Raw genomic sequence first — 922,746 nt, forward strand, 5'->3', positions numbered from 1 at the left:
TCGGCATCGGCGACATGTCCGGCGACGTGTTCGGCAACGGCATGCTGCTGTCGCGGCACATCCGCCTGCTGGCCGCGTTCGACCACCGCCACATCTTCCTGGATCCGACGCCGGATCCGGCGGCCTCGTTCGCCGAGCGCGAACGCCTGTTCAAGCTGCCGCGTTCCAGCTGGGCCGACTACGACGCCAGGCTGATCAGCGCCGGCGGCGGCCTCTATCCGCGCACGCTGAAGTCGATCGAGATCAGCGCGCCGGTGCGCGAGGCGCTGGGCCTGGAAGCGGGCGTCAAGCAGCTCTCGCCGAACGAGCTGATGAACGCCATCCTCAAGGCGCCGGTGGACCTGTTCTGGAACGGCGGCATCGGCACCTACGTCAAGGCCGCCAGCGAGACCCATGGCGATGTCGGCGACCGCGCCAACAACGGCCTGCGCGTCAACGGCGGCGAGCTGCGCTGCAGGATCGTCGGCGAAGGCGGCAACCTGGGCCTGACCCAGCTCGGCCGCATCGAGGCCGCGCAGGCCGGGGTGCTGCTCAACACCGACTTCATCGACAACTCGGCCGGCGTGGACACCTCCGACCACGAGGTCAACATCAAGATCCTGCTCAACGACGTGGTGCAGGCCAAGAAGCTGACCGTGGCGGCGCGCAACACGCTGCTGGCGTCGATGACCGACGAGGTCGCCGAGCTGGTGCTGTGGGACAACATCCGCCAGAACCAGGCGCTGAGCCTGATGGAGCGGATGAGCGTCAAGCGCCTGGGTTCCAAGCAGCACTTCATCCGCACCCTGGAAGCGCAGGGCCTGCTCGACCGGCAGATCGAATACCTGCCCTCGGACGCGGAGATCTCCGCGCGCAAGGCGCGCGGCCAGGGCCTGACCCGGCCGGAGCTGGCGGTGCTGCTGTCCTACTCCAAGCTGGTCGCGTTCCAGCAGCTGCTGGAATCGGACATCCCCGAGGACCCGTACCTGTCCAAGGAGCTGCAGCGCTACTTCCCGCAGCCGCTGCAGAAGAAGTACGCCGATGCGATGGAGCGGCACCGGCTCAAGCGCGAGATCATCGCCACCGCGGTCACCAACACCACCATCAACCGCATGGGCGCGACCTTCCTGATGCGCATGCAGGAAGACACCGGGCGCAGCATCGGCGAGGTGGCCAAGGCGTACACGATCAGCCGCGAGACGCTGGACGCGCGCGCGCTGTGGACGCAGATCGACGCGCTGGACGGGCAGGTGCCCGAGTCGGTGCAGATCGATGCGCTGGAAGTGATCTGGAAGCTGCAGCGCGCGTTCGTGCGCTGGCTGCTGTTCCGCCCCGGCCCGATGCCCGGCATCACCGCGGCGGTGGAGCGCTACCACGAGCCGTTCAACGACATCCGCGTCGCCTCCGGCGTGCTGCCGGACGCGCAGCGCCCGCTGTACGAGGCGCTGGTGCAGGAATGGCAGGACAAGGGCCTGCCGCCGGCGCTGGCGCAGCAGCTGTCGGAACTGCGCTTCCTGGAGCCGGCGTTCGACATCATCGAGATGGCGCGCACCCGCAAGCTCAAGCCGGTGGAGGTGTCGAAGGTGCACTTCCGCCTCGGCGAGGCCTTGCAGCTGCCGTGGATCTTCGAGCAGATCGATGCGCTGGAGGTCAACGGCCGCTGGCATGCGGTGGCCCGCGGCGTGCTGCGCGACGAACTGGCCAAGCACCACAGCGCGCTGGCCGGGCAGGCCCTGGCGTTGCCGGGCGGCAATGCCGAGGCCAAGGTGCAGCAATGGCTGCAGCGCGACGACAGCAGCCTGCGCTTCACCTTGAACATGCTGCAGGAACTGTCGGCGCAGAAGGCGCTGGACTACCCGACGGTGTCGGTGGCGGTGCAGCGGCTGGGCCAGCTGGCGGCGCACGGGTTGTGACCCGTGATCAGGCCCGCTTTGCGGGCCTGATCCAAAAGTTTGCACAGCAAACTTTTGGCGCCGCACGGCCACTTCGCCTATCCCCCGCGGCTGTCGCCGCGCCCCCCTTAACAGAAGGGGGGCTTTGCTCCAGAAGCATTGCGTGAGCCGGGTGTTCTCGGCTCGCGCTTGTCCGTGTGGACGCGAAGCGCGCGGGTAACGGTGCGCCGGGTATGATCGGGGCCATGAATGCTTCCGTCCTGCCGTCTTCTCCCCGTATCTGTTTTCTTGCCAGCACCGCGCCGCCTGCGCTGCAGGCGCGCGATCAGTTGATCGCGCGCTATGGCGACTGCGCGCCTGCCGAGGCCGATGTGCTGTGCGCGCTCGGCGGCGACGGTTTCATGCTGCAGACCCTGCATCGTCATGGCAGCCTCGGCAAGCCGGTGTTCGGCATGAAGCTGGGCACGGTCGGTTTCCTGATGAACCAGTTCCGCGACGACGATCTCCCCGAGCGCCTGGCGCAGGCCGAGCCGGCCAAGCTGCGGCCGCTGGAGATGCTGGCGCAGACCGAGTCCGGCACCACCACCGGCTCGCTGGCCTACAACGAAGTGTCGCTGCTGCGGCAGACCCGCCAGGCCGCGCACGTCAGCATCGACCTCAACGGCCAGACCCGGGTCGACGAACTGATCTGCGACGGGGTGATGGTGGCCACGCCGGCCGGCAGCACCGCCTACAACTCCTCGGCGCACGGCCCGATCCTGCCGCTGGGTTCGCACACCCTGGCGCTGACCCCGATCGCCCCGTACCGGCCGCGGCGCTGGCGTGGCGCGATCCTCAAGGCCGACACCGAAGTGCGCCTGCGCGTGCTCGATCCGTACAAGCGCCCGGTCAGCGTCACCGCCGACTCGCACGAGACCCGCGACGTGGTCGAAGTCACCATCCGCGAATCGCGCGACCGCCTGGTCACCCTGCTGTTCGATCCGGAGCACAATCTGGAGGAGCGGATCTTGAGTGAGCAATTCATGGTTTAGGGGCTGGGAATGGGGAATCGGGAATGGGGAATCGCAACAGCGGTTTCCGTGTTGTTCGTTTTCCCCGTATCACGTCCGCGCCTGTAAACCGCTTTTACCGATTCCCCATTCCCGACTCCCCATTCCCAGCCCCCAAATGTCCGACAACGCCCCCCGCCTGCTCACCGTCGCGATCACCTCGCGTGCCCTGTTCGATCTGGAAGAGGGCCATGCCCTGTTCGAGCAGCAGGGCGTGGAGGCGTACAGCGCGTACCAGCGCGAGCGCGAGGACGATGTGCTGGCGCCGGGCGTGGCGTTCCCGGTGGTGCGCAAGCTGCTGGCGCTGAACCAGGGCACGCCGCCGGAGACGCCGCCGGTGGAGGTGATCCTGCTGTCGCGCAATTCCGCCGATACCGGGCTGCGCATCTTCAATTCGATCCAGCACTACGGGCTGGGCATCGTCCGCGCCACCTTCACCTCCGGCGAGGCCACCTGGCCCTACGTCAAGCCGTTCGGCACCGACCTGTTCCTGTCGGCGAATCCGGAATCGGTGCGGCGTGCGCTCAGCCATGGCATCGCCGCGGCGACGATCCTGCCCAAGCCGCCGGGCGAACATGCGCAGGAGGCGGCCGCGGCGGCGGGGGCGATCGATTCGGAGCGCCTGTCCACGCAGCTGCGCATCGCCTTCGACGGCGATGCGGTGATCTTCGGCGACGAGGGCGAGCGCTTCTCGCGCGAGCAGGGCGTGGAGGCGTTCGGCCGCTACGAGCGCGAGAACGCGCGCGAGCCGCTGACCGGCGGGCCGTTCCGCAATTTCCTGTCCGCGCTGCATGCCTTGCAGTCCGCGTTCCCGGCCGGCGAGGCCTCGCCGATCCGCACCGCGCTGGTCACCGCGCGCTCGGCGCCGGCGCACGAGCGGGTGATCCGCACGCTGCGCGAGTGGGGCGTGCGCCTGGACGAGGCGCTGTTCCTCGGCGGCCGCCACAAGGGACCGTTCCTGCAGGCGTTCGGCGCCGACATCTTCTTCGACGACTCGCAGCACAACATCGACAGCGCCGCGCGCGAACGCGTGGCCGCCGGGCACGTGCCGCACGGCGTGGCCAACCTCATCGCCAAGCCGTGAGCGCGGCGTCCGGCGGCAACCGCGGCGGTCGCTGGGCCACGCTGCGCCAGCTGCTGCGGCGCGCGCAGGCGCCTGTGCCGCGTCCGGGGCGGCCGTACGTGGAGCGCGGCTGGCGCTACACCAGCCTGCAGTTCAAGGGCGAGGTGACCCAGAGCCGGATGCTTACCTGGTGGCCGCAGGTGCTGGAGGTGGGCTATACCCGCAGCATGCTCGGCGCGCTGTTGCTGCGGCCGGAGCCGCGCTGCATCGGCATCGTCGGCCTGGGCGGCGGCTCGCAGGCCAAGTTCTGCCATCGGCACCTGCCGCAGGCGCGGATCGAGGCGATCGAGGCCGACGCCGACGTGCTGGCGCTGCGCGACGCCTTCCACATCCCTGCCGACGATGCGCGTTTCCAGGCGCTGCACGGCGATGGTGCGCAGCTGCTACCGCAGCGCCGCGGTCGCTACGACCTGCTTCTGCTCGATGCCTACGATGCCGACGGCATCCCCGCGGCGATGCGTACGCGCGGGTTCTACGACGATTGCCATGCCGCGCTGACGCCCGGCGGCGTGCTGGCGGTGAATCTGTACGACACCGACACCCGCCAGCACGTGGCGCACCTGCGCAAGATCTTCGGTGGCCGCGTGCTGCGCATGGACGAGCCGGAGATGGACAACCATGTGCTGTTCGCCTGGACCGGCGCTGTGCAGGCGCTGGATGTGCGCGCCGCGCTGGCGCGCCTGCCGTGGTCGGCGCGCTGGCAGTTGCGGCCGACGTTCCGTCGCCTGCAGCGGGTGTTCGAGACGACCGCCTGGCGCCGCTGAGCGGATGCGTCGCTGCGACATGCCGCCCGTCATTGTGGCAGCGGCTTCAGTCGCGACGAGCGGAGGCGGAGACCATCCTGGTCCCGGTATTTTGTTGGAGCGGATGCAGCGAGCAGTCGGGACTGAAGTCCCTTCCAAAGTGCAGCCAGCCGGCCTGCCGCAGGTCCTTGTGGGAGCGACTTCAGTCGCGGCTGACGATTTCTTCCGGCACCGATGTCGCGGCCGATGGCCCGAGGCCACGTAGAGCCTCCTACAGGGGCAGCAGGATGTTGCTGAGCTTCCAGCGCAGCCCGTCGCGGGTGAAGACGCAGGGCACCGCGGTGCCGTCGGCGGTGTGGAGGGTGGCGACGAAGCGCGAGGTCGACTCGAAGCGGTGTTCGGCCTGCCGCAACGGTTGCACCGGGCGCGGTGCGGCGTAGGTGTCGCCGCCCACGGTGTCGCCGCTGGCGCGCTTCCACAGCGCATCGCCCTGCAGCAAGGCGCCGATCCCGGCCGGGGTGACCATCGCATCCACGCCCATGCCGCTGACGCTGCCGGCCAGCGACAGCAGGGCAGCGCCGAACAGGCCGGACTGCAGCTCCGGCCCGGCGCGACGCAGCAGCGCATCGTCGACCTGCGCCTTCAGGTTCACGCGCAGGGTGGGGAAGTCGACGTAGCGCTCCAGCGCCGCCGCATCGCGCTGTTCCAGCGCCTGGCTGATGCCGCGGATCGCCAGGTACGGCCCGGCGACGACGTAGCCGCCGAGCGCGAGCAGGGCGAGGAACAGCAAGGCCAGCCATTTTTTCATCGTGTGCCTCGATGCGGGTGCACGCTTTTCGGAGGAGCGGTTTTAGCCGCGACAGGTGTTACCGATAAAACCTGGCGTGGCTGAAGCCGCTCCTGCAGGTACACAACGCGTTGCCACGTCTAGAATTCCAGATCCAGCGCCGCGCACAAATAATCCACGAACGGTCCCAGCGTCTGCAGGTCGGCCGCCACCAGCGCGCGCAGTTTCGGCCCGGTCATGGTGGCGTCGTCGAGCTGGCGCCAGAACACCCAGTTCTTGTGCTTGAGGTCGTCGATGAACTCGAACTCGGCCGGGAAACCGCGTGGCGGCCGCACCAGCACTTCGCTGGCCTCGAAATCGAAGCGGCGGCGCAGCTTCGGCGCATGCGCGGCGGCTTTCCAGCTGCCCGGGTTGTCGAAGATGAACTGGCGCACCTTGCGCTGCGTGTCCGCTTCCGGGTGCCACAGCCCTGCGCCGACGAAGCTCTCGCCCGGCTGCAGGTGGAGGTAGAACGACGGCGCCGGCACCTGCTTGCGCCGCTCGTGGAACAGGCGCGCGCCCTGCCAGGTCTTGTACGGCGATTTGTCGTGGGAGAAGCGCGCGTCGCGGTGGATGCGGAACAGCGAACCGCCGACCCCGCGCGGGTCGGAGCGGAAATGCTCGCTGACCTGGGCCAGGTCCGGCTGCAGGTCGGTGATCAGGCGCAGGAACGGCTGGCGCACATGCTCTTCGTACTTGTGCCGGTTGTCGTTGAACCAGGCCTTGTCGTTGTGCCGCGCCAGGGCACGCAGGAACTTGAAGCTGGCGTCGCTGAAATAACTGGTCATAAGGTGCGTTGCAGGTCTTGGCCCCAGGCGGCCAGCTGGTCGAGCAGAGCCTGCTTGGTAGCATCGTTGGGGTGAGCCAGGCGTAAATCGGCCAGCTGTGCGTAGTAGCCGTCGAAGTTCAGTTCCGACAGGCCGCTGTCGTCGACCAGGCGCCGGCGCCGGTAGTCGTCCCAGCGGCCCTGCTCGGCGATGGACAGGGTCTGCGGCCAGTTGCGCGCACGGTAGCGGAACAGCAGTTCGGGCAGGCGCGGATCGCGGAAGCCGGTTTCCAGCGGCGCCAGCTGCGCCGGCGGGGTCGCCCGCACCTGCGCCATCGCGCGCTTGTCGGCATCGGCCAGGAAGCCGTCGTACAGCGACGCATCGACGTCGGCCGGGGCCGCGGCGCGTTCGTCGCCGAACACGCGGCGGACCTTCTCGGCCAGCGCCGGCCGGGCCTCGCGCAGGCGCGCGGCCTTGGCCAGGAGCTGCGCCGGATCGAGCTGCAGGCGGGCGAAGTCGGGCTCGCGCAGGTGCGCCCAGGCGACCAGTGCCGGCGCCTTGTTCAGGTGCACTTCCTTCAGCGGGATGCGCTGCTCGCCCTCGGGCAGGTCGGCCTGCGGCGTGTACAGGCGATCGGCGATCTGCTCCGGCGTGTAGCGCAGCAGCGGCTCGATGTCGCCTTCCAGGTCGAACACCAGCACCCGGCTGTCGATGCGCGGATGCCGCGCCAGCGGCAGCACCGGCGCCGCGCACAGGCGCGCGGCCGGATAGCGCATCGACACGTGCAGCACCGGCTGCATCGCCACCACGTCGAGCAGGCCGCCGCAGAAGCGCTTGTCGCGCAGTTTCAGCGCGTAGTCCCACAGCCGCGGCTGGCGCTCGCGAAACAGCCGCGCCATGCCGATGGTGGCATACACGTCGGACAGCGCCTCGTGCGCGTCGCCGTCGCGCACGCCGTTGGCCAGCGCCAGCTGCTCCAGCTTGAACGAGGTGGCGCCGTCCTCGCGCTGCGGCCAGACGATGCCTTCGGGGCGCAGCGCGTGCATCAGCCGCAGCATGTCCAGCAGGTCCCAGCGCGAATTGCCGCCGCGCCACTCGCGCTCGTACGGATCGTGGAAATTGCGGAACAGGCCGTGGCGCACGAATTCGTCGTCGAAGCGCAGCGAGTTGTAGCCCAGCGTGCAGGTCTGCGGCCGCGCCATCTGCTCGGCGATGCGCGCGAACGCATCGGCCTCGTTGACCCCGTCGCGCAGGGCCTGCTGCGGGGCGATGCCGGTGATCAGGGTGGCGATCGGCGAGGGCAGCAGGTCGTCGGCCGGCTGCACGAAGAAACTGACCGGCTCCTCGACCACGTTCAGCGCCGCATCGGTGCGCACCGCCGCGAACTGGGCGATGCGCGTGCGCCGCGGATCGGCACCGAAGGTTTCCAGGTCGTAGAAGAGAAAGCTGTCGGGCATCGGGGAGTCGGCGGTATGTGGTGGTGGAGCGTCGGCCGCGGCTGCGTTGTTGCTTGCGTGACGCATAGGCCGGCTTGTGCAGGAGCGGCTTCAGCCGCGACCGGCGCTACCGGTAATGCCGGTCGCGGCTGAAGCCGCTCCTGCACAGGGTAAGGCAAGATCGGCTCAATGCGCGCCCTCCAGCGGCGCCAGGCGTTCGTGCACGGTGCGTTGCAGCCAGGCCCAGTCGATCCGCGACAGGTCGCTGTGGCCCTGCGTGGCCTGCACCAGGATCTGGCGCTGGATCTCGCTGCGCTCCAGTGCCAGCGCGTACGCCGTGCGCAGGAAGGTGACCATGGTGTAGTGCGGCACGAAGCGGGTCGGGTGACGCGCCTGCAGCGCCTGCTCCAGCTCGCGCTGCAGCAGGAAGCCGGCATCGCCGACGCGGTCGCGCATCTCGATGTAGTTCTCCAGCGCCATCTGCTGGATCGCGCTGGCGTTGGGTTTGCGCTCGGCCTCGAATGCGGCGTAGGCGCGGCCCAGGTCCGGCCCGCGCTGCAGGTGCGCGGCCAGGGCGACGCAATCCTCGAACGCGCAGTTCATGCCTTGGCCGTGGAACGGCACCATCGCATGCGCGGCATCGCCGAGCAGCACCGCGCGCCCGTCCAGGTGCCAGCGTTCCAGGCGCAGCGTGCCGAGCAGGCCCGGCGGGTGCTGTTCCCAGTGTTCGGCCAGTTGCGGCATCAGCGGCAGCGCATCGGCGAAGTCGCGTTCGAACAGCGCCAGGGCTTCCGCGCCGCTGCGGGTGGTGGCGAAACTGGGCTCGCCTTCGTTCGGCAGGAACAGGGTGACGGTGAAGGTGCCTTCGTCGTTGGGCAGGGCGATGCACATGTAGTGCCCGCGCGGCCAGATGTGCAGCGCGTTGGCCTCGATGCGGAAGCTGCCGTCCGGGTTGGGCGGGATCTCCAGTTCCTTGTACGAATGGTCCAGGAACTCGGTGTGTTCGGCCATCGGCGACTTGCGCTGCATCGCCGCGCGCAGCGCCGAGCCGGCGCCGTCGGCGCCGATCATGCTGCGGAAGCGGATGTCGTGCGGCTGGTCGTCGCGGTCGTCGATGAAGCGCGCGTAGCCGGCGTCGAAGTCCACCGTGTGCAGGCGCCGGTAGAAGTGGATCTGCGCGCCGGCCTGTTCGGCCAGCTGCAGCAGGGTGATGTTGAGGTCGTTGCGGTGCACCGACCAGATCACTTCGCTGTCGTCGCGGCCATAGCGTTGCAACTGCTGGCGGCCGTCGGCGAAATGCACCATGCGCCCGCGCATCATCACCGCCTTGGCCATCACCGCGGCGTCGGCGCCGGCCTGGCGCAGCGCGTGCAGGCCGCGCTCGGCCAGCGCCAGGTTGATCGAGCGGCCGCGCTCGTAGTCCTGGATGCGCGGATCGCCGCGGCGCTCGTAGACGGTGACGCGCCAGCCCTGGCGCGAGAGCAGGATGGCGAGCAGGGAACCGGCCAGGCCGGCGCCGATCAGGGTGATGCTGCGGGGGGAGACGCTCAAGGAGAAATCCGGCATGACGCGCGGCGGTGGCCGCGCAGGAGGGGGCGGCTCAGACGCCGGCCCAGGTTTCCGCTTCCTCGACGAAGCGGTAGACGTCGCGATAGCGGGTGTACAGCGGCACCGGGCTGATCCGGATCACGTCCGGCTCGCGCCAGTCGCCGAGCACGCCGACCGATTGCAGGTACTCGAACAGCGCACGGCCGCGCTCGCGGCCGCCGATCACACGCAGCGACAGCTGGCAGCCGCGCTGCGCCGGGTCGGCCGGGGTGAGGATCTGCAGGGTCTCGGCCAGGCGCGCGCGGATCAGCGTCTCCAGGTAGCCGGTGAGCTGCAGCGACTTGCGCCGCAGCGCCGGCAGCCCGGCGCGTTCGAACAGCTCCAGCGAGGCGCGCAGCGGTGCCATGCTCAGCACCGGCGGATTGCTCAGCTGCCAGCCGTCGGCGCCGGGCGCGGCGACGAACTCCGGCCGCATCTGGAAGCGGGTGCGCTTGTCGTGGCCCCACCAGCCGGCGAAGCGCGGCGTGTCGCCGTGGCCGTGGCGCTCGTGCACGAAGGCGCCGGCGACCGCGCCGGGACCGGCATTGAGGTACTTGTAGTGGCACCACACCGCGAAATCGGGCGCGGTGTCGTGCAGGGTCAAGGGGATGTTGCCGACGGCATGCGCCAGATCGAAACCGACCGCCGCGCCGGCCGCGCGCGCCAGCCGCGCCACCGCGTCCAGGTCGAAGGCCTGCCCGGTGCGGTACTGCACGCCCGGCCACAGCACCAGCGCCAGGCGCGGGCCGTGTTCGCCGATGGCGCGTTCGATCGCCGCCAGCGACACGGTGCCGTCGGCGCCGTCGGGCTGCACTTCGATCAGCTCGGTGGCCGGGTCGAAGCCGTGGAAGCGGATCTGCGAGGCCAGCGCATGCTGGTCGGACGGGAACGCGCCGGCCTCGATCAGGATCGCCGGGCGCTCGCGGGTCGGGCGGTAGAAACTGACCATCAGCAGGTGCAGATTCACCGTCAGCGTGTTCATCGCCACCACTTCGTGCGGCAGCGCCCCGACCAGCTGCGCCAGCGGCGCGGCCAGCAGTTCGTGATAGGTCATCCACTGGGTGTCGCCGGTGAAGTGGCCTTCCACCGCCAGCGTCGACCACTTGTCCAGCACCTCCTGCACCGCGGCGCGCGCGCCGCGCGGCTGCAGGCCGAGCGAATTGCCGACGAAGTAGGCCTGGTCGGCGCCCTGGTGCTGCGGGAACAGGAATTCGCGGCGCAGCTCGCGCAGCGGGTCGGCGGCGTCGAGCGCGGTGGCGTGGTGGCGGGTCAGGATCTCGTTCATCGGCAGCGGGTGACAGGACCAGGGCACAGTCTACCGGTCGCGGCGTAGCGCTTCGTCGGCGACCGTGGCGGCGGCCGGCAGCATGGCGCTGCGCAGCAGGTGGGTGAGGGTGCCGACGCTGTCGGCGACGCGGTCGCCGGTGTCGGCCAGCGCGGCCAGCGCCGAGCCGTCGCTGGCCTCCTGTAGATGCGCGGCCAGCGCCTCGGCCAGGCGCCGTTCGTCGTTGCGCAAGGTCGCCTGTGCCGGCGGGGTGCCGCTGCGCAGGCTGTCGGCCAGTTGCGTCAGTGCGGCATGCGCCTGGCGCCGGAACTGCTCCAGTTCCGGCAACGGCGGCAGCGGCGGGCTGTCGCGCAGCACCGCTTCCAGCGCCAGCGAGGCGCGGATCAGGCGGTTGCCGTTGGCCAGCACCGACTCGGCCAGTTTCAGTTCGCGCAGGTTGCGCTTGCGCCGCGGCTCGCCGCGCAGCCGCTCGATCGAGGCCTGCACGTTGCTGCGCGCGGTACGCGACGCGGCGCGGGTCTCCGGCAGCGCCTGCAGGCGGCCTTCGAGCAGCGCGGCGAGGTGGTCGCGATACGCGAGCAACAGCTGCGCCAGGGTGGCGCGGATATGCCGCCGCTCCCAGGTCGGCCACAGCGCATAGGCGACCAGCGCCAGCGCGCTGCCGAGCACGGTGGCCTGGATGCGCTCGCCGATCGCCTCGCCCGGGGCCATGCCCTCGAACGACAGCAGCAGCACCAGCATGCCGGTCAGGCAGGCCACGCCAAGGCCGTAGTTGACCTGGGTCAGCAGGCGGAAGCCCAGGCAGAACACGGTCAGCAACAGCAGCCGCACCACCGCGCCGTCCATCGTGAAGTGGGCCAGCACGGTGGCCAGCACCAGCCCGGCGAAGGTGCCGGCCACGCGCAAGGCGCCGAAGCTGAGGGTGCCGCCGAAATCCGGCTTGAGCACGATCGCGGTGGTCATCGGGATCCAGTAGCCGTGCGGGATCGCCTGCCAGCGTTCGAACAGCACCGCCAGGCTCAGGCACACCCCGCAGCGCAAGGCATGCCGGAACGCGACCGAGGAGAAGCCGAGGTTGGCGCGCAGGGTCTGCAGCGGCGCCAGCGGACGCAGCGCTGCCGGCAATCTTGCTTCGGCCAGCTCGGCCTGGATCTCGCCGCGGCTGCTGGCCCAGTGGCCGTTGCGCACCAGCGCGCGCAGCTGCCCGCCCAGGCCCTGCGCGCGGGCCACGGCGATGCGCAGCAGGCGCCGCTCGCGGGTGTCCTGCGCTTGCGCCTGGGCCTGCGCCAGCGCCTCGGCCAGATCGTCGAAGCCGGTCATCGAGGCCTCCGCCGCGGCCGGGTCTTCGGCGTTGTCCAGGGCGTAGGCGAGCTGGTCCAGCACCACCGCGCTGCGCTCCAGCACGCGCTCGATCGGCAGCCGCGCGCTCGAGGCCTCGTCCAGGCGCGCGTGCAGGTCGGCCAGGGTCAGCAGTTCCAGCCGCGCGCGTTCGCACAGCTCGGCGATGATCCGGAACGACTGCACCGCCAGCCCGCGCGAGCGATGCTCGCCGTGCAGCATCACCATCGCCTCGAGTACCGCTTCGGTGGCCGGCGGCGCCAGCGTCGCGCTCGGCCGCTGGCGGGCGATGCCGGCCAGTTGCCGCATCAGCTCGGCCAGCGCGAAGCGCTCCGGGCGGTAGCGCTGCAGCGGCCAGGCGGCCAGCGCCATCAGCATCTGCAGCACGCCGCCGGCGAAGATCAGCGCGGCCACGCCGACGCTCTGCGCCGCCGGCAGGCGCACGTCGGCGCTGACCACCAGTAGGATCATGCTGGTCAGCCCGACCCGCGCCGCGACCGGGCCCAGCGCCACCAGCAGGCCGCCGCCCAGGCCCAGCAGCAGCGCCGCCAGCGCCAGCGCCGCGGTATGCGCGCCGATCAGCATGCCCAGCAGCGCCGCGCCGCCGGCCGCCAGCGCGGCCATCAGCATGCGCTGCATGCGCGCCCGGTATGGCCCGGGCTGGTCGGAGAACATGGTGTTCAGCGCGCCGGTGGCCATCGCCAGGCCGAGCGCGGCGTGGCCGCTGGCCACGCCCGCGGCGAGCGGGGCGACCACCGCGAAGGTGTTGCGCAGGGCGACGCGGAGCGGAACGTCGCGCGGCTTCAGCGCGATCAGGCTATGCAGCATCGCAGCCCGGCGCGATGGTCGGCGAGGGCGCGCTCACGGCGCGGCGACGGGCGCCGGCACCGGGTGCAGCTGTCCGCAACGGCCGCAGGTGCGCAGCGCCTCGGAGGCGTAGAAGCGCGCGAATACCGGCGGGAAATCGGTCTCGATGTTGCGCAGCGGGAAATACTCTGCGTACAGCAGGTGGTTGCAGCGTTCGCAGTACCACTGCAGGCCGTCGTTCTCGTGCGGCAGGCGCCGGCGTTCGATCACCAGGCCCACCGAATCGGGCCCCCGCTGCGGCGAATGCGGCACCTTCGGCGGCAGCAGGAAGGTCTCGCCGGCACGGATCGGGATCTCGCGCACCGCACCGTCTTCCTGGACCTTCAGCACCATCTCGCCTTCGAGCTGATAGAACCACTCCGGGCCTTCGTCGTAGTGGAAGTCCGAGCGCGCGTTCGGTCCGCCGACCACCATCACGATGAAGTCGCCGGCGTAGATGCACTTGTTGCCCACCGGCGGTTTCAGCAGGTGCCGGTGTTCTTCGATCCAGGCGTGCAGGTTGAGCGGGGCGGGGAGCATGCGGTGTCCTCGGGCAGTCGTGTCGGCGCCGGCACGGGATCAGCGATCCTCGCGATCCTGATAGATCCGCGCCAGTGCGGCATCGTAGCGCGGCGCCAGGTCCTCGATCCGCTCCAATTCCATGCCCAGGTCGTGGACGCGGCCGTCGCGCAGGCTGTAGACCCAGCCGTGCACGGTCAGTTCCTGGCCGGCGGCCCAGGCATCGCGCACGATCGAGGTGCGGCTGACGTTGACCACCTGCTCGAGCACGTTGAGTTCGCACAGGCGCGCGTGCTGCAGGGTCAGGTCGCCGGCCTGCTGCAGGCAGCCCTCGTGTTTTTCGGCGACGTCGGTGACGTGGCGGATCCAGTTGTCGACCAGGCCCAGGCGCGCGCGGGTCAGTCCGGCATGCACGCCGCCGCAGCCGTAGTGGCCGACCACCAGGATGTGCCGTACCTTCAGCACCTCGACCGCGAACTGGATCACCGACAGGCAGTTGAGGTCGGTATGCACGACCACGTTGGCGATGTTGCGGTGGACGAACACCTCGCCCGGCGCCATGTCGATGATCTGGTTGGCCGGCACCCGCGAATCGGAGCAGCCGATCCACAGGTATTCCGGGGTCTGCTGCTTGGACAGGCGACCGAAGAATTCCGGATCCTCGCGATTGATGCGCTCGGACCAGGCACGGTTGTTGTGCAGTAGCTGATCGATTTTGCTCATAGCCACGCATTATTCCAGAATCCGGCGCGCACATGGGCGCGTCGCGGCGGCTGCGGGAGTGGCGCGGTTCATCGGCGCGGCGGCGGCGCGGACACACGCCGGCGTATGTTGGTCGGGACGCGCGGCGCGCCCGCGATCGTGCGCGGACGCAGGCGTCGTCAGCGCCGCTGCAGGCGCTCGCGCATCAGCGCGGCCACCGCCTGCGCGCCAGGATCGGCCTGCGCCTGCAAGGCCTCGCGCACCGCCGTCACGTTCGCGGGCGGGTGGTTCTGGCTCAGTTTGAACTTCAGTTCGACCCGCTCCGGTTCGAAACGGAAGCCGACGATGCCGCGCAGCTGGCGCCGGTGCGCATCGTTGTGCGGCTCGTAGCGCCAGTCGCTGCCGAGCGCGTGCTCGTGGCGTTCACTGAGCCGGGCCACGATGTCGGCCAGCAGCGCTTCGTCGTCGCTGGCCTGCAACCGGCCATGCAGGTGCGCGGTGGCATAGTTCCAGGTCGGTACCCGTGCCATCGCTTCCTTGTCCGGATACCAGCCCGGCGACACGTAGGCCTGCGGGCCGTGCACGATCAGCAGCGCCGGGCCGCGGTGCCGCGATTGCGGATTGGCGCGCGCCCAATGGCCCTCGATCACGATGCGCGTGCCGTCGCGCCGGTACAGCACCGGCAGCGGCGTGGCGCAGGGCAGGCCGTCGGCGACGGTGACCAGGGTGACGAACGGATCGCGCGCGATCAGCGCGTCGAGCGCGCCCAGGTCGGTTTCGGCGAACGCCGGCGGGACGTGCATCGGCGGCTCAGGCGCGCGTGCCCAGGGTCTGGGTCATGCGTCCGCGCAGCGCGGCATCGTTGTCGGCCTGCGGCGGCGCCACTTCGTGCAGCGAGAACCCGCGCGCCAGCGCGTCGTCCTCGTCCAGGCCGTCGAAGGCGACGAACTCGGCGTCGAACAATGCCGCCTGCGCGGTGTCCTCGCTGTCGTAGCTGAGCGTGTTGCCGTCGCTGTCCAGCACCTCGGCGGTGCCGGCGTCGCGCACGCGCAGGCGCGCCCACACCAGGATGCGGCCGAGGCTGGCCAGGTACCACCGATCGGCGGCGGAAGCGTCTGAAGTCATGGAATCACCAGGGAAAGCAGCCAGAGCAGGGCGGCCATGCCCAGGCCGAAGAAGATGGTCAGCAGCGACAGCCAGGCCGGCGTCGCCAGCCCGGACAGCGAGCGGTCGCCGAGCGCACGGTAGCGCCGCGCCAGCAACCAGCCCAACGCCACCGGCTTGAGAAACGCGCCGGGGCCGAATGCGTTCACCAACGGCGGATGCCGATCGCGGATATGCACCAGGGTCAGCGGCCAGAAGATCAGGAACGCACTGACCCCGGCCACGGCCACGCCGACGAAGCACAGCGCGAAGAACAGGATCATGGGGCGGCCTGGTCGCGATGCATCAGAACTCGGCGCTGCCCGGCGCGCGCGGGTAGGGGATCGCGTCGCGGATGTTGCTCAGCCCGCAGATGTAGACCACCAGGCGCTCGAAGCCCAGGCCGAAGCCGGCGTGCGGCACCGTGCCGTAGCGGCGGAAGTCGCGGTACCAGCCGTAGTGCTGCGGATCCAGGCCGAACTGCACCATGCGCGTGTCCAGCACGTCCAGGCGCTCCTCGCGCTGGCTGCCGCCGATGATCTCGCCGATGCCCGGCGCCAGCACGTCCATCGCCGCCACGGTCTTGCCGTCGTCGTTCAGGCGCATGTAGAAGGCCTTGATGTGTTCGGGGTAGTTGGTCACCACCACCGGGCGGCCGACGTGCTGCTCGGTCAGCCAGCGCTCGTGCTCGGTCTGCAGGTCCAGGCCCCATTCCACCGGGAACTCGAAGGTGTGCCCGGATTTCTGCAGCAGCGCGATCGCCTCGCCGTACTCGATGCGCTCGAACGGCGAGTTGACGAACGCCTCCAGCTTGCTGATCGCGGTCTTGTCCACGCGCTCGGCGATGAACGCCAGGTCGTCGCCGCGCTCCTCGAGCACCGCGCGGAACAGGTACTTGAGGAAGTCCTCGGCCACCCGCGCGTCCTCGGCCAGGTCGGCGAAGGCGATTTCCGGCTCGATCATCCAGAACTCGGCCAGGTGCCGGGTGGTGTGGCTGTTCTCGGCGCGGAAGGTCGGGCCGAAGGTGTAGACCTTGCTCAGCGCCAGGCAGTAGGCCTCGACGTTGAGCTGGCCGGACACGGTCAGGAAGGTTTCCTTGCCGAAGAAGTCGCGGCCGAAGTCGACCTGGCCCTTGCCGTCGCGCGGCAGGTTGGCCAGGTCCAGGGTCGACACGCGGAACATCTGTCCGGCGCCTTCGGCGTCGGAGGTGGTGATGATCGGGGTGCTGATCCAGTTGTAGCCGTTCTGGTGGAAATAGCGGTGCACCGCCTGCGCCAGGCAGTTGCGGATGCGGGTCACCGCGCCGAACAGGTTGGTGCGCGGGCGCAGGTGCGCGACCTCGCGCAGGAATTCCAGCGAATGCGCCTTGGGCTGGATCGGATAGGTTTCCGGGTCCTCGACCCAGCCCACCACCTCGATCGCCTCGGCCTGGATCTCGAAGCTCTGGCCCTGGCCCTGCGAGGCGACCAGGCGCCCGCGCGCGATCACCGCGCAGCCGGCGGTCAGCCGCTTCACTTCCGCCTCGTAGTTGGGCAGTTCGGCCGGCGCCACCACCTGGATCGGCGCGAAGCAGGAGCCGTCGCTGACGTTGACGAAGGACAGCCCCGCCTTGGAATCGCGCCGGGTGCGGACCCAGCCGCGTACCGTCACCTCGCCGCCCGCCGGGATCTTCCCGGCCAGCGCATGCTCAACGCTTACCACCGTCATGACTTGAATCCTCGCCGCAGCGACTCGATATGGAACGGGCAAGTGTACTGGCTGAACCGCGGCGCTTGCGAGGCGCGGCGCGCATCCGCCGCCGCGCTTCCTCCCTATAATGACCGTTCGCTGTTCCCGGAGTCGTTCGCCATGGCCATCCATCTCACTCCCGTCGCCTTCGAGCGCGTGCAGCGCTTCGTCGCCCAGACCCCCGGGGCGCTGGGCCTGCGCTTCGGCGTCGAACGCACCGGCTGCTCGGGCTGGGGCCACGTCACCGAGCTGGCGCGCGAAGCGCACCCGGACGATGCGGTGTTCGAGCAGGACGGGGTGCGCATCTACGTCGATGCCGCCAGCCTGCCGCTGGTCGACGGCACCGAGATCGATTTCGCCAGGCAGGGCCTGGGCGAGACCTTCATCTTCCGCAATCCCAACGCCACCGCCGAATGCGGCTGCGGCGAGAGCTTCACCACCGACGCCGAGCATGCGGCGGCCGCCGCGCGCTGAGCGCCGGCGCCGCGCTCACCACGCGTAGTGGGTCAGTACCAGCCGCGGATCCAGGTCCAGCCGCGCGAAGCCGATCTCGCAGACCTGCGCGCCGACGAATTGCGCGCATAGCGTCTCGGTGAGGCGCAGGCGCAGGCGCCGTTCTTCCAGGTCGACCGCGCACAGACGGGCCGCGGCGAAATCGAAATAGCGGCCGACCGCGCCGAACGCGGCCTTGAACAGGCTTTCCTTGGCCGAGAACAGCGCGGTCAGCAGCGCATCGTGTGACCACTGCGCATCGGCCGCGGCGGCCAGCAGCTCGGCTTCTTGCGCATCGATGGCCATGCTCAGCACGGCCTCGCGCGCGGCCGGCGCGAGCAGCCGTTCCAGGTCGATGCCGATGCCATGGGCCCGGCCGGCCGGCAGCGCCACCGCCGCCGCGCAGCCGTCGCTGTGGGAAATGCTGCCCAGGCCGCCGGCCGGCCAGCGTGGCTCGCGCGACGCACCGATCGCGATCTCGGCCTGCGCCTGGGCCGGGCCGAGCGCCTCGCGCAGCGCCAGCCGGGCGGCCAGGCGCCCGAACAGGAACTCCGCCTGGCGCTTGCGCACGCTGCGCGCGACGCTGTCCGGGCAGGCGATCGCCGCCGCGGCGAAGGCCTGCGCGTGGAAGCGCGCGGCATCGAACCCCAGCGCGTACAGCGGCGTGCCGTCGTCCAGCAGGTAGCGGCGGGCGCTGCGCAGGGCGACGGCGACTGCCGGCGGCAGCTCCAGCTGCAGCGGCTGGCCGACGCGCAGGGCGGGGTCGGCGTACGGGGGGGCGATCACGGCGGGTACCTGGACGACGTGCCGCAGGGCCAGGCGCGCGCGGCGCAGCGTTCGGCGCGGCGCAGCCGCCGGGGCAGGGCCGCAGCGGGCAGGGCAGGCGGTCGCGCAGGCAGGCGTGCGGGAACAGGCGTGGCGTCGATGGCTGAGGGCGCGGTCGGTCGGTGGTTCACCCGGCCAGTGTCGCAAAACCGGCGCCGGCGCGGCAGCGGCGGCCCGGACCGCCATATCGTCCGCAACAGGCGGCGCCGGCCCGGCATGGATGTACGGCCGCCACCTTGCGGCGCGGCCCCCGCACTGCCATACTTTCCTGCTTCCTGCGCCCGTCGTGGCGGGAGCCCTTGCCCCACCGCACCCGTTTCGGGCCTCGCGGGGGGCTGTCCGGCCCTTGGGCCACATCCGAAAGGTATAACCACATGAGTCGTCATTACGAAATCGTGTTCCTGGTCCATCCGGACCAGAGCGAGCAGGTCCCGGCCATGATCGAGCGCTACAAGTCGCTGGTCGAGAACGGCAGCGGCACCATCCACCGTCTGGAAGACTGGGGCCGCCGCCAGCTGGCGTACCCGATCCAGAACCTGGTGAAGGCGCACTACGTCATGCTCAACATCGAAGTGGACCAGGCCATCCTCGCCGAACTGGTCGAGAGCTTCCGCTTCAACGACGCCGTGCTGCGCCACCTGGTGATCAAGCGCGACGGCCCGGACACCGAGCAGTCGCTGATCATGAAGAGCAAGGACGAGAAGGGCGACAAGCCCGAGCGCAGCGAGCGCCGTCGCCGCGACGACGAGGAAGGCGATGCGCCTGCCGCCGCCACCGAAACCGACGGCGACGCCGCCGAAGCTGCCTAAGGAGCACTGCCATGTCCAAGTTCTTCCGTCGCCGCAAGTTCTGCAAGTTCACCGCCGAGGGCGTCAAAGAGATCGACTACAAGGATCTCAACACCCTGCGCCAGTACCTCACCGAGAACGGCAAGATCGTGCCGAGCCGCGTGACCGGCACCAAGTCCAAGTACCAGCGCCAGCTGGCCACGGCGGTCAAGCGCTCGCGTTTCCTGGCGCTGATCCCGTACACGGACAACCACGATATTTGACGTGCGTCGGGCGAACAGGGTCTGTCCCATTCCCTGTTCTCCATTCCCGACTCCCGGCAATTCCATTCCCGTCCTATTCGGACAGCACGCGTTGCGTCGGCTGCAAGCCGGCGCTAACGAATAACGGAGCAACACCATGCAACTGATTCTTCTGCAGAAAGTCACCAACCTGGGCGGCCTCGGCGACAAGGTCGACGTCAAGCCGGGCTACGGCCGCAACTTCCTGGTGCCGCAGGGCAAGGCCGTGCCGGCCACCGCCGCCAACATCGCCGAGTTCGAAGCCAAGCGCGCCGAGTACGAAGCCAAGGCGCAGTCGATCCACGCCGACGCCGAGGCCCGTGCGGCCAAGCTGGAAGGCGCCAGCGTGACGGTCAAGGCCAACGCGTCCACCGAAGGCAAGCTGTACGGCTCGGTCGGCCCGCGCGACATCGCCGAGGCGTTCACCTCCGCCGGCCTGCCGCTGGAAAAGGGCGAAGTGGTGCTGGGCGAAGGCGCGTTCCGCAACATCGGCGAGTACGAGGTGCTGGTGCGCCTGCACGCCGACGTCGAGACCACGGTCAAGGTCGTGGTCGAAGCCGAAGCCTGATCCACGGCTTCCATCGCTGTACCGAAACGGGCACCGCAAGGTGCCCGTTTCGTTTGCGGCCTCCGGCCCCGGCACCCGCTGAGGCCGTTATACTCACCGGTTCGTGCCTGTTTCCTGTCCGGCGATCGTAGTCGTATCAAGGGTTTGGAAGCGGGACTTCACCTGGATATTCACTAGCGGCAGCGCGTGCCGGCCTGCCGGCCGCGCCTGCCATGGATTGCCTGCCCCATGCGCCTGTCGACCATCAAGCTGTCCGGCTTCAAGTCCTTCGTCGATCCGACCACGCTGCACCTGCCGACCAACATGACCGGCATCGTCGGTCCGAACGGCTGCGGCAAGTCGAACATCATCGACGCGGTGCGCTGGGTGATGGGCGAAAGCTCGGCCAGCCGCCTGCGTGGCGACTCGCTGACCGACGTGATCTTCTCCGGCTCCTCGGCGCGCAAGCCGGTGTCGCAGGCCACGGTGGAGCTGATCTTCGACAACTCCGACCACACCATTTCCGGCGAGTACGCCGCGTTCAACGAGATCTCGGTCAAGCGCCAGGTCAGCCGCGACGGCAGCAGCAGCTACTCCCTCAACGGCACCAAGTGCCGGCGCCGCGACATCACCGACCTGTTCCTGGGCACCGGCCTGGGCCCGCGCAGCTACTCGATCATCGAGCAGGGCATGATCAGCCAGATCATCGAGGCGCGCCCGGAAGACCTGCGCGTGTACCTGGAAGAGGCCGCCGGCATCTCCAAGTACAAGGAGCGGCGCAAGGAGACCGAGACCCGCATCCGCCATACCCGCGAGAACCTGGAACGCCTGGGCGACCTGCGCGAGGAGATCGGCAAGCAGCTCGAGCACCTCAAGCGTCAGGCGCGCCAGGCCGAGCAGTACCAGGCGCTGCAGGAAGAACGCCGGGTCAAGGATGCGCAGTGGAAGGCGCTGGAATACCGCGGCCTGGACGGTCGCCTGCAGGGCCTGCGCGAGGCGCTGGGCCAGGAAGAGACGCGCCTGCAGCAGTTCATCGCCGAGCAGCGCGACGCCGAGGCGCGGATCGAAACCGGCCGCGTGCGCCGCGAGGAAGCCGCCGACGCCCTGAGCAAGGCCCAGGCCGAGGTCTACCAGGTCGGCAGCACCCTGGCGCGCATCGAGCAGCAGATCCAGCACCAGCGCGACCTGTCGCAGCGCCTGCACAAGGCGCGCGACGAAGCGCAGCTGGCGCTGGCCGAACTCGGCCAGCACATCAGCGGCGACGAGGCCAAGCTGGCGCTGCTGCGCGAGTCGGTGGACATCGCCGGACCGCAGCTGGAGCAGCTGCAGGAAGACAACGAATACAAGCAGGAAGCGCTGCGCGAGGCCGAGGCCAGGCTGGCCGACTGGCAGCAGCGCTGGGAAGCGCACCAGCGCTACACCGCCGAAGCCTCGCGCGCCGGCGAAGTGGAGCGCACCCGCGTCGATTATCTGGACCGGCAATCGCTGGAAGCCGAGCGCCGCCGCGCAGCGCTGGCCGCCGAACGCGCCGGGCTGGACCTGGACGCGCTGGCCGCCGCGTTCGAACAGGTGGAGTTGCAGCACGAGACCCAGCGCGCCGCGCTGGACGGGCTCAACGAACAGGTCGAGACGCGCAAGCAGGCGCTGACCGCGCTGCAGGAACAGCAGCGCGGCGCGCAGGCGGAACTGGCCGAGGTGCGCAAGCAGGCGCAGGCCGCGCGCGGCCGGCTGTCGTCGCTGGAAACCCTGCAGCAGGCCGCGCTCGGCCAGGAGCAGGGCGCCGCGGTGGCGTGGCTGAAGGCGCGCGGGCTGGATTCGGCGGCGCGCGTGGGCGAGCGCATCAGCGTCGAGAGCGGCTGGGAAAACGCGGTCGAAGGCGCGCTCGGGCAATTGATCGAAGGCGTGCTGGTCGATGCGCCGGAGACCCTGGTCGATGCGCTGGGCGAACTCGGCGAAGGCCGCATCGCCCTGGTCGGCAGCGACGAGGAGGCCGGCCACTTCGCGCCGACCTCGCTGGCCGCCAAGGTGCAGGGCCCGATCGCGATCCGCCGGCTGCTGTCGCGGCTGCACGCGGCCGAGGACCTGGCCGCCGCACGCGCCTTGCTGCCGCAGCTGGGCGAGGGCGACTCGGTCATCACCCGCGATGGCGCGCGCCTGGGCGAAGGCTGGCTGCGCGTGTCGCGCTCCGGCGCGGCCAAGCAGGGCGCGTTGCTGCGCGAGCGCGAGATCCAGGCGCTGCGCGGCCAGATCGATGCGCTGCAGGACCGCGAAGCCGAACTGGACCAGCGCCTGGCGAGCCTGCGCGAGCAGTCGCTGGCCGCCGAGCAGCAGCGCGAGGAAGCGCAGCGCCAGCTGTACCAGGCGCACCGCAGCGTGTCCGAACTGGCCGGGCAACTGCAGAGCCAGCAGGGCAAGGTGGACGCCGCGCGCACCCGCATCGAGCGCATCGAGACGGAGATCGCGCAGCTGCTGGAAACGCTGGACAGCAGCCGCGAGCAGGCGCGCGAGGCGCGTTCCAAGCTGGAAGACGCGGTCACCAGCATGGGCGACCTGGAAAGCACCCGGCACACCCTGGAGAGCGAGCGCCGCCAGCTCACCGAAGCGCGCGACCTGGCCCGCGATGCCGCGCGCCGGGTGCGCGAGGCCGCGCATGCGCTGGCCCTGACCCTGGAATCGCAACGCACCCAGATCGCCTCGCTGAGCCAGGCGCTGGAGCGCATGGGCAACCAGCGCGGGCAGCTGGATTCGCGCCTGGGCGAACTCAGCGCGCAGCTGAGCGAAGGCGATTCGCCGGTGCATGCGCTGGAAGCCGAGCACCAGGCGGCCCTCAGCGAACGCGTGCGCACCGACCGCGCGCTCGGCGAGGCGCGCGCGCTGCTGGACGGTATCGACAACGAATTGCGCGGCCTGGAACAGACCCGCCAGCAGCGCGACGAACAGGCCCTGGCGCAGCGCGAGCGGATCGCCCAGCGCCGCCTCGACCAGCAGGCGCTGGTGCTCAGCGCCGAGCAACTGTCGGCGGCCGTGGTCAAGGCCGGCTTCGTGCTCGAGGACGTGATCAACGGCCTGCCCGAACAGGCCGATCCGGCCGAGTGGGAGCAGGCGGTGCAGCAGATCGACGGACGCATGCGCCGCCTGGAGCCGGTCAACCTGGCCGCGATCAGCGAGTACGGCGAGGCCGCGCAGCGCGCCGAATACCTGGAAGCGCAGGACGTCGACCTGAACACCGCGCTGGAAACCCTGGAGGATGCGATCCGCAAGATCGACCGCGAGACCCGCGGCCGCTTCAAGGACACCTTCGACCGCGTCAATTCCGGCGTGCAGGCGCTGTATCCGCGCCTGTTCGGCGGCGGCCACGCCTATCTGGAACTGACCGGCGAAGACCTGCTCGACACCGGCGTGGCGATCATGGCGCGCCCGCCCGGCAAGCGCGTGTCCAGCATCTCGCTGCTGTCCGGCGGCGAGAAGGCGATGACCGCGGTGGCGCTGGTGTTCGCGATCTTCCAGCTCAACCCGGCGCCGTTCTGCCTGCTCGACGAGGTCGATGCGCCGCTGGACGAAGCCAACGTCGGCCGCTTGGCGGCGATGGTCAAGGAAATGAGCGAGAAGGTGCAGTTCCTGTTCGTCAGCCACAACAAGGCCACGATGGAAGCGGCGCACCAGCTCAGCGGCGTGACCATGCGCGAGCCGGGCGTCAGCCGCCTGGTCAGCGTGGACCTCGAGGAAGCCGCGCGTTTGGCGGGCGCGGCCTGACGTGACATGCTAAATACCTTGTCTTCCCCCTACGCACCCCTGCCGGAGTAACCCCCGAATGTCCGACATGGCAATGCTGCGCATCGGCATCCTCGCCGCCGGTCTGTTGCTGATCGCGGCGATCTTCCTGTTCGGCCGCCCGAAGAAACCGACCCAGGGCCGGCGCGTGGAGCCGGCCGACCCGGCCGCGCCGCGCCGCGAGCCCTCGCTCGGCGATGCCGCAGCGCCCGCCGACGGCGACGCGATCGCCGCGCCCGACCAGGACGGCGCCCTCGGCCAACCCGAACTGGGCCTGTCCGCCGCCGAGGCGGCCAACGCCGAACTCGGCAAGCGGCCGAGCCAGGACTTCGACAAGATCGTCTCGCTGTACGTCGCCGCGCGCGCCGGCCAGGTGCTGCGCGGCGAGGACATCGTCGTCGCCGCCGAGAAGACCGGGCTGGTGTTCGGCCATATGAACGTGTTCCACCGCCTGGTCGAAGGCCATCCCGAACGCGGCCCGATCTTCAGCATGGCCAGCATCATGAAACCGGGCAGTTTCGACATGGCCCACATCCGCGAGATGGAGACCCCGGCGATCGCGTTCTTCCTGACCCTGCCGGCGCCGCTGACCGCGCTCGACGCGTGGGAAAAGATGCTGCCGACCGTGCAGCGCATGGGCGAACTGCTCGACGGCGTGGTCCTGGACGACAGCCGCAACGCCCTCGGCCGCCAGCGCATCGCGCACATCCGCGACGAACTGCGCGCCTACGACCGCCAGCATCAGGCGCCGCCGTTGACCAAGGCGCCGCGCTGGTAGGTGTGGGGCCGGGATTGGGGAGTCGGGATTGGGGATTCGTAACAGCGAATCCGCTGCCCCCTCCCTTCTCCCAGTGGGAGAAGGTGCCCCGAAGGGGCGGATGAGGGTACGGGAGCCGATGAGGTAAGCGGCGAAGCCAGCTTTTACGAATCCCCAATCCCGACTCCCCAATCCCGAAGCGCGCGCTATTTGCGCGCTTTCAAGAAGGCATCACGAAACCGCAGCATCTCCGCCTCGGTGCCGACGGTGACGCGCACCAGCTTCGGCCAGATCGGCCAGCTGCGGCCGATCATCACCCCCTGCCTGGCCATCGCCGCAGCGAACGCCTTGCCGTCGCGCTTGACGTCGACCATGAAGCAGTTGGCCTGCGACGGCAGGCACTTGTAGCCCTTGCTCTGCAGCCAGGCGATGGTGTCGTTGCGGATGCGCGCGTTCTCGGCGCGCCGCGCCGGCACCAGTTGCACGTCGCGCAGGCTGGCGATGCCGGCGGCGACCGCGGTGATGGCCACCGGGTTCTCGCCGAAGGCCGCCAGCTTGGTCAGCAGCCCCGGCGAGGCCACCGCCAGGCCCAGGCGCAGCCCGGCCATGCCGTACAGCTTGGAGAAGGTGCGCAGCACCAGCAGGTCCTGGCGCCGGCCGATCAGGTCGACCACCGAACTCTGCTCGCTGTAGTGGATGTAGGCCTCGTCGACCAGCAGCACGCTGGAGGCGGGCTTGTTGGCCAGCAGCCATTCGATGTCGGCGCGCGCGGTGATCGAGCCGGTCGGATTGTTCGGGTTGCACAGGTAGATCAGGCCGGCGTTCGGGTCGGCGCTGGCCATCGCCTTGACGTCGTGCGCGCCGTCGGCGCGCAGCGGCACCCGCCGCACCGGCGCACCGTGCGCGGCGGCGACATCGGCCACCGCTTCGAAGGTCGGATCGGCCACCACCACGCCGGCGCGGGCCGAGGTGAACGCGAGCGCGGCACGGTTCAGCGGCTCGCTGGAGCCGGGATAGACCGCGACGTGGTCGCGCGGCAGCTGCTGCTCGCCGGCGAACAGCGCGATCAGGTCGTTCTGCAGTTCGAACAGGTAGCGGCCGGCGCGCGGCAGGATCGCCTGCGCCGCGTCCAGCGCGGCCGGCGCCGGGCCCAGCGGGCATTCGTTGTAGTTCAGATAGACCGGGCCGGCGGCCGGCGCCACGCCGGGGACCGCGGCGGCCGCCGCCTTGCGCTTTGCCGCCTCCGCCGCGGGCGCCAGGCCCAGCGCGCCGACCGCCAGGCCCGAAGTGGCGAGGGAAAGAAAGGAACGGCGCGAAACCGGTAGCGACACGGGCACTCTCCAGCGAAGGTCAATACGGGGAACGCAAACCTAATGTTTCCTTAACGTCTCGGCAAGTTTTCTGAATCGTGTGCGAACAGGGAATCGGGAAAGGGGAATGGGGAATCGGAAAAGCGCAGCGCCGCGCTCAGAGCCTCCGCTCGAGCCCCTCTTCCCCGGGAGAGGGGTTGGGGTGAGGGTACGTCCGCCGCGCTACCGGTCCCCCATCTTCAGAGCCCCACTCCGAATCCCCAATCCCCAATCCCGGCCTCACCCGCATTTCCCCTTGCCAGGCACGCAGTTACTATCGCCTCCCTCTCCGTCACCAGGTCCCCGGCCGCGCATGACCGCCACGCCCGATCTCCAGCAGCGCGCCGCCGACTTGCGCCAGCGCATCGAAGACGCCAACGATCGCTACTACGTGCACGACGATCCGACGATCACCGATGCCGAGTACGACGCGTTGATGCGCGAGCTGGAGGCGCTGGAAGCCGGGCACCCGCAGCTGGCGCGCGACGACTCGCCGACCCGCACCGTCGGCGCGCGGCCGGACGGCGGCTTCCCGGAAGTGCGCCACGCGATCCCGATGCTGTCGCTGGCCAACGCGTTCGAGACGCCGGGCGTGGCCGACGCTGCCGACGACCGCAGCCGCTTCGCCGAGGTCGCCGATTTCGAGCGGCGCATCGAGCGCGCACTGGACCTGGCCGCGCCGGTGTTCTCGGTCGAGCCGAAGCTGGACGGGCTGGCGATCAGCCTGCGCTACGAGGACGGCGTGTTCGTGCAGGGCGCCACCCGCGGCGACGGCAGCACCGGCGAGGACGTCACCGCCAACCTGCGCCAGGTGCGCTCGGTGCCGTTGAAGCTGCGCGACCTGGGCACGCCGTTTCCGGCGGTGCTCGAGGTGCGCGGCGAGATCTACATGCCGCGCGCGGCGTTCGCCGCCTGGAACGCCAAGGCGCTGGAGCGCAACGAGAAACTGCTCGCCAACCCGCGCAACGGCGCCGCCGGTTCGCTGCGCCAGCTCGACCCTGCGGTCACCCGGCGGCGGCCGCTGGCGTTCTTCGCCTATTCGGTCGGCGAGGTGCGCGGCCTGGAACTGCCCGAGACCCATTCGCAGACCCTGGCCCTGCTGCGCCGCTATGGCTTCCCGGTGGCGCCGGAAGTGGCGACGGCGACCGGCTTCGACGGCCTGATCGCGTATTTCCGCCACATCGGCGCCAGGCGCGACGCGCTGCCGTACGACATCGACGGCGTGGTCTACAAGCTCGACGACTACGACCAGCAGGCGGCGATGGGCTTCGTCTCGCGCGCGCCGCGCTGGGCGCTGGCGCACAAGTTCCCGGCGCAGGAACAGTCCACCTTGCTGCGCGCGATCGAAGTGCAGATCGGCCGCACCGGCGCGGTCACGCCGGTGGCGCGGCTGGAACCGGTGCAGGTCGCCGGCGTCACCGTCACCAACGCGACCTTGCACAACGCCGACCAGATCGCGCGGCTGGACGCGCGCGAAGGCGACACGGTGATCGTGCGCCGCGCCGGCGACGTGATTCCCGAAGTGGTGCGGGTCATCGAAGAGCGCCGCCCGGCCGGCACGCTGCCGTGGACGATGCCGGCCACGTGCCCGGTGTGCGGCTCGGAGCTGGTCAAGGAAGAGGACGCGGTGGCCTGGCGCTGCAGCGGCGGCCTGGCCTGCGCGGCGCAGCGCAAGGAGGCCGTGCGCCATTTCGCCTCGCGCCGGGCCATGGACATCGAGGGCCTGGGCGATCGCCAGGCCGATGCCCTGGTCGAGTTCGGTTTCGTGCATTCGCTGGCCGACCTGTACGCGCTGAGCGTGGAAGACCTGGTGCGGATGAAGGCGGCGCTGGACGCGGCGACGGCGGCCGACCTGGCACTGGCCGTGGCCGACAGCAAGGGCGCGCTGACGCTCGATGCGCAAGCGCAGGCGTTGCTGGCGCAGGAATCGCCGGACTGGACGCGCGCTGAATTCCTGCGTGCGCACCTGAGCGTGGACCTCACTGGCAAGCTGGCGACGAAATGGGCGGAGAACCTGGTCGCCGGCATCGCCGCCAGCCGTGACACCACGTTGCCGCGTTTCCTGTTCGCGCTGGGCATCCCGCACCTGGGCGAGACCACCGCCAGGGCGCTCGCGCACTGGCTGGGATCGCTGGACTTCGTGCGCACCACGCCGGCGGTGCTGCTGCAGGCCTTGCCCGACATCGGTGGCGAGGTCGCGCGTTCGATCGCGACGTTCTTCGAGCAGCCCGGCAACGCGGCAGTGGTCGATGCGCTGATCGAGGCGGGCATCCGTTTCGCCGACGAGGGCAGGCCGCCGGCGGAACTGCGCGAGCGGCTCGACCTGGCGCACCTGCTGACCACGCTGCCGGTGGACAAGCTCGGCGGCAAGAGCGCGCAGCGGCTGGCCGCGACCTACGGCACGCTCGATGCGCTGCTGCGCGCCAACGAAAGCGGTTGGACCGGCGCCGGGCTGTCGGCGGCGGGCGCGGCCAATCTCGCCGCCTATCTGGCCGATGACGCGCGACTGCAGGCGTTGCGCGCCGCCGACGCGGCGATGCGGCGCCTGCTCGACGCCGCGCCGGCGCAGGCCGCGCGCCGCGCCGCGCCGCTGGACGGGCAGACCGTGGTGCTGACTGGCACCCTGCAGCAACTCAGCCGCGATGCGGCCAAGGCGCGGTTGGAAGCGCTGGGCGCGAAGGTCGCCGGCAGCGTGTCGAAGAAGACCAGCTTCGTCGTGGCCGGTGCCGAGGCCGGTTCCAAGCTGGACAAGGCGCAGGAACTGGGTGTGGCGGTGTGGGACGAGGCGCAGTTGCTGGCCTTGCTCGGCGAGCACGAGGGGCAGGGGTGAGCCGGCTTCCGGGCGCGACGCACCCGATCGGATCGCTGCGATGAGCGAGGCCGTGGACATCGCCGCGCTGCGCCTGCGCGCCGCGCTCAACGCGCGCATCCGCGCCTTCTTCGCCGCGCGCGACGTGCTCGAGGTGGAGACGCCGATGCTGTCGGCGGCCGGCAACACCGAGCCGAATATCGACAGTTTCCAGACCCTTTTCAGCGGTCATGTCGATGCCGGCCCGACGCTGCGCTGGCTGCGCACCTCGCCCGAGTACCCGCTCAAACGCCTGCTGGCCACCGGCGTCGGCGACTGCTACGAACTCGGGCGGGTGTTCCGCAACGGCGAGGCCGGCGGCCGCCACAATCCCGAGTTCACCATGCTCGAGTGGTACCGGGTCGGCTGGCATCATCTGCAGCTGGTGGACGAGACCGTGGCGCTGGTGCGCGAGGCGCTGGCGCTGGTCGCGCGCACGGCGACGCTGCAGGTCGTCACCTATCGGCAACTGTTCCTGGATACGCTGGGCATCGATCCATTGCTGGCGCCGCTCGATGCGCTGCAGCAGCCGTTGCGCGACATCCGCATCGACGCTGCAGGGCTGACCCGCGACGACTGGCTCGACCTGCTGATGACCCATCGCCTGCAGGCGGCGTTTCCGGGCGACCGCCTCACCGTGGTCCACGACTGGCCGGCCACGCAGTGCGCGCTGGCGCGCGTCCGCGACGAACAACCGCCGGTGGCCGAACGCTTCGAACTGTACCTGGGCAGCTACGAGCTGGCCAACGGCTACCACGAACTCAACGACGCGGCCGAACAGCGCCGCCGCTTCCTGCGCGATCACGCGCTGCGCCGCGAGCGCGGCGCGCAGTTGCCGCCGCTGGACGAGCGTTTGCTGCAGGCCTTGCCGGCGCTGCCCGATTGCGCCGGCGTCGCCGTCGGCGTGGATCGCCTGCTGATGGCGATGCGCGGCACCGCGTCGATCGGCGATGTGCTCGCCTACGATTTCGCGCGAGCCTGAACTGCGCGGCGTTCATGTAGCATTTTCTTGCTTTGTCGACATCGATGATGGTTTGATCCAGCCCAGCATGCGGTCGATGCGCGTTATCGGTGGAGTGGTCTTCGTTGTTCAGGTTCTACGCATAGGGGCAGAGCCAAGCATGAAGTGGTCGTACGGGCTCGGTGGCTGGTGTTGGCTGGGGTTGGCGGTATCGGCGTGTCCGGCGAAGGCGCTTGCGCAGGCGCCGGACGGCTATGACGCCGCGGTGGTGCGTTGCGAATCGCGCGACATGAGTTGGGTGCATTGCCCGATGCCGACCGAGCAGGGTGTGGAACTGGTCCGGCAATTGTCCGACAACGACTGTATCCGCGGCAGCGAATGGGGCTCGGACGGCACCGGGGTGTGGGTGACGCTCGGCTGCCGCGCCGAATTCCGTTCCAATCCGCCCGAACCCACGCGCAGCGCGATGCGCCGCGTGCTGCGCTGCGAATCCGACGGCCGGGTCGAGAGCTGCCCGGTGATGCTGCGCGGCGCGCCGGTGCGGCTGATGCGCCAGCTGTCCTCGGTGCCGTGCCGCGAGGAGCGCAGCTGGGGCGTGCGCCGCAACGAGATCTGGGTGTCGCGCGGCTGCCGCGGCGAGTTCGAGATCGGCGCCAGCGACGGGTCCGGCTTCCCGGCCGGCCCGCGTCCGGTGCTGTGCGAATCCAAGGGCCGATCGCGGCGCCGCTGCGGGGTCAGCATCCACAACAGCGTGCAGCTGCGCCGGCAGCTGTCCGGCACCGCCTGCGTGCAGGACGACAGCTGGGGCTGGGACCGCGACGGCATCTGGGTGGACAAGGGCTGCCGCGCGGAATTCAGCGTCAACTGAGCGCGCTTCCTTGCCGACGTTGTGCCGGACGATTGGCGTTCATGGCCACCGCCGCGCCGCTTCTGCGAATCCCCAATCCCCAATCCCCAATCCCCGCCGTTAAAATAGCCGGATGAACGCCGACCTCGATATCGATTACGCCCGCTACGACCATATCCGCCCGATCCTGTGGACCGGCGAGGCGCTGCAGCTGCTGGACCAGCGCAAGCTGCCGTTCGTGGTCGAGCACCTGCAGTGCAGCGACAGCGACCAGGTCGCCGCGGCGATCCACACGCTGGCGGTACGCGGCGCGCCGGCGATCGGCATCGCCGCCGGCTGGGGCGTGGTGCTGGCCGCGCGCGACGTGCAGGCCGACGACGGCGCGCAGGCGCTGGCCAAGCTGGAACCGGCGCTGCAGCGGCTCAATGCGGCGCGGCCGACCGCGGTGAACCTGGCCTGGGCGCTGACGCGCATGCGCAAGGCGCTGGTCGCGGCAGGTTCCGACTGGCGCGAGGCGATCGCGCGCCAGGCACAGGCCATTGCCGAGGAAGACCTGGCCGCCAACCGCCACATGGGCGCGCTCGGCGCGGGCCTGATCGCGCCCGGCAGCGGCGTGCTGACCCATTGCAACACCGGATCGCTGGCCACCGCCGGCTTCGGCACCGCGCTGGGCGTGATCCGCGCCGGCATGGCCCAGGGCCGCATCGCCAAGGTGTTCGCCGGCGAGACCCGGCCGTGGTTGCAGGGCGCGCGGCTGACCGTGTGGGAACTGCAGCAGGACGGCATCGACGCGACCCTGATCGCCGATTCGGCCGCGGCGCACCTGATGAAGACCGGTGCGGTGCAGTGGGTGATCGTCGGCGCCGACCGCATCTGCGCCAATGGCGACACCGCCAACAAGATCGGCACCTACCAGCTGGCGATCGCCGCACGCCACCACGGCATCGGGTTCATGGTGGTGGCGCCGTCGTCCACCGTGGACATGGACACCGCCGACGGCGCGCAGATCGAGATCGAGCAGCGTGACCCGGGCGAGCTGTTCGGGGTGGGCGGGGTGCGTACCGTGGCCGAGGGCATCGCCGCCTGGAACCCGGTGTTCGACGTGACCCCGGCCGCGCTGATCGATGCCATCGTCACCGAACGCGGGGTGATCGAACGGCCGGATCCCGAGCGCATGCGCGCCGCGTTCGGCGGCTGAGCCGCGGCAACCGCGGCAGACCCCCTGCACGGCCCCGCAAACGCACGCAAGTGCTTGTTCGGGCCGGTAAAACCGGGCATTCGCGCGCCTGTCATGATAGAATCCGGCGGTTCGATCGACCGCTGCGCGCCGTAGAGTTTCGGTGCCGGCAGGCCCGCTTGCCGCGGGCCGGCGTCCTGGTCGATTAGCCACCAGACTTACGGAACCCGAATGGCAGAATCCGCCAAGGAAATCATCCAGGTCAACCTGGAAGACGAGATGCGCAAGAGCTACCTCGATTACGCGATGAGCGTGATCGTGGGGCGTGCCCTCCCGGATGCGCGCGACGGCCTCAAGCCGGTGCATCGCCGCGTGTTGTTCGCGATGAACGAGCTGGGCGCGCACAGCAACAAGCCCTACTACAAGTCGGCGCGTATCGTCGGCGACGTCATCGGCAAGTACCACCCGCACGGCGACCAGTCGGTGTACGACACGCTGGTGCGCATGGCGCAGCCGTTCTCGCTGCGCTACCTGATGGTGGATGGGCAGGGCAACTTCGGCTCGGTCGACGGCGACTCCGCGGCGGCGATGCGCTACACCGAGGCGCGCATGTCGCGCCTGGCCCACGAGATGATGGCCGACATCGACAAGGAAACCGTCGATTTCCAGCCCAACTACGACGAGAAGGAACTGGAGCCGACGGTCATGCCGACCCGGTTCCCGAGCCTGCTGGTCAACGGCTCGGCCGGCATCGCGGTGGGCATGGCGACCAACATCCCGCCGCACAACCTGACCGAATCGATCAACGCCTGCCTGGCGCTGATCGACAATCCGCAGATCGACGTCGACGGGCTGATGGAATACCTCCCCGGCCCGGATTTCCCCACCGCCGGCATCGTCAACGGCACCAGCGGCATCGTCGCCGGCTACCGCACCGGCCGCGGCCGCGTGCGCATGCGCGCCAAGGCCGAGATCGAGATCCAGGACAACGGCCGCGAGGCGATCGTGGTCAACGAGATCCCGTACCAGGTCAACAAGGCGCGGCTGATCGAGAAGATCGCCGAGCTGGTCAAGGAAAAGAAGCTCGAAGGCATCAGCGAGCTGCGCGACGAGTCCGACAAGGACGGCATGCGCATCTACATCGAGATCAAGCGCGGCGAAGCCGCCGATGTGGTGCTGAACAACCTGTACCAGCAGACCCAGATGGAGTCGGTGTTCGGCATCAACATGGTGGCGCTGGTCGATGGTCGCCCGCAGCTGCTGAACCTCAAGCAGATGCTGGAGGCGTTCGTCCGCCACCGCCGCGAAGTGGTCACCCGCCGCACCATCTTCGAACTGCGCAAGGCGCGCGCCCGCGCGCACATCCTCGAAGGCCTGACCGTCGCGCTCGCCAACATCGACGAGATGATCGAGCTGATCAAGACCTCGGCCAACCCGACCGAGGCGCGCGAGCGCATGCTGGCCAGGCGCTGGGACGCGGGCCTGGTCGGCGCGCTGCTCGGCGCCGCCGGCGCCGATGCCTCGCAGCCGGAAGACCTGCCGGCCGGCGTCGGCCTGCTCGCCGACGGCTACCAGCTGACCGACGTGCAGGCCTCGCAGATCCTGGAAATGCGCCTGCACCGCCTGACCGGGCTGGAGCAGGAGCGCCTGACCGAGGAATACAAGCAGTTGCTGGAAGCGATCGCCGGGCTGATCCGGATCCTGGAAAACCCCGACGTGCTGCTGCAGGTGATCCGCGAGGAGCTCATCAGCATCCGCGAGGAATACGGCGATGCGCGCCGCACCGAGATCCGCCACAGCGAGGAAGACCTCGACATCCTCGACCTGATCGCGCCGGAAGACGTGGTGGTGACGCTGTCGCATGCCGGTTACGCCAAGCGCCAGCCGGTCAGCGCCTACCGTGCGCAGCGCCGCGGCGGCCGTGGCCGCAGCGCCGCGGCGACCAAGGAAGAGGATTTCATCGACCAGCTGTGGCTGGTCAACACCCACGACACGCTGCTGACCTTCACCAGCAGCGGCAAGGTGTTCTGGCTGCCGGTGTACCAGCTGCCCGAGGCCGGCCCGAACGCGCGCGGCCGCCCGATCATCAACTGGATCCCGCTGGAGAACGGCGAGCGCGTGCAGGCGGTGCTGCCGGTGCGCGAGTACGCCGACGGCCGCTACGTGTTCTTCGCCACCCGCAACGGCATGGTCAAGAAGACCCCGCTCAGCGAGTTCGCGTTCCAGCTGCGCCGCGGCAAGGTCGCGATCAACCTGGACGAGGGCGATGCCCTGGTCGGCGTGGCGCTCACCGACGGCGAGCGCGACGTGCTGCTGTTCGCCTCCAACGGCAAGACCGTGCGCTTCTCCGAACGGCCCAAGGACGACGAAGCCGAGGACGGCGCCATCGAAGAGGGCGCAGGCGACGACAGCGTGGACGATGACGCCGCGCTGGCCGAGGTGGCCGAGGACGGCGACGACGCGCGCAGCCCGCGCCGCAAGAGCCGCGGCGGGGTCAAGCCGACCGGCCGCAGCAGCCGCGGCGTACGCGGCATCAAGCTGGCCAGGAGCGAATACGTGGTCAGCCTGATCGTGGCCGAGCCGGCCGAGGGCCAGGACGAGGATGCCGAGGACGTCGAGACCGCGCTGGAGACGGAGGCCGACCTCGAGGCCGAGGCCGTGGCGCGCAACGGCGACGAGCCCGATGCCTACATCCTCACCGCCACCGAGAACGGCTACGGCAAGCGCACCCCGCTGGCCGAGTACCCGCGCAAGGGCCGCGGCACGCAGGGCGTGATCGGCATCCAGACCAGCGAGCGCAACGGCAAGCTGGTCGGCGCGGTGCTGCTGAGCACCAGGGACGAGGTGTTGCTGATCTCCGATGGCGGCACCCTGGTGCGCACCCGCGCCTCGGAAATCTCCCGCGTCGGCCGCAACACCCAGGGCGTGACCCTGATCCGCCTGTCCAAGGGCGAGAAGCTGCAGGCGGTGGAGCGCCTGGACGGATCGCTGGCCGAGGAAGAGCCGGTCGAGCCGATCGTGGGCGAAGACGGCAGCGTCGAGGTCACCAGCGAGTTGCCGCCGGAAAGCTGATCGCGCAAGCGACATGCACCCGACGACGCCGGCGCACTGCCGGCGTCGTCGTTTCTGGCGCGGCGGGCGCGTGGCAGTGATGACGCCTCCATGCACGCATGCCCGTCGCAGGTTGCGCCGATGGCGCCCGCAATGGAGAACACGCTCGCGAGCAGGCGCGGAGCAAGCCCCTCTCCCCCCGGGAGAGGGGGTGGGGTGAGGGTACGGCGCGAAAAGCGCCTCGCGGATTTGGGTGCATGAGGCTGCGCCCGCACCCTCATCCGGCCCTGCGGGCCACCTTCTCCCCAAAAGGGGGGCCATGGTCCCGACGGATGACGGGCGAGGGCTGCGGCCCATGGCCATGCAAGCCGTATCGAGCAAAACACATGCCGCCGTGTGCCGTGATAGAACGCACGCCGTTCACTGCCGGCTTGGGATAACGGTGCGCGGCGCGATCGCGCCCATGCCGCGGCGGATGTTCCGCGCGGCGGTTTCCTCTGAGGAATGGCAATGAACGATCTTGATCGAACGGGGCATCGCAGCGCCTGGCCGCTGCTGCTGCTGGGCGGCGCCTGCGCGCTGATCGGCCTGGTGCTTGCGGCCGGCGGCGTGTGGCTGCTGGCGCTGGGCGGCTCCTGGTACTACCTGGTCGGCGGGCTGGGCCTGCTGCTGTCGGGCGTGCTGCTGATGCGCGGCCGGCGTGGCGGCGCGGTGTGGTTCGCGGCGACCTTCGCGTTGACGCTGCTGTGGGCGGCCTGGGAATCCGGTGCCGACTATTGGCGCTGGGTGCCGCGCATGGGCCTGATGGTGTTCCTGGGCCTGCTGTTGGCGCTGCTGCTGCCGCGGCTGGACCGCCCGGTGCCGCACGGCGTCTCGCGTGGCTTGGCCGGCGCACTGGCGCTGGTGTTCGTGGTCGCCTTCGCGCTGGCCTTCGTGCCGTACGGCGTGACCGAGGCCGACGGCATGCTCGCGCACGCCGCGGGCATGGCGGCGGCGATCACCGCGCCGCGTGCCGGCGTGCAGCCTGCCGAGGCGCCGGTCGATGCCGACTGGGCCGCCTACGGGCGCGACAATGCCGGCAGCCGCTATACGCCGCTGCGGCAGATCACTCCCGGCAACGTGGCGCAATTGCAGACCGCGTGGACCTTCCGCACCGGCGACCTGCCGGCCAAGCGCTGGGGCGCGGAGACCACGCCGCTGAAGATCGGCGACAGCCTGTACCTGTGCACCGCGCGCAACCAGCTGATCGCGCTGGATGCGCGCAGCGGGCAACAGCGCTGGCGCTACGATCCCAAGGTCGCGGACAAGGCGATTCCGTACACCGCCGCCTGCCGCGGGGTCAGCTACTACCAGGTGCCGGACGCGGCGAATGCGCCGCCGGCACCGGCGCGGGACGGCAGCGTGGCCCCGGTCGCGCTGGAAGGCGAGCCGCGCGCCTGCCGCAGCCGCATCATCGAGGGCACCCTGGACGGCCGCCTGATCGCGGTCGATGCCACCAGCGGCAAGCCCTGCGAAGACTTCGGCGCGCACGGCCAGGTCGACATCACCGCCGGCATGGGCGAGACGCCGCCGGGCTACGTCTCGATTAACTCGCCGCCGACCATCGTCCGCGGCGTGGTCGTCACCGGCCATCAGGTGCTGGACGGGCAGCAGCGCTACGAGCCGTCGGGCGTGATCCAGGGGTTCGATGCGGTGACCGGACAGCTGCGCTGGGCCTGGGACATGACCCATCCGGAATGGAACGGGGCACCGCCGCCGGGACAGAGCTGGACCCGCGGCACGCCGAACATGTGGACCTCGGCGGCCGGCGACGAGCAACTCGGCTATGTCTACCTGCCGATGGGCAACTCCACCGCCGACTACTGGAGCAGCTCGCGTACCGCGCCCGAGGACCGCTACGCGACCTCGCTGGTGGCGCTGGACGTCGCCACCGGCAAGCCGGTGTGGAACTTCCAGACCACGCATATCGACGTGTGGGACTACGACCTGGGCTCGCAGCCGACGCTGGTGGATTTCCCGCACGACGGCGCCAAGGTGCCGGCGGTGGTCTTGTCCAGCAAGCAGGGCGAAATCTACGTGCTGGATCGGCGCAGCGGCAAGCCCTTGGTCGGGGTCGAGGAACGCGCGGTACCCGGCGGCGGCGTCGAGCCGCAGCGCCGTGCCAGGACCCAGCCGTTCTCGCTGTACCACTCGCTGCGCAAGCCGGACCTGACCGAGCGCGACATGTGGGGCATCACCCCGATCGATCAGTTGGTCTGCCGCATCCAGTTCCGCAGCGCCAGCTACAAGGGCATCTACACCCCGCCGCAGGCCGATCGCCATTCGATCGAGTATCCCGGCTACAACGGCGGCTCGGACTGGGGCAGCGTCGCGGTGGACCCGCGGCGCGGCGTGATCGTGGCCAACTACAACGACATGCCGAACTACAACCTGCTGGTGCCGCGGGCCAAGGCCGACCAACTGGGCTGGGCGCCGCGCGGCCAGGTGCGCGGCGACGCCGGCGGTGCCGAAGGCGCGGGCGATCCGCAGGCGGGCACGCCGTACGCGATCGACGTCAATGCCGGCTGGCGCCTGTCGTTCACCGGTTTGCTGTGCAAGCAACCGCCGTACGGCGGCATCCGCGCGATCGACCTGGCCAGCGGCAAGACCCTGTGGGACCGCCCGCTGGGCAGCGCCCGCGGCAATGGTCCGTTCGGCATCCATTCCGGCTTGCCGATCGAGATCGGCACGCCGAACAACGGCGGCGCGGTGGTCACCGCCAGCGGTCTGATCTTCATCGCCGCCACCACCGACGACATGATCCGCGCGATCGATCTGGCCACCGGCAAGACCGTCTGGCAAGCCAAGCTGCCGGCCGGCGGCCAGGCCACGCCGATGCTCTATGCGGTCGACGGCCGCGAGTACCTGGTGATCATGGCGGGCGGCCATCACTTCATGGAGACCAAGAAGGGCGACTACGTGATCGCCTATGCGTTGCCGGCGTCATAGCCCACGCCAAGGCTGCGTTGTGCGGCGTGCGGGATCCGCCCCGCCGTCGCGAAGCTGGTGCGGCGATGTGCGGTGCGCCATGTGTGGCAGAGACATTGCCGCACATGGTGCGCGTCGCGTGCGGGTGCGGCAAAACGGAGGGAGGGCAAAATCGTGTCGAGTCCCGGGAAAACGCGAATCGGCGTGCGCCGTTGCGGCGTTTCGATCGCAGATTCACGGTAAGCGATGGCGTTGTGGGAGCGACTTCAGTCGCGACGGGCTCTACCGGTAGTGCCTGTCGCGACTGAAGTCGCTCCCACAGGTGTGCCTGCACGCGAACTGCGGCGGCCAGCTACTCCAACTGCTCGCGCGCGAACGCCGCATCCAGCGCTTCCATCGCATCGCGCGGCTTGAGCTTGGCCGCTGTCTCGAACTCGCCTGCTGCCGCGTCCTCGCGCTTGTCGCCGTGCAGCAGCAACAGCACGTTGGCGTATTCGACGTGCGCGATCGGCGCATCCGGAGTGAGCTTCAGCGCCTGCTGGATGTGCTGCTCGGCGGTCGCGGCCTTGGCGCCGTAGGTGAGTCCGCCGATCATCGCGCCGACCTTGCCGATGATCTCGGCGTGGTACAGCGCCAGCGCCATGTGCGCCTCGGCGTGCTTGGGTTCCAGTTCCAGCGCGGCCTCCAGCGATTGCCGCACCTTGCCGGCGATGCCTTGCTTGAGCGCCTTGACGATGCTCAGCCCCTGGCTGTAACGGCCCAGCGCGAACGCGTGGCGATAGTGGCTGTTGGCCTCGTCCGGCAATGCGCCGATCGCCGCCTCGGCCAGCGTCGCGGCCTGCTGCAGGCGCTGCAGTTTTTCCTTGTCGTCCTCGACCAGGTAGCTGGCGTGGATGCCGAGCGCCTTGACCGCGACCGACGCGCCGAACACGCCCAGCGCCTGTCCGGCGGTATAGGCCTGCTGGAACCGGCCCTGGTGGAAGGCGCGCCAGGCTTCGAGCAGGGCCGCCGACAGCGTGTCGGCGTCGTGGCCCTTGCCGGCCTTGCCGGCGGCGGCGAGCAGCGCCTGCGCGCGCGCCGGGTCCGGGTAGGGTTCGCGGTCGCCGGCGTGCAGCTTCGGCCAGGCTTTCTTCAACGCCTCGCCCGGATAGGCGTAGGCCTTGGCGTCGTGCGGAAACGGCGCCCATGCGGTCGGTTTTGCTGCCATGCCTGGCCTCCCTGGAGTTCGCGCCGAGCATGGCGCCGCGATGGCGGCCTGGCAAGCTGCGCTGCGGATAGTGTGTTTGCTCAAGCCGCTGCCGCCAGCATGCGTCGCACCGATGCCGCTGTCGGCATCCTAAGGAGACCTGCGATGGCGACGAAGAAGCGTTCCACCTCTGCCCCCCGATCCGATACCCTGGCGCCGCGGCACCTGTGGCTGGCCGGCCTGGGCCTGGTATCGCTGACCCGCAAGCGCGCGCTGGCCGCGGCCGCCGATGCCGCCAGCGGCGCGACCAGGTTGAAGGCGCTGGTGGCGCAGCTGGCCGATGGCGCCGAAAGCAGCGTGCGCGAAGGCGCCGCGGCGCTGCGCGGCCAGGTGCAGCCGTTGAGCGCCGAGGTCGAGGCGCGGCTGCAGCCGGTGCTGGTCAAGCTCGGCCTGCAACCCAAGCCGCGTGCCACGCCGCGCAAACGTCCGGCGGCGACCAGGACCGTCAAGCGCGCGACCAGGAAGACCGCTGCGCCGCGCCGCCCGGCCAAGCGCAGCGCACGCTCGCAGTAACCGCGAACGACGCTGTCGCTGGACGTGGGAGCGCTTCGGGTGCGGGCACCGCGATCCAAGTGCCGCGTCCTGCATTCTGTCGCGGCTGAAGCCGCTCCCGCAGGAACCTGCGGCGAGCCTGCCGGGTGCCCTGCGGGAGGGACGTCAGTCCCGACTGCGACCGGAGCCGGCAAGGTCCGCCGCTGCGCTCGTCGCGACTGACGTCGTGATTGAAAAGACGTTGGCGAGCTAGCGCGGCGTCCTGACCATGCGCGCGAGCAGATGCTCGACCACGCGCTCGGGCTGGGTGGTGCGGCCGACGTGCGCCGAGGACATCTGGATGATGGAGCTGCGCCGCGCGGTCAGCCAGTGGAAGCGCGCGCGTGGCGGCAGCAGCGCGATCGGGCCGGCATCGGCGTCGCCGCGGCAGATCGCCGGGATCGCGTCGAGGTAGGGGCGCAGGCGTTCGATGTCCAGGGTCGGGTCCAGCGCGTGCAGCCGTGCCGGCGCCAGTTCGATCGTCGCATGCAGCAGTTTGGAGGTCGGGCACGACACGATCACCCCGACGTTGACGAATTCCTCGCGCTCCACCCGCGGCACCACGCGGATGACCGCATAGTCATACGTGTGCAGCGTGGGCACGGAGCGCCTCCTCGACGAACGCCGCGCGCAGTACCAGCCGCTGCTTGAGATAATCGGCATAGGCCTGGCGATGCGCGTCCACGCTCGCGAAGCTGGCTTCGGCCTGCAGCCATGCGTCCGGGATCTGCGCCACGATCGCGTCGATGACCGCATCGGTCAGCCGCGGCGCCAGGTCCGCGTCGGCCTGGGCGATGGCGCTGGCGTAGGGCAGCAGCACGTGGTCGCGGATGCGCGCGAACGGCGAGGCGCAGGCGCTGCCGGCATGCTCCCAGTCGTGGTGGAAATACAGCGCTGCGCCGTGGTCGATCAGCATCAGCTTGCCGTGCCAGACCATCAGGTTGGTATTGCGCGCGGTGCGGTCGACATTGGTGACGAAGGCGTCGAACCAGACGATCGCCGAGGCCAGCGCCGGGTCCGGGCGCAAGGCGGCCGGATCGTAGTTGATCGCGCCGGGCAGGTAGTTCAGGGCCAGGTTCAGGCCCTCGCTGGCGCGGATCAGGTCCTGGATCTCCGGATCCGGTTCGGTGCGCGCGAACTCGCGGTCGAGCAGCGCGAACACCAGTTCCGGCATCGGCAGGCCCAGCGCGCGCGCCAGTTCGCCGCCCAGCAGTTCGGCGATCAACGCCTTCGGACCTTGGCCGGCGCCGCGGAACTTCAGCACGTACAGGCCGTCGTCGTCGGCCTCGACCACCGCCGGCAGCGAGCCGCCTTCGCGCAGCGGGGTCACGTAGCGGGTGGCGACGACGGTTCTCACGCGGATTCCGGGCGGCGAGGGCAAGGCGGCAAGCCTAGCCGATGCCGGCGGCGCTTGGCGAATCGATGCGCGCGGCGCATCTGGCAGCTGGCATCGCCGTCGCCCACTGGCGGGACGCGTTCCCCGCTCAGTCCAGATAGGCCTGCATCAGCGTGGCCAGGTGCGCGCGCTCGGCCTCGCGCAGGAACGGACTGATCAGCAGCATCACCTGCACGATGCCATGGCGGATCGCCAGTTGCTCGTCCTTCTCGCCGCGCGCGGCGGCGTAGTTGAGCCAGAACGTGGCCACCACCAGCACGTTGGTGGCGATGCCGCCCAGTTCCTGCGCGGTGGCGCGCATCGTCCCGGCCTGCGCCAGGCCCTGGAACACCGCCTGGGTGCTGTCGTCGGCGCGGCGCAGGATGCGCGCGAAGCGCAGGCGCAGGCGCCGGCTGCGGCTGAGGATCTCGATCAGGTCGCGGTACAGGAAGCGGTAGTCCCAGATGCACTCGAACACCAGGTGCAACTGCAGCCAGATGTCCTCCAGCCCGGGCAGGCGCGCGCTCGGCAAGGCCAGCGCCGCGTCCATGCGCTCTTCGTAGCGCGCGAACAGGTGCTCGATGATGTCGTCCTTGTTGCGGAAGTGGTAGTACAGATTGCCCGGGCTGATCTCCAGCTCGTCGGCGATATGGTTGGTGGTGACGTGCGGCTCGCCCTGCGCGTTGAACATCGCCAGGGCCGTGTCGAGGATGCGCCGGCGGGTGTCGCGCGCCATCAGGCCAGCAGCTTCTTCACCAGGTCCACGTACTTCTTCTGCGCCTCGGCCTGCGGCATGCCCTTGAGCTTGGCCCAGGCCTCGTACTTGGCGGTGCCGACGAAGTCGAAGAAACCGGGCTTGGCGCCGGCGACGTCGCCTTCGGCGCCCTGTTTGTACAGCGCGTACAGGCGCAGCAAGGTGTCGTTGTCGGGACGCTCTTCGCGCTGCTTGATGTCCTTGGCCGCTTTCTCGAAGGCCGCCTTGATGTCTGCCATGTCGCTGCTCCCACCCGGATCGGGACGCATCACAGCACGCGCGACCGGTCCGGTCAACGCGGGCGCCACGGCGCGCGTTCGCCCGGTGGTGGTGCCTCAGGCGACCGGTGCCGCGTGCAGTTCCGCGCTGGCCTGGGTCTGCGCCTGCCGCGCCAGCGAGGCCTTGGCGGCGATCGAGCGGATGGCGTCGGTGACGTCGGCGAGCGGGACGTGGCTGCTCAGGCGCTGGAAGGTGTCGCGGCTGTTGTAGCCGGAGCCGTCCTTCAGATATTGCTCGTACATCGCCAGCAATTCGGTGCAGGCCGCGGTCAGCGTGTCCACGTTGCCCCTGGCCAGGGCGTGGCCGATCTGGTCCAGGCTGTGCAGGCAGTCGGAGAGCCAATGCAGGTCGTAGCGCGCGCTGCTCAGCTCCGGCGCGTTGTGGCCGCGGCTGTAGGCGCTGTAACGGCGGATGCTCCGGGCGACCCGCGCCACGTGCGCGAGCAGCGTGCCGATCTCCGCGGAGATGTCCAGGCGTTCCATCACCAGGATCGGCACCGGTGGCCGCTCCACGGCCTGCTCGGCCGGTAGCGCTTCCTGCGCCTGCAGTTCCAGCGTCTGCCGCAGGCTGGCGTAGGCCTGTTGCAGCGCCTCCAGCTCGCGCGCGCTGACGGCCGCACGCGCCTTCATCTGCGACAGCGCGGCCTGGTGGCGGGCCAGGCTGTCCTGCACGCTCGCCTGTTGCTGTTGCTCGCGGCGCCAGCGGCCGAAGAAGATCCAGGCAAGAACGGTGGCGGTGATCGCCCAGAGCACGACGGCGGGAGCCAGATAGATCAGGATGCCCATGAAGGCTCCTCGAAACGTTGCATCTCATGTCGGCGCTGGGCCGACGATCTTGAGCCCGAGTGTCGCAAGGCGTGACCGCGTTCCATTTGCGCACCGTTCGCACGATCCGGGTGGCCGCGGTGCGTCGCCCGGCAGCGTGGCGGCGTGGCCTGGGCTATTTGCCCAGCCTGGTCAGGACCGCGTTGATCGCGTATTCCTCGGGCACCTGCCCGGTGCAGCCGCCGGCACGCCGATAGACGCAGTAGGCCTTGCTGGAGCACCCCAGCAGCGCGTATTCCGGGGCCAGCGGCGGGGCCTGTGCGACCGACAGCACGGTGTCGTAGGCGCTGCGGTAACGCAATGCGGCGGCGTGGTCGTCGCGCGTGTCGAACAGGTAGATCGGGGTCTGGCGACCGTACAGGGCGTAGGCGGCGCTCAGCGGATTCGGCGGCCGGTACAGCGCCATTCCACAGGTTTTGGGGTCGGCGCCGGCCAGTTGCATCGCCGCGATCAAGGGGCGCCCGGATTTCCAGTAGCGTTTCACCGGCCCGGTGCTGGCCACCAGCAGCGAGGCCAGCAGCCACAGCAGCAGCGCCTGCCCGCACAGGCGCCGCAGGCGCAGTGCGTCGCCAGCGGCGCGGCGCTGCAGCGCGTCGACGGTGCCGAACGCGGCCAGCACCACCAGCAGCGTGGTGGACAGCAGGACGAAGCGGTATTCCTTGTGCGGGATCAACGAATGCATCGACAGGTTGACCAGCGCCACCGCCAGCAGGACCGGGTAGCGCCGCGCGCCGAGGATGGCCAGCGGCACGATGCCCAGCGCCGCCAGCCGCCACTGGTTGCAGATCCGGGTCAGATACCAGTACGCCGGTCTGGTGCCGAAGCTGGCGCTTTTCTGCTCCACCAGGTTGATGTGGAAGTTGGCGTAGATCCAGCGCAACGGCGGCTGTCCTGCGACCAGCATGTCCACCGCCGCATCCACGCCCAGGCCGAGCAGGCCACCGGCCGCCAGCCATAGCCAGGCGCGCCAGCGCAGGCCGCAGGCCCAGGCCGCGAGCACGAACAGCGCCGGCGCCAGCTGGAAGCGCGCCGAGAAGCACAGACCGAGCAGCAGCCCGGCGCCTGCGTAGGTGGCCCGGGTGCGCTGCGCCAACGGCCGCGTGAGCAACAGCGCGGCCGGAAAGAACAGCGCCATCGCCACCGGTTCGGACATCGCCCGCGGCCCGAAATAGACCAGTTCGGCCCAGATCGCGGCGACCACGCCGGCCATCGCGCCATGCAGCCGCGACAGGCGCAGCCCCATGGCGGTGGCGCAGGCGACGGTGGACAGCGACAGCAGCACCAGCATCAGGCGCGGCAATGCCAAGGTCAGGCTGCCGTCGGGCGCCAGCCAGGCGCCCAGCTGCATCGGCATGGCCAGCAAGGCGGGGATCAGCCAGGTGCGGATGCCGTCGCGGTATTCCCACGCCACCACCCAGTGCCCGAACACCAGGCGATGCGCCGGTTCCAAGTATTGCCAGATCTCGTCGGGGTGGTGGTAGTTGCTCGGCACCATCGCCAGCAGCCGCAGCAGCAGGGCCAGCCCCAGCACGCCTGCGAACATGCGCCGGTCGGTGGACCACCACCCCGCCAGGCGCGAGACGCGCGGCGTGCTGGCGACGGGCGGCCGCAGTCGGGCCGCAGGCGAACCGGACACGGGCGCGTGCATCAGCGCGGCGACACGCGCAGCTCGACGACCGCCACCGCCGCGGCTTGCGGCGGATTCAATGTCGAGGACCACGCCGTGCGCTTGGCCGCGTGATAGTTCCACAACGCGGCGGCCACGCTGCCGGCGCCCGCGGCCAGTGCCCAGTTGACGCCGGCCGCGTGCAACGCCCAGCCGATGCTTTCGTTGACCAACGCACCGACCATGCAGGCCAGATAGAACATCAGCAGGCCGCTGAGCATGCGTGCGCCGCGCAGGCGGCAGTGGCGGAATGTGAGGATGTTGTTCATCAGGAAATTGCAGGTCATCGCCGCCATGATCGCCACCAGTTGCCCGGCCCAGAACGGGCAACCGGCGTGCAGCAGCGCCCACAGCGACGTCAGATGCACCGCCAGGCCGCCCAGTCCGACCGCGAAGAACAAGGCCATCTGCGCCGGCAGCAGGCCGCGCGTGCGCTTTTCCAGCAGCAGGGTCAGCAGGTCGGCCACCACGCGCGGATCCATCTTGGACACGCCGCCGCGGCGCTCGCCCAGTTGCGTGGGCACTTCAGCGGTGTTCGGGCGGCGGCGGCCGGAAGCCACCACGTCCACCAGGATCTTGAAGCCGAGCCCGGACAGGCGCGGACGCACGCCGGTGTACCAGTCGCGGGTCATCGCAAAGCAGCCGCTCATCGGATCAGCCAGCCGCGCGCCGAGCAGCAATTGGGTCAGGCGTACCGCACCGCGGCTCATCGCATGCCGCACCCGGCCCAGCCCGGAGCTGCGGCTGTGCAGATAGCGGCTGGCCACCACGACGTCCTGTCGGCCCTGCTCGAGGAGCCGGAACATCTGCGCGATCAGGCGCGGATCGTGCTGGCCATCGCCGTCCATGATCGCCAGGTACTGTCCATGCGCCGCATCCCATCCGGCGATCGCCGCGGAGGCCAGCCCTCGGCCTTCGCGCCGGCGCAGCAGACGGATCTGGGGCGTGTGCGTGGCACAGGCGAGCACCGCCTGCGCGGTGAGCTCGTCGTGCGAATCGTCCACCACCACGATCTCGTGATCGATGCCGGCCAGCGTTGTGGAGAGTTCGCCCAGCACGCCAGCGATGGCGTCGGATTCGTCCAGCGTGCAGATCACCACGGACAGACTTGGACCAGAAGAACAGGGGGAAGCGGTGCCGATGGACGACATGGAGGGCCTTGGCGGACTGGAGTTCGCCGAAGGTTCAAAACCGCCTGTTGCGCTCGATTGGCGAATTGCGCCGCCCGCTGCGATGCGCCAGCACGTGACGGCGCGTGGCATCCGCAAAGTCGCCGCCGATCCGCCCGCGACCCTTGTGCCTGCAATCGATCGGCGTCCTTACGGCGCGTGCGCGGGCATGGCCGAAAAGCTTGAATCGCCCCTGACTGCTGCGACCGGCATCCTCTCCAGGCCGACAGCCACACAGCGCTATTGCCCGTATTTGCGCAATGTGAACAGGTACGGGATTGGCGCGACGATGTCCGCCCCGTGGCGAATACGGGCGCAGCAGCGGCGACCTGCGACGCAATGCCAGGGTCGTGGGCCGGTGTCGGTCGGCCGCCGGGTTCGCTTGCCGTGTACGGCGTGCCGTTTTGTGTCAGACCTGTTGCAACTGGCCGACGCGGTCCTCCAGCGGCTCGCGCAGCCCAGCGTCGGGATCGGCCGCGCGTTCCTGTGCGGGGAGCCCACGGATGCTTGCGATGAGAGCCGCCGCGCCATGAAACCCCCTTGCGGGGGCGATGCGCACTCCGCTGCCTCGTGGCGCTTGCCGGGCTCTCGCCTCAGCCCGGAATGCCCGGCAGATCCAGTCCCTTGTCCTTGGCGCAGTCGATCGCGATGGCGTATCCGGCATCGGCATGCCGCATCACCCCGCTGGCCGGGTCGTTCCACAGCACGCGCGCGATGCGCTTGGCCGCCGCCTCGCTGCCGTCGCAGACGATGACCATGCCGGCGTGCTGGGAGAAGCCCATGCCGACGCCGCCGCCGTGGTGCAGCGAGACCCAGGTGGCGCCGCTGGCGGTGTTGAGCAGGGCGTTGAGCAGCGGCCAGTCGGAGACGGCGTCGGAGCCGTCGGCCATGGCTTCGGTCTCGCGGTTGGGCGAGGCGACGCTGCCCGAATCCAGATGGTCGCGGCCGATCACCACCGGCGCCTTCAGTTCGCCGTTGGCGACCATTTCGTTGAACGCCAGGCCCAGGCGGTCGCGATCGCCCAGGCCGACCCAGCAGATGCGCGCCGGCAGACCCTGGAACTTGATCTTCTCGGCGGCCATGTCCAGCCAGCGGTGCAGGTGCGGGTTGTCCGGGATCAGCTCCTTGACCTTGGCATCGGTCCTGGCGATGTCCTCCGGATCGCCGGACAGCGCCGCCCAGCGGAACGGGCCGATGCCGCGGCAGAACAGCGGGCGGATGTAGGCGGGGACGAAGCCGGGGAAGTCGAAGGCATTCTCGACGCCTTCTTCCAGTGCCATCTGCCGCAGGTTGTTGCCGTAGTCCACGGTCGGCACGCCGAGCGCGTGGAAGGCGAGCATGGCGCGGATGTGGTTGGCCATCGAGTCGCGCGCGGCGGCTTCCACCTCCTTCGGTGCGGACACGCGCTTTGCGTCCCATTCCTCCACCGTCCAGCCCTGCGGCAGGTAGCCGTTGACCGGGTCGTGCGCGGAGGTCTGGTCGGTCAACAGGTCCGGCTTGACCCCGCGGACCAGCAGTTCGTCCAGCACGTCGGCGACATTGCCGAGCAGGCCGACCGACAGCGGTTTCTTCGCCGTGCACGATTCCTCGATCAGGCGCAGCGCTTCGTCCAGGTCGTCGGTCCAGGTGTCCAGGTAGCCGGTGCGCAGGCGCATCTCGATGCTGCTCTTGCGACATTCCACCGCCAGGCACGAGGCGCCGGCCATCACCGCGGCCAGCGGCTGCGCGCCGCCCATGCCGCCCAGGCCGCCGGTGAACAGCCACTTGCCGGCCAGGCTGCCGGCGTAGTGCTGGCGGCCCATCTCGACGAAGGTCTCGTAGGTGCCCTGGACGATGCCTTGCGCGCCGATGTAGATCCAACTGCCGGCGGTCATCTGCCCGTACATGGCCAGGCCCTTTTTATCGAGCTCGTTGAAGTGGTCCCAGGTGGCCCAGCGCGGCACCAGGTTGGAATTGGCGATCAGCACGCGCGGCGCATCGGCGTGGGTGCGGAACACGCCGACCGGCTTGCCGGATTGCACCAGCAGGGTCTGGTCGTCGTCCAGGCGCCTGAGCGCGGCCACGATCGCGTCGAAGGATTCCCAGTCGCGCGCGGCGCGGCCGATGCCGCCGTACACCACCAGTTCCTGCGGGCGTTCGGCCACGTCCGGATGCAGGTTGTTCATCAGCATGCGCAGCGGCGCTTCGGTCAGCCAGCTCTTGCAGGTGAGGGTGCTGCCGGTGGGCGCGTGGATCGTGCGGGTGGTGTCGAGACGGGTCATGCGGCGCTCCGGGAGTGGGCGAATTCGAGGCAGGACGCGAGCACCTGCTGCAGCGTGCGGCGCAGCGGTGCGGCGTGGTCGGGGTCCAGCGGCGTGGGCCAGTGGCGCTCGTCCACGCACGCGGGTTCGTGCATGTAGCCGCGGCAGGCCAGCTCCATCTGCAGCGTGTGCACGCCGCCGGGAATATCGCTGTAATGGCGGGTGATGTAGCCACCCTTGAAGCGGCCATTGCGCACATGGCGCATGCCGCTCGTCGCGCACAGCTGCTCGACCGCGTCGGTCAGCGCGTTGTCGCAACTGCTATCGGGCGCGCCGGTCGGGCCGGCCGTGCCGATGTTGAACTGCGGCAGCTCGCCCTCGAACAGGTGCGGGATATGCGAGCGGATCGAATGCGCGTCGTACACCACCACGGTGCCGTGGATCGCGCGCAGGCGGGCGATCTCCGCGGCCAGCGCGGCGTGGTAGGGCGCGAACCAGGTGTCGCGGCGGCGGGCGATTTCCGCCTCGTCCGGGCCGGCGCCGTCGCGGTACAGCGGCTGGTTGTCGAAGGTGGTCAGCGGGCACAGGCCGGTGGTGTTCTGGCCCGGGTACAGCGAGACGCCGCTGGGATCGCGATTGAGATCGATCACCGAGCGCGACACCGCCGAGCGCAGCGTGGTGGCACCCAGGTCGCGCGCGAATGCGTACAGCTCGTGCACCCACCAGTCCGCATCGCGGCGTGCCAGCCACGGCGAGACGAAGCGCTCGGTCAGTGCGTCCGGCAGCTCGGTGCCGGTGTGCGGGAAGCTGACGATCAGTGGCGCATCGCCGCGGTGCAGGGTGAGCCAGTCGGGGAGGGACGTCATGCAGAGCCTCGCTTTTTTGCAGGAGCGGCTTCAGCCGCGACCGCAGATATCCGGGAAAGCCCGGTCGCGGTTGAGGTGATGGCCCGAGGCCACCCAGCACCGCTGCTACAGGGTCATGATCCGGACATTGCATCGGGCAGGGACACATCGACCGCCTCCGCCAGCGTGCCATCGCGCACCAGCGCCGTGGCGGCCAGCATGTCCGGATGGAAATAGCGGTCGTCCTGCAGCGTCGGCACCTGCGCGCGCAGCAGCGTGCGCGCCGCTTCCAGCGCGGCGCTGGAGGTCAGCGGCGCATGGAAGTCGCAGCCCTGCGCGGCGGCCAGCAGTTCGATGCCGACCACGTTGGCCGCGTTCTCGGCCATCGCCAGCAGGCGCCGCGCGCCATGCGCGGCCATCGACACGTGGTCTTCCTGGTTGGCCGAGGTCGGGATCGAATCGACGCTGGCCGGGTAGGCGCGCTGCTTGTTCTCCGACACCAGCGCGGCGGCGGTGACCTGCGGGATCATGAAGCCTGAGTTGAGCCCGGGCTTCGGAGTCAGGAACGCCGGCAGCCCGGACAGTGCCGGATCCACCAGCATCGCCACGCGGCGTTCGCTGATCGAGCCGATCTCGCACACCGCCAGCGCCAGCATGTCGGCGGCGAAGGCCACCGGCTCGGCATGGAAATTGCCGCCGGACAGCGCCTCGCCGGATTCGCTGAACACCAGCGGATTGTCGGACACGCCGTTGGCCTCGATCGCCAGCGTGGTCGCGGCCTGGCGCATCACGTCCAGCGCCGCGCCCATCACCTGCGGCTGGCAGCGCAGGCAGTACGGATCCTGCACGCGCACATCGTTGTCGCGGTGCGAATCGCGGATCGCCGAGCCGTGCATCAGTGCGCGCAGCGCGGCGGCGGTGGCGATCTGCCCGCGCTGGCCGCGCAAGGCGTGGATGCGTGGATCGAACGGGGTGTCCGAGCCCTTGGCCGCTTCGGTGGACAGCGCGCCGGCGACCAGCGCGGCATGGAACACGCGCTCGATCTCGAACAGCCCGGCCAACGCGTAGGCGGTGGAGTACTGGGTGCCGTTGAGCAGCGCCAGGCCTTCCTTCGCGCCCAGCGCCAGCGGCTGCAGCCCGGCCAGCGCCAGCGCCTGCGCGGCGGGCAGGCGCTGGCCGCCGACGAAGGCCTCGCCGACCCCGATCATCACCGTGGCCAGGTGCGCCAGCGGCGCCAGGTCGCCGGAGGCGCCGACCGAGCCTTGGCACGGCACCACCGGTATCACGTCGTGGCGCAGCAGCGCTTCCAGCAGCGCCAGCGTGGCCGGGCGCACGCCGGAGGCGCCCTGCGCCAGGCTGGCCAGCTTCAGCGCCAGCATCAGCCGCACCACCGGCACCGGCATCGGCTCGCCGACCCCGGCCGCATGCGAGAGCACGATATTGCGCTGCAAGGTGTCCAGGTCCTCGCGCTCGATGCGCACGCTGGCCAGCTTGCCGAAGCCGGTGTTGATGCCGTACACCGGCGCGCCCTTGGCGACGATCGCCTCCACCGTCTGCGCGCTGCGCAGCACAGTCTCGGCGCAGGCCGGATCCAGGCGCACGCCGGCGCCGCGGTACACGGCGCGCCACTGCGCCAGGCTCACTGCGCCCGGGCGCAGCACGATCGCGTTGCTCATTGTCCCCTCCAGATGCGCGCATGCAGCGGGTTGAAGCCCATGCGGTAGACCAGTTCGGCCGGTTGTTCGATGTCCCAGATCGCCAGGTCGCAGCGCAGCCCGGCGCGCAGCCGGCCGACCTGCTCCTGGCGTCCCAGCGCGCGCGCCGCTTCGCGGGTGAAGCCGGCGATGCATTCGGCCACGCTCATGCGGAACAGCGTCGCCGCCAGGTTCATCGCCAGCAGCGGGCTGGTCAGCGGCGAGGTGCCGGGATTGCAGTCGGTGGCCAGCGCACGCGGCACGCCGGCGGCGCGCAGCGCGGCGATCGGCGGCAGCTGCGTGTCGCGGGTGAAGTAGAACGCGCCCGGCAGCAGCACCGCCACGGTGCCAGCCGCGGCCATCGCGGCCACGCCGGCGTCGTCGAGGTATTCCACGTGGTCGGCCGAGCGTGCGCCGTAGCGCGCCGCCAGCGCCGCGCCGCCCTGGTTGGACAGCTGCTCGGCATGGATCTTCAGCGCCAGGCCATGCCGCTGCGCGGCCTGGAACACCTGCTCGGTCTGCGCCGGGCTGAAGGCCAGGTGCTCGCAGAACACGTCCACCGCCTCGGCCAGGCCCTGCGCGGCGACTTCGGGGATCATCCGTTCGCAGACGTCGTCGATGTAGGCCTGCGCCTCGGCGCCGGGGGGCACCGCGTGCGCGCCGAGGAAGGTCGGCGCCACCGCCACCGGGCGCAGTTCGCCCAGGCGCCGCGCCACCCGCAGCAGGCGCAGTTCGTCGTCCAGGGTCAGCCCGTAGCCCGACTTGATCTCCACCGTGGTCACGCCTTCGGCGAGCAGCGCGTCCAGCCGCGGCAGGCTGGCGGCGAGCAATGCGGCCTCGTCGGCGGCGCGGGTGGCGCGCACGGTGGCGACGATGCCGCCGCCGGCGCGGGCGATGTCGGCGTAGCTGGCGCCGAGCAGGCGTTGCTCGAACTCGCCGGCGCGGTTGCCGGCGTAGACCAGGTGGGTGTGGCAGTCGATCAGGCCCGGGCCGATCCAGCGCCCGCCGCAGTCGACGCTGCGCAGCGCGGCCAGCGGCTCCGGCAGCGCCGCGGCGGCGCCGGCATAGACGATGCGTCCGTCGCGGCAGGCGACCACGCCGTCGCGGACCAGGCCCAGCCCGCCGTCGTCGGCGTCCAGGGTCATCAGGTGAGCGTTGTGCCAGAGCGTGTCGCAGGGCATGGTCACGGGCGAGCTTGTCGGTTATTTTGTATATACAATATTGTGGTCGACGGAGGGTGTCCAGTGCAGACCCTGGCGCAGCAACAGGCAGGCGGGAACGAGGCGGCGAGCGGTTTCTGGTGCGCGCAGGCGCTGCTGCCGGAGGGCTGGGCGCGCGACGTGCGGATCGAGGTGCGTGGCGGGCGCATCGCCGCGGTGCAGTCCGGCGTGGCCGCGGCGTCCGCCGACCACACGCTGGCGATCGCCGTGCCCGGGCTGGGCAACCTGCACAGCCACGCGTTCCAGCGCGGCATGGCCGGGCTGACCGAAGTCGGCGGCCGCAGCGGCGACAGTTTCTGGAGCTGGCGCGAGCTGATGTACCGCTTCCTGCAGCGGCTGGACCCGGACAGCATGCAGGCCATCGCCGAGCAGGCCTACGTGGAGATGCTCGAGGCTGGCTTCACCCGCGTCGGCGAATTCCACTACCTGCACCACGCCGCCGATGGCCGGCCGTACGCCGACCGCGCCGAGATGGCGCAGCGCCTGGCCGCCGCCGCGCAGAGCATCGGCATCGGCCTGACCCTGCTGCCGGTGTTCTACGCGCATGCCGATTTCGGCGGCGCCGCGCCGAATCCGGCGCAGCGGCGGCTGATCCACGACGTGGACGGTTACGCCGAACTGCTCGACGGCAGCCGCCGCGCGCTGCGCGGCCTCGACGACGCGGTGCTGGGCATCGCGCCGCACAGCCTGCGCGCGGTGACCCCGGACGAACTGGCCGCGCTGCTGCCGCTGTGCGACGGGCCGGTGCACATCCACATCGCCGAGCAGACCCGCGAGGTCGAGGCCTGCCTGGCCTGGAGCGGGCAGCGGCCGGTGCAGTGGTTGCTGGCGCATGCGCCGGTGGACCCGCGCTGGTGCCTGGTCCATGCCACCCACGTCGACGCCGCCGAACTGCAGGCCATCGCCAGCAGCGGCGCGGTGGTCGGCCTGTGCCCGATCACCGAAGCCAACCTCGGCGACGGGCTGTTCCCGATGCGCGCGTTCGGCGACGCCGGCGGGCACTTCGGTGTGGGCTCGGATTCCAACGTGCTGATCGATGCGGCCGAGGAACTGCGCCTGCTCGAATACGGCCAGCGCCTGCAGCTGCGCGGCCGCAATGTGCTTGCCGGCGACGCCGCGCCATCCAGCGGGCGTTTTCTGTTCCAGTCCGCGGCGCAAGGCGCAGCGCAGGCGCTGGGTGTGGCGCAGGGCCTGCAAGTGGGCGCGCCGGCCGATCTGGTCGAGCTGGATCCTGCGCATCCGGCGCTGTGCGCACGCAACGGCGACGCCTTGCTGGATAGCTGGATCTTCGCCGCGCGGCGCGGCGCGGTGCGTTCGGTCTGGCGCAACGGTCGCGCACTGGTGCGCGACGGCCGCCATCATCGCCGCGATGCGGTCGCTGCGGCTTATGCGCGCGCGCTGACCGCGCTGTTGGACGCATGATCCGGCGCCGTCTGCCGCACGCCGCTGCGCAGGGCCGCCGATGAGCCAGCCCCGGCCCGCGGCGACGCTCAACCACCGCATCCGCAGCGATATCGAAGGCCGCATCCGCAGCGGCGAATGGCCGCCGGGCCACCGCATCCCGTTCGAGCACGAACTGATGGCGCAGTACGCCTGCTCGCGGATGACGGTCAACAAGGTGCTGGCGCTGCTCGCCGACGCCGGCATGATCGAGCGCCGGCGCCGCGCCGGTTCGTTCGTGGCGCGGCCGCATCCGCACATGGAACAGGTGGCGCTGGAGATTCCCGACATTCCGGTCGAGGTCGCCGCGCGCGGCCATGCCTACCGCTTCGAACTGCTGGATCGGCGCCAGCGCGCGCCGCGTGACGCACTGCCGCAGGAGGCCGAGGTCGCCGCCGCCGGCACGCTGCTGTCGCTGCATTGCCTGCACTACGCCGACGGGCGCCCGTTCGCGCTGGAGGAGCGGGTGATCAATCCGGTGGCGGTGCCGGAAGCGCTGCAGATGGATTTCGCGGTGGTCGTGCCCGGCAGCTGGCTGCTGCAGCACGTGCCGTGGACCCGCGCCGAGCACCGCATCAGCGCGGTCGGCGCCAACCCCGCGCAGGCGGCGCGGCTGCAGGTGGCGGCCGGCACCGCCTGCCTGCTGATCGACCGGCAGACCTGGCGCGGCGAGCAGGCGGTGACCTTCGTGCGCCAGGTGTTCCTCGGCGACACCTACGACCTGGTGGCGCGGTTCTCGCCGGGCGCGCGCTGAGTCCGGCGCGACAGGCGAAACCTCGCGCGTCGGCGGCGATCGATGCTGCGCCGCGGCGCGCCGCGCGCATGCGCCATACCCCGGCGTGCGTTTGTCCTGCCTGCCGCACTCTGGCAAGTTAGCGCCCAGGACGGGGCGAGGGGCCGCGGCCGCAGCACGAGGGATGGTTCGGCATGACGTATTTCGTTACGGGCGCCACCGGTTTCATCGGCCGTTATCTGATGGCCAACCTGATGCGGCGCAAAGGCCTCATCCACGTCCTGGTCCGCAAGGAGTCGCAACGCAAGTTCGACGCGCTGGTGCGCGAGCAGGGCTGGGACGCCAAGCGCCTGGTGGTGCTGCACGGCGATGTCGGCAGCGACTGCTGCGGGCTGGACGAGGCGCAACGGCAGGCGCTGCACGGCAAGGTCAGGCACTTCTTCCACCTGGCCGCGCTGTACGACCTCACCGCCAAGGCCGAGGCGCAGCGCGTGGCCAATCTCGACGGTACCCGCAACGCGCTGGAACTGGCCGCGCAGATCGGCGCCGGCATCTTCCACCACACCAGCTCGATCGCGGTGGCCGGGCTGTATCCGGGCATCTTCCGCGAGGACATGTTCGAAGAGGCCGAAGGCCTGGACGATCCCTACCTGCGCACCAAGCACGACGCCGAGGCGCTGGTGCGCGCGGAAACCCGGATCAAGTGGCGCATCTACCGCCCCGGCATGGTGGTCGGCGATTCGCGCACGGGCGCGATCGACAAGATCGACGGACCGTACTACTTCTTCCCGCTGATCAAGAAGCTGCGCCAGCTGCTGCCGCCGTGGGCGCCGATGCTGGGCATCGAGGGCGGGCGCATCAACCTGGTGCCGGTGGATTTCGTCGCCGATGCGATGGACCACATCGCGCACAAGCCCAAGCTCGATGGCCATACCTTCCACCTCACCGACCCGGAGCCGCTGCGCGTGGGCGAGGTGCTCAACGTGTTCTGCCGCGCCGGCCACGCGCCGGAGATGACCTTGCGGGTGGATGCGCGGATGTTCGCGTTCGTGCCGGCGGGGATCCGTGCCGCGGTCGGCGGGCTGCCGCCGATCCGCCGCTTCACCGGCATGCTGCTGCGCGATTTCCGCATCCCGCGCGAGGTGCTGAAGTTCATCACCTATCCCACGCGCTTCGACAGCCGCGAGACCGAGCGCGCGCTGAAGGGCAGCGGCATCGCCGTGCCGCGGCTGGAGGACTACGCCTGGCGCCTGTGGGACCACTGGGAACGGCACCTGGATCCGGACCTGTTCGTGGACCGCACGCTGAAAGGCAAGGTGCGCGGCAAGGTGGTGCTGATCACCGGCGGTTCCTCGGGCATCGGCCTGGCCACCGCGCAGCGCGTCGCCGAAGCCGGCGCCACCACGATCATCGTCGCCCGCGGCGAGCAGGAACTGTTCGCCGCACGCGATGCGATGAACGCCAAGGGCGGCAAGGTGTTCGCCTACACCGCCGACCTGTCCGACCTGGCCGGCTGCGATGCGCTGCTCAAGACCGTGCTCGAGGCGCACGGCCACGTCGACGTGCTGATCAACAACGCCGGCCGCTCGATCCGCCGCTCGATCGAACTGAGCTACGACCGCTTCCACGATTTCGAACGCACCATGCAGCTGAACTACTTCGGCAGCCTGCGCCTGATCATGGGCGTGCTGCCGGGCATGACCGCGCGGCGCAAGGGCCACATCATCAACGTCAGCTCGATCGGCGTGCTGGCCAATTCGCCGCGGTTTTCCGCCTACGTGGCCTCCAAGGCGGCGCTGGACGCGTGGAGCCGCTGCGCGCAGGGCGAGCTGTCCGGCAAGGGCATCAGCTTCACCACGGTCAACATGCCGCTGGTGAAGACGCCGATGATCGCGCCGACCAAGATGTACGACAGCGTGCCGACGCTGAGCGTGGAGGAAGCCGCCGACCTGATGGTCAAGGCGATCATCGAGCGCCCGAGCCGGGTGGCGACGCGGCTGGGCATCTTCGCCGCGCTGGTCAACGCGGTGGCGCCGAAGGCCTACGAGGTGGTGATGAACACCGCCTTCGAACTGTTCCCGGATTCGGCCGCGGCCAAGGGCGACCGCAAGGCGCTGCGCGAGGCCAAGCCCAGCCAGGAGCAGATCGCGTTCGCGGCGCTGATGCGCGGCGTGCATTGGTGAAGCCGGGACTCGGGACTCGGGACTCGAAAAGCGGATTGTCCGCCGAGTGCCGATAGCGGGCCGGTAAGCCGAGCCGCTGTCGCTTTTACGGGTCCCGAGTCCCGAGTCCCGAGTCCCGAGTCCCGAATCAAAACGTCCTGCATTGCCGCCAGCGCACCGGCTCGTCGCGGTCCGGGCGCGGATTGAGCTGGATGCGCACGGTGCGCAGCGAGGGGTAGCGCTCCACTTCCTTGCAGATCCGCGGCCATACCTGCGCGTCGTCGCCGCTGCGGTCGATCACCAGCGTCATCTGCGTCTGCCAGATGCCGCGGATCACGCCGGGCGTCCTGGCCAGGGCCTTGGACACCGCATGGCGATAGTCGGCTTCGGTGGCGGGGTCCGGTGCTGCGCTTGCCGGCTGCGCTTCTTCGGTGACCGGCGCGGCGGTGGCCGGTACCGTGGCGACGGGCGCGGTGCCTGGTGCCGGCGCCGCTGCCGGCATGGACGCGGCAGGCGCGGGGAGCGCGGCGACCGACGCGGCATCGGCGCTGCGCTGCTGCAGCGCCAGCCCGCCCAGTCCCACCAGCAGGCCCAGGGTCAGCGCGGCCAGCGCGGCGATCGCGGTGTGCCGCTGCGCGCGCCGGCGGCTGGCGCCGATCACCCCGTCCTCCAGTTCGCTGGGCAGGTAGCGCTTGAGCATCGGCCAGATGCGGCGGCCGTCGAGGATCTCCACCGACTGCTTGTCGGCCGCGGCGATGCCGTCGCGCTGCACCTTGCCCTCGGTGACCAGGATGCCGCCCTGCGCACCCATCAGCCGCGCCGCCGCGCCCAGTTCGTTGACCGCGGCCGAGCCGATCCGGTAGGCGCGGCCGTGCTTGCACGACAGCAGCCAGCGCGTATCGCCGCGGGTCATCACGAAGTCGCTCTGCGGTTCCTGGGAGACGTCCTCGTCGGCCACCGCGTCGTGCAGGTCGCGCTGCTCGCGCATCGCGCGCCGCACCATGCGCGAGAAATCGCGCCAATGCAGTCCGGCCAGCGCATGCAGCCCGGCGGTGGTCTCGTTCTCGCGGCGCCGGACCACCCACAGGTAGAGCGTGGCAGCGAGCCATGCTCCAACTGCCAAGACCGTTGCCGCTATCCAGGAAAACATGCTCGTACCCGCCGTAACGCTATTCGATGACGTCAGTCTATCGCCAGCGTGTCACAGCGCCGGCAAGGCGACAGCGGGGAACGGCGGACAGCAGAAGACCCGCCAGTCCGAAGCCGAGAGGGGAGGGGAGCAAACGGTCTTCAGATGGACTGGCGGGTCCAGTCCCGATTGTCGGAAAAAATCTGCTGCTTTGCAACAAAGCCTTATTCAGCGGACGCCGGCGCGGTCGCACGCTTGCGGCTGGCGCGTTTCGGCGCCGGCGTGGCGCTGGCGACCACCGGACCGGCACGGCGCCGGGCCGGCGCTGCCTGCTTGGCCGGACGCGATTTGGGCGCGGCGGTCTTTGCCGCCTTCCTGGCCGCCGGCGCCTTCTTGGCCGGCGCCGGGCGCGCACGGCGGCCGCTGCCGAGGTTGCGCAGTTCGGCATTCAAAGCGTCTACGCGGTCGACCAGGGTGCCGAGGTCTTCGCGGCTGGGCACTTCCAGTCTGCGCAACGCGCGCTGCACCCGGTCCTCGAACACCTTCTCCAACCGGTCCCAGGTGTCGGCGGCGCGTTCGCGCGCCTGGCCGACCCGGTTCTCCACCACATCGCGCACCGCATCGACGCCGCCGCCGGCCAGCTTGCGCGTGCTCTGCTCCAGGGTCAGGCCTTCCTTGACCAGGGTTTCGAACAGCTTGCCGCCTTCGGCCTGGGCACGGCCGAACGCGCCGACCCCGGCCAGCCACACCTGCTGCGCGGATTCGCCCAGACGCTTGGACAGCTTTTCCGCCTGCGCCTGCAGGCCCTCGTCGGCAGCGGCGGCAGACTTCTTCTTGCGTGCGGATTTCTTCAGGGTGGCCATGACGGTGCGGTTCCTTCGGCGGTTGGGTGGCTGGATTCGAGACTCACGGCGTTGGTTAGAGTAATCACACCAGCGCCGGCGCCTCAGTCGGCGGAAAGCGGCGGCGTGCGCCGGGTGCGGCGGGTGGCGCGGCGCCGGGCGATGACCTGGTCGACGTCGTCGAGCGCGCGGCGCAGGCGCGCGGTGGCTTCGGTGGTGCGCCCCGGTTGCACGTCCACGCCGTCGAGGAAGGTGCGATGGCGATCGTTGAGGATCTGGTGGCGCAGGGCGATGCCATGCGCGGCCAGCATCGGCTCCAACACCTCGGCGTTGCGGCGCAGGTCGGCCAGCGTATTGCGATAGGCCAGCTGGCAGACGCGGTGGCGCGCGGCATAGCTGAACAGATTGGTGAAGAACAGTTCGCTGTTGTCGGCATTGGGCTCGAACACCAGCTGGTCCACGCGCGGGTATTGCCGTGCGTACTTCTCCAGCCCGACCTGCATGCGCGATTGCAGCAGGGTGCGGAAGGTCTGCGACAGCACCGCCGGCAGGCCACCGCTGAGCAGCCGCGCGCGGTCGATCCGGCCGTTGCGGCGCGGTGCGTGGGTGGCGTCGTAGGGCACCAGCGGGTTGATCCCGATCATCAGGTCGATGCCGCGCTCCAGCAGGGTGGAGGCATGCATCGTGCGCCGCAGCGCGCCGTCGACGTAGTGGTGGCCGTCGATCTCCACCGGCGGGTACAGCCCCGGCAGCGCGGCGCTGGCCTGCACCGCCAGCGAGATCGGCACCTGGTCCAGGCCCGGTTCGCCGAAGCGCACGGTGCGGCCGCTGTCCAGGTCCACCGCGACCACGAACAGGTCGGTGTCCAGCGCGCGGAAATCGTTGCTGCGGCCGCGGCGGCTGAACACGTCCTGCATGAAGCGCTCGACCCCGGCGTTGTCGAACAGCCCGCTGGGCACCAGTCCGCCGAAGCGGGTGATCAGGTCCGACCAGCGGGTCTTGCGCGGCTCGGTCAGCAGGTCGTGCCACCAGCCGTAGGCGAGCTTGGGCAGGGTCGCGGCGCGGCGCAGGTATTCGTAGACGTTGGGGCGCAGGAAATCCTCGGGCCGGAAGTGCGCATCGTCGCTGTTGCCGGTGACGAAGATCCGGCAGATCTCGGCGCTGCTGATGCGATTGGCCAGGCCGGCGGTCAGGAACGCGCCGGAACTGACGCCGACGTAGCAGTCCAGCCGGGTCAGGTCGAGTCCGTCCAGCGCCTCGTCCAGCGCGCGCAGCGCACCGAGTCCGTACATGCCGCCGATCGGGCCGCCGCCGGCGATGGCCAGGCCGATGCGGCCGTGGGAACGGGGGCGTGGCGAGGCGCTGTGGAGGGAAAGCATGCGCGGTCCGCGAAGGGCGTTGGCCGGAGTGTAGCCGAGCGGCATGATGCTTGCGGTCACGCGCGGCGACCAGCATCATCGGCGCCCATGGCGCGCAGCAATCCCGTCCTGGAACGACTCGGCCGCCGTCTGGCGTGGCATCAGGCCGTGCACGATCCGGCGCACGAGCCGCGCAATGCGCTGCGCTGGCTGCAGGAACTGCGGCGCTGGCAGACGCAGCGGCTGGAGCGCAGCTTCGAACACTTCCTGGAGGACCCGCAGCGGCGCCCGGCGGCGATGTTCTTCCTGACCGATGTCTATGGCGACCGCGATTTCAGCCGCCGCGATGCGGACATCGTCAAGGTGCTGCCGATGATGCAGCGGCTGATGCCGGCCACGCTGCTGGACACGGTGGCCGACGGCATCGAACTGGGCGTGCTGACCCACGCGCTGGACCTGCGCATGGCTGCAGCGTTGCAAGCGCTGGCGCCACGCCGCAAGCGCCTGGACGACGAGCTGTACGCGCAGGCCTACCGGCACACCGGCCTGCGCCGCCTGCGCCTGCACCAGATCGACCTGATCGCCAGCGTCGGCCTGGGCCTGGCCAGCGCGGTGCACACCCCGGGCGTGCGCATGCTGCTGCGTTTCGCGCGCGGCCCGGCCAAGGCGGCGGGGTTGTCGGAGTTGCAGGGGTTCCTGGAACGCGGCTTCGACGCGTTCTCCAAGCTGAGCGACGCGGAAGGCTTCATCGGCGATATCGAGACCACCGAGCGCGAGGTGTCGCGGCGTCTGTTCGCCGGGCACCCGCGGCCGTTCGCGTTCGACTGAGCGGGTCGGACCCTCACCCCAACCCCTCTCCCGGCGGGAGAGGGGCTAAAGCGCCACGGCTGTTCCCTTCTCCCACCGGGATAAGGTGGCCCGCAGGGCCGGATGAGGGTACGGGCGCAGCCTCGTGCACCCAAACTCCGCGAGACGCTGCGGGTCGGACCCTCACCCCAACCCCTCTCCCGGCGGGAGAGGGGCTAAAGCGCTACGGCTGTTCCCTTCTCCCACCGGGAGAAGGTGCCCCGCAGGGGCGGATGAGGGTACGGGCGCAGCCTCGTGCACCCAAACTCCGCGGGACGCTGCGCGCCGGACCCTCACCCCAACCCCTCTCCCGGCGGGAGAGGGGCTTTGCCGCTCAGCCCAGCTTTTCCGCCAACACGCGGCGGATCTCGCTTTCCACCGTGCCCTTCAGCGCCGACAGCAGGAAGCCCAGTTCGGCGGTGACGTGCACCTGCTTGGGCAGCAGTTCGATGCGCCCGTCCACGCCGGAGCGCGAGAACAGCAGCGCATCGCCGTCCCAGCGCGATTCCAGGTCGAAACGTTCGGACAGCTTCTTGGCCGCGTCCTCGATCGCCTTGCGTGCCTGTGCGGGGGTCTTGCCGTGGTCGTGGCGGATGTCGATGCTGGACATGCTGGCTCCTGTGCGGGCATGCGGCCCGCGGAAAAGATCAGGCATTGTGCGTATGCGCGGAGTGTTGTCCAGGTGCGGCGCGCTTCTTCAAGCGCGGGCAACCTGCTAGGCTCCCCGCCGTGCCCGACCTGCAAGTCCATTTCAGCAACCGCCAGCAACCCGACCGGCCCTTGCGCGCGGGCGTGCACCGCATCGTGCGGCAGGCGTCCGGGCATGTGCGCGTGGTCGACGACACCCAGGGCGCGCTGCTGCTGGCGCAGTTCTGCCTGGACCGGCGCGGGCTGTGGCTGCAGGTGGCCAACGGCGCCCGCGGCATCCACGTGAACGGGCGTCCGGTGCGGCGCATGGCGCTGCTGCGCGCCGGCGACGCGGTCTATGCCGATGGCGTGGAACTGGTGGTGCAGGGCGTGTGCGAGCCGCTGCAGCGTCTGCCCGACGCGGCGGAAGACGAGGGCGACGATCCGCGGCTGGTGCTGCGCGGCGTCGGCGGCCAGCACCACGGCCGCAGCTACACCCTGGACCGGGTGCGCGGCATCGGCCGCCTGCGCGACTGCGACATCTGCATCGACGATCCCGCCTTCGCCGAGCGCCACGCGCGCCTGGAGCGGCATGGCGAGCGCGTGTTGCTGCGCGGGCTCGGCGATGCGCAGACCCAGGTCAACGGCAACGCGGTGCGCGATTGCTGGCTGCAACCGGGCGACCAGTTGGTGTTCGACGCGCAACACCGCTTCGTGCTGGAAGTGCCGCAGGCGGCGGCCGGCGAACCGCTGCAGCACGATCCGGCCAGCGTGCCGCTGGCTGCCGCAGCGGAGCCCGCACCGCGCCCGGCCACCGCGCTGCGCTGGCCGTGGCTGCTGCTCAGCGCCTTGCTGCTGGCGGCCGCGCTCAGCGGGCTACTGTGGTTCGGCGCGCGCTGAGCGCCCGCCAGCCGCGCCAGCCCAGCAGCAACGCCAGGATCGCCGCGTACAGCAGCGGTTCGCGGATGTCCGATTTCACCAGCCACCAGAAATGCAGCACCGCCAGCACGCCGATCGCGTAGATCGCCTTGTGCAGCTTGCCCCAGGTGCGCTTGAGCCGGCGCATCCAGCCCTGGGTGGAGGTGATCGCCAGCGGGATCAGCAGCAGCCAGGCCAGGAAACCCACGGTGATGTAGGGGCGCTTGACGATCTCCTCGAAGATCTGCGCCCAGTAGCCGCGCAGGTCCAGGCCCAGGTACACGCCCAGGTGCACGCAGGCGTAGAAGAACGCGTACAGCCCGAGCATGCGCCGGAAACGCAGCAGCACCGATTGCCCGCTCAGCTGCCGCAGCGGCGTGATCGCCAGGGTCAGCAACAGCAGGCGCAACGCCCACAGCCCGGTGCGATGCTCGATCGCGGCGACCGGATCGGCGCCGAGCGCGTCGCTGCCGGCCTGCCATACCTGCCAGAACTGCCAACCCAGGTAAGCCAACGGCGCCAGCGCCAGCACATGGACCATGCCCTTGGCTGCGATCAAGCCAGAGGAACCGGACTTCACGGCCATGTCGCGACTGCCCTGGCCAAGCAGCGCACCCGCCCAACGCCGAAACCGCCTGCTTTTTCCGGGTCCCGAGTCCCGAGTCCCGAGTCCCGATCATTCAATACCATTTCTTTAAATCCATCCCGGCATACATCCCCGCGACCTGCTCGGCATAGCCGTTGAACGGGCGGGTCGGGATGCGTTCGGCGAACAGTTTGCTGGCCTTGCCGGCGATGCGGCGTTCGGTCTTCTGGCTCCAGCGCGGATGGTCCACCGCCGGATTGACGTTGGAGAAGAACCCGTACTCGGAGGCCTGCAGCTCGTGCCAGGCGGTCTCCGGCATGCGCTCGACGAAGCGGATCTCGACGATCGACTTGATGCTCTTGAAGCCGTATTTCCACGGTACCACCAGCCGCAGCGGCGCGCCGTTCTGCTGCGGCAGCGGCTTGCCGTACAGGCCGGTGGCGAGCAGGGTCAGCGGGTTCATCGCCTCGTCGATACGCAGGCCTTCCTTGTACGGCCAGTCGATCGAGCGGTAGCGGATGCCGGGCATCTGCTGCGGATCGGCCAGCGTGGTGAAGGCGACGTACTTGGCCTTGGAGGTCGGGGCGAAGCGCTTGAGCACCGCGGCCAGCGGCACGCCCAGCCACGGGATCACCATCGACCAGCCCTCCACGCAGCGCAGCCGGTAGATGCGCTCTTCGGGGCTGCTGCCCTTGAGCAGGTCGTCCAGCGCCAGCGTGCCGGGCTTGTCGCATTCGCCGGACACCTTCACCGACCAAGGCGTGGTGCGCAGGGTCTTGGCCGCCTTCGACGGGTCGGTCTTGTCGGTGCCGAATTCGTAGAAGTTGTTGTAGCTGGTCACGTCCTCGTAGCAGGTCAGCTCTTCGCTGGTGCGAAAGCCGCTGCGCGCCTGTTCCGGCGTCACCACGGTCTTCGGCGGGGCCGGCGGCTCGGCCTCGGCGCAGCCGACCAGGCCCAGCGCCGGTGCCAGCGCCAGGGCCTGCAGCAGGCGCCGCCGATCGCGGTAGACCGCCTCGTCGGTGATCTCGCGGCTGGGGATGTTGAGTGCATCGCGCAATGACATGGCTGACTCCTGGGGGGCGGGCGACCGCTGGCGGCTTCTTCGCAAAGACTACGCTTGCGCAGGGCCGATGGATGCAAATGCAACCTAAATTGTCCGGGCCGCAAGCTGGTGCGCTGCGGCATACTAGGCGTCTTGTCCGATAGGTGCCCCATGACGCGCGCGTTCAATTTCAGTGCCGGCCCCGCTGCATTGCCGGAATCGGTCCTGCGCCAGGCGCAGGCGGAGATGTTGGAGTGGAACGGCGTGGGCGCCTCGATCGTGGAGTTGAGCCACCGCGGCGCCGAGTTCATGGCGGTGGCGGCCGAGGCCGAAGCCGACCTGCGGCGCCTGATCGGCATCTCCGACGACTATGCAGTGCTGTTCCTGTCCGGCGGCGCCACCACCCAGCAGGCGCTGCTGGCGCTGAATTTCGCCGCGCCCGGGCAGACCGTGGACTACGTGGTCACCGGGCACTGGGGCAAGACCGCGATCAAGCAGGTCACTCCGTACGCCAACGTGCACGTCGCCGCCAGCAGCGAGGCCGGCGGCTTCCACGTCATCCCGCCGCGCGCGCAATGGCAGCTCAGCGCCGATGCCGCCTACGTGCACATCACCGCCAACGAGACCATCCACGGCGTCGAATTCCGCGACGCGCCGGACGTGGGCGCGGTGCCGCTGTTCGCCGATTTCAGTTCCAGCATCGCCGCCGAGCCGATCGACGTGTCCAGGTACGCGGTGATCTACGCCGGTGCACAGAAGAACCTGGGGCCGGTCGGGGTGGCGGTGGTCATCATCCGCAAGGACCTGTTGCAGCGCAGCGGCCAGCCGCGCGCGGACATCTTCGACTACCGCTCGCACGCCGCACGCGATTCCATGCTCAACACGCCGCCGACCTGGAACTGGTACCTGGCCGGGCTGGTGTTCAAGTGGATGCTGGCCGAGGGCGGGGTGGAGGAGTTCGCGCGCCGCAACCAGGCCAAGTCGGCGCTGGTGTACGCGGCGATCGACGGCTCCGGCGGCTTCTACCGCAACGAGGTGGTGGCCGAGGCGCGCTCGCGGATGAACATCCCGTTCTTCCTGCCGGACGAGACCCTCACCGCGCGCTTCGTCGCCGAGTCCAAGGCGGCCGGATTGCTGGCGCTGAAGGGCCACAAGGCGGTCGGCGGCATCCGCGCCTCGCTGTACAACGCGATGCCGGTGGCCGGCGCGCAGGCGCTGGTCGCGTTCATGCGCGACTTCCAGCAGCGCAACGGCTGAGCCATCCCCCTGCAGGAGCGGCTTCAGCCGCGACCGGATCGCGCCCGCAGCGCTCCGCAACATCGAGGAACCACGATCCATGGCCGCAAAGCCGAAGAAATCCCCAGCCACAGACGCGAAGCCGGCCAAGCCGACCTCGACCGGCGTCGCCAAGCCCGCGGTCGCCGCGCCGGCGTTGGCCGACGTGCGCGCCAAGATCGACCAGATCGACCGCACCATCCAGGCGCTGATCGCCGAGCGCGCGCAGTTCGCGCACCAGGTCGGCAAGGCCAAGGGCAAGCTCGCCGCGGCGGTGGACTACTACCGACCCGAGCGCGAGGCGCAGGTGCTGCGCATGGTGGTGGACCGCAACCAGGGCCCGCTCAGCGACGAAGTGCTGGTGCACGTGTTCCGCGAGATCATGTCCGCCTGCCTGGCGCAGCAGGAGCCGCTGAAGATCGGCTACCTCGGCCCGGAAGGCACCTTCAGCCAGCAGGCGGTGCTCAAGCATTTCGGCCGTTCGGCGGTGGGCCTGCCGATGGCGACGATCGAGGAGGTGTTCCAGGAAGTGGAGAGCGGCAACGCCGATTTCGGCGTGGTGCCGGTCGAGAATTCCGGGCAGGGCACGATCCAGGTCACGCTGGACATGTTCCTGACCTCGAACCTGAAGATCTGCGGCGAGACCGAGCTGCGCGTGCACCAGTACCTGCTGTCGCGCGCCGGCCGGCTCGATGCGATCGAGCGCATCTATGCGCATCCGCAATCGTTCGCGCAGACCGCCGGCTGGCTGCGCGCGCATCTGCCGAAGGTGGAGAAGATCCCGGTGTCGAGCAACGCCGAGGGCGCGCGGCGCGCGCGCAATGCGGAGGATGCGGCGGCGATCGGCGGGGAGAGCGCGGCGCATGTGTATGCGCTGAAGAAGGTGATCATGAAGTCGATCGAGGACGACGACGACAACACCACGCGCTTTCTGGTGATCGGCCGGCAGATCTTTCCGCCGTCGGGGCACGATCGCACGTCGGTGCTGGTGTTCATCCACGACAAGCCGGGTGCGCTGTTCGATGTGCTCAGTCCGTTCGCGCGGCATGGGATCAGCATGAACCGGATCGAGTCGCGGCCGTCGCATCAGGCGAAGTGGGAGTACGGGTTCTTCATCGATCTGGCCGGGCATGTGGAGGACGAGGCGATGAAGCAGGCGCTGGCGGAGTTGAAGGCGCATTCGGCGCAGATCAAGGTGTTGGGGTCGTATCCGGTGGCGGTGCCCTGATCTGATGGTTTGCTTGCAGGCGGCTTTAGCTGGAAACCAAAGCCAGAGTTGGAAGCCAAGGCTTTCGCGCGTTGCGCGACTTACTTTGATCGGCCTGCGGCCGCTGAGGAGCGCTTCTTTGAATGGCCAAAGAAAAGTAAGGCCGCCGCAGTCGGGTCGCCCCGCGCTGCGCGCGGGGGCCGCGAGCAACCTGGGATTTTTCGCTGGCACATGGATGTGCCAGCGAAAAACGACGCGCATCCTGCGCGCCGCCCCTGCGGGGTTCTGCCCAGGCCGCTCGCCGACCCTCAATGGGGACCCCTGAAAAGCGAAGGGCAGCAACAGCAGCAGTAACAGCAGCAATGGCAGTGGCAACGGTGGAATCGGCTGCAACAACAAGATCAACAGCGTGCGGCCCGCTTGCGGGTGACGACGGCAATCTCAGGAACGGTGATGAGCAACGAGCAGTACTGGATCGCGACGAAGGGCTCTGCCTTGCAGGGGATGTTGAATGTGCCGGGCGACAAGTCGGTCTCGCATCGGGCGGTGATGTTCGCGGCGCTGGCCGATGGGGTGTCGCATATCGATGGGTTCCTGGAGGGTGAGGACACGCGGTCGACCGCGGCGATCTTCGCCAGGCTCGGGGTCAGGATCGACACGCCGTCGCCGTCGCAGCGGATCGTGCACGGGGTCGGGGTCGATGGGCTGCAGGCGCCGCAAGGCGAGCTGGATTGCGGCAACGCCGGGACCGGCATGCGCCTGCTCGCCGGTTTGCTGGCGGCGCAGCCGTTCGGCAGCGTGCTGGTCGGCGACGCGTCGCTGTCCAAGCGGCCGATGCGCCGCGTGACCGAGCCGCTGGCGCTGATGGGCGCGCGCATCGACACCGATGCCAACGGCGTGCCGCCGCTGCGCATCCACGGCGCGCAGCCGCTGCACGGCATCGACTTCGCTTCGCCGGTGGCCAGTGCCCAGGTCAAGTCCGCGGTGTTGCTGGCCGGGTTGTATGCCGATGGCGTCACCTCGGTGCAGGAGCCGCATCCGACCCGCGACTACACCGAGCGCATGCTGTCCGCGTTCGGCGTGGAGATCGCGTTCGCGCCTGGCCACGCGCGCCTGCGCGGCGGCCAGCGCCTGCGCGCGACCGACATCGCGGTGCCGGCCGATTTCTCCTCGGCGGCGTTCTTCATCGTCGCCGCCAGCATCATCCCCGGCTCGGACATCACCCTGCGCGCGGTCGGCCTCAATCCGCGCCGCACCGGCCTGCTCGCCGCGTTGCGGCTGATGGGGGCGGACATCGTCGAGCACAATCACAGCGAGCACGGCGGCGAGCCGGTGGCCGACCTGCGGGTACGCTACGCGCCGCTGCGTGGGGCACAGATCCCGGAAGACGTGGTGCCGGACATGATCGACGAGTTCCCGGCGCTGTTCGTCGCCGCGGCCGCCGCACAGGGCCGGACCGTGGTCACCGGCGCCGCCGAGCTGCGGGTCAAGGAATCCGATCGCCTGGCCGCCATGGCTACCGGCCTGCGCAGCCTGGGCATCGTCGTCGACGAAACGCCCGACGGCGCCACCATCCATGGCGGCGCGCTGGGCAGCGGCGTGATCGAAAGCCATGGCGATCATCGCATCGCGATGGCGTTCGCGATCGCCGGGCAACTGGCCCAGGGCGAGGTGCGGATCAACGATGTCGCCAACGTGGCCACGTCGTTCCCGGGCTTCGACAGCCTGGCGCAAGGCGCCGGGTTCGGCTTGGTCGCTGCTGCCTGAGCAGCGCCGCGCTCTGCCGGGCGCGGCTGGGTTAGTTGCGTCGATCGCCGCCGGGGTGCGGCGACTGCAAGCAGCGCGCCGCTAGGGCGCGCGTGGCGGATCGCTGGCCGGCGTCGCCGGTGCCGGGGCATTGGCCGGGCCGTCGAGTCCGCGATCGCGGCTCATCCACCAACCGCTGGCCGCCAGCACCAGCGCGATCAGGATGACCCAGGCCCAAGGCGAACCACGATGGGCGTGGGCACGGTCGGGATCGCGTTCCCGCCGATACAGCTCCTGCGTCTCATGTTGTCTGGACATGGTCGTGCTCCTGCGTCTCAGGGACGCGACCAGTCTTGCGCCGATGCCGTTCGCGAGGTGTCAGCCGCCCGTGAACGCAGCATGCGTCCTGCAAGCGCTGTTCAGCTTACTGAGCCGGCTTGAAATCGAACGGGATCTCGAGGCTGCCGGCGACCGCCTGGCCCTTCTGCTGCGCCGGACGGAAGCGCCAGCGGCGGACGGTTTCCATCGCCGCGCGATCCAGTTCGCGCGAGCCGCTGCGCTTGACCAGGGCCACGCCGCCGGGGTTGCCGCTGGCATCCACTTCGACCCGCACCACCACCGTGCCGCTGTCGCCGCGACGCAAGGCGGCCGGCGGATAGCGCGGCGGCGGCTGTCCTTCCAGCGGTACCGGGCGGTCGCCCGGCGCCAGCGCGGCGGCGGTGCTCCCCGCAGCAGCGCCTTCGCTGCCGCCGGGCGCCGGCGCCATCGCATCAACAGCGGGCGGCGGGGCAGGTGGCGCGGTCTCGACCAGTTTCGGCGCATCCTCCGCTGCCGGCGGCTTGGCCTGCGGCATGTCGCTGGCGCCGCTGCCGGCGGGCAGCGGTTCGGGCAATGGTTTGATCTCCGCCGCATCCTGCTGCACCTGCGCAGGCTGCGGCTTGTAGAAGTCGTTGTCCTTGCGCCCGACCAGCCACACCGCCAGGAACAGCAGCAGCCCGGCGCAGAACGCGATGCCGACGATCACGAGGAGGCGCCGCGGCAGGCGCAGCACGATGCCGGTGTTGGAGGACGGAGGCGACGTGGACATGGGACTCACCGTAGGGAACCGCTGGATTCTGGCATAGCCGCGGTTAATCGGGTGCGCAGCGCGGCGCAGCCTCGCTGTTTCGGCAAAAGCGCGGCCGACAGGCGATAATGCGCGGCTCCGATCCATCCACGTGCCGCGCCCATGCTCGATCCCGTCCTGCTCCGCCAACAGCCCGCCGACCTCGCCGAGCGCCTGCGCACCAGCCGCGGCTATGCGCTGGACGTGGCCGCCGTGGAAGCCCTGGAGGCCGACCGCAAGCGCATCCAGGTACGCACCCAGGAATTGCAGAGCCTGCGCAACAGCCGTTCCAAGGCGATCGGCCAGGCCAAGGCCAAGGGCGAGGACGTGGCTGCGCTGATGGCCGAGGTCGCCGGATTCGGCGACGAACTGAAGGCCTCCGAGCAGCGCCTGGACGAGATCCGTGCGCAGCTGGAGACGCTGGCGCTGGAGATCCCCAACCTGCCGCAGGCCGACGTGCCGGCCGGCAAGGACGAGGCCGACAACGTCGAGGTGCAGCGCTGGGGCACGCCGCGCGCGTTCGATTTCGAGGTCAAGGATCATGTGGAACTGGGCGCGCGCCATGCCTGGCTGGACGGCGAGACCGCGGCCAAGCTGTCGGGCGCGCGTTTCACCGTGCTGCGCGGACCGATCGCGCGCCTGCACCGTGCGCTGGCGCAATTCATGCTCGACCTGCATACCGGTCCGCACGCATACCAGGAAACCAACGTGCCGGTGATCGTCAACGCCGACAGCCTGTACGGCACCGGCCAGCTGCCCAAGTTCGAAGAGGACATGTTCGCCACCCAGCTCGGCGAGCAGAAGCGCTACCTGATCTCGACCTCGGAGATCTCGCTGACCAACCTGGTCCGCGACGAGATCGTCGAGGCCGAACGCCTGCCGCTGCGCATGACCGCGCATTCGCTGTGCTTCCGTTCCGAGGCCGGCAGCGGCGGCCGCGACACCCGCGGCATGATCCGCCAGCACCAGTTCGAGAAGGTCGAACTGGTCAGCATCTGCCGGCCCGAGGACAGTGCCGCCGAACACGAGCGCATGACCCGCTGCGCCGAGGTGGTGCTGGAGACGCTGGGGCTGCCGTACCGCAAGGTGCTGCTGTGCACCGGCGACATGGGCTTCTCGGCGACCAAGACCTACGACCTGGAAGTGTGGTTGCCGTCGCAGCAGACCTACCGCGAGATCTCCTCGTGCTCCAACTGCGGCGACTTCCAGGCGCGGCGCATGCAGGCGCGCTGGCGCAATCCCGCCACCGGCAAGCCGGAACTGCTGCACACGCTCAACGGCTCCGGTACCGCGGTCGGCCGCGCGATGATCGCGGTGATGGAGAACTACCAGAACGCCGACGGCTCGATCGACGTGCCAGACGCGCTGCGTCCGTACATGGGCGGCATCGACCGCATCGGTTGAGCGATAGGTCGCGCGCCTCACGGCGCGGTAAGTGGCCTGACGCAAACTGTTCGATGGCATCTGTGGGAGCGACTTCAGGGCACCTCTGATAACCTCGATTCTAAAAATTTCGCACTATGCGCATCAATGACTTGCGAGCGTTTTAGCCGAGTTTTTGGGGTTGTTAGAGGTGCCCTGAAGTCGCTCCCACAGTCGTTGCCAGCCGCCCAAAACCGCGACGGCTCTGTGTCCCATGCCATGGCGGCCATGCGGATGCCGTGGTTTGTACAGTCCACGCCCGGGCAGGCGTTCCGGCCGATCCGACATCCCTGCGCTTCGCTGACCTGCATTCGGGCCAGATGTATTCGATGGCATCCGCACCGGCAACCAAGACGCTGCAGCCACCCCATGTTGGAATCGCTGCGAACGACCTGGCGACCCTCTGCCGGTGCGAAGCAGAGGGCCAGGGCAGGGCATTGACGCAATCGTCCTGTCGGGACGTGGGAGCGACCGTGTCGCTGCGCCAGGGGGCGGCAGCGGGGGGCTTGTGACGCGCCACGGCGGGTGGATCTGATTGCACAGCCCGGATCGTTGTAGGAGTAGAATGAACCCAACGCGATTTCATTCATCGTTCTAAATACCGAAAGAACATGCACGATCTCAACGACCTGTACTACTTCGCAATGGTGGTCGATCACGGCGGTTTTGCCGCGGCCGAGCGCGCCCTGGGCATCCCCAAGTCGCGGCTGAGCCGCCGCATCAGCCAACTGGAAACCGATCTGGGCGTACGCCTGCTGCAGCGCTCCACGCGCCGCTTCGCTGTCACCGATCTGGGCATGAGCGTGCATCGCCACGCGCAGACGATGCTGGCCGAAGCGCAGGCGGCGCGCGAGGTGGTGGACCGGCTCAGCGCCGAGCCGCGCGGCCTGGTGCGGGTCAGCGTGCCGGTGTCGCTGGCGCAGATCCAGCTGCCCAAGCTGTTGCCGATGTTCCTCGACCAGTACCCGAAAGTGCGCCTGCAGTTGAACATCAGCAACCGCCGCGTGGACATCATCAACGAGGGCTACGACGTCGCGCTGCGGGTGCGCTCGCGCCTGGACGACGACGGCAGCCTGGTGATGCGCAGCTTCGGCCAGGTGCAGGAACTGCTGGTCGCCAGTCCCCGGTATCTCGATCGCGCCGGGCGCCCCAAGAGTCCGGAAGAACTGGCCTCGCACGTGACCTTGAGCATCAGCGAGGACGAGGCGCGGCAGCGCTGGGAACTGCACGGACCGGCCGGCGAAGTGCGCCGCGTCGACCTGCAGCCGCGCGTGGCCGGCTTCGATTTCCCGCTGTTGCAGTCGATGGTCAAGGACGGCTTCGGCATCACCTTGCTGCCGGAAACCGTCTGCGCCGACGCCGTGCGCAACGGCGAACTGGAAGTGGTGCTGCCGGAATGGTCGCTGCCGCAGGGCATCTGCCACGCCGTGTTCGCCTCGCGCCGCGGCCTGTTGCCGGCGGTACGCGTGTTCATCGACTTCCTCGCCGAGCACCTGCCGCGCCAGATCGAGGCCTCGCGCCTGGACTGCAGCGGCTGCCCGGAGCGGATCAAGGTCAAGCATTCGACCCTGGGCGCGATGGCGGTCGAGGCCGGCTGAGCAAAACCGGCGCGGCCGTGCGAAAATGCGCGGCCGCCGCGCATCGCGATGCCCTGGCAGCGCCGCCGCCGCCAACGTCCGGCGCGGCCTGGGCGAAAGCGCAGGAACAGTCCGTGTTCTGTGCGCCGTGACGTGGCCTGGTTGCAATCGGAGAGATGGCCGAGCGGTTTAAGGCACCGGTCTTGAAAACCGGCGAAGGGTCAAACCTTCCGTGGGTTCGAATCCCACTCTCTCCGCCATTCCAGCCTAGGCGATTGATTTTAAATCGCTTTTCAGAATTGTGAACGTTGCAGTCGCCATTGGGTGCATCGGCTGATGCGCACCGAGGGGCTGCGCGCCCAGGTGGGCTATGGTCGCAAACCGCGCTTCAATGACGGGGCCCAGAGCGCTGCAGCGACCAACCTGCTTGATCGGCAGTTCGACGTGACGGCGCCGGACCCAGCTTGGGCGAGCGATGTCACCTTCATCCGCACGCATGAAGGCTGGATGTACCTGGCGGTCGTGATCGACCTGTTTTCCAGGCAGGTCGTCGGCTGGTCGATGCGCGATCGGGCCGATACCGAGTTGGTCGTACAGGCGCTGTTGTCCGCGGTCTGGCGGCGCAAACCCGACTCCGGTTGCCTGGTTCACTCGGACCAGGGTTCGGTCTACACCAGCGACGACTGGCGCAGTTTCCTGACATCCCATGGCTTGGTCTGCAGCATGAGTCGTCGCGGAAACTGCCACGACAACGCCCCGGTGGAGAGCTTGTTCGGCCTGCTCAAGCGTGAGCGGATCAGGAGGCGCGTCTATCCCACCAAGGACGCCGCACGCGCCGAGGTGTTCGACTACATCGAGATGTTCTACAACCCCAGACGTCGCCATGGTTCAACTGACGATCTGTCCCCTGTAGAGTTCGAACGGCGCTACGCGCAACGAGGGTCATGACCGTCTATGGAACCCTGGGCGTATCAATTGCGATGTGGGGGAGGTCACTGCGTTGCTTCCATCTGAAAGCTGGAAGTAGGGATACGACAGGGACCGAAATCGTCAACGGGATTTCGAGACTTTTCACAACGCCTGTAGGGCACCTCTAATAACCCCAAAAAACTCGACTAAAACGCTCGCAAGTCATTGATGCGCATAGTGCGAAATTTTTAGAATCGAGGTTATTAGGGGTGCCCTGTAGGCGCTAGTAGGGAGGCCCTTTTTGCCACCTGCCCCTGGTGTGTCGTACCGCCCGCTTTTGAGGGTAAAGGTATATATTAATCAATGGTTTGATATTTTGCGGGCGCACATTTTTCCAGAGTGATTAGTGTGCTGTTTGATCGAAATAAGCTAACTACATGGTCAAAACAGGGTGACTGAAGCTTGATGAAATATAAGTGTTGGATAATATTAAGTTGGTTTATTTCGATTTGTTTTGATTTTGGGGCGGTGAAATCTGATCGTTCGAATAACGGCAGAGGGAGTTGCCAAGGAGATTATCGAGGATGGGCTGATCCAAGATGACAGAAGTTGATGAGGGAGCTTTTACGGTGCCCGATGACTTCAGGCTAATCGACCTATGCCTTACACCGGCTGGCGCGATGGAAACTCCATTATACTGCACTATGGCGATGCACCACCCTTTGGCCATGCTCTGGTGTATCGCATGGAATTCCGAGTTGTGACATGAAGAAGAAAGAACGCCGACAGCACAGCAAGGAAAGCAAAGATACTTCCCTCAGGCCCCACGGGCCCGCCGGTCACAAACTCAGAACCTATGGGCAGGTACTCGAAAGTATGGCCTTTAACGAAGTATCCGCTTCCAGCAGCCCCAAATAGAGGTGCGCTAGCCCAATTCCAACCGGCGTGGTAACCAGCCGACCACCAGATTGATCCAGTCCTATAGACCGCATAGGCCAACAGAACCCCTTGGATGAAGAGGCGTAGCAACCAGATTTCGCTGGCGCCTGGATTGTCAAGGTGCATCACAGAGAAAATTATTCCTGACGCAATTGCAGCTCCCCGCCAGCCAACAAATCGCTCGGCGACCAGAAGGATAGCTACTCGGCCGAAGAACTCTTCCGAGGACGCCCCGATAAACTCCGCGATCCACCACCCCATGCCATGCATGAGCGCGGCCTGAGCTGACTGCTCTGCGTATGTGATGCTTGCCGCCCCGCTTGCACTAATTAGAAGTATGGCCACGGCCATCACCGTCGTACCTGTCACTGCTCCGATCAAAATCATCCTTGGTGCACCGGCCCAAGCGAGCGGCGACTGTCTCAAGCGCTGTCCGAGAATCACGCAGACGCAGACGGCAACTAGTAGATTGAGGAAAAACCTGATGAGCATTAGAAGGACATAGGGTGCTAGGACGAGCTCGTTGTCCTGTATCAATCGAAGATCGAAGCCTGCCTCAATCGGCGCATAAACAGCACCGCCGAGCGGGCCGAGGAAGAAGTACGCGGCGACAATGAAAGCTAGGGCCAAGATCAATCTGAGCCGAGTCGTAATACTGTTCTTTGTGAGCTCAAGCATCTGGTTGTAAAGCCTTTCTCGCAGGATTTTTTTTAAGACTACTAGCGACTATACGGATGGTTTAGTCTGGGCCCAAGCCAAGCTCGTTCTCCAGTACTTCAGGCGCTTGGCGCTCAGTGACTCAGAGCTACCTTCAGTACTGTTCGCCCGCGATGCTTTAGCTGAGTGTCCAGAGTGCCTTAGCCCGCGACGGGTCAACGGCATAGAATCTTACGCTGCTTTTGAGTCGAGACGTAGGTGATGACATTGACAATCTTACAATCCCTAACGTGGAACACTTCGAAGGCGTAGTGCTCGACTATCTCAGTGAACCGCCCCGGGAATCCCGGAGGCTCCATTACTTGAGAAGATGGAGCGATGAGCAGAGCAAGCAAGTTCTCCCCGGAGATCCGGGAACGGTCGGTGAAGATGGTCCTGGAACACCAGGGCGAGTACGACTCGCAATGGGCGGCAATGGTGTCGGTGTCGGCCAAGGTGGGTTGCACGGCCGAGACGCTACGGGGCTGGGTGAGGCAGCACGAGCGCGACGTTGGCAAGCGCGAGGGGATGACGAGCACCGAGAAAGAGCGCATCAAGGCGCTTGAGCGCGAGGTTCGCGAGCTGCGTCAGGTCAACGAGATCCTGCGCAAGGCGTCGGCCTATTTTGCGCAGGCGGAGCTCGACCGCCCCTTCAAGCGATGAAGCAGTTTATCGATGAGCAGCGTGATGTCCATGGGGTCGAGCCGATCTGCAGAGTGCTGCCGATCTCCCCATCGACCTACCACGCGCACGCGGCCAGCAGGGCCGATCCGCAGTTGCGCTGTGCACGCGCGAAGACCGACGAGGCGTTGGCGGCGCAAGTCCAGCGTGTGTGGGACGACAACTTCAAGGTCTACGGTGTGCGCAAGGTCTGGCGGCAACTGCGACGCGAACAGTTCGACGTGGCGCGCTGCACCGTGCAGCGGTTGATGAAGCGGCAGGGCTTGCGGGGCATCATGCGAGGCAAGCCCGTGCGCACGACGGTGAGCGACCCAAAGGCGCCGTGCCCACGGGATCATGTGAAACGGCAATTCAAGACCGATCGGCCGAACGCGCTGTGGGTCAGCGATTTCACGTACGTGTCGACGTGGCAAGGATGGATCTATGTCGCCTTCGTCATCGACGTCTTCGCCCGTCGCATCGTGGGCTGGAAGGCGTCGTCCTCGATGCAGACGGACTTCGTGCTCGACGCGCTCGAACAGGCGCTCTACGCGCGCAAGCCGCTCGGCCCGGATCGCCTGATCCATCACAGCGACCGAGGCGTCCAGTACGTGTCGATCCGCTCCACAGAGCGGCTCGTGGAAGCCGGCCTGGAGCCCTCGGTAGGCAGCGTGGGGGACTCCTACGACAACGCGCTGGCCGAGACCATCAACGGCCTCTACAAGGCCGAGGTGATCCATCGCATGTCGTCTTGGCGCACGCGCGAGGAGGTCGAGTGGGCCACGCTCAACTGGGTCGACTGGTTCAACCACCGTCGATTGCTGGAGCCGATCGGGAATATCCCACCGGCCGAGGCTGAGGCCAACTACTATTCCCACTCCCATGAGTCCGCCATGTCGGCGTGACTCAAACCAAGGGGTCTCCGGAAAACCCGGGGCGGTTCAGTATCTCGACTGCTACATGGCGCTTGTCTTCAAGTATCGGAAGCGTCGCGACGCGAAACGCGATCGAATCGCCGCGCAGGTGCTCTCTGCCGCTGTTGAGGGGGTTGTGCACTACGCAGCTTTGAATCGGCTGCTCGAGTCACCGGCATTGAAGCAGCAGCTGACAATGTTGATTTGCGAATATGTGCATGGGGAGATGTAGCGGGAACCTCGCTGTTGGCCTTGACATGGATCGCTGGCCACTTGATTCATCAAGTGGCCGGAACAAAACCAGCCTGCCGGTGGTGTCGCTCGCTATCCAATAGATGGACTGTGCCCTCGGCTTATTTCCCAAGAAACGCCGCTCCGATGCAGCGCGGCGGCGATCTGCTGCCCTAACCGCTTCTCAATCCCTTGCCGCCACCGATCAATTGCTGGTCCAGCCAGGTCGCGCCAATCACTCGGGTCTGTCGCTCGATGGGCAGGTGGGATTTCATTTCCACCGCGACACCGCCAAGTCGGTGAGCGTCGTACTGACGGCCGCGTTCGGCCAGATCGTCCGGCACCTTCGACAGTCCCTCGGCAACGCGCTCCACGATGCCAGCGCGGCGCAAGGCCTCCAGCCTGCGAACATGGGCCGCCACGACCTCCTTCGGGTCACGGTCTGCCTTGTTCGATCGCCAGGTGATGGTCGGTGCGGTACAGGCCATCGCTCGCCAGCGCGGCTATGTTCTTGTCTGCCGCCCGCACCTCGGTTGAACTGCGCACTTCCACCACAGCGCCGACGGGGTAGTTCACCAGCTCGTCATGGGCGTTGAGCGCAACGTAGTGGGCCTTGCCGTCCACGCCGTCCACGCCGTCGATGACCAGATAGCCCCGATCCTGTAGTTCGTCGGCCAGTGCACCCAGGGCATCGATCCCAGGCTGCATTTCCCGTCGATCCGCAAGGTGGTGGAGACGGTGGAATATTGCAACGGATTGCCGGTGCATCCGCGTCACCCCTACGCCGGCGATCTGGTGCACACCGCATTCTCCGGCTCGCACCAGGACGCGATCAGGAAGGGCTTCGCCGCACACGAAGACCGCGCCGATGGCGTATGGGAAATGCCGTACCTGCCGATCGATCCTGCCGACATCGGCGAGAGCTACGAGGCGGTGATCCGCGTCAACAGCCAGTCCGGCAAGGGCGGCGTCGCCTGGGTCATCGAGCAGGACAAGGGCCTGCGGCTTCCGCGCGCAATGCAGGTCGATCTGAGCAAGCGCGTGCAGTCGCTCGCCGAGCGCATGAATCGGGAGCTGTCGGTCGAAGACATCTGGGCCGAGTTCGTGCGCGCCTACCGTCTGGGCGATGCCGACACGTATCAGCTCGTCGACGAACAAAGCGGGCAGGACCCGGATTCCGGTCCGGAGCGGATGTTCTCCGGCCGCATCCGCCATCGCGGTCGCGACATCCGCGTCACCGGGTGCGGCAACGGTCTCTTCGCGGCGACGCTGTCCTCGCTCGCAGAAGCGTTCGGCATCGCGCTCGACGTGGTGGATCACCAGGAGCATGCGCTGCGGCGTGGTGCGGATGCGCAGACGGTGGCGTATCTGCGGTGCGTGCGCCCCGACGGTGGCCATGTGTTCGGTGTCGGGATCGACGCCGATGCCGCGAGCGCGAGGGTGAGGGCAGTGCTCAGTGCCGCGAGCGCGGTGGCATGAACGACTGCGCGCCGGGACTCCCCTGCTCGTAGCCGGAAAATTCGTCCGATTCAGGCTCGGCACCGTGTCTTGGCATGGCGTGCCGTAGCGCCCGGCCTGAGCAGTCGCGACTGGGCCAAGCTTGAACGGCCCTGCCTCGCATGTCGAAGGCCGCCACCACGCTGCCAGGCGATCATGCGCTTGGGAATGGACGCAACACGCGGCGCGGCATCGGAAAATCCCGGTCCGGCGTGCCGCGCGACTGGGGTGTCTGCACCGGGGTTTGCCGTCGAGCGAGGTCAGGAAAATCCGACCCGATATCAGGCTTTGCCCTGATAACGTTGTCGCCGGCCGGCCGCGATACTGCGCCTGCCTGACGCAGGTACCGCCGCGCTCTCCTAGAGGAGCGAACAGGCTGGTCACTCGCCCTGCGTGCCGAGCCTTGAGTAAGCTCGGCGTGGTGTTTTTTTCATCATGATGGCAACGCAGCACGGCTAACTGAGCAGGCTGTGAAGGCTGGATGATTTTGTCTACAAATTGCAGTTGCCCTGAACAATTCACGCCGCTAGTCTGATTCTGCGGCGTTCGCTGCGTTGGGGTTATACGAGATGGCCATTAGAGTTTTTTTGGTCGACGATCACGCTCTTGTCCGTACCGGCATGAAGCTGATCCTTTCGAATCAGACCGATATCGAGATCGTCGGTGAGGCCGAGAGCGGCGAGGCCGCGATGCCGCAGATCCGCCAGCTCAAGCCGGACATCGTGCTCTGCGATCTGCACATGCCCGGCGTCAGCGGGCTCGAGGTCACCGAACGCATCGTCAAGGGCGACCACGGCACCAAGGTGATCATCGTGTCGGTGCTGGAAGACGGCCCGCTGCCCAAGCGCCTGCTCGAGGCCGGCGCGTCCGGCTACGTGGGCAAGGCGGGCGATGCGCAGGAACTGCTGCGTGCGGTGCGCGACGTGGCGATGGGCAAGCGCTATCTCGGCGCCAACATCGCGCAGAACCTGGCCCTGGCCAACCTGGAAGGCGGCGGTTCGCCGTTCGATGCGCTGTCCCCGCGCGAACTGGAAGTCGCGCTGCTGTTGACCCGCGGGCTGCGCCAGGAAGACATCGCCAAACGTTTGAGCCTCAGCGCCAAGACCGTCAACACGCACAAGGCGCGGCTGTTCGAGAAGGTCGGCATCCACGACAACATCGCGCTGGCGCGCCTGGCGACGCAGTACGGTCTGCTGGATCCGGCGCATCCGCTGTAAGCCAGCCTGTCGTATCCGCGTGATGCGCAAGAAAGCGACCTGACCGGTCGCTTTTTTTATGCCTGCTGCATCGTGCCCGGCGCTGATCGCTGGGGCAGCCATGCGGAGAGTTCAGTCCTGGCGGGCCTTCCTGGTAGAGCCTGTCGCGACTGAAGTCGCTCCCGCAGAAGTGTCGTGGCGACCAGGCGACCAAAAGACCGCATGACCAGACAACCAGGCAGCTTCCCGGCAGATGCTGCGACATCCCGACCTGCGAGGCGCTACGACGGCGTAGGACGGTGGAGTAGGTCGCTCGCGAACATGTCCGTTTCGATCCGCGAGGGTGCAGCGGATCGGTGTTTCGCGCCTGTCTAGCTAGACGCGCGTTCCTTCCACGATAGGCCGCTGTACGAGACCTGGCAGGACACGCGCCTGTTCCACGAAGCGCTGCGGCGAAGATTCCCGCAACGGCGCGGGTGCCGGACCGCGCCAGAATCGCGTGGCAGAAGAGATGCGCGGTCCACGCACAGACAAAAAAGCGGCCCGAAGGCCGCTTTTCTGTGGTGCAGGAAGCGCGCGCCAAATCAGCCGGCGCGTTCCTTGTGCTCCTTGTCGTCGTCGCTTTCGCTGTCGCCGGCCTTGTTGCTGCGCGGCGGGTGCTGGGCGACCGCCACCGGCGCGTCTGCCGACGGGGCAGGCGTCGTGTCGAACAGGCCGTTGCCGGCCGCAGCGGCAGGCGCCGCCGGTTCGGCATCGCCGACGTGGCTGCCTTGCATGCTGTTCGACGCCGGGGCGGCTGCGACCGGTGCGTGTACCGGCGTCGGTTCGACCGCGGCAGTCGGCTCCTCGTGGAAGGCATCCAGCAGCGTGGCCTGCACCGGCACATAGGCCGGCTTGCTGGTGGGGGCTTCTTCCTCGGCGAGCGGTTGCGGCGTCGGCGCCGCCTCCTGCTGCTGCGGCTCGGCGGCCACCGTGGACACCGGCGGCGCCTCGACGGCTGCGACCGGTGCCGCGGCGGCTTCCGCTTCCGCTACCGGCTTCGTCACACCGACCGGAGCCGGCTGTTCGACGATGGGCGTCGGCGTCGGTTGCAGTGCGGCTTCGATCGTCGCCGGCGGCGTGTCGGACGCTACCGGCGTGGCGACGAACGACGGCGCGGGTTCCGCGGCATGCACCGGCTCGGCATGCGCGAAAGGCGCTTCGCTTGCGGGCGGCAATGGCGCTGCCGTTACCGGCGCCGCTGCTTCAACCGGCGCCACTTCGGCCGGTGCGGTCTCGGCCTGTGCCGGCTCGGCAACGGCAGGAGCCGTGGCGATCGCTGCGGCTGCGGCAACCGGCGCGGCCTGCGCCGGGGCGTCGTCGGCCGCGGCTTGCGGCACTGCGGTTGCAGCTTCGGCGACCGGCGCCTGCGCGGCAGCAGGATGCTCTTGCCGCGGCGGCCGCGGCTCGCGCTTTTCCCGCGGCGGCCGCGGTGCCTGCTGCGGCTTGGCCGCGGCGGCCTCGGCGGGCGCTGCATCGTCGTCGAAGTCGAACTCGGGCTGGCTGCGGCTCGGCGCCGGCGCGGTTTCGCCGTCGCTGTCGCTGTCGCCGGCCTCCAGGTCGTTGTCGTCGAACGCTGTGCCCTCGCTGCCGCTGCCGGCTTCGCCATTGCCGCGACGACGGCGACGGCCGCCACGACGGCCGCGACGGCGGCGGCCACCGGCCTCGCCATTGGCGTCGTCGGCATCGCCGTTCTCGCCGACCGGTACGGCCTGCGCGGTTTCCGCGGCGCTCTCGCGTTCATCGACGCCTGCCGGTGCCGGGTTCGGCTGCGCCGCCACCGGTGCCGAGGCCGCGGTGTCGACCGCGCTGGCCGGCGCATCGCCGCTCAGCGCGACGGCACCACCGGCCACGGCGGCCGCCGCGATCGTGGCGGCGTCCTGCGCCGCAGCGGCAGGTGCGGTGACGGGCTTGGCCGCGACCTCGTCCTGACGCGGCTGACGCTGCGGCTTGTCGCTCTGCAGCGCGGCCTGCGCCGGCTCCTGCTGCGGCCTGGGCTGACGCGGCGGGTTCTGCGGCGGCTGCTGCTTCGGCGCCTTCGGCTGCTGCTGCGGGTTCTGCTGCGGCTTGGCCTGCTGCGGTGCCTGCTCGTTGCGCGGCGGCTTGGACGCCAGGTTCTGCTGGCCGCCCTGTGCGTTGCCGCCGCCGTTGCCCGGACGGCGCTCGTCGCGGCGCACGTTGCCGCCGTTGCCGCGCGCGGCATTGCCGCCCTGGCCGCCGTTGCGGTTGCCGCCGTCGCGACGCGCGTTGCGGTCGCCGCGGTCGTTGCGGTTGCGGTTGCCGTCATGGGCACGCTGACGCTGCGCCGGCTCGCTCGCGGCCGGGGCCGGCACCGGGCTTTCGCCGGCACCGAAGATCCGCTTCAGCCAGCCGACCACGCCGGTGGCCGGCGCCGCGACCGGGGCGGGCGCCGGCGCCTGGACCTGCACGGGCGCAGCGACCGGTTCCGGTGCATCGATCACTTCGCGCACCGGGGCCGGCTGCGAGTGCTTCACGTTGGTCACCGCCGGCGCCGGAATGTTCAGCTGCGCCTTGGTCAGCGCATGCACCGGCAGCTTGCGCGGAGTGTTGCGCTGGTAGCTGGGCTTGGCGCTTTCCTCGCCGAGCTCGTTCTCGCGCAGGCGGGTCACTTCGTAGTGCGGGGTGTGCAGCTGCTCGTCGGCGACGATGACGATCGGCGCGTCGTGGCGCTTCTCGATCTCGCTGAGCGCGCGGCGCTTCTCGTTGAGCAGGTAGTTGGCGATCTCCACCGGGGCCTGCACCAGCACCTGTCCGGTGTTCTCCTTCATCGCATGCTCTTCGGCGACGCGGATGATCGACAGCGACATCGACTCGACGCTGCGCATGCGGCCATGGCCGTCGCAGCGCGGGCACACGATCTGGCTGGACTCGCCCAGCGACGGACGCAGGCGCTGGCGGCTCATCTCGAGCAGGCCGAAGCGCGAAATGCGGCCGATCTGCACCCGCGCGCGGTCGTACTTGAGCGCGTTCTGCAGGCGGTTCTCGACTTCGCGCTGGTGCTTGTTGGAGGCCATGTCGATGAAGTCGATGACCACCAGGCCGCCGAGGTCGCGCAGGCGCAGCTGGCGCGCCACCTCTTCGGCGGCCTCCAGGTTGGTCTGGAACGCGGTGTCCTCGATGTCGCTGCCCTTGGTCGCGCGCGAGGAGTTGACGTCCACCGCGGTCAGCGCCTCGGTCTGGTCGACCACGATCGAGCCGCCGGAGGGCAGGCGCACGCTGCGCTCGTAGGCGGCCTCGATCTGCGATTCGATCTGGAAGCGGTTGAACAGCGGGATGTCGTCGGTGTAGTGCTTGAGCTTGCGCAGGCTCTGCGGCATCACCTGCTGCATGAACTCCTGGGCATCGCCGTACATCTCGACGGTATCGACCAGGATCTCGCCGATGTCGGCGCGCAGATAGTCGCGCAGGGCGCGGATGATCAGCCGCGATTCCTGGTAGATCAGGAACGGCGCCGGCTTGGCCAGCGCGGCCTCGGCGATCGACTTCCACACCTGCAGCAGGTAGTCCAGGTCCCACTGCAGCTCTTCGGCATCGCGGCCGACGCCGGCGGTGCGGATGATCACGCCCATGTCGTCGGGGATGTTCAGCTTGTCCAGCGCTTCCTTCAGCGCGGCGCGGTCCTCGCCCTCGATCCGGCGCGAGACGCCGCCGGCGCTGGGCGAGTTCGGCATCAGCACCATGTAGCGCCCGGCCAGCGAGATGAACGTGGTCAGCGCGGCGCCCTTGTTGCCGCGTTCTTCCTTGTCCACCTGGACCACCACCTCCTGGCCCTCGCGCAGCAGTTCGCGGATCGTCGCCTTGTTGTGGTCGACGCCGGCCTGGAAATAATCGCGGGAGATTTCCTTCAGCGGCAGGAAGCCGTGGCGCTCGCCGCCGTATTCGACGAAGGCCGCTTCGAGCGAGGGTTCGAGCCGGGTGATGCGGCCCTTGTAGATGTTGGACTTCTTCTGTTCCTTGGACGGCTGCTCGATGTCGATGTCGTACAGGGTCTGGCCGTCCACGATGGCCACACGCAGCTCTTCCGCCTGCGTGGCGTTGATCAGCATTCGCTTCATTGTTGCGTTCCTCGCGCTGCTACCGCGCGGAACGCCATGGGGTTTCGCTTCTGGTCACGCTTCGCCGCCCATCGCGCAGGCGCGGGGAGGGCGGCTTGGGTTTCCAGCGCTACGACACCACGGCGAGCCGCGGGAGCGCTTCTTTCTTTTAGGTGGTTCAGGACCGGCGGCGACTCCAGCCAGGCTGGGCGCCGCACGGGGCATGTTCAGCGCGGACGCTTGTGGCGTCCGGCGATGGCCGGGTAGGCCGGTGAGCCGCTAACATGGCCGCCCCGGGGGCGGTGGTCGCGCACTGTGCCGGAATCGTCGCAAGCCGGGCTTCTGGCCCTGAGCTAACTTCCAACGAAATCAAACCCTTATCTCGCCCCCCGAGTGTAACAGAATAAACTGCCTGATGACTTCCCCCCCGATCCCTCCCAAGCCGCGCGACGTCGCGACCAGCGCGGTGCGCATTCTCAAGGTCCCGGAAGACAGGGCCGGACAGCGCGTAGACAATTTCCTGCTCGGCCAGCTCAAGGGCGCCCCGCGCAGCCTGATCTACAAGCTGATGCGCAGCGGCCAGGTCCGGGTCAACGGCGGCCGCACCAAGGCCGAGCGCAAGCTGGAGGCGGGCGACGAGGTGCGCATCCCGCCGGTGAAGCTGCACGAGGAGGGCGAGAAGACCGCGCCGCCGGACGCGTTCATGGCCCGGCTGGAGGCGGCGATCGTCTATGAGGACGCGCGCTTGCTGGCGCTGAACAAGCCGTCCGGGGTGGCCAGCCATGGCGGCAGCGGGATCAGCTTCGGCGCGATCGAGACCTTGCGCGCCCTGCGCCCGAACCAGACCCTGGAACTGGTGCACCGGCTCGACCGCGACACCTCCGGGCTGCTGATCGTGGCCAAGAAGCGCTCGGCGCTGACCGAGATGCAGGCGCTGATGCGCGAGGACGACCGGGTCGAGGGCCGCGGCATCAGCAAGCGCTACCTGACCCTGCTGGTCGGGCGCATGCCCGACGGGGTGATGAGCGTGGACGCGCCGCTGCACATCGGCCTGCGCCAGGGCGGCGAGCGCCATGTGCAGGTGAACGCGGCCGGCAAGGCGTCGCTGAGCCACTTCCGGGTGCTGGAGCGGCGCGGCGGGCATTCCTATTGCGAGGTGCGGATCGAGACCGGCCGCACCCACCAGATCCGCGTGCATGCCCAGCACCTGGGGCATGCGGTCGCCGGCGACGACAAGTACGGCGATCCGGCGGTCAACAAGCGCCTGCGCGAGCAGAGCGGGCTCAAGCGCCTGTTCCTGCATGCCGCGTCGCTGGAATTCACTCTCGACGGCGGCAAGACGCCCTATCTATTGAATGCGCCGCTGGCCGACGAACTGGCCGAGGCGCTGAACCGCCTGGGCGGCTGAACCAGGCGCGGACGGGCGGCGCTGGCGGCCGCCGCCCAGCCGGTGCCGTCTATCCGTTGTGCTTGTCGTGGTCGTGCTCGTGGTGCGGCTCGGAATGCGCTTGCGGCGGACGTGCAGGAGCAGGGCGCGGCTCGGCCGCGTGCATCGGCTGCGGCCGTGGCGGTGCGACCCGCGCCATGCGCTGCTCCTGCATCGGCGGCCGCTGCTGTTCCTGTCGCGGCATGGCCTGAACGCGCTCAGGGAACTCCCGCATCGGTGCCTCCCGGTGCGCGGGTGCCGGCTGTTGCGCATTGAGCGCGGCGAACTGGTGCGGCGCCTGCCGTGCCGGCTCGGGCTGGGCGAATCGGGCCTGCTGCGCACGCGGATCCTCGCGGTGCGGTGCCGGCATGGACATCGCCCGCGGCTGTGCTGCATGCGCCATCTGCACGTTCCCCATCGGCATCGGCGTGTTGGCGCGCGGCGCCTGCGGCATGTCGCGGTGCGGCGCGGCGGCAGTGTTGGTCGCCGGCATGGCATGGCGGGGATCGGCCGAGGACATCGGCATCGGTGCGTGCGGCGATTGCGCCAATGGCGGCTGCGTACGCGCATCGCGTGCGGCACCCATAGCGGTCGGGCCGTTCAGCCCGGGTAGCGGCGGCCGCTGCGCCGCATTCGCCACGACCGGACGACCCGGCTGCAGCATCCGTTCGTTGAAATGCGGCGTGGACAGCTGTGCATAGTCGATTGGGTGGCGCGCCGCCGCCGCCGCCGCCGGTGCGAACTGCGGCGCGGGGCCGCGCGGGTTCTGCGCCAGATGCGGCGCCAACGCGGCAGCCGCCGCTGCCGCAGGCATCGCCGCCAGCGCCGCCCGCTGCGGAAAGCCGCGGTTGTCGTTGTGCACGAAACTGCGCGCGTCGATCCGGTTGTTGCTGATGTTATTGGTGATGTTGTTGTTGATGATGGTGGTACGCGGCGCGTACACGCGGTTCTGGTAGACCACGTAGTGCGCAGCGGAGGGCGGGGCGTTCCAGTTCATGCCCCAGCTGTTCCAGCCCCAGCGGTGCCAGGCCGGTTCCGGCTCCAGCCAGCCCAGCGGGCCGTGGTGGTGGTGGTGTTCCAGCGCGTCGCCGACCAGCACGCCGACGCCGAAGGAGATGATGCAGGCGGTCACCAGATCGCCTTCGCTGTAGTAGCGCGGACGGTAGCGGTACTCGCGGTACACGTCGATCGGTGCGCCGTAGACCACGTCCGGATCGTAACGCGGCACATAGACGACATCCGGCTGCGCCGGTTCGATGACGATGGTCTGGCGCGGCGGCGGGATCCGCTCGTCTTGGTAGGCCGGTTCCACCACCGTGCGTTGCACCACCTGCACCCGTTGCTGCGGCGTGTTGCGCAGATGGCCCTGCGCCTGCGCCCGCCCGCGCATGACCTGGATCGCGTCGAGCACCTCGTTGGGGTCGTGCGCATAGGCATCGCCGAGCGCGCGGGTCCAGTCGCCGTTGCTGGCCAACTGCTCGATCACGTCGGGAAAGGCGATCAGCGCCTTGACGCTGGGATCCCATGGCTGCGCGGCCGCCGCCTGCAGGCGGTCCGTCGCGGCCAGGCCGCTGTTGCTGCGCAGCCACCCCTGGGCATCGCCGACCTGGTCCGGATACACCGAGGCGGCCAGGGTCTGCGCGAGCAGCTTGTCGGGAAACAGCGCGATCGGCGCGACCAGCTTGTACAACTGATCGGCGCTGGGCGGCACGTAGGGCGCGGGCGCGGCGGCGGTCGCTGCGGCCGGTGCCGGTGCAGACGTCGGTTGCTGCTGGCACGCACTCAGCGCCAGCACGCTCACCGCGGTGACCAGCGCCAGCGTCAACTTCGTGGATGGCAGGGAGCGGATATCCATGCTGCACCTTTTCGACGTGGCGTTCGGAAGTTGCGCGCAGGATGCTCTGTGTTGCATGTCTGCAAGCTTTCTGCGAAACGCTGCAACACGGTCGCGCCAGCGTTCGTTCAGCCGGGCCGCCGATGCCGGCTCAGGGCGTGGTGGACAGGCGGAACAGCACCAGGCTCAGCGCCAGCGTGGCCATGCCGGCGACCAGTCCGTACACGGTTTCGTGGCCCTTGGCGTAGCGCTTGGCCGCCGGCAGCAATTCGTCCAGGGCCAGGAACACCATCACCCCGGCGATGACCCCGAACACCGAGCCGAAGATCGCCTCGGACAGGAAGCGCGACAGCGCCACGTAGCCGACGATCGCGCCGATCGGCTCGGCCAGGCCCGACAGCAGGCTGGCGGCGAAGGCGTAGGACTTGCGCCCGGTGGCGTAATGCACCGGCACCGCGATGGCGATGCCTTCGGGGATGTTGTGCACGGCGATCGCGAACGCCAGCGGCATGCCCACGGTCGGGCTTTCCAGGGTGGCGAAGAAGGTCGCCAGGCCTTCCGGGAAATTGTGCGCGGTGATCGCCACCGCGGTCAGCAGGCCGACGCGCTTGACGTAGGCGCGGTTGTCGGCGCGGAACAGCGGGTCCTGGGCATTGAGGCTTTCGTGCGGATTGGGTACCAGCCGGTCGATCACCACGATCAGCGCCATGCCGGCCAGCAACGCCAGCGTGGCATAGGCGTAGCCCAGGCGCGGATCGAACGCGTGGCTGAAGGCGGCGAGCGACTTGCCGAGGATCTCGGTCAACGACACGTACACCATGGCGCCGCCGGCGAAGGCCAGGCCGAAGGCGAGCAGGCGCGGGTTCGGGCCCTTGGTGAACAGCACCAGCACACTGCCCAGGCCGGTGGCCAGGCCGGCGGCCAGGGTCACCGCCAAGGCGATCCAGACGTTGTGCGACGGAATATCCAGCATGCGCCAGGCGGCTCCTGTGTCGAGACGGCGATGAAAGCGGGCGCGAGGCTGGCGGAGTGTGAAGGCGGCGCCGCGCCGCGGTCGGCGCTGCGCGCGCAAGCGGCCTACGGGCCGCGTTCAGCTGGCGCGGTGGGTCTGCGCGTCGAGCGCGAAGCAGCGGTCCGGCCGCGGTTGCGGCGGATTGAAGGTCACCGGCACCTGGATCGTCCGTGCCACCGGCTTGCCGTCGCGTGTGGCCGGCTTGAAGATCCACTCGCGCACGCGCTGCTGCGCCGAAGCGTCGAGCTTTGGCTGGCCGCTGCTGCCGACCACCTGCACGTCGCTGGGCTTGCCCTGCACGCCGACCACCACGCTCAGCACCGCCTTGCCGCCGAGCCCGGCGCAGGCCAGTTCGATCGGATAGTCCGGCGGCGGGGTCTGCACCGCGGCGACCTCGGTCGGCGCGACCGCCACGCGCTGGGTCTGCGATTGCCCGGACTTGCCGCAGCCGCCGAGCAGCAGGACGGCGGCGAGCGGCAGGCAGGCGGCGGCGAGGATGGAACGGCGGGATGCGGCAGGCATGGGAGTCATTCCGGTAGGGCCGAGGCTTTGGCGGCGCAGATGAAGTCGTTTTCGCTGAGGCCGCCGACGTCGTGGGTGGAATAGCGCACCACCACGCGGTCGTAGTGCACGCCCAGGTCGGGGTGATGGTCTTCGCGGTGCGCGATCCAGGCCAGCGCATTCACGAATGCCAGGGTGCGGTAGTAGTCGGGGAAGCGGAACGTGCGGCTGATCGCCATGCCGTGTTCGACCAGCTCCCAGCCGGGCACCTGCGGCAGCAATTCGGCCAGGCGCGCCTGGGTGAGCCTGTATTCGCTGCCCTTGCAGGGCGCGCAACGGGCCTGTGCGAGCGGGATCAGGTCGTTCATTGTTCGGGTCTCCGCGGCGGGATGGCTGAACGCGCCACCCAAGGGTCGGATCCGCGGTGAGCGGATGACGTGGAAGCGCTAGAATAACCGCATGATCCAGATCTCCGACAACGCGCAGACCCATTTCCGCAAACTGCTCGAACGCGAGGCCGTGCCCGGCATGGGCGTGCGCCTGAGCGCGGTCGACCCCGGCACCGCCCGCGCCGACGCGCGGCTGGAGTTCGCCGAGCCGGCGGACCTGGCCGGCGACGAATGGGCGATCGACTGCGCCGGCTTCACTTTGTATGTGGCCGCCGACAGCGTCGGCTGGCTGGACGGCGCCGAGATCGACTACGTCACCCAGGGCACCGGCCAGCAATTGACGATCAAGGCGCCGAAGATCAAGGGCGAGGCGCCGGGCGAGGCCGCGTCGCTGGTCGAGCGGGTACGCTGGGTGGTCGAGAACGAGGTCAATCCGCAGCTGGCCCAGCACGGCGGCCGCGTGGCGGTGCAGGAAGTGTCGGCCGAGGGCGTGGTGCTGCTGCGCTTCGGCGGCGGCTGCCACGGCTGCGGCATGGCCGACGTGACCCTGAAGCAGGGCATCGAAAAGACGCTGATGGGACGCGTGCCGGGCATCACCGCCGTGCGCGACGCCACCGACCACGACAGTGGCAGCGCCCCGTACATCCCGCGCGACTCCGCGGCCTGATTCCCCGGCTACGCCGACGCCGGTGACGCGCGCCGCCGACATCCTCGCCGCGCTGTTGGCGCGCTCGCCGCGCAAGCTGCTGCGCGATCGCCGCACCGGCCTGCCGTACGGCTGGGCGCACTGGATCGCCTCGCAGCCGCTCAAGCCGCGTGCGTTCGTCTCCTCCGAGTTGATCGCGGCGCTGCCGCAACCGGTGCCGGCGCCGACCGTGCGGCTGCCGGCACTGAGCCCATGGCAGGCGTTCCGCCGCCTGTGGTGGCAGGACTGGGATCCGGCCCCGTACGACCAGCGCTGGTGGCGGCGGATCGCCGCGTTGGTCAGCCTGGCCTTGCATCTGCTGTTCGCGCTGTTCCTGCTGTGGGTCGCCTTCGTGCGCCTGTTGCCGCCGCGCCCGGATGCGAGCGAGGCCGGGCGCGTGCAGGTGGAATTCGTCGGCCGCGGCACGCCTGCCGAGACCGGTGGCGGTGCCGCCGCGCAAGACGCTGCCGCTGCCGCCGCGCAGCAAGCCGTAACGGCCAGTGCGCGGCGGGCCGCCGCGACGACTGCCGCCACGCAGCCCAAGACCGCAGCGGCGGCGCCTGCCGCCTCCGCCACGCCGGCGGCAAGCACCGCGCAGGCCGTGACCAGCCCGCCGCCTCCGCCGCCGGATCAGCCGCTGCAGGTCACCGAGACCGCGCAGCCGAGCAGCGATTTCGTGCTGCCGCCGCCCAGCGTGCGCGAACCGACGCTGACCCTGCGCCAGATCGCGCCGCCGAGCGTGCAGGTGCCGGAGCGTGAGGTCGCAGTGGTCACCGAGATTCCCACCGTGGCGCAGATCCGTCCGCGCGACGTGCCGGTGCCGAGCGCGCCGGAGCCGCAGCTGCAAGTGCGCGAGCGCGAAGTGCCCGAGCCGTTGCCGCAGGTGCAGGTGCCGATGCCGCAGATCCGCTCGCGCGACCCCTCACCGACGCTGCGTACGCCGGAGGCGCCGCAGGTGCGACAGATCGAACTGCCGACACCCGCCATTGCCACCGCGCCGGCGCCGACGCAGGCAGCAACTGCTGTGCAGCCCGAGGCGAGCACGCCGGCGGCCAGCGCGGCTTCGGCGCAGACGGCGGCCCAGGCCAGCACCGCGGCGCAGGGCAAGGCCGAAACCCAGGCTCCGACCGGCAGCGGCGCCGCGCCGCCCGGCAGCCAGGCGTCCGCGCCGGGCAGCGGTCCGGCGGCGGTCGCGCACGACGGCGGCTGGGCGACACCGCGACGTGGCGACGACTGGGGCGCATCGGCGCGCAACCGCACCGGCGACGCCGGTGCCGGCGCCAGCCAGCGCGATGGCTTGTTCAATGGCGATGGCAGCGTGCGCGTCCCCGGCGGCGCAGGGCAGGGCAAGGCGCCGCCGCGCGGCGCGCCCGGCACCGAGACCGACAGCTGGTCGCGCGACCAGATCGCCAATGCCGGGCAGTGGCTCAAGCGTCCGCCGTACGACTACACGCCGACCTCGTTCGACAAGTACTGGTTGCCGAACGCGACGCTGCTGGAGGAGTGGGTGCGGCGCGGCATCAAGGCCGTCAACATCCCGATTCCCGGCACCACCAGCAGCATTTCCTGCGTGATCTCGATCCTGCAGGTGGGCGGCGGCTGCGGCATCACCGATGCGAACCTCAACGACCAGCCCGCCGGCGCGCGACCGCCGCCGAAGGTGCCGTTCAAGCCGGGCCTGCAGGAAGACAACGGCAGCGTGAAGTAGGCGCCGGCAGCGCATCTGTGCAGCGGCATCGGCGCGGTGGCTCAGTCGAGAGCCGATGCGCGATCGCGATCGCATGCGACAGCGTTCCGCTGCAGCACTCGCCCTCCGCCATGCGCGTTTCGCCAGCGTGCAATCATCATCGCAACGCCGCTGGCGCTTGTCGTGGCTGACGCTTGTCGACGCGGGAATGCATGCGTCAGCAGGAATCCCGCAAGGCCGCGGCAGCGCCGTGGCAACGACGGCGCCAGCCACAAAGCCATGCGCCGCCTTCCGCCGTGGGCTATCGATGCATGCCGATCGGCGGCCGGCCAGACGCCGGCAACCGCGGTCACTTCAGGCCGTGCAGGTCGCGCAGTTGGGTGGCGCGCGATCCGAAATACGCCGCCAGGTCGGCGATGTCCTGGTCGCTGAGCGGCGTCGCCTGCGGGGTCATCAGCGGATGCTGGCGATCGCCGGCGCGGTACGCCTGCAACGCGTGCGCCACATAGTCGCCGTACTGGCCGCCGAGCTTGGGATAGCTCGGGTCGATCGGCGCGTTGCCGTCGGCGCCGTGGCAGTCGATGCAGCTCTGCCCGGTGGCCTTGCCCTTGGCGTGGGCCAGCTTCTCGCCAGCGGCGGCGCGCCCGCCCGGCAGGCCGGCGGACGAGCCGGACCCATGTTCGCCGCTGGCGTGGCCGGGGTCGCCGGCGGACTGGCTGGTGGATTCCACCTGCGATTGCGAACATGCCCCCAACCACAGGGCAGCAAGCAGGACGATGGCGGGACGCAAGGCGTGCGCGGCTTTCGGCATGGGATGGCTACTTGAGGGTGGTCAGGTAAGCGGCGATGTCGGCGATGTCCTGGTCGGAGAAGCTCTCCGCCTGGGCCTGCATGGTCGGGTGCTTGCGCTTGCCGAGCCGGTATTCGGTCAGCGCCTGGGTCAGGTATTGCGCCGACTGCCCGCCGATCTTGGGGACGCGATAGCTCGGGTAGGCATTCTTGTAGCCGGTGACGCCGTGGCAGCCCTGGCAGGTATAGGTCAACAGCCTGCCGTTGTCGGCATTGCCGGCGACAGGAGCGGACGCTGCCGGGGCGGCGGCGGGGGCGGCGGGGGCCGGCGCGGTCTGCGCAGCCGCCGGGGTGACCCCGAGAGAAACGAGTACGGCCAGAGCAAAACAAGCGGCTAGCGGCTGCGTGCGCATGGTTTCGTGGTCCGGAGGACGGGACTGGGAGTTCCGGCGTGGGGGAACACGGAACGCCCCGAGTATAGCCTGGCCTTTCGTGGCTCCGAAACAGGCCTCCGCAACCTCCGTGCCGCGCCGGAACGGGCACCATGACCTTTGGCTCATTCACCTGGGCGTCATCAGGTGATCTACTTACCTACAACACCATTCACGCCATCCACCAAGGACACGACGATGACGCGATATTCCACGCGCCGACGCACCGCCAGCTGCGCCGCCGCGCTGTTGATCACTTCCACCTTGCTGCTCGGCGGCTGCAAGCCGGCGGCCGGCGATGCGCAGGCCAAGGCCAAGGAGGCCGAGAAGGCGCCCGAGGCGGTCCCGGTCGAGGTGGCCAAGGCCAGCCGGCGCGCGGTGGCGGCCAGCTACAGCGGCACCGCGGCGCTGGAGGCGCGCGCCGAATCGCAGGTGGTGGCCAAGACCTCCGGGGTGGCGCTGGCGGTGCTGGCCGAGGAAGGCCAGCAGGTCCGCGCAGGGCAACCGCTGGTACGGCTGGACCCGGACCGCGCGCGGCTGGCGGTGGCACAGAGCGAGGCGCAGCTGCGCAAGCTGGAGAACAACTACCGGCGCTCGGAGCAATTGGTCGGCCAGCAACTGGTCAGCGCCGCCGATGTCGACCAGATCAAGTACGACCTGGCCAACGTGCGCGCGCAGCACCAGCTGGCGTCGCTGGAACTGTCCTACGCGACGGTGGTCGCGCCGATCTCCGGCGTCATCGCCTCGCGCTCGATCAAGACCGGCAACTTCGTGCAGATCAACACGCCGATCTTCCGCATCGTCGACGACTCGCGCCTGGAAGCCACGCTCAACGTGCCCGAGCGCGAGCTGGCCACGCTCAAGGCAGGGCAGCCGGTGACGCTGCTGGCCGATGCGCTGCCGGGCAAGCAGTACCTCGGCAAGGTCGATCGCATCGCGCCGGTGGTGGATTCGGGCAGCGGCACGTTCCGCGTGGTGTGCGCCTTCGAGGAAGGTGCCGAAGCCCTGCAGCCGGGCATGTTCGGGCGCATCCGCATCGACTACGACCAGCGCGCCGACGCGCTGGTGGTGCCGCGCCTGGCGCTGCTCGACGACGGCGAGCCGGCGGTGTTCCGGGTCGATGCCGGCAAGGTGACGCGGGTGCCGGTCAAGCTGGGTTACGCCGAAGGCCCGTGGGTGGAGATCCGCGACGGCCTGCAGCCCGGCGACCAGGTGGTCACTGCCGGCAAGGTCGCCTTGCGCGACGGCAGCCGGGTGCAGGTGATCGCGCCGCAGCGCGAGGTCGCCGCGGTCGGCGGCGGCGCCGCGGTCGGAGCGCGCTGATGAGCAGCGCCGGTTCCGATCACGGCAGCGATCCGCACGAACACTCGCCACCGGGCGTGCATGGTGGCGGGCTGGTCGAATTCGCCACGCGCCGCCGCGTCACCATCGCGATGGCCACGGTGACGCTGCTGCTGTTCGGCGTGATCGCGCTGAACAGCCTCAAGGTCAACCTGCTGCCCGACCTGAGCTATCCGACCCTGACCGTGCGCACCGAGTACACCGGCGCGGCGCCGTCGGAGATCGAGACGCTGGTGACCGAGCCGGTCGAGGAAGCGGTCGGCGTGGTCAAGAACCTGCGCAAGCTCAAGTCGGTGTCGCGCACCGGGCAGAGCGACGTGGTACTGGAGTTCGCCTGGGGCACCAACATGGACCAGGCCAGCCTGGAGGTGCGCGACAAGATGGAGGCGCTGGAGCTGCCGCTGGAAGCCAAGGCGCCGGTGCTGCTGCGCTTCAATCCGTCCACCGAGCCGATCATGCGCCTGGTGCTGGCGAGCAAGGCGACGCCGGCCAGCGACGCCGATGCGGTGCGCGCGCTGACCCAGTTGCGCCGCTATGCCGACGAAGACCTGAAGAAGAAGCTGGAGCCGGTGGCCGGCGTGGCCGCGGTCAAGGTCGGCGGCGGGCTGGAGGACGAGATCCAGGTCGATATCGACCAGCAGCGGCTGGCGCAGCTGAGCCTGCCGATCGACAACGTCATCACCCGGCTCAAGGAAGAGAACATCAACATCTCCGGCGGGCGCCTGGAACAGGGCTCGCAGCGCTACCTGGTGCGCACGGTCAACCAGTTCGCCGACCTGGACGAGATCCGCAACCTGCTGCTGACCACCCAGGGCGCGGGCAGCAGCGCCGCCGATGCGGCGATGCAGCAGATGTACGCGATCGCCGCCTCGACCGGCTCGGAAGCGGCGCTGGCCGCGGCCTCGGCGGCGCAGAGCGCCTCGTCCAGCACCACCACCACCATCGCCAACGGCATGCCGGTGCGGCTGAAGGACGTGGCGCAGGTGCGCCAGGGCTACAAGGAGCGCGAGGCGATCATCCGCCTGGGCGGCAAGGAAGCGGTGGAACTGGCGATCTACAAGGAAGGCGACGCCAACACCGTGTCCACCGCGGCGGCGCTGCGCAAGCGCCTGGAGCAGCTCAAGACGCAGATCCCGCCGGACGTGGAACTGACCACGCTGGAAGACCAGTCGCGCTTCATCGAGCACGCCATCGGCGACGTCAAGAAGGACGCGGTGATCGGCGGCCTGCTGGCGATCCTGATCATCTTCCTGTTCCTGCGCGACGGCTGGAGCACGTTCGTGATCAGTCTGTCGCTGCCGGTGTCGATCGTGGCCACGTTCTTCTTCATGGGCCAGCTCGGGCTGAGCTTGAACGTGATGTCTCTGGGCGGACTGGCGCTGGCCACCGGGCTGGTGGTGGACGATTCGATCGTGGTGCTGGAGAGCATCGCCAAGGCGCGCGAGCGCGGCCTGAGCATCCTCGATGCGGCGATCGCCGGTACCCGCGAGGTGAGCATGGCGGTGGTGGCCTCGACCCTGACCACGATCGCGGTGTTCCTGCCGCTGGTGTTCGTCGAGGGCGTGGCCGGGCAGTTGTTCCGCGACCAGGCCCTGACCGTGGCGATCGCCATTGCGATCTCGCTGGCGGTGTCGATGACCCTGATCCCGATGCTCAGTTCGCTGAAGGGACGCCCGCCGCTGGCGTTCCCGCCCGAACCCGAGCAGGCGCACTGGCAGCCGCAGCGCGGCTGGCTGAAGCCGGTGGCGTGGGGCCGGCGCGGTGCCGCCGCAGCGGTGCGCGGCGGTTTCTTCGGCGCAGCATGGTTGGTGGTGCGGCTGTGGCGCGGCGGCGTGGCGGTGATCGCGCCGGTGATGCGCAAGGCCAGCGACTTGGCGATGGCGCCGTATGCGCGCGCCGAACGCGGCTATCTACGGTTGCTGCCGGGCGCGTTGGCGCGGCCGTGGCAGGTGCTGGGCCTGGCCGCGCTGGCGTTCGCGACGACGCTGGCGGTGGTGCCGATGCTCGGCGCCGACCTGATCCCGCAATTGGCGCAGGACCGCTTCGAGATGACGGTGAAGCTGCCGGCCGGCACGCCGCTGCGGCAGACCGATGCACTGGTGCGCGAGCTGCAGGAAACCCACGGCAGGGACGCCGGCGTGCAGGCGCTGTACGGGGTCAGCGGCAGCGGCACCCGGCTCGACGCCAGCCCCACCGAAAGCGGCGAGAACATCGGCAAGCTGACCATCGCCATGGCCGGCGGCGGCAGCGCGCAGTTCGAGGCGCAGCAGAGCGACCGCATGCGCGCGACGATGCGCAGGCATCCGGGCGTGCAGGTCGGTTTCAGCCGCCCGGAGTTGTTCAGTTTCTCCACGCCGCTGGAAATCGAGCTGCGCGGGCAGGACCTGGAGACGATCCAGCACGCCGGGCAGAAGCTGACCGCGATGTTGCGCGGCAATGGCCACTACGCCGACGTGAAATCGACGGTGGAAGAGGGCTTCCCGGAAATCCAGATCCGCTTCGACCAGGAACGTGCCGGTGCGCTGGGCCTGACCACGCGGCAGATCGCCGACGTGGTGGTGAAGAAGGTGCGCGGCGACGTCGCCACCCGCTACAGCTTCCGCGACCGCAAGATCGACGTGCTGGTGCGCGCGCAGCAGAGCGACCGCGCCAGCGTCGACAGCATCCGCCGGCTGATCGTCAATCCCGGCAGCAGCAAGCCGGTGACGCTGGACGCGGTCGCCGACGTGGTCGCCACCACCGGTCCCAGCGAGATCCACCGCGCCGACCAGATCCGCGTGGCGATCGTGTCGGCCAACCTGCGCGACATCGACCTGGGCGGCGCGGTGCGCGAGGTGCAGGACATGGTCGCGCGCGCGCCGCTCGGCGCCGGCGTCGGCATGCACATCGGCGGGCAGGGCGAGGAACTGGCGCAGTCGGCCAAGTCGCTGCTGTTCGCGTTCGGCCTGGCGATCTTCCTGGTCTACCTGGTGATGGCCTCGCAGTTCGAATCGCTGCTGCACCCGTTCGTGATCCTGTTCACCATCCCGCTGGCGATGGTCGGCGCGGTGCTGGCGCTGCTGCTGACCGGCAAGCCGGTATCGGTGGTGGTGTTCATCGGCCTGATCCTGCTGGTCGGGCTGGTGACCAAGAACGCGATCATCCTGATCGACAAGGTCAACCAGCTGCGCGAAGAGGGCGTGGCCAAGCGCGAGGCGCTGATCGAGGGCGCACGCTCGCGTTTGCGGCCGATCATCATGACCACGCTGTGCACGCTGTTCGGCTTCCTGCCGCTGGCGGTGGCGTCGGGCGAGGGCGCCGAAGTGCGCGCGCCGATGGCGATCACCGTGATCGGCGGCCTGCTGGTATCCACGCTGCTGACGCTGGTGGTGATCCCGGTGGTCTACGACCGCCTGGATCGTCGCGCCGACGGCTATTACGCCGAGCGCGGGCAGCGCGCGCGGCGCCGCCTGGAAGGGCTTGGCCACGGCGCAGGCGACGGCGCGGGTGAACCGGCATGAGCGTCGCCGAGTTCAGCATCCGCCGTCCGATCACCACCATCATGTGCTTCGTGTCGCTGGTGGTGGTCGGGCTGATCGCCGCGTTCCGGCTGCCGCTGGAGGCGCTGCCGGACATCTCCGCGCCGTTCCTGTTCGTGCAATTGCCGTACACCGGCTCGACCCCCGACGAGGTCGAGCGCAACCTGGTGCGGCCGACCGAGGAAGCGCTGGCGACGATGACCGGGATCAAGCGCATGCGCTCGACCGCCACCGCCGACGGCGCCAACATCTTCATCGAGTTCTCCGATTGGGACCGCGACATCGCCATCGCCGCGTCCGACGCACGCGAACGCATCGATGCGATCCGCGCCGACCTGCCCAGCGACCTGCAGCGCTACCACGTGTTCAAGTGGTCCAGCAGCGACGAGCCGGTGCTGAAGGTGCGCCTGGCCGGCGCGGCCGACCTGACCGGCGCCTACGACATGCTCGACCGCGAGTTCAAGCGGCGCCTGGAACGCATTCCCGGCGTGGCCAAGGTGGAGGTGTCCGGCGCGCCGCCGAACGAAGTGGAGATCGCGATCGCGCCGGACCGGCTCAGCGCGCACAACCTCAGCCTCAACGATCTCAGCGAGCGCCTGGGCAAGCTCAATTTCTCGCTGTCGGCCGGGCAGATCGACGACCATGGGCAGCGCCTGCGGGTGCAGCCGGTCGGCGAGCTGCGCGACCTGCAGGAACTGCGCGACCTGGTCATCGACAACAAGGGCCTGCGCCTGGGCGACATCGCCGAGATCCGGCTGAAGCCGACCCGGATGAACTACGGCCGGCGCCTGGACGGGCGCCCAGCGGTGGGCCTGGACGTGTACAAGGAACGCAGCGCCAACCTGGTCGAGGTGTCGCGCGCGGTGCTGGCCGATGTGGAGCAGATCCGCACCCAGCCGGCGCTCAGCGACGTGCAGGTCAAGGTCATCGACAACCAGGGCAAGGCGGTGACCTCGTCGCTGAGCGAACTGGCCGAGGCCGGCGGGGTCGGCCTGCTGCTGTCGGTGACGGTGCTGTTCTTCTTCCTGCGCCACTGGCCCTCGACGCTGATGGTGACCCTGGCGATCCCGATCTGCTTCACCATCACCCTGGGCTTCATGTATTTCGCCGGGGTCACCCTCAACATCCTGACCATGATGGGCCTGCTGCTGGCGGTGGGCATGCTGGTGGACAACGCGGTGGTGGTGGTGGAGAGCATCTACCAGGAACGCGAGCGCATGCCGGACCAGCCGCAGCTGGCCTCGATCGTCGGCACCCGCAACGTGGCCATCGCGCTGTCGGCCGGCACCCTGTGCCACTGCATCGTGTTCGTGCCGAACCTGTTCGGCGAGACCAACAACATCAGCATCTTCATGGCGCAGATCGCGATCACCATCTCGGTGTCGCTGCTGGCCTCGTGGCTGGTGGCGGTGAGCCTGATCCCGATGCTGTCCGCGCGCATGCGCACCCCGGCGCTGGTGCGCTCCGAGCGCGGCCTGATCCCGCGCCTGCAGCGCCGCTACGCGCGCGTGCTGCGCTGGTCGCTGGCCCATCGCGGCTGGAGCGTGGCTGCGATCGCGCTGATCACCGCGCTCAGCGTGCTGCCGATGCTGCAGACCAAGAAGGACATGTTCGGCGGCGACGGCGGCGAGCAGATCTTCATCGGCTACCAGTGGAAGGGCTCCTACACGCGCGAGCAGCTGTCCACCGAGGTCGCCAAGCTCGAACGCTTCATCGACGCGCGCCGCCAGCGCTACCACGTCACCCAGGTGTATTCGTGGTTCAGCGAAGTGGAAGGCAGCAGCACCACGCTGACCGTGGACCTTAAAAAGGTTCACGATCTACAGGCGCTGATCGAGCAGATCCGCAAGGAGCTGCCGCGCTCGGCGCTGGCCGACTACAGCGTCGGCAGCAATGGCAACGGCAATGGGCAGGGCAGCGGCGCGCAGAGCGTGCAGGTGCAACTGGTCGGCGATTCCACCCAGGCGCTGCGCGCGATCGCCGACGACGTGCTGCCGCTGCTGGCGCGGCGCAAGGAATTGCGCGACGTGCGCGTGGACACCGGCGACCGCACCACCGAGCTGGCGGTGCGGGTGGATCGCGACCGCGCCTCGGCGTTCGGCTTCAATGCCGAGCAGGTCGCCAGCTTCGTCGGCCTGGCGCTGCGCGGCGCCTCGCTGCGCGAGTTCCGCCGCGGCGACACCGAGGTGCCGGTGTGGGTCCGCTTCGCCGGCGCCGAGGAGACCACGCCCGAGGACCTGGACAGCTTCAATGTGCGCACCAAGGACGGGCGCAGCGTGCCGCTGCTGAGCCTGGTCGACGTGCAGACGCGGCCGGCGGCGACCCAGATCGGGCGCACCAACCGCCAGACCACGCTGACCATCACCGCCAACCTCGGGGTCAAGGTCACCCCGGCCGAGGCCAAGCAGGCGATGGAGGACACGCTCAAGGGCGTCGGCTTCCCGGCCGGCTACCACTACAGCTTCGACGGGGCCGATGGCCAGGACGAGGACAAGGCCGGCCAGCAGATGCTGTTCAACCTGCTGATCGCGCTGCTGATGATCTACGTGGTGATGGCCGCGGTGTTCGAATCGCTGCTGTTCCCGGCGGCGATCATGAGCGGCGTGCTGTTCTCGATCTTCGGCGTGTTCTGGCTGTTCTGGATCACCGGCACCAACTTCGGGATCATGGCCTTCATCGGCATCCTGGTGCTGATGGGGGTGGTGGTGAACAACGGCATCGTGATGATCGAGCACATCAACAACCTGCGCCGGCGCGGAATGGGCCGCACCGAGGCGCTGGTGGAAGGGTCGCGCGAGCGCTTGCGGCCGATCATGATGACCATGGGCACCGCGATCCTGGCGATGGTGCCGATCTCGCTGACCACCACGCAGATGTTCGGCGACGGCCCGGCCTACTACCCGATGGCGCGCGCGATCGCCGGCGGCCTGGCGTTCTCCACCGTGGTCAGCCTGCTGTTCCTGCCGACCATCTACGCCATCCTCGACGACCTCAGCGGCGGCGTGGCGCACCTGGTGCGCCGTGCCCGCGGCGGCCGCGGCGTGCCGGCGCCGCAGCTGTCCTGACGAAGGCGACGGAATGGCAGGCGCACTCGTCGCCTGCCGCATCGCGCGGAAAAACCTGTGGGAGGGGCTTCAGCCCCGACGCCTTACCGATAAGGCGTCGGGGCTGAAGCCCTTCCCACAGTGTTTAACGACATGGTGGTCACGCGATGGGGCAGGGCGCATGGCCCTGCCGCCGCGGCGCGCTAGCTCAACCGGCCAGCTTGCCGAAGATGCGGAATCCCGCCAGCCACACCCCGAGCATGCTGCCGAGGTTGGTCAGCAGGAAGGTCAGCACCACCCGCGAGACGCGGTTGCGGTACCAGCCGCGCAGGTTCTGCGCGTCGTCGCGCAGCGCCAGGAAGTCGCCGTACGCCGGCTTGCGCATGTGCACCTCGACCAGCGCGCTGAACGCACCGGCCGGCACGCCGGGCCGGAACGGCTTCAGCGGCGCGGCGATGGCGCCGGCGACGATGCTCAGCGGATGCCCGCCGGCCAGCAGGCAGCCCAGCCCGGCCAGGCCGCCGGTGAACAGCACCCACTGCAGCAGCAGGTCGGTGCCCAGCGCGAAGCCGCCACGCCAGTAGCCCCAGGCCACGCCGCCCAGCACCAGCGCGGTCAGGGTCAGGGTGATCCACGGAACCTTTTTCTTGGTCGGCACGTCTTCCAGCGCCTTGCGCAGCGTGGCCGGATCGTCCTGGTCGTCCTGCAGGTGCCTGGCCAGGCCGGCCAGATGGCCGGCACCGACCACGGCCAGCACGTCGCGGACGTCCTCGGCGCGTGCGCTGTGGAGAGGGTCCGGGGGCGCGACCGGGGTCTGGCTGGGCGCGGCCCGCTGCGCGTGTTCCTCGCGCAGGCGCGTGGCCATGTAGCGGTCGCGCTCGGCGATGATGGTGTCGTACAGCGCCGGGCTTTCGCTGGCGAAGTCGCCGAAGCTGGCTTCGAGCATGTCGCCCTGCTTGAGCTTCTCGATCTCCGCCTCGCCGACCTCGTCGGAGGCGAACAGGCCGCCGAGCAGGCCGCTGCCGAGCTTGAGCTTGCCGAAGAAGCCGAGCCGGCCGGAAGCGCGCTTGAAGGTCAGCCCGACCTCGCGGTCGATCAGGTACACCGGCAACTGCCGCTCGCGCGCCAGCAGCACCGCGCGCTTGAGTTCGGCGCCCGGTTCGATGCCCAACTGCTCGGCCAGGCGCCGCTGGTAGGCGGCCAGTGCCAGGTTCGCCGCGAACAGCGCCACCCGGCCCTTGCGGATCACCTGCACCAGGTCCAGCTTGGTCAGCGCGTCCGGGTCGGTCAGCGCCTGCAGCCGTTGCGGGTCCAGTTCCACCGCGACCGCATCGAAACGGCCGCTGTCGATCGCCCGTTCCACGGCGGCGACGCTGGCCAGCGACACATGCGCGGTGCCGAGCAGGGTGTAGCGCACGCCATCGCGCTCGACGATGCGGTACGGCTGGCCGGCGAACAGGGCGTCGTCGCCGGCCTGGGAAAGTTCGTTCATTCCATCACTCATCGGAGGGCGCCTGATCGGCGCCGGGGTGCAGCGGTCCTTGCCTCTGCCGCAGGTGCAGCGCGTCAGTCGATATAGCGCTTCAGCAGATCGCCATAGGCGTCGATGCGGCGGTCGCGCAGGAACGGCCAGATCCGCCGCACGTGCTCGCTGCGCTGCAGGTCCACGTCGCAGACCAGCACGGTCGGTTCGGCGCCGGCTTCGGCGATGAACTCGCCCTGCGGGCCGAGCACGTGGCTGTTGCCCCAGAACTGGATGCCGGCCGCGCCCACCACGCCATCGGCGGCCAGCGGCGAGGCTTCGTGGCCGACCCGGTTGCAGCTGAGCACCGGCACGCCGTTGGCCACGGCATGGCCGCGATGGCTGAGGATCCAGGCGTCGCGCTGGCGTTCCTGCTCGGCCTGCGTGTCGCTGGGGTCCCAGCCGATCGCGGTCGGATACAGCAGCAGTTCGGCGCCGGCCAGCGCCATCAGCCGCGCCGCTTCCGGATACCACTGGTCCCAGCACACCAGCACGCCGAGACGGCCGACCGAGGTCTGGATCGGGGTGAAGCCGAGATCGCCCGGGGTGAAGTAGAACTTCTCGTAGAAGCCAGGATCGTCCGGAATATGCATCTTGCGGTACTTGCCGAGCAGGCTGCCGTCCTTCTCGAACACCACCGCGGTGTTGTGGTACAGGCCGGCGGCGCGGCGCTCGAACAGCGAGGCGACCAGCACCACGCCGTGGCGCCTGGCCAGCGCGCCGAGGCGCTCGGTGCTGGGGCCGGGAATCGGCTCGGCCAGATCGAATTCGTCCACCGACTCGTGCTGGCAGAAGTAGGCGCCGTTGTGCAGTTCCTGCAGCAGCACCAGCTGTGCGCCCTGCGCCGCGGCCTCGGCCACGCGCGATTCGATGACCGCCAGATTCGCCGCGGCATCGCCATGGTTGCGCTCCTGGATCAGCGCGACGGAAAGAGTGTTTCGGCTCATTGCGGAAGGATGGTCGGCGAAAGCGCGCATGGTAACGCGGATGGCGGCGCGGCAGGTTCCCGGCAGATGAATGCGGCCTGGGTCGAGTGGCCGCGTTCGCGGGGCTCAACGCTGGAGCCGCCAGCGTCGTGCGGCGCCGAATTCGGTCCGTTACCCGAGTGCTGCAGAAGGGGCGGAAGCCTGGCGTTCTGCCGCCATCGCCCGCCACCGGAGCGGAATCATCCGGTGGCGTGGCATGGCGGTCCTGCAGGGCGATGCGACTCTGTAAAGCCGCACGCCTTCGGCCAGCGAACGCGGCTCAGGCCGCCAGCACGCCCTCGGGCAGCTGCATGGTGATGCAGTGCAGGCTGCCGTTCTGCCAGATCAGCGCGCGGCACGGAATCGGCACGATCTCATGCTGCGGGAACGCCTGCGCCATCACCGCCTGCGCCTGTACATCGGCGGCATCGCCATAGGCCGGCATCAGCACCGCACCGTTGACGATCAGGAAGTTGGCGTAGGACGCGGCCAGGCGCCGGCCGTGGTCGAGCACCGGCTGCGCCCACGGCAGCGGGAACAGGCGGTACGGGCGGCCGTCGGCGGTGCGCAGCGCCGCCAGTTCGGCGCCCATCGCCTGCAGCTCGGCGTAGTGCGAATCGCCGGCGTCGTCGCAGGCCTGGTAGACGATCGCGTCGGTGCTGGCGAAGCGGGCGAGGGTATCGATATGCGCGTCGGTGTCGTCGCCTTCCAGGTAGCCGTGGTCCAGCCACAGCACCCGCTGCTGTGCCAGCCAGTCGGCCAGGTCCTGGCTCAGCGATTCGCGCGAGCGCTGCGGATGGCGTTCGTGCAGGCACTGCCAGGTGGTCAGCAGGGTGCCGGCGCCGTCGCTGTCGATCGCGCCGCCTTCCAGCGCGAAATCGATGCTGCGCACATCGCTGTGCGCAAACAGCCGCTGCGCCGCCAGTGCGCTCACCAGCTGGTCGTCGCGGCTGGCCTGGAACTTGCCGCCCCAGCCGGTGAAGCGAAAGTCCAGCAGCTGGAAGCCGCCGTCGGCGCGGGCCAGGGTGATCGGGCCGGAATCGCGCAGCCAGGTGTCGTCGTAGTCGGCCTCGACGAACCGCACGCGCTGCATGTCCACCCGCGCCGAGCGCAGCCGCGCCTCGGCGTAGATCTGCAGGTCGGCATCGGCGACGCAGATCAGCACGCGCTGGTAGCGCACGATCGCCGCGACCAGGGCGATGTAGGTCTCCTCGACCTCGGCCAGGCGCTCGGCCCAGTCGGTGCCGGCGTGCGGCCAGGCGATCAGGATGGCGGACTGGGGCTCCCATTCCGCGGGAAGGCGAAGGCGATCAGTCATTCCGGCGAATACTCACGTCATGCCCGAGCCGAAGCCAGGCTTTTCATTTAAATCCCCGCACATGGATGTGCGGGCTCTTGCGAGGGACTCGCATAAAAACTCTTGCGAGGGACTCGCATACAACTCGCATCACCGAAGCGCAGGCTTGGGCCCGACCTCGTCGGCATCGGCCTTGTTGGCGACCACGTCGACCACCTTGTGCTTCTCGAAGTACACGGTGAAGGCCGGATACACCCAACGGTTGATGGTCGGCCACTGCCGCTTCTGTCCGCCGCGCGGTTCCAGCTTCTGCTGCGGGGCGCCATAGCGCGACTCGACCTCGCCCATGCTCAGTCCGCGCGCCGGCATCGCCGCGACGGGTTCCTGTTTGACCCGGTCCACCAGCAGGGTCTCGGCGTGGGCGCCCCCGGCCAGGCCCAGGACGACCAGCAGCGGCAGTGCGGACAGACGGTGCTTCATCACGGTGTGCTCCCCAGAGAACGAACGGCGATTACAGCAAATTTCGGCAACAAAAAACCGCCCGAAGGCGGCTTTCGTCGATGACCCGCAACCGCGCGCGCGCGGTGCCGCAGGGCGGGCCGTCGTCGGATCAGCGCTGGCGAGCCTTGAAACGCGGGTTCGACTTGCAGATCACGAAAACCTTGCCGCGGCGGCGGACCACCTTGCAGTCGCGGTGACGGGTCTTCGCCGACTTCAGGGAGGACAGGACTTTCATGGCACACCTCGGCGTAAACTTGTGGATTAGAGAAGGATGCGGCGCGGCGAAACCACGTCGCTGGATCAGTAAGCCGGCGATTATAGCCTGGTTTTCTTCATGGTATCAACTGCTTGCGCCAGCCAGGCCGGCGCCGGGGCTACAATGCGCCGCCCCCCGTCCGAGGAACCGCATGAACGACCCCGCTCCCGTCCTGACCATCGATGGCCCTTCCGGGGCCGGCAAAGGCACCGTCAGCCGCATCGTCGCCGGCAAGCTGGGCTGGCATTACCTGGATTCGGGGGCGCTGTACCGGGCGGTCGGCGTGGCCGCCAGCTGGGCGAACCTGGACATTTCCGACGCCGCGGCGCTGGTGCGCTGCACCTTCGACACCCACGTCACCTTCGAGGACGTGGCCGGCGGCGGCCTGCGGGTCAGGATCAACCGGGTCGACGCCACCGACGAGTTGCGGCTGGAGACCACCGGCGCGGTGGCCTCGGCGATCGCCGCGATCCCGGAGGTGCGCTCGGCGCTGAAGCAGCGCCAGCGCGCGTTCCGGCGCCCGCCGGGGCTGGTCGCCGACGGCCGCGACATGGGCACGGTGATTTTCCCGGACGCCCCGTACAAGGTGTTCCTGACCGCCAGTGCCGAGGAGCGCGCCATGCGCCGGCATAACCAGTTGAAGGAAAAAGGAGTTTCCGTTATATTCGACGACCTGCTGCGCGAGATCATGGCCCGCGACGCACGCGATGCCCAACGTTCGGTGGCGCCGCTGAGGCCGGCAGACGATGCCGTCCTCCTCGACACCACCGGCATGGCCATCGACCAAGTGGTTGGCCGGGTCCTGGAATTGCTGCCCGCCTGAGGCGGCGCGCCGGGAGCAGGGCAGCAGCAGGGCGCCGCTTCGGTGCCATCCAGGCGATGCACCCGCAGTGCGCTTCACCCGTAATGTCGCAATACCGTTGTTCCACGCGCCGCCGCGCAATGTCGCGCTGCGGTTTTTCCCATTTCACACCCGGCTGCGGTTTGGGCCGACTAACCAGGTGGGCAGTTCGCCGTTTCCAGAAGAAACGCACTGTCCGTGTGTCCACGAGAGTAATTTCAAATGACCGAATCTTTTGCCGAACTGTTCGAAGCCAGTCAAACCAATCTGGCCAAGCTGAAGCCGGGCTCCATCGTCACCGGTGTCGTCGTGGAAGTCCGCGGCGACGTGGTGGTGATCAACGCCGGCCTGAAGTCCGAAGGCATCGTGCCGATCGAACAGTTCCGTAACGACGCTGGCGAGATCGACGTCGCCGAAGGCGACCTGGTCAAGGTCGCCCTCGACTCGCTCGAGAACGGCTTCGGCGAAACCGTGTTGTCGCGCGAGAAGGCCAAGCGCGCGATGGTGTGGGACGAGCTGGAAGAAGCGTTGGAAAAGAACGAGACCATCACCGGCCGCATCAGCGGCAAGGTCAAGGGTGGTTTCACCGTGGACATCAAGGATGTCCGCGCGTTCCTGCCCGGTTCGCTGGTCGATGTGCGCCCCGTGCGCGACCCGGCCTACCTGGAAGGCAAGGAGCTGGAGTTCAAGCTCATCAAGCTGGACCGCAAGCGCAACAACGTGGTGGTCTCGCGTCGTGCGGTGGTCGAGAGCGAGCACTCGGAAGAGCGCGAGCAGCTGATGGACAAGCTGCAGGAAGGCGCGATCCTGAAGGGCGTGGTCAAGAACCTGACCGACTACGGCGCGTTCGTGGACCTGGGCGGCATCGACGGCCTGCTGCACATCACCGACATGGCCTGGAAGCGCGTGCGCCATCCGTCCGAAGTCGTCAACGTCGGCGACGAGCTGGACGTGCGCGTGCTGAAGTTCGACCGCGAGCGCAACCGCGTTTCGCTGGGTCTGAAGCAGCTGGGCGAGGATCCGTGGGACAACATCGCGCGTCGTTACCCGGCCAACAGCCGCGTGTACGGCAAGGTCTCCAACGTCACCGATTACGGCGCGTTCGTCGAGATCGAGCCGGGCGTGGAAGGCCTGGTGCACGTGTCGGAAATGGATTGGACCAACAAGAACGTCAACCCGTCCAAGGTCGTGCAGGTCGGCGACGAGGTCGAGGTCATGGTCCTGGACGTGGACGAGGAGCGTCGCCGCATCTCGCTGGGCATGAAGCAGGTCGCCGCCAATCCGTGGGAAACCTTCGCTGCCACCCACAAGAAGAACGACAAGGTGTCCGGCCAGATCAAGTCGATCACCGATTTCGGCATCTTCATCGGCCTGGACGGCGGCATCGACGGCCTGGTGCACCTGTCGGACATCAGCTGGAACACCACCGGCGAAGACATCGTGCGCAACTTCAAGAAGGGCGACACGCTGGAAGCGGTGGTGCTGGCGGTGGACCCGGAGCGCGAGCGCATCAGCCTGGGCGTCAAGCAGCTGGAGCAGGATCCGTTCGGCCAGTACATGGCGGCCAATCCGAAGGGTTCGAAGGTCGAGGGCGTGGTGCGTGAAGTGGACGCCAAGGGCGCCACCATCGACCTGGCCGACGGCATCGAGGGCTACGTCGCCGCGCGCGACATCGCCAACGAGCGCGTCGACGATGCGACCCAGCACCTGAAGGTCGGCGACAAGATCGAAGCCAAGTTCGTGGGCATGGACCGCAAGGGCCGCACCCTGCAGCTGTCGATCAAGGCCAAGGACGATGCCGAAATGCGCGAAGTGCTGGAGGAATACCAGTCCGCGTCGGGCGGCACCACCCAGCTGGGCGCGCTGCTGCGTGCGCAGTTGAACGGCAACAAGTCCGAGTAATCCGCCACACGCAGCGTTTCTGGCACGGCCCGGTCGATCCGGGCCGTGCCGGGTTGCGACCCCACCGCACGAATCCGAATGACCAAGTCCGAACTGATCGAAATCCTGGCGCGCAAGCAGGCGCATCTGAAGGCGGACGACGTCGATCTGGCGGTGAAATCGCTGTTGGAGATGATGGGCGGCGCGCTGTCCGGCGGCGACCGCATCGAGATCCGCGGTTTCGGCAGTTTTTCCCTGCATTACCGGCCGCCGCGCCTGGGACGCAATCCCAAGACCGGCGAATCCGTCGCACTTCCCGGCAAGCACGTGCCGCATTTCAAGCCAGGCAAGGAATTGCGCGAACGCGTCAGCGGCGTCGTTCCGGTCGAGTCCGACACGCCCTGACAGGCCCCGAACCCGCGCCGTCGAGTCCGGAGACCTTTCCGGAACCCAGGCCTGTTCGGCTAATCTAGTGTCTCCCGACGCTGGAGAGCTTCATGAGAATTGCCCGTCTGCTGATATTGCTGGTGTTCCTGCTGGCCGGTCTGGTCATCGGATCGCTGAATTCGCAGCAGATCGTCATCAATTTCGGTTTCGCCGGCATCACCACCACCTCCGGCATCGCCATCATCGTCTCGCTGTTCGCCGGCGTGGTGATCGGCGCGGCACTGGTGTTGGCCACGCTGGTGATCCCGCTGTATGCAAAGCTGCGCCGCGCCAACAAGGCCGCGACCGCCGCTGCCGCGCCGGTCGTCGCACCGGTACCGACCTATACCCCGCCTGTGGACGGACGCTGATCTTCGATGGACTTCCTGACCGAGTGGTTCTGGTTCTTCCTGTTCCTGCCGCTGGCGGCGCTGAGCGGATGGGTGATCGGCCGCCGCGGTGGCCAGCGCCATGGCGACACGCAGGTCAGCCGGCTTTCCAGCACGTATTTCCGCGGCCTGAACTACCTGCTCAACGAAGAGCCGGACAAGGCGATCGAGCTGTTCCTGCATATCGCCGAGCTGGACAAGGAGACCTTCGAGACCCAGGTCGCGCTCGGCCACCTGTTCCGCCGGCGCGGTGAAGTCGACCGCGCCATCCGCTTGCACCAGGGCCTGGTGCAGCGTGCCGATCTCAGCGATCCGCAGCGCGTCCAGGCCTTGCTGGCGCTGGGCGAGGACTACATGAAATCCGGCCTGCTGGACCGGGCCGAGACCGTGTTCACCGAGTTGGCGCAGATCGACCAGCGCGCGCCGCAGGCGCTCAAGCACCTGATCGGCATCTACCAGGCCGAGCGCGACTGGGAAAAGGCGATCGACAACGCCACCCGTTACGAAGACGTGACCGGCGAGCCGATGGGCAAGCTGATCGCGCAGTTCGAATGCGAGCTGGCCGACCGTTACCGCGCATCCGGCAAGTCCGAGCTGGCGCGGGCGGCGATCGCGCGCGCCTACCAGGCCGACGCCACCTCGGTGCGCGCCGGCATTCTGGAAGGGCGCATCGACGTGGACGACGGCAACGACGAGGCCGCGATCCGCGCCTTCGAACGTGCCGCGCGGCACGATCCGGACTACCTGCCGGAGATCATGCCGGCGCTGATGGACTGCTATCGCCGCCGCGGCAACGATCTCAGCGGCGCGCGCGCCTTCCTGTCGGAAATGACCGAGCACTACCGCGGCATCGCGCCGGTGCTGGCGCTGACCCGGCTGATGGAATCGCAGGAAGGCGTGTCCGCGGCGCGCGCCTACCTCGGGCGGCAGCTGAAGGATCGGCCGTCGGTGCGCGGCGAGTCGGCATTGATCGACCTGACCCTGGCCGAGGGCGCCGATTCCACCGCTACCCTGCAGGACCTGAAGCACATCACCGACCAGTTGCTGGTGCGCAATCCCAGCTACCGCTGCACGCGCTGCGGCTTCGGCGCGCGCACCCATCACTGGCAGTGCCCGAGCTGCAAGGAGTGGGGCACGGTCAAGCCCTTGCTCAACTACGCGGTGGTGTAGATGCAGTTGGCAGGGTGGGTGCTGCTCGCCGCGCTGGCAGCATTCAGCGCGCTCGGGACCTGGCTGTCGCGCCGCTATGCCCTCAAGCACAAGCTGATGGACGCGCCCGGCGAGCGTCGCAGCCATACGGTGGCGACGCCGCGCGGCGGCGGTGTGGCGATCGTGGCCGCGGTGCTGGCGGCGTGCGCGTATGCGGTGGCGCTGTGGCCGCAACAGGGGATGGCGATCGCGGCGTTCGCTGGCGGACTGGTGCTGGTCGCCGGCGTCGGCTGGTGGGACGACCACCGGCCGCTGTCGGCCGCGCTGCGGCTGCTGGTGCATGCGCTGGCCGCCACCTTGCTGGCCGCGCTTGTCTACCGATTGCACCAGAATCCCTGGCTGACCGCGCTGACCTGGCTGGCGACGATCTCGCTGATCAACATCTGGAACTTCATGGACGGCATCAATGGCCTGGCCACCAGCCAGGCGATGCTGGTGGCATTGGGTTTCGCCGTCTTGCTGCCCGCGCCGCTGCGCTGGCCTTGCTGGGTGCTGATCGTGGCCTGTGCGGGTTTCCTGCCCTTCAACTATCCGCGGGCACGCATCTTCCTCGGCGACGTCGGCAGTGGGGCGCTGGGGTATCTGGTCGCCGCGCTGTTCGCGTTGTGCAATGTCGCGACCGAGCTCACACCATGGTTGCTGTTGATACCACTGTCGGCATTCGCCATCGACGCAGGCTTCACGCTGCTGTCGCGCATGCTCGCGGGCGAACGCTGGTGGCAACCGCATGCGCAACATTTTTACCAGCGTTGGGTACATACGGGCAGGAGCCACGCGCTTGTGACCTTCGCCTATGCCCTGTTCAGCATTGTCGCGATTACAATCGCCTGGTTCGGTGAAACGCTGCGCACCGAGGGGCAGGTTGGGTTGGCGCTTGCCTGGTCCCTATCGGCGAGCGCGCTTTGGCTGACTTTGCGCAAGGGATTGCGCTGAACTCTCATGGATAACTGATGCTTTCGATCCGCGACCGATTTACCGAGCTGTTCCCCAAGGCCTCCGTGGTCGTCCACGATCTGGCGATCGTGTGGATCTGCTGGCAGCTGCTGCATGCGGCGCGCTACACGATGCTGCCCGGCGAGCACCCCTTGCCGTTGTGGAACCTCAACACCGCCATCGTGCTGGCGGCGCAGGGCCTGGTGTTCTGGAAAGTCGGCCTGTATCGCGGGCTGTGGCGCTTCGCCAGCGTTCCGGATCTGCTGAACATCTTCAAGGCCAGTTTCTACGGGCTGGTCGCGATCGTGCTGGGGCTGGCCTACAGCCGCTTCGATTCCATTCCGCTGTCGGTGCTGATGGTGTATCCGTTCGCGCTGTCGGCGCTGCTCGGTGCGCCGCGGCTGCTGTACCGGGCGTGGAAGGACTACCAGATCGCGCATTCGGACGAGACCGCGCGGCGCGTGCTGATCGTCGGCGCCGGCCGTGCGGCCGAGGCGCTGGTGCGCGATCTGCGCCGCTCCGGCGCCTATCATCCGGTCGGCTTCGTCGACGATGCCGGCCATCTGCATGGCGCCAAGCTGCAGGGCCTGCCGATCCTGGGCCGGATCGACGAAGCCGGCGCGATCGCCAAGGAAACCGCGGCCAAGCTGCTGGTCATCGCCATCCCGTCGCTGGACGCGGCGGGCATGCAGCGGGTGGTGGCGATCTGCGAGAGCACCGGGTTGCCGTTCCGCACCGTGCCGCGCCTGCTCGACGTGCTCGAAGGCCACTTTCTGCCGGGCGAACTGAAGGAGGTCGCGATCGAGGACCTGCTCGGGCGCAAGCCGGTGACGCCGGACTGGAAGCTGATCAAGGGCTGGTTGTCCGGGCGCACGGTGATGGTCACCGGTGCCGGCGGCTCGATCGGTTCGGAACTATGCCGGCAGTGTGCCCGCCACGGCGCGCGCAAGGTGGTACTGCTGGAAATCGACGAGCTGGCGCTGATCACCATCCATGCCGATCTGCACCGCACCTTCCCCGACCTGGAGATCGAGTGCGTGCTCGGCGACTGCGGCGATCCGGCCGTGACCCGCCACGCGATGCGCCTCGCCGAGCCCGATGCGGTGTTCCATGCCGCGGCCTACAAGCAGGTGCCGCTGCTGGAGCGGCAGTTCCGCGAGGCGGTCCGCAACAACGTGCTGGCCACCGAGAACGTGGCCCGCGCCTGCATCGCCGCCAAGGTCTCGACCTTCGTGTTCATCTCCACCGACAAGGCGGTGAATCCGGTCAACGTGCTCGGCGCCTCCAAGCGTTATGCGGAGATGGTATGCCAGTCGCTGGACGACCAGACCGTGGGCACGCGCTTCGTCACCGTGCGCTTTGGCAATGTGCTCGATTCGGCCGGCAGCGTGGTGCCGCTGTTCCGCGAGCAGATCCGCCAGGGCGGCCCGGTCACCGTGACCGATCCGCAGGTGACCCGTTATTTCATGACCATTCCCGAGGCCTGCCAGCTGATCGTGCAGGCCGCCGCGTCGGCCTCGCACGGCGCCATCTACACGCTGGACATGGGCGAGCCGGTGCCGATCCGCCTGCTCGCCGAGCAGATGATCCGCCTGGCCGGCAAGCAGCCCGGTCGCGACATCGCGATCGTCTACACCGGGCTGCGCCCCGGCGAGAAGCTGCACGAGACCTTGTTCTATTCCGACGAGAACTATCGGCCCACCTCGCATCCGAAGATCCTGGAGGCCGGCGCGCGCAGTTTCTCGCGCGAGAACGTGTTGCAGGGTCTGCAGCAGCTGCGCGCGGCGGTGGCCGAATACGACAGCGACGGCATCGAGAAAGTGATGCGCAGCACCATGCCCGAATTCGCGCCGCTGCGACAACAAGCCGGTCAGGATAGCTCCGCTACAATCGTCCCATTCCCCGCACGCGAGGCCAGAAGGCTCTGATGAGCAAGAGAATCCGCAAGGCAGTTTTTCCGGTGGCAGGTCTGGGTACCCGCTTCCTTCCCGCCACCAAGACGGTGCCCAAGGAAATGCTGCCGATCATCGATCGGCCGTTGATCCAGTACGCGGTGGACGAGGCGATCGAGGCCGGTTGCGACACGCTGATCTTCGTCACCAACCGCTACAAGCACGCGGTTGCGGATTACTTCGACAAGGCCTACGAGCTGGAGCAGAAGCTCGAGCGCGCCGGCAAGCTCGAACAGCTGGAGTTGGTGCGCCACGTACTGCCGAACGGCGTGCGCGCGATCTTCGTGACCCAGGCCGAAGCGCTCGGACTCGGCCATGCGGTGCTGTGCGCCAAGCCGATCATCGGCGATGAGCCGTTCGCGGTGCTGCTGCCCGACGACCTGATCTGGAACCGCGGTCCGGGCGCGCTGACGCAGATGGCCGACGTGGCCGAGCGCTCCGGCGCCAGCGTGATCGCCGTGCAGGACGTACCCCACGAGAGCACCGGCAGCTACGGCATCGTCGCCACCGAGGCGTTCGATGGCAGCGAAGGCAAGATCACCGCGATCGTCGAGAAGCCCAAGCCGGCCGATGCGCCGAGCGACCTGGCCGTGGTCGGCCGCTACGTGCTCAGCTCCAAGATCTTCGATCTGCTGGAAAAGACCGTGCCGGGCGCCGGTGGCGAGATCCAGCTGACCGACGCGATTGCCGCGCTGATCGGCAGCGATCCAGTGCATGCGTACCGCTTCGAGGGCACCCGCTTCGACTGCGGTACCCATATCGGCCTGATCGAGGCGACCATCCGCTACGCGCTGGACCACGAGAAGCTGAGCAAGCCGGCGCAGGACATGATGCGTCGCGCCCTGGCCGACGTCGAAGCCGGCGGCAAGTAACGCCGCAACGTTGCCCCCAGCGCCGGGCCCGCCGCGCGGCGGACCAGGTTCCGCAGCGAAAAGCCGATGCAAGAAAAAGGGCAGCCTGGGCTGCCCTTTTTCGTTGCCGAAGCGCGCCGTTCAGAGCGCTTCGATGATCCCGGCCGCGCCCATGCCGGTGCCGATGCACATGGTGACCATGCCGTACTTCTGCTGGCGGCGGCGCAGGCCGTGCACCAGCGTGGCGGTGCGGATCGCACCGGTGGCGCCGAGCGGATGGCCGAGCGCGATCGCGCCGCCGAGCGGGTTGACCTTGGACGGATCCAGGCCGCTGTCGCGGATCACCGCCAGCGACTGCGCGGCGAAGGCTTCGTTGAGCTCGATCCAGTCGATCTGGTCCTTGCTCAGCCCGGCCTGCTTGAGCGCCTTGGGAATGGCCGCGATCGGGCCGATGCCCATCACTTCCGGACGCACGCCGGCGACCGAGAAGCTGACGAAGCGGGCGAGGGGAGTCAGGCCGTAGTCCTTGATCGCCTGCTCGGAGGCCAGCAGCACCGCGCCGGCGCCGTCGCTCATCTGCGAGGAGTTGCCGGCGGTGACGCTGCCACCGAACTGGCCGTTGCGGAACACCGGGCGCAGCTTGGCCAGGCCTTCGATCGAGCTGTCCGGGCGCGGGCCTTCGTCGGTATCGACCAGGCGCTTGCGCAGCGCGATGACGTTGCCGGCCAGGTCGGGCTGGTGCGACAGGATCTCGTACGGGGTGATCTCGTCGCGGAATTCGCCGGCGGCGATCGCGGCGATGGCCTTCTGGTGCGAGGCCAGCGCGAACGCATCCTGGTCCTCGCGCGACACCTTCCACTCCTCGGCCACCTTCTCGGCGGTGATGCCCATGCCGTAGGCGATGGCGACGTGGTCGTCGGCGAACACGCTCGGCGACAGCGCGACCTTGTTGCCCATCATCGGCACCATCGACATCGACTCGGTGCCGCCGGCCAGCATCAGGTCGGCGTTGCCCAGGCGGATCTGGTCCGCGGCCAGCGCCACCGCCTGGATGCCGGAGGAGCAGAAGCGGTTGATGGTCTGCCCGGCCACCGAATTGGGCAGCCCGGCCAGCAGCACGCCGATGCGCGCCACGTTCATGCCTTGCTCGCCCTCGGGCATCGCGCAGCCGATGATCGCATCGTCGATGCGCGAGGGGTCGATGCCCGGCGCCTGCGAGACCACCGCGCGCAGCACGTGCGCCAGCATGTCGTCCGGACGGGTATTGCGGAACACGCCCTTGGGCGCCTTGCCGACCGGGGTACGGGTGGCGGCGACGATGTAGGCTTCCTGGATCTGTTTGCTCATTTGGCTTTCTCCGAAAGCCGGGAATGGGGAATGGGGAGTCGGGAATCGTGAAAGCGGATTCGCGCGATCTGCGGCATTCCTATTTCCGGCGGAAAATTAGGGGGAGAAGGAGGAGCCGGGAATGCCTTTCCATTCCCGATTCCCCAATCCCGAATCTCAGTTCCTAAGCGGCTTACCCGTCTTGAGCATGTGACCGATCCGTGCCTGGGTCTTTTCCTGCTGGGCCAGTTCGACGAAGTGCTTGCGCTCGAGCTTGAGCAGCCATTCCTCGTCCACCAGCGCGCCGCGGTCGATTTCGCCGCCACACAGCACGGTGGCGATGCGGGTGGCGATCTCGTAGTCGTATTCGCTGATTAAGCGGCCTTCCAGCATGTTCACCAGCAGCATCTTGAAGGTGGCGATGCCGACGTCGCCGGCGACCTGGATGCGGCGTGCCGGCAGCGGCGGGCGGTAGCCGCCCTCGGCCAGCGCGCGCGCCTCGGCCTTGGCGATGTACAGCGCCTCGTAGCTGTTGAACACGACCTTGTCGGTGCCGCGCAGCAGGCCCAGTTCCTTGGCGTTGACCGCCGAGGTGGAGACCTTGGCCATCGCCACGGTCTCGAAGGTCTTCTTCAGCTCGGCGAACACGTCGCCGCCCGGACCGGCCGCCTGCGAAGCGCGCACCGCGATCTCCTTCAGGCCGCCGCCGGCCGGCAGCAGGCCGACGCCGGCCTCGACCAGGCCGATGTAGCTCTCCAGCGCGGCCACGGTCTTGGCGCTGTGCATCTGGAATTCGCAGCCGCCGCCCAGGGCCAGGCCGCGCACCGCCGCGACCACCGGCACCAGCGAATACTTGATGCGCTGGCTGGTGGCCTGGAAGTTGGCGACCATCGCCTCGAACGCAGCGACCTTGCCGGCCTGCAGCAGGCCCAGCGCGCCGGCCAGGTCGGCACCGGCGGAGAAGGGTTCCTTGTGCTGCCAGATCACCAGGCCCTTGAAGTCCTTCTCGGCGCGGCCGACCGCTTCCTGCAGGCCGTCGAGCACCTGGTCGGAGACGGTGTTCATCTTGGTCTTGAAGCTGACCACGGCGATGTCGTCGCCGTCGTGCCACAGGCGCAGGCCGTCGTTCTCGAACACCGTCTCGCCCGGCGCGAACGTCTCGCCCAGCAGCGGATCGGGGAAGCGCTGGCGCTGGTACACCGGCAGCGCCGAGCGCGGCAGCTTGGCGTTGCGCGCGGGGCTGTAGCTGCCCTCGGCGGCATGCACGCCGTCGCGGCCGTCGAACACCCAGTCCGGCAGCGGCGCGCTGGACATGGCCTTGCCGGCCACGATGTCGTCGGCGATCCACTGCGCCACCTGCTTCCAGCCGGCGGCCTGCCAGGTCTCGAACGGGCCCAGCGACCAGCCGTAGCCCCAGCGGATCGCCAGGTCCACGTCGCGTGCGGTCTCGGCGATGTCGGCCAGGTGGTAGGCGCTGTAGTGGAACAGGTCGCGGAACGTCGCCCACAGGAACTGCGCCTGCGGATGCTGGCTCTCGCGCAGCTTGGCGAACTTCTCCGCCGGGTTCCTGATCTTCAGGATCTCGACCACGTCCGGCGCCGCGCTGCGGTCGGCCGGGCGGTAGTCCTGCTTCTCCAGGTCCAGCACCACGATGTCCTTGCCGACCTTGCGGAAGATGCCGGCGCCGACCTTCTGGCCCAGCGCGCCCTTGGCGATCAGCGCGTCCAGCCACTTCGGCGAGGCGAAGTACTGGTGCCACGGATCGTCGGGCAGGGTGTCGGCCATGGTCTTGATGACGTGGGCCATGGTGTCCAGGCCGACCACGTCGGAGGTGCGGTAGGTCGCCGACTTCGGGCGGCCCACCAGCGGGCCGGTCAGCGCGTCCACCTCGTCGAAACCCAGGCCGGACTGCGCGGTGTGGTGGATGGTGGACAGGATCGAGAACACGCCGATGCGGTTGCCGATGAAGTTCGGGGTGTCCTTGGCATAGACCACGCCCTTGCCCAGGGTGGTCACCAGGAACGCTTCCAGGCCTTCCAGCACCGCCGCATCGGTGCCCTTGGCCGGGATCAGCTCGGCCAGGTGCATATAGCGCGGCGGGTTGAAGAAGTGCACGCCGCAGTAGCGGTGGCGCAGCTGCTCGGGCAGCACGTCGGACAGCGCATTGATGCCCAGGCCGGAGGTGTTGGAGGCCAGCACCGCGTGATCGGCCACGAACGGGGCGATCTTCTTGTACAGGTCCTGTTTCCAGTCCATGCGCTCGGCGATGGCTTCGATGATCAGGTCGCAGCCGCGCAGCTGCTCCAGGCCCGAGTCGTAGTTGGCCGGGGTGATGGCTTCGGCCAGGCTCGCGCTGGCCAGCGGCGCCGGGCTCAGCTTGGTCAGGTTGGCGATGGCCTTGAGCACGACGCCGTCGGGATGGCCGTCCTTGGCGGGAAGATCGAACAGCACGGTGTCGACGCCGGCGTTGGTCAGGTGCGCAGCGATTTGCGCGCCCATCACGCCCGCGCCCAGGACGGCGGCACGGCGGACTAGCAGGGGGTTGGACATAGCGATCAGCCTCTGTGGGTCAACGATTGCGGGATGCGGGTCTTGCGGGATGGGTTCGTGCGCAACGGTTCTTGCGGAATCAGGGCACGGCGCGGGCCAGGAAGCCGGCTTCGGCGAAACGGATCAGTTCGCGCGCGGCGTGGGCGCGGTGCGCGCCTTCGCTGACCCCGGCGGGGCGCTTGATCAGGCCGAAATCGGCCATGGCGTAGGTCAGCGCGCCGGCCAGGAAGTCCAGGCGCCAGTACAGTTCTTCCTTGCTCAGCCCGGGCACGCAGGCGGCGATGGCCTTGCCGAACTCGCGCAGCACGTGGCCGTAGTGGTCGGACAGGAACTGGCGCAGGCTGTCGTTCTTCTCGGCGTAGGCGCGGGCGATCACGCGCACGAAGGCGCCGCCGCTCTGGCGGTCCTGGGCCATCGCCAGCGCCGGCTCCACGAATGCCGCCAGCACCGGCCCGAGCTGGCCCGGATGCTGGCGCTGTGCGGCCTCCAGCTGCGCCAGGCGTGCGGCGGTCATCTCGTCCATGCGCCGCCGGAACACCTCGTTGACCAGGTTCTCCTTGGAGCCGAAGTGGTAGTTGACCGCGGCGATGTTGACGTCGGCCTGGCTGGTGACCTGGCGCAGCGAAGTGCCGGAGAAGCCATGCTGGGCGAACAGTTCCTCGGCCGCGCTGAGGATGCGGTCCTTGGTGGAGAAGTGCGCTTGCTTTGCCATGCGGCCGCCGGAATCAATCAAACGATTGTTTGAGTCTAGGCCTCGCGTCCGGCGGCGTCATGTTGCGATGCAGCACGATTCAGCCTGCGGCCGTGCAAAGCCCGCTGCGATTGGATAGAATTGCCCATCGCAATTCTGGCTAAGCCCGCGTTTTGACGCGGGTTTTTTTCATGTTAACCTCGGGCCGTCTAGTGGCCCGCCCAACGGAGAACTTCCCATGGCGCTGGAGCGCACCCTGTCCATCATCAAGCCCGATGCCGTCGCCAAGAACGTCATCGGCGAGATCTATTCGCGTTTCGAGAAGGCCGGCCTGAAGGTCGTGGCCGCCAAGTACAAGCAACTGTCGCGCCGCGAGGCCGAGGGCTTCTACGCCGTGCACCGCGAGCGTCCGTTCTTCAACGCGCTGGTCGAGTTCATGATCTCCGGCCCGGTGATGATCCAGGCGCTGGAAGGCGAGAACGCCGTGGCCGCGCACCGCGACCTGCTCGGCGCCACCAATCCGAAGGACGCCGCACCGGGCACCATCCGCGCCGATTTCGCCGACTCGATCGACGCCAACGCCGCGCACGGTTCCGATTCGGTGGAGAACGCCGCCAACGAAGTGGCATATTTCTTCGCCGCCACCGAAGTGGTTTCGCGCTAAGAGGTCATCGTGAACGAGGTCGTCCACACTCCGTTGGCGCTCGCCGATCCGCTCCGGACCGGCGCCGCAGCCAAGCAGAATCTGCTCGACCTCGATCGCGAGGGCCTGGAGCGTTTCTTCGCCGACACGCTCGGCGAAGCGCGCTACCGCGCCCACCAGGTGATGAAGTGGATCCACCACCGCTACGTCACCGACTTCGACCAGATGACCGACCTCGGCAAGGCGCTGCGCGCCAAGCTGCAGCAGCATGCCGAGGTCGTCGTCCCCAACATCGTGTTCGACAAGCCGTCCGCCGACGGCACCCACAAGTGGCTGCTGGCCATGGGCACCGACGGCAAGAACGCGATCGAGGCCGTGTACATCCCGGACAAGGGCCGCGGCACGCTGTGCGTGTCCTCCCAGGTCGGCTGCGGGTTGAACTGCACGTTCTGCTCGACCGCCACCCAGGGCTTCAACCGCAACCTGTCCACCGCCGAGATCGTTGGCCAGGTGTGGGTTGCGGCGCGGCACCTGGGCAACGTGCCGCACCAGCAGCGCCGTCTCACCAACGTGGTGATGATGGGCATGGGCGAGCCGCTGATGAATTTCGACAACGTCGTGCGCGCGATGAGCGTGATGCGCGACGACCTGGGCTATGGCCTGGCCAACAAGCGGGTCACGCTGTCGACCTCCGGCCTGGTGCCGATGATCGATCGCCTGTCCGCCGAGAGCGACGTGTCGCTGGCGGTCTCGCTGCATGCGGCCGACGACGCGCTGCGCGAGACGCTGGTGCCGCTCAACAAGAAGTACCCGGTCGCCGAACTGATGGCCGCGTGCGCGCGCTATCTGCGCGCCAACAAGCGCCGCGAGTCGGTGACCTTCGAATACACGCTGATGAAGGGCATCAACGACCAGCCCGAACATGCGCGGCAGCTGGCGCGGCTGATGCGCCAGTTCGACAACGCGGTGCAGGCCTCGAACGCCGGCAAGGTCAACCTGATCCCGTTCAATCCGTTCCCGGGCACGCGCTACGAGCGCTCCGGCGAGACGGAAATCCGCGCGTTCCAGAAGATCCTGCTCGATGCGCAGGTGCTGACCATGGTGCGGCGCACCCGCGGCGACGACATCGACGCGGCCTGCGGCCAGCTCAAGGGGCAGGTGCTGGACCGCACCCGGCGCCAGGCCGACTTCCAGCGCCAGTTGCAGACCCAGGCGGACCGGGATGCGGCGGCCTAGGCATCCTCTGGCCATCGTTGCGTTGGCCGCGGGGCTGCTGGCGTTGTCGGCATGCGCCGGGCACGGCACCAAGTCCGGCAGGCTGCGCAACGTCGAGCAGGTGGCGCCGGACTACGATTTCCGCGACAGCGGCGAAGTCAAGGCGCGCTACGCGTTGCAGGAGCAACTCGGCCTGGCCGGCAACCGGCTCAGCGGCGGCGATCTGGCCGGCGCCGAGGAGCATGCGCGCAAGGCGCTGGCGCTGGCCCCGGACTCGGTGCAGGCGCACACGCTGCTGGCGGTGGCGGCCGGCCGCCGCGGTGATGCCGCCACTGCCGGCGAGCATTACCGCAAGGCCGCCGAACTGGCGCCGAACCGCGGCGAGGCCTTGAACAACTACGGTGCCTGGCTGTGCGCGAACGGTGCCGCCGCCGAGGCGCTGCAGTGGTTCGATCGCGCGCTGCAAGTGCCCGGCTACGCCACGCCGGCCTCGGCATTGGCCAATGCCGGCGGTTGCGCAGTGCAGATCGGCCAGCGCGAGCGCGGCGAACGCGACCTGCGCAAGGCGCTGGCGCTGGAGCCGGGCAATGCCTATGCGCTGGAAGCGATGGCGCGCGAGGAAGCGGCGCAGGCGCGTTTTTTCGAGGCGCGGGCCTTCTCGGAACGGCGGCTGGCGGCTGCGCCGGCCACGCCATCCGTGTTACAACTTGCTATTCAGATTGAACAAGGGCTAGGCGACATGGCTGCTGCCGGCCGTTACCAACAGCGGTTGCGCAAGGAGTTTCCCGATGCCGCGACCACGACTCCCGGGGCTAGTGCATTGTGATCAGTGATTCCAATCCGAACGCTTTCGACGGCGCCAAAGGTTGCGGGCAACAACTCCGCGAAGCGCGCGAAGCGGCGGGCTTGAGCATCGACGAGGTCGGTGGCCGCTTGCGCATGCCGGTGCACGTGATCGGTGCGCTGGAAGCGGAACAGTGGCAGCGCCTCGGCGCGCCGGTGTTCGTGCGCGGTCAGCTGCGCAGCTACGCGCGCCTGCTCGGGGTGGACCTGGAGCCGCTGCTGGCCAGCGCGCAGATCGCGCCGGTGCAGCCGGTGGAACTGATCAGCCATACGCATACCCCGCCGCTGCGGCGCATGCTCGAGAGCGCGACCCGGCGCATGGTCTACGTGGTGATCACCGCCGGACTGGCGGTGCCGGTCTGGTACGCGACCCGCACCCATTTCGCCGACGATGGTCCGAGCACCGCTTCGCTGGACGTGGTGCCGGCTGCTCCGGGCGACGCCGCGCCGCCGGCGACGGTCGGCACCGGCGGCACCCCGGCGCCGACCGCCGCGTCGGTCAATCGTCCCGCGCCGCCTGCGGCGCCGTACATCGCTTCGCTGACGCCGCTGCCGCGCGCCTCCAGCGAGGCGGAAAAGCCTGGCCTGAGCCTGTCGTTCCAGGGCGACAGCTGGGTGCAGATCATCGCCCCGGACGGCACGCCGCTGGAAAAAGCGCTGCTGAAGGCAGGCGAGAAGCGCGACTACGCGCCGGGTCAGGTGGGCCGCATCGTGCTCGGCAATGCGTCGGCGGTCCAGGTTCAGCAATCCGGTAGTACCGTGGATCTGACTCCGTACAAGCGCGCGAACGTGGCCCGCTTTGCGGTATCCTCTGACGGTTCCGTGGTGCCAGCGTCCGAGTGACGGCGGCGCGGTTCCTCAATCTCAACATTCCATGTCCCGTCGTTGCGGCGGGGCGAGAGTACGCATGGCGATCGACGACCTGCTCGACGAGCACGAACAAAGCGAACGCGTCCGCACTTGGCTCAGGAAAAACGGCGCCGGCCTGATCGGCGGCATTGCCCTGGGCATCGGCGCGATCATTGGCTGGCAGTGGTGGACCAAGCAGCATTCCAACGACCTGGCGCTGGCCAATTCCCGCTACGACGCCGTGCTCAAGAGCATCCAGGCCAAGCAACTGGACAAGGCCGGCAAGGACATGGCGGCGCTGCAGCAGGGCCCGGCCAACATCTACGCCGAGCTGGCCGCGCTGCGCCTGGCCAAGGCGCAGGCCGACGACGGCAAGTACGACCAGGCCCTGGCGACGCTGCGCGGGCTCAAGGCCGAGGGCGAGCTGAAGCTGCTGATCGACCAGCGCGTGGCGCGCTTGCTGATCCAGACCGGCAAAAGCGAGGAAGCGCTGAAGTTGCTGGCCGCGGCCGACGACAACCAGAGCCTGGAGATCCGCGGCGATGCGCTGATCGCGCAGGGCAAGCGCGAGGCGGCACGCGAGGCGTACGCCAAGTCGTTGACCACCCTGGACGTGGCGGCGCCGCAACGGCGACTGCTGGAAACGAAGTTGATGGATGCAGGCGGCACCGTGCCGAATCCTGCGGAGCCGATCTGATGAAGGTAGTCATGTTCAAGCGCATCGCGACCATCGCGCTGCTGGGTCTGGCGCTGTCCGGTTGCAGCACGGTCAAGGGCTGGTTCGCGGGCAAGGATGCGGCCGCCAAGAAGGCCGCCGAGCCGGCCGAGCTGGTCGATTTCAAGCCGTCGGTGAAGATCGTCAAGCTGTGGTCCACCGATGCCGGCAAGGGCGAGAAGCGGATTGGCGTGCGCCAGCATCCGGCCGTGGCCGACGGCAAGGTGTACGTGGCCGCGGCCTCCGGTTCGGTCTACGCGCTGGACCTGCAGAGCGGCAAGACGCTGTGGGAATACGACGCCAAGAAGGCGCGCAAGGAGCGCCTGTCGCAGGTCCAGGCGCAGCCGGAGAGCCAGGTCGAGAGCGAGTCGAGCAAGGGCCTGACCAAGGACGAGCGCGTCGCCTACAAGCAGCGCCTGCGCAACGAGAAGCAGCAGGCCAAGGAGCGCAAGCGGCTGGAGAAGCACCGTCCGCTGCCGCGCTTCGCCGGTGGTCCTGGCGTGGGCGAGGGCCTGGTCGTGGTCGGCGGCCTGAATGGCGAAGTGATCGCGCTCGACGCCGCCAGCGGCACCGAGAAGTGGCACGCCAGGGTGCCCAACGAAGTGATCGCCGCGCCGGTGGTCTCGCAGAACTTGGTGTTCGTGCGCAGCAACGACGGCCACGTGACCGCGTTCGACGCGGGCACCGGGCAGCAGCGCTGGTTCCACGTGCAGGAACTGCCGACCCTGACCGTGCGCGGCAACGCGCCGGTGGTGGCCGGCCCGGGCGTGCTGTTCATCGGCAACGACGACGGCACGCTGGCGGCGCTGGCGATGCAGGACGGCCGCGTGCTGTGGGAGCAGACCATCGGCGTGCCGGAAGGGCGTACCGAACTGGAGCGCATGGCCGACGTGGACGGCGCACCGGTGCTGGACGGCACCACCCTGTACGCGACCAGTTTCAAGAACCAGACCGTGGCGCTGGAAGGCCCGAGCGGGCGTCCGCTGTGGACCCGCGATCATGGCGGCGCCGGCGGTGTCGCGGTCAATTCCAGCAGCGTGGTGGTGGCCGACAACGCCGGTTCGGTGTGGGCGCTGGACAAGGCCTCCGGTTCGGCGACCTGGTCGCAGCCGGCGCTGGCGCGGCGTTCGCTGACCGGCGTGGCGATCCAGGGCGACTACGCCGTGGTCGGCGACTACAAGGGCTATCTGCATTGGTTGAAGCTCGACAACGGCGAGATCGCCGCACGCGAGCGGGTGGGACGCAAGGCGCTGGTAGCGCAGCCGGTGGTGGCCGATGGCATCCTGCTGGTCCAGAACACGAAAGGCGACCTGACCGCGTTCCGGTTGGGTCAATAAAGGAAAGGAATTCGCGATGCTGCCGCTGGTCGCCCTGGTTGGACGGCCGAATGTCGGCAAGTCCACGCTGTTCAACGCGCTCACGCGCAGCCGCGACGCGCTGGTCCATGACCAGCCCGGCGTCACCCGCGATCGCAACTACGGGGTCTGCCGGCTGGAGCCGGACACCCCGTTCGTGATCGTCGACACCGGCGGCATTTCCGGCGAGGAAGAAGGCCTGGCCGGCGCCACCGCCGACCAGGCGCGCTCGGCGGCCGGCGAGGCGGATCTGGTGCTGTTCGTGGTCGACGGGCGCGAGGGTTCGTCCTCGCTCGACGACGAGATCCTGGCCTGGCTGCGCAAGCTGGCGCGGCCGACCCTGCTGCTGATCAACAAGATCGACGGCACCGACGAGGACCAGGTGCGCGCCGAATTCGCGCGCTATGGCCTGGGCGAGGCGATCGCGGTCTCCGCCGCGCACCGCCACGGCATCGACGACCTGCTCGAGGAAGTGCTGTCGCGCCTGCCGGAGGAGGGGGCCGGCGAGACGCTGGACACCGATCCCAAGCGCATGCGCATCGCCTTCGTCGGCCGCCCCAACGTCGGCAAGTCGACGCTGGTCAACCGGCTGCTCGGCGAGGAGCGGATGATCGCCTCGGAAGTGCCGGGCACCACCCGCGACTCGATCGCGGTCGACCTGCAGCGCGACGACCGCCTGTACCGGCTGATCGACACCGCCGGCCTGCGCCGCCGCGGCCGGGTCGAGGAGGCGGTGGAGAAGTTCAGCGTGTTCAAGACGCTGCAGGCGATCGAGCAATGCGAGGTCGCGGTGCTGCTGCTCGACGCCACCGAAGGCGTCACCGACCAGGACGCCAGCGTGCTCGGCGCGATCCTGGACGCCGGCCGCGCCCTGGTGGTGGCGGTCAACAAGTGGGACGGGCTGACCGACTACCAGCGCGAGCAGGCCGAGGCGCTGCTGTCGCGCAAGCTCGGCTTCGTGCCCTGGGCCGAGGCGGTGCGGATCTCGGCCAAGCATGGTTCCGGCCTGCGCGAGCTGTTCCGCGCGATCCACAGCGCGCATGCCTCGGCGATCCGCGAATTCAGCACCAGCGAAGTCAACCAGGCGCTGGAAGTGGCCTACGAGACCAATCCGCCGCCGAGCATCCGCGGCCATGTCTCCAAGCTGCGCTACGTGCATCCGGGCGGCAGCAATCCGCCGACCTTCATCGTCCACGGCACCCGCCTGAAGGTGCTGCCGGAGTCGTACAAGCGCTATCTGGAGAACTTCTTCCGCAAGCGCTTCAAGCTGGTCGGCACGCCGGTGCGCTTCATGTTCCGCGAGGGCGCCAATCCGTACGAAGGCAAGAAGAACGTGCTGACCGAGCGCCAGGTCGCCAAGAAGCGGCGCTTGATGAAGCACGTCCGCGGCAAGTAGTCCGATGGACGCGCGGCGCGAGGTCACGCTGGGCATCCTCGCCGGCGGCCGCGCGCAACGCCTGGGCGGTTGCGACAAGGCCTGGCTGCAACGCGACGGGCAAGCGCTGGTGCAGTTCCTGGCGCAGGCCTTGGCGCCGTCGGTCGCGGCGGTGCTGGTCAGCGCCAACCGCGACCTGCCGCGCTACGCCGCCGCCGGACTGCACGCGCTGCCCGACCGGATCGCCGCGCCGCCTGGCGCCGAGCGCTCGCTGGGGCCGATCGCCGGCCTGGACGCGCTGGCCGCGGCCTGCGCCACGCCGTGGCTGCTGACCTTGCCGGTGGACCTGTGCCGGCTTCCGCCTGCGCTGCTGGACAGGTTGATCGACGCCAGTGGCGATGCGGATGGCGCCTATGCCGAGGACGACGACGGCGTACAGCCGCTGGTGGCGCTGTACCGCGTCGCCGCGCTGCGGCCTGCGTTGGCTTCGGCGCTGGATGCCGGTCGCTACGCGCCGCGCGCCTTGCAGCAGCAGTTGGCGATGGTCCGCGCACGCGTGCCCGGGGAGACCTTCGGCAACCTCAACACGCCGCAGGACCTGCGCGCAGCGGGTATCCTGCCGGCGCCATGAACGACTATCCCTCCCGTATTGCCTATTCCGAGGCGCTGGCCATCGTCGCCGCCGTCGCCCAGTCGCGCCCGTTGCCGGCCGAACGCCTGGCGCTGCCGCGCGCCGACGGCCGCATCCTGCTCGAACCGTTGCACGCGCCGATCGACCTGCCGCCGTTCGCCAACAGCGCGATGGACGGCTTCGCGCTGCGCCATGCCGATCTGCAGCCGGATGCGCCGACCGTGTTGCGCCTGGCTGGCGAGCAGTTCGCCGGCCAGGACCTGCGCCAGGCGATCGGCGCCGGCGAATGCCTGCGCATCACCACCGGCGCGCCGCTGCCGGCGGGCGCCGATACGGTGGTGATCAAGGAAAACGTGGTCGAGCGCGACGGCCAGGTGCAGGTGCCGGCCGCGCCGGTCGCCGGCGCGCACGTGCGTGCGCGCGGCGAGGACGTGCGCGCCGGCGAGCGCGTGCTCGAAGCGGGCGTGGCGTTGACGCCGTCGCGGATCGGCCTGGCCGCCGCGCTCGGCGTGGCGCAGGTGGCGGTGGCGGCGCGACCGACCGTGGCGGTGTTCGCCACCGGCGACGAGCTGGTCGAGCCGGGCCTGCCGCTCATGCCCGGGCAGATCTACAACAGCAACCGCGACATGCTGATGGCGCAGCTGCGCCTGCTAGGCCTGGAGCCGACCGCGTGGCCGACGCTGCCGGACGATCCACGGCGGATCGACAGCATGCTGCGCGATGCGGCCTCCGCGTTCGACGTGGTGTTGACCTGCGGCGGCGTCTCCGCCGGCGAGAAGGACTACCTGCCGCGGCTGCTGGCCGAGCGCGGCCGCATCCATTTCTGGAGGGTGCGCATGCGCCCCGGCATGCCGCTGCTGTTCGGCGAGCTGGACCGCGCCCTGTTCCTGGGTCTGCCGGGCAATCCGGTGTCGGTGCTGGCCACCTTCATGGCGATCGGGCGGCCGCTGCTGGACGCGCTGCAGCAGCGCGCCGAGCCGCGCCCGCACTGGCGTGCGCGGCTGGCCTCGGGCTGGGACAAGCGCCACGAGCGCCTGGAGTTCCTGCGCGGGCGCATGCGCTGCGATGCGCACGGACAGCTGTGGGTGGAGCCGAACCCGGCCGACGGTTCGCACCGCCTGCGCGGCGCCGCCGACAGCGACGTGCTGCTGCGCCTGGACGAGGGCGCGCGCCGCTTCGATGCAGGCGATGTGGTCGAGGTGTTTCCGTACTGAGCCGCGCGCGTGCGTTTCTTGGCGAAGGACGCACCACAGGTTTGCGCCGATAATGCACGCATGAGCATTCGAGAACTGACCCCGCAGCAGGCTCGCGCGCGCATCGCCCAGGGCGCGCGGTTGATCGATGTACGCGAGGAGCACGAGCGCGCCGCCGGCATGGCCGAGGGCGCGCTCGGCGTGGCCCGCGCGCAGCTGCAGGAGGATCCGGCCGCGCACCTTGGCGCGGCCGACGCCGAGACGATCCTGATCTGCCAGAGCGGCAAGCGCTCGCACGAGGCGGCGCTGTTCCTGCAGCAGGCAGGGTATTGCGCGGTCGCCTCGGTGCTGGGCGGCACCACGCGCTGGCAGCGCGACGGATTGCCGCTGCAGCGGCCGGCGCTGGCGCCGGAGCAGCAGGATTTCTTCGAGCGCTATTCGCGCCACCTGCGCCTGCCCGAAGTCGGCATCGACGGCCAGCGGCGGCTGCAGGCCGCGCGCGTGCTGCTGGTCGGCGCCGGCGGGCTGGGTTCGCCGGCCGGCTTCTACCTGGCCGCGGCCGGGGTCGGCCAGCTGCGCATCGCCGACGACGACATGGTCGATCGCAGCAACCTGCAGCGGCAGATCCTGCATACCGAGGCGCGGGTGGGGCAGCCCAAGGTGGCGTCGGCGGCCGCGGCGCTGGCCGCGCTGAATCCCGGCGTGCAGGTCGAGGCGGTGCGCGAACGGGTGAGCTCGGCCAATGTCGAACGCCTGCTGCAGGACGTGGACGTGGTGCTCGACGGCTCGGACAATTTCCCGGCGCGCTACCTGCTCAACGACGCCTGCGTGAAGCTGGGCAAGCCGCTGGTGTACGGCGCGGTGCAGCGTTTCGAGGGCCAGGTCAGCGTGTTCGATGCCGGCCGCCAGCGTGGACAGGCGCCGTGCTACCGCTGCCTGTTCCCGGAACCGCCGCCGCCGGAGTTCGCGCCCAGTTGCGCCGAAGCCGGCGTGCTCGGCGTGCTGCCCGGCATCGTCGGCCTGCTGCAGGCCAACGAGGTGCTGAAGCTGCTGCTGGACATCGGCGAACCGCTGCGCGGCCGCCTGCTGTATTTCGACGCGCTGGCGATGCGCTTCCGCGAGACCCGCCTGGCCGCCGACCCGCAGTGCCCGGTGTGCGCTCCTGGGCTGGCGTTTCCCGGCTATATCGACTACGCGCACTTCTGCGGCGTGGAGGACTGATCCGCCACTGCGCGTCCCGCGACTGCGATCGGTCGCTGCGCAGGCAGTGCCGAGCGACAAGCCCCTCTCCCCTCGGGAGAGGGGTTGGGGTGAGGGTCCGGCGCGAAGCGACTCGCGGGGGCTGGATGCGCGAGGCCTGCGCCCCATGCACTCATCCCTCCCTGCAGGGCACGTTTCCTCGACAAGGAAGGCAATGGTCCCGCTGGGAAAAGGTGGACTGATGCACTTCGTGGAAATGCACACGCGCCAAGCCACACTGCACTACAGCGGCGGGACGCCATGTCCATCCGCACACCGGTGCATGGGGCCGCTCCGGCCTTGTGGGTAGAATCCACGCATGACCAGTGCAGCCGACAGCAGTGAATTGATCAAGGTGGTGGCGTTGCTCGGCGCCGCGGTGGTGGCGGTGCCGGTGTTCCGCCGCCTGGGGCTGGGCTCGGTGCTCGGCTATCTGGCCGCAGGCCTGGCGATCGGGCCGTTCGGATTCGGCTGGTTCGCCGATCCGCAGGCGATCCTGCACGTGGCCGAGCTGGGCGTGGTGATGTTTCTGTTCGTGATCGGGCTGGAGATGCGGCCCTCGCACCTGTGGAGCCTGCGCAAACAGATCTTCGGCCTGGGCACGGCGCAGATCGTGGTGTGCGCGACGGTGCTGACCGGGGTCGGGCTGGCGCTTGGGCTGTCCTTGCCAGTGGCGTTCATCGCCGCATCCGGCTTCGTGCTCACCTCCACCGCGGTGGTGATGCAACTGCTCGGCGAGCGCGGCGACATCGCCTTGCCGGCGGGACAGAAGATCGTCGCGATCCTGTTGTTCGAAGACCTGCTGATCGTGCCGCTGCTGGCCGTGGTGGCATGGATGGCACCGGTGCCGGTCGCCGCCGATGCGCCGTCGCGCTGGATCGGCATCGGCATCGGCGCGGCGGCGATCGTCGGCCTGCTGGTGGCCGGGCGCTGGCTGCTGAACCCGCTGTTCCGGTTGCTGGCCGCGGCCAAGGCGCGCGAGGTGATGACCGCCGCTGCGCTGCTGGTCGTGCTGGGCGCGGCATTGCTGATGCAGCTCGGCGGGCTGTCGATGGCGATGGGCGCGTTCCTGGCCGGGGTGCTGCTGTCCGAATCCACCTTCCGCCACCAGATCGAAGCCGACATCGAGCCGTTTCGCGGCATCCTGCTCGGGCTGTTCTTCCTCGGCGTGGGCATGGCCCTGAACCTGGCGGTGGTGGCGGCGAACTGGACGCTGATCCTCAGCGGCGTGCTCGCGTTCATGGCGGCCAAGGCCGCGTGCATCTACCTGGTCGCGCGGCTCACCGGCAGCGGCCACGCGCAGGCGCTGGACCGCGGCGTGCTGATGGCGCAGGGCGGCGAGTTCGCGTTCGTGCTGTTCGCCGCCGCCGGCGCGGCCGGGGTCATCGATGCGCAGGTCAACGCCAACCTGACCGCGATCGTGGTGCTGTCGATGGCGCTGACCCCGCTGTTCGTGCTGCTGTACCGGCGCTGGGCGCCGGTGGAGGCGCCGTCGCTGGATGGCGTGGAGGCGGCCGACGGGCTCACCGGCAGCGTGCTGATCATCGGCTTCGGCCGTTTCGGCCAGGTCGCCAGCCAGTCGCTGCTGGCGCGCGACGTGGACGTGACCATCATCGACAACGACATCGAGATGATCCAGAGCGCGGCCGAGTTCGGCTTCAAGATCTACTACGGCGACGGCACCCGCCTGGACGTGCTGCATGCCTCCGGCGCGCACAGCGTGCGCGCGATCGCGGTGTGCATCGACAACCGCGAGGCGGCCAACCGCATCGTAGAGCTGGCCACCCAGGAATTCCCGCACGCCAAGCTGCTGGTGCGCTCCTACGACCGCGAGCATTCGCTGAAGCTGATCGCCGCCGGCGTGGACTACCAGATCCGCGAGACCTTCGAATCCGCGGTGGAATTCGGCCAGGCCGCGCTGATCGAACTGGGTATGGCCGAGGACGAGGCCGCGAGCATCGCCCGCGAGATCCGCCGCCGCGACGCCGAGCGCCTGGAACTGGAGATCGCCGCCGGCGACGTGCGCGCCGGCAGCGGCCTGATGTACGGCAACATCGCCCCGGCGGTGCCCAGGCCGACGCCGTTCACTCCGCCGCGGCGCGAGAGCCGCACGCTCAATCCCGAAGCGGTGCCGGCGGCGGAGGCCGATGACCAGCGCCGCGGCGACTAGCCGCGGTCGGGGATCTCGGAAACGGCTGTCGTGGAAGCGACTCCGGGTGGCCGCGGATCGTCAATCCCGGTAGGCGGTATCGGTGAAGCCCGTCGCGACTGAAGTCGCTCGCACAAACGCTGCGCGAACCGCAAGTCCCCGAGCTGCAACGCCTCAGCGCAAAAACGCCCGCAACGCCTGCGCATAACGCGGATCGGCGCTGATGTCGTCGTGCCCGGCGCGCGGCATCGTGACCACGGTGGGTGTCTGCGCCAGGGAGTCGAGCAGCCGCTGCGTGCTCGACGCCGGCACCACCTGATCGCGTCCTGCCCGCAGTACCAGCAACGGGCCGCGGTAGGCACGCAGCGCGCTGACCGAGTCGTAGCGGTCGCGCAGCAGCCAGCGCACCGGCGCCCACGGATAGTGCGCCTGCGCGGCCGTGGCCAGGCTGTCGAACGGGGTGACCAGCACCAGCCGCGCCAGCGGCCGCCGCGCCGCCAGCTGGCTGGCGACACCGCTGCCCAGGCTGCGCCCGAGCACCGCGATCTCGGCCTGCGGTTGCGCGGCGCGCACATGGTCGTACAGGGCCAGCGCATCGCCGATCAGCGCCGCCTCGCTGGGCGCGCCGTCGCTGGCGCCGTAGCCGCGGTAGGCCAGCAGGTACACGCTGTAGTCGGGCAGCAGCGGCGCCAGCTGCGCGCGTGTCTGGCGCAGGTCCTCGGCGTTGCCGCCGAAGTACAGCAACGCCTTGCCGCGGCCAGGATTGACCTGCCAGCCGCGCAGGCGCAACGTCGGGCTGCGCTGCAGGGTGAAATCGGTTTGCGCCGCGTCCACGCGGGTCGCCTGCGGGAAATACAGCAGCTCGCGCTGGCCCAGGTAGAGCAGGGCGCAGACCACCAGATAGGCGGCGATCGCGATCGCCGCGACGATGCCAAGGTGGCGCAGCATCTATCCGTGCCGGCGCTGGGCGTCGGCGAAGGCCGCCAGCTGTTCCGGCGTGGCCTCGGCCTGGAACTGCGCCTTCCAGTCGGCGAACGGCATGCCGTAGACGCGCTCGCGGGCCTGTTCCTTGCTCAGCGTCTGGCCTTCGGCGGCCGCGGCCTCGCGGTACCAGTCGGCCAGGCAGTTGCGGCAGAAGCTGGCCAGGATCATCAGATCGATGTTCTGCACGTCGTTGCGGTCCTGGTTGAGGTGCTGCAGCAGCCGCCGGAACGCGGCGGCCTCGATGCGGGTGGTGTCGGTCATGGCGGAATCGGGGACAATGGGGTCCCCCAGACTCTACACCCGCTCGCTCTGATGACCGATTCCGCGCCCGTCTCCTCCGTTCCGGCCCGCATCCTCGACGGGCGGCGCATCGCCGACGAACTGCTCGACCAGCTCAAGGCGCGGGTCGATGCGCGGTTGGCGGCGGGGCAGCCGCGGCCGGGCCTGGCGGTGGTGCTGGTCGGCGGCGATCCGGCGTCCACGGTGTACGTGCGCAACAAGCGCCGCGCGGCGGAAAAGGTCGGCATCGAGGCGTTCGATCACGACCTGCCGGCCGGTACCGGCGAAGCAGACCTGCTGGCGCTGATCGACCGCCTCAATGCCGATCCCAAGGTCCAAGGCATCCTGGTGCAGCTGCCGCTGCCGGGCATTCCCGACGCCAGCCGGCTGATCCACCGCATCGACCCGCGCAAGGACGTGGACGGTTTCCATCCGGAGAACGTCGGCCACCTGGCGCTGCGCGAATTCGGCCTGCGCCCGTGCACCCCGCGCGGCATCGTCACCCTGCTCGGACATACCGACCAGCCGGTGCGCGGGCGCAACGCCACCATCGTCGGGGTCAGCAACCACGTCGGCCGGCCGATGGCGCTGGAATTGCTGATCGCCGGCTGCACGGTCAGCTGCTGCCACAAGTTCACCCCGCCGGAGGTGCTGCAGGCGCGGGTGCGCGATGCCGACATCCTGGTGGTGGCGGTGGGCCGTCCCGGCCTGATCCCGGGCGAGTGGGTCAAGCCCGGCGCGGTGGTGATCGACGTGGGCATCAACCGTCTCGACGACGGCCGCCTGGTCGGCGACGTCGGCTTCGACGCGGCCGCGCAGCGCGCCAGCTGGATCACCCCGGTGCCGGGCGGGGTCGGGCCGATGACCGTGGCCACGCTGATGCAGAACACGATCGAGGCCGCTGATGCGGCCGGCATGACCAGCCATTCGGCTGTGTAAAGCCGGGATTCGGGATTCGGGATTCGTTAAAGGCAACGGCAAAGGGTCTGCACCGCCGATCCAGGTTGCATCCAGAACGGCCGGCCATTGGAGCCCTGGTGATCATGTAACCGCCGCTGCGGAGGGTTTCGCCGTTGCGAATCCCCAATCCCGAATCCCCAATCCCGGCCCCAAATGCGTTAAAATGCCGCGCTTCCCCACATTCGGGTCCGCCGATGCTGCGCATCCAGGCTGAAGCTCTTACCTACGACGACGTTTCGCTCGTCCCCGCCCATTCGATCGTCCTGCCGAAGGACGTCAGCCTGGAAACCCGGCTGACCCGCGACCTGCGCCTGAAATTGCCGATCCTGTCGGCGGCGATGGACACGGTGACCGAACACCGCCTCGCGGTGGCCATGGCCCAGCTCGGCGGCATCGGCATCATCCACAAGAACCTGACCCCGGAACAACAGGCCGCCGAAGTGGCCAAGGTCAAGAAGTTCGAAGCCGGGGTGATCACCGAGCCGTTCACCGTCGGCCCGGAAACCACCATCGGCGAAGTGCTGAAACTGACCCGCGCGCGCAACATCTCCGGCGTGCCGGTGGTCGACGGCAGCGAGCTGGTCGGCATCGTCACCAGCCGCGACATGCGCTTCGAGAAGAAGCTCGACGATCCGGTCCGCCACATCATGACCAAGAAGGATCGCCTGATCACCGTGCGCGAAGGCGCCAGCGACGAGGAAGTGCTGCAGCTGCTTCACCGCAACCGCATCGAGAAGATCCTGGTGGTCAACGACAGCTTCGAGTTGCGCGGCCTGATCACGGTCAAGGACATCCAGAAGAAGACCGACAACCCCAACGCCGCCAAGGACGCGGCCACGCGCCTGCTGGTCGGCGCGGCGGTCGGCGTCGGTGGCGACACCGAGCAGCGCATCGAACTGCTGGCGGCGGCCGGCGTGGACGTGGTCATCGTCGATACCGCGCACGGCCACTCGCAGGGCGTGATCGACCGCGTGGCCTGGGTCAAGAAGACCTATCCGCAGCTGCAGGTGATCGGCGGCAACATCGTGACCGGCGATGCCGCGCTGGCGCTGATGGACGCCGGCGCCGATGCGGTCAAGGTCGGCGTGGGCCCGGGCTCGATCTGCACCACCCGCGTGGTCGCCGGTGTCGGCGTGCCGCAGATCACCGCGGTGGACATGGTCGCCGAGGCGCTGCAGGACCGCATCCCGCTGATCGCCGACGGCGGCATCCGCTATTCCGGCGACATCGGCAAGGCGCTGGTCGCCGGCGCCTCCACGGTGATGGTCGGCGGCCTGTTCGCCGGCACCGAGGAAGCCCCAGGCGAGGTCGAACTGTTCCAGGGCCGCAGCTACAAGAGCTACCGCGGCATGGGCAGCCTGGGCGCGATGGAGAAGGGCAGCAAGGACCGTTACTTCCAGGACGCCTCCGACGCCGACAAGCTGGTGCCGGAAGGCATCGAAGGCCGCGTGCCGTACCGCGGCCCGCTCAGCGGCATCATCCACCAGCTGGTCGGCGGCCTGCGCGCCACGATGGGCTACGTGGGCTGCGCGACGATAGAGGACATGCGCACCAAGCCGAAGTTCGTCACCATCACCGGTGCCGGCCAGCGCGAGAGCCACGTGCACGACGTGCAGATCACCAAGGAACCGCCGAACTACCGTATGGGGTAAGAGCGCCGGGACTCGGGACTCGGGACTCGGGACTCGGCACAGCAGTTGGACGGCGACGGAGGAAGCGATTCCTCCTCGCCGTTTCTTCATCGTCAATCGCTACCGGATCGCGGGATCCCGAGTCCCGAGTCCCGAGTCCCGAGTCCCGAGTCCCGATGTCAACCATCCACAGCGACAAGATCCTCATCCTCGATTTCGGTGCGCAGTACACGCAGCTGATCGCGCGCCGTATCCGCGAACTGGGGGTCTACTGCGAGATCTGGGCCTGGGACCACGATCCGGCGCAGATCGCCGGCTTCGGCGCCAAGGGCATCATCCTGTCCGGCGGCCCCGAATCGACCACGCTGCCGGGCGCGCCGGTCGCGCCGCAGGAAGTGTTCGACAGCGGCCTGCCGGTGTTCGGCATCTGCTACGGCATGCAGACCCTGGCCGCGCAGCTGGGTGGCGCCACCGAGGCCGCCGACCAGCGCGAGTTCGGCCATGCGGAAGTGGAGGTGGTCGCGCCCGACGCGCTGTTCTCCGGCCTCAGCGACCATCCCGGCGCCGCGCGCCTGAACGTGTGGATGAGCCACGGCGACCACGTCTCCAAGGTGCCGCCGGGCTTCACCGTCACCGCCGTCACCGAGCGCATCCCGGTCGCGGCGATGGCCAACGCCGCCAAGCGCTGGTACGGCGTGCAGTTCCATCCGGAAGTCACCCACACGCTGCAGGGCCAGACCCTGTTGCGCCGCTTCGTGGTCGACGTCTGCGGCTGCAACACCTTGTGGACCGCGGCCAACATCATCGACGACCAGATCGCGCGGGTGCGCGCCCAGGTCGGCGACGACGAGGTGATCCTGGGCCTGTCCGGCGGCGTGGATTCGTCGGTGGTCGCCGCGCTGCTGCACAAGGCGATCGGCGCCAAGCTGACCTGCGTGTTCGTCGATACCGGCCTGCTGCGCTGGCAGGAAGGCGACCAGGTGATGGCGATGTTCGCCGAGCACATGGGCGTCAAGGTGATCCGGGTCAACGCCGCCGACCGCTATTTCGCCGCATTGGCCGGCGTGAGCGATCCGGAAGCCAAGCGCAAGATCATCGGCAACCTGTTCGTGGAGATCTTCGACGAGGAGTCGAACAAGCTGGCCAACGCCAAGTGGCTGGCGCAGGGCACGATCTATCCGGACGTGATCGAGTCGGCCGGCAGCAAGACCGGCAAGGCGCACGTGATCAAGAGCCACCACAACGTCGGCGGCCTGCCCGAGCACATGAAGCTGGGCCTGGTCGAGCCGCTGCGCGAGCTGTTCAAGGACGAGGTGCGGCGCCTGGGCGTGGAGCTCGGCCTGCCGCGCAGCATGGTCTACCGCCATCCGTTCCCCGGTCCCGGCCTGGGCGTGCGGATCCTCGGCGAGGTGAAGCGCGAGTACGCCGAGCTGCTGGCCAAGGCCGATGCGATCTTCATCGAAGAGCTGCGCAAGGCCGACCTGTACGACACCACCAGCCAGGCGTTCGCGGTGTTCCTGCCGGTCAAGTCGGTGGGCGTGGTCGGCGACGCGCGCGCCTACGAATGGGTGATCGCGCTGCGCGCGGTGGAGACCATCGATTTCATGACCGCGCACTGGGCGCACCTGCCGTACGACTTCCTGGGTACGGTGAGCAACCGCATCATCAACGAACTGCGCGGCGTCTCGCGCGTGGTCTACGACATCTCCGGCAAGCCGCCGGCGACGATCGAGTGGGAGTGAGGCGGTCGGTCGTATCGCCGCAATGAAAAGGCGCTTCGGCGCCTTTTTCGTTGGTGCGGTCCTGTAATCTTGGCTGCGACGCGGCCCGCCAGTCGGATGGCCGGCCTTCTTAGTCGTCCTACAGCTGCCCAACCCGGCCCGACGCGCCCTGCAGGGCGGTCGCGCAGGGTGGGAGCCGGTCGCTGGTCCCCCGGCACCTACACAAAAAAATCACTTTGCCGAACGTAGTGTGGTTGGCGTCTATGGTTCGTGAACCTGACGCGCGCCCTGGCATGCGTCGTTCGTGGGATCCGGGCAAGGCGTGCTGGCGAAGGGGGCTCGTGCGAGCCGCTGCGCAGGGCCCGCAAGGGCGGCGGGCAACCGGCGCCTTCCATCCAAACGCAATCATGAGGACGACCATGACGCCCCATCGGCAGCTCGATCACGTGAATGGCGACGACCTGCCGCGCATCTCGACCGGCAGTGCGGGGTTGGACAACATCCTCGGCGGCGGCGTCGACCCCAATCGCCTCTATCTGTACGAAGGCCGTCCAGGCACCGGCAAGACCACGATCGCCCTGCAGTTCCTGCTGGAAGGCGCGCGGCATGGCGAACGGGTGCTGTACATCACCTTGTCCGAGACCCAGCGCGAACTGCATCTGGTGGCCGCCCGCCACGGCTGGAGCATGAATCAGGTCGATGTGTTCGAACTGGTGCCGCCGGAGATCGTGCTGGATCCGGAACGCGAACTCACCGTGTTCCATCCCGCGGAAATGGAGCTGACCGAGACCACCAAGCTGATCTTCGACAAGGTCGAGCAGCTCAACCCCACGCGCGTGGTCCTGGACAGTCTTTCCGAACTGCGCCTGCTCGCGCAGAGCCCGCTGCGCTATCGCCGCCAGGTGTTGGCGCTGAAACATTTCTTCGCCAGCCGGCAGTGCACGGTGATCATGCTCGACGACCTGTCCTCGCAGGAAAACGACCTGCAGCTGCACTCCATCACCCACGGCGTGGTCTTGCTGGAGCAACTGGCCATCGACTACGGCGCCGAACGCCGGCGCCTGCGCGTGGTCAAGATGCGCGGCATCCAGTTCCGCGGCGGTTTCCACGACTTCACCATCGAGAAGGGCGGGCTGGAAATCTATCCGCGCCTGGTCGCGGCCGACCACAAGCACCACCACATCGACGAAGTCGCTCCCAGCGGCAACGACGAACTGGACAGGCTGCTCGGCGGTGGGCTGGAGCGCGGCACCAACGCGCTGCTGCTGGGCGCGGCCGGCGTGGGCAAGTCCTCGCTGGCGCTGACCTATGCCATCGCCGCGGCCGAGCGTGGCGAACACAGCGTGTTCTTCGCCTTCGACGAGGGGCGCGGCACCGTGGAGGCGCGCGCACGCACCCTGGGTCTGCCGCTCGAGGAGAAACTCCACACCGGACTGATCCGTTTCCAGCAGATCGATCCGGCCGAGATGTCGCCGGGCCAGTTCGCGGCCAACGTGCGCCGCAGCGTGGAAGTGGACGGCGCGCGGGTGATCGTCATCGACAGCCTCAATGGCTATCTCAATGCGATGCCGGACGAACGCTTCCTGATCCTGCAGATGCACGAACTGCTCAGCTATCTGGGCCAGAAGGGCGTGCTGACCATCCTGGTCCTGGCGCAGCACGGACTGATCGGGCCGATGGAAACGCCGCTGGACCTCAGCTACCTGAGCGATTCGGTGCTGATGCTGCGTTATTTCGAGGTGGACGGCATGGTGCGCCGGGCGCTGTCGGTGGTGAAGAAGCGCAGTGGCAGCCACGAGAGCACCATCCGCGAGTTCCGGCTCAGCAGCAAGGGCCTGGACATCGGCTCGCCGATCAAGCAGTTCAGCGCGATCTTCAGCGGCACGCCGCGCTACAGCGGAAGCGATCTGCCCTTCATGGATTCCGCGGCGCATGAGCAGCAGTGAGGCAACCGAAAACCGGGTGCTGGTCTACGCGCCGATCGGGCGCGACGGCGGGGCTTCGGTGGAACTGCTGCGGCGTGGCGGTGTGGTGGCATGCAACTGCGCCGACCTGGATGGCGTAGTGCGCGAGCTGAACATCGGCGCCGCTGCGGTGTTCATCGCCGAAGAAGGCCTGTTCGGCAAGGATGCGAGCGCGTTGTTCGCCTGGGCCGATGCGCAGCCGACCTGGTCGGATCTGCCGTTCGTGGTGCTGACCAGCCATCAGGAACAGCCGTCCGTGGTGACCTGGCGGCGCAGGCTGGTGGCCTCGCTGCGCAATGTCGCCCTGCTCGAGCGGCCGGTGCAGGCCATCACCTTGACCAGCACCATCAAGGCCGCGCTGCGCGCACGCGCCCGCCAGTACGAAGTGCGCTCGCTGCTGCGCGAGCAGGTTTCGGCGGCGCAGAAGCTGGAGGCGCAGGTGGTGGCGCGCACGCGCGAACTGGAGCAGGCCAATCGGTTGCTGCACACGCAGATGGACGAGCGCGCGCGGGTCGAGGAAACCCTGCGCCACGCGCAGAAGATCGAGGCGATCGGACAGTTGACCGGTGGCGTCGCGCACGATTTCAACAACCTGCTGATGGTGATCTCCGGCGGGCTGGCGATGCTCGACATCCAGGCCGATCCGGCCGTGCGCAAGCGGTTGATGGATGGCATGCAGAAGGCCGCGCAGCGCGGCGCCGGGCTGACCCGGCAGTTGCTGGCGTTCTCGCGGCGGCAGCAGCTCAAGCCGGAGCCGGTCGATCTGACCCGGCAGATCGGCGGCATGCGCGAACTGCTGGACCGCAGCCTGCGCGGCGACGTGCACGTGGATTTCGATTTCGCCGATGGCCTGTGGCCGATCGAAGTGGATCCGGGCGAACTGGAACTGGTGGTGCTCAACCTGGCGGTCAACGCGCGCGATGCGATGCCCAATGGCGGCACCATCGTGGTACGGGCGCAGAACGTGCCGGGCCCGAGCAAGACCAACCCGGATTTCATCCGCCTGTCGATCGTCGACACCGGCACCGGCATGGCGCCGGAGGTGAAAGCGCGGGTATTCGAGCCGTTCTACACCACCAAGGACATCGGCAAGGGCTCGGGCCTGGGCCTGGCGCAGGTGCACGGGTTCGTGCAGCAATCCGGCGGCTCCATCCACATCGACAGCGAGCTGGGGCAGGGCACCGCGATCCATCTGCTGCTGCCGCGCTCGTTCCGTTCGCCGGCACCGGACGAGCGGCATCTGGTGGACGTGCAGCAAGTGGCGCGCCGTGCCCAGGGCGAGGCCGGCTACGTGCTGCTGGTCGAGGACGACGACGAAGTGGCCGCGCTGGTCGGCGAAATGCTGCGCCAGCTGGGCTACCAGGTCACCCGCGTGGCCAGCGCGGCGGCGGCGCTGGGTGCGTTGGCCAACGAGCGCGTGGTGGACATCGTGTTCTCCGACATCATGATGCCCGGCGGCATGAACGGCCTGGAGCTGGTCCACGAGATCCGCATGCGGCGCCAGGAGTTGCCGATCCTGCTCACCAGCGGCTACGCGGAAGCAGCAAAGTCCGCGGCCGAGGCGCAGGGCGTGCAGATCCTGTCCAAGCCCTACCGGCTGGACGAACTGGCCACCGCGTTGCAGCAGGTGCGCGCCAATCCCGGCGCCCAGGACAAACCGGAAGCGGCGCCCCTGTATTCGTGAATGCAGCCATAGTGGGCCCGGCCAGCGCGCCTGCGCCGAGTCGCCCAGGCCGCCGCGTCAGCGCGGTGCCTGGGTTCTTGCGCCGCCTCAGTGCAGCAGGGTATCGCCGAGCAGCTTCACGTTGAGCACCACGATCAGCGCGGCGATGATCCACGACAGCCAGACCAGCCAGCGCGGTGCGACCAGCGTGCCCATCTTGCGTTTGTCGGCGACGAAGCGCACCAGCGGGATCACCGCGAACGGCAGCTGCATCGACAGCAGCACCTGGCTCAGCACCAGCAGCTTGGCGGTGCCTTGCTCGCCGTACAGCCAGGTCACCACCACCACCGGCACGATCGCCAGGCCGCGGGTCAGCAGGCGCCGCGCCCAGGCCGGGATGCGCAGGTGCAGGAAGCCTTCCATCACGATCTGCCCGGCCAGCGTCGCGGTCACCGTGGAGTTGATGCCCGAGGCCAGCAGCGCCACCGCGAACAGGGTCGAGGCCACGCCGACGCCGAGCATCGGCGCCAGCAGTTCGTAGGCCTGCTCGATCTCCTCCACGTCGGTGCGGCCGTGCGCATGGAACACCGCGGCGGCCAGCACCAGGATCGCGGCGTTGACGAACAGCGCCAGGCTCAGCGCGATGGTGCTGTCGGCCAGTGCCCAGCGCAGCGCCGAGCGGCGGCCGCTGTCGCTGCGCTCGTAGGCGCGGGTCTGCACGATCGACGAATGCAGGTACAGGTTGTGCGGCATCACCGTCGCGCCGATGATGCCGATCGCCAGGTACAGCGCGGCCGGATTGGTCACCACTTCGGCGCGCGGGAGGAAGCCGGCCAGCACCTCGCGCAGCGGCGGCGCGGCCATCGCGATCTGCACCACGAAGCAGGCGAAGATCACCAGCAGCAGCGCGATCACGAATGCCTCCAACGTGCGGAAGCCGCGCCGCATCAGGTACAGCACCAGCAGCGCGTCGATCGCGGTGATGATCGCGCCCAGGGTCAGCGGGATGCCGAACAGCAGCTTCAGCGCGATCGCGGTGCCGATCACCTCGGCCAGGTCGCAGGCCACGATCGCCGCCTCGCAGGCCAGCCACAGCAGGAAATTGACCGGCCTGGAATAGTGCTCGCGGCAGGCCTGCGCCAGATCGCGGCCGGTGGCGATGCCCAGCCGCGCCGCCAGCCCCTGCAGCACGATCGCCATCAGGTTCGACAGCAGGATCACCGACAGCAGCAGGTAGCCGAAGTGCGAGCCGCCGGCGATGTCGGTGGCCCAGTTGCCCGGGTCCATGTAGCCCACCGAGACCATGTAGCCCGGCCCCAGGAAGGCCAGGAAGCGGCGCCAGCCGAGCCCGCCGCTGGGCACGGCGACGCTGCTGTTCATGCGTCCGAGGCTGCGCCGCGGCGGGCCGTCGGCCTGCGACCAGGCAGCGTTGGAATCGGGCAGGGGCATGGGATCGGCCATGGCGGAAACGTGCGTGGGAATGGCGCGATCGAGTATATAGCACTTGCTATTCTCTTTAGCATTGGCAAATCAAATCGCTGCGATAGGCGCGATTTCGGCCAGAATAGGCAGCGGCCGGCGTTCGCCGGCACCGGACAAGGGCGTTGCGATGCAGAAAAGCGGGAAGTTGACGGCACCGGGGGCGGTGCTGCTCGACGCCGAAGTGCAGGTCGAGAGCTTCCGCCAGGTGCGCGAGGCGCACCGCCTGGAGCTGATCGAGGACTATGTGGAGCTGATCTCCGACCTGCTGGCCGACGGCGGCGAGGCGCGGCAGGTGGACATCGCCGCGCGCCTGGGCGTGGCCCAGCCGACCGTGGCGAAGATGCTCAAGCGGCTGGTCAAGGGCGGCTGGGTGATCCAGCGGCCGTATCGCGGCGTGTTCCTGACGCCCGACGGCGAGGCGCTGGCGGCCGCCAGCCGGCAGCGGCACCAGACCGTGGAGCAGTTCCTGCTGGCGCTGGGCATCGACGAGGACATCGCGCGGCGCGATGCCGAGGGCATCGAGCACCATGTCAGCGAAGCCACGTTGGCGGTGTTCGCCGAGTTCGTGCGCAAGCACGCCGCGGCGCGATGAACGGCGACAGCGACAGCGACAGCGCCGCGCGCGACGAGCGCTGGATGCTGCATGCGCTGGCCCTGGCCGACCGCGCCGAGCGCGAATTCGACGAGATCCCGGTCGGCGCGGTGCTGGTCTCGGCGCAGGACGAGGTGCTGGGCGAGGGCTGGAACCTCAACATCGCCGAGCACGATCCCAGCGCGCACGCCGAGATCGTGGCGCTGCGCCAGGCCGGGCGCCGGCTCGGCAACCATCGCCTGCTCGGCAGCACCCTGTACGTGACCCTGGAGCCGTGCGCGATGTGCGCGATGGCGGTGGTGCATGCGCGCGTGGCGCAGTTGGTGTTCGCGGCTGCCGATCCGAAGACCGGCGCCTGCGGTAGCGTGTTCGACCTGCTCGCCGATCCGCGCCACAACCACCGCGTGCAGGTGCGCGGCGGCGTGCTGGCGGCCCCGGCCGGGCTGCGCCTGAGCAACTATTTCCGCGCCAAGCGCGGCCGGCCGCCGCTGGGCGGTTGAGCGCCGCGGTGCGGCGCTGGCAGGACGTGAAGCCGCCGGGTCACGCGCGGTATCATGCACGACCGATACGAAACCCCCGCGCCGGCGATGCCGCCGCGAACGACTGGATGGTGATATGGCGGAACCGCACGTGGACAACGATCGTCTGATCTGGATCGACCTGGAAATGACCGGCCTGGACACGGACAAGGATTCGATCATCGAGATCGCCACGGTGGTCACCGACAGCCAGCTCAACGTGCTGGCCGAGGGCCCGGAATTCGCCATCGCCCATCCGCTGCAGACGCTGCAGGCGATGGACGAATGGAACCGCAACCAGCACCGCCATTCCGGACTGTGGCAGCGCGTGCTCGACAGCCAGGTCACCCTGGGCCAGGCCGAGGCGCAGACCGTTTCCTTCCTGGCGCAGTGGTGCAAGCCGGGCGCGTCGCCGATGTGCGGCAACTCGATCTGCCAGGACCGGCGCTTCCTGCACCGGCAGATGCCGCGGCTGGAGCGCTTCTTCCACTACCGCAACCTGGACGTGTCCACACTGAAGGAACTGGCGCGGCGCTGGGCGCCGGCGGTGGCGTCGGGACTCAACAAGACCTCCTCGCATACCGCGCTCAGCGACGTGCACGATTCGATCGACGAACTGCGCTACTACCGCCCATTCATGGGCACGCTGGGCGGGCAGGGCGGCGGCGCGCGCTGAGTCGCGCTGCGCGACACGCAGGCCGCGCCTGCACGGCGCGGCCTTGCGGCAAGGCCAGCGTCAACGCGCCAGCGGCGGCCCTTGCTTGGTCTCGCCGTCGTCGGTGACGCCCTTCAGCAGCAGCTCGGCGATCGGACGCCCGTCGGCATCGTGGTGGTACACGTGCAGATCGCGCTGCGGGTAGGGAATGCTGAGTCCGTTCTCCAGCAACTGGTTGCGGATGTTCTCCAGCGTGCTGCTCTTGGCCGCGCCGAAGTCGCCGTTCCTGGCGTAGGCGAACAGCATCAGGTCCACCGTGCTCTCGCCCAGGTTGGTGACCTGCACGAACGGCGCCGGCGTCTCCAGGATGTTCGGATTGTCCTGGGCGATCTGCAGCAGCAACTGCTGCGCCTTCTTCAGGTCGTCGCCATAGCCCACGCCCACCGTGATCTCCAGGCGCCGGTTGGGCAGGGTGCTGTAGTTGACGATCGGCGCGGTGGTGATGGTGCTGTTGGGCAGGGTGATCATGCGCTCGTCGAAGGAGCGGATGCGGGTCTGGAAGATCCGGATCTCGTCGACGATGCCTTCCTGTCCGGCCACCACCACGTGGTCGCCATCGCGCATCGGCCGCAGCACGATCAGCATCACCCCGGAGGCGATGTTGGACAGCGAATCCTTCAGCGCCAGGCCGACTGCCAGGCCGGCCGCGCCGAGCACGGCGAACAGCGAGGTCGGCGGCACGCCGATCTTCTGCAGCGCGGTGACGAACACCAGCACCAGCAGCAACGCATAGGCGACGTTGCGCAGGAAATTGCTGAGCGTGGTCTCCACCCGGGCGCGGACCAGCGCGCGGTGCAGCCACAGGCTCAGGCGCTTGGCGATCCACATCCCCAGCACCAGGATGATCAGCGCCACGCCCCAGTTGAGCGCGTACTGCGCCCAATCCAGGTCTCTCCAGTTGAACGGCTGCTGGGTCCGCGCCGCCGGTGCGGCGGAGGCCGCCGTCGCGACCGCCGCCAGCCACGTCGTTGCCGTGCCCATCAGCCGGCGGCTTTCAGCTTGGCCAGGCGCAGCCAGGTGTCGACCACGGTGTCGGGATTCAGCGACACCGATTCGATGCCTTCCTGCATCAGCCACTCAGCCAGGTCAGGATGGTCCGACGGGCCCTGTCCGCAGATGCCGACGTACTTGCCCTTGGCGCGCGCGGCCTTGATCGCCATCGACAGCAGCTTCTTGACCGCCGCGTTGCGCTCGTCGAACAGGTGCGCCACGATCGAGGAATCGCGGTCCAGGCCCAGGGTCAGCTGGGTCAGGTCGTTGGAGCCGATCGAGAAGCCGTCGAAGATCTCCAGGAACTCGTCGGCCAGCAGCGCGTTGGACGGCAGCTCGCACATCATGATGATCTTCAGGCCGTTCTCGCCCTGCTTGAGCCCGTTCTTCTCCAGCACCTCGATGACCTTGCGGCCTTCTTCCAGGGTGCGCACGAACGGGATCATCACCCACATGTTGTCCAGGCCCATCTCGTTGCGGACCTTGAGCACGGCCTTGCATTCCAGCGCGAACGCGGCCGAGAAGCTCGGGTCGACATAGCGGCTGGCGCCGCGGAAGCCGATCATCGGGTTCTCTTCGTGCGGCTCGTAGTTGGCGCCGCCGATCAGGTTGGCGTATTCGTTGGACTTGAAGTCCGACAGGCGCACGATCACCGGATTCGGCGCCACCGAGGCGGTCAGCGTGGCGATGCCTTCGGCCAGGCGGTTGATGTAGAAGCTGACCGGGTCGGCATAGCCGGCGATCTTCTCGTCGATCTTCTTTTTGGTCGCCGCGTCCTGCCTGGCGTATTCCAGCAGCGCGTTGGGGTGGACGCCGATGTGCGCGGCGATGATCATCTCCAGCCGCGCCAGGCCGATGCCGGCGTTGGGCAATTGGCCGAAGTCGAACGCGCGCTCCGGGTTGGCCACGTTCATCATGATCTTCAGCGGCGCCGGCGGCATGTTGCCCAGGTCGGTGGTGGTGCGCTCGAACGGCAGCAGGTCGGCGTAGATGAAGCCGGTGTCGCCTTCGGCGCAGCTGACCGTCACCTCGCGGCCGTCCTCGATCAGCTCCATCGCGTTGCCGGTGCCGACCACCGCCGGCACGCCCAGCTCGCGGGCGATGATCGCTGCGTGGCAGGTGCGGCCGCCGCGGTTGGTGACGATCGCCGAGGCGCGCTTCATCACCGGCTCCCAATCCGGATCGGTCATGTCCGCGACCAGCACGTCGCCGGGCTGCACCCGGCTCATGTCGTCCAGGCTGCGCACCACGCGGGCGACGCCGGCGCCGATCTTCTGGCCGATGGCGCGGCCTTCGGCGATGACCGTGCCGCGCTTTTCCAGCGCGAAACGCTCGATCTGGGTGGCATGGCCGCGCGACTTCACCGTCTCCGGGCGCGCCTGCACGATGAACAGCTTGCCGCTGACGCCGTCCTTCGCCCATTCGATGTCCATCGGCCGCTGGTAGTGCTTCTCGATCACCAGCGCCTGCTTGGACAGTTCCTGCACGTCCTCGTCGCTGATCGAGAAGGTGTTGCGCAGCTCGGCGGGGGTGTCCTCGATGCGCACGCGCTCGCCGGGCACGTCCGAATACACCATGCGGATCAGCTTGCTGCCCAGCGAACGGCGCAGGATCGCCGGCTTGCCGGCATTGAGCGTGGGCTTGTAGACGTAGAACTCGTCGGGATTGACCGCGCCCTGCACGACCATTTCGCCGAGGCCGAAGCTCGAGGTAACGAACACCACGTCGCGGAAACCGGATTCGGTGTCGAGCGTGAACAGCACGCCGGCGGCGCCGACGCCCGAGCGCACCATCAACTGCACGCCGGCCGACAGGAACACGTCCTCGTGCTTGAAGCCGTGGTGCACGCGATAGGCGATGGCGCGGTCGTTGTACAGGCTGGCGAAGACTTCCTTGACCTTGTGCAGCACGTCGTCGGCGCCGGTCACGTTGAGGAAGGTCTCCTGCTGGCCGGCGAAGCTGGCGTCGGGCAGGTCTTCGGCGGTGGCCGAGGAGCGCACCGCCACCGCGACGTCGCCGCCGCCGTTCTCGGCGCACAGTTGCGCGTAAGCCTCGCGGATCGCCTGGTCCAGCTCAGGCTGCAGCGGCGCCTCGGTGACCCAGCCGCGGATTTCCTTGCCGGCCCCGGTCAGCGCGCCGACGTCTTCCACGTCCAGCGTCGCCAGCTTGTCGAAGATGCGCTGGTAGAGATTGTTGTGGGCGACGAACGCCTTGAACGCTTCGGCGGTGGTGGCGAAGCCGCCGGGTACCGAGACTCCCAAGCCTGCCAGGTTGCCGATCATTTCGCCGAGGGAGGAGTTCTTGCCGCCGACGCGGGCCAGGTCGGTCAGGCGCAACTCGTGCAACCAAAGGATGTTCTCGTTCAAGCGCGATGCTCCGTGGGGCCATCGCCCGAGGCGGGCAGAGTGGCCGCGTTCGTGGGGGAAGAAGCCGATATCATGCAGTGCGCACCCGAGTCGGCACAAGCGCGGCCGGGGGCATCCGTTGGGTTTCAGCAAGGAGAATCCAGGCAATGTCGACGATCCGACCGGTGTTCTACATCTCCGATGGAACCGGTATCACCGCTGAAACCATTGGGCATAGCCTGCTCACCCAGTTCAGCGGTTTCAGCTTCGTCACCGACCGCATGTCGTTCGTAGACGATCCGGAAAAAGCGCGCGAGGCGGCGCAGCGCATCCACGCCGCGGGCGAGCGCTATCAGGTGCGGCCGATCGTGGTCAATTCCTGCGTCGATCCGCAGCTGAGCATGCTGCTGTCGGAAAGCGGGGCCTTGATGCTCGACGTGTTCGCGCCGTTCATCGAGCCGCTGGAGCGCGAATTGAACGCGCCGCGGCATTCGCGGGTGGGGCAGGCGCATGGCCTGGTCGATTTCGAGACCTACCACCGCCGCATCAACGCGATGAACTTCGCGCTGACCCACGACGACGGCATCGCGATCAACTACGACGAGGCCGACCTGATCCTGGTCGCCGTCTCGCGCGCCGGCAAGACGCCGACCTGCATCTACCTGGCGTTGCACTACGGCGTGCGCGCGGCCAATTACCCGCTGACCGAGGAGGATCTGGAACAGGACCGGCTGCCGCCGCGGTTGCGTCCCTATCGCAGCAAGCTGTTCGGGCTGACCATCGATCCGGACCGCCTGCAGCAGATTCGCCAGGAACGGCGGCCGAATTCGCGCTATTCCAACCTGGAGACCTGCCGGCGCGAGGTGTCCGCGGCCGAGACCATGTTCAGGATGGAACGGATCCCGACCCTGAGCACCACGCATACCTCGATCGAGGAGATTTCCAGCAAGGTGCTGGCGACGCTGGGGCTGCAGCGCGAGATGTTCTGAAACGCCGCGGGGCGGATCGGGCAGCCTGCGCGAAATCGGCCTATCGGCGCGGCGGTCGCGCCTTGCTGCCGAGACTTCCAAGGTAGGCCGGCACGGGCGATCCGTCAATGCTGCCGCGCCGGCGTTGCAACGTGTAGCATCGGCTCCATGCAGCACGCCCTGACCCGCAGCGAACGCATCCCCCGGCTGAGCCGATTCGGCTGGCTGATGGGCCTGTACGCCGAGAACTTCGTGCACCTGAACCGGCTGTTCGTGCCGTCCGACCTGGCCGTGGGCAGCTACCTGTCCTCGATCGGCGACGGCCTGGACCTGCGCCTGGACGTGATCGAGCACCACCGCTACACGGTGGAACTGCGCCTCACCTACGATCTGTGCGACCCGCTCACCGGCGAGCCGGACCCGTCGGCCTACGTGCGCCTGTACCGCGACGCGCGCCAGGCCGAGACCACCCATTGCTACGTCGGCCGCCGCTGGCAGGACGTGATGGGGCTGTATCCGCCGCCGGCGGAACTGATCAGCCACCGCATGCGCATGAACACCTTCCTCAGCAAGTGGCTGGAATACCTGGCCGAGCGCGGCCACGGCGTGGCCACGCTGAAGCCGGCCGGGCCGCTGAAGCGCCCGGTCGAAGACGCGGCGGCGCCGGCGCGCTGATCGTCGGCCCTGGCGGATGCGGCATACTGCGCGCCCGCCGACTCGCCCGCCTGCCGCATGCCCTACACCCCGATCGTCGCCACGCTGGGCTACGTGCTGTCGCCCGACCGCTCCAAGGTCCTGCTGATCCATCGCAACGCCCGGCCCGGCGACCACCACCTGGGCAAGTACAACGGCCTGGGCGGCAAGGTCGAGGCGGACGAGGACGTGCTGGACGGCATGCGCCGCGAGATCCGCGAAGAAGCCGGCATCGACTGCGACGCGCTGCAACTGCGCGGCACGATCAGCTGGCCCGGCTTCGGCAAGCACGGCGAGGACTGGCTGGGCTTCCTGTTCCTGATCAGCGCCTACAGCGGCGAACCGTTCACCGAGAACGCCGAGGGCACATTGGCCTGGGTGCCGGTGGCGGACATGGAAACGCTGCCGCTGTGGGAGGGCGACCGCCACTTCCTGCCGCTGGTGTTCGACGGCGATCCGCGCCCGTTCCACGGGGTGATGCCGTACCGCGACGGGCGCATGCTGTCGTGGCGCTATTCGCGGGTCTGAGCGCGCTCGAGCCTGCGCCTGGCTTGTCCACAGCGGCTGTGGATCGATCCTGCACAAGCCTGTGGGCAAGCAGGGCAAGTCGCTGAAACTGCTGCCGCATTTTGCCGGGTGATGAAAATTTCACCAGGCCCGAGGGCGCTTCTCCACAGCGGGTGTGGATGGAACAGGCCAAACGCTGTGGATAAGCCCGCGATCGCGTTGCAGCGCAATGCCTGTCGCCATGCTGGCGAAAAATTCGCCAGCATCGATTGCCGTCCCAATCAATCCGCGTGTCGCCGCAACGCGCTGCGCCGCTACTGCGCGGTCCAGCCGCCGTCGATGGCGATGGTCTGCGCGGTGATGTTGCGCGCCGCCGGTGAAGCCAGGAACGCGACGCAGCCGGCCAATTCGTCGTAGTCGATGAACACACCCTTGGGCATCGGCTTGAGCATCACCTGCGCGATCACGTCGGCTTCGGAAATGCCGCGGGTGCGCGCCTGGTCGGCGATCTGCTTGTCCACCAGCGGGGTTTTCACGTAGCTGGGGCACAGCGTGTTGATGGTGATGTCGGTCTCGGCGGTCTCCAGCGCGATCGCCTTGGAGAAACCGACCAGGCCGTGCTTGGCGGCGACGTAGGCGCTCTTGTACGGGCTGGCGACCAGCGAGTGGATGCTGCCGATGTTGACGATGCGGCCGAAACCGCGCTCGCGCATGCCCGGCAGCACGGCCTGGGTCAGGCGCGCCACGCCGGTCAGCATCACCTCGACCAGCAGGCTCCATCTGGCCATCGGGAAGTCCTGCAGTGGCGCCACGTGCTGCAGCCCGGCGTTGTTGACCAGCACGTCCACCGGCCGCGAGAGCGCCGCCAGCGCCGCGCCGATGCTGGCCTCGCTGGCCACGTCCAGCGCCACCGCCTCGGCCGAGCCGCCGGCCTGGCGCAGCTGCGCGGCCACCGCCGCGGCCGCGTCCGCATCCAGGTCGCTGACGACGAGGTGGCGGCCGCCGGCGGCCAGTTCGCGGGCGATGCCGGCGCCGATGCCGCTGGCGGCGCCGGTGATCAGGACGGTCTGCATGGGAAGCACCTGTCGGGAGGGAAGGTGCGCAGCGTAGCAGCGCGGGGCGACGGCGCCATGGCGGCGGTCCTCGCCAGTGCGGTGGCGCCACGCTACCCTGTGCCGGTCGCACCCTTCTCACCCCGGATCCGCCACGCCATGCCGATGAAACGCCACTTTTCGATGCTGCGCGAATTCCAGTTGGCCGACTGGTTCACCCTCGCCAACGCCTTCTGCGGCACAGGTGCTGTGTTCGCGTCGATGCGCTTCCTGCAGGAGGGCCGGCGCAGCGACCTGCTGATCGGCATGGCGCTGATCCCGCTGGCGTTCGTGTTCGATGCGCTGGACGGGCGCGTGGCGCGCTGGCGCAAGTCCTCGTCCACGCTCGGCCGCGAACTGGATTCGCTGGCCGACGTGATCTCCTTCGGCGTCGCCCCGGCGGCGCTGGCCTACGCCTGCGGCATGCAGGGCGGCTGGGACTGGCTGGTGCTGAGCTTCTTCGTGTGTTGCGGGGTCAGCCGTCTGGCGCGCTACAACGTCACCGCCGAGCAACTGGCCGGCGACGGCGACAAGGTGCCGTATTTCGAGGGCACGCCGATCCCGAGCAGCCTGGCGCTGGTGATCGTGCTCGCGGTCGCCGCACACCTGGGCCATCTCGGCGATGCGCTGTGGTGGGGTCAATGGCGGCTGGGACCATGGCTGCTGCACCCGCTGGTGCTGCTGTTCGCGCTGTCCGGTTCGCTGATGATCAGCAAGACCCTGCGCATTCCCAAGCCTTGAGCGGCGGCAGGTTGCTATCATCCCCGCCTGACCTGGGAGGGTGGCGATGAAGGCTAGCGGCGGCAGCGGTGCCGGCGATTTCGAAGCGTTGGCGCGGCAGTACTGGGGCGCGTGGAGCGATGCGTTGCGCCACAGTGGCGCTGCGGCCGCGCAACAGCCCGCCGATGGTGCCGGCCACGGGTCGTGGCGCGAGGCGATCGACACCTGGGCGCAGTGGTTGCCGCGCGGCACCGGGGCGCAGGCCGAGGACGCGGTGTCGCAGTTGCAGCAGCAGGCCGGCGAGTGGTTCGGCGCGATGCAGCAGGTGGCCGCGCAGTTCGCCGGGCGCGATGCCAGCAGTGCCGACGTGGCCGACGCCTGGAAGCAGCAGGTGCAGGGCCAGCGCGAGCAGATGCTGCAATGGCTGCTCGGCACCGCGCGCGGCGCCGGCCAGGCCGGCGTGGATCCCTGGCTGCAGCAGGCGGCGCAATGGCTGCAGGGCTGGCAGCGCGACAGCGGGCCGTGGCTGCAGATGCCGGGCTTCGGTCCGGGCCGCAACCACCATGCGCGCTGGCGCGCCCTGGCCAAGGCGCAGCAGGACTACCAGGCGCAGTTGCAGGCCTATATGAGCCAGCTGCAGGGCGCGATCGATCGCGCCTTCGGCGTGTTCGAGACCAAATTGCGCGAGCACGAGGATCCCGGCCGCCAGCTGACCAATGCGCGGGCGATGTTCGACCTGTGGATCGACGCCGCCGAAGAGGCCTATGCCGCGTCGGCGTTGTCGGAAGAATTCCGCGAGGTCTACGCCGGCTTCGCCAATGCGCAGATGCGCCTGCGTGCGCTGCTGCAACGCGAGACCGAGCAGCTGTGCGAGCAGCTGGGCCTGCCCACCCGCACCGAACTGGATGCCGCGCATCGGCATATCGCCGATCTGGAGCGGCGGCTGCGCCGGCTGGAGCGTGGCGCGGCGCCGGCCGCCGCGGCGGCGCCATCGGAACGGGCCGCGAGCGGCGAGACCGTCGCGCGTCCGCCGTCGCGTTCCAGGCCCGCGGCCGCTGCGGCGTCCAAGGCGGCGCCAGCTGGCGCGAGGGCCAGGGTCTCTGCTGCCAATCAGTCCGGCGCGCGCGGCGCTTCCACGCCCAAGCCGCCGGCCAAGTCCAAGCCTGTCGCGAAGTCAAAGACCAGAGCTGGCGTGAAGCCCAAGCCCGCCACGAAACCCAAGCCCGCTGCGCCCAAGCCGGCACGCGGCAAGTCGGGCGCCACGCCGCGCCGGAGCCGCGCATGAAAGGGCCGTTGAGCTTCAGCAGCGACGACCTGCTGCAGGAAACGCTGGAGCTGCAGCGCAAGCTCATGGAAGGGCTGCGCGTGCTGCCGGGGCTGGACGACGTGCAGTACGGCGTCACCGAGCGGCAGGAAGTGTGGCGCGACGGCAAGGTGGTGCTGTACCGCTTCGTCGGCGAGCGGCCGCCCACCGCGAAGGTGCCGCTGCTGATCGTCTATGCGCTGGTCAACCGTCCGTACATGGTCGACCTGCAGGCCGACCGCTCGCTGGTCAAGGGCCTGCTGGCGCTGGGCGAGGACGTCTACGTGCTGGACTGGGGCTATCCCGACCGTTCCGAGCGCTACCTGACCCTGGAAGACTATCTGCTGCGCTACATCGACGGCGCGGTCGATCACCTGCGCGAGGCCGCTGCCGGTGCGCCGGTCAACGTGCTCGGCATCTGCCAGGGTGGCACCTTCTCGCTGTGCTATGCGGCGCTGCAGCCGCACAAGGTCCGCAACCTGGTGACGATGGTGACGCCGGTGGATTTCCACACCCCGGACAACATGCTGTCCAACTGGGCACGGCAGGTGGACGTGGACCTGTTCGTGGACACGCTGGGCAACGTGCCGGCGGACCTGATGAACGCCAGCTACCTGATGCTCAAGCCGTTCCGGCTGAACCTGCAGAAATACGTGGGGCTGCTGGACATCCTCGACGATCCGCGCGCGCTGGAAGATTTCCTGCGCATGGAGAAATGGATCTTCGATTCGCCCGACCTGGCCGGCGAGACCTTCCGCGAGTTCGTCAAGCAGTTCTACCAGGACAACGCGCTGGTGCATGGCCGCGCGCGCATCGGCGAGCACGCCGTGGATCTGGCCAAGGTCGCCATGCCGGTGCTGAACATCTACGCCGAACAGGACCATCTGGTGCCGCCGGACGCCTCGCGCGCATTGCGCGGCCTGGTCGGCAGCGACGACTATGCCGAACTCAGTTTCCGCGGCGGCCACATCGGCATCTACGTGTCCGGCCGCGCGCAGCGCGAAGTGCCGGCGGCGCTGCAGCGCTGGCTGGCCGAGCGCGATGGCGGGCAATGAGCGCCTGATGCAGCATGCGCTGCCATCCTCGCGCCGGCTCGGCGTGCGGCTGATCGCGTTGGGCCTGGCCTGTGCCTGCGCGATGGCCGCCGTCGCCGCGCCGCCGCCGGCCGCCGAGCGCGAGATCCAGGCGCTGCTGGCGGCGCTGCAGGCCTCGCCGTGCAGGTTCCAGCGCAACGGCAGTTGGTATCCGGCGGCGGAGGCCAGGGCGCATCTGCAGCGCAAGTACGACTACCTGCGCGAACGCGACCTGGCCGCCAGCGCGGAGCAATTCATCGAGCGCGGCGCCAGCCGCAGCAGTAGCAGCGGCAAGGCCTACCGGGTGGCCTGTCCGGGCCAGGCGGAGCAGGACGCGGCGAACTGGTTCGCACAGCAGCTGGCCGCGCTGCGCCGTCACGCCGCATCCGCGCCACCGCGCCCAGACTGAGCGCGCCTTCGCCGCAGGAGCCGCCGCCATGTCCCAGCCCACCGCAACGCTGTCGCGTTCGCTCAACGACCGCATGCTCGCCGGTGTGATCGGCGGCATCGCGCACCGCTTCGGCTGGAGCGCGACGCTGCTGCGCGTGGTCTACGTGGTCGGCTCGATCGTCTCGGCCGCGTTCCCCGGCATCCTGGTCTACCTGATCCTGTGGCTGCTGATTCCCAACGAAGCCGATTGACGCGGCCGGCGCTGGCTGCGCTGCGCCTGGTCGGTTTCGCGCTGGGGGCGCTGTGGACCTCGCCCAACACACTGCTCGGGCTGATCGCCGGAGTAGCCGGCATGCCGTTCGGCGCGCGTTTGCGGATCAGCCGGCGCGAGCTGGCGCTGGTGTTCGACCGCTTCCCCTGGGGACCGCGCGGCGCGTTGACGCTCGGCACCGTGATCCTGGTCAGCGCCGACGACCTGGACGTGGCCTGCGCCACCTACGAACATGCCGCCGGCCGCTGCCAGCATCCGAACGTGCGCCTGGGCGACCACGAGCGCGCCCACGTGCTGCAATATCTGCTGCTCGGTCCCTTGTTCCTGCCGGTGTACTTCGCCTGCGGCGGGGTCGGCGTACGCAACCCGTTCGAACGCGCCGCCGACCGCTACGCCTTGCGCGGCCGCGGCTGGTGGCCGGGACGGCGCTGAGGCTCAGTCGAGCCGGCCGAAGCCGAACAATCGCTTGAGCGGATGCGCGCGGCGCTCGATCTGCGCGCGCAGCAGGCCGGCGCCGAGCATGCTGTAGGTGATGCCGTTGCCGCCATAGGCCATCGCGAACTGCATGCGCGGCCCGTGTTGCGGGTGCGGGCCGAAGAACGGCAGGCCATCGGCGGTCTCGGCGAAGGTGCCGGCCCAGGCGAAGGTCGGCTGCAGTTCCAGCCCCGGCATCGCCTTGGCGATCTTGCGGCACAGCGTGCGCGCCTTGCTGTCCACGCGTGCATCGCGGCGCGCGGGAATGTCCACGCTGTCGTCCTCGCCACCGGCGACGATGCGGCCGTTGCCGGTGCTGCGCAGGTACAGATAGGGGCGTGCGCTTTCCCACACCATCGTGTCCTGCAGCGCGCCGAGCTGCGCGGCGTCCAGCGGATCGCTGACGAAGGCGTAGCTGCTGCGGTTCTTGGCCACGCGCTGGTCCAGCCAGCCCTGGCTGGCATAGCCGGCGGCCATCACCACGTGGCCGGCACGCACCTGCACGCCCTGGTCGGTGCGCAGCGTGGCGCCGCGGCTGTTCACCGCGATATGCGCGATGCGGGTGCGGTCGTAGACGCCGGCGCCGCGCTTGAGCGCGCGGCCGAGCAGGCGGTAGGTCAGGCGGTAGGGGTCGACGCGCGCGGCCTGGTGGCTGAGGATCGCACCGTGCGCTTCGACGCCGTACGCGGCACGCAATGCCTGCGCATCCAGCCATTCCACGTCCAGGCCGTGGCGCGCACGTAACTGCAGTTCCTGCTGCAGCACGCGCACGTGGCGACGGCGGCTGGCGTAGTACAGGCTGTCGTTCCAGCCGAAGTCGACGTCGCGCAGCGGCCGCACCAGCGATCGCAGTTGCTCCAGCGCCTGCGCGCAGGCGCCGTAGGCGAGGGCGGCGGCGTCTTCGCCATAGCGCCTGGCCAGGTCGAGCATGTGCGTGTCGATCTCGTATTGCAGCAGCGCGGTGCTGGCCGCGGTGCTGCCCCAGCCGATGTCGCGTTGCTCCAGCACCGCGATGTCATGGCCATGCGCGATCAGTTCGTCGGCGATCAGGGCCGCGGTGATGCCGCCGCCGACGATCGCCACGTCGCAGCGCAGGTCGCTGCGCAACTGCGGAAAGCTCTGCATCAGGCCGTTGCGTATCGACCAGAAGGGGTAGCCGCTCTTGAGATCCATACATGTCGATTGCGGTGGGAGGTGCGCGACTAACGCTCAGATTCGGTTAAACCGGCGTGAGGCCGGCGTAAGTCATGTGCGGGCAAACAGCCGCGATTAACCTGCGTGGAGAAAGTCCTCACGATGCGCTGTGTAGGCTGCGCGCCAGTTCCACGAATTCCCAGCAGAGGAAGTGTCATGTCGGTCGTTCTGTATATCGGTGGCAGCAAGGATGGCCAGAAGGGCGTGATGCCTTACGGCTTCAGCAAATCGATGAAAGAAACCGACGAGGGGCCGGAGATCTATGTCGAGCGCGTTCTCGCGCTGAGCGATCGCCGGGTCCGGATCATGGCGCTGGAATCGCTGCAGGAGGAGATCGTGGTGGAACGCTTGCACCAGTACTACTCGCGTTGACGCCGGCATGCGAACCCCGGTGTGGTCGCCCGCCTAGCAGGGCCAGCAGCGGTTCGCATCGATCTTTTCTCGACCATGCCCGCACCTGACTCCAGCAATTTGCCGCGCGTCACTGTCCACGAAAGCACCACGGCCGATCTGTCCGAGCACCGTAGCGACATCTTCTTCGCCGCCGTGGAAACCACGCGCATGCCGATGATCGTCACCGATCCGCGGCAGGCGGACAATCCGATCGTGTTCGTCAATCGCGCGTTCGTGGACATGACCGGCTACAGCAGCGAAGAGCTGCTCGGCAACAACTGCCGTTTCCTGCAGGGACCCGATACCGATCGCGACACCGTGGACAGCGTGCGCGACGCCATCGCCGCGCGCAACGAAGTGGCCGTGGAGATTCTCAACTACCGCAAGGACGGTTCCAGTTTCTGGAACGCGCTGTTCATCTCGCCGGTCTACAACGAGCATGGCGAGCTGGTCTATTTCTTCGGCTCGCAGCTGGACGTCAGCCGTCGCCGCGATACCGAAGACGCATTGCGCCAGGCGCAGAAGATGGAAGCGCTGGGCCAGCTGACCGGCGGCATCGCGCACGACTTCAACAACCTGTTGCAGGTCATGTCCGGCTATCTGGAATTGATCGAGCATGCGGTGGAGCGCGAGCCGCTGGATCCGTCGCGCTTGCGCAAGAGCGTGCAGCGCGCGCGCGATGCCGCCGGCCAGGCCGCGCGGCTGACCCAGCAGTTGCTGGCGTTCGCGCGCAAGCAGAAACTGGAAGGGCGCGTGCTCAACCTCAACGCGCTGGTCGCCGGCATGAGCGACGTGGCCGAGCGGACGCTGGGCCACGGCATCGGCTTCTCGCTGGACCTGGCGCTGGAGCTGCGCAACTGTCGGATCGATCCGACCCAGGCCGAAGTGGCGCTGCTGAACATCCTGATCAACGCGCGCGATGCGATGGCCGAGCAGCCCGCGCCGCGCCTGGTGATCCAGACCCGCAACGTCTCCATCCGCGCCGACGAGCCCACCACCTACGACAATCTGCTGCCCGGCCACTATGTCTGCGTGTCGGTCACCGACAACGGCAGCGGCATGCCGCCGGAAGTGCTGGCGCGGGTGCTGGATCCGTTCTTCACCACCAAGGAAGAGGGCAAGGGCACCGGCCTGGGCCTGTCGATGGTGTACGGCTTCGCCAAGCAGTCCGGCGGTGCGGTGCGGCTGTATTCGGAAGAGGGTCACGGCACCACGGTGCGGCTGTACTTCCCGATCGACGACAACGTCGAGAACCCGGCGCCGCGCGACGCGCGCGCCCGCCGCGCCTCCGACCGGCAGGGCAACGAGACGATCCTGATCGTGGAGGACCGGCCGGACATCGCCGAGCTGGCGCGGCTGTTCCTGGAGGACCAGGGCTACGCCACCCACGTCGTGCACAACGCGCGCGAAGCGCTGGAACTGGTCGACAACGGCTTGCAGGTGGACCTGCTGTATTCGGACCTGATCATGCCCGGCGGGCTCAACGGGGTGATGCTGGCGCGCGAAGTGCGGCGGCGCCGGCCCAAGATCAAGGTGCTGCTGACCACCGGCTACGCCGAGACCTCGCTGGAACGTACCGACGCCGGCGGCACCGAATTCGAGGTGTTGTCCAAGCCCTACAACCGCCAGGAGCTGATCCGCAAGGTGCGCATCGTGCTGGACGGCCCCACCGGCGTGAGCTGATCGGGGCAGGACCGATGCCGACAGGTCGGCGCGTCGCTGTCAACGGGTTCCCCGGCGGCGCGGGCGCTGCGAAAATAGCGGTTTTCCGCAAGGCGGCTCCGGCCGGACGCAATGCACGACACTCAGCTCGCCCAGCAGATCGCCAACACCATCGCCGCCGAGATCGGCGCGCAGCCGGCGCAGGCCCGCGCGGCCATCGCCTTGCTCGACGAAGGCGCCAGCGTCCCGTTCATCGCGCGCTACCGCAAGGAAGTCACCGGCGGCCTCGACGACACCCAGCTGCGCAACCTGGAAACCCGCCTGACCTATCTGCGCGAGCTGGAAGACCGCCGCGCCGCGGTACTGGCCAGCATCGACGAACAGGGCAAACTCAGCGCCGAACTGCGCGCGGAGATCGTCGCCGCCGATACCAAGTCGCGGCTGGAAGACCTGTACCTGCCGTACAAGCCCAAGCGCCGCACGCGTGCGCAGATCGCGCGCGAAGCCGGCCTGGAGCCGCTGGCCGATGGCCTGCTGGGCGATCCGTCGCTGACACCGGACAGTTTCGCCGCCGGCTTCGTCGATGCCGACAAGGGCGTGGCCGACGTCAAGGCGGCATTGGAAGGCGCGCGCGCGATCCTGATGGAGCGCTGGGGCGAGGACGCGGCGCTGGTCGGCGAACTGCGTGGCTGGCTCGCCGATGTCGGCGTGATCCGCGCGCGCGTGGCCGAAGGCAAGGAGCAGGAAGGCGCCAAGTACCGCGACTACTTCGACCACGCCGAGGCGCTGGCCAAGATTCCCTCGCACCGCTTGCTGGCGCTGTTCCGCGCGCGCCGCGAAGAGATCGTGTACCTGGAGCTGGACCCGGGCAGCGATGCCGAGGCCGGCCACCAGTACGCCGAGGGCCGCGTCGCGCTGCGCGCCGGCATCGCCAACCAGGGCCGCCCGGGCGACCGCTGGCTGCTCGACGCATGCCGCCTGACCTGGCGCGCCAAGCTGCACATGCACCTGCTGCTGGACCTGTTCAACCAGGCGCGCGAGAAGGCCGAGGCCGAGGCGATCGCGGTGTTCGGCGACAACCTGCAGGACCTGATGCTGGCCGCGCCGGCCGGCGCGCGGGTGACCCTGGGCCTGGATCCGGGTATCCGCACCGGTTGCAAGATCGCGGTGGTCGACGCCACCGGCAAGCTGCTGGCCACCGATACCATCTATCCGCACGAGCCGCGCAGGCAGTGGGACCAGTCGCTGCACACGCTGCGGCAGCTGTGCACGCAGCATGGCGTGGAACTGATCGCGATCGGCAACGGCACCGCCAGCCGCGAGACCGACAAGCTCGCCGCCGACCTGATCAAGCAGAACCCGCAGCTGACGCTGGAGAAGATCGTGGTCAGCGAGGCCGGCGCGTCGGTGTATTCGGCGTCCGAGTTCGCGGCCAGGGAGTTCCCGCAGCTGGACGTGTCGCTGCGCGGCGCGGTGTCGATCGCGCGGCGCCTGCAGGACCCGCTGGCCGAGCTGGTCAAGATCGAGCCGAAGGCGATCGGCGTGGGCCAGTACCAGCACGACGTGGACCAGTACCGGCTAGCGCGGGCGCTGGACGCGCGCGTGGAGGACTGTGTCAACGCGGTCGGCGTCCACGTCAACACCGCCTCGGCGGCGCTGCTGTCGCGCGTGTCCGGGCTGTCGGCCAGCGTGGCCGAGAACATCGTGCGCCACCGCGACGACAATGGCCCGTTCAAGCGCCGCAAGGATCTGCTGAAGGTGCCGCGGCTCGGGGACAAGACCTTCGAGCAATGCGCCGGCTTCCTGCGCATCGCCGATGGCGACGAGCCGCTGGACGCCTCGGCGGTGCACCCGGAAGCGTATCCGGTGGTGGAGCGCATCGTCGGCGCCACCGGCAAGCCGATCAAGGCGCTGATCGGCGACGGCGGTTTCCTGCGCGCGCTCAAGCCGGACCAGTTCACCGACGAGAAGTTCGGCGTGCCGACCGTGCGCGACATCCTCAAGGAACTGGAGAAGCCGGGCCGCGATCCGCGCCCGGAATTCAAGGCCGCGCGCTTCGCCGACGGGGTGGAGGACATCAAGGACCTCAAGCCGGGCATGGTGCTGGAAGGCGTGGTCAGCAACGTGGCCGCGTTCGGCGCCTTCGTCGACATCGGCGTGCACCAGGATGGCCTGGTGCACATCTCGGCCTTGTCCGACAGCTACGTCAAGGATCCGCGCGACGTGGTCAAGGCCGGCGACATCGTCAAGGTCAAGGTGCTGGAAGTGGACGTGGCGCGCAAGCGCATCGCGCTGACCCGGCGCCTGGACGATGCGCCGGCAGCGGCATCGGTGCGTGGCGGCGAGCGCGATGCCGGCGCGCGTCCTGCGCCAGGCGCGCCGCGCCGCGAGCGCGATGCGCGCGGCGGCACTGGCGGCAACGGTGGCGGCAACGGCAAGCCGCGCACGCCGGCGCCGCCGCCGCTGAACAGCGCCCTGGCCGACGCGTTCGCCCGCGCCAAGCGCAACTGAGTCCTGGGCGTGCCGCCGGCCTGGCCGCGGCACGCATCCCACCCCGCGGCGCGATGTCGGCTCAGGCCGGCTCGGCGGCGGCGTTCGGGTCCGGTTCGGCGGCGACCTGCGGCTGGGTCAGCGAAGCGGCCAATGCGATCAGCTTGGTCGGGTCCACCGGCTTGCCCAGGTGCGCGTTGAAGCCGGCCTCCAGGGCCAGCGAGCGGTCCTCGCCGCGCACATACGCGGTCAGCGCGATCGCCGGAATGCGGCTGACCGCGCCGGCGCCGCGCGCGCGCACGCTGCGGATCAGGCTGTGCCCGTCGCGGCGCGGCATGCCCACGTCGCTGACCAGCAGGTCGTAGGGGCGCTCGCGCAGCAGCGACTCGGCATCGTCGGCGGAGACCGCGGCCTCGACCACCGCGCCGGCTTCCTGCAGGAAGCGCTGGGTCACGCCGCGCGAGTCCATGTCGTCGTCGACGACCAGCACGCGCACGCCGTTCAGGCGGACCCCGCCGCGTTGCAGCGCGGCCGCGGCGATCGCCGCGCCGTCGTTGCGCCGCGCCGGCCCCATGCCCTGCAGATCGTTGCGCGGCAGCAACAGGGTGAAGGTGGCGCCCATGCCGATGCCTTCGCTGCTGACCGACAGCTGGCCGTGGTGCATTTCGGTCAATTGCTTGGCGATCGCCAGGCCCAGGCCCAGTCCGCCGGCGCTGCGCGTGCTGCTGGCGTCGGCCTGGCGAAACCGGTCGAACACATGCGGCAGGAACAGCGGATCGATACCGACGCCGCTGTCGCTGACGCTGACGCGCAGATGGGTGGTGCTGTTGTCGAGCGTCACCGTGATCTTGCCCGCGCTGGGGGTGAACTTGATCGCATTGCCGATCAGGTTGGTCAGCACCTGCTGCAGGCGCACCGCGTCGCCGAGGTAGGGCAGCACGGGGGCGTCGCTGCACGGGGTCAGGGCGATGTCGATACCTTTGCTCTCGGCACCGGGCCGCGCCGCATCGATCGCCTCGCCGACCAGCGCGCACAGATCCAGTTCGCTGGCCTCCAGCCGCACCTTGCCGGACAGGATCGCGCTCATGTCCAGCAGGTCGTCGATGATCTGCGCCTGCGCATGGGCGCTGCGTTCGATCACTTCCAGGCCCCGGCTCAGGTCTTTCTCGCGTACCGCCTCGCCCTGCATCAGCCGCGACCAGCCGAGGATCGCGTTGAGCGGGGTACGCAGTTCGTGGCTCAGCGTGGCCAGGAATTCGTCCTTCATGCGGCTGGCGCGCTCGGCCTCGCCGCGCGCGCTCTGCTCGGCGGCGAGCAGCTGTTGCAGGCGCTGATCGGTTTCGCGGCGTTCGATGATGATGCCGGCCAGGTGCGAGGCCGAGCGCGCCAGGTCCTGCTCGTGCACGGTGGGGTAGTGCACGAACGGGTGGTACAGCGCGACCACGCCCAGTACCTGGCCGTCGCTGGCCAGGATCGGGGTGGAGCAGCAGGCCACGATGTCCGCTTCGGTGGCCGCGACCAGATACTCCCGCCAGTTCGGGTCCACCCGCACGTCGCTGCACAGGACTTGCCTGCGCAGGAACGCGGCGCGGCCGCAGCAACCGCTGTGCTCGCCGATCGGCAGGCGGTGCGCCATCTTGCGGAACGCGGCGGGCATGCTCGGCGCGGCGCCTTCCAGCAGGCACTGGCGGTGTTCGTCGACCAGCATGATGGTGCAGCGCAGGCCCACATCGCTCTGCGCCTCGATGCCGCGCGCGATCGCTTCCAGCACCGCCGTCAGCGGCTTGCCGGTGGTGATCATCTCCAACGCCGCACGCTCGGCGGCGGTGGCGTTCTCGATGCGCTTGCGCTCGGCGATATCCAGCAGCGAGCCGATGAAGCCCAGGAACTGGCCCGACGAGCTGAAGCGCGGCGAGGCGGTGTCCACGCACCAACGGTACTCGCCGTCGTGGCGGCGCAGCCGGTATTCGATGGTGAAGTCGCGGCGATCGGCGGCGGCGCGGGCCAGCGTACGCCCGACCGCGGCGGCATCGTCGGGGTGGATCTTCTCCATCCAGCCCGAGCCCATCGCTTCCTGTTCGGTCTGTCCGGTGAACAGATACCACTGGCGGCTGACGTATTCGCAATCGCCATCGGCGTTGGCCATCCAGATCAGCACCGGCGCGTTGTCGCACAGGTTGCGGAAGCGCAGTTCGCTTTCCTGCAGGCGCTGCTCGACCACGCGGCGGTCGTGGATGTCGGTATTGGTGCCGATCCAGCGCACGATCCGGCCGTCGCCATCGCGGATCGGAAGCGCGCGGCCCAGATGCCAGCGATAGCTGCCGTCATGGCGGCGCAGCGGGTATTCGATCTCGTACGGCTGGCCGCTGCGCACCGCAGCCGGCCAGGCCTGCATCGCCCGCGCCAGGCCGTCCTCGGTATGCACCCTGCGCCAGCTGTCGTAGCCGGATTCGCCGGCCGGCAGGCCGGTGTACTCGTACCAGCGCCGGTTGAAGTAGTCGACGTCGCCGTCGGGCGTGGCGGTGAACACGATCTGCGGCATCGCATCGGCCAACTCGCGCAGGCGCGCCTCGCTGCGCGCCAGGTCCGACTGCGCACTGGCGCGCTCCATCGATTCCCAACAGCGCGCCGCGACCAGCCGCACCAGCTCGATCTCCGCCGAGGTCCACACCCGCGGCCGCAATTGGTGCACGCCGACCACGGCCACCAGGCGGCCGGCCTTGTGCAGGGGCGCGCTCAGCAACGCGCGCATGCCCAGGCGCCGGTAGCCGGGATTGTCGAAGTGCGGCGGCGGCGAATAGGTCTGGCTGTCCTGCACCACCCATGGCCGGTTCTCGCGCATGCATTCCAGCAGGTCGCTGCCGAAATCGCTGAAGCGCGAGCGCCCGGTCAGATGCGCGGTGCCGTCGACATAGTCGGCACGCACCTGGAAGGCGTCCTCGTCGGCATCGACGATCGCGTACGCGCAGCGGTTGGCCTGCAGATGCCGGCCGAGCAGCGCGGCCCCGGTCTCGCAGATGGCCTCGGCGCTGTCCAGGTTCTGCAGCGCGTCCTCGAGCATCAACAGAAAGCTGTCGTGGGCCTGCGCGCGCGCCTGCTCGGTGCGGTCGATGCCGTGCACCAGCACCCCGGTGACCTTGCCTTCGGCGTCGCGCATCGGCTGGTACACGCACTCCAGCGTGGTCTCGGAGACCGTCTCGTGCGGCGTGCGGCGCAGGTTGAAGGTCATCGACTCGCCGGTGAAGGGCAGGCCGCTGGCACGCACGTTGTCGAGCAGGCGGATGAAACCCTGCTGCTGGATCTCCGGGATCGCCTCGGCCAGCGATTTGCCGACGACCTCGCGCGGCCCGACCAACTGCTGGTAGCGCCGATTGACGTTTTCGACCACATAGTCCGGGCCGCGCAGGATCGCCAGCGCCGCCGGCGATTGCTCGAACGCGTCGGCCATCTGCGTGCGCTGCGCGTCCAGCGCCTTCAGCAACGCATCGCGCTCGCGTTCCAGCTTGATCTGCGCCGTGTCCTCGGTGCATACGCACAGCACGCCGCCGATGCCGCCGTGGTCGTCGAACAGGGGGCTGTAGGAAAAGGTGAAATACACCTCTTCGCTGTAGCCGTTGCGCAGCATCACGAAGGGCACGTGCTCGTTCCAGGTCGACTCGCCGGTCGCCATCACCTGTTCGGCCTGCGCGGAAACCGCCGGCCACACGTCGGGCCACACCTCGGCTGCCGCGCGCCCGAAGGCGAAGGGGTGGCGCATCCCCAGGATCGGGATGTAGGCGTCGTTGTAAAGATTGATCATCCGCGCGCCCCAGCGGATCGCCATGGGAAAGCGCGAACTCAGGCAGATCGACAGTGCCGAACGCAGACTCTGCGGCCATGCCTGGAGCGGGCCCAGTTCGTGGCCGGACCAGTCGATGGCGCGCAGCAACGCTCCCGCGACGCTGTTGGCAGGCAGCCAGACAGGAGGGGGTTTGCGGTCATGAGCGTTGATGGCGATGTCCCTCGAATCGATCCCTGCACGGCAGGCTCCCGATCGGGGATTGTCAAGGTCGAGCGGTCATTTTCGCGTGAGCATCGCCCAGCGCCTTGATCAGCTGTTCCGACAGGTAGGGCTTGGTCAGCACCACGCCGGCAGCGAAGCCGGGCGGGAGCGATTCGGCGGCCACGCCGGTGGCCAGTACATACGGGATCGCATGCTCGGTCAGCATCCGCGCGACCGCTTCGCTGGTCTCGCCGGCGGCCAGACGGAAATCGAGCACCGCCCGATCCGGCCGCTCCTGCTCGATCAGCGCCAGCGCCTGCCGCACCGACTCGGCAGGGCCGATCACCGCGGCGCCGGCTTGGGCAAGCTGCAGCTCCAGCAGCGTGGCGTTCATTTCGTCGTTCTCGACCACCAGGATACGCAGGCCCCGCAATGCCGACATCGCTTGCTCGTTAAGGTTTGGGAACGGAAATTATAGCGGCAGCCACGATGGCCCCGGTTGGATCGGGATCCCAACGAAGATGAAGGGTTTACCCCTGTCGCACTCCGTTGCGGTCGGCTATACTTCGCGGCCGCGCCGAAGTGGCGGAATCGGTAGACGCAGCGGACTCAAAATCCGCCGCCCTTAAAAGCGTGTGGGTTCGAGTCCCACCTTCGGCACCAGGACCTACGGCAGCTTCGGCTGCCGTTTGTTTTTTGCGCGAGTGGTCGTGGGTGCTCTGCACAGACCTGCGCTTGCGCCCCTGGCACTGGCCACGACGACCGCATCGACACGACAGCTTCTGGAAGGATTGGTGCCGGTCGTCTGCGCTTGGGGAGGCGAGCAGGGCATCCGTCCGCTCTCACCGAGGCCGGGTTGCCCGCAGTGCCTCGGCCCACGGCGCCGCGTACGCGAACGCTCGCGGGACGCCGATACGCCGTTCGCGTGACACATCTACTTGGCGCGCGATGTGCGATGCGGTACTCCGCTGCCGGACCGGCTGTCTGGTCATGCGCGCCGGTATTGCCTGGCTGCTGGCGATCGAAGGGAAGGGCTGCGATGCGATGGACGCATGCGCTCGGCGCTTGCGCCAGCCGATCGTCGAATCGCACGCTCCGCGGCGTTGAAAAAACTTCAAAAAACGCTTGCGCACGCAGCACGCCATCGCTAATATTCCGCTCCTCGCAGCACACGTGGGGCCATAGCTCAGCTGGGAGAGCGCTTGCATGGCATGCAAGAGGTCGCCGGTTCGATCCCGGCTGGCTCCACCAACTTTTCCGGGCACTAGGCCTGTCCGCAAAAGCGTTATCGTTTATCAGCGTCCCCATCGTCTAGAGGCCTAGGACATCACCCTTTCACGGTGGCGACCGGGGTTCGAATCCCCGTGGGGACGCCATTTTTATTCGCAAGCAATCTGAAGTCCGGCGCTGCCGGACTTTTTTTGTCCGGGATTTGTACATTCCACAGGAATCGGGTAAGATTCCGCTTCTGCCAGTACACGTGGGGCCATAGCTCAGCTGGGAGAGCGCTTGCATGGCATGCAAGAGGTCGCCGGTTCGATCCCGGCTGGCTCCACCAACTTTTTCGGACACCAGGCCTGTCCGCAAAAGCGACATCGTCAATCAGCGTCCCCATCGTCTAGAGGCCTAGGACATCACCCTTTCACGGTGGCGACCGGGGTTCGAATCCCCGTGGGGACGCCATCTATAAGTAAGAAGACACCCGGCACTGCCGGGTGTTTTTTTGTCTGCGTCCTGCGTATCGCCGGCAGGCGAGCGTTGTCGGCGGCGTTGTCGCGCGCCACTGCGGGTTCACTGCAGCAGCTTGCGGATCTCCAGGATGGCTTGCGGGGTTTCCTGCACGCTGTGTCCGGACGTGATCACGGTCTCCGACGCCGCACCGTCCAGGTGCGCGCTCCAGTACGGCACGAAGCCGTCGTCGGATTGCGCCAGCGGCACGCGCGGATCGCGGCGGGCGATGATCGAGTGATAGCGCACCTTCGGCGAGATCTGCAGCTCCGCCGCAGCCTGCACGAAGTCGTCGTGGTCGTTGAGGTTGTCCATGCTGGTCGGCAGCTTGCCGACTACGCCGGTGCTGGTGATGTCCTTGAACTGGTCGAGAACACGCGCGGGCAGGCCGATCAGGCGTCCCACCAGGCTGCCTAGCATGCCGGTCGCATGCGGGGTCCCGCGGTGCGGCGAGGCCAGGAAGATCGCCTCGGAGACTTCCGGCATCGGCTCGAAATGCAGCATCGGCGACAGCTTGCCTTGCAGCGTCTGCAATGCCTGCGCGGAGAGCGTGCTGTTGCCGAACAGGCGTTGCCAGAGCCGGTCGCCGTCGCTGGAGGACACCATCAACCGCGCCAGCACGCCGCCCATGCTGTGCCCGACCAGCACCATGTCGTGCGCCGAGGCGCTGCGCCGTTGCGGATCGAAATGGTCCAGCGCCTGCTCCAGGCCTTTGCGGATCTCCATCCGGTTGTAGGCGATCGGCAGGTTGGTCGGGTAGTAGACCAACCAGATCTGATAGCGGGCGCGCAGGTGTTCGTCGCCCAGCAGTTCGTTGGCTAGGTTCACCCAGGCTTCGGGACTGCTGGCCAGACCGTGCAGCAGCACCAGCACCCGGCGGTTGGGATCGTAGGGCTGGGTCAGGAAGATGTGCGGCCGGTCGATGCCATGGGCCATGCCGAACAGCGTGCGCAGCGATTGCTCGGCGAAACCCGAACGCGCCATCCACACCCCATAGCCGGCGCTGAAGTTGCCGGCCAGCGGCACTTCGTAGCCGCCCAGCATGGCACGGGCGCTCAGGTACGGATCGTAGGCTTCCACCCGCACCGCGCGGCTGGCCAGCATCTCGGCCAGCGTATCGCCATCGAAACGCAGCAGCACGGTCAGGCTCGGGGTCGGCATCGCGCTGTAGGCCGGGCTCGTCTCGTCCGACTCGCTCGCCTCGTTCCGCAGCGACGTCGCGTTCGGCAGCACGGCGACCATCTCCGAGCCGAACCCGTCGCGCCGATAGACGCTGCGCAGCCCGGTGAAGCGCAGGCCGCTGGCCGGCAGCATCGTGTCCGGCATCGGCATGTCCTGCAATGCGCCCAACCGGCTCACGTCCAGCACGATCCTCCAGCCGGGCAGGGCCGACAGTTCGGCCGCGCTGTCGGCCTGCTGGTCCTGCTGCTGGAAGCGCAGGAACAATGCCGATACCGCCTGTTGCACCGCATAGTTGTAGTAGTCGCGCACCTGGGTCTGGCGGTCCTCGAAGGTGCGCTCGCTGGGCGCGCGATCGCTGAAGAACAGGTAGGCATAGGCATAACGCGCGGTCTCCAGCCAGGCGCTCAGCGCCGCGTCGCTGCGCGGCTGGCGCTTGGCCAACTGCAGCGAGGCCTGCAGCCACAGCTCGGCGACGGTGGCCAGCTTGCGCTCCTGGACCACACCGTCGTTATGGAGCAACTGCTCGGCGCATTGCCGGGTCCGGGTGCTGCATGCGCTTTCGCTCAGGCCGATCACCGCGAGCGTCTCGATCGCCGGGGTGCTGAGGTGGCCGCTGCTGAGCGGATCGCCGCGCTTGGCCTGGATGTACTCGGCCGCGCTGACCGGTTTCAGCGTGACCATGGCGCAGCCGCTGGCGCCCAACGCCAGGCACAGCAAGACGAGCATGCGCCAGGCCAGGCGCTGGCTGCGCCGGCCGCTCACGCCGTGGCCGTCTGCATCGCGCTGCGGCCGTTGCGCAGCGAGAACAGCAGGTCGTACAGCACCGGAATCACGCCCAGCGTGACCAGCGTGCCCAGCGCCAGGCCGCCGATCATGGTGATCGCCATGCCCGTCCACAACGGCCCGGCGAACAGCATCAGCGGGACCAGGCCGACGATGCAGGTCAGCTTGGTCATCACGATCGGGCGCAGGCGCTTGACCGCCGCGGCGACCACCGCCTCGTGCCGGCCAAGGCCGTCGGCCAGTTCGGCATCGATGCGCTCCAGCAGCAGCACCGCGTTGTTGACGATGATGCCGGCCAGCGCGAGCAGGCCGAAGGTGGCCATGAAGCCGAACGGATAGCCGGTGACCAGCAGCGCCAGGGCCGCGCCGATCAGCACGAACGGAATGCTGGCGACGACGATGAACAGCTTGCGGAACGAGTTGAATTGCCAGATGAACAGCAACAGGATCGCGCCCAGCGCATGTGGCATGTATTGCAGCAGCGCCTGGTTGGCCTCGGCGGAATCCTCCAGTTCGCCGCCCATCTCGATGCGGTAGCCGGGCGGCAGGCGCAACGCGGCGACCTTGTCGGCCAGGGCGGCGACGACTTCGTCGGTGGTCATGCCCGGATTGTGCCCGGTCACGGTGATGGCGCGGCTCAGGTTGCGGCGCTGGATCGAGGACGGCTCGGAGGACAGGGTGATGGCGGCGATCGCCGACAGCGGCACGGGCGCGCCGCCTGCCTGCGGATAGAGCAGGGTCGTGCCCAGATTGGCGGCGCGGACGCGCTCCTCGTCGGCGCCGCGCAGCACGATGGGCACGTTGACGCTGTCGTCGCGGATCACCGAGGCATCGATGCCGCTGTAGCGCAGTTGCAGCGCCTGGGCGATGTCCTCGCTGTTGAGTCCGGCAGCGCGCGCCTTGGCCTGGTCGACCCGTACCTCGTAGCGGGGGATGCGGATCTCCCAGTCGTCGCTGACGTCCACGGTGCCGGGCAATTGCCGCAGCGCCTGGGCGATGCCGGCGGCGATGCGGCGCAACTGCGCTTCGTCCGGGCCGACCACCCGGTAGATCGCCACGCCGGATTCGGTCGACCCCAGCGAGAAACGCTTCGGCTCCGCGCGAACGGCCGGATAGCTTTGGCGGATGTGCTGGCGAACGCGGGCGATGACAGCGTCGATATCGGTCCCTTGACGAACGCCGACAGTGAAGTAGGCGATGTTGGCAGCCGCCTGTGGCGGATTCAAGCCCAGCACGATCCGTGGCCCGCCGTCGGCCACGTAGCCGATGCTGTCCACGATCTCGGGATTGCGTTTGCGATCGGCGAGCCAGGCGCTGATCGATTGCACGGTGCGCAGGGTTTCGCGCGAGTCGCTGCCCGGCTGCAGGGTCACCGGCATCTGGAACTGCAGCCGATCGGATTTGGGCAGAAAGGTATAGGGCAGCGAGCCGAGGATGGTGGCCGCCGCCGCCAGCAACAGCAGCATGCCACCGAGGAACAGCGCCTTGTGCTTGAGCAACTGCTCGATGATGCGCCGGTAGCCACGGTACAACCTGGAATCGTAGTGGTCGGCGCCATGTTCGCCTTGCCCGGCGCCGTGCGCGCGCGCGAAGTACACGCACAGCAGCGGAGTCACGGTGATGCTGAGCAGCCAAGAGCCGAGCAGGGTCACCGCCAGCACGATCGCCAGCGAGCGCATGAACTCGTTGGTGCTGGTATGGCCGAAGAAGAACGGCGAGAACGCGAGCACGATGACCAGCGAGGAGGTCAGCAGCGGCAGCGCGAGGGTCCGCCCGGCGGCTTCGCAGGCCTGGCGGCGTTCCTCGCCGGAGGCCAGGCGGCGTTCGATGTCCTCGGCGATGACGATGCCGTTGTCCACCAGCAAGCCCAGCGCGAGGATGATCGCGGCGATGGAGACGGTCTGCAGCTCCACGTCCAGCGCACGCATCACGATCAACGTGCCGAGGATGGTCAGCGGCACGATCGCGCCGACGATCAGGCCGGTGCGCCAGCCGAGGAACAGCATCACCACCGCCATCACGATGAGCACGGTCTCGCCCATGACGTGGTGCATCTTGCCCATCTCGCGCTCGACCACGTCGGCCTGGAAGGTGACCACGTGCTGGGAAAAGCCCACCGGCAGCATCCGCGCGGTCTCGCCGAGCTTCTGCCGCAGGGCCTGGCCGACTTGCGCGATGTTGTAGCCGGGCGCCATCGACACCGCCACCACCACCGCCGGTTGGCCTTGGTAGATGGCGGCGCTCTCCGGCGGATCGGCCGGCATCAGCGCGATGCGCGCCAGCTGCGACAGCGGGATCTGGCGCGTGCCATCGGCGCCGGAAACGGAGATCAGGGTGTTGCCCAATTCGCCCAGCGTGCGGATTTCGCCGGAGGTGGTGACGGTCATCGCCAGGCCGGAGGCGGCGATCTGGCCGCCGGCAGCGACCATGTTCTGCGTGCGCAGCTGTTGCGCCACCGCGCCGGGGGTCAGGCCGGCCTCGCCCAGCCGGGTGCGGTCGAAGGCGACGTAGATGCGGTCCTCGCGCAGCCCGTGGAAGCTGACGCGCTCCACGCCTGGCACGGTATACAGCAGTTCGCGCATCTGCCGCAGCGGCGCGCGCATCTCGGTGGTGCTGAAGCCGGGCGCGGTCACCGCGATGGAGGCGATCGCGACGCGGCCGAAGTCGTCGTCGACGAACGGTCCCTGCGTCCCCGGCGGCAGTTCCGCGCCGGCCTCTGCGGCCTTGTTGCGCACGCGCTGCCACAGCGTCGGCAGATCGGCGACGTTGTCGTAGGCGGTCAGCTGCACGATCACGCTGCCCGGGCGCACGCTGGTGACGATCTTCTTGAGGCCGGTGATCTCGCGCAGGTGTTCTTCCAGCGGCCGCGCGATCATGTTCTCCATGCGCTCGGTGGACATGCCCGGGAACGCGGCTTCCACCACCGCGTCGCGTACGCTGACGCTGGGTTCCTCCTGCGAGGGGAAACCGAGGAAGGTGATGATTCCGCCGATCAGGATCATCGCTGCGCAGAACAGCGCGAAGCGGCTCGAGTTGAGGGTGGCGCGGGTCAGGTTCATGGCGAGGCAGTGCCGCTCAGGCGCGTATCGGGACGGAAGGGAACGACAGCCTGGCCATCGCTGAGGAAGGCCGCACCTGCCGCTACGATGCGTTCGCCAGCGGCCAGTCCTTGCTGGACCTGCACGCGGCCGCCCTCGGCGTCGCCGGTGACGATCTGGCGTCGGCGCACGGTGGCATTGGCGCCCTGGTAGACGAACACCATCATCTTGCCGTTGCCCATGCTGGGCACCAGCGCGCTCAACGGCACGCTCACCGGATGGGCGTCGTCGCGGGGCAGTTCGAGCAGCAGGTTCTCGCCGCTGCGCAACTGGGCAACGCCGCTGGCAGCGCTTTCGAACAGCGCCTGCATGGTGGCGCCGCCATCCAGCCGTGCGGACACGCTGAGCAGCCGCAGCGGCAGCGCTTGCTCGGGAGCGTCGGCGCGATACCCGTTCGCGGCCTGGCCAGGACGCAATGCCGTGGCCAGCGAGGCTGGCAGTGCGACCGTCACCTGGGCGTGGCCCTGGCCTTCGACCCGCAGCACCGTCTGGCCTGCGGCGACATTGGCGTTGGGCTGCTGCAACCGGGCGACCACGCTGCCGTCGAACGGCGCGCGGAGATCGGTCTGGCGCAGGCCGCGGCGCGCCAGCGACAGGTCGGATTGGGCGCTGCGCAAGCGCGCTTGGGCGCTTGCGAACGCGGTTTTGGCGGCGGTCAGGGTCGTTGCCGACGCCGCCCCGTCCTCGAACATGGCCTGCTGCTGGGCGAGCTGGGTTTGCTGCTGCTGCAGGTCGGCGGCGGCGATCCTGGCGCTGGCCTCGGCCTGTTCCACCCGTAACCGGTTCGGTTCCGGGTCCAGGCGCGCCAGGATCTGACCCTGGCGCACGTGATCGCCGACATCCACCTCGATCGAGGCGATGCGGCCGCCGCCCTCGAAACCGAGTTCGGCGCGCTGCTCCTGGCGGACCTGGGCCACGAAGCGGCTGGTATCGCGACCGTCGGCGGCACCGACGGCCTCGAGTTTCACCGCGCGCGGCGCTTCCGCAGGCGGAGGCACCGCGCGGCTGCATGCGGCCAACGACACTGCAGCCAGCGGCATGCAGACGGAGAAGAAGATCGCAAAACTGGGTTTCATGGGCGGCTGCTCTGGGTTGCCGTCAGAAGTTGTAGGTCACGGCGGCGATGGCGCTGGCGAAGCTGCGGCGCTTCACGATCGGACTGTCTGCCACGTCGTCGGTGAAACGCATGCCGCTGACCGACAGCGAGGTGCTCCAGTGCTTGGACAGGGCGTGATCCCAGTTGGCGCCGACCGAATACGCATACAGCCCCGAATCCTGCTTGGACACCGCATAGCCGCTGCTCAGGCTTTGTGCCGCGGTCACGCCGAAGTAGGCCTGGTTGTAGCGGCGGTCGCCCCAGTGCGCATCCACGTCCATGGTCACCGTGTCCTTGTCGTTCTGCAGCAGGGTGAACTTGCCGCCGGCACGGTAGTCGTTGCGCCTGGCGCCGTCCTTCAGTGCGAACTCGGCTTCCGCGTTCAGGGTGAAATACGGGGTGAACTGCTGCGCGATCATGGTGTGGCTGGTCACCGAGCCGGGCACGGTGCCCATGCCGGCCAGGGTCTTGGAACCCGGGCGCCAGTTGCTGTCGCGGTCCAGCCGGCCCAGGTCGTAGCCGAAGGACTGGCTGACGTAGAAGCCGCCATCGGTCTGGAACTGCACGCCGAGGCCGCGCACGTTGTCGAAGAACACGATGCCGCTCTGCGCCACCAGCACCGGGGTGAACAGCGTGCGCGAGTCCTTGGAACCCAGGTAGCGCGGCGCCGCCACCGCGCCAGCGCCGATGCTGAGGTCGGTCTGGTGACCGAACAGGCGGAAGCCGGACGCATCGGCATCGGCGGCATTGGCGGCCAAAGGCGACAGGGCGCAGGCCAGGATCGGAAGCAACGCGAGAGTTTTCATGGTAAGCCTCTTTCGAAGTGGGGTGGATCAAGATGCGTGCGGCAACTGCACGCCATAGAACGCGCGGAACAGCGCGATGCGGTTGAGGATCAGGTCCTGACGTGACTGCAGGTGATCCAGGGCGGCCTGCTCGGCGGCGATACGTTCGCCGAGCAGCGTGGTGCGGTCCTGCAGGCCCTGCGCGACACGCTTGTCCATGCGTGCGATGCGCTGCTGCTCGCGTTCGCTGTTGGCCCGCTCGCGCTGCTCGCGCTGTTGCAGGCCGGGATTGGCATCGAGCGCATCGGCGACGTCGCGAAACGCCGACTCGATGGCCTTTTCGTAGTCGGCGATGCCGGCTTGCTTGCGCAGTTGCGCGATATCCAGGTTGGCGCGGTTGCGCCCGAAATCGAAGATCGGCAGCGTCAACTCCGGGGCGAAGCTCCAGGCGCGGCTGCCGGTCTTGAACAGGCCGCTGAGGACGTCGCTGGCGGTGCCCAGCGAGGTGCTCAGCTTGATCGACGGAAAGAACGCGGCACGGGCGGCACCGATATCGGCGTTGCGCGCACGCAGTTCGGCCTCGGCTTGCTGGATATCGGGGCGCTGCAGCAGCACCGCCGAGTCCAGGTCGCGCAGGGCGGCGGCGCCGGGGTCGGCCGGCAGCAGGTCCTGCAGGTCGCCGCTGCCGGCCGGCGCATCGAAACCGGCGACCAGTTGCAGGGCGCGGCGCGCGGCGGCATGGTCGCTGACCGCCTGCAAGGCGCGAACCTGGGCCTGATCGGTCTGGTGGCGCTGGCGGTCCAGCGCGTCGTTGGAGATCAGCCCGACATCGTGCTGGTCGTTGGCGAAGGCCAGCAACGCCGCGCTGTCCTTGGCGATGGCCTGGAAGCGGTCCTGCGCCTGCGCCGCCGCGCGTTCCACCGTGTAGGTGCGCAACACTTCGGCGATCAGCGCCCCGCGCGCGGCCTGTTGGCCGTAGGCGCTGGACAGGTAGCGCTGCTGCGCCGCGGCCGACAGCGCCGCCAGCTTGCCGAACAGGTCCAGTTCGAAGCTGTCGACACCGACCGCCGCGGTCACCAGCTTCTGTCCATAGAGCGCCTGCCGCTGCGGATCGTCGTAACTCTGCCGGGTATCCTGCGCCTGCACTCCGATTTGCGGTAGCTGCTGGGAACGGTCGATCCGGTACTGCGCCCGCGCCTGTTGCACCTGCAGGACGGTGGTGCGGAAATCCGGGTTGTGCGCCAGCGCCTGGCTCACCAGCGGCGCCAGGTCGCGGTTCGGCGAAAAATCGTGCAGGAACCGCTGTTCCTGCTCGGTCAGGGCCACCGTCGCGGCGGCGGCGGCGGCGTGCGGTGCCGTTGCCGCATCGGACGCGCCCAGCGTGCCCGGCACGACCGCCTGCGGGCGCTGGTAGACCGGCGCCAGCGAGCAGCCGCCGAGCAGTGCGGCGACGAGGACGGCGAGGAGTCGATGGCTATTCGGGCCATCGCCTGCAGACGGTAGAATCATGGGGGTCAGTCGGTTGGGTAGCCAATCTCGAGTGATAGAGTCGGCCGGGCAGTTCAAGCCGGCTTTCAGGAATCTTCAAGATTTCATCAAGACGGGCAAAAAGGGCCGCAAAGCCAATGAATTCGAAGAAGATCCTCGTCGTCGAAGACGATACCGACAGCGCCAGCATCCTCGATGCCTATTTGCGCCGCGACGGATTCGAGGTCGCCATCGCCAGCGATGGCGAGCGCGCGATCCAGTTGCACGCGCAGTGGAAACCGGACTTGGTGCTGCTGGATGTGATGCTGCCCAGGCTGAGCGGTACCGAAGTGCTGTCGACGATCCGCCGCAGCAGCGACACGCCGGTGATCATGGTGACCGCGATGGGCGATGAGCCGGAAAAGCTCGGCGCGCTGCGCTATGGTGCCGACGACTACGTGGTCAAGCCCTACAGCCCCAAGGAGGTGGTCGCGCGGGTGTACGCGGTGCTGCGCCGCGCCGGGCCGGCCAGGGCCACCGAGGAGCTGCTGAAGTACGAGCGGCTCACGGTCGACACCCGTGCGGTCCTGGCCACGGTGCAGGATGGCGACGGCAACGCCGTGCCGCTGGACCTGACGCCGACCGAATTCAACATCCTGGCCACCTTGCTGAAGACGCCGTTCAAGGCGTACACGCGCAGCGAACTGCTGGAAATCTGCCTGCCGGAAAGCGACGCGCTGGAGCGGGTGGTGGACGCCCACGTGCACAACCTGCGCAAGAAGCTGGAAGCCGAGCGCATCAGCGGCGTGCTGGTGACGGTGCGCGCGATCGGCTATCGCTTCCGATGAAATGGACATGGCCATTCGCTCGCCGCCAGGCGCACGCGCCGCTGTGGCAATGGGTGGGCCTGCGCATGAGCGCGCTGGCGGTGATCACCGTGCTGGCGATCGTGTTCGCCATGTGGCTGCGCTTCGCGATCTGGGACATCATGACCCTGCACAAGCTGCCGCCGGCGGCGCGCCAGGAAATGATGGAGCTGCGCCAGGACCCGCACAGCAACGAGCAGCGCTTGTGGCAATTGTTCGCGCGCTATTACGACGTCGCCGACTTCCTGCCTGGGTTGGCCAGCCGCGACTGGCTGCTGCTGGCGGTGCTGGTGGTCGGCTCGATCCCGGTCATCGTGGTGTGCGGGTTGCTCGCCTCGCGGCCGCTATCGCGGCAGTTCTCCAACGTGGCGGAGGCCGCCCGGCGAATCAGCGACGGCGACTTTTCCGCGCGTGCCAAGGTGATCCCCCACGCGCCGGACGAGCTCGCCAGCTTCGCGATGGACTTCAACGGCATGACCGCGCAACTGCAGCAATACGAGCGCGAGGTACGCGATTCCAGCGCGATGCTGGCGCACGAACTGCGCACGCCATTGAACGCGGCGATGGGCCGGGTGCAGGGCATGCTCGACCAGGTCTTCCCGTGCAGCGACGAACAGCTGCAGATGGTCCATCGCCAACTGGAACAGATCAATCGCCTGGTCGGCGACCTGCATCTGCTGTCGATGGCGCGCGCCAATCAGCTGATGCTGGAGCCGCACACCTTTCCGCTCGACATGCTGATCCGCGAGCGTCTGGCCTGGCTGGCGCAGCCGTTGCAGGCCGCGCAGATGCAGGTGGAGCTGCGCGTGCCGGGCAGCGTGTCGATCAGTGCCGATCGCGACCGTATCGGCCAGGTGCTGTCGGTGCTGATCGACAACGCGCTGCGCTATGGCGCGGTCGGCAAGCGCCTGCTGATCGAAGTGAGCGCCGGTTCGAGCGACGTGCTGGTCTGCATCTGCGATCGCGGGCCGGGCGTGACCCCGGAACTGCTGCCGCGGATGGTCGACCGCTTCTGGCGCGCCGAGGATTCGCGCGCCCGGCACTCGGGCGGCAGCGGCCTGGGCCTGTCCATCGCCGCGGCGATCTGCCAGGCCCACGGCGGCGCGCTGGAATTCGGCAACCGCGAGGGCGGTGGCTTGTGCGCGCGGGTGCGGTTGCCGCGGGCGCCGTAGGCACGATCGGTGCGCGAATGCGTCCGCGGTCGGATTGTGCCGCCGTCTGCGCAGCGCGGCAGCGCGGCGGTACTGCCGCTTCCGAAGGCCTGGGCTGGGGTAGCCTCGCCACGGCTGCTCGCGAATGCGAGCGACTCTGGGACGGTGCCTACGGCTGCGGCAATCAGATTGCCCTGATCGCCGCTACCGGGGAGATGCCGGACGCACGCAGCGCGGGCGCCAGCACGGCAAGCTGGCCCAGGATCCACAGAGTGACGGCACCGATCGGCATGTACCACAGCGGCAACCGCGGCAACTCGTAGGCGCGCATCAGCACCAGGCTCATGCCATAGGCGAGAAGCATGCCGAACACGATGCCCAGCGAGACGATGAGGAAGTTCTCGATCTGGAAGTAGCGCAGGATGTCGCTGCGGGTGGCGCCCAGCGCGCGTCGAATGCCGATCTGCTTGCGACGCTGCGTCACCCAGAAACTCGCAAGCCCGACGATGCCCAATGCCGTCGTTCCGAGCAGGGCGACGATGACCCCAAACAGCATCGCCGCCATCACCCGCGAGCTCTTGAAGTAGCTGTCGCGCAACTCCACCAGGCTCCGGCTCTGCTCCATGTCGAAGACGGCATCGGGTGCCACCTTGAGCACCGCATCGCGGGAATCGCGCATGATGGCGGGGATGTCTTCCGGGTTTCCCCGGATCAGGTATTTCCCTGCCAGACTCGGCCCGGGAATCGCAGGCACGAAGACCGACCAGTCCGGATCCTCGGCTTCGCCGCCGCCGGGCTGGGAGACCGAAAGGTGGTCGATGACGCCGATCACCCTGAAGCTCGTGTCCATGCTCCAGAGGCGCTGCCCGATCGGGTTCTGGCCTGGCCACAGATGCTCGGCCAGCTTTTGCGTGATCAGCACCGGGGGATTGGAGGGAACGTATTGTGCGACCGGCGTGTACTCCTCCGACGCGGGAAGACGCCCCGACAGCAGGCGCAATCCAAAGGCCTGGATGGCGCTTGCGTCGCCGACATAGAAGTCGATCACGCCGCCGAAATGCTGCTGCTCCTGATCGAGCGTGACCCCGGCCCGCGCGCCAGGTTCGCCGAATGGCACGGCATTGACCACGCTGACGGTTTTCACCGCGGAGATGCCGCGCAGGGCGGCCACGACGCGCGCGTTGAGATCGCTGGCCAGTTGCGGGTCGAATCCGGACAGCTTGACGGTGCCCAAGGCCGCCTCGTCCACGCCGCTGTCGATCCGCATCGCCTGCAGCCGTTGCGAGATGAGGAAGCAGGCGTTGCAGAACACCGCGCAGGCCAGCGAAATCTCCAGCGCGATCAGGACGGTGGCGATGCGGTGCTTGCGCAGCGCGGAAAGAACGATGCGAATCTGCATGGGGCCTCTTCTACAGCAGCTTCAGTTGCGATGCGGGCTGAATCAGGCTGGCGCGCAATGCCGGCAGCGTGCCCGCGAGCAAGCTGACGGCGACCGACAATGCGAACGTCAGCAGGAACATCGAGACATCCAGGTAGGCGAAGTCCGCATAGGGAACGGGTTGACGGCGTACCAGATGCAGGCCGAGCAGGGTCAGCAACAGCCCGCCCACGCCGCCGAAGACGCCGATGGCCGCCGATTCGACCAGGCACTGGATGAATACCGATGTCCGGGTGGCGCCCAGCGCCCGGCGCAGCCCGGTCTCTCCGCTGTGCCGCAGGAACTTGGCCAGCAGCAGGCCCACCACATTGGTCAGGCAAATCATCAGGAACGCGAACGCCAGCGCGGATTGCAGCTTCACATCGCTCGGCACCACGCGGTTGAAATCGAGCCATTGCATCAACGAGCGCAGGCGGGTGTTGTCCGCGTACCTGAGACGGCCGAGTTCCTGCTGTTGCGCGGCATAGTTCTTCAGGAATCGATCGTAGGCGGCCACTTTGTCGGCGCCGTCCAGGCGAACCCAAAGCGCCACCCACACGCATGGGGAATTCTCGAGGTGCCCGGGTTGGTCCGGCGTCGCCCAACAGGTGAAGGCCTGGAAGTTGCCGGCATTGACCTCCAGGCTGGTGAAGAAGGGGACGAAAATATCGTCGGGCTGCCCGTAGAAGCTCGATGTGTCGCCATTGGCGAACCGGCCGCCGCGCACCTTGTAGAACAGCGGCGACGGCCGCCAGGGCGCCAGGACGCCGATGATCCGCACGTCGACGCCTCCCAGCCGCACGATTTGGCCGACGCTGTTCCGTCCCCCGAACAGCCTCTCGTTCAGATTGGAGGAAATCACCGCCAGGCGCGCGCGTCCGGTATCGTCGTTCCGGCTCCAGCCCTGCCCATATTGGAATGGGACATTGAACATGGGAAAGAAGTCGGAGGTGGTGGAGGCCATGGCCAACATCATCGGCGGCAATCGCGTGGCGGGCGCGCCGAGCTTCACCTGGCTATTGACGACCAAGGCCTGCTGGTCGGCCTGCTTGGCGTTCCAAAGGTCCATCGCCGTTCGATAATCGAGAACATCGAGCGGCTCTCTGCCCTTGGACTGCGGATTGACGTCGATCTGGGGGTAGTAAATGTCCTTGCTGCGGTCCGGCAGAGGATCTCCCGATAGCAGGTGCATCACCGTCAGCGTCGTCATGCTCGCCCCGATGCCCACGGCAATTGCCAGCACCATCAGCGCGGTCAGCACCCTGTTGCGCTTCATGTTGTGCAGAGCGATCTTCACATAATAGGCGAGCATGCCTTCAAGCACTCCTTCGGGCCATCGGAACGGTCTCTCCGTTCGGTCGGCGTGGCGGCAACACAGGGACATGGGCGCCTTGGGGCGCCTTGGGCCGCGTTCGGATCAGCATGCGACCGCGTTACCTTGCGGCTGTGCCAGCGGCTCGTCCTTTCCCAGCATATGCACCTGATCGAACCTTGAAAAGTACTCTTCGGCGCCGTGCATGACGATCAGCAGGATCTTGCCCCGCGTGCGACGCTGGATCTCCTCCATGGCGACGGATCGGCTGCGCGCATCCAGGTTGGCCAGCGGCTCGTCCAGCACATACAGGTCCGCGTCCTGCGACAGCGCGAGGGAGAGCGACAACTTCTGCTGCTGTCCGGCCGACAATTGATCGGGATAGGAATCCAGAATGTCCGGCTCGTATATCCCGAACAGCCGGAGCAGGTCGTCCTCCGCTCCCAGATCCCTGACCTTGATGGGGGGGAACAGCACCGGCAGCGTCACCGCGCTGATCCGTGCCGGCAGTTCAAGTGCGCCCTGCGACGGCGACAGATAGCCGGACAGGATGTTGGCGAGGGTGGTCTTCCCGGATCCGTTGTGGCCGACGATGAGCGCGCTGGTCCCGGGTTCCAGGCGCATGGAAAAATCCGAGAGCACCGGATTGATTCCGTACGCATAGCCGATCGACGTCGCCGCGACCGCGTTCCCGGTCTTGTGAGAGGGCACGGCGGGCGGCTCGTCCAGGAACGCCACCACCCTGTCGAGCGTCGCGGCATGGCTGTGCAATTCCGCCCACTGCCTGAAGATCTCGATCAGCGTCGTCGCGGAACGCCAGAAGGCGTTCATGAAGGCAATGAACGAGCCGATGGTCATCTGCCTGCGGAACACGAACAATGCGCCGACGAAGATGGAGCAGACGTCGGAGATGACCATCGTCAGATCGCTGGCACCTTGCAACAGGCGGATCACGCGAAACTTCCTGTATCCCGAATCCAGGACTTCGTCCATGCTCCTGGAAAAATTGCCGAGCGTCTTCGACGCCAGGCCGAAACTGCAGACCATCTTGAATGCGCCTACCGACTTGGTGAGTGCGTTCAACAGCACCGCTTCCTTGTCCCGCTCGATGGAGGTGAGGCCACGGATCTTCTTGCCCACCACGATGCTCACGAACGTGGCGATGGGGATGATGGCCGAGAGAATCAGTAACGCCTGCCAGGAGATGAAGATCAGCACCGAGACGAGCGCGACGAACGTGGCGATCTTCACCGCCAGGGTCCGCACCAGGGCGAGCATGGGGACGACGCCGTCCTTCACGTCGGACCGGATCCGCGCCACGTAGGAGCCTTCTCCCTCGCGCAACACGTCGCGGTAGTCCTTGCCGAAGTAGGCGCGCAACAATCTGGCGCTGATCTGCCTGACGATCTTGTTGTCCAGCTTCAACTGCCAGAGGGAAAGCCAGTAGATCGCGACATTGAGGGTGAGCCCCAGCGCGAGATAGCCGAGAACCAGATAGACAAACCGGCCGAAATCGGCGCGGCTGGAGGCCTCGTCGAAGATGGCCTTCATCAACAGGGGATGCAGCAAGCCTTCCGCGCCGCCCACTAGCGCGGCACACAGGGTGACGCCTACATATTCGGTCCGGAACTTGTCGAGAAGCAGCAGGAAACACTGCGCTGCCGAACGCCTGCGCTGGACTGTGGCGGACAACGTCATCGGCCTCTCCGGACTCAACGGCTCGCGGCGGCGGCGGACAATCCCATGTCCGACTCTAGCCGTTCCGGATGCGTCGCGGAAAGTGCCGGACGCGTCTTCGCGGGCAGGTCGTCGATCTCGTCCAGACAGAACTCGTCCGCTGCCAGGGTCGCGCGCCGATGCAGCGTTCGCATGATGCCCGCCGTGCCGGTGGCGTAGTCGCAAGAGATGCGGAACAGGTTCTCCCCGGGAGTTGCGTAGCCGCTGTCCTCCTTGAACAGGTACAGGTCCGCCAGGCCCTGCAGGGGCCGCTCCGCCATGGCCAGGTAGCGCTCGTCTCCGGAGTACAGATGCGCATCGACCAGCACGTCGACGAAGCCGGCCAGACCATAGATCAGGCCCGGAAAGCCGGAGTACTTCCTGTGCAGGTCGGTGAGGATCGGTCCCAGCTGGTCCCAGCGGCCGTAGCGGATGGCCACCTTGGCCACGCCGGCGCTGCCTTGCTCGATGTAGTGTTCGTAGGTGTTCTTTTCTTCGGGCGCGCAGGCGAAGGCGAGGCTGCCAGGCTCGAGTTCGAAACCGAACGAAAGATCGTAGTCGAGCGCCTTGCCTCCCAGTTCGCGCCAGGACGCGACGTTCAGTACCTGGGACAGGCGCAGGAAGAACAGCGCGACGCCGCTTTGGCCATAGCCGAATCCGATCCGGATTCCGCCTTCGTCCTCCCAATGCAGCCCCTTCGCATCCTCGATCGCGGTCGAGGCCAGGGTTTTCGCCAGGTCGATCGCGACGTCCAGGTAGTGCGGCTCGCCGCTGTTGCGGTAGGCGGCGAGGTTGGCCATGCCGACGCCGGCCATGCCGTAGTAGAGCGAGTGGTGCCGGCGCAGCAAGGCGCTGCCGTTGGCATAGCCCATGAAGCGCCTGCCGATCTCGGCGCTTCCGATCGCCAAGCTGGCCCAGGCGATGCCGGCGCTCCCGGTCAGCAGCCCTGGCGGCAGCGTTTCCGCTGCGACGGCTGCCAGTTCCCGGTGGTAGCGATCCAAGGCCTGCCCAGGCACCTCGAAGCCGCATTTCAACAACGCCTGGACGATGCCGCATGCGCCAAAGCCGAGACTCAGCGCGTTGGTGTGGCCGGCGAAGGGATCGACAGGGAACAGCGCATACACTTCTTCCAGCCGATAGTGGCTGACGATGAAGGCCGCCAGTTCGCGGCATGCCTCGCCTGGAGACAGGATCGGGGCGGAATGCCGCGCCGTGTACGGGGTCTCGAAGGACGCCGGGCCATCGAGCAAGGCGATCGCCTCGCGGCAGCTGATCGTATTGCTGGAAAGCCGGCGGATGACCTTCTGAATGGGCGTATTCGACCAACCGATGTCGGCCACGAGTGCGGGCAGGACATTGCTGAAGAGATCGTCGCGGACGTACGCCATCGCCACGATCGGGAACATGCTGTACATCATGATCGCGCCGATCGCGTAGATGTCGTCCTGAGAGTTGCTTTCCTGCTTGCGGCCCTTGACGGCGGCGCGGAACCCCGGGGTGTGGATGTCCAGGGCGTCGTCGACCGCGGGCTGGAACGCGGCTTCGAGGTCGATGATGCGGACGGTCATGCTGGCCTTGTCCACCAGGATGTTCATCGGGGAAAGATCGCCGATGACCAAGCCCCTGTGGTGGAAGCGATCGACCGCCTCCAGCAGGCTGGTGAAGATGCTCTTGCACTTGACGTAGAACGCCTCGCTGTCCTCCCTGCCTGGATGGATGCGGAGCAGCGGGGTATTCATCAACATCACTTCGCGCATGTCGACCGCATCCAGATGCTCTTCGACAAGGTAGAAGTTTTCCCAGTCCCAGAAGGTGGTGACGAGTTGCGGGGAGACGCCCAGATCGCTCACCATGCGCAGGACTTTCTCCTCCTGGGCAAGGCGCGTCGTCGCGTCCTGGCCGTTGGCGACCAGTTCGACGTAAGGCCGCGCCTCCTTGACCACCACCTCGCGCCCGCTCGCGGTATCGGTGGCCAGGTAGACGCCGCCGGTATTGGAGAACCCCAGCGCGCTGGTGATGACGAACCTTCCCTCGTTGAGGGTCATGTCCGGCTGCTCGGCATCGTCGCGCGGGAAAGGATCCGACACCCACGGCGGCGTTTCGAAGTACGGCGTTCTCCGATCGACGACTTCTTCGCCGTCGGGCGAGGTCAGGATCGGTATCAGCTGGCCCATGTAGTCGAGGCGATTGACCGGGATGATTCCGCCGTAACGGTAATAGAGGCAGCGACAATCCCTGTAGCGATTGTCGGACAGGATGTAGGACCCGACATCATCCTTCAGGATGGCGTAGGCGCACTCGATGAACTGACAGAACACCTCGTCGGTCGGGGGATAGAGGGTGATGAACTTTCCAGAACCGCCGCGCGACCAGCGCTTGGACGTCATCAGCTTCATCGTGTTGATGTCGTTGGCGAACTTGAACTGGAGACCGTGCTCCAGGGCCAGATCCGCGACCTTCGCGAGAATGTCCCGGCAATTGACCTCGTTCGCGGAGACATGGATTTTCCAGCCTTGGGTGGCGAGCGGGGCCGCCGCGGCGTCTGCAGAAGGCATGACATGCGACCACACGCCGGAACGCCAGACGCTCCATTGCAGGCCCCTGGCGCGCAGGATCCGCTTGACCAGCGAACTCAATTCGTCCGTCGGCCGATAATGGGAATAGACAGGCTCGTAGAAGCGGCTGTCCGCCGCCATGAAAAACACCTTGTCGATATGACGGGCTTCCCGCAGCGATCTTGCTCGACCCGACATGCACATGTCCCTTTGCTGGATATGGTTGTTCTTGTATTTATGGAGGCTGGTCCATAAACAGAAACATTGAAATCAATTAAAAGCTAATTTCACGTACAAAAAGAGAGAGCAATGGCGCAATGCCATTGCCCTCCACTTCCTGCCGCTTAGGCGATGACGCCGTTGCAGCAATTGCTGGTGGAGCTGCCGGTGCTGCTGCCCAGCAGCGAGTTGGTTTCATCCAGGGCCAGGCGCTGCAGATTCAGGACACGATTCATTGAGCTTTCCTTAGTTAATGGGTTTACCATCCAACAACCAACCATCCGGCGCGTTTCGTCCGGATGACTGGGCCAAGACCGCATCGAGAGTTTTCCAGACCTTGGCGAAGCGCTCTCCATGCAGCTTCTGTGCGGCGAAGAAGTTCACCGGAATGGCGCGCGAAATGCTGCGCTGCACGCATTTTTCCATATTCAATTCATTGCCGCGTGCCGTTGAACTTCTCAATCTTTTTTTTCATAGTCAAGTGCCAAAACTTCATGAGTGCGGGTTTCCGCCGCCGGATTCTCGGTTTGTATCCGGCTGTAGACAATTTTAAATCCGCGTGACATGCGCGGTCTCGAGAAAGAGCTTCCGATCCCGATTCGGCGACGCGGATGCCACGCTTTCCGGCATGGTTCGCGTTGGCCATGTCATGGCGGAATGGGGGTGCGTATGCGTCTTGCCTGAGCGCCATCGCCGGTGGGCCTCGCGTTCGGTATGGGCGAGCTTCGCCCAGCGCTGTCGTCGATCTGTGTTGGCAACACCGATTTACCGAGCCCAGGATGCGGATGGCTGTCGGTTCTGATGCGTGGCTGGCGGCGTCCCGGCTGGTGGCCGCCAGGCCTTTGTCCCCGGCGTGCAGACAACGCCGGGGCAGGGCACCCAGTTCGGGGCCGGCACGAGGACCATCCATCGCATCGTCGCAATCGGTGTCCGGACCTCGCCCAATGCCGTCGCGATGCCCGCGCCCGGCGGCAGGCTTGCCGAACGCCGCAACTGGCCGGGTATCGGCGATAGGCCAGGGCGATGCGGCAAAAATAGGCGCCGCGGTGTGCCAGGGCAGATGCGGACCGAGGCCGTCAGGATCGGCCAGCGTTGGATTTCCATCCGCGGACAGGCCATTGACTGCCAAGCGCCATGCCGGTCCGACCGGCAACACCCGTTCGGAGTGGCTGGCCAGCGAGCGAGCCGCGACGTAGGAACTGCAGCGCCGCACCTCCGGGGCGCACGCGACGATCCTTGGGTTGCTGAAGCGCCATGGCGAGGATCTCAACCACAGGCCGCACGCCGAGCTTCGGCGACGATTGCGCAGGAGGCGCCGAGTCGTTCCCGGTGACGGGAGCGGCGGCCGCCCTTTGCTTGAGCACGCGATCGCGGCGCCCGCTGCCTCAGCCGGTGTCGCGCTGCACGCGCGACCGGAACGCGCGCACATTGTCGCCGCGGATGCGGCTTTCCCGCGTGCCCAGGATGGTGTCGACCTTCCTGTCCGAGCCGGTCACCGGCTTGGCCTCGACCGACGTTTCCCGCTCGAAGGCGTGCGACTTGTCGGTATTGCGGTAGTACCGGTACAGGGCCCAGTACAACGCGCTGGCGCCGGCCGGGCCGGCCAGCAGCAACCAGAGTCCGCTGTCGTTGCTCATGCGCTGCCTGCCACGATCCAGAGTGCGATGGCTTCGATGAAGGTGCCGGCGGCGAGCGCGGCCAGCAACAGCTTCCACTGCTGCACCGGCACGCTGCCCATGGTTTCGCCGGTACGGCCGTTCACCGCGATGTAGTGCAGCATGCCGCCGTTGCGGCCGGGCTCATGGTACGAGTACAGCCACACCGGCAGGTACATCGACACCCAGCGCGTGCCGTGCACGTCGAGCCGTTCCTGCTCCCAGCGCACGCCACGGTCATAGCGGCCGACGGAATCGGCGACCTGGACGCGGGCGATCGACAGCAGCTGGTCCTCCAGGCGCGGCCGCAGCTGTTCGACGTCGCTGTTGCGCTTTTCCGAGGTGAAGCCCGCCAGATACGACGCGTTCCACTTCACCGCGTTCTTGGTGTCGAACGGCAGGATCGTGTTGATGATGTTGTTGGTGTTGGACTGGGTATCCAGGTTGCCGCGTTCGGAAGACGATTCCAGCGGCAGGTCGTCCACGGTGAAATCCACGTGCCGTTGCACCTGGTACACATCGGCGTCGTAGTACGTGGTCTTGTTCTTTTCCGTGCCGCGCGTATACCTGCGCGTCTGGATCTCGCCCTTGCCGGCCACGCTGGCGCTGACGTTGCCGTCGACGATCATGTAGGGCAGGTAGACGCCGATCACGTTGTCGGGCGTGAACTGCTGCTTGAACGCCTTCAGCGCGAACAGGCGCCGCTTGTCCACGAACTGGCGGATGCGCGCGACCGCATCCTCCTTCTTGATGTGGAACGGCAGCACCGCATCGGGCACCGCGCCATTGGCCACCTGCTCGTTGACGCCGAACACATGCCGGCACCAATGGCAGCGTGCGGTCATCGTGCTTTCGGTGTTGATCGTGACCTCGGCGCCGCAGCCGGTGCATTTGAAGCTCATCAGGCTGGCGGCGTCGGCCGCGATGTCGCGCGCGCCCGAGGCGATGACCGTGCCGCGCAGCCGGTCGAGGCCTTCGCCGAATCCGAAGGCCTCCTCGACGCGTGCGCCGTGCCATTCGTGGCGACAGTACTGGCAGACCAGCAGGTCGGTGCCGAGCTTGGGGCGGATGTCGGTGGCGCCGCATTTCGGGCAGCGGTTGAGGCCGTCCTTCAGTTCGTCGGCAGCGGTGTCGATGGCGAGCGGATCGGGGGCCTGCAGCTCCTCGCGGATCGGAGCGGGCAGGGGGGCCGGGTCGAGCGGCAGGCTGCCCGGCAAGGGCGGCACGTCCTGCGGCGAGCCGGGGCCGGTCACCGCCGCCGCGGGCAACGGCGGTGGTGCGGCCGGCCGTGGCGGCAAGGGCGGCAAGGGCGGCGGGGTCGCCGGCAGCGGCGGCGGGGTTCTGGGATCGGACATGATCGCGGCGTGCCCCGCTGCTTACAGGCCCAGTGCCTTGGCCTTGGCCGCGTCGTAGTCGCTCTGGGTGATCAGGCCCAGGTCCAGCATCTCCTTGGCCTTCTTCAGCTTGGCGACCGCGTCGTCGGCGGCGGCGGCGGGCGCGACCGGCTGCTGCAGACCGCCCACGCCGCCGACCATGCCGGTCGCCATGCCCAGCCCCACCAGGCCCGCGGCACCGCCGTTCTCGCCGGCCGACTGGATGCCCTGGGCCACGCTCGCCTGCAGGTTGGCATTGCCGCGCGCGCCGGCCAGCGCATCGGCGCGCTGCACGGTCTTGAGCAGTTCCCGCGTATTCGCGTCGTACTCGATCGACACGATCGCGGTCTTGACGATGACCAGGCCACGGTCGGAACGCCACTGGTACGCCTGCTCGACCGCATCGGACAGACTCTTGGCGAAGCCGAGCGAGTCCTGCTGCAGCTTGCTGATGCGGTTGCCCTTGCCCGTATCGTTCGTGTACAGGCTGAAGGCCGGCGCCAGCGAACCCACCACCTCGTTGAACAGCTGGTTGGCCGCGGGGTTGTCGAGGTCGGTGAAGTCGAACACCTGGTCCGGCTGCAGGTAGCGGGCCGGCACGAAGTTCTTCACGAACAGGATCGGGTCGACGATCTTCAGCGTGTACGCGCCGCGCGTCACCGCACCGACCTGGGTGCCGAGGAAACCGTCGTCCCAGTAGATCTCCGACTGCGTGCCGAAGCGGTTGTCGGGCAGCTCCTTCAGCGACACGAAGAACGCCGCCTGCTGCGACCCCGGCTGGCCGCCGAACTTGAAGCGCTCCCAGCTCTGCCGGATGAGCGGCGCGACCAGGCCATCGCCGGCGAAGATCGACTGCGAGTTCGGATCGTCGGACCGCCATTCGTAACCGCCCGGCTCGGCGACGAAGCCGGTGATCGCGCCGTCCTGGATCAGCAGCAGCCCATAGCCTTCGGGCACCACGATCTTCGAGCCGTTGCTGATGATGTTCGAGGACGCACCGGTGTTGGAGCCACGCCCGGCGTTGGTGCCGCGCGGCACCGCGGCGAACAGTGCCGCCGTCGCCGGCAGGCCGGCCGGCACCGTGTAGAAGTCCTTCCACTGATCGGCGAGAACGCCGCCGACTGTACCTGACACCGCCTGGACCAGACCCATGACAACTCCGTTTGATTCGTGGACGGGCACCGTGCCCATCGAGCTGGCCGGACTATATCAGCAGCGGGAAGGGGGCGAAGGAGGGGGCTTGTCCGTTCCCGGCCGGTTGCCGTTTCGCGCATCCGGAACAGGCACCCGAACCATGTGGCAAGCCCAAAAGCAAAGCCCCGCCGGAGCGGGGCCTTGTTTCGGTGCTGTGTTGCCAAGGCGAAGGCCGGCGCAACGCCGGCCTCAGCCTATGGCACGTCGCACTTGAGCTTCCCGTCCACGTAATAAGGCTTGGGAACATCCGGGTTCTGGCTGGTCTTCTCGAACACCACCTCGAACGAGTCGAGATCCGGCGTGCCTTTGCGCGACGTGCAGGCGTCCTGCAGCTTCTTCTTCACCGCGGCGATGCCCGCGTCGCGATTGGCGCCATCCGCACTGTTGGTCAGGTTGACCACCTCGGCGGCCGCCAGCGGGCTCAGGCCGAGCAGGCATCCGGCGAACATGAAAACGTGCAGCTTCTTCATAGAGTCTCCTTTGCAATGTCGATGTCCGTGATCGTCCGGCGACGTGGTCTGTGCTCCGCGGATCTGTGTGAGAGCGTGGCAGGCGTCGTCGGGCGCGTCGGTAGGATAGGGGGAGGGGGTTAAGGCTTCGTGGCGGCGGCGTTGGATCGTGGGAGTCGCCCCTTGGAGGCGCAAAAGCATCGCCACGATCCGAGCGACTTATCCATCCTTGCGGGACAGGCACCCATTGTTGGCCAGCGTGGCGGCCGCGACCAAGCGCGCGCTGGGCGGCGTGGACCAGGACATCGAATGGGCCGTGGTCGGCGCCGAAGTGCTGATCCTGCAGTCGCGGCCGTATGTGGATGGCGCCCGCGCGGTAGCGGGCGGGGCGCCTTATGGGTTCCATCCGAAACCATCGACGGCTGTGAAAGGGTGGGAACGTTCAGCGCCTGCGTGGCGGTCCTGCGCCGCATCCTTGGGTTGTGGCGCCGCTCGAGGTATTCGCATACATCTGCTCTTGCAGCACCGGCTGTCTGCTAGCGCGTGGGGTAGGCGCGTTCGCGTTCGGGCATGCCCGCGCCCGTGCATGCTGGCGGCGAGAAAATCGCCGCGCGAGGTGGGTCGCGCCGCACTCAATCCCAATCGTCGAACTCGGACTCGACCTCGCGCAGGTTGAAGGCCTGCTGCTTCTTCCTGGAAGCGGCATCGATCGGGGTGAATGGACTGTAGGAGACGCCGAAATTGGCCGCCATGTCCATCGTGAAGTGATAGCGGTGCACGTCGGTGATATCGCGGCGGTAGATCCGATTCCAGAACGCGAACAGCGCCAGCGCCAGCGAATGGATGCGCGCGCTGTCGGCACCGCCGGCCGTGGCCAGCACGAACATGCGCGCAGCGGTCATCGAAGGGCCCATGTCGCTGGGATTGCCCAGCATCATCGCCGTCCTGACGTGCGGATCGGTGGGCCGCGGCGTCGCATCCTTGCCGCGCCATGCGCGCTGGACCGGCGTTCGGATCAGCAGCGGCAGGCCATTGGGCGTGTCGGCCGACATCCCCAGGAACACCGAGCCGCGGTAACGCTCCGGTTGCAGCGCGTGGATGTTGTGGCGATTGCGCTCTTCTTCTTTCGGGTACTGGGCCAGCAATTCCTCGTTCTTGGCTTGGTACAGCAGTTCCTGTACGTCGTGGATGGCCGCCACCAGTTCGCCGAAGGTGTGCGAGCCAGGACTGCGCAGCACGTTGGCGATGTCCGTCTTCTGGTCGCGACGGACGTATTCCAGATAGGACCGGCGGTTATGCGGTTTGAGTGCCGCCACCTCGTCGATCGACTTGCCATAGAGCTGCAATGCAGCGGGAATCGCGTCCTGGATCAGGCCGACGAGATCGACCAGGATGCCAGGATCTTCGGCGATCTCCATCGCGTACGCTTTCTCGTCCGATTTCTTCTGCTTGGCCTGGGCTTCGGACAATGCCGCGAATACGAAGCTGTCGACGCTATCGTAGCTGCGCATCTTGGCCTTGAGCGCGTTCGTGGGCGCAGGCACCAGGCTGTCGCCGGAGCTGTGCGCCGGTGCGTCCGCCCATTTGCCGACCACCTGCGCCAGGCGGGCGTGGTCGCTGGCCAGGTACGCTTCGTATTCCTGTTTCAAGGTGGGCTCGACGATCAGGCCGGGCAATCTGGCGAGAAGCGCATCGACCTGGTCTGGCTGAATCACGTCCTTGCTGATGGTCAACTTGGCCTGGACGATGCCCGACGCCGGTGCCCTTGCCGCCATCGATGGCGGCGGCAGGCCGGTGGCGCCGGTCACGACGGCGGTGTTCGCGGTAGCGGCGAGACGCATCCCCAACTGCTGCGCACGCCGTCCCATCGCATCGGCTTCGCGCTCCAGGTGCGGTTGCTCGTTCATCGGGGTTCCGCGCCGCTGCGCGGTCGCGGCGACTCGTCCCTGTGCCTGTTGCACCAAATGCCAGGCTTCGTGCGGCAGGTGCCGGGCCTGCCCGGGTGCGACGTGGATATCGCTGCCCTGGGCGTAGGCATGGGCGTGCAGCTGTGCCGGCCTGGCCGAGGTGTAGTGCACGCGCACGTGATCCAGGGCGATGCCGCTCAACTGCGCGATGCCGCTCAACAAGGCGGGGGGCAGCCGCTGCGCGCCGGATCGTGCCGGCAGTGCCGGCGCCGACGCCGCATCGGCGCATTCTGGTCGATGCGGTTGGATCGCGCTGGCGCAATAGCGATAGCCCTCCATCGCCTTGAGTTGCCGTACGGGGCTGGCGGCCGCGGCGCTTCCGGGCGTCGGCGATCGGCGCGGCGCGGCGCTGGTCGCCATCGGATACGGTCTGCGCATGGAACCTGCGTTTGCGCCGCGCAGCATGGTGGCTAGAACCATGGCAGGTTTCGATCGAGCTGGAACAGCGTGGGGCTGAGCGTGAACGACAGCGGCTGACCGATGGACAGCGGCGGCCATGACGGGGAGGGCAGCAGCGCCATGCTGCCTTGCGGCGGCGCGCTCGACGACGTCAATGTCATCAGCATCGTCGGTGGCGTGCGCGGTCGCAGCGTACTGCTGGCGTTCCACAGCCGCGGCGGCGTCTGGCGGCTGGGGTCCTCGGGTTTATGCCGTTTGATCGAGTAGATCTTGCGATGCGGAGTGCTTGCCATCGCGGTCGAGCGCGGCGATTGGGCGTCTTGCTCCATCGCGTCCATGGCTTCCCAGGTGGCCCGGTCTTGCGTCCAGTCGTCGCCCAGTGCGTCGCGCATGCGCTTCACTCCTGCCAGTTCTGTGAGCGTGCGGGCGGCAGCCTTATAGAAGCTGGCCGTGTCGGTGATCGCGTCCTTGGACATGGCGTTGACGAAGTCGTTCAGTGGAAGCTGAATCGAGACATCGTCCATCGAGACCGTCAGGTCGGGATTGTGGGCGACGAGCGATGCGAGATATCCGCTCAGGTTCGACGGGGTACCGCCGCCGCCGAATGGCTGGACGGCGGCCGACGGGGACGGGCCGAACGTCGGGCCGAATGCGGAGCCGAATCCGCTGTGCGGCGGGAGCGAGGGAGCCTGGTGCGGCAGCGGATGCATGAGGTCGAGCAGGTGCAGGTTGGCGTCGAGGCCGGCGGCGCCCTGTCTGACGTAGCTATACAGGTATCCGTTGTCCTTCTTGTTGGCGATATTGGGGTCGGCGTAGACGCTGCGGTCATCGCGATACTGCCAGGCACCGTCGCCGCCACGGGTGCTGGTGGTGTAGTGGCCCGCGTCCGCCTGCGCACCGTGGTGGTGGATGATGGTCTGCAGCGCGTAGACCCAGCCGTTGAGGATGAAGGCATCGGGCATGTCGAGCGGACGCGCGTCCTTGATGACGCGCCCATTCGCGTAGTACCACCGCACCAGTTGGATCGCGACGACCTCGGGCGTTTGCGTGCCCAGCCGGGTGCGGGCGCTGCCGTTGCCACGGTAGACCCGATGATCGGCCGTGCTGACGCCGCTCAGCCGCTCCAGTGGCTCGGCGAGTTGGTAGCGGTGCATCGCCTGCGCCAGGCTGGACACGCCGGCGATGGGCAGCTTGATCAACCAGTCCGGGACGATGCGTTCGGCGAATCGTCCCTGTGCGTCGAACGCGGAATAGTTGGCCGCATCGGCATGGGCATCGACGATTGCCGGGAGCGCCATTGCCCGTTCATGGCGCTGCTCCAGCCGATAGCGAGGATCGTGCGCGGCGCCGAACAGGTCGAGCAGGTGGTCCATGACTTCGGCCGGGTCGCGCTGCGCATTGAGCGGTTGCGGGGCAGCCAGTGCGATGGGCCCCTCGAGCAGCTGCGCGGCGTCGAGCGCGGAGAGCAGCTGCAGGACATCGGCATAGGGGATGCGTTGCCCGTTCACGATGTTGGTCAGGATACGATGGATCTGCGCGCGCATGACGGCATGCGGATCGTGTGGACGCGGCGCGAACAGCTCCCGATACGGCGTGAATGCCAGGGTGTTCAATGCGGCGGCAAGGAAGCAGGTGTTGCCGGCGTTGGTGATGCCGATGTCCGCTCCGCGGGCATCCCGCAGCAGATACGGATTCTCCGTCAGAACTTCCGTTTCGGCGTGGGGACTCAAGCGCTGTTCCAGATCGCGGCGCACACCGTTCTGGTCCGATAGCGGCAGCGACGCATAGGCCTTGCCCAGGTCGATATCCAGGTCCGGCGGGGTCGGGCCGATGACGGCAGTGACGTACCACTCCAGCGTCTGCGCGATCATCGTTTTCGCCGCCGCGTAGCGCGCCTGCAGCGTGTCCGCATCGCCGTCGGTACGTTTGTCCAGGGTGTTCCATTGCGCCTGGCGCCCCATCGACTCCATGAAGGCGTCGTAGCGTGGCGCGGCTGCCAGCAGCGCGGTGGCCGCGGCTTTCTGCGCTTGCGCCGAGTCGCCGTAGAAGACCCGGTCCATGCGCAGGCGATAGGCCGCGGGCAGCCGGTGGAACGCCTGTTCCTCGATCGGGCCGATGACGGTGCGGGCCAGATCGATGAACTGTGCGCTGCCGACGACGTTCAATCGGCCCATCGTGAACTTGTCGGCGCCGAGTTGCTGGTGCTTGGACAGGCTCTCCACGACGATGTAGTTCTCGTATCGCTCGTGCAGCTTCATCTCGGCAACCTTGGCCAGCGAGGCATTGGTCACATCGACGATGGGGATCGTCGCCGCGTTCTTGTGCGCCGGATCTTTGCCGGCGAACCTTGCGAACACCTTGCGATAGTCGATCAGCGAGGACTTGGCCGCGGACGAGGTCAGCACCGGATTCAGGTCTGCGGCGATGATCGAGGGCGCTGTCGATTGTCCGCTGTCTCGTGCCAGCTTCTCGCGATCGCCGAGCAGCGTGTCCAGGGCGCACCAGTTCATGTACCCGTCCTTGCTCCGGTTGAGCGCATTCAGATTCAGGTTGGCCTTGTCGACCGCGGCATATTCGAAATAACTGTACAAATCGATCGTCTGCAGTGGCGCGCTGCTGGGCGGGCGGCCGTCTCGCGTCCAGGTACTGGCGAGCAGGTGGGCGCCGACAATGGCCTGCATGCCGCTATCCAGATAGAACGTCGCGGTCTTGGTGTCGTGTGCGGTCGGCAGCAAGGTGCTGCGCAGGTAGGCCGGGTAGGCGTCGCCAGCGGCGAACTCGCCGGCGGACGCCGGATTGGCGTTCATCGCCTCCAGCAGGTAGCTGTATTCCATCAGGTTCTCGATCACCGACGCCGACTTGAGGTAGTCCTGCTCCTGCTCGCTGTCCGTGCCGCGGACGGGCCGTTGCAACAGGAAGCGGGCTTTGACCAGATTGCGTTGCAGGCGCACCGCCACCCACTTGGCCAGCCGTGGCGGGCCCTTGATCGAGGCCGTATTGCCGATGCTGTCCTGCGCATAGCGGACCGCCGACTTCAGCGCCTCGCGGTGCAGCGCGATCGCCGCTGAGGAGGAGGAGCCGGTGCTCGCTGTGGCGGCGGAGCGAGGCGGCACGTAGCCACTTTTGCCGGCGTTGGCCAGGGCGTGCAGGGTGGACATCAGCAGATCCTTGAAGATCGCCGGGGGCGTCAGCCCCGGCCAGATCCGTACCGGGCCACCGACCGAGGACACGCTGGGATAGAGAAAGCCGAAGCTGCCGCGATGGGTCACCCGGGTCTGCACCTTCTTCTGCCGCGCGACCTGGTTGAATGTCTCGATGAAGGTCTCTCGCCATGCTTTTTCCTGCATCATGCGGTCCTTGCTGGTTCCGACCGGATAGACGAGTTCGAGTATCAGGCTGGCGTGCTCGGGCGACTGGATCGGGACCACGCGTCCGCGGTTGGGCAGCACATACTTGGCGGCGGCGATGGCGGTGGCGAGGTCCGCCACCAGTGCGCTCCTGTCGCTGAGCAACAGGTCGTGGTAGTTCTGCCTGGAGTCCGTTGCCAGCAGTGCTTCGCCGACGATCGGCTTGAGCAGGGCCGGCACCTCCGACTCGGGCAACGGCCCCTCGCCGCTCGCGGAATGGTGCAGTTCGACATCGGTGCCGGCCTGTACCGTGCGGTACACGTTCTGGATCAGGCCCAACGATCCGGTATGGCTGCCGGCGCCGCTGACATAGCGTGCATAGGCATTGCGTGCCAGAAAGCTCATGGAGTGGATATTGGAATGCATGGTGCCGATCTTCGCGATCCCGGTATGCAGCGGGCGGTTGATCGACTGGAAGGTCTGACCCTTGACGCTGCCCTGCTTGGAGGTAGGGTCGGTGCGCTGCGCATGGTCGCGGAACAGCTTCGAGTTGCCCTTTCGCACCGGATCCAGGCTCGACCGGTAGTACTGGCCGTGTTCGCGCGCGCGAAAGTCGCGGCCGAGTCCCTCGGTGGGCTGGAAGTTCGCGGTGTGCGCGAAGAACAGCTTCAATGCCACGCGGATGCTGTCCGGCAGCTGCGGTTCCGCCAGCACCAGCGGCATCAGCTTGGACAGCTTGCCGTCCGGGCCTGAGCTCTTGCCGCGCAACGGCTGCTTCATCCAATCGTCGAGAAAGCGCTCGGTGGCAGCGTCGTCGAGGCCGCTGCGCGGATCCTGGGCCAGCCCATCCTGGTTGCTGGGTTCGGGAATGGACGCTGTCGCGGCCGCCTTTGTGTAGTACTCGACCTTGCTTTTCGCCACACCCTTGTTCCACTCGATCAGGAACTGCCGCTTGTTCGTAGCGCGCTCGGCCGCAGAGTCGATACAGTGGTTCAGGGCGATCTTGATCGCTTTGTAGGTCTTGGTCCTGCTGAGGATGAGCGGAAAGTTGCCGGTGATGCTGCGCGCATTGGCCAGTGCGCGGGTCAGCGTCAGCACCACCGGGGCATTGGCGTCGAGCAGCTTCAATGCGTTCTCGGGCTTGCGCTGCATCACTGCGCCGCGCGCCGGTAGCGCGGTACGCGGCTGGCGCGTCGGCGCTGCCGGCGCGATGACACGGCGTCGGCCCGCGCGCAACGCGAGATCGCCCATGCGATCGGCCTCGTGTTCCAGCGCGGGGTTCGCATTGACCGCGACACCGTTTGCCAGGCGCATGGTCGGTGCCACCTCGCCCAGCGCCTGTTGCGCCAGGTGCCAGGTTTCGTGCGGAAGATGCCGCTCCTGCCCTGGCCCCAGGTGGATTTCCTGGCCCAGTGCATAGGCCCGCGCACCGACCTGCGCGGGTTTCGACGAGCGGTAGTGCACGGTGACGCCATCCATGCATATGCCCGACAGCGCTTCCACCCCGGCCTTGAGCGGCGCCGGCAGGCCGATGCCTGCACCGCGCGGCGGTGCAGCGCCTGCGAACGCCGCGGCATTGCGTGGCGCCGGTGTGCCCGGCGTATACCGATACGTGCCCATCGGCGCCAGGCCGCTCGCCGCATTGCGCGCAACCAGTGGCTGCGCCGCGGGCGCGGACGGGCCGGCGGCATGGACCGGGAGCGGGCTGCTCAGTTTCGGCATGCGCAGGTGCGGGCGATGCCCGGCCTCGGACAGTGGCGGTGCGGCCTGCTCGGGAATGGATGGCAGGCGCTAATCATCGTCGTCCCAACGGAAATCGGCGGCGCTGAACACCTTGCCGAGCTTGTGGTACTCGCGCTGGGTGGCCTGCAACACGTGCTGCAGGCCCACCGGCCGCGTCTGCGCGGCGGCGAGGAAGGCGGCGGCAATGGCGATGTTGTTGATGTTGCCGCCGCTCAGCGCGGCACGTTCGGCCAACAGGGCAAAGTCGAGGTCGTCGTCGGTCGGTGTGGCGGCCGGGAATGCGTGGCGCCACAGCTGCAGGCGCTGCTCCGGTCCGGGAAAAGGATATTCGATCATGAACTTGAAGCGGCGCACGAACGCCGGGTCCATGTTCTTCAGCAGATTGGTGGAAAGGATGACAATCCCTGGGTAGGTCTCTATCCGTTGCAGCAGATAGCCGGTCTGCAGGTTGGCGTAGCGGTCGTGCGCGTCCTTGGTGTCGGTGCGCTTGGAGAACAATCCTTCGGCCTCGTCGAAGAACAGCACGATGTTCATCGCTTCGGCCTGGTCGAACAATTGCGCGAGTCGTTTTTCGGTGTCGCCGATGTACTTGCTGACCAGGCTGGACAGGTCGATCCGGTAAAGGCTCAGGTTCAGTTCGTTGGCCAGGATCGACCCAGCCATGGTCTTGCCGGTGCCCGACGGTCCGTAGAACAGCACGCACAGGTTCTTGCTGTTGTGCTGTTTGCGCTCGAAGCCCCAATCCTCGATCACCTGGTGGCGGTGCTGGGCGTATTGCAGCACCTCCCGCAGCCATTGCCGGGTGTCCTCGGGCAAGACGATGTCGTCGAATCGGTACGGCGTCTTCACTTCCTGCGCCACTCCCAGTTGCTGGCCCTTGCTGCGCTCGCGGCAGGCATCGAGCAATCGTTGCGGCTGCAGGTGCGCGCCGTCGTCCTGCAACGCCTGATCCTGCGCCTCGCGCAGGACAGCGGCGATCTGCTCTTCGGTAAACGGATACTGGTTGATCAGCTGCTCCAGGATCGGCGCGTCGATGGCCAGGCCGGCGCCGTCGAGGTGGCGCTGCCAGATGCGCTGGCGTAGCTGCGTGTCCGGGGTCGTGCTGTGGATCGTGACCGCCATGACCCGATGCGCGCGGTAGCGCTGCGCCAGTTCGGCAATGCGCCGCCCCGGGCCGTTGAGCACTACCACGTAGCGCTGGCTGTCCCACAACGTATGGCAGACGTCCTCGAGCAGGTCGTCGCTGTCGTCAGGCGCCGCCAGCGCCTGGATGTGGGCGAGCACGAGCACGCGATTGCACAGCAGCGCATCGCGGCACAGCAGGCGCAGCGCCTGCAGCAACGCCGCGCGATGGCGCTGGCCATTGTGGTAGATGCGGCGAATCGAGGTGCCGTCGAGCAACGCGCAGCGCAGGCCGATGCGCTGGAATGCAGCCGCGCACAGGCTTTGCTGCATCGAAAGATCCGGGCCTTGCAACTGCAACACGAAGCTGGACGCAGGGGCGTCGTCGGCGGCCATGCGGTCGATGACGCTGGCGAGCTGTCGCTTCACGGCCTCGTCGAGCAGATGCTGCTCCAGCGTCAGCGAGGTGTCGATCTCCGGCAATGGCTGCTCCATGCGCAATTGCGGTGCGGCCAACGACAGCAGGTAGGCGGCGATCGCGGCGCTCGGCGCATAGCCGCCGGCCAGCGTGCTCAGGCGCGTGCCGGGCGCCAGTTCGACCAGTTCCCAGTGGACCAGGGCCGCCTCGCCCAGCAGCCGTTGTTGCAGGGCCAGGCGCGCGGCGGCGTCGCCGCCCAGCGCCAGCGCCGCGCCGGACAGGGCGACGAAGTTCTCGCCTTGCGCAGCCGCGGTGCCGTCGGCGAGCGCGCGCAGGATATGCCCGTAGTGCGGCTCCAGCTCGGGCAGCAGCGCCCACAGCAGCAGCGCCTGTTCCTGCGCATCCAGCTGGAACAGCAGCGCCAGGTGCACCCACGGCAGGAACACCTGCGCGCGCACGCTGGCCGCGCTGCGCGCAACGAAATCGCTCCATTGCTGCCGCAGCTGTTCCTCGAGCCATGCCAGGCGCTGCTGCAGCTGCGCCTCGGGCGATTGCCGCGGGTCGGCCATCGCGTAGAGCGCGTACAACGGATCGGCCACCATGCCTGCCGCGCCAAGCGGCGGCGCCGCCTGCCGCCACAGCAGCACGGCACGCTCGACCAGGCTGGCGCCGATCGCCAGCAGCGCCTCCAGCAGCGCCGCATTGTCGGCGAAGGCGCGGTCGTCAGCGTCGCGCATGGTGGCGTTCCTGCGGCAGGCGCTCGAAATCCACGAGCAGCACGATGCGTTCGCGTGGGCCGCGATTCCAGGCGTCGTGCTCGGTGGTGTCGTCGAACAGCAGGCACTGGCCGGGCGTCCAGCGCCGGGTCTGGCCGCCCACACGCAGGCCGCAGTCGCCGTGCGCGCGCAGCGCCAGGTGCAGGCGCAGTACCTGGTCGCTATAGCCCACGTGCGAGGCGATGACGGTGCCAGGCGCCAGTCGCGAGAATCCGGCGGTCCGCAACCCGGGAACGGCCTTCAGCAGGGCGGCGGTGGCGGGGCAGAAGATGCAGTTGTCGAGCAAGGCCTTGCCGCCCAGGTACAGGCCATAGACATCCCACCCGTGGTTGTAGAGCCCGGTTTCCGGCCAGTCGGCATATTCGTGGTCGGGCAGCGCATCGCACTCGGCCAGCACCGTGCGCCAATGCGCGGCGAGCGTGGCGACGAAGGCGAAGCGCGTCGTGTCCAGGAACATCAGCGCGTGCTCGCCGCAGCTGCGCGGCGACGTACCGCGACCGCTGCCATGCGCCCTGGCGGCGACGGCGCGGCCCACGCGCAGGGCGGTGCCGCTCGCTGGCGGCGGCCGGCAGCGCCCGGACCTGGCGGACCCGGCGCGGGCGGCATGGAGCCGCTGTGGCCGGGTCCCCGGCACGCACAGGAATCCAGGGGTGGCGTCCCGGGCATGCCGCTCGCCTGCAGTCCAGTACTCATGGTGGCTTCTGCTCCCTCGTGGCTACCAATACAACACGATGTCGTGCCGGCCAAGCCGGATGCCGTGGCCCTGCAGGGTGATGCGTTCCAGTTCGCCGTCGCAGCGCAGCATCGCCTGGTGTTGATCCAGGCCGCGGTGCACGACCAGCTCGCCGCTGCGATAGGCCAAGAAGCGCGCGGGCGCATCTGCCGATGTCCACAGAGTCAGTCCGCTGCCCAATGGGGTGCTGAGCGGGAAGGTGAAACTGAACAAGTCGTCCGCTTCCGGCTTGCATGCCGGAAACACATCCAGGTGTTGCAGATCGCGGTGCACGCTCGCCAGCGGCAATGCGAACGCCGGATGCGGCAGGTAGATATGGAAGCCCGGCCAGGCCGCATGCGGCGCCAGCCGCACCGGTGCATCGAAATGCGCGGACAGCGCCTGCGCGAGGCGTTGCAGCAGCGGCATGAAGTGCGTGCCGAGCAGCTGGTTGTTGGCGTCGCGCTGCGTCGCATCGCGATATCCATCGTCCTGGCCCGGCAGGCAATCGATGTAGGCGGCCAGGCCCAGGGTGAAGAACGGCACCTGCGGGTGGCGCCGGCGCCAATGCCGACGCAGCAGCAACACGCGCAGCACCCAATCCTCGCACTCGGCCTCGCTCAGCAATGCGAGCGAGGCCAGCGGCGGGTGCGCATGCACGGCAGCGATCATGGCGATGGCTTGGGGATCGCGGACCGGTTCAGTGGTCGCCCTGCCTGCCATCGCCGACCAGGCGCATCAGCGCGCGGGTCAGCAGGCGCCGTTGGCTGGGGCTGAAGCGTAGATCCAGTGCGGTCTGCACATTGTCGAGGAACACGCCGATATTGCGGTCGATCAGTTGCAGATCGACGCGATTGGCGCTGTTCTCGTTGATCTGCACCAGGGCGCGGATGCCGTTGTCGATCAGCGTGCATTGCTCGGGAGTCAATGCGCGATCGACGAGGCGACCGAAGGCGGCGACCACGTCCTGGATGTCGGCGGCCGCGATCGAGCCGGCGGTCGGCGCCTCGCTCGCCAGCGGCGAGCATACGATCGTCCGCAGGCTTCGCACGAACCGCTGCCGGGTCTCTTCGCTCACGTCCGGGTTGGTGGTGTCCCCGAGGATCTGCGCCAGATCCTTCACTCTGGCATCGATCGCCTGCTGCGCCGAGGCCAGCATCGTGCTCTGCGTCTTGCCCGAGCGCAGGTCATCGCGCAACACGCCCATCGCCCGCGCCATCTCGCTGCGCGCCGGCACCGGCACCTCGCTGTGCTCGGCGTGGCGGGTCGGAATCCAGTAGAACTCGATTCGCGGCGCCGGACCGATCTGCGCATTCCATGTCAGTTCGAGCACCCACGTCTCGCCGCGGCGGACCGGCATGGTGAACGCGCCTGGGACCGGAATGTTCACCTGCGTCATCCCCTTTTTGCCGCTGCTGATCGGGTAGCGGTAGGCGAACCCGGTCGCGTAGACGAAGCTGGTGGTGGAGCCCTGCGCATCGATGGTGGAGCCTTCCAGGGTGCCCAGATAGTTGTCGGTAAGAGTGGGTTGGCCGACGACGGCCATGACCAGTCCGTCGGTCTGTGCAAGCTGGCTGAAATGGGTGCCGCCGTCGGTCAGGGCGGATTGATCGTAGGCGACGCGTTTTCCGAACGCCATGTCTGCAGCCTGGTTCATGGTGGTTCCTTTATGGGAGCGAGGCGGACGCGGTGATCTAGTGTTCGAGGCGGGCGGAGCCGTCGCCGACAAGGCGTACCAGCGCACGGGTGAGCAGGCGGCGTTGGCCGCTGTCGAGTTGCCGCTGCAGCGACTGCTGCAAGTTGTCGATGAACAGGTCGATGTTGCGTTTGATCAGGTCGATGTCGTGGCGGTTGTCTTCGTTGTCGTTGATCTGGATCAGCGCATGCACGCCGGCCGCGAGCAGTTCGCGTTCTGGAGAGGCGCCGCCGTGTCCGAGGATGCGGGCGAGGGTGTCGATCAGCGCAGACACGTCGCTCTGGTATTCGGCAGAGGCGGCCCGTTGCGGCGGGCTGTTCGGTGCGCACACGACCTTGCTCAGCTGCTGCACGAACTGTTGCCGGCCCTGGTCGTCGCTCATGTGGATCGCATCGCCCAGCACATGGGTGAGATCGTCGACCCGTTGCTGTACGCCCGATAGCAGTGCGCCGGCGGTGGTGCCGATGTCGCGTCCGCTTGCCAGCCCCTCGCGCAAGGTCTGCAACTGCATCGCCATGCCGCCGCCTGGAGGAACCGACACGGCGGCGCCGAGCGTGCGCTGGTCCGCGGCGGGCGGCGAGCCGAGCGGGATCCAATAGAATTCCACTGCCGGCGCAGCGCCGAAATCCTTGTTCCAGGTACGGGTGAGCTTCCAGGTCTCGCCCTTGCGGACCGGCATCGTGAATGCGCCTGGTACCGGGATCCGCGTGACCGTGCTGCTCTTCTTGCCGGAACTGGTGGTGTATAGGTAGGCCAGTCCGGTGGCGTAGACGAAACTGGTGCGTTGGTCGCCGTCGAACGTCTCGCCGGCCAGCGAGCCGCAGTAGTTCGCGTGCCAGACGGGTTGGCCGATGGTCGCCATCACATAACCGTCGGTATGCGCCTGCTGCGAGAAGGTGGTGCCGTCGTTTGTCAGCGCGCTCTGGTCGTAAGCCTTCCGCGCACCGACGATCTGCACCGAGCCATCGCTGGCGATCTGCGAACCGGACACCTGCAACGCATTGCCGCTCAGCGTCGCCGCATTCACCACGGTGTCGCTGCGCACGTCGCCGCTGGCGTGCAGCGTCGCCACCTCGACGCTGCTTTTGGTCACCGTCAGCAGCGGCGCGGCAGCGGCCTCGCCGACCGTCAGCAGTTCGTCCCGGCTGCCGTCGCCGGACACGGCGATCCCGCGCGTGGCCAGCAGCGTCTGCACGGTCAGATCGTCGACGTTGACGCTGCCGCCGGAGAAGTTCACATCGCCGTCGACCTGCAGCGCGTAGCGGCTCTGCACCTGCTCCAGCGGCAGGTTGATCGCCACCGTGTTGGGCAGGTCGACGAGATTGTTGGTGACCACGATCAGCGCTGGCGGCACCGGATCCCCAGGCGGCAGCACGCCGTTGTCGCTGTTCGCCGCCATGTAGGCCAGCACCGACGGGGTCACCACGTAGGCAGAGGTGGCCGCGGACAGTTGGCTGGAGGACGGCAGCGGATTGCCGTCGGACTGGATCAGGGTCAACCTGGTCTGGCTATCGACCGATTTGACCAGCATCGTCTGCCGCAGCGTGGCGGTCGCTGGCACCACGATGCGGGCGTAGGGCTTGAGGGTGGAGAACTGCGTCCCGGTGCCGGTGAGCTGAAGACCGTGGCTGCTGATCGTGCCCGGGCCCGGCGTCGGTGCGCCGGTGCCGACCCGGATCGCATACGCCGAGTCGGTCACATCGACCGGGAACGCGCTCTTCAGGGTCAACGCGGTGTCGCTGGCCACCGCGGCCACCGCGCACTGCTGGCTGACCGAGTTCGCCGGATCGAAGCGCGCGACGGCAATGCGGCCGCCGACCGCCACGTCGCGGGTGAACCGGGTGCCATTGCCGATCAGGGTGGTGCCGTTGCTGCTGATCTGGCCTGTGCCGGGCTGCATGTCGCCACCCGGTGGCTGATAGCTGTAGGCCGAATTGGAGACTGCGATGGGCAGCTGCTGCTGCAGGATCAGGGTGGTGTCGTCGGACACCTGCGAGACGATCCCGATCTGCTCGATCAGCATGCCGATGGTGATGGCGTCGCCCACCGTGACCTGGTCGGCGAACGCGGTCTGATAGCCTTCCAGCACGCTGCCGCTCAACGAGGTGATCAAGCCCAGGCCGATGAACGACTGGCCGCCGCCCACGCTGAGCGAGGCGATCGGATTCTTGTCGCGGATGCCGACGTTGCCCTCGTTGTAGTACAGGTTGCTGGTCGGGGTGCCGATCGTTTCGCGCGTCCAGTAGCTGAGGATCGGCAGGCCTTGCAGTTTCGATCCGTTGCCTTCGAAGCTCTGCGCCTGGATCGCGCCGCCGGCGATGACCGAGTCGGCCCGGATGCTGCCGCCGACCACCAGTGCGTCGGCCTGGATCTGGCCGTTGACGTCGAGCGCGGCCGCCGGATCGCGATTGGTCAATGCGATGCCGACCCGGCGTTCGGGCGTGATCATCAGCGCGCTGCGGCCGTGTTCGCCAAGCGCGGCGTTGACCGAGGCCGGCATGCCCAGGGCGACCGTGCCATCGGTGCCGATTCTCAACAGATCGGTGTCGGCGTTGCGGCTGAACCGCACCAGCGTCGAACGGATATAGGTGTAGCTGATGCTCTGCAACGCCGGGTTGAACACCCGGTCGACGGTGACCCGGCGGTTGAGCTTGTCGACGGTGACGATCGTGCGCCGCTGCGCGACCCCGATCGTGGTGGTGCCGTTGGCCTGGGTGGTGATCGGCGGATCGGAGATCAGCACGTCGCCGACCTGGAAGAACGGCGACGGCGCGTCCTGCGACAGCGTCACCTGCAACGCATCGGAGGACAGCGCGCCCTGGCCCTTGAAGGTGATCGCGTCCACCTGCAGATTCGCCAGCGGTTGATCGGTGCCGATGCCCAGGTTGCCGCGCGTGGTCAACAGCCCCATGAACTGGCTGCGGCTGGCGTCCACCTCGAGATAGACCTGCGCGGCGCTGCCCTCCTTGCGGGCGGACAGCCGCGGATACAGGCGGCGGTCGTCGGCATCGGCGAGATTGGCCGGCATGCCGCGCATCGCGCCGCCCTGCACGCCGGCGCCTTCGGTCACCAGGGTCAGCGCACCCAGGGTGGAGCCGACGTAGCGCCGGGCGACGTTGCCGGAGCGATAGGTGAGCGCATTGATCGCCCCATCGTTGGCGAAGCCGACCACCGCCAGCACGATGTCCATGCCCGGCCGTTGCAGGTTGCGCACGTAGCGCAGCCGGGGCTGCTCGACGATGCGCTTGTAGCCGGCCACCCCGGTCTCGTCGCTGTAGTCGTCGTAGACCTCGTCGTAGCTGATGGTGAGGAAATAGCTGGTGCTGGCGTCCACGTCGTCGAAGCGCAGCACCTGCGGCTGCAGCAGGACGATCTGGCGCCCCAGGCTGTCGAGGGCCATCCCGGCGCGTACCTCGACCTGCCTGGCGGTGCTGGCCTGGTTCCACAGCACCTCCAGCCCGCTCGCGATGCCGTAGGTGTACAGGCTCTGGTTGTTGAGGCTCTGCATGACCATGTGGTAGCGCTGCTCGCAGGTGAAGTCCGCGGTCAGCAGCGCTTCGCCGGCGAAGTAATTCGGCCGCTGGATCGTCGTCGCGTTCATGCGCGCACCCGCGGGCCGGCCGGGGCGGCAGAGGGCAGGGCTAGCCAATTCACCTGCACCTGCAGCACACCGTCGGTGCGCGTCTGCAACGCGCTGACGGTGAGGCTGAACTGGGTTGGTCCGACCGCGCCGACCGAGGCCGCCAAGGCCGACGTGCCCAGCACGGTGACGCTGACGAAGGGCGGCGAGGTGAACGCCGACGCCGCACCCGCATCCGCCGCGTAGGACACTTGCACGGTCACGCTGTCGGCCGGTTTCAGCAATGCGGTGGTGTCCACCGTGACCGTGCCGTAGCGCACGCCATCCAGGTCGGGCGTGGCGCTGAGCTGGCCGCTGGCGGTGCTGGACAGCACCGCTGGCAGGCGGCTGGTCACCGCGACGCGGCTGTCGGTGACGCTGGCGATGGTGCCGTTGCCGCTCGGATCGAGGTCGACGGTGGCCAGGATCACCGAGTTCTCGGGCGGCAGGTTCAGCGCGGCGTTCTGCAGGATCGCGGCGCTGTCGTACAGGTCGGCGCTGCTCTTGACCAGCGGCGGGTAGCACAGGTACAGGCCGTAGCGATTGCCCAGATTGCTGGCCGCCCCGATCGCGTTGCCGCTGGCGCCGGGAAACACCAGGAAGTCGCCGCCGGCATCGAACGCCGCGCCCGCAGCGACCGTCAGGGTGTTGTTCTGCAAGGTGACCGACAAGCCGTTCAACACGCCGGGCGTGTACAGGTATTGGTTCTGCAATCTGATCCAGTTGCTGAAGTAGTCCTGCTCGAGCGTCATGTTCTGCGCGGTCAGGAACATGCCGTCGTGGTAGTTCAGGCGAACCGCGATGTCGGAGGGAAGGGGACTGCTGGCGCTCATCGAAAGGATTCCCGGTACGTGATTAGGTGCGATGCAGGCCGGTCAAGTGCTCGGCTTCTGTTGGCCCGGCAGGCCGAGCAGCGTGTTTTGGCCCAGCATCGCCGCGCTGCAGATGGCGGCTTGCGGCAGATCCGCGACCGGCAGCTGCATGCTCGGCACGATGCCGATCGTGTAGCGCGTTGCGGCCGGTTTCGCCGACGCCAGCAGTTGCTGCAGGCGCTGCTGCAACTGCAGCACTTGCTGCACGTTGTCGCTGATCAGGATGAAATCGGGGTTGGCGGCATTGGGCAGGGTGATGAGCACCTCGAACAGCCAGGGGAAGTAGCCGCAGACCACCGCGTCGCCGCGCCGATAGCGATCGCGCACGACGAAGCCCTTGCCCGGCCCGTCCTCGACGCGGATGCCGGGCGGCTCAGGATTGGTGACCGTGACGCTCACCTGGCCGCTGATCGGCGTGGTGCCGGCGGGCACGCCGTCTTGCGCAGGCCGGTAGGTTTCCCCGGTGATCGGCAGCGGCAGATCCAACAGCAGTTTGAGCAGAAAGGTCAGCCCTTGCGGCGTGCCGCGCAGCCGATACAGCGCTAGGATCTGGGCGATGACCTGACGTTTCTTGTCCAGCGTCCAGCCGTTGTCGGGGAGCAGCGCGACCCAGTCGCCGAGCCAGTTCAGCAGCCCGTCTAGCCAGGCCTGCACGGCATCTTGCGCGGACGCGCCGGCCTGCGGCTTGCCGCTGAACGCTGCGGTCGGGTCGCTGGGAACCGGTACACCGATGTAGCGGTCCAGATCCGCCAGAACCGCGTTTTTCTCGGGCGTGCCAAGGCCGGAGATGGGCGGGATGAAGTCGCGGTCCGCCGGGTCGAACAGGAAGCTCAGACGCGGATAGAACAGATTGCCGATGACGTCGGCGGCCAGCAGCTCCTGGATGCCGCGGCGGCCGTCGAGCGCGCCGTCGTCCAGCCCGGTCAGCAATTTCTCGAAGATGCGCAGGTAATCGCCGACGAAGCTGGAATCGGCAGCACCATAGACGGCCGGCAGATAGCGCAGGTAGGCGGATGGCGGCTGGTTCATGGCGGCGCGTTGCAGGCAGTGATGTCGAGACAGCGCAGCTGCGGCAGACCGCGGTACTGCAGCGCGGTGCGGCCGTCGGGCAGTGCGGCGAGCAGGGTGTTGACGCCCAGTTGCGCCATCTCGTCCAGCACCACCGTCGGCAAATAGGTGTAGACGAACGACTCGATCGATTCGACCCCGCTCGCCGCCAACACCATGTGCATCAGATCTTCCGGATTCGGCGCCTGGTCGTAGCGCCAGCCGTCGGCGTCGGGACCTGCGCTGGGCAGCAGGTAGCCATACAGCTGCGCGACCAGCGCCTCCAGCGTCGCCGTCATCGGCATGTTCGGACGGCAGCGCACCGCGATCGTCAGATCGATGGCGGTCAGCTGCGCCGGCTGTACGCGCACCGCGGTGCCGGCGATGACCCGTGGTGCCAGGTAGGTGCCGACCTGGCGCCGCAAGGTCTCTTCAGCGGTGGGGTTCGGCTGTGGCTGCAGCAGCAACACGCGCCGCGCCCGGTGCGGGGCGCTGTCCTGGTTCGGGTAGGGCGGATACCGATACGGCCAGGGCGCATCGCTGAGGATGCGCAGGCAGGTGGCCTGCTCGGCGGCCTGCGCGCACGCCCGCTGCACGTACAGCGGCATCACCGTTGTCGCGCTGGCGTGGCCGCTGCGCCGCTGTGCGTCCTGCGCGGTGATCATCCGATTGCTTTGCAGCGCCAGCTGTTCGACATTGTCGGCGGTCAGCGCCAGATACGGTTGCTGCAGGTACAGCAGCACCTCGCGTTGCAGGCTGGCCTTGCTCGCCTGGGCGCCCTGCTCCAGTCCGGCCAGCACCGATTGCAGCGCCAGAAAGTCGAAGTCGTAGTCCTTTGCGGCGGCGGCGCTGTAGTCGGTCTGGTTGGTGCTGAACGCCAGTCCCAGCACCCAGCGCAGGAAGTTCAGCTCGGTCGTCAGCGGAATCCGGTTGGCCTGGTATAGCAGCGATTCGTCCAGCCACGCCAGCAGCTGCAGCAGGGTGATGCCGGGGTCGCTTTCGTTGTAGTCGGTCCATTGGTCGGTGTACTGCGGAATGCGGCGGATCAGGTCGGCGACGATCTGTTCGTAGCCGACGGTGTCCAGGTCGGGGAGTTCGAAGCTCATCGCCGTCAACCGGTGTAGAGCTGCAGCGAGACTTGCCCGGCGACCGGCAACTGTCCGGGCTGTAGCCGGATATCGCCGTTCAGATGCCCGTTGAGGCTCAGCGCGAGCACCGCGGTCACCTCGGGGAGCGTGCGCAGGAAGCGGTTGACCGTCATCGCCTGCACCGGTCGGCCGAAACGCCAGCCGCTATGCGTCGGGCCGCCGAATACCGGTTGCAGGAACGCCAGCACCTGCGCGACCAGGCGCTGTTGCAGCACGCCGCGCTGGTCGGGCGGGCAGTCGACCTGCAATTGCGCGTCGATGTCGATCGCCACGAAATCCGGGGCGACGGTGTCGATGCGCGGCGCCAGGGCCGCCAGGCACTGCGCGCGCACCGCCTGCGCGACCTGGGTGAGGATCGCCGGCGTGGTGTAGGGCACGGCGGCCTGGCTCTGTGCCAGCAAGGCGATGCGGATGGTCTGCTGCGCGGTTTCGATCGCACGCGCCTGCGCCACCTGCTGGCTGGCCTGCGCGGCCAGCGCGCTGAGATCGCCCAACTGCACGGCGTAGCCACTGGCCTTGACCAGAGCCGGGCTGCGCAGGGCGATGTCGGCGCTGGTATCGCCGTCGACGCCGCCGCTTGCCGGCGTCGGGTTGGTCACCGTATCGATGCCGCTTATGCCCGGACGCAACAGGGTCAGGCGATCGCGCGCGACGTTGCCGGCGATCCCGCGGGTATGGTCGTAGTGCGCCACGACGATGTTGTTGTAGCCGGCCGGCGGAATCCGTCCGTTGTGGCCATCGCCAAAGGTGACCAGGCCGTTCTGGCAATCCAGCGTATACACCCGGTCGGACGGCCCGCACAGGGCGAAGCTGTCCACTTGCCGCCACGGCTGCGGCAGCGGCGCGGCAGCCTGCATGGCCGCCGCCGAGACGCCAGGCGCCGGGTCGGGGGCGAGCGCCTCGATCGCCCGCGTTTCCAGGACCCGCAGATCGATCGTGGGCAGTACCGGGGCGTAGTTCAGCGAGAACTGCTGCCCCGGCTGCTCGTTGCTGGAACCCAGCACCTCGTCGTCGACGCCGGTGAGCCCGCTGGCCATCACGGTGTTGGGGTAAAGGCCATGGAGACGGACCGTGCGCTTCACGTGCGGAGTGTCGGCCCGGAACCAATACGCCTGCTGCGAATAGAGCGTCGCCGCCTGCATGGCCGCCGGCACGATGAAGCTGACGATGCCCGAGCGGCTCAGTCCCTGGGTGCCGTCGTCGACGGCGAGCGCCAGCCAGGCCTGGCCGTCGTGGTACTGCCATTGCAGCGCAGTGCCCGCGCTCGTGCATTCGCGTTCCAGATGGACGTACAGGTTCAGGCGCCTGCCGACCGTTTCCACGCCGAAGCTGCCGGTGGCGAACGCGAAGTAGAAGCCGGTCAGCTCCGCCGCCACCGGCTTGAACGGGCTGAACAGAAAGCGGCTCAACTCGAAGGCGTTGTAGCTCCAGTAGCGCGTCGGTTGCGCGGCGTAGCTGTAGCCGATGCGCAGCGAGCGCACGAACGGCGGATGGAACATGGCCTGGTTGAAGTGGTAGGAAAAGTTGATGCCTTCCACATCGTTGAGATAGGCGATGACGCCGCCCTTGTTCGCGGCTGGCAGCACCTGGTCGGGAATGCCGGCGATGGTGTCGGCCACGCTGGTGGTGACGAATCCGCCGGCCTCGCCGTAACCGCCTGTGGCGATCAGCGCACGGATCCACAGCCCCTTGCCGCCGGCAACTGTGGTTTCCTGCATCGGCGGGCACTCGAACTGGACCCAGGTGGGGCCGGCGGAGTTGTTGTATCGCAGGGCGTGGGTGGTATCGACGAACTGATGCTGGCTGATCTGCGCCAGGCTCTGGTTCAACGACTGCCACGCGGTTCCGTTCCAGAACTGCCAGTACAGCTGCACCTCGGACTGCGCCTGCACGGGTACAAGGTCGAAGTTCAGGGTGATGCGCGCGCCGGCCCGGCCGAACACCGCATCGTTGCGCACGTAGAAGGCATCGCTGGTCTGCGGCGTCTCGCCAAACGGATAGGCGCCGTTGCGGATGTCCAGCAATACCACGTTGCATGCCGCCTGCTGCGCCGGGATGCCGTCGCCGCGGAACGTGCACTGCAGTCCGGTGATCACCGGCAGCTGCTCGGCCAGGGAGGCCAGCACCTTGACCTGCGGGTCGGGCTTCACCAACAGCCAGGATTCGGGCAGTTGATCGTTGGCCGTGGCCTGCGGCGCGGTGAAGCCGGCGCCGGGATCCTCTTGCGCATAGATCTGCTGCAGCAGCTGGTCGATCGTCCGCGGCGCGGCGAGCGGCAGCTGCAGCAAGGTGATCTCCAACTGGCGCGCGTCGTCGGAAACCTCCAGTCGGACCGAAAGCGGATTCAGCGCGCCGTCGAACCATTGTCCGAAGTACTGCGCGTGCAGTTGCGTTCCGTAAAGCGTGACGGTGACGCTTTGCAATGCCGGATCGGGTCTGAACAACTGCGCGTCGCCGAGGATGAACCAGTGCCCCAGCGGCGTCTCGGTGGGGTCGGGCCTGTCGCCAGCGACGAAGATCGGCACGCTGGGCGGTTGCGGTTGCGGTTGCGGTTGCGGCAGGGCGGCCGCGCCCAGCACCTGCATCGCGTCGATGTACTGGTCCTGCGCGGGGATCAGGGTCATCGCGGCGCACAGCGAGGCCGGCACGACCAGCAGTTCCTGGTTGGTCTGGAATCGGATGTCGTGCGCGTCCGCGTCCAGCACCGCGGTCTGCGCGGGCACCGGCCGCGCCGGCTGTCCCGGCTTGAGCGTGAAGTGCAACGGCGCCAGCGCCGGCAGCGGCGGACGCAACCGCATGCCCATGAACTGGAAGAACGCCTGCCGCCGTTGATAGGGAATCTGGTTCTCGATGGTGGCGGTGTAGCCAGCCATCTGCGCGAACAGATTCAACAGCACCAGGCCGGGATCCTGGTTGATGGCCTGCGCCGCCGCGTCCGGATCCTGCGCGTCTGCCGGCTGCGCGACCACTGGCGGCCAGTAGCCGCTCCATTGCGGCGTGTAGCGCTGCGCCAGCGCCAGGGCCTGTCCGTAGAAGGCCTCGGCGGTGCGGAAATCCAGGATCGGCGGCGTGGTCATGCGCGTGCCGGGCTAGGACGCCAGCGGGACCGCAGACTGCGGGGAGGAGGGCGCGGCAGCGTCCGGCTCCTGCAACAATTCCTCCAGCGCCTGGATGGCGCCGCTGATGCGCAGCAGGGTCTGCTGCAGTTCGTCCTGCTGCGCTTGCAGCCGTTGCAGTTGCGTCCGCCCGGCCTGGTAGTTGGCTTGCAGTTCTTCGATTCTTGCGCGGATGGTCTGTTCGTTCATGCCCGGGGCTCAGTTCATTTCAGGAAGAATGGGTACACAAGATTGGCGGGCTGGTTGCGGTCGCGGATCAGGTAGTCGATGGCGATCATCAGACAATTGGCCTGCTGGGCGGTCGTGGTGACGACGACGCGCAAGGTCCGGATGCGCGGCTCCCAGCGATTCAGCGCCTGGGTCACGTACAGCTGCGCCAGACTCACCGCGGTGGCGTTGCCGGCGGAGAACACCAGTTCGTTGATCCGGCAGCCGAACTCCGGCTGCATCACGCGTTCGCCGGGGGCGGTCTGCAGGATGATCCGCAGCGCCTGCTCGACGTCCTCGGCACCGCGGGCGAACTGCAGCTTGCCGCCTTGCACGGCAACCGGAAACGCCCAGCCTTGCCCGAGAAAATCGCTGTTGGCGGCCATGCCCTAGCCAGCCTTCACGTTGCACAGGCCGAGCACCTGCACCGTGGGCGGCGGCGCCTGGGCGGGGCCGGGAGGAAGGTCGTGACAGGTTTCGCATACATCGCCCATGCGCGCGGCGGCGCGGCCATTGATGCGGACCGTGGCGCTGCCCATGAGAATGCGCCCCAGATTGGCCGGGGGCACCTGAAAGGTGCCGCTGCTGGGAATATGCGGCGGCACGTTCTGCGCCATCGAACCGACGGTGGCCGCCGCGCGTCCGTTGATGCGCACGTTCAAACTGGTGTTGGACGAGATCTTGCCGTTGAACGGGAATGGCTGCGGCGTCGGTACCGGGCCGCCGGGGCTGGGGACCAGCACGATGTGCATGTCGGCAGCGTTGACGATGCCGTCTCCTTGCTTGGCGGACGCTTGGCCCATCCCGCACTCCTCAGTTCAGGTCGATCATCGTGGCCGACAGCGCCAGGTTCTGGCCGCCCTGCAACTGCATGGCGGTATCGGTCAGGGTGGCCTTGACGCTGCCGGCGCTGTTCTGCACCGCGACCTGCGCCCCGCTGAGGGTCAGCGTGCCCTTGGCGCTGATGGCGAGGTCGCCTTCGCTGCTGATCGATATCGTGTTGCTGGCGGTATCGATCTGGATACGGTTGTTGTTGTTGTCGACGATGACGATGCGGCCTTTGCCCTCGTCGCTGTCGTCGAGCAGGACGGTCTTGCCGCTGCGGGTCTTGATCATGCGCAGGTCCTGCTGCTGCGCCGCTGCCACGGGCGGCAGCTGCGCGCCGTTCCACAGGAAACCGAGTACGTAGGCACGGCTGGCGTCGCCGTTGGCGAAGGACAGCAGCGCCGAGTCGCCGATCTGCGGCAGGAAGAAGGCGCCGTAGTCGGGGCCGCCGAAGAAGCTCACGATCTGCAGCCAGTCCGATTCGATCGATGCGTCCATCAAGATGAAGCGCACCTTGACCCGCCCCCAACCCTGCGGGTCCTTCGTGTCGAGCACGGTGCCGAGCGTGACCCCGAACGCCATGCTGTCGAGGGTGACGGCGTCATCCGGGTTCATGCGCCGGTTCTCCTGAGTTTGAATTCGGTCTGGTAGCCGCTGTCGACGTCGTAGCTGTGCACGCTGGAGGTGATGTAGTAGATGCCGTTGAAGCGCTGGCTCAGCCCGCTCAGCTTGACGTTGACGCCGGCGACAAGGTCGGGGTCGCCGAGCATGCTGCTGCTGCCCTCGATGAACGGGCCGAGATTGCGCTGGTACTGCGCCTTGGCCACAGCCTGCAACGCTTCCGGAGTGCTGATGTTGGGGCGCAGGTACTGCACCGAGGAGGCCGGAAAAGCGTCGGCCATCTGGTAGCCGGTCTGGCGGCCACCCATCTTGTCCTGGGTGGTTCCCGCATCGGTCACCGCGCTGACGGTCCGGTTGGAGGCCAGGTCGTAGCCGGTGACAGTCGTGGTTCGGCCGAGTGTGGGCAGGCGCAGACTCAGTTCCAGATCGGTGGCGTCCAGCGGATAGTTGACCGTGCGCACCGGGCTGCCGCCTTCGGCCGATGGACGGAACACCAGCGTGGTCTGATCCATCATCAGCTCGTAGTTGATCTGCGCGCAGCGCTGCATCAGGAATTCGTAGTCGGTGACGTTGTTCTGCAGCACGTAATCGTTGATCACGCCGTTTTGGCCGACCAGCTTTACGGTCAGCCCGGCCGCGCGCGCCACCTGGGCGACGATGTCGTTGTCGTTGGATTTCAGATAGGTGCGGGTGCGCGTGCCGAACTTCAGCCAGTACAGGCGGTCGAAGCCGCGGATCGTCGCGGTCGAGTACGTGGAAAAATGCGGTTCGATCGCGGTGATCTCGCCGCTGACCAGTTGCCTTGTGCCGTCGATGCCGAGGAATACCGCGATCGCGTCGCCTGGCTTGAACACGTCGAGATCGACGTCCTGCCAGGCAGCGGACGCCGAGGTGATGGTGAGCGTGAAGCTGAACATCGTCGGTACGTTGATCTCGTTTTCGACCCGTACGTTCTGGATCGCCGCAATCACGTTGCTCGGCAAGGCCTGCCGGTTCTTCAGGATCCGGAAGGCCCCGGTCTGCACGCTAGACATGGGCGAGTCCCTCGAAACTTTCCCCATGCGTATCGACGATCACCAGCAGGCGCCCGATGTCCGCACGGGTGGGGAAGTTCAACGGGTCGTCGATGCCGTTGGCCGCGGCGATCAGGCGCCACTGCTCGGGATCGCCCAGGGTGCGCTGCGCGATCAGGTACAGCCGGTCGTTCTCGCGCACCTGCCATAGCCGCCGGCAATTGAACTTTCCCTGGGCATGCTGGTCTTCCTGCGGCGTCAGCACCGATTTGAAGGTGACCGACAGTTCCGCCCGCACCGGCACCCCGGAACTGAGGAACATCGTGAATTTCTGGTCGAGCTTGCTGATCATGCCCACGAACAGCGGCCCGGCCCAGGTGAATACCAGCACCGGCGGTTCGCGCCGGTCGCCGTTGCCGACGCTCGGCTGCGTCAGCGCGACAATCCGGTTGGTCTTGGTCCTCACATCGGCCTGCTGTTCGTAGGTATCGAAGAACAGCGAGACGGTCAGGTCGTCGTCCTCGACCCGCTGGAACTGGATATTCGAGCCTTGGCCCTGCAGCACCACGGTCTTGTTCAGCGACAACTCGGTGGGGTTGTACATGACCGGGATCTCTTCCCGCGTCTGCTGCACGACGATCTTGGCCATCTCCAGCATCAGCGCACCGCCTTGCGGTAGCGTTCGACGCGATCCGAGTGGGCGAGGGCGGCCTGGACCTGCCGGACCAGCTGCTTAACCGTCTGCGGAGAAAGCAGCGCGTTCGCCACCGCCGCCTGCAGCGACTGGCCATGGCGCTGTTGCAGCAGCTCGCGCACAACCTGGGTCTGTACGCTGTGTTCGATCCGCTTGGTGTCGTGCGCCCACTGCGCGGCGCCAGGCGTCGGCGGACGACGATAGGCGAGCGCCTGCGCGGCGCTCGCGGCGTAGCGCTGCAAGGCCTGCGCCGGTGCCGGCGTGTCGATCGACACCGATGCGGCGGCCGCTGGGATGGCGATCGTCGTGCCGCTGGCCGCTGGCGCCGCGGTGGATGGGGGCGCCGCATGAGACGCGCGGGGGCCGATCCGGACGGCGGCCGCGCGTGTCTGCGACAGCGGGTCCGCAAGCGTCCTGGCGGGCGTGCGCGCCACGCGCTCGGCCATGCTGATGCCCAGCGCTGCCTGCTCTGGCCATGGCGCGCCCACCGGAGGCCGCGTAGTTGATGCCGACCGCGGCAGGGCGGCGCGGTGCGGGGCTGCAGGCGATGTCGGCTCGGCCGCGATCCAGCGCACGCCTGTGGCCGTTCCCGATTGAGGCCTTGCGGGCGTGGTCACGGTCCGCAAGGCCGCAGCGGCGCCCTGTGCTGCTGGCGGTGCCAGAAGCGACAGTGTGTGCGACGGCATGTGCAACTGCGCTTGGGACGGCGCTTGCGATTCCTCGCTGGGCCGTGGCCGCGCGCCGGCGAAGGCGAGCGTGGCGGTCCTGGACGTGGGCTGCAGCGCAGTGCCGGCGTGCATGTGCATGCGATTGGCGATGCCGGCGCCCGTCGCGGCGCGGTCCTTCGCCGCATTCCGCAGCAACACCCTCCGTGGCGTTGGCGTCGCACCGCTCGCGCGTCTGCCGTCGCGCGGCGCGGCGGCGCTCACGCCGGTGCCTGGCGCTTGCATCGCCGCTGCCACGCGCAGGGCCGGTGGGCGCGTCAGGTGCGACGTCGTCGGCGTGATGTCGCGATCGCGCGCCACGCGCATCAGCCGCGGGCGGCGGTGGCGACCAGACCGCACCGCGACAGTCTCCCGCGCGTCCAGCGTGCGCGCGTGGTGCGTAACCGGCGCTGGGTCTGACAATCGCCGCATTGCCGGCAACGCCGGGGCGGCCGCTCCGGTGTGGCGATAGGTCGGCAAGGCCGCATCGAGCCGCACGTGCCGTGGAGGCGTCGCCGCCGCGGCAACGCGAAAAACCCGCGACTGCGACGCGATAGCGCGGTACCGTCCCCCGCTCGTCAAGGAGCCGATGGCGAGCACTGGTCGAGACCGGGATCGGCGCTGGCGTTCGCGCAGCTGCGTGCGCTGCCAAAGGTGTTGCAGCAACCGCTGCGTCGCGCTCAGCAGGCGCCGGATATCCTGGTGCAGCCCCATCCATTGCGGCGTTGCGTTGCGTTGTGGCCACAGGTAGTCGAGACGCGGCGCGGCATCGGCGGCCGATGCCGCGATCCGCACGCCGACCCTGGCCAGGTGCCGGCACTTTGGCAACCGGCGCGCGGCCTCGAGGCTATGTGCCTGAAGCCTCGCGCCGCGGTGGGCGGAAAAGGCAGGCGGCGGCGCTGGCATCAACGTGTGCCTCCAGCGGAGTGCCTCTTTATGCCTTCATGGGCCAGGGTGAAACTCTGCGTCGCGATCAAGGTCTGGCTGGCATCGACGCTGGGCCCCTGCCATTCGATCGGCCACGCGTTGTAGAAGTTCCAGCTGACGGTCGGACTGCCGAGCGGATCGAGCAGATAGATCGATCCGTTCTGGCGCGTGATCTCGCCGCGCAACGCCGCTGCGTACCAGCCCCACATCGAATCGCTCGCGGTGATGCCGGACTTCAAAACCAGATCCGTGTAGGTCACCTGGCCGGGAAGCCTGTATTCGGTGTCGTTGACCCCGCCCTGGCGCACCGTCTTCACTTCGTTCTTCGATTGCAATCCTTCCACCGAGGTGAACCCGCCGACGACGATACCGCCGACCTCGACGCAGAAGTTGTAGGCCATGAATGGATTGGCGGATACGCCCGATCTGCGTCCGGTAGCGCCGCCCGTGCCGTTGCGACCGATAGACATCTCATGCTCCCAGGTGAAGGCTTTTTTGCCGTTCGTCGCTGTTCATCGTCTGGTTGATCCGGCTGATCCGTTCGCACCAGCGGCGACGTTCGGCATGTTCCATCGCGGTGATTTCCCCGTACGACCAGTGGAAGTGATACGCGATGAACGCGATCTCTTCGTAAAGATGGTCGGGAACTACAGGGAGCCGCGTTTTCCCACTTGTTCGAACCCCGGCAGCTGTACCACCTTGTCTTCCGGATCGACCTGGTTGATGCGGTTGTACAACTCCTGCAGGTAGGCGAAGTCGGCGGAGAACAGATCCTCGATGACCTTGGTGTTGACCATGTCCAGGGTGCCAAGCCGTACCACCACCCGCGACAGCACGATGATCGCCAGGTAGGCCGGGTTGCTCTGCACCCGGTGGTCCTTCAACGGCAGGATCTCGTCGCCGGCGGTGGCCAGGCGCATCACCCCGTTGTTGTGCAAATTGCCGTCGCTGTCGCGGTAGCCAAGCGGCAACGCGAACTCGATCTCGGTACTGATGGCTTTCATGTTGTGCTCCGCTCAGGAAACGCGCGTCATGTATTGCAGGGTCAGTTCGAAGGTCTCGACCATCACGTCGCTGCTGGTGGCGTTCAGCCCGGTGCTTTCGTACTTGCTGGGCCAGGCGTTGATGACGTTCCAGCGCGCCTTGGGCGCTCCGCCCGCATCGAGCAGGATCAGCGAGATGTTCTTCTGCGCGCCTTGCGCGGTGGAACCCTTCTGGGCGACCAGCTGGTGCCAGTTGTACAGATCCATCGAATCGGTGATGCCTTTCTTCAGCGACAGCTTGCCGTAGGTGGTCAGGCCGGAGAACGAGCGCTTGTAGGTCGGGTCGGTGCCTTCGCGGTAATCGACCGTCTCGACCGTGCTGTCGGGGATCGTGGCCTCGGAGAAGGACGCGATCTGGATGCCGGAAATCTCGACCTGAAAGCGGAAGCCGCGGTAGGGGTTGGTCAGTTGTGCTGCCATGCTGATGCTCCATGAACGATACGGCTAGCCCTCAGGCACTGGCATCGGGGCCTGCGGTCTTCTGCGTCATGCGGATGATGACGAACTCGGCCGGACGCACCGGCGCGACACCCACATCGATGTACATCTGCCCCTGCACACGTGTCTCGGGCGGGTTGTTGGAGGTGTCGCAGGTCACGAAGAACGACTCGGCCGCGGTGGCGCCGAACAGTCCGCCGGCCTGCCACAGCGCGGTGAGGAATGCGCCGACGTCGCGGGTGACCGATGCCCAGGTCTGCGCATCGTTGGGTTCGAACACCACCCATTGCAGGCTTTGCTTCAGGCTCTGCTCGATGTAGATGAAGAGCCGGCGCACGCTCAGGTAGGTCCAGTCGCTGCCCGGCGGCACCAGCGTGCGCGCTCCCCAGATCACGTTGCCGTAGCGGAGGAAGTTGCGAATGGCGTTGATTCCCTGGGGATTGAGCGTGTCCTGGTCGGCGTCATTGATCTGCGCGTTGAGCTGCACCACGCTCAGCAGCGCGCCGTCGCCGACGCCAGCGGGCGACTTCCAGACCCCCACGTTGTTGTCGGTGAACGCGTAGCGTCCCAGCACCGGCCCCGACGGCGGTATCGGGACGTTGGCGCCGGCTACCGGGTTGTAGATCCAGACCCAGGGGTAATAGATCGCCCCATAGCTGGAATTCAACGCGGGTGCGGTGGTGCTGCCGGCTTTGAAGCTGCTGATGCCTGCCACGGTCTGGTCGAACGGTGGGTCGCAGACATAGAACAAGTTGCGCATCGACGCGCCCTCGCAGAACAGCAGCGCCGCGCTGATCAAGGCCGCCTGCTGCGGGATGCTGGGTAGGCCGCCCGCGTCGGTCGCGTTGACCGTATCGGGCATCGCCAGCAGGCTTGCGCCCTGAACGTTGGTCAAGGTGGCCGTCGCGCTCTCGAAATCCCAGGTCGCCGCCGCGCCGCCTTGCAGCGGCGTCGCCTTGCTGCTGTTGGGTGGACGCGTGCTGCCGGTTACCACCGCGCGCACGAACATCGAATTGGCGTTGATCGCGGCGGGCAGGGCGGTGCCCATGCTGCTGGCCGTATAGCCGTTGTAGGCTTCCAGCACGTAATAGGACTTACCGAGGATCGGCTGCAGCGCGAGATTGTTCTGCACGATGTAGGCTTGCAGCGTGGCCGTGGCCGCGCTCGCTGCGCTCAACGATGCCGGGTCGACGACGATGCTGAGATTGAAGACCTGCGATACCGCACTGTCCGGACCGCTGGCGTTGCTGATCGTGAAACCGAGCACGTTGGCCCAAGGGCCTGGCGTGACGGCGCTCAGCTTGATGCCGCCTGCGGCGGCGTTGGCCTGTTTGCCCGTCCCCTTGGTGTCGGCGACGCGGACGATGTAGCACGCCGTTCCGCCCTCGTTGAAGAACTCGAAGACCGCCCACGACACCATGCCGTTCCAGACCAGTCCGCCGAATTGACGCTGGTAGGCGCTCCAGCTGGTGATCAGCGTAGGCTGCTGGCTGGAACCGAACTCGGTCACGCCTACGAACACGGCGGTCGAGGTGGAAACGCCCTGGATGGTGCGGGCGCTTGGAATTTCCTCGATGTAGACGCCGGGATGATAGTAGTTGGTCGCCAAGGTCGTGCTCTCTCAACAGTTAACGTAGTTCGGTGGCCACGTATTGGGTGGTCGCAGGTTCCAGTACCAACTGCACTTCGATGGTCGTGTGACCGCTCTTGCTGAAGGTCAGTGTTACTTCGGTCTTGGCCGCCAGCTTGCCGCGCAACGCCAGGGCATAGCGGCCCAGGTAACGTCCGTAGTCGGAGGTCTGCGTGCTGGCGTCGCGCGGCTTGGCTTGCCAATTCTGATAGCGCGCAGCGACGCTGACCCCGGCGAGCGGAGTCTGCTGCGATGCCGACAGCACCAGGCCGCGGATCAACGTGGTGCCGGCAGGGTAGGGATACAGTGGACTGGGAGCGAGTCTGCACGGGACGATCGCTTCGGCCAGAGGCAGACGCGGCGGCACGCTGAAATCGACTCGCTGTGGAAAAAAAGGCAGTGCCTGCAGGGTGAGCTGATAGTCGCCGTCCTCCAACTCGCTGAACGCATAGAAGCCGTCGGCCTTGGCATGAGGATGGCAGGGCTGGCCGTTGAGCACGAATGTCGGACGCACTCCGACCATTGGCGCGTCATTGAAGCCGTCGATCAGTTGCACCACCGCGCTGAGCCTCATGGTCCCACCCGGTAGTCGGCATCGGCCTGGACCACCAACTCCGAGCGCGTCGCGAAGCGCGATGGAATGCGCACCGGCGACAGCGTGTAGAGCTTGGTCAGCTTGTAGCTGCGGTGCGGGAAGCCCGACCAGATGTTGCGCAAGCGCTCGCTGGAATCGAACTCGGGGATGATCTGTATCTGTTCGTTGCCGGTTCGCTTGAGCGTCGGAGTCAGCCATTCCCCCGACAGCTGGCCGACATCGTGGAAAAGCTGCATCAACTTGTCCACCAGCACCAGTTCCAGTTCGGCCGACCGTGCGTACGGCACGAGGAGATAGGTCAGGTCGACCACCAGCGGCGCCGCGATCGTCTCCAGCGCGGCCGGCGCCGGCGCCGCGGCCGCCTGGCGCGTGATCCTGGCCGGCAGGTTGCGCATGTAGGCGTTGACTTCGGTCTGATACAGATACAGCGACAGCTTGGTTTCGTCGTGGCTCTCGATCTCGCCGGGCGAATCGAACACCACCGCCGATTCGGCCTGCAGCTCGGTGACATTGCGCCGGATCAGACCGCGCAGCGCTTCGCTGACCGAGCGCAGGATCAGGCCGCTGTCCGTGAGGTCGGGCATCATGCTCAAAGAGTGAATACCGTGTCGGTCTGGCTGACCACCTGCGGCTGCCGGTTGTGGACCTGGGCGATCACCGAGATGCTGCTGTTGCAGGTGGTGCGCAGGTACACGTAGGCCAATTCCTCCGGCAACCAGGTGAGATAGGCGTTCAAATAGAACTCCAGCAGCTGGTCGGCGTTGTAGCTGGCGTTGCTCGAATCGGTTACCGACCTGGTGGTGAAGGAAAGCGTGTCGCTGCCGTAGGACATCGACGTCAATGGGATCTGTCCTTGCTGGCTGGCCAGGATGATGCCGCTGGACCCGGAGAAGTCAGGGCCCAGCGACCAGCTCACCTTGCCGAGTCCTTTCTTTGCGGTGACGATCACGTCGATCTTGTTGCCGTGGCGTGCGCCCTTGACCGTGAAACTCACGGGGCGGTGGTTGCGCCCGTGCGACGCCAGCACCGCACTGATGCGGCCATTACGCCACTGCACCGCGCCTTGCGCGCCGAACACCGCCATGACCACCGCTTCGTTGTTGAGCGTGCAATACCCCTGCAGGTAATCGATGCCAGGGGCGACCAGCAGGTACAGTGTCAGCGTGAACGCGTTGTCCGCGCGATCGCCTGCCTGGCCGATCGCGCCCGTCCGGATCGACAGCACCGAATTGCTGAATTCGATCGCCTGGATACAGGATTCGACGTCGGCGCTGGAAGGGGTGACGTTGTAGGAGAAGCCGATGCTGTCGCCCGAGCGCGCGCCCAGCGACCACGCAACGCCGGCGGTGGTCAGGGTGAAGTTCAAGTTGCTGTTGGAGGCGATGTTGCTGAACAGAAGCGTGACCGGGAACAGCGTGCCCAGGCCCGCCTGCTCGTCTGCGCGCGGCGCGGTGGCGGTGGGCGTGGGCGCGAGTGACGCGCTGGACCCCGCGGGCGCTGGAGGCGATTGCGTCGTCATGGACGGTCCTTCAGGTAAGTGGGTCAACCCAGCTCGATCGCGAACGAACTCAAGCCGATCACCGTGCTGCGGTCCTGCGCCGATTGCAGGGTGACGCTGGCATCGGGCGGCAAGTCGACCCTGCCGCGGACGCTGGACTGTTCGGTGCGCAGATAGAGCGATATCCTCACTTCCTGCATGTCCTTGTATGTCTGCACATACACCTCGCGGGCATTGACCAGGAAGTTGCTCAGGTACAGGAGCGGATCCACCCGGCTCGACAGACACACCCCGACCAGCCGTTCGCCCCCGCCGCCTTCGCTCCAGATCGCCTCCTGATCGCCTTGTAGCGTCAAGAATGCCTTGCTGTTGGCGCGAAGCCTGGCGAATGTCAATGTCACCGGCTTGAACATCTGCGTCTGGCGAAAGCACCGCTGATTGCGATCATGCGCCGTGTTGGCCATCAGATGCGAGTCGAGCAGCTGTTTGGTCGCGTTCGACAACACTTCCCGCTCAGCGGCGATCGCCTGGACCACCGCTTCGTCGCTGCGCGCGGTACGGTTGGGCGCGATCGCCGGCACCGCGGGCTTGGAAAGCCCCGAAGGCGAGGCGACAGGCGCGCCTTTGGAAGCGCCTTTGTCCTTTCCGGGCGCAGTTTCCATGGGTTTACCTAATGATTGGGAAGAGGGATGCTGAAGTCGCCCACAGCGATGTGGCCGGACGCCTGGTAGTCGATGAACTGGTATTGCGCTGTCAACAAGACCCCGGTGGACGGGAAGTTGCCGGTCAAGCTCGAGGCTCCCGAGCTGATCGCAACAGGTACGATAATCTTGATGGACTGGGGATCATCGGAAGTATTCTGCGTCGCCCGCACCGAGATCGAGGTCTGCCCCACCTCCAGCGATGCCAAGGGCGGGGTGGGGATTTGCGACTGCACTTGTTGGATCTGGATCAACTGATCCGGCAGCAGGGAAATCGCACTGTTGCCAGTGATATTCAGCAGCACGGACAACGTGTCGTTATCGTTCACTGTCGAAAAAGTGAACGCAATCGTATATTTCATCGCAATTTCCTGTTTTTCCAACAGGCCGGTCGGACGTGAATATCAAACGTCCGGCCGGATCGTCTCCCCGCCGCTGGTTACGATTACTGCGGATCCCAGTAAAACGGCGTGTAGGTCGCATTGACCACCTGCGGTTGCGCGCTTTCGATCGCCGCCAGAATCTGCACGCCCTGATCGGAGCGCGAACGCAGCGAAAATATCTGGATGCTCGGTGATGCTGTCAGATACAGGGTCACGGTGAAAGCCAGTGCGCCGCCGCCGCCACTGCCGCTGTTGGTGGTCTGGACCTGAACCTGCTGCGGATTGATTTCGAGCGACGTCAAAGGCAGCGCCGCCCCGCCCACCATCGAGACATAGATGCCACCGGAACTCTCGTAGTCCGGCCCGGTACTCCAACCGACTGGCACGTTCTGCTTCTGCAGCTCGATCCAGATCGTCTCGCCCGGCTGGGCGTTGCTCACCTGCAGCTGCACCTTCCTGAAGACGTTATCGCTAGCCATGCTGAAGAATCCTTATAGGTAGTAAGTTTTCTATCAAAAAACCCCGGGCAAGACTCCACCGTCACTCAATAAAGAGCCAGAAATCTCATTGGGTGAGTGGCTTTGCGATGCTGCAGGCAGACAGTAGCCCTAATTTCGAATATTTTTGTAGACAGTTATCCACTTTTATTTCGAACGCCTGTTGTGCTGTGAGTTGTCTACAAAACATGCCAGCACTGCCACTTTTGAAAATTTTTCATCTTGGTTCGAGGCTGCGCGGTGCGAGCTCTAGAGTTGGCAACGCGGCTCGCCGCCGTGCGTGCTGATGGATAGGATCGGCGAATGGCCACTCTTGGCCGAAGGCGGATACCCGAGTGGCGGAGATTAGGATATTTGCGGGGTGATCAGGGTCATCTAAATAGATAGGGGGATTTATCGTGAGTACGTCAACTGCAGGGGTAGGGCGCCAGTCCGGGAGTAATTCAATTTGACCCAGCATGTGCGTGCTACGGAAGATCGGGCACATGCGGAAGTAGATCGGGCGCGCCAGGACACTAAGGAGGTCCAATAGCAACTGACGAGCGTCCGAAAAGAAGCTGCAATGGCCAAGCGGCTGCATGATGATGCGCTTGAGCTCGCGAATGGCCTCTCAGCTCCGCCAGGAACTCACTGTCCAGCAAGCGCGTGCCGACGCGTTGGAGGCACAGCTGGTCAAATTGAACGATCTCCCTGCGGCGCTGGAAGCGGCTTGGCACCAACATGTTGGGCACCGCCAGCCCAAGCCTCATAAAGAAACTGACAGCGGGCATGGTGCTGACGCTGTTGCAAGGGTTGCCGGTTGGGACGGCCCTTGATTTCGCATAATGTATATTATGTTAATTCTCGGGGCGGTACTACGCTTGGCCGCTGTCTCTTTTAGATCCGCCCCGCGTTGGCGCGCTGCGGCAAGTCGCCGCCACGATCAAGCAAGCGTCAGTCCCACCTGGGTCACAGACTGCGATTCATCACAGCTATGTGCTGCATGGTCGCAACCTGATGACTTCCACCCGCTTCCGCCTCTCCGAACACGTCCGCCTGCTTCCGCGTATCAATGGCTGGTTCGCGCATCCGTATCTGATTTCGCCGCTCACCTTCGGGTTGTATACCGAGCACTCGCACTTGGCGATTATGGAGTCGTTCCTGGAGGATCCGCAACAGCATCGTGCAGCACTGCGCGAGCCTGACATGCGTGGCGGCCCCTTCATCGACCATACCGGCGATGTGGCCGATATCCGCAAGCTTCGCGACCATACCCTGCAACGTTGCGCGACCCAGCTGCGCTACGCCGAGGCGATCGCCGCGCTCTACCAATTGCTGCACAGCGAAGCCAAGGGCGCCGGCCTGGCCGGTTTGTACGGCAAGATCGATCCGCTGATCCGCGACAAGCTGGAGATATTCTACGATGTCAGCAAGCAGCCTGGCGTGCGCTTCATGGAACGCCAGTTCTACGCCAGCAAAGCCTACGATCCCGGTCTGCAGACCGCGGTGCTGGAACCGGTCAGCGAACAGGAACGCGCGTTCGCACTCAGCACGCCGCAGTTGCCTTCGGCAGCCGGTTCGCTGGAGTTGAGCGTGCCCTTCGCCGATCCGTTCTGGGACCAGCTATGCGGTGGCATGTCTGATGCTGATGCCCTCGTCGATCTGATCCTGCGCAACGCGCCGACCGGTACCACGCGCGCAGAGGCCCTCGCCCTGCTGACCGATGCGCCATTGGCCGAACACGTGGCGCCGCAAGGCGTGCGCGTGCGTTACTTCGGGCATGCCTGCGTGCTGATCGAAGGCGCAGGGGTCAGCATCCTGATCGATCCGCTTATCAGCTATCCGGGCGAATGCGCCATCGACCATTTCACCTTCGACGATCTGCCGGCCAAGATCGATTACCTGCTGATCACCCATCCGCACCAGGATCACGTGGTGATGGAAGCGCTGCTGCGGATCCGTCATCGCGTCGGCACCGTCGTGGTGGGACGCGCCGGTGGCGGCGACTTGCAGGATATTTCGCTGAAACTGTGCCTGGAGCAATGCGGCTTCGCCAATGTGGTGGAACTGGCCGACTATGAGGAACTGCGTTTCCAGCAGGGAAGAATCGTCGGCGCGCCGTTCTACGGCGAACATGCCGACCTGGATATCCGCGCCAAACTGGTGCATGCGGTGGAGCTTGACGGCAAGGTGTGCGTGCTGTTCGCAGATTCGCGTCCGCCGATGGCGGAGTTCTATGCGCAGCTGAAGGCGATGTTCCCGAAGATCGATTGCATGTTCCTGGGCATGGAATGCGTCGGTGCGCCGGCGACATGGCTATACGGCCCGTTGCTGCAGAAAATGCTGACCCGGGGCGAGGACCAGTCGCGCCGCCTGGACGGCTGCGACTGCGCGCTGGCCAGTGCGTTGCAGGACTTCTTCCTGCCCGAAAGGCTCTACGTCTATGCCATGGGCGCCGAGCCCTGGGTCACGCACATCACCAGCATTCTCTATTCCGAAGATCTGCCGCAGTTCCGCGAGGCGCGCCAGTTGGAAGCGGCCGCGCGCGCGAAAGGACGCCACGCCGAACTGCTGTTCGGCCGCTGCGAGATCACGCTCTAACCCAGGCACAGCTCATGTCCGATACGCGAGGTTACCTGCGCACCAATGCCGTGGCGCGCCCGCTGCTGAATCACTGGGTCCTGTGGGACATGCTGATCCCGCCGGTGCAGTCGGCGCTAGTGGTGGCAAAACAGCAGCTACCGATCCTGGAATCCTATCTGCGCGCACCCGAACAGCATGCCCAGGCGGCGCGCGACCCGGCACTGATGGGCGGCCCATGGATCAACTATCCGACCGCAAAGACCGCCGAGATCGCCCGTTTGCTCGAACGCACACGGGCTGTGCAAGGCGATACGCTGGCGTTGGCCGCAGCGTTGCAGGCACTGGAGGACATGCTGCGCCAGCAGGCGACCGGGCAGTCGCTGGAACCACTGTACGCACAGGTCCCTGGCGAATTGGCGGGCCTGGTCGAACTGGTCTACGACCTCAACGATCATCCCGGTCTGCGCTTGCTTGAGGGCCTGTTGTATCGCAGCCGTTTCTACCGGCGCGACCTGCAACAGTTCGCCTTTGGCCTGGTCGAACGCGACTGGCTGCCTTACGAGCGCAGCACGCCGGTACTGGAATCGCCCGAGACGCCGGTACTGACCCTGCCCTGGGACGACAGGCGGCTGGATGCGTTGTTCTGTGCCGAGCGCGTGCCGGTTGTGATCGAGGAATTGGGCGAGCGGCTCGGGATCGCCGCGGCACAGCGTGCAGGATTTGCGACCTTGTTCGACATCGCACCGCCGGCGCAGCGTCATCGTCCCCCCGCTGCGGGGGTGCGGATCCGCTATCTCGGACATGCCTGCCTGCTGATCGAATCGGATCAGATCAGCATCCTCACCGATCCGTTCGTCGCCTACGACTATCCGACCGAACTGCCCCGCTACACCCTGGCCGACCTGCCCGAGCGCATCGACCATGTGTTGATCACCCATGGCCACAGCGACCATATCCGTCCTGAGATCTTGCTGCGGCTACGCAACCGGATCGGTACCGTGGTCGTGCCGCATAGCGCCGGGCGGCGCCTGCAGGACCCGTCGCTGAAACTGATGCTGCACGCACTTGGTTTCGAGCGTGTCGTCGAGTTGCACGAGTTCGAACGCATTGCGCTGGCCGATGGGGCGATTACCGCGTTGCCCTTCCTCGGCGAACATAGCGATCTGGATATCCAGGGCAAGGCCGGCTATCACGTGCGCATCAAGGGATGCAGCGTGGCCTGCCTGGCCGATTCCTGTAACCTGGATCCCAGTCTGTACCGGCATGTCGCCGCCGAACTGGGCGCCATCGACGCGCTGTTCCTGGGCATGGAATGCGAGGGATCGCCGCTGAGCTGGGGCTATGGGCATCTATTGACCCGGCGTATCGATCCAAAGCTGGACCGCAGCCGGCGCGATCGCGGCTCGCATGCGGACGAGGCGATCGCGTTGATCGAAAGCTGGCCGGCGCGCCGTGCCTATGTATATGCGATGGGCCAAGAGCCCTGGTTGAATCATGTGCTGGCCATCAACCAGTCCGGCGAGCACCTGGGCTTGCGCGAGGCCGATCGGTTCCTTGCCCATTGCCGCGCGCGCGGCATCGATGGCGAGCGTCTGTTCGCGATGAAGGAACTGGCCCTGCCCGCGGTCTGAGCCTGGACATGCGGGGCCTGCGTTCTTTCGCCTTCCTGCCTGGCATTCCTTCCTTCCCGCCCCACCCTCCCGACGACCGTCAGGAGGGTGGGCAACGCGGCGCTCAGTGCCCCGCCGCGGCCATGGCGTCGCGCAGGCTCTTCGGACGCATGTCGGTCCAGTGTTCGTTGACATAGTCCAGGCAGGCCTGCTTCGGGTTCGGGCCGAAGACCACCGTCCAGCCATTCGGCACGTCGGCGTAATCCGGCCACAACGCGTACTGCTCTTCGTGGTTGATGACCACAACGTAGATCTGGTCTTGCTCGTCGTCTTGGATTGACATCTGTGCGTCCTCCGGTGGGGATGAGTGGCGGCGTGTTGCACGCATCGTGCGATGCGCGGGGCGCCGGCCGCAGGTTCGACGCGCCTGTGGTGCTTTCGGTCAGGTCCCCGGCAGCATGCCGGAGGCCTGCAGTTCTTCCCGCGACTGCCCGCGCATGTCGATATGGCACTGCGCTTTATGCGTTGGCTCGGGCTCGACCAGATGCCCGTAGTCCAGCGTCAGCACACGGTCGGCCAGATGCCGGTAACCCTGGTCGTGGGTCACCAGTACCAGCGTCTTGCCGCGCGCGCGCAACTCGGGCAGCAACGCGGTGTAGAACCGCTCCCGAAACGCCTGGTCCTGGTCGGCAGTGAGCTCGTCGAAAATCAGGATCTGGCGGTCGTCCAGGCAGGCTTGCACCAGGGCCAGGCGTTTGCGCTGCCCCTGCGACAGATCCACGCTGGCGAACACGCCCTCGGTCTGGTCGAAGCCGACCTTCGCGGCCAGGTCCACCCGCTCCAGCCAGGCATGCACCTGCGCCGGATCGGCCTGCGCGGCGTCGGCCCCGATCACATGCTCGAACAGCATGAAGTCGAAGAACACCGCACTGAACATCGCCCGGTAACTGGCCAGCGGCAGACTGGTGCCGAGCACCTGTCCGTCGACAAGAATGCGTCCCTCGCTGGGGCGCAGCAGGCCGCTGAGCAGCAGCAGCAGGGTCGATTTTCCACTGCCGTTGCCGCCGGTGACGAACACCGTTTCGCCTCGCCGCAGCGTCAGGTCCACCGGGCCGAACTGAAAGTGATCGCCATTGTCGCCGGCATAGCGATAGACCACCTGTTCCAGGCACAGCGTGGTCCACGTCGGCGCCACGCCGGGCGGTGCGGCTGCGGCCGCGGCGCCCGGCGGCGCGGATGGCGCATCGTCGAGTCCTACTTCACGCAGGTGGCGCACGCTCGCCGATGCGCTGCTGACCTGGGCGCCGAGATCGAACAGCGCATTGAGCGGGCCGCTGATGAACAGTCCGGTGATGACGAACTGCAGAATCGTGGCCGAGGGCAGTTCGAACAGGTAGCGCCCGGCCAGGATCGCAGCCAGTACCCAGCCATAGCCGATCAGTTCGGCGCAGGCATCGCTGATGCCCCAATGCATGCTGGTGTCGAACTGGGTGCGGCGCGCGCGCTCGATCGCTGGCCGCAACTGCGCCTGGGCGAAGTGTCCGGCCCGCGCTGGCGACAGGGTCAGTTCCTTCTTGCCCTCCACCAGCGTACGCAGCAGTGCGTTGAGTGTTTCTTCCGCCCTGCGCATGCGGTCGTAGGCCGGACCGGTGAAGCGCCGGGTGACGTAGAACAGCGCGCCCGACAGGGCGATGAAAGGCACGACCACGGCGAACAACGGCAGCGACACCCAGGCCAGGTACGATAGCCCCCCCAACGACAGCAGGCTGTTGGTCAACAGCACCGGTCCCATCTGTATCATCTGCGCCAGGCGTCCGACATCGCCGATCAGCGCGCCGAACACGGCATGCTTACGGTGCATCAACCGTTCCAGCGGCAGCTCGAGAAAGCGCGCCGACAATTCTGCCCGCAGGTCCGCCATCAGCCCGCTGCCGACGCGCGCCGCCAGGCGTGCCGACAGCAGGCGCACGAGAAGCGCGGCCACCAGCAGCAAGGCGCCGCGCAACAGCGCAGCGCGCACATCGGCCTGCAGCGCGTTGGTCGCCGTTGCGTTGAGATAGTCCAGCAGCAGCATCGAGGTGCCTGCACTAGCCGCCGACAGCAGCGACATGCCGGCCAACATACGGGCGTGCCGCCGCAGATAGCGCTGGATCAGCATGGCATCGCTGCCTCTACCGTGGCGGAGGCTGCTCGGTCGGCGAGCGCGCGGCAGCTCGCCGCCGGCGTTGCCACGCTCATCGACCGCACCAGCGCGGCGTGCGCTTTTCCACGAACGCCAGCGGTCCTTCGCGGCTATCCTGGCTGTGCCGCCGTCGTTCCTCCCAGGGATAACGGGTGGCGAAGGCATCGGCCAACGGCAAGCATGCCGACATGGCCGCCGCCTGCTTGATCGCACGCAGCGACAACGGCGCGCACGCGAGCAGGTCGGACAGCCAGCGGGCCACGCATGTATCCAGCTGCGCGGCTGGTACCACTTCGTTGACCAGGCCCAGGGTCAGCGCTCGCGCCGCGCCGATGCGCCGGCCGCTCAGCAGATAGCCCATGGCAGTGCGGTACGGCAATTGGCGGGTCAGGCGGAATACGCCGCCGGCACCGGGTATCAGGCCCAGCCGCGCCTCGGGTAGTGCGAACTCGGCGGTGTCGGAGGCGACGATGATGTCGCAGGCCAAAGCCAGTTCGAACCCGCCGCCCAACGCCAGACCGTTGACCCTGGCGATCACCGGCTTGCATAGCTCGAAGCGCTCTGTCAGGCGCGGCCATCCCGCCGCACCCTGGCTGCCGAACGACGACGACGGCGCGCCGTCGGCAAGCCGCGCGGCCAGCTCCTTCAGGTCCTGACCGACCGAGAATGCGCGCTCGCCGCTGCCGCTGAGCACGGCGACCCACAGCGTGTCGTCGCTCTCGAAGCTGTCCCATGCCTCGGCAAGCGCGGCATGGCTGGCGAGATCGAGCGCGTTGAGCGCCGCCGGGCGGTTCAAGGTGATGCGGGCGACATGGCCGTCGCGTTCGAACAGCACCGGCATGTCGTTCATCCGAGCACCCGCGGGTCGCACAGGAAGCGGCGCAGGCGTCCGACCCCGTCGTCGATCTGCGCATCGGTGAGATAGCTGCAGGACAGGCGCAAGCTGTGCCTGCCGCCGCCATCCAGGTAGAACATGCGCATCGGTGTCCACAGCACGCCGTAGTCGCGGGCGGACAGCTCCAGCAACGCCGCATCCACCGGTACGCCGAGTTGCATGCAGACGAAAAAGCCGCCCTTGGGCCGGTTCCAGCGCAAGCCCGGATGCGCGGCGGCCAGATCGCCGAGTTCGCGCTGTAGCGCAGCCAGCAGGCAGGCGAGCTTGCCCTGGTAGAAAGCCCTGCGGCCCGCGCCCAGCGCAGCGAGCGAACCGCCACTGCCCAACAGCATGCCGGCGGCGATCGCCTGGCAGACCGGCGAGGTATTCACCGTCACCATGCTCTTCAGCGCGGCCAGGGCATCGGCCAGCACCCGCGGCGGCCGATCGGCCACGCGCTGATCGGCGATCACGAAGCCCACGCGTATTCCTGGCAAGGCGATCTTGGCGAAGGTGCCCAGATGGATCACTCTGCCCGTGCGATCCATCGCCTTCAGCGACGGCACGCCATGCTCGTGCGGGACGGTGAACCCATAGGTGCTGTCCTCCAGCAGCCAGAAATCGTGCGCGTTGGCCGCATCGAGCAAGGCCTGGCGTTGACCGCGATCGAGCAGACTGCCGGAGGGATTGGAGATATCCGGAGCCACGTACAGGGCACGCACGCGGCGTCCCTGCGCGCGCAGCTCGACGCAGGCGCGCTGCAATCGATCCAGATCGACGCGGCCATCGCTCTCGTCGATGCCAAGCAGTGCGATGTCTAGCGCACGTGCCGCGCCCAGCGCGCCGACGAAGCACGGCTGCACCACCGCCAAAACGTCGCCAGGCGCGGCGAACAGCGCCCGCAGCACCAGAAACATCGCCTCCTGGAAGCCTACTGTGACCACGATGCTCGACGGCGCGATGTCCAGGTCCTGATCCTGGCGCAGCGCCTGCGCCAGCAGCGTATTGATGATGCCGCGGCTGGAGCCGTACTGGAACAGGCGGCGCCGCACCTGCGGCTCGCTCAGGCCCTCGGTGCGTACCAGGTACGCGAGGTAGGTCTGCAGGTGTGCGCTCAGGTCCAGCGGTTCCAGCAACGTCGGCGCCGGTGCGCCGGGCGCGAACGAAATGGCGTCCGGATAGCGGTCGATCACCTCGTTGAGGAAATCGATCGCACCCAGCACCGGTTCGCCGAGGCTGGGATGCAATTCGCACGGGTCCAGCATCGCCAGCGCCTGCGGCTGCAGGCCGGCCGACGCGCCACTGGCCTGGACGCTCATGCGGCCCACCGCCGCCGCAGGCGCACAAGCACGTCGTCGGCATAGATGCGGCTGGACTGCACCAGGACGAATTCGGTCATGTAACGACGAAAATCCTCCGGCGATTCTTCCGCTATGCACAGCATGCGCCGGTTGGGCGCCACCGCTTCGCTGCGCATCTGGTCTACCGCCCGGGCGATCGCCGCATCCATGCCGTCGGCGTCGACGACTTCGTCGGCCAGGCCGGCGGCATCGGGCTCCTCGGCGTGGATGACGCGTCCACGCAGGATCATGTCGCGGCTGACTCGATGGCCGACACGCGCACCCAGGCGCAGATTGGCCGACCCCGGGACGATGCCCTCTTTGGCGGCAGGCAGCACGAAATAGGCCTGGCGCTCGGCCACCACATGGTCGAACACCAGCAGCAACTGCAGGCCGCCACCAATGGCGAAGGCGTCCACCGCAGCGACCCAGGGTTTCTCGATGCCGTGCTCGCGCACATCGGCGCCCGGCCAGCACAGACCGCGTCGGATCTTGTTGAGATAGGTAAACTCGCGACGCAGCAAGAAGTCCACGAAGGAAATCTTTCCCTGGTGCAGATGCTGCAGGTTGATGCCCGAACAGAACACCCGCCGGCCGCGGTATTTGGGATGCTGCATCGGGCCGCCACGCACCACGCCGACCATGACCTGCTCGTCGAGCAAGGCCAGATCGACGGCCACTTCCATCGCCTCGACCAAGGCGTTGTCCTCGGCGTTGAGGCCGGTCTGGTTGGTGACCGTCAACCAGGCGGCGCCATCGCGCCGCTGCACATGGATCGGCCCGATCTGCAGCTGCGCTTCGCGGCGGAAGTGCGGCAGCAGCTCGAGCGCGCGCGCGGTCGGCCGCAGCTGACTCTCGATGAGATGGCGGCCGCACTCGGGTTGACGCAGCAGACCCCACAGGACGATGCCCTGTTCGATCTCCCAGCCATCCTTTTCCGACTGGATACAGGCGCTTTCGCGCGCCCATTGCGCCTGGCTCGGCAACAAGCCCGGCACGAGACTGGCGGCGGCGTGCAAGACCTCGTCCAGGCGCAGCGCCAAGGTCTGGTCGTGGGTCAGCGTCGCATACAGCCAGTCGCCATGACGCCGCATGAAATCCATGCGCACGGCCCGGCAGCGCGCATGCACCGCGGCGGCGTGCTGGGCCTGCGTCTGGTCGCGCCGCGCGCGTGGCGGCAAGGCGGCGAGCGCATGCTCGGCCCAGGTCGCCAATGCCTGCAGTTGCGCCAGGTCGTCCGCCAGCGGCTTCATGCCGAAATCATCTGCGCCGGAACATCGTGCCCGCACTCGGCAGACGCATGCTGCAAGGCGCGCGTCTGGCGGCGGCGCAGTTCCACGTCGCAGGCGGCCAGATGCTGGCCCACGGCCTGTTCGTAGGAATGGGCGGTGCCTTCGAGCAGCAACAGCCGCCGACTTGGCAGCACCTGCACGTCGACCCCGGCCAGCGTCGCCAGCCATGCGGCGATTGCGCCCTGGCCATCGTCGCTGACCTGGTCGACCACACCCAACTGCGCCATGCGAGTGCAGCACAGTTGCGTTTCGAACAGGAACACCGCGCGCGCCGCGCCAACACCCAGGCGGGTGCTCATGCGCCGCATCGCCATGCTCGGCCATGCGGTTTCGCCGCTGTGCACGCAGATGCTGGCCGTGGGCGCGGCGATGCGCTGGTCCACCGCCAGCAGCAGGTCCAGCATGCCGGCCGAGCAGGCGTTCTCGATCCAGGCCAGCGACAGACCCTCCAGGCGTTCGAAGCGGCGCATCGCCTTTTCCCAGCGGCCCACCAGGTCCAGGCTCACCGCTCCAGGCCAGGGCGCCGTCGCAGGCAGCTTGGCCGTCCCACGCAGGTGCAGGATCAGGATCGCCGGAGTCGCGGCGTCTTCGACCTCATCGCAGGCACCGGTGAGCCGTTGAATCTGTTCGTCGTTCAGCGCGCTGGAGGCATCGATCTCCAGATGCACGAGATGCAATGGGGGGCTTGATGGAGCGCTCATGAGAAATCCGCAGGGTCGATATCGGAATCAGGCGTGGCTTACCAGCGCAGCAGCGCGGTTTCGATCGACGAGCCGGGCCCCATCGTCATCATCACGCCCCAGTCGCCAGGGCGCACCTGTCCCTCGTCGAGCAGACGTGCGTAAGAGAACAGGAACGAACCGCTGGACATGTTGCCGTGTTCGCGCAGCACGTCGATGGTGTGGCGCATGTCGTGGTTGGTCAGCATCAGGTTGGCCGAGATCGCGTCGATGACCTTGCGTCCGCCCGAGTGCACCAGCCAATGGGCGATATCGCGACGGCGCAGGCCGGTCCCCTCGAGCAGACGGCCGACCACAGTCGGCGCGTTGGCCCCGACCACGTATGGCACATCCTTGTGCAGACGGAAATGGAACTTGCCATGCGCCTGATCCCAGACGAAGCGCATTGCATCCAGCGCCTCGGGAATCACCTGACTGGCGAATTTGCACACGCGCGGCCCGCCGCAGCCATCTGCGCTATCGGCGATCACCGCCAGCGCCGCGGCACCGTCGCCGAACAAGCTGTTGACCACCGCCGTCTCGATCCCTTCGTCGTCGACGTAGGCCGCCGAACACACCTCGATGCACAACAAAATCGCGAGTTTTCCGGCATTGGCACTGGTCCAGTTGACTACCGCGTTGAAACCGTTCAAGCCTGCGTTGCAGCCCATGCCGACCACATCCAGGCGCACGCAGTCCTGACGCAATCCCAGACGTTTTATCAGCAACGAGCTGAAGCCTGGGGTCAGCAACCCGGTAGTGGTGACGCAGCACAGATACTGCACCTGATCCAGTTGCGCACCGACCGATTGCAGACAGCGCGTCAATGCATGTTCGCCGATCTCCAGGCCGATCTCGCGGTGCTTGTGGAGCAATTCCGCCTGCGTTTCGCGCGGTGCCGCTCCGGTGTCGTCGCACTGCGGCAGCACCAGGCTGCGCGAATCGATGCCATTCCTCAGAAACACCAGGCGCCGACGCTGATCTTGGATGTCGAAGCGGTCCAGCACGTCCGGCTGCGAGTAGCGGCTGCCAGGCGTAGCGGTACCGACGCCACGAATGCGCGGCGCGTTAGATGGCGGGGCGTGCGTCGATGCAATATTCGCATTGAAATTCATGCGTATCCAGGTTCCAGCGTTGCCCAGGATGGATCGCCAAACGATTGGGGCGACAGCGATGCAGACATCGTGGTCGAGGCCCTGCCGGGGTGCTTGCTCGTGTGCGCCGATGAGTTGCCTGTCAGCGTCACTATGGCGCGCACGCGGCATCGGCGCATCGGGCGTCTAGTGCCAGGCTGGCGGCAAAGCGAGGTCATTGCGCGTTTACCGCAGACACGACCTCCAAGGACAAACCGCAGTCACTGCCAGTCAAGCGCGCACTTGCACGAAGGAATAAAAAACCGCTCTACGCCGCAAGTTGGGTCAGGTACGTGCAACGCCCGATGTCGATGATCCTGCTCCGACGCGATCGCCAAGTGCCGCATCTTCCGCTGCGTGCCGCCAGGCGAACGTTCCGGTGCCGTTTTCGCCTGCTCAAGGAGCAAGCCCATCATGGATAAGTCTGCGAAGACCCTTCCTGCCTCATTCGTGCAAAAACGCATGTGGCTGCTCGCCAGGTTGGATCCGCAGGCGTCCATTACCTACCACATCGCCAACGGCGTACGCCTGATCGGCGAACTCGACTGTCAGGCCCTGCAGGCCGCACTGGATCGCATCGTGGTCCGGCACGAGGTACTGCGTACCAGCATGGTCGAGGTGAACGGTCAGATCCGTCAGCGCATCCAGCCGCCAACCGGCTTCCCGCTCGTCCATGACAATGCGGGCGCTTGCGGTGCGGACGCCGCTGCGATCGCGCGCATCGCCCACAGGGAGGCCAGGCGGCCCTTCGACCTGGAATTGGGCGCTCCGGTTCGCGGTCGTCTGTTGCGTCTGACAGCGCAGGAGCACGTCCTGCTGCTGACCTTCCATCACATCGCCTGCGATGGCTGGTCGATTGGCGTGCTGTTGCGCGAGCTGGAAGCCCTGTACACCGCCTTCCTCCGCCGCCAGCCCGATCCGTTGCCGCCACTGCCGATCCAGTATGCGGACTATGCGATCTGGCAGAGCGAGCAGTTGCAGGGCGACACCCTCGATGCGCAAGTGCGCTTCTGGACCGGGCGCTTGGCCAGCGCACCGTCGCTGCTGCCGCTACCGACCGACCGCGCGCGACCAGCCATGCAGGATTACCGCGGCGCGGTCGTCGAGCGGTTGCTGCCGCCGGAGTTGCGGCAGCAGCTGAATGGGCTGGTACGGCGCCATGGCTGCTCGTTGTTCGTCACCTTGCTGGCCGGCTGGGCGCTGCTGCTGGCGCGGATCAGCGCGACCGACGATGTGACGATCGGCACACCGGTCGCTGGACGGACGCATCCGGACCTGGAAGCGCTGATCGGTTGTTTCATCAATACGCTGGCACTGCGGCTCACAGTGTCCGGCACCCCCACCGTGGCGCAATGGCTGGCGCAGGTGCGCACTGTGGTTTTGAACGCGCAGGATCACCAGGACCTGCCGTTCGAGCGTGTCGTCGAAGCGCTGCAGCCGAGTCGCAGCCTTAGCCATACGCCAGTGTTCCAAACAATGTTTAGTCTGGACGGCTTCAGCGGCAACCAATCGCTGCACCTGCCCGGACTGCGGCTGGAGCCGTTGCCGGACGCCTCGGACATGTGCGCGTTCGATCTGATGCTGACGATGCAGGAGTCCGCGACCGGGCTACGTGCGTGCATCAAGTACCCGATTGCCCTGTTCGACCACAGCAGCATCGAACGCCACCTGGACCAATTCGTCGCGCTGCTGCGTGGCATGGTCGCCGACGACAGTGCCCGCGTCGATCGGCTGCCGCTGCTGGGCCTGCCCGAGCGCCAGCAGTGGCTGCAGAGGCTGGCGCGCGCGCGCGGCGTGTTCGCCGACGATGCCTGTCTGCCTGGGTTGTTCGAGCGGCAGGTCGCGCAGGCGCCGCAGGCCATCGCCGTGGTGCACGACGACGTCGCGCTCAGCTACGCCGCGCTCGACGCCCGCGCCAACCAGCTCGCCCATCACCTGATCGCCCAGGGCATCGGCCCGGAAGACCGCGTGGCGTTGTACCTGCAACGCAGTATCGACCTGGTGGTGGCGCTGCTGGCCGTGCTCAAGGCCGGTGCCGCCTACCTGCCGCTGGACCCGGCCTACCCGGCCCAGCGCCTGGCCTTCATGCTCGACGACGCGCAGCCGCGCCTGCTGCTCGCCCACCAGGCGCTGGTGGCCACGCTGCCCGGCGAATCCGGCATCGCCACCGTGCTGCTGGATGACGCGTCGCTGTGGGCGCAGCAGCCGACCCAGGCACCGCAGCGTGCCGACCTGCTGCCGCAGCATCCGGCCTACGTCATCTACACCTCCGGCTCCACCGGCACCCCCAAGGGCGTGGTCGTCGCCCATGCCCAGGTCGTACGCCTGCTGCATGCCACCCACGCCTGGGTCGCTCCGGGCGCTGCCGATGTCTGGACCCTGTTCCACTCCTGCGCCTTCGACTTCTCGGTCTGGGAGCTGTGGGGGGCCCTGGCCCACGGCGGACGCCTGGTCGTGGTTGCCCAGCACATCGCACGCGATCCGGCTGCGTTCCATGCCCTGCTCTGCCAGCAGCGCGTCAGCGTGCTCAATCAGACCCCCAGCGCCTTCCAGGCGCTGCTCGATGCGCAGCGCGACAGCCTCCTGCCGCACAGCCTGCGCCTGGTGATCTTCGGCGGCGAAGCGCTGCAACCGGCCGATCTGGCGCCCTGGTTCGCCCGCCACGGCCAGCGCACCGCCCTGCTCAACATGTACGGCATCACCGAGACCACGGTGCATGTGACCGCCCATGCGCTCACCCCGCAGGATGCGCAACGTGGCGGGCACAGCCCGATCGGGCGGCCGCTGGCCGACCTGCGCGCCTATGTGCTGGCGGGCGACGGCCAGTGCCTGCCGATCGGCGTGGCCGGCGAACTGCACGTGGCCGGTGCCGGCCTGGCGCGCGGCTATCTGGGCCGTCCGGGATTGACCGCCGAACGCTTCGTGCCCGACCCGTTCGCCGAGCACCCCGGCGAACGCATGTACAAGACCGGCGACCTGGCGCGCTGGCGCGCCGACGGCAGCCTGGAGTATCTCGGCCGCAACGACGCGCAGGTCAAGCTGCGCGGCTTCCGCATCGAACTGGGCGAGATCCAGGCTGCTTTGCGTGGCTGCGCCGGCGTGCGCCAGGCCGCGGTCCTCGTCCGCGAGGACACCCCCGGCGACAGGCGCCTGGTCGCCTATCTGGTCGGCGACGCCGATGGCGCGCTCGACCCCGACGCATTGCGCACCCAGCTCGGTGCGCGCCTGCCCGACTACATGCTGCCTGCCGCCTATGTGCAGCTCGCTGCGCTGCCGCTGACCGCCAACGGCAAGCTCGATCGCCGTGCCCTGCCGGCGCCGGACGCCGACGCGCTCGCCGCGCAGGCCTACGTGGCACCGCAAGGCGAGCTGGAACTGCTGCTGGCGACGCTGTGGAGCGAACTGCTCGGCGTCGACCGGGTCGGCCGCCACGACGACTTCTTCGCCTTGGGTGGACACTCGCTGCTGGCGGTGCAACTGGCTTCGCGCGTGCGGCAACGGCTTGGCTTGGTCGTCAGCTTGACCGAGATCTTCGCGCACGCGCGTCTGGCCGATCTGGCCGACGCCCTGAGCAGAGCGACGGTCGATATCCAGCCGGCGGTCGTGCCGAGCCCGCGCCGCGGACCGCTGCCGTTGTCGTTCGCGCAGCAGCGTCTGTGGTTCATCGACATGCATGGCCAGATCGGCACCGCCTATTCGCTCGCCTACGCGCTGCGGCTGCGCGGCAGGCTCGACATGTCGGCGCTGAGCCGTGCGCTGGACCGTATTGTCGAACGTCACGAAGCGCTGCGGACCCGTTTCGTGACAATGGACGGACAGCCGCAACAGGTGATCGAGCCGGCCGAGTGCGGATTTGCGCTTATCCACCACGACCTGAGCGGCCACAGCGACCCGCTGCAGGCCGCATACGCGCAAGCCGAAGCCGAAGCGCAGGTTCCCTTCGACCTGGCCAAGGGACCGTTGCTGCGTGGTCGGCTGCTTCGCCTGGGCCAGCGCGACCAGGTGCTGCTGTTGACCGTGCATCATATCGTCGCCGATGCCTGGTCCGGTGGCGTGCTGGTCAACGAACTGACTGCCTTGTACGGCGCATTTGCGCAAGGATTGGCCGATCCGCTGCCGCCGCTGCCGATCCAGTACGCCGACTTCGCCCTCTGGCAGCGCCGCTGGATCGCGGGCGAGCGGCTGCAACGCCAGCTGGGGTATTGGGTGGAGCACCTGCACGGCGCTCCGGCGTTGCTCGATCTGCCCACCGACTACCCACGCCCGGCGCGGCCGGACCACCGCGGCGAAGTGTTGTCCTTCCACCTGGATGCCACCCAGTCGGCCGCGCTGAAGGCACTGGCCCGGCGGCATGGCGCGACCTTGTTCATGGTCGTTCTGGCGGCCTGGGCGGCGCTGCTGGCGCGCCTGTCGGGCCAGCGCGAGGTGGTGATCGGCACGCCGATCGCCAATCGCCATCAGGCCGAACTCGAATCCTTGATCGGGCTATTCGTCGATTCGCTGGCCTTACGCATCGATCTGAGCCAGGACCCGAGCGTGGCCGGGTTGCTGGCGCAGACCCGCGCCACCGCACTGGCCGCACAGGCATGCCAGGACATTCCCTTCGAGCACGTGGTCGAGGCGCTCAACCCCGTGCGCAGCAACGCCCACAATCCGGTGTTCCAGGTCATGTTCGCCTGGCAGAACGCCCCGGAGGGCCTGCTCACGTTGCCGGGGCTGACGCTGGAGTCGCTGGAGCGCAGCGGCCGCGCCGCGCAGTTCGATCTGGAACTGTCGATGCAGGAAGACGCCGACTGCATCGTCGGTAGCTTGGGGTTTGCCACGGCCTTGTTCGCGCGCTCCAGCATTCAACGCCATATCCGCCAGTTGCTGACCCTGCTCGGCCGGATGGCCGCCGCCGACACCGTTCCGGTTTCCGCGCTGTCGCTGATCGGGCCGCAGGATCTGGCACTGCTGCAGGACTTCAACGCGACCGACACCCCGATCGCCGCCGTTCCCGGGGTGCATACGCTGTTCGAACGCCACGCCGAACAGGCCGCGTCGACCATCGCGGTGGTCGATGCCGGGTGCAGTCTGTCCTATGCCGAACTCGAGGCCCAGGCCAATCGCCTGGCCCGGTACCTGATCGAACTCGGTGTCGGCCCGGACCGCCGGGTGGCGCTGTGCCTGGGCCGCAGCACCGAACTGATCGTGGCGATGCTGGCGATCCTCAAGGCCGGCGGCGCCTACGTGCCGCTGGATCCAGCCTACCCGCAGCAGCGTCTGAGTTTCATGCTCGCCGACAGCGCACCGTGTGCGCTGCTCACCGATGCGCAGGGCGCTGCCCAGCTGGGTGCGCAGGCCGGCATGCCGATGCTCCTGCTGGACCAGCCGCAGCCGGGTTGGGCGCAGCTGCCGCACACCGCCCCCACTGTACCGGCGCTGCGGGCGCAGCACCTGGCCTATGTGATCTATACCTCCGGCTCGACCGGCACGCCCAAGGGCGTGGCGGTGGACCATTGCGGATTGCGCAATTACTGCGTGGCCGCCGCCACGCGCTACGGCTTGCGTGGCGGCGACCGGGTGCTGCAGTGCAGCTCGCCCAGTTTCGATATCGCCGTGGACGAAATCTTCGCGACCCTGGCCAGCGGCGCGACGCTGGTCCTGTTGCCGGGCCAGCGCTTGCCGGCCATCGCCGAGTTCGCCAGGGTGATCGAGCAGCAGCGGATCAGCGTGCTCAACCTGCCGACCGCCTACTGGCATGCATGGATGGCCGAGCAGGCCGACAGCGCGGCACCGCTGCCGGCGACGTTGCGGCTAGTGGTCTGCGGCGGCGAAGCGCCGAACCCTGCGCATGTCGAACGCTGGCACACGCTGGCAGACGGGCGCGTGCAATTGCTCAACGCCTATGGCCCCAGCGAGACCGTCTCCGGGGTCAGCTTCGGTGCGGTGGTGCCAGGGCAAGCGCTGCACATCGGCGGGCCGATCGCCAATGTGCGCCTGCACGTGCTGGACCGCCGGCAACAGCCGCTGCCGATCGGCGTCAACGGCGAGCTGCATATCGCCGGAGCGCAGCTGGCACGCGGTTACCTGGGCCGCCCGGATCTGACCGCCGAGCGTTTCGTTCCAGATCCGTTCGCGCCGGTCGCCGGCGCGCGCATGTATCGCAGCGGCGATCGGGTCCGCTGGCGCGAGGACGGCACGCTGCTGTTCGTCGGTCGCGACGACCAGCAGGTCAAGCTGCGCGGCTTCCGCATCGAACCGGGCGAAATCGAGGCAGCGTTGCGGACGGCGCCGGGCGTGCACGACGCCGCGGTGCTGGTCCGCGACGACCGGACCGGCGGGCGCAGCCTGGTTGCCTATGTGGCGACGCCGTCGCTGGCCGTGGATGCCGTGCGTGCGCATCTGGCGACGCGGTTGCCGGACTACATGGTGCCGGCCAGCTATGTGCGTGTGGACACGCTGCCGCTCACCGCCAACGGCAAGCTCGATCGCCAGGCCCTGCCGGCGCCGGATGCCGAACGCAGCGACCCCGCCGGGGCAGCTCCGCAAGGCCGCCACGAGCAAACCCTGGCCCAGCTGTGGTGCGAATTGCTGGGGATCGACCGGGTCAACCGGGACGACGATTTCTTCGACTTGGGCGGGCATTCGCTGTTGGCGGTGCAACTGATTGCGCGGGTCCGCGACAGCCTGGGCGTGGAGCTGCAGATCGGCGACGTGTTCACCCACACCCGCTTGCAGGCGCTGGCCCTGTGTCTTGACCGCAGCGACCCCAGCGAAGCACACACGATCGTGGCGGTGGACCGCAGCGCGGCGCTGCCGCTGTCCTTCGCCCAGCAGCGCCTGTGGTTTCTGGACCGCTTCGATCCGCATAGCCAGCTCGCCTACCTGATGCCCGGCGGCGTGCGCTTGAGCGGTCCGCTGGACAGCCTGGCGTTGCGCCGTGCACTGGACCGCATCGTGTACCGGCACGAGGCGCTGCGGACCCGTTTCGGCGTGGAAAACGACGCGCCGGTGCAGCTGATCGGGATGCCGCACAGCGGCTTTCCACTGCACTGTATCGACCTGGCCGACCTGCCCGATCCGGAGGCCGCCGCACGCGACCACACGGCCCAGGAAGCCGGCACCGGCTTCGATCTGCAGCATGGCCCGTTGCTCCGCGGCCGGTTGCTGCGCCTTGCCGAGCAGGAACACCTGCTGCTGGTGACCATGCACCACATCGTCTCCGACGGTTGGTCGATGGGCGTGTTCGTCCGCGAGCTGGGCGCCTTGTACGGCGCATTCCTGCAGGGCCGGGACGATCCGTTGCCGCCGCTGCGGGTGCAGTACGCCGACTACAGCAGTTGGCAGCGCCGCCGGATCAGCGGCGAGACGCTGCAGCGCCAGCGCGACTTCTGGCGCACGCACCTGCAAGGAGCCCCGACCTTGTTGGAATTGCCCACGGATCGACCGCGCCCGGCCCGCCAGGACTACGCCGGCGACATCGTCCAATTCGCGCTGGATCCCACCCACAGCGCGGCACTCAAGCAGCTCGGCCAGCGCCATGGCACGACCGTGTACATGACCTTGCTGGCCGCCTGGGCGTTGCTGTTGTCGCGCCTGTCAGGCCAGTCGGATGTGGTGATCGGCACCCCGGTGGCCAACCGCACGCATGCCGAACTGGAGCCGTTGATCGGCTTCTTCGTCAATACCCAGGCATTGCGGGTGGACCTGTCGCGCAATCCGACCGTGGCCACCGTGCTGGCGCAGGTGCGGCAGACCGCGTTGGCGGCGCAGACGCATCAGGATCTGCCCTTCGAGCACCTCATCGAGACGCTCAACCCGGATCGCACGCTGGGCGCCCATCCGCTGTTCCAGGTGATGTTGAGTTGGGAGAACGTGCCGCAATCAGAACTGAGCCTGCCGGGGTTGCGCCTGCAGGCAGTCGACCTGCATCTGCCGACGATCAAGTTCGATCTGAGCATGAGCCTGCAGGAACACGATGGCTGCATCGTCGGCACGCTCGGGTACGCCAGCGCGCTATTCGATCGCGCCACGATCCAGCGCCACGTCGCCCGGTTCCTGCAAATCCTGCAGGCGATCTCCACAGGCGACGCACGGCGCGTCGCCTGCCTGCCGCTGCTGCCGCCGGAGGAGCGTAGCCGGCTGCTGGAGATGGGCGACGTGCCGCCAACGCGGCAGGTGCCGGAGGCGAGCCTGCACGCCCTGTTCGCGCAGCAGGCCGCGTTGACCCCCGATGCCCCGGCCATCGTGAGCGAGGCCGGCACACTGTCCTACGCCGATCTCCTCAGCCAGTCGCACTATGTGGCGCACCAGCTCATGGCCGCCGGTGTGCGCCCCGGCGACCGGGTGGCGGTGGTGCTGCCGCGGTCCGCGCCGCTGATCGTCGCCGAACTGGCCGTCCTCCACTGCGGTGCGGCCTACGTGCCGCTGGACCCGGCGCATCCCGTCGAGCGCCTGAGCGAACTCCTCGCCCACTGCGCAGCGCGTGCCGTGCTCAGCCACAGCAGCATGCCGCTGCCGGGGCTGCGGCGACCGCGCCTGGATCTGGACCGCCTGGCGCCCCCCGCTCAATGCCAGGCGCCGCCGATCGCGGTCCCTGCGCACAGCCCCGCCTACGTGATCTACACCTCCGGATCGACCGGCACGCCCAAGGGCGTGGTGGTCGCGCATGCCGCGGTGGTCGCCTTCGCCATGGGCGGTGGGCATGTGCGCATCCAGCCCGACGACCGGGTCGCGTTTCTGGCCAACCCGGCATTCGACGCGGCCACCTTCGAGGTGTGGAGCGCCTTGCTGCATGGCGCGGCCGTCGTCATCGTCGAGCAGGCCGTGTTGCTCGATCCGCCCGCCCTGGCCGAGCATCTGGCCAGGAACCAGGTCAGCATCCTGCACCTGACCGCCGGGCTGGTACCCGGCTACTGGCGCGCACTCGCCGGGTGGCTGCCGAGGCTGCGCTGCTTGCTGACCGGTGGCGACCGCGTCGATGCGCGGGCCATCGCCGAACTGCTCGCACACGCGCCTCCGCAGCGCGTGCTGCACTGCTATGGCCCCACCGAAACCACGGTCTTCGGCGTGATCCATCCGGTCGCGGCGGTCGAACGCGGCAGCGAACGTCTGCCGCTCGGACGGCCACTGCCCGGCACCTGCGCTTACGTGCTCGATGCGCAGGGCCAACCGGCGCCGATCGGCACCAGCGGCGAACTGCATCTTGCCGGTGCACAGCTGGCACAGGGCTATCTGCATCTGCCGGCGCTGACCGCCGAGCGCTTCATCCCCGACCCGTTCGCCGCCGTGCCCGGCCAGCGCATGTATCGGACCGGCGACCTGGCACGCTGGCGCAACGACGGCACGCTCGACTTTCTCGGCCGCAACGACGATCAAGTCAAGATCCGCGGGTTCCGGGTCGAGCCGGCCGATGTCGAGGCGGCGGTGCGCGATTGTCCAGGCGTACGCGAAGCGATCGTGCTGACCGACGCGCCCCGCCCCGGCGAGCGGCGGTTGGTGGCCTATGTGGTCGCCAGCGCGGTCACGCCCGAGTCGCTGCGTGCCATGCTGAGCGCCCGGCTTCCGGCCTATATGGTGCCCGCCGCGTATGTCTGTCTCGATGCGCTGCCACTCACCGCCAACGGCAAACTCGATCGGCGACGCCTGCCGGCGCCGGGCAGCGGCGACCTCGCCAGCGATGCCTATGCCCCAGCGCAGGGACTGCTGGAACAAACCCTGGCCAATCTGTGGTGCGAGTTGCTCGGCATTGCACGGGTCGGTCGCCACGACAATTTCTTCGCGCTCGGCGGGCACTCGCTGCTGGCGGTCACGCTGATCGAACGGCTGCGCCGGCATGGCTGGCAGGTGGACGTGCGCAACCTGTTCGGCGCTCCCACGCTGTGCGGCCTGGCGGCCACTCTGCAGACGGCAGCCAGTGTGGTCGTCCCGCCCAACCGCATCGGCGCGGACTGCAGCCGTATCACCCCGGAGCTGCTGCCGCTGGCCGAGCTGACCCAGGCCGAGATCGATCTGGTGGTGGCCAGCGTCGATGGCGGGGCCGCCAACGTCCAGGACATCTATCCGCTGGCGCCGCTGCAGGAGGGGCTGCTGTTCCATCACCTGGCCGACGCCGCGCGCGATCCCTACCTGCAGCACACGCTGCTATGCGTCGACACGCGCGCCCGTCTGGACGGCTTGCTTGCCGCTCTGCAGGCGGTGATCGCCCGTCACGACATCCTGCGCACCGCCATCGTCTGGGAGCGCCTGAGCGCGCCGCTGCAGGTCGTCTGGCGGCATGCGCCGCTACCGGTGCAACAGCATGATTGGACCGGTTCGGTCGAACGCCTGCGCCAGCATCTGGCGGCGCAGCCGCCGATGCCCTTGCAGCAGGCACCGCTGTTGCGTGCGCACATCGTCCACGACGCCGGCCGTGATCGCTGGCTGCTGGGTCTGCAGCATCACCACCTGGTGATGGATCACACCACGCTGGAACTGGCGATGGCAGAAATCCAGGCCTGCCTGGCCGGCCGCCAGGACAGCTTGCCGACGGCGTTGCCGTTCCGCGATTTCATCGCACATGCGCAGTTGGGCGTGCGGCAATCGGAACACCAGGCGTTCTTCACCGAGATGCTGGCCGATATCGATGCTCCCACCGCGCCGTTCGGACTGCCTGCACGCGCCGAAGCGTCGATCGACAGCGAGCACGCGCATCTGCAACTGAGTCAGACCCTCGCCCACGGCCTGCGCGCGCAGGCCGCTCGCCTGGGCGTCAGCGTCGCCAGCCTGTTCCATCTGGCCTATGCCCTGATCGTGGCACGCAGCAGCGGTCACGATACGGTGGTGTTCGGCACCGTGCTGTTCGGCCGGATGTGGGCCGGCGATGGCGCCGACCGGGTGCTCGGCATGTTCCTCAACACCTTGCCGCTGCGTCTGGACTGCGACGGAACGGGCGTGGCCGAGGCGATCCACGAGGTGCAACACCGGCTTGCCAGGCTGCTACGCCATGAGCATGCGCCATTGGCGCTGGCGCAACGCTGCAGTGGCGTGCAGCCGCCGGCGCCCTTGTTCACCGCGGTGCTGAACTACCGTCATGCCGGCGACGGCCGCGCGGCCGATTCCGGCGCCGACCACGCCTGGGAGGGCATCGAATCGCTGTCTGTGCAGGAACGCACCCACTACGCGCTGTTGCTGTCGGTCAACGACCACGGCGATGCGGGAGGCTTCTCGCTGGATGTCCAGGCCATGCCCAGGGTCGGGGCGCAGCGTGCCGGCCGGATGATGCTGCAGGCATTGGCCGCGCTCGACAGCGCCTTGCGCCTGGCGCCGGCAACCCCGCTGCATGCCTTGGATGTCGTGCCGCAGTGGGACATCGCGGCTCCGCGTGCACCCGATCCGGCACCGTTGACAGCGCCGCCAGCGTATTGCGTGCACCAATTGTTCGAACAGCAGGTGGCGCGCAGTCCACAGGCCGACGCCGTGCTGTCCGGCGATCGCGCGCTCTCCTATGCCCAGCTCAATGCGCAGGCCAACCGCCTGGCCCATCACCTGATCGCCCTCGGTGCGGGGCCCGACACGCGCGTCGCCCTGTGCCTGGAGCGCGGCCCGGAGATGATGGTCGGCGTGTTGGCGATACTCAAGGCCGGCGCCGCCTACGTGCCGTTGGACCCGGGCTATCCGGCACAGCGCCTGGCCTTCATGCTCGAGGACAGCGCACCGCACTGCGTGCTCAGCCACACCGCGCTGCGCGCGCTATTGCCGCGCGGCAAGGTCCCGCTGCTCTGGGTGGACGACAGCAGCGCATGGGCGCAGCAACCCGATCACAACCCCGACCCGGCCGCGCAAGCTCTCGGCCCTCACCACCTGGCCTATGTGATCTACACCTCCGGCTCCAGCGGACGTCCCAAGGGAGTGATGGTCCAGCACAACGCGGTCGTCAATCTATGGCAGGCCTTGCATCGGGTCGTGCACGCCGACGCCGCATCCGCGCCGCTGCGCGTGTCGCTCAATGCATCGCTGTCGTTCGACGCGTCGGTCAAGATGTGGGTGCAATTGCTCTCCGGCGCCAGCCTGGCGATCGTGCCGCAGGCGGTTCGCCTGGATGGCGAGGCGCTGCTGGCCTGGATGCGGCGATCGCGCCTGGATGTGCTCGACTGCACCCCGGCGCAGCTGCAACTGCTGCTCGACAGCGGCCTGCTCGATGCGCCGGCCGGCGCACCGGAGAAGATCCTGATCGGCGGCGAGGCGATCCCGCCGGCCATGTGGCAGCGCTTGAGCGAGTGCGCACATATCGCCTTCTTCAATGTCTACGGCCCGACCGAATGCACGGTGGACGTCACCGTGGCAGCGATCCAATCCGACGATGCGCTGCCCACGCTGGGCCGGCCATTGGCCAACGTGCGACTGTCGCTGCTCGATCGGCGGCTACGGCCTGTACCGGTCGGTGTGGTCGGCGAACTGATGGTCGGCGGCGTCCAGGTGGCGCGCGGTTATCTGCACCGACCGGGCCTGAGTGCGGAGCGCTTCGTCCCCGATCCGTTCGCCGACCGGCCCGGCCAGCGCATGTATCGCACCGGCGACCTGGCGCGCTGGCGCGCCGATGGCGTGCTCGAATTCCTCGGTCGCAACGACGATCAAATCAAGCTGCGCGGCTTCCGCATCGAACTGGGAGACATCCAGGCGGCGCTGCGTCGCTGCGAGGGCGTGCGCGAGGCCGTGGTCGTCGCCCGCGACGATGGCCATGGCGATGTCCGCCTGGTCGCCTATTGGGTCGGCGATGCGAGCGCCAGCGCCGGCGACAGCCTGCGCGTGCAGCTGTCCGCGCAGTTGCCCGGTTACATGGTCCCGACCACCTACCTGCAACTGGACGCGCTGCCGCTCAACGCCAACGGCAAGCTCGATCGGCAGGCCCTGCCGTTGCCGCAAGCGGCGGTGCCTGTGGCGGACGACTACGTACCGCCGGCCAATGCCATCGAACGCAGCCTGGCCAAGCTCTGGGCCAGCGTGCTGGGGCCGCGGCGTATCGGCCGCGGCGATCACTTCTTCGAATTGGGCGGACATTCGTTGTCGGTGGTGCGGCTGATCGCCGCCGCCAGGCGCAGCAGCTTCGAGCTGACCGTGCAGATGGTGTACGACTCCCCGACCTTGAGCGCGCAGGCCGCGCGCCTGACAGGAGGCGCGCAGACGCTGGGACAGCAGGCGCTGGCTGCCCGTCGTCGTGGTAGCCGCTCCCCCTTGTTCGTGCTGCCGACCGGCGTCGGCGACATCACCTACGCGTTCGAGCTGGCCGCATACCTCGATACGGACATCCCGGTCTATGCCCTGCCCTGGCCCGATCCGTTACCGGCCATGCTGGAGGCGCTGGCGACGCGGATGGCCGAGCTGATCCAGGCGGTGCAGCCGCACGGCCCCTATCATCTGCTCGGCTATTCCTCCGGCGGCCTGCTCGCCTATGCCATCGCCCAGCACTTCGGCATGCACGAGCAGCCCGTCGCCTTCCTGGGCCTGCTCGATTGCGACGTGCCGGCAGTGCCGGCGGAAACAGAGGCGCTCGACGATGCGATCGGCCGGGCCTTGCTGCGCCAACTTGAAGGATTGCAACGCCATCGCCCTTACCAGGACCGCGGCGACATACAGGCGGCGCTGAGCGCCCTGCTGGACCGCATCCGCGACAGCGCCTACCCGGACATGCTCATCGCCTGCGAAAGCGATCCGATCCTGGCGCAGCTGGCGGCCGACGAACAGACAACGGTCGCGGCCCTGCTGCGCAGCTGCGTCACCAGTACCTGTTTCAACCGCTTGTGGCCGACGTTCGTCGTGCGGCCACTGCAGTCGGCATGCCGACTGCATCTGTTCCAGGCCACCGAGCCCGAACCGGCCACCGACGCCTATGGCTGGCAGCATCTGCTGCCGGAGGCGCAGATCGAACGGATCCCGGTCGGCGGCGAACACACCACGCTGATCGAAGCCGAGCATATCGCCACGCTCGCGCGCCGCATCGAGCGGGCGCTCGACGGCACTGCCTGCACCTCCAGCTCGATCGAGCCGCAGGTCGCGGTCGCCGATGGCGACGCTGCGGACAGCGTGGATGCGGCGGACGTTGCCTGCGTCACGGGCCCGGCGACGCCATGACCGTACTCGCCCAACCAAGCCGGCGGACGCAGGCCCGGCCGCCGGCCGCCAACTGGCGCGGCAGCGCGCCGGCGCATTACACACCTACCGTACTGGGAATCGCATGAGCGCCGTCGACCTGGCTCCTCCTGTCCTCGTTGCGGTGCATCCGCTCGGTTCGGCCCAGCAAGCCATCTGGCTCGGGCAATTGCTCGCACCGGACCGGCCCAGCTACAGCATCGGCTGCGTGATGCACTTCGAGGGAAGGCTGCACCGCGATGTCTGGGAACAGGCCGTTGCAGCGGTGATCGCACGCCACGATGCGTTGCGCATGGTGCTGGTCGAAGGATCGCCCGTGCCGAGCCAACGCGTGCTGGAGGCGCTGTCGTTTTCCCTGCCTTGGCACGATTACTCGGACCGCAGCGACGGCGAGCAACGCGCCTGGGACCATATTCGGCAGGCCACGGCACGACCGTTCGCGCTGTACGGCCAACCGCTGTGGGACATCCAGTGGCTGCAGGTCTCGCCTACCCGTGGCTATTGCCTGTACCGCTGCCATCACATCATCGCCGACGGCGTTTCCATGGGAATGCTGTCGCGACAGGTCGTCGACGACTACAACCAGCGCCTGCGCGGTCAACCCGAACAGGCGCCGGCCCCGTCCTACCTGCAAGCGGTCGACGCCGACCAGGCCTATCTCGGCTCAAGCCGGTATCAGCGCGATCTGGACTACTGGCGCGCCCGCCTGCAAGCGCGACCGGAGCCGCTGTATCCCAGCGCGACCGCTGCGCTCGGCCATCAGCCGAGCGTGCAGGTGAGCTGCGTGCTGGACACCCCGGTCTTCCTGGCCCTGAGCACATGGGCCGAGCACTTGGGAGGCTCGTTCACGAGCCTGATCATCGTCTGCCTGGCCAACTGCCTGGCCCGCCTGGGCAACCATCAGGCGCCGATCGCGATCGGCCTGGCCATCCACAATCGCCACAACCCTGTCGAACGCGACATGTTCGGCATGCTCTCCACGCAGCTGCCGCTCTACATCGCAGCGTCGCCACACGCGGACATCGCCACCGCCATGCGCGCCATCGCCGCGGAGGTGCGTCCGGCGATGCGCCACGCCCGCTGCCCGCTGCAACATGCCCTGCGCCAATTGGGCGAGGCCGGCCAGCAAGCGCCGCGGCCGTTCGACATCAGTGTGTCGGTCGAGGACTTCAGCGCCTTCGGCGATGCGCCCATCGCGGACGGCGCCTGGCACATGCTGCCGCTGCACGCCGGCTACGAGGACACCGCGCTGGGCGTGTTCGTCCGGCGCTACAGCAAACAGCATCCGATCGTGCTGGAGTTCAACGTCAACCCGGACCGGCTGCCCGTATCGCTGGCCGAACAGGCCCTGGCCGCGTTGCGGCAGATGCTGCCCGCCCTGCTCGGGGATCCGCACACGCACTTATGGCGCCTTCCGCTGCTGACGTCCTCACAGCGCCAGCAGGTGCTCCATGCGTTCAACGACCGTCCCGGACTCCCTCCCGGCGACCGCCAGGTCCACAGCGCGTTCGAACGCCAGGCCGCCGCTACCCCGGACGCCATCGCGCTGATGGACGAAAACGCCAGCGTCAGCTATGCCGCCCTGGATGCCCAGGCCAACCGGCTGGCGCATCACCTGTGCGCGCTGGGCGTGGCTGCCGACGACCGCGTGGCCGTCTGCCTGCCGCGCGGCATCCCCATGGTCGTGGCGGTGCTGGCCACGCTCAAGGCCGGCGCCGCCTATGTCCCCCTGGACCCGGCCTATCCGCCAGAGCGCCAGGCCTACATGCTGCAGGACTGTCGGGCGTCGGTTCTGCTGACCACACCGGCCTGCGTCGACGCGCTGGCCTTGCCCGCCGACCTGGCCGTGGTGTTCGCCGACGCCCCGCAGCCGCCGTGGCAGGCCTTGCCGGCCACCCCACCGGCGCGCACCAGCTCGCCGCTGCAGGCCGCCTACGTCATCTACACCTCCGGCTCCAGCGGACGGCCCAAGGGCGTGGTGATGCCCCACGGCCCGCTGCTCAATCTGCTCCACTGGGAAGCCCAGCACTGCGCCGCCGCAGGAGTGCAGGCGCTGCGCACCCTGCAGTTCTCCGCGCTCGGCTTCGATGCCAGCTTCCAGGAAATGTTCAGCACCCTGGGCAGCGGAGGCTGCCTGGCGCTGATCGCCGATGCGCAGCGCCGCGACGCGCGCGCCCTGTACCGCCGCGTCTGCGCCCAGCGCATCGAACGCCTGTACATGCCCTACATCGCCCTGCAGTCGCTGGCCGAGACGGTACTGGCCGATCCGGCCCTGGACGCGCTGGACTGCCCCCTCAGACAGGTGCTCACCGCGGGCGAACAGCTGCGCATCACCCCGGCCATCCGCGCCTTCTTCGCCGCGCGTGCGGCCTGCCGGCTGCATAACTACTACGGCCCCACCGAGACCCACGTCGCCTCCGCCCACCTGCTGCCGGCCGATACCGAGCGCTGGCCGCTGCTGCCGCCGATCGGCATCGCCCTCCCGCGCACGCCGTTGTATGTCCTGGATGCGCAGCGCCAGCCGTTGCCGATCGGCGCCATCGGCGAGTTGTTCATCGCCGGCGTGCAGGTCGCACGCGGCTACCTGCACCGTCCGGCGCTGACCGCCGAGCGCTTCCTCGCCGACCCGTTCGCCACGCATCCTGGCCAGCGCATGTATCGCACTGGCGACCTGGCGCGTTGGCGTGCCGACGGCAGCGTGGAATTCCTCGGCCGCAACGACGATCAGGTCAAGCTGCGCGGCTTCCGCATCGAGCCCGGCGAGATCGAAGCGGCATTGCGGTCCTGCCCGGGCGTGCGCGACGCGGCGGTGCTGCTGCGCGAGGATCGCCCCGGCGACAAGCGTCTGGTCGCCTATCTGGTCGGCGATGGACTGCGCGTGGAGCAGGTGCGCGATCGGCTCGCCGCCGGCTTGCCCGACTACATGGTTCCAACCGCGTATGTCCTGCTGCAGGCCATCCCGACCACCACTCACGGCAAGCTGGATCGCCGGGCGCTGCCGGCACCGGATGCAAGTGCCCTGGCCGTGCCGGCCTATGTCGCCCCCGAGGGCGAAGGCGAGCGCCTGCTCGCCACGCTGTGGAGCGAGCTGCTGGGCATCGAACGCGTCGGCCGCCACGACAGCTTCTTCGCCCTGGGCGGACATTCGCTGCTCGGCGTGCAACTGATCTCGCGCATCCGCAGCGCGCTGGGGCTGGAACTGCCCTTGGCCACGCTGTTCGCGCATCCGCGCCTGGCCGAGCTGGCCCAGGCGCTGGCACAGGCCGCCAGCAGCACCCTGCCGGCCATCGTGCCGGCCAACCGCCGCAAGCCGCTGCCGCTGTCCTTCGCCCAGCAACGGCTGTGGTTCCTCGCCCAGTTCGATGCGCGGGCCGCACAGGCTTACCTGATGCCCGGCGGCATCGATCTGCACGGCGAACTGCATCTGCCCGCATTACGGCAGGCGCTGGATCGCATCGTGGCGCGCCACGAAGCGCTGCGCACCCGCTTTGTCGCCGGCCACGACGGCGCGACGCAGGTCATCGCACCGCCCGAGGTCGGCTTTGCGCTGGACTGCATCGATCTGCGCCTGGAAGCGGATCCTTGCGCCGCCGCCCAACATCATGCCGAACGCGAGGCCAGCACCGCCTTCGATCTGGAACATGGCCCGCTGATCCGCGGCCGCCTGCTGCGCCTGGCCGAACATGCACACCGTCTGCTGGTCACCCTGCACCATCTGGTCGCCGACGGGTGGTCCATCGCCCTGCTGCTGCGGGAGCTGGGCGCGCTCTACACCGCCTTCGTGCAAGGCCAAGCCGATCCGCTGCCGCCGCTGCCGCTCCAGTACGCCGACTACGCCGTGTGGCAGCGCCGCTGGCTCGACGGGCCGCTGCTGCAACGCCAGCTCGCCTTCTGGCGCGAGCATCTGCACGACGCACCGGCGCTGCTGGAGCTGCCCACCGACCGGCCGCGCCCGGCCGAGCAGGACTACGCCGGCGACGCGCTGCCGGTGCGCTTGGACGCCGCCCTGACCCAGGCCGTGATCGCCCTGAGCCAGCGTCACGGCACCACGCTGTTCATGACCTTGCTCGCCGCCTGGGGCGTGCTGCTGGCGCGCCTGTCCGGGCAGGACCAGATCGTCATCGGCACCCCGATCGCCCAGCGTACCCGCGCCGAAACCGCGTCGTTGATCGGCCTGTTCGTCAACACCCAGGCCCTGCACATCGACCTGCGCGGCAAGCCGACGGTCGCCGAGCTGCTGGCCCAGGTCCGTGCCACCGCGCTGGCCGCACAGGACCATCAGGACCTGCCCTTCGAGCAGCTCATCGAAGCGCTCAACCCCGTGCGCAGCCTGGCCCATCCTCCCGTGTTCCAGGTCATGTTCAGCTGGCAGAACACGCCCCAGGGCACCCTTGCCCTGCCGGGTCTGCACAGCCAGGTCCTGCTTGGACCGGCCCACGACGCCAAGTACGACCTGGACCTGGACCTGCGCCTGGACGGGCCGTGCATCGTCGGCAGCCTGCGCTTTGCCACGGCGCTGTTCGACCCGGCCACGCTCCGGCGGCAGCTCGACAGCCTGCTCGTGCTGCTCGAGGACATGGCCGGCGACGACCAGGCCCGTGTGGCCAGGCTGGCGCTGCTGCCACCGTCCCAGCGCCAGCAGTTGCAGACGTTCATTCCCGGCGACATCGCCGCGACCGACCACCGCGGCCTGCAGCAGTGGTTCGCGCAGCAGGCCGCGGCGACACCGGACGCCATCGCCCTGGTCTGCGGCCAGACCGCGCTCAGCTACCACCAGCTCGAGCGGCAGGCCAACCGGTTGGCGCACCGATGGCTCGCGCTCGGCGCACGGCCGGACAGCTGCGTGGCGCTGTGCCTGCAACGCGGCATCGCGCAACTGGTCGCCGTGCTGGCCGTGCTCAAGGCCGGCGCGGCGTATCTGCCGCTGGAACCCCGCCAACCGCTCGAGCGCCTGGCCATGGTGCTGGCCGACGCTCGCCCGACGCTGCTGATCGTCGACGACCCCGACGGCGCTGGCTGGGCAGGCGATCCGGCGACACCGGTGCTGGCCATCGCCGCAGAGCAGGCGGCCGCTGCGGCCTATCCGGACCACCCCCCGCTGCTGCCGCCGCTGCATCCGCAACAGCTGGCCTATGCGATCTACACCTCCGGCTCCAGCGGCCGGCCCAAGGGGGTGATGGTCTCCCACCAGGGCCTGGTCGCGCGCCTGCACGCCTTGATCGACGCCTATGGGCTGGGGCCGCAGGACCGCCTGTTGCAATTTGCCACGCTGGCCTTCGACGCCTCGGTCGAGGAAATCTTCGGCGCCCTGTGCAGCGGCGCCACCCTGGTGCTGCGCGAGGACACGTGGCTCGACACCGAGCGGTTCTGGCCGAAGTGCGCGCAGGCCGGCATCACCGTCGTCGATCTGCCCACCCGCTTCTGGGCGCAGTTGTGCGCGCAGTCGCTGCAGATCCCGGACTGCGTGCGTCAGGTCATCATCGGCGGCGAAGCGCTGACCCCGGCCATGCGCCAGACCTGGGTCCAGGGCACGCGCACCGCGCTGCTGGATACCTACGGCCCGACCGAAGCCATCGTGGTGGCAACCACCCAATCCGTGGCCGCCGATACGCCGGCCGGCATCGGCCGTCCGCTCGCCTGCACCCGGGCGCATGTGCTGGATCGCGATGTTCAGCCGCTGCCGATCGGCGCGCGCGGCGAACTGCATCTGGCCGGCGCGGCGCTGGCACGCGGCTATCTGGGCCGTCCCGACCTGACCGCCGAACGCTTCGTCCCCGACCCGTTCGCCGAGCAACCCGGCCAGCGCATGTACAAGACCGGCGATCTGGCCTGCTGGCGTGCCGACGGTACCTTGGACTTCCTCGGCCGCAACGACCGCCAACTCAAACTGCGCGGCTTCCGCATCGAGCTGGGCGAGATCGAATCCGCGCTGCGTGGCTGCGACGGCATCGACGATGCGCTGGTGCTGGCACGCGAGGACGAACTGGGCGAACCGCGTCTGCTGGCCTACATCGTGGCCGCACGGATGGACGCCGAGGCAGTGCGCGAACAACTGCATGCGCGTCTGCCTGACTACATGCTGCCGGCTGCCTACGTGCGCATGGATGCCCTGCCGCTGACACCCAGCGGCAAGCTGGACCGCCATGCATTGCCGGCACCACAAGGCGATGCCTTCGGGCAGCGGCCGTATGTGGCCCCCGATGGTCCGCTCGAGCAAACGCTGGCCGCGCTGTGGTGCGAGTTGCTCGGCATCGATCGGGTCGGCCGCCACGACAGTTTCCTGGATCTGGGGGGGCACTCGTTGCTGGCCGTGCGCTTGGCCGCGGCGATTCGCCGAACGCTGCACTGCGATATCCCGATCCGGCGCCTGTTCGCGCAGCCGACGCTCCAACAGATGGCCTGTCTGGTGCTAAGCGGGCGCCTTGCGCAATTGCAAGCTGCCGATGCCGCGAACTTTCTCTCCAAAGCCAAAGTGGAACGCTAACCACCATGTCCTCTTCCAGCAAATTTCCGCAGGATGTCTCGACGCTCACCACGGAAGAGGCACATCGGCTCTGGGCCTTATTGAGCGAGGTGGCGCCTGCGGCCGTCGAAAATGAGACGATCCAACCGCGCAACGACGGCGAGGTCTTGCCGCTGTCCTTCGCCCAGCAACGGCTGTGGTTCCTGGCGCAGTTCGACACCCGTGCCGCGCAGGCCTATCTGCTGGCCGGCGGGATGGACCTGCATGGCGAACTGGACCTGTCCGCGCTGCAACGGGCGCTGGACCGCATCGTCGCCCGCCACGAAGCGCTGCGCACCGGCTTCGTCGCCGGCGACGACGGCGCCACCCAGCTGATCGCGCCCGCGGACGTCGGCTTTGCGCTGGACTGCATCGACCTGCGCCAGGCCGCCGACCCGCATGCCGACGCCCAGTGCCACGCCGAACAGGAAGCCCGCACGCCCTTCGACCTGGCCCGCGGCCCGCTGATCCGCGGCCGCCTGCTGCACCTGGCCGAGCACCAACACCGCCTGCTCGTGACCATGCACCACATCGTCACCGATGGCTGGTCCATGGGCCTGCTGGTGCGCGAACTCAGCACCCTGTACGCCGCCTTCGTGCAAGGCCAGCCCGATCCGCTGCCAGCGCTGCCGATCCAGTACGCCGACTACGCCCTGTGGCAGCGCCGCTGGCTCGACGGGCCGCTGCTGCAACGCCAGCTCGCCTTCTGGCGCGAGCATCTGCACGACGCACCGGCGCTGCTGGAACTGCCGACCGATCGCCCGCGTCCGGCCCTGCAGGACTACCGCGGCGATAGCGTGGAGATCATGCTCGATGCCGATCTCACCGCCGCGCTACGCACGCTGAGCCAGCGTCACGGCACCACCGTGTTCATGACCGTGCTGGCCGGCTGGGCGGTGCTGCTGGCGCGCCTGTCCGGGCAGGACCAGGTGGTCATCGGCGCCCCCGTCGCCAACCGCACCCGCAGCGAACTCGAAGCGCTGATCGGCTTCTTCGTCAATGCCCAGGCGCTGCGCATCGATCTGCGCGCCAACCCCTGCGTCGCCGAGCTGCTGGCGCAGGTGCGCCGCACCGCCCTGGCCGCGCAGGACCATCAGGACCTGCCCTTCGAGCAGGTCATCGAAGCGCTCAACCCCGAGCGCAGCCTGGCCGCCCAGCCGGTGTTCCAGGTCGTGCTGACCTGGCAGAACGTCCCCGATGCCGCGCTGACGTTGCCCGGCATCCGCCTGCAGCCCTTCCAGGCCCAGGCACGCGATGCCAAGTTCGATCTGGAACTGTTCCTGGGCGAAGTCGAGGATCGCATCGTCGGCAGCCTGAACTACGCCACCGCGCTGTTCGACCGCAGCACCGTTGAACGCCAGTTGGCCCAGTTCGTCCAGGTGCTTGCCGGCATGGCCGCCGACGCGCAAGCGCGCATCGCGCAACTGCCGTTGCTGCCTGCCGACGAACGCACCCGGTTGCAGAACTTCACCGTCACCGAGGCCGCGCCGCTGGCGCAGGCGCAGTGCATCCACCACCTGTTCGAAGACCAGGTGCGCCGCACGCCCGATGCCATCGCCTTGCTGGAGGGCGATGTCCAGCTCAGCTACGCCGCGCTCGACGCGCGCGCCAACCGGCTGGCCCATCGCCTGCGCACACTGGGCGTGGCACCGGAACATCGCGTCGCCCTGTACCTGCCGCGCGGCATCGGGCAGGTCGTGGCGCTGTTGGCCACGCTCAAGGCCGGCGCCGCCTACCTGCCGCTGGACCCGGACCTGCCCGACCAACGCCTGGCCTTCCTGCTCGCCGACAGCCGCCCGCGCGCGGTGCTGACCTGCACCGGGCTGCAGGAGCGCCTGCCCGCCAGCCGCGCCATGCTGCGCGTCAGCGTGCTGACGCTGGACGCGGACATGGAGGCGGACGTGACGCTGGACGATCCCGGCGCACCGACGGTCCCCGGCCTGGGCGCGGACAACCTGGCCTATGTGATCTACACCTCCGGCTCCAGCGGACAGCCCAAGGGCACCCTGCTCACCCATGCCGGTGCCGCGCATTACCTGCAATGGGCCGTGCAGACCTATCGGCCGCAGCCCAGCGCGGTGGTGTCCTCCTCGCTGGCCTTCGACGCCACCCTGACCAGCCTGCTCGCTCCGCTGCTGTGCGGCGCACGGGTCGAACTGTTGCCCGAACACGACACCCTCGATGCCCTGCGCCAGCGCCTGTGCGCTCCGACCCCGCTGGGCCTGGTCAAACTCACCCCGGCCCACCTGGAAGTGCTCGGCCAGCAACTGGCCGACCATCCAGGCCCGCTCAGCCCGGCGGTGATGGTGATCGGTGGCGAAGCCCTGCCGGCAGCCACCCTGGCGCGGTGGCAAGCGCTCGCCCCGCACACCCGCCTGATCAACGAATACGGCCCCACCGAAACCGTGGTCGGCTGCGTGGTGCACGCCACCACCGCCGACGATGCGCCATCCCCCAGCGGCCGCGTGCCGATCGGCCGGCCGATCGCCCATCTGCGCATCCACGTGCTCGATCACCAGGGTCAGCTGGCGCCGATCGGCGTGGCCGGGCACCTGCATATCGCCGGCCCGCAGCTGGCCCGCGGCTACCTCGGCCGCCCCGCCCTGACCGCCGAACGCTTCGTCCCCGATCCGTTCGCCGGGCAGCCCGGCCAGCGCATGTACCGCAGCGGCGACCTGGCCTGCTGGCGTGCCGATGGCACCCTGGACTTCCTCGGCCGCAACGACGACCAGGTCAAGCTGCGTGGCGTGCGCATCGAACCGGGCGAGATCGCCGCCGCGCTGCGCGCCTGCCCCGGCGTGCACGACGCCGCCGTGCTGCTGCGCCAGGACCGTCCCGGCCAGCCGCGCCTGGTCGCCTATCTGGTCGGCGACGCCGGCCCCAGCGCCGAGGCCTTGCGCACGCAGCTGGCCACGCGCCTGCCCGAGGTCATGCTGCCCAGCGCCTATGTGTGGCTGGATGGCTTGCCGTTGACCGCCAACGGCAAGCTCGATCGCCGCGCCCTGCCGGCGCCGGATGCCGATGCGCTCGCCGTCCAGGCCTACGCGCCGCCCGACGGCGAGCTGGAAACCTTGCTGGCCGCACTGTGGTGCGAGCTGCTCGGCGTCGAGCGCGTGGGCCGCCACGACAGCTTCTTCGCCCTCGGCGGGCACTCGCTGCTCGGCGTGCGGCTGATCTCGCGCATCCGCAGCGCGCTCGGCCTGGAACTGCCCTTGGCCGCACTGTTCGCCCAGCCGCGCCTGGCCGAGCTGGCCCAGGCCCTGGGCAGTGCCGCCGCCAGCACCTTGCCCGCCATCGTGCCCGCCGACCGCAGCGTACCGCTGCCGCTGTCCTTCGCCCAGCAACGGCTGTGGTTCCTGGCGCAATTCGACACCCGTGCCGCGCAGGCCTATCTGCTGGCCGGCGGGATGGACCTGCATGGCGAACTGGACCTGTCCGCGCTGCAACGGGCGCTGGACCGGATCGTCGCCCGCCACGAAGCGCTGCGCACCAGCTTCGTCGCCGGCGACGACGGCGCCACCCAGCTGATCGCGCCCGCGGACGTCGGCTTTGCGCTGGACTGCATCGACCTGCGCCAGGCCGCCGACCCGCATGCCGACGCCCAGCGCCACGCCGAACAGGAAGCCCGCACACCCTTCGACCTGGCCCGCGGCCCGCTGATCCGCGGCCGCCTGCTGCGCCTGGCCGAGCACGCACATCGCCTGCTGGTCAGCGTGCACCATAGCGTCGCCGACGGGTGGTCGATCGCCATCCTGCTGCAGGAACTGGGTGTCCTGTACGCCGCCTTCGTGCAAGGCCAGCCCGACCCGCTGCCAGCGCTGCCGATCCAGTACGCCGACTACGCCCTGTGGCAGCGCCGCTGGCTCGACGGGCCGCTGCTGCAACGCCAGCTCGCCTTCTGGCGCGAGCATCTGCACGATGCACCGGCGCTGCTGGAACTGCCAACCGATCGCCCGCGTCCGGCCCTGCAGGACTACCGCGGCGACAGCGTGGAGATCATGCTCGATGCCGATCTCACCGCCGCGCTACGCACGCTGAGCCAGCGTCACGGCACCACCGTGTTCATGACCGTGCTGGCCGGCTGGGCGGTGCTGCTGGCGCGCCTGTCCGGGCAGGACCAGGTGGTCATCGGCGCCCCCGTCGCCAACCGCACCCGCAGCGAACTCGAAGCGCTGATCGGCTTCTTCGTCAATGCCCAGGCGCTGCGCATCGATCTGCGTGCCAACCCCTGCGTCGCCGAGCTGCTGGCCCAGGTGCGCCACACCGCCCTGGCCGCGCAGGACCATCAGGACCTGCCCTTCGAGCAGGTCATCGAAGCGCTCAACCCCGAGCGCAGCCTGGCCGCCCAGCCGGTGTTCCAGGTCGTGCTGACCTGGCAGAACGTCCCCGATGCCGCGCTGACATTGCCCGGCATCCGCCTGCAGCCCTTCCCGACGCCCTGCGGCGATGCCAAGTTCGATCTGGAGTTCTCGCTGCACGAGGACGGCGACCGCATCGTCGGCAGCCTGGGCTATGCCACCGCGCTGTTCGACCGCAGCACCGTTGAACGCCAGTTGGCCCAGTTCGTCCAGGTGCTCGCCGGCATGGCCGCCGACGCGCAGGCGCGCATCGCGCAACTGCCGTTGCTGCCTGCCGACGAACGCACCCGGTTGCAGAACTTCACCGTCACCGAGGCCACGCCGCTGGCGCAGGCGCAGGCGCAGTGCATCCACCACCTGTTCGAAGACCAGGTGCGCCGCACGCCCGATGCCATCGCCTTGCTGGAGGGCGATGTCCAGCTCAGCTACGCCGCGCTCGACGCGCGCGCCAACCGGTTGGCCCATCGTCTGCGCACACTCGGCGTGGCACCGGAACACCGCGTCGCCCTGTACCTGCCGCGCGGCATCGGGCAGGTCGTGGCGCTGTTGGCCACGCTCAAGGCCGGCGCCGCCTACCTGCCGCTGGACCCGGACCTGCCCGACCAACGCCTGGCCTTCCTGCTCGCCGACAGCCGCCCGCGCGCGGTGCTGACCTGCACCGAGCTGCAGGAGCGCCTGCCCGCCAGCCGCGCCATGCTGCGCGTCAGCGTGCTGACGCTGGACGCGGACATGGAGGCGGCAGACGTGACGCCGGACGATCCCGGCGCACCCACGGTCCCCGGCCTGGGCGCGGACAACCTGGCCTATGTGATCTACACCTCCGGCTCCAGCGGACAGCCCAAGGGCACCCTGCTCACCCACGCCGGTGCCGCGCATTACCTGCAATGGGCCGTGCAGACCTATCGGCCGCAGCCCAGCGCGGTGGTGTCCTCCTCGCTGGCCTTCGATGCCACCCTGACCAGCCTGCTCGCTCCGCTGCTGTGCGGCGCACGGGTCGAACTGTTGCCCGAACACGACACCCTCGATGCCCTGCGCCAGCGCCTGTGCGCTCCGACCCCGCTGGGCCTGGTCAAACTCACCCCGGCCCACCTGGAAGTGCTCGGCCAGCAACTGGCCGACCATCCAGGCCCGCTCAGCCCGGCGGTGATGGTGATCGGTGGCGAAGCCCTGCCGGCAGCCACCCTGGCGCGGTGGCAAGCGCTCGCCCCGCACACCCGCCTGATCAACGAATACGGCCCCACCGAAACCGTGGTCGGCTGCGTGGTGCACGCCACCACCGCCGACGATGCGCCATCCCCCAGCGGCCGCGTGCCGATCGGCCGGCCGATCGCCCATCTGCGCATCCACGTGCTCGATCACCACGGTCAGCTGGCGCCGATCGGCGTGGCCGGGCACCTGCATATCGCCGGCCCGCAGCTGGCCCGCGGCTACCTCGGCCGCCCCGCCCTGACCGCCGAACGCTTCGTCCCCGATCCGTTCGCCGGGCAGCCCGGCCAGCGCATGTACCGCAGCGGCGACCTGGCCTGCTGGCGTGCCGATGGCACCCTGGACTTCCTCGGCCGCAACGACGACCAGGTCAAGCTGCGCGGCGTCCGCATCGAATTGGGCGAGATCGCCGCCGCGCTGCGCGCCTGCCCCGGCGTGCACGACGCCGCCGTGCTGCTGCGCCAGGACCGTCCCGGCCAGCCGCGCCTGGTCGCCTATCTGGTCGGCGACGCCGGCCCCAGCGCCGAGGCCTTGCGCACGCAGCTGGCCACGCGCCTGCCCGAGGTCATGCTGCCCAGCGCCTATGTGTGGCTGGATGGCTTGCCGTTGACCGCCAACGGCAAGCTCGATCGCCGCGCCCTGCCGGCGCCGGATGCCGACGCGCTCGCCGTCCAGGCCTACGCGCCGCCCGACGGCGAGCTGGAAACCTTGCTGGCCGCACTGTGGTGCGAGCTGCTTGGCGTCGAACGCGTCGGCCGCCACGACAGCTTCTTCGCCCTGGGCGGGCACTCGCTGCTCGGCGTGCGGCTGATCTCGCGCATCCGCAGCGCGCTCGGCCTGGAACTGCCCTTGGCCGCGCTGTTCGCCCAGCCGCGCCTGGCCGAGCTGGCCCAGGCCCTGGGCAGTGCCGCCGCCAGCACCTTGCCCGCCATCGTTGCCGCCGACCGCAGCGTACCGCTGCCGCTGTCCTTCGCCCAGCAACGCCTGTGGCTGCTGGACAGGCTCGACGATCGTGCAGCACTGGCCTACCTGATCTCTGGTGGAGTCCGTCTGTCCGGCCACCTGAACCGCGATGCCCTGGGCAAGGCGCTGGACCAGCTCTTGGTCCGCCATCAGTCGCTGCGCAGCGTGTTCTCCTCGCACGAGGACAACCCGACCCAGGTCGTACTCCCGCCGGAGATCGGTTTTACCCTGGACTGCATCGATCTGCGCCAGTCACCCGACCCCGCCGCCGATGCCCAGCGCCACGCCGAACAGGAAACCCGCACCCCCTTCGACCTGGCCCGCGGCCCGCTGATCCGCGGCCGCCTGCTGCGCCTGGCCGAGCACGAACATCGCCTGTTGATCACCATGCACCACATCGTCGCCGATGGCTGGTCCATCAGCGTGCTGCTGCAGGAACTCGGCGCCCTGTACGCCGCCTTTGCGCAAGGCCAGCCCGATCCGCTGCCGCCGCTGTCGATCCAATACCCGGACTACGCCCTGTGGCAGCGCCGCTGGCTCGACGGGCCGCTGCTGCAACGCCAGCTCGCCTTCTGGCGCGAGCACCTGCAGGGCGCACCGGCGCTGTTGGAACTGCCCACCGACCGTCCGCGCCCGGCACTCCAGGACTACACCGGCGGCACCGTCGATCTTGCGCTGGATGCCGATCTCACCGCTGCATTGCGGCGCCTGAGCCAGCGTCATGGCACCACCGTGTTCATGACCGTCCTGGCGGCCTGGGGCACGTTGCTGGCGCGTCTGTCCGGACAAGACGAGGTGGTGATCGGCATGCCGACCGCCAACCGCACCCGTAGCGAACTGGAGCCGCTGATCGGCCTGTTCGTCAACACCCAGGCGCTGCGCATCGATCTGCGTGCCGATCCCAGCGTGGCCCAATTGCTGGGCCAGGTCCGCGCCACCGCATTGGCGGCGCAGCAGCACCAGGATGTTCCGTTCGAGCAGCTCATCGAGCGGCTCAATCCACCGCGCAACCTGAGCCACCCACCGCTGTTCCAGGTGATGTTCGCTTGGCAGAACACGCCGGCTATCGCACTCGAGTTGCCCGATCTGCGCCTGGAAAGCGTGCAGAGTCCATTTCCGGTCAGCAAGTTCGATCTGGAGCTGACGCTGCAGGAAGACGGCGCCCACATCGTCGGCAGTCTGGGCTATGCCACAGCGCTGTTCGATGCGACGACGATCCAACGCTGGTGGCGCTGCTTCGAGCAGCTGCTGCATGCGCTGACGCGCGACGACCACGCCCGCGTCCGGCAGCTGCCCTGGCTGGATGCGCCACAGCGGCAACAGCTGCTGGCCGACTTCGGCACCGGCGCGATCGCCGCCGTGCCCGAGCAGGCGTTGCACCAGCTGTTCGAGGCGCAGGCACGGCGCACGCCGGACGCTATCGCGGTAGCCTCAGACCGGCACTGCGTGAGCTATGCCGCGCTCGATGCGAAGGCCAACCGGCTGGCGCAGCGCCTGCTCGCGCTGGGCTTGCGCGCTGGCCAGCGCGTGGCCATCGCCCTGCCGCGCTCGGCCGAACTGGTCGTCGCGCAACTGGCCGTGCTCAAGTGCGCGGCGGCGTATGTGCCGCTGGACGACGCGCATCCCAGCGAACGCCTGCTCGCCCTGATCGCCGATGCACAGGCCAGCGTGCTGATCCACGCCGCCGACAGCGCACTGGCGCCTGCGCAGGTGGCGTGCCTGACCCTGGCCGATCTCGACGACGCGACCACGGCCGCCGCAGCAGCCATCTCCGTGCCGCTCACGGCCCCGGCCTACGTGATCTACACCTCCGGCTCCACCGGGCGGCCCAAGGGCGTGGCGGTATCGCATGGCGCCGTGCTCAACCTTGTCCTGCAGGACGGGCCGGCGCGCCTGCAGGCCGACGACCGCGTCGCCTTCGCCTCCAACCCCGCCTTCGATTCGGCCACGCTGGAGGTCTGGGGCAGTCTGCTCAATGGCGCCACCGTCGTCGTCGTTCCAGCTGCCGCGATGCGCGACCCGCAGGCGCTGGGCGCGTTGCTGGCGCGCCAACGCCTGTCGGTGCTGATCCTGGTCGCCGGCGTGCTGCGCGCCTACGCGCCGCTGATCGCACCGCAGTTGGGCGCGCTGCGGTTGCTGCTCACCGGCGGCGATGTCGCCGATCCGCAGGCCCTGGCGCAGGTGCTCGACGCCGGCGGCCAGGCCACCGTGCTGCAGACCTATGGCCCCACCGAGAGCACCCAGTTCCTCACCGCGCTGGCGTTGCAGCATGCGCCCGCTCCCGGCCAGCGCGTGCCGATCGGCCGGCCGCTGGCCAATACCCGGCTCTATGCGCTCGACCGTCATGGCCAGCCGACGCCGATCGGCGTGGCCGGCGAGCTGCACCTGGCCGGTGCGCAGCTGGCGCAGGGCTATCTGCACCGCCCCGACCTGACCGCCGAACGCTTCGTGCCCGATCCGTTCGCCGAGCGCCCCGGCGAGCGCATGTACAAGACCGGCGACCTGGTGCACTGGCGCGATGACGGATTGCTGGAGTTCCTGGGCCGCAACGACGCGCAGGTCAAGATCCGCGGCTTCCGCATCGAGCCGGGCGAGATCGAAGCGGCTCTACGCGGCTGCGACGGTGTGCAAGAGGCAGTGGTCATTGCGCGCGACGACACCGGCGACAAACGCCTGGTCGCCTATCTGGTCGGCGACACGTCGGCCCTGGAGCCGGCCGCACTGCGTCCCCAACTCGCCGCGCGTCTGCCCGAGCACATGCTGCCGGCCGCCTACGTGCCGCTGGAGGCGCTGCCGCTGACCCCCAACGGCAAGCTCGATCGCGCCGCGTTGCCGGCGCCGGACGCTCGGGCGCTGCACCTGCACGCCTATGTCGCGCCGCAAGGCGAGCTCGAGCAGGTGCTGGCCACGCTGTGGAGCGAGCTGCTCGGCGTCGAACGGGTCGGACGCCACGACGACTTCTTCGCCCTCGGCGGGCACTCGCTGCTGGCGGTCAAACTGATCGAACGCCTGCGCCGGCTCGGCTGGCAACTCGATGTGCGGGCGCTGTTCGCCCAGCCCACGCTCGCCGGTCTGGCGGCCAAGCTGCAGACCGCATCTACCCTCCTCGTCCCGCCCAATCGCATCGGCCCCGATTGCCCCCGCATCACCCCGGACCTGCTGCCGCTGGTGGCGCTGACGCAGCCGCAGATCGATGCAGTCGTGGCCAGCGTCGATGGCGGCGCGGCCAACGTGCAGGACATCTATCCGCTGGCGCCGTTGCAGGAAGGCCTGCTGTTCCACCACCTGGCCGATCCGCTCGCCGATCCCTATCTGCACTCGTCCGTGCTCGGCTTCCCGTCGAACGAGCAACTCGATGCCTTCCTCGACGCGCTCGACCAGGTCGTCGCCCGCCACGACATCCTGCGCACCGGTTTCGTCTGGCAAGGCCTGCCTGCACCGTTGCAGGTGGTCTGGCGCCAGGCGGTTGTTCCACGGCGCCTGCAGCGCCTCGACGGAGCCGATCCGGCGACTCGGCTGCAGGCCCGGATGCACGCTCCCGACGCCGCGCTCTGCCTGCAGCAGGCGCCGCTGATCCACGCCCATCTGGCCCACGACACCACGACCGGTGGCTGGCTGCTCGGCCTGCAACACCATCACCTGGTGATGGACCACACCACGCTGGAACTGCTGATCGAGGAAGTGCGTGCCCATCTGGCCGGTCGGCAGCAGCAGTTGCCGCCGCCACTCCCGTTCCGCGACTTTATCGCCCATGCCCGCGCGGGGGTGTCCGACCAAGAGCACCAGGCCTTCTTCACCGCCATGCTTGCCGACATCGATGCGCCCACCGCCCCGTTCGGGGTGCTCGCACCGGTGCACGATCCGGCCTGCCTGCAGCAACTGCATCGGCCGTTGCCCGGCCCACTCGCCCAGGCCCTGCGCACCCAGGCGCGCCGCTGCGGCGTCAGCCCCGCCAGCCTGTTCCATCTGGCTTACGCCCTGCTGCTGGCGCGGACCAGCGGCCGCGACGAGGCGGTGTTCGCCACCGTGCTGTTCGGACGCCTGCATGCCAGCGCCGGCGCGGACCGCGTGCTCGGCATGTTCCTCAACACCTTGCCGATCCGCCTGGGCACTGCGCGCGGCAGCGTGCTGGACGCCGTGCGCCACACCCAGCTCTGCCTGGCCCAGCTGCTGCACCACGAACATGCCCCGCTCGCCCTGGCCCAGCGCTGCAGCGGCGTCGACCCCGCCGTGCCGCTGCTCAACGCGCTGCTCAACTACCGCTATGCCGGCGGCAGCAACGTCCTGGGCGCCACCCACGATGACCGCTTGCAGGACGTGCAGCAGCTCGGCGGCCAGGAGCGTACCCATTATCCACTGGTGGTATCGGTCAACGACCACACCGAAGCAGGTGGCTTCTCGCTCGACGTGCAATGCGTGCAGGAAATCGGCGCCGAGCGCATCGCGGCGATGCTGCTGCAGAGCGTGCAGGCGCTGGTCCAGGCGCTGGAGCAGGCGCCACAGACCGCCCTGCGTGTGCTGGACCTATTGCCGGAGAAGGAACGCGCCAGCGTGCACGCGCTGTCCCGCAGCAAGGCGACATACGCCGACAACCGCTGCCTGCACAGCATGTTCGAGCGCCAGGTCGCGCAGGCGCCGCAGGCCATCGCCGTGGTGCACGACGACGTCGCGCTCAGCTACGCCGCGCTCGACGCCCGCGCCAACCAGCTCGCCCATCACCTGATCGCCCAGGGCATCGGCCCGGAAGACCGCGTGGCGTTGTACCTGCAACGCAGTATCGACCTGGTGGTGGCGCTGCTGGCCGTGCTCAAGGCCGGTGCCGCCTACCTGCCGCTGGACCCGGCCTACCCGGCCCAGCGCCTGGCCTTCATGCTCGACGACGCGCAGCCGCGCCTGCTGCTCGCCCACCAGGCGCTGGTGGCCACGCTGCCCGGCGAATCCGGCATCGCCACCGTGCTGCTGGATGACGCGTCGCTGTGGGCGCAGCAGCCGACCCAGGCACCGCAGCGTGCCGACCTGCTGCCGCAGCATCCGGCCTACGTCATCTACACCTCCGGCTCCACCGGCACCCCCAAGGGCGTGGTCGTCGCCCATGCCCAGGTCGTACGCCTGCTGCATGCCACCCACGCCTGGGTCGCTCCGGGCGCTGCCGATGTCTGGACCCTGTTCCACTCCTGCGCCTTCGACTTCTCGGTCTGGGAGCTGTGGGGGGCCCTGGCCCACGGCGGACGCCTGGTCGTGGTTGCCCAGCACATCGCACGCGATCCGGCTGCGTTCCATGCCCTGCTCTGCCAGCAGCGCGTCAGCGTGCTCAATCAGACCCCCAGCGCCTTCCAGGCGCTGCTCGATGCGCAGCGCGACAGCCTCCTGCCGCACAGCCTGCGCCTGGTGATCTTCGGCGGCGAAGCGCTGCAACCGGCCGATCTGGCGCCCTGGTTCGCCCGCCACGGCCAGCGCACCGCCCTGCTCAACATGTACGGCATCACCGAGACCACGGTGCATGTGACCGCCCATGCGCTCACCCCGCAGGATGCGCAACGTGGCGGGCACAGCCCGATCGGGCGGCCGCTGGCCGACCTGCGCGCCTATGTGCTGGCGGGCGACGGCCAGTGCCTGCCGATCGGCGTGGCCGGCGAACTGCACGTGGCCGGTGCCGGCCTGGCGCGCGGCTATCTGGGCCGTCCGGGATTGACCGCCGAACGCTTCGTGCCCGACCCGTTCGCCGAGCACCCCGGCGAACGCATGTACAAGACCGGCGACCTGGCGCGCTGGCGCGCCGACGGCAGCCTGGAGTATCTCGGCCGCAACGACGCGCAGGTCAAGCTGCGCGGCTTCCGCATCGAACTGGGCGAGATCCAGGCCGCCTTGCGTGGCTGCGCCGGCGTGCGCCAGGCCGCGGTCCTCGTCCGCGAGGACACCCCCGGCGACAGGCGCCTGGTCGCCTATCTGGTCGGCGACGCCGATGGCGCGCTCGACCCCGACGCATTGCGCACCCAGCTCGGTGCGCGCCTGCCCGACTACATGCTGCCGGCCGCCTATGTGCAGCTCGCTGCGCTGCCGCTGACCGCCAACGGCAAGCTCGATCGCCGTGCCCTGCCGGCGCCGGATGCCGACGCGCTCGCCGCGCAGGCCTACGTGGCACCGCAAGGCGAGCTGGAACTGCTGCTGGCCGCGCTGTGGAGCGAGCTGCTCGGCGTCGATCGGGTTGGCCGCCACGACAGCTTCTTCGCCCTCGGCGGCCACTCGCTGCTGGCCATCAAGCTGATCGAACGGCTGCGCCAGCAGGGCTGGGAGTTGCAGGTCCGCACCCTGTTCAGCGCCGCCACCCTGGCCGGTCTGGCCGCCGCGCTGCGCCAGTGCGGTGCGGTGGAGGCGCCGCCCAACCGCATCCGCCCCGACTGCACCCGCATCACCCCCGAATTGCTGCCGCTGGTTCAGCTCACCCAGAGCGAGATCGACGCCGTGGTGGCGACGGTTGCCGGTGGTGCCGCCAACGTGCAGGACATCTATCCGCTGGCACCGCTGCAGGAAGGCCTGCTGTTCCACCATCTGGCCAGCCCCGAGGGCGATGCCTACCTCAACATCAGCGTGCTGGCCTTCGCCACCCGCTCGCGCCTGGACGCCTTTGTCGCCGCGCTGGAGGCGGTGATCGCCCGGCACGACATCCTGCGCACCGGCTTCGCCTGGCAAGGTCTTGCCACCCCGGTGCAGGTCGTCTGGCGCCATGCTCCGCTGCCGCGGCACGTGCTCACCATCGACGAGCCGGACGTGCTGGCCGGGTTGCGCCTGCGCATGGATCCCCGCAACTTCCGCCTGGACGTCAGCCAGGCACCGCTGATCCACGCCCATGTCGTCGACGATCCCGCACATGGGCGCTGGCTGCTGGGACTGCACAACCATCACCTGATGATGGACCACACCACCCTGGAACTGCTGATCGAGGAAGTGCAGGCACATCTGGACGGACGCCAGCACGGCCTGCCCGAGCCACTGCCGTTCCGCAACTTCGTCGCCCAGGCCCGCCTGGGCGTGAGCGAAGACGAACACCGCGCCTTCTTCACCCAACAGCTGGGCGATCTGGACACCCCCACCGCGCCGTTCGGTCTGTGGGAGGTGCGCGGCACCGGCGCCGACATCGAACAGGCGCTGCAGCCCCTGCCCGATCGCTTGGCCGCCGACGTGCGCCGCCACGCACGCCGGCTCAATGTCAGCCCCTCCAGCCTGTTCCACCTGGCCTGCACGCTGGTGTTGGCCAAGGCCAGCGGCCAGGACGATGTGGTGTTCGGCACCACCTTGTTCGGACGCATGCACGCCGGCAGTGGCGCCGACCGCGTGCTGGGCATGTTCCTCAATACCCTGCCGATCCGCCTGCAACGCGATGGTCGCGGCGTGGCCGAGGCCGTGCGCCACACCCAGCAGCGGCTTGCCCAGTTGCTCCATCACGAACATGCCCCGCTGGCCCTGGCGCAACGCTGCAGCGGCATCGTCGCGCCCGCCCCACTGTTCACCGCACTGCTCAACTATCGCTATGTCGGTGGCAGCGCGGTGCAGGCACCCAGCGAGGCCCCGCCCAGCGACTGGGACGGCATGGAAATGCTGGCCGGACTGGATCGCAACAACTATCCGCTGACGCTCTCGATCGATGACATCACCGCCAGCGGAGGCTTCGCGGTGGAGGTGAAGGTGGATCCGCGCATCGGCACCACACGCGTCATCGCGCTGATGCTGCAGGCCGTGCAGGCGCTGGTACAGGCGCTGGATCAGGCGCCGGACACTGCCTTGCACGCCCTGGATCTGCTGCCTGCCGACGAACGCACCCGGTTGCAGAACTTCACCGTCACCGAGGCCGCGCCGCTGGCGCAGGCGCAGTGCATCCACCACCTGTTCGAAGACCAGGTGCGCCACACGCCCGATGCCATCGCCTTGCTGGAGGGCGATGTCCAGCTCAGCTACGCCGCGCTCGACGCGCGCGCCAACCGGTTGGCCCATCGCCTGCGCACACTGGGCGTGGCACCGGAACACCGCGTCGCCCTGTACCTGCCGCGCGGCATCGGGCAGGTCGTGGCGCTGTTGGCCACGCTCAAGGCCGGCGCCGCCTACCTGCCGCTGGACCCGGACCTGCCCGACCAACGCTTGGCCTTCCTGCTCGCCGACAGCCGCCCGCGCGCGGTGCTGACCTGCACCGAGCTGCAGGAGCGCCTGCCCGCCAGCCGCGCCATGCTGCGCGTCAGCGTGCTGACGCTGGACGCGGACATGCAGGCAGACGTGACGCCGGACGATCCCGGCGCACCCACGGTCCCCGGCCTGGGCGCGGACAACCTGGCCTATGTGATCTACACCTCCGGCTCCAGCGGACAGCCCAAGGGCACCCTGCTCACCCACGCCGGTGCCGCGCATTACCTGCAATGGGCCGTGCAGACCTATCGGCCGCAGCCCAGCGCGGTGGTGTCCTCCTCGCTGGCCTTCGACGCCACCCTGACCAGCCTGCTCGCTCCGCTGCTGTGCGGCGCACGGGTCGAACTGTTGCCCGAACACGACACCCTAGATGCCCTGCGCCAGCGCCTGTGCGCTCCGACCCCGCTGGGCCTGGTCAAACTCACCCCGGCCCACCTGGAAGTGCTCGGCCAGCAACTGGCCGACCATCCAGGCCCGCTCAGCCCGGCGGTGATGGTGATCGGTGGCGAAGCCCTGCCGGCAGCCACCCTGGCGCGGTGGCAAGCGCTCGCCCCGCACACCCGCCTGATCAACGAATACGGCCCCACCGAAACCGTGGTCGGCTGCGTGGTGCACGCCACCACCGCCGACGATGCGCCATCCCCCAGCGGCCGCGTGCCGATCGGCCGGCCGATCGCCCATCTGCGCATCCACGTGCTCGATCACCACGGTCAGCTGGCGCCGATCGGCGTGGCCGGGCACCTGCATATCGCCGGCCCGCAGCTGGCCCGCGGCTACCTCGGCCGCCCCGCCCTGACCGCCGAACGCTTCGTCCCCGATCCGTTCGCCGAGCAGCCCGGCCAGCGCATGTACCGCAGCGGCGACCTGGCCTGCTGGCGTGCCGATGGCACCCTGGACTTCCTCGGCCGCAACGACGACCAGGTCAAGCTGCGTGGCGTCCGCATCGAACCGGGCGAGATCGCCGCCGCGCTGCGCGCCTGCCCCGGCGTGCACGACGCCGCCGTGCTGCTGCGCCAGGACCGTCCTGGCCAGCCGCGCCTGGTCGCCTATCTGGTCGGCGACGCCGGCCCCAGCGCCGAGGCCTTGCGCACGCAGCTGGCCACACGCCTGCCCGAGGTCATGCTGCCCAGCGCCTATGTGTGGCTGGATGGCTTGCCGTTGACCGCCAACGGCAAGCTCGATCGCCGCGCCCTGCCGGCGCCGGAGCAGACCGATCTGGGCAACGCGGCCTACGTCCCGCCGCAAGGCCGGCTCGAACAAATGCTGGCACAGCTGTGGAGCGACCTGCTCGGCATTGAGCAGGTCGGCCGCCACGACAGCTTCTTCGCCCTCGGCGGGCACTCGCTGCTCGGCGTCAAACTGATCGAGCGCCTGCGCCTGCTCGGCTGGCAGTTGGAAGTCCGCGCCCTGTTCAGCACCCCGACGCTGATCGGCCTGGCCGAGACGCTCAAGACCGCCTCCATGGTCAGCGTCCCCGCCAATCCGATGACCGCCGCCTGCACCCACATCACCCCCGACCTGTTGCCGCTGGTCGCACTCACCCAGGTGGAAATCGACAGCATCGTCGGAAGGCTGGAAGGCGGCGCCGGCAACATTCAGGACATCTATCCGCTGGCGCCGTTGCAGCATGGGCTGCTGTACCACCACGTGGCCGAGCCGCTGGATGACATCTATCTGAGCAGCACCGTGATCGCCTTCGATGCTTGCGACAAGCGCGACCGCTTCATCGATGCGCTCGATCAGGTCATCGCACGCCACGACATCCTGCGCACCGCCGTGTTCTGGCAGGGGCTGCGCGAGCCGGTCCAAGTCGTCCGCCGGCATGCGCCCCTGCCGGTGCAGCGTCATCGGTTCGCTGGCGGCGATACCGCCGCGCAATTGCAGGATCTTCTGGAAACGCAGTATCGCCGCATCGACCTGCAGCAGGCGCCGTTACTGCGCGGGCATGTGGCCGACGACGCCGAACGCGGATGCTGGCTGCTGGGCCTGCAATATCATCACTTGGTGATGGACCACACCACGCTGGAACTGGTGGTCGAGGAAGTGCAAGCGCATCTGGAAGGGCGGCAGCACCACTTGCCCGAGCCGCTACCGTTCCGCGACTTCGTCGCCCAAGCTTGCCTAGGGGTGAGCGAAGACGAGCACCGCGCCTTCTTCACCCGGATGCTGGCCGAGGTGACGGAACCGACCTTGCCATTCGGGGTGAGCCAGGTCGAAAGCACGCTAAGGGAGGCCAATCTGGCATTACCCGAGGCGCTGGCCGACACGCTGCGCGCGCAAGCGCGCCGCCTGGGGGTCAGTACCGCCAGCCTGTTCCACCTGGCGTTCGCGCTGCTGCTGTCGCAGACCAGCGGCCGCGACGACGTGGTCTTCGGCACCGTGCTGTTCGGCCGCCTGCACGCCTCGGCCGGCGCCGACCGGGTACTGGGCATGTTCCTCAATACCTTGCCGCTGCGCCTGCGCCGCGACCATAGCAGCGTGGAGCAGGCGGTTGTGCAGACCCAGCGCCTGCTGGCCCAGCTCCTGCATCACGAGCACGCATTGCTCGCCCAAGCCCAGCGCTGCAGCGGGATCCAGGCGCCGGCGCCGCTGTTCGCCGCCTTGTTCAACTATCGCTACCGTGGCGGCGGCAACGTGCTGGCCGAGGACCAAGCGCGCAGCGAGGCGATCTGGCAAGGCATCGAGACCTTGCACCTGCGCGAACGCACGCACTATCCGTTATCGCTGGCGATCAACGACGACCACGATAGCGGCGGATTCTCGGTGGATGTGCAGACCGGCCAGAGTCTGGATCCGGCCGCCCTGGCGCAGACGATGGCCGACATCCTGCAGCAGCTGGCCCAGGCCCTGGCCCTGGCGCCGACCCGGCCACTGCATGCGCTGACGCGGCTGCGCGCTAGCGAGCGCGTGCGGGTGCTGGAGGATTTCAACGCCACCGATGCCGTACTGACGGCGGAAGGCGGCGTCCACCAATTGTTCGAACAGCAGGTCCGGCAGACGCCGCATGCCTCTGCCGTCGTGGACGAACAGCGCACGCTCAGCTACGCCGAGCTGGACCGCCAGGCCAACCGGCTGGCGCATCGCCTGCGTGCCCTTGGCGCGACGCCGGGCAGCAGGGTCGCCGTCGCCCTGGCGCGTTCTGCGGATCTGATCGTCGCCGAGCTGGCAATCCTCAAATGTGGCGCCGCCTATGTGCCGCTGGACATCGAACATCCGGCCCAACGCATGCGCCGCATCCTCGACGAGTGTGGCGCGGTGCTCGTGATCAGCGACTCCGCAAGCGGCGTGCCCAATGGCAACGCCGCGCGCGTGGACATGGATCGAGTGGACGCCGACGGACCCACCCACGCAGCGTCGGCGACCATCTGGCCCGACAGCGCCGCCTATGTCATGTACACCTCCGGATCGACCGGCATGCCCAAGGGCGTGGTGATTCCGCATCGCGCCATCGTCAACTTCGCATGCCAGCCCGGCGCGGCCCGGATCCTGCCCACCGATCGGGTCGCCTTCGCCTCCAATCCCGCCTTCGACTCGTCCACCCTGGAGGTGTGGAGCAGCCTGCTCAATGGCGCGACGATCGTGATCGTCCCGCCGCCCGTTCTGCGAGATCCGCAGGCGCTGGCGGCGCGGATCGCGGACATGCGGATCTCGGTGTTGATCCTGGTCGCGGGTGTGCTGCGCGCCTACGCGCCGATGCTGAGCGGACGGCTGGCCACACTGCGCCTGTTGATCACCGGCGGCGACCTGGCCGATCCGCGCAGCCACGCATTGATGCTGCAGACACCCGGCCCGGACGTGCTGCTGCAGACCTATGGTCCGACCGAGGCCACCCAGTTCGTGACCGCGCTGGCGCTGCACAGCGCCCCCGATCCGCAGCGGCCGGTGCCGATCGGCCGGCCGCTGGCCAATAGCCGCCTCTTCGTCCTCGATCGCTTTGGGCAACCGGCGCCGGTCGGCGTCGAAGGCGCGCTCCACATCGGCGGCGCGCAGCTTGCCCTGGGCTATCTCGGCCGCCCCGACCTCACCGCAGCGAGTTTCGTCCCCGATCCCTTCGCCGAGCGGCCCGGCCAGCGCATGTACAGGACCGGCGACCTGGCCCGTTGGCGCGATGACGGCGTCCTGGACTTCCTCGGCCGTCACGACGACCAGATCAAGATCCGCGGTTTCCGCATCGAACTGGGCGAAATCGCCGCCGTACTGCGCGCCTGCACCGGCGTGCGCGATGCGGTGGTCGTGGTCGATCACGACAGCGGCGGCCACAAACGGCTGGTCGCCTATGTCGTCGGCGCTGCCGAGGTCTGCCAGGCACTGCCTGCACAGCTGGCGACATCGCTGCCGGACTACATGGTGCCGGCCGCCTACGTGCAGCTGGATGCCCTGCCGCTGACCGCCAACGGCAAGCTCGATCGCCGTGCCCTGCCCGCGCCCGATCGCCAAGACTTCGACACGCAGGCCTACCAACCGCCGCGCCAGGGACTCGAACAGACTCTCGCAGCGTTCTGGACCGAGTTGCTCGGCGTCGCCGAGATCGGCCGCCACGACGACTTCTTCGCCCTGGGCGGGCACTCGCTGCTGGCGGTCCAGCTCACGGCCAGAATCCGCACACGGCTCGGCCTGGAACTGCCATTGGCCACGCTGTTCGCGCACCCGCGCCTGGCCGAGCTGGCCCAGGCGCTGGCACAGGCCGCCAGCAGCACCCTGCCGGCCATCGTGCCGGCCGACCGCCGCAAGCCGCTGCCGCTGTCCTTCGCCCAGCAACGGCTGTGGTTCCTTGGGCGCCTGGACACCCGCGCCGATCTGGCCTATCTGATGCCGATGGCGCTGCGCTTGCGCGGCGCCCTGCAGGCCGCTGCGCTGGAACGGGCGCTGGATCGGATCGTGGCCCGCCACGAAATCCTGCGCACGTACGTGGCGCAGGACGACGAGACGCCGTCGCAGCGCATCGCGCCGCCGGAGACCGGGTTCGCCCTGGACTGCGTGGACCTGACCCACGCATCCGAGCCGCAGGTCCAGGTGAGGCGTCATATCGCCCTGGAAACCGGCACGCCCTTCGCGGCCGAACGAGCGCTGGCCCGCGGCCGGCTGCTGCGCCTGGCCGACGACGAGCATGTCCTGCTCATCACCCTGCACCATCTGGTCTGCGATGGCTGGTCGATGGGCGTGCTGGTAGGCGAGCTGAGCACGCTCTATGCCGCCTTTGCGCAAGGCCAGCCCGATCCGCTGCCGCCGCTGCAATTGCAGTATGCCGATATCGCCGTGTGGCAGCGTGGCTGGATCAGTGGCGAGGTGCTGCAACGCCAGCGCGATTTCTGGGTCGCGCACCTGCACGGCGCCCCGACGCTGCTGGACCTGCCGACCGACCATCCGCGCCCCACGCGGCAGGATTACCGGGGCGATGCCCTGGATGTGGTCCTGGATGCGGACCTGACCGAGGCCTTGAAGGCGTGCTGCCAGCGCCACGGCACCACCGTGTTCATGACCTTGATCGCCGCCTGGGCGGTGTTGTTGTCGCGCCTGTCCGGCCAGCGCCAGGTGGTCATCGGCACGCCCGTCGCCAACCGCCACCGCGACGAATTCGAACCGCTGATCGGCCTGTTCGCCAATACCCAGGCCCTGCGCATCGACCTGCGCGCCAATCCGTCGGTCGCCGCCCTGCTGGCCCAGGTCCGCAGCACCGCCCTGGCCGCACAGCAGCACCAGGACCTGCCCTTCGAGCAGGTCATCGAAGCGCTCAACCCCCCGCGCAGCCTGGCCCATCATCCGGTCTTCCAGGCGATGTTCACCTGGCAGACCACCCCGCTCGACGCCATCGCGCTACCCGGCCTGGTCGCCGAAGGCCTCGACACCGTTGTGCCGACGATCAAGTTCGATCTGGACCTGTCGCTGCGCGAGCACGATGGCTGCATCGTCGGCAGCCTGGGCTATGCCTGCAGCCTGTTCGAGCGCAGCACCATCGCGCGCCATCTGGCCCAGTTCGTCCACCTGTTGCGCGGCCTGCTCGATGCCGACCGGACCCGCATCGCCCAGCTGCCCGCCCTGCCAGCGGCCGAGCGGCAACGCCTGTTGCACGACGTGCATCACGACCTGCGGACACCACCGGCCACGCCTTACGTGCACCGCCTGTTCGAGGCGCAGGTGCGGCGCACGCCGCTGAACGTCGCGCTGCAATGCGAAGCGGACACGCTTCACTACGCCGCGCTCGACACGCGCGCCAACCAACTCGCCCACCATTTGATCGGACTGGGCGTGGGGCCGGAAGACCGTGTGGCCGTCTGCCTGCCGCGCGGCATCGACCTGGTCGTGGCCCTGCTGGCCACGCTCAAGGCTGGCGCCGCCTACCTGCCGCTGGATCCGGATTATCCGCCCGCGCGCCTGGACGACATGCTCGCCGACGCACGGCCCCGGGTCCTGCTCGCCGACCAGCGCACCGCGGCGCCGCTGACCCTGCACGCTGGCCTGACCCGCATCCGGCTGGACAGCGACACGCCCACCTGGACCGATGCGCCGACCCAGGCACCAACGGTTCCGGCGCTGTCGCCCCACCATCCGGCCTACGTCCTCTACACCTCCGGCTCCACCGGCCGGCCCAAGGGCGTGGTGATCTGCCACGGTGCGCTGGCGCACTTCCTGGCCGCACTGCATGCCCAGCTGCCGTTGTCGCCCGAGGACCGGCTCCTGGCGGTGACCACCGTCTGCTTCGATATCGCCGGTCTGGAACTGTTCGCCCCCTTGGTCAATGGCGCCGGCGTGGTCATCGCCGGCGACCAGCCCATCCATGACCCGTCCTACTGGCAGCAACGCTTGGACCAGCACGCCATCTCGGTCCTGCAAGCCACCCCGGCGTTCTGGCAGATGCTGCTGGACGCCGGCTGGCAGAGCCGGCCGGGATTGCGCCTGCTGTGCGGCGGCGAGGCCCTGAGCCAGGCGCTGGCGCAGCGCCTGCGCGCCGGCGGCGGGCAGCTGTGGAATCTGTACGGGCCGACCGAGGCCACCATCTGGGCCAGCCTGCACCCGGTGCTCGGCGAGGAACCCGGCAGCGTCGTGCCGCTCGGCCGGCCACTGGCCGGCACCTGCATGCGCCTGCTCGACGCGCACGGCCAACTGGCCCTGCTGGGCGCGCGCGGCGAGCTCTGCATCGCCGGCCCGCAGCTGGCCCGCGGCTACCTGGGCCGCCCGGACCTGACCGCCGAACGCTTCGTCCCCGACCCGTTCGCCGCGCATCCCGGGCAGCGCATGTACAGGACCGGCGACCTGGCGCGCTGGCGCGCCGATGGCGTGCTGGACTTCCTTGGCCGCAACGACGACCAGGTCAAGCTGCGCGGCTTCCGCATCGAACTCGAAGAGATCGCCGCGGTGCTGCGCGCATGCGATGGCGTCCGCGACGCGGTGGTGCTCGCCCGCCAGGACAGTCCGGGCGCTATGCGCCTGGTCGCCTACGTGGTCGGCGACGCCGCCGTGCTCGGCCCCGATCGCCTGCGCCAGCAGGTGGCCCTGCGCCTGCCCGACTACATGGTCCCGGCGGCGTATGTGCCACTGCAGGCCCTGCCGCTGACCGCCAACGGCAAACTCGATCGCAACGCGCTGCCCGCTCCGGACCGTCAGGCCCTGGATGCCCAGGCGTATGAGGCGCCACGCCCCGGATTGGAACAGCGCCTGGCCGTGCTCTGGGCAGAACTGCTCGGCGTCGAACGTATAGGACGCAACGACAGTTTCTTCGCCCTGGGCGGACATTCCTTGCTGGCCACACAGCTCAGCGGGCGGGTGCGCGCATCGTTGGGACGCGAGGTACCGCTGGCGACCTTGTTCGCCCAGCCAAGACTGCGCGCATTCGCTCAGGCGGTCGCGCAGGCGACATCCAGCGCATTGCCGCCGATCGTGCCGGTGCCACGTACCGGCCAGCTGCCGCTGTCCTTCGCTCAGCAGCGTCTATGGTTTCTCGACCAGCTCGACGCCGGCGCCAGCGCCGCCTATCTGATGCCGACAGCAGTGCGTCTGCTCGGCGCGCTGAATCGCGAGGCGTTGCGTAGCGCACTGGACCGCCTTGTGGCGCGCCATGAAGCGCTGCGCACCCATGTCGGGTTCGACGGGGACATGCCCGAACAACGCATCGCCTCGCCGGAGATCGGTTTTTCCCTGGAGCTCATCGCAGCGACCGATGCCACCGATCCGGAGCAGGTCATCCAGCACCATGCCTCCCTGGAAGCGCGCATCCCCTTCGATCTGACCCGTGGACCGTTGCTGCGCGGCCGCCTGGTCCGCCTGGACGTAGAAGACCATGTCCTGTTCGTCACCTTGCACCATCTGATCTGCGATGGTTGGTCGATGCGCCAACTGATCGCCGAGCTGCGCACGCTCTACAGCGCATTCTCGCAGGGATTTGCCGATCCGCTCCCCGCACTCCCGATCCAGTACGCCGACTATGCGGTGTGGCAGCGTTGCTGGATCACCGACGAGACGCTGCAGCGTCAGCGCCAGTTCTGGGTCGATCACCTGCATGGCGCTCCGACACTGCTGGACTTGCCGACCGACAGGCCGCGCCCCGCGGCACAGGACTACCGCGGCGACACGCTGCAGTTCGCGCTGGATGCTTCGTTGAGCGACGCGTTGAGGGCCCTGAGCCTGGAGCATGGCACGACGCTGTTCATGACCATGCTGGCGGCCTGGGCAGCGCTGCTGTCGCGCTGGTGCAATCAATCGCGGGTCGTCATCGGCACTCCCATCGCCAACCGCCCGCGCAGCGAACTGGAACCGTTGATCGGCCTGTTCGCCAACACGCAGGCCTTGCAGGTCGATCTACGCGGCGATCCGACAGTGGCCGAGCTATTGGCCCAGGTTCGCAGCACCGCGCTGGCCGCACAGGAACATCAAGACCTGCCCTTCGAACAGGTGATCGAGGCACTCAACCCTCCGCGCAACCTCGGCCATCACCCCCTGTTCCAGGTGATGCTGACCTGGGACGCACAGCGCGCCACGGATCTGGCCTGGCCGCACTTGCAGACCCAGGACATCGCCCAGGCCGGCACGACGATCAAGTTCGATCTGCACCTGGCGCTACAGGAGACCGAGGATGGCATCGGCGGCGGCCTGAGCTACGCCACCGCGCTGTTCGACCGGAGCAGCATGGCCCTTCGGCTGGAGCAATTCGTCACGTTGCTGCGCGGCATGGTCGACGCCGGCCCGTCCACGCTGACGCGTCTTCCGCTGCTGCCGCCCACCGAGCGTGCCCATCTGCAGAAGTTCAACGCCACCGCCGTCGATCTTGCCGGCACCGGCTATCTGCATCGCCAGATCGAAGCGCAGGCGCACCGCACGCCGCAGGCCATCGCCTTGGTGGAAGAGCACGTCGAACTCAGTTACGCCCAGCTCGACGCGCGCGCCAACCGGCTCGCGCATCACCTGGTCGGTCTCGGCGTGGCGCCCGAAGACCGTGTGGCCGTGTGCCTGCCGCGCGGGATCGACCTGGTCGTGGCGCTGTTGGCCGTGCTCAAGGCCGGTGCCGCCTATCTGCCGCTGGACACCGACGCACCGCCCGCGCGTCTGGACGGCATGCTTGCCGATGCGCGGCCCGGTGTGCTGCTCGCCCATCGCGCCACCGCCGCGCCGCTGGCGCAACGCGACGACCTGCACCGCGTGCTGCTGGACACCGACGCCGCGTTGTGGGACTCGGCTCCCGCGCATGCCCCCAGCGTTGCGGCCTTGCACCCGCAACATCCGGCCTACGTCCTCTACACCTCCGGTTCCACCGGCCAGCCCAAGGGCGTGGTCACCCCCCATGCCGGCATCGACAACCGCCTGCAGTGGATGCAGCAGCACCTGCCGCTACGACCCGAGCAGCGCGTGTTGCAGAAAACCCCGGTCGGCTTCGACGTCTCGGTGTGGGAACTGTTCTGGCCGCTGCGCGTGGGCGCGTGTCTGGTGCTGGCCCGCCCCGGCGGCCACAAGGACCCCCGCTATCTGACCGACCTGATCGAGCAGGCCGGCATCCACACCGTGCACTTCGTGCCCTCGATGCTGCGGGTGTTCCTGGACGCCTTGCCCGAAGGCGCATGCGCCAGCCTGCAGCGCATCGTCTGCAGCGGCGAAGCCCTGCCGGCGGACCTGGCCCACACCGTGCGCGAACGTCTGCCACAGGTCCGCCTGTACAACCTCTACGGCCCGACCGAAGCGGCGGTGGATGTCAGCGTCTGGGAATGCACCGACGCCGAAGCCAATGGCGTGCCGATCGGCCGGCCGATCGCCAATACCCGGCTGCACGTGCTCGATACGCATGGCCGGTTGGCTCCGATCGGCGTGGCCGGCGAACTGCAGATCGCCGGCGTGCAGCTCGCGCGCGGCTATCTGGGCCGCCCCGCCCTGACCGCCGAACGCTTCGTGCCCGATCCGTTCGCCGAGCAGCCCGGCCAGCGCATGTACCGTACCGGCGATCTGGCGCGCTGGCGCGCCGACGGCGCGCTGGACTATCTCGGCCGCAACGACGAGCAGATCAAGCTGCGTGGCGTGCGCATCGAACTGGGCGAGATCGCCAGCGCTCTGCGCGATTGCGCGGGCGTACGCGACGCTGCGGCGGTGTTGCGCCAGGACAACGCCAGCGAACCGCGCCTGGTCGCCTATGTGGTCGGCGATGCGGAACACCTCGCGGCCGACAGCCTGCGCACGCAACTGGCCGCACGCCTGCCCGAGAGCATGCTGCCCACCGCCTACATGCAGCTGGAAGCACTGCCGCTAACGGCCAGCGGCAAGCTGGATCGCCGCGCCCTGCCGGCACCGGACGCCGATGCCCTGGCCACGCAGGCCTACCTGGCCCCGCAAGGCGAGCGCGAAATCCTGCTCGCGGCCCTGTGGCGCGAATTGCTCGACATCGAGCGGGTCGGCCGCCACGACAGCTTCTTCGCCCTCGGCGGCCATTCGTTGCTGGCGATCACGTTGATCGAACGCCTGCGCCGGCACGGCTGGCAGTTGGAAGTGCGCGCATTGTTCAGCTCCCCCACGCTGGCCGGCCTGGCCAGCACCCTCACCTCCGCCTCCACAGTCAGCATCCCGCCCAACCGCCTTCCGCCCGACTGCACCCGCATCGTCCCCGAGCTGCTGCCGCTGGTGCGGCTGAGCCAGGCCGAGATCGACGCGGCCGTGGCCACCGTCGAAGGCGGCGCGGCCAACGTGCAGGACATCTACCCGCTGGCGCCGCTGCAGGAAGGCCTGCTGTTCCATCATCTGGCCAGCTCCGAGGGCGATGCCTATCTCAACATCAGCGTGCTGGCCTTCGACACCCGCGCACACCTGGACGCCTTCGTCGCCGCGCTGAAGGCGGTCATCGCCCGCCACGACATCCTGCGTACCGGCGTTGCCTGGCGAGGCCTGTCCGCGCCGGTGCAGGTCGTCTGGCGCCACGCCCCGCTGCCGCTGCAGGTACTCGCCATCGATGAGCCGGACGTGCTGGCCGCGTTGCGCCTGCGCATGGATCCCGGCAGCTACCGCATGGACGTCGGCCAGGCACCGCTGATCCGCGCCCATCTCGTCGAAGATCGCCAGCACCAGCGCTGGCTGCTGGGCCTGCAGACCCATCATCTGGTCATCGACCACACCACCCTGGAGATGCTGGTCGCCGAAGTGCAGGCACATCTGGACGGGCGACAGGACCACCTGCCCGCGCCGCTGCCGTTCCGCAACTTCGTTGCGCAGGCCCGGCTGGGTGTGAGCGATGACGAACACCGCGCCTTTTTCACCCAACAGCTGGGCGACCTCGATACCCCAGCGATCCCGTTCGGGCTGCAGAAAGCGCACGGCAACGGGACCGGCATCGAGCAAGCCAACACGCTGCTGCCCGCAGCGCTGTGCAGCGCCTTGCGCTTGCGCGCACGCCGACTCGATGTCAGCCCGGCCAGCGTGTTCCATCTGGCCTGCGCCCTGGTACTTGCGCAGGCCAGCGGCCAGGACGATGTGATCTTCGGCACCGCATTGTTCGGCCGCATGCACGCTGGCAGCGGTGCCGATCGTGTGTTGGGCATGTTCCTCAATACCCTGCCCATCCGCCTGCAACGCGACGGTCGCGGCGTCGCCAACGCCGTAAGCCAGACCCAGCAACAGCTCGCGCAACTGCTCCATCACGAACACGCGCCCCTCGCGCTGGCCCAGCGCTGCAGCGGTATCGCTCCGCCCACGCCGCTGTTCGCCACACTCCTCAATTACCGTTATGCCGGTGGCGGCGCGGTGCAGCCGCCCGGCGAAACGGCGCAACACTGGCCGGACCTGCAGGCTGTGGTTATGCAAGAGCGCACCCACTATCCGCTGACGCTCTCGGTCGATGACATCGCCGCCGACGGAGGCTTCGCGGTGGAGGTGCAGGCGGACCCGCAGATCGGTGCCGAGCGCGTGGCAGCCATGCTGTTGCAGGCCCTGCAAGCGCTGCTGCAGGCATTGGAGCAGGCACCGGATACCGCGCTGCATGCACTGGATCTGCTGCCCGCCGACGAACGCGCGCGGTTGCAGCCCCTCACTGCCACCGCCGTCGATCTTGCCGGCACCGGCTATCTGCATCGCCAGATCGAAGCGCAGGCGCACCGCACGCCGCAGGCCATCGCCTTGGTGGAAGAGCACGTCGAACTCAGTTACGCCCAGCTCGACGCGCGCGCCAACCGGCTCGCGCATCACCTGGTCGGTCTCGGCGTGGCGCCCGAAGACCGTGTGGCCGTGTGCCTGCCGCGCGGGATCGACCTGGTCGTGGCGCTGTTGGCCGTGCTCAAGGCCGGTGCCGCCTATCTGCCGCTGGACACCGACGCACCGCCCGCGCGTCTGGACGGCATGCTTGCCGATGCGCGGCCCGGTGTGCTGCTCGCCCATCGCGCCACCGCCGCGCCGCTGGCGCAACGCGACGACCTGCACCGCGTGCTGCTGGACACCGACGCCGCGTTGTGGGACTCGGCTCCCGCGCATGCCCCCAGCGTTGCGGCCTTGCACCCGCAACATCCGGCCTACGTCCTCTACACCTCCGGTTCCACCGGCCAGCCCAAGGGCGTGGTCACCCCCCATGCCGGCATCGACAACCGCCTGCAGTGGATGCAGCAGCACCTGCCGCTACGACCCGAGCAACGCGTGTTGCAGAAAACCCCGGTCGGCTTCGACGTCTCGGTTTGGGAACTGTTCTGGCCGCTGCGCGTGGGCGCTTGTCTGGTGCTGGCCCGCCCCGGCGGCCACAAAGACCCGGCCTATCTGACCGACCTGATCGAGCAGGCCGGCATCCACACCGTGCACTTCGTGCCCTCGATGCTGCGGGTGTTCCTGGACGCCTTGCCCGAAGGCGCATGCGCCAGCCTGCAGCGCATCGTCTGCAGCGGCGAAGCCCTGCCGGCGGACCTGGCCCACACCGTGCGCGAACGTCTGCCACAGGTCCGCCTGTACAACCTCTACGGCCCGACCGAAGCGGCGGTGGATGTCAGCGTCTGGGAATGCACCGACGCCGACGCCAATGGCGTGCCGATCGGCCGGCCGATCGCCAATACCCGGCTGCACGTGCTCGATACGCATGGCCGGTTGGCTCCGATCGGCGTCGCCGGCGAACTGCAGATCGCCGGCGTGCAGCTCGCGCGCGGCTATCTGGGCCGCCCCGACCTGACCGCCGAACGCTTCGTGCCCGATCCGTTCGCCGAGCAGCCCGGCCAGCGCATGTACCGTACCGGCGATCTGGCGCGCTGGCGCACCGACGGCGCGCTGGACTATCTCGGCCGCAACGACGAGCAGATCAAGCTGCGTGGCGTGCGCATCGAACTGGGCGAGATCGCCGGCGCGCTACGTGCCTGCGACGGCGTGCATGACGCCGCCGTGCTGCTGCGCCAGGACACTCCCGGCGAACCGCACCTGGTCGCCTATGTGGTCACCGAACAGCCAGGGCAGGCCGATCCGCTGGCACTGCGCGACGCGCTGGCCGCAGGTCTGCCCGACGTGATGCTGCCGACTGCCTACGTGCGAATCGATGCACTGCCGTTGAGCGCCAACGGCAAGCTCGATCGCCGCGCCCTGCCGGCGCCGGACGCCGATGCGCTCGCCGTCCAGGCCTATGCGCCGCCCGACGGCGAGCTGGAAACCTTGCTGGCCGCGCTGTGGTGCGAACTGCTCGACGTCGAACGCGTCGGCCGCCACGACAGTTTCTTCGCCCTGGGCGGACACTCGTTGTTGGCCGTGCGGCTGATCTCGCGCATCCGTAGTGCGCTCGGCCTGGAACTACCGTTGGCCGCGCTGTTCTCGCAGCCGCATCTAGCCGAGCTGGCGGCCGTCCTGGCCGGTACCGCCACCAGCACGCTGCCGGCCATCGTACCGACCGAACGCAGCGACCGGCTACCGCTGTCCTTCGCCCAGCAACGCCTGTGGTTCCTGGAACAACTCGACGACCGTGCCAGGTTCGCCTACTTGATGCCGATCGGCGTGGACCTGCATGGCGAACTGGACCTGTCCGCGCTGCAACGGGCGCTGGACCGCATCGTCGCCCGCCACGAAGCGCTGCGCACCGGCTTCGTCGCCGGCGACGATGGCGCCACCCAGCTGATCGCGCCCGCGGACGTCGGCTTTGCGCTGGACTGCATCGACCTGCGCCAGGCCGCCGACCCGCATGCCGACGCCCAGCGCCACGCCGAACAGGAAGCCCGCACGCCCTTCGACCTGGCCCGCGGCCCGCTGATCCGCGGCCGCCTGCTGCGCCTGGCCGAGCACCAACACCGCCTGCTCGTGACCATGCACCACATCGTCACCGATGGCTGGTCGATGGGCCTGCTGGTGCGCGAACTCAGCACCCTGTACGCCGCCTTCGCGCAAGGCCAGCCCGATCCGCTGCCAGCGCTGCCGATCCAGTACGCCGACTACGCCCTGTGGCAGCGCCGCTGGCTCGACGGGCCGCTGCTGCAACGCCAGCTCGCCTTCTGGCGCGAGCATCTGCACGATGCACCGGCGCTGCTGGAACTGCCAACCGATCGCCCGCGTCCGGCCCTGCAGGACTACCGCGGCGACAGCGTGGAGATCATGCTCGATGCCGATCTCACCGCCGCGCTACGCACGCTGAGCCAGCGTCACGGCACCACCGTGTTCATGACCGTGCTGGCCGGCTGGGCGGTGCTGCTGGCGCGCCTGTCCGGGCAGGACCAGGTGGTCATCGGCGCCCCCGTCGCCAACCGCACCCGCAGCGAACTCGAAGCGCTGATCGGCTTCTTCGTCAATGCCCAGGCGCTGCGCATCGATCTGCGCGCCAACCCCTGCGTCGCCGAGCTGCTGGCGCAGGTGCGCCGCACCGCCCTGGCCGCGCAGGACCATCAGGACCTGCCCTTCGAGCAGGTCATCGAAGCGCTCAACCCCGAGCGCAGCCTGGCCGCCCAGCCGGTGTTCCAGGTCGTGCTGACCTGGCAGAACGTCCCCGATGCCGCGCTGACATTGCCCGGCATCCGCCTGCAGCCCTTCCAGGCCCAGGCACGCGATGCCAAGTTCGATCTGGAACTGTTCCTGGGCGAAGTCGAGGATCGCATCGTCGGCAGCCTGAACTACGCCACCGCGCTGTTCGACCGCAGCACCGTTGAACGCCAGTTGGCCCAGTTCGTCCAGGTACTTGCCGGCATGGCCGCCGACGCGCAGGCGCGCATCGCGCAACTGCCGTTGCTGCCTGCCGACGAACGCACCCGGTTGCAGAACTTCACCGTCACCGAGGCCGCGCCGCTGGCGCAGGCGCAGTGCATCCACCACCTGTTCGAAGACCAGGTGCGCCGCACGCCCGATGCCATCGCCTTGCTGGAGGGCGATGTCCAGCTCAGCTACGCCGCGCTCGACGCGCGCGCCAACCGGCTGGCCCATCGCCTGCGCACACTGGGCGTGGCACCGGAACACCGCGTCGCCCTGTACCTGCCGCGCGGCATCGGGCAGGTCGTGGCGCTGTTGGCCACGCTCAAGGCCGGCGCCGCCTACCTGCCGCTGGACCCGGACCTGCCCGACCAACGCCTGGCCTTCCTGCTCGCCGACAGCCGCCCGCGCGCGGTGCTGACCTGCACCGGGCTGCAGGAGCGCCTGCCCGCCAGCCGCGCCATGCTGCGCGTCAGCGTGCTGACGCTGGACGCGGACGTGGAGGCGGCAGACGTGACGCCGGACGATCCCGGCGCACCCACGGTCCCCGGCCTGGGCGCGGACAACCTGGCCTATGTGATCTACACCTCCGGCTCCAGCGGACAGCCCAAGGGCACCCTGCTCACCCACGCCGGTGCCGCGCATTACCTGCAATGGGCCGTGCAGACCTATCGGCCGCAGCCCAGCGCGGTGGTGTCCTCCTCGCTGGCCTTCGACGCCACCCTGACCAGCCTGCTCGCTCCGCTGCTGTGCGGTGCGCAGGTCGAATTGCTGCCCGAGCACGACACCCTCGATGCCCTGCGCCAGCGCCTGTGCGCTCCGACCCCGCTGGGCCTGGTCAAACTCACCCCGGCCCACCTGGAAGTGCTCGGCCAGCAACTGGCCGACCATCCAGGCCCGCTCAGCCCGGCGGTGATGGTGATCGGTGGCGAAGCCCTGCCGGCAGCCACCCTGGCGCGGTGGCAAGCGCTCGCCCCGCACACCCGCCTGATCAACGAATACGGCCCCACCGAAACCGTGGTCGGCTGCGTGGTGCACGCCACCACCGCCGACGATGCGCCATCCCCCAGCGGCCGCGTGCCGATCGGCCGGCCGATCGCCCATCTGCGCATCCACGTGCTCGATCACCACGGTCAGCTGGCGCCGATCGGCGTGGCCGGGCACCTGCATATCGCCGGCCCGCAGCTGGCCCGCGGCTACCTCGGCCGCCCCGCCCTGACCGCCGAACGCTTCGTCCCCGATCCGTTCGCCGGGCAGCCCGGCCAGCGCATGTACCGCAGCGGCGACCTGGCCTGCTGGCGTGCCGATGGCACCCTGGACTTCCTCGGCCGCAACGACGACCAGGTCAAGCTGCGCGGCGTCCGCATCGAACCGGGCGAGATCGCCGCCGCGCTGCGCGCCTGCCCCGGCGTGCACGACGCCGCCGTGCTGCTGCGCCAGGACCGTCCCGGCCAGCCGCGCCTGGTCGCCTATCTGGTCGGCGACGCCGGCCCCAGCGCCGAGGCCTTGCGCACGCAGCTGGCCACGCGCCTGCCCGAGGTCATGCTGCCCAGCGCCTATGTATGGCTGGATGGCTTGCCGTTGACCGCCAACGGCAAGCTCGATCGCCGCGCCCTGCCGGCGCCGGATGCCGATGCGCTCGCCGTCCAGGCCTACGCGCCGCCCGACGGCGAGCTGGAAACCTTGCTGGCCGCACTGTGGTGCGAGCTGCTTGGCGTCGAACGCGTCGGCCGCCACGACAGCTTCTTCGCCCTGGGCGGGCACTCGCTGCTCGGCGTGCGGCTGATCTCGCGCATCCGCAGCGCGCTCGGCCTGGAACTGCCCTTGGCCGCGCTGTTCGCCCAGCCGCGCCTGGCCGAGCTGGCCCAGGCCCTGGGCGACGCGGGCTCCACCGCCTTGCCGCCAATCCTGCCGGTGCCGCGCACCCAACCGATGCGGCTGTCGTTCGCCCAGCAACGCCTGTGGTTCTTGAACGAGCTCGATCCGCGCACCGGCGCGACGTACATCATGCACGGCGGACTGCGCCTGAGCGGCAGCCTGCAGGTCCAGGCGCTGACCCGTGCACTGGACCGCATCGTGGCGCGTCACGAGACCTTACGCACCCACTTCGGCAACGTGGACGACATCCCGGTCCAGATCATCGCCGCACCGTGCGGGCTGGCCTTGCAGTCGATCGACCTGAGCGGCGACCCGGCACCCGAGAGCGCCGCCCGCGCGCACGCCCGCAGCGAAGCCAGCACCGGCTTCGACCTCGCCAAGGGGCCATTGGTCAGAGGCCGGCTGCTGCGCCTGGCCGAGCAAGAGCATGTGCTCCTGCTGAGCATGCATCACATCGTCTCCGACGGCTGGTCCATCGGCGTGCTGATCGAGGAGCTCGGCGCACTGTACGCGGCCTTCGTCGGCGATGTACCCGATCCGCTGCCGCCGCTGCCGGTCCAGTACGCCGACTACGCCGCCTGGCAACACCGCTGGATTGACAGCCAACTGCAGCAGCGCCAGCTGGATTTCTGGCGCGCGCATCTGCACGATGCGCCAGCATTGCTGGAGCTGCCAACCGACCGGCCGCGACCGCCGCTGCAGGACACTGCCGGCGACGATGTGGAACTGGTCCTGGACGAGACGCTGAGTCTCCGTCTTCAGGCACTGGCGGCGCAACACGGCATCACCATCTTCGGTCTGTTGCTAGCCGGTTGGGCAGCGCTGCTGGCACGCTACAGCGGCCAGACCGATCTGGTCATCGGCACACCGTCGGCGGGCCGCACTCGCGGCGAGCTGGAACCATTGATCGGCTTTTTCGTCAACACCTTGCCGTTGCGCATCGATCTGTCCGCTCGTCCGACGTTCCTGGAACTGCTGGACCAGGTCCAGGCCAAGCTGCTTGCCGCACAGGCCCATCAGGATCTGCCGTTCGAACGCATCATCGAAGCGCTACAGCCGGTCCGCAGCCTGGCGCACACGCCGTTGTGCCAGGCGATGTTTTCCTCCGACACCACGCCGGCACGCGCACTGGATCTGCCGGGTCTGCAACTGAGTGCTTACCCGAACGATCATTGCGTCGCCCAGTTCGACCTGTCGCTGGACATGCAGATCGCACCCGCGCGGATCGGCGGGGTGCTGCGCTACGCCACCGCGCTGTTCGATCGCAGCACCATGCAGGCGTATCTCCACAACTATGCGCGTCTGCTGGCCGCCCTGGTCGAAGCGCCGGCGCTGGCGGTGGACCGGCAGGCGTTGCTGGATGCGTCCGGATGGCGCTCGCTGCAACAATGGAACGGCACCGCCCGCGCATCGCGGCCGCCGCCGACGATCCACACGGCGTTCCAGGCCCAGGCCCGCAGCACCCCGGACGCCATTGCCGTCATCGACGGCGCCCGCTGCCTGCGGTATGCCGACCTGGACGCGCACAGCGACCATATCGCCCTGCGCCTGACCGCCGCCGGCGTGCGCAGTGGAGATTGCGTTGTCACGCTGCTGCCGCGCAGTGCGGAGCTGGTGGCCGCACAGCTGGGTATCCTCAAGGCAGGCGCGGCGTATGTGCCGCTGGATCCGGCGCAACCCGCAGCCAGACACGCCCAGCTGGCCGGCGATTGCCGGGCCAGCGCCATCGTGCACGCGGCTGGGAAAGCTCCGCCATGGACGGCAGCGCCCTGTCTGGACATCGCGCTGGTCGGGCAACCGGCCGCCGCGTTCGCAGCGTCGCCGCTGCCGCTTCCTGCCGCCGCACCCGCCTATGTGATGTATACCTCCGGCTCCAGCGGTACACCCAAGGGCGTGCTGGTACCGCATCAGGCAGTACTCAACCTGGTGCGCGATCCGGACTACGCCCGCTGGCAGGCCGACGATCGCTTCGCCTTCGCTTCAAATCCGGCATTCGACTCCAGCACCCTGGAAGTCTGGGCGCCGTTGCTGAGCGGCGGCAGCGTGGTGGTGGTGCCTCAGGACGTGCTGCTCGATCCGTGCGTGCTGGCCGAGTTCGCACGCACGCATGCCATCAGCGTGCTGATCCTGGTGGCCGGTGTGCTGCGGGCTTACGCGGCCGAGCTGGCGCGCGAATTGCCGACGCTGCGCTACCTGATCACCGGTGGCGACATCGCCGATCCGCAGGCGCTCGCCACGCTGTTGCGCGACAACCCACCACAGACGCTACTGCAAACCTACGGCCCCACCGAGACCACCCAGTTCGTCACCACCGTTGCGGTCACCGACGTGCCAGCCGATGGCCGGCGCATTCCGATCGGCAAGCCGATCGGCAATCTGCGCCTGTACGTGCTCGACCGGCACCGCCAAGCGCTGCCGGCCGGCATGCAGGGCGAACTGCATATCGCCGGTCTCGGTCTGGCACTGGGCTATCTGCGACAACCGGCCCTGACCGCCGAACACTTCGTACCGGATCCCTTCAGCGGGCAACCGGGAGCACGCATGTACAGGACCGGCGATCTGGGACGCTGGCGCGACGAGGGTTTGCTCGAGTGCCTGGGCAGACGCGACGCGCAGAGCAAGATTCGCGGTTTCCGGCTGGAGCCCGGCGAGATCGAGGTGGCGCTGCAAACCCATCCGCACGTCCGTCAGGCGCTGGTGCGCGTGCGCGAGGACATGGCCGGACAACGCCGTTTGGTAGCCTACGTGATCGGCTCGCAAACCGGTGAAAGTGCGACGCACGACCCGAACGAACTGCGCCGCCACCTGGCCGCCACCCTGCCCGATTACATGCTTCCCGATGCCTACGTGGGCATGCAGACCTGGCCGCTCACAGCGAACGGCAAGCTGGACGTGCGTGCGCTGCCCGCGCCCGACGACACCCAGCGCGGGATTGCCGAGGTGGATCCCGCGCAAGGCGAGACCGAATGCGTATTGGCGGAGATCTGGTGCGAATTGCTTGGCGTCCGCACGGTCAATCGGCACGACAATTTCTTCGATCTCGGCGGGCATTCGTTGTTGGCGGTGCAACTGGCCACCCGCATCCAGGCCCGGCTTGGACGCCGGCTGCCGCTGTCGCTGCTGTTCGCCGAGCCGCAGCTCGCACGCATGGCTGCCGCGCTGGCCGGCACTACCGCCGCGTCCAGCGCCCCGATCGCCGCACTGGTGGACCGGAGCAGCTACTACGAATGATCCGCCTCGTTGCGAACCCGGCCCATCGCCTGCCGCCCCGCAGATCCAGACACCCACTTGCCGCGCATGCTTCCCCCTTCAGGCAAGTGGATGTCACGCTGAGTCAAGCGTGACGTTGCAGTAACGGAGAAAAAGACGCCTCACGGAGCGCCTTCGATGCGCCGCGCAGACTGCTGTGCGCGTGCGTGTTCGGCCGCATCCACTCGTCAATCCCGTTGCTGGCGTCCCGAGTCTTTCAATGGATCTACCTCTCAAGACGTTGCCGGCCTCGTTCGCACAACAGCGCCTGTGGTTTCTGGCAAGGCTCGACCCACGTGGCGGCACCGCCTATCACCTGGCGGGCGGACTGCGACTGCACGGCAGGCTGGACGAAGGCGCCTTGCGCACCGCGCTCGACCGGATCGTGCAGCGCCACGAAGTGCTGCGCACCTGTCTGGTCGCATCGCGTTCGTTCCGCCGGAGCCCGTGGCACGGGCGTTGCTGGCGTTGGCCCGATCCCATCGCTGTTCGCTGTTCAGCGTGCTGCTGGCGGCGTGGGCGCTGCTGCTGTCGCGGCTCAGCGGCGAGCGGGACCTGGTCATCGGCACCGCCGTCGCCGGCCGCACGCGCAGCGAGATCGAACCGTTGATCGGGCTGTTCGTCAACACCGTGGCGCTGCGCTTCCAGGTACCTACGCAGGGCATGCTGAGCGACTGGCTGCAGCAGGGCGGCCAGGCCACCGTGCTGCAGACCTATGGCCCCACCGAGAGCACCCAGTTCGTCACCGCGCTGGCGTTGCAGCATGCGCCGGCTCCAGGCCAGCGCGTGCCGATCGGCCGGCCGCTGGCCAATACCCGGCTCCATGCGCTCGACCGCCACGGCCAGCCGACGCCGATCGGCGTGGCCGGCGAACTGCATCTGGCCGGTGCGCAGCTGGCGCAGGGCTATCTGCACCGCCCCGCCGTGACCGCCGAACGCTTCGTGCCCGATCCGTTCGCCGACCAGCCCGGCCAGCGCATGTGCCGCACTGGCGATCTGGCGCGCTGGCGCGTCGATGGCGCATTGGACTACCTCGGTCGCAATGACGAGCAGATCAAGCTGCGCGGCGTGCGTATCGAGTTTGGCGAAATCGAAATCGCCTTGCGCGGCTGCGCTGGCGTGCATGAGGCGACCGTGCTGCTACGCCAGGACGCTGCCGGCGAGCCGCATCTGGTCGCCTCCCAGGTCACCGACCAGCCCCAGCACGCCGATCCACTGGCACTGCGCGACGCGCTGGCCGCAGGTCTGCCCGAGGTGATGCCGCCGACTGCCCATGTGCGAATCGATGCACTGCCGTTGAGCGCCAACGGCAAGCTCGATCGCCGCGCACTGCCGGCACCCGATGCCACAGCGATCGTGCGTGGCGGCTGTCTGCCGCCGGCCAATGAAATCGAGCGCAGTCTGGCCAGACTTTGGGCCAGCGTGCTGGGCCCGCAGCGCATCGGCCGCGACGATCACTTCTTCGAACTGGGCGCGCACTCGCTGTCGGCCATGCGATTGATGGCCGCCGCCCACCGCCGCGGTCTGCCGCTGACGCCGAGTCTGTTGTACGCGCATCCGACCCTGCGCACGCAGGCCGACTGCCTGCCTGGCGGCGCGCATCGCTGGGGCACGCGCGCCCTGGCCGTGCGCCGCCAGGGCACACGGCCACCGTTGTTCGTGGTGCCGACCGGCATTGCCGATATCGCTTATGCATTCGAACTGGCTGCCCATCTCGATACGGACATCCCGGTCTATGCCCTGCCCTGGCCCGATCCGTTACCGGCCACGTTGGAGGCGCTTGCCGTGCAGATGGCCAAGATGATCCAGGCGGTGCAACCGCATGGTCCCTACCACCTGCTCGGCTACTCCTCCGGCGGCTTGCTTGCCTATGCCATCGCCCAGCACTTCGGCATGCACGACCAGCCCGTCGCCTTCCTGGGCCTGCTCGATTGCGACTGCCCCGACCGCGCACCGGATCCGTTGCCATGGGAGGAGGCCGCCAAACGGCGTCTGCTCGAGCGCGTCGAGACCATGCTGGAACACGGCCCGTATCGCGATGAAGCCATCCATGCCGCCTTCCGCGATCTGCTCGCGAAAGCGGAGCAGGCATCGCTGCAGGAGCTGGCCAAGCACGCGTCCGAGGATATGATCCTGAACGCTCTTGCCGCCCAGGAACAGACCAGCCTGGCCGAGGTCATCGCCACAGGCCGCATGACCGCGACTTTCGAACGCATGTGGCCCACGTATTGGGTGCAGCCGCTTGCGCAGCATTGCCCGCTCACCGTGTTCTATGCCTCCGAGCCGTTGCCGGACGACGTGACGCTGGGTTGGACACGCTTATTGCCGGTGAGCCAGGTGCGACCGGTTGCCGTGCCCGGCAATCACGTTTCGCTGATCGAAGCCGAACATCTGCCACGCCTTGGCCAGCTCGTTGCGACGGCCATGGCCTCCCGCGGCCCCGAATCCTCCGGATACCGCGACGAACCGGCCTTCGCGCTGCAATCGGCGCATTCGCATGCTCCAGTCGTCGTCTGCGTCCCAGGCGCGGGCGATAGCGTGACCAGCTTCGTCGATCTGAGCAGCGCCCTCGGCGATGCCTGCAACGTCATCGGCATGCAACCACGCGGCACCGATGGCAGTCGCCCGCCGTTCGGCTCGGTCGAACTGGCCGCGCAGCACTATCTCGATGCCTTGCCCGCCGTCACCGCCGGTGCCTCGCAACTGCATCTGATTGGCCATTCCTTCGGCGGCTGGGTCGTGTACGAGATGGCGCTGCGTCTGCATGCCCTAGGCCGCCCGGCCGCCAGCCTGACCCTGATCGACACCCGCCCCCCGAACCGCGCCCGCGTCCCGCAGGACTCCAGCCGCGACACCATCGTGGACTACTTCCTCGATGCCTTGCAGCTGCGTCTGCACGTCCCCTTGGGCATCGATCGTCAGGCCCTGCACCGACTCGGCCAGGACGCGCTGATCCGGGCCCTGCATCGACTCATGGTCGAGCATGGTCTGATGCCACCACGCTCGCGGCCCGATGCGGTACGCGGCAGCCTGGCCACCTTTGCGCATTGCTGCCGTACCTCCTACATCCCCGTCAGGCCCTACCCAGGCACCTTGCATCTGGTCCTGGTCGCCGACACCCGGCTGCAGCCCGAGCAACAGGCCGCCGAGCGCCTGCAGCTGCGCCAGGCCTGGGCCGCCCATGCCGCCGACCTGCATCCGTGGCACGGGCCCGGCAACCACATGACCGTGCTCGCCAAACCGCACAGCCAGACCCTGGCGCAGTGGTGGACATCCAGCATGCTCGGCAACGCGCGTGCATCCGCTCCCTCTGCGCCGCTTCCGCCGGACACGACGGTGATTGCATGACCCCTTTCGACCTCGTCCCGCCTGTCATCGATGCCGTGCAGCCACTCAGTTCGGCCCAGCAGGACATCTGGCTCGGTCAGCTGTTCGCCCCGGACCGGCCCAGCTACACCATCGGCTGCGTGATGAGCTTCGACGGCACCTGCTCCGCGACGCCTGGGAACAGGCCGTCGCGGCGGTGATCGCCCGCCACGACGCCCTGCGCATCGTGGCCTGTGTAACCAGCTGCCTGGCCCGCTTGAACAACCACCAGGCGCCGCTCGCCCTGGGCATGACCGTGCACAATCGCCACAACGCCGCCGAACGCGCCATGTTCGGCATGCTGTCCACGCAATTGCCGCTCTACCTCGCCGTGTCGCCGCACGCGGAGATCGCCGCAGCCATGTGTGGCGTGGCCGCCGCGCTGCGACCGGCCATGCGTCATGCACGCCGGCCCTTGCAGCAGGCGCTGCGCCAACTGGGCGATACCGGACAACAGGCACCGCGGCCGGCCTGACCCAGGGCTACGTCGGGCGCCCCGGCGCGACCGCCGAACGGTTTGTGCCGGATCCGCATGCCACCGCACCTGGCGAGCGCATGTATCGTACGGGCGACCTGGCCCGCTGGCGGGAAGATGGCAGCCTGGATTTCCTCGGGCGCGCCGACGCACAACTGAAGCTGCGCGGCTTCCGCATCGAACCAGGCGAGAGCGAGGCCGTCCTCGGCACCCACCCGCAGGTGGCGCAGGCGGTCGTGCATGTCCAGCTCGACCTTGCCAATCAATCGCGCCTGCTGGCGTACATCGTCGCGATCACGACCAGCGACCGCGAGGACTACTCCACATGAGGTTCTTCGATGCGCATACGCGCACGGCCGCCGGAGAGCGCGGCACAGCTCACCGGCAATGCCTGCCGCGCAAGATTTCCCTCAACGCGGCCGCAGATGCACATGGCATGCCGCCACACCGAACGAGTGCAATGCCGGTCCGAACAATGCGCCCATGCGCAATGTGGCGGCCATGCAACGAGCGCCTCTGGCAAACGCATTGCGCGTCGGACGATCTTGCCGATATGACGCGCATGCTGGCCGGGGCGGCTCTATTCGCTATCGACCGCGACTGGCGCCAGCGGATCAATAATCGCCCCGACGATACCGCAGCGGCGACGCGCCCATTTGTTGCTTGAATAGGCGACTGAAATGCGGGCAGCTGCTGAAACCGAAAGAATAGGCGATGCCAGTGATGCTCAAATTGCTGGGGCCGCGCAGCTCCTGTGCACACTGTTCTATCCTTCGTCGCCACAGGTAGCCATTCAAACTCTCGCCGTTGCCGCCTTTGAATGCGCGGTAAACCGTGCGTTTGCTCCACCCGAGGGCGCGCGAGATGGTATCCGGTGACAACTCCGGGTCGCGCAGATTGCGCTCTACGAACTGCAACACCATCTCGCGCGAGGGGCGACTGGTTTCTACATGAGACTTTGCCACTGCGGCTTCCTTGAAAGCAAGCTCCAGCAATTTGATCATCGCTTGCGCAAAGAATTGCCCGCTCTCCGGATTGCATAGATCAGGTTCATTGAACAGGCGTTCCACGAAACTGAATGCCAGGCGCTGCATCGGCGCCGGCCCACAGCGCCGATGCGAGACCACTCCATCCACCATCCTGGTCGCATGCCGCTGCTTCTCGAACCAGATGAAATGCTGTTCGACACCGGCTTGATTGACGATACCCAAATCCCGCTGGATCGACAGCACCGCCATCTCGCCGGCCCGCAACTCCAAAGGCATGCCATCGTGCACCAATCTGCTCGTGCCCTTGCACTGCAGTGCGATAAGGGTGTGGGGTCGACGCTCGACGTTGCCGCCGCGGGTCAGCTTGAGCTCGTGCCCGCTGGCTGACACCTTGCAGACGTGTAAAGCGCCCAGGTGCAATTGGTTGACAGATCCCTGAAACGCCGACTGAGAGGCAATCAAGGAAAACCCGTGCCGCCCGGGCGTGTCGTCGAAGTCCGCACCGATCGAGCGTGCCATCCACTCAAGCCAGCGAGGCACACGCTCGCCAGGGTGAACTTGCGAGGTGGAAAAAGAATTCAATATATCCAACGATGACGCAGACTGCACATCCGGTGCGCAACGTGAAAGTTCCATCTGTGCTCGGCATGACTTATTCATCCCATCCGGCCCTCAGGAATCAGGTTGTGGGCACGGCATGCTAGGCACGCACTGCTTCCCTTTTGTTACAATATCAACAAACAAAATCGCGGCAACGGTTTTTTCATCAATAAAATTTATTGAAAATAATTATTTGCATTTGATTGATCGAAAATATCAGGGGTGCGAATCAGTCAATGAAAATTCCCCATGCAAATATTCACCAATGAAGATGCTCATAAATTCAATGTAAATTCAGATAAATTCTTGAACCGCGGTCTCGGATTCGACACGTGGCCGCGCGCATGTCACAGCGTTTTCTTATTCCAATATTATCTTGAATCTTTGTTATGAGCGCTGCATGCGCCTTAAATCCGCACCTGCGCCGATGCAGACGGACTCACCTTCGGGGTCAGCGCACACGCGCTTGCCGAGATGGGACTTTTGTCGGTAAAGCAGCGTCCTTCCAGATGGTATACGGAGCGTTCGATGACCAATGTTGCCCAACAACCCGATACTGCACCGCGATACAACAAAATCGACCACATCGCACTGGCTGTAGACGATCTCGAAGCAGCGATCGCGCTGTTCCGCGACCAACTCGGTTTCGAGTTGACAGGCCGACGCCACATCAGCGGCAGCACAACCGGCATGCTCTCTGCTGAGATGCAGCATGGCGACCTCATGTTCGTACTGTGCCAGGGCACAGAACCGCAATCGCAGGTGTCGCGCCTGATCGAGCACTACGGCGTGGGCGTCGCCCATATCGCCCTGGGTGTCGACGATGCCCATGCCGCCGCCAGGCAACTGCGCGGGCGCGGCCTGGCGTTCGACACCAATGTGATCGAAGGTCAGGGGCTGCGGCAAATCTTTTCCAGTCGCGACGAGGCAACCGGCCTGAGCTTCGAATTCATCGAACGCAATGGCGAAACAGGTTTCCAAGATGCGTCTGTCAACGAGTTGTTCGCGCAATTGGAGCGCAGTGGCGCCTATTGACCGAACATCTCGCACGTCAGGAGCCAGGCGATGCCAGGCACAAACGCCTCCACCCAAGCAGCCGGCGGCGATCGCCTGGAGGTGATGACCTTTCTCAACGAGGTTTCTTCACGGCATCCCAACGCCATTTCGTTCGTTTCAGGACGTCCGACCGACAGCTGCTTCGATCTACAAGCCTGGATGCGCGCCGTCCCGCGCTTTGCCACGCACCTGGCGCAGCGTCACCACATCGGCCAGACAGCTGCGCTCGATCTGATCGCGCAGTACGGAACCACCCAGGGCATCGTTGACGATCTGGTCGTGGCCCAGCTGGCCGTGGACGAAGGCGTACCGGCCAGCACCGATCGTATGCTGATCACGGCCGGCTGCCAGGAAGCGCTGCACTTGTGCGTCACCGAACTGTGCCGACAGCCGAACGATGTTGTCCTGGTACGCAATCCAGCGTATATCGGCATCACCGGAGTCGCCGACAGCCACGGCATTGCCGTCGCCGCGTTCAATCGCGGCAGCCGCGCCGACGCCGAGGCGCTGGCCGAGACGCTGGAGTCATTGGAAGCCGCCGGGAAGCGCGCGCGTCTTCTCTATCTGGTGCCGGATTTCGACAACCCGACTGGAACGGTGCTGCCATGCGATCAGCGCGAGGCGATCATGGCACTGTGCGCCGCGCACGGCATCCTCATCCTGGAAGACAATCCCTACGGGCTGTTTGCGTTCGAAGCGCAGCGCGTACCCACGATGCGCGCATTGGACAGCCACGGTTGCGTCATCTATCTGGGCACCTACTCCAAGACGCTGTGCCCGGGCCTGCGCGTGGGCTTCCTGTTGTTGCCACCGACGCTATTGGGCAGTGCGGCAGCGGCATGCGCCTTGCACAAGGCTCTGACACGGCGCAAAAGTTTCGGAACGCTCAACACCAGCCAGCTCACGCAGGCCATCGTCGGCGGAGTGCTGATCGAACACGGCGGCAGCCTAGCGGCATTGATCCAGGCCCCGCGCGCCCTGTACCGGCGCAATCGCGACCGCATGCTGGAATGCCTGACGCACGAACTGGGCGAGATGGCCCCGCAGATCCACTGGAACGTCCCGGCAGGCGGCTTCTTCCTGGTCGTCACGCTGCCGTTCGTGTTGGCCGCCGAAGAAGCCGCGTGTTGCGCACGCGATTACGGCGTGCTGGTGATGCCGCTGTGCTTCTTCGCGATCGATGGCAGTTGCCGTCAGCAAGTGCGCCTTGCCTACAGCAACGTGGCAACCGACAGGATTGCCGAAGGCATCGCGCGGTTCGCGCGATTCGTGCGCCATCGGCTGCATGCTGCCGATGGCATGCGCCAGTTGGGGCCCAACCTTCCGCAATAGACCCGTGCGCCCCGTCACTCCCCGGTTGCGGCGCATTCAAGCAGAGCAAGCACACACGCCGCGAGATTCCGGGATGGAGACGCGGTTGTTGAGCACCCTGCAAGCTGACAGCGCTCGGCCGTACGCGATCAATCCAGCACCAGCGAACGATCGATCTCTGCGATCCGGGTGCGTCCGCACAAGGCCATCGTCAATTCCAGTTCGCGCTGGATCAAGGTTAAAACCCGCGCCACGCCCTGCTCGCCCAGCGCGCCGAGCCCATACAGCCAAGCACGACCGATATAGGTACCGCACGCCCCCAGTGCCAGCGCCTTGAGCACATCCTGACCACAGCGGATACCGCTGTCCATGTGCACTTCGGCGCGGCCGGCAGCGAGCTCGGCGATTGCAGGCAGGGCCCGAAGGCTCGAAACGGCTCCATCGAGTTGGCGTCCTCCGTGATTGCTGACCACCAACGCGTCGGCTCCGGCCTCCAATGCCTGCCGCGCATCTTCCGCATCGAGCACGCCCTTCACCACCAGAGTCCCATGCCAGCGGCTTCTGATCCAAGCCAGGTCGTCCCAGCCCAGGCTGGCGTCGAACTGCTGAGCGGTCCACTCCGCAAGTGTCTGCAGATCGCATCGATCAGGCGCGTAGTCGAGCAGATTGCCGAAGCAACGGCGGCGCGTACGCAGCATTCCCAGTGCCCAGCGCGGATGGCTCAGGAAATCCAGCAGCACACCGGGCCGCAAGCGCGGTGGCACGCTAAGCCCATTGCGAAGATCGGCGTGGCGCTGGCCCAGGAACGGCACATCCATCGTCACCACCAACGCGCCGCAACCGGCATGGGCCGCACGCTCGATCAACGCCGCGACGATGCCTCGATCACGCAACGGATAGAGCTGGAACCAGCAAGGCTTGCGGACACTCGCGCAGACGTGTTCCAGCGAGCAGATGCTCATCGTCGACAAGACGAACGGCACGCCGAACGCTTCGGCCGCGCGCGCGCCGAGAATCTCGCCATCGGCGCGGATCAGGCCGGCCAGCCCGGTCGGCGCCAGCGCAACCGGCATCGCCACCGGGCGCCCGAGCATGAGTGTCGCCGTACTGCGCAGCGAAACATCGCAGCCGATGCGCTGGCGCAGCGCAAGCGCATCGAAATCGCGGCGATTGGCCTGCACAGTCGATTGCGACCAGCTACCGGTGGCCGCATAGTCATAGAACATGCGCGGCACCCGGCTACGCGCCAAGGCTTGAATGTCGTCCAGGCATGTCGGGGTCTGCATCGTACGATCCTAACGCGCAAAAATGACCACAATACGGCGCACATATCCGCACATCGCGGCAGGCCAACCGATTACGCCGCAGACAAACGCACGTCACGGTCGGTCAAGACGCCGGCCCGGCATCGCCTTAAACCGGACATGACCGACGCACTTGTGGCCTACCTGCGCGATGGCGGCTCGGCGATGTCGCTGGATCTGCACTCGCAGGCCAAGCACGAGCTTATCCACGACAGCTGGCTTTCCGGAGAGCACACCGGCACCTTCCGCGGCAACAACCATGCAATGCTCACCGCGACCGTGGCATTGCGCAAATTTTGGACAGACGATGCGCTCTCCACACAGATCAACATGCGTGGCAATATCCTGGCCCAGGCGTTATTGACCACGCCCGATGCATTGCTGCACGAGGGCCTGGAGCGCCTGTCGCATGCTGTGCTCTCGGCGCTCGGATAAGCCGGAGCGGCATTGCCGACATGCGCTCAACGACCCAAGCGCAATCGTCGCCTCAGCCCGGCGATCTGTCTCGGGCTGAAATCCTGAGCATGGTGCTGAAGCAATTCAAGGATCGTTGCGTGCGCCTCGGAGATACGGCGCTGCAGTTCTGCTGTCGCGGCTCGCTCGATGGCAAGCCACTCTGAACGGGTATTGCCGGTTGGGCCGGCCTGGCGCTTGGCAGTCAATGAGTCTGTCCGGTTGTGGAGCCTGCGAGGCTTGGCCGGTCTCATCGGCCGCGATCAATCTTACCGCCAGTCCGCTGGACACGCCGCCGCATGGTTCGGGCGTATCTTACACCGATGCATTTGCGAGCACCGGGATTTGCGCTCAGCCACTTCGAAGCAGCGAACGAATCCTCAGACGGCATGCGCGGCCAGCGTGCGCGCCGCTATCGCCAGCAGGGCCAGATGCCCCACGTAGTAGATGTAGAACGCCCAACGCGTTCGCGGAATGGGGAAGTGGCGGTTTGCCAGCAGTGCCACCAGCGGCAATGCCAGCAAGGCCGAGCCGTTGCCGTTCCACCAGCACAGCGGCGCGCACGCCACGACGAGCAAGGCGATGCGCGCATGGCGGCGTTGGAGCAGGGACCGCAAGCCGTGACGTGTGGAGGCCTGGCGCGACTCGTGCGGCACTGCGCGCAAACGGAACAGCCACCAGACCGCCAGCGCCAGGATCAATCCAGCCCGGTGGTAGTCCACCAGTGGCGGTGCCGCCAGCGCGCACATGCCGAACAAGGTCCATTGCCGTTGCTGGATGCTTCAGATCGCCGCCGCGACCAGGGCGAAGCTCAGCAGCACGTTGAACGGCACCCAGTAGCCGAACGCAAGTCCGAACGCCGGCTGCGCCAGGATTCCCCACAGCAGCAGCCTGCGCACGGACTTGAGCGGGTCGGCGCCGGGCTGGGCCAGGTGCTAGGCCAGCACCAGGGCGAACAGCGGGAAGGCGACGCGCCCGAGTTCGGACACGATCGGGAGATAGCCATGCGCCAGCACTTTGGCCAGGTGATCGCCGGTCATCCGTACCAAAGCGATCCATTTCAACAGCTCGCGGGCACTGCTGGTCGTCGTGTTGTTCAGAACGCCGCTCCTGGCCGCCTAGGTGTCGCCCCTGCCCCGGCCTCGCGTCATTGCCTGGGGCGGACCTTGCGCGGCGGATGACGGCGGCTCGGCGAGCGGCAGGCGTGCGTCGCGGCAAAGGCAATGGACAGTCGTCGGTTCCGCGCGTGGCGGCAACGTCGCCGGCGGCGCGTCGCCCTTCAGCGCGCTCGCTGTCGCAGACCGCGCGATGCGAACTCCGCTCAGTGCAGCTGCTCCGCCATCGGCATCGGCGCGGAAGTCGGGCGCGCGATGTGCAGGCAGCGGTCCGCCACGCTGGACAGGCTGGTCCGATGCGATACCACGACCAGCGCGGTGTGCGGCAGGCGCTGCCGCAGCGCCGACAGCACCTGCTGTTCCGAGCCGGCATCGAGGGCGCTGGTGGCTTCGTCGAGCAAGGCGATCCGCGGCTGTCTGAGGATCACCTGCGCCAGCAGCAGGCGTTGCAGCTCGCCGCCGGAAAGTCTGGCGGAGGCGCTGTTCAAGGTCGTGTCCAGGCCGTGCGCGGCAGCGTGCAGCCGTGCGGCCAGGCCGACGTCGCGCAGTGCCCGCCACATCGCGGCCTCGCTTGCGTCCGGTTCGGCCCAGGCCAGGCAGTCGCGCAGCGTGTGCTGCCAAGGCCGCACGCTCTGGGCGACATAGGCGCCGTGCCGGACCACGGCGCGGTACCCAGCGAAATCCAGCGCCCGCCCATCGCACTGCGCGGCGAAGACGCGCGGTTCGACCATGCCGGCGAGCACGTCCATCAGGCTGCTCTTGCCGGCACCGGAGGGTCCGCAGATCAGGGTCATGCTGCCGGGCGCCAGCGTCAGTTCGCCGATCGCGACCGCGGCCAGCGGCGCGGCCAGGCCGATGCCGTGAATGCGCAGCGGACCCGGCATGGACGCGCTCGCGCGCGGCGCTGCCGGCCGCGCCGTCGTTGCCCCCAGGCCGACATGGCGCTGCCAGAGCTCCAGCGCCGGTGCCGCCGACCGCAGTTGCTGGAAGCTCTGCCGGGTGGACACCAGATACGGCAGCAGCCGGCCCAGCAGCAGCCCCACGGTGATCAGCGCGCCGCGATCGATGCCGTGCCACAGCCCGGCCAGCAGCATGAGCGTGGCGATGGCGGCGACGGCGCTGAGTTCGAGCAGCAGCCGGCCGGAGGCGACCAGTGCCTGCTGCCGCCAATAGCCATGGCCGAGCCGGCTGGAGATCGCGTCGTAGCCGCGTTTCTCCAGCTCTTCGCGTTCGAACGAACGCACATGGCGCAGGCGCCGCGGGAAATCCTCGCTGAGCCAGAACAGGCGGGTCATGTCGGCCACGTACTCGCGGCTGACCCGTGCCTGTTCGTGGCCGGAGATGCGGAACGCCAGCACCGCCAGTCCCAGCAGCGGCGGCAGCGCCAGGACCAGCGCCGGCGACACCAGGAAGGCGATGCCCAGGCTCACGCCCGCGGTGATGGCCGCGACCAACAGCTGCAGCAAGGCGCTGAAGCCCTGGACGATGATCTCGATGTTGTAGGTGAGCACGTTGGCGATTTCCGCCGAGCTGGCGTCGGCGAGCGCCGCCAGCGGCGCGTCGATCAGGCGCGCGTGCACGTGGCGGCGCAGGCCCAGCGCATGGCGGCTGGCCAAGCCGGCGGCCAGCCGCGCGGTCGCCCAGCGCAGCCATGCGAAGCCGGCGCTGGCGACGGCGAAGATCGCGGCCTGGGCGAGGACGCCGGTGGGCAATGCGAGCACGCGACCGCCGAGGCTCACCCCATGTCCGGGCTGTACCAACGGTACCAATGCCACCGTGGCGATGGCGCCGGCCAGCGCGGCGATCAGCGACAGCGCGACGTAGAGACAGATGCGCACCCGTTCGCTGCGATCCAGTGTGGCGACGAAGGCGCGCAGCAGATGCCGTGCCGTGTCGGGCGCGGCGTGGTCGCGCGCCGTCATCGTGGGCGACCCGGGAATGGCGCCTGCGCGGCGCACTGCGGCTTGCGTCTGCCGTCGCCTGCGCGCGCGCCCGCCAGAAGGACGCAGATGCCCTCGCCTGCGCGCGATGCCTCGCTCATGGCCGACGTGTACTCTGCGCCGCCGCGCTCATCGCAGCAACTGCCGCACGGCATCGACCGAAGCGTCCGGATGCGCACCGCGCTGCAGTTCGTGGACGCCCAGCCGCTGCAGCTGGCGCGCGAACAGCGACCAGCCTGGCTGCGCGGCGGCGTAAGGCTGGTCGGCACAGAGGCGTTCGAGCACCTCGCGCTCGGCGATGGGCTGCAACAGCTGCTGCGGATCCGCAGCGACCGTGGCGGAGACGAAAACCGCGCCGACAAGCTGCAGCGGCGTGGGCGCAAGGCAGCCGCGACCGTCGCGGATATCGACCTCGTACTTGGCTACGCCACTGCGGCGGCGGATGGTCGGCGCAGCGACGATCCAGGCGCGTGTCCGCTCGTCGACCAGCCGCAGCAGATCCGCCCGCAGGTGCAGGAAGTTGCCGATGCCGGTGGCGAGCATGCGCTGCGGTTCGACGAAGATCGCATCCTCGGCAAGGAAATCCAGGCCGCGCAGCAGGCTGTGCAGGGCCAGCGTGGACTTGCCCGAACCGCTGGCGCCCAGCAACAACACGCCGCGCCCGTCTTCGCCGACACAGGCGCCGTGCAGCGGAACCAGCTGCATCGTGCGCGCCGCCAGCACGAACACCGCGAACTCGATCAGTTCGTAGCGCACATGGTAGGGATGGGCGAGCATGTCCTCCGAGACCACGATCAGCGCCCTGCCCTGGTCCGGCATCAGCACCATGTAGTTGTCGGCGTCGATGGCCCCGCACAGCACGCCGGCGCCGGAATGGGTCCGCACCGGCGGCGGCTCCAGCGCGAAGACATACGGCGCGTCCTGGCGCGCGACCAGGTTCAGTTCGATGCGGAAGTCGGCGGCGTCGGGCAACTGCTGCGGCGGCACGCCACCGAACGCCGCTTCGACCAGCTGCAGCAAGGCCTCGCTGTTGCTCTGGAAATGGAAACGGCCGCCCAGCAGCTGCTTGCTGAGCGCGTGCTCGCGCCGCAGCCGGTCGTGGAAGGGATCGCTGGCGATGCCTGTTCGGGGTGCGGCCGTGCCGGCCGCAGGTTGCCAACGTTGCGTGCGCACGGTCGAACGCTGCATCGGGATGGATCCGTCTGGTCGATGCTGCGTGAGTGTGCGCAGCGGCGGGAAAGGTTGCCCGGTGCGCGTGCGATGCGCGCAGGCGCGCGACCGGCGACGCGCATCCGCAGCGCGCACAACCAAACGCCGCGCCGGCGGCACTTACGGCACGGCCACCTGCGCGCGGCCACTGCTGCATGCGCCGCGGCCTCCGTCGTCGGCGCCGAACGAGACCCTTTCGCCGATGCCCAAGATCCAGGTCAGCCATTCCTACTTCCTGCGCTACGACCCCAAGCAATGGGAGCGCGGCAAGCCGTATCCGCCGCTGGCGACGCTGCAGGTGGCCACGCTGCTGCGCCGGCACGGGCACGAGGTGGCGCTGTTCGACGCCATGCTGGCCGACGGCGTGGAGGACTACCCGGCCTCGGTCCGCGCGGCGCAGCCGGACCTGGTGGTGTTCTACGAGGACAACTTCAATTTCCTGACCAAGATGTGCCTGAGCCGGATGCGCGAGGCCGCGTGCCGGATGATCGCCGAGGCGCGCGCCTGCGGCAGCCGGGTGATCGTGGCCGGCTCCGATGCATCCGATCATCCCGAGGTGTTTCTCGCCGCCGGCGCGCACGCGGTGCTGATCGGTGAAGGCATCGCGCCGCTGCTGGAACTGGTCGAGCGACTGCAGCGAACGCCCGACATCGATGCCACGGCCTGGGTGGCGGACGTGGCCGATGTCGCCACCGCCGCACTGCCGCAGCTCAAGCGCGCGCAGATCGGCGCGCGGCCGCCGGATCCGCGCCTGTCCGGCCTGGCCGCCTGGGACCTGGTCGATATCGGACGCTACCGGCGCCTGTGGCTGCAACGGCACGGCTACTTCAGCCTGAACATGGCCGCCTCGCGTGGTTGCCCGTTCCGCTGCAACTGGTGCGCCAAGCCGATCTGGGGCAACCACTACAAGCGCCGCAGCGCGCCGGAAGTCGCCGCGGAAATGATCCACCTCAAGCGCACCTTCGCCCCCGACCATATCTGGATGGCCGACGACATCTTCGGCTTCCACATCGAATGGGTGGAAGACTTCGCCGCGGTGCTGGCCGCGGCCGATGGCTCGATTCCGTTCACCATCCAGACCCGCGCCGATCTCGGCAGCGAACGCATGGCCGCCGCGCTGGCCCGCGCCGGCTGCGCGGAAGCGTGGATCGGCGCGGAAAGCGGCAGCCAGCGCATCCTGGACAAGATGACCAAGGGCACCGCGGTGGAGGACGTGATCGCCGCGCGCCAGCGCCTGGGCGCGCAAGGCATCCGCGTCGGTTTCTTCCTGCAGCTCGGCTACCTGGACGAGCAGCTCGACGACATCCTCGCCACCCGGGCGCTGGTGGCGACGGCGCGTCCGGACGACATCGGCGTCAGCGTGTCGTATCCGCTGCCGGGCACCAAGTTCTACCAGCAAGTGAAGAACCAGCTCGGCCGCAAGACCCATTGGCAGGACAGCGACGACCTGGCGATGATGTTCCGTGGCGCCTACGACTCGGAGTTCTACCGGCGCGTGCGCGATCTGCTGCATCGACAGGTGGACCTGCAGCGCAGCGAGGCCACGCGGCCGCCGCAGGACCATGCGCAGGATTGGGCGGCACTGGATGCGCAATGGGAGGCGCTGATCGCCAGCGAAGGCCGGCACCGGACCGACGCCGCGCTGCCTGCCGTCGCCAGCGCCTCCGGCGGCCGCATCCCGCTGGTGCAGCGTCAATGACCGCGCACATGACGCCACAAGCGCATGCGGCCTCCTCCGTCGATCCTGTTGCCGACCGCGCGGCACAGCCCTCGCTGAAGCGCGTCGGCGGCGGTTTGCGGCTGGCGACCGAAACCCTGGCGCGCGAACTGGCGCGGCCGGGCAACCCGATGCCGCAGTGGAACCGGCTGCAATGGCAGCTGGCCGCGGCGGCGACCGCCGCGCACGGCATCGCGCCGTTGCTGAGCCGCTTGTCGGTCTGGCCCGATCGCGACTGGAGCGCGTTCCTGGCCGAGCAACGCGAACACGTCGCGCACCGCTATCGGCGCATTGCTGCGCTGCTCGAGCGGATCGACGCACTGGCGCAGGCGGCCGGCGTGGCCATCGTGCCGCTGAAGGGCGCGGCGCTGCACGCCAAAGGCCTGTACCTGGCCGGCGACCGGCCGATGGCCGACATCGACCTGCTGGTGCATGCCGAGGATGCCGCGCAGGTGGGTGCGTTGCTGCAGGAACTCGGCTACGTGGCCGAGTTCGCGCAGTGGAAGCACCAGACCTTCCGCCCGGCGCAGGCACACTCCGTCGCCAGCCTGGGCGAGCATCGCGACACGCCGATCAACATCGAGCTGCACCTGCGCATCCAGGAGCGGTTGCCGCTGGCCACGGTCGATATCAGCGAGCGGATCTTCCCGCGCGACAGCCGCCCGGGGCTGAACCCCTACCCGTCCAATGGCGCGCTGATGAGCCATCTGCTGCTGCACGCGGCCGGCGGCATCTGCAGCCGCAGCCTGCGCTTGATGCACCTGCACGATCTCTCGCTGCTGGCCACGCGGATGAGCGGCAAGGACTGGCGGGTGCTGTGCGACGCCGCCGATGGCGCGCCGTGGTGGGCGTTGCCGCCGTTGCAACTGATGCTGCGCTACTACCCTACTGCCATTCCGAAGGCGGTGCTGGCGCAGTTGCGCGCGCAGTGCCCGCCGCTGCTACGGCTGGTCTCGCGGCGGCTGGACCTGACCCGCGCCTCGTGCTCGCAGCTGTGGCTGCCGGCGTTGCCCGGGATCGAATGGGCGCGCTCGCTCGACGAGGTCGTGCGCTATCTGCGGCAGCGGCTGCAGCCTTCGCAGGAAAGCCGGCAGGAACGCGCCGACATGATCCGCACCCAGCTGTGGCTGCAGGGCCAATCCTGGGTCGCCCTGCCGCAGCGGCGGCGCGTGCTGTTGCGCCTGCTGCGGCCGGTGCCGCGCATGGATGCGCTGTATGCGGTGCGCAGCGCGCTGCAGGGATATGCGACGGCTGGGACATGAGCGGCGCCGGCGATCCCGCCAGAAGGCCAAGACGCTGGCGGCGTTCGCTTCTCGAGAACGGACGAACGCCGGGCTCGGCCCAGCGTCGGCACCCCGGCCCGCCTCATTCGGCAGCGACCACCGCCAACAGATCCGCCAACCGCGCCAGCCCCAGTTCGAGTTCCGGCAGCGACACGCCGCCGGCGCCGAGACGAAGATGCTGCGGGCAGGCGTAGGCATCGCCGGACATCACGAAGGTGTTGTACGGCGGCGCCAGCAGCCGCCGGCAGAACGCGTCGGCGCCGATCGGAAGATGCAGTCGGGCGAGCCCGAGCAAGCCCGCCCGCGGCGCGCTCCAGCTCAGCGCCGGGTGCGCGGCGACGAAACGGTCGAGCAAGGCGATGCGTTCGCGGCCGACCGCACGCGCGTGGGCGACCGCCGGCGCGAAGTGCTCCGGGCGCAATGCGACCTCGGCGACCCGCTCGCCCAGCACGTTCATGATCTCGCTGGTGTTCTCGCGCAACACCATTGCCGCCTGCAGCACGGTGCGGTCGCGCGTCACCATCCAGCCGGTGCGCAGGCCCTGCAGCCCGAGCAGCTTGGACACGCTGCCGGTGCTGATGCCACGCTCGTACAACGTGGCCATGCGCGGGGTTTCCTGCGCCCCCCACTCCAGCCCACGGTAGACCTCGTCGGAGACAATGTAGGCGCCGACCCGGTCGGCAGCGGCGATGATGCGCTCCAGCGTTGCCGCGTCTTCCACGCGTCCGGTCGGATTGTTCGGGTTGCACAGGAAGATCAGCCTGGTCTTGGGCGTGACCAGCGCCTCGAGCTGGGCGACGTCCAGGGTCCAGGCGGACGCTTCCGACCGCGTCACCCGCCTGGCGACCGCGCCGATCTGGTCGGCGAGCACCAACGGCTGCTGCCAGCCGGGCGCATCGATGACGAACTCGTCGCCGGGGCGGAGCAGTTGCGTCAAGGCCAGGTAATTGGCTTCCTGCGCGCCGGCGGTGATCAGCACATGCTCGGCGCTGCAGGTGCCACGGTAGCCGTACTGGTCGAGCACGCGCTCGCGTAGCGACGGGAGGCCCTGGTAGTCCTCGCCGGACCAATCCAGCGACAGCGCGGGGTCCAGGTCGGACAGAAACACCTGCAAAGGCGGCGATGGCGACAGCGAATAGGTCAGACAGGCCTCCGGCTTGGCGCGGTGGGCGGTCAGCCATTGCTCCCAGAAACTGTTGGACGCAACGGGCATGTGCGACTCCTTATTCCATGACGCCCGGGCACACGCCCAGGCCGAGCGATGCGTCGATGACGGCGCCGCGCAGGATGCGGGCCTCGTCGCGGCACAGATACAGGCACAGCTCGGCGATCTCGCGCGGATGGATCAGGCGGCCGCCGGGCAGCGAGGCTTCGAGCGCCTGGCGCTGGTCGGCCGAGAGCGCGTTCAAGGTGCTGGCCTGGAACATCGGCGTGTCGGTCGCGCCGGGGCAGACGGTGAAGACATCGATCCCGCTGCACGCGCAGGTCGCGGCCAGTTGCCGGCCGAGGAAGGCCACCGCCGCCTTGCTCATGCCGTCGGCGGCGCGGAAGCGCGGGAAGTGGGTGATGCCGCCGTCCACCGAGCTCATGAACAGCACCTTGCCCTGCCCGCGCGCCTGCATGCCGGGCAGCAGATCCTCGGTCAGCCACAGCGGCCCCAGGGTGTTGACGCGGAAGAAGGCCTCGTCCTGCTCCTTGTAGGTGGCCGCCGCGCGTTCGACGGTCTTGGTGCCGACCCCGGCATTGTGGATGACGATGTCCACCGGCGCGGTCAAGGCCTGCATGAAGCGCGCATGGCTGTCGCGATCGCCTACGTCGAGTGCGCATGCCGCCACGCGCTCGGCACCGAACCGCTGCACCAGGGCGGATGCCCTGCGCGTGCTGTCGTCGCCCGGGCGATGGGTGAAGGTCACGCGGCAGTCGGCTTGCACGAACACGTCGATCAGTTCGATGCCGATGCCGCCGGCGCCGCCGGTGATCAGCGCGTGCTTGTTGCGCAACGACGCAATGCTCATGGCGCCGCTCCCGCCAGGGCGGACGACTGCGGCATGCCGCGCTGTGCCGATGGCGACAGGCACTGCGCCAGGGCCGGGCCCAGCGCGGCGTAGTCGTCCGGCGTGTTGTAGATCTGCGCCGACAAGCGCACGACCCGTCCTGCCGGCGCCGGCCATGCGCACACCGCCACATCGATGCCGTGCCTGGCGTACAGATGCTCCTGCAGTGCGCTCGCGCCCAGCGGACTGGTTGTCGCGGCGCTCGGCGGCAGGGCGAACGCGACCATGCTGCCGACCATGGCGTCCGGCGCCACCCGCGTCCACGGCAGATCGGCGCCAAGGCGTGCCGCGGCCGCTGTGGCCAGCGCGTGGTTGCGCGCATGCAGCGCCGGCAGAGCGCCCGGCAACAGCCCGGCCAGGAATGCGATCGCCGCGGGAATGCACAGCAGCGCGCTCGGATCGGCGGTGCCGAGCCAGTCGAACTCCAGGTGCAGGCGCGGGCGCGGCGTCGTGGTGTCGCCGTAGCCACGGCTGATCACTGCAGGATGCAGCCCCTGCTGGCGGTCGCGACGCACGTGCAGGAAGCCCGCGCCGCGCGGGCTGCACAGCCACTTGTGGCAGTCGCCGGCGTAATACGCGGCGCCGATGACGGTCACGTCCAGGGGCAACATGCCCGGTGCATGCGCGCCGTCCACCAGGGTGTCCACGCCCAGCGCGGCCAGGCGCTGCACCAAGGCCGCGATCGGGAACACGATGGCGGTGGGACTGGTGACGTGGTCCAGCACCGCCAGCCGCGTGCGTGCGGTGACGCGCGCGAGCACCGCGTCGAGCACCGACTCCGGGCCGGTGAGCGGCGTCGGCACGGGTGCGGCGACGATCACCGCGCCGGTTCGCTCGGCGACGAAGTCGAGCAGGTTGGCGCAGGCGAGATAGGCATGGTCGGTGGTCAGGATCTCGTCGCCGGGCACGAACCGCAGCGAACGCAGCACTGCGTTCAAGGCCGTGGTGACATTGGGCAGCAGCGCCAGGTCCTCGGCGTCGGCGCCGATCGTCGCGCCCAGGGCGTGCCGGGCCTCGTCGAGCAACGCCGGTAGCTCGCGCAACACGAAGGCGGCAGGCTGGCGCTCCATGCGTTCGCGCCATTCGCTCTGCCGTTGCAGGACCGGGACGGGACACGCACCGAGCATGCCGTGATTGATACAGCGCACGTCGGGATCCAGCGCGAAATGATGCCGGAAACGTGCCGGACCAGGGTCCGGATCCCAGCGGTGATGCTGCATGGCGTACTCCAGGCGAGAAGCGGATCAGGCAAGCGGATGCAGACAGGGCGCCGCGTCGTGGCGTGCGATCAGGTGCAACAGGTCGTCGCGTGTCGGGCGCCGTGCGGGCGGCGGTCCGCCCTGCGCGCGCAAGGCTTGCACGCGTGCCATCACGTCGGCGCGCGCGAAGATCGCCTCGGGCGGGTCCAGCATGCCCGTGCGCCGCGCCAGCGCATGCCAGACCAGCGGATCGTGGCCGGCCGCGGCCGCAATGTGCTGCAGGGTGATCTCCGCCGTGGTCGGCGGCGCTGGCGGCGTTCCTGCCCAGAGTGCGTTGCGCGCCCGGTCCTGCATCACGCTGTCGTCGTGCCAGGGCCGGACCAGGCGCTGCGCCAGCCGGTCGGCTCGATGCGCAAAACGGACGAGGTCCTGCAGTCCCTCGGCACGCGCGAGCTCGGCGAGCGCGAAGACGTAGCGCATGGCCAGGGACATGCCGCGGGTATAGGTCGGATTGGTGATGCACAATGCATCGCCGACCGCGACCGTGCCCAGCACCACTGGCTGCCCGCCCCTGGCGAAACGGCGGAAGCGGTTCTCGCAAACGGGCCAGCGCAAAACGCCGGACACCGGCTCGCACACGTCTGGTTCCAGCCATGCGGCAAGGCCCGGATGTTGCCGCGCCGCCGCGACAAACAGCCGAGGATCGTCAAAGGCGTGCAGCGCCTTGTCGTCCTGCGCCACCATCAAGGTCACGGACGCATAGCCGTTGTCGGCCGGACAGACGATGCATCCGCTCGCCGCCGCATGGCCGCCGGCCGAGAAGCCGGCCTCCAGCCGAACCGAAGGCCGCTGGCGCAGCCGGTACCAGCGGGTGTAGTACGACAGCCCGCACCGCTCGACGCTGTCCGCGGGCGTCTCCACGGCAGCGGCATGCAACCACTTGGCGAACGGCGAACCGCGGCCGAGCGCGTCGATGGTGAGGTCGGCAAGCACCTCGCCGGTGGAGGTCTGCACTCCTCGCACTTTCGCGCCCCCCGCGTCCAGCACCAAGCCGGTGACGGCGGTCCGCTGGCGTACGGAGACCTGCGGTTCCGCGTACACGATGGGGAGCAACACGGCTTCCACCAGCGACCGGCGCACGGACAATCCGGCCAGGTCGGCATCGTCGCAGCGCGGCACCTGCGCCTGGCCGTGCAACTGCGCCCCGAACGGCATCTCTACTGCGCCGGCCGCGAGCAGGGCGTGCCAGACATCCGGCGCATGCGCGCGCAGCAGCTGACGCCCGAGCGCGGCGAGCGCGTGGGTATGCCGCGCATGTGGCACGCCCTTGCGCCACCACCGCTCCACGCGCGCCGGGTCGCGCAGGTCCGACACGCTGGGGACACCGAGCGCGTCGCGTTCGATCAGGGTGACCCGGACACCGCTTCGGGCGAACGCCAGCGCGCTGAGCAGGCCGGCGACGCTGCCGCCAAGCACGGCCACATGGGGCGCGGTCATCGTGCGTTTGCCTTGTCAGGCATGGCCAGCAGAAGCGTGTCCCGCCAGCGCAGCCGCCGGTCTGGGCGGTTGGCCATGGCCGTAGCGCACTGCGCGGGTCCCAGCGTGCCGGTCCGCATCGGATCCCCGTTCATGGCCCGCGCTCCGCTGCACCGCCGTGGAGCGGCACGCTGCGCAGCGGCGGCACGCTGTTCTTGGGCAACAGCAGCGAGCGCACGGTCCACAGGTCGGCGAACACGCGATACTGCAGCGCCGTCTGGTCCAGATAGGCCACGCCCGGCGAGCCACCGGTGCCGGCACGGTGGCCGATGAAGCGTTCGACCATCCGCGCATGCCGCTGGCGCCAGATCAGCATCGATTGCTCCAGCGCGACCACGCTGTCCAGCAGTTCCCAGGACCACGCCAGCTCCGGCAGCTCGCGGTAACTTTCGACGAAGATCAGTGCGGCGCGTACCGCCCGCCGCTGCGCACGCCGTTGCGGAACGGCCTGCGGATCGTCGTTGCCGAGCAGGAAGGCCGCGGCATTGGCGTTCTCCAATGCGAAGCGCGCGCGCTGTTGCTCGATCGCCGCCGCGGTCGCGCCGTTGTCGCGCGCCTGCTGCAGGCGGCGCTCGTTCTCGGTGCGCAGCGCCGCGATGTAGTCGTGCGCGAACTGTGCGGCGGCCGTGGGGTCGTTGCTCCCGGCGATCGGAAGGCGTTCGAGCCAGGCGTACAGGCTCTGCCGGAAGCTGGGGCCGGCATCGATGCGCGCCTGCAGGCGCCGTGCGGCCGCCGACGGCTCGCCGTCGGGCAGCTTCAGCGCGTCCTTGTAGGCGTCGTCCTGCCCCAGCGCGATGCGGTCGGCGTCCTCCAGCCCGAGCAGCACTTCGATCTCGCGCAGCTGCGCGGACTGGAAGCCGCTGGCCGGCGCCAGACGTCCGCGGAACTCGAGGAAGTCGCGCGCGGTCATGGTCTCCATCAGCGCGAAGTGCAGATTGGCCTGCTCGAAGACCGCGATCGCCCTGCGCAGCGAACGCACGCCCGTCGCCAGGCGGGCGTCGTTGGGCTGCAGCACCAGCAGCAGGTCCCGGGTCGCGCCGAGTTCGCGCAGGATCAGCTTGAACCACAACTCGTAGATCTGGTGGACGGCGATGAACAAGGCCTCGTCGTTGCCGATCGCCGCCTCGTCGTCGTCCAGCCCGCCCTGCAGCGCGAGCAGTTGCTCGACCTTGATGTAGTCCCAGTAGTTCATCGGGTTAGCGGACCGCACCCAGCCATCCGCCGCACCGTGGGGTACACGCGTGTCGAGCGCCGGCCCGAGCGCCCTCATCGCGCGACGCCACGCTTCAACGCGACCCATTTGGCCAGGTTGGCGTAGGCGTTCTTCTCCAGATCGCGCCAGATCGCGGTCTGGGCGATGACAGGCTTGACCAGCAGTTCCATCCGGTGCCCGTTGGGATCGCGGAAGTACCAGGAACGCGCGAGTTCGGCATGGGCGTGGTCGCCGGCCACGTCATGGATGACCGGTCCTTCGACCGTGATACCGCGTTCGCGCAGGCGCACGGCGATCTGCTCGGCAAGCGCTTCGTCGCGCACCTCCAGCGCCAGGTGCTGCGCCCAGTCGTCGTCGGGAGCGCCGTCGTCGTGGCTGCCGAGGATGTCGAAGAAGCAGATATAGCTGCCGTCTTCCATCTCGAAGAAGATGTTGTTGTTGCTCGGCCGCAGCCCGCTGGACGGCGCATGGTCGATCAACGCGGCGGCGAACTTCAGTCCGATCGCCTGCGTATAGAACTCCACTGTCTCTGCAGCGTCGCGGCAGCGGTATCCCACGTGATGCAGCTTTTGCAGCATGGCGTCCTCGCTTCGGCAAGACCTGGGGGTTGGGTTGCGATCGCGTCGGTCGATACCCGGCAGGTCGCACCTCGCTGGAGTCCAGCGTCGACCGCACAGGCTTCCTCGTCCGTTGTCACGCCGGTGCTTGGCGCGCCGCGCGCAGTCTCCGGCGTCGCCAACGCGGATGCCAAGTGTTCTTCTTGATCGATGCGCAACGTTTCCGCTTGCATTTTCAATCGCCGTCGCGACAACTTTTTCATCGGCAACAGGCAGCCGATATCGGGTTGCACACAGGCGCAGTGACCTCTGTCGAGAATCGCCACAGCCAACGCAATATCACTATCGCAACGCAAGCTCAGTGCGTCACAAAACGCCAAGGTCCGAAGATGTGATCGTGCGCAAGCCGATGCGCATCCGAGCGTCGATCCGTCTACGTCATGCGACAGCGCTGGCGTCGTGCGCATCTCCGCGCACACCGCCGGTGCGCCGGCGACGCGGCGATCGCATTCCACCGCGAAGCGATGCAATCGCCGTGGTCGCAGTTCGGGGAAGGAACGGCTGCGATGCTGGAGTCGCCCCGATGCCGGCGACATCGGCAGCGCGGCCATTGCGCCTGTGCCGCGGCTGCGACCGTTCTGCTAGGCGTCCGCCCGGCACAGCCGTCGGTAGATCGCGCCGAAGCTGCGCACGGTGTGCTCGGCGTCCTCGCGCACCGCACGGCACTGCGCGGACCAGGCCAGGCGCAGGCGCAGTTCGTCGTCGGCCAGGACCTGGCGCAAGGCTTCGGCCAGGCCGGCCCAGTCGCCGGTCGGCACCGCCAGCGCCGCCGACGGTGCCCATTCCAACAAGTGCCCTACCCCGGTGCCGACGGTGGGCACGCCGGCCACTGCCGCTTCCAGCAACACCATCGGCCCGGCTTCGTGCAGCGACGACAGCACCAGCAGATCGGCGGCCTCCACCAGCGGGCGCAGTTCGCGCTGGGTCTTGAAACCGAGGAAACGCACCTGCTGCGACAACCCGAGCTGCGCGACCAGGCGCTGCATCTCGCCGTCGAGCGTGTCCACGCCGACGATGTCGATGCGGAACGCGACCCCCGCACGCGCCAGCGCCGCCAGTGCGCGCAGCAGCGTCGGCTGGTCCTTGACCCGGTTGAGGCTGGCGACGTGCAACAGCTGGGCAGTGCCGCCATCGCGGCGGCGCGGCTCGCGCTGCGGCCAGGCGCGCAGGTCCACGCCCAGCGGCACGCGTTCGGCGGCGATGCCCAGCGCCTGCAGCGCCTCGACGATCGGTGCGCTGGCCGCGGTCACCGCGTTCGCCAGCCGCAACACCAGCGCCTCGCGCAGCCGTCCCTGCCATTTGCGTCGCCCGCCATAGCCGATGGCGTGCAGCGCGACCAGTTCGCCGCCGGCGATGTGCACCAGGCTCGGCCGCCGCAGCAGGCGTGCGGCGGCCACCGCGATCAGGCTGCAGTGGCCGGAAAAGATCGATTGCACCAGGTCGAACGGGGCCTGCCGATGCTCGGCACGGATCGCGGCGACCGCACGCAGGCGGGTGCGGCCGTCGCCGATGTTGTGGATGCGCGCGCCGAGCAGGTCCCAGCATGCCGGCGCAGGCTCCTGGTGGAGGACGAAGACGTGCACTTCGTGGGTGCGCGCCAGGCGTTCGATCAGGGTCAGCAGCACCGGGATCACCCGGTATTCGCCGCTGCGGTCGACCCCGCCGGGCACCACCAGCGCCAGCTTCATGCGCCGCTCCGCGCGGGTTGCTCCAGCAACTGCGCATAGGCGCGCGACCAGCGCCGGCCCACCGCGGCGAACGACAAGTGGGCGTCGAAATGGGCACGGACCAGCGCCGGCGCCGGCCGTTCGGCGGCGGCATGCACCAGCGCCTCGGCGAGCAGGCCGGCATCGCCGCACGGCCACAGTTCGCCGACGCGGCCGCAGTCGGTGAGCGCGCGGAACGCGGGGATATCGGTCAGCACCGGCAACGTGCCGCAGGCGAAGGCTTCCAGCGCCGCGTAGCCGCAGCTCTCGGCCAGGCTGCCCGACACGAACAGATCGGCCGCACGCATCAGCGTCTGCACCTGCGCATGCGCGACCCTGCCCAGCAGATGCACGCGCCCGCGCAGGCGCGGATCGTGCTGCACGCGGTGCTGCACCGCCTCCAGCAACGGTGCGTTGCCGAACGCGCAGAACAGCTGCAGTCCGGGCAGCCGCGCGGCGGCGCGGGCCACGCCTTGGAGCACGGTCAACGGATCCTTGCCGGCGCTCAGATGCCCAACCCATAGCACGCACGGCTCGCCATGCAAGCCGCTGTCGCGCCGCGCCTGGGCGCGATCGCCGGGGGTGAAGCGGCAGCTGGATTCGGGGATCGCGAACAGGCGGGTGGACGGCGCGAACAGTCCGGCATGCACGAACCCACGTGCCAGATCGAGCGAGGTGAAGGCGATCCCCGCCGCGGCCGCATACCACTGCCGCCACTGCGAGCGGCGCCACCAGCGCGGCGGGCGGTTGGCATGGTCCTGCAGCAGGATCGGCACCTGCGGCAATTGCCGCGCCATCGCGCAGGCCTCGCGCGCGAACTCCAGGCCGTGCACGTGGACCACGTCGGCGCCGAGCGCGTGCACGATGCCGGCGATGCGCCGCGCGCGGCTGCTGGTGCCGGCATTGCCGGGATCGGCGAAGTGGTACTCCACGCCGTTGCGCAGCAGTTGCTCCGACGCGGCGGCGGCCTGGATCACCGACACGCGGGTGCCGGTGCCGGCCACCGCTTCGGAGATGTCGGCCAGCGTCGGCCAGTGCGCGAACACCTGCGCCGGCGCCAATTCCGACGGTACCGGAACGAAATTGATCTGCACCACGTGCATGGGTTTCCTTCCAGGATGCGACATGCCTAGACTCCGGAGACCTGCGGCCGGCGCAGGCGCACCCGCCAATTGGCGAAGTTCGGTTCCCAGCGGCGGTCGTAGCGCCGGTAGCGGTGGCGCCGTACCGCCATCGCGCCGAGGCCGCGCTTGGCCCAACGCGGCGAGCGCAGGTCCTGCGCGGCGGGATAGCGACGACCCAGCACGGTGACATGGCCGCCCCAGACGATCGGCATCTTCGCTGTGAACGGCATGGAAGAAGATCGCGAGGCAGGGTTCACGGCAGCCGCCGCAGCCGCAACACCAGCGCCACCGGGACCTGCAGCGCGGCAGGATCGAAGTGCGCGCCGGCGGGAATGTCGGCAGGATCGAGCATCGGTTCGTGCACCGCCTCGATCGCCAGCCCGAGCGCGGCGCAGGCCGCATGCCAGTGGCTGTAGAGATGCTGGGTGTGCCGCACCGCGTAGCGCTGGCCGTCGGCCTTGAAGTCGCGGCGCCAGCCCAGCGCATGCCCGATCGGGTGCACGTCGCTGCACAGCACTGCACCGCCCGGGCGGGTGGCGCGGCGCAATTCCGCCAGCGCCGGCGGCAACTGCGGCAGGTGCCCGATCACCAGGGCGCAGAGGCTCAGGTCGGCGCTGGCGTCGGCCACCGGCAGTGCGTCCAGGCGGCCCTCGCACAAGCTGTAGCGATGGCCGCCGCCGGCCGCGTCCAGTTCCTGCGCGGCGCGGCGCAGCATCTGCGGCGACAGATCCACGCCGGTGGCGTGCGCGGCGCCGCGCTCGAGCGCATGCAGGAGATAACGCCCGCTGCCGCAGCCGGCATCGAGCACGCGCTGCCCGTGCAGCGTGGGCGGCAGCAGCGCCAGCATGGCGCGCTGTTCGGCCTGCATCACCGGGTTGTGCGCGCGCGCCGGGTAGCTCGCCGCCCACAGCGCATAGGCATCGAATGGATCCAGGATGGGAACGGCGCTCATGCGCGGCGCGCCTGCAGGGCGGATGGCGCGGCGCGGCGACGCGCGTCCGCTTGCAGCTCCAGCCCCGGTTCCAGCGCAATCAACGCCGGGTCGGCCAGATCGGCGGCCAGCAGCTTCGGCACGCCGTCCAGCGTCACCGGCACGGCGGCCACGCCGGAGACAGCGAACCAATCGGCGAAATCGGGATCGGCGATGCGCGGGCGCCCATCGCGCACCACCGCGCGCAGCTCGCTGCGCGCCAGCCCGACCAGGCTATGCGCCGGATCGCCGCCGCGGTCGCCGACGATCAGCAGATCCGCGCTGCTGCCGACCGCGAGACTGCCGCGTCCTTCCAGGCGCAGGATGCGCGCCGCCGCGACGGTCGCCAGCGCCAGCGCTTGCCCGGCATCCACGCCGTTGCCGGCGGCCACGCGCAGTTCGTCGAGCAGGTCGCGCGCGCCGCTCAGGCGCGAATCGCTGCCAAGCGCCAGACGCCCGCCCGCGTGCAACCGGCGCGGATCCAGGGTGCGCCCCAGCAGCGCCAGATTGCTCGACGGGCACCACACCACCGCGGCGCCGCAGGCGAGCACGCGTTCGATGTCGGCCGCGCTCAGGCCCACGCCATGGATCAGCACGCTGTTGCCGGCCAGGTAGCCGCGCCGATCGAGTTCGGCCAGTTCGCCGGCGGCGAGCGCATCGGTGCCCTCGGCCAGGTGGATCATCCACGGGCGGTCGGCGGCGGTCGCGGCGAAGCTCTGCGCCAGCGGCGGACCGTAGTCGGGGCCGTGCAAGGCATAGCTCCAGCCGAACTGGCGCAGCAGCGCGACCGGGAAGTCCGCCGCGTCCAGTTCGGCATGCCACGGATCGTGCTGGGCAAGGCAGGTGACGCCGGCGAGCAGGTTCTTCAGCGCGCCGTGGCGCAGGCGCAACGCCTTGGGCACTTGCAACGCGGCGACCACCGCGGGATCGCGGAAATGCGCCGCGAACGCCTCGATCCAGGCGTAGCTGTTGGCGAACGGCGCGGTCTGCGGCAGCGGCGGCACCGCGTTGACCTGCAGGTGCTCGTGCGCATTGATCAGCCCGGGAAACACCAGATGTCCATGCAAGGCGATGCGGTACGCGGCCGTGGCCGGCGCGGCGGCGATGCGGCCGCCGCGCAAGGTCAACGAGCCACGCACCGCACCGGCCGGGGTGGCGATGCGCGCGCCGCGCAGGTAGGTGTCGGCGGGAGCGGAAGCGGCTCGCATCGCTCAGCGCTTGCGCATCACGATCAGGAAGTGGTCGCCCATGTCGCGCAGCAGCGGCCAGCCGCCGACGCGGTCGTCCAGCCGTCCCAGCCGCTCGCCCCAGCGCGGGTGGCGCCGGTAGTGCTCGACCAGGTACGGCGGCGGCAGGCACAGGCTGAGCGCGCGGTAGGAGTCCAGTTCGAAATGCGCGGAGAAGGCGCGGTAGAACTCGCGCGGCAGGTAGTACCAGGTCCAGATGGTGTGCCCGTTCATGCCCACCGCGGTGGCCCCGCGCGCGGCGCGCACCGCGGCGCGGCGGAAGCGTCCGCGCAGCGCATAATGACCAAGTTCCCAGGGACACAGGCGCCCGATCACCGAGAACACCAGGCGCCCGTCGCGGCGCAGCAGGCGCGCGCATTCGGCGGCGACCGCGGGCAGGTCCGGGGCACAGTTGAGCGGGCCGAAGTTGGAATACATGCCGTCGAACTCGCCGTCGATGCGGTCCAGTTGCTGGATGCCGACGTGCGCCGCGCTCAGCCGCCCCTGCAGCGCCGGGTCCTGGGCCCGCTGCTGCGTGCGCGCCACCATCTGCGGCGACCAGTCGGTGGCCAGCACACGGTAGCCGCGCTGCGCGAACTCGTGCGCGTCCAGGCCGGTACCGCAGCCCAGGTCGATCAGCCGCGCGCCGACCGGCAGTTGCGCGGCCACCGTCTCCCACAAGGTGCCGCGCATGCGCTGGATCAGTTCGTTGTTGCCGCGCGGGCCGTCGTAGTCGGCGGCGACGCTATCGAAGGCGCGCTGGGTCTCCAGCAACAATGCCGGATCGATCGTCATCGCGCGCGCAGCGGCGCCGGGCTTGCCATTCGCAGTCACATCCACTCTCCACTCGCCTGCCGTCGTCGTCGGGAACCGCCGTGCCGGCCGCAAGCGCGGATCGCACGGTATGCCAGTGAGTGCGGGCGGCGGGCGGTTTGGTTGAATCGCAGACAGCGGCGTTGCCGGCTGTGGCGGTTACGCGCCGCTGCCGGCCGGCGCGGGCTGCGGCACGTGCGCCGCCTGCCGGCGCCGCAGCGCGTTGCGGACGATCGCGGCGAACACGCCAAGTCCGACGCCCAGCATCAGCCCCACTGCCAGCACCAGCACCGGATTGGGAAATGCGGGACGCTCGGGCACGTACGCCGCCCACGGCGCGGAGGTGTCGTAGGTGTAGCGCGCGCCGAGCCGGGCGAACAGATCGTCGCGCTCGGACTTGAGGCTGCGGATGGTCGCGTTCTTCTCCGACAACAGCATGTTGCCGAGCAATTGCTGTTCGACGCTGCCCTTGCCCTCGGCCTGCTGTTGCAGCAGGTGCGTGCGCTCGGCCTGCGTCGCGGCCAGTTCGCCGCCGATGTCCTGCAGGCGTTCGCGCGCCTGTTGCATCGGCACGGCCTGGATACGCCGATGCAGCGCCTGCAGCTGCGCCGTCGTCGCCGTGGCCAGGGCGCGCGCCTGCTGCGCCGAATCGGCGCGCAGGCTCAGCTCGATCAGGTTGGCATAGGGATCCGGATCCAGTTTCAGGCTGCTGCGGTACAGCGCGGCCTCACGCCCTTTCAACGGCAGACCCAGACTCTGCAGCACCTGGTCCTGGAACAGCCGGGTCTTGATCCGCTCGATCACGCGCTGGAACGGCTCCAGCTTGGGATCGCGCCCGGCCGGGGTCGGGCCGAACTCGCCGACCTGCACCCACGCGGTGGCCTGCCACTGGCGCGTGGCCACATGCAGGAACGCGAACGCCAGCGCCAGCGTGGCGAGCAGCGGCAGCACGCACCATCGCCACTCGCGGCGCAGGATCCGCCACAGGTCGATCAGGTAGATTTCGTCTTCTTTCATGGCAAGGTGGGTCTCGGGGAAGAGGATGGCGGCAGCGCCTGCCCCGCCCTGCCCGCCGCCGCGCGGCGGTTCGGCAGCAGCGCGCTGCCGGCGTGCAGGAGCAGGCACAGCGCGATGAAGCCGGCGTTGGTCCAGGTGAAGGCCTGCGGCGCGAACGGCGACATCAGGCAGGCATAGGCGATACGCAGGAACACCAGCAGGTTGAACAGGGACACCGTGCTGCCGAGCAGGCGCACGCTCCACAGCAGCGCCGCGTACAGCGCCAGCATCGCCGCCAGCGCGGCGCCGGCGCCGCCGGCCAACAGGAACGGGAAGAACTCGGTGCCGACGTTGATGTTCGGCGCATCCAGCGGAATGCCGGTGCCGGCGGTGGCGATCGAGCCGCTCAGCGGCACCAGCTGGTTGACCAGGAAACTGGTGTTGATGTAGCCCTTGGCCAGCATCGCGCCGAAGTTGTACGGGCCGGCACCGATGTACAGCAGCAGCCACTTGATGCCCTGCGGCGCGGCGCGATACAGGCCGCTGAACGGCAGCGTCACCGAATCCAGCGAGCCCGAGCGCAGCGTGCCGAGCAGCGAGAACGCCGCGCCGCCGGCGACCAGCAACGCCACGATGGCCTTCCACGGCATCGGCCGCGCCGGATCGCGCCGCAGCAGCAGGAGCAGCGCGAAGCTGAACAAGGCGGTGAAGATGCGATTGCGGTCGATCACCAGCACCGGGAACACGAAGCCGGCGACGATCATCGCGTTGCGCAGCGCCTTGTCGCGCACGCACAGCAGCGCGATCGGCGGCAGGATCCAGCACATGTTGGACAGGTGCCGCACGTGCGAATGCAGCGGCGTCAGGTCGGCATACGCGGAAGGGTTGGTGAACAGCGGAATCGGGAACAGCGCCAGGTCCAGCACGCAGAACACGCCGACCAGCGCGGCCAGGCACAGCGCGACGAAGGCCTCGCGGGTGCCGGCATAGCGGCGCGCGCGAAACGCCGCCAGCGACGGCAAGCGGATGCCGTGCAGCGCATCCAGCAACAGCGTCGTTGCGGCCGCGGCGGCCAGCAAGGCGATGCCGGCGGAATAGCCGGGCGGCAGATCGAAGCTGAGCAGGGTCAGCGCGCAACTGAACAGCAGCGGCAGGCCGAAATAGCTCGACGGCAGAAGCAACAGGCGTTTCATGCGCGCCCCGCCAGCGGTGCCGGCGCTGCCGGCTGGATCCGCGCCAACAGCGACAGCCACGCATGCGCCAGCAGGTGGCAGCCCAGCAGCACCGGATCGCGGCGCAGGAACGCGATCTTGGCGGCGATGTAGTGCGCCTGTGCGCGCAGCAGGGTGCGGCACGGCGCATCGAACAGCGCGGCGCGGCGCAGCGCCACCCGCCGCGATTCGGCCAGATTGGCCAGGCGGCTGGGCAGGTGCCGGGTCCTGCTGGCATTGGCGCCATGCAGCCGGTAGGCGCAGACGGCGATGTCGATGAAGCCCAGCGCATCGCGCGCGACCAGGCGCAGGAAGAAATCCCAGTCCTCGATGTGCAGTTCTTCGCTCCAGGCCAGGCGCGCCTGCAGCGCACTGCGCCGCACCAGGGTCACCGCCCCGCTCACCGCCCAGTGGCCGATCACCGCGCGGCGGATGCCGGCATCGCTCAGGTACAGGCGTTTGTCCACGCCGTGCAGGTCGCGCATGCTGCTCTGGTGCAGCAGGCGCCCGTCCGCGTCGACCACGACGGCGTCGCCGATCACCGCGGTCTTGCCCGGCGAGGCGCGCAGATAGGCGACCTGCGCGGCCAGGCCGCCAGGCAGCAGGTAATCGTCGCTGGCGCCCAGGCGCAGGAATTCGCCGCTGGCCATCGCCACCAGGTGGTTCAACGTGGCGGCGATGCCGCGGTTCTCGCGCTGCCAGAACCGCACCGGCACGCGGTGGCCATGCAGCGCGATCCACTCGGCGATGCGCGCGGCGGTGGCGTCGCTGGAGCCGTCGTCGACGATCACGATCTCCTTGTTCGGATACGGATCCTCCAGCACGCTGTCCAGGCAGCGCTGCACGAAGCGTTCGTGGTTGTACGCCGGCACCAGCACCGACACCAGCGGCGCGTCATCGCGAACTCCACATTCGTCCATCAGCGCCACCCTCCCAGATAGCGCCGCACCACCACGACGTTGAACGCCAGGTACAGCGCATAGTTGACGGCGAACGCGTAGGCGGCCCCGATCAGGCCCATGCGCGCGGTGAACAGGTACACCAGCCCCAGATAGCTGGCGGCGAACACGCATTCGGAGATCACGAACAGCCGCGTCATCGCCTTGGCCAGCATCAGGTAGGACAGCACGAACGAGGCGATCTTGATCACGTCGCCGACCAGCTGCGGCGCGTACAGCGGCGCGGCCGCGGCGAAGCCGGCGGCGAACAGCAGCCGGGTGAGCCAGTCGCGGCACAGGTAGATCGCCGCGGCCAAGACGATCACCGCCGGCAACACATAGCGGTAGGCGCTGCGCAACTCCAGCAGCAGCCCGGCGCGGTCGCGCAGCGCGGCCAGCTTGGGCAGGTAGTAGACGTTGATCGCCGTGGTGAAGAACAGCAGATAGGCGTCGGAGACCTTGCTCACCGCCTGCCAGTAGCCGACCTGCTGCCAGCCGAAGCTCCCGGCAAGATGGTCGCGCACGCCGATGTTGACCAGCAGCGGCAGCAGCGCCGAGGTCAGCGTCATCACCGAGAACGCGGCCAGGCGCCGGGTCATTTCCACATCGAAGCGGATGCGCAGCATGTCGCGGCGGAAGTACGGGCTGCGCCGCAGCGCCGGCACACCGGCGCACAGCCACAGCACCTGCCCGGCGACCAGCGCCAGCAGCGCGCCGTACAGCTGCAGCCAGCGCGCCAACCACAGCACCACCAGCACGCTGAGCACCGAGCCGGCGACCTGGATGAAGGCCAGCCGGCGCACGTCCATGAAACCGTTGACCACGGCCAGGATGTAGTTGACCAGGGCGATGCCGAGCTGGGCCACGGCCAGCACGCAGATCAGGCTCTGGTACTGCGGATCGCCGAGCAGGCGCTGCGCGATCTGGTGGCTGAACAGCAGCGCGAGCACGCCCATCGCGCAGGCGGCGCAGCAGGCATAACCCAGCGCCGCGCCCAGCAACCGCGCCAGCTGCTGCGCATCGTCGCGGTATTCGGCCACGTACTTGACGATGCCGGCGCCGATGCCGCCGCCGGCCAGCACCGCCAGCAGCGACATCAGGCTGGTGAACTGGCCGAGCCGCGCGACCCCGGCCGGTCCGGCGTAGACCGCCACCAGCTTCAGCACCAGCAGCGCGGCCAGCAGCTTGGCCGCGGTGGCCGCGCCGCTGTACACGCCGCTGCGCAGCACGTTCATGGCGCGGTGGCCTCGAACGCCAGGCAGGCGGCGATCACCTGCTCCACCGCATCCGCATCCAGGGTCGGCCCGATCGGCAGGCTCAGTACTTCACGGTGCAACTGCTCGCACAGCGGCAGGCTGCATCCGCTCAGTGCGGCATAGGCCGGCTGCCGGTGCGGCGGCAGCGGATAGTGCACCAGGCAGTGGATGCCGCTGGCCAGCAGATGGCGCTGCAGCGCGTCGCGCCGGGCGCAGCGCAGCACGAACAGATGCCAGGCATGGCGCGCTTCGTCGGCCACCTGCGGCAGCTGGATCAGCGGATGCACGATGCGCGCGCGATAGCGCTGCGCCACCTCGCGGCGGCGCGCGATGTCGGCATCCAGATGGTTCAGCTTGACCCGCAGCAGCGCCGCCTGCATCTCGTCCAGGCGCGAATTCACGCCTTGCACCAGGTGCCGGTACTTGATGTCCGACCCGTAGTTGCGCAGCATCCGGATCTGCGCCGCCAGCGCGGCATCGTCGGTCGCCACCGCACCGCCGTCGCCGAGCGCGCCCAGGTTCTTGCCGGGAAAGAAACTGAAGCCGGCGGCATCGCCGAAGCTGCCGGCGTGGCGCCCGTGCAGGCGCGCGCCATGCGCCTGCGCGGCGTCCTCGATCAACAGCAGACCATGCTGCCGCGCCAGCACCCGCAGCGCCGCCATGTCGGCCAGCTGCCCGTACAGGTGCACCGCCATGATCGCCCGCGTGCGCGGCCCGATCGCGCGCTCCACGCAGGCCGGATCCAGGTTGAAGCTGATCGGGTCCGGCTCCACCGGCACCGGCTGCAGCCGGTTCTCGCTGATCGCCAGGAAGCTGGCGATGAAGGTGTTGCCCGGCACGATCACCTCGTCGCCCTCGCGCAGTCGGCCGAGTTCGCGGTAGCCGCGCAGGATCAGGCTCAGCGCGTCCATGCCGTTGCCCACGCCGATGGCATGAGCGGTGCCGCAATAGCCGGCGAACTCGCGCTCGAACGCCGCCAGTTCCTCGCCCAGCACGTACCAGCCCGAGTCGATCACCCGCGCCGCCGCCGCCTTCAGTTCGTCGGCGTAGCGCGCGTTGAGCGCGCGCAGATCCAGGAACGGTACGCTCATCGCAGATCCCAGGCGTAGAAATCGTGGACCACCCCACGCGCGCCGAAGCGCTCCTTCTGCGTGACCAGGCCCTCGTTGAGGACGCGGCCCTGCTGTTCGGTGGAGATGCCCAGGCTGAAGTACTCGCGTTGCGCGTAGCGGGTTTCGATCAGCTCGGCCAGCAGCAGGCTCAGCGCATCCAGGCGCCGGCCCTGCTCGGAGCAGGCCAGGTACTGGGTATGCACCACCCGGCCGAAGTCGTACAGCAGCGTGCCGGCCAGCAGCGTCTGACCGTCGCGCACTTCGTACAACGCCAGCTGTTCCGGGAAGCGCCCGCACAACAGGCGCAGCTCCTGCAGGCTGTGGGTCGGGGTGGCGCCGTGGCGTTGCAGCACCTGGCTCAGCAGCGCATGGAACTGCGCCGGATCGGCGTTGCGCTGCACGCGCAGGCCGGCCTTGCGCGCCTTGCAGATCGAGCGCCGCCGCTCGGCGGCGAAGCGCAGCGGCTCGCGCAGGGCGATCGCCGAGGACAGGTCGCGGCGCTGCAGGCGCGCGCCGAGCCGATGCAGCGCATAGAGGTCTTCGTCCGCCGGCGACGCATGGAACAGGTGCGGCACCGCCTTGTACAGCAGCTCGTGCACGCCGCGGGCGCGGTAGTGCGCGGCGATCTGCTCGAACACCGCCAGCGTCGCCGCCGCGCGCAGATCGTGCGCGGACAGCAATCCGGCGTAGCTCAGCCCGGCATGGCTGACCACCCGCGCACCCTCGATGTTGGCCGGAAACGCAGCCACCGGCGCACCGCCGCGCTCGACCAGCAGCGAGGCATCGACGAAGCGCTCGGCGTGATACTCCATGTAGCCGCGCCGGTGCAGCAGGTTGCCGTTCCTGGACTGGGCGATCAACGCGTCCCAGGCGGGCGCATCGGCGGCGGTATACGGCCTAACCGAAAACATCGCCGTTCCCCGCGCCCATGTCGCCGGCAAGCGGCGCCACCGCCACGCCGAACCCATCGCGGCCCATGTCGTTGCCGTTGTAGAACATCAGCAGGCGGTCGCGGTGCCGGATCAGCGCCGGATAGCACAGCGTGCGCGCATCCCAGCCGCTGGGCGAACGTTGCAGGCCGAAGGCGTCGTCGCAACGCCGCCAGTGGCGGCCGTCGTCGCTGCGCGCCACGCCGGGGAAGTACGCGCCGTCGCGGTTGCCGCGGGTGAAATACATCAGGTAGCCGCCGTCGTGGCGATAGACGCGCGGGCGACCGATCCGGTATTCGCTGCCCTGCGGCAGAAGGCAGACCGTATCCTGGCGCGGGACCGCCTGCAGGTCGTCGGTCTCGGCGCAGCGGATGTGATAGCGCGGGAACGGCGTGCCGTCGATCTGTTCCCAGTCGTCGCCCACGGCATACCACAGCCGCCAGCGTCCTTCCTCGTAGCGCGCCGCATGCACCGCGGCGATGGTGCTGCGCCCGGGCGCGCGATCCAGCAGCGGCGTGTCCTGGCGCCGCTGGAACGTCTCGCCGCCATCGGTGGACACCGCCAGCCCGGTGAAGGCCAGGAACTTGGCCTTGGCCACGCGCTGGAAGCCGACATAGAACATGTACAGCCCGTCCGCCGCGGCGACCACGTCGCCGAGGATCATGCCGTTGTCGTCGAAGCAGCCGTCGCGGCCGATGTCCAGCACCGGCGCGGCGCTGACCCGCACCGCCCGGGTCGGATCGTCGCCACGCACATCGACATAGCCGATGCGGCTGACCCCGGCATCGTCGCGGAAGCCGGCATAGACGCGGATCAGCTCGGCATCCAGCCGATGCGGCGTCGGCGTCAGCGCCGAATGCCGCATCCAGCCGCCGACGCCGTCGCGTGCGGTGGCGAACGCCAGGCCGCGTTTGCTCCAGTCGAACATGGCGTCAGAGCGTCACGTCGAAGCTGGACTTGCCGGCCACCGCGCGTGCCGGCGCGCCGACGTAGACCCGGCCCGGTTCGGTGTCGCGGGTGACCAGCGCGCCGGCGCCGATCACGTTGTCCGCGGCGACCTTGACCCCGTCGCTCAGGGTGGCGTTGACCCCGACGAAACTGCTCCGGCCGATCTCGCAATAGCCGGAAATCACCGCGTGCGAGGCGACGAACACGTGGTCGTGGATCACCGTGCGATGGCCGATGTGATTGCCGCTCCACAGGATGCAGTTGTCGCCGATGCGGGTGAACGGCTGCACCACGTTGCCTTCGAACACGAAACAGTTCTCGCCCAGCTGCGCATTGCGCCAGACGAAGGCGCGCGAGCTGACGTAGCTGGCCAGGCGATAGCCGCGGCGCTTGGCGTCGAAATAGAAGCGTGTGCGCAGCCGGTTGAGGCCGCTGGCGGGAATGGCCACGAACGCCTCGACCTTGCCCGGCGGGTACAGCCGCTCCAGTTCGTCGTAGGCCACCACCGGCCGCTCGGCCAGCGTCGGCGCGCTGATGTAGTCGCGCTCGGCGCTGAAGGCGAGCACTTCGTAGTCGCTGTCTTGGCTGAAGTACTCGCAGGCGATCTGTGCCAGCTCGCCCGCGCCGATGATGACCAACGGTTTCGCCATGGCGCTACGCCTCCTGCCTGTGCACGCCGCCCGCTTCGCGCAGGAATTCGTCGTAGTCGAGGATGTAGTCGGCCGGATCGTAGGCCTGGTCGGCCAGCACCATCAGCACGCAGTCGTCGCTGAAATCGTACAGGTCGCGCCACACCATGTTGCCGAGCAGCAGGCCCTGCCGCGGATCGTCCAGCACCACCTGCAGCGGCCCGCTGCCGTCGTCGAGCAGGAACGACACCGAACCGTGCAGGGCGACGGCCAACTGGTTGAGATGGCGGTGCGCGTGCTGCCCGCGGTGCACGCCGTTCTTCGTGGCGAACAGGTAATACACGCGCCGGATGTCGAAAGGCACGTCGCGCTGCTGTTCCAGGGCGACGAGCAGACCGCGCTCGTCGCCGTGCGTACGCAACTGGATTCGTTCGATTGCCATGAGTGTGCCCGACACGGACTCCGACGCGGAGTTACCAGGCTGAGTGCCTCCGGTCTGCGGAAAGGTTGCGCCTGGCCGCACGCAACGCCGATCCGGCGTGCGTCGCCACGCCGACGCAACCTTTTGCCGCGCGCCCGGCACCCATCTGCGACCACCACTGCGCCAGCCGTCGCGCTGACCGCCGGTGGCGCAGCACGACGCCGCGAACGGCAGCGCGCATTCCATCGTTATCACCTGGACAGGGCACGCCACCATGACTTCCTCCACGCAGGCCGACGACAGCGGCTCCCTTTCCGAGACGCCACAGCATCCGCCGCGCACGTCCGCAGCCACCGCGCTGCCGCGGCCGATGGTGGTGCTGCACTGGCTCACCGTGCTGTGCCTGGTGCTGGCGGCGGGCCTGATCCTGCTGCGCGAAGAGGTCGAAGGCCGCGCCGTGCGCCAGTGGCTGCTGGAAGGACATCGCCATTTCGGGCTGTTCGTGCTCGGCCTGTTCTTCCTGCGCGTGGCGCTGCGCCTGCGGCTCGGCAAACGCCACGATGCGGATGCCGCCTCGCCGCTGCTGCGCGCGCTTGCCGGACTCACCCACGTGGTCATGTACGCGCTGCTGCTGACCCTGCCGGTGCTGGGCTGGGCGCTGAGCCAGTCCATGGGCAAGCCGGTGCATCTGTTCGCCGCCACACTGCCGGAGCTGGTCGCGCCCGATCCGGATCTGGCCGACACGCTGGGCGCCTGGCACGTGTATGCCGCGTGGGCGCTGCTCGGCCTGATCCTGCTGCATATCGGTGCCGCGCTGTGGCACCACTTCGTGCGCCGCGACGACACGCTGCGGCGAATGCTGCGCTTGCGCCGCGGCTGAGCCGCGCTTTACGCCCTTCCCTCGTCCGCCGCCGCGCCGACCCGCTCAAGGACCCATCGCATGCAGACCGCCCCGTCTCCCTCTTCTTCCTTCCGTGCCGGCACGCTGCGTGGCGCCGAGCAGGTCCTGCTGTGGTCCACGCTCGGCTCGCTGTTGCTGCTGGTCAGCCCGCGCGCCGCGGCGGTGCCGGCGTTCGCGCGGCAGACCGGCTCCTCCTGCGCGGACTGCCACATCGGCGCCTACGGCCCGGCGCTGACCCCGTATGGCATGCGCTTCAAGCTCAACGGCTACACCGACAGCGACGGCAACGGCACCAAGATCCCGGCCTCGGCGCAGCTCACCGGCACCCGCAGCGTGCCGGTGCGCGGCAAGACCAACAACCAGCTCAGCGAGGCCGACCTGTACCTGGCCGGCCGGGTCAGCGACAACGTCGGCGGCTACATCAAGGTCTCCAGCACCAATAACGGCAAGGACAAGTTCACCACCAAGCTGGACAACGTGGACCTGCGCTTCGTCGCCAAGACCTTCAAGCTCGGCGGCAAGGACGCGCTGCTCGGGGTGAGCGTCAACAACAACCCCGGCAGCCAGGACCCGATCGGCGTGCTGCCCAACGCCTCCGGCCTGGGGCCGGCCTCGGCCTACGCCAGTTCCACCACCCTGCTCAACCAGTCCTCGCTGTCCAACCGGGTGATCGGCACCAGCCTCTACGGCGTCTACGACCGCAACTGGTACGGCGAGATCGGCACCTACACCGCGCTGCCGGTCTCCACCCAGGACGATCTCGGCTACGCGGTCGGCGGCGATCCGGGCAAGCTCAGCGACACCGGCTATCTGCGCCTGAGCTACATGAAGGACCTGAAGAAGCAGTTCTTCTCCGCCGGCATGGTCGCGCTGACCACCCGGCGCCAGTTGCCGCGCAGCAGCGGTCCGCGCGACGACTTCACCGACCTGGGCTACGACCTGAACTACCAGTTCCTCGGCACCCGCGAGCACATCCTCAAGCTCGGCTACCTCAACATCTACGAGCGCCGCCGCTACGGCAGCGCACTGATCGACCCGGCCGACCCCAGCGTGGCCGGGCTGCGCCGCGGCAGCATCCGCGACCAGTCGATCAATCTCAGCTACACCTACAAGCAGAGCTACGGCCTGCTGCTGGCGCATTTCATCAACACCGGCTCGGCCGACGCGTTCCGCTACAGCCCGTACGGCACGCCGGACACCACCAGCAACCTGATCAGCGCGTCCTGGGCGCCGTTCGGCAAGGACGATGCGTTCACCTCGATCGCCAACCTGCGCCTGTCCGCGACCTGGTTCCGTTTCAGCAAGTTCAACGGCACCACCGGCAACGTGTTCGGCGCCCTGCCGGTCACCCGCCCGCACGACCTGAACCAGTTCTCGCTGGCACTGAGTCTCGCCTTCTGAGCCTCCCTTTCCCCCACGTACGGATCGTCATGAAACCAGCCAACGCAGTTCCCCTGTGGTGCACCCTGATGGCCAGCCTGCTGCCGCTCGGCGCCGTGCTCGCGCCGGCCGCGCATGCCGGCGGCGGCCTGCCCGGCGCCGGCGTGTTCGCCACCGAATGCGCCGAATGCCATAGCGCGGCGCCGGGCAAGAACAAGAAGGGCCCGACCCTGTTCGGCGTGGTCGGACGCAGTGCCGGCAGCGTGCCGGACTACCACTACTCGGAGGCGATGAAGAAAAGCCAATGGATCTGGACCGACGACAAGCTGCGCAGCTACCTGGCGCAACCGTCCGGCAAGGCGCTGGCAGGCGGCAACATGAAGTACGACGGACTGGACGACAGCAAGCAGCTCGAGGAATTGATCGCCTACCTGAATGGCCTGCACTAAAGCGATCGCCCGGTAGTGCGGGCAAACGGGTTCGTCGGGTATACAGACGGCCCCGAGCGCTCGCGCCTGCCTGGCCTGCGCCCTCCCCCTGACCCCGGACCGACGTTGCCCGTCATCTCAGCGCCCCCCCCCGCTCCTGCCCCCGCGCACGCCCGAGCGCCTTCGGCCTGCGCCTGCGCGCGCCGTTGCGCATGGTGCAGGCGCCTGCGCGCGCCGTTGCAGCGGCGCGCGCAGGCCTGCCCCCGCCAGCGCAGCCGCTGGGGTCCGCTGGGCAGCGTCGCGTTGGCGCTGGCGGTGTGGTTGCCGGGTGCCGACGCCGTCGCCGCGCGCGTGGGCGGTGCGCTGGGGCTGAGTTCGCAGCTGGTCGATCGCGGCGTGGCGGTGACTCCGGCCACATCCACCGTGCAGGGCGCCGCGTATTGGCTCCCGGCACCGGGCTGGTCGCTGAGCGTGTCCGCCAGCAGCTTGCTGCGCAAACCCGGGGAGCTGCGCCTGGTCACGGCCGAGGCCTCGCGCAACTGGACGCTGTCGGACAACTGGCAGATGCAGGCTGGCCTGCTGTACTACGTCTACCCCGCCAATCGGGTCGAGAAACTGCTCAATCGCAACGAAGCCAGCCTGGGCTGGTCGTACCGGGACCTGCTGAGCTTCTCGGTGGCCGCGTTCCAGCTGCCCGACAGCGGCGACCGCGGCCGCTGGTACAAGGCGGCCGACCTGAGCGTGCACCAGGCCTTGCCGGCGCACCTGGCGCTGTCCGCCGGCGTCGGCATCAGCCAGGCGCCGTCCGCCCTGTACGGCCTGGGCAGCGCCGAGCACTACCGCTACGGCCACGCCGGGCTGCTGTGGAACGCCGGCTCGTGGACGGCCGAGATCGACCGGGAATTCAGCGGCGCGCGCGGCGGCTACGCCTGGCATGCCAAGCCCCCCTGGCCTTGGGTGATCACCGTGTCGCGGTCCTTCTGAGTCCCACGCAACCTTTTGCCCGCCGAACCGGCACAGACCGACGTCCGTTGCGAGTCCATGCCTTCATGAACGAAACCGATCCCCTTGGCGATGCCACCGACCGCGTGCTGCTCCGGCGCATGGCCGGCGGCGACCGCGACGCGCTGGCCACCCTGTACCGCAACTACCACGGGCGGTTGTGCCGGTTCCTGTCGCGGCTGACCCGGCGCCCGGACATCATCGAGGAAGCGATCAACGACTGCTTCTGGATCGCCTGGCAGAAGGCCGGCGACTTCCGCGGCGATTCGCAGGTCTCGACCTGGATCATGGGCATCGCCTACCGCTGCGGGCTCAAGGCGATCCGCCACCACAGCGACGAGGCGATCGAGGACGGGGTGACCGCCGAAGACCACTTCGCCGCCACCGACCCGGACGAGGACCGCGAACTGCGCGACTGGCTGGGCAAGGGCCTGGAGCGGCTGTCGGCCGACCAGCGCCTGGTGGTCGAACTGGTCTACGGCCTGGGCCACAAGCTGGAAGACGTCGCGGCGATCATGCAGTGCCCGGTGGGCACGATCAAGGCGCGGCTGTTCCATGCGCGGGTCAAGCTGCGCAACGTGCTGCCCGGATTGGCCGGCGGCGCTTCCCCTCTGACGGAGAGCGTGTCATGAAGACAGGCTTCAACGAGCCGGGCAACGAGTGCTCGCACGCCTGGGAACTGATGCCGTGGGTGCTGCAGTCCAGCGCCACGGAAGAACAGCACGACTGGCTGATCGCGCACCTGGCCAAGTGCAGCTTCTGCAGCGCCGAGTTCGCGCAGCAGAGCCGGCTGCGCCTGGCGATGTCGCTGCCCAGCGACGTGCCGGTGGACGCCGAGGCCGGGCTGCAGCGCCTGCTCGGCCGCCTCGACGCGCCCGAGCCGCAGCGCCAGCCGGCGCGCGTGCGCTCCAGCTGGACCACGCGGGCGCTGGTCGCCGCGGCGCTGCTGCAGGCGGTGGGCCTGGGCGTGCTCGGGGCCAGGCTGTCCGCCAGCGACCAGAGCGCCAGCTACCGCACCCTCAGCGATACCGCGCAGCCGCTGGCCGCCGACGCGATCCGCGTGGTGCCGGATGCGCACATGTCCCTGGCCGACTGGGACGCCCTGCTGCGTAAGCTGCAGCTGCGCGTGGTCGGCGGCCCCAACGGCGCTGGCGCCTACACCGTGGTGCCGGTCCAGGCCGGCTCGCCGGCGCAGCCGCAGCGCAGCGTGCAGCAGTTGCGTGCGACGCCCGGCATCCGCCTGGCGGAGCCGATTTCCGCACCATGAGCCTTTCTCGCGCCGGCCTGCTCTTCGCCTGTCTAGTGCTCGGCGCTTGCGCCCATGACCGGCGCAACGCTGCCGCCACACCTGCTGCTGCGGCGGCGGCAACCGCGAAGACACCGACCCTGGACGCCTCGCCGACGCTGGACAGCCAGCGCCAGATCGTGCTCGCCGTGGCCAATCCGATGGCCGCGCCGGGCCGCCACGCCGGCTCCAACCTGATCGGCTACGCCTCCTCCAGCTACTACGGCGCAGGCGCCCAGGCCGCCGGCATGCTCGATGCGTTGACCCGCCGCTATGGCCTGCGCGCGGTGACCGGCTGGCCGATCAAGCCGCTCGGCCTGTACTGCGTGGTGCTGGAGCCGGCACCGGGGGTGCAACGCGACGCACTGCTCGCGGCGCTGGCCAAGGACGAACGCGTCGCCCTGTCGCAACCGTTGCAGGACTTCGCCACCTATGCCGACCCGGCGCCGCCGGCCACGCCGACGCCGCCGCTGCACTACAACGATCCCTACGTGGACATGCAGCGCGGCTTCGTCGCCACCAATGCCGCCGCCGCACAGGCGCTGAGCCAGGGCCAGGGCGTGACCGTGGCCATCGTCGATACCGGCGTGGACACCGCGCATCCGGACCTGCAGGGCCGCCTGCGCGACGTGCGCGACCTGGTCGCCGCCGATCCTGCCGCGTTCAACCGCGACCACCACGGCACCGAGGTCGCCGGGATCATCGCCGCCGGCAGCAACAACCATCTGGGCATCGTCGGCATGGCGCCCAAGGCCATGCTCGACGTGTACAAGGCCTGCTGGTACCCGCAGCGCGCCGGCGCCGGCGCCGGCTGCAATTCCTTCACCCTGGCCAAGGCGCTGGTCGCGATCGGCGACACCCGCACGCGCATCATCAACCTGAGCCTGGGCGGGCCGGCCGATCCGCTGCTGCGCAAGCTGCTCGAGCAGTTGCTGCGGCAGGGCCGCATCGTGGTCGCGGCGATGCCGCCGGACGGCCGCCTGGACGGCTTTCCCGACGGCACCCCGGGCGTGATCGTGGTACGCAGCAGCAGCGCCACCCCGTCGCCGCCGGGCGTGCTCAGCGCGCCCGGCGAGGACATTCTCACCACCCAGCCCAACGGCGCCTACGATTTCACTTCCGGCTCGTCGATGGCCACCGCCCACGTCAGCGGCGTGGTCGCGTTGCTGCTGTCGCTGGCGCCGCAGCTGGATGCGCGCAGCGTGCACGAGCTGCTGCGCCGGACCAGCCGGCAACGCGACGGCCTGCTGCAGGTGGATGCCGCCGCCGCGGTGCAGGCGCTGCCGCGCACCGCCACCACGGCGCGCTGAGCGCGGCGGCCATGGCCAAGTGGATTCCGCAGTGGCTGCACCGGCTCGGCTCGCCGCCGACGTTCTACCGCATCGCCGGCACGATCCGCCCGTGGGCGCTGGGCGCGGCGCTGCTGCTTGGCGCGGTCGCGTTCTACGGCGGCCTGGTGCTGGCGCCGCCGGACTACCAGCAACACGACGCCTACCGGATCATCTTCATCCACGTGCCCAGCGCCTGGATGAGCCTGTTCGTGTATGCCGCGATGGGCGCGGCCGGCTTCGTCGCCCTGGTGTGGCGGCTGAAGCTCGCCGAAGTGGCGTGCATGGCCTGCGCCTCGATCGGCGCGGCGTTCACCTTCATCACCCTGTGCACCGGCTCGCTGTGGGGCAAGCCGATGTGGGGCGCCTGGTGGACCTGGGACGCGCGGCTGACCTCGGAACTGGTGCTGCTGTTCCTGTACCTGGGCGTGATCGGCCTGTACCGCGCGATCGAGGATCCGCGCCAGGGCGCGCGCGCCGCCGCGCTGCTGGCGCTGGTCGGGCTGATCAACCTGCCGATCGTGCATTTCTCCGTGGTCTGGTGGAACACCCTGCACCAGGGCTCGACCGTGCGCGTGCTGGGTCCGTCGAAGATGCCGCTGGCGATGCTGTGGCCGCTGCTGACCGCGGTGCTGGCGAGCAAGTGCTATTACCTGGCCAGCCTGCTCGGCCGCATGCGCACCGACCTGCTGGCGCTGGAGCGCGGCAAGGGCTGGGTGCGGGCGCTCGCCCTGGCCGCACACGCGCCGGCGCCGCTGCCGGAAGCGCGCCTGGCGGCGGAGCACGCGGCATGAGCGGGTTCTGGGCGATGGGCGGCTACGCGGCCTACGTGTGGACCGCCTATGCGCTGTTCCTGCTGGTCCTGCTGCTGGACACGCTGCTGCCGCGCTGGCGGCAGCGGCGCCTGCTCGCCGACACGCGCGCCCAGTTGCTGCGCGAACAGGCGCGGCGCCAGCGCGGCGCCTCTTCTTCCCGCTTGCCCGGTAGCGCCGATGAATCCCACCCGTAAGCGCCGCCTGCTGATCGTACTGCTGGTGCTGGGCGCCGCCGCGCTCGCCACCGGCCTGTTCGTGCTGGCCCTGCAGCACAACATCAGCTACCTGTTCACGCCCAGCCAGGTGCAGGCCGGCCAGGCCGACGGCTACCGCGTGTTCCGCCTCGGCGGCATGGTCAAGGCCGGCTCGATCCGGCGCAGCGCCGATTCGCTGCGGGTGGAGTTCACCGTGATCGACAAGTCCGGCGCCACCGCGGTCGCCTACACCGGGATCCTGCCCGACCTGTTCCGCGACAACCAAGCGGTGATCGCCACCGGTTCGCTGCACGGCGCCGCTTTCGTCGCCACCGAGGTGCTGGCCAAGCACGACGAGACCTACATGCCGCAGGAACTCAAGGACGCGATGGCGCAGGCCCACGCCGGGCGTACCGCGGCAGCGGTTTCCGCGTCGATTTCTGCATCGCCCGCCAGGTCGGCGCCGCCATGACGCGGGCACCGCAGTGCCGCGCCGCGCTGCGCCGGCCGCGCTCGGGCGCACGGCTGCAATGACCGCGGAACTGGCCCAGCTCGCGCTGATCCTGGCCCTGCTGCTGGCGCTGGCACAGGGGCTGCTGCCGCTGCTCGGCGCCTGGCGCGGCGATGGCGCGCTGATGGCGGTGGCGCGGCCCGCTGCGTATGCGCAGGCGCTGTTCGCCTGGCTGGCCTTCGCCCTGCTCGCCCATGCGCTGCTGCGCCTGGATTTCTCGGTGCGCTACGTGGCCGCCAACGCCAACCTGGCGCAGCCCTGGTACTACCGGCTGGCCGCGGTATGGGGCGCGCACGAAGGCTCGCTGCTGCTGTGGATCGCCATCCTTGATCTGTGGACGCTGCTGCTGGCGCGCAGCAGCCGGCACCTGCCGGAGGCGTTCGCCGCGCGCGTGCTGGGCGTGCTCGGCCTGATCGCCGCCGGCTTCCTGGCGTTCGTGCTGTTCACCTCCAATCCGTTCGCGCGGCTGTCGCCGATGCCGCTGGACGGCAACGAACTCAACCCGGTGCTGCAGGATCCGGGCATGGTGTTGCACCCGCCGGTGCTCTACACCGGCTACGTCGGCTTCTCGGTCGCCTTCGCCTTCGCCATCGCCGCCCTGCTCGGCGGCGAACAGCAGCAGGCCTGGGTGCGCTGGGCGCGGCCGTGGACCAACGTCGCCTGGGGCTTCCTCACCGCCGGCATCGTCGCCGGCAGCTGGTGGGCGTATGCCGAACTGGGCTGGGGCGGCTGGTGGTTCTGGGATCCGGTGGAGAACGCCAGCTTCATGCCGTGGCTGGTCGGCGCGGCGCTGATCCACACCCAGGCGGTCACCGAGAAGCGCGGCGCGCTCGGCGCCTGGACCCTGCTGCTGTCGATCCTGGCGTTCTCGCTGTCCTTGCTGGGCACCTTCCTGGTGCGCTCGGGCGTGCTGACCTCGGTGCACGCCTTCGCCGCCGACCCGCGCCGCGGCCTGTACATCCTCGGCTTCCTGATCGTGGCGGTCGGCGGCGCGCTGCTGCTGTACGCGCTGCGCGCGCCGCGGCTGGCCGCCGGCAAGCCGTTCGCGGCGCTGTCGCGGGAAACCGCGATCCTGGTCGGCAACCTGATGCTGACCGTGGCCGCGGCGATGGTGCTGCTGGGCACGCTGTTCCCGCTGCTCGGCGATGCGCTGAAGCTGGGCAAGGTGTCGGTCGGCCCGCCCTACTTCGGCCTGCTGTTCCCGCTGCTGATGCTGCCGGTGGTGCTGCTGCTGCCGTTCGGCCCGTATCTGCGCTGGGGCCGGACCGAGGCGGGCGCGCTGCAGGCGGTGGCCGCGCGCGCCGGCCTGGCCGCACTGGCCTGCGCGCTGCTCGCCTTCGTGCTGACCGAAGGGTCGGCACGCGCGGTCGCCGGCGTCGCCGCCGCGGTGTGGATCGGCGTCGGCACCGCGCTGTATGCCTGCAAACGCCTGCGCGACGCGCCGCGCGGCCGCCGCTTCCCCGCTGAGCTGGCCGGCATGCTGCTGGCCCATGCCGGCGTGGCGGTGTTCGTGGCCGGCGTGCTGCTGTCGGACAGCCTGTCGATCGAGCGCGACGTGCGCCTGGCGCCCGGGCAAAGCGAACAGATCGGCGGCTACGCGTTCCGCTTCGACGGCGTGCGCATGCTCGACGGCCCCAACTGGAAGGCCGAGCAAGGCACGCTGACGGTGAGCCGCGACGGTGCGGCGGTGGCGGTGCTGCATCCGCAGAAGCGCCTGTATTCCAGCGAGCGGATCCAGACCGAGGCGGCGATCGATGCCGGCGTCGTCCGCGATCTGTACGTCGCGCTGGGCGAGCCGATGGACGACCAGCACATCGAGAACGCCTGGACCCTGCGCCTGTACTACAAACCCTTCATCCGCTGGATCTGGCTGGGCGGCCTGCTGATGATGCTGGGCGGTTTCGTCAGCGCCTGCGCGCGCCGGCTGCGTGCGCCGCACCCGGTCGCACCCGGCGCCGAGCTTGCCGCGCCGGTCGCCACGACCGCATCGGCGATACCGCCATGAGCCGGCTGCTGCCCCTGCTCGGTTTCCTGCTGCTGGCCGCGCTGTTCGGTTTCGGCATCTACTGGAGCCGCGCGCACGACCCGCGCGAGGTGCCCTCGCCGCTGATCGGCAAACCGGCGCCGGCGTTCTCGCTGCCGCGCCTGGACGATCCCGCGCAACGCGCCGGCAGCGCCGAATTGCGCGGCCGCCCGTACCTGCTCAACGTGTTCGGCAGCTGGTGCCTGGCCTGCGGCGAGGAGCATCCTGTGCTGCTGGCGCACGCCAACGACCTCGGCGTCGCACTGATCGGCTACGCCTACAAGGACGACCCGCGCGACGCGCGCGCCTGGCTCGCGCAGCGCGGCAATCCGTATGCGCTGGTGGTGGTCGATCAGGACGGACAGCGCGCGATCGACTTCGGTGTCTACGGCGCCCCCGAGACCTTCCTGATCGACGCCCAGGGGGTGATCCGCTACAAGCATGTCGGCGTGCTGACCGCTGCGGTGATCGCCGATGAACTGCGCCCGGCGATCGCCGCGCTGGAGGGAGCACGACGATGAGCGGAGCGGACCCGCGCAATCGGTGCAGCCGGCAATGGGCCATGCCCTGGCAACTGCTGCTGTTGCTGCTGCTCGCCCATGCGCTGCCGGCGGCGGCGCAGGCGGTGGATCCGCTGCCGTTCCGGGATCGGCAGCAGGAGCAGCGTTTCCAGCACCTGACCGCGCAATTGCGCTGCCTGGTCTGCCAGAACGAGAACCTGGCCGACTCCAACGCGACGCTGGCGCGCGACCTGCGCCACCAGGTGTTCGCGCAATTGCAGGCCGGCCGCAGCGATGCGCAGATCAGGCAGTACATGGTCGATCGCTATTCCCGGTTCGTGCTCTACGACCCGCCGCTGGCGCCCGACACCTGGCTGCTGTGGTTCGGTCCGCTGCTGTTCCTGCTCGGTGGCGCGGCCCTGGTCGTGGCCACGCTGCGGCGCCGGGCTGCCGCAGCGCAAGTCCCTGCGCAACAGGAGCCGGAAGAACAATGGTGAGCGCCGGCTTCTGCATCGCCGCCACGTTGATGGTGGCCGTCGCATTGAGCGCCTTGCTATGGCCGCTGCTGCGCCGGCATCCGGGCGCACGCAGGCGGCGGCTGACCGCCGCGGCGCTGCTGGCGGCGACGCTGCCGCTGGCCAGTGCCGGCCTGTACCTGCTGGTCGGCGACCCGGCCGCGCTCGCCGGCGTTCCCGTGCAGGCCGCACCCGCGCCCGATCCGGGCGTGGCGCAGCGGGCACTGCAGCAATGGCTGGACCAGGCCGCGGCGGCAGTGCAGGCGAAGCGCAGCGGCGAGGCACGCGACGCCTACGCGCAGGCGCTGCGGATCGAGCCGGACAACAGCGAGGCGATGCTCGGCTGGGTCGAGGCGGACATGGCCGGGCGGCGCGACTTCGCCGTCGGCAGCACCGCGCACGGCATGCTCGAGCGCGTGCTCGCGCAGCAGCCGGACAACCAGCGTGCCCTGTGGATGCTGGGGATCGGCGAATTCCAGCAGCACCGCTACGCCAACGCCGCGGCGCACTGGCGGCACCTGCTCGGCCTGCTGCCCGATGCGTCGCCGCTGCGCGAGGCAGTGACGCAAAAGATCGCCGCCGCCGAGGCGATGGCCGCAGCGCCTGATGCAGCGCCCGCCGCGGCGCGCTGACGCGCCATTGCTGGCGCGATCTGTCGCACGGTCCCGGCATCCAGATGCCGCCCGCGCTACCCTTCATCGTTCAACGAGAGAGCGAGCCGCACTGTGCAGCACCCCATGCCGGTTTCCCCGAACAGCCCGAACAAGCGCGTCTATCCAATCAGGCCGACGGCAAGCAAGCTCGGCGTCTGCGGCCTGGTGTTGACCGCGTTGATCGCGACCTGCCTCTGGCCGCGCGACGCGACGGCGAAGGTCGCGATGACGCCGGGCATCACCGGGCACCTGCTGGTCCCCGTGTTCGTCAACGGCAAGGGCCCCTACAACTTCATGCTCGACACCGGCGCCGACACCAGCGCGGTCTATGCCTGGTTCGCGTCGCAACAGCGTCTGCCCTCCGGCAAGACCGCGACCATCAGCGGCGCGACCGGGGATGTAGAGGAAACGACGACGCGGCTAGAGTCGCTCTCGCTGGACGGCAGGGCGATCCATCATCTCGACGTGGACACCCTTCCCGACCGGACCGACGGTGTGAAGATCGCGGGAATCGTCGGCGCCGATCTGCTGATGGAGCGCCTGACGGTGATGGACACGGCGTCGGCGCCGATCTGCTGATGGAGCGCCTGACGGTGATGGACACGGGCTGCGAGACCGTCGCGCTGCTGCCGCGCAGCATGCAGGCGGCACGGCTCGCCGGAGGCAGCGCGACCCTGATCGAGGCGGGTTCGATCAGAAACGGCAAGCAATTGACATTGCCGGTCACTGTCAACGGCGTGGCCGGCGTGGCGACGCTCGACAGCGGCGCCCGCTCGTCCATGATCAACACCACCTTCGCCAACGCCGCACGGATCGATCCCGGCTCGAGCGCGTTCCGCGACGGCCCGCCCGCGCGTGGTGCCGTCCAGACGCCCATCCCTTCGCGCATCGGCCCGATCGGCACAGTGCGCTTTGCGGGATCGACCCAGCGCAACGTCGTGGCGCGCGTCGTCGACCTGCCGGTGTTCGACGATGCCGGATACGCCAACGGGCACGCGTTCAACATCGGCGTGGACATGCTCCACGCCATGCGCATCACGCTCGATTACAGTGCGCGCCGGGTATGGATCGGCCCGTCACGCTGTGTTGCCAAGTGAGCAGCCGGGCCTGATTCCAGTTCATGCCAGGCGTTCGATTGCCAGGCGTTCGATGGATGCTGCAAACCCAGCCCTATCCCACAGCTGCCGCGGCGGTGTCCGCGCAACCTGCAGCAATGGCCGCTACCGCCGTCGCTGGCGCTTAGAGGCCGGCACATTCGCCTCGAGACGCTTGCCGGCGCCGTGGCCTGGAATGCCGCGTCTGCTGGCTGCGGCCACGGCACCAGGTACCGCAGGAAGGTTCGATCACCATGGCCGCCGATCAGCCGGCCAACGCCCGGGCGGACGTTGCGCTGCTCGCCCTGGCGGAGCATTGCGCAGCAAATACGGGAATGCGTATCATTAACTCGTTCGGCAGGATTCATCGCCGCCACGCTCCTGCCTAGCCCGATGCCAAGCCGGTGCCTCTCCCGACAGGCTTCCATGCATCCAGTTGCGCCCGCCCCGCTGCGCGATCCACGCGCCCCGCGCCCGCCCGCCGCCTCGCGGCGTCCATTGCCGCCCTGGCTGGGCGTGCTGACGCGCAGCCTGGCGGCGATCTTCGGCGGCTATGCGCTGGCCGCGGCGACCTCCGCGCTGCTGCCCTTGCTGTGGCCAAGCCTGCGCGCGCAGGCCGTGCTCAGCGGCATGATGCTGGGCATCCTGGTCTGCGCCTGCACCGCGTTGTGGGCGTTCGCCGCGCGCAGCGCCGCCCGCGCCTGGCTGGGGATCGTCGCGGTGCTGGCGCCGATGGCCCTGGCCATCGCCTGGCTGCCGCAGCACGCGCCATGAAGCAGGGATTCCGCCAGTCGATGGCCTGGCTGCACACCTGGACCGGGCTGCTGGTCGGCTGGGTGCTGCTGCTGATCTTCATGGCCGGCACCGCCAGCTATTTCCGCGACGAGATCAGCCGCTGGATGCGCCCGGAGCTGCCGAGCGCGCAGCTGGGCACCGATACCGTCGCCGCGCGCGCGGTCGCGTTGCTGGAGCGGCAGGCGCCGCAGTCGCCGCAATGGACGGTGTCGCTGCCGGGCGCACGCTCCTCGTTCACGCAACTGTTCTGGCGCAATCCACCGCCGGCCGACGGCAGCCGGCAGAGCCGCAGACAGATGTTCGGCGACGCCTTGCTGGATCCGCTCAGCGGCCAGGCCAGCAGCGCGCGCGACACCCGCGGCGGCGAGTTCTTCTATCGCCTGCACTTCGACCTGCACTACATCCCGGTGCTGTGGGCGCGCTACATCGTCGGCTTCTGCGCCATGTTCATGCTGGTGGCGATCGTCAGCGGGGTCATCACCCACAAGAAGATCTTCAAGGACTTCTTCACCTTCCGCCCGGCCAAGGGCCAGCGCTCGTGGCTGGACTTCCACAACGTCAGCGCGGTGCTGGCCCTGCCCTACCACGCGATGATCACCTACACCGGGCTGGTCACGCTGATGCTGATGTACCTGCCGTGGGGCATCAAGGTCGCCTATCCGAACGCCGAAGAAGCCTTCTACGCCGAAGCGTTCTCGCAGCCGGCCAATCCCCGCGAAGCCAGCGGCCAGCCGGGCGCGCGCCTGCCGATCGCGCGCCTGCTGGACGTGGCCCGCGCCGAATGGGGCGCGCAGGCGCCGATCGCCGGGTTCTCGCTGTACAACCCGGGCGATGCGGCGGCGGTGATCGAGATCCGCCAGGGCGAAGGCCGGCGCCTGGCCTACGATCCGCCGTCGCTGCTGCTGGATGCCGGCAGCGGACAGGTCCTGGCGCGCAGCGGCAACCCCGGCGCGGCCGCGCAGACCCGCAGCACGCTGTACGGCCTGCACCTGGCGCACTTCGCCGGGTCCGGACTGCGCTGGCTGTTCTTCGGCTCCGGCCTGCTCGGCTGCCTGATGGTGGCCAGCGGCGTGATCCTGTGGGCGATCAAGGAACGGCCCAAGCACGCCAAGGCCGGCCGGATCGGTTTCGGCCTGCGCCTGGTCGATGCGTTGAACATCGGCACGGTGGCCGGCCTGCCGATCGCCTTCGCCGCCTATTTCTGGGGCAACCGGCTGATCCCGGTGCATGCGGCCGAGCGCCCGGATCAGGAAGCGGCCGTGTTCTTCCTGGCCTGGGCGAGCGCGCTGCTGGCCGCCTTCGTCTGGCCCAGACGCGCGATGTGGGCCTGGCAGCTGTCCCTGGGGGCCGCGCTATTCATGCTGCTGCCGGTGCTCAATGCGTTGACCACGGACGCGCACCTGGGCAGGACCGTGCCGGCCGGCGATTGGGCGCTGGCCGGGGTGGACCTGGTCTGCTTCGGGCTGGGTTGCGTGCTGGCGGCCGCGGCGCGGCGCATGCAGCGCTGGCAACCGCCGCTGTCGGCGGCCGAACGCCGCGCACGCGAACGGGCGGCGGCGCAGCCCGTGTCGACCGCGGCGCTGGAGACGCCATGAACCTGCTCGGCCTGGGCCTGGCCTTTTCCGGCTTCGTCGCGCTGTGCCTGGCGATGGAGAAACACCAGCTGGAGCTGTACGGCGCGCAGCGCGCCGCGCCGGCGCGGATGCGCCAGCTGCGCATCGGCGGCTGGCTGCTGCTGGCCGCGGCGTTCGCGTGCAGCGTGACAGCGCTGGGCTGGACCATCGGCCCGGTGCTGTGGCTGGGCACGCTCAGCGCCAGCGCCGCGCTGCTGACCTACGGCCTGCTGCCGTACCGGCCCGGCGCCATCGTGCCGCTGGCGCTGGCCGCACCGCCGCTGGGCCTGGCGGCCGCGCTGCTGTCGTGAACCAAGTCGCCGCATCGGCCTCGAATCCTTCGGTCCCGCAGACCGGGGTGCGGCTGCTGGCGATCCTGTCCGGTGAAGAAGCTGAGTTGACAGCCCTTCATTGCAGCGTCCTCGCTCAGGTTTCGCGGGCCAGGGAAATGGTGGCCATGCCCAGCAGGGTCATCAGCAACGAACCGCCGACGTGCAGCGCCAGCATGCCGGCCGACCACCCCAGGCGGCCGTCGCGCAACAGCAGCAGCAGCTCGGCGGAGAAGGTCGAGAAGGTCGACAATCCGCCGGCCAGGCCGGTGATGACGAACAGGCGCCAGGCCGGCGACAGAGTCGGCATCGCGCCGAAGAACGCGATGCCGGCGCCGACGATGTAGGCCGCGATCAGGTTCGACGCCAGCGTGCCCATGGGGATGTACGGCACGAACGCATTCATGCTCAGGCTCAAGGCGTACCGCAGCAAGGCGCCGAGCATCGCGCCGATGCCGATCGCGAGAATCGTGTGGAGACTGGTCATGAAGGGGGAGCCTTGCCGGCATACGCCGCGTGCTGGGGGGCATTGTGCGCAAGAGGCAACTCGCACAGGAAGAGCACAGCATGCACCTTGCGCAGCTCGTCGGCATGCACGAGCGCGAAGTCGCGCAGGCGCTGCCCGGTGTCCAGCGACTCCAGGCATTGCGGATGCCGCATGCCGGTCAGCTCGGGGTGGTGATGCGACAGCCGTTGCCCGGGCAGGTAGCCGTGACTGACCTGGTGCAACACGGCCTGCGCGATACCTGCCTTCCTGGCGACCGCCAGCAGATGGTCGGCGAGCGCCGGCGCCGTCAGGCGGTGCCACAAACGCGTGGCACCGGCTTTGCTGGAGATCGGGAAATAGAGCCGCAGCGCGGCAATGTGGCGCTGGGTGTCCTGGCTCACTGGTTGCCCTCCTCGCTCGCGCTTGCGGGCGCGCTGCCGTCCTGCGGTGTCGGCGGTGGTTGTCCGTCCTGCCGGTTCTGCTGCGTGCGGAACTGCGCCAGTTCGGCGATGCGCAAGGCTTCTGGAACGGCGTGCCCGTGGCTGCGATGCTTGCCATGGCCCACGCGCTGGGCGTGGTAGATGCCGGTGTGGCCGGAGAACAGGTAGGCCGTGACGCAACCGATCGCCGCCAGCGGGCCGATGTCGGCGCCGAACAGCTCCATGGCCAGCAGCGTCGTGGCGATCGGCGTATTGGCGGCGCCGGAGAACACGGCGACGAAGCCGATCCCGGCCAGCAGCGGGAACGGCAGGTGCAGCAGCGGCGCCAATGCGTTGCCGAGGGTCGCGCCGATGTAGAACAGCGGCGTGACTTCCCCGCCCTTGAAGCCGGTGCCCAGCGAGGCCACGGTAAACGCCAGCTTGCCGAAGAAATCCCATGGCGCCATCGGCTGCTGGAAGGAACGCACGATGTCGGGGATGCCCAGGCCGATGTAGCGGTAGGCATCGAGCGCCCACACCGCGGTGGCGACCACGCTGCCGCCGACGGCCGGCCGCAGCGGCGCATAACCGATGCAACGTCTGACCAGCGCGCCGAGCCGGTGCGTGGCGGTGGCGAACAGCATGCCGACCAGGCCGAACACGATCCCCGCGGCGACCACCGCCAGCACGCTCGACACGCCGACCGGCACGACCCGACCCACCGCATAGTGCGTGTGATGCACGCCCCACGCCAGGCACGCCTGGTCGGCGACGATCGCAGCGACGATGCACGGGAACAGCGCGTCGTAGCGCATGCGTCCGATCGCGAGCACTTCCAGCCCGAACACGGCGCCGGCCAATGGCGTTCCGAACACCGAGGCGAATCCGGCGCTGATGCCGGCCATCAACAGGACGCGCCGGTCCTGACGCTGCATGCGCAACACGTGCGTGAGCTGGTCGGCCAGCGCCCCGCCCATCTGCACGGCGGTTCCCTCGCGGCCGACCGATGCGCCGAACAGATGGGACACCACCGTTGCGCCCAGCACCAGCGGCACCATGCGCAAGGGCACGACCTTCCTGGGGTCGTGGATCTCGTCGATGATCAGGTTGTTGCCGCCATCCACGCTCCTGCCCAACAGGTGGTAGACCAGGCCGACGCCGAACCCGGCTGCGGGCAGCAGCCAGATGACCCAGCGATGCGCTTCGCGCCAGGCCGTGGCGCGATCGAGGGACACCAGGAAGAACGCGGAGGCGGTGCCTGCAAGCAGGCCAACCACGCTGGCGATCAGCAGCCACTTGCCCAGATAAGGCAACAGTTCGAGTTGTTCGGGTCGGCGGAATGTGCGCATCGGTCTTGTCTGCTCGAAGGGATCGGGCTGACCGACAGCAAGGGGTGCGGACGCATGCGCCTACAGCCCCGACCGTGGTCAGGTGTCTGTAGGCGTCATCAACTGCGCCGTGGGGGCAGTGGTTGAAGGAGGAACGCCATCTCCTGTAGACGAATTATGGAACGCGGCCAGTCGCCTGTCCAGCCGCGCCCCGATATGCCCTGCCCTTCGATTCGGCCGGCGATCCAGGCGCGTGGCGATGCAACCGCATCGTCGGCGTCGCCGCTGCGGGAAAACGGCGCGCAGGCATGTCGCCTGCCGCGCCGCCGGTCACCGCGTCGGCTTGCCCTTGTCCGCCCGCGCCTGCTCGCGCGCGGCGCGCAGCCGGTCGAGCTTGTCCTTGAGCTTGATCTCCAGGCCGCGCTCCACCGGCCGGTAGTACACGCGCTCGCCCATCGCATCCGGAAACCCGGTCTGGTCCAGGGCGATGCCGCCTTCGGCATCGTGGTCGTACTGGTAGTGCTCGCCGTAGCCGAGGGTCTTCATCAGCTTGGTCGGCGCGTTGCGCAGGTGCAGCGGCACGTCCTGGGTGCCGCTCTCGCGGACTTCGGCCTTGGCCTGGTTGAAGGCGGCGTAGCCGGCGTTGGACTTGGCGGTGCTGGCCAGGTACAGCACCAGTTGCGCGAAGGCCAGTTCGCCTTCCGGGCTGCCCAGCCGCTCGTAGATGTCCCAGGCTTCCAGCGCCATCTGCTGGGCGCGCGGATCGGCCAGGCCGATGTCCTCGATCGCCATGCGGGTCAGGCGCCGCGCCAGGTAGGCCGGATCGCAGCCGCCGTCGAGCATGCGCGTGAGCCAGTACAGCGCCGCATCCGGGTTGGAGCTGCGCACCGACTTGTGCAGCGCCGAGATCTGGTCGTAGAACTGCTCGCCGCCCTTGTCGAAGCGGCGGGTGCGGTCGGCCAGCACCTGCAGCAGGGTCTGCGGGGTGATCTCGCCGTCCTCGCCCTGGGCCAGCTCGGCGGCGATCTCCAGCAGGGTCAGCGCGCGCCGCACGTCGCCGTCGGCGGCGCTGGCGATCTCCAGCAACGCCGCGTCCGATACCTGGATCGCGTCCTCGCCCAGGCCGCGCTCGCTGTCGTGCAGCGCCCGCTGCAGCGCCTCGACGATGTCCTGCGGCGACACCGATTCCAGCACGTGCACGCGGCAGCGCGACAGCAGCGCCGAGTTCAGCTCGAACGACGGGTTCTCGGTGGTGGCGCCGACGAACAGGATGGTGCCGCGCTCGATGTGCGGCAGGAACGCGTCCTGCTGCGCCTTGTTGAAACGGTGCACCTCGTCCACGAACAACACCGTGCGGCGCCCGTCGGCGAAGCGCTGCGCGGCCTCGGCCAGCACCAGCCGCACCTCCGGCAGGCCCGACAGCACCGCCGAGATCGCCTTGAACTCGGCCTCGGCATAGTGCGCCAGCAGCAGCGCCAGGGTGGTCTTGCCGCAGCCCGGCGGTCCCCACAGGATCATCGAATGCACGCGCCCGGACTCGACCGCGCGGCGCAGTGCGCTGGCCGGGGCCAGCAGGCGTTTCTGCCCGACCATTTCGTCCAGCGTGCGCGGGCGCATGCGCTCGGCCAGCGGGCGCATCGCCTCGCGATCGACGCTCAGCAGGTCGGGGGTATCGGGGGCGAGGAGTCTGCGTTTGGCCACCTGCGCATTCTATCGCCGGCGCGTGCAGGCCGCGCGTTGCGGGCCGGCGCCGCCCTGCCCTGCGAGCGCCGCCGCAACGCACCGGACGCTGTCACCGACGGTTACGGCTTGCTCGGCGAACGCGATGGGCGCAACGCGTGCCGGACCTGGGCGGCGGTCGTGCCGGCCGCGGCGGCGATGCCGGTGGAGATCGTCGCCGGCGGATGGACGGGTTCGGTGGCGCTGCTCGCCGCCTGTGTTCACATGCTGACGAGCATGCCTCGGCTCGCGCCTCAGCGGTCGCCGACCACGTCCACGTCCTTGTCCGGCACGTAGCGAAAGGTGCCGGCGGCGAAGGCCGGGTTGCGCTGCCAGCCGCTGAAGCTGATCTCGGTGCGCTGGCCGACCGCATCCACCACCTCCATCCGCGCCAGGCCGTTACCGTCGAAGCCGAGCTTGGCGATCTGGAAGCTGGCCTCGGTGTCCACCTTGGGCGTCATCGACAGCCACTGCAGGCCGTCGCGCGCCACCGCTTCCTCGCTGACGTCGTACTGGCGGTCCAGCTTGCCCGGGTCGATCAGCGCGGTCAGCGGGCTGTTCTGCTCCTCGGCGCCCTGGGTGCGCACGGTGGCCTGCTTCAGGTCCGGATCGTAGACCCAGACCTTGGCGCCGTCGGCGACGATCAGCTGCGTATAGGGCTTGCGGTATTCCCAGCGGAACAGGCGCGGCGCCGACAGCGCGACGCGGCCGCTGGCGGTTTCCTTCAGCGCGCCCTTGCCGTCGTAGACCTTCTGCGCGAACTGGCCGTCCAGGCCCTTGAGCCCGCGGGTGAAGGTGTTGAGGTCGTCGCGCGCGCCGGCGAAGGCGCTGCCGGCCAGCAGCGCGCTGGCGAGGACGGTATAGCGGAGTGTGCGAAGCATGCGGATGGAGTTCCGGATGGAGTGTGGGAAGTGTGCCGCGAACAAGCTGAATAGGCGATCAGACGGTGAGGCGCTCAGTGCCCGGTCTGCATGCGGCCGAGGTCGCCGTACAGGATCTGGCCGCGGAAGCCGCGCCGCACCTGCTGGTACAGCTCGCGGAACGCGGCGTAGTCCTGCGGCTGGCACAGCGCCTGCGGGCCGTGCACCGCGCGCCGGTGCAGCGTGTGCGTGGCGACCACGGTCTGCCCGTCGCGCACCCAGGTCGCGGCGTATTCGCCGGCGGCGTTGCGGAAGCGGGTGTCGGCGGGGATGGCGATGATCGGCACGCTGTCCGGAAAGGTCAGCCGGTAGGTCTCGCTGCGGGCGTTGTCGTTGCAGTAGAACGGGGTCAGGTTGCGCTCGGCCGAGGTGGTCGCATAGACCCCGCGCACCGAATCGGCGCCGGGCATCTGCGGCAGGGTCATGCCGCCGACCACGCCGAAGTCGACGTAATCGCTGGCGTGAAATTTATAGGCGTAGCCGAACGGCCGGCTCAGATCCTGCGGTGCGCCCTGCAGCGCCAGTTCGCCGCTGCCGTCGAAGCCGGACGCGGCCAGGATCGATTCCTCGATGCGGGTGCGGTTCTGCGCATTGAGCTGCACGAACATGGTGCGCAGGCCGATCTCGCCGATCTGGCCACTGTCCAGCCTGGTCGTACCGCTCAGGCTGCCGTCGGCCGCGAAGCGGTAGTCGGCCTCGGCCTGGTACAGGTTCACCCGCGCGTCGTTGGGCGGGGTCCGCGCCACGCTGCCGTCGACGGTGTGCAGCACCGGCACGCCGAGATCGCCGGCCGGCAGCTGGCCGAAGCGCGCGTAGGGATTGGTCGAGTCCACGTACAGCTTGAACTCGGGCAGATAGGTGATGGCGTGGTTGAAGCGGCCGAGCACCGGCACCTCGGGCAGGGTCGGCCCGCCTTCGGCGCCGATCAGCACCGGCGTGCTGGCGATGCCCTTGGCCGCCAGCAGCGCCTCCAGCACCACGGTGTGGTCCTTGCAGTCGCCGTAGTGGTTGTCGAGGATGCTGTCGGCGCTGTTCGGCTCCAGCCCGCCGTTGCCCAGGTACACCGCCACGTAGCGGATGTTGCGCGCCACCCACTCGTAAAGCGCCGCGGCCTGTGCGCGGCGCTCGCCGATGCCGGCAGTGATCTGCTCGGCGCGGGCGCGCACCTTGGGCGTGACCTGCGCGGCGGCGCCGCTGCTGCGCTGGTAGGCCTGGCCCATCTGCGACCAGCGGCGGAAGCTGCTGGCCATGATGGTCGGGCTGAACTCCCAGGTCGCCGCCGCCCAGTTCTGGCTCTTCATCGGCTCGCGGCGCTGGTAGCGCCATTCCCAGCGCGCCTGCGCGCCGTCGATCTTCGGCGTGTCGGCGCCGTCCACGCCGCGCGTGGACAGGTGCATCGGCATGCGCCGCGGCGCAACCAGGGTCACCGTGGCGTCGTCGTACTGGGAGAACACGCTGAAGGTCTCCCACAGGCTGAAGTAGCCGGGGAAGTACGGTACGGTCTGGGTGCGGCGCACCCGGTACACCAGCCGCGTGCCCGGCATCAGGTTGGGGAACACCACCACCTTGACCTTGCGGTCGGCGTACATCGCCGCCGAGGCGCTGGAATAGCTTTCCTGGGTGTAGATCTTGTCGGCCGGCACGTCGTGGCGCAGCCCGTCCGGGGTGATCGCATAGGCGGCCAGCACCTCCAGCGTCTCCAGCTTCTCGCTGTAGCTCAGCCGCACCTGGCTGAACTTGTCCACGCCGGCCTTGGTCTTCAGCAGCAGCTCGACCTCATCGGTCTCCACGCTGCTGGCGTCGTCGCGCACCTCGTAGTCGGCGCGGTAGCGCACGTAGCTGTAGTTGTTGGCGACTTCGGGCGTGGCCGCAGCCGGGCTGGCCGCCGCGGCGGCGGCTGGCGGCTGCGCGGCGGCAGCGGATCCGGCCACGGCAAGGACGGCGCACAGCAACAGGCGCACGGTGCAGGCGGTTCGGGACATCGGCAACGGCAGCGGGCGGAAACGGCCGCCAGCATCGCATGCGCTGTTGCGCCGGGCGGTTCCGATGGCCGGGAACCGGGATGCGGGCCGCGTCGCGCGCCTCACTTCGGCGGCGGCGGCGCCAGCACGCTGCGGTCGCCGTTGTGTTCGGGCGGGCTGACCACGCCGGCCGCCTCCATCGCCTCGATCAGCCGCGCGGCGCGGTTGTAGCCGATCTTCAGCCGCCGCTGCACGCCGGAGATCGACGCGCGGCGGGTCTCGGTGACGATGCGCAGGGCCTCGTCGTACAGCGGGTCGGATTCGTCCCCGCCGCCGCCGCTGCTCTCCGGCAGGCCGGTGGCGCCGACCACGGTGCCATCGCCCATGGTCTGCACTTCGTCGAGCACGCCCTCGATGTAGTCGGCCGGGCCGCTGGCCTTGAGGTGCTCGACCACGCGGTGCACTTCCTCGTCGCTGACGAAGGCGCCGTGCACGCGGTCGGGCATCGCCGTGCCCGGCGGCAGGTACAGCATGTCGCCGTGGCCGAGCAGGGTTTCGGCGCCGGACTGGTCGAGGATGGTGCGCGAATCGATCTTGGAACTGACCTGGAAGGCGATGCGGGTCGGGATGTTGGCCTTGATCAGGCCGGTGATCACGTCCACCGACGGGCGCTGGGTGGCCAGGATCAGGTGGATGCCGGCCGCGCGCGCCTTCTGCGCCAGGCGCGCGATCAGTTCTTCGACCTTCTTGCCGACGATCATCATCATGTCGGCGAATTCGTCGATGAAGATGACGATGAACGGCAGCGTGTCCAGCGGCCGCGGCGCCTCGGCCAGGTCCGGGTTGGGCTTGAACAGCGGGTCCATCATCGGCTGCCCGGCGTCCTGCGCGTCCTTGACCTTCTTGTTGAAGCCGGCCAGGTTGCGCACCCCGACCGTGCTCATCAGCTTGTAGCGGCGTTCCATCTCCGCCACGCACCAGCGCAGGCCGTTGGCGGCCTCCTTCATGTCGGTGACCACCGGCGCCAGCAGGTGCGGGATGCCCTGGTAGACGCTCAGCTCGAGCATCTTCGGGTCGATCATCAGCATCCGCAGTTCCTTGGCCGAGGCCTTGTACAGCAGGCTCAGCACCATCGCGTTGACCGCCACCGACTTGCCCGAGCCGGTGGTGCCGGCGACCAGCAGGTGCGGCATGCGCGCCAGGTCGGCCACGGTCGGGCGGCCGGCGATGTCCTTGCCCAGCGCCAGGGTCAGCGGACTGGCCGACTTGTCGTATTCCTTGGAGCGCAGCAGCTCGCTGAGATAGATCATCTCGCGGCTGACGTTGGGGATCTCCAGGCCGACCACCGACTTGCCCGGGATCACGTCGACCACGCGCACCGACTTCACCGACAGGCCGCGCGCGATGTCCTTGTCCAGCGAACTGATCTGGCTGACCTTGACGCCCGGCGCCGGCTCGATCTCGAAGCGGGTGATCACCGGGCCCGGATAGGCACCGACCACCTGCGCCTCGATGCGGAAGTCCTTGAGCTTGAACTCGATCTGCCGCGACAGGGTCTCCAGGGTTTCCTCGGAATAGCCCTTGGTCTGCGGCTTGGGATCGTCGAGCAGGGCCAGCGGCGGGATGCCGGACTGGTCGCCGCCGGTGCCGTGGAACAGCGGGATCTGCTGCTCGCGCTTGGCCCGCTCGCTCTTCTCCACCACCGGCGCCGGCGGCGGCTCGATCTTGACCGGTTCGCGCTTGGCGCGCTGCACCGCATCGACCTTGCGCACTTCCTCGCGTTCCTCGCGCATGGCGCGGGTCTGCTGCCATTCGTTGGCCTGCTGGCTGCCGCGCCGGGCCAGCGTCGGCAGGGTCATCACCGCGCGGCCGATGCGCTCCATCACCGCGAACCAGGACAGGCCGGTGGCCAGGGTGATCGATACCAGCAGCAGCACGATCACAAAGAGATTGGCACCAAGTGCGCCAAAACCAGCGCTGAGCGATCCGCTGACGATCTTGCCGAGGATGCCACCCGCCTCGGCCACCTCGCCAGCGAACAAGCGCAGGTGCAAGAAGCCGGCTGCCGAAATCAGCAGGCCAACCATGCCCACCAGTCGCAGCGCTGGGCCCAGATCGCTCTCGGATTGATCCTCACGCTCGCCTAGCAAGGCGATCCAGGCAATCGAGCCAAGCACCACTGGCAACATGAATGCGACGTAGCCGAAAAACTGTAGCAGCACGTCTGAAGCGATGGCGCCGAACTTGCCGCCCATGTTGTGGACGGGCGCAACCACGCTGCCCGTGTGGGTCCATGCCGGGTCGCTATTCGAATGTGTGGCCAGGCTGGCCAGCAGATACAGCAGCAGCGGCGCGATCGCGATCAGCGCCAGGTCGCGCCACAGCTTCTGCCGGCGCGGATTGGCCGCGGCGGCCTGCTTGCGTGCGGCTGCGTTGGCGCCCTGGGATTTGCCGCGTTCCGGAACCTGCTTCGCCACGCTATGACCAGACCTTAGAAATACACCGTTAGTGATTGATAATAAACGAATCGGATCGGCATTTCAGCAGTCGGCACCGGATCGGCAGGCGAAGCCCGAATCGTCCAGCGCCCTCTCCCCCGCCGCGACGCGGCGGCATGGACACGCGGCGGGCGCAAGGCGGCGCGCTGGCCGCAGGCCGCAGCGTTCTCGCCACGCGGCTTGATTCCTCCCAGGCCGGCCGCCACTCTATGCGACTATGCCGGAAGCCGCGCAATGCCGCGAATCCGCCGCCATTTCCATCTGTTCGCGAGTATACATGAGCTCTTCTGCCGCCAATTCCGCCAAGCATTCGCGCCTGCTGATCCTGGGGTCGGGCCCGGCCGGCTGGACCGCCGCGGTCTACGCCGCGCGCGCCAATCTCAAGCCGCTGGTCATCACCGGCCTGCAGCAGGGCGGCCAGCTGATGACCACCACCGAGGTCGACAACTGGCCCGGCGACGCCCACGGCCTGCAGGGACCCGACCTGATGGCGCGGATGCAGGCGCATGCCGAGCGCTTCGACACCGAGGTGATCTTCGACCACATCCACACCGCCGACCTGTCGCAACGCCCGTTCAGGCTCAGCGGCGACAACGCCGAGTACACCTGCGACGCGCTGGTCATCGCCACCGGCGCCACCGCCAAGTACCTGGGCATCCCCTCGGAAGAAGCGTTCAAGGGCCGCGGCGTGTCCGCCTGCGCCACCTGCGACGGCTTCTTCTACAAGGACCAGGACGTGGTCGTGGTCGGCGGCGGCAACACCGCGGTGGAAGAAGCGCTGTACCTGTCCAACATCGCCCGCAAGGTCTACCTGGTGCACCGCCGCGACACCTTGCGCGCCGAGAAGATCATGCAGGACAAGCTGTTCGCCAAGGTCGCGGCGGGCAAGATCGAGACCGTCTGGCACCACGCCATCGACGAAGTGCTGGGCAACGAGGCCGGCGTCACCGGGGTGCGGGTCAAGTCCACCCAGGACGGCAGCACCCGCGAGATCGAAGCGCATGGCTTCTTCGTGGCCATCGGCCACCACCCGAACACGCAGCTGTTCGACGGCCAGCTGGCGATGAACAACGGCTACCTGGAGATCCGCTCCGGCCTGGGCGGCGCGGCCACCGAGACCTCGGTGCCGGGCGTGTTCGCCGCCGGCGACGTCGCCGACCAGCACTACCGCCAGGCGATCACCTCGGCCGGCTTCGGCTGCATGGCCGCGCTGGATGCCGAGCGCTATCTGGACAAGGGTGCCTGAGCCGGCGCCCACGCGTCCATCGATGTCGCCCGCCACACGCAAGCGAGCGCGGACATGAGTCGCGTGCGCTGGCTGCACCGGCTCGACGAGGTCGCCGCCGCCGACTGGGACGCCCTGCACGACGGCCGCAACCCGTTCGTCGCGCACGCCTTCCTGGCCGGCCTGGAACGGCATGGCTGCCTGCGCCCGGACTGGGGCTGGAATCCGCTGCACCTGACCCTGTGGGACGGCGACGCGCTGGTCGCCGCCGCGCCCGGCTACCTGAAGACCAACTCGCACGGCGAATTCGTGTTCGACCATGCCTGGGCGCATGCCTATGCGCGCTACGGCCAGGACTACTTCCCGAAATGGCTGTGCGCGGTGCCGTACTCGCCGGTGACCGGACCGCGCCTGCTGGCACGCGATACGACCGGACGCCAGGCGCTGCTGGCCGCGATGCAGGCGTTGACCCAGGCCAGCGGCCTGTCCTCGGCGCACGTGAACTTCCACAGCGCCGACGAGGACGCCGCGTTCGGCGACGATTGGCTGGCGCGCAGCGACGTGCAGTACCAGTGGCACAACGACGCCGGCTGGGCCGAGTTCGACGCCTACCTGGCGGCGATGGACCACAAGCGGCGCAAGAACATCCGCCAGGAGCGGGCCAAGGTGCAGCGCGCCGGCATCGGCTTCCGCGTCGTGCACGGCGACGAAGCCAGCGCGGCCGACCTGCAGGCGATGTACGCGTTCTACCTGCGCACCTTCGACGACTACGGCAATTCGCCGGCGCTGACGCTGGAGTTTTTCTCGCATCTTGCGCGAGAAATGCCGCGTAATCTCCTGATATTCCTAGCCATTCTGGATGAAACGCCGGTGGCCGGAGCGCTGTGCCTGCGCGGTGGCGACACCTTGTACGGCCGCTACTGGGGCGGCGACACCCTGCCCGGCCTGCACTTCGAGACCTGCTACTACCAGGGCATCGACTACTGCCTGCGCGAAGGCCTGACCCGCTTCGAGCCCGGCGCGCAGGGCGAGCACAAGATCGCCCGCGGCTTCCTGCCGCGGCTGGTGCGCAGCCGCCACTGGATCGCCGACCCCGGCTTCCGCGCGCCGCTGGCCAACTGGTGCGCGGAAGAAACCGCAGCGGTGCGCCAGCATGCGGCGACCCTGCTGCGGCACTCGCCGTTCCGCCAGGACTGAGCCGCCGCCCGATCGGCTACGCTGCGCCGATGCGCCGTCTCCCTGCCCTGCTTGCCGCCGATCCGGCCGCCCCGTTCCCGCCCGCGACCAGCGCGCTGCGCGAACCGGAGGGATTGCTCGCGATCGGCGGCGACCTGACCCCGACGCGCCTGCTCAATGCCTACGCGCACGGCATCTTCCCGTGGTACTCGGACGGCGATCCGATCCTGTGGTGGAGCCCGGATCCACGCACCGTGTTCCGCAGCGACGGGGTGCGGCTGTCCTCGCGCTTCCGCCGTTCGCTGCGCCATTCGCCGTGGCGGGTGCGCGCCGACACCGCATTCGCGCAGGTGATCGCCGCCTGCGCGCAGGCACCGCGCCGCGGCCAGGACGGCACCTGGATCACCGCCGAGATGACCGCCGCCTACGTCGCCCTGCATCGCGCCGGGCACGCGCACTCGGTGGAGGTATTCGACGGCGAGGCACTGGTCGGCGGCATCTACGGCGTGGCGTGCGGACGCATGTTCTTCGGCGAAAGCATGTTCAGCGCGCGCAGCGGCGGCTCCAAGGTGGCGCTGGCCGCGTTGGCCAGGCGCCTGCACGGCTGGGGCTGGCCGCTGATCGACGCCCAGGTCGAGAACGACCACCTGCTGAGCCTCGGCGCGCAGCGCTGGCCGCGCGCCGCCTTCCTCGACGCGGTCGCCACGCTGGTGGCCAAGCCTGCCCCGGCCGGCCCGTGGACGCCGCATTTCGGCGCGCTGGCGGCCGCGGAACTGGCCTCGCCCTGAGCGGCATTAACGCAAACTTTGCATGCTGCGGCCGAGACGAGTAAAATCCCCGCTCTTAAGGCCTTTGGCCGCACGCGAAATCGCACAGGATTACATGTCGAAAGACGACTCCATCGAATTCGAAGGCACCGTCAGCGAGACGTTGCCCAATACCACCTTCCGGGTCAAGCTGGAAAACGGGCACGAGATCATCGCCCACATCTCCGGACGCATGCGCAAGAACTACATCCGCATCCTGACCGGCGACCGGGTGAAGGTCGAGATGACCCCGTACGACCTGACCAAGGGTCGTATCACCTACCGCATGAAGTGACCGCCCCGCAGCGGTCGTAAGAAAGGCGGCCATCGGCCGCCTTCTCGTCTCTCATCGGTGACATCGCAAGGCGGCTGCAGGGTCTGCAGCCGCCTTTCGTCGTGCCTGGCGTTCTAGCGCGCCATCACTCCACGGTCGCCGGCAGCAGGCGCTCCGGCTCGGCCTGGGTATCCACCACCAGCTCGCCGTCGCGCACGTCGATGGTGACGCGGCCGCCGCCGACCAGCTTGCCGAACAGCAGCTCGTCCGCCAGCGGGCGCTTGACCTTGTCCTGGATCACCCGCGCCATCGGCCGCGCGCCCATCAGCGGGTCGAAGCCGTGCTGGGCCAGCCAGTCGCGCGCGGTCGGGGTGGCCGACAGCGACACGTGCTTCTCCTGCAGCAGCATCTCCAGTTCGATGATGAACTTGTCGACCACGCGCAGGATGTGGCTGAACGCCAGCGGCTGGAACTGCACCACCGCGTCCAGGCGGTTGCGGAATTCCGGGGTGAAGCTGCGGCGGATGGTTTCCATCGCGTCGGTGGAATGGTCCTGCTTGGTGAAGCCGATCGAGCGCCGCGAGGCCTGGGTGGCGCCGGCATTGGTGGTCATCACCAGGATCACGTTCTTGAAGTTGGCCTCGCGCCCGTTGGTATCGGTCAGCACACCGCGGTCCATGACCTGCAACAGGATGTTGAAGATGTCCGGATGCGCCTTCTCGACCTCGTCCAGCAGCAGCACGCAGTGCGGGGTCTTGACGATCTTCTCGGTCAGCAGGCCGCCCTGGTCGAAGCCGACATAGCCCGGGGGCGCACCGATCAGGCGGCTGATCGAATGCGGCTCCATGTATTCGGACATGTCGAAGCGCACCAGCTCGATGCCCAGCTGCAGCGCCAGCTGTTTGGTCACCTCGGTCTTGCCGACGCCGGTGGGGCCGGCGAACAGGAAGTTGCCGATCGGCTTTTCCGGATTGGCCAAGCCCGAACGCGCCAGCTTGATCGACGAGGCCAGCGTCTCGATCGCCGGATCCTGGCCGAAGATCACCATCTTCAGGTTGCGCTCCAGGTGCTGCAGCACGTCCTTGTCGGTGGCGCTGACCTGCTTGGCCGGGATCCGCGCCATCTTGGCGACGATGGTTTCGATCTCCTCGATGTCGATCAGTTCCTTGCGCACGCCCTGCGGCAGCAGGCGCTGGCGCGCGCCGGCCTCGTCCATCACGTCGATCGCCTTGTCCGGCAGCAGGCGGTCGCCGATGTGCTTGACCGACAGGTCCACCGCCGCCTGCAGCGCATCGTCGGCGTAGGTCACGCCATGGTGCGCCTCGTACTTGGGCTTGAGCCCCTGCAGGATCTCGAAGGTCTCGCCCACGGTCGGCTCGACGATGTCGATCTTCTGGAAGCGCCGCGCCAGCGCGCGGTCCTTCTCGAAGATGCCGCGGTATTCCTGGAACGTGGTCGAGCCGATGCAGCGCAGATCGCCAGAGGCCAGCGCCGGCTTGATCAGGTTGGAGGCGTCCATGGTGCCGCCGGACGCCGAGCCGGCGCCGATGATGGTGTGGATCTCGTCGATGAACAGCACCGCGTTGGGCACCTTCTTCAGCGAGGTGAGCACGCCCTTCAGGCGCTTCTCGAAATCGCCGCGGTACTTGGTGCCGGCGACCAGCGCACCCAGGTCCAGCGAGTAGATGACCGCGTCGGCCAAGACCTCCGGCACGCTGCCCTCGACGATGCGCTTGGCCAGGCCCTCGGCGATCGCGGTCTTGCCGACGCCGGCCTCGCCCACGTACAGCGGATTGTTCTTGCGCCGCCGGCACAGCACCTGGATGGTGCGCTCGATCTCGTCGGCACGGCCGACCAGCGGGTCGATGCGGCCGTTGCGCGCCTGTTCGTTCAGGTTGCTGGCGTATTCGGCCAGCGCGTCGCCCTTGGGCTCGCCCTCGGCCGCCTCGCCCTTGGCTTCGCCGTCGGACGGCGCCGGGCTTTCGCCCTCCTCGCCGAGCTTGGCAATGCCATGCGACAGGTAGTTGACGATATCCAGGCGGGTGATGTCCTGCTGATTCAGGAAATACACCGCATGCGAGTCCTTTTCGCCGAAGATCGCGACCAGCACGTTGGCGCCGGTGACTTCCTTCTTGCCCGAGGACTGCACGTGGTAGACCGCGCGCTGCAGCACCCGCTGGAAGCCCAGGGTGGGTTGCGTGTCGCGGCCGTCGTCTTCGGCCAGGCGCGACACCGAGGCTTCGATGGCCTGTTCCAACTCGCCGCGCAGGCGCTCGGTATCGGCACCGCACGCCTTCAGCACCGCCTGCGCAGAAGGGTTGTCGAGCAATGCCAACAACAGGTGTTCGACCGTCATGAACTCGTGACGGGCTTCCCGGGCGCGCTTGTAGCACTGGCCGATGGTTTGCTCGAGATCTTTGCTGAACATGGTTCACTCCGACGTCTGTTGCCAACAATATGCGGCTGGAGTTGCGAATTTCCACAACCCTATCGGATCAGTGTGTTCAGACCGCGTTAGTCCGGGCAAACCGGTGACCGACGCTTACCAATATCAGGCTTTTTCCATCGTGCACAACAGGGGATGCTGGTTCATCCGCGAAAACTCGTTGACCTGAGCCACCTTGGATTCAGCCACTTCGCGGGTGTACACCCCGCAGACGCCGCGGCCGCGGGTATGCACGTGCAGCATCACCTGCGTGGCCTTCTCCAGGTCCAGCGAGAAAAATTGCTGCAACACGGTCACCACGAAGTCCATCGGGGTGTAGTCGTCGTTCAGCAACAGCACTTGGTACATCGGCGGGCGGGCGACTTCCGGCTTGCCGGTCTCCACCATTACGCCGTGGTCGTGGTCTGAAGAATTCTTGCGAGGCATGCGCCGATTATATACGGCGGCTGTCGGCCAGGATTGGACGATCGCCGATCCTGCCCGCACAATTCCCCTTCTTTGATGGCGCAACGCATGCATTCGACGAATTTCCGCACGGCCGCCCTGCTCGTCGCGCTCCTGGCCGCCTCGGTGCCGGCCGCCGCCGCGCCGGACCAGGCGCTGGGCAAGCGCTTGCAGGCAATGGGCTACGACGTCCAGGCCGATGCCGACGGCGACTACCAGTTGCTGTTCGGCCTGCGCGAACAGGGCCGCGAGCGCCAGCAGCTGATCTACGTGCGCTCGCCGGTGGAGAGCTTCGGCAGCCACCGGATCCGCGAGATCTGGTCGCCCGCCTACCAGGCCAAGGGCGACACCCTGCCTGCCGCGATCGCCAACCGCCTGCTGGAAGACGCACAGGCCGACATCCTCGGCGGCTGGGTGCGCCAGGGCGGCACCGCGGTGTTCGTGATCAAGGTCGCCGCCGATGCCGACGACACCGCGCTGCGCGAGGCGCTGGAGGCGGCGGCGCGCGGCGCCGACGCGATGGACGCCGAACTCAACGCCGGCAAGGACGCGTTCTGATGGCGCTGGCCCCCGGCCCCTGGCAGCCCGACGTGACCGTGGCCACGGTGGTGGTGCGCGACGGGCGCCTGCTGCAGGTGGAGGAGTCCATCGCCGGCGCGCTGGTGCTGAACCAGCCGGCCGGGCACCTGGAGCCGGACGAGAGCCTGCTGCAGGCGGCGCTGCGCGAGACGCTGGAGGAAACCGGCTGGCAGGTGCGGCTGACCGCGTTCATCGGCGCCTACCAGTGGAAGGCCGACAACGGCCGCCACTACCTGCGCTTCGCCTTCGCCGCCGAGCCGGTGGCGCACGACCCGCAGCGGCCGTTGGACGACGGCATCGTGCGTGCGCTGTGGATGACCCCGGCCGAGCTGCAGGCCGCCGCGCCGCGCTGGCGCAGCCCGCTGGTGTGGCAGGTGGCCGCCGATTTCCTCGCCGGCAAGCGCTATCCGCTGGACCTGGTGCGGCAGCTGGCATGAACGGCGCGCGGATCATGGTCGGCGTCTCCGGCGGGGTCGATTCATCGGTGGCGGCCTGGCAGCTGGTGCGGCAAGGCGCGGACGTGGCCGGCCTGTTCATGCAGAACTGGGCCGACGACGGCAGCGGCGAAGCGCAGGACAGCGCAAGTGTCGCTGAAGGCAGGACGCCGAAAGCGACCGGGTGCCGCGCCGAGGACGACCGCCGCGACGCGGTGGCGGTGTGCGGCCTGCTCGGCATGCCGTTCCACTTCCGCGATTTCTCGCAGGAATACTGGCAAGGCGTGTTCGCCCACTTCCTGGCCGAGTACGCCGCCGGGCGCACCCCGAACCCGGACGTGCTGTGCAACCGCGAGGTCAAGTTCAAGCATTTCCTGGATGCGGCGCGCGAACTGGGCGCCGAGCGCATCGCGACCGGCCACTACGCCCGGGTGGCGTTCGCCGACGGCCGCTGGCGGCTGCTGCGCGGGGTGGACCGCAACAAGGACCAGAGCTATTTCCTGCACCAGCTGGGCCAGGCGCAGCTGGCCGCGACCCTGTTCCCGGTCGGCGAGCTGCCCAAGGAACAGGTGCGGCGCATCGCCCGCGAGGCCGGCCTGCCGACCCACGCCAAGAAGGACTCCACCGGCATCTGCTTCATCGGCGAGCGCGACTTCCGCGAATTCCTCGGCCGCTACCTGCCGGCCCGGCGTGGCGAGATCCGCGACCCGCAGGACCAGGTCGTGGCCGAGCACCCGGGGGTGTTCTACTTCACCCTGGGCCAGCGCGAGGGCCTGAACATCGGCGGCGTGCGCGGCCGCGCGGCAGCGCCGTGGTACGTGGTCGGCAAGGACGTGGCGCGCAACGTGCTGTACGTGGACCAGGATCGCGACAGCCCGCATCTGATGTCCACCCAGCTGCAGTCCGAAGCCGCGCACTGGATCGCCGGGTCGGCGCCGGCGCGGCGCTTCGACTGCACCGCGCAGACCCGCTACCGCCAGGCCGACGAGCCGTGCACGGTCGAGGTCGGCGACGACGGCACCCTGGCGGTGCGCTTCGCCCGCCCGCAGCGCGCCGTGACCCCTGGCCAGTCGCTGGTGCTGTACCAGGGCGACGAGTGCCTGGGCGGCGCCGTGATCGCCACCACCGATGCCCCGCTGCAACGCCGTTTGGCGCAGCGCACCGATCTCCACGAGGAAACCACCCGATGACCGATTCCATGGACGCGCGCGTGCTGGCGCTGGCCGGCGTCGCCCAGGCCCTGCAGCAGGTGCGGCGCATCGCCGAGACCGGGCAGTCCGAGGCGTCGCTGGTGCGGACCCTGCTGGACAGCGTGTTCCGCACCGATGCCGACACGCCGGAGGCGGTCTATGGTCGGGTCGGCGACGTCGCGCCCGGGCTGCGCCTGCTGCACAACTATTTCCGCAACCAGGGCCAGGACGAGGCGCTGCCGCGGCTGGCGCTGGCGGTGCTGCAACTGGAGCGGCGCTTCGTGCGCGACACCGAGACCAGCGCCAAGGTCACCGCCGGCATCGCCCGGATCGCGCCGAGGCTGGCCGAGCACGCCGACAGCGCGCATCCGGAGCTGATCGGCGCGCTGGGCCAGCTGTATGCCGATACCATCAGCCACCTGCGCCCGCGGGTCATGGTGCAGGGCAACCCGCACTACCTGGGCCAGGCCGGGGTGGTGGCGGAGATCCGCGCGCTGCTGCTGGCGGCGGTGCGCTCGGCGGTGCTGTGGCGGCAGATGGGCGGCAGCCTGTGGGATTTCCTGCTGGCCAAGCGGCGCATGCTCGAGGCGGTGGACCGCGCGCTGCGTTGAACCGGGCGGCGGCGGCGCGGCCTGGCGCCGTGCCGCGATGCAGGGCACGTTTCGGCGCATGGATGCGATCGGCGCCACCTCGCGCCTAAAGACCGAGGGGGTACGGCCGATACAGCAATCGTGAATCTGCCGAGAACGTCCATGTACTCACGCCTCCTGATCCGTCTGGCTGCTCCGCTCGCCCTGACGCTGCTGTTCCCCATCGCCGCCGGTTTCGACTGGCCGGCCCCGGTCCGTTGGGCCATCCTCACCACGATGACGTTGAGTTGGCTGGGCTTCGCCGCCTGGACAGCCTATAGCCAGAGCCGGCGCTCGCCGCAGCAGTCCAAGGTCATGCGCGAGCAGGATCAGCTGCTGACCGAGCTGCGCAGCTTCGTCGGCAACGAGATCGACGGCTCGCGCAGCGAGATCGAACGGGCCCGCGAACTGATCCGCCAGGCGGTCAGCGGCCTGGGCGGCAGCTTCGAGGCGATGAACCGCAAGTCGCGGCAGCAGAGCGTGGCGCTGGCCCGCATCGTGGACCGCGCCGGCGACGACGGCGGTGCCGGGGTCGACGTGGCCCGCTTCGCCCAGCATGCCAGCCAGCGCATGGAGCAATTGGTCGAGGCGCTGGAACAGGTCAGCGGCCAGAGCAGCGCCACGGTGCATTACATCGACGACATGTCGCAGCACCTGGACGGCATCTTCGCCTTGCTGGAGGACGTCAAGTCGATCGCCGACCAGACCAATCTGCTGGCGTTGAACGCGGCGATCGAGGCGGCACGTGCCGGCGAGGCGGGCCGCGGCTTTGCGGTGGTCGCCGACGAGGTGCGCAACCTGTCCGAGCGCTCGACCACCTTCAACGAGCAGATCCGCAAGCTGGCGCACAGCTCCAAGGACGCCATCGCCAAGGTCCGCGAGACGGTCTCGCACATGGCCTCGCGCGACATGGACCGCTCCCGCGAGGCGCGCGCCGAGGCCGCGTCGATGCTGGACAACGTGGCGGCGATCAACAATTCGCTGGGCGAAGGCATGCGCGAGATCTCCGAATGCGGCCGCGCCATCGACAGCAGCGTCGCCGAAGCGGTACGCGCCCTGCAGTTCGAGGACATCGCGACCCAGGCCCTGGGGGGCGTGCATACCCACCTGGACCGCCTGACCGCGATCAACCGCGAGGCCGTGGCCCTGCAGGAACTGCTGCATCGCAACGGCGGCGTGTTCGACAGCGAACTGGTCGATGCGCTGCAACGGGTCGGCACCCGCCTGCGCGAGATGCGCGTGGAGTGGGAACGTCCGCCGCACAAGCCGGTGGCGCAGCAGAGCATGGGCGCCGGCACCGTCGAACTGTTCTGACCGGCATCATGTTCCCTGCCGCACCATGAAGCGACCAGTCCCCGGCCCTGTCCGGGGCTTGTCGTCTCTGCCCTTCCCCGCCTGTCCGAGCCGATGCCCTTCCCGTCCCAGTCCCGAGTCGAGGCCATGTCCTGCGACGACCTGAGCACCGCGCACGACGCCCTCCCCGTCCACGCGCCCCCGACGGCGGGCGCCAGGGTGGACGGCGGCGCCAGGCCCGGCGCGGCGCGGCGCCAGCCGGGTAGCGCACTGCGGCAGCTGGAAATGCTGGCGCAGCACGAACTGCGGCGGATGCTCGGCGGGCGTGGCCAGGCCATACACGGCGACAGCATCGCCGACCTGGTCTGGGCCGGCCTGGCCTGGGACATGGGCCTGAGCGGAACCGCCATCGCCGCGGCCGGCACGCCGCAGCCGCTGTCGGGCTGCGCGGCGCTCTGCGACCACGACTGAACCGGTGTGCGCGGTCGCTACGGTCCGTGCCTGCGGATGCCGCACTCCGCCGCCAGCGCATCGCGACATCGCCACGGCCGCTGATCCGTCGGCCTCGTCGCCGTGCGCGATGCGTGGGCGCCGCCAATCCTGCGGCGGCCCGTTGCGTTGACTGCGGTTCGATGGCGAAGCGGCTAGCTCGGGTTCTCCAGCGAGAACAGGTCCGCCTGCTTGTCGTAGGCGAAGTACTCGGCGTAGCGCGCCCAGCTGATCACCGCCTGCACGGTTTCCGCCGCATAGTCCTCGGACATGTGGTCTTCCAGTTCGTCGCGGAAGCGCCGCGCCGGAGCGTGGTGGGTCGGACGTTCGTCGAGCACGCGGCGGATGTGCGCGGCCAGCGGCACGTAGGTGGCCAGGTGCTGGGCGAACATCTGCTTGCGCGCATCGGTGCCCAGTTCGGCGAAGCGCTGGCCGGCCGGGGTCAGCTGCAGGTCGCCCTGTTCGAACACGGCGAAGCGCAGCAGCTGCAGGGTTTCGGCGATCGGGAACAGTTCGTCCACTTCCAGCTGCAGGCTGGCGGCCAGCGGCGGCAGGTCGGCGCGGCCGTGGTACGGCTCGGCCGCCACCGCTTCGACCAGGCCGGCCAGCAGGTTGGTCGACACCCGCGGCAGCACCATGGCGATGCCGCTACCGGGGAACACGCCTTCGCGCGCCTGCGGCCGCTGCGGGCTGGCGGTCATGCGCGCGTAGATGTCGTCGACCAGGGCGCGGAACGCCGGCGCCAGGCGGTTGCGCGGCTGCGGCAGGGTGACCTGGATCTCGCCGATCACCCGGCCCGGATTGGCGCCGAAGATGACGATGCGGTCGCACATCAGCACCGCCTCCTCGATGTTGTGGGTGACCATCAGGATCGACTCGATCGGCATGCGCCCTTCCGACCACAGGTCGAGCAGGTCGGTGCGCAGGGTCTCGGCGGTCAGCACGTCCAGCGCCGAGAACGGCTCGTCCATCAACAGCAGTTTCGGCCGCACCACCAGCGCGCGGGCCAGGCCGACGCGCTGGCGCATGCCGCCGGACAGCTCCTTCGGATAGGCGCCCTCGTAACCGTCCAGGCCGATCAGGTCGATCGCCGCCAGCGCCCGCCGGCGGCGTTCGTCGGCGGCCACGCCGCGCGCCTCCAGGCCGACCTCCACGTTCTGCAGCACGGTCAGCCACGGGAACAGCGCGAAGCTCTGGAACACCATCGCGATGTCGTCGATCGCCTGGGCCGGGGTGGCATCGCGGAACACGATGCTGCCGGCGCTGGGCTGCAGCAACCCGGCGATGGCGCGCAACAGCGTGGACTTGCCGGAGCCGGAGCGTCCGAGCAGGCCGACGATCTGGCCCGAATGCAGGGTCAGGTCGACATCGTCCAGCACCACCAGCGGCGTCGCCCCGCCCTTGTCGTAGCTCTTGCGCACGCCGTGCACGCGGACCAGCGGGGCGCGCTCGGGCGCGCTTGCGGAAAAGGTCATGGTCGGAATCTCCAAGGATGGTCAGTCGAAGCGCAGGCGGCGCTCGGCGAAGGCGTACAGGCGCCGCCACACCGCGCGGTTGAAGACGGTCACGAACAGCGACATCACCGCCACCCCGAGCAGCACCCGCGCGCCATCGCCGGCGGCGGTGGCGCGGGCGATGTAGGCGCCGAGCCCGTAGGCCTGCACCTGGGTGTCGCCCCAGCTGGCGAGTTCGGCGACGATGCTGGCGTTCCACGAGCCGCCGGAGGCGGTCAGCGCGCCGGTGATGTAGTACGGGAAGATGCCCGGCAGGATCACCCGCCGCCACCAGGTCCACGAGCGCAGCTGGTAGACCGTGGCCGCCTCGCGCAGGTCGGTGGGAAACGCGCTGGCGCCGGCGATCACGTTGAACAGGATGTACCACTGCGTGCCCAGGATCATCAGCGGCGACAGCCAGATGTTCGGATTGGCGCCGGTGGCGACGATCGCCAGCACCGCGAACGGGAACAGCACGTTGGCCGGGAACGCGGCCAGGAACTGCGCCAGCGGCTGCACCCGCTGCGCCACCTTCGGGCGCAGTCCGATCCACACCCCGATCGGCACCCACACCACGCTGGCCAGCGCGATCAGCACCACCACCCGCAGCAGCGTGGCCAGGCCGCCGCCGAACGCCTCGGCCAGGTCGTGCAGGCGCAGGTGCTGGCGGCCGTAATCGAACGCGAACCAGGCCGCGGCCAGTCCCGCGATCGCCAGCGCCGCGCTCCATAGCCGGTCGCCCCAGACGTTGCCGCTGGCGTCCGGCGCGGGCGCCGCCGCCGGACGCGGGCGCCGCGGCGCCCAGCGCAGCAGCAAGGTGCGCTGCCAGATCCAGGCCAGCGGCGCGACCAGGCGCTTGGCCAGGCGGGTGCGCCGCAGCAGGTCGTACAGCCACGATTGCGGCTTGTCCTGCGAGGCGGTGAGTTCGGCGCGGAACTTGTCCGACCAGGCGACGATGGGGCGGAACAGCAACTGGTCGTACAGCACGATCAGCACGCCCATCGCCAGCACCGCCCAGCCGACCGCGGCGAAATTGCGCTGCGCGATCGCCAACGCCAGGTAGGAGCCGATGCCGGGCAGTTCCAGGGTGTGGTCGCCGACCGTGATCGCCTCGGAGGCGACCACGAAGAACCAGCCGCCGGACATCGACATCATCATGTTCCAGATCAGCGACGGCGTCGCATACGGCGCTTCCAGCCGCCAGAAGCGCTGCCACGACGACAGGCCGAAGCCGCGCGTGACCTCGTCCAGGTCGCGCGGCACGTTGCGCAGCGACTGGTAGAACGAGTACGCCATGTTCCAGGCCTGGCTGGTGAAGATGGCGAAGATCGAGGCCAGTTCCGCGCCGATCTGGCGGCCGGGAAACAGGCCCAGGAAGAAGGTCACGGTGAAGGTCAGGAAGCCCAGCACCGGCACCGACTGCAGGATGTCCAGCGCCGGCACGATCAGCCGCTCGGCGCGGCGGCTCTTGGCCGCCAGGGTCGCCACGACGAAGGTGAACATGAGCGAGGCCGCCATCGCCGCGAACATGCGCAAGGTGGTGCGCAGGCCGTATTCGGGCAACTGGCGCAGATCCAGCGAGAGCGCTTCGGTGCCCGGCGCCGGCAGCGGCGCGCGCATGTCGGCGGCGCCGTGCAACAGCAGCACGCCCAGCGCCAGCAACAACACGAACACCGCCAGATCGTGGAAATTGGGCAGCACGCCGGGGCGTGCGGCGACAGTGCCGGGCGCGTTGCGCTCGCGGGGGAATAGCACCATGGGAAGGTTCCGGCAGGACGGCGGCGCCAGCGGTGCCGCACGGGTGGTAGGGAATGAGGGAAACAGGCGCGGACGATCGCTCAGTGTGGCAAGCGAATATGTAAGCCAGGCGTCAGCCGCTGCTGCGCCGCCTTCGGGCTGCGCTGTGCTGCGGCATCGATCGCGGCATGCGCGCCGGCGTCGGCCAGGGCCAGGGGCGCGCCGGGTTCGCCGCGGCACGCGCCCAGCCGGATCCGTTTGCCGTCGGCGCGACCGGCGGGCGGGCCACGGACCGATTCCGGCGCACGCACGGACAGCCTGCAGCGCCTACACAACGCATGGCAACAGCGACAACGACAGAGGCATGGGCGGCTCCGGAATACGGAAACGCCAGGGGTCACGCTCGGGGTCCTCGCGGATCGGGCTTGCGTACTGCGGGAGTGTCTTGCCAGCGCCGGTGCGGCGCTGGCGAACGATCCCGTCCTGAGCGGACGGGACCCATCCGGGACGAACCCGGGCCTTGGCGGTCCTGTCAGCTCAACAGCTGCAGCGTCGGTCTAGGATGACTGTCCAAGGAAGTGGCCTCTGGCCGGGAACGGTGGGCGCGAAGTATAGCCAGCAACCGCGGCACCGCAACAGCGTCTCGCGGGCAGCTGCAACACGCGTTCACTGACCAGCAAGCACCAGCCGCGGCAGCGTCGCTGGCGCCTGGCTCTGGCGCGCGCGCAACCACGCCGCCAGTTCGCGCGGCGGCAGCGGCCGCGAGTGCAGATAGCCCTGGATCTCGTCGCAGCCCTGCTCGCGCAGCAGCGCCTCTTCCTGCACCGTCTCCACGCCCTCGGCCACCACCTGCATGCCCAGCGCATGGCCGAGTTGCACGATCGCCTGGGTGACCTTGGCGGTGCCGCTGTCGGTGAGCATGTCCTGCACGAAGCTGCGGTCGATCTTCAACCGCTGCACCGGAAAGCGGTTGAGGTAATGCAGGTTGGAGAAGCCGGTGCCGAAGTCGTCCACCGCCAGCAGCACGCCTTCCTGCTCGAACAGTTCGAAGCAGCGGCGCAGCGACTCGGTGTCGCGGATCAGCGCCGATTCGGTCAACTCCAGCTCCAGCCGCTTCGGCGACCAGCCGTTGCGCTGGCACAGCTCGATCACCCGCTCGGCGAAGCCGCGGTCGCGCAGCTGCATCGCCGAGACGTTGACCGACACGCGGTCGAAGCTCAACCCCGCCGCGTCCCAGGCCGCGGCCTGGCGGCAGGCCTCGTTGATCACCCAGTCGCCCAGGCGCACGATCTCGCCGCATTCCTCGGCGATGGGGATGAACTCGGCCGGATTGCAATGGCCGTGGCCGGGGCGGTGCCAACGCAGCAGCGCCTCCACCGCCGGCGCGCGTTCGCCGGCCGCGTGCACCAGCGGCTGGTACACCAGCGAGAATTCCTCGCGGTCCAGCGCGCCATGCAGCGCATGCTCGATCTCCAGGCGCCGCTGCGCGCGCAGCAGCACGTCCTGGCTGTAGTAGTGGCAGGTGTTGCGTCCGGATTCCTTGGCCGCGTACATCGCCGCATCGGCGGCGCGCAGCAGGCTGTCGAAGTCGCGGCGCCCGTCCTCCATCAAGGCAATGCCGATGCTGGCGCCGATCTTGATCACGTTCTCGCCGTTGTGCAGCGGCTCGGCCAGCGCCGCGATCAGCTTGCGCGCCACATGGCCGGCATCGCCCGGCTCGGCCAGGTCGCGCAGCACCACCAGGAACTCGTCGCCGCTGAAGCGCCCGAACAGGTCGCTGGTGCGCAATTGCTGGTGCATGCGCGTGGCCGCCAGCTTCAGCAGCGCATCGCCGGTGGCGTGGCCGAAGGAATCGTTGATGCTCTTGAACCCGTCCAGGTCGACGAACAGCATCGCCAGGGTGCTGCCGCGCTGCACCGCGTCGTGCATCGCCGCTTCCGCCTGCTCGCGCAGCAGTTGCCGGTTCGGCAGGCCGGTCAACAGGTCGTAGTGGGCCAGCAGTTCGATGCGCTCGCTGGCCTCGCGTTCGCGGCTGATGTCGCGGAACAGCACCACGAAACGCGGCGGCAGGCCGTCGCGGTCGTCCAGTTCGATCAGCACCTGCACCCATACCCGGTGCCCGGAAGGCCGGTGGAAGCACAGGTCCAGCTGCTCGGGCAGGCCGCCGTGGGCGATCCGCGCCAGCGCCGTTTCGAACGCGTCGCGCGAGTCCAGGGTGTACAGCGCCAGCGCCTGGTCCAGGTCGATGTTTTCCTTGCGCAGGCCGTGGATGCGGTAGCACTCCTCGGTCCATTGCATGCGCCGGGTGCCGACCTCGATCTCGCAGCCGCCGATCTTGCCCAGCGCGGAGACGCGGTTGAGCAGTTCGGTGCGCCAGCGGATCAGCGCGTCGGTCTGGCGCTGCTCGGTGATGTTCTGCACCTGGCCGAGCACGCGCTGGACGGCGCCGTCCGCTTCCAGCTGCGGTTGTGCCCACACCCGCAGGTGCAGCGGCGCCTCGCTGCCGCGTACCAGCTCCACCTCGAAATTGGCCTGCTTGCCGTCGCGCTGCATGCGCCGCCAGGTGGAGATCACCTGCGCCGCCGACTCGCGGCTGAGCAGGCGCAGCCAGCCGCGGCTGCTCGGCACCTGATCCTCGGCCAGGCCGGTCACGCGCAGGAACTCGCGCGACCACCAGATCCGGTTCTGCAGCGGATCCCACGACCAGCTGCCCATGCTGGTCATGCGCTGCGCCTCGCGCAGCAGGGTCTGCTGGTCGCGCAGGCGCTGCTCCAGCAGCTTCTGTTCGTGGATGTCGGTATGCGTGCCGACCATGCGCAGCGGGCTGCCGTCGGCGGTGCGGGCGACGATGCGGCCGCGGTCCAGGATCCAGCGCCACTGGCCGTCCTGCTGGCGCAGCCTGAATTCGCACACATAGGTCGCGTTGCGACCTTCGAAATGGGCGCGGATCGCCTCGCGCAGGCGCGCCTGGTCGTCATTGTGGACCAACGGCAGCAGCGCGTTGAGTCCGTAGTCCGGCGCGTTGCCTTCGTAGCCGAGCATCTGCTTCCAGCGCTCGGAACGGAAGATCCTGTCGCTGGGGATGTCCCAGTCCCACAGGCCGTGTTCGGCGCTGTCCAGGGCGATCTCCCAGCGCGTGGCGCCGTCGCTGCCGACCGGCTCGGGCACGCTCAGGGTATACGCCAACAGCGCGCCGGCGTCGTCGCGCACCGCCCGCAGCCACCCGTCCAGGCGCCGCCCGGCGGTGCCGGGCAGCGCGCAGGCGAGCATGCTTTCGCCGTTGAGCAGGCGCTCGCGCACGTCGCGCATCAGCTCGGCATAGGCCTCCACCGTACGCGGCAGCTCCAGCGCCTGCGCGGCCCGGTTCGCGGCCAGCGGCCGCCCTTCGGCGTCCAACAGGACAACGGCCGAGGTGAGCGGATGCTGCAGCAAGCTTGCGATGACGCCTTGATCCACGCCGAGGTGCTCCGTTTCTGCCGCGCTGGTGCTGGCGGACGAAGGTGATAACGGCACCTGGCGGCATTAATTGAGCGCCCGGCCGGCCGCGGCGCCGGCCGCGGTGGGCCGCAACGGGCGCTTGCCGGTAAGATGGCGGCGGACAAATACCGCCGCATCAGGCTGTCGGGCATGCAACCACAACGCGATCCTTCCCCGACCTCCCCGTCCTCGGGCATGCGTCTGGCGCAGCGGCTGGACCGGGGGATCTGGCGAACCGCGCTGTCTTACCTGCTGGTCGGCCTGGTCTGGTCGCTGGGCAGCGATCTGCTGCTGGTTCGATTCGTAGACGACACGCATACGCTGGCCACGCTGCAACTGGTCAACGATGCGGTGTTCCTGCTGTTGACCGCCATCGCCCTGTACTGCCTGCTGCGCCCGCTGGTGCGCGGCGCGGTGCAGGTGCACGCGCAGCTGGCGCTGTCCGAGGCCGGCTACCGGCAGATGTTCCAGGCCAATCCCAGCCCGATGCTGGTCTACGATCCGGAAACGCTGCGGGTGGTGGACGTCAATCCGGCCGCGATCGCCTTTTTCGGCTGGCCGCACGACATCTTCATCGGGCTGGACCTGGGCCGGCTGTGGCCGGCAGGCGCCGCCGAACGCATGAGCGAAGTGATCCAGGCGATCCGCGACACGCCGTCCAAGGTCTGCGTGGTGGCCGAGCCGCTGTGCCTGCGCGACGGCAGCCAGCGCATGGCCGAGGCGCGCAGCACCGGCCTGGACTACCGCGGCCGCAGCGCGCGGCTGGTGGTGATCAGCGACCGCAGCGCCGAGCACGAGGCGCAGCAGCGCCGCGACCAGGCGTTGCTGCGGCTGGAGGAGGCGCAGGCGATCGCCCGTCTCGGCTCCTGGCAACTGGACCCGGCCAGCGGCCTGGGCCGCTATTCCGACCAGGTCTACCGGATGCTCGGCCGGCGCGCGCCGGAGCAGCCGCGCCAGCATCGCCTGGAAGAACTGCTGGTGCCCGCCGACCTGGCGTCGCAGGCGCGCATCCAGCGCATGCTCGAAGACCTGTGCGGCGCCGCGCCGGTGCAGCTGGACATGCTGCTGCCGGTGCTGGCCGCCGACGGCCAGGCGCGGATGCTGCACCTGCGCGCCGAATCGGCCAACGACGACGACGGCGCGGCCTGCGTGCGCGGCACCCTGCAGGACGTGACCGAGCACGAACGTTCGCGGCGCCTGCTGCACGAACGCGAGGAACAGTTCCGCGAACTGGTGCGGGTGCTGCCCGACGGGGTGGCGATCCTGCACCAGGAACACGTGCTGTACGCCAACGCCGCCTGCGCCGGGCAATTCGGCTACGAGGGCGAGAACCTGCTCGGCGAGCCGCTGCAGGGCCTGGTCTATCCCAGCGACCTGCAGCAGGTGCGCGAGCAGATGCGCGATGCCGGCGACAAGGGCGAGCGCGGCGCCGCCGCGCGCATGCGCCGCCGCGATGGCTCGCTGTTCCACGCCGGGCTGTCGTTCGGCAAGGTGCGCTACAGCGGCCGCGACTGCAAGCTGCTGATCGTGCGCGACCTCAGCGAGCCCGAGCGCATGCGCGACGCGCTGGCGCTGAGCAACCGCGAACTGCAGGCGATGGCGCGGCGGCTGTTCTCGCTGCAGGAGGACGAGCGCCGCGCGATCTCGCGCGACCTGCACGACGACATCGGCCAGGCGATCACCGCGATGAAGCTGTCCGCGCACGCGGCGCTGGACGAAGCCGATGCCGAGCGCCGCCGCGAAGACCTCGACGAGATCGTGCAGCTCGCCGACAGCAGCATCACCAAGCTGCGCAACCTGTCCACCCTGCTGCGTCCGCCGCAACTGGACGCGCTCGGCCTGGAGGCGGCGCTGCGCTGGCAGGCCGGCATGCTGTTCCGCGCCTCGCCGGTGCGCCTGCAGCTGGACATCGCCACCCTGCCCGCGCGGCCCAGCGGCGAGGTCGAACAGGCCTGCTTCCGCATCGCCCAGGAGAGCCTGACCAACGCGCTGCGCCACGCCTGCGCCGGCGAGGTGCGCATGGCGCTGAGCGACGAGCAGCACCGGCAGCTGCGCCTGGAGGTGGTCGACGACGGCGACGGGTTCGATCCGACCGGGCCGCGCGGCCTGGGCCTGATCGTGATGCGCGAGCGCGCGCAGAGCGCAGGCGGTACCCTGCAGATCGACACCGCGCCCGGTGCCGGCACGCGGGTGACGCTGTGCCTGCCCTACACGACCGCGGCGACGCCAACGCACCCACCTGGACCCTGAAACGATGTGGAATCCCGCTGTCCCCGTGCCGCCAGACGACGAACTCCCGTCGCGCCTGGGCGCAGGCCACCCGGCGTTGACCGGCATGATCGCCGAGGCGCTGGCCGGCGGACCGGGAGTGATGCTGCTGCACATCGACATCGACCACTTCGCTTCGATCAACGAGAACATGAGCGCGGAAGTGGGCGACCACGCGCTGGCGCTGCTGGCGCAGCGGCTGCAGGCGCATCTGCGCGGGCGCGGCCTGCTGTGGCGCCACGGCAGCGACGAACTGGTCATGGCGGTGCCGCGCACCGCCGACGTGCCGCCGCCGGAGGCTTTCGCCGAAGAGGTGCGGCAGCAGATCGAACTGCCGCTGTCGGTGCTGCCGTACACCTTGTTCATGACCGGCAAGATCGGCGTGAGCCTGTGCCCGGAACACTCCACGCGGCTGTCCACGCTGCTCGACTACGCCGAGGACGCGGTCTACCAGGCCGCGCGCGAAGGCGGCAACATGGTGCGCCTGTACGCGGCCGACGGCCCGCCCAGCGCGCACAGCGAGAGCATCATCTCGCGGCAGATCGTCGATGCGATCCCCAACGGCGAGCTGCGCCTGCGCTACCAGCCGATGGTCAGCGCCCGCGACGGCCGCGTGGTCGGTATGGAATCGCTGCTGCGCTGGCAGTCGCCGACGCTGGGCATCCTGGTGCCGGAACGGTTCATGCGTACCGCCGAGCGGCTGGGCGTGATCGTGCAGATCGGCACCTGGGTGATGGAGGGCGCGCTGCGCCAGGCGCGGCTGTGGCGCGACCAGGGCTTCGACGACTTCACCATCGCGGTCAACGTCTCCACCCTGCAGCTGCTGCGCCCGACCTTCTTCAACGAAGTGATGTCGGCGCTGCAGGCCGCCGGCGTGCCGCCGCAGATGATGGTGCTGGAGATCAACGAAAGCGCGCTGACCAACAACGTCAACTTCGTCCACGAGACCCTGGCCAACCTGTGCCGCGAAGGCATCAGCCTGAGCCTGGACAACTTCGGCACCGGCGATTCCAGCCTCAGCGCGCTGGTGCGCTATCCGGTGGACAAGCTGAAGATCGACCGCAGCTTCATCAAGAGCGCGCCGGCCGGCAACCGCGAGGCGGCGATCGCCCGCGCCATCATCGCCATGGGCCACCAGCTGGGCATGGTGGTGATCGCCAACGGCGTCGAATCGCAGGCGCAGCTGGGCTTCCTGCGCCGCAACGACTGCGACATCTTCCAGGGCTACCTGTTCGGCGAGCCGATGTCGGCCGAGGCCGCGGGCATGGCGTTGCGCCGGCGTTACCTGCGCCCGGAGTCGTTCACCGAGACCCGCCCGGACCGCACCCTGCTGCTGCTCGACGACGAGGAAAACGTGCTGCGCTCGCTGGTGCGCCTGTTCCGCCGCGACGGCTACCGCATCCTCGCCGCCGGCAACGTGCGCGACGCCTTCGACCTGCTGGCCACCAACGACGTGCAGGTGATCCTGTCCGACCAGCGCATGTCCGACATGAGCGGCACCGAGTTCCTGGGCCGGGTGAAGATGCTCTACCCCGACACCATCCGCCTGGTGCTGTCCGGCTACACCGACCTGGCCACCGTCACCGACGCGATCAACCGCGGCGCGATCTACCGCTTCCTGACCAAGCCCTGGAACGACGACGAACTGCGCGAACACATCCGCCAGGCGTTCCGCACGCATGACGAACAGCGGCGGGATGGGCAGATGTGAGGTTGAGCCGGGACCGGGGACCCGGGACTCGGGACCCGGAAAGTCAAAAGCAACGGCGAAAAGCGGTGCCGATCCTGCGCTTTTTTGCGAGTCCCGGGTCCCCAGTCCCGAGTCCCGGCTTCACTTCGGCTGTCGCACCGGAATCACGATCCGGAACGTGGAGCCCTCGCCGACGCTGCTGCTCACGTCGATGCGGCCGTGGTGCTTGTTGATGATGCCGTAGGAGATCGACAGGCCCAGGCCGGTGCCGCTGCCGACCGGCTTGGTGGTGAAGAACGGGTCGAAGATGCGCTGCAGCAGGTCCGCCGGAATGCCGGCGCCGGAGTCCTTGAACTCGATCCACACCTCCTCGCCGTCCTGGCCGGTGCTGACCACGATGGTACCGCGCTCGCCGATCGCCTGGCCGGCGTTGAGCAGCAGGTTCATGTACACCTGGTTGAGCTCGGACGGCAGGCACTCGACCAGCGGCAGGTTGCCGTAGTGGCGGTCCAGGGTGACCTTGTACTTGAGCTCGTTCCAGATGATGTTGATCGTGGACTCGAGCCCGGAATGCAGGTCCACCAGCTTCCACGATTCCTCGCGGCCTGAGTACGAGAAGTCCTTCAGGTCGCGCACGATGCGCGTCACCCGCTCGATGCCTTCGCGCGACTCGGCCATCAGCTGCGGCAGGTCGCGGCTGATGAAATCGATGTCGAAACGGTTGCGGATGTCGTCGATCTCCGGGATCAGCGTCTTCGGATCGGGCGCGCGCAAGGCGCGCTCGTAGGCCTCGATCAGGGTGAACAGGCTTCGCAGGTATTCCTGCAGGCTGCCCAGGTTGGAATGCACATAGCCGATCGGATTGTTGATCTCGTGGGCGACGCCGGCGGCGAGCTGGCCGATCGAAGCCATCTTTTCCGACTGCAGCAGTTTTTCCTGCGCGCCGTTGAGGCGCAGATAGGCCTGGCGCAGCTCGGCGTGGCGCTGCTGCAGTTCCTGTTCGTAGTCCTGCTGGCCTTCGATGCCCTGGATCAGCACCAGAAAGTGGCCGTCGTCGCCGTCGGCATGGAAATACAGATGCGCCAGCACCACGTGTTCTTCGGTCGGCAAGCTGCCGCTCCAGCGGCCGGTGCTGCGCGCCTGCGACAGCGCATCGCTGGGCAGCCACTGCGCCAGGCGTTCGCCCAGGGCGCAATCGTCGGAGATCTCGGCATTGCACAGGTGGCCGCGTGCGGCACTGTTGGCCAGCAGCAGGCGGCCGTCGGCGCGGAACAGCACCAGTCCTTCGTCGATCAGCTCGCTCAGCGCGAGCAGGCTCTTGCGCGAAGGCAACGGCACCGTCTCGGTGTAATCGGGATCGGCAAAATTCACGGAAGGCAGCGGGTAACGAGCGGACGCTCAATATACGCCGATGCCATCGCCAGGTGCGTGGACGCCGGCACTTGGCCGGCATGCAGTGACGCGATTGGCGTTCTCAGGCGATCGCCAGCGGGCGGCTCATCCGCAAGGTGCTGGACTGGCCGTTGGCATCGTAGGACGACGCGCTCTCGCTGCGGCCCAGGTGCCGCAGCGCCCAGTTGACTTCGCGCCGCCGCCGCGACAGCAACGCGCCGTTGGCGCGGTTGGCGTCTGCCAGCTCGCGCAACAGCGATTCGGCCTCGGCACCGGCCGGCACGTCGGCCTCCAGCGCCCGCAGCGCGGCCAGCTTGTCGCCGGTCGCCCGCATCAGCCCTTCCACGTTGTGATCCAACAAGGCCTGCCGTTCGCCGGCGAGCGCGTCGCTGAGCTGCTGCAAGGGGTTGGTCACGGTCGTGTTCATGCGCTGAGCTGCTGGTCCATCTGCAGCATGCGGCTGGCGATGACGTCCGGGTTGACCTTGTAGCTGCCGCTCTGCAGCGCGCTGCGCACCGACTCGACGCGGTTGCTGTCCACCGCCGGTGCCGCCGCCAGCTGGCGCTGCAGGCTTTGCAGCCCGGACGCTTCGCCGGTCAGGCGCAGACTGTCGGTCGCGGCCGTGGCGGCCACCGCACTCGTCTGGCCGTCCTCGGACGCGCCGGAGGCGGCCTTGGTGTTGACGGTCGAAGTACGAAGGGTGGCCTGGGCCGGCAAATTCCCCTCAATTTTCTGGCTCATGACGAAATCCTGCTACGGGTTCGGTGTAGGTAACGGCCCTACACCGACGAACTTTAGGCCAGATCTCAGCGCGTCACAAAAACGTCGCCATTTTGTGACACGGTTCCCTGAACGACGCGACGAGACGACAGGTTTTCGACGGTCACCCGCTCGTTCTCGCCACCGTCGCTGAGCGCGCGCCCCGCCATGCGCACTTCCAGCGCCCCGTTGCGCGCCACCAGCGCCACATTGTCGCCGCGCCGCACCAGCCGCTGCGCGACCAGATCACTGGCCGACAACAGGGTGCCGGCCGGCAACGTACGCCGCACCACCCTGCCGATCGCCGCGGCCGGATCGGTCATTGCCGCACCGACGATGCGCGCCGCGTCGCGCTTCTCGATCACCATATCGGCCGCCCCCACGGTTTCTCCAGCGGCCAGGCCACGGCCCAGCACCAGCACGTCCTGCAGGCGCCGCACCTTGACCGGCACGAACAGGCGCCAGCCGGCCTCGCGCGGGCAACTCACTTCCACTGTCGTGGTTCCTGTCGGCTGCGCCTGCAGCGACACCGGGCACAGCGGCACGCGGACCGACGGGTCCAGAGTGGCCTCGGCTTCGGCATCGGCGCCAAGAGTGGACAGCGCCGCGGCGCGGATCGAATCCACCGATTGGAATTCCGCGGCCCAGGCCGGCGTCGCCGCCAGCAGGACCACTAACAGGGTCAGGCGCATGGCCGTCTCTCCATGAAGGTGTCGCCACTGGCATGCAAAGCCTGTGCCGAACTCCAGGCCTGGCGGCGACAGCGCGGCCTCAAGTTCCGCGGCGAGTGCGCCGATATGAACCCCATGTCTCATGACCTGCTCAACCGAATCGACCAGCGCACCCGCTTGGCGGGCCACAATCGGCTTGCCCTGCTGCTGTTCCGGCTGGGCGGCCGTCAGCTTTTTGGCGTGAACGTCTTCAAGGTGCAGGAAGTGCTGCGCCGGCCGGAGCTGTTCCAGGTGCCGGGGCTGCCACTGCAATTCTCCGGGGTCGCCGATGTGCGCGGCCGTTCGGTACCGGTGCTCGACCTGGGCCTGGCGATCGGCCATCCGGAACGCGAGACGCACGCCGACAAGGCGCCCGGCTACCTGGTGGTCACCGAGTTCAACCGCTCGGTGCAGGGCTTCCTGGTCAGCGGCGTGGAGCGCATCGTCAACATCGCGGTGGAGGACATCCATCCGCCGCCGGAACTGGGCGCCGAATCCAGCTACCTGACCGCGGTGACCCGCTTCCAGGGCGAGCTGATCCAGGTCATCGACGTGGAAAGCGTGCTGGCCGACATCGCCCAGAACCGCACCGAGGCGCTGATCGACCCGGCGCTGGCGCTCACCGGCGCGCAGCTGCAGGTGCTGGTGGTGGACGACTCGCGCGTGGCGCGGCAGCAGATCCGCAGCGTGCTCGACCAGCTAGGGGTCGGCGCCACCCTGCTGTCCGACGGCCGCCAGGCCCTGGACCATCTCCTGCAGATCCACGCCGGCGGCGAGAATCCGGCCGACCGCTACGCCATGGTGATCTCCGACATCGAGATGCCGGCGATGGACGGCTACACGCTGACGACGGAAATCCGGCGCCACCCCGGCCTGGCCGGCCTGTACGTGCTGCTGCACACCTCGCTGTCGGGGGTGTTCAACAACGCCATGGTCGAGCGCGTCGGCGCCAACGCCTTCGTCGCCAAGTACAGCCCGCACGAACTGGCCGATTACGTGCTGGCGCGGCTGCGGGTGGTCGCCGAGGCCCAGGCCGCCTAGCGTTTCGCGGCCCCGGCGCGACGCCGGGCGCCCAGCAGCACGCCTTCCGCCGCAATGGCGAAGGCCGCCCCACCGCGCCGCACGGCGCGCACACCCCGGTTCTGGCACAGACTTTGCCTGTACTCCTGCAACGAACCGCGGGAGCGCGCCATGCCCAATCTGATTTCATCCTACCTAGGTGTCCACGGCGACGCCCTGCCGCTGCGCGAGCAACGGATGAAGCTGATCGCCAGCAACCTCAGCAATGTCGACACGCCCGGCTACAAGGCGCAGGACCTGGATTTCGACGCGGCGATGCGCGCCGCGCAGGGCCAGCGCGACGGCAGCCAGCTGCAGGTCACCGACAGCCGCCACATCGCGGTCGGCGGCAGCACCGGGCTCAATCCGTTCCAGGTCACCCGCGAGGCCAACCAGCCCAGCCTCGACGGCAACACCGTCGATGCGGACACCGAACGCGCCGCCTACGGCCGCGCCGCGCTGGAATACCGCGCCTCGCTGAGCTTCGTCGAATCCAAGGTGCGCAGCATGCTCACCGCGATCACAGGCCAATAAGCATGAGCAATCTGCCGATTTTCGACGTCGCCGGCTCCGCGCTGCAGGCGCAGTCGGTGCGACTGAGCACCATCGCCAGCAACCTGGCCAACGCCGATTCGGTGGCCGGGTCGGCCGCAGCGGCCTACAAGCCGATCGAGCCGATCTTCCAGGCGGTGCGCAACCCGCACGACAGCAGCCTGACCGCGGTCAACGTCAAGGAAATCACCCAGAGCAAGGATCCGCCGATCAAACGCTACGAACCCGGCCATCCGCTCGCCGATGCCGACGGCTACATCTACTCGCCGGACGTGGACCCGGTGTCGCAGATGGTCAACCTGATCTCCGCCTCGCGCAATTACCAGGCGGGCGTGGAAGTCCTCAACACCGCCAAGGAACTGGCGTTGGCCACCATCTCCATGGGCCGCTAAGCGCCCTCCCTCCCGCCGCCTAACGGCCTAGGACTACCGATGAGTACCGTCTCCAGCGACATCTATTCCAGCCTCGGATTGACCGCCTCCAGCGCCAGCAAGACCACCAACACGTCGTCGTCGCTGAGCCAGGCCGATTTCCTGAAGCTGATGACCGAGCAGTTGCAGCACCAGGACCCGCTCAAACCGATGGACAACAGCCAGATGGTCTCGCAGATGGCGCAACTGTCCACCGTGCAGGGCATCGGCGATCTCAACAAGACCGTGACCGCCCTGTCCAGTTCGATGAGCACCGACCAGATCCTGCGCGGCGCCCAGTTGGTCGGACACAAGGTGCTGGTGCCGTCGGCGACGATGCCGCTGGGCAGCGAAGGCGGTACCACCGGCGTGGTCGCCGCGCCCAGCGCCGGCATCGTCAACCTCACCGTCACCGATGCCAACGGCAACGCGGTCAAGCAGATCAGCGTCAGCGCCAGCAAGGCCGGCGAAGTCAATTTCAGTTGGGACGGCACCGACACCGCCGGCAATCGCATGCCGGCCGGCACCTACGGCGTCACCGCCACGCATACCGACAGCAGCGGCACCAACACCTCGCTGTCCACCTACGTCCAGGCCCCGGTCGAGAGCGCCACCATCGGCTCGGACGGCATCTACCTCGACCTGACCGGGCTGGGCACCGCCCCGCTCGCCAACGTGCTCCGCGTCAGCTGAGCCGGCCAATCCACAGGAGTCCATCATGGGTTTCAATACTTCGCTGTCCGGTATCAAAGCGGCCAACTCCGACCTCAACGTCACCGCCAACAACATCGCCAACGTCAACACCACCGGCTTCAAGGAGTCGCGCGCCGAGTTCGCCGACCTGTTCTCGGCCACCGGCTACGGCCTGGCGCGCAATGCGATCGGCGCCGGCGTGCGGGTCAGCAACGTCGCCCAGCAGTTCTCGCAGGGCAACGTCGACCCGACCGGGCGCAACCTGGACCTGGCGATCTCCGGCGACGGCTTCTTCACCCTGACCAACAATGGCGCCAAGGTCTATTCGCGCGCCGGCAACTTCCAGACCGACGCCGATGGCTACGTGGTCAATCCACAGGGCGCCAAGCTGCAGGTGTTCCCGCCGGCGGCCAACGGCAACGGCTTCGCGGTCGGCACGTTGAGCGATCTGCAACTGCTGACCACCGACAGCGCGCCGAAGCAGACCAGCACGGTGAATCTGATGTTCACCCTGCCGGGCAATGCCACCACGCCGACCGTGACCACCTTCGATCCGACCGACGCCAACAGCTACAACCACTCCACCGGCGGCATCACCGTCTACGATTCGCTGGGCGTCAGCCACACCCAGACCTCGTATTTCGTCAAGACCGCCAATGCCAACGAGTGGCAGGTGCACAACTATGTCGATGGCACCGCGGTCGGCAGCGCGAGCACGCTGCAGTTCGACGGCAACGGCGCCCTGACCAGCCCCTCCGACGGCAAGATCGTCTTGAGCACGTTCACCCCCAGCACCGGCGCCGGCACCCTCAACCTGACCCTGGACGTGAGCGGCTCGACCCAGTACGGCGAGGCGTTCGCGCTGCGCAATACCAGCCAGGACGGCTACGCCAGCGGCAAGCTCAACTCGATCAGCATCGACGCCAGCGGCGTGGTCTACGCGCGCTACTCCAACAACGCCGACAAGGCGCTGGGCCAGGTGGCGATGACCAACTTCGTCAATCCGCAGGGGCTGAGCTCGCTGGGCGACAACGTCTGGGCCGAGAGCTCCTCGTCCGGGAGCGCACGTACCGGCGCGCCGGCGACGTCCGACTTCGGCAGCATCCAGTCCGGCGCGCTCGAAGCCTCCACCGTCGACCTCACCGAGCAGCTGGTCAACATGATCGTCGCGCAGCGCAACTTCCAGGCCAACTCGCAGATGATCTCGACCCAGGATCAGGTCACGCAGACCATCATCAATATCCGTTGATGACCGCCGGGAATCGGGAACGGGGAATCGAGAATCGTAAACGCGGTTCCCGGCGCCGAATTTCCGCTTTCCTCCATTTCCGATTCTCCATTCCCGGTTCCCGTCCATGGACAAAGCACTCTACGTCGCCATGACCGGCGCCCGCGCTTCGCTGCAGGCGCAGGGCACGGTGTCGCACAATCTGGCCAACGTCGATACCGCCGGTTTCAAGGCGGCGCTGGCCAATACCGAGGCGTTCCGCATCAAGGGCGCCGGCTATCCGTCGCGGATCGATGCGCTGCACATCGACCAGGGCTTCAATCGCGATGTCGGCGCGCAGCAGGTGACCGGCAATGCGCTGGACGTCTCGCTCAGCGCCGACAACTGGCTGGCGGTGCAGGCCAGCGACGGCAAGGAGGCGTACACGCGCGGCGGCGAACTGGCGTTGACCCCGAACGGCCAGCTGGTCACTTCCAGCGGCCGCGCGGTGCTCGACGACCAGGGCAATCCGATGGCGATCCCGCCGCACCAGTCGCTGGAGATCGGCGCCGACGGTTCGGTGTCGATCGTCCCGCTGGGCGAAGGTCCGCAGGCGATGACCGTGGTCGGCAAGATGAAGGTGGTGCAGGCGCCGGCCGAACGCCTGGAACGCCGCCCCGACGGGCTGATGCGCAACATCAGCGACGATCCGACCCAGGCCTTCGCCCTGGCCACCGGCACCGCGGTCCACACCGGCGCGCTGGAAGGCAGCAATGTCGACGCCGCCGGCGCGCTGGTGCAGATGATCCAGCTGCAGCGCCAGTTCGAAATGCAGGTGAAGGTGATCAAGCACGGCGACGAGAACGCGCAGTCGGCCAACACCCTGCTGCGCCTGAACGGCTAAGCCCGGCGCGGGCGCCGCGCCGCCGCCGACGAAAAGCCGGCGCATTTGTGGCACGGCACATGCATCAGTCCCCCTGCCCCTCGCGGATCTCGGGGCCACCATCAGAGGAATCGGGTCATGAATCAGGCTTTGTGGGTCGCCAAGACCGGACTGGATGCGCAGCAGACGCGCATGTCGGTCGTGTCCAACAACCTGGCCAACACCAACACCACCGGCTTCAAGCGCGATCGCGCCAGCTTCGAGGACTTGCTGTACCAACAGGTGCGTCAGCCTGGCGGCGCGACTTCGGCGCAGACGCAGCTGCCGTCCGGCCTGCAGCTGGGCACCGGCGTGCGCGTGGTGTCCACCTCGAAGGATTTCGAGCAGGGCAACCCGCAGCAGACCGGGCGCGCGCTGGACGTGATGGTCAACGGCCGCGGCTTCTTCGAGGTGCAGATGCCCGACGGCACTTCGGCCTACACCCGCGACGGCAGCTTCCAGATCAATTCGCAGGGCGAACTGGTGACCAACAGCGGCTATGCGGTGCAGCCCGGCATCCAGGTCCCGGAAGGGGCGCAGTCGCTGACCATCGGCACCGACGGCACGGTCAGCGTGCAGGTCGCCGGTACCGCCGCGGCGCTGGAGATCGGCTCGTTGACGCTGAGCGATTTCATCAATCCCTCGGGCCTGCAGGCCAAGGGCGGAAACCTGTACGCGGAAACCGCCGCCTCCGGCCCGGCGCAGAACGGCACGCCCGGCCTCAATGGCCTCGGCACCACCGTGCAGGCCTCGCTGGAAGGCAGCAACGTCAACGTGGTCGAGGAGCTGGTCAGCATGATCGAGACCCAGCGCGCCTACGAGATGAACGCCAAGGCGATCTCCACCACCGATTCGATGCTCGGCTATCTGAACAACAACGTCTGATCCCGACCTTTCTGGAAACCGCCATGTCGCGTCCGTCCTCTCTTTCCCTCACCGCCGCCCTGCTCCTGCCCGTGCTGCTCGGCGGCTGCGCCGGCCTGGGCGTCGCCGCCGGCGACGTGCGCCCGTATGCGCCGATGGCGCCGATCGTGCCGGTAGTGGCGCAACCGGTGCAGCCCAGCGCCGGGGCGATCTACGCCGCCGGCCCGGGCCTGTCACTGTATTCGGACCGGCGCGCCCGCGACGTCGGCGATCTGCTGACCATCACCCTGGTCGAAAGCACCAACGCCAGCTCCACCGCCAACACCAGCATCACCAAGAAGGACGCGGTGACCATGGCCACGCCGACCCTGCTCGGTGCGCCGCTGACGGTCAACGGCGTCAACGTGCTGAACAATGCCACCAGCGGCGACCGCAGCTTCGCCGGCAAGGGCAACACCGCGCAGAGCAACACCATGCAGGGCAGCATCACCGTGACCGTGATGCAGCGCCTGCCCAACGGCAACCTGGTGATCCAGGGGCAGAAGAACCTGCGCCTGAACCAGGGCGACGAACTGGTGCAGGTGCAGGGCATCGTGCGCGCCGCCGACATCGCACCGGACAACACCATCGCCTCCAGCAAGGTCGCCGATGCGCGCATCGCCTATGGCGGCCGCGGCGCCGTCGCCCAATCCAACGCGATGGGCTGGCTGAGCCGCTTCTTCAACTCGCGCATCTCGCCGTACTGAGGCCTGTCATGAACCTTCTGTCCCTGCCCTTGCGCCTGCTCGCCGCGTTCGCGCTGTGCGCCGGCCTGGCCGCCCCGGCCGCCGCCGAACGCATCAAGGACCTGGCCCAGGTCGGCGGCGTGCGCGGCAACGCGCTGGTCGGCTACGGCCTGGTGGTGGGCCTGGACGGCAGCGGCGACCGCACCAGCCAGGCGCCGTTCACCGTGCAGAGCCTGAAGAACATGCTCGGCGAGTTGGGCGTCAACGTGCCGTCGAACGTCAATCCGCAGCTGAAGAACGTGGCCGCGGTGGCGATCCACGCCGAACTGCCGCCGTTCGCCAAGCCCGGCCAGCCGATCGACATCACCGTGTCCTCGATCGGCAACGCGGTGTCGCTGCGCGGCGGTTCGCTGCTGATGGCGCCGCTGAAGGGCGCCGACGGCCAGGTCTACGCGATCGCCCAGGGCAGCCTGATCGTCGGCGGCTTCGGCGCGCAGGGCAAGGACGGCTCGCGGATCTCGGTGAACGTGCCCAGTGTCGGCCGCATTCCCAACGGCGCCACGGTGGAGCGCGCGTTGCCGGACGTGTTCGGCAGCAGCGGCGAGATCACCCTGAACCTGCACCAGAACGACTTCACCACGGTGTCGCGGATGGTCGCGGCGCTGGAGAACACCTTCGGCCCCGGCAGTGCGCACGCGGTCGACGGCGGCACTGTGGCGGTGCGCTCGCCCACCGACCCGAGCGCGCGCATCGGCCTGCTGGCGCGGATCGAGAACGTGGAACTGTCGCCGGGCGCAGCGGCCGCCAAGGTGGTGGTCAATGCCCGCACCGGCACCGTGGTCATCGGCGCGCAGGTACGGGTCGGGCCGGCGGCGATCTCGCACGGCTCGCTGACCGTCACCATCAGCGAGGGCACCCAGGTCAGCCAGCCCAACGCGCTGAGCAACGGCCAGACCGTGGCCGCGCCCAAATCGACCATCACCGCCACCAACGAAGGCAGCCGCATGTTCAAGTTCGAGGGCGGCACCTCGCTGGACCAGATCGTGCGTGCGGTCAATGAAGTCGGCGCTGCGCCGGGCGACCTGATCGCGATCCTGGAAGCACTGAAGCAGGCCGGCGCGCTGAGCGCGGAGCTGGAGGTGATCTGACATGCGCATCTCGGCCTCCCCCATCGACTTGAACGCGACCACCCAGAACGATCCGGCCCGGATCGACAAGGTGTCGCGCCAGTTGGAAGGACAGTTCGCCAACCTGCTGGTCAAGAGCATGCGCGACGCCAGCTTCGGCGATTCCCTGTTCCCGGGCGAGAACCAGACGTTCCGCGACATGTACGACCAGCAGATGGCCAAGGCGCTGACCGAGGGCAAGGGGCTGGGCCTGGCGGCGATGATCGCCAAGCAGTTGGGCGGCGGCAAAAGCGCCGACGCGCCGGCCACCAACACCTCGATCGGTGCCGCGCAGGCGGCCAAGGCGTACTCGCTGGTGTCCGGCCAGGGCGGCGGCACTGCCGGCAACACCGCGGCCGCCGGTGCCTCCGCGCTGGCCGATACCGGTGCCGCGGCCGGCGCCGGCGCCGCGGCCTGGGGCGGCATGGACGCGGGAGATGCGTCGCAGCAGCAGGTCGCGCGCGTGCTCGACATGATCGCCGGCCGCGAGACCAGCGCGATGCACGAGGCGATCGGCAGCAATCCTGCCGACGGCAGCGCCACGCTGGCCTGGACCGGGGCGAACGACCGCTGGTCGGATCTGGCGACGGCGGCGGCCGACGCCAGCGACGGCATCGACGCCAGTGCCACCGCCGCCGCCAAGGCCGCTGCGGCCAGCCTCGGCGAACGCACCCCGGAAGGCTTCGTCGCGCAGATCTGGACGCATGCGCAGAAGGCGGCCAAGGAACTGGGCGTGGACGCACGGGCGCTGGTCGCGCAGGCCGCGCTGGAAACCGGCTGGGGACGCCGCGGCATTTCCCGCGGCGACGGCGCCAGTTCCAACAACCTGTTCGGGATCAAGGCCAGCGGCTGGAGCGGCGAGCGCGTCACCACCGGCACCCACGAGTACGTCGACGGGGTCAAGCAGTCGCAGACCGCCGATTTCCGCGCCTACGCCTCGCCGGCCGAGAGCTTCGCCGACTATGTGCGCCTGCTGAAGACCAATCCGCGCTACCAGCAGGCGCTGAGTGCCGGCACCAATATCCGCGGCTTCGCCCAGGGCCTGCAGCGCGCCGGCTACGCCACCGATCCGTCCTATGCGGCCAAGATCGCCGCGATCGCCGGCGGCCCGACCATCGGCCGCGCCGTCGCCGCGATCGGCACTGCCGCCGCCAGCGGCATCGAACGCGTGTTCGCCAGCACCTCCGATCCGTCCAACAGCGCCCTGCGCTGAGGTAGCCGCCCATGTCCGTCCTTTCCACCGGCACCAGCGCCCTCATCGCCTTCCAACGGGCCTTGGCCACCGTCAGCCACAACGTCGCCAACATCAATACCGACGGCTACAGCCGGCAGCGCGTATCGTTCGCGACCACCACGCCAACCCAGTACGGCTCGGACTACGTCGGCAACGGCACCAAGATCACCGACATCTCCCGCGTCGCCGACCAGCTAGCGACCTCGCGGCTGCTGGACAGCAGCGGCGAACTGGCGCGCCTGAAGCAGCTGTCGAGCCTGTCCGACCGCGTCGACGGGCTGTTCTCCGACACCGCCACCAATATCGCCGGGCAGTGGTCGAACTTCTTCGACGCCACCACCGGGCTGTCGTCCAACGCCTCGGCCACCGCCACCCGGCAGAGCCTGCTGGACAACGCCACCTCGCTGGTGACCCGCTTCAAGCAGCTCAACGGGCAGATCGATTCACTCGGCAACGAAGTCAACAACGGCCTGCTCTCGGCCACCACGGAAGCCAACCGCCTGGCCACCGAGATCGCCAAGATCAACGGCCAGATCGGCGGCGACGCCAGCGCCGCCGCGCCGGACCTGCTCGACCGCCGCGACCAGTTGATCAGCCAACTGGTCGGCTACACCGGCGGCAGCGCAGTGCAGCAGGACGGCGGCGCGATCAACGTGTATACCTCCGGCGGCCAGGCGCTGGTGGTCGGCACCACCGCCTCCACCCTGACCACGGTCACCGACCCCTACCAGCCCGGGCGCCTGCAGGTCGCGCTGAAGGCGCAAGGCGCCACCATCACCCTGGGCGACAGCTCGCTGGGCGGGCAGATCGGCGGCCTGCTCGAGTTCCGCAGCAGCGTATTGGACCCGACCAAGGCCGAACTGGGACGCATCGCCACCGGCCTGGCGGTCACCTACAACCAGCAGCACAAGGCCGGCGTGGACCTGTACGGCAACCTGGGCGGCGACTTCTTCTCGCTGTCCGCGCCCAGCGTCAACGCCAACGCCGCCAATACCGGCAGCGCCAGCTTCAGCGCCAGCGTCGGCGACCTGAGCAAGCTCGACGGGCAGAACCTGCTGCTGAAGTTCGACGGCAGCACCTGGACCGCCAGCCGCGCCGACACCGGCGCCAGCGTGACCATGACCGGCACCGGCAGCAGCACCGATCCGTTCGTGGTCAACGGGGTGACGCTGCAGCTGTCCGGCAGCGCCGCCGCCGGCGACAAGTTCCTGCTGCAGCCCACCGCCAACGCGGTCACCGGCCTGGCGGTGGCGATCACCGACCCGTCGCGCATCGCCGCGGCCACGCCGATCACCGGCAGCGCCGCCCTGGACAACCTGGGCACCGGCAAGGTCAGCAACGTGCGCGCCACCGACGCCAGCAACGCCAATCTGCTGACGCCGTCCAGCATCGCCTTCATCGACGCCAACCAGTACACCATCGACGGCGCCGGCCCGTTCGCCTACACCGCCGGGCAGACCATCAGCGCCAACGGCTGGAGCATGACCCTGGACGGCGCGCCGGTCGCCGGCGACACCTTCGCGGTCAATCCCACCGGCGCCGGCTCCAGCAACAACGGCAATGCCCTGACCCTGTCCAACCTGGACGACGCCAAGGCGTTCAACGGCGGCACCATCACCCTCAATGGCGCGGTGTCCGGACTCACCACCACGATCGGTTCGGCGGCGCGACAGGCGAGCTACTCGGCCGACGCGCAGGACGTGATCCACACCAGCGCGCAGGACGCGCGCGACTCGGTGTCCGGGGTCAACCTGGACGAGGAAGCCTCGGACATGTTGCGCCTGCAGCAGGCCTACCAGGCCGCCTCGCAGCTGATCTCCACCGCCGACACGATGTTCCAGTCCATTCTGGGTGCGATCCGATGAGCAGCAACCGCATCTCCACCGGCATGATGTTCAGCCAGTCGGTCAACAACATGCTGGGCAAGCAGGCCAAGATCTCGCACCTGGAACAGCAGCTGGCGACCGGCCAGCGCCTGGTCACCGCCGCCGACGACCCGGTCGCCTCCGGCACCGCGGTCAACCTGGACCGCGCGGTGGCCGAACTGGAGCGTTTCGGCCAGAACGCCAACAACGTGCAGAACCGCCTGGGCCTGCAGGAGAACGCGCTGTCGCAGGCGGGCGACCTGATGGCGCGGGTCAACGAATTGACCGTGGAAGCGAACAGCTCGGCCTTGACCACCGACGACCGCAAGGCGATCGCCTCCGAGCTCAAGTCGCTGCACGCCAGCCTGCTCAGCCTGTCCAACAGCACCGACGGCAGCGGCCGCTACCTGTTCGCCGGCGCCGCCGACGACAAGGCGCCGTTCGCGGTGATCAACGGCAGCGTGGTCTACAGCGGCGACCAGACCCAGCGCAGCGTGGAGGTGGCCGCCGACACCCAGGTCGCCGACGCCCTGCCCGGCAGCGAGATCTTCATGCGCATCCGCACCGGCGACGGCACCGTGGATGCGCACGCGGCGAGCACCAATACCGGCACCGGGCTGCTGCTGGACTACAGCCGCGACTCCGGCACTGGCGGCTGGAACGGCAGCAGCTACAGCGTCGCCTTCACCGCCGCCGACACCTATGAAGTCCGCGACAGTACCGGCACCGTGGTCACCACCGGCACCTACGCCGCCGGCGAGACGCTCAGCTTCGGCGGCCTGAAGATGCGCCTGGACGGCGCGCCGGCGGTCGGCGACAGCTTCCAGATCGGCGCCTCCACCACCAAGGACGTGTTCTCCACCATCACCAATCTGGTCGATGCGCTGAACACCGACCCGGTCACCGCCACCGACAAGGCCGCGTTGCAGAACACCTTGCAATCGTCGATGCGCGACATCAGCCAGGCCTCGGCGAAGATGATCGATGCGCGCGCCGCCGGCGGCGCGCAGCTGGCCGCGCTCGACAGCGCCGCCGAGCTGCGCGAATCCAACGAAGTGACGCTGAAGACCACCCTGTCCTCGCTGCGCGACCTGGACTATGCCGATGCGATCGGCCAGTACCAGCTGGAACAGGCCGCGCTCAAGTCGGCGCAGACCATCTTCACCCAGATGCAGTCGATGTCGCTGTTCAACATGATCCGCTGAATCGCGATTCCACTCCCTACGCGAAGGCCCGGAGCGCGGCGACGCCTCCGGGCCTTCGCCGTTATACCGAGTTCGTCATCGCCGCCGATCCCGCCAAATTTCATGCCAAGCCCGCTAAAGTTTGGCAAACCTCGGCCGAAACAAGCTCTTCGCCGCGAGTGCCACGGGCTCCCGGTTCGCCGCATCGCGATAATTTCCGCAGCGAATCGCTAAAGGTTGTTGACATCTCGCCGTTATTTATCTCAGCAGCGGCAACGGCCAATTGATGGCCCCCCTGCGGAGGCTCCAGGCACCGATGGGTTGCCGGATAAATCGCTTAGAGGAGATATCAAAATGGCACAGGTAATCAACACCAACGTAATGTCGCTGAACGCTCAGCGTAATCTCAACAGCACCAGCGCGAGCATGGCCACGACGATTCAGCGTCTGTCCTCGGGCCTGCGCATCAACAGCGCCAAGGACGACGCCGCCGGTCTGGCGATCTCCGAGCGCTTCACCACCCAGATCCGCGGCCTGGACGTTGCCTCGCGCAATGCCAACGACGGCATCTCGCTGGCGCAGACCGCCGAAGGCTCGATGGTTGAAATCGGCAACAACCTGCAGCGTATCCGCGAGCTGTCGGTGCAGTCGGCCAACGCCACCAACTCCGCCACCGACCGCGAGGCGCTGAACTCGGAAGTCAAGCAGCTGACTTCGGAAATCGACCGCGTCGCCAACCAGACCAGCTTCAACGGCACCAAGCTGCTGGATGGCTCGTTCTCCGGCGCGCTGTTCCAGGTCGGCGCCGATGCCGGCCAGACCATCGGCATCAACAGCATCGTCGACGCCAACGTCGATTCGCTGGGCAAGGCCGGCTTCGCCGCCACGCAGACCGGTTCGGCCGCCCTGGCTTCCGGTACCGCGACCGCCAGCGGCAGCTTCTCCGGCATGACGATCAACAGTGTCAGCATCGCCTCGGTCTCCGTCGCGATCGGCGATACCGGTACCGAGGTCTCCAAGAAGATCGCCGCCGCGATCAACGACAAGCTGGACCAGACCGGCGTCTACGCCTCGATCGACAGCACCACCGGCGCGCTGAAGCTGGAGTCGCTGAAGGCCGGCACGGACTTCTCCTTCACCGCAGGCTCGGCCACGAACGCCGGCGGCATCACCTTCAGCAACGCCGGCATCGCCACCTCGGCCCTGGTCACCGCCGGTACCACCAGCACCCTGCAGGACCTGGACATCTCCACCTTCTCCGGGGCGCAGAAGGCGCTGGAAATCGTCGACAAGGCGCTGACCGCGGTCAACTCCTCGCGCGCCGACATGGGTGCGGTGCAGAACCGCTTCACTTCCACCATCGCCAACCTGAGCTCCACCTCGGAGAACCTGTCGGCCTCGCGTAGCCGCATCCGCGACACCGACTACGCCAAGGAAACCGCAGAACTGACCCGCACGCAGATCCTGCAGCAGGCCGGTACCGCGATGCTGGCGCAGGCCAAGTCTGTCCCGCAGAATGTGCTGAGCCTGCTGCAGTAACAGTCAGCTCGACACCGGCACGACCCGAAAGCCCCTCCGCAAGGAGGGGCTTTTTTGCGTCTGGCGGTGCGCAGGCACAGGATTTGCATGGCCCTCGGGGCATTGCCGAGGCGCATGCGGCCTCAAGAACCGCCGTACGCCGCCGATACCCCTATCTACCGCTGGCCTCCGTGCCCGCCATCGTAAGGAAGCCCATCCATGGCTACTTCATCGCTGTCTGCCGTCGGCTCCGGAATGGACGTCACTGCAGTCGTCAAATCGTTGGTCGCCGCCCAGCGCGCACCGCAGGAAAACCGGATCAATGCCGACGGTACCGCGTCCAGCGCCCAACTCTCGGCGCTGAGCACGATCAAGGGCGCGCTGTCCAACCTGCAGACGGCGATGAACGCGATCGCCAAGAGCGCCGACAAGAGCGCGGTCAAGGCCACTGTGGCCGACGGCGCCGGCTATACCGCCAGCGTCACCGAGAGCGCCACTGCCGGCAACTACAGCGTGGAAGTGGTGAAGCTGGCCGAACGGCAGAAGCTGACCTCGGCCGCCTATGCCAGCGATGCGGTGGTCGGCGACGGTACCTTGACCATCGCCTATGGCGACAAGACGCTGGACGTCACCATCGCCGAGAACAGCAAACTCAGCGACGTCGCCGCCGCGATCAACAAGGCCGCTGGCGGCAGCGGCGTGACCGCCAGCGTGGTCAGCGCCGACGACGGCGACCACCTGGTGCTCAACGCGGTCGATTCCGGTACCAAGGGCGCGCTGACCCTCACCAGCTCCGGCGGCAACGGCGGACTCAGCGCGCTGACCTACAGCAGCGGCAGCAGCGGCGGCCTGACCCAGACCGTGGCCGCGGCCGATGCGGTGGTGCGCGTGGACGGCTTCGAACGGACCTCCAGCAGCAATGCGATCGCCGATCTCGTGCCCGGGGTCACGTTGAACCTGACCCAGGCCGCCGAAGGCACCAAGTACAGCCTGAGCATCACCAACGACAGCACCAGCCTGAAGGCGAACCTCACCGCGTTCGTGACCGCCTACAACACCGCCAACACCTTGCTGAAGTCCTCCAGCGCCTACGACGCCACCAACAAGAAGGCCTCGGCGCTGACCGGCGACTCGATGGTGCGCGGGCTGCAGCAATCGCTGCGCAAGCAGGTCAGCGACAACGTCGTCGACCTCAAGGCGATGGGCGTGACCATCGACAAGGATGGCGTGATGAGCTTCGACAGCGCCAAGTTCGACAGCGCCGTCGCCAGCGATCCGTCCTCGGCCAAGGCGATGTTCGGCACCGACGGCAGCTTCACCGCAGGCGTGACCACGCTGCTGAACAGCAATCTGGACACCACCAACGGCACCATCACCCAGCGCACGGCCTCGCTCAACAAGCACATCAGCGACCTGACCGACCAGCTCAGCGACCTGGACAAGCGGATGGACACGCTGACCACGCAGTACACTGCCAGGTTCACCGCGATGGACACCATCGTCGCGCAGATGCAGACGATCAGCGACAGCCTCACCAAGCAGTTCTCGTAGCGCCGACGACATCGGGATGAAAGTCATTACCGATGCTCAAGTCCGAGCGGATAGCTGCCGATATCTTTAGCATCGACAGTCATTCCGGACTGGCAGCACGTACCGTCGCCACGGCGCCTTCGCCGTCCGGCGCGGCAGCGCGGCACCAGGCCACCCGAGGGAGTTTTCCATGCACGGTTCCAGTCGCCAATACGCCGAGCAATATCGCAAGATGAGCGTGTCCACCAGCATCACCGATGCCGACCCGCACAAGCTGGTGGCGCTGCTGTTCGCCGGCGCGTGCCAGCGCATCCGCCAGGCACAGGCCTGCCTGGCGCAAGGCGACCAGGCGCGCAAGGGCAAGGCGATCGGTGAAGCCTGCGCCATCGTCGGCCACCTCAACGGCTCGCTGGATCACGAGGCAGGCGGCGAAATCGCCAACAATCTCTCGGCGCTGTACGACTATGTGATGCATCGGCTCACCGAAGCCAACCTGCACAACGACGACGGCGCGCTGGTCGAATCGCTGGAACTGCTCAGCGAGATCGATGCCGCGTGGAACGCCATTCCCATGCAGCAGCGCGAACTCGCCGCGGTCGCCACGCTATGATCGCCGTCAGCATCGAATCGCTGCACGCCGAACTGCAGCAACTGCAGCAGGTGCTGCAGGGCGACGACAACGCGCTGGCCGAGCGCATGGTCGCCGAACACGACCAGCACCTGCGCCAATACCTGCTGCAGGCCGGCAGCGACGTCTCGCGCGAGGGCATCGGCTCGCTGCTGAAACTGCAGCAAGCGGTGATCGCGCAGATGCTGCAGGCGCGCGACGAGGCCGGCGACTGGCTGCGCGCCAACCGCCTGTCCAACAATGCCGCGCGCGCCTATTCGCAGGCCGGATCGCTGAGATGAACAGCGCGTCCGACGGCGTCGTGCACCATCCTGCCGAAGCCGAACTGTTCCACGACACCCTCAGCTGCGAACTGGCACTGCCGGCCGACTTCAAGCTCGGCAATGGCATCGGTCGCTTCGGCGCCGGCGAAGCCCTGCTGCGCGGCCTGGCCCAGGTCGAGGACCTGCGCAGCGAGGACGGCGGCGAGGAGCGCAGCGAGCAGCCGCTGCAGCTGCAGCGCATGGACGCCAAGCTCGACCTGATGCTGGTGCTGCTCGGCCGTCTGGCCCGGCAGCACGAGGAGGGCTTGCCGCTGCGCCCCGTGCGCTGGTCGCGCCGAGGCCTGAGATTGGAAGTAGGATCGCGCTCGGGCGCCCTGCCGGGTGCGGCCGGCCTGCTGCGCCTGCAACCCTCCGACTGGCTGCCCGACCACCTGGAACTGCCGGTCAAGGTCCTGGCCGAAGCCGCCAGCGGCGGCGGCTTCCATCTCTGGCTACGATTCGAGACACAGCCGCCGGGTCTGGAAGAAGCGCTGGAGCGCCACCTGTTCCGCCTGCACCGGCGGCAGATCGCCGATAGCCGGCGCGCGCGCTGACCCCCCCTTGGCCACCCCGGCGCACCGCCGCGTGGTTGGCGGCGACGGCGCGCTCGGCTAAGGTGCGGTACTAGAGTAGAGAGATCTTCCCACTGTGCGAGTCATCATCGTCGACGATCACACCCTGGTCCGCGCCGGCCTGAGCCGGCTGTTGCAGACGTTCGCGGACATCGACGTGATCGCCGAGGCCAGCAACGCACAGCAGGCGGTGGACCTGGCCACCCTGCACCGCCCCGACCTGGTACTGATGGACCTGTCGCTGCCCGGGCGCAGCGGCCTGGACGCGTTGACCGACGTGCTGCAGACCTCGCCCAAGACCCGCGTGGTGATGATGTCCATGCACGACGACCCGGTGCACGTGCGCGATGCGCTGGACCGCGGCGCCACCGGCTTCGTGGTCAAGGATGCGGCTCCGCTGGAACTGGAGCTGGCGCTGCGCGCGGCCAGCGTCAACCAGGTGTTCCTGAGCCCGCAGATCTCTTCGAAGATGATTGCGCCGATGCTCGGCCGCGAACGCCCGGTCGGCATCGCGGCGCTGTCGCCGCGGCAGCGCGAGATCCTGCGCCAGATCGGCCGCGGCCAGAGCAACAAGGAAATCGCCTCGGACCTGGGAATCAGCGTCAAGACCGTGGAAACCCACCGCGCGCGGATGATGGAATCGCTGGGCTGCCGCCGCGCCAACGATCTGGTCCTGCTGGCCGCGCGCCACCAGAACGAACTGACCTGAGCGCCGCCGGGAACGGGTTCCCGACACGCGGCACTGGCATGGCGCTTGCCTTAACCGGTCAGCTGCCGCCGTGAAACCGTCGAGGCCCGCCAGCGCTGGCGCTACGGCGCCGACCGACCGGCGCCCCCTACGTCCATGTAGGGATTTTCCCTACAGACTGTCGGGAATTTGACTACCCCGCTCAGGAACCTCCTGATTCTGTTACCGTCGGGTGGCAAGCACTATGCATTCCACGGGCGCCAGAGGGTTGGCGCCAAACCGAGGAAGTTCGCATGAAGCCGACCGTCTCCGCCCAGCTAGGCCAGCAACTCCACCTGACACCGCAATTGCTGCAGTCGATCCGGCTGCTGCAACTGGATGGGATGCAATTGGAAATGGAAATCCGGCGCGCGCTGGAAACCAATCCGTTGCTGGAACTGGAAGAGCCGGAGGGCGTGCTCGAGCCGGTCGTCGATCACGACACCGCGCTGGAAATCGCCGCATTCGACGAGCTGCCCGAATCCTCGATGTGGGACGTTCCCGCCGCCGGCTGGAGCGAGGGCGAAGACGACCGCATGCAGCGCATCGCCGCCGGCGAGTCCACCGATCCGCAGCTGCGCGTGCTGCAGCGCCTGGCGATGGAACTGGACGAACGCGACCTGGAAGTGGCCGCGTTCTGGCTGGAGCACAGCGACGATGCCGGCTACCTCGACGGCGCGCTGGACACGCTGACCCTGCTCGCCTGCGCGCGCTTCGACCGCTCCGCCGCGCAGGTGGAAGCGATCCGCCAGCGGCTGCTGCACGGCGACCCCGCCGGCCTGGCCGCCTGCGACCTGCGCGAATGCCTGAGCGTGCAGCTGGCCGCCCTGCCCGGCCGCGTCGCCGGCCGCCACCTGGCCGCGCGCATCCTCGCCGGCGACCTGAATCTGCTCGCCAGCCACGATTACCCGCTGCTGGCGCGCCTGCTCGACGCCGAAGCCGACGACGTGCGCGAGGCGGTGCGGCTGATCCTGTCGCTGCAGCCGCGCCCCGGCGACAGCCTGCTGCCGGAGAACCTGGGCCACGTGATTCCCGACGTGGTCGCCTGGCACAGCGACGGCACCTGGCGGGTGGCGCTGAACCCGGCCACCACCCACCGCGTCAGCGTCAATCCGATGCACGAGCGCGCCCTGGCCGAGGCCGGCGAGGCGGCGGCGCCGTTGCGCGAAATGCTGCAGGAAGCGCGCTGGCTGACCCGCGGCCTGTCGATGCGCTACGAGACCCTGCTGCGCACCACCCGCGCCATCGTCGAGCGCCAGGCCGCGTTCCTGGTCAAGGGCGAGGAAGCGATGGCGCCGCTGACCCTGAAGGAAGTGGCCGATGCGATCGGCATGCACGAATCCACCGTGTCGCGCATCACCACCGGCAAGTACCTGCAGACGCCGCGTGGTACCTTCGAACTGAAGCATTTCTTCGCCGTGCGCCTGGAAGGCGCCGCGGTCTCGGGACAGGCGGTGCGCGCGATGGTGCGGCGCCTGATCGAATCCGAGCCGTCGGGGCGGCCGCTGGCCGACGAGGCGATCGCCGGGTTGTTGTCGCGCCAGGGCGTGAACGTGGCCAGGCGCACCGTGGCCAAGTACCGTGAACAACTGGATATCGCCCCCGCCCGCGAACGCCGTCGCGCCAAACCGCTGCTGGCCCGCGCGAGCTAAGGAAACACTACACATGAACAAATTGTCCGTACTTCTGGTCGACGACCACGAAGGTTTCATCAACGCCGCGATGCGCCACTTCCGCAAGCTCGACTGGATGGAAGTGATCGGCAGCGCCGCCAACGGCCTGGAGGCGATCGAACGCTCCGAGTCGCTGCGCCCGCAGGTGGTGCTGATGGATCTGGCCATGCCCGAAATGGGCGGCCTGCAGGCCACGCGCCTGATCAAGACCCAGGACCAGGCCCCGTACATCGTGATCGCCAGCCACTTCGACGATGCCGAGCACCGCGAGCACGCCATGCGCGCCGGTGCCGACAACTTCGTCAGCAAGCTGTCCTACATCCAGGAAGTGATGCCGATCCTGGAGGGCTTACGCACAGAGGGAGTACCGGCATGAGCGAATCGCGCATCCTGGTGATCGATGACGACGCGGTCCGTGCCGAACGTACGGTGAGCCTGCTCGAGTTCATGGACCTCAATCCGCGGTGGGTGACCGACGTGGCCGACGTCAACCCCGGCCGCCACCGGCAGAGCGAGTGGATGGCGATCCTGGTCGGCGGACTCGACGACCAGGCCCAGGCCGACGCGTTCTTCGGCTGGGTCGCGCGCAGTCCGCTGCCGCCGCCTGTGCTGCTGCTCAACGGCGAGGCGCAGGCATTCGCGCAGCGCCACGGCCTGCACGAGGCCAACGTGTGGCAGCTGGAAGCGCCGCTGCGCCACGCGCAGCTGGAAACCCTGCTGCGCCGCGCCAGCCTCAAGCGCCTGGACGCCGAGCACCAGGCCGGCGCGGTGCAGGACAGCGGCCCGACCGGCAACAGCGCCGCGGTGGTGCGGCTGCGGCGGCTGATCGACCAGGTCGCCGCGTTCGACACCACCGTGCTGGTGCTGGGCGAGTCCGGGACCGGCAAGGAAGTGGTCGCGCGCGCGATCCACCAGCAGTCGCCGCGCCGCGACGGCCCGTTCGTGGCGATCAACTGCGGCGCGATCCCGCCGGACCTGCTGGAAAGCGAACTGTTCGGCCACGAGAAAGGCTCCTTCACCGGCGCGCTGTCCGCGCGCAAGGGCCGTTTCGAGATGGCCGAGGGCGGCACCCTGCTGCTGGACGAGATCGGCGACATGAGCCTGCCGATGCAGGTCAAGCTGCTGCGCGTGCTGCAGGAACGCAGCTTCGAGCGGGTCGGCGGCAACGTCACCATCCGCTGCAACGTGCGCGTGATCGCCGCCACCCACCGCAACCTGGAAGAGCGCATCGCCGGCAACCAGTTCCGCGAGGACCTGTTCTACCGGCTCAACGTGTTCCCGATCGAGATGCCGGCGCTGCGCGAGCGCAGCGACGACCTGCCGGCGCTGGTCAACACCATCGCCGCGCAGCTGGCGCGTACCGGGCGCGGCGAAGTGCGCTTCTCCGAGGAAGCCCTGCAGGCGCTGCGCGGCTACGACTGGCCGGGCAACGTGCGCGAGTTGACCAACCTGGTCGAGCGCCTGGCGGTACTGCATCCCAGCGGCCTGGTGCGGGTGCAGGACCTGCCGGCGCGCTACCGCGGCGACTTCGCCTCCTCGATCGACGTGTCGGCGCCGCCGGCGCCGATCGCCACGCCGGATCCGCGCCGCATGCCCAACGTGGTCGACCTGCACGTCGGCCCCAAGGCGTTCGCCGATCCGTCCGAAGTGGCGGCGCAGACCGCATCGACGCTGCCGGAAAGCGGCCTGGACCTGCGCGGGCACATGGCCAACATCGAGTTGGCGCTGATCAACGAAGCGCTGGAGCGCACCCAGGGCGTGGTCGCGCATGCGGCGCAGCTGCTGGGCCTGCGGCGCACCACGCTGGTGGAGAAACTGCGCAAGTACGGCATCGACCGCGACCAGACCGAACTGGCCGGCTGAGCGCGCGGCCGCTGTCCCTCATTGCCGCGTCGCCGCGCGTTGCTGCGCTACGGAACGACCGCGGTTCGAAACTGAAGTACCCTCACCCATCGCATCGCATGGCTTTGCGGACGCGCGTCCGGCTGGCCGGATGCGGCTGTGTCGCGAACGATGGGGATCGTCGCGCGCTCACACGCTTCTCGCAGGCGCACGCGGAGGCGGTGGACACGTCTGTTGGCATATGGCTTGCTTTCAGAACAAGAGCCCCGTCGCAACGCGCCGCGCCGCGGATTCTCCACACGTACCCACGCAGGCCACCATGCCCATTCCCGTCACCAGTCCGCTGCTGCCTCCCCTGGACGAGTTCGTGCCGTACCTGGAGAAGATCTGGAACAGCCGCATCCTGACCAATGGCGGCGACATGCACGCGGCCTTGGAGCGTGCCCTATGTGACTACCTGGGCGTCAACCACATTGCCCTGCTCAGCAACGGGACCCTGGCGCTGATCACCGCCTTGCAAGCGCTGCGCATCGCCGGCGAAGTCATCACCACGCCCTACTCCTTCGTTGCCACCACCCATTCCCTGCATTGGAGCGGCATTCGCCCGGTCTTTGTCGATATCGACCCGGTGACCCTGAGCCTGGACCCGGCCAAGATCGAAGCGGCCATTACTCCCCAAACCACGGCGATCATGCCGGTGCATTGCTATGGCAACGTCTGCGATACCGCGGCCATCCAGCGCATTGCCGATATCTACAACCTGCGCGTGATCTATGACGCAGCCCATGCCTTTGGGGTTCGCGATCAGGGTGGTTCGATCCTGCGCCATGGCGATTTGAGCGTTTTGAGCTTCCATGCGACCAAGGTGTTCAATACCTTCGAAGGCGGCGCTATCGTCTGCCCGGACCAGACCACCTATCGCCGCATCGGCTACCTGAAGAATTTCGGCATCGTCGACGAGACCACCGTGGTCGCCCCCGGGATCAATGGCAAGATGAATGAGGTCAGCGCCGCCTTCGGACTGCTGCAGCTCAAGCATATCGACGCAGCGCTGGAACAGCGGCGCCGGATCGACCAGCAATATCGGCAGCTGCTGGCCGGCATCACCGGCATCCGCTGCCTGCCCAAGGACCAGAAGGCCGCAACCAACCATGCGTACTTCCCGATCCTGGTGGATGCGGGCTATCCACTATCGCGTGACGCGCTCTACCAGCGTCTTCGGGAACAGGATGTACTGGCCCGCCGCTATTTCTACCCATTGATCAGTGACCTGCCGATGTATCGCAGCCTGCCCTCGGCTGCGCCGGACAACCTGCCGGTCGCACGCGACATCGCGCAGAAGGTTCTCTGCCTGCCGATCTATCCTGGCCTGGAGCCCGCCGACGTCGAGGCAATCGCGCAGTTGATCGCCCATCCCAGCTGACAGGCTCCAATGCAATTTCCCCCGCAACTCCACAAACCTGGAAATGGAACAACATGAGTCAACAGAAATTCATCGAGGACTTTCTCTCCGCTACCGACTTTCAGGATCCGGTGGAGGTCACCATGGACACCGTCCTGGCTGACTTGCCTGAGTGGGATTCGCTCTCAGCGTTGGGGGTAATCGTCATGTTCGACGTGGATTACGGAAAGGTCATTACCGGCGAAGATCTCAAGAACTGCGCCACCCTAAACGATCTTCACAAACTGCTGGGGTAAAGCCATGGGACTGTCCACTCTTAGCAATGTCCGTTTTGCGGGCATGGCGAGTTGCGTGCCCAAGCGGATCATTTCCAACCTGACCGATTGCCCGCCGAAGATGCGCTCAGAACGCGAGCGTCTGGTGCGTAACATCGGCATCGAGTTTCGTCGCATCTGCCCAAGCTGGCAGACGTTTTCCGATCTGGCGCTCATCGCCACGGAAAGGCTGCTTGCAGAGCTGCAATGGTACAAGGAAGAAATCGATGCACTGATTGTCGTGACGCAATCACCCGACTACCCCATCCCGTCCACGGCCATCATCATGCAGCACCGGCTGCAATTGCCGCAGACCACTATCGCCTTTGATGTCAATCTTGGCTGCTCCGGCTATCCCTTTGGCCTGCACCTGATTGGCAGCATGATTGCGGCGGGAACCATCAAAAAAGCGCTTCTGCTGGTCGGCGACCGCTCCGCCACACTTCTGGATCCATTGTTCTCCGACGCGGGCACCGCCACGGCGCTGGAGTTCGACAAAAATGCGCCACCCATGCATTTCGACTTGAACAGCGACGGTAGCGGCTACCGGGCCATCATGTTACCGGTGGGTGGACATCGTGAGCCTTACGGACACCAGCATATCGCTCCCACACGTGACGAAAACGGTGTGCTGCACTGGCCAGGTGAACTCATTCTGGATGGTCCGGCCGTATTGAGTTTCTCGACCCAGCGTGTGCCGCCAGCGGTGGAAAGATTGCTTGAGTATTCTGGCGTTGCTAAGGACAGCGTTGATTTCTTCGTTTTCCATCAGGCCAACAAAATGATCAACGAAACCATCCGCAAGAAGTTGGCGCTGCCGACAGAGAAAGTGCCGTCAACTCTGCGAGACTTCGGCAATACCAGTGGCGCTTCCCTGCCCGTCACCATGACCGTCCGCCTGAACGATACGCTGGTCAAGGCCAGGCACCGCTTGTTACTTGCCGGCTTTGGTATTGGCCTGTCCTGGGGCACGGCAATCGTTGACGTCGAGAACGCAGTCTTTCCAGCACTGATCGAAGCATGAGCGCCGAGCGCGATCCATTTTCCCTGGAAGGCAAGCGCGTCCTAGTGACTGGCGCTTCATCGGGTATTGGTCGACAAATTGCCATCACTTGCTCACAAATGGGAGCGCGCGTCGTCATCACCGGGCGCAACGCCGAGCGGTTGCAAGCCACATTCAACCAACTGGAAGGCCAAGGCCACACGCAAGTCGTGGCGGACTTGGCGGTACAGGAAGGCATTGACCGCGTAGTGGGTGCGAGCGGTGTCATCAACGGCTTGGCGCACGCAGCCGGCATGTCCAAGCTGACGCCCTTTCGAATGATTGGCCATGCGCACCTGGACGAGACATTTGCAAGCAACACCTACGCCCCCATGCTACTGACTCGAGGCCTACTGGCGAAAAAGCAGATCGCGCCGGGCGGCTCCCTGCTATTCATTGCCTCAATTGCCTCGCATATCGGCCCGTTGGCTAGCAGCGCCTACGCTGCCAGCAAAAGCGCCCTGCTGGGCATGATGCGCTCGCTGGGTATGGAAGTAGCCAAGCAAGGCATGCGCGCCAACTGCATCGCACCGGGTTATGTACGCACTCCCTTGCTGGATGGCTTGCAGGGAAGCGGCGGCAATATGGACAGTCTGTTTGAATTGACCCCACTTGGCATGGGCGAGCCAGAAGACGTGGCTTACGCAGCAGTGTTCTATCTTTCAGATGCCAGCCGCTGGATTACGCGCAACCACTTCATTCTTGATGGCGGTTTTTCTGTACCGATGGACATCTACGCATGAGTAACGCGGCGCAACGAGCTTTTTCGCTGACTGGCAAGACCATCCTTGTCACAGGTGCTTCATCAGGCATCGGCAGGCAAATCGCCGATTCCTGCGCGCGGCGCGGGGCGCGCTTGGTCATCACCGGACGGGATGCAGACCGCCTTCAGGAAACCTACAACTTGTTAAAAGGCCAAGGACACCTCCAGGTGCTGGCCGACCTGACCAAAGCCGAAGGCCGTGAACGACTGGTGCAGGGCATTTCCAGCATAGATGGCTTGGTACACTGCGCTGGCAGGCAGCGCTTGAGCCCCATCCGGCAATTGACCGAGAAGCTCATGACCGATATCTATGAGGTCAATTTCCTGGCACCTGTCATGCTCACCCAGCGGCTGTTGCAGGCAAACGCTCTCGCGCCTGAAAGTTCCATCGTCTTCATGCTCTCCACTGCGGCCCATATCGGAACGCCCGGGGTAGGACCATATTCGGCCATGAAGTCAGCCCTGCTCGGCATCATCCGCTGCCTGTCCATGGAGCAGGCCAAACGCAAGATCCGGGTCAATGGCATGTCTCCCTCTGCAGTCGTGACGCCCATCTGGGACGCAAGCCATTTGGAAGCACAGCGAAAACGCCATCCGCTCGGATTAGGCACCCCAGAGGACGTAGCGAACGCTGCGATCTATCTCTTGTCCGACGCCAGCCGCTGGGTAACCGGGACGAGTTTGGTGATGGACGGTGGGGCCGTCCTGTGACCTATTCCGTGCTCATCGTCGGCGCGGGCGGCTGGGGCCGGGAGGTTCTCGAGCAAATGCAAGGTGATGTCGCGCACCGCAAGGAATGGGAAGTCACGGGGTTCCTGGACAGCCGCGAGCACATTCTCGATGGCTTCGATACTGGGGTACCCATCGTCGGCGACCCTTTGACATACGTGCCGCGTGGCAACGAGGCTTTTGTCTGCGCGCAAGGCGACCCACTGGAACGGCGTAAATACATTCAACCGCTGCTTGCAAAAGGGGCCGTATTCATCCCGATCTGCACCGAGGCGCACCTCAGTCGCAGCGTGCGTCTAGGCACAGGTTGCTTTCTCGGCAACCAAGTCCACGTCGGCCCCGATGTGTGGATCGGGGATTTTGCTAATCTGCTCACTTGGTCGGTGATTGGACACGACGTTCGTATTGGCAATTATGCTCATGTGGGAGCGCAGGTTTTCATGGGCGGCGGTGTACAAATAGGCGATTTCGCAGTCGTGCACCCGCGTGCCACCCTAGTGCCCGGCGTCAAGGTAGGTGAGCACGCTGTCGTCGGCACCGGTGCGGTCGTGCTGAAGGATGTGCCAGCGGGTGCCACGGTGTTCGGCAATCCGGCCAAGATCGTATTCCACAAGAACATCGAGATGGACTGATCCATGCGCTCCAGGATGCACCCCAAGTATTACTTGTCGCAGGAAATCTTTGATCGCGAGCAGCGCAAGATCTTCCGTAGGGTCTGGTTGTTCGCAGGACTCAAAACGCTGCTGAAGGATCACAATTGCTTTATCACACGCAAGATCGCAGGCGTCCCCCTGGTCATCCAGAACTTCCACGGTGAAATTCGTGCGTTCGAGAACGTTTGCCTCCACCGCAGTGCGCTGATCCAGGCCGGCGCTATCGGTTGCCGCCCTTTGGTGTGCCCTTACCACGCATGGAGTTACGACGAACGAGGTCGGGTGAAGAACATTCCGGACTGTGGCTCGATCTATCGTATTGACGATGGTGAAAAAAACAATCTCAAGCTGCGCGAATTCTCACTGCACGCCATTGGCAACGTGCTGTTTGTGAACCTAGATCCTAACCCGATGTCAATCGAGGAGCAGTTTTCGCCGGATTTCATCGCCTTGCTGGAAAGTAGTTCCAACGCTTATGACACTGAGGTCATGGTGACTACATGGCATGGCCGGTACAACTGGAAGCTCGCTTACGAAAACCTTCGGGATGCCAATCACCCGCGCTTCGTCCACCCTAAGACCCTGGCCAAGAGTGTCAGTTTCGTTCCCCACGTAAACGAGGAACAAGCCAAGGAGTCGATGAAAACCTTGCAAGACACATCGCCCGCGGCCTTGAGGCGCGAAATGCGTCGCTTCAGCTTCGGCGGCGCTGAAGCACCCATCCCCAACCTTAGACACTTCGGCTGGCACGATAAAGTGGAACGCTGGGGCAAGCAGGACGCCTACTTCAACTGGTTGGCTTTCCCGAACTTGCATATCGCCAGCGCAAACGGCGGCTATTCCTTCACACTGGAACACCACATCCCCATCACACCTGACAGGACCGACTTGGAAATCTATTGGTTCAGCGCACGCAAGAAGCGGTCTTATGGGTTTTCCGGCCAGGTGTTACTGGCACAAATGCACGGAAGCAAGACGGTAGTGGGTGAAGACGTGGAAATCATGGAGCGGGTGCAGTCCGCATTGCACACAGATGCTCCACTGCCCACCCAGGGTGACTACGAATCCATGAATCGCCTGGTCGAACGCTGGTACGAAACGCTGATGGAAACCGAACATGAAATCTAGGTGGATCATCGGCGGCAGCGAATACCTCGATCTGGCCTTTCACGCCTGGAAGCAGGCGCGTCAGGACGAGACGGTCATCAGGATTGACGTGCCACAGGATGCTGATCACGCGTTCGATCTGGGTGTGCTGGATGGGCTGAATCCATCTGACGGAGTCATGTTCGCCGCCTTCGACGAACACTTCGGCAACTTCAAGCGCATGGAACTGATGCAGGCAGCAATGGAGCGTGGCTTCAAGCTGGAGCCGTTCATACACTCTAGCGCCACCATCGGCGCGGACACGGTCATCGGCCTCAACGCGTTCGTGGGTGCCAATGCTGTCGTCGGGCACGGCTGCAGGATTGACTACAATACCGTCATCCATGCCGGAGCGCACCTTGGGCCGGCATGCCGCATCAAATCCTCGTGCTGGATAGAGCATGGCGTTCAAATCGGCACTGGCGTCGAAATCGGCGGCAACAGCATTCTGCGTACGGGCGCCATCGTGCGCTCAGGCGTCAAGGTGGGCCGAAGCTGCGAACTTGGCTGGCCGCGTGTCTACGACGAGGACGTGCCTGCTAAGACCTATTTCGACACCCACTACGACACGCCCATTCATACCTACGATAGATAATCTTCTTAAGCCTAGGAGCATTCATGACTTGGAGAAGATAGAGCGATGACCGACGCCAGCAAGATTTTCCTTTTTAACTCGGCCCTTCCTGAATCCCTGGAAATTTCGGATTTCCTGAAAGGCATGGGGCCGTCCCAAGACAATGTCAGAGGCCAGAACATCGGAAACGGCTACATCGCTTATGGTTTTTTGAAAGCGCTATTCGGGCGCCCGGTGAAGCTTGACCACATTTCCAATGCACTGGAGGCAAAGCTCTCCGATCAACTTGCAGAAGAGATCAACGGAAGATATTCGCATCTTGTCTGGACGATGAAGGATGACATCCGGGAGGACTTCTCGGGCCTTCCTGTTGAGCGAATCACGCACTTTCTTGAAAAAATCATGATCCCGATCGTGCCGGTGAGCCTTTGCGCGAACTCATTCAACGGCTACGACCTCGGCTTGGCCGAGCGCCTCAGTCCCAATCAAAAGCGAAATTTCTCCCTTCTCTCTGAAAAGTCAAAGCTGATTGGTGTTCGCGGAAATTATTCCGCCGAAATCTTGAACAGCCTCGGCATAAAGAACGTCAAAGTGATTGGCTGCCCGAGCTACTTCGAGAACGGGCCCTCCCGGGCTCTGCAAAAAAAACCATGGGATGTGGACAAAGTCATCACTACGGCAACATTCTTCAATTCCGGGCTGCCGCGGACATCCCATCTGCTGCAGGATGAGTTGTATTTCATCAACTTGCTCTACCTTGACAAAGCACTACCATCGACTCCCAACATCACAGCGCAACCTTTCAACCTCGACGAAATACCCACGTCCTTCCAACTACTGGCCAAGGCCATGGCTGGAAGGTTGGAGTTTTTCTCGGATTACAACCAGTGGGCTACGTTCTTCAAAAGCAACGACCATTGCCTTACGATTGGGACCCGACTTCATTCCGGAATCCTCTCGATTAATAGCGGCGTCCCCGCCATTGTGACCAATCCGGACTCCAGGGCCAGGGAAACTTGTGAATACCTCCGCATCCCTTATGACCCCACTATTCACAGCCGAAGCAACATCCGTGAAGTTTTCGAGAACCTCGACCTCTCGGAAATGAACAACGCTTACCCGGCTTTGCATAAGGAATTTCTTGATTTTCTCGACACAGTCGGCCTTATGCCTTGCACTGCACCCCATGACAGACCCTGCTTTGAATTTCCGGATCTGAAGAAAAGCAATAGCCCCTCAATTACAACTGAGTTACATGAAGCCTACACCGAACTCGTAGAGAATCTGGACCGCGAGGTCGTTGTCCGGAGAGAGCATGGCGGAGAAATATCTCGACGGCTGGTAAATAAATTCCAACTCCTAAGACAGCGCTATCCAGGGCTGACGCGCAAGGAGTATTTGGATTATCTCAGCCGATTTTCGGGTGAAGCTAAGTGAAACTGGATCTGGTCAGCATCGTCATGCCTGCCTACAAGGCGACCTATTTCGAGCAGGCCATGGACAGCGTGCTGGCACAGACCTACCCTGCGCTTGAGCTGGTGATCTGCGACGACAACGCAGACGGCGGTGTTTCCAGGATCGTTGAGAACAAGCGCGCCCTGGCCGGTTTTCCCATTCGCTACTTCAAGAATGAGGACCGCCTCCGAGCTGGCTAGCAAGGTCAAAGGATCGGTCTGGCCCAGGGCAAGTACATCAAGTTCCTGCACGACGACGATGTGTTGATGCCGGAATGCATCTAAGAGCTGGGGGCGGCGATGGAAGCCAACCCCAGTGTTGCGATGGCGTCCTTCGCCACGGCTGCGCATTGATGAGCAAGGCGAGCCGTTGCCGGACATCCTGGCGACCTGCTTTCCGTTTTCCGAGGATGTACTGATCGATGGGCGCGAGCTGCGGTCCTTCCTCGCTGACCACACCATCAATTTCATCGGCGAGCACAGCTGCGTGCTGTGCCGGCACCAGGACCTGGGCGATGAACCGATGTCCTTGAGCGGCAAGGTCATCCATTGGGTGGGCGACCTGGCGCTGTACGCCAAGGTCCTGCAGCGCGGCAACCTGTCGTTCCTGTCCAGTCCAGGCCCTGACCCACTTCCGCGTCTTCACCGTCCAGTTCAGTCAGTCTGGGCGCGACCATCCGGGCATCGGCAAGTTGGACTGGCAGCGCACCAGCTTGGCCAATCGCCGGTCTGAATGAAGAATCCCAGTCTTCACGAACGAACAGCCTTCATAAGGTCTAATATCAAGAATAACTCCCGCCGGCATAAATGGATCCAGCCACACTTCCTGGAAAGATATTTTGGCCTTTCCCACTAACCCAAATCACCCCATTTGCATAGACCTTATACCGCAGGCCTGTGGCCGCACCGGAGAACGTAAATGTTGTGTCACCGCCATTTATGCTACCCACGCGGCCAGCGTCAACGAAGGAAATAGTATAAGCCGGCGTACCTGTCAAGGTGACGGTGATGCTACCAAGAACCAGTTGACCACCATCGTATACTCCATAATGGGTGGTGCCACCTCCAGTGATACTGTAGTTGCCTGGGACGTAACAGACGCCATTGGTAGTTGTGGTGATTTGGGAACCGGTCATCGCTGCAAACACGTGGCCACCCAGGAAACTACAAAACCCTCTACTATTGATCAATATGCCGTTTACTGTGCCCCCGCCACCGAAAGTGAAACCAGACAACTGAACCCTGCTACCGTCACCCACCGTAAGGATCGATCCCGCAGTATTGCGCCAAATAGCAGACGTGCCACCTACAAACCGAACGACGCCACCTGTCACGTTGCCCATCGAAACATTTTCTACATAAGTTCCGTCTGCGACATTGATAAATACCGTATAGCCGCATAGCGAATAACGTGTTCGCAGTACATTTACAGCATGTTGGATGGTCTGAAATGCCGTCGCGGCGCTTAGCCCATCATTGGAATCATTGCCCATGTTGGAGACATACAAAGACAAATCTTGAGTCAAGGCAACGGCGTAAGTAACATAGCTATTCGCGCTAGTGCCCATCGCGAACCGACCTTCATCACTGATGAAATATGGCTCGCTGGCAGCGAGCTCACCAGCCGTCGCAGCAGTATCAAACTGCGCGCGCGTGCCGCTTTTTACATAGATATTGGCACCTGAGATTGCATCTGGCATGGCATGAAGCTCCTTAAATATATAATTGCGAAGTTTATTATCCTAAAATTTACCTGCCACCATAATGAGAATTGTAAAAGCAAGAATTTTTCGGAAATTCATAACTTCTCCAACAGCGGAGAGTATCTTGGCCTCAAATATTTGATAGTACCGGGATGTCGTCATTCTCCAGTGGCGATTCGCGGCCCATCCAACCTACCATTGGCATCGACCGATTACTGAGAACCAGCCCTCATTTGAGGGTCGGCATCGGCTCAGTCATCCGCGCCTCTGCGCGTTTCAGGCTTGGCTGAACTCAGCAGCCTCACGCCGACCAATCAAAGTACGCATCTTTCAAGTGGCAGATGACGCTCGCGCCGATGCCTGTATGCGGGTGGTTGCCGAATCCCCGACAATGCTATGAGTCCCAGTTGTCCAACCCTTGAACACGGCCCACCCTGCATGACTCCCAACTCCCTGGTCAGCATCGTCATGCCGGCCTACAAGTTCCGCTACTTCGAGCGGACGCTCGACAGCGTGCTGGGCCAGACCCATCCGGCGCTGGAAATGGTGATCTGCGACGACAACCCCGATGGCACCATCGCCGCGGCGGTGGAACGCAGGCGCGCCGACGCGCGCTTCCCGATCCGCTACCAGCACAACCCCAGCCGCCTGGGCGAACTCGGCAGCACCATCAAGGGCATCGGCCTGGCGCAGGGCGACTACGTCAAGTTCCTGCACGACGACGACGTGCTGGAGCCGGACTGCATCGCCGCGCTGGTGCAGGCCATGCAGGCCGGCCCCGACGTGGTGCTGGCCTCCTCGCGCCGGCAGCGCATCGACGGCGACGATGCGCCGCTGCCGGACATCCACGCCACCAGCTTCCCGTTCGCCGGCGATGTGTTGCTCGACGGCCCCGAGCTGCTGTCCTTCCTCGCCGACCACACCATCAACTTCATCGGCGAGCCGAGCTGCGTGCTGTGCCGGCGCCAGGATCTGCTGGAGATCGGCGACCAGCTGATGATGCTGGACGGCAAGCTGATCCACTGGGTCGGCGACCTGGCGCTGTACGCCAAGCTCCTGCACCGCGGCAACCTCGCTCTGCTGGCCAGACCACTGACCCGGTTTCGGGTGACGCGGGACCAGTACAGCCAGGCCGGCCGCGACCAACCAGGCATCGGCGACCAGGGCCACGACGATTTCCGCCGCGGCGTGCGCGCCATGGGCTGGTATCGCGGCGATGGCGACGTGCGCCTGGTCCATGTGGCGCCGCTGGGCGGCGGCGACGCCGTGCCGGTCGATCTGCTGCAGGCGATCCAGGCCGCGTATGCGCGCGGCCGCGCGCAGCTGGCACTGCTGGACTGGCAGGCGCAGCGGCAGCTGCCGCCGGCCAAGCGCGCCCTGTTCGACGCGCGCCTGGCGGAACTGGGTGGCGGCGCGCGGCTGGCGGTAATGCTGGACGCGCGCAACGCCGACGCGGCCGCGCTGCAAGCCAGCCTGCACAGCCTGCTGCTCGACGGCGCCGCCTTCGCCACGCTGAGCGTGGCCGTGCTGGGCGACCCGGCGGCCACGCCATGGCCGGATCCGCGGGTCCGGCATCTGCCGCTGACGTCCGCCGACGAGGCCGCCGACCGCAACGCCGCGCTGGCCGAACTCGACCACGCGGACTGGTTCCTGTGCGCCGGCGCCGGCACCCGTTTCTGCGCGGGCGGCCTGCTGCGGTTGGTTCTGGAACTGGCGCAACAGCCGCACTGCAGCGCGCTGTATGCCGACGAATGGCTGGCGCTGGACGGCCAGACGCTGGCCCCGGTGCTGCGCCCGGATCCGGATCTGGACCTGCTGCTGGGCAATCCGCTGGCGACCGCCCGGCACTGGGTGTTCCGCCGCGCCCTGGTGCAGGAGCTGGGCGGGTTCGATCCCGATCACGCCGGCGCGCTGGAACTGGAGCTGATCCTGCGCCTGTTCCAGCGCGATGCCGGCGCCAGCCTGGTACATCTGCCCGAGCCGCTGCTGATCGCGGCACCGGCCGACGCCGCCGCGGGCGCCGAGGCGCGCCAGCGCGCCGTCGCCGGCCACCTGCAGGCGCGTGGCTACACCGACGCCAGGATCGACACGCTGCCCGGCGGATTGCACCGCATCGACTACGGCCACGCGCAGCAGGCGCCGGTCTCGATCGTGACCATCGCCCAGGACAATCTGCCGGCCCTGCAACGCCTGGTGGTCGGCCTGCTCGAGACCACCGCCTACCCGGCCTACGAACTGCTGCTGGTCGACAACGCCAGCACCTCGGCGGCGGTCGGCGACTGGCTGCAGGCGGTGGCCGAACTGGGCAATGGCCGCATCCGCGTGTTCGCATTGGAGCAGCGCGTGGCGCAGGCCGAGGCGCGCAACCTGGCCGCGACCCAGGCGCAGGGCGACTACCTGCTGTTCCTGGACGCCGACAGCGCCGTGGTCCAGGGCCGCTGGCTGCACGGACTGATGAACCATGCGCAGCGCCCGGAGGTCGGCATCGTCGGCGCCAAGGGCGTGTCCGCGGACGCCACCATCACCCACGCGGGTCTGCTGCCCGGGCTGTTGCCCGGCGCCGGCCACGCCTTCGCCGGCGAGCCGATGGCACACGCCGGCTACATGGGCCGGCTGCAGGTGGCGCACCGCTACAGCGCGGTGTCCGAACGCTGCATGCTGGTGCGGCGCGAGCTGTTCGCGCGGCTGTCCGGGTTCGATGCGGCAGGCTTCGCCGACGGCGGGGCCGACGTGGACCTGTGCCTGCGCGCGGCCGCGCTTGGCGAATGGACGCTCTGGACGCCGGAAGCGCTGCTGCTGCTGCCCGCCGCGCCGCCGCGGCCGCAAAGCGCCGACGATGCCTTGCTGCAACGCTGGCTGCCGGTCATGGCGCACGATCCGGCCTACTCGCCGAGCCTGGGCCTGGAGCAGCCGGGCGGTTTCAAGCTGGGCGAGTCCGAGTTCTCCTGGCAGCCGCTGTCGTGGCAGCCGCTGCCGCGGATCCTGGCGCACCCGGGCGATGCGTTCGGCAGCGGCCACTACCGGGTGATCCAGCCGTTCCAGGCGCTGGCCGAGGCCGGGCAGATCGATGGCGTCTACTACGCGCGCCTGCTCGATCCGGTGGAGATGGAGCGCGTGGCTCCCGATGCGGTGCTGGTGCAACGCCGGGTCGGCGAGGCCGAGCTGGCGAAGATGGAGCGCATGCGCCGCTTCTCCAGCGCATTCAAGGTCTACGAACTGGACGACTACCTGCCCAACCTGCCGCTGAAGAGCGCGCATCGCGAGCAGATGCCCAAGGACGTGCTGCGCTGGCTGCGCCGCGCCGCGGCGCTGGTGGACCGGGTGGTGGTGTCCACCCCCGCCCTGGCCGAGGCCCTGGCCGGCCTGCATGCGGACATCCGCGTGGTCCACAACCGGCTGGATCCGCACATGTGGGGCGAGCTGCCCGCGCCGACCAGGACCAGTGCCGGCGGCAAACCGCGGGTCGGCTGGGCCGGCGGCGCCAGCCACACCGGCGACCTGGAACTGATCGCCGACGTGGTGCAGGCGCTGGCCGGCGAAGTGCACTGGGTGTTCATGGGCATGTGCCCGGAGCGGCTGCGCCCGCATGTGGCCGAAGTGCACCCGGGCGTGGACTTCGGGCGCTACCCGCAGGCCCTGGCCGCGCTGCGCCTGGACCTGGCGCTGGCGCCGCTGGAAGACAACCTGTTCAACCGCTGCAAGAGCAATCTGCGCCTGCTCGAATACGGCGCCTGCGGCTACCCGGTGGTGGCCAGCGACCTGCCGCCCTACCAGCACGGGTTGCCGGCGACCCTGGTCAAGAACCGCTTCCGCGACTGGGTCAACGCGATCCGCATGCACCTGGCCGATGCCACCGCCCGGGCTGCGGCCGGCGCTGCGCTGCACGCGGCAGTGCGCCGCGACTGGATGCTGCAAGGCGCCAACCTGCAGGCCTGGCGCGCGGCCTGGCTGCCGGACTGAGCGCAGCGGCCGCCGGGACCGGCAGCAGGATTGCATCCTGCTGATCCGGGCCAGGACGCGGGCCGGCACGGCGCGTCAATCGGCCGTCGCCAGGGCAGCAAAGACCGCGACCGGGCGGCGTCGGGAAGCCGACGCCGCCGCCTGCCCTCGCACGGCGCGCCCCTCCCTACTCCCCCCGGGAGAAGCTGCCCCGAAGGGGCGGATGAGGGGAAGGGCGACGCTTCGTGTCGTTCGATGCGGCCAGGCGTTCGCCCGTCCTTCCGGGTAGCCGGCCGGCACCCGCCGGATTCCGGCACACCGCTTGCATCCATCCCCGGTAGCCGCCCCGGCATGGACATCCCCGTATGAGCGACTCCATCAGTTCCATCCTCTCGCAGATCCGCAGCTACCAGAGCCAGGTCGGCCAGGCAGCGCCTGCGCAGGTGGCCGATGCCGGGCGCAGCAATGCGATCGAGGGCCTGACCGGGACCCAGGGCACGCAGGCCCCGAGCTTCAGCGAGACCCTGCGCAGCGCGATCAGCGGCGTCAACGAGACCCAGCAGAAGGCCGGCGATCTGGCCAAGGCGTTCGAAATGGGCGATCCCAATGCCGGCCTGGCCAAGGTGATGATGGCCGCGCAACAGTCCCAGGTGGCGTTCCGCGCCACCGTGGAAGTCCGCAACCGACTCGTCCAGGCGTATCAGGACGTGATGAACATGCCGCTGTAAGGTAGACACCGATGGCTCTTGCGCTCAGCAAAGACACTCTCAGCGGCGAAAAGGCAGGCGCCTGGTTCGATCGCCTGCAGAGCCTGCAGATCACCCGCCGCATCGGGCTGATGGCGATGATCGCCGTGGCCGTGGCCGCGGGCCTGTTCGTGTTCTTCTGGTCGCAGAAGCCCGCCTACACGCCCCTGTACACCGGCCTGGACGAAAAGGGCACGGCCGAGGCCACCGATCTGCTGCGCACCGCGCAGATCCCGTTCAAGCTCGACCAGACCACCGGCGCGATCACCGTGCCGGAAGACAAGCTCTACGACGCGCGGCTGAAGCTGGCCGGCTCCGGCCTGACCGACACCGGCAACATGGGCTTCGAGGTCATGGAGAAGGATCCGGGCTTCGGCGTCAGCCAGTTCGTCGAGAACGCGCGCTACCAGCACGCGCTGGAAACCGAACTGGCGCGCACCATCGCCAGCCTGCGCCCGGTGCGCGAGGCGCGGGTGCACCTGGCCATTCCCAAGCCCAGCGCGTTCACCCGCCAGCGCGACGTGGCCAGCGCCTCGGTGGTGCTGGAACTGCGCGGCGGCACCACCCTGGAACGCAACCAGGTCGATGCGATCGTCAACATGGTCGCCTCCAGCATCCCCGACCTGACCCCGGAGCGGGTCACCGTGGTCGACCAGAGCGGGCGCATGCTGACCATCGCCGACCCGAACAGCGACGCGGCCCTGAACGCGGCCCAGTTCGAGCAGGTGCGGCGCCAGGAAAGCTCCTACAACCAGCGCATCCGCGAACTGCTGGAGCCGATGACCGGCCCCGGCCGGGTCAATCCGGAAGTCAGCGTGGACATGGACTTCTCGGTCACCGAGGAAGCCCGCGAGCTGTACAACGGCGAGCCGCCGAAGCTGCGCAGCGAGCAGGTCAGCGACAGCAGCACCGCCGCGGCCGGCCCGCAGGGCGTGCCCGGCGCGACCAGCAATTCGCCGCCCGGCGCCGCCGCGCCGGGACAGCCCGGTGCCGCCGGCACCCCGGGCGCCACCCCGGCCAACGCCCAGCAGGCGGCCGCCGCGACCCCGACCGAAACCTCCAAGAGCGCCACCCGCAACTACGAGCTGGACCGCACCCTGCAGCACACCCGGCAGCCGCCGGGCCGGATCAAGCGCGTGTCGGTGGCGGTGCTGGTCGACCATGTGCCGCGGCCGGGCGCCAAGGGCAAGATGGTCGAGCAGGCGCTCAGCGCCGCCGAGCTGACCCGCATCGAAGGCCTGGTCAAGCAGGCGGTCGGTTTCAATGCCGAGCGCGGCGACACCGTCTCGGTGATGAATGCCCCGTTCGTGCGCGAGGCGCCGGAAGCGGCGGACAAGCCCGGTTGGTGGGAAGATCCGCGGGTGATGAACGGCTTGCGCCTGCTGCTCGGCGCGGCCGTGGTGCTGGCCCTGCTGTTCGGCGTGCTGCGCCCGGCGCTGCGCCAGATCGCCGGCCCGGCGCCGGCCAAGAACATCGGCAAGGACAAGTCCGAGCCGCACAACGCCAATGTGTCGATGCTGGACGACGACGACCCGCTGCTGCCGTCGATGGCCGAGGACACGGCCAGCATCGCCGGCGGCAGCCGTCCCGCGATCGCCCTGCCCGACGCCTACGAAGAGCGTCTGCGCCTGGCCCGCGAAGCGGTCAAGCAGGATTCCAAGCGTGTCGCGCAAGTCGTGAAGGGATGGGTCGCCAGTGAAGCCTGATGCCAATGCAATCAATGGAGTGCAGCGCGCCGCGGTGCTGCTGCTGTCGCTCGGCGAAGCCGACGCGGCCGAGGTGCTCAAGCACATGGACCCCAAGGAGGTGCAGAAGATCGGCATCGCCATGGCGACCATGAGCGGGATCTCGCGCGACCAGGTCGAGAAGGTCATGGACGAGTTCAACGCCGAACTCGGCAGCAAGACCTCGCTGGGCGTGGGCGCCGACGACTACATCCGCAACGTGCTGGTGCAGGCGCTGGGCGCGGACAAGGCCGGCAACCTGATCGACCGCATCCTGCTCGGCCGCAACACCACCGGCCTGGACACGCTGAAGTGGATGGACCCGCGCGCGGTCGCCGACCTGGTGCGCAACGAGCACCCGCAGATCATCGCCATCGTCATGGCGCACCTGGACAGCGACCAGGCCGCCGAGGCGCTGAAGCTGCTGCCCGAGCGCACCCGCGCCGACGTGCTGATGCGCATCGCCACCCTCGACGGCATTCCGCCGAACGCGCTGAACGAACTCAACGAGATCATGGAGCGGCAGTTCTCCGGCAACCAGAACCTGAAGTCGTCCAACGTCGGCGGGGTCAAGGTCGCCGCCAACATCCTCAACTTCATGGACAGCGGCCAGGACCAGGGCGTGCTGGCGGCGATCGGCAAGATCGACGCCGAGCTCAGCACCCGCATCCAGGACCTGATGTTCGTGTTCGACAACCTGGTCGAACTGGAAGACCGCGCGCTGCAGACCCTGCTGCGCGAAGTCAGCGGCGACCGCCTCGGCCTGGCCCTGCGCGGCGCCGACATCAAGGTGCGCGAGAAGATCACCAAGAACATGTCCCAGCGCGCCGCCGAAATCCTGCTCGAGGACATGGAAGCGCGCGGCCCGGTGCGCCTGGCCGATGTGGAAGGCGCGCAGAAGGAGATCCTGACCATCGTGCGCCGCCTGGCCGATGAAGGCGTGATCAGCCTCGGCGGCGCCGGTGCGGAGGCGATGGTATGAGCGGCAACGTGGTGCGCTGGTTCGCGCCGGAACTCAATGCCGCCCCGGCGCCGGTGCCGCAGGTCGAGGACGCCGTGCCGGAAGAGCCGGTCCTGCGTCCGCCGAGCCTGGAAGACATCCAGGCGATCGAGGCGGCCGCGCAGCACGAAGGCTTCGAGCGCGGCCACGGCGAGGGCCTGGCCCAGGGCCAGGCCGAGATCCGCCGCCTGACCGCGCAGATCGAAGGCATCCTGGACAATTTCTCGCGGCCGCTGGCGCGGCTGGAAAACGAAGTGGTCGGCGCGCTCGGCGAGCTGGCCGTGCGCATCGCCGGCAGCCTGGTCGGCCGCGCCTACGAGGCCGATCCGGCGCTGCTGGCCGAGCTGGTCGGCGAAGCGCTGGATGCGGTCGGTGGCGCGCGCCGCGAGGTCGAGGTGCGCCTGCACCCGGACGACATCGCCGCGCTGACCCCGCTGCTGGCGTCGATGGCCGACGGCACCCGGCTGGTGCCGGACCTGACCCTGAGCCGCGGCGACCTGCGCGTGCATGCCGAAGCGGTGCGCATCGACGGCACCCTGGAGGCGCGCCTGCGCGCGGCACTGGAGACGGTGATGCGCAAGTCCGGAGCGGGCCTGTGAGCGCGCTGTCCGGCACCCATCCGGCCGACTGGCTGGACGCGCGCAACCTGCGCCTGGCCGCGCGCCTGGGCCAGCTCGAGCTCGACGCCGCCGCCGGCCGCGGCCTGATCCGCGAGGGCATCCTGCGCCGCGCGGTCGGGCTGACCCTGGAAGCGGTCGGCTGCGAGGCGCCGATGGGCGCCACCTGCAGGGTCGAGGTCGACGGCGGCTGGGTCGATGCCGAAGTGGTCGGCTTCTCCGGCGAACGCACCTCGCTGATGCCCAGCGCCGAAACCCACGGCCTGCTGCCCAACGCGCGGGTGGTGCCGGTGCGCCGCCGCGGCGGCGTGGAAGTGGGCGAAGGCCTGCTCGGCCGGGTCATCGATTCGGACGGCGTGCCGCTGGACGGCAAGGGCCCGATCCGCGCCGAAGGCTCGGTCGGCATGGCCGGCATCTCGATCAACCCGCTGGCGCGCGAGCCGATCACCATGCCGCTGGACGTGGGCGTGCGCGCGATCAACGCGCTGCTGCCGATCGGCCGCGGCCAGCGCGTGGGCCTGTTCGCCGGTTCCGGCGTCGGCAAGTCCACCCTGCTCGGGATGATGACCCGCTACACCGCCGCCGACGTGATCGTGGTCGGGCTGATCGGCGAACGTGGCCGCGAAGTGCGCGACTTCGTCGAGACCACGCTGGGCGAGGAAGGCCTGCGCCGCGCGGTGGTCGTGGCCGCGCCGGCCGACCGCCCGCCGCTGGCGCGCCTGCACGGCGCCTACCGCGCCACCGCGATCGCCGAATGGTTCCGCGACCAGGGCCTGAACGTGCTGCTGCTGATGGACTCGCTGACCCGCTTCGCCCAGGCGCAGCGCGAGATCGGCCTGTCGGTCGGCGAGCCGCCGACCACCCGCGGCTACCCGCCGTCGGTGTTCGCCAAGCTGCCGGCGCTGGTCGAGCGCGCCGGCAACGGCGCCAAGGGCCGCGGCTCGATCACCGCCTTCTACACCGTGCTGACCGAAGGCGACGATCCGCAGGACCCGATCGCCGACGCCGCCCGCGCCATCCTCGACGGCCACATCCTGCTGTCGCGCCGCGTCGCCGACAGCGGCCTGTATCCGGCCATCGACGTGGAATCCTCGGTCAGCCGCGTGGTCCAGGACATCGCCGACGAGCCATGGCGGCTGCGCATCCGCGCGCTCAAGCGACTGGTGTCGGCGTACTCGGCCAACCGCGACCTGATCACCATCGGCGCCTACCAGCGCGGCAACGATGCAGCCGTGGACGAGGCGCTGGAGCGCTGGCCGGAAATCATGGAATTCCTCGGACAGGATGTCGCCAAGGCCGCAGATCTGCCCCACAGCCAGGCCGCGTTGAAGCGCCTGGTCGAACGTGAGAACTAAGCCATGATGCAATCGCAGCGTATCGATCCCCTGCTCCGCCGCGCCCAGCAGCACGAGGACGAGGTCGCCCGCGACCTGGCCGAGCGCCAGCGCGCGCTGGCGACCCACGAGTCGCGCCTGGAAGAACTGCGTCGCTACGCCGAGGAATACGCCAGCAGCCAGATGGCCGCGACCAGCCTGGCGCAACTGGCCAACCGCCGCGCGTTCCTGGACCGCCTGGAAAGCGCCGTGCAGCAGCAGTGCCAGACCGTGGACCGCAATCGCGAGAAGGTGGAAATGGAGCGCAGCCGGCTATTGCTGGCCAGCCGCGACAAGCAGGTGCTGGAACAGCTGGCGGCCAGCTACCGCGCCCAGGAACGCAAGGTCGACGACCGCCGCAGCCAGCGCGAGATGGACGACCTCGGCGCGCGCCGGGTGCGCCTGGCGGTGGCCGCGGCTGCGGCCGACAGCGACAACGACAACGGAGACAGCCGATGAACAACGCACTTTCCGCGCTGGGCGGCAACGCCCGCGCCAGCGCCTCCGGCGGCAGCGCCGACGCGCAGGGCCAGGACCGCGGCGGCGGCCAGGACTTCGACAAGCTGCTCGGCAACGACAGCGCGCGCGCCGCGCCCAAGCCGGCGCCACGGTCCAGCGCCAAAGCGCCGCCGGCATCCGCCGACAAGTCCGCCGACAAGGACGCGGCGGCGAAGCGTCCGGACGCTTCGCAAGACAACGCCAGCGAGCCGGCGCGCAGCGCACAGGCCGGCAACCAGGCCGCACGCGACAGCGAAAAGAGCAGCGAGGACAGCAAGGCGCCGGGCAAGGGCAGCAAGGCCGACGCCAAGCAAGGCGAGGACAGCAAGGAAGACGCCGGCTGGCCACCGGCGGGGCTTGCCGGCATCGGCATGAGCCTGTTGCCGACGCTGGCTGCTGCAGCGCTGCCGGCGGCGAGCGCCGGTCCGCTGGGCGCGGCCGGGTTGGCGATCGGCGTCGCCGGTGCCGCCGCCCAGGGCGTGGCCGCGCTGCTCGGCGGCGACACTCCCCTGGCCGCGGCCGGCGCCGACACCGCGGCCGCCGGTGCGGCCGCGACCGCCGCCGCGCCGGCAACCGCCGCGGCCAGCACCGGCGCCAGCGCTGGCAGCGGCTTCGGCGGGATGCTGGCGCAGGTCGCCGGGGCCGCGGCGCAGGCCGCCAGCGGCGGCGATGCCACGGCCCCGGTCGCCGCACTGGCGGCGCTGGCGAGCGCCACCGACAAGAGCGCCGACAGCGGCAGCGAGGTGGCCAGCACCGGTACCGATCCGATCAACCTGCTGGCGACGGCCGCGATCCACGCGCCGGCGCGCAGCGCCGACACCGCCGCGCCGTTCACCGGCTCGCCGACCCCGACCCCGAACCTGCACGGCGACAACTTCGACGACGAACTGGGCGCGCGCATGAGCTGGCTGGCGGACCAGAAGATCGGCCACGCACACATCAAGCTCAGCCCGGCCGACCTGGGCCCGGTCGAGGTGCGCCTGCATCTGAACGGCGACCAGGTCAACGCCAGCTTCAGCAGCGCCCAGCCGGAAGTGCGCCAGGCGCTGGAGAACAGCCTGCCGCGGCTGCGCGACATGCTCGGCCAGCACGGCTTCCAGCTCGGCCAGGCCGATGTCGGTCAGCAACAACAGCAGGCCTCGCAGAATGCCCGCCAGGGCAGCAGCTCGAACGCCGGCAATGCCGGCGGCGGCACTGGCGACGAGCTGCTGGGCAGCGTCGGGATTCCGTCGGTGGTATTGCGCCAGCGCGGCCTGCTCGACGCCTACGCGTAAGCCAACGGCGCCATCGCGGCGGCCCCGGCCGCAACCGCTCCTTGTGGGAGGCGCTTCAGCCCCGACGCGCGTCACCGATCAAGCCCGTCGGGCTGAACTGCGTCCCACAAAAAGCCGCATCCATCGGCCGCCACGGCCACCGTCAAAGATCCGGCGAGCCCACCCCGCCGTTTCGGCACACCGATTGCATCCTCAGGGGCAGAGTCCCCCTTAAGGAGCCAATCCGTGGCAGCAGCAGCCGACAAATCGAAGAAATCCGCCGACGCCAAGGACGCCAAAGAGGCCCCGGAGGGCGGCAAGTCGAAGAAGAAGCTGCTGATCATCGTCATCGCCGCGGTGCTGGTGCTGGGCGGCGGCGGCGCCGGCGCCTGGTTCTTCCTGAAGAAGCCCGATGCCGCCCATGGCAAGGCCGCGGCCAAGACCGCCGAGCTGCCCAAGCCGGCGCAGTACTTCGCGATGGACCCGGCGTTCGTGGTCAATCTCAACGGCAGCCCCGACGAGGGTCCGCACTACCTGCAGATGGAAGTGCAGCTGATGACCCGCGACCCGGAAGAGCTGAAGCTGATCACCGAGAACGCGCCGGCGATCCGCGCGCACCTGCTGATGCTGTTCTCGCAGGTGCAGGCGCAGGACATCGCCGACATCGCCGGGCGCAAGAAGCTGCAGGCCGCGGCGCTGGCCGACGCGCAGAAGCTGATGACCGCCGAGACCGGCAAGAAGTGCGTGGAAGACCTGCTGTTCACCAGCTTCGTGACCCAGTAAGGCGCCGCCGCGATGACCGACCTGCTTTCCCAAGACGAGATCGATGCGCTATTGCATGGCGTCGATGCCGGCGCGGTGGACACCGGGCCGGCGCCGCCGGCGCCCGGCGAAGCGCGCCAGTACGATTTCTCCAGCCAGGACCGGATCATCCGCGGGCGCATGCCCACGCTGGAAATGGTCAACGAGCGCTTCGCGCGGCTGTGGCGGATCGGCCTGTTCAACCTGATCCGGCGCTCGGCCGACCTGTCGGTGCGCGGCATCGACCTGATCAAGTTCAACGACTACATGCACTCGTTGTACGTGCCGAGCAACCTGAACCTGATCAAGTTCAAGCCGCTGCGCGGCACCGGCCTGATCGTGTTCGAGCCGACCCTGGTGTTCACCGTGGTCGACAACTTCTTCGGCGGCGACGGCCGCTACCCCACGCGCATCGAAGGCCGCGAATTCACCCCGACCGAGATGCGGGTGATCCAGCTGATGCTCAAGCAGACCTTCGCCGACCTGCACGAGGCCTGGGCGCCGGTGATGGAGGTGGAGTTCGAGTACCTCAATTCCGAGGTCAACCCGCACTTCGCCAACATCGTCACCCCGCGCGAATACGTGGTGGTCAGCCGCTTCCACGTGGAGCTGGAAGGCGGCGGCGGCGAGATCCACATCACCCTGCCGTACTCGATGCTGGAGCCGATCCGCGAACTGCTCGACGCCGGCATCCAGAGCGACCGCGTGGACCGCGACGAGAGCTGGAACATCATGCTGCGCGAGCAGCTCAACACCGCCGAGGTCACCATTTCCAGCGTGCTGGCGCAGAAGCAGATGACCTTGCGCGAGCTGACCCGGCTGAAGATCGGCGACGTGCTGCCGATCGAGCTGCCCAAGCAAGTGCCGCTGTGCGTGGAGAACATCCCGGTGTTCACCGGCGAGTTCGGCATTTCCCGCGGCCAGAACGCCGTGAAGATCACATCGACCCAACCCCCCGGCGCGCTGCGCCGCCGCCCCGCCTTCCAGGAAGACGCGTCATGAGCCAGAACGAAATCCCCGAGCCGGTCCCGGCCCAGTTCGACAGCCTGCAGCCGGAAACCGGCAGCGACGGCAACGAGCTGAACCTGGACATGATCCTGGACGTGCCGGTGACGCTGTCGCTGGAAGTCGGGCGCAACCGCATCCCGATCCGCAACCTGCTGCAGCTCAACCAGGGCTCGGTGGTGGAACTGGAGCGCGGCGCCGGCGAGCCGCTGGACGTGTACGTCAACGGCACCCTGATCGCGCACGGCGAGGTAGTGACGATCAACGACCGCTTCGGCGTGCGCCTGACCGACGTGGTCAGCCCCAGCGAACGCATCCGGAGACTGCGGTGAGCCTGTTGCTCGCGGCCGCCACCCAGGCGGCCAGGTCCGCCTCGGGCGTCGGCAGCGCCGCACCCTCGCCACCCAGCCTGCTCGGCGCGGTGTTCGCGCTGCTGCTGGTGCTGGGACTGATCCTGGGCATGGCCTGGGTGCTCAAGCGCCTGCCCGGCAGCGGCTTCCGCCCGGCCGATGGCCTGCGCGTGGTGGCCAGCCTGGCGGTCGGCGCCAAGGAGCGCGTGGTGGTGGTCGAGGTCAACGGCGAGCAGTTGCTGCTCGGCGTGTCGCCGGGCGGGGTACGCACCTTGCATCGCCTGCCCGAGCCGCTGCCGCAAGCGCCGGCGCCGTCGCTGCCGAACCTCAGGCAGCTCAGGAACCTCCCCGATTTCGCCCAGCTGCTGGCGCAGAAGCTGCGCAAGGACAAATGATCATGTTGCCTCGTTGGAACCGTCATGCGCGCGGCCTGCGCCTGCTGCTGATCCTGCTGACGCTGAGCCTGCTGCCGGCGCTGGGCTGGGCCCAGGCCGCGCCGACGGCGCCGGCCGCGCAGAACGCCGCCCCGACCCTGCCCTCGCTGCCGGAAGTGAACGTCGGCAAGGTCGGTGCGCAGCCGGTGAGCCTGCCGCTGCAGACCCTGCTGCTGATGACCGCGATCACCCTGCTGCCGTCGATGCTGCTGGTGCTGACCGCGTTCACCCGCATCACCATCGTGCTAGGCCTGCTGCGCCAGGCGATGGGCACCGGGCAGACCCCGTCCAACCAGGTGCTGATGGGCCTGGCGCTGTTCCTGACCGCGCTGGTGATGATGCCGGTGTGGGAAAAGGCCTGGGGCCAGGGCATGAGCCCCTACCTCAACGGCCAGCTCGACTTCCAGACCGCCTGGACCCTGACCACCCAGCCGCTGCGCGCGTTCATGCTGGCGCAGATCCGCGAGGCCGACCTGATGACCTTCGCCGGCATGGCCGGCAACGGCACCTACAGCGGCCCCGACGCGATCCCGTTCCCGGTGCTGGTGGCCTCGTTCGTGACCTCGGAGCTGAAGACCGCGTTCGAGATCGGCTTCCTGATCTTCATCCCGTTCGTGATCATCGACCTGGTGGTGGCCAGCGTGCTGATGTCGATGGGCATGATGATGATGTCGCCGATGCTGGTCTCGGCGCCGTTCAAGATCCTGCTGTTCGTGCTGGTCGACGGCTGGGTGCTGACCGTCGGCACCCTCGCCGCCAGCTTCAACGGAGTCTGAGCCGATGAGTCCCGAATTGGCCCTGACCGAATTGCGCGGCGGCCTGATCACCGTGTTGTGGGTGGCCGGCCCGTTGCTGCTGTCGATGCTGGTGGTGGGCGTGGTGATCGGCGTGTTCCAGGCCGCCACCCAGCTCAACGAACCGACCATCGCCTTCATCGCCAAGGTCATCACCCTGACCGCGATGCTGTTCGCCACCGGCAGCATGCTGCTGGCGCACCTGGTCGAGTACACCACCATGCTGTTCCAGCGCATTCCGCATCTGATCGGCTAGCGGGACAGGAGCCCGACGGCGATGGATTCGGCAACGCAAATGGTCATCGACGGCCAGCAGGCCTTCGCGATGGTCGGGGCGATCCTGTGGACCATGCTGCGCATCGGCGCGATGCTGATGGCGATGCCGCTGGTCGGCACCCGCGCGGTGCCGGCGCGGGTGCGGGTGATGCTGGCGGCGACGCTGGCGATGGCGCTGGCGCCGCTGCTGCCGCCGGTGCCCGACTGGAACGGCTTCGATGCCGCGGTGGTGCTGAGCGTGGCGCGCGAACTGGCGGTCGGCGCGAGCATGGGCTTCATGCTGCGGCTGATCTTCGAGGCCGGCGCGCTGGCCGGCGAACTGGTCTCGCAGAGCACCGGCCTGGGCTTCGCGCAGATGGCCGATCCGTTGCGCGGGGTCACCTCCGGGGTGATCGGGCAATGGTTCTACCTGGCCTTCGGCCTGCTGTTCTTCACCGCCAACGGCCACCTGGCCGTGGTACAGCTGCTGGTGGACAGCTACAAGGCGCTGCCGATCGGCAACGCGCTGCCGGATGCGCAGGCGATGGCCTCGGTGGCGCCGGATTTCTTCATGGGCATGATGCGCGGCGCGGTGACCCTGGCGCTGCCGGTGATGGTGGCGATGCTGGCGGTGAACCTGGCGTTCGGTGCGCTGGCCAAGGCCGCGCCGGCGCTGAACCCGATCCAGCTCGGCCTGCCGGTAGCGGTGGTGATCGGCCTGGCGCTGCTGGCGGTGCTGGTCGGTGAGATGGGCCCGCCGGTGCAGCGCCTGTTCGATGCCGCCTTCCACGCCGCCCGGCAGGTCACCGCCTAAGATACGTCGGCAGGCGCGCGAGCAGGTCTTGAGCGATTCAAGCCCCGTGCGACTGCGCCGATACGCTTTCCAACGGTGTTGCAAGTGCAGCACTCACCGCCGCGCAGCGCCTTACGGGGACGCCAGTCATCACCGTGCCGATCAGCCACCCGCCGCCGTCGCCCTCTCCGTCGCGCGGCAGTGCATGGCGGCTCGCCGCCCTGCTCGCGCTATGCGCCTGGGTCGGCGCCGCCCTGGCGCAGGAATACAGTTTCCGCGACTACGCGCAGGCCGACGGCCTGCAGGGCCTGAGCATCAATTGCCTGTATGCCGACCGGCACGGCGTGGTCTGGGCCTGCACCGAACTGGGCCTGCACCGCTACGAGCGCGAACGCTTCGAACAGGTCGGCGCCGATGCCGGCATCGGCAGTCCGCTGGTCTATGCGATTGCCGAGGATCGCCGGCAACGCATGTGGGTGGGCGCTTCCAATGCGCTGTACGTGGGCGACGGACGCCGCTTCGCCGCCGTTCCCGGCGCCAACGGGCGGCGCCTGCGGATCGACCAGGGGCAATCGCTGGCGGCGTTCGGCGACGCCATCGTCGCGCTCAGCGACAAACAGCCGCTGCGGATCGCCGCAGGCACCGCTGGACGCTGGCAGGTCGCACCGCTGCGCACGGCAGACGGCGCGCCGCTGGCCGAGATCTCCAGCGTCACCGCGATCGGCGCGGCACTGTGGCTGGGCTGCGGCCACCAGCTATGCCGGCTGGATGCGCAAGGCCGCTTGCACCGGCTCGGCCGCGCTGACGGCGTTCCCGACGACATCTGGCTGGCGCTGCTGCGCGACCGCACCGGCACACTGTGGGCGCGCGGCGTCCACCACGTGCTGGCCTGGCCGGCCGGCGCGGCGGGCTTCGCCGAACGTCCGCCGCCGCCGGACAGTAGCTTTTCCACCATGGCGGTGGGCATCAATCTGGTCGAGGACGCCGCCGGCCGGGTACTGACCCGCAGCGACACCGGCCTGCTGCGCTGGGAAGGCGGGCATTGGCGCGCGTTCGAGCGCGCGCAGGGGTTGGGCGCGCTGGCGCCCAACATTTCCCCCATGCTCAGCGATCGCCAAGGCCGCCTGTGGATGGGCACCCGCGGCCGCGGCGTGCAGCGCTGGCTGGGCTATGGGCTGATCCAGCATTGGGAAGAACCGCAAGGGCTGGCGACCGCGCCGACCTGGTCGATCCTGCGCAGCCGCGGCGACGGCCGCCTGTACGTCGGCAGCGAAATGGGCGCCAACGTGCTCGACGCCGACAGCGGACGCATGCGCCCGCTGACCGACCGCGACGGGCAGGCGCTGCGGCAGACGGTGCAACTGGTCGACGATGCCGACGGCACCCTGTGGTTGGGCCAGTCGTCCGGGCGGGTACTGCAACTGGATCGGGGCAGCGGCCGCATGCTGGAGAGAACCAGGGTGCCGTCGGCGCTGAAATGGATGTTCTTCGACGACGCCCGTACGCTGTGGCTGTTGACCACCCGTGGCCTGTTCCTGCTGCCGCCGGGCGAACACAGCGCGCAGCCGGCGCACCACCTGCCGCGCGACCAGTTCGTCGGCGGCGGCTACGATGCGCGCCGCCGCTTCTGGCTGGTCGGCCAGAACGGCCTGTACCTGCGCCAGGCGCAGGGCTGGCAGTCGATCCGCCTGCGCGGCGTCGCGCTGCCGGATGCGGAACTGGACAAGTTCACCATCAACGCCAACGACGAGGCCTGGCTGACGTTCGACGATGTCGGCGTCTGGCGCGGGCGCTTCGAGTCGCGCAGCGCCACCTTGTACCTGCGCAAGATCGAGGACCCGCTGCTGTCGCGGATCGTGCCCTATGTGCTGCGCCAGGACCGCCAGCAGCGGCTGTGGGTCGGCAGCAGCCAGGGCCTGGACCTGTGGTCGGACGGACGCTGGATCCGGGTCACCCAGGCCGACGGACTGCTGTGGGACGACACCTCCGAATCGGCGTTCTTCGAGGACGCCGACGGCTCGGTGTGGATCGGCAACAGCAAGGGCGTCAGCCAGATCCTGGGTCCGACGCGGCTGTTCGCCGCGCGGCCACTGCGCCTGCGGTTGCTGCGCGCCACCCGCGCCGGCAAAGCGGTCACCGCCGGCGCGCAGTTGCCGTGGTCGCAGCAGCCGATCGAGTTCGCCTTCTCGGCCCCCGGCGCGGTCGGCGGCAGCGACACCATCGGCTTCCGCTACCGCCTCAAGGGGCTGCAGGAGCAATGGGCCAGCACCCAGCAGTCGCATCTCAGCTACACCCTGCTGTTGCCCGGACGCTACACGCTGGAAGTACAGGCGCTGGACGAGCACCAGCGCACACGCAGCAACCTGGTACGCCTGGAATTTTCGATCATGCCGCCGTGGTGGCGCAGCCCGCTGGCGTGGATGGTGTACATGCTGGCCGCGGCGCTACTGGTGACCATGGTCTGGCGCTGGCGGGTGAAACAGTTGCTGGAGCGCGAGCGCACCCTGGCGCGCCTGGTCGCCGAGCGCACCCAGGAGCTGGAGCACGACAAGCGCGAACTGGAGCAGGCACGCGCCGCGCTGGCGCTGAAGTCGGTCCGCGACGACCTCACCGGCCTGCTCAACCGTGTCGGCATCCTCGACGGGCTGGCCGCGCAGATCCAGCAGTGCCAGCACGACGGCAGCGCATTGGCGGTGGCGATGATCGATCTGGACCACTTCAAGCAGATCAACGACCAGCATGGCCACCTGATCGGCGATGCAGTCCTGGCGCGGGTCGGGCGGCGCATGAACGCGAACCTGCGCGGTGCCGACCTGATCGGCCGCTATGGCGGCGAGGAACTGCTGGCGGTGCTGCCGGGCCTGCTGCCGCCGGCGCAGAACCGGTTGCTGGCCCTGCACCGGGTGATCGGCGCCACCCCGTTCCTGACCGATGCCGGCTTGCTCGAGGTCACCGCCTCGATCGGTGTGGCCTGGTACCGCACGGGCGAGTCGGTGCAACAATTGCTCAGCCGCGCCGACGACGCGCTGTACCGGGCCAAGCATGGCGGCCGCAACCGGATCGAATTGCACCTGGATCCGGCCCCGGGAGCCACCGTCCCGCCCTGAACGGCGCCGGCTCAAGCCCAGCCGCGGCGCGGCCGATAACCGACATCGAGCTGCGCGCCGCGCGCCGCGCCATGGCCACCGGCCGCTGCGAATGCGGCACAGCAACGGTCGCTGTCCTTCTCCACTTCTTGCCTGGTGCCGCACACGATGTCGGATTCCCTGCCAGCCCCCGTCGATGACTGCCGCGGCGCCTGCAGCGGCTGAGGGGCACGGCATGCGCATGCGCCGACACTGGCTGCGGCCCTTCCTGCGGGTCCTGCTGCCATGGCTGGGCCTGGGCCTGGCGTTGGGCGACGTCGCCCGCGCGCAGTCGATTCCGTTGCGCCGCTACGCCCACGACCAGGGCCTGCTCGGCCTGGCCGACACCTGCCTGCTGCAGACCGGCAACGGCAGCCTGTGGGTGTGTACCGAGAGCGGGCTGTATCGCTTCAATGGCCATCGCTTCGAACAGGTGCCGCTGCAAGGGCAGCGCGGCCATTTCATCAGCGCCGCGACCGAGGACGCCGAGCACCGGCTGTGGGTGGCCACCTTCGACCGGCTCTACGTCGACGACGGCACCCAGTTGCGCCGGCTGAGCGCGCAGGAAACCGGGCCGCTGCACAAGAACAAGCTGCACCTGGCCAGCACGCGCTGGGGCACGGTGCTGCTCAACGGCCAGCAGGCGCTGCGCGCGGTGGCCGGCAGCGACGGGCGCTGGCAGCTGCAGCCGCTGTTCGACGCAGCGACGCTGGCGCGGCTGCCGCAGCTCGGCAAGCTCGGTGCGGCGCAGAGCGAAGCCGACACTCTATGGCTGGGCTGCGATCAGGAGCTGTGCCGGGTCGCCGCCGATGGATCGGTCACCGTCTACGGCCAGGCGCAGGGCCTGCCGCCCGATCGCTGGCGCCATGTCGTGCGCGATCGCGACGGGGCGCTGTGGCTGCGCGGCGACCGCCACGTGATGCAATTGCCGGCAGGGAGCGAGCGTTTCGTCGCCCGCCCCCCGCCCGACGGCGGCCTGCGCCAGGTGGTCGGCCAGGCGCAGATCCTGCTCGATCCGCAAGGGCGCGTGCTGATCCGCACCGGCCAGGGCCTGGCGCGCTGGGAGCGCGGCCACTGGCGCAGCTTCGGCCGCAGCAACGGCCTGCCCGACGGCGGCATCGTGGTGCTGCTGTTCGACCACGCCGGCGACCTGTGGATGGCGATGGATGGCGAAGGCGTGGTGCGTTGGAACGGCTACGGCTGGATCGAGAACTGGGACGTCTCGCAGGGCATGAGCACCGCACCGACCTGGAGCATCCTGCGCAACGGCGCTGGTGCGCTGCTGATCGGCAACGAAGCCGGCATCAACCGCCAGCGCCGTGCCGACGAACGCTTCCACCCCTGGCTGGCGGACGCCGGGCAGCAGGTCATCAGCCTGCAGATCGCGGCGGACGGATCGCTGTGGAGCCTGGGCTCGCTGGGCGAACTGCGCCACCACGACCGCCAGGGCCGCTTGCTGCGCACCTACCCGCGCCTGGGCGATTCGATCCGGCGTCTGTTTCTGGACGCCAGCGGCCGGATGTGGATCCTCGCCGCCGATGGCCTGTACCTGCTGGCGCGGCCGCAATCGGACGAGCTGCCGCAGCGGGTGCGGGCGCTGCCCGGCGGCGAGTATTCGGACATCCAGCAGCGCCGCGACGGCAGCCTGTGGCTGGCCGGCGCGGCCGGCGTGTTCCGGCTGAGCGGCAACACCTGGACCCCGATCCGGCTGCTGCTGGACGGCAAGCCGGCGCAGCCGTGGGTCAGCAAGCTGCTGATCCAGGAAGACGGCCAGGTCTGGGCCGCGCTCTACGACCCGGGCGTGTGGCAAGGCCGGCTCGACGGCGACACCCTGCAGCTGCAGCAGAGCGCCGACCTGCAGCAGCGCGACCTGCAGATCTACCTGCTGCGGCGCACCCGCAACGGCTGGGTGTGGATCGGCCACAACCAGGGCGTGGATGTCTACGACGGGCGCCGCTGGTCGCGCCTGACCCAGTCGCAAGGGCTGCTGTGGGACGACATCTCCGAATCGGCGTTCTTCGAGGACAACGACGGCTCGGTGTGGATCGGCACCAGCAAGGGCGTCAGCCACATCCTAACCCCGCCACGCCTGTTCCAGGCCGGCGCCCCGCGCTTGACGCTGAGCGAATTCAGCCGCGGCGGCCACGCGATCGCCGCCGGCGCGCGCCTGCCCTGGAACGAGGAGCCGCTGCACATCGAGGTCGGATCGCCGGACCTGTACGACGACCGCAACCAGGTCTCGTTCCGCTATCGCTTCGACGGCGCGCACACGCGCTGGATCGCCACGCCCAACTTGGAGATCGAGCATCCGCCGCTGCCGCCGGGCGACTACACCTTCGAAATTCAGTTGCTCGACGCCTACCGGCGCAGCGCCTCGGCGCCGGTGCGGGTGGCGTTCTCGGTGGCGCCGGTGTGGTGGCGCAGCCAGCCGATGCTGGTGCTGTACGCGCTGCTCGGCGGCGGCCTGGCGATCGGCGCGCTGCATTGGCGCGAGGGCCGCCTGCGCCAGCGCCAGCGCGAACTGGCCGACCTGGTCGCGCTGCGCACCCAGGAACTGGAACACGACAAGCGCGAACTGGAGATCGCCCGCGCCGCGCTGGCGGTGAAGGCTTCGCACGACTCGCTGACCGGCCTGCTCAACCGCGCCGGCATCCTCGATGCGCTGGCCGCGCAGATGCGCCGCAGCCAGAGCGAGGACCGGCCGCTGGCGGTGGCGATGATCGATCTGGACCACTTCAAGCACATCAACGACGAGCACGGCCACCTGATCGGCGACGCGGTGCTGATCAAGGTGGCGCAGCGCCTGAACGCCAATCTGCGCGGCTCGGACCTGATCGGCCGCTACGGCGGCGAGGAATTGCTGGGCGTGCTGCCTGGGCTGCCGGTCCCGTCCGACGAGCGGCTGCAGAACCTGCGCATGGCGGTCGCCGGGCAGCCGCTGCGGGTCGGCAAGCAGCGCCTGGCGGTCACCGCCTCGATCGGCGTGGCCTGGTACCGGCCGGGCGAGAGCATGCAGCAGCTGCTGGCGCGCGCCGACGAGGCGCTGTACCGGGCCAAGCATCTGGGCCGCAACCGGGTCGAACTGCAACAGGACTAGGATTCTGTCCCGAGACGGCGGCGCGCCGCCGACCGTCCCCCAAGCGCACGGTACGGTCCTTGCAGGAGGCTGGGTTGAATCCCCTGCCCGGCGCGCCTCACCGTCATGTCCGAAAACGAAGAAGGCACCGAAAAAACCGAACAACCGACCGAAAAACGCCTGCGCGAGGCGCGCGAGCAGGGCAATATCCCGCACTCGCGCGAGCTGGCCACGGCGGCGGTGTTCAGTGCCGGCATCTTCGCCCTGATGGGCATGTCCGGCTCGCTGGCGGCCGGCGCGGTAACCTGGATGAAGGGCGCGCTGCGCCCGGATCCGGGCCTGTACGGCAATCCGGGCGCGTTGTTCGGCCACTTCGGCGAACTGCTGCTGGGGCTGCTGTGGGTGACCCTGCCGCTGGTCGGCATCTGCGTGGCCGCCGGCTTCGTCGCGCCGATCCTGATGGGCAGCCTGCGCTTCTCCGGGGCGGCGCTGATCCCCAAGTTGGACCGGCTCAACCCGATGGCCGGGCTGACCCGGCTGTACGGCCCGGAAAGCCTGGCCGAACTGTTCAAGTCGATGTTGCGCATGGGCTTCGTCGGCGGCGCCGCCGGCCTGTGCATCTGGCACAACGTGGCCGGCCTGCGCAGCCTGATGCGGCAACCGCTGGAAACCGCCATCGGCGACGGCCTGGGCTTCACCCTGCGCCTGCTGCTGTATACCGCCGGCGCGCTGGCGCTGCTGGCCGCGATCGACGCGCCGTACCAGAAGTGGAACTACACCCGCAAACTGAAGATGACCCGCGACGAAGTGCGCCGGGAAATGAAGGAGAGCGAGGGCAGCCCGGAGGTCAAGGGCCGCATCCGACAGATGCAGATGCAGCTGTCGCAGCGGCGGATGATGGAAGCGGTGCCCAGCGCCGACGTGGTGGTGGTCAACCCCACCCACTACGCGGTGGCGCTGAAATACGAGAGCGGCCGCATGCGCGCCCCGACCGTGGTCGCCAAGGGCGTGGACGAACTGGCCTTCCGCATCCGCGAGATCGGCGAGCAGCACCGCGTCGCAGTGGTGTCTGCGCCACCTTTGGCACGCGCCTTGTATCGGGAAGGGCAACTCGGCAAGGAAATTCCCGTGAGACTGTATTCGGCGGTGGCCCAGATCCTTTCCTACGTCTACCAGTTGCGCTCCTGGCGCAGCGGGCCGATGCCGCCGTTGCCGCCGCTGGAGGTCGATGAATTCGGCCCGGGGAGCAAGCCGTGAGCCAGCCCGCCGCGCAAATGAACACGCGCAAGATGATGGACATGATCAAGCACGGCCTCGGCGCGCCGGTGATCGTGATGGCGATGCTGGCGATGGTGGTGGTGCCGCTGGCCGCGCCGGTGCTGGATGCGCTGTTCACCTTCAACATCGCGATCTCGCTGATGGTGCTGCTGGCGGTGGTCTACGTGAAGCGGCCGCTGGAGTTCAGCATCTTCCCGATCGTGCTGCTGATGACCACGATGCTGCGCCTGGCGCTGAACGTGGCCTCCACCCGCGTGATCCTGATCAACGGCCAGGACGGCCACGGCGCCGCCGGCAAGGTCATCGAGGCGTTCGGCGAGTTCGTGATCGGCGGCAACTACGCGGTCGGCATCGTGGTGTTCGCGATCCTGACCATCATCAACTTCGTGGTCATCACCAAGGGCGCCGGGCGCGTGTCGGAAGTGACCGCGCGCTTCATCCTCGACGCCATGCCCGGCAAGCAGATGGCGATCGACGCCGACCTCAACGCCGGCCTGCTGACCCGCGAGGAAGCCAAGGCCCGGCGCGAGGAAGTCCGCGAGGAAGCCGACTTCTACGGCTCGATGGACGGCGCCAGCAAGTTCATCCGCGGCGACGCCATCGCCGGCATCCTGATCCTGTTCATCAACCTGATCGGCGGCATGGCGGTCGGCGTCCTGCAGCACGGGATGCCGGTGGCGCAGGCCGCGTCCACCTACACCCTGCTGTCGATCGGCGACGGCCTGGTGGCGCAGCTGCCGGCGCTGCTGGTGTCCTCGGCGGTGGCGATGCTGGTCACCCGCGCCTCGCGCTCGCAGGACATGGGCGCCTCGATGATGGGCCAGGTGTTCGGCCAGCACAAAGCGCTGGCGGTGGCCGCGGCGATCCTGGGCCTGGTCGGGCTGGTCCCGGGCATGCCCAACGTCGCTTTCTTGACGCTGGCGCTGATCCTGGGCCTGCTGGCCTGGAAGATGTGGAAGCGCAGCCTGCTGCCGGAAGAAGCCAAGCCGGATCCGGCGCAGCAGGCGGCCAGCGCCGGCGCGCAGGCCAACGCCGAACTGGGCTGGGACGAACTGCGCCCGATCGATCCGCTGGGCCTGGAGGTCGGCTACCGGCTGATCCCGCTGGTGGACAAGGCCCAGGGCGGCGAACTGATGGCGCGGATCAAGGGCGTGCGCCGCAAGCTGACCCAGGACATCGGCTTCCTGATACCGCCAGTACACATCCGCGACAACCTGGAGCTGCCGGCCAACGCCTATCGCCTGCTGGTGCACGGGGTGCCGGTGGCCACCGCCGACATCCACCCCGATCGCGAACTGGCGCTGGACCCGGGCGGCGCGCTGGGCAAGATCGACGGCATCGCCGGCAAGGACCCCGCGTTCGGCCTGGACGCGATCTGGATCCAGCCGCACCAGCGCGCCCAGGCCGAGACCATGGGCTACACCGTGGTCGACCCGGCCACCGTGATCGCTACCCACCTGTCGCACCTGATCCGCGAGCATGCCCCGGAACTGCTCGGCCACGAGGAGGTGCAGCAGTTGCTGGCCACGCTGGCCAAGAGCGCGCCGAAGCTGGTCGAGGACCTCACCCCCAAGGCGCTGCCGCTGTCGGTGGTGGTGCGCGTGCTGCAGAACCTGCTGATCGAGAAGATCCCGGTGCGGCAGCTGCGCAAGATCGTCGAGGCGCTGGTCGAGCACGCCCCGCAGAGTCAGGAACCCGGCGCGTTGACCGCGGCGGTGCGCAATGCGCTGGGCCGCTTCATCGTGCAGGAAATCGCCGGAATGTCGGCGGAGCTGCCGGTGTTCACCCTGGCCCCGCAATTGGAACGTGTCTTGCAGGACTCTACCCAGGGCAACGGTGCCGCGCTGGAACCCGGCCTGGCCGAGCGACTGCACCAGAGCCTGGCCGAATGCGTCAGCAAGCAGGAAGCGCGCAACGAACCGGCCGTGGTGCTGGTCCCGGCGCAGGTCCGCGCCGCGCTGGCCCGGTTGGTCCGCCACAGCGTCCCCTCGCTGTCGGTGCTGTCCTACAGCGAGGTACCGGAAGACAAGCGGCTGAAGCTGGTGGGAACGATTAGTTGAAGCCGGGACCCGGGACTAGGGACTCGGGACTCGGAAGCGCAACGGTCAGGAATCGGAATAGACAAATGAATTCTCGCAAACACATCCACATCCAAACGCCACCGCAAGGTGCGGCCTCCAAGCCCTTGCTGTTGCCGAGTCCCGAGTCCCGCGTCCCGAGTCCCGCTCCGAAGGTACACCCATGAAGATCAAACGCTTCGTAGCCCCCGACATGCGCACCGCGTTCCGCATGGTCCGCGACGAGCACGGTCCGGATGCGGTGATCCTGTCCAACCGGCGCACCGACGAGGGCATCGAGATCGTCGCCGCCAGCAACTACGATGAAGCCCTGGTGCAGCAGGCGCTGGACGCGGCGCGTCCGGAAGAGGCGGCACCGCGGCTGCAGGTGTCGGCCGCCAATCCGGCGCCGCGTGCGGCCAAGGCCGCCGCCAATCCGGCGATGGCGATGATGGCCGCGATCAGCGAACGCCGCGCCCCGGCCGCCGCCATGGCCGCCGCCGGCAGCAGCGCGAGCGTGGCGCAGGCCGCGCCGGCGCGGCCGCTGACCCAGCCCGCCGCGATCGCCGCTTCGGCGATGCCCGCCGGCACCGCGCCGGCGCCGAGCCGCCCAGCCGCCGCGCCGCGGGCCCCTGCCCCGGCCCAGCCAGCCGCCCCCTTCGCCGAATTCCGCATTCCCGAGGACGTGTTCCGCAACGCACCGATCAGCGTGCCGATGCCCAGCCCGTTCGCCGCCCCGGCCGCCGCTGCCAGCGCCGCCGCGATCGCCGCCGACGTGCCGGCCTGGCTCGAGGACATCGCCGCCGTGTCGCTGACCCCGGCCGCTACGCCGGGCGCCGCGAACGTGGTGCCGCTGCCGGCCGCGGCGCCTGCGGCCAGCGCCGGGATCCCGGCGCCGCCGACGCTGGCGCCGGTGGCCAGCTTCCCCGGCGTGCAGAACGACGAACAATTGACTCAGCTGCGCGACGAACTGGCGCTGATGCGGCAGATGATCGAGCGCGAGATGAACCGGCTCACCGACGAACGCCTGCGCGGCTCGCCGGTGCGCGCCCAGGCGCTGGAGCTGATGGACGACTACGGCTTCGACAGCGGCCTCACCCGCGACGTGGTGATGCAGATCCCCGCCGACCTGGAGCTGCACCGCGGCCGCGGGCTGATGCTGGGGCTGCTGTCCAAGCGCCTGCCGATCGCCCCGCTGGACCCGATCGAGGAAGGCGGCGTGATCGCCTTGATCGGCCCCACCGGCGCCGGCAAGACCACCACCATCGCCAAGCTGGCCTCGCGCTTCCTGCAGCGCCACGCCGCCCGCGACGTGGCCCTGGTCACCACCGACACCATCCGCGTCGGCGGCCGCGAACAGCTGCACAGCTACGGCCGCCAGCTCGGCATCGCCGTGCACGAGGCCGACAGCGACGCCGCCCTGCAGCAGCTGCTGGAGCGCCTGCGCGACTACAAGCTGGTGCTGATCGACACCGCCGGCATGGGCCAGCGCGACCGCGCCCTGGCCGCACAGCTGCACTGGCTGCGCGCCTCGCGAGTGGTCCGGTCCTTGCTAGTACTCCCTGCCAACGCGCATTTCTCCGACCTGGACGAGGTGGTGCGCCGGTTCGCCGGCGCCGATCCGCAGGGGGTGATCTTGACCAAGCTGGATGAAACCGGGCGGTTTGGCAGTGCCCTGTCGGTGGTCGCGGACCACCGGCTTCCCATCACCTGGGTGACCGATGGTCAGCGCGTGCCGGACGACCTGCACCGCGCCAACGCCGCCAGCCTGGTATTGCGCCTTGAAGATTTGCGGCGCGCTGCCGATAAGCCCTGTACTCCGGAGCAGAACCATGCCGTCGCGTGATTACGCCAATCTGACCAATGCCTTCCCCCTGTCGGCAACGCGCAGCGAACCGCTCGGCCCGGTGCGCACGATCGCCGTGACCGGCGGCAAGGGCGGCGTCGGCAAGACCAACATCTCGGTCAACCTGTCCATGGCGCTGGCCGACATGGGCAAGCGCACCCTGCTGCTGGACGCCGACCTCGGCCTGGCCAACGTCGACGTGCTGCTCGGGCTGACCCCCAAGTTCACCCTGGCCGACCTGGTCGCCGGGCGCTGCACCCTGGAAGAGGTGCTGATCGACATGCCCAACGGGCTGATGGTGGTGCCCGCCGCCTCCGGTCGCCGGCACATGGCCGAGTTGCCGCCGGCCCAGCACGTGGGCCTGGTCAACGTGTTCTCCGAGCTCAAGCGCGAGCTGGACGTGATGATCATCGACACCGCCGCCGGCATCACCGACAGCGTGCTGACCTTCTGCCAGGCCGCGCAGGACGCGGTGGTGGTGGTCTGCGACGAGCCGGCCTCGATCACCGACGCCTACGCGCTGATCAAGGTGCTGTCGCGCGAACGCGGCGTGGACCGGGTGCAGATCGTCGCCAACATGGTCCGCGACCTCAACGAAGGCCGCCTGCTGTACGACAAGCTGAGCCGGGTGTGCGAGAAGTTCCTCGGCGACGTGTCGCTGAACTACCTGGGCTGCGTGCCGCAGGACGACTGGCTGCGCCTGGCGGTGCAGCGCCAGCAGCCGGTGGTCAAGGCCTACCCGTCCAGCCCGTCGGCGCAGGCGATCGCCGAGATCGCCCGCCGCACCTCGCGCTGGCAGGCGCCGACCGTGCCGCGCGGCAACGTCGAGTTCTTCGTCGAACGGATCATCCAGCGGGGGGTCGCCGCATGAACGCCGCCGCCCACTACCGCGCCGTGCAGCGCAACAGCGCCAACGACTACATCGCCCAGCATTCGGACCTGGTGCGGCGCATCGCCCACCACCTGGCGGCGCGGCTGCCGGCCAGCGTCGAGATCGACGACCTGATCCAGGCCGGCATGATCGGCCTGATCGAGGCCTCGCGCAGCTACGACGCCGACCAGGGCGCCTCGTTCGAGACCTACGCCTCGATCCGCATCCGCGGCTCGATGATCGACGAGATCCGCCGCGGCGACTGGGTACCGCGCTCGGTCCACCGCCGCGCCCGCGACGCCGCCTCGGCGGTGCGCAAGATCGAACAGAGCACCGGCCGCGCCGCCGCCGCCAACGAAGTGGCCGCGGCGATGGACATGCCGCTTCCCGAATACCTGCGATTGATGGAAGATGCCGCGCGCGGCCAGGTGCTGAGCCTGGAATCGCGGGTCGAGGACCACGGCGAACTGGACACCATCGCCAAGGGCGGCCCCAATCCGCAGCAGATGCTGGAGCGCAGCGAGTTCGGGCGCGAACTGGGCAAGGCGATCGCGCAGCTGCCCGAACGCGAGCAGCTGGTGCTGTCGCTGTACTACGAACAGGAATTGAACTTGAAGGAAATCGGCGCGGTGCTCGGTGTCAGCGAGTCGCGCGTCTGCCAGATCCACGGCCAGGCCACGGTACGCTTGCGCGGACGCTTGAAAGCGTTCGAAGCGGCGGACGCCGGCCTGGAAGACGAAGAATAAGACCCAAGGGAGTTAGCGGTGAACAAGAACATGCGGATTTTGATCGTGGACGATTTCTCGACGATGCGGCGCATCGTCAAGAATCTGCTCGGCGATCTGGGCTTCACCAACACTGCAGAGGCCGAAGACGGCAACAGTGCGCTGGCGGCACTGCGCTCGGCACCGTTCGAGTTCGTGGTCACCGACTGGAACATGCCCGGCATGACCGGCATCGACCTGCTGCGCAACATCCGCGCCGACGACAAGCTCAAGCACCTGCCGGTGCTGATGGTGACCGCCGAGGCCAAGCGCGAGCAGATCATCGAGGCGGCGCAGGCGGGCGTGAACGGCTACATCATCAAGCCGTTCACCGCGCAGACGCTGCAGGAGAAGCTGGGCAAGATCTTCGAGCGCATGGGAGCGACCGCCTGATGCAAGCCACCGCCGAACGCAGCGCCCTGATCGAACGTCTGCAAGGTGCGCTGGACGCACTGGAAAAAGGCGACGAAGCAGGCTGGCGCAAGGAAATCGACACGCTCGCCGCCTGGCGCACGCGGCCGATGATGCAGGGCCTGAGCCGGCTCGCGCGCGACCTGGGCCAGGCGCTCGGCGAACTGCCGGTCATTCCCAGCGAAGCCGGCGAGCTGGACGACGCCTGCTCGCGCCTGGACCACGTGGTGGAGATGACCGAGCAGGCCAGCCACCGCACCCTGGACCTGGCCGAGGAATGCCGCACGCTGGCCGACCAGCTGCGCGCTGGCGGGCTGACCGGCGAGCAGGGCGAGATCCTCGACAGGATCCGCCACAACCTCACCGAGATGGCCCTGGCGCAGAGCTTCCAGGACCTGACCGGGCAGATCATCCGCCGCGTGGCGACCATCGTGCGCCGCGTGCACGAAGGCTTCGGCGCGCTGGGCCTGCCGCCGAAGGAAGACAAGAAGCCCGACGGCAGCCTGGCCGGCCCGGCGCTGGCCGGGCTGGACCGCCACGGCGTGTCGCAGAACGACGCCGACGACCTGCTGTCCGGACTGGGGCTGTAGGACCTGCTCACGCGATTGGAATAGGCCACGCCGCGCTTTGGTGCGTGCGGGGCAAGGAAGAATGATGGAATTTATGTCGATAAACGATCGAATGATGACGCAGCACTGCGCGCACCAAAGCGCGGCCCTGCGGGTTGCCGTGTCCGGCCCGCAGGCGGCTGCGCGCGGCTTGAACAGGCGGCCAGCCTCGGGCAAGCAATTGCTTGCCCACTGCGCCGTGCGCAACCACCTGGAGGCCGGACACGACAACGTGGCCTACTCCAATCGCGTGAGCAGGTCCTAGCCATGAGCGCCGTTCCCGACGACATCGCTGCCGACTTCATCATCGAGGCCCAGGAAATCCTGGACCGGCTCGGCGAGCAGCTGGTGTCACTGGAACAGGCGCCCGAGGACAGCGCGCAGCTCAACGCGGTGTTCCGCGGCTTCCACACGCTCAAGGGCGGCGCCGGGTTCCTGGCGATCACGCCCATGGTCGAGCTGTGCCACGCCGCCGAGGACACCCTGGGCCAGGCCCGCGCCGGCCAGGCCACGCTGCAGGCGCGGCACTTCGACGCCGCGCAGCAGTCGCTGGACTACCTGCAGTCGATGCTCGACGCGTTCGGCAGCGGCAGCGAACCGCCGCGCGCGCCGCAGCAGCTGATCGCGCAGTTCGCCACCAGCGGCGAAGAAACCGCCGCGCCGTCGGGACCCGGGTCCCGGGTCCCGGGTCCCGGCAAAAGCGCGGCGCCTGCAGCGGCCGGTTCCGCCGATTCCGACCTGATCAGCGACGACGAGTTCGAGGCGCTGCTGGACAACTTGCATGGTGCCGCTCCCAGCGCCGGCGCTCAGCTTTCCCGAGTCCCGAGTCCCCAGTCCCGAGTCCCGGCGGCGCCAGCCGCGCCGAAGGCGGCCGCTGCGCCCGGCAAGGCCGCCGAACCCGAGCACACCGTGCGCGTGGACACCAAGCGCCTGGACGCGATCGTCAACCTGATCGGCGAACTGGTGCTGTCGCGCAACCGGCTCAAGACCCTGCGCGTGCGCCTGCGCGACGAAGAACTGGACCGCGCGGTCAGCAGCCTGGACATCGCCACCGCGCGCCTGCAGTCGGCGGTGATGCGCACCCGCATGCAGCCGGTGGGCAAGGTGTTCTCGCGCTTCCCGAAGGTGGCACGCGACGTCGCCCGCTCCCTGAACAAGGAAGTGGAGCTGGAACTGATCGGCGCCGACACCGAGCTGGACCGCAACCTGGTCGAGGCGCTGGCCGATCCGCTGGTGCACCTGGTGCGCAACGCCATCGACCACGGCATCGAGGCGCCGGCGCTGCGCGAGGCCACCGGCAAACCGCGCGGCGGCCACGTGCGCCTGTCGGCGCAGCAGGAAGGCGACTACGTCAGCATCGAGGTGCAGGACGACGGCGCCGGCATCGACCCGGAGCGGTTGCGCGCCAAGGCGCGCGAGAAGGGCCTGATCGATCCGGAAGCCGCCGCCCGCCTGACCACCGAGGAATGCCTGCACCTGGTGTTCCTGCCCGGCTTCTCGACCAAGTCCGAAGTCACCGACATCTCCGGCCGCGGCGTCGGCATGGACGTGGTGCAGTCGCGCATCCGCGAGCTCAGCGGGCAGATCCAGATCCAGTCCGAACTGGGCCGCGGCAGCCGCTTCCTGATCCGCGTGCCGCTGACCCTGGCGATCCTGCCGACCCTGCTGGTGCAGGCCGGCGACACCGTCTACGCGTTGCCGCTGGCGCGCGTGGTGGAAGTGCTGCACGCGCCGCGCCGCGCGCTGGGCTGGTTCGACGGCCGCGCCGTGCTCGACCGGCAATCGCACACCTTGCCGCTGGTGGACCTGCGCAAGTGGTTGAACATCGAAGCGCCGGAACTGCCGCTGCTGACCGTGGTGGTGCTGCAGGCCGGCGAATCGCGCATGGGCCTGGTCGTGGACCAGGTCCGCGGCCGCGAGGAAGTGGTGATCAAACCGCTGCCACGCGCACTGCGCGGCCTGCCCGGCTACGCCGGCGCGACCCTGATCGGCGATGGCCGGCTGGCGTTGATCCTGGATGTGGACGGGTTGAAGAACTGAGAAGTCGGGATTGGGGAGTCGGGATTGGGGAATCGCAAGAGCGGGACCCCGCAGGCCGACCACGCTATGCGCCGCTCGTCGCAGGAGCGGCTTCAGCCGCGACCCGGTGACAAGGGAACTGGTGATTAGGGATTCGCGCTGAGAGCCCACAGCGCCTGTTGCGCGCGGATAGCATGCTTGTGCCCGCAGTCGCCACCTCGCTGCTTCGCACCTGAAGCTCCCCCCGAAGTAGGCCGACCCAACGTCCGCCTTCGCACTTCTGCCAATCCCTAATCCCGAATCCCCAATCCCGGCCCACCCCCATCAAGTCCCAAGCCCACTGGCCGATACCTCCTGCATGGACAAACTCAGTCTCATTGGCTTGCTGTTGGCGATCGCCTCGCTGGTCGGCGGCAGCATCCTCAAGGGCGCCGGCGTTTCCGCGCTGTGGTCGCCGGCCGCGTTCGTGATCGTGATCGTCGGCACCGTCGCCGCGATCCTGGTGCATACGCCGCCGGCGGTGTTCAAGCGCGCGTTCCAGATCGCCAAGTGGATCCTGCATCCGCCGGCCAGCGATCGCCAGGCGCTGCTGCAGCAGATCGTGGAGTGGAGCAACATCGCCCGCCGCCAGGGCCTGCTCGGCCTGGAGAACCAGGCGCAGCAGCAGCACGACCCGTTCCTGCGCAAGGGCCTGCAGATGCTGGTCGACGGGGTGGAGCCGGAATCGATCCGGCACATGCTGGAAATCGACCTGGACGGCCAGGAACACTGCGACCTGGCCGCGGCCAAGGTGTTCGAAGGCATGGGCATCTATGCGCCGACGCTGGGCATCATCGGCGCGGTGCTGGGGCTGATCGCGGTGATGAAGAACCTCGCCGACCCGAGCAAGCTCGGCCACGGCATCGCCGCCGCGTTCACCGCCACCATCTACGGCATCGCCTCGGCCAACCTGCTGTTCCTGCCGATGGCCAGCAAGCTCAAGAGCGTGATCAAGCACAGCAGCGGCGAGCGCGAAATGATCATCGAAGGACTCATCGCCATCGCCCAGGGCGAGAACCCGCGCAACATCGAATCGAAGCTGGCCGGCTTCTTGCATTGACCCCACGACCATGGCCCGCAAGCGTCCCCACGAAGATCACGTCAACCACGAGGCATGGGCCATCCCCTATGCCGACCTGATGACGTTGCTGCTGGCCTTCTTCGTGGTGATGTACGCGCTGTCCACGGTCAACGAGGCCAAGTACCGGGTCATGGCCGATGCGATGAGCACCGCCTTCGGCGGCGCGCCGCGGACGATGGCGCCGGTGCAGGTCGGCGAGCACCTGATGCAGGGCCAGGGCGGCGCGCGCCCGACCCCGATCAAGTCCAGCCCGGCGCTGTCCCTGCCCGACCCGAACCGGCTGCCCTCGGCCTCGCCGCTGCGCTCGCCCAGCGCGCTGCGCGACGAGGAGCAGCTGCGCCGCGCGCAGCGCCAGCTCGACGGCATCGCCGACCGGCTCGGCGCCGCGCTGGCGCCGCTGATCCAGAAGAAGCTGATCACCGTGCGCCATGCCGGACTGTGGATCGAAGTGGAGATCAACAGCGACATCCTGTTCGGCTCCGGCTCCGCGTCGCTGGACCAGAGCGCCCGCGCCACCCTGGCGCAGCTGGCGCAGGTGCTGGTGCCGGTGCCCAACGGCGTGCGCGTGGAGGGCTATACCGACAACAGCCCGATCGCCACCGTGCAGTTCCCGTCCAACTGGGAACTGTCGGCGGCGCGCGCGGCCAGCGTGGTGCATCTGTTCGCCGACCAGGGCCTGCAACCGTCGCGGCTGTCGATGATCGGCTACGGCGAGTTCCGCCCGCGCGCCGACAACGCCAGCCAGGCCGGCCGCAACGCCAACCGCCGCGTGGTGCTGGTGATCCTGGCCGATGCCGGCGGTCCCGGGAACGGCAGCGGCACGGCGCCCGTCGCCACGGCCGGGACGCCGACGCCGCAAGACCGATTGACCGATACCGCCGGCGCCGCGCCGGCGACCCCGCTACATTCCGCCGCGGCGGCTGCCGGCAATGCCGGCCTGCCCCGCGCGGTACCTGCCGCCATTGAAGGAGTGAACTGATGCGCATCTGGGCGATTGCCAACCAGAAGGGTGGCGTGGGCAAGACCACGACCACGCTGGCGCTGGGCCGTGGCCTGGCCATGCTCGGCCACCGTGTGCTGATGCTGGACCTCGATCCGCACGCCTCGCTGACCCGCGCCTTCGACGTGCCGCAGGACCCGCCGCCGAGCGGCGTGCTGGACCTGTTCGCCACGCCGCCGAGCGACCTGGCCGCACTGGCCCGCGACAGCGCCATCGAGCGCCTCAGCTACGTCTGCGGGCAGACCGCGCTGGCCACGCTGGAGCGGCGCAGCGCCAACCAGCCCGGGCTGGGCCTGGCGCTGCAGCAGGCCATGGCGCGGCATGCCGGCCAGCACGACTACATCCTGCTCGATTGCCCGCCGACCCTGGGCCTGCTGATGATCAACGCGCTGGCCGCGGCCGACCGGGTGATCATCCCGACCCAGGCCGAGCCGCTGGCGCTGCACGGCCTGGCCAGCATGGTCCGCACCTTGGACATGGTCGAGCGCTCGCGCCGCCGTCCCCTGCCCGCCTCGATCCTGCCGACCCTGTTCGACAAACGCACCCGCGCCGGCAACGACACCTTGCGGCAGATGCAGGACAGCTACGGCGAGCGGGTCTGGGAAGACGCGATCCCGGTCGACACCAAGATCTGCAACGTCAAGGCGTTGACGGTGGCCGGCGTCCCCGGCGACTACCCCGGCCGCGGCCTGGCCGCCTACCGCCGCGCGCTGGAATGGCTGATCGCCAGCGATGCCACGCCGATGGAGCAGGCCGCATGAACACGCCCGGGGTCATCGACGACTATCTGGAAGGCCTGTTGCACGACGTGATCGCCGAAGAGCGCGACGCCGAACGCCAGGCCACGCTCGCCGCGGCCAGCGCCGCTGCGGCGCCGGAGCCGGTGCGCGCGGTCCAGGCACCCGCGCCGGTGGTTCCCACTCCTGAGGACATCGCCGCCGCGGTCCTGGCCGAAGCCGATGCCGACCCGGCCCTGGCCGGGATCATGTCGCAGCAGGCCCTGGCGCCCAGGCCGGCCGGGCCCACCCCGGAGGAACTCGCCGCCGCGGTCCTGGCCGAAGCCGACGCCGACCCGGCCCTGGCCGGGATCATGTCGCAGCAGGCCCTGGCGCCCAGGCCGGCCGGCCCCACCCCGGAAGAACTCGCCGCCGCGGTCCTGGCCGAAGCCGACGCCGACCCGGCCCTGGCCGGGATCATGTCGCAGCAGGCCCTGGCGCCCAGGCCGGCCGGCCCCACCCCGGAGGAACTCGCCGCCGCGGTCCTGGCCGAAGCCGACGCCGATCCGGCCCTGGCCGGCATCATGTCGCAGCAGGCCCTGGCACCCAGGCCGGCCGGCCCCACCCCGGAGGAACTCGCCGCCGCGGTCCTGGCCGAAGCCGACGCCGATCCGGCCCTGGCCGGCATCATGTCGCAGCAGGCGCGGTCCGCCGCCGAGCGCGACGCCGATCTCGAGGTGGTCGCGGCGATGGAGATGCAACGCGCCGCCGCGCCGCCGCGCGACCTGGCCGCCGAAGACGATGCCGCCGCCGCGCGTGCGGTCAAGCGCCCGCCGATGGCGGTGCCGCCGGAACGCCGCGTCGAGGCCGAGCGCGCGCAGGCCGCGGGATCACGGCTGCCGCCCAACCTGCAGGCGTTCATGGCGCCGAGCGTGCCCCACGAAGCCTCCCCGCACCAGCGCCGCGCGCCGGACCGCAGCACCCGCTGGCTGCGCCTGCGCTGCGGCGAACAGGCCTATGCGCTGGAACTGCTGAAGGTGCAGGAAGTGGTGCTGCCGGTGCCGCTGCTGGCGCTGCGCGGCACCCCGACGGCGATGCTGGGGATCATGAACCTGCGCGGCCAGGTGGTGCCGGTGATCGACCTGGGCATCCACCTGGGCGCCGCGCCGATCGAGATGGACATGCTGACCCGGGTGGTGGTGCTGGAAGAGAACGGCGAGACCCTGGGCCTGCGCGTGTCCGCGGTCGAGGACGTGGCCAGCCTCACCGACCAGCAGATCGAGCCGCCGGACAACGCCCGCATCTGCCGCATCTCCAACCACCTGTTCCGCGGCGTGGCGCGGTTGGGGCCGCAGCCGATGATCCTGCTCGACGCCGAGCAGCTGCTGCACTGAGCGCTTGCGCAGCGGCCCGCCGTGCCTGCGCACGTGCGGGGCCACCCAGGCAACAGAGGCAGCGCGTGTCGACGAGCGCCCCGTCGCGACACAGTGCGGTGCGCGCCCAAGCGCCCCGCCGCGGGTGGCCGTATGCGGTCTGGTCCCCCCTGGCTCCATGCCGGCGGCAAGGCGCCGCGGCGGCGGCGCCCGGCAACTGCCAACCCTGCCGCACTTTCCCGATGCGGCGCTAAAGCTTCCTGCGCATTGGCCGTTATCTGCCCTAGAACCATTCGTGCGGAGCAATGATGAGCACAGTCACCCTTGGCGAAGATCTCGGCATCGAGACCAGCGCCGACCTGAAACAACGGCTGACCCCGTTCCTGGCGTCGGACGACGAGTTGCGACTGGACGCCGGCGAGGTCCGCCGCATCCATACCGCCTCCGTGCAGGTGCTGTGCGCATTCGTCGATGCACGTCGCCAGGACGGCAAACGCACCGTGTTCGAGGCCTGCAACGACACGTTCCGCGACGCGGCACGCCTGCTAGGGGTCAGCGCATCGCTGGGCCTTCCTGCAACCCCTGACAACCTGAAATCTGTGGAGAACGCCGCATGAGCGCACGTATCTTGGTGGTGGACGATTCGGCGTCGATGCGCCAGATGGTCTCCTTTGCCCTCACTTCGGCCGGTTTCGCGGTCGAGGAAGCCGAAGACGGCCAGGTCGCCCTCGGCCGCGCCCAGGGCCAGCGCTTCAACGCGGTGGTCACCGACGTCAACATGCCGAACATGGACGGCATCTCGCTGATCCGCGCGCTGCGCCAGCTGCCGGACTACAAGTTCACACCGATGCTGATGCTGACCACCGAGTCGGCGGCGGACAAGAAGTCCGAAGGCAAGGCCGCCGGCGCCACCGGCTGGCTGGTCAAGCCGTTCAACCCCGAACAGCTGATCGCCACCGTCCAGAAAGTCCTGGGCTGATTTCCTCTCCACCCTTTTTCCGGATTTCCCGCCCATGAGCATGGACCTGCAACGTTTCCACGCCACCTTCTTCGAGGAAAGCCGCGAAGGGCTGGACGCGATGGAAGCCGGATTGCTGTCGCTGGAAGAAGGCAACCGCGATCCCGAGGTGATCAACTCGGTGTTCCGCGCCGCGCACTCGATCAAGGGCGGCGCCGCCACCTTCGGCTTCGAGGCGATGGCCGGGTTGACCCACGTGCTGGAGACGCTGCTCGACGAGCTGCGCTCGGGCAAGCGCGACGTCGAAGCGCACGCGATCGATGCGATCCTGGGCTCGGTGGACGTGCTGCGCGCACTGCTGCGCGAAGCCGAGCACGGCACCCCGGCCGATCCGGGCGCGGTCAAGGCCGTGCACGACCGCCTGCAGCAGGCCCTCAACGGCAATGCCGCCGCCGCGCCCGCCGCGACCCCGGCCGCCAACCAGCCGGCCGAACCGGAAGCCTGGCAGATCGGCTTCACCCCGGCGCCGTCGCTGTTCATGAGCGGCAACGACCCGCTGCGCATCATCCGCGAACTCGAACACCTCGGCCCGCTGCAGGTCGCCTGCCGCACCGCGCGCCTGCCCGGCTTCAGCGACCTCGACCCGCTCGAGGCCTATCTGGCCTGGGACCTGGGCCTGGTCGGCAAGATCCCGCGCAGCGCGATCGAAGACACCTTCGCCTGGGTGATCGACGACTGCGAACTGGACATCCGCGCGGTGCCGCCGCCGAGCCTGGCCAGCGCGCCCGCCCCCACCCTGGCGCAGCCGCCGGCCAGCGCCACCGCCGCGCCGGCCGCCGCCGTGGCCGCCAATGCGCCGGCCGGCAACGCCGCCGCCGCGCACGAGGCGGAAAGCTCGATCCGGGTCAGCGTCGACAAGGTCGATGCGCTGATCAACCTGGTCGGCGAACTGGTCATCACCCAGGCCATGCTCAAGCAGGTCTCCGGCGATCTCGACCCGGCCCACGCCGAACGCCTGTTCGCCGGCCTGGACCTGCTCGAACGCAATACCCGCGACCTGCAGGAAGCGGTGATCGGCGTGCGCATGCTGCCGGTGGACGCGGTGTTCCGCCGCTTCCCGCGCCTGGTCCGCGACCTGTCCACCCGCCTCGGCAAGCAGGTGCGGCTGCGCACCATCGGCGAAGGCACCGAGCTGGACAAGGGCCTGATCGAGAAGATCGCCGATCCGCTGGTGCACCTGGTGCGCAATTCGATCGACCACGGCCTGGAAATGCCGGAAGCGCGCCGCGCCGCCGGCAAGGACGAGACCGGCACCATCACCCTGGCCGCCTCGCACCAGGGCGGGCACATCGTCATCGAAGTCAGCGACGACGGCGCCGGCCTCAACCGCGACCGCATCCTGGCCAAGGCCGCCGAACGCGGCCTGAGCGTGCCGGACAACCCGACCGACGCGCAGGTGTGGGACCTGATCTTCGCCCCCGGCTTCTCCACCGCCGATGCGGTCACCGACCTGTCCGGCCGCGGCGTGGGCATGGACGTGGTCCGCCGCAATATCCAGGGCCTGGGCGGCGAAGTGCAGCTGGAAAGCAATGCCGGCCGCGGCACCCGCGTGCTGATCCGGCTGCCGCTGACCCTGGCGATCCTGGACGGCATGACCGTGTCGGTCGCCGGCGAGACGCTGATCCTGCCGCTGGCCTACGTACTCGAAGCACTGCAGCCGCAGCCCGACGACATCCGCAGCATGGCCGGCGAAGGCCGCGTGTTGCGGGTCCGCGGCGAATACCTGCCGATCCTCTCGCTCAGCGATTCCTACGGCTACGGCCGCACCGAGCAGGCCGAGCCGCTGGTGGTGGTGGTCGAGGCCGACGGCCAGAAGATCGCGCTGGAAGTGGACGAACTGGTCGGCCAGCAGCAGGTGGTGGTCAAGAACATCGAGAACAACTACCGGCGCATCGGCGGCATCTCCGGCGCCACCATCCTCGGCGACGGCCGCGTCGCGCTGATCGTGGACATCGGCGGGCTGGTGCGTTCGCTGCGGGTACCGCAAGCGGCCTGATCGCTTCGCCCGATGCACCGCCGACGACGCGGCAACGCGTCGTCGGCCAAGGAAATCACGGCCGAAGCGGTGCTTCGGAAACACGCTGCATCCTGGACGGACTTTCCCGCGCGCCGTGGCGCAGACGGTCCGTGCAGTAAAAAAATCGACGTTGGCGTCCGATTCGGTGCAATGCCGACAACGCCCAGGGCATGATGCCTACTCGCGGATGCGCCTGATGCATACCGCAGAGTCACCAGAGATCAGGTAGCCGAACACGCAGCTGCGCTCGACCCGCTTCGCCGGGATCGCGCGCCGATGGCGCAGGCTGCAGCGGCGATGCAGCAAGGCCGCACGCCCCCACCGCATGCGCCCCAGGAACGCCGGCAGCATCGCCGGCGCGAAGAAAAGCAGGCCGGACACCGACGCTGGCCGCCGATGTTCCATCTTTTCAGACGCCACGACCGCTACACCGCAGACCCCGGACGCGATGCCCAGGACCCATGGGCATGGCACGCGGTCTTGCGGCTGCAGCGGCCTTCCCGCAGGGACGCCGCAAACGCACCTGACAGCATCACGTCAGCCGATCTTCCGTGCCCCCGGGCCTACTGGAACTCAGCCATGAATGCATTTCTGCAACGCTACAACGTCGGCCGCCGCCTGACCCTGGCCTTCGGCCTCTTGATCCTGCTGTCCGGCTTGCTGGTCGGCTTCGGCCTCATCGCCACGTCCGACGCCCGCAGGGAACTGAACGACATCGTCAACGTGAACATCGAGAAGATGCGCATCAGCAACGGCATGCTCGACGCCAATTCGTCCATCCTGATCGCGTTGGGCACCTATGCGATGGTGACCTCGGACGAACTCAACGCACAAGCCATCGCCGCGATCAAGCAACAGCGGCAACGCTATGGCGATCTGCGCAAGCAGCTCGACAGCCTGCCGGTTTCCGATGCAGGCGTGAAATTGACGGCCGAAATCGACCGTCGCCGCGACTTGGCACGCCGAATGAACGACCAGGTGATGGCATTGGCCGGCGCCGATCGCTATGCCGAAGCGCAAACGTTGCTCAGCGAGAAATCGCGTCCGGCCACGCTGGCCTGGCAAGACGCGATTCGCGAGAACGTCGCCGCGCAGCGACAGCAGACCGAGATCGCCCATGTCAGGGCGCTGCAGGCCATGAACCGGAGCCGGCTGCTGCTCAGCATCGGCGGCCTGCTGGTGCTGCTGGTCAGCAGCCTGCTGGCCTGGCTGATCACCCGCAGCCTGACCCAGCCGCTGAACCGCGCCACCCGCATTGCCGAGGCGATCGCCGACGGGCGCCTGGACAACGACGTCAGCACCCAGGCCCACGACGAGCCCGGCCGCCTGCTCGATGCAATGGATCGCATGCAGACCCAGTTGCGACGCTTCTCCAGCGAAACCGCGCTGATGATCGAACTGCACGCGGACAAGGACATGAGCCACCGCATGCCGCTGGACTTCCCCGGCGTGTATGGCGACTTGAGCAAGGGCATCAACAGCATGATGTTCGAGCACCTGGACGCCATCGTCGATGCGATCGCGGTGCTCAACGAATACGCCAACGGCGACCTGCGCCGCGATGCGCGGCGCCTGCCCGGCAGCCGCGCGGTGCTGCACGAATCGATGGATGCGGCCAAGGCCAGCCTGCTGGCGATCAACACCGAGATCAAGCGCCTGGCCGCGGCCGCCGCCGCGGGCGACTTCAGCGCCCGCGGCGATGCGCAGCACTTCCAGCACGACTTCCGCGCCATGGTGGAAGGCCTCAACGCGATGATGGAGGTCAGCGACCGCAACCTCGGCAAGCTCTCCGCGCTGTTGCAGGCCATCGCCGCCGGCGACCTGAGCGCGCGCATGCACGGCCAGTTCCAGGGCGTGTTCGCCCGGATGCGCGACGACGCCAATGCCACCGCCGACCAGCTGACCGGCATCGTCGGCCGCATCCAGACCGCCGCGGTCAGCATCAATGCCGCGGCCACCGAGATCGCCGCCGGCAACGACGACCTGTCGCGCCGCACAGAACAGCAGGCCGCCAGCCTGGAGGAAACCGCCGCCTCGATGGAAGAGTTGACCTCCACCGTGAAGCAGAACGCCGAGCACGCCCGCCAGGCCAACCAGCTCGCGGTCGGTGCCGCTGGCGTCGCCACCCAGGGCGGCGCCGTGGTCGGCCAGGTGGTCACCACCATGAGCGGCATCGAGACCTCGTCGAAGAAGATCGCCGACATCATCTCGGTCATCGACGGCATCGCCTTCCAGACCAATATCCTGGCGCTCAATGCCGCCGTGGAAGCGGCGCGTGCCGGCGAACAGGGTCGCGGTTTCGCCGTGGTCGCCAGCGAGGTGCGGACGCTGGCCCAGCGCTCGGCCGGCGCGGCCAAGGAGATCAAGAGCCTGATCGACGAGTCGGTGACCCGCGTCGCCGAGGGCTCGACGCTGGTGCGCCAGGCCGGGCAGACCATGACCGAGATCGTGTCCTCGGTGCAGCGGGTCACCGACATCATGGGCGAGATCTCCGCCGCCTCGCAGGAGCAATACGCCGGCATCGAACAGGTCAACCAGACCGTCACCCAGATGGACGAGGCCACCCAGCAGAACGCCGCCCTGGTCGAGGAAGCCACCGCCGCGGCGCGCACGATGGAAGACCAGGCCGGCCAGCTCAGCGAGGCCGTGGCCGTGTTCAAGCTCGACAACGCGCTCGTCTCCACGCCGGCAACCGTGGCCAAGCCCAGCCTTGCGGTCGCCGCGCCAGGGGCGAACGCCAGGCGCGCGCCGGCAAGGCGCAGCAACGTGCCGATGCGCGCGGTGCCAGGCAAGCCGGCGAGCGCCAACGAAACGCAGTGGCACGAGTTCTGAGCCGCTGCGGTCCGGCGCACTCCCGCCCTGGCGCGGGGACGCGCCGGACCGGAATGGGCGACTGAGCTCGCCTGGATCGCTTGTCGCCGAGGTTTCCATCACCTCGCCATCGCTCGAGGCTCCTCGTCCACCGGCGACCGGAGGAAGTCCCGTTGGGAGAAAGGGGTTGGGATGAGGCTGCGACAAGCATGCCATGGCGCACGCCACCGGCCGTCCTTTCGAGGACAGCCGCAAGCCATCGGTCGGACATGTTTAAAGAAACATCCGACCTGGCCGCTAGCCTGTAAGACATTTTGGCTGACTGCGTCTTGGGGGACGCGACAGCCGGTCCAAACGGACCATGGCCAGTCGGCGACACCACGACCAGGCGCATGCGTTTCACGGTCGACCGTTCACGGGGAACACAATGAAGCCTATCGTTCTTGCCAGCTGCCTGACCTTGTTCGGCATCGCCAGCCTCGCGCACGCCGAACAGGAGCCGATCGCCACCGATCGCCCGGACTTCGTCGAATCCAGCCTCACGGTCGGCGATCGCCGCCTGCAAGTGGAGACCAGCGTCGCCTGGGAGCGCGACGACGGCGTCAACGGCTATGCCACGCCCACCCTGTTCCGCTACGGCCTCGGTCCGACCTGGGAACTGCGCCTGGAAACCGACGGCTGGCAGCACAACGACGCGCCCGGCGGCGACGGCGACATCTCCGGCTTCGCCGATGTCTCGCTCGGGGTCAAGCATCACCTGGCCGCTTCCGACGGCGGCGGCGCCTCGCTGGCGTGGCTGTTGCACGTGGATCTCCCCAGCGGCGCACGCCGCCTGCGCGGCAACGGCGCACGGCCCTCGTTGCGGCTGGTCGCCGAATGGGAGCTCAGCGACAGCCTTTCCGCCGGGGTGATGCCCGGCGTGATCTGGGACGAGAACGAGGACGGCCACCGCTATGCGGCCGGCATCTTCGGCGTGGTGCTCGGCAAGGCATGGACCGAACGCAGCCGTTCGTTCGTCGAGGTGGCGCTGCCGCAGATCGCGAAAAGCGACGACGGCGGCAGCGTCGCCCTGCTCGATGTCGGCTCGGCCTGGCTGCTGAGCAACGACGTGCAACTGGATGTGGCCTACAGCTACGGCCTCAACGACCGTTCGCCGGATCACGCGCTGGGCGCGGGTTTGTCTTTTCGTTTCTGAACCCAACTAGGCGATACCGATGAAGATCATGCACATGCTCGCGATCCTGGTGCTGGTGGCGGTGCTGGCACTGCTGGCGCTGGGCGGCGTCGGCTACAGCGCGCAGCAGGGATTGCTCGGCGCGGTCGCCGTACAGGTCACCTCGTCCGATGCGCTGCGCAACCACATGCAGGCGGACATGATGCACGACGCCTTGCGTGGCGACGTGACCACCGCGTTGCTGGCCGCCTCGCGCCAGGACGAGGCCGGGATCAAGGCCGCGCACGCCTCGCTCGACGAGCACGCCGCGGAGTTCCGCAAGTCGCTGGCCGACAACCGCAAGCTGCCGCTGGATCCTGCCTTGCGCCGCGAGCTGGATGCCGTCGCGCCTGCATTGCAGGGCTACATCGCTGCGGCGAACCGGGTCGTGAGCCTGGTCGAAAGGCAGGCGGACACCGCCGCCGCGTATGCCGCCTTCACCGAGAGTTTCGAGCAGCTCGAGACCCGCATGGGCTCGATCAGCGACCGCATCGCGACGCTGAACGAAGCCAATCGCAGCGCGGCCGAACACTACAGCCGCCGCATGACCTGGCAGCAGGCCGGCGCCGTGGCCTTGGCGATCCTGTGCCTGGGACTGGCCGCCGGCTGGATCCTGCGCTCGGTGTCGCGCCTGCTCGGCGGCGAACCGCGCGTGGCGATGGACGCCGCCCGGCACATCGCCGAGGGGCGCCTGGACCAGCCGATTCCGGTCGCCGCCAGGCACGCGCACAGCCTGATGGCGGCACTGGCGCGGATGCAGCGCGAACTGCGCGAGCGAACCGAACGCGAGCGCAACGTCGCCGCCGAGAACCTGCGCATCCGCACCGCGCTGGACAACGCCTCGACCGGCATGTACATCGCCGATCCCGACCTGACCATCGTCTACGCCAACGGCGCGCTGCAGAAACTGCTGCACACCTACGCCGACGACATCCACGCCTGCGCGCCGGCCTTCACCCGTGCCAGCCCGCTGCTCGGCCAGCCGGTATCGTTGCTGGAAGTGGGCAACGCGCAGGACGCGGAGATCTACCAGCAACTCGACCGCCAAGGCGTCGCCCAGCGCGAGGTGCGTTACCGCGATGCCTGCATCGCGCAGGAGGTTTCCGCGATCCGCAACGAGGTCGGCGCCCATGTCGGCTTCGTCTGCGAATGGCGCGACCGCACCACCGAGGCCAGGGTCGAAGTGGATGTGGCCGAGGTGGTGCGCAGCGCCGCCGCCGGCGACCTGTCCAAGCGCATCGACAGCGACGGCAAGCAGGGCTTCTTCCTGTTGCTGGCGCAGCAGCTCAACGGGTTGCTCGATGCCAACGCGGGCAGCATCGCCGAAGTATCGCGCCTGCTCAGCGCACTGGCCGACGGCGACCTGAGCGCGCGCATGCACGGCCAGTTCCACGGCGTGTTCGCGACCATGCGCGACGACGCCAACGCGACCGCCGAAACGCTCGCCAGCATCGTCGGCCGCATCCAGCAGGCCGCCGGAAACATCAACACCGCCGCCAGCGAGATCGCCGCCGGCAACGACGACCTGTCGCGCCGCACCGAACAGCAGGCCGCCAGCCTTGAGGAAACCGCGGCCTCGATGGAAGAGTTGACCTCCACCGTGAAGCAGAACGCCGAACACGCCCGCCAGGCCAACCAGCTCGCGGTCGGCGCCGCCGCGGTCGCCGCGCAGGGCGGCGCCGTGGTCGGCCAGGTCGTCACCACGATGAGCGGCATCGAGACCTCGTCGAAGAAGATCGCCGACATCATCTCGGTCATCGACGGCATCGCCTTCCAGACCAACATCCTGGCGCTCAATGCCGCGGTGGAAGCCGCACGCGCCGGCGAACAGGGCCGCGGTTTCGCCGTGGTCGCCAGCGAGGTGCGGACGCTGGCCCAACGCTCGGCCGGCGCGGCCAAGGAGATCAAGCGCCTGATCGACGAGTCGGTGACCCGCGTCGCCGAAGGCTCGGTACTGGTCGATCGCGCCGGCCAGACCATGCAGGAGATCGTGTCCTCGGTGCAGCGCGTCACCGACATCATGGGCGAGATCTCCTCCGCCTCGCAGGAGCAGTCCGCCGGCATCGAGCAGGTCAACCAGACCGTCACCCAGATGGACGAGGCCACCCAGCAGAACGCCGCCCTGGTCGAGGAAGCCACCGCCGCGGCGCGCGCGATGGAAGAACAGGCCGGCCAGCTCAGCGAGGCCGTCGCGATCTTCAGGCTCGACGCCAGCGTGCCGGGCACGGCAGCACCGAGCCGCACAATGGCTGCAGCGAAGACGCAAACGAAGCGGCCTCCGCTGGCGGGCGGAGCGCGCAAACCAGCCATGCGTGCGATCCCCGGCGATCGCACCGCCGCGAATACGGCGACCGAGACCGAATGGCAGGAGTTCTGATGGGAGCCCAGCCGGACGCTTGGCCCGGCTGGGCGCTGTGCACCAACGCGGCATGAGCGACGCTGCGCAACGGCAGACGTCCCGAATGTAGGGAAAACATTCGCCCAAGGTCGGGAATCGACTTACACCGAAGGTGTCATGCGCCAACACGCATCCGTGCCGTTATTACATTCAGGCAATGGCACCTGACTCACTCAGCACACTGCAACACACTCGAATCATTGCTCCATTTGCTTGCCGCCATAACCCGCCGTTCCAGGTTTTTCCTTCGCCACCGTCCCTATGCCGGGACCCTGCCAACTGAACCGTTACAGCCAACCTTCGGTAACCAAAGAGGTCAGCCATGAATTCGTTCCTGCAACGCTACAACGTCGGGCGCCGCCTGGCCGGCGCCTTCGGCCTGCTGATCCTGCTCTCCGGGCTGCTGGTCGCGGCCGGATTGGTCGCCATGTCCAGTGCCCGCAAGGAACTCGACAGCATCGTCAAAGTGAACGTGGAGAAGATGCGCATCAGCAATGGCATGCTCGACGCGAACTCGTCCATCCTGATCGCTCTAGGCACCTACGCAATGGTGACATCGGAGCAACTCAACGCCGAAGCCATCGCCAAGATCAAACAGGAGCGGCAACGCTACAGCGACCTGCGCAAGCAACTGGACAGCTTGCCGGCCTCGGGCGCCGGGCTGAAGATCCGGGCAGAAATCGATCGGCGCCGCGAGACCGCTCGCAGCCTGAACGACCAGGTGATGGCACTGGCCGGCGCCAATCGCAACGCCGAAGCGCAAGCGTTCCTCAGCGAGAAGTCCCGCCCTGCCACGCTGGCCTGGCAGGACAAGATTCGCGAGAACGTGACCCTGCAGGAGCAGCAGACCAAGTCCGCCTACGCCGCGGCGGTGGAAGCAATGAATCGCGGCAAGCTGCTGCTTGCCATTGGTGGCATCGCGGTGCTGCTGGTCAGCAGCCTGCTAGCCTGGCTGATCACCGGCAGCCTGACCCAGCCGCTGAACCGCGCCACCCGCGCCGCCGAGGCGATCGCCGACGGCCGCCTGGACAACGACGTCAGCACCCAGGCCCGCGACGAGCCCGGCCGCCTGCTCAACGCGATGGAGAAAATGCAAACGCAGTTGCAGCGCTTCTCCCGCGAGACTTCGCAAATGATCGAGCTGCATGCCGACAAGGACATCAGCCACCGCATGCCGCTGGACTTCCCCGGCGTGTATGGCGACTTGAGCAAGGGCATCAACACCATGATGTTCGAGCACCTGGACGCCATCGTCGATGCGATCGCGGTGCTCAACGAATACGCCAACGGCGACCTGCGCCGCGATGCGCGGCGCCTGCCCGGCAGCCGCGCGGTGCTGCACGAATCGATGGACGCGGCCAAGGCCAGCCTGCTGGCGATCAACACCGAGATCAAGCGCCTGGCCGCGGCCGCCGCCGCGGGCGACTTCAGCGCCCGCGGCGATGCGCAGCACTTCCAGCACGACTTCCGCGCCATGGTGGAAGGCCTCAACGCGATGATGGAGGTCAGCGACCGCAACCTCGGCAAGCTCTCCGCGCTGTTGCAGTCCATCGCTGCCGGCGACCTGACCGCGCGCATGCACGGCGAGTTCCATGGCGTGTTCGCCCGGATGCGCGACGATGCCAATGCCACCGCCGACCAGCTGACCGGCATCGTCGGCCGCATCCAGACCGCCGCGGTCAGCATCAATGCCGCGGCCACCGAGATCGCCGCCGGCAACGACGACCTGTCGCGCCGCACCGAACAGCAGGCCGCCAGCCTGGAGGAAACCGCGGCCTCGATGGAAGAGTTGACCTCCACCGTGAAGCAGAACGCCGAGCACGCCCGCCAGGCCAACCAGCTCGCGGTCGGTGCCGCTGGCGTCGCCACCCAGGGCGGCGAGGTGGTCGGCCAGGTGGTCACCACCATGAGCGGCATCGAAGCCTCATCGAAGAAGATCGCCGACATCATCAGCGTCATCGACGGCATCGCCTTCCAGACCAACATCCTGGCGCTCAACGCCGCGGTGGAGGCGGCGCGTGCCGGCGACCAGGGCCGCGGTTTCGCCGTGGTCGCCAGCGAGGTGCGGACGCTGGCCCAGCGCTCGGCCGGTGCGGCCAAGGAGATCAAGGGGCTGATCGACGATTCGGTCGCCCGCGTCAGCGAAGGCTCGGCTCTGGTCGACCAGGCCGGCCGCACCATGCAGGAGATCGTGTCCTCGGTGCAGCGGGTCACCGACATCATGGGCGAGATCTCCGCCGCCTCGCAGGAGCAGTACGCCGGCATCGAGCAGGTCAACCAGACCGTGACCCAGATGGACGAAACCACCCAGCAGAACGCCGCGCTGGTCGAGGAAGCCACGGCCGCAGCACGCGCGATGGAAGACCAGGCCGGCCAGCTCACCGCAGCGGTGGCGGTGTTCAAGCTCGACGACGCTGCCGCGGCGACGCGCCGCCCCACGGTCAGCGCGCCGGAGGTGGCCGCGATGGTCAAGGCACAGGTAGCCTCCGCGACGCGCGCCGTGCGCAATGCGCCCAAGCGCGCCGCCGGCGGTGGCGGCGACGCCAGCTGGCACGAGTTCTGAGTCCTGCAGCCGCGATGCCGGGCACCGCATCGCGGCTGCAGCGCAGGCTGGTCGACAGGAATTCTGCCCAAGGCCGTTGCACCGGCATTGCGTGATCGGCAAGCCCGAGTCGTGGACTCGGGCTTTTCCATGTCCGCACCGCGAACATTCGCCACGCGCAACCACATCCACGACTACGTCGGCAGCGCATCGCAGCGACCAAAGCGCCAGGGGAAACGCGGACCCGAATCGACGGCAGGCATCGCATGGCGGCCGCTTCGCAAGGCGTGGGAATCATTCTCATGTGCGGCAAAAAAACGGCCATACACCCTCAATTCTTTGTGATGAGCATCTTGGGCCGAACATTTTTCGCTTCGCGGCCTAAAGTCGCCCCCGCTTAATGCCGCTAAAAGTCTCAATCTGAGAATTTGTCTAAAAAACACTACTAAAGTTTTCGCTGCCACCTGCTACGGCCGTCGCCGCCCGATGCACCGACAACCGCATCCCGCGGTGTTTGGACACAGCGACAACCGCTTCTTCTGTGTGTGCGTCACGTCTGCTGAGCTCCGGCGCCACGCAAACCGATGTCCCTGCCGGGCCCGTACTTTCACAGTTCGACCATTCTTTAATCTGACCCGGTAGAGACAATGAAATCCAAGAATCCGACCATCTCCACGCAGCTGGCCATCGGCTTCGGCTCGGTCGTGCTGATCATGCTCGTCGTTGGTGCCATCAGCTTGAACAGCCAGGCCAAATTGAACAGTGCGATGGAACTGAACAAGCAGACATTCAAGGTGCTCGCCACCAGCGAACTGATGCAGACAAATGCACTAAACGTGCAAACCAGTACCCGCGGCTACCTGCTATCCAGTAAAAAAGAATACCTACAACCATTCGCTCTCGGCCAGGCCGGCTTCGAGAAGAGCTTTGACGAGGCCAAGCGCCTGACCCAGGACAACCAGCGGCAGCAGGCGCGCCTGGCGCAGCTGCAAACTGCGTATCGGGAATTGCTGCAGATCGAGAACAAGATCATCGCCGTGCGCGAGGGTTCCGACAGCCAGCAACAGGTGTTGACCGCGTTCGCACAGGACCGCGACCGCAAGACGATGCATGCGATCCGCTCGGTGCTGGGCGCATTTGCCGATGAGGAAAAGGGTCTGCTGGTGCAGCGCAGCCAACAACTTGAAAAAGTGCGTACGCAGGGCAAGTGGTCGGTGCTGATCGGCAGCCTGATCGCGGTGCTGGTCGCAGTGGGCATGGGCTTGGTGATCCGCCGCCAGTTGGTCAAGCGCATGGGCCAGGCCATCTCGGTCGCCGATGCCATCGCCTCGGGCAACCTCGGCAATGCCATCGATACCAAGTCGCGCGACGAAACCGGCCGCCTGCTGATGAGCATGGACAAGATGCAGAGCCAGTTGCAGGCGGTGCTCGCGGCGCAGACCGAGATGGCGCGGCGCCATGATGCCGGCCAGATCAGCTACCGGATGGACGCCAAGGCATTCCCCGGGCAATACGGCCGCATGGTGCACGACAGCAACGAGCTGGCCGGCTCGCACATCGCCGTGAAGCTGCGCCTGGCGCAGATCATGGGCCGCTATGCGATCGGCGACTTCAGCGAGGACATGGACCGCCTGCCCGGCGAAAAAGCAATGCTGACCGAGACCATGGACACGGTCAAGCAGAACCTGACCGCGATGAACCGCGAGATCGGCCAGCTCGCCTCCGCCGCCGCGGCCGGCGACTTCAGCGTGCGCGGCGATGCCGAGCGCTTCCAGTACGACTTCCGCGCCATGGTCGACAATCTCAACCAGCTGATGGCCACCGCCGACGGCAACCTGCAATCCCTGTCCGCGCTGCTGCAGTCCATTGCCGCCGGCGACCTGACCGCGCGCATGCACGGCCAGTTCCAGGGCGTGTTCGCCGCCATGCGCGACGACGCCAACGCCACCGCCGAGCAACTGGCTACGATCGTCAGCCGCATCCAGACCGCGGCGTCGAGCATCAACAGCGCCGCCTCGGAAATCGCCACCGGCAACGACGATCTATCGCGGCGTACCGAACAGCAGGCCGCCAGTCTCGAGGAAACCGCGGCCTCGATGGAGGAACTGACCTCCACGGTGAAGCAGAACGCCGAGCACGCGCGCCAGGCCAACCAGCTCGCGGTCGGCGCCGCCGCCGTCGCCTCGCAGGGCGGCGCGGTGGTCGGCCAGGTGGTGACCACGATGAGCGGCATCGAGACCTCGTCGAAGAAGATCGCCGACATCATCTCGGTCATCGACGGCATCGCCTTCCAGACCAACATCCTGGCGCTCAACGCCGCGGTGGAAGCCGCGCGCGCCGGCGAACAGGGCCGCGGCTTCGCCGTGGTCGCCAGCGAGGTGCGGACGCTGGCCCAGCGCTCGGCCGGCGCGGCCAAGGAGATCAAGCACCTGATCGACGACTCCGTCGACCAGGTGTCCAACGGTTCGGCGCTGGTACGCCAGGCCGGCCAGACCATGAGCGAGATCGTGTCATCGGTGCAACGCGTGACCGACATCATGGGCGAGATCTCCGCCGCCTCGCAGGAACAGTCCGCCGGCATCGAACAGGTCAACCAGACGGTGACCCAGATGGACGAAGCCACCCAGCAGAATGCCGCGCTGGTGGAAGAAGCCACGGCCGCGGCACGCGCGATGGAAGACCAGGCGCGCCAGCTCACCGAAACCGTCGCGGTGTTCAAGATCGACGACGCTCCCGCGACGACGGCGCCGGCCAGCCGGCGCCAGGCGGTCAGTGCACCGGCCGTGGCCGCAGTGGTCAAGGCGCAGGAGTCGGCGGCGGCCCGCGCCGTGCACAACGCCGCACCCAAGCGTGCGGTCGGTGCCGGCGCTGGTGCGGCCGATACCAGCTGGCACGAATTCTAAGCCCCGCCAACGCAATATCGATGATCGCCATGCCGGTTCCGGCATGGCGATCATCGTTGCGCCGGCCACGCGCAGTGCGACCGCCGCCGGGGCTCGCACCCGATGGAGGCGGTCACCGGCCGCCCATGCAAATCGCGCCGATCGCCGGCAGGAGCGGCATCGGCCCTGAATCGGCCCCCGTCTTTCGGATCGAACGGCGCGCCGCAATCCATGGCGCAGCGACGCTGTAACCCGCCGCTCACAGCCGCGCGACAAACTCGATCGCCGGCTGACTCGCATGCCGGCCGCGCTTCAACAACCCAGCCGGCACGCCGCTACGGCATCGACTTCCAGACGTTTGCGCAAGCAGTCATCGCCATGATGCATCCCCTATCGCGTTGCCCACTGCCTGCATCCCTGCCGGCGGTTGCTCCGTATGGGCAGGCAGGCGATGTCGCGCCGCTGCAATCGCGCACCGCCTGACCCGTTGCCCCGACGACGTTCAGAGACTTTCCATGCCATTGTCCATCCAGGCCGCTGCCGGCCACCCCCACTCCTCCATCGGGCCGCAGCGAGCGCTGCGCGCCTGGCACGATCTGGCCATCGCCAGGAAACTGAGCATCATCGGCATCCTTGCCCTGGTCGGGCTGCTGATCCCGGTCCTGCTCTACAGCGGCAAGCTCAACGAAAGCGTCGGCATCAGCCGCAACGAACTGCGCAGCTATACACCGCTGCGCGAGATGCTGGCGCTGCTCGGCGCGCTGCAGGCAGAACGCGTCGAAACCGGCCCCGCCGCGGACGCCGCGGCACGGCGCGCAGACAGCTCCCTGGCCAACCTGCAGCGCAGCGTGTCCGCGCTGCCCGGCTTCGAACGCAGCGCCAAGGCCCTGGCGCACTTGCACCAGGCCCTGGCGGACGGACGCGTCGACAGCGCCGTGGTCGCCGACCGGGCCGCCACCGCCCTGGACGCGCTGCGCGACGACAGCCAGCTGGTCTACACCCCCTATGTGGAGAGTTATCACCTGGTGGTGGCCAGCCTGATCTACGGACCCGACACGAGCGAGGCGCTGACACGCCTGGATGCGGCTGCCGATCCGTCCCAGGCCGGCGCGCAGGCGCCGGTGCTGCGCGAGCAGATCGGACAGATCGCGCGCGACCATGCACGGTTGCGCCATGAACTGGAAAAGGCGGTCGGCCTGCTCGAACGACCCGATCCGCGGCTGGCCGCCGCAGTCGCGACCGAAGCCGGCCGGGCCGACCAGGCACTGGCGCAACTGTCCAGCGCACTGGACAGCGGCACGCTGGACGCCGACCGGCGCTGGAACCGCGCACTCGACGACTGGGGCCATGCGCTGCAATCGCTGAGCGCGGTGTCGCTGCAGGCCTTGCAGGGCCAATCGGCCCGGCACCTGGCGGACGCACGCAGCGCGATGTGGCGGCCGATCGCCGGTCTGAGCCTGCTGACGCTGCTGATCGTGGCCTTGTGCGTGTATACCCTGTCGACGCTGACCCGCAACGTGCGCCGCGCCGCGAGCGTGGCCGCGCAGATCGCGCAGGGCAAGCTGGACACGGCGATCGCGGTTTCCAGCCATGACGAAAGCGGCCAGCTGCTCGGCAACATGCAGCAGATGCAACAGCAACTGCAGCAGGTGCTGGCCGCACAGGTGGAGATGGCGCAACGCCACGACGCCGGCCAGATCAGCTACCGCATGGACGAAGCCGCCTTCCCCGGCGACTACGGGCGCATGGTCCGCGACAGCAATGCGCTGGTCGCCGCGCACATCGCGGTGAAGATGCGCCTGGCGCAGATGATGGGCCGCTACGCGATCGGCGACCTCAGCGAAGACCTGGAACCCCTGCCGGGCGAGAAGGCGGTGCTGAACGAGATCATGGACACGGTCAAGCAGAACCTGACCGCGATGAACCGCGAGATCGGCCAGCTCGCCTCCGCCGCCGCGGCCGGCGACTTCAGCGTGCGCGGCGATGCCGAGCGCTTCCAGTACGACTTCCGCGCCATGGTCGACAATCTCAACCAGCTGATGGCCACCGCCGACGGCAACCTGCAATCCCTGTCCGCGCTGCTGCAGTCCATTGCCGCCGGCGACCTGACCGCGCGCATGCACGGCCAATTCCAGGGCGTGTTCGCCGCCATGCGCGACGACGCCAACGCCACCGCCGAGCAACTGGCTACGATCGTCAGCCGCATCCAGACCGCGGCGTCGAGCATCAACAGCGCCGCCTCGGAAATCGCCACCGGCAACGACGATCTGTCGCGGCGCACCGAACAGCAGGCCGCCAGTCTCGAGGAAACCGCGGCCTCGATGGAAGAGCTGACCTCCACGGTCAAGCAGAACGCCGAGCACGCCCGCCAGGCCAACCAGCTCGCGGTAGGCGCCGCCGCGGTCGCCGCGCAGGGCGGCGCCGTGATCGGCCAGGTGGTGACCACGATGAGCGGCATCGAGACCTCGTCGAAGAAGATCGCCGACATCATCAGCGTCATCGACGGCATCGCCTTCCAGACCAACATCCTGGCGCTCAATGCCGCGGTGGAAGCGGCGCGCGCCGGCGAGCAGGGTCGCGGCTTCGCCGTCGTCGCCTCGGAAGTCCGCGCCCTCGCCCAGCGTTCCGCGGGCGCAGCCAAGGCGATCAAGCATCTGATCGACGACTCGGTGAGCCGCGTCGCCACAGGCTCGGCGCTGGTCGATCAGGCCGGCCAGACCATGCAGGAAATCGTGTCTTCGGTGCAGCGCGTCACCGGCATCATGGGCGAGATCTCCGCCGCCTCGCAGGAACAGTCCGCCGGCATCGAACAGGTCAACCAGACGGTGACCCAGATGGACGAAGCCACCCAGCAGAACGCCGCGCTGGTGGAAGAAGCCACCGCCGCCGCACGCGCGATGGAAGACCAGGCCGGGCAACTGGCCAACGCGGTCGCGGCCTTCAGGCTGTCCGACACCGCAGCGGCGTCCGCCATTTCCGCGCATGCGGTGGCACCGCGTCGCGTCGCGATCAAACCCGCAGCATCGCACGCGGCACGCAGCACGCTGGCCGTCGTGACGACGGGCACGACATTGCGCGAGTTCTGAGCCGGCGCGGCGGCCAAGCCCATGCATTGACCCACTACGGCCGCGAACGCGCATATTGCATGCCATCGCAGTGCGCGCGTACTCCTCGTGCGGCGGTGCACCAATCCGCCTACAAATGTCTTCCTAAATGTCTTTTGGCGCGTCCCGGGACATACACACTCACACCACGAAGGAGTCACAAAACACCAATCAAGCAATCAATTCTCCGTGGATGACGCCGATACGACTTCACGCGCCGCTCACACGAGCGTACCAAGGCCCTATAGGCATCGTCATGAAAAAATTCAGCCATCTGTCGGTCGGCACCAAGCTGTCGGCCCTGCTCACCATCCCTGTCAGCGCCGCGCTGGTGTTGCTGGCCACCCTGATCTATCGCCAATCCGACGCCAGCCATGAAGCCCAGGTCCTCAAGGAAATCGAGTCGGCCACCACGCTGATGAAGCAGTCGGTGGCGATGTACGACCGGGTGCTGAGCGAGGAAACCGATCGGATGGCGCAGATGTTCGCGACCATGTTGCCCGCCGGCGCGCCGCAGCTGGAGCCGGCCAAGACGGTGCAGATCGGCGACGTACAGACGCCGACACTGCGCCTCGGCCAGCATGTGCTGAATCTGGATTTCGCCTCGGTGGACCACTTCGCCGCGGCCAGCGGCGGCGTGGCGACCGTGTTCGCGCGCAATGGCGACGACCTGGTCCGGGTCGCGACCTCGCTGCACGACCAGTCCGGCGCGCGCGTGGTCGGCACCGTGCTGGACCATGCGCATCCCGCCTATGCGCTGCTGCTGCAGAACAAGCCCTACACCGGGCCGGCACATCTGTTCGGCAACGACTACATGACCCATTACCAGCCGCTGCACGACGCGCAGGGCAACCTGATCGGCGCGCTGTTCGTCGGCCGCAACTACACCCAGGGCCTGGCCGCGCTGCAGGAACGCCTGCGCAGCACGCGCATCGGCGAAGACGGCCACTTCATCGCCGTGGACATGCACCCGGCGCGGCGCGGGCAACTGCTCGCGCACCCGGTCTCCAAGGCCGCCAACGTGGAGGCGCTGGTGGTGGAAGCGGACAAGCCCTTGCTGCAGGCCTTGCTCGAGGGCAGGCAGGCCAGCGCCACGCTGCGGCTCAAGCGCGACGCGACCGCAGATGCGGCGGCCGAGCCGTTCCTGGTCACCGCGCAGGCCTACGCACCCTGGCAATGGGTCCTGCTCGGCGTGCAGCCGCGCAGCGCCATCGACGCGCCGCTGCACGGCTTGATGCAAAGTATCCTGGTCTTCTCCGCACTGATGCTGGTCGGCTGCGCCGTGCTGGTGTTGGTGCTGACGCGACGCATGGTGTCGCGGCCGCTGGCGGTGGTCGAGCAGGTGGTCGGCGACATCGCCGGCGGCCGCCTGGACAGCCATATCGAGGTCGGCGACGGCCATGACGACGTGAGCCGGCTGCTGCTCGGCATGCGCCGCATGCGCGACGACCTGCGCGAACGGCTGCGCACCGAACGCGTGGTGGCCGCGGAGAACCTGCGCGTGCGCACCGCGCTGGACGATGTCAGCACCAACGTGATGATCGCCGATGCCGATCGCCGCATCGTCTACGTCAACCGCCCGCTGCTGCAGATGCTCGGCGACGTGCAGGAAGACCTGCGCCGGGACCTGCCGCAGTTCGACGCGCAGAACCTGATCGGCAACACGATCGACGTGTTCCATCGCCACCCCGAGCACCAGGCGCGCCTGCTGGCCGAGCTGACCACCACCTACCGCGCGCAGATCCGCGTCGGCGGCCACACCATGCGCCTGATCGTCAATCCGGTGATCGACGGCGACGGCAACCGCCTTGGCTTCGTCGTCGAATGGGCCGACCGCACCGACGAGGTGAGCGTGGAAGAGGAAATCGCCGGCATCGTGCGTGGCGCAGTCGCCGGCGACCTGGGCGGACGCGTGCGCCTGGACAACAAGCAAGGCTTTCTGTTGCAACTGGCCGAACAGATCAATGCCTTGCTCGAAGCCAGCGCCTCGGGCCTGGGGCATATCCAGCACATGCTTCAGGCCCTGTCCGCAGGCGACCTGTCCACCCGCATCGACGCCGACCTGCAGGGCGTCTATGCCGACATGAAGGACCATGCCAACACCACCGCCGAGCAGTTGGCGACGATCGTGCGCCAGATCCAGGGCGCCTCGGATGCGATCAATACCGCCGCCAGCGAGATCGCCGCCGGCAACGACGACCTGTCGCGCCGCACCGAACAGCAGGCCGCCAGCCTTGAGGAAACCGCGGCCTCGATGGAAGAGTTGACCTCCACCGTGAAGCAGAACGCCGAACACGCCCGCCAGGCCAACCAGCTCGCGGTCGGCGCCGCCGCGGTCGCCTCGCAGGGCGGCGCGGTGGTCGGCCAGGTGGTGACCACGATGAGCGGCATCGAGACCTCGTCGAAGAAGATCGCCGACATCATCTCGGTCATCGACGGCATCGCCTTCCAGACCAACATCCTGGCGCTCAATGCCGCGGTGGAAGCCGCACGCGCCGGCGAACAGGGCCGCGGTTTCGCCGTGGTCGCCAGCGAGGTGCGGACGCTGGCCCAACGCTCGGCCGGCGCGGCCAAGGAGATCAAGGGCCTGATCGACGATTCGGTCGCGCGCGTCACCGCAGGCTCAGCCCTGGTCGACCGCGCCGGCCAGACCATGCAGGAGATCGTGTCCTCGGTGCAGCGCGTCACCGACATCATGGGCGAGATCTCCTCCGCCTCGCAGGAGCAGTCCGCCGGCATCGAGCAGGTCAACCAGACCGTCACCCAGATGGACGAGGCCACCCAGCAGAACGCTGCCCTGGTCGAGGAAGCCACCGCCAGCGCGCGTTCGATGGAAAGCCAGGCCGGCGAGCTGGCGCGGGCAGTCGCCTCGTTCACCCTGGACCAGCACGCGCCGGCCGCGGCAGGGAGCAAGGTCGCCGCCTTGCATCCAGGCTACAAAAAAGCCAGACACGGCCGATAGGATCGTGGGACGGGTGGAATACGCCGCCCCGCCCCAACCACCCTCCTATTGTCCACACATGGCCGAAGGCATTCCCAGCGACTCCCACGAACCGTCCGCGCACGAGGCGACGGAACAGGACGACCGCTTCCTGCTGACCAACCCGCGCCAGATCCGGCAGCTGCTGCAGTCGCTGATCAACCAACGCTCGCAGGTCAGCGCGCATCTGGGCGGCCGCGACCAGTCGTTCTCGACCGCGCTGCTGGAACTGGACGAGGACAGCCTGCTGCTGGACCTGAGCGTCAACGAGGCCTGCAACCGCTCTGCCGAGCAGGCCGACTACCTGTTGTGCTTCGCACAGCTGGACAAGGTGCGCCTGCGCTTCCGCATCGCCGACCTGGAACGGGTCGAGAACGACGGCGTTCCCGGTTTCCGTGCCCCGCTGCCCGATTCGCTGTACTACCTGCAGCGCCGCGAGCACTTCCGGTTGGAAACGCCGATCACCGAATCGCCGATGTGCATGCTGCGGCTGGACGACGCCAGCCCGCCCACCGAACTGGTGCTGCGCGTCATCGACATCAGCGGCGGCGGCCTGGCGGTGGCGCTGGTCCCCGGCCAGCCGCTGCCGGAGCAGCGCCAGAGCTATCCGCACTGCGTGCTGCAGCTACCCGATGCCGACGCCATCAAGCTGACCCTGCAGGTCTGCAACATGTATCCGCACAAGCTGGCCAACGGCCAGGACACGCTGCGGGTGGGGCTGCGCTTCGCCGAGCTGCCGCGCGGCGCCGACGCGGCGATCCAGCGCTACATCTTCCGCATCGAGCGCCAGCGCAGCGCGCGCAAGAGCGGCGTGCTGTCCTGAAGAGCGCCCCGACCGCACACGGCAAACCCGGTGGGAGCGGCTCCAGGCCATGTCGCCCGCATCGCATGCACCAGGCCGGCCGGACGCTTGCAGGCCCGCTAAAGTTCTGCCCCACCACGCCGATCTAGTCCATGAGCCAAGCTTCCCCATTCCCGCCATCCCTCCGCAATCCCGTGCGCACCAGGAGCACACGATGAACGACAAGAACACCTCTGCCTCCGGTGCCACCGGCGGCGAATTCCTCAGCTTCACCCTCGGCGAAGAGCATTACGGCGTCGATATCCTGAAAGTGCAGGAAATCCGTGGCTACGACTCGGTCACCCGGGTTCCGGACGCCCCGGAGTACATCAAGGGCGTGATCAACCTGCGCGGCACCATCGTGCCGGTGATCGACCTGCGCCTGAAGCTGCGCCTGAAGGAAGCGCGCTACGACGCCTTCACGGTGATGATCGTGCTCAACGTCGAGGACCGCGTGGTCGGCATCGTCGTGGACAGCGTCTCCGACGTGATCCCGTTGAACGAGGACCAGATCCGGCCGACGCCCGAATTCGGTGCCGCGGTGGACACCCGCTTCATCTCCGGCATCGGCACCCAGGACGACAAGATGCTGATCCTGCTGGACATCGAGACCCTGCTCGACAGCGCCGACCTGAGCCAGCACGCGCACGTCGACGAAGCCGCCTGAGCCGCTCGCGCCGCGGTTGCGCACGCAATTCCCGACCCGCCGTCCATTGGCGGGTTTTTTCTTTCGGAAATGCGAACTGTTTATCACTTGCGCCGGTCAAGTTCGTCGTGACCACGCCGATAGCTGATAGGTGGCCCGATCCAGCACCTGGGCCGACCCATTCGCCCACCCCTGAAGGAGTTCCCCCCATGAAGCCGAGCTTTCCCCTGTTGCTGGTCCTGCTGCTTGCCGCCAGCCCGAGCGCCTTCGCCCAGTCGCAGCAGATGATCCCGCCGGAGATGGCGGCCCGCTTCGTCGGCAAGGACGGCATGGTCTGCGGCAAGGTCGAGAAGGCCAAGTACGCGCAGAACTCCGAAGGCGAGCCGACCTTCCTGTACATGGGCGGCATGTTCCCGCGCCACACCTTCTCCGCGCGCATCGCCGGCGCCGACCGCGGCAAGTTCGGCTTCGCGCCGGAAACCCTGGAAGGCAAGGACGTGTGCGTGATCGGCAAGATCGAACGCGACAGCTCGCGCGCCGAGATCCAGGTCAGCGCGCCGTCCAGCCTGAAGCTGGCCACGATCAAGTAAGACGGAGCGTCGCCACGCCGGAGCCCTCGCGCTTCCGGCATGGCGGCGCTTTTGTTTTTTGGGTGCTTCGTCGCCGTCGTCGAACCTAGGGGAAATGCGTTCATGCAGTGGATAAAGAATCTAAAGCTGATGCCGAAGCTGATGCTGGCGTTCGGTCTCGTGCTCGCCATCATGCTGGTGCAGGGGCTGGTCGCCTACAACGGCCTGCGTTCGATCAACAAGGTGGCCGACAATGCCTCCAACCAGGTGGTGCCCAGCGTGCGCACCGGCGGCGAGATGCGCGGCATCCTCGGCGAATACCGTAGCGCGGCCTACCAGAGCCTGATCCGCAGCAGCGATGCGATCAAGAAGGAAGCGGAAACGCGCAAGGTCGCGCTGAAGAAGCGCATGGACGAAATCATCGCCAAGTATCCGCCGCTGATCGGCACCCCGCAGGAACGGGCGATCTACGAGCGCACCGCGGCCGATTGGAAAAAGGTGGTCGCTTCCTACCAGTCGGTTGACGAGATGCTGCAGCTGGAGCTGCACGACGATGCGATCGACACCTTCACCGGCGAAACCCGCACCCTGCACAACAAGGTCGTGGCCGACGTGATCGAGCTGATCGCCGAGAACAATCGCCAGGCGCAGGCCGCAGCGGATGCCGCCAACAGCACCTACGGCAAGGCCTCGGCGACCTTGCTGGTCTGCCTGCTGATCGGTGTCGCCGGCGCGCTGGGCCTGGCCTGGCTGTTCGGGCGCGTGCTGGCCAGCAACGTGCGCGGCGCGGTCAAGATCGCCAACGAAGTCGCCGCCGGCAAGCTCGACGGGCACATCGACGCCAGCGGCAGGGACGAGATCGGCGAACTGATGCAGGCGCTCAAGCGCATGCAGCAGGATCTGCGCGAGCGCACCGAGCGCGACGCGGCGGTGGCGTCCGAGAACCTGCGCATCCGCACCGCGCTGGACAACTCCTCCACCGGCATGTTCATCGCCGACCTGGACTACACCATCGTCTACGCGAACCCGTCGATGCAGGGCATCGTCGACAAGTACGCCGACCAGATCCACAAGGTCGCCCCGGCGTTCGACTCGAGCATGCCGCTGGTCGGCTCCTCGCTGTCGGTGCTGGAATACGGCAATCAGATCGACACCCGCACCGTGGCCGCGATCGAGAAGCAGGGCGTGGCCGAACGCGAGATGGCCTACGGCCATGCCCGCATCGCCCAGATCGTCTCCAGCATCCGCGACGCGCACGGCAGCCATGTCGGCTTCGTCTGCGAATCACGCGACCGCACCGTCGAGGCCCAGGTCGAAGAGGAAGTGGCCAAGATCGTGCAGGCCGCCGCCGCCGGCGACCTGTCCAGGCGCGTGGTCACCGACGGCAAGCAGGGCTTCTTCCTGCAGCTGGCGCAGCAGCTCAACGGCCTGCTGCAGGCCAACGGCGACAGCATCGGCGAAGTCTCCAAGCTGCTGACCGCGTTGTCGCAGGGCGACCTCACCGCGCGCATGCACGGCGAGTTCCACGGCGTGTTCGCGACCATGCGCGACGACGCCAATGCCACCGCCGAGCAGCTCGCCGCCATCGTCGGCCGCATCCAGACCGCCGCGGCCAGCATCAACGCCGCGGCCGGCGAGATCGCCGCCGGCAACGACGACCTGTCGCGCCGCACCGAGCAGCAGGCGGCGAACCTGGAAGAAACCGCCGCCTCGATGGAAGAACTGACCTCCACGGTCAAGCAGAACGCCGAGCATGCGCGCCAGGCCAACCAGCTCGCGGTCGGTGCGGCTGCAGTCGCCTCGCAAGGTGGCGACGTGGTCGGCCAGGTGGTGACCACCATGAGCGGCATCGAGACCTCCTCGAAGAAGATCGCCGACATCATCTCGGTCATCGACGGCATCGCCTTCCAGACCAACATCCTGGCGCTCAACGCCGCGGTGGAAGCCGCGCGCGCCGGCGAACAGGGCCGCGGCTTCGCCGTGGTCGCCTCGGAAGTGCGTACCCTCGCCCAGCGCTCGGCCAATGCGGCCAAGGAGATCAAGGGCCTGATCGACGCCTCGGTCGGCCAGGTCGCCAACGGCTCGGCGCTGGTGCGCCAGGCCGGCCAGACCATGACCGAGATCGTGTCCTCGGTGCAGCGCGTTACCGACATCATGAGCGAGATCGCGGCCGCGTCGCAGGAGCAGTCGTCCGGTATCGAGCAGGTCAACCAGACCGTCACCCAGATGGACGAGACCACCCAGCAGAACGCCGCGCTGGTGGAAGAAGCCACCGCTGCCGCACGCTCGATGGAAGAACAGGCCGGGCAGCTGACCGAAGCGGTCTCGATCTTCCGCGTGGAACAGCCGCCGGCCAGCGCGCCGGTGCCGCGCCAGGCGCAGGTGCACTCGATCCGCACGGTGGCGAAGAAGCCGGCCGCCGCAGCGGCGAGCAAGCCGGCGCTGGCCACCCGCAGCAAGAAGTCCGTACCGGCCCTGGCCGACTCGGACTGGCAGGAGTTCTGAGCCGCCGGCAGTCGCCGCGTTCAGGCACTTCCCGATCCCCGGCCCCGCGCCGGGGATTTTTTTGCCGGACGCATCGCGCGATGCCGGCCGCGCCGCCCGGTCCGGGCCGGTGCGAGGTTTGTCTCAACTTTGTGACCGCTGCGCCGTTAAGACTTTCGAGTATCGCTCGAAGGCGTCCATCCAATGTCGTATCCGTCGCTCGTCGCACGCCTGTCGGATCTGCCGCTGCGTCGCAAGTTCGTCTGGCAAACCCTGCTGCTCGGCGGCGGCATCGTCCTGCTGGCGATCATTGCCGCGCGCATGCAGTACGTGGACATCCGCAACACCCGCGAGCAGGCGTTGAAGAGCCAGATCGAACTGGCGATCGGCGTGGTCCGGGCCTATGCGGCCAAGGTGGATGGCGGGCAGATGCCGCTGGCCGAGGCGCAGCGCACCGCGCTGGCCACGCTGGAATCGATGCGCGCCCGCGACGGCGTGGATTATTTCTACGTGCACGACATGCATCCGACCATGCTGATGCATCCGACCCGCCACGACCTGGTCGGCAAGGACCTCGGCAACGTACTCAGCGCCGACGGCAAGCCGATCTTCCTCCAGTTCGCCGCAGCGGCGGCGGCCGGCGGCGGCTATGTGGACTATCTGTGGCCCAAGCCCGGCAACGAGAAGCCGGTCGAGAAGGTGTCCTACAACGCGCCGTTCAAGCCCTGGAACTGGGTCATCGGCACCGGCGTGTACATGGACGACGTGCAGGCGCAGGCGCTGCTGTTCACCGCGGTGATGACCGTGGCCGGCGGCGTGCTGGTGCTGATCACCTTCGGCATCAACTGGCTGATCGGCAGCTCGGTGCTGGTGCCGGTGTCGCGCACGCTGCAGGCGATCCGCGCCGTCTCCCGCGGCGACCTCAGCGTACGCATCGACAATCCCGGACGCGACGAGACCGGGCAGATGCTGCGCGCCACCGGCGAGATGATCCAGATGCTGGAACGCTTCTCCAGCGAGACGGCGAAGATGGCGGTGCTGCACGCCGACAAGGACATGTCGCACCGCATGCCGCAGGACTTCCCCGGCGTGTACGGCGAGCTCAGCAAAAGCATCAACACGATGATGTTCGAGCACCTGGACGCCATCGTCGATGCGATCGCGGTGCTCAACGAATACGCCAACGGCGACCTGCGCCGCGATGCGCGGCGCCTGCCGGGCAGCCGCGCGGTGCTGCACGAATCGATGGACGCGGCCAAGGCCAGCCTGCTGGCGATCAATACCGAGATCAAGCGCCTGGCCGCCGCGGCCGCGGCCGGCGACTTCAGCGCACGCGGCGATGCGGCGCATTTCCAGCACGATTTCAGGTTGATGGTGGAAGGCCTCAACGCGATGATGGCGGTCAGCGACCGCAACCTGGGCCAGCTGTCCGCCCTGCTGCAGGCCATCGCCGCCGGCGACCTGAGTGCGCGCATGCACGGCCAGTTCCACGGTGTGTTCGCCACGATGCGCGACGACGCCAACACCACCGCCGATCGACTGGCCGACATCGTCGGCCGCATCCAGGACGCGGCGCAGAACATCACGACCGCCACCACCGAGATCGCCGCCGGCAACGACGACCTGTCGCGGCGTACCGAGCAGCAGGCCGCCAGCCTGGAGGAAACCGCCGCCTCGATGGAGGAACTGACATCCACGGTCAAGCAGAATGCCGACCACGCCCGCCAGGCCAACCAGTTGGCGGTGGGCGCCGCGGCGGTCGCCGCGCAGGGCGGCGAGGTGGTCGGCCAGGTGGTGAGCACCATGAGCGGCATCGAGACCTCCTCCAGGAAAATCGCCGACATCATCTCGGTCATCGACGGCATCGCCTTCCAGACCAATATCCTGGCCTTGAACGCCGCGGTGGAGGCGGCGCGTGCCGGCGAACAGGGCCGCGGCTTCGCCGTGGTCGCCAGCGAGGTGCGGACGCTGGCCCAGCGCTCGGCCGGCGCGGCCAAGGAGATCAAGCGCCTGATCGACGACTCGATCACTCGCGTCGCCGAAGGCTCGGCGCTGGTCGGCAAGGCCGGGCAGACCATGAGCGAGATCGTGTCCTCGGTGCAGCGCGTGACCGACATCATGGGCGAGATCTCCGCCGCCTCGCAGGAGCAGTCCGCCGGCATCGAACAGGTCAACCAGACCGTGACCCAGATGGACCAGGCCACCCAGCAGAACGCCGTCCTGGTCGAGGAAGCCGGCGCATCGGCACGGGCGCTGGAACAACAGGCCGTGCAGCTGAGCGCAGCGGTGGCGGCGTTCACGCTCGACGCGGGGTCCCATGCTGCGCTGCCGCCGCGGATCGCGCCGCGCCCCGGCGGCGCAAGCGCGGCCCGTCCCAGCTCGGTCCAGGCATGACGCATCGGGTTGCGATCGGCCGGCCGATTCACGTTCCGCGCGGCGTTGCCGATCGCCCGGTCCAGTGCCGGTGCCGCCAACCAGCCGCCCCGCGCAGACCGGCCGCGCATGCCGATGCCCGCGCTGCGCGGCGGACTCTCCTCTACCAGGCCTCGGCGGCGATGCCGGGACTTTCGCCCGCCAATTTCGAACTACCGCACATATCGCGCACCGGGCCCTCAAGAAACCCGGCGCGCGCGCGCTATCAATGTGCCCCCCTCCCCCCCCCCCCCCAGGATCCAATGAACTTCATTCACTCGCTCAGCGTCGGGCGACGCCTCGCATTCGCCTTTGCCGCGCTCATCGCCTTGCTGCTGTGCTCCATCGCTCTGGCGCTCTACCAGTTCAGTACCGTGAAGCAACAGGTTTCGATCATCATCGAGATCAACAACCGCAAGGCCGCGCTGCTCAACCAGATGCGCGAAAGAAACATGCTCGGCGAGCGCTACATTCGCGACTTCATGCTGGCCAGCGCGCAGCAGCAACCTGAGATCGACCGACTGCTGCAGAGCAATCGCGCCCATTACGCCAGGCTCTGGGCGGAACTGCAGACGCTGCCGGCCACCGCCGCCGGCATGGCCGCCCGTCGGGAGATCAGGGAGAGCCTCGACGCGGCGCGCGCCGCCAACAGCCGCGTACTCGACCTGTCCCGCGCCGGGGACCTGGAAGGCGCCAAGCAACTGCTGCGCGGCGCGGCGCAACCCCTGATCGACCGACGCTCGCATGCAATCGCGGCAGCGGTGGAACTGCAGAACCGGCAGAACGCGAACGGCGCGGCGACCATCCTCGCCGAGGTGGCGTTGGCCAACCGTGCGCTGCTTGGCTTCGGCCTGCTGTCGGCCAGCCTGGCGGTCCTGCTGGCGTGGCTGATCGCGCGCAGCCTGGTGCGGCCGCTGCGCCAGGCCACCCAGGTTGCCGAAGCCATCGCCCAGGGCGAACTGGACAACCGCATCGGCCCCCAGCCCGCGGACGAGCCAGGGCAGTTGCTGAACAGCATGCGTCACATGCAGCAGCAGCTGAAGGCGGTATTGGCCGCGCAACTGGAAATGGCGCAACGCCACGACGCCGGCCAGATCAGCCACCGCATGGACGAGCGCGCCTTCCCCGGCGACTACGGGCGCATGGTCCGCGACAGCAATGCGCTGGCCGCCTCGCATATCGCGGTCACCCAGCGCCTGGCGCAGATCATGGGCCGCTACGCGATCGGCGACCTCAGTGAGGAGATGGACCGTCTGCCCGGCGAGAAGGCGCTGCTGACCGAGACCATGGACACGGTCAAGCACAACCTGAGCGCGATGAATCGCGAGATCAACCAGCTCGCCAGTGCCGCCGCGGCCGGAGATTTCAGCGCGCGCGGCGAGGCGCAGCGCTTCCAGTACGAGTTCCGCGCCATGGTCGACAGCCTCAACCAGCTGATGGCCACCGCCGACGGCAACCTGGACGCGCTGTCCACGCTGCTGCAGGCCATCGCCGCCGGCGACCTGAGCGCGCGCATGCACGGCCAGTTCCAGGGCGTGTTCGCCACGATGCGCGACGACGCCAATGCCACCGCCGAGCAACTGGCCGGCATCGTCGGCCGCATCCAGACCGCCGCGCTCAGCATCAACGCCGCCGCCACCGAGATCGCCGCCGGCAACGACGACCTGTCGCGGCGTACCGAACAGCAGGCTGCCAGCCTGGAGGAAACCGCCGCCTCGATGGAGGAACTGACCTCCACCGTGCGCCAGAACGCCGAACACGCCCGCCAGGCCAACCAGCTCGCGCTGGGTGCGGCCACGGTCGCCTCGCAGGGCGGCGCGGTGGTCGGCCAGGTGGTGAGCACCATGAGCGGCATCGAGACCTCCTCCAGGAAAATCGCCGACATCATCTCGGTCATTGACGGCATCGCCTTCCAGACCAATATCCTGGCCTTGAATGCCGCGGTGGAAGCGGCGCGTGCCGGCGAGCAAGGCCGCGGCTTCGCCGTGGTCGCCTCGGAAGTGCGTACCCTGGCCCAGCGCTCGGCCGGCGCGGCCAAGGAGATCAAGGGCCTGATCGACGACTCGGTCGAGCAGGTCGGCAACGGCTCGGCGCTGGTGCGCCAGGCCGGCCAGACCATGCACGAGATCGTGTCCTCGGTGCAGCGCGTCACCGACATCATGGGCGAGATCTCCGCCGCCTCGCAGGAGCAGTCCGCCGGCATCGAGCAGGTCAACCACACCGTCACCCAGATGGACCAGGCCACCCAGCAGAACGCCGCCCTGGTCGAGGAGGCCACTGCCGCGGCACGCGCGATGGAGGAACAGGCCGGCCAGCTCAGCGCCGCGGTGGCGGTGTTCAAGCTGCAGGCGGGCAACGCCGCGGACGCGCCCGCGGCCGCGCCGTCGCGCCCTGGGGCAAGCAGGCCGGCGCCCCGCCAGGCGGTCACCAGACAGGAGGCGGTGAGCTAAGCGGCCCGGGCGCAGTTCCGCGCGCGTCGCCGCGTTCAGTCCCGCAATCCGGCGCGCATCCCATTTGCGCCGGAACTGGACGCAGGCGATCTCAAGCGGCTGGCGTCACAGTCGCTATCCCGTTGACGCCATGTGAATGCAGCCAGCCATGGCCGCTTCGGGAGCATGAGATCCCGCGCCATCACGATCAGGGATCGTCCCTGCCCGCCTCGCTGCTGTGCGTGCTCGGCTACGCCATGCTGATCGGGGTGGCGCAGCGGAGCATCCGCAGCCTCGACGACTCGCGCGCCCGCCCGCTGCGGCTACAGACCCGGCAGGCACCCTCGGCCATGGCCTTGTGCCAGCTGCGCGCGCAGCTGGCGCAATTGCGCCTGGACCAGCTGTCGCTGATCGCCGCGACCGGCAATCCGGCGCAGGTGGCCCACTACGACCGGCGCATCCAGCAATCGCTGCGGGGCGCCCACACGCAGGTGGCGCTGTACATCGCCACCAGGCCGAGTGGCGCAGAACGCCGCCGCTTCGCCGGCGTCCAGGCCGAACTGGACGCCTACCTGTCGCTGCACCGCCAGATCAGCGCCGCGGTGCGTGCCGGCGATCGCGAGCGTGCCGGCGAACTGTCCACGCACCAGGCACTGCCGCCGCACCGCGCCCTGTTCCCCGACCTGGAGGCGCTGAACCGTCTCGACGCTCGCCAAGCGCTGCACGCCGACGCCGACGCGCCGGCCTACGCCACGCGCTAATCCAGCCGCAGCCATCGGCTCCTGCTTCCGGCGTCAACTTCATCCGCTGCCGGCCGATAACCCGATGGACCGATCACCGCTGCGAGCCATGGCCACTCCAACGTCTTCCCTGCCCCAACCCGGTTCCGACAATCGCGACTTCGAATTCAGCGATCGCGATTTCAAGCGGGTCTGCGACCTGATCTACCAGAAGGCCGGCATCGCCCTGGCCCCGGCCAAGCGCGACATGGTCTACGGCCGCCTGTCGCGGCGCCTGCGCACGCTGGGCCTGCGCTCGTTCCGCGACTACCTGGACTGGCTGGAGCGCGACGGCGGCGACGAGTGGGAGGCGTTCACCAATGCGCTGACCACCAACCTGACCTCGTTCTTCCGCGAGCCGCACCACTTCGAGCGCCTGCGCGAGGAGCTGCACAAGCACGCCGCCTCGGCGCCGGTGAAGATCTGGTCGTGCGCCGCCTCCACCGGCGAGGAGCCGTATTCGCTGGCGATCACCGCCTGCGAGGCGTTCGGCACGCTGACCCCGCCGGTGCGGATCCTGGCCACCGACGTGGACACCCAGGTGCTGGCGACCGCCTCGCGCGGCGTGTACGCGGTCGATCGCATCTCCAGCCTGGACCCGGCGCTCAAGCGCAAGTACTTCCAGCGCGGCAGCGGCGCCAACGAAGGCCAGTGCCGGGTGGTGCCAGCGCTGCGCGAACTGCTCGAGTTCCGCCAGTTGAACCTGCTGGAGCCGCGCTACGACGTCAGCGGCCCGTACCTGGCGCTGTTCTGCCGCAACGTGATGATTTATTTCGACAAGCCCACCCAACGTGGCATCCTGTCACGGCTGATCCCGCATCTGGACGACGAAGGCATGCTCTACACCGGCCATTCGGAAAACTACCTGCATGCGGCCGACCTGATCCAGCCCTGCGGCCGCACGCTGTACCGCCGCGCCGCCAAGGCACGCGCATGAGAGCCGCCACGATGGTCGCGGATCAGGTGATGCGCTACCACGACACCCGCTTCCAGACCATGGCGGCCAAGCTGTTGCCGACCCAGTATCTGGTGGTGGACGACGACACCGCGCTGACCACCATCCTCGGTTCCTGCGTGGCCGCCTGCATCCGCGACCCGCTGCTGAAGATCGGCGGCATGAACCATTTCATGCTGCCCGACGGCCAGGCCGGCGACGGCGCACCGGCGCGCTACGGCAGCTATGCGATGGAAGTGCTGATCAACGACCTGCTCAAGCGCGGCGCCAACCGCAGCCGCCTGGAGGCCAAGGTGTTCGGCGGCGGCAACGTGCTCAAGGGCTTCACCAACAACCCGGTCGGCACCCGCAACGCCGAGTTCGTGCTGAACTATCTGAAAGCCGAGCAGATTCCGGTGGTGGCCGAGGACCTGCGCGGCATCCATCCGCGCAAGATCTGGTTCTTCCCCACCACCGGCCGCGTGGTCGTGCAGCGCCTGCCGCATGCGCACGAAGAAGCCGAAGTCGCCGCCGCCGAATCGGCGGTGCGTGCCCGCCTCGCCAAAGCGCCGGTCACCGGGGCCGTGGAGTTGTTCGAATGACGTCAGAACCCCCCTGCCGCGTGCTGATCGTCGACGACTCCGCAGTCGTGCGGCAGATGCTGACCGAGATCCTGTCGCGCGCGCCCGGCATCGAGGTGGTCGGCTCGGCCGCCGATCCGATCCTGGCCCGCGAGAAGATCAAGCGGCTCAATCCGGACGTGATCACCCTGGACGTGGAAATGCCGCGCATGGACGGCCTGGCGTTCCTGGAAAACCTGATGCGGCTGCGGCCCACGCCGGTGGTGATGATCTCCTCGCTGACCGAACGCGGTGCCGACACCACGCTGCAGGCGCTGGCGCTGGGCGCGGTCGATTTCATCTCCAAGCCCAAGCTCGACGTGGCGCGCGGCCTGGAGGAATACGCCGAGGAAATCATCGGCAAGGTCAAGGCCGCGGCCAAGGCCAAGGTCCGCGCGCTCGACCGCCCGGCCGCGCCGCGGCCCGCCGGCAACGCCGTGGCCACGCCCAGTGCCGTGTCCACGCTGAAATTCCGCACCACCGACCGGCTGATCGCGATCGGCGCGTCCGCCGGCGGCACCGAGGCGCTGCGCGTGGTCCTGGAAGGCATGCCGGCCGACGCGCCGGCGGTGGTGATGACCCAGCACCTGCCGGCCGGCTTCAGCACCGCCTTCGCCGACCGCCTCAACCGGCACTCGGCGATGGCGGTGCGCGAGGCCAGCGAGGGCGAAGCGATCCTGCCCGGCCACGCCTACCTGCCGCCCGGCGGCAAGCACCTGCAGGTGGTCCGCGACGGCGCGCGCTGGCGCTGCAAGATCGACGACGGCCCCCCGGTCAACCGGCACAAGCCGGCGGTGGACGTGCTGTTCCAGTCGGTGGCGCGCAACGCCGGCGCCAACGCGATCGGCGCGGTACTGACCGGCATGGGCGACGACGGCGCGCGCGGCCTGCTGGAAATGCTGCAGGCCGGCGCCAGCACCCTGGTCCAGGACGAAGCCACCAGCGTGGTCTGGGGCATGCCAGGCACCGCGTTCCGGCTCGGCGCGGCACAGGAGGTGTTGCCGCTGGACCGGATCGCCGAACGCCTGATCGCCTTGTCCAACCAGGCCCGCTGATTCCATGCCACGCCAGCGCGTCCGCCCCCCGAACGCGCCCAGCGACGCCGCTGCGGCCGCGGCGCCCGGCCTGGGCGGGCTGCAGGAGTCCGAGCAGGCCCTGCTGAGTTGCCTGCAGCAGGCGCCCGACGGCGTGGTGGTGATCGACGCCGACGCGCGCATCCTCGCCTTCAACCAGACCGCCGAGGCGCTGTGGGGCCTGTCGCAGTCGCAGGTGCTGGGGCGTTCGCTCGGCGAGCTGGTGGCGGACGACGCGCGCGCGGCGTTCCTGGCCAGGTGCATGCGCCAGCGCACCGACACGCCCGGCGACGGCTACGAACTGCAGTTGCCGGGCAACGACGGCGTGCAACGCTGGGTATCGGTCAGCGCAGCCACGGTGCCGCAGCAGCCGGCGCCGCTGTATGTGGTGTTCGTGCGCGACATCAGCGCCGAACGCGAGCGCGACGCCAGGATGCGGCTGCTGTCGCTGGCCCTGGACCGCAGCGACAACGCCATCGTGGTGTGCGACCCGAAGTTGGCGATCCTGTACGTCAATGCCGGGTTCGCGCACATGTTCAGCTATGACGCCGAGGAAGTGCGCGGGCTGCTGCCGAGCAGCGTGCTGCCGGGCGCCGGCACCGACATGCAGGCGGTACGACTGACCCGCGAACGCGTGGTCAGCGGCGTGGGCCACCAGACCGACCTGCTGGTCTACCGCAAGGACGGCACGCCGTTGTGGACCACGCTGATGGCCAACCCGATCGCCGACGCGGACGGCGGCATCCAGCACTACGTGCTCTCGTTCACCGACATCACCCAGAGCAAGATGCACGAGATCCTGCACAAGAACGTGCTCGATGCGCTGGTCCGCGAACAGCCGCTGGTCGACGTGGCCGCGCTGATCTGCAGCGAGGTCGAGCGCATCGCCCCGCAGGTGGTGGCCTCGATCATCAGCGTCGACGGCGACGGGCGGCTGCACCCGCTGGCCTCGCCGAGCCTGCCGACCGTCTTCAACGAGGCGGTCGAAGCCATGCGCGTGGGTCCCGCCGCCGGTGCCTGCGGCGCCGCGATCTGGCGCGGCAAGCAGGTGCTGGTGCGCGATGCCGCCACCGATCCGCTGTTCGCCGAGCACCGCGCGCTGGTGCAGCGCCTGGGCCTGGGCAGTTGCGTGGCCAGCCCGATCAAGTCCAGCGGCGGGCGCGTGCTCGGCAGTTTCGCGCTGTATTACCGCGAGTCATGCGAGCCGCAGGCCTGGCACCTGCGGCTGATCGAGCTGTGCCTGCACCTGTGCGCGCTGGCGCTGGAGCGCGAGCAGACCAAGGCGCGCGTGCACCAGCTGGCGTTCTACGACTCGCTGACCGGTCTGCCCAACCGGGTGATGTTCAGCGCCCGCGCCGAGCAGGCGCTGGCCGCCGCCGAATACCACGCGTTTCCGGTGGCGATCCTGTTCGTCGACATCGACCGCTTCAAGCGCGTCAACGAGACCCAGGGCCATGCCGCCGGCGACGGCATGCTGCGCGACATCGCGCGGCGCCTGGGCGAGACCTTGAACGCGACCGACCTGATCGGCCGCCAGGCCGGCGACGAGTTCGTGCTGATGCTGCCGCAATGCGGCGCCGAGCAGGCCGCCGGGGTCGCCGAGCGCCTGTTGCTGGCGCTGGCCGAGCCGCTGGTGGTCGGCCACGTGACCCTGCACCCGGGCGCCAGCATCGGCGTGGCGATGTTCCCCGACGACGGCCGCGACATCGAGACGCTGCTGCGCCACGCCGACCTGGCCATGTACCGGGCCAAGAACGAAGGCGGCGGCAGTTTCCGCTTCTTCAGCGCCGACATGAACCGCATGGCGCAGGAACGCGTGGCGCTGGAGACCGCGCTGCGCGAAGCGTTGCGCCGCGACCAGCTGCAATTGCACTACCAGCCGCAGCTGCACAGCCAGCCGCCCTATGCGCTGTATGGCGTGGAAGCGCTGCTGCGCTGGCAGCACCCGCATCTGGGCGACATCTCGCCGGCGCGCTTCGTGCCCATGGCCGAGGAATGCGGGCTGATCGAGGAACTCGGCCAGTGGGTGCTGCGCCAGGCCTGCCGGCAGATGTCCGACTGGCGCCTGCGCGGCGTGCCGGTGCCGCGCGTGGCGATCAACCTGTCGGCCAGCAACTTCGCCGATGCGCAGTTGCCGGCGCGCGTGGCCCAGGTGCTGAGCGCGCATGCGCTGGGGCCCGGCGACCTGGCGCTGGAGATGACCGAGAGCGTCATGCTGTCCAACGCCCCGGCGGTGCTGGACAACCTGCGTCAATTGCAGGCCAGCGGCGTGCGCCTGTCGCTGGACGATTTCGGCACCGGCTATTCCAGCCTCAGCCATCTGCACCAGCTGCCGGTCAACGAACTCAAGCTGGACATGAGCTTCGTGCGCGACCTGGAACACAGCGAGACCGCACGCGCGCTGACCACCTCGGTGCTGCGCATCGGCGAGAGCCTGCGCATGCATACGGTCGCCGAGGGCGTCGAAACCGAAGCGCAGCGGGCCTTCCTGTCGCAGCTCGGCTGCGACGTGCTGCAGGGGTTCCTGTTCGCGCCGGCGTTGCCGGCGCTGCAGTTGGAGCGCTGGATTGGCGCGCACCAAGCCCACGCGGAGTCGGCCACGCCGCCCGCAACGCCCGGCACTGCACCGCCTTAGCCGATCGCGGCACAATTATTGCTTGATCCGCAGCACGTTTTTCATCCCCCGTCAGGCAATGCCGATCCGCTTCCTGTTGTCGCTGCTGCTGTGGTCCGCCAGTGCTGCGCTCGCCGCGCAGACGCTGCGGCCTGCCTATCCCGACGTCGTGCGCCGCTTTTCCACCCACGATGGCCTGCCGCAGAATTCGGTGAACGCGATCGTGCAGGACCGCGACGGTTTTCTGTGGCTGGGCACCTTCGGCGGACTGGCGCGCTTCGACGGCAGCGAGTTCAGCGTCTACCGCAGCCTGGCCGACAGCGGCCCTTCCAGCGATCGCATCCTGCAACTGCTCGAGGACCAGCGCGGCCAGCTGTGGATCGGCAGCGAGGACGCCGGGGTCAGCGTCTACCGCGACGGCCGCTTCCTGCGACTGGACGTGTGCGGCGGCCGCTGCCTGATCCGCCGCTTCGTCGCCACGGCCGATGGCAGCGTGTGGGTGCTGAGCAGCGCCGGCGCCTACCGGATCGACCCGCGCAGCCTGCGCACCGTCGAGCAGCAGCCGCAGGCGCTGGAGACGACCGCCGCGCTCGGTGGCGACGAGCAGCTCTATCTGGGGGGGCAAGGCCTGTGGCGGCTGCGCCAGGGACGCCGCGAAGCGGTGCCGCTGCCGGCCGGGGAAACCCGGGTCAGTTCGCTGCACAGCGAAGGCAGCGTGCTGTGGGTGGGCGCCGGCGCGGCCCTGTACCGCTACGACACGCTGCGCCGGCAATGGCTGCGTGCCGCGGCACCGGTCCGCGGCACGCAGGCGCTGGCCCGCGATGCGCAGCAACGGCTGTGGGCGGTCGATGTCGATGGGCAGGTGTTCCGCGACGACGACGATGGCGGCGGGCTGCGGCCGTTGGCGACCCCGGCGCTACCGGCGGCGCGCAGCCTGCTCAACGACCGCGACGGCAACCTGTGGCTGGGCAGCAACGCGCGCGGCCTGCTGCGCATCGCACGCTCGCGCATCGGCCTGCTCAACGACACCCGGCAGGGCATGGACCTGCCCGGCCTGCCGCTGACCGGCGACGGCAGCGGCGGACTGTGGCTGGGCACCGTGTGCGGCGGACTGCGGCACTGGGATGCGCCCAGCGGACGCCTGCGCCGCTGGTCGCTGCAAGCGGCGCTCGGCAACGAGTGCGTGTGGTCGCTGCACCGCGACGAGGCCGGCGGACTGTGGATCGGCACCGTCGACGGCCGCGTCGGCTATCTGTCGCCCGACGCGCAGGACGACCGCGCGGCCCGCGACAGCGACGCCTATCGCAGCCGGGCGCTGCGGCTGGTCGCGCAATGGCCGGACCAGTTGCCGATCCGCGCCCTGTACCGCACCGCCAAACACAAGCTGCTGGTGGCCAGCGGCCACGGCGTGTATGCGATCCCGGTCGACGCCGGCGGCGAGACCGGCACCCCGCAGCGCATCCCCGGCCTGCCCGGCAGCGTCAGCCTGATCCAGCCGGCGCAGCAGGGCGGCCTGTGGCTGGCCGGCGGCGAAGGCGTGGTGCGCTGGCGGCGGCAGCGGGTGGTGGAGCGCTGGAGCACCGGCAATGGCCTGTCCAGCCGCTTCGTGCGCTCGCTGTACGAACAGCCCGACGGCACGCTGTGGATCGGCACCTATGGCGGCGGCCTCAACCGCATCGGCAACGGCCGCGTGCAGCGTTTCGATCGCGGCAGCGGCCTGTTCGACGACGTGGTCTCGTGCATGGTCGCCGACGCGCGCGGCGGGCTGTGGCTCAGCGGCAACCGCGGCATTTCCCTGCTGCTGCCGGAGGAACTGGCCAAGGCCGCCGCCGGCAGCGCGGAGTTGAGCGCGATCGGCTTTTCCGAAAGCGACGGCCTGGAGCCGGCCGAAACCAACGGCGGCGGACAGCCGGCATGCCTGCGCGATAGCGCCGGCACGCTGTGGTTCCCGCTGATTTCCGGCTTCGCCCAGATCGATCCGCTCGCGCTCGGCCAGCGCCGCGCGCAGGCGCCGCCGGTGCGGATCCAGTCGCTCGACGTCGGCGGCCGCAGCCTGCCGCTGGCAGCGCAGCTGCGCCTGCCGCCGCACAGCCGCGACATCGAAGTGGGCTTCACCGCGATCAACCTCAGCGCGCCGGAGAAGACCCGCTTCCGCTACCGGCTGACCCGCCCGGGGCAGGACCCGGCGTGGACCGACATCGGCGCGCAGCGCAGCCTGCACTTCCCGCTGCTGCCATGGGACGACAGCACCCTGGAAATCATCGCGGGCAGCGATACCGGCGCCTGGTCGACCACGCCGGCACGGCTGCGCTTCCGGCAGCCCTCGCCGTGGTATCTGTCGCCGCTGGGCTGGGGTGCGGCGGCGGTGACGCTGATCGCCGCGCTGCTGCTCGGCTGGCGTCTCCATGGCTACCGGCTGCGCCGTCAGCACGACCTGCTGGCGCAACTGGTGAGCACGCGTACCCAGGAACTGGAGCAGGCCAACCGCCGCCTCGCCGACCAGGCGCAGCGCGACCCGGTCACCGGCATCGCCAACCATCGCCACTTCGTCGAAAGCCAGCAGCGGCTGTGGGAACAGATGCAGGCGCAGCAGCGGCCGTTGGCGCTGCTGATGATCGACATCGACGAATTCAAGCGCTTCAACGACCATTACGGCCATCTCGCCGGCGACGACTGCCTGCGCGTGGTGGCGATGGCGATGGCCGCGCAGCTGCGCGAGGACGGCGTGCTGGCGCGCTACGGCGGCGAGGAATTCGTGGCGCTGCTGCCCGGCTGCGACAGCGAGGCGGCGCATGCGGTCGGCGAGCGGCTGCGGCAGGCGGTGCTGGGCTGCGCGGTGGCGCACGCGCCGGACGCGCGCCATCGGTTGGTGACGGTCAGCATCGGCTGCGCCAGCAAGTGGCCGAGCGCCGGCCTGTCGAGCACGCGCCTGACCAACCTCGCCGACCAGGCCCTGTACCGGGCCAAGGAGAACGGCCGCAACCGGGTCGAGAGCGCCTGAGTGGTCCTGTGCCGCCGCGAGCGTGCCGACCTCGCCAAGCTGGCGCGGCACGGTTTTTCGAGTCGCCGAGCGTGGCGCGAAAGCGGCCGGCATTCCTGCAGTCGGGACTGAAGTCCTTCCCACGACTGCCACCCGATCGCCGAGCCGAGCCCCCTGTGGGAGCGACTTCAGTCGCGACGAACGAAGCGGCACGCCTTGCGCGCCAGGCTACCTCAGCACCGACGCTGCAGCCCGCAGCGTGCCAGCGCGCGCCTGCGCAAAGCATCCTGGCCGCTCGAACGCATCAGGCCGCTGCAACGAACCGGACCCACGCGCGATCGTCCAGCGCCCATCGCGCTCGCGACACCGTGCAATCGATGCGCGACGCCGCAAACGAAAAAGCCCGGCATCGCCGGGCCTCCTCGTCGCAGCGTTCGACCGCCTGGATCAGGCGGTGACCGTCTCGGCCACGTCCTGGTATTCCTGGATCCGATCGAAGTTCATGTAGCGGTAGATCTGCTCGCCGCTGGTCTTGATCACGCCCACGTCGGCCATGTACTCGTCCTTGGTCGGGATGCGACCCAGGCGCGAGCAGATCGCCGCCAGTTCCGCCGAGCCCAGGTACACGTTGGTGTTGCGGCCCAGGCGGTTGGGGAAGTTGCGGGTGGAGGTGGAGAACACCGTGGCGCCCTCGCGCGCCTGCGCCTGGTTGCCCATGCACAGCGAGCAGCCCGGCATTTCCATGCGCGCGCCGGCCGCGCCGAAGGTGCCGTAGTGGCCTTCCTTGGTCAGCTCGGAGGCGTCCATCTTGGTCGGCGGCGCGACCCACAGCCGGGTCGGGATGTCGCGCTTGCCTTCCAGCAGCTTGGCCGCGGCGCGGAAGTGGCCGATGTTGGTCATGCACGAGCCGATGAACACCTCGTCGATCGCCGCACCGGCGACCTCGGACAGCGTCTTGACGTCGTCCGGATCGTTCGGGCAGGCCACGATCGGCTCGTGGATGTCGGCCAGGTCGATCTCGATCACCGCCGCGTACTCGGCGTCGGCATCGGGCTCGAGCAGCTGCGGATCGGCCAGCCATTCCTCCATCTTCTTGATCCGGCGGCCCAGGGTGCGCGCATCGGCGTAGCCCTCGGCGATCATCCAGCGCAGCAGGGTGATGTTGCTGGTCAGGTATTCGATGATCGGCGCCTTGTCCAGGCGCACGCTGCAACCGGCGGCGGAGCGCTCGGCCGAGGCGTCGGACAGCTCGAACGCCTGCTCCACCTTCAGGTTCGGCAAGCCTTCGATCTCCAGGATGCGGCCGGAGAAGATGTTCTTCTTGCCCTGCTTGGCCACGGTCAGCAGGCCGTCCTTGATCGCGTACAGCGGGATCGCGTTGACCAGGTCGCGCAGGGTCACGCCCGGCTGCATCTCGCCCTTGAAGCGCACCAGCACCGATTCGGGCATGTCCAGCGGCATGACCCCGGTGGCCGCGGCGAAGGCGACCAGGCCGGAGCCGGCCGGGAACGAGATGCCGATCGGGAAGCGGGTGTGCGAGTCGCCGCCGGTGCCGACGGTGTCGGGCAGCAGCATGCGGTTGAGCCAGCTGTGGATCACGCCGTCGCCCGGCCGCAGCGACACGCCGCCGCGGGTGGAGATGAATTCCGGCAGGGTGTGGTGGGTCTTGACGTCCACCGGCTTCGGATACGCGGCGGTGTGGCAGAACGACTGCATCACCAGGTCGGCGGAGAAGCCCAGGCAGGCCAGGTCCTTGAGCTCGTCGCGGGTCATCGGCCCGGTGGTGTCCTGCGAGCCCACCGAGGTCATCTTCGGCTCGCAATAGGTGCCCGGGCGCATGCCCTGGCCTTCCGCCAGACCGCAGGCGCGGCCGACCATCTTCTGCGCCAGCGAGAAGCCCTTGCCGGTATCCGGCGGCACCATCGGCAGGCGGAACAGGTCCGAGGCCGGCAGGCCGAGGAACTCGCGCGCCTTGGCGGTCAGGCCGCGGCCGACGATCAGCGGGATGCGGCCGCCGGCGCGCACTTCGTCGAACAGCACGTCCGACTTCATCGCGAACTCGGCGATCACCTGCCCGTTCTTCAGCGCCTTGCCGTCGTACGGACGCAGCTCGACCACGTCGCCGTGCTCCATCTGCGACACGTCCAGCTCGATCGGCAGCGCACCGGCGTCCTCCATGGTGTTGTAGAAGATCGGCGCGATCTTCGAACCCAGGCACACGCCGCCGAAGCGCTTGTTCGGAATGAACGGAATGTCTTCGCCGGTCCACCACAGCACCGAGTTGGTCGCCGACTTGCGCGAGGACCCGGTGCCGACCACGTCGCCGACGTAGGCGACCAGGTGGCCCTTGGCCTTGAGGTCGGCGATCGCCTGGATCGGGCCGCGCTTGCCGTCCTCTTCCGGCACGAACGCGGCGCCGTCACGCTTGTTCTTCAGCATCGCCAGCGCGTGCATCGGGATGTCCGGGCGCGTGGTCGCGTCCGGGGCCGGCGACAGGTCGTCGGTGTTGGTCTCGCCCGGCACCTTGAACACGGTGATGGTCAGGCTCTGCGGCACTTCCGGCTTGCTGGTGAACCACTCGGCCTGCGCCCAGCTCTGCAGCACCGCCTTGGCGTGCGCGTTGCCGGCCTCGGCCTTTTCCTGCACGTCGTGGAACGCATCGAAGATCAGCAGCGTGTGCTTCAGGCCTTCGGCGGCGACCGCGCCGAGTTCGGCATTGTCCAGCAGCTCGATCAGTGGATGGATGTTGTAGCCGCCGAGCATGGTGCCGAGCAGTTCGGTGGCGCGGGTGGGCGAGATCAGCGGGGTCTGCTCGGTGCCGAAGGCGAGCGCGGCCAGGTACGAGGCCTTGACCTTGGCCGCGTCGTCGACGCCGGCCGGCACGCGCTGGCTCAGCAGCTCGACCAGGAACTGTTCTTCGCCGGCGGGCGGCTGCTTCAGCAGCTCGACGACCTCGGCGGTCTGCTGCGCGCTCAGCGGCAGCGGCGGGATACCGAGCGCGGCGCGCTCTGCAACGTGGTGGCGATAGGCTTCCAACATGCGGGTTCTCCGGAAATTTCGGTAGGGGTGAGCGGTAAACAAATGGTCGGCGTCAGGCGGACGGCTTGGGCACGATGATCTTCAGGCCCTTGAAGTAGTCGCGGAAAAAGCCGTCGTCGCGGGTGATCAGGCCATCGCATTGCAGCAGCGCATGCGCGCCGATCAGGAAATCGGCCACCACCCGCTCGCGCTGGCCGCCGCGGGCGCGGAAACGGCGCTGCATCTCGCCGGCGCGCAAGGCCGACTTGGCTTCCAGCGCGTTGAAGCGGATGCTCATGTCCTCCAGCACCGACAGCGCCTCGGCGCCGTCGCGCAGCGCGCCGCAGACTTCGGCCAGGACGATGTCGCAGACCACCACCGGGCCGGTGCTCAGGCACTGGCGCAGGCAGGCTTCGGCGGCATCGGCCTGCGGGCCGTCGGCCAGCAGGTCCACCAGCACCGAGGAGTCGATCGCGATCATGCCTTGGGGTCGGGTCCGAACGGATCGCCCGGCGCGCGGCCGCGGATCGCGCGCATCGCCTCGTCGGTACTGGCGAAGCCGTCGAGCTTGAAGCGGCCGCGGGCGCGCGAGATCGCATCGTCCACGCTCTTGCGCAGGATGATGCGGCCACCGTCCAGTTCCACCTTCAGGATGGTGCCCTTGCTCAGCCCCAGCGCGTCGCGCACGGCCTTGGGCAAGGTGATCTGACCGCGCTCGGCGACGGTGGCTTCCATGGGCGGGCTCCGCAAGGTATGCACGAATTTTACATACTTCAGGCGTCATACTCAAGCCCGCATACAGTCCCGGTCACACCATCCGTACACACTGAATCGGTCAGAATGACCGCAGTCCCTACAGCCGCGACGCCATAGGAGTTCCGTGATGAGCGATTCCTTTTCCACCCGTGCCTCGCTCGAGGTCAACGGCAAACGCTACGCCTACTACAGCCTGTCCAAGCTCGCCGAGCGCTTCGACATCGGCCGCCTGCCCTACTCGCTGAAGATCCTGCTGGAAAACCTGCTGCGCCACGAAGACGGCGGCATCACCGTCGGCAAGGACCACATCGAGGCGGTGGCGAAGTGGGATCCCAAGGCGGAACCCGACACCGAGATCGCGTTCATGCCGGCGCGGGTGGTGCTGCAGGACTTCACCGGCGTGCCGTGCGTGGTCGACCTGGCCGCGATGCGCGATGCGGTGGTCAAGCTCGGCGGACGCCCGGAGCAGATCAACCCGCTGATCCCCTCGGAACTGGTGATCGACCATTCGGTGCAGGTGGACGTGTTCGGCAAGGCCGACGCGCTCGACCTCAACGGCAAGATCGAATTCCAGCGCAACAAGGAGCGCTACGGTTTCCTGCGCTGGGGCCAGAAGGCGTTCGACAACTTCAAGGTGGTGCCGCCGAACACCGGCATCGTGCACCAGGTGAACCTGGAACACCTGGCGCGGGTGGTGATGACCGGCGAGCGCGACGGCGAGGCGATCGCCTATCCGGACACGGTGTTCGGCACCGACAGCCATACCACCATGATCAACGGCATCGGCGTGCTCGGCTGGGGCGTGGGCGGCATCGAGGCGGAAGCGGCGATGCTCGGCCAGCCCTCGTCGATGCTGATCCCGCAGGTGGTCGGCTTCAAGCTGACCGGCAGGCTGCCCGAAGGCGCCACCGCCACCGACCTGGTGCTGACGGTGACGCAGATGCTGCGCAAGCACGGCGTGGTCGGCAAGTTCGTCGAATTCTTCGGCGAAGGCCTGCAGCACCTGCCGCTGGCCGACCGCGCCACCATCGGCAACATGGCCCCGGAGTACGGCGCCACCTGCGGCATCTTCCCGGTCGACGCCGAATCGCTGACCTACCTGCGCCTGTCCGGGCGCAGCGAGGAGCAGATCGCGCTGGTCGAGGCATATGCGAAGGCGCAGGGCCTGTGGCACGACGCCGATAGCACGCATGCCGCCTACAGCGCCACGCTGGAGCTGGACATGGGCCAGGTCAAGCCGTCGCTGGCCGGCCCCAAGCGGCCGCAGGACCGGGTGCTGCTGGAAGACATGCAGCGCAATTTCCGCGACAGCCTGGTGCCCTTCGCCGAAGCGCGCAACAAGCGCCACAGCGACGCCAAGCAGGAGGACCGGCTCAAGAACGAAGGCGGCGGCGGCACCGCGGTCGGCGCCAAGGCCTCGCAGGCCGAGACCGGCGAAGACAGCGGCGCCGGCTGGCAGCTGCGCGACGGCTCGGTGGTGATCGCCGCGATCACCTCCTGCACCAACACCTCCAATCCGGCGGTGATGCTCGGCGCCGGGCTGCTGGCGCGCAATGCCGTGGCCAAGGGCCTGAAGGCGCAGCCCTGGGTCAAGACCTCGCTCGGGCCAGGTTCGCTGGTGGTCACCGACTACCTGAAGAAGGCCGGGGTCATGGACGACCTGGAGCGCCTGGGGTTCTACGTGGTCGGCTACGGCTGCACCACCTGCATCGGCAATTCCGGCCCGCTGCCGGACGACGTGTCGGCGGCGATCGCCAGGGACGACCTGGTGGTGGCCTCGGTGCTGTCGGGCAACCGCAACTTCGAAGGCCGCGTGCACCCGGAAGTGAAGATGAACTACCTGGCCTCGCCGCCGCTGGTGGTCGCCTACGCCATCGCCGGCACCACCGACATCGACCTCACCAACGATCCGCTGGGCACCGGCAGCGACGGCCAGCCGGTGTACCTGCGCGATATCTGGCCGAGCAACAAGGAGATCGGCGACACCATCGCCGCCACCGTCGGTCCGGAGATGTTCAAGCAGAACTATGCCGACGTGTTCAAGGGCGACAGCCGCTGGGCCGCGATCGCCTCGCCCGACGGCGAGCTGTACGCCTGGGACGCGGCCTCCACCTACATCAAGAACCCGCCCTACTTCGACGGCATGACCATGCAGGTCGGAAGCATCGACGATGTGCACGGCGCGCGCGTGCTCGGCCTGTTCGGCGACTCGATCACCACCGACCACATCTCCCCGGCCGGCAACATCAAGAAGGACTCGCCGGCGGGCCGCTTCCTGCAGGAACGCGGGGTGCAGCCGGCCGACTTCAACAGCTACGGCAGCCGCCGCGGCAACGACGATGTGATGGTGCGCGGCACCTTCGCCAACATCCGCATCAAGAACCTGATGTTCGGCGGCGAAGAAGGCGGCAACACGCTGTACCGCGGGCCCGACGGCGCGCAGCCGCAGAAGCTGGCGATCTACGACGCGGCGCTGAAGTACAAGGCCGACGGCGTGCCGCTGGTGGTGATCGCCGGCAAGGAGTACGGCACCGGCTCCTCGCGCGACTGGGCGGCCAAGGGCACCAACCTGCTCGGGGTCAAGGCGGTGATCGCCGAGAGCTTCGAGCGCATCCACCGCTCCAACCTGGTCGGCATGGGCGTGCTGCCGCTGCAGTTCCTGGACAACGAGAACGCGCAGTCGCTGGGCCTGGACGGCTCGGAAGTGTTCGACATCACCGGGCTGCAGGACGGCGCCAGCAAGCGCGCCACCGTCGATGCGAAGAAGGCCGACGGCAGCGTCAAGCAGTTCCAGGTCAAGGTACTGCTGCTGACGCCGAAGGAAGTGGAGTACTTCAAGCACGGCGGCCTGCTGCAGTACGTGCTGCGCCAGCTGGCGGCGCGCAAGGCGGCCTGATCGGCCATGGCGGCGCGGCGCCTGCACGGGCGCCGCGCACGCTCGCGCGGGGACGCACCGCCACGCACGCGCACCGCCTTTTCATCGGCACCGCGTTTCGAAACAACGGGTCTTTGCCCGCCAGACAGACCGTATTGAAGGCGCCCCGTTTCAAGAACGGGGCGATTGCCGTTTGGCGCTACGCACGGCTCGCTACGGCGCTGCATTCCATTGCGCATGCCGCAGCCGCCAGCGCCCGTCCTGCTCGCGCCAGCCGGTGACCACCTCGTAGCGCTGCATCCGCTCCGGCAACACGCGCGCATCGCCGCCGCTGACCACCGCGTCGAAGCGTACCGTGGCGTCGTCGCCCTGCAACGCGATCGACAGCGGTCCGGTGTTCACCCCGATCCGCGCGTTGGCCAGGAATTGCGCGCGCAACAGGTTGTGCAGCGCAGCACGATCCATCCCCGCCTCGCCCGCGAAATCGTCGGCCACCGCGGCCATCGCATCGCGCAGGCGATGTTCCTCCACCGCCTCCTGCATGGCGGCGATGTCCTTGCGCAGCCGCTGTTCCGCCGAATCGCGCTGGCAGCCGGGCAAGGCCAGCAGCAACGCGCATCCCCATCCCCACGCCCATGCCTGTCGCATCCGGATTCCTCCTCGGCTTCGCCTTTTCCATGCGGAACGGTATCCTGCCACTCGCCACGCCGCAGCGTTGCGTCGGCGTGCGGCAGCATTCCACACGAGGGGGGAGTACATGAGTCAGGAACGTCCGTGGTTGCAGAGTTATCCGGCCAGCATTCCCGCCGAGATCGATGTCAACGAGTATCGGTCCGTCGCCGCCGTCTTCGAAACCTCCGTCGCCAAGTTCGGCGACCGTCCGGCCTACTGCAACTTCGGCAAGACCCTGACCTACCGCGAGGCCGGCGAACTGGCCCGGCACTTCGCCGCCTACCTGCTGGGCGAGCTGCAGCTCAAGAAGGGCGACCGCGTCGCGCTGATGATGCCCAACTGCCTGCAGTACCCGATCGCCACCTTCGGCGTGCTGCTGGCCGGCATGACCGTGGTCAACGTCAATCCGCTGTACACGCCGCGCGAACTGCGCCACCAGTTGGTCGACTCCGGCGCCAGCGCGATCGTGGTGATCGACAACTTCGGCAAGACCGTGCAGGAAGTGCTGGCCGACACGCAGCTCAAGCAGGTCATCACCACCGGCCTGGGCGACATGCTCGGCTTCCCGAAGGGCCCGCTGGTCAACTTCGTGCTGAAGTACGTCAAGAAGCTGGTCCCCGACTACGACATCCCCAACGCGGTGCGCTTCCGCGACACGCTGACCCTGGGCCGCCTGCACACGCTGCCACAGCTGGACATCGAGCCGGACGACATCGCCTTCCTGCAGTACACCGGCGGCACCACCGGGGTGGCCAAGGGCGCGATGCTGACCCACCGCAACCTGGTCGCCAACATGCTGCAGGCCGGCGCCTGGATCGCGGCGACCGGCAAGCTGGAGGAAGGCAAGGAAGTCATCATCACCGCGCTGCCGCTGTACCACATCTTCGCGCTGACCGCAAACGGCCTGGTGTTCATGAAGCTCGGCGGCCTCAACCACCTGATCAGCAATCCGCGCGACATGCCCGGCTTCGTCAAGGAGCTGCGGAAGACCCGCTTCACCGCCTTCACCGGGGTCAACACACTGTTCAACGGCCTGCTCAACACGCCCGGCTTCGACAAGGTGGATTTCTCGACGCTGAAGTTCACCCTGGGCGGCGGCATGGCGGTGCAGCGCGCCGTGGCCGAGCGCTGGAAGCAGGTGACCGGGGTGACCCTGGTCGAGGCCTACGGCCTGACCGAGACCTCGCCCGCCGCCTGCATCAACCCGCTGACGCTGAAGGAATACAACGGCGCCATCGGCCTGCCGATCCCGTCCACCGACGCCTGCGTCAAGGACGACCAGGGCCAGACCATGGCGCCCGGCGAGGTCGGCGAGCTGTGCATCAAGGGTCCGCAGGTGATGAAGGGCTACTGGCGCCGTCCCGAGGAAACCGCCGGCGCCATCGATGCCGACGGCTGGCTGCACACCGGCGACATGGCGCGGATGGATCCGCAGGGCTTCTTCTACATCGTCGACCGCAAGAAGGACATGATCCTGGTCTCCGGCTTCAATGTGTACCCGAACGAGGTCGAGGACGTGATCGCGATGATGCCCGGCGTGCTGGAAGTGGCCGCGGTCGGGGTGCCGGACGAGAAGTCCGGCGAAGTGGTCAAGGTGGTCATCGTCAGGAAGGACCCCAACCTCACCGCCGAGGACGTCAAGGCCCACGCCCGCGCCAACCTGACCGGCTACAAGCATCCGCGCATCGTCGAGTTCCGCAAGGAACTGCCCAAGACCAACGTCGGCAAGATCCTGCGGCGGGAATTGCGCGACAGCCAACCGGCGGCCTAGGTCGCCGCTGGCGTGGACTCCGCGTCCACGCCGCCCGGGCAAGGGAAGGCACGCCACACCCTGCCCTCCACTTCGCGGCCCCTGCCGCCAAGCCGCGTGGCTGCAGCCAGCCACGCGCGCCGGCAGACGCGAATTTCTCCGTCTGCGTTGCCCTCAGTCCTCTGTTTGCGTAGGTGTAGCATCGGCTCGCGCGCCGCTTCCCGGCCACTGCGCACGCCGTTTCGCCGCCAACCAAAACACCGAGGAAATCCCATGAACGTTGACAAACGCTTCTTCAACCCGAGCTTCCCCACCATCCGCGTCGAGTCGAGCGTGGATGGCAATGCGCATTGGATGTTCATGCACAACGACGCGGCCATCGGCTCGCGCCCGTGCTTCAGGGACGACCTGCTCGACGACATGTGGGGCTTTACCGATGCGATCACACTGAGCGGCGGCAACGCGCTGCAGCGCGGGCAACTGCGGCACTTCGTATTGGCTTCGGATGCGAACGTGTTCAACCTCGGCGGAGACCTGGAGCTGTTTACCCAGCTCATTCGCCTGCGCGACAGGGACAGCTTGCTCGCCTACGCCAAGCGCTGCGTGGAAGGCGTGCATACCCTGCATACCGGCCTCGGCGGCGACGTACGGACCATCGCGTTGCTGCAGGGCGATGCCCTGGGCGGAGGCCTGGAGATGGCGTTGGCATGCCACACCATCGTGGCGGAGGAAGGCGTCGGCATGGGCTTGCCGGAGGTGATGTTCGGCCTGTTCCCAGGCATGGGCGCCTATTCCTTCCTGTGCCAGCGCGTATCGCCGCAACTGGCGGAGAAGATCATTCTGGAAGGAACGGTCTACAGCAGCGAGCAGATGCACGCACTCGGCGTGGTCGACATCCTGGTCCCCAGGGGCGAGGGAAAGGCGGCGGTCGAGGAGCTGATCCGCCTGCAGCAGCGCAGCAAGCTGTCCTATCTCGCGATGAACGCGGCACGTCGCATTTCCCAACAGGTGTCGTTGCAGGAACTGATGGCCATCACCGAAGTCTGGGTAGACACGGCGCTTGCGCTAGACGACAAGTCGCTACGCATGATGGACCGATTGGTGCGGGCGCAGACGCGGCGCGCGCACAACGTCGCCGCGCTCGCCTAGAAGACGCAGACCGGAGGAGGCCCGGGCCCGGCGGCATGCCGGGCTTTCCCTCAGCGCAGCTCGTTGCCGTCCTGCTGGCTGCTTTGCAGCGCCCGCAGGTCCAGCGCTTCCCTGCCCTCGGTCAGGCTGGCATTGAGCGTGGCCAGGCATTGCCGCCATTCGCTGCGCATCTGCCAATCCGCCATCCGCATCAGTTCGCCGCCAAGGTTGGCCATCTTCACCAGCCCCAGGTTGCTCGCCACGCCCTTTACCGCGTGCGCATGTTCGCGCAACCGCTCCCAATTCTCGGACTCGCCCGCCACCTGCATTCCGCCCAGGCAGCCATCGGCATCGTTGAGGCACTGGGAAATGAATTCCCGCTCGAATCCTTCGCCCATGCCCAGACCGGCCAGTTCGTCGAGCACGGACGAATCCAGCACACCCTCCTTGGCAAACCGCGATTGCGGTTCGGTCGGGCGCAACCTGCCGTCCGTGGCGATATCCGTCAGCGTGTCCAGCAGCCGCGAGGCCACTACCGGCTTGGCCAGGAACCTATGTGCGCCAGCCTGTTCGCAGCGGTGAATCGACTCCGGCGTGACGTCCGCGCTGAGCACCACGACCGGCGTGCGCGAGCGGCCGGCCTGCATGATCCGCAAGTGCTTGAGCATGTCCAGGCCGCTCATCCCCGGCATGTGCAGATCGACGATGACGGCATCGAAATCGGTTTCGGCAAGCGCATCGAGCACCGCTTCCGCGCCATCGAGACAGATCGCGCGATGGCCGGCCTTCTGCAGCAGGCGCTGCAGCACCATGCGGTTGGCCGCATGATCGTCGGCGACCAGGATGCGCATGCTGCGCACCCGCGCACGATGGCGCAGGAACGGATCCGTGAACGCGATGATGTTGCCGCTCGGCGACGGCTCTTCTTCGCTTGCGCCATCCCGAGCGTTGCTGGACAGCGGCGCGGCGGCGGCCGCGGCCTCGAACGGCAGCTCGAACCAGAAACGGCTCCCGCGCGGAGGACTCTCCTGGTAGCCTATGCTGCCGCCCATCGCTTCGACCAGGCCCTTGGCGATCGTGGTTCCCAGGCCGGTGCCTTCGTAGCGCCGGGACAGGCCCACGTCTGCCTGCTCGAAGGCCTCGAACAGGCGCGGGCGCATCGCGGGCGGCACGCCGATCCCCGTGTCGACGATGTCGAAACTCAACCGGAACGGCTCGCCGGCGTCGTTGCGCTGTATCCGGACATGGATGTCCACCCGCCCCATGTTGGTGAACTTGATCGCGTTGCCGGCCAGATTCAACAGGATCTGCCGCAGGTGCCCCGAATCGCCACGCACATGGTCTGGCACATCGGCCGCGACCTCCAGGTGATAGCCCAGCGCCTTGGCGCGCGCCTGCGGCTGCAGGATCAAGCCGATCTGCGCCAGCGTGTCGCGCAACGAGAAATCGTGTTTCTCGGTGCGGATCTTGCCCGCCTCGATGGCAGAAATATCCAGCACCTCTTCCACCAGGGACAGCAGACTGCGCGCGGACGCCTGGATGGTGCCGACGCACTCGCGCTGTTCCGCGTCCAGCTTGGTGGTGGCCAGGACTTCGGTCATGCCGGACAACCCGTTCAACGGGGTCCGGAACTCATGGCTCATGTTGGCAAGGAATCGGCTCTTGGCTTCGCTGGCGCGCCGCGCCTCCGCAGTCGCCTGGGTCAACTGCCGCAGCAGCCCCGACAGATACATGGGAATGGCCATCAGACCGGCCCACAGCCCGGCGCTCAGCGTGATGTTCTCGCGCCAGTAGCCATTGAGCAGGACCACGCAACCGAAACTGATGCAGGCGGACACCACGGCGCCGATCAGATAGCGGTTTCCGTAGCGAAGGCCATTGCCGACCGTGACCCACATGATGATGACGTAAAGCCAGGCCAGCGGTTCTCCCTGCAGGATCATCGCCACCGTCATCAGGCCATAGTCGGTCACCATGCCGATGACGCGCCGAACGTTCGACTTGCCTGGCCGCGCCAGAATCGCGGCGAACAGCGCCAGACCGACAAAGACGCCGACGCCACTCATCAGCACCGATGTCAGGTACACCTCGGGCGCGAGCTGACCCAGCTTTTCGGCGATCGTCATGCAGACGATGATGCACAGGAAGATGCCGACCCGGATCAGCGTCTGCCCGTGTTCGGTGTCCGTGCGTTGTCGCAAGCGGGCCCTGATCCATTCCAGCAGCGGTTTCACAGCGCGACCCCCGGCCGGACCGACGCGCTCGAGAACTTTTCGCAGATCAGATGCAACTGCTCGCGCCCGCGGAACAGCGCGTCCACGCAGCGCGGGTCGAACAGGCGGCCGCGTTGCGCGTAGAGATAGGCGAGGGTCGCATCCATGGTCCAGGCTTCCTTGTAGGGACGCGGCGAGATCAGCGCGTCGAAGACGTCGGCGACCGCCACGATCCGCGCCTCCAGCGGGATCGCTTCGCCGACCAGTCCGTCGGGGTATCCGCTGCCATCGTAACGCTCATGGTGGCGCAGCGCGATCAGCGCGCCGACCTGGATGAAGCGGTTCTGGCTGCCGCTGAGCAGTTCGTAGCCGATGCGCGGGTGCATGCGCATCACCGCCATCTCTTCCTCGTTGAGCTTGCCGGGCTTGAGCAGCACGGCATCGGGAATGGCGATCTTGCCCATGTCGTGCAGGCTGGCGGCCATCTCGATGACCCGCACCTCGTCCTCGGACAGGCCCAGCTGCTCGGCGATCAGGCCGGCCACGTGCGCCATGCGCTCCAGGTAGGCGCTGGTCCCGGCATCGCGGTACTCGATCGCCCGCGCCAGCCGCGACAGCGTCTCGCGCTCGCGTTCCTCGACCTCGCGCATGCTCGCCAGCAGGCGCTGTTCCAGCGACATCGCGCGCTGCTTGATGTTCTCGCTCTGCAGCCGCAGCTGCAGCAGGTTGTGGCAACGCGCGCGCAGTTCGCGCGGGCGGATCGGCTTGACCAGGAAGTCGATGATCCCGGCTTCCAGCGCGGCCTGGCGGATCGGCTCGTCGCCGACCACGGTGATCAGGATGATCGGAATGTCGCGGTGCTTGGGCAGGCGCCGCAGCCGTCGCGCGAATTCCAGCCCGTCCATGCCGGGCATGCGGTAGTCGAGCAGCAACAGGTCGACCTTGCCGGCCTCGCACCAGGCCAGCGCGGCCTGCGAGTCGCCGAAGTCGCGCACGGTGAGTTCCGGGGCGATGTCCTCGATCACGTGGCGCAACATCGTGCGCGCGGACGTCTGATCATCGACGATGACGATGTTCAAACGATTGTCCGCCCCCTGCGCCCAGTCTGGGCGCTCGCTGCTGGAGGATAGTCCGGACAGACTCATGCTGGCATCTTGCATCTGCGATCCTCTCGCCCACGGGCCTCGGGCTGTTGAGACAACAACGGGAAACGCTCCGGCGCCGGCCGCGCCGACCCAACCGCCTCACTTCCGCTTGCTTGCCTACCGCTTGCTTGCCGACGCCCGATACGAGAACCCCACGCCAAGGCCACCGCCGCCTTCGGCTAGATTAAGCCTCCGGACGCATATACGGGAACAGCAGCACGTCACGGATCGAATTGCTGCCGGTCAGCAACATTACCAGCCGATCGATGCCGATGCCCAGGCCGCCGGTGGGCGGCAGGCCGATCTCCAGGGCCCGGATGTAGTCGGCATCGAAGTGCATGGCCTCGTCGTCGCCGCCCTCCTTCGCCGCCACCTGGGCCTGGAAGCGGGCCGCCTGGTCTTCCGGATCGTTGAGCTCGGAGAAGCCGTTGGCGATCTCCTTGCCGTTGATGAACAGCTCGAAACGGTCGGTATAGCCCGGTTCGGTGTCGCTGGAACGGGCCAGCGGCGACACCTCGACCGGGTGGTCGGTGATGAAGGTCGGCTGGATCAGGGTGTGCTCGACGGTGGCCTCGAAGATCTCCAGCAGCAGCTTGCCCCAGCCGTAGGACGGCTTGGTGCGGATCTTCAGCCGCTCGCAGTGGCGCAGCAGCGCGTCGCGGTCGGTGCAGTCGGCGGCGCTGATCTGCGGGTTGTGGTGGCGCACCGCCTCGTCCATGCGCCAGCGGCGGAACGCCGGGGCCAGGTCGATGTCGGCGCCGTCCCAGTGCACCTGGGTGGTGCCGAGCACCTCCTGGGCCACGTCGCGGATCACACTCTCGGTCAGGTCCATCACCTCGTGGTACGTGGCGTAGGCCTCGTACAGCTCCATCATGGTGAATTCGGGATTATGCCGGGTGCTGACCCCTTCGTTGCGGAAATTGCGGTTGATCTCGTAGACCCGTTCCAGGCCGCCGACCACCAGCCGCTTCAGGTACAGCTCCGGCGCCACGCGCAGGTACAGGTCCAGGTCCAGCGCGTTGTGGTGGGTGGTGAACGGCTTGGCGGTGGCGCCACCGGGGATGTAATGCATCATCGGCGTCTCCACTTCCAGGAAGCGGCGCGCGTCCAGCCAGGCGCGCATCGCGCGGATGATCTTGGAGCGCTTGACGAACACCTCGCGCGCCTCCGGCGACACGATCAGGTCCACGTAGCGCTGGCGGTAGCGCTGCTCCACGTCGGACAGGCCGTGCCACTTGTCCGGCAGCGGACGCAGCGCCTTGGTCAGCAGCCGCAGCGCGCTGGCCCGGACCGACAGCTCGCCGGTCTTGGTGCGGGTCAGGCCGCCTTCCACGCCGATGATGTCGCCGATGTCCCAGCCCTTGAACGCGTCGTAGGCCGGGCCCAGCGCATTGGCCTGCAGGAACAGCTGGATGCGCCCGGACTCGTCCTGCAGCTGCACGAAGCTGGCCTTGCCCATCACCCGCTTGGCCAGCAGGCGCCCGGCCAGGCGCAGGCTGCGGCCCTCGGCCTCCAGCGCCTCGGCGCTCCAGCGCTCGGCGTCGGCGAACTCGGCCTGCAGGTCGCCGGCGTAATCGTTGCGGCGGAAATCGTTCGGATAGGCCACGCCCTGCGCGCGCAACGCTCCCAGCTTGGCGCGGCGTTCGGCGATGAGGCCGTTCTCGTCGACGGGAAGGGACGGCGCGGGGGTCTGCTCGGTCATGGGAATGGGTACGCGGAGAAGAAGGGAGAGGATGCAGCAGATGCGGGGGCTGCGGGGCGGAGCCGGCCCCCGCCGCGGCGGGCGCAGGCCGCCGGTTCAGGCGTCGCTGCGTTTGGCGCCGACTTCCAGGCCGGACTTGAGGCTGGCCTCGACGAATTCGTCCAGGTCGCCGTCGAGCACCTTCTGCGTGTCGGTGCGCTCGATGCCGGTGCGCAGGTCCTTGATCCGGCTCTGGTCGAGCACGTAGTTGCGGATCTGGCTGCCCCAGCCGATGTCCGACTTGGTCGCCTCGACCGCATCGCGCTCGGCGTTGCGCTTCTGGATCTCCAGTTCGTACAGCTTGGCGGCGAGCATCTTCATCGCGTTGTCGCGGTTCTGGTGCTGGCTGCGCCCGGTCTGGCAGGCGACCACGATGCCGGTCGGCACGTGGGTGATGCGCACCGCCGACTCGGTCTTGTTGACGTGCTGGCCGCCGGCGCCGGAGGAGCGGTAGACGTCGGTCTTCAGGTCGGCCGGGTTGATGTCGATGTCGATGTTGTCGTCCACCTCCGGCGACACGAACACCGAGGTGAAGCTGGTGTGGCGGCGGTTGTCCGAGTCGAACGGCGACTTGCGCACCAGCCGGTGCACGCCGGTCTCGGTCTTCAGCCAGCCGTAGGCGAAATCGCCTTCCACGCGCAGCGTGGCCGACTTGATCCCGGCCACTTCGCCACCGGAGACTTCCATCAGCTCGGTCTTCCAGCCGCGCGACTCGCACCAGCGCAGGTACATGCGCAGCAGGATTTCGGCCCAGTCCTGGGCCTCGGTGCCGCCGGCCCCGGCCTGGATGTCGACGAACGCATTGCTGGCGTCCATCTGTCCGGAGAACATGCGCTGGAATTCCAGCTTCTCCACGTGCGCCTGGAAGCGTTCGACGTCGGCGACCACCGCCAGCGCGGTGTCCTCGTCGTCCTCGCTCTCGGCCAGCTCCAGGAATTCCAGCGCCTCGTTCAGCCCGTCGAGCACGCTGGCGATGCCGCCGACGGTCTTCTCCAGGTTGGCGCGTTCGCGGCCCAGGCCCTGGGCGCGCTCGGGGTCGTTCCAGACGTCGGGGCTTTCGAGCTCCCGGGTCACTTCCTCCAGGCGTTCTTTCTTGACGTCGTAGTCAAAGAAACCCCCGGAGCGACAGCACCCGATCGGACAGATCGGCGATGCGGTGGCGGATGGGATTGAGTTCGATCATGGCGGCATTCCGGCAAACGGCAAACAAGAGCGCGATTCTAGCAATTCCGGCCGCCGCGCCACAGCGCGCGCGCTGCCGCGCCCGGGCCGGGCAGCACCTCGCTCACTCGGCGATCGCCGCTTCGCCCTCCCCGGCCGCCGTGCGCAGGGCGGCGCGGTAGCGGCGGCTGCACGGCACATGGCTGCCGTCGCGCAGGTGCACGCGCGCCTCGCCGGCCTCCAGCGGCTCGATCGAGACCACGCAACCCAGGTTGACGATGTAGCTGCGGTGGATGCGCACGAACACCGCCGGGTCGAGCCTGGCCTCGATCGCGGCCATGGTGCTGCGCAGCGGATAGTCGTGGCCGCGCACGCGCAGGTTGACGTAGTTGCCCGAGGCCTGCAGCCATTCGATGTCGGCGGCGGCGACCAGGAACTCGCGGCCGAGCTTGCGCACCAGGAACCGCTCCGGGCGCTCCAGCGACTCCACCGGCGGGCCTTCGTCGGGCGCGCCGAGCAGGGCCGCCTCGCCCTGCCAGCGGCGCAGCAGGAAGCGGTACATCTCCACGCACAGCAGCATCGAGGCCAGGCTGCGCACGTCCTTCAGGTATTCGTAGGCCAGCCCCTGCGGCCACGGGCCGAAGTCGTAGTGCTGGCCCTGCAGCCGGTACACCACGCTGCGGATCGCGACCATGCCCAGCACGTGCAGCACCGACAGCGCGACGCTGCCCAGCAGATAGGCCGGCAGCCGCTGCCGCCAGTTGTCCCAATGCAGCGGATAGCGCCGGGTCAGCAGCACCAGCAGCGGCACGATCAGCAGCAACACCAGATTGCTGGACCATTCCCACAGCGCCGGCTCCCAGGCGGCGAAGTGCAGCCCGCTGCGGCGGATGTCCATCAACACGGTAATGCTGTTGGCGCTGCCGTTGACCAGGGTCAGCGCGACCCAGAAGCCGATCTCGAAGCTGCGGCGCCACGGCAGGAAACGGGCGTAGACGCTGGTGGCGGGCGATCCGGACATGGCGCATTTTAGCGCGCCGGCCACTCGGCAATGGCCGGCGCGCGGACGGCCTCAGCGCACCTCGAACTCGCCGACCAGGATCGTCTCCTTCGCGTCCTTCAGCCGCAGCGTCACCTGCTGGTCGCGCTGCGTGGCGCTGCCCCAGCCGGTGCTCAGCTGCAGGTGCAAGGTGGTGGCGCCGGTGACCAGCGGCTGGCGGTCGCCGAAGAAGTTCGCCTCCACCTTGTACTTGCCCGGCTTGGCGCGGCGCAGCGAGAACTCTTCCGGCCCGTAGCCGCCGGTGAAGTCCTGCGACAGCTGCCCGCCCTGGTAGGTCGAGCGGTGCGCGTAGTAGCAGCGCTCGCCGTTGGGATCGGTCACCCACAGGTCCATGTCGCTGTTGTCGCTGTCCCAGTTCAGCACCACGCGCAGGTCCAGCGGCAGGTTGCGCTGCAGGCGCGGGTCGATGAAGGCGGTCTGCAATGGCCGCTGCGAGCGCGCCACGATCGCGTTCAATTCGTTCAAGGCGATCAGCGCCACGCCGTCGAAGCGGGGATCCCAGTCGCGTGCGACCACCTGGTACAACTGTTCGATCGCGGCCTGCGCGTCGCCGCCCGCGGCATAGGCCAGGCCCAGGTCGCGGAAGCTCTGCGGCTCTTCCTCGCCCAGCCGCAGCACCTGCTCGAACACCGGCACCGCCAGGTCCGCCCTGCCCGCCTGCAGCAACCGGTAGCCGAGCACGCGCAGCACATGGCGGTTCTCCAGCTGCAGTTCGGCCAGGTTCGACAGCACGCGCAACGCCAGTTCGCGCTGGCCGCGTTCGAACAGCACGTCGGCCACGTCCAGGTAGAACGCCACGCTGTCGGCGTGCGCGGCGCGCTCGCCCAGGTACAGCGGATAGACCGCCTCCGGCGCGGCGGCACGCAGGCGCCGGGCATACGGCGAATCAGGCTGCCAGGGCTGCAATGCCAGGGAAATCGCGGTGGACGCAGGCGCGCCGGCACGCGCATCGGCGTTCGTCGCAGCGCCGTCCGCTGCCGCGACCGCACCGCTGACGGCCACCGCATCCAGCGCAGCAGGCTCTGCCGCCGGCATCGGCGCGGCGGGTGCAGGCGGCGGCGCCATGGCCATCGCCGGTGCGGGCCGGGAAACGCCGTCGCGCCGCTCCCGACTGGCGTCGCCCACCCCGCCTTGCGGCTTGGCCTGCGGCGGTGCGTTCTTCGGGAACGTGCGCTGCCACCAGGCGATGCGCTGCGCGAAATCCTCGGCGACGCGATCGATGCGCTGCTTGCGCTGTTCGCCCTGCTCCTGCTGGCGTTGCGCCTGCGCGCGTGCGACCGCCTCGCGCAGCGCCGGTGGCGGCGCGATGGCGTAGCGCACGTAGTCGTCGACGTTCTCCAGCACCAGCAGCGAGGTCTCGGCGCTGACCAGGCCGAAGCGGCTGGCCAGTTGCTGGCGGCGCGCGGCGTCGCCCACCGGATCGGCGGCCAGGCGGCGCAGCATGGCCCGCGCCCAGGCACCGGGCACCAGATCGCCAGGCACTTCGCTGGCGTCGCGCAACGGGAGACGCAGGCGGCGCATGCTGGCGGCGGTGGCGATCTCCAGCTGCAGCGTCGCATCGCCGCCGAGCAGGCGCCCGGCGATGCGCAGATAGCCGTCGTCGGCGTAGCGCGAATCGGCGACCAGATCGGCGACGCCCTCGCCCTGCAACGCCACCAGTTCGCCGCCGCGCTGCAGCAGGCGTTCGCTGGCCTGCTGCACGCCCTGCACGCCCTGCAGCTCGATCAAGCGGCCGCCGCGCGCTTCCGCCGATGCCGCCAGGCGTGCGGCATCGGCATGGGCACCGGCCGAATCGACCGCGTACAGGCGCTGGCCCGGCGCCAGCGCCGGCAAGGCCTGCGCGCCGTAGTTGCCCAGGCCATCGCTGAACAACAGATACTCCTGCACGTCCGCCACCGGCCGCCAATCGCCCAGCGCGCTGGCGCCGTCCGGCTGCAGGCCCTGCAGCATCGCTTTCAACGCGCTCCAGTCGCCGGCGCGCACCTGGAAACGGCGCGGCGCCTCGGCGCGGTCGCGCAGCACGATCAGATCGACCTGCGCATCGCCGAGTGCGGCGAAATAGCGCTGCAGCAGCGCCAGTTCCGCAGCAATGTCGCGCTGCCGCGCCGAACCGGACGCGTCCCACAGCAGGCCGATGCGCTGCGGCAACGGGCGTGCGCTGCGCAGATCGGCGATCGGCACCAGCGCCTGGAAATAGCGTTGGCCGTCGTGGCTGCCGACCGCCACGCGCGGGTCGCTGCTCGCGCGCAACGACAGCGCCAGTTCCTTCGGCAGCTGCGACGGGGTACCCGACCAGTCCGCCGCATAGCCGCCTGGCGTCGGCAGCAGGCGCAGGCCTGCAGGCAACGCCGCGGCCTCGATCGGCGCCGCCTGCGTGCTCAACTCCAGGCGCAGCGCCTGGGCGCTGGCCGCATAGCCCAGCGGCAGCCGCCACTGCCAACCGGCGGCGGTGCGCGGCAGCGACTCGCGATAGACCAGGCGCACGCGGCGACTGCCGTGCGCGGGAATCGGATACAGCCGCAACTGGAACTGGTTGCCGGCGGTCTGCTCGACCAGGCCCGGGTCCACCCCGCGCCGCTCGATCGCCTCGAACACCTGGCGCCCGCGCGCCTTCGGCACCGGCACCGCGTCGCGCATCTGTCCGTCGATGTCCAAGGCGAAGCCGCTGATCTGCTGGCCGTCGCGCAGCGGGAACGCCAGTTGCCCTTCCAGCACGCGCGCATTGGGGTTGAAGAACAGCAGCTCCACCGTGGTTTCGGCCAGGCCGGCCGCGGCATGTGCGCTCACCGTCGCCGAGCGCAGCTCGACCGGGCGCTCGCCGGCATCGGTACGCAACAGCGGCGCCACCAGTTGCCGCTGCGGCGCGGATTGCGCCCAGGCCGGCACGCCGGCAGACAACGACAACACCAGCAAGCACAGGCGTTTGCGCGCGATGGACGGCATGGATCACTCCTTGATGGGACGATACAGCTTGAACGTCCGGTACGGCGCTGCGGGGTTAGCGCGGCTGTTTTCCCTTCTCCCATTGGGAGAAGGTGCCCCGCAGGGGCGGATGAGGGTACGGGCGCCAGCCTCCTGCACTCGAACTCCGCGAGTCGCTTTCGCGCCGCACCCTCACCCCAACCCCTCTCCCGGGGGGAGAGGGGCTATGCACGCCTGGCTGTTCCCCAACCCCTTTCGCGAGGGAAGAGGGGTCAAGAAAGGCGGATCAGCCCGACAGGCTCCGGCAGTGCTCCACCACCAGCTGCACCGCGTCGCCGCCGCGATAGTCGTCGGCGACCAGGCGGTAGGCGATGTGCACGCGGCGGCCGGGTTCGCTGCCGCGCCAACCGTTGAAATGGATCGCGTTCAACGGCTCGCCGCGGCCGGCGCAACGCAGGCTCAGCTTGAGGTGGCGCTCCTTCAGCAGGCGCCACTGCAGCACCTCGAACTCGCCGTCGAACAGCGGTTCGGGGAAGCCCTGCCCCCACGGCCCGGCCAGGCGCAGCGCCTCGGCATGGCGATGGTCCAGCTCGTGCGGATCCAGCGCGCCGTCGCTGAGCAGTTCGGCCTGCAGCAGCGCCGCGTCCAGGCTGGCCAGCGCATGCTCGCGGAACAGCTGTTCGAACTCGGCCAGCGCGGCCTGCGGCAGGCTCAGGCCCGCGGCCATCGCATGGCCGCCGAACTTGTCCATCAATCCGGGCCGGCGCACGTCCACCGCGGCCATCGCGTCGCGGATGTGGAAGCCGGGAATCGAGCGCGCCGAGCCGCGCAACTGGTCGCTGCCCGGCTCGGCCGGGGCGAAGGCGATCACCGGGCGATGCAGGCGGTCCTTCATCTTCGAGGCGACCAGGCCGATCACGCCCGGATGCCAGTCGGCATCGAACAGGCACACCGCCACTGGCGGCTCATCCGGCGCGGCCAGCAGCGCCTGCGCCACGGTGGCCTCGGCGGCGTCGGTCATCTGCTGCTGCACCGCACGGCGCTCGCCGTTGATCTGTTCCAGCGTGGCGGCGATCTCGCGCGCCTGCTGCGGGTCCTCGCACAACAGCAGCTCGATACCCAGCGCCATGTCCTCGAGCCGGCCGGCGGCATTGAGCCGAGGCGCCAGCGCGAAGCCGATGTCGCCGGCGCTGAGCCGCGCCGGGTCGCGGCCGCTGGCTTCGATCAAGGCGCGCAGGCCGATACAGCCGTCGCCGCGCTGCAGGCGGCGCAGCCCGGCCGCCACCAGCGCGCGGTTGTTGGCGTCCAGCGGCACCAGGTCGGCGACGGTGCCGACCGCGACCAGGTCCAGCAGCACCGTCAGGTCCGGCGCCTGCGCCGCGAACGCGCCGCGCTCGCGCAGGTGCCGGCGCAATGCCAGCAGCACATAGAAGATCACGCCGACGCCGGCCAGCATCTTGCTCGGGAACGCGTCGCCGGCCAGGTTCGGATCGACGATCGCATCGGCCGGCGGCAGCACGCTGCCCGGCAGGTGGTGGTCGGTGACCAGCACCTGCCAGCCCAGCGCCTTGGCCGCGGCCACGCCGGCATGGCAGGCGATGCCGTGGTCGACGGTGACCAGCAGATCCGGCTGCAGCGGCGCCAGTTCGGCGACCAGCGCCGGCGACAGGCCGTAGCCGTGCACCATGCGGTTGGGCACCGCATGCAGCACCTGCGCGGCGCCGAGCAGGCGCAGCCCGCGCACCGCGACCGCGCAGGCGGTGGCGCCGTCGCAATCGAAATCGCCGACGACCAGGATCCGCTTGCCGGCAGCGATCGCGGCGGCCAGCAGCGCGACCGCCGCGTCGATGCCGCTCAGCGCATCCGGCGGCAGCAGCTGCGCCAGCTTCGGCTGCGCCAGGCTGGCATCGTGCGCGCCGCGCGCGGTGTAGATGCGGCGCAGCAGCGGCAGCACGCTGTCCGTCCACGGCCCGCCCTCGGCGGCCGGCCGCCGGGTGATGCGCAGCGGCGGACTCATGCGTCCAGGCGCGCCAGCGGCCGCCGCCAGAAGCGCCAACGCTGCTCGCGCTCGATCCGGAAACGCGTGCCGTCCTCGAAATCCAGCAGCAGCTGCCGCAGTTCGCCCAGGCGCAGCGCTTCGAGCAGCGGCTGCATCACCTCGCCGACGAACTGCTCGGGCGCGCGCAGCTGGCGCAGGTCGACCAGCGCATCCACGCGCGGCGCCTGCTCGGCGTCGATCCCGGCGGCCTGGGTCAGCGCGCGCAGCAGCGGCTCGCGGCTGCGCACCTGCGCATGCACGGTGGTGACCGTGGCCGGCAGCGCGCCGCCGCCCCAGAACCACAGCGAGTTGATCGCCGGCTGCCCGCGGGCGACGCGCTCGCGGTTCCACGGATGCTGGTGCAGCAGCACCTGGGTCTCGGTCAGCAGCGCCCGCCAGCGCCGCCCGCCCTCGCCCTGCGGCAGGTGGTCGAACAGGTCGGCGCCGAGCACCTGCGCCGGTGCGGCGAACTCGGGCAGCACGCTGCCCGGGTCCAGTCGCAGATACCAGCGGGTGGGTTCGGCGGCATCCAGCGCCAGGCCGGCCTCGGCGAACACCTCCTGCAGCGACGGCAGCAGCGCGGCCAGGTCGATGGCGTCGATCGCGAGCATGTCGCCATGCGCCATCAGCCGCGCGCCCTGCATGTCCGGCACCACGTAGGCCGGATCGGCGCGCAGCCATACGGCATCGCCGGCATCGCCGGCATCCAGCTGCCGGGTCAGCGCCGCCACCGGCCATTGCCCGGGCGGCAGCGCGAAATGGCGGCGCAGCTGCGCTTCGGAGCCTGGATCCAGACGCTCGCGCTCGGCGCGGCCGAACGCCCGCGCCACCTCGCCGGTCAGCGCGGCAGCGGCCAGGCGCGCGCGCTCCGGCAACAACAAGGTGGCGACCGCCACGGCGTCAGCCGACGTATTCGACGCTGACGATCTCGTACTCGCGACGCCCGGCCGGGGCGTCGATGCTGACACTGTCGCCTTCCAGCTTGCCGATCAGCGCGCGCGCCAGCGGCGAGGAGATCGCGATCAGCCCCAGCTTGATGTCCGCTTCCAGATCGCCGACCAGCTGGTAGCGCTTCTCTTCGTCGTTTTCCACGTCGGCCAGGGTCACGGTCGCGCCGAACACCACCTTGCTGCCGACCGCCAGCTTGCTGACGTCGATGACCTCGGCGTGCGACAGCTCGCTCTCCAGCTGCTTGATGCGGCCTTCGATGAACCCCTGCTGCTCGCGCGCGGCGTGGTACTCGGCGTTTTCCTTGAGGTCGCCGTGCGCGCGCGCCTCGGCGATCGCGGCGATGACTTCGGGCCGCTTGACCGACTTCAACTGGTCGAGTTCTTCGCGCAGACGCTGCGCGCCTTGCATGGTGATCGGGGCTCTCACGCTTCCAGCTCCTTGTGCAGTTCCTGCAGCGCCCAGACCGGACCGGTGCCGCGGAATTCCAATGAATGCACCAGCGCGCGGGCGCCGGCGACGGTGGTCGAATAGGTGACGCGGTGCTGCAGGGCTTCGCGCCGGATCGAGAACGAATCGGAGATCGCCGCGCGGCCCTCGGTGGTGTTGACGATATACACGATTTCGCCGTTCTTGATCAGGTCGACGATATGCGGGCGGCCCTCGGCCACCTTGTTGATCTGGTCGCACTGCAGGCCGTGCTGGCGCAGCCATGCGCAGGTGCCGCTGGTCGCGACCAGGGTGTAGCCGCGCTCGACCAGCGCCTGCGCCACCGGCAGCACGCGCTGCTTGTCCGGGTCGCGGACCGACAGGAACGCCTTGCCCAGCGGCGGCGCCTTGATCCCGCCGGCTTCCTGCGCGCGCGCGAACGCGGCGCCGAAGCTGCGGCCCACGCCCATCACCTCGCCGGTGGAGCGCATCTCCGGGCCGAGGATCGGGTCCACGCCCTGGAACTTGGCGAACGGGAAGATCGCTTCCTTCACCGAGTAGTAGTCGGGCACGATCTCCTTCAGCGCGCCCTGCTCGGCCAGGGTCTTGCCGGCCATGCAGCGCGCGGCGATCTTGGCCAGCGCCATGCCGGTGGCCTTGGACACGAACGGCACCGTGCGCGAGGCGCGCGGGTTCACTTCCAGCAGGAACACGATGTCGTCGCCGGCCTCGTCCACCTGCACCGCGAACTGGGTGTTCATCAGCCCGACCACGTTCAGGCCCTTGGCCAGCATCACCACCTGGCGGCGCAGTTCGGCCTGGGTCTTGGCCGACAGCGAGTACGGCGGCAGCGAGCACGAGGAATCGCCCGAATGCACGCCGGCTTCCTCGATGTGCTCCATCACCCCGCCGATCAGCACCTGGCCGTCCTTGTCGGCAATGATGTCCACGTCCACTTCCACCGCGTTGTCGAGGAAGCGGTCCAGCAGCACCGGCGAATCGTTGGAGACCTTGACCGCGTCGCGCACGTAGCGCGCCAGGTCCGATTCGCCGTAGACGATCTCCATCGCGCGGCCGCCGAGCACGTAGCTCGGGCGCACCACCAGCGGGTAGCCGATCTCGCGCGCCAGCACCAGCGCTTCGTCGGCGTTGCGCGCGATGCGGTTCGGCGGCTGCTTCAGGCCCAGCTTGTCGACCAGCTGCTGGAAGCGCTCGCGGTCCTCGGCCAGGTCGATCGAGTCCGGGCTGGTGCCGATCACCGGCACGCCGTTGGCCTCCAGCGCGCGCGCCAGCTTCAGCGGGGTCTGCCCGCCGTACTGCACGATCACGCCCTTGGGCTGCTCCAGCTCGACGATCTCCAGCACGTCTTCCAGGGTCAGCGGCTCGAAGTACAGGCGGTCGGAGGTGTCGTAGTCGGTGGACACGGTCTCCGGGTTGCAGTTGACCATGATGGTTTCATAGCCATCCTCGCGCAGCGCCAGCGCCGCGTGCACGCAGCAGTAGTCGAACTCGATGCCCTGGCCGATGCGGTTGGGACCGCCGCCGAGGATCATGATCTTGTCGCGGTCGCTGGGCTTGGCCTCGCATTCGTCCTCGTAGGTCGAATACAGGTAGGCGGTGTCGGTGGCGAATTCGGCCGCGCACGAGTCAACCCGCTTGTACACCGGGCGCACCTTGTGCGCGCGGCGCAGCGCGCGCACCGCCGCCTCGTTGGTGCCGCACAGCTCGGCCAGGCGCGCATCGGAGAACCCAGCGCGCTTGAGCGTGCGCAGGCGCGCGGCGTCCAGCGAGCCCAGGCCGTCGGCGGCCAGCTGTTTCTCCTGCGCGATCAGGTCCTCGATCTGGTCCAGGAACCACGGATCGATGAACGACAGCGCATGCACCTGCTCCACGCTCATGCCGGCGCGGAACGCGTCGGCGACGTAGAACAGCCGCTCCGGACCGGGCGCCTTCAGCTCGCGCTTGAGCGCGGCCATGTCGTCCTCGCTGCCCAGGTCCAGCCCGGTCGGGTCGAGCCCGATCTTGCCGGTCTCCAGGCCGCGCAGCGCCTTCTGCAGCGATTCGGAGAAGGTCCGGCCCATCGCCATCACCTCGCCCACCGACTTCATCTGCGTGGTCAGGCGCGCATCGGCCTGCGGGAACTTCTCGAACGCGAAGCGCGGGATCTTGGTCACCACGTAGTCGATCGACGGCTCGAACGAGGCCGGGGTCAGGCCGCCGGTGATCTCGTTCTTCAGTTCGTCCAGGGTGTAGCCGACCGCCAGCTTGGCGGCGACCTTGGCGATCGGGAAGCCGGTGGCCTTGGACGCCAGCGCCGAGGACCGCGACACGCGAGGGTTCATCTCGATGACGACGACGCGGCCGGTCTGCGCGTTGATGCCGAACTGCACGTTGGAGCCGCCGGTGTCCACGCCGATCTTGCGCAGCACCGCGATCGAGGCGTCGCGCAGGCGCTGGTATTCCTTGTCGGTCAGGGTCTGCGCCGGGGCCACGGTGATCGAGTCGCCGGTGTGCACGCCCATCGGGTCCAGGTTCTCGATCGAGCAGACGATGATGCAGTTGTCCGCGGTGTCGCGGACCACTTCCATCTCGAACTCCTTCCAGCCCAGCACCGACTCTTCGACCAGCACTTCGCTGGTCGGCGACAGCTCCAGGCCGCGGCCGACGATCTCGATCAGTTCCTCGCGGTTGTAGGCGATGCCGCCGCCGCTGCCGCCGAGGGTGAAGCTGGGGCGGATGATGGTCGGATAGCCGACCCGGGTCTGGATCTCCAGCGCTTCCTCGAGGGTGTGCGCCACCGCCGCCTTCGGGCATTCCAGGCCGATCTCGGCCATCGCCACGCGGAACAGCTCGCGGTCCTCGGCCATCATGATCGCCTCGCGCTTGGCGCCGATCAGTTCCACGCCGTACTTTTCCAGCACGCCGTGATCGGCCAGGTCCAGCGCGCAGTTCAGCGCGGTCTGCCCGCCCATGGTCGGCAGCAGCGCGTCGGGCTTTTCCTTGGCGATGATCTTCTCGACCGTCTGCCAGTTGATCGGCTCGATGTACACGGCGTCGGCCATGTTCGGGTCGGTCATGATCGTGGCCGGGTTGCTGTTGACCAGCACCACCCGGTAGCCCTCGTCGCGCAGCGCCTTGCACGCCTGCGCGCCGGAGTAGTCGAACTCGCAGGCCTGGCCGATGACGATCGGGCCGGCGCCGATGATGAGGATGGTTTTTAGGTCGGTGCGCTTGGGCATGTCAGCTCCGGGACTCGGGACTTGGGACTCGGGACTCGGATTCGAGCTTCTGCAGCAAGCTGCGATGCAGCTTGTAAAGCATGCGGCCGACCCGGTCACACGTCGATAGGGCTTCTTCGATTGCTGCTGCGTCGCCCAGGGAAAGCTCCAGCGCCAACAGCAATTGCGTTTGCAGTTCGGCGCAGGATCCCTGCGCCATGGAAATGAATCTTGCGTAGTCACGCGCGCCGTAGCGTGCGTTGCCTTCGGCGATGTTAGAAGGAATGGATACGGCGGAACGTTGCAGTTGTGACGTCAAGCCATAACGCTCTTCCCGCGGAAAATCCGCAGTGATTTCGTAAACCTGCTTGGCCAACGTCATCGCCAACTGCCAAACCTCGAGTTCTCGGAAGTGCGAGGGGCTCACTGCACCGAGCTCGAGTCCCGAGTCCCGAGTCCCAAGTCCCGCATCAGCGCGGTGAAGCGGTCGAACAACGGCGCCACATCGCGCGGACCCGGCGAGGCTTCCGGGTGGCCCTGGAAGCTGAAGGCCGGCGCGTCGGTCAGTTCGATGCCCTGGTTGGTGCCGTCGAACAGCGAGCGATGGGTCACCCGCACGTTGGCCGGCAGCGACGCTTCGTCCACCGCGAAGCCGTGGTTCTGCGAGGTGATCATCACCCGGCCGCTGTCCAGGTCCTGCACCGGGTGGTTGGCGCCGTGGTGGCCATGGCCCATCTTCAGGGTCTGCGCGCCGGCGGCCAGCGCCAGCAGCTGGTGGCCCAGGCAGATGCCGAAGGTCGGGATCTTCCTGGCCACGATTTCCTTGATCGCCGCGATCGCGTAGTCGCACGGCGCCGGATCGCCCGGGCCGTTGGACAGGAACACGCCGTCCGGCTGCATCGCCAGCACCTCGGCGGCGGGCGTCTGCGCCGGCACCACGGTGACCTCGCAACCGCGCTCGGCGAGCATGCGCAGGATGTTGAGCTTCACCCCGTAGTCGTAGGCGACGACCTTGTACTTCGGCGCGGCCTGCGCGAACGCGTTGCTGTCCAGGTCGAGCTGGCCGTCGCGCCACGCATAGGCCTTGTCGGTGGACACCACCTTGGCCAGGTCCATGCCCTTGAGCCCGGGGAAGGTGCGCGCCGCTTCCAGCGCGGTGTCCACGTTCACTTCGCCGGCCATCACCGCGCCGTTCTGCGATCCCTTCTCGCGCAGGATGCGGGTCAGCTTGCGGGTGTCGATGCCGGCGATGGCGACCACGCCGCGCTGGATCAGCCAGTCCGGCAGCGACACCTGGCTGCGCCAGCTGCTGGGACGGCGCGGCACGTCGCGCACGATCAGGCCGGCCGACCAGACCTGGGCGGCTTCGTCGTCCTGGTCGGTGCAACCGGTGTTGCCGATATGCGGGTAGGTCAGGGTGACCAGCTGACGGGCGTAGGACGGATCGGTGAGGATCTCCTGATAGCCGGTCATCGCGGTGTTGAACACCACTTCGCCGACGGACAGGCCGGCGGCGCCTACGGATTCGCCCTCGAACACGGTGCCGTCTTCAAGGACAAGGATTGCGGGTTGAGTCACGGGGTTCGCCTTGGGGAGAGAGGAACCCTGCCCCACCAACTTGCGGCTGCAAGAAACCGCGAACTCGGCGCTTCTCCGGGTCCGTGGCGATGGGTAACAGGCGAGCGAGAATTGTACCGACGCGGACCTGTCCGCGCCAGACGTTTATGTGAAAGCGCCGTTCAGCCGAGCAGATCGCGCAGCCGGCAGGCCCCGGGCGCGCGACCCGGCAGGCGCGCGGCGGCATGCAGCGCGCCGCGGGCGAAGATGTCGCGGTTGCTGGCGCGGTGCACCAGTTCCACCCGCTCGCCGAGCCCGGCGAACTGCACCAGGTGCTCGCCGACGATGTCGCCGGCGCGCAGGCTGGCGTAGCGCGGCTGCGCGCCGCCGTGCGCGGCCGCCTCGCCCAGGGTCAGCGCGGTGCCGGACGGCGCATCCTGCTTGTGCACGTGGTGCGATTCGACGATGTCGCAGTCCCAGCCCGGCAGCGCCGCGGCGGCGCGTTCCACCAGCTCGTTCAGCACCGCCACGCCGAGGCTGAAGTTCGACGCCCAGATCAGCGGGATGCTCCGCGCCGCGTCGGCCAGTGCCTGCCGCTGCGCCTCGTCCAGGCCGGTGGTGCCGGACACCAGCGCCGCACCGCGCGCCACGCACAGCGCCAGCACCGGGTCGAAGCCTTGCGGCAGGCTGAAATCGACCGCCACGTCGAACGCCGGCGCGCCATTCAGTTCGGCCGCGGCGAAGTACGGCACCCCGTCGATCACCCGCTGCGCCGGCGCCCGGCGGATCACCGCACCGACCACCTGCAGCGCCGGATCCTGCGCCGCCAGCCGCAACAGCGCCTGGCCCATGCGGCCGGACGCACCATGAATCAACACACGTACGGGGGAAGTCGTCATCGCACAAGGCTAGCGGTTTGTGGCGATGGGCGACAGGGGTGTTGGGCTAGCGGCGTCGACCGGGAGAAACCGCTTCAACCCTGACATCGTCCGCAACCGGTGGGTCCGTCGCTTCGTTCGTCGCGGCTGAAGTCGCTCCCGCAAAGGGCTCGCGGCCAACGCATCCGGGCGCACTGCAGGAGGAGCCTCGGCCCCGACAGCTTCACCAGAAGCCGGAAAGTCGATCGCTCCGTTCGTTGCATTGCCGGCAAGCGCCGGCTATTCGGCCGCCGGCCGTCCCAGCAGACGCTTGTCCCAGCATTCGACTTCGCGCTGGGCCAGGCGCCGTTCGAACAGCACGCGCCAGTTCGGCACCAGCGGCAGCGCCAGCACCTGCTCCAGCAGCGCCGGATCCACCTCGCGCCGGTAGAGCAGCTGGATCAGCCGCGCCAGCGACCAGTCCGGATAGGGCCGCTCGAGCAGGGTCAGGCGATCGCCGGCCGCCACCTCTCCCGGCTGCAGCACGCGGTAGTACCAGCCGGTGCGGCCGCTTTCCTGCACGCGCCGCGCCAGCGTCGCCACGCCGAAACGGTCGGACAGCTTCCAGCACGGCTGCCGCGACTGCGAGACCTCGACCAGCGCCGTGCCCAGCCGCAGCCGGTCGCCCAGGCACAGGTCGGCCTCGGTGGCGCCGTGCGTGCTGAGGTTCTCGCCGAACGCGCCCGGCGCCTCCAGCAAGGCGTGCGCGCCCAGCTCCTGGCGCCAGGCCGTGTAGTGGTCGCGCGGGTAGTGGTGCAGCGCCTTGTCCGGGCCGCCGTGCACGCGGCGGTCGCCCTGCTCGTCCAGCTCCAGGCCTTCGATCCCGATCCGCAATCGCCCGGACAGCGGCCGCTTGGCGATCGCGCTGCGGCTGCCGGGCCGGGTGAACTCCTGCACGCGGCCGACCAGCACCGCATCCACGCCCAGGTCCAATGCCGCAGCCGAGTGCATGCGCCGCCGCCCCGGTGCCGGATCAGGCCGCCGCGCCGCGATGCGCGGCGACTTCGGCCTGCAGCAGTTCGCCGAGGATGCGCACGCCAGCGTCGATGCGTTCTTCCGGCACGGTCACGAACGACAGCCGCAAGGTGTTGCGCTGCGGTTCGACCGCGTAGAACGGCGCGCCCGGCACGAAGGCCACGTTGCGCTCGATCGCCTTGGCCAGCAGCGCGCCGCCATCCATGCCTGCCGGCAACTCGACCCAGATGAACATGCCGCCGGCGGGGCGGTTCCAGCGCACCTGCGCCGGAAAATATTTCTGCAGCGCCACAAGCATCTGCTGGCAGCGGCTCGCGTACAGGCTGCGGATACCGGGGATGTGCGCATCCAGGAAGCCGTCCTGCACCGCCTCGTAGACGATGCGCTGGCTGAACGAGGGCGTGTGCAGGTCCGCCGCCTGCTTGGCCTGCACCAGCTTGGCGTGCACCGCTTCCGGCGCCACCACGAAACCCAGGCGCAGGCCGGGTGCCAGCACCTTGGAGAACGAGCCCATGTAGATCGCGCCCTCCGGATGCATCGACAGCAGGCTCGGCAGCGTGTCGCCGCTGTAGCACAGCTCGCCGTAGGGGTCGTCCTCGACGATCGGCACGCCGGCGGCGGCCGCACGCGCGACCAGCGCCTGGCGCCGGTGCAGCGGCAGGCGCCGCCCGGTCGGGTTCTGGAAGTTCGGCAGGCAGTACATGAAACGCGCGCCGGCCAGTTGCGCGTCGTCCAGCGCATCCACCACCAGCCCGTCGTCGTCCGAGCGCATCGCCGCGAACGCCGGCTGGAACAGCGAGAACGCCTGCAGCGCGCCCAGGTAGCTCGGCGTCTCCACCAGCACCTTGCTGCCTTCGTCGATGAACACCTTGCCGAGCAGGTCCAGGCCCTGCTGCGACCCAGTGGTGATCAGCACCTGGCTCGGGCGGATCGTGACGCCGTCGCGGCTCAGGCGCGCGGCCACCCATTCGCGCAGCGGAAGATAGCCTTCGGTCGGGCCGTATTGCAGCGCAGCGTGGGGCGCCTCGCGCAGGACCTTGTCGCAGGCGTACTGCATGCGCGCCACCGGGAACGTGTCCGGCGACGGCAGCCCGCCGGCGAAGGAGATCACCTCCGGGCGTTCGGTGACCTTGAGGATTTCGCGGATCGCCGAACTGGTCAGCGCCTGCGCACGGCGGGAGAACTGGAAGGAGGTCGTCATGCTTACCAGCATAACGTCAGCATGGACACACTCCACTGTGCGGCGCAGCGCAAGCGACAGCGCCGGTCGGCGATGGACCGGGCCGACCAGGTCGTGCCTGCGCTGGCCCAGGCATAGGTCCGGCAACGTCGACGCACGATGGGGGCGTGGCTACGCGTGGCGGTCCGCAGGAACGGAGCGACCAGGGTGGAGCGCGCCTCGACCAGCGCCGAGCGCTGGTCCGGCGCGATCTCGACGCTGCGGATGGGGTGGCTGCAGCGGCAGAATTCGCTGCGCCGGCCAGCGGACGCCAGTTGGCCCAACACAGGCGTCGTGTCCTTGCTGGCCGCGCAGACCTGGTGTCCGGCTATCGACCCGCTCCGACCACCTGCCCGAACCGCTGACGCTCGGCGCTGGATGCCGATGGGCGCGCGACGGCGGTCGCGAGCGTGGACCTGAGCGCCGGACTCAATTGCACGTCGCCGCTGGCGACGGCATCGAGCGTGGTCATCACCAAGGGGCTGGTGGCGCCACGCGCGATGTAGTTCACCGCCACATCCGCCGCTTCGTCCGGGGCGGAGAGACGGTAGATCTTCTGCACCGCCAGGGCGCGCACCAAGGCGTCGCCATTGCCCGAGGCCAGCGAGTCCATCTGCGCCACCGCGCTACGCCTGAGCGCGTCGGCACCGGGCGAGACGTCGTTCTCGATGGTGCCGATGAAGTTCAGCGCGGCCACCGCGGTGCGCTGATCGGTGCCGCGCGCGTCCAGGGTCGCCAGGGCATCGGCATAGACCTCCCGCGTTGCCTGGCCAGGCAGGTTGAAGTAGGTCTCGTACATTTCCCCGTACAGACCCTTGTCCTTGCTGGCCCAGATCTGGTTGGCCTCGTCGAGCACCAGCGCGCGTCCCTGCGGCGAGGGCACCAGCATGCCGCGCAGCATGTCGCGTTCCATCGCCTGGCTTGCCGGCATGGCCCGGTAGGCCTCGGCCACCGCCTGTCTCGCCTCGGCGCTGCCGTCGACCGACGCCAGCAACCGCGCCGCGAACGCGTCCCGCTCGGCGCGCGACGGCGGCGGGTTGGCGTTCACCCGGGCAAAGAACTCGCGCAGACGGCGCTGGACCTCGCCGGCATTGAACGGTGTTGCCGCATCGGCGGCGCCGTCTTGCATTGGCGCATCTTCGATCGCGGTTTGCGCGGAGCGATGAGGAGTGGCCGCATCGATGGCCATGCCGAGGCGAACCTGGCCGGAGGAGCTTGGCGGCGCGGCGGTCTCGCCTTCGGCGCCAGGCAGGTCCGCGTGCGCACGCTGGCAGGAGTACAGCGCGACGCTGGCGAACAAGCCGCCGACGATCGCCAGCGGCAAGTAGCCGCGACGTAGAGAGATCTTCATTTTCATTGGATTGCCACGAGTCTGGAAAAACACCGGCACAACCCCGTACCTGCGCCAAAGCGCAAGCACGGGGAGCTTCCGCCATCGCGAGGTGCGCTTAGATGCGCTCGTAGTCGCAGGTGCTGCCGCGCCATTCCGGCAGATAACCCTGTCGGGAATAGGTGCCGCCGTTGTAGCGACAGGACCAACTGTAGCCACCTTCCCAGTTCGACGCCCAGCCCGCCGGACAGGACGACCGCAACGTGAGGTAATAATCCGGATCGCCACCGACCACGTTGACCGTGCCGACACGCTCGCTGAAGAGGATCGCAGCGCGGCCCTTCCAGCCCGGATTCGGAGAACAGGTCACGGTTTCCGAACGGACATTGCACGCCGACCACGAGTTATTGTAGCCGCCGTTGATTTCCATCGAACCGACCCGGGTGGGAACCGCCCATTTGATACCGATATTGAATCCACGGGTCACGCAAGTGCTGTGGCCCGTGGTCAGCGCCACCGAGCCGCAGGAACCACCCTGGTTGCTGAAGCAGTAATGCCAGTCCGATCCGTCGATATATTCAGAACGCTGCTGCTTGCCGATCCAGCCGCCGAATGTGGTTCTCAATTGCGTAGACGGATCTGCAGCGGCGACGCCACTGAACAACAACAGGACCAACGAGAACAAAATGACTTTGACCTTCAATCTCGACATATCACTCTCCCGAATAAACATTAATATAAAAAATAGTAGAAAAAATAACCTCACCGCGTCACACATACCGCCCCGCGATAACCCAACGAGACATCCGCGCATGGCGCCCGGATTATCTCAATGACGGTTACCGAGGAATCTCCCACCGGAGTTACGGTGCGCAGAGCCTACCCAGATAATGCTACATATTCGTGGCGCGAAAAATTAACATTGAAAATCCGAGCCAACCATATAAATATTATGCTATTGAAATAATCTGAAAATCGCGTTGACAGGCCCCGGGCTTGCGACCGACTGCCGGCGATCTCCGGCACGCCCTTTCCTCCCGACCGCATCCGAGCCTCGCGCGCTGTTTATCGCGCCGGCGCTGGAGCGCGGCGACGCTGCCGCTATGCGAACCCGTCCTGCGCTCGCGCGGACGTGGGCAGGCGTTTGCAGGACGCGATGTCGGCGGCCCAGGCCTCATGCCGCCACAGAGCGCTGCGCTCGCAGCCACCGCAGGCGCCGGCGCCGTCGCGGATGGCGCCGGGCAACGGTCCCGCGCGTGCCGGGATCAGGGCTGTGCGGCGGCTTCCAACAAGTGCCCCAGCGCGGCATGCGCATACGGACGCACATCCGAGATGGCGGGGAGTGCCGCCGCCGCTAACAGCGCCTCATCCAACTGCAGGATCGGGCCGCAGGCGATCGCGGTCTGCGCACCGAGGGAGGACAGGCGGCGCAGCACGGTCGACCGATAGCCCTGCCCCAGGTGAGCGGGTGCCGCCCTTGGCCGGCAATGGCGCTTCGGTGTCGAGGCGCGCGTGCAGCGGCACGCGGCCAGCCGCGACAGCGCGGAAATCGGCATCGGCGTGGCGCAATGCGTCGCGCTGCGGCGGCGCGAGCGCCTGCAGATCCAGGCCGAAGAAGGCGCCTGCCGGCGGCATCGACAGCGGCAGATCGCTCATGGCAGCAGGTTCTGGCTCATCCTTTGCGCCCGCCGCGGCGGCTCAGTGCCGGCGTGGCGGTGCCGGGCCGCAGCTGTCGCAGCCGCCGCACGCGCCGGCACCGGCGCTGGCCGCAGGCGCGAGCCTGCGGCCCATGGCCTGCAGCCAGGAAGCACGGCCCGGCTTGAGCAGGCGCAGGGCGATGGCGCCGCGCAGCTTGCGCGCGGTGCCGGGGAACTGCTTCTTCAGCACCACCCAGGCGCTGAGCAGGACCGCCAGTGCGATCACCAGGTACTGCAACAGCAGCGAAGCGCTCATCTCAGCCGGCTCCCAGCGCCACCGCGACCTGGTAGGTGACCAGCGAGGCTAGATACGCCAGCGCGAACAGGTAGAACGCGGCGAAGCTCATCTGCTTCCACGAGTTGGTCTCGCGCTTGATCGTGGCCAGGGTGGAAATGCACATCGGCGCGTAGATGTACCAGACCAGCAGCGACAGCGCGGTGGCCAGCGACCAACCGTCGCTGATCAGCGGCGACAACGCCTGCGCGGCGGCATCGTCGTCGGCCGCCGACAGCGCGTACACCGTCGCCAGCGACGCCACCGCCACTTCGCGCGCGGCCAGGCCGGGGATCAGCGCGATGCAGATCTGCCAGTTGAAGCCCAGCGGCGCGAACACCGTGGTCATCGCATGGCCGATGCGGCCGGCGAAGCTGTAGTCGATCGGCGGCAACGTGGCGTTGGCCGGCGCGGCCGGGAACGACAGCAGGAACCACAGCAGGATGGTCAGCGCCAGGATGATGCCGCCGACGCGCTTGAGGAAGATCGCCGCGCGCTCCCACAGGCCCAGCGCCAGGTCGCGCAGGTGCGGCACGCGGTACGAGGGCAATTCCAGCAGCAACGGGTGCTCGCCCTTGTCGCGGCGCCACTTCTTCATCGTCCACGACACCGCCAGCGCGCTGGCGATCGCGGCGAAATACAAGCCGAACAGCACCAGGCCCTGCTGGTTGAACACGCCCCAGACCTTCTGCTGCGGGATGAAGGCGCCGATCAGCAGCGCGTACACCGGCAGCCGCGCCGAGCAGGTCATCAGCGGCGCCACCAGGATCGTGGCCAGGCGGTCGCGCGGGTCCTGGATGCTGCGCGTGGACATGATCCCGGGCACCGCGCAGGCGAAGCTGGACAGCAGCGGGATGAACGAGCGCCCGGACAGCCCGGCCGCCGCCATCATCCGGTCGAGCAGGAACGCCGCGCGCGGCAGATAGCCGGATTCCTCCAGCGCCAGGATGAAGGCGAACAGGATCAGGATCTGCGGCAGGAAGATCACCACCCCGCCGAGGCCGGCGATGATGCCGTCGACCAGCAGGCTGTTGAGCGGCCCGGGCGGCAGCGTCGCGCCGACCCAGGCGCCGAGCGCCTTGCTGCCGCCGTCGATCAGGTCCATCAGCGGCGCGGCCCAGGCGTACACCGCCTGGAAGATCAGGAACATCACCAGCGCCAGAGTCAGCAGTCCGGCGACCGGATGCAGCAGCCAGCGGTCCAGTGCGTCGTCGATGCGCGAGGTGCGGGTCGGCATCGACACCGCCGCGGCGAGGATGCGCCGCACCTGCTGGTGGTAGTCGCCCTGCCCTTCGGCCGGCGCCACCGCCGGCGGCAGCGCCGGAGCCAGCGCATCGAGCCGCTCGACCAGCGCCCTGGCGCCGTTGCGGCGTACCGCCACGGTCTCGATCACCGGCACGCCGAGCGCGTCTTCCAGCGCCTGGCGGTCGATCTGGATGCCGCGGCGCTGCGCGGCATCGACCATGTTCAGCGCCACCAGCATCGGCTTGCCCAGCTCGCGCAACTCCAGCGCGAAGCGCAGGTGCAGGCGCAGGTTGGTGGCATCGACCACGCACACCAGCACGTCCGGCGCCGGCTCGCCCGGATAGAAGCCGCGGCACAGGTCGCGGGTGATCGCCTCGTCGAGGCTGGCCGGCTGCAGGCTGTAGGCGCCCGGCAGGTCGAGCACGGCGAAGTCGCGCCCGGACGGCGCGCGGAAGCGGCCTTCCTTGCGCTCGACGGTCACGCCGGCGTAGTTGGCCACCTTCTGTTTGCTGCCGGTGAGCTGGTTGAACAGCGCGGTCTTGCCGCAATTCGGGTTGCCGACCAGGGCCAGCCGCAGCGGGACGTGTTCTGCGCTCATGGTTGCGCCTCGGCGCCGACGCTGACCTGCACCCGCGCCGCTTCGCTGCGGCGCAGGGCGAAACGGGTATAGCCGACCTGCACCAGCAACGGCTCGCCGCCGACCGGACCGCTCGCCAGCACCTGCACCTGCTCGCCGGTAACGAAACCCAGCTCGCGCAGGCGGCGCGCGATGGCGTCGTTGGGCTGGCGCTCGTGCACGGTCTCCACGATGGCGGTGCTGCGCAACGGCATATCGGACAACGTCACGGAACGTTCCGTCGATAAGAATGGTTATCAATTGTAGCATCGCCGCAGCGCATGATGGCGCGGCCGGCGCGGCCCGCTATGATTCCCGTATGGCTGCCGTTATCCCTCCGCACGAGAACTGTCGATGAGCGATGCATTGCTGCTGGAGCGCTCAGGCAAGGTCCTGACGCTGCGGCTGAACCGACCGGAGGTGCGCAATGCTTTCGACGCCGCGCTGGTCGCGCAGCTGACCGAAGCGCTGCACCGGATCGGGGCCGACCCGAAGATCAAGGTGGTGGTGCTGGCCGGAGCCGGCGCTGCGTTCTCGGCCGGCGCCGACCTGCAGTGGATGCGTTCGATGGCGACCGCCAGCGAGGCGGACAACCTGGCCGATGCGCTGGCGCTGGCGCAGCTGATGCGCACCCTGGACGAACTGCCCAAGCCGACGGTAGCGCGGGTGCACGGCGCCACGTTCGGCGGTGCGGTCGGGCTGGTCGCCTGCTGCGACATCGCCGTGGCCTCCACCGATGCCCGCTTCGGGCTCAGCGAGAGCCGCCTGGGCCTGTTGCCGGCGGTGATCTCGCCGTACGTGATCGCCGCGATCGGCGCGCGCCAGGCGCGGCGCTGGTTCGCCAGCGCCGAGACGTTCGACGCGGCCACCGCCACCCAGATCGGCCTGGTGCACCAGACCGTGGCGCCGACCGCGCTGGACGCGGCGGTGCAGCGCCAGGTGGAACTGCTCGGCCAGGCCGGCCCGCTCGCCGCCGCCGGCGCCAAGGCGCTGGTGCGCCGGGTCGCCGCCGGCGGCGACAACGCCACCCTGGACCGCGACAACGCCGCACTGATCGCGCGGCTGCGGGTCTCGGCCGAAGGCCAGGAAGGCCTGAGCGCGTTCCTGGACAAGCGCGACCCGAACTGGCTGGGATTCTGGTGAGCCCGTTCGACCACATCGGCCTGCGCTGCGTCGACCTGCAGCGCAGCCTCGGCTTCTACCGCGCCGCACTGGCCACGCTCGGGCTGGACATCGTGATGGAGGTGAGCGCAGAACAGAGCGGCGATCGCCGCCACATCGGCTTCGGCCGCGACGGCAAGCCCAGCGTCTGGCTGACCGATGGCGCCGCCGGCGCCGGCGGCCAGCTGCATCTGGCCTTCGTCGCCGCCGACCGCGCCCAGGTGGATGCCTTCCATCGCGCCGGGCTGGCCGCCGGCGGTCGCGACAACGGCGCCCCAGGCCTGCGTCCGCACTACCACCCCAACTACTACGGCGCCTTCCTGCTGGATCCGGATGGACACAACCTCGAAGCCGTCTGCCAGCGGCCGGCGAGCGCCTGAGCGGCGCCCTGTGCCGGCGTTCGCAGGTCGCGCGGGCTGTGGCTTGCGCCGCTCGGCAACGGCAAGCAGCCGTTCACTCCAAGGAATGCATGTGACCGCCAATTCGCCGTTTCCGCCCCGCCCCGCGCGGCACATTCCGTCCGCGTGCGTGCGCGCGCCGCGCTGCAGGCAACGCCGATGAGCGACTTCGTCCGCCTGGTGGAAGTCGGGCCGCGCGACGGCCTGCAGAACGAGAAGGCCTGGGTCGCCACCGCCGACAAGATCGAGCTGATCGCGCAGCTGTCGCGCACCGGCCTGCGCAGCATCGAGGCGACCAGTTTCGTCAGTCCCAAATGGGTGCCGCAGCTGGCCGACGCGGCCGAGGTCTACGCCGGCATCGTACCGGCGCCCGGGGTGGACTACCCGGTGCTGGTGCCGAACCTGCAGGGTTACGAGCGCGCCGCGGCGGTCGGCGTGCGCGAGGTCGCGGTGTTCACCGCCGCTTCGGAAAGCTTCAACCGCACCAACACCAATGCCGGCATCGACGAATCGTTGGCGCGCTTCGCGCAGGTGCTGGCGCGCGCGGCCGCCGACGGGGTCAAGGTGCGCGGCTACGTCTCCACCGTGCTCGGCTGCCCCTACCAGGGCGCCGTGCCGCTGGCCGACGTGGTGCGGGTGGCGCGGCAGCTGCACGCGATGGGCTGCTACGAGATCTCGCTGGGCGACACCATCGGCGTCGGCACCCCGGGCAAGGCGCGGGCGATGCTGCGCGCGGTCGCCGCCGAGGTGCCGATGGCGGCGCTGGCGGTGCATTTCCACGACACCTACGGCCAGGCCCTGGCCAATATCGCCGCGTGCCTGGAGCAAGGCGTGCGCGTGGTCGATGCGGCGGTGTCCGGCGCCGGCGGCTGCCCGTACGCCAGGGGCGCCAGCGGCAACGTGGCCAGCGAGGATGTGGTCTACCTGCTGCACGGCAACGGCGTGACCACCGGCATCGACCTGCAGGCGCTGGCCGCGACTGGGCGCTGGCTGGCGCAGAGACTCGGCAGGCCGACCGGCAGCAAGGTCGGCCAGGCGTTGGCGACAGCGTAACCGCGGCCGACTCGCGCGCCGAGATCGGCGCACCGGCATGCCCAGCGATGCTGCGCCGGCAACGCCGTCCCGCGCCATTGCCGGGCGTGCAAGTCGAGGACATTCCAGGCCGGCTCGCACGGCACTGACGCGGACACGGGCGCCGACCGGCGGCGCATGTCCTCCTCGCGCGCACCGGCCGAACCGGGCGCGCCGTGGTTGACGTACTCGTCGCCGTGCAGGCAGGCAGGCGCGGCGAACGCGAAGCAAGATGCGCCTGCCAGGCCTGCCAAGCGCATCCACGCGCTCGCCGCCGCCAGCCGGGCAGCGGCGGCGGAGAGTCGGCTAAAATGCGCGCTTTCCTGGGAGGGAGCACCCATGCAGCTTGCCGATATCCGTGCGGTGGTCACCGGCGGCGTTTCCGGCCTCGGCCTGGCGGTCGCGCAGCGCATCGTCGCCGACGGCGGCAAGGTCACGCTGTTCGACCTCAACGACGACAAGGGCGCGGCCGCGGTCGCCGCGCTCGGCGCCGCGCAGGCGCGCTACTTCCGCACCGACGTCAGCGACGAGGCGCAGGTGGCATCGCAGCTGGGCGCGGCGCGCGAGTTCCTCGGCGGGCTCAACGCCGCGATCAACTGCGCCGGCATCCTCGGCGCCGGCCGCGTGCTCGGCAAGGAGGCGCCGATGGCGCTGGCCACCTTCCAGGGCACGGTGCTGGTCAACCTGGTCGGCAGCTTCAACGTCGCCAAGGCCGCCGCCGACCTGATGCAGCACAACGCGCCGGGCGAGGACGGCGAACGCGGCGCGATCGTCAACACCGCCAGCGTCGCCGCCTACGAAGGCCAGATCGGCCAGGCCGCGTACGCCGCCTCCAAGGGCGGCGTGGTGGCGATGACCTTGCCGATGGCGCGCGAACTGGCGCGCTTCGGCATCCGCGTCAACACCATCGCCCCGGGCATCTTCTGGACCCCGATGGTGGACGGCATGCCCGAGGCGGTGCAGCAGGCGCTGGCCGTCTCGATCCCGTTCCCGCCGCGGCTCGGCCGCCCCGAGGAATTCGCCGACACGGTGATGTTCCTGCTGCGCAACCGCTATCTCAACGGCGAGGTCATTCGCCTCGACGGCGCGGTGCGGTTGGCACCGAAGTAGCCGGGAATGGAGAATCGGGAATGGGGAATCGCAAAGCGCTCCCCTCCTCCGGATAATCGCTTTCCCGCTTTTGATTTTCCCATTCCCGATTCCCCATTCCCGACTCCCAGCCCCCATGAAAGCCAACGAAATCAAGAAAGGCAACGTCGTCGAGTACAGCAACGGCGTCTATCAGATCCGCGACATCGAACGCAGCTCGCCGCAGGGCCGCGGCGGCAACGTGCGCTTCCGCTTCGTGATGTACAGCGTGCCGGGCGGCAACAAGCTCGACGCCAGCTTCGACGGCGACGACGACCTGCGCGAAGTCGAGCTGACCCGCCACCAGGCCACGTTCTCGTACAAGGACGGCGAGGCGTTCGTGTTCCTGGACGACGAGGACTACACCCCGTACACGCTCGATGCCGACGTGATCGGCGACGACGCCGGCTACATCACCGAAGGCCTGAGCGGCATCTACGTGCAGGTCATCGACGACCAGCCGGTGGCGGTGCAGCTGCCGCAAAGCGTGACCCTGGAAGTGATCGAAACCCCGCCGGAGCTGAAAGGCGGCACCGCGACCAAGCGGCCGAAGCCGGCCAGGCTCAATACCGGGCTGGAGATCATGGTGCCGGAGTACATCGGCAACGGCGAGCGCGTGCTGGTCAACACCACCACCGGCGAGTTCGCCGGTCGCGCGGACTGAGTCCGTGCGGACGCGCCGCTGCATGGCGTTGGCCGTGCTGTTGATCCTGCCGGGTTTGGCGGTGGCCGCTGCTGCCAGGCCTGCGGTCGCGGCGCCGGCCAAGGCCGGCTGCGCGATCCCGGCGGAGGTGGATCCCGAGCACCACGCCGGCTTCTGCGCGCTGCCGCAGGAGCTCCGCGCCTTCGTCGCGCGCCAGGACGTCTGCAACCACTTCGCCGGCGAGGAACCCTACGATGCCGCGCGCCGCCGCGAGCTGGACAAGGCGATGGCGAAGTACTGCGACGGCAACGAGGCGACCTGGGCCAGGCTACGGGCGCAGTATCGCCACGACCCGGTACGCGATGCCTGGTTGAACCGCTACGGCGAGGATGTCGGCCTCGATTTGCCGTAGCGGCGTTGACTAGTTTGGACAACGGACGCTGGCGACCTTGGGCCATCAAGCGCGACGAGCGAAGCTGCGAGCCCGATTCCTTCTCTCCTCGGGACCGCAGCCCCTTTTTCGGAGAAAGGTGCCCCGCAGGGGCGGACGAGATACAACAGCCAGTGAGGCGATTGCGCGTGCGCCGGACCCTCACCCCAGCCCCGCTCCCGACGGGAGAGGGGCTGGTGCATCGCTCGCCAGGTCACGCTGTGGAGGCGCGCACCAGGTGTGTGGGATCTTGCAGTCGGGGCTGGAGCCCCTCCCACAGTGCACCCAATCAGCTCGCTGCAAGTCCTTGTGGGAGCGACTTCAGGGCACCTCTAATAACCCCAAAAAACTCGACTAAAACGCTCGCAAGTCATTGATGCGCATAGTGCGAAATTTTTAGAATCGAGGTTATTAGAGGTGCCCTTCAGTCGCGACGAACGAAGCGGTGCGCTGGCGGGCTTCGACCTTCGGCCTGCGGAAATCGGACCACTTTCCGACGGATCACTGCCCATCCGGAGGTTGCAGCAGCGACGGCGTACTCAACTGCAGTCCGCCGCTGTCGCGATTGAGATCGCGCAGCCGCGCGCCCAATGTCGCCAGATTCGTATCGATCTGCCGCAGTTCCGCACGCAGCGGCGGCGGCAGCAAGGCGTGCAGGCGCGCCTGCAGCGCAGCGCCGTCGCCGCGCAGCGCGTCGATCCGCGCTTGTCCCTGCTGCTGCAGCCAAGCGCGCTCCTGCGCCTGCGGCAATCCATAGCCGGGCTGGCCCTGCAGCAGCGTCGACGGCTGGCTCAACAGGCCTTGCTGCGCCAGCACCGCGCGCACTGCCGCGGCGGCATCCTGAGTTTCGGCACCCGTCGCGTCAGCGGCCATCGCGGCGGCAGCCGCACCGACACCGGCATCGACGCCGAAGCCGGCCGTCTTCGCCGCAGGCAGATGCGCCCGGGCCAGATAGCGCCGCTTCAACGCATCGCGGCCGCGCTGCTCCTGGCGCCGGCGCGCGGCGTTCTCCAGCAGCAGCAGTGCGGCGCTCGCACGCAGGTCGCCACGCTGCAGCCAGGGCGCGCGCTGCGCCGCCGGCAGGTCCAGCCAGGTTTCCACGCTGCGCGCCGGCAGTGCCAGCTGCGCGCGCGCGACCGCGAACATCGCCGCGTAGTGCGCGCTCGCCGGCGCGAAGTAATAGCCCTGGCGTGAAGCGGCGTCGGCATCGTCCAGCACCGCGGTGTCGGCGATGCCGGCGCGGCCCAGGCGCCGCAGCAGGCCTGTCGGGCTGATCCCGGCCAGGCGCGCGCCGGCCAGCCGCGGCACGCCGTCGTGCAGCAGCTTGTAGGTTTCCACCGCGCAGTTGTTGCTGAGGAAGTAATAGCGCCCGTCGTAGCTCCAGTGCAGCTGCGCGGCGCGCTCGAGCAAGGCCGCGATCTCGTCCGCGGTCAGCCGCAGCGGAATCGACTGCAGGCCGCGCAGCTGCACCTGGGTATAGTCGTCCACCACCTGCCGCAGCGGCAGCACGAACAGCCGCGACGGATACGAACCGGTCAGGCCGCGCACGTTGGAGATCTGCACGTCGTCGACGAAGGCGCGGAACGACAGCACCTTGTGATACGCCAGGTCCAGGCGGCAGTCGGGACCGGGCGGACGCCCCGGCGCGCAGATCACCAGCCGCAGCATGCTGTGGCCCCAATGGCTCATCGGCTGCGCGTTGCCCTCGGCCAGCAGGTAGTCCACCGCGTAGACCCGTGCCGGATCCAGTTGCAGCAGCGCCGCCTCGTCGGCCAGCGGATCCTGCAGATAGGCCAGGCCGGGGGCGCAGGCGCTCGCCGGGGGCGACCAGGCCAGGCGCTGCGCGAAATACCGTGCCAGCGCCGGGCGCCGGCAGGCGTAGTCCGGATCGAGCAGGAAGTGCTCCAGGTTGACCGCGACGAATTCCGCCGGCGACGCCAGTTCGTAGCGGTCCGGGCTGCGCTCGCTGAAGGCGTTGCGGTCCACGCGCAGGCCCAGCCGCATCGGGCTGACCTGCCAGCCGGCCAGATCCAGCAGGCGCGGATCGGACGACAGCCGGCCCGCCGCGGAACGGTCGTAGAAATGCGCCAGTTCGTGCAGCAGCGCGGCGACCGCCGGACGCCTCGCCGGGTCGGCGTCGCCGTCGGCGGCACCGGCGGCAGGCGGCGCCAGCCACGCGCGCAGCAAGGCCTTGTTCAACAACAGGTGCCGCGCCTGCGCCCTGCCGTGCACCTGCTCGGGCAGGTCGTCACGCCATTGCAGGGTCAGCGGGACGGCGATCGCCGCGGCCCAGGCCGGCGGCAGCGTCGGCAGCGTCGCGTCGAGCAGGGCCTGGCTGGCCGCGCGTTCGGAAGCGCTCAATCCGCGCGCATCGACCCGCAACTGCAAGGCCTGCGCGGGCATTGCGCAAGCCAGCCACAGCGGCGCCAGCCAGGCCAGCCGGCGCAGCGGCCGGCGCGGCGTCACAGCGCCAGGATGGCCTGCGCCAGTTGCAGGTCGCTGGCCTGCCGCGCCTGCGGGTTGCGCTCACGCAGCACGCGCAGCGCCGCTTCCAGCTGCACGCCGCGGAGGCGGCCGGCGCTGGCGACGAAGCCGGCCGCGTCGTCGCGCGCCTGCAAGACCAGCTTGTCGTTGCCGGAGCTGCTGTCCGAGGACGCCGAACTGCCGGCCGACCCGGCCGAGGCGGAACCGGCGGAACTGCCGGCGAAGCTGGATGCCTGCGCGAACGCGGGGACGGTCAGGATCAACAACAGGGCGCAGCGCGCGGTCACTCGGTTCATCGCATCGGTTCCAACGGGATCGGGAAAGAGAAGCGGCCGGGCCGCGTCGGCATAGCCTAGCCGGCCGCCGCCGCGAGCGCCAACCGCGGCGCCATGGCGCGCGCGGCGCGTGCGGCTCTAGGGATCGAACAGCTTGCCCGGATTGAGCAGCCCGGCCGGATCGAACACGCGCTTGACCGCGCGCATCAGCGCGATCTCCTCGGCGCTGCGGGTGCTGTCCAGGTACGGCTTCTTGACCAGGCCGATGCCGTGCTCGGCGGAGATGCTGCCGCCATGCTGCGCCAGCACCTGCGCCAGCAGCTTGGTGACCTGCTCGCAGGCGGCGATGAAGTCGGCGTCGGCGGTGGTGTCGGGCTTGAGCACGTTGATGTGCAGGTTGCCGTCGCCGATATGGCCGAACCAGACCACGTCGAATTGCGGATAGGCCTCGCCGAGCAGCGCCTGGGTCTGCGCCAGGAACGCCGGCATCGCCGAGATCCGCACCGACACGTCGTTCTTGTACGGCTTGTAGCGCGCCACCGCCTCGGTGATGCCTTCGCGCAGGCGCCACAGCTGCGCCGCCTGCGCATCGCTCTGGCTGATCACCCCGTCCAGCACCCAGCCCTGCTCCATGCACGCCTCGAACGCGGCCAGCGCCGCGGCTTCCTGCGCCTCGTCGCCGCTGGCGTACTCGGTGACCACGTAGTACGGATAGACGCTGTCGAACGGCGCCTGCGCGCCGTGCGCCAGCACATGTTCCAGCGCGCGGTCGGTGAAGAATTCGAACGCTTCCAGTTGCAGGCGGCCGCGGAACGCAGCGAACACCTGCATCAGCACTTCGAACGACGGCAGCGCTAGCAGCATCACGTTGCTCGGCGGCGGCGGATCGGTCAGCCGCAGCGTGGCCTCCACGACGATGCCGAGCGTGCCTTCCGAGCCGATCAGCAGCTGGCGGAAATCGTAGCCGCTGGAGTTCTTGATCAGCCCGCGGTTGAGTTCGAGCAGCTCGCCGCTGCCGGTCACCACCTTGAGCCCGGCGATCCACTCGCGGGTATTGCCGTAGCGGATCACGCGGATGCCGCCGGCATTGGTGGCGATGTTGCCGCCGATCGAACACGAGCCACGCGCGGCGAAGTCCACCGGGTACACCAGCCCGTGCTCGCGCGCCGCGTTGTGCACCGCCTCCAGCGGCATGCCGGCCTGCACGGTGAGGGTGCGATCGACCGCATCGAACGCCAGCGCCTTGTTCATCCGCTCCAGGCTCAGCACCAGTTCGCCGTGCGCGGCCACCGCGCCGCCGGACAGGCCGGTGCGGCCGCCGGAGGGCACCACCGCCACCGCGTGCTCGTTGGCCCAGCGCAGCACCGCCTGCACCTCGTCCACCGTCGCCGGCAACGCGATCGCCAGCGGCGCCGGCGTCCAGCGCCGGGTCCAGTCGCGACCGTAGTGCTCCAGGTCGGCGGGGTCGGTCTTCAGGCGCAGTCCGGGAACGGCGTGCGTCAGGGCGTCCAGGCGCGGGTCGGTCATGGGTCGGGATCGGGCGAAGGCAAGCATTCAAGCCTGCCAGCGTTGGGTAGCGGCGTCTAGGTGGTGCGGGACTCGGGACTCGGGACTGGGGACTGGGGACTCGGAAGAGCCGGGCCATCGGCATGAAGCGAGAGGGCAACGTCAGACCCAGGCTCTCTGCGAGTCCCGAGTCCCGAGTCCCGGGTCCCGAACAGATGCAACTGAAACCTTTGCCGGCGTTGCGTCTGCGCGCCCCCGGCATCCCATTGCGTCGCACCAAAACGCGGACGCATCTGGCATAGTGACCGACCCTTCCGCCTCGCCTCGCCGCCGCAATGTCGCCCAAGAAAACCTCGTTTCCGAAGCAGGATATCCGCGTGCTGCTGCTCGAAGGCATCAGCCAGACCGCCATCGACGTGTTCCGCGCGGCCGGCTATTCGCAGATCGAACTGCATGCCAAATCGCTGCCGGAGGAGGAACTGAAGGCGCGCATCGCCGAGGCGCACATCGTCGGCATCCGCTCGCGCACCCAGCTCAGCGCCGAGGTGCTGGCGCAGGCCAAGCGCCTGATCGCGGTCGGCTGTTTCTGCATCGGCACCAACCAGGTGGACCTGGACGCGGCCGAACTGGCCGGCATCCCGGTGTTCAATGCGCCCTACTCCAACACCCGCAGCGTCGCCGAGCTGGTCATCGCCGAGGCGATCCTGCTGCTGCGCGGCATTCCGCAGAAGAACGCCGAATGCCACCGCGGCGGCTGGTCGAAGTCGGCCGCCGGCAGCCACGAGACCCGCGGCAAGGTGCTGGGCATCGTCGGCTACGGACATATCGGCACCCAGGTCGGCGTGCTCGCCGAAGCGCTGGGCATGCAGGTGATCTTCCACGACATCGAGGCCAAGCTGTCGCTGGGCAACGCGCGCGCGGCGACCGACCTGGACGACCTGCTGGCGCGCTCGGACGTGGTGACCCTGCACGTGCCGGAGACGCCGTCGACCAAGGACATGATCGGCGCGGCGCAGATCGCGCAGATGAAGCCCGGCGCGCACCTGATCAACGCCTCGCGCGGCACCGTCATCGACATCGCCGCGCTGGACGCGGCATTGACCTCCGGCCACATCGGCGGCGCGGCGGTGGACGTGTTCCCGGTCGAGCCGAAGGGCAACGGCGACGTGTTCGAATCGCCGCTGGCCGCGCACGACAACGTGATCCTGACCCCGCACGTCGGCGGCAGCACGCTGGAAGCGCAGGACAACATCGGCGTGGAAGTGGCGGCCAAGCTGGTGCGCTACAGCGACAACGGCAGCACCCTGTCGGCGGTGAACTTCCCCGAGGTCACCCTGCCCGAGCACGCCGAGAGCCTGCGCCTGCTGCACATCCACCGCAACGTGCCGGGCGTGCTGTCGCAGATCAACGAACTGTTCTCGCGCCACAACGTCAACATCGACGGCCAGTTCCTGCGCACCGACCCCAAGGTCGGCTACGTGGTGATCGACGTCGCCGCCAGCGAGGAACTGGCGGGCGTGCTGAAGGACGAACTGGGGCAGATCGCCGGCACCTTGCGCACGCGGATTCTTTACTGAGCGGGACTCGGGACCCGGGACTCGGGACCCGGAAGAGCGCGGCGGCGCTGGCTAGCCAGCTCTCCGATTGCGATCGGCTTGGATTGATTGCGGTGGCGCAAACACACGACAGCACGAGAGCCGGAAACGGGCGCGGCCAAGCGGATCGCGCAACCAGCGCTGTTCCGGGTCCCGAGTCCCCAGTCCCGAGTCCCGGCATCACCCGTCCCTCAGGGCTGCAATTCGCCGCGCAACCCTTGGCTCAACAGATAGTCGTCGGCCTTCAGGTACCAGCGCTCCGGGCCGGTGGTGACCGCCTCCATGTACAGGCCGGCGCCGTCCTCGCGCGGCGGGCGCTGCAGGCTGACGATCGCCACGCCATGCGGCGGCCCGCTCAACGCCAGCAGCGCCCGTTGCACGGTGCGCGCCAGGTCGGCCGAGTCCATCCGGTCGTCGAGCGGGCGGAAGGCCAGGCGGTAGGTGAACGAAGCGGCGGCGCGGGACATGGGCAGGGACAGGCAACGGGCGCCCAAGGGTACCCAATCCCGCCATGCCCGCCCAGCCGGCGGCGGGCGTCCAGCGCGCGCAGCGGCCGGCCCGGCAGCGCCCGCCACCGCTGCATCAGCGCTCGCCGTGCGCCAGCCACTTGCCGGCCATGCGCCGCAGCGATGGATCCAGGTCCGGCTCGGCCAGCAGCTCGGCGATCGGGCGCCAGGCCAGGGCCAGCGATTCGGCGCTGACCGCGAACGCCTCGTCGGCGCCGGCGCGCACCACGTAGCGCGCATCGAAATGCCAGTGCCCCGGCACGTCCTGGCGCTCGGGGATCCAGTGCCGGTCCAGGTCGAACAGCGCGCCGTCCTGCAACGCCAGCCCGGACAGCCCGGATTCCTCTTCGGCCTCCTTCAGCGCCACCAGCGCCAGGTCGCGGTCGCCATCGGCATGCCCGCCCAGTTGCAGCCAGCGATGCAGCTTGCGGTGGTGGGTCAGCAGGGTGCGGGTGCCGTCGGCGCTGACCAGCCAGGCCGACCCGGTGAAATGGCCGTCCAGGCGCGCGCGCACGAACGGGTCCTGCGCATCGTCGAGCAACGCCAGGAATTGCGCAGCAACGTCGGCCTCCTGCGGCCAACGGGCGGCATAGGCCTGCAACTGGCGGCGCAGGGAGAGGTCCGGCATGGGGGGTTCTCGCGATCGGGGACGGCCATTATCGCCGCCGACGGTGCGCCGCGGCTTGTGGCGGCCGTCCGGCTTTGGCATGGTACGACGCTTGCGTGGCCTGCTTGGGCCTAGCGCACCATCGTTACCGGGGCACTACGGCCCCGATCGCCACCGGGGAATGCACCGCATGCTGAAGTCGCTGTTGAGGGTCAAGCCAATCGAGCCTGCCGGCCACGTCGATGCCGGCGAACCGTTCGAAGGCAGCCTGGAAGGCGAAGCCACGCTGAAACGGACCCTCACCGCCAAGCACCTGATCATGCTCGGCATCGGGGCGGTGATCGGCGCGGGCATCTTCGTGCTGACCGGCCAGGCCGCAGCCAACCACGCCGGCCCCGCGGTGATGCTCTCGTTCGTGTTCGCCGGCATCGCCTGCGCCTTCGCCGGCCTGTGCTACGCCGAGTTCGCGGCGATGATGCCGGTCTCCGGCAGCGCCTACTCCTACTCCTACACCACCCTGGGCGAAGGCGTGGCCTGGTTCATCGGCTGGTGCCTGGTGCTGGAATACCTGTTCGCCGGCTCCAGCGTCGCGGTCGGCTGGTCGGCCTACCTGATCAGCTTCCTGACCGGCACCCTGGGGCTGCCGTTCCCGGCGGAGCTGGCCGGTGCGCCACTGGCCTGGAACGGCCACGCCTTCGTCGCCTCCGGCGGCATCGTCAACCTGCCGGCGGTGCTGATCGTGGTCGCGGTCAGCGCGCTGTGCTACGTCGGCGCCACCCAGTCGGCGTTCGCCAACGCCATCGTGGTGGCGATCAAGATCCTGGTGATCTGCCTGTTCGTCGGCTTCGGCGTGTCCCATGTCGACCCGGCCAACTGGCATCCGTTCATCCCCGAGAACACCGGGCCGGGCCAATTCGGCTGGAGCGGCGTGTTCCGCGCCGCCTCGATCGTGTTCTTCTCCTACATCGGCTTCGACGCGGTCTCCACCTCGGCCGGCGAGACCAAGGATCCGCAGCGCAACATGCCGATCGGCATCCTGGTGTCGCTGGCGGTGTGCACGGTCATCTACATCATCGTCTGCGCGGTGCTGACCGGCCTGCTGCCCTACACCCAGCTCGGCACCGCCAAGCCGGTGGCCACCGCGCTGGAGCACTACCCGACCCTGGCCTGGCTGAAGACCGCGGTGGAGATCGGCGCCATCGCCGGCCTGTCCTCGGTGGTGCTGGTGATGCTGATGGCGCAGCCGCGCATCTTCTACACCATGTCCCGCGACGGCCTGCTGCCGAAGCTGTTCGGCAAGGTGCACCGGAAATTCCACACGCCTTACGTCGGCACCCTCTTCGTCGGCGCGGTCGCCGCGCTGCTGGCCGGGCTGATCCCGCTGGACGTGCTCGGCGAACTGGTGTCGATGGGCACCCTGCTCGCCTTCGCCACGGTCTGCGTCGGGGTGATGGTGCTGCGCTTCACCAAGCCGGACCTGCCGCGCCCGTTCCGGGTGCCGTTCGCGATGCTGATCTGCCCGCTCGGCGCGCTGGCCTGCCTGTTCCTGTTCCTGCAGGCCTTCCAGGAACACTGGAAGGTGTTCGTCGGCTGGACCGTGATCGGCCTGTTCATCTATTTCGGCTACGGCATCCGCCACAGCCGCCTGGCTACAAAGGCCTGATTCTCCCCCCCGAAGACCGGCGCCTGCGCCGGTCTTCGGGTTCGTCCCTTCGTCCATCGCGCGCAGCGCCAGGCTGGAACCGCTCCATGTTCAAACAACTCTGGGCCACCAAACACCCCCATGCCGCCCACGAGGACGCCGGCGGCCTGGGCCTGCAGCGTGCGCTCGGACCCTGGGGCCTGACCGCGCTGGGCATCGGCGCGGTGATCGGCGGCGGCATCTTCGTCATCACCGGCCAGGCCGCGGCCAACCATGCCGGCCCGGCGATCATGCTGTCGTTCGTGCTGGCCGCGCTGTGCTGCACGTTCTGCGCGCTGGCCTACGCCGAATTCGCGGCGATGGTGCCGGTGTCCGGCAGCGCCTACACCTATACCTACGCCACCTTCGGCGAGCTGGCGGCGTGGTTCATCGGCTGGATGCTGGTGCTGGAATACGGCGTGTCGGCCTCGGCGGTGGCGGTGAGCTGGACCGGCTATTTCCTGAGCCTGCTCGACCATTTCGGCATCCACCTGCCGGCGGCGCTGGTCAACGCGCCGCTGGACGGCAAGCTGCAGCGCACCGGCGCGATCGCCAACCTGCCCGCCGCCGGCATCGTGCTGCTGCTGACCTGGCTGTGCTACGTCGGCATCCGCAAGTCCTCGGCGATGAACATGGCGATGGTGGTACTCAAGACCGGGCTGATCCTGCTGGTGATCGCGGCCGGCTGGAAGTACGTGGACACGGCCAACTGGCACCCGTTCATCCCTGCCAACCAAGGCCCGGGCAAGTACGGCATGGAAGGCGTGCTGCGCGGCGCGGCGATGGTGTTCTTCGCCTACATCGGCTTCGAGGCGGTGTCGGTGGCGGCGCAGGAATCGCACCGGCCGCAGCGCGACCTGCCGATCGGCATGATCCTGTCGCTGCTGGTCTGCACCGTGCTGTACATCGCCATGGCGGCGGTGATGACCGGGCTGGTGCCCTACACCCAACTGGGCACCGACGAGCCGGTGGTGACCGCGGTGGCCGCGCATCCGCAGCTGGCCTGGCTGCGGGTGGTGGTGGAGATCGGCGCACTGATCGGCCTGTCCTCGGTGGTGCTGGTGATGATCATCGGCCAGCCGCGGATCTTCATGATCATCGCCCGCGACGGCTTGCTGCCTCCGCTGTTCACCAAGATCCATCCCAAGTACCGCACCCCGCACATCAATACGGTGATCACCGGCATCGGCATCGCGCTGCTGGCGGCGCTGTTCCCGCTGGACGTGCTCGGCGAGCTGACCTCGATGGGCACGCTGATCGCCTTCGCCGCGGTCTGCGCCGGGGTGCTGATCCTGCGCCGCACCCAGCCGGACCTGCCGCGCCCGTTCCGCATCCCGTTCGCCTGGCCGATCTGCATCGCTGGCGTGCTCAGCTGCCTGGCGCTGCTGTCGGCGATGACCGCGCACAACTGGCTGCTGATGGCCGGCTGGACCGTGCTCGGCCTGCTGATCTATTTCGGCTACGGCTTCCGCCACAGCCGTCTGCGTGCCACACAGGCTCGCTAGAATAGGGGCATGAACGCACAGCCCTACGATACCGAACGCCTGCGCACGCTGGCGCACCTGCTGATCGACAACATCCGCGAACTGTCGGCGGCCGGCTGGACCCCGGCCACCAGCAGCAACTTCTCGCACCGGCTCGACCACGCGCATGCCGCGATCACCGTGTCCGGCCGCGACAAGGGCCGGCTGGTCGAGGCCGACATCATGGTGGTGGACTTCGACGGCAAGGCGGTCGGCAGCGATCACCGGCCCTCGGCCGAGACCCTGCTGCACACCCAGCTGTACCGCCGTTTCCCGCAGGTCGGCTGCGTGCTGCACACGCATTCGCCGGTGCAGACCATCGCCTCGCGGCTGTATGCCGATGCCGGCCACGTGCGCCTGGAAGGCTACGAGTTGCTGAAGGCGCTGCATGGCAACCAGACCCACGAGACCGCAGTGGACCTGCCGGTGTTCGCCAACACCCAGGACATGACCGTGCTGGCCGCGCAGGTGGACGCGCTGCTGGACCGTGCCCCGCTGTGGGGCTACCTGATCGACGGGCATGGCCTTTACGCCTGGGGCCGCGACATGGCCGAGGCGCGCCGCCACCTGGAAGCGATCGAATTCCTGCTGCATTGCGAGCTGGAACTGCGCAAGCTGCGCGCAGCGGGCTGAGCCCCGGCGCACAGCGCCGGTGCGACAGCGTTCCAGCGCCGCAACGGCGGCTACCCCGCCAGCTGCTACCCTTTTCTCCCCTCCACGACGCCCTCGCCCGCCGCCATGAGCCGACTCCGCATCTTCGCCGAAACCACTCCCGACGCGCCGCTGTTCGACAGCCGCGATGGCGACGCGATCGCCGCCGAGCTGCGCAAGATCGGCGTCACCTTCGAGCGCTGGCAGGCCGACCAGCCGATCGAGGCCGGCGCCACCGCGGAGGCGGTGATGGCCGCCTACAGGACCGACATCGACCGGCTGGTGGCCGCGCACGGCTTCAAGACCGTGGACGTGGTCAGCATCGCCCCGGACCACCCGCAGCGCGAGGAGATGCGCAAGAAGTTCCTCGAGGAGCATTTCCACAAGGAAGACGAAGTGCGGTTCTTCGTCGCCGGCTCGGGCCTGTTCACCCTGCACGTGGACGGCAAGGTCTACGAGATCGAATGCGTGCAGAACGACCTGATCGCGGTGCCGGACGGCACCCACCACTGGTTCGACATGGGCCCGGAGCCGCGCTTCGTGGCGATCCGCTTCTTCACCGAGCCGGACGGCTGGGTCGGCCACTTCACCGGCACCGACATCGCCCAGCGCTTCCCGCGCTACGAAGCGGCGCTGCGCGGCGAGGCGAGCTGAGCGATGGGCGCCCCCCGCGTGATCGTGACCGACATCGAAGGCACCACCAGCAGCATCTCCTTCGTCAAGGACGTGCTGTTCCCCTACGCGCGCCGCGCCCTGCCCGACTTCGTCCGCGCGCACGGCCAGCAACCGCAGGTGCGGCAATGGCTGGACGCGGTGGCGAGCGAATCCGGCGGCATCTGCAGCGACGCGGTGATCGTGGAGACGCTGCAGGGCTGGATCGACCAGGACCGCAAGCACACCGCGCTGAAGGCGCTGCAGGGCATGATCTGGGAGGCCGGCTACCGCGACGCCGACTTCGCCGCGCACATCTATCCCGACGCCGCGCCGGCGCTGCGCCGCTGGCATGCCGACGGCCACCCGCTGTACGTGTACTCGTCCGGCTCGGTGCCGGCGCAGAAACTGTTCTTCGGCCATAGCGACGCCGGCGACCTGAGCGGGCTGTTCTCCGGCTGGTTCGACACCGAGGTCGGCGCCAAGCGCGAGGCGGCCAGCTATGCGCGCATCGCCGAGGCCACCGGCGCGCCGGCCGCGCAGATCGTGTTCCTGTCCGACGTGGTCGCCGAACTCGATGCCGCGCGCGCGGCCGGGCTGGACACGGTGCTGGTCGACCGCCGCCAGGACTACCCCGAGCCGCGCCTGGGCGCTGCCTGCAACGGCCACCGGCGCGTGGAGAGTTTCGCCGAGCTGGCGTTCTGAGCTTCGCGGCACCCGCTGCGCGTTAGCGCTTCCTTCCCCTGCCGCCTCCGCCGCCCATGCCCCCGTTCCTGCGCAGCATCCGCATGCCGCACCGCCGCCTGGCCCTGGCCATGCTGCTGGCGCTGCTGCTGCCCGCCTGCCATGCGGATGCCGGCGCGGCGCAGGCGCAGGCCGATGCGGCGGTGCCGGTCGATCCGATCGACCAGGCGCAACTGCGCAAGGCGCTGGACGCGCTGCAGCCGCAGCAGCCGGGCGTGAGCGACCTGTACGTGGTCGGCTTCGCCGGTGACGCCAGCGAGGACGTGTTCCGCAACGAGACCCTGTACCTGCGCCAGCTGTTCGCGCAGCGCTTCGACGCGGCGGGGCGCATCGTCACCCTGATCAACCACGCCGACAATCTCGGCGCCCACGCCTACGCACCGCAGGCCTCCTACGACAACCTGGCCGACACGCTGCAGCGGATCGGCCAGCTGATGGACCGGCGCGAGGACGCGCTGCTGCTGTTCCTGACCAGCCACGGCACCGAGCAGCACGAGCTGTATGTGCAGTTCGGCCCCGGCGAGGATGCCGACTACGACACCATCACCCCCAAGGACCTGCGCGGGCTGCTCGACGATGCCGGCATCCGCAACCGGGTGATCGTGCTGTCGGCCTGCTACTCGGGCGGCTTCGTGCCGGCGTTGAAGAGCCCGGACACGCTGATCATCACCGCCGCGCGCCGCGACCGGCCCTCGTTCGGCTGCGGCAATACCGCCAGCGCGACCTATTTCGGCCGCGCATGGCTGATCGACGCGCTGGCCCGCACCACCGATTTCGTCGAGAGCTATCGCCTGGCCACGGCCGAGATCAGCGCGCGCGAACAGGCCGAAGGCGAAGCGCCGTCGTATCCGCAGCTGTACGTGGGCGCGCGCATCGCGCCGCTGCTGCAGCGCTGGCGCGCGCAGCTGCAGCCGGTCGCGGCGCCGGCGTATCCCTATCCGGAACCTGAGGCACAGACGCAGACGACGGCAACGCCAGATAAGGCGGCCGACGCCAAGGCCAGGCAATAACCAAGCCGGACAAGGCGTCGGATCCGGATGCCGATGACGAAGCCGGGACGGCGGGTTCGGCGCGCACGACAGCACCCGAAAGGAGGGCGAGGTGGCTTCGCCCCAAACCGCGCTCTCCCACAGGGACTTGCTCAGGTCGCCGGGGAACGGGGCTTGAGTGCGGCAATGGGCATCGCCCTGCGCGGTCGTGCGCAGCATGGGCGTCGCCGCGCAAGACGATCCGACAACGTACGCAGTGCGGCATCGAGCGCATGTCTTGCGTGCGCCGCCTCGCGAGGAAATGCGAGTGAGTCGCGTTTGATCGCCGAGTCGTGGCGCTCGCTAGACTTGGCCCCGCAGCAAGCCCGCCAGCCCTACGCCAGCCAGCTGCGCCCGATCCTTCCGCCCGCTCGCCTTCGCTCGCCAGCCAGGATCACCTGCGTTCGCCGGCCTCCCTCGTGGAGGCGGTTTTGTTTTGGGGGTTGGCGCACGCTTTGCGCTGCGCTTGTCGCCATTGATCGCGCCAGGCGATCCGGCGCTGTTGCCACATTGGTCGGCGCACCGCATCACGTCAGGCTCGACCGTATCCGCAACCTGCGACCTCCCCGTGTATTCGTCGCGGTTGAAACCATTCCTGCGGGGACTTGTGGCGGGCTGGCCAGGTGCAGCCTCCGCCCCGACAGCTCGCAGCGACCGCCGGCACACCTGCTGCGGCTGTGGCGGTTGCAACCGATCCTGCATGGACGGCCGGCACATGCAGCGTGCGCGCGGCGCCGAATGCCTGTCGCCATCGGCTCCGGACTGCGTCCGAAGACTGCAGACTTCCCGCTGCGTTCGTCGCGACTGAAGTCGCTCCCACACGTGGCTTCGGAGTGCTGGTCGGCGCACTGCAGGCAAGGCTTCAGCCCCGACCGTTTGCCTGCGGAGCCGATCAGTTCGCCGGCTCGTTCGTCGCGGCTGAACCGCCTACGAAGGCGCGCCTCCGCGGGTCGGGCGCATGGTGGGAGGGACTTCAGTCCCGACGCGGGAAGGCGAACGCGAGCGGCTTTGCCGGACAGGAAACCGATCGCATCAACGCGCCGCTCAGGGCGTCGCGTCCTGCAGGCGATAGCCGGTGCTGGCGCGCTGCTCGCCGCGCCAGCGGTCGAAGGCGCGGACCTCGATGCGGTGCGCGCCGGCGGCCAGGTCGGTCGGCAGGGCGCCGCGCCACAGATGCTGCGACGGGATCGCTTCCGGCGAGCGGTCATAGCCGCGCAGCGTCTCGGCGGCATCGTCACGGGCGTTCTCGGCGAGCAGGTCCGGATCCGGCTGCTGCACGCGCAGCATCGGCTTCCATGCGCCATCGTCGATGCGGTACTCCACGCGGCTGTCGTCCTGGCCCATGAACACGTTCGCGTACACCGCCCAGGCCGGATACGCGCCGCGGCGCAACAGCTTGGGCGCATGCAACTGCATCTGCGGATCGCCGTCCGCGCGCGCGGCATGATAGGCCAGCGCATAGTCGCCGCCCCGCTTCACCGTCAGCACCGCATAGCCGTTGGGGGTGCCGTCGGCCATCGTCGCCACCGGCAGGCCGTCGGCGTCCTTTACGCCGGACCAGAATGCGCCGCATGCGGCGCCGACGTTGTATTCGTGCAGCGGCGTCGCGCCCTGCCAGCCATCGGCCGCGGTGTAGTAGACGTGCCGCTGGGTATGGCTGTGCCCGGTGAGTACCAGCACGTGCGGGAAGTCCTTCAGCAACGCGAACAGTCGCGCGCGGTCGGCATGGCGGAAGGTCTCCTTGCCGGGAATCGCATCGAACAGATGGATGTGCATGCCGAGCACCAACAACCGCTGCTTCGGCAATGCCGCCAGGTAAGCCTGCAGAAACGCGAACTGGTCCTCGCGCAGGCCGCCGATGTATTGGGACTGCTGCTGCGGCTGGTAGATCACGTCGTCGAGGAACACGAAGCTGGCGCCGCCCTCCTCCACCGCGTAGGTATCGGGACCGTAGGTCGCGCGCCAGGTGGACAGCGACCCGGCATCGTCGGCCGCATCGAAATTCAGGTCGTGATTGCCGGGCACATGGAACCACGCCACGCCGAGCTTGGCGGTTTCGGCGTTCAAGGCCGGGTACAGCGACAGGTCGTCGCTGACCACGTCGCCCAGCGTGGTGCCCAGGCGCGCGTGGGTCTTCCCGAGCAGCGGAGCGACGATGTCGCGCGCGTAGTAGCCGACATCGGTCGCCGAGGCGGTCTGAGTGTCGGCGAACACCAAGACCTCGGTGCTGGCCGCGGCCGGCTGCGCGCGTAGTGCGAAATCCCAGCCACTGGTGGCGCCGGTGGTCGCCGCGATGCCCGGATATTTGAGCGCAGGCGACCCCGCCGGCGCGTAGTGCCGCCAGTACGCCGGCAGGCCGTTGCCGGCGCTGGCGAAGGCGTAGCCGTCGGGCTTGATCACGAACACCGTGCGCCCCGGCTCTACTTCGAGGCGGTAGCGACCCTGCGCGTCGGTACGCACGATGTGCACGCCGTCGGACACCTGCACGCCGGCGATGCCGCGCTCGCCGTTGCCGCGACCGGCGTGGCCGTCGCGTTCCTGGTAGACGCTGCCGCTGATCGTCGCCGTCTGCGCCAGACCGGGCGCCGCGGCAGTCAACAGGCAGGTAAGCACGACGGCGCGCAGCAGCATGCGGGAAATCCGGCAATCGAAAGAAGACGCGATTGTAGCCATCTGCGGCGGCACGGCGATGACCGCCGTCGCGCCAGCCTACCTACTTGTGCCGTGCTTCAAGCACCGCGACCGCGTCGGCCAGCGCCAGGCCGCGCGCGCGCAGCAGCACGGTCAGGTGGTACAGCAGGTCGGCCGATTCGCCGAGCAGCGCTTCGTCGTCCTGCGCCACGCCGGCCAGTGCGGTCTCCACGCCTTCCTCGCCGACCTTCTGCGCGATGCGCCGCGTGCCCTTCTCGAACAAGTGCGTGGTGTAGCTGCCCGGCGGACGCTCGCGTTCGCGCTGTTCGACCAGCCGGTCGAGCGCGCCCAGGAACTGGCCCGGCGCCTGCGGAAAGCAGCTGGTGCGGCCGAGGTGGCAGGTCGGGCCATGCGGATGCGCCAGCACCAGCAAGGTGTCGCGGTCGCAGTCGGTCTCGATCGAGACCAGGTCCAGGGTATTGCCCGAGCTTTCGCCCTTGGTCCACAGGCGCTGCTTGCTGCGGCTGTAGAAGGTGACCTTGCCGCTGGCGCGGGTCGCGGCCAGCGCTTCGGCGTTCATGTAGCCGAGCATCAGCACGCGCAGCGTGGCCGCGTCCTGCACCACCACCGGCAGCAGGCCGTCGCCCTTGCTCCAGTCCAGCGTGCTCGAGTCCAGCGCGCTCGAGTCCAGCATGTTCCGGTCCAGCGCCGCATCCGCGGTCGCGGCGGCGGTTGCGTATTCATGCGCCATCGCGCACCTCGATCTGTCGTTGGCGCAGGAAGCGCTTGAGCTCGGGAATCGGAATCGCGCCGCTGTGGAACACGCTGGCGGCCAGCGCGCCGTCCACGTCGGCCTGTTCGAACACATCGGCGAAGTGCTGCAGTTCGCCGGCACCGCCGGACGCGACCAGCGGCACCTTGCACAGCGAGCGCACCTCGAACAATTGGGCGATGTCGTAGCCGCGGCGCACGCCGTCGTTGTCCATGCAGTTGAGCACGATCTCGCCGGCGCCGAGTTGCTGCGCCTCCACCACCCAGTCCACGGTGCGCACGCGCAGCGCCTGGGTCTTGCTCGGATCGCCGGTGAAGCGGCGCACGCGCCACTGGCCGTCGTCCTCGCGGATCGAATCGATGCCGACCACCACGCATTGCACGCCGAACGCCTCGGCCAGTTCGGCGATCAGCCCCGGCCGTTCCAGCGCCGGCGAGTTGATCGAGATCTTGTCGGCGCCGGCATGCAGCACCGCACGCGCGGTGACCACATCGCGGATGCCGCCGGCCACGCAGAACGGGATGTCGATCAGCCGCGCCACGCGCTCGACCCAGGCGTAGTCCACCGAGCGCCCTTCCGGGCTGGCGCCGATGTCGTAGAACACCAGTTCGTCGGCGCCCTGGTCGCGGTAGCGCAGCGCCAGTTCGACGATGTCGCCCATGTCGATGTGGTCGCGGAACTTGACGCCCTTGACCACGCGGCCGTCGCGCACGTCCAGGCACGGGATGATGCGCCGGCTCAGCATGCCAACGCCTCGTCCAGCGTCAGCCGCCCTTCCAGCAGCGACTTGCCGAGCACCGCGCCGGCGCAGCCGATCTCGCGCGCGGCGCGCACGTCGGCGGCGTCGCGGATGCCGCCGGAGGCCTGCACGTCCACGCCCGGCGCGATCTGGCGCAGGTAGGCGTACAGCGCCAGGTTCGGCCCGGACAGCATGCCGTCGCGGGCGATGTCGGTGCACAACAGGTGTTTGAGCCCGGCCGCGGCGTATTCGACCGCCAGCGCTTCCAGGGTCAGCGAGGAGGTCTCGGTCCAGCCCAGCACCGGCAGCCGCCATACGCCCTGCGCGTCCTGGCGCGTGTCCAGCGCCACGGTGATGCGCTCGGGACCGAATTCGGCCAGCCATTCCAGCACCGACTCGCGATCGCGCACCGCCAGCGAGCCGATCACCACGCGCGCAGCGCCGGCGTCGAGGATGCGTTGCACGTCGGCGCGCGAGCGCACGCCGCCGCCGGTCTGCACCTGCAGCCCGGTCTGCGCGCCGATCTTGCTCAGCAGCGGCGCCAGGGTGTAGCCACCGGCGCGCGCCGCGTCCAGGTCGACCAGGTGCATCCAGGTCGCGCCGGCGTCGGCGAAGGCCTGCGCGCGCGGCAGCGGATCGTCGCCGTAGTGGGTTTCGCGGGCGTAGTCGCCCTGCGCCAGCCGCACCACGCGGCCGTCGCGGATGTCCAGCGCGGGATAGAGGATGAAGCTCATGGGAAATCGGTCTCGAGGAAGTTGCGCAGGATGCGCGCGCCGGTGCCCGCCGAGCGCTCGGGATGGAACTGCGCGCCGCAGCGGCGGCCGCGCTGCACCACCGCGGTGAACAGGCCGCCGTGGTCGCAGGCGGCCACGGTGTCGGCGGTGACCGGCGCGGCGTAGCCGTGCACGAAATAGGCCGTGGCGGTGTCCGCCAGGCCCTCCAGCAGCGGCGAGGCGCGCATCGGCAACAGCCGGTTCCAGCCCATGTGCGGGATGCGGATGCCCAGCGCCGGCGGCATGTGCCGGACCACGCCGGTCAGCAGGCCCAGGCAATCGACATCGCCCTCCTCGGAGTGTTCGAACAGCAGCTGCATGCCCAGGCAGATGCCGATCAGCGGCACCTCGAGCGCGCGCAGCGGCTCGATCAGGCCTTGCTCGCGCAGCCGCGCCATCGCGTGCGGCGCGGCGCCGACGCCGGGCAGGATCACCCGGTCGGCGCCTTGCAATCCGGCGGCGTCGCGCACCAGCCTGGCTTCCACGCCCAGGCGTTCCAGCGCGTAACGCACCGACCCGAGGTTGGCGCCGCCGGCATCGATCAGGGCGACATCGGTCATCGCAGCGTCCTCGAAGCACCTGCGCGCATCACAGCACGCCCTTGGTCGAAGGCAGCGCGGCACCCTCGCGGCGCACCGCCTGGCGCAGGGCGCGCGCCAGCGCCTTGAAGCAGGCCTCGACCTTGTGGTGGTCGTTGTCGCCGTGCACGCGCAGGTGCAGGTTCAGGCCAGCGGCATCGCACAGCGAACGGAAGAAGTGCGGCACCAGTTCGGTCGGCAGGTCGCCGACGCGCTCGCGCCTGAACTCGCCTTCGAACACGAAGTACGGGCGGCCGCTGAAATCCAGCGCGGCGCTGGCCAGGGTCTCGTCCATCGGCAGGGTGAAACCGAGGCGGGCGTTGCCGCCGGGCGCCAGCCACGGGCTGTCCGGCGGATCGAAACCGTAGCGGCCGATGCCGCGCTTGTCGCCCAGCGCCTGGCGCAGGGCCTGGCCCAGCGCCAGGCCGGTGTCCTCGATGGTGTGGTGCTCGTCGATGTGCAGGTCGCCGGCGGCGCGCACGTCCAGGGCGAAACCGCCGTGCTTGCCGATCTGCTCGAGCATGTGGTCGAAGAACGGCAGGCCGGTGGCGCAATGCGGATCGCGCGCCAGGTCCAGGTCGATCGCGACGCTGATCCGGGTTTCCTTGGTGTCGCGCTGCACCTTGGCGCGGCGCGGCGCATCGGCCAGTTCGTGGGCGATGCCGGCCCAGTCCCAGTCGCCGCCGAACTGTTCGGTCTGCAGCTGGAAGCCGCGGATGCGCAGATTCTCGGCGAACTGGATGTCGGTGAGGCGGTCGCCGACCATCGCCGAACGCGCCCAGTCGATGCTGCGGTCCTGCAGGTACGGCAGCATCAGGCCGATGCCGGGCTTGCGCGTGGGCGCGTTGTCGGCCGGCCAGCTGCGGTCGATCAGCACCTCGCGGAACACGATGCCCTGGCTGGCGAAGATCTGCAGCATCAGCTCGTTGGGGCCGTCGAACGCGGCCTGCGGATAGACCTCGCTGCCGAGGCCGTCCTGGTTGGTGACGATGACGAACTGGTAGCCGGCATCGCGCAGCTTGAGCATGGCCGGGATCACGCCCTGCACGAAGCGCAGCTTCTCGTAGGCGTCGATCTGGAAATCGGCCGGCTCCTCGATCAGGGTGCCGTCGCGGTCGACGAACAGGATCGGGGTCATGCCGCCGCCCTCCCCGCCTGCAAGGCGCCGAGCACGCGCTGGTTCTGCTCCGCGGTGCCGAGGGTGATGCGCAGCGCATCGCCCAGGGCCGGTGCGGCACGCTGGTCGCGCACTACCACGCCGGCGGCCAACAGCGCGCGGAACGCGGCTTCGGCATCGTCGAAGCGCAGCAGCAGGAAGTTGCCCTGCGACGGATACACGCGACGCACGCCGGGCAACGCGGCCAGCGCGGTGGACATGCGCTCGCGCTCGCGGCGGATCTCGGCCACGCGCGCGGCGGTCTGGCGCAGCGGCTCGGGCTGCAGCGCGGCCAGCGCCAGCTGCGCGCATGGCGCCGGGATCGGATACGGCGCCTGGCAGCGGCGCAGCACCGCGATCAGCGCCGGATCGGCGATCACGCAGCCGATCCGCGCCGCAGCCAGCGCATGCGCCTTGGACAATGTGCGCAGCACCGCCAGATTGGCGTGGCGCGCCAGCAGCGTGGTCGCCGACGGCACGTCGGAGAATTCGCCGTAGGCTTCGTCGACCACCAGCAAGGCGCGCCCGTGCAGGCGCTCGGCGGCGCGTTCGATCTCGGCCAGCGGGATTGCCGCACCGCTGGGATTGCCCGGCGCGCACAGGAACACCAGCTTGGCCATCTGCGTCAGCGCCGCATCGACCACCGCATCGACGTCGGTGACCAGGCCGGCCGCGTCCTCGCGCAGAGGCACCTCGACGATGCGCGCGTTCTGCAACCGCGCGCACACCGCATACATGCCGAACACCGGCGGGGTGATCACGATCGCGTCGCGGCCTGGCTCGCACAAGGCGCGCAGCAGCAGGTCGATGGCCTCGTCGCTGCCGCGGCCGAGCAGCAGTTGCTCTGGTGCGCAGGCGTACAGCGAGGCCAGCGCCGAACGCAGCGCCGGTGGTTGCGGATCCGGATAGCGGCGATTGCCGGCATCGCGATCGGCGGGGTTGGCCCAGGCCGATTCGTTGGCGTTGAGCCAGACCTCGCCCTGCAGCGCGCTGCTGCGCGCCGAGGAATAGCCGGCGAAGTCGCGCAGGTCGTGGCGGACCAGCGCCAGCATCGATCCCGGCATCTGCATTCCGTTGTGCGCGCTCATGCTGCTTTCTCCATGCGCAGCGCCACCGCGTTGGCGTGCGCGTCCAGGCCCTCGGCGCGCGCCATGGTCACCGCGCAGGCGCCGATCGCGGCGATGCCGGCGCGGCTGGCCGCCTGCACGCTGACGAAGTTCTGGAAGCTGGCGACGCTGACCCCGCTGTAGGCGCGCGCCGCGCCGTTGGTCGGCAACACGTGGTTGGTGCCGCTGCAATAGTCGCCCAGCGCTTCCGGAGTGAAATCGCCGAGGAACACCGAGCCGGCGGCCTCGACCCGCTGCAGCCAGGCGCGCGGCTCGCGCAGCGCCAGGATCAGGTGCTCGGGCGCGTAACGGTTGCTGATCGCGAAGGCGTCCTCCAGCGCGCCGACCTGGATCAGCCGCGACGCGGACAAAGCCTGGCGCGCGATCGCCGCACGCGGCAGCGTCGCCAGCTGACGTTCGATCTCGTCCTCGACCGCATCGATCAGCTCGGCGCTGTCGGACAGCAGCAGCACCTGCGAATCCGGGCCATGCTCGGCCTGCGACAGCAGGTCGGCGGCGACGAACGCGGCATCGGCGCCGACATCGGCGATCACCAACACCTCGGACGGCCCGGCCGGCATGTCGATCGCCGCCGCACCGGCCTGCGCGACCTGCTGCTTGGCCTCGGTGACGTAGCCGTTGCCCGGTCCGAACAGCTTGTCGCAGGACGGCACCGACTCGGTGCCGAAGCCCATCGCCGCGATCGCCTGCGCGCCGCCGAGCTTGAACACGCGGTCCACGCCGGTCAGTTTTGCGGCGACCAGCACCGCCGGATCGGCCGAGCCGTCGGCGCGCGGCGGCGTGCACAGCACCACCTCGCGGCAGCCGGCCAGCGCCGCCGGCACGCACAGCATCAGCGCGGTGGACGGCAGCGGCGCGCTGCCGGCCGGCACGTACAGGCCGACCCGGCCGATCGGCCGCACCACCCGCTCGCAGACCACGCCCGGCGCGGTTTCCACTGCATAAGGCTGGGTCATGCCGGCGCGGTGGAAGCTCTCGATCCGCGCCGCGGCCTGCGCCATCGCCTCGCGCAGCACCGCCGGTACAGCCGCTTCGGCGGCGGCGAACTCATCGGCGCCAACCTCGAAATGCTGCAGCACCACGCCGTCGAAGCGCGCGGTGATCTCGCGCAACGCGGCGTCGCCGCGGCTGCGCACGTCGTCCAGCAGCTGCGCCACCGCCGCGCGGGTCTGCGCGGCGACGGTCTGCGCCGGCCGGGTCAGGGCCTGCGTGCGCGCCTGCGCGTCCAGCGAATTCCAGTCCAGTCGGTTCATGCCAGCGAGCGCTCCACCGTCAATACCATCAGCCCCTGCGCGCCGGCGCGCTCCAGTTCCTCCATGCGCTGCCAGGTGATCGCGCCGTGGCACATGGTCTGCAACTGCAGCGGGCCGTCGCCGTCGCCGTCGCCGTCGCCAGGCAGTTGCACCAGCGGGTCGGCGTCGGGCAGCAGCCGGGTCAGTTCGGCGACGTGGTCGCGCGAGGCGCGGAACATCAGCAGCTTGCTGTCGCGCAGCTTGAGCACGCCGTCGAGCCGGCGCAGCAGCATCGCCGCCAGCCCGGCGCGGGCGTCGCCCGGTTCGCGCACCGGCCCGGCCAGCACCGCCTCGCTTTCCAGCAGCGTCTCCACCGGCTTGAGCTGGTTGGCGGCCAGGGTCGCGCCGCTGGAGACCAGATCGCAGATCAGGTCGGCAGTGCCCAGGCGTGGCGCGATCTCCACCGAGCCGGACAGCTCCACCACCTGCGCCTCGATGCCGCGCGCCTGCAGCCAGTCGGCCAGCACCGCCGGATAGCTGGTGGCGATGCGCTTGCCCTGCAGTTGTTCCGAACCGGTCCACTCCCAGCTGTCGGGCACCGCCAACATCAGCCGGCACTGGCCGAAGTTCAGCCCGCGCAACGCGCGGTAGGCCTCCGGCAGGCCGTTGCGGCGGCGCTCGCCGGCCTGCTCTTCCAGCTCGTTACGGCCGACGATGCCGAAATCGCAGACGCCGTCGGCGATCAGCCCGGGGATGTCGTCGTCGCGCACCAGCAACAGGTCCACCGGCAGCGACTCGCCGTAGCAGAACAACTTGTCGCGGCTCTCGCGCCAGCTCAGCCCGCAGGCGGCCAGCACCGCCCGCGCCGGCTCGGCCAGGCGGCCGCTCTTCTGGATCGCGATACGCAGCCGGTCACGCGCCGGCGCTGCCAGGGAAGCACTCATCAGGACATCTCAATGGGAATCGGAGGGGCGCGCCGCTTGCCGGCGCAGCGCCGTGGCGTAGCCGCCGGCGCCGTATTCCAGGGTCCGCGCGACGCGGCCGATGGTGGTCACGCTGACCTGGGTCAGCTCGTGGATCTCGCGGTACGGCACGCCCTTGAGCAGCAGCGGCACCACCCGCCAGCGATCGGACATCGCCTCCAGCTCGGCCGGCGTACACAGGTCCCGCAGGAACGCGGCGACCTCCTGCGGCTTGCTCAGGTGGGCCAGGGCGCGCGACAGCGCCTTGAACGAGGTGTCGCTGTCGCGATCGGGTTGCGTGGCGGGTCGTTGTTTCATTGCGATAATGTAATAACGTGTTAGTACATTAGCGCGATTGGACAGGCCGGGTCAAGCCGCGGCGCGCGCGGACGTTGTGTGGATGTGGTCGATCGCCGATGGGCACGACGACGCCATGCGATCTGTCGCGACTGAAGCCGCTCTTACAGAAGCGCACGAAAGCGCACGCGCGCGCCGCTCCCTGCGGAACGGCTTCAGCCGCGACAGGCACTCATACCGATCGCACGGGCCCAAGGGCGCAGGCACCGCTCCGGCCGCCCCCTGCGGGAGCGCCTGGTTGCAGCTGGCGAGCGCGCATTGCGCCCGCTGTTGCGTGAGCGGCTTCAGTGGCGACAGGCGCTGTTATCGGCGTCGCGACTGAAGGGCACCTCTAATGACCTCGATTCCAAAAATTCCGCGCTATGCGCATCAATGACTTGCGAGTGCTTTGGTCGAGTTTTTGGGGTTATTAGAGGTGCCCTGAAGTCGCTCCCACAAGTGACATAGGGACATGCGGCGCGACCGTCCAGGTTGCGCCAACCCCGCCCTGCAGGCCCGCTCAGGGCATGACCTTGGCCTGCTCCAGCTCGACCAGCAGGGTGCTGGCCAGTTCGTCGCGGGCGACCTCGAACTGCTGCTCGCGCACCAGGTCCTTGACCGCGACCACGCCGCGCGCCAGTTCGTCGTCGCCGGCCAGCACCACGAAGCGGATGCCGGCACGCGCGGCGTACTGGAACTGCTTGCCGACCTTCTTCGGCTCCATCTGCACTTCGGTGTTGATCCCGCCCACGCGCAGGCGGCGGGCGATGTCCAGCGCGTCGTCCAGCTTGGCCTCGTCCATCAGCGCCACCATCGCCTGCACGCTGCTGGAGGCGATGCCCTCGATCAGCCCGGCCTCGCGCAGCTGCCAGAACAGGCGGGTCAGGCCGATCGAGATGCCCACGCCCGGCAGCCTGGACTTGCTGTAGTGGCTGGCCAGGTCCTCGTAGCGCCCGCCCGAGCAGATCGAGCCGATCTGCGGATAGTCGGTCAGCAGGGTCTCGTAGACGGTGCCGGTGTAGTAGTCCAGGCCGCGGGCGATGGAGAAGTTCAGGCAGTACGCGGTTTCCGGCACGCCCAGCGCCTTGACCAGGGCCAGCACCTCGCGCAGCTCGGCCACGCCTTCGCGCAGCGTCGCGCTCGCACCAGCCCACTCGTCCAGTTCACGCAGTCGGACCAAGGCATCTTCGTGACTCTTGGAACGCACTGCGACAAAAGCGAGAATCTCGGCGACTTTAGCGAAGGGCAACTCAAATTCTGCGCCCATCAAGGTCTCGCGCACGTAGTCGGCGCCGCGCTTGTCCAGCTTGTCGACCTCGCGCAGCACCGCCAGCTGGCGCTCGCCCTCGGCCACGCCCAGGCTCTCGAAGAAGCCGCGCATCAGCTTGCGGTTGTTCAACTGCACCGCGAACGCGCCGATCCCCAGTTCGGCGAACACCGCGTGGATCACCGCCAGCACCTCGGCGTCGTAGCGGATGCTCAGCGCGTCCTTGCCGATCACGTCGATGTCGCACTGGTAGAACTCGCGGAAACGGCCGCGCTGGGCGCGCTCGCCGCGGTACACGCGCTGCATCTGGTAGCGGCGGAACGGGAAGCTCAGCTCGTGTTCGTGCTCGGCCACGTAGCGCGCCAGCGGCACGGTCAGGTCGAAGCGCAGCGCCAGCTCCGGCAGGCCGCCCTCGCCACTGGCCTCGGCATTGGCCAGCGCGCCGGTGGACTGCACGAAATACACCTGGCGCTCGGTCTCGCCGCCGGACTTGGTCAGCAGCACGTCGGACAGTTCGAACACCGGCGTCTCCACCGGCAGGAACCCGAACCGCTCGTAGTTGCGGCGGATGACGTCCAGCATGCGCTGGAACGCGATCTGCTCGCGCGGCAGCAATTCCATGATGCCGGGCGGCGTACGGGGCTTGATCACGTGCAAAACTCCTGCGATTCGGGGGCGAGCGGACGCCAATTCTAGCCGCACCGACTGCTGGCGGCCGCATCGTCGTATCATTCCCCGGTACCGACGCCGCTGCCACGCCCATGACCAGGCCCCCTTCCGGATTCGCCCTGCCCTATGCCGAGTCCGCCGCGGCACGGGATCCGCGCGCGCACGAATGCCTGCATTGCACGGTGCGGCACCTGGCGATCTGTTCGGCGCTGGCCTGCGACGAGGTGCAGGCGCTGGAACGGGCGACCACCTCGCACGCCTACGCCGCCGGCGCCACCGTGGCCCGCACCGGCGAAGCGCGGCAGGCGGTGTATACCGTCACCGCCGGCGCCCTGCGCCTGGTGCGTACGCTGGCCGACGGCCGCCGCCAGGTGGCCGGCTTCGTGTTGCCGGGCGACTACGTCGGGCTCAGCGAATCGGCCAAACACCGCCACGACATCGAAGCCATCGCCGACAGCCGCGTGTGCCGCGTCCAGGTGGCGCAGATGCAGCAGCTGCGCAGCCAGTTCCCGCAGCTGGAACGCAAGCTGCTGCAACGCGCCTGCCTGGAACTGGATGCCGCACAGGACGCGGCGCTGGCGCTGGCGCGGCTGCAGCCGTCCGAGAAACTGGCCGACTTCCTGCTCAAGCTGGCCGCGCGCGCGGCGCGCCAGGGCGATTCCGGCAACAGGGTGACCCTGCCGATGGGCCGCGGCGACATCGCCGACCATCTGGGCCTGACCATGGAAACGGTGAGCCGCACCTTCACCAAGCTGCGCCAGCAGGGCCTGATCGCGCTGCCGCAACTGCACGTGGTCGAAATCCGCGACTTCGCCGCCCTGCACCGGCTGGCTTCCGACGAAGAGTAAGCCGGTGGACGGCGGCGATTTTTTCGCCAGCCCGTGTCTACGCCTTGCACCACCGCGGCCGCACCGACTCATCCACAAGTTTCCAGGGCAACGCTCCACATGCGCTGTGGACAACGAACAGCGGCAAGGCGACGGGCGGCTGCCGGAGCGGGCGCGGCTCGGACCCTGGCACCTCGGCTACGTGGCGGTCGCCCAGCAACCCCGATCGCCCTGCTGCCCCGATGAGCGGCGCCGACCACACGGGCGCCGCCAGCGTCCGTAGCAGGACGGATCTCCACTTTCGCCGACGCGGCGAGCATCGACAGGCGCGCGTCCATGGCCATGGACGTCGCGCCGACGCCACGCCAGCCCTCCCCCGGGCGCCGTTCGGATCCATGGCAGGCGGATTCCGACAGTTCTTCGACATTTCGTTGATGAGAATGAATCGCATACACAACAACAGGGGCGATCACTCGGATGCAGACGGACCATCACGCAACCTCGGCCGTACCTTTCGATGCCGAAACGGCGCGCCTGCGCCCGCTTCCCCGGCGCAAGCGCGCCGCCGCGCCGCCGTACTGGCTGATCGCCGGACTGGCGCTGCTGGCCAGCGGCAGCGCCACGGCCGGCGAAAGCCTGTTCGCCCGCACCTACACCACCGACACCACCCCGGCCGGAACCTTCGAGTTCGAACAGTCGTTCCGGGACCGCTCGCAGCGCGCGTTCGGCCAGTTCGAGGCGATCGATTCCTCCACCGAGATCGAATACGGCTTCACCGACAAGCTGCAGGGGTCCCTGTATTTCAACAGCGTCCACATCGCGGCCGACAAGTCGCCGGACGACGACGATCCGCTAGGCGGCACCGGGTTCACCCGCCACGGCACCTATGGGCAGAGCGTGTCGGCGGAATTCATCTATCGCGTGAAGAGCCCCTACACCGACGGCTACGGGCTGGCCTTCTACGTCGAACCCTCCTACATGTTCCACGACCTGCACAATGGCCTCAAGTACGATGGCACCTACGAACTGGAGACCGGCCTGCTGCTGCAGAAGAATTTCTACGACGACCGCGTCGTGCTTGCCTACAACCTGTTCCTGGAGGGCGAGAACATCCGCTTCCAGGGCGAGACCGACCACACCAGCGAGCTGGATTTCAACAACAGCCTCGGCCTGAGCTACCGCTTCCGCCCCAACTGGTCGGCCGGACTGGAGATGCGCAACCACAACGAGATCGGCTCGTTCCACGTGCACGAGCACTCGGTGTACTGGCTCGGTCCGGTGCTGCACTACGCCGGCAGCAAGGCCTGGTTCACCCTGGGCTGGCTGGAACAGGTGTACGGCGATCCCAACGGCTACCAGGACGGCGCCTACGTCGGCAACCACCTGTTCCTGCGCTCTCACGAGCGGCGCGAGATCTCATTGAAGTTCGGCATTCCCTTCGGCGGCTAAGCCCCTCTGCACCGCCGGCCTGCGCGCGGCGCCGCGGCGCCGGGGAACATGCCCGTCCCGATCCCGACTCCCCCATTGGCCCTCCCATGCACTCCCGATTTGCCGCCATTCCGCTGATCGCGCTCGCCGCCGCCCCTTGCCACGCGACGACCTACCTGACGCTGGAGCAGGCACAGGCGCAGATGTTCCCCGGGCAGACGTTGACGCCCGATTTCCGCACCTTGAGCTCCAGTCAGATGGCGGCCATCGGCAAGGCCGCCGGCGTCTCGCCGCTGTCGCCGCAGCTGAAGGCATGGCGCGCGTCGGGCGGCGGCTGGCTGATCGTGGACCAGGTGGTGGGCAAGCACGACTTCATCACCTTCGCGCTGGCGCTGGATGCGGCCGGCGCCGTCGCCGACGTGGAGATCCTGGAATACCGCGAAACCTATGGCGGGCAGGTCCGCGAGCCTGGCTGGCGCAACCAGTTCGTCGGCAAGACCGCCGATGCGGCGCCACAACTGGGCAAGGACATCCGCAACATCTCCGGCGCGACGCTGTCGTCCAAGCACGTCACCGACGGCGTGCGGCGCCTGCTCAAGACCTATGCGCTCATCCTCCGCCACGCCTGAGCGCAACGGCATCCGGCGTTGCAAGCCCCTGCTCGGGACCTTCGTCGAGATCCGCGTCCCCGACGGCTGCCAGGCCGCGGCGGACCTGGCATTCGCGCAGATCGCCCACGTGCATGCACGCATGTCCTTCCAAGAGGAAGGCAGCGACCTCGCCGCGCTGCGCCGGGCGCCTGCGGGGACGGCCGTGCAGGTCGACCCAGACACGGTCGAGGTGCTCGCACTCGCCCAGTCGATGCATCGGCGCTCTTGCGGCCTGTTCGACGTCGGCATCGGCGCGCGCCTGGTGGCATCCGGCTTCCTGCCCAGGCCGCCCGGCATCGACCTGCGCCGGATGCGGGGCACGGGCGCGGACATCGAGATCGTCGGCCGCGACCGGGTGGTGTGCCGACGCGGGCTGCTGATCGACCTCGGCGGCATCGCCAAGGGCTTCGCCGTGGATCGCGCCATCGCCTGCCTGCGCCAGGCGGGCATCGAGCGGGCGGTGGTCAATGCGGGCGGCGACTTGCGCGTGCTCGGGCGTGAACAGGTCCACCTGCGCGGCGCCGACCAGGCTATCGCCGCAGTCGTCGAACTGCACGACAGCGCAATGGCGAGTTCGAGCAACCTGCACCAGCGGCGGCCGCACCGCGGGCGCACCCATACCCCGCACCTGGACGGGCGCGGCCAACCGGTGCTGTCCGAGATCGCGGTCAACGTGGTGGCGCCGTGCTGCGCGCTTGCCGACGCCATGACCAAGATCGCGCTGCAGGCGCCGGCGCTAGCGGACGCCATGCTGGCCGAACACGGCGGCTTCATCGTGCGCCAGGCCACGCCGCCGGGCCTGGCGGCATGAACGCACCGCGTGCCTCGGCACGGCTGGCGCCCTGGCAAGTCCTGCTGCTCGCCGGCAGCGGCGGGACGCTCTGGGGCAGCGGGGTCGCGTGGCTGTTGCTGCACCACCTGTGGCAGGTGCAGGGGCCCTTCGGCCCGGAAGTGAATCCCGGCGAGCCGTGGATGCTGCGCACCCATGGCGCGGCGATGCTGTGCTTCGTGCTGGGCATCGGCAGCCTGGCCGCCGTGCATTTCGTGCACGGCTGGCGCCACCGCAGGCAGCGCTGGGTCGGGCTGGGCCTGCTGATCCTGACCAGTTGGCTCGGCATCAGCGGATACCTGCTGTACTACGTCGCCGGCGAGGACGCGCGGCAATGGATCGGTCTGCTGCATTGGGTCGCCGGACTCCCCGCCCTGCCCTTGTTCCTCTGGCATTACCGGCGCGCGCGTCGTCTGCGTCGGCCCGGACGGCCGTAGCCACCGGGACCAGGCGGAGCGGCCGCGGAAGATGAATGCTTCACCGCAGCCGCATGTCCTGTCTTGCGTGCGGGCATAGACTGCAACGGCAATACACCTGCGGCGCCGCCGCGGTGCCGGCGGGGGGGAACCAGTCGGAGGACAACCATGATCGCCGCCATCGATGTGCAGCAGGACCCGCGCGCCTGCGTGGTACTGGATCGGGAAAGAGAGCTGGAATACTGGAAGGCGCACTTCGCCCAGGCTCCGTTCCATCAGCCCGGGCGCGCGTTCACCGACTACGAACCCGCCCTGAAACTGGCCTACGACACCTACCTGAAGTACCACGGCCAGCGCTTCGAGGACCTGGCCCCGCAGTTGCGCGACGTGTTCCTGCGCGACCATCCGCGCTCGCGCCTGGACTGGTTGCAGGTCCGCAGCGTGGCGCAGGCCGCCTGGCTGCGGCTGCAGCCGCAGGACCGGGACTGAACCTGCGCGCCTGAGCCGCGCGCCGCCGTGCGTTCGCAACGCAGGCGGCGGTGCGGCGGCCGCTGATGGCAGCGGCGGCCGGGTGCGGCGACTGCGGCCGCCGGCCTAGCCAGCCAGCAGGCGCGCGCGCAGCGCCGCGTAGTCCGGCGCGATCGGCTCGGCCTGCGCCGGCCGCTGCAGCAAGGCCGCCAGCGCCGGCGGCACCTCGACCGGCCGGCCGATCAACGGCTCGACCACCGCCTCGAACTTGGCCGGATGCGCGGTCGCCGCCACCGCCCAATCGCCGGCATCGGCCTCCGCGCCCTCGGCGCGGATCTGCTGCAACACGTGCAGCGCGGTGGCGGTATGCGGGCAATGCACCTCGCCGTAGCGGCGGAAGCGCTCGCCGATCAGCTGGCGGATCTGCGCGTCGTCCACCGAATAGGCCTGGAACTGCACGCGCAGCGCGGCATCGTCGCCGCGGTACAGCCAGCGCAGGCGCTCGAAGTTGCTCGGCGCGCCGACGTCCATGGCATTGGCCACGGTGGCCACGCTGGGCTGCGGCGCGTAGTCGGCGCCGGCAAAGTAGTCCGGCAGCACGTGGTTGGCGTTGGTCGCCAGCACGATGCGGCCCAGCGGCACGCCCAGCCCGCGCGCCAGGATCGCCGCCAGCGCATTGCCGAGGTTGCCGGTCGGCACCACCAGGTTCAGCGGCTGCGCGCGCCCGGCGTAATGCACCAGCGCGCTATGCGCGTAGTAGCTCATCTGCGGCAGCAAGCGACCCAGGCTGATGCTGTTGGCCGAACTCAGCGGCGCCTGCGCCTGCAGGTCGGCGTCGTTCAAGGCCTGCTTGACCAGCGCCTGGCAATCGTCGAACGAACCGGCCACGCGCAGCGCCTGGATGTTGTCGCCGAAGCAGCCCAACTGGTGCGCCTGGCGCGGCGACACGCGCCCGTCCGGATACAGCACCACCACGCGCAGGCCGGGCTGGCGATGGAACGCGGCGGCCACCGCCGCACCGGTGTCGCCGGAGGTGGCGACGAGGATGGTCAGCGGCGTGGCGGCATCGCGGCGCAGCCGCGCCAGGCAGGCGGCGAGAAAGCGTGCGCCGAAGTCCTTGAACGCGGCGGTGGGCCCATGGAACAGCTCCAGCGCATGGTCGCCGGGCGTGGCCAGCGGCTGCAGCGGCGCATCGAAATCGAAGGCTTCGGCGCAGATCGCCGGTAGTTCGGCGGCGAGCGCGTCGCCGTCGAAGAACGGCGCCAGCAGGGTGGCCGCGGTCTCGGCCAGGCTGACGCCGGCCTGCAGTTCGCGCGCCGTCGGCATGCGCTCGGGCACGTACAGCCCGCCATCGGGCGCCAGGCCGGCGGCGATGGCCTGGCTGAGGCTGGCGGCGGGCGCGGCGTTACGGGTGGAAATGAAGTTCATGGTGGTTCCATCAACAGGGGGAGTTCGATCGCGCTGTCATCCGTGACTGTGGCACTGCTTGGTTGCTGCTCTTGTTGCTGCTCTTGTTGTGCTCTGCCCTTGCTTCGGCTGTTGCTTTCTTTGCTTTTCGATCTCCCGTGAGGCGCGGCAAGCAGGATGGGTACAACCCCCGAAGGGGGCGACGCGCAGGATGCGCGTCGTTTTCGGCAGGCACATGGATGTGCCTTCCGAAAATTCCCATCCTGCTTGCGGACCCGTAGCGCGCAGCGCGGAGGGCGCGCCGCCAACCAAAAGAAAGCGCGCCCTGCCTCGCGCCCTCCGCGCTGCGCGCTCCGGGTCCGCGTCCATCCCGGGGATCCGCGGAAGGGGCATCCTGCCCCTGCCGCGGACGGCGCACATCCCTGTGCGCCGTCCTTCGGGTTTTTCCCCGCGATGGCCGCCGCTGCGGAAGGGAACCCGGTACGGCAACAGCAAAAGCAACGACAAGAGCAACAGCAAAAACAACCACGAAAGCAACAGCAACAGCGAGGCTACGCGCCGCTACAGCAATCGGGCGCCCGGACACTGCAGCGGCGATACCCAATGCTGGCTGTCGAAGCCGGCCGCCGCGAATGCCGCCTGCACCGCCGGCGCAGCCGCCTCCGCCGCCGCACGCGTCGCGAACCAGGCGAACACGCTGGGGCCGGCGCCGGAAATGCTCGCGCCCATCGCGCCCGCTGCCAGCGCCGCCGCCTTGGCCGCATCGAAGCCGACGATCAGCGGCGCACGCCGCGGCTCGATCAGCACGTCGCGCAGGCCCGCGCGCACCAGCGCCTCGTCGCCGGCGTGGCAGCCCACCAGCACCAGCGCCAGATTGGAACTCTGCGCCACGAACTCGCCCAGCCGGTAGTCGCCGGCCAGCGCCTCGCGCGCACGGCGCGTCTCCAGCACCGCGTCCGGATGCACCAGCAGGCTGTGCCAGGCCGCCGGCACCGGCACCGGCACCATCCGCTCCAGCGTGGACAGCACCAGCCCACCGAGAAACATCGGGCCGAGGTTGTCGCCGTGGCGGCTGCCGCTGGCCACCGCCTCGCCTTCCAGCGAATACGGATACAGCTGCTCGCGCGACAGCGGCGCGTCCAGCAGCGCATTGGCCGCCACCAGCGCGGCCACGCACGAGGCCGCCGAGCCGCCCATGCCGGAGCTGAGCGGGATGCCCTTGTCGATCTCGATCTCGAACCCGAACGGCAGCGCCAGCGCCTCGCGCAAGGCGATCAGCGCCGCGCCGGCGGTATTGCGCGCGGCCTCCAGCGGCAGCGCCACGCTGGTGCCGCGGATCGCGGCGATGCGCACCAGCGGCGCGTCGATGCGGCGCACGGTCACCGTATCGCCGACGCCCTCCACCGCATAGCCGAGCAGGTCGAAGCCCACCGCCACGTTGGCCACCGAGGCCGGCGCGAACGCGCGCGCCTCGCGCGGCAAGGCGCGGGCGGCGGCGTGCGGCGCCAGCGAGGTCTGCGCCTGGCTCACAGCCGTGCGCCCTCGCCCGCCGCCACCCGCAGCAGGTCGGCGAACACGCCAGCGGCGGTGACTTCCGGACCGGCGCCAGGCCCCTGCACCACCAACGGATTGTCGCAATAGCGGCGGGTGGTGAACTGCACCACGTTGTCGGTCAGGCGCAGGTTGGCGAAGGCATGTTCGGCCGGCAGCTCCACCAGGCCGACGCTGGGCGCGCGGTCCGGCGCCAGCTGCGCCACGTAGCGCAGCACGCAGCCGCGCGCCCTGGCCGCCTGCAGGCGCTGCGCGAACGCCGCATCCACTTCGTGCAGGCGCGCCATGAAATCCTCGACGCTGGCCTGGCGCAGCACTTCCGGCACCAGGCTCTCAACCGCCACGTCCTCCAGGCTCAGCTCGCGCCCGGCCTCGCGCGCCAGGATCACCAGCTTGCGCGCCACGTCGGTGCCGGACAGGTCGTCGCGCGGGTCCGGTTCGGTATAGCCCATGCCGCGCGCGTCGGTGACCAGCTGCGAGAACGGCACGCTGCCGTCGTACTTGTTGAACAGCCAGGCCAGGGTGCCGGAGAAGATGCCCTCGATCGCGGTGACCGCGTCGCCGGTGTCGACCAGGTCGCGCAGCGTGGTGATCACCGGCAGGCCGGCGCCGACCGTGGCCTCGTAGCGGAAGCGCGCGCCGCTGCTCTCGGCGGCGGCACGGATCGCATGGAAACGCGCCAGCGGCCCGGCGCCGGCCTGCTTGTTCGGGGTGACCACATGGATGCCGGCGGCGAGCCAGCCGGCGTAGCGGTCGGCGACGTCGGCGCTGCCGCTGCAATCGATGATGACCGCATGCGGCAGATGTGCCGACAGCAGGTGCGCGGTGAACGCATCCAGATCGGTGGGCTGCGGGCCGCTGGCGAAGGCGTGTCGCCAGTCACCGGCGATCGCGCGGGTTTCCAGGCGCATCGTGCTGCGCGAGGCGATCGCGCGCAGGCGCAGGTCGAGGTTGGCCTTGGCCAGCAACTGCGGCTGCGCCACACGCAACTGGTCGAGCAGCGCCGCGCCGACGTTGCCCGGGCCGATCACCCCGACCGAGAAGGTCTGCGGCGACAGCCAGAACCCGGCGTGCGCCGCGCGCAGCGCCTTGGTCGCGTGCGCGCTGTCGATCGCCACCGAGATGTTGCGTTCCGAGGAGCCCTGCGCGATCGCCAGGATGTTGACCTGGGCGCGGCCCAGCGATTCGAACAGGCGCGCGGCCACGCCCGGCTGCCCGGCCATGCCGTCGCCGACCGCGGCCAGCACGCTGATGCCGGTGGTCAGCTGCACCCGCTGCACCTGCCCGACCACCAGTTCGTGCGCGAACGCCGACAGCAACGCATCGCGCGCGCGCTCGCATTCGTTCTGCCGCACCACGCAGCAGATCGAATGCTCCGAGGACCCCTGCGAGATCATCACCACCGACACCCGCGCGTTGCGCAGCGCGGCGAACACGCGCTCGGCGGTGCCGGGCACGCCGATCAGGCCGGTGCCTTCCAGGTTCAGCACGGCCAGGTCCGGGCTCAGGGTCAGGCCCTTGATCGGGCCGCTGCTGGCGCTGCTGGCGGTGATGCGGGTGCCCGGGTGTTCGGGCTGGAAGGTGTTGCGGATGATGATCGGCAGGCCGCGCTCGATCGCCGGCGACATGGTCTGCGGATGCACCACCTTGGCGCCGAAATAGGCCAGCTCGCAGGCCTCGTCGTAGCTCAGCGTTTCCAGTTGCACCGCTTCGGGCACCACCCGCGGATCGGCCGACAGCACGCCGTCCACGTCGGTCCAGATATGCAGTTCGTCGGCATCGAACAGGGCGGCGAAGATCGCGCCGGAGTAGTCGCTGCCGTTGCGGCCCAGCGTGGTGATGCGCCCGGCGCGGTCGCGGGCGACGAAGCCGGTGACCACGACGCGCCGTTGCGGATGCTGCACGCGCCAGTCCGCCAGGCGCCTTGCGCTGGCGTCCCAGTCCACGTCCACGCCCAGTTCGCCGCGATCCACCACCAGCACCTCGCGCGCGTCCAGCACCGCGCAATCCTCGCCCAGCGCGCGCAGGTGTTCGCCGAGCAGTTGCGCCGAATACACCTCGCCCAGGCCCTGCACCCGGTCCAGCACCTCGCGCGGTAGCTCGCCGATCACCGCTAGCGCACCGAGGATCTCGGCCAGGTGCTCGAAGCGCGCATCCAGCCATTCCACCGTGACGCCGGCATGCTCGCCGAGCAGCGACACCGCCGCGGCGCGGTGCCGCGCGCGGGTCTCGTGCCAGCGTTCGCGCCAGTCGCTGTCCTCGCTGGCGGCCAGTTCGGCCAGTTCGATCAGCGCGTCGGTGACGCCCTTCATCGCCGAGACCACGGTGACCTGCACGGTCTCCGGGCGCGCCAGCAGCAGCTGCGCGACATGGCGATAGCGTTCGGCGTCGGCCACCGAGGTGCCGCCGAACTTGTGGACGACGGTGCGCGCGGCGAGCGCGGGGTCTGCAGCGGAAGCGGAAGCGACAGCGGGGGACGGCATGGGAGACCTCGGAGTGGAGGCCCCGCTCGCATCAGGCTGACGGGTTCCCCCGCATCCTGATCCGGGTGCGGGGCCGTGGGTTTCGACAGTTACGCGAAAACGACGGGCCGCACCGGGCGAATGGTGTGGGTGGTAATGGTGATAGTGGTCATCGCGAGCACCGCAGTGCCGCGTCCGCGAACGGACGGAGGGGCAAGCGAGCGGTTCGGGGCACTGAGCATGCGGCAAAGAAAGCGCAGCGCCCGCCAGGCTGTCAAGCGCTGCACCACAGCATGCCGCCCCCGCCCCGGCGTCGACGAAAAAAACCGAATTCAATCAATCCATTAAACGCGCACCTGGCGCCGCGACCGTTACCGTCGCAACCGATTTTGCGACCGAGCTGAATCGGCTTGCGCAGATTCGGCGCGGTGCGCACGGTCCCGCAACACGCCTTTCGAGACGACATCCAACCAAGGCCGTCTGCCTCGCCGCGCTCGCGGCGCATGCTGGCGGCACGGCGCGATGCCGCTGAACGGCCTACAACGGCAACAGGACTGGTCGTGCGCAGCATGAGGCCGCAAAAAGCGCTACTTGCAGCGCGGCCCCATCAATCCGCCCTCCGCGGCAGCCGGCCCGATGCTCCCGACTGTCCTCGCGCGAATCGCATCGGAACTGCCGGCACTGCTGGCGTATCCGCACCACAGGCGCCGCGAACGGCCTGGACCCAGACGGCTGCGCTGAGCGATGCCGGCATCGCGGCGCTGGCCTGTTGCAGCTTGGTGACCCCGGCGCGATTCGAACGCACGACCTGTCCCTTAGGAGGGGACCGCTCTATCCAGCTGAGCTACGGGGCCTTGGCTGGCGCATTGTCGCACGATCGCCGCGCTTGCCAAGCCCGCCGCGGCGCGCGGCAGATGCGGCCTGGCCCACCCGGTCTGCTAAAATTGCGGGCTACTCGCGTCCCGCGTCCCCCGCCTGCGGTCGCCCTCCCTGTCGCAACGAACCCAGGAGATTCCATGTCCGCTGACCTGCTCAAGGCGCTCGGCCTGACCGCGTCCAATTCCGGCACCTATCTCGGCAACGGCGAGTGGTCCACGGCCACCGGCGCCGGCGTGCTGCAGCCGCTGAACCCGTCCAGCAACGCCGTCATCGCCGAAGTGCAGGCGACCACCGTGCAGGACTACGAGACCGTGGTCGCCCGCGCCCAGGCCGCGTTCAAGCTGTGGCGCACCACCCCGGCGCCGCGCCGTGGCGAGGCGGTGCGGCTGTGCGGCGAAGCGCTGCGCAAGCACAAGGACGCGCTGGGTTCGCTGGTCGCGCTGGAGATGGGCAAGAGCAAGCCCGAAGGCGACGGCGAAGTGCAGGAGATGATCGACATCGCCGATTTCGCGGTCGGCCAGAGCCGCATGCTGTACGGCTACACGCTGCACTCCGAGCGCCCCGGCCACCGCATGTACGAGCAGTACCAGCCGCTGGGCCTGGTCGGCATCATCAGCGCGTTCAACTTCCCGGTCGCGGTGTGGGCGTGGAACGCCTTCCTGGCCGCGATCTGCGGCGACATCTGCCTGTGGAAGCCGTCCAACAAGACCCCGCTGACCGCGATCGCGTCGATGAAGATCTGCAACGCCGCGCTGCGCGACGCCGGCTTCCCGGACATCTTCTTCCTGATCAACGATGCCGGCACCGCGCTGTCCGAGCGCCTGGTCGAGGACACCCGCATCCCGCTGATCAGCTTCACCGGCTCGACCCAGGTCGGGCGCGAGGTCGCGCAGAAATGCGCGCGGCGCCTGGGCCGCTGCCTGCTCGAACTGGGCGGCAACAACGCGATCATCCTCGACGACAGCGCCGACCTGAAGCTGGCGATCCCCGGCATCGTGTTCGGCGCGGTCGGCACCGCCGGCCAGCGCTGCACCACCACTCGCCGGCTGATCGTGCACGCCTCCATCTACGACACCGTGCTGGCGACGCTGGTCAAGGCCTACAAGCAGGTCGAAGGCAAGATCGGCGATCCCACCGACCCGGCCAACCTGATGGGACCGCTGAACAGCCGCGGCGCGGTCGAGCAGTTCCTGGCCTCGATCGAGAAGGCCAAGGCCGCCGGCGGCACCGTCGAGACCGGCGGCACCGCGCTGGACCGGCCCGGCAACTTCGTGCTGCCGGCGATCGTCACCGGCCTGCACAACGGCGACGCCGTGGTGCAGCACGAGACCTTCGCGCCGATCCTGTACGTGATGAAGTACGACACCCTGGACGAGGCCATCGACATGCAGAACGGCGTGCCGCAGGGCCTGTCCTCGTCGATCTTCACCCAGAACCTGAAGGCGGCGGAGAAGTTCCTGTCGGCAGCCGGCAGCGACTGCGGCATCGCCAACGTCAACATCGGCACCTCCGGCGCGGAGATCGGCGGCGCGTTCGGCGGCGAGAAGGACACCGGCGGCGGCCGCGAATCCGGTTCGGACGCGTGGAAGGTGTACATGCGCCGGCAGACCAACACGATCAACTACTCCGACTCGCTGCCGCTGGCGCAGGGCATCAAGTTCGATCTTTGACACAATGCGCGCAGCGCCCTGCCGCACGATCCACCATTGCCCGAAGGAGTCCGGCCGATGAGCAACGTCCGCGAAACCAATTCCCTCGCCGTGGTCAGCCTGGTCGCCGGCATCCTCGGCTGGACCCTGATGCCGGTGCTCGGCAGCCTCGGCGCGATCATCACCGGGCACCTGGCCCGCGCCGAGATCCGCCGCCAGCCGCAGCGCTTCCAGGGCGACGGGCTGGCGGTGGGCGGGCTGATCCTGGGCTGGGCCGCGGTGATCCTCGCGATCCTGTCGGTGCTGGCGTTCGTGCTGTTCTTCGGCGGGCTGGCCTGGTTCGCCAGCGCCCGGTCCTGAGCCGATGAGCGCCTCCGCTCCGCGCGAACGCTTCAGCGACCGCGTCGCCGACTACGTCCGCTACCGTCCCGACTATCCGCCGGCGTTGCTGGACTGGGTGCACGGGGAACTCGGCGTGGCACGCACTGCGCAGGTCGCCGACATCGGCGCCGGCACCGGCATCTCCACCCGCATGTTCCTGCAGGCCGGGCATCCGGTGCTGGCGGTGGAACCGAACGCGGCGATGCGCGCCGCCGCCGAGACGCTGCTGCACGGGTTCCCCGGCTTCGCCGCGATCGACGGCAGCGCCGAAGCCACCACCCTCCCCGATGCCAGCGTCGACCTGATCAGCGCCGCGCAGGCCTTCCACTGGTTCGACCTGGACGCGGTGCGCCGCGAATGGGCGCGGGTGCTGCGCCGCGGCGGGCTGGCACTGGTGTACTGGAACTCACGTCTGCTCGACGGCACACCGTTCCTGCTCGGCTACGAACAGCTGTTGCTCGACTACGGCACCGACTACAGCGCGGTGGCCGAGCGCTATCACGACGATGCGACGATGCAGCGCTGGTTCGGCGCCGGGCTGCGCGGCACCGCCCAGTTCCCGAACGTGCAGAAGCTGGACTACGACGGCCTGCGCGGGCGCCTTCTGTCCTCGTCGTATGCGCCGCTGGCCGGACATCCGCGCCACGAACCGATGCTGGCCGCATTGCGCACGCTGTTCGATCGCCACCAGGTCGATGGCCTGGTCGATGTCCACTACCGCACCCGTGCTTTCGCCGGCACCTTGAACTGAGCAGTGCCCATGTATTCCCTCGCCCGCCCGTTCCTGTTCGCCTTCGACGCCGAGCGCGCCCACGCGCTGGGCCTGCGCGCGATCGAGATGGCCTACCGCACCGGCACCAATCCGCTGCTGGCCAAGGCGATCGCGCCGATGCCCACGCGCGCGTTCGGCCTGGAGTTCCCCAATCCGGTCGGGCTGGCCGCAGGCCTGGACAAGAACGGCGAGCACATCGACGCGCTGCTGGCGCTGGGCTTCGGCTTCGTCGAGATCGGCACCATCACCCCGCGCCCGCAGCAGGGCAATCCGAAGCCGCGCATGTTCCGGCTGCCGCGCGAGCAGGCGGTGATCAACCGCATGGGCTTCAACAACCTCGGCGTGGACGCGCTGGTGCGCAACGTCGAACGCGCGCGCCGCCGCCACGGCCTGCTCGGCATCAACATCGGCAAGAACAAGGACACGCCGAACGAGGACGCTGCGTCGGACTACCTGCATTGCCTGGAAAAGGTCTATGCGCTGGCCGACTACGTGACCGTCAACATCTCCTCGCCGAACACCGCCGGCCTGCGCGAGCTGCAGGAGGAACAGGCGCTGCGGCAACTGGTGTCGCAATTGCGCGAGGCGCAGGAAGCGCTGGCCGCGCGCCATGGCAAGCGCGTGCCGATGCTGGTCAAGGTCGCGCCGGACCTGAGCGACAGCGATATCGACGCGGCGGCGCGGGTGCTGTCGGACCTGCAGGTGGACGGGGTCATCGCCACCAACACCACCGTCGCCCGGCCCGGCCTGGAGCGCAACGCGCTGGGCGCCGAGGCCGGCGGCCTGTCAGGCGCGCCGCTGCTGGGCCAGTCCACGCTGGTGCTGCGCCGCCTGCGCGCGCGCCTGCCCGAGGCGATCCCGCTGATCGGGGTCGGCGGCATCCTCTCCGGCGCCGATGCGGTGGCGAAGATGGCCGCCGGCGCGGCGCTGGTGCAGTGCTACAGCGGACTGGTGTTCCGCGGCCCGGAGCTGATCGGCGAATGCGTCGAGGCGATGCGCCGGCGCCGCGAGGCGCCCAGCCGCGGCGCGGTCGCCGCGCTATGAGCAACGCCTGGTCGCTGACCGCGAATGCACCGCTGCAGGCGCTGAATACCTTCCATGTCGCCGCGCAGGCGCCGTGGCTGCTGCAGATCTTCGCCCCCGACGCGCTGCCCGAGGCGCTGCTGGCGCCGCAGCTGGCCGGCGCGGCGCTGCTGCCGCTGGGCGGCGGCAGCAACATGCTGTTCGCCGGCGACGCGCCCGGCGTGGTGCTGGCCTTCGCCAACCGCAGCATCGACACGCTCGAACACCGCGCCGACTACGCCATCGTCCGCGCCGGCGCCGGCGTGGGCTGGCACGAACTGGTCATGTGGTCGCTGGCGCAGGGCCTGTCGGGCCTGGAGAACCTGGCGCTGATCCCGGGCACGGTCGGCGCCGCGCCGATCCAGAACATCGGCGCCTACGGCGCGCAGGTCGGCGAGTTCGTGCATGTGGTCGAGGCCTACGACCGCGCCGACGCGCGCTTCGTGCGGCTGGATGCGGCCGCCTGCGAGTTCGGCTACCGCGACAGCCTGTTCAAGCGCCAGCCCGACCGCTACCTGATCGCCGCGGTGGAATTCAACCTGCCGCGGCTGCATGCGCTGCGCCTGGACTACGCCGGCATCGGCGAGGAACTGGAGGCGCTCGGCATCGCCATGCCCGGCGCGCCCGACGTGGCGCAGGCGGTGATCAATATCCGCCGCCGCAAGCTGCCCGACCCGGAGGTGCTCGGCAACGCCGGCAGCTTCTTCAAGAATCCGCTGCTGCCGGCCGAACAGGCGCAGGCGCTGCAGCACGCGTACCCAGCGCTGCCGGTGTTCCCCGGCGACGGCGAGGACCAGCGCAAGCTGTCGGCGGCGTGGCTGATCGAGGCCTGCGGCTGGAAAGGCCACCGCGACGGCGATGCCGGCGTGTCCGCCGCGCACGCGCTGGTACTGGTCAACCACGGCCAGGCCAGCGGCGCCGAGCTGCTGGCGCTGGCGCGGCGCATCTCCGCCTCGGTGCTGGAGCGCTTCGGCGTGATCCTGGAGCCGGAACCGCGCATCGTCGGCGCGCACTGGTGAAGCAACCGGTGTCGCTGCGCGCGGCCGCGCTGATGCTGGCCAGCACGCTGTCGTTCGGACTGATGGTGATCGCGATCCGGCTGGCCTCCGCGCACCTGTCCACGGTGGAGATCGCGTTCTTCCGCAACCTGTTCGGCTTGCTGTTCCTGCTGCCGATGCTGCTGCGGCCGGGGCAGTCGCTGCCGCGCACCACGCAGTTGCCGCGCTACCTGCTGCGCACCGCGATCGGCCTGGTGTCGATGCTGGCCGGCTTCTGGGCGATCGGCCACCTGCCGCTGTCGCAGGCGATCGCGCTGTCCTACTCCACGCCGCTGTTCGTGACCCTGGCCGCGGCGTTCTGGCTCGGCGAGAACGTGCGCCTGCGGCGCTGGATGGCGGTGCTGTGCGGCTTCGCCGGCGTGCTGATCATCCTGCGCCCGGGCGCGGCCACGTTCAGCGCCGGCACCCTGATCGCGCTGCTGGCGGCGGTGATGGGCGCACTGGTGGCGATCCAGATCAAGCAGCTGGCACGGGTGGATTCGGCCAACACCGTGGTGTTCTACACCTATGCGTTCTGGGTGCCGATGTCGCTGCTGCCCGCCCTGTTCGCCTGGACCTGGCCGCAGGGCATCGACTGGCTGTGGCTGCTCGCCACCGGCCTGTTCGGCACCCTCGGGCAACTGCTGTGGACGCGCGCGCTGCGCATCGGCGAAGTCTCGGCGCTGACTCCGATCAGCTTCATGCAGCTGCCGTTCGTGGCGCTGCTGGGCTGGTGGCTGTTCGCCGAGGCGATCGCCCCGCACACGCTGCTCGGCGCGAGCATCATCATCGCCGCCAACGTCTACATCGCGCATCGCGAATCGGTGCTGGCCAGGCGCGCCGCCACGCACGCGCCGCTGGAAGGCGCAAAACCGGGCGAATGACGGTGCCGCCGCGCCTGGGCGACACCATAATGGGCGCACGATCGATTGCAAAGAACGCCGATGCGGACCCTGCGCCTGCTTGTCATCACCGCGCTCGCCCTGCTGCTGTGGCCGACACTGCCTGCCCGCGCCGTCGCGATTCCCGCGTACACGCCGAACGTGGTCGACCCGGCCGGGGTCCTGACTGCGGCGGAGCGGCAGCGCGTGAACGCTTCGCTGCAACAGGTCCGCGACACGCAAGGCATCTGGGGCGCGGTCTACATCGTGCCCTCGCTCGACGGCCGCAGCATCGAGGAGCTTGCCGAACGCGCGTTCAAGACGTGGCAACTGGGGCAGAAGAGTTCCGACAACGGCCTGCTGCTGGTGCTGTCCATGCAGGAACGCCGCTCGCGCTTCGAGGTCGGCTACGGACTGGAGGGCAGCCTGCCCGACATGGTCGCCAAGCATGCGCTGGACGATTACCTGGCGCCGCGGATGCGCCAGGGCGACACGGCCGGCGCGATCGTCGACGCCTTCGGCTTCATGGCGCGCGTCGCCGCGAAGGACCCGGACAGCGTCGCCGAACTGTCGCACCCCACATCGCGCTCGGGCGGCGACGACAAGAGCGACTGGGTGCGCGGCGGCATCGCCTGGGCCGGCCTGCTGACGCTGGTGTGGCTGCTGCCGCCGCTGCAACGGCACTGGATGCGGCACCTGCGCGCACGTCTGCTGCGGCATCATCCCGAGCTGGGCGACGCACCCGAGGACATCGCCGAATCGAAGCGCAAGCAGAGTTCCTTCGGACTGTTCCTCAAGCTCTTCCTGACCCTCAACCCGGGCGTGTTCGTGTTGGTCCTGTCGGCCCTGTTCCCGCTGGCGTTCTGGCTGTGGATCGCCGCCGAGCTGCTGGCGCCGGTGCTGATCCTGGCGCTGTCGGGCCGCCGCTATCGCTCGCCGCAACGCTTCCGTGCCTTCCTGCAGCAGCAGGCGCGCAAGCGCAAGGCGCTGATCCGCAAAGGCCATGTGGTCGAGACCGCGCCCGGCGCGTTCGCCTACACCGCGGCGTACTACGCCAGCGAGGCGGCGTCCTCGTCGTCCTCCGGGTCCTCGTCGTCCTCGTCCGGCAGCTCCAGCGGTTCGTCTTCCTCCGGCGGCGGCAGCTCCGGCGGCGGCGGCGCCAGTTCGAGCTGGTAGCTGCAGTGCTCCGCGCTCAGGCGGAACGGCGCCGGCGCCGCCAGCGCGGGCGCCGTTCGCCGCGGAACATCAGCAGGTACAGCCCGAGCACCCAGGCCAGCGCCGCGCACCAGCCGCCGAGGATGTCGGAGGGGTAATGCACGCCCAGGTAGATCCGCGACACGCCGACCAGCAACACGAACGTGCTGGCCAGCAGCAGCACCGGCCAGCGCCAGCGGGTGCGCCAGGCCAGCGCGACCAGCACCGCGACCAGGGTCATCGACCCCATCGCGTGGCCGCTGGGAAAGCTGAAGGTATGCTCCGGCGCGATCGACTCCCACAGGCTGGGCCGGTCGCGCTGGAAGAACTGCTTGGCGCTCAGGTTCAACAGCGCCGAACCGACGAACGAGAACCCGGCGAACATGGCCTCGCGCCAGCGCCGCAGGCCCAGCAACAGCAGCACGATCAGCGTGTCCAGCGGGATCACCCCGTACTGGTAGCCGGCCTCGGTGACCACGCTGAAAAACCGGTCCCAGCCCGGCGAAGCCAGCGCGCGCATGCTCCACAGCAGCGGCTCGTCGAAATAGAAATTCTCCAGTTCGTGGACCTCGTCGGCCAGCGCCACGAACACGCCCATCGGCAGCAGCACCCCGGCGAACAGCAGGCCCATGCGCCAGGCATTGCGGCGCAACCAGTGCCGCACGCCGGCGGCTTGCCCGGCGGCTTGCTCGGCCGGGCGGCTACCCGGCGCGGCGGACATACTTGGTTTCGACGTACTCGTCGATCAGCGCGACGAATTCGTGGGCGATGTTCTCGCCACGCAGGGTGACCGTCTTTTCGCCATCGACGAACACCGGCGCCGACGGCGCCTCGCCGGTCCCCGGCAGCGAGATGCCGATGTTGGCATGGCGCGATTCGCCCGGCCCGTTGACCACGCAGCCCATCACCGCCAGGGTCATGTTCTCGGCGCCGGGATGGCTCACCTTCCACTCCGGCATTTTCGCGCGGACGTGGTTCTGCACCACCTTGGCCAGTTCCTGGAAGAACTCGGAGGTGGTGCGGCCGCAGCCCGGGCAGGCGGTGACCAGCGGGGTGAAGGCGCGCTGGCCGGTGGTCTGCAACAGTTCCTGGGCGACGATCACCTCCTGCGTGCGCGACTGGCCCGGCTCGGGCGTCAGCGAAATGCGGATGGTGTCGCCGATGCCTTCCTGCATCAGCACCGCCAGCGCCGCGCTGGAGGCGACGATGCCCTTGCTGCCGATGCCGGCCTCGGTCAGGCCCAGGTGCAGCGCGAAATCCGAGCGCTGCGCCAGGTCGCGGTACACCGCGATCAGTTCCTGCACGCCGCTGACCTTGCAGCTGAGCACGATGCGGTCGCGGCCCAGGCCCAGTTCCACCGCGCGTTCGGCCGAATCCAGCGCCGAGCGAATCAGCGCCTCGCGCAGCACCCGGCCGGCATCCCACGGCGTTTCGCGGCGCGAATTCTCGTCCATCAGCTGCGCCGCCAGGGCCTGGTCCAGCGAGCCCCAGTTGGCGCCGATGCGCACCGGCTTGTCGTACTGCAGCGCGAACTCGATCAGCTGCGCGAACTGGGTGTCCTTCTTCTTGCCGAAACCGACGTTGCCGGGGTTGATGCGGTACTTGGCCAGCATCTCGGCGCACGCCGGCTCGGCGGCCAGCAGCTGGTGCCCGTTGTAATGGAAGTCGCCGATCAGCGGCACCTCGATGCCCATCATCCGCAGCTTGTCGACGATGCGCGGGATCGCCGCGGCCGATTCGGCGTTGTTGACGGTCAGCCGCACCAGTTCCGAGCCGGCGCGCCACAGTTCGGCGACCTGCTTGACCGAGGAGGCCACGTCGGCGGTGTCGGTGTTGGTCATCGACTGCACCACGATCGGCTTGCCGCCGCCCACGACGACGCCCCCGACGCGGACCGGCTGGGTGGAACGGCGCGCCCAGGGCGCGGCGTCGGAAGGGGGGGTGGGTCGGCTGACGGCGTCGTACATGCGCGCATTTTAGCGTGAGCGGGCGGCCGCGCCCCACCCCGGCGCCGGGGACTGCGACGGTTTGTCGCAGACAGCCGTGCGCGCTAGCGCATACGATGCGCGCCATGACCTCCACCGATGCCTCGTTCCTGCGCACCCTGTGCAGCCTGCGCTGGCTGGCCACCGCCGGGCAGGCGGCCACGATCCTGGTCGCGACCTGGGCGATGCGCCTGCCCTTGCCGCAGCTGCCGCTGTGGTCCGGGGTGGCCGCGCTGACCCTGTTCAACCTGTATGCGCAGCTGCGCCTGCGCCATGCCGACACCGCCGCGCCGGCCACCGCCTTCGGCCACATCCTGGTCGATGTGACCGTGCTGACCTGGATGGTCGGCTGGAGCGGCGGCATCGGCAACGCCTTCGGCTCGCTGTTCCTGGTGCTGATCGCGCTGGCCGCGCTGGCCCTGCCGCTGCGCTGGGCGCTGGCGGTGGCGGTGGCCTGCGTGGCCGGCTACGCGGTCAGCGCGCTGTTCGGCCTGCCGCTGCCGCGCGGCCCGCACCAGGCGCTGGACCTGCAGCGCTGGGGCATGGCCGCCAACTTCCTGCTGTCCACCATCGTGGTGCTGGTGTTCTCCACCCGCCTGGCGCTGTCGCTGCGCGAGCGCGAGCGCGAGCTGGCGCTGCTGCGCGAGCGCTTCACCCGCAACGAGGGCATCGTCGCCCTGGCCACCCATGCCGCCTCGGTCGCGCATGAGCTGAATACGCCGCTGGCGACGATGACCCTGCTCACCGACGACATCGTCGAGCAGATCGAGCAGCCGGAACTGCGCGAGGACCTGGAAACCCTGCGCGAACTGCTGGTGCAGTGCCGCGAACGGGTGCTGGCGCTGGCCGCACCGGCGCAGCGCGCCGGCGGCGGCACGGTGTCGCTGGCGCACGTGCTGCACCAGTGGCAACTGGTGCGCCCGACCGTGCAACTGCGCCGCAACGACGACGCGCCGCTGCAGCTGCGCCTGGAAAGCGCGATCGGCCACCTGCTGCAGGTGCTGCTGAACAACGCCGCCGACGCCGGCGAACGCGCCGGCCATCCGCAGGTGGACCTGAGCGTGCGGGTCACCGGCAGCGAACTGGTCGGCGAGGTCCGCGACTACGGCGGCGGCTTCGACGCCAACCAGGTCGCGCTGCCGGCCACCCTGTTCCGCAGCGGCAAGCCCGACAGCATGGGCGTGGGCCTGGCGCTGTCGCATGCCACCATCGAACGCCTGGGCGGCGAACTGTGGACCCAGCCGGCGCCGGACCACGGCGCACGGGTCGGTTTCCGCCTGCCGCTGCTCGCCCTGGAGACGCCCGCATGAGCAACGACGCCCCGCTGGGCCTGCTGGTCGACGACGACCCGCTGTACCTGCGCACCCTGCAACGCACCCTCGCCCGCCGCGGGCTGGAGACGCTGACCGCCGACAGCGGCGCCGCGGCGCTGGCCCTGGCCACGGCGACGCCGCCGGACTACGCGCTGATCGACCTCAAGCTCGGCGACGAATCCGGCCTGGCCCTGATCCAGCCGCTGCGCGCGATCCGCGCCGACATGCGCATCCTGCTGGTCACCGGCTACGCCAGCATCGCCACCGCGGTGGAGGCGATCAAGCTCGGCGCCGACGACTACCTGCCCAAGCCGGCCACCGTGCAGATGATCCTGCGCGCGTTGAGCCTGGAGGCGGACGGCACCGAGGACGACGACGGTGTCGAGCTGCCCGACGCGATGACCCCGCTGAGCCGCCTGCAGTGGGAGCATATCCAGCAGGCCATGCACGAAACCGGCGGCAACGTCTCGGCGGCCGCGCGCCTGCTCGGCATGCACCGCCGCTCGCTGCAGCGCAAGCTGGCCAAGCGCCCCAGCCCGCAGCGTGACCCGCCGCGCTGAGCCGCGGCGGCCGCCATCCCGACATAACATCGCGTTCACCTTTCCCACCCGCAGCTGTTCGCCCGGCGCGCGTCCCGCCGCCCGCCATTCAAGTCGCCCATCCACGCGCCGCTAATCTGGCATGCCTGCATCCTCGCCCCCGCCGCTGCCCGACGAATCGAAGAGGCTGGCCTCCCTGCGCCAGCTGTGCCTGCTCGACACCCCGGCCGACCGCGTCTTCGACCTGATCACCCAGCTGGCCGCGCGCACCCTGCACGCCCCGATCGCCCTGGTCTCGCTGATCGACGAACAGCGCCAGTGGTTCAAGTCCCGGGTCGGCCTGGACGTGGCGCAGACCCCGCGCAGCCAGGCGTTCTGCGCGCATGCGATCCACAGCCCCGAATTGCTGGTGGTGGAGGACGCGCGGCAGGATCCGCGCTTCCGCGACAACCCCCTGGTCACCGGGCCGCCGTTCATCCGCTTCTACGCCGGCGCGCCGTTGCTGCTGGCCGACGGTACCGGCCTGGGCACCCTGTGCGTGATCGACAGCAAGCCGCGCAGCGACTTCGACGAGGGCGCGCGGCGGACCCTGCAGGAACTGCGCGATCTGCTGCTGATGCGGATCGAGACCCTGCGCAACACCGGCTTCGTGGATCCGCTGACCGGCCTGCCCAACCGCAGCCGCTTCAACGAAGACCTGACCATGTGGCTGTCGCTGCAGACCACCGACCAGCACGACACCGGCGTGGCGATCGACGTCTGCGGCACCGAGTATTTCCGCGACATGGTCAAGGCATTGGGCTGGGAATACGCCGAGGGCTACGTGCTGGCCACGCGCGACCGCCTGCTCAAAGCGCTGGACGGACTGCCGACCTACCGCATCGACACCACCAGTTTCGCCTTCGTGGTGGAGGGCAACGACCCGGTGCAGCTGGCCCAGCGCTGCGAGCGCGTATGCAGCGCCTTCGCCGAGGCGATCGAACACCAGGGCATCCCGCATGCCGCGACCCCGTCGATCGGCGCGGTGCGCCTGGACGGCGCACTGAGCGCCAACCACACGCTACGCTCGCTGACCACCGCGGTGGACAGGGCGCGCCAACGCGGCCTGCCGTGGAGCCTGTACGAACGCAACCACGACGCCAGCCAGCGCAATGCGTTCCGCTTGCTGGCCGCGCTGCCGGAGGCGTTGAGCGCGCCCGAGCAATTGAGCCTGCACTACCAGCCACGGGTCAGCCTGCGCAGCGGCGAATGCGTCGGCGTGGAAGCGCTGCTGCGCTGGGAACACCCGCTGCTGGGCACGGTCGCGCCCAGCGACTTCATCCCGCTGGCGGAAAAGACCGCGCTGATGAGCCGGGTCACCGCCTGGGTGCTGCAGGCCGGCATCGCCCAGGCGGCGCTGTGGAAGCAGCAGGGGCATGGTTTCAGCGTGTCGCTGAACGTCTCGGCGGTGGACCTGGAGCAGGCCGGCTTCATCGCCACGCTGCGCGAGCTGCTGGCGCGCCACACGCTGGAACCGGGCCGCATCGAGATCGAGTTCACCGAGAGCGCGATGATCCTGCATCCGCTGCGCGTGGCCGAACAGCTGCAGGCGATCAGCGCGCTGGGGGTGAAGATCGCCATCGACGACTTCGGCAGCGGCTACAGCAACCTCAGCTACCTCAAGCGCGTCCCCGCCAACGCGCTGAAGATCGACCAGTCGTTCATCCGCTCGCTGCCGAGCAGCCACAAGGACTGCATGATCGTGCCGTCGATGATCCGGCTCGGCCACGATTTCGGCCAGCAGGTGGTGGCCGAAGGCATCGAGACGGAAGAGATCTACGCCATGCTGCGCGAATGGGGCTGCGACGAGGGCCAGGGCTACTGGATCGCGCGGCCGATGCCGGCGGCGGCGCTGGAGGCCTGGCTGGCCACGCCATGGCGCGACGCCTGAGCGCGCGCGCCCGACACCGCAGCGAGCGCCAGGGCGTGTCATCGATTCCCGAGTAGGTCTGCCTGGGGATTGATGACCCAGCCTGGGACGCGGCGGCTGCGGCGATGCTCAGGCGGCGCTCACCAGAACACCGCGTACAGCGCGATCAGGATCGCGACCACGCCGACCGCGCCGACCTTGAAGCCGAGCGTGGTGCCGTAGCCGACGTCGTCGGTGCGGATCAGATCGCGCGCCTGCGTGGCCGGGGTGAGCAGCGACACCACCACCGCCAGGACCAGCGCCGCCACGAACACCACGCCGATGCGGTCCATGAACGGCAATGCCGGCCAGGCGAACTTGAGCGCGAACGACAGCACCACCGAACCGATCGCCGCGGTCAGCGCGCCGGCTTCGTTGGCGCGCTTCCAGAACAGGCCGAGCATGAAGATCACCACCACGCCCGGGGTGAAGAAGCCGGTGAATTCCTGGATGAACTGGAAGCCCTGGTCGAAGTTGCCCAGCAGCGGCCGCGCGGTGAGGATGCCGATGAGCACCGACGCCACCGCAGCGATGCGGCCCACCCGCACCAGGCGCTTCTGTTCGGTCTGCGGGCGGAACTTGGCGTAGAAATCCAGGGTGAAGATCGTCGCCACCGAATTGATCTTCGACGCCAGCGAGGCCACGATCGCCGCCACCAGCGCGGCGAACACCAGGCCGAGCACGCCGCTGGGCAGCAGCTGCATCATGGTCGGATAGGCCTGGTCGGGCTTGGCCAGGTCCGGCGCCAGCACCACCGCGGCGATGCCCGGTACCACGATCACCAAGGGCATCAGCAGCTTCAGGAACGCGGCGAACACCATGCCCTTCTGCGCCTCGCCGAGGTTCTTGGCGGCCAGCGCGCGCTGGATGATGTACTGGTTGAAGCCCCAGTAGCTGATGTTCATCACCCACAGCCCGCCCAGCAGCACGCTCAGGCCGGGCAGATCCTTGTAGAACGGGTTGTCCTTGGACAGGATCATGTGGAAGTGTTCCGGATGCGCATTCCACAGGTGCCTGAAGCCGGCCAGCATGCCGGCGCCGTCGCCGATGCGCGACAGCGTCAGCCAGGCGACCAGCAGCCCGCCCAGCACCAGCAGGGTGACCTGCACGATGTCGGTCAGCGCCACCGCCTTGAGCCCGCCGTACAGCTGGTAGACCAGCGCGAACACGCCGATCAGGGCCAGCGCCAGGGTCTGGTCCATGCCGGTGACCTGGCTGACCGCGATCGAGCCCAGCCACAGGATCGAGGTCAGGTTGACGAACACGTACAGCAGCAGCCAGAACACCGCCATCAACGTGCGGATCCACTTGCCGTAGCGCTGCTCCAGGAACTGCGGCATGGTGTAGATGCCGTTGCGCAGGAAGATCGGCAGGAAGAACTTGCCGACGATCAGCAGGGTCAGCGCCGCCATCCATTCGTAGGACGCGATCGCCAGGCCGATCGCATAGCCGGAACCAGCCATGCCGATGATCTGCTCGGCGGAGATGTTGGCCGCGATCAGCGACGCGCCGATCGCCCACCACGGCAAGGTCTTGCCGGCCAGAAAGTAATCCTCCGCGCTCTTGCTGTGCCCGGCCTTCTCCCGCGACACCCACTGCGCGAGCACGAAGATGCCCGTCAGGTAGACCACTACGATCGCAATATCCAACGTTGCCAGACCCACTGCACTTCTCCCACGGGCCGCGGCCCTTTCGCCTGTGTATCGATGCCCCCGTCCGCTCCGGACGGGCGTTGTTTTTGAAGGGTCAGCGCAACCGCGAGCGACCGCCACCATGCCGCCGCACAGCAGGCGGCGGCCCATGTCGCGGCCGCTGCCTGTCCGCTGCAACCCTGGTATTCCCGCCCTGCGCCGCTTGTGTCCGTACAGCGGCAGGCCGGCAAGTGACGGCGCCGCCACATGCGCGTCAGGTGCGCATCAGCGCACCGGGCAGTCGACCACGTTCTGCGCGTCGTTGCTGGCGCCCAGCGCGATCCGCGACAGCGCCAGGTCCAGCGTGCCGTCGCTCTCGATCACCGGCAGCCGCTCCAGCCTGGAGACGTCCGCGCCGGCGACGCTGAAACACTTCAACGGCACGCCCAGCGTGCGCCATTCGCCCTTGGGCAGCGCCGCCAGCGGCGGGCCCAGATCGACCTGCGCGGCGCAGCCGTTGCCGCAGGTCACGCCGATGCGGGTGTTGCCGCTCGGCGCCGCATCCACCTTCAGGGTCAGGATCAGCTGCACGTCGCCATTGCTCTCGCGCGACACGTCCAGCGGCCTGGGCAGCACCAGCGCCATCCCCGCCCTGCCCTTGCCCGACCATTCGAAGCGGCGCGCATCCTCCTGCGCCTTGTGGTCGATCGCGGTGACCTTGAGCGACCCGTCGGCCAGCGCCGCCGGGGTCGTCACCGCCGGCAGATTGGCCTGGCTGGCGCCCTGCAGGATCATGTTGATGCCCGCCGCCGGCTTGCCGCGCTCGAAGTACACCCCGCCCACCGCCTGCGCGCCGGACACGCCGGAGACTTCGGACAGGCGGATCAGATCGCCCTTGTCGGCGTAGCGCAGGCCATAGCCGAACGCGAACTGCGGGTTGTAGTTCTTCTGGCCGACGTTGTTGGCGTACTGGGTCGCAGTCCGCGGCCAGGAGAAGCTGAGCTTGCCGTGGAAGTCGTACTGGATGCCGCCGTCCGGCTTGCGCAGCAGCACGTCGGCGATGCCGCCGCCTTCCGACCCCGGCAGCCACGCGGCGACGAACGCATCGGCGGCATTGATCTCGCGGTTCACCCACAGCGGACGCCCGCTCAGGAACACCGCCACCACCGGAATGCCTTCGGCCTTGAGCTTCTTGATCAGCTGCAGGTCGCTGTCGTCGCCGGGCTTGTACAGCAGCGTGGCGATGTCGCCCTGGAACTCGGCATAAGGATTCTCGCCGAACACCACCACCGCCACGTCGGGCTTGTTCTGGTAGTTGCCGTCGATCGCCAGTTCGGCGCTGCCGCCGGCGGCCGCGACCTGCGCCTGCAGGCCCTCCCAGATCGTGTTGCCGTTCGGGTAGTCGGCGCGCTTGGTGCCGGTGCCCTGCCAGTTCAGCGTCCAGCCGCCGGCCTGCTTGCCCATGTCGTTGGCGCCGTCGCCGGCGACCAGGATCTTGCTCTGCGGCTTCAGCGGCAGCAGCTGCTTCTGGTTCTTCAGCAGCACCAGCGACTCGCGCACCGCCTGCCGCGCCACCGCGCGGTGCTCGGGCGCGCCGAGCAGTTCGAACTTGCCGCCGAGCGGACGCTGCGACGGCTTGCCGGCCTCGAACAGGCCCAGCCGCAGCTTCACCCGCAGGATCCGCCGCACCGCGTCGTCCAGCCGCGCCATCGGGATCTCACCCGACTTGACCGCCTTCAGCGCGCTCTCGTAATAGCCCTTCCAGCTGTCCGGCGCCATCAGCATGTCCACGCCGGCGTTGAACGCGGCCGGGCAGTCGTCGTTGCGGCAGCCGGGCACCTGGCCATGGCCGTTCCAGTCGCCGACCACGAAGCCGCCGAAATGCATCTGCCCCTTCAGCACGTCGGTCAGCATCGGCTTGTTGCCGTGCATCTTCACGCCGTTGAAGCTGTTGAACGAGGCCATCACCGTCTGCGCGCCGGCGGCGATCGCCGGCGGATAGCCGGCGCCGTGGATGTCGCGCAGCTGCTGTTCGCCGACCCGGGTATCGCCCTGGTCCTTGCCGTCGGTGGTGCCGCCGTCGCCGAGGAAATGCTTGACCGAGGCGATCACGTGCGAGCCGTCGAGGAAGCCGGGCTGCCCGGGCACGCCCTGCAGGCCTTCGACCACCTTGCCGGCGAAACTGGCGACCACCTCGGGCGATTCGGAATAGCCCTCGTAGGTGCGGCCCCAGCGATCGTCCTGCGGCACCGCCACGGTCGGCGCGAAGGTCCACTCCATGCCGGTGGTGCGGGTCTCGGCGGCGGTCACCGCGCCGATCTTGCGCATCAGCTCCGGGTCGCGCGTGGCGCCCAGGCCGATGTTGTGCGGGAACAGGGTGGCGCCGACGATGTTGCTCTGCCCGTGCACCGCATCGATGCCGAAGATGATCGGGATCGCCAGGCCGCCGTTGCCCTTGTCCATCGACGCCGCGTAGTAGGCGTCGGCCAGCTTCAGCCACTGCGCCGGGCTGGCGTCGTACTTGCCGTCGGGGTCGGAATTGCCGCCGGCCAGCACCGAGCCGATGTGGTACTTGCGCACGTCGTCCGGGGTCATGCTGGCGATGTCGCCCTGCACGATCTGCCCGACCTTCTGCTCCACCGTCATCTGCGCCATCAGCTTGGAAATGCGCGCCTCCAGCGCCGCGTCCTCGGCCAGCGGCCAGGCCGGCGACGGCCACAGCTGCGGGTGGATCGCCGGCGGTGCGGCGGCGGCGGCGGCAGGGGCGGCCGGAGCCGATCGGCCGGGGCCGGCCGCCGCCAGCGCAAGCAGGCCCAGCGCGGCCGCGGTGGCCAGCGCAGTGCGAATCGGCGCAGACACGCCAGCGGACTGTTTTTGCAAGATCTTCCCTCCCAGGAACGGCGAACGCACGACACACGGCGACCGCGCTCCCTCCCGAGACGCGCGACCGGGGCCTACGCTTCATTAATCGCCCCGACCCTGTCAACAAGGTCGCGAGGTATGCCTGGTCCCGCTATGGATATTGGATTGCGCTATAGCGATGGAATACCGGCAAGGCCGGCCCGCCGCGTGATCGCAGCATCGCCAGCCACCGCCCTGTTCGCGCCGGCAAACACGCTTGCTGCGCCGCAACACTGCCGTGCCGGAGAACTGCGCAACTCTGACGCGGCGATGGCGCCCTCTGTGGACGGTCTGCGGCGTCATGCGACGCAGCGTTTTTAGCGCCGATCCAGTCGGACGATTGCAGCGCCCATCTCCGCTCGTCGCGACTGAAGTCGCTCCCACAGACTTCTCTGCGCTATCGCGCGGCAGGTCAACCGACAAGCAAGGTGCGTGAGCCCGCTGCGGTTTCTCGAGCGGGCAGTCGGCGCCTGCCGTGCAGGACGAGCCCGCTCACGGATACCGGAAGCGTAGCGCGCGGCAAAAACGAACGGGGCCCGAAGGCCCCGTTGCAGGACACCCGAAAGCGCGGCTCAGCCGCGCAAGCGCGCCAGCACCGCGCGCGTCACCGGGTCGGCGACCTCGGTGGTTTCGCCCTGCAGCGCCGGCAGCAGCTGGCTGGCCAGTTGCTTGCCCAGTTCCACGCCGAACTGGTCGAAGGCGTTGATGCCCCAGATCACCGACTGCACGTAGACGCTGTGCTCGTACATCGCGATCAGCGCGCCCAGCGCCTGCGGGGTCAGCGCGTCGAGCAGGATCAGCGTGCTCGGGCGGCCACCCGGGTAGTCGCGGTGCGGGTCGTCGCTGCCCTGCCCGTTCGCCAGCGCCTCGGTCTGCGCCAGCAGGTTGGCCAGCAGCGCCTGGTGGTTGACGGTGTAGGGAGCGTCGTTGTGGATGCAGCCGATGAAATCGGCCGGCACGATGCTGGTGCCCTGGTGCAGCGCCTGGAAGAAGCTGTGCTGCACATCGGTGCCGGCGCCGCCCCACCATACCGGCACGGTGTCGGCCTGCACCGGGCTGCCGTCCAGGCGCACGCGCTTGCCCAGGCTTTCCATCACCAGTTGCTGCAGGTAGGCCGGCAGCAGCGCCAGGCGTTGGTCGTAGGTCATCACCGCCTGTGTGGCGTAGCCGAGCACGTTGCGGTTCCACAGCGTGGTCAGCGCATGCAGCACCGCCACGTTGCGCTGCAGCGGCGCGGTGAGCGCGTGCTCGTCGAACTGCGCGGCGCCGGCCAGCAGCTGCTCGAAGCCGTCGGCGCCGATCGCCAGCGCGATCGGGAAGCCCACCGCCGACCACAGCGAATAGCGCCCGCCGACCCAGTCCCACATCGGCAGCACGCGGCTGGCGGCGATGTCGAAGGCCTTGGCGGCGCGTTCGGGATTGGCGCTGACCGCGTACAGGCGTTCGCTGCCGCCGAGCCAGTCGCGCAGGATCTGGCCGTTGAGCAGGGTTTCCTGGGTGCCGAAGGTCTTGGAGATCAGCACGCCGGCGGTGCGCGCCGGATCCAGCGTGGCCAGCGTGCGCTGCATCGCCGCGCCGTCGACGTTGGAGACGAAATGCACGCGGAAGCGCGCGCCTTCGACCGGACGCAGCGCGTCGGCGACCAGGCGCGGGCCCAGGTCGGAACCGCCGATGCCGACGCTGACGATGTCGGTGACCTCGGTCTGCGCCAGCGCCTCGATCAGCGCGCGCATGCGCTGCTGCACCTCGCGTGCGCTGGCGTTCGCTTCGGCCGCGACCGGCGCGCCGCTGAGCTCGCCGCGCAACGCGGTATGCAGTGCGGCACGGCCCTCGGTGACGTTGACCGTCTCGCCGCGGAACAGGCGCTGGAACGCGCCGGCCACGTCGTGCTCGGCGGCCAGCGCGAGCAGCGCGGCGAGCGCGGCGCGGTCGTATTTCTGCCGCGCGAAGTTGAAGTACAACGGTCCGACCTGCAGCGCCAGGTCGTCGACCCGGCCGGGCTCGGCGGCCAGCAATTCGGGAAGGCGCAGCCCGCGCAAACGCTGGGCGTGGGAGTGCAGTGCGTCGAAACCGTTGGACTGTGTCATGCGGCCTGCTTCGGGATGCTGTGGTTGGTATGGGTGATCTTGTTGGCGCCGTCCACGTAGACCAGGGTCGGCTGGAAGCGCGCGGCTTCCTCTTCGCTCATGCCGGCGAAGGCGGCGATGATGATCAGGTCGCCGACCTGCACGTGGCGCGCGGCGCCGCCGTTGAGCGAAACGATGCCGCTGCCTTCGTCGGCGCGGATCGCGTAGGTGCTGAAGCGTGCGCCGTTGGTGACGTCCCAGATATGCACCTGCTCGAACTCGCGGATGCCGGTGGCGTCCAGCAACAGCCCGTCGATGGCGATCGACCCTTCGTAGTTGAGCTCCGAATGGGTGACGGTGGCGCGGTGGATCTTGGTCTTCAACAGGCTCAGTTGCATGCTTGCGGTACTGCGGTGAGGAAAGACGCGCAGTTTAACAGCCGAGGGGTTAAGCGGCGGTGGCAGCAAGGCTTGGCTGCAGGTGCATGGCGTTGTCCACCGCGCGTCCCGGCATGCCGAGCGCAGGACATGATTTGGCTGCCTGACGCGGCAATGCGCGATGCGGGCGACGCAACCGCGGCCGGTCGCGCGGCGGATCCCGCGGTTGCCGATCGCGTCGCCAAGCGGCGGGCCTGGCGGCTTCGGCTCAAGCCTCTCCTGCAGTGCACCCAGCCGGCTCACAGCCCCCCGTGGGAGCGACTTCAGTCGCGAGGCGCGAGGCCAACCGGCGATCCGCCACTCTCGACCGCATTCGGCACGGCGCCGACGCCATGGCAGCCACAACGCACTGCCGCCGCGCTCAGAACTCCAGATTGTCGATCAGGCGGGTGCGCCCCAGGCGCGCGGCGATCAAGGCCACGCGCGGGCCGTCCTGGTCGTGCGGTTCGCTCAGGTCGGGCAGGCGCAGCACGGTGTAGTCGACCTCGAAGCCGACCTCCTGCAACTGTCGGGTCGCCGCCGCCTCGATCGCGGCGCGCGGCTGCCCGGCGACATGCCCGTCGCGCATCGCCAGCAGGGTCTGGCGGATCTGCGCCGCGCGCGGCCGCTCTTCGGCCGACAGGTACTGGTTGCGCGAGCTCATCGCCAGGCCGTCGGCCTCGCGCACGATGCCGCCGCCCAGGATCTCGATCGGGAACGCCAGGTCGGCGACCATCTGCCGGATCACCGCCAGCTGCTGGTAGTCCTTCTTGCCGAACGCGGCCAGGTCCGGCTGCACCTGGTTGAACAGGCGCGCGACCACGGTGCAGACGCCGTCGAAATGGCCCGGGCGGCAGGCGCCTTCCAGCACTTCGCTGACCCCGGGCGTGTGCATGCGCAACGCCAGCTCCACGCCCAGCGGATACATGCTCTCCACCGTCGGCAGCCACAGCACGTCGCAACCGGCGCCTTCCAGGCCGCTGGTGTCGGCTTCGGGGGTACGCGGGTAGCGGGTGAAGTCCTCGTTCGGGCCGAACTGGGTCGGGTTGACGAACACGCTGGACACCACCCGGTCGGCGTACTGCCGGGCCAGCATCACCAGCGAGAAATGCCCGGCATGCAGGTTGCCCATGGTCGGCACGAAGGCCACGCGCAGGCCCTGCCGCTTCCAGCCGGAAACGACGGCGCGCAGCCGGGCCAGGTCGGTGATGGTGTCGATCATTTGGCGTAGGCGTGTTCGGCGTCGGGGAAGGTGCCGGCGCGCACCGCGTCGGCGTAGGCGCGCACGGCACCGGCGATGGAGCCGCCGTCGGCCAGGAAATCTTTGACGAAACGCGGCCGCCGGTGGCCGCTGTCCAGGCCCAGGAAGTCGTGCAGCACCAGCACCTGGCCGTCGCAGTCGGGACCGGCGCCGATGCCGATGGTGGGGATGTCGAGCGCGGCGGTGATCCGCGCGGCCAGCGGCGACGGCACGCATTCGAGCACCAGCAGCGCGGCGCCGGCGGCGGCCACCGCCTTGGCGTCGTCGAGCAGCTTGGCCGCGGCGGCCTCCTCGCGGCCCTGGATCTTGTAGCCGCCGAAGGTCAGCACCGACTGCGGGGTCAGGCCCAGGTGCGAACACACCGGGATGTCGCGCTCGCTGAGGAAGCGGATCACCTCCAGCTTGTGCCCGGCGCCCTCCAGCTTGACCATCTCCGCGCCGGCCTGCAGCAGCCGGGTCGACGCGTCCAGCGCGCGCTCCGGGGTGGCGTCGGACTGGAACGGCAGGTCGGCCACCAGCAGCGCGCGCTGCAGCACCCGTGCCACCGCGGCGGTGTGGTAGACGATGTCGTCCACGGTCACCGGCAGGGTCGAGTCGTGGCCCTGCACCACCATGCCCAGCGAATCGCCGATCAGGATCAGGTCCACGCCGTTGGCGTCGAACGCGCGCGCGAAGCCGGCGTCGTAGGCGGTCAGCATCACCAGTTTCTGCTGGCGGCGCTTGGCCTCGGCCAGGGCGGGAACGGTCCAGGGCTTGCTGTCGGCGTGGCTGCTCATAAGCTCATGCGGTGCGGTGATAAGCCGGGCATTATCTACCGATTGCCACGATCCCGTCGGTTTCGATGCGGTCGCGTCTGTCACGCACCGTTCCATGGCCGGGGATACTCGCCTCGGCGGCGATCTCGGCCAGCGGCAGCAAGGCGAAGCCGCGCTGGTGCAGGTGCGGGTGCGGTACCTGCAGCCCGGGCAGGTCGATCACCGCCTCGGCGTACAAAAGCAGGTCCAGGTCCAGGGTGCGCGGGCCCCAGCGCTCGCCGGGGGCGCGCTGGCGGCCGTGGCGGGCTTCCAGCGCCAGCAGCGCCTGCAGCAGCTCCGGCGCCGGCAGCGCGGTGCTGAGCACGGCCGCGGCGTTGATGAAGTCCGGCTGCGCCTGGTTGCCCCAGGCCGGGCTGCGGTACAGCTGCGAGGCGCGCAACAGGCGCGTGTGCGGCAGCGTGTCCAGTTCGGCGATGGCCGCGCGCAGGGTCGCGACCGCATCGCCGAGGTTGCCGCCCAGGCCGATGCAGGCCTGCACCGGCGCGGGAACGATCGGGTCGCTCACTCGGCCGGTGCGGCGGCATCCGGACGCCGCCGCCGGCGCCGGCGGCGCTTGAGGGTTTCCTCGCTGTCGGCCGGGGCCATCGCCACCTCGTCGCCGACGTAGTCGATCTCCGGGTCGAAGCCGCGCGGCGGCGGCGCGTAGCCGGGCTGCTGCTGCAGTTCCCGCCAATAGGCGATGTCGGCCTCGTGCTCGGCCGAGGCCGACTGGCGCAGGATCAGGAAATCGAACGCGGCGCGGAAACGCGGGTGCGACAGGGTCCGCACCACCCGCTTGCGCTGGCGCGAGGTGAAGCGCGACTGCAGCAGCCAGATCTCCTGCATCGGCAGCGAGAAGCGCCGCGGCAGCGCCACCGTGCTCAGCTGGTGCAGGGTCACCCGGTCGGCGGCGCGGCGCTGCGCCTCTTCCAGCTGCATGCCCTGCTTCTGCAGCGCCATCAGCGCGCGGCAGTAGGCCGGCCACAGCAGCAGCGCGAACAGGAACGCCGGCGACACCGGCTCGTCGTTGGCCACGCGCGCATCGGTGTTGCGCAGGCCTTCGATCAGCATCCGCCGCAACGCCCCGCTGCGGTTGGAAGTGAGCGCCGCGGCGCTCTCCGGGAACAGCGCGGCGAGCAGGCCGTAACGCTCCAGGCCTTCGAAGCTGGCCACGCCGTCGCCGGACAGGAACAGCTTCAGGACTTCCTCGAACAGCCGTGCCGGCGCCGCTTCGGCCAGCAGCCCGGCCAGGCGCGGGAGCGGCTCGGCGGTGGCCGGCTCGATCTCGAAATCCAGCTTGGCGGCCAGGCGCACCGCGCGCAGCATGCGCACCGGGTCTTCGCGATAGCGCTGCTCGGGGTCGCCGATCATGCGCATCAGCCGCGCCTGCACGTCGGCGAAGCCGCCGGTGTAGTCGCGCACCGAGAAATCCTCGATCGCGTAGTACAGCGCGTTGCAGGTGAAGTCGCGGCGCACCGCGTCGTCCTCGATGCTGCCGTAGACGTTGTCGCGGACCAGGCGGCCGTTGTCGAGCTCGCGGTCGCCGCTGCCGTCGTCGACGTTGGCGCGGAACGTGGCCACTTCGATGATCTCGCGGCCGTACACCACGTGCGCCAGGCGGAAGCGGCGGCCGATCAGGCGGCAGTTGCGGAACAGCTGCTTGACCTGCTCGGGGGTGGCGTCGGTGGCGACGTCGAAGTCCTTGGGCTGCAGCTCGACCAGCAGGTCGCGGACCGCGCCGCCGACCAGGTACGCGCCGAAGCCGGCTTCGCGCAGCCGGTACAGCACGCGCAACGCATTGGGACTGATGTCCTTGCGCGAGACGTTGTGCTGATCGCGCGGGATCAGTTGCAGGGTGAACGGCACAGGAACTGGCGGATTGATGATGGCGCTTCCGTATCGAGTTGCGGGATTGCCGGCGGGCGGCTAGCCCCATATACTAGCGCCCTGCAATCGATGCGACCAACCTGCTCCCTTCGTCTAATGGTTAGGACGTGGCCCTCTCAAGGCTAAAACAGGGGTTCGAGCCCCCTAGGGAGCACCATCGCCGCCTCGCCTGCAGCGAAAACCACAAAAGCCCCGCCCTGGCGGGGCTTTCGCGTTATGGGACGCCTGGCGCCGGATGCGCGGATGCGCCGTCGCCCCCCTCGCCGGCCGCGAACCGCTCTGCAGACGCGGCGTCGAGGTCGCCGGCTTCGGCCACCGCATCGTGCGGATGCAGGCTTTCCAGGTGGCGCACCTGGATCCGCACGCCGCCATAGCGCGTCGCCAGCGCCTGCTGCAGGCGCCGTGCGGCGTCCTCCACGTACATCAGGTTGGCGCCGTTGAGGCGGGCGAACGCCTGTTCGTCGGCACGCCGCACCGCCGCCTGTACCGGCGTGGCCAGGGCCTGCTCGGCCAGTGCGATCAGCGCGTCCAGATCGAACCTTGCCGCGCGCGGCGGCACCGCCACCCGCAAGGTGGCGATGCTGCGCTGGCTGTGCGCAGTCGCGTGGCTGCCGTGCTGCAACAGCCAGGCCGCCACGGCATCGCGCTGCAGCGACGGGTGCTCGGCGTGCTGCTGCAGGAACTCCGCGCTGAGCAACTGCCGCGCCAGCGCCGCCGAGCATGGGCAGGTCGAGGAATAGAGCACCTCCACGCCGACCTCGATGCGTACGCTGTCGCCCCGCAGTACCGCGTCGATGCGCAACGGATACGCCTTCCAGCCGGCCAGCCCGGCGCTGCGCAGCGCCGGACTGCGCCGCAGCAGCGCCATGCGCAGCGACATCCTTGCCGCGGTGGAGGCACAGTCGGCATGGCTATGCACCATCGCGTGCAGCAGCTGCGACAGGCGTGACGGCGACAGCGCCTGTTCCGCATATTCGTCCAGCAGCCGGTACAGCCGCGACATGTGGATGCCCTTGACCTGCGCCGCAGGCAAGTCGACATGCAACGCCGCCTGTGCCGGCAGGCGCTCGGTATCGGCCGTATCGCACAAGCGGACCGGCACGGCGATGCCGTCCATGCCGACCCAGTGCAGCGGTGCGGCGATCGTGGACGGTTCGCTGCACGCGATATCGGGCAGCGGCGATTGCTTCGGTAGGTTCATGGAATTGGCAAAGGGCAAGTGGAGGGGAACGCAGCGGCGCGGCCGCAGACCGGCATCGGCTCAGGCATGGTGGACCGGGAACGCCTGGAAGTAATCGTCGATGCCCAACTGCAACGACTGCGCCAGCTCTTCCTGGTGGCGATCGCTGACCAGGCGGCGGCAATCGTCGGCGTTGCTCATGAAGCCGGTCTCGACCAGCAGCGACGGAATGTCCGGCGACTTGAGCACCGCGAAGCCGGCCTGGCCGACATCGCCCTGGTGCAGGCGGGTGACCTGCTGCAGGCGCCCGAGCATGCGCTTGCCGAACTGCAGACTGGTCGCGATGGTGCCGCTCATCGACAGGTCCACCAGCACCTTCGACAGCACCGGATCCTTCTGCCGCAGATAGCGCTCGGCGACATTGCCGTACTGGTCGGCGCTGTTCTCGCTGTCGGCGATCCAGCGCGCCAGCGCCGAGCTGGCGCCGTTCTCCGACAGCGCGAACACCGAGGCGCCCTGCGCGCTGCGGTTGGGCGCCGCATCGGCATGGATCGATACGAACAGGTCGGCCTTGCGCTGGTGCGCGATCACCACCCGCTCGTGCAGCGGCACGAAGCGGTCGTCGCTGCGGATCAGCGTCGGCCGGTAGCGCGGGTCGGCCTGCAGCGCCTGGTACAGGCGTCCGGCCACGGCCATCGCCACGTGTTTTTCGTAGCGGGCGTCGGCGCTGACCGCACCCGGATCCTTGCCGCCATGGCCGGCATCGATGGCCACCACCCGCGGCCGCGACGGCGTCGCGATCGAGGTGCGCGACGGCACGACGAGCGCGGCGACGGGCGCGGCAGCCGCGGCGTCGGCCGGTCCCAGGTCGAGCAGCAACTGTGGCGACGGCCCCGCAGCGGCATCCCAGTGCGCGCTGGCCGCCACCGGCCGGCGCAGGTCCAGCACGATGCGCAGGCCGTTGTCGTGCGCGCCGCTGCGGATCGCGGCGACCACGCTGTCCTGCACCGGCGGCAGGATCGGCGGCGGCGCGGCGGCAACCTCGGGCAGATCCAGTACCAGCCGCTCCGGCGCGGCCAGGGCGAAGATCCGGTAGTCCACCGCCGTCTCCAGTTGCAGGCGCAGACGCAGGCGGCCCGCCTCGGTCTCCAGGGTGCAGGCCAGCAGGCGCGGCGCGGCGGCGCGCGCGAACCCCGGCGCCAACAACAGCGCAGCACTGGCCAGGCCCAGCCATTCGCGGCGGTTCATACGCTCCCCGGCCCTGGCGCGCGACGACGGAGCAGGATGGGATGACGGGCACGGGGAACAGGATGACGGGGCACGGGGGAACGCCTTTTTTTGTAATGTTATAAAATTACAATTCTCCGATCAAATGCCATCGCCTGCGCGCGACGCCATACGGCTCCGCTTCGGCCCGGACGCTATCGCGGCAGGCAGCGCAGGCGCCGGCGCGCCGATTGCCGGCACCGGCCCTGAAATCTCGTAGACGGCGGCAGGCAAAACGGAACTTCTTCCCAGCAGCAGTGTCCAGCCAACTCCCTTCGGCAGCGAGCATCAAAAAATGAAAAGACATCGTTCCCGCAAACTTCTGTTGAGCAGCGCGCTGTGCGCCGTTTCAACCGTCGCCAGCGCCGCTCCCGCGAATGGCTGGGTCGAGACCGCGACCGGCAGCCAGGTCGCCGCTGGCCATGCGCTCGCCCGGCCGGAGCAGGCGCTGAGCCCGGCTCCCCTGGACGCACGGCTGGACATCAGCATCGTGCTCAGGCCGGCCAATCCGGCTGCGCTGCGCCAGGCGACAGCGGCGCTGACGGCGCAGATCGCCGCCGACCCGGCCCTGCAGGCGCGGGCCAAGGCGTTGGCGACGCCGAACGCCGCCGACGTGCAGCGGGTCACCGACTACCTGCTCGGCAAGGGCATCAGCGACGTGCGCGTGGCCGGCAACGGCAGCCTGCTGCAGGCCAGCGCCAGCGTCGGCGCGATCCAGGCTGCGTTCGACACCGCGATCCGCAGCTACACCGCCAATGGCCAGACCCACTACGTCAACGAAGGCGCGGCCAAGGTGCCGGCCGCGCTGGCCGGCAGCGTGGTCGGCGTGCTTGGCCTGGACACCGTGCGCAACGCAGCGCCACCGCGGATTTTTCCACGGCAGCTGGACAAGGCCGACACCGCTGCCGCGGTGTCGCCGCAGGCGACGGCCGCAGCGACGGGGACCGTGGCCGTGATGCATCAGGTGGAAGACCTGCCGGTGCTGTACAACGCCGCGAGCCTGCCCGCCGCCGCCGATACCAGCGCCGCGATCATCGCCGCAGGCAACCTGGAGAACACCTTGGTGCGCCTGGCCAGCTTCCAGGCGCAGCACCGCCTGCGCGCCAACGTGCGCGTCGTGCAGGTCGGCGATCCGGCCGCGGCCGGCTATCGCTCCAGCGACGCCAGCAAGCAGAACGAAGTGGAATGGGACATGGACACCCAGTTGCTGCTCGGCAACGCCGGCGGTCTGCGCACGCTGATCATCTACAACGTGCCGGACTTTTCCTGGAAGAGCCTGATCGACGGCGTGCAGCGCGCCGTCGACGACAATGCGGCCAGAGTGGTCAGCACCTCGATCTATGGACCGGAGGGCTCCGTCTCGCAGGACATCTACCAGGCCCTGAACGCCAGCCTCAACCAGGCCGTCGGCAATGGGCAGAACTTCCTGTTCTGCAGCGGCGACGACGGCATCTACACGCCGCAAAGCGCCAGCGACAACCCGCCCTACTACGCCAGTCTGCTGGGCAAGCCGGAGCAGCGCCAGGTCGGCTTCCCTGCCTCGCACCCCTACGTGATCGCGGTTGGCGCCACCGAATTGCGTACCCCTGCCGGCGCCAGCAGCACCTATGGCAGCGAAATCGCCTGGAACGCGCATCGTGGTCACGGCATCACCCAGGGCGGGATCAGCAAGCTGTACGGCGCACCGAGTTGGCAGAAGACCCTGATCCCCGACATGGTCCGTAGCGGCTACCGCGCAGTGCCCGACGTCAGTTTCAACGGCTCCGGCGACAGCAGCGCGTTCGTCCTGCAGACCGGCAGCAACGGCAACGAGATCAGCGGCTATGTCTATGGCACCAGCGCCGCGACGCCGACCTTCGCCGGCCTGCTCGCACGGGTGCTGCAGGCCAATGGCAACCGCATCGGCTTCGTCGCACCGGCGCTGTATGCCTATGCAAAGAACGCGGACGGCAAACACGACGTGACCAGCGGCGACAACGGCCTGTACGGCGACGGTTACAGCGCAGCGCCGGGCTGGGACGCCGTGTCCGGCTGGGGCAGCGTGGACATGCTCGCGTTCAGCCGCTACCTGCAGTCGCATTGAGCCGGGCGCGGCGCGCGGCGCCGCCCTCGGCAGCGCCGGCGCGAGGACCTCGCGCCGGCACCCGGTTCAGCCCTGCATCTGCTCCAGCTCGCGGCCCTTGGTCTCGTACACGTACTTGAGCACGAAGAACACCGAGATGAACGCGGCCACGGTGTAGATGCCGTAGGCGCCGGCCAGGCCGATGCTACCGAGCAGGATCGGGAACGACACGGTGATGGCGAAGTTCGAGGTCCACTGCGCCGCGCCCGCCACCGCCAGGCCGGAGCCGCGGATCTGGTTGGGAAACATCTCGCCCAGCATCACCCACATCACCGGGCCCCAGGACATGTTGAAGAAGATCACGTAGACGTTGGCCGCGACCAGCGCCAGCCGGCCCATGCCCGGCGACATCGCCAGCTTGCCGGCCGCGTCCAGCGAAGCGCTGGCGAAGGCCAGCGTGACCAGCGCCAGCGACACCGCCATGCCGGCCGAACCGATCCAGAGCAAGGGTTTGCGCCCGATCCTGTCGATCAGCAGCACCGTGATCAGGCAGGCGCCGATGCTCAGCGCGCCGGACAGCACATTGATCAGCAGCGAATCGCTTTCAGAGAAACCCACCGCCTGCCACAGCACCGCGCCGTAGTAGAACACCACGTTGATGCCGACCAGTTGCTGGAACGTGGCCAGGCCGATGCCGATCCACACGATCGGACGCACCTTGCCGGTGACCTTGCTGACCAGGTCCGACAGCTTCGGCTTGTGCTGGTCGGCGGCCAGCGAGGCGGAGATCTCGGTCAGCTTGGCCTGCGCCTCGCGCGGCCCGTAGAGCCTGGTCAGCACCGCCAGCGCATCCTCGCGGCGGCCCTTGACCACCAGGTAGCGCGGGCTTTCCGGGATCGCCAGCAACAGCAGCAGGAACAGCAGCGACGGGAACGCCTGCATCCAGAACATCCAGCGCCACGCGGCCTGGCCCAGCCACAGCGGCTCGGTCGAGGCGCTGGCCAGCTTGACCAGCACGTAGTTGCTCAGGAACGCGGTGAACAGGCCGCTGATGATGGCGATCTGCTGCACCGTGGCCAGGCGCCCGCGGTAGCGCGCCGGCGCCACTTCGGCGATGTACGCCGGCGACATCACGCTGGCCGCGCCGACCGCGAAGCCGCCCATGACCCGCGCGCAGACGAAGAACACGGAACTGTGCGAGGCGCCGGCGCCGAGCGCCGACAGCAGGAACAGCACCGCGGAGATGATCAGCACCGCACGGCGGCCGAGGCGGTCGGCCAGCCAGCCGGCGAAGAACGCGCCGATCGCGCAGCCCAGCAGCATCGAGGCGACCTCGAAGCCGGTACCGGCGGCGCTGGAATGGAAGGTCTGCTTGAGACCGTCGACGGTGCCGTTGATCACGCCGCTGTCGAAGCCGAACAGGAAGCCGCCGATGGTGGCGACGCAACTGATGAGGATGATGAGGCGCGTGTTCTCGCCTGCGCCCTGGGCGCGGTCTAGGGAGACGCTGGACATTGAGTCACCTGGTGTCGTGCAGAAAGGAAGCCGGCCATCGGGGGAGGACAGCACGGCCGGCGGCAAGGGTGCCGCCGGCCGTCACGCGCATCAGCGGATCAGGTACTGGTTGATCAGGTTCTCGTAGGCTTCCTGGCGGCCGCTGACCTGCTTGGGCGCGCCGGCCTTGGCCGCGTGCGCCGCCAGCTCCGCCAGCGTGCTGCGGCCGGCCGCGAACGCCGCACCGGCGCCGCTGTCGAAGCTGCTGTAGCGCTCGGCGCGCCACTGCTCCAGCGGCGAGGCCGTCAGCAGCGCATGGGCCACTTCCAGTCCGCGCGCGAACGCGTCCATGCCGCCGATGTGCGCCAGGAACAGGTCCTGCGGATCGGACGACTCGCGCCGCACCTTGGCGTCGAAGTTCAGCCCGCCCGGCGCCAGCCCGCCCTGCCGCAGCACCACCAGCATCGCCCCGACCGTGTCGTACAGGTCGGTCGGGAACTGGTCGGTGTCCCAGCCGTTCTGCGGATTGCCGCGGTTGGCGTCGATGCTGCCGAGCAGACCCGCGTCGCTGGCCACCTGCAGATCGTGCTCGAAGCTGTGGCCCGACAGGGTGGCGTGGTTGGCCTCGATGTTGAGCTTGAAATCGTTGTCCAGGCCGTGCTGGCGCAGGAAGCCGATCACCGTGGCGCTGTCGAAATCGTACTGGTGCTTCATCGGCTCCATCGGCTTGGGCTCGATCAGGAAATTGCCTTTGAAGCCGATGCTGCGGCCGTAGTCGCGGGCGATGGTGAGGAAGCGCGCCATGTTGTCCTGCTCGCGCTTCATCTGCGTGTTGTGCAGGCTGGCATAGCCTTCGCGGCCGCCCCAGAACACATAGTTCTCGCCGCCCAGCTCGACCGTGGCGTCGAGCGCGGCCTTGACCTGCACCGCCGCGCGCGCGACCACGTCGAAGTCCGGATTGGTCGCCGCGCCGTTCATGTAGCGCGGATGCGAGAACAGGTTGGCGGTGCCCCACAGCAGCTTGATGCCGGTGTCGGCCTGGCGCTGCCTGGCGATGCCGACCATGTGCTTGAGGTTCTTCTCGTACTGGCCGACCTCGTCCGCGTCCGGCGCCAGGTCGATATCGTGGAAGCAGTAGTACGGCACGCCGAGCTTGGTGAAGAACTCGAACGCCGCATCGGCCTTGGCCTCGGCACGGCCCAGCGCGTCGCTGCCGGCGTCCCACGGATAGGCGCGCGTGCCCGGGCCGAACGGATCGGCGCCGTTGCCGCAGAAGCTGTGCCAGTACGCCACCGCGAAGCGCAGGTGCTCGGCCATGGTCTTGTCGCCGATCTTCTTGTCGGCCTCGTAGACCTTGAATGCCAGCGGATTGTCCGAGGCCTTGCCTTCGAACGCGATGCGGCCGATGCCCGGGAAGTATTCCTTGGCGCCGATGTAGACGGAAGTGCTCATGACGAAGTCCTGGTGTGCGTTTGCTGGGGGAAAAGTGGATCAGCCGGCGTAGAGCGGGCCAATGGCGTGCAAGTGCTTCAAGAAGGTCTGGTAGTGCGCCTGGTACTGCGCGCCGCGTTGCGGATCGGGCTGCGCGGACAGCGCGGCGTCGTCCTGCTGGTGCTGCAGCACCACCTCGGCCAGGCTGGCGCGGTCGCCCTGCGCGTGGCCATCGGCCCACAGCGCCTGCAGCGCGGCGCCGAACGCGGCGCCCTCGGCCTGCGCCGGCACGTGCACCGGCAAGCCGAACAGGTCGGCGATCAGCTGGCGCCAGCCGGCGCTCTTGCTGCCGCCGCCGGTGACGTAGATCGAATCGAACGCCAGCCCGGCATCGACGAAGGCGTCGAAGCCGTTGCGCAGGCTGTAGGTGGCGCCTTCCATCGCCGCGCGGTAGAAATGCGCCGGCGTGGTGTTGTGCAGGTCCATGCCGGTCATGCAGCCGCGCGCGGCCGGCAGGTTCGGGGTGCGCTCGCCGTTGAAGAACGGCAGCAACACCAGCCCGCCGGCGCCGGGCGCGGTGGCCTCGAGCAAGGCCTCGCCCTGCCCGGTCCTGAGCCCGAACAGGCGCGAGATGGTCTCGGTGGCCACGGTGCAGTTCATCGTGCAGATCAGCGGCAGCCAGCCGCCGCTGGACGAGCAGAACGCGGCCCAGCGTGCGGCATCGTCGACCACCGGCCGATCGGCGTACGCGAACAGCGTGCCGGAGGTGCCCAGGCTCATCGTCAGCCGTCCCGGCACCACGTTGCCGGTGCCGATCGCGGCCATCATGTTGTCGCCGCCGCCGGTGGCCACGCGCACTTCGCGCGGCAGCCCCAGGGTCTGCGCCGCGGCCGCGCACAGGGCGAAGGTGGTCTCGGTCGGCACCAGCGGCGGCAGCGCCGTGGCCAGATCGCGCTGCGGATCGATCGCCTGCAGCAGCGGCGCCGACCATTGCCGGGTGCGCACGTCCAGCCAGCCGCTGCCGGAGGCGTCGCCGAACTCGGTGTAGCGCTCGCCGGTGAGCCAGAAATTGACGTAGTCGTGCGGCAGCAGCACCGAGGTCATCGCCACGTAGGCGTCGCTGCGGTGCTTGCGCGTCCATGGCAGCTTGGAGGCGGTGTAGCCGGCCAGGATCGGGTTGCCGGCCAGCTCCACGCAGCGCTGTTCGCCGCCGGCGGCGCGCATGATCTCCTCGCACTCCAGCTGGGTGCTGGTATCGCACCACAGCTTGACCGGTGCGGTGACCTGCCCTTGCGCATCCACCGGCACGAAGCCGTGTTGCTGGCCGGACACCGACATCGCGCGCACCTGCGCACGCTGCTCGGCGGTCAGCGCGGCGAAGCAGGCGACGATGCCATCGATCCACCACTGCGCCTGCTGCTCGCGGGTGCCGTCGTCACGGCTGATCAGCTCCAGCGCATGGCCGTGCGTGGCGACCACGCGGCGGCTGTGCGCATCGTAGGCCAGCAGCTTGACGCTCTGCGTGCCCACGTCCAGGCCGATGTACAGACTCATTGCCGCACCAGCCGATCGTCGTGCAAACCCAGTTCCATCGTCGCTCCAGGAGAAAGATCGGCGGTCAGGCTCTGCCCGCCGTAAACCAAAGTGTAGTGCCCGCCACGCTCGCTGCTCAGTCGCGCATGCTGCAGGCGGCCATCGCGCCAGGCCAGATCGACACCGGCCGCGCCGCGCACGCGCAACCCGCGCACCTGCCCCTGCGGCCAGGCCTGCGGCAGCGCCGGCAACAGCCAGATGCTGTCGCCCCAACTCTGCAGCAGCATTTCGGTGATGCCCGCGGTGCCGCCGAAGTTGCCGTCGATCTGGAACGGCGGATGCGCGTCGAACAGGTTCGGATAGGTGCGCTCGGGCGCCAGCAGCATCGCCAGGATACGATGCGCGTGCTCGCCGTCGTGCAGCCGCGCCCACAGGTTCAGGCGCCAGCCGAGGCCCCAGCCGGTAGCGCTATCACCGCGCAGTTGCAGCGAGCGCCGCGCCGCGGCGGCCAACGCCGGGGTGTCGCGCAGGTTGATCTGGCTGGACGGATGCAGCGCGTACAGGTGCGAGACGTGGCGATGCTGGATGTCCGGGGCCTGCATGTCCCAGTCCTGCTGCCATTCCTGCAGCTGTCCGGCGCGGCCGATGCGGTCCGGCGGCAGCTGCGCGCGCAGCGCCGCCAGGCGCTCGCCGAAGGCCGCGTCCACGCCCAGCAGTTGGCCCATTTTGATGCACTGCGCAAAAAGATCGCGCAACAATTGCGCATCCATCGCCGGGCCGGCGCACAGCGCGGCGCCGAACGGATGCCGGTTCTCTGGCGACATCGATGGGTTGGTCACCATCGCGCCGGTCTGCGGATCGCGCACCAGGGTGGCGACGAAGAACTCGGCCGCGCCCTTGAACAACGGATAGATGCGCTGCAGGTAGGCGCGGTCGCGGCCGTAGTCCCAGCGGTCCCACAGCTGTTGCAGCAGCCACACCCCGCCCAGCGGCCACAAGCTCCACTGTGCGCCGTCGACCGGCCCGGCCTGGCGCCACAGGTCGGTGTTGTTATGCACCACCCAGCCCGGCGCGGCGTACATCGCCTGCGCAGTGCGGGCGCCGGTTTCCGCCAGATCGAACAGCATGGCTTCCAGCGGTTCCACGCACTCGTGCAGGGCGTTGGCCTCGCTGGGCCAGTAGTTCATCTCGGCGTTGATGTTGACCGTGTACTTGCTTTCCCACGGCGGCTGCATCAGGTCGTTCCACACGCCTTGCAGGTTGGCCGGCTGGCTGCCTGGCCGCGAGCTGCTGATCAGCAGGTAGCGGCCGTACTGGTGGTAGAGCGCGGCCAGCGCCGGATCGTGGCCGTCGGCGTAGCGGCGCACGCGTTCGTCGGTGGGCAGCTGCGCGGCGGCGCTGCTGCCCAGGTCGATCGCGACGCGGCGGAACAGGCGCCGGTGTTCGGCCAGATGCCGTTCCAACAACTCGGCATGGGACAGCGTCGAGGCGGTGCGCAGCTGCGCGGCGCTGAGCGCCAGCGGATCGCCGCCGACGTCGTCGTAGCGCCGGTAGCTGGTGGCCGCGGTCAGCAGCAGCACCACCTCGTCGGCGCTGTCGATGCGGATCCGCCCGCGCTCGATGCGGGTCGTGCCGCCGCTGGCCTTCGGCAACACCCGCAGCGCGAAACGCAGTCCGCCCTCGATGCCGGCGAAACCGGCATTGCGCCCGGCGAACAGCAACGCGCCCTGCTCTTGCGTGACCTCGCCGGCCTGCGGGCTGTCGATGCCGACGCGCAGCGAGATGCGGCCGGGATGATCGCAGGACAGGCGCACCACGATGCACTGGTCGGTCGGCGAGACGAACACCTCGCGGACGTGCGTGGCGCCGCCCGAGGTAAAGCGGGTGCTGGCCAGCGCGGTGTCCAGATCGAGTTCGCGCCGATAGCCGTCGATGCCGTCGGCGCGGTCGTAGTCGAGCAGCAGGTCGGCCAGCGGCTGATACGGCATCTGCTTGCGCGGGCGCGACAGCATCTTCGCATCGGCCAGCGCTTCGGCCTCGACGTAGCGGCCGGCGAAGATCAACTCGCGGACCTGCGGCAACGCTGCCAACGCCTCCGGCGAGGTCGCATCGTAGGGCTGGCCCGCATACAGCGTGTCTTCGTTCAACTGCACGCGTTCGTGGGCGATGCCGCCCCACACCATCGCACCGAGCCGGCCGTTGCCGAGCGGCAGCGCCTCCACCCATTGCGTGGCCGGACGCGGATACCACAGCCGCAGCGCGGCCGGATCGGCTGCGGCCGGCTCCGGCACGCGCGCGGCATCGGTATCAGCATGGGCAGCGAACGTCGCGCCCGGCACGGCGAGACCGGCCACCAGGCCGCCGCCGATCGCCTTGCACAGTTCGCGGCGGGTCAGCGCGATGCTCACCGTGCAACCACCGCCGAAGCGCGCACGCGCACGCTCGGTCGCTCGCCGTGCGCGACGGCCGCAGCCGTGGAGCGGGCAGCGCGCGAAGCGATGCGTGGCGTGACCGCACCTGCATCGCGGACGCACCGCAACGCGGCCTGCGCCGCAGCGCCGTTCCCGCCGCAATGGCCGTGCAACTCGGCCATTACCTGGCCTTGCTGCCCTTGCCACGCTTGGCGCCCTTGCGCGCCACGCTCAGGCGCTTGCCGCTGTACTGCACGCTGGCATCGGCCTTGGGTTCCAGCGCCCCGCTCTCCTCGCGCACGCCATCGACGAAGCGCACGTTGATGGTGCGCTTGGCCAGCATGCCAGGCCAGTTGCCCTCGCGCGCGCCGATGGTCAGCACGCCCTTGGCCTCGTCCCAGCGCAGCGGAATGCGGCTGAACTCGCCCTTCTCGTAGCCATAGCCCTTGCCGTCGTCCTCGTACAGCGAGAACTGGCCATCGGCGCCGGTGTAGACGACCACGGTCAGCGGCGCGTTCGGCACTTCGTCCACGTACTGCTGCACGGTGGTGGTCGGCACGATGGCACCGGCGCGCACGAACAGCGGCATGCGCTGCAGCGGCGCGGCGGCGTCGATGCTCTGGCCGCCGTCGTAGCGCTTGCCGCTGTTGAAGTCGATCCACGAGGTGCCGGCCGGCAGGTAGACCTGGCGCGAGGTGGCGCCGAAACGGGTCACCGGCGCGACCAGGAACGCCGGCCCGAACAGGTACTCGTCGTTGAGGTCGGCGACCTTGGGATCGTGCGGGAAATCCATCGGCAGGCCGCGCATCATCACCCCGTCGTGGTGGTAGGTGTCGCCGGCGAGCGTGTAGATGTAGGGCAGCAACGCATAACGCAGGCGGCTGTAGTAGGCCATGCTCGCATAGTACGGCGTGCCTTCCGGGGCGATGTTCCAGATCTCGCGGAACGGGAACTGGCCGTGCGAGCGGAACAGCGGCACGAACGCGCCGAACTGGAACCAGCGCGTGTTGAGCTCGCGCCATTCGCTCTGGTGCGCCGGGTCCTGGTCCTCGTAGCGCTTCTCCACCGCAAAGCCGCCGATGTCGAAGGTCCAGTTCGGCAGGCCGGACATGGAGACGTTGACGCCGGCGGAGATCTGGTCGCGCATGTCGTCCCAGCGCGAGACGATGTCGCCGCTCCACACCGCCACCGCGTTGCGCTGGGTGCCGGCATAGCCCTTGCGCGAGAGGATGAACACGCGCTTGACGTCGGCGGCGCGGTCGCCGGCGTAGACGCCATGGGTGTGCGGCAACGGATAGGAATTGAAGAACTCGGTGGACGGGCCCAGCGCGGTCGGCGTGGTGCGTGCCTTGCGCTCGCCGATGTCCAGGTTGGAATGCACGTCCGGCTCGTCGGCGTCCATCCACCAGGCATCGAAGCCCTTGCTGTTGAGCTTTTCGTTGATCTGCCGCCAGTAGATCGCCTGCGCGTCGGCCGAATACGGGTCGTAGAACGAGTTCTTGTAGCCCTTGCCGATCCAGTCCAGCTCGCCGACTTCGACGTTGCGCTTGTACATGTGCCCGGCGGCGTCGAGTTCCTTGTAGTTGGCGGTGGTCGGATAGAACTTGGGCCAGATCGAGATCATGATCTGCGCGTGCATGTCGTGCACCGACTTGACCATGCCGTCCGGATCGGGGAAATGCGCCTTGTCGAAGTCGTGCGAGCCCCACGCGTCCTGCGGCCAGTACGACCAGTCGAGCACGATGTTGTCGATCGGCAGCTTGCGCTTGCGGTACTCGGCCAGCGCGCCGAGCAGCTCGTCCTGGCTCTTGTAGCGCTCGCGGCTCTGCCAGAAACCGTAGGCCCACTTCGGCAGCAGCACCGCCTTGCCGGTCAGCTCGCGGTAGCCGGCGACGACCTGGTCGGCGTCGGCGCCGGCGACGAAGTAGTAGTCGATCATCTGCCCGGCCTCGGACCACAGCGACAGGTCCTTGGCTTCGGCCGCCGGCAGCGGATCGCGGTGCAGCAGCGCGATGTAGCTGGGATCGATCAGGTCCCACTCGACCTTGATCCTGTGGCGCTGGCCCGGCTGCAGTTGCAGCGCGAACTCGTTGTGCCACGGGTTCCAGTTCTGGCGCCAGCGGTCGACCACCAGCTTGCCGTCGACCCACAGCTTGGCGTACTCGCTGGCGTACAGCGAGAAGCTGTGCTCGCCGCCGCTCCTGGCCTCGATCTCGCCTTCCCAGCTGACCTGCATGCGGCTCTTGTCGCCGGGCTTGGCCTTGGCCGGGAACTTGGCCAGATCCTTGATGTACTGGTAGTTGAGTTCCTTCTCGCGGCGCTCCAGCACCTGCTTGCCGTTGACCGAATAGCGCGCGGTCAGCGCGCCCGGCTTGCCCTTGGCGTCGTACAGCGTCAGCGACGCCGGCAGCGGCTGCAGGCCGCGCGGATCGCCCATGCGGGTGATCGAGTTGTTGTCCCACAGGATGCCGTAGTTGCGGCTGGACACCAGGTACGGCACCGCCAGGTCGATATTGCTCTGCAGCAGTTCGACGTTGCGGCCCTTCTGGTTCATCCAGCCCTGCTGGTGCTGGCCGAAGCCGTAGAAGGCCTCGTCGTCGAGCGAGGCGAAGCGCTGCCGCGTGCTCAGATAGGATTTGCCCTCCACTTTGAGCGGCGCGAAGCTGCGCCCGCCCGCCACTTCGGCCAGCAGCGGCTTGCCGGCGGCATCGGCGAAGCTGACATGGCCGTCGACCGTGGACACCTGCGCGGTGACCTTGGCGGTCCTGATCCGCACCGTGTCGCCCTGCTCGTCGAACTGGTAGGCGGTGTCGCCCTGCACCGGCACCCGCATCAGGCTCGGGGTGCGCTTGAAGTCGCCATCCGGATCGGCGCTGACGCGAATGATGCCGCTGTCCACCACCTGCAGCCGCACCGGCGCGGCGCCCTTGGCGCTGGGGTGCACGGTGACGCCGTCGGCGTCCTTCTTCACTTCCTGCGCATTCGCGCCGGCGGCGAGCAGCGCCAGCGACAGGGCCAGCAGGCGTGGCAGCGGCTTCAGCGCCAGGCGGACAGGACGGTTCGCGTTGTACATGTTCACTCCCTCTGTAGCGGGTGACGGCGCCGCACGCTGGCGGCGCCGAGGTGTCAGTAGGTGGCCATGGTGATCTTCAGCAATTGCGGCAGGTCGGAGAAATTGACGCCGTAGTCGGTCTGATCGCCGTTCCAGTTGCGCTGGAACCGCCACTGCGTGTCATCGTAGAAGCCTTCCTCGACCCGGTCGTAGACCATGTTGGCGGTCGCTTCGCTGGCCGGATGCAGGGTCACCCGCACGTGGTAGCCGGTGACCAGGAATTCGTCCGGGCCCAGTTCGGCGATCAGCGCCGCGCCGCTCGGCTCGGGATTGCCGGGCGGCGTGCCCTTGAACCAGAACTGCGGCACGCCGTAGGTGATGGTCGCGCTCCAGCGCTCGTTGAGCCGCAGTTCCTGCACCGGTTGGCCAGGTTCCTCGGCGGTGCCGTGCAGCTTGCCTTCGGAGGCGGCCTTGGCGAACGGGCGCATGCCCATGCCCACCGCCTTGAAGCCCAGCGCGAACGGCGCCATGGTCGGCTCGTCCACCTTCCTGGCGCCCAGCGGCCAGTTCGAATAACCGCTGTAGTCGATGCCGAAGGTCGACCAGCCGATGCCGTCGTGGCCGAGCGCGGCGTACAGGTAGCGCGCGTATTCGGGGCGGTTGCCGGTCTCGGCGACGAACAGCGGGTTGTCCGGCCGCGCGTAGCGATCGAGCACGGTGATGTACGGCGTGTAGTCGGGCAGATAGATGTCCGGCGCCAGCAGGTCGATGTGCGGCGCAGCGGCCTTCCACACGTCGAGCACGTTGTCGGTGGGACCGCCGCTGGCGTACTGGCCGGGCTGGCCTGGATTGAACGGGCCGCGCAGCGCCGCGTTGACGTACATCGGCAGCGGGTACTCGGCCTTGCCGGCCGCGGCCACCTGGTCGATGAAGCGGCCGATGTGCCAGGCATGGAAGAACTCGTCGGCGTCGGCACCGAACACCTGCGCCCAGCTGCCCGGTTGCTTGCCCAGTTTCTGCAGCAATGCGGCGGGCACCGGTCCGTCGAAGGCCCGCTGCGCCAGCGGCGAGAAATCGCGCACGCTGCCGTAGGTGCCCGGCTCGTTCTCCGGCTGCACCATCAGCACGGTGCGCTGCGGGTCGGCCTGCTTGAGGTGCTTCATGAACGCGACGAAGGCCTTGCGATCGGCGTCCAGCGTGGCCGGCGCCAGCGGCGACAGCGAACCGAGCGCCTTGCCGTCGCGGGTGACGACCCGCGGGAAACGCACGTTGTCGGTCTTGACCCAGTGCGGCGTGTAGGCCGGGCCGTTGTTCTTCCAGGTGCCGAACCACAGCAGCACCAGCCGCACCCTGTGCTCGCGCGCCTGCGCCAGCAGCGTATCGACGAAGGAGAAATCGAACTTGCCCTCCTCCGGTTCCACCTGCTCCCAGGCGATCGGCACCTGCACGGTGTTGGGGCCGAGGACCTGCATCGCCGGCCACACCTTTTCCAGGGCGGCGGGATAGTTGCTGGAATTGTTGACCTGCGCGCCGAGGATCAGGAACGGCGCGCCATCCACCAGCAACGCGTGCCTGCCGTCATTGCTGAGCAGTTGCGGGATCGGCGCCGGCGTCGCTGCGGCGCTGGCCTGCGCTGCAGCGGGTCTGGCCGTGTCGGGCTTGGCCGCGTCGGCGTCGGTGGCCGCTGGCTTCGGCGCGCACGCGGCCAAGCCAAGCGCGAGCGTCGTGGCCAACAGCGGGCGCCGGCAGCGGCCGGCGAGGAACGTGCGCGAATCGAGGGAATGCATGCGGGTAGGACTCCGTGTCACCAGGTATCGGTTCGGAAGGGGGAAACCGGCAACTGCTCGCGGTTGACCAGGTTGGCCTCGGCCGGGTTCTCGCTCCACGCATAGCGCACCGCTTGCGGCTGCGCCACTTCGGCGCTCTCGACCACGACGCTGTCGCCGTCGATGCGCGCCTGCGCCGGATGGAAACGGCGGTCGGCGCCGGCCACGCTGAAGCCCAGCAACGGGCCGCCGCCGCGCACCGCCAGCGCACTGCCCATCGGATCGAAACGCAGCGCGACCGCATGCCGGCCGAACTCGGCCTGCGCGAACACCGGCGCGCTGTACACCAGCCGTTCGCCATAGGCCACATGCCGCGCCGCCAGCGCCAGGCGATGGCCGACGTCCTGCTTGTTGGTCGGATGGATGTCGCCGGGCGTGCCGATGTCGATGGTCACCGCCTGCGCGGTCGCCGGCAGCGCCAGGGTCCTGGACTGCGACTCGCGCAGCTGCGCCCACGGACTCAGGTCGCCCGTGTCCGACCCGGCCTGGAAATTGGCCAGTTGCACCCACAGGAACGGCAACTGCGGCTGCGCGCGCTCCTGGCGCCAGCTGCGGATCAGCGCGGCGAACTGGTCGCGATAGCGCAGCGCGCCGTAGGCGTAGGCATTGCTCTCGCCCTGGTACCAGATCACGCCCTTGAGCGGGAATGGCTGCAACGGATGGATCATGCGGTTGTACAGCAGGGTCGGTTGCTGGTTCCTGCCGTCGTCCAGCGTCACGCTCACCCTGGCCGGACGGAATTTCCATCCCTGCAACGGGCGCTTCGTCCCGTCGCCGAGCTGCACGAAGCGTTCGCTGTCCTCGCCGTGCAGGCCGCCACCGCCGCCGGCGTCGGTGACCTGCACCGCGACATGATTGACGCCCGCCCGCAGCAACGTGGCCGGCACCGCGTAGGCGCGCGGCAGGTTCCATTGCTGCTCGGTATGGCCGACCGGCTGGCCGTTGACGTAGCTGGTGTCGGACTCGTCGACGCGGCCCACGCCCAGCACGATGCCGGCCTTGGCCTCGGCGGCGCTCAGCACGAACGTGGTGCGGTACCAGGCGATGCCGTCCATGCCGTCGTAGCCGCTGTTTTCCCACTGCTTGTCCACCGCGATGGTGTCCCAGTCGCGATCGTCGAGGTCGGCGTCGCGCCAGTGTTCGGCGGCGTCCTGCACGGCCGGCCAGCGCGCGATGCGTTGCCGCACCGCGGCCAGCGTGCGCGCTTCGCCGGCCTGCAGTGCGGCCAGGCTGCGCTCGCGCTGTGCCGCGTCCATGCCCAGCGCATCGGCGTCCATCCACGCCTCGATCGCGCTGCCGCCCCAGCTGCTGTCGACGATGCCGATCGGCACCCCGGTGCTGTTGCGCAGCTCGCGCGCGAAGAAGTAAGCCACCGCGGAGAAGGCGCCGGCGTTGTCCGGCGTGGCCGCTTTCCAGCTACCGCCGGCCAGGCGCTGTTGCGGCTGCGCCGACCACGACTTGGGCACCTTGAACTGGCGCAGCCGCGGATCGTTCGCCGCAGCCACCTCGCGTGCGCCATCGCGCGCCTGCGCCAGCGGCCACTCCATGTTGGACTGGCCGCTGGCCAGCCACACGTCGCCGACCAGCACGTCGCCGATGTGGCGCCGCGCACCGTCGCCCTGCACCTCCAGCACGTACGGCCCGCCGGCCACGTGCGCTGGCAACTGCGCCTGCCAGCGGCCGTCGGCGGCGGCGACCGCGCTCGCCGCGCCGCCATCCAGGCGCACCTGGATGCGCGCGCCGGGCGTGGCCCAGCCCCATACCCGCATCGGCACGTCGCGCTGCAGCACCGCGCCGTCGGCGAACAGCAGCGGCAGTTGCAACTCCGCCCAGGCCGATGCGGGCAGCGCCGCCAGCGCCAATGCGGCCAGCCAGTGCAGACAACGGGACGGACGTGCGCTCATCGGATCGCTCCTGGGTTGGGTATCGCCACCGGCGACAGCGCGCACGGCGGCCGGGACGCGCGCGCGGCGCCCGCGCGCAACGACACATGCGCGGCGCTGGCCGCGCGGATTACGGTGCATCGCCATAGAAGATGCCTCGGCCGCCGGTGGCGAAATAGACGCGGCCGACCACGCGCGGATCGCCGGTGACCGCGTAGGGACGGCCGAAGCGGTGCGCGTCGTCGTCGATGCGCTGCCAGCGGCGGCCTTCGTCCCCGGAGCGGAACAGCCCGCTGACGCCATCCACGGTGCCGGCCAGGAACAGCATCGGCGGCGCACCCTCGCGTGGCGCGCGGCCCAGGCCCAGCGAGCGCGCTTCCTGCACCTTCGACAACACGTGCAGCCTGCCGTCCTGCCAACGCATCACCCCATGACTGGGACTGGCCAGGTAGACCACGCCGGCGCGCAGCGGATCCGGGCGCAGCTGCGGGCGGGTGCGCTCGGCGCCTGCCGGCACGCCGACATCGACGCCGCTGTCGCGGAAACGGCGGCCGCCGTCCTCGCTGAGGTAGAAACGGCCGCTGGATGCATCCACGGCGTACCAACGCCGCGCATCGACCCGGTCGGCCTCGATCAGCAAGCTGCCCGAGGAACCTTCCACACGCTGCCACTGCCGGCCCCAATCGTCGCTGGCCCAGGCGCTGCCGCCGTTGCGCGGCGACCAGATCACCCGGCTGCCGTCGGCGTTGATCGCGATGTGCCCGGCGCCCTCGCCCAGCGGCGGCTCGCTGGCGAAGGCGCTCCAGTTCGTGCCGCCATCGCGCGACCATGCCGCACGCACCTCGCCGTTGTGGCGCTCGCGCAACGTGCCGCTGCGCACCACCCGCTGCGGCGCCTGGCCGGCGGCATCGATGCTCTCGCCGTTGGTCAGCCGCGGCCCTGGGAACTGCGATTGCGCACGCTCCAGGCTGTCGTGGCGGAAGCCATCGATGTCGCCGAGCGCACTCAGCAAATGCGCGCCCTGCGCCGGGCTGAGCAGGTCCAGCGGCACCGTTTCCTCCAGCCCGGCGTCGGCGAACCACCACTGCACCACGCCATCGGCGGCATCGAACGCGCGCAGGTTGCGCGAGGCCCAGATGCCGTAGCCGGTGACGAACAGCGCGCGATCGCTGTCGAACGGATCGATCGCCAGCGACGCCATCCAGTGCGGGCGCGCCTGCGCGGTCCACGGCGCGGCGTCGTGCGCGAAGCGCGAGCGCGGGAACAGCGGCGCCCAGCTGCGTCCGCCATCGGTGCTGCGGTAGATGTCGTCGCCCGGCTGGTAGCGGCGGAAGGTGCTGGCGATCAGCGTGTCCGGCTGGCGCGGGTCCACCGCCACCGCGCCCCAGCCGAAGCCCGGCCCGCTGCGCGGCTGCGGCAGCGGGGTGATGTCGGTCCAGCGTGCCGCGGCCGGTTCGTATTTCCAGACCGCGCCGTTGGCCATCAGGTCCGGGCCCGGTTGGTCGCCGTAGCTGAGGTAGTAGATGCCGGTACTGGACCGCACCACGTGGCTGGGACGCAGCCCGGTGGGCTGTCCCTGCACCGGCTGCCAGCTGCGCCCGCCGTCGGCGGACACGAACAGGCTCTGCGCCTGGGTGGACACGCCGACGTAGATCCGCTGCGACGCGCCACCGGCGGCGGCGCTGGCCGGGTCGAACAGCACGAAGGCGATGCCCACCTGCTGGCGCTGTCCGCCATGGTTCACCGCGCTGGCCGACCGCCCCGTGGCCACTGCCGGAAACGACGCCACCCGCTGCCAGTGCGCGCCGCGGTCGTCGCTGCGCCACAGGCCGGCATCGCGCGAGCCGAGCAGCAACACGCGGCCGTCGTTGGGATCGACCGCGAGCCGCTCGCCGTTGCCGCGGCCCAGTTCGTTGCCGCCCAGCTTGAACGGCAGATCGGTGCGCACGAAGCGGCGCCCCTGGTCGTGCGAGCACAGGATCGCCGCATTGCCGGCACGCGCGTGCAGATAGGTGCCCGCCGCCAGGTACAGCGCCTGCGGATCGTGCGGGTCGATCGCGAACGCATCGATCCCCATCAGGTTCTGGTCGGCCGCCCCGAGCCAGTCGGTCAACGCGACCCAGTGCGTGGACGCGGGGTCCCAGCGGTAGGCGCCGCCGACGTCGGTGCGCGCATACAGCAGGCCCGGTTGCGCCGGATGGAACAGCAGGCCGCTGACGAACCCGCCGCCGCCGATGGCGACGCTGCGGAACTGGTAAGACACGGCCGGCGCCGCGAGTGCCGGAACCGCGCTGCACAGCAAGGCCAGCAGCAGCGCCAGCCAGGCCGAACGCGACCGCGCGGCATGCTGCGACCTGCCGGGCAGTGCGTCGGGTTCTGGCAAGCGGTGTTGCCGCATCGTGCGCCCTACTCCGATTGCAACCGACGGCCATGCCATCGGCAGGGAAACTCCCGCTCCGGCCACGCCACGCGCGCCGGAGCGGAGCGACTGCGCCATGCTCAGAAGCTGGCGCGCAGGGTCAGGCCGTAACGACGGTCGTTGATGACGAAGTCGCGGTAACGCGATTCCACGCCCAGGTAGCTCTCGTTGCGGGTATCCAGCAGATTGACCCCGTCCACCGACACCGACCACACGTCGTCGATGTTGTAGCGCACCGACGCGTCCAGCTGGCCGAAGCCCTTGTTGTACACCGGCAGATTGCCGGTGCCGTTGCCGGCCGTGGTCACCAGCCAGTCGCTGCGCCAGTTGTAGGCCACCCGCGCCTGCAAGCGCGACATCTCGTAGCTGAGGATCAGGTTGTAGCTGTTCTTGGACAGCCCCTGCAGCGGCACCGTCAGCGCCTGGCCGTTGGTGTCGGTGGCGGTCGGGCTCGGCGCCTCGCTGTCCACGTAGGTGTAGTTGGCCTGCAGGCCGAAGCCGCTCAGCCAGCCGGGCAGGAAGTCGAAGAACTGGGTGTAGCCCAGTTCCGCGCCCTTGATCCTGCCGTCCTTGCCGTTGACCGGGCGGGTGATTTCCCAGGTCTGGCCGCCGTAGACTTCCTCGAACACGGCATCGGCGATGAAGCCGTCGACCTTCTTGTAGAACACCGTGCCGTACATCATCGACCCCTTGCCGAAGTACCACTCCAGCGCGGTATCGAACTGGTCGGCCTTCATCGGCCGCAGGTCCGGATTGCCGGCCGAACCGGTGCGGCGGGTGGTGCCGTCGCTGCCGGTGGCGGTGCCCAGGCTCAGGTTGGGGTTGAGCTCGTTGAGGTCCGGACGCGAGATGCCGCGCGAGGCGGCGAAGCGCCACTGCAGCGTGTCGGTGAGCATCCAGCGCAGGTTCAGGCTCGGCAGCACGTCGGTGTAGGTCTGCTGCACGTCCACCGGCAGCAGGCCGCCGCCCTCGGCATCGGTGCCGGTGCGCACGCCCTGCGAATCGACCTTGGTGCGCACGATGCGCAGGCCGATGTTGCCGTCGAACGGAATCGCGCCGCTGTCCACGCCGAAGCGCAGCACGCCGTAGGCGGCGTAGGTCTTCTCGCCCTGGCCGTTGATGTTGTTCGGCGCGAAGGTCAGCGGCGAGGCGCCGAATACCTTCAACGCTTCCGCGTAGTCGTCGACCAGCGCGTCGGAAGGCGTCAGCCTGGGGCCGAACGTCTGCGAATCGCCGCGGAAGAAATCGGTGATCGGATTCTGCATCAGCTGCGCGTCGGGATACTGCGAGAACGGCGCATCCAGCGCCATGTAGCGCCACACGTTGCCCTTGTTCTGCGCGTCGCGATCGGTGTAGCGCACGCCGGCCTTGAAGCTGCGCGCGAAACTGTCGTCGAACGCCAGGTCCATGTCGCTGCGCCAGGCGAACTCGGTCGCCTTGTTGTCGTCCTTGTTGTCCAGGTGGAACTTCCAGCCGCTGTAGTTGGCCTGGTCGGCCAGATACCCCGGGTTGCCGGCGGCATCGCTCACCGACAGGCGCGGCAGGTCGCCGCGGAAGTCGACGGTGTACAGCGGCGTGGTGGTCATGCCGGTGCCGAGGATGTAGCGCGTGCCCTTGGTGGTGGCATCGATGTACTGGAAATCGGTGCTCAGGCTCAGGTTCGGCGACACCGTCCACCTGGCGCCCAGCGAATAGTCGGTGGTCACCGAATGCCGTTCGGTCAGGCTGGTGTTGGAATCGGCCGGGGTGTTCTGGAAGGTGCCGCTGACGAACTCGTTGCGGTCGTTGACCACGATGTCGTCGTAGCCCTGCATCGGGTTCTGCCCGGTGTAGGCGAAGAACGAATAGTCGTGCCAGCGGAAGTCGTAGTCCGAGCGCAGCACCTGCGCGGTGACCTCGACATCGTCGTTCGGCCGCCACTGCAGCGCGAACGCGCCGGTCTTGCGCTTGCGCTCGCCGACCGTGGTGTTGGTGCCGGCGCCGTGCGGCACCGAGATGGCCTGGCCTTCGTAGCCCGGCAGATCGGTCTGCGTGTACCACGGCTCGATGGAGATGGTGTCCTGGCGGAACGGGCTGGTCTGCTGCGAGTAGTTCACCAGCAGGCCGATCTCGCCGATGCCGGTCTGCCAGCGGTCGCTGTACATGCCCGAGAACGCCGGCTTGCTGTCGTCGGCCAGGTCGTAGTGGTTGTACTGCACGCTGCCGGCGATCTTGCGCCCGTCGTAGTCGAACGGCAGCCGCGTGCGCAGGTCGACGGTGCCGCCCAGGCCGCCTTCGATCATGTCGGCGGACGGATTCTTGTAGACGTTGACGCCGGCCAGCAGTTCGGCCGACACGTCCTCGAAGCTCAGCCCACGGCCGTCGTTGGCGGTGAAGATGTCGCGGCCGTTGAGCTCGGTGCGGACCTGGGTCAGGCCGCGGATCGCGATGCTGCTGCCCTCGCCGTAGTTGCGCGCGATCTGCACGCCGGAGATGCGCTGCAGCGCCTCGGCGACGTTGTTGTCGGGCAGCTTGCCGATGTCCTCGGCCACGATCGAATCGACCAGCTGCTCGGAATTCTGCTTGACCAGCTGCGCCTTGGTCACGCTGCTGCGGGTGCCGCTCACCTGCACGGTATCCAGCTGGGTGGTGGCATCGTCGGCCTGCGCAGGCGGGGCCTGCTCGGCTTGCTGGGCCTGCGCGGCGGAGGCGGCGACCAGCGCGGCGACGGCCAGGGCGATGGCGGAGCGGCGCACGCCGCGGTCGGAAATCGAACGGATAGAACGGAGTGCCAAAGTCCGCGCAGGCGGACAATGGCTATGGGGCGTTGACATGGTGCTTCCCTCCCAGGACACATGTGCAAACGATTCGGCGATCGCGCCCAGGGCGACGTCGCCGTTTCTAAGTTGTCCGGCCGCACCCGTCGAAATGGGGTGCTGGCCGCAAGTCGGACGCGAGCGGGGCTGCCGCGGCGCGCACGCGATCGAAGGCGATCACGACTCTGGCGTGAGAGTAGGTCGCACTCACCATGTCATCCAATGAAATATTCACAGTTAGCTATATGTTTTTCCACATACGAAAAGCCAGTCCACCTATAAACAGACGCATACCCCCCCGTCGCGCAGGCGTCTCCCGTGTCGGCGCAACGCCTGCGCCCCCGCAGCGCGATAAAAAAGCCCGCATGCGTCGCGCATGCGGGCCGAGGACATCGCCTTGCCGGATGCCGCTTACCAGTTGGCGCGCAGCACCAGCGAATAGCGGCGGTCGTTGACGAACCAGCTGCGCGTATACAGGTGGTTGTCGACCTCGCCGTCGGCGTAGGACGTCGGACCCATCAGCACCTTGGTCACCGTGTCGGTGAGGTTGTTGGCCTGGATACCGAGCTGCAGGTGCGGGGTGAAGCGATAGAACACCGAGGCGTCGAGCTGGCCGTAGTCGTCCGCCCAGGTCGGCAGCTTGGTCGCCACGTCGCTGGCGGTCAGCAGGTAGCGCGAACGCCAGTTGTAGGCCAGGCGCACCGACAACGGCCCCTTCTCGTAGATGCCGGCGAGGTTGTAGCTGCGCCGCGACAGGCCTTCCAGCGGCAGGCTCACGCCGGTGACGGTGGTCTGGGTGTAGGGATCGGTCGCGGAATTGACGCCGCCGCTGCTGTCCACGAAGGTGAAGTTGGCATTGACGCCGAAACCGCTCAACCAGCCCGGCCACGAGTCGAAGAACTGCGTGTAGCCGTATTCGAAGCCGCGGATGCGGCCCTTGGCCATGTTGTACGGACGCGTCACCAGCCAGTCCTGGCCGCCATAGGTCTCGGTGGTGGTCTGGGTGGAGAAGTAGTCCTTGACGCTCTTGTAGAACAGGGTCAGATACATCATGTCGCTGGTATCGAAATACCATTCCAGCGCGGTGTCGTACTGGTCGGCCTTCATCGGCTTGAGGTTCGGATTGCCTGCGGTGCCGGTCCACTTGGACACGGTGCCGTCCTCCTCGGTGGTGGCCGCCAGCAGCAGGTACGGCTGCAGCTGGGTGTAGTCCGGCCGCGCCATCGCCTTGGACGCGGCGATGCGCCACTGCAGCGCATCGGAGAACTTGAAGCGCATGTTGAAGCTCGGCAGCACGTTGGTGTAGCTGCCCTGCGCGTTGTTGGCGAAGAACTGCCCGGTGTACTGCGCCTTGAGCGCATCGGAGGCGGCGGTGGCCGACAGGTCGGGGAACTGGCCGTAGCCGGTGGCCTCGGTCTTGGTCTGCACGATGCGCACGCCGACATTGCCGTCCACCGGCACGCCCAGTGCGTCGTCGTTGCCGAAGTACAGCACCGCGTAGGCGGCCTGGGTGCGCTCGAACTGGCGGTTGGTGTCCTGCAACTGATACTCGTCCGGCGCCCAGCCCCAGCCGCGCAACGCCACGATCTGCTCGATCAGCTTCGAAGTGCCGGCATAGTCCTTGACCGCGCTGTTGCTCGGGAAGTACAGGCTGTTGGGCACGCTGATCTTGCCGCGGAACAGGTTGGAGTACGAATACAGCTGCGAGGACGAGGTCATGTAGCTGGCCAGGTCGGCCAGGCCGGTGCTGGTCCCGGGAATCGTCGCCCAGTTGTCGCTGATCACGCCCCAGTTGTAGCCGGAGTTCTTGTTGGTCTGGGTACGCGAGGTGCCGCGGATACCGGCGCGGAAGGTGCGCAGCCACGGATTGTCGTCGTAGGTGTATTCCAGGTCGAAGCGCGTGGCCAGCTCGCGGCCGCGGTTCTTCGCCAGGTGGTCCATCGCCGCGCTCCAGAAGTAATTGGAGGGGTCGGAGGTATATCTGGTGTCGGCGATCGACACCGACGGGTACTTGCCACTCAGGTCGAAGGTCAGGCCCGGCAGGTAGACCGAACTGAACAGGGTGAAGTCCAGCGAATCGCTTTCCGACTGCACCAGCTGCATGTCGCCGCGCACGGTGAGGTTGCCGGTGAGCTTGTGGGTGAAGCCGCCGGACAGGTCGGAGGTGGTGGTGCTCTGCTGCGCGTAGCGGTTGTCGGTGTAGAAGCGCACGCCGTCGTTGCCGGTGACGTTGCCGCGCCAGGAACTGGACACCGGCGAGCCGCTGACGAAACGGCCGTCGGCGTCGTAGGTGAAGGTGGTGCCGGGGGCGGGGCTGATCGCGTTGGTGTCGTCGTTGAAGAACGCCGCGCGCTCCTGCCAGTTCATGTCGTAGGTGGAACGCATGTACTGCACGTACAGTTCGGTGTCGTCGCTGGGCCGCCACTGGAACGCCCCGGCCACGCCCTTGCGCTTGCGCTCGAAGTCCAGCTGCCGCCAGTTGACGCCGCCGGGCACGTAGACCTTGTCGAAATCGGTGCCGGCCAGCAGCGCCGCATCGGTGCGGCGCACGAACGGCTCCACCTGGATGCCGTCGCTGCGGGTCGCCAGCTCCGAGTAGGCCACGTCCAGCATCAGGCCCATCTCGCCGACGCCGGTCTGCCAGCGATCGCTGAACAGGAACGAGCCGGACGGCTTGTAGGTCTTGCTGAAGTCGCCGTAGTTCTCGTCGGCGGTGAAGCCGATCACCCGGCCGGGCTGGTCGAACGGCATGCGCGTGCGCAGGTTGACCGTGCCGCCGAGGCCGCCTTCGATGATCTCGGCCGAAGGATTCTTGTACACGTCCACGCCGGCCATCAGTTCGGCCGGCACGTCCTCGAAGCTGAGTCCACGGCCGCTGGCGGCGCTGAAGCTGTCGCGGCCGTTGAGTTCGCCGCGCACCTGGGTCATGCCGCGGATCATCACGCCACTGCCTTCGGCGGAGAAATGGTCGGGGTCGTTGCGCGCCATGAAATGGTCGATGGTCACGCCGCTGACCCGCTGCAGGGTCTCGGTGACGCTGCGGTCGGGCAGCGCGCCGATGTCTTCGGCACTGACCGAATCGACGATCTGCTCGGCATCGTGCTTGATCGTCTGCGACTTGATCAGGCTGGCGCGCACGCCCTTGACCTCGATCGCCTCGAGCTGGGTCACCGGGTCGGTGCTCTTCTTCTTGGTGGCGTCGTCGGCGTCCTGTGCCAGCGCCTGCGCGCTCAGCAGCAGGCCGATGCTCAGCGCCATGGCCGAGCGACGCAAAACGCAGGGACTACGAACCGCTGCGGTCGGCGAGGCCGGACCACGGTAGTGACGCGATGACATGATGCTTCCCTCCCAGGAGACATGCACACACACGGGTGGCGGTCGCGCGTTAAGCGCCGCCCTGCTGATTGTGACGGCGGCGCGCCATGGCCCGCTGCCGTATCGCTGGCGTGGCGGCGCGCGTCATATTAGGGACGACGCGGCGCGGCATCGGTCACGATCGGCTGAGCCTAGAAGTGAATTTCGTGTTAATCAAATGAAATATTCACGCCAAGCTATGTTTTTTTCGACTAGCAGATCGCGTGCGCAGTGGCGCCTGCGCGACCGGCCGCCGCGCCGCGCAAGTGCCCGTGCTAGCAGGCAGCGACACCGGCCCCGTGCCGGCATGTGCCGACATGCCCCGGCATGCACCGCTCGCCGCCGGCCCTGCCCGGCCCGGCCAGGCGAACGCCAGCGCACGCCGCTGTTCAGCCCGGCGCACGTTCCGGATACAGGCGCTTGGCCGCGTTGCGCAACGCCAGCAGGATGCGTTCGGCGCCCGGCGGCAGCATGTAGTCGCGGCGGCGGATGATGCCGAACGACTCCATCCGCACCCCCAGCGCGATCGGCAGCACGGTCAGCAGCTTGGCCTGCACGTACGGCGCCACCGCGTCGGCCGGCAGCGCCGCCAGCAGGTCGCTGCCGCGCAGCAGGCTGGTCATCACCGGCAGCGACGAGGTCTCGATGACGTTCTGCGGGGTCGGCACGCCGTGCTCCATGAACATCGCGTCCAGCCGCGCGCGCAGCACGCTGTCCACCGGCGGCAGCACCCAGCCATAGCGCGCCAGGTCGGCATGGCGCAGGTCGGTGCGCGCCGACAGCGGATGCCCGGCGCGCGCCACCACCGAATGCGGCTCGTCGGCCAGCGGCTCGAACTCCAGTTCGTCGCCGCCGTACGGGCCGAGGATGCGACCGATGACGATGTCGAGCTGGCCGTCCAGCAGCTTGGCCACCAGCGGCCGGCTGTAGTCCATCTCCACCCGCACCAGGATGCCGGGGAACTCGCGCTTGACCTCGGCGATCGCCTGCGGCACCAGGTTGGTGCCCGGATTGACCACGGTGCCGATCGAGACCTGGCCCATGCGCCCCTCGCGCAGCGCGGCGATCTCCTCCTGCGCGCGGCCGATCTCCGACATCGCCGAACGCGCGCGGCGGATCAGCACCTGCCCGTACCAGGTCGGCTCCACCCCGCGCGCATGCCGCTCGAACAGCTTGACCCCGAGCAGGTCCTCCATTTCCGCCAGCAGCTTGGAGGCCGCCGGCTGGGTCATGCTCGCCGCCTCGGCCGCGCGCAGCACCGAGCGGTGCTCGTGCAGCTGCAGCAGCAACAACAGATGCCGGGTCTTGAGGCGGGCGGCGTTGAACCAGGGATTGGCGGTAGCGGTCATGAGCGGAAAGCGTCCAGAGCGAGAAGATGCGTATTCACCACCGGAATAGGATATGTCTAAAATTTCATTTGCCGAGCATATCTTCACGCGCGCAGGCTATCGGCCAGTCGCGACTCCGGCCGCGACGCCGTCCCACCGCCACACCCGCCTCGTGAAGGCGCCGGCGCACCGCGCCAGCGTAGATGAGCAGGACGATCCGCCAGCGCACCGGTCGATGGCGTCCGCCCGTTCGTCGCCAACGGGACGGTCGCTCACCTGCGCGCCCTTGCGGCCGCGCGATGACGACGTCGCAGTGGACGCCTTTCGCTCCATGCCCGTTGCCAGGTAAGCCGATGTCCGCCGTCTCCCCGTTCCAGTTTCCCCTGATCGCGATCCTGCGCGGCCTCACCCCCGACGACGCGCTGGACCATGTCGGCGCGCTGGCCGAGGCCGGCTACGACGCGATCGAGATCCCGCTCAACTCGCCGCGCTGGGCCGACAGCATCGGCGCGGCCGTGCAGGCGTTCGGCCAGCGTTGCTGGATCGGCGGCGGCACCGTGCTGAAGATCGCCGACGTCGATGTCCTCGCCGATCTCGGCGCGCGCTTCATCGTCACCCCGAACACGCGGCCGCCGGTGATCCGCCACGCGGTCGCGCGCGGCCTGCAGGTGGTGGCCGGCTTCGCCACCGCCACCGAAGCGTTCGACGCGCTCGACGCCGGCGCGCAGATGCTCAAGCTGTTCCCGGCCGCCAGCTACGGCCCCGGCCACCTGCGCGCGTTGCGCGCGGTGCTGCCGCCGACGCTGCCGCTGTTCGTGGTCGGCGGGGTCAGCACCGACACCCTGCGCGACTACCTGGCCGCCGGCGCGATCGGCGCCGGCATCGGCGGCGAACTGTACCGGCCCGGCCAGGCGCTCGCGCAGACCCGGGCGCAGGCCGCCGCCTTCCGCCAAGCCTACTTGGACCACGCATGAAGATCGTTCGCCTCACCACCTACCACGCCGCGCCGCGCTGGCTGTTCCTGAAGATCGAAACCGACGAAGGCATCACCGGCTGGGGCGAACCGGTGATCGAGGGCCGCGCGCGCAGCGTCGACGCCGCGGTGCACGAGTTGAGCGGCTATCTGATCGGCAAGGATCCGTCGCGCATCAACGACCTGTGGCAGCTGCTGTACCGCAGCGGCTTCTACCGCGGCGGGCCGATCCTGATGAGCGCCATCGCCGGCATCGACCAGGCGTTGTGGGACATCAAGGGCAAGGCGCTGGGCGTGCCGGTGTACGAACTGCTCGGCGGGCTGGTGCGCGACCGCATGAAGACCTACCGCTGGGTCGGCGGCGACCGCCCGTCGGCGACCATCGCGCAGATCCAGGGCTACCGCGAGCTGGGTTTCGACACCTTCAAGTTCAACGGCACCGAGGAGATGAAGCTGATCGACGGGCCGCGCGCGGTGGATGCGGCGCTGGCCAAGGTCGCGCAGATCCGCGAGGCGTTCGGCACCAGCATCGACTTCGGCATCGATTTCCACGGCCGCGTCGCCGCGCCGATGGCGCGCGTGCTGCTGCGCGAACTGGAGCCGTTCAAGCCGCTGTTCGTCGAGGAACCGGTGCTGCCGGAACTGGCCGAATACTATCCGCGCCTGGCCGCCTCCACGCCGATCCCGCTGGCGGCCGGCGAACGCATGTTCTCGCGCTTCGACTTCAAGCCGGTGCTGCAGGCCGGCGGCCTGTCGCTGCTGCAGCCGGACCTGTCGCATGCCGGCGGCATCACCGAATGCCTGAAGATCGCCAGCATGGCCGACGCCTACGACGTCGGCCTGGCCCCGCACTGCCCGCTCGGCCCGGTCGCGCTGGCCGCCTGCCTGCAGGTGGATTTCGTCTCGCACAACGCAGTGCTGCAGGAACAGAGCATCGGCATCCACTACAACGAAGGCGCCGACCTGCTCGACTACGTGATCAACAAGGAAGACTTCGCGTGCGACGATAGCGGCAGCATCGCCGCATTGCCCAAGCCCGGGCTCGGCGTGGAAATCGACGAGGAGCGCCTGCGCCATGCCAACGAAAATCCGCCCGACTGGCACAACCCGGTCTGGCGCCACGCCGACGGCAGCATCGCCGAATGGTGAGTGAGTCCATGCGCGCTGCGCCCTCGCCCGCACACACCGCCACGCTGGCGGTGGACAGCCGCTGCAGCCACGGCGAAGGCGTGGTCTGGTGCGAACGCCGGCAAGTGCTGTTCTGGGTCGACATCGACGGACGCCGGCTGTGGCGGCACGACCCGGCCAGCGGCGCCACCCGCCACTGGAGCCTGCCCGACCGTCCCGGCTGCCTGGGCCTGTTCGACGACGGCCGCCTGCTGCTGGCGCTGGCCAAGGGCGTGTACGCCGCCGATCCCGGCGCCAGTCCTGCCGAGGCGACCGAACTGCCGCTGCACAAGCTCGCCGACCTGGAGCCGGAGCGCGACGACACCCGCGCCAACGACGGCCGCGCCGACCGCCACGGCAACTTCGTGTTCGGCACCATGAGCGAACGCGCCGACCAGGCGCCGGTCGGCAGCTTCTACCAGTGGTCCGCGCGCCACGGCCTGCGCCGCCTGCCGCTGCCCGGCGTGGCGATCCCCAACGCGATCTGCTTCAGCGCCGACGGCCGCACCCTGTACTACTGCGACTCGGTGCGCCCGCAGATCCTGTGCTGCGACTACGACGCCGCCAACGCGCAGACCGGCAACAGCCGCGTGTTCGCCGAACTCGATCACCCCGGCGCCGAACCCGACGGCGCCATCGTCGATGCCGAAGGCCACCTGTGGAACGCGCAATGGCGCGCCTGGCGCGTGGTCCGCTACCGGCCCGACGGCAGCGTCGAACGCAGCGTCGCGCTGCCGGTCAAGCATCCCACCTGTCCCGCCCTGGGCGGCGCCGACGGCCGCACGCTGTACCTGAGCACCTCGCGGATGGACCACGCCGCCGACGAACTGGCGCGCACCCCGCAGGCCGGCGGCGTGTTCGTCGCCGCGGTCGGCATCGCCGGCCTGCCCGAAGGACGCATCGCCAGCGCATGATCGCCATCGATTGGGGCACCAGCAGCCTGCGCGGCTACCGGCTCGCCGCCGACGGCCGCGTCCTCGAGCAGCGCCGCAGCGACCAGGGCATCGGCGCCTGCCAGGGCCGCTTCGCCGCGACCCTGGCGGCGCTGATCGAGGGCTGGCCCGGCGACGTGGTGCTGTGCGGCATGATCGGCAGCCGCAACGGCTGGATCGAACTGCCTTACGCGCCCTGCCCGGCCGACGCCGACGCGCTGGCCGCGGCGATGCAGCCGCTGCAGGATCCGGCCCTGCCCGGGCGCACGCTGTGGTTCGTGCCCGGCGTGGCCAGCGGCGCCGAGGCGGTGCCGGACGTGATGCGCGGCGAGGAGACCCAACTGATCGGGCTGCTCGACGTCCTCGCGCAGGACGCGCAGGGCGCAGCCCGCCACAGCGTGTGCCTGCCCGGCACCCACAGCAAATGGGTCGATCTGGAACACGGCCGCATCGCCGCCCTGGCGACGATGATGACCGGCGAGCTGTACGCGCTGCTGCGCCAGCACAGCCTGCTGGCGCGCCTGATGGATGCCGACGATGCGCAGTTCGACGGCGCCGGCTTCGACGCCGGCCTGCAGCGCAGCGGCGAGCCCGGCGGCCTGCTGCACCACCTGTTCGGCGTGCGCAGCCTGGGCCTGTTCGAGCGGCTGAGCGCGGCGGCCGCGCCGTCCTACCTGTCCGGCCTGCTGATCGGCCACGAACTGCGCGCGCGCCTGCCGCTGGCGCCGAACGTGCACCTGATCGGCGGCAGCGGCCTGCTGAACCGCTACGCGCACGCGCTGCGCGCGCTGGGCAGCGCGGTCCACAGCCACCCGGAAGACCTCGCCGCACGCGGCCTGTACCGCCTGGCGCAACGCCGCGGCGGCATCGGCAACTGATCCCGGCACGCCCAGTCACCGCGCGCGGGCCTGCCGCAAGGCCGGCCGCGGCGCGGTGGGATCCGCGCCGGCAGCGTCTGCGCGCATTCTCCACGCGCCGGCGCCGACTGCTTTAGAATTGCGCGCTTAACCGCCGGATCGAACCATGCCTTTTGTCGTCACCGAAAACTGCATCAAGTGCAAATACACCGACTGCGTGGAAGTGTGTCCCGTGGATTGTTTCCACGCCGGCCCCAATTTCCTGGTGATCGATCCGGACGAGTGCATCGACTGCACCCTGTGCGAGCCGGAGTGCCCGGCCAATGCGATCTACCCCGAGGACGACGTGCCGGCCGGCCAGGAAGGCTTCGTCGCGCTCAACGCGGAACTGGCCAAGGCCTGGCCGGTACTGACCACGCGCCAGGAACCGCTGCCCGACGCCGCCGACTGGGACGGCAAGCCGAACAAGCTGCCGCTGCTGCTGAAGTAACGCATCCGACGCGTCGCCGCTGACCGCGCGGCCAAATCGCGAAGCCGATACCAAACGGGTCTTACCGCCTGTCGCCACCGAAGTTGAAGCGTTTCGAGCGATAAATTTTCAGTCGCGGACCCGGTGTGGGAGCGACTGAAGTCGCTCCCACAATCGACCCAGCCGGCGCCAGCAGATGCCTCCGCGGCTCCTGCTGCTCGCCCCAAAAACGAAACGGGCGCCCTGCGGCGCCCGTCTCCATCCGTCGCAACGGCCGGCGCGAACGCCGGCCGGCAACGCCGGCTCAATGGCCGAGCTTGGCCTTCAGCGCCGCGATCAGCTTGACCGGCGCCTCGCCGCTGGCTGGCAGGCCGCGCGGATCGACCGCCGACACGTACACCCCGGCATCCACCGCGACCACGCGGATCAGGAAGTTGCCGCCCTCGTAGCTCACGTCGTAGGAACCCAGCACCTGCGCACGGCTGGCGATGGTGACGCCCTCGATGCCGCCCAGCGCGTCGCCGACCTGGCCGAACACCTGGTCGCGCGCACCCGGCACCACGAAGCCGCTGTTCGACGCCGCCGGGGCCTGGCCCGGCGCGCTGCTGGCGCCGGGGCGCTGCGTGGCCGAGGCCAGCGCCGGCACCTTCATCGCCGCCGAGGTGTCCGGCGCGGTCAGGTCCGGCGGCACTTCCAGCGGACGCATTTCGGGGGCCAGCGCATAGTCGCCACGCGGCTTGCCCTTGTGGAACCAGCTGCAACCGCTGGTGGCCGCGACCATGGTGGTCGCCAGCACGGCGGCCGACAGCACGCGGACGTAGGGAACGGAAGCACGCATCGATAAATCTCCTGAGGGTCAGGCCGCGAGCGTTTCGCGGCTGGATAGTTCTTCCAACGCGGCTGCGTCGGTGGCGAGACGGTCGGCCGTGGCGTGGTGCGCCGCGGACAGCGGCAGCAGCGGCAGCCGCAGCCCCTGGCCGATACCGGCGCGCTGCAGCAGCGCCTTGACCGGGATCGGGTTGGATTCGATGCCGCAGAACGCGTGGAACGGCTGCAGGCGCGCGTCCCAGGCCTGCGCCGGCTCGGCCTGGCGCGCACGCGCCAGGTCGCACAGGCGGCGGTAGGCGGCCGGCAAGGCGTTGGACGCGACCGAGATCAGCCCGTCGTAGCCGCCGAGCATGGCCTGCGCGGCGCTGCCGTCGTCGCCGCTGAGCACGGCGAAGCCGTCGCCGCGCAGCGCCAGCAGTGCGGCGATGCGCTGCGGATCGCTGCTGGCTTCCTTGATGCCGACGATGTTCGGATGCTGCGCCAGCTGCGCCACCGTCTCCGGCAGCAGGTCGCAGCCGGTGCGCCCGGGCACGTTGTACAGCACCACCGGCAGGCCGCCGTGCTCGGCCACCTGCAGGTAATGCGCGAGCAGCCCGGCCTGGGTCGGGCGCACGTACGGCGGCGTCACCACCAGCGCGTACTGGGCGCCGTTGGCGGCGGCGCGGCGGGTCAGCGCGACGGTCTTGGCGGTACCGGACAGGCCGGTCCCGGCCAGCAGCGGCACGCGCCCGCCGATCGCCTGCGCCGCTTCGCGCAGGATCAGGTCGTACTCCTCGTCCAGCAGCGTGGCCGCCTCGCCGGTCGATCCCGCCACCACCACGCCCTGCACGCCGCCGTCCAGCTGCCGTTTGAGCAGCCGCTGCCAGGCGTCGAGGTCGAGGTCGCCATTGCCCTGGAAGGGCGTGGCCAGGGCGGTGATGATGCCGGAGAGGGACAAGATGCGTGATGCTCGCTGTGATTGGAGAGGGCCGCGTGCGGCCCGCACGGACGGGATTCGTCCCGCATGTTACTTGCGGCCCGAAAGCGCGGGCAAGTATGCTGCATACTGCGCCGAGCGACCGCCCGGACGCCGTTCAGCCTTACGCAATCCTACGCAATGCCGGAAGCCCCTTTGACAGACACCACGCCCCGGCCCGCGCCGACCGAAAACCACCTCCTGATCAACGCCTACACGACGCATCCGGAGTCGCCGCTGTTGCCGGTGACGCGCCGTATCGCCGACAGCGGCTGCAATCTCGTCGATGCGCGCCTGGCCACGGTCGGCCGCGACGTGTCGGTGACCGCGCTGGCGACCGGCTCGTGGGACTCGGTCGCCAAGCTCGAAGCCATGCTGACCCGGCTCGACCGCGAGGAAGGCATGAAGCTGGTGTGGTACCGCACCGGCGCCAAGCAGGCGCAGTCCAACCTGCTGCCCTACATCGTCGAGGTCATCGCCGCCGACAAGCCGGGCATCCTGTTCCAGCTGGCGGACTTCTTCGACCGCCAGGGCATCACCATCGAGAACCTGCAGAGCACCCGCTACCGCGCGATGCAGACCGGCGCGGAGATGTTCTCGGCGCAGGTGACGATCGGGGTGCCGGCGAACATGCACATCGCCGCGCTGCGCGACGACTTCCTCGAGTTCTGCGACCACCTGAACCTGGACGCGATCATGGACCCGATGAAGTTCTGAGCCGCGCTGGACATCGATGCATTCGAACGCAGATGATGGCGATGCACGCGGAGGACACCCCATGAAGGACGGCGACACCCTGGACCGCACCACGCTGGCATTGCCGCTGGCGTTGTCCGGCGGCGCCAGCGCCACGCTCGGCGATTACGCCGGCCGCTGGCTGGTGCTGTATTTCTATCCGAAGGACAGCACCCCCGGCTGCACCACCGAGGGCATCGACTTCAACGCGCTGCTGCCGCAGTTCGAGCAGGCCAACGCCGCCGTGCTCGGCGTGTCGCGCGATTCGCTGAAGTCGCACGACAATTTCTGCGCCAAGCAGGGCTTCCGCTTCCCGCTGGTCAGCGACGCCGACGAGGCCCTGTGCCGCGCGTTCGACGTGATCAAGGAAAAGAACATGTACGGCCGCCAGGTGCTCGGCATCGAGCGCAGCACCTTCCTGATCTCGCCCTCGGGCCGGCTGCTGCGCAGCTGGCGCAAGGTCAAGGTTCCCGGCCACGCCCAGGCCGTGTTCGACGCACTGCAGGCCGCCGCCCAGCAGTGATCATTCGCGTTTCCCGCACGCCGCATCACCCTGCCCTGCGCAGGCCGTGATGGTCTTTCCCTGTTCCCTTCCCAGGATTCCACGATGACCCGAGGCAAGCGCATCTACGTGCTGGATACCAACGTGCTGATGCACGACCCGACCGCGCTGTTCAAGTTCGAGGAACACGACGTGTTCCTGCCGATGCAGGTGATCGAGGAGCTGGACAACGCCAAGAAGGGCATGTCCGAAGTCAGCCGCAACGCGCGCCAGGTCAGCCGTTTCCTCAACGAGCTGATCGAGGGCGCCGGCGCCGAGCAGATCGAGTCGGGCATCCCGCTCAGCCATCCGCAGGGCATCCAGCTCAAGAGCAGCGGCAGCATCGGCCGGCTGTACTTCCAGACCCGCCCGGTCGAGCCCGGGCGCAGCTTCGGCACCGTGGCGCCGGACAACAAGATCCTGGCCGCGGTGCTGGCGCTGCGCGAGGAAGGCCCGGAAACGCCGGTGATCCTGGTGTCCAAGGACATCAACCTGCGGATCAAGGCGGCGATCAGCGGCCTGATCGCCGAGGATTACGAGAACGACCGCGCGCTCGACGATTTCAGCCTGCTGTACACCGGCGCGATCGAGCTGCCGGAGGATTTCTGGCAGAAGCACAACCAGGACCTGCGCAGCTGGAGCGACCGCGGCCGCACCTGCTACGAGATCGCGCTGGCCGACGACGAGGACTGGTATCCGAACCAGTACCTGTACCTGCCCGGCGACGACGAAGTGGAACTGCGCGTGGTCAAGGTCAGCGGCGAGCGCAAGGCGACGCTGGCGCTGGTCGACGATTTCCGCAGCGGCCAGCACGCGGTGTGGGGCATCGCCGCGCGCAACCGCGAACAGAACTTCGCGCTCAACGCGCTGATGGACCCGGAGATCGACTTCGTCACCCTGCTCGGCACCGCCGGCACCGGCAAGACCCTGCTGGCGCTGGCGGCGGGCCTGGCGCAGACCATGGACCAGCAGCGCTACCGCGAGATCATCATGACCCGCGCCACGGTCAGCGTCGGCGAGGACATCGGCTTCCTGCCCGGCACCGAGGAAGAGAAGATGACGCCGTGGATGGGCGCGCTGACCGACAACCTGGAAGTGCTGACCCACAACCAGGAAGGCGGCGCCTGGGGCCGCGCGGCGACCAACGACCTGCTCGCCAGCCGGATCAAGATCCGCTCGATGAACTTCATGCGCGGGCGCACCTTCCTGTCGCGCTATCTGATCCTGGACGAAGCGCAGAACCTGACCCCGAAGCAGATGAAGACGCTGATCACCCGCGCCGGCCCCGGCACCAAGATCGTGTGCCTGGGCAACGTCGAGCAGATCGACACGCCGTACCTGACCGAGACCACCTCGGGCCTGACCTATGCGGTGGACCGGTTCAAGGCCTGGCCGCACAGCGCGCACGTCACCCTGCGCCGCGGCGAGCGCTCGCGCCTGGCCGACTACGCCTCGGAGGTCCTGTGAACGCCGCCGGCGCGTGCCGTCTCGGCGGCGCCGCGCTGGCCCTGGCCCTGCTCGGCGCGTGCACCACCACGCGCGGACCGGCCAGCGTGCCGACCGCGATCAAGGCCGGGCAATCGTGGATCGTCACCCGCAACAGCACCGCCGCGCAGGTGCTCGACACCTGCTCGCGCGACAGCCCGGCGCGCCACGACGGCGCGGTGAGCGGCTATTGGGTGCCGAGCGTGGAGCAGATCGCACAGCTGGAAACGCGGCTGGCGCAACTGCAGCCGGACATCGCCGACCCGGCCGGCGCCGACCGCCAGTACGTCGGCATCCTCTACCGCGGCAAGCAGGCGATCTACGTCAACGCGTTCAAGCCGCACGACGACAGCGACCTGGATCCCAGCGTCGACGCGGTGCGCGTGTGCGGCGGCGGCGGCGGCTTCTGGGGCGCGGTGTTCGACCCGGACAGCGGCACCTTCTCCGAGATCGCCGTCAACGGCGCGAAGTAGGCCGCGACGCATGCGCCGCCAGCCCTCGCCCAGCCTGTCGCGCGCCGCGCCGCGGCGCCGCACCGGCGCATGAACTTCGAGTTGCCGCGCTGGGCCTGGGCGTTCGCCGGCGCGCTGGCCTGCGTCGCCGGCATGGTCAACGTGGTCGGCTATCTGGGCTTCGAACACCAGGCGGTGACCCACCTGACCGGCACAACCACCCTGCTCGGCGCGGCGCTGGCCGATGGCGATGCGCGCGTGATCGGCAACCTGCTCGGCGTGGTGCTGGCCTTCCTCGGCGGCGCGGTGCTCAGCGGCATCGTGGTGCGGGACAGCCGGCTGCGCCTGGGCCGCCGCTACGGCGTGGCGCTTGCCTTGGAAGCATTGCTGCTGCTGGCGGCGATGCAGGCGTTCAAGCAGCAACAGCTCGTTGGCGCCCTGTTCGCCGCCACCGCCTGCGGCCTGCAGAACGCGATGACCACCACCTACAGCGGCGCGGTGGTGCGCACCACCCACCTGACCGGCATGTTCACCGACCTGGGCATCGGCCTGGGCCAGGCCCTGCGCGGCCTGCCGCTGCCGCGGCGGCGCATCCGCCTCAGCCTGCTGATCATCGGCGGCTTCCTGTGCGGCGGCGTGCTCGGCGCCTGGGCCTACCGCCATGTCGGCTTCGATGCGCTGCTCGCGCCGGCGCTGCTGACCGGCCTGGTCGGCACCGTCTACGCGCTGCAGGCCCACTACCGCCGCCAGCAGCGCTGACCCCGCGGTCGCCAAGCCGCGGCGGGCGCTGCACAATCGGCGCATGAGCGAACCCACCGTCGTCTCCGCACTGAGCATCGCCGGCACCGACTCGGGCGGCGGCGCCGGCATCCAGGCCGACCTGAAGACCTTCGCCGCGCACCGCGTGCACGGGCTGTCGGCGATCGCCGCGCTGACCGCGCAGCACACCCGCGCGGTCAGCGCCGTGCACGTACCGCCGCTGGCGTTCCTGCGCGCGCAACTCGACGCCTGCTTCGCCGACTTCGACATCGGCGCGGTCAAGCTCGGCATGCTCGCCAACGCCGCGGTGATCCATCTGGTCGCCGACGCGCTGGAACAGCACCGCCCGCCGTTCGTGGTGCTGGACCCGGTGATGGTCGCGACCAGCGGCGCCAAGCTGCTCGAAGACGACGCGCTCGATGCGCTGCGCGGCCGCCTGCTGCCGCTGGCGACCCTGGTCACCCCGAACACGCCGGAAGCGCAGCTGCTGCTGGGCCGTGCGATCGAGAACGCCGACGATGCCGAGCGCGCCACCGCCGCGCTGCTCGAGGCCGGCGCGCAGGCGGTGCTGCTCAAGGGCGGCCACCTGGCCGAAGGCCATCGGGTGATCGACCGCTACGACGACGGGGTCAGCCGCAGCGAATTCAGCCATGCGCGGCTGGACTTGCAGGCGCACGGCACCGGCTGCACCCTCGCCGCGGCGATCGCCGCACAGCTGTGCCAGGGACTGGCGCTGCCGGTGGCCTGCGAGGCGGCGATCGACTACGTCGCCCGCGCGCTGCAGGGCGGCTACCGACCCGGCCGCAGCGAGGTGGTGGTGCTGGACCACTTCGGCGCCGCGCGCACCGCATGAGCACGCATGCGCCGGCGAGCGAGGCGCTGCCGGCGGTCGCCGGCGACGGCCATCGCTGGACGCTGCTGGCATGCATTCCTGCCGCGCCGCGGCAGGCGCTGCTGTGGCTGCCCGCGCTCGGCGTGGCCGCGCGCCACTACCTGCCGCTGGCCCAAGCGCTGGCGGCGCAGGACGTGGCCGTGTTCCTGCACGAATGGCGCGGCAACGGCAGCAGCACGCTGCGCCCGTCGCGCACGCAGGACTGGGGCTATCGGCAACTGCTGTGCGAGGATCTGCCGGCCAGCCACGCGGCGATCGCGCAGCACGGCGCGCTGCCGCTGACCATCGGCGGCCACAGCCTCGGCGGGCAAATCGCCTGCTGCTACGCCGCCCTGCATGCGCAGGCCTTCGCCCAGCTGTGGCTGGTCGCCAGCGGCACGCCGTACTGGCGCCAGTTCGCCGCGCCGCGTCGCTATCTGCTGCCGCTGGCGTACCGCTTCCTGCCGTGGCTGGCGCAGCGCCAGGGCGTGCTGCACGGGCGCAGGCTCGGCTTCGGCGGGACCGAGGCGCGCTCGCTGATCGCGGACTGGGCGCGGGTGGGCCTGAGCAATCGCTATGCGGCGGCCGGCATGGCCACGGATCTGGAAGCGCTGCTGGTGCAGGTGACCGCACCGGTGCGCGGCGTAGTGCTGCAGGACGACTGGCTGGCGCCGGCCACCTCGCTGCGCGCCCTGCTGCGCAAACTGGCGCCGCGCACGCTCGAGCTGCGCTCGCTGGATGCGGCGCAGCTGGGCACGGCCGCCGACCATTTCGCCTGGATGAAACGGCCGGCGGCGGTGGCACAGGCCCTGCTCGGCAGCGCAGACTGAATTTTTTCCGCGAAGGGCATTGACGGGTCCGTGGGACTCGGTAATAATTCCGCTCCTGACGACGCGCCCGTAGCTCAGTTGGATAGAGTACCTGGCTACGAACCAGGCGGTCGGGAGTTCGAATCTCTCCGGGCGCACCAGTCAGCTGAAAAACGACAAACTCGGTTTGTCGTTTTTTTTTGCGCGTTCGCCTGGATATCTGCAGGCATGCGAGCGCATCGTCGCGCCGCCCAATGACGCATCGGCGCACGCCGCTGTAGACGAATCGGCAGAACTCGGGAATAATCCCGCGCCTGACGACGCGCCCGTAGCTCAGTTGGATAGAGTACCTGGCTACGAACCAGGCGGTCGGGAGTTCGAATCTCTCCGGGCGCACCAGTCAGATGAAAAACGACAAGCCTGCGCTTGTCGTTTTTTTTGCCTGCACTTCGCCATGCGCGCGCCGCAGACGGCGCCATGCCCTCACGCGGCGACCTTGCCGCCGATGTCGGCCCCCTGCGCTGCCGCGCCGCCGTCCAGTTCGATCACCGCATAGCCCGCCGCACGCCACGCATCCAGTCCGCCGCGCAGCGGCACCACGTCCTCGTAGTGGCGCTGGCGCAGGCGCGTGGCCAGCACCGCCGCCGACACCTCGTTCGGGCAGGCACAGTAGATGACGATCTTGCGATCGCGCGGCAACGCCTCGACGATGGCGTCGATACGGCGATCGTCCACCGCCATCGCCCCGGGAATCGCATACGGCTCGAGCGCGCGATACCCCGGCGCGCGGATGTCCAGCAGCACCGGCGTGGCTTCGCCCTGCATCAACGCATACAGCTCGTCGACGTCGATGCGCAGCGTCTCCATCGACTTCAGCAGCGCATGCCGGCGCCACGCGCGATAGCCGATATACAGCGCCAGCGCGCCCGCCAGCAGCAGCACCGCGCGCGAGCCGAGCAGGCTCAGCCAGTCCAGCACGTCCTGCACCTGGTCGGCGAACGCCAGGCCCAGCAGCAGCCCGCAACCGGCCCACAGCGCCGCACCCAGCGCGTCGTAGCGCAGGAACGCGCCCGGCCGCACCCGCATCGCCCCGGCCATCGGCACCGACACCATCGACAGGCCGGGCACGAACTTGGCCACCGCCAGCACGCGCACGCCCCAGCGGGTATAGAAGCGCTCGGTCTGCTTCATGCAGGTATCGCGCGACAGCGAAAGGCGGCACAGCGACTGCAGCGTGCGGTTGCCATAGCGGCGGCCGGCGCCGAACCAGACCAGGTCGCCGATCAGGCTGGCCACGATCGACACCGACAGCGCGGCCAGCAGGCTGCTCCACACCGCACTGCCATCGAGCAGCGCATAGGTCGCGCCGACCAGGATCAACGTCGGCAGGGCCGGCACCGGCAGGCCCAGCGACAACGCCAGCACGTTGACGAAGACCAGGCCCAGGCCGTAACGCGCGATCAGTTCCTGCATGGCCGAGCCTGCGCCTGGGGGAGAAAGGGATGCGCCATTATCCTCCCGGCATCGCCGCCCGGCGCGCGCGATGCCGCCTCACCAGCGGAACAGACCCGCCCACACTCAGTCCAATCGCGCCTGCAGCCGCGCCAGCCACGCCTCGAACACCCCGGGCTGGCGCATGCGCGCGCGCCACCAGGCCAGCGCCGCACCCTCCTCGCCGCTGCGCCACGCCAACTGGAACACCTCGTCCGGCTTCGGCTCCTCGACCTGCTTGCGCAGCAGCGCGCCGCGCGCCAGCGCCGCCCGCGCGTAGGGTTCGGGCAGGAAACCGAAGCCCAGCCCGGCCACCTGCAGCCGGTACTTGCTGCGCATGTCCGGCACGGTCAGCGCATCCTGGCCGAACAGCAGCCCGACCGTGCGCGGCAGCAGCCGCCGTGCCGAATCGGCGACCGCGATCGCGCGATGCTCGGCCAGCTGGCTGCGGCCGAGCGGCTCGGCCGCCTGCGCCAGCGGATGCGTGGGCGCGACCACGAACACGAACGACAGCGTGCCGAACGCCTCGGCGACATAGCCGCCGCCGCTGGGCCCCTCCCCGGCCGCGCCGACCAGCAGGTCCACGCGCCGGTCCAGCAGCGCCTCCCAGGTGCCGGACAGCGATTCCTGCACGATCCGCAACCGGGTCTGGTCGGCGACCGCATAGAACGCGGCGATGTCCTCGGCCAGGCAGTCCGGGGCGAATACCGAGTCCAGCGCCAGCGCGAACTCGGTCTCCCAGCCGGACGCGACGCGGCGCACGCGGAGTTCCAGGTCCCCGGCCGCGCGCAGCAGGTGGCGGCCCTCGCGCAACAGCTCGGCCCCGGCCGCGGTGAGCGCCACCTTCGGACCCAGGCGATCGAACAATTGCACGCCCAGGTCCTCCTCCAGCTTGGCCACCGTGTAGGAAATGGTGGACGGCACCTTGTACAGCGCCTTGCCGGCGGCCGAGAACGAACCGCGGCGGTCGATGGCGTCGATGATCTGCAGCGCGTCGAGGCTGATCTTGAGCATTCGAATTTTTCGATGATAGGTGCCGAATCTATCCGTTTTTCAAACCCGGCGACAGTGCGGATACTTTCCCTCACCGCAAGGCGGCCACGAAATCAATCAGATATCGCCACCGCCCTGCCTTATCGATCCACTTGCACATATCGCCACTACCAGGAGCTTCCCATGTTGCAGATCCGCACCAGCGATACCCGTGGCCGCGCCGAGCACGGCTGGCTGTCCTCGCGCCACACCTTCTCCTTCGGCCACTACCACGACCCGCGCCACATGGGCTTCGGGCCGCTGCGGGTGATCAACGAGGACCGGGTGCAACCGGGCCAGGGCTTCGGCACCCATGCGCACCGCGACATGGAGATCCTGTCCTACGTGCTCGACGGCGCGCTGGAGCACAAGGACAGCATGGGCAACGGCTCGGTGCTGCGCTATGGCGACGTGCAGCGCATGAGCGCCGGCTCCGGGGTCACCCACAGCGAGTTCAACCACTCCGCCAGCGAGCCGGTGCATTTCCTGCAGATCTGGCTGTTGCCGGAACGCGCCGGGATCGAACCCGGCTACGAGGAGAAGCACTTCGCGCCGGAAGCCAAGCGCGGCCAGCTGCGCCTGATCGCCGCCCCGCAGGGCGAGGACGGCGCGGTACGGATCCACCAGGATGCGCGCATCTATGCGGCGATCCTGGACGGCGACGAGCGCGTGGACTACGCGTTGGCCGACGGGCGCGGCGCCTATGTGCAGGTCATCCGTGGTTCGCTGACGGTCAACGGCCAGGCACTGCAGGCCGGCGACGCGGCGCAGATCGCCGATGAGCCGCAGTTGCGCTTCGCCGACGCGCAGGACACGGAATTCCTGCTGTTCGATCTGCCGCGCTGAACCGCGCAACGCCGGCCGCGAACGGCACCCGGCCCCCACGCGGAGCCCGCCCGGCGGCGGGTTCTCGCGTTTTCGCCCATGCAGGTGCGCATGCGCCGGCAGCCGCTGCGGGAGCGCCGCGCCGCGCGGCGCACAGCAGGGCGCGCCGCACGGCATCGCCCGCAAGCAGCGCCGTGCGCACGGCCTTGCCGCCGCGCCGCATCGCCTTGCGCGCCGCATCACCTTGGTGCTCTCACGTCGCCCTCGACAGGCCATGACGCGTCCTGCACGGCCTCCGCGTCAATGCTTGCGCTCTTTCCCCACGCCGGCGTGCCGGCCAAGAGCCCTGCACCGATGCGACACCCCACCAGCGCCGTCTACGCCACCCCCTCGCGCATCCGCCAGGGCCGCCCTTTCCCCCGCGGCGCCGTGTTCGACGGCCAGGGCACCAACTTCGCCCTGTTCTCGGCGCACGCCACGCGTGTGGAGCTGTGCCTGTTCGACGCATCCGGCACGGAAACGCGCCTGGATCTGCCCGAATACACCAACGAGATCTGGCACGGCTACCTGCCCGACGCGAAGCCCGGCCAACGCTACGGCTACCGCGTGCATGGCCCGTACGCGCCCAGCGAGGGCCATCGCTTCAATCCCAACAAACTGCTGCTCGACCCCTACGCCCGCGAGATCGAGGGCGACCTGATCTGGGCCGACGAACTGTACGGCTACACCGTCGGCCACGCGGACGGCGACCTCAGTTTCGACGAGCGCGACAGCGCCCCGTTCATGCCCAAGTGCGTGGTCGTCGAAGACACCTACGACTGGGGCGACGACGCCCGGCTGCTGACCCCGTGGAGCGACACCCTGGTGTACGAGACGCACGTGCGCGGCTACACCATGCGCCATCCGCAGGTACCGCAGGAGCTGCGCGGCACCTGCGCCGGCCTGGCCCAGGAACCGGTGCTGCGCTACATCAAGGAACTGGGCGTCAGCGCGGTGGAACTGCTGCCGGTGCATGCCTATCTCGACGACCAGCACCTGCTCGACAAGGATCTGCGCAACTACTGGGGCTACAACACCCTGGGCTTCTTCGCGATCAAGTCGCGCTACCTGGCCAGCGGCCACCGCGACGAATTCCGCGACATGGTCAAGGCCATGCACCGCCAGGGCCTGGAGGTCATCCTCGACGTGGTCTACAACCACACCGCCGAAGGCAGCGAACTGGGCCCCACCCTGTCGTTCCGCGGCATCGACAACGCCAGCTACTACCGCCTGGCCGAAGACAAGCGCTACTACATCAACGATACCGGCACCGGCAACACGCTGAACCTGAGCAACTCGCGGGTGATCCAGTTCGTCAACGATTCGCTGCGCTACTGGGCCGGCGAGATGCACGTGGACGGCTTCCGCTTCGACCTGGCCACCATCCTCGGCCGCGAACCCACCGGCTTCGACCAGCGCGGCGGCTTCCTGGATGCGTGCAACCAGGACCCGTTGCTGTCGGAAGTGAAGCTGATCGCCGAGCCGTGGGACTGCGGCCCGGGCGGGTACCAGGTCGGGCATTTTCCGCCGGGCTGGTCGGAGTGGAACGACAAGTTCCGCGACAACGCCCGCGCGTTCTGGAAGGGCGACGACGGCATGCTCGCCGAGTTCGCGACCCGCTTCACCGGCTCGGCCGACCTGTTCGATCGCCGCGGCCGCCGGCCCTGGGCCTCGGTCAACTTCATCACCGCGCACGACGGCTTCACCCTGCGCGACCTGGTCAGCTACAACGAAAAGCACAACGACGCCAACGGCGAGGACAACCGCGACGGCTCGTCCAACGACGGCTCCTGCAACCATGGCGAGGAAGGCGCGACCGACAACGCCGGGATCCTGCAACTGCGCGAGCGGCAGATGAAGAACCTGCTGGCCACGCTGCTGCTGGCGCAAGGCACGCCGATGCTGCTCGCCGGCGACGAACGCGCGCAGAGCCAGGGCGGCAACAACAACGCCTATTGCCAGGACAACGAGATCACCTGGCTCGACTGGCACAACGACCCCACCGAGGGCCGGCTGACCGCGTTCGTGCAGGCGCTGAGCGCATTGCGCAAGCGCTATCCGATCCTGACCCGCGGGCGCTTCCTCAACGGCCAGTACAACGAGCAGGCCGGCGTGCGCGACCTGACCTGGCTCAACCCAGGCGGCGCGGAAATGGAGGACGCGCACTGGACCGATGCCGGCGCACGCGCCGTCGGGCTGCTGCTGGAAGGCAAGGCGCAGACCTCCGGGGTCAAGGAACTGGCCAACGACGACACGCTGCTCATCGTCGTCAACGCCTACCACGAAGGGGTGAACTTCACCCTGCCCGCGTCCGAGGAGGAACTGCACTGGAAGCTGGTGCTCTCCACCGATGAGGCGTTGCAGATCGACAGCATGCCCGCCGGCGCCAGCGACTTCCTGGCCCCGCCGCGCAGCGTCAGCGTGTTCGAATGCCAGGTGCCGCAGCCTGCTTGAAGTGAAAACAGGCCTAGCCGGGAACAGCAAGCCGGTTATCGCATGCGCCGCGGCGCCACCTGCGGCAGCGCAACCCGAGCGCAGACTTCGGGACGCGAAGACGGCGCATAGGCGCGCCGTCATCGCGCCACTCGTATCGAGCGTCCACGGCCGCGAAAAGCAAGAAGGCCGCACATGGTCGCCGCCAGCCTTGTCCAAGGCTGGCGGAACGCAAAGCACACGCCTGCAGGCAACCCAGCCATTGCAGCGGCTGGCGCGTGCTGCAACGACGCAGCGCCTGAGCGCGCAAACTTTCCAGCGCCTAAACGGCAGATTTGACTGGCCAAATCTTCACTCGCGGCATACCGCGCTGCGCGCAGTTTGGCGATGCCCGCTCAAGGGCGCTCACTACCCGCGGAGTCAACGATGGACAAGAATCGCACTGAAGGCGCCAAGAATCAGGTCAAGGGCACCGTGAAGGAAGCCGTCGGCAAGGTCACCGGCAACAAGTTGAAGGAAGTCGAAGGCAAACTGCAGAAGGGCGCCGGCAAGGTTCAAAGCGCAGTCGGCAAGGCGCGCGACAACGCCCGCAACTGAGGACCTTGCAAGCAGCCGGGTTCGAGCGCTTCTGGCGACGGCCGACCACGCGCTGTGGTGGGAAGCCGAGCAGATGTTGCTTGCGCCCGGCGGCAACGGCCAGAGCATCGGGCCGTGTACGCGATGGGCTGCAGCCATGCATCGGCTGGGCGTCGGCAATGACGGTTGGAGTGATTGGCCGGCCGGACGTATGACCGCTCAAACACCCCGATGCCTGCCACGCATCGCGCGAACCAGGAACGGTCACGGCGGCCATGGATCTGGACCGCACGAACACTGAACCTGTCCCACTGAAACGGACGCCAGGAAGCGATACTTTCATCGCAACCTGGAGGTTCCCATGCAACGCATTACCCGTCGTCGCTACACGGACGATTTCAAGGCCCAGGCGATCGCCTTGGCAGAGTCGATTGGTCGCGCCAAGGCGGCCCGTCAGTTGGACATGTCGGTCAAGACGTTGGGCAATTGGGTGGACGCTGCGCGTGCCGGCCGGCCGTGCAGTTCTCCCAGCCGCAAGCCGGTGAGTGAGGTGGAGAGCGAACTGGCTCAGCTACGGGCCGAGAACGCCACGCTCAAAATGGAGCGCGAAATCCTAAAAAAAGCGACGGCGTTCTTTGCCAGGGAGTCCAAGTGAGGTACGCCTTCGTCGCGCGTGAACGGACTCACTATCCGATCCGGATGTTGTGCCGCGTGCTGGCCGTGTCGGTCTCCGGCTTCCATGGGGACCTGCACCGCCGCGATCGCCCGGACCCGGAGGCGGCCCTGCGCGCCGACCTGCGCACGCTCCACGCCGGCAGCCGTGGCACCTACGGGCGCCCGCGCATGGTCCGTGCGCTGCGCGCATGCGCGCACGCCGTGGGCCACAAGCGCGTGGCCCGGCTGATGCGGGAGGAGGGGCTGCGTGGCAAGACCAAGGGCCGCTTCACGCCGCGCACGACGGACAGTCGGCATGGCCGGCCGGTGGCCGAGAACCGTCTGGATCGTCAGTTCGCGGTGGACAGCACGGTGCCGGCCTGGGCCGGTGACATCACCTACGTCCCGACCCGCGAGGGCTGGCTGTATCTGGCCACCGTACTCGATCTACGGACTCGGCAGGTGCTCGGCTACAGCCTGTCCGAACGGATGCCCGACGATCTGGTACGGCAAGCGTTCCTCAATGCCTGGTCGGCCTCGCCGGTCGGTGCCGGCGTGCTGTTCCACTCCGACCGCGGCAGCCAGTACGCAAGCGGCGATTTCGGCAAGACGCTGGCCACGCACGGCTTCGTGCCGAGCATGAGCCGCAAGGGCAACTGCTGGGACAACGCCGTCGCCGAGAGCTTCTTCGCCACGCTCAAAAACGAAGAGGCCACCGGCGTCTACGAGACCCGGGCCGCTGCCCACGCTGCTATCGCCAGCTACATCCATGGCTTCTACAATCCCACGCGCTTGCACTCGGCGCTTGGATACCTGTCCCCCAACGACTATGCCAAGACACTGAAGCAAGCCACGTAACCCGCTGCTTCTTGGCGTCCGTTCTTAGGGAGCAGGTTCAACCGCGACGTGCCCCAGGAAGAGGTCGCCCTCATCACCGGGCATTCGCTGAGCAAAAAGGTGCCTTTCCTGCAGGACTACTACCTCCACAAGCGGCCGGACCGGATCCTCGTGAAGCAAGCACGGGCCTTGGAATTGTATCGGCCGTCGGTTGAGTTGCCGAAGTATCAGGCGGGGCAGTTCAAGGAGCGGTTGCGGGATAAAAAGAAGTTCTATCCATAGGGCGTAATATTTCGCCGCATCCCGAAAACGCAGAAACCGGCGTTTCGAGAAAGATGTAGCCACATTGAAAAGGGAGGAGGAACACGCCCTCCTCCCCCTTTTTTCATTACTTCTCGTGGAAGTGATGGTTGTTCAAGCTAGGAGGGAACCGGTCCCCCTTTTGGACATGGCGGTCATTGCCAGTGCCAGCGTATTTATTGTCTACGTCGCTGTATTGCCCGTAGGTTCCAGTCTTAGGGCATTCCTGCCCAGACCAATAATTTCCACCAGCCATAACAAACTCCTTCTGCTAGATGTTGGTAAAACAATCCGTCAGAGACCCTCCCTGACCAAGTCAGGATGCGTGACGCAAGTCTCATTTCGCGAGACAAAACGTCAGGCTAGCCTTTAGTCGGCTCTGAAGAACCCCCTTCAGCGGATGACGGCCGCGACGGCTGCTGGTGATTTCGCCATTGGCAGCGGCATGATCGCTCTGAGCCAGGCACCTAAAAGCGCGCTCCAGGCATCAGCCAGCGCAGGTTGTAGCAGGTGGCATAGAACACGGCGTTGTAAGCATCGCCGTGCGCGCCTTTGAGCCAGCAGCAGTCAGCCAGGCCAACGGATGGCGCAGGCCGAGTCTCGCTCTCCAGGCGGGAACGGGACAAGTCCTCGGCGTGACGGCTCTCAACCACAGGAAGGCGGTTCTTCAGGAACAAATCATTAAGGGTCAAGCCCTCTTTCATATCTTAAAGGATCTTTTTCAGTCTCTTACTTGAAAAAAATGGCTATAGTGGCTATAATTAAATTCCTTAAATTAATTGCGCTCTCATGTTCGATGTCGCGTTCGCTACTGTCCCGGAGCTTGTGGAGACCCTCGGCCAACGCCTGCGTGCCCAACGCATCGCGCAGTCCCTGACCCAGGCTGAGCTGGCCACGCGGGCCGGCGTGTCGGGCAGCGCCATCAAAACCCTGGAGTCCACTGGCATGACGACCCTGGAGACCATCGTGCGCGTCATCCAGGCCCTGGGTCTTGTCGGCGAGCTTGCCGACCTGCTCACCTTGAAGCCCACAACCAGTATCGCCGCGATGGAGAAGGCGCAGGCCGCGCAGCGGCAGCGCGTTCGCCATCCTCTCAAGTCTCTGCCAAAGGGCCGCCCATGAAGAAGCTCACCGTCTTCTACGAAGGCTGGGGCCAGCACTGGCCGCTGGGCACCCTGGCCGACGACGGGCGCCAGATCATCTTCGAGTATTCGGCAGACGCGCTTGCCAACGGCATCGAGTTTTCACCGAAACACCTGAAGCTGCGGCCCAAGGCCTACGGCCCGTTCCCGAAGGAAATAGGCTACCTGCCGGGCCTGCTCTACGACTGCCTGCCTGATGGCTGGGGTCAACTGCTGATGGACCGCCTGTTTCGCAAAGCGGGGCTGGACCCGGCGCGCGTCTCGCCCCTCGACCGTCTGGCCTTTATCGGCGAGCGTGCCATGGGCGCGCTCGCGTTCGTCCCGCCACAGAACGATGGTGCGGAAGCGGCCCACTGGAGCTTGCTGCAACTGGCGGAAGCGGCGCAAAACGTGGCCGACGACGACGTGGCCACTCTGCGCATGCTGGCCCAGGCTGGTGGCTCGCCGCACGGTGCCCGCCCCAAGGCGCTGGTCATGTTCGACGCCACGACCCGCATCGTGAGCACCGACGACGACGGCGCTGGCGAGCCCTGGCTAGTCAAGTTCCCTTCCCAATCGGAGCACCCCGAGGTCTGCGCCATTGAGCACGTCTACGCGCAGATGGCGCGCGAGTGCGGCATCGTCATGGGGCCGACCGAGTATTTCGACCTGGGCGATAACCTCGCCGCCTTCGGCACCCAGCGTTTCGACCGCGTGGGGCACCTGCGGGTGCCTGTGCATTCCCTGGCCGGCGCCCTGCATGCCGACTTCCGGATTCCCTGCCTGGACTATGAAACCGTGCTGCGCGCCACCGGCTTCTTCACCCAAAACGCACATGAGGTCATGGCCGCATTCCGGCTATGCGTGTTCAACGTGGTATTCAACAACAGGGACGACCACGCGAAAAATTTCTCGCTGCGGATGAACGAGGGGCACCGCTGGGACTTCGCGCCAGGCTACGACCTTACCTTCAACCCCGGCCCAGGCGGCTACCACCAGACTTCGGTGATGGGCGAGGCGCTCGCGCCTGGCAGAACCCACCTTCTAGCCCTGGCGGCTAAGTTGGGCCTGCGTCTTCGCGAGGTGGAGCAAATCATCGACCGAACCTGCGCCGTCTCAGAAGGATTGGCCACAGCACTGAGCGACGCCAAGGTGCGGCGCGAGACAGTGTGCGCCATTGCGGATGCCGTCGCCAGCAATGTGCGGCGCTGTAGCGGCGCTTAGGGCATGCATCAATTGCTCGGATAGGCGATCGACGGCTGCGTCGCCCCAAGAGAGGCGACGTAGTCGGGAAAGCGTCAAGGGAGCGGGGCTGCATGCGTGGCATCCCCATCGCAAAGCTCCTCTTGGGCTCTGGTTTCCTGGAGTTCGTGGAAGACACGAAAGCGACGTGCCCCCCTCGGCGGTTTCCCCTTATCTCTGCTGGCGTGAACCGGAAGACCGGAAAAATGAAGGCGCGTTACAGCCAGCAGTTCGTGGTGGACTTCGGCCGCTATCTAGGGCCACACGCATCTCCGCTCGAACTGAACCGCCCCGGGAATCCCGGAGGCTCCATTACTTGAGAAGATGGAGCGATGAGCAGAGCAAGCAAGTTCTCCCCGGAGATCCGGGAACGGTCGGTGAAGATGGTCCTGGAACACCAGGGCGAGTACGACTCGCAATGGGCAGCAATGGTGTCGGTGTCGGCCAAGGTGGGTTGCACGGCCGAGACGCTACGGGGCTGGGTGAGGCAGCACGAGCGCGACGTTGGCAAGCGCGAGGGGATGACGAGCACCGAGAAAGAGCGCATCAAGGCGCTTGAGCGCGAGGTTCGCGAGCTGCGTCAGGTCAACGAGATCCTGCGCAAGGCGTCGGCCTATTTTGCGCAGGCGGAGCTCGACCGCCCCTTCAAGCGATGAAGCAGTTCATCGATGAGCAGCGTGATGTTCATGGGGTCGAGCCGATCTGCAGAGTGCTGCCGATCTCCCCATCGACCTACCACGCGCACGCGGCCAGCAGGGCCGATCCGCAGTTGCGCTGTGCACGCGCGAAGACCGACGAGGCGTTGGCGGCGCAAGTCCAGCGTGTGTGGGACGACAACTTCAAGGTCTACGGTGTGCGCAAGGTCTGGCGGCAACTGCGACGCGAACAGTTCGACGTGGCGCGCTGCACCGTGCAGCGGTTGATGAAGCGGCAGGGCTTGCGGGGCATCATGCGAGGCAAGCCCGTGCGCACGACGGTGAGCGACCCGAAGGCGCCGTGCCCACGGGATCATGTGAAACGGCAATTCAAGGCCGATCGGCCGAACGCGCTGTGGGTCAGCGATTTCACGTACGTGTCGACGTGGCAAGGATGGATCTATGTCGCCTTCGTCATCGACGTCTTCGCCCGTCGCATCGTGGGCTGGAAGGCGTCGTCCTCGATGCAGACGGACTTCGTGCTCGACGCGCTCGAACAGGCGCTCTACGCGCGCAAGCCGCTCGGCCCGGATCGCCTGATCCATCACAGCGACCGAGGCGTCCAGTACGTGTCGATCCGCTACACAGAGCGGCTCGTGGAAGCCGGCCTGGAGCCCTCGGTAGGCAGCGTGGGGGACTCCTACGACAACGCGCTGGCCGAGACCATCAACGGCCTCTACAAGGCCGAGGTGATCCATCGCATGTCGTCCTGGCGCACGCGCGAGGAGGTCGAGTGGGCCACGCTCAACTGGGTCGACTGGTTCAACCACCGTCGATTGCTGGAGCCGATCGGGAATATCCCACCGGCCGAGGCTGAGGCCAACTACTATTCCCACTCCCATGAGTCCTCCATGTCGGCGTGACTCAAACCAAGGGGTCTCCGGAAAACCCGGGGCGGTTCACTGACGACAATTACAGGTTGCCACAAAGATCGCGGACGTGCGATCAGTTGAAGGCTGATCACAGCATCAGAAAACTCTTACGCAAACCTAAGAGTTCGCCTTGCATGGCCTTTACTTCTTGCAAGTCGAATAGGCTTTTTTCTCAAAATCCCCATCCAGTCGCACGCTCTCCTTCAGCTTATCAATCGCACGGCAATCAGGGATACACCCATTGACCGGGAACGAGTAAATTTCCTTTTCTTTATTCAATTGGTTCAATGCCCACCAAACACGCCCCTCCCCCGCTCGGAAACGCACAGCGTCTTCATCCCCAAGCTTCGCGACAAGCAGATCATTTTTATCTTCCGCATATTGGAGGTCAAGCGCCTGCAGGCCCCCATAAACAGCCTTTTCACTGACCGAGCAACCAACTCCATTGACCAATATGGCAAAAACAAAAACCGACAATAAAATTGTTTTCACTTTCACTTCCCACCCCTATATTAATGCCCTGGGTTATAACTTGAGAGACCAGAAGGAATTCTGCCACCCCTGGGTATAAGGTAATAGCCGCTCTTAGCATCACTGCCCAACAAGTTCATGAATGTGCTGCCTGGAAGTATAGAGTCACCAGCATCAATGCCAATGCCGCTTAGCCCCGCCTCAACTGTTGTCGCGCAATTACTAGAAAAAACGTGGTAAGGATTTTTTGCATCGCTCTTTATTTTTTCAATCAGCTCGCTTTCTTGTTCGCGCGTAGTTTTAAGAGTAACCACTTCCACAAACCTATCACTCAGCTGATCTGAAATGTATTCATCAAAACTTGAACCCCAGTCATGCTTGGTCCCTCGACTATAAATGCCACGCCCCGTTACCGCGACAGCTATGTGACCGAAAGGGTTTCCCGGCGCCGATCCCGACAATATTACTGCCGTATCTAAACCGTAGTGGTCTACCGAGCCTACTGGACTACCTTGCACGTAAGCATAAGTGCTGATTCCGCCACGCAGTCCAATCGGATCACTCTGTCCATAGCGGCCCGTGCTCGTATCGTAGTCCCGGTGATAGTTCTGATTGAGCCCCGTCGCACCGTCATAGCGCTGCCCCGGGAAGCGCATCCCGAACACGAAGGCCGTGCCGTCGCGATCGGGATCCTGGTCCGGCTGCGTGTTGCCAAAGGCCTCGCCCTTGATGTCCCACTTCCAGATCGCCACGTCGCGCACCGGGTCGATGACCGTCCGCGGCGCGCCGAGGTGGTCCGGCTGCACATAGTTCAAGGCGGTGCCGGCTAACACGCCCACCGGCAGGTCGTCGAGCCAAATGGCCCGCTGGAGCGCCTTGCCGTTGCCGTCGTAGTCGCCCAGCCAATGGCCGGCTTCGTCGTAGACCGTGTAGGTATTGGTCGTGCCGAGGAAGCGGCGTACCTGCTCACCGCAGTCGTTGTAGCGATACTCCATTGCCAACGTGCCGCTGCGCTTGGCCTGGCTCATGCGCCCGGTCGCATCGTAGGCGAACTCGCGCGCCGTCCCGTCGATGGCCGTGGTGTTGCCAGCGGCGTCGTAGCTGCGTGCAGCGCCAGCTACGCTCGCCAGGCGGTGGCTGTCGGTCGGGTAGCTGTAGGTCTGGGTGCCGCCGTTGACCTGGGCGCTGAGCCGGTTGCCGGTGGCGTCGTAGCTGTAGCCGTCGATCACCGTGCCGGTCGGGCCGTCCTTGAAGGCGGTCAACCGGTCCAGGTTGTCGTAGCCCAGGCTGACCACGGGTGCCGTATTGCCCGGCGCGGTCAGCGCGGTGAGGTTGCCGACCGGGTCGAAGGCGAAGCCGATGTTGAGGCCGTCGCTGCGGCTGTCCTGGATCGCCTGCGGGCGGTAGTCCTGGTCGAGCACGCGCTGCAATGGCCGGCCGTTGCCGTAGGACCAGCCGGCGCTGGGGCCGAACGGGTAGTAAGTCGCGCCGCCGAGCAGCTTCTGCCGCGTGCCACCTGCGACCGTGACGCCGACTTCCGTCGCCTGCCCGAGCGCATTGCGCACGTAGTCCACCACCGCACCGTCCGGATACGTCACCCGGCTCAGGCGGCCGCCCTTGGTGTAGGCATAGCGCACGGTCAGCGCCTTGCCGTTGGTGGTCTGCACCTTGCGCACCACGCGCCCGAAGCGGTCGTAGCAATACTGGGTCAGGCCGCTGCCGTCCTGCAGCTTGCTCAAGCGCCCCAGCGCGAAGGTCTCGCCGGCAGCACAGACGGCCTGGCTTGCATCGTAGGTGTAGGTCGCGATCAGCGCCTTATCCGCGTAGGTCGCTTTGGCCAGGCGGCCGAGCGCGTCGTAGACGTAACTGGTCTTGGTGCTGCGCGCGTCGGTCTGGGTCGCGAGGTTGCCGGCGCTGTTGTAGGTGTAGCTGGTCACGCCGGTGTCGGGACTGGTCAGCTTGAGCAGATCGCCCAGGCCGTTGTATTGGTAGCTCGTGGTCAGGCCCTTGGGATCGGTGACCTTGGTGGTGCGGTCCAGGGCGTCGTATTCGAACTGGGTCTTCGCAGCGATGCCGCCAACGTCCTGCAGGGCCTGCTTGACCCGGTTCAGCGGGTCGTAGTCGGTCTGCGTTTTGCGCTTGAGCGCATCGGTCACCAACTGCACATTGCCATTGCTGTCGTAGGTGAAGTCGGTGGGATCAGCCTCGGCAGTGGCCTGCGTCGCCAGTTGGCCGAGCTTGTTGTAGATCCGCGACAGCGTGTGCTTGAGCGTGCCGGATGCGTCCTTGGTGTCTTCCTTGGCCCGGTTGCCGGAGGCGTCCAACGTGTAGTGGATGCTGTTGCCGGCACCATCGGTCACGTCGGTCAGGCGGTGCGCAGCGTCGTAGCCGTAGGTGACGAACGTTCCGTCGGGGTCGGTCACCTTGCTGATGTTGCCCACTTCATCGTAGGCCACGACCGTGGTCTGGTCCTGGTCAGACGGTGTGCCATCCGCGTTCGCGCGCAGCGTGCTCGATGCCGCCCAGCCGCGTGGCGTGTAGGTGAGGTCGCGGATCAGACCATTGGCGTCCTGGGTGCGCGTCGGACGGCCATTGCGGTCGTAGGCCACATAGGTCGTGGCCCGACCCAGCGCATCGACCACCTGATACAGGTCCCCCACCCGATGGCAGGCGCCACCGGCATTGGCACAGCCGGATTCGTCGGTGGTCAGGTAGTAGCGGTAGGTGGTGGTGTCGGCGACATCCGTGCGCGGGCCGTCTTGGCTCAGCACCAGGCCGATTTGTGGGCACTGCGTGCCGTCGACGGTATCGCAATAGCTGGTCAGCCACTGGCGCACGCCGGCAGGCGCCTTGGCCGCGCTGCCGCAGCTGTAGCTCATGGCCGCGGACACCGACGGATCGGCCGAGCAGCGCGCGGTTTGCTGACCGCGTGTGTTGTAAGCCCATGCCGTCTTGGCCACGGCCTTGCCGGCGGCATCGAGCACTGTGCGGGTCAGCGGGACACGCAAGCCGGCGTTCCAGGTGGTGTTCGTGGTGCGCTGCTGTGCCGTGCCGGACGCATCGACCTGCTGGGTCAACAGCCCACCAGCGGCATAGGTGGTCTTGGTGACCGTGCCCTTGAAGTCCGTCGCCGATGCCGGATACCCGTTGTCGTCGTAGGTCAGCGCATCCCAGGGCTGGTTGCATTGTTCGCCACACGGCACACCAGCGCCGGTCGGCTTGAGCGACCCGTAGCCGCTGTCGGTATAGGTCAGGTAGACCTGCGTGCCGAGTGGCGAGGTGACCGTGGCCGGGGTGGCCCAGTTCGAGGTGGAGGCCGAATACTCGACCGTGATGGCATCGACGTTGCCGGCGAAACTTGAGGCAATCGCATTGCCACTACTGGCATAGCGCGTGGTTTCGAAGCGCACGCCCTTCTCGTCGATGACGCCGGTCAGGGCGGTCGGCTGACTTTTGTTGGAGGTGAGCGACGCCTCGTTGTAGACGTATTGACGCGTCTTGCCGTCCGGATACTGCACGGAGGTCAGATTGCCGGTGCTGTCGTAGCCATAGGTCAGCGTGCCGCCATCGGGCAACGTGACGGTGCGCAGGCGGTTGTTGCTGTCGTAGGCGAAGCTCAGCGTGCGGCCGCCGGCATCAGTGACCCGTTGCAGCAGGTTCGGTGGCGGTTTGGTGCCGGCCACTGGCGGCAGGTCGCTGTAATCCAGGGTCAGCACGGTCTGGCCCATGCGATCGAAGACCGAGCGCAGCAGGCCGGCGGTATCGTAGATCTCGGTCTGCTGGGTCGCCGCCACGGCCAGGGAGTAGCCCAGCAGCACGCCGGCGCTGTCGTGGCGCTCGGTCAAGCTATCGGCGATGTCCGGATCCGGCGTCCATGCTTCATTGTTAGGACGAAACCGTTCCACCCCACCGTCGGGCCGTTGGACATCGATACGGCTGCCGCCATTGGCGACGCTCGAAAGCATCAGATCCAGCTTGCGCTCGAAGGAATGACGCCACTGCTTGCCCAGCGCAACAGAAGTCACGAAGGTCTTGCTGTTGTAGAAGCGGCGCAGGGTCAGCCAGGTCGGCGAGTCGTAGTCGGTGTCCTGGCGGAAAAAATTGCCGGTGGCCGTGTTGATCGGATCGCCTTCGAAGGCGGTGCCCCGGTGCACCCCACCCTGCTTCAGCGCCGCGTTGCCGCTACTGCCATGCGGGCCGGTGTTGTCGCCGGCCTGGCCCAGCCCGCCGGTGCACATGGTGTTGCAACTGCCCGTGTTCTTGACCGGCTGACCTTCGCCCGAAATCTTGTCGTTGGCGTAGACATCGCCCCACCAATGCCCGTTGGAATACACGCTCGCGGCCGCAAAGCCATCGCTGTAGGACACGGTAAAGACGGGCGGTTTTTCGCATCCATTGGACTGGCACACCCGTATGGCGCCATCGATGACGAACTGCACCGCCTCGTTCACGGTTGCAAACGATTGCGAACCATTGCTGGAATCCCCGACATACGGCGGCCCATATTGCCGCTTCGGGGTGACCGCAACACTCGGGAAGGCGACCATCGCGCCGGCGAGCAGCAGCAGGGAGGCACCGCCGAAACGGCGGGCGGCACGAACGTAGGGGTTCGGCATAGCTTCGTCCTTGAGCATGGATTGAGTTGTGGTGCCCGCAGCCGCAGCGTGCAGCTCCTTGGCGGCGCCAATCTTATCGAGCTTTGTTGCAAATTCTGAGACAGACGTTGGATTTCTTCGCCTGAGAGATTCCCGCCTGACGACCAAGCGCCAAGCGGTCGTCCATCGACCTACTCGGCGCTGCTTTGTCCGCCACTGACGAGTTCAGTGCAAGTCTGAGACCCCCACTCTCTCGGACAACCCCATCCATCCCCGTTGCCGCTCAGCCCGGATACTTCGGAAACTTCTCGTCCGGGTGACTGGCCTTCCACTGCTTGTAGGCAGCGGTGCCCTCCCATGCCGTGAAGGCGCGCGGGGGACGACCCCGGCCGCTCCAGGTCTCGTGGGTATGGGGCAACCAATACTTGGGGGCGACTTCCTTCTTGGCCTGGGTCGAAGCGGCCTTGGGACCGCGGCCCGGGCTGCTGGCGCCGACGGCCACCGCCAGCTCGGCCTTCTGCTTCGGGGTGAAGTAGTCGCTGTATTGGCTCAGCAGGCCCGTGATTTCCGCGACAGCGGCGGCGGCCTGTTCTTGGCGGAGAGACTGCTCCTGCTCTTCAAGCTTGCGGAGCTGCTCTTGAATCTTGGATTTAGCACTGGAGATGGTAGCGAGAGACGATTGGGTCATTGGTAATTTGACAAAGCCAAAATTCGATCTATTAAAGCCTACCCGCACTGAGAGATGGCTGCAATGACAATCGAAGAGTTCTGGAATCGCGCCTTCTTGGCCGCGCTATCCCGCCTACCTGTCGCAGAAGCAAGAGCCGAAGCCGATGAGGCCACGCAAGTATGTATTCACCAATGGCAGAGCAACATCTATCACGACGCCCCACTGCGCTCGACTAGGTGGCAGGACCAAAGTATTGGAAGCGTTCCTCGACTCTGGCCGGCAGCAAGTGCCACAGCTAGCGCTTCTTTACACCCAGAGTCGAATTCAGTCTCGGCCGCAACGGATCATCAAGCCTCATAACGTTCATGGGAGCCTCTCCCCTTGATAGGGCTAATGCTGCGCCCCATGCCAATGCCAGTGATGAGCACGAATATAGTGCGACTGGACTAGAGCTTTTGAGAACGAGATATATTCTTGGAATAATGTGCAACACCCCGTTACGGCCATAAAATACAACTTCAAAAACGGATATTCCATTCAGAGCGTCAACCACCCCCCTGTTTACCAGCTCCTGAGATATAACCTCCTCAAATCCATTAACGATCTGACGGTCCACATGGGACTCATCGTCAACAAAATTTACCTCCCATTCCCAATCACCAGCTATCTCACCAACATCTACGCGAGCGCAGCGCTTGAAAATGTTAAGCGGAGAATGGACCGCAACTATCCAATGGTTCTCAGATAACTGCTCCATGGTAGCCTCACCTGACTCATTAATTCTCTTTATCCCTACCCCTACGCATTTTTCTCCTGAACTGGAACTCATTATTTACTCCACCTTGGCATGATAAATATTATGAAAAATCCAATTTAAGAACAGAGGAAATCGACCAACTCATCGCCGGATGGCATACCTCAGCCAACGCCCTCGGACTGAAATCCGTCTCATACGCATGGGCATGCTCCTGCCGGTCCGACAGCTCGTGCCCCGTGTATTCCTCCCGCATCTCCCGATGGACTCCAGCCGCCTTCAGCGCGCCGATGACGGTGTCCCGGAAGCTGTGGTGCCCCACCCTGCCGCCGCCGCGCGCCTTGATGCCCAGCTTGACCAGGTAGCGTGAGAACGCGTGCTGGGTCCGGCCGGCTGGGCCGTTCTTGGCGTCGAAGCTGAGCTCGGGGAAGAGTTTGGTCTCGCCGGCGGCCTTGAGCCGCTCCACGCGCTCCCACAGGCCCAGCTTGATGAGGTCCGGGTGCACGGGGGTCTTCCGATCGCTGGCATCGGTCTTGAGGCTCTTATCCTCGCCCATCCAGGTGAAGTGGAAGATGGGGATGCCGTCCTCCTCGCGGCAATCCTCCAGCTCCAGCCGGGCAACCTCGTTGGACCGGGCGCGGGTGTAGAGCAGGATGAGCGGGAGCCACCGTGCCGCGTCGCCCTTCAACTGCTTGAAGTTCTCCGGGTCGAAGATGCGCTTGACCTGGTCGGGGGTGAACGCCTGCGAGCCATGGCTCTTCGCCCGCTGCTTCTTCAGCTGCTTGGGCACGGAGGCGTGCCCAGAAGCCGGGTTGTCGCCCTGGGGGTAGTGGCCGGCCGTTTGCGCCCACTTGATGAAGTCTGCGCAGGCCGAAAAACGGTTGGTGATGTAGGTGATGACCCGCTTCTGCACGGTCTCGTGCAGGAACCACTCCGAGAAGTCGGTCCGCGTCAGCTCCTTCAGCAACACGGGACGCTTGCCCTTGCGCTGGCTCATCACGAAGACCTCCAGGTCTTTCAGGGCCCGGGTTTTCTGAACGATGGTCTTGGCGGTGTTCTTGCCCTGGATGCTGACCAGATACTTGTCGCGCGCATCTGCGAGGGTCAGGCCGACAGGGCGGGCCTCGCCGATGGGCTTGACGACCCTGCGCGGCGGGAACGGCGCCAGCGCGGGCACCGAGTGCTGCGCGGCCAGTTGCCGGAACAGCGACAAGTCCTTGTCGTCGTTGATCTCCACCTGCCCGAACGAGGCCCCACCCGGCAGCTTCACGTCCTTGAGGATCAGTTCGAGCGACGACGTGCCCTCCAGGCTCCTCAAGAGCTCATCCAGCTCCGATCCCATGCTGCCGTTCCTGATGGCTGCGAAGGCTCGAGCATAGCGCTGCTGCAACAGCAACGCGTAGCCAAGCGCGGCGCGATCACACGTCGTGCCGGTGCTGCGCTTGACGACTTTGCGGCCGAAGCGCGCCTGCAGATCCGCAGGAATGCGCAAACGAACGTAGTAGCGGCCGGTCTTGCCGCGGGTGAGGTAGTGCGCTACTCGCATGGAAGTGTCCAAGCGAGTGTCCAAGGTGGTGAAAAAGAAAAACGCCCGCAAATCGTTGATTTGCGGGCGTTTCCTTGACACTGGCGGAGTGAGAGGGATTCGAACCCTCGATAGAGCTTTTGACCCTATACTCCCTTAGCAGGGGAGCCCCTTCAGCCGCTCGGGCATCACTCCGGATCTGGACGCTGCGGATATTCCGCTACCGGGCGCGAAGGATACCGGTTTGTAGGGTCTCAGGTAAACCCTTTCGACGCATCAATCGGAAGATTGATCGCCGTGACCGCCGCCATGCGACGTGGGCTCGTCGCCGCGCTGGATGCGCTGATAGATTTCTTCGCGGTGCACCGCGACATCCTTCGGTGCAGTGATACCGATACGCACTTGATTGCCCTTGACCCCAAGCACCGTCACGGTGACCGAATCGCCGATCATCAAGGTTTCGCCTACCCGGCGAGTCAGGATCAACATTTTTAAAATTCTCCAGGGAACCGGTGATTCCCACCGGTACGGCGTCCCCAGCAGGAACGCCCCATCACGAAAGGGAAAAGAAGATCGATGTTAAGGGAAGCCACGCCCTGCCAGCAAGGCGGCGCGAGTTCGTGTTCAGGGGAGATGTTGCTTGACCCAGGCAGACACGCCCTCAAGCGCAAGGGCAAGGGCGGGCCCGTCCTCGCCACCACCCTGGGCGAGGTCCGGGCGGCCGCCGCCCTTGCCCGAAATCTGACCGGCGATATGGCTCAACAGTTCCCCGGCCTTGACCCGGCCCATTGGGCTGCCGTTCACCCCGGCGACCAGGGCCGCCTTGCCCTCGCTGGCGCCGGCCAGCACGATCACGCTGTCGCCCAATTGCTGCTTCAGGCGGTCCATCGCATCGCGCAAGGCCTTGGCATCGAAGCCTTCCAGGCGTACGGCGAGCACCTTCACCCCGGCCACCTCGACCGCCGCGGCGGCCAGGTCGGCGGTGGCGCCGGAGGCCAGCTTGGCCTTCAGCGCCTCCAGTTCGCGCTCCAGGCGCTTGTGCCTGTCACCCAGCTGGCGGATCTTGTCGACCACGTCGCCGGCGCTGCCGCCGACCAGTTCGGCCGCCTCGCGCAGCTTGGCTTCTTCCGCCACCACATGGTCCAGGGCGCCCTGCCCGGTCACCGCCTCGATCCGGCGCACGCCGGCCGACACGCCGCCCTCGCTGGTGATCTTGAACAGGCCGATATCGCCGGTACGCGACACATGCGTGCCGCCGCACAGCTCGGTGGAATAGTCGCCCATCTTCAGCACGCGCACGCGTTCGCCGTATTTCTCGCCGAACAGCGCCATCGCGCCGAAGTCCAGCGCTTCCTGCATGCCCATGTGGTGCACCTCGACCGCGTGGTTGGCGCGCACCTGCGCGTTGACCTTGCGCTCGATCACCGCCAGTTCCTCGGCGCTCATGGGCTGGAAGTGCGAGAAATCGAAGCGCAGCCGGTCCGGCGCGACCAGCGACCCCTTCTGCTGCACATGGGTGCCGAGCACCTCGCGCAACGCGGCGTGCAGCAGGTGCGTGGCGGAATGGTTGAGGATGGTGGCGCCGCGGCGGTCGCCGTCGACCTGCGCCGACAGCGTGGCGCCGATCTGCAGGCGACCGCTGCGCAGGCGGCCGACGTGGCCATGGAACTGGCCGGCGAACTTCTGCGTCTCCTCGACCTGGAACAGCACGCCGTCCGCGCTCAACTGGCCCAGGTCGCCGACCTGGCCGCCGGATTCGGCGTAGAACGGGGTGCGATCGAGCAGCACGATCGCCGCATCGCCGGCCTCGATCGACTCGACCGGGCGCCCGTCCTTCAACAGCGCAACCACCTTCAGCGAGTCGGCCTGCAGCGCGTCGTAGCCCAGGAACACGGTAGGAACCAGCTGCGCCACCAGATCGGCCGGCAACGTGGTGCCGCCGCCGAACTTGCCGGCCGCGCGCGCGGTCTCGCGCTGGCGCTCCATCGCGCTGTCGAAGCCGGCCATGTCCACGTCCATGCCGCGCTCGCGGGCGATGTCCGCGGTGAGGTCCACCGGGAAACCATAGGTGTCGTACAGGCGGAACGCGTCCGCGCCGGGGATCGTGCCGCTGGCGCGGCTGGCGATCTCGTCGAAGATCTTCATGCCGGCGTCGAGGGTCTCGGCAAAGCGCTCCTCTTCGGCCTGCAGCGCCCGCTGCACGGTGGACAGCGCCGCCGGCAGTTCCGGATAGGCCTCGCCCATCAGCTCGGACAGGGTGGCCGCCATCTTGTGGAAGAACGGCTGGCGCACGCCGAGCATCCAGCCATGGCGCAGGGCGCGGCGGATGATCCGGCGCAGCACGTAGCCACGGCCTTCGTTGGACGGCAGCACGCCATCGACGATCAGGAACGCGCAGGCGCGGATGTGGTCGGCGATCACGCGCAGCGACTTGTTCTCCAGGTCGGCCATGCCGGTCAGCTCGGAGGCGTGGCGGATCAGGGTCTGGAACAGGTCGATCTCGTAGTTGCTGTGCACGTGCTGCAGGATCGCGGCCAGGCGCTCCAGGCCCATGCCGGTATCCACGCACGGCGCCGGCAGCGGCACCAGGGTGCCGTCGGGCTGGCGGTCGAACTGCATGAACACCAGGTTCCAGATCTCGATGAAGCGGTCGCCGTCCTCCTCCGGCGAGCCCGGAGGACCGCCGGCGATATGCGCACCGTGGTCGTAGAAGATCTCGGTGCACGGGCCGCAGGGGCCGGTGTCGGCCATCTGCCAGAAGTTGTCCGAGGCGTACGGCGCACCCTTGTTGTCGCCGATGCGCACGATCCGCTCCGGCGGCACCCCGATCATGTCGCGCCACAGCTCGTAGGCCTGCTCGTCGGTGTGGTAGACGGTGACCAGCAGGCGTTCGGCGGGCAGCTTCCAGACCTGGGTCAGCAGTTCCCAGGCCCAGGCGATCGCCTCTTTCTTGAAGTAGTCGCCGAACGACCAGTTGCCCAGCATTTCGAAGAAGGTGTGATGGCGCGCGGTATAGCCGACCGCATCCAGGTCGTTGTGCTTGCCGCCGGCGCGCAGGCAGCGCTGCACGTCGGCCGCACGCACATAGCTGCGCTTCTCGGCGCCGAGGAACACGTCCTTGAACTGCACCATGCCGGAATTGGTGAACAACAGCGTCGGATCGTTGCCCGGCACCAGCGGCGCGGACGGAACGATGGTGTGGCCCTTCCCGTTGAAGAACTCGAGGAAGTCGCTGCGGATCTGGGAGGTGGAGAATTTGGCGGGTGCGTTCATGGGCTGGCTATAGACGAGCGGACGGGTTTCCGGGCGTACTCCCTCAAGATAAGGGCGTGCGGAAACCGGACAAGACAATCCGCCAAGGTTAGCAGGCCCGGCCCGCTCAGTCCTCCGGCTCGTAGCGCGTGGCCGCGCGGATGCTGTCGCCATCGAAACCGCGCCGCGCCAGCAGATCGGCGGCCTTGCGCCGCTGTGCCAGGTCCACCGGTCCGGCCACGCCGAAGCGTCGCTGCACCAGATCGCGGGCGTTTTCGCTCCAGTCGCCGTCGAATGCGGCCATCGCCGTGGCGATAGCCTCGCTGTCCAGGCCGTGGGTGCCCAGTTCGGCGCGAATATGCAAGGGTCCATAGCCGGTATTGGCCCGGCTGCGCACCAGCAGTTCGGCGAAGCGGCCATCGTCCTGCCAGCCTTCGCCCGCCAGGCGCTCCACCGCGGCGGCGGCGGCATCCGGCTCCACGCCGCGCGCCCGCAATTTGCGGGTCAGTTCCTTGCGCGAATGTTCGCGGCGCACCAGCAGGCCCAAGGCCCGCTGCAACGGCGTCTGTTCCGGCTGCCGGCGCCGCCGGCGCGGTTGCTGTGCTTGTTCGTCTTCACCCATGCAGGCTCACCGCCACGATCATCAATGTGCCGTCCCTGGCACCTGCCCTCCTGGCTTGCTCAAGACTGCCGAGGGAGACGAGCGGCACTGACTCCACCGCTCCCCCGGCAGAAGACCATCACGCCTCGGCGTCTGCGTCGGCGTCCTCGGCTTCGGCCGCGCTCGGCGCGATTTCCGTCGGCTGGAACTTCTCGCGCAGCTCGCTTTCCAGCTTCGCCGCCACCTGCGGGTTGTCGCGCAGGTACTGGCGCGAATTGTCCTTGCCCTGACCGATGCGCTCGCTGCCGTAGCTGTACCAGGCACCGGCCTTCTCGACCAGCTTGGCTTCCACGCCCATGTCGATCAGCTCGCCTTCGCGGCTGATGCCCTCGCCGTACAGGATCTCGGTGATGACCTGCTTGAACGGCGGCGCCAGCTTGTTCTTGACCACCTTGATCTTGGTCTGGTTGCCGATGATCTCGTCGCCCTTCTTGATCGCGCCGATGCGGCGGATGTCCAGGCGCACCGAGGCGTAGAACTTCAACGCGTTGCCGCCGGTGGTCACTTCCGGGCTCTGGCCCGGCATCATCACGCCGATCTTCATGCGCAGCTGGTTGATGAACACCACCAGCGTGTTGGAGCGCTTGATGTTGCCGGTCAGCTTGCGCAGCGCCTGGCTCATCAGGCGGGCCTGCAGGCCCGGCAGCTGATCGCCCATCTCGCCTTCGATTTCGGCCTTCGGGGTCAGCGCGGCGACCGAGTCGACCACCACGATGTCGACCGAGCCCGAACGCACCAGCATGTCGGCGATTTCCAGCGCCTGCTCGCCGGTATCCGGCTGCGACAGCAGCAGTTCGTCGACGTTGACGCCGAGCTTGCCGGCATAGATCGGGTCCAGCGCATGCTCGGCATCGATGAAGGCCGCGGTACCACCCTTCTTCTGGCACTCGGCGATGGCCTGCAGGGTCAGCGTGGTCTTGCCCGAGGATTCCGGGCCGTAGATCTCGACCACGCGGCCCTTCGGCAGGCCGCCGATACCCAGCGCGATATCCAGCATCAGCGAGCCGGTCGGAATCACCTCGACGGCCTCGATGATGCGATCGCCCATCCGCATCACCGAGCCCTTGCCGAACTGCTTCTCGATCTGGCTCAGGGCGGCAGCGAGCGCGCGCTTCTTGTTCTCGTCCATTTTGGTGTCCTTCGGAGGTGAGGATGATTTGCGGGGTAGGTTCAATTTAGCGGCCAGGTATCGCACGGGCTGAGACAGTGCGGGGCAAAGAAAAAATAATTCGTCCGGGCAGGTCTACAGCAGCGGCGAACAGCGATGTCGCGGGTCGGGAAAATCCGGCCTGCGGGGTAGTGCAATCTCCAACATCAACGGTTGGGGCGCAGCAGGCCGCAATACAGGCCTTCGATGGCGAAATCCTGGTCGGGCAGCACGTCGATCGGCGCGTAGTCCGGGTTGCGCGGCAGCAGGCGGATGCGGTCCTTGCCGATCTTCAGCAGCTTGACCGTGATCTCCTCGTCGATCCGCGCCACCACGATCTGCCCGGATCGGGCGTCACGGGTACGGTGCACGCCGATCAGGTCGCCGTCGAAGATGCCTTCGTCGCGCATCGAGTCGCCCTGCACCTTCAGCAGGTAGTCCGGCGCCGGCGAGAAGAACACCCGGTCCAGCACCACGAAATCGTCCGCACCGATGTCCGCACCGATCGGCAGGCCGGCGGCGACCCGCCCCAGCACCGGCAGGCGCAGGATGTCGGGACTGTCCACCTGCGGGGCCGGCGCCGGTGCGGCGGCGCCGCTCACCAACCGGATGCCGCGCGCCTGGCCCGGCACGCGGCGGATCGCACCGGCCTGCTCCAGGGCTTCCAGATGGTATTGGGCGGCGCGCACGCCCTTGAAGCCGAATGCGCGGGCGATCTCGGTCTGCGAGGGCGGCGCGCCGTCGTGCTCGATACGCTCGGCGATCAGGTCGAGGATCGCTTGCTGGGTTTCGGTCAGTTCCATGGTTAGTAGTAATACTACTAAAAACGGAAATGGGCAACTGTTGCGTGGGTCCGCCGTCCCAGCCTTCCTCCGCCGGCGCAGCGCAGCGCCACTCCGCTCAGCGGCCGCTGCGCCAGATCGAGATCAGGATCCACACCCCCGACAGCGCCGCGCCGATGAAGCCGCCCACGCCGATCGCCAGCAGCCAGCGGCTGGAGACCCCGCCGACGCTGTTCATCACGATCGAGGAGCCGATGATCAGCGCCGCGGTGACGATGCCCATGGTCAGCCGGTTGGCGGCGCGGTTGACTTGGTCGCCGAAGCCCTTCAGCGACGTGGTCTCGACGTTGAGCTGCAGGCGCCCGCGCCGCGCCGCCTGCAGCAGCCGGCGGGTGTCGCGCGGCAGGTCGCCGAGCAGTTCCAGCGCACCGAGCACGGTGCGGCGGCCGCGCTTGGCCATCGCACGCGGGGCGAAGCGCTGCAGCATCACCCGTTCCAGGTACGGCGCGGCGGCGCCGGCCATGTCGAAGTCCGGATCGAGCTGGCGCCCTACCCCTTCCAGGGTCAGGAAGGTCTTGATCATCAGCGCCAGGTCGGCCGGCAGCGCCAGCGCGTGCTGGCGCAGGATCGCGGTGACGTCGCCGAGCATCGCGCCGACCCGCAGCTCCTTCAACGGCACGCCGCGGTACTGGTCGACGAAGCCGGCGATCTCCAGTTGCAGCCGCGCCTCGTCGATCTCGGCATCGCCGTCGGTCCATTCCAGCAGCACGTCGGTGACCGCCTCGGCCTCCTGGGTGACCAGGCCGTGCAGCAACTGCACGACCTGGTAGCGGCGCTGCTCGGAGATGCGCCCGACCATGCCGAAATCGATCACCGCGATGCGTTCGCCGGGCAGGTAGAAGATGTTGCCCGGGTGCGGATCGGCGTGGAAGCAGCCGTCCTCGAGCACCATCTTCAGCACGATCTCGGCGCCGACGCGGGCCAGTCGGCGGCGGTCCAGGCCGGCGGCATCCACACCCGCCAGGTCGCGCCCGCCGATGCCGGCGACGAAGTCCTGCACGTTGAGGGTCTCGCAGGTCCACTGCCAGTGCACGCGCGGGATCAGGATCTCGTCGTGGCCCTGGAAATTGGCGGCGATGCGCTCGGCGTTGCGGCATTCGCCGGCGAAATCCAGTTCGCGCCGCAGCGACACGGTGAACTGGTGCACCACCTCCGCCGGGTGGTAGCGCTTGAGGTCGGCCGCGCGCGCTTCGACGATCTCGGCGAGCCGCGCCAGCAGCCGCAGGTCGGCCTCGATCACGTCGCGGATGCCGGGGCGGCGCACCTTCATCACTACCGGGGTGCCGTCGTGCAGCCAGGCGCGGTGGGTCTGCGCCAGCGAGGCGGCGGCCAGCGGCGCTTCCTCGACCTGGGCGAAGATCGCCGACGGTGCCTCGCCCAAGGCCTCGAGCAGCTGCGGCAGGATCTGTTCGTAGGGCAGCGCCGGCGCCGCGTTCTGCAGTTCGCCGAGTTCGTCGATCCAGTCCGGCGGCAGCAGGTCCACGCGCGTGGCCAGCACCTGGCCGAGCTTGACGAAGGTCGGGCCAAGATCCTGCAGCGCACGCCGCACCCGCTGCGGCGCCGACATGCGCAGCATTTCTTCTGCGTTGTGCCAGTGCAGCAGGCGCCCGGCGCGCTCCAGCACGTCGGCCATGCCGATGCGACGGACCACGTCGCCGAAGCCGTAGCGGATCAGCACCGAGGCGATTTCCTGCAATCGCCCCAGGTCGCGGACCGTGCTCAGCGCCTCCCACATCGCGGTCGCCATCTAGCGTCCGCCGGCGCTCACAGCAGCGCGCCGAGTCCGCGCAACGCGGCAGCCACGGTCTGCCGGCGCACCGTATCGCGGTCGCCGTCGAAGTGGAACAACTGCGCGCTGGCGTAACCGCCGCGCCGCTTCCAACCCACCCACACGCTGCCGACCGGCTTGTCGGCGGAACCGCCGCCGGGGCCGGCGATGCCGGTGACCGCCACCGCGATGCTGGCGCCGGAATTGACCAAGGCGCCGGACACCATCTCGATCACCGTCTCGCGGCTGACCGCGCCGTGGTACTCCAGCGTCTGCGGACGCACGCCGAGCAGCGCCTGCTTGGCTTCGTAGCTGTAGGCGACCATGCCGCAGTCGAACCAGTCCGAGGAGCCGGAGATGTCGGTCATCGCCTTGGCGATCCAGCCGCCGCTGCAGCTCTCGGCGGTGACCAGGCGCTCGCGCCCGGTGCGCAACTGGTCGCTGAGCGCAGTGGCGAGCTGCAGGAGTTCCGGATCGGTGGGGACGTTCATGGCGCTGCTCGGGAAACCAATGCGCTTTGTAGCCGAATTCGCCACGGCTGTCGCGTTTGCGCGGCGCGCGGCCCGGCGTGGCTTCAGCGATCGTGGCGCAGGGGCTGGCGCTGGTGCGTCAGGCGCAGGCGCGCTTGCAGGACTCCGCCATCAGGATCGTCGCCGCGCAGCGGCGAAGAACGGCGATGCGCTGATTAGGATGAGGACACTGTGCAAGCGGCAGGCGCCTCAGGAAAAACACGACCAAGCGAGGCATGCAGCGCCACCACCCGGCATTGCGGCTAACGCTGCTGCCACTCCTCTTCCTCGCGCGGCGGCAGCAGCGCGCGGATCGGCGCGCCGTCGGCGCTGGCGGCCAGGCGTTCGGCTTCGGTGATCGGGATATCCACCTGCAGCAGCCAGCCGTCCTCGTCGGCCTGCTCGCCCCGCACCACTTGCAGCTGGTGCAGTTGCGAGCGCAGGCGGCCGGCGCTGGGCGGCAGGCGCAGGCTGCCTTGCACGTGCTGCAGGCCCAGCCGCTGGCCGAGCACGCCCTGCAGCAGTTCCAGGCCGCGTTCGTCGCGCGCCGAGATCCAGACCCGCTCGCGGCGCGCGGCGTCCGGCACGCCGTCCTGCGCATCGTGGCGCACGTCGGCGCCGTCGATACGGTCGATCTTGTTGAACACCAGCAGCTGCGGCAGATCGCCGGCGCCCACCGCATGCAGCACTTCGTCGACCTGGGCGATGCGCTCTTCGCGCAACGGGTCGGCGGCATCGACCACGTGCAGCAGGAAGTCGGCCTCGCGTGCCTCGGACAGGGTGGAGCGGAACGCGGCGACCAGTTCGTGCGGCAGGTTGCGCACGAAGCCGACGGTGTCGGCCAGCATCGCATTGCCACCGGGCAGCGCGATGCGGCGCACGGTCGGGTCCAGCGTCGCGAACAGCTGGTCCGCGGCGTAGGCCTCCGCGCCGGTCAACGCATTGAACAGGGTCGACTTGCCGGCATTGGTGTAGCCGACCACCGCGATCCGCGGCAATTCGCTGCGCACCCGCGCGCGGCGCATCTGGGTGTGCTGCACCTCGACCTTCTCCAGCCGCTTCTGCAGCTGTTCGACCCGCTTCTGCAGCAGCCGGCGGTCGGTTTCCAGCTGGGTTTCGCCAGGACCGCGCAGACCGATCGAACCGCCGCGCTGGCGCTCCAGATGGGTCCAGCCGCGGATCAGCCGCGTGGCCATGTGCCGCAACTGCGCCAGCTCGACCTGCAGCTTGCCCTCGTGGCTGCGCGCGCGCTGCGCGAAGATGTCCAGGATCAGCCCGGTGCGGTCGATCACGCGCCGCTCCAGGTACTTCTCCAGGTTGCGCTCCTGGCCCGGGCTCAAGGCATGGTTGACCAGGATCAGATCGGCGCCGCTGGCCTCGGCCGCGGCCTTGACCTCTTCCAGCTTGCCGCTGCCGATCAGCGTCGAGGGACTCGGCTTGTCGATGCGCGCGGTCAGCGTGGCGGCGATGCTGGCGCCGGCCGAGCGCGCCAGGTCGGCGAACTCTTCCAGCACGTCGTCCTCCAACGGTCCCCCGGCGTAGGGCTGGATCAGCAGCGCATGCTCGCCACGGCGGGAACGATCAAACACCCGCGGCTCCGGTCTTCGCCAGCGACCTACTCGACTTCGTCATCGTCCGCACTACCCCCCTCGTTCTGCTGCACATAGCCACCGCCCGGTCCGACGCGCACATTGCGCGCCGGCACCACGGTGGAAATGGCGTGTTTGTAGACCATCTGGCTCACGGTGTTGCGCAACAGCACCACGAATTGGTCGAAGGACTCGATGGTACCCTGCAGCTTGATGCCGTTGACCAGGTACACCGAGACCGGTACCCGTTCGCGACGCAGCGCGTTCAGGAAAGGATCCTGTAAGGATTGCCCCTTGGACATGCTTCACTCCCGTTTATTGTTTTTATGTGCCCGGGACGGCACTGCAGCTCCCCTGCCGTGGCCCGGACCGTTGATGTTACACAACCGCGGGCTCCAGCACAGTGCGGCGTGTAGCCAAATCAGCCAAGAAAGTCCGCGACGGCGATATCCAGCCGCGCGCCGTCGCATTCGGGGTCGAACCAGCGCGCGTCCAGCTCCCCGCGCAGCCAGGTCAGCTGGCGCTTGGCCAACTGGCGGGTGGCGGCGATGGCGCGATCGCGGAACGTCGCCGCATCGCTGGCGCCGTCCAGATGTTCCCAGGCCTGGCGGTAGCCGACCGCGCGTACCGCCGGCAGCTCCAACGGCTGCGCCACCTGGCGCAGCGCCGGCAACGCGCGCAGCGCGCGCACTTCGTCGAGAAAGCCCTGCGCCAGCATCGTGTCGAAGCGCAGCGCGATGCGCCGGTGCAGCAGCGCGCGCTCGGCCGGCGCCAGCACCAGCTTCAGCACCCGCAACGGCAGCCGCGCCGGCCCGGGCTGCGCCTGCCATTCGCTGATCGGGCGACCGCTGAGCTGGAACACCTCCAGCGCCCGCTGGATGCGCTGCGCATCGCCGGGCCGGATCCGCCGCGCGGCCAGCGGATCGACCTGCTGCAGCTGCGCATGCAGTGCCGCCCAGCCCTCGGCCTGCGCGCGCGCGGCCAGCGCCGCGCGCAGCTGCGGATCGGCCGGCGGCATCGGCGCCAGGCCCTCCAGCAGCGCCTGGAAATACAGGCCGGTGCCGCCGGCCAGGATCGGCAGGCGGCCGCGGGCGACGATCGCGTCCAGCGCGGCACGCGCGTCAGCCGCGAATTCGGCGGCCGAATAGGGTTGCCACGGATCGCGCAGGTCCAGCAGATGGTGCGGCACGCGCGCCAGCTGCGCGGCATCGGGCTTGGCCGCGCCGATGCTCAGGCCGCGGTACACCAGCGCCGAATCGACGCTGACGATCTCGCCGCCGTAGCGCTCGGCCAGGGCGATCGCCGCGGCGGTCTTGCCCGACGCGGTCGGCCCCATCAGCACGATGGCGCGCGGGCGCCGGTCGGCGGGCATCAGTCCTCGTCCGGCCAGCGGAGCGCGGCGGGCGCGGCGCCGCGGCGCGGCAATGGCACCGCCGCCAGCGCATTCCAGACCTTCAGCGCGTCGACCGTGGCGGCGACGTCGTGCACGCGCAGCAGCAGCGCGCCGCGCTGCGCCGCCAGCAGATGCGCCGCCACCGAACCGGCCACGCGCTGCTCCGGCGCGGTGCGCCCGGTCAGTTCGCCGATGCTGCGCTTGCGCGAAAGCCCGGCCAGCACCGGCACGCCGAGTTCGACCAGGCGCGCCAGCTGCGCCAGCAACTGCAGGTTGTCGGCGGTGCCCTTGCCGAACCCGAAACCCGGATCGACCAGCAGGTGGCGCTTGTCGATGCCGGCCATTTCCGCGGCGAAGAGGCGCTCGGCGAGGAACCGGTGCACCTCGCCGACCACGTCGTCGTAGTGCGGCGCGCTGCCGGCGGCGTAGGCGTCGTCGGGCATGTGCATCAGCACCACCGGCACCCGCAGCTCCGCCGCCGCCTCCAGCGCGCCGGGCCGGCGCAGGGCCTGGATGTCGTTGATCATGCCGGCGCCGGCGGCGACCGCCGCGCGCATCACCTCCGGCTTGAAGGTGTCCACGCTCAGCGGCAGCGCGGTCTGCGCCGCCAGCCGCTCGATCACCGGGATCACCCGGCGCAACTCCTCCTCCACCGGCACCGGAGTGGCGCCGGGGCGGGTCGATTCGCCGCCGATGTCGAGCAGGTCGGCGCCCTCCTCCGCCAGGCGCAGGCCATGCGCGACGGCCGCTTCCACCGTCGCATGCGCGCCGCCGTCGGAAAACGAATCGGGGGTGACATTGACGATGCCCATCACCCGTGGACGATCCAGCAGCAGGCGGCGTCCGCCGCAATCCAGGCTCGGCGAGGTCTCGAACATCAGCAGCGCTCCTGAGCGTTGCCGCGATGCATGGGAATGCCGCGCGTGTCTTCGGTCGCAACCGGGACGGCAGCGCGGAGCGCCGTGGCGGCGGCGGCGTTGGCACGCGGCGGCAACGATGGACGAGCGGGCGATGGCATGGGCGGCGGACAGTGATAACGGAGCGCTATTGTCGCCCAGTCGAAGTGCGCAGGACGATGCGGCAGCCGGATGCGTCCGCAAGATCGGCCGGAGCAACGCGTTCGCCACGACGGCTGTCTGCGCAGCGGCGCCAGGAAACAGCGCAGGCAACAAAAAAGCCAGGGATCGCTCCCTGGCTTTCTGGTGCCCCCGAGCGGGTACTTACAGCTGCTCGGCCGGACCGGCGATCGGCGGCAGCGGCCGCGAACTGCCCTTGTCGTTGCCGCCATCCTTGCCGGACTTGTTCCAGCCCATCGGCGGCGGCGGATCGCGGCCTTCCATGATCGCGTCGATCTGCGGCACGTCGATGGTCTCGTACTCCAGCAGCAGCTTGGCCATCACGTGCAGCTTGTCCAGGTTCTCGGTCAGGATCTGCGTGGTGTTCGCATACGCCTTGTCGAGGATCGAACGCACCACTTCGTCGATGCGCCGCGCGGTATCGTCGGACACGCTCTTGTGCTGGGTCACCGAGCGGCCCAGGAACACCTCGTCGTCTTCCTCGCCGTAGGCGATCGGACCCAACTCGTCGGACAGGCCCCACTTGGTGACCATGTTGCGCGCCATCTTGGTCGCGCGCTCGATGTCGTTGGAGGCGCCGGTGGTGACCTTGTCGGTGCCGAAGATCAGCTCCTCGGCGACGCGGCCGCCGTACAGCGAGCACAGCTGCGACTGGATCGCGACCCGGTTGATCGAGTACTTGTCGCCTTCCGGCAGGTACATGGTCACGCCCAGCGCACGCCCGCGCGGGATGATGGTGACCTTGTAGACCGGATCGTGCTCCGGCACCAGGCGGCCGACGATGGCATGGCCGGCCTCGTGGTAGGCGGTGAGCGTCTTCTCTTCCTCGCTCATCGCCATGGAGCGGCGCTCCGAGCCCATCAGGATCTTGTCGCGGGCGCGGTCGAAGTGGTCCATGCGGACCTCCTTGACCGTCTCGCGCGCGGCGAACAGCGCCGCCTCGTTGCACAGGTTGGCCAGGTCGGCACCGGAGAAGCCCGGGGTGCCGCGCGCGATCACCATCGGCTCGACGTCGTCGGCCAGCGGCAGCTTGCGCATGTGCACCTTCAGGATCTGCTCGCGGCCGCGCACGTCCGGCAGGCCCACCACCACCTGGCGGTCGAAGCGGCCCGGGCGCAGCAGCGCCGGGTCGAGCACGTCGGGACGGTTGGTCGCGGCGATCACGATCACGCCTTCGCCGCCCTCGAACCCGTCCATCTCCACCAGCAACTGGTTCAGGGTCTGCTCGCGCTCGTCGTGGCCGCCGCCCAGGCCGGCGCCGCGATGACGACCGACCGCATCGATTTCGTCGATGAAGATGATGCATGGCGCGTGCTTCTTGGCCTGCTCGAACATGTCGCGCACGCGGCTGGCGCCGACGCCGACGAACATCTCGACGAAATCGGAACCGGAGATGCTGAAGAACGGCACCTTGGCCTCGCCGGCGATGGCCTTGGCCAGCAGCGTCTTGCCGGTGCCGGGCGGGCCGACCATCAGCACGCCGCGCGGGATCTTGCCGCCGAGCTTGGTGAACTTGGTCGGGTCGCGCAGGAAGTCGACCAGCTCGCTGACCTCTTCCTTGGCCTCGTCGCAGCCGGCGACGTCGGCGAAGGTGATCTTGATCTGGTCCTCGCCCTGCAGCTTGGCGCGCGACTTGCCGAACGACATCGCGCCCTTGGCGCCGCCGCCGCCGCCCTGCATCTGGCGCATGATGAACAGCCAGAAGCCGATGATCAGGATGACCGGCAGGAAGTTCAGCACCAGCGACCAGAAGCTCGGGCCGTTGGCCGGCTTCTGCCGGGTCATCTCCACGTTCTTGCTGTACAGCACGTCGACCAGCTTGTCGTCGCGCGGGCCATACACGGTGCTCTCGCTGCCGTCGGTGCGCTTGAAGCGGATCGCGGTCACCGACAGCCCGGTATCGTCGGTGAAGTCGACCGCCTTCACCCGCCCGCCGTCCACTTCCTTCAGGAACTGGGTATAGGTCACGGTGTCGTTGCCGGGACCGCCGGCCAGCCGTGGCGAGAAGCTCTGGAACACCACCATCAGCACGACGGCGACGACTACCCACAGCAACAGATTCTTGGTCAAGTCGTTCATCCTCATTGGCTCCGGTGTCCCTTCAACTCTTTCTCGATGCGTGATGCGACGGGTTCAGCTTACTTGATCTGGGCGCGCTTGCCCTGTCCTAGGACATAGACCTCCGGCGAACGCTTGCGCGATGCGGCCGGTTTGCGGATGGACACCTTCTCATAGCGGCGCCGCATCTCGCGAATGTAGTCGTCGGACCCGACGCCCTGGAACAGCTTGATCAGGAACGCCCCGCCCGGTTTCAGGTGGGTATCGGCGAACGCCATCGCCAATTCGGCCAGATGCATCATCCGCGGCTGGTCCACCGCATCCATGCCGCTTTTATTGGGGGCCATATCCGACAGCACAAGGTCTACCCGGTTGTCGCCGAGCATCGCCTCGAACTGCGATAGCACCTCCTCCTCCCTGAAGTCGCCGTGAAGGAACTCCACGCCGGCCAGCGGCGGCATCTCCAGGATGTCCAGCGCCAGCACCCGGCCGCGCTCGCCCAGCGACTTGCGCACCTGCTGCGACCAGCCGCCCGGCGCGGCGCCGAGATCGACCACCAGCATGTCCGGCTTGAGCAGCCTGTCGCGCTGCAGCAGCTCTTCCAGCTTGTAGGCGGCACGCGAACGCATGCCTTCGGCCTGGGCCTTCTTCACGAAGGGGTCGGCGAAATGTTCGCGGAGCCAGCGTTGGCTGCTTTTGCTGCGGGTTGCCATGGGATCGCGGTCGTGGTGGGCGGCCATGATACCCTGATCGCCCTTGGCAACCCCGTTCCCGCCTGCATGTCGATCAGCCTGACCCCGTCCCAGAACCGCTTCCTGCGCGGCCTGGCGCACGACCTCAAACCCCTGTTGCAGATCGGCGGCAAGGGCATCACGCCGGCCTTCCTGGCCGAACTGGACGAGGTGCTGGAGCGCCACGAACTGGTCAAGGTGAAGGTCGGCGGCGACGACCGCGAGGCCCGCGACGCGTCCATCGCCAGCCTGGTCGAGCAATCGCACAGCGTGCTGGTGCAGCGCATCGGCCACACCGCGATCCTGTACCGCCCGGCCAAGGAAGACCGCCAGATCGTGCTGCCGCGCGGCTGATCCGCTTCCCGGTGACCTCATGCAGCTGACCCAGGACCTGCCCGATTACGCCTATGCCCTGCGCATGGCCGATGGCCGCCAGGCGAAGGTGAACGACCGCCTGCTCACCCGCAGTTTCATTCTTGCCCCGGACACCCTGATCGAGCAGTGGGACGCGCCCGCGGCCGCCGAACTGCAGCCGCAGCACCTGCAGCCCCTGCTGGAACTGAACCCGGCGCTGGTGATCCTGGGCACCGGCGAGCGCCAGGTGTTCCCGTCCGCCGCCGCACTGGCCCTGTTCCTGACCCGCGGCATCGGCATCGAAGTGATGAACAACGCCGCGGCGGCGCGCACCTACAACGTGCTGGCCGCCGAAGGCCGGCGCGTGGCGGTCGGGTTCCTGCTCGAAGGCTGAGCAGCGTCGCGGCCGCCGCCTGCGCTGGCCGCGTGTCGTCTTCCGACCACTCTCACGGCGCGCTGCGCCGCAACCCGCCCAATCGCCGGCGCGCCGCTCACTTGCTCGGCAGATACAACAGCGGGTCGACCGGCTTGCCGTTGTAGCGGATCTCGAAGTGCAGCATGTCGCGTGCGGCGCCGCTGTGGCCCATCTCGGCGATCTGCTCGCCGGCCTTCACGTTCTGGCCTTCGTTGACCAGGCGCTTGCGGTTGTGGCCGTAGGCCGACAGCCATTGCTCGTTGTGCTTGATGATGATCAGTTCGCCGTAGCCGACCAGGCCGGCGCCCGAGTACACCACCACGCCATCGGCGGCGGCGCGCACCGCCTGGCCGTTGCTGCCGGCGATATCCACGCCCTGCTTGGTGGTCTCGCCGACCACGAAACGGCTGACCACCGCGCCGTCGGCCGGCCAGCGCCAGCTGAAGCCGCTGCTGACCGGGGTCGGCGCCGCCGCGGCCGGCGGACGCGCTGCCGTTCCCGACGCGGTCGGCGGCGGCACCACGGCGCTGCCGGGCCGCGCCGCGACCGTGCCGCCGCCCGGCGGATACAGCTTCAGCGACTGCCCGGGGTAGATCGTGTACGGCGGCAGCAGCCGGTTCCAGGCGGCCAGGTCCTGCGGAGTGATGTTGTTGACGCGGGCGATCGCATACAGCGTGTCGCCACGGCGCACGGTCGCACTGACCCCCGGCTTGGGCACCGATGGACGCGGCGCCGACGCGCTGGGCTTGCCCGGCGCATTGGACGTGCGCACCACGGTGGCGCTGCTGCATGCGCCCAGTCCTGCCGCCACCAGCAACCACACGCTGCAACGCAGGCCGTTGCGCACCACCCGATCGACGCTCATCCGTACTTCGCTCTCCATATGACCCACACCACCAGCAGCGCCAGGATCGCCATCGCGACCCAACCGAGCGGTTCGATCCAGCGCCGCAACGCGGCTTCCGCACGCGGCCCGCCCAGGCGGATCGCGCCGGCCACCAGATACACGCGCTTGCCGCGGCCGACCAGCATGCTCGCCAGGAACGGTAGCAGCGGGATTCCCACGATGCCTGAGGCCCAGGTAAATATCTTCAGCGGGATCGGGGTGAAACCGGCCAGCACCAGCAGCCAGAACGCACGCCACGGCGACTCGGCGACCACCTCGCGCAGGTGGCTCACCTGCGCGTCGATCTTCTGCGTCCAGCCCAGCCATTCGATCAGCGGCTGCACCGCGGCGAAGGCGAAGTGGCCGAGCATGTAGCCGACCAGCGCGCCGGCCAGCGAGCCCATCAGGCTCAGCGTGGCGAACCACAGCGCGCGCCGCGGCTGCGCCAGCGACATCGGCGCCAGCATCACTTCCGGCGGCACCGGGAACACGATCGCCTCGGCGAAGCTGAGCCCGGTCAGGAACGCCGGCGCGCGGCGGTGGCGCGACCAACCGATGGCGCGTTCGTACAACGGCCCGAATATCTTCATCCAGCGCAGCTCCGGTAATTAATCCAGCATGCCCGACAGCAGCGGGACGAAGGTCACCGGCGCCAGGATGTCTTGTTCGATGCGGCCGTCGGCATCGCGGCGCAGGCGCACCAGCGATTGCGACGAGGGGCCGCCGACCGGCGCCACCAGGCAGCCGCCCGGCGCCAGCTGCTCGACCAGCGCATCGACCAGCGCCGGCGCCGCGGCGGTGACCACGATCGCATCGTAGGGGCCGTGCTCGGCCCAGCCGATGCGGCCGTCGTCGTGCTTGCTGCGCACGTTCATGCCGAGCTGGCGCAAGCGCTTGCGCGCCTGCCGCAACAGGTCGCCGATGCGCTCCACGGTATAGACCTCCAGCCCCAGCGCGGCCAGGATCGCGGCCTGGTAGCCGGAACCGGTGCCCACTTCCAGCACCTTCTTCGGCGCCGCCTCGAGCACGGTTTCGGTCATCCGCGCCACCACCCACGGCTGCGAGATGGTCTGGCCGTGGCCGATCGGCAGCGCGGTGTCCTCGTAGGCGCGCGAGGCCAGCGCTTCGTCGATGAACAGGTGCCGCGGCACCGTGCGCACCGCGTTGAGCACCGCTTCGTCGCGGATGCCGGACTCGCGCAGGCGCTCGACCAGGCGGTCGCGCACGCGCTGCGAGGTCATGCCGATGCCGATCGCTTCCGGTTGCAGGCGCAGCCGCGGGGTCATGCCGGGTTGTCCAGCGCGGCGGTGAGGCCGCCGACCCAGCTGGCCACCGTCTCCAGCGCCTGGTAGCGGGTCAGGTCGACCTGGATCGGGGTGATGGAGATGAAGCCGGTGCGCACCGCGTGGAAATCGGTGCCCGGGCCGGCGTCCTGCTCGCGGCCGGCCGGGCCGATCCAGTACACGGTGCCGCCGCGCGGGTCGGGCTGCGGCAGGCACGGTTCGGAGCGGTGGCGGTTGCCGAGCCGGGTGACCTCGAAGCCCTTGATCTCGCCCCAAGGCAGGTCCGGCACGTTGACGTTGAGGATGGTGTCCGCCGGCAGCGGATCGGCCTTCAGCCGCGCCACGATCTCCACCGCGGCGCGCGCGGCAGTCTGGAAGTGCTTGGGGTCGTGGTTGTGGGTGACCAGCGACATCGCCAGCGCCGGCAGGCCCAGGAAGCGGCCTTCCATCGCCGCCGAGACGGTGCCCGAGTAGATCACGTCGTCGCCCAGGTTGGCCGAGTTGTTGATCCCCGAGACCACCATGTCCGGTTCGTCCTCGAGCATGCCGGTGAGCGCCAGGTGCACGCAGTCGGTGGGCGTACCGGCGACGCTGCAGGTGTGCGGGTCGATGCGCTTGATCCGGATCGGCAGATCCAGGGTCAGCGAGTTGCTGGCGCCGGAACGATCGCGATCGGGTGCGACCACGGTCACTTCGTGGCCCGCGCCGCGCAATTGCTCGGCCAGCATCCTGATGCCGGGGGCGTCGACGCCGTCGTCGTTAGAAACCAGTACGCGCATGGGACTCCTCGGATTACCCGACCATGATACCGGATGCGTCCCTCGCCTTCCGCCCTCATGTACGGCTTGCGCTGCTTGCGCCGCGTGACTGGCGGGTTACGCTGTGCGCCATGTCGCATCCCGAAGACGAAGATCCCGCCGCGCTGTTCCGCGCGGCGATCGGCGCGGTCACGCCGCTCAACGCGACGCCGCCGGCCAATGCCAAGCCGCGGCCGAAACCGCGCGCGCGCATGGCCGAGCGCGACGACGCCGAGGCGCAGAGCGAATTCCAGCGCCTGCTGCGCGACAGCGCGCCGCTGGAGGCAGGCGACGTGGCCAGCTACCGCCGCGAGAACGTGCCGGCGCGGGTGTTCCAGCGCCTGCGCCGCGGCCAGTTCTCCGCCCAGGACGAACTGGACCTGCACGGCGCCAACGCGGCGCAGGCCGAGGCGTTGCTGCGCCAGTTCATCGCCGAGGCGCATGCGCACGAGTTCGGCTGCGTGCGCATCGTGCACGGCAAGGGCCTGCAGTCCGGCGGCATCCCGCTGCTGAAGAACCTGGTCGATCGCCTGCTGCGGCAGCGCAACGACGTGCTGGCGTTCCATTCGGCGCCGCCCACGCAAGGCGGCACCGGGGCGATGCTGGTGTTGCTGGCGCGGCGCTGACGCCGCGCCGCTCATTCCTGCGCCGCCGGCTCGGCCTGCGCGCCCTGCCCCGCGTCGACGACCTCGCCCAGCTCGTGCAGCAGCGCGGTGGCGTAGCTGCCCGGCGGCAACGCGAAGCGCAGCTCCAGCGCGGCGCCGTCGGCGTCCAGCCAGCGCCATTGCAGCTCGGCCGCGCGCAGCCGCGTGGCGCGCCGCTCCTGTTTCAGGCCTTCGCGCTCCAGGCCTTCGCGCAAGCGCACGGACGTCGCATCGGCGAGCGCGGCCAGCTCCAGCGCGCGCGCCGCGTCGGCGCTGCGCAACTCGCCCGCGCCCCACAACGGCGCCGAAGGATGGATGTCGAAACGCTGCAGCCGCTCGGCCAACACGTCGGACCACTGTTCCGGGCCGAACACGCTGCGGCGGCCGTCGAGCAGCCACACCTCGCCATCCAGCGCGCCGTCCCAGCTGCCCGCCGCCACGCGCGCGGCCAGCACCCGGTTGAACAGTTCCGAGCGCGCCGCCGACAACAGCAGCGAGCGCTGCTCGCGCCGCACCCGGCGCCCGTCGAACATCGCCAGCGCGTTGCCGACGTTGCCGCCGTCGCGGCCGAAGCGCTGTTCGCCGAACCAGTTGGGGATGCCGCGCGCGGCGATCTGCGCCAGCCGCGCCTCGATCGCGGCGCGCTCGCCGCGCACCTCGCGCAACACCAGCACGAAGCCGTTGCCGGCCAGCGCGCCGCGCGGCAGCTTGCGGTTGTGCCACTGCGACTGCAGCACCTGCAGGTCCTCGCTGTGCAGCGCCTCCAGCGCCGGCGCCACGCGCTTGGGCAGGTGCACCGAGAACCGCTGGGTGGTGACCGCGTGACGGTCCTTCATGCCCGCGTAGCCGATCGCCATCTCCGCCACGCCGGCCCACTGCGCCAGGCGGCGTGCGGCGAAGGCGGTGTTCATGCCGCGCTTGCGCACGGTCAGCAGCAGATGTTCGCCCTCGCCGCTGGGCTCGAACGCGGGCATTTCGTCGACCTGGAAATCCTCGGCCACGCTGCGCATGCGCGCCTGCAACGGCGCGGCGCCGAACGCGCGCGGCAAGTCGCTCACAGCGCCACCAGCAACACCGCCGCCTGCGCGGCGATGCCTTCGCCGCGGCCGGTGAACCCCAACTGCTCGCTGGTGGTGGCCTTGACGCTGACGCGCTCGACGCCGACCTGCAGCAGCGCGGCCAGGCGTTCGCGCATCGCCAGCGCATGCGGGCCGACCTTGGGCCGCTCGCAGATCACGGTCACGTCGGCGTTGCCGAGCTGCCAGCCGCTCTCGCGCAACAACTGCTCGCAATGGCTCAGGAACTGCGCGCTGTCGGCGCCTTTCCAGCGCGCATCCGAGGGCGGGAAATGCTGGCCGATGTCGCCCAACGCCAGCGCGCCGAGCAGCGCGTCGCACAGCGCATGGATCACCACGTCGCCGTCGCTGTGCGCCAGCACGCCGCGCGTGTGCGGCACGCGCACGCCGCCGAGCATCACGTGGTCGCCATCGCCGAAGGCGTGCACGTCGTAGCCCTGGCCGATACGGAAAGGAGGGAAGTCAGGCATGGGTCTGGCAGGATCGCAAAGGAAATAAAGGGAAGGCATCCGCGCTGCGACGCCGCAGCGCAAGACAGCCGATTCAGGACTGCCGCGCGCGCAGGAACAGTTCGAACTCGAAGCGCACCAGGTCGGCCGGGGTGGTGACCTTGAAGTTGTCCTCGGCGCCCTCGACCAGCAGCGGCCGCAGGCCCAGCAACTCCATCGCCATCGCATCGTCGGTGACCTCGACCCCGGCGGCCGCGGCCTGTTCCAGCGCCCGGGTCAGCTGCAGGCGCCGGAACAACTGCGGGGTCAGCGCGCGCCACAGGCGCTCGCGCGGCTCGGTGGCGTCGATGCCGCCGTCGTCGCCGGCGCGCTTGAGCGTGTCGCGCACCGGTGCGGCCAGGATCGCGCCGACCGGATCGCCGCGCCCGGTTTCCAGCAGCCGGTCCAGATCGGCCAGCGCCAGGTTCGGGCGCGCCGCATCGTGCACCAGCACGAAATCGTCCGCCTTGACCGAGTCCGGCAAGGCCTGCAGCGCGGCCAGCACCGAGCCGGCACGGCTGGCGCCGCCGACGCAGGTCAGCACCGGCTTGCCGTCCAGTTCGTTCCAGCCCGGCCAATCGGCATCGTCGGTACCGAGCGCGACCATCGCCCCGGCCACCGCTGGATGCGCCAGCAGGGACTGCAGCGCATGCGCGATCAACGGCTGCCCGCCGGCCTGCAGATACTGCTTGGGCACGGGACTGCCGAAACGAGTGCCGCGGCCGGCGGCCGGCACCACGGCCCAGACCGTGGCCATCAGGGTTGCTCGCTCGGCGCGGCCGGCGCCTGCGCCGGGGTGCCGTCGGTGGCCGGCGCGACCGGCACCGGCGCGTCTTCGACGACACGATAGAACTTCTCGCCCGGCTTGATCATGCCCAGCTCGCTGCGCGCGCGCTCCTCGATCGCCGCCTCGCCGTCCTTGAGGTCCTTGACCTCGGCGGCGAGCGCGGCATTGCGTTGCTGCAGGCCTTCGTTATCGCGCTTCTGGTGCTCGACCTGGCTCTCGAGCACCAGTACCTCGCCGGAATTGCCCGGACCGAGCCAGAAACGGTACTGCAGCCACGCCAGCAGTCCCGCCAGCACCAGCAGCAGCCAGCGCCAGTTGCGCACGGCTTACCGCTTGAGCGAGACGAATGCGCCGCGCCCCGCGTAGCGCGCGCCGCTGCCCAGCGCTTCCTCGATCCGCAGCAGCTGGTTGTACTTGGCCACGCGATCGCTGCGGCACAGCGAGCCGGTCTTGATCTGGGTGGCGGTGGTGGCCACGGCGATGTCGGCGATGGTGGTGTCCTCGGTCTCGCCGGAACGGTGCGAGACGATCGCCGCGTAGCCGGCGGTGTCGGCCATGGCGATCGCTTCCAGGGTCTCGGTCAGGGTGCCGATCTGGTTGACCTTGATCAGGATCGCGTTGGCGGTGCCGGACTCGATGCCCTGCCTGAAGATCTTCGGGTTGGTCACGAACAGGTCGTCGCCGACCAGTTGCACCTTGCTGCCGAGGCGATCGGTCAACAGCTTCCAGCCGGCCCAGTCGTCCTCGGCCAGGCCGTCCTCGATGCTGATGATCGGGTACTGCGCGGCCCAGTCGGCGAGGAAGTCGACGAACTGCTCGCTGGTCAGGCGCTTGCCCTCGCCCACCAGGTGGTACTTGCCGTTGTCGTAGAACTCGCTGGAGGCCACGTCCAGGCCCAGCAGCACGTCTTCGCCGGCGGTGTAGCCGGCCTTGCCGATCGCCTCGAGGATGGTGTCCAGCGCTTCCACGTTGCTGCGGAAGTCCGGCGCGAAGCCGCCTTCGTCGCCGACCGCGGTGGACAGGCCATGGCCCTTCAGCACCGCCTTGAGCGCGTGGAAGATCTCGGTGCCGGCGCGCAGCGCCTCGGAGAACGACGCGGCGCCGACCGGCAGCACCATGAATTCCTGGAAGTCGACATTGTTGTCGGCGTGCGCGCCGCCGTTGATGATGTTCATCATCGGCACCGGCAGCGCCACGTTGGCGGTGTTGCTGCCGGCCAGGTATTGCCACAGCGCCTGCTTGCGCGAGGCGGCGACCGCATGCGCGTTGGCCAGCGACACGCCGAGCAGCGCGTTGGCGCCGAGGCGGCCCTTGTTCTCGGTGCCGTCCAGGTCGATCAGGCGCCGGTCCAGGCCCTGCTGGTCGGCCGCGTCGAAGCCCTGCAGCGCAGTGGCGATGGTGGCGTTGACGTTCTCCACCGCCTTGCGCACGCCCTTGCCCAGGTAGCGGGTCTTGTCGCCATCGCGCAGCTCGACCGCTTCCTTGGTGCCGGTGGAAGCGCCCGACGGTACCGCGGCGCGGCCAAAGGAGCCGTCGGCCAGCGTGACTTCCGCTTCGAGCGTGGGATTGCCGCGAGAATCGAGAATCTCGCGGGCATGAATCTTGGCGATAGTGGTCATAGGTCCAGTCGGTTACCAGGAAAGAAGGGGGACACCGGAAACCCTCGGATTATGGCCGCAGCGCCGCTGCTTGCCAAATGAACGGCACGCCGCACCGGCGCGGCGCGCGCCGTTGCCGGCGTTCGAACCGAGCGTGCGCTGCGCACGATACGGGTGCGTCCGGGGGCCCGACGCACCCGCACCATCGCCGCATCAACCCAGCCCGTGCTCCAGGAAGCCGCTACGCTTGGTGATCGCGTCCAGCGCCATCAGCGTCTCCAGCAGCGCTTCCATCTTGTCCAGCGGCCAGGCATTGGGGCCATCGGACAGCGCCTTGGACGGATCGGGGTGGGTCTCGGCGAACACGCCGGACACGCCCACCGCCACCGCCGCGCGCGCCAGCACCGGCACGAACTCGCGCTGGCCGCCGGAGGTGCTGCCCTGCCCGCCCGGCAACTGCACCGAATGGGTGGCGTCGAACACCACCGGGCAGCCGGTCTCGCGCATCACGCTCAACGAGCGCATGTCGCTGACCAGGTTGTTGTAGCCGAAGCTGGCGCCGCGCTCGCAGACCATGATCTGCTCGTTGCCGGTGGACTTGGCCTTGTCCACCACCGGCTTCATGTCCCACGGCGACAGGAACTGGCCCTTCTTGATGTTGACCGGCTTGCCGGCAGCGCAGACGTTCCTGATGAAGTCGGTCTGCCGCACCAGGAACGCCGGGGTCTGCAGCACGTCGACCACCGCCGCCACCTCGTGCATCGGCGTGTACTCGTGCACGTCGGTCAGCACCGGCACGCCGATCTGCTTCTTCACCGCCTCCAGCACCTTCAGCCCCTCTTCCAGGCCAGGGCCGCGGAAGCTGGTGCCGGAGGTGCGGTTGGCCTTGTCGAAGCTCGACTTGAAGATGAAGTTGATCCCCAGCCTGCCGGTGATCTCCTTGAGCTTGCCGGCCACGTCCAGCTGCAGCTGCATCGACTCGATCACGCACGGGCCGGCGATCAGGAACAACGGCTGGTCCAGGCCGACTTCGAAGCCACACAGTTTCATCGGATCACCTATCGATTGGAGCCCCTCTCCCATTGGGAGAGGGGTTGGGGTGAGGGTACGGGCGAAGCATCGAGGGATTCAGGCGCGCGAGGCTGCGCCCGTCCCCTCATCCGGCGCTTCGCGCCACCTTCTCCCGATGGGAGAAGGAACTTATGCGCGCGCTTCCTTCAACAGCTTGCCGCCGGCCTTCTTCTCGCGCGCGGCGCGCACGAAGCCGATGAACAGCGGGTGGCCGTCGCGCGGCGTGGACAGGAACTCCGGGTGCGCCTGGCAGGCCAGGAACCAGGGGTGGGTGTCGCGCGGCAGTTCGACCATCTCCACCAGGGTGTCGTCCATCGACTTGGCGGAAATCACCAGGCCGGCGTCTTCGAGCTGGGTGCGGTAGCGGTTGTTGAACTCGTAGCGATGGCGATGGCGCTCGGACACCACGTCCTTGCCGTACATCTCGCGCGACAGCGTGCCGGGCTTGAGCCGTTGTTCCTGCAGGCCCAGGCGCATGGTGCCGCCGAGATCGGACTTCTCGTCGCGCTTCTCCACATCGCCGCTGGCGGTGCGCCACTCGGTGATCAGGCCGATCACCGGATACGGCGACTGGCGGTCGTTCTCGGTGCTGTTGGCGCCGTCCAGGCCGGCGACATGGCGCGCGTAGTCCACCACCGCCGCCTGCATGCCGTAGCAGATGCCGAAGTACGGCACGCGGTGCTCGCGCGCATAGCGCGAGGTCAGCACCTTGCCTTCGAAGCCGCGGTCGCCGAAGCCGCCGGGCACCAGGATGCCGTCGACATCGGCCAGCGCCGACAGGTCGCTGCCTTCCAGCTCCTGCGCCTCGATCCACTTCAAGATGACCTTGGTGCGCTGGCGCAGGCCGCCGTGCTTGAGCGCCTCGCCGACCGACTTGTAGGCGTCCTGGTGGTCCACGTACTTGCCGACCACGGCGATGGTGACCTCGTCGAGCGGGTGCTTGGTGGCGTCCACCACCGCTTCCCATTCGGACAGGTCGGCCGGGCCGACCTTGTCGCGCAGCTTGAACTGGTCGATGACGATCTCGTCCAGGCCCTGCCGGTGCAATTCCAGCGGCATGCCATAGAGCACGTCGATGTCGGCGGCGCTGATCACGGCGCGCTCGGAGACGTTGGTGAACAGCGCGATCTTGCGCCGCTCCGAATCCGGAATCGCCTGCTCGGAGCGGCACAGCAGCACGTCCGGCTGGATGCCGATCGAGCGCAGTTCCTTGACCGAATGCTGGGTCGGCTTGGTCTTCAGCTCGCCGGCGGCGGCGATGTACGGCACCAGGGTCAGATGCATGAACAGCGCGCGCTCGGCGCCGCGTTCGGTGCGCACCTGGCGGATCGCCTCCAGGAACGGCAGCGACTCGATGTCGCCGACGGTGCCGCCGATTTCCACCAGCGCCACGTCGAACCCGGCGGTGGCCTCGTCCACGCAACGGCGGATTTCGTCGGTGATGTGCGGGATCACCTGCACGGTGGCGCCCAGATAGTCGCCGCGGCGCTCCTTGCGGATCACGTTCTCGTAGATGCGGCCGGTGGTGACCGAATTCTTGCGCGACAGGCGGGTGCGCACGAAGCGCTCGTAGTGGCCCAGGTCCAGGTCGGTCTCGGCGCCGTCGTCGGTGACGTACACCTCGCCGTGCTGGAACGGGCTCATCGTGCCCGGGTCGACGTTGATGTAGGGGTCCAGCTTCATCATCGTGACCGACAGGCCACGTGCTTCGAGAATGGACGCAAGCGAAGCGGCCGCGATGCCCTTGCCAAGCGAGGACACTACGCCGCCGGTAACGAAGATCAGGGGGGTCATGGCTCGAAGGCCTCCCGGAAAGCCATAGTTTAACGGGTGAAGCCGATTTGCCCAAGCGCTTTCGGACCGATCGACCGCACAAAAAGAAGACGCCCCGGCACCAGCCGGGGCGTCGCAGGTCGCAACAGGGCGCGCGCTCAGGGCTTGCGCGCTTCCTCTTCTTCCTCTTTCTTCGGCGCAGCCGCGTCCTTGCCGGCCTTGTGCTCGGCGGCCGCAGCGGCGCGGCGCTTGGCCTTGGCATCGGCCTCGGCCTTCTCCTTCGCGACCTGCGCCTCGTAGGCGGCGGCGCCGGAGGCGGCCGGATCGGCGCTCTGCGCCTGGGCCATCGCGACCGGGATGGCCACCGCGGCGGCGACCAGCGCGGCCAGGGTCAACAGCTTGCGAACGTTCATGGCGTACTCCTGTGTGAGGCTGCAACGACAATGGGGATGCCGTCGCGAATTTTCCAGGCCCACCCTAGCGCGCCACCACGGCACTGGCCCTGAACACCGGCGACGTGCAAAAAGCCGCCGCACACCGCACACTTCCGGATCTGCTTCGCGCCACCTGTTGAGACGCATGAATACCCGCTACAACGCCGCCGACATCGAAGTTCTCTCTGGCCTGGACCCGGTCAAGCGCCGGCCGGGCATGTACACCGACACCGCACGCCCCAACCACCTGGCGCAGGAAGTCATCGACAACGCCGTGGACGAGGCGCTGGCCGGCCACGCCCGGCACATCGAGGTGACCCTGTTCAAGGACGGCAGCTGCGAGGTCTCCGACGACGGCCGCGGCATGCCGGTGGACATCCACCCGGAAGAGAAGATCTCCGGCGTCGAACTGATCCTGACCCGGCTGCACGCCGGCGGCAAGTTCAACGACCGCAACTACACCTTCAGCGGCGGCCTGCACGGCGTGGGCGTCAGCGTGGTCAACGCGCTGTCGAAGAAGGTGGAGCTGTTCATCAAGCGCGACGGCAACGAATACCGGATGGAATTCGGCGACGGCTTCCCTGCGTCCAAGCTGGAGATCGTCGGCAGCGTCGGCAAGAAGAACACCGGCACCCGGCTGCGCTTCTGGGCCGATCCGAAGTACTTCGACACGCCCAAGTTCGCGGTGCGCGCGCTGCGCCACCTGCTGCGCGCCAAGGCGGTGCTGTGCCCCGGCCTGACCGTGAAGCTGCACGACGAGGCCACCGGCGAGCAGGACACCTGGTATTTCGAGGACGGCCTGCGCGACTACCTCAAGGGCGAGCTGGCCGAGCGCGAGCTGCTGCCGGCCGACCTGTTCGTCGGCAACCTGAAGAAGGACCGCGAGATCGTCGACTGGGCGGTGGCCTGGGTCGCCGACGGCGAGCTGGTGCAGGAAAGCTACGTCAACCTGATCCCGACCGCGCAGCACGGCACCCACGTCAACGGCCTGCGCAGCGGTTTCACCGACGCGCTGCGCGAGTTCTGCGACTTCCGCAACCTGCTGCCGCGCGGGGTCAAGCTGGCGCCGGAAGACGTGTGGGACCGGGTCACCTTCGTGCTGTCGCTGAAGATGACCGACCCGCAGTTCAGCGGCCAGACCAAGGAACGCCTGTCCTCGCGCCAGGCCGCCGGCTTCATCGAAGGCGCCGCGCACGATGCACTCAGCCTGTGGCTGAACCAGAACGTGGAAACCGGCACGCGCATCGCGCAGATCGCGATCGACCGCGCCAGCGCACGGCTGAAGACCGAAAAGCAGATCACCCGCAAGAAGGTCACCTCCGGCCCGGCCCTGCCCGGCAAGCTGGCCGACTGCATCAGCCAGGACCTGTCGCGCACCGAGCTGTTCCTGGTGGAGGGCGACTCGGCCGGCGGCAGCGCCAAGCAGGCGCGCGACAAGGACTTCCAGGCGATCCTGCCGCTGCGCGGCAAGATCCTCAACACCTGGGAAGTGGCCTCCGGCAGCGTGCTGGCCTCCGAGGAAGTGCACAACCTGGCGATCGCGATCGGCTGCGATCCGGGCAAGGACGACATCAGCGGGCTGCGCTACGGCAAGGTGGTGATCCTGGCCGACGCCGACTCCGACGGCCTGCACATCGCCACCCTGCTCACCGCGCTGTTCCTGCGCCACTTCCCGACGCTGGTCAAGGCCGGCCATGTGTTCGTGGCGATGCCGCCGCTGTTCCGCGTGGACGTGGGCAAGCAGGTGTTCTATGCGCTGGACGAGGAAGAGAAGCGCTCGCTGCTGGAGAAGATCGCGCGCGACAAGCTCAAGGGCCAGCTCAGCGTGACCCGCTTCAAGGGCCTGGGCGAAATGAACCCGCAGCAGCTGCGCGAATCGACCATCCACCCGGACACGCGGCGGCTGGTGCAGCTGACCGTGGACGAAGGCGACGAGACCCGCTCGCTGATGGACATGCTGCTGGCCAAGAAGCGCGCCGGCGACCGCAAGCAGTGGCTGGAGACCAAGGGCGACCTGGCGTCGCTGGAGGTCTGAGCGAGAAGCGCGCGCGATGGCGGCGGCGGGAGCCGCTCAGCCGCCGCGCACGCCGGCCGGGTCCGCCGTGCCGTCCGCTTCCATGCCCAGGTGCGCGCGCAGGGTATCGCCGCGGTAGTCGCGGCGGAACAGGCCCTGTTCCGCCAGCCGCGGCACCACCTCCTCGAGCAGCAACGACAGGGACTGCAGGGCGCCGCCCGGTAGCGCGATGAAGCCGTCGGCCGCACCGGCCCGGATCCGCGCGACGATCTCGCGCACCGCGTCGTCCGGGGTGCCGATCACCACCCAGTGCGCCGAGCCCAGTACCTCCGGTCGCTCCAGCAACGCATCCAGGCGCGGACGTTCGCGCGCGATCAGCGCATGCAGCAGCTCGGCATGGGTACGGCTGCCGACCTGCGCGTCGATCGGCGGCAACAGTTCCGGCCCGACCGGCTGGTCCGGCGCCAGCCCACCCAGGTCGACGCCCAACACGCTCCGCAGGTACTCCAGGCGACTGCGCCGCCCCCTGCCGGCGTGCGTGTCGCGATACAGCGCCTGCGCCTGAGTGCGACTGCCGGCCAGGAACAGGCTCAGCCCCGGCAGGACCCGCACCGCATCCGGTGCGCGCCCATGGGCCTGCGCACGGGCGCGCAGGTCGCCCCGCAACGCGATTCCCGCGTGCAGGTCCGGCGTGGCGGCGAACACCGCATCGGCCGTGCGCGCGGCGAAGTCGCGGCCCGGTCCCGACGCGCCGGCCTGGAACAGCGGCGGCTCCCCGGCCCCATGCATCGGCACGTTCAACGGACCGGCGACCTGGAACTGCGCGCCGCGGTGCGCGATCGGCAACACCTGGTGCGGGTCGGCATAGCGACCGCCGGCGCGATCGGCCAGCAGCGCCGCGTGCGGATAGCTGCGCCACAGCGCTCGCACCACGTCGGTGAATTCCTGCGCGCGTGCGTAGCGCTGTTCGGAATCGGGCATCGGCGCGTCGCCGAAATTGGCGGCGCCGTCGAAGGAGGTCACGATGTTCCAGCCGGCACGGCCGCCGCTGAGCCAGTGCAGCGTCTGCAGCTGGCGCGCGACCGAATAGGGCGCGCCGAAGGTGGTGGAGGCGGTGCTGACCAGGCCGATCCGGCGCGTGTCGCGCGCCAGCGCCGCCAGCAGCAGCATCGGATCCAGGCTGCTGAAGCCGGGGCCGCCGGCCAGCGCCTGCGCCCGCAGGAACAGCGCATCGGGCCGGAACACGAAGTCGAGCTTGGCGTCCTCGGCGCGGCGGGCCAGGTCCAGGTACAGCGCCGCGTCGTGCAGGTCCTCGACGCGGCTGTCGCCGCGCCGCCAGCCCTCGCCGCCGAGCCAGGTGCCGGCCAGCGCCAGGCCGATATGCAGCTGGCGCGCGTGCTTGGCGTCTGTTTCCATCGGTGCTTGCTCCTCGATCAAGCGTTGTCGTGCGTGCCGTCGGCGACCGCCACCGGCACCACCAGCGGCGTGGCGGTCACCGGATCGGCGATCACCAGCGCGCGGATGCCGAACACCCGCTCCACCAGTGCCGGTGTCAGGACCTGCGCCGGCGTGCCGGCGGCCACGATCGCGCCGGCCTTCATCGCCACGATGTGGTCGGCATAGCGCGCGGCCTGCTGCAGGTCGTGCAGCACCATCACCAGGGTGCGTCCGTCGCGGCGGTTGAGCATGCGGCACAGGTCCAGCACTTCCAGCTGGTGGGCCACGTCCAGGTAAGTGGTCGGCTCGTCGAGCAACAGCAGCCTGGTGTCCTGCGCCAACGCCATCGCCAGCCACACCCGTTGCCGTTGTCCGCCGGACAGCTCGTCGACCCGGCGTTCGGCCAGCGCGGCCACGCCGGTGTCGGCCATCGCCTGGCGTACCGCCCGCTCGTCCTCGCGCGACCACTGCCGCAGCAGCCGCCGGTGCGGGAAGCGCCCGCGCGCGACCAGCTCGGCCACGCCGATCGCCGCGGGCACCAGCGCCGCCTGCGGCAGCAGCCCCAGGCGCCGCGCGACCTCCCGCGAGGGGCGCTGATGGATATCGCGGCCATCGAGCAGCACCCTTCCCGCGGCAGGCACCAGCAGGCGCGCCAACGCGCGCAGCAGGGTCGACTTGCCGCAGGCATTGGGTCCGATGATCGCGGTGATCTTTCCAGGCGCGATCGCCAGCTCCAGCCGCTCGCTCACGGTGTGCCCGGGATAGGCCAGGCGCAGCGCCTCCGCACGCAGCTCCGGGGGCGGCAGGGGCGCGGCCGGTCCGCTCATGCGCCCCGCCCCCGCATCAGCAGCCAGACCAGATACATGCCGCCGAGCAGCGCCGCCATGCGCCCGACCGGCAGGCTGGCTCGGATCGGCAGCGCCTGCGCCAGCAGGTCGGCGAAGGACAGCAGCAACGCTCCCATCGCCGCCGCGCCGAACACGCAAGGGCCGCTGCCGCGCGCCAGGCGTGCCGCCAGCTGCGGCGCCGCCAGGGCGACGAAGCCGATCGGCCCGGCCGCCGCGGTCGCCAGCGCCGCCAACATCACCGCGGTGCAGACCGCCAGCACCCGGGTGCGTTCCACCGGCAACCCGAGCTGGGCGGCGAGCGCGTCGCCCAGCTCCAGTACCGCCAGCCGCGGCGCCAACGCCAATGCCGGCGGCGCCAGGCCGCATACCCCCAGCAGCAGCGGCGCCGCATGTCCCCAGTTGCGCGCGGCCAGGCTGCCGGCAAGCCACTGGTTGGCCTGGATCGCCGTGTCGAGCCGGCCCTTGACCAGCATCAGGTCGTTCAGCGCACCGAGCACCGCGCCCACGCCGATGCCGACCAGTACCAGCCGTTGCCCGCCGCCACCGCCGCGCCAGGCCAGCCACGACACCAGCAACGCGGCAGCCAGGCCGGCGGCCAGCGCCGCCAGCGCCACCGCAATGCCGCCCCGGTCGAACAGCACGATCTGCGCGATCGCGCCGGTCGCCGCGCCGGTGGTGAACCCGACCACGTCCGGCGAGCCCAGCGGATTGCGCGCCACCGACTGCAACAACGCACCGGACATGCCCAGCGCCGCGCCGGCGAACAGCGCCACGAGCACCCGCGGCAGGCGGATCTGCAGCACCACCTGGGCGGCGCCGGCGTCGCCCTGCCCGAGCAGCGCGGCCAGCACCGCCGACGGCGGCAGCGCGATGCTGCCGCGCTGCAGGGCCAGCGCCGCCGTCGCCAGCGCCAGTCCCAGCGCCAGCGCGCCGGCCAGCAGCGCGCGCGGTTGCCGCCGCAGGCCGCAGCGGCCGACCTGCCACACCGTTCCCGGCCCCCTGTCCCAGCGCATCGGCAGGCCGCTCATGCCGGCAGCAACCGGCGCCGCAGCGCCAGCGCCACGAAGAACGGACCGCCGATCAACGCCGCCATGATCCCGACATCGACCTCCGCCGGCCACGCCAGCAGCCGCCCCAGGCAGTCGGCGCCGAGCAGCAGGATCGCCGCGAACAGCATCGCGTACGGCAGCGCCCAGCGATGCCCGGCCCCGGCGGCGGCGCGGGCCAGATGCGGTGCCGCCAGGCCGACGAAGCCGATCGGACCGGCGGCGGCGGTGGCGGCGGCGGCCAGCACCACCACCGCCAGCACCGCCAGGCCCCACACCCGGGCCGGATCGGCCCCCAGCGCACGTCCCAGGTCCCGGCCCAGGGCCAGCGCATCGAGTGCACGCACCGACGCCGCCGCCATCGCCACCCCGGTTGCGACCAGCAGCGCGGTCGGCCACACCACCGCGGCTCCGCGGCCCTGCAGCGAGCCCACCACCCAGTGCCGGTAGTGATCGAACACGGCGTCATCGCTGTTGAGCAGCACAAGCTGCGCCAGTGCCAGCAGCACGCTCGAAAGCGCGGCACCGGCCAGCACCAGCCGCATCGGATCCAGGCCGCGGCCGCTGGCGCCCAGCAGGTGCACCGCGGCGCCGGCCAGCGCCGCGCCGGCCAGCGCCGCCAGCAGCGTCGCGCCGGTCCCCGGGTTGCCGAGCAGCGCCGTCGCAAGCACGATCGCGGTGGCGGCACCGGCATTGACCCCAAGCACGCCAGGCTCGGCCAGCGGGTTGCGGCTCAGTGCCTGCATCAGCGTGCCGGCCGCGCCGAGCGCGGCCCCGACCAGCACCGCCAGCACGGTGCGCGGCAGGCGCAGGCCGCGCACCAGCAGATGCCGGCTGTCGGCGGGATCGAAGGCGACCAGCGCCTGCCAGGTGAGTGCCGGCGCCAGCGCACGCGAGCCGATGCACACGCTCGCCAGCATCAGCGCCGCCAGCAAAACCAGGCCGGCCAGCAGGCCCCAGCGCCGCCGCGCCGCCGCGTCGCGCGCGCTCATCGCCCGACCTGCCGTACCAGGCGGTCGACGATGGCGCAGGCGCTGTAGTAGTCGATCCGGAACGCATCCTCGCCGAGCGCGTAGACCTGGCGCCGGCGCACCGACGGCAGGTTGGCCAGCATCGGATCGTCCAGGAACGCGGCCACCCGCGCATCGCCGCCGCGCAGCAGGAACGTGGTCTGCGCCTGCAGTCCGCTCAGCTGTTCGTAAGGTGCCCAGACGAAGTCGCTGCGGGGATCGCGACCGACCTGCCAGCGCGGGTCCGGCTCCTCGATGGCGAAGCCCAGTTGCGCCAGCAGGCGCGCCTGGGCGCTGCGGCCGGTCGCGACCGGATTGGCGGCGCCGGCGCCGTTGTAGCTGATCAGGTTCGCCTTCCCGGCCGGCACCGCGATGCGCGCGCGTGCGGCCACCAGCTTGCGCTGGAAGGCATCGATCCGCCGCGTCGCCTGCGCCTCCAGCCCGGTCGCCCGGCCCAGCGCGAGGGCGAGCTGCTCCCAGGGCTGGTCGCCATAGTCGAGCACGATGGTCGGCGCAATGGCGCGCAGGGCCGCCAGTTGTTCCAGCGCCGAATCGGCGCCGCCGGTGGAGACCACGATCAGGTCCGGCCGCGCCGCCATGGCCGCCTCCAGCGACACGCTGCCGGCGGGCCAGGCGTTGCGCACGTGGCGCTCCCGGGCGAGCGCCTGCCACTGCGCGAAGAATTCGCCATTGGACGCCGAGGCGCTCGCGACCACCGGCGCATCGATCGCCAGCAAGGTGCCGGTGATCGCCACCGAGGTGGACAGGATGCGCCGTGGCTGGCGCGGGATCGCGGTGAGGCTGCCGTCGGCATTGCGGAACTCGCGCCACGCGGCGGCGGCCGGGGCCGGAGCCGGCCCTTCCGAACAGCCGGCCACCGCGCACAGGAGCAGCAGTACCACCATGCCTGGCCACCGTCTCACCAGCTGAACCTCGCGGTGGCGGTGACGGTGCGGCCGGTGCCGTAGTAGCACGCGGTCAAGGCCGAGCAGGTCGCCACGTAGCGCTTGTCGGCCAGGTTGCTGCCGTTGAGCGCCAGGCGCACGCCAGTGCCGCCGAAGCGGCCCAGGTCGTAGCGGATGGCCGCATCGAACAGGGTGTAGGACGGCACGTACAGGGTATTGGCCAGGTCGCCGTAGGTGTCGTCGACGTAGCGCGCACCGGCGGCGACGCTCAGCCCCTGCAGCGCTCCGGCCTGGAAGGTGTAGTCCAGCCACAGCGAGGCCATCCAGGGCGGCACGCGGATCATGCGATTGCCGACGTAGCCATCGTTGTTGCGGGTGACCTCCGACGCCAGCCGGGTCAGCGCGCCGATCACGCTGAAACCCGGCAGCGGGGTGATGCGGCCTTCCAGCTCCGCGCCACGCACGCGCACCTCGCCGGTCTGCACTTGGTAGCTTTCCGCCCCGGTGTTGAGCGGATCGGCGGTCAGCATGTTCTGCTGGCGCAGATCGTAGGCGGACAGGGTGATCATGCCGTCGATTGATCGCGGCGCGTACTTCACTCCGACCTCCCATTGCTTGCCGGTGATCGGATCGAAGCTGGCGCCATCGCGCCTGGTGCCCGTGGCGGGCTGGAACGACTCGGCGTAGCTCACGTACGGCGACAGGCCGTTGTCGACCAGGTACAGGGCGCCGGCGCGCCCGGAGAACGCCCCATCGTCGGCCTTGCTGTGCACGCCGGTCAGCAGGTTGTGCGCATCGACGGTGGCCCGGTCGTAGCGGCCGCCGGCGCTGAAGCGCCAGCGGCCCAGCGCGATCTGGTCCTGCAGGTAGACGCCGCCCTGGCGATCCACTTCCCGGGTGTTGGCCTGGGTAATGGTCAACACCGAGGCGAAGTCGTAATGGGTGTAGACCGGATCGTAGATGTCGATGGCGATGGCGTTCGGGTTCACGTTGGCCATCTTGCGCAGGAAGCTCCACTCGCTCTGCTGCCAGTCGAACCCGAGCAGCAGCGTGTGCTCCAGCGCCCCGGTGGAAAAGCGCCCTTCCAGCCGGGTGTCGATGGCCTTGCCGTCGGAATCGCCCACGCCCTGCACCGCGCGCCGCGGCAGGAGGTGGCCATTGCTGAGGACGTTGGGATTGCTCACCGACGCGCCGCGCACGCCGTAGACCACGGTGGCGCGGTACAGCGAGTCGGCATGGGTGTAGCGGGCGCTCTGGCTGAGCTTCCAGTGCGCGTTGAAGCGATGCTCGAACAGCCAGCCGGCCGCCCATACCGTGCGGTCGTAGAGGTTCCAGTCCGGCTCGCCGAGGAAGGTCGTATTGCCGATGTAGCCGGAAGCGGCGCGGATCGCCGAGCCCTGGTACGGCAGGAACTGGAAGGTGCTGCCGCCGTCGTCGCGCTGGTAGATGCCGAGCAGGGTCAGGCGGGTGGCGTCGTCGTTGAAGCGCAAGGTGGCGCTGGGCGCCAGGAACCATTGCCGGTGATCGGTATGCTCGAGCTGGGTGGGACCGTCGGCGTACAGGCCGACCAGGCGCCACGGCAGGCCCTGTCCGGCGCTGGCGCCGCCGATGTCGAACGCGCTCTGCGCGCGCCCGTTGGCGTCGACCTGCAGGCGCAGCACCTGTTCCTGGTCCGGGGTCGGCGTCTTGCTGATCTGGTTGACCATGCCGCCGGGCGCCAACTGGCCGTAGAGCACGCTGGAAGGCCCCTTCAGCACCTCCACCCGCTCCAGGTTCCAGGTATTGAAGGACACGCGGTTCCAACTGTCGCTGCCGTTGGACGGCGCGCGCAGGCCATCCAGCATCACGTTGTTGCCCCAGCTGCCCGCGTCGAAGCCGCGGATGTACAGATCGTCGACACGGTTGTCCATGCCCGAACTTTCCGGCAGCACGCCGGCGTTGTAGCGCGTGGCCTCGTTGAGATTCTGCACACCGCGCGCGTCCAGTTCCTCGGCGGCGATCACCGACACCGACTGCGCGGTCTCGGCCAGCGGCGTGTCGGTCTTGGTCGCCGAACCGGCGGTCTGTGCGGGCCTGTAGGCGTTGACCTGGACGCGCGCGAGCGTTGTCGCCGCGTCGTCGTCGGCGCAGGCCTGGCCGCTGCAGGCGAGCAGCGCCAGTACCGCAACATGCACGGCGGTGCGGCGCGGGAACGGGGCGGAGGAACGGGAATGACGATTGCGCATGGGCAATGGGACCTTGTCGGGCGCCGCAGCGCCGCCCGAAGCGGCGCCCGCCGCCGATGAGCGGGATGCTGACTGGCGCGCATGCCCGCCGCCGCGGAACGACCGCAGCGGCCGCCATGCACGCGTGGCTCGCCGGGAATATGCGAATGACTCGCAACGCCGGAAATTTTCACATGCCATGCGCCAGCCGATCTTTGCGCGGCGCGCCGGGACCTTTGTCATCGGCGCATCTCCTTCACTCATCGCCGTGCCTACACCCGCCCGCGCAGCCGACCGGGCGCCACGCCGTAGCGGCGCCGGAACGCGGTGGCGAAGTTGGCCGGGCTCGCATAGCCAGCCAGCAGCGCGGCACGCGCCACGCTGACGCCGTCGCGCTCCAGCGCCAGCCGCGCCAGCTCCAGCCGGCGTTGCTGCACGAACGCACCGACACTGATGCCGTGCGCGCTGCGGAACTGGCGCTGCAACGTGGCAGCGCTAGCGCCCACCCGACGCGCGAGCTCGTCGATCCGCAATGGCAGCGAAGGGTTGTCGCGCAGGAAATCGCGCACTTCGCACATGCGCCGGTAGACCGCCGGGCGCAACGGCCGCAGCGCGGCGGGCGCCGGAGCGGCTTGCGCCAGCCCCTGCTGCGCGCAAGCCTCCACCACCAGGTTCAGCGCACGCGCCTCCAGATACATCGCCAGCAGCGGCGCCGGCAGTGGCGGCGGATTGAGCATGCGCTCGGCCAGTGCGCGCATCGCCGCCGACGCGCGCCGGCAGCTGCCACCGGGGTAGCCACCGATGAAGGCGTCGGCGGCGGATGCGTCGAGGTGTCCGCCGCCCATCAGGCACTGTTCGAGCCATTCGCGGCCGAGTCCGATGCTGATCCGGCGCGCATAGTCGCCGCGCCGGACCACCCGCCGGAACTCGGCCGGCCGCGGCATCCCCACGATCGCCAGGTCCGGCATCGGCGCACCCGGCGGCGCAGCCCGGCGCGGCGCGGCCAGCCGCACGCGATGCCCGTCGTAGGCGACGTCGACCGCGCCCTCCAGGACCAGCACGATCCGCAGGCAGTCCTCGTCGACGCCACGCGCCACGTAGTCCTCGCGCTCCACTTCGCTGCCGAAATGGAACCCCAGTCCCGGACGCAGGACGCGGTATTGGCTCAGGTGCCCGGCCAGGCCCGGCGAACCGGCATCGCCGGCGGACGCCTGCGGACTGCGGGAAGGAATGCTGCGCACGAGGAGAAGGCCTCTGACATGGAAGGACATTCTCTGGCGGCAGCTGGAGATCCGACGGCGCCGACAGGCGCGGCCGGCCACTGAGATAAGCGGTGCTCGATTCTAGGCGCTCGCCGGCGTCGCGGCAAACCCGCCCCCGCGCACGCCCTGCCGGCGCGGCAAGGCGCTCAGCGCACGCCCGGCAGTACCTGCTGCGCGCCGGTCACCAGGCCGCAGGCATGGTCCTGCAGCTCCTCGCCGCTGGCGCGATTGCCGCTGGCGGCATCGACCCGCGTCGCCAGCAACACGAAGCCGGGCGCCGGACCGGCGTCCCCGACCAGCACCAGCGAGTAGTCGCGCATCGCCTCGCCGGCCGGCAGTTCCTCGGCGAGCAGCCGCAGCGGATTGGCCGTCAGCGCCTCCCCGGGCAAGCGCCGGGCCAGATAGCGATGGCCCAGCAGCGGCTGCGGCAACGGCCGCCACGCCGCGCCGACCTGCGCCTGCATATCGTCCAGCTCGCGGCGCACCTGCGGATGCAGGCAATCGACATGGATGTGCAGCTGCTCCTGCGAGCGGCCATGCGGGGAATTGAGCGCCAGCGACAGATACTGCCGCGGCAGCGGGCGGCCGAGTGCCCGCTCCACGAAGATGCGCGCATCCCACGCCGCGGCGAAGTAGTTGGGCGCGTCCGCCTGCAGCGCGCGCGGGTCCTCGATGCCGACGATGCGCTCGATCGGCAGCAGCAGGAACTGGAAATCGCCGTGACTGTCCTTGAGCACCACCGAACGCCGCTGCGGCTGCGGCCATACCGCGACGCAGTCGGCCGCGCGCGGCGCGTCGGCGGCCAGGCAGTGTGCGTTGAGGATGCGCCACAGCGCGTCGGGATCGGCCGCATGACGCACGCTCGGTACGCTCAGGCACGCGGCCAGCGCCAGCAGCAACACCAATGGCAACAGGCTTCTGAACTTCAAAACGACGTCTCCGGGCAGGCAGGGCGGAACATGATAGGGCCCGTCGCGCCATGCATGCGGACCACGCCTTTGTGCACATCCGCGCGCGCCACGCTGACCAATCCTGCACGCTGATGGACATGCTACTGGCCAAGAACCGCGCTGGCGATCGCAAACAGTGGCTGGAGACCAAAGGCGGGCTGGCTTGGTTGGAGGTCCGAACTGCCGAGATTGCGGATCCGGGATTGGCCTGACAGCGGCTAGACCATCCCTTGGAAGCACGCAGCATCCTGTAGCAGCGACTTCAGGGCACCTCTAATAACCTCGATTCTAAAAATTTCGCACTATGCGCATCAATGACTTGCGAGCGTTTTAGTCGAGTTTTTTGGGGTTATTAGAGGTGCCCTTCAGTCGCGACGAACGAAGCGGGCCACCTCGTCATGCCGCGAAAGCGTCGGGATTGAAGTCTCTCCCATAAATTCAACAGACCACTGCGCGCAAGCATCCGTAGCAGCGGCTCCGAGTGTCATCGGGCCATCAGCCGCGGCGGACGAAGCCGCCTCATCGCGGTGCAGCACCGCGTTGGGACAGAAGTCCCTCCGACCAGTTCGCCCGCGCGCATTACGTCATCGCCCAGACATAGCGGCCACATCGGCCACCGCCCGCATGCGCCATCGCGCGCGCGAAAGTGCCGCGTGCGCTGTCCGGTTTTTTCCGCAAGCGGCGTTGTTGATGGAGTAGCCCGCATTACGCCGGCTGCTCAGGAATCAACCACGAAAAGGAAGCCATATGAGCGACAGCTCCGATACCCCGGCGTTCGACGATCTCGACCAGCTCGACGCCCTGCTCACCGACACCCGCGCCAAAGACACCCTCACCGTCTCCGACATCGGCGAGGCGCGCGACGCCATCGCCACGTTCCGCGACGGCGACGGTACCGGTTCATGGAATGGACTGGACCGCACCGAAGTGGCCGACCGCCTGCTCGACCTGGTCAACAACCCGCGTCTGATCCGCCAGGGCGACTTGAACCTGTGCGGGCCGGCGGCGCTGCTGCTGATGTGGGCCAGCCGCGACCCGCTGGGGTTCGCCAGCTTCGCCACCACCCTGTACGACAACGGCAGCGCCGACCTGGGCGATCTATCCATCACGCCCAAGGACACGCTGCTGGCGCAGGACTACAGCAGCCTGAGCACCCGCACCTTCGGCGCCGACTGGATGCTGCTCAGCGCGATCCGCAACACCGACCAGCCGTTCTGGCAAAGCAGTTGGGTCGGCGATCCGGCGCAGAATTTCGCCGCACTGACCAGGCCCGAAGAACTGGCCAGCTGGCTGCGCGCCACCGGCATCTATGCGCAGGTCAGCGACGAAGGCAACTGGACCTCGCCGGCCGGCATCCCGCACGCCACCGGCATCGAGTTCCGCGAAGGCCGCGATGTGGCGCTGCTGATCAACACCAATCTGCTGCACGACGCGCGCCGTAGTGCGGCGTTGATCGACGAGCGGTTCCTGCTAAACCTGTTCCCCAACCACTACATCGTCGGGCTCAACAACATCAGCGTGGCGGTGATGGACGGCCCGCAGAACGACGACGGCACACTGATGTTCCAGAAGGACGACGTATTGCTATCGATCTGGTCGTGGGGCGAGAGCAGCTTCGACCTGGCAGTGCCGCAAAAGTCGTTCGTCGACAACTACTACGGCGCGGTCATCGCAGATCTTCCGTGAACCCAATGGCGGCGGGAACGCCGCCCACTCACTTTTCGCAAGGAGCACTTTCATGCCACTCGTCACTCCCGATGTCATGCTCAACTCGGTCATGGGCAAGGTCTACAACGTCCTCACCAACGGCGACGACACCGTCCCCAAGTCGGAAGACAATTTCTTCAGCTGGGCCACGCCCGGCATCCCGCTGCAGCCCGAAGACGTACGCTTCATGAAGCAGGGCCTCACCGGCGTGGTGCGCAAGGCCGCGCTGGACGAGATGCGTACCACCCAGCCCGACGGCACCACCACCACTCCGGAACTGACCCCGTCGCAACTGGAAGCGCTGAAGGGCAGCGACGCGGCGCAACTGCTGAAACAGGCCGAGGACTTCTCGCGCCTGGTCGATTTCGTGCCGGACCTGGCCGCCACGGTCAACAACCAGTTCTCGGCGCTGAGCGTGATGAACAACGAAGGCACGCTGTCCGAGCGCTACGAGTACATCCTGCGCATGAGCCAGGTCATGCACAACGAGCTGCCGGACGACATCAAGAAGAAGATCGAGAAGTTTCGCGGCCTGCTGCAGACCACCACCACCAAGAAGAACCTGATCGACGACAGCGAGACCCAGGTGACCGAGCCCAGTCCGCTGGTCAAGGCCTACAACGAGAAGATGGTCGACTACATGAGCGCGGCGCTGGACTACAACAGCCAGCGCATCGACGGCCTGGCCGCCGCCGACCAGCGCGCGGTGCAGAACTGGGCGATCAATGCCAACATCCTGCGCAACAAGGTCAAGGCGGCGATGTCCGACTGGGTCTCCAACGGCTACAAGAACGACTACGAGCAGATCGCCGCGTTCATCGATCAGGTCATGCAGCGCGACATGGCGCTGCTCAAGCAGCAGTACCGCGACGACCTGGAAAAGGCGCGACTGACCGGCCTGAACTCCGGCAGCGACTTCTTCTACAGCTCGGTGGTGCCCGGCAACTTCATGGACAACGCCGGCTGGACCGACTTCGGCTTCAGCTCTTCCGACTACAACAGCTCCAGCAACTCCAGCTATGCGATGCGCCGCTCCAGCACCAGCGCCGGCGGCGGCTTCCTGGGCATCTTCGGCGGTGGCGGACGGGTCAGCAACGCCAGCGGCGAAAGCCAGTCGCACGTGCAGTTCGATTCGGATAGCTTCAGCATGGAGTTCAGCATCGCGCAGATGCCGATCGTGCGGCCCTGGTTCAAGACCGCGTTCCTGATGAGCAAGAGCTGGCGCATGGACCAGAACAACCCCGAGGCCAAGGGCCAGTTCGCCTCCGACGGCGCGACCCCGGCCAAGGGCCTGCTGCCGGCCTACCCGACCTCGCTGATCCTGGTCCGCAACCTGACCCTGCGCCTCGGCAAATCCTCCGGCTTCCGCGACATGGCCGAGTCCTGGCAGCGTTCCTCCGCCAGCGGCGGCGGCGCGCTTACGTTCGGCCCGTTTCACCTGGCCGGTTCGCACGGGCGCAGCTCGGCCAGCGGCGAGCGCTCCAGCGAGGCGCACTACGATAGCGAGAAACAGACGATGACGGTCGACGGCACCCAGATCATCGGCTTCAAGTGCCATGTGTTCCCGAAGTCGCCGGATCCGCTGCCCAGCATCACCGACTGGATCTGAGCGGCGCCGCAGCACCACGGCAGGCGGCCGCGCGCCGCCTGCCGTCCCGCGCGCCCGATGTTTCCCCTTTTTCAAGGAATCGCCTGCAATGGACGCAGCCGCCCAATTGGCCTTGATGGCCAAAGCCGAACACGTGTTCGGCAGCGACGACACCGAACTCAGCTTCCCGGTCACGCCGCTGGCGTTCGCACCCGCCGCCCTGGATCTGCTCGGCGACGGCACGATGGAGCATCTGATCGAATTTTCGCTGCTGGCCAACCGCATTCCCGACGGCCCCGCCTGGAGCGGCGATGGCCAAACCTTGCTGTGGGAGGTCTACGCGCAGGTGCTGCGCGAGGCCCAATTCGCCCAGTCCACCCGCACCGCGCAGGAGGAGGCCGACTATCAGGCCGCATGCGCGGTGCTGTACCGGCAGGACGAGGAAGGCCGGCGCCTGCCGACCGATGCCGCGCTCGCCTACCGCAGCTATCGCGACCGCTACCTGCTGCTGCAACAGGACTATCTGGCACAGCAGGCCACCGCCAGTGCCGGCAGCGCCGAGCAGGTGCAAGCCTGGCACGACCTGCGGCAGCCGGCGCTGCAGCGTGGGCTCGACGACGCACTGGCCGACTGGGCGGCGCTGGGCTACCGCGACGCGGTCGAGCAAGCGCAGGCACAGGTCAGCGGGCTGAGCGCCAAATCGCCGTGGCAGACGCTGAGCGAATGGAAGGGACGCTGCAATCCGGACATGGATACGCTGACCCGCGCCAGCGACCAACTGCAGGTGTATCCGACCAGCTACGCGCCTAGCAATGCGCTGGACGAGGGTTCCTGGCGGCGTTTCGAACTCAGCGGCGCGGAGATCGACGCCGCGCTGGCCGAGGCGCCGGCCGAGTTGCGCGCACGGCTGGGAACCGGCGGCGATTCCGGCATCGCCTCGCTGAGCTTCGAATTCAGCTCGGCCGCGCTGATCCGGCCCTGGTTCAGCGCCGACGCCTTCGCGGCGCGATTCTGGCGCTTCGCCGATGCCTCGCTGCAACTCAGCGACGGGCAGTCGCCCGCGCACGGACCCTGCCCCGCGTATCCGGTGGCCGTGGTGTTCGCCCGCGACATCCAGGTGCAGCGCAAGCCGACGGCAGCGCTACCAAGCGTCGCTGGCCCGACGTTGGGTTTCGATCCGGGCTTGCTGCGGCAACTGCGGTTGACCCCGACGCTGATCGCTCGACGAGGATTGCGGCTACCGCCGCGCGTGCCGGAAGGGCCGATCGGCATGCGCCGACGGCCTGTGCTGGCCATGCCGGACCGCAGTCTGGCGGTCGCCCCTGCGCCAATCGCGAGCGCAGCGCTACGCATGCCGCTGCGCAATATCGCCGCACCGATACCGACACCCACTCCGCGCCCGCGCATCGTGATCGGCCGGCCGGCGGCGACGCCAATGGCAAGCGCGCCGGTGGCCGCGCAGGCGATGCTGCGGCGTCTGCGCATGGATGCCTATGCGCGCGATCTCAGCGTGGCCGAAGTCGCGCCTGCGCCGGCGCCGCCGGCGGTACGCGACGCGGCACCTCATGACGACAGCGTCTACATCCTGGCCTTCATCTGCCGCCCGCTCCCGCGCTGCCCGGATCCGGACCCGACACTGGCCTGGTAAAGCGCCGGTCGGCAGCGGCGATCGATGACCCTTGCGGCACAGCCTTGGCTGCAGTGTCCTGGCACCGCTGTCGTCGCGGCCGGTCGTCCCGGCGCTAGCGAGAAGCACTAGTACACCGACAGCAACACGCATGGCGATCGCCCCAGGCCAGGGACCACGGCCCAGGCCGTGCGCCAACGCCAGCGCGGGTGGCGCCGATGACGATTCAGGCGCGTGCTCAGGCCATCCGGCAATGCGCGCTGCGCGCCGACCATGCCTTTGGGCACATCCGCGCGCGCCGCGCCGCGGCCTAGCATGCCGGCTTCCCTTCTGCCGAGCGCCCTCCCCGTGCCGAACCTGTCCAAGCCGCTGCTGGCGGCGTTGTTGCTGGCCGTCCTGCCGATCTCCGCCGCACTGGCTGCCGATGCCGACGGCGCCGACAAGGCGGACAAACCCGACAAGGCCGACAGCGCCGAGCAAGCCAAGCCGGCCGCGCTGCCGGCCGACGCGAAGGTGCGCCAGGTCACGCACGTGGACGGCAAGTCGCTCAGCTACACCGCCACGGTCGGCACGCTGCCGGTGAAGGACGCACAGGGCAAGACCGTCGCCGACGTGGTTTTCACCGCCTACACCGTGGACGGCAAGGACCGTCCGGTCACCTTCGCCTTGAACGGCGGCCCCGGCGCCGCGTCGGTCTACCTCAACCTGGGCGCGATCGGGCCGAAGGTGGTCACCTTCGGCAGCGAGGGCGACAGCGCCTCGGCGCCGGCGACGCTGCACGACAACCCCGGCACCTGGCTGGATTTCACCGACCTGGTGTTCATCGATCCGGTCGGCACCGGCTTCAGCCGTTCGCGGGTCGCCGACGAGCAGGCCAAGAAGCTGTTCTACAACCCGCAGGCCGACATCGAATACCTGTCGCGCACGATCTACGACTGGCTGCTGAAGAACCAGCGCCTGCAGTCGCGCAAGTATCTGGTCGGCGAGAGCTACGGCGGCTTCCGCGGGCCGCGCATCACCCATTACCTGCAGACCCGGCTGGGCGTGGCGATGAACGGCGTGGTGCTGGTCTCGCCGTACCTCAACCCGACCCTGGACGACAACGGCGACGTGTCGCCGCTGGCGTGGATGCTGACCCTGCCCTCGATCGCCGCCGCGCACCTGGAGCGCGAGCAGCGGCTGACCCCGGAGGCGATGCGCCAGGTGATCGACTACACCCGCGGCGACTACGTCACCGCGCTGCTGCGCGGGCGTTCCGACGCGGCCGGCAGCGAACGCATGATCCAGCAGGTGGCGGCGATGACCGGGCTGGACCCGGTCTACGTGCGCCGCGCCGGCGGCCGCCTGGAAACCCAGGCCTACCTGCGCGAGGTGTTCCGCGACAAGGGCCAGCTCGGCAGCCGCTACGACTCCAACGTCACCGCGTTCGACCCGTTCCCGAACGCGCCGGAGCAGCGCGCCAACGATCCGCTGCTGGACAGCATCATCGCCCCGACCACCACCGCGATGGTCGATTTCGTGACCCGCGTGGTGGGCTGGAAGGTGGATGCGCGCTACCAGGCGCTGAACTACGACGTGAACAAGCTGTGGGACTGGAACGACGAACTGCGCAAGGGTTCGGTGACCGAGCTGCGCCAGGCGGTGGCGATCGATCCCAAGTTGCGGGTGCTGATCGTGCACGGCTGGAACGACCTGTCGTGCCCGTTCATGGGCTCGGTGCTGACCGTGGACCAGATGCCGGTGATGGGCAACGACCCGACCCGGGTGCAGGTCAGGAACTATCCGGGCGGGCACATGTTCTACAACCGCCCCGACAGCCAGCGCGCGTTGCGCGGGGATGTGCTGGCGATGTATCGGGCTAATTGAGTCGGGACTCGGGACTCGGGACTCGGGACTCGGGACGCGGGACTCGAAGAACGGAAGTCGATAAAGCCTCAGTTTGCGGTGCTGCGCTTTCCGAGTCCCGAGTCCCGAGTCCCGGGTCCCGAGTCCCGGCCTTACCCTGCCCAGCCAAACAGCGCAAACAGCCGGAAGATCAGATACGCCACGCAGGCGGCGGCCGGGATGGTCAGGATCCAGGCCCAGACGATGCGCTCGATCACGCCGAAGCGCAGCGAGCGCGGGTTCTTGGCGAAGCCCACGCCCATGATCGCGGTGGAGATGCTGTGGGTGGTGGACACCGGCATGCCGAAGTGCGCGGCCAGGGTCAGGATCGTCGCCGAGCTGGTTTCCGCGGCGAAGCCGTGGATCGGGTGCAGCTTGACCATCTTGTGGCCCAGCGTCTTGATGATCTTCCAGCCGCCCGACGCGGTGCCGGCGGCCATCACCACCGCGCAGGTCAGCACGATCCAGGTGGCGATGCCCTGGCCCTGGCTGGCCGCCGGGTGCAGGAACGCCAGCCAGGACGGCAGGTCGTCCAGCGCGCCGGTGCTCTGCGCGCCGACCAGGGTCATGGCGATGATGCCCATGGTCTTCTGCGCGTCGTTGTGGCCGTGCGCATAGCCCATGTACGCGGCCGAGGCGATCTGCGCCTTGCCGAAGAAGGCGTTGACCCAGCGCGGCCGCGCCAGCCGCCCGATGCGGCCGCCAAGCCTGGCCATGCCGGCGATGATCGCCCACAGCAGCAGCATCACCGCGATGCCGAGCAGGAAGCCGGCGATCGGCGAGGTGATCATCGGCACGAACACCTTCCACAGCAGGCCCTTGTTCTTGGCCCAGTCGCCGACGTTCTGCGACCAGATCAGCGCGCCCCAGTTGTTGTGCGCCGCCGCCAGGCCGGCGCCGCACAGGCCGCCGATCAGGGCGTGCGAGGACGAAGACGGCAGGCCCTTCCACCAGGTGATCAGGTTCCAGACGATGCCGCCGAGCAGCGCGCACAGGATCACCTGCGGGGTCACCGTCACCACGTCGGTGTTGAGCAGGCCCGAGGCGATGGTCATCGCCACCGCGGTGCCGGTCAGCGCGCCGACCAGGTTCATGCCGGCGGCCAGGATCACCGCCCAGCCGGGGCTGAGCACCTTGGTCGCGACCACCGTGGCGATGGAATTGGCGGTGTCGTGGAAGCCGTTGATGAACTCGAACACCAGCGCGGCCAGGATCACGATCAGGACCAGCGTCAGCATCGTGCGCTCCTCGCCTCGGGCATGGCGGCCGCGGCGGCGGGCATGGCGGCGCAGCCGCGCATGCAGCGGATCCGGACCGTGCCCATTACGAATTCTTCAGCACGATCTGGTAGACCACCACGCCGGCCTCGCGGCAGCGGTCGATGGCCTTCTCCAGGATCTCGAAGAACTCCTTGAGCAGGAACATCTGCAGGTTGTCCAGGCGCCCGGAGTAGATGTCGCGGTACAGCTCCAGCATCAGCCGGTCGGCCTCGTTCTCCAGCGAGCGCAGCTTGTCGTTGAGCGCGCTCATCCGGTCCAGGTGCATGTTGCGCAGGTCGTGGACCATCTCCACCACCACCGCCGCGGCCTGTTCCAGCATCGCCGCACGCGGCGCGAAATCGATGTGCTCCAGGTGCTGCACCGCCAGCGAATAGCGGTCGGCGAACTTCTCCACCTGCTTGGGGATCTTGTACAGCGCCGAGCCCAGCGCCTCGATGTCCTCGCGCTCGATCGGTGTCATGAAGCTGTCGACCAGCGCCTGGCCGATCTTGTCGGCGGCGGCGCGCTCGCGCAGCCGCGCCAGCTTGAAGGCGTCCAGCGCCGGCTGCCGATCCGACTCGCGCATCATCGAATGCAGCGCCTTGGTGCTGTCGTAGGCGGCCTGGGCCGCCTCGTCGAGCAGGGTGTAGAACTGCTTGCCGGAACCGAAGATGGTCTGCAACGAGAACATGAAACGCAATCCCGCCGTCGCGGGAGGGACGGCACCGGGGCGGAATTATGACCGTTTGCTGACAAAACGGGGGAATCGGGCGACCGGCGGCAGCGCACCGGCGCCGCGTGGACGCGCCCGCCACCCGGGTTTGCTACCATGCAGCCGCGCCGTCGCTAGGCGCACCCTATGGACGACCACCCTAGCCCCCCTCCCCCGCGCCGCCTTGGCGCCCATGTCCCCGCTTCCCTCGCCGCCAGGGAGCGCGCGCATGCTTGAACTATTGGTCGTGGCAGCCCTGGTGCTGCTGAACGGCTTCTTCGCGATGTCCGAGATGTCGCTGATGACCTCGCGCAAGAGCCGCCTGAAGCAGATGGCGCAATCCAGCACGCGCGCGGCCAAGGCGCTGGCGCTGGCCGAGAATCCGGAAAACTTCCTGTCCACCGTGCAGATCGGCATCACCGCGATCGGCATCCTGACCGGCGTGTTCGGCGGCGAGGCCATCGGCGAGGCGATCGCGGCCAAGCTGCAGTCGCTGTTCCCGGCGCTGTCGGCCACCTTCAGCCTGATCGGGCAGCCGCAGCCGTATTCGGCGGTGATCGGCAAGACCCTGGCGATCGTGCTGATCACCTTCCTGACGCTGATCTTCGGCGAACTGGTGCCCAAGCGCCTGGCGCTGACCCGCTCGGAAGTCATCGCCGGCTTCGTCGCGGTGCCGATGGGCTGGCTGGCGCTGATCGCCGCGCCGGCGGTGTGGGTGCTGTCGCGCTCGACCCGGCTGGTGCTGCGCGTGCTCGGCCTGGGCAACGAGCAGTCGGCGTCGGTGACCGAAGAGGAGATCCGCATGCTGGTGGCCGAGAGCCACGAGGCCGGCGTGATCGACAGCCACGAGCGCGACATGATGAACCGGGTCATGCGCCTGGGCGACCGCACCGCCGACAGCCTGATGACGCCGCGCAACCGCATCGCCTGGCTCGACGCCAATGCCGAGGCCGAACGCAATTTCCAGGTGATGCGCGAGCACGAGTTCTCGCGCTATCCGGTGTACCGCGGCAGCGACCAGGACATCGCCGGCGTGCTGGAAGTGAAATCGCTGGTCACGCGCATGGACGGCAACGCCACCCAGCTGTTCCAGAGCCTGCGCGAGACCCTGTTCGTCTCCGAATCCACCCACGCGATGAAGCTGCTGGAGATCTTCCGCGAGGAACAGCAGTCGATGGCGCTGGTGGTGGACGAATACGGGGAGATCCAGGGCCTGGTCACGATCAGCGACCTGATGGGCGCGGTGGTCGGGCGCCTGCAGTCGGTGGACAACGCCGACGAGGACGCGCTGGTGGTGACCCGCGCCGACGGCTCGCTGCTGATCGACGGCTCGCTGGCGATCGAGGACCTGCGCGAGCTGCTCGGCGGCGCCGAACTGCCCAACGCCGAGGAAGGCGACTACAACACCCTGGCCGGCCTGTGCATCTACTACTTCGGCCGCATCCCGCACGCCGGCGAGTTCTTCGATTGGGCCGGCTGGCGCATCGAGATCGTCGACCTGGACGGCGCGCGCGTGGACAAGCTGCTGTTGAGCAAGCTGCAGGACGAGAACAGCGATGACATCACCGGGTGAGACACCCGGCACGGACGAGGCTCACGGCTACAGCGCCGAAGGCATCCGCACCCTGCTCGACACCTTCCTGCTCGGCGATCCGGACGAGCAGCTGCGACTGCGCACGATCCTGGCCGATCTGCAGCACAGCGCGTTCGGGGTGTTCCTGTTCGTGGCGATCCTGCCGGCGTTCCTGCCGGTGCCAGGCCTGGCCGGCGGCCTCAGCGGGCCGCTGGTGACGCTGATCGGCGCACAGATGCTGATCGGCCTGCGCAAGCCCTGGCTGCCGCGCTTCATCGGCGAACGCGGCCCGCGCCGGCGCACCATGCAGCGCTTCGTCGGGCGCATCGCGCCGTGGCTGCGGCGGCTGGACAAGCTGCTCAAGCCGCGCCTGCCGGCGCTGGTCGAGACGCTGCCGGCACGCGCCTTCAGCGGCCTGTTGCTGGTGGTGCTGGGGATCCTGCTGTCGCTGCCGATTCCTTTCACCAACTATGCGTTCGGCGCGATGCTGCTGCTGTTCTCGCTGGCCCTGCTGGAACGCGACGGCGGCCTGATGCTGGTCTCGTGGCTGGGCGGCATCGCGGTGGCGGTGGGACTGGGCCTGGCCTCGGACCAGGTGGTGGACCTGAGCCGCGAGTGGATGCGCAGGCTGTAGCCGAGGTGCCCGCCAGCGCCATCCGGCCGACCGCAACCGCTGGCTGCGACCGCCTTCCAGGTTCGCGCAATGCACGCTTGGCGGCGCGGCGTCGAGTGCGAACACGACGCTCAGTCGGGAATCGGCGCCTCTGCGAACACTTGCCGCTGCGGCTGCTGCGCCGCGCCGGATTCATGGGCGGCGCGCTGCAGACGTTGCAGCTGCAACGCAAGCTGATGCAAGACCGCTTCCAGCCCGCAGCCGCGCGCCGCCGGCGGCAAATAATCGGTTTCCATGCAGTGCCCCCTGTCGCGATCCCTGGATGCGCAGCGCCCGACCGGCCCACGCCGTGTCTTGCTGCCACGTGCGTCCCAGTGCCTGGTACGCGCAACCGATCTGATCCCAGGCGCGGGCAAGGCCCGGTGAAATCCGCCGCTGCCGCCGCGACTTGTCTACGCGGTGCGCCAAGGCCGCCCGCGCCGCCTGCGTGGCGGACGCGGCGGCGGGATGCGGCCGCGTTCGCCGGCGCCTACGCAGCCGCCGCCTGGGTCCAGGCCTCGGCAGCGATCGCGAACGAGCGCAGCCGCGCCGCGTGATCGTGGATGTTGGCGGTCAGCAGCAGTTCGTCGGGGCGATGGCGGGCGACGAACTCGGCCATGCCGCGCGCGACCTCGGCCGCATCGCCAAGCACGGTGCAGGCCAGCGCGCGCTCCACCCCGGCCTTCTCGTGCGGCTGCCAGAACGCCTCGATGTCGTCGATCGGCGGCGGGATCAGCCCCGGGCGGCCGCGGCGCAGGTTGACGAAACTCTGCTGCTGGGTGGTGAACAGGCGCCGTGCCGCGTCGGTGGACTCGGCGCCGACCACGTTCAGCGCCAGCACCGCGTACGGATCGCGCAATCGCGCCGACGGACGGAACTCGCGCCGGTAGACCGCCAGCGCCTCGTCCATCGCATCCGGGGCGAAGTGCGAGGCGAACGCGAACGGCAGTCCCAGCGCCGCCGCCAGGCGCGCGCTGAACAGGCTGGAGCCGAGCAGCCACACCGGCACCTCGATGCCGGCGCCCGGCACCGCGCGCACCAGCTGGCCGGGTTCGGCCGGCTCGAAATAGCGCAGCAGTTCGGCCACGTCCTGCGGGAACTGGTCGGCACTGTCGAAATAGCGGCGCAAGGCGCGCGCGGTGGGCTGGTCGGTGCCGGGCGCGCGGCCCAGGCCCAGGTCGATGCGCCCGGGATACAGCGAGGCCAGGGTGCCGAACTGCTCGGCCACCTGCAGCGGCGCATGGTTGGGCAGCATGATGCCGCCGGCGCCGACCCGGATCCGGCGCGTGCCGCCGGCCACGTGCCCGATCAGCACGGCGGTGGCAGCGCTGGCGATGCCGGGCATGTTGTGGTGCTCGGCCAGCCAGTAGCGGTGGTAGCCCCAGCGCTCGGCGTGCTGCGCCAGGTCCAGCATGTTGGCGAAGGCCTGGGTGGTGTCGCTGCCTTCGCAGACCGGGGCGAGATCGAGGAGGGAGATCGGCAACATGGAGAGCGGGTTCCTGCAAAGCGATGCAGTGGAACTGGGGGCGCGAAGCACCGATTGCAGCGGCCGGCGCCGGAACGCTGATTTGCGGTGGCGGCATGGCTGGTTCGCGTGCGGCCGTACCCTCACCCCAACCCCTCTCCCGGGGGGAGAGGGGCTCGAGCAAGCGAGCGCTCCCTTCTCCCTCCGGGACCATGGCCCCTTTTCGGGGGAAGGTGCCCCGAAGGGGCGGATGAGGGTACGGCCGCCCACTGTCTTTCGACACCCACGCGCAAGCGCGCCACGGCAACGCCGACTGCACGACCGCCTGGCTACGCTTGCACTCCCGCCCTGCCCGGTGTGCGCCATGCCCCTGATCCCACCAGTCTCCACCGCCCTCGCCCTGCCCCTGCAAGACCGCGTGGTGCTGGTCACCGGCGGCGCGCAAGGGATCGGCCGCGGCGTGGTGCAGGCGGTGCTGGGCGCCGGCGGCCGGGTCGCGTTCGGCGATCTGGACGCCGAGGCCGGGCGCGCCTGCGTCGCCGAACTCGATGCCGGCGACCGGGTGCTGTTCCGGCGCCTGGACGTGGCCGCCGAGGCCAGCGTGCGCCGCTTCGTCGACGCCGCGCTGGCGCGCTTCGGCCGCCTCGACGGCCTGGTCAACAATGCCGGCGTCGCCGATCCGCACAGCGGCCCGCTGGAGCGGCTGGCGCTGCGCGAATGGAAGCGGCGCCTGGACGCGAGCCTGGGCGGCGCCTTCCTGTGCAGCAAGCACGCGCTGCCGGCACTGCGCGCCAGCGCCGGCGGCGGCGCGATCGTCAATATCGCCTCGACCCGCGCCCACCAATCCGAACCCGACAGCGAAGCCTATGCGGCGGCGAAAGGCGGCCTGCTCGCCTTCACCCATGCGCTGGCGATCAGCGCCGGGCCGGCGCTGCGGGTCAACTGCATCAGCCCGGGCTGGATCGCCACCGATGCCTGGCGCAAGCCCAGTGCGCGGCGCAAGCCGGCGCTGTCGCGGCAGGACCATGCGCAGCATCCGGCCGGGCGGGTCGGCACGCCGCAGGATATCGGCGCGTTGGCGGTGTACCTGCTGTCGAACGATGCCGGCTTCGTCACCGGCCAGGACTTCGTGGTCGATGGCGGGATGACGCGCAAGATGCAGTACGCCTGACGGCGCTGGGATTGGGGAGTCGGGATTGGGGATTCGTTAAAGCGGCTGTTGCCTGACCTGAGGGGCCGAGTGCGCCATCGCGCCACTGGCTAGCACCTCTGGCGAACAGCGCACGGCTCGGACGCTTTCCAAGCCATTTTTTTTCGGGATTCGTGTTTGGGGATTTGGGATTCGCTGGAGCATTTTTTTGAGGCTCCGAGGGGACGCGGCATGCAGCGAGCCGAAACCCACTTGCAGACCGCAAGTTTCGGTCAGTTGCGGGGCAGCCCGCTTTGGCCAATCCCCAATCCCGACTCCCCAATCCCCACCTCAGCAACATCCACCAGCGGCCGCAGCTGCGGGTCCAGCGCCACGCGTTCGTCGAACACGAAGCAGCGGCCGGCGTAGCCCTCGCCGCCCACTTGCTCGAAATAGCCGAGGATGCCGCCGTCCAGCTGCAGCACGTTGTGCATGCCGTCGGCGCGCATCCACAGCGCCGCCTTCTCGCAGCGGATGCCGCCGGTGCAGAAGCTGACCACGGTGGCGTCGGCCAGCTCGGCGCGATGCGGCGCCAGCGCCTCGGGCAGCTCGGTGAACTTGACGATCGGCAGGGTCAGCGCGCCGGCGAAGCTGCCGTACTCCACTTCCTGGGCGTTGCGCGTGTCCAGCAGCACCACGCGGCGGCCGCTGTCGTCGTGGCCCTGGCGCAGCCAGCGCTGCAGCGTGGCCGGCGCCACCGCCGGGGCGCGTTCGGCGGCCAGCGGCGAGGCGGCATCGCGGCGGAAACTGATGATCTCCGGCTTGACCTTGGTCTTCAGCCGCGCGAACGGTTGCTGCGCGCTGCGGCTGGTCTTGACCCGCAGCGCGGCGAAGCGCGGGTCGGCACGCAGTTGCGCGTAGAAATCGTCGATCGCCTCCGCCGCGCCGGCCAGGAACAGGTTGATGCCCTCGCCCGCGACCAGGATGGTGCCGCGCAACGCGCCGGCCTGCGCCCAGTCCTGCAACCGCGCGGCGAGCGCGTCGGGATCGGCGATGGCGACGAAATGGTAGGCAGCGGTGTTGGCGATCATCCGCGCATTTTAGCGCGCGGCGTGCAACCGGGGCTGGCAGCGCGAGGGCGATGGCGGCGTCGCGCTCACGCGCGAGGGCAAGGAAGCAAAGAGGCCCCATGCGCCGCCTGAGTCGCCGAGCGACGATCCGTCCGGGACACGCCCAGCCACGTCACCCCGGTTGCCGCGCCCCTCCCAATCGTGCCGGCTGGCTTCAGCCGCGCAGCAGGAAGAACGGCAGCAGCACCAGCGAGGCGATCAGCAGCATGCCCAGCAGCGTCGCCAGCACGAACAGCGGACGCCGCCGCAGCAGCGTGGCGAAGGTCTCGGCGCTGCCGTCGCGCAGCGCCGCGGCACGCTCGGCGCGGGCGCGTTCGCCGCGCTGCGCCTGGTAGTCGGCCAGCAGCGCCTTGGCCCGCGCCTGCTCGGCGTCCTCGCGCAGCCACACGCCGCCGGCGGAAATGCCGAAGGTGCCGGGGCGGGTCTCGTAGTAGTCGATGCGCGCGGCATCGAGCAGCGCACGCACCTCGGCGAGCTCGTCGTCGGGCACGTGGCGCAGGTTGAGCAGCAGTTTGGCCATGCGCCGATGATAGCCGCTGCGGCGATGCGCTACCCTTGCACGCCCTGTTCGCCCATGGATGAACCGCATGCGCCGTGCCCTGTTGCTGTTGAGCCTGTCGTTGCCGGCCTGGCTGTTGAGCGGCTGCACGCCGCCGGGTCCGCCGCCGGGCGGAAGCATCGCCACGTTCCAGATGATCGACGAGCAGGTCGGCAGCGGCGCCGAGGCGCGGCCCGGCAACCAGGTGACCGTGCACTACACCGGCTGGCTGTACGACGAGACCGCCAAGGACCAGCATGGCGAGAAGTTCGACGCCTCGGCCGACCACGGCCAGCCTTTCAGCTTCACCCTTGGCGGCGGCCAGGTGATCCGCGGCTGGGACGAAGGCGTGGCCGGCATGCGCGTGGGCGGCAAGCGCAAACTGATGCTCCCGTCGGAATACGGCTACGGCGCCAGTGGCGCCGGCGGGGTGATTCCGCCGAACGCCTCGCTGGTGTTCGAGGTGGAACTGCTCGACGTCAAGCCGCGTTGAGCCGTTGCCGCCGATGTCCGCCAGCAAGCTTGCCGCCGCCGTGCGCGGCCGCATCGCCATCGTCGGCGGCGGCCCCGCCGGGCTGATCGCCGCCGAGACCGCGCGCGCGGCCGGTGCCGAGGTCGACGTGTACGAGGGCAAGGGCTCGGTCGGGCGCAAGTTCCTGATCGCCGGCAAGGGCGGGCTCAACCTGACCCACTCCGATCCGTTCGCGCTGTTCGTGTCGCGCTACCGCGAGCGTGCCGCGCAGGTCGGCGACTGGCTGGCCGACTTCGATGCAGACGCGCTACGCGCCTGGGCGCAGGCGCAGGGCGTGGAAACCTACGTCGGCAGTTCCGGCCGCGTGTTCCCGCTGGACCGCAAGGCCGCGCCGCTGCTGCGCGGCTGGGTGCGGCGACTGAAGGACGCCGGAGTGCGCTTCCACGTGCAGCAGCGCTGGCTGGGCTGGGACCGCGACGGCGCGCTGCGCTTCGCCGGCGCCGACGGCGAGCGCCTGGTGCATGCCGATGCCTGCGTGCTGGCGCTGGGCGGCGGCAGCTGGCCGCAATTGGGGTCCGACGGCGCCTGGCAGGACACGCTGCGCGCGCGCGGCGTCGACCTCGCGCCGCTGCAGCCGGCCAACTGCGGCTTCGACATCGCCTGGAGCGCGCATTTCCGGCAACGCCATGCCGGCGCGCCGCTGAAACCGGTGATCGCGCACTGGCGCGATGCGCAGGGATGCGAACACGCCCTGCAGGGCGAATGCGTGGTCGGCGAGCACGGCATCGAAGGCAGCCTGGTGTATGCGCTGGCGGCGGAGCTGCGCGAGGCCATCGCCGCGCACGGCGCGACCACGCTGTGGCTGGACCTGGCGCCGGGGCGCGAGCTGGCGCGGCTGCAGGCCAAACTGGGCAAGCCGCGCGGCGGGCGCAGCTTCGGCGAGCACCTGCGCCGCCAGGCCGGCATCGACGGGGTCAAGGCGGCGCTGCTGTTCGAGATCCTGGGCAAGCAGGCCGGCGACGATCCGGCGCGTGCGGCGGCCACGCTGAAACGGCTGCCCTTGACCCTGCTGCGCCCGCGTCCGCTGGCCGAGGCGATCAGCAGCGCCGGCGGCGTGCGCCTGGAAGCGCTGGACCCGGCGCTGATGCTGCGCGCCCTGCCCGGCACCTTCTGCGCCGGCGAAATGCTCGACTGGGAAGCGCCGACCGGCGGCTACCTGCTCAGCGCCTGCTTCGCCAGCGGCCTGCGCGCCGGGCGTGGCGCGGTGGCGTGGCTGCAACGGACGACGGGCTGAGCGGCATCGGCCGCAAGGGGCGCCGGAACGGCCAATGACCTTCGGGCCTGTCGGCCATGCCGCGGCGTGGCATATCCATGCGGTGGCCGCCGCAACGGCGCCATCGACCCGGAGCACGTATGCGCCTGCTGACCCTTCTCGCACTCGGTGTGGTGAGCTGCAACATCGCCGGCGCCGCGCCGCCGGCGTCCTCCGCGCAGATGCGGCGGGTGGAAACCGGCCTGTTGCCGGCCGTCGTGGTGCAGGACCAGGCCGCCACGACGCTGTCGCTGCGCGAGCAGATGGACGCCTTGCACGTGCCGGGCGTGTCGATCGCGGTGATCCACGGCGGCCGCGTCGACTGGGCCAAGGGGTACGGCGTCACCGCCGCCGACGGTGCCCCGGTCGACGCCAGGACCCTGTTCCAGGCCGGCTCGGTGAGCAAGCCGGTCGCGGCGATGGCGGCCTTGAAGCTGGTCCAGGACAAGCGCCTGGCGCCGGATGCGCCGGTCAACGCGCTGCTGAAGACCTGGAAGCTGCCCGACTCCGTCTACACCCGCGATCATCCGGTCACGCTGCGGCAACTGCTGTCGCACAGCGCCGGCACCAGCGTGCACGGCTTCGACGGCTATGCCCAGGGCGCGGCGGTCCCGACCCTGCAGCAGGTGCTCGACGGCCAGGCGCCGGCCAACTCGGCGCCGGTGGTGGTGGATGCGCCGGTCGGCGAACGCTACCGCTATTCGGGAGGCGGCTATACGGTCATGCAGCAGTTGCTGATCGACGTCGGCGGCAAGCCGTTCCCCGACCTGCTCCGTGACAGCGTGCTGGCGCCGCTGCGGATGGAGGCCAGCGGCTATACGCAACCCTTGCCGGCGGCGGTGCTGGCCAGGGCGGCGCAACCGCACGACGCCATGGGCCAGCCCATCGCAGGCGGCGCGCATGTCTATCCGGAACTGGCCGCCGCAGGGCTGTGGAGCAATGCCGAGGACCTGGCGCGCTATGCGCTGGAGCTGTGCGCGGCCAGCGCCGGACATGGCCGCGTGCTGTCCGCGGCCAGCGTGCGCGACATGCTGACCCCGGTGCGCGGCGACTACGGGCTGGGACTGCAGATCGGCGGGCACGGCGCGCGCCGCTACGCCTATCACGATGGTTCCAATGCCGGCTACAAGGCCACCCTGGTCGTCTATCCCGACCGCTGCGACGGCGCGGTGGTGCTGAGCAACGGCGACCAGGGCTACCAATTGGGCCTGGAAATCGTCCGCGCCGTCGCCGCAGCCTACGACTGGCCCGACTTCCGGCCGATCCAGCGCCAGGCCGCCAGCGTGGACATCGCCGTGCTGCGCCGCTTCGTCGGCCGCTTCGCCATTCCCGAGCTGGGCACGTTCGACATCCGCGAAGCGGCTGGCGGCCTGCAGGTCGAACTGCGCAAGGACCAGGCCTACCCGCTGATTCCCTCGTCGGAGCATGCGTTCTTCCTCAGCGCGCAGGACATCGTGATCCGCTTCGACGCCGGCCAGGCCGACCTGGGCACGATCGACGCCGGAAGCTTTCATGCGCCGTTCCGCCGGGTGCCGGCCGACAGCGCACGCTGAGGCGCGCGAGTGCGATGGGACGGACCGCGCCGTGTTCGGGCGCGTCCGCGGCAGGCAGGCACGAAGACCGACAAGCGCGCCAACAATGGCGCCCCCCGGCGCGCTGATCGGGTCGCCGTGCCCCGCCCCATCGCGCCGCCGCGGATCAGAGGTCGGCGATCTGCACGCGCCGCTGCGGATCGCGCTTGGCGCTGTACATGGCCTCGTCGGCACGCTGGATCAGCAGGACCGGGTCGAATTCCGGGCCGGTCTGCAGCGCGATGCCGATGCTGGGCTGCAACGGCAGGCGCTGCCCGTCGACCACGCAACCCTCGCGCGCGGCGGCCAGCACCCGCGCCGCCGCCGCGTGCGCTTCGCCGCGGGCGTCGGCCAGCTGGTCCAGCAGCACCACGAACTCGTCGCCGCCCAGGCGCGCGATGAAATCCTCCTCGCGCAGGCAGGCCTTGAGCACTCGCGCGAAATGCACCAGCACCGCGTCGCCGGCGTGATGGCCGAAACGGTCGTTGACCGTCTTGAAATCGTTGAGGTCCAGGAACATCACCGCCACCTGGTCGGCACCGCGGCGGCCGGGCTGGGCCAGGGTCCGGCGCAACGTCTCGTTCCACGCCATGCGGTTCGGCAGCCCGGTCAGTTCGTCGCGCAGCGCGCGCGCTTCCATCAGCCGCGCCAGTCGCGTCTGCCCGGTGATGTCGCTGATCATGATGTGGAAGCCGGGGGGCGCCGGCGCCATGGAATCGTCGGGCACGTAGCTGGAGTGCATGACCCGCAGTTCGCCGGCCGCATCGCGCAATTCCGTATCGAAGTGCTGCGCCTCGCCGTCCAGCACCCGCTGCAGATATGGCCGGATCCTGTCCATGTGCTCGGCATCCAGCAGCTCCGGCAGGCGCCGGCCGACGATCGCCGCCGGCGCCATCGCGAACCAGTCCGCATAGGGCTTGTTGACGAACTGATAGCACAATTGGCTGTCGACGTAGGCGATCAGGGTCGGCGCGTTGTCGGCGATGGTGCGCAGCTGCGATTCGCTCTGGCGCAGGCGCGCCTCGGCCAGGTGCTGCTCGGTGACGTCCTGGATCTGCGCCACGAAATGCAGCGGCCGCTCGTGTTCGTCGCGCACCAGCGACACCGCCTGGCGCGTCCACAGCGTGGCGCCGTCGCGGCGCAGGTAGCGCTTGTCCAGGTGATAGCCGCTGCGTTGCCCGGCCACCAGTTCGGCCGCCAGCGCCAGGTCCGGGGCGACATCCTGCGGATGGCTGAGCTGGCGGAAATCCAGCGCCAGCAGCGCGTCGCGGTCGTAGCCCAGCATCGCGCACAGGGCGTCGTTGACCTCGAGCCAGCCGCCCTGCAGCGACACCAGCGCCATGCCGTGCGCCGCCGCCGAGAACGCGCCGGAGAAGCGCTGTCCGGCCAGCAGCGCGGCGCGCGTGGCCTGGCGCTCGACGGTGACGTCGCGCATCACGCAGACCGCGCCCAGCGCCTGGCCGTCGGCGTCGTGCAGCCGCTCGGCGCTGCACAGCACGCTGCGCGGCGGCTGTCCGGCGGCGGCGACGACGATTTCCGCATCGCGCACCGATTCGCCGCGCCAGGCGCGGAACAGCGGGATCCGTTCGCGCTCGAGCAGGCGCTGGCCGTCCGCGTCGAACAGGTCGAAATACTGCGCCCACTGCGCCGGCGGCAACGCGCGCGGATCGGTGCCGTGCCAGGCGCGCGCGACCCGGTTGAACTGGGACAGCGTGCCGTCGGCAGAACACGACACGACCGCGTCGGGCACCGTTTCCAGCAGCAGGCTCAGCATCTGCGCCTGGGTCTGGGCGATGCGCGCGTCGCGGCGCGCCTCCAGCTGCATCGTCACCTGCGCGGCCAGGCGCCGCAGGCCCTCGCGCTGTGCCGTGCCCAGCTGCCGCGGCATGGTGTCGATCACGCCCAGGCTGCCGTAGAGATGGCCGCCGCTGCCGCGCAGCGGCATGCCCGCATAAAAACGGATATGCGGCGCTCCCTGCACCAGCGGGTTGCCGGCGAAGCGCGGATCCTGCAGCGCATCCGGCACCTCCAGCAGTTGCGGCGACAGCAGCGCATGCGCGCAGAACGCCAGCTCGCGCGGCGTCTCCGACACGTCCAGGCCGCGGCTGGCCTTGAACCACTGGCGGTGTTCGTCGATCAGTGTGACCAAGGCGATCGGCACGTCGCACAGTTGGCTGGCCAGCCAGATCAGGTCGTCGAACACCGGCTCCGGCGGCGTGTCCAGCATGCCCAGTTCGGCCACCGCGCGCAGCCGCTCCAGTTCGTCGGCAGGCAACGGCGCGGGAATGAAGCCGAGGGGCGGTCGCTGGGGCATGCGCGGCAAGCGGGATGGGGAGCCGGTCACGATAACTGGCCGCGGGCGGCGATGGCAGTCGCACGATCGCGGTTGGCGACGTGCACCACGCATTCGGCGCGCAGCGCGGGTGTCGCGGCAGGTGGCGTGCTGCGGTGCAAGCAGTGCCTGCGCAGCGGGGTGGTCGGGGGCATCACGCCCGGGCCGGCCGCCGCGCAGCTCCAGGCAACCGCCGCAGGCGCCGCTAGACGGCGGCTTGCGGCATGCCTGCCTGCGCCTGTGCGGGGTGCTTTTCCATGTACACGCAGGCCAGCGCGATGCCGCTGGGATGCGCATAGCTGCCCTGCTGCAGCACCGCGTAGCCCTGGGCCCGATAGAACGCGACCGCGTTGAGTGCGGCGGCCAGGTGGATGCGCGCGCCGGGCACCAGCTTGGCTTCGAGCGCCTGCAGCAGGCGTCGCCCCAGTCCGCTGCCGCGCACGTCGGGATCGACGAACAGGCCATCGATCTCGCTGCCGGCCAGATCGGCCACGCCGACGCCGAGCAGGCGCCCGCCGGCGTCCTCGGCGAGCACCGCGCCGCCGCTGGCGATCAGCTGCGGATACGTCGCCGGCGCCGGCGCCGCCGCCCAGGCCGCGATCACCTCGGGCGGATAGTGCGTGCTGCACACCTGGCGCACGCAGCGGGTGCGCAGCGCCCACATCGCGGCGATGTCGGCGTGCCGCGCCGCGCGCAAGGCGACGGCGCCCGGCGGAGGCGCGGCGGCACTCATCGCGACTTGCTGTCGCGCAGGCTGCGGATCCGCGCCGGCGGCTGGAACGAATCGCTGCGCGCATCGGCCCAGTACTCCTGGAACACGGCATGGTCGGGCAGCGTGCGCAGCAGCTCGCCCGGTTCCAGGTAGCGGTACAGCGAGGCCAGCGAACGGATCTCGACCTGCGAGATGCGCCGCAGGATGTGCTCCGGCCCCAGTTGCGACGGATCCGCCAGGCCGGCGGCGCTGAGCAGTTCGCGCAGCGCGCGCAGGGTGTTGGCGTGGTAGTGCTCCACCCGCACCGCCTTGTCGGTGGGATCCAGGTGCTTCCAGCGGCGCTGGTCCTGGGTGGCGATGCCGGTCGGGCAGCGGTCGCTGTGGCAGCTCAGCGACTGGATGCAGCCCAGCGCGAACATGAAGCCGCGCCCGGCGTTGCACCAGTCCGCGCCCAGCGCCAGGGTGCGCGCGATGTCGAACGCGCTGGTGATCTTGCCGGCCGCGCCGAGCTTGATCCGGTCGCGGATGTCCAGCCCGACCAGGGTGTTGTGCACCAGCAGCAGCGCCTCGTGCATCGGCACGCCGACATGGTCGATGAACTCGGCCGGCGCAGCGCCGGTGCCGCCCTCGGCGCCGTCGATGACGATGAAATCCGGGTACAGCCCGCTTTCCTGCATCGCCTTGGCGATCGCGAACCACTCCCACGGATGCCCGATCGCCAGCTTGAAGCCGCTCGGCTTGCCGCCGGACAGTTCGCGCAGCCGGGCCACGAACTGCAGCAGCTGCAGCGGCGTGGAGAACGCCGAATGCCGCGACGGCGACACGCAGTCCTGGCCCATCGCCACGCCGCGGGTGGCGGCGATCTCGGCGCTGACCTTGGCCGCCGGCAGCACCCCGCCGTGGCCGGGCTTGGCGCCCTGCGACAGCTTGACCTCGATCATCTTCACCTGCGCCAGGGTCGCGTTGGCGACGAAGCGCTCCTCGCTGAAGCGTCCGTCCGCATCGCGGCAGCCGAAGTAGCCCGAGCCGATCTCCCACACCAGATCGCCGCCGCATTCGCGGTGATACGGCGAGATCGAGCCTTCGCCGGTGTCGTGGTAGAAGCCGCCGCGGCGCGCGCCTGCGTTGAGCGCGCGGATGGCGTTGGCCGACAGCGCGCCGAAGCTCATCGCCGAGATGTTGAACACGCTGGCCGAGTATGACTGCGCGCAGCCGGCGCCGATGGTGACGCGGAAATCGTGATGCGCGATCTCGCTGGTCGCCAGCGAGTGGTTGATCCACTCGTAGTCGGTGGCGTAGGCGCTGCGCAGGGTGCCGAACGGCACCACGTCCATGACGTTCTTTGCACGCTGGTAGACCAGGGCGCGCTGCTGGCGCGAGAACGGCGCCTCCTCGATGTCGCTCTGCAGGAAATACTGGCGCATCTCCGGGCCGACCGATTCCAGGCCGTAGCGGAAGTGGGCCAGGATCGGATAGTTGCGGCGCAGCGTGCTGCGCGTCTGCAGCAGGTCCCAGGTGCCGAGCAGCGCCAGGACCGCGAAGGCCGCCACGCCCCAACCCCACGACGGCCAGATCGCGCACAGGGCGATGGACAACGCCAGCAGCACGCAGCTGGCGACATAGGCTAGGTAGCGGTGCATCGCGTTCCTCGCGGAAGTCGGAAGCCGGGAAGTGTAGGCGTTGCAGGCCGGCAATGGCGCTGGCGCAGCCTGTCGCCCGCTTGGGCGGCATACAGCTTGGCGGTGTACAGCGTCCGCCGTTTCGCCGTTACAGCCGGTCGTCCACCGCCTCGCGCGGCCACACCGATTTCACGTCGTAGACCACCAGGTTCGGCGTGCCCAGCGCGCGGATCCGCGCGGCATCGAAACCGCGGTATTCGTCGTGCGCCACCGCCAGCACCACCGCGTCGTAGCGGCCGGCGACCGGTGCCGGCAGCAGTTCCACCCCGCCATGTTCGCGCGCCAGCTGCGGCTCGGCCCACGGGTCGCAGGCATCGACCCGCGCGCCGCTGGCGGCCAGCGCCTGCACCAGCTCCAGCGCGCGGCTGTTGCGCAGGTCCGGGCAGTTCTCCTTGAAGGTGACGCCGAGCACCAGGATCGTGGCCGCGGCCATGGCCACGCCCTTGTCCGCCAGCAGCGCCTGCACCCGCGCGGCGACATGCGCGCCGACCCGGTTGTTGACCTGGCGCGCAGTGTGGATCAGGTCCGGGTGGTAGCCCATGCTCTCGGACTTGTGCAGCAGGTAGTACGGATCCACGCCGATGCAGTGGCCGCCGACCAGCCCGGGGCGGAACGGCAGGAAGTTCCATTTGGTGCCGGCCGCTTCCAGCACGTCCCGGGTATCGATGCCGAGGCGGTCGAAGATCAGCGCCAGTTCGTTGACCAGGGCGATGTTCACGTCGCGCTGGATGTTCTCCACCACCTTCGCCGCCTCGGCCACACGGATCGACGGCGCGCGCCAGGTACCGGCGGTGATGATGCTCGCGTACAGCGCATCGACCGCATCGGCAGCCGCGGCGCTGGAGCCGGAGGTGATCTTGCGGATGTCGGCCAGGCGCCGCTGGCGGTCGCCCGGGTTGACCCGCTCCGGGCTGTAGCCGCAGTGGAAGTCCTCGTTGAAACGCAGGCCCGAGCCTTGTTCCAGCAGCGGCACGCACACCTCTTCGGTGGTGCCCGGATACACCGTGGATTCGTAGATCACCAGGTCGCCGCGCTTGAGCACGCCGGCGAGCAGTTCGCTGGCCTGGCGCAGCGGCTGCAGGTCGGGCTGCTCGTAGGCGTCGATCGGGGTCGGCACGGTAACGATGTAGACGTTGCGGTCGCGCAGCGCGGCGGCATCGTCGCTGTAGCGCAGGTGCACGCCGGCACGCAGTTCGTCCGGTTCCATTTCCAGGGTCTGGTCGTGGCCGTCGCGCAGCTGCGCCACGCGCTGCGCGTCGATGTCGTAGCCGAGCGTGTCGTAGCGCGCGCCGAACGCCACCGCCAGCGGCAGGCCGACATAGCCCAGGCCGATGACGGCGATGCGCAGTTGCGCGGGATCGAACACGATATCGACGGGCATGCCGTTCCTTTCAGGGCGCCGCGGCGGCGGCGTGCGCCGTCGATGCGGGTGGTCGCGGAAGTGCGGATGTCCGCGGCGCGGACCTGCGGCCATGGTAAGCGGCGCGGCGGCACGCTCCAAGCGGGCACTGCCTTCACGCACGACGTGCCTATCATTGGCCCATCGCACCCACCGTCCCGCCAGCCTGTCGCGGTTCTTGCCACGGCCGCGACGCCGATGTGACCTGGCGTTTACGCCTTACGCCCTAGTCTGGCGAAGCGCCTCCGCGCAGTTCCCAGAACAACTCCCTCATTACTACTACAGGAGATCCTGCCGTGAGCCACGCTCCGTGCCTGCTCGTGGATGTCGAAGCCGAACTGGCGCATTGGAAGGTGCTGCACGGGGAAGGCAAGCTGGGGCCGCAGTCCTTCAGCGAGCATGCGCGTTTGATCAAGATGGCCTGCGATGTGTTCCTGCAGCTGCCGCGCGAGTCCAACGAGGTGCGCATGCAGCGCCTGCGCCAGCGCTACGACGCCGAACATCCGTGGCCGCGCATCGCCTGGAACGATGCCGAAGCCTTCGTACTGGCCTGCTGGGCCAGGCTCGACGGTTCCGAGCGGCGCGATACCCAGCCCGATCCTGCCCCTGTCCCCGCCTGACCCTGGAGACATACCCATGTCCAACACAGCCAATCGCGAGAACGCGGACAGTGCGCAGCAGCGCGGCCACACGCCCGACAAGCTGCGCAACGACGCGGCGCAGTGGAAGGACCGCGACCAGCCGGACAGCGACCCCGGACGCGACCACGCCGATCCGGAACACGACTACCCGCGGCCGGACGGCAGCGAGTAGGCAGACACACCGCCGGCGGCACAGCGCCAGCGATTCCAGACTGCAAGCGCCGGGCGGCGCGCTGCGGCTCGCGCATCGACGCTCGCGCCACCGCGCCAGCGTCCGACCCTCGGCGCGCCCCGCGACGCCACGCCCTCAGCGCAGGCTGGACCCGCGCACGATGCAGCGCCCGCTCAGCACCACCTTGCGCATCGGCAGGGTCGGCGCATTCAGCCGCTCCAGCAGCAGCGACATCGCGGTGCGGCCCATGTCTTCCACCGGCTGTTCGATCACGGTGATGCCCGGCTCGACCAGGTCGGTCCAGCTCTCGTTGTCGAACCCGGCCAGCGCCAGATCCTGCGGAATGCGCAGGCCGGCGCCGCGCGCGGCCTTCAGCGCACCCATCAGCAACAGGCTGTTGCTGGCCACCAGCGCTTCGGGGCGCTTGGGCTGCGCCAGCCAGGCCTGCACTTCGGCGGTGGCCGCCTCCGCGCTCGGCGCCACCTCGCGGTAGCTCGGCGCCAGGCCGTGCGCCTGCATCGCCGCCAGATAGCCGTCGCGGCGCTCGGCGGCGGTGCTGCTGGTCCTGCCGAACAGCCCGCCGATGCGCCGGAAACCGCGCTCGGCCAGGTGCTCGATCAGGCTCGCCATCGCCGCGGCGTTGTCCAGCACCACGCTGTCGTGCACGCCGGCCTTGCCGGCGCGATCGATCAGCACCACCGGATAGTCGAAATTCAGCTTGGGCAGCTGGCTCTGGGTGGTGCGGGTCGGCGCGAAGATCAGCCCGCTGACCCGTTCTTCCTGCATCAGTTGCAGGTACAGCGCCTCGCGCTGCGGATCCTCGTCGGTGTTGCACAGGATCACCCGCATCCCGGCGCGGTAGGCCACGTCCTCGACCGCGCCGATCGCCGCGGTGAAGAACGGGTTGCGGATGTCGGCCACGATCAGCCCGACGATCCCCGAATGCTGCGAACGCAGGCGCCGCGCCATCAGGTTGGGCCGGTAGCCGGTCTCGCGCACCGCCGCCTCGACCCGCGCCCGCACGTCCTCGCTGACCGGACCGTGGCCCAGCGCGCGCGACACGGTCGAGGTCGACACCCCGGCCACCCGCGCCACGTCATGGATGCTGACCGTCACTGGCAACGTTCCCGCAAAATTCCCACTGCAACCCCCTTCCAAGTGGCCGGATTCGATAGTAGCACCAGCATTTCCCGAATAAATTGTGCAGTGCACATTGACGCGACAGTGGGAACGTTCCCACACTGCGCCCACTCGCCGCCCCAGACCCTCGAAGGATGCCCCGCGTGACCCAGACGAATCCCCCCGTATTGGTCGCCAGCGAACTGGTCCGCGTCAACGTCCAGGTCCGCGACAAGGCCGACGCCATCGCCCAGGCCGCGCAGCTGCTGGTCGCCGCCGGTTGCGTGCCGCCGGCCTATGCGGCCAGCATGCTGCGCCGCGAGGCCCTGGCCAACACCTTCCTCGGCCACGGCGTGGCGATCCCGCACTGCACCGGCGAGGACCGTCACCTGGTCCAGCGCGACGGCATCGCGGTGCTGCAGATCCGCGACGGCGTGGAGTGGAATCCCGGCCAGACCACCCATCTGGTGGTCGCCATCGCCGCGCAGTCCGATACCCACATCACCTTGCTGCGGCGCCTGACCCGGCTGATCCAGGACCAGCCGCGGCTGGACGCGCTGTTCGCCAGCGACGACCCGCAGGCGATCGTCGACGCGCTGAGCCAGGATGCGGCCGTCGCGGCGAGCGGCGCCCCGGTCGCCGACCTCGGCGAGCGCTTCGACTGGACCGTCACCTACCCCACCGGCCTGCATGCGCGTCCGGCCACGCGCTGGGTGGAGACCGCGCGCGGTTTCGCGGCCAGGATCCAGGTGCGCGCCGGCGAGCAGACCGGCGATGCCAAGAACCTGGTGTCGCTGCTGCAGCTGGGCATGCATGCCGGCGACACGGTGACCATCTCGGCCGAAGGCCAGGACGCCGCCGCCGCGCTGGCGCGGCTGCGCAGCGTCATCGATGGCCTCACCGCGCAGGAAAAAGCCGATGCGCAGGCGGCCGCGCAGCGCCGTGCCGCGCCGGTCGCCGGCTGGACCCCGCCGCAGGCGCAGCCGGCCATCGTCGGCATCGGCGCCAGCCCCGGCCTGGCGATCGGCGTGGTGCACAAGCTGGCCGGCAACGACGGCCCGGTGCCGGACGCGCCGGTGCCGCTCAGCGACGGCGGCGCGCTGCTGCACGACGCCTTGCTGCGCACCCACCAGCAACTGCAGGCGATCGAGGACGACACCCGGCGCCGGCTCGGTGCCGGCGATGCGGCGATCTTCCGCGCCCAGGCCGAACTGCTCAACGACACCGACCTGATCACCCTGGCCTGCCAGCTGATGGTCGAAGGCCACGGCGTGGCCTGGTCCTGGCAGCAGGCGGTCGAGCGCATGGCCAACAAGCTGTCGGCGCTGGGCAACGCGGTGCTGGCCGGACGCGCCAGCGACCTGCGCGACGTCGGCCGCCGGGTGCTGACCCAGATCGACCCGAGCCTGGCCAGCGGCAGCCTGGAGCACCTGCCCGACCGCCCCTGCATCCTGCTCGCCAGCGACCTGTCGCCGTCGGACACCGCGCACCTGGACACCAGCCGCGTGCTCGGCCTGGCCACCGCGCTGGGCGGGCCGACCTCGCATACCGCGATCCTGTCGCGCACCCTGGGCCTGCCGGCGCTGGTCGCCGGCGGCGCCGACCTGCTCGACCTGGACGACGGCGCCACCGTCATCGTCGACGGCAACAGCGGCCGCCTGTACCTGGCGCCGTCGGAGGCCGACCTGGCCTCGGCCCGCGCCTACATCGAGGAACAGCGCCAGCTGCGCGAGCGCGAGGCCGAGCAGCGCAACCAGCCGGCGCAGACCCAGGACGGCCACCGCGTGGAGATCGGCGCCAACGTCAACCTGCCCGAGCAGGTGCCGATGGCGCTGGCGCAGGGCGCCGAGAGCGTCGGCCTGATGCGCACCGAATTCCTGTTCCTGGAGCGCGGCAGCACGCCGAGCGAGGACGAGCAGTACGCCACCTACATGGCGATGGCCAAGGCGCTGGACGGGCGTTCGCTGATCGTGCGCGCGCTGGACATCGGCGGCGACAAGCAGGTCGCGCACCTGAACCTGCCGCGCGAGGACAACCCGTTCCTCGGCGTGCGCGGCGCGCGCCTGCTGCTGCGCCGCGCCGACCTGCTGCAACCGCAGCTGCGCGCGCTGTACCGCGCGGCCAGGGACGGCGCCAAGCTGGCGATCATGTTCCCGATGATCACCTCGGCGGCGGAGATCGTCGCGCTGCGCGCCGAGTGCGAACGCCTGCGCGCCGAGCTGGACGCGCCGGAAGTGCCGCTGGGGATCATGATCGAAGTGCCGGCGGCGGCGATCCAGGCCGACGCGCTGGCGCGGCATGCCGACTTCTTCTCGATCGGCACCAACGACCTGACCCAGTACACGCTGGCGATCGACCGGCAGAACCCGGACCTGGCCGCCGAGGCCGACAGCCTGCACCCGGCGGTGCTGCGCCTGATCCGCACCACCGTCGAGGGCGCCGCGCGCCACGGGCGCTGGGTCGGCGTGTGCGGCGGCCTGGCCGGCGATGCGTTCGGCGCGGCGCTGCTGACCGGGCTGGGCGTGCACGAGCTGTCGATGACCCCCAACGACGTGCCGGCGGTGAAGGCGCGCCTGCGCGGCAGCCGCCTGGACGCGTTGCAGGCGCTGGCGCAGCAGGCGCTGGACTGCGAAAGCGCGGCCGACGTGCGTGCGCTGGACGGAGCCGGCGCATGAGCGTGCAGGCCGTCAGCGTCAGCCTGAATCCGGCGATCGACCTGACCGTGGCGATCGACCGGCTGCAGCCCGGGCAGGTGCATCGCGCGCGCAGCGCGCACGCCATCGCCGGCGGCAAGGGCATCAACGTCGCCGCCTGCTTGGCCGATGCCGGCGTCGCCACCGCCGCGCTCGGCGTGCTCGGCGCCGGCAACGCGCACCTGTTCGAGACCCTGTTCGCCACCCGCGGCATCGACGACCGCTGCCTGCGCGTGCCCGGCGACACCCGCACCAATCTCAAGCTGGTCGCCGCCGACAGCGGCGACACCACCGACATCAACCTGCCCGGCCTGCCGCTGGCCGCGGCCGAACTGCACGCGGTCGGCGCGCGCCTGGCCGGGCTGCTGCGTCCGGGCCTGCCGGTGGTGCTGACCGGCAGCCTGCCGGCCGGCCTGGCCGACAACAGCTGGCGCGTGCTGCAGGCGCAGGCCGCCGCCGCCGGCGCACGGGTGCTGCTGGACACCAGCGGCGCGCCGCTGCGCGAAGCGCTGGCCGCGCCGCGCGCGCAGCTGCCGTTCGCGATCAAGCCCAATCGCCACGAACTGGAAGACTGGGCCGGCACGCCGTTGCGCGCGACCGCCGAACTATTGGCGGCCACCCGTGCGTTGCTGGCCAGCGGCATCGCCCTGGTCGTGGTGTCGCTGGGCACCGACGGCGCGCTGTTCGTGCGCGGCGAGCAGGCGCTGCTGGCGCGCCCGCCGCAGCTGGCCGGCGGCAGCAGCGTCGGCGCCGGCGATGCGATGGTCGCCGGCCTGGTCGCGGCGCTGCTGGCCGAGGCCGACCTGGCCACCTGCGCGCGCCAGGCCACCGCCTTCGCCGTGGCCACGCTCGGCAGCGGCGCCGCGCGCCGGCTGCCGCACGACCAGGTCGACGGCATCGCTGCCGCGGTCCGCATCGAGTCGCTGCAATGAACGCGCCGAACGCCATGTCCTCGCACGCCACCTCGTCGAACTCCACGTCGTCGAACTCCACGCCGCCGCCATCGCGCGCGGCGTCCCCCTGCGTCCATCGGGAGCAAGCATGAATCCTATCTTCGTGGTGATCGTCGCCGGCGAGCGCAGCACCGAAGCCGTCCTCGCCGCCGAAGCCCTGCGCCATGCGGCCAGCGCGCGCGGCGCGGTCGTGCATGCCGAGGTGCGTACGCCGCAGGGCGTGATCGCGCCGCTGGACCTGGCCGCGGCCGGCAGCGGCTATCCGCTGCTGCTGGTCGGCGACGGCGATGCCGATGCGGCACGCTTCGCCGGCGCCGCGCCGCGGCGCGCCAGCCTGGATGCGGTGCTCGACGATGCCGACGGCGTGCTCGCGCCGCTGCTGGCCGCGGCCGATGCCGCGCCGACACCTAGCGCCAGCGCTGCCACGCAAGCAGGGGGTCGCAAGCGCATCGTCGCCGTGACCTCCTGCCCCACCGGCATCGCCCACACCTTCATGGCCGCCGAAGGCCTGCAGCAGGCGGCCAAGACCCTGGGTCACCAGATCCGGGTCGAAACGCAGGGCTCGGTCGGCGCGCAGGACACGCTCAGCGACGCCGAAATCGCCGACGCCGACCTGGTGCTGATCGCCGCCGACCGCGAAGTGGACCTGTCCCGCTTCGGCGGCAAGCGCCTGTTCAAGAGCGGCACCAAGCCGGCGATCAACGACGGCCCCGGGCTGATCCGCAAGGCGCTGGCCGAGGCCGGCGTGCACGCGGTCAGCGGCAACGGCGCCGCAGCGGCGAGCAGCGAACGCGGCAAGTCCGCCGGCCCGTACAAGCACCTGATGACCGGCGTGTCGTTCATGCTGCCGTTCGTCACCGCCGGCGGCCTGCTGATCGCGCTGGCGTTCGCGCTGGGCGGCATCTACGCCTTCGACGACGCGCACAAGGGCACCCTGGCCTGGTCGCTGTTCCAGATCGGCGCCAAGGCCGGTTTCACCCTGATGGTGCCGGCGCTGGCCGGCTACATCGCCTACTCCATCGCCGACCGCCCCGGCATCGCCCCCGGCATGATCGGCGGCATGGTCGCAGCCAACCTCGGCGCCGGCTTCCTCGGCGGCATCTTCGCCGGCTTCATCGCCGGCTACGGCGTGGCCGCGCTGAACCGCGCGATCAAGCTGCCGCGCACGCTGGAAGGGCTCAAGCCGGTGCTGATCCTGCCGGTGCTGGGCACCCTGCTGGTCGGCCTGACCATGCTGTACGTGGTCGGCCAGCCGGTCGCCGAAGCGCTGGCCTGGCTCACCGACTGGCTGCGCGGCATGCAGGGCAGCAGCGCGGTGCTGCTGGGCCTGCTGCTGGGCGCGATGATGGCCTTCGACATGGGCGGGCCGGTCAACAAGGCCGCCTATGCGTTCTCCACCGGCCTGATCGCCAGCCAGGTGTACACGCCGATGGCCGCGGCGATGGTCGCCGGCATGACCCCGCCGCTGGGCATCGCCCTGGCCACCTGGGTGTTCCGCAACCGCTTCACCCGCGAGGAGCGCGGCACCAGCGCCGCCACCGGCGTGCTCGGCCTGGCCTTCGTCACCGAAGGCGCGATCCCGTATGCGGCGCGCGACCCGCTGCGCACCATCCCGGCGCTGATGCTGGGCTCGGCGCTGGCCGGCGCGATCTCGATGGCCGCCGGCGCCGAACTGAAGGTCCCGCACGGCGGCGTGTTCGTGCTGCCGATCCCCAACGCGGTGACCCATCTGGGCATGTACCTGATCGCCCTGCTCGCCGGCACCGTGCTGACCGCGCTGGCGCTGCGCGTGCTGAAGAAGCCGGTCGCCGAATAAGTCCTGCGCCGGCGTGCCGCCGGGGGCGATGCCCCCTCCCCCCGTCGCCCGCGGCGACGCGCCGGCCTCCATCACACCCCAGGAGTCCCTGCCATGTCCCTTCCCCTCACCCGGCGCCTGTCGCTCACCGCCCTGGCGCTCGCGCTCGCCCCGCTGGCCCACGCCCAGGACGCCAGCGACGCGTTCAAGCTCAAGCTCGCCTACACCGGCGAGGCCGCGGTCTCGCTGGACGGCGGCAAGGAACAGGGCAGCGCCTACGCCGGCCAGCTGATGCTCGGCACCGACGTCGACCTGCAGCGGCTGATGGGCTGGAACGGCGCCACGCTGAAGGTCTATGCGATCAACCGCCACGGCACCAACCTGGCCAACAGCGACATCGGCAACAGCACCTCGGTGCAGGAAATCTACGGCGGCCAGGGCACGCGCCTGGCCAACTTCACCCTCGAGCAGAAGCTGTTCGACGACCGCCTGGAACTGGAGGCCGGACGCAGCGTGGCCAACATCCATTTCCTCGGCTCGGACCTGTGCGGCTACTTCCAGGGCAACTCGGCCTGCGGCAACCCGACCTTCGTGTTCCGTACCAGCAACTTCACCTACTGGCCGGTGTCCAGCTGGGCCGCGCATGCCAAGGCCTGGGTGACCCCGAACGTGTACGTGCATGTCGGCGCCTACGAGGTCAATCCGACCCAGGCCGAGGACGGCGAGCACGGCCTGAACTGGAGCACCCGCGACCGCACCGGGGTGATCGTGCCCTACGCGATCGGCTACAAGACCGAAGCGGCCAGCGTGCGCTTCCCGGCGATGTACGAACTGGGCGGCTGGCAGGACAACTCCGACTACACCGACCCGCTCACCGACCGCAACGGCAACCCGGCGCGGCTCAGCGGGCTGGACTACGCCACCCGCAACGGCCGCTCCGGCGCGTTCTTCCGCTTCGAGCAGCAGGTCACCCGCCCCGATGCCGACAGCGCGCGCGGGCTGGTGCTGTTCGGCTCGGTGCTCAAGGGCACCTCCGGGCAGCTGATCGAGGACCACTTCCTGGAGCTGGGCCTGGTCCAGCGCGGCACCTTCGCCAGCCGCGAGCAGGACAACATCGCCTTCGTCGTCACCCAGCAGCGCTACAGCGACGACGCGCTGGAAGACCTGCGCCTGGCGCGCGCCGCGGCCGGCGGCAGTGGCACCCCGCACAGCTCGCAGTACATGATGGAACTGAGCTACGGCATCCAGGTCACCCCGCAGCTGCGCATCGCGCCGAACCTGCACTACATCGTGCATCCGGACCAGTTCAACGACCCGTCGCGGACCCGCGACCTGCCGAATGCGCTGGTCGCCGGCATGCGCGTGGATTGGGCGTTGTAGGCCGGGATTGGGGATTGGGGATTGGGGATTCGCCGGCCTCGACGGACGCTGACGGCGGCATTTGCCGGCCGCGGCGTTTCCACCGCTCACGGGCAACGGATCGCCGCGATGCAAGGCGGCAGGATCGAAGCGGCCGCGATGGCGGCGATCCTGTCTAGCCAACCAAGCAGCGGTCCGGCGGATCTCGCGAGGTGAAAGGACGGCCAGGCGGGCGGTTGCACCGCCAGGCCGCAAGAGCGTCCAGGCGACGCCGATTCCTGCATCGGTCGACCGGCACCGGCGCCGCCGGGCCGGTGTTCCGCGCAGGCGAGGCAAGGAACCATGCGCACGAACGCACGACGCCCCGGCATGCCGGGGCGTCGTGCGTTCGGTCCGTGTCACTCCGCTCGCATGCACGCGCGCCGGTCCGTCGGCGCATGCGGGAACGAAATCAGGTGGCCGGCGAATCGAGATCCGTTCGATTCCGTGCAAGCGCGCATCCCTGGCGCGGGAGCGATGACGTTGCCGGCGAACACAGGATGCCTGTGGCCACGTGACGGCGCGATCGGTCGATGCCGTGTCGTGCCGTCAGAATTTCCCGACACGCGCCCACCATCGAGGGCGGGCTAAGGACTTCGATCCGCCGCAAGCTGCCGCGCGCACAGCCCTTGCGGCTGCCAGGCCTGGGTCAAGGTCGTCGCCGGCCGGTCGGCGTCGTGGAGGATGAGCGCAAAGCCTTGCCGTGGCCCCGTGCCGATCGCCATCAGCAGCATCGGCGGTCCGGCCTCGATGGTCAGGCTGTTGCCGGGTCCGCGCCCGATCTGGACGCCGGCCGGTGTCTCCGGGCAGGTGTCGCCGCTGACCGCGAAGAAGGCCTCCGGGCCGGAATGGACATGCAACGGTGCCGTCGTCCCCGGGGGGAAGATCGAGCGCAGATAGTCGGCCGCATAGGTCGACGCCGGCGCCACCGCGAGCGGACCGACCGTGGACACGTGCTCGCCGCCCTCTGAATGCCATGCGGCCTGCGCCAGGGTGAAGAGCCAGACCGATCCGAACGCCTCCACCACCACGCTGGTCGGGGCGGCGGCAGCGTCTGCGGACGCCTTCGACGCAAAGCGGTCGAGATGCCAGAACACCGCCCCGGCCGGCAACGCCGGCAGCGGCTTGCGCGCCAGCAGGCACGCCGGCCCTGCCTCCTCCACTGCCCCGCATTGCCGTGTGGTCGCCTGCGCGACCGCCGCTGAGGGGCACGCCGCCGCAACTGCAAGCAGACAGAAAAGCATCCCGCGCATTGCCAATCCCCTGGCCGCGAAGCAGATCGGAGCTTGCGCGCTTGCGGGCCCGGTTTCAACGCGTGCGCGCATCGACGCGCGGCGGCTTGCGCAACGGCAGGCGCCGCCGCCGGAGGACCGCGGCCATCGCCGAGCCGCCTGCCGGCCGCACCGGTTCAGCGACGGCCGCGGCGCAGTTGCCGCGCAACCGTCACCGTCGCTACATAAACGGATCCCATCGTAATCGCCTCGCCACCGCCGATTACGACGGTTTTCCAACATCCGCGTTGCAAGCATCTCGCGCCATGCGCATCCTGGTTGCCGAAGACGATACGTCCATTGCCGTTGCGTTGCGCGACTCGCTCGCCGAGTGCGGGCACGTGGTGGACCACGTCAACGACGGCGCCGCCGCCGAGCGCGCGCTCAGCGCCGAGTCCTACCACCTGCTGGTGCTGGACCTGGGCCTGCCGCGGCGCGACGGCCTGCAGGTGCTGCAGCGCGTGCGCGAGCGCCGCGACGAGGTCGCGGTGCTGGTGGTGACCGCGCGCGACGGCGTGGAGGACCGCATCCGCGCCCTCGACCAGGGCGCCGACGACTACCTGATCAAGCCGTTCGAGCTGTCCGAGTTCCTGGCCCGCACCCGCGCCCTGCTGCGCCGGCGCAGCAGCGGCGGCATCCCCGAGCTGGCCCTGGGCCAGTTGCGGATCAACCTGGCCGGACGCCGGGTGTGGCTGCAGGACGAACCGCTGGAACTGACCGCGCGCGAGTTCGCGCTGCTGGAAACGCTGCTGATGCGCAGCGGGCGCGTGGTCAGCCGCGGCCAGCTCACCGACGCGCTGTGCGACTGGCAGCACGAGATCACCGACAACGGCCTGGACATCTCCATGCACCGCCTGCGCCGCAAGCTGCACGGCTCCGGGGTCGGCATCCGCACCATCCGCGGCCTGGGCTACCTGCTGGAAGAATCCCGCACTGCGGACGCCGACGCCGACGCCGCAGCCGATTCGCACGCGTCGTGAGCGCAGCCGTGGCAGCCGCGATGGCGGGCGCAGTCCCCGCCCATCCCAGCCTGCGCCGGCGCCTGCTGGCGTTCCTGCTGATCCCGACCCTGCTGCTGATGCTGGTCGTCTCGGCGCTGTTCTATCTGCTGATGCTCAAGTACTCCAACCATGTCCACGACATGGACCTGAAGGAGGACACCCTGGGCCTGGCCAAGGCGGTCAACGACGCCGGCGCCAGCCTGCCGCTGCCGCTGCAGGCGCGGCGCCTGCTCGAATACAGCAGCGACGGCCGCGTGTTCTTCGAGGTGCGCAGCCGCGACCACGGCGTGATCAGCAACAGTACGCAGCCGATCCCGGCGCACGATGCGCCGGCCACGCTCGGCCGGGTGGCGCTGCGCGACGAGCGCATGGCCGACGGCACCCCGGTGCGCGTGGCCAGCCTGATCGTGCCGTCGGCCTGGGAGGCCAACGACCGCCTGACGATCTCGGTGGCCGAGACCCTGGACGACCGCCACCGCCGCGCGCGCGAGATCCTGATGCTGATGCTGCCGACCGAACTGCTGCTGACCTGCTCCTTGCTGGCACTGGTCTGGCATGGCGTGCGCGTGGGCCTGCGCCTGCTGCAACCGGCGGTGCGCCGGCTCGACGACAGCCAGCGCGACCTCAGCCCGGTGTCCGGCCCGGACATCCCGATCGAGGTGCTGCCGCTGACCCAGGCCATCGACGGCCTGCTGGGCCGGCTCAAGCAACTGATGGCGCTGCAGGAGCGCTTCGTCGCCGACGCCGCGCACCAGCTGCGCACGCCGCTGGCCGGGCTGAGCATGCACGTGCAGCGCGCCCAGGCCAGCACCCGCGCGCAGGACACCGCGCAGGCGCTGCAGCACATCCGCCAGCTGACCGACCGCGCGATCCGCAGCTCCACCCAATTGCTGGCGCTGACCCGCGCCCAGGCGCCCCGCGAGAGCATCCGCCCGCTGCTGCCGCTGGACCTGGCCGCATGGCTGCCGCAGGCGCTGGCCGAGCGGATTCCCGACGCGCTGCAGGCCGGGGTCGATCTGGGCTACGACGATGACGACGCCGACAACGGGCCGGCCTGGGTCGCCGCCGATGCCTGGTCGCTGCGCGAACTGCTCGACAACCTGCTCGACAACGCCTTCAAGCACGCCGCCGGCAGCATGGTCACGGTGAGCCTGCGCCGGCAGCCGCGGCATCTGCGGCTGGCGATCGACGATGCCGGCCCGGGGCTGGACGAGGCCTTGCTGCCGCGCCTGGGCGAACGCTTCTTCCGCGCCCCGGACGCGCCAGAAGGCGGCACCGGCCTGGGCCTGGCGATCGTCGCCAGCATCGCCGCGCGCCACCACGCCGCCCTGCGCTACCAGCGCTCGGCGCTGGGCGGACTGCGCGTGGAGCTGGACCTGCCGGCCAGCGCGGCACCGCCGGCATGAGCCGGCACCGCGCATCCCGCCACGCCAGCCTTGCGCTGCTGTGCGCCGCCGCGCTGGCCGGCTGCGTCAGCACGCCGCTGCCGGACCTGACGCAGCCGCTGCCGCCGCAATGGAGCGCGCTGCCGGCTGCGGCCGCGCCGCGTCCCGCCGGCAGCGCGTGGTGGCAGGACTTCCACGACCCGCAACTCGACGCGCTGGTCGCACAGGCGCTGCGCGACGATCTCGACGTGGCCCAGGCCCTGGCCAGGCTGCGTGCGGCGCGGCGCATGGATGGCGTCGCAACGGCAAGTTTGAAGCCGCAGCTGCATGCGCGCACCGAAGAACCGATCGACCCCGACGCCAGCGCCTCGTTCCTGGTCGCCGGCTTCGATGCGGAATGGGAACTGCCGCTGTTCGGGCGCGGCGAAGCCGCCCGCCGCATGAGCCGCGGCGACCTGCAGGCCGCGCAGGCCAGCCTGGAGCAGGTCCGCACCGCCACCGTCGCCGACGTGGCGCGCAACTGGATCGAACTGCGCCACGCGCAACAGGCCGAACAGCTGCTGCAACGCATCGCCGATGTCCGCCAGCGGCAGGCGACGCTGAGCGCCTCCCTGGTCCAGCTGCGCCTGGCGCCGCCAGCCGCCGCCGCCCAGGCGCAGGCCGCGCAATTGCAGGCGCAAGCCGCGCTGGGCGAACCGCGCACCGCCAGCGCCGCCGCCGCGCAACGGCTGGCGGTGCTGCTGGCGCGCAGCGCACCGGACCCGGCGTGGAGCGCCGCCGTTGCGCCAGCCGCCGTTCCGGGCGCGGCGTCGGGCCTGCAGATCGGCGCGATCGACGCGGTGCCCGCGGACCTGCTGCGGCGGCGTCCGGACATCGCCGCGCGCGAGGCCGAGGTGTTGCGCGCGGCCGGCGAACTGGGCATCGCCCGCGCCGACCGCTACCCCAGCATCGGCCTGGGCGGCGCCATCCACTGGTCCACCAACCTGCTCTCGCACCGCCGCACCGCCACCCCGCACGAGATCGCCTCGCTGGGGCCGCTGATCGACATCCCGCTGTTCGACTGGGGCCTGCGCCAGGCCACGGCGCAGGCCCGCGGCGAGCTGCTGCAGGCGGCGACGCTGGCCTACCGCCAATGCGTGCTGGACGCGGTGGCCGAAGTGCAGGACGCGCTGACCGCGCTGGAACAGCAGCGCCAGCGCGTGCTGGCGCAGCAGCAGGCGCTGCAGGCGCTGCAGCAGGCCGCCGACGCGGCGCAGGCGCGGCGCAGGCTGGGCCTGGGTAGCGATCTGGACGTCGCCACCCAGCAGGCCGCGCGCGACCAGACCGCGCTGGAGCTGCTCGAGGCGCAGCGCCAGCGCGACCTCGACTACATCGCGCTGCAGACCGCGCTGGGCAGCGCGCAAACGCAGGCCAGCGACACTGCCACCGCTACCGTCAGCGACGCGGGCAGCGCAGGCGCAACGCCCTGATGGTCGCGCTGGCCCGCCAGACCCTGCGCCACGAATGGCGCCGCTTCCTGCCAGTGGTGGTCTCGGTCGGTTTCGCCAGCCTGTTGCTGCTGCTGCAGACCGCGCTGGTGCTGGGCATCTTCGGCAGCGCCAGCGTCTACGTGTCCGGCTCCGACGCCGACCTGTGGCTGGGCTATCCGGGCACGCAGAGCGTGGACCAGGGCCGCCCGATCGATCCGGATGCGGCTACGGCGCTGTACCTGGACCCGCGCGTGGTCCAGGTCGAGCCGTTCGTCTGGTTCGACGGCGACTGGCGCGGCGCCGACGACACCGGCGCGGTGTCGATCTACGTCTCCGGCATCGACACCCGCGCCGACGGGCTGATGTTCGCGCGGCTGCTGAGCCCGGCCCTGCGCGCGGCGCTGCGCGAACCGGACACGGTGGTGGTGGACCGCGCCGAACTGGACAAGCTCGGCGTCGGCATCGGCCGCAGCGCGCGCATCAACGGCCACCGGGTGCGGGTGATCGGGGTCGGCCGCGGCCTGCGCGCGCTGGGCGGGGTCAACGTGCTGGCCTCGCTGGAAACCGCGCGCGCCCTGAACACCGATGCGGTGCACCCGGACTGGCCGACCTACATGGTCGCGCGCCTGCGGCCCGGCACCGACACCGCGGCGGTGGCGCGCGCGCTCGCCGGCAGCGCCGCGCCAGCGCGTATCGAGGCCTGGAGCGCGGCGCAGTTCGCCCGGCGCAGCATCCTGTTCTGGATGTTCGACACCGGCGCCGGCTCCGGCGTGCTGTTCCTCGGCGGCATCGTGCTGCTGGTCGGCGTGGCGATCACCAGCCAGACCCTGCTGGCCACGGTGCTCGGCGCGGCGCGCGAGTACGCCACGCTCAACGCCCTGGGCGTGAGCATGCGCGCGCTGCGCTGGGTGGTGCTGGAGCAGGCGGCCTGGGTCGGCGCGCTCGGCCTGCTCGGCGCCAGCGCGCTCGGCGCCGCGCTGGTGGCGCTGGCGCGTGCGCACGACGTGCCGGTGGCCTTCGATGGCAGCGGCTGGGCCGCGTGCGTGGTCGCGGTGATGCTGCTGACCGTGCTCTCGGCACTGGCCGCGCTGCGCGGACTGCGCCGCGCCGACCCGGCGCTGCTGCTGCGATGAACCAGGCCGCCGCCCCCATCGACGCCGCGCTGCTGCCGCACGCGGCCACGCTGCACGGCAGCGCCCTGTGCAAGAGCTTCGTCTCCGGCAAGCTGCGCACCGAGGTGCTGCGCGACGTGAGCCTGCAGGTGTGGGCCGGCGAACTGACTCTGATCTCCGGGCCGTCGGGCTGCGGCAAGAGCACCCTGCTGTCGATCCTCAGCGGCCTGCAGCGTACCGACCGCGGCCGGGTGCAGGCGCTGGGCGAGGACCTGGGCGCGCTCGACGCGACCGCGCTGGAGCGCTTCCGCCTGCGCCATACCGGCTTCATCTTCCAGGGCTTCAACCTGTTCCCGGCGCTGAGCGCGCTGGACCAGGTGCGGCTGCCGCTGCAGTACATGGGCCTGGCCGCGGCCGAGGTGCGCGCGCGCGCCGAAGCGGCGCTGGCCGAGGTCGGCATCGCCCATCGCCAGCGGCTGCGCCCGGCCGAGCTGTCCGGCGGCGAGAAACAGCGCGTGGCGATCGCGCGCGCGCTGGCCAAGCACCCGGCGCTGCTGTTCGCCGACGAACCGACCAGTGCGCTGGACGCCGGCAACGGCCAGATCGTGATCGACCTGCTGCACCGCATCGCGCGCGCGCACAACACCCTGGTGCTGTGCGTCAGCCACGATCCGCGGCTGATCCGCCATGCCGACCGCGTGCTGTCGATGGAAGACGGCCGCATCCTCGACGACCGCCGCCTGGCGCCGCCGCCCTCGCCCTCCTCTTCGTCCCGGATGTCCGCCCCATGAAAGCGTTGCTCGCCGTTCCCCTGCTGGGCCTGCTGCTGGTCGCCTGCGCGCGGCCGCCGCAGGCGGCGCCCGTGCCCAGCGCGGCGCCGGCCTACCTGGCGGTGGCGCGCGGGCGCATCGACGTGGAAGGCGGCCTGCTGCGGCTGAGCCTGCCGGTCGCCGCGACGCTGCAACGGGTGGCGGTGCACGAAGGCGACGCGGTGCGCCGCGGCACGCTGCTGATCGAAGCCGACGACCGCGCCGCGGCGCTGGAGCTGGAGATCGCGCAGACCCGCGCACAGGCCGCGACCGCGCACGCGAGCCAGCTGCAGCAGCGGCTGGCGCACGCGCAGCAGCGCCAGCGGCGGCTGGCCGAGGCGGCGCGGATCGGCGCCGGCGACGGCCAGAGCGCCGACGACGCCGGCGACGCCAGCCAGACCCTGGCCGACGCGCTGCAGGCCGCGCGCAGCGACGCCGCGCTGGCCGCCGAACAGGTGCACCAGGCGCAACTGCAGCGCGACCAGTACCGCCTGTACGCGCCCGCCGACGGCCGCGTGCTGCAGCTGGCCGCCGCGGTCGGCGCACGCAGCGATGGCGGCGCCACGCCGCTGCTGACCCTGTTGCCGGATGCGCCGCGCCTGGTCCGCGCCGAATTGAACGAAAGCTACGCCGCCGCGGTGAGCCCCGGCATGCAGGCCGAGGTGATCAGCGACGACGGCCGGCAGACCGCGCTGGGCACCGCGGTGGTGCGCTGGCTGGCGCCGGCGTTCGGTCCGGCGCAGCTGCACGACGACGCCGACGGCGCCGGCAACGACCGCAGCGTGGCCTGCGTGCTGGCGTTCCGGCAGCCGTCGGCGCTGCGCCTGGGCCAGCGCGTGCTGGTGCGCTTCCGCAACCCGGCCGCCGCGCAACGCTGAAGAAAGGCTGCTGAAACGCCTGTCCGCCACGCTGCGCGCGTTCCTTCGCTGCCGACGCCGTGCCGCCATGATCCAATCCGCCGAATTCCACTTCCAGGGCGGCCGCCACGGCGTGCTGCTGATCCACGGCCTGACCGGCACGCCCAGCGAGATGCGCCTGCTCGGCAAATCGCTGAACCGCGAGGGCTTCAGCGTGCACGGCGTGCAGCTGGCCGGGCATTGCGGCAACGAGGACGACCTGCTCGCCACCGGCTGGCGCGACTGGAGCGCCAGCGTCGAACAGGCCGCGGCGCGGATGCGCCCGCAGGTGGACAAGCTGTTCGTGGCCGGCCTGTCGATGGGCGCGCTGCTGGCGCTGCAGTTGGCCGAAGAGCGGCCGCAGTGGGTCGATGGCGTCGGCGTGCTCGGCGCCACCTTCCGCTACGACGGCTGGAACATCCCGCGGCGCGCGCGGCTGGCGTTCCTGCTGCCGTGGTTCAAACGCCTGGGCATCGGTCGCCGCCGCATGTTCCTGGAAGAACCGCCGTACGGCCTGCGCGACGAGCGCATCCGCGCGCAGATCAGCGGCGCGATGCTCGGCGGCGACAGCAGCGCCGCCGGCCTGCCCGGCAATCCGTGGCACGCGCTGGCCGAGATGCACCTGCTGTCGCGGCGGGTGCGCCGCAACCTGGCCAAGGTGAGCGCGCCATGCCTGGTCGCGCACGCGGCCGAGGACGACATCGCGCATCTGCGCAACGCGCAACTGGTGGTGGCCGGCGTGTCCGGGCCGGTGGAACTGCTGCTGCTGCACGACAGCTACCACATGATCACCCTGGACCGCGAACGCCGCGTGCTCGGCGCGCGGCTGGCGCAGTTCTTCTCCGCGCAGGCGGCCGCACCGCGCCAGGCCGCCTGATGGCGCTGCAGGCGCCCGTGGTCGCGGTGTGGCTGGCGACGGTGGCGCTGGACACGGTCGGCCAGCTGGCCTTCAAGCACGTCGCCAGCGCGCCGCTGGCGAGCGGCGCGGCGCGCTGGCGGCGCATGGCGCGGCAGCCGTGGCTGTGGTTGGGCATGGCCTGCTACGCGTTCGAATTCCTGGCCTGGACCGCGTTCCTGTCGCTGGTGCCGCTGGGCCGCGGCGTGCTGCTCGGCTCGATCAACATCGTGGCGATCATGCTCGCCGGGCGCTGGCTGTTCGGCGAGCGGCTGGGGCGCATGCAGGTGGCCGGGATCTGCCTGGTCAGCGCCGGCGTGGCCGTGGTCGGTCTGGGCACATGAGCCGCCCGCCGCTGCAACGCTACGCCGTGGGCTTCGCCCTGCTGCTGGGCTTCGACACCCTGGCCCAGTTCGGCTTCAAGCTGGGCGGCGCGCATGCGTTCCCGCCACAGGCCGAGTGGGCCTGGGTGCTGCGCCTGCTCGCCAGTCCCTGGCTGTACGCCGCGCTGCTGGGCTATGTCGGCGCGTTCTTCACCTGGATGAAACTGCTCGAGCACGCCCCGATCGGGCCGGCGTTCGCCGCCTCGCATCTGGAGGTGGTCAGCGTGCTGCTGCTGTCGGCGTGGTGGTTCGGCGAACCGATCGGCGCCTTGCAGGCGCTCGGCGCGGCGCTGATCGTGGCCGGCATCGTCTGCCTCGCGCTCGGCGAGCGCGCCGCGCCGGCCGATGCGCACTGAGGTTCCGCCCACCGCCGGCCTGCCGCTGCACTGGCGCGACCTGTGGCCGGCGCGCACGCCGCAGCGGCTGGCCGCGCAGCTCGGCTTTCCCCATGCGCTGCTGACCTGCTCGGGCACCGCCGCACTGGTCGTCGCGCTGCGCACCCTGAGCGCCGCCAGCCGCCGCCGGCAGGTGCTGGTGGCCGCTTACACCTGTCCGCTGGTGGCGCTGGCGGTGGCCCACTGCGGCCTGCAGCTGGTGCTGTGCGATCTGCTGCCCGATGCGATCGAACCCGACCCGGCGCAGCTGGCGCAGCGCTGCGGCAACGACACCCTGGCGATCGTCGCCACCCACCTGGGCGGACGCCTGACCGACCTGGAACCGCTGCGCCAGGCCGCCGCCGCCTGCGGCGCGATGCTGATCGAGGACGCTGCGCAGGCGCTGGGCGGCGTGCATGCCGACGGCCGTCCGGCCGGCCTGGGCGGCGACATCGGCTTCTGCAGCCTGGCGGTGGGCAAAGGCCCGACCCTGTACGAAGGCGGCCTGCTGATGTCGCCGCACGCGCCCTTGCGGCGCAGCCTGGCCGCGATGGCGGCGCGCCTGGGCCAGCCCGACTGGCGTTGGGAACTGCAGCGCAGCCTGCAATTGCTCGGTTACGCGGCGCTGTACCGGCCGCGCGCCTTGCGCTGGGCCTACGGCGCGCCGCTGCGCCGCGCCTTGCGTCGCGGCGACCGCGTGGCCGCGGCCGGCGACCATTTCGATGCGGCGATCCCGCAACACGCGGTCGGCGCCTGGCGCGAAGCGGTCGGCGTGCGCGCCAGCGCGCGCTGGCCGGCGTTCCTGGCGCAGGCGCGCGCACAGGGCCAGCGCCGCGCCGTACGCCTGGCCGCGATAGACGGACTGCGGGTCATCGCCGACAGCGCCGGCGCGCAGGGCAGCTGGCCGGCATTGCTGGTCCTGCTGCCGGATGCGGCCGCGCGCGAACGCGCACTGGCGCAGCTGTGGCCGCGCGGACTCGGCGTCGGTTTGCTGTTCGTGCATGCCCTGCCCGACTACGCCTACCTGCACGGCATCGTCGATGCCGCGCCGATGCCCCACGCACGCGACTTCGCCGCGCGCTGCCTGAGCATCAGCAACAGTCCGTGGCTGGACGAGGAGGGTTTCGACATCATCGTCGGCGTACTACGGCAGGTGTGTGCGGACTGACAACGCAATGTTGTGGGAGCGATTTCAGTCGCGACGGGCTTCACCGATGCGCCACGTCGCCCCCCATGGCCTGGAGGCGCAGGCATGGATCGGCAAAGGGACATTGGCGTGCCTTGTTTCGTCCAGTCGCATGGCAAACACGGTGACAGCGAGTCCCGGACCTGGGACCGCCGATTGCGGAAGGCCGGTGAGTAAAGCCCGTCGCGACTGAAGTCGCTCCGACAACATCTGGACGACTGCAAAGACCCCGGTCGTGGCGGCTACCGCCGCAACCCCGCCTCGGCCAGCGCCTGCAGCAGCCGCAGGTTCACCTGGTGCTGCCGCGCCTGCCATTCCGACAGCGATTGCGGCGACGGCGCCGGTTGCGCATCCAGCGCCGCCAGGCGCCGCTTCCACCATTGCGGATAGCGCGCTTGCGACACCTCGCCGGTGATGTCACTGCCGAGCAGTTGTCCGTGCAGATAGGCGATGGCGGTGAGCAGGTGCGGCACGCGCAGTTCGCCCTGGTCCCAGTTGGTGCGCACCTCATCCGGATCCAGCACGTCCTTGTCCAGCGACAGATAGGTCGGCATCGGCGTGCTGCGCAGCTGCTGCAGGAAGGCGTCGATCATGTCCATGCTCGAAGCGAAGCCGCGCACCGCGCGGCCCAGTCCCAGGCGCCGCGCCCAGCCGACGTCCACGCCGCTGCACCAGTAGCGCAGCTTGCCGCGGTACAGCGGACGCAGATGGTTTTCCCAGGCGTGCGCGGCGCCGACATCGCCGGAGGTGATGCCGACCACTTCCACCCGCGCCACCTGCGGCAACGCCGCGACCCGCCACACCCACGAGCCGCAATGCACCGCGAACGGAAAGCGCATGTTGTCCGGGTGGTTGTCGAACACCACCACGCGCAGCGGCGCCTGCGCGCGCTGCGCCTGGCGCACGATCAGCGGCAGGCTCAGGTGGTGAAAATCGCCGCTGCCCAGCAGCACGGTGCCGTGCTGCGCCGGCAGCACGCCGCCGAGGACGGTGCCGAAGCGCCGTAGCCGGCGCAGCGAACAGGCGAAGCGCAGCCCGTCGCACCACGCCTGCAGCGGCAGGCGCAACGCGCCCGGCACCGTGCCGAGCGATCCATCCAGGTCCAGCAGTACCGGTGCGCTCATGTCATTCCGCCGCGTCGGCGTCCGGGTCTGCAGCGCCGACGTCGTCGGCTTCGAACAGCGGCCGCAGCCGCCGCAGCACGATGCGCAGCAGCGGATTGCGCAGGTACACCGCATGCCAGGTGTAGGTGAAGCTGGCGCCGAGTTGCGCCTTCACTTCCGGGTCGGTCCAGCCGGCGACGTAGGCGCGCAGGCCATGGCAGCAGGCGTAGTCCAGGTTGTGCATCCAGCTCAGCGCGTACAGGTTGTGCTCGCGCGCATCCGGATAGTGCAGGCCGATGTACTTGTCCAGCAGCCGCCCGTCGTGCACGTAGCACAGGTTCCAGCCGATCAGCCGGCCCTGGTGGCGGTAGGTGAACACCAGGCCGCCGGAATCGGCGTCGGTCAGCAGCGCATCGAAGAACGCTTCGGTCAGCAGGTCGAAGTGCACCTCGCTCTGCGCGTAGACCTGCAGGTACAGCGCATAGCAGTGCGCGCGCAGGGCCGGGTCGGCGAAGGCGGCGCCGGTCGGCAGCGCCTCGATCTGCAGATCGGCGCGCGAGCGCAGCTTGCGGCGGATATTGCGGCGGCGGCCGCGCGACAGGCGCGCCAGATAGTCGTCGGTGGACGCGAAATCGATCGGCACCCAGGCCAGCGCCTGCCCGCGCAGCAACACGTAGCCGCTGCGCGCGCAGGCCTCCAGGAACACGTGTGCCCAGGCGTTGTCGGTGGCATCGAGCAGCGGCGAGTGCTGCGGGATGTCCTTGACGATCAGCAGCGCACGCTCGCGCCCCAGCTGCGCCCGCCACTGGCGGGGCAACTGCGCCGGGTCGGCCGCGCGCGGCAACCAGGCGTATTCGCTGACGGTGCTGCCGACGAAGCTGGTGCGCGGCCGCAGCCAGCGCCGCCACAGCCGCTGCAGCGGCCAGCCGGCGACACGCGCGCGCAGCGCCGGGTCGGCGGTGGTGAGCAGGTCGAACTCGGCGTCGAACGCCGGCACGCCATGCGCCAGGGTCCGCGCCAGGAAATCCTGCGGGGGGTGCGCGAGGAACTGCTGCTGCAGCGCCTGCGGTTCGAGTTGGCTTACGAAAGGCATCTGCAAGATTGACCGGCTAGCGTGGAGGATGGATGCCGCCGCCGTGGGCTGCGGCATGCCTTCCACCGGCGGCATTCGCCGCGCGGTGGCCTTTCATTTCGCGGAGGACTGCCATGACCCCGTCTATCGAGACACAGATCCACAGCATCGTCGCCAAGCATGGCGAGATCGATCCCGCCGGCCTGACCCCGGAGACCAAACTGCAGGACCTGGGCGTGGATTCGCTCGAGGCGATCGAAATCCTGTTCGACATCGAGGAGCACTTCGACATCACCTTCCCGCAGCGCGATCCGAACCTGGACGACGGTTCGCTGGGCAAGCTGACCGAAGCGGTGCACCAGGCGCTGGCCGCCAAGGCCGCCGCCGCCCCGCTGGCCGCGGCGCACTGAGCCGGCATGGACCGCTCGGCGCAGGGACACCGCGTCGTCGTCACCGGGATGGGCGCGGTCAGCGCGCTCGGCCTGGGTGCCGATGCCCTGTGGCGCGGCATGTGCGAGGGCCGTAGCGGCATCGCCGCGCTGGCCTCGCCCGATCCGCAGGCCACGCTGAAGATGCGCCTGGCCGCCGCCCTGCCCGGCTTCGCGCCGCAGGCGGCGCAGCTCGGCGGCATCGCGCCGGGCCAGCTGGACCGGATGACGCAGATGGCGCTGGTCGCGGCCTGCGAGGCCGTGGCCCAGTCCGGACTGGTGCTGGACAGCGCCGGCGCCGCCCGCGGCGCGGTGGTGCTCGGCACCGGCGTCGGCGCCGAATTGAGCCGCGACGAACAATCGCGGCGGCTGTATCGCGAGCAGGCCGAGCGCCTGCATCCGCTGACCATCGTGCGCAGCATGAACAATGCCCCGGTCAGCCAGATCAGCATCGCCTTCGGCCTGCGCGGCCCGGCCTTCACCATCTCCAGCGCCTGCGCCTCGGCCAACCACGCGCTGGCGCAAGCCGCGCTGCTGATCCGCCACGGCCTGGCCGACGTGGCCATCAGCGGCGGCAGCGAGGCCTGCCTGAGCGTGCCGCTGATCCGCGCCTGGGAAGCGATGCGCGTGGTCAGCGACGACACCTGCCGGCCGTTCTGCGCGCAGCGCAGCGGCCTGGTGCTGGGCGAAGGCGCCGGCGTGTTCGTGCTGGAAAGCGCCGCGCATGCGGCTGCGCGCGGCGCGCTGCCGCTGGCCGAACTGGCCGGCTTCGGCCTGGGCGCCGATGCGCACGACATCGTCGCGCCCAGCGTCGACGGCGCCGCCGCGGCGATGCGCCTGGCCTTGCAGGACGCCGGCCTGGAGCCGCAGCAGATCGACTACATCAACGCCCACGGCACCGGCACCCTGGCCAACGACCGTTGCGAGACGCAGGCGATCCGGCAGGTGTTCGGCGACCATGCCGATGCGTTGGCGGTGAGTTCGACCAAGGCGGTGCACGGCCATGCGCTGGGCGCCGCCGGCGCGCTGGAACTGGTCGCCGCGATCGGGGCGCTGCGCGAGCAGACGGTGCCGCCGACCGCGAATTTCCTGGATCCGGATCCGGACTGCGACCTGGACTACGTGCCCAACCAGGCCCGCGCGCACCGGGTACGCGCGGTGCTCAGCAATTCCTTCGCCTTCGGCGGCCTCAACGCGGTGCTCGCATTGCGCGAGGCGCGCTGAGGCGCAGGCCGCGGCGGCGGACGGGAGGCAACGCGGCGCCAACGCGCTGTCTCCCGCCATCTCATGCCACCCGCTTGGCGCGGGTCAGCAACTGGTCCAGCAGCGACAGGCCCAGATCGATCTCGTCGTGGCTGATGTGCAGCGACGGCGCCAGGGTGATCACGTTCTTGTAGTAGCCGCCCACGTCCAGCACCAGGCCGATGCGCTTGCCGTTGTGGCGCAGCTCGCCCTCCAGGCCCATGTCCACCATCGTGTCGAGCAGCTTGCGGTTCGGGGTGAAGCCGTCCGCCTGGCAGATCTCCGCGCGCAGCGCCAGGCCCAGGCCATCGACGTCGCCGATTTCCGGATGGCGCTTCTGCAGGTCGCGCAGGCCGTCGAGGAAGTGCGCGCCCTTGGCCATGACCATCGACTCGTAGTCGGTCTCGGCCAGCATGCGCATGGTCTCCAGGCCCACCGCGGTGCCGAGCGGATTGGAGGCGAAGGTGGAATGGGTCGACCCCGGCGGGAACACGGTCGGGTTGATCAGCTCCTCGCGCGCCCAGATCCCGGCCAGCGGGTTGAGCCCGTTGGTCAGCGCCTTGCCGAACACCAGCACGTCCGGGGTCACCCCGAAATGCTCGATCGCCCACAGCTTGCCGGTGCGGAAGAAGCCCATCTGGATCTCGTCCACCACCAGCAGGATGCCGTACTTGTCGAGCACCTTCTTCAAGCCGGTGAAGAAGTTCGGCGGCGGGATCACGTAGCCGCCGGTGCCCTGGATCGGCTCGACGTAGAACGCGGCGTACTCGCACTGCCCGGCCTTGGGATCCCACACGCCGTTGTACTCGGTCTCGAACAGGCGCTCGAACTTGGCCACGCACTGCTCGCCGTACTCTTCCTTGGAAATGCCCTTGGGGCCGCGGAAGTGGTACGGGAATTCGATGAACTGGGCGCGGTCGAAATGGCCGAAGCGGCGCCGGTAGCGGTACGAGGAGGTGATCGCCGAGGCGCCCAGGGTGCGGCCGTGGTAGCCGCCCTCGAAGGCGAACATCAGGCTCTTGCCGCCCGTGGCGTTGCGCACCAGCTTCAGCGAATCCTCCACCGACTGCGCGCCGCCGACGTTGAAGTGCACGCGGCCCTTGCGGCCCCACTTGCGCTCGGCGTCCACCGCGATGGTCTTGGCCAGTTCGATCTTGGTCGGGTGCAGGTACTGGCTGGCGACCTGCGGCAGCGTGTCGATCTGCCGCTTCAACGCGCCGTTCAGGCGCGGATTGGCGTAGCCGAAGTTGACCGCCGAATACCACATCTGCAGGTCCAGGTACGGCACGTCTTCGGTGTCGTACAGGTAGCTGCCGTCGCAGTGGGCGAAGATCCGCGGCGGTTCGCTGTAGTGCACGGTGTCGCCGAACGAGCAGTATTCGGCCTCGTCGGCCAGCATCTGCGCATCGCCGAGCGCGGCATGGTAGGCCGGGCCGGCGCGCAGCAGCGCGTCCGGGTCGGGCGCGGCGTCGAGCAGGTCGAGACCGCCGTGCAGCGGCGCAAGCGCGGTGGGGAGCGGAACATTCCGATTCATGGGGATCAGGCTCGTTGGGGAACGGGGAGTGGAAAGCGGGCGCTGACGACGGCAGGCGCGGCGAGGTCGTGCAGCAGGGCGATGGCGTCGTCGAACCCGCCGATCGCGTGGTGGGCGATGCCGCTGGCGCGGCAATGGCGTAAAAGGCCGTCCTTGGCGAAGACCAGATCGGCCTTGCCGGCCACGCAGAAATCGGAGCGGCCGTCGCCGATCAGCAAGGTGGAGCGCGCCGGTTCCTGCTGCGCCATCACCGCGCACTTGCAGGTGCCGCTGGCGCAGCCAGGCTGCGCGTGCGGCGAGGCCATGCGCCATTGCCCGGCGTCGGTGCGCAGCAGGCGGTTGGCGATGATCGGCAGCTGATGCAGGCCGTGCCGCGCCAGGATCCGCGCGATCGGGTAGTCCAGGCCGTCGCTGACGATGCTCAGCGGCATGCCCAGGTCGCGCGCCAGATCGACGAAGCGCACGAACGCCGGATCGATGCGGACCTCGTCGAGCACCCGGTGCAGCGCGTCGACGTCGCCGTCCAGCAGCGCCACCTGGCCGCTCATGCACTCGCGCGCACCGATGCGCCCGGCCACCCAATCGTCTTCCAGCGCGCGCCAGCCGGGCTGACCGAGACGCTCGAGCAAGGTATCGGTCACGTCCTGCAGCGACACGGTACCGTCGAAATCGCAAAGAATCTTCCACTGGGCGCGCAAGGCGGCTCTCCGGCTAATTCGGGCAGAGCCTAGGCGGGCTGTCTTTCGTGCTCCTTTCCGTATGCCGACAGCGCCGATCGGCAGCGCGCAGCCGGACGGCGTGCCCTCCGGCATGCGGCGGCGGCGAACCACCCTGCGATCCCGGCGGACACCGGGCCTGCGCCTGACCGATGCGGCAGAAGACGCCGCATTGCAGCCTCGGCACACATCCGCCGGTGGCGGGACCCACGGCCAGCTGCTGTCGCTGCGGCCCTGCACGGCCGAATGGCGCTCTGCAGATCGGACTCTTTGCGCCCGATTCAGGCCAAATTCTTGTCCCAGGGCGGGACGGGCATGAACGCCCGCATGAGTTCATCGACGACCGCCCTGATCTTGGGCGCCAAGTCCCGCGTTGCCGGCCACAGCGCGTGGATCGGAGAACCTTCGACCCCTCGCGAAGCGAAAACCGTCTGGAGGGCGCCGCTCCTCAGTTCATCGGCCACCAGCCAGGTAGGAAGCTGACCGATGCCCATGCCATCGAGCACAGCCGCGCGCAACGCGTCTCCATCGCTAATGGTGTGACGCCCCTTGATCTTGACGTTCACCGCACGTCCCTCGCCATCCAGCAGTTGCCACGGCACCATGTCGCCACCTCGTCCGAAAGCGATGCAGTCGTGACGTGCAAGATCGCCGACGGATGTTGGATGTCCGTTTTCTGCGAAGTAGGCAGGCGAGCCGCAGGTGACTGTTCTTTGAAGCCCAAGGTAGCGCGCCGAAAGAGAGCCGCTGTTGCCTGGCTCTCCCAAGCGCACCACCAGATCGACGTTCTCTTCCAGCAGATCGACTGCGCGGTCCGAAAACGCAACGTCCAGCGCGAGCTTCGGGTGCTGCCGAACGAGGTCGCGCAGCACGGGCATGACCCAGCGTCTCCCGAACGTCACCGGCAGGCTGATGCGCAGGGTTCCCGACACCTCTCTGCGGCGCGAGGCGGCCCGCGACTCGGCCTCGTCCAGTTCGGCGAGCACGCGCAGGCAGCTTTGATGGAAGTCAGCACCCGCCGCAGTCAGCGCAAGCCGACGTGTGGTTCGGTCGAGCAGGCGCACGCCCAATCGCTCCTCCAGTGTCGCCACGCCCTTGCCCACTGCCGATTTGGAAAGACCGATTCTCCTCGCGGCCGCGGTGAAACTGCCGGCCTCCACTGCCTGGACAAAGACGGTGATGCCTTGCAGGCGGGATGCGCTGTAACTCGTCATGCTGGCGCCAATTGAAGAATTTAAGTGGCCAATCTATGCGAAATTATTCGCAACCAGCACGTTTTCCTCGCCGATAAGCTGGGCCGTCGCGATTGGGCGACGTGCACAGGAGAATGAAGATGGCGGCCGAATTCATGAAGGCCTGGCAATTGCCGACCTTTGGGATGGAAAACCTGGAACTGGCGCAGCGGCCGTTACCGCGCCCTGGCCCCGATGAAGTTCTGGTCAAGGTCGCGGCGGTCTCGCTGAACTACCGGGACACGCTGGTGGTCAACGGCGAACTGTTGCCGGAGCGGCCGCGAATGCCATTCGTCCCGGTTTCCGACATGGCCGGGGAAGTGGTCGAGCTGGGTTCGAAGACAAGCCGTTTCAGGATCGGCGACCGGGTCATGGGGAACTTCTGGACGCAGTGGCTCGATGGCAAGCCGCCGCGGGCGATGCTCGAGCAAGGCTTGTCCCTGGGCGGCCCGCTGCCAGGCATGCTTGCAGAATATGTCGTGCTTCCCGAGGAGGCGGCGGTAGCGGCGCCGTTGTCCCTGTCGAATGAAGAGGCCTCCACCCTGCCCGTCGCAGCCCTCACCGCATGGTTCGCGCTGGTGGAAGCAGGACGCCTGCGCAAGGGACAGACGGTGCTGGTTCAGGGCACCGGCGGCGTGTCGTTGTTCGGCCTGCAGTTCGCCCATGCGCTGGGAGCGCGCGTGATCGTGACCTCACGCAGCGACGACAAGCTGGCCCGTGCAAAAACGCTTGGCGCTTGGGCCGGCATCAACACCAGCCGCATTCCGGCCTGGGCGCAAGCAGCGCTCGAACTGACGGATGGCCATGGCGTTGATCAGGTGCTGGAACTGATGGGCGGGGACAATCTGCGCCAGTCCGTCGAAGCCCTGGCCGGGTCCGGGCATATCCTGCAGATGGGCTTCCTGGACGACACCGAGCTGCGCATGCCGGCCATTCCGCTGATGCTCCGGCGCGCCACCTTGCGAGGTGTTTCCGTTGGACACCGGCGCGCATTCGAGGAAATGAATCAGGCCATCGACCGGCACCGCATCAAGCCGGTGATCGACCAGGTGTTTTCGTTCGCCGAAGCGCAGGCAGCGTTCAAGCACCTCAAACACGGGCCATTCGGAAAGCTGGTCATCAAGGTCAACGCGTAGCGTCCGAGTCGCGAATCGGGGCGGCCGCCGCGCACTGCCACAAGGGCTACCCGGTCAGCAACGGCGAATCGATTGCGCATCATCCACCCCGGCGGCAGTGGCCGCATTGCAGCCTTGACACACATCCGGCCAGGGGCAAGGCTAGATTCGCATCAGGGGGGGCTCATCGGCCGTATCGGGGGCCTATCAATGAAAGACGCCATGCTTGCGTCCTGCGCCGAGCAGGACGCGTTCCGCCTGGACGCGCAATTGCTCTCGGACCTGTGGGTGTTCCGGGCCGCCGCCCGTCACGGCAGCATCACCGGCGCGGCAGCGGCGCTGAACGTCACCCAGGGCGCGGTCAGCCAGCGCGTGTTGCGGCTGGAAGCGCGGCTGGGCACCGAACTGTTCCGGCGCAGCCAGCGCAGGATCGCGCTGACCCCGTCCGGCATGACCCTGCTGGGCGCGGTCAACGGCGCCTCGGCCGGACTCAACGACGCGCTGTCGCGCATCGCCCGTTCGCAGGGCGGCGCGCTGGTGGTGGTGTGCCCACCGTCGCTGGCGATCGAATGGCTGATGCCGCACCTGCCGGACTTCTATCGCGAATGCCAGGGCATCGAGCTGCATGTGCGCGCGGAGATGGTGGCGCCGCATGCGTACTGGATGGAAGAGCAGCGCGTGGACGTGGTGATCGGCTATTCGCATGCGCCGATCGCCGGCCTGTGCCAGCTGGCCGAATTCGCCGAGACGATCTTCCCGGTGTGCTCGCCGGCGACACGGCAACGCCTGGACGCGCAAGCGGCGCAGGTGCGCGACGTGCTGCTGATGCACGACGACGCGGTCTGGCTGGAAGGCGAACTGGCCGGCGCGGAGTGGCGCGAGTGGCTGGAGCACGTGGCCGAGAAACCGCGCTGGCGGATCACCGCCGAGCGCCATTTCAACCTGGCCTACCTGGCCTACCAGGCGGCGATCTACGGCGACGGCCTGGCGATGGCGCGCTCGGTCGGGATCCAGCGGCTGATCGATTCCGGCCTGCTGGTGCCGGCGCTGGATCGGCCGCCGGTGCCCAGTGCGCACTACCGGCTGATGTCGCTGCTGCCGGCCCGGGAAGGCAGCTCGGCGGCACGCTTCACCCAGTGGCTGATCGGCAGCATGCACCGCACCCAGCAGCGCGCGCTGGAGGCCCTGCGGAATCGGTGAGCAAGATCTATCAGCCTGGCTATTGGATTCGCTAGAAATGCTGCATTGCCGCAAGCGCGGCGCCGCGCTACATAGGATCACGGCAAGGCAGAGAAAGTGGGGATGCGCTTTCCGGCCGGGGACAGGCCCGCCTTGCACTGCCGGAGCGGGATCCATCCTGCCCGGCCTCCGCTGCTGCCTTCCGCTCGCTGGATCGTCGTCATCGCCTGGACCGGCGCAGTCAGTGCGTGGGCGCCGGTATGCCGACGCTCGCCGGACCCGGCGTGGAGGCATTCGCCTAGCCACTTTCGCGAGGTTCGACCGCCATGATCGCCATACCCGTCCGTGCCGTTTCCCACGCCCTGCCCCGCCGCGCCGCGGTGTCCAGCCGGCTCTCCGTCGCCCTGGCGCTGGCGTTGCTGGCGCAACATGCGCTCGCCGCGGAGGACGACGGCACCCAGGTGACCGATCTCAACAGCGTCGAGGTCACCGCCAAGAAACAGAAACAGCAGGTGCAAAACGGCGCGCTCGGCGACACATCCGACCTGGACACGCCGTTCTCGGTCAGCACGGTGGACGCGGAACAACTGGAAACGCGCCAGGCCAAATCGCTGATGGACGTGTTTTCGCGCGACGCCAGCGTCAGCCGCAGCGCCGGCAGCGACTACAACGGCTGGGCCTCGCGGCTGATCGTGCGCGGCCTGCCGTTGAGCTTCGAGGACAGCATGAAGGTCAACGGCCAGCCGACCGCGCTGTTCGGCGTCAACCTGCCGCTGGAGGCGATGGAACAGGTGCAGCTGCTCAAGGGCGCCAGCGGCTTCATGTACGGGTTCGGCCAGCCCGGCGGCATCGTCAACTACATCACCAAGAAGCCGCCTGCCGACGGCGGCGACATCGCCAGCCTCGACGTGGGCTACCGCTCCGACAGCGTCGTCAGCGAACACGTCGATGTGGGCGGCTGGCTCGGGCAGGACAAGGATTTCGGCTATCGCATGAATGCCGTGCACGAGGCCGGCAACTTCTATTCGGGCGGCCACGTCGACCGCAATGCGTTCGCGCTGTCGCTGGTCGGCAAGCTGACCCCGGCGGTGACCTGGACCGCGGACCTGCTGTACCAGGACAAGCAGATCGATGCGCCCACGCCCTACTTCTATCCCTGGAGCTACCCGCTCAAGTACCTGCCCGACGGCATCAGCGGCAACACCAACTATTCCTCGCCGGCCACGCTCAACCACGACAAGTTCAGCATGCTCTCCACCGGCCTGGCCTGGGAGATTTCGCCCGACTGGAAGGCGACGCTGTCGCTGGGCTACCTGAAGAACGATTACCGGCTGCGCCAGGAATACTTCGAACTGGACGGCGCCGACGACTACTACGACGACTGGGTGTTCAACGGCCTGGACCTGTGGACCTTCAAGTACGCGCAGGCGATGCTGCAAGGCGGCTTCGCCACCGGCGCGGTCGGCCACAAGGTCGTGGTCGGTGCGTCCTGGCAGGAAATGGCGCAGGACCTGGGCAACGGCAACCTGAGTTCCTGGGACGTGATCGGCTCGGGCTACCTGTCGGTGCCGGTGCGCTTCGCCTGGAATCCCAGTTCCGACAACCTGGCGCTGTTCCGCTATTCGGACGTCAAGCAGCTGGCCGGCTTCGCCAGCGACACCCTGACCTTCTCGCCGCACTGGTCGCTGCTGCTCGGCGCGCGCTTCACCGACTATACCCAGACCAACCACGCCTGGGGCACCGGCGAGGTCACCGACATCTACAAGAAACCGGTGTGGACGCCGACCGTGGCGCTGCTGTTCAAGCCCGCCGCCGACTCCACGATCTACGCCAGCTACGTGAAGTCGCTGGAACAGGGCAGCAGCGTCGGCAACAGCTTCGCCAATGCCGGCGCGCAGCTGGATCCGCTGCAGAGCAAGCAGTACGAGCTCGGCTACAAGATCGAAAAGCCGGGCTGGCAGGCGGCGGCGGCGCTGTTCCGGATCGACCGCGGCGCCGAATACGCCAATGCCGCCAACGTCTACGTGCAGAACGGCAACCTGCGCTACGACGGGCTGGAGCTGGAAGGCCGCGTGCAGGCCAGCGCACGGCTGGGCCTCGGCGCATCGCTGCTGCTGCTCGACGCCTACTACCAGCAGACCAGCACCGCCTGGCTGGTGGACAAGCAACTGGAAGGCACTGCCAGGCTGACCGCGACCCTGGATGCCGACTATCAGGTGCCCGGCATCGACGGCCTGGCGCTGCATTCGGACCTGAAGTGGTACGGGCGCACCGCGATCTACAACAATACCGCGCAGCAGACCACCGTCTATGCCAAGGGCTATGCCGTGGTCAACGCCGGTGCCGGTTACCAGACCCGGATCGGCGGCCGCCCCGTCACCTTGCGCGCCGAGGTGCAGAATCTGTTCGACCGCGACTACTGGCAAGGGGGCTACTACGAGTTCGCGATCGGCGCGCCGCGCACCTACGCGGCCAACGTCAAGATCGATTTCTGAGCCGGCATCCGCAGCTTGCGTTTGCCATCCTGCGCGGCCGCCACCGGCCGCGCACATGCCGCCGCGCGTCCCACGGCGGCATTCTTCGAAGAGATGTCCCGCTATGACCCGAACGTTGTTGCCATGGCGGTTGTGCGCCGCATTGCTGGTGTCGGCATGGAGCGTCGCCACGCCGGCGGCGGGCTTGCGTCCGATCAGCGCCGACGACATCGTCGACCTGCGCCATCTGGACGATCCGCAGATTTCCGCCGATGGCCACCAGGTCGCCTACGTGCTGAAGACCCCGCGCGACAAAGGCAAGCCGCCGCTGTCGCGGCTGTGGCTTGTGGACACAGCCGCCGGCGCGGCCTCCGCGCATGCATTGACCGACGCCGGGACCTCCGAGGCCGGCGAAACGGCTCCGCGCTGGTCGCCGGACGGCGCCTGGATCGGCTTCCTGTCCGATCGCGGCAAGACCCAGGACCCGCGCCCCGCCTGCGCTCCCGGCGACGCGGCGGCGGATGCCGACGCGCCGAGCATGCAGGTCTGGCGCATCGCCCGCGCTGGCGGCGCGCCGCAACAGCTGACCGCGGCCGCCGGTCCGGTCAGCGCCTTCGCCTGGTCGCCGGACGGCAGGCGCCTGGCCTGGATCGCCACCGATCCGCCGTCCGCCGAGCGCAAGGCGCGCCTGCAGCGCAAGGACGATGCGCAGCAGGTGGACCACGACCTCGCCTACGACCGGGTCTGGGTCCGCGACCTGCCCGACGGCGCGCCGCGCGCGCTGAGCGCGCCCGGCCTGCAGGTCTCGCAACTGGCCTGGTCGCCGGACGGCACCAAGCTGGCCTTGCGCGTGGCCGACGCCCCCGGTTTCAACGGCTACTGGAACCGCTCGCGGCTGCTGCTGGTGGATGCCGCCGACGGCCACCTGCTGCGCGTGGTCGCCACCGACGTGGGCGCGCAGCCGCCGCGCTGGTCGCCCGACGGCAGCCAGCTGCTGTACGCGGCGCTGAGCCGGGGCAAGATGACCTCGACCCTGCTCGCGCACCGCCTGGCCGACGATCGCCGGGTGCGCCTGGCGCCGGACTGGGACGGCACGCTGTGGCATGCGCAATGGCGCGACGCTGCGCACATCGTGGTCGAAGGCCAGCGCGGGCTGCGCGCCGAATTCCTGCAGGTCGACGCCGGCAGCGGCAAGGCGCGCACGCTGGCCGCCACGCATGCGGCCTGGGCCGCGTTCACCCTCGCCCGCGACGGCGGTGTCGCCTTCCTCGGCGAAACGCCGACGGCCCCGGCGGACATCTGGCTGCTGCGCGACGGCCGCACGCACGCGCTCACCGACAGCAATCCGCAGGTCCGGCAATGGGCGCTGGGCACATTGCGCGAACTGAGCTGGCGCAGCTCGCGCGATGGGCGCCGCATCGACGGCGTGCTGGTGCTGCCGCCGGGCTGGAAACCGGGCACGCCATTGCCGACGCTGCTGCAGATCCACGGCGGGCCGGCCTGGGCATGGTGGTCCGGCTGGCTCGGCTCCTGGCACGATTGGGCGCAGCTGCTGGCCTCGCATGGGTACGCCGTGCTGCTGCCGAATCCGCGCGGCTCCGAAGGCCAGGGCGCCGCCTTCACCGAGGCGGCCAACAACGACTGGGGCGGCGGCGACTACCAGGACGTGCTCGACGGCCTGGACGCGATCGTGGCCCAGCGCATCGCCGATCCCGCGCGCGTGGCCATCGGCGGCTGGAGCTACGGCGGCTACCTGGCGGCGTGGGCCGCGACCCACGACCCGCAGCGGCGCTTCCGCACCGCCATCGTCGGCGCCGGCGTCACCGACCTGTACAGCATGGCGCTGACCACCGACGTGCACGATTTCCTGCCCGGCTATTTCGGACGCGACGCCCTGGCCGCACGCGCCATGCTGGACGAGCGCTCGCCGCTGCGCTACGCCGAACGCGTGCGCATGCCGGTGCTGATCCTGCACGGCGAACAGGACCAGCGCGTGCCGCTGGCGCAAGGGCAGATGCTGTACCAGGCGCTGAAAACCAACGGCACGCCGGTGCAGATGGTGACCTACCCGCGCAGCACGCACTGGCCGGAAGAGCGCGATCTGCAACGCGACCTGCTGCAGCAGGTGGCGCGCTGGCTGGATAAGGAGCTTGCCGTTGGCGCAACGAGCGAAGGCTCCAGCGATGCCCAGCCGGCGCCGGTCCAATGACTTCGTGCTTCATGCAGATCGGCGCAGCCCGCGAAGATGCGCCATGTCGGCGCACGCTACAGCTGCGGCATCACGCGCGTGCGCTCAGGGAAATGCGCGGAAGCCGACCCGCCTTTCCCCATTCCCTGCTCTCCATTCCCCATTCCCGGCGTCAACGACGCCACTGGTGCCCGGAGCCGGAATCGAACCGGCATGGGGTCGCCCCCGGCGGATTTTAAGTCCGATGCGTCTACCAGTTTCGCCATCCGGGCCTGGTGCCGCTAGCGTGCCTGATTGCAGCCCGCTTGTGAACCGCGGCGCGGGCAGCAGGCTCCTGCGCGGCCGCCGAAAAGAACCCCGGCGTCGCCGCCACGACGGCGCCGGGGATGCCATTCGGCAACGGTGAACCTGGTGACTCCGCGCGGCGCTCAGATCGCCCGCGAATAGCGCGCCGGTTGCGCCGGCTGGCGCAGATAGCGGTCGAAGCACATCGCGATCAGGCGCAACAGCGGGCGCCCGCGCGCGGTGGCCTGGATCGTGCCGTCGCGGTAGTCGGCCAGGCCGTCGGCGCACAGCGGCGCCAGCGCCTGCAGCTCCTCGTCGAAATAGCTGGCGAAGTCGATGCCATGGCGCTGCGCCAGCGCCGCCACATCGGCGCGGCCCTGGCACATCAGCTGCTGGATCAGCTCCGCGCGCAGCGCATCGTCGGCGCTGAGCTGCAGGCCGCGCAGCACCGGGCTGTCGCCGGCGTCCACCGCCGCCTCCCAGGCCGGCAGTTCGCGCTGGTTCTGGCTGTAGCTGTCGCCGATGCGACTGATCGCGCTGACGCCCAGGCCGAGCAGGTCGGTATCGGCATGCGTGGTGTAGCCCATGAAATTGCGGTGCAGCCCGCCCTGGCGCTGCGCGCGCGCCAGGTCTTCGTGCGGCAACGCGAAATGGTCCATGCCGATGTACTGGTAGCCGGCCGCCGACAGCTTGCGCACCGCCAATCCGAGCAGCGCGAGCTTGTGCTCGGCGTCGGGCAGCTCCGCATCGGCGATGCGCCGCTGCGCCTTGAACAACTGCGGCATGTGCGCATAGCCGTAGACCGCCAGGCGGTCCGGGCGCGCCGCGATCACCGTGTCCAGGGTGCGCTCGAAGCCGGCCAGGGTCTGCCGCGGCAGGCCGTAGATCAGGTCCACGTTGACCGAACGCATGCCCTGCACGCGACAGGCGCGCAGGATGTCCAGCGTCTCGGCCACGCCCTGGCGGCGATTGATCGCCTGCTGCACCAGCGGATCGAAATCCTGGATGCCCAGGCTGGCGCGGTTGAACCCCAGCGCCGCCAGCGCGGCGATGTCCTGTGGCGTCACCGTGCGCGGGTCCAGTTCGATCGAGATGTCGCGATCCGGCGCCTCGCTGAAGCGGAACAGCGCGCGCAGGCCCTGCAGCAGCTCGCCGAGCAGGTCCGGCGCCAGGAAATTCGGCGTGCCGCCGCCCAGGTGCAACTGCACCACCTCGCGCTCGGTGTCCAGGCAGGCGGCCATCATCGCCGCCTCGCGCAGCACCCGCTGCACGTAGGCCCGGCCCTTGCCGGTGTCGCGGGTGATGACCCGGTTGCAGCCGCAGTAGAAACACGGGTTGCGGCAGAACGGCACGTGCACGTACAGCGACAGCGGCCGCGCCGGATCGCTGGCCTGCACCGCCGCGAACAGCTGCGCCGGGCCGAAGCCGGCCTGGAAATGCGGCGCGGTCGGATACGAGGTGTAGCGCGGGCCGGGACGGTCGTAGCGGCGCAGCAGCTCGGCGTCGAAGGTCCAGGTGGCGGCGGGATCGGAGGCGGTCAGGATGTCCATGGCGGCCAGCATGCGCGGCGCGGCGGCAGGCCGCTTTGACCTGGATCAATCCGCTGGATCGATCCGCTGCGTCACTCGACAGGCGACAACGGCGTCGCCGGCTCGAACGGCCGCCAGCTCATCTGGTGGCGGCGCCAGAAGGTGTCGGCGATGCGCGCGGCGATGTCGTCGGCCAACAGGCGCATCGGCGCATTGTCCAGTTCGGCGGTGGTGGCGCGGAACAGGCCCAGCCAGCGCTGGAACAGGACGTCGCTGAGTTCGCGCATGGCCATGTGCTTGGGCATCGGCGCGCCACGGAAGCGGCGGGTGCCGCGCAGCATCGCCGACCAGAAATCGCTCAGCTGCAGCAGGTGCGCGTCCCAGTCCTCGATATGCGCGGCGAACACCGCGGCCAGGTCGGCGTCGGCGCGCACGCGGCGGTAGAACGCGTCCACCAGCGCGCTCACTTCCTCTTCGCTGCACAGGTCCGGCCCGGGCAACGGCAACGCGGCGATGTGGTCATGCATGGCGGTGCTCCTGCTCGATGGCGCCAGTATCCGCCGCCGCCGCGGCCCGGCCTTGATCAGGATCAATGTCGCCACGCGCGGCACTGCCTAGTCTGCATGGGCGGCATGCGCCTGCGCCGACGCCGACGGGGAGCGGCGGCGCGACCGCGTGTGGGCGGCGCCAGCCCATGCGTGGCACCACCCAGGCGCATGCCGCACCTCCCCTTCCGCGATGGAGCCCGCCCGTCATGACGCCCAGCGACGACCCCCTGCTCGATCCGCTCGATGCCGCCGCGCCGCGCCCGCTGGTGCAGCGGCTGGGCGTGATCCTGTGGCCCAGCTTCCTGGTCGCCGGCGCGATGAGCGTGCTGTTCTTCGCCCTGGTCGATCCGCTGGCGCTGCGCGACATCAGCTTCCCCGGCCGCCCGCTGAGCCGCGAACTCGGCTATACGCTGGGCTTCTTCATGTTCTGGCTGGCCACGCTGAGCTCCAGCGTGCTGACCGGATTCCTGCTGCGACCGCCGGCGCGCGCCGACGACGGCGCCGACGACGAGCTCTTGCCGTGACGCGAACGCCCCTGCCCCGCGCCATTGCCTCGCGCACGATCGCGCCGGGCGCGGACGCCGCCCGCTCCGCCGCGGCGGCGCCGCCGCGCAGCCGCTACGCGCGCCTGCGCCGCGGCAGCCTGTGGCTGCTGTTCGCCGCGTTCTACCTGCTGCCGTGGCTGCGCTGGGACGGCCGCCAGGCGCTGCGCTTCGACCTTCCGGCGCGGCGCCTGGACCTGTTCGGCCTGACCCTGTGGCCGCACGATGTCGGCTGGCTGCTGCTGGCGCTGTTCGCCGCAGCCGCCGCATTGATGGTGACGACCACCCTGGCCGGTCGCGTGTGGTGCGGCTTCGCTTGCCCGCAATCGGTCTGGAGCCATGCCTTCGCCTGGCTGGAACGGCGCTTCGCCGCGTGGCCGGCGGCCGCGCGGCATGTGGTCTGGGCGACGCTGGCGCTGTGGACCGGGATCAGCTTCGTCGGCTACTTCGCGCCGATCGCCGACCTGGTGGCGCGGCTGCGGCCGTTCGCCTGGAGCGGCTGGGAAAGCTTCTGGGTGCTGTTCTACGCCCTGGCCACCTGGGGCAATGCCGGCTTCCTGCGCAGCCAGGTGTGCCGCTACCTGTGCCCCTATGCGCGGCTGCAGCCGCTGCTGTGCGACCGCGACACGCCGCTGATCGGCTACGACGCGATGCGCGGCGAACCGCGCGGCGCGCGCGCCTGCGGCCAGGGCAGCATCGCCCAGCGCGGGCGGCGCCTGCTCGACGCCGGCACCGCCCGCGACTATGCGCTGCGCGCCAGCATCGCCCGGCTCGCCGGCCAGGGCGGCCAGCGCGGCGACGCGCTGGCCACCTACGCCGGCACCCTGCCCAAGTTCACCGACGCGCAACTCGGCGACTGCGTGGACTGCGGCGCCTGCGTGGACGCCTGCCCCGCGCGCATCGACCTGCGCAACGGCCCGCACTACGCCTGCACCGCCTGCGGCGCCTGCATGGACGCCTGCGACCGCAGCATGGACCGCCACGGCTTCGCCCACGGCCTGCTGCGCCGGGCCGGCGCCAACGCGATCGAGCGCCAGCCGCGGCGCCGGCTGCGGCCGCGGCTGCTGGCCGGCGCCGCCCTGCTGCTGGCGGCGCTGCTGGCGGCGTTGCTCGCCGCCGGCTGAGCGGCGCGGACCGCTGGCGCGGCACCGGCGAGGGCGCTCACTGCGCACCGTACCCTCACCCCAACCCCTCTGCCGATGGGAGAGGGCTTCACTGTTCCCGTCGGCATGCTTGTGCGGCAAAGCAGTAAGGATCCTGGTGACGACGCTCTGCGAATGGGCGCAGAAAGCCGCCGCTGCCGATGCCATGCGCATGCCCATTGCCGTGCGTTTCCCGTCCGCGACCGGCACCGCAGGATTTTTTTGCCAGGAGGCTGGCGCAAGCCGTGAGAGGCCTGTAGAATGGCTTGCTCCCAAGCGGGAATAGCTCAGTTGGTAGAGCGCAACCTTGCCAAGGTTGAGGTCGCGAGTTCGAGTCTCGTTTCCCGCTCCAGATTCAGACAGAGCCCCGTCAGCGGGGCTTTGTTTTGTCGGACACCGTTTCCCACGGTTTCGGCTAGAATTCAGTCCACCGGCCTGGTGGCAGAGTGGTTATGCAGCGGACTGCAAATCCGCGTACGCCGGTTCAATTCCGACCCAGGCCTCCATCTACGATTCCGACGCCCGGCAGATCCACGATCTGCCGGGCGTTTGCGTATGGGCCGCGGCGTGCCGCCCCGCTCGCCGCGGCCGCGCCGGATCGGCAGCGCCGTGGCGCCGGCGGGACTGGAATCTCCACCACAGCGACTCGCCCGCCGACGTAGACAAGTGCGCGATGGCGCGCATGCGGCGACCCATCGGCGCCATCTGCGCCGTCGCGGGTTCTAGCATCGCAACGACATCCACACCGAGGCATCGCCATGAATCGATGGACACGCTGCAGCGGCGCACTGCTGCTATGCCTGGCCGCAACCAGCGCCGCGCAGGCGCAATCCTGCCGGCTGCAGACGCAGACGCTGAACTTGCCGCTGGTGTCCGGCAACATGCCGAAATACGCCTACCAGGTGCGGGTGCAGGTCGGCACCCCGGCCTCGGCGAATGCCGCCGCCGGCCAGGTGCTGGAAGTGGACACCGGCTCCACCGGCGTGGTGGTGCCGCTCGGCGCGGCGATCCAGCAGGCCTGGGACGCCTCGACCACGCCCGGCTACATCTTCTATTCCAGCGACAGCAAGTACCACCCCGGCAAGTACGTGCAGGTGCCGATGCGACTCGGCGTCTCCGCCGACGGCAAGAGTGCGGCGGCGCGCATCGACTCGATCGAAGTGCTGGCCGCGCAATGCACCTGCGACGTCGTTGCGACCACCTCGGCGGCAGCGCTGGGCCAGGTACCGGACAATTGTCCGGCCTACAACGGCAGCCTCGCCCTGGGCAGCGGCGGCAAGCAGATGCTGCGCAACTGCCAGACGATCTCGCCCGGCTTCGGCATGATGGGCGTGGGCCACGACCGCGGCGTCAAGGCGGCGCGCAATCCGTTTCTCAACCTCGTGCAGATGCGCGCAGGCAGCATGAGCCCGGGCTACATCGTCAGCGCGTCCGGCATCACCCTGGGCGTCAGCGAGCAGGCGCTGCACGGCTTTGCGCTGATCCCGCTGCAGCGCACCGCGGCGAGCGCCACCGTCAACGGCGACTGGCAGGCGCCGAACGCATGCGCGCGCTTCCCCGATAGCGGCAGCGACTATCAGGTGTGCGGCAAGTTGCTGCCGGATACCGGCATCGGCTACATGATGCTGACCCCGACCGCGCAGCCGCCGGTCCCCGCCAAGCTGCAGCAGAAGCTCGGTACCGCGGCGAAGTCCGCGTCCGCGGCATCCGGCAACGCCGCCGGCGCCACGGCGGCCACCGCGCTGGTGGTCCCCGCACAGACGCCGATGACGCTCGACATCGGCCCCGCCGGCCAACCGGTCTTCAGTTACCGATTCACCGTCGGCGGCAACGCGCCGGCGACACCGGACAGCGTGCAATGGCGCGGACCGCTGAAGACGCCGCCGGCGCACATCAACAGCGGCCGCCACGTGCTCGCCGCGGCGGACTATGCCTACGATGCGGCCTGCGGACGGGCGGGTTTCCGCGAGGTCACGGCGACGCCCTGACGCGGCGGCCACACACGGGGCTGCGAGAGGGCTGCCGGTAGCCTTGGGGCCATCGGTCGCGATGGGTTCAAGGGGAATGCCCGTCGCGACTGAAGTCGCTCCCACAAGTGGCATCGTCGGCGCGGATGGCATCCATCGAACGACAGCGCTGGATCGAATCGCGTCGGTTCTGCAGCGCCACCGACGTGAGCTCAGCGGCGGCGCAGCAGAAACAGGCCGATGCGGATCGCGGCCAACGCCTTGTTCCATTTGCTGGGCAGCACGACCTTGCCGAAGCGATCCCGGTCGATGTCGCCGGCAAGGTGCTCAAGCAGGCGACGGAAGCTGTCGACCTGGCGGATCAGGACATCGATGTCGACGAGGTCGCCCACGCATTCCGCGAGCAGGTATTCGGGACCGGTAACCAGCGCGACAGCGGGAATTGCGCGCTGGAACAGCGGTTCGCCTTCGCCGAAGTGCAGCAACGCGCCCGGCTTGACCGGGGTCGCCGCGCCGGCCGAGGCGCCGCTCCACAACCTGCGGGTGAGCCGGGCGAGTTCGGGCGTCGTGGCGTAGAGCAATTCGGGTTCGAGCGTACCGTCGGGCGCGTAGCGGCCAGTGCCGGGATCCACGTGGAAGCGCTTCGCGCCCAGGTGTTCGATGGCCAGGCCGGCCGCCGCGGTATAACCGCCGGATGCGCCGGCCCACAGCTCGGGATGGGCCTGTAGCCAGGCGCTGGTGGCCTGGCCATGCGCGGTCACGGCGGGCATGCGCAGGTGGCCGGCCGTGTACACGAACACGATGCTGCGCGCATGCGGCGCCGCGACCGCGTCGCGTGCCAGCGCGAGCAGTCCGATGTGGCCGTTCTCCTCGACCGCGTTGCCGCCGTCGCTGTGGGTGACCACCAGCACCGACTCGTTGGCGCGAGGACCGGTTCCCGGCGACACGGCCCAGACCGTGTCCATGCGCGCATTCGCGGTCCTGTTCGCGGCCAGGATCAGCGTGACCTGCTCGCCGCGTGCGGCGGCGGCGAGCAACTGGACGCGTTCGCTTTCGGGAACCCAGACGGCCGGCAGGCCCTGATAGCCGCGGGTGAACGGCAGGTACTGATCGGCAGCCGCCGCATCCGCCAGGCCTCGCCAGACCGCGATCACGCCTAGCACTCCCGCCTTCTTCGCCTTGGCCAGATCGGTGCCGGCGAGTTCGGAACTGATGATCGGATTGGCGACCCGGTCGAAGGGCAGCGGTCCGTCCCAGGCGTCGATCAGCAGCGACGCCGGCGCGGCGACATGCGCCACCTCGATCACCGCGATCTTGCCGGCGGCCGCTCGCCAGCGCTTGCGCCGCCCGCGCAGCAGGATCAGCGGCGCGGTGATTCCGTCGCGCGATGTCTCGCCGGAATAAGGCCAGGCCGACGCGATCGCGATGCGGCGCGCGCCCGCCTGCAGCGCCAGCGCGTCCCGATCGACGTCCCAGCGTTCGAAGGTGTGCGGGTCGCGCTTCACCTCGAGGCCGAGCTCGGCCAGCTGCATCGCCACCCGGTCGATCAACGCGTTGTGGGCCTCGGTGCCGGAGGCGCGCGGCCCCAACTCGGCCAGGTAGCGGATCTGGTCCGCGTATGCGTCGCGACGGGTGCTCACTTGCCGGTTCTTCTTTCTCGTCCTGGGGCTCTGGTCGTCGCGGTGGGCGGCGGCGTTGCAGCAGCTCGCGCCCGCCTTCGCCCCCAGCCCATCGCTCGCGCATCGCTGCAAGGCGGGTTGCGCCGTGCGCGCGCCAGACGAAGCTGTGCGCCGTGCAGGCTGCGCCACTGGAGTATATCCAGCGGCGCATGCGCTTCGTGTGCGTCTGCACGCGTGGCCGCGCGGACGCAGCGCATCGCCACGCATGCGCCTTGCGCCTGCGGTGCGTTGCGTTGCGCTGGCAGCGACAGGAACATATCGCTGCGGGAATGTCGCTTTTCGCAAGAGACGCCGATTGGGCTCGGCCAGCGGTGGCGACGGGCGCAGTCGGCAAGGCCCGTCGCACCGCGGTCGCTGCAACACCTTGCGAACGCGGAAGGAAAGGCGCGCTAATCCGCCGGGTGCGCGCCGCCGGACGACGGATGGACGGTGTCGTAGATGGTCTTCGCCCCGGTGAAGGTCGGGTCCACGTCCTCTTCCTGGCCGTCCTGCCCGTGGTCGTTGTCGAGCCTCCAGCTGAACATGCCGCGCAAGCCGTTCTGCAGCGCGTAGCTGGTCCAGGCGGCAGTGTCTTCGAGCGAGGTCTGCACGCCGCCGTTCTCGGTCGCCACCCCGCCCATCAGGATGTCGGCGCGCACCCCGGCCTGGATCCATACCTGTGCATCCTGCGGCGTGCCCAGCGACGAATAGTCCTGCAGTTCGGCGGCATCGACGTACTGGTTGAACGCGGCCACCGCGCCATCGCCGTAGAGCCCGACCGGACCGTCGCCCGGCCACGGCACCGACACCGCGATGCCGAGTCCGGCCGCCTTGAAGCTCGGGCCGAGCTGCGACAGCAGTTCCACCACCGAGGGCATGCCGTCGCCTTCGGCGTCGATGCTGATGCCGTTGAGCCCTTGCTGCTGCAGATAGGCCACGATGTTGGCGGTGGAGCGATTGGCGTTGTCGCGGTTGTCCGCCACCGTCGCCGCCAAGCCGGTGTCGCCGAGCCCGGCATAGACCAGCGCGGCCGGCGCCTGCGCCTTGAGCTGGGCGAGGTTCTGCGCCGCGTACTGCGCATTGAGGTCAAGCGTGTAGCCGTTGCCGGTCTGGACGAATTCGCCGAAGGCCAGGTTGTAGCGGCTGGGATAGCCCAGCGGCACCTTGCCTTGCGCTAGATTGTCGGCACCGGTGCCGTTCCACGTGTCGTACCAGGTCGCGATCTCGAAGTTCATGGCTGCTCCTGCAGTGGCGGGGTGAGGGTGCGTAGTGCGTCGAGGGCGCCGGCATCCGCACATGCGATCGGCGCCGCGACCGCGTCGGCCGATGCCTCCGCCGCTCCTGCCCACGCCCGGCCGCTGCGGCTGCCAGCCGCCTGCCCTGCCGCCGGTCTGCGCGCGATGCGACGCCCCCGGCCGAACCTACAGCAGCTCGCCACGCACGCGGTCGACACTGCGCGGCTTCGGAACAGGCATCCCAGTCGCCGCGCCGGCGCCCGCGTTCGCCGGCGCGGACCTGCAGCGACACCGCCAAGCCGCGCTCGCCGGCGCCGGGTGGCAACGGCAGGGTCAGCGCCTGGCCCGCCTCGGCGGCGCCAACCGGCTTGCCGTCCAGCCGCGCCCGGTTCGGAACGCTGCCGCGGCCGACGCGCACGCGCCCGCCCTGGCGCTGCAGCGTCCGCTACGGCGTGAACAGGCAGCGGTACGGCCCATCGCCAGGCATGCTGGAATGTCGCCAGAACCATCGCACGCGCAGTCGGCCTGCTCCCGCCCGCCCCTTGGCGTCCACCGGAACAGACACCGCGCCAGCGCAGAAGCAGCGGCCGATTCAGCCACCTTCCTGGCCGAAACTGTCCGCTGGCGCAACCGCGCCGCTGCCTACATTCGCTGCATGCCGCGTGGCATCCACACAAGAAACACCGCACATGCAGACAAGCTCGCACTCGACCCAGGTGATCGACCGCTCCGACGCCACCTGCATCATCGGCGCCGGGCCCGGCGGGCTGAGCGCGGCGCGCGCTCAAGGCGCAGGGCCTGGACTACGATCAGTTCGAACGCCACAGCGACCTGGGCGGCCTGTGGGACACCCGCAACCCCGGTTCGCCGATCTACGCCTCCACCCACTTCATTTCCTCGCGCGACCTGTCGGCCTTCATCGGCCATCCGATGCCGCGCGACTATCCGGACTATCCGTCGCACCGGCAGATCCTGGCCTACCTGCACGGCTTTGCCGACAGCTTCGGCCTGCGCGACAGGATCCAGTTCGGCACGGCGGTACTGCAGATCCACAAGGACAGCGACGCGCGCTGGGTGGTGCAGCTGGCCGACGGCTCATGCAGGATCTACGGCGCCGTGGTCTGCGCCAGCGGCGTGAACTGGGATCCGAACATGCCGCAGCTGGCCGGCCAGTTCGACGGCGAGGTACGCCATTCGGTCAGCTACAAGCACGGCGACGAGTTCCACGGCCTGCGCGTACTGGTGCTGGGCGCCGGCAATCGGGGGCCGACATCGCCTGCGACGCCGCCATCCACGCGCAGCGTGCCTTCATCAGCGTGCGCCGCGGCTACCACTTCATCCCCAAGCACCTGATGGGCGTGCCGGTCGACCAGATCGCGGAAACCGGCCCGCACCTGCCGCTGTGGCTCGCCCGCCCCATTTTCGGCGGCCTGCTGCGCTTCATCAACGGCGACCTCACCCGCCTCGGCCTGCCCAGGCCCGACCACAAGCTGTTCGAGAGCCACCCGCTGCTCAACGCACAATTGCTGCACCACCTGCAGCACGGCAACATCACTGTGAAGCCCGACATCGAACGGCTGCAGGGCCGGCACGTGCTGTTCAAGGACGGCTCGCAGGAAGAGATCGATCTGGTGCTGTGCGCCACCGGCTACAAATGGAGCTGTCCGTATGCGACGCAGTACTTCGCCTGGAGCGGCGGACGGCCGCAGATGTACCTGTCGATGTTCAACCGGACCCACCGCAACCTGTTCGGCATCGGCTACCTGGAGACCAACTCCAGCGCCTACAAGCTGTTCGACACCCAGGCGCACATGATCGCCTCGTACCTGAAGGCGCAACGCACCGCTCCGGAGAGCGCCCGCCGCTTCGACGGCATCATCCGCAGCGACACGCCCGACCTCTTCGGCGGCATCCAGTTCGTGCAGTCGCAACGCCATGCCGTCTACATCGAGGCGCATGCGTTCAAGGCCTATCTGCGCAAGCTGCGCCGGCGCATGGGCTGGGGCGAACTGAGCGAGCGCATGTACGACCATCTCAGGACGCGGCCAGGGCATGGCGGCGCCACGCCCGCAGGCGCCTGCCGCAACAGCGAGGTAGCGCATGGCTGATCGCGCCGATCTCGCGGGCTGGAACGCGCTGGTCACCGGCGGCGCCGGCGGGTTGGGCCGGGCGATCGCCGCGCGGCTGATCCAGCGCGGCGTGCGCTGCCTGTTGGTGGACATCGACGCCGACGCCCTGGAGCGCGCCGTGCGCGCCCTGGGGCCGATGGCCACGCCGCACCTGGCCGACCTGACCGATCCCGCCGCGCGGCAAGCGCTGGTGCAGCGCGTGCACACGCACTGCGGCCGGCTGGACCTGCTGGTCAACAACGCCGGCATCGTCGGCACCACGCCGTTCGAGCAGCGCAGCCAGGATTCGATCCGCGGCGAGCTGGAACTCAACCTGATGGCGCCGCTGCTGCTCACCCACAGCCTGCTGCCGTTGCTGCACTGCGCCGGCGACGGGCGGGTGGTGAGCATCGTGTCGCTGGGCGGGATGTTCCCGCTGCCCGAATCCACCGTGTACTCGGCCAGCAAGTTCGGCCTGCGCGGCGCCATGCTGTGCCTGGGGCTGGATGGCGCGCGGCTGGGGGTGCGGTTCTCGATCGTGAATCCTTCCGCCACCGAGACGCCCATGCTGATGCGCGAGGCCATCCACGGCGGCAACAAGCTGCAATTCATGGACCCGCCGCAGACGCCCGACGCGGTGGCGCTGCAGGTGCTGCGCTGCCTGGACGCGCCATGCCTGGAACGCTTCGTGCGCAGCAGCGAATCGTGGAGCGTGCGCCTGGCCATGCTGTCGCCCAACCTGCTGGTGCGCGCGTTGCCGTGGTTCAGGCGCAGCGCCGAACGCGGGCACCAGCGCTACCAGGCCTCGCTGGTGCAGCGCGGCCTGGTACGCCAGCGCGAGGGCGAGTGGGAACTGGTGTCCGACGCCAGCCACCGCACGTGAACGCGACCGGGCCCGGACGCGCGGCGCTTGCCGCGCACTGCGCTTGGACACGGCGGCCACGCGCTCAACCGCCGTTGCGAAATGCCTTCGGAGAGGTTCCCGACCAGCGCTGGAACGCCCGCCGGAAGGTCCGCGCGTCGGCATAGCCCACCGCCTGCGCCACGTCGGCAACACGCATGCCGGAGTTCTTCAGCAGGTCCTGCGCGCGTTCGTACAGCGCGGCGTCGCGCAACGCGCGGTAACCCACCGATTGCGCGCCCAGCCGGCGCCGCAGGGTGCGCTCGCTGAGGTTGGCCTGCCGTGCCAGTTCGGGCTGGCGCGGCGGCGCCTCGGCGCCGGCGCAGGCGCAGGCGCATGGCGATGGACTCGATCAGGTCGTTGCGTGCGGCGGAGCGCTGGATCAGCGTGTTGAGCTGCTGCCGCAGCAGCCCGCAGGTGATGCGGTCGTAGCCGGGCAGCCGCGTCGCCAGCCACTTCGCGTCCAGGCTCATCCTGTTCCTGCCGGTGTCGAAGCGCACCGGGCAACGGAAGAAGTGCGCATACGCCTGCGCCTGCGCCGGCTTGGCGAAGGCGAACTCCACGCAGCGCGGCCTGATCTCGGGGCCGACCATGCAGCGGCTGACATTGAGCGCGCTGGCGAACGCTTCCTCGATCAGGTACGGCTCGATCTCCAGGTCGAACACATGCGGCATGAGCTCGATCGCGACCTCGCGTCCCTGCTGCTCGAAGCGGTGGTGCATCATCGCGCCCGCTTCGTTCTGGTGCGCAAGGCCATAGCCGATGGCCTCGCCGAAGGTCTCGCAGGTCAGCATGGCGAGCCCCGCCAGTCCCCAGGACACCGGGGTTTGCCGCATGCCGGCCGCCAGTCCCATGGAAGCGTCGCCGAGCAAGGCCCTGGCCCGCAGGATCAGCGAGCGGACCTGGTGATAGGACAGCAGCAGGTCGCGGTCGTGCAGGTCCTGGTAGGTGAACCCGAGTCCCCTGCACAGCCGCTCCGGGGGCAGTGCGCGATCCTTGACCAGGCCCAGCATGGACCGCACCGCATTGGGAACGATGTTGGCGGTCCGATGCGATTCGGACAGGGCGAAGCGCTTCTTGGACGCAGCAGCGGGATGCGGGGATGCCATCGTTCTTTGCACCGAAGAGGACGTCATGCTGCGACCGGCCGGAACCGAACCGCCGGTGCACGTCCTAGAGTAGCGTGCCGCCGACACGCGGCATGTCCGGCGCAGAACGCTCGTCTCGGCAGTCCATGGCCAGCGCCCAGGACCAGGCGCGGCGGCTGACCGGCACGCGGCGACCGGCGTCCGGGCAACGGCGCACGGCAGCGCCGGCCCGCCACGCGCGGGTCATTCGCATTCGAAGGCCGCGTCCACGATCACGCGCTTGACGCTGTCGTTGCGTGCGGTGGCCGTGCAGGATCTCGCCGCGTCGCTGATGCGCTTGTAGATCTGCACCTTGCCGGCGGCGCCGTACTCGCAGACCGCGTAGGTTCCGTGCGGATCCGGGCGCTCGAATCTCCAGACGGACCGCGCGATCCCGGAGGCCGGCTCCTCGCTGTCGCTGTCCGGCACCAGCGAGGCCAGCTCGCGCGGATGTCCCGAGAACACGCCCATGGAGAAGAACGGCAGCGGCTGCCCGGCCTCGAAGGCCATCCCGGCGCCCTCCGGCAGATCCGGACTCTGCAGCACGGCGCCGGAGACGCGCAGCGTCTGCGGACACCGCAACGTCTCCTTGGCCAAGGCCGGCATGCCGAAAGACAGACAGGCCAGCAAGAACCACCACCGCGCAGCAGCCGAAACGCGCTTCGGAAACATGCGGACCCTCGATGCAATGGCTCGGCGGGCAGGAACAGAACGTGGCGACAGGCCCCCGAGCGGATACGACCGCGACAGGATACCGGTCTCGCACTTCGCCAGGCCGACGCACGCCGCGTTGCCTGCTCGCATCTGGATCAGCGCGTCGCCATCGCTGCGGGCGCCACCGGTTCCCAGCCACCGCCCAGCGCCTTGAACGCAGCCACGGCCGCGCGCGCCGATTCGGTCTGCGCCTGCGCCCTCGCATCGGACGCCTGCAGGAGAGAATCGTCGGCCTGCAGCACGTCGATCAGGCTGGCGGCGCCACGTTGATACGCCACGAACGAGGACGCCCTGGCGCGGGACAGCGCGGCCTCCCCCTGCGTCAAGCTGGCGGCCTGCTGCCTACGGTTGAGCAGTGCCGAGAAGGCGGTTTCGACGTCCTCGGTCGCACGCAGCACGGCCTGGCGGTAGGCCGCCAATGCCTCGGCATCCTGGCCCTTCGCGAGCCCGATCTGCGCGTTGATGCGGCCGAAGTCGAAAAGACGCCAGCGCAATCCCAGAATGCCTGCCGATTGGCTCGCGCCACTGGTGAAAAGGTTGCCGCTGGAGACCGCCGTGGCGCTTCCCAGCATCCCGCTCAGGGAGAACTTGGGGTAGTACTCGGCGATCGCCTCGCCGATCCTGGCGTTGGTCGCCGCGAGCCGCCGTTCCGCAACGATGAGGTCGGGGCGTCGCTGCAACAGCTCGGCCGGGGAGCCCATCGCCGCGATCCGCGGCGTCGCCGGAATCGGTGCGACGGCTTCGAGGTCGGCCCGATGCGTCCCCGGCGGGACGCCCAGCACCACGTCGAGCGCGTTCATGGCGGCGTCCAGGCCCATCTGCAGCACCGGAACGGTCGCCTGCACCCGTGCCAGCGCCCCTTCGGTCTGCCGCAGCTGATACTCGGCGGCCAGGCCCTTGCCGTACAGCAGCTGGACTTTCGCCAGCAGGTCCTGCTGGGTCTTGACCTGCCGCTGGGCGATATCCAGGCGGGCCTGCAACCCGCGGATGGCGATGTAGATGTCCGCCGTCTGTGCGGCCACGGCCAACCGCGTCGCCATGGCGCCGGCTTGCGAGGCCTGGTAGTCGGCCAGCGCGGCCTGCCGGCCACGCCGCAGTCCGCCGAACACATCCACTTCCCAGCCCGCCTCGAGGTCGGCCTCGTAGGCATTCCCCCAGCGATCGTATCCGGGCGTGCTGGCGAGCACCTGGCCCAGCGGGGTCTCCAGCGACTGGCGAGCGCGGGCGGCCGAAGCGCTGACCGCTCCCGACGGGAGCAGGGCCGCGTTGGCCGCACCGAGCCCGGCGCGTGCCTGGGCGACGCGGGCGCCCGCCTGCGCCAGGTCCAGGTTCTGCGCCAGCGCCAACGACACCAGGCGCGTCAGCAGCGGATCGTCGAAGCCTTGCCACCATGCCGCCAGTTCGGCCGCTGGCGGGCTCTCGCCTTGCCCAGGCTGCGCGTGCCCGATGTAGTGGCTGGGGAGCGGCGCGTCGGGCCGGCGGTAGTGGGGGCCGACCGCGCAGCCGGCCATCACGCTGGCGCAAAGCAGCGAAAGAACAAGAGAGCGACGGGGCAGCATGATGATCCTGGAAGGCCATTCGATGTGACCATAGTACAAAATGGTCACTCGTTGTCAATCCACACCCTGCGCGCTAAGCTGCGGCGATGACCAAGACACCTTCTCCCGCGCCCCAGCTCAGGGGGCCTTCGGATCATGATGTGCGAGACCAGATCGTCGAGGCGGCGACCGAATACTTCGGCCTCTACGGTTACGAGAAGACGACCGTCTCCGACCTGGCGAAAGCGATCGGTTTTTCCAAGGCGTACATCTACAAGTTCTTCGACTCCAAGCAGGCGATCGGCGAGGTCATCTGCTCCAATCGGCTCAGCGCGATCATGGCCGCCGTCGACCAGGCGGTCGTCGGCGTCGCTTCCGCGCCCGAGCGCCTGCGGCGCGTGTTCAAGGCATTGGTGGAGGCTGGCAGCGAGCTGTTTTTCGACGACCGCAAGCTCTACGACATCGCCAGAACCTCGGCCGCCGAATCCTGGCCCTCCGCGCGCGCCTACGAAGAGCACATCAAGGCACTCGTCCTGCAGATCGTGCGCGACGGCCGCGAAGCCGGTGAATTCGAGCGCAAGACCCCGCTGGACGAGACCGCCAGCGCCATCTACCTGGTCATGCGCCCGTTCATCAATCCGCTGTTGCTGCAGCACAACCTGGACAACGCCGCCGAGGCGACGACCCAGTTGTCCAACCTGATCTTGCGCAGCCTGTCGCCGTGAACTTTGTATGTGACTATTGACTAAATTGGTCACAAGAATAGAATGGGCGCCCTATCCCGTCAGGAAGGGTTCCCATGCTTCGGCGCCAGCTCGTCCCCTATGCCCTTTGCCTCTTGCCGCTTTCCCTGGCGGCATGCGGCGACACACACACCTCCGACCCGCGCACGGAGGCGCCACGGGTCAGGATCGGCGCCGTCCAGGGCGGCGCCGCCGCGCCGCGCTCGTTCACCGGGGTCGTCGCCGCCCGGGTCCAGAGCGATCTGGCGTTTCGCGTGCCGGGCAAGGTGCTGGAGCGCCTCGTCGATACCGGGCAGAGCGTCAGGCGCGGCCAAGCGCTCATGCGCATGGACCCGATCGACCTGGGCCTGCAGGCGCGGGCGCAGCAGGAAACCGTAGCCGCCGCCCGCGCGCGCGCCGCGCAGACCGCCGACGATGAGGCGCGCTACCGCGGCCTGGTCGCCGAAGGGGCGGTTTCTGCGTCCGCCTACGATCAGATCAAGGCCTCGGCCGACGCGGCGCGGGCGCAACTCAAGGCGGCCGAGGCGCAAGCCGACGTCGCCAGGAACGCATCGAGCTATGCCGTCCTGCTTGCCGACGCCGATGGCGTGGTCGTGGAGACGCTGGCCGAGCCGGGGCAAGTGGTCGGCGCCGGGCAACCGGTGGTGCGCCTGGCGCGGGCCGGCCAGCGCGAAGCCATCGTGCAACTACCCGAGACGCTGCGGCCGGCCGCGGGCTCGTCGGCCCAGGCCAGGCTGTACGGCGATCGCCAGGCCGCCATGCCGGCGACCTTGCGCCAGCTGTCCGATGCGGCCGACCGGGCCACCCGCACCTACGAGGCGAGGTACGTGCTCGAAGGCGCCTTGGCCCGGGCACCGCTGGGCGCCACCGTCACCGTCGAGATTCCACCCGACACGGATTCCACCGCTTCGCTGCAGGTGCCGATCGGCGCCGTGTTCGATCCGGGCAAGGGCCCGGGCGTGTGGACCGTCGAGGGCAAGCCGGCAAAAGCCGTCTGGCGTTCCGTCCAGGTGCTCGGCCTGAGCGACGACGTGGCGCAGGTGAAGGGCAATCTCAAGGTCGGCGACCAGGTGGTCTCGCTGGGCGCGCATCTGCTTCGCGAAGGCCAGATCGTCAGGCCGATCGGCCAGGGCCAGGCGCTGGCCGGCGGAGCGCGGCCATGAGCGAGGGGCGTTTCAACCTGTCGGCGCTCGCAGTACGCGAGCGTTCGATCACGCTGTTCCTGATCTTCCTGATCTCCGTGGCCGGCGTTCTGGCGTTCTTCCAGCTCGGCCGCGCGGAAGATCCTCCGTTCACGATCAAGCAGATGACGGTGGTCACCGCATGGCCGGGCGCAACCGCGCAGGAGATGCAGGACCAGGTCACCGAACCGCTGGAAAAGCGCATGCAGGAACTGCGCTGGTACGACCGCACGGAAACCTACACGCGCCCCGGCCTGGCGTTCACGATGATTTCCCTGCGCGACAGCACCCCGCCTGCGCAGGTCCAGGAAGAGTTCTATCAGGCCCGCAAGAAGCTCGGCGACGAGGCCAAGAAGCTGCCGGCCGGGGTCATCGGCCCCATGGTCAACGACGAGTATGCGGACGTGACCTTCGCGCTGTTCGCGCTCAAGGCCAAGGGCGAACCGCAGCGGCTGCTGGTGCGCGACGCCGAGGCGCTGCGCCAGCAACTGCTGCACGTGCCGGGCGTGAAGAAGGTCAACATCATCGGCGAGCAGCCCGAGCGCATCTTCGTCGCGTTCTCCCACGACCGCCTGGCCACGCTGGGCGTCGCGCCGCAGGACATCTTCGCCGCGCTCAACGGCCAGAACGTACTGACCCCCGCCGGCTCCATCGAGACCAGGGGGCCGCAGGTCTTCCTGCGCGTCGATGGCGCGTTCGACAGCCTGGAGAAGATCCGGCGCACCCCGATCGTCGCGCAGGGACGCACGCTGAAGCTGTCGGACGTGGCGACCGTGGAGCGCGGCTACGAGGACCCCGCCACCTTCCTGGTGCGCAACAACGGCGAACCGGCGCTGCTGCTGGGCGTGGTGATGCGCGACGACTGGAACGGTCTGGATCTGGGCAAGGCGCTGGAGGCGGAAGTGACCAAGGTCAACGCCGGGCTGCCGCTGGGCATGACGCTGAGCAAGGTGACCGACCAGGCCGTCAACATCGGTTCTGCGGTCGACGAGTTCATGGTCAAGTTCTTCGTCGCCCTGCTCGTGGTGATGGTGGTGTGCTTCGTCAGCATGGGCTGGCGTGTCGGCGTCGTGGTCGCGGCGGCGGTGCCGCTGACGCTGGCGGCGGTGTTCGTGGTCATGGCCGCGAGCGGCAAGAACTTCGACCGCATCACGCTCGGTTCGCTGATCCTGGCGCTGGGCCTGCTGGTGGACGACGCCATCATCGCCATCGAAATGATGGTGGTGAAGATGGAGGAAGGCTACAGCCGCGTCGCCGCCTCGGCCTATGCGTGGAGCCATACGGCGGCGCCCATGCTGTCCGGCACGCTGGTCACCGCCATCGGCTTCATGCCCAACGGATTCGCGCGCTCCACGGCCGGCGAGTACACCAGCAACATGTTCTGGATCGTCGGCATCGCCCTGATCGCGTCCTGGGTCGTCGCGGTGGCATTCACCCCTTACCTCGGCGTGAAACTGCTGCCGGACATCAAGCAGGTCGAGGGCGGCCACGCGGCCATCTACGACACCCGCCACTACCACCGCTTCCGGCGGGTGCTCGGGCGCGTCATCGCGCGCAAATGGCTGGTCGCCGGCGCGGTGGTGGGACTGTTCGCGCTGTCCATCGTCGGCATGGGGCTGGTCAACAAGCAGTTCTTCCCGACCTCCGACCGGCCGGAAGTGCTGGTCGAGGTGCAGATGCCCTACGGCACCTCGATCGCGCAGACCAGCGCGGCGACGGCGAAGGTCGAAGCCTGGCTGGCCAGGCAGAAGGAGGCGCGGATCGTGACCGCGTACATCGGCCAGGGCGCGCCACGCTTCTTCCTGGCGATGGCGCCCGAACTGCCCGATCCGTCGTTCGCCAAGATCGTGGTGCTCGCGGGCGACGACAAGCAGCGCGAAGCGCTCAAGTTCAGGCTGCGCCGGGCCGTGGCCGACGGCCTGGTGCCCGAGGCGCAGGTGCGCGCCACCCAGATCGTGTTCGGCCCGCCGTCGCCGTTTCCGGTGGCCTACCGGGTCATGGGACCCGACCCGGACACGCTGCGCAGGATCGCAGACGACGTCGCCGGCGTCATGCATGCCAGCCCGATGATGCGCACGGTCAACACGGACTGGGGGCCGCGCGTCCCCACCCTGCGCTTCACCCTCGACCAGGACCGGCTCCAGGCGGTGGGCCTGACCTCCAGCTCGGTGGCGTCGCAGCTGCAGTTCCTGCTGAGCGGCGTGCCGCTGACCGAGGTGCGCGAGGACATCCGTTCGGTGCAGGTGCTGGGCCGCGCGGCCGGCGAGATCCGCTTCGATCCCGCGAAGATCGCCGGCTTCACCCTGGTCGGCGCGGCAGGACAGCGCATTCCGCTGTCGCAGGTCGGCAGCGTCGACGTGCGCATGGAGGATCCCATCCTGCGGCGCCGCGATCGCACGCCGACCATCACGGTCCGCGGCGACATCGCCGAAGGGCTGCAGCCGCCGAACGTTTCCACCGCCGTCATGGACCAGCTGCAGCCGATCATCGACACGCTTCCTTCCGGCTACCGGATCGAACAGGCGGGTTCGATCGAAGAATCCGGCAAGGCCACCAAGGCGATGCTGCCGCTGTTCCCGATCATGATCGCGCTCACCCTGCTCATCATCATCCTGCAGGTGCGTTCGATCGCGGCCATGGTCATGGTGTTCGCCACCAGTCCGCTCGGCCTGATCGGTGTCGCGCCGACGCTGCTCGTCTTCCAGCAGCCCTTCGGCATCAACGCCCTGGTCGGCCTGATCGCGCTGTCGGGCATCCTGATGCGCAATACGCTGATCCTGATCGGGCAGATCCACCACAACGAACAGGAAGGACTGAGCCCGTTCGATGCGGTCGTCGAAGCCACCGTGCAGCGGGCGCGGCCGGTGATCCTGACGGCGCTGGCCGCGATCCTGGCGTTCATCCCGCTGACCCATTCGGTGTTCTGGGGCACCCTCGCCTACACGCTGATCGGCGGCACCTTCGCCGGGACGATCCTGACCCTAGTGTTCCTGCCGGCCATGTATTCCATCTGGTTCCGGATCAGGCCGGAGCCGGCTCGCTGAGCGGCGGCCTGCCGATCTCCCGACAAGCAACTGCCACGTCCACCTGCAACGTTGTCCCGGTGACCGGCATGTCGTGCGGCACCGGCCGCGCCGCCGCGGCGAGCTTCGCCGCGCGCGGCGGCCGCGTCTTCGGCAGCGCACGCCGCGTGTCGGCGCGCAACCGAGACCGGATGTATGTGCACATCGTCGAAAGGCGGCGGCGCCCGTCAATGCCATCGAACTCTCCTTCGCAATGAGGAGAGAAGGAGCGACGTCGATGGGAGCGGCACGGCTAGAACCGGCCAACCCGGCACCCGGATTCCAGTACGAATCGATGTACCGAAAAATGCGTGTGTGGGGGTGGCTTTCAGCGAACCTCGCTGGATGCTCCACAGGCACAGACCACTGTGGGATCAGGAAGCGAAGACTTCATGGGAAGTCCGAAAATCAAGCGTTGGAGCGGGAAACGAGACTCGAACTCGCGACCTCAACCTTGGCAAGGTTGCGCTCTACCAACTGAGCTATTCCCGCTTGAGGCCGCGAATTCTACCGGGAACCGGCAGGCTGTCAACCGTTGCCTTCGATTTTTTTCGCATTCTTGTCCGCGACCGCGGCGCGCTCGTCGGCGCGCAGGCTCGGCCAGGCCGCATGCAGGTACTGGATGCCGGACAGCAGGGTCAGGATCGAGGCGATGGCCAGGGTCCAGTCGCCGATGTGGAAGATGAACAGTCCCATCCACACGCTCTCCGGCGGCGAACCGTCGGGCATCACCGAATACAGCAGGCACAGCAGTGCGACCATCTGCGCGGTGGTCTTGACCTTGCCGATCATCGCCACCCGCACCTTGGCGCGCTGGCCGATCTCGGCCATCCATTCGCGCAGCGCCGACACCGCGATCTCGCGGCCGACGATCACCGCCGCCCAGAACGCCATCCACGGCGTCGGGTGGCCCTGCACGATCAGGAACAGCGCCACCGCGACCATCAGCTTGTCGGCCACCGGATCCAGGAACGCGCCGAACGCGGAATACTGGTGGTAGCGCCGCGCCACCCAGCCGTCCAGCCAGTCGGTGAACGCGGCCAGGCCGAAGATCGCCGCCGAGGCGAAGTTGGTCCATGTATAGGGGAGATAGAACACCAGCACCAGCACCGGAATCATCACGATCCGCAGCAGCGTGAGCCAGGTGGGGATGGTCAACTTCATTGCGCTGCTCTACTCGCCTGCCGGATCGGGTACCGGCAGCCCATGCAGGTTAGCGTAGATTCGCGCAGCGAGCGCGTCGTTGATGCCCTCCACGCGCGCGATCTCCGCTTCGCCGGCGGCCTTGAGTCCGGCCAGTCCGCCGAAATGCTTCAACAGGCTGGCGCGGCGGCGCGGACCGATGCCGGGGATGTCCTCCAGCTTGCTGGTCATGCGCGCCTTCTGGCGCCGCCCGCGGTGGCCGGTGATCGCGAAACGGTGCGCCTCGTCACGTACCTGCTGAATGAACTGCAGCGCCGGCGAAGCGGCGCCGGGGCGCAGCTCGCGCCCGTCCGGCATCACCAGCGTTTCGTGGCCGGCGCGGCGCTCGGCGCCCTTGGCCACGCCGATCACCAGGATGCCGTCCACGCCCAGGTCGGCGAGCGCGGCATTGGCCTGCGCCAGCTGGCCGGCGCCGCCGTCGATCAGCAGCACGTCGGGCAGCACCGCATCGCCCTTGCCCTCGCCTTCCGCGGCGCGGCGGAAACGGCGCTCGATCGCCTGGCGCATCGCCGCGTAGTCGTCGCCCGGCTCGATGCCGCTGATGTTGTAGCGCCGGTACTGGCTGCGCACCGGGCCGCTGGCGTCGAACACCACGCACGAGGCCACGGTGGCCTCGCCCATGGTGTGGCTGATGTCGAAACACTCCGCACGCCGGACCGGCTCGGCCAGCCCCAGCATCTCGCGCAAGGCCTCGCTGCGCGCGTGCTGCGCGTTGCGGCTGGTCAGTTCGGTGGCCAGCGTGGCCTGCGCGTTGCGGCTGGCCAGTTCCAGGTAGCCGGCGCGCTCGCCGCGCACGTTCCAGCGCAGTTGCACCTTGCGCTCGGCGGCCGAGCCCAGCGCCGCTTCGATCAGTTCGGCATCGGCAATCTCGCGATCCAGCAAGATTTCGCGCGGCGGCGCGTGCTCGGCGTAGTACTGCGACACGAACGCGCCCAGCACCTCGGCAGCGCTGTCCTCGCCATTGGTCTTGGGGAAGAACGCGCGGGTGCCGAGGTTGCGGCCATCGCGGAACGCCAGCAGCAGCACGCAGGCATTGGCGCCCTGGGTGGCGCAGGCGAGCACGTCCAGGTCGGCGGCGCGGCCGTCCACGTACTGCCGGCTCTGCATGCTGCGCAGCGAGCCGAGCAGGTCGCGCAGGCGCGCGGCGCGTTCGAACTCCAGTTGCTCGCTGGCGGCCTGCATCGCCTGCACCAGCTCGTCGCCGAGCTGGTCGCTGCGGCCGTCCAGGAACAGCATGGCGCGGCGCACCGACTCGGCGTATTCGTCGGCCGCCACCAGCGTCACGCACGGCGCGCTGCAGCGGCCGATCTGGTATTGCAGGCACGGCCGCGAGCGGTTGCGGAACACGCTGTCCTCGCAGCTGCGCAGCTTGAACAGCTTGTGCATCAGGTTCAGCGTCTCGCGCACCGCAGTGACGCCGGGATACGGGCCGAAGTAGCGTCCGGGCAACGCGCGCGGGCCGCGGTGCAGCGCGATCCGCGGCCATTCCTCGCGGGTCAGCAGCACGTAGGGATAGCTCTTGTCGTCGCGCAGCGACACGTTGTAGCGCGGCGCCAGCGACTTGATCAGCTGGTTTTCCAGCAGCAGCGCCTCGCCCTCGCTGCGGGTCACGGTCACGTCCATGCGCGCGACCTGGGCCAGCATCGCCATGGTCCGCGCATTCTTCGGCGAGGCGCTGAAATAGCTGGACACGCGCTTGCGCAACGCGCCGGCCTTGCCGACGTAGAGCAAGGTGTCGTCGGCCGCGTACATGCGGTAGACGCCGGGTGCGGTACTGAGGTTGGCGGCGAAGGCCTTGCCGTCGAACGCGGGCAGTGCGGATGCGGTCATTCGCTGATCGGCACGTCGCTCAGTTCGCCGCTGGCGATGTCGTAGCGCAATACGGCATGGGCATCGGTCTCGGCGATCCACACCGCGCCCGCGCTCACCGCCAGCCCGGCCGGGCCATGCAGGCGCCGCGGCAGGGTGCAGGTCGACAGTTCGCCGCCGCCCAGGCGCAGGCTGCGCAGGCTGCCGTTGCCGCTGTCGGCGATCCACAGCAGCGGCGATTGCGGACTCAGCGCGATCGCCTGCGGGAACTGCAGGCGCGCGCGGCTGCGCGGGCCGTCCTCGTTGCCGAAGTCCCACGGCGCCTGGCCGCCGAGCAGGGTCTGCACCAGGTCGCCGCGCAGCTGCAGCGAGCGCACCGCCGAGCCCAGCGCATCGCACACGTACAGCGCCTGCTGCACCGCGGCCAGGCTGCACGGCTGCGCGAACGCAGCCAGGTGGCCGCTGCCGTCGCGCAATTCCAGCGCACCGGCGCCGGCACGCCAGCGCAGGCTGCGGTTGCCGAGTTCGTAACTCCAGATGCGGTTGTCGCCGGCCATCGCGATATGCACCTGGTTGTCGGCCACCACCACGTCCTGCGGGTGGTTCAACGGCGCCTGCTGCGCGTGCTGCACCGGCCCTTCGACCGGCTCGCCGGCGCGGCCGTTGCCGCACAGGGTGTCGACGTGGCCGCTGAGCAGGTTGATCCGGCGCAACGCGTGGTTGCCGGTATCGGCGACGTACAGCACGCCGCGTTCCAGCGCCAGTCCGCGCGGCCGGTGGAACGCGGCCTCGCCGATGCCGCCGTCGATGAAATCGGCGGTGCCCAGCCCGAACTGGCGCAGCACGCGGCCGCCGCTGGTGCATTCGAGAATGCGGTGGTGGCCGCTGTCGGCGACATACAGGCGATCGTCGGCGACCGCCAGGCCGACCGGGAAGCGCAGCGGCAGGCGCGGCTCGGGCTGGGTCTCGCGCGCATCGCGCAGCTCCTCGTCCAGCGGCAGCGATTGCCCGGCGCACAGCGCGTTGAGCGCCTTTTCCAGATCGGCGCCGCCGATCCCGACCAGGCGCTCACGCTCGTAGCCGCCGGCATCGAGCAGCACCAGGGTCGGCCAGGCCTGCACATCGAAACGCTGCCAGGCGGCCCAGTCGGCGTCGAGCAGGATCGGCGCCGACACGCCCTGGCTGCGCAGCAGCTTCAGCGCCCGCTGCGGTTCGCGCTCGCTGTCGAAGCGCGGCACCTGCACCACGATCAGCTGCAGGCGCCCGGGGTTGCGCGCCTGCCACTGGCCGAGTTCGGCCAGGCGCTGCGCGCACCATGCCGAGGCGGCGTTGACGAAGGCCAGCACCAGCGCCCGGCCCTGCTGCTCGCGCAGCGTGGTCGGCGCGGCATTGAGCCAGAGGCCGGGCTGCGGCAGTTCCAGGGCGGCGATCGAGTTCATCGGCCGATTATGCCGGAGCCGCTGTCGGCGGACAGTCGTGCCACGCTGCCGGCGGCGGCCGCATTTACCAGTTGCCAGACCTCCTCGAATTGCGCGCTGCCGCCGGTGTAGGGGTCGGGGATCTCGCGGGGGCCGTCCAGGCCGGCCCAGGGCAGCCACAGCGCCACCCGCTCCCGCGCATCGGCCGGCGCGCGTTGGCGCACATCGCGCAGGTTGGCCGCATCGGCGCACAGGATCCAGTCGAACGCGGCGAAGTCGGCCGCCTGCAGTTGCCGCGCGCGCAGTCCGGCGATGTCCACGCCATGGCCGCGGGCGCAGGCGATCGCGCGCCGGTCCGGCGGCTCGCCGCTGTGCCAGGCGCCGGTGCCGGCCGAATCCACCTGCACCCGCGCAGCCAGCGGCGAGCGCTGCAGGTGATCGCGCAGCGCGCCTTCGGCCATCGGCGAACGGCAGATGTTGCCCAGGCAGACCAGCAACAGCTTCATGCCAGCCCCCGCAGGTGCGCCTCGGCGCGGGCCAGGTCCTCGGGCGTGTCGACCCCGGGCGGGAACGGCGCCGGCGACAGCGCCACCGCGATGCGGAAGCCGGCTTCCAGCACCCGCAGCTGCTCCAGCGCCTCCACCTGTTCCAGCCCACCTGGCGGCATCGCCGCGAAGCGGCGCAGGAAGCCGGCGCGGTAGGCATAGATGCCGATATGGCGCAGCCACGGACCCGGCGGCAGTTGCTCGCGCGAGGCGGCGAACGCGTCGCGGTGCCACGGGATCGGCGCGCGGCTGAAATACAGCGCATCGCCCTGCGCGCTGCGCACCAGCTTGACCACGTTCGGGTCGAACAGGCTCTCGGCGGATTCGACCGGCCTGCCCAGCGTCGCCATCTCCGCGCCGCTGGCGGCCAGCGTCTGCGCCACCGCGACGATGCCGGCGGCGGGCGCGAACGGCTCGTCGCCCTGCAGATTGACCACCAGGGTGGCGTCGTCCCAGCCGGCGATGTCGGCGCATTCGGCCAGGCGGTCGGTGCCGGAGACATGCGCCGCCGACGTCAGCGCGACATGCACCCCGTCCAGATCGGCCACCGCCGCGGCGATGCGCGGATCGTCCGCGGCCACCCAGACCTGCTGCGCGCCGGCGCCGAGCGCACGCCGCGCCACGTGCCGCACCAGCGGCTCGCCGCCGAGCAGGCGCAGCGGCTTGCCGGGCAGGCGCGAGGCGGCATAGCGCGCCGGGATGGCGACCACGAACGAAGGCGGCATGGCGTGCGCGGCACTCATGCCTTGCCCGCTCCGGTGGCGGTAGCTGAACGCTGGAATTCACGAAATTCGAACATGAATTGATCTTTCCCTGCGATTTATTGAGAATAGTTCGTATTCGCCATGGACCAGCAGCCGGCCGTTGCCGGTTGTGTCGCCGCAGCGCGCCGTGCGGCTCGGCGCTGCGCCCATGGCCTCTCGCCTCCCTCCATTCTATAGACCCCGCCGATGAACCTTCCCGCCCAGTCCAAGTGGTCCGCCGCCCAGCCGACCTTTGTCCGCGTTCGCCGTCAGGCGCTGTGCCTGGCCCTGGCCGCCCTGCTCGCACCACTGGCGGCCAGCGCCGCCGCCGCGGAAGCGGCAGCGGCCGCCGATGCGGCGAGCGACGCCGCCAGCGCGCCGAAGCTGCTGGACAAGCTCGACGTGGTCGCGCAGCGCGCCGACGGCTACACCGCGCCGGCCAGCGCGACCGGCACCGGCCTGCTGCTGACTCCGCTGGAAACCCCGCAGTCGGTGAGCACGATCGGCCGCGAGCAGATGGACGATTTCGGCCTGGACAACGCCAATGCGGTGCTGGCGCTGGCCACCGGGGTCAACGTCGAGAAGATCGAGACCGACCGCACCTACTACACCGCGCGCGGCTTCGACATCCTCAATTTCCAGGTCGACGGGCTGGGCCTGCCGTTCACCAACGGCGGCGCCGAGGGCGACCTGGACACGGCGATGTACGAGCGCGTGGAGGTGCTGCGCGGCGCCAACGGCCTGCTGTCCTCGACCGGCAACCCGTCGGCGACGATCGACTTCGTGCGCAAGCGCCCGACCAAAGACCTGCAGGGCAGCGCCGGCGTGACCGTGGGCAGCTGGAACACGCGCCGCGTCGACGCCGACCTGTCCGGACGCCTCAATGCCAGCGGCAGCGTGCGCGGGCGCATCGTCGCCGTCGGCCAGGACGGCGACAGCTACCTGGACCGCTATGCGCTGAAGAAGCGCAGCTTCTACGGCATCGTCGAGGCCGACCTCGGCGACAGCACCCGCCTCAGTGTCGGCGCCAGCTACCAGAAGAACGACTCCACTGGCGGCATGTGGGGCGCGCTGCCGCTGTTCTACAGCGACGGCAGCGCCACCGACTACGCCCGCTCCACCAGCACCTCGGCCAACTGGTCGTACTGGACGACGCAGGACAAGCGCGCGTTCGTGGAACTTCAGCAGGCATTGGGCGCCGACTGGCAACTCAAGGTCGCACTGAACTACCGCAAGCTCGACGACGATAGCCAGCTGTTCTACGTCTACGGCACTCCGGACCGCAGCACCGGCCTCGGGCTGTACTCCTATCCGTCGCAGTACAACAGCGAAGAGACACAGAAGTACGCCGACGTCTACGCCAGCGGCCCGTTCGCGCTCGGCGGCCGCGAGCACGAACTGGTGGTCGGGGTGAAATGGGGCCGGGTGCAGGCCGATCAGCTGTCGTGGTACGGCAACGACATCGGCACCGCCCTGCCGGCGCTGGAGGACTGGACCGGCGACTACCCCAAGCCGAGCTTCGACGCCTATTCCGACAGTGCCGACTTCGACATCACCCGCCGCAGCGCCTACGCCACCGCGCGCTGGAATCTGAGCGACGCGCTGAAGCTGATCACCGGCGTCAACCACACGCAGATCGAGAGCCGCGGCCAGAACTACGGCGTGCAGCACGCCTACGACGACAGCAAGACCACCCCGTTCGTCGGTGCGGTCTACACCTTCGATCCGAACTACGCGCTGTACGCCAGCTATGCGGAGATCTTCAATCCGCAGACCGAGCTGGACCGCAACCTGCAGGTACTGGACCCGATCACCGGCAGCAACGCCGAACTGGGCATCAAGGGCCAGTGGCTGCAGCAACGCGTCAACGCCTCGTTCGCCCTGTTCCGGGCCAAGCAGGACAACACCGCCGAAGCCGACACCTACGTCGGTACGCTGCAGACCTACAAGGCGGTGGACGCCACCTCCACCGGCTACGAGTTCGACCTCGCCGGCCGGCTCGGCGACCACTGGCAGCTCAACGCCGGCTACACCCAGCTGAGCCTCAAGGACGACGCGGGCCACAACGTGCGCACCTACGTGCCACGCCGCACCTTCAAGCTCGCCACCACCTACACCGTTCCGCAGTGGGAAGCGCTGAAGCTGGGCGCGACGCTGACCTGGCAGGGCGACATCTACCGCGATCAACAAACCCTGGACACCAGCGGCAACGAGATCTTCACCCGCCAGGACAGCTATGCGCTGCTCGGGCTGATGGCGCACTACGATTTCACTCCGCAGTTCAGCGCCACGCTCAACGTCTACAACGTCACCGATCGCAAGTACATCAACAGCCTGTACTGGGCGCAGGGCTATTACGGCGCACCGCGCAATACCGCGCTGTCGCTGAACTACAGGTTCTGAGCGGGGGTGCGCGGCGGACATCGCGATGCGGCGATGTCCGCCTTGCCGAACGGCGCTGGCGAGCGCTGCAAGCCGCTCCTCGGCACGCGACCAAGAGCAGGCGTTTCAGCGGCAGAGGCGTGTTCGAGGTCGGCGGCAATCCAGTCGGCCACGGCCCGGAAACGAACAACAGGCCTGCCTGCAGGCGGGACATGCGGCAGCAGCTGCGCATGGGCCGCCACGTCAGCGGCCTGCGCGTGGCAGCGCTCGCGATGATGGCGCGATGCGGGCATGCCCATAGATATTCGGTTGCTGCGCGCGACCGGGACAGCACTAGCGACGCATTGCGACACAGCGAGCTGTGGCCCCAATCGAGGTGTGCTCGCGACCGAACCAGGCGCCCCCCCCGACAGCCGAGGCCGTCGGGCTGGCCGCATGCAACAGGGTCTCGGCCCCCTGCACCGCCACTCTCAGTCTCCGCTGGCTGCGCATGAGCGTAGCCAGCGCCGCTATTCGATGGCGTCGCCGCTGCGCCCGCGCAGCTTGTCCAGCCGGTCGAGCAGGCCGATCCAGAACGCGGCCGGCAACTCCGCCAGCAGCGGCACGCTGAAGCACCAGTCGTTGACCAGCGCCGCGCACTTGACCGCGTCCTTCTCGGTCATCAGCACCGGCAACTCGCTGCCGAACGACAGGTCGGCGGCGCGGTAGCGGTGATGGTCGGGAAACGCGTGCGGCACCACGCCGATGCCATGCGCGCGCAGCATGTCGAAGAAGCGCTGCGGATGGGCGATGCCGGCGACGGCGTGCACGCGCTGCCCGGCGAAGCTGCGCAAGGCGCGCGCGCGGCCGCCCTGCAGCGGCTGCGCGCTGTCGATGCGCAGGCGCATCGCCCACTCGCCGAACCCGGCCTGGACCTCGCCGACATCGCTGGCCTGGCCCAGGTTGATGACCCGGAAATCGCATTCGCGGCCGCGCGCCACCGGCTCGCGCAGCGGCCCGGCCGGCAGCAGGCGGCCGTTGCCGTAGCGGCGCTGGCCGTCGACCACTTCGATCTCGATGTCGCGCTGCAGCCGGTAGTGCTGCAGGCCGTCGTCGCAGACCACGATGTCGCAGCCGGCCTGCAGCAGCGCGCGCGCGGCGGCGACGCGGTCGCGGTCCACCCGCACCGGCGCGCCGGTCTTGTGCGCGATCAGCACCGGCTCGTCGCCGCCCAGTTCCGGCGTGGTGCCCGGTTCGATCCAGCGCGCGACCTGGTCCTGGCTGCGGCCATAGCCGCGGGTGGCCACGCCCGGCGTCCAGCCGGCGTCCTGCAGCTTGCGCACCAGGGCGATGGTCAGCGGGGTCTTGCCGGTGCCGCCAGCGGTGAGGTTGCCGACCACCACCACCGGTACCGCGATGCTGTGGCGCTTGCGCCAGCCGCGCCGGTACAGCGCGCGGCGCAGGCCGATCGCCGCCGCGTACAGCGGGGTCAGCAGCTGCGCGTACAGCGGCGGCGTGCCCTGGCCATACCAGTAGCCAGGCGTGTGTGGCCCGCGACCGCTCATCAAGGCTGCCTTTCGCGGAACTGCATGCTGTGCAGGTGGGCGTACAGGCCGCCCTGGGCGAGCAGCGCGTGATGGGTGCCGCGCTCGACGATGCGGCCGTGGTCCATCACCAGCACCTGGTCGGCATGTTCGATGGTGGACAGGCGGTGCGCGATGACCAGCGTGGTGCGCTCGGGCATCAGCCGGTGCAGCGCGTCCTGCACCAGGCGCTCGGATTCGTTGTCCAGCGCGGCGGTGGCTTCGTCCAGGATCAGGATCGGCGCGTCGCGCAGGATCGCGCGGGCGATCGCCAGGCGCTGGCGCTGGCCGCCGGACAGCAGCGCGCCGTTCTCGCCGACCGGTGTGCGCAGCTGCAGCGGCAGCCGCTCGATGAACTCCCAGGCGTTGGCCGCCTCGGCCGCGGCGCGGATCTGCGCGTCGCTGGCCTGCGTGCCGTAGGCGATGTTGGCGGCGATGGTGTCGTCGAACAGCATCACCCGCTGCCCGACCAGCGCGATCTGGCGGCGCAGGTCGTGCAGGCGATAGTCGTGCAGCGGCACCCCGTCCAGGGTGATGCGGCCGCCGCTGGGTTCGTAGAAGCGCGGCACCAGCCGCACCAGGCTGGTCTTGCCGCTGCCGGAGCGGCCGACGATGGCGGTGACCGTGCCTGGCTTGGCGCTGAAGCTGATGTCGTCCAGCGCCAGGCCGCTGTCCTGGCGGTAGCGCAGCATCACCTTGTCGAACGCCAGTTCGCCGCGCACGCGCTGCACCGACACGGTGCCGGTGTCGCGCTCCTCCGGCGTGTCCAGGATCGAGAACAGGCGCTCGGCGGCGGCCACGCCGCGCGAGATCGAGGTCTGCACGCTGGTCAGGCGGCGCAGCGACGGGATGATCGCCATCATCGAGGTCATCAGCGCCATGAACTGGCCGGCGTTGAGGCGCCCGGCCAGCGCCTCGCGGGTGGCGACCCAGACGATCGCCGCCAGCGCCACCGCGGCCAGGAACTGGACCATGCTCGAGGCCAGCGCGCGGGTGGTCTCGACCTTCATGTTCAGGCCCAGCATGCGGTTGGCCAGCGCCGCGTAGTAGCTGATTTCCAGGGCCTGGGTGCCGTGCACCTTCACTTCCTGCTGCGCCCCGAGCGACTGCTCGGCGCGTTGCGCCATCGAGCCCATGCCGTCCTGGATGCCGCGGCTGATCTTGCGGTAGCGCTTGCCGACATAGGACACGATGACCCCGATCAGCGGCGCCACCACCAGCAGCGCAAAGGTCACCTTGACGCTCATCTGCAGCATCACGATCAGCATGCCGATGATGGTCAGGGTGTCGGCCACCAGCGTCTTCAGCGCATCGGAAGCGGCCTGGGTGACCTGCTCGGTGTCGAAGTTCAGGCGGCTGACCATCACCGGCGTGGCCTCCACGTCGAAGTGCGAGGACGGCAGGTGCAGGTACTTGGCCAGCACCTGCTCGCGCAGGTCGCGCACCACGCTGCGCCCGGTGCGCGCCATGCAATAGTCGCCGACGAAGGTGGCGACGCTGCGCATCAGGAACAGGCCCAGGATCGCCATCGGCAGCAGCACCGCCATGCGCGCCTCGGGATTGACGAAGCCGCGGTTGACCAGCGGATCCATCAGCCGGGTGAAGAAATAGCCGGCGGTGGCCTCGACCACCATCGCCACCACCGCCGCGGTCAGCATCGCCCAGTAGGCGTGGGTATAGCCGAGCAGCCGACGGTAGATCGGCCAGACCGGTGCCGACTTCACGCTCACTGTTTGACTTCCGGCGCGGTGGCGATGGCGATGCGGCGGAAGCCGAGCTGGCCCAGCGCGTCCTGCGCGGTGACCACGGCCTGGTAGGGAGTGCGCGCATCGGCGCGCAGCAGCACCGGCTGCTCGCGGTCGTCGCCGGCGACCTGGGCGATGCTGCGCTTGACCGACTCCACGTCGGTGCGCAGCACTTCCTGGTCGTTGATGAAATAGTGCCCGTCGGCATTGACCAGCACGCTCAGCGCGCGCGGCGGCGCCGGGTTGTGCTGGTCGCTGGCGTTGGGCAGTTGCAGCTGCAGCGTGGAACGGGCGTCGAAGGTGGTGGTCACAACGAAGAAGATGATCAGGACAAGGATGACGTCGATCAGGGGCACCAGGTCGATCTGCGGCTCGTCCTGGCCGCGGTCGTCGCGGATCCGCACCGGCTCAGCCCTTGGCCGGCGCAGCGGCACCGCCGCGCGGGGCCGGGCGCGACGCGGCCGGCGCCGGCGTACCGGCGCGGCCGTGGCCGTGGCCGTCGAGGACGTCGCTCAGGGCCGTGGCTTCGCGCTCCATTTCGATGATGTAGCCGGCGATGCGGCTCTTGAAATAGCGATGGAACACCAGCGCCGGCACCGCGATGATCATGCCGGTGGCGGTGCACACCAGCGCCTTGCCGATCCCGCCGGCGAGCTGGTTCACGTCGCCGACGCCGTGGTCGAGGATGCCCAGGAACATCTGGATCATGCCGACCACGGTGCCGAGCAGGCCGAGCAGCGGCCCGGCCGAGGCCACCGTGCCCAACGCGTTCAGGAACCGCTCCATGCGATGCACGACGTGGCGGCCGGTGTCCTCGATGCGTTCGCGGACGATCTCGCGCGGCCGGCTGCGCACGTCCAGCCCGGCGGCGAGCAGCTCGCCCAGCGGCGAATTGCGCCGCAGCGACTCGATATGGGTCGGGTCGAGCTTGCCGCGGGTGGCCCAATTGCGCACTTCCTGGCCCAGTCCCGGCGGCAGCACTTCGCTACGGCGCAGGCTCCAGAACCGCTCCAGGACGATCGCCAGCGCGACCACGCCCAACAGCAGCAACGGCACCATCGGCCAGCCACCGGCCTTGACCAGTTCCCACACGTTGCAACCCTCCGGCACGTTCGGCCGTTCGTTCACTGGCCGATAGGATAGCAGCCGCCCGCACCCGCTCCGCGGCGTCCCACAGCCGCGCCCGCCACGGCCGCCGCTCGCGCAGCTGCAGGCCGGCGCGTCCCAGCCACACGCGCAGCGCGCCGCCCTGCGGGGTGGTCGCGACTTCGGCGCCGGACGCCTGCCAGCGCGCCACCACCGCCGCGCGCGGATGGCCGAAGCGGTTGCCCTGGCCGGCCGAGATCAGCACCAGCCGCGCGCCGGTGGCGGCGACGAAGGCCGCCTGCGAGGAATGCGCGCTGCCGTGATGCGGCGCCAGCACCACGTCGGCGCGCAGGTCCTGCGGCGCCTGCCGCAGCAGCCGGCCCTCGACGGCCTCGCCGATGTCGCCGGTCAGCAGCATCGCGCCATGCGCGCTTTCCACCCGCAACACGCAGCTGGACTCGTTGTCGAGATAGGGAAAGCCCGGCGCCGGATGCAGGAAGCGGAAACGCACCCCGTCCCACTCCCATGCGGTTCCGGCCAGGCACGGCCGGTCCACCCGTACCGGCGCACCGGCCGGCGCCTCGGCCAAACCGACCGGCAGCGCCGCGCGCACCGCCTCGAAGCCGCCGGCATGGTCGTTGTCGCCATGGCTGATCACGGTCCGGTCCAGGCGCGCCACGCCGAGCGCGTGCAGCGTCGGCACCACCGCGCGCTCGCCGGCATCGTAGCCGTCCTTGATCGCCGGGCCGGCGTCGTACAACAGCTGGTGCTGCGCAGTGCGCACCAGCACCGACAGCCCCTGGCCGACGTCGATCATCACCAGTTCCACCTCGCCCGCCACCGGCCGCTCCAAAGGTGGCCAGAACAGCGGCAACCACAGCAGCGCCGCCAGCGGCTTGCCCGGCACCGCGCGCGGCAGCAGCACCCAGAACGCGCCCATCAGCGCCAGCGGCAGCGCCCAGTCGCGCGCTTCCGGCAGCCACCACAGCGCGAAGCGGCTTTCGCCCAGTGCGGTGAACAGCGGCCAGCTCAGTTCGAAGCACGCCGCCGCCGCGCGCCATGCCCACACCCCGGCGCCGGCGTGCAGCGCCTCCAGCGCGGTGCCGAGCAGCGCCAGCGGCACCACCACCAGGCTCCACCACGGGATCGCCAGCAGGTTGGCGAACGGGCCGGCCGCGGAGGCCTGGCCGAACAGCATCGTGCTCAGCGGCAGCAGGCCCAGCGTGGCCACGCCCTGCGCCGACAGGAATTCGCGCAGTTTGTCGCGCCAGCCGCTGCCCGCGACCGGCATGCACCAGGCCAGCCAGGCCACGCCGAGGAAGCTCAGCCAGAACCCGGCCGACAGCACCGCCAACGGATCGAACGCGAGCATGACGATCGCCGCCAGCGCCAGCGCATCGACCACCCGCACCGGGCGCCGCCACAGCCGCGCGGCCACGACCACCGCGATCATCAACGCGGTGCGCACGGTGGGCAGGGCCATCCCCGACAGCACGGTGTAGCCGCCGGCGCCGAGCACCGCCAGCAGCGCGGCGGCCTGGCGGCGCGGCCAATGGCGCCCCAGCCGCGGCCAGAGCCGCCACAGACCGGCGCCGAGCAGTGCGAACGCGCCGGCGACCAGGCCGACATGGAAGCCGGAGATGGCGATCAGGTGGGTCAGGCCGGCGGCGCGCAGGAGGCGCCAGTCGCGATCGTCCAGCGTGCGCGTGTCGCCGAGCGCCAGCGCCTGCACATAGCGCGCCGACGCGCTCGGCACGACCGCGGCGATGCGCGCCGACAGGCGCTCGCGCCAGGCATCGATACCGTGCCCCGGCGCCAGTTCGACGGCCGCGTGCGGCGCGGTCACGTAGCCGCTGGCGCTGATCCGCTGCGCCAGCGCGTACGCCTCGGCATCGAAGCCGCCGGGATTGCTGAGCCCGCGCGGTGCGCGCAGGCGCACGCTCAGACGCCAGCGCGCGCCGGCGTGCAGCGCCGTGCGCGGCCCGGGCAGCTGCGCCCCGAAATCGTCGTACCAGGCCAGTTGCAACAAACGCCCGCGCAACGGCGCCGGCTGCGCGGGATCGGCATCCACCCGGAACATGAACCGCGTGCGCCGCACCTCGGCCTGCGGCAGCTCCACCACCTGCCCCTGCAGCGTCGCCACGCGCTTCTCCCAGTCGGCGGGCAGTTGCCGCGCCAGCACCAGGCCGGCGATCAGTCCCAGCCAGCCGCACCCCACGGCGAAGGCACCCAGCCAACGCCAGCGCGGCATGCCGACACAGGCGGCGATGCCGCCGAGCAGCAGGGTCAGCGACAACGGCCACGGCGCCAGCTTCGGCAGCCAAAGCGCTGCCAGCACACCGGCGGCGAGGCTGGTGGCGACGCCGATGCCGAACGGTGCCACCGCCATGCCGCGCCAAGGCGCCGGCGTCGTGGATACCGATCCCGCGCAGCCGGCGCCGTTGCGTGGGCGTTTGTTGCAAGGCGTCGGCATGGACGCTGGCGCCATGCGCTCATGGCCACTCGCGGATGCGGGACACGGCTGCATACGATCGCCACTCCTTTGGCGCGGACAAAACCCAGATGGACACACGACGGCCGGGTTCGCGACCGACTACGACCAGCGCGACGAGAACCGCATCGCCAGCCTCGCGCACCGATCGTGCGTACGCTATCGGCCAAGCACCGGGCTGCGCGTAGGAATTCGCCTCGGCCCGCCGAATCGCCGGCCAGCTCAACGGCCGCATGCCTGCCCACAACGCTGCAGGCGAGGCGGCGCTGCGCGCGCCATGCAGGCATGGCACGCGTTCCAACAGGCCATGAGCCAATGAGCTCGGCGCGAAAGGCGGTACAGCATGCGCCGCGGTGCCGCGCCCCGGCTGCATCGGTGCCACGACGCCGCGGTCCGGTACGCGCCGCCTGGCCACTTCGCCGCATGTTCATCGGCATGCGGCTAGCGTGCACGGTCCACATCGAAGGAAATCCGCGCATGCGCAAGGGCACCGCACTGGTGGTCGGGGTCACCGGCATCTCCGGCTACAACCTGGCGAACGTTCTCGTTGCCGAAGGCTGGACCGTCTATGGGCTGGCGCGCCGCCCGGTCGCGCAGGAAGGCGTGATTGCGGTCGCGACCGACCTGCTCGACCGCGACGCGACCATCGCCGCGCTGCGTGGGTTGCCGGTCACCCATGTGTTCTTCTGCACCTGGACGCGGCGCGACACCGAGCAGGAAAACGTCGCCGCCAACGGCGCGATGCTGCGCCACCTGTGCGAAGGCCTGGACCGCACGGCGCTGCAGCACATGGCGCTGGTCACCGGCACCAAGCACTACCTGGGTTCGTTCGAGCACTACGGCAGCGGCAAGGCGGAGACGCCGTTCCGCGAGAGCGAGCCGCGCCAGCCGGGCGAGAATTTCTACTACACGCTGGAAGACCTGCTGTTCGACGCCGCCGCGCACCACGGTTTCGGGTGGAGCGTGCACCGCTCGCACACCATGATCGGCCAGGCCAACGGCAGCAACACGATGAACATGGGCGTGACCCTGGCGGTGTACGCGACGCTGTGCAAGCACCGTGGGCAGCCGTTCGTGTTCCCCGGTTCGCGCGCGCAGTGGGACAGCCTCACCGACCTCACCGACGCCGGCCTGCTCGGCCGCCAGCTGGCCTGGGCCGCGACCAGCCCGGCCGCGCGCAACCAGGCGTTCAACACGGTCAACGGCGACGTGTTCCGCTGGCGCTGGATGTGGGGCGAGATCGCCGCGTTCTTCGGCCTGGAGGCGGCACCGTATCCGGATGCGCCGATGCCGCTGCAGCCGCGATTGCAGGACACCGCGCCGGCGCAGTGGCGCGAGATCGCCGGACGCCATGGGCTGGTGCAGGCGGACGTGAACCAGTTGGCGTCGTGGTGGCATACCGATGCCGACCTCGGCCGCGAGATCGAATGCGTCAACGACATGACCAAGAGCCGCGACCTCGGCTTCCTCGGTTACTACGACAGCCGCGCGTCGTTCCTGGAGCTGTTCGCGCGGCTGCGTGCGCAGCGGGTGATTCCCTGAGCGAGCGCGGCATCGTCGGCTGAGCTGCTGCCGCGGGGGGATGGGCGGTGCAGGATCGTCGAATAGATAGGCTTTCGGGTGGTCTTCATACGGTTGGCTGCCCTCGTCGTGGGAGCGGCTCCGCATGGTCTTGGCCCATCAGCCCATCGGTTCCGCGATCGGACAAACGCCGACTTCGCTCGTCGCGGCTGAAGCCGCCTACAGTGGCTTGCGGCCGACTGGCTGGGTGCACTGTGGGAGGGACTTCAGTCCCGACTGTTTCCGAAGCCGGATGGCTGGACGGCTCCGCCCGTCGCGACTGAAGTCGCTCCCACGGTGGCTTGCGGCCGACGTGTCGGGTGCACTGTAGGCGGCTTCAGACGCGACCGATCGCCGAAACCGCCATGCTCCCGGGATGCATGGGCGTGACCGACGGGCCGCGGCCATGCCGGCGCGCATTCCACGCCGGCATGCCTGCCGCTACACCTCGGCAGGCGCCAGTTCGCGCAGCTTGCCCTGGTGCAGTTCCAGCACGCGGTCGAGCTTGCGCGCCAGGCCGCGGTCGTGGGTGACCAGGGCCAGGCTGGTGCCGTGCGCGCGGTTGAGCTCCAGCATCAGCGCGAACACGTTGGCCGCGGTCTTGTCGTCGAGGTTGCCGGTCGGCTCGTCGCCGAGCACGCAGGCCGGGCGGTTGACCAGCGCACGCGCCACCGCCGCGCGCTGGCGCTCGCCGCCGGACAGTTCGCCGGGCTTGTGCTCCAGGCGATGGCCCAGGCCCACCGATTCCAGCAGGGCGCGCGCACGCGCGTCGGCGTCCTTGACCGCGGCGCCGCCCAGCAGCACCGGCATCATCACGTTCTCCAGCGCGGTGAATTCCGGCAGCAGGTGATGGAACTGGTAGACGAAGCCCAGCGAGCGGTTGCGCAACTGGCCGCGCGCCGCGTCCGACAGCGCCGACATGCGCTGCCCGGCCACATACACCTCGCCAGCGGTGGGCACGTCGAGGCCGCCGAGCAGGTGCAGCAGCGTGCTCTTGCCGGCGCCGGACGCGCCGACGATGGCCACGGTCTCGCCCGGCGCCACCGCCAGGTCCAGCCCGTCGAACACCGGCGTGCGCATCTTGCCCTCGGCATAGGTCTTGCCCAAGCCCTCGGCGCGGATCGCCGCCTCCGCTCGCTGTGGCTTTTGCATATCCGAATCCCCAATCCCCAATCCCGACTCCCGGCCCTCACTCATAACGCAGGGCCTCCGCCGGTTGCGTGCGCGCGGCGCGCCAGGCCGGATACAGCGTGGCCAGGAAGCTCATCAGCAGCGCGACGAGGGTGATCACCACCACGTCGTGCGGCTGCATGTCGGTGGGCAGGCCGGTGATGTAGTACACGTCCTCCGGCAGCAGCTTGATGTTGAACAGCGCCTCGATGCCGGCCAGGATCCGCTCCAGATTCAAGGTCAGCAGGATGCCGCCGATCACCCCGGCGACGGTGCCGAACACGCCGATCAGCGTGCCCTGCACCATGAACACCTGCATCACCCCGCCCGGGCTCAGCCCCAGCGTGCGCAGGATGGCGATGTCGGCCTGCTTGTCGGTGACCAGCATCACCTGCGAGGACACCAGGTTGAACGCGCCCATCGCGATGATCAGCGACAGCAGGATGCCCATCACCGTCTTTTCCATCTTCAGCGACTGGTACAGGTTGGCGTTCTCGCGGGTCCAGTCGCTGACCATGTACGGGCCGTGCAGGTTCAGTGCCAGGTCGCGCGCCACGTTCCAGGCCAGGTCCATGTCGTACAGCTTCAGGCGCACGCCGGTGACGCCGTCGCCCATGCGCAGCACGCGCTGCATGTCCGCCATGCTGGTCACCGCCAGGCCGCGGTCGATCTCGTTGTAGCCGGCTTCGAAGATGCCGCTGACGGTGAAGCGCTTGTAGCGCGGCACCATGCCCATCGGGCTGGCCTGCGGTTCGCCGAGCATCACCACCACCTTGTCGCCGACGCCCACGCCCAGCCACAGCGCCAGTTCCTGGCCGAGCAGGATGTTGTAGGAACCGGGGGTCAGGCTGTCGATCGAGCCCTGCTTCATCTTCTGCGCCAGCACCGAGACCTTGGCCTCTTCGCTGGGCAGGATGCCGCGCACGATCGCCGGCTGGTTGCGCTGCCCGGTGAGCAGCGCCTCCTCTTCCACGTACGGCGCGGCGCCGGCCACGCGCGGATCGCGCGTGGCCACGTCCACCGCGTGCTGCCAGTCCTGCATCGGCGCGCCCTGCGCGCTGACCGTGGCATGCGCGGCCATCTGCAGCAGGCGGTCGCGGATCTCCTTCTGGAAACCGCTCATCACCGCCAGCGTGGTGATCAGCACGGTCACGCCCAGGGCGATGCCGAGGATCGAGGCCATCGAGATGAAGGAGATGAAGTTGTTGCGGCGCTTGGCGCGCAGATAGCGCAGGCCGATGGCCACGGGTAAGGGTTTGAACATGCGCAGCCACCATCCAGGGAGCGCTATGGTGCCATCTGCGGCGGCGCAGACGAAGCGGCACGGGCCTGAGCGGCCAGACGCAGTTCACGTCGTGCCGCCGCCGGCAGCGTGTCCGGCCACCAGGCCAGGCGCCCCACCCGGCCATCCGCGTCGCGCCAGCGCACGAAGGCCAGCGGCCCGCGCCAGTCCACCTGCAACGCCGCCAGCGGCTGGCCGTCGAGGCTCGCCGTCGCGCTGCCCTGTGGCGGGATCAGCAGCGCGCGCGGTGCGCGCCGGGCTTCGCGGCGCAGCAGCCACGCCGCATACAGCGCGGCCAGCGCCGCCACCGGCCAGGCGCAACCGCGCGGCATGTCCGAGCCCAGGATCGACAGCGGCGCCAGTACGCTCAGCAGCGCCAGCGCCGCCAGCAGCCAGCGCGAAGGGCGCCACTCAAGCCGGCATGGCGCGGATGGCAGCGATGAGATCGGCGGCGCGTGCATCGGGACAAGCCTCGTAGCCCATGAACCAGCGCCACAACTTATCGTCCTCGCAGTCGAGCAGGTATAGGAAAACCCCGCGCTCGGCTTCGGACGCCTGCGCCCAGCGCCGGTCCAGGTAGCGCCCGAACAGCTGGTCCAGTTCGCGCATGCCGCGCCGGCAGCGCCAGCGCAGCTTCTTCAGTTCGGTGGCTTCGTCCATCATCGCATCGCACCCTTGCCTGGTGGACGGACGCCTTGCCTGGCGACCGTCGAAAACGCGCGCGGCACCGAACCCGAGAGCCGGTGCCGCGCAGTGGACGGGCGTGCCCGTCGTGGTGAAGCGCTAGCCGATCAGGCGCGACGCGCCATCATCAGCTTCTTGATCTCGGCGATCGCCAGCGCCGGGTTCAGCCCCTTCGGGCAGGTCCGCGCGCAGTTCATGATGGTGTGGCAGCGGTACAGCTTGAACGGATCTTCCAGATCGTCCAGGCGCGCACCGGTGTCCTCGTCGCGCGAGTCGATGATCCAGCGGTAGGCCTGCAGCAGGATCGCCGGGCCCAGGTAGCGCTCGCCGTTCCACCAGTAGCTCGGGCAGCTGGTCGAGCAGCACGCGCACAGGATGCATTCGTACAGGCCGTCGAGCTTCTTGCGGTCTTCCGGCGACTGCAGCCGCTCGCGGTCCGGCGGCGGCGGGGTCTGGGTGCGGATCCACGGCTTGATCGACGCGTACTGCGCGTAGAAGTGGGTCAGGTCCGGCACCAGATCCTTGATCACGCTCATGTGCGGCAGCGGATAGATCGGCACTTCGGCCTTGTCGCAGTCGGCGATCGCCTTGGTGCAGGCCAGCGTGTTGGTGCCGTCGATGTTCATCGCGCACGACCCGCAGATGCCCTCGCGGCAGGAACGGCGGAAGGTCAGGGTCGGATCGATCTCGTTCTTGATCTTGATCAGCGCGTCCAGGACCATCGGGCCGCACGCGTCCAGATCCACCTCGTAGGTGTCGGTGCGCGGGTTGCTGTCGTCGTCCGGATTCCAACGGTAGACCTTGAAGGTACGAGCATTCTTCGCGCCGGTGGCGGGAAAGTGCTTGCCCTTGCCGATCTTGGAATTCTTGGGGAGGGTGAACTCTGCCATGGCTTTAAAATCCGGGAATGGGGATTGGGGAATGGGGAATGGGAAGCAGGGGCGAAGAGCGCAGGCGCTTTTTTCGATTCCCCATTCCCGATTCCCGTTTCCCGGCTTTGGTCAGTAGACGCGCGGTTTCGGCGGCACCACGTCGACGTCCTTGCTGAGCGTGTACATGTGCACCGGGCGGTAGTCGAAGCTGCACTGGCCCTTGTCGTCGACGGTGACCAGGGTGTGCTTCTGCCAGTTGACGTCGTCGCGGTCCGGGAAATCCTCGTGCGCATGCGCGCCGCGGCTTTCCTTGCGTTGCTCGGCCGAGTTGATCGTCGCCACCGCGTTGAGCAGCAGGTTGTTCAGCTCGTAGGTCTCGATCAGGTCCGAATTCCACACCAGCGAGCGGTCGGAGACCTTCACGTCCTCGAAGGTGGCATAGATCTCGGCCATCTTGTCGACGCCTTCCTTGAGCGTCTTGCTGGTGCGGAACACCGCCGCGTCGGACTGCATGGTGCGCTGCATCTTGTCGCGGATCACCGAGGTCGGGGTGCCGCCGTTGGAATTGCGCAGCTTGTCGAGCAGGCCCAGCGCCTTGTCGCAGGAATCGCTGGCCAGGGTCTTGTGCGGCGCGCCGGTCTTGATCGTCTCGGCGCAGCGGTTGGCCACCGCACGCCCGAACACCACCAGGTCCAGCAGCGAGTTGGAACCCAGGCGGTTGGCGCCGTGCACCGACACGCAGGCCGCTTCGCCGATCGCGTACAGGCCGGGCACCACCGCATCGGGGTTGTCGCCGTCCTTGCGCACCACTTCGCCGTGGTAGTTGGTCGGGATGCCGCCCATGTTGTAGTGCACGGTCGGGATCACCGGGATCGGCTGCTTGGCCACATCGACGCCGGCGAAGATGTGCGCGCTCTCGGCGATGCCGGGCAGCTTCTCGTTGATCACTTCCGGGCCGAGGTGGGTCAGGTCGAGCAGGATGTGGTCCTTGTGCTCGCCGACGCCGCGGCCTTCGCGGATCTCGATGGTCATCGAACGCGACACCACGTCGCGCGAGGCCAGGTCCTTGTAGTGCGGCGCGTAGCGCTCCATGAAGCGCTCGCCGTTGCTGTTGCGCAGGATGCCGCCTTCGCCGCGCACGCCCTCGGTGATCAGGCAGCCGGCGCCGTAGATGCCGGTGGGATGGAACTGCACGAACTCCATGTCCTGCATCGGCAGGCCGGCGCGCATCACCAGGCCGCCGCCGTCGCCGGTGCAGGTATGCGCGGAGGTGGCGCTGAAGTAGGCGCGGCCGTAGCCGCCGGTGGCCAGCACCACGCCGTGGGCGCGGAACAGGTGCAGCGAGCCTTCGGCCATGTCCAGCGCGAGCACGCCGCGGCACACGCCTTCGGCGTCGAAGATCAGGTCGAGCGCGAAGTACTCGATCATGAAGCGCGCGTTGTGCGCCAGCGACTGCTGGTACAGCGTGTGCAGCATGGCGTGGCCGGTACGGTCGGCGGCGGCGCAGGTGCGCTGCGCGGACGGGCCTTCGCCGTACTTGGTGGTCATGCCGCCGAACGGACGCTGGTAGATCTTGCCGTCCTCGGTGCGGCTGAACGGCACGCCGTAGTGCTCCAGCTCGATGATCGCCGGGATCGCCTCGCGGCACATGTACTCGATCGCGTCCTGGTCGCCCAGCCAGTCCGAGCCCTTGATGGTGTCGTAGAAGTGGTAGCGCCAGTCGTCCTCGCCCATGTTGCCGAGCGCGGCGGAGATGCCGCCCTGCGCGGCCACGGTGTGCGAACGGGTCGGGAAGACCTTGGTCAGGCACACCGTCTGCAGGCCCTTGGCGGCCAGGCCGAAGGTGGCGCGCAGGCCGGCGCCGCCGGCGCCGACCACGACCATGTCGTACTTGTGTTCGGTGATCTTGTAAGCGGACATCTAGTTTGAATTCCTGTTCCGGGCGCCGATCAGGCGCTGCCCAGCGCGATGCGGGCGACCGCGAATACACCGACGATCGCACCGAGCACGGCGACGAACTTCACCGTGGTCTGCAGCGCCAGGGCCAGCAGCGAGTTGTGCACATAGTCTTCGAGGATCACCTGCAGGCCGATCTGCGCATGCCAGAACATCGCGACCAGGAAGCCGACCAGCAGCACCGCGTTCCACGGCTTGGCCACCGCCTCGGTGGCGGTGACGTAGTCGGCGCCGAGCAGGCTCAGCACGAACACCAGGAACCAGATGGTGAGGCCGACCAGCGCGGTGGCGGTGAGCCGCTGCAGCACGAAGTGCTCGGTGCCGGACTTGGCGGCACCCAGGCCGCGCACGTTCTTCAACGGGGTGCGATAGCGGTTCATGCGGCGGCTCCGATGAGCACGTAGGCCCAGATCAGCGCGACGAGCACCAGGCTGCCGATCACCGACAGCCAGCTGTTGCGCACGAAGGCGGGGATGCCGAAACCGTGGCCGAAGTCCTGCACGATGTGGCGCAGGCCGTTGCACAGGTGGTAGGCGAAGGCCCAGCTCCAGGCGAACAGGAACAGCTGGCCGTACCAGGCGCCAGCCATGCCGCGGAAGCAGTTCCAGGAGGCCGGGCCGAGCATCAGCACCAACAGCGCGGCGGCAATGATCAGGGCACCGACCGACAGGACGATGCCAGTGGCTCGATGCAGGATCGAGGTCACCATCTGGATCTGCCAGCGATAGACCTGCAGGTGGGGGGAAAGAGGACGTTCGCGGGTCGCCATTCGCTGGGCTCGTTGTCTCGGCTGGGCGGCGTGCTTAAGGCCGCGTTGGCTCAAAGCTGCTCAAAAATCGATGCAGCGTCCGTTTTTCTCCCAGTCGCCGTAGCGCGTCGGCTCGAGGCCGCCGCGACCGCCGATTTCCCGCGGCGCAGGCGTCGCTTCCGGAGTGTTCTCCTCGGCGGGTCGCTGCGTTTCGGGATCGGGCTCGGGTGTGGGGGTTGGTTGGCCTATCATGCGGGTCTCACAACAGCGTAATTTTAGTCCTCCCCCTCGTGCCTGACAACCTGAATCTCACTTCCGCCGGTTTTTCCGCGCTCCCAGACCTGCAATACGTGGCGTTGAGCGGCGCGGATGCAGTCGCTTTCGCCCAGGCGCAGTTCGCCAACGACGTGCAGGCGCTGCGCAACGGCCACTGGCACTGGAACGCCTGGCTGAGCGCCAAGGGCCGGGTGATCGCGCTGTTCGCGCTGCTGCGCCGCGCCGACGACGCCTTGCTGGTGCTGCTGCCGGACGGCGGCGCGGCGGACCTGGCCACGGCGCTGAACCGCTTCGTGTTCCGGCGCAAGGTGCGCATCGCCGCGCACGACGGCCTGCACGCCTACGCGCGCCTGGCCGCGCCCGCGCATGCGCAAGGCGCGGCGCTGGCCGAACGCGACGGCGGGGCGATCGAACTGGACATGGGCGGCGACGGCCTGCCGCGCACGCTGCTGCTGGTCCCCGCTGCGCAGGCCGCGCCCGTCGCCGCCGATCATGCCTTTGCCGCCGCCTGGCGGCACGCCGACCTGCGCCTGGGCCTGGCCCGGCTCGATCCCAGCCAGCGCGAGCAATGGACCCCGCAGCAACTGGCGCTGGACCGGCTGCACGCGTTCAGCGTGAAGAAGGGCTGCTATCCGGGCCAGGAGATCGTCGCCCGCACCCATTTCCTGGGCAAGGCCAAGCGCGCCCTGCAATTGCTGGAGGTGGACGGCGTGGCCGAGCTCGGCGCGCAGGTGCTGCGCGACGGACAGGCGCTGGGCAGCGTGGTCAGCGTCGCCGGCGCGCTGGCGCTGGCGGTGCTGCCGCTTGAGGAGGTGGCGCCGACCGGCTTGTCCATCGGCGCGCATCCGGCGCACTGGCAGCCGCTGCGCGACGGCCTGGCGCGCTGAGTCCCGCAGCCCAAGGCTCTTGCTTTGGGCTTGGTTCGGTTACGAGTCCCGAGTCCCGAGTCCCGAGTCCCGCGCCTCCAAACGCTCGCCGCTTTCAGGATCGAAGAAGTGGAGCGCCTCGCCGCGCACCGCCACGCGCAGGCGTTCGCCCAGGCCCGGCAGCGTGCGCGGCGCCACCCGCATCACCAGCGGCTGGCTGCCGTAGCTGAGGTTGACGAAGATCTCGTTGCCGACCGGCTCGATGACCTCGACCGTGGCCTCGAACCCGCCCTGCCCGTCCTCGCTGGGCTGCAGGTGCTCGGGGCGCACGCCGATCGCGATCGGCCGGCCCAGCCATTGCCGCGCGACATGCGCGCCGTGCAGCGGCACGCGGCTGGCGTCGGCCAGCTGCAGCTGCTGCAGGCCCCCCTCTTCGAGCAGCTGGCCCTGCAGCACGTTCATCGCCGGGCTGCCGAGGAAGCCGGCCACGAACAGGTTGGCCGGGCGGTCGTACAGCGCCATCGGCGTGTCGATCTGCTGGATCCGCCCGTCCTTGAGCACCACGATGCGCTGGCCCAGGGTCATCGCCTCGACCTGGTCGTGGGTCACGTAGATCATCGTGGTGCCGAGCTTGCGGTGCAGCTGCGCGATCTCGGTACGCACCGAGTGGCGCAGCTTGGCGTCCAGGTTCGACAGCGGCTCGTCGAGCAGGAACACCGCCGGCTCGCGCACCAGCGCGCGGCCCAGCGCCACGCGCTGGCGCTGGCCGCCGGACATCGCCCGCGGCAGCTTGTCCAGCATCGGGGTCAGGCCCAGGGTGTCGGCGGCGGCGGCGACGCGGCGCGCGATCACGTCCTTGCTCTCGCCGCGCAGCTTCAGCCCGAACGCCAGGTTCTCGGCCACGGTCATGTGCGGGTACAGCGCGTAGCTCTGGAACACCATGGCGATGTCGCGGTCCTTCGGCGCCACGTCGTTGACCACGCGTTCGCCGATGCGCAGCTCGCCGCCGCTGATCTCCTCCAGCCCCGCGATCATGCGCAGCAGGGTGGATTTGCCGCAGCCCGAGGGCCCGACCAGCACCATCAGTTCGCCGTCGGCCACTTCGAAGCTGGCCCCGTGCACGGCGACCTGGCCGTTGTCGTAGACCTTGCGGATGTTGTCCAGTTGTACTTTCGCCATGGTGCGGTATCCGGTTTCCGGCAGGAGAGACGGGCTGCCGCCGGTCCCTCCCGAAGGCAGTGCATACGAATGCGGTTCGCATCGTGCCAGCGACACAGGCAACAATGGGAGCGCAATGCGGTATTCTGCCATGTAACCGTTTTCACGGGGCAACATCGACGCCTGGGAGGGCCTGCGATGCGAACCGCCAGCCGCCGCCGTCCGGGCGTGCGCCGAGCGCCCGCTCTGATGCTTGAGGCATTAGACAGGTATGCTCAGAGGTCTGGCAGTCGTATTCATCTCCCGGATCGTGCGGTCCCGCCTGGCGGTCGTCATCGCTATGCCCCCGCGCGAGCTGCAGGACGGATACAGGCCGCTTCCGCCGCTTGCTTACCAACGCCACGTCACTACTAGCCCCCAGGTGATCGACGAAATGTCACCCGAAACCGAAAACCGGTCGATGCACGATACCTTCCTGTTGTTTGGCGCCACCGGCGATCTGGCCCAGCGCTACCTGTTCCCGTCGCTGCTGCGCATGCTCGACGACGGCTTCCTGCCGGAAGATTTCCGCATCCGTGCGCTGGCGCTGTCGCCGCACGACACCGCCAAGTTCCACGAGATCCTCAAGCCGCGGCTGCAGGCGGCGATGCCGCAGGTCAGCGAGGCGGTCATCCAGTCGCTGCTGGATCGCATCGACTACCGCTCGGTGGACCTGCGCAATGCCGAGTCGGTGGCCGAGGCGGTGCGCGAGCTGGCCTCGCGCAAGTGCGTCAGCTACCTGGCGATCCCGCCGGGTCTGTACATCAGCACCTGCCAGGGCCTGGCCCTGGGCGGCGCGCTGGCCGCGCCGAACCGGCTGATGCTGGAGAAGCCGATCGGCCACGACTCGGCCAGCGCGCGCGAGATCCTGCAGGCGATCGGCGCGCTGATCGACGAAGACCGCGTGTTCCGCCTGGACCACTACCTGGGCAAGGCCGCGGTGCAGAACCTGATCGCGCTGCGCTTCGGCAACACGCTGCTGGAGGCGGTGTGGAACCGCAACTACATCGAGTCGGTGGAGATCCTGGTCGCCGAGAGCGAGGGCGTGGACGGCCGCGACGCCTACTACGCGCGTTCCGGCGCGCTGCGCGACATGGTCCAGAGCCACATCCTGCAGCTGCTGTGCCTGGTGGCGATGGAGCCGCCGGCCTCGCTGGAGGCGGACCGCATCCGCGACGAGAAGGTCAAGGTGCTGCGCGCGCTGCGTCCGCTGCAGGCCGCGCACGCCGCGCGCGACAGCGTGCGCGGGCGCTACACCGCCGGCACCATCAACGGCCAGCAGGCGCAGGCCTACCAGCCGCCGGAAGGCAGCGACGTGGAGACCTTCGTCGGCGTCACCGCCTACATCGACAACTGGCGCTGGGCCGGGGTGCCGTTCCGGCTGTGCACCGGCAAGCGCCTGGCCGAACGCACCACGCGCATCGTGGTCACGCTCAAGCCGGTCACCCACTGGCTGTTCGAGCGCCCCGACGCGAAGCACGTGGCGCCGAACCGGCTGACCTTCCAGCTGCAGCCGCAGGAGAACATCGAACTGGGCCTGATGAGCAGCCTGGCCGGTCCGGAATGGGGTGCGCTGGAACTGCAGCCGCTGGAACTGGAACTGTCGGTGCCGACCGGCCTGCATCGCCGCATCGCCTACGAGCGGCTGATGCTGGACGCGCTCAACGGCAACCACGCGCTGTTCGTGCGCGACGACGAAGTGCGCGCGGCCTGGGCCTGGATCGACAGCGTCAGCGACGCCTGGGCGCAGGCGCACCTGCCGCTGCTGCCCTACCCGGCCGGCAGCTGGGGGCCGCAGGAGGCCGAACGCTACGTCTCCGCCGACGACGCCAGCGCCGTGCAGCGGGACGCGTCATGAGCGCGCCGCTGCGGCCGGTGCTGGTCGCCGACATCGGCGGCACCAACGCGCGCTTCGCACTCGCCGACCTCGACGCGTCCACGCCGTTGCTCGACGACAGCACCCAGACCTATGCGGTGGTGGAGTTCCCGTCGCTGGGCGACGCGGCGCGCCACTACCTGCAGCAGACCGGCGTGGACGCGCGCAGCGGCGTGTTCGCCGTGGCCGGGCGGGTGGACGGCGACGAGGCGCGGATCACCAACCACCCGTGGGTGATCTCGCGCTCGCGCACCCGCGCCATGCTCGGCTTCGACGACCTGCACCTGATCAACGATTTCGCCGCGCAGGCGATGGCGATCAGCCTGCTGCAGCCGCAGGACGTGGTCCAGGTCGGCGGCGCGGCGTGGCAGCCGGCGCCGGTCGCCACGCCGCGCAACTACGCGGTGATCGGCCCCGGCACCGGCCTGGGCGTCGGCGGCCTGCTGACCCGCGGCGGCCGTTGCATCCCGCTGGAGACCGAGGGCGGCCACGTCAGCTTCCCGCCGGGCACGCCCGAGGAGATCCGCATCCTGGAGCTGCTGTCGCAGCAGTTCGGCCGCGTGTCCAACGAACGCCTGATCTGCGGCCCCGGCCTGGTCAACATCCATCGCGCGCTCAGCGAGATCGCCGGCGACAACCCCGGCCCGCTGCAGCCGGAAGACATCACCGCCCGCGCCGAGCAGGGCGACTACCGCGCGATGCGCACCATCGACGTGTTCTGCGCGGTGTTCGGCGCCATCGCCGGCGACCTGGTGCTGGTGCAGGGCGCCTGGGACGGCGTGTTCCTGACCGGCGGCCTGGTGCCGAAGATGCTCGACGCGCTGCAGCACTCCGGCTTCCGCCAGCGCTTCGAGCACAAGGGCCGCTTTTCGTCGATCATGGCGCGGGTGCCGTCGCTGGCAGTGACCCACCCCCGTCCCGGTCTGCTCGGCGCCGCCGCCTACGCGGTCGATGCCGAGCGGCAATCCCCAGGAGTCGTTGCATGAGCCCCACGTTGTCCGATCGCATCACCCTGATCCGTTACGACGATCCCGACGAATGGATCGACGCGGCGGCAGCCGAGATCGGCGACGCGCTGCGCGGGGACATCGAACTGCGCGGCAGCGCGCGGCTGCTGCTGTCCGGCGGCACCACCCCGGCGCCGGTGTACCAGGCGCTGGCCGAATTGCCGCTGGACTGGAGCAAGCTGGAAGTGGGCCTGGTCGACGAGCGCTGGCTGTCGCCGCAGGACAGCGACAGCAACGCGTATCTGGTGCGGCAGAGCTTCCTGGAGCGTGCCGAAGGCGCGCGCTTGGAGCCGCTGGTGCGGGTCGGCAAGCCGCTGCAGGAGTGCGTGCACGCCGCCAACCTGCATGCGCAGCATGCGCCGGCCGCGTGCATGGCGGTGCTCGGCATGGGCGGCGACGGCCACACCGCGTCGCTGTTCCCCGGCGCCACCGACCTGAACAAGGCGCTGGCCAATCCCCTGCCCTACGCCGCGCTGGACGCCACGGGCTGCCCCGGCGCCAACACCTGGCCGCTGCGCATCACCCTGACCCCGGCCGGCCTGGCGCCGATCGGCCAGCGCATGCTGCTGCTGCGCGGCAAGCAGAAGCTCGACGTGCTCGAGCGCGCGCTGGCCGGCAGCGATCCGCACGAATTCCCGATCCGCGTCGCCTTCGACACGCCTGGTGCGCGCTTGCGCGTGCATTGGTGTGAGTGAGGCCGGGACTCGGGACTCGGGACCGGGGACTCGTAACAGCCCATCGCTGCTGCATTCCCGCTCTTTCGAGTCCCCAGTCCCGAGTCCCGAGTCCCGAGTCCCGACCACATCCCCACACTTCATAGCCACGTCAGCCAATGAGCCTGCATCCGAAAATCCACGCGATCACCGAACGCATCCGCGCGCGCAGTGCGCCGTCGCGGCGCGCCTACCTGGCCGGCATCGATGCCGCCTTGCGCGACGGCCCGTTCCGCAGCCGCCTGAGCTGCGGCAACCTGGCGCACGGCTTCGCCGCCTGCGGCCCGACCGACAAGAGCCGCCTGGAAGGCGGGATCACCCCGAACCTGGGCATCGTCACCGCCTACAACGACATGCTGTCGGCGCACCAGCCGTTCGAGCACTACCCGGAAATCATCCGCAGCACCGCGCGTGCACTGGGCGCCACCGCGCAGGTCGCCGGCGGCGTGCCGGCGATGTGCGACGGCGTGACCCAGGGCCGTCCCGGCATGGAGCTGTCGCTGTTCTCGCGCGACGTGATCGCCCAGGCCACCGCGATCGGCCTCAGCCACGACATGTTCGACACCACCCTCTACCTGGGCGTGTGCGACAAGATCGTGCCCGGCCTGCTGATCGGCGCGCTGGCCTTCGGCCACCTGCCGGCGGTGTTCGTGCCGGCCGGGCCGATGACCCCGGGCATTCCCAACAAGCAGAAGGCCGAGGTGCGCGAGCGCTACGCCGCCGGCCAGGCCACCCGCGAGGAACTGCTGGCCGCCGAATCGGCGTCCTACCACGCGCCCGGCACCTGCACCTTCTACGGCACCGCCAATTCCAACCAGGTGCTGCTGGAAGCGATGGGCGTGCAGTTGCCCGGCGCCTCGTTCGTCAATCCGGGCACGCCGCTGCGCGACGCGCTGACCCAGCAGGCCACCGAACGCGCGCTGCGCATCACCGCGCTGGGCAGCGATTTCCGCCCGCTCGGCCGCATGATCGACGAACGCGCGATCGTCAACGCCGCGGTCGCGCTGATGTCCACCGGCGGCTCCACCAACCACACCATCCACTGGCTGGCGGTGGCGCGCGCGGCCGGCATCGTGCTGACCTGGGACGACCTGGACGAACTGTCGCAGATCGTGCCGCTGCTGACGCGCGTGTATCCCAACGGCGAGGCCGACGTGAACCATTTCGCCGCGGCCGGCGGCGTGGGCTTCGTGTTCCGCGAGCTGATGGACGCGGGGCTGATGCACGACGACCTGGCCACCATCGTGCCCGGCGGCATGCGCGCCTACGGCGACGAGCCGTGCGTGCAGAACGGCGCGCTGGCCTACGTGCCGAGCCCGGCCAAGAGCGCCGACGAAAGCGTGGTGCGCCCGGCCTCCAATCCGTTCGAGGCGCAGGGCGGATTGCGCCTGCTGCGCGGCAATCTCGGCCGTTCGCTGATCAAGCTGTCGGCGGTGAAGCCGGAATTCCGCACCATCGAGGCGCCGGCCGTGGTCATCGACGCGCCGCAGGCACTGAACAAGCTGCATGCCGCCGGGGTGCTGCCGCACGACTTCGTGGTGGTGCTGCGCTACCAGGGCCCGCGCGCGAACGGCATGCCGGAACTGCATTCGCTGGCGCCGCTGCTGGGCCTGCTGCAGAACCAGGGCCGGCGCGTGGCGCTGGTCACCGACGGCCGCCTGTCCGGCGCCTCGGGCAAGTTCCCGGCCGCGATCCACATGACCCCGGAAGCGGCGCGCGGCGGCCCGATCGCGCGCGTGCGCGAAGGCGACATCGTGCGCCTGGACGGCGAGGCCGGCACCCTGGAAGTGCTGGTGGATGCCGCCGAATGGGCGGCGCGTGCGCTGGCGCCGAACACCGCGCCGGCCGCGCACGACCTGGGCCGCAACCTGTTCGCGATCAATCGCCGCGTGGTCGGCCCGGCCGACCAGGGCGCGATCTCGATCTCCTGCGGCCCGCCCGCGGCCGACGGCGACGACTGGAACTACGACGCCGAGTACGACCTGGGCCGCGGCAGCGAGGCCGCCGACGCACCGCACGAGGCAAAGGACGCGTAAGCCTGCGGCCCGACCGGCGCCATCGGCGCCATGCCCCTCCCCCCGCGTCGGCCGCCTGCGGCCGACGCACTTCCGCCATCCTCGCGACTACGAGATTGCCATGACGATTGCCGACCACCAGAACGAAGCCGAACACCTCCTGCGCGCCGCCGGCATCCTGCCGGTGGTGACCGTGCACAGCCTGGACGAGGCGCGCCGCGTTGCCGCCGCGCTGCTCGAAGGCGGGCTGCCCGCGATCGAGCTGACCCTGCGCACGCCGGTGGCGATGGACGCGCTGGCGATGCTCAAGCGCGAACTGCCGGACATCAGGATCGGCGCCGGCACGGTGCTGACCGAAACCCAGCTGCAGCAGGCGATCGACGCCGGCGCCGATTTCATCGTCACCCCGGGCACGCCGCCGGCGCTGGCCGACGCGCTGGCGCGGGCGCCGCTGCCGGTGGTGCCGGGTGCCGCCACCCCGACCGAACTGCTGGCGCTGATGGCGCGCGGCTTCCGCGTGTGCAAGCTGTTCCCGGCCTCGGCGGTCGGCGGCCTGGCCATGCTCAAGGGCCTGGCCGGCCCCCTGGCGGACCTGAAGCTGTGCCCCACCGGCGGCATCGGCGAGAGCACCGCGGCCGAGTACCTGGCGCAGCCGAACGTGGTCTGCATCGGCGGCTCGTGGATGGTGCCGAAGGACTGGCTGGCCAACGGTCAGTGGGACAAGGTGCGCGAGAGCGCGGCGAAGGCGGCCGAGATCGTCCGCGGGACTCGGTAAAGTCGGGACTCGGGACTCGGGACTCGGGACTCGAAAAGCGAACCACAAAAAAGCGCCGGCATGCCGGCGCTTTTTGTTTGGCTGTTGCTGTCGCGTTTGCTGTTCCGGGTCCCCGGTCCTGGCTTTACCGAGTCCCGAGTCCCGAGTCCCGAGTCCCGACGTCCCGACGTCCCGGCCTCACCGCACCTCGATCTGCACATCTGCCGGCAAAGAACGGATCCGCAGCTCGCCGTTTTCCCACTGCGCCGCTTCGCCGTTGACCAGGGTGCGGCCGGGTTCGCCGGTATACGGCCACGGCAGCACCAGGCCGCCGCTGGGCACGCGCAGGCCGCCGCCGATGCCCAGGATCAGCCGGTTCTTCTGCCGGCGCAGCTGGTAGCTCAGTTCGCCCTGCGGAGTGCGCAGGTCCTGGATCGCGATGCCCTTGCCGTCGAACCATGCCGCCGGCACGCCGGCCGCCAGCACCAGGCTGTCGTCGATGTCGCGCACGTAGGCGAACATGTCCAGTACCGAGCGCACGAAGTCCGACGCCACCCAGGCATGCGGCAGGTCGCCGACGAAGAACGGCTTGCGCGGCGTATGCGAGACCACTTCGGCCCACTGGTTCCAGGGCTGCGGCGTACGATCCTTGAAGAAGAACTGGGTCGCGTCCCAGGCGCGCTCGCGCCAGCCCAGGCGCACGAACGCGGCGACGTTGCGCCATTCGTACGGCGTGTAGTCCTTCCACTCGCGCTTGCCGTCGCGGCGGCTGGCGAACTCGCCCCAATAGCGCTCGAAGGTGTTGCCCAGCAGTTGCGGCGGCAGCCGGCCCTGCTCCCCGCCCGGCGCCAGCGCGATGGTCGTGGAGGTGGGATCGAAATCGCCCAGCTCGGCCGACCCGGGCAGGAAATCGATATGGTGCTGCTGCGTGGCGGTCTGCAACGAGGCGTACAGGTCCTGGCGGAATTCGTCGCGCGCGGCGGCAAAGCGCGCCGCATCGTCGACCCGGCCCAGTTCGGCGGCGATCTCCACCGCGTCCTTGTAGCCGCGCAGCGCCCAGAAGTTGTCCCAGTACGAATGCATCGGCTTGGCCGAATAGCCTTCGTGGCTGATCGACACCGGCATCATCCCGTAGAACGCCGGATTGCGCGCCCGGTTCTCCTCGGTGCGCTCGCTGAGCCGCAGCTGTTCCATGTACTCGTACGCGGCCAGCACGTGCGGCCACATCTTTTCCAGGAACGCGCGGTCGCCGCTGTAGCGGTAGTAGTCGGCGACGCCGAAGATCAGTTCGCCATGGCTGTCGTTCTCCGGCACCGGATCGCTGCCGCGGTCGTCCACGCAGCACGGCACCATGCCGTTGGCGAACTGGTACGGCGCGTACCACTCCAGGTACTCGCGCGCCACGTCGGCGCGGCCCAGGCGCAGCAGGCCTTCGGAAATCATCGCGCCGTCGCGGATCCAGCTGCGCGAATACGAGCGCGTGCCCGGCTGCAGGCGTGGCCCGATCCGCGAGATCAGCATGTGCGCCAGCGCGGTGCGCAAGGTGTCGGCCAGCGCCTTGCCCTCGGCCGGGACGCTCAGCTGCACCCGGTCCAGTTTCTCGCGCCACTGCTCGGCCACCAGCTGTTGCGCACGCGCCGCATCGAACCCGGACGGCAGCGCCTGCGCGCCGGTCTGCGGGATCAGCAAGGCCACTTCGCGCACTTCGCCCGGGGCCAGGCGCCCGCGGTACAGCAGCGCGCCCGAGGCCAGGCCGTCGGCGTCGGACGCCTGCTGCGGCAGCGCGGCGCTGTCGGCGGCCAGGCGCTCGATGTCGATGCCGGCGTCGAACGCCGTGGCGTAGGCCGCGTCGGGCTTCTGCACCGCGAACACGCGCGGCTCGCCGTTGACCTGCACCTGGGCGCCGTCGAACGCCAGCAGATGGATCGGGCTGACCCCGCCGACGGTGTTGAGGAACTGGCTGGGCGGGTTCACCTGGAACGGCCGCACCGCCAGCGCCAGGGTGTAGTCGTGCGGCTTCTTGCTCGGGTTGCTGAGCCGGTAGCGCGCCACCAGCTGCGCCTGCTCCGGCGTGCCCTGCACGAAGGCGGTGATGCGCAGGCCGGCGTTGTCGTGGCTCCAGTCCACGCTGGGGATCGGCAGGTAGTCGTCCTGCAGGCTCTGCGCGGTCTTCACGTCGGCCCAGCTCAGGCGCTTACCGTCCAGCAGCAGGAACGGCTCGATGCTGAAGCCGCCCTTGCCCACTTCGATCGCGCCGTCCTCGCCGACCAGGCCCTGTTCGCGGCCGCCGTCCAGGCCGACGATGGTCCAGTACGGCTGCTCGCCGCTGAAGCCGCGCGGGAACCAGCCGCGGGTGGCATCGGCCGCCACCGACTTGACGAAGTCGTTCGGGGTCGCGGCGAAGGCCAGCGGCTGCAGCGCGATGTCGGCGATGCCGTAGCGGAAGCTGGGGCCGTCCTCCAGGTCGATGCGCACATAGCGCGCCTCGGTCTCGGGCATCGGCAACCAGTCGGTGCCGCCGTTGCCGGCGGTGACGGTGCGCAGCTCGCGCCAGCTGCGGCCGTCGGCCGAGCCCTGCAGCTTGTAGCGCGAGGCATACACGCCCGGCGCCCATTGCACCTTGGCGCCGCCGAACTCGCGCACCTTGCCCAGGTCCAGCATGATGGTCTGGGTCTTGGCGTTGCCGCTGTACCACACCGTGTCCGCCTTGCCGTCGGCGATGCGCTGTTCCAGCGCCGGCGCGGTGTCGGCGCTGACCTTCACCGTCAGCGGCGAGGTGTCCTGCGGCGGCAACGGGGTCAGGCTCAGCTGGTCGAAGCACACCGTGCCCTTGCCGCCGACCTGGTTGTAGATGGTGAACTCGACCTGCGCGCTGCGCTTGAGTTCTTTCTCCGGACTCGGCCCCCAGGCCTTGTCGATCTGCCGCTTCTTGAAGCTGAGCGTGCTCCACTGCTTGGGGAAGTCGTAGCGCGGCCGGTTGACCCACCACACGTTGTCGCCGCTGGCGTCGACCAGCTTGAACTGCAGGTCGTTGCTCGGCGAATCGCCGCGCAGCTGGAACGCGAGCTGGTAGTTGTCCGGATACTCGATCGGGATCGCGCGGCGGATGCCGGCGTAGCCGGAGACGCCGTTGAAGTCGTAGTCCAGGCAGATCGCCTTGGCGCGGCCGCCGCTGGCGGCCTGCACCAGCCGGGTCGAGGCGGTGACCTGGTTGGAGACGACGATCTGCCAGTTGTCGAGATTGTTGAAGCTGTCCAGCGCTACCGGCGCGGTCGGCGCCGCGGCGAAGGCCTGCGCCGCCGCCAGGCCCAGGATGGCCATCGTCCACCGTCTGCTCGTCATCGCCGCTCCCGTCATGAACCTCGTTCCCGTTGTGTCGTTGGCTTTTTTGCAGGAGGGGTTCAACCCCGACGCGTGACCGGCACGGCGTCGGGGCTGAAGCCCCTCCTACAGCTACATCCTCAGCATGGCCGGCAGTTCAGCGCCGAGCGACGCAAGCGCGTTCCCACACTCGTGCATTCCCCATGCCGTCCATGGCGCAGCATACCGGCTCCGGCTACGCCGGCCTGGCCATCCATGGCCGGGCGTTCGGCGCAACGCGCGCCAGTGGCGCTCCATGATCGGCAGAACCGCTGCCATCCATGGCGTGACACTCGCACTCCAGAACGTCCGGCCCGGCCATCCATGGCCGGGCGTTCGGGAACGCGCGAGCCAGTGGCTCGCAAGCGCGTCGCCGCACTCGCATCTTTCCCATGCCATCCATGGCGCAACGGATCGGCTCCAGACAACCCGGCCTGGCCATCCATGGCCAGGCGTTCGGCGCAACGCGCGCCAGTGGCGCGCAAGCGTTGCGCCTCACCCCTTCACGCTTCCCAGCAACAGGCCCTGGATGTAGTAGCGCTGCAGCGCCAGGAACAGCGCCAGCACCGGGATCACCGTCACCACCGCGCCGGCCATCATCATCTCCACGTCCATGATGTGCTCGCGCGACAGCGCCGCCAGCGCCACCGGCAAGGTGTAGTGCTCCTGGTCGGTCAGCACGATCAGCGGCCACATGAAGTCGTTCCACGCGGCCATGAAGGTGAAGATGGTCAGCGTGACCAGCACCGGCTTGAGCATCGGCAGCACGATCTGGAAGAAGATGCGCAGTTCGCCGGCACCGTCGATGCGCGCGGCCTCCAGCAGTTCGTCCGGGATCGAGCGCGCGTACTGGCGCACCAGGAAGATGCCGAACACCGTCGCCAGCGCCGGCACCACCACCCCGCCGAAGTTGTTGACCAGGTGCAGCTGCTTCATCAGCAGGAACAGCGGCAGCATCGCCACCTGCGCCGGGATCACCAGCGCCGCCAGCAGCACCTGGAAGATCCGCTCCTTGCCGACGAAGCGCAGCTTGGCGAACGCATAGCCGGCCATGGTGTTGACCAGCAGCGAGCCGAGCGTGATCGCGCACGACACCAGCAGGCTGTTGGCGAAGTTGCGCGCCATGCCGGTGCGCGAGAACAGCTCGCCGTAGTTGGCCAGGGTCGGGCCGGTCGGCAGCAGCGGCGGCGGGAAGCGGCTCGCCTGCCCGGCCGGCATGAACGACACCGACAGCATCCACAGCAGCGGCGCCAGGCTGATCAGCGCCAGCACCAGCAGCCCGCCGTTGACCAGCAGCGTGTTCCAGCGCGACGCGCCGATTTCGCGGCTCATACCAGGTCCTTCTTGCGGCCGAAGCGCAGCATCACGGAGGTCACTCCCAGGATGATCAGGAACAGCAGGAACGCCACCGCCGACGCGCGGCCGAGGTTCCACCACTTGAAGCCTTCCTCGAACATGAAGTACAGCACGCTGACCGTGCTCTGCAGCGGGTCGCCGCGGGTCATCACGTAGGGTTCGGCGAACAGCTGGAAATAGCCGGACACGGTGATCACCCCGACCACCAGCAGCACCGGCCCCAGCATCGGCAGGGTGATGTGCAGGAACTGCCGCCACTTCGACGCGCCGTCGATGCGCGCGGCCTCGTACAGGTCCTGCGGGATGCCCTGCAGGCCGGCGAGGAAGATCACCATGTTGTAGCCGAAGTTCTTCCACACCGCGAACAGCATGATCGTCGGCATCGCCCAGTGCGGGTCGCCGAGCCAGTCGATCGGGCCGATGCCCAGATGGCTCAGGCCGTAGTTGACCAGGCCGTAGCTGGTGTGGAACAGGTAGCGCCAGATCACCGCCACCGCCACCAGCGTGGTCACCACCGGCGCGAACAGCGCGGTGCGGAACAGCGGCTTGAACCGCGCCACCGGCGCATTGAGCAGCAGCGCCGCGCCCAGCGAGGCGCCGATCGACAACGGCACGCCGACGATGACGAAGTAGGTGGTGTTCCACAGCGACTTCCAGAACATCTGCGTCTGCAGCAACTCGATGTAGTTGCCGAAGCCGACGAAGCGCAGGTGGTTGCTGTCGGCCAGCGCGTACAGGTCGAAGTCGGTGACGCTCAGCGCCAGCGCCGACAGCACCGGCAGGCCGAAGAACACGCCGATCACGATCAGCGCCGGCCCGGCGAACAGCCAGCCGGCCAGGGAACCGCGCTTCATGGCGCCGCTCCCGCAGCCGCTGCGGCCGCTGCCTGCGGATGCTGCTGCTGGTAGATCCAGCGCCGCTTCTCCAGGATTTCGTCCACGCGCTTGTCCAGGTCCTGCACCGCCTTCTCCTGGCTTTCGCCGCCGCGCACCACGCGCTCGGTGACCAGCCGCATTTCCTGCACGATGCGCTCCCACTCCAGCACCTTCGGCGCCGGCTTGACCCGCTCCAACTGGTCGCGGAACGCGTGCGCCAGCGGATCGTTGGCCAGCGACGGGTATTCCCAGGTGCTGCGCCGCGGAGGCATGTCGCCGATCAGCGCGTGGAACCGCGCCTGGGTCTGCGGCCGCGACAGGAACTCGATCAGCTTCCACGCCGCGTCCTTCTGCTGCGACTTGCGGAAGATCACCAGGCTGGTGCCGCCGGCGATGCCGGCGCCCGGGCCGCTCGTGCCCGGCAGCGGCATCGTGCCCCACTGCCCTTTCAGCGCCGCCGGCTCCAGCTTGCGGAACTCGCGGATATTCCACGGTCCGGAAATGTAGAACGCGTAGAAGCCGTTGAAGAATTCGTCCCACACGTTGGAGATCTGGGTCTCGGACATCTTCGGCGCCCAGCCCTGTTCGAACATGTTGGCGTAGAAGCCCAGCGCCTTGCGGAAGCCGGGGCTGCGGAAGTTGCCGTAGTTGTTGTGGTCGCGCAGCAGCGGATCGTCCAGCTGCAGGCCCAGCGACAGCTGCTGCTCGAATTCGTTGATCGGCATCAGGATCGCGTAGCGCTTCGGCCCCACGTGCTTCTTCACCGCGGCCATGGCCTGCTCCCACTCGGCCCAGGTCTGCGGCAGCTTGTCCACGCCGGCCTCTTTCAGCATGTCCTTGCGGTAGAACAGCAGGCGCGTATCCACGTACCACGGCACCCCGTACAGCTGGCCGTCGATGACGCTGGTGTCCCAGATGCCGGCGAAGTAGTCCTTCGGATCGACCACCTTGGAGGTGTCCACGTAGGGCTGCAGCGGCTGCAGCGTGTCCAGCGCGGCGAATTCGGGGATCCAGGTATTGCCGAGCTGGCACACGTCCGGCAACCCGTCGGCGGCGAACGCGGTCAGCAACTTTTCGTGCGCGGCGGTCCACGGGATGTTCTGGATGTCCACGTGGATGCCGGGATTCTCCTTCTCGAACTCCGGGATCAGCTCGGCCACCACCTCGGCCTCGCGGCCCATCGCCCAGAACCGCACCACCTCGCCCTGCGGCGCGCGCGCGCAACCGCACACGGCCAGCACCAGCATGCCCAGCGTCACGTACCGGCGCATCGTCCGCAAGCCGCTCATTGCGGATTCTGCGGCTGGCGCTGCGCGGGATTGGGCTGCGCTTCGGCGGATGCGGCGCGCGACTCGGCGATGCCCAGCGCCCGGGCCGTGGCCGCCTGCTCGTCCTTCTTCGGCAACGGCTGGGTCTCGCCCTCCGGGGTCAGCCAGCCGCCGCTGAAACCGGCGCGTTCCAGGCCGGTGCGCAGGTACTTGTTCTTCTTCATCACGTTCCAGACGAACTCGTTGCGGTAGTTGGCGATCATGGTGACGATCGCGCCCTGGTCGATGCCGATGTAGTCGCCGGCGACCCAGCCGCGGTTGGGCAGCATGCGCCCGGTCTTGAGCGGGATATCGTAGTTGAAGCTGGGATTGAACGAATCCAGGAAGCCGTAGCTGGAATAGATGTAGTCGCCGAAGCGCTTGTGCATCTCCTGGGTGGCCGGGATCACCACTTCCGGCGCGAACACGATCGAGGACACCGCCGCGGTCGGCGCGATGGTGCCGTCGTCGAAGGCCTCGAACAAACCGGCGCCGCGGGTGCGGTAGTGGAAGAACTGGCGCTGTTCGCCGCGGTAGTCCTGGGTGGTGTTCTGCGGGCCGTCGCTGGCGGTCAGGCCCCACACGTTCTCGCCGTACTCCTTCCACTTCATCGGGTTGTCGATGGCGTACTCGCGCTGCGCGAGCGTGGCGCGGCGGCTGTTGAGGAAGTAGTCGATGCCGTGCTCGCGCATGTACTGGTCCTGGATGTCGCGGAAGTCGATCCAGACGTGGTTGTACTGGTGCGCGAACAACGGCCCGAACGCCAGGTATTCCTGGCCGTAGTACACGCCCCAGTCCTTGTTGTAGGTGCGCGTCCACTCCTGCCACGCATCGGGTTCCACCGGATGGGTCGGCGAGCCCAGCGCCAGCAGGTAGACCATCATGCCTTCGTTGTAGCCCATCCAGTCGTGCTGGATGAAGCCGCGCTCGGGGTACCAGCCCATCGTGATCAGCGGCGTGCGCTGCTGCATCCACTTCCAGTCCACGCGGCGGTACAGCGTGTCGGCGATCTGGCGGATCTCCTTCTCGTCGGCGCTGTCGCCTTCGTAGTAGGACTGCGCGAACAGCACGCCCATCATCAGCAGCGCGGTGTCCACGCTCGACAGCTCCACCCACTGGTCGTAGCGCAGGCCTTTCTGCATGTCCAGGAAGTGGTAGTAGAAGCCCTTGTAGCCGGCGCGGCCGCTGCGCTGCGGACCGACCGGCACGTCGCGCAGGAAGCGCAGCGTGGTCAGCGTGCGCTGCACCGCCTGCTCGCGGCTGATCCAGCCGTTCTCGTAACCGATCGGATAGACGGTGAGCGCAAACCCGATCGAGGCGATGCTGGCGAACGGGCGCGACGGGTAGCGGTCCACCGCCAGGCCGTTCTGCTCGTTGGTGGTGTCCCAGAAGAACTGGAAGGTGCGCCGTTCGATGTCGTCGAACAGCGGCGGCAATTCGGGTTTGACCAGCTTGGGGGGGAGTTCGGCTTCGATCAGGATCACTTTTACCGGCTTCTTGTCCGCTACGGAGGGCTCCTCGGTTTTCTTGCAGGATGCCAGCAGCGCTGCCGCCGCCAGCAGCAGGACCAATGGTGAGCGTGCGACGCTGCCCAGTTTCATGCCTTCGACACCCCTGTGAAATCGTTTACATGCATGTGTGAAATTATCCTACTTCCCACCTCGCCGCGACCACCCTAAACGTTCCGGGGTGGCCGCGGCAAAGCCTTTACCAGTCCAGCCCCAGCGACAGCTTCGCGGTACGGGTCGCGTACTGGTCGTAGCCGGTATAGGTCCCGCTGTCCCAATCGACGCTGTACGAGTCGTAGTTCTTCCAGTTGAAGACGTTCAGCACATCCAGGCGCATCTTCAGCTTGACGTTGGACCCGGTGTCCCACACCTTCTGCGCCGCCAGGTCCAGCTGCTTGATGCCCAGCGTGGTGTCGGGATGGAACTGGCGGATGCGGCACTGCCCGTCCGACGGGCAATAGGTGGTGTAGTAGTACTCCGGCGTGGACAGCGTCAGCTTGCCGGAGAACGTGGTGTCCCAGGGACCGTCGGCGACGCCGCTGACCACCAGGCGGTGCCGCGCGACGCCGCCGGAAGTGAACCAGCCGTAATCGGCGAGCGTGGCGTAGTCCAGCGCATAGTGCTCGCCGAACTGGCGGTTCTCCTTGGCGTTGCTGTAGGTGTAGGCGAAGTTGATGCTCCACGGCGACTCGGACGTGTACGGCTTCTCCAGGCTCAGCAGCAGCGAGTTGTTGCGGGTCTCCAGGCCGTTGGTGCCCAGGATCAGCGAACCGTAGCCCGGCACGCCGTAGTCCCACGGCGAGCCGGAGATGGTGCCTGCCTCGAAGAAGCTGCCGTCCGGCCGGCGGTTGCCCAGCAGGAACACGAAACCGTCCTTTGAGACGACACGCTGCAGCGTTACCGAACTGTTCCATCCGTAGCCCAGCATCTGGAACGTGTCGCGGATACCCAGGCTGAACTGGTCCGAATACGGCACCTTGAGCTTGTTGGCCAGCAGATCGACCTCGCGGCCGGTGGCCGAGTTGCTCGCCACCAGCGCATCGAGGGTGGATTGCTGCAACAGCGCGTCGCTCCACTCCAGGCAGTTGCCGGTTCCCACCGTGCACGGATGCGCGGCGGTGTTGATCGAATAGCCATAGCTGCCGTAGGTGGCCTTGGTCTGCTCCAGCGCCAGGTAGTCGAACAGGTTGCGGTCGTAGGAGCGCCCGGCACCGCCGAACAGCACGTGAGTCTGATCGCCGGTCAGGTCGTAGGAGAAGCCCAGCCGCGGCTGCCAGGCATCCTTGAACGCATGCCGGTTGCTGCCGTTACTGATGTACTTGGAGATATCGATGCCGCCCAGCGCCAGCGTCTGCGCATAGGTCTGCGTGGTGGCCGCATTCGGATCCTGGCTGTAGAGCGCGGCGACCACCGCAGGATCGGTCACGTAGTTCAGATAGCTCGGCGACTTCTCGTAGTCCCAGCGCAGGCCCAGGTTCAGGGTGAGCCGCTCGGTGGCCTCCCAGTCGTCCTGGAAGTAGATGCCGAACTGCTTGTTCTTGGAGGTCAACGTCCCCTGGCTGGTGCCGGTGAGGCCGGAGGCGAAGCTGATGTAGTACGGCACCGTGGTGCTGTCGTTGATGTCGTAGTAGTACTGCGGGTTGTACGGCTGCTGCTCGAGCGTGGTCAGCTCGACCTGCTTGTACTTCACGCCCATCTTGAGGGTGTGGCCCTCCCAGCCGGAGAAGGTCAGGTCGTCCTGGAAGGAGTGGCCCTTCTGGCCCTTGTGCTGGTAGCCGCCCGAACCGGCGCCGGTGGCCAGGATCACGTTGCCGTTGTTGTCCGCGCCATCGGTCAGCACGTAGCCGTCGCCGAAGTTCTTCGGCTCCAGCGACCAGAACGCCTTCTCGTAGGTCAGGTGCGCATCGTTGAGCCAGTCGCCCATGGTCAGCTGCCAGCGCAGGTCGATCCGCGTCTCGTCCACCTTGCTTTCGGTGGCGTAGGACTCGGTGTTCTGCGCGCCGACGTTGCCCAGGCCGGTTTCCTCGCGACGCTTGGCGGTGAGCTCCAGCAGATTGTTCTCATCGACCGACCAGTCGATCTTGCCAAAGTACAGGTCCTCGTGGAACGGCACGCTGCTGTTGCGCACCGCCGACTGCACCGACGCAGGCAGTTCGGCCACGGTATAGCCCTGGCCCGGATACACGTCCTGCGGCGCGGAATAGTCCTTGCCCTCGTAGGTCACGAAGAAATGCGCCACGTCCTTGACGATCGGGCCGCCGAACGAGAAACCGTACTGCTCGTCCTTGGAGCGGTCCTTGCTGCCCTGCTCCTTCTCCGACTCGCGCGCCGCGCGCCAATCGGAATTGCTGTAGTCCCAGAAGAAGCTGCCGTGGAAATCGTTGCCGCCGGACCTGGTCACCGCCGACACCGCCGCACTGCTGAGCTGGTCGTACTCGGCCTTGTAGTTGGAAGTGATGACCTTGTATTCGCCGATCGCCAGCTGCGGGAACGGATTGCCGCGGCTGGAGTCCTGCCCGGTGATGCCGCCGGCCAACACGTAGTTCTTCTGACCGACGCCATCGATGAACACATTGATGTTGTTCGCGCTCTGCGCGCCTGACTGCAGCTTGGTCGAGCCGTCGCTGGGGCTGGTCTCGAACACCATGCCGGGCACGGTGTCGGCGAAGGCCAGGAAGTTGCGCGAGCTCTGCGGCAAGGCCTCGATCTGGCGCGTGGTGACGTAGGTGGCCACCTCGGAGGTCTTGGTTTCCACCGCCAGCGGCGCGGTGACCTGCACGGTGTCCAGGGTCGTGGCGCCGCCAGCGGCAGTGCCGGGGCCACCGGCGGCCAGATTCAGCGTCGCCGCCTGGCCGACCTGCACGGTGATGGTCTGGCTGCTGGTGCTGTCGCCGGACTGCACGTCGACCCGGTAGGTGCCCGGCGGCAGGCCCGCCACCGAATAGCTGCCCGATGCGCTGGTCTGGACGCTGCGGCTGAAGCCGGTCGCCAGGTTGGTCGCGGTCACCTTGGCGCTGCCGGCAGCGGCGGCATCGACCGTCACCTGGCCGCGGATGGTGGCCGCGGTGCTCTGCGCGAGCACCGGCGCGGCGGCAAGCAGCAAACAGCCGGCCAAGGCGCAGGCAAGTGCGCTGCGTTGCGGCCGGTACGTCGATTGGATGTGGTTTTTCATGAAACCCTCCCGGGGTTCTTCATGTTCTGGTTGCAGGAATAGCGAATTGGCCGAATGTGAGAAAGAAATCCAACAAATGACGCATTATCGACAGCGACACGGGCAGCGACGACGTTGCGCGGCCCATGCTTTTCCTACGTTTCCACCGGTATTCCGACAACACGCCGCGACGCCGCACTCGGGTTGCCGCAGCGCCTGTTCGCGCTGCGCCAGCGCCGTGCGTACGACAACGCGCTGTTTCGACAGCATGCGCGCCCCGCCAATCGCTTAGATCACGCGAACATATCCCTGCAACCGCCGCGGCTCCCGAACAGGTTCGGGCGCCACGGCAGCAGGACTTACCAGTTCAGGCCGAACGACAGCTTGAACGTGCGCATCGGCGACGCCAGCACGCCGTTCGCGGTGCCGTACGCCGTGTTGAGGTCGTCGTAGGTCCCGGTGTCGGTGTTGTAGTCGGCGTAGTTGGTCCAGTTGAACAGGTTGATGACGTCGGCCCGCACATTGAACTTGATGCCTGCGCCGGTATCCCATTCCTTGTTCGCCGCCAGGCTGAATTCCTTGTAGCCCAGGGTCGAATCCGGCTTGTATTGGATGATATAGCACTGGTCGTTGCCGGCCAGGCAGTTGGTGCCGTAGCGCGGGGTCTGGCTGGCCAGCGACAGCTTGCCGGACAGGGTGATGGCGTACGGCAGCTCGTAGATGCCGGTCACCACCAGACGGTTCTTGGCAATGCCGCCGGCCTCGCGCCAGCCGTAGCCGGCCATCGACGCCTGATCCAGCGCGTAGTGCTCGCCGTACTGGCGGTTTTCCTTGGCATCGGAGAACGTGTAGGCCACGGTCAGGCCCCAGCCCGATTCCTTGTCGTACGGCTTGTCCAGCTTCAGCGCCAGCTGGTTGTTGCGCGTTTCCAGGCCATTGGTGCCCAGCACGATCGCGCTGTAGCCGTTCGGCGAATCGGTCGGCACGCCGGAGGTGGTCCCCGGCAGGAAGAACGAGCCGTCGGCACGGCGGTTGCCGCGCAGGAACACGAAGCCGTCCTTGCTCACGATCCGGCTCAGGGTCACGTCGGTGTACCAGTCGTTGCCCCACAGATGCACCATGTTGCGCATGCCGAGACTGAACTGGTCGGAGTACGGCACCTTGATGTTGTTGTCGATCAGGTAGATCTCGCGGCCGCCGCCACCGGTGGTGTTCGACGCCAGCGTGTCCAGGCCGGCCTGGGTCGCGTAGCTCTCGTTCCAGGGCACGCACGGATCGCCCAGGCAGGCGTTGTTGGCGCTGCTGAAGTAATAGCTGTACGACTTGAAGCTGTTGTTGAGCTGCTCCAGCGCCAGGTAGTCGAAGATGTTGCGGTCGTAGGCGCGGCCGGCGCCGCCGTAGATCACGTGCGCCTGGTCGCCGAACAGGTCGTAGGAGAAGCCCAGCCGCGGCTGCCACGCATCCTTGAACGCCTTGCGGTTGTGGCCGTTGCTGATGTAGCTGGAGATGTCGTAGTTGGCGTTGTCCAGGTTGCTCCAGTTCTGCAGCGCGCTGGCGACGTCGGCCGGGGTCACGAAGTCGAGGAACGAGGGGGTCTTCTCGTAGTCGTAGCGCACGCCCAGGTTGAGCGTCAGGTGCTCGTTGACCTCCCAGTCGTCCTGCAGATAGACGCCGTATTGCTTGTTCTTGGACACCACCGAACCGCCGCTGGTATCGCCCCAGCGCACCCGGTACGGCGTGTCGGTATCGGTCAGGATGTTGTAGTAGTACTGCGGATTGGCCGGATTGATCTGGGTCGAATCCAGCTCGATGTCCTTGTACTTGAAGCCCATCTTGACCGTATGGCTGCCGTGCCAGTCCATGCTGTTCAAGGTCAGGTCGTCCTGCAGGGTCCAGCCTTTCTGGCCCTTGTTCTGGTAGCTGCTGCCGGCGCCGGCGGTCAGGATGGTGGTCTCGCTGCCGGCCTGCGGCACGTACGACAGCACGTAGCCGCTGCCGTTGGTCAGCGGATCCTGGGTCCAGTACGCGCTTTCGTAGCTCAGGTTCAGATCGTTGAGGAACGCGGCGCCGGTGTACTGCCAGCGCAGGTTGGCGCGCTTCTCTTCCTGGCCGTTGGTGCTGCCGTGCTGGTAGGTGGTGGTGTCGCCGATGTCCGACAGCTCGTCTTCCTTGCGGTATTTTCCGCTCAGTTCGAACAGGCTGTTGTCGCCGATGGTCCAGTCGATCTTGCCGAAATACAGGTCTTCCTTGAACGGAGTGCTGTAGGTGGTGACCAGCGGCTGCAGGTCGCCCGGCAGCTGATCGACGCGGTCGGCATAGATGCCGCCCGGGATCACCGTGTTGGGCGTGGTGTATTCCTTGGCCTCGTAGGCGATGAAGAAGTGCGCGCGGTCCTGCAGGATCGGGCCGCTGAAGGTCGCGCCGTACTGGGTTTCGGAGAAATCGTCGCGCTTGCCGGCCTCGCGTTCCAGCGGGCTCTCGGCGCGCCAGTCGTCGTTGGTGGTGTCCCAGAAGAAGCTGCCGTGGAAATCGTTGCCGCCGGACTTGGTCGAGGCGACGATCGCCGCGCTGCTGACCTGGTCGAACTCGGCCTTGTAGTTGGAGGTGATGACCTTGTATTCGCCGATCGCCGACTGCGGGAACGGATTGCCGCGGCTGGAATCCTGGCCGCTGACGCCGCCGGTCAGCACGTAGTTCTTCTGGCTGATGCCGTCGATGTAGACGTTGGTGCCGTTGGCCGAGGTCGCGCCGGAGCGCACCGTGGTGTTGCCCTTGGCGTCGCGCTGGAACTGCACGCTCGGCACGCTGTCGGCCAGCTCGAGGAAGTTGCGCGTGGCCTGCGGCAGCTTCTCGATCTGCACGTTGGAGATGTAGGTGGCGTTCTCGGAGGTGCGCGTCTCCACCAGCACCGGCGGCGCGGTGACCTGCACCGCGTCAAGCGTGGTGGCGCCTTCGGCGCCGGCGCTGGCGGCCGGTGCGGCGCCGCCGAGGTTCAGCGTCGCGGTCTGGCCGACCTGCACGGTGACGTTCTGCGAGGTGGTCTGGCCATTGGCGGTCAGCTCGATGCGGTACGAACCCGGCGGCAGGCCGCCGACCGCATAGCTGCCGTTGTTGACCTGCACGGTGCGCGACAGACCGGTCGCCAGGTTGGTCGCGGTGACCTGCGCTTGCGCCGCCGGCGCCGACTCCAGCGCGACCTGCCCACGGATCGTGGCGGCGGTGCTCTGTGCGAACGCCGGTGCGGCGCTCAGCAGCAGGCAGCTGGCCAGCGCACAGGTGAGGAGCTTGCGCGCAGGCCTAGCCACGGTCTGAGTACGTTGATGCATGAAAACCCTCCAGGTTGGTTCTTAGTTGTTGCAGCGACTGCGTAAACAAGGAAAAAAGTGCAGCAAGTGAAGCGCTGAAAACAGCATGGCGACAGCGGCGTCGGCGACGTTGCTCCTCCTATTTCTTCATGACGTTGCGACTGGAATCGCGCACGACGAGCAGCGGCGTCAGCGTCTGCCGCAGCCCCTCGTCGCTTCCCGGTTGATCGATCAACTGCAACAGGCGCCGCATCGCCTGCTCGCCGAGGCCGGCGATACTCACCTGCATGGTGGTGAGAGACGGGTGAACGAAGCGCGCCAGCGGGATGTCGTCGAAACCGGCCAGGGCGATATCGTCGGGCACGCGCACGCCGGCCTGGGCGAAGGCGTACAGGCAACCGAGCGCGGTCATGTCGTTGGCGGCGAACACCGCATCGGGCAGCGTGCCCGACTGCAGCATCGCCTGCCCGGCACGATGGCCCGAGGCTTCGTCGAACTGTCCGGGAAACTCCTGGCCCTGCGCCTGGCCCGGATGCGCGGCGATCGCGTCGCGGAACCCGCGCAGGCGTTCGCGCGCGTCGAAGTTCAGGTCCGGGCCGCCGACGAAGGCGATGCGGCGATGGCCCATCGCCAGCAGGTGCTCGGTCATCGCCATCGCGCCGGCATGGTCGTCGATGCTCAGTACCGGATACTCGGCGCCGGGCAGATAGGTATTGATCAGCACCGTCGGCAACGCCTGCGGCAGGTTGTCGGTGAGGAAGCCGGGACGCTCGGCGTACGGCGACAGCACCAGCAGGCCGTCCACGCGCCCGCGCATCGCGCGCAGCGCGCGGCCCTGCTCTTCCGGATCACCGTGGTAGCTGGACACCAGCAGATGCTGGCGGCGCGCGCGCGCGGCGCCGTCGATGCCGCGGATCAGCTCGGAGAAGAATTCGCCGTACAGGTCCGGCAGCACCACGCCCAGGGTCTGGGTGCGGCGGCTGCTGAGGCTGCGCGCGGCCGCGTGCGGGCTGTAGCGCAGCCGCTCGGCCACTTCCAGCACCAGCTTGCGTACCGGCTCGGCGACGTTCTCGTGGCCGTTGAGCGCACGCGACACCGTGGCCACCGATACCCGGGCCTCGCGTGCGACATCTTTGATTGTGACCGCGCTCTTGGCCATCGTGCCGCCCTCCGCGGCCGAGACATTGAGAAACTGGCGCGGACTGTAATCGTTTTCAGGACGAGGCAGAAGCCTTTTGTTATTTTTTCAATAAAACCCTTTCAATTCAGATACTTGATCGATCGCAAAATCGCCAGAATCATGACGCGCCGCAGCATAATAGCCACCTGGATTCCGCTTTTTCCGGCGCTGCCGCTGCGCTTGCGCGGCATGCCGCGCGGTTCGCGACGATCGGCATGCGCAACGCATCAGGCAACGTCGCGCGGCGCTTCGGCGCGGATCGACAGCGCATGGATGTCGGTCTGCATCATCTCGCCAAGCGCGGCATAGACCGCGCGGTGCCGGGCCAGCGGCGCCATGCCGGCGAAGGCGGCACTGACGATGCGCACATTGAAATGGCCGCGCCCGTCGCGCGCACCGGCGTGGCCGGCATGGCGATGGCTGTCGTCCTCGACCTCCAGCGCCTGCGGCGCGAACGCCGCCTGCAACGCGGCGCGGATGCGCTCGACCCGGCCCGCGGCCGTCTCGCTCACGGCAGGCCCGCTCACGGCAAGGTCTTCCGGAACGGCCGCACCTCGACCCGCGCGTAGACGCCCGCAGCCACGTACGGATCGGCCTGCGCCCAGGCCTGGGCCTGCGCCAGCGAGTCGAACCCGGCCACCACCAGGCTGCCGCTGAAGCCGGCCGGACCCGGGTCCTCGGCGTCGATCGCCGGGCACGGCCCGGCCAGCAGCAGGCGGCCGGCCTGCTGCAATGCCTCCAGCCGGGCCAGGTGCGCCGGCCGCGCCGCCGCCCGTCGCGGCAGCGCATCGGCGCCGTCGTATCCCTCGATCACGTACCACATCCCGCCACCCGTCCTGCGTTTCGCATATGAACCCCGCACAATTCTAGCGCCACGGCGCTGGACACCGACCCGGCTGGCGCATTACCCTTGGTTCCATTGCACGCGGCCGGATGCAGCGGCCCGTCGGTGATCGGCTCCCCAGCCCCTTCCGACGACCGATTCGCTGCCTGACACCGCCCGCGCAGACGTCCTCCTCAAGCTGTTCCGTCGCCGCGACTCGTGCGGCGTACGCCTTGTGTCCTGTTGAAGTGTGGATCGCGTTGCGGGGATGACGCGACGTGAACTGCAGTACTGCTGGCAAGGCCCCGAGCCGGATCGCCCCTGCCCGGCCCTTCGCTACCGCAACACCTGATGTACCTGACGTCCAACCGATGACCTCCGAACTCGCGCTCGACGCGAACCCGCCAATCCAGCCGACCGCGCCACAGCAGCAGGAAATGCCGCTGGCGGTGGTGCATGGGCAGCCGGTCCTGCAGATCCCGCAGGACCTGTACATCCCGCCGGATGCGCTGGAAGTCATCCTGGATGCGTTCGAAGGCCCGCTGGACCTGCTGCTGTACCTGATCCGCCGGCAGAACCTGGACATCCTGGACATCCCCGTCGCCGAGATCACCCGGCAGTACGTGGACTACATCAACGTGATGCAGGAGCTGCGCTTCGAACTGGCGGCCGAATACCTGGTGATGGCCGCGATCCTGGCCGAGATCAAGTCGCGGATGCTGCTGCCGCGGCCGCCGGCGCAGGAAGGCGAGGAAGCCGATCCGCGCGCCGAACTGGTGCGCCGCTTGCAGGAGTACGAACGCTTCAAGCAGGCCGCCGAGGACATCGACGCGCTGCCGCGGCAGGACCGCGACACCACGCCGGTGCAGGCGCATGTGCCCGACCGCGCCACGGTGAAGCTGCCGCCGCCGGTGGAGCTGAAGGAGATGCTGCTGGCGCTGTACGACGTGCTCAAGCGCGCCGAGCTGTTCAGCGGCCACGCGATCAAGCGCGAGGCGCTGAGCGTGCGGCAGCGGATGGGCGATGTGCTGAGCCGCCTGGACGACGGCCGCTTCTACCGTTTCGAATCGCTGTTCAGCGCCGAGGAAGGCAAGCTGGGCGTGCTGGTCACCTTCCTGGCCTTGCTGGAACTGGCCAAGGAGCAGCTACTGGACATCGTCCAGGAGCCGATGGACCAGGTCGTTCGCAACGGCGAACGGCTGCCGCTGGCGCCGATCTACGTCAAGTCGCTGGCGCTGGGCAACACCAACGAACCGCTGCAGTTCAACAGCGAGTTCGACGATACCGACGCCGCCAACGACCCTACCTGAGTTTTCGAAGACCCCCTTCCGCATGGATCAAGCGCTGATCAACCGCATCGTCGAGGCCGCCCTGCTCGCCGCCAACCAACCGCTGCCGCTGGCCCAGCTGCACGGCCTGTTCCCCGAGGACGAGCCGGCGCCGCCGGGCAGCATCGAGCGGGCGCTGGAGCAGTTGCGCGAGGCCTGCGCCGGGCGCGGCGTGGAACTGGTGGAAGTGGCCTCCGGCTTCCGCTACCAGGTCAACAGCGAGGTGCACCCGTGGGTGGCGCGGCTGTGGACCGAGCGCAAGACCCGCTACACCCGCGCCACGCTGGAGACCCTGGCGCTGATCGCCTACCGCCAGCCGATCACCCGCGGCGAGATCGAGCAGGTGCGCGGCGTGGCGGTCAGCAGCAACATCATCCAGGCGCTGGAGGAGCGCGAGTGGATCCGCGTGGTCGGCCACCGCGACGTGCCCGGCAAGCCGGCGCTGTTCGGCACCACCAAGGGCTTCCTCGACTACTTCGGGCTCAAGCGCCTGGACGAACTGCCGCCGCTGTCGGAACTGAAGGACATCGGCGAACTGGAACCGCAGCTGCAGCTGGACCGCGACACCCTGCCGGTCGGCGACATGGCCCAGGCCGGAGCGGCCGATGCCGACACCGATGCGGATGCCGACGCGGCCAAGTCGGCAGCGGATGCCTCGGCAGCCGACGCGCCGCCCGCCGAGGCGAGCGACGAAGACAACGGCGCCACATCCGATCCGGATACTGCACCGGATCCGGGCGCAGCACGGGCCGAAGCCGACAGCGCAGCCGATTCCCACGCGGCCGACGACACGGCCGCCGCACACAGCGATACCGATACCGAACGCGATACCGATGCAGACGCCGCCACGGCGGATGCCTCGTCTCCCGACACCGCCCCGACGGGCGAACCCGAAGCCGCGCCGGGCGAGCGCGCGGCGGATGCGAACGAAGCCGAAGACAACGCCGTCGCGACGACGACCGTGGCTGTTGACGATGCCGATTCCGAACCACAGGCCGACGCAGCCCGCGCCGGCCGGAGCCAAGTAAATGAGTGACACCTCCCGCAAGCTGTCGTTGAACAAGCTCTCGCTCAAGCGCGATGCCGCCGGCGAGCAGCCGAAACTGGAAGAACGCCTGCACAAGGTCCTGGCGCAGGCCGGCCTGGGGTCGCGCCGCGCGCTGGAGCAGCGCATCGCCGACGGCCTGGTCAAGGTCAACGGCGAGGTCGCGCAGACCGGCATGTCGGTCAAGAGCGGCGACAGGATCGAGCTGGACGGCCGCAGCTTCGTCGCCAGCGCGCTGACCGAGCCGGCGCGCGTGCTGATCTACAACAAGCCCGAAGGCGAAGTGACCACGCGCGAAGATCCCGAAGGCCGCCCGACCATCTTCGAGGCGCTGCCGGCCCTGAAGGGCGCGCGCTGGATCGCGATCGGCCGCCTGGACATCAACACCACCGGCCTGCTGCTGCTGACCACCGATGGCGAGATGGCCAACGCGATGATGCATCCGTCCTACGAGATCGAGCGCGAGTACGTGGTGCGCGTGCGCGCCCCGGAAGGCGAGGACAAGGTGCCCGACAGCATGGTCGAGCGCCTCTCGCGCGGCGTGCTGCTGGAAGACGGCGGCGCCAAGTTCGACGAGATCGAACGCATCGGCGGCACCGATTCGCACGACTGGTTTCGGGTGGTGGTCAAGGAAGGCCGCAACCGCGAAGTGCGCCGGCTGTGGGAATCGCAGGGCTGCCAGGTCAGCCGCCTCAAGCGCACCCGCTACGGCAAGGTCGGGCTGCCGCGCGAACTGCTGCGCGGACAGTCGCTGGAACTGGCGCAGGACAAGGTCGAGGCGCTGCGCGCCGAACTGAAGCTGGAAGAAGGCACCCCGTCGGCGCTGACCCTGCAGCCGGTGATCGGCCAGCGCAAGGCGGCCAAGGCCACCGTGCAGGTCGGCCGCGGCGGCAACGCCTACGTCAACGGCCACAACGTCGCCGACGAAGGCCGCGAGCTGCGCCGCTTCGACAACTTCCGCGAGGACCGCGGCCGCGGCCGCGGCGGCAAGAAGCCGCACGGCGGGCTGACCGTCAGCGGCGAGATGGCCGCCCAGCAGGCGCAGAAGCCGTTCAAGCAGCGCACCCCGAAGGGGCCCAAGCCGCTGCCGGACGGCAACCCCGCCGCGTTCCGCACCTGGTACGTGCCCGACGGCGTCAGCACCGGTCCGACCGGCCACCGCAATGCCGGTCCCGCCGCTGCCCGTGGTCCGGGCCAGGGGCAAGGCCAGGGTCGTCCCTATGGCAAGCCGCGCCCCGCCGGCGCCGGTGCCGGCCAGGGCGCAGGCCAGGGCCGCGGCGGCCAGGGCCAGGGCCAGCGCAAGGCGCACCCGTACGGGCACCCGGGCAATGCGCCCAGCTTCCCGTCCGACCATGCCAACCCCGGCTTCAGCCCGTACGGCGCGGCACCGCGCTCTGCGCGTCCGGCCGGCCCGCGCGCCGACGGGCAGAAGCGCGGCCCGGGCGGTCCCGCTGGTCGCCCGGCCGGCAATCGCCCCGGCGGCGGACGTCCGGGTGGCGGCGGCCGTCCCGGCGGCGGCGGCAACCGCGGTCCGCGCGGCGGCGGCTGAGCACCGCGCGGCCGGCACGCGAGTGCCGGCCACGCCGCCACGACGAAGGGCGCCTGCGCATGCGGCGCCCTTTTTGCTGGATGCAATTCCGGCATCCGGCGTGCGCCTGGGCATTGCGCTCGGTGCGGCCGGCTTGACGCAGGCACGCCGCATGCGTAGATCGAATCGCCCGCCACGGCGGCGATCAAGGATCACGCGCCGGCCATCGCCCCCCATTGGCTCCAGCGCGCTGTGGCGAAATGGTGGCGCGCTGTTCGAGGAAGCCTGCGCCACGCAGGAGGCGATCGACGAACCGCATGTACGCCACGCGGCGTTATGCAGGCCTGAACTGCAATCCCGGTGAGAAATGCGACCTTCCGACACGGCGGCTCGACGCCGGCGCAGCGCGTGCGCCATGCGCGCGGCGCGCGAAGCCGATATCCTAGGCGGCCTTGCTGCCGCTCCCCGGCGGCGCATTCACCAATCAGGATTTCCCATGTCACGGAAGATACTGCTGCCCCTGTTGATCGCCGCCGTACTGAGCCTGGGCGCGTGCAAGAAGGTGCAGGAAGAAGTCGCCGCCGCGCAGAACCCCTACCCCAAGAGTTCGCCGCTGCACGCGCCGTTCGACCGCATGCTGCGCAAGCTGGTCAACGACCCGCGCTATGTCGCCCTGCTCAAGCAGGGCGACAAGGCGCAGGCGCAGCGCGCCGGCTTCGAGCTGGCACAGAAGGGCGTCACCCGGCTGGACCACGCCGCGCTGGAACAGCGCCTGCAGATCCTCGCCGCGGTCAGCGAAAAAGTGGATGTGCCCAAGTGCGCGCTGCTGGCCCGCGGCGGCAATCCGAACGATGCGCAGGCGATGAGCGCGGCGATGCTGCAGGGTCTGGAGACGCTGCCGCCGGCGCAGATCGATCAATGGTTCGATATTTCGCTCAAGGCGACCGACGCGCAATTGAGCAATACGCCGCCGCAGACGGTGGCCCCGGCCGATGTGGAAGCGGCGATGACCAGCCTGATCGCCGCCCTGCCCTCCGACCAGCAGCAGCGCCTGGTCAAGGTGCTGCCGCAGATGGCGCAGGCCAGCGACGAGGATGCATGCTGGGCCGCGCGTACGCTGTACAAGCAGGCCCTGGCCGCCAAGGAACCGGTCCGCGGCCAGCTGGCCTGGGTGTTCGCGCAGCAGTGAGTCGCCAAAGCGCCGGCGAAGCAGGCCTCTTCAAGGAGACCGGCTTCGCCGGCGTGGTTGCGGACGCCACGGTTCGCAGCGCCGCCGTCGATGCAGGCAAGAAGACATCGACGGCGCCGGGCACCAGCCACCCCAGGCGGGATGCGCTTTTTTCGGCCAGGCTGCCCGCGTCCGGAACCGCCTGCACCGCGCGTGCCGCGTCCTCAGTGCCGGATGCTGCGGCTTACTTGCGACGCTCGATCACGAAATTGCCGACGTTGACCCCAAGATCGACGCCCTCGCCCGTGCCGGCCAGGGCCAGCGAAATATCGCCCTTGGTGACGACCTGCGCGGTGCTGGATTTGACCATGCCGGCATGCGCTTCAGCGGCGGCGTAGGTGCCGAACAAATCATTGAGGCTGTAGGCGCCGGTGAACGTGCCGCGGCCGCCGACGATCTTCGACTTGCCGACCGTCAGGCCGCCGCCCTTGCTGCTGATCTTGACCGGAATCACCGCACCGTCGTCGCAACGGATGGTGCCGGTGCCGCTGGCGGTCTTGTAGAACACCGACCAGCCCGACAGGTTGAACGACAGTTTGCAGTCGATGTTGCCTGCGGCCTGGGCCTGCGGTGCGAGCGTGGCGGCGCCCAGCAGCGCGAACAGAGAGAGCGACTTGATCATGTGAGCATTCCCGGTGGTGGACATGGCGCGAGCGTAGCAGCGCCGATGTAGCGGCCGCGACAAGCCGCCAACGCAGCCGCTGCGCCCGTTCAGCAAGCATTTCCGCTTGCCGCCGCCGCGTTCGGCCCTGACGTCGCGGCCCCGGCGTGGGATGATCGCGCCATGTCGCGCATCGCCTCCCCCCTGCTGCTTGCCGCCCTCCTGTTCCCCTCGCTGTGCAGCGCCGCCGAGGCGATTCCGATCCAGGGCTATACGGTCGTGCGCACCTATCCGCACGACACTGGCGCCTTCACCGAGGGCCTGCTCTATCTGCACGGACACCTGTACGAAAGCACCGGCGAACTCGGCCATTCCGGCGTGCGCAAGGTCGCCCTGGACAGCGGGCGCGTGCTGCAGCAGGTCGATACGCCGCCCCCGTACTACGGCGAAGGCATCGTGGCCTGGCACGACCGGCTGATCCAACTGACCTGGCGCAACCAGCAGGGCTTCGTCTACGACCTGTCCACGCTCGCCCTGCGAACCCGCTTCGCCTACGCCGGTGAGGGCTGGGCGCTGACCAGCGACGGCAGCAGCCTGTACATGAGCGATGGCACCGCCAGCATCCGCCGCCTCGATCCGCAGACGCTGCAGCAGGTCGGCAGCATCCAGGTCAGCGCGCGCGGCAAGCCGCTGGACAATCTCAACGAACTGGAATGGGTGAAGGGCGACCTGTTGGCGAACGTCTGGCTGACCTCGCGCATCGCACGAATCGATCCGGCCAGCGGCAAGGTGATCGCCTGGATCGACCTGCAAGCGCTGGTGCCGGCCGCCGAGACGCTGACCGATCCAGGCAACGACGTGCTCAACGGCATCGCCTACGACGCCGAACACGACCGTCTGTTCGTCACCGGCAAACGCTGGCCGAAGCTGTACGAAATCCGCCTGGCAGCGTTGCCGCACGCGGACGCCAAGGGCAACTGAGGCGCTTGCGGCAGCGGCGCTGGCACAGGCCGATGCGCGCATCGACGAGGACCGGCACCGCCCTGGTCCGCCGGCGGCGCCGTTTGCGCAAGCAAGAGAACGGATGGCGGCGGCGGCACATGCGCCATGCCGCCGGCGAAGCCGAGACTCCTGCGCCAGTTGCGACCATGGTCCCTTTTTAGGCGGAAGGTGGCGCGTAGGGCCAGACGCGGGTGCGGGCGACGCGCGTGCACCTGATTCCGCGAGACGCTTCGCGCCGTACCCTCACCCCAACCCTCTCCCGGCGGGAGAGGGGCTGACGCGGGCCGCATCGCTTCCTTCTTCCGTGGCGCACAGGCCGAATGAGGGTACTGGCGCAGGCCGCACTCTAATCGCCCAGCGTGAAGGTGTCGGCGTCGAGCATCGCCGGGAAGCGCGCGCGGTGCGCGGCCAGCGCCGTCGCCGAGATCGTGGTGGTGGCCACCTGCTCGCGCTCGCGGATCTCCAGCTGCGGCTGGCCGAGGAAGTCGATCACCGCGCTGTCGCCGGCATAGTGCAGGCCGTTGCCGTCCTCGCCGACGCGGTTGACCGCGGCCACGAAGCACAGGTTCTCGATCGCGCGCGCGCGCAGCAGCGTGCGCCACGGATAGGCGCGCGCCGACGGCCAGTTGGCGACGAAGATCTGCAGGTCGAAGTCGAGCTGGCCCGGGCGCTCGACGTCGTAGCGGTTGCGGCAGAACACCGGGAAGCGCAGGTCGTAGCAGACCTGCGGATTGATCCGCCAGCCCTTCCAGTCCACGCACAGCCGCTCGCGCCCGGCAGCATAGCGCTGGTGCTCGTTGGCGTAGCGGAACAGGTGGCGCTTGTCGTAGTGCTGCAGTGCGCCGTCGGGCGTGGCCCACAGCAGGCGGTTGAACACCTTTGCGGCGCCGTCCTCGCCGGGCACGCGCAACTGCACGCTGCCGGTCACCGCCGCGCCCAGCCGCGCCGCCTGCTCGCGGATCCAGGCCACGGTCGGCCCGTCCATGCCCTCGGCCTGGTCCAGCGCCTCGTTGGAGAAACCGCTGGTGAAGGTTTCCGGCAGGATCACCAGATCGGTCGCCCCGGCCAGCGGCGCCAGCAACTCGGCGTAGTGCGCGCGATTGCCGGCCGGATCGTGCCAGCGGGTGTCGCCTTGGATCAGGGAGATGCGTAGATCGGGGTTGGGGTGCATGGGGGTGTCCGGTTCGGAGGGGGCGGGACTCGGGACTGGGGACTGGGGACTGGGGACTCGTAAAAGCGGGGGTCGCCGATTCGGGCTCTTGATTCTACGAGTCCCGAGTCCCCGGTCCCGAATCCCGGCACGGCTCGTCAGAGACGCCGCAATCGCTCAATCGCCGCATCCAGCGTCGCTTCGTTCTTGGCGAAGCACAGCCGGGCCAGGCGCTGGCCCGGCGGCGGGGTCTGGTAGAACGGCGACAGCGGGATCGCCGCCACGCCCTTCTCGATGGTCAGCCACTTCACGAACTCGGTGTCGGGCAGGTCGCTGATGGCCGAGTAATCGACCAGCTGGAAGTAGCCGCCCGGCACCGGCAATGGCTTGAGCCGGGTGGTCAGCAACTGTTCGCGGAAGCGGTCGCGCTTGGCCTGGTAGAACGCACCGAGCTGTTCGTCGTGCTCGGGTTCGTCGCGGATCATCGCGGCGAAGGCGTACTGGGCCGGGCCGAAGCTGGTGAAGGTGTTGTACTGGTGGACCTTGCGGAATTCGGCGCTCAGCGCCGGCGGCGCGATCGCGTAGCCGATCTTCCAGCCGGTGCAGTGGTAGGTCTTGCCGAAGCTGGAGACGACGAAGGCGCGTTGGCGCAGTTCCGGCCAGCGCAGCACCGATTCGTGGCGGCGGCCGTCGAACACGATGTGCTCGTAGACCTCGTCGGAGATCAGGAAGATGTCGCTGCCGCGCAGCAGGTCGGCGACCGCCTGCAGGTCGTCGGCGCCGAGCATCGCGCCGGACGGGTTGTGCGGGCTGTTGAGGATCAGCAGCCGCGTGCGCGGGGTGATCGCCGCGCGCACCCGCTCCCAGTCCACCGCGAAGCTCTGCGGGTCCAGCGGCACGTGCACCGCACGCGCGCCGGCCAGGTCGATCGCCGGCTCGTAGCTGTCGTAGGCCGGGTCCAGCACGATCACCTCCTCGCCCGGCCGCACCACCGCGTGGATGGCGTTGAACAGCGCCTCGGTGGCGCCGCTGGTCACCGTGACCTCGGTGTCCGGATCGACCTGCGCGCCGTAGCAGCGCAGCGCCTTGCCGGCGATCGCCTGGCGCAGCACCGGCACCCCGGTCATCGGCGGATACTGGTTGTGGCCCTCGCGCATCGCCTGGGCGAGCGTGTCGATCAGCCGCGCCGGCGCGGCGAAGTCGGGAAAACCCTGGCCCAGGTTGACCGCACCGTGCTCGGCGGCCAGTTGCGACATCACGGTGAAGATGGTGGTGCCCACCTTGGGCAGCTTGGTCTGCGGGTGCATGCGTCCGGGTACGGGAGCGGGAAAGCGTCGAGTGTACGCAAAGGCGCTTGCCGGCGATGCGTCGTCGCCGCGCAAAACAGCGTTCTTCGCGCGGCCCACTGGGCCGGCGCCGCCGTCGCCGCGGCGGCGCCCGCGCCGGGCGGCCGCATGCCGATACAATGCGCGCCTTCCTGCACCCACCACCTGCCGCCGCGCCCGTCCCGGCGCGGCCCTCCGCCGATGACCGATCCGCTGCATTCCCCGCCGCCGCTGCTGGCCGCGCACGGGCTCACCTTCGCCCGCGACGACGCCGCCGTGTTCGGCCCGCTGGACTTCCATCTGGACGCGGGCGAGGCGCTGCTGGTGCAGGGCGACAACGGCGCCGGCAAGACCACCCTGCTGCGGGTGCTGGTCGGGCTGCTGCGCGCCGAGGCCGGGCGCATCGAGATCGACGGCCGCCCGGTGCGCCGCGGCGACCGCGCGCGCTACATGGCCTACCTGGGCCACCTGGGCGCGCTGAAGGCGGACCTGAGCACGCTGGAGAACCTGCACTACCTGTGCGGCCTGCAGGGCCGCCGCGCCAAGCAGATGCCGGGCAGCGCGCTGGCCATCGTCGGCCTGGCCGGCTACGAGGACACGCTGGTGCGGCAGCTGTCGGCCGGGCAGAAGAAGCGCCTGGCGCTGGCCCGTGTGTGGCTGTCGCCGGCGCCGCTGTGGCTGCTCGACGAGCCCTACGCCAACCTCGACCTGGACGGCATCACCCTGGTCAACCGGATGATCGCCGCGCACCTGCGCAGCGGCGGCGCGGCGCTGGTCACCACCCATGGCGCCTACGCCGCGCCGCCGGTGCGCACGCGCATGCTGAGCCTGAGCGGGGTGGCCGCATGAGCCTGGCCGCACCGGTGCCCTCGCTGTGGCAGGCCACCCGCGCGCTGTTGCTGCGCGACCTGCGCCTGCTGTGGCGGCGCCGCGGCGATGCGCTGCAACCGGCGCTGTTCGCGCTGCTGATCGTGGCCCTGTTCGCGCTGGCGCTGGGCAACCAGCCGCGCCTGCTCGGCGAGGTCGCCGGCGCCGCGCTGTGGCTGGCGGCGCTGCTGGCCGGACTGCTGGCGCTGGACAGCCTGTTCCGCGGCGACGCCGAGGACGGCTCGCTGGAACAGTGGCTGCTGGCGCCGGTGCCGCTGGCCTGGCTGGTGCTGGTGCGGGTGCTGCTGCACTGGCTGACCACCGCGCTGCCGCTGATCGTGGCCACCCCGCTGCTCGGCGAATTGCTGCACCTGCCGCATGACCGCATGCCGGTGCTGCTGGCATCGTTGGCGCTCGGCACGCCGCTGCTGAGCCTGATCGGCGCGGTGGTGGCGGCGCTGACGGTGAGCATGAAGCGCGCCGGGATCCTGGTCGCGCTGCTGGCGCTGCCGCTGTACGTGCCGGTGCTGGTGTTCGGCGCCGGCAGCGTGGCCGCGGCGGCGCAGGGCCTGGACCCCGACGGCGGCCTGCTGCTGCTGGCGGCCGGGCTGGTGCTGGGCCTGGTGCTGGCGCCGCTGGCGGCGGCGGCGGCGATCCGGATCTCGTTGAGTTGAGCCTGTTGGCGCAGCGCGCGCCGTCCCATCTGGTCTATTGTTGAACCGCTGTCGCCGCACCGACGCAAGCCCCCCCGCCCGCTAGAATCGACCGCATGTCCTCCGTCGTCCGCTGGTTCCACCAACTCGGTTCGCCCCCCGCCTTCGACCGCTTCGCCGCGCGCTGGACGCCGTGGTGCTATCTGGCCGCGCTGCTGCTGGGCGGGCTGGGGATCTGGCAGGCGCTGTTCGTGGTACCGGCCGACCGCCTGCAGAGCGACGCCTTCCGCATCCTCTACATCCACGTGCCCAGCGCCTGGATGAGCCTGTTCGTGTTCGCGCTGATGGCGCTGTACGCGGCGATCGCGCAGGTGTGGCGGATCAAGCTGTGCGAGGTGCTGGCGATGGCCTGCGCGCCGATCGGCGCCGCCTTCACCCTGATCACCCTGCTGACCGGCAGCATCTGGGGCAAGCCGATGTGGGGCGCGTGGTGGGACTGGGACCCGCGCCTGACCACCGAACTGATCCTGCTGTTCCTGTACATCGGGGTGATGGGCCTGTACCTGGCGATCGAGGACCGCCGCAACGCCGCGCGCGCGGCCGGGCTGCTGGCCATCGTCGGGGTGGTGCTGCTGCCGGTGATCCGCTATTCGGTGGTGTGGTGGAACTCGCTGCACCAGGGCCAGACCATCCGCCTGTTCGGCCAGTCGAGCATGGACCCGAGCATGCTGCCGCCGCTGTGGCTGATGCTGGCGGCGACCAAGTTCTGGTTCGCCGGCTCGCTGCTGGCGCGCGCGCGCGCCGACAACCTGCGTCGCGAGGCGGGCAAGGACTGGGTGGCGAAACTGGCGGAGACGCGCGCATGAACTACCTGCCCTACGTGGTCGGCGCCTATGCGGTGTTCGCCGGCGTGCTGCTCGCCGACTTCGTGCTGGCGCGGCTGCAGCTGCGCGGCGCCTTGCGCGCGGCGCGACTGCGCGCGCAACGCAAGCAGCAGCCCAAGCCCGACCCGGCCACGCTGGACCTGAGCCGATGACCCCGCAACGCAAGCGCCGCCTGCTGCTGTTGATGCTGCTGGTGCTGGCCGCCGGCCTGACCACCACGCTGGTGGCGATGGCCCTGCAGCGCAACACCGCCTATCTGTACACCCCGGCCGAAGTGCTGGCCGGCAAGACCGGCGAGCACGCGCGCTTCCGCCTCGGCGGCATGGTCGAGAAAGGCTCGTTCCAGCGCGCGCCCGGTTCGCTGCTGGCGCGGTTCCGGGTCACCGACGGCGATGCGCAGCTGACCGTCAGCTACGACCGGATCCTGCCCGACCTGTTCCGCGAAGGCCAGGCGGTGGTGGCTACCGGGCGCATGCACGACGGCGTGTTCGTGGCCGAGGACGTGCTGGCCAAGCACGACGAGACCTACATGCCCAAGGAACTGGAAGAGAAAATGGGCAGTGCGCACCGCAAGCACGCTGTGGCGGAGGCGGCGCGGTGAGCGGAGCGTTTCGCGGGACTCGGGACTCGGGACTCGGGACTCGTAACAGCAAGACCGCGCGCGGCCTGAGCGTTCGCTTTTCCGGGTCCCGAGTCCCGAGTCCCGAGTCCCGGCGCACACCCCATGCTCCCTGAACTCGGCCAGGTCCTGCTGATCCTCGCCCTGCTCGCCGCGCTGCTGCAGGCGGCAGTGCCGCTGGCCGGCGCGCACCGCGGCGACGCGCGCTGGATGGCGGTGGCGCGGCCGGCCGCGTTCGCGCAGCTGGCGCTGGTCGCCGGCGCCTTCGCGGCGCTGACCCATGCGTTCCTGGTGCAGGATTTCTCGGTGGCCTACGTGGCCGAGAACTCCAACTCGCTGCTGCCGCTGATCTATCGCTATTCGGCGGTGTGGGGCGCGCACGAAGGCTCGCTGCTGCTGTGGACGCTGATCCTGGCGCTGTGGACCGGCGCGGTGGCGCTGTGCTCGCGCAGCCTGCCGGCGCCGGTGGTGGCGCGGGTGATCGGCACGCTGGCGCTGGTCAGCCTGGGGTTTCTGGCGTTCCTGCTGTTCACCTCCAACCCGTTCGCGCGGCTGCTGCCGGCGCCGCTGGAAGGCCGCGACCTCAATCCGCTGCTGCAGGATCCGGGCCTGGTGATCCACCCACCGCTGCTGTACGCGGGCTACGTCGGCTTCGCGGTGCCGTTCGCGTTCGCGATCGCCGCGCTGCTCGACGGCCATGTCGATGCGCGCTGGCTGCGCTGGACGCGGCCATGGACCAACGTGGCCTGGGGCTTCCTGACCATCGGCATCGCGCTGGGCAGCTGGTGGGCGTACTACGAGCTGGGCTGGGGCGGCTGGTGGTTCTGGGACCCGGTGGAGAACGCCAGCTTCATGCCGTGGCTGGCCGGCGCGGCGCTGCTGCATTCGCAGGCGGTGACCGAAAAGCGCGGCAGCTTCACCGCGTGGACGCTGCTGCTGGCGATCGCCGCGTTCTCGCTGTCGCTGCTGGGCACGTTCCTGGTGCGCTCGGGCGTGTTGACCAGCGTGCACTCCTTCGCCGCCGATCCCGGCCGCGGGCTGTTCATCCTGGTGTTCCTGAGCCTGGTCTGCGGCGGTGCGCTGCTGCTGTACGCGCTGCGCGGCGGGCGCCTCGGCGCCGGCGCCGGCGACGCACGCCAGCGCTTCGCCGCGTCCTCGCGCGAGACCCTGCTGCTGGCCAACAACCTGCTGCTGACCTGCGCCTGCGCGATGGTGCTGCTGGGCACGCTGTATCCGCTGCTGGCCGACGCACTGGGGCTGGGCAAGCTGTCGGTCGGCCCGCCCTACTTCGGTACCCTGTTCGTGGTGCTGATGGCGCCGCTGGTGGCGCTGCTGCCGTTCGGTCCGCTGACCCGCTGGCAGCGCGAACAGCCGTCGCGGCCGCTGGCGCTGCTGGCGCCGTGGGCCGGGCTGGCGCTGCTGGCCGGCGTGCTCGGTTTCTTCCTGGCCCCGCAGGGACCGTGGAAGACCGCCGCCGGCGTGGCCGGCGCGGCCTGGGTGCTGCTCGGCACCGCGCGCTTCGTGTGGAGCCGCTTGCAGCTCAAGGGCAGCCGCTTCACCGCCGAGATGCTGGGCATGACCCTGGCGCATGCCGGCATCGCGGTGTTCCTGACCGGCGCGCTGCTGGTGGAAGCGCTGGACCAGCAACGCGAAGTGGCGCTGGCGCCGGGGCAGAGCCTGCAGATGGGCCGCTACCGCTTCGAATTCCAGAGCCTGGACCAGATCCGCGGCCCCAACTATCTGTCCGAACGCGCGCACGTGCAGGTGCTGCGCGACGACCGTCCGCTGGCGCTGCTGCATCCGGAAAAGCGCGTCTACGCCAGCGGCGGGCAGAGCCTGAGCGAGGCCGGCATCCATCCCGGCCTGTTCGGCGACGTCTATATCGCCCTGGGCGAACCGCTGGGCGGCAACGCCTGGGCGATGCGCCTGCATGTCAAACCGTTCGTTCGCTGGATCTGGCTCGGCGCGGCGCTGATGGCGCTGGGCGGCTTCGTCACCGCCGGCGACCGGCGCTTCCGTCGTTCCCCGGAGAAATCCTGATGTCCGCTCCCGCTCCCCGCCGCCTGCCGCTGCCCGCCATCGTGCTCGGTGCCCTGTTCTTCCTCGGCCTGCTGGCGCTGATGTTCTATGCGGTGCAACGTTCCGGGGTGGCCGATCGCGATGCGCTGCCGTCGGCGCTGATCGGCAAGCCGGCGCCGGCGTTCGACCTGCCGGTGCTGCACGACGCCTCGCTCCGCGTGCGCAGCGCCGAACTGCGCGGTGCGCCGTATGTGCTCAACGTGTGGGGCAGCTGGTGCGCCACCTGCCGCGAGGAACACCCGGTGCTGACCCGCTTCGCGCTGACCAAGCGCGTGCGGGTGATCGGCTACGACTGGAAGGACACCCGCGAAGACGCGCTGCACTGGCTGGAGCAGTTGGGCAATCCGTTCTTCGTGGTGCTGTTCGATCCGGACGGACGCACCGCGATCGACTGGGGAGTGGCCGCGGCGCCGGAGACCTTCCTGGTCGACGCGCGCGGCGTGGTGCGCTGGAAGCATTCCGGTGCGTTGACCGACCAGATCGTGCGGGACGAACTGCTGCCGGCGCTGCTGCAGGCCGAACGCGACGCGCCGACCGCCAGGCAGGGCCGGGCCGCACCGTGACGCGCCGTTGGCTCGCGCTGCTGCTGGTGCTGCTGGCGTGCGCCGGGCACGCCGGCGCGCAGCCGGTGGCCGACCCGACCCCGCTGGCGTACCGCTCCGCGGCCGAGGAAGCGCGCTTCCATGCACTGACCGCCGAACTGCGCTGCGTGCAGTGCCAGAACCAGTCGCTGGCCGACTCGCATGCGCAGATCGCGCTGGACCTGCGCCGCGAAGTGCTGCAACTGATGCAGCAGGGGCGTTCGGACGCGCAGATCAAGCGCTTCCTGGTCGATCGCTACGGCGAGTTCGTGCTGTACCGGCCGCAGGTGGAAGCGCGCACCTGGCTGCTGTGGTTCGGGCCGTTGCTGCTGCTCGGCGCCGGCGCACTGGGCCTGGTCTGGATCGTGCGCCGCCGCGCACCGGCCGGCGCTGCGCCGCCGGCGCAGGACGAACAGGAATGGTGAGGCGATGCTGAGCTGGGGCATGCATGCCGCCGTCGCGGTCCTGGCCGCGCTGGTGTTCGGCGCGGTGCTGTGGCCGTTGCGGCGCGGCCGCGGCGGCACGCTGCTGCTCGCCGTTGCGGCGCTGGCGCTGGGCGTGGCCGCCGCCGCGCTGTATGCGCTGGTCGGCTCGCCGCGCGCGCTGCAGGCGCAGAATCGCGAGGCGCCACGCAATCTGGAAGACGGCGTGGCGCAGCTGCAGGCGGCGCTGGCCAAGGATCCAGGTCGCGCCGAAGGCTGGGCGCTGCTGGCGCGCTCGCAGATGTCGCTGGGCCGCCCCGGCGAGGCCGCCGCCGCGTTCGCACGCGCGGTGCAGCTGGCGCCGGACGAAGCGCAGTGGCTGGTGCAGGCGGCCGAAGCGCGCGCGCTGGCCACGCCGCAGCGCCAGTTCGACGCGCAAGGCGTCGCCTGGCTGCGGCATGCCTTGCAGGTCGAACCGAACAACGAGCGTGCCGCCTGGTTCCTGGGCATCGCGCAGCGCCAGCGCGGCCAGCACGCCGAGGCCGCGGCGACCTGGGAGGCGCTGCTGCCGCGCGTGGATGCGGCCACCGCCGCCGCGCTGCGCCCGCAGATCGACGCCGCGCGCGCCGATGCCGGGTTGCCGGCGCTGCCCGCCGCTGTGCCAGCCGCAACGGCGACGGCCGCGGCAAGCGCAATGGCCGCGCCGAACCCCAGCGCCGCGTCGGCACCCGCCGCTGCCGGCACGCTCACCGTTGCGGTGTCGCTGGATCCAGGATTCGCCGCACGCGTGCGCCTGCGCGGCGACGCCAGCGTGTTCGTCATCGCACGCGTGCCCGGCGGCCCGCCGATGCCGGTCGCGGTGCAGAAACATGCGCTGCAATCGCTGCCGCTGCGCGTGACCCTGAGCGACAGCGACAGCCCGATGCCGACGCAGAAGCTGTCGCAACTCAAGCAGGTGCAGGTGCTGGCGCGGCTCTCCAACAGCGGCAACGCGATGCGCCAGGAAGGCGACCTGGAATCGGCACCGGTGACGGTGACGCTGCCGACGGCGACACCGGTGGAGTTGGTGATCGGGAAGCCGTGAGGCAGCCCACGCGGATTTTTCCTGTAGGAGCGCTGGCCATTGCGCGCTTCGTCTTCGCATCTTCCTTTTCCTTCGCTACGCCGCACGCACGCCGCGTCCGCTGCGGCACGGCTAGAATCGGCGCATGACCGAATTCATTCCTCCCGGCAGCCGCTTCCTCGCCCTGCCCTCGCCGTTCCCGATGAAGCGCGGCGGCCAGCTGCGCGATGCGCGCGTCGCCTACGAGACCTGGGGCACGCTGGCGGCGGACCGCGGCAACGCGATCCTGATCGTCACCGGCCTGTCGCCCGACGCGCATGCCGCCGCGCATGCCGACGATCCCAGCCCCGGCTGGTGGGAGGCGATGCTCGGCGCCGGCAAGCCGATCGACACGCAGCGCTGGTTCGTGATCTGCGTGAATTCGCTGGGCAGCTGCAAGGGCTCGACCGGCCCGGCCTCGCCGCATCCGGACGACGCGCAGCCGTATCGCCTGCGCTTCCCGGAACTGTCGATCGAGGACGTCGCCGACGCCGCCGCGCACGTGGTGCGCGCGCTGGGCATCGAGCGGCTGGCGTGCGTGATCGGCAACTCGATGGGCGGCATGACCGCACTGGCGCTGCTGCGCCGGCACCCGCGGCTGGCGCGCAGCCACATCAACATCTCCGGCAGCGCGCAGGCCTTGCCGTTCTCGATCGCGATCCGCTCGCTGCAGCGCGAGGCGATCCGCCTGGATCCGAACTGGAACGGCGGCGACTACGACGAGGCCACCTATCCCGAGTCGGGCATGCGCATGGCGCGCAAGCTGGGCGTCATCACCTACCGTTCGGCACTGGAATGGGATGGCCGCTTCGGCCGCGTGCGGCTGGATTCGGACCAGGCCGACGACGATCCGTTCGGCCTGGAATTCCAGGTCGAAAGCTATCTGGAAGGCCACGCGCGGCGCTTCGTGCGCCGCTTCGATCCGAACTGCTATCTGTACCTGAGCCGCTCGATGGACTGGTTCGACCTGGCCGAATACGCCGGCGGCGACGTGCTCGCCGGACTGGCGACGATCCGCGTCGAACGCGCGCTGGCGATCGGCGCCAACACCGACATCCTGTTCCCGGTGCAACAGCAGCAGCAGATCGCCGACGGCCTGCGCGCCGGCGGCGCCGAGGCGCAGTTCCTGGGCCTGGACTCGCCGCAGGGACACGATGCGTTCCTGGTCGATTTCGCGCGCTTCGGGCCGGCGGTGAAGGGGTTCCTGGACGCGCTGTAGGCGGTCGCGGCGCGCTGCGTCGTTGCGCGCAGGCGGATGCGTCACCGCTACGTTCGTCGCGACTGAAGGGCACCTCTAATAACCCCAAAAAACTCGACTAAAACGCTCGCAAGTCATTGATGCGCATAGTGCGAAATTTTTAGAATCGAGGTTATTAGAGGTGCCCTGAAGTCGCTCCCACAGGAAGGCTGCTGCACGCGCAGGAGCTGGATGCTTTGTGAGCGGGCTTCAGTCCGACATGTGCCGCCCTTGTGGGAGGGACTTCAGTCCCGACTGCATCCACCCTCAGCGCATGCGCCGCTCCGATCATCGTCGGCGCTGCCCGCGATGCTACGGCTCGGCCTGCAACCGCCCCTGCTGCAAGCGGTAGCGCGTATGCACCACGCCCTCCGGCAGCGCGTCGTGGCTGATCAGCAGCAGGCTGCGCTGGCCGAGCGCGCTGGTCAGGTCGCGCAGCAAGGCCTGCGCGGTGTCCACATCCAGGCCTTCGGTGGGTTCGTCCAGCACCAGCAGCGGCGCGTTGCGCAGCAGCGCGCGGGCCAGGGCCAGGCGCCGCGCCTGGCCGGCGGACATGGTCGCGCCGTTCTCGCCCAGCCAGGCATCCAGGCCGCCGACTTCGTGCAGCCACGCGTCCAGGCGCACGTCGGCCAGCGCGCGCTGCAAGGTGGCGTCGTCGGCATCGATCGCGCCCAGGCGCAGGTTGTCGCGCACGCTGCCGGCGAACACCGGCGCGCCTTGCGGCAGCCAGGCGATGCGCTGGTGCCACTGTTCCTGGGCCAGCTCGCGCAGGTCCACGCCGGCATAACGGACACTGCCCTGCTGCGGATCCCACAAGCGCAGCAGCAGCGCCGACAAGGTGGTCTTGCCGCTGCCGCTGTCGCCGCAGATGGCCACGCGCTCGCCCGGCGCGATGCGCAGGTCGATGCCGTCGAGCACGTGCCGGGTCTGGCCGGGCCAGGCGAAGGCGACCGCGTCGAACTGCACGTCGCCGGAGGCGGGCAACGGCTGCGGCTGCGCGCGGTCGGCGACCGGCGCGCCCTGCCCGGCGATCGCCTGCAGCCGCTGCGCGGCGACGCGTCCGGACTGCAGCGCCTGCCAGGCCAGGCCGGCGCCGGCCCAGACCTCGAGCAGGGCCACGGTCAGGAAGATCAGCCCGGCCGCCTGCTCGGCGCCGATCAGCTCGGCCCGCGCCGCGCCCAGCGCCAGCCACAGCATCGCCAGCAAACCCAGCGCGGCGCACAGCGCGTGCAACGCATTGCCGCCGATCAGGCGCTGCCGCTGCCGGCGGTCCTGCGCGCGCAGCTCGTGCGCACTGGCGTCCACGCGCGCGATCCAGTCGGCCTGCGCGTCCAGCGCGGCCAGGTCGGCGGCGCCTTCCAGGCCTTCGTAGGCCAGCGTGCGCAGCGTCTCGCGCTGCTGCGCGCGGCGCTGCTCGCGGATGCGGCCGCCGCGCGCGACCACCCACGGCACGCCGGCGCCGATCGCCAGCGCCAGCACTGCCAGCACCAACGCCGCCGGCCAGTAGATCGCGGCTGCCGCGGCCACGCCGGCCACGCCGATGCCAAGCAAGGCGACCAGCGGCCCCAAGGCGCGTACCACGAGCCCGTCGACCTCGCCGATATCGGACATCAGGCGCGCCAGCAGTTCGCCGGTGCGGCTGGCGCCGAGCCTGGCCGGCGCCAGCGGCAGCGCGCGGCGGAAGAACCACACGCGCAGGTCGCGGGCGATGCGCAAGGTGGCGTCGTGGCCGACCAGCTTTTCGCCGTAGCGCGAGGCGATGCGGGCGAAGGTCAGCGCGCGGATGCCGGCCGAGGGCGAGAAGAAGTTGAAGCCGCTGCCCATGCCGGCCACGCCGGCCAGCGCCGCGGCGGTCAGGAAGCCGCCGGACAGGCCGAGCAGGCCGACCCCGGCCAGCATCGTGCACGACAGCAGCAGCGCGGTCAGCAGCAGGCGGCCGGAGTGGCGGCCGAACACGCTGCGCAGGTCGTCGCGCGCCGGGCCGCTCATGGCGCGGCTCCGATCGCGTCGTCCACCGCCACGCGCGCCGGCAGCCGCAGCACGCTGTCGGCCCAGCGCATCGCCGCCTCGCTGTGGGTGGCGACGATCACGCCGCGGCCGTGGCTGAAGGCGGCCAGGCTGCGCAGCAGTTCGGCCTCGGTGTCCGGATCGAGGAAGGCGGTGGGTTCGTCGAGCAGCCACAGTTCCGGATCGCGCAGCAGCAACCGCGCCAGGCCGATGCGCCGCGCCTCGCCGCCGGACAGGCCGAAGCCGCGTTCGCCGATCATGGTGTCCAGGCCCAACGGCAACCGCGCGGCGAAGCGCATGACCTGCGCCGCCTCGGCCGCGGCCTGCAGTTGCGCGACGCTGGCCTGCGGCGCGGCCAGGCGCAGGTTGTCGGCGATGCTGCCGTGGAACAGGTACGGACGTTGCCCGGCGTAGCCGACGCGCAAGCCGGGCCGCAGTTGCAGGCTGCCGGCGCGCGGCGGCAGCCAGCCGGCCAGCGCTTCGAGCAGCGTGCTCTTGCCGCTGCCGCTGGGTCCGACCAGGGCCAGGCGCTGGCCGGGCTGCAGGCTGAAGGACAGATCGCGCAGCGCATCGCAGCGCGCGCCTTGCGGGCGCAGCGTCAGGCCCTCGGCGCGCAGCAGCGTCTGCTCATGAGCCGCTGGCGCCGCCATCGCCGTGCGCACTGCAGGGACTGCTGGCACTGCAAGCATCGCGGGCGTTGCAGGCACTGCGGACGCTGCAGGCGATGTGGGCATTGTGGGCTCACCAGGCGCTGCAGGCGTCGCAGAAGCAGGCAGCGCAGGCGACACTGGCCCCAACGTCGCAGGCGGCGGCGTGGCCGCAGCGAGCGACGCCTCAGGCAGTGCCACCGATGCCGCCGCATCCGGCAACTCGCCAAGCAGGCGTTCCACCTCGGCCGCCGCCGCCAGCGCATTGGCGCGGTCGTGATAGTGCGCGGCCAGGCGCCGCAGCGGCGCGTAGAACTCCGGCGCCAGCAGCAGGCAGAACACGCCCACGCCCAGGCTCGGCACCACCGCGTGCAGCGCGATCATGCCCAGGTAGCTCAGGCCCAGGTACATCGCCACCATCGCCACGCTGACCGAGGCGAAGAACTCGAGCACGGTCGAGGACAGGAAGGCGATACGCAGCACTTTCAGGGTGCGTTCGCGCACGCCCTCGGCGGCGGCGGCGATGCCGCGCAGTTCGTCCTCGCCGCGGCCGTACAGGCGCAGCAGGCCCAGGCCCTTGAGCCGGTCGGCGAAATGCCCGCCCATCCGCGCCAGCTCGCGCAGCTGGCGGCGGCCGGCGGCTTCGGCGCCCCAGCCCACCAGCATCATGAAGATCGGCACCAACGGCGCGGTGAACAGCAACAGCAGGCCCACCACCCAGTCGCTCCAGCCGACCGCGAGCAGGATCAGCAGCGGCACCACGCTCACTTCCAGCCGCGCCGGCTGGTAGCCGGCGTAGTAGCCGTCCAGCGCATCGCCGTGCGCCAGCAGCAATTCGCCCAGTTCGCCGTTGCGTTGGCCGCGCAGCCACAGCGGGCCGCGCTGCAGCAGGCGCCGGTACACGCGCCGGCGCAGTTCGACCTTCGCCGCATCGGCGACATCGCCGGCCGCGCCCTGCGCGCAGGCGCCGAGCAGCGCGCGCACCACCAGCATCAGCGCCAGCAGCGCGAAGGCGGGCAGCGCCTGCTGCCGCTCACCGCCCTCCACCAGCAAGGCCTGCAGCAACCAGGCGATAGCGCCGGCCTGCACGATCAGCAGCGCGCCGGACAGGCTGATCGCCAGCGCCGCCACGCGCTGGCGCCCGCGCGCCGCGCTGGCCAGCGACGCCAGCCAGCGCACGCGTTGCTGCCGCAGGTGCGGCGACTCGGCAGGCGATGCGGCGGACGACTCGGCAGGATCGGTCAAAACGGGCTCGGCGCGGCGAACAGGCCGCCATTGTAAGGCGGCATCCCGGTCGGGACCGCCGCGTGCCGCCACGATGCCGATCCCCGCCGGCGCGGACATTGATCTGAATCAAGGCCGAACTCGCCATGGAAGCGGAACATCGCCTTCAACCTACCGCCACCCGGCCACCCAGATGCGCATTTTCCACGAGGTAGCACAGCCATGATCGACACCACTGTCGTAGAGCTGTCGCGGCTGCAGTTCGCCATGACCGCGATGTACCACTTCCTGTTCGTTCCGCTCACCCTCGGCCTGTCGTTCATGATCGCGATCATGGAGAGCGTGTTCGTCATGACCCGCAAGGAGGTCTGGCGGCGCATGGCGCTGTTCTGGGGCGTGCTGTTCGGCATCAACTTCGCGATGGGCGTGGCCACCGGCATCGTGATGGAATTCCAGTTCGGCATGAACTGGTCGTACTACAGCCACTACGTCGGCGACATCTTCGGCGCGCCGCTGGCGATCGAGGGGCTGATGGCGTTCTTCCTGGAAGCCACCTTCATCGGCCTGTTCTTCTTCGGCTGGAACAAGCTCTCGCCGGTCAAGCACCTGATGGTGACCTGGCTGATGGCGCTGGGCACCAACCTGTCGGCGGTGTGGATCCTGATCGCCAACGGCTGGATGCAGAACCCGACCGGCGCGGTGTTCAACCCGGACACGATGCGCATGGAAGTGGTCGATTTCATGGCGGTGGTGTTCAACCCGGTGGCGCAGGCCAAGTTCGTGCACACGGTCAGCGCCGGCTACGTCACCGGCGCGGTGTTCGTGATGTCGATCAGCGCGCTGTTCCTGCTGCGCGGCACGCACCGCGACATCGCCCGGCGCTCGTTCGCGGTGGCCGCCGCGTTCGGCCTGGCGTCCTCGCTGTCGGTGGTGGTGCTCGGCGACGAGAGCGGCTACGCCGCCAACGAACACCAGAAGATGAAGCTGGCCGCGATCGAGGCGATGTGGGAGACCGAGCAGGCGCCGGCCGACTTCACCGCCTTCGGCATCCCCAACCAGGCCACCGGCAAGAACGACTACGCGATCAAGGTGCCGTACCTGATGGGCCTGGTCGCCACGCGCTCGCTGGACACGCCGATTCCCGGCATCCTGGAATTGGTCGGCCGCGCCGAACACCGCATCCGCGGCGGCCAGATCGCCTACGGCGCGCTGCAACGGCTCAAGGCCGACCGCAACGACGTGCAGGCGCGCGAGGTGTTCGACCGCCACTGGCAGGACCTGGGCCATGGCCTGCTGCTCAAGCGCTACCGCGACGACATCCTCAATGCCACGCCGGAAGAAATCTCCAAGGCCGCGCTCGACACCGTGCCGCGCGTGCTGCCGCTGTTCTGGACGTTCCGGGTCATGGCCGGCCTGGGCTTCTACCTGATCGCCTTCTTCATCGCCGCGATGTGGTTCTCGTGCAAGCACACCTTCGAGCACAAGCGCTGGTTCCTGACGCTGGCGCTGTGGACCCTGCCGGCGCCGTGGATCGCGATCGAATGCGGCTGGTTCGTGGCCGAGTACGGCCGCCAGCCGTGGGCGGTGGAAGGCGTGCTGCCGACGTTCTACGCCGCCTCCGGCCTGGCCCTGCACGAGATCCTGATCACCCTGGCCGGCTTCGTGGCGATCTACACCACGCTGCTGGTCATCGAGATCAAGCTGATGCTCAAGGCGATCCGCAAGGGCCCGGACGATCTGCCCGCGCTGCTGCAGCCGACCCCGCGCCCCGCCGCGCCCCTTGCCGCCCCTGCGGCCGCCGGTCAACTCTGATCCCGGCAGGAGAATGACGATGGACTTCATTGCATTGGACTACACCACGCTGCGCGTGATCTGGTGGCTGCTGCTCGGCATCCTGCTGATCGGTTTCGCGGTGATGGACGGTTTCGACCTGGGCGTCGGCGCGCTGCTGCCGTTCGTGGCCAGGAACGACGCCGAACGCCGGCTGGTGGTCAACACCATCGGCCCGGTCTGGGAGGGCAACCAGGTCTGGCTGGTGCTCGGCGGCGGCGCGATCTTCGCCGCCTGGCCGCCGCTGTACGCGGTCAGCTTCTCCGGCTTCTACCTGGCCATGTTCGTGATCCTGTTCGCGCTGATCCTGCGCCCGGTCGGGTTCAAGTTCCGCGGCAAGCTGCCCAGCCAGCGCTGGCGCAACGGCTGGGACTGGGCGCTGTTCGTCGGCGGCGTCATCCCGGCGCTGATCATGGGCGTGGCGGTGGGCAACGTGGTGCTGGGCGTGCCGTTCCATTTCGACGACACCCTGCGGGTGTTCTACACCGGCAGTTTCTTCGGTCTGCTGATGCCGTTCGCGCTGCTCGCCGGCCTGCTCAGCGTGAGCATGCTGGTGGCGCACGGCGCGGCGATGCTGGTGCTGAAGACCGACGGCCCGGTGGCCGAGCGCGCGGCCCGCTACGGCAGCGTGGCGGCGCTGCTGGCCTGCGCGCTGTTCGCCGCCGGCGGCGTGTGGGTGGCGCTGGGCCTGCCCGGCTACGCGGTGACCTCGCCGGTGGTCACCGACGGCGCCACCAACCCGCTGCTGAAGACCGCGGTGCTCGGCGAGGTCGGCGGCTGGATGCACAACTACCAGGCGATGCCGCTGACCGCACTGGCGCCGGCGGCCGGCCTGCTCGGCCTGCTGCTGAGCGCGGTGCTGCTGCGCAAGCGGCGCGGCGGCCTGGCCTTCATCGCCTCGGGCGCGGCCATCGCCGGCATCATCCTCACCGTCGGCTTTGCGATCTTCCCGTTCCTGCTGCCCTCCTCCAGCCAGCCCGGCTCCAGCCTGACCGTGTGGGACGCCTCCAGCAGCCACCTGACCCTGTGGATCATGCTGCTGGCCACGGTGCTGTTCCTGCCGATCGTGCTCGGCTACACCACCTGGGTGTACCGGGTGCTGAAGGGCAAGGTCACCGCCGAATCGCTGGACGACAACCCCAACGCGTACTGAGCGCGTTCACCCCGATCGCATAGGAGTTTGCACCATGTGGTATTTCGCCTGGATTCTCGGTGTCGGCCTGGCCTCCACCGCCGCCATCCTCAACGGCATGTGGTTCGAGGCACGCGAGGGCGCCGCCCCTGACGTCAAGGACTGAAATTTTTTCGCAAAGGATCTTGCCGAATGCGGGTGACCCCCGTATCATGTGCGGCTCCTTCGGGGTGTAGCTCAGTCTGGTAGAGCGCTACGTTCGGGACGTAGAGGTCGCAGGTTCGAATCCTGTCTCCCCGACCAGTTTCACGGTCACAAGAAGCCTGGAAAACCAACGTTTTCCGGGTTTTTTTGTGTCTGCGGCATGGCGCCGCGCGCTTGCGCTGCGCGCTCGGGGTGACAGTGGCCTCGGCTGCCGCGATCCGAGGCCGACATCGCGCCCGCACCGCCGGGCGGGCTGACGCTCGATGCCTCCACTCCATCCGATCGTGCAGGCCCATGCAGGCATGTCCGACTCGCGGCAGGCACCGCCTCGGCGGCGCATGCCTGCTGCCGGATTGGATCTAGCGCGATGCAACACCGGCATGGCGTGCGCGACGCATGCGACGCGCATCCGTGCGCTGCTGCATCACTGCCGAGAAAGGCCGCGGCGGCCCCTCGCGCGCCGCGGACGACGCGCTCAGCGCACCGGCAGACTGATGTAGCTCGCCTGCTGCGGCGTGTGCCAGATGCGCTGCGTGGCCTTCTGGTAATCGCCCGGCTTGGCGAAGTAGATGTTGGGCACGTAGGTCTGCGGGTTGCGGTCGTACAGCGGGAACAGGCTGGACTGCACCTGCACCATCACCCGGTGGCCGCGCTGGAAGGTGTGGTTGGCGGTGGGCAGGCCGAACGTGTACGCCAGCGGCTGGTTCGGCGCGATCGGCCTGGGCGTTTCGAAACTCTCGCGGTAGCGGCCGCGGAAGATCGCCATCGACACCGCCAGTTCGTAGCCGCCCAGCTTCGGATCGGAAGCCATTTCGTCCGGATACACGTCGATCAGCTTCACCACCCAGTCGCTGTCGCTGCCGCTGGTGGAGGCCTGCAGGTGCACCTCGGGCACGCCGGCGATGCTGAGCGGCGCATCCAGCGGTTCGCTGACGAAGGTCAGCACGTCGGGGCGGCCGTCGACGAAACGCTGGTCGTGCACCAGCCAGGTGGTCCACATGTCGCGATCGCCGAAATCGACCGGGCGCGGCACGAACGGCACCGGCTTGGCCGGGTCGGACACGTACTCCTCGTAGTCGCCCTGCCCGGCCACCGGCGCGTCGAACGACAGCGTGCCGCCGGCGGCCAGGTACAGCGGCCTGCTGCGCGCCGCGCAGCCCTGCGCGCAGCTGCGCGGCCAGCTCTGCAGGCGATCCCAGTGGTTCTCGCCGGTGTTGTAGATGAACACCGGCGGCGTGTCGGCCTTGGCCGCGCCATCGACCAGGTACTGGTCGAAGAACGGCTTGAGCACGTCGCGGCGGAACTGCAGCGCGGTGTCGCCGTCGAACTTCAGCGCGCCCAGCGCCGAGCCGTCGTAGTTGACCTGGCTGTGTCGCCACGGCCCCATCACCAGGTAGTTCCTGTCGTTGCCGGCATCGCGCGGCTCCATCGCCTGGTAGCTGTGGATCGCGCCCCACATGTCCTCCTGGTCCCACAGGCCCTGCAGCCACATCGTCGGCACCTTCAGCGGGGTGCGCGCCATGACCTTGTCCAGCGCCTGCTGCTGCCAGAAGCTGTCGTAGGCCGGGTGCTCGGTGAGCTTGTGCCACCACGGCAACTGCTCCAGGCCCGCGGCCTTGGCGTAGTCGCCGGCCGAGCCGGCGCGCAGGAAGTTGCTGTAGTCGTCGTGGCCGTGGCGCGGGATGCCGCTGCCCTTGCCGCGCTGGGTCAGCTGGCCGGTGAAGTAGTCGAAGTTGACCTGGCGGAAGGCGCCGTAGTTGAGCCAGTCGTCGCCCATCCAGCCGTCGATCATCGGGCTTTCCGGCGCGGCCACCTTCAGCGCCGGATGCGGATCGGTCAGCGCCATGACCACGGTGAAGCCTTCGTAGGACGAGCCGATCATGCCGACCTTGCCGTTGGACTCGTGCACGTTCTTGACCAGCCAGTCGATGGTGTCCCAGGCGTCGGTGGCGTGGTCGACCTTGCTGCCGTTGAGCGGCCCGCGCAGCGGCCGGGTCATCACGTAGTCGCCCTCGGAGCCGTACTTGCCGCGGATGTCCTGGAACACGCGGATGTAGCCGCCATCGACGAACACCTCGTCGCCCTGCGGCAACAGGTCGCGCATGTGCGGCGAGGCCAGCCGGCTGGCGCGGCCGCTGGCGTCGTAGGGCGTGCGCGTCAGCAGCATCGGCGCATGCTGCGCGCCCTTGGGCAGCACGATCACGGTGTGCAGCTTGACCCCGTCGCGCATCGGGATCATCACCTCGCGCTTGACGTAGTCGTTGGCCTCGGTCGGCGCGACGAAGGCCTTGCCGGTGATGTCGGGCGTCATCGGCGCGGTCTGCGCCTGGGCGGCGGCGGCCAGCGCGGCGGCAATCACGGTGACGAGCAAGCGGGCGGCGATGGGACGCATGGAACCTCCGGACAGTGAGACCGCGACTGTAGGCGCAACCGCGGCCCGTACGGAAGTGTCGGCACGCGCCGCAGGCGGTCGCGCGTGTCCATCCGCGGTCGCGACGCGTGCGCGCCAGGACACGCGCATGGCGGCATCCGCCATGAGACCGGCCAGGCTGCCGCCAGCGCCGCGGGCGGTTGCGGACATGCGCGACGCCATCCGCGCAAGCGCACCGGAAACCGCCCGCAATGGCTTCCCTGCAGCGCGCACGGCAGGTACAACGATGCTTCTGCCCATCGCCGCAGCCACGCGCGGGGCGCCTGCGAGACCCGACACGATGAGCGACTCCGAGCACGCGCTTGGCAATGCGGCGCGCCGCGCATTCCTCAGGCAGGGCGGCGCCCTGGCCGCCATGCTGCCGCTGCTGGGCCTGCCGGCCTTCGGCCGCGCGCTGGCCGCGCCGCTGCGCCCGTCCAGCTCGCCGCTGCTGCCGCCGGCGCAGGCGCTGCGCATGCGCTACGCCAGCCCGGCCAGCGAGGCCGACCTGCTGCGGCAAGGCCTGCCGATCGGCAACGGCCGGCTGGGCGCGCTGGTCGGCGGCGCGCCCGAGCGCGACGTCCTGTACCTGTCCGACGCCAGCCTGTGGACCGGCGGCCGCAACGATGTGCTCGACGCGCAGGGCCAGTTTCCCTACGACAAGGACAGCTTCGGCAGCTTCGTGATGCTGGCCAAGCTGTATCTGGAGCTGGACGGACACGCGCCGGCGCAGCTGCGCGACTACGCACGCGAACTGGACCTGAGCAACGGTTGCATGCGCGCGCGCTACACGCTGGGTGCCGCGCGGTTCACCCGCACCGTGTTCGCCAGCCATCCCGACGATGCCATCGTGATCCAGCTGGAGCAACGCGGCGGTGGCCTTCACAGCGGCCGGCTGCGGCTGGTCAGCGCGCACGCCGCGCCGGTGCAAGGCGATGCCGGCGGGCAGCTGGGTTTCTCCGGCACGCTGGCCAATGGCCTGCGCCATGGCGCGAGCGTGCAACTGGTCGCCGCCGACGGCAGCGTGGAACTGCGCGGCGACACGCTGCACTTCCGCGACTGCAGTGCGCTGCGCATCATCGTGTGCGGCGGCAGCAACTACGTGCCCGACCTGGCCAGGAACTACCGCGATCCGCACCTGGATCCGCGGGCCCTGGCCCGGCAGCGCTGCGCCGCGGCGGCGGCGCTCGCGCCCGAGGCCTTGCTGTACACCCACGTGGCCGACCACCGCGCCCTGTTCGACAGCATGCAGGTGGAGCTGGGCCGCTCCAGCGCGGCGCAGCGCAAGCTCGATCTATGGGAGCGGCTGCAGGCGCGCGCCGCCGCGGACACGCCCGATCCGGAACTGGAAGCGCTGTACCTGCAGTTCGGCCGCTACCTGACCGTCGCCGCCTCGCGCGATGCGCTGCCGATCAACCTGCAGGGGCTGTGGCTGGAGAACAACGATCCGCCGTGGATGAGCGATTACCACAGCGACGTCAATCTGCAGATGAACTACTGGCTGACCGACGCGGCCGGGCTGAGCCCGTGCTTCGACGCGCTCGCCCGCTACTGCCTGGCGCAGCTGCCGGCGTGGACGCAGATCACCCAGGCGCACTTCAACGACCCGCGCAACCGCTTCCGCAACACCTCCGGCAAGGTCGCCGGCTGGGCCGTGGCGTTCTCGACCAACCCGTTCGGCGGCAGCGGCTGGTCCTGGCACCCGGGCGGCAACGCCTGGCTGTGCGACAGCCTGTGGCAGCACTACGAATACACCCAGGACCGCGCCTACCTGGCGCGGATCTACCCGCTGCTCAAGGGCGCCTGCGAATTCTGGCAGGCGCGGCTGATCGCGCTGGAGGTCCCCGGCCCCGATGGGCGCCCGCACACGCGCCTGGTCGACGACCACGACTGGTCGCCCGAGCATGGCCCGGAGGACGCACGCGGCATCGCCTATGCGCAGGAACTGGCCTGGAACCTGTTCGGCCAATACCGCCAGGCCAGTGCGCTGCTCGAACGCGATGCGGCCTATGCGACGACCATCGCCGAACTGCAGCAGCGCCTGTACCTGCCGCAGATCAGCCCGCGCAGTGGGCAACTGCAGGAATGGATGTCGCCCGAGGACCTGGGCGAGCCGCACCACCGCCACCTGTCGCCACTGATAGGGCTGTATCCCGGCCATCGCCTGCATCCGGACCTGGCGCAGTCCGAGCAGGTCGCCGCGGCACGCAAGCTGCTGGAGGCGCGCGGCATGCACAGCTTCGGCTGGGCCTGCGCCTGGCGCGCGCTGTGCTGGGCGCGGCTGGGCGAGGCCGAGCGCGCCTATGCCCTGGTCGCGACCAACCTCAAGCCGTCGATCGTGCACAGCAACGGCACCGCGCCGAACTTCTTCGACATCTACGACCTCAGCCAGCACGGCGATCCCACGCTGGGCGGCGTGTTCCAGATCGACGCCAACTTCGGCACGCCCACCGCGATGCTGGAGATGCTGCTGTACTCGCGGCCCGGGCATATCGCGCTGTTGCCGGCGCTGCCCAAGGCCTGGGCCGAACACGGCCGGGTCAGCGGCATCGGCGCGCGCGGCGGCTTCGTGGTGGACCTGGAATGGCGCGCCGGCAAGGCCACGCGGATCGCGCTGCGCAGCGTCGGCGGCACGCGCACCGAGCTTGCGTTCAACGGCACGCGGCGCATGGTGGAGCTGGCGCATGGCGCAACCATGCGCGCGCTCTGAGACATTCGCAGATGACGGCGTACGGCATGCCGCCCGGTCAGCCCAGCCGGATGCCGGGTCCCATCACGGCGACGAACCACAGGCTCGCCAACACGCCAGCGATACGCCACGCCATGCCGAGCCGCAGCGCACCGCGTTCGGCCAGCGCCACAGGCAGCGATGCGGGCAGCGCCAGCATGCCTGCCATGGCCAGGAATCCAGTCGCCACGCCGGAACTGAACACCAGCGTCCAGCTGATCGGGTTGAACAGCGCGCCGAGTGTGAGCAACGCGCCGAAGCCGAGATAGGACACGCGGCAGGCACGCGTGGCTTCATCGGCAGACAGCACGCCATCGGCGCACAGCGTTGCCAACCCCGATGCGGCCATGCGGATGGCGGCCCAGTAGCCGAGCACGCCGGCAATGCCCAATGGGATCCGCCATGCCGCAGGATGGGCAACGCCGGCAAACACCGTCGCCCAGTCGCCGCTGCCCAGCAGCGCCGAATAGACCAGATAGGCCACCGCATTGAACAGATTAAAGGTGCCGACCACCCAGGCGACATAACGCCACGACGGCGGCAGGCCAGCGCTGCGCGCCAGCAACAGCGTGAGCGCGGCGCACAGATTGAACGCCGGGCCAGCCAAGGCAATCCAGGGTGAGGTGCCGACGCTGCTCAGACCGATGGTCGAGATCTGCTGCAAGCTTACGCCTGGCGTGAACATCGCGACCACAGTGTGCGCAAGCTCGTGTCCGGCATCGCCGACCACACCGGCCAGCGCGGCAACGGAAAGCAGCGACAAGGTGCCCAGGCCAGCATGGCGTGGCTGCATCTCAGTGCCGCACCTGGCCCTCGCCGCGCACCACGAAGCGCTCCACGGTCAGCGCTTCCAGGCCCATCGGGCCATAGGCGTGCAGGCGCGTGGTGGAGATGCCGATCTCCGCGCCCAGGCCGAGTTCGCCGCCGTCGGAAAAGCGCGAGGAGGCGTTGACCATCACCACCGCCGCGCGCAAGGCCTGCACGAACGCCTCGGCGTTGGCCGCATCGGCGGTGGCGATGACTTCGGTGTGGTCCGAGCCGTAGTGGCGGATGTGCGCGATCGCGACGGCCAGGTCCGGCACCACGCGGATCGCCAGGATCAGGTCGAGGTATTCGGCGGCGTAGTCGGCGTCGCTGGCCGCGTCGATGTCCGGCAGCAGGTCGCGGCTGGCGTCGTCGCCGCGCAGGACCACCCCGCGCTGCCGCAGCGCCTGCGCCGCCAGCGGCAGGAAGCGCGCGGCGACGTCGGCGTGCACCAGCAGCGTCTCCAGCGAATTGCACGCGGCCGGGCGCGTGGTCTTGCCGTCCACCAGCAGCTTCACCGCCAGCTCCAGGTCCGCCGAGGCGTCCACGAACAGATGGCACACGCCCTTGTAGTGCTTGATCACCGGCACCCGCGCGTGCTCGGCGACGAAGCGGATCAGGCCCTCGCCGCCGCGCGGGATCGCCAGGTCGACGATGTCGTTGAGCTGCAGCAGTTCCAGCATGGTCTCGCGGCGCAGGTCCTCGACCAGGGTCAAGGCGTCCTCGCCGAGCCCGGCCTCGCGCAGCGCGCGCCGCAACGAAGCGGCAATGGCGGTGTTGGAATGGATCGCCTCCGAGCCGCCGCGCAGGATCACCCCGTTGCCGGCCTTGATGCACAGCGCCGCGGCATCGGCGGTGACGTTCGGGCGCGCCTCGTAGATCATCGCGATCACGCCCAGCGGCACCCGCACCTTCTGCACGCGGATGCCGTTCGGACGCACGTCGTCGCGGGTGACCTGGCCGACCGGATCGGGCAGCGCCGCCACCTCGCGCAAGGCCGCGGCGACGCCGGCCAGGCGCTTGCCGTCCAGCGCGAGCCGGTCAAGCATGGCGCTGCCGACGTCCTTGGCCCGCGCCGCCTCCAGGTCGCGCGCATTGGCGGCGAGGATCGCCTCCGCATCCGCCTCCAGCGCCGCCGCCATCGCCTCCAGCAAGGCCTGCTTGGCCGCGGACGACAGCTGCGCCAGCGCCTGCGCGGCGTCGCGGCATTGCAGGGCTTGGGTTCGGATGGTGCTCATCGGTTATTCCAGTTATGTCGGGGCTCGGGGCTCGGGGCTCGGGGCTCGGGGCTCGGGGCTCGGAAAGGCTGCGCGGGCGGTGGGGCTTGTCAAGTCATCGAAGCGGAAAGCGTCGGACAGGTTCTCGCATTCGCCGAAGGCAAGCGATGCGATGGCGTATCGGCCCAGGCATGCGCCGGCGGGTCGCGCTTACACCGAGTCCCGAGTCCCGAGTCCCGAGTCCCGGCTCTCGAATCCCGAGTCCCGAATCACCACCAGATCGTCGCGGTGAATCACATTCTCTCCATAGCTATACCCCAGGATCGCTTCGATGTCGCGCGAATGGCGGCGGGCGATGCGGCGTACGTCGGCGGCCGAGTACTGGCTGACGCCGCGCGCCAGGCAGCGTTCGCCGCCGCCGTCGCGCAGGCGCACCTCGACCATGTCGCCGCGGCGGAAGTCGCCTTCGGCGCCGGCCACGCCGCCGGGCAGCAGCGAGGCGCCCTTGTCGGCCAGCGCGGCGGCGGCGCCGGCATCGACCAGGATCGCGCCAGGTTCGACCGGCACCTGGCGCAGCCAGTACTTGCGCGCGGCGATGCGGGTGCGCGCGGGATGGATGCGGGTGCCGCGCAGGCGGTCCTGGGCCAGGCCGCGCACCACCTCGGCGCTGCGGCCGTTGAACAGGTAGGTCTCGATGCCGGCGGCACCGGCCTTGGCCGCGGCCTCCAGCTTGGTGCGCATGCCGCCGGTGCCGACGCGGCTGCCGCTGCCGCCGGCCATCGCCAGCACCGCCGCGGTCAGCTCCGGCACGTCGTCCAGCGGCTGCGCCTGCGGGTCGCTGCGCGGATCGGCGGTGTACAGGCCGTCGATGTCGGTGGCGATGAACAGCGCGTCGGCATCGACCAGCGCGGCGACGATCGCCGCCAGATTGTCGTTGTCGCCGAGCTTGAGTTCGTCCACCGACACGGTGTCGTTCTCGTTGACCACCGGCAGCGCGCCCAGCCGCAACAACTCGCCCAGGGTGGCGCGCGCGTTGAGGTAGCGGCGGCGGTTGCGCAGGTCGTCGTGGGTCAGCAGCACCTGCGCCACCGGGCGCTCGAAGAAGCGCTGCCACAGCGCGATCAGCTGCGCCTGGCCGAGCGCGGCCAATGCCTGCCGCGCGGCGATCGCCGCGCCGGCCTCGGTCGCCCGCGGCAGGATCGCGCGTCCGGCCGCGACCGCGCCGGACGACACGATCACCAGTTCGCGCCCGGCCGCCAGGTTGGCCGAGACGAACTGCGCCAGCCCCAGCGCGTAGCGCGGCGACAGCCCGCCGCCGCCATCGGCGGCGAGCAGGCTGCTGCCGACCTTCAGCACCGCACGCCGCCACGGCGGCAGGCGTTGTTCGGCGAAGGGGGATGGCGTTTGCGTCGTCATGGGATCAGCGTGTGTTCCATTCGTGGACGGTGAGCTCGGAGCAGTCATGGAGCGCCAACGGATCGGCCGCGACGATCGCCTGCGCCTGGGCCAGGTCGTCCACGCCCTGCAGCAGATAGGCGCCGCCGCTGCGGTCGCTGAAACCGCCGGTCAGCGCCAGCAAGCCACGCTCGCGCAGCGCGTCGAGGAACGCCAGGTGCGGGGCGACCACGGCCTCGTCGAAGGTCGGTTTGCGCATCGCCAGAACCAGGTAGTGCGTCATCGTACGGTGTTCCTTTTGCATCGGTTCGAATGTTCGGCGTCGCAGCGCACCGCGGCGAACGCGCTTTTTGTAGGAGGGGCTTCAGCCCCGCCTACCGGGATCAAGCGCCCAGCGCATCCCAGCGCGATTGCAATTCCGCCAGACGCAGGTCGGCGGCGGCACCGGGCGAGACCCGCGCGGCCAGGCTGCCTTCCGGCGTGCGTCCCTGCCCTGCGCTGTCCGACGCCGCCGCCGCGGCCTGGTAGGCCTCGCGGAACGGCACCCCGGCCAGCGCCGCCTCGACCGCGACGTCGGTGGCGTACATGCCCGAATCGATCGCCGCGCGCAACTTGTCCTCGCGCCATTCCAGGTTGGCCAGCAACGCCGGCAGCAGCTCCAGCGCGGCCAGGCCGCGGCCGAAGCCGTGGAAGATCGCGCCCTTGCTGCTCTGCAGGTCGCGGTGGTAGCCGGACGGCAGCGACAGCAGCTGCTCGATCTCGGTGCGCGCCGCGGCCACGCTGGCATGGGTGGCGCGCATCAGTTCGATCACGTCCGGGTTGCGCTTGTTGGGCATGATCGAGCTGCCGGTGGTGTACTGCGCCGGCAAGGCGACGAAACCGAACTCGCCGCTGGTGAACAGCGACAGGTCCCAGGCCAGCCGGCGCAGGTCCAGGGTCGCGCTGCCCAGCGCTTCCAGCGCGGCCATCTCGAACTTGCCGCGCGACAGCTGCGCGTAGATCGGGCTGACCTGCATGCGCGCGAAGCCGAGCGCGGCGGTGGTGTGCCCGCGGTCGAGCTTGAGATTGACGCCGTAGCCGGCGGCGGTGCCGAGCGGGTTGGCGTCGATCAGGCGCAGCGTGTCGTGGGCGCGGATGGCATCGTCGATGAAGGCCTCGGCCCAGCCGGCCCACCACATCCCGGCCGAGGACACCACGGCGCGCTGGATATGGGTGTAGCCCGGCAGCGGCAGCGCCTGCTCGGCCTGCGCGCGGTCCAGCGCGACCCTGGCGATCTCGCGGCTCAGCCGCGCCAGTTGCGCCAGCCGTTCCTTCAGCCACAGCCGGGTGGCGACCAGGATCTGGTCGTTGCGGCTGCGCCCGGTGTGGATCTTGCGGCCGGCATCGCCCAGGCGCTCGGTGAGCCGCGCCTCGATCGCCGAATGGCCGTCCTCGAAGCGCTCGTCGAGCACGAACCCGCCGCTGCGGAAATCCTCGGCCAGGATCGCCAGTTCGCGCTGCAGCCCGGCCAGTTCCTCGGCCGACAGGATGCCGATGCGCTGCAGGCCTTCGGCATGCGCGCCGCTGGCGGCGATGTCGTGCAGGAAGAACTCGCGGTCCAGGATCACGTCGTCGCCGGCCAGGAAGGCCTGGATCTTGGCATCGACGGCGACGCCGGGTTTTTGCCACAACAAATTGGTCATGAGGGGTCCTTTTGCCGGGACCCGGGACTCGGGACTCGGGACTCGGAGAAGCAAAAGCATCGGCTCTTGCTGTTCCGAGTCCCGAGTCCCGAGTCCCCAGTCCCGATGGTGTCACACGGGAATCGAGATCAGCTCGTCCAGGCCCAGCGCCAGATTGAGATTCTGCATCGCCTGCGTCGCCGCGCCCTTGAGCAGGTTGTCCAGGGTCGCCACCACCACCAGGCGCTTGTTGCCCGGCGCCAGGGTGAAGCCGCCGATCTGCACGCCGTGCTTGCCGGCGATGCGGCTGACCCATGGGGCTTCATCGAGCACTTCGATCAGCGGCTCGCCGGCGTAGCGCTCGCGGTAGCGGCGCTGGATCGCCTCCAGCGCCAGCGGCTGCTGCAGCCACAGGTTCACGGTCATGCTGATGCCGCGGAAATGCGGCGCCACGTGCGGCATGAACTCCACCGGCACGCCCAGCTGCGCGGACACTTCGCGCTCGTGCATGTGGTCGGTCAGCGCGTACGGCATCAGGTTGTCGCGCAGCAGCTCGGGGTTGTTCTTGTCCGACGGCGTGGTGCCGGCGCCGGAATAGCCGGACACGCCGAAGCACTGCGGCGGCCCGGCCAGCTGCTCGAGCAGCGGCGCGATCGCCAGCTGCATCGCGGTGGCGTAGCAGCCGGGATTGCTGATCCGCTTCTGCCCGGCATAGCGGCCGCGGGTCAGTTCCGGCAGGCCGTAATACCAGCTGTAATCGAAGCGGTAGTCGGCCGACAGATCGACGACGATGGTCTCGGCCGCCGCCGTATCCAGCGCGGCCACGTAGGGCACGGCCTTGCCGTTGGGCAGCGCCAGCACCACCGCCGCGGCACCCTTGGCCGCGACCGCATCGGCGTCCAGGTTTTCGTAGCGCAGCTCGCCCTGGTAGGCCGCGCTGTACTCGGCCACGCGCTGGCCGGCCAGTTCGCGCGAGGACACGAAGGCCAGGTGCAGCTGCGGATGCGCGGCGACCAGCTTGATCAGTTCGGCGCCGGTGTGGCCGCGCGCGCCGACGATGCCGACGCCGTAGGTGTTGGAGGAAGTCATGTATGCGAGTCCAGGCGGAACTGCAGGTGGCGTTTCACCCCGGCCCATTCCGTATCGATGATGGAGAACACCACGGTATCGCGCGGCGTGCCGTCGGGGTGGCGCTTGTGGTTGCGCAGCACGCCGTCCTGCTTGGCGCCGAGCCGGGCGATGGCCGCGCGCGAGGTGTGGTTGAACCAGCTGGTCTCGAAGCCGACGCTGATGCACTGCAGGGTTTCGAACGCGTACTGCAGCAGCATCAGCTTGACCTCGGTGTTGACCCCGCTGCGCTGCACCCGCGGCGCGTACCAGGTGTAGCCGATCAGCAGCGTCGGCACCTCGGCATCCAGCCCGTAGAAGCGCGTGCTGCCGACGACTTCGCCGGCCGCATCGCGCACCGCGAACGGCAGCACGCGGCCCTGCGCCTGCACGTCCAGCGCGGCGGCCACGTAGCCGTCGACCTTGTCCGGCGCCGGCACGCTGGTGTACCACAGCCGCTCCAGGCCGCTGCCGTGCAAGGCCGTGCGCAACGCGTCGGCGTGCGATGCCTGCAACGGTTCCAGCGACGCATGCCGGCCCTGCAGGGTCGGCACCTGGCGCCACAGCGCAGGCAGCAGGTCCAGGCTCATCGCGCTCAGCCCAGCAGGGTCGGCGTGCGCGTGGCGCAATGCGCCACGCAGTGCTGGATCTGCTCGAAGTTCTCCAGCCCGTACCAGAACACCTTCCACTTCTCCTGCTTGAAGCAGCCGTCGGATTCGGCGTAGTAGAAGATGTTGACCTGGTTGTTGTGGCGCGAGCGCCAGAACAGCTGCGGGGTTTCCTCGCGCATCACGTTCCACACCGCGCGGCCCAGGCCTTCGCCCTGCGCATCGTCGAGCACGGCGAACTTGTCCAGGTAGGTGTAGCCGTCCTCGTTGGTCAGGATCACCGCGGCGCGGTAGTTCTCGCTGACGTAGGCGCGCAGCAGCCGGGTCTTGTCGAAATACTCCGGCACCAGGGTACGGCCGAAGCTGGATTCGATCAGCGACTTCAGCCGCTGCGTATCCAGCTCGCTCCACGCCGTGGCGCGCAGCACCTTCTCGCCGCGCCGCACCAGCGTGCCCGAGCCCTTGTGGGTGAACAGTTCCTTGGCCAGGTCGGCCGGGCGCGTGATCGACACCGACGACTCCAGCGGCAGCCGGTCCAGCAGGTCCTTGATCTGCTCGATCTTGACCCGCATGCCGCCGTTGATCCACGGCTGCTGCATCAGGTGATCGTATTCGGTGGACAGGTTGATCGAATCGATCACCTTGCCCTGCTCGTCGAGCAGCCCGCCGGTGCCGGTGAGGAAGATGATCTTGTACGGCTGCAGCTCCTGCACCAGCTCGTTGGCGGCGAAGTCGGCGTTGATGTTGAGGATCTGCCCGCTCGGGGTCTCGCCCAGGCTGGTGATCACCGGGATCGAGCCGGCCTGCAGGCTGGCTTCGATCGGCGCCAGGTTCACCGCCTTGACCTCGCCGACCAGGCCGTAGGTGTCGCAGTCCAGGTATTGCGCCTCGAACACCCCGCCGGTGATCGAGGTGGCGCGCGCGCCGTTCTGCTGTAGCGCCTCCACCAGCTTGAGGTTGGAGGCCTGGAACACCTTGCGCACGATCGCCAGCGCTTCGGGCGAGGTCACCCGCAGGCCGTTGACGGTCTGCTTCTCGATCCCGGCCGCCGACAGCTCCGCGTCCAGCTGCGGGCCGGCGCCGTGCAGCACGATCGGGGTCAGCCCGACCTCCTGCAGGAACGACAGCGAGGAGGTCAGCGCCTCCAGGTCGTCGCGCAGCACCGCGCCGCCGACCTTGACCACGGCGAAGCGCTTGGCGTCCAGCTGCGAAAAGCGCTTGAGGTACTGGCTGATCTCCTTGGCGCTGGCCATGCTCGAGAGCAGGCGGACGATGGTCTGGCGGGTTTGCTTGTTGGCGTGCATGGCGGTGGTGGCGGTTCCGTGATCCGGGATGGAAGGGCCGAGGCCCCGGCGGCGCGTGCTCAGCGCACGCCGTTGATGATGCGGTCCACCGAGGTGGCGTAGCGCTGCAGCTGCTGCAGCGTCACGAACTCGTCGGCGGTGTGCGCCTGGGCGATGTCGCCCGGGCCGTAGACCAGCGCGGTATAGCCGCCGGCGGAGAACAGCGAGGCCTCGGTCCAGAAGTCCACCGCATTGCCGATCGGCAGCTCCAGCGCATCGGCCACGTCGCGCGCGGCCAGGCGCTTGTCCTCGGCGCGGGCGATGTCGCCGGACGGCAGGCTCGGCCCGCGGAAGGTCTCCTCGAAGTGCGCGGCGGCCGGCTCGGCGAAACCGGCGAAGGTCGCCAGCAGCGCGTCCACGTCCATCGACGGCAGCGGCCGGAAACCGAAGCGCAGCTCGGCGGCCGGCGCGATCATGTTCGCCTTGATGCCGCCCTCGACCCGGCCGATGTTGAAGCGCAGGCCGGTCAGGCCGCCGAAGCGCGCATGCGCCAGCGACTCCACATGGTCGAGCGCGCGCCCGCCCCAGCGCATCGCCTGGTGCAGCGCGCTGGCCGACGGATCCTGCTTGCCCGACGCATGCCCGGCGCGGCCGGCGAAGCGCATCAGCACCGAACTGATGCCACGATGCGCCAGCACCGCCTCGCTCATCGTCGGCTCGGCCACCAGCACCGCCTCGTAGGCGATGCCGCGGGCCAGGAACGCGGCGATGCAGCGCGGGTCGTTGGCTTCCTCGTCGCTGGAGAACAGGAACGCGGCGTCGCCGTCGCCGGCGTTGGCCGCGGCCAGCAGCGCCGCGGCCGCGCCCTTGATGTCGCACACGCCCAGGCCGATCACCCGGTCCTCGGTGCGGCGCATGACGTGCGGGTCGGCGCTCCAGTGCGGCGAATCCGGCACCGTGTCCAGGTGCACGTTGAACAGGTACTGGGGCGCGCCGCGCACCGCGTACAGGCTGACCGCGCCGGCGCCGTGATCGATCACCTCGACCTGGAACCCGGGCAGCTGCGCGCGCAGGTAGTCGAAGATGCCGCCGGTGGTGATCGCGCGCGGCGGGTTGCGGGTGTCGAAGGACACCAGCTGGTGCAGATGCGCGAGGGTGGGTTCGAGCAGATCGGTCATGTCGGTTCGATCGGTGGACCGCGGCGGCGGCCTGGCAAAAAAAGCGGAGAAATCCCCTTCTCCCACCGGGAGAAGGTGCCCCGCAGGGGCGGATGAGGGTACGGGCGAAGCCTGGTGAATCGCATCTCGCGTGAGTGGGTGAAGGTGCGCGGAAGAAACATTGCGAGGCTTCGCCCGTACCCTCACCCCAACCCCTCTCCCGATGGGAGAGGGGCTTTATCCTCAGCGGTTGACCTGCGCGTACAGCGTCGAACTCATCCCGAACAGCTTGATGAAGCCTTCGGCCTCGGCCACGCCCCAGTCCGCCGACTGCGCGTAGGTCGCGCCCTTGGCGTTGAGCAGGTGCGGCGACTTCACCGCCACCGCATCGACGCGGCCGCCGCGGGTTTCCAGCGTCACTTCGCCGTTGACCTTGGCCTGCGAGGAATCCAGGAACGCCTCCAGGTCGGTCTTCAGCGGGTCGTGGTAGAAGCCTTCGTAGACCAGCTCCACCCACTTGCGCGCCACCTCCGGCTTGAAGCGGTTCTGCTGCTTGGTCAGCACCGCGTCTTCCAGCGCGCGGTGCGCGGCCAGCAGCGCGATCAGCCCCGGCGCCTCGAACACGATGCGGCCCTTCAGCCCGATCACGGTGTCGCCGGTGTACATGCCGCGGCCCACGCCGTAGGGGGCGAACAGTTTGTTGAGCTTGGCCAGCAGCTTGGCGCCTTCCAGCGGCTTGCCGTCCACCGCCACCGCTTCGCCATGCTCGAACTTCAAGGTCACCGTCAGCGGCTCGATCGGCCACGCGCTGCGCGGCGCGCACCAGCCGCGGGTGCCCTCGCCCGGCGCTTCCCAGCGGTCGATCTCGCCGCCGGACATGGTCACGCCGAGCAGGTTCTCGTTGATCGTGTACGCCTTCTGCTTGGCGCGCACGCCGAAGCCGCGCTCTTCCAAGTACTTCTGCTCGTAGGCGCGGGTCTGGGTGTGCTCCTTCTGGATCTCGCGGATCGGCGCGACGATGGCGTAGTCGCCCAGCGCCTTGACCGCCAGGTCGAAGCGCACCTGGTCGTTGCCCATGCCGGTGCAACCGTGCGCGATGATCTTGGTGCCCAGCTCGTCGGCGCGCTTGAGCGCGGCATCCACGATCAGGTAGCGGTCGGACACCAGCAGCGGGTACTGGCCCTGGTAGCCCTCGCCGGCCCACACGAACGGCTTGACGAAGCCCTCCCAGATCGCCGGGCCGCCGTCGACGGTGACGTGGCTGGCCGCGCCCAGCTCGGCCGCGCGCTTCTCGATGAAGTCGCGCTCCTCGTCGTCCACCCCGCCGGTATCGGCGAACACGGTGTGCACCGCGTAGCCCTGGGCCTGCAGATAGGGAATGCAGAAGCTGGTGTCCAAGCCGCCGGAGAAGGCCAGGACGATGTCCTTGGTGCCGGGAGTCGGGATTGGGGATTCGGGATTCGTGGAAGCGGTTTGCTGCGACATGGGGGAATCTCTCTGCGGTTGACTGAATTAAGAGCGGGAAAGGAACTCGCCGTTGCGAATCCCCAATCCCGAATCACGAATCCCGGCGGCCCTGGCCCACCAGGGCCGCCATGATCGCCTTCTGCACATGCAGCCGGTTCTCGGCCTCGTCGATGGCGATGCAGTTCGGCGAATCCATCACTGCATCGGTGGCCTTGACGTTGCGGCGCAGCGGCAGGCAGTGCGAGAACACGCCGTTGTTGGTCAGCGCCATCTTGCGCTCATCGACGATGAAGTGCTGGTACTGGTCGCGGATCGGCTTCTCCGGAGCCCAGTTGCCGAAGAACGGCAGCGCGCCCCAGCTCTTGGCGTAGACCACGTCGGCGCCGGCGTAGGCGCTGTCGATGTCGTGGCTGACCTGCAGCGAACCGCCGCTCTCGGCCACGTTCTGCGTCGCCCAGCCCATGTAGCGCTGGTCCAGCACGTAGTCCGGGGTCGGGCACAGCAGGGTCACGTCCATCCCCAGGCGGGTGGCGATGGTCAGCGCCGAATTGGCCACCGCGGTGTTCAGCGGCTTGGGGTGGTAGGTCCAGGTCAGCACGTACTTCTTGCCGCGCAGGTCCTGGGTGCCGAAATGCTCCTGCAGCGCCAGCGCGTGCGCCAGCTCCTGGCACGGGTGGGTGATGGTCTCCATGTTGATCACCGGCACCGGCGAGTACCTGGCGAAGCTCTTCAGCACCACGTCCTCGCGGTCCTTGCTCCAGTCCACGAACTTCGGGAACGCGCGCACCCCGATCAGGTCCACATAACGGCCCAGCACCCGCGCCACCTCGGCGATGTGCTCCTCGGTGTCGCCGTCCATCACCGTGCCCAGGTCGAACTCGATCGGCCACGCGTCCTTGCCCGGCTGCAGCACCACCGCATGCCCGCCCAGCTGGAACGCGCCCAGCTCGAAGCTGGTGCGGGTGCGCATCGACGGGTTGAAGAACACCAGCGCGATCGATTTGCCCTTCAGCTCGCTGCCCAGCTTGTTGCGCTTGAACAGCGCGGCCTGGGTCAACAGCGCATCCAGCTCGGCCCGGCTCCAGTCCTGGGTGTTCAAGAAGTGCTTCAGAGACATCGGTCCATCCTTTGCTGCGTGGAGCCACCGCGGTGGTGGCGTGCGCGGGACGCGCGGTAGTGAGTTCTTTACGGGTGAAACCTTTCCGGGGTATGAAAACGAAAAAACCCAGCCTCGGGCTGGGTTTTCAGAACGAACGGCGCAGCGTTCCGGTTACCCAGCCAGGATGTGGGATTCCGGTCGACGCGCGCGCGACGTCATGCCCGAGGCCATGCGCGCGGCGCTGAGATCGTGCTGGGGCAGGTTCGCTTTCATCGGCGCGCATCCTCGCACGCGTACGCCGCAGGCGCAAGCGCAAGCGCGCGCTCATCGCGGCGGCAGCACGACCGCATCGGGCACATACGGCGCCACCGACACGCGGATGCGCAGCCGGTTGCCCGGATCCTCCGGCAGCCGCGAGCGGTATTTGGTGCCCTTGTAGACATAGTCCACGTCGTAGGCGATCGGGCGGCGGAATTCGCGGCCGACCTCGATGGTGCGGCAGTTGCGCCCGCTCGACGCCGGCGCCGGCGCCGCGACCGGCGCGGGCGGCTCCTCGTGGCGGTGGCTGAAGATGTCCTTCACCGAATCCATCAGCCGGTTCAGGCGGCTGTCGTCCTCCGGCTTGACCGGGGCCGGCGCCGGGGCCGGCGTCTGCACCGGGTCGCATTGCTGCTCGGTGCGGGTGGCGCGCAGGGTCTGGTAGACCGGCTCCACGTTCAGCACCTGCGCGTAGTCGAGCCTGACGTTCTCGATCACCACCACGCGGTTGCGCGCCTCGCTGTCCTGCGCCCAGGCCGGCGCGGCGCATGCGAACAGGCCGACCAGCGGCAACAACAGGTACGGACGCATCGGCACCAGGCTTTGAAGGACAGATCGATCAGTGTAGGCATGGCAGCTTGCGTCGGGCTGAACGCAAGCCTACGGCCCTGCGACCCGCCCCGGCCTGGGGTATTTCGCCCATTCCGCCCGGCAGGCCGCACCGATTTTGTGCGTGTGCGGCAAGGAAGAGTTAGGAAGTCGACACGTGTCCACGCTCGGCGGCGACGCGGCCGCCGGCGCGCGCAAGAGCGGTGCTGCCGGTTGTGCCCGGCGGGCCGCCAGCCGGCGCCGCGCGACTGGACCCGACCGCGCCGGTCGGGCGCCACGCAGCGCCCGCTGCGGACACGCCGTGGCCTAGCCGGGAATGGATGAGACACCCTGGGCCGCTGCCGGTAGAATCGCAAGGCTTCCCCACGCCCGATGCCGATGAGCCTGCGCCTGCACAACAACCTGACCCGCCGGGTCGATGCCTTCGAACCGCTCGATCCCATCGCCGGTCCCACGCTGTATGTCTGCGGCCCCACCGTCTACAACTACGCGCATATCGGCAACGCGCGCGGCCCGGTGGTGTTCGACGTGCTGGCCGCGCTGCTGCGGCGCCGCTACGGCGCGCTGCGCTACGCGCGCAACATCACCGACGTGGACGACAAGATCAACGCCGCCGCGCAGGCGCAGGGCGTGCCGATCGCCACCATCACCGACCGCTTCGCCGCCATCTACCGGCAGGACATGGCCGCACTGGGGGTGGTGCCGCCGGACCTGGAGCCGGAGGCCACCGCGCATATCCCGCAGATCGTGGCGATGATCGAGCGGCTGATCGAGGGCGGCCACGCCTATGCGGCAGAGGGCCACGTGCTGTTCGCGGTGGCCAGCTTCGCCGGCTACGGCAAGCTGTCGCGGCGCGACCCGGAGGAGATGCTGGCCGGGGCGCGGGTCGAGGTGGCCCCGTACAAGCGCGATGCCGGCGACTTCGTGCTGTGGAAGCCGTCCAGCGACGAGCTGCCGGGCTGGGACTCGCCGTGGGGCCGCGGCCGCCCCGGCTGGCACATCGAATGCTCGGCGATGGCCGCCGCGCACCTGGGGCCGACCATCGACATCCACGCCGGCGGCGTGGACCTGCAATTCCCGCACCACGAGAACGAGATCGCGCAGAGCGAGTGCGCCCACGGCGGCGCCACCTTCGCCCGGTTCTGGCTGCACAACGGCATGCTCAACTTCGGCGGCGCCAAGATGAGCAAGTCGCTGGGCAACATCGAGACCGTGCACGCGCTGATCGCCAGGCACCCGCCGGAGGCGCTGCGCTGCGCACTCCTCAGCGCGCACTATCGGCAGCCTCTTGATTGGTCCGATGAGCTGATCGAAGCCCAGGTCAGGAGACTCGACGGACTTTATAGAACACTAAACGCGCTGAAGGCTATCGATGCTGAAGCATCCATTCCTTCCGAGATCGAAGATGCATTGGACGACGATCTCAACACTCCACTAGCGCTCTCTGCATTGGCACGTTTAGCGGACCAGGCGCGGCAGCTGCTCCGCGAACTGGCTCATCCGGGCGGACCCGACGCAGAAGGTGCAGCTGGACTTACGGACAAGCTCAAGCTTGCAAAAGGCCAGTTACTTGGCGCCGGCATGGCACTTGGACTACTGCAGCAGGAACCAACCCACTGGTTCTCGCGAGGCGAAAAGATCGCTGACGAGGAATCCAAACTAATTGGCCGCCTCCGTAGCGAGCGACGCCAAGCCAAAGCCGAGAAGAATTACAAACGCGCAGATGAAATCAGAAATGAATTGGCAGGCCTTGGAATAGAGATTAAAGACCTACCTGATGGAACGGATGAATTCACCTTCCACGCCAAAGTAACCGGGGAAATTTCGCTTAATCAGCAAACTAAAACTCGCCTGGAGACTTTAACCAAGCTCATCGAGAACCTAAATATTAAATGACCGTCACCTCCCTTCTCCCATCGGGAGAAGGTGGCGCGCAGCGCCGGATGAGGGTACGGGCGAAGCGGCGAGCATCGATTTCTCGCGAGGCTGCGCCCGTCCCCTCACCCCAACCCCTCTCCCGAGGGGAGAGGGGCTTTACCGATCGACTCTGGATTTGCGATGACCGATACCGATTTCCCGCTCGAACCCACGCCCGCCGACGCCCAGGCCGCCATCGCCGAGGAATTCGGCTTTTTCAGCGACTGGTCCGAGCGCTACCAGTACCTGATCGATCTGGGCCGCAAGCTGCCCGCATTCCCTGAGCAATGGAAGACCGAACAGCACCGCCTGCACGGCTGCCAGTCGATGGTGTGGATCGTGCCCGAGGGCAATGCGCAGCGGCTGGTGTTCCATGCGATCAGCGATTCGGCGATCGTCTCCGGCCTGATCTACCTGGCGCTGCGGGTCTACTCCGGGCGCAGCGCCGAACAGATCCTCGCCACCGCGCCGGACTTCGTCGCCGCGATCGGCCTCGGCAAGCACCTGTCGCCGACCCGCAGCAACGGCCTGGCCGCGATCCTGGCGTTCATCCAGGACAGCGCGCGCGCGCAGGCATGAGCGCCCCGCTCCCCTCTCCCGCGCAGAGCCTGCGCACGCTGCTGGCGCATCCCGGCTTCGCGCTGGTGCTGGCCTACCGCATCTGCACGATGCTGTCCTACCAGATCGTCGCGGTCACGGTCGGCTGGCACATCTACGAGATCACCCGCGATCCGTTCTCGCTGGGATTGATCGGGCTGGCCGAGATCCTGCCGTTCTTCTGCATCGCGCCGTTCGCCGGCTACCTGGTCGATCACCTGCCGCGGCGCCGGCTGGGCATGCTCGCCAGCCTGGGCCTGATCTCCACCGCGGCGGTGCTGACCGCGCTGACCCACGGCTGGCTGCCGATGCGCGGCGTGTGGCCGATCTACGCGGCGATCGCGCTGACCGGCGCGGCGCGGGCGTTCCTGGCGCCGGTGTACAACGCGCTGTTCGCGCGCGTGCTGCCGCGCGAAGCGTATGCGCGCGGCGCCAGCATCGGCAGCGTTGTGTTCCAGACCGGCATGGTGATCGGGCCGGCATTGGGCGGGGTGCTGGTCGGCTGGGGCGGCAAAGGCCTGTCCTACGGCGTGGCCATGGCGGTAGCCTGCGTGGCGATGCTGGCGCTGTTGCTGCTGCGCGTGACCGAACCGGTCAACGACGGCCCGCGTGCACCGATCTTCCGCAGCATCGCCGAAGGCGCGCAGTTCGTGTTCTCCAACCAGATCATGCTCGGCGCGATGGCGCTGGACATGTTCTCGGTGCTGCTCGGCGGCGCGGTGTCGATGCTGCCGGCCTTCATCCACGACATCCTGCACTACGGTCCCGAGGGCCTGGGCATCCTGCGCGGCGCGCCGGCGCTGGGGTCGGTGCTGGTCGGGCTGTGGCTGGCGCGGCGCCCGCTGCAGCGCAACGCCGGCCGCATCCTGCTGCTGGCGGTGGCCGGCTTCGGCCTGTGCACGATCGCCTTCGGCCTGTCGCGGCATTTCTGGCTGTCGGCGGCGATCCTGCTGGTCTACGGCATGTGCGACGGCGTCTCGGTGATCGTGCGCTCGACCATCCTGCAGTTGGTCACGCCGGACGCGATGCGCGGCCGCGTGTCCTCGATCAGCGGCATCTTCATCGGCTCGTCGAACGAGCTGGGCGCGTTCTACGACGGGGTCATGGCGCGGCTGATCAAGTTGGTGCCAGCGGTAGTACTGGGCGGGTGCGTGACATTGGTCGTGGTCGGCATTACCGCCTGGAAAGCGCCGAAGCTGCGCAAGCTGGACCTGCGCGAACTGCAGTGACGGCGCGGTAGCTGCCGCGTCGCGCTCAGCGCGCGGCGGCGGCGTCCAGGCGCTCGTCAGCGTCCCACGCCGCCGCGCAACCGGGCAGGTTCGCCGGCTGGGTCAACCCGCCCTTGCCGGCCAGGAACCGGCAGGTCGCGGCGAACACCGCCGGCACCGCCCTGGAGCGGATCGGCGAGGCCAGCACGTGATTGCCGGCATCGGGGAAATCCACCGCCTGGCGCAACGCCGGCGGCGTGCCCAGCTGCGCGAACATCGCCTGCATCGCCGCCACCGACACCGTCGCGTCCTGATGCTGCGCGTCGCGATAGTAGTAACCGAGGAACACCGGCACATGGATCCGCGCATAGGTCGCCGGCAACATGCCGCCGCGGGTCAGCGCGGCCAGCGCGCGGTAGCCGTCGACATGGGTGGCGTCGGCCCAGTAGCCGCTGTCGACCGGGTAGCGCATGACCGGATCGCCGCCGTTGCGCGACCACAGCAGCAGCTGTGCGCCCCACGGCCACAGCATCGGCTGCAGTTGCTCGCCGTGCTCGCGCACCAATGGCGACCACAGCACCAGGGCCTGCACGTGCTGCGGGTGCGCGGCCACCGTCTGCAGCGCCAGCGCGCCGCCCATCGAATTGCCGATCACCACCACCCGCCGGCCCAGTACCTGCGCGATCGCCAGCGCCTCGGCCGCGCCGTCGAGCAGGCGCGGCGCATCGATGCCGCGCAAGGCGTCGGCGGCGACCAGCCCGTGCCCGGGCAGCCGCGGCAGGTACAGATTGCAGCCGAAGCTGCGCGCCAGGCGCAGATGGGTGGGCGCGCCCTCGCCCTGGCTGGCGGTGAAACCGTGCAGATAGACCATGGCGCAATCGCGGCGTCCCGGATGCGCCGGGTCGGCCCAGACGATGCGCGCCTGGTTGTCCGCGCGCAGGCCGGGGGTGGCCCGCTCGCGCGCGTCCAGCCAGGCCTGCAGCGCAAGCGGATCCTGCGGCACGGTCGGCAGTGCGCTTTGCGGCAGCGCCGTGCTGACCCGCGGGCCCAGCGCCACTATCGTCAGCAGCACCAGCACGACCAGCAGCGGCCAGCGCGCGTAGCGCCATGCCCAGGCGCCAGGCGTGCGCGGCCGTGCTGCGTCAGCGACGGATCGGCGACTCATGCGCACACGCCCGTTGCCCGCTGCCGATGGCGCCGCACGCGCGACGGCCCGCCCAGCGCGCGGCGCCCACCGCGCTCCGCGCCGATGGCGTTGCAGCACCACGCCACAGGACCCTGCACGGCCACGACGACCGTGCGCTGCAGCGCAAGAACAAGACCACTGGAAAGCATTCGGAAAGCGGCGACGACGTGGCCGTCCGCCACACCTTCAGTGTGAGGCGGTGCCATGACAGATGCATTTAAGTCCCACGCCGGGTCCGGCCTGCGCGGCCGCGCAAGCGCGCCCTTCCCGACCTGCGAAAACCTTGCCGCATGCGCATGCAACGTATTTGTCTACGACCTTGCCGCGTCGCATGCGCCGGCGCGCTTGCGCGGCAACCGCCTTGGTTTTCCTCGCACTCGATCGGCGAAACGTGCATGCGGCCGCGCATGCCGACGCCATGCGGCGAACGTGCCTGCGACCGCCGAGCTGCAGCGCCTGGATACGGAAAGGTTGGCGAAAGCCACGGCTGGAACCGTAAATCCAGGATCCGCTGCAGCGTCTTGACCGAGCGCCAAGTTCGCCGCCGCCCGCGTTTTCCTGTGCGAAGTTCAAACGGAAAGATGTGAAATGGAAGATTCGCTTTTTCGCAGCGAGGTGCTGGACGCACCCAGCCAGGCATGGCTGGGGACGGTGCGACTGGCCACTCCGGTCTCGACCCAGGCATGGACCGTGGCCGCGCTGCTGGTCGGTGCGTCGATCCTGGCCTGGCTGTTCGCCGGGCACTACACGCAGCGCGTTCACGTCACCGGCCTGCTGGTGCCGCGCGCCGGCCTGATCAGCCTGACCGCCAACAGCGTGGGCGTGGTCGACCATGTCGCCGCCGCAGAAGGCGATCGCGTCGCCGCCGGGCAGATCCTGGTGTCCCTGTCCGGCGAACATACGAGCAAGGCGCTGGGCAATACCGCGGCCGGCGTCAGCACGCAGTTGCAACGGCAGGCCGTCAGCCTGCGCCAGGACATCGGCGACGCGCTCACGCTGCGCGACCAGCAGGCCGAGGACAACCGGACCCAGCAAACCCTGCTGAAGGACCAGCTGGCGCAGATCGACGCGCAGATGGCGATCGAGAAGAAACAGATGGCGCTGGTCCAGGACCTGGTCAACAAATGGTCAGGGCTGGTGGCGGGCGGCTACATCCCGGCGCTGCAGGTCGAGCAGGAACAATCGGCGCTGCTGGCCGACGAATCGCAATTGCGCTCGCTGCAGCAGCAGCGCGCCAGCACCCGCCAGCAACTGAGCGCGCTCCACGACCAGCTGACCCAGCTGCCGTTGGCGGTCTCGGCCAAGCTCAACGAACTGCGCCGGCAACTGGCGCAGGTCGAACAGGCGCTGGCCCAGAACGAAGCGACCCGCGCCAGCGAACTGCGCGCGCCGGCCAGCGGCATCGTCTCCTCGCTGCTGGTCAAGCCCGGCGCGTCGGTGTCGCTCGGACAGCCGCTGCTGGCCATCGTGCCCGACGGTTCGCGGCTGCAGGCGCAGCTGCTGGTGCCCAGCCAGGCGGTCGGCTTCGTGCATCCGGGCGTGGAGGTCACCCTGCATTACCAGGCCTTTCCCTATCAGAAATTCGGCCTGCAGCATGGCGTGGTGCGCAGCGTCTCGCGCAGCGCGCTGATGCCCGGCGAGGTGACCCTGCTGCTCGGCGGCGGCACGCCGCCATCGACCGACTCGCTGTACCTGGCACGCGTGGATCTCGCCAACCAGAACGTCCAGGCCTACGGACAGCAGCAGCCACTGCGCCCGGGCATGGCGCTGGAGGCGGACATGCTGCTGGACCGGCGCCGCATCGTCGAATGGATCTTCGAACCGCTGTACGGCATGGGGCATCGCTGGAGCAGCGGTTCGTGAGCCGCCACGCCGAGGATCGCAGCGCGAACGACGAGCGCCTGCATGCCGCTCGCGCGGAAGCTACGCCGCGGCTGCGTTTCTGGCGCTCGCGCGGGCTGCCGAACGTGCTCCAGTGCGAAGCGGCCGAGTGCGGACTCGCCTGCCTGGCGATGATCGCCGGCTACCACGGCCACCATACCGACCTGGCCGCGCTGCGCCGGCGCTTCACCCTGTCGCTGAAGGGCATGACCGCGCGGCGCCTGATCGAGGTCGCGCATGCGCTGGGGTTGCAGAGCCGGCCGCTGCGGCTGGAGATGGACGAACTCGGCCAGTTGCAGACCCCGTGCGTGCTGCATTGGGATCTCGACCATTTCGTGGTCCTGCACGAGGTCGGCAGGAACAAGGTCACCCTGCACGATCCGGCCGTGGGCGTGCGCACCCTGCCGCTGGCCGAGGTCGCGCGGCATTTCACCGGCGTCGCCATCGAGTTTTCGAAAGGCCCCACGTTCCAGCGCCAGCGCGAGGCGCCGCCGGTCTCGCTGCGCTCGCTCGCCGGCTCGATCCGCGGCCTGGGCCGCGGGCTCGCGCAGATCTTCGGCCTGGCGCTGGTGCTGGAGCTGTTCGCCCTGCTCGCGCCGCTGTTCATGCAACTGGTGGTGGACCAGGTCATCGCCGACGGCGACCACGACCTGCTGACTTTCCTCGGGCTGAGCTTCGCCCTGCTGATCGTGCTGGAAACGCTGGTCTCCACGTTGCGCAGCTGGACGGTGATGTGGCTCAGCACCCACTTCAACCTGGGCTGGACCGGCAACGTGTTCCAGCACCTGATGCGGCTGCCGCACGCCTACTTCGGCGCGCGCCACCTCGGCGACATCGTGTCGCGCTTCGGCGCGATCGACGCGATCCAGCAGACCCTGACCACGCGCTTCGTGGAGATCCTGCTCGACGGGCTCATGGCCAGCATCACCCTGGTGGTGCTGTTCGTCTACAGCCCGCTGCTGTCGGCCATCGTGCTCGGCGCCGTGGCCGTGTATGCGGGCCTGCGGCTGCTGTATTTCCGCATCTACCGCGAGGCCAACCTCAGCCAGATCACGGTGACGGCGAAACAGCACAGCCGCTTCCTGGAAGCGGTACGCGGGGTGCAGACCATCCGCCTGCACAACCAGGAAGCCGAGCAGACCGGGCGCTACCTCAATGCGGCGGCCGACACGCTCAACACCTCGATCGCGGTACAGCGCCTGGACATGCTGTTCACCGCGCTGCAGGGCCTGGCCACCGGCGCGCAACGGCTGGGCGTGCTGTGGCTGGGCGCGTGGCTGGGGCTGAAGGGCCAGTTCACCGTCGGCATGCTGACCGCGTTCGTCGCCTACGGCGACCAGTTCAGCAGCCGCGTCGCCAGCCTGATCGACTACGCGATCGAACTGCGCATGTTGCGCCTGCAGGCCGAGCGCCTGGCCGACATCGTACTGACCGCGCCGGAAGCCTACGCCGGCAGCGAGCACGTCGGTCCGCTGCCGCAACCGGGCGTGGCGTTCAACAAGGTCGGCTTCCGCTATGCCGAAGGCGAGCCATGGATCCTGCGCGAGTGCAGCTTCACTGTGCGGCCGGGCGAATCGGTGGCCATCGTCGGCCCGTCCGGCTGCGGCAAGAGCACCTTGATCCGGCTGCTGCTCGGCCTGCTCGATCCGCAGCAGGGATCGATCGAGATCGGCGGCATCGATCTGCGCCGGCTCGGCAAGTCGCGCTATCGCGCGATGACCGCCAGCGTGATGCAGGACGATCACCTGTTCACCGGTTCGATCGCAGAAAACATCAGTCTGTTCGACGCCCTCGCCACGCCGCAGGACATCGAGGACGCAGCGCGCCTTGCCGGCGTGCACGAGGACATCGTGGCCATGCCCATGGGCTATCACAGCCTGGTCGGCGACATGGGCTCGTCCCTTTCCGGCGGACAACAGCAGCGCCTGTTCCTGGCCCGGGCGCTGTATCGCCGGCCGCAGATCCTGGTGCTGGACGAAGCCACCAGCCACCTGGACGTCGCCATGGAACGGCGGCTCAACCACGCCATCAAGGCGCTGAACATCACCCGCATCGTGATCGCGCACCGGCCCGAGACCATCGCGCATGCGGACCGTGTCATCGAACTGTGCGAAGGGGCGACCCTTTCCCGTCCCCAGCCGCGCCACGCGGCGCCCATCCCAGCGACATCGTCAATTGGAGACACGCCATGAGAACACTGACCATCATCGAAATCGATCTGGTGGCAGGAGGAACGCGGGCGTCGATCGGCGCGCATCCGCTGTCCACCTCGATCCACCATGCCAAGGCGCACAAAATGGTGCATCACGCCAAATCCAGGGCCCAGCACCACTCAATGCTGCACAAATCCTTCGCTGCGCAAATGCTGCATACCGCCGAAGAGCAAGCCGAAGGTGGAGAAGGTGGAGAAGGTGGAGAAGGGGGAGAAGGGGGAGAAGGGGGAGAGGGTGGCGAAGGCGCTGGCGGTGAAGGCGGCGATGGCGATGGTGCGACCGGAGGCGACGGCGATGGCGATGGCGATGGCGATGGTGGCGACGACAGCGCGCCCGACAGCGATCCCCCGCCGACCGATCACATCGGCGACTCGACCACCGGCGACAACGGCCACACCACGACCATTACCTACAACTACGTCACCCGCGATGGCAAAAACGGCGACCAGTCCGTCAGCGCCAATCTGGTCACCGCCATCCACGACATTCTGGCCGCCGACACCGACGCCAACAGCGTCGATATTTCCGCAACCACCAACGGCGTGCACACCGCGACCGGCGATCATCCCTCGGGCAACGCGGTGGATATCGACACCATCAACGGCGTGGTGGTGAGCAACTCAGGTGCCGGGCTGGCCAACGCCACCAGCCTGGAACAGGCGGCGATGAACGATCCCAACGTGCGCTACGTGGAAGGACCGATGGGCAACTTCGCCCGCTCCACGCCGGGAGGCGACTTCTCGCCCTCCAAGAGCATCCCCGGCGATACGACCCACGTCCATATCTCCGTTTTCCAATAATCCGGCAGCGCACGCGTCCGATCAGCGCAGCCGAACGCCGGGAGGTATCCACCATGCAACGCAAGAACACGGTTCCTTGCTGGCTCCTGGCGAGCATCGTCGGCACCGCCGGACAGCCGGCCCTCGCACAGGTGCAGCTGCAGCCCGAAGCGGGGCTCAGCGCGGTTGCTTCGAACGGGCCATTGACCGATCTGCCGATGACGATCAACACGCTCGATCTTGTCGCCAAATCGGACCTGAAGAACGGCGTTTCCATCGCCGTGTGGCGTTACAGCACCAAGTATGGCGAAGGCGATTGCGACAGGGGCGCCGGCACGGCCGGTGCCGGCGCGACGAGCTGCCCGCGCGTGGGGCTTCTGGTCTCCACGCGCTGGGAACTCGAGGACCACTCCAAGTTCGCGCTGTGGAGCGTCTCGGATCGACAGTGGTGGCGCGTCGCCGGCCCTGTCGATGCGAGAACGCAGGGGAAGTTCGACGACCAGGGCACGACGTCCGCCCTCGTGCTTTACGCCTGCGAAGCCTCCCGCAACGTCGCAACCGGCTCGGAGCAACCGTCGCTTCCCGACAACTGGCACGCGGTGCCCTACCGGCTGCGGGTCGGTGCGTACGACCAGGTCAGCCTTGTCCGTCTCCCGGAACAAGGCCCGCAACGCAATTGCTTCGGGGACGACGCCGCGCCGCAGCCTCCGCCGAAACATTGATGCCGTTGCCCATCCCCCGCTCTTTTCATTCTTTACGAATCCATGAGGTAGCCTCGTGTCGTCATCGGAAGCGTCATCCCTGAAGGTCGTCAACAACTTCGTCGACGTGCAGCATCTGCCGGAGCTGGCCAGCGGCCGCGGCGGCTGGGCGTACGGCCTCTACCCGGGCCTGCTCGGCGACGCGCAGCCGTCCTGGCACATCCACCTGTGCGGCAGCCGCAACGCGCAGGACCGGGCCATCCACGACGACGTGCTCAACGCCACGCCGGGGCTGGAATCGCTCAACGACGTGTGGCGGCACATCCGCGAAGAACTGGCGCCCGATTACGGCCTGGTCCGCGCCTACGCCAGCGGCCACACGCATGGACAGGACGGCGCCGCGCATCACTACGCCAAACCGTCCGACCAGGAGCGGGTCGCCCTGCTCTACACCAGCAGCGAGTGGAAGGACGGCTGGGCCGGCGAAACCGTGTTCTACGATGCCGCGCGCGAGTGCATCTCCATCCGTCCGCGTCCCGGCCGGCTGGTGCTGTTCGACGGCGCGATCGTGCGTGCGTCGCGCGCCCCGGCCCGCGATTGCCCGACGCTGTGCACCACCCTCGCGTTCCACATGCGGCGCATCCGCCGCTAGACCGCCGCCCAACAGACGACCTCCGATGCAGACCACCATGCCATGCCGCGCGCTTGTCGCGGCGCTCCTGGTTTTCGCCGTGGCGCCGCACGCGGCGGCAGCGGACGCTCTCGGCCGCAGCCGTGCCGACCTGGGCGAACCGTTGCAGATCCCCATCGTCGACGACAGCGGACATCCGTGGACGCTGCAAGGGCGCCTGTGCCGCCCCGAGGGCGTGCATCGCCCGCGGGTGGTGGTGATCGCCCACGGCTCACCAGCGAAGGCGTCGGAGCGGCCGGGCATGACGCTGGAAACCTGCAGCGGCGAATCGGCGCAATGGTTCCTGCACCGGCATTACGCCGTCGCGCTGGTGCTGCGCCTGGGCTACGGCGCGACCGGCGGCCCCTGGACCGAAGGCTACGACGGCTGCGACCGCGCCGACTACGCCAAGGCCGGCCTGGAGACGGCGCGGCAGCTCAAGACGATCGTGGATTTCGTCACCACCCTGCCCGGCCTCGACCCGGGCCGCGCCATCGTCGTCGGCCAGTCGGCCGGCGGCTGGGGCACGCTGGCCTACGACAGCCTGCCGCACCCGAACGTCGGCGCGTTCGTCAACATGGCCGGCGGCCGCGGCGGCCACTACCACGATCGGCCCAACAGCAACTGCCAGCCGCAGAAGCTGGTCGAGGCCGCGGGCCGCTTCGGCACGACCGCAAGCACGCCGATGCTGTGGATCTACACCGGCAACGACAGCTTCTTCGACCCGGCGCTGGCCGCCGCGCTGCATCGCGCCTTCGTGCAGGCCGGCGGCCGTGCCGAACTGGTCGCGCCCGCCGCCTACGGCGACGACGGGCATCACCTGTTCTTCGGCCGCCGCGGCTCCGCGATCTGGGGACCGCCGGTCGATGCCTACCTCAAGACGCTGGACGCTGCGGCGTCCCCATGACCTCCCCGACCACCCGCGCAGAGCACACGATGACCATGCAATCGATCCGGGACATCATCCAGACCATCGGCCTGCACACCGCGGCCGAGAACATTCCGCTGATCACCAAGAAGGGCGGCGCGTACACCTGGCTGTTCGACCTGCGCCGGGTGTTCATGCAGCGCGAGGCGCTCGAGCAGATCGCCCACGCGTTCTGGGAGCGCAACGCCAGCCGCGAACCGTTCCAGCTCGGCGGCCTGGAGACGGCGGCGATCCCGCTGCTCACCGCGCTGCTGCTGACCGCGCCGAAAGAGCGCGGCGCGGTCAACGGCTTCATCATCCGCAAGGACCGCAAGACCACGGGCCTGGGCAATGCGATCGAAGGCGAGGTGCTGGACCTGCCGATCGTGCTGGTCGACGACTCGCTCAACTCCGGCAACAGCGCCGAAAAGGCGCGCGCGGTCATCGCCATGGCCGGCCACCCGCTGCGCGAGGTGTTCGTGGTGGTCGATTTCCTGTCCAGGGCCGGCATGCAGTGGCGCAAGATCCACGGCATCGCCGTGCAATCGCTGTTCACCCTGAAGGACTTCGACCTTCCGCCGGACCAGAGCACGCCGCACCCCACGCAGGCCTACCGCGAGCTGTGGCGAACCGCGACGCCCGGCGGCTTCGCCTATCACGTGGTGCCGAAGTCCGCGCCGCTGCTGGTCGGCGACATGCTCTTCCGCGGCTGCGACGCGGCGAAGATGCAGGCGTTCTCCGCCGAGACCGGCGGGCTGGTCTGGGAATACCCGGTAGCCGGCGCGGCCTACACCAAGAAAGGCATCTGGTCGTGCCCGGCCCATCACGACGGGCGCCTGTACTTTGGCGCCTACAACGGCACCCTCTATTGCCTGGACGCGCAGACCGGAGAAGAGATCTGGACGCATCCGGACGGCGACTGGATCGGCGCCTCGCCGCTGCTGGTGCCGCGCCACAACCTCGTGTATGTCGGCATCGAGTACGTCCGCCCCTGGGCGCAGGGCAGTCTCGCCGCCTACGACATGGCGACCGGCGAGAAGGTCTGGGAACATCAGGTCGAGAAGCTGCAGCACGGCTCGGCGGGTTACTGGGAAGGCGGCGATCTGGTGATCTGGGGCAGCGCGGATCACGAGACGCTCGCACTCGATGCCAGGAGCGGAGCCATCGTGTGGCGGTTCCCGACGCGGCGCTCGGTGAAATACGCGCCCGCCGTCGACGAGCAACGGCGGCTGACCGCCTTCGCCTCCTTCGACAAGTCGATCTACCTCCTCGACGTGGCCACCGGCGAGAAGCGCGGCGAATGGCAGACCGAGGAAATCTGCTACACCACGCCGCTGTTCGCCGGCAACAAGCTGTTCTGCGGCTCCGGCGACCGCCATCTGTACGTCATCGACGTGGACACGATGCAGTTGCTCAAGAAGATCAATCTGCGCGCGCGGGTGTATGCCTCGCCCAGGCGCGTCGGCAATCGCGTCATCGTCGGCAGCAACGGCGGCCGGGTCGTGGAGATCGACATCGACACGCTCGAGACCAAGGGCGTGCTGCAGCTGCCGGACGCGGTCACCAACGGCGTCGCGGTCTCGCCGGATGGCCGGCGCATCTTCGTCTCGACCTACATGAACCATCTCTACGCGTTCGAGCGCCTGCGCGAGGCCGGGGCAAGCGCGGCCGGCCACGCGCTTGCCGCGTCGTCGTAGCGCAGCGCACGCGGCAGGATCGGTTCGGGCGCGCGGCAGGCACGGCACGCGGCCGGATCAGCCGAAGCGAGGACGGTTTTCCCCGCAAACATGTCAAAGGATCAACATGAGAACGCTCGATATCATCGAAATCGATCTGGTCGCCGGCGGCACGCGCGCTTCGATCGGCGCACAGCCGTTGTCCACCTCGATCCATCACGCCAAGGCGCACAAGAAAGTGCACCACGCCAAGGCCAGGGTCCATCACCACCACGCGGCGATGCACAAGTCGGCCGCGATGCAGACGGTCGCCGAGTTCGACGCGCCGATCGAGGCCGAAGGCGGTGAAGGCGGCGACGGTGGCGAAATTGGCGACGGCGGCGGAGGTGACGGCGGCGGCGGAGGTGAAGGTGGTGAAGGTGGTGAAGGTGGTGAGGGAGGCGAAGGCGGTGACGGCGGTGACGGTGGCGAAGGCGGTGACAGCGGTGAGGGTGGCGAAGGCGACGGCGGAGGCGGTTACGACGACGGCAACGATGCGGACGGCAACGGGCCGGCCGATACCAACATAGGCAGCAGCCACCAGACCAGCGATGGCAGAACGGTTTCGATCACCTACCAGAACACGCAAGACGGCTCGAGCAGCGACAATCCGGTCACGTCCAGGATGGCCTCGGCGCTGAACTCGGTGCTCGACAACGACGATGGCGTCAACAGCATCGACATCTCCGCCACGACCAACGGCAGCCACACTCCCAACTCAGCCCACTACACCGGCAACGCCGTCGATATCAACATCATCAACGACGTGCACGTCGGCACCAGCGGCACAGGCTTCGACAACGCGCAGGCGCTGGAGAATGCCGCGATGAACGATCCCAACGTCAGCTACGTGGAAGGTCCCGCCGGCAACTTCATCAGGTCCAGCCCCACCGCGGACTGGACCGCCGCCAGCCGGGAAAGCGGCGACACGACGCACGTCCATATCAGCGTCTTCAAGTAACCCGGATCCCACTCCCCTCTTCCGGGCCGAAGCCACTCCGGCCCGGAAGACAATCACCTATAGGAGATTCCCCATGAAGTCCCCCTGGCTGCCGCGCATGTGCATGGCGTCGCTTCTCGTCTTCGCCGCGCAAGGATCGTTGCAGGCGATGCAACCCGCACCCGGCAACGAAGCCCAACAGGCGCTCGCCTATGTCCTGAAGAACGACATCGTCCTGGCGAGAACGTTCGGGGAGTGCCCGAAGCTGACATTCACACGCAGCGCAAAGGGCACCCGCACCTTCGTGATCGAGGGCAGCTGCGACATCAAGGACAATCCCGAGGAGGATGCGGACTGTCCCGCCTATCGCGTGCACGCGACCGGGACGATCGACACGCCGTCGCATTGGACCGTCCGCCAGCTGGAGTTGACACTGGTGTGCTCCAGCGAGGGAGCGGCGGCGCCACGCCGGATGTGATCGTTCGGCACGCTGCTCATCCTTGCGGAAAGCGCGATTGCCGGAGCGATACGTGGCACGCGGCACGCAGTGCCGGCTACCACGTCGCGCCGGCCTGCGGCCGCAAGCGACCCTCGGCGTGGCGATGCTCTCCGGTTCCCGGGACGCATCGGCATGCCGCTCTGCATGAACCATCTCTACGCGTTCGAGCGTTTGCGCGCAGCCGAGGAGACCACGGCCGGCCGCACGCTTGTCGCGTCGCCGCAGCGCCGCGCGCGCGGCAGGATCGATCCGGGCGTGCGGCCATGCGCCGTGCGGCCGGATCAGCCGAAGCGAGGACGGCTCCTTCCCCGCAACATGTCAAAGGATCTACATGAGAACGCTCGATATCATCGAAATCGATATGGTCGCCGGCGGCACGCGCGCTTCGATCGGCGCGCACCCGCTCTCCAGCTCGATCCATCACGCCAAGGCGCACAAGAAGGCGCACCACGCCAAGGCCAGGACCCACCACCATCACCACGCGGCGATGCACAAGGCGGTGGCGATGCAGACCGTCGCCGAGTTCGACGCGCCGATCGAGGCCGAAGGCGGGGAAGGCGGTGAAGGCGGTGAAGGTGGCGAGGGCGGTGAAGGTGGCGAAGGTGGCGAAGGTGGTGAGGGAGGCGAAGGCGGAGAAGGCGATGGCGGCGAGGGAGATGGCGGCGACGGCGACGGCGATGGTGACGGCGGCGATGGCGACGGTGGCGAAGGCGACGGTGGCGCCGGCAGCAACGCCAATCCGGCCACCTCCGCATCGGCCAGCGGCACCACGGTGACCTACACCGCGGCGGACGGCTCCACCCAGCAGGTCACCGGCACCCACCCGAACCGCGACAACAATCCGCTCGACATCCGTTCCGGCAGCTTCGCCGACGACCACGGCTCGCTCGGCAACGATCGCGGCTTCGCGATCTTCTCCAATCCCCAGGCCGGGCTCGACGCCGCGGTGGCCAACATGAACCGGATCAACGACAACAACAACGGCACCGCCACGCTCAGCCAGATCATCAGCACCTGGTCGCCGCCGAGCGAGAACCCGACCGCGGAGATGATCACCACCATCACCACCAATTCGGGCCTGAATCCGACCGACCAGTGGAGCTCGTTGACCAGCGCCCAGCAGAGCGCCTTCGTCACGGCCTACGGCCACCGCGAAGGCTGGCACGGCAACTGATTCACCCTGCGGTGAGGCCGGGATGCGCATCCCGGCCTCATTCGCCACCACACGCTACGGAGATCCCTGATGACACCCCGCTCCCTTTCGCTGTTCGGCCTGCTCGCCTTCGGCATGGCCGTCTCGCAGGCCAACGCCGCCGGCAACGACACCGCTGCCTGCATACCCGCGTTGCGCCAGGCCTTCGCCGCCTCCGCCAGCGCGGCCACCCTGCCCGCGCCGTGCACACGCATCGGCCCGGTCGCGCTGGGCATGCGCAAGCAACAGGTCCTGGCCGCGCTCGGCCAGCCGGACGTCACCCGCGCCGATGCCGCGGATCCGGACACGCTCAGCGTGATGTACCTGTACCCGCGCGACTTCAAGACGCAATTGGCGCGCCATCCACGCCCGCTCGATACGCTCGTCCACAGTGAGTTGGCCGTCGGCTTCCGCCACGACCGGGTCACCAACCTGATCGCCTTCGCCGATCCGAACGTCCCCTTGCCCTTCGACCTGCTCGGCCAGCCGGTCGGCACCCACGTCGACCGCTTGCTCCAGGCGATCGGCGGCCGCCCGCAATGGAACGACAGCCGCGACTATGTCCAGTTCGCCGCCATGCCGCTGGGCGTGGACGTGGATCCGGACACCTCGGCCATCGTCGGGCTGAACATCGCGGCCAGCAAGGCGGACCTGGACAGCTTCGGCCTGCCCGGCCTGCAACTGCTCAAGGACGCGAAGAGCGGCCTGGTCAACGGCGTCCGCTGAATGTCGCCGTCGTCCCCGCAGCGCGGTGACCGGCGTGCGCCGCAGCGCCGCTCCGGGCCGTCGGCACCGGAGCGGCGGCGGCGCTGGACCTGCACGCACGCCATCGTGGACGCGCCAGGCGCAGCAGCCACGCGCGACGCAGACGCCATCGCCACTGTCCTCCCCCCGCCATCGCGGCACCGGATCGAAAGCTTGGCGGCAGACAGCCAGGCAGGCCGGCCGGATCGGCGCGATCACCAGAAAGCACAAGGCCCCGCGCGAGCAGGGCCTTGGGCGAACGCAGACGCAGGTGTTGGCGAATCAGTCGCCCTGCTGCTTCTGCAGGTGCTCCCAGCGCTCCTGCGCATCGATGGTGCGCTCGGCGGTCAGGCGCGCCTCCAGGCGCTCCAGGCCGATCTCTTCGCCGGTATCCACGCAGTAGCCGTAGTCGCCGGCATCCAGACGCTTGAGCGTGCTGTCGATCTTGCCGATCAGCTTGCGGTAGCGGTCGCGGGTGCGCAGCTCCAGCGAGTTCTCGGTCTCGCGGGTGGCGCGCTCGGCCTCGTCGCCGATGTCGCGGACTTCGTCGCGCAGGTTCTCGATGGTCTGCTTGGACTCCTCGACCAGATCGGCACGCCAGTTGAGCAGGCGCTGGCGGAAGTACTCCTGCTGCAGCGTGCTCATGTACTCCTCGTCGCCGGCCGGCTTGTAGCCCTTGGGCAGGATCGGACGGCCGGTCGCTTCGTCGGTCTTGTACTCGACCACCTTGTACTTGGCCGGCTTGGCCGGCGTGTTGGACTTGGCGGTCACCGCGACGGCGACCTTGCCGGTGGGCTTGGCGACCGGCGCCTTGGGGGTGGATTCGGATTTGGTGGGGGTTTTCGCGGAGGATTTCGAAACGGACACGGGATTCTTATGTGGCGGGGCCGAGGGCGCAGCGGGCTTGGCGGCGACCGGCTGGGAAACCGGTGCTGCGGCGGGCGTGGCGGCCTTGGCCGGGACAGACTTGGCCGGCGCCGGCTTGGCAGCCGGCTTCGGTACGGATTTGGACACCGTCGGGGCGACCGGGGCGGTGGCCTGCTTTGGTTTCACTGCGGGCGTGGCCTGCTTCGCTGCGGGTGCAGCCTGCTTGGCGACCGGCGCGGCGGCGGATTTGGCGGCGGCTTTCGCTGGCTTGGCGGCCGGCTTGGGCTGGGCCTTCTTGGCCGGCGCGGCGGCAACCGGCTTGGGCGCCGGCTTCTTCGCCACCGCCTTGGCCGGGGCTTTCTTGGCCGGCGCGGGCTTGGCCACCGGCTTGGCCACCGGTTTCTTCAGCGGTTTGGCAGCAGCGGACGCCGTCGCCTTCTTGGCAACGGGCTGGACGGGCTTCTTGGCGGCCTTGACGGCCTTCTTTGCAGGTTTTTTAGCAGCCACGAATCGCTCTTCCTTGGTTTCCCCGGGGCCCGGGAAAGCGGGCCTTTATAGCCTACCCTACCCCCAGCGGCAACCACACCGTCTACACGCTAGTGAACGGCAGGGCGGTGAACGGCGGCCCCGTTGCGCAACTGGCATATCATGGCCGGGTGATCGCCCGCGCTCTCATCGCCTTGCTGCACCTGTACCAGCGCTTCATCAGCCCCCTGCTGGGCCCGCGCTGCCGTTTCGTGCCCAGTTGCTCGGCCTACGCGGTCACCGCCATCGCCCGTTACGGCGCGCTGCGCGGGGGCTGGATGGCCGCCCGCCGCGTCGGCCGCTGCCACCCCTTCCATCCCGGCGGGTTCGACCCGGTGCCCGATCCCGCGGCGCCGCCGGCCTGCCGCTGCCCAGGAAAACACTGAATGTCCTCCTCCACGCTCATCGTCAACGCCCGCCTGGTCAACGAAGGCCAGGAAACCCAGGGCGACCTGCGCATCGCCGACGGCCGCATCGCCACGATCGCCCCGCACCTGGCCGCCCGCGAGGGCGAGACCGTGGTCGACGCCGCCGGGCGCTGGCTGCTGCCCGGCATGATCGACGACCAGGTGCACTTCCGCGAACCCGGCCTGACCCACAAGGGCGACATCGCCAGCGAGTCCGCGGCCGCGGTGGCCGGCGGCCTGACCAGCTTCATGGACATGCCCAACACCAACCCGCCGACCCTGGACGCGGCGGCGCTGCAGGCCAAGTACGACGCCGCCGCCGGCCGCGCCTGGGGCAACTACGGCTTCTACCTGGGCGCCAGCAACGACAACCTGGCCGCGATCCAGACCCTGGACCCGAAGACCGCACCCGGGATCAAGGTGTTCATGGGCGCCTCCACCGGCAACATGCTGGTCGACAATCCGCAGACGCTGGACGCGATCTTCCGCGACGCGCCGACCCCGATCATCACCCATTGCGAAGACACTCCGACCATCGACGCGACCCTGGCCGCGTTCAAGGAAAAGTACGGCGACGCATTGACCCCGGAGATGCATCCGGACATCCGCTCGCGCGAGGCCTGCCTCAAATCCTCGCAGCTGGCGGTGTCGCTGGCGAAGAAGCACGGCACCCGCCTGCACGTGCTGCACATCTCCACCGCCGACGAACTGGCGCTGTTCGCGCCCGGCCCGATCCAGGGCAAGCGCATCACCGCCGAGACCTGCATCCACTTCCTGCGCTTCGACCGCGCCGACTACGCCAGGCTGGGCAACCTGATCAAGTGCAACCCGGCGATCAAGGACGCCAGCGACCGCGAGGCGCTGATCCGCGCGCTGGCCGAGGACGTGATCGACGTGCTCGCCACCGACCACGCGCCGCACACCTGGGAAGAGAAGAGCAAGCCGTATGCGCAGGCGCCCTCGGGCCTGCCACTGGTGCAGTACGCGCTGGTCGCGGCGCTGGAGCTGGTGCACGAAGGCCGGCTCAGCGTGGCCCAGGTGGTGCACAAGTTCGCGCATGCGCCGGCGCTGCTGTTCGACGTGCACGAGCGCGGCTTCCTGCGCGAGGGCTATCACGCCGACCTGGTGCTGATCGACGATACGCCCTTCACCGTGCGCCGCGAGGACATCCTGTCCAAGTGCGGCTGGTCGCCGTTCGAAGGCCGCACGTTCCGCTCCAAGATCGCCGCGACCTGGGTCAACGGCGCACTGGCCTGGGACGGCACCCGCCTGGTCGGCAGCCCGAACGGGCAGCGCCTGGCGTTCGACCGCTGATGCGGCGCGCACGCGTGCCGGGCGCCGCGCTGGCGCTCGGCCTGCTGGCGTCGGTGCTGGCGATCCCGTCGCTGCAGGCGCAGGCCGGGTCCGCCGCCAGCGCCGACACGCGCAGCGTGTTCCCCGCCAGCGCCTCGCAGGGCGCGCTGGTGATCGGCAAGGTGGCGCCCGGCAGCCGCGTGCAGTACGCCGGGCGCACGCTGCGGGTCAGCGGCTACGGCAGCGTGGTGTTCGGCATCGGCCGCGACGAACGCGGCCCGTTGCGGATCCTGGTGCAGCGCGCCGACGGCGGCAGCGAGAGCATCGACATCGCGGTGACCCCGCGCGACTGGCCGCTCGAACGCGTCAACGGCGTGCCGCCGAAGACGGTCAACCCGCCGCCGGCGATCGCCGAGCGGATCAAGCGCGAACAGGCGCAAGTCACCGCCGCGCGCGACCGCGACGACGACCGCACCGATTTCGCTACGCCCTTCATCTGGCCGGTGCAGGGCCGCATCAGCGGCCGCTTCGGCAATGCCCGCGTGTACAACGGGCAACCCGGCGCCGGCCACTCCGGCATGGACATCGCCGTGCCCACCGGCACCCCGGTCAAGGCCCCCGCGGCCGGCGTGGTCACCTTCGCCGCGCCGGACCTGTACCTGACCGGCGGCACCGTGCTGCTCGACCACGGCTACGGGGTCAGCTCGAATTTCCTGCACCTGTCGCGGATCGACGTGAAGGTCGGCGACCGCATCGCCCAGGGCCAGGTGCTCGGCGCGGTCGGCGCCACCGGGCGCGCGACCGGTCCGCATCTGCATTGGGGGATGAACTGGTTCGATGTGCGTATCGATCCGCTGTTGGTGCTGGAGCGCACGAAGTAACCGTTTGTGCTTTTTGTGGGAGCGGCCTCAGTCGCGACAGGCTTGCCGGTAAAGCCCGTCGCGACTGAAGGCAACCTCTAATAACCTCGATTCTAAAAATTTCGCACTATGCGCATCAATGACTTGCGAGCGTTTTAGTCGAGTTTTTTGGGGTTATTAGAGGTGCCCTGAAGTCGCTCCCACAAAAGTCGCTCGCGGTCATGGCAAAGCGCACTTGCCCTTTGCAGGACTCCGGGCGGCCTCGCGCCATCCGGCGCGACCGGCGCAGCGTCGACCCTTCCGGCTTCGGACAAAGGTCGGCGATGAAGCTCCTCCCGCAGTGCACCCGGCAAGTCCCGCGCACCTTGTGCAGCGGCTTCAGCCGCGACAGGCGCGGTCCGCTGCGGCGCTGTCGCAGCCGGCGGTTCCTGCCTCGGCGCCTTGGCGCTACGCCGGCGCATCCTCCGCCTGCAACAGCCGGCCCAGCACCACGTGCGAGGGGCTGTTGGCCAGGTCCCGCGGCATCACCAGCTTGGGGTCGGGATGCGGCAACGGCGTCGGCGTCGCGTCGTCCGCGGCCTCCACCAGCAGCGAACCGCCGTCCTGCGCCTGGGGGGTGACCGGCAGCGGATCCAGGCCCAGCCCGGCGCGTACCGCATTGGCGCGCGCGGCCAGTTCGTCGTCGCCGACCGTGGTCAACGATGCCGCCAGTATGCCCGCCGGCGCGCCCTCCACTGCGGCCAGGCGCTGCGCCACGTCGCCGAGCGCCTGCTGCCGCTGCGGGTGCAGCAGCTGCCAGACCTCTTCCCACAATGCCTTCCAGTCCAGGTCCGGGAACGGCAGGGGGGTCGGCCCGCTCAGCACGATCTGCGGCGCCAGCCGGCCGCTCGGCTGCGCGTCGCATTCGGCCAGCGCGCGATACACCACCTCGCTGCACACCATGTGCGAAGGGGCGTCGCGGACCAGGTGGTGCAACGCCTCGCGCACCACGATCCGCGCCAGCCAATGCTGCGGCCACTTGCCGCGGATCGCCACCAGCACGCCCAGCGTGGCCAGACCGTCCAGCGGATACGGCACGCCGAGCAGCGACTGCGCCTTGGCCAGCACGCTGGCGCGATCGGCATCGTCGAGCGCGACGCCGGCGTCACTCAGCGGGCGGCACGCGTCGATCAGCAGATAGTTGCCGGTATCGGCCAGCCGCTGCTGCAGCGGATAGCGGCGCACGCCGCCGGCCGCGGCCTCGATGAGGTCGCCGAGGTCGGCCACGATCGCGGCATGGCTGTAGATGCTGTCGCCGCACCAGGCGATCAGTTCCGGGAGCGGACCGCGGCCCAGTTGCAGCAGGATGTCGGCGACGCGCAGTTGCGCGGGATCGAGCGCGGAGACGGCGGGGCTTGCGGTCATGGCAGGGACTCCTGGTGGGTGGACGTGATCGGGGATACGCTGACCCGATTGCGGCCGGCGGCCTTGCTGGCGCAGAGTGCCGCGTCGGCGCGCTGCAGCGGCGACTTGATAGCTTTGGCCTGGCCGCCATTGGGCCACGCCGACGCTCAGCGTGCATGACAGCGTCTGCCCGCCGCGCGGCAGGGGCTGCTCGTGCAGATGCCTGCGGATGTCCTCGGCCACGCGTTGCGCCACGGCGAGCGTGGCGCCCGGCATCGGCATCTCCTCGCCGCCCTGGCGGCCGAGCGTGTCGATGCTGCGCAGGCGTGCGCGGGCGCAGGCGGCGACCCAGCGCAGGCAGTCGCCGCCGGCGCCATGGCCATGCACGTCGTTGAGGCGTTTGACGTGGTCGATGTCGATAGAGGCCACGGCAAGCGGCTGCGCCAGGCGCTGCTGCGTGGCCACGCGGGTGAGCATGCCGGTCGTCGCCAGCCGGTTCACCCGGTCGCGGTCGCGGCGCAATTCCAGCATCTGCTCGGCCAGGCCGGTCGTCACCAGCAGGCACGAAATGGCCAGCGCCAGGCCGATGCCCTGCGCCACCCAGGGCGTGGCCTGGTCCAGGCGCAGCCATCCGCTCCGTTCCAGGCAACGCAGCACGCAGAACGTCAGCAACGGCGCCCACGGCGAGCAGGTGCCAGGCGTAGCGTTGCCCGCGCAAGGCAAGCGGCAGGGAGCACGGCAGCAGCGACGTGGTGCCGACGATCGGCGTGAGGTTGCCGAGCCGACTCAGCCAGGACGCCGTCGAGATCGCGCAGGACGCGGCGATACACTGCAGGAACATGGCGCAGGCCTGCAGCACCCGGCCCGGCCGCGGCAGGTGCCGGTGCATTTCTGGCGGCACGGCAGGCCGCCCGCTTGTCGGCGCCGCGCGCAGCCGCCTGCGCGCCCGGGCAAGCCGACCGGACGTGCCCGGGCGCGCCCGCTGCGGCGGCGTCACCTGCCCGCGCATCGGCATGAAGCCACTCGATGTTCCGCGTCGCGTCCGCGCCAGACACGGCGTGGCCGTCCCCCGAGCGGACGGACGGCCCCCTGAAATCCATGCCGAAGGATGTAGCGCGGCCGCCGATCGTTTCCAAATGCGGCCGCGGGCCTGACCCGCGGCGCCATGCTGCTTTGCGGTATAACCGTGTGGCGGCCGGCGCCGGCAACGGCGCGCTACGGCGCGCAATGCGCAATCGCAGTCCCCGCGGTGGTTCGCCGCGGCGTTCGCTCTCCCTCCCCCCGTCCAGGAGATGTGCGCAATGACGATCGACAAGCTCAAACCCACCCTCGGCACCCTGCACCTGTGGGGCATCGCCGTGGGCCTGGTGATCTCCGGCGAGTACTTCGGCTGGAGCTACGGCTGGGGCGCCGCCGGCACGCTCGGCTTCCTGGTCACCACCGTGCTGGTGGCGGTGATGTACACCTGTTTCATCTTCAGCTTCACCGAACTGACCACCGCCATTCCCAACGCCGGCGGCCCGTTCGCCTACAGCCTGCGCGCGTTCGGCACCGCCGGCGGGATGATCGCCGGCATCGCCACCCTGATCGAGTTCGTGTTCGCGCCGCCGGCGATCGCGATGGCGATCGGCGCCTACCTCAACGTGCAGTTCCCGACCCTGGACCCGCGCCTGGCCGCGGTCGGCGCCTATGCCATCTTCATGACCTTGAACATCCTCGGCGTCGGCATCGCCGCCACCTTCGAACTGATCGTCACCGTGCTGGCGGTGATCGAGCTGCTGGTGTTCATGGGCGTGGTCGCGCCGGGCTTCAGCGTGGCCAACTTCGTGCGCGGCGGCTGGGCCGGGTCGGACACCTTCAGCCTGGCGGCGATCGGCGGCATCTTCGCCGCGATCCCGTTCGCGATCTGGTTCTTCCTGGCGATCGAGGGCGCGGCGATGGCCGCCGAGGAGGCCAAGGATCCCAGGCGCACCATTCCGCGCGCCTACATCGCCGGCATCCTGACCCTGGTGACGCTGGCGTTCGGGGTGATGATCATGGCCGGCGGCGTCGGCGACTGGCGCACCCTGTCCAACATCAACGATCCGCTGCCGCAGGCGATGAAGGCGGTGGTCGGGCACAACTCGACCTGGCTGCACATGCTGGTGTGGATCGGCCTGTTCGGCCTGGTGGCCAGCTTCCACGGCATCATCCTGGGCTATTCGCGGCAGTTCTTCGCGCTGGCGCGCGCCGGCTTCCTGCCGCACGGCCTGGCCAGGCTGTCGCGCTTCCGCACCCCGCACCGCGCGATCCTGGCCGGCGGCGTGGTCGGCGTGGCGGCGATCTACAGCGACGGGCTGGTGCAGGTGCAAGGCATGTCGCTGACCGCGGCGATGATCACCATGTCGGTGTTCGGCGCGATCGTCATGTACATCATGAGCATGCTCAGCCTGTTCAAGCTGCGCCGCGCCGAGCCGCAGCTGGAACGCAGCTACCGCGCGCCGGGCTATCCGCTGGTGCCGGCGCTGGCGCTGCTGCTGGCGCTGGTGTGCCTGGCGGCGATGGTGTGGTTCAACGCGCTGCTGGCGCTGCTGTTCCTGGGCCTGATGCTGCTCGGCGCGGGCTGCTGCGCGCTGAGCCTGCGCGGCAACGGCGGCGTCATCGCCGCCGAGGCCGGCGGCGAGGCATGATCGAGGACACGGCGCCCGCCGTGCGCGGGCGCCTGCAGGAGGATCCGGCATGAGCGGTTTCGCACACAGCGTCGGCGGCCAGACCTGGCGCTTCGACGACCTCAAGGACCTGCTGGCCAAGGCCACGCCGGCGCGCTCGGGCGACCGCCTGGCCGGGCTGGCCGCGGCCAGCGAGCCGCAGCGGGTCGCGGCGCAGATGGCGCTGGCCGACCTGCCGCTGCGGCACTTCCTCGACGAGGCGGTGATTCCCTACGAAGACGACGAGGTGACCCGGCTGATCGTGGACAGCCACGACGCGGCCGCGTTCGCGCCGGTGGCGCACCTGACCGTCGGCGGCTTCCGCGACTGGCTGCTCGGCGAAGCGGCCGACGCAGCCGCGCTTGCAACGCTGGCCCCGGGCCTGACTCCGGAGATGGTCGCGGCGGTGTCCAAGCTGATGCGGATCCAGGACCTGATCCTGGTGGCGCAGAAGATCCGCGTGGTCACCGCGTTCCGCAACACGCTGGGATTGCGCGGGCGGCTGTCCACCCGCCTGCAGCCCAATCATCCCACCGACGATCTGGCCGGCATCGCCGCCAGCGTGCTCGACGGGCTGCTGTACGCCAACGGCGATGCGGTGATCGGGATCAACCCGGCCAGCGACAACACCCGGACCATCTGCGAACTGCTGAAGATGCTCGACGCGGTGATCGCCGGCTACCAGATCCCGACCCAGGCCTGCGTGCTGACCCACGTCACCACCTCGATCGAGGCGATCGAACGCGGCGTGCCGCTGGACCTGGTGTTCCAGTCCATCGCCGGCACGCAGAAGGCCAACGCCAGCTTCGGCATCGACCTGGCGCTGCTGCAGCAAGGCTACGAGGCCGGACTGAGCCTCAGGCGCGGCAGCGTCGGCGACAACGTGATGTATTTCGAGACCGGCCAGGGCAGCGCGCTGTCGGCCGACGCGCACCACGGCGTGGACCAGCAGACCTGCGAGGTGCGCGCCTACGCGGTGGCGCGGCGCTTCAAGCCGCTGCTGGTCAACACCGTGGTCGGCTTCATCGGCCCCGAATACCTGTACGACGGCAAGCAGATCATCCGCGCCGGCCTGGAGGACCACTTCTGCGGCAAGCTGCTCGGCGTGCCGATGGGCTGCGACATCTGCTACACCAACCATGCCGAGGCCGACCAGGACGACATGGACGTGCTGCTGACCCTGCTCGGCACCGCCGGGATCAACTTCATCATGGGCATCCCCGGCTCCGACGACGTGATGCTCAACTACCAGACCACCTCGTTCCACGATGCGCTGTACGCGCGCCAGGCGCTGGGCCTGCGTCCGGCGCCGGAGTTCGAAGCCTGGCTGGAACGGCTGGACATCCTGCACCTGGACAACGGCCGCTTCCGCCTCGGCCACGAGCCGCCGGCCGCGTTCCGGCGCGCACTGGCGCAACTGGGCTGAGCGGGCCGCGCATGCACGACGACAGCGAACGCCCCTCCCGCGCCGATCCCTGGGCCGCGCTGCGCCGGCTGACCCCGGCGCGCATCGCCCTGGGCCGCACCGGCACCAGCCTGCCGACCGCCGCGCAACTGGATTTCCAGTTCGCGCATGCGCAGGCGCGCGACGCGGTGCACCTGCGCTTCGATCCGGCGCCGCTGGCCGCGGCGCTGGACGCACGCGGCCGCGCGCACCTCGCCCTGCGCAGCGCCGCGGCCGACCGTCACAGCTACCTGCAGCGCCCCGACCTGGGCCGCCGGCTGAGCGAGGACGCGGCCGGCGAACTGCGCGGCCACGTCGCGATGCAACGCCGCGGCTACGACCTGGCCGTGGTGGTGGCCGACGGGCTGTCGGCGCTGGCGGTGCACCGCCACGCCACGCCGATGCTGGAACGCATCGATGCGCTGGCCGCGGCCGAAGGCTGGACGCTGGCACCGGTGGCGCTGGTGGAACAGGGCCGCGTGGCGATCGGCGACGAGATCGGCGAACTGCTGGACGCGCGCATGAGCGTGGTGCTGATCGGCGAGCGCCCCGGCCTCAGTTCGCCGGACAGCCTCGGCCTGTACTTCACCTACGCCCCGCGCGTGGGCCTCAACGACGCCTGCCGCAACTGCATCTCCAATGTGCGCCAGGCCGGCCTGAGCTATGCGCAGGCCGCGCACAAACTGACCTGGCTGATGCGCGAGGCATGCCGGCGGCAGCTGTCCGGCGTGCAGCTGAAGGACCAGGCCGACACCCCCGCGCTGTCCGCCGCAGACGACGCATCACCCAAGCCGCTGGGCAATTTCCTGATCCCGGACTGAGCCGCGCCCTGCCCGTCCGCGCGATGGGCAGTGCCGGCGCAGAAGCATCGGTGCACGCGCAACCGCCGATTCAGGCAGGCGTCGGCGCTGCGCGCGGCCCGGCTTCGGCGATGATTCCTCACCGACGCTGCCGGCGTCGGGCCTGCGCCTGAAAAAGTGGCCTGCGCTCCTGTCGGGCATCGCGCAGCGCCGTGGCGCAACGCAGCAGCCTGCGCGACGCGCGCACGAGGCCGCCGACTGGCCTGAGATGCGATTGCACCCAAGCGCTGCAACCGATCACACAAGCCGCGCCGACGAAGACAGCGGCCGGATCGCGTTCCGCGCCAAAGCGTGATCGCTCCGCCACAACCGGGATTTGGCTGCGGCATCGAACCGCAGCGCGCCGAGGCGCGCCTAGCATTCGCGCCGGCCACGCCATGGCCACCGATCGCCAACATGCGGCCACCGGATGACACCGGTATCAATCGCCTGTCGGCGACGGTGTGCCGCTTTGGCGCAGGCCCCATCCCAACCGAGAGAGCACCGCCATGACCGCATCGCGCTGGTTCCAGATCCCCGCCACCCTCGCCCTGGCCGGCGGCGCCATCGCCACCGCCTGGGCGCTGACCGGTACCGCCTCCAGGCCGCAATTGACCAGTTCGGAAGCGGCCAACCAGACCGTCGCCAAGCACCTGGCCCAGGCCGGCAGCATCGGCGCGCTGACGACCGACAACTGGGATCCCGGTGCCGGCGTCGCCCTGCTCACGGCCGACTACGCGGTCGCCGCCGACGGCTCCGCCCGCTACCGCACTGTGCAGGCCGCGGTCGATGCCGCGGTCGCGGCCGGCGGCAGCATGCGCCGCTACATCAGCGTCAAGCCCGGCACCTACAAGGAGGTGGTGTGCGTGCCCGCGGCAGCGCCGCCGATCACCCTGTTCGGCCTGGACAGCGCGCCGGCCAACACCACCATCAGCTTCGGCAACGCCAGTCCCACCCCGAAACCGAGCGGCAGCACCACCCACCCCTGCGCCAGCAACGCCTCCAGCAGCACGGTCGGCACCTCCGACAGCGGCACCGTGACCGTGCGCGCGGCGCAGTTCCAGGCGCGCAACCTGGCCATCGTCAACAGCTACGTCGAGGGCACCTACGCCAGCAGCAACCAGTCGGCGGTGGCACTGGCGCTGCGCGGCGACAAGGCGGTGCTGGAGAACGTGGCGCTCACCGGCAACCAGGACACCCTGCTGGTCAGCGCCGGCAGCGCCAACACGGTGATCCGCGCGTTCTTCAAGGGCGGCAGCGTCGAGGGCGATACCGACTTCATCTTCGGCTCGGGCGTGGCCGTGTTCTCCGGCAGCACCATCCGCTACACCGCCGCGCGCCGCGGCGCCGGCAACGGCGGGGTGATCTTCGCCCCCAGCACCCGCCCCGGCAGCGGCTACGGCTTCCTGGCCGTCGCCAGCACCTTCGACGCGGTCGGCAGCCCGACGGCGAACACGGTGTACCTGGGCCGCGCCTGGGACGAGAGCGTCGGCAGCCTGTCCAACTACGTCAACGGCAGCTCGCCCAACGGCAAGGTGGTGATCCGCGAATCCACCTTGGGCGCGCACGTGCGCAAGAGCGCGCCATGGAACGCGTCCACGGTCGGCCGGCCGTATTGCAGCAGCGGCTGCACGCAATCGGCCAACCGCTTCTACGAGTACGCCAACAGCGGCGCCGGCAGCGCCGACTAGGGCGCGCCGCCGCTCCAGGAGCGGGGCGCGCCGCTCCCGCTCGGGCATCGCACGAGCATGCCGCAGGAAGCCGACATGCGTCTGCGCCCGGGGACGACGCGGCCCCGGGCGCGCGCAGGAACGGGGCTGCGGACCGGCCCGGCGCTCAGCCCAGGCCGGCCCACCAGGCGCGCCACAGCGTGGCCATCGCGCTCGGCGGCTTGCGCACGGCGCGGGCCTGCTGCGCGATCCGCGCACGCGCCAGCGCCGACACGATGCGCCGCGGCCGCGGCCCGGCCACGCGCCGCGGCCAGCGCTGCAGCAAGGCCTGCGCCCAGCGCTGCTGCGCCTGCGCCGCGTCGCCGCCGCGCAGCGACAGCGGCACCGCGGCGATGCCGGCGTCGGCCAGGCGCTGCGCCAGCACCTGCGTGGCCAGCGCCGCCGCGGCGTCGCGCTGGCCCTCGAACACGGCGCATTCGACCTGCGCCGCGGCCAGCGCGAACGCCTCCAGGCGCTCGTAGGCGTGCGCCGGATCGGCCGCGGCCGCGCGCGAGGCGAGCAGCCCCGGCAAGGCCTCGGCCAGCGCCGCCCACGGCGCGGCGACCGGCTCCAGCACCCGCCCCAGCGGATGCCGCGAGCGCTGCGCGGCCCAGCTGCGCAATTCCTCGCCCCACCACGCCAGCTTGGCGTCGGCCGGCAACGGATCGCCGGGGATGTTGAGGATGTCGTCGAATTCCTGCAGCAGCGCGAACCAGGCCACCGCGCGCGTGCGCTGCGGCGCCGGCACGAACCCCTCGGCCACCGTCCATTCCGGCCAGCGGCTGCGCCATTTGTCGAGGAAGGCATCCAGGGCGGAGGTGCTGCTCATGCGATCGGGAAGTCCGGAAGGTCAGGGGAGCTGCGGCGCGCCGGGCCAGGCGCGCGCATCGAGCAGGTCGGCGGGCGCGGCGACCAGCGCATCGGCGCGCCAGGCCAGCGGATCCTCGCCGTCCAGGCGGTAGCCCCACAGCACCGCCACCGAGGCCATGCCGGCGGCGCGCGCGGCGAGGATGTCGCGCTCGTCGTCGCCGACGTAGACGACCTGCGCCGGTGGCACGTCGATGCGCTGTGCCGCCACCTGCAGCGGCAGCGGGTGCGGCTTGCGCTCGGCCAGGGTGTCGCCGCCGATCAGCACCGCGCAGCGCCGTTCCCAGCCCAGCTGCGGCAGGATCAGCCGCGCCAGGGATTCGGGCTTGTTGGTGACGATGCCCCACACGCAGCCGGCGTCCTGCAGCCGCTGCAGCAAGGCGGCGATGCCGTCGAACGGCCGCGAATACCGGCCGATCAGCGTTTCGTAGTGGCGCAGGAAATCGGGAATCAACGCGTCGCGCGCGGCCGCCGGCAGCTCGGGAAACGCCACCCCCAGCATCGCCCGCGAGCCCTTGGACACCACCGGACGCAGCTGCTCCAGGCTCAGCGGGTCGGCGCCATGCTCGGCGCGCAACGCATTGGCCGCGGCCAGCAGATCCGGCGCACTGTCCAGCAGCGTGCCGTCCAGATCGAACAGCACCGCACGCGGGAAATCCCGGGATGCCCCGGCCTGCGGCGGCTGGGCGAGGCCCATCACGCGCACGCGCGCCCGCTGTTGCCAATCCCCAATCCCGACTCCCGAATCACGGCTTCACCGCACACGCCAGATAATTCACCTCGGTGCGCGTGGACAGCCGCGCACGGTTGCGCCACGGTTCGTACAGCACGCCGCTGACGTCGTGCAGCTGCAGCTCGGCCTGGCGCAGCCACGCCGCCAGCTCGGCCGGCTTGATGAAATCCTGGTAGCGGTGGGTGCCGGTGGGCAGCAGCCGCGCCACGTACTCGGCGCCGACGATGGCCAGCGCGAACGCGGCCGGGGTGCGGTTGAGGGTGGACAGGAACAGCTGGCCGCCGGGCTTGAGCAGGGTCGCGCAGGCGCGCACGATCGCCGCCGGATCGGGCACGTGCTCGAGCATCTCCATGCAGGTGATCGCGTCGAAGCTGCCCGGGCGCTCGGCGGCCAGGTCCTCGACCGACTGCACGCGGTAGTCGACCTCCACCCCGGATTCGAACTGGTGCAGCCGCGCCACCTTGACCAGCTCCGGCGCCAGGTCGATCGCGGTGACCTGCGCGCCCTCCTTGGCCAGCGCCTCGCTGAGCAGGCCGCCGCCGCAGCCCACGTCGAGCACGCTGGCGCCGCGCAACGGCAGCCGCTCGGCGACGTAGCGCAGGCGCACCGGGTTCAGCGCGTGCAGCGGCTTCTGCGGGCCGTCGGCGTCCCACCAGCGGGTGGCCAGCGCGCCGAACTTGTCCAGTTCGGCCTGATCGAAGTTGGCGGAGGCGTTGGAGGCGGAAAAGGTCATGGCGGCATCTCGGTTGGGCCGCGCGCGGAGCGCGGCACGGCAGGAAAGCAGATCAGGCGTGCACGCTGCGGATGCGTTCGCGCCACTGCCGCGCGTTGGCGACCAGCGCATCGGTGTCGATGTCCACCAGCACGCGCTGTTCGAGCTTGCGCTGGCCGGCGATCCACACGTCGCTGACCTGCTGCCGGCCGGCCGCGTAGACCAGCTGCGACAGCACGTTGTGCAGCGGCTGGGTTTCCAGCGCCGACAGGTCCACGCAGATCAGGTCGGCCTGCTTGCCGACCTCGATCGAGCCGATCTTGTCGCCGAAGCCGAGCGCGCGCGCGCCGCCCAGCGTGGCCGCGCGCAGCGTGGTCGCCGCGTCCAGCGCGGTGGCGTCGTTGGCCACCGCCTTGGCCAGGATCGCCGCGGTGCGGTTCTCGCTGAACATGTCCAGGTCGTTGTTGCTGGCGCAGCCGTCGGTGCCGATCGCCAGGTTCACGCCTGCACGCTGCAGCGCGCAGGCCGGGCAGAACCCGGAGGCGAGCTTGAGGTTGGACTCGGGGCAATGCACCACGCTGACCCCGCGCTCGGCGCACAGGTGGATCTCCGCATCGGTGAGCTGGGTCATGTGCACCGCGATCAGGCGGTCGTTGACCAGGCCCAGCCGGTCCAGCCGCGCCAGCGGGCGCTGGCCGTACTGCTTGAGCGAGTCGGCGATTTCCTGCGCGGTCTCGTGGGTGTGCAGGTGCACCGGCACGTCGAGCTGGTCGGACAGCATCCGCACCCGTTCGAAGTTGGCGTCGTTGACCGTGTACGGCGCGTGCGGGGCGAAGGCGATGCCGATCAGCGGATCGTCGCGCCACTGGTCGTGCACCTCGCAGGCGCGTTCGAAGTATTCGTCGGAGGTCTTGGCCCAGGCGGTCGGGAAATCGATGATCACCGTGCCGACCCGCGCGCGGAAGCCGTGCTGCTTGTACACCGCGGCCTGCACGTCGGAGAAGAAGTAGTTCTCGTTGGCGCAGGTGGTGCCGCCGCGCAGCATTTCGGCGATCGCCAGCGCGGTGCCGTCGGCGACGAACTCCGGGCCGATCACCGCGGTCTCCACCGGCCAGATGTGCTGCTGCAGCCACACCATCAGCGGCAGGTCGTCGGCGATGCCGCGCAGCAGGGTCATCGGGTTGTGGGTGTGCGCGTTGACCAGGCCCGGCAGCAGCGCCGCGTCCGGGCGCGACACCGTGCGCGCGGCGGCGAAGCGCGCTTGCGCCTCGGCGCGCGGCAGCACCGCGACGATCTCGCTGCCGCGCACCGCCACCGCGTGGTCCTCCAGCACCACCGCATGCGGCTCGATCGGGACCACGTAGCCGGCTTCGATCAGCAGGTCGCAGGATTCGGGAATGGCGGTCATCGCAGATGCTCTGGAAAAGGAAGGATCAAGTCGCCGCTTGCGTCTGGCGGATGCGCCGCTGGTACACGCGCATCACCAGCCACTGCAGCACGAACACGGCCACGAAGCCCAGCCGCCCGAGCAGCGGCGCGACCATCGCCAACGGGATGCACAGCGCGAACACCAGCGGCGCGACCGCCACGCGCAGCGTCATCGCCCGCGCCTGCAGCGCGCCCAGCCGCTGCACCAGGCCTTCCTTGCGCACCGCGTAGGCGTGCATCAGATAGGCGGCCGCACCGATCGCGGCCAGATGCGCGCAATACACCGCGAACGCCTCGTGGCTGCCGAAGTAGTCCGAATACAACGCCGTGGAAAACGGCAGCAGGCCGATCAGCAGCAGCTGCAGCACGTTGAGCCAGATCAGCCGGTCGTCGAACTGGCGGATATGCCGGCACAGCTGCAGATGCGACTTCCAGAACAGCGCGGTGACCAGGAAGCTCACCGCGAAGCCGATGAACAGCGGCAGCATCTGCCGCAGCGCGGCCAGGATGCCGCCGGCGGCCTCGACCTGCGCATGCCCCGGCACCTTGATCTCCACCGCCAGCAGGGTGATGGCGATGGCGAAGACCGCGTCGCTGAAGAACACGACCCGGTCGTGCGGGTACTTGGCATCGGCGCTGTCGGCGTGGCTCATGGTCGCGGGAATTCCTGGAAACGGATCGGCCGCGATCGCCGCACGGCGATTCGGCATTGCATGGGCGTGGCGGCCGCACGCGGCGAACGCATGCGACCTGTTGCCGTCCACCGCAGCCGCTGGCGGCGGGCGGCCACGTGCCGCCCGGCCGCGCGGGCCGTCGGCTTACTTGACGCGCGAGAAGTACTCGCCCGAGCGGGTATCGACCTTGATGATTTCGTCCTGGCCGACGAACAGCGGCACCCGCACCACCGCGCCGGTTTCCAGCGTGGCCGGCTTGCCGCCGCCGCCGGAGGTGTCGCCGCGCACGCCCGGGTCGGTCTCGACGATCTTCAGTTCGACGAAGTTCGGCGGGGTGACCTGGATCGGGGTGCCGTTCCACAGCGTCACCACGCAATCCTCCTCGCCCTTGATCCACTTGGCGGCGTCGCCGACGCCGACCTTGTCGGCCTGCACCTGCTCGAAGGTCTCCTGCTGCATGAAGTGCCAGTACTCGCCGTCGGTGTACAGGTACTGCATGTTGGTATCGACCACGTCGGCCGCTTCCACGCTGTCGGTCGCCTTCATGGTCATTTCGACCACGCGCCCGGACTTGATGAAACGGTACTTGATGCGGGTGAAGGCCTGGCCCTTGCCCGGCTTGACGTATTCGGTCTCGGTGATGATCGCGGGTTCGTTGTTGACCAGGATCTTCATCCCGGTCTTGACGTCGTTCATGCCGTAGCTGGCCATCTGAAACTCCTCGGGTAAGGCAAACCCGCCGCGTTCGGCGGCCGGCCGGATAGAATGGAAAGCCCCGCCGCAACCGGCGGGCACTCGTTTTATGACCGCATATGATAACCGCAGCCCCCCGCCCGATGCAGCCGTCCCCGTCCCCCGCCGTCCTGGCCCCGCCGCGCTGGCAGCAGCTGTGGCGCGATGCGGTGCGCGACCCGCGCGAGTTGCTGGCGCTGCTGGGGCTGGATCCGCAGGCGCTCGGCGTCTCCGAACAGGCTGCGACGCAGTTCGCGCTGCGCGTGCCGCGCGGCTTCGTCGCGCGCATGCGCCGTGGCGACCCGCACGATCCGCTGCTGCGCCAGGTGCTGCCGATCGACGCCGAACTGCGCCGGGTGCCGGGTTTCGCGCTGGACGCGGTGGGCGACGCCGCGGCCAAGAAGGCCGACGGGGTGATCCAGAAGTACCGCGGCCGCGCGCTGCTGGTGGCCACCGGCAGCTGCGCGGTGCACTGCCGCTACTGCTTCCGCCGCCACTTCCCGTATGCCGAGGAGACCGCGGCGCGCGACGGCTGGCGCGAGGCGGTGGCGGCGATCGCCGCCGACCCGGACATCGACGAAGTGATCCTGTCCGGCGGCGACCCGCTGTCGCTGGCCACCTCCAAGCTGGTCGAGCTGACCGAGGCGCTGGCGGCCATTCCGCAGCTCAAGCGCCTGCGCATCCACAGCCGCCTGCCGGTGGTGCTGCCCGAGCGCGTCGATGCGCCGCTGCTGGCCTGGCTGCGCGCGCTGCCGTGGCCGGTGGCGTTCGTGATCCACGCCAACCACGCCAATGAATTCGACGCCAGCGTGGATGCCGCGCTGGCGCAGCTGCGCGCGGCCGGCGCGCAACTGCTCAACCAGGCGGTGCTGCTGCGCGGGGTCAACGACAGCGTCGCCGCGCTGGCCGACCTGAGCGAGCGCAGCTTCGCCGCCGGCGTGCTGCCCTACTACCTCCACCAATTGGACAAGGTCGAAGGCGTGGCCCATTTCGAAGTGGACGACGCGACCGCGCGCACGCTGCACCAGGCCCTGGCCGCCCGCCTGTCCGGGTATCTGGTGCCGAAGCTGGTGCGGGAGATTCCCGGGGATACCGGCAAGCGCGCGCTGTAGGTGTCGGTCGGGACGCGGGACGCGGGACTCGGGACTCGGGACAGCAAAAGCAGGGACGCCAGCAACGATTGCGCTCGCCACATCCGCTGGCGCTTCGCCAAAGATGCTCCCCATGCGTGGGGGGCTGGTGCTGGTCCATTCGACCAAGGACATGAAGACCGGGACCGCGCATCCGCCGATCATGCACGCCAAGGACTCCACGTGGGCCAAGCAGGATGTGGGGGCATCGCAGGCCATCGAGAAGCACGGCACGTTCTATTTGTACAGCGTCACCCTCCATCCGGGCATCGTCGAGTTCAAGCAACACTGGTACCTGTTCCTGCACAACGCGACTTTGGCGATCGGCGACTTGAACGGCGCCATCGGCCGGCGTGCGGTGACGGTGGAGCATCTGCAGTACAACGCGGACGGGACGATGCGGCCGGTGCGGCAGACCGGGGCCGGGGTGTCGATCCCCGCCGCGTCGCGCTGAAGTCGGGACCGTCGCTGATCTACCTTTTGTGGGAGCGACTTCAGTCGCGACGGGCTCTACCGGTGAAGCCCGTCGCGACCGAAGGGCACCTCTAATAACCCCAAAAACTCGACCAAAGCACTCGCAAGTCATTGATGCGCATAGCGCGGAATTTTTGGAATCGAGATTATTAGAGGTGCCCTGAAGTCGCTCCCACAACAAGCGAGATCCCCCAGAGCGGCCACTGCGCCGTCACTACGCCTCCCCGCGCGGCATGCCCTCGTTGGCCAGCAGCCGACGGAATTCCGTGGCGCTGAGCGGGTGGCTGAGCCAGAAACCCTGCCCCAGTTCGCAGCCGCGCTCGCGCAGCAGTTCGAACTGCATTTCCTGCTCGATGCCCTCGGCGACCACGGTGATGCCCAGCGAATGCGCCATGGCGATGATCGCGGTGGTCAGGGCGAGGTCATCGGGATCGCGCTGCAGGTCGGCGACGAAGCTCTTGTCGATCTTGACCCCGTCCACCGGCACCTGGCGCAGGTGGCTCAGGCCGGAGAAGCCGGTGCCGAAGTCGTCCAGCCACACCTTGACCCCGGTGCGGTGCAGCCGCGCCAGCATGCTCGCAGCCTGCAGTTCGTCGCCGATCACCGCGGTCTCGGTCAGTTCCAGGTGCAGCTGCGCCGCCGGCAGCCCGGATTCGCGCAGGCAGTCGGCGACGATTTCCGGCAGGTCGCCGCTGCGCAGCTGGCGCGGCGACACGTTGACCGACACGAACAGGTCGCGGCTGCCGTCGAAGCGCTGCCATTGCGTGGCCTCGAGGCAGGCCGCACGCAGCACCTTGGGGCCGATGCTCTCGATCAGCCCGCTCTGCTCGGCCACGTCGATGAACACCGTCGGCGAGATCGTGCCCAGCGCCGGATGCTGCCAGCGCAGCAGCACTTCCACCCCGACCATGCGCCGGTCCAGGGTGCGGAAGATCGGCTGGTACACCAGCTTCAGCTCGTCGCGGTCCCAGGCGCCGCGCAATTCGTGCTCCATGTGCACGCGCCGCTCCACCGCGTAGTCCATCGCGCGGCTGTAGAAGCGGTGGCAGTTCTTGCCGGCCAGCTTGGCCTGGTACATCGCGATGTCGCCGTTCTTCAGCAGCGCCGAGGCGTCCTCGGCATCGCCGGGGTAGACGGTGATGCCGATCGAGGTGCCCATGAACACCTCGCGGTCCTGGATCCGCAGCGGCTCGCGCAGTTCCTGCACCAGGCGCTCGGCCAGGCCGGTGGCGACCTGCACCACGTGCTCGTCCTCGACCAGGATCACGAATTCGTCGCCGCCGAAACGCGCCAGCAGCGCGTCGTGCCCGCCCAGCTGGTCCACCGCCAGCTGGATGCGCCGCGCGAACTGCAGCAGCGCCTCGTCGCCGGCCTCGTGGCCGAGGGTGTCGTTGATCCGCTTGAAGTCGTCGATATCGGCGAACAGCAGCGCCAGGCGCCGGTGCGAGGCGCGCGCGGACAGCATGCGGTGGTCCAGCGCCTCGCGGAACGCGAGCCGGTTGGTCAGCCCGGTCAGGGCATCGGTATAGGCCATGTGGCGCACGTCGCGGTCGTGGCGCGCGATCGCCTCGCTCATGCGCCCGAACGCACGCAGCAGTTCGCTGACCTCGTCGCGGCGGCCGCTGTCGCGGCGCTCCACCACGTAGTCGCCGGCCTCGATCTGGCGCGCGGCCGCGGCCAGCCAGCGGATCGGCGCCACCAGCGTGCGCTGCACGTAGATCGCCACCATCACCGCGGTCAGCCCCAGCGCGGCCAGCAACAGCGCCAGCCAGCCCAGGTGGCGCTTGCCCAGCGCGTCCAGGCGTTCGTCCAGGTTCTCGCCGGCCTTGCGCTCGTAGACCAGCGCCCGCGCCCAGGACATGCCCACGCGCACCCCGCCCACGCGCTGGTCGCCGATCATGATCGGCATCGACACGTCCAGGATCTCGTCGGACTCCTGCGCCAGCAGGCCGTTGGCCTTGATCGCCGCATCGGCCATCGGGCCGCGCAGGCGCTGGCCGTAGCCGGGCAGATCGTCGCTGCCGTCGTGGATCAGGCGCCCGTCGGCGTCGTACACCAGCACGTAGGCCACCGCCACGTAGCCCAGCGCCGCGCGCACCTGGGTGCCGATCGCGTCCAGGTCCGAGTAGTACACCGGATTGGCCAGCGAATCGGACAGCTGCCGCGCCAGGGTTTCGCCGCGGGTGCGCATGCTGCGGTCGAACAGGCCGTGGATCACGTTGCCGCTGAGCGTGCGCACCTCGTTCTGCATCGCCGCCTGCCGCTCCAGCATCAGCGCCAGGATCGCCATGATGAGGAACGCCGCAACGCCCATCGCCAACAGGAACCTGGCCTGCAATCCGAAACGCAGCCTCTTCATTCGACTTCCAGCTTGACCCGCGCAACGCCGGCCCGCAGCTGGTCCAGCCGCTTCTGCGAGGCCGGATCCACCGGGAAGAAGCCGGTGGTGCCGAAGAACTTGCGCAACGCCGCGCTGCCCTGCGGGTCGTCGGCGGCTTCCAGCAATACTTCGCGCAGGCGCGCCGCCACCGGCGAGGCCAGGTCGCTGCGCACCATCTCCACCGCGCGCGGGAACGGCTCGCTGCGGTAGATCACCCGGAAATCGCGGCGGAACGCGGGCGGCACGCGGCGGGCGTCATCCCAATCCAGGCTGCTCAGCGCGCCGGCGTCCACCAGGTGCTTGTGCACATAGGAGGCGATGTTGAGCTCGGAGCGCGCGAACACGTAGCCGACCGTGTTCGCCGACGCCTGGTCCTTCGGCGAGAGCAGGATCTCCGGATGCAGATCGTGCTCGAACAGGGTCATCATCGGCACCAGATAGGCGCTGGTGGACAAGGTGCTCTGCAATGCCAGGGTGCGGCCCTGCAGGTCGCGCAGCGTGTGCACTGGCCCGTCGCGGCGCGCGAAGAACACGGTGTGGTATTCGCGCACGCCGCCGCGCTCGGTCAGCAGCAGTGGCCGCACCCCGCCGCGCTGTTGCAGCGCCATCGCGGTGGCCGCGGTCTCGGTGACCCAGTCGACGCGGCCGCGGCGCAGGTAGCTGCTCATCTGCTGGCTGTCGCGGGCCATCAGGATCTGCCCGGAGGTGATGCCGACGTCGCGCATGCGCGGCACCACGTAGTCCAGCAACGGCTTCAGCTGTTCGTAGTGGGCCTTGGGGTTGTCGCTGATGCGGCCGAGCACCAGCACCGACGGGCGTGCGTGCACAACCGCGGGCCAGCAGATCGCCAGCGCCAGCCACACCATGACGACACGCCACCGCGAAATTAGCAAACCGCATTCCCCAATATTGAGCCATAAGCCTAGCCGAAAGCGTCAGCCGGCGACAGCTGGTGAAGCCGGGACTGGGGACTGGGGACTCGGAGCGGCCATGGCACGGCGAGGCAGCGCACGTCCCGCGCACCACGACAAGCGACCAGCCGCCAAGGACTCGGGATCTCTAGCTTTGCCGAGTCCCGAGTCCCGAGTCCCGGAAAAAGCTAAGCCTGCCCCGCCAGCCGCGCCATGCGCTGCGCATCGGACAGGATGCCGCGCAGCAGCCGCACTTCCTGCTCGGTCAACGCATTGCGCAGGAACAGCCGGCGCAGCTTGCGCATCGCCGAATCCGGCGCGCGGCCCTTGTGGAAGTCGATGTCGTCCAGGGTGTCGGCCAATTGCCCGAACATGCCTTCCAGCTGCGCATGGCTGGCCGGCGCCTCGCGAAAACCGGGTTCCGCCGCGGCCGGCGCCGCGCCCTCGCCGCGCAGCAGCGCCAGGCGCAGCTCGTAGGCCAGCACCTGCACCGCCGCGGCCAGGTTGAGCGAGCTGAACGCGGGATCGGAGGGAATGTGCACCGCGGCATGGCACAGCTGCAGCTCTTCGTTGGTCAGGCCGGTGCGCTCGCGCCCGAACACCAGCGCCACCTCGGCCTGCTCGGCGGCGGCGCTCACCAGGCGCTGCGCACCCTCCGCCGGCAGCAGTTCTTCCAGCGACACGCGCCGGCTGCGCGCAGTGCAGCCGAGCACCAGCTGGCAGTCGGCCACCGCCTCGGCCAGGGTCGCCAGCACCGGCGCCTGCTGCAGCACGTCCTCGGCGCCGGCCGAGCGCCGGTAGGCGTCCTCGTCGAGCGCGCGCTCCGGCGCCACCAGCACCAGCCGCGCCTGGCCCATGGTCTTCATCGCCCGCGCCGCCGCCCCGATATTGCCGGGGTGCTGGGTGCCGACCAGGACGAAGCGGAGATGGGCGGAAGCGATCGCAGGAACGGTCATGGCAGGAAGATGCGGAGCGAACGGGGCGTAGATGGTAAACTGTGCGGCCGGCCTTCGCGCCGGACTGTTCTTTTCCTCCGCCAGATCCTTCTCCGCCCGCTCGGGAGCCGTTGCCATGCAAAAACCCGCCGTCACCGTCATGGTCAAGGCCGCCCGCCTCGCCGGCAATGTGCTGTTGCGCCATATCAACCGGCTGGAAGCGCTGAACGTGGTGCAGAAGGACCGCATGGACTACGCCAGCGAAGTCGATGCCGACGCGGAGAAGGTGATCGTCAAGGAACTGCGCCGCGCCTATCCCGATTACGGGGTGATGGGCGAGGAAGGCGGCGTGCAGGGCGGCGGCCGCTACATGTGGGTGATCGACCCGCTCGACGGCACCAGCAACTACCTGCGCGGCTTCCCGCACTACTGCGTGTCGATCGCCCTGGTCGAAAACGGCGAGCCGATCGACGCGGTGATCTTCGATCCGCTGCGCAACGAGCTGTTCACCGCCAGCCGCGGCAACGGCGCGGTGCTCAACGACCGCCGCATCCGCGTCAGCGAGCGCAAGGAGCTGAACGGGGCGATGGTCAACACCGGCTTCGCCCCGCGCGAACGCAAGCGCACCAGCGCCCAGCTCAAGTGTGTGGACGCGCTGATGGTGCAGGCCGAGGACATCCGCCGCACCGGCTCGGCCGCGCTGGACCTGGCCTACGTGGCCTGCGGCCGCACCGACGCCTACTTCGAGGCCGGGGTGAAGGCCTGGGACATCGCCGCCGGCGTGCTGCTGGTGCGCGAGGCCGGCGGCCGCATCACCGACTTCAAGGGCGCCACCCCGGGCCGCATCGACGACCGCGGCGCCCCGCAGTTCCAGATCGTGGCCGGCAACATCAAGGTCAGCGAAGCGCTGCAGAAGCTGATCGTCAATACCGGGTATGCGGCGGAGTTCGACGCGAAGTTTTGATGGGGCCGGGATTGGGGAGTCGGGATTGGGGATTCGCAAGAGCGGCACCCCATCGCTGACCTTCTCCTCTTCCCAAAACGAAAAAGCCGCGCAGATGCGCGGCTTTTTCGTCACAGAACCGGGAACCCGCTCTTGCGAATCCCCAATCCCGACTCCCTAATCCCGGCCCCTCAGGGCCTACGCGCCAACGCCTCGACGTCCTTGGACTTCGGCAGCAGGTCCTGCTTGGTGACCTGGAACGGGCCGATCGACAGCAGCGGCACCGCCACGATCACCGAGGACACCACCACGATGATCGCGCCGATCATGTGGGTCAGCGCCAGGCCTTCCATCGAGGTGCCGCCGTACAGGTACAGCGCCAGCGCCGACAGGAAGAACATCACCGCGGTGATCACGGTGCGCGACAGGGTCTGGTTGATCGAGCGGTTCAGCACTTCCAGCGGCTCCACGCGCAGGCTGCGGAAGTTCTCGCGGACGCGGTCGAACACCACGATGATGTCGTTGATCGCAAAGCCCATCACCGACAGCAGGCCGGCCAGCACGGTCAGGTCGAACTCGCGGCCGGTGAGCGAGATGTAGGCCACCGTCACCAGCAGGTCGAACAGCGCGGTCAGGCTGGCCACCACCGCGAACTTCCACTCGAAGCGGAAGCCGATGTAGATCAGGAAGCCGACCAGCATGAACACGGTCGCGTAGACGCCGTTCAGCGCCAGGTCCTTGCCGACCTGCGGGCCGACGAATTCGCCCGGCTTCACCGTCGCCGGGTTCTCCGCGGTGGTCACCGCCTTGCGCACCTGCTCGGCGAGGTTCTTGGTCACGTCCTCGTTGTTGTGCTCGCCCTGTGGCTGCAGGCGGATCACGATCTCGTTGCCGCTGCCGACGTTCTGCACCTGCGCGTTCTCGAAGCCGGCGGTGGCCAGCTGTTCGCGCACATGGTCGATGTCCACCGGCTTCTGGAAGCTGGTCTGCACCAGCGCACCGCCGGTGAACTCCAACGCGTAGTTGAAGCCCTTGGCGAAGATCACCCCGAGCGAGACCACCGCCAGCACCAGCATCAGCGCCAGGGTCGGACGCCGCCAACGCATGAAGTCGATCTTGGTGTCGTTCGGAATCAGATGAAGCGGGAAAATTTTCATTCAGACCTGCTCTTCATAATGTTGACCCCGCACATGGAGATGCGGGTTCTTGCGAAAGACGCGCGCATCAGATCGCCAGCGACTTGAGCTTCTTGCGACGGCTGTAGATCAGCGTCGCCAGCGCGCGCGACACGGTGATCGCGGTGAACATCGAGGCGAAGATGCCGATGATCATGGTCAGCGCGAAGCCCTTCAGCGGGCCGGTCCCGAACGCGTACAGGGCCACGCCGACGATCAGGCCGGTGAGGTTGGCGTCGAGAATGGTGCCGCCGGCCTTGTCGTAGCCGGCCACGATCGCCGATTTCGGCGGCACGCCCAACCGCAACTCCTCGCGGATACGCTCGTTGATCAGCACGTTGGCGTCCACCGACAGGCCGACCGACAGGGCCAGGCCGGCGAAGCCGGGCAAGGTCATGGTGGCGCCGAACAGCGACATCACCGAGACCACGATCAGCAGGTTCATCAGCAGCGCCACCGAGGTGATCGCGCCGAACATGCGGTAGTACACGCCGAAGAACACCAGGGTGAACAGGAACGCGTACAGCACCGCGGTGACGCCGCGCTCGACGTTCTCCGCGCCCAGGCTCGGGCCGATCACGTATTCCTCGACGAAGTCCATCGGCGCGGCCAGCGAACCGGCGCGCAGCAGCTTGGCCAGGTTCTCGGCCTCGACCTTCTCCAGGCCGGTGGTCTGGAAGTTCTTGCCGAACACGCCGGCGATGCGGGTCGGCGCCAGGGCTTCTTCCTTGACCCGCACGCTGCGCACTTCCTTGCCGTCGACCATGCTCACCGTCGGGATGCGCTCGATGTAGACCACCGACATCAGCTTGCCGGTGTTGGCGCTGGTGTAGTCGAACATGCGCTGGCCGGCGACGTTGTTGAGCGTGACCGACACCGCCGGCAGACCATTCTGGTCGTTGCTGACGGTGGCGTTGACCATCTGGTCGCCGGACACCAGCACGCGCTTGTTCAGCAGCACCGGGGCGCCGCTGTCGCGCAGGCGGAACACCTTGGCCTCCGGCGGGATGTTGCCGGTGCGCACCGCGTCCTCGGCATTGCCCTCGACCACGCCGCGGAACTCCAGCGTGGCGGTGGCGCCGATCATGCGCTTGGCCTCGGCGGTGTCCTGCACGCCCGGCAGTTCGACCACGATGCGGTCCTCGCCCTGGCGCTGGATGATCGGCTCGGCCACGCCCAGCTGGTTGACGCGGTTGCGCAGCGTGGTCAGGTTCTGCTCGATCGCGCCGGCGGCGATCTGCTTGAGCTCGGCGTCGGGCACGCTGACCGCGATGGTCTGCCCGGACACGGCATAGCTCAGCGTCGGCTGCGCCTTGGCCAGCGCGGCGCGCGCGGCGTTGACGTCGGCGCCCTCGCCCAGGCCGACCTGGATGCTGTTGTCGGCGCGGCGCTCGACCGAGCGGTAGGCAATGCGGCTGTCGCGCAGCGTGGTGCGGATGTCCTCGGCGAAGGCGTCCAGGCGCTTGTCCAGCGCCGCCTTCTGGTCCACCTGCAGCGCGAAGTGCACGCCGCCGACCAGGTCCAGGCCCAGCACCATCGGCTTGCCGCCGATCGCCGACAGCCAGGTCGGCACGGTCGAGGCCAGGTTCAGCGCCACCGTGTAGTTCTCGCCCACCTGCTGGCGCAGGATGTCGTTGGCGCGGGTCTGCGCCTGCAGGCTCGGCAGGCGCACCATCAGGCTATCGCCCTCCTTGGCCACCGACTTGGGGGTGATCCCGGCCGCCTTCAGCTCGGCGCTGACCCGCTCGCGCAGGGCCTCGTCGAGCTGGCCGCCGCGGCTGGCGGTGATCTGTACCGAGGGGTCCTTCTGGTAGACGTTGGGCAGCGCGTACAACGCACTGAACGCCAGCACGATCAGGATGAGGAAATACTTCCAGCGCGGAAACTCGAGCATTGCAGGACCCCGCGCGACGCCACGCCGGCGCCGCGCCTAGCAGTAAGAGAAATGGATCAGGCGGACTTCAGCGTGCCCTTGGGCAGCACGTTGCCGATGGCGCCCTTCTGCACGCGGATGCGCACGTTGTCGGCGATTTCCACGGTGATGAAGTGGTCGCCGATGTCGGTGACCACGCCGGCCACGCCGCCGGAGGTGATGACCTCGTCGCCGCGGCCGAGCTTGTCCAGCATCGACTTGTGCTCCTTCTGCCGCTTCATCTGCGGGCGGATCATCACGAAGTACATCACCGCGATCAGGATGATCGGCAGCAGGAACATCTGCATGCCGCCGCCAGCGGCAGGAGCGGCACCGGCGGTCTGCGCCTGGGCTGCGGGTATCAGGAAATCGAGCGGGTTCATCGGTGTGTCCTATGGTTTGGGCAGCCCGTCGCCGTTGGGGGCACGGACCGCTGGTTTGTCGCCGGGGGCGGCAAGCAGCCGCCGATTATGCCACGATCTCCCCTTGCTCCCGGAACGGCCGTCGCGTCCTCCCTTCTCCCTGCGGGAGAAGGTGCCGCGCAGCGGCGGATGAGGGTACGGGCGCAGCCTCGTGTGCTTTCGATGCTCGCGAGGCTGCGCCCCGTACCCTCACCCCAACCCCTCTCCCGGGGGGAGAGGGGCTTATTCCTGCTCCGATGGGAGTGGCGTTGCTTCCACTCCGCGTGCCGCATAGAAGGACCGCCGGAACTGGGCAAAGGTTCCCGCGGCGATCGCCGCGCGCATGTCGGCCATCAGTTTCTGGTAGTACCAGAGGTTGTGCAGGGTGCCCAGCATCGGCGCCAGCATCTCGTTGCAGCGGTCCAGGTGGCGCAGGTAGGAGCGGGTATAGCCGCCGCTGCAGGCGTGGCAGCCGCAGCCCGGCTCGATCGGCGCCAGGTCGCGCTCGTAGCGGGCGTTGCGGATGCGCACGGTGCCGAACGAGGTGAAATAGTGGCCGTTGCGCGCGTTGCGGGTCGGCATCACGCAGTCGAACATGTCCACGCCGCGGGCCACGCCCTCGACCAGGTCCTCCGGCCGCCCCACCCCCATCAGATAGCGCGGGCGGTCGGCCGGCAACCGCGGATGCAGGTGTTCGAGCATCGCGTTGCGCTCGTGCTCCGGCTCGCCCACCGCCAGCCCGCCGATCGCGTAGCCGTCGAAGCCGATCGCCTGCAGGCCCTCGATCGAGCGCGTGCGCAGCTCCGCATGCACGCCGCCCTGGACGATGCCGAACAGCGCCGCGTCGTTGCTCAAGGCCTCGTGCGCCTCGCGCGAGCGTTGCGCCCAGCGCAGGCTCAGCTCCATCGAGCGCCGCGCCACGTCCTCGGTGGCCGGATACGGGGTGCACTCGTCGAAGATCATCACGATGTCCGAATCGAGCACCTTCTGGATGCGCATGCTCTCCTCCGGCCCCAGGAACACCTTGGCGCCGTCGGTCGGCGAGGCGAAGGTCACGCCCTGCTCGCTGATCTTGCGCCGGTGCGCCAGCGAGAACACCTGGAAGCCGCCGGAGTCGGTCAGGATCGGCCCGTCCCAGCGGGCGAAGCCGTGCAGACCGCCGTGGTCGCCGATCACGTCCAGCCCCGGCCGCAGGTACAGGTGGAAGGTGTTGCCGAGGATGATCTGCGCGCCCAGCGCGCGGATCTGCTCGGGCAGCACGCCCTTGACCGAACCGTAGGTGCCGACCGGCATGAACGCGGGGGTTTCCACCGTGCCGCGCGGAAAGGTCAGGCGGCCGCGGCGCGCGGCGCCGTCGGTGGTGTCGAGCTGGAACTGCAATCGGGACATTGAGAGGCCGGGATTCGGGATTCGGGATTCGGGATTGGCAAAGCGCGCTGGCGGTGACGGAGAGGATTGCTACGAATCCCCAATCCCCAATCCCGAATCACCGCCCCACAACAGCATCGCATCGCCGTAGCTGAAGAAGCGGTAGCGCTGCGCGATCGCGTGGCGATAGGCATCGAAGATGCGCTCGCGGCCGGCGAAGGCCGAGACCATCATCAGCAGCGTGCTTTCCGGCAGATGGAAGTTGGTGACCATCGCATCGACGCTGCGGATGCGGTAGCCGGGCAGGATGAAGATCTGGGTTTCGCCGGCGAACGGATGCAGCTCGCCGTCCTTCGATGCGCTCTCCAGCGCGCGCACCACCGTGGTCCCGACCGCGATCACGCGGCCGCCGGCGGCGCGCGTGCGCCGCACCTGCTCGACCAGGCTGGCGCCGACGTTGAGCCATTCGCGATGCATCACATGCTGCGCGAGCGCTTCCACCCGCACCGGCTGGAAGGTGCCAGCGCCGACGTGCAAGGTGACATGGCCGACGCTCACGCCGCGCGCCTGCAGCGCCTCCAGCAACGGCGCATCGAAATGCAGGCCGGCGGTCGGCGCAGCGACCGCGCCGGCCTGCCGTGCGAACACGGTCTGGTAGCGCTCGCGGTCGTCCAGTCCAGGTTCGCGGCGGATGTACGGCGGCAACGGCAGGCGCCCGGCCTGTTGCAGCCACGCCTCCAGCGTATCGGCGACATGGAACTGCAACTGGTAGAACTCGCCGTCGCGGCTAAGCACCTCGGCCTCGCCGCCGGCATCCAGGGCGATGCGCGCGCCGGCCTTGGGCGACTTGCTCACGCCCAGCTGCGCGCGCGCGCGCTGGCCGCCGAGCAGGCGTTCGATCAGGATCTCCACGCGGCCGCCGCTGCTCTTGTTGCCGAACAGCCGCGCCGGGATCACCCGGGTATCGTTGAACACCAGCAGATCGCCCGGCTGCAACAGCTCGGGCAGATCGCGCATCTGGCGGTCGGCGAACGGCGCCGGTGCCGGCGGCACCAGCAGCAGGCGGCTGGCGGAACGTTCGGCCAGCGGCGCCTGCGCGATCAGTTCCTCGGGCAGTTCGTAGCGGAAATCGGACTTCTTCAAGGCCGGCGGATCACAGTGCAGATGGCCGGTCATTGTAGCTGGAGGGCCGGGATTCGGGATTCGGGATTCGGGATTGGGGATTGGCAAGAGCGAGGTCGCTTGCTCCGCTTTTGCGAATCCCCAATCCCGAATCACCAATCCCGGCCCTTCACCGCTCGAACTTGGTCGACAGGATGATCGACGAGGTGGTGCGCTCCACCCCGTCGACTGCGCCGATGCGGTCGGTCAGCACGTCCATGTCGTTGACACCGGGCACCACGCCCAGCGCGATCAGGTCGTAGGCGCCGCTGACCGAGTGCAGCACGCGGATCTCGTCGATCTCGCGCAGCGCCTTGACCACCGAGGTCATCTTCTTCGGCAGTACGGTGATCAGGATGTGCGCGCGGATATGGCCCTGCTCGAAGTCGTCGCGGGTGCGCACCGTGTAGCCGCAGATCACCCCCTCGCGCTCCAGCCGCTCGATCCGGCTCTGCACGGTGGTGCGCGACAGGCCGAGCTTGCGCGCGATCTGCGCGGTGGAGGCGCGGGCGTCCTCGCGCAGCAGCGAGAGCAGGCGTTCGTCGGAGGAGGTGATCTTCATGTGCGGCCAAATTTCGTCGAATCGACGAAATTATCCGATTTCCTGCACAAATCAACTCTGCCAACCGACGATCCGGTCCCGATAATAGAAGGTCTATCGATGAACCACCCGCCTCCAGGAGATCCCGCATGACCGTACTCGGCCCCCTCGCCCCGCTGCGCGCCCATGCCGGCGACCGCCTGACCGCCGGCCTGGACGATGCCGGCATCGACCGCCTGGCCGCCTCGCATCCGCAGCTGGGCGCCGCGATCGCCGCCGCCGCGGCCGACTACGCGCGCCTGGCGCCGGAGTTCGCCGACCTGCTGGAGCTGGACGAGAGCGAACAGATCCGCACCCTGCAGGCTGGCTTCGTCAACTTCTACGCCGACGACGCGGTGACCCCGTACGTGGCGCTGGCCGCGCGCGGGCCGTGGGTGGTCACGCTGAAGGGCGCGGTGCTGTACGACGCCGGCGGCTATGGCATGCTCGGCTTCGGCCACACCCCGGACGCGGTGCTGGAAGCGATGGCGCGGCCGCAGGCGATGGCCAACGTGATGACCCCGAGCCTGTCGCAGTTGCGCTTCGACCGCGCGCTGCGTGCCGAGATCGGCCAGCAGCGCGGCGGCTGTCCGTACAGCAAGTTCATGTGCCTCAACTCCGGCTCCGAAGCGGTGGGCCTGGCCGCGCGCATCGCCGACATCAACGCCAAGCTGCAGACCGACCCGGGCGCGCGCCATGCCGGCGCGAAGATCAAGCGCATCGTGGTCAAGGGCAGCTTCCACGGCCGCACCGACCGGCCGGGGCTGTATTCCGATTCCAGCCGCAAGGCCTACGTGCAGCACCTGGCCAGCTATCGCGGCGAGGACTCGGTGATCGCGATCGCGCCCTACGACGTGGACGCGCTGCGCCGCGCGTTCACCGATGCCGAGCACAACGGCGGGTTCGTCGAGGCGGTGTTCCTGGAGCCGGTGATGGGCGAAGGCGACCCGGGCCGCGCGCTGCCGCCGGCGTTCTACGCCGCCGCGCGCGAGCTGACCCGCGCCCACGGCAGCCTGCTGCTGGTCGATTCGATCCAGGCCGGACTGCGCGCCCACGGCGTGCTGTCGGTGGTGGACTATCCCGGCTTCGAGCAGCTCGATCCGCCGGACATGGAAACCTATTCCAAGGCGCTCAACGCCGCGCAGTTCCCGCTGTCGGTGCTGGCGGTGACCGAGCACGCCGCGCAGCTGTACCGCAAGGGCACCTACGGCAACACCATGACCAGCAACCCGCGCGCGCTGGACGTGGCCAGCGCCACGCTGGCGCAGCTGACCCCGCAGGTGCGCGCCAACATCCGCGCGCGCGGCGCCGAGGCGGTGCAGAAGCTGGAGAAGCTCAAGGCCGAACTCGGCGGGCTGATCACCCAGGTGCAGGGCACCGGCTTGCTGTTCTCCTGCGCGCTGGCGCCGCAGTTCAAGTGCTACGGCGCCGGCTCCACCGAGGAATGGCTGCGCCAGCACGGGGTCAACGTGATCCACGGCGGCGAGAACTCGCTGCGCTTCACCCCGCATTTCGGCATGGATGGCGAGGAACTGGACCTGCTGGTCGGGCTGATCGGCCGCGCGCTGCGCGAGGGCCCGCGACTGGCGCAGGCCGCGGCCGCCTGAGGCCGGCCGGCGCATGCTGCAGGCCTTGGCCGAGGCGATCGCCCGGCCGCTGTTCGAACTGCTGGTGGCGCTGTTCGGCTACTGGAGCGGCCGGCTGTTGCTGCCGGTGCTGTCGCTGGGCTGGATTCGCGCCGAGGCCCGCCGCGACCGGCCGCCGCGCCGGTCCGGCACGCGCCACCGCGGCCATCCGCTGGTCTACCGCAATGCCAGCGGCAGCCTGGTCGCCAGCGACGATGCGGTGATGGCGCTGGGCCTGGCGTGCTGGGCGCTGCTGGCGCTGGCCGCGTTCGTGCTCTACCGCCTGGCGCGGTGAAGCGCCGCCGCCGTGCTCGCATGCACGGTCGCCGCACTGCCCCTGCAACGAACCTGCGCCGGCCACACGGCCGCGGCGCGGACGGTTGCCGTGCGCGCCTGGATACCGTGCCGGGCCGCGCGGCCTGGCATGGCGGCCGATTCGGCGGAGCGCGCTACTTCAGATAGCTCTTGAGGATGACGGCGACATCCGCGACCGCCAGTTCCCGTTCGTCGATCTGTTCGGGCCTCGCCACATGGTGCTTGAGGTGGTCGGCCAGCAGCTCGATCATCAGGCCTTGCGACGCCCCGCGGACGGCGGCGACCTGGGTCAGCAGCGCCGTGCAGTCCACGTCCTGCGCTTGGCTCAACGCCTTCTCCAGCGCTTCCACCTGCCCGCGCAGGCGCCGCACGCGGGCGAGGAGCTTGGGCTTGTTGTCGTTGAGGTGCGCCATATATACCCCTCCGGGGTAATTTGTATACGATAGGGGGGTATCTTATCTCAGGCGACCTCCTCCATGTCGATTTCGGCCACTGCGGCGCAACGCGCTCATTCACATGCCTTCGCCGGCGGCAATCCGCTTGCCGAGCGCAGCACCAGGAGGGCGGTCGTCCTCACCGCGATCATGATGGTGGTGGAGATCGTCGGCGGCTGGACGCTCAATTCCATGGCCCTGCTCGCCGACGGCTGGCACATGAGTTCGCACGCACTGGCGCTGGGCCTGGCGCTGTTCGCCTACGCCTTCGCCCGCCGTCACGCCGGCAACGCCCGGTTCGCGTTCGGAACGTGGAAGGTCGAGGTGCTGGGCGGCTACACGAGCGCCATCCTGCTGCTGGGCGTCGCCGGCTTGATGGCGTTCCAGTCGGTCGAACGCCTGTTTTCGCCGACGCCGATCCATTACCAGGAGGCGATCGTCATCGCCTTCATCGGCTTGCTGGTCAACCTGATCTGCGCCTGGTGGCTACGCGACTCCCATGACCATGCGCATCACGGGCATGGGCACGACCACCATCATGGACATGGACATGGACATGGACATGCACACGCACACGCACATGACCATCAGCATGGGCATGGCCATGGCCACAAGGACCTGAATCTGCGCGCCGCCTACCTGCATGTGGTGGCGGACGCGGCCACCTCGGTCCTGGCGATCGTGGCGCTGCTGGTGGGGATGCTGTGGGGCGCGAGGTGGATGGATCCGGCCATGGGCATCGTCGGCGCCGTGCTGGTGACGGTGTGGGCCTGGGGACTGCTGCGCAGCACCGGCAAGGTGCTGCTGGACGCGGAGATGGACGCGCCGGTGGTGGCGGAAATCCGCGACGTCATCGACGCGCTGCCGTGCGAGGCGGCGATCAGCGATCTCCACGTGTGGCGGGTCGGCGGCGACAAGTACGCCTGCGTCATCAGCCTGGTGACCGCGGCGGACGTGGCGGCCGACGATGTCCGCAGCGCGCTCGGCGTGCACGAGGAACTGGCGCACATCACGGTGGAAATTCACGTCGCCGGCGCTGCGCCGACGGCCTGACCGGCACTGCGCAGGCCGCATCGCGGCGCACGCTCGCCGCTGCGACGCTGTGCGTGCTGGCGCCGATCCGCGGACGCTGCTGGATGCACCAAGCCAGCGCAGGCCTGCCACGAAAACGGCGAGCGCCGGCCCCGGGCATCCGCCGCACACGCAGGCCGGGCGCAGCGCCGCCCCGTGCCCGGCGCGCCGCGTCACATGGCCCCGAACAGCTTGCGGTAGCGCGTCGGGGTCAGCGAGAGGCGCCTGCGGAAGTGATGCCGCAGCGTCTCCGAAGAACCGAATCCGCACAGGGTGGCGATCTCCTCCACCGGGATGGCCGAGCGCTCCAGCATCTCCTTGGCACGCGTCACGCGCGCGCCCGCCAGCCACTCGCCGGGCGATTGGCCGGTGGTGGCCTGGAACCGGCGCAGGAAGGTCCGCACGCTCATGCCGGCGTCGGCGGCCATCGAGGCGACCGTATGCGCGCCAGCGAGGTCGCGGGTCACGCCTTCCAGCAGCGTCCCCAGGCGCGAACTTTCCCTGGGCACCGGCACCGGCCGCTCGATGAACTGCGCCTGGCCACCGTCGCGGTGCGCCGGCATCACCAGGCGGCGCGCGACCTGGTTGGCGATGGCCGGTCCGAAATCGCGGCGCACGATGTGCAGGCACAAATCGATGCCGGCCGCGCTGCCGGCAGAGGTGAGGATGTCGCCGTCGTCCGTGTACAGCACCGCCGGGTCCACCGACACCTGCGGATACTGCGCCGCCAGCGCCGCTGCGTGGCGCCAGTGCGTCGTCGCCCTGCGCCCGGCCAGCAGCCCCGCCTGGGCCAGGACGAAGGCGCCGGCGCAGATCGACACCATGCGCGCGCCGCGGCGCTTGGCTTGCTGCAGTGCGCGGAGCAGGGCCGGCGCAGCGGCGGCATCGGGCCCGCGCCAGCTGGGCACGATGATCGTATGCGCCTGCTGCAGCAGCTCCAGCCCGCCATCGACGCGCAGCGAGCGCACGCCGAGCGCACGCAGATCGCCCGGCTCCGCCGCCGCGACGGCGAAGCGGTACCAGTTGGGCCCGACCTCCGGGCGCGGCAAGCCGAAGATCTCGGTCGCGATGCCGAATTCGAACAACCCCAGTTGGTCGTAGGCCAGCACCACGACGAGCGGCGCATGCGGGACCGGACGGCGCGATGCAGGCTTTGGCATGATCTTGACGATATATGGCATTCACGCCACTTTCAAGGCAGGTTTTTGCATCGCAACATCATCTTCACGCGCTTGCCTCACCACCGGCTCAGGACCGCAATGAACATCTGCCCGACCCGCGACACGCTGTTCCTCGCCGCTCCCGGCTTCCACGTCGACGGCCAGGGGCCGTTCTACTGCGGCGACGGGATCGCGATCGAGGGAGTGCTGGCGCTGTATCCCCAGGTGCTGGCGTGGCTCGACGTGCAGCGCATCGCCTTCGAGCGCCCACGCTCGGCGGTGGTGGCCTTGCTCGGCGAGGCGCACCAGTCGCTGCCGGTGCTGGTGCTGGCCGGCGACTCCGACACGCATGGGGTCGCCTTCACGCTGCACGGACGCCTGCGCTTCAACGACCAGCCCGACGCCATTCGCCGCTACCTGTCGGCACGCGGCGGGCTGCCCAGCCAGCGCTAGCCGTGCAGACCCTGCGCGCGTCGTCGCACGCTCGCGTGCGCACGTTCCCTCCGCATCCTTCCTGGAGCGCATCATGAGCAGACCGACCCTCATCGCCCTGGCCATCGCCGCCGGCGTCCCGTCGACGGCGGCCGCCCAGGATTCCACCACCACCGCGCCCGCGGAACAGGAGGCCAAGACGCTCGACGCGCTGGTGGTCAGCGGCAGGGTGCGGTCGCTGGAACAGTTCACCCCGACCGGCAGCCGCCTGAACCTGTCGGCGCGGCAGACGCCGGCATCGCTGGACTCGGTCAACGCCGCGGCCATGGAAGCGCACGGCCTGCAGACCGTCGAGAAGGCCGCCGAAAGCCTGCCGGGAGTCAACACCGGCGGTTCGCCCGGCAACCCGGCCACGTTCTCGATGCGCGGCTTCACCGACGGGCAGATCACCATCCTGCACAACGGCCTGTATCTGGGGCCGTCGAACATGACCAACCGGCCGCAGAACACCTTCAACCTGCAGAGCGTGGAGGTGCTGAAGGGTCCGGCATCGGTGATCTACGGCCAGGGCGCGGTGGGAGGCGCGGTCAATGTCACCAACAAGGCCCCCACCTTCGGCCCGACCCAGTACGAACTGATGGCCGGCATCTCGCGGTTCGGCGGCAGGGAGGCAGGCGTCGGCGCGGGCGGCGGACTCAGCGACACGCTGGCGTACCGGTTCGACATCAGCCGGCTGTCCTCCGACGGCTACGTGCATGGCGCGAACTCGAGCGCGCTGAATGCCACGTTCTCGCTGCTGTGGCGCCCACGCGACGACTTCAGCGCGCAGCTGTCCATCGACTACGCCAACGACAACCCGACCACCTACTTCGGCACCCCGCTGGTGCCGGCCGCCAGCGCCAAGGATCCGATTCGCGGACTGCTCGCCGCGCCCAACGGCTACGTCGTGGACCGCGCGATGCGCGGCAACAACTACAACGTGGCCGACGCCGACATCGCCGCGCACCAGGTGTGGCCGCAGGCCTTGCTGAAATGGACGCTGGGCGAGGGAATCACGCTGCAGAACCTGAGCTACTACTTCCGCGCGTCGCGGCGCTGGATCAACGCCGAGAGCTACACCTACGACACCGCCACCTCGCGCATCGACCGCGACCGCTTCTTCGTGTTCCACGAGCAACGGCTCTGGGGCAACCAGACCAGCCTCACCGTCGACCGCCCGCTCGGCCGGTTCGGCAACCGCTTCGTGGTCGGCGTCGACTACAGCGACCTGGATTTCGTGCGCGACCGCGGCTTCCCCGACGGCGACAGCGTCGATCCCTATTCGCACGGACCGAGCGGGAGTTTCGGCGACATCGTGCGCCGCCGCAACCCGACGCAATGGCGCAACGTCGCGGTGTTCTTCGAAGACGCGCTGGACCTGAGCGACCGCTTCAAGCTGGTCACCGGCGGGCGCCACGAGCAGCTGGACCTGGATCGCAAGAACTACGCGGCGGACGGCAGCTACATCGCGGCGACCAGCTTCTCGCGCACCTACCGGCCGACCAACGCGCGTATCGGCCTGGTCTACGAGGCGACGCCCGGCATCACCCCCTATCTTTCCTTCAGCACCGGCACCGATCCGGTCGGATCGAACATCTTCATCGTCAACGCCGGCGAGAATTTCGGCCTCAGCCGATCGCGCCAGATCGAGGCCGGGGTCAAGGCGGCGACCGCGGACCACCGGTTCAGCGGCACCCTGGCCGCCTACGCCATCCGGCGCGAGAACATCCTGGCGCTGACCCAGCAGGACGTGCTGAGCAACGTCGGCGCGCAGACCTCGCGCGGCATCGAGTTGAGCGGCGACGCACAGCTGACCGCGCAGTGGAGCCTCAACGCCAACTACGCCTACACCGATGCGAAGTACCGGGATTTCATCGACAGCAACACCGGACTGGATGCCTCGGGCAATCGCCCGACGAACGTGCCGCAGAGCGTGTTCAATGCCTGGACCAGCGTGCGTGGCATCGCCGGGCTGCCGCTGGAGGCCGGGCTCGGGGTGCGCCGCGTCGGCAAGCGCTACGGAAACACCGCCAACACGCTCAGGCTGGACCCGTATGTGCTCGGCAACGCCTACCTGACCTACGATCTCAGCGCGTCGGTCTCGCTCAGCCTGCATGTCGAGAACCTGTCCGACAAGGACTACGTGCAGTGGGCCGACATCTACTATCCGGGCCAGGTGATCCTGGGCGAGCCGCGCAGCTACGAGCTCAGCCTGCATGCCCGCTTCTAGCGCCTCCGATCGCTGGCGCGCCATGCTGCGCTGGCTGTCCTGGTTCCATCGCTGGACCGGCGTGGCGTTCTGCCTGGCATTCGCGGTCTGGTTCGGCAGCGGCCTGGTCATGGTGTTCGTGCCGTTTCCGTCGTTGCCGGAGCAGGCCCGCCTGGCGCGCAGCGAGGTTCCGCGGCTGGCGCAGGTGCGGGTCGATCCGGCCGCCGCCCTGCAGGCGGCAGGCGGCGGCAGCGAGTTGCGGCTGATCGCGGTGGCAGGTCATGCGCGCTATGTGGTGGGGCGCGGGCGCACCCAGGTGGCGGTCGATGCGACCAGCGGCAAGCCGGCCGGCCCGCTCGACGCGCCGACCGCCGGGGCGGTGGCTGCACGCTTCGCCGGTACGGCGGCGGACCGGGTGAGCGCGGCGTTCGACTACGACCAATGGGTGGTGCACCAGAAGTTCGATGCATGGCGGCCGTTCTATCGCGTCGCCATCGCCGATGCCCCGCGTACGCAGCTGTACGTCTCGGTGCGCACCGGCGAAATCGTGCAGCGCACGCTGGCCTGGGAGCGGGCCTGGAACTGGGTCGGTTCGGTCCCGCACTGGCTGTATTTCACCGTGCTGCGGCAGCGTTTCGCCGCCTGGGACTGGACGGTCTGGTGCCTGGCCCTCGGCGCACTGGCCGGGGCCAGCGCGGGCACCTACCTCGGCCTCTACCGGAGCTACCAGCGCGTGGCGATGCGGCGCCCCGGCTGGTCGCCGTTCAAGGGCTGCTGGCGCTGGCACCACGGCCTCGGGCTGGCCGCCGCGCCGTTCGTGTTGACCTGGATTTTCAGCGGGTGGCTGTCGATGGACCACGGCCGGCTGTTCTCGCGCGGCATCCCCGACCCGGCGGCTGCCGAGCGTTACGCAGGAACGTCGCTGCAGCGCGCGTTGCAACCGGTACCGGCCACGGCATTGCGAACGCTGCAGGGGTCGACCGAGCTTGCGTTCAACGTCGTCGGCGGCCATCCAGTGGCGGTGGCGAGGACGGGCTCGGCTTCGCGCGTGGAGGTGCTGGACGGCTCCGCCGGCAATGGCCTGCGCAGCGCGCTGCCGCCCGGGTTGATCGATGCAGCCGTGCAGCGCGCCTGGCCGCAGGCCGCACGGCGATCGCCCGCGGCACGCAACGACGCGCTGTACCGCGCCGCGGACGCGATTCCAGCGGATGCATTGCGCTACGGGCTTTCGGCGCCGACCGGCGCCGATCTGTACATCGACGCGGCAAGCGGTCGCCCGCTGCTGCAACTGGACACCAGCCGCCGGGCTTACGACTGGATGTACTTCGCGCTGCACACCACCCGGTTCCCCGGGCTGGTCGAGCACCCCACCCTGCGACGCGTCCTGCAGGTGCTGCCGCTGCTGCTCGGGCTGGCATTTTCGATGACCGGCATCGTGCTCGGTTTCAGGCGCCTGCGAACCAGTTGGCCGCGCAGCGCCGTGCCGTAGCCTGCCGTACGCATCTCGGCGACGCGGCGACGCGCAACCGCCCGCGCGTGGCGAGCGGCGGACACCGCGCGCCGCCGCTCGCGGTGCGACTCACTGCGCGCAGGTCTTCAGGCGCAGGCTGCGCGCGATGTCGCGCCAGTCGAACGCGGCCACCGCCTGGTCGTCGTGCAGGGCGTAGAACACGCCCTGCGGGAAGCGCGCGTCGCCGCGCTGGTCCAGCCATACGCCGTCGGTGTTGGCGGTGACCTTGCCGGCGAAGGCGCCGACGTGCGCCAGGGTCTGCCGGTCGAACACATGGAACAGGCTGCGGTCCTTGAACTGGTCGGTGCCGATCCAGTAGCCGCTGCCGTCGGCGCAGCTCAGCAAGGCGATGCCCTCGGCCTGCGCCTTGTACAGGTCCGCGCCGACGTCGCGGCCGCGGTACTTGCCGTCGGCCAGGCCGTATTCGCGCAGGCGGGTGCCGCTGGCCACGTCTTCCTCGGCCAGCAGCAGGCGGTCGTGCGCCGGATCGGCGTACACCGATTCGGCAATGCGGATCGCACCTGCCGCGGAGGTCTCGCCGAAGGTCTGGGTCAGCGTCGCGGTCCAGGCCCTGCCTTGCCTGCGCAGCTGGTAGCGGCGGAAGCGCTGGCCCAGCTGCGCCAGCGGCGGCACGGTCTCCTCGTCCGCACCGAGCATGTAGTTGTCGCTGACGATGACCTCGATGCCGCCGTCCTTCGGCCGCGCCCACAGCCCGTACGGCTTCTTCAGATCCTGGGCGCCGAACAGCGCCACCGACTTGAAGTCCGGCAGCGAGAACGCCTGCACGCGATGGTTGTCGCGCTCGACCACCAGCGCCAGGTCGCCGACCACGGCGATGCCGTTGGGCCGGTCCATCTGCCCGGGCGCGGCGCCCTTGCCGCCGACGGTGCGCAGGCGCTGGCCGTTGTCGCCATCGAATACGACCAGTTCGCCGCTCTTCTTGGCGGTGGTGATGACCCAGCGCTGGCCCTGCGGCGTGGTCCAGCTGGCCGGCGAATCGAGGTTGTCGGCCGGGGTGAATGCGGTGAGGAAGGCTTCGGCGACCACGACGTGCGCCAGCTTGGCATCGCTCAGCAGCGGCTCGTGGTGCGCGCCTTCGTCTGGTTCGCGGTCGGCGGTCGCCGGCTTGGCGACGGTCGCTGTGGGCGCCGATGGCACATGGGAACAGGCGACGGCCAGCCCGCAGGCCAGCGCCAGCGCCCTCAAGCGCAGCGCCGAATGCGCGCGCATCACAGCTTCACCCGCACGCCGACGGCGAAGGTACGGCCGTATTCCTCGTATTGCTGGGTATGCGCACGCGTGCCCTGGTAGCGTTCCAGCGGCTTGTCGAGCAGGTTGGAGGCGTCGAAGTACAACTGCACGGTATCGGTCACCTGGTAGTCGAGGCTGAAGTCGAGCTGGGTGTTGGGCGCCACGAAGATATCGTAGTCGCGGGCCTTGCCCAGTTCGTCGAGGTACGCGCTGCGGTACACCGCCGAGAGCCGGGTGGAGAAGCCGTCGCGTTCGTAGCCGAGGAAGGCGGTGTAGACGTTCCTGGAAGCGCGCGGCAGGGTGAAGTCCTCGCCCTGGCGATCTTCCAGCCCCGGTTCGAACTCGGTATGCAGCCAGGTGCCGCTGACGCCGCCGAGCAGGCCGTTCCAGCCTTCCGGCAGGAACGCGAACTGCTGCTGCCAGTTGAACTCGGCGCCGTAGACCTTGGCGCGTTTGCCGTTGATCGCCATGCTGACGTCGTAACCGGCGTAGGCCGGATCGTTGTCGATCACCGTGTCCACGATGTAGCCGTCGATCGACTTGCCGAACAGGCCCAGCGAGACGATGCCGGTCTTGCCCAGGTAGCGCTCGAACGACAGGTCGAGGTTGGTCGACGCGTAGGGATCCAGGTTCGGATTGCCCAGTTCCACTTCCTCGTCGTCGTTGTTGATGGTCGCGTGCGGCGCGACCTGGCCGAAGCCGGGCCGCGACACGGTCTTGTTCAGCGCCGCGCGCAGCGACCAGTCCTCGCCGCCGTTCCAGCGCAGGTGCAGGCCCGGCAACACATTGGTGTAGCGGCTGCTGGCCTGCAGCGCGCTGGCGGCGAACGACTCGCCGTCGTCGCCGACATCGACCTGGTAGCCGCTGGCCTTGAACCGGGTGCTCTCCACGCGCACGCCGGCGATCACCCGCAGTGCGCCGATCTCCCAGGTGCCCATCGCATAGGCGGCCAGCACGTCTTCCTTGGCGACGTAGTCCTGCGACAACGCGCCGACCGCATTGCTGCCGACATCGCCGTCGTCGGCGCTGTACTGGCTGCCGTTGCGCGCCCAGTAGGCGCGCATCGCCGAGGAACTCAACGCCTGGCCCAGGCTGTTGTGGCGGTGTTCGGGCGGCGCCACGGTCCAGTCGGCCAGGTCGATGTCGGGACCTTCGGACAGCTCGCTCTCGTTCTTGTCCACGTCGCGGTCGCGCCAGCGCCCGAGCAGGCCGAACTTGTAGCTGGCGTTGTCGGCGTCGAAGCGTACGTCGATCTTTGCGCTGTATTCGTCGTCGTCGGTGCGGCCGGGCGAGAGCACGAACTTGTCGAACACGTAGTTGCCGTTGGACACCCAGTCGTCGCCGGACAGGCCGATGGCCGGCAGGCGGCCGTTCTGGTCGATGGTCGCGTCGAGATCGTCGCCGTCGTACTTGAAGCGCGCCTCCTTCTCGTCGTTCACCCGCTCGCGGGTCTTGGTATAGCCGGCCTGGTAGTCCAGCACCGCGCCGCCCAGGTCGTTCTCGCCACCGAAGCTCGCCGCCAGCGTGTCCTGCTGCTTGGTGCGGTAGCGCACCCGCTTGGACAGCTTGTCCACCGGCGCCGAGTAGGTGCCGTCGCCGTTGGCCTGGATGTCGTCGGCGTCGAAGGAGATCACCGTGTTCTGCCGGGTCTCGGCATCCTTGAAGCTGCTGAACAGCGTGCGCAGGTAATAGCGGTTGTCCTGGTCCGGATGCCAGTCCAGGTTGAGATTGGCGCCGATGCGCTTGCGGTCGATGTGGTACTTGCGGCGCTGCTGCTCGACCATGACCAGGTCGCCGTTGTCGATCGCGTCGTACTCGCCTTCGGTGTTGTCGGACTCGAACTCGCGGTCCTGGTAGTTCAGGCCCAGCGCGATCCCGAACGTGTCGTCGGCGAACAGGTCGCTGTAGTTGAACGCCGCCTTGGGGCTGGTCTTGCCGCTGAGCTGCTGGTGATTGGCCTCGAGCTTGGCGCGGATGCTGCGGCCGTCGCGATCGAACGCCGAGGCCGACTCGACCAGGATCGCGCCGCCGATCGCATCGCCGGGCATGTCCGGGGTCGGCGACTTGACCAGCTTCAGCCGCTCGGTGGATTCGGACGGGATCACGTCCATCGGCGCGGCGCGGTTGTCGCTCTCCGGGGTACCGATGGCGACGCCGTCGATGCTGACGCTGTTGAGCGCCGTGTCCAGCCCGCGCACCACCACGAAACGGCCCTCGCCCTGGTCGCGGGTGACGCTGACCCCGGGCAGGCGCTGCAGCGATTCGGCCACGTTCTGGTCCGGATAGTCGCCGACTTCGTCGGCCGAGACCGCGTCCAGGATCGCATCGGACTCGCGCTTGAGGTCCACCGCGCGGGCCTGGGCCTCGAGTTGCGGGCGGACTTCGACCCGATCCAGGTCGATCGCCGCATCGGCGGCGTCGGCGGCCTGCGCGCCGCAGGCGGCGCAGGCGACGCCCAGGCCGAACGCGATCGCCACGAACAACGGAGTCTTGCTAGGCACGGTATGCACGGACGCGGATCCCCCTCTAACGTTAAGAATTGGGAAACAACATATTTCCGACACGTTGCGTGCTAGTGACACGCCGGCCCCGGACAGGCAGCTGGCGGCCACGGAGCCGGCTGCGGCACACTGTGCGCACCCCCGTTGCGAGTGCGCCCATGAAGATCGTCGAAGTCCGCCATCCGCTGGTGCAGCACAAGATCGGCCTACTGCGCGATGCCGCACTGAGCACCAAGGGCTTCCGCGAACTGGTCACCGAATTGGGCACCCTGCTCGGCTACGAGGCCACCGCCGATCTGGAAACCGAGACGCACACGATGGACGGCTGGGCCGGCCCCACCCAGGTGCAGCGCATCGCCGGCGCCAAGATCACTCTGGTGCCGATCCTGCGCGCGGGGCTGGGCATGCTGCCCGGCGTGCTGGCGCTGATCCCGGCGGCGCGGGTCAGCGTGGTCGGCCTGCAGCGCGACGAGGAGACGCTGCAACCGGTGCCGTACTTCGAGCGCCTCACCGGCCGCCTGGAGGAACGCGACGCGCTGATCCTGGACCCGATGCTGGCCACCGGCGGCACCCTGATCGCCACCGTGGACATGCTCAAGCGCGCCGGCGCGCGGCGGATCAAGGGCATCTTCCTGGTCGCCGCACCGGAAGGACTGCGCGCGCTGGAAGCGGCGCATCCGGACGTGGAGGTCTATACCGCCGCGATCGACGACCACCTCAACGACAAGGGCTACATCCTGCCCGGCCTCGGCGACGCCGGCGACCGCATCTTCGGCACCCGGGTGGGCTGAGCCGCGGCGATCGCACTGGCGGAAACCGATGGCAGCTTATGTCAATGAAAAAATGCATCGGCAGACGCCGCCAAACAATCTTTACTCCTGAAATTCCACCTGGCACTCCTGAATACCTTCTTTCATATTCGTGAATCCGCGCTCCGATAAGCTGACCGCGCACAGGAGGAACTCCTGCTTTTGCTCGCAGCAGCCCAGCTTGTAGCGTGCAAGGATGTCCCCATGTCGACGGCATATACAGGCAACATCGGCACGACAGGAGTGCAGCAACATGAGCACTAAGAGATTCTCGATCTCCAATGACATGGTTCAGATCCTGGGTACTTTGGCCGAGGGTACGCACCAAGACGCCAACACCATCTTGCAAGAGGCGCTAGGGCTGTACGCCGCGGCACTCAAAGGCAAATCGGAAGGCAAAAAGCTTGGACTCTACGAGCAGACGCCGCAGGGCGAGGCAGACATCACCACATCGTTCACCGTTACCGGCGATTGGGGCGACCTGAGCGAGCTTACCCGAGAAGATGGATTCGCGGTTCCGAGGCACAGTGCGGCGGAGATGGAATGAACGATCCCGACAAGGAAGTCAGACCGGAGACGACGCCCAACATCCTGCACATGCTGACTCCGAAAAATGGAGACGCGAAGTTCAAAGTGACGGTTGAGTCGAAAGAAGACGAGAGAGATCAAGCCCACCGCCATAAGTCGGAGAACCTGGTCACCATTGCACTGCTGGCCATCGTCGTTGTCTGTGGAATCATCGCCGCTCTACTGCTCATATTCGGCGACGTGGAGCAAAAGAAGATTGGCATGGGACTGTTGGTATCGGTCATGACAGGCGTCATCGGCAGATTGTCAGCACCCAGGAAATAAAAGAAAAGGCGCGGCGCGGATGCCTGGCCATTTTGCCGCTGGAAAAGCCTCTTGCGCAATTCGTCTCAACGCCACCGCCACGGCGCGCAACCGCACCCACGAAGCCAAAGCCAAGGCCTATTCCCAGCGCTGGCGCGCGCTCAGCGCTGCAGGTTCTGCAGCGCTGCGCTCACGTACACCAGCGGCGCGTTCCAGTTGATCGCCACCTCGTTGCTGGCGTAGCTGCACTCCTGGTCCAGGTAGGACAGCGCCGGCAGCGACGAGGCATAGCCATGCTTGCACTCCCCGGCGTCCTGCTGGCCCGGCTGCGGACCGCCGACCAGCAGGCCCGGCACCGGCATGGCGACGCCGTCGGCGATGGAGATGCGATGGTGGATATGCATCGGCGAACGCGCGCCGATGCCGGTCACGAACGACATGCCCAGCGGATTGCGCCCGAGCACGTAGTCCAGCTGCGACTGCGCGGCCTGCAGATACTCGGGTTTGTGCTGCAGCTGATAGGCCTGCAGCAGCAGCATCGCCTGGTTCAGCGCGGTGCTGTTGCTGCCCCAGTGGAAATCGCCCGGCGCCATCGCCACCTTCCACGCCGAGCCCTGCCAGGTATGCAGCAGCTGCGTGGCCACGCTGTCGATCTCCTGCGCGATGCGCGCCTGGTCCGCATGCGCGCTCAGCCGCGTGCGGTGCTGCGCCAGCGACATCCACGCCAGCCCGCCGACCGAGCCCCAGTCCGGCACGCTTGCGTGCACGTTGCGCGCCATCGCCGCGTCGTAGAACGCGTCCTCGCCGGTGGCCAGGTACAGCTCGGTGGCGGCCCAGGCGAATTCGTCGTCGAGCTTGGCGTCGTCGTAGCCGCCGGTGTGCACGTCCGCCGGCTGCCGGTAGACGTCGTCCGGATGCGCCTGCGCCCAGGCCCAGGCGCGGCGCGAGGCCTGCAGCATGCGCCTGGACACGCCGTCGAAGCGATCGTCGAACGGGGCGTAGATGCGGCTGGCCTGGGCCATCACCGCAGCGAAATCGAGCGTGGCCGCGGTGCTCTTCTGCACCACGTAGCGCGGCGCGCGCGCCTGGTCGGGCATCTGCATGCCGCCGAAGTCCAGGTTGGTCAGCTTGTGGTAGACGCCGCCGTCGCCCGGATCCTGCATCGCCAGCAGCCACTGCAGGTTCCAGTCGACCTCGCGCAGGATGTCGGGCACGCCGCCGCCACTGTCCGGGATGCCTTCCTTCTGCGCGGCGAAGTAGGCCGGGAATTGCTCGTAGGCGGCCAGCAGGGTGTACACGGTGATGCCGGAATTGACCACGTACTTGTTGTAGTCGCCGGCGTCGTACCAGCCCTTCGGCGCGGAGATCGCCGTACCGGTCGGGCGCCCTGGCGAAGCCGCCGAGGCGTGGATCAGCACGTGGGTGTCCGGATGCCCTTGCGCGCGCGCGTGGCGGCCGGCGTACTCGCCGGGCAACGCGGTGCTGGCGCGGTTGTAGTAGTAGGCCTTCAGCGCCGCGCGCGCCACCGCATCGTAGGCGTCGGCGGCAATGGCGAAGCTGTCCGACGGCGGCAGCCCGTCCACGCGCAGGCGATAGTGGCCCGGCGTGCGCAACCCGGAGAAGTCGGCGATGCGCACCGTCTGCTGCGCCGGCGCCCACATCGCCGCCGGCCCCAGCGTGCCGCGCAGCACCACCTTGCCCGAGTCGGCGCGTTCGACCGCGAACGCGTCGCCATGGCCATCGGGCACCACCGCGAGCTTGCTGGCGGCCGGCAGGTAGCCGACCTGGTTGAGCCGGATCGGCGACATGGCGGCTTCCTCGGAACGCGAGGCGCAGCCACCGACGAGCAGGCAGGCGAGAAGCAGGCAACGCAAGGCGATGGGCAGGTTCATGCGCCGATACTGGCCGGCCACGATGACGGCTGCAAGCGCTGCGCGACGGGCTTTCAGCCGCGAGCCGGGGATGGCGAAGTCGCCGCGCGCGCTCAGCCCGCCAGCGACCGCGCCTGCAGCGTCGCCAGTTCGTGGGTGGTGACGAAACGGCCCTTGCCGTCGCGCGCCAGCTGCGCCAGCGCGCAGTCCGGGTCGTGGGTGAAGAACAGGTGCACGTTGCGCGCCAGCGCGTCCTCCAGGAACGCGCGCTTCTCGTCGATCAGCAACTCGGCGTTGCGGTCGTAGCCCATCGTGATCGGCACATGCACCCAGGAGCGCCCGGGGATCAGGTCGGCGCAGAACGCAACGCCGCCGTGCGCCTGGCCATCGGCCTGCCGCTGCGCACCGACGATCTCGGCCAGCATCAGCCCCGGGGTATGCCCGTCGCTGAAACGGAAGCGCACCGCCTCGCCCAGCGTGCGCGAGTAGTCGCCGTCGACCAGCTCCAGGCGGCCGCTGGCCTCGAGCAGGCCGGGCAATTCGGGAATGAAGCTGGCGCGGTCGCGCGGATGCGGCTGCAGCGCGCGCTGCCAGTGCGCCGCGCCGACCAGGAAGCGCGCGTTCGGGAACAGCAGCTCCGGCGCGGCGCCCTCGCGCCAGGGCGCCAGCAACCCGCCGGCGTGGTCGAAGTGCAGATGGCTCAGCACCACCACGTCGATGTCGGTATGCGCGACGCCGGCCTCGTGCAGCGACTCCAGCAGCACGTGGCGGTCTTCCTGGATCCCGTAGCGCTCGCGCAGCGGCGGCGCGAAGAACGCGCCGACACCGGTCTCGAACAGCACCGTCTTGCCGGCCAGCGGGCGCGCCAGCAGCGCGCGGCAGGCCAGCGCAATGCGGTTGCCGTCGTCGGGCGCGGCCCACTGCTGCCACATCGCCTTGGGCGCGTTGCCGAACATCGCGCCGCCGTCGAGCTTCTGGGAATTGCCTTGGATGGACCAGAGCTTCATTTTTCGGGACTCGGGACTCGGGACTCGGGACTCGGAAAAGGCGCGCAGGCGCTACGCGGCGATGACAAGTCGCCACGGCACGACAGCCGCCGTCGCCGGGCTGCCGAGGCCATGGCTCATAGCGCCGGCGCTGTCAGCAGCACCTCGGCGCTGCCGACCTCGTTGCGCGGGTCGCTGCCGCCGCTGAGCGTGTTGCTGCGCTTGTCCCATTCCACCGTCTGCAGGTTGCCCCACACGTGGCTGGAGCCGCGGCCGCCCTCGGCGCTGTCGCCGGGCAGCTTGAGCGCGTGGCCCATCGCCTGCAGGCCCTGCACGGTGGCCGCGTCGAAGGTGCCGCTCTCGGCCTCGATCACGTCCGGCAGCCACTGGTGGTGGTAGCGCGGCAGCGCGGCGACCTGCTGCGCGCTCAGGCCGTCGTCGTAGCCGAGGATGCCGAGCAGGACCATGGTGATGATGCGGCTGCCGCCCGGGGTGCCGAGCACGATCGCCTTGTCGGCGTTCTCCATGAAGGTCGGCGACATCGAGCTGAGCGGGCGCTTGCCCGGCTTGGGCGCGTTCGCCGCGTAGCCCATCACCCCGAACGCGTTGGGCGTGCCGGGCTTGAGCGCGAAGTCGTCCATCTCGTCGTTGAGCAGCACGCCGGTGCCCTTGGGAATCAGCCCGGAGCCGAACAGCAGGTTCACGGTCTGGGTCGCGCCGACCCGGTTGCCCTCGCCGTCGATGATCGAGAAATGGGTGGTCTCGTCGTCTTCCAGCGGGGTCGGCTGGCCCGACAGCAGATCGCTGGGCGTGGCCTTTTCCGGGTTGATGGTCGAGCGCAGGCCCACCGCATAGTCCTTGCTCAGCAGCACGCGCTGCGGCACCGCGGTGAAGTCCGGATCGCCGAGGAAGAAGGTGCGGTCGCGGTAGGCGCGGCGCATCGCCTCCACCACCAGGTGGGTGCGGTGCACCGGGTCCATCGCCTTCAGGTCGTAGCCTTCCAGGATCTGCAGCATGCTGGCCAGGGCGATGCCGCCGGACGACGGCGGCGGCGCGGTGGTGATGGTCCAGCCCTTGTAGTCGAACCGGATCGGCGTGCGCTGCTTGACCGTGTAGCCGGCCAGCTCCTCGGCGGTCCAGTGGCCGCCGGCCTGCTTGACCCCGGCCAGCAGCTTCTTGGCGGTGGCGCCGCGGTAGAACCCGTCGAAGCCCTTGGCACCCAGCAACTGCAGGGTGTTGGCCAGTTCCGGCTGCTTGAACAGGTCGCCTTCGGCGATCGGCTTGCCGTTGCGCAGATAGACCTCGCGGGTGCCGGGATAGCGCTCCATCACCTCGCGCCGCGACCGGTAGCCCTCGGCCATGCGCCGGTACACCGGGAAGCCGTCGCGGGCGATGCGGATCGCCGGCGCCAGCGACTGTTGCAGCGGCAGCTTGCCGTGCCTGGTCGCCAGTTCCACCAGCGCCGCAGGCAGGCCGGGAATGCCGGCCGACCACGGGCCGTTGACCGAGCGGTCGCGGTCCAGCGCGCCCTTGCCGTCCAGGAACTTGTCGGCACTGGCCGCCTCCGGCGCGACTTCGCGCGCGTCCAGCATCACGTCCTTGCCGGTCCTGGCGTCGTGCAGCAGGAAGAAGCCGCCGCCGCCCAGGCCGGAGCTGATCGGCTCGACCACCGCCAGCGTCGAGGACACCGCCACCGCCGCGTCGAACGCGTTGCCGCCCTCGCGCAGGATCTGCAGGCCGGCCTCGGTGGCCAGGCGATGGCCGCTGGCGACCGCGGCGCCGGGCGGATGGGTGGCGGCGACGGCGGCCGTCGGCGCCTCGGCCCAGGCCGGCGGCGTCAGGACCAGGGCGAGCAGCAGGACACGGCGGACGAGCGTTCTCATGCGGCGGGGGGCTCCTGTCGGTAAAACTCGGGATGATCGCGCTGCAGTTGCAGCAGCTTGGCCAGCAGCTGGTCGTGGCTTTCCGGGATCGCCGGATCCGGGTCGATGCATTCGACCGGGCACACCACCACGCATTGCGGCTCGTCGAAATGGCCGACGCATTCGGTGCAGCGGGCCGGGTCGATCACATAGATCGTCTCGCCCATCGCGATGGCCTGGTTCGGGCAGGCCGGCTCGCAGACGTCGCAGTTGACGCAGAGCTCGTTGATCTTGAGGGACATTTCGCAGAAGTCGGCACTAACCGGGCCATCTTACCGGATCGGGCGCGGCGGCCGCGGCATCGCGGTCACGTCCGGCGGGACGCTGCGTCGCGCAGGCGACGGCTGGATACGCCGGCGGGCCGGGCCGGCGGCGCGGATGCCTGTGGCAAAGTTGCCTATGGCGTCACGACGGGCAACACACCTGCCGCCCTTCTGGGCCGTGGCACGCGCAGGAGCCGGATCGGGCGATGGATGCCGCTGGCGCGACACAGACGCTGCCGGCGATGGCCGGACGGTCGTGGCCGCGGGCCAGCCGAAGCTGGCACTGCGTCGGCGGGCACGCGCTGGCCGGCGCGCCACGCCAGGCCGACGTGCCCATGCAGGCACGCCGGCGCGACGGCGCTTACTTGGCTTCGACGAAGATGTACTCGGCGCCGGTCGGCTGGATCACGGCCTGCACGCGCGCGTTGTCGGCGGCGGCGCCGATGTAGACCACGCGCACGCCCTTCATGCTGTTCGGCTCGACCTTGGCGAACGCGGCGGCGATCAGGTCGGCCATCTTGGCCGAGGCCGAGGAACCGAACGCCAGCATGTTGCCCGGCTGGATGCCGCGGCCGATGGCGGTGGTGGCGCTTTCGACCTGGCGCTCGTACTTGGCCTGGAAATCCGCATCCGACTCCGGCGGCAGGTAGTACAGGAACGGGCTGTTGGTGATGGTGCCCATGTTCTGCAGCGCCACTTCCTGCAGGTACTTCTTCCAGCCGGCATCGTCGTCCTTGGACGGTGCGACCAGCGCCGCCTGCGCGTCGGCGGCCGGCTTGGCGGCCTCTTCCTTCTTGCAGGCGGTGAAGCCCAGTGCCAGCGAGGCGATCAGCAGCACGCGTACGGTATTCTTCATGGATGGCTCCCTTGTTTGTCTGTGAATGGCGGACGGCTCAGCGCTGCGCCGCGGCCTGGCGGGCCTGGACCAGCGCCTGCACCACCGACGGCGGCACGAAGCCGGACACGTCCCCGCCCAGCCGCGCGATCTCGCGCACCAGCGACGACGAAATGAAACTGTGTTGCTCGGCCGGGGTGAGGAACAGCGTCTCCACCTCCGGGATCAGATGCCGGTTCATGCTCGCCATCTGGAACTCGTATTCGAAATCCGACACCGCGCGCAGGCCGCGCAGCAGCACCCCGCCGCCGACCGAGCGCACGAAATGCGCCAGCAGCGTGTCGAAGCCGATCACCTCCACGTTGCGGTGCCCGGCCAGCGCCTCGCGGGCCAGGTTCACGCGCAGTTGCAGCGGCAGCGTCGGTCCCTTGGACGGGCTCTGCGCCACGCCCACCACCACCTGCTCGAACAGCGGCGCGGCCCGGTTGACCAGGTCGATGTGACCGTTGGTGATCGGATCGAAGGTGCCGGGGTAGACGGCGATGCGGCTGTGGGCCACGGTCATGCGTTGGATACCGCGTGAAGGTCGCGGGGAAGTGTAGCAGCGGCGCGCCGGTACAGGGCAGCGCGGACCTCGCGGCTGCCGCCCTCGCGGTACAGCGCCCACGGCGCCGGCAGGGCGGGCGCCTGCCCGGCCGGCGACTCCACATACAGCCAGGCGTCGGCGGCCAGCCGTGCCGGCAGCCGCTGCAGCACCGTGTCCCACAGCCCGGCGGCGAACGGCGGGTCGACGAAGGCGATGTCGGCCGGGGCGTCGCTGCCCGGCGCCTGCAGCCAGCGCAGCGCGTCGTCGTGCACCACTTGTACCTGCGCCTGCGCCTGCAACCTGGCGACGCTGGCGCGCAGGCCGGCGGCCAGCGCCGGGTCGCGCTCGACCAGGCAGGCCGAGGCCGCGCCGCGCGACACCGCCTCCAGGCCGAGCGCGCCGCTGCCGGCGAACAGGTCCAGCACGCGTGCGCCGGGCAGCGCCGGCAGCAGCCAGTTGAACAGGGTCTCGCGGACCCGGTCGGAGGTCGGGCGCAGCCCCGGCAGGTCCGGCACCGGCAGCCGCGTGTTGCGCCAGCGTCCGCCGATGATGCGCACCTGGCCCGCGCCGGCGCGGCTCATCGGCGGCGTCGCCACGGCAAGGGATCGGCAGGAAACGGGCGCGGGCTCGGCATCGATGGCGGCGGTACGGAACGGGGCCAGGATGATAGACCAGCGCCATGGCGCCCGCTCGCGCCGCCGGGCGCTTGAAGCCGGGCCTGGCCGCCACCATGTCCGCTGGCAGAGCCGCGCCCTCCTCCGCGCGGCCAGCCATCCCCCCCTGGAGCAAGCACCGATGAGCGTGGAAACCCAAAAAGAAACCCTGGGCTTTCAGACCGAGGTCAAGCAGCTGCTGCAGCTGATGATCCACTCGCTGTATTCCAACAAGGAGATCTTCCTGCGCGAGCTGATCTCCAATGCCTCCGACGCGGCCGACAAGCTGCGCTTCGAGGCGCTGGTCAAGCCCGAACTGCTGGACGGCGATGCGCAGCTGCGCATCCGCATCGGCTTCGACAAGGACGCCGGCACCGTCACCATCGACGACAACGGCATCGGCATGAGCCGCGAGGAGATCGTCTCGCACCTGGGCACCATCGCCAAGTCCGGCACCTCCGATTTCCTCAAGCATCTGTCCGGCGACCAGAAGAAGGATTCGCACCTGATCGGCCAGTTCGGCGTGGGCTTCTACAGCGCCTTCATCGTCGCCGACCAGGTCGACGTGTACAGCCGCCGCGCCGGGTTGCCGGCCAGCGAGGGCGTGCACTGGTCCTCGCGCGGCGAAGGCGAGTTCGAGGTCGCCACCATCGACAAGCCCGAGCGCGGCACCCGCATCGTCCTGCAGCTGAAGGAAGGCGAGGACGGCTTCGCCGACGGCTGGAAGCTGCGCGGCATCGTGCGCAAGTATTCCGACCACATCGCCCTGCCGATCGAGCTGCCCAAGGAGCACCACGGCGAGGACAAGGACAAGCCGGAAACGCCGGAGTGGGAAACCGTCAACCGCGCCAGCGCGCTGTGGACGCGGCCGCGCAACGAGATCAAGGACGAGGAGTACCAGGAACTCTACAAGCACATCGCGCACGACCACGAGAATCCGGTGGCGTGGAGCCACAACAAGGTCGAGGGCAAGCTCGAGTACACCTCGCTGCTGTACGTGCCGGGGCGCGCGCCGTTCGACCTGTACCAGCGCGATGCCTCGCGCGGGCTCAAGCTGTACGTGCAGCGCGTCTTCATCATGGACCAGGCCGAACAGTTCCTGCCGCTGTACCTGCGCTTCGTCAAGGGCATCGTCGATTCCAGCGACCTGCCGCTGAACGTGTCGCGCGAAATCCTGCAGTCCGGCCCGGTGATCGACTCGATGAAGTCGGCGCTGACCAAGCGCGCGCTGGACATGCTGGAGAAGCTGGCCAAGGACGACCCCGAACGCTACAAGAGCGTGTGGAAGAATTTTGGCCAGGTGCTGAAGGAAGGCCCGGCCGAGGATTTCGCCAACCGCGAGAAGATCGCCGGCCTGCTGCGCTTCGCCTCCACCCACAGCGGCGATGCCGAGCACAGCGTGGCGCTGGCCGACTACGTGGCGCGGATGAAGGAAGGCCAGGACAAGCTGTACTACCTGAGCGGCGAGAGCTACGCGCAGATCAAGGACAGCCCGCACCTGGAAGTGTTCCGCAAGAAGGGCATCGAGGTGCTGCTGCTCACCGACCGCATCGACGAGTGGCTGATGAGCTACCTCACCGAGTTCGACGGCAAGTCCTTCGTCGACGTGGCACGCGGCGACCTGGACCTGGGCAAGCTCGACAGCGACGAAGAGAAGCAGGCCATGGAAGCAGCGGCCAAGGCCAAGCAGGGCCTGGTCGAGCGCATCCAGCAGGCGCTGGGCGAGGACGTCTCGGAAGTGCGCGTGTCGCACCGCCTGACCGATTCGCCGGCGATCCTGGCCATCGGCCAGGGCGACCTGGGCCTGCAGATGCGGCAGATCCTGGAAGCCAGCGGACAGAAGCTGCCGGAGAGCAAGCCGGTGTTCGAGTTCAACCCGGCGCACCCGTTGATCGAGAAGCTGGACGCGGAAGCCGATGGCGAGCGCTTCGGCGACCTGGCCAGGGTGCTGTTCGACCAGGCTGCGCTGGCCGCTGGCGACAGCCTCAAGGATCCGGCTGCTTACGTGCGGCGGCTCAACAAGTTGTTGTTGGAACTGTCGGCGTAAACTTGGCAGGCCCACGCGCGCGTGGAAACGAAGCCGGCGCAATGCCGGCTTCGTTGTTTCCCGGCCCGATCGGCAGCTTGTTGCACGGGCCGGGGAGTTCTAAATTGCCACGCACCACGCAGGTCAAGCCGCGCGGTGCCGGCTGGCAGCCGAGGGTGTTCACAAAGCGCGGCGCAGGCGAGAATCCGTGTCCCCCGTCCGCGCCTTTTCGATGAACGCCAGCGATCCCGTCGCACTGTCCCTGGACCAGGCCACCGCGCTGGTCGAACGTATCCTGCGCCATGCCGGCTTCGGCCCGGCGCATGTGCGCACCCTCACCGCCACGATCGTCGCGGGCGAACGCGACGGCTGCGCGTCGCATGGGCTGTACCGCACCCTGGGCTGCGTGGCGACGCTGCGCAACGGCAAGGTCGTGGGCGATGCCGAGCCGGTCGTGCACGATCAGGCACCCGGCATCGTGCGCGTCGATGCCTGCGGTGGCTTTTCGCTGCTGGCGTTCGAGCGCGGCCTGCCGCCGCTGATCGACAAGGCGCGCGGCACTGGGCTGGCGGCGCTGGCGATCAACCATTGCGTGCACTTCTCCGCGCTGTGGCCGGAAGTCGAACGCATCACCGAGGCCGGACTGGTCGCGCTGATCTGCAATCCCAGCCATGCCTGGGTCACGCCGGCCGGCGGCCACACGCCCTTGCTGGGAACCAACCCGCTCGCGTTCGGCTGGCCGCGCGTGGACGCGCTTCCCTTCGTGTTCGATTTCGCCACCAGCGCGGTGGCGCGCGGCGAGATCGAACTGCACCGCCGCGCCGGCCTGCCGATTCCCGAAGGCTGGGGCGTGGACGCCGAAGGCCGGCCGAGCACCGATCCGAACGTGGTCGCCGGCGGCGGCGGCGCGATGCTGACCTTCGGCGGACACAAGGGATCGGCACTGTCGGCGATGATCGAACTGATCGCCGGGCCGCTGATCGGCGACCTCACCAGCGCCGAATCGCTGGCGCACGATGGCGGCGCCGGCGCCTCGCCCTATCACGGCGAATTGATCCTGGCGCTGGACCCGGTGCGCTTCCTCGGCGCGGAGTGGGCCGCGCACATGGCCCGCGCCGAAACCTTCTTCGCCGCCTACCAGGACAC

At 68.9% G+C, this 922,746-nt stretch carries 724 protein-coding genes, 16 tRNA genes, 10 pseudogenes, 1 riboswitch and 2 other annotated features (2 of these 753 only partly in view); of the genes and pseudogenes, 380 read left to right on the top strand and 370 right to left on the bottom strand.

Annotation, left to right across the window (positions count from 1 at the left end):
* From NRY95_10125 to NRY95_10140, 4 genes are all read left to right on the top strand, one after another.
* On the top strand, positions 1-1,892 hold the end of the coding sequence (locus NRY95_10125; GenBank protein UYC18278.1) for an NAD-glutamate dehydrogenase. 3,211 nt of this gene lie to the left of the window's left edge; 1,892 of the gene's 5,103 nt are visible here — the last part of the coding sequence; its start codon lies beyond the left edge, outside the window; its stop codon occupies positions 1,890-1,892.
* Positions 1,893-2,131: 239 nt separating this feature from the next.
* Positions 2,132-2,902 carry an NAD kinase gene (locus NRY95_10130; GenBank protein UYC18556.1) on the top strand — a complete coding sequence of 257 codons (771 nt, stop codon included), beginning with the start codon at positions 2,132-2,134 and terminating at the stop codon, positions 2,900-2,902.
* Positions 2,903-3,038: 136 nt separating this feature from the next.
* Positions 3,039-4,004: a 5'-nucleotidase gene (locus NRY95_10135; protein ID UYC18279.1), complete on the top strand. Its 966-nt coding sequence runs from the start codon at positions 3,039-3,041 to the stop codon at positions 4,002-4,004.
* A complete protein-coding gene (locus tag NRY95_10140) occupies positions 4,001-4,807 on the top strand; it encodes a transferase (GenBank protein UYC18280.1) in 807 nt (268 codons plus the stop codon). The genes NRY95_10135 and NRY95_10140 overlap by 4 nt, the downstream gene beginning before the upstream one ends.
* 250 nt (positions 4,808-5,057) lie before the next feature.
* Here NRY95_10140 and NRY95_10145 read toward each other — a convergent pair whose 3' ends face one another.
* The 12 genes from NRY95_10145 to asnS form a co-directional block, all read right to left on the bottom strand.
* Positions 5,058-5,594 (bottom strand): DUF2939 domain-containing protein, encoded by a 537-nt coding sequence (locus tag NRY95_10145; GenBank protein ID UYC18281.1) that lies wholly within the window; start codon positions 5,592-5,594, stop codon positions 5,058-5,060.
* 119 nt (positions 5,595-5,713) lie between these two features.
* Positions 5,714-6,400, bottom strand: coding sequence for a DUF2461 domain-containing protein (locus NRY95_10150; GenBank protein ID UYC18282.1), 687 nt, complete (start codon positions 6,398-6,400; stop codon positions 5,714-5,716).
* A complete protein-coding gene (gene sbcB / locus NRY95_10155; protein ID UYC18283.1) occupies positions 6,397-7,836 on the bottom strand; it encodes an exodeoxyribonuclease I in 1,440 nt (479 codons plus the stop codon). The genes NRY95_10150 and sbcB overlap by 4 nt, the downstream gene beginning before the upstream one ends.
* A gap of 165 nt (positions 7,837-8,001) precedes the next feature.
* Positions 8,002-9,366 (bottom strand): FAD-dependent monooxygenase, encoded by a 1,365-nt coding sequence (locus tag NRY95_10160; protein UYC18284.1) that lies wholly within the window; start codon positions 9,364-9,366, stop codon positions 8,002-8,004.
* A gap of 49 nt (positions 9,367-9,415) precedes the next feature.
* A complete protein-coding gene (gene kynU, locus NRY95_10165; GenBank protein UYC18285.1) occupies positions 9,416-10,687 on the bottom strand; it encodes a kynureninase in 1,272 nt (423 codons plus the stop codon).
* 30 nt (positions 10,688-10,717) lie between these two features.
* The gene (locus NRY95_10170; protein UYC18286.1) at positions 10,718-12,853 is read right to left on the bottom strand and encodes an FUSC family protein; all 2,136 of its coding nucleotides are present in this window, start codon (positions 12,851-12,853) and stop codon (positions 10,718-10,720) included.
* Between the two features lie 33 nt (positions 12,854-12,886).
* The gene (locus NRY95_10175) at positions 12,887-13,411 is read right to left on the bottom strand and encodes a 3-hydroxyanthranilate 3,4-dioxygenase (GenBank protein ID UYC18287.1); all 525 of its coding nucleotides are present in this window, start codon (positions 13,409-13,411) and stop codon (positions 12,887-12,889) included.
* Between the two features lie 39 nt (positions 13,412-13,450).
* Positions 13,451-14,113 carry a carbonate dehydratase gene (gene can, locus NRY95_10180; GenBank protein UYC18288.1) on the bottom strand — a complete coding sequence of 221 codons (663 nt, stop codon included), beginning with the start codon at positions 14,111-14,113 and terminating at the stop codon, positions 13,451-13,453.
* Positions 14,114-14,271: 158 nt separating this feature from the next.
* Positions 14,272-14,895 (bottom strand): FMN-binding negative transcriptional regulator, encoded by a 624-nt coding sequence (locus NRY95_10185; protein UYC18289.1) that lies wholly within the window; start codon positions 14,893-14,895, stop codon positions 14,272-14,274.
* 7 nt (positions 14,896-14,902) lie between these two features.
* Entirely contained in the window at positions 14,903-15,217 is a 315-nt protein-coding gene (locus tag NRY95_10190) for a hypothetical protein (protein ID UYC18290.1), read from the bottom strand.
* Positions 15,214-15,519 (bottom strand): hypothetical protein, encoded by a 306-nt coding sequence (locus tag NRY95_10195; protein ID UYC18291.1) that lies wholly within the window; start codon positions 15,517-15,519, stop codon positions 15,214-15,216. Before NRY95_10195 ends, NRY95_10190 begins: the two co-directional genes overlap by 4 nt.
* Before the next feature lie 22 nt (positions 15,520-15,541).
* A complete protein-coding gene (asnS, locus tag NRY95_10200; GenBank protein UYC18292.1) occupies positions 15,542-16,942 on the bottom strand; it encodes an asparagine--tRNA ligase in 1,401 nt (466 codons plus the stop codon).
* A 141-nt stretch (positions 16,943-17,083) separates the two neighbouring features.
* Here asnS and NRY95_10205 point away from each other — a divergent pair, with 141 nt between their 5' ends.
* The gene (locus NRY95_10205; protein ID UYC18293.1) at positions 17,084-17,437 is read left to right on the top strand and encodes an iron-sulfur cluster assembly accessory protein; all 354 of its coding nucleotides are present in this window, start codon (positions 17,084-17,086) and stop codon (positions 17,435-17,437) included.
* Positions 17,438-17,452: 15 nt separating this feature from the next.
* Here the strand turns inward: NRY95_10205 and NRY95_10210 are convergent, their stop codons facing one another.
* Positions 17,453-18,241 (bottom strand): 4'-phosphopantetheinyl transferase superfamily protein, encoded by a 789-nt coding sequence (locus tag NRY95_10210; GenBank protein UYC18294.1) that lies wholly within the window; start codon positions 18,239-18,241, stop codon positions 17,453-17,455.
* 413 nt (positions 18,242-18,654) lie between these two features.
* Here NRY95_10210 and rpsF point away from each other — a divergent pair, with 413 nt between their 5' ends.
* The 5 genes from rpsF (at position 18,655) to zipA (ending at position 24,445) form a co-directional block, all read left to right on the top strand.
* On the top strand, positions 18,655-19,089 hold the full coding sequence (gene rpsF / locus NRY95_10215) for a 30S ribosomal protein S6 (GenBank protein UYC18295.1): 435 nt from the start codon (positions 18,655-18,657) through the stop codon (positions 19,087-19,089).
* Between the two features lie 11 nt (positions 19,090-19,100).
* Positions 19,101-19,331 carry a 30S ribosomal protein S18 gene (rpsR, locus tag NRY95_10220; GenBank protein ID UYC18296.1) on the top strand — a complete coding sequence of 77 codons (231 nt, stop codon included), beginning with the start codon at positions 19,101-19,103 and terminating at the stop codon, positions 19,329-19,331.
* A gap of 136 nt (positions 19,332-19,467) precedes the next feature.
* Positions 19,468-19,917: a 50S ribosomal protein L9 gene (gene rplI / locus NRY95_10225; GenBank protein ID UYC18297.1), complete on the top strand. Its 450-nt coding sequence runs from the start codon at positions 19,468-19,470 to the stop codon at positions 19,915-19,917.
* A gap of 228 nt (positions 19,918-20,145) precedes the next feature.
* Complete coding sequence (gene smc, locus NRY95_10230; GenBank protein UYC18298.1) at positions 20,146-23,649, top strand: chromosome segregation protein SMC; 3,504 nt, start codon at positions 20,146-20,148, stop codon at positions 23,647-23,649.
* A gap of 58 nt (positions 23,650-23,707) precedes the next feature.
* Positions 23,708-24,445, top strand: coding sequence for a cell division protein ZipA (zipA, locus tag NRY95_10235; GenBank protein UYC18299.1), 738 nt, complete (start codon positions 23,708-23,710; stop codon positions 24,443-24,445).
* A 185-nt stretch (positions 24,446-24,630) separates the two neighbouring features.
* Here zipA and NRY95_10240 read toward each other — a convergent pair whose 3' ends face one another.
* Positions 24,631-25,755 (bottom strand): pyridoxal phosphate-dependent aminotransferase, encoded by a 1,125-nt coding sequence (locus NRY95_10240; protein UYC18300.1) that lies wholly within the window; start codon positions 25,753-25,755, stop codon positions 24,631-24,633.
* Between the two features lie 331 nt (positions 25,756-26,086).
* Here NRY95_10240 and ligA point away from each other — a divergent pair, with 331 nt between their 5' ends.
* The 6 genes from ligA to NRY95_10270 all read left to right on the top strand — a co-directional run bounded on the left by ligA (position 26,087) and on the right by NRY95_10270 (position 37,645).
* Complete coding sequence (ligA, locus tag NRY95_10245; GenBank protein UYC18301.1) at positions 26,087-28,603, top strand: NAD-dependent DNA ligase LigA; 2,517 nt, start codon at positions 26,087-26,089, stop codon at positions 28,601-28,603.
* 40 nt (positions 28,604-28,643) lie between these two features.
* Positions 28,644-29,603, top strand: coding sequence for an EF-P lysine aminoacylase EpmA (gene epmA / locus NRY95_10250; GenBank protein UYC18302.1), 960 nt, complete (start codon positions 28,644-28,646; stop codon positions 29,601-29,603).
* A gap of 139 nt (positions 29,604-29,742) precedes the next feature.
* Positions 29,743-30,450, top strand: coding sequence for a DUF3011 domain-containing protein (locus NRY95_10255; protein UYC18303.1), 708 nt, complete (start codon positions 29,743-29,745; stop codon positions 30,448-30,450).
* A 112-nt stretch (positions 30,451-30,562) separates the two neighbouring features.
* Positions 30,563-31,627 carry an S-methyl-5-thioribose-1-phosphate isomerase gene (gene mtnA, locus NRY95_10260; GenBank protein ID UYC18304.1) on the top strand — a complete coding sequence of 355 codons (1,065 nt, stop codon included), beginning with the start codon at positions 30,563-30,565 and terminating at the stop codon, positions 31,625-31,627.
* A gap of 210 nt (positions 31,628-31,837) precedes the next feature.
* Positions 31,838-34,678, top strand: coding sequence for a DNA gyrase subunit A (gyrA, locus tag NRY95_10265; GenBank protein ID UYC18305.1), 2,841 nt, complete (start codon positions 31,838-31,840; stop codon positions 34,676-34,678).
* 489 nt (positions 34,679-35,167) lie between these two features.
* Positions 35,168-37,645 carry a membrane-bound PQQ-dependent dehydrogenase, glucose/quinate/shikimate family gene (locus NRY95_10270; GenBank protein UYC18306.1) on the top strand — a complete coding sequence of 826 codons (2,478 nt, stop codon included), beginning with the start codon at positions 35,168-35,170 and terminating at the stop codon, positions 37,643-37,645.
* A gap of 331 nt (positions 37,646-37,976) precedes the next feature.
* On the opposite strand, the gene NRY95_10275 is transcribed toward NRY95_10270, so the two are convergent.
* Positions 37,977-38,831 carry a hypothetical protein gene (locus NRY95_10275; protein ID UYC18307.1) on the bottom strand — a complete coding sequence of 285 codons (855 nt, stop codon included), beginning with the start codon at positions 38,829-38,831 and terminating at the stop codon, positions 37,977-37,979.
* A 144-nt stretch (positions 38,832-38,975) separates the two neighbouring features.
* Between NRY95_10275 and NRY95_10280 the strand changes: the two genes are divergently transcribed.
* A complete protein-coding gene (locus tag NRY95_10280; protein UYC18308.1) occupies positions 38,976-39,383 on the top strand; it encodes a hypothetical protein in 408 nt (135 codons plus the stop codon).
* A gap of 228 nt (positions 39,384-39,611) precedes the next feature.
* Here the strand turns inward: NRY95_10280 and NRY95_10285 are convergent, their stop codons facing one another.
* From NRY95_10285 to hutI, 11 genes are all read right to left on the bottom strand, one after another.
* Positions 39,612-40,004 (bottom strand): DUF3037 domain-containing protein, encoded by a 393-nt coding sequence (locus NRY95_10285; GenBank protein UYC18309.1) that lies wholly within the window; start codon positions 40,002-40,004, stop codon positions 39,612-39,614.
* Positions 39,982-40,758 carry an aminotransferase class I and II gene (locus NRY95_10290; GenBank protein UYC18310.1) on the bottom strand — a complete coding sequence of 259 codons (777 nt, stop codon included), beginning with the start codon at positions 40,756-40,758 and terminating at the stop codon, positions 39,982-39,984. The genes NRY95_10285 and NRY95_10290 overlap by 23 nt, the downstream gene beginning before the upstream one ends.
* 127 nt (positions 40,759-40,885) lie before the next feature.
* Entirely contained in the window at positions 40,886-41,512 is a 627-nt protein-coding gene (locus NRY95_10295) for a TetR/AcrR family transcriptional regulator (GenBank protein UYC18311.1), read from the bottom strand.
* Positions 41,512-41,769 (bottom strand): acyl-CoA-binding protein, encoded by a 258-nt coding sequence (locus NRY95_10300; protein ID UYC18312.1) that lies wholly within the window; start codon positions 41,767-41,769, stop codon positions 41,512-41,514. The genes NRY95_10295 and NRY95_10300 overlap by 1 nt, the downstream gene beginning before the upstream one ends.
* Before the next feature lie 96 nt (positions 41,770-41,865).
* Positions 41,866-42,594 carry a hypothetical protein gene (locus NRY95_10305; protein ID UYC18313.1) on the bottom strand — a complete coding sequence of 243 codons (729 nt, stop codon included), beginning with the start codon at positions 42,592-42,594 and terminating at the stop codon, positions 41,866-41,868.
* 154 nt (positions 42,595-42,748) lie between these two features.
* Positions 42,749-44,176: a hypothetical protein gene (locus tag NRY95_10310; GenBank protein UYC18314.1), complete on the bottom strand. Its 1,428-nt coding sequence runs from the start codon at positions 44,174-44,176 to the stop codon at positions 42,749-42,751.
* Between the two features lie 104 nt (positions 44,177-44,280).
* Positions 44,281-45,399 carry a glycosyltransferase gene (locus NRY95_10315; GenBank protein UYC18315.1) on the bottom strand — a complete coding sequence of 373 codons (1,119 nt, stop codon included), beginning with the start codon at positions 45,397-45,399 and terminating at the stop codon, positions 44,281-44,283.
* A gap of 662 nt (positions 45,400-46,061) precedes the next feature.
* On the bottom strand, positions 46,062-47,729 hold the full coding sequence (locus NRY95_10320) for a urocanate hydratase (GenBank protein UYC18316.1): 1,668 nt from the start codon (positions 47,727-47,729) through the stop codon (positions 46,062-46,064).
* On the bottom strand, positions 47,726-48,574 hold the full coding sequence (gene hutG / locus NRY95_10325; GenBank protein ID UYC18317.1) for an N-formylglutamate deformylase: 849 nt from the start codon (positions 48,572-48,574) through the stop codon (positions 47,726-47,728). Before hutG ends, NRY95_10320 begins: the two co-directional genes overlap by 4 nt.
* Before the next feature lie 113 nt (positions 48,575-48,687).
* Entirely contained in the window at positions 48,688-50,229 is a 1,542-nt protein-coding gene (gene hutH / locus NRY95_10330) for a histidine ammonia-lyase (GenBank protein UYC18318.1), read from the bottom strand.
* Entirely contained in the window at positions 50,226-51,428 is a 1,203-nt protein-coding gene (gene hutI, locus NRY95_10335; protein UYC18557.1) for an imidazolonepropionase, read from the bottom strand. The genes hutH and hutI overlap by 4 nt, the downstream gene beginning before the upstream one ends.
* A 63-nt stretch (positions 51,429-51,491) precedes the next feature.
* Between hutI and NRY95_10340 the strand changes: the two genes are divergently transcribed.
* The 3 genes from NRY95_10340 to NRY95_10350 all read left to right on the top strand — a co-directional run bounded on the left by NRY95_10340 (position 51,492) and on the right by NRY95_10350 (position 55,823).
* Positions 51,492-52,889: a formimidoylglutamate deiminase gene (locus tag NRY95_10340; protein UYC18319.1), complete on the top strand. Its 1,398-nt coding sequence runs from the start codon at positions 51,492-51,494 to the stop codon at positions 52,887-52,889.
* Between the two features lie 40 nt (positions 52,890-52,929).
* Positions 52,930-53,661, top strand: coding sequence for a histidine utilization repressor (gene hutC / locus NRY95_10345; GenBank protein UYC18320.1), 732 nt, complete (start codon positions 52,930-52,932; stop codon positions 53,659-53,661).
* Between the two features lie 173 nt (positions 53,662-53,834).
* Entirely contained in the window at positions 53,835-55,823 is a 1,989-nt protein-coding gene (locus NRY95_10350) for an SDR family oxidoreductase (protein UYC18321.1), read from the top strand.
* 127 nt (positions 55,824-55,950) lie between these two features.
* On the opposite strand, the gene NRY95_10355 is transcribed toward NRY95_10350, so the two are convergent.
* The 3 genes from NRY95_10355 to NRY95_10365 form a co-directional block, all read right to left on the bottom strand.
* On the bottom strand, positions 55,951-56,952 hold the full coding sequence (locus NRY95_10355; protein ID UYC18322.1) for a restriction endonuclease: 1,002 nt from the start codon (positions 56,950-56,952) through the stop codon (positions 55,951-55,953).
* Positions 56,953-57,155: 203 nt separating this feature from the next.
* Entirely contained in the window at positions 57,156-57,794 is a 639-nt protein-coding gene (locus NRY95_10360) for a phasin family protein (GenBank protein UYC18323.1), read from the bottom strand.
* An 83-nt stretch (positions 57,795-57,877) separates the two neighbouring features.
* On the bottom strand, positions 57,878-59,152 hold the full coding sequence (locus tag NRY95_10365; protein ID UYC18324.1) for a patatin-like phospholipase family protein: 1,275 nt from the start codon (positions 59,150-59,152) through the stop codon (positions 57,878-57,880).
* A gap of 87 nt (positions 59,153-59,239) precedes the next feature.
* Here NRY95_10365 and NRY95_10370 point away from each other — a divergent pair, with 87 nt between their 5' ends.
* Positions 59,240-59,959 carry a hypothetical protein gene (locus NRY95_10370; protein ID UYC18325.1) on the top strand — a complete coding sequence of 240 codons (720 nt, stop codon included), beginning with the start codon at positions 59,240-59,242 and terminating at the stop codon, positions 59,957-59,959.
* A gap of 352 nt (positions 59,960-60,311) precedes the next feature.
* On the opposite strand, the gene NRY95_10375 is transcribed toward NRY95_10370, so the two are convergent.
* Positions 60,312-60,587 (bottom strand): polyhydroxyalkanoic acid system family protein, encoded by a 276-nt coding sequence (locus tag NRY95_10375; protein UYC18326.1) that lies wholly within the window; start codon positions 60,585-60,587, stop codon positions 60,312-60,314.
* Positions 60,588-60,706: 119 nt separating this feature from the next.
* Between NRY95_10375 and NRY95_10380 the strand changes: the two genes are divergently transcribed.
* Positions 60,707-61,504, top strand: a complete 798-nt coding sequence (locus tag NRY95_10380) for an FHA domain-containing protein (protein ID UYC18327.1) — start codon at positions 60,707-60,709, stop codon at positions 61,502-61,504.
* Here the strand turns inward: NRY95_10380 and msrQ are convergent.
* Positions 61,473-62,108: a protein-methionine-sulfoxide reductase heme-binding subunit MsrQ gene (gene msrQ, locus NRY95_10385; protein ID UYC18328.1), complete on the bottom strand. Its 636-nt coding sequence runs from the start codon at positions 62,106-62,108 to the stop codon at positions 61,473-61,475. The genes NRY95_10380 and msrQ overlap by 32 nt on opposite strands.
* 94 nt (positions 62,109-62,202) lie before the next feature.
* Positions 62,203-63,171, bottom strand: coding sequence for a protein-methionine-sulfoxide reductase catalytic subunit MsrP (msrP, locus tag NRY95_10390; protein UYC18329.1), 969 nt, complete (start codon positions 63,169-63,171; stop codon positions 62,203-62,205).
* Between the two features lie 150 nt (positions 63,172-63,321).
* Between msrP and serC the strand changes: the two genes are divergently transcribed.
* The 3 genes from serC to aroA all read left to right on the top strand — a co-directional run bounded on the left by serC (position 63,322) and on the right by aroA (position 67,399).
* A complete protein-coding gene (serC, locus tag NRY95_10395; protein UYC18330.1) occupies positions 63,322-64,407 on the top strand; it encodes a 3-phosphoserine/phosphohydroxythreonine transaminase in 1,086 nt (361 codons plus the stop codon).
* A 79-nt stretch (positions 64,408-64,486) separates the two neighbouring features.
* Positions 64,487-65,653: a prephenate dehydratase gene (gene pheA, locus NRY95_10400; protein UYC18331.1), complete on the top strand. Its 1,167-nt coding sequence runs from the start codon at positions 64,487-64,489 to the stop codon at positions 65,651-65,653.
* A gap of 432 nt (positions 65,654-66,085) precedes the next feature.
* Entirely contained in the window at positions 66,086-67,399 is a 1,314-nt protein-coding gene (aroA, locus tag NRY95_10405) for a 3-phosphoshikimate 1-carboxyvinyltransferase (GenBank protein UYC18332.1), read from the top strand.
* 81 nt (positions 67,400-67,480) lie between these two features.
* On the opposite strand, the gene NRY95_10410 is transcribed toward aroA, so the two are convergent.
* Together NRY95_10410 and NRY95_10415 are read right to left on the bottom strand one after the other, a co-directional pair.
* Positions 67,481-67,696: a hypothetical protein gene (locus NRY95_10410; GenBank protein UYC18333.1), complete on the bottom strand. Its 216-nt coding sequence runs from the start codon at positions 67,694-67,696 to the stop codon at positions 67,481-67,483.
* A gap of 106 nt (positions 67,697-67,802) precedes the next feature.
* Complete coding sequence (locus NRY95_10415) at positions 67,803-68,465, bottom strand: energy transducer TonB (GenBank protein UYC18334.1); 663 nt, start codon at positions 68,463-68,465, stop codon at positions 67,803-67,805.
* A 141-nt stretch (positions 68,466-68,606) separates the two neighbouring features.
* On the opposite strand from NRY95_10415, the gene serS reads away from it, so the two are divergent.
* The 4 genes and pseudogenes from serS (at position 68,607) to NRY95_10435 (ending at position 72,430) form a co-directional block, all read left to right on the top strand.
* Positions 68,607-69,887 (top strand): serine--tRNA ligase, encoded by a 1,281-nt coding sequence (gene serS / locus NRY95_10420; protein UYC18335.1) that lies wholly within the window; start codon positions 68,607-68,609, stop codon positions 69,885-69,887.
* Positions 69,888-70,516: 629 nt separating this feature from the next.
* Positions 70,517-71,503, top strand: coding sequence for a LysR family transcriptional regulator (locus tag NRY95_10425; protein UYC18336.1), 987 nt, complete (start codon positions 70,517-70,519; stop codon positions 71,501-71,503).
* Positions 71,504-71,652: 149 nt separating this feature from the next.
* Positions 71,653-71,742 (top strand) — tRNA-Ser (locus NRY95_10430).
* A gap of 43 nt (positions 71,743-71,785) precedes the next feature.
* Positions 71,786-72,430 (top strand): annotated as a pseudogene (locus tag NRY95_10435) (IS3 family transposase).
* A gap of 663 nt (positions 72,431-73,093) precedes the next feature.
* Here the strand turns inward: NRY95_10435 and NRY95_10440 are convergent.
* Positions 73,094-74,008 (bottom strand): CPBP family intramembrane metalloprotease, encoded by a 915-nt coding sequence (locus tag NRY95_10440; protein UYC18337.1) that lies wholly within the window; start codon positions 74,006-74,008, stop codon positions 73,094-73,096.
* A 357-nt stretch (positions 74,009-74,365) separates the two neighbouring features.
* Between NRY95_10440 and NRY95_10445 the strand changes: the two genes are divergently transcribed.
* Together NRY95_10445 and NRY95_10450 are read left to right on the top strand one after the other, a co-directional pair.
* Positions 74,366-75,591 (top strand): IS3 family transposase gene (locus NRY95_10445; GenBank protein UYC18338.1). Its coding sequence is split into 2 segments (ribosomal slippage): positions 74,366-74,651 and positions 74,651-75,591, totalling 1,227 coding nucleotides; the frame shifts between segments, so codons are not numbered across the junction.
* Positions 74,644-74,760, top strand: a sequence feature (AL1L pseudoknot). (Overlaps the previous gene by 117 nt.)
* A 55-nt stretch (positions 75,592-75,646) precedes the next feature.
* Positions 75,647-75,832, top strand: coding sequence for a hypothetical protein (locus tag NRY95_10450; GenBank protein UYC18339.1), 186 nt, complete (start codon positions 75,647-75,649; stop codon positions 75,830-75,832).
* A 184-nt stretch (positions 75,833-76,016) separates the two neighbouring features.
* Here the strand turns inward: NRY95_10450 and NRY95_10455 are convergent.
* Positions 76,017-76,509: pseudogene (locus NRY95_10455) on the bottom strand (DUF3363 domain-containing protein).
* Positions 76,510-76,512: 3 nt separating this feature from the next.
* Here NRY95_10455 and NRY95_10460 point away from each other — a divergent pair.
* The 3 genes and pseudogenes from NRY95_10460 (at position 76,513) to NRY95_10470 (ending at position 78,545) form a co-directional block, all read left to right on the top strand.
* A pseudogene (locus tag NRY95_10460) lies at positions 76,513-76,878 on the top strand (2-isopropylmalate synthase).
* Between the two features lie 15 nt (positions 76,879-76,893).
* Positions 76,894-77,310: a hypothetical protein gene (locus tag NRY95_10465; GenBank protein ID UYC18558.1), complete on the top strand. Its 417-nt coding sequence runs from the start codon at positions 76,894-76,896 to the stop codon at positions 77,308-77,310.
* Between the two features lie 587 nt (positions 77,311-77,897).
* Positions 77,898-78,545: a response regulator gene (locus NRY95_10470; protein ID UYC18340.1), complete on the top strand. Its 648-nt coding sequence runs from the start codon at positions 77,898-77,900 to the stop codon at positions 78,543-78,545.
* 563 nt (positions 78,546-79,108) lie between these two features.
* Here NRY95_10470 and NRY95_10475 read toward each other — a convergent pair.
* A complete protein-coding gene (locus tag NRY95_10475) occupies positions 79,109-82,639 on the bottom strand; it encodes an Rne/Rng family ribonuclease (GenBank protein ID UYC18341.1) in 3,531 nt (1,176 codons plus the stop codon).
* A 394-nt stretch (positions 82,640-83,033) separates the two neighbouring features.
* Here NRY95_10475 and NRY95_10480 point away from each other — a divergent pair, with 394 nt between their 5' ends.
* Positions 83,034-84,026, top strand: a complete 993-nt coding sequence (locus tag NRY95_10480) for an RluA family pseudouridine synthase (protein ID UYC18342.1) — start codon at positions 83,034-83,036, stop codon at positions 84,024-84,026.
* Between the two features lie 49 nt (positions 84,027-84,075).
* On the opposite strand, the gene NRY95_10485 is transcribed toward NRY95_10480, so the two are convergent.
* From NRY95_10485 to NRY95_10500, 4 genes are all read right to left on the bottom strand, one after another.
* Positions 84,076-85,899 (bottom strand): DUF3300 domain-containing protein, encoded by a 1,824-nt coding sequence (locus NRY95_10485; protein UYC18343.1) that lies wholly within the window; start codon positions 85,897-85,899, stop codon positions 84,076-84,078.
* A gap of 130 nt (positions 85,900-86,029) precedes the next feature.
* The gene (zupT, locus tag NRY95_10490; GenBank protein UYC18344.1) at positions 86,030-86,851 is read right to left on the bottom strand and encodes a zinc transporter ZupT; all 822 of its coding nucleotides are present in this window, start codon (positions 86,849-86,851) and stop codon (positions 86,030-86,032) included.
* Between the two features lie 117 nt (positions 86,852-86,968).
* On the bottom strand, positions 86,969-87,412 hold the full coding sequence (locus tag NRY95_10495; GenBank protein UYC18345.1) for an energy transducer TonB: 444 nt from the start codon (positions 87,410-87,412) through the stop codon (positions 86,969-86,971).
* A gap of 5 nt (positions 87,413-87,417) precedes the next feature.
* Positions 87,418-87,759 (bottom strand): 4a-hydroxytetrahydrobiopterin dehydratase, encoded by a 342-nt coding sequence (locus NRY95_10500; protein ID UYC18346.1) that lies wholly within the window; start codon positions 87,757-87,759, stop codon positions 87,418-87,420.
* 91 nt (positions 87,760-87,850) lie between these two features.
* Here NRY95_10500 and NRY95_10505 point away from each other — a divergent pair, with 91 nt between their 5' ends.
* A complete protein-coding gene (locus NRY95_10505; protein UYC18347.1) occupies positions 87,851-88,447 on the top strand; it encodes an NfuA family Fe-S biogenesis protein in 597 nt (198 codons plus the stop codon).
* Between the two features lie 22 nt (positions 88,448-88,469).
* Entirely contained in the window at positions 88,470-90,173 is a 1,704-nt protein-coding gene (locus NRY95_10510; GenBank protein UYC18348.1) for a hypothetical protein, read from the top strand.
* A 328-nt stretch (positions 90,174-90,501) separates the two neighbouring features.
* Here the strand turns inward: NRY95_10510 and NRY95_10515 are convergent, their stop codons facing one another.
* Both NRY95_10515 and NRY95_10520 read right to left on the bottom strand, forming a co-directional pair.
* Positions 90,502-90,963, bottom strand: a complete 462-nt coding sequence (locus NRY95_10515) for a cytochrome c (protein UYC18349.1) — start codon at positions 90,961-90,963, stop codon at positions 90,502-90,504.
* Positions 90,964-90,970: 7 nt separating this feature from the next.
* Positions 90,971-91,354: a cytochrome c gene (locus tag NRY95_10520; protein UYC18350.1), complete on the bottom strand. Its 384-nt coding sequence runs from the start codon at positions 91,352-91,354 to the stop codon at positions 90,971-90,973.
* A gap of 216 nt (positions 91,355-91,570) precedes the next feature.
* Between NRY95_10520 and NRY95_10525 the strand changes: the two genes are divergently transcribed.
* Genes NRY95_10525 through NRY95_10535 form a run of 3 tightly spaced genes read left to right on the top strand, consistent with a single transcriptional unit; the run spans position 91,571 to position 99,296 of the window.
* Positions 91,571-92,695 (top strand): efflux RND transporter periplasmic adaptor subunit, encoded by a 1,125-nt coding sequence (locus tag NRY95_10525; GenBank protein UYC18351.1) that lies wholly within the window; start codon positions 91,571-91,573, stop codon positions 92,693-92,695.
* On the top strand, positions 92,695-96,213 hold the full coding sequence (locus NRY95_10530; protein UYC18352.1) for an efflux RND transporter permease subunit: 3,519 nt from the start codon (positions 92,695-92,697) through the stop codon (positions 96,211-96,213). Before NRY95_10525 ends, NRY95_10530 begins: the two co-directional genes overlap by 1 nt.
* A complete protein-coding gene (locus tag NRY95_10535) occupies positions 96,210-99,296 on the top strand; it encodes an efflux RND transporter permease subunit (GenBank protein ID UYC18353.1) in 3,087 nt (1,028 codons plus the stop codon). Before NRY95_10530 ends, NRY95_10535 begins: the two co-directional genes overlap by 4 nt.
* Positions 99,297-99,483: 187 nt before the next feature.
* On the opposite strand, the gene NRY95_10540 is transcribed toward NRY95_10535, so the two are convergent.
* From NRY95_10540 to ykgO, 5 genes are all read right to left on the bottom strand, one after another.
* On the bottom strand, positions 99,484-100,767 hold the full coding sequence (locus tag NRY95_10540; GenBank protein ID UYC18354.1) for a TraB/GumN family protein: 1,284 nt from the start codon (positions 100,765-100,767) through the stop codon (positions 99,484-99,486).
* A 74-nt stretch (positions 100,768-100,841) separates the two neighbouring features.
* Entirely contained in the window at positions 100,842-101,744 is a 903-nt protein-coding gene (locus tag NRY95_10545; GenBank protein UYC18355.1) for a carbon-nitrogen hydrolase, read from the bottom strand.
* Between the two features lie 298 nt (positions 101,745-102,042).
* On the bottom strand, positions 102,043-103,080 hold the full coding sequence (locus NRY95_10550) for an agmatine deiminase family protein (GenBank protein ID UYC18356.1): 1,038 nt from the start codon (positions 103,078-103,080) through the stop codon (positions 102,043-102,045).
* A 129-nt stretch (positions 103,081-103,209) separates the two neighbouring features.
* On the bottom strand, positions 103,210-103,539 hold the full coding sequence (locus NRY95_10555; GenBank protein UYC18357.1) for a hypothetical protein: 330 nt from the start codon (positions 103,537-103,539) through the stop codon (positions 103,210-103,212).
* Between the two features lie 130 nt (positions 103,540-103,669).
* Positions 103,670-103,795: a type B 50S ribosomal protein L36 gene (ykgO, locus tag NRY95_10560; protein ID UYC18358.1), complete on the bottom strand. Its 126-nt coding sequence runs from the start codon at positions 103,793-103,795 to the stop codon at positions 103,670-103,672.
* Positions 103,796-103,967: 172 nt separating this feature from the next.
* Between ykgO and cmk the strand changes: the two genes are divergently transcribed.
* The 8 genes from cmk (at position 103,968) to galU (ending at position 112,319) form a co-directional block, all read left to right on the top strand.
* A complete protein-coding gene (cmk, locus tag NRY95_10565) occupies positions 103,968-104,639 on the top strand; it encodes a (d)CMP kinase (GenBank protein UYC18359.1) in 672 nt (223 codons plus the stop codon).
* Between the two features lie 240 nt (positions 104,640-104,879).
* Positions 104,880-106,559, top strand: a complete 1,680-nt coding sequence (rpsA, locus tag NRY95_10570; protein UYC18360.1) for a 30S ribosomal protein S1 — start codon at positions 104,880-104,882, stop codon at positions 106,557-106,559.
* 78 nt (positions 106,560-106,637) lie between these two features.
* Positions 106,638-106,943 carry an integration host factor subunit beta gene (locus tag NRY95_10575; protein ID UYC18361.1) on the top strand — a complete coding sequence of 102 codons (306 nt, stop codon included), beginning with the start codon at positions 106,638-106,640 and terminating at the stop codon, positions 106,941-106,943.
* A gap of 92 nt (positions 106,944-107,035) precedes the next feature.
* Positions 107,036-107,335 (top strand): LapA family protein, encoded by a 300-nt coding sequence (locus NRY95_10580; protein ID UYC18362.1) that lies wholly within the window; start codon positions 107,036-107,038, stop codon positions 107,333-107,335.
* A 6-nt stretch (positions 107,336-107,341) separates the two neighbouring features.
* Positions 107,342-108,523 (top strand): lipopolysaccharide assembly protein LapB, encoded by a 1,182-nt coding sequence (gene lapB, locus NRY95_10585; GenBank protein ID UYC18363.1) that lies wholly within the window; start codon positions 107,342-107,344, stop codon positions 108,521-108,523.
* Complete coding sequence (locus tag NRY95_10590) at positions 108,524-109,495, top strand: glycosyltransferase family 4 protein (GenBank protein UYC18364.1); 972 nt, start codon at positions 108,524-108,526, stop codon at positions 109,493-109,495.
* Between the two features lie 17 nt (positions 109,496-109,512).
* The gene (locus NRY95_10595; protein ID UYC18365.1) at positions 109,513-111,423 is read left to right on the top strand and encodes a polysaccharide biosynthesis protein; all 1,911 of its coding nucleotides are present in this window, start codon (positions 109,513-109,515) and stop codon (positions 111,421-111,423) included.
* Complete coding sequence (gene galU, locus NRY95_10600; GenBank protein UYC18366.1) at positions 111,423-112,319, top strand: UTP--glucose-1-phosphate uridylyltransferase GalU; 897 nt, start codon at positions 111,423-111,425, stop codon at positions 112,317-112,319. The genes NRY95_10595 and galU overlap by 1 nt, the downstream gene beginning before the upstream one ends.
* A 120-nt stretch (positions 112,320-112,439) precedes the next feature.
* On the opposite strand, the gene NRY95_10605 is transcribed toward galU, so the two are convergent.
* The 3 genes from NRY95_10605 to NRY95_10615 form a co-directional block, all read right to left on the bottom strand.
* Positions 112,440-113,645, bottom strand: coding sequence for an acetyl-CoA C-acyltransferase (locus NRY95_10605; protein ID UYC18367.1), 1,206 nt, complete (start codon positions 113,643-113,645; stop codon positions 112,440-112,442).
* 156 nt (positions 113,646-113,801) lie between these two features.
* A complete protein-coding gene (locus tag NRY95_10610; protein UYC18368.1) occupies positions 113,802-116,174 on the bottom strand; it encodes a 3-hydroxyacyl-CoA dehydrogenase/enoyl-CoA hydratase family protein in 2,373 nt (790 codons plus the stop codon).
* Between the two features lie 79 nt (positions 116,175-116,253).
* The gene (locus NRY95_10615; GenBank protein UYC18369.1) at positions 116,254-116,886 is read right to left on the bottom strand and encodes a TetR family transcriptional regulator; all 633 of its coding nucleotides are present in this window, start codon (positions 116,884-116,886) and stop codon (positions 116,254-116,256) included.
* Between the two features lie 217 nt (positions 116,887-117,103).
* Here NRY95_10615 and ndk point away from each other — a divergent pair, with 217 nt between their 5' ends.
* From ndk to NRY95_10670, 11 genes are all read left to right on the top strand, one after another.
* Positions 117,104-117,529, top strand: a complete 426-nt coding sequence (ndk, locus tag NRY95_10620; protein ID UYC18370.1) for a nucleoside-diphosphate kinase — start codon at positions 117,104-117,106, stop codon at positions 117,527-117,529.
* A 33-nt stretch (positions 117,530-117,562) separates the two neighbouring features.
* Complete coding sequence (gene rlmN, locus NRY95_10625) at positions 117,563-118,744, top strand: 23S rRNA (adenine(2503)-C(2))-methyltransferase RlmN (protein ID UYC18559.1); 1,182 nt, start codon at positions 117,563-117,565, stop codon at positions 118,742-118,744.
* Positions 118,745-118,766: 22 nt separating this feature from the next.
* Positions 118,767-119,549 carry a type IV pilus biogenesis/stability protein PilW gene (pilW, locus tag NRY95_10630; protein UYC18371.1) on the top strand — a complete coding sequence of 261 codons (783 nt, stop codon included), beginning with the start codon at positions 118,767-118,769 and terminating at the stop codon, positions 119,547-119,549.
* On the top strand, positions 119,546-120,409 hold the full coding sequence (locus tag NRY95_10635) for a DUF4115 domain-containing protein (protein UYC18372.1): 864 nt from the start codon (positions 119,546-119,548) through the stop codon (positions 120,407-120,409). The genes pilW and NRY95_10635 overlap by 4 nt, the downstream gene beginning before the upstream one ends.
* Before the next feature lie 64 nt (positions 120,410-120,473).
* Positions 120,474-121,112, top strand: coding sequence for a tetratricopeptide repeat protein (locus NRY95_10640; GenBank protein UYC18373.1), 639 nt, complete (start codon positions 120,474-120,476; stop codon positions 121,110-121,112).
* A complete protein-coding gene (bamB, locus tag NRY95_10645; GenBank protein ID UYC18560.1) occupies positions 121,109-122,467 on the top strand; it encodes an outer membrane protein assembly factor BamB in 1,359 nt (452 codons plus the stop codon). Before NRY95_10640 ends, bamB begins: the two co-directional genes overlap by 4 nt.
* A gap of 16 nt (positions 122,468-122,483) precedes the next feature.
* The gene (gene der / locus NRY95_10650; protein UYC18374.1) at positions 122,484-123,881 is read left to right on the top strand and encodes a ribosome biogenesis GTPase Der; all 1,398 of its coding nucleotides are present in this window, start codon (positions 122,484-122,486) and stop codon (positions 123,879-123,881) included.
* Between the two features lie 4 nt (positions 123,882-123,885).
* The gene (locus NRY95_10655) at positions 123,886-124,491 is read left to right on the top strand and encodes an NTP transferase domain-containing protein (protein UYC18375.1); all 606 of its coding nucleotides are present in this window, start codon (positions 123,886-123,888) and stop codon (positions 124,489-124,491) included.
* Positions 124,488-125,705 (top strand): molybdopterin molybdotransferase MoeA, encoded by a 1,218-nt coding sequence (locus NRY95_10660; protein UYC18376.1) that lies wholly within the window; start codon positions 124,488-124,490, stop codon positions 125,703-125,705. The genes NRY95_10655 and NRY95_10660 overlap by 4 nt, the downstream gene beginning before the upstream one ends.
* Before the next feature lie 60 nt (positions 125,706-125,765).
* Positions 125,766-126,905, top strand: a complete 1,140-nt coding sequence (moeB, locus tag NRY95_10665; protein ID UYC18377.1) for a molybdopterin-synthase adenylyltransferase MoeB — start codon at positions 125,766-125,768, stop codon at positions 126,903-126,905.
* A gap of 337 nt (positions 126,906-127,242) precedes the next feature.
* Positions 127,243-129,093: a monovalent cation:proton antiporter-2 (CPA2) family protein gene (locus NRY95_10670; GenBank protein ID UYC18378.1), complete on the top strand. Its 1,851-nt coding sequence runs from the start codon at positions 127,243-127,245 to the stop codon at positions 129,091-129,093.
* 153 nt (positions 129,094-129,246) lie between these two features.
* Here the strand turns inward: NRY95_10670 and NRY95_10675 are convergent, their stop codons facing one another.
* Both NRY95_10675 and NRY95_10680 read right to left on the bottom strand, forming a co-directional pair.
* Entirely contained in the window at positions 129,247-130,020 is a 774-nt protein-coding gene (locus NRY95_10675; GenBank protein UYC18379.1) for a lysophospholipase, read from the bottom strand.
* A complete protein-coding gene (locus NRY95_10680) occupies positions 130,021-130,317 on the bottom strand; it encodes a DUF1244 domain-containing protein (protein UYC18380.1) in 297 nt (98 codons plus the stop codon).
* A gap of 51 nt (positions 130,318-130,368) precedes the next feature.
* Here NRY95_10680 and folD point away from each other — a divergent pair, with 51 nt between their 5' ends.
* From folD to NRY95_10705, 5 genes are all read left to right on the top strand, one after another.
* Positions 130,369-131,274, top strand: coding sequence for a bifunctional methylenetetrahydrofolate dehydrogenase/methenyltetrahydrofolate cyclohydrolase FolD (folD, locus tag NRY95_10685; protein UYC18381.1), 906 nt, complete (start codon positions 130,369-130,371; stop codon positions 131,272-131,274).
* A 215-nt stretch (positions 131,275-131,489) separates the two neighbouring features.
* Positions 131,490-132,947: an IMP dehydrogenase gene (guaB, locus tag NRY95_10690; GenBank protein ID UYC18382.1), complete on the top strand. Its 1,458-nt coding sequence runs from the start codon at positions 131,490-131,492 to the stop codon at positions 132,945-132,947.
* A gap of 155 nt (positions 132,948-133,102) precedes the next feature.
* Positions 133,103-134,668, top strand: a complete 1,566-nt coding sequence (guaA, locus tag NRY95_10695; protein ID UYC18383.1) for a glutamine-hydrolyzing GMP synthase — start codon at positions 133,103-133,105, stop codon at positions 134,666-134,668.
* 398 nt (positions 134,669-135,066) lie between these two features.
* On the top strand, positions 135,067-136,593 hold the full coding sequence (locus tag NRY95_10700; GenBank protein ID UYC18384.1) for an AAA family ATPase: 1,527 nt from the start codon (positions 135,067-135,069) through the stop codon (positions 136,591-136,593).
* Positions 136,580-138,295 (top strand): response regulator, encoded by a 1,716-nt coding sequence (locus NRY95_10705; GenBank protein UYC18385.1) that lies wholly within the window; start codon positions 136,580-136,582, stop codon positions 138,293-138,295. Before NRY95_10700 ends, NRY95_10705 begins: the two co-directional genes overlap by 14 nt.
* Positions 138,296-138,382: 87 nt before the next feature.
* Here NRY95_10705 and NRY95_10710 read toward each other — a convergent pair whose 3' ends face one another.
* Positions 138,383-139,723: an Nramp family divalent metal transporter gene (locus NRY95_10710; protein UYC18386.1), complete on the bottom strand. Its 1,341-nt coding sequence runs from the start codon at positions 139,721-139,723 to the stop codon at positions 138,383-138,385.
* 160 nt (positions 139,724-139,883) lie between these two features.
* Between NRY95_10710 and mntR the strand changes: the two genes are divergently transcribed.
* The 3 genes from mntR to orn all read left to right on the top strand — a co-directional run bounded on the left by mntR (position 139,884) and on the right by orn (position 141,542).
* Entirely contained in the window at positions 139,884-140,348 is a 465-nt protein-coding gene (mntR, locus tag NRY95_10715) for a manganese-binding transcriptional regulator MntR (GenBank protein UYC18387.1), read from the top strand.
* Entirely contained in the window at positions 140,345-140,848 is a 504-nt protein-coding gene (tadA, locus tag NRY95_10720) for a tRNA adenosine(34) deaminase TadA (GenBank protein ID UYC18388.1), read from the top strand. The genes mntR and tadA overlap by 4 nt, the downstream gene beginning before the upstream one ends.
* Before the next feature lie 115 nt (positions 140,849-140,963).
* Positions 140,964-141,542 carry an oligoribonuclease gene (orn, locus tag NRY95_10725; protein UYC18389.1) on the top strand — a complete coding sequence of 193 codons (579 nt, stop codon included), beginning with the start codon at positions 140,964-140,966 and terminating at the stop codon, positions 141,540-141,542.
* Between the two features lie 60 nt (positions 141,543-141,602).
* Here the strand turns inward: orn and NRY95_10730 are convergent, their stop codons facing one another.
* Entirely contained in the window at positions 141,603-142,562 is a 960-nt protein-coding gene (locus NRY95_10730; GenBank protein UYC18390.1) for a mechanosensitive ion channel family protein, read from the bottom strand.
* Entirely contained in the window at positions 142,562-144,937 is a 2,376-nt protein-coding gene (gene ppsA, locus NRY95_10735) for a phosphoenolpyruvate synthase (GenBank protein ID UYC18391.1), read from the bottom strand. Before ppsA ends, NRY95_10730 begins: the two co-directional genes overlap by 1 nt.
* Before the next feature lie 146 nt (positions 144,938-145,083).
* Between ppsA and NRY95_10740 the strand changes: the two genes are divergently transcribed.
* From NRY95_10740 to NRY95_10750, 3 genes are all read left to right on the top strand, one after another.
* On the top strand, positions 145,084-145,905 hold the full coding sequence (locus NRY95_10740; protein ID UYC18392.1) for a kinase/pyrophosphorylase: 822 nt from the start codon (positions 145,084-145,086) through the stop codon (positions 145,903-145,905).
* A gap of 147 nt (positions 145,906-146,052) precedes the next feature.
* Positions 146,053-146,559 (top strand): DUF1249 domain-containing protein, encoded by a 507-nt coding sequence (locus NRY95_10745; GenBank protein ID UYC18393.1) that lies wholly within the window; start codon positions 146,053-146,055, stop codon positions 146,557-146,559.
* Between the two features lie 57 nt (positions 146,560-146,616).
* Positions 146,617-147,105: an 8-oxo-dGTP diphosphatase gene (locus NRY95_10750; GenBank protein ID UYC18394.1), complete on the top strand. Its 489-nt coding sequence runs from the start codon at positions 146,617-146,619 to the stop codon at positions 147,103-147,105.
* A gap of 293 nt (positions 147,106-147,398) precedes the next feature.
* Here the strand turns inward: NRY95_10750 and NRY95_10755 are convergent, their stop codons facing one another.
* Positions 147,399-148,157, bottom strand: coding sequence for a 3-hydroxybutyrate dehydrogenase (locus NRY95_10755; protein ID UYC18395.1), 759 nt, complete (start codon positions 148,155-148,157; stop codon positions 147,399-147,401).
* 144 nt (positions 148,158-148,301) lie between these two features.
* Here NRY95_10755 and NRY95_10760 point away from each other — a divergent pair, with 144 nt between their 5' ends.
* From NRY95_10760 to NRY95_10785, 6 genes are all read left to right on the top strand, one after another.
* Positions 148,302-148,916 carry a phosphatidylcholine/phosphatidylserine synthase gene (locus NRY95_10760; protein ID UYC18561.1) on the top strand — a complete coding sequence of 205 codons (615 nt, stop codon included), beginning with the start codon at positions 148,302-148,304 and terminating at the stop codon, positions 148,914-148,916.
* Positions 148,917-148,962: 46 nt separating this feature from the next.
* Complete coding sequence (gene phaE, locus NRY95_10765; protein UYC18396.1) at positions 148,963-150,180, top strand: class III poly(R)-hydroxyalkanoic acid synthase subunit PhaE; 1,218 nt, start codon at positions 148,963-148,965, stop codon at positions 150,178-150,180.
* Positions 150,177-151,253: a class III poly(R)-hydroxyalkanoic acid synthase subunit PhaC gene (locus NRY95_10770; protein ID UYC18397.1), complete on the top strand. Its 1,077-nt coding sequence runs from the start codon at positions 150,177-150,179 to the stop codon at positions 151,251-151,253. The genes phaE and NRY95_10770 overlap by 4 nt, the downstream gene beginning before the upstream one ends.
* 82 nt (positions 151,254-151,335) lie before the next feature.
* Positions 151,336-151,680, top strand: coding sequence for a DUF5329 domain-containing protein (locus NRY95_10775; protein ID UYC18562.1), 345 nt, complete (start codon positions 151,336-151,338; stop codon positions 151,678-151,680).
* Between the two features lie 28 nt (positions 151,681-151,708).
* Positions 151,709-151,912 carry a PspC domain-containing protein gene (locus NRY95_10780; protein UYC18398.1) on the top strand — a complete coding sequence of 68 codons (204 nt, stop codon included), beginning with the start codon at positions 151,709-151,711 and terminating at the stop codon, positions 151,910-151,912.
* Positions 151,913-152,013: 101 nt separating this feature from the next.
* Entirely contained in the window at positions 152,014-152,364 is a 351-nt protein-coding gene (locus tag NRY95_10785) for a hypothetical protein (GenBank protein UYC18563.1), read from the top strand.
* A 3-nt stretch (positions 152,365-152,367) separates the two neighbouring features.
* Here the strand turns inward: NRY95_10785 and NRY95_10790 are convergent, their stop codons facing one another.
* Positions 152,368-153,579: an FAD-binding oxidoreductase gene (locus NRY95_10790; GenBank protein ID UYC18399.1), complete on the bottom strand. Its 1,212-nt coding sequence runs from the start codon at positions 153,577-153,579 to the stop codon at positions 152,368-152,370.
* Between the two features lie 177 nt (positions 153,580-153,756).
* Here NRY95_10790 and NRY95_10795 point away from each other — a divergent pair, with 177 nt between their 5' ends.
* The 3 genes from NRY95_10795 to NRY95_10805 all read left to right on the top strand — a co-directional run bounded on the left by NRY95_10795 (position 153,757) and on the right by NRY95_10805 (position 158,166).
* On the top strand, positions 153,757-153,972 hold the full coding sequence (locus NRY95_10795) for a hypothetical protein (GenBank protein ID UYC18400.1): 216 nt from the start codon (positions 153,757-153,759) through the stop codon (positions 153,970-153,972).
* A gap of 75 nt (positions 153,973-154,047) precedes the next feature.
* Positions 154,048-155,676 (top strand): histidine kinase famiy protein, encoded by a 1,629-nt coding sequence (locus tag NRY95_10800; protein ID UYC18401.1) that lies wholly within the window; start codon positions 154,048-154,050, stop codon positions 155,674-155,676.
* A 111-nt stretch (positions 155,677-155,787) separates the two neighbouring features.
* Positions 155,788-158,166 carry an RNA-binding transcriptional accessory protein gene (locus tag NRY95_10805; protein ID UYC18402.1) on the top strand — a complete coding sequence of 793 codons (2,379 nt, stop codon included), beginning with the start codon at positions 155,788-155,790 and terminating at the stop codon, positions 158,164-158,166.
* Between the two features lie 61 nt (positions 158,167-158,227).
* Here NRY95_10805 and NRY95_10810 read toward each other — a convergent pair whose 3' ends face one another.
* Complete coding sequence (locus tag NRY95_10810) at positions 158,228-161,968, bottom strand: PAS domain-containing protein (GenBank protein ID UYC18403.1); 3,741 nt, start codon at positions 161,966-161,968, stop codon at positions 158,228-158,230.
* A gap of 220 nt (positions 161,969-162,188) precedes the next feature.
* A complete protein-coding gene (locus NRY95_10815; protein ID UYC18404.1) occupies positions 162,189-162,569 on the bottom strand; it encodes a response regulator in 381 nt (126 codons plus the stop codon).
* Positions 162,570-162,703: 134 nt separating this feature from the next.
* On the opposite strand from NRY95_10815, the gene NRY95_10820 reads away from it, so the two are divergent.
* The 5 genes from NRY95_10820 to NRY95_10840 all read left to right on the top strand — a co-directional run bounded on the left by NRY95_10820 (position 162,704) and on the right by NRY95_10840 (position 163,810).
* A tRNA-Leu gene (locus tag NRY95_10820) sits at positions 162,704-162,790 on the top strand.
* Between the two features lie 512 nt (positions 162,791-163,302).
* Positions 163,303-163,378, top strand: a tRNA-Ala gene (locus NRY95_10825).
* 49 nt (positions 163,379-163,427) lie between these two features.
* A tRNA-Glu gene (locus NRY95_10830) sits at positions 163,428-163,503 on the top strand.
* Between the two features lie 106 nt (positions 163,504-163,609).
* Positions 163,610-163,685 (top strand) — tRNA-Ala (locus tag NRY95_10835).
* Between the two features lie 49 nt (positions 163,686-163,734).
* Positions 163,735-163,810 (top strand) — tRNA-Glu (locus NRY95_10840).
* 108 nt (positions 163,811-163,918) lie between these two features.
* Here NRY95_10840 and NRY95_10845 read toward each other — a convergent pair.
* The 5 genes from NRY95_10845 to NRY95_10865 are packed head-to-tail and all read right to left on the bottom strand — an operon-like array spanning position 163,919 to position 172,308.
* Positions 163,919-165,763: an alpha/beta fold hydrolase gene (locus NRY95_10845; GenBank protein ID UYC18564.1), complete on the bottom strand. Its 1,845-nt coding sequence runs from the start codon at positions 165,761-165,763 to the stop codon at positions 163,919-163,921.
* A 32-nt stretch (positions 165,764-165,795) separates the two neighbouring features.
* Entirely contained in the window at positions 165,796-168,879 is a 3,084-nt protein-coding gene (locus NRY95_10850; protein ID UYC18405.1) for an efflux RND transporter permease subunit, read from the bottom strand.
* On the bottom strand, positions 168,876-169,994 hold the full coding sequence (locus tag NRY95_10855) for an efflux RND transporter periplasmic adaptor subunit (protein UYC18406.1): 1,119 nt from the start codon (positions 169,992-169,994) through the stop codon (positions 168,876-168,878). The genes NRY95_10850 and NRY95_10855 overlap by 4 nt, the downstream gene beginning before the upstream one ends.
* Before the next feature lie 22 nt (positions 169,995-170,016).
* Positions 170,017-170,820 (bottom strand): MipA/OmpV family protein, encoded by an 804-nt coding sequence (locus NRY95_10860; protein ID UYC18407.1) that lies wholly within the window; start codon positions 170,818-170,820, stop codon positions 170,017-170,019.
* 27 nt (positions 170,821-170,847) lie between these two features.
* A complete protein-coding gene (locus tag NRY95_10865; GenBank protein ID UYC18408.1) occupies positions 170,848-172,308 on the bottom strand; it encodes an efflux transporter outer membrane subunit in 1,461 nt (486 codons plus the stop codon).
* Between the two features lie 116 nt (positions 172,309-172,424).
* On the opposite strand from NRY95_10865, the gene NRY95_10870 reads away from it, so the two are divergent.
* Together NRY95_10870 and NRY95_10875 are read left to right on the top strand one after the other, a co-directional pair.
* Complete coding sequence (locus NRY95_10870; GenBank protein UYC18409.1) at positions 172,425-173,114, top strand: response regulator; 690 nt, start codon at positions 172,425-172,427, stop codon at positions 173,112-173,114.
* Positions 173,111-174,304: an ATP-binding protein gene (locus NRY95_10875; protein UYC18410.1), complete on the top strand. Its 1,194-nt coding sequence runs from the start codon at positions 173,111-173,113 to the stop codon at positions 174,302-174,304. The genes NRY95_10870 and NRY95_10875 overlap by 4 nt, the downstream gene beginning before the upstream one ends.
* A 163-nt stretch (positions 174,305-174,467) precedes the next feature.
* On the opposite strand, the gene NRY95_10880 is transcribed toward NRY95_10875, so the two are convergent.
* From NRY95_10880 to NRY95_11065, 38 genes are all read right to left on the bottom strand, one after another.
* On the bottom strand, positions 174,468-175,682 hold the full coding sequence (locus tag NRY95_10880; protein UYC18411.1) for an FtsX-like permease family protein: 1,215 nt from the start codon (positions 175,680-175,682) through the stop codon (positions 174,468-174,470).
* Positions 175,683-175,692: 10 nt separating this feature from the next.
* Complete coding sequence (locus tag NRY95_10885) at positions 175,693-177,012, bottom strand: ABC transporter permease (protein UYC18412.1); 1,320 nt, start codon at positions 177,010-177,012, stop codon at positions 175,693-175,695.
* 105 nt (positions 177,013-177,117) lie between these two features.
* Positions 177,118-178,710 (bottom strand): ABC transporter ATP-binding protein/permease, encoded by a 1,593-nt coding sequence (locus tag NRY95_10890; protein ID UYC18413.1) that lies wholly within the window; start codon positions 178,708-178,710, stop codon positions 177,118-177,120.
* A gap of 14 nt (positions 178,711-178,724) precedes the next feature.
* A complete protein-coding gene (gene lanKC, locus NRY95_10895) occupies positions 178,725-181,481 on the bottom strand; it encodes a class III lanthionine synthetase LanKC (GenBank protein ID UYC18414.1) in 2,757 nt (918 codons plus the stop codon).
* 146 nt (positions 181,482-181,627) lie between these two features.
* On the bottom strand, positions 181,628-181,738 hold the full coding sequence (locus tag NRY95_10900; GenBank protein UYC18415.1) for a class III lanthipeptide: 111 nt from the start codon (positions 181,736-181,738) through the stop codon (positions 181,628-181,630).
* 10 nt (positions 181,739-181,748) lie between these two features.
* A complete protein-coding gene (locus NRY95_10905) occupies positions 181,749-181,964 on the bottom strand; it encodes a hypothetical protein (protein ID UYC18416.1) in 216 nt (71 codons plus the stop codon).
* A 923-nt stretch (positions 181,965-182,887) separates the two neighbouring features.
* Entirely contained in the window at positions 182,888-183,139 is a 252-nt protein-coding gene (locus NRY95_10910) for a hypothetical protein (protein ID UYC18417.1), read from the bottom strand.
* Positions 183,136-184,512, bottom strand: a complete 1,377-nt coding sequence (locus NRY95_10915; GenBank protein UYC18418.1) for a TFIIB-type zinc ribbon-containing protein — start codon at positions 184,510-184,512, stop codon at positions 183,136-183,138. Before NRY95_10915 ends, NRY95_10910 begins: the two co-directional genes overlap by 4 nt.
* A 21-nt stretch (positions 184,513-184,533) precedes the next feature.
* Positions 184,534-185,682, bottom strand: coding sequence for an SPFH domain-containing protein (locus tag NRY95_10920; GenBank protein UYC18419.1), 1,149 nt, complete (start codon positions 185,680-185,682; stop codon positions 184,534-184,536).
* Positions 185,683-185,918: 236 nt separating this feature from the next.
* Positions 185,919-186,194, bottom strand: coding sequence for a hypothetical protein (locus NRY95_10925; GenBank protein UYC18420.1), 276 nt, complete (start codon positions 186,192-186,194; stop codon positions 185,919-185,921).
* A 611-nt stretch (positions 186,195-186,805) separates the two neighbouring features.
* A complete protein-coding gene (locus NRY95_10930; protein ID UYC18421.1) occupies positions 186,806-188,560 on the bottom strand; it encodes a DUF4157 domain-containing protein in 1,755 nt (584 codons plus the stop codon).
* Complete coding sequence (locus NRY95_10935) at positions 188,551-193,608, bottom strand: hypothetical protein (GenBank protein ID UYC18422.1); 5,058 nt, start codon at positions 193,606-193,608, stop codon at positions 188,551-188,553. Before NRY95_10935 ends, NRY95_10930 begins: the two co-directional genes overlap by 10 nt.
* Positions 193,609-193,677: 69 nt before the next feature.
* Positions 193,678-195,906 carry an ATP-binding protein gene (locus tag NRY95_10940; GenBank protein ID UYC18423.1) on the bottom strand — a complete coding sequence of 743 codons (2,229 nt, stop codon included), beginning with the start codon at positions 195,904-195,906 and terminating at the stop codon, positions 193,678-193,680.
* Complete coding sequence (locus NRY95_10945; GenBank protein ID UYC18424.1) at positions 195,893-196,402, bottom strand: aspartyl/asparaginyl beta-hydroxylase domain-containing protein; 510 nt, start codon at positions 196,400-196,402, stop codon at positions 195,893-195,895. Before NRY95_10945 ends, NRY95_10940 begins: the two co-directional genes overlap by 14 nt.
* A gap of 258 nt (positions 196,403-196,660) precedes the next feature.
* Positions 196,661-197,329 carry a hypothetical protein gene (locus NRY95_10950; protein ID UYC18425.1) on the bottom strand — a complete coding sequence of 223 codons (669 nt, stop codon included), beginning with the start codon at positions 197,327-197,329 and terminating at the stop codon, positions 196,661-196,663.
* Between the two features lie 28 nt (positions 197,330-197,357).
* Positions 197,358-198,401 carry a hypothetical protein gene (locus NRY95_10955; protein UYC18426.1) on the bottom strand — a complete coding sequence of 348 codons (1,044 nt, stop codon included), beginning with the start codon at positions 198,399-198,401 and terminating at the stop codon, positions 197,358-197,360.
* On the bottom strand, positions 198,352-201,954 hold the full coding sequence (locus NRY95_10960) for a hypothetical protein (protein ID UYC18427.1): 3,603 nt from the start codon (positions 201,952-201,954) through the stop codon (positions 198,352-198,354). Before NRY95_10960 ends, NRY95_10955 begins: the two co-directional genes overlap by 50 nt.
* A complete protein-coding gene (locus tag NRY95_10965) occupies positions 201,951-202,805 on the bottom strand; it encodes a hypothetical protein (protein ID UYC18428.1) in 855 nt (284 codons plus the stop codon). Before NRY95_10965 ends, NRY95_10960 begins: the two co-directional genes overlap by 4 nt.
* 42 nt (positions 202,806-202,847) lie before the next feature.
* The gene (locus NRY95_10970) at positions 202,848-203,774 is read right to left on the bottom strand and encodes a phage tail protein (protein UYC18429.1); all 927 of its coding nucleotides are present in this window, start codon (positions 203,772-203,774) and stop codon (positions 202,848-202,850) included.
* A 95-nt stretch (positions 203,775-203,869) separates the two neighbouring features.
* Positions 203,870-204,997: a hypothetical protein gene (locus NRY95_10975; protein ID UYC18430.1), complete on the bottom strand. Its 1,128-nt coding sequence runs from the start codon at positions 204,995-204,997 to the stop codon at positions 203,870-203,872.
* Between the two features lie 5 nt (positions 204,998-205,002).
* A complete protein-coding gene (locus NRY95_10980) occupies positions 205,003-208,116 on the bottom strand; it encodes a baseplate J/gp47 family protein (GenBank protein ID UYC18431.1) in 3,114 nt (1,037 codons plus the stop codon).
* 12 nt (positions 208,117-208,128) lie between these two features.
* On the bottom strand, positions 208,129-208,344 hold the full coding sequence (locus tag NRY95_10985) for a hypothetical protein (GenBank protein UYC18432.1): 216 nt from the start codon (positions 208,342-208,344) through the stop codon (positions 208,129-208,131).
* Between the two features lie 14 nt (positions 208,345-208,358).
* Positions 208,359-208,748, bottom strand: coding sequence for a GPW/gp25 family protein (locus NRY95_10990; GenBank protein UYC18433.1), 390 nt, complete (start codon positions 208,746-208,748; stop codon positions 208,359-208,361).
* Positions 208,749-208,751: 3 nt separating this feature from the next.
* Positions 208,752-209,114 (bottom strand): PAAR domain-containing protein, encoded by a 363-nt coding sequence (locus tag NRY95_10995; protein UYC18434.1) that lies wholly within the window; start codon positions 209,112-209,114, stop codon positions 208,752-208,754.
* Positions 209,115-209,175: 61 nt separating this feature from the next.
* Positions 209,176-209,802, bottom strand: a complete 627-nt coding sequence (locus NRY95_11000) for a phage baseplate assembly protein V (GenBank protein ID UYC18435.1) — start codon at positions 209,800-209,802, stop codon at positions 209,176-209,178.
* The gene (locus tag NRY95_11005) at positions 209,799-210,842 is read right to left on the bottom strand and encodes a contractile injection system protein, VgrG/Pvc8 family (protein UYC18436.1); all 1,044 of its coding nucleotides are present in this window, start codon (positions 210,840-210,842) and stop codon (positions 209,799-209,801) included. Before NRY95_11005 ends, NRY95_11000 begins: the two co-directional genes overlap by 4 nt.
* The gene (locus NRY95_11010) at positions 210,835-211,470 is read right to left on the bottom strand and encodes a hypothetical protein (protein UYC18437.1); all 636 of its coding nucleotides are present in this window, start codon (positions 211,468-211,470) and stop codon (positions 210,835-210,837) included. Before NRY95_11010 ends, NRY95_11005 begins: the two co-directional genes overlap by 8 nt.
* Positions 211,471-211,478: 8 nt before the next feature.
* The gene (locus NRY95_11015) at positions 211,479-213,125 is read right to left on the bottom strand and encodes a hypothetical protein (GenBank protein UYC18438.1); all 1,647 of its coding nucleotides are present in this window, start codon (positions 213,123-213,125) and stop codon (positions 211,479-211,481) included.
* Positions 213,125-213,616, bottom strand: coding sequence for a phage tail protein (locus tag NRY95_11020; protein UYC18439.1), 492 nt, complete (start codon positions 213,614-213,616; stop codon positions 213,125-213,127). The genes NRY95_11015 and NRY95_11020 overlap by 1 nt, the downstream gene beginning before the upstream one ends.
* Before the next feature lie 177 nt (positions 213,617-213,793).
* A complete protein-coding gene (locus tag NRY95_11025; GenBank protein UYC18440.1) occupies positions 213,794-214,150 on the bottom strand; it encodes a hypothetical protein in 357 nt (118 codons plus the stop codon).
* A gap of 12 nt (positions 214,151-214,162) precedes the next feature.
* The gene (locus NRY95_11030) at positions 214,163-214,609 is read right to left on the bottom strand and encodes a phage tail protein (protein ID UYC18441.1); all 447 of its coding nucleotides are present in this window, start codon (positions 214,607-214,609) and stop codon (positions 214,163-214,165) included.
* 31 nt (positions 214,610-214,640) lie between these two features.
* Positions 214,641-216,236 (bottom strand): phage tail sheath subtilisin-like domain-containing protein, encoded by a 1,596-nt coding sequence (locus NRY95_11035; protein ID UYC18442.1) that lies wholly within the window; start codon positions 216,234-216,236, stop codon positions 214,641-214,643.
* 19 nt (positions 216,237-216,255) lie between these two features.
* Positions 216,256-216,813: a carboxypeptidase-like regulatory domain-containing protein gene (locus NRY95_11040; GenBank protein ID UYC18443.1), complete on the bottom strand. Its 558-nt coding sequence runs from the start codon at positions 216,811-216,813 to the stop codon at positions 216,256-216,258.
* 14 nt (positions 216,814-216,827) lie between these two features.
* Positions 216,828-217,436: a DUF4255 domain-containing protein gene (locus tag NRY95_11045; GenBank protein UYC18444.1), complete on the bottom strand. Its 609-nt coding sequence runs from the start codon at positions 217,434-217,436 to the stop codon at positions 216,828-216,830.
* Between the two features lie 5 nt (positions 217,437-217,441).
* The gene (locus NRY95_11050; protein UYC18445.1) at positions 217,442-218,371 is read right to left on the bottom strand and encodes a hypothetical protein; all 930 of its coding nucleotides are present in this window, start codon (positions 218,369-218,371) and stop codon (positions 217,442-217,444) included.
* Between the two features lie 23 nt (positions 218,372-218,394).
* Entirely contained in the window at positions 218,395-219,012 is a 618-nt protein-coding gene (locus NRY95_11055) for a hypothetical protein (protein UYC18446.1), read from the bottom strand.
* 8 nt (positions 219,013-219,020) lie between these two features.
* Positions 219,021-219,413 (bottom strand): hypothetical protein, encoded by a 393-nt coding sequence (locus tag NRY95_11060; GenBank protein ID UYC18447.1) that lies wholly within the window; start codon positions 219,411-219,413, stop codon positions 219,021-219,023.
* 83 nt (positions 219,414-219,496) lie between these two features.
* On the bottom strand, positions 219,497-219,913 hold the full coding sequence (locus tag NRY95_11065; protein UYC18448.1) for a hypothetical protein: 417 nt from the start codon (positions 219,911-219,913) through the stop codon (positions 219,497-219,499).
* A gap of 1,014 nt (positions 219,914-220,927) precedes the next feature.
* Between NRY95_11065 and NRY95_11070 the strand changes: the two genes are divergently transcribed.
* Complete coding sequence (locus tag NRY95_11070) at positions 220,928-222,511, top strand: MBL fold metallo-hydrolase (protein UYC18449.1); 1,584 nt, start codon at positions 220,928-220,930, stop codon at positions 222,509-222,511.
* A gap of 50 nt (positions 222,512-222,561) precedes the next feature.
* Positions 222,562-224,124, top strand: coding sequence for an MBL fold metallo-hydrolase (locus NRY95_11075; protein ID UYC18450.1), 1,563 nt, complete (start codon positions 222,562-222,564; stop codon positions 224,122-224,124).
* A 103-nt stretch (positions 224,125-224,227) separates the two neighbouring features.
* Here the strand turns inward: NRY95_11075 and NRY95_11080 are convergent, their stop codons facing one another.
* The 7 genes from NRY95_11080 to NRY95_11110 form a co-directional block, all read right to left on the bottom strand.
* Complete coding sequence (locus NRY95_11080) at positions 224,228-224,446, bottom strand: MbtH family NRPS accessory protein (GenBank protein ID UYC18451.1); 219 nt, start codon at positions 224,444-224,446, stop codon at positions 224,228-224,230.
* A 99-nt stretch (positions 224,447-224,545) separates the two neighbouring features.
* Positions 224,546-226,261: a cyclic peptide export ABC transporter gene (locus NRY95_11085; protein ID UYC18452.1), complete on the bottom strand. Its 1,716-nt coding sequence runs from the start codon at positions 226,259-226,261 to the stop codon at positions 224,546-224,548.
* 76 nt (positions 226,262-226,337) lie between these two features.
* Complete coding sequence (locus NRY95_11090; GenBank protein ID UYC18453.1) at positions 226,338-227,135, bottom strand: enoyl-CoA hydratase-related protein; 798 nt, start codon at positions 227,133-227,135, stop codon at positions 226,338-226,340.
* Positions 227,132-228,478 carry a PLP-dependent aminotransferase family protein gene (locus NRY95_11095; GenBank protein UYC18454.1) on the bottom strand — a complete coding sequence of 449 codons (1,347 nt, stop codon included), beginning with the start codon at positions 228,476-228,478 and terminating at the stop codon, positions 227,132-227,134. The genes NRY95_11090 and NRY95_11095 overlap by 4 nt, the downstream gene beginning before the upstream one ends.
* A complete protein-coding gene (locus NRY95_11100; protein ID UYC18455.1) occupies positions 228,475-229,542 on the bottom strand; it encodes an enoyl-CoA hydratase/isomerase family protein in 1,068 nt (355 codons plus the stop codon). The genes NRY95_11095 and NRY95_11100 overlap by 4 nt, the downstream gene beginning before the upstream one ends.
* A gap of 206 nt (positions 229,543-229,748) precedes the next feature.
* Positions 229,749-230,492 carry an enoyl-CoA hydratase gene (locus NRY95_11105; GenBank protein ID UYC18456.1) on the bottom strand — a complete coding sequence of 248 codons (744 nt, stop codon included), beginning with the start codon at positions 230,490-230,492 and terminating at the stop codon, positions 229,749-229,751.
* Between the two features lie 38 nt (positions 230,493-230,530).
* The gene (locus tag NRY95_11110; GenBank protein ID UYC18457.1) at positions 230,531-231,625 is read right to left on the bottom strand and encodes a type III polyketide synthase; all 1,095 of its coding nucleotides are present in this window, start codon (positions 231,623-231,625) and stop codon (positions 230,531-230,533) included.
* A 480-nt stretch (positions 231,626-232,105) separates the two neighbouring features.
* On the opposite strand from NRY95_11110, the gene NRY95_11115 reads away from it, so the two are divergent.
* The 7 genes from NRY95_11115 (at position 232,106) to NRY95_11145 (ending at position 291,844) form a co-directional block, all read left to right on the top strand.
* Positions 232,106-245,734, top strand: coding sequence for an amino acid adenylation domain-containing protein (locus NRY95_11115; protein UYC18565.1), 13,629 nt, complete (start codon positions 232,106-232,108; stop codon positions 245,732-245,734).
* 103 nt (positions 245,735-245,837) lie between these two features.
* Complete coding sequence (locus tag NRY95_11120) at positions 245,838-252,236, top strand: non-ribosomal peptide synthetase (protein UYC14313.1); 6,399 nt, start codon at positions 245,838-245,840, stop codon at positions 252,234-252,236.
* A gap of 146 nt (positions 252,237-252,382) precedes the next feature.
* Positions 252,383-287,656, top strand: a complete 35,274-nt coding sequence (locus NRY95_11125) for a non-ribosomal peptide synthase/polyketide synthase (protein ID UYC14314.1) — start codon at positions 252,383-252,385, stop codon at positions 287,654-287,656.
* 465 nt (positions 287,657-288,121) lie between these two features.
* A complete protein-coding gene (locus NRY95_11130; GenBank protein UYC14315.1) occupies positions 288,122-291,022 on the top strand; it encodes an alpha/beta fold hydrolase in 2,901 nt (966 codons plus the stop codon).
* Positions 291,019-291,201, top strand: coding sequence for a hypothetical protein (locus NRY95_11135; GenBank protein ID UYC14316.1), 183 nt, complete (start codon positions 291,019-291,021; stop codon positions 291,199-291,201). The genes NRY95_11130 and NRY95_11135 overlap by 4 nt, the downstream gene beginning before the upstream one ends.
* Entirely contained in the window at positions 291,198-291,515 is a 318-nt protein-coding gene (locus tag NRY95_11140) for a hypothetical protein (GenBank protein UYC14317.1), read from the top strand. The genes NRY95_11135 and NRY95_11140 overlap by 4 nt, the downstream gene beginning before the upstream one ends.
* 44 nt (positions 291,516-291,559) lie before the next feature.
* Entirely contained in the window at positions 291,560-291,844 is a 285-nt protein-coding gene (locus NRY95_11145; GenBank protein UYC14318.1) for an AMP-binding protein, read from the top strand.
* Between the two features lie 285 nt (positions 291,845-292,129).
* Here the strand turns inward: NRY95_11145 and NRY95_11150 are convergent, their stop codons facing one another.
* The gene (locus tag NRY95_11150) at positions 292,130-293,023 is read right to left on the bottom strand and encodes a helix-turn-helix domain-containing protein (GenBank protein UYC14319.1); all 894 of its coding nucleotides are present in this window, start codon (positions 293,021-293,023) and stop codon (positions 292,130-292,132) included.
* A 609-nt stretch (positions 293,024-293,632) separates the two neighbouring features.
* On the opposite strand from NRY95_11150, the gene NRY95_11155 reads away from it, so the two are divergent.
* Both NRY95_11155 and NRY95_11160 read left to right on the top strand, forming a co-directional pair.
* Positions 293,633-294,139: a VOC family protein gene (locus NRY95_11155; protein ID UYC14320.1), complete on the top strand. Its 507-nt coding sequence runs from the start codon at positions 293,633-293,635 to the stop codon at positions 294,137-294,139.
* Between the two features lie 30 nt (positions 294,140-294,169).
* The gene (locus NRY95_11160) at positions 294,170-295,492 is read left to right on the top strand and encodes a PLP-dependent aminotransferase family protein (GenBank protein UYC14321.1); all 1,323 of its coding nucleotides are present in this window, start codon (positions 294,170-294,172) and stop codon (positions 295,490-295,492) included.
* 128 nt (positions 295,493-295,620) lie between these two features.
* Here the strand turns inward: NRY95_11160 and NRY95_11165 are convergent, their stop codons facing one another.
* Complete coding sequence (locus NRY95_11165; protein UYC14322.1) at positions 295,621-296,757, bottom strand: alpha-hydroxy-acid oxidizing protein; 1,137 nt, start codon at positions 296,755-296,757, stop codon at positions 295,621-295,623.
* A gap of 138 nt (positions 296,758-296,895) precedes the next feature.
* On the opposite strand from NRY95_11165, the gene NRY95_11170 reads away from it, so the two are divergent.
* Positions 296,896-297,210, top strand: coding sequence for a hypothetical protein (locus NRY95_11170; GenBank protein ID UYC14323.1), 315 nt, complete (start codon positions 296,896-296,898; stop codon positions 297,208-297,210).
* 398 nt (positions 297,211-297,608) lie between these two features.
* On the opposite strand, the pseudogene NRY95_11175 reads toward NRY95_11170, so the two are convergent.
* The 3 genes and pseudogenes from NRY95_11175 to NRY95_11185 all read right to left on the bottom strand — a co-directional run bounded on the left by NRY95_11175 (position 297,609) and on the right by NRY95_11185 (position 301,471).
* A pseudogene (locus NRY95_11175) lies at positions 297,609-298,268 on the bottom strand (TraX family protein).
* Between the two features lie 281 nt (positions 298,269-298,549).
* Positions 298,550-300,265, bottom strand: a complete 1,716-nt coding sequence (locus tag NRY95_11180) for an ABC transporter ATP-binding protein/permease (protein UYC14324.1) — start codon at positions 300,263-300,265, stop codon at positions 298,550-298,552.
* A 147-nt stretch (positions 300,266-300,412) separates the two neighbouring features.
* A complete protein-coding gene (locus tag NRY95_11185; protein UYC14325.1) occupies positions 300,413-301,471 on the bottom strand; it encodes a serine kinase in 1,059 nt (352 codons plus the stop codon).
* Between the two features lie 223 nt (positions 301,472-301,694).
* Here NRY95_11185 and NRY95_11190 point away from each other — a divergent pair, with 223 nt between their 5' ends.
* Together NRY95_11190 and NRY95_11195 are read left to right on the top strand one after the other, a co-directional pair.
* On the top strand, positions 301,695-303,191 hold the full coding sequence (locus tag NRY95_11190; protein ID UYC14326.1) for a B12-binding domain-containing radical SAM protein: 1,497 nt from the start codon (positions 301,695-301,697) through the stop codon (positions 303,189-303,191).
* A gap of 8 nt (positions 303,192-303,199) precedes the next feature.
* The gene (locus tag NRY95_11195; protein UYC14327.1) at positions 303,200-304,471 is read left to right on the top strand and encodes a nucleotidyltransferase family protein; all 1,272 of its coding nucleotides are present in this window, start codon (positions 303,200-303,202) and stop codon (positions 304,469-304,471) included.
* Between the two features lie 103 nt (positions 304,472-304,574).
* Here NRY95_11195 and NRY95_11200 read toward each other — a convergent pair whose 3' ends face one another.
* The 21 genes and pseudogenes from NRY95_11200 to NRY95_11300 form a co-directional block, all read right to left on the bottom strand.
* On the bottom strand, positions 304,575-305,705 hold the full coding sequence (locus NRY95_11200) for a pyridoxal phosphate-dependent aminotransferase (protein UYC14328.1): 1,131 nt from the start codon (positions 305,703-305,705) through the stop codon (positions 304,575-304,577).
* 10 nt (positions 305,706-305,715) lie between these two features.
* Positions 305,716-306,507: an SDR family oxidoreductase gene (locus tag NRY95_11205; protein UYC14329.1), complete on the bottom strand. Its 792-nt coding sequence runs from the start codon at positions 306,505-306,507 to the stop codon at positions 305,716-305,718.
* The gene (locus tag NRY95_11210) at positions 306,504-307,766 is read right to left on the bottom strand and encodes an aminotransferase class V-fold PLP-dependent enzyme (GenBank protein ID UYC14330.1); all 1,263 of its coding nucleotides are present in this window, start codon (positions 307,764-307,766) and stop codon (positions 306,504-306,506) included. The genes NRY95_11205 and NRY95_11210 overlap by 4 nt, the downstream gene beginning before the upstream one ends.
* 24 nt (positions 307,767-307,790) lie before the next feature.
* Positions 307,791-309,242 (bottom strand): FAD-dependent monooxygenase, encoded by a 1,452-nt coding sequence (locus NRY95_11215; protein ID UYC14331.1) that lies wholly within the window; start codon positions 309,240-309,242, stop codon positions 307,791-307,793.
* Between the two features lie 130 nt (positions 309,243-309,372).
* Positions 309,373-310,491 carry a tryptophan 2,3-dioxygenase family protein gene (locus tag NRY95_11220; GenBank protein UYC14332.1) on the bottom strand — a complete coding sequence of 373 codons (1,119 nt, stop codon included), beginning with the start codon at positions 310,489-310,491 and terminating at the stop codon, positions 309,373-309,375.
* A 56-nt stretch (positions 310,492-310,547) separates the two neighbouring features.
* The gene (locus tag NRY95_11225) at positions 310,548-311,072 is read right to left on the bottom strand and encodes a VOC family protein (GenBank protein UYC14333.1); all 525 of its coding nucleotides are present in this window, start codon (positions 311,070-311,072) and stop codon (positions 310,548-310,550) included.
* Positions 311,073-311,692: 620 nt separating this feature from the next.
* Positions 311,693-312,799: a glycosyltransferase family 4 protein gene (locus tag NRY95_11230; GenBank protein ID UYC14334.1), complete on the bottom strand. Its 1,107-nt coding sequence runs from the start codon at positions 312,797-312,799 to the stop codon at positions 311,693-311,695.
* Positions 312,796-313,920: a glycosyltransferase family 4 protein gene (locus tag NRY95_11235; protein UYC14335.1), complete on the bottom strand. Its 1,125-nt coding sequence runs from the start codon at positions 313,918-313,920 to the stop codon at positions 312,796-312,798. Before NRY95_11235 ends, NRY95_11230 begins: the two co-directional genes overlap by 4 nt.
* Positions 313,921-313,946: 26 nt before the next feature.
* Positions 313,947-314,129, bottom strand: a pseudogene (locus NRY95_11240) (B12-binding domain-containing radical SAM protein).
* 65 nt (positions 314,130-314,194) lie between these two features.
* On the bottom strand, positions 314,195-314,893 hold the full coding sequence (locus tag NRY95_11245) for a class I SAM-dependent methyltransferase (GenBank protein UYC14336.1): 699 nt from the start codon (positions 314,891-314,893) through the stop codon (positions 314,195-314,197).
* Positions 314,890-316,119, bottom strand: coding sequence for an amidohydrolase family protein (locus NRY95_11250; protein ID UYC14337.1), 1,230 nt, complete (start codon positions 316,117-316,119; stop codon positions 314,890-314,892). Before NRY95_11250 ends, NRY95_11245 begins: the two co-directional genes overlap by 4 nt.
* 3 nt (positions 316,120-316,122) lie before the next feature.
* Positions 316,123-316,932 carry a class I SAM-dependent methyltransferase gene (locus NRY95_11255; protein ID UYC18566.1) on the bottom strand — a complete coding sequence of 270 codons (810 nt, stop codon included), beginning with the start codon at positions 316,930-316,932 and terminating at the stop codon, positions 316,123-316,125.
* 177 nt (positions 316,933-317,109) lie between these two features.
* Positions 317,110-317,967 (bottom strand): Wzz/FepE/Etk N-terminal domain-containing protein, encoded by an 858-nt coding sequence (locus tag NRY95_11260; GenBank protein ID UYC14338.1) that lies wholly within the window; start codon positions 317,965-317,967, stop codon positions 317,110-317,112.
* The gene (locus NRY95_11265) at positions 317,964-319,139 is read right to left on the bottom strand and encodes a hypothetical protein (protein ID UYC14339.1); all 1,176 of its coding nucleotides are present in this window, start codon (positions 319,137-319,139) and stop codon (positions 317,964-317,966) included. The genes NRY95_11260 and NRY95_11265 overlap by 4 nt, the downstream gene beginning before the upstream one ends.
* Positions 319,136-320,077, bottom strand: coding sequence for a glycosyltransferase (locus NRY95_11270; GenBank protein ID UYC14340.1), 942 nt, complete (start codon positions 320,075-320,077; stop codon positions 319,136-319,138). The genes NRY95_11265 and NRY95_11270 overlap by 4 nt, the downstream gene beginning before the upstream one ends.
* Positions 320,077-321,330: an O-antigen translocase gene (locus NRY95_11275; GenBank protein ID UYC14341.1), complete on the bottom strand. Its 1,254-nt coding sequence runs from the start codon at positions 321,328-321,330 to the stop codon at positions 320,077-320,079. Before NRY95_11275 ends, NRY95_11270 begins: the two co-directional genes overlap by 1 nt.
* Positions 321,327-322,442 carry a DegT/DnrJ/EryC1/StrS family aminotransferase gene (locus NRY95_11280; protein ID UYC14342.1) on the bottom strand — a complete coding sequence of 372 codons (1,116 nt, stop codon included), beginning with the start codon at positions 322,440-322,442 and terminating at the stop codon, positions 321,327-321,329. Before NRY95_11280 ends, NRY95_11275 begins: the two co-directional genes overlap by 4 nt.
* Positions 322,439-323,374, bottom strand: a complete 936-nt coding sequence (locus tag NRY95_11285; protein ID UYC14343.1) for a GNAT family N-acetyltransferase — start codon at positions 323,372-323,374, stop codon at positions 322,439-322,441. The genes NRY95_11280 and NRY95_11285 overlap by 4 nt, the downstream gene beginning before the upstream one ends.
* Positions 323,361-324,320 carry a hypothetical protein gene (locus NRY95_11290; protein ID UYC14344.1) on the bottom strand — a complete coding sequence of 320 codons (960 nt, stop codon included), beginning with the start codon at positions 324,318-324,320 and terminating at the stop codon, positions 323,361-323,363. Before NRY95_11290 ends, NRY95_11285 begins: the two co-directional genes overlap by 14 nt.
* A gap of 4 nt (positions 324,321-324,324) precedes the next feature.
* Positions 324,325-324,990 (bottom strand): acetyltransferase, encoded by a 666-nt coding sequence (locus NRY95_11295; GenBank protein ID UYC14345.1) that lies wholly within the window; start codon positions 324,988-324,990, stop codon positions 324,325-324,327.
* 4 nt (positions 324,991-324,994) lie between these two features.
* Positions 324,995-325,411, bottom strand: coding sequence for an FdtA/QdtA family cupin domain-containing protein (locus NRY95_11300; protein ID UYC14346.1), 417 nt, complete (start codon positions 325,409-325,411; stop codon positions 324,995-324,997).
* Between the two features lie 349 nt (positions 325,412-325,760).
* Here NRY95_11300 and NRY95_11305 point away from each other — a divergent pair, with 349 nt between their 5' ends.
* The 19 genes from NRY95_11305 (at position 325,761) to NRY95_11395 (ending at position 340,738) form a co-directional block, all read left to right on the top strand.
* On the top strand, positions 325,761-326,270 hold the full coding sequence (locus tag NRY95_11305; protein UYC18567.1) for a cytochrome b/b6 domain-containing protein: 510 nt from the start codon (positions 325,761-325,763) through the stop codon (positions 326,268-326,270).
* Positions 326,271-326,330: 60 nt separating this feature from the next.
* Complete coding sequence (locus NRY95_11310) at positions 326,331-327,692, top strand: cytochrome C (protein ID UYC14347.1); 1,362 nt, start codon at positions 326,331-326,333, stop codon at positions 327,690-327,692.
* 29 nt (positions 327,693-327,721) lie between these two features.
* Entirely contained in the window at positions 327,722-328,120 is a 399-nt protein-coding gene (locus NRY95_11315) for a c-type cytochrome (protein UYC14348.1), read from the top strand.
* Between the two features lie 216 nt (positions 328,121-328,336).
* Entirely contained in the window at positions 328,337-329,083 is a 747-nt protein-coding gene (locus NRY95_11320; protein UYC14349.1) for a hypothetical protein, read from the top strand.
* Positions 329,084-329,148: 65 nt separating this feature from the next.
* Positions 329,149-329,733 (top strand): sigma-70 family RNA polymerase sigma factor, encoded by a 585-nt coding sequence (locus NRY95_11325; protein ID UYC14350.1) that lies wholly within the window; start codon positions 329,149-329,151, stop codon positions 329,731-329,733.
* A complete protein-coding gene (locus NRY95_11330; protein ID UYC14351.1) occupies positions 329,730-330,368 on the top strand; it encodes a zf-HC2 domain-containing protein in 639 nt (212 codons plus the stop codon). Before NRY95_11325 ends, NRY95_11330 begins: the two co-directional genes overlap by 4 nt.
* Positions 330,365-331,696: a S8 family serine peptidase gene (locus NRY95_11335; protein ID UYC14352.1), complete on the top strand. Its 1,332-nt coding sequence runs from the start codon at positions 330,365-330,367 to the stop codon at positions 331,694-331,696. Before NRY95_11330 ends, NRY95_11335 begins: the two co-directional genes overlap by 4 nt.
* A gap of 11 nt (positions 331,697-331,707) precedes the next feature.
* Positions 331,708-332,508, top strand: a complete 801-nt coding sequence (locus NRY95_11340; GenBank protein UYC14353.1) for a heme ABC transporter permease — start codon at positions 331,708-331,710, stop codon at positions 332,506-332,508.
* The gene (ccmD, locus tag NRY95_11345; protein UYC14354.1) at positions 332,505-332,723 is read left to right on the top strand and encodes a heme exporter protein CcmD; all 219 of its coding nucleotides are present in this window, start codon (positions 332,505-332,507) and stop codon (positions 332,721-332,723) included. The genes NRY95_11340 and ccmD overlap by 4 nt, the downstream gene beginning before the upstream one ends.
* Entirely contained in the window at positions 332,707-333,195 is a 489-nt protein-coding gene (gene ccmE, locus NRY95_11350) for a cytochrome c maturation protein CcmE (protein ID UYC14355.1), read from the top strand. Before ccmD ends, ccmE (NRY95_11350) begins: the two co-directional genes overlap by 17 nt.
* Before the next feature lie 58 nt (positions 333,196-333,253).
* A complete protein-coding gene (locus NRY95_11355) occupies positions 333,254-335,239 on the top strand; it encodes a heme lyase CcmF/NrfE family subunit (GenBank protein ID UYC14356.1) in 1,986 nt (661 codons plus the stop codon).
* Entirely contained in the window at positions 335,236-335,778 is a 543-nt protein-coding gene (locus NRY95_11360) for a DsbE family thiol:disulfide interchange protein (GenBank protein ID UYC14357.1), read from the top strand. Before NRY95_11355 ends, NRY95_11360 begins: the two co-directional genes overlap by 4 nt.
* On the top strand, positions 335,775-336,254 hold the full coding sequence (locus NRY95_11365) for a cytochrome c-type biogenesis protein CcmH (GenBank protein UYC14358.1): 480 nt from the start codon (positions 335,775-335,777) through the stop codon (positions 336,252-336,254). Before NRY95_11360 ends, NRY95_11365 begins: the two co-directional genes overlap by 4 nt.
* Positions 336,248-336,904, top strand: a complete 657-nt coding sequence (locus NRY95_11370) for a cytochrome C biogenesis protein (GenBank protein UYC14359.1) — start codon at positions 336,248-336,250, stop codon at positions 336,902-336,904. The genes NRY95_11365 and NRY95_11370 overlap by 7 nt, the downstream gene beginning before the upstream one ends.
* Before the next feature lie 105 nt (positions 336,905-337,009).
* Positions 337,010-337,504, top strand: a complete 495-nt coding sequence (locus tag NRY95_11375) for a retroviral-like aspartic protease family protein (protein UYC14360.1) — start codon at positions 337,010-337,012, stop codon at positions 337,502-337,504.
* Positions 337,504-338,022: a retropepsin-like domain-containing protein gene (locus tag NRY95_11380; GenBank protein UYC14361.1), complete on the top strand. Its 519-nt coding sequence runs from the start codon at positions 337,504-337,506 to the stop codon at positions 338,020-338,022. Before NRY95_11375 ends, NRY95_11380 begins: the two co-directional genes overlap by 1 nt.
* A gap of 423 nt (positions 338,023-338,445) precedes the next feature.
* The gene (locus tag NRY95_11385) at positions 338,446-338,793 is read left to right on the top strand and encodes a DUF3649 domain-containing protein (GenBank protein ID UYC14362.1); all 348 of its coding nucleotides are present in this window, start codon (positions 338,446-338,448) and stop codon (positions 338,791-338,793) included.
* Positions 338,790-340,409, top strand: coding sequence for a PepSY domain-containing protein (locus NRY95_11390; protein UYC14363.1), 1,620 nt, complete (start codon positions 338,790-338,792; stop codon positions 340,407-340,409). Before NRY95_11385 ends, NRY95_11390 begins: the two co-directional genes overlap by 4 nt.
* Positions 340,406-340,738: a DUF3325 domain-containing protein gene (locus NRY95_11395; protein ID UYC14364.1), complete on the top strand. Its 333-nt coding sequence runs from the start codon at positions 340,406-340,408 to the stop codon at positions 340,736-340,738. Before NRY95_11390 ends, NRY95_11395 begins: the two co-directional genes overlap by 4 nt.
* 115 nt (positions 340,739-340,853) lie before the next feature.
* On the opposite strand, the gene crcB is transcribed toward NRY95_11395, so the two are convergent.
* The 7 genes from crcB to NRY95_11430 form a co-directional block, all read right to left on the bottom strand.
* Positions 340,854-341,243: a fluoride efflux transporter CrcB gene (gene crcB / locus NRY95_11400; protein ID UYC14365.1), complete on the bottom strand. Its 390-nt coding sequence runs from the start codon at positions 341,241-341,243 to the stop codon at positions 340,854-340,856.
* Positions 341,240-341,644 (bottom strand): hypothetical protein, encoded by a 405-nt coding sequence (locus tag NRY95_11405; GenBank protein UYC14366.1) that lies wholly within the window; start codon positions 341,642-341,644, stop codon positions 341,240-341,242. Before NRY95_11405 ends, crcB begins: the two co-directional genes overlap by 4 nt.
* Positions 341,641-343,011, bottom strand: coding sequence for a voltage-gated chloride channel family protein (locus NRY95_11410; GenBank protein ID UYC14367.1), 1,371 nt, complete (start codon positions 343,009-343,011; stop codon positions 341,641-341,643). Before NRY95_11410 ends, NRY95_11405 begins: the two co-directional genes overlap by 4 nt.
* An 82-nt stretch (positions 343,012-343,093) precedes the next feature.
* A riboswitch (Fluoride riboswitch) is annotated at positions 343,094-343,164 on the bottom strand.
* Positions 343,165-343,320: 156 nt separating this feature from the next.
* Positions 343,321-344,628, bottom strand: a complete 1,308-nt coding sequence (locus NRY95_11415; GenBank protein UYC18568.1) for a replication-associated recombination protein A — start codon at positions 344,626-344,628, stop codon at positions 343,321-343,323.
* A gap of 335 nt (positions 344,629-344,963) precedes the next feature.
* Positions 344,964-345,590 carry an outer membrane lipoprotein chaperone LolA gene (lolA, locus tag NRY95_11420; GenBank protein UYC14368.1) on the bottom strand — a complete coding sequence of 209 codons (627 nt, stop codon included), beginning with the start codon at positions 345,588-345,590 and terminating at the stop codon, positions 344,964-344,966.
* A gap of 74 nt (positions 345,591-345,664) precedes the next feature.
* On the bottom strand, positions 345,665-347,611 hold the full coding sequence (locus tag NRY95_11425; protein ID UYC14369.1) for a DUF3857 domain-containing transglutaminase family protein: 1,947 nt from the start codon (positions 347,609-347,611) through the stop codon (positions 345,665-345,667).
* A 101-nt stretch (positions 347,612-347,712) separates the two neighbouring features.
* On the bottom strand, positions 347,713-350,067 hold the full coding sequence (locus tag NRY95_11430; GenBank protein ID UYC14370.1) for a DNA translocase FtsK 4TM domain-containing protein: 2,355 nt from the start codon (positions 350,065-350,067) through the stop codon (positions 347,713-347,715).
* A gap of 298 nt (positions 350,068-350,365) precedes the next feature.
* On the opposite strand from NRY95_11430, the gene trxB reads away from it, so the two are divergent.
* From trxB to infA, 4 genes are all read left to right on the top strand, one after another.
* On the top strand, positions 350,366-351,334 hold the full coding sequence (trxB, locus tag NRY95_11435; GenBank protein ID UYC14371.1) for a thioredoxin-disulfide reductase: 969 nt from the start codon (positions 350,366-350,368) through the stop codon (positions 351,332-351,334).
* Positions 351,335-351,388: 54 nt separating this feature from the next.
* The gene (locus NRY95_11440) at positions 351,389-352,510 is read left to right on the top strand and encodes a GNAT family N-acetyltransferase (GenBank protein UYC14372.1); all 1,122 of its coding nucleotides are present in this window, start codon (positions 351,389-351,391) and stop codon (positions 352,508-352,510) included.
* A gap of 29 nt (positions 352,511-352,539) precedes the next feature.
* Entirely contained in the window at positions 352,540-353,277 is a 738-nt protein-coding gene (gene aat / locus NRY95_11445) for a leucyl/phenylalanyl-tRNA--protein transferase (protein ID UYC14373.1), read from the top strand.
* Positions 353,278-353,371: 94 nt separating this feature from the next.
* Positions 353,372-353,590 carry a translation initiation factor IF-1 gene (infA, locus tag NRY95_11450; GenBank protein ID UYC14374.1) on the top strand — a complete coding sequence of 73 codons (219 nt, stop codon included), beginning with the start codon at positions 353,372-353,374 and terminating at the stop codon, positions 353,588-353,590.
* 124 nt (positions 353,591-353,714) lie between these two features.
* Here infA and clpA read toward each other — a convergent pair whose 3' ends face one another.
* Complete coding sequence (clpA, locus tag NRY95_11455) at positions 353,715-355,997, bottom strand: ATP-dependent Clp protease ATP-binding subunit ClpA (GenBank protein UYC14375.1); 2,283 nt, start codon at positions 355,995-355,997, stop codon at positions 353,715-353,717.
* A gap of 123 nt (positions 355,998-356,120) precedes the next feature.
* Positions 356,121-356,441, bottom strand: a complete 321-nt coding sequence (gene clpS, locus NRY95_11460) for an ATP-dependent Clp protease adapter ClpS (protein ID UYC14376.1) — start codon at positions 356,439-356,441, stop codon at positions 356,121-356,123.
* Positions 356,442-356,516: 75 nt separating this feature from the next.
* Between clpS and NRY95_11465 the strand changes: the two genes are divergently transcribed.
* From NRY95_11465 to NRY95_11490, 6 genes are all read left to right on the top strand, one after another.
* Positions 356,517-357,017 carry a hypothetical protein gene (locus NRY95_11465; GenBank protein ID UYC14377.1) on the top strand — a complete coding sequence of 167 codons (501 nt, stop codon included), beginning with the start codon at positions 356,517-356,519 and terminating at the stop codon, positions 357,015-357,017.
* Complete coding sequence (locus NRY95_11470) at positions 357,017-357,475, top strand: NUDIX hydrolase (GenBank protein UYC14378.1); 459 nt, start codon at positions 357,017-357,019, stop codon at positions 357,473-357,475. The genes NRY95_11465 and NRY95_11470 overlap by 1 nt, the downstream gene beginning before the upstream one ends.
* Complete coding sequence (gene mnmA, locus NRY95_11475) at positions 357,472-358,662, top strand: tRNA 2-thiouridine(34) synthase MnmA (protein UYC14379.1); 1,191 nt, start codon at positions 357,472-357,474, stop codon at positions 358,660-358,662. Before NRY95_11470 ends, mnmA begins: the two co-directional genes overlap by 4 nt.
* Complete coding sequence (gene hflD, locus NRY95_11480; GenBank protein ID UYC14380.1) at positions 358,659-359,273, top strand: high frequency lysogenization protein HflD; 615 nt, start codon at positions 358,659-358,661, stop codon at positions 359,271-359,273. The genes mnmA and hflD overlap by 4 nt, the downstream gene beginning before the upstream one ends.
* A 141-nt stretch (positions 359,274-359,414) precedes the next feature.
* Positions 359,415-360,605: a methyl-accepting chemotaxis protein gene (locus NRY95_11485; GenBank protein UYC14381.1), complete on the top strand. Its 1,191-nt coding sequence runs from the start codon at positions 359,415-359,417 to the stop codon at positions 360,603-360,605.
* A 126-nt stretch (positions 360,606-360,731) separates the two neighbouring features.
* Positions 360,732-361,055 carry a hypothetical protein gene (locus tag NRY95_11490; protein ID UYC14382.1) on the top strand — a complete coding sequence of 108 codons (324 nt, stop codon included), beginning with the start codon at positions 360,732-360,734 and terminating at the stop codon, positions 361,053-361,055.
* A 173-nt stretch (positions 361,056-361,228) separates the two neighbouring features.
* Here NRY95_11490 and NRY95_11495 read toward each other — a convergent pair whose 3' ends face one another.
* The 3 genes from NRY95_11495 to NRY95_11505 form a co-directional block, all read right to left on the bottom strand.
* On the bottom strand, positions 361,229-362,548 hold the full coding sequence (locus tag NRY95_11495; protein ID UYC14383.1) for a nitrate/sulfonate/bicarbonate ABC transporter ATP-binding protein: 1,320 nt from the start codon (positions 362,546-362,548) through the stop codon (positions 361,229-361,231).
* A gap of 21 nt (positions 362,549-362,569) precedes the next feature.
* A complete protein-coding gene (locus NRY95_11500; protein ID UYC14384.1) occupies positions 362,570-364,324 on the bottom strand; it encodes an ABC transporter permease subunit in 1,755 nt (584 codons plus the stop codon).
* Positions 364,325-364,969: 645 nt separating this feature from the next.
* Complete coding sequence (locus NRY95_11505) at positions 364,970-367,759, bottom strand: EAL domain-containing protein (GenBank protein ID UYC14385.1); 2,790 nt, start codon at positions 367,757-367,759, stop codon at positions 364,970-364,972.
* A 171-nt stretch (positions 367,760-367,930) separates the two neighbouring features.
* On the opposite strand from NRY95_11505, the gene NRY95_11510 reads away from it, so the two are divergent.
* Positions 367,931-370,030, top strand: a complete 2,100-nt coding sequence (locus NRY95_11510; GenBank protein UYC14386.1) for a PAS domain S-box protein — start codon at positions 367,931-367,933, stop codon at positions 370,028-370,030.
* 4 nt (positions 370,031-370,034) lie between these two features.
* Positions 370,035-371,759 carry an EAL domain-containing protein gene (locus NRY95_11515; protein UYC14387.1) on the top strand — a complete coding sequence of 575 codons (1,725 nt, stop codon included), beginning with the start codon at positions 370,035-370,037 and terminating at the stop codon, positions 371,757-371,759.
* Positions 371,760-371,879: 120 nt separating this feature from the next.
* Here the strand turns inward: NRY95_11515 and NRY95_11520 are convergent, their stop codons facing one another.
* The 4 genes from NRY95_11520 to flgA form a co-directional block, all read right to left on the bottom strand.
* Complete coding sequence (locus NRY95_11520; protein ID UYC18569.1) at positions 371,880-373,076, bottom strand: ATP-binding protein; 1,197 nt, start codon at positions 373,074-373,076, stop codon at positions 371,880-371,882.
* Between the two features lie 136 nt (positions 373,077-373,212).
* On the bottom strand, positions 373,213-373,557 hold the full coding sequence (locus NRY95_11525; protein ID UYC14388.1) for a flagellar protein FlgN: 345 nt from the start codon (positions 373,555-373,557) through the stop codon (positions 373,213-373,215).
* Entirely contained in the window at positions 373,554-373,871 is a 318-nt protein-coding gene (gene flgM / locus NRY95_11530; protein UYC14389.1) for a flagellar biosynthesis anti-sigma factor FlgM, read from the bottom strand. The genes NRY95_11525 and flgM overlap by 4 nt, the downstream gene beginning before the upstream one ends.
* 65 nt (positions 373,872-373,936) lie before the next feature.
* Positions 373,937-374,581: a flagellar basal body P-ring formation chaperone FlgA gene (flgA, locus tag NRY95_11535; GenBank protein UYC14390.1), complete on the bottom strand. Its 645-nt coding sequence runs from the start codon at positions 374,579-374,581 to the stop codon at positions 373,937-373,939.
* A gap of 114 nt (positions 374,582-374,695) precedes the next feature.
* Here flgA and NRY95_11540 point away from each other — a divergent pair, with 114 nt between their 5' ends.
* From NRY95_11540 to NRY95_11690, 31 genes and pseudogenes are all read left to right on the top strand, one after another.
* Positions 374,696-375,640 (top strand): chemotaxis protein, encoded by a 945-nt coding sequence (locus tag NRY95_11540; protein UYC14391.1) that lies wholly within the window; start codon positions 374,696-374,698, stop codon positions 375,638-375,640.
* A 150-nt stretch (positions 375,641-375,790) separates the two neighbouring features.
* Positions 375,791-376,192 carry a flagellar basal body rod protein FlgB gene (gene flgB / locus NRY95_11545; GenBank protein ID UYC14392.1) on the top strand — a complete coding sequence of 134 codons (402 nt, stop codon included), beginning with the start codon at positions 375,791-375,793 and terminating at the stop codon, positions 376,190-376,192.
* Between the two features lie 2 nt (positions 376,193-376,194).
* Positions 376,195-376,602: a flagellar basal body rod protein FlgC gene (gene flgC, locus NRY95_11550; GenBank protein UYC14393.1), complete on the top strand. Its 408-nt coding sequence runs from the start codon at positions 376,195-376,197 to the stop codon at positions 376,600-376,602.
* A gap of 39 nt (positions 376,603-376,641) precedes the next feature.
* The gene (gene flgD / locus NRY95_11555) at positions 376,642-377,313 is read left to right on the top strand and encodes a flagellar hook assembly protein FlgD (GenBank protein ID UYC14394.1); all 672 of its coding nucleotides are present in this window, start codon (positions 376,642-376,644) and stop codon (positions 377,311-377,313) included.
* A gap of 25 nt (positions 377,314-377,338) precedes the next feature.
* Positions 377,339-378,562, top strand: a complete 1,224-nt coding sequence (gene flgE / locus NRY95_11560; protein ID UYC14395.1) for a flagellar hook protein FlgE — start codon at positions 377,339-377,341, stop codon at positions 378,560-378,562.
* 106 nt (positions 378,563-378,668) lie between these two features.
* Complete coding sequence (locus tag NRY95_11565; GenBank protein UYC14396.1) at positions 378,669-379,424, top strand: flagellar basal body rod protein FlgF; 756 nt, start codon at positions 378,669-378,671, stop codon at positions 379,422-379,424.
* A gap of 117 nt (positions 379,425-379,541) precedes the next feature.
* Positions 379,542-380,327, top strand: a complete 786-nt coding sequence (gene flgG, locus NRY95_11570) for a flagellar basal-body rod protein FlgG (GenBank protein UYC14397.1) — start codon at positions 379,542-379,544, stop codon at positions 380,325-380,327.
* 23 nt (positions 380,328-380,350) lie between these two features.
* The gene (flgH, locus tag NRY95_11575; protein UYC14398.1) at positions 380,351-381,052 is read left to right on the top strand and encodes a flagellar basal body L-ring protein FlgH; all 702 of its coding nucleotides are present in this window, start codon (positions 380,351-380,353) and stop codon (positions 381,050-381,052) included.
* A gap of 8 nt (positions 381,053-381,060) precedes the next feature.
* Positions 381,061-382,179, top strand: coding sequence for a flagellar basal body P-ring protein FlgI (locus NRY95_11580; GenBank protein ID UYC14399.1), 1,119 nt, complete (start codon positions 381,061-381,063; stop codon positions 382,177-382,179).
* Position 382,180: 1 nt separating this feature from the next.
* Positions 382,181-383,410: a flagellar assembly peptidoglycan hydrolase FlgJ gene (flgJ, locus tag NRY95_11585; protein UYC14400.1), complete on the top strand. Its 1,230-nt coding sequence runs from the start codon at positions 382,181-382,183 to the stop codon at positions 383,408-383,410.
* An 11-nt stretch (positions 383,411-383,421) separates the two neighbouring features.
* Positions 383,422-385,296: a flagellar hook-associated protein FlgK gene (gene flgK, locus NRY95_11590; GenBank protein ID UYC14401.1), complete on the top strand. Its 1,875-nt coding sequence runs from the start codon at positions 383,422-383,424 to the stop codon at positions 385,294-385,296.
* Positions 385,293-386,501 (top strand): flagellar hook-associated protein FlgL, encoded by a 1,209-nt coding sequence (flgL, locus tag NRY95_11595; protein UYC14402.1) that lies wholly within the window; start codon positions 385,293-385,295, stop codon positions 386,499-386,501. The genes flgK and flgL overlap by 4 nt, the downstream gene beginning before the upstream one ends.
* A 333-nt stretch (positions 386,502-386,834) precedes the next feature.
* The gene (locus NRY95_11600) at positions 386,835-388,019 is read left to right on the top strand and encodes a flagellin (GenBank protein UYC14403.1); all 1,185 of its coding nucleotides are present in this window, start codon (positions 386,835-386,837) and stop codon (positions 388,017-388,019) included.
* Between the two features lie 198 nt (positions 388,020-388,217).
* A complete protein-coding gene (gene fliD, locus NRY95_11605) occupies positions 388,218-389,549 on the top strand; it encodes a flagellar filament capping protein FliD (GenBank protein ID UYC14404.1) in 1,332 nt (443 codons plus the stop codon).
* 169 nt (positions 389,550-389,718) lie between these two features.
* Complete coding sequence (fliS, locus tag NRY95_11610) at positions 389,719-390,138, top strand: flagellar export chaperone FliS (protein UYC14405.1); 420 nt, start codon at positions 389,719-389,721, stop codon at positions 390,136-390,138.
* Positions 390,135-390,437 carry a hypothetical protein gene (locus NRY95_11615; protein ID UYC14406.1) on the top strand — a complete coding sequence of 101 codons (303 nt, stop codon included), beginning with the start codon at positions 390,135-390,137 and terminating at the stop codon, positions 390,435-390,437. Before fliS ends, NRY95_11615 begins: the two co-directional genes overlap by 4 nt.
* A complete protein-coding gene (locus tag NRY95_11620; GenBank protein ID UYC14407.1) occupies positions 390,434-391,012 on the top strand; it encodes a PilZ domain-containing protein in 579 nt (192 codons plus the stop codon). The genes NRY95_11615 and NRY95_11620 overlap by 4 nt, the downstream gene beginning before the upstream one ends.
* A 94-nt stretch (positions 391,013-391,106) precedes the next feature.
* Positions 391,107-391,739: a response regulator transcription factor gene (locus NRY95_11625; protein UYC14408.1), complete on the top strand. Its 633-nt coding sequence runs from the start codon at positions 391,107-391,109 to the stop codon at positions 391,737-391,739.
* A 272-nt stretch (positions 391,740-392,011) separates the two neighbouring features.
* A complete protein-coding gene (rpoN, locus tag NRY95_11630; protein UYC14409.1) occupies positions 392,012-393,409 on the top strand; it encodes an RNA polymerase factor sigma-54 in 1,398 nt (465 codons plus the stop codon).
* A 13-nt stretch (positions 393,410-393,422) separates the two neighbouring features.
* Positions 393,423-393,806 (top strand): response regulator transcription factor, encoded by a 384-nt coding sequence (locus NRY95_11635; GenBank protein ID UYC14410.1) that lies wholly within the window; start codon positions 393,423-393,425, stop codon positions 393,804-393,806.
* Positions 393,803-395,293 carry a sigma-54 dependent transcriptional regulator gene (locus NRY95_11640; protein ID UYC14411.1) on the top strand — a complete coding sequence of 497 codons (1,491 nt, stop codon included), beginning with the start codon at positions 393,803-393,805 and terminating at the stop codon, positions 395,291-395,293. The genes NRY95_11635 and NRY95_11640 overlap by 4 nt, the downstream gene beginning before the upstream one ends.
* A 298-nt stretch (positions 395,294-395,591) precedes the next feature.
* The gene (locus NRY95_11645) at positions 395,592-396,695 is read left to right on the top strand and encodes a DegT/DnrJ/EryC1/StrS family aminotransferase (protein UYC14412.1); all 1,104 of its coding nucleotides are present in this window, start codon (positions 395,592-395,594) and stop codon (positions 396,693-396,695) included.
* Between the two features lie 53 nt (positions 396,696-396,748).
* Positions 396,749-396,970, top strand: coding sequence for an acyl carrier protein (locus tag NRY95_11650; protein ID UYC14413.1), 222 nt, complete (start codon positions 396,749-396,751; stop codon positions 396,968-396,970).
* Between the two features lie 4 nt (positions 396,971-396,974).
* Positions 396,975-398,012: a ketoacyl-ACP synthase III gene (locus tag NRY95_11655; protein ID UYC14414.1), complete on the top strand. Its 1,038-nt coding sequence runs from the start codon at positions 396,975-396,977 to the stop codon at positions 398,010-398,012.
* Positions 398,009-398,773 (top strand): SDR family oxidoreductase, encoded by a 765-nt coding sequence (locus NRY95_11660; protein ID UYC14415.1) that lies wholly within the window; start codon positions 398,009-398,011, stop codon positions 398,771-398,773. The genes NRY95_11655 and NRY95_11660 overlap by 4 nt, the downstream gene beginning before the upstream one ends.
* Entirely contained in the window at positions 398,770-399,504 is a 735-nt protein-coding gene (locus tag NRY95_11665) for an SDR family oxidoreductase (protein UYC14416.1), read from the top strand. The genes NRY95_11660 and NRY95_11665 overlap by 4 nt, the downstream gene beginning before the upstream one ends.
* Positions 399,501-400,154, top strand: a complete 654-nt coding sequence (locus NRY95_11670) for a NeuD/PglB/VioB family sugar acetyltransferase (protein ID UYC14417.1) — start codon at positions 399,501-399,503, stop codon at positions 400,152-400,154. The genes NRY95_11665 and NRY95_11670 overlap by 4 nt, the downstream gene beginning before the upstream one ends.
* Positions 400,155-400,157: 3 nt before the next feature.
* On the top strand, positions 400,158-401,303 hold the full coding sequence (locus NRY95_11675; GenBank protein ID UYC14418.1) for a Rieske 2Fe-2S domain-containing protein: 1,146 nt from the start codon (positions 400,158-400,160) through the stop codon (positions 401,301-401,303).
* The gene (locus NRY95_11680) at positions 401,293-401,916 is read left to right on the top strand and encodes a UDP-3-O-(3-hydroxymyristoyl)glucosamine N-acyltransferase (protein ID UYC14419.1); all 624 of its coding nucleotides are present in this window, start codon (positions 401,293-401,295) and stop codon (positions 401,914-401,916) included. Before NRY95_11675 ends, NRY95_11680 begins: the two co-directional genes overlap by 11 nt.
* A gap of 45 nt (positions 401,917-401,961) precedes the next feature.
* Entirely contained in the window at positions 401,962-403,332 is a 1,371-nt protein-coding gene (locus NRY95_11685; GenBank protein UYC14420.1) for a polysaccharide pyruvyl transferase family protein, read from the top strand.
* 23 nt (positions 403,333-403,355) lie between these two features.
* Positions 403,356-404,038: pseudogene (locus NRY95_11690) on the top strand (glycosyltransferase family 2 protein).
* 93 nt (positions 404,039-404,131) lie between these two features.
* Here the strand turns inward: NRY95_11690 and NRY95_11695 are convergent.
* Complete coding sequence (locus NRY95_11695) at positions 404,132-405,049, bottom strand: hypothetical protein (protein ID UYC14421.1); 918 nt, start codon at positions 405,047-405,049, stop codon at positions 404,132-404,134.
* Between the two features lie 471 nt (positions 405,050-405,520).
* On the opposite strand from NRY95_11695, the gene NRY95_11700 reads away from it, so the two are divergent.
* From NRY95_11700 to NRY95_11855, 32 genes are all read left to right on the top strand, one after another.
* On the top strand, positions 405,521-409,012 hold the full coding sequence (locus tag NRY95_11700; protein ID UYC18570.1) for a glycosyltransferase: 3,492 nt from the start codon (positions 405,521-405,523) through the stop codon (positions 409,010-409,012).
* Between the two features lie 344 nt (positions 409,013-409,356).
* A complete protein-coding gene (gene fliE, locus NRY95_11705) occupies positions 409,357-409,719 on the top strand; it encodes a flagellar hook-basal body complex protein FliE (GenBank protein ID UYC14422.1) in 363 nt (120 codons plus the stop codon).
* A gap of 11 nt (positions 409,720-409,730) precedes the next feature.
* Positions 409,731-411,443, top strand: a complete 1,713-nt coding sequence (gene fliF / locus NRY95_11710) for a flagellar M-ring protein FliF (protein UYC14423.1) — start codon at positions 409,731-409,733, stop codon at positions 411,441-411,443.
* A 10-nt stretch (positions 411,444-411,453) separates the two neighbouring features.
* Positions 411,454-412,443, top strand: a complete 990-nt coding sequence (gene fliG, locus NRY95_11715; GenBank protein UYC18571.1) for a flagellar motor switch protein FliG — start codon at positions 411,454-411,456, stop codon at positions 412,441-412,443.
* Positions 412,440-413,060: a FliH/SctL family protein gene (locus tag NRY95_11720; GenBank protein UYC14424.1), complete on the top strand. Its 621-nt coding sequence runs from the start codon at positions 412,440-412,442 to the stop codon at positions 413,058-413,060. The genes fliG and NRY95_11720 overlap by 4 nt, the downstream gene beginning before the upstream one ends.
* Entirely contained in the window at positions 413,057-414,433 is a 1,377-nt protein-coding gene (locus NRY95_11725; GenBank protein UYC14425.1) for a FliI/YscN family ATPase, read from the top strand. The genes NRY95_11720 and NRY95_11725 overlap by 4 nt, the downstream gene beginning before the upstream one ends.
* A 3-nt stretch (positions 414,434-414,436) precedes the next feature.
* A complete protein-coding gene (fliJ, locus tag NRY95_11730) occupies positions 414,437-414,910 on the top strand; it encodes a flagellar export protein FliJ (GenBank protein ID UYC14426.1) in 474 nt (157 codons plus the stop codon).
* Positions 414,907-416,223, top strand: coding sequence for a flagellar hook-length control protein FliK (locus NRY95_11735; GenBank protein ID UYC14427.1), 1,317 nt, complete (start codon positions 414,907-414,909; stop codon positions 416,221-416,223). Before fliJ ends, NRY95_11735 begins: the two co-directional genes overlap by 4 nt.
* A 225-nt stretch (positions 416,224-416,448) precedes the next feature.
* Positions 416,449-416,985, top strand: a complete 537-nt coding sequence (locus NRY95_11740; GenBank protein UYC14428.1) for a flagellar basal body-associated FliL family protein — start codon at positions 416,449-416,451, stop codon at positions 416,983-416,985.
* Positions 416,986-416,997: 12 nt separating this feature from the next.
* A complete protein-coding gene (gene fliM / locus NRY95_11745) occupies positions 416,998-418,005 on the top strand; it encodes a flagellar motor switch protein FliM (protein UYC14429.1) in 1,008 nt (335 codons plus the stop codon).
* Complete coding sequence (gene fliN, locus NRY95_11750; protein UYC14430.1) at positions 418,002-418,340, top strand: flagellar motor switch protein FliN; 339 nt, start codon at positions 418,002-418,004, stop codon at positions 418,338-418,340. Before fliM ends, fliN begins: the two co-directional genes overlap by 4 nt.
* A complete protein-coding gene (gene fliO / locus NRY95_11755) occupies positions 418,337-418,753 on the top strand; it encodes a flagellar biosynthetic protein FliO (GenBank protein UYC14431.1) in 417 nt (138 codons plus the stop codon). Before fliN ends, fliO begins: the two co-directional genes overlap by 4 nt.
* Positions 418,754-418,755: 2 nt before the next feature.
* The gene (gene fliP, locus NRY95_11760; protein UYC14432.1) at positions 418,756-419,568 is read left to right on the top strand and encodes a flagellar type III secretion system pore protein FliP; all 813 of its coding nucleotides are present in this window, start codon (positions 418,756-418,758) and stop codon (positions 419,566-419,568) included.
* Between the two features lie 4 nt (positions 419,569-419,572).
* Positions 419,573-419,842, top strand: coding sequence for a flagellar biosynthetic protein FliQ (locus NRY95_11765; protein UYC14433.1), 270 nt, complete (start codon positions 419,573-419,575; stop codon positions 419,840-419,842).
* A gap of 21 nt (positions 419,843-419,863) precedes the next feature.
* Entirely contained in the window at positions 419,864-420,655 is a 792-nt protein-coding gene (gene fliR / locus NRY95_11770) for a flagellar biosynthetic protein FliR (protein ID UYC14434.1), read from the top strand.
* A gap of 134 nt (positions 420,656-420,789) precedes the next feature.
* Positions 420,790-423,741: a diguanylate cyclase gene (locus NRY95_11775; GenBank protein ID UYC14435.1), complete on the top strand. Its 2,952-nt coding sequence runs from the start codon at positions 420,790-420,792 to the stop codon at positions 423,739-423,741.
* A gap of 220 nt (positions 423,742-423,961) precedes the next feature.
* Positions 423,962-426,856 carry a diguanylate cyclase gene (locus NRY95_11780; GenBank protein ID UYC14436.1) on the top strand — a complete coding sequence of 965 codons (2,895 nt, stop codon included), beginning with the start codon at positions 423,962-423,964 and terminating at the stop codon, positions 426,854-426,856.
* 105 nt (positions 426,857-426,961) lie between these two features.
* Positions 426,962-428,092, top strand: a complete 1,131-nt coding sequence (gene flhB / locus NRY95_11785) for a flagellar biosynthesis protein FlhB (protein ID UYC14437.1) — start codon at positions 426,962-426,964, stop codon at positions 428,090-428,092.
* A 17-nt stretch (positions 428,093-428,109) separates the two neighbouring features.
* Positions 428,110-430,173: a flagellar biosynthesis protein FlhA gene (flhA, locus tag NRY95_11790; protein ID UYC18572.1), complete on the top strand. Its 2,064-nt coding sequence runs from the start codon at positions 428,110-428,112 to the stop codon at positions 430,171-430,173.
* Between the two features lie 181 nt (positions 430,174-430,354).
* Positions 430,355-432,016, top strand: coding sequence for a flagellar biosynthesis protein FlhF (gene flhF / locus NRY95_11795; GenBank protein ID UYC14438.1), 1,662 nt, complete (start codon positions 430,355-430,357; stop codon positions 432,014-432,016).
* Complete coding sequence (locus tag NRY95_11800; GenBank protein UYC14439.1) at positions 432,003-432,887, top strand: P-loop NTPase; 885 nt, start codon at positions 432,003-432,005, stop codon at positions 432,885-432,887. Before flhF ends, NRY95_11800 begins: the two co-directional genes overlap by 14 nt.
* Positions 432,884-433,633: an RNA polymerase sigma factor FliA gene (locus NRY95_11805; protein UYC14440.1), complete on the top strand. Its 750-nt coding sequence runs from the start codon at positions 432,884-432,886 to the stop codon at positions 433,631-433,633. The genes NRY95_11800 and NRY95_11805 overlap by 4 nt, the downstream gene beginning before the upstream one ends.
* Positions 433,634-433,651: 18 nt before the next feature.
* A complete protein-coding gene (cheY, locus tag NRY95_11810) occupies positions 433,652-434,044 on the top strand; it encodes a chemotaxis response regulator CheY (protein UYC14441.1) in 393 nt (130 codons plus the stop codon).
* Entirely contained in the window at positions 434,044-434,652 is a 609-nt protein-coding gene (locus NRY95_11815) for a protein phosphatase CheZ (GenBank protein ID UYC14442.1), read from the top strand. The genes cheY and NRY95_11815 overlap by 1 nt, the downstream gene beginning before the upstream one ends.
* 285 nt (positions 434,653-434,937) lie before the next feature.
* Positions 434,938-436,710, top strand: a complete 1,773-nt coding sequence (locus tag NRY95_11820) for a chemotaxis protein CheA (protein UYC14443.1) — start codon at positions 434,938-434,940, stop codon at positions 436,708-436,710.
* Between the two features lie 337 nt (positions 436,711-437,047).
* Positions 437,048-437,788 (top strand): flagellar motor protein, encoded by a 741-nt coding sequence (locus tag NRY95_11825; protein ID UYC14444.1) that lies wholly within the window; start codon positions 437,048-437,050, stop codon positions 437,786-437,788.
* 10 nt (positions 437,789-437,798) lie between these two features.
* Positions 437,799-438,788 carry a flagellar motor protein MotD gene (gene motD, locus NRY95_11830; GenBank protein ID UYC14445.1) on the top strand — a complete coding sequence of 330 codons (990 nt, stop codon included), beginning with the start codon at positions 437,799-437,801 and terminating at the stop codon, positions 438,786-438,788.
* Positions 438,788-439,570, top strand: a complete 783-nt coding sequence (locus NRY95_11835) for a ParA family protein (protein UYC14446.1) — start codon at positions 438,788-438,790, stop codon at positions 439,568-439,570. The genes motD and NRY95_11835 overlap by 1 nt, the downstream gene beginning before the upstream one ends.
* Positions 439,567-440,919 (top strand): chemotaxis protein CheW, encoded by a 1,353-nt coding sequence (locus NRY95_11840; protein ID UYC14447.1) that lies wholly within the window; start codon positions 439,567-439,569, stop codon positions 440,917-440,919. The genes NRY95_11835 and NRY95_11840 overlap by 4 nt, the downstream gene beginning before the upstream one ends.
* A 287-nt stretch (positions 440,920-441,206) precedes the next feature.
* A complete protein-coding gene (locus NRY95_11845; protein ID UYC14448.1) occupies positions 441,207-441,515 on the top strand; it encodes an STAS domain-containing protein in 309 nt (102 codons plus the stop codon).
* Complete coding sequence (locus tag NRY95_11850; GenBank protein UYC14449.1) at positions 441,512-441,877, top strand: response regulator; 366 nt, start codon at positions 441,512-441,514, stop codon at positions 441,875-441,877. The genes NRY95_11845 and NRY95_11850 overlap by 4 nt, the downstream gene beginning before the upstream one ends.
* A 34-nt stretch (positions 441,878-441,911) precedes the next feature.
* Positions 441,912-443,912, top strand: a complete 2,001-nt coding sequence (locus tag NRY95_11855) for a chemotaxis protein CheA (GenBank protein UYC14450.1) — start codon at positions 441,912-441,914, stop codon at positions 443,910-443,912.
* Positions 443,913-444,110: 198 nt separating this feature from the next.
* Here NRY95_11855 and NRY95_11860 read toward each other — a convergent pair whose 3' ends face one another.
* On the bottom strand, positions 444,111-444,314 hold the full coding sequence (locus NRY95_11860; GenBank protein UYC14451.1) for a hypothetical protein: 204 nt from the start codon (positions 444,312-444,314) through the stop codon (positions 444,111-444,113).
* A 198-nt stretch (positions 444,315-444,512) separates the two neighbouring features.
* Here NRY95_11860 and NRY95_11865 point away from each other — a divergent pair, with 198 nt between their 5' ends.
* The 19 genes from NRY95_11865 to NRY95_11955 all read left to right on the top strand — a co-directional run bounded on the left by NRY95_11865 (position 444,513) and on the right by NRY95_11955 (position 480,265).
* Entirely contained in the window at positions 444,513-446,765 is a 2,253-nt protein-coding gene (locus tag NRY95_11865) for a methyl-accepting chemotaxis protein (protein UYC14452.1), read from the top strand.
* A gap of 406 nt (positions 446,766-447,171) precedes the next feature.
* A complete protein-coding gene (locus NRY95_11870; GenBank protein UYC14453.1) occupies positions 447,172-447,939 on the top strand; it encodes a transporter in 768 nt (255 codons plus the stop codon).
* Positions 447,940-447,958: 19 nt separating this feature from the next.
* Positions 447,959-450,334 (top strand): methyl-accepting chemotaxis protein, encoded by a 2,376-nt coding sequence (locus NRY95_11875; protein UYC14454.1) that lies wholly within the window; start codon positions 447,959-447,961, stop codon positions 450,332-450,334.
* Between the two features lie 343 nt (positions 450,335-450,677).
* Positions 450,678-452,918, top strand: a complete 2,241-nt coding sequence (locus NRY95_11880; GenBank protein UYC14455.1) for a methyl-accepting chemotaxis protein — start codon at positions 450,678-450,680, stop codon at positions 452,916-452,918.
* A gap of 626 nt (positions 452,919-453,544) precedes the next feature.
* Positions 453,545-455,800 (top strand): methyl-accepting chemotaxis protein, encoded by a 2,256-nt coding sequence (locus tag NRY95_11885; GenBank protein UYC14456.1) that lies wholly within the window; start codon positions 453,545-453,547, stop codon positions 455,798-455,800.
* Positions 455,801-456,294: 494 nt separating this feature from the next.
* Complete coding sequence (locus NRY95_11890) at positions 456,295-458,865, top strand: methyl-accepting chemotaxis protein (protein ID UYC18573.1); 2,571 nt, start codon at positions 456,295-456,297, stop codon at positions 458,863-458,865.
* Positions 458,866-459,139: 274 nt separating this feature from the next.
* Positions 459,140-461,845 carry a Cache 3/Cache 2 fusion domain-containing protein gene (locus NRY95_11895; GenBank protein UYC14457.1) on the top strand — a complete coding sequence of 902 codons (2,706 nt, stop codon included), beginning with the start codon at positions 459,140-459,142 and terminating at the stop codon, positions 461,843-461,845.
* A 58-nt stretch (positions 461,846-461,903) separates the two neighbouring features.
* The gene (locus NRY95_11900; protein UYC14458.1) at positions 461,904-462,686 is read left to right on the top strand and encodes a flagellar brake protein; all 783 of its coding nucleotides are present in this window, start codon (positions 461,904-461,906) and stop codon (positions 462,684-462,686) included.
* A gap of 193 nt (positions 462,687-462,879) precedes the next feature.
* On the top strand, positions 462,880-463,371 hold the full coding sequence (locus NRY95_11905) for a chemotaxis protein CheW (GenBank protein UYC14459.1): 492 nt from the start codon (positions 462,880-462,882) through the stop codon (positions 463,369-463,371).
* 188 nt (positions 463,372-463,559) lie between these two features.
* Positions 463,560-463,940: a hypothetical protein gene (locus NRY95_11910; protein ID UYC14460.1), complete on the top strand. Its 381-nt coding sequence runs from the start codon at positions 463,560-463,562 to the stop codon at positions 463,938-463,940.
* A 102-nt stretch (positions 463,941-464,042) separates the two neighbouring features.
* Positions 464,043-466,424: a methyl-accepting chemotaxis protein gene (locus tag NRY95_11915; protein UYC18574.1), complete on the top strand. Its 2,382-nt coding sequence runs from the start codon at positions 464,043-464,045 to the stop codon at positions 466,422-466,424.
* Positions 466,425-466,607: 183 nt separating this feature from the next.
* Entirely contained in the window at positions 466,608-468,797 is a 2,190-nt protein-coding gene (locus tag NRY95_11920) for a methyl-accepting chemotaxis protein (GenBank protein ID UYC14461.1), read from the top strand.
* 281 nt (positions 468,798-469,078) lie between these two features.
* Complete coding sequence (locus tag NRY95_11925; GenBank protein ID UYC14462.1) at positions 469,079-471,265, top strand: methyl-accepting chemotaxis protein; 2,187 nt, start codon at positions 469,079-469,081, stop codon at positions 471,263-471,265.
* A 221-nt stretch (positions 471,266-471,486) separates the two neighbouring features.
* On the top strand, positions 471,487-472,005 hold the full coding sequence (locus NRY95_11930) for an MCP four helix bundle domain-containing protein (GenBank protein ID UYC14463.1): 519 nt from the start codon (positions 471,487-471,489) through the stop codon (positions 472,003-472,005).
* Between the two features lie 88 nt (positions 472,006-472,093).
* Positions 472,094-472,960, top strand: coding sequence for a chemotaxis protein CheR (locus NRY95_11935; GenBank protein UYC14464.1), 867 nt, complete (start codon positions 472,094-472,096; stop codon positions 472,958-472,960).
* The gene (cheD, locus tag NRY95_11940) at positions 472,957-473,559 is read left to right on the top strand and encodes a chemoreceptor glutamine deamidase CheD (protein UYC14465.1); all 603 of its coding nucleotides are present in this window, start codon (positions 472,957-472,959) and stop codon (positions 473,557-473,559) included. The genes NRY95_11935 and cheD overlap by 4 nt, the downstream gene beginning before the upstream one ends.
* Complete coding sequence (locus tag NRY95_11945) at positions 473,556-474,632, top strand: chemotaxis response regulator protein-glutamate methylesterase (GenBank protein UYC14466.1); 1,077 nt, start codon at positions 473,556-473,558, stop codon at positions 474,630-474,632. Before cheD ends, NRY95_11945 begins: the two co-directional genes overlap by 4 nt.
* Before the next feature lie 4 nt (positions 474,633-474,636).
* A complete protein-coding gene (locus NRY95_11950) occupies positions 474,637-477,285 on the top strand; it encodes an EAL domain-containing protein (GenBank protein UYC14467.1) in 2,649 nt (882 codons plus the stop codon).
* 58 nt (positions 477,286-477,343) lie between these two features.
* The gene (locus tag NRY95_11955; protein UYC14468.1) at positions 477,344-480,265 is read left to right on the top strand and encodes a diguanylate cyclase; all 2,922 of its coding nucleotides are present in this window, start codon (positions 477,344-477,346) and stop codon (positions 480,263-480,265) included.
* Between the two features lie 426 nt (positions 480,266-480,691).
* Here the strand turns inward: NRY95_11955 and acnB are convergent, their stop codons facing one another.
* Genes acnB through NRY95_11970 form a run of 3 tightly spaced genes read right to left on the bottom strand, consistent with a single transcriptional unit; the run spans position 480,692 to position 483,997 of the window.
* The gene (gene acnB, locus NRY95_11960; GenBank protein ID UYC14469.1) at positions 480,692-483,283 is read right to left on the bottom strand and encodes a bifunctional aconitate hydratase 2/2-methylisocitrate dehydratase; all 2,592 of its coding nucleotides are present in this window, start codon (positions 483,281-483,283) and stop codon (positions 480,692-480,694) included.
* Positions 483,284-483,335: 52 nt separating this feature from the next.
* Entirely contained in the window at positions 483,336-483,743 is a 408-nt protein-coding gene (locus NRY95_11965) for a type II toxin-antitoxin system VapC family toxin (protein UYC14470.1), read from the bottom strand.
* Positions 483,740-483,997 (bottom strand): AbrB/MazE/SpoVT family DNA-binding domain-containing protein, encoded by a 258-nt coding sequence (locus NRY95_11970; GenBank protein ID UYC14471.1) that lies wholly within the window; start codon positions 483,995-483,997, stop codon positions 483,740-483,742. The genes NRY95_11965 and NRY95_11970 overlap by 4 nt, the downstream gene beginning before the upstream one ends.
* 148 nt (positions 483,998-484,145) lie before the next feature.
* On the opposite strand from NRY95_11970, the gene acnA reads away from it, so the two are divergent.
* On the top strand, positions 484,146-486,914 hold the full coding sequence (acnA, locus tag NRY95_11975; protein UYC14472.1) for an aconitate hydratase AcnA: 2,769 nt from the start codon (positions 484,146-484,148) through the stop codon (positions 486,912-486,914).
* 192 nt (positions 486,915-487,106) lie between these two features.
* Here the strand turns inward: acnA and NRY95_11980 are convergent, their stop codons facing one another.
* Positions 487,107-487,505 carry a nuclear transport factor 2 family protein gene (locus NRY95_11980; GenBank protein UYC14473.1) on the bottom strand — a complete coding sequence of 133 codons (399 nt, stop codon included), beginning with the start codon at positions 487,503-487,505 and terminating at the stop codon, positions 487,107-487,109.
* Positions 487,506-487,650: 145 nt separating this feature from the next.
* On the opposite strand from NRY95_11980, the gene NRY95_11985 reads away from it, so the two are divergent.
* Both NRY95_11985 and NRY95_11990 read left to right on the top strand, forming a co-directional pair.
* Positions 487,651-489,336, top strand: a complete 1,686-nt coding sequence (locus tag NRY95_11985; GenBank protein UYC14474.1) for a long-chain fatty acid--CoA ligase — start codon at positions 487,651-487,653, stop codon at positions 489,334-489,336.
* A gap of 252 nt (positions 489,337-489,588) precedes the next feature.
* Positions 489,589-490,464 carry a crotonase/enoyl-CoA hydratase family protein gene (locus NRY95_11990; protein UYC14475.1) on the top strand — a complete coding sequence of 292 codons (876 nt, stop codon included), beginning with the start codon at positions 489,589-489,591 and terminating at the stop codon, positions 490,462-490,464.
* Between the two features lie 50 nt (positions 490,465-490,514).
* Here the strand turns inward: NRY95_11990 and NRY95_11995 are convergent, their stop codons facing one another.
* From NRY95_11995 to NRY95_12095, 21 genes are all read right to left on the bottom strand, one after another.
* Positions 490,515-492,677, bottom strand: coding sequence for an ATP-binding protein (locus NRY95_11995; protein UYC14476.1), 2,163 nt, complete (start codon positions 492,675-492,677; stop codon positions 490,515-490,517).
* Positions 492,674-493,816, bottom strand: coding sequence for a two-component system response regulator (locus NRY95_12000; GenBank protein ID UYC14477.1), 1,143 nt, complete (start codon positions 493,814-493,816; stop codon positions 492,674-492,676). The genes NRY95_11995 and NRY95_12000 overlap by 4 nt, the downstream gene beginning before the upstream one ends.
* A 169-nt stretch (positions 493,817-493,985) precedes the next feature.
* Entirely contained in the window at positions 493,986-495,503 is a 1,518-nt protein-coding gene (lysS, locus tag NRY95_12005; GenBank protein ID UYC14478.1) for a lysine--tRNA ligase, read from the bottom strand.
* 96 nt (positions 495,504-495,599) lie between these two features.
* Positions 495,600-496,725, bottom strand: a protein-coding gene (gene prfB, locus NRY95_12010) for a peptide chain release factor 2 (GenBank protein UYC14479.1) whose coding sequence is annotated in 2 segments (ribosomal slippage) — positions 495,600-496,649 and positions 496,651-496,725 — 1,125 coding nt in all. Because the reading frame shifts where the segments join, the coding sequence is not laid out codon by codon here.
* A 102-nt stretch (positions 496,726-496,827) separates the two neighbouring features.
* Positions 496,828-497,724 carry a LytTR family transcriptional regulator gene (locus NRY95_12015; GenBank protein ID UYC14480.1) on the bottom strand — a complete coding sequence of 299 codons (897 nt, stop codon included), beginning with the start codon at positions 497,722-497,724 and terminating at the stop codon, positions 496,828-496,830.
* A 51-nt stretch (positions 497,725-497,775) separates the two neighbouring features.
* On the bottom strand, positions 497,776-500,706 hold the full coding sequence (locus NRY95_12020; protein UYC14481.1) for a VIT domain-containing protein: 2,931 nt from the start codon (positions 500,704-500,706) through the stop codon (positions 497,776-497,778).
* 265 nt (positions 500,707-500,971) lie between these two features.
* Positions 500,972-502,702, bottom strand: coding sequence for a single-stranded-DNA-specific exonuclease RecJ (gene recJ / locus NRY95_12025; protein UYC14482.1), 1,731 nt, complete (start codon positions 502,700-502,702; stop codon positions 500,972-500,974).
* Complete coding sequence (locus tag NRY95_12030) at positions 502,699-503,619, bottom strand: phosphoglycerate mutase (protein ID UYC14483.1); 921 nt, start codon at positions 503,617-503,619, stop codon at positions 502,699-502,701. The genes recJ and NRY95_12030 overlap by 4 nt, the downstream gene beginning before the upstream one ends.
* 4 nt (positions 503,620-503,623) lie before the next feature.
* The gene (greA, locus tag NRY95_12035; protein UYC18575.1) at positions 503,624-504,088 is read right to left on the bottom strand and encodes a transcription elongation factor GreA; all 465 of its coding nucleotides are present in this window, start codon (positions 504,086-504,088) and stop codon (positions 503,624-503,626) included.
* An 8-nt stretch (positions 504,089-504,096) separates the two neighbouring features.
* The gene (gene carB / locus NRY95_12040) at positions 504,097-507,339 is read right to left on the bottom strand and encodes a carbamoyl-phosphate synthase large subunit (GenBank protein ID UYC14484.1); all 3,243 of its coding nucleotides are present in this window, start codon (positions 507,337-507,339) and stop codon (positions 504,097-504,099) included.
* A gap of 1 nt (position 507,340) precedes the next feature.
* On the bottom strand, positions 507,341-507,700 hold the full coding sequence (locus NRY95_12045; GenBank protein UYC14485.1) for a four helix bundle protein: 360 nt from the start codon (positions 507,698-507,700) through the stop codon (positions 507,341-507,343).
* Between the two features lie 41 nt (positions 507,701-507,741).
* Entirely contained in the window at positions 507,742-508,896 is a 1,155-nt protein-coding gene (carA, locus tag NRY95_12050; GenBank protein ID UYC14486.1) for a glutamine-hydrolyzing carbamoyl-phosphate synthase small subunit, read from the bottom strand.
* Positions 508,897-509,057: 161 nt separating this feature from the next.
* Positions 509,058-509,774 (bottom strand): 4-hydroxy-tetrahydrodipicolinate reductase, encoded by a 717-nt coding sequence (gene dapB, locus NRY95_12055; protein ID UYC14487.1) that lies wholly within the window; start codon positions 509,772-509,774, stop codon positions 509,058-509,060.
* Positions 509,775-510,032: 258 nt separating this feature from the next.
* Complete coding sequence (locus NRY95_12060; GenBank protein ID UYC14488.1) at positions 510,033-510,743, bottom strand: MOSC domain-containing protein; 711 nt, start codon at positions 510,741-510,743, stop codon at positions 510,033-510,035.
* Positions 510,744-510,765: 22 nt separating this feature from the next.
* On the bottom strand, positions 510,766-511,968 hold the full coding sequence (locus NRY95_12065; GenBank protein UYC14489.1) for a PLP-dependent aminotransferase family protein: 1,203 nt from the start codon (positions 511,966-511,968) through the stop codon (positions 510,766-510,768).
* A gap of 346 nt (positions 511,969-512,314) precedes the next feature.
* Positions 512,315-513,343 carry a hypothetical protein gene (locus tag NRY95_12070; GenBank protein UYC14490.1) on the bottom strand — a complete coding sequence of 343 codons (1,029 nt, stop codon included), beginning with the start codon at positions 513,341-513,343 and terminating at the stop codon, positions 512,315-512,317.
* Between the two features lie 91 nt (positions 513,344-513,434).
* Positions 513,435-514,028: a hypothetical protein gene (locus tag NRY95_12075; protein ID UYC14491.1), complete on the bottom strand. Its 594-nt coding sequence runs from the start codon at positions 514,026-514,028 to the stop codon at positions 513,435-513,437.
* Between the two features lie 653 nt (positions 514,029-514,681).
* Entirely contained in the window at positions 514,682-514,972 is a 291-nt protein-coding gene (locus tag NRY95_12080; GenBank protein ID UYC14492.1) for a hypothetical protein, read from the bottom strand.
* A 42-nt stretch (positions 514,973-515,014) separates the two neighbouring features.
* Positions 515,015-515,269, bottom strand: a complete 255-nt coding sequence (locus NRY95_12085; GenBank protein ID UYC14493.1) for a hypothetical protein — start codon at positions 515,267-515,269, stop codon at positions 515,015-515,017.
* Between the two features lies 1 nt (position 515,270).
* Positions 515,271-517,130, bottom strand: a complete 1,860-nt coding sequence (locus NRY95_12090) for a ferrous iron transporter B (protein UYC14494.1) — start codon at positions 517,128-517,130, stop codon at positions 515,271-515,273.
* Positions 517,127-517,378, bottom strand: coding sequence for a ferrous iron transport protein A (locus tag NRY95_12095; protein ID UYC14495.1), 252 nt, complete (start codon positions 517,376-517,378; stop codon positions 517,127-517,129). The genes NRY95_12090 and NRY95_12095 overlap by 4 nt, the downstream gene beginning before the upstream one ends.
* Positions 517,379-517,502: 124 nt before the next feature.
* Between NRY95_12095 and NRY95_12100 the strand changes: the two genes are divergently transcribed.
* The 6 genes from NRY95_12100 (at position 517,503) to NRY95_12125 (ending at position 521,961) form a co-directional block, all read left to right on the top strand.
* Positions 517,503-518,291, top strand: a complete 789-nt coding sequence (locus tag NRY95_12100; protein UYC14496.1) for an enoyl-CoA hydratase-related protein — start codon at positions 517,503-517,505, stop codon at positions 518,289-518,291.
* Positions 518,288-518,689: a VOC family protein gene (locus NRY95_12105; protein ID UYC14497.1), complete on the top strand. Its 402-nt coding sequence runs from the start codon at positions 518,288-518,290 to the stop codon at positions 518,687-518,689. The genes NRY95_12100 and NRY95_12105 overlap by 4 nt, the downstream gene beginning before the upstream one ends.
* A gap of 177 nt (positions 518,690-518,866) precedes the next feature.
* Complete coding sequence (locus NRY95_12110) at positions 518,867-519,760, top strand: hydroxymethylglutaryl-CoA lyase (GenBank protein ID UYC14498.1); 894 nt, start codon at positions 518,867-518,869, stop codon at positions 519,758-519,760.
* A 357-nt stretch (positions 519,761-520,117) separates the two neighbouring features.
* Entirely contained in the window at positions 520,118-520,888 is a 771-nt protein-coding gene (locus tag NRY95_12115) for an SDR family oxidoreductase (protein ID UYC14499.1), read from the top strand.
* A 115-nt stretch (positions 520,889-521,003) separates the two neighbouring features.
* Positions 521,004-521,570: an elongation factor P-like protein YeiP gene (gene yeiP, locus NRY95_12120; protein ID UYC14500.1), complete on the top strand. Its 567-nt coding sequence runs from the start codon at positions 521,004-521,006 to the stop codon at positions 521,568-521,570.
* A 22-nt stretch (positions 521,571-521,592) separates the two neighbouring features.
* Complete coding sequence (locus NRY95_12125) at positions 521,593-521,961, top strand: hypothetical protein (protein UYC14501.1); 369 nt, start codon at positions 521,593-521,595, stop codon at positions 521,959-521,961.
* Positions 521,962-522,480: 519 nt separating this feature from the next.
* On the opposite strand, the gene NRY95_12130 is transcribed toward NRY95_12125, so the two are convergent.
* The 3 genes from NRY95_12130 to NRY95_12140 form a co-directional block, all read right to left on the bottom strand.
* Positions 522,481-524,382 (bottom strand): DUF4105 domain-containing protein, encoded by a 1,902-nt coding sequence (locus NRY95_12130; protein ID UYC18576.1) that lies wholly within the window; start codon positions 524,380-524,382, stop codon positions 522,481-522,483.
* 59 nt (positions 524,383-524,441) lie between these two features.
* The gene (locus tag NRY95_12135) at positions 524,442-524,759 is read right to left on the bottom strand and encodes a DUF2388 domain-containing protein (GenBank protein UYC14502.1); all 318 of its coding nucleotides are present in this window, start codon (positions 524,757-524,759) and stop codon (positions 524,442-524,444) included.
* Between the two features lie 117 nt (positions 524,760-524,876).
* Positions 524,877-526,265, bottom strand: a complete 1,389-nt coding sequence (locus tag NRY95_12140) for an FAD-binding oxidoreductase (protein UYC14503.1) — start codon at positions 526,263-526,265, stop codon at positions 524,877-524,879.
* Between the two features lie 314 nt (positions 526,266-526,579).
* Here NRY95_12140 and serA point away from each other — a divergent pair, with 314 nt between their 5' ends.
* Positions 526,580-527,821, top strand: a complete 1,242-nt coding sequence (gene serA, locus NRY95_12145) for a phosphoglycerate dehydrogenase (GenBank protein UYC14504.1) — start codon at positions 526,580-526,582, stop codon at positions 527,819-527,821.
* A gap of 209 nt (positions 527,822-528,030) precedes the next feature.
* On the opposite strand, the gene NRY95_12150 is transcribed toward serA, so the two are convergent.
* Positions 528,031-528,306 carry a hypothetical protein gene (locus NRY95_12150; protein UYC14505.1) on the bottom strand — a complete coding sequence of 92 codons (276 nt, stop codon included), beginning with the start codon at positions 528,304-528,306 and terminating at the stop codon, positions 528,031-528,033.
* Between the two features lie 115 nt (positions 528,307-528,421).
* The gene (locus NRY95_12155) at positions 528,422-528,973 is read right to left on the bottom strand and encodes an NUDIX hydrolase (protein UYC14506.1); all 552 of its coding nucleotides are present in this window, start codon (positions 528,971-528,973) and stop codon (positions 528,422-528,424) included.
* A 169-nt stretch (positions 528,974-529,142) separates the two neighbouring features.
* Between NRY95_12155 and NRY95_12160 the strand changes: the two genes are divergently transcribed.
* The 6 genes from NRY95_12160 (at position 529,143) to NRY95_12185 (ending at position 535,212) form a co-directional block, all read left to right on the top strand.
* A complete protein-coding gene (locus NRY95_12160) occupies positions 529,143-530,615 on the top strand; it encodes an amino acid permease (GenBank protein ID UYC14507.1) in 1,473 nt (490 codons plus the stop codon).
* An 86-nt stretch (positions 530,616-530,701) separates the two neighbouring features.
* The gene (locus tag NRY95_12165) at positions 530,702-532,138 is read left to right on the top strand and encodes an amino acid permease (protein ID UYC14508.1); all 1,437 of its coding nucleotides are present in this window, start codon (positions 530,702-530,704) and stop codon (positions 532,136-532,138) included.
* Between the two features lie 9 nt (positions 532,139-532,147).
* Positions 532,148-532,789, top strand: coding sequence for a methylthioribulose 1-phosphate dehydratase (locus tag NRY95_12170; protein UYC14509.1), 642 nt, complete (start codon positions 532,148-532,150; stop codon positions 532,787-532,789).
* A 105-nt stretch (positions 532,790-532,894) separates the two neighbouring features.
* Positions 532,895-533,461, top strand: a complete 567-nt coding sequence (locus tag NRY95_12175; GenBank protein ID UYC14510.1) for an acireductone dioxygenase — start codon at positions 532,895-532,897, stop codon at positions 533,459-533,461.
* A gap of 3 nt (positions 533,462-533,464) precedes the next feature.
* The gene (gene mtnC, locus NRY95_12180; protein ID UYC14511.1) at positions 533,465-534,163 is read left to right on the top strand and encodes an acireductone synthase; all 699 of its coding nucleotides are present in this window, start codon (positions 533,465-533,467) and stop codon (positions 534,161-534,163) included.
* A gap of 56 nt (positions 534,164-534,219) precedes the next feature.
* Complete coding sequence (locus NRY95_12185; protein ID UYC14512.1) at positions 534,220-535,212, top strand: C13 family peptidase; 993 nt, start codon at positions 534,220-534,222, stop codon at positions 535,210-535,212.
* A 1,062-nt stretch (positions 535,213-536,274) separates the two neighbouring features.
* Here NRY95_12185 and NRY95_12190 read toward each other — a convergent pair.
* From NRY95_12190 to hisS, 11 genes are all read right to left on the bottom strand, one after another.
* Positions 536,275-537,861: a calcineurin-like phosphoesterase family protein gene (locus NRY95_12190; GenBank protein UYC14513.1), complete on the bottom strand. Its 1,587-nt coding sequence runs from the start codon at positions 537,859-537,861 to the stop codon at positions 536,275-536,277.
* An 82-nt stretch (positions 537,862-537,943) separates the two neighbouring features.
* Complete coding sequence (hisIE, locus tag NRY95_12195) at positions 537,944-538,555, bottom strand: bifunctional phosphoribosyl-AMP cyclohydrolase/phosphoribosyl-ATP diphosphatase HisIE (protein ID UYC14514.1); 612 nt, start codon at positions 538,553-538,555, stop codon at positions 537,944-537,946.
* A 46-nt stretch (positions 538,556-538,601) separates the two neighbouring features.
* Entirely contained in the window at positions 538,602-539,378 is a 777-nt protein-coding gene (hisF, locus tag NRY95_12200; protein UYC14515.1) for an imidazole glycerol phosphate synthase subunit HisF, read from the bottom strand.
* On the bottom strand, positions 539,372-540,106 hold the full coding sequence (hisA, locus tag NRY95_12205; GenBank protein UYC14516.1) for a 1-(5-phosphoribosyl)-5-[(5-phosphoribosylamino)methylideneamino]imidazole-4-carboxamide isomerase: 735 nt from the start codon (positions 540,104-540,106) through the stop codon (positions 539,372-539,374). The genes hisF and hisA overlap by 7 nt, the downstream gene beginning before the upstream one ends.
* Complete coding sequence (gene hisH / locus NRY95_12210; GenBank protein UYC14517.1) at positions 540,103-540,705, bottom strand: imidazole glycerol phosphate synthase subunit HisH; 603 nt, start codon at positions 540,703-540,705, stop codon at positions 540,103-540,105. The genes hisA and hisH overlap by 4 nt, the downstream gene beginning before the upstream one ends.
* Positions 540,706-540,733: 28 nt before the next feature.
* The gene (gene hisB, locus NRY95_12215; GenBank protein UYC14518.1) at positions 540,734-541,861 is read right to left on the bottom strand and encodes a bifunctional histidinol-phosphatase/imidazoleglycerol-phosphate dehydratase HisB; all 1,128 of its coding nucleotides are present in this window, start codon (positions 541,859-541,861) and stop codon (positions 540,734-540,736) included.
* Positions 541,858-542,967, bottom strand: coding sequence for a histidinol-phosphate transaminase (gene hisC / locus NRY95_12220; GenBank protein UYC14519.1), 1,110 nt, complete (start codon positions 542,965-542,967; stop codon positions 541,858-541,860). The genes hisB and hisC overlap by 4 nt, the downstream gene beginning before the upstream one ends.
* A complete protein-coding gene (gene hisD, locus NRY95_12225; GenBank protein UYC14520.1) occupies positions 542,964-544,259 on the bottom strand; it encodes a histidinol dehydrogenase in 1,296 nt (431 codons plus the stop codon). Before hisD ends, hisC begins: the two co-directional genes overlap by 4 nt.
* A complete protein-coding gene (gene hisG / locus NRY95_12230; protein ID UYC14521.1) occupies positions 544,256-545,182 on the bottom strand; it encodes an ATP phosphoribosyltransferase in 927 nt (308 codons plus the stop codon). The genes hisD and hisG overlap by 4 nt, the downstream gene beginning before the upstream one ends.
* A 9-nt stretch (positions 545,183-545,191) precedes the next feature.
* Positions 545,192-545,518, bottom strand: a complete 327-nt coding sequence (locus NRY95_12235) for a YerC/YecD family TrpR-related protein (GenBank protein ID UYC14522.1) — start codon at positions 545,516-545,518, stop codon at positions 545,192-545,194.
* 538 nt (positions 545,519-546,056) lie between these two features.
* Positions 546,057-547,454, bottom strand: coding sequence for a histidine--tRNA ligase (hisS, locus tag NRY95_12240; GenBank protein UYC14523.1), 1,398 nt, complete (start codon positions 547,452-547,454; stop codon positions 546,057-546,059).
* A gap of 110 nt (positions 547,455-547,564) precedes the next feature.
* On the opposite strand from hisS, the gene NRY95_12245 reads away from it, so the two are divergent.
* The 6 genes from NRY95_12245 (at position 547,565) to NRY95_12270 (ending at position 552,111) form a co-directional block, all read left to right on the top strand.
* On the top strand, positions 547,565-548,320 hold the full coding sequence (locus NRY95_12245; GenBank protein ID UYC14524.1) for a helix-turn-helix domain-containing protein: 756 nt from the start codon (positions 547,565-547,567) through the stop codon (positions 548,318-548,320).
* A gap of 456 nt (positions 548,321-548,776) precedes the next feature.
* Complete coding sequence (locus NRY95_12250; GenBank protein UYC14525.1) at positions 548,777-549,748, top strand: hypothetical protein; 972 nt, start codon at positions 548,777-548,779, stop codon at positions 549,746-549,748.
* Positions 549,749-549,834: 86 nt separating this feature from the next.
* A complete protein-coding gene (locus NRY95_12255) occupies positions 549,835-550,356 on the top strand; it encodes an FMN-binding protein (protein UYC14526.1) in 522 nt (173 codons plus the stop codon).
* Positions 550,331-551,188 (top strand): FAD:protein FMN transferase, encoded by an 858-nt coding sequence (locus NRY95_12260; protein ID UYC18577.1) that lies wholly within the window; start codon positions 550,331-550,333, stop codon positions 551,186-551,188. The genes NRY95_12255 and NRY95_12260 overlap by 26 nt, the downstream gene beginning before the upstream one ends.
* A complete protein-coding gene (locus tag NRY95_12265; protein UYC14527.1) occupies positions 551,185-551,643 on the top strand; it encodes a hypothetical protein in 459 nt (152 codons plus the stop codon). The genes NRY95_12260 and NRY95_12265 overlap by 4 nt, the downstream gene beginning before the upstream one ends.
* A gap of 147 nt (positions 551,644-551,790) precedes the next feature.
* Entirely contained in the window at positions 551,791-552,111 is a 321-nt protein-coding gene (locus NRY95_12270; protein UYC14528.1) for a hypothetical protein, read from the top strand.
* A gap of 105 nt (positions 552,112-552,216) precedes the next feature.
* On the opposite strand, the gene thrC is transcribed toward NRY95_12270, so the two are convergent.
* The 4 genes from thrC to NRY95_12290 all read right to left on the bottom strand — a co-directional run bounded on the left by thrC (position 552,217) and on the right by NRY95_12290 (position 558,364).
* On the bottom strand, positions 552,217-553,518 hold the full coding sequence (gene thrC, locus NRY95_12275) for a threonine synthase (GenBank protein ID UYC14529.1): 1,302 nt from the start codon (positions 553,516-553,518) through the stop codon (positions 552,217-552,219).
* A gap of 540 nt (positions 553,519-554,058) precedes the next feature.
* Positions 554,059-555,027, bottom strand: a complete 969-nt coding sequence (locus tag NRY95_12280; protein ID UYC14530.1) for a homoserine kinase — start codon at positions 555,025-555,027, stop codon at positions 554,059-554,061.
* Positions 555,024-557,531: a bifunctional aspartate kinase/homoserine dehydrogenase I gene (gene thrA / locus NRY95_12285; GenBank protein UYC14531.1), complete on the bottom strand. Its 2,508-nt coding sequence runs from the start codon at positions 557,529-557,531 to the stop codon at positions 555,024-555,026. Before thrA ends, NRY95_12280 begins: the two co-directional genes overlap by 4 nt.
* A 756-nt stretch (positions 557,532-558,287) precedes the next feature.
* Positions 558,288-558,364 (bottom strand) — tRNA-Arg (locus tag NRY95_12290).
* Positions 558,365-558,526: 162 nt separating this feature from the next.
* Between NRY95_12290 and NRY95_12295 the strand changes: the two genes are divergently transcribed.
* The 7 genes from NRY95_12295 to NRY95_12325 are packed head-to-tail and all read left to right on the top strand — an operon-like array spanning position 558,527 to position 565,347.
* On the top strand, positions 558,527-560,059 hold the full coding sequence (locus tag NRY95_12295) for an aldehyde dehydrogenase family protein (protein UYC14532.1): 1,533 nt from the start codon (positions 558,527-558,529) through the stop codon (positions 560,057-560,059).
* Positions 560,060-560,116: 57 nt separating this feature from the next.
* On the top strand, positions 560,117-560,398 hold the full coding sequence (locus NRY95_12300) for a DUF4190 domain-containing protein (protein UYC14533.1): 282 nt from the start codon (positions 560,117-560,119) through the stop codon (positions 560,396-560,398).
* Positions 560,399-560,402: 4 nt separating this feature from the next.
* Positions 560,403-561,170: a class I SAM-dependent methyltransferase gene (locus NRY95_12305; protein ID UYC14534.1), complete on the top strand. Its 768-nt coding sequence runs from the start codon at positions 560,403-560,405 to the stop codon at positions 561,168-561,170.
* Between the two features lie 9 nt (positions 561,171-561,179).
* Positions 561,180-562,235 carry a quinone-dependent dihydroorotate dehydrogenase gene (locus tag NRY95_12310; GenBank protein UYC14535.1) on the top strand — a complete coding sequence of 352 codons (1,056 nt, stop codon included), beginning with the start codon at positions 561,180-561,182 and terminating at the stop codon, positions 562,233-562,235.
* Complete coding sequence (gene murB, locus NRY95_12315; GenBank protein UYC14536.1) at positions 562,232-563,272, top strand: UDP-N-acetylmuramate dehydrogenase; 1,041 nt, start codon at positions 562,232-562,234, stop codon at positions 563,270-563,272. The genes NRY95_12310 and murB overlap by 4 nt, the downstream gene beginning before the upstream one ends.
* 32 nt (positions 563,273-563,304) lie before the next feature.
* The gene (locus NRY95_12320; protein ID UYC18578.1) at positions 563,305-564,174 is read left to right on the top strand and encodes a DMT family transporter; all 870 of its coding nucleotides are present in this window, start codon (positions 563,305-563,307) and stop codon (positions 564,172-564,174) included.
* Between the two features lie 60 nt (positions 564,175-564,234).
* Positions 564,235-565,347 carry a TPM domain-containing protein gene (locus tag NRY95_12325; GenBank protein UYC14537.1) on the top strand — a complete coding sequence of 371 codons (1,113 nt, stop codon included), beginning with the start codon at positions 564,235-564,237 and terminating at the stop codon, positions 565,345-565,347.
* A gap of 16 nt (positions 565,348-565,363) precedes the next feature.
* Here NRY95_12325 and NRY95_12330 read toward each other — a convergent pair whose 3' ends face one another.
* Together NRY95_12330 and ispG are read right to left on the bottom strand one after the other, a co-directional pair.
* The gene (locus NRY95_12330; protein ID UYC14538.1) at positions 565,364-566,086 is read right to left on the bottom strand and encodes a phosphatase PAP2 family protein; all 723 of its coding nucleotides are present in this window, start codon (positions 566,084-566,086) and stop codon (positions 565,364-565,366) included.
* Entirely contained in the window at positions 566,067-567,332 is a 1,266-nt protein-coding gene (gene ispG / locus NRY95_12335; GenBank protein UYC14539.1) for a flavodoxin-dependent (E)-4-hydroxy-3-methylbut-2-enyl-diphosphate synthase, read from the bottom strand. The genes NRY95_12330 and ispG overlap by 20 nt, the downstream gene beginning before the upstream one ends.
* Before the next feature lie 104 nt (positions 567,333-567,436).
* On the opposite strand from ispG, the gene NRY95_12340 reads away from it, so the two are divergent.
* The 3 genes from NRY95_12340 to NRY95_12350 all read left to right on the top strand — a co-directional run bounded on the left by NRY95_12340 (position 567,437) and on the right by NRY95_12350 (position 571,132).
* The gene (locus NRY95_12340; protein UYC14540.1) at positions 567,437-568,660 is read left to right on the top strand and encodes an ATP-binding protein; all 1,224 of its coding nucleotides are present in this window, start codon (positions 567,437-567,439) and stop codon (positions 568,658-568,660) included.
* The gene (locus NRY95_12345; GenBank protein UYC14541.1) at positions 568,657-569,223 is read left to right on the top strand and encodes a response regulator transcription factor; all 567 of its coding nucleotides are present in this window, start codon (positions 568,657-568,659) and stop codon (positions 569,221-569,223) included. The genes NRY95_12340 and NRY95_12345 overlap by 4 nt, the downstream gene beginning before the upstream one ends.
* A 121-nt stretch (positions 569,224-569,344) precedes the next feature.
* Complete coding sequence (locus NRY95_12350) at positions 569,345-571,132, top strand: sensor domain-containing phosphodiesterase (GenBank protein ID UYC14542.1); 1,788 nt, start codon at positions 569,345-569,347, stop codon at positions 571,130-571,132.
* Positions 571,133-571,251: 119 nt separating this feature from the next.
* Here NRY95_12350 and NRY95_12355 read toward each other — a convergent pair whose 3' ends face one another.
* The 8 genes from NRY95_12355 to pcnB form a co-directional block, all read right to left on the bottom strand.
* Positions 571,252-572,814: a sodium/sugar symporter gene (locus tag NRY95_12355; protein ID UYC14543.1), complete on the bottom strand. Its 1,563-nt coding sequence runs from the start codon at positions 572,812-572,814 to the stop codon at positions 571,252-571,254.
* A gap of 252 nt (positions 572,815-573,066) precedes the next feature.
* Entirely contained in the window at positions 573,067-575,436 is a 2,370-nt protein-coding gene (locus NRY95_12360; protein ID UYC18579.1) for an exo 1,3/1,4-beta-D-glucan glucohydrolase, read from the bottom strand.
* A gap of 818 nt (positions 575,437-576,254) precedes the next feature.
* Positions 576,255-577,769 (bottom strand): glucose-6-phosphate isomerase, encoded by a 1,515-nt coding sequence (pgi, locus tag NRY95_12365; protein ID UYC14544.1) that lies wholly within the window; start codon positions 577,767-577,769, stop codon positions 576,255-576,257.
* On the bottom strand, positions 577,766-578,146 hold the full coding sequence (locus NRY95_12370) for an aspartate 1-decarboxylase (GenBank protein ID UYC14545.1): 381 nt from the start codon (positions 578,144-578,146) through the stop codon (positions 577,766-577,768). The genes pgi and NRY95_12370 overlap by 4 nt, the downstream gene beginning before the upstream one ends.
* A gap of 400 nt (positions 578,147-578,546) precedes the next feature.
* Complete coding sequence (gene panC / locus NRY95_12375) at positions 578,547-579,386, bottom strand: pantoate--beta-alanine ligase (GenBank protein UYC14546.1); 840 nt, start codon at positions 579,384-579,386, stop codon at positions 578,547-578,549.
* Positions 579,383-580,201, bottom strand: coding sequence for a 3-methyl-2-oxobutanoate hydroxymethyltransferase (gene panB / locus NRY95_12380; protein ID UYC14547.1), 819 nt, complete (start codon positions 580,199-580,201; stop codon positions 579,383-579,385). Before panB ends, panC begins: the two co-directional genes overlap by 4 nt.
* 31 nt (positions 580,202-580,232) lie before the next feature.
* On the bottom strand, positions 580,233-580,745 hold the full coding sequence (gene folK, locus NRY95_12385) for a 2-amino-4-hydroxy-6-hydroxymethyldihydropteridine diphosphokinase (GenBank protein ID UYC14548.1): 513 nt from the start codon (positions 580,743-580,745) through the stop codon (positions 580,233-580,235).
* Positions 580,742-582,085, bottom strand: a complete 1,344-nt coding sequence (gene pcnB, locus NRY95_12390; protein UYC14549.1) for a polynucleotide adenylyltransferase PcnB — start codon at positions 582,083-582,085, stop codon at positions 580,742-580,744. Before pcnB ends, folK begins: the two co-directional genes overlap by 4 nt.
* Before the next feature lie 103 nt (positions 582,086-582,188).
* On the opposite strand from pcnB, the gene NRY95_12395 reads away from it, so the two are divergent.
* Positions 582,189-582,263: transfer RNA gene (locus tag NRY95_12395), tRNA-Glu, on the top strand.
* A 57-nt stretch (positions 582,264-582,320) separates the two neighbouring features.
* Here the strand turns inward: NRY95_12395 and folE2 are convergent.
* Together folE2 and NRY95_12405 are read right to left on the bottom strand one after the other, a co-directional pair.
* Positions 582,321-583,307, bottom strand: coding sequence for a GTP cyclohydrolase FolE2 (gene folE2, locus NRY95_12400; protein UYC14550.1), 987 nt, complete (start codon positions 583,305-583,307; stop codon positions 582,321-582,323).
* A gap of 60 nt (positions 583,308-583,367) precedes the next feature.
* On the bottom strand, positions 583,368-584,534 hold the full coding sequence (locus tag NRY95_12405) for an N-acetylmuramoyl-L-alanine amidase (GenBank protein ID UYC14551.1): 1,167 nt from the start codon (positions 584,532-584,534) through the stop codon (positions 583,368-583,370).
* 343 nt (positions 584,535-584,877) lie between these two features.
* On the opposite strand from NRY95_12405, the gene NRY95_12410 reads away from it, so the two are divergent.
* Entirely contained in the window at positions 584,878-586,635 is a 1,758-nt protein-coding gene (locus NRY95_12410) for a S53 family peptidase (GenBank protein UYC14552.1), read from the top strand.
* A 66-nt stretch (positions 586,636-586,701) separates the two neighbouring features.
* On the opposite strand, the gene NRY95_12415 is transcribed toward NRY95_12410, so the two are convergent.
* The 11 genes from NRY95_12415 to NRY95_12465 form a co-directional block, all read right to left on the bottom strand.
* Positions 586,702-588,129 (bottom strand): sugar porter family MFS transporter, encoded by a 1,428-nt coding sequence (locus NRY95_12415; protein UYC14553.1) that lies wholly within the window; start codon positions 588,127-588,129, stop codon positions 586,702-586,704.
* 90 nt (positions 588,130-588,219) lie between these two features.
* Positions 588,220-589,560 carry a xylose isomerase gene (gene xylA / locus NRY95_12420; GenBank protein ID UYC14554.1) on the bottom strand — a complete coding sequence of 447 codons (1,341 nt, stop codon included), beginning with the start codon at positions 589,558-589,560 and terminating at the stop codon, positions 588,220-588,222.
* Positions 589,561-589,599: 39 nt separating this feature from the next.
* Positions 589,600-591,093: a xylulokinase gene (gene xylB, locus NRY95_12425; GenBank protein UYC14555.1), complete on the bottom strand. Its 1,494-nt coding sequence runs from the start codon at positions 591,091-591,093 to the stop codon at positions 589,600-589,602.
* The gene (locus NRY95_12430; protein ID UYC14556.1) at positions 591,090-593,480 is read right to left on the bottom strand and encodes a glycoside hydrolase family 95 protein; all 2,391 of its coding nucleotides are present in this window, start codon (positions 593,478-593,480) and stop codon (positions 591,090-591,092) included. Before NRY95_12430 ends, xylB begins: the two co-directional genes overlap by 4 nt.
* Before the next feature lie 184 nt (positions 593,481-593,664).
* On the bottom strand, positions 593,665-596,556 hold the full coding sequence (locus tag NRY95_12435) for a DUF5110 domain-containing protein (protein ID UYC14557.1): 2,892 nt from the start codon (positions 596,554-596,556) through the stop codon (positions 593,665-593,667).
* Positions 596,557-596,609: 53 nt separating this feature from the next.
* Positions 596,610-598,322 (bottom strand): DUF5597 domain-containing protein, encoded by a 1,713-nt coding sequence (locus tag NRY95_12440; GenBank protein ID UYC14558.1) that lies wholly within the window; start codon positions 598,320-598,322, stop codon positions 596,610-596,612.
* 17 nt (positions 598,323-598,339) lie between these two features.
* Complete coding sequence (locus tag NRY95_12445) at positions 598,340-600,265, bottom strand: sialate O-acetylesterase (protein ID UYC14559.1); 1,926 nt, start codon at positions 600,263-600,265, stop codon at positions 598,340-598,342.
* A gap of 109 nt (positions 600,266-600,374) precedes the next feature.
* Positions 600,375-602,681, bottom strand: a complete 2,307-nt coding sequence (locus NRY95_12450; GenBank protein UYC18580.1) for a cellulase — start codon at positions 602,679-602,681, stop codon at positions 600,375-600,377.
* A gap of 62 nt (positions 602,682-602,743) precedes the next feature.
* The gene (locus tag NRY95_12455; protein ID UYC14560.1) at positions 602,744-605,476 is read right to left on the bottom strand and encodes a TonB-dependent receptor; all 2,733 of its coding nucleotides are present in this window, start codon (positions 605,474-605,476) and stop codon (positions 602,744-602,746) included.
* A 393-nt stretch (positions 605,477-605,869) separates the two neighbouring features.
* On the bottom strand, positions 605,870-608,716 hold the full coding sequence (locus NRY95_12460; protein ID UYC14561.1) for a TonB-dependent receptor: 2,847 nt from the start codon (positions 608,714-608,716) through the stop codon (positions 605,870-605,872).
* A 485-nt stretch (positions 608,717-609,201) separates the two neighbouring features.
* Complete coding sequence (locus tag NRY95_12465; GenBank protein UYC14562.1) at positions 609,202-610,161, bottom strand: LysR substrate-binding domain-containing protein; 960 nt, start codon at positions 610,159-610,161, stop codon at positions 609,202-609,204.
* Between the two features lie 332 nt (positions 610,162-610,493).
* Here NRY95_12465 and NRY95_12470 point away from each other — a divergent pair, with 332 nt between their 5' ends.
* The 5 genes from NRY95_12470 (at position 610,494) to NRY95_12490 (ending at position 614,559) form a co-directional block, all read left to right on the top strand.
* Positions 610,494-611,114, top strand: coding sequence for a 2-dehydro-3-deoxy-6-phosphogalactonate aldolase (locus NRY95_12470; GenBank protein ID UYC14563.1), 621 nt, complete (start codon positions 610,494-610,496; stop codon positions 611,112-611,114).
* On the top strand, positions 611,111-612,262 hold the full coding sequence (gene dgoD / locus NRY95_12475) for a galactonate dehydratase (protein ID UYC14564.1): 1,152 nt from the start codon (positions 611,111-611,113) through the stop codon (positions 612,260-612,262). The genes NRY95_12470 and dgoD overlap by 4 nt, the downstream gene beginning before the upstream one ends.
* Before the next feature lie 8 nt (positions 612,263-612,270).
* A complete protein-coding gene (locus NRY95_12480) occupies positions 612,271-613,194 on the top strand; it encodes an SMP-30/gluconolactonase/LRE family protein (protein UYC14565.1) in 924 nt (307 codons plus the stop codon).
* Positions 613,191-614,090 carry a 2-dehydro-3-deoxygalactonokinase gene (locus NRY95_12485; GenBank protein UYC14566.1) on the top strand — a complete coding sequence of 300 codons (900 nt, stop codon included), beginning with the start codon at positions 613,191-613,193 and terminating at the stop codon, positions 614,088-614,090. The genes NRY95_12480 and NRY95_12485 overlap by 4 nt, the downstream gene beginning before the upstream one ends.
* Positions 614,091-614,235: 145 nt before the next feature.
* A complete protein-coding gene (locus NRY95_12490) occupies positions 614,236-614,559 on the top strand; it encodes a ferredoxin family protein (GenBank protein ID UYC14567.1) in 324 nt (107 codons plus the stop codon).
* Between the two features lie 283 nt (positions 614,560-614,842).
* Here the strand turns inward: NRY95_12490 and NRY95_12495 are convergent, their stop codons facing one another.
* Both NRY95_12495 and dapA read right to left on the bottom strand, forming a co-directional pair.
* Positions 614,843-615,376: a hypothetical protein gene (locus NRY95_12495; GenBank protein UYC14568.1), complete on the bottom strand. Its 534-nt coding sequence runs from the start codon at positions 615,374-615,376 to the stop codon at positions 614,843-614,845.
* An 18-nt stretch (positions 615,377-615,394) separates the two neighbouring features.
* Positions 615,395-616,303 (bottom strand): 4-hydroxy-tetrahydrodipicolinate synthase, encoded by a 909-nt coding sequence (gene dapA / locus NRY95_12500; protein UYC14569.1) that lies wholly within the window; start codon positions 616,301-616,303, stop codon positions 615,395-615,397.
* Between the two features lie 159 nt (positions 616,304-616,462).
* On the opposite strand from dapA, the gene NRY95_12505 reads away from it, so the two are divergent.
* From NRY95_12505 to NRY95_12545, 9 genes are all read left to right on the top strand, one after another.
* On the top strand, positions 616,463-617,038 hold the full coding sequence (locus NRY95_12505) for a glycine cleavage system protein R (protein UYC14570.1): 576 nt from the start codon (positions 616,463-616,465) through the stop codon (positions 617,036-617,038).
* A gap of 61 nt (positions 617,039-617,099) precedes the next feature.
* Complete coding sequence (locus NRY95_12510; GenBank protein ID UYC14571.1) at positions 617,100-617,579, top strand: peroxiredoxin; 480 nt, start codon at positions 617,100-617,102, stop codon at positions 617,577-617,579.
* A gap of 84 nt (positions 617,580-617,663) precedes the next feature.
* A complete protein-coding gene (locus NRY95_12515) occupies positions 617,664-619,064 on the top strand; it encodes a PhoH family protein (GenBank protein UYC14572.1) in 1,401 nt (466 codons plus the stop codon).
* Complete coding sequence (locus NRY95_12520) at positions 619,061-619,555, top strand: hypothetical protein (GenBank protein UYC14573.1); 495 nt, start codon at positions 619,061-619,063, stop codon at positions 619,553-619,555. Before NRY95_12515 ends, NRY95_12520 begins: the two co-directional genes overlap by 4 nt.
* Positions 619,556-619,624: 69 nt before the next feature.
* Positions 619,625-620,293, top strand: coding sequence for a DUF1275 domain-containing protein (locus tag NRY95_12525; GenBank protein ID UYC14574.1), 669 nt, complete (start codon positions 619,625-619,627; stop codon positions 620,291-620,293).
* A 43-nt stretch (positions 620,294-620,336) separates the two neighbouring features.
* The gene (gene thiD / locus NRY95_12530; GenBank protein ID UYC14575.1) at positions 620,337-621,146 is read left to right on the top strand and encodes a bifunctional hydroxymethylpyrimidine kinase/phosphomethylpyrimidine kinase; all 810 of its coding nucleotides are present in this window, start codon (positions 620,337-620,339) and stop codon (positions 621,144-621,146) included.
* On the top strand, positions 621,143-621,994 hold the full coding sequence (locus tag NRY95_12535; GenBank protein ID UYC14576.1) for an alpha/beta fold hydrolase: 852 nt from the start codon (positions 621,143-621,145) through the stop codon (positions 621,992-621,994). The genes thiD and NRY95_12535 overlap by 4 nt, the downstream gene beginning before the upstream one ends.
* 63 nt (positions 621,995-622,057) lie before the next feature.
* Positions 622,058-622,134 (top strand) — tRNA-Arg (locus NRY95_12540).
* 161 nt (positions 622,135-622,295) lie between these two features.
* Positions 622,296-622,372 (top strand) — tRNA-Arg (locus NRY95_12545).
* Between the two features lie 84 nt (positions 622,373-622,456).
* Here NRY95_12545 and NRY95_12550 read toward each other — a convergent pair.
* Together NRY95_12550 and NRY95_12555 are read right to left on the bottom strand one after the other, a co-directional pair.
* Entirely contained in the window at positions 622,457-623,446 is a 990-nt protein-coding gene (locus tag NRY95_12550; protein UYC14577.1) for a DedA family protein/thiosulfate sulfurtransferase GlpE, read from the bottom strand.
* Positions 623,447-623,551: 105 nt separating this feature from the next.
* A complete protein-coding gene (locus NRY95_12555; protein UYC14578.1) occupies positions 623,552-624,478 on the bottom strand; it encodes a LysR substrate-binding domain-containing protein in 927 nt (308 codons plus the stop codon).
* A 162-nt stretch (positions 624,479-624,640) separates the two neighbouring features.
* Here NRY95_12555 and NRY95_12560 point away from each other — a divergent pair, with 162 nt between their 5' ends.
* The 6 genes from NRY95_12560 to NRY95_12585 all read left to right on the top strand — a co-directional run bounded on the left by NRY95_12560 (position 624,641) and on the right by NRY95_12585 (position 630,142).
* Positions 624,641-625,342, top strand: a complete 702-nt coding sequence (locus NRY95_12560) for a pirin family protein (protein UYC14579.1) — start codon at positions 624,641-624,643, stop codon at positions 625,340-625,342.
* A 333-nt stretch (positions 625,343-625,675) separates the two neighbouring features.
* The gene (gene glgX, locus NRY95_12565; protein ID UYC14580.1) at positions 625,676-627,814 is read left to right on the top strand and encodes a glycogen debranching protein GlgX; all 2,139 of its coding nucleotides are present in this window, start codon (positions 625,676-625,678) and stop codon (positions 627,812-627,814) included.
* A gap of 405 nt (positions 627,815-628,219) precedes the next feature.
* A complete protein-coding gene (locus NRY95_12570) occupies positions 628,220-628,390 on the top strand; it encodes a CsbD family protein (GenBank protein ID UYC14581.1) in 171 nt (56 codons plus the stop codon).
* Positions 628,391-628,730: 340 nt separating this feature from the next.
* Positions 628,731-629,024, top strand: a complete 294-nt coding sequence (locus NRY95_12575) for a transposase (GenBank protein ID UYC14582.1) — start codon at positions 628,731-628,733, stop codon at positions 629,022-629,024.
* Positions 629,021-629,881 carry an IS3 family transposase gene (locus NRY95_12580; protein ID UYC14583.1) on the top strand — a complete coding sequence of 287 codons (861 nt, stop codon included), beginning with the start codon at positions 629,021-629,023 and terminating at the stop codon, positions 629,879-629,881. The genes NRY95_12575 and NRY95_12580 overlap by 4 nt, the downstream gene beginning before the upstream one ends.
* A 48-nt stretch (positions 629,882-629,929) precedes the next feature.
* Positions 629,930-630,142: a hypothetical protein gene (locus NRY95_12585; protein ID UYC14584.1), complete on the top strand. Its 213-nt coding sequence runs from the start codon at positions 629,930-629,932 to the stop codon at positions 630,140-630,142.
* Positions 630,143-630,627: 485 nt separating this feature from the next.
* On the opposite strand, the gene NRY95_12590 is transcribed toward NRY95_12585, so the two are convergent.
* A complete protein-coding gene (locus NRY95_12590; GenBank protein UYC14585.1) occupies positions 630,628-630,864 on the bottom strand; it encodes a hypothetical protein in 237 nt (78 codons plus the stop codon).
* Between the two features lie 85 nt (positions 630,865-630,949).
* Here NRY95_12590 and NRY95_12595 point away from each other — a divergent pair, with 85 nt between their 5' ends.
* The 4 genes and pseudogenes from NRY95_12595 to NRY95_12610 all read left to right on the top strand — a co-directional run bounded on the left by NRY95_12595 (position 630,950) and on the right by NRY95_12610 (position 634,081).
* On the top strand, positions 630,950-631,282 hold the full coding sequence (locus NRY95_12595; protein ID UYC14586.1) for a helix-turn-helix domain-containing protein: 333 nt from the start codon (positions 630,950-630,952) through the stop codon (positions 631,280-631,282).
* A complete protein-coding gene (locus NRY95_12600; protein ID UYC14587.1) occupies positions 631,279-632,505 on the top strand; it encodes a type II toxin-antitoxin system HipA family toxin in 1,227 nt (408 codons plus the stop codon). Before NRY95_12595 ends, NRY95_12600 begins: the two co-directional genes overlap by 4 nt.
* Before the next feature lie 34 nt (positions 632,506-632,539).
* Positions 632,540-632,780 (top strand): annotated as a pseudogene (locus NRY95_12605) (integrase).
* Between the two features lie 75 nt (positions 632,781-632,855).
* Positions 632,856-634,081 (top strand): IS3 family transposase gene (locus tag NRY95_12610; GenBank protein ID UYC14588.1). Its coding sequence is split into 2 segments (ribosomal slippage): positions 632,856-633,141 and positions 633,141-634,081, totalling 1,227 coding nucleotides; the frame shifts between segments, so codons are not numbered across the junction.
* Positions 633,134-633,250: a sequence feature (AL1L pseudoknot), on the top strand. It overlaps the preceding gene by 117 nt.
* A 150-nt stretch (positions 634,082-634,231) precedes the next feature.
* Here NRY95_12610 and NRY95_12615 read toward each other — a convergent pair.
* From NRY95_12615 to rlmE, 19 genes are all read right to left on the bottom strand, one after another.
* Positions 634,232-634,588, bottom strand: a complete 357-nt coding sequence (locus NRY95_12615; GenBank protein UYC14589.1) for a hypothetical protein — start codon at positions 634,586-634,588, stop codon at positions 634,232-634,234.
* A 14-nt stretch (positions 634,589-634,602) separates the two neighbouring features.
* Positions 634,603-639,195 (bottom strand): DUF6531 domain-containing protein, encoded by a 4,593-nt coding sequence (locus NRY95_12620; GenBank protein ID UYC14590.1) that lies wholly within the window; start codon positions 639,193-639,195, stop codon positions 634,603-634,605.
* 244 nt (positions 639,196-639,439) lie between these two features.
* Positions 639,440-639,844, bottom strand: a complete 405-nt coding sequence (locus NRY95_12625) for an H-NS histone family protein (protein UYC14591.1) — start codon at positions 639,842-639,844, stop codon at positions 639,440-639,442.
* 277 nt (positions 639,845-640,121) lie between these two features.
* On the bottom strand, positions 640,122-640,655 hold the full coding sequence (locus NRY95_12630) for a hypothetical protein (GenBank protein UYC14592.1): 534 nt from the start codon (positions 640,653-640,655) through the stop codon (positions 640,122-640,124).
* 28 nt (positions 640,656-640,683) lie between these two features.
* Positions 640,684-642,138, bottom strand: a complete 1,455-nt coding sequence (locus tag NRY95_12635; protein ID UYC14593.1) for a site-specific integrase — start codon at positions 642,136-642,138, stop codon at positions 640,684-640,686.
* A 69-nt stretch (positions 642,139-642,207) separates the two neighbouring features.
* Positions 642,208-642,300 (bottom strand) — tRNA-Ser (locus NRY95_12640).
* Between the two features lie 81 nt (positions 642,301-642,381).
* A complete protein-coding gene (csrA, locus tag NRY95_12645; protein ID UYC14594.1) occupies positions 642,382-642,594 on the bottom strand; it encodes a carbon storage regulator CsrA in 213 nt (70 codons plus the stop codon).
* Between the two features lie 135 nt (positions 642,595-642,729).
* Complete coding sequence (gene alaS, locus NRY95_12650; GenBank protein ID UYC14595.1) at positions 642,730-645,378, bottom strand: alanine--tRNA ligase; 2,649 nt, start codon at positions 645,376-645,378, stop codon at positions 642,730-642,732.
* Between the two features lie 106 nt (positions 645,379-645,484).
* Complete coding sequence (recX, locus tag NRY95_12655) at positions 645,485-645,979, bottom strand: recombination regulator RecX (GenBank protein UYC14596.1); 495 nt, start codon at positions 645,977-645,979, stop codon at positions 645,485-645,487.
* 118 nt (positions 645,980-646,097) lie between these two features.
* On the bottom strand, positions 646,098-647,147 hold the full coding sequence (gene recA, locus NRY95_12660; protein UYC14597.1) for a recombinase RecA: 1,050 nt from the start codon (positions 647,145-647,147) through the stop codon (positions 646,098-646,100).
* Positions 647,148-647,332: 185 nt separating this feature from the next.
* Positions 647,333-647,968, bottom strand: coding sequence for a transcriptional repressor LexA (gene lexA, locus NRY95_12665; GenBank protein ID UYC14598.1), 636 nt, complete (start codon positions 647,966-647,968; stop codon positions 647,333-647,335).
* 97 nt (positions 647,969-648,065) lie between these two features.
* Positions 648,066-649,742 carry an AarF/UbiB family protein gene (locus NRY95_12670; GenBank protein UYC18581.1) on the bottom strand — a complete coding sequence of 559 codons (1,677 nt, stop codon included), beginning with the start codon at positions 649,740-649,742 and terminating at the stop codon, positions 648,066-648,068.
* A gap of 29 nt (positions 649,743-649,771) precedes the next feature.
* Positions 649,772-650,266: a CinA family protein gene (locus NRY95_12675; GenBank protein UYC14599.1), complete on the bottom strand. Its 495-nt coding sequence runs from the start codon at positions 650,264-650,266 to the stop codon at positions 649,772-649,774.
* 281 nt (positions 650,267-650,547) lie between these two features.
* Positions 650,548-651,873: a GTPase HflX gene (gene hflX / locus NRY95_12680; protein ID UYC14600.1), complete on the bottom strand. Its 1,326-nt coding sequence runs from the start codon at positions 651,871-651,873 to the stop codon at positions 650,548-650,550.
* A 26-nt stretch (positions 651,874-651,899) separates the two neighbouring features.
* Positions 651,900-652,175 carry an RNA chaperone Hfq gene (gene hfq / locus NRY95_12685; protein UYC14601.1) on the bottom strand — a complete coding sequence of 92 codons (276 nt, stop codon included), beginning with the start codon at positions 652,173-652,175 and terminating at the stop codon, positions 651,900-651,902.
* Between the two features lie 119 nt (positions 652,176-652,294).
* Positions 652,295-653,245 (bottom strand): tRNA (adenosine(37)-N6)-dimethylallyltransferase MiaA, encoded by a 951-nt coding sequence (gene miaA, locus NRY95_12690; protein UYC14602.1) that lies wholly within the window; start codon positions 653,243-653,245, stop codon positions 652,295-652,297.
* Entirely contained in the window at positions 653,245-654,144 is a 900-nt protein-coding gene (folP, locus tag NRY95_12695) for a dihydropteroate synthase (GenBank protein ID UYC14603.1), read from the bottom strand. Before folP ends, miaA begins: the two co-directional genes overlap by 1 nt.
* A 342-nt stretch (positions 654,145-654,486) precedes the next feature.
* Positions 654,487-656,421, bottom strand: coding sequence for an ATP-dependent zinc metalloprotease FtsH (gene ftsH / locus NRY95_12700; GenBank protein UYC14604.1), 1,935 nt, complete (start codon positions 656,419-656,421; stop codon positions 654,487-654,489).
* A 59-nt stretch (positions 656,422-656,480) separates the two neighbouring features.
* Complete coding sequence (gene rlmE, locus NRY95_12705; protein ID UYC18582.1) at positions 656,481-657,113, bottom strand: 23S rRNA (uridine(2552)-2'-O)-methyltransferase RlmE; 633 nt, start codon at positions 657,111-657,113, stop codon at positions 656,481-656,483.
* A gap of 66 nt (positions 657,114-657,179) precedes the next feature.
* Here rlmE and yhbY point away from each other — a divergent pair, with 66 nt between their 5' ends.
* Together yhbY and NRY95_12715 are read left to right on the top strand one after the other, a co-directional pair.
* Positions 657,180-657,485: a ribosome assembly RNA-binding protein YhbY gene (yhbY, locus tag NRY95_12710; protein ID UYC14605.1), complete on the top strand. Its 306-nt coding sequence runs from the start codon at positions 657,180-657,182 to the stop codon at positions 657,483-657,485.
* Between the two features lie 19 nt (positions 657,486-657,504).
* Positions 657,505-657,879, top strand: a complete 375-nt coding sequence (locus NRY95_12715; GenBank protein UYC14606.1) for an Mth938-like domain-containing protein — start codon at positions 657,505-657,507, stop codon at positions 657,877-657,879.
* 97 nt (positions 657,880-657,976) lie between these two features.
* Here the strand turns inward: NRY95_12715 and NRY95_12720 are convergent, their stop codons facing one another.
* Genes NRY95_12720 through surE form a run of 4 tightly spaced genes read right to left on the bottom strand, consistent with a single transcriptional unit; the run spans position 657,977 to position 660,848 of the window.
* Positions 657,977-658,783 carry a peptidoglycan DD-metalloendopeptidase family protein gene (locus NRY95_12720; protein UYC14607.1) on the bottom strand — a complete coding sequence of 269 codons (807 nt, stop codon included), beginning with the start codon at positions 658,781-658,783 and terminating at the stop codon, positions 657,977-657,979.
* Positions 658,762-659,376, bottom strand: a complete 615-nt coding sequence (locus tag NRY95_12725) for a DedA family protein (protein UYC14608.1) — start codon at positions 659,374-659,376, stop codon at positions 658,762-658,764. Before NRY95_12725 ends, NRY95_12720 begins: the two co-directional genes overlap by 22 nt.
* Before the next feature lie 18 nt (positions 659,377-659,394).
* Entirely contained in the window at positions 659,395-660,072 is a 678-nt protein-coding gene (locus NRY95_12730; GenBank protein UYC14609.1) for a protein-L-isoaspartate(D-aspartate) O-methyltransferase, read from the bottom strand.
* Positions 660,069-660,848, bottom strand: a complete 780-nt coding sequence (gene surE / locus NRY95_12735) for a 5'/3'-nucleotidase SurE (GenBank protein ID UYC14610.1) — start codon at positions 660,846-660,848, stop codon at positions 660,069-660,071. Before surE ends, NRY95_12730 begins: the two co-directional genes overlap by 4 nt.
* Before the next feature lie 110 nt (positions 660,849-660,958).
* Between surE and NRY95_12740 the strand changes: the two genes are divergently transcribed.
* Positions 660,959-661,492: a Smr/MutS family protein gene (locus NRY95_12740; GenBank protein ID UYC14611.1), complete on the top strand. Its 534-nt coding sequence runs from the start codon at positions 660,959-660,961 to the stop codon at positions 661,490-661,492.
* An 11-nt stretch (positions 661,493-661,503) separates the two neighbouring features.
* Here the strand turns inward: NRY95_12740 and truD are convergent, their stop codons facing one another.
* From truD to NRY95_12780, 8 genes are all read right to left on the bottom strand, one after another.
* The gene (gene truD / locus NRY95_12745; protein UYC14612.1) at positions 661,504-662,568 is read right to left on the bottom strand and encodes a tRNA pseudouridine(13) synthase TruD; all 1,065 of its coding nucleotides are present in this window, start codon (positions 662,566-662,568) and stop codon (positions 661,504-661,506) included.
* On the bottom strand, positions 662,565-663,056 hold the full coding sequence (gene ispF / locus NRY95_12750; GenBank protein UYC14613.1) for a 2-C-methyl-D-erythritol 2,4-cyclodiphosphate synthase: 492 nt from the start codon (positions 663,054-663,056) through the stop codon (positions 662,565-662,567). Before ispF ends, truD begins: the two co-directional genes overlap by 4 nt.
* A gap of 73 nt (positions 663,057-663,129) precedes the next feature.
* Entirely contained in the window at positions 663,130-663,834 is a 705-nt protein-coding gene (gene ispD / locus NRY95_12755) for a 2-C-methyl-D-erythritol 4-phosphate cytidylyltransferase (GenBank protein ID UYC18583.1), read from the bottom strand.
* Complete coding sequence (gene ftsB, locus NRY95_12760; GenBank protein UYC14614.1) at positions 663,831-664,184, bottom strand: cell division protein FtsB; 354 nt, start codon at positions 664,182-664,184, stop codon at positions 663,831-663,833. The genes ispD and ftsB overlap by 4 nt, the downstream gene beginning before the upstream one ends.
* Positions 664,185-664,187: 3 nt before the next feature.
* The gene (eno, locus tag NRY95_12765) at positions 664,188-665,480 is read right to left on the bottom strand and encodes a phosphopyruvate hydratase (protein ID UYC14615.1); all 1,293 of its coding nucleotides are present in this window, start codon (positions 665,478-665,480) and stop codon (positions 664,188-664,190) included.
* Between the two features lie 192 nt (positions 665,481-665,672).
* The gene (kdsA, locus tag NRY95_12770) at positions 665,673-666,509 is read right to left on the bottom strand and encodes a 3-deoxy-8-phosphooctulonate synthase (GenBank protein ID UYC14616.1); all 837 of its coding nucleotides are present in this window, start codon (positions 666,507-666,509) and stop codon (positions 665,673-665,675) included.
* 150 nt (positions 666,510-666,659) lie between these two features.
* Positions 666,660-668,324 (bottom strand): CTP synthase, encoded by a 1,665-nt coding sequence (locus NRY95_12775; GenBank protein ID UYC14617.1) that lies wholly within the window; start codon positions 668,322-668,324, stop codon positions 666,660-666,662.
* Positions 668,325-668,461: 137 nt separating this feature from the next.
* A complete protein-coding gene (locus NRY95_12780) occupies positions 668,462-668,716 on the bottom strand; it encodes a hypothetical protein (GenBank protein UYC14618.1) in 255 nt (84 codons plus the stop codon).
* Between the two features lie 166 nt (positions 668,717-668,882).
* On the opposite strand from NRY95_12780, the gene parE reads away from it, so the two are divergent.
* Positions 668,883-670,772 (top strand): DNA topoisomerase IV subunit B, encoded by a 1,890-nt coding sequence (gene parE / locus NRY95_12785; GenBank protein UYC14619.1) that lies wholly within the window; start codon positions 668,883-668,885, stop codon positions 670,770-670,772.
* Between the two features lie 36 nt (positions 670,773-670,808).
* Here the strand turns inward: parE and NRY95_12790 are convergent, their stop codons facing one another.
* From NRY95_12790 to NRY95_12825, 8 genes are all read right to left on the bottom strand, one after another.
* Positions 670,809-672,167 carry an NtaA/DmoA family FMN-dependent monooxygenase gene (locus NRY95_12790; protein UYC14620.1) on the bottom strand — a complete coding sequence of 453 codons (1,359 nt, stop codon included), beginning with the start codon at positions 672,165-672,167 and terminating at the stop codon, positions 670,809-670,811.
* Positions 672,168-672,184: 17 nt separating this feature from the next.
* The gene (locus tag NRY95_12795) at positions 672,185-673,015 is read right to left on the bottom strand and encodes an ABC transporter ATP-binding protein (protein UYC14621.1); all 831 of its coding nucleotides are present in this window, start codon (positions 673,013-673,015) and stop codon (positions 672,185-672,187) included.
* Positions 673,012-674,064 (bottom strand): iron chelate uptake ABC transporter family permease subunit, encoded by a 1,053-nt coding sequence (locus NRY95_12800; protein UYC14622.1) that lies wholly within the window; start codon positions 674,062-674,064, stop codon positions 673,012-673,014. Before NRY95_12800 ends, NRY95_12795 begins: the two co-directional genes overlap by 4 nt.
* A complete protein-coding gene (locus NRY95_12805) occupies positions 674,061-675,074 on the bottom strand; it encodes an iron ABC transporter permease (GenBank protein ID UYC14623.1) in 1,014 nt (337 codons plus the stop codon). The genes NRY95_12800 and NRY95_12805 overlap by 4 nt, the downstream gene beginning before the upstream one ends.
* The gene (gene fepB / locus NRY95_12810; GenBank protein UYC14624.1) at positions 675,071-675,997 is read right to left on the bottom strand and encodes a Fe2+-enterobactin ABC transporter substrate-binding protein; all 927 of its coding nucleotides are present in this window, start codon (positions 675,995-675,997) and stop codon (positions 675,071-675,073) included. Before fepB ends, NRY95_12805 begins: the two co-directional genes overlap by 4 nt.
* 14 nt (positions 675,998-676,011) lie before the next feature.
* Positions 676,012-678,222, bottom strand: a complete 2,211-nt coding sequence (locus NRY95_12815; GenBank protein ID UYC14625.1) for a TonB-dependent siderophore receptor — start codon at positions 678,220-678,222, stop codon at positions 676,012-676,014.
* A gap of 251 nt (positions 678,223-678,473) precedes the next feature.
* On the bottom strand, positions 678,474-679,442 hold the full coding sequence (locus NRY95_12820; GenBank protein UYC14626.1) for an AraC family transcriptional regulator: 969 nt from the start codon (positions 679,440-679,442) through the stop codon (positions 678,474-678,476).
* Between the two features lie 167 nt (positions 679,443-679,609).
* On the bottom strand, positions 679,610-680,392 hold the full coding sequence (locus NRY95_12825) for a CDP-diacylglycerol diphosphatase (GenBank protein ID UYC14627.1): 783 nt from the start codon (positions 680,390-680,392) through the stop codon (positions 679,610-679,612).
* Positions 680,393-681,160: 768 nt separating this feature from the next.
* Between NRY95_12825 and NRY95_12830 the strand changes: the two genes are divergently transcribed.
* The 4 genes from NRY95_12830 to NRY95_12845 all read left to right on the top strand — a co-directional run bounded on the left by NRY95_12830 (position 681,161) and on the right by NRY95_12845 (position 687,201).
* Complete coding sequence (locus NRY95_12830; GenBank protein ID UYC14628.1) at positions 681,161-682,099, top strand: hypothetical protein; 939 nt, start codon at positions 681,161-681,163, stop codon at positions 682,097-682,099.
* Between the two features lie 52 nt (positions 682,100-682,151).
* Positions 682,152-683,729 carry a hypothetical protein gene (locus NRY95_12835; protein ID UYC14629.1) on the top strand — a complete coding sequence of 526 codons (1,578 nt, stop codon included), beginning with the start codon at positions 682,152-682,154 and terminating at the stop codon, positions 683,727-683,729.
* An 88-nt stretch (positions 683,730-683,817) separates the two neighbouring features.
* Positions 683,818-685,356 (top strand): hypothetical protein, encoded by a 1,539-nt coding sequence (locus tag NRY95_12840; protein ID UYC14630.1) that lies wholly within the window; start codon positions 683,818-683,820, stop codon positions 685,354-685,356.
* Positions 685,357-685,650: 294 nt separating this feature from the next.
* Positions 685,651-687,201: a S10 family peptidase gene (locus NRY95_12845; protein UYC14631.1), complete on the top strand. Its 1,551-nt coding sequence runs from the start codon at positions 685,651-685,653 to the stop codon at positions 687,199-687,201.
* Positions 687,202-687,332: 131 nt separating this feature from the next.
* Here the strand turns inward: NRY95_12845 and NRY95_12850 are convergent, their stop codons facing one another.
* Both NRY95_12850 and NRY95_12855 read right to left on the bottom strand, forming a co-directional pair.
* Complete coding sequence (locus NRY95_12850) at positions 687,333-688,457, bottom strand: inorganic phosphate transporter (GenBank protein ID UYC14632.1); 1,125 nt, start codon at positions 688,455-688,457, stop codon at positions 687,333-687,335.
* A gap of 85 nt (positions 688,458-688,542) precedes the next feature.
* The gene (locus NRY95_12855; GenBank protein ID UYC14633.1) at positions 688,543-689,169 is read right to left on the bottom strand and encodes a DUF47 family protein; all 627 of its coding nucleotides are present in this window, start codon (positions 689,167-689,169) and stop codon (positions 688,543-688,545) included.
* A 250-nt stretch (positions 689,170-689,419) separates the two neighbouring features.
* Here NRY95_12855 and NRY95_12860 point away from each other — a divergent pair, with 250 nt between their 5' ends.
* Together NRY95_12860 and NRY95_12865 are read left to right on the top strand one after the other, a co-directional pair.
* Positions 689,420-690,763, top strand: a complete 1,344-nt coding sequence (locus NRY95_12860) for a hemolysin family protein (GenBank protein UYC14634.1) — start codon at positions 689,420-689,422, stop codon at positions 690,761-690,763.
* Positions 690,747-691,397 (top strand): exopolysaccharide biosynthesis protein, encoded by a 651-nt coding sequence (locus NRY95_12865; protein UYC14635.1) that lies wholly within the window; start codon positions 690,747-690,749, stop codon positions 691,395-691,397. Before NRY95_12860 ends, NRY95_12865 begins: the two co-directional genes overlap by 17 nt.
* Before the next feature lie 110 nt (positions 691,398-691,507).
* Here NRY95_12865 and NRY95_12870 read toward each other — a convergent pair whose 3' ends face one another.
* Both NRY95_12870 and NRY95_12875 read right to left on the bottom strand, forming a co-directional pair.
* Positions 691,508-691,672, bottom strand: coding sequence for a hypothetical protein (locus tag NRY95_12870; GenBank protein ID UYC14636.1), 165 nt, complete (start codon positions 691,670-691,672; stop codon positions 691,508-691,510).
* A gap of 233 nt (positions 691,673-691,905) precedes the next feature.
* Entirely contained in the window at positions 691,906-692,901 is a 996-nt protein-coding gene (locus tag NRY95_12875) for an LLM class flavin-dependent oxidoreductase (GenBank protein UYC14637.1), read from the bottom strand.
* A gap of 343 nt (positions 692,902-693,244) precedes the next feature.
* On the opposite strand from NRY95_12875, the gene NRY95_12880 reads away from it, so the two are divergent.
* Positions 693,245-694,051, top strand: coding sequence for an SDR family oxidoreductase (locus NRY95_12880; protein ID UYC14638.1), 807 nt, complete (start codon positions 693,245-693,247; stop codon positions 694,049-694,051).
* Positions 694,052-694,302: 251 nt separating this feature from the next.
* Here the strand turns inward: NRY95_12880 and NRY95_12885 are convergent, their stop codons facing one another.
* Positions 694,303-695,100 carry a sulfurtransferase gene (locus NRY95_12885; GenBank protein ID UYC14639.1) on the bottom strand — a complete coding sequence of 266 codons (798 nt, stop codon included), beginning with the start codon at positions 695,098-695,100 and terminating at the stop codon, positions 694,303-694,305.
* Between the two features lie 193 nt (positions 695,101-695,293).
* Positions 695,294-695,659: a DUF6164 family protein gene (locus NRY95_12890; protein UYC14640.1), complete on the bottom strand. Its 366-nt coding sequence runs from the start codon at positions 695,657-695,659 to the stop codon at positions 695,294-695,296.
* A 67-nt stretch (positions 695,660-695,726) separates the two neighbouring features.
* Here NRY95_12890 and NRY95_12895 point away from each other — a divergent pair, with 67 nt between their 5' ends.
* The 3 genes from NRY95_12895 (at position 695,727) to NRY95_12905 (ending at position 699,014) form a co-directional block, all read left to right on the top strand.
* Positions 695,727-696,170 carry an FKBP-type peptidyl-prolyl cis-trans isomerase gene (locus tag NRY95_12895; protein UYC14641.1) on the top strand — a complete coding sequence of 148 codons (444 nt, stop codon included), beginning with the start codon at positions 695,727-695,729 and terminating at the stop codon, positions 696,168-696,170.
* Between the two features lie 13 nt (positions 696,171-696,183).
* On the top strand, positions 696,184-697,443 hold the full coding sequence (locus NRY95_12900) for a TIGR03862 family flavoprotein (GenBank protein UYC14642.1): 1,260 nt from the start codon (positions 696,184-696,186) through the stop codon (positions 697,441-697,443).
* Positions 697,444-697,562: 119 nt separating this feature from the next.
* Complete coding sequence (locus NRY95_12905; GenBank protein UYC14643.1) at positions 697,563-699,014, top strand: serine hydrolase; 1,452 nt, start codon at positions 697,563-697,565, stop codon at positions 699,012-699,014.
* A gap of 145 nt (positions 699,015-699,159) precedes the next feature.
* On the opposite strand, the gene NRY95_12910 is transcribed toward NRY95_12905, so the two are convergent.
* The 4 genes from NRY95_12910 to NRY95_12925 all read right to left on the bottom strand — a co-directional run bounded on the left by NRY95_12910 (position 699,160) and on the right by NRY95_12925 (position 705,136).
* Positions 699,160-701,346, bottom strand: coding sequence for a diguanylate cyclase (locus NRY95_12910; GenBank protein UYC14644.1), 2,187 nt, complete (start codon positions 701,344-701,346; stop codon positions 699,160-699,162).
* 223 nt (positions 701,347-701,569) lie between these two features.
* The gene (locus tag NRY95_12915) at positions 701,570-702,097 is read right to left on the bottom strand and encodes a GNAT family N-acetyltransferase (protein ID UYC14645.1); all 528 of its coding nucleotides are present in this window, start codon (positions 702,095-702,097) and stop codon (positions 701,570-701,572) included.
* Complete coding sequence (locus NRY95_12920; GenBank protein UYC14646.1) at positions 702,094-703,716, bottom strand: FMN-binding glutamate synthase family protein; 1,623 nt, start codon at positions 703,714-703,716, stop codon at positions 702,094-702,096. The genes NRY95_12915 and NRY95_12920 overlap by 4 nt, the downstream gene beginning before the upstream one ends.
* 127 nt (positions 703,717-703,843) lie before the next feature.
* A complete protein-coding gene (locus NRY95_12925; GenBank protein UYC14647.1) occupies positions 703,844-705,136 on the bottom strand; it encodes a nucleotide sugar dehydrogenase in 1,293 nt (430 codons plus the stop codon).
* A gap of 314 nt (positions 705,137-705,450) precedes the next feature.
* Here NRY95_12925 and NRY95_12930 point away from each other — a divergent pair, with 314 nt between their 5' ends.
* Positions 705,451-705,774, top strand: a complete 324-nt coding sequence (locus tag NRY95_12930) for a transposase (GenBank protein UYC14648.1) — start codon at positions 705,451-705,453, stop codon at positions 705,772-705,774.
* 16 nt (positions 705,775-705,790) lie between these two features.
* The gene (locus NRY95_12935; GenBank protein ID UYC14649.1) at positions 705,791-705,967 is read left to right on the top strand and encodes a hypothetical protein; all 177 of its coding nucleotides are present in this window, start codon (positions 705,791-705,793) and stop codon (positions 705,965-705,967) included.
* A gap of 135 nt (positions 705,968-706,102) precedes the next feature.
* On the opposite strand, the gene NRY95_12940 is transcribed toward NRY95_12935, so the two are convergent.
* Entirely contained in the window at positions 706,103-707,083 is a 981-nt protein-coding gene (locus NRY95_12940; GenBank protein UYC14650.1) for a LacI family transcriptional regulator, read from the bottom strand.
* Between the two features lie 158 nt (positions 707,084-707,241).
* On the opposite strand from NRY95_12940, the gene ptsP reads away from it, so the two are divergent.
* The 4 genes from ptsP to NRY95_12960 all read left to right on the top strand — a co-directional run bounded on the left by ptsP (position 707,242) and on the right by NRY95_12960 (position 713,907).
* A complete protein-coding gene (gene ptsP / locus NRY95_12945) occupies positions 707,242-709,761 on the top strand; it encodes a phosphoenolpyruvate--protein phosphotransferase (GenBank protein UYC14651.1) in 2,520 nt (839 codons plus the stop codon).
* Positions 709,758-710,711: a 1-phosphofructokinase family hexose kinase gene (locus tag NRY95_12950; GenBank protein ID UYC14652.1), complete on the top strand. Its 954-nt coding sequence runs from the start codon at positions 709,758-709,760 to the stop codon at positions 710,709-710,711. The genes ptsP and NRY95_12950 overlap by 4 nt, the downstream gene beginning before the upstream one ends.
* A gap of 109 nt (positions 710,712-710,820) precedes the next feature.
* Positions 710,821-712,548 (top strand): fructose-specific PTS transporter subunit EIIC, encoded by a 1,728-nt coding sequence (locus NRY95_12955; protein UYC14653.1) that lies wholly within the window; start codon positions 710,821-710,823, stop codon positions 712,546-712,548.
* Positions 712,549-712,641: 93 nt separating this feature from the next.
* A complete protein-coding gene (locus tag NRY95_12960; protein ID UYC14654.1) occupies positions 712,642-713,907 on the top strand; it encodes a carbohydrate porin in 1,266 nt (421 codons plus the stop codon).
* Positions 713,908-714,512: 605 nt separating this feature from the next.
* On the opposite strand, the gene NRY95_12965 is transcribed toward NRY95_12960, so the two are convergent.
* The gene (locus NRY95_12965) at positions 714,513-715,178 is read right to left on the bottom strand and encodes a cupin domain-containing protein (protein UYC14655.1); all 666 of its coding nucleotides are present in this window, start codon (positions 715,176-715,178) and stop codon (positions 714,513-714,515) included.
* Positions 715,179-715,462: 284 nt separating this feature from the next.
* Here NRY95_12965 and NRY95_12970 point away from each other — a divergent pair, with 284 nt between their 5' ends.
* From NRY95_12970 to NRY95_13015, 10 genes are all read left to right on the top strand, one after another.
* On the top strand, positions 715,463-716,176 hold the full coding sequence (locus NRY95_12970; GenBank protein UYC14656.1) for a response regulator transcription factor: 714 nt from the start codon (positions 715,463-715,465) through the stop codon (positions 716,174-716,176).
* Positions 716,177-716,196: 20 nt separating this feature from the next.
* Positions 716,197-717,603: a sensor histidine kinase gene (locus NRY95_12975; protein UYC14657.1), complete on the top strand. Its 1,407-nt coding sequence runs from the start codon at positions 716,197-716,199 to the stop codon at positions 717,601-717,603.
* Positions 717,600-719,051 (top strand): efflux transporter outer membrane subunit, encoded by a 1,452-nt coding sequence (locus tag NRY95_12980; protein ID UYC14658.1) that lies wholly within the window; start codon positions 717,600-717,602, stop codon positions 719,049-719,051. Before NRY95_12975 ends, NRY95_12980 begins: the two co-directional genes overlap by 4 nt.
* A complete protein-coding gene (locus tag NRY95_12985; protein UYC14659.1) occupies positions 719,051-720,184 on the top strand; it encodes an ABC transporter permease in 1,134 nt (377 codons plus the stop codon). Before NRY95_12980 ends, NRY95_12985 begins: the two co-directional genes overlap by 1 nt.
* Positions 720,181-720,954 carry an ABC transporter ATP-binding protein gene (locus tag NRY95_12990; protein UYC14660.1) on the top strand — a complete coding sequence of 258 codons (774 nt, stop codon included), beginning with the start codon at positions 720,181-720,183 and terminating at the stop codon, positions 720,952-720,954. The genes NRY95_12985 and NRY95_12990 overlap by 4 nt, the downstream gene beginning before the upstream one ends.
* The gene (locus tag NRY95_12995; GenBank protein ID UYC14661.1) at positions 720,951-721,850 is read left to right on the top strand and encodes an HlyD family efflux transporter periplasmic adaptor subunit; all 900 of its coding nucleotides are present in this window, start codon (positions 720,951-720,953) and stop codon (positions 721,848-721,850) included. Before NRY95_12990 ends, NRY95_12995 begins: the two co-directional genes overlap by 4 nt.
* 67 nt (positions 721,851-721,917) lie before the next feature.
* Positions 721,918-722,745, top strand: a complete 828-nt coding sequence (locus tag NRY95_13000; protein ID UYC14662.1) for an alpha/beta fold hydrolase — start codon at positions 721,918-721,920, stop codon at positions 722,743-722,745.
* A complete protein-coding gene (locus tag NRY95_13005) occupies positions 722,745-723,107 on the top strand; it encodes an EamA family transporter (protein UYC14663.1) in 363 nt (120 codons plus the stop codon). The genes NRY95_13000 and NRY95_13005 overlap by 1 nt, the downstream gene beginning before the upstream one ends.
* On the top strand, positions 723,104-723,502 hold the full coding sequence (locus NRY95_13010; protein ID UYC14664.1) for a DMT family transporter: 399 nt from the start codon (positions 723,104-723,106) through the stop codon (positions 723,500-723,502). Before NRY95_13005 ends, NRY95_13010 begins: the two co-directional genes overlap by 4 nt.
* A complete protein-coding gene (locus NRY95_13015) occupies positions 723,492-724,688 on the top strand; it encodes a DegT/DnrJ/EryC1/StrS family aminotransferase (protein ID UYC14665.1) in 1,197 nt (398 codons plus the stop codon). Before NRY95_13010 ends, NRY95_13015 begins: the two co-directional genes overlap by 11 nt.
* A gap of 260 nt (positions 724,689-724,948) precedes the next feature.
* Here NRY95_13015 and NRY95_13020 read toward each other — a convergent pair whose 3' ends face one another.
* Both NRY95_13020 and NRY95_13025 read right to left on the bottom strand, forming a co-directional pair.
* Positions 724,949-725,830: an arginase family protein gene (locus tag NRY95_13020; GenBank protein ID UYC14666.1), complete on the bottom strand. Its 882-nt coding sequence runs from the start codon at positions 725,828-725,830 to the stop codon at positions 724,949-724,951.
* A gap of 1 nt (position 725,831) precedes the next feature.
* The gene (locus tag NRY95_13025) at positions 725,832-726,902 is read right to left on the bottom strand and encodes a GNAT family N-acetyltransferase (protein UYC14667.1); all 1,071 of its coding nucleotides are present in this window, start codon (positions 726,900-726,902) and stop codon (positions 725,832-725,834) included.
* Positions 726,903-727,015: 113 nt separating this feature from the next.
* Here NRY95_13025 and NRY95_13030 point away from each other — a divergent pair, with 113 nt between their 5' ends.
* Together NRY95_13030 and NRY95_13035 are read left to right on the top strand one after the other, a co-directional pair.
* Positions 727,016-727,291 carry an acyl carrier protein gene (locus NRY95_13030; protein ID UYC14668.1) on the top strand — a complete coding sequence of 92 codons (276 nt, stop codon included), beginning with the start codon at positions 727,016-727,018 and terminating at the stop codon, positions 727,289-727,291.
* Between the two features lie 6 nt (positions 727,292-727,297).
* Positions 727,298-728,533, top strand: a complete 1,236-nt coding sequence (locus NRY95_13035) for a beta-ketoacyl-[acyl-carrier-protein] synthase family protein (GenBank protein ID UYC14669.1) — start codon at positions 727,298-727,300, stop codon at positions 728,531-728,533.
* Positions 728,534-728,594: 61 nt separating this feature from the next.
* Here NRY95_13035 and NRY95_13040 read toward each other — a convergent pair whose 3' ends face one another.
* The 3 genes from NRY95_13040 to NRY95_13050 all read right to left on the bottom strand — a co-directional run bounded on the left by NRY95_13040 (position 728,595) and on the right by NRY95_13050 (position 732,015).
* The gene (locus tag NRY95_13040; protein ID UYC18584.1) at positions 728,595-729,950 is read right to left on the bottom strand and encodes an aminotransferase class III-fold pyridoxal phosphate-dependent enzyme; all 1,356 of its coding nucleotides are present in this window, start codon (positions 729,948-729,950) and stop codon (positions 728,595-728,597) included.
* A gap of 140 nt (positions 729,951-730,090) precedes the next feature.
* Complete coding sequence (locus NRY95_13045; GenBank protein UYC14670.1) at positions 730,091-730,783, bottom strand: MtnX-like HAD-IB family phosphatase; 693 nt, start codon at positions 730,781-730,783, stop codon at positions 730,091-730,093.
* A gap of 299 nt (positions 730,784-731,082) precedes the next feature.
* Positions 731,083-732,015 carry a LysR family transcriptional regulator gene (locus NRY95_13050; GenBank protein UYC14671.1) on the bottom strand — a complete coding sequence of 311 codons (933 nt, stop codon included), beginning with the start codon at positions 732,013-732,015 and terminating at the stop codon, positions 731,083-731,085.
* Between the two features lie 119 nt (positions 732,016-732,134).
* Between NRY95_13050 and NRY95_13055 the strand changes: the two genes are divergently transcribed.
* From NRY95_13055 to NRY95_13070, 4 genes are all read left to right on the top strand, one after another.
* The gene (locus tag NRY95_13055) at positions 732,135-733,169 is read left to right on the top strand and encodes an NAD(P)-dependent alcohol dehydrogenase (GenBank protein ID UYC14672.1); all 1,035 of its coding nucleotides are present in this window, start codon (positions 732,135-732,137) and stop codon (positions 733,167-733,169) included.
* 201 nt (positions 733,170-733,370) lie between these two features.
* A complete protein-coding gene (locus tag NRY95_13060; protein UYC14673.1) occupies positions 733,371-734,348 on the top strand; it encodes a LysR family transcriptional regulator in 978 nt (325 codons plus the stop codon).
* Between the two features lie 305 nt (positions 734,349-734,653).
* Positions 734,654-736,822, top strand: a complete 2,169-nt coding sequence (locus tag NRY95_13065; protein ID UYC14674.1) for a TonB-dependent receptor — start codon at positions 734,654-734,656, stop codon at positions 736,820-736,822.
* A gap of 103 nt (positions 736,823-736,925) precedes the next feature.
* On the top strand, positions 736,926-739,010 hold the full coding sequence (locus tag NRY95_13070) for a S9 family peptidase (GenBank protein UYC14675.1): 2,085 nt from the start codon (positions 736,926-736,928) through the stop codon (positions 739,008-739,010).
* 164 nt (positions 739,011-739,174) lie between these two features.
* Here NRY95_13070 and NRY95_13075 read toward each other — a convergent pair.
* The 3 genes from NRY95_13075 to NRY95_13085 form a co-directional block, all read right to left on the bottom strand.
* A tRNA-Leu gene (locus tag NRY95_13075) sits at positions 739,175-739,261 on the bottom strand.
* A 156-nt stretch (positions 739,262-739,417) separates the two neighbouring features.
* Positions 739,418-740,824, bottom strand: a complete 1,407-nt coding sequence (gene hemN, locus NRY95_13080; protein ID UYC14676.1) for an oxygen-independent coproporphyrinogen III oxidase — start codon at positions 740,822-740,824, stop codon at positions 739,418-739,420.
* Between the two features lie 71 nt (positions 740,825-740,895).
* Positions 740,896-741,330 (bottom strand): group III truncated hemoglobin, encoded by a 435-nt coding sequence (locus NRY95_13085; GenBank protein UYC14677.1) that lies wholly within the window; start codon positions 741,328-741,330, stop codon positions 740,896-740,898.
* Between the two features lie 227 nt (positions 741,331-741,557).
* On the opposite strand from NRY95_13085, the gene NRY95_13090 reads away from it, so the two are divergent.
* From NRY95_13090 to NRY95_13110, 5 genes are all read left to right on the top strand, one after another.
* Entirely contained in the window at positions 741,558-741,875 is a 318-nt protein-coding gene (locus NRY95_13090; GenBank protein UYC14678.1) for a hypothetical protein, read from the top strand.
* Positions 741,872-743,017 (top strand): 4Fe-4S binding protein, encoded by a 1,146-nt coding sequence (locus NRY95_13095; GenBank protein UYC14679.1) that lies wholly within the window; start codon positions 741,872-741,874, stop codon positions 743,015-743,017. Before NRY95_13090 ends, NRY95_13095 begins: the two co-directional genes overlap by 4 nt.
* A gap of 294 nt (positions 743,018-743,311) precedes the next feature.
* Positions 743,312-743,387, top strand: a tRNA-Gly gene (locus NRY95_13100).
* An 80-nt stretch (positions 743,388-743,467) separates the two neighbouring features.
* Positions 743,468-743,541: transfer RNA gene (locus tag NRY95_13105), tRNA-Cys, on the top strand.
* A 252-nt stretch (positions 743,542-743,793) separates the two neighbouring features.
* A complete protein-coding gene (locus NRY95_13110; GenBank protein UYC14680.1) occupies positions 743,794-745,023 on the top strand; it encodes a hypothetical protein in 1,230 nt (409 codons plus the stop codon).
* Between the two features lie 191 nt (positions 745,024-745,214).
* Here NRY95_13110 and NRY95_13115 read toward each other — a convergent pair whose 3' ends face one another.
* Together NRY95_13115 and NRY95_13120 are read right to left on the bottom strand one after the other, a co-directional pair.
* Positions 745,215-746,642 (bottom strand): hypothetical protein, encoded by a 1,428-nt coding sequence (locus NRY95_13115; protein UYC14681.1) that lies wholly within the window; start codon positions 746,640-746,642, stop codon positions 745,215-745,217.
* Between the two features lie 428 nt (positions 746,643-747,070).
* On the bottom strand, positions 747,071-747,895 hold the full coding sequence (locus tag NRY95_13120) for a glycosyl hydrolase family 18 protein (protein ID UYC14682.1): 825 nt from the start codon (positions 747,893-747,895) through the stop codon (positions 747,071-747,073).
* A 689-nt stretch (positions 747,896-748,584) separates the two neighbouring features.
* Between NRY95_13120 and NRY95_13125 the strand changes: the two are divergent.
* Positions 748,585-749,934 (top strand): annotated as a pseudogene (locus tag NRY95_13125) (NAD(P)-binding domain-containing protein).
* 61 nt (positions 749,935-749,995) lie between these two features.
* Positions 749,996-750,886, top strand: a complete 891-nt coding sequence (locus NRY95_13130) for an SDR family oxidoreductase (GenBank protein ID UYC14683.1) — start codon at positions 749,996-749,998, stop codon at positions 750,884-750,886.
* Positions 750,887-750,950: 64 nt separating this feature from the next.
* Here the strand turns inward: NRY95_13130 and NRY95_13135 are convergent.
* From NRY95_13135 to NRY95_13145, 3 genes and pseudogenes are all read right to left on the bottom strand, one after another.
* A pseudogene (locus tag NRY95_13135) lies at positions 750,951-751,953 on the bottom strand (AraC family transcriptional regulator).
* A gap of 282 nt (positions 751,954-752,235) precedes the next feature.
* Positions 752,236-752,628 carry a hypothetical protein gene (locus tag NRY95_13140; protein UYC14684.1) on the bottom strand — a complete coding sequence of 131 codons (393 nt, stop codon included), beginning with the start codon at positions 752,626-752,628 and terminating at the stop codon, positions 752,236-752,238.
* A gap of 212 nt (positions 752,629-752,840) precedes the next feature.
* The gene (locus tag NRY95_13145; protein UYC18585.1) at positions 752,841-754,304 is read right to left on the bottom strand and encodes a TolC family protein; all 1,464 of its coding nucleotides are present in this window, start codon (positions 754,302-754,304) and stop codon (positions 752,841-752,843) included.
* 86 nt (positions 754,305-754,390) lie between these two features.
* Between NRY95_13145 and NRY95_13150 the strand changes: the two genes are divergently transcribed.
* The 3 genes from NRY95_13150 to NRY95_13160 all read left to right on the top strand — a co-directional run bounded on the left by NRY95_13150 (position 754,391) and on the right by NRY95_13160 (position 759,251).
* A complete protein-coding gene (locus tag NRY95_13150; GenBank protein UYC14685.1) occupies positions 754,391-755,008 on the top strand; it encodes a TetR/AcrR family transcriptional regulator in 618 nt (205 codons plus the stop codon).
* 74 nt (positions 755,009-755,082) lie between these two features.
* Positions 755,083-756,189, top strand: coding sequence for an efflux RND transporter periplasmic adaptor subunit (locus tag NRY95_13155; GenBank protein UYC14686.1), 1,107 nt, complete (start codon positions 755,083-755,085; stop codon positions 756,187-756,189).
* Positions 756,186-759,251, top strand: a complete 3,066-nt coding sequence (locus NRY95_13160; GenBank protein ID UYC14687.1) for an efflux RND transporter permease subunit — start codon at positions 756,186-756,188, stop codon at positions 759,249-759,251. Before NRY95_13155 ends, NRY95_13160 begins: the two co-directional genes overlap by 4 nt.
* A 434-nt stretch (positions 759,252-759,685) precedes the next feature.
* Here the strand turns inward: NRY95_13160 and NRY95_13165 are convergent.
* The 6 genes from NRY95_13165 to kdsB form a co-directional block, all read right to left on the bottom strand.
* A tRNA-Gly gene (locus NRY95_13165) sits at positions 759,686-759,761 on the bottom strand.
* Between the two features lie 36 nt (positions 759,762-759,797).
* Positions 759,798-760,433 (bottom strand): CDP-diacylglycerol--glycerol-3-phosphate 3-phosphatidyltransferase, encoded by a 636-nt coding sequence (gene pgsA, locus NRY95_13170; GenBank protein ID UYC14688.1) that lies wholly within the window; start codon positions 760,431-760,433, stop codon positions 759,798-759,800.
* Positions 760,434-760,442: 9 nt separating this feature from the next.
* Positions 760,443-762,302 (bottom strand): excinuclease ABC subunit UvrC, encoded by a 1,860-nt coding sequence (uvrC, locus tag NRY95_13175; GenBank protein ID UYC14689.1) that lies wholly within the window; start codon positions 762,300-762,302, stop codon positions 760,443-760,445.
* Positions 762,299-763,720, bottom strand: coding sequence for a hypothetical protein (locus NRY95_13180; GenBank protein UYC14690.1), 1,422 nt, complete (start codon positions 763,718-763,720; stop codon positions 762,299-762,301). Before NRY95_13180 ends, uvrC begins: the two co-directional genes overlap by 4 nt.
* The gene (locus NRY95_13185; GenBank protein UYC14691.1) at positions 763,717-764,205 is read right to left on the bottom strand and encodes a low molecular weight phosphotyrosine protein phosphatase; all 489 of its coding nucleotides are present in this window, start codon (positions 764,203-764,205) and stop codon (positions 763,717-763,719) included. The genes NRY95_13180 and NRY95_13185 overlap by 4 nt, the downstream gene beginning before the upstream one ends.
* A complete protein-coding gene (gene kdsB / locus NRY95_13190; GenBank protein ID UYC14692.1) occupies positions 764,202-764,987 on the bottom strand; it encodes a 3-deoxy-manno-octulosonate cytidylyltransferase in 786 nt (261 codons plus the stop codon). Before kdsB ends, NRY95_13185 begins: the two co-directional genes overlap by 4 nt.
* A gap of 207 nt (positions 764,988-765,194) precedes the next feature.
* Here kdsB and NRY95_13195 point away from each other — a divergent pair, with 207 nt between their 5' ends.
* The gene (locus NRY95_13195) at positions 765,195-767,390 is read left to right on the top strand and encodes a TonB-dependent siderophore receptor (protein UYC14693.1); all 2,196 of its coding nucleotides are present in this window, start codon (positions 765,195-765,197) and stop codon (positions 767,388-767,390) included.
* Here the strand turns inward: NRY95_13195 and NRY95_13200 are convergent.
* From NRY95_13200 to NRY95_13225, 6 genes are all read right to left on the bottom strand, one after another.
* A complete protein-coding gene (locus NRY95_13200; protein UYC14694.1) occupies positions 767,378-767,662 on the bottom strand; it encodes a hypothetical protein in 285 nt (94 codons plus the stop codon). The two genes, NRY95_13195 and NRY95_13200, sit on opposite strands and share 13 nt — an antisense overlap.
* A 216-nt stretch (positions 767,663-767,878) precedes the next feature.
* Positions 767,879-768,913, bottom strand: a complete 1,035-nt coding sequence (gene lpxK, locus NRY95_13205) for a tetraacyldisaccharide 4'-kinase (protein UYC14695.1) — start codon at positions 768,911-768,913, stop codon at positions 767,879-767,881.
* Positions 768,913-770,661 carry a lipid A export permease/ATP-binding protein MsbA gene (gene msbA, locus NRY95_13210; GenBank protein ID UYC14696.1) on the bottom strand — a complete coding sequence of 583 codons (1,749 nt, stop codon included), beginning with the start codon at positions 770,659-770,661 and terminating at the stop codon, positions 768,913-768,915. The genes lpxK and msbA overlap by 1 nt, the downstream gene beginning before the upstream one ends.
* A complete protein-coding gene (locus NRY95_13215) occupies positions 770,658-771,080 on the bottom strand; it encodes a biopolymer transporter ExbD (GenBank protein ID UYC14697.1) in 423 nt (140 codons plus the stop codon). Before NRY95_13215 ends, msbA begins: the two co-directional genes overlap by 4 nt.
* Positions 771,081-771,084: 4 nt before the next feature.
* Positions 771,085-771,768 (bottom strand): MotA/TolQ/ExbB proton channel family protein, encoded by a 684-nt coding sequence (locus tag NRY95_13220; GenBank protein ID UYC14698.1) that lies wholly within the window; start codon positions 771,766-771,768, stop codon positions 771,085-771,087.
* The gene (locus NRY95_13225; protein UYC14699.1) at positions 771,662-774,151 is read right to left on the bottom strand and encodes a DNA internalization-related competence protein ComEC/Rec2; all 2,490 of its coding nucleotides are present in this window, start codon (positions 774,149-774,151) and stop codon (positions 771,662-771,664) included. Before NRY95_13225 ends, NRY95_13220 begins: the two co-directional genes overlap by 107 nt.
* 579 nt (positions 774,152-774,730) lie before the next feature.
* Here NRY95_13225 and NRY95_13230 point away from each other — a divergent pair.
* Entirely contained in the window at positions 774,731-775,795 is a 1,065-nt protein-coding gene (locus NRY95_13230) for an SDR family oxidoreductase (GenBank protein ID UYC14700.1), read from the top strand.
* Positions 775,796-776,254: 459 nt separating this feature from the next.
* Here NRY95_13230 and lolD read toward each other — a convergent pair whose 3' ends face one another.
* The 9 genes from lolD to NRY95_13275 all read right to left on the bottom strand — a co-directional run bounded on the left by lolD (position 776,255) and on the right by NRY95_13275 (position 782,777).
* Positions 776,255-776,965: a lipoprotein-releasing ABC transporter ATP-binding protein LolD gene (gene lolD, locus NRY95_13235; GenBank protein UYC14701.1), complete on the bottom strand. Its 711-nt coding sequence runs from the start codon at positions 776,963-776,965 to the stop codon at positions 776,255-776,257.
* A gap of 37 nt (positions 776,966-777,002) precedes the next feature.
* Entirely contained in the window at positions 777,003-778,247 is a 1,245-nt protein-coding gene (locus NRY95_13240; GenBank protein ID UYC14702.1) for a lipoprotein-releasing ABC transporter permease subunit, read from the bottom strand.
* A 23-nt stretch (positions 778,248-778,270) separates the two neighbouring features.
* Positions 778,271-778,726 carry a hypothetical protein gene (locus NRY95_13245; GenBank protein ID UYC14703.1) on the bottom strand — a complete coding sequence of 152 codons (456 nt, stop codon included), beginning with the start codon at positions 778,724-778,726 and terminating at the stop codon, positions 778,271-778,273.
* Positions 778,677-778,925 (bottom strand): succinate dehydrogenase assembly factor 2, encoded by a 249-nt coding sequence (locus NRY95_13250; GenBank protein ID UYC14704.1) that lies wholly within the window; start codon positions 778,923-778,925, stop codon positions 778,677-778,679. The genes NRY95_13245 and NRY95_13250 overlap by 50 nt, the downstream gene beginning before the upstream one ends.
* 131 nt (positions 778,926-779,056) lie before the next feature.
* A complete protein-coding gene (locus tag NRY95_13255; protein ID UYC14705.1) occupies positions 779,057-779,839 on the bottom strand; it encodes a succinate dehydrogenase iron-sulfur subunit in 783 nt (260 codons plus the stop codon).
* A 111-nt stretch (positions 779,840-779,950) separates the two neighbouring features.
* Positions 779,951-781,741, bottom strand: coding sequence for a succinate dehydrogenase flavoprotein subunit (gene sdhA, locus NRY95_13260; GenBank protein UYC14706.1), 1,791 nt, complete (start codon positions 781,739-781,741; stop codon positions 779,951-779,953).
* Positions 781,742-781,770: 29 nt separating this feature from the next.
* Positions 781,771-782,157, bottom strand: a complete 387-nt coding sequence (gene sdhD / locus NRY95_13265) for a succinate dehydrogenase, hydrophobic membrane anchor protein (protein UYC14707.1) — start codon at positions 782,155-782,157, stop codon at positions 781,771-781,773.
* Positions 782,154-782,546 carry a succinate dehydrogenase, cytochrome b556 subunit gene (gene sdhC / locus NRY95_13270; GenBank protein ID UYC14708.1) on the bottom strand — a complete coding sequence of 131 codons (393 nt, stop codon included), beginning with the start codon at positions 782,544-782,546 and terminating at the stop codon, positions 782,154-782,156. Before sdhC ends, sdhD begins: the two co-directional genes overlap by 4 nt.
* A 60-nt stretch (positions 782,547-782,606) precedes the next feature.
* Positions 782,607-782,777, bottom strand: coding sequence for a DUF1674 domain-containing protein (locus NRY95_13275; protein UYC14709.1), 171 nt, complete (start codon positions 782,775-782,777; stop codon positions 782,607-782,609).
* Positions 782,778-782,815: 38 nt separating this feature from the next.
* On the opposite strand from NRY95_13275, the gene NRY95_13280 reads away from it, so the two are divergent.
* Positions 782,816-783,688, top strand: coding sequence for a folate-binding protein (locus NRY95_13280; protein ID UYC14710.1), 873 nt, complete (start codon positions 782,816-782,818; stop codon positions 783,686-783,688).
* Positions 783,689-783,727: 39 nt separating this feature from the next.
* On the opposite strand, the gene ugpC is transcribed toward NRY95_13280, so the two are convergent.
* Positions 783,728-784,846: a sn-glycerol-3-phosphate ABC transporter ATP-binding protein UgpC gene (gene ugpC, locus NRY95_13285; protein UYC14711.1), complete on the bottom strand. Its 1,119-nt coding sequence runs from the start codon at positions 784,844-784,846 to the stop codon at positions 783,728-783,730.
* A 412-nt stretch (positions 784,847-785,258) separates the two neighbouring features.
* Between ugpC and zwf the strand changes: the two genes are divergently transcribed.
* From zwf to NRY95_13310, 5 genes are all read left to right on the top strand, one after another.
* Positions 785,259-786,722, top strand: coding sequence for a glucose-6-phosphate dehydrogenase (gene zwf / locus NRY95_13290; GenBank protein UYC14712.1), 1,464 nt, complete (start codon positions 785,259-785,261; stop codon positions 786,720-786,722).
* Positions 786,719-787,726, top strand: coding sequence for a glucokinase (glk, locus tag NRY95_13295; GenBank protein ID UYC14713.1), 1,008 nt, complete (start codon positions 786,719-786,721; stop codon positions 787,724-787,726). Before zwf ends, glk begins: the two co-directional genes overlap by 4 nt.
* Positions 787,723-788,442 carry a 6-phosphogluconolactonase gene (locus tag NRY95_13300; GenBank protein ID UYC14714.1) on the top strand — a complete coding sequence of 240 codons (720 nt, stop codon included), beginning with the start codon at positions 787,723-787,725 and terminating at the stop codon, positions 788,440-788,442. The genes glk and NRY95_13300 overlap by 4 nt, the downstream gene beginning before the upstream one ends.
* 137 nt (positions 788,443-788,579) lie before the next feature.
* Positions 788,580-790,496 (top strand): phosphogluconate dehydratase, encoded by a 1,917-nt coding sequence (gene edd / locus NRY95_13305; protein ID UYC14715.1) that lies wholly within the window; start codon positions 788,580-788,582, stop codon positions 790,494-790,496.
* A 100-nt stretch (positions 790,497-790,596) separates the two neighbouring features.
* Positions 790,597-791,250 (top strand): bifunctional 4-hydroxy-2-oxoglutarate aldolase/2-dehydro-3-deoxy-phosphogluconate aldolase, encoded by a 654-nt coding sequence (locus NRY95_13310; protein UYC14716.1) that lies wholly within the window; start codon positions 790,597-790,599, stop codon positions 791,248-791,250.
* A gap of 177 nt (positions 791,251-791,427) precedes the next feature.
* On the opposite strand, the gene NRY95_13315 is transcribed toward NRY95_13310, so the two are convergent.
* The 10 genes from NRY95_13315 to NRY95_13360 all read right to left on the bottom strand — a co-directional run bounded on the left by NRY95_13315 (position 791,428) and on the right by NRY95_13360 (position 808,094).
* Positions 791,428-794,571: a discoidin domain-containing protein gene (locus NRY95_13315; GenBank protein ID UYC14717.1), complete on the bottom strand. Its 3,144-nt coding sequence runs from the start codon at positions 794,569-794,571 to the stop codon at positions 791,428-791,430.
* Between the two features lie 513 nt (positions 794,572-795,084).
* Positions 795,085-795,921, bottom strand: coding sequence for a carbohydrate ABC transporter permease (locus tag NRY95_13320; protein UYC14718.1), 837 nt, complete (start codon positions 795,919-795,921; stop codon positions 795,085-795,087).
* Positions 795,918-796,799, bottom strand: a complete 882-nt coding sequence (locus NRY95_13325; protein ID UYC14719.1) for a sugar ABC transporter permease — start codon at positions 796,797-796,799, stop codon at positions 795,918-795,920. Before NRY95_13325 ends, NRY95_13320 begins: the two co-directional genes overlap by 4 nt.
* The gene (locus NRY95_13330; GenBank protein UYC18586.1) at positions 796,796-798,067 is read right to left on the bottom strand and encodes a sugar ABC transporter substrate-binding protein; all 1,272 of its coding nucleotides are present in this window, start codon (positions 798,065-798,067) and stop codon (positions 796,796-796,798) included. The genes NRY95_13325 and NRY95_13330 overlap by 4 nt, the downstream gene beginning before the upstream one ends.
* Before the next feature lie 38 nt (positions 798,068-798,105).
* Complete coding sequence (locus tag NRY95_13335; protein ID UYC14720.1) at positions 798,106-799,728, bottom strand: hypothetical protein; 1,623 nt, start codon at positions 799,726-799,728, stop codon at positions 798,106-798,108.
* A gap of 106 nt (positions 799,729-799,834) precedes the next feature.
* Positions 799,835-802,807 carry a TonB-dependent receptor gene (locus tag NRY95_13340; protein UYC14721.1) on the bottom strand — a complete coding sequence of 991 codons (2,973 nt, stop codon included), beginning with the start codon at positions 802,805-802,807 and terminating at the stop codon, positions 799,835-799,837.
* A 338-nt stretch (positions 802,808-803,145) separates the two neighbouring features.
* Positions 803,146-806,112, bottom strand: coding sequence for a TonB-dependent receptor (locus tag NRY95_13345; GenBank protein UYC14722.1), 2,967 nt, complete (start codon positions 806,110-806,112; stop codon positions 803,146-803,148).
* A 118-nt stretch (positions 806,113-806,230) separates the two neighbouring features.
* Positions 806,231-807,250, bottom strand: coding sequence for a LacI family transcriptional regulator (locus NRY95_13350; GenBank protein UYC14723.1), 1,020 nt, complete (start codon positions 807,248-807,250; stop codon positions 806,231-806,233).
* 248 nt (positions 807,251-807,498) lie between these two features.
* Positions 807,499-807,783 carry a BolA family transcriptional regulator gene (locus tag NRY95_13355; GenBank protein UYC18587.1) on the bottom strand — a complete coding sequence of 95 codons (285 nt, stop codon included), beginning with the start codon at positions 807,781-807,783 and terminating at the stop codon, positions 807,499-807,501.
* A gap of 11 nt (positions 807,784-807,794) precedes the next feature.
* Positions 807,795-808,094: a YciI family protein gene (locus NRY95_13360; protein ID UYC14724.1), complete on the bottom strand. Its 300-nt coding sequence runs from the start codon at positions 808,092-808,094 to the stop codon at positions 807,795-807,797.
* A 371-nt stretch (positions 808,095-808,465) separates the two neighbouring features.
* Here NRY95_13360 and NRY95_13365 point away from each other — a divergent pair, with 371 nt between their 5' ends.
* The 4 genes from NRY95_13365 to NRY95_13380 all read left to right on the top strand — a co-directional run bounded on the left by NRY95_13365 (position 808,466) and on the right by NRY95_13380 (position 813,184).
* The gene (locus tag NRY95_13365; GenBank protein UYC14725.1) at positions 808,466-809,404 is read left to right on the top strand and encodes a segregation/condensation protein A; all 939 of its coding nucleotides are present in this window, start codon (positions 808,466-808,468) and stop codon (positions 809,402-809,404) included.
* A 22-nt stretch (positions 809,405-809,426) separates the two neighbouring features.
* Positions 809,427-810,458, top strand: a complete 1,032-nt coding sequence (gene scpB / locus NRY95_13370; GenBank protein ID UYC14726.1) for an SMC-Scp complex subunit ScpB — start codon at positions 809,427-809,429, stop codon at positions 810,456-810,458.
* A complete protein-coding gene (locus NRY95_13375; protein UYC14727.1) occupies positions 810,451-812,016 on the top strand; it encodes an rRNA pseudouridine synthase in 1,566 nt (521 codons plus the stop codon). Before scpB ends, NRY95_13375 begins: the two co-directional genes overlap by 8 nt.
* Before the next feature lie 475 nt (positions 812,017-812,491).
* Entirely contained in the window at positions 812,492-813,184 is a 693-nt protein-coding gene (locus NRY95_13380; GenBank protein UYC14728.1) for a hypothetical protein, read from the top strand.
* A 223-nt stretch (positions 813,185-813,407) separates the two neighbouring features.
* Here NRY95_13380 and NRY95_13385 read toward each other — a convergent pair whose 3' ends face one another.
* The gene (locus NRY95_13385) at positions 813,408-813,845 is read right to left on the bottom strand and encodes a hypothetical protein (GenBank protein UYC14729.1); all 438 of its coding nucleotides are present in this window, start codon (positions 813,843-813,845) and stop codon (positions 813,408-813,410) included.
* A gap of 162 nt (positions 813,846-814,007) precedes the next feature.
* Here NRY95_13385 and NRY95_13390 point away from each other — a divergent pair, with 162 nt between their 5' ends.
* Complete coding sequence (locus tag NRY95_13390; GenBank protein ID UYC14730.1) at positions 814,008-814,805, top strand: glutaminyl-peptide cyclotransferase; 798 nt, start codon at positions 814,008-814,010, stop codon at positions 814,803-814,805.
* Between the two features lie 367 nt (positions 814,806-815,172).
* Here NRY95_13390 and NRY95_13395 read toward each other — a convergent pair whose 3' ends face one another.
* Both NRY95_13395 and NRY95_13400 read right to left on the bottom strand, forming a co-directional pair.
* A complete protein-coding gene (locus NRY95_13395) occupies positions 815,173-815,997 on the bottom strand; it encodes an amidohydrolase (GenBank protein ID UYC14731.1) in 825 nt (274 codons plus the stop codon).
* Between the two features lie 137 nt (positions 815,998-816,134).
* Positions 816,135-817,283 carry a pyridoxal phosphate-dependent aminotransferase gene (locus tag NRY95_13400; GenBank protein UYC14732.1) on the bottom strand — a complete coding sequence of 383 codons (1,149 nt, stop codon included), beginning with the start codon at positions 817,281-817,283 and terminating at the stop codon, positions 816,135-816,137.
* A 219-nt stretch (positions 817,284-817,502) separates the two neighbouring features.
* On the opposite strand from NRY95_13400, the gene ccmA reads away from it, so the two are divergent.
* The 10 genes from ccmA to NRY95_13450 all read left to right on the top strand — a co-directional run bounded on the left by ccmA (position 817,503) and on the right by NRY95_13450 (position 825,727).
* Positions 817,503-818,150, top strand: a complete 648-nt coding sequence (ccmA, locus tag NRY95_13405) for a heme ABC exporter ATP-binding protein CcmA (GenBank protein ID UYC14733.1) — start codon at positions 817,503-817,505, stop codon at positions 818,148-818,150.
* Complete coding sequence (ccmB, locus tag NRY95_13410; GenBank protein UYC14734.1) at positions 818,147-818,842, top strand: heme exporter protein CcmB; 696 nt, start codon at positions 818,147-818,149, stop codon at positions 818,840-818,842. Before ccmA ends, ccmB begins: the two co-directional genes overlap by 4 nt.
* Before the next feature lie 95 nt (positions 818,843-818,937).
* A complete protein-coding gene (gene ccmC / locus NRY95_13415) occupies positions 818,938-819,687 on the top strand; it encodes a heme ABC transporter permease CcmC (protein UYC14735.1) in 750 nt (249 codons plus the stop codon).
* The gene (locus tag NRY95_13420; protein UYC14736.1) at positions 819,684-819,857 is read left to right on the top strand and encodes a heme exporter protein CcmD; all 174 of its coding nucleotides are present in this window, start codon (positions 819,684-819,686) and stop codon (positions 819,855-819,857) included. The genes ccmC and NRY95_13420 overlap by 4 nt, the downstream gene beginning before the upstream one ends.
* Positions 819,854-820,306, top strand: coding sequence for a cytochrome c maturation protein CcmE (ccmE, locus tag NRY95_13425; protein UYC14737.1), 453 nt, complete (start codon positions 819,854-819,856; stop codon positions 820,304-820,306). The genes NRY95_13420 and ccmE (NRY95_13425) overlap by 4 nt, the downstream gene beginning before the upstream one ends.
* Positions 820,307-820,429: 123 nt before the next feature.
* Positions 820,430-822,364 carry a heme lyase CcmF/NrfE family subunit gene (locus tag NRY95_13430; GenBank protein UYC14738.1) on the top strand — a complete coding sequence of 645 codons (1,935 nt, stop codon included), beginning with the start codon at positions 820,430-820,432 and terminating at the stop codon, positions 822,362-822,364.
* Positions 822,361-822,966, top strand: coding sequence for a DsbE family thiol:disulfide interchange protein (locus tag NRY95_13435; protein ID UYC18588.1), 606 nt, complete (start codon positions 822,361-822,363; stop codon positions 822,964-822,966). The genes NRY95_13430 and NRY95_13435 overlap by 4 nt, the downstream gene beginning before the upstream one ends.
* The gene (locus NRY95_13440; protein ID UYC14739.1) at positions 822,963-823,409 is read left to right on the top strand and encodes a cytochrome c-type biogenesis protein CcmH; all 447 of its coding nucleotides are present in this window, start codon (positions 822,963-822,965) and stop codon (positions 823,407-823,409) included. The genes NRY95_13435 and NRY95_13440 overlap by 4 nt, the downstream gene beginning before the upstream one ends.
* A gap of 4 nt (positions 823,410-823,413) precedes the next feature.
* Positions 823,414-824,490, top strand: coding sequence for a tetratricopeptide repeat protein (locus tag NRY95_13445; protein UYC14740.1), 1,077 nt, complete (start codon positions 823,414-823,416; stop codon positions 824,488-824,490).
* A gap of 124 nt (positions 824,491-824,614) precedes the next feature.
* Positions 824,615-825,727: a homoserine O-acetyltransferase gene (locus tag NRY95_13450; GenBank protein UYC14741.1), complete on the top strand. Its 1,113-nt coding sequence runs from the start codon at positions 824,615-824,617 to the stop codon at positions 825,725-825,727.
* A gap of 330 nt (positions 825,728-826,057) precedes the next feature.
* On the opposite strand, the gene cydC is transcribed toward NRY95_13450, so the two are convergent.
* Both cydC and NRY95_13460 read right to left on the bottom strand, forming a co-directional pair.
* Positions 826,058-827,734, bottom strand: coding sequence for a thiol reductant ABC exporter subunit CydC (cydC, locus tag NRY95_13455; protein ID UYC14742.1), 1,677 nt, complete (start codon positions 827,732-827,734; stop codon positions 826,058-826,060).
* Positions 827,731-829,644, bottom strand: a complete 1,914-nt coding sequence (locus NRY95_13460; protein ID UYC14743.1) for an ATP-binding cassette domain-containing protein — start codon at positions 829,642-829,644, stop codon at positions 827,731-827,733. Before NRY95_13460 ends, cydC begins: the two co-directional genes overlap by 4 nt.
* Before the next feature lie 201 nt (positions 829,645-829,845).
* Here NRY95_13460 and NRY95_13465 point away from each other — a divergent pair, with 201 nt between their 5' ends.
* The 4 genes from NRY95_13465 to NRY95_13480 all read left to right on the top strand — a co-directional run bounded on the left by NRY95_13465 (position 829,846) and on the right by NRY95_13480 (position 832,888).
* Complete coding sequence (locus tag NRY95_13465) at positions 829,846-831,435, top strand: cytochrome ubiquinol oxidase subunit I (protein ID UYC14744.1); 1,590 nt, start codon at positions 829,846-829,848, stop codon at positions 831,433-831,435.
* Between the two features lie 19 nt (positions 831,436-831,454).
* Entirely contained in the window at positions 831,455-832,606 is a 1,152-nt protein-coding gene (gene cydB / locus NRY95_13470) for a cytochrome d ubiquinol oxidase subunit II (GenBank protein ID UYC14745.1), read from the top strand.
* A gap of 34 nt (positions 832,607-832,640) precedes the next feature.
* Positions 832,641-832,751, top strand: coding sequence for a cytochrome bd-I oxidase subunit CydX (gene cydX / locus NRY95_13475; protein ID UYC14746.1), 111 nt, complete (start codon positions 832,641-832,643; stop codon positions 832,749-832,751).
* A 60-nt stretch (positions 832,752-832,811) separates the two neighbouring features.
* Positions 832,812-832,888, top strand: a tRNA-Pro gene (locus NRY95_13480).
* Positions 832,889-833,264: 376 nt separating this feature from the next.
* On the opposite strand, the gene NRY95_13485 is transcribed toward NRY95_13480, so the two are convergent.
* The gene (locus NRY95_13485) at positions 833,265-835,181 is read right to left on the bottom strand and encodes a CocE/NonD family hydrolase (GenBank protein UYC14747.1); all 1,917 of its coding nucleotides are present in this window, start codon (positions 835,179-835,181) and stop codon (positions 833,265-833,267) included.
* 319 nt (positions 835,182-835,500) lie between these two features.
* On the opposite strand from NRY95_13485, the gene NRY95_13490 reads away from it, so the two are divergent.
* Entirely contained in the window at positions 835,501-837,909 is a 2,409-nt protein-coding gene (locus NRY95_13490) for a glycoside hydrolase family 95 protein (protein ID UYC14748.1), read from the top strand.
* A 37-nt stretch (positions 837,910-837,946) separates the two neighbouring features.
* Here NRY95_13490 and NRY95_13495 read toward each other — a convergent pair whose 3' ends face one another.
* The 12 genes from NRY95_13495 to NRY95_13550 all read right to left on the bottom strand — a co-directional run bounded on the left by NRY95_13495 (position 837,947) and on the right by NRY95_13550 (position 850,574).
* Positions 837,947-838,720: a hypothetical protein gene (locus NRY95_13495; GenBank protein UYC14749.1), complete on the bottom strand. Its 774-nt coding sequence runs from the start codon at positions 838,718-838,720 to the stop codon at positions 837,947-837,949.
* 1 nt (position 838,721) lies between these two features.
* Positions 838,722-839,969, bottom strand: coding sequence for a glutamate-5-semialdehyde dehydrogenase (locus NRY95_13500; GenBank protein ID UYC14750.1), 1,248 nt, complete (start codon positions 839,967-839,969; stop codon positions 838,722-838,724).
* A 189-nt stretch (positions 839,970-840,158) separates the two neighbouring features.
* Entirely contained in the window at positions 840,159-841,364 is a 1,206-nt protein-coding gene (proB, locus tag NRY95_13505) for a glutamate 5-kinase (GenBank protein UYC14751.1), read from the bottom strand.
* A gap of 4 nt (positions 841,365-841,368) precedes the next feature.
* Positions 841,369-841,626 (bottom strand): YciI family protein, encoded by a 258-nt coding sequence (locus tag NRY95_13510; GenBank protein ID UYC14752.1) that lies wholly within the window; start codon positions 841,624-841,626, stop codon positions 841,369-841,371.
* Positions 841,627-841,726: 100 nt separating this feature from the next.
* A complete protein-coding gene (gene argH, locus NRY95_13515) occupies positions 841,727-843,025 on the bottom strand; it encodes an argininosuccinate lyase (GenBank protein UYC14753.1) in 1,299 nt (432 codons plus the stop codon).
* Positions 843,026-843,136: 111 nt separating this feature from the next.
* Positions 843,137-844,093, bottom strand: coding sequence for an N-acetyl-gamma-glutamyl-phosphate reductase (gene argC, locus NRY95_13520; protein UYC14754.1), 957 nt, complete (start codon positions 844,091-844,093; stop codon positions 843,137-843,139).
* The gene (locus NRY95_13525) at positions 844,090-844,701 is read right to left on the bottom strand and encodes a GNAT family N-acetyltransferase (GenBank protein UYC14755.1); all 612 of its coding nucleotides are present in this window, start codon (positions 844,699-844,701) and stop codon (positions 844,090-844,092) included. The genes argC and NRY95_13525 overlap by 4 nt, the downstream gene beginning before the upstream one ends.
* Positions 844,702-844,706: 5 nt before the next feature.
* On the bottom strand, positions 844,707-846,023 hold the full coding sequence (locus tag NRY95_13530) for an acetylglutamate kinase (protein UYC14756.1): 1,317 nt from the start codon (positions 846,021-846,023) through the stop codon (positions 844,707-844,709).
* 59 nt (positions 846,024-846,082) lie between these two features.
* Positions 846,083-847,180 (bottom strand): acetylornithine deacetylase, encoded by a 1,098-nt coding sequence (locus NRY95_13535; protein UYC14757.1) that lies wholly within the window; start codon positions 847,178-847,180, stop codon positions 846,083-846,085.
* 222 nt (positions 847,181-847,402) lie between these two features.
* Positions 847,403-848,644 carry an argininosuccinate synthase gene (locus tag NRY95_13540; protein UYC14758.1) on the bottom strand — a complete coding sequence of 414 codons (1,242 nt, stop codon included), beginning with the start codon at positions 848,642-848,644 and terminating at the stop codon, positions 847,403-847,405.
* A 73-nt stretch (positions 848,645-848,717) separates the two neighbouring features.
* Positions 848,718-849,743 carry an N-acetylornithine carbamoyltransferase gene (locus NRY95_13545; GenBank protein UYC14759.1) on the bottom strand — a complete coding sequence of 342 codons (1,026 nt, stop codon included), beginning with the start codon at positions 849,741-849,743 and terminating at the stop codon, positions 848,718-848,720.
* 306 nt (positions 849,744-850,049) lie between these two features.
* On the bottom strand, positions 850,050-850,574 hold the full coding sequence (locus NRY95_13550; protein ID UYC14760.1) for a hypothetical protein: 525 nt from the start codon (positions 850,572-850,574) through the stop codon (positions 850,050-850,052).
* A 396-nt stretch (positions 850,575-850,970) separates the two neighbouring features.
* Here NRY95_13550 and cysS point away from each other — a divergent pair.
* The 3 genes and pseudogenes from cysS (at position 850,971) to NRY95_13565 (ending at position 854,335) form a co-directional block, all read left to right on the top strand.
* Positions 850,971-852,374 (top strand): annotated as a pseudogene (cysS, locus tag NRY95_13555) (cysteine--tRNA ligase).
* Between the two features lie 276 nt (positions 852,375-852,650).
* Positions 852,651-853,088: a SufE family protein gene (locus NRY95_13560; GenBank protein UYC14761.1), complete on the top strand. Its 438-nt coding sequence runs from the start codon at positions 852,651-852,653 to the stop codon at positions 853,086-853,088.
* Complete coding sequence (locus NRY95_13565; GenBank protein ID UYC14762.1) at positions 853,085-854,335, top strand: MFS transporter; 1,251 nt, start codon at positions 853,085-853,087, stop codon at positions 854,333-854,335. Before NRY95_13560 ends, NRY95_13565 begins: the two co-directional genes overlap by 4 nt.
* 25 nt (positions 854,336-854,360) lie before the next feature.
* Here NRY95_13565 and NRY95_13570 read toward each other — a convergent pair whose 3' ends face one another.
* Positions 854,361-855,479, bottom strand: coding sequence for an alpha/beta fold hydrolase (locus NRY95_13570; GenBank protein UYC14763.1), 1,119 nt, complete (start codon positions 855,477-855,479; stop codon positions 854,361-854,363).
* A 609-nt stretch (positions 855,480-856,088) separates the two neighbouring features.
* Here NRY95_13570 and NRY95_13575 point away from each other — a divergent pair.
* The 11 genes from NRY95_13575 to NRY95_13625 all read left to right on the top strand — a co-directional run bounded on the left by NRY95_13575 (position 856,089) and on the right by NRY95_13625 (position 867,723).
* Positions 856,089-857,363, top strand: a complete 1,275-nt coding sequence (locus NRY95_13575) for an HlyD family efflux transporter periplasmic adaptor subunit (protein UYC14764.1) — start codon at positions 856,089-856,091, stop codon at positions 857,361-857,363.
* The gene (locus NRY95_13580) at positions 857,360-859,573 is read left to right on the top strand and encodes a peptidase domain-containing ABC transporter (GenBank protein UYC14765.1); all 2,214 of its coding nucleotides are present in this window, start codon (positions 857,360-857,362) and stop codon (positions 859,571-859,573) included. The genes NRY95_13575 and NRY95_13580 overlap by 4 nt, the downstream gene beginning before the upstream one ends.
* Positions 859,570-860,394: a hypothetical protein gene (locus NRY95_13585; GenBank protein ID UYC14766.1), complete on the top strand. Its 825-nt coding sequence runs from the start codon at positions 859,570-859,572 to the stop codon at positions 860,392-860,394. The genes NRY95_13580 and NRY95_13585 overlap by 4 nt, the downstream gene beginning before the upstream one ends.
* 53 nt (positions 860,395-860,447) lie before the next feature.
* Entirely contained in the window at positions 860,448-861,095 is a 648-nt protein-coding gene (locus NRY95_13590; protein UYC14767.1) for a hypothetical protein, read from the top strand.
* A gap of 55 nt (positions 861,096-861,150) precedes the next feature.
* Entirely contained in the window at positions 861,151-861,726 is a 576-nt protein-coding gene (locus NRY95_13595) for a 2OG-Fe(II) oxygenase (protein ID UYC14768.1), read from the top strand.
* Between the two features lie 79 nt (positions 861,727-861,805).
* On the top strand, positions 861,806-862,651 hold the full coding sequence (locus tag NRY95_13600) for a hypothetical protein (GenBank protein ID UYC14769.1): 846 nt from the start codon (positions 861,806-861,808) through the stop codon (positions 862,649-862,651).
* Positions 862,648-864,348, top strand: a complete 1,701-nt coding sequence (locus NRY95_13605; protein UYC14770.1) for a PQQ-binding-like beta-propeller repeat protein — start codon at positions 862,648-862,650, stop codon at positions 864,346-864,348. The genes NRY95_13600 and NRY95_13605 overlap by 4 nt, the downstream gene beginning before the upstream one ends.
* 106 nt (positions 864,349-864,454) lie before the next feature.
* Positions 864,455-865,327: a hypothetical protein gene (locus tag NRY95_13610; protein ID UYC14771.1), complete on the top strand. Its 873-nt coding sequence runs from the start codon at positions 864,455-864,457 to the stop codon at positions 865,325-865,327.
* A gap of 73 nt (positions 865,328-865,400) precedes the next feature.
* Positions 865,401-865,784 (top strand): hypothetical protein, encoded by a 384-nt coding sequence (locus NRY95_13615; GenBank protein UYC14772.1) that lies wholly within the window; start codon positions 865,401-865,403, stop codon positions 865,782-865,784.
* A 352-nt stretch (positions 865,785-866,136) separates the two neighbouring features.
* A complete protein-coding gene (locus NRY95_13620; protein UYC14773.1) occupies positions 866,137-866,979 on the top strand; it encodes a hypothetical protein in 843 nt (280 codons plus the stop codon).
* Between the two features lie 69 nt (positions 866,980-867,048).
* On the top strand, positions 867,049-867,723 hold the full coding sequence (locus tag NRY95_13625) for a DUF3192 domain-containing protein (GenBank protein ID UYC14774.1): 675 nt from the start codon (positions 867,049-867,051) through the stop codon (positions 867,721-867,723).
* Between the two features lie 300 nt (positions 867,724-868,023).
* Here NRY95_13625 and dksA read toward each other — a convergent pair whose 3' ends face one another.
* Positions 868,024-869,115 (bottom strand): RNA polymerase-binding protein DksA, encoded by a 1,092-nt coding sequence (gene dksA, locus NRY95_13630; GenBank protein UYC14775.1) that lies wholly within the window; start codon positions 869,113-869,115, stop codon positions 868,024-868,026.
* Between the two features lie 131 nt (positions 869,116-869,246).
* On the opposite strand from dksA, the gene yidD reads away from it, so the two are divergent.
* The 3 genes from yidD to NRY95_13645 are packed head-to-tail and all read left to right on the top strand — an operon-like array spanning position 869,247 to position 871,714.
* Complete coding sequence (gene yidD, locus NRY95_13635; protein UYC18589.1) at positions 869,247-869,519, top strand: membrane protein insertion efficiency factor YidD; 273 nt, start codon at positions 869,247-869,249, stop codon at positions 869,517-869,519.
* Positions 869,520-870,854: a dihydroorotase gene (locus NRY95_13640; protein UYC14776.1), complete on the top strand. Its 1,335-nt coding sequence runs from the start codon at positions 869,520-869,522 to the stop codon at positions 870,852-870,854. It begins immediately after the preceding gene.
* Positions 870,854-871,714 carry a M23 family metallopeptidase gene (locus NRY95_13645; protein UYC14777.1) on the top strand — a complete coding sequence of 287 codons (861 nt, stop codon included), beginning with the start codon at positions 870,854-870,856 and terminating at the stop codon, positions 871,712-871,714. The genes NRY95_13640 and NRY95_13645 overlap by 1 nt, the downstream gene beginning before the upstream one ends.
* Before the next feature lie 426 nt (positions 871,715-872,140).
* Here the strand turns inward: NRY95_13645 and NRY95_13650 are convergent, their stop codons facing one another.
* Positions 872,141-873,748 carry a diguanylate cyclase gene (locus NRY95_13650; protein UYC14778.1) on the bottom strand — a complete coding sequence of 536 codons (1,608 nt, stop codon included), beginning with the start codon at positions 873,746-873,748 and terminating at the stop codon, positions 872,141-872,143.
* 620 nt (positions 873,749-874,368) lie between these two features.
* Here NRY95_13650 and eat point away from each other — a divergent pair.
* The 4 genes from eat to NRY95_13670 all read left to right on the top strand — a co-directional run bounded on the left by eat (position 874,369) and on the right by NRY95_13670 (position 879,737).
* Positions 874,369-875,745, top strand: coding sequence for an ethanolamine permease (gene eat / locus NRY95_13655; GenBank protein UYC14779.1), 1,377 nt, complete (start codon positions 874,369-874,371; stop codon positions 875,743-875,745).
* A 49-nt stretch (positions 875,746-875,794) separates the two neighbouring features.
* Complete coding sequence (locus tag NRY95_13660) at positions 875,795-877,189, top strand: ethanolamine ammonia-lyase subunit EutB (GenBank protein ID UYC14780.1); 1,395 nt, start codon at positions 875,795-875,797, stop codon at positions 877,187-877,189.
* Between the two features lie 11 nt (positions 877,190-877,200).
* The gene (gene eutC / locus NRY95_13665) at positions 877,201-878,028 is read left to right on the top strand and encodes an ethanolamine ammonia-lyase subunit EutC (protein UYC14781.1); all 828 of its coding nucleotides are present in this window, start codon (positions 877,201-877,203) and stop codon (positions 878,026-878,028) included.
* Positions 878,029-878,555: 527 nt separating this feature from the next.
* Entirely contained in the window at positions 878,556-879,737 is a 1,182-nt protein-coding gene (locus NRY95_13670) for a putative acyl-CoA thioester hydrolase (protein ID UYC14782.1), read from the top strand.
* Positions 879,738-879,882: 145 nt separating this feature from the next.
* On the opposite strand, the gene NRY95_13675 is transcribed toward NRY95_13670, so the two are convergent.
* The 6 genes from NRY95_13675 to efp all read right to left on the bottom strand — a co-directional run bounded on the left by NRY95_13675 (position 879,883) and on the right by efp (position 884,880).
* Positions 879,883-880,584 carry a phytoene/squalene synthase family protein gene (locus NRY95_13675; GenBank protein ID UYC14783.1) on the bottom strand — a complete coding sequence of 234 codons (702 nt, stop codon included), beginning with the start codon at positions 880,582-880,584 and terminating at the stop codon, positions 879,883-879,885.
* Between the two features lie 21 nt (positions 880,585-880,605).
* Positions 880,606-881,319: a phosphoglycolate phosphatase gene (locus NRY95_13680; protein UYC14784.1), complete on the bottom strand. Its 714-nt coding sequence runs from the start codon at positions 881,317-881,319 to the stop codon at positions 880,606-880,608.
* 49 nt (positions 881,320-881,368) lie between these two features.
* The gene (ubiG, locus tag NRY95_13685) at positions 881,369-882,088 is read right to left on the bottom strand and encodes a bifunctional 2-polyprenyl-6-hydroxyphenol methylase/3-demethylubiquinol 3-O-methyltransferase UbiG (GenBank protein ID UYC14785.1); all 720 of its coding nucleotides are present in this window, start codon (positions 882,086-882,088) and stop codon (positions 881,369-881,371) included.
* Between the two features lie 52 nt (positions 882,089-882,140).
* A complete protein-coding gene (locus tag NRY95_13690; protein UYC14786.1) occupies positions 882,141-883,475 on the bottom strand; it encodes a TRZ/ATZ family hydrolase in 1,335 nt (444 codons plus the stop codon).
* A gap of 25 nt (positions 883,476-883,500) precedes the next feature.
* A complete protein-coding gene (locus NRY95_13695; GenBank protein UYC14787.1) occupies positions 883,501-884,148 on the bottom strand; it encodes a TMEM175 family protein in 648 nt (215 codons plus the stop codon).
* Between the two features lie 165 nt (positions 884,149-884,313).
* Complete coding sequence (efp, locus tag NRY95_13700; GenBank protein UYC14788.1) at positions 884,314-884,880, bottom strand: elongation factor P; 567 nt, start codon at positions 884,878-884,880, stop codon at positions 884,314-884,316.
* Between the two features lie 101 nt (positions 884,881-884,981).
* On the opposite strand from efp, the gene epmB reads away from it, so the two are divergent.
* Together epmB and NRY95_13710 are read left to right on the top strand one after the other, a co-directional pair.
* Positions 884,982-886,013, top strand: coding sequence for an EF-P beta-lysylation protein EpmB (epmB, locus tag NRY95_13705; protein UYC14789.1), 1,032 nt, complete (start codon positions 884,982-884,984; stop codon positions 886,011-886,013).
* Between the two features lie 151 nt (positions 886,014-886,164).
* The gene (locus NRY95_13710) at positions 886,165-886,485 is read left to right on the top strand and encodes a hypothetical protein (protein ID UYC14790.1); all 321 of its coding nucleotides are present in this window, start codon (positions 886,165-886,167) and stop codon (positions 886,483-886,485) included.
* A gap of 234 nt (positions 886,486-886,719) precedes the next feature.
* On the opposite strand, the gene NRY95_13715 is transcribed toward NRY95_13710, so the two are convergent.
* From NRY95_13715 to NRY95_13725, 3 genes are all read right to left on the bottom strand, one after another.
* Positions 886,720-888,864 carry an EAL domain-containing protein gene (locus tag NRY95_13715; protein UYC14791.1) on the bottom strand — a complete coding sequence of 715 codons (2,145 nt, stop codon included), beginning with the start codon at positions 888,862-888,864 and terminating at the stop codon, positions 886,720-886,722.
* The gene (locus NRY95_13720) at positions 888,861-889,751 is read right to left on the bottom strand and encodes a phosphate/phosphite/phosphonate ABC transporter substrate-binding protein (protein UYC14792.1); all 891 of its coding nucleotides are present in this window, start codon (positions 889,749-889,751) and stop codon (positions 888,861-888,863) included. Before NRY95_13720 ends, NRY95_13715 begins: the two co-directional genes overlap by 4 nt.
* 233 nt (positions 889,752-889,984) lie before the next feature.
* Entirely contained in the window at positions 889,985-890,752 is a 768-nt protein-coding gene (locus NRY95_13725; GenBank protein UYC14793.1) for an RNA methyltransferase, read from the bottom strand.
* Between the two features lie 115 nt (positions 890,753-890,867).
* Between NRY95_13725 and NRY95_13730 the strand changes: the two genes are divergently transcribed.
* The gene (locus NRY95_13730; GenBank protein ID UYC14794.1) at positions 890,868-891,695 is read left to right on the top strand and encodes an inositol monophosphatase; all 828 of its coding nucleotides are present in this window, start codon (positions 890,868-890,870) and stop codon (positions 891,693-891,695) included.
* Positions 891,696-891,865: 170 nt separating this feature from the next.
* Here the strand turns inward: NRY95_13730 and secF are convergent, their stop codons facing one another.
* From secF to NRY95_13760, 6 genes are all read right to left on the bottom strand, one after another.
* Positions 891,866-892,831: a protein translocase subunit SecF gene (gene secF, locus NRY95_13735; protein ID UYC14795.1), complete on the bottom strand. Its 966-nt coding sequence runs from the start codon at positions 892,829-892,831 to the stop codon at positions 891,866-891,868.
* 67 nt (positions 892,832-892,898) lie between these two features.
* Positions 892,899-894,743 carry a protein translocase subunit SecD gene (gene secD / locus NRY95_13740; protein UYC14796.1) on the bottom strand — a complete coding sequence of 615 codons (1,845 nt, stop codon included), beginning with the start codon at positions 894,741-894,743 and terminating at the stop codon, positions 892,899-892,901.
* Positions 894,744-894,799: 56 nt separating this feature from the next.
* Positions 894,800-895,144: a preprotein translocase subunit YajC gene (yajC, locus tag NRY95_13745; protein ID UYC14797.1), complete on the bottom strand. Its 345-nt coding sequence runs from the start codon at positions 895,142-895,144 to the stop codon at positions 894,800-894,802.
* A gap of 261 nt (positions 895,145-895,405) precedes the next feature.
* The gene (gene tgt / locus NRY95_13750) at positions 895,406-896,551 is read right to left on the bottom strand and encodes a tRNA guanosine(34) transglycosylase Tgt (GenBank protein ID UYC14798.1); all 1,146 of its coding nucleotides are present in this window, start codon (positions 896,549-896,551) and stop codon (positions 895,406-895,408) included.
* A 69-nt stretch (positions 896,552-896,620) separates the two neighbouring features.
* Positions 896,621-897,706, bottom strand: coding sequence for a tRNA preQ1(34) S-adenosylmethionine ribosyltransferase-isomerase QueA (gene queA, locus NRY95_13755; GenBank protein ID UYC14799.1), 1,086 nt, complete (start codon positions 897,704-897,706; stop codon positions 896,621-896,623).
* Positions 897,707-897,821: 115 nt separating this feature from the next.
* Positions 897,822-898,253, bottom strand: a complete 432-nt coding sequence (locus NRY95_13760; protein UYC14800.1) for an Lrp/AsnC family transcriptional regulator — start codon at positions 898,251-898,253, stop codon at positions 897,822-897,824.
* A gap of 128 nt (positions 898,254-898,381) precedes the next feature.
* Between NRY95_13760 and NRY95_13765 the strand changes: the two genes are divergently transcribed.
* Positions 898,382-899,878 carry an aminotransferase class III-fold pyridoxal phosphate-dependent enzyme gene (locus NRY95_13765; protein UYC14801.1) on the top strand — a complete coding sequence of 499 codons (1,497 nt, stop codon included), beginning with the start codon at positions 898,382-898,384 and terminating at the stop codon, positions 899,876-899,878.
* Positions 899,879-899,891: 13 nt separating this feature from the next.
* Complete coding sequence (locus NRY95_13770) at positions 899,892-900,191, top strand: hypothetical protein (protein UYC14802.1); 300 nt, start codon at positions 899,892-899,894, stop codon at positions 900,189-900,191.
* Between the two features lie 154 nt (positions 900,192-900,345).
* Here the strand turns inward: NRY95_13770 and NRY95_13775 are convergent, their stop codons facing one another.
* Positions 900,346-900,624 (bottom strand): metal/formaldehyde-sensitive transcriptional repressor, encoded by a 279-nt coding sequence (locus NRY95_13775; protein ID UYC14803.1) that lies wholly within the window; start codon positions 900,622-900,624, stop codon positions 900,346-900,348.
* Between the two features lie 63 nt (positions 900,625-900,687).
* Between NRY95_13775 and dmeF the strand changes: the two genes are divergently transcribed.
* Positions 900,688-901,698, top strand: coding sequence for a CDF family Co(II)/Ni(II) efflux transporter DmeF (dmeF, locus tag NRY95_13780; protein ID UYC14804.1), 1,011 nt, complete (start codon positions 900,688-900,690; stop codon positions 901,696-901,698).
* Positions 901,699-901,889: 191 nt separating this feature from the next.
* Here dmeF and ftrA read toward each other — a convergent pair whose 3' ends face one another.
* A complete protein-coding gene (ftrA, locus tag NRY95_13785; protein ID UYC14805.1) occupies positions 901,890-902,876 on the bottom strand; it encodes a transcriptional regulator FtrA in 987 nt (328 codons plus the stop codon).
* A 99-nt stretch (positions 902,877-902,975) separates the two neighbouring features.
* Between ftrA and NRY95_13790 the strand changes: the two genes are divergently transcribed.
* From NRY95_13790 to NRY95_13800, 3 genes are all read left to right on the top strand, one after another.
* Positions 902,976-903,329, top strand: coding sequence for a DUF3088 domain-containing protein (locus tag NRY95_13790; protein ID UYC14806.1), 354 nt, complete (start codon positions 902,976-902,978; stop codon positions 903,327-903,329).
* 73 nt (positions 903,330-903,402) lie between these two features.
* A complete protein-coding gene (locus NRY95_13795; protein UYC14807.1) occupies positions 903,403-905,577 on the top strand; it encodes a TonB-dependent receptor in 2,175 nt (724 codons plus the stop codon).
* Entirely contained in the window at positions 905,564-907,045 is a 1,482-nt protein-coding gene (locus NRY95_13800) for a PepSY domain-containing protein (protein ID UYC14808.1), read from the top strand. Before NRY95_13795 ends, NRY95_13800 begins: the two co-directional genes overlap by 14 nt.
* Positions 907,046-907,135: 90 nt before the next feature.
* On the opposite strand, the gene NRY95_13805 is transcribed toward NRY95_13800, so the two are convergent.
* Together NRY95_13805 and NRY95_13810 are read right to left on the bottom strand one after the other, a co-directional pair.
* On the bottom strand, positions 907,136-908,296 hold the full coding sequence (locus tag NRY95_13805) for a phytase (protein UYC14809.1): 1,161 nt from the start codon (positions 908,294-908,296) through the stop codon (positions 907,136-907,138).
* Entirely contained in the window at positions 908,296-910,776 is a 2,481-nt protein-coding gene (locus tag NRY95_13810; protein UYC18590.1) for a TonB-dependent receptor, read from the bottom strand. The genes NRY95_13805 and NRY95_13810 overlap by 1 nt, the downstream gene beginning before the upstream one ends.
* A 200-nt stretch (positions 910,777-910,976) precedes the next feature.
* On the opposite strand from NRY95_13810, the gene upp reads away from it, so the two are divergent.
* The 3 genes from upp (at position 910,977) to NRY95_13825 (ending at position 912,479) form a co-directional block, all read left to right on the top strand.
* Positions 910,977-911,609, top strand: coding sequence for a uracil phosphoribosyltransferase (gene upp / locus NRY95_13815; GenBank protein UYC14810.1), 633 nt, complete (start codon positions 910,977-910,979; stop codon positions 911,607-911,609).
* 271 nt (positions 911,610-911,880) lie between these two features.
* Positions 911,881-912,174: a hypothetical protein gene (locus NRY95_13820; GenBank protein UYC14811.1), complete on the top strand. Its 294-nt coding sequence runs from the start codon at positions 911,881-911,883 to the stop codon at positions 912,172-912,174.
* Positions 912,171-912,479 carry a hypothetical protein gene (locus NRY95_13825; protein ID UYC14812.1) on the top strand — a complete coding sequence of 103 codons (309 nt, stop codon included), beginning with the start codon at positions 912,171-912,173 and terminating at the stop codon, positions 912,477-912,479. Before NRY95_13820 ends, NRY95_13825 begins: the two co-directional genes overlap by 4 nt.
* A gap of 140 nt (positions 912,480-912,619) precedes the next feature.
* Here the strand turns inward: NRY95_13825 and NRY95_13830 are convergent, their stop codons facing one another.
* From NRY95_13830 to rsmD, 7 genes are all read right to left on the bottom strand, one after another.
* A complete protein-coding gene (locus NRY95_13830) occupies positions 912,620-914,266 on the bottom strand; it encodes a glycoside hydrolase family 9 protein (GenBank protein UYC18591.1) in 1,647 nt (548 codons plus the stop codon).
* A 176-nt stretch (positions 914,267-914,442) separates the two neighbouring features.
* Positions 914,443-915,336 carry an MBL fold metallo-hydrolase gene (locus tag NRY95_13835; protein UYC14813.1) on the bottom strand — a complete coding sequence of 298 codons (894 nt, stop codon included), beginning with the start codon at positions 915,334-915,336 and terminating at the stop codon, positions 914,443-914,445.
* A 116-nt stretch (positions 915,337-915,452) separates the two neighbouring features.
* The gene (ggt, locus tag NRY95_13840) at positions 915,453-917,198 is read right to left on the bottom strand and encodes a gamma-glutamyltransferase (GenBank protein ID UYC14814.1); all 1,746 of its coding nucleotides are present in this window, start codon (positions 917,196-917,198) and stop codon (positions 915,453-915,455) included.
* Entirely contained in the window at positions 917,195-917,479 is a 285-nt protein-coding gene (locus NRY95_13845) for a YfhL family 4Fe-4S dicluster ferredoxin (GenBank protein UYC14815.1), read from the bottom strand. The genes ggt and NRY95_13845 overlap by 4 nt, the downstream gene beginning before the upstream one ends.
* A 382-nt stretch (positions 917,480-917,861) precedes the next feature.
* Complete coding sequence (locus NRY95_13850; protein UYC14816.1) at positions 917,862-918,356, bottom strand: hypothetical protein; 495 nt, start codon at positions 918,354-918,356, stop codon at positions 917,862-917,864.
* A gap of 37 nt (positions 918,357-918,393) precedes the next feature.
* The gene (gene coaD / locus NRY95_13855; protein UYC14817.1) at positions 918,394-918,900 is read right to left on the bottom strand and encodes a pantetheine-phosphate adenylyltransferase; all 507 of its coding nucleotides are present in this window, start codon (positions 918,898-918,900) and stop codon (positions 918,394-918,396) included.
* Positions 918,897-919,502, bottom strand: a complete 606-nt coding sequence (gene rsmD / locus NRY95_13860; protein ID UYC14818.1) for a 16S rRNA (guanine(966)-N(2))-methyltransferase RsmD — start codon at positions 919,500-919,502, stop codon at positions 918,897-918,899. Before rsmD ends, coaD begins: the two co-directional genes overlap by 4 nt.
* A 214-nt stretch (positions 919,503-919,716) precedes the next feature.
* Between rsmD and htpG the strand changes: the two genes are divergently transcribed.
* Entirely contained in the window at positions 919,717-921,621 is a 1,905-nt protein-coding gene (gene htpG / locus NRY95_13865; protein ID UYC14819.1) for a molecular chaperone HtpG, read from the top strand.
* A gap of 211 nt (positions 921,622-921,832) precedes the next feature.
* Positions 921,833-922,746, top strand: partial view of an Ldh family oxidoreductase gene (locus NRY95_13870; GenBank protein ID UYC18592.1) — the 5' portion only. 112 nt of this gene lie beyond the right edge of the window; 914 of the gene's 1,026 nt are visible here — the first part of the coding sequence; it begins with the start codon at positions 921,833-921,835; its stop codon lies off the right edge, out of view.

This window comes from Xanthomonas campestris pv. phormiicola (assembly GCA_025666215.1).
In the GTDB taxonomy this organism is placed as follows: Bacteria; Pseudomonadota; Gammaproteobacteria; order Xanthomonadales; family Xanthomonadaceae; genus Xanthomonas_A; species Xanthomonas_A campestris_A.

Coding starts and splice junctions, on each gene's coding strand:
- NRY95_10135 (UYC18279.1), top strand. CDS start 3,039: ATGTCCGACAACGCCCCCCGCCTGCTCACCGTCGCGATCACCTCGCGT.
- NRY95_10145 (UYC18281.1), bottom strand. CDS start 5,594: ATGAAAAAATGGCTGGCCTTGCTGTTCCTCGCCCTGCTCGCGCTCGGC.
- NRY95_10150 (UYC18282.1), bottom strand. CDS start 6,400: ATGACCAGTTATTTCAGCGACGCCAGCTTCAAGTTCCTGCGTGCCCTG.
- sbcB (UYC18283.1), bottom strand. CDS start 7,836: ATGCCCGACAGCTTTCTCTTCTACGACCTGGAAACCTTCGGTGCCGAT.
- kynU (UYC18285.1), bottom strand. CDS start 10,687: ATGAACGAGATCCTGACCCGCCACCACGCCACCGCGCTCGACGCCGCC.
- NRY95_10170 (UYC18286.1), bottom strand. CDS start 12,853: ATGCTGCATAGCCTGATCGCGCTGAAGCCGCGCGACGTTCCGCTCCGC.
- NRY95_10175 (UYC18287.1), bottom strand. CDS start 13,411: ATGCTCCCCGCCCCGCTCAACCTGCACGCCTGGATCGAAGAACACCGG.
- can (UYC18288.1), bottom strand. CDS start 14,113: ATGAGCAAAATCGATCAGCTACTGCACAACAACCGTGCCTGGTCCGAG.
- NRY95_10185 (UYC18289.1), bottom strand. CDS start 14,895: ATGCACGTCCCGCCGGCGTTCGCCGAAACCGACCTGGGCGCGCTCGAC.
- NRY95_10190 (UYC18290.1), bottom strand. CDS start 15,217: ATGACTTCAGACGCTTCCGCCGCCGATCGGTGGTACCTGGCCAGCCTC.
- NRY95_10195 (UYC18291.1), bottom strand. CDS start 15,519: ATGATCCTGTTCTTCGCGCTGTGCTTCGTCGGCGTGGCCGTGGCCGGG.
- asnS (UYC18292.1), bottom strand. CDS start 16,942: ATGACGGTGGTAAGCGTTGAGCATGCGCTGGCCGGGAAGATCCCGGCG.
- NRY95_10205 (UYC18293.1), top strand. CDS start 17,084: ATGGCCATCCATCTCACTCCCGTCGCCTTCGAGCGCGTGCAGCGCTTC.
- rpsF (UYC18295.1), top strand. CDS start 18,655: ATGAGTCGTCATTACGAAATCGTGTTCCTGGTCCATCCGGACCAGAGC.
- rpsR (UYC18296.1), top strand. CDS start 19,101: ATGTCCAAGTTCTTCCGTCGCCGCAAGTTCTGCAAGTTCACCGCCGAG.
- rplI (UYC18297.1), top strand. CDS start 19,468: ATGCAACTGATTCTTCTGCAGAAAGTCACCAACCTGGGCGGCCTCGGC.
- smc (UYC18298.1), top strand. CDS start 20,146: ATGCGCCTGTCGACCATCAAGCTGTCCGGCTTCAAGTCCTTCGTCGAT.
- zipA (UYC18299.1), top strand. CDS start 23,708: ATGTCCGACATGGCAATGCTGCGCATCGGCATCCTCGCCGCCGGTCTG.
- ligA (UYC18301.1), top strand. CDS start 26,087: ATGACCGCCACGCCCGATCTCCAGCAGCGCGCCGCCGACTTGCGCCAG.
- epmA (UYC18302.1), top strand. CDS start 28,644: ATGAGCGAGGCCGTGGACATCGCCGCGCTGCGCCTGCGCGCCGCGCTC.
- NRY95_10255 (UYC18303.1), top strand. CDS start 29,743: ATGAAGTGGTCGTACGGGCTCGGTGGCTGGTGTTGGCTGGGGTTGGCG.
- mtnA (UYC18304.1), top strand. CDS start 30,563: ATGAACGCCGACCTCGATATCGATTACGCCCGCTACGACCATATCCGC.
- gyrA (UYC18305.1), top strand. CDS start 31,838: ATGGCAGAATCCGCCAAGGAAATCATCCAGGTCAACCTGGAAGACGAG.
- NRY95_10270 (UYC18306.1), top strand. CDS start 35,168: ATGAACGATCTTGATCGAACGGGGCATCGCAGCGCCTGGCCGCTGCTG.
- NRY95_10275 (UYC18307.1), bottom strand. CDS start 38,831: ATGGCAGCAAAACCGACCGCATGGGCGCCGTTTCCGCACGACGCCAAG.
- NRY95_10280 (UYC18308.1), top strand. CDS start 38,976: ATGGCGACGAAGAAGCGTTCCACCTCTGCCCCCCGATCCGATACCCTG.
- NRY95_10295 (UYC18311.1), bottom strand. CDS start 41,512: ATGGCGCGCGACACCCGCCGGCGCATCCTCGACACGGCCCTGGCGATG.
- NRY95_10300 (UYC18312.1), bottom strand. CDS start 41,769: ATGGCAGACATCAAGGCGGCCTTCGAGAAAGCGGCCAAGGACATCAAG.
- NRY95_10305 (UYC18313.1), bottom strand. CDS start 42,594: ATGGGCATCCTGATCTATCTGGCTCCCGCCGTCGTGCTCTGGGCGATC.
- NRY95_10310 (UYC18314.1), bottom strand. CDS start 44,176: ATGTTCGCAGGCGTGCTGGGGCTGGCCCTGCTGCTGCGGCTGCTGGCG.
- NRY95_10320 (UYC18316.1), bottom strand. CDS start 47,729: ATGACCCGTCTCGACACCACCCGCACGATCCACGCGCCCACCGGCAGC.
- hutG (UYC18317.1), bottom strand. CDS start 48,574: ATGACGTCCCTCCCCGACTGGCTCACCCTGCACCGCGGCGATGCGCCA.
- hutH (UYC18318.1), bottom strand. CDS start 50,229: ATGAGCAACGCGATCGTGCTGCGCCCGGGCGCAGTGAGCCTGGCGCAG.
- hutI (UYC18557.1), bottom strand. CDS start 51,428: ATGCCCTGCGACACGCTCTGGCACAACGCTCACCTGATGACCCTGGAC.
- hutC (UYC18320.1), top strand. CDS start 52,930: ATGAGCCAGCCCCGGCCCGCGGCGACGCTCAACCACCGCATCCGCAGC.
- NRY95_10350 (UYC18321.1), top strand. CDS start 53,835: ATGACGTATTTCGTTACGGGCGCCACCGGTTTCATCGGCCGTTATCTG.
- NRY95_10355 (UYC18322.1), bottom strand. CDS start 56,952: ATGTTTTCCTGGATAGCGGCAACGGTCTTGGCAGTTGGAGCATGGCTC.
- NRY95_10360 (UYC18323.1), bottom strand. CDS start 57,794: ATGGCCACCCTGAAGAAATCCGCACGCAAGAAGAAGTCTGCCGCCGCT.
- NRY95_10365 (UYC18324.1), bottom strand. CDS start 59,152: ATGCTTTCCCTCCACAGCGCCTCGCCACGCCCCCGTTCCCACGGCCGC.
- NRY95_10370 (UYC18325.1), top strand. CDS start 59,240: ATGGCGCGCAGCAATCCCGTCCTGGAACGACTCGGCCGCCGTCTGGCG.
- NRY95_10375 (UYC18326.1), bottom strand. CDS start 60,587: ATGTCCAGCATCGACATCCGCCACGACCACGGCAAGACCCCCGCACAG.
- msrQ (UYC18328.1), bottom strand. CDS start 62,108: ATGGCCGTGAAGTCCGGTTCCTCTGGCTTGATCGCAGCCAAGGGCATG.
- msrP (UYC18329.1), bottom strand. CDS start 63,171: ATGTCATTGCGCGATGCACTCAACATCCCCAGCCGCGAGATCACCGAC.
- serC (UYC18330.1), top strand. CDS start 63,322: ATGACGCGCGCGTTCAATTTCAGTGCCGGCCCCGCTGCATTGCCGGAA.
- pheA (UYC18331.1), top strand. CDS start 64,487: ATGGCCGCAAAGCCGAAGAAATCCCCAGCCACAGACGCGAAGCCGGCC.
- aroA (UYC18332.1), top strand. CDS start 66,086: ATGAGCAACGAGCAGTACTGGATCGCGACGAAGGGCTCTGCCTTGCAG.
- NRY95_10410 (UYC18333.1), bottom strand. CDS start 67,696: ATGTCCAGACAACATGAGACGCAGGAGCTGTATCGGCGGGAACGCGAT.
- NRY95_10415 (UYC18334.1), bottom strand. CDS start 68,465: ATGTCCACGTCGCCTCCGTCCTCCAACACCGGCATCGTGCTGCGCCTG.
- serS (UYC18335.1), top strand. CDS start 68,607: ATGCTCGATCCCGTCCTGCTCCGCCAACAGCCCGCCGACCTCGCCGAG.
- NRY95_10425 (UYC18336.1), top strand. CDS start 70,517: ATGCACGATCTCAACGACCTGTACTACTTCGCAATGGTGGTCGATCAC.
- NRY95_10440 (UYC18337.1), bottom strand. CDS start 74,008: ATGCTTGAGCTCACAAAGAACAGTATTACGACTCGGCTCAGATTGATC.
- NRY95_10450 (UYC18339.1), top strand. CDS start 75,647: ATGGCGCTTGTCTTCAAGTATCGGAAGCGTCGCGACGCGAAACGCGAT.
- NRY95_10465 (UYC18558.1), top strand. CDS start 76,894: ATGAATCGGGAGCTGTCGGTCGAAGACATCTGGGCCGAGTTCGTGCGC.
- NRY95_10470 (UYC18340.1), top strand. CDS start 77,898: ATGGCCATTAGAGTTTTTTTGGTCGACGATCACGCTCTTGTCCGTACC.
- NRY95_10475 (UYC18341.1), bottom strand. CDS start 82,639: ATGAAGCGAATGCTGATCAACGCCACGCAGGCGGAAGAGCTGCGTGTG.
- NRY95_10480 (UYC18342.1), top strand. CDS start 83,034: ATGACTTCCCCCCCGATCCCTCCCAAGCCGCGCGACGTCGCGACCAGC.
- NRY95_10485 (UYC18343.1), bottom strand. CDS start 85,899: ATGGATATCCGCTCCCTGCCATCCACGAAGTTGACGCTGGCGCTGGTC.
- zupT (UYC18344.1), bottom strand. CDS start 86,851: ATGCTGGATATTCCGTCGCACAACGTCTGGATCGCCTTGGCGGTGACC.
- NRY95_10495 (UYC18345.1), bottom strand. CDS start 87,412: ATGCCTGCCGCATCCCGCCGTTCCATCCTCGCCGCCGCCTGCCTGCCG.
- NRY95_10500 (UYC18346.1), bottom strand. CDS start 87,759: ATGAACGACCTGATCCCGCTCGCACAGGCCCGTTGCGCGCCCTGCAAG.
- NRY95_10505 (UYC18347.1), top strand. CDS start 87,851: ATGATCCAGATCTCCGACAACGCGCAGACCCATTTCCGCAAACTGCTC.
- NRY95_10515 (UYC18349.1), bottom strand. CDS start 90,963: ATGCCGAAAGCCGCGCACGCCTTGCGTCCCGCCATCGTCCTGCTTGCT.
- NRY95_10520 (UYC18350.1), bottom strand. CDS start 91,354: ATGCGCACGCAGCCGCTAGCCGCTTGTTTTGCTCTGGCCGTACTCGTT.
- NRY95_10525 (UYC18351.1), top strand. CDS start 91,571: ATGACGCGATATTCCACGCGCCGACGCACCGCCAGCTGCGCCGCCGCG.
- NRY95_10530 (UYC18352.1), top strand. CDS start 92,695: ATGAGCAGCGCCGGTTCCGATCACGGCAGCGATCCGCACGAACACTCG.
- NRY95_10535 (UYC18353.1), top strand. CDS start 96,210: ATGAGCGTCGCCGAGTTCAGCATCCGCCGTCCGATCACCACCATCATG.
- NRY95_10540 (UYC18354.1), bottom strand. CDS start 100,767: ATGAACGAACTTTCCCAGGCCGGCGACGACGCCCTGTTCGCCGGCCAG.
- NRY95_10545 (UYC18355.1), bottom strand. CDS start 101,744: ATGAGCCGAAACACTCTTTCCGTCGCGCTGATCCAGGAGCGCAACCAT.
- NRY95_10550 (UYC18356.1), bottom strand. CDS start 103,080: ATGACTGATCGCCTTCGCCTTCCCGCGGAATGGGAGCCCCAGTCCGCC.
- NRY95_10555 (UYC18357.1), bottom strand. CDS start 103,539: ATGAAGCACCGTCTGTCCGCACTGCCGCTGCTGGTCGTCCTGGGCCTG.
- ykgO (UYC18358.1), bottom strand. CDS start 103,795: ATGAAAGTCCTGTCCTCCCTGAAGTCGGCGAAGACCCGTCACCGCGAC.
- cmk (UYC18359.1), top strand. CDS start 103,968: ATGAACGACCCCGCTCCCGTCCTGACCATCGATGGCCCTTCCGGGGCC.
- rpsA (UYC18360.1), top strand. CDS start 104,880: ATGACCGAATCTTTTGCCGAACTGTTCGAAGCCAGTCAAACCAATCTG.
- NRY95_10575 (UYC18361.1), top strand. CDS start 106,638: ATGACCAAGTCCGAACTGATCGAAATCCTGGCGCGCAAGCAGGCGCAT.
- NRY95_10580 (UYC18362.1), top strand. CDS start 107,036: ATGAGAATTGCCCGTCTGCTGATATTGCTGGTGTTCCTGCTGGCCGGT.
- lapB (UYC18363.1), top strand. CDS start 107,342: ATGGACTTCCTGACCGAGTGGTTCTGGTTCTTCCTGTTCCTGCCGCTG.
- NRY95_10590 (UYC18364.1), top strand. CDS start 108,524: ATGCAGTTGGCAGGGTGGGTGCTGCTCGCCGCGCTGGCAGCATTCAGC.
- NRY95_10595 (UYC18365.1), top strand. CDS start 109,513: ATGCTTTCGATCCGCGACCGATTTACCGAGCTGTTCCCCAAGGCCTCC.
- galU (UYC18366.1), top strand. CDS start 111,423: ATGAGCAAGAGAATCCGCAAGGCAGTTTTTCCGGTGGCAGGTCTGGGT.
- NRY95_10605 (UYC18367.1), bottom strand. CDS start 113,645: ATGAGCAAACAGATCCAGGAAGCCTACATCGTCGCCGCCACCCGTACC.
- NRY95_10610 (UYC18368.1), bottom strand. CDS start 116,174: ATGTCCAACCCCCTGCTAGTCCGCCGTGCCGCCGTCCTGGGCGCGGGC.
- NRY95_10615 (UYC18369.1), bottom strand. CDS start 116,886: ATGGCAAAGCAAGCGCACTTCTCCACCAAGGACCGCATCCTCAGCGCG.
- ndk (UYC18370.1), top strand. CDS start 117,104: ATGGCGCTGGAGCGCACCCTGTCCATCATCAAGCCCGATGCCGTCGCC.
- NRY95_10640 (UYC18373.1), top strand. CDS start 120,474: ATGGCGATCGACGACCTGCTCGACGAGCACGAACAAAGCGAACGCGTC.
- der (UYC18374.1), top strand. CDS start 122,484: ATGCTGCCGCTGGTCGCCCTGGTTGGACGGCCGAATGTCGGCAAGTCC.
- NRY95_10655 (UYC18375.1), top strand. CDS start 123,886: ATGGACGCGCGGCGCGAGGTCACGCTGGGCATCCTCGCCGGCGGCCGC.
- NRY95_10660 (UYC18376.1), top strand. CDS start 124,488: ATGAACGACTATCCCTCCCGTATTGCCTATTCCGAGGCGCTGGCCATC.
- moeB (UYC18377.1), top strand. CDS start 125,766: ATGAGCATTCGAGAACTGACCCCGCAGCAGGCTCGCGCGCGCATCGCC.
- NRY95_10670 (UYC18378.1), top strand. CDS start 127,243: ATGACCAGTGCAGCCGACAGCAGTGAATTGATCAAGGTGGTGGCGTTG.
- NRY95_10675 (UYC18379.1), bottom strand. CDS start 130,020: ATGCTGCGCCACCTTGGCATCGTCGCGGCGATCGCGATCGCCGCCTAT.
- NRY95_10680 (UYC18380.1), bottom strand. CDS start 130,317: ATGACCGACACCACCCGCATCGAGGCCGCCGCGTTCCGGCGGCTGCTG.
- folD (UYC18381.1), top strand. CDS start 130,369: ATGACCGATTCCGCGCCCGTCTCCTCCGTTCCGGCCCGCATCCTCGAC.
- guaB (UYC18382.1), top strand. CDS start 131,490: ATGCTGCGCATCCAGGCTGAAGCTCTTACCTACGACGACGTTTCGCTC.
- guaA (UYC18383.1), top strand. CDS start 133,103: ATGTCAACCATCCACAGCGACAAGATCCTCATCCTCGATTTCGGTGCG.
- NRY95_10700 (UYC18384.1), top strand. CDS start 135,067: ATGACGCCCCATCGGCAGCTCGATCACGTGAATGGCGACGACCTGCCG.
- NRY95_10705 (UYC18385.1), top strand. CDS start 136,580: ATGAGCAGCAGTGAGGCAACCGAAAACCGGGTGCTGGTCTACGCGCCG.
- NRY95_10710 (UYC18386.1), bottom strand. CDS start 139,723: ATGCCCCTGCCCGATTCCAACGCTGCCTGGTCGCAGGCCGACGGCCCG.
- mntR (UYC18387.1), top strand. CDS start 139,884: ATGCAGAAAAGCGGGAAGTTGACGGCACCGGGGGCGGTGCTGCTCGAC.
- tadA (UYC18388.1), top strand. CDS start 140,345: ATGAACGGCGACAGCGACAGCGACAGCGCCGCGCGCGACGAGCGCTGG.
- orn (UYC18389.1), top strand. CDS start 140,964: ATGGCGGAACCGCACGTGGACAACGATCGTCTGATCTGGATCGACCTG.
- NRY95_10730 (UYC18390.1), bottom strand. CDS start 142,562: ATGGGCACGGCAACGACGTGGCTGGCGGCGGTCGCGACGGCGGCCTCC.
- NRY95_10740 (UYC18392.1), top strand. CDS start 145,084: ATGTCGACGATCCGACCGGTGTTCTACATCTCCGATGGAACCGGTATC.
- NRY95_10745 (UYC18393.1), top strand. CDS start 146,053: ATGCAGCACGCCCTGACCCGCAGCGAACGCATCCCCCGGCTGAGCCGA.
- NRY95_10750 (UYC18394.1), top strand. CDS start 146,617: ATGCCCTACACCCCGATCGTCGCCACGCTGGGCTACGTGCTGTCGCCC.
- NRY95_10755 (UYC18395.1), bottom strand. CDS start 148,157: ATGCAGACCGTCCTGATCACCGGCGCCGCCAGCGGCATCGGCGCCGGC.
- NRY95_10760 (UYC18561.1), top strand. CDS start 148,302: ATGAAACGCCACTTTTCGATGCTGCGCGAATTCCAGTTGGCCGACTGG.
- phaE (UYC18396.1), top strand. CDS start 148,963: ATGAAGGCTAGCGGCGGCAGCGGTGCCGGCGATTTCGAAGCGTTGGCG.
- NRY95_10770 (UYC18397.1), top strand. CDS start 150,177: ATGAAAGGGCCGTTGAGCTTCAGCAGCGACGACCTGCTGCAGGAAACG.
- NRY95_10775 (UYC18562.1), top strand. CDS start 151,336: ATGGCCGCCGTCGCCGCGCCGCCGCCGGCCGCCGAGCGCGAGATCCAG.
- NRY95_10780 (UYC18398.1), top strand. CDS start 151,709: ATGTCCCAGCCCACCGCAACGCTGTCGCGTTCGCTCAACGACCGCATG.
- NRY95_10785 (UYC18563.1), top strand. CDS start 152,014: ATGCCGTTCGGCGCGCGTTTGCGGATCAGCCGGCGCGAGCTGGCGCTG.
- NRY95_10790 (UYC18399.1), bottom strand. CDS start 153,579: ATGGATCTCAAGAGCGGCTACCCCTTCTGGTCGATACGCAACGGCCTG.
- NRY95_10795 (UYC18400.1), top strand. CDS start 153,757: ATGTCGGTCGTTCTGTATATCGGTGGCAGCAAGGATGGCCAGAAGGGC.
- NRY95_10800 (UYC18401.1), top strand. CDS start 154,048: ATGCCCGCACCTGACTCCAGCAATTTGCCGCGCGTCACTGTCCACGAA.
- NRY95_10805 (UYC18402.1), top strand. CDS start 155,788: ATGCACGACACTCAGCTCGCCCAGCAGATCGCCAACACCATCGCCGCC.
- NRY95_10810 (UYC18403.1), bottom strand. CDS start 161,968: ATGGCGATCCGCTGGGGCGCGCGGATGATCAATCTTTACAACGACGCC.
- NRY95_10815 (UYC18404.1), bottom strand. CDS start 162,569: ATGTCGGCATTGCGGGGCCTGCGTATCCTGGTGGTCGAGAACGACGAA.
- NRY95_10845 (UYC18564.1), bottom strand. CDS start 165,763: ATGCTCGTCTTGCTGTGCCTGGCGTTGGGCGCCAGCGGCTGCGCCATG.
- NRY95_10850 (UYC18405.1), bottom strand. CDS start 168,879: ATGAACCTGACCCGCGCCACCCTCAACTCGAGCCGCTTCGCGCTGTTC.
- NRY95_10855 (UYC18406.1), bottom strand. CDS start 169,994: ATGAAACCCAGTTTTGCGATCTTCTTCTCCGTCTGCATGCCGCTGGCT.
- NRY95_10860 (UYC18407.1), bottom strand. CDS start 170,820: ATGAAAACTCTCGCGTTGCTTCCGATCCTGGCCTGCGCCCTGTCGCCT.
- NRY95_10865 (UYC18408.1), bottom strand. CDS start 172,308: ATGATTCTACCGTCTGCAGGCGATGGCCCGAATAGCCATCGACTCCTC.
- NRY95_10870 (UYC18409.1), top strand. CDS start 172,425: ATGAATTCGAAGAAGATCCTCGTCGTCGAAGACGATACCGACAGCGCC.
- NRY95_10875 (UYC18410.1), top strand. CDS start 173,111: ATGAAATGGACATGGCCATTCGCTCGCCGCCAGGCGCACGCGCCGCTG.
- NRY95_10880 (UYC18411.1), bottom strand. CDS start 175,682: ATGCAGATTCGCATCGTTCTTTCCGCGCTGCGCAAGCACCGCATCGCC.
- NRY95_10885 (UYC18412.1), bottom strand. CDS start 177,012: ATGCTCGCCTATTATGTGAAGATCGCTCTGCACAACATGAAGCGCAAC.
- NRY95_10890 (UYC18413.1), bottom strand. CDS start 178,710: ATGACGTTGTCCGCCACAGTCCAGCGCAGGCGTTCGGCAGCGCAGTGT.
- lanKC (UYC18414.1), bottom strand. CDS start 181,481: ATGTCGGGTCGAGCAAGATCGCTGCGGGAAGCCCGTCATATCGACAAG.
- NRY95_10900 (UYC18415.1), bottom strand. CDS start 181,738: ATGAATCGTGTCCTGAATCTGCAGCGCCTGGCCCTGGATGAAACCAAC.
- NRY95_10910 (UYC18417.1), bottom strand. CDS start 183,139: ATGAGCAACGACAGCGGACTCTGGTTGCTGCTGGCCGGCCCGGCCGGC.
- NRY95_10915 (UYC18418.1), bottom strand. CDS start 184,512: ATGTCCGATCCCAGAACCCCGCCGCCGCTGCCGGCGACCCCGCCGCCC.
- NRY95_10920 (UYC18419.1), bottom strand. CDS start 185,682: ATGGGTCTGGTCCAGGCGGTGTCAGGTACAGTCGGCGGCGTTCTCGCC.
- NRY95_10925 (UYC18420.1), bottom strand. CDS start 186,194: ATGAAGAAGCTGCACGTTTTCATGTTCGCCGGATGCCTGCTCGGCCTG.
- NRY95_10930 (UYC18421.1), bottom strand. CDS start 188,560: ATGGTTCTAGCCACCATGCTGCGCGGCGCAAACGCAGGTTCCATGCGC.
- NRY95_10935 (UYC18422.1), bottom strand. CDS start 193,608: ATGCCGAAACTGAGCAGCCCGCTCCCGGTCCATGCCGCCGGCCCGTCC.
- NRY95_10940 (UYC18423.1), bottom strand. CDS start 195,906: ATGCGCGACGCTGACGACCGCGCCTTCGCCGACAATGCGGCGCTGCTG.
- NRY95_10945 (UYC18424.1), bottom strand. CDS start 196,402: ATGTTCCTGGACACGACGCGCTTCGCCTTCGTCGCCACGCTCGCCGCG.
- NRY95_10950 (UYC18425.1), bottom strand. CDS start 197,329: ATGATCGCTGCCGTGCATGCGCACCCGCCGCTGGCCTCGCTCGCATTG.
- NRY95_10960 (UYC18427.1), bottom strand. CDS start 201,954: ATGAACGCGACGACGATCCAGCGGCCGAATTACTTCGCCGGCGAAGCG.
- NRY95_10965 (UYC18428.1), bottom strand. CDS start 202,805: ATGAGCGCCAGCAGTCCCCTTCCCTCCGACATCGCGGTTCGCCTGAAC.
- NRY95_10975 (UYC18430.1), bottom strand. CDS start 204,997: ATGAGCTTCGAACTCCCCGACCTGGACACCGTCGGCTACGAACAGATC.
- NRY95_10980 (UYC18431.1), bottom strand. CDS start 208,116: ATGACCACGCCGCCGATCCTGGATTTCCGCACCGCCGAGGCCTTCTAC.
- NRY95_10985 (UYC18432.1), bottom strand. CDS start 208,344: ATGAACGAACAGACCATCCGCGCAAGAATCGAAGAACTGCAAGCCAAC.
- NRY95_10990 (UYC18433.1), bottom strand. CDS start 208,748: ATGGCCGCCAACAGCGATTTTCTCGGGCAAGGCTGGGCGTTTCCGGTT.
- NRY95_10995 (UYC18434.1), bottom strand. CDS start 209,114: ATGCACATCGTGCTGGTCCCCAGCCCCGGCGGCCCGGTACCGACGCCG.
- NRY95_11000 (UYC18435.1), bottom strand. CDS start 209,802: ATGAACCCGGATGACGCCGTCACCCTCGACAGCATGGCGTTCGGGGTC.
- NRY95_11005 (UYC18436.1), bottom strand. CDS start 210,842: ATGTCTAGCGTGCAGACCGGGGCCTTCCGGATCCTGAAGAACCGGCAG.
- NRY95_11010 (UYC18437.1), bottom strand. CDS start 211,470: ATGGCCAAGATCGTCGTGCAGCAGACGCGGGAAGAGATCCCGGTCATG.
- NRY95_11015 (UYC18438.1), bottom strand. CDS start 213,125: ATGCCAGCGCCGCCGCCTGCCTTTTCCGCCCACCGCGGCGCGAGGCTT.
- NRY95_11020 (UYC18439.1), bottom strand. CDS start 213,616: ATGTCTATCGGTCGCAACGGCACGGGCGGCGCTACCGGACGCAGATCG.
- NRY95_11025 (UYC18440.1), bottom strand. CDS start 214,150: ATGAAAGCCATCAGTACCGAGATCGAGTTCGCGTTGCCGCTTGGCTAC.
- NRY95_11030 (UYC18441.1), bottom strand. CDS start 214,609: ATGGCAGCACAACTGACCAACCCCTACCGCGGCTTCCGCTTTCAGGTC.
- NRY95_11045 (UYC18444.1), bottom strand. CDS start 217,436: ATGCCCGACCTCACGGACAGCGGCCTGATCCTGCGCTCGGTCAGCGAA.
- NRY95_11050 (UYC18445.1), bottom strand. CDS start 218,371: ATGACGACGCAATCGCCTCCAGCGCCCGCGGGGTCCAGCGCGTCACTC.
- NRY95_11055 (UYC18446.1), bottom strand. CDS start 219,012: ATGGAAACTGCGCCCGGAAAGGACAAAGGCGCTTCCAAAGGCGCGCCT.
- NRY95_11060 (UYC18447.1), bottom strand. CDS start 219,413: ATGAAATATACGATTGCGTTCACTTTTTCGACAGTGAACGATAACGAC.
- NRY95_11065 (UYC18448.1), bottom strand. CDS start 219,913: ATGGCTAGCGATAACGTCTTCAGGAAGGTGCAGCTGCAGGTGAGCAAC.
- NRY95_11070 (UYC18449.1), top strand. CDS start 220,928: ATGACTTCCACCCGCTTCCGCCTCTCCGAACACGTCCGCCTGCTTCCG.
- NRY95_11080 (UYC18451.1), bottom strand. CDS start 224,446: ATGTCAATCCAAGACGACGAGCAAGACCAGATCTACGTTGTGGTCATC.
- NRY95_11085 (UYC18452.1), bottom strand. CDS start 226,261: ATGCTGATCCAGCGCTATCTGCGGCGGCACGCCCGTATGTTGGCCGGC.
- NRY95_11090 (UYC18453.1), bottom strand. CDS start 227,135: ATGAACGACATGCCGGTGCTGTTCGAACGCGACGGCCATGTCGCCCGC.
- NRY95_11095 (UYC18454.1), bottom strand. CDS start 228,478: ATGAGCGTCCAGGCCAGTGGCGCGTCGGCCGGCCTGCAGCCGCAGGCG.
- NRY95_11105 (UYC18456.1), bottom strand. CDS start 230,492: ATGAGCGCTCCATCAAGCCCCCCATTGCATCTCGTGCATCTGGAGATC.
- NRY95_11110 (UYC18457.1), bottom strand. CDS start 231,625: ATGAATTTCAATGCGAATATTGCATCGACGCACGCCCCGCCATCTAAC.
- NRY95_11115 (UYC18565.1), top strand. CDS start 232,106: ATGTGGCTGCTCGCCAGGTTGGATCCGCAGGCGTCCATTACCTACCAC.
- NRY95_11120 (UYC14313.1), top strand. CDS start 245,838: ATGAGCGCCGTCGACCTGGCTCCTCCTGTCCTCGTTGCGGTGCATCCG.
- NRY95_11135 (UYC14316.1), top strand. CDS start 291,019: ATGACCCCTTTCGACCTCGTCCCGCCTGTCATCGATGCCGTGCAGCCA.
- NRY95_11150 (UYC14319.1), bottom strand. CDS start 293,023: ATGGCACGCTCGATCGGTGCGGACTTCGACGACACGCCCGGGCGGCAC.
- NRY95_11155 (UYC14320.1), top strand. CDS start 293,633: ATGACCAATGTTGCCCAACAACCCGATACTGCACCGCGATACAACAAA.
- NRY95_11160 (UYC14321.1), top strand. CDS start 294,170: ATGCCAGGCACAAACGCCTCCACCCAAGCAGCCGGCGGCGATCGCCTG.
- NRY95_11165 (UYC14322.1), bottom strand. CDS start 296,757: ATGCAGACCCCGACATGCCTGGACGACATTCAAGCCTTGGCGCGTAGC.
- NRY95_11170 (UYC14323.1), top strand. CDS start 296,896: ATGACCGACGCACTTGTGGCCTACCTGCGCGATGGCGGCTCGGCGATG.
- NRY95_11180 (UYC14324.1), bottom strand. CDS start 300,265: ATGACGGCGCGCGACCACGCCGCGCCCGACACGGCACGGCATCTGCTG.
- NRY95_11185 (UYC14325.1), bottom strand. CDS start 301,471: ATGCAGCGTTCGACCGTGCGCACGCAACGTTGGCAACCTGCGGCCGGC.
- NRY95_11190 (UYC14326.1), top strand. CDS start 301,695: ATGCCCAAGATCCAGGTCAGCCATTCCTACTTCCTGCGCTACGACCCC.
- NRY95_11195 (UYC14327.1), top strand. CDS start 303,200: ATGACGCCACAAGCGCATGCGGCCTCCTCCGTCGATCCTGTTGCCGAC.
- NRY95_11200 (UYC14328.1), bottom strand. CDS start 305,705: ATGCCCGTTGCGTCCAACAGTTTCTGGGAGCAATGGCTGACCGCCCAC.
- NRY95_11205 (UYC14329.1), bottom strand. CDS start 306,507: ATGAGCATTGCGTCGTTGCGCAACAAGCACGCGCTGATCACCGGCGGC.
- NRY95_11210 (UYC14330.1), bottom strand. CDS start 307,766: ATGCAGCATCACCGCTGGGATCCGGACCCTGGTCCGGCACGTTTCCGG.
- NRY95_11215 (UYC14331.1), bottom strand. CDS start 309,242: ATGACCGCGCCCCATGTGGCCGTGCTTGGCGGCAGCGTCGCCGGCCTG.
- NRY95_11225 (UYC14333.1), bottom strand. CDS start 311,072: ATGCTGCAAAAGCTGCATCACGTGGGATACCGCTGCCGCGACGCTGCA.
- NRY95_11230 (UYC14334.1), bottom strand. CDS start 312,799: ATGAAGCTGGCGCTGGTGGTGCCCGGCGGGGTCGACCGCAGCGGCGAA.
- NRY95_11235 (UYC14335.1), bottom strand. CDS start 313,920: ATGCACGTGGTGCAGATCAATTTCGTTCCGGTACCGTCGGAATTGGCG.
- NRY95_11245 (UYC14336.1), bottom strand. CDS start 314,893: ATGAGCGCCGTTCCCATCCTGGATCCATTCGATGCCTATGCGCTGTGG.
- NRY95_11250 (UYC14337.1), bottom strand. CDS start 316,119: ATGCGAGCCGCTTCCGCTCCCGCCGACACCTACCTGCGCGGCGCGCGC.
- NRY95_11255 (UYC18566.1), bottom strand. CDS start 316,932: ATGACGATCGATCCGGCATTGTTGCTGGAGACCCAGCGCGCCTTCGAT.
- NRY95_11260 (UYC14338.1), bottom strand. CDS start 317,967: ATGAAAGAAGACGAAATCTACCTGATCGACCTGTGGCGGATCCTGCGC.
- NRY95_11265 (UYC14339.1), bottom strand. CDS start 319,139: ATGAAACGCCTGTTGCTTCTGCCGTCGAGCTATTTCGGCCTGCCGCTG.
- NRY95_11270 (UYC14340.1), bottom strand. CDS start 320,077: ATGGACGAATGTGGAGTTCGCGATGACGCGCCGCTGGTGTCGGTGCTG.
- NRY95_11275 (UYC14341.1), bottom strand. CDS start 321,330: ATGAACGTGCTGCGCAGCGGCGTGTACAGCGGCGCGGCCACCGCGGCC.
- NRY95_11280 (UYC14342.1), bottom strand. CDS start 322,442: ATGAGCGTACCGTTCCTGGATCTGCGCGCGCTCAACGCGCGCTACGCC.
- NRY95_11285 (UYC14343.1), bottom strand. CDS start 323,374: ATGTTTTCGGTTAGGCCGTATACCGCCGCCGATGCGCCCGCCTGGGAC.
- NRY95_11290 (UYC14344.1), bottom strand. CDS start 324,320: ATGTTCGACTGGAGCAAACGCGGCCTGGCGTTCGCCACCGCACGCGAC.
- NRY95_11295 (UYC14345.1), bottom strand. CDS start 324,990: ATGGCGAAACCGTTGGTCATCATCGGCGCGGGCGAGCTGGCACAGATC.
- NRY95_11300 (UYC14346.1), bottom strand. CDS start 325,411: ATGGCAATCGAACGAATCCAGTTGCGTACGCACGGCGACGAGCGCGGT.
- NRY95_11305 (UYC18567.1), top strand. CDS start 325,761: ATGGTGGTGCTGCACTGGCTCACCGTGCTGTGCCTGGTGCTGGCGGCG.
- NRY95_11310 (UYC14347.1), top strand. CDS start 326,331: ATGCAGACCGCCCCGTCTCCCTCTTCTTCCTTCCGTGCCGGCACGCTG.
- NRY95_11315 (UYC14348.1), top strand. CDS start 327,722: ATGAAACCAGCCAACGCAGTTCCCCTGTGGTGCACCCTGATGGCCAGC.
- NRY95_11325 (UYC14350.1), top strand. CDS start 329,149: ATGAACGAAACCGATCCCCTTGGCGATGCCACCGACCGCGTGCTGCTC.
- NRY95_11330 (UYC14351.1), top strand. CDS start 329,730: ATGAAGACAGGCTTCAACGAGCCGGGCAACGAGTGCTCGCACGCCTGG.
- NRY95_11335 (UYC14352.1), top strand. CDS start 330,365: ATGAGCCTTTCTCGCGCCGGCCTGCTCTTCGCCTGTCTAGTGCTCGGC.
- NRY95_11340 (UYC14353.1), top strand. CDS start 331,708: ATGGCCAAGTGGATTCCGCAGTGGCTGCACCGGCTCGGCTCGCCGCCG.
- ccmD (UYC14354.1), top strand. CDS start 332,505: ATGAGCGGGTTCTGGGCGATGGGCGGCTACGCGGCCTACGTGTGGACC.
- ccmE (UYC14355.1), top strand. CDS start 332,707: ATGAATCCCACCCGTAAGCGCCGCCTGCTGATCGTACTGCTGGTGCTG.
- NRY95_11355 (UYC14356.1), top strand. CDS start 333,254: ATGACCGCGGAACTGGCCCAGCTCGCGCTGATCCTGGCCCTGCTGCTG.
- NRY95_11360 (UYC14357.1), top strand. CDS start 335,236: ATGAGCCGGCTGCTGCCCCTGCTCGGTTTCCTGCTGCTGGCCGCGCTG.
- NRY95_11365 (UYC14358.1), top strand. CDS start 335,775: ATGAGCGGAGCGGACCCGCGCAATCGGTGCAGCCGGCAATGGGCCATG.
- NRY95_11370 (UYC14359.1), top strand. CDS start 336,248: ATGGTGAGCGCCGGCTTCTGCATCGCCGCCACGTTGATGGTGGCCGTC.
- NRY95_11375 (UYC14360.1), top strand. CDS start 337,010: ATGCCGGTTTCCCCGAACAGCCCGAACAAGCGCGTCTATCCAATCAGG.
- NRY95_11380 (UYC14361.1), top strand. CDS start 337,504: ATGGAGCGCCTGACGGTGATGGACACGGGCTGCGAGACCGTCGCGCTG.
- NRY95_11385 (UYC14362.1), top strand. CDS start 338,446: ATGCATCCAGTTGCGCCCGCCCCGCTGCGCGATCCACGCGCCCCGCGC.
- NRY95_11390 (UYC14363.1), top strand. CDS start 338,790: ATGAAGCAGGGATTCCGCCAGTCGATGGCCTGGCTGCACACCTGGACC.
- NRY95_11395 (UYC14364.1), top strand. CDS start 340,406: ATGAACCTGCTCGGCCTGGGCCTGGCCTTTTCCGGCTTCGTCGCGCTG.
- crcB (UYC14365.1), bottom strand. CDS start 341,243: ATGACCAGTCTCCACACGATTCTCGCGATCGGCATCGGCGCGATGCTC.
- NRY95_11410 (UYC14367.1), bottom strand. CDS start 343,011: ATGCGCACATTCCGCCGACCCGAACAACTCGAACTGTTGCCTTATCTG.
- NRY95_11415 (UYC18568.1), bottom strand. CDS start 344,628: ATGCGCCCGCTGGCCGAGCGCATGCGCCCGCGCACGCTGGACGAAATG.
- lolA (UYC14368.1), bottom strand. CDS start 345,590: ATGCTTCGCACACTCCGCTATACCGTCCTCGCCAGCGCGCTGCTGGCC.
- NRY95_11425 (UYC14369.1), bottom strand. CDS start 347,611: ATGTCCCGAACCGCCTGCACCGTGCGCCTGTTGCTGTGCGCCGTCCTT.
- trxB (UYC14371.1), top strand. CDS start 350,366: ATGAGCTCTTCTGCCGCCAATTCCGCCAAGCATTCGCGCCTGCTGATC.
- NRY95_11440 (UYC14372.1), top strand. CDS start 351,389: ATGAGTCGCGTGCGCTGGCTGCACCGGCTCGACGAGGTCGCCGCCGCC.
- aat (UYC14373.1), top strand. CDS start 352,540: ATGCGCCGTCTCCCTGCCCTGCTTGCCGCCGATCCGGCCGCCCCGTTC.
- infA (UYC14374.1), top strand. CDS start 353,372: ATGTCGAAAGACGACTCCATCGAATTCGAAGGCACCGTCAGCGAGACG.
- clpA (UYC14375.1), bottom strand. CDS start 355,997: ATGTTCAGCAAAGATCTCGAGCAAACCATCGGCCAGTGCTACAAGCGC.
- clpS (UYC14376.1), bottom strand. CDS start 356,441: ATGCCTCGCAAGAATTCTTCAGACCACGACCACGGCGTAATGGTGGAG.
- NRY95_11465 (UYC14377.1), top strand. CDS start 356,517: ATGGCGCAACGCATGCATTCGACGAATTTCCGCACGGCCGCCCTGCTC.
- NRY95_11470 (UYC14378.1), top strand. CDS start 357,017: ATGGCGCTGGCCCCCGGCCCCTGGCAGCCCGACGTGACCGTGGCCACG.
- mnmA (UYC14379.1), top strand. CDS start 357,472: ATGAACGGCGCGCGGATCATGGTCGGCGTCTCCGGCGGGGTCGATTCA.
- hflD (UYC14380.1), top strand. CDS start 358,659: ATGACCGATTCCATGGACGCGCGCGTGCTGGCGCTGGCCGGCGTCGCC.
- NRY95_11485 (UYC14381.1), top strand. CDS start 359,415: ATGTACTCACGCCTCCTGATCCGTCTGGCTGCTCCGCTCGCCCTGACG.
- NRY95_11490 (UYC14382.1), top strand. CDS start 360,732: ATGTCCTGCGACGACCTGAGCACCGCGCACGACGCCCTCCCCGTCCAC.
- NRY95_11495 (UYC14383.1), bottom strand. CDS start 362,548: ATGACCTTTTCCGCAAGCGCGCCCGAGCGCGCCCCGCTGGTCCGCGTG.
- NRY95_11500 (UYC14384.1), bottom strand. CDS start 364,324: ATGGTGCTATTCCCCCGCGAGCGCAACGCGCCCGGCACTGTCGCCGCA.
- NRY95_11510 (UYC14386.1), top strand. CDS start 367,931: ATGCAACCACAACGCGATCCTTCCCCGACCTCCCCGTCCTCGGGCATG.
- NRY95_11515 (UYC14387.1), top strand. CDS start 370,035: ATGTGGAATCCCGCTGTCCCCGTGCCGCCAGACGACGAACTCCCGTCG.
- NRY95_11525 (UYC14388.1), bottom strand. CDS start 373,557: ATGAACACGACCGTGACCAACCCCTTGCAGCAGCTCAGCGACGCGCTC.
- flgM (UYC14389.1), bottom strand. CDS start 373,871: ATGAGCCAGAAAATTGAGGGGAATTTGCCGGCCCAGGCCACCCTTCGT.
- flgA (UYC14390.1), bottom strand. CDS start 374,581: ATGCGCCTGACCCTGTTAGTGGTCCTGCTGGCGGCGACGCCGGCCTGG.
- NRY95_11540 (UYC14391.1), top strand. CDS start 374,696: ATGTCTCATGACCTGCTCAACCGAATCGACCAGCGCACCCGCTTGGCG.
- flgB (UYC14392.1), top strand. CDS start 375,791: ATGCCCAATCTGATTTCATCCTACCTAGGTGTCCACGGCGACGCCCTG.
- flgC (UYC14393.1), top strand. CDS start 376,195: ATGAGCAATCTGCCGATTTTCGACGTCGCCGGCTCCGCGCTGCAGGCG.
- flgD (UYC14394.1), top strand. CDS start 376,642: ATGAGTACCGTCTCCAGCGACATCTATTCCAGCCTCGGATTGACCGCC.
- flgE (UYC14395.1), top strand. CDS start 377,339: ATGGGTTTCAATACTTCGCTGTCCGGTATCAAAGCGGCCAACTCCGAC.
- NRY95_11565 (UYC14396.1), top strand. CDS start 378,669: ATGGACAAAGCACTCTACGTCGCCATGACCGGCGCCCGCGCTTCGCTG.
- flgG (UYC14397.1), top strand. CDS start 379,542: ATGAATCAGGCTTTGTGGGTCGCCAAGACCGGACTGGATGCGCAGCAG.
- flgH (UYC14398.1), top strand. CDS start 380,351: ATGTCGCGTCCGTCCTCTCTTTCCCTCACCGCCGCCCTGCTCCTGCCC.
- NRY95_11580 (UYC14399.1), top strand. CDS start 381,061: ATGAACCTTCTGTCCCTGCCCTTGCGCCTGCTCGCCGCGTTCGCGCTG.
- flgJ (UYC14400.1), top strand. CDS start 382,181: ATGCGCATCTCGGCCTCCCCCATCGACTTGAACGCGACCACCCAGAAC.
- flgK (UYC14401.1), top strand. CDS start 383,422: ATGTCCGTCCTTTCCACCGGCACCAGCGCCCTCATCGCCTTCCAACGG.
- flgL (UYC14402.1), top strand. CDS start 385,293: ATGAGCAGCAACCGCATCTCCACCGGCATGATGTTCAGCCAGTCGGTC.
- NRY95_11600 (UYC14403.1), top strand. CDS start 386,835: ATGGCACAGGTAATCAACACCAACGTAATGTCGCTGAACGCTCAGCGT.
- fliD (UYC14404.1), top strand. CDS start 388,218: ATGGCTACTTCATCGCTGTCTGCCGTCGGCTCCGGAATGGACGTCACT.
- fliS (UYC14405.1), top strand. CDS start 389,719: ATGCACGGTTCCAGTCGCCAATACGCCGAGCAATATCGCAAGATGAGC.
- NRY95_11615 (UYC14406.1), top strand. CDS start 390,135: ATGATCGCCGTCAGCATCGAATCGCTGCACGCCGAACTGCAGCAACTG.
- NRY95_11620 (UYC14407.1), top strand. CDS start 390,434: ATGAACAGCGCGTCCGACGGCGTCGTGCACCATCCTGCCGAAGCCGAA.
- rpoN (UYC14409.1), top strand. CDS start 392,012: ATGAAGCCGACCGTCTCCGCCCAGCTAGGCCAGCAACTCCACCTGACA.
- NRY95_11635 (UYC14410.1), top strand. CDS start 393,423: ATGAACAAATTGTCCGTACTTCTGGTCGACGACCACGAAGGTTTCATC.
- NRY95_11640 (UYC14411.1), top strand. CDS start 393,803: ATGAGCGAATCGCGCATCCTGGTGATCGATGACGACGCGGTCCGTGCC.
- NRY95_11645 (UYC14412.1), top strand. CDS start 395,592: ATGCCCATTCCCGTCACCAGTCCGCTGCTGCCTCCCCTGGACGAGTTC.
- NRY95_11650 (UYC14413.1), top strand. CDS start 396,749: ATGAGTCAACAGAAATTCATCGAGGACTTTCTCTCCGCTACCGACTTT.
- NRY95_11655 (UYC14414.1), top strand. CDS start 396,975: ATGGGACTGTCCACTCTTAGCAATGTCCGTTTTGCGGGCATGGCGAGT.
- NRY95_11660 (UYC14415.1), top strand. CDS start 398,009: ATGAGCGCCGAGCGCGATCCATTTTCCCTGGAAGGCAAGCGCGTCCTA.
- NRY95_11665 (UYC14416.1), top strand. CDS start 398,770: ATGAGTAACGCGGCGCAACGAGCTTTTTCGCTGACTGGCAAGACCATC.
- NRY95_11675 (UYC14418.1), top strand. CDS start 400,158: ATGCGCTCCAGGATGCACCCCAAGTATTACTTGTCGCAGGAAATCTTT.
- NRY95_11680 (UYC14419.1), top strand. CDS start 401,293: ATGAAATCTAGGTGGATCATCGGCGGCAGCGAATACCTCGATCTGGCC.
- NRY95_11685 (UYC14420.1), top strand. CDS start 401,962: ATGACCGACGCCAGCAAGATTTTCCTTTTTAACTCGGCCCTTCCTGAA.
- NRY95_11695 (UYC14421.1), bottom strand. CDS start 405,049: ATGCCAGATGCAATCTCAGGTGCCAATATCTATGTAAAAAGCGGCACG.
- NRY95_11700 (UYC18570.1), top strand. CDS start 405,521: ATGCCGGCCTACAAGTTCCGCTACTTCGAGCGGACGCTCGACAGCGTG.
- fliE (UYC14422.1), top strand. CDS start 409,357: ATGAGCGACTCCATCAGTTCCATCCTCTCGCAGATCCGCAGCTACCAG.
- fliF (UYC14423.1), top strand. CDS start 409,731: ATGGCTCTTGCGCTCAGCAAAGACACTCTCAGCGGCGAAAAGGCAGGC.
- NRY95_11720 (UYC14424.1), top strand. CDS start 412,440: ATGAGCGGCAACGTGGTGCGCTGGTTCGCGCCGGAACTCAATGCCGCC.
- fliJ (UYC14426.1), top strand. CDS start 414,437: ATGATGCAATCGCAGCGTATCGATCCCCTGCTCCGCCGCGCCCAGCAG.
- NRY95_11735 (UYC14427.1), top strand. CDS start 414,907: ATGAACAACGCACTTTCCGCGCTGGGCGGCAACGCCCGCGCCAGCGCC.
- fliM (UYC14429.1), top strand. CDS start 416,998: ATGACCGACCTGCTTTCCCAAGACGAGATCGATGCGCTATTGCATGGC.
- fliN (UYC14430.1), top strand. CDS start 418,002: ATGAGCCAGAACGAAATCCCCGAGCCGGTCCCGGCCCAGTTCGACAGC.
- fliP (UYC14432.1), top strand. CDS start 418,756: ATGTTGCCTCGTTGGAACCGTCATGCGCGCGGCCTGCGCCTGCTGCTG.
- NRY95_11765 (UYC14433.1), top strand. CDS start 419,573: ATGAGTCCCGAATTGGCCCTGACCGAATTGCGCGGCGGCCTGATCACC.
- fliR (UYC14434.1), top strand. CDS start 419,864: ATGGATTCGGCAACGCAAATGGTCATCGACGGCCAGCAGGCCTTCGCG.
- NRY95_11780 (UYC14436.1), top strand. CDS start 423,962: ATGCGCCGACACTGGCTGCGGCCCTTCCTGCGGGTCCTGCTGCCATGG.
- flhB (UYC14437.1), top strand. CDS start 426,962: ATGTCCGAAAACGAAGAAGGCACCGAAAAAACCGAACAACCGACCGAA.
- flhA (UYC18572.1), top strand. CDS start 428,110: ATGAACACGCGCAAGATGATGGACATGATCAAGCACGGCCTCGGCGCG.
- flhF (UYC14438.1), top strand. CDS start 430,355: ATGAAGATCAAACGCTTCGTAGCCCCCGACATGCGCACCGCGTTCCGC.
- NRY95_11800 (UYC14439.1), top strand. CDS start 432,003: ATGCCGTCGCGTGATTACGCCAATCTGACCAATGCCTTCCCCCTGTCG.
- NRY95_11805 (UYC14440.1), top strand. CDS start 432,884: ATGAACGCCGCCGCCCACTACCGCGCCGTGCAGCGCAACAGCGCCAAC.
- NRY95_11815 (UYC14442.1), top strand. CDS start 434,044: ATGCAAGCCACCGCCGAACGCAGCGCCCTGATCGAACGTCTGCAAGGT.
- NRY95_11820 (UYC14443.1), top strand. CDS start 434,938: ATGAGCGCCGTTCCCGACGACATCGCTGCCGACTTCATCATCGAGGCC.
- NRY95_11825 (UYC14444.1), top strand. CDS start 437,048: ATGGACAAACTCAGTCTCATTGGCTTGCTGTTGGCGATCGCCTCGCTG.
- motD (UYC14445.1), top strand. CDS start 437,799: ATGGCCCGCAAGCGTCCCCACGAAGATCACGTCAACCACGAGGCATGG.
- NRY95_11835 (UYC14446.1), top strand. CDS start 438,788: ATGCGCATCTGGGCGATTGCCAACCAGAAGGGTGGCGTGGGCAAGACC.
- NRY95_11840 (UYC14447.1), top strand. CDS start 439,567: ATGAACACGCCCGGGGTCATCGACGACTATCTGGAAGGCCTGTTGCAC.
- NRY95_11845 (UYC14448.1), top strand. CDS start 441,207: ATGAGCACAGTCACCCTTGGCGAAGATCTCGGCATCGAGACCAGCGCC.
- NRY95_11850 (UYC14449.1), top strand. CDS start 441,512: ATGAGCGCACGTATCTTGGTGGTGGACGATTCGGCGTCGATGCGCCAG.
- NRY95_11855 (UYC14450.1), top strand. CDS start 441,912: ATGAGCATGGACCTGCAACGTTTCCACGCCACCTTCTTCGAGGAAAGC.
- NRY95_11865 (UYC14452.1), top strand. CDS start 444,513: ATGAATGCATTTCTGCAACGCTACAACGTCGGCCGCCGCCTGACCCTG.
- NRY95_11870 (UYC14453.1), top strand. CDS start 447,172: ATGAAGCCTATCGTTCTTGCCAGCTGCCTGACCTTGTTCGGCATCGCC.
- NRY95_11875 (UYC14454.1), top strand. CDS start 447,959: ATGAAGATCATGCACATGCTCGCGATCCTGGTGCTGGTGGCGGTGCTG.
- NRY95_11880 (UYC14455.1), top strand. CDS start 450,678: ATGAATTCGTTCCTGCAACGCTACAACGTCGGGCGCCGCCTGGCCGGC.
- NRY95_11885 (UYC14456.1), top strand. CDS start 453,545: ATGAAATCCAAGAATCCGACCATCTCCACGCAGCTGGCCATCGGCTTC.
- NRY95_11890 (UYC18573.1), top strand. CDS start 456,295: ATGCCATTGTCCATCCAGGCCGCTGCCGGCCACCCCCACTCCTCCATC.
- NRY95_11895 (UYC14457.1), top strand. CDS start 459,140: ATGAAAAAATTCAGCCATCTGTCGGTCGGCACCAAGCTGTCGGCCCTG.
- NRY95_11900 (UYC14458.1), top strand. CDS start 461,904: ATGGCCGAAGGCATTCCCAGCGACTCCCACGAACCGTCCGCGCACGAG.
- NRY95_11905 (UYC14459.1), top strand. CDS start 462,880: ATGAACGACAAGAACACCTCTGCCTCCGGTGCCACCGGCGGCGAATTC.
- NRY95_11910 (UYC14460.1), top strand. CDS start 463,560: ATGAAGCCGAGCTTTCCCCTGTTGCTGGTCCTGCTGCTTGCCGCCAGC.
- NRY95_11915 (UYC18574.1), top strand. CDS start 464,043: ATGCAGTGGATAAAGAATCTAAAGCTGATGCCGAAGCTGATGCTGGCG.
- NRY95_11920 (UYC14461.1), top strand. CDS start 466,608: ATGTCGTATCCGTCGCTCGTCGCACGCCTGTCGGATCTGCCGCTGCGT.
- NRY95_11925 (UYC14462.1), top strand. CDS start 469,079: ATGAACTTCATTCACTCGCTCAGCGTCGGGCGACGCCTCGCATTCGCC.
- NRY95_11935 (UYC14464.1), top strand. CDS start 472,094: ATGGCCACTCCAACGTCTTCCCTGCCCCAACCCGGTTCCGACAATCGC.
- cheD (UYC14465.1), top strand. CDS start 472,957: ATGAGAGCCGCCACGATGGTCGCGGATCAGGTGATGCGCTACCACGAC.
- NRY95_11945 (UYC14466.1), top strand. CDS start 473,556: ATGACGTCAGAACCCCCCTGCCGCGTGCTGATCGTCGACGACTCCGCA.
- NRY95_11950 (UYC14467.1), top strand. CDS start 474,637: ATGCCACGCCAGCGCGTCCGCCCCCCGAACGCGCCCAGCGACGCCGCT.
- NRY95_11955 (UYC14468.1), top strand. CDS start 477,344: ATGCCGATCCGCTTCCTGTTGTCGCTGCTGCTGTGGTCCGCCAGTGCT.
- acnB (UYC14469.1), bottom strand. CDS start 483,283: ATGTTGGAAGCCTATCGCCACCACGTTGCAGAGCGCGCCGCGCTCGGT.
- NRY95_11965 (UYC14470.1), bottom strand. CDS start 483,743: ATGATCGCGATCGACTCCTCGGTGCTGGTGGACCTGCTGGCCGACGGC.
- NRY95_11970 (UYC14471.1), bottom strand. CDS start 483,997: ATGGAAGCCACCGTCGCCGAGCGCGGTCAGATCACCTTGCCCAAGGCC.
- acnA (UYC14472.1), top strand. CDS start 484,146: ATGAGCGATTCCTTTTCCACCCGTGCCTCGCTCGAGGTCAACGGCAAA.
- NRY95_11985 (UYC14474.1), top strand. CDS start 487,651: ATGAGTCAGGAACGTCCGTGGTTGCAGAGTTATCCGGCCAGCATTCCC.
- NRY95_11990 (UYC14475.1), top strand. CDS start 489,589: ATGAACGTTGACAAACGCTTCTTCAACCCGAGCTTCCCCACCATCCGC.
- NRY95_12000 (UYC14477.1), bottom strand. CDS start 493,816: ATGCAAGATGCCAGCATGAGTCTGTCCGGACTATCCTCCAGCAGCGAG.
- lysS (UYC14478.1), bottom strand. CDS start 495,503: ATGACCGAGCAGACCCCCGCGCCGTCCCTTCCCGTCGACGAGAACGGC.
- NRY95_12015 (UYC14480.1), bottom strand. CDS start 497,724: ATGTCCGGATCGCCCGCCACCAGCGTCTACGCCCGTTTCCTGCCGTGG.
- NRY95_12020 (UYC14481.1), bottom strand. CDS start 500,706: ATGCCGTCCATCGCGCGCAAACGCCTGTGCTTGCTGGTGTTGTCGTTG.
- recJ (UYC14482.1), bottom strand. CDS start 502,702: ATGAGTCCGCCGCTGCGCATCACCCGGCGGCCGGCCGCCGAGGGCGGG.
- carB (UYC14484.1), bottom strand. CDS start 507,339: ATGCCCAAGCGCACCGACCTAAAAACCATCCTCATCATCGGCGCCGGC.
- NRY95_12045 (UYC14485.1), bottom strand. CDS start 507,700: ATGACGTTGGCCAAGCAGGTTTACGAAATCACTGCGGATTTTCCGCGG.
- dapB (UYC14487.1), bottom strand. CDS start 509,774: ATGACGACTTCCCCCGTACGTGTGTTGATTCATGGTGCGTCCGGCCGC.
- NRY95_12060 (UYC14488.1), bottom strand. CDS start 510,743: ATGCACTCGGCTGCGGCATTGGACCTGGGCGTGGATGCGGTGCTGGTC.
- NRY95_12065 (UYC14489.1), bottom strand. CDS start 511,968: ATGACGACCTCCTTCCAGTTCTCCCGCCGTGCGCAGGCGCTGACCAGT.
- NRY95_12070 (UYC14490.1), bottom strand. CDS start 513,343: ATGAAAATGAAGATCTCTCTACGTCGCGGCTACTTGCCGCTGGCGATC.
- NRY95_12075 (UYC14491.1), bottom strand. CDS start 514,028: ATGTCGAGATTGAAGGTCAAAGTCATTTTGTTCTCGTTGGTCCTGTTG.
- NRY95_12080 (UYC14492.1), bottom strand. CDS start 514,972: ATGAGCGATCTGCCGCTGTCGATGCCGCCGGCAGGCGCCTTCTTCGGC.
- NRY95_12085 (UYC14493.1), bottom strand. CDS start 515,269: ATGAGCGCTTCGCTGCTGTTGCAGTACCTGGTGATCGCACTGGCGGTC.
- NRY95_12090 (UYC14494.1), bottom strand. CDS start 517,130: ATGAGCGCAGAACACGTCCCGCTGCGGCTGGCCCTGGTCGGCAACCCG.
- NRY95_12100 (UYC14496.1), top strand. CDS start 517,503: ATGAGCGATGCATTGCTGCTGGAGCGCTCAGGCAAGGTCCTGACGCTG.
- NRY95_12110 (UYC14498.1), top strand. CDS start 518,867: ATGAGCGACTTCGTCCGCCTGGTGGAAGTCGGGCCGCGCGACGGCCTG.
- NRY95_12115 (UYC14499.1), top strand. CDS start 520,118: ATGCAGCTTGCCGATATCCGTGCGGTGGTCACCGGCGGCGTTTCCGGC.
- yeiP (UYC14500.1), top strand. CDS start 521,004: ATGAAAGCCAACGAAATCAAGAAAGGCAACGTCGTCGAGTACAGCAAC.
- NRY95_12125 (UYC14501.1), top strand. CDS start 521,593: ATGGCGTTGGCCGTGCTGTTGATCCTGCCGGGTTTGGCGGTGGCCGCT.
- NRY95_12130 (UYC18576.1), bottom strand. CDS start 524,382: ATGCCCGCGCAGGCCTTGCAGTTGCGGGTCGATGCGCGCGGATTGAGC.
- NRY95_12135 (UYC14502.1), bottom strand. CDS start 524,759: ATGAACCGAGTGACCGCGCGCTGCGCCCTGTTGTTGATCCTGACCGTC.
- NRY95_12140 (UYC14503.1), bottom strand. CDS start 526,265: ATGACCGACCCGCGCCTGGACGCCCTGACGCACGCCGTTCCCGGACTG.
- serA (UYC14504.1), top strand. CDS start 526,580: ATGTCGCCCAAGAAAACCTCGTTTCCGAAGCAGGATATCCGCGTGCTG.
- NRY95_12150 (UYC14505.1), bottom strand. CDS start 528,306: ATGTCCCGCGCCGCCGCTTCGTTCACCTACCGCCTGGCCTTCCGCCCG.
- NRY95_12155 (UYC14506.1), bottom strand. CDS start 528,973: ATGCCGGACCTCTCCCTGCGCCGCCAGTTGCAGGCCTATGCCGCCCGT.
- NRY95_12160 (UYC14507.1), top strand. CDS start 529,143: ATGCTGAAGTCGCTGTTGAGGGTCAAGCCAATCGAGCCTGCCGGCCAC.
- NRY95_12165 (UYC14508.1), top strand. CDS start 530,702: ATGTTCAAACAACTCTGGGCCACCAAACACCCCCATGCCGCCCACGAG.
- NRY95_12170 (UYC14509.1), top strand. CDS start 532,148: ATGAACGCACAGCCCTACGATACCGAACGCCTGCGCACGCTGGCGCAC.
- NRY95_12175 (UYC14510.1), top strand. CDS start 532,895: ATGAGCCGACTCCGCATCTTCGCCGAAACCACTCCCGACGCGCCGCTG.
- mtnC (UYC14511.1), top strand. CDS start 533,465: ATGGGCGCCCCCCGCGTGATCGTGACCGACATCGAAGGCACCACCAGC.
- NRY95_12185 (UYC14512.1), top strand. CDS start 534,220: ATGCCCCCGTTCCTGCGCAGCATCCGCATGCCGCACCGCCGCCTGGCC.
- NRY95_12190 (UYC14513.1), bottom strand. CDS start 537,861: ATGCTGCTGCGCGCCGTCGTGCTTACCTGCCTGTTGACTGCCGCGGCG.
- hisIE (UYC14514.1), bottom strand. CDS start 538,555: ATGCTGGACTCGAGCGCGCTGGACTCGAGCACGCTGGACTGGAGCAAG.
- hisF (UYC14515.1), bottom strand. CDS start 539,378: ATGCTGAGCCGGCGCATCATCCCGTGCCTGGACGTGCGCGACGGCCGC.
- hisA (UYC14516.1), bottom strand. CDS start 540,106: ATGAGCTTCATCCTCTATCCCGCGCTGGACATCCGCGACGGCCGCGTG.
- hisH (UYC14517.1), bottom strand. CDS start 540,705: ATGACCGATGTCGCCCTGATCGATGCCGGCGGCGCCAACCTCGGGTCG.
- hisB (UYC14518.1), bottom strand. CDS start 541,861: ATGACCCCGATCCTGTTCGTCGACCGCGACGGCACCCTGATCGAGGAG.
- hisC (UYC14519.1), bottom strand. CDS start 542,967: ATGAGCGCGCACAACGGAATGCAGATGCCGGGATCGATGCTGGCGCTG.
- hisD (UYC14520.1), bottom strand. CDS start 544,259: ATGAACCGACTGGACTGGAATTCGCTGGACGCGCAGGCGCGCACGCAG.
- hisG (UYC14521.1), bottom strand. CDS start 545,182: ATGAGTGCTTCCCTGGCAGCGCCGGCGCGTGACCGGCTGCGTATCGCG.
- NRY95_12235 (UYC14522.1), bottom strand. CDS start 545,518: ATGAAACAACGACCCGCCACGCAACCCGATCGCGACAGCGACACCTCG.
- NRY95_12245 (UYC14524.1), top strand. CDS start 547,565: ATGACCAGGCCCCCTTCCGGATTCGCCCTGCCCTATGCCGAGTCCGCC.
- NRY95_12250 (UYC14525.1), top strand. CDS start 548,777: ATGCAGACGGACCATCACGCAACCTCGGCCGTACCTTTCGATGCCGAA.
- NRY95_12255 (UYC14526.1), top strand. CDS start 549,835: ATGCACTCCCGATTTGCCGCCATTCCGCTGATCGCGCTCGCCGCCGCC.
- NRY95_12260 (UYC18577.1), top strand. CDS start 550,331: ATGCGCTCATCCTCCGCCACGCCTGAGCGCAACGGCATCCGGCGTTGC.
- NRY95_12265 (UYC14527.1), top strand. CDS start 551,185: ATGAACGCACCGCGTGCCTCGGCACGGCTGGCGCCCTGGCAAGTCCTG.
- NRY95_12270 (UYC14528.1), top strand. CDS start 551,791: ATGATCGCCGCCATCGATGTGCAGCAGGACCCGCGCGCCTGCGTGGTA.
- thrC (UYC14529.1), bottom strand. CDS start 553,518: ATGAACTTCATTTCCACCCGTAACGCCGCGCCCGCCGCCAGCCTCAGC.
- thrA (UYC14531.1), bottom strand. CDS start 557,531: ATGCCGTCCCCCGCTGTCGCTTCCGCTTCCGCTGCAGACCCCGCGCTC.
- NRY95_12295 (UYC14532.1), top strand. CDS start 558,527: ATGTCCGCTGACCTGCTCAAGGCGCTCGGCCTGACCGCGTCCAATTCC.
- NRY95_12300 (UYC14533.1), top strand. CDS start 560,117: ATGAGCAACGTCCGCGAAACCAATTCCCTCGCCGTGGTCAGCCTGGTC.
- NRY95_12305 (UYC14534.1), top strand. CDS start 560,403: ATGAGCGCCTCCGCTCCGCGCGAACGCTTCAGCGACCGCGTCGCCGAC.
- NRY95_12310 (UYC14535.1), top strand. CDS start 561,180: ATGTATTCCCTCGCCCGCCCGTTCCTGTTCGCCTTCGACGCCGAGCGC.
- murB (UYC14536.1), top strand. CDS start 562,232: ATGAGCAACGCCTGGTCGCTGACCGCGAATGCACCGCTGCAGGCGCTG.
- NRY95_12320 (UYC18578.1), top strand. CDS start 563,305: ATGCTGGCCAGCACGCTGTCGTTCGGACTGATGGTGATCGCGATCCGG.
- NRY95_12325 (UYC14537.1), top strand. CDS start 564,235: ATGCGGACCCTGCGCCTGCTTGTCATCACCGCGCTCGCCCTGCTGCTG.
- NRY95_12330 (UYC14538.1), bottom strand. CDS start 566,086: ATGTCCGCCGCGCCGGGTAGCCGCCCGGCCGAGCAAGCCGCCGGGCAA.
- ispG (UYC14539.1), bottom strand. CDS start 567,332: ATGTACGACGCCGTCAGCCGACCCACCCCCCCTTCCGACGCCGCGCCC.
- NRY95_12340 (UYC14540.1), top strand. CDS start 567,437: ATGACCTCCACCGATGCCTCGTTCCTGCGCACCCTGTGCAGCCTGCGC.
- NRY95_12345 (UYC14541.1), top strand. CDS start 568,657: ATGAGCAACGACGCCCCGCTGGGCCTGCTGGTCGACGACGACCCGCTG.
- NRY95_12350 (UYC14542.1), top strand. CDS start 569,345: ATGCCTGCATCCTCGCCCCCGCCGCTGCCCGACGAATCGAAGAGGCTG.
- NRY95_12360 (UYC18579.1), bottom strand. CDS start 575,436: ATGGCGCAGATGACGGTGGAGCAGAAGGTCGGGCAGATCGTGCAGGGC.
- pgi (UYC14544.1), bottom strand. CDS start 577,769: ATGACACAGTCCAACGGTTTCGACGCACTGCACTCCCACGCCCAGCGT.
- NRY95_12370 (UYC14545.1), bottom strand. CDS start 578,146: ATGCAACTGAGCCTGTTGAAGACCAAGATCCACCGCGCCACCGTCACC.
- panC (UYC14546.1), bottom strand. CDS start 579,386: ATGATCGACACCATCACCGACCTGGCCCGGCTGCGCGCCGTCGTTTCC.
- panB (UYC14547.1), bottom strand. CDS start 580,201: ATGAGCAGCCACGCCGACAGCAAGCCCTGGACCGTTCCCGCCCTGGCC.
- folE2 (UYC14550.1), bottom strand. CDS start 583,307: ATGAACCTACCGAAGCAATCGCCGCTGCCCGATATCGCGTGCAGCGAA.
- NRY95_12405 (UYC14551.1), bottom strand. CDS start 584,534: ATGAACCGCCGCGAATGGCTGGGCCTGGCCAGTGCTGCGCTGTTGTTG.
- NRY95_12415 (UYC14553.1), bottom strand. CDS start 588,129: ATGTCCAGCGTCTCCCTAGACCGCGCCCAGGGCGCAGGCGAGAACACG.
- xylA (UYC14554.1), bottom strand. CDS start 589,560: ATGAGCACTTCCGTCTACATCGGCGCCAAGGAATACTTCCCGGGCATC.
- xylB (UYC14555.1), bottom strand. CDS start 591,093: ATGAGTCTGTACATCGGCCTGGACGTGGGCACGCAGAGCGTCAAGCTG.
- NRY95_12435 (UYC14557.1), bottom strand. CDS start 596,556: ATGTACAACGCGAACCGTCCTGTCCGCCTGGCGCTGAAGCCGCTGCCA.
- NRY95_12440 (UYC14558.1), bottom strand. CDS start 598,322: ATGCATTCCCTCGATTCGCGCACGTTCCTCGCCGGCCGCTGCCGGCGC.
- NRY95_12445 (UYC14559.1), bottom strand. CDS start 600,265: ATGAGCGCACGTCCGTCCCGTTGTCTGCACTGGCTGGCCGCATTGGCG.
- NRY95_12450 (UYC18580.1), bottom strand. CDS start 602,681: ATGGCATGGCCGTCGGTTGCAATCGGAGTAGGGCGCACGATGCGGCAA.
- NRY95_12455 (UYC14560.1), bottom strand. CDS start 605,476: ATGTCAACGCCCCATAGCCATTGTCCGCCTGCGCGGACTTTGGCACTC.
- NRY95_12460 (UYC14561.1), bottom strand. CDS start 608,716: ATGGCGCTGAGCATCGGCCTGCTGCTGAGCGCGCAGGCGCTGGCACAG.
- NRY95_12465 (UYC14562.1), bottom strand. CDS start 610,161: ATGACCGCTACCGCCAATCCCTGGTTCAACGCCGCCCGCCTCAAGACC.
- NRY95_12470 (UYC14563.1), top strand. CDS start 610,494: ATGTCCGCCGTCTCCCCGTTCCAGTTTCCCCTGATCGCGATCCTGCGC.
- dgoD (UYC14564.1), top strand. CDS start 611,111: ATGAAGATCGTTCGCCTCACCACCTACCACGCCGCGCCGCGCTGGCTG.
- NRY95_12480 (UYC14565.1), top strand. CDS start 612,271: ATGCGCGCTGCGCCCTCGCCCGCACACACCGCCACGCTGGCGGTGGAC.
- NRY95_12485 (UYC14566.1), top strand. CDS start 613,191: ATGATCGCCATCGATTGGGGCACCAGCAGCCTGCGCGGCTACCGGCTC.
- NRY95_12490 (UYC14567.1), top strand. CDS start 614,236: ATGCCTTTTGTCGTCACCGAAAACTGCATCAAGTGCAAATACACCGAC.
- NRY95_12495 (UYC14568.1), bottom strand. CDS start 615,376: ATGCGTGCTTCCGTTCCCTACGTCCGCGTGCTGTCGGCCGCCGTGCTG.
- NRY95_12505 (UYC14570.1), top strand. CDS start 616,463: ATGCCGGAAGCCCCTTTGACAGACACCACGCCCCGGCCCGCGCCGACC.
- NRY95_12510 (UYC14571.1), top strand. CDS start 617,100: ATGAAGGACGGCGACACCCTGGACCGCACCACGCTGGCATTGCCGCTG.
- NRY95_12515 (UYC14572.1), top strand. CDS start 617,664: ATGACCCGAGGCAAGCGCATCTACGTGCTGGATACCAACGTGCTGATG.
- NRY95_12525 (UYC14574.1), top strand. CDS start 619,625: ATGAACTTCGAGTTGCCGCGCTGGGCCTGGGCGTTCGCCGGCGCGCTG.
- thiD (UYC14575.1), top strand. CDS start 620,337: ATGAGCGAACCCACCGTCGTCTCCGCACTGAGCATCGCCGGCACCGAC.
- NRY95_12535 (UYC14576.1), top strand. CDS start 621,143: ATGAGCACGCATGCGCCGGCGAGCGAGGCGCTGCCGGCGGTCGCCGGC.
- NRY95_12550 (UYC14577.1), bottom strand. CDS start 623,446: ATGCAGGAACTGATCGCGCGTTACGGCCTGGGCCTGGTCTTCGTCAAC.
- NRY95_12555 (UYC14578.1), bottom strand. CDS start 624,478: ATGCTCAAGATCAGCCTCGACGCGCTGCAGATCATCGACGCCATCGAC.
- NRY95_12560 (UYC14579.1), top strand. CDS start 624,641: ATGTTGCAGATCCGCACCAGCGATACCCGTGGCCGCGCCGAGCACGGC.
- glgX (UYC14580.1), top strand. CDS start 625,676: ATGCGACACCCCACCAGCGCCGTCTACGCCACCCCCTCGCGCATCCGC.
- NRY95_12570 (UYC14581.1), top strand. CDS start 628,220: ATGGACAAGAATCGCACTGAAGGCGCCAAGAATCAGGTCAAGGGCACC.
- NRY95_12575 (UYC14582.1), top strand. CDS start 628,731: ATGCAACGCATTACCCGTCGTCGCTACACGGACGATTTCAAGGCCCAG.
- NRY95_12590 (UYC14585.1), bottom strand. CDS start 630,864: ATGAAAGAGGGCTTGACCCTTAATGATTTGTTCCTGAAGAACCGCCTT.
- NRY95_12595 (UYC14586.1), top strand. CDS start 630,950: ATGTTCGATGTCGCGTTCGCTACTGTCCCGGAGCTTGTGGAGACCCTC.
- NRY95_12600 (UYC14587.1), top strand. CDS start 631,279: ATGAAGAAGCTCACCGTCTTCTACGAAGGCTGGGGCCAGCACTGGCCG.
- NRY95_12620 (UYC14590.1), bottom strand. CDS start 639,195: ATGCTCAAGGACGAAGCTATGCCGAACCCCTACGTTCGTGCCGCCCGC.
- NRY95_12625 (UYC14591.1), bottom strand. CDS start 639,844: ATGACCCAATCGTCTCTCGCTACCATCTCCAGTGCTAAATCCAAGATT.
- NRY95_12630 (UYC14592.1), bottom strand. CDS start 640,655: ATGAGTTCCAGTTCAGGAGAAAAATGCGTAGGGGTAGGGATAAAGAGA.
- csrA (UYC14594.1), bottom strand. CDS start 642,594: ATGTTGATCCTGACTCGCCGGGTAGGCGAAACCTTGATGATCGGCGAT.
- alaS (UYC14595.1), bottom strand. CDS start 645,378: ATGAACGCACCCGCCAAATTCTCCACCTCCCAGATCCGCAGCGACTTC.
- recX (UYC14596.1), bottom strand. CDS start 645,979: ATGGGTGAAGACGAACAAGCACAGCAACCGCGCCGGCGGCGCCGGCAG.
- recA (UYC14597.1), bottom strand. CDS start 647,147: ATGGACGAGAACAAGAAGCGCGCGCTCGCTGCCGCCCTGAGCCAGATC.
- lexA (UYC14598.1), bottom strand. CDS start 647,968: ATGGAACTGACCGAAACCCAGCAAGCGATCCTCGACCTGATCGCCGAG.
- NRY95_12670 (UYC18581.1), bottom strand. CDS start 649,742: ATGTGGGAGGCGCTGAGCACGGTCCGCGACCTGGGGCGATTGCAGGAA.
- NRY95_12675 (UYC14599.1), bottom strand. CDS start 650,266: ATGAACGTCCCCACCGATCCGGAACTCCTGCAGCTCGCCACTGCGCTC.
- hfq (UYC14601.1), bottom strand. CDS start 652,175: ATGTCCAAGGGGCAATCCTTACAGGATCCTTTCCTGAACGCGCTGCGT.
- miaA (UYC14602.1), bottom strand. CDS start 653,245: ATGCCCGCCGACCGGCGCCCGCGCGCCATCGTGCTGATGGGGCCGACC.
- folP (UYC14603.1), bottom strand. CDS start 654,144: ATGTTCGAGACCTCGCCGAGCCTGGATTGCGGCGGACGCCGCCTGCTG.
- ftsH (UYC14604.1), bottom strand. CDS start 656,421: ATGAACGACTTGACCAAGAATCTGTTGCTGTGGGTAGTCGTCGCCGTC.
- rlmE (UYC18582.1), bottom strand. CDS start 657,113: ATGGCAACCCGCAGCAAAAGCAGCCAACGCTGGCTCCGCGAACATTTC.
- yhbY (UYC14605.1), top strand. CDS start 657,180: ATGTCGATCAGCCTGACCCCGTCCCAGAACCGCTTCCTGCGCGGCCTG.
- NRY95_12715 (UYC14606.1), top strand. CDS start 657,505: ATGCAGCTGACCCAGGACCTGCCCGATTACGCCTATGCCCTGCGCATG.
- NRY95_12720 (UYC14607.1), bottom strand. CDS start 658,783: ATGGAGAGCGAAGTACGGATGAGCGTCGATCGGGTGGTGCGCAACGGC.
- NRY95_12725 (UYC14608.1), bottom strand. CDS start 659,376: ATGAAGATATTCGGGCCGTTGTACGAACGCGCCATCGGTTGGTCGCGC.
- NRY95_12730 (UYC14609.1), bottom strand. CDS start 660,072: ATGACCCCGCGGCTGCGCCTGCAACCGGAAGCGATCGGCATCGGCATG.
- surE (UYC14610.1), bottom strand. CDS start 660,848: ATGCGCGTACTGGTTTCTAACGACGACGGCGTCGACGCCCCCGGCATC.
- NRY95_12740 (UYC14611.1), top strand. CDS start 660,959: ATGTCGCATCCCGAAGACGAAGATCCCGCCGCGCTGTTCCGCGCGGCG.
- ispF (UYC14613.1), bottom strand. CDS start 663,056: ATGCCTGACTTCCCTCCTTTCCGTATCGGCCAGGGCTACGACGTGCAC.
- eno (UYC14615.1), bottom strand. CDS start 665,480: ATGACCACTATCGCCAAGATTCATGCCCGCGAGATTCTCGATTCTCGC.
- kdsA (UYC14616.1), bottom strand. CDS start 666,509: ATGAAACTGTGTGGCTTCGAAGTCGGCCTGGACCAGCCGTTGTTCCTG.
- NRY95_12775 (UYC14617.1), bottom strand. CDS start 668,324: ATGACCCCCCTGATCTTCGTTACCGGCGGCGTAGTGTCCTCGCTTGGC.
- NRY95_12780 (UYC14618.1), bottom strand. CDS start 668,716: ATGAACGTTCGCAAGCTGTTGACCCTGGCCGCGCTGGTCGCCGCCGCG.
- parE (UYC14619.1), top strand. CDS start 668,883: ATGAATACCCGCTACAACGCCGCCGACATCGAAGTTCTCTCTGGCCTG.
- NRY95_12790 (UYC14620.1), bottom strand. CDS start 672,167: ATGGAAACAGACGCCAAGCACGCGCGCCAGCTGCATATCGGCCTGGCG.
- NRY95_12795 (UYC14621.1), bottom strand. CDS start 673,015: ATGAGCGGACCGGCCGCGCCCCTGCCGCCCCCGGAGCTGCGTGCGGAG.
- NRY95_12800 (UYC14622.1), bottom strand. CDS start 674,064: ATGAGCGGCCTGCCGATGCGCTGGGACAGGGGGCCGGGAACGGTGTGG.
- NRY95_12805 (UYC14623.1), bottom strand. CDS start 675,074: ATGAGCGCGCGCGACGCGGCGGCGCGGCGGCGCTGGGGCCTGCTGGCC.
- fepB (UYC14624.1), bottom strand. CDS start 675,997: ATGGTGGTACTGCTGCTCCTGTGCGCGGTGGCCGGCTGTTCGGAAGGG.
- NRY95_12815 (UYC14625.1), bottom strand. CDS start 678,222: ATGCGCAATCGTCATTCCCGTTCCTCCGCCCCGTTCCCGCGCCGCACC.
- NRY95_12830 (UYC14628.1), top strand. CDS start 681,161: ATGAGCGACAGCTCCGATACCCCGGCGTTCGACGATCTCGACCAGCTC.
- NRY95_12835 (UYC14629.1), top strand. CDS start 682,152: ATGCCACTCGTCACTCCCGATGTCATGCTCAACTCGGTCATGGGCAAG.
- NRY95_12840 (UYC14630.1), top strand. CDS start 683,818: ATGGACGCAGCCGCCCAATTGGCCTTGATGGCCAAAGCCGAACACGTG.
- NRY95_12845 (UYC14631.1), top strand. CDS start 685,651: ATGCCGGCTTCCCTTCTGCCGAGCGCCCTCCCCGTGCCGAACCTGTCC.
- NRY95_12850 (UYC14632.1), bottom strand. CDS start 688,457: ATGCTGACGCTGGTCCTGATCGTGATCCTGGCCGCGCTGGTGTTCGAG.
- NRY95_12855 (UYC14633.1), bottom strand. CDS start 689,169: ATGTTCTCGTTGCAGACCATCTTCGGTTCCGGCAAGCAGTTCTACACC.
- NRY95_12860 (UYC14634.1), top strand. CDS start 689,420: ATGCTTGAACTATTGGTCGTGGCAGCCCTGGTGCTGCTGAACGGCTTC.
- NRY95_12865 (UYC14635.1), top strand. CDS start 690,747: ATGACATCACCGGGTGAGACACCCGGCACGGACGAGGCTCACGGCTAC.
- NRY95_12870 (UYC14636.1), bottom strand. CDS start 691,672: ATGGAAACCGATTATTTGCCGCCGGCGGCGCGCGGCTGCGGGCTGGAA.
- NRY95_12875 (UYC14637.1), bottom strand. CDS start 692,901: ATGTTGCCGATCTCCCTCCTCGATCTCGCCCCGGTCTGCGAAGGCAGC.
- NRY95_12880 (UYC14638.1), top strand. CDS start 693,245: ATGCCCCTGATCCCACCAGTCTCCACCGCCCTCGCCCTGCCCCTGCAA.
- NRY95_12885 (UYC14639.1), bottom strand. CDS start 695,100: ATGATCGCCAACACCGCTGCCTACCATTTCGTCGCCATCGCCGATCCC.
- NRY95_12890 (UYC14640.1), bottom strand. CDS start 695,659: ATGGCCAAACTGCTGCTCAACCTGCGCCACGTGCCCGACGACGAGCTC.
- NRY95_12895 (UYC14641.1), top strand. CDS start 695,727: ATGCGCCGTGCCCTGTTGCTGTTGAGCCTGTCGTTGCCGGCCTGGCTG.
- NRY95_12900 (UYC14642.1), top strand. CDS start 696,184: ATGTCCGCCAGCAAGCTTGCCGCCGCCGTGCGCGGCCGCATCGCCATC.
- NRY95_12905 (UYC14643.1), top strand. CDS start 697,563: ATGCGCCTGCTGACCCTTCTCGCACTCGGTGTGGTGAGCTGCAACATC.
- NRY95_12910 (UYC14644.1), bottom strand. CDS start 701,346: ATGCCCCAGCGACCGCCCCTCGGCTTCATTCCCGCGCCGTTGCCTGCC.
- NRY95_12915 (UYC14645.1), bottom strand. CDS start 702,097: ATGAGTGCCGCCGCGCCTCCGCCGGGCGCCGTCGCCTTGCGCGCGGCG.
- NRY95_12920 (UYC14646.1), bottom strand. CDS start 703,716: ATGCACCGCTACCTAGCCTATGTCGCCAGCTGCGTGCTGCTGGCGTTG.
- NRY95_12925 (UYC14647.1), bottom strand. CDS start 705,136: ATGCCCGTCGATATCGTGTTCGATCCCGCGCAACTGCGCATCGCCGTC.
- NRY95_12935 (UYC14649.1), top strand. CDS start 705,791: ATGTCCAACACAGCCAATCGCGAGAACGCGGACAGTGCGCAGCAGCGC.
- ptsP (UYC14651.1), top strand. CDS start 707,242: ATGCCCCGCGTGACCCAGACGAATCCCCCCGTATTGGTCGCCAGCGAA.
- NRY95_12950 (UYC14652.1), top strand. CDS start 709,758: ATGAGCGTGCAGGCCGTCAGCGTCAGCCTGAATCCGGCGATCGACCTG.
- NRY95_12955 (UYC14653.1), top strand. CDS start 710,821: ATGAATCCTATCTTCGTGGTGATCGTCGCCGGCGAGCGCAGCACCGAA.
- NRY95_12960 (UYC14654.1), top strand. CDS start 712,642: ATGTCCCTTCCCCTCACCCGGCGCCTGTCGCTCACCGCCCTGGCGCTC.
- NRY95_12965 (UYC14655.1), bottom strand. CDS start 715,178: ATGCGCGGGATGCTTTTCTGTCTGCTTGCAGTTGCGGCGGCGTGCCCC.
- NRY95_12970 (UYC14656.1), top strand. CDS start 715,463: ATGCGCATCCTGGTTGCCGAAGACGATACGTCCATTGCCGTTGCGTTG.
- NRY95_12975 (UYC14657.1), top strand. CDS start 716,197: ATGGCGGGCGCAGTCCCCGCCCATCCCAGCCTGCGCCGGCGCCTGCTG.
- NRY95_12980 (UYC14658.1), top strand. CDS start 717,600: ATGAGCCGGCACCGCGCATCCCGCCACGCCAGCCTTGCGCTGCTGTGC.
- NRY95_12985 (UYC14659.1), top strand. CDS start 719,051: ATGGTCGCGCTGGCCCGCCAGACCCTGCGCCACGAATGGCGCCGCTTC.
- NRY95_12990 (UYC14660.1), top strand. CDS start 720,181: ATGAACCAGGCCGCCGCCCCCATCGACGCCGCGCTGCTGCCGCACGCG.
- NRY95_12995 (UYC14661.1), top strand. CDS start 720,951: ATGAAAGCGTTGCTCGCCGTTCCCCTGCTGGGCCTGCTGCTGGTCGCC.
- NRY95_13000 (UYC14662.1), top strand. CDS start 721,918: ATGATCCAATCCGCCGAATTCCACTTCCAGGGCGGCCGCCACGGCGTG.
- NRY95_13005 (UYC14663.1), top strand. CDS start 722,745: ATGGCGCTGCAGGCGCCCGTGGTCGCGGTGTGGCTGGCGACGGTGGCG.
- NRY95_13010 (UYC14664.1), top strand. CDS start 723,104: ATGAGCCGCCCGCCGCTGCAACGCTACGCCGTGGGCTTCGCCCTGCTG.
- NRY95_13015 (UYC14665.1), top strand. CDS start 723,492: ATGCGCACTGAGGTTCCGCCCACCGCCGGCCTGCCGCTGCACTGGCGC.
- NRY95_13020 (UYC14666.1), bottom strand. CDS start 725,830: ATGAGCGCACCGGTACTGCTGGACCTGGATGGATCGCTCGGCACGGTG.
- NRY95_13025 (UYC14667.1), bottom strand. CDS start 726,902: ATGCCTTTCGTAAGCCAACTCGAACCGCAGGCGCTGCAGCAGCAGTTC.
- NRY95_13030 (UYC14668.1), top strand. CDS start 727,016: ATGACCCCGTCTATCGAGACACAGATCCACAGCATCGTCGCCAAGCAT.
- NRY95_13035 (UYC14669.1), top strand. CDS start 727,298: ATGGACCGCTCGGCGCAGGGACACCGCGTCGTCGTCACCGGGATGGGC.
- NRY95_13040 (UYC18584.1), bottom strand. CDS start 729,950: ATGCTGGCCGACGAGGCCGAATACTGCTCGTTCGGCGACACCGTGCAC.
- NRY95_13050 (UYC14671.1), bottom strand. CDS start 732,015: ATGACGAGTTACAGCGCATCCCGCCTGCAAGGCATCACCGTCTTTGTC.
- NRY95_13055 (UYC14672.1), top strand. CDS start 732,135: ATGGCGGCCGAATTCATGAAGGCCTGGCAATTGCCGACCTTTGGGATG.
- NRY95_13060 (UYC14673.1), top strand. CDS start 733,371: ATGCTTGCGTCCTGCGCCGAGCAGGACGCGTTCCGCCTGGACGCGCAA.
- NRY95_13065 (UYC14674.1), top strand. CDS start 734,654: ATGATCGCCATACCCGTCCGTGCCGTTTCCCACGCCCTGCCCCGCCGC.
- NRY95_13070 (UYC14675.1), top strand. CDS start 736,926: ATGACCCGAACGTTGTTGCCATGGCGGTTGTGCGCCGCATTGCTGGTG.
- hemN (UYC14676.1), bottom strand. CDS start 740,824: ATGGACATCCTGACCGCCTCCGATCCCGCCGCCACCTGGACCTTCGAC.
- NRY95_13085 (UYC14677.1), bottom strand. CDS start 741,330: ATGCATGACCACATCGCCGCGTTGCCGTTGCCCGGGCCGGACCTGTGC.
- NRY95_13090 (UYC14678.1), top strand. CDS start 741,558: ATGACGCCCAGCGACGACCCCCTGCTCGATCCGCTCGATGCCGCCGCG.
- NRY95_13110 (UYC14680.1), top strand. CDS start 743,794: ATGAATCGATGGACACGCTGCAGCGGCGCACTGCTGCTATGCCTGGCC.
- NRY95_13120 (UYC14682.1), bottom strand. CDS start 747,895: ATGAACTTCGAGATCGCGACCTGGTACGACACGTGGAACGGCACCGGT.
- NRY95_13130 (UYC14683.1), top strand. CDS start 749,996: ATGGCTGATCGCGCCGATCTCGCGGGCTGGAACGCGCTGGTCACCGGC.
- NRY95_13145 (UYC18585.1), bottom strand. CDS start 754,304: ATGCTGCCCCGTCGCTCTCTTGTTCTTTCGCTGCTTTGCGCCAGCGTG.
- NRY95_13150 (UYC14685.1), top strand. CDS start 754,391: ATGACCAAGACACCTTCTCCCGCGCCCCAGCTCAGGGGGCCTTCGGAT.
- NRY95_13155 (UYC14686.1), top strand. CDS start 755,083: ATGCTTCGGCGCCAGCTCGTCCCCTATGCCCTTTGCCTCTTGCCGCTT.
- NRY95_13160 (UYC14687.1), top strand. CDS start 756,186: ATGAGCGAGGGGCGTTTCAACCTGTCGGCGCTCGCAGTACGCGAGCGT.
- pgsA (UYC14688.1), bottom strand. CDS start 760,433: ATGAAGTTGACCATCCCCACCTGGCTCACGCTGCTGCGGATCGTGATG.
- uvrC (UYC14689.1), bottom strand. CDS start 762,302: ATGACCGCATCCGCACTGCCCGCGTTCGACGGCAAGGCCTTCGCCGCC.
- NRY95_13180 (UYC14690.1), bottom strand. CDS start 763,720: ATGAACTCGATCGCCGCCCTGGAACTGCCGCAGCCCGGCCTCTGGCTC.
- NRY95_13185 (UYC14691.1), bottom strand. CDS start 764,205: ATGAAGCTGTTGCTGGTCTGCCTGGGCAACATCTGCCGTTCGCCGATG.
- kdsB (UYC14692.1), bottom strand. CDS start 764,987: ATGAGTGCCGCGCACGCCATGCCGCCTTCGTTCGTGGTCGCCATCCCG.
- NRY95_13195 (UYC14693.1), top strand. CDS start 765,195: ATGAACCTTCCCGCCCAGTCCAAGTGGTCCGCCGCCCAGCCGACCTTT.
- NRY95_13200 (UYC14694.1), bottom strand. CDS start 767,662: ATGCCCGCATCGCGCCATCATCGCGAGCGCTGCCACGCGCAGGCCGCT.
- lpxK (UYC14695.1), bottom strand. CDS start 768,913: ATGAGCGGTCGCGGGCCACACACGCCTGGCTACTGGTATGGCCAGGGC.
- NRY95_13225 (UYC14699.1), bottom strand. CDS start 774,151: ATGGCGGTGGCACCGTTCGGCATCGGCGTCGCCACCAGCCTCGCCGCC.
- NRY95_13230 (UYC14700.1), top strand. CDS start 774,731: ATGCGCAAGGGCACCGCACTGGTGGTCGGGGTCACCGGCATCTCCGGC.
- lolD (UYC14701.1), bottom strand. CDS start 776,965: ATGCAAAAGCCACAGCGAGCGGAGGCGGCGATCCGCGCCGAGGGCTTG.
- NRY95_13240 (UYC14702.1), bottom strand. CDS start 778,247: ATGTTCAAACCCTTACCCGTGGCCATCGGCCTGCGCTATCTGCGCGCC.
- NRY95_13245 (UYC14703.1), bottom strand. CDS start 778,726: ATGCACGCGCCGCCGATCTCATCGCTGCCATCCGCGCCATGCCGGCTT.
- NRY95_13250 (UYC14704.1), bottom strand. CDS start 778,925: ATGGACGAAGCCACCGAACTGAAGAAGCTGCGCTGGCGCTGCCGGCGC.
- NRY95_13255 (UYC14705.1), bottom strand. CDS start 779,839: ATGGCAGAGTTCACCCTCCCCAAGAATTCCAAGATCGGCAAGGGCAAG.
- sdhA (UYC14706.1), bottom strand. CDS start 781,741: ATGTCCGCTTACAAGATCACCGAACACAAGTACGACATGGTCGTGGTC.
- sdhD (UYC14707.1), bottom strand. CDS start 782,157: ATGAACCGCTATCGCACCCCGTTGAAGAACGTGCGCGGCCTGGGTGCC.
- sdhC (UYC14708.1), bottom strand. CDS start 782,546: ATGGCGACCCGCGAACGTCCTCTTTCCCCCCACCTGCAGGTCTATCGC.
- NRY95_13275 (UYC14709.1), bottom strand. CDS start 782,777: ATGATAGGCCAACCAACCCCCACACCCGAGCCCGATCCCGAAACGCAG.
- ugpC (UYC14711.1), bottom strand. CDS start 784,846: ATGGCGAAAGTACAACTGGACAACATCCGCAAGGTCTACGACAACGGC.
- zwf (UYC14712.1), top strand. CDS start 785,259: ATGTCACCCGAAACCGAAAACCGGTCGATGCACGATACCTTCCTGTTG.
- glk (UYC14713.1), top strand. CDS start 786,719: ATGAGCGCGCCGCTGCGGCCGGTGCTGGTCGCCGACATCGGCGGCACC.
- NRY95_13300 (UYC14714.1), top strand. CDS start 787,723: ATGAGCCCCACGTTGTCCGATCGCATCACCCTGATCCGTTACGACGAT.
- edd (UYC14715.1), top strand. CDS start 788,580: ATGAGCCTGCATCCGAAAATCCACGCGATCACCGAACGCATCCGCGCG.
- NRY95_13310 (UYC14716.1), top strand. CDS start 790,597: ATGACGATTGCCGACCACCAGAACGAAGCCGAACACCTCCTGCGCGCC.
- NRY95_13315 (UYC14717.1), bottom strand. CDS start 794,571: ATGACGAGCAGACGGTGGACGATGGCCATCCTGGGCCTGGCGGCGGCG.
- NRY95_13320 (UYC14718.1), bottom strand. CDS start 795,921: ATGAGCCGCGAAATCGGCGCGTCGCGCTGGAACACGCTGCTGGTCAAC.
- NRY95_13325 (UYC14719.1), bottom strand. CDS start 796,799: ATGAAGCGCGGTTCCCTGGCCGGCTGGCTGTTCGCCGGGCCGGCGCTG.
- NRY95_13330 (UYC18586.1), bottom strand. CDS start 798,067: ATGCTGGTGCTGGCCGTGTGCGGTTGCGCGCGCGCGCCGCAGGGCGAG.
- NRY95_13335 (UYC14720.1), bottom strand. CDS start 799,728: ATGAAACTGGGCAGCGTCGCACGCTCACCATTGGTCCTGCTGCTGGCG.
- NRY95_13340 (UYC14721.1), bottom strand. CDS start 802,807: ATGAAAAACCACATCCAATCGACGTACCGGCCGCAACGCAGCGCACTT.
- NRY95_13345 (UYC14722.1), bottom strand. CDS start 806,112: ATGCATCAACGTACTCAGACCGTGGCTAGGCCTGCGCGCAAGCTCCTC.
- NRY95_13350 (UYC14723.1), bottom strand. CDS start 807,250: ATGGCCAAGAGCGCGGTCACAATCAAAGATGTCGCACGCGAGGCCCGG.
- NRY95_13360 (UYC14724.1), bottom strand. CDS start 808,094: ATGTGGTACGTGATCGAGGGATACGACGGCGCCGATGCGCTGCCGCGA.
- NRY95_13365 (UYC14725.1), top strand. CDS start 808,466: ATGACCTCCGAACTCGCGCTCGACGCGAACCCGCCAATCCAGCCGACC.
- scpB (UYC14726.1), top strand. CDS start 809,427: ATGGATCAAGCGCTGATCAACCGCATCGTCGAGGCCGCCCTGCTCGCC.
- NRY95_13375 (UYC14727.1), top strand. CDS start 810,451: ATGAGTGACACCTCCCGCAAGCTGTCGTTGAACAAGCTCTCGCTCAAG.
- NRY95_13380 (UYC14728.1), top strand. CDS start 812,492: ATGTCACGGAAGATACTGCTGCCCCTGTTGATCGCCGCCGTACTGAGC.
- NRY95_13385 (UYC14729.1), bottom strand. CDS start 813,845: ATGATCAAGTCGCTCTCTCTGTTCGCGCTGCTGGGCGCCGCCACGCTC.
- NRY95_13390 (UYC14730.1), top strand. CDS start 814,008: ATGTCGCGCATCGCCTCCCCCCTGCTGCTTGCCGCCCTCCTGTTCCCC.
- NRY95_13395 (UYC14731.1), bottom strand. CDS start 815,997: ATGCACCCCAACCCCGATCTACGCATCTCCCTGATCCAAGGCGACACC.
- NRY95_13400 (UYC14732.1), bottom strand. CDS start 817,283: ATGCACCCGCAGACCAAGCTGCCCAAGGTGGGCACCACCATCTTCACC.
- ccmA (UYC14733.1), top strand. CDS start 817,503: ATGACCGATCCGCTGCATTCCCCGCCGCCGCTGCTGGCCGCGCACGGG.
- ccmB (UYC14734.1), top strand. CDS start 818,147: ATGAGCCTGGCCGCACCGGTGCCCTCGCTGTGGCAGGCCACCCGCGCG.
- ccmC (UYC14735.1), top strand. CDS start 818,938: ATGTCCTCCGTCGTCCGCTGGTTCCACCAACTCGGTTCGCCCCCCGCC.
- NRY95_13420 (UYC14736.1), top strand. CDS start 819,684: ATGAACTACCTGCCCTACGTGGTCGGCGCCTATGCGGTGTTCGCCGGC.
- ccmE (UYC14737.1), top strand. CDS start 819,854: ATGACCCCGCAACGCAAGCGCCGCCTGCTGCTGTTGATGCTGCTGGTG.
- NRY95_13430 (UYC14738.1), top strand. CDS start 820,430: ATGCTCCCTGAACTCGGCCAGGTCCTGCTGATCCTCGCCCTGCTCGCC.
- NRY95_13445 (UYC14740.1), top strand. CDS start 823,414: ATGCTGAGCTGGGGCATGCATGCCGCCGTCGCGGTCCTGGCCGCGCTG.
- NRY95_13450 (UYC14741.1), top strand. CDS start 824,615: ATGACCGAATTCATTCCTCCCGGCAGCCGCTTCCTCGCCCTGCCCTCG.
- cydC (UYC14742.1), bottom strand. CDS start 827,734: ATGAGCGGCCCGGCGCGCGACGACCTGCGCAGCGTGTTCGGCCGCCAC.
- NRY95_13465 (UYC14744.1), top strand. CDS start 829,846: ATGATCGACACCACTGTCGTAGAGCTGTCGCGGCTGCAGTTCGCCATG.
- cydB (UYC14745.1), top strand. CDS start 831,455: ATGGACTTCATTGCATTGGACTACACCACGCTGCGCGTGATCTGGTGG.
- cydX (UYC14746.1), top strand. CDS start 832,641: ATGTGGTATTTCGCCTGGATTCTCGGTGTCGGCCTGGCCTCCACCGCC.
- NRY95_13485 (UYC14747.1), bottom strand. CDS start 835,181: ATGCGTCCCATCGCCGCCCGCTTGCTCGTCACCGTGATTGCCGCCGCG.
- NRY95_13490 (UYC14748.1), top strand. CDS start 835,501: ATGAGCGACTCCGAGCACGCGCTTGGCAATGCGGCGCGCCGCGCATTC.
- NRY95_13495 (UYC14749.1), bottom strand. CDS start 838,720: ATGCAGCCACGCCATGCTGGCCTGGGCACCTTGTCGCTGCTTTCCGTT.
- NRY95_13500 (UYC14750.1), bottom strand. CDS start 839,969: ATGAGCACCATCCGAACCCAAGCCCTGCAATGCCGCGACGCCGCGCAG.
- proB (UYC14751.1), bottom strand. CDS start 841,364: ATGACGACGCAAACGCCATCCCCCTTCGCCGAACAACGCCTGCCGCCG.
- NRY95_13510 (UYC14752.1), bottom strand. CDS start 841,626: ATGACGCACTACCTGGTTCTGGCGATGCGCAAACCGACCTTCGACGAG.
- argH (UYC14753.1), bottom strand. CDS start 843,025: ATGACCAATTTGTTGTGGCAAAAACCCGGCGTCGCCGTCGATGCCAAG.
- argC (UYC14754.1), bottom strand. CDS start 844,093: ATGACTTCCTCCAACACCTACGGCGTCGGCATCGTCGGCGCGCGCGGC.
- NRY95_13525 (UYC14755.1), bottom strand. CDS start 844,701: ATGAGCCTGGACCTGCTGCCTGCGCTGTGGCGCCAGGTGCCGACCCTG.
- NRY95_13530 (UYC14756.1), bottom strand. CDS start 846,023: ATGCACGCCAACAAGCAAACCCGCCAGACCATCGTCCGCCTGCTCTCG.
- NRY95_13535 (UYC14757.1), bottom strand. CDS start 847,180: ATGACCGATCTGCTCGAACCCACCCTCGCGCATCTGCACCAGCTGGTG.
- NRY95_13540 (UYC14758.1), bottom strand. CDS start 848,644: ATGTCGCAGCAAACCGCTTCCACGAATCCCGAATCCCCAATCCCGACT.
- NRY95_13545 (UYC14759.1), bottom strand. CDS start 849,743: ATGTCTCTGAAGCACTTCTTGAACACCCAGGACTGGAGCCGGGCCGAG.
- NRY95_13550 (UYC14760.1), bottom strand. CDS start 850,574: ATGCGTCCGTACCTGTTGTTGCCGCTGGTCGGCCTGTTCGCATGCGCC.
- NRY95_13560 (UYC14761.1), top strand. CDS start 852,651: ATGACCGATACCGATTTCCCGCTCGAACCCACGCCCGCCGACGCCCAG.
- NRY95_13565 (UYC14762.1), top strand. CDS start 853,085: ATGAGCGCCCCGCTCCCCTCTCCCGCGCAGAGCCTGCGCACGCTGCTG.
- NRY95_13570 (UYC14763.1), bottom strand. CDS start 855,479: ATGAGTCGCCGATCCGTCGCTGACGCAGCACGGCCGCGCACGCCTGGC.
- NRY95_13575 (UYC14764.1), top strand. CDS start 856,089: ATGGAAGATTCGCTTTTTCGCAGCGAGGTGCTGGACGCACCCAGCCAG.
- NRY95_13585 (UYC14766.1), top strand. CDS start 859,570: ATGAGAACACTGACCATCATCGAAATCGATCTGGTGGCAGGAGGAACG.
- NRY95_13590 (UYC14767.1), top strand. CDS start 860,448: ATGCAACGCAAGAACACGGTTCCTTGCTGGCTCCTGGCGAGCATCGTC.
- NRY95_13605 (UYC14770.1), top strand. CDS start 862,648: ATGACCTCCCCGACCACCCGCGCAGAGCACACGATGACCATGCAATCG.
- NRY95_13610 (UYC14771.1), top strand. CDS start 864,455: ATGAGAACGCTCGATATCATCGAAATCGATCTGGTCGCCGGCGGCACG.
- NRY95_13615 (UYC14772.1), top strand. CDS start 865,401: ATGAAGTCCCCCTGGCTGCCGCGCATGTGCATGGCGTCGCTTCTCGTC.
- NRY95_13620 (UYC14773.1), top strand. CDS start 866,137: ATGAGAACGCTCGATATCATCGAAATCGATATGGTCGCCGGCGGCACG.
- NRY95_13625 (UYC14774.1), top strand. CDS start 867,049: ATGACACCCCGCTCCCTTTCGCTGTTCGGCCTGCTCGCCTTCGGCATG.
- NRY95_13640 (UYC14776.1), top strand. CDS start 869,520: ATGTCCTCCTCCACGCTCATCGTCAACGCCCGCCTGGTCAACGAAGGC.
- NRY95_13645 (UYC14777.1), top strand. CDS start 870,854: ATGCGGCGCGCACGCGTGCCGGGCGCCGCGCTGGCGCTCGGCCTGCTG.
- eat (UYC14779.1), top strand. CDS start 874,369: ATGTGCGCAATGACGATCGACAAGCTCAAACCCACCCTCGGCACCCTG.
- NRY95_13660 (UYC14780.1), top strand. CDS start 875,795: ATGAGCGGTTTCGCACACAGCGTCGGCGGCCAGACCTGGCGCTTCGAC.
- eutC (UYC14781.1), top strand. CDS start 877,201: ATGCACGACGACAGCGAACGCCCCTCCCGCGCCGATCCCTGGGCCGCG.
- NRY95_13670 (UYC14782.1), top strand. CDS start 878,556: ATGACCGCATCGCGCTGGTTCCAGATCCCCGCCACCCTCGCCCTGGCC.
- NRY95_13675 (UYC14783.1), bottom strand. CDS start 880,584: ATGAGCAGCACCTCCGCCCTGGATGCCTTCCTCGACAAATGGCGCAGC.
- NRY95_13680 (UYC14784.1), bottom strand. CDS start 881,319: ATGGGCCTCGCCCAGCCGCCGCAGGCCGGGGCATCCCGGGATTTCCCG.
- ubiG (UYC14785.1), bottom strand. CDS start 882,088: ATGACCTTTTCCGCCTCCAACGCCTCCGCCAACTTCGATCAGGCCGAA.
- NRY95_13690 (UYC14786.1), bottom strand. CDS start 883,475: ATGACCGCCATTCCCGAATCCTGCGACCTGCTGATCGAAGCCGGCTAC.
- NRY95_13695 (UYC14787.1), bottom strand. CDS start 884,148: ATGAGCCACGCCGACAGCGCCGATGCCAAGTACCCGCACGACCGGGTC.
- efp (UYC14788.1), bottom strand. CDS start 884,880: ATGGCCAGCTACGGCATGAACGACGTCAAGACCGGGATGAAGATCCTG.
- epmB (UYC14789.1), top strand. CDS start 884,982: ATGATAACCGCAGCCCCCCGCCCGATGCAGCCGTCCCCGTCCCCCGCC.
- NRY95_13710 (UYC14790.1), top strand. CDS start 886,165: ATGAAGACCGGGACCGCGCATCCGCCGATCATGCACGCCAAGGACTCC.
- NRY95_13715 (UYC14791.1), bottom strand. CDS start 888,864: ATGAAGAGGCTGCGTTTCGGATTGCAGGCCAGGTTCCTGTTGGCGATG.
- NRY95_13720 (UYC14792.1), bottom strand. CDS start 889,751: ATGGTGTGGCTGGCGCTGGCGATCTGCTGGCCCGCGGTTGTGCACGCA.
- NRY95_13725 (UYC14793.1), bottom strand. CDS start 890,752: ATGACCGTTCCTGCGATCGCTTCCGCCCATCTCCGCTTCGTCCTGGTC.
- NRY95_13730 (UYC14794.1), top strand. CDS start 890,868: ATGCAAAAACCCGCCGTCACCGTCATGGTCAAGGCCGCCCGCCTCGCC.
- secF (UYC14795.1), bottom strand. CDS start 892,831: ATGAAAATTTTCCCGCTTCATCTGATTCCGAACGACACCAAGATCGAC.
- secD (UYC14796.1), bottom strand. CDS start 894,743: ATGCTCGAGTTTCCGCGCTGGAAGTATTTCCTCATCCTGATCGTGCTG.
- yajC (UYC14797.1), bottom strand. CDS start 895,144: ATGAACCCGCTCGATTTCCTGATACCCGCAGCCCAGGCGCAGACCGCC.
- tgt (UYC14798.1), bottom strand. CDS start 896,551: ATGTCCCGATTGCAGTTCCAGCTCGACACCACCGACGGCGCCGCGCGC.
- queA (UYC14799.1), bottom strand. CDS start 897,706: ATGACCGGCCATCTGCACTGTGATCCGCCGGCCTTGAAGAAGTCCGAT.
- NRY95_13760 (UYC14800.1), bottom strand. CDS start 898,253: ATGAAGATCACCTCCTCCGACGAACGCCTGCTCTCGCTGCTGCGCGAG.
- NRY95_13765 (UYC14801.1), top strand. CDS start 898,382: ATGACCGTACTCGGCCCCCTCGCCCCGCTGCGCGCCCATGCCGGCGAC.
- NRY95_13770 (UYC14802.1), top strand. CDS start 899,892: ATGCTGCAGGCCTTGGCCGAGGCGATCGCCCGGCCGCTGTTCGAACTG.
- NRY95_13775 (UYC14803.1), bottom strand. CDS start 900,624: ATGGCGCACCTCAACGACAACAAGCCCAAGCTCCTCGCCCGCGTGCGG.
- dmeF (UYC14804.1), top strand. CDS start 900,688: ATGTCGATTTCGGCCACTGCGGCGCAACGCGCTCATTCACATGCCTTC.
- ftrA (UYC14805.1), bottom strand. CDS start 902,876: ATGCCAAAGCCTGCATCGCGCCGTCCGGTCCCGCATGCGCCGCTCGTC.
- NRY95_13790 (UYC14806.1), top strand. CDS start 902,976: ATGAACATCTGCCCGACCCGCGACACGCTGTTCCTCGCCGCTCCCGGC.
- NRY95_13795 (UYC14807.1), top strand. CDS start 903,403: ATGAGCAGACCGACCCTCATCGCCCTGGCCATCGCCGCCGGCGTCCCG.
- NRY95_13800 (UYC14808.1), top strand. CDS start 905,564: ATGCCCGCTTCTAGCGCCTCCGATCGCTGGCGCGCCATGCTGCGCTGG.
- NRY95_13805 (UYC14809.1), bottom strand. CDS start 908,296: ATGCGCGCGCATTCGGCGCTGCGCTTGAGGGCGCTGGCGCTGGCCTGC.
- upp (UYC14810.1), top strand. CDS start 910,977: ATGAAGATCGTCGAAGTCCGCCATCCGCTGGTGCAGCACAAGATCGGC.
- NRY95_13820 (UYC14811.1), top strand. CDS start 911,881: ATGAGCACTAAGAGATTCTCGATCTCCAATGACATGGTTCAGATCCTG.
- NRY95_13825 (UYC14812.1), top strand. CDS start 912,171: ATGAACGATCCCGACAAGGAAGTCAGACCGGAGACGACGCCCAACATC.
- NRY95_13830 (UYC18591.1), bottom strand. CDS start 914,266: ATGTCGCCGATCCGGCTCAACCAGGTCGGCTACCTGCCGGCCGCCAGC.
- NRY95_13835 (UYC14813.1), bottom strand. CDS start 915,336: ATGAAGCTCTGGTCCATCCAAGGCAATTCCCAGAAGCTCGACGGCGGC.
- ggt (UYC14814.1), bottom strand. CDS start 917,198: ATGAGAACGCTCGTCCGCCGTGTCCTGCTGCTCGCCCTGGTCCTGACG.
- NRY95_13845 (UYC14815.1), bottom strand. CDS start 917,479: ATGTCCCTCAAGATCAACGAGCTCTGCGTCAACTGCGACGTCTGCGAG.
- NRY95_13850 (UYC14816.1), bottom strand. CDS start 918,356: ATGAAGAATACCGTACGCGTGCTGCTGATCGCCTCGCTGGCACTGGGC.
- coaD (UYC14817.1), bottom strand. CDS start 918,900: ATGACCGTGGCCCACAGCCGCATCGCCGTCTACCCCGGCACCTTCGAT.
- rsmD (UYC14818.1), bottom strand. CDS start 919,502: ATGAGCCGCGCCGGCGCGGGCCAGGTGCGCATCATCGGCGGACGCTGG.
- htpG (UYC14819.1), top strand. CDS start 919,717: ATGAGCGTGGAAACCCAAAAAGAAACCCTGGGCTTTCAGACCGAGGTC.